At 40.2% G+C, this 922,746-nt stretch carries 778 protein-coding genes, 8 tRNA genes, 2 pseudogenes and 1 riboswitch (2 of these 789 cut by a window edge); of the genes and pseudogenes, 439 read left to right on the forward strand and 349 right to left on the reverse strand.

All coding sequences use genetic code 11. The annotated features are described in order from the left end of the window. Positions 1 to 1,364 carry the 5' end (the start) of a TonB-dependent receptor gene (locus OGI71_RS01735; RefSeq protein WP_282253580.1) on the reverse strand. It extends 1,741 nt beyond the left edge of the window, so 1,364 of the gene's 3,105 nt are visible here — the first part of the coding sequence; its start codon is at positions 1,362 to 1,364; the stop codon falls past the left edge of the window. Positions 1,365 to 1,629: 265 nt separating this feature from the next. Then, a complete protein-coding gene (locus tag OGI71_RS01740; RefSeq protein WP_282253581.1) occupies positions 1,630 to 4,515 on the reverse strand; it encodes a two-component regulator propeller domain-containing protein in 2,886 nt (961 codons plus the stop codon). Positions 4,516 to 4,836: 321 nt separating this feature from the next. On the opposite strand from OGI71_RS01740, the gene OGI71_RS01745 reads away from it, so the two are divergent. From OGI71_RS01745 to OGI71_RS01790, 10 genes are all read left to right on the forward strand, one after another. Continuing rightward, a complete protein-coding gene (locus tag OGI71_RS01745; protein WP_282253582.1) occupies positions 4,837 to 7,938 on the forward strand; it encodes a TonB-dependent receptor in 3,102 nt (1,033 codons plus the stop codon). Positions 7,939 to 8,058: 120 nt separating this feature from the next. After that, positions 8,059 to 9,573 (forward strand): RagB/SusD family nutrient uptake outer membrane protein, encoded by a 1,515-nt coding sequence (locus OGI71_RS01750; RefSeq protein WP_282253583.1) that lies wholly within the window; start codon positions 8,059 to 8,061, stop codon positions 9,571 to 9,573. 288 nt (positions 9,574 to 9,861) lie between these two features. After that, the gene (locus OGI71_RS01755) at positions 9,862 to 12,951 is read left to right on the forward strand and encodes a TonB-dependent receptor (protein ID WP_282253584.1); all 3,090 of its coding nucleotides are present in this window, start codon (positions 9,862 to 9,864) and stop codon (positions 12,949 to 12,951) included. Between the two features lie 11 nt (positions 12,952 to 12,962). Beyond that, the gene (locus tag OGI71_RS01760) at positions 12,963 to 14,531 is read left to right on the forward strand and encodes a RagB/SusD family nutrient uptake outer membrane protein (protein ID WP_282253585.1); all 1,569 of its coding nucleotides are present in this window, start codon (positions 12,963 to 12,965) and stop codon (positions 14,529 to 14,531) included. 18 nt (positions 14,532 to 14,549) lie between these two features. Then, entirely contained in the window at positions 14,550 to 16,004 is a 1,455-nt protein-coding gene (locus tag OGI71_RS01765) for an alpha-L-fucosidase (RefSeq protein ID WP_282253586.1), read from the forward strand. Continuing rightward, entirely contained in the window at positions 15,997 to 18,516 is a 2,520-nt protein-coding gene (locus tag OGI71_RS01770; RefSeq protein ID WP_282253587.1) for a glycoside hydrolase family 2 TIM barrel-domain containing protein, read from the forward strand. Before OGI71_RS01765 ends, OGI71_RS01770 begins: the two co-directional genes overlap by 8 nt. A gap of 4 nt (positions 18,517 to 18,520) precedes the next feature. Beyond that, positions 18,521 to 21,091, forward strand: a complete 2,571-nt coding sequence (locus tag OGI71_RS01775; RefSeq protein WP_282253588.1) for a glycoside hydrolase family 95 protein — start codon at positions 18,521 to 18,523, stop codon at positions 21,089 to 21,091. Between the two features lie 19 nt (positions 21,092 to 21,110). After that, positions 21,111 to 22,298, forward strand: coding sequence for an alginate lyase family protein (locus OGI71_RS01780; RefSeq protein ID WP_282253589.1), 1,188 nt, complete (start codon positions 21,111 to 21,113; stop codon positions 22,296 to 22,298). A gap of 85 nt (positions 22,299 to 22,383) precedes the next feature. Continuing rightward, positions 22,384 to 25,077, forward strand: coding sequence for a glycoside hydrolase family 88 protein (locus OGI71_RS27095; protein ID WP_335995962.1), 2,694 nt, complete (start codon positions 22,384 to 22,386; stop codon positions 25,075 to 25,077). 62 nt (positions 25,078 to 25,139) lie between these two features. Next, positions 25,140 to 29,315 (forward strand): two-component regulator propeller domain-containing protein, encoded by a 4,176-nt coding sequence (locus OGI71_RS01790; RefSeq protein WP_282253590.1) that lies wholly within the window; start codon positions 25,140 to 25,142, stop codon positions 29,313 to 29,315. Between the two features lie 278 nt (positions 29,316 to 29,593). Here OGI71_RS01790 and OGI71_RS01795 read toward each other — a convergent pair whose 3' ends face one another. From OGI71_RS01795 to OGI71_RS01815, 5 genes are all read right to left on the reverse strand, one after another. Next, positions 29,594 to 30,793, reverse strand: a complete 1,200-nt coding sequence (locus tag OGI71_RS01795) for an MFS transporter (protein ID WP_282253591.1) — start codon at positions 30,791 to 30,793, stop codon at positions 29,594 to 29,596. 198 nt (positions 30,794 to 30,991) lie between these two features. Continuing rightward, on the reverse strand, positions 30,992 to 32,050 hold the full coding sequence (locus tag OGI71_RS01800; protein ID WP_282253592.1) for a dihydrodipicolinate synthase family protein: 1,059 nt from the start codon (positions 32,048 to 32,050) through the stop codon (positions 30,992 to 30,994). Between the two features lie 18 nt (positions 32,051 to 32,068). Beyond that, on the reverse strand, positions 32,069 to 33,091 hold the full coding sequence (locus tag OGI71_RS01805; protein WP_282253593.1) for an NAD-dependent epimerase/dehydratase family protein: 1,023 nt from the start codon (positions 33,089 to 33,091) through the stop codon (positions 32,069 to 32,071). Between the two features lie 7 nt (positions 33,092 to 33,098). Then, positions 33,099 to 34,328 (reverse strand): Nramp family divalent metal transporter, encoded by a 1,230-nt coding sequence (locus OGI71_RS01810; protein ID WP_282253594.1) that lies wholly within the window; start codon positions 34,326 to 34,328, stop codon positions 33,099 to 33,101. A gap of 4 nt (positions 34,329 to 34,332) precedes the next feature. Then, entirely contained in the window at positions 34,333 to 35,856 is a 1,524-nt protein-coding gene (locus OGI71_RS01815) for a PQQ-dependent sugar dehydrogenase (protein WP_282253595.1), read from the reverse strand. A gap of 375 nt (positions 35,857 to 36,231) precedes the next feature. Between OGI71_RS01815 and OGI71_RS01820 the strand changes: the two genes are divergently transcribed. The 4 genes from OGI71_RS01820 to OGI71_RS01835 all read left to right on the forward strand — a co-directional run bounded on the left by OGI71_RS01820 (position 36,232) and on the right by OGI71_RS01835 (position 44,461). After that, positions 36,232 to 39,348, forward strand: a complete 3,117-nt coding sequence (locus OGI71_RS01820; protein ID WP_282253596.1) for a TonB-dependent receptor — start codon at positions 36,232 to 36,234, stop codon at positions 39,346 to 39,348. 11 nt (positions 39,349 to 39,359) lie between these two features. Next, positions 39,360 to 40,976, forward strand: coding sequence for a RagB/SusD family nutrient uptake outer membrane protein (locus tag OGI71_RS01825; protein WP_282253597.1), 1,617 nt, complete (start codon positions 39,360 to 39,362; stop codon positions 40,974 to 40,976). A 52-nt stretch (positions 40,977 to 41,028) separates the two neighbouring features. Then, entirely contained in the window at positions 41,029 to 43,752 is a 2,724-nt protein-coding gene (locus tag OGI71_RS01830; RefSeq protein ID WP_282253598.1) for a hypothetical protein, read from the forward strand. A 70-nt stretch (positions 43,753 to 43,822) separates the two neighbouring features. Next, on the forward strand, positions 43,823 to 44,461 hold the full coding sequence (locus OGI71_RS01835) for a GntR family transcriptional regulator (protein WP_282253599.1): 639 nt from the start codon (positions 43,823 to 43,825) through the stop codon (positions 44,459 to 44,461). 38 nt (positions 44,462 to 44,499) lie between these two features. On the opposite strand, the gene OGI71_RS01840 is transcribed toward OGI71_RS01835, so the two are convergent. After that, complete coding sequence (locus OGI71_RS01840; RefSeq protein ID WP_282253600.1) at positions 44,500 to 45,297, reverse strand: SMP-30/gluconolactonase/LRE family protein; 798 nt, start codon at positions 45,295 to 45,297, stop codon at positions 44,500 to 44,502. Between the two features lie 159 nt (positions 45,298 to 45,456). On the opposite strand from OGI71_RS01840, the gene OGI71_RS01845 reads away from it, so the two are divergent. The 7 genes from OGI71_RS01845 (at position 45,457) to OGI71_RS01875 (ending at position 53,952) form a co-directional block, all read left to right on the forward strand. Next, positions 45,457 to 46,779 carry an aspartate aminotransferase family protein gene (locus tag OGI71_RS01845; protein ID WP_282253601.1) on the forward strand — a complete coding sequence of 441 codons (1,323 nt, stop codon included), beginning with the start codon at positions 45,457 to 45,459 and terminating at the stop codon, positions 46,777 to 46,779. An 8-nt stretch (positions 46,780 to 46,787) separates the two neighbouring features. After that, positions 46,788 to 47,966 (forward strand): galactonate dehydratase, encoded by a 1,179-nt coding sequence (gene dgoD, locus OGI71_RS01850; protein ID WP_282253602.1) that lies wholly within the window; start codon positions 46,788 to 46,790, stop codon positions 47,964 to 47,966. Positions 47,967 to 47,978: 12 nt separating this feature from the next. After that, complete coding sequence (locus OGI71_RS01855; RefSeq protein ID WP_282253603.1) at positions 47,979 to 48,749, forward strand: SDR family oxidoreductase; 771 nt, start codon at positions 47,979 to 47,981, stop codon at positions 48,747 to 48,749. Positions 48,750 to 48,752: 3 nt separating this feature from the next. Beyond that, complete coding sequence (locus OGI71_RS01860; RefSeq protein WP_282253604.1) at positions 48,753 to 50,144, forward strand: hypothetical protein; 1,392 nt, start codon at positions 48,753 to 48,755, stop codon at positions 50,142 to 50,144. Next, complete coding sequence (locus OGI71_RS01865) at positions 50,125 to 51,690, forward strand: sodium/solute symporter (RefSeq protein ID WP_282253605.1); 1,566 nt, start codon at positions 50,125 to 50,127, stop codon at positions 51,688 to 51,690. Before OGI71_RS01860 ends, OGI71_RS01865 begins: the two co-directional genes overlap by 20 nt. Before the next feature lie 65 nt (positions 51,691 to 51,755). Then, entirely contained in the window at positions 51,756 to 52,967 is a 1,212-nt protein-coding gene (locus OGI71_RS01870; RefSeq protein WP_282253606.1) for an amidohydrolase, read from the forward strand. After that, entirely contained in the window at positions 52,960 to 53,952 is a 993-nt protein-coding gene (locus tag OGI71_RS01875) for a Gfo/Idh/MocA family oxidoreductase (protein WP_282253607.1), read from the forward strand. Before OGI71_RS01870 ends, OGI71_RS01875 begins: the two co-directional genes overlap by 8 nt. A gap of 28 nt (positions 53,953 to 53,980) precedes the next feature. Here OGI71_RS01875 and OGI71_RS01880 read toward each other — a convergent pair whose 3' ends face one another. From OGI71_RS01880 to OGI71_RS01890, 3 genes are all read right to left on the reverse strand, one after another. Next, positions 53,981 to 54,658: a YiiX family permuted papain-like enzyme gene (locus tag OGI71_RS01880; RefSeq protein WP_282253608.1), complete on the reverse strand. Its 678-nt coding sequence runs from the start codon at positions 54,656 to 54,658 to the stop codon at positions 53,981 to 53,983. Positions 54,659 to 54,797: 139 nt separating this feature from the next. Then, positions 54,798 to 55,061, reverse strand: coding sequence for a hypothetical protein (locus tag OGI71_RS01885; protein WP_282253609.1), 264 nt, complete (start codon positions 55,059 to 55,061; stop codon positions 54,798 to 54,800). Further along, positions 55,054 to 55,548 (reverse strand): hypothetical protein, encoded by a 495-nt coding sequence (locus tag OGI71_RS01890; RefSeq protein ID WP_282253610.1) that lies wholly within the window; start codon positions 55,546 to 55,548, stop codon positions 55,054 to 55,056. The genes OGI71_RS01885 and OGI71_RS01890 overlap by 8 nt, the downstream gene beginning before the upstream one ends. A 399-nt stretch (positions 55,549 to 55,947) precedes the next feature. On the opposite strand from OGI71_RS01890, the gene OGI71_RS01895 reads away from it, so the two are divergent. From OGI71_RS01895 to OGI71_RS01935, 9 genes are all read left to right on the forward strand, one after another. Beyond that, positions 55,948 to 56,757, forward strand: coding sequence for a phosphoribosyltransferase family protein (locus tag OGI71_RS01895; RefSeq protein ID WP_282253611.1), 810 nt, complete (start codon positions 55,948 to 55,950; stop codon positions 56,755 to 56,757). Then, on the forward strand, positions 56,750 to 58,258 hold the full coding sequence (locus OGI71_RS01900) for a nicotinate phosphoribosyltransferase (RefSeq protein WP_282253612.1): 1,509 nt from the start codon (positions 56,750 to 56,752) through the stop codon (positions 58,256 to 58,258). Before OGI71_RS01895 ends, OGI71_RS01900 begins: the two co-directional genes overlap by 8 nt. Further along, on the forward strand, positions 58,248 to 59,030 hold the full coding sequence (nadE, locus tag OGI71_RS01905; protein WP_282253613.1) for an NAD(+) synthase: 783 nt from the start codon (positions 58,248 to 58,250) through the stop codon (positions 59,028 to 59,030). The genes OGI71_RS01900 and nadE overlap by 11 nt, the downstream gene beginning before the upstream one ends. A gap of 63 nt (positions 59,031 to 59,093) precedes the next feature. Then, the gene (locus OGI71_RS01910) at positions 59,094 to 60,008 is read left to right on the forward strand and encodes a hypothetical protein (RefSeq protein WP_282253614.1); all 915 of its coding nucleotides are present in this window, start codon (positions 59,094 to 59,096) and stop codon (positions 60,006 to 60,008) included. A gap of 4 nt (positions 60,009 to 60,012) precedes the next feature. Continuing rightward, positions 60,013 to 60,717 (forward strand): NUDIX domain-containing protein, encoded by a 705-nt coding sequence (locus OGI71_RS01915; RefSeq protein WP_282253615.1) that lies wholly within the window; start codon positions 60,013 to 60,015, stop codon positions 60,715 to 60,717. Positions 60,718 to 60,893: 176 nt separating this feature from the next. Next, entirely contained in the window at positions 60,894 to 61,706 is an 813-nt protein-coding gene (locus OGI71_RS01920; RefSeq protein ID WP_282253616.1) for a hypothetical protein, read from the forward strand. 240 nt (positions 61,707 to 61,946) lie between these two features. Continuing rightward, a complete protein-coding gene (locus OGI71_RS01925; protein ID WP_282253617.1) occupies positions 61,947 to 64,424 on the forward strand; it encodes a tetratricopeptide repeat protein in 2,478 nt (825 codons plus the stop codon). A 9-nt stretch (positions 64,425 to 64,433) separates the two neighbouring features. Further along, the gene (locus OGI71_RS01930; protein ID WP_282253618.1) at positions 64,434 to 67,007 is read left to right on the forward strand and encodes an SEL1-like repeat protein; all 2,574 of its coding nucleotides are present in this window, start codon (positions 64,434 to 64,436) and stop codon (positions 67,005 to 67,007) included. Positions 67,008 to 67,015: 8 nt separating this feature from the next. Next, positions 67,016 to 67,240: a hypothetical protein gene (locus tag OGI71_RS01935; RefSeq protein ID WP_282253619.1), complete on the forward strand. Its 225-nt coding sequence runs from the start codon at positions 67,016 to 67,018 to the stop codon at positions 67,238 to 67,240. A gap of 70 nt (positions 67,241 to 67,310) precedes the next feature. Here OGI71_RS01935 and OGI71_RS01940 read toward each other — a convergent pair whose 3' ends face one another. Beyond that, on the reverse strand, positions 67,311 to 67,847 hold the full coding sequence (locus OGI71_RS01940) for a YfiT family bacillithiol transferase (RefSeq protein ID WP_282253620.1): 537 nt from the start codon (positions 67,845 to 67,847) through the stop codon (positions 67,311 to 67,313). Between the two features lie 219 nt (positions 67,848 to 68,066). Here OGI71_RS01940 and OGI71_RS01945 point away from each other — a divergent pair, with 219 nt between their 5' ends. Beyond that, complete coding sequence (locus OGI71_RS01945; protein WP_282253621.1) at positions 68,067 to 68,732, forward strand: DUF2625 domain-containing protein; 666 nt, start codon at positions 68,067 to 68,069, stop codon at positions 68,730 to 68,732. A 5-nt stretch (positions 68,733 to 68,737) separates the two neighbouring features. On the opposite strand, the gene OGI71_RS01950 is transcribed toward OGI71_RS01945, so the two are convergent. From OGI71_RS01950 to OGI71_RS01960, 3 genes are all read right to left on the reverse strand, one after another. Next, positions 68,738 to 69,583: a hypothetical protein gene (locus tag OGI71_RS01950; protein ID WP_282253622.1), complete on the reverse strand. Its 846-nt coding sequence runs from the start codon at positions 69,581 to 69,583 to the stop codon at positions 68,738 to 68,740. Between the two features lie 319 nt (positions 69,584 to 69,902). Then, positions 69,903 to 71,213 carry an NYN domain-containing protein gene (locus tag OGI71_RS01955; protein ID WP_282253623.1) on the reverse strand — a complete coding sequence of 437 codons (1,311 nt, stop codon included), beginning with the start codon at positions 71,211 to 71,213 and terminating at the stop codon, positions 69,903 to 69,905. 425 nt (positions 71,214 to 71,638) lie between these two features. Further along, positions 71,639 to 72,517 carry an AraC family transcriptional regulator gene (locus OGI71_RS01960; protein ID WP_282253624.1) on the reverse strand — a complete coding sequence of 293 codons (879 nt, stop codon included), beginning with the start codon at positions 72,515 to 72,517 and terminating at the stop codon, positions 71,639 to 71,641. A gap of 63 nt (positions 72,518 to 72,580) precedes the next feature. Here OGI71_RS01960 and OGI71_RS01965 point away from each other — a divergent pair, with 63 nt between their 5' ends. After that, positions 72,581 to 73,789 carry an MFS transporter gene (locus OGI71_RS01965; RefSeq protein WP_282253625.1) on the forward strand — a complete coding sequence of 403 codons (1,209 nt, stop codon included), beginning with the start codon at positions 72,581 to 72,583 and terminating at the stop codon, positions 73,787 to 73,789. Between the two features lie 123 nt (positions 73,790 to 73,912). Here the strand turns inward: OGI71_RS01965 and OGI71_RS01970 are convergent, their stop codons facing one another. Further along, entirely contained in the window at positions 73,913 to 75,772 is a 1,860-nt protein-coding gene (locus OGI71_RS01970) for a CocE/NonD family hydrolase (RefSeq protein ID WP_282253626.1), read from the reverse strand. 554 nt (positions 75,773 to 76,326) lie between these two features. Here OGI71_RS01970 and OGI71_RS01975 point away from each other — a divergent pair. The 6 genes from OGI71_RS01975 to OGI71_RS02000 all read left to right on the forward strand — a co-directional run bounded on the left by OGI71_RS01975 (position 76,327) and on the right by OGI71_RS02000 (position 82,116). After that, the gene (locus OGI71_RS01975) at positions 76,327 to 77,655 is read left to right on the forward strand and encodes an inositol-3-phosphate synthase (RefSeq protein ID WP_282253627.1); all 1,329 of its coding nucleotides are present in this window, start codon (positions 76,327 to 76,329) and stop codon (positions 77,653 to 77,655) included. 199 nt (positions 77,656 to 77,854) lie between these two features. Further along, positions 77,855 to 78,595 (forward strand): NTP transferase domain-containing protein, encoded by a 741-nt coding sequence (locus OGI71_RS01980; RefSeq protein WP_282253628.1) that lies wholly within the window; start codon positions 77,855 to 77,857, stop codon positions 78,593 to 78,595. A 13-nt stretch (positions 78,596 to 78,608) separates the two neighbouring features. Beyond that, on the forward strand, positions 78,609 to 79,493 hold the full coding sequence (locus tag OGI71_RS01985; protein ID WP_282253629.1) for a hypothetical protein: 885 nt from the start codon (positions 78,609 to 78,611) through the stop codon (positions 79,491 to 79,493). Beyond that, positions 79,474 to 80,427: a CDP-alcohol phosphatidyltransferase family protein gene (locus OGI71_RS01990; RefSeq protein WP_282253630.1), complete on the forward strand. Its 954-nt coding sequence runs from the start codon at positions 79,474 to 79,476 to the stop codon at positions 80,425 to 80,427. The genes OGI71_RS01985 and OGI71_RS01990 overlap by 20 nt, the downstream gene beginning before the upstream one ends. After that, positions 80,417 to 81,406, forward strand: a complete 990-nt coding sequence (locus OGI71_RS01995; RefSeq protein ID WP_282253631.1) for a lysylphosphatidylglycerol synthase transmembrane domain-containing protein — start codon at positions 80,417 to 80,419, stop codon at positions 81,404 to 81,406. Before OGI71_RS01990 ends, OGI71_RS01995 begins: the two co-directional genes overlap by 11 nt. 2 nt (positions 81,407 to 81,408) lie before the next feature. Further along, positions 81,409 to 82,116: an HAD family hydrolase gene (locus tag OGI71_RS02000; protein WP_282253632.1), complete on the forward strand. Its 708-nt coding sequence runs from the start codon at positions 81,409 to 81,411 to the stop codon at positions 82,114 to 82,116. Here OGI71_RS02000 and OGI71_RS02005 read toward each other — a convergent pair whose 3' ends face one another. The 7 genes from OGI71_RS02005 to OGI71_RS02035 form a co-directional block, all read right to left on the reverse strand. Next, positions 82,117 to 82,989: a helix-turn-helix domain-containing protein gene (locus tag OGI71_RS02005; protein WP_282253633.1), complete on the reverse strand. Its 873-nt coding sequence runs from the start codon at positions 82,987 to 82,989 to the stop codon at positions 82,117 to 82,119. A gap of 2 nt (positions 82,990 to 82,991) precedes the next feature. Then, positions 82,992 to 83,669, reverse strand: coding sequence for a M15 family metallopeptidase (locus tag OGI71_RS02010; RefSeq protein WP_282253634.1), 678 nt, complete (start codon positions 83,667 to 83,669; stop codon positions 82,992 to 82,994). 133 nt (positions 83,670 to 83,802) lie between these two features. Next, positions 83,803 to 85,872, reverse strand: a complete 2,070-nt coding sequence (ppk1, locus tag OGI71_RS02015) for a polyphosphate kinase 1 (RefSeq protein WP_282253635.1) — start codon at positions 85,870 to 85,872, stop codon at positions 83,803 to 83,805. Between the two features lie 166 nt (positions 85,873 to 86,038). Then, positions 86,039 to 86,416 carry a hypothetical protein gene (locus OGI71_RS02020; protein WP_282253636.1) on the reverse strand — a complete coding sequence of 126 codons (378 nt, stop codon included), beginning with the start codon at positions 86,414 to 86,416 and terminating at the stop codon, positions 86,039 to 86,041. Positions 86,417 to 86,426: 10 nt separating this feature from the next. Then, positions 86,427 to 87,005: a DJ-1/PfpI family protein gene (locus tag OGI71_RS02025; protein ID WP_120260819.1), complete on the reverse strand. Its 579-nt coding sequence runs from the start codon at positions 87,003 to 87,005 to the stop codon at positions 86,427 to 86,429. Positions 87,006 to 87,082: 77 nt separating this feature from the next. After that, positions 87,083 to 87,646: an NAD(P)H-dependent oxidoreductase gene (locus tag OGI71_RS02030; RefSeq protein WP_282253637.1), complete on the reverse strand. Its 564-nt coding sequence runs from the start codon at positions 87,644 to 87,646 to the stop codon at positions 87,083 to 87,085. Between the two features lie 108 nt (positions 87,647 to 87,754). Then, complete coding sequence (locus OGI71_RS02035; RefSeq protein ID WP_282253638.1) at positions 87,755 to 88,690, reverse strand: pyridoxal-phosphate dependent enzyme; 936 nt, start codon at positions 88,688 to 88,690, stop codon at positions 87,755 to 87,757. An 18-nt stretch (positions 88,691 to 88,708) separates the two neighbouring features. On the opposite strand from OGI71_RS02035, the gene OGI71_RS02040 reads away from it, so the two are divergent. Beyond that, entirely contained in the window at positions 88,709 to 89,755 is a 1,047-nt protein-coding gene (locus OGI71_RS02040; RefSeq protein WP_282253639.1) for an RluA family pseudouridine synthase, read from the forward strand. A 20-nt stretch (positions 89,756 to 89,775) separates the two neighbouring features. Further along, complete coding sequence (locus tag OGI71_RS02045) at positions 89,776 to 90,642, forward strand: aminotransferase class IV (RefSeq protein WP_282253640.1); 867 nt, start codon at positions 89,776 to 89,778, stop codon at positions 90,640 to 90,642. Positions 90,643 to 90,682: 40 nt separating this feature from the next. On the opposite strand, the gene OGI71_RS02050 is transcribed toward OGI71_RS02045, so the two are convergent. Continuing rightward, on the reverse strand, positions 90,683 to 91,258 hold the full coding sequence (locus OGI71_RS02050; protein WP_282253641.1) for an NAD(P)H-dependent oxidoreductase: 576 nt from the start codon (positions 91,256 to 91,258) through the stop codon (positions 90,683 to 90,685). Positions 91,259 to 91,475: 217 nt separating this feature from the next. Between OGI71_RS02050 and OGI71_RS02055 the strand changes: the two genes are divergently transcribed. Then, positions 91,476 to 92,018: a hypothetical protein gene (locus OGI71_RS02055; protein ID WP_223582587.1), complete on the forward strand. Its 543-nt coding sequence runs from the start codon at positions 91,476 to 91,478 to the stop codon at positions 92,016 to 92,018. Between the two features lie 309 nt (positions 92,019 to 92,327). After that, positions 92,328 to 93,254: a polysaccharide deacetylase family protein gene (locus OGI71_RS02060; RefSeq protein WP_282253642.1), complete on the forward strand. Its 927-nt coding sequence runs from the start codon at positions 92,328 to 92,330 to the stop codon at positions 93,252 to 93,254. 92 nt (positions 93,255 to 93,346) lie between these two features. Here OGI71_RS02060 and OGI71_RS02065 read toward each other — a convergent pair whose 3' ends face one another. Continuing rightward, complete coding sequence (locus tag OGI71_RS02065) at positions 93,347 to 93,928, reverse strand: alkylphosphonate utilization protein (RefSeq protein WP_282253643.1); 582 nt, start codon at positions 93,926 to 93,928, stop codon at positions 93,347 to 93,349. A 172-nt stretch (positions 93,929 to 94,100) separates the two neighbouring features. Here OGI71_RS02065 and OGI71_RS02070 point away from each other — a divergent pair, with 172 nt between their 5' ends. Further along, complete coding sequence (locus OGI71_RS02070; protein ID WP_282253644.1) at positions 94,101 to 94,970, forward strand: neutral zinc metallopeptidase; 870 nt, start codon at positions 94,101 to 94,103, stop codon at positions 94,968 to 94,970. 76 nt (positions 94,971 to 95,046) lie between these two features. On the opposite strand, the gene OGI71_RS02075 is transcribed toward OGI71_RS02070, so the two are convergent. Both OGI71_RS02075 and fabG (OGI71_RS02080) read right to left on the reverse strand, forming a co-directional pair. Next, positions 95,047 to 96,027 (reverse strand): acyl transferase, encoded by a 981-nt coding sequence (locus OGI71_RS02075; RefSeq protein WP_282253645.1) that lies wholly within the window; start codon positions 96,025 to 96,027, stop codon positions 95,047 to 95,049. A gap of 171 nt (positions 96,028 to 96,198) precedes the next feature. Beyond that, positions 96,199 to 96,942: a 3-oxoacyl-[acyl-carrier-protein] reductase gene (gene fabG / locus OGI71_RS02080; protein WP_120260831.1), complete on the reverse strand. Its 744-nt coding sequence runs from the start codon at positions 96,940 to 96,942 to the stop codon at positions 96,199 to 96,201. A 316-nt stretch (positions 96,943 to 97,258) separates the two neighbouring features. On the opposite strand from fabG (OGI71_RS02080), the gene OGI71_RS02085 reads away from it, so the two are divergent. The 3 genes from OGI71_RS02085 to OGI71_RS02095 all read left to right on the forward strand — a co-directional run bounded on the left by OGI71_RS02085 (position 97,259) and on the right by OGI71_RS02095 (position 100,662). Then, positions 97,259 to 98,758: a malate:quinone oxidoreductase gene (locus OGI71_RS02085; protein WP_282253646.1), complete on the forward strand. Its 1,500-nt coding sequence runs from the start codon at positions 97,259 to 97,261 to the stop codon at positions 98,756 to 98,758. A gap of 11 nt (positions 98,759 to 98,769) precedes the next feature. Further along, a riboswitch (TPP riboswitch) is annotated at positions 98,770 to 98,912 on the forward strand. 60 nt (positions 98,913 to 98,972) lie between these two features. Then, positions 98,973 to 99,593, forward strand: coding sequence for a nicotinamide riboside transporter PnuC (gene pnuC / locus OGI71_RS02090; RefSeq protein ID WP_282253647.1), 621 nt, complete (start codon positions 98,973 to 98,975; stop codon positions 99,591 to 99,593). Then, entirely contained in the window at positions 99,568 to 100,662 is a 1,095-nt protein-coding gene (locus OGI71_RS02095; RefSeq protein WP_282253648.1) for an acyl-CoA dehydrogenase, read from the forward strand. Before pnuC ends, OGI71_RS02095 begins: the two co-directional genes overlap by 26 nt. A gap of 201 nt (positions 100,663 to 100,863) precedes the next feature. Here OGI71_RS02095 and OGI71_RS02100 read toward each other — a convergent pair. The 23 genes from OGI71_RS02100 to OGI71_RS02210 form a co-directional block, all read right to left on the reverse strand. Beyond that, positions 100,864 to 100,935, reverse strand: a tRNA-Arg gene (locus OGI71_RS02100). A 395-nt stretch (positions 100,936 to 101,330) separates the two neighbouring features. Beyond that, the gene (locus OGI71_RS02105; RefSeq protein WP_282253649.1) at positions 101,331 to 102,623 is read right to left on the reverse strand and encodes an AMP-binding protein; all 1,293 of its coding nucleotides are present in this window, start codon (positions 102,621 to 102,623) and stop codon (positions 101,331 to 101,333) included. Further along, a complete protein-coding gene (locus tag OGI71_RS02110; protein ID WP_282253650.1) occupies positions 102,620 to 104,284 on the reverse strand; it encodes a C45 family peptidase in 1,665 nt (554 codons plus the stop codon). The genes OGI71_RS02105 and OGI71_RS02110 overlap by 4 nt, the downstream gene beginning before the upstream one ends. Continuing rightward, positions 104,241 to 105,782 (reverse strand): NAD(P)/FAD-dependent oxidoreductase, encoded by a 1,542-nt coding sequence (locus OGI71_RS02115; protein ID WP_282253651.1) that lies wholly within the window; start codon positions 105,780 to 105,782, stop codon positions 104,241 to 104,243. The genes OGI71_RS02110 and OGI71_RS02115 overlap by 44 nt, the downstream gene beginning before the upstream one ends. Next, complete coding sequence (locus OGI71_RS02120; protein ID WP_282253652.1) at positions 105,775 to 109,401, reverse strand: 1-acyl-sn-glycerol-3-phosphate acyltransferase; 3,627 nt, start codon at positions 109,399 to 109,401, stop codon at positions 105,775 to 105,777. Before OGI71_RS02120 ends, OGI71_RS02115 begins: the two co-directional genes overlap by 8 nt. Position 109,402: 1 nt before the next feature. Further along, positions 109,403 to 110,575, reverse strand: coding sequence for a DUF2062 domain-containing protein (locus OGI71_RS02125; protein ID WP_282253653.1), 1,173 nt, complete (start codon positions 110,573 to 110,575; stop codon positions 109,403 to 109,405). Positions 110,576 to 110,581: 6 nt separating this feature from the next. Then, complete coding sequence (locus OGI71_RS02130; protein ID WP_282253654.1) at positions 110,582 to 110,959, reverse strand: hypothetical protein; 378 nt, start codon at positions 110,957 to 110,959, stop codon at positions 110,582 to 110,584. 56 nt (positions 110,960 to 111,015) lie between these two features. Further along, positions 111,016 to 111,633: a hypothetical protein gene (locus OGI71_RS02135; RefSeq protein WP_282253655.1), complete on the reverse strand. Its 618-nt coding sequence runs from the start codon at positions 111,631 to 111,633 to the stop codon at positions 111,016 to 111,018. Further along, complete coding sequence (locus OGI71_RS02140) at positions 111,611 to 112,243, reverse strand: outer membrane lipoprotein carrier protein LolA (RefSeq protein WP_259180681.1); 633 nt, start codon at positions 112,241 to 112,243, stop codon at positions 111,611 to 111,613. Before OGI71_RS02140 ends, OGI71_RS02135 begins: the two co-directional genes overlap by 23 nt. After that, on the reverse strand, positions 112,233 to 113,003 hold the full coding sequence (locus OGI71_RS02145; RefSeq protein ID WP_282253656.1) for a polysaccharide deacetylase family protein: 771 nt from the start codon (positions 113,001 to 113,003) through the stop codon (positions 112,233 to 112,235). The genes OGI71_RS02140 and OGI71_RS02145 overlap by 11 nt, the downstream gene beginning before the upstream one ends. Beyond that, positions 112,997 to 113,986 carry a beta-ketoacyl synthase chain length factor gene (locus tag OGI71_RS02150; RefSeq protein WP_282253657.1) on the reverse strand — a complete coding sequence of 330 codons (990 nt, stop codon included), beginning with the start codon at positions 113,984 to 113,986 and terminating at the stop codon, positions 112,997 to 112,999. The genes OGI71_RS02145 and OGI71_RS02150 overlap by 7 nt, the downstream gene beginning before the upstream one ends. Further along, entirely contained in the window at positions 113,967 to 115,160 is a 1,194-nt protein-coding gene (locus tag OGI71_RS02155) for a beta-ketoacyl-[acyl-carrier-protein] synthase family protein (protein ID WP_282253658.1), read from the reverse strand. Before OGI71_RS02155 ends, OGI71_RS02150 begins: the two co-directional genes overlap by 20 nt. Before the next feature lie 3 nt (positions 115,161 to 115,163). After that, positions 115,164 to 115,421, reverse strand: a complete 258-nt coding sequence (locus OGI71_RS02160) for a phosphopantetheine-binding protein (RefSeq protein ID WP_108633207.1) — start codon at positions 115,419 to 115,421, stop codon at positions 115,164 to 115,166. A gap of 4 nt (positions 115,422 to 115,425) precedes the next feature. Next, on the reverse strand, positions 115,426 to 116,025 hold the full coding sequence (locus tag OGI71_RS02165) for a hypothetical protein (RefSeq protein WP_282253659.1): 600 nt from the start codon (positions 116,023 to 116,025) through the stop codon (positions 115,426 to 115,428). Then, a complete protein-coding gene (locus OGI71_RS02170; RefSeq protein WP_282253660.1) occupies positions 116,026 to 117,180 on the reverse strand; it encodes a beta-ketoacyl synthase N-terminal-like domain-containing protein in 1,155 nt (384 codons plus the stop codon). Next, positions 117,177 to 117,626 (reverse strand): acyl-CoA thioesterase, encoded by a 450-nt coding sequence (locus tag OGI71_RS02175; protein ID WP_282253661.1) that lies wholly within the window; start codon positions 117,624 to 117,626, stop codon positions 117,177 to 117,179. The genes OGI71_RS02170 and OGI71_RS02175 overlap by 4 nt, the downstream gene beginning before the upstream one ends. Positions 117,627 to 117,628: 2 nt before the next feature. Further along, a complete protein-coding gene (locus tag OGI71_RS02180) occupies positions 117,629 to 118,066 on the reverse strand; it encodes a hypothetical protein (protein WP_282253662.1) in 438 nt (145 codons plus the stop codon). 249 nt (positions 118,067 to 118,315) lie between these two features. Further along, positions 118,316 to 119,197 (reverse strand): hypothetical protein, encoded by an 882-nt coding sequence (locus OGI71_RS02185; protein WP_282253663.1) that lies wholly within the window; start codon positions 119,195 to 119,197, stop codon positions 118,316 to 118,318. A 14-nt stretch (positions 119,198 to 119,211) separates the two neighbouring features. Next, complete coding sequence (locus tag OGI71_RS02190) at positions 119,212 to 119,448, reverse strand: acyl carrier protein (RefSeq protein ID WP_282253664.1); 237 nt, start codon at positions 119,446 to 119,448, stop codon at positions 119,212 to 119,214. A gap of 9 nt (positions 119,449 to 119,457) precedes the next feature. Then, entirely contained in the window at positions 119,458 to 120,684 is a 1,227-nt protein-coding gene (locus OGI71_RS02195; RefSeq protein ID WP_282253665.1) for a beta-ketoacyl-[acyl-carrier-protein] synthase family protein, read from the reverse strand. Positions 120,685 to 120,688: 4 nt separating this feature from the next. Continuing rightward, positions 120,689 to 121,420 carry a 3-oxoacyl-ACP reductase FabG gene (gene fabG / locus OGI71_RS02200; RefSeq protein WP_282253666.1) on the reverse strand — a complete coding sequence of 244 codons (732 nt, stop codon included), beginning with the start codon at positions 121,418 to 121,420 and terminating at the stop codon, positions 120,689 to 120,691. Positions 121,421 to 121,435: 15 nt separating this feature from the next. Beyond that, complete coding sequence (locus tag OGI71_RS02205; RefSeq protein WP_282253667.1) at positions 121,436 to 122,554, reverse strand: WG repeat-containing protein; 1,119 nt, start codon at positions 122,552 to 122,554, stop codon at positions 121,436 to 121,438. Beyond that, complete coding sequence (locus tag OGI71_RS02210) at positions 122,544 to 124,073, reverse strand: aromatic amino acid ammonia-lyase (RefSeq protein ID WP_282253668.1); 1,530 nt, start codon at positions 124,071 to 124,073, stop codon at positions 122,544 to 122,546. The genes OGI71_RS02205 and OGI71_RS02210 overlap by 11 nt, the downstream gene beginning before the upstream one ends. 127 nt (positions 124,074 to 124,200) lie before the next feature. Between OGI71_RS02210 and OGI71_RS02215 the strand changes: the two genes are divergently transcribed. Beyond that, positions 124,201 to 125,454, forward strand: coding sequence for an NAD(P)/FAD-dependent oxidoreductase (locus OGI71_RS02215; protein ID WP_282253669.1), 1,254 nt, complete (start codon positions 124,201 to 124,203; stop codon positions 125,452 to 125,454). Positions 125,455 to 125,456: 2 nt separating this feature from the next. On the opposite strand, the gene xerD is transcribed toward OGI71_RS02215, so the two are convergent. Then, the gene (xerD, locus tag OGI71_RS02220) at positions 125,457 to 126,359 is read right to left on the reverse strand and encodes a site-specific tyrosine recombinase XerD (RefSeq protein ID WP_282253670.1); all 903 of its coding nucleotides are present in this window, start codon (positions 126,357 to 126,359) and stop codon (positions 125,457 to 125,459) included. Between the two features lie 237 nt (positions 126,360 to 126,596). On the opposite strand from xerD, the gene OGI71_RS02225 reads away from it, so the two are divergent. After that, positions 126,597 to 129,452 carry a M16 family metallopeptidase gene (locus OGI71_RS02225; protein ID WP_282253671.1) on the forward strand — a complete coding sequence of 952 codons (2,856 nt, stop codon included), beginning with the start codon at positions 126,597 to 126,599 and terminating at the stop codon, positions 129,450 to 129,452. 142 nt (positions 129,453 to 129,594) lie between these two features. On the opposite strand, the gene OGI71_RS02230 is transcribed toward OGI71_RS02225, so the two are convergent. Next, a complete protein-coding gene (locus tag OGI71_RS02230) occupies positions 129,595 to 130,455 on the reverse strand; it encodes an RNA polymerase sigma factor RpoD/SigA (RefSeq protein ID WP_028068906.1) in 861 nt (286 codons plus the stop codon). A 388-nt stretch (positions 130,456 to 130,843) separates the two neighbouring features. Here OGI71_RS02230 and OGI71_RS02235 point away from each other — a divergent pair, with 388 nt between their 5' ends. Then, positions 130,844 to 131,065, forward strand: coding sequence for a helix-turn-helix transcriptional regulator (locus OGI71_RS02235; RefSeq protein ID WP_120260837.1), 222 nt, complete (start codon positions 130,844 to 130,846; stop codon positions 131,063 to 131,065). Here OGI71_RS02235 and fmt read toward each other — a convergent pair. Then, a complete protein-coding gene (gene fmt, locus OGI71_RS02240; RefSeq protein ID WP_282253672.1) occupies positions 131,062 to 131,979 on the reverse strand; it encodes a methionyl-tRNA formyltransferase in 918 nt (305 codons plus the stop codon). The two genes, OGI71_RS02235 and fmt, sit on opposite strands and share 4 nt — an antisense overlap. A 149-nt stretch (positions 131,980 to 132,128) precedes the next feature. On the opposite strand from fmt, the gene OGI71_RS02245 reads away from it, so the two are divergent. The 12 genes from OGI71_RS02245 to OGI71_RS02300 all read left to right on the forward strand — a co-directional run bounded on the left by OGI71_RS02245 (position 132,129) and on the right by OGI71_RS02300 (position 147,145). Next, positions 132,129 to 133,346: an FtsX-like permease family protein gene (locus OGI71_RS02245; protein ID WP_282253673.1), complete on the forward strand. Its 1,218-nt coding sequence runs from the start codon at positions 132,129 to 132,131 to the stop codon at positions 133,344 to 133,346. A gap of 115 nt (positions 133,347 to 133,461) precedes the next feature. Beyond that, on the forward strand, positions 133,462 to 135,585 hold the full coding sequence (locus tag OGI71_RS02250) for a cation:proton antiporter (RefSeq protein WP_282253674.1): 2,124 nt from the start codon (positions 133,462 to 133,464) through the stop codon (positions 135,583 to 135,585). Positions 135,586 to 135,610: 25 nt separating this feature from the next. Further along, positions 135,611 to 136,873 (forward strand): NADP-dependent isocitrate dehydrogenase, encoded by a 1,263-nt coding sequence (gene icd / locus OGI71_RS02255; protein ID WP_282253675.1) that lies wholly within the window; start codon positions 135,611 to 135,613, stop codon positions 136,871 to 136,873. A 55-nt stretch (positions 136,874 to 136,928) separates the two neighbouring features. Continuing rightward, positions 136,929 to 137,186, forward strand: coding sequence for a hypothetical protein (locus tag OGI71_RS02260; RefSeq protein WP_120260842.1), 258 nt, complete (start codon positions 136,929 to 136,931; stop codon positions 137,184 to 137,186). 187 nt (positions 137,187 to 137,373) lie between these two features. Then, on the forward strand, positions 137,374 to 138,441 hold the full coding sequence (gene serC, locus OGI71_RS02265; RefSeq protein WP_282253676.1) for a 3-phosphoserine/phosphohydroxythreonine transaminase: 1,068 nt from the start codon (positions 137,374 to 137,376) through the stop codon (positions 138,439 to 138,441). Positions 138,442 to 138,599: 158 nt separating this feature from the next. Then, on the forward strand, positions 138,600 to 139,547 hold the full coding sequence (locus tag OGI71_RS02270) for a D-2-hydroxyacid dehydrogenase (RefSeq protein ID WP_282253677.1): 948 nt from the start codon (positions 138,600 to 138,602) through the stop codon (positions 139,545 to 139,547). Between the two features lie 124 nt (positions 139,548 to 139,671). After that, positions 139,672 to 140,985 carry an aspartate kinase gene (locus OGI71_RS02275; RefSeq protein WP_282253678.1) on the forward strand — a complete coding sequence of 438 codons (1,314 nt, stop codon included), beginning with the start codon at positions 139,672 to 139,674 and terminating at the stop codon, positions 140,983 to 140,985. Between the two features lie 14 nt (positions 140,986 to 140,999). Next, on the forward strand, positions 141,000 to 142,160 hold the full coding sequence (gene lysA, locus OGI71_RS02280) for a diaminopimelate decarboxylase (RefSeq protein WP_282253679.1): 1,161 nt from the start codon (positions 141,000 to 141,002) through the stop codon (positions 142,158 to 142,160). Between the two features lie 103 nt (positions 142,161 to 142,263). Next, positions 142,264 to 143,025: a prolipoprotein diacylglyceryl transferase family protein gene (locus OGI71_RS02285; RefSeq protein ID WP_282253680.1), complete on the forward strand. Its 762-nt coding sequence runs from the start codon at positions 142,264 to 142,266 to the stop codon at positions 143,023 to 143,025. A gap of 3 nt (positions 143,026 to 143,028) precedes the next feature. After that, positions 143,029 to 143,265, forward strand: coding sequence for a hypothetical protein (locus tag OGI71_RS02290; RefSeq protein WP_282253681.1), 237 nt, complete (start codon positions 143,029 to 143,031; stop codon positions 143,263 to 143,265). Between the two features lie 14 nt (positions 143,266 to 143,279). Further along, the gene (locus tag OGI71_RS02295; RefSeq protein WP_282253682.1) at positions 143,280 to 144,683 is read left to right on the forward strand and encodes a radical SAM protein; all 1,404 of its coding nucleotides are present in this window, start codon (positions 143,280 to 143,282) and stop codon (positions 144,681 to 144,683) included. Between the two features lie 122 nt (positions 144,684 to 144,805). Continuing rightward, positions 144,806 to 147,145, forward strand: a complete 2,340-nt coding sequence (locus tag OGI71_RS02300) for a mechanosensitive ion channel domain-containing protein (protein ID WP_282253683.1) — start codon at positions 144,806 to 144,808, stop codon at positions 147,143 to 147,145. Between the two features lie 49 nt (positions 147,146 to 147,194). On the opposite strand, the gene OGI71_RS02305 is transcribed toward OGI71_RS02300, so the two are convergent. Then, positions 147,195 to 148,025 (reverse strand): AraC family transcriptional regulator, encoded by an 831-nt coding sequence (locus OGI71_RS02305; RefSeq protein WP_282253684.1) that lies wholly within the window; start codon positions 148,023 to 148,025, stop codon positions 147,195 to 147,197. 106 nt (positions 148,026 to 148,131) lie between these two features. Here OGI71_RS02305 and OGI71_RS02310 point away from each other — a divergent pair, with 106 nt between their 5' ends. Continuing rightward, positions 148,132 to 149,046 carry an AEC family transporter gene (locus OGI71_RS02310; RefSeq protein ID WP_282253685.1) on the forward strand — a complete coding sequence of 305 codons (915 nt, stop codon included), beginning with the start codon at positions 148,132 to 148,134 and terminating at the stop codon, positions 149,044 to 149,046. 134 nt (positions 149,047 to 149,180) lie between these two features. Next, positions 149,181 to 149,627, forward strand: a complete 447-nt coding sequence (locus OGI71_RS02315) for a DoxX family protein (protein ID WP_282253687.1) — start codon at positions 149,181 to 149,183, stop codon at positions 149,625 to 149,627. A 45-nt stretch (positions 149,628 to 149,672) separates the two neighbouring features. Here the strand turns inward: OGI71_RS02315 and purL are convergent, their stop codons facing one another. Next, entirely contained in the window at positions 149,673 to 153,347 is a 3,675-nt protein-coding gene (gene purL, locus OGI71_RS02320; RefSeq protein WP_282253688.1) for a phosphoribosylformylglycinamidine synthase, read from the reverse strand. A gap of 573 nt (positions 153,348 to 153,920) precedes the next feature. Here purL and pheT point away from each other — a divergent pair. The 4 genes from pheT (at position 153,921) to rny (ending at position 158,984) form a co-directional block, all read left to right on the forward strand. Then, positions 153,921 to 156,317, forward strand: a complete 2,397-nt coding sequence (pheT, locus tag OGI71_RS02325; RefSeq protein ID WP_282253689.1) for a phenylalanine--tRNA ligase subunit beta — start codon at positions 153,921 to 153,923, stop codon at positions 156,315 to 156,317. Positions 156,318 to 156,357: 40 nt separating this feature from the next. After that, positions 156,358 to 156,663, forward strand: a complete 306-nt coding sequence (locus OGI71_RS02330) for a hypothetical protein (RefSeq protein WP_077432703.1) — start codon at positions 156,358 to 156,360, stop codon at positions 156,661 to 156,663. Positions 156,664 to 156,720: 57 nt separating this feature from the next. Continuing rightward, positions 156,721 to 157,011 carry a cell division protein ZapA gene (locus tag OGI71_RS02335; RefSeq protein WP_077432704.1) on the forward strand — a complete coding sequence of 97 codons (291 nt, stop codon included), beginning with the start codon at positions 156,721 to 156,723 and terminating at the stop codon, positions 157,009 to 157,011. 419 nt (positions 157,012 to 157,430) lie between these two features. Then, positions 157,431 to 158,984 (forward strand): ribonuclease Y, encoded by a 1,554-nt coding sequence (gene rny, locus OGI71_RS02340; protein WP_120260856.1) that lies wholly within the window; start codon positions 157,431 to 157,433, stop codon positions 158,982 to 158,984. A 161-nt stretch (positions 158,985 to 159,145) separates the two neighbouring features. Here rny and OGI71_RS02345 read toward each other — a convergent pair whose 3' ends face one another. Continuing rightward, a complete protein-coding gene (locus OGI71_RS02345) occupies positions 159,146 to 159,799 on the reverse strand; it encodes an HAD family hydrolase (protein WP_282253690.1) in 654 nt (217 codons plus the stop codon). 140 nt (positions 159,800 to 159,939) lie between these two features. Here OGI71_RS02345 and OGI71_RS02350 point away from each other — a divergent pair, with 140 nt between their 5' ends. Further along, positions 159,940 to 160,467 carry an Mpo1-like protein gene (locus OGI71_RS02350; protein ID WP_282253691.1) on the forward strand — a complete coding sequence of 176 codons (528 nt, stop codon included), beginning with the start codon at positions 159,940 to 159,942 and terminating at the stop codon, positions 160,465 to 160,467. Between the two features lie 153 nt (positions 160,468 to 160,620). Here OGI71_RS02350 and OGI71_RS02355 read toward each other — a convergent pair whose 3' ends face one another. Further along, positions 160,621 to 161,946, reverse strand: coding sequence for an ABC transporter permease (locus tag OGI71_RS02355; protein ID WP_282253692.1), 1,326 nt, complete (start codon positions 161,944 to 161,946; stop codon positions 160,621 to 160,623). Then, positions 161,939 to 162,874 (reverse strand): ABC transporter ATP-binding protein, encoded by a 936-nt coding sequence (locus OGI71_RS02360; protein ID WP_282253693.1) that lies wholly within the window; start codon positions 162,872 to 162,874, stop codon positions 161,939 to 161,941. Before OGI71_RS02360 ends, OGI71_RS02355 begins: the two co-directional genes overlap by 8 nt. Positions 162,875 to 163,067: 193 nt before the next feature. Between OGI71_RS02360 and yihA the strand changes: the two genes are divergently transcribed. The 3 genes from yihA to OGI71_RS02375 all read left to right on the forward strand — a co-directional run bounded on the left by yihA (position 163,068) and on the right by OGI71_RS02375 (position 166,412). Then, positions 163,068 to 163,697: a ribosome biogenesis GTP-binding protein YihA/YsxC gene (gene yihA, locus OGI71_RS02365; RefSeq protein WP_282253694.1), complete on the forward strand. Its 630-nt coding sequence runs from the start codon at positions 163,068 to 163,070 to the stop codon at positions 163,695 to 163,697. A 103-nt stretch (positions 163,698 to 163,800) separates the two neighbouring features. Then, on the forward strand, positions 163,801 to 164,655 hold the full coding sequence (locus OGI71_RS02370) for a UbiA-like polyprenyltransferase (RefSeq protein ID WP_282253695.1): 855 nt from the start codon (positions 163,801 to 163,803) through the stop codon (positions 164,653 to 164,655). Between the two features lie 80 nt (positions 164,656 to 164,735). Further along, on the forward strand, positions 164,736 to 166,412 hold the full coding sequence (locus OGI71_RS02375) for a PNGase F N-terminal domain-containing protein (protein ID WP_282253696.1): 1,677 nt from the start codon (positions 164,736 to 164,738) through the stop codon (positions 166,410 to 166,412). 125 nt (positions 166,413 to 166,537) lie between these two features. On the opposite strand, the gene OGI71_RS02380 is transcribed toward OGI71_RS02375, so the two are convergent. Beyond that, a complete protein-coding gene (locus OGI71_RS02380; protein WP_120260864.1) occupies positions 166,538 to 166,999 on the reverse strand; it encodes an Lrp/AsnC family transcriptional regulator in 462 nt (153 codons plus the stop codon). 158 nt (positions 167,000 to 167,157) lie between these two features. Here OGI71_RS02380 and OGI71_RS02385 point away from each other — a divergent pair, with 158 nt between their 5' ends. Then, the gene (locus OGI71_RS02385; RefSeq protein WP_282253697.1) at positions 167,158 to 168,225 is read left to right on the forward strand and encodes a PLP-dependent cysteine synthase family protein; all 1,068 of its coding nucleotides are present in this window, start codon (positions 167,158 to 167,160) and stop codon (positions 168,223 to 168,225) included. A gap of 123 nt (positions 168,226 to 168,348) precedes the next feature. Next, complete coding sequence (locus OGI71_RS02390) at positions 168,349 to 170,028, forward strand: cytochrome c biogenesis protein CcdA (RefSeq protein ID WP_282253698.1); 1,680 nt, start codon at positions 168,349 to 168,351, stop codon at positions 170,026 to 170,028. A 620-nt stretch (positions 170,029 to 170,648) separates the two neighbouring features. Here OGI71_RS02390 and OGI71_RS02395 read toward each other — a convergent pair. Both OGI71_RS02395 and OGI71_RS02400 read right to left on the reverse strand, forming a co-directional pair. After that, positions 170,649 to 173,171, reverse strand: coding sequence for a DUF5686 family protein (locus OGI71_RS02395; RefSeq protein ID WP_282253699.1), 2,523 nt, complete (start codon positions 173,169 to 173,171; stop codon positions 170,649 to 170,651). Positions 173,172 to 173,547: 376 nt separating this feature from the next. Beyond that, positions 173,548 to 175,236 (reverse strand): RluA family pseudouridine synthase, encoded by a 1,689-nt coding sequence (locus OGI71_RS02400; protein WP_282253700.1) that lies wholly within the window; start codon positions 175,234 to 175,236, stop codon positions 173,548 to 173,550. A gap of 149 nt (positions 175,237 to 175,385) precedes the next feature. On the opposite strand from OGI71_RS02400, the gene OGI71_RS02405 reads away from it, so the two are divergent. From OGI71_RS02405 to OGI71_RS02450, 10 genes are all read left to right on the forward strand, one after another. Continuing rightward, positions 175,386 to 175,859 (forward strand): DNA starvation/stationary phase protection protein, encoded by a 474-nt coding sequence (locus OGI71_RS02405; RefSeq protein WP_120260870.1) that lies wholly within the window; start codon positions 175,386 to 175,388, stop codon positions 175,857 to 175,859. 210 nt (positions 175,860 to 176,069) lie between these two features. After that, positions 176,070 to 178,460, forward strand: coding sequence for a glycoside hydrolase family 31 protein (locus OGI71_RS02410; protein ID WP_282256125.1), 2,391 nt, complete (start codon positions 176,070 to 176,072; stop codon positions 178,458 to 178,460). Positions 178,461 to 178,462: 2 nt separating this feature from the next. Further along, the gene (gene glgB, locus OGI71_RS02415; RefSeq protein ID WP_282253701.1) at positions 178,463 to 180,421 is read left to right on the forward strand and encodes a 1,4-alpha-glucan branching protein GlgB; all 1,959 of its coding nucleotides are present in this window, start codon (positions 178,463 to 178,465) and stop codon (positions 180,419 to 180,421) included. Positions 180,422 to 180,511: 90 nt separating this feature from the next. Then, the gene (locus OGI71_RS02420) at positions 180,512 to 181,924 is read left to right on the forward strand and encodes a glycogen/starch synthase (RefSeq protein ID WP_282253702.1); all 1,413 of its coding nucleotides are present in this window, start codon (positions 180,512 to 180,514) and stop codon (positions 181,922 to 181,924) included. 6 nt (positions 181,925 to 181,930) lie between these two features. Continuing rightward, the gene (locus OGI71_RS02425; protein WP_120260874.1) at positions 181,931 to 183,214 is read left to right on the forward strand and encodes a glucose-1-phosphate adenylyltransferase; all 1,284 of its coding nucleotides are present in this window, start codon (positions 181,931 to 181,933) and stop codon (positions 183,212 to 183,214) included. A gap of 63 nt (positions 183,215 to 183,277) precedes the next feature. Next, positions 183,278 to 184,033, forward strand: coding sequence for a hypothetical protein (locus OGI71_RS02430; RefSeq protein ID WP_282253703.1), 756 nt, complete (start codon positions 183,278 to 183,280; stop codon positions 184,031 to 184,033). A gap of 1 nt (position 184,034) precedes the next feature. Then, positions 184,035 to 184,817, forward strand: a complete 783-nt coding sequence (locus tag OGI71_RS02435) for a M90 family metallopeptidase (RefSeq protein ID WP_282253704.1) — start codon at positions 184,035 to 184,037, stop codon at positions 184,815 to 184,817. A gap of 74 nt (positions 184,818 to 184,891) precedes the next feature. Beyond that, positions 184,892 to 186,673, forward strand: coding sequence for a glycoside hydrolase domain-containing protein (locus OGI71_RS02440; RefSeq protein ID WP_282253705.1), 1,782 nt, complete (start codon positions 184,892 to 184,894; stop codon positions 186,671 to 186,673). A 257-nt stretch (positions 186,674 to 186,930) separates the two neighbouring features. Beyond that, positions 186,931 to 188,664: a thiamine pyrophosphate-dependent enzyme gene (locus OGI71_RS02445; protein WP_282253706.1), complete on the forward strand. Its 1,734-nt coding sequence runs from the start codon at positions 186,931 to 186,933 to the stop codon at positions 188,662 to 188,664. Between the two features lie 661 nt (positions 188,665 to 189,325). Continuing rightward, positions 189,326 to 189,793, forward strand: coding sequence for a hypothetical protein (locus tag OGI71_RS02450; RefSeq protein ID WP_282253707.1), 468 nt, complete (start codon positions 189,326 to 189,328; stop codon positions 189,791 to 189,793). Here OGI71_RS02450 and OGI71_RS02455 read toward each other — a convergent pair. Further along, positions 189,773 to 190,168, reverse strand: a complete 396-nt coding sequence (locus OGI71_RS02455) for a diacylglycerol kinase family protein (RefSeq protein WP_282253708.1) — start codon at positions 190,166 to 190,168, stop codon at positions 189,773 to 189,775. The two genes, OGI71_RS02450 and OGI71_RS02455, sit on opposite strands and share 21 nt — an antisense overlap. 276 nt (positions 190,169 to 190,444) lie before the next feature. Between OGI71_RS02455 and OGI71_RS02460 the strand changes: the two genes are divergently transcribed. Further along, positions 190,445 to 191,617 carry a MalY/PatB family protein gene (locus OGI71_RS02460; RefSeq protein WP_282253709.1) on the forward strand — a complete coding sequence of 391 codons (1,173 nt, stop codon included), beginning with the start codon at positions 190,445 to 190,447 and terminating at the stop codon, positions 191,615 to 191,617. Positions 191,618 to 191,714: 97 nt separating this feature from the next. On the opposite strand, the gene OGI71_RS02465 is transcribed toward OGI71_RS02460, so the two are convergent. Beyond that, positions 191,715 to 193,877 carry a S46 family peptidase gene (locus tag OGI71_RS02465; protein ID WP_282253710.1) on the reverse strand — a complete coding sequence of 721 codons (2,163 nt, stop codon included), beginning with the start codon at positions 193,875 to 193,877 and terminating at the stop codon, positions 191,715 to 191,717. Positions 193,878 to 194,104: 227 nt separating this feature from the next. Between OGI71_RS02465 and OGI71_RS02470 the strand changes: the two genes are divergently transcribed. Together OGI71_RS02470 and OGI71_RS02475 are read left to right on the forward strand one after the other, a co-directional pair. Further along, entirely contained in the window at positions 194,105 to 195,043 is a 939-nt protein-coding gene (locus OGI71_RS02470) for a hydrogen peroxide-inducible genes activator (RefSeq protein WP_282253711.1), read from the forward strand. Positions 195,044 to 195,049: 6 nt separating this feature from the next. Beyond that, positions 195,050 to 196,849, forward strand: coding sequence for a chloride channel protein (locus OGI71_RS02475; protein ID WP_282253712.1), 1,800 nt, complete (start codon positions 195,050 to 195,052; stop codon positions 196,847 to 196,849). A 139-nt stretch (positions 196,850 to 196,988) separates the two neighbouring features. Here OGI71_RS02475 and OGI71_RS02480 read toward each other — a convergent pair whose 3' ends face one another. From OGI71_RS02480 to OGI71_RS02510, 7 genes are all read right to left on the reverse strand, one after another. Beyond that, positions 196,989 to 197,579 (reverse strand): riboflavin synthase, encoded by a 591-nt coding sequence (locus OGI71_RS02480; RefSeq protein ID WP_223582711.1) that lies wholly within the window; start codon positions 197,577 to 197,579, stop codon positions 196,989 to 196,991. Between the two features lie 642 nt (positions 197,580 to 198,221). Further along, on the reverse strand, positions 198,222 to 198,815 hold the full coding sequence (locus OGI71_RS02485; protein WP_282253714.1) for a sigma-70 family RNA polymerase sigma factor: 594 nt from the start codon (positions 198,813 to 198,815) through the stop codon (positions 198,222 to 198,224). A 207-nt stretch (positions 198,816 to 199,022) separates the two neighbouring features. Next, the gene (locus OGI71_RS02490) at positions 199,023 to 200,513 is read right to left on the reverse strand and encodes an arylsulfatase (protein WP_282253716.1); all 1,491 of its coding nucleotides are present in this window, start codon (positions 200,511 to 200,513) and stop codon (positions 199,023 to 199,025) included. Continuing rightward, positions 200,510 to 202,033: a sulfatase-like hydrolase/transferase gene (locus OGI71_RS02495; RefSeq protein WP_282253717.1), complete on the reverse strand. Its 1,524-nt coding sequence runs from the start codon at positions 202,031 to 202,033 to the stop codon at positions 200,510 to 200,512. Before OGI71_RS02495 ends, OGI71_RS02490 begins: the two co-directional genes overlap by 4 nt. A gap of 54 nt (positions 202,034 to 202,087) precedes the next feature. Further along, the gene (locus tag OGI71_RS02500; protein WP_282253718.1) at positions 202,088 to 203,743 is read right to left on the reverse strand and encodes a RagB/SusD family nutrient uptake outer membrane protein; all 1,656 of its coding nucleotides are present in this window, start codon (positions 203,741 to 203,743) and stop codon (positions 202,088 to 202,090) included. A 134-nt stretch (positions 203,744 to 203,877) separates the two neighbouring features. Next, positions 203,878 to 207,198 carry a TonB-dependent receptor gene (locus OGI71_RS02505; protein ID WP_282253719.1) on the reverse strand — a complete coding sequence of 1,107 codons (3,321 nt, stop codon included), beginning with the start codon at positions 207,196 to 207,198 and terminating at the stop codon, positions 203,878 to 203,880. Positions 207,199 to 207,385: 187 nt separating this feature from the next. Beyond that, positions 207,386 to 208,558, reverse strand: coding sequence for a FecR family protein (locus tag OGI71_RS02510; protein ID WP_282253720.1), 1,173 nt, complete (start codon positions 208,556 to 208,558; stop codon positions 207,386 to 207,388). Positions 208,559 to 208,814: 256 nt separating this feature from the next. Here OGI71_RS02510 and OGI71_RS02515 point away from each other — a divergent pair, with 256 nt between their 5' ends. Then, positions 208,815 to 209,231: a hypothetical protein gene (locus OGI71_RS02515; RefSeq protein ID WP_282253721.1), complete on the forward strand. Its 417-nt coding sequence runs from the start codon at positions 208,815 to 208,817 to the stop codon at positions 209,229 to 209,231. A gap of 57 nt (positions 209,232 to 209,288) precedes the next feature. Here OGI71_RS02515 and OGI71_RS02520 read toward each other — a convergent pair whose 3' ends face one another. From OGI71_RS02520 to OGI71_RS02530, 3 genes are all read right to left on the reverse strand, one after another. Further along, positions 209,289 to 210,158, reverse strand: coding sequence for a DMT family transporter (locus OGI71_RS02520; RefSeq protein WP_282253722.1), 870 nt, complete (start codon positions 210,156 to 210,158; stop codon positions 209,289 to 209,291). Next, complete coding sequence (locus tag OGI71_RS02525; protein ID WP_282253723.1) at positions 210,145 to 210,963, reverse strand: alpha/beta hydrolase-fold protein; 819 nt, start codon at positions 210,961 to 210,963, stop codon at positions 210,145 to 210,147. The genes OGI71_RS02520 and OGI71_RS02525 overlap by 14 nt, the downstream gene beginning before the upstream one ends. Positions 210,964 to 211,037: 74 nt before the next feature. Next, on the reverse strand, positions 211,038 to 211,589 hold the full coding sequence (locus OGI71_RS02530) for a Crp/Fnr family transcriptional regulator (protein WP_282253724.1): 552 nt from the start codon (positions 211,587 to 211,589) through the stop codon (positions 211,038 to 211,040). 465 nt (positions 211,590 to 212,054) lie between these two features. Between OGI71_RS02530 and OGI71_RS02535 the strand changes: the two genes are divergently transcribed. Then, positions 212,055 to 213,137, forward strand: coding sequence for a histidine kinase (locus tag OGI71_RS02535; RefSeq protein ID WP_282253725.1), 1,083 nt, complete (start codon positions 212,055 to 212,057; stop codon positions 213,135 to 213,137). Positions 213,138 to 213,144: 7 nt separating this feature from the next. Then, positions 213,145 to 213,867, forward strand: coding sequence for a LytTR family DNA-binding domain-containing protein (locus OGI71_RS02540; protein ID WP_282253726.1), 723 nt, complete (start codon positions 213,145 to 213,147; stop codon positions 213,865 to 213,867). 90 nt (positions 213,868 to 213,957) lie between these two features. Here the strand turns inward: OGI71_RS02540 and OGI71_RS02545 are convergent, their stop codons facing one another. The 4 genes from OGI71_RS02545 to OGI71_RS02560 all read right to left on the reverse strand — a co-directional run bounded on the left by OGI71_RS02545 (position 213,958) and on the right by OGI71_RS02560 (position 219,074). Further along, on the reverse strand, positions 213,958 to 214,743 hold the full coding sequence (locus tag OGI71_RS02545) for a DUF4249 domain-containing protein (RefSeq protein ID WP_282253727.1): 786 nt from the start codon (positions 214,741 to 214,743) through the stop codon (positions 213,958 to 213,960). Between the two features lie 128 nt (positions 214,744 to 214,871). Continuing rightward, positions 214,872 to 217,199: a TonB-dependent receptor gene (locus tag OGI71_RS02550; RefSeq protein WP_282253728.1), complete on the reverse strand. Its 2,328-nt coding sequence runs from the start codon at positions 217,197 to 217,199 to the stop codon at positions 214,872 to 214,874. A 158-nt stretch (positions 217,200 to 217,357) separates the two neighbouring features. Beyond that, positions 217,358 to 218,146: a hypothetical protein gene (locus OGI71_RS02555; RefSeq protein ID WP_282253729.1), complete on the reverse strand. Its 789-nt coding sequence runs from the start codon at positions 218,144 to 218,146 to the stop codon at positions 217,358 to 217,360. A gap of 502 nt (positions 218,147 to 218,648) precedes the next feature. After that, positions 218,649 to 219,074, reverse strand: coding sequence for an AAA family ATPase (locus OGI71_RS02560; RefSeq protein WP_282253730.1), 426 nt, complete (start codon positions 219,072 to 219,074; stop codon positions 218,649 to 218,651). A gap of 400 nt (positions 219,075 to 219,474) precedes the next feature. Here OGI71_RS02560 and OGI71_RS02565 point away from each other — a divergent pair, with 400 nt between their 5' ends. After that, positions 219,475 to 220,506 carry a two-component regulator propeller domain-containing protein gene (locus OGI71_RS02565; protein WP_282253731.1) on the forward strand — a complete coding sequence of 344 codons (1,032 nt, stop codon included), beginning with the start codon at positions 219,475 to 219,477 and terminating at the stop codon, positions 220,504 to 220,506. Positions 220,507 to 220,941: 435 nt separating this feature from the next. On the opposite strand, the gene OGI71_RS02570 is transcribed toward OGI71_RS02565, so the two are convergent. The 4 genes from OGI71_RS02570 to OGI71_RS02585 form a co-directional block, all read right to left on the reverse strand. Then, positions 220,942 to 221,017 (reverse strand) — tRNA-Lys (locus OGI71_RS02570). 142 nt (positions 221,018 to 221,159) lie between these two features. Next, the gene (locus OGI71_RS02575; protein ID WP_282253732.1) at positions 221,160 to 221,438 is read right to left on the reverse strand and encodes a hypothetical protein; all 279 of its coding nucleotides are present in this window, start codon (positions 221,436 to 221,438) and stop codon (positions 221,160 to 221,162) included. Positions 221,439 to 221,525: 87 nt separating this feature from the next. Next, entirely contained in the window at positions 221,526 to 224,366 is a 2,841-nt protein-coding gene (locus OGI71_RS02580) for a heavy metal translocating P-type ATPase (protein ID WP_282253733.1), read from the reverse strand. Positions 224,367 to 224,630: 264 nt separating this feature from the next. Then, a complete protein-coding gene (locus tag OGI71_RS02585; protein WP_259180823.1) occupies positions 224,631 to 224,864 on the reverse strand; it encodes a hypothetical protein in 234 nt (77 codons plus the stop codon). A gap of 268 nt (positions 224,865 to 225,132) precedes the next feature. On the opposite strand from OGI71_RS02585, the gene fbp reads away from it, so the two are divergent. Beyond that, positions 225,133 to 226,140 carry a class 1 fructose-bisphosphatase gene (gene fbp, locus OGI71_RS02590; protein WP_282253734.1) on the forward strand — a complete coding sequence of 336 codons (1,008 nt, stop codon included), beginning with the start codon at positions 225,133 to 225,135 and terminating at the stop codon, positions 226,138 to 226,140. A gap of 118 nt (positions 226,141 to 226,258) precedes the next feature. After that, positions 226,259 to 227,707 (forward strand): L,D-transpeptidase family protein, encoded by a 1,449-nt coding sequence (locus tag OGI71_RS02595; protein ID WP_282253735.1) that lies wholly within the window; start codon positions 226,259 to 226,261, stop codon positions 227,705 to 227,707. A gap of 54 nt (positions 227,708 to 227,761) precedes the next feature. Here OGI71_RS02595 and OGI71_RS02600 read toward each other — a convergent pair whose 3' ends face one another. Next, positions 227,762 to 229,351, reverse strand: coding sequence for a DUF3943 domain-containing protein (locus OGI71_RS02600; RefSeq protein WP_282253736.1), 1,590 nt, complete (start codon positions 229,349 to 229,351; stop codon positions 227,762 to 227,764). A 168-nt stretch (positions 229,352 to 229,519) separates the two neighbouring features. On the opposite strand from OGI71_RS02600, the gene OGI71_RS02605 reads away from it, so the two are divergent. Next, entirely contained in the window at positions 229,520 to 231,052 is a 1,533-nt protein-coding gene (locus OGI71_RS02605) for a SulP family inorganic anion transporter (protein WP_282253737.1), read from the forward strand. Between the two features lies 1 nt (position 231,053). Here the strand turns inward: OGI71_RS02605 and OGI71_RS02610 are convergent, their stop codons facing one another. After that, positions 231,054 to 231,644 carry a methyltransferase domain-containing protein gene (locus OGI71_RS02610; RefSeq protein ID WP_282253738.1) on the reverse strand — a complete coding sequence of 197 codons (591 nt, stop codon included), beginning with the start codon at positions 231,642 to 231,644 and terminating at the stop codon, positions 231,054 to 231,056. 239 nt (positions 231,645 to 231,883) lie between these two features. Here OGI71_RS02610 and OGI71_RS02615 point away from each other — a divergent pair, with 239 nt between their 5' ends. Continuing rightward, positions 231,884 to 232,768: a bestrophin family ion channel gene (locus OGI71_RS02615; RefSeq protein WP_282253739.1), complete on the forward strand. Its 885-nt coding sequence runs from the start codon at positions 231,884 to 231,886 to the stop codon at positions 232,766 to 232,768. A 118-nt stretch (positions 232,769 to 232,886) separates the two neighbouring features. On the opposite strand, the gene OGI71_RS02620 is transcribed toward OGI71_RS02615, so the two are convergent. Continuing rightward, complete coding sequence (locus OGI71_RS02620) at positions 232,887 to 233,771, reverse strand: NAD(P)-binding domain-containing protein (RefSeq protein ID WP_282253740.1); 885 nt, start codon at positions 233,769 to 233,771, stop codon at positions 232,887 to 232,889. Positions 233,772 to 233,911: 140 nt separating this feature from the next. Here OGI71_RS02620 and OGI71_RS02625 point away from each other — a divergent pair, with 140 nt between their 5' ends. The 7 genes from OGI71_RS02625 (at position 233,912) to OGI71_RS02655 (ending at position 238,297) form a co-directional block, all read left to right on the forward strand. After that, a complete protein-coding gene (locus OGI71_RS02625) occupies positions 233,912 to 234,268 on the forward strand; it encodes a helix-turn-helix domain-containing protein (protein WP_120259152.1) in 357 nt (118 codons plus the stop codon). A gap of 190 nt (positions 234,269 to 234,458) precedes the next feature. Then, complete coding sequence (locus OGI71_RS02630; RefSeq protein ID WP_120257002.1) at positions 234,459 to 234,986, forward strand: hypothetical protein; 528 nt, start codon at positions 234,459 to 234,461, stop codon at positions 234,984 to 234,986. A gap of 267 nt (positions 234,987 to 235,253) precedes the next feature. Continuing rightward, positions 235,254 to 235,796, forward strand: coding sequence for a hypothetical protein (locus tag OGI71_RS02635; RefSeq protein ID WP_120257003.1), 543 nt, complete (start codon positions 235,254 to 235,256; stop codon positions 235,794 to 235,796). Between the two features lie 70 nt (positions 235,797 to 235,866). Further along, a complete protein-coding gene (locus tag OGI71_RS02640) occupies positions 235,867 to 236,664 on the forward strand; it encodes a hypothetical protein (RefSeq protein WP_282253742.1) in 798 nt (265 codons plus the stop codon). A gap of 87 nt (positions 236,665 to 236,751) precedes the next feature. Next, on the forward strand, positions 236,752 to 237,552 hold the full coding sequence (locus OGI71_RS02645; protein WP_282253743.1) for a class I SAM-dependent methyltransferase: 801 nt from the start codon (positions 236,752 to 236,754) through the stop codon (positions 237,550 to 237,552). Positions 237,553 to 237,610: 58 nt separating this feature from the next. Then, positions 237,611 to 237,805: a dihydrodipicolinate reductase C-terminal domain-containing protein gene (locus OGI71_RS02650; protein ID WP_282253744.1), complete on the forward strand. Its 195-nt coding sequence runs from the start codon at positions 237,611 to 237,613 to the stop codon at positions 237,803 to 237,805. A 234-nt stretch (positions 237,806 to 238,039) separates the two neighbouring features. Further along, a complete protein-coding gene (locus OGI71_RS02655; protein WP_120257007.1) occupies positions 238,040 to 238,297 on the forward strand; it encodes a hypothetical protein in 258 nt (85 codons plus the stop codon). A 28-nt stretch (positions 238,298 to 238,325) separates the two neighbouring features. Here the strand turns inward: OGI71_RS02655 and OGI71_RS02660 are convergent, their stop codons facing one another. The 3 genes from OGI71_RS02660 to OGI71_RS02670 form a co-directional block, all read right to left on the reverse strand. After that, a complete protein-coding gene (locus OGI71_RS02660; protein WP_282253745.1) occupies positions 238,326 to 238,862 on the reverse strand; it encodes a hypothetical protein in 537 nt (178 codons plus the stop codon). A 61-nt stretch (positions 238,863 to 238,923) separates the two neighbouring features. Next, on the reverse strand, positions 238,924 to 239,784 hold the full coding sequence (locus tag OGI71_RS02665; protein WP_282253746.1) for an AadS family aminoglycoside 6-adenylyltransferase: 861 nt from the start codon (positions 239,782 to 239,784) through the stop codon (positions 238,924 to 238,926). Between the two features lie 147 nt (positions 239,785 to 239,931). Continuing rightward, a complete protein-coding gene (locus OGI71_RS02670) occupies positions 239,932 to 240,390 on the reverse strand; it encodes a hypothetical protein (RefSeq protein WP_282253747.1) in 459 nt (152 codons plus the stop codon). Between the two features lie 345 nt (positions 240,391 to 240,735). On the opposite strand from OGI71_RS02670, the gene OGI71_RS02675 reads away from it, so the two are divergent. Continuing rightward, entirely contained in the window at positions 240,736 to 241,935 is a 1,200-nt protein-coding gene (locus OGI71_RS02675; RefSeq protein ID WP_282253748.1) for an MFS transporter, read from the forward strand. Positions 241,936 to 241,991: 56 nt separating this feature from the next. Here OGI71_RS02675 and OGI71_RS02680 read toward each other — a convergent pair whose 3' ends face one another. After that, a complete protein-coding gene (locus OGI71_RS02680) occupies positions 241,992 to 242,543 on the reverse strand; it encodes a 5'(3')-deoxyribonucleotidase (protein WP_077432755.1) in 552 nt (183 codons plus the stop codon). A gap of 110 nt (positions 242,544 to 242,653) precedes the next feature. Between OGI71_RS02680 and OGI71_RS02685 the strand changes: the two genes are divergently transcribed. After that, entirely contained in the window at positions 242,654 to 243,400 is a 747-nt protein-coding gene (locus tag OGI71_RS02685) for a DeoR/GlpR family DNA-binding transcription regulator (protein ID WP_120257019.1), read from the forward strand. A gap of 51 nt (positions 243,401 to 243,451) precedes the next feature. Here OGI71_RS02685 and OGI71_RS02690 read toward each other — a convergent pair whose 3' ends face one another. Together OGI71_RS02690 and OGI71_RS02695 are read right to left on the reverse strand one after the other, a co-directional pair. After that, positions 243,452 to 244,018: a YceI family protein gene (locus OGI71_RS02690; protein WP_282253749.1), complete on the reverse strand. Its 567-nt coding sequence runs from the start codon at positions 244,016 to 244,018 to the stop codon at positions 243,452 to 243,454. A 219-nt stretch (positions 244,019 to 244,237) separates the two neighbouring features. Beyond that, the gene (locus OGI71_RS02695; RefSeq protein ID WP_282253750.1) at positions 244,238 to 244,807 is read right to left on the reverse strand and encodes a dihydrofolate reductase family protein; all 570 of its coding nucleotides are present in this window, start codon (positions 244,805 to 244,807) and stop codon (positions 244,238 to 244,240) included. Between the two features lie 607 nt (positions 244,808 to 245,414). Between OGI71_RS02695 and arr the strand changes: the two genes are divergently transcribed. The 4 genes from arr to OGI71_RS02715 all read left to right on the forward strand — a co-directional run bounded on the left by arr (position 245,415) and on the right by OGI71_RS02715 (position 248,810). Beyond that, the gene (gene arr, locus OGI71_RS27100; protein ID WP_348774950.1) at positions 245,415 to 245,828 is read left to right on the forward strand and encodes an NAD(+)--rifampin ADP-ribosyltransferase; all 414 of its coding nucleotides are present in this window, start codon (positions 245,415 to 245,417) and stop codon (positions 245,826 to 245,828) included. Positions 245,829 to 246,136: 308 nt separating this feature from the next. Further along, positions 246,137 to 247,192, forward strand: a complete 1,056-nt coding sequence (locus OGI71_RS02705; RefSeq protein WP_282253752.1) for an NAD(P)-dependent alcohol dehydrogenase — start codon at positions 246,137 to 246,139, stop codon at positions 247,190 to 247,192. Positions 247,193 to 247,729: 537 nt separating this feature from the next. Then, positions 247,730 to 248,443, forward strand: a complete 714-nt coding sequence (locus OGI71_RS02710) for a 2OG-Fe(II) oxygenase (RefSeq protein ID WP_282253753.1) — start codon at positions 247,730 to 247,732, stop codon at positions 248,441 to 248,443. An 82-nt stretch (positions 248,444 to 248,525) separates the two neighbouring features. Next, positions 248,526 to 248,810 carry an Ada metal-binding domain-containing protein gene (locus tag OGI71_RS02715; protein ID WP_282253755.1) on the forward strand — a complete coding sequence of 95 codons (285 nt, stop codon included), beginning with the start codon at positions 248,526 to 248,528 and terminating at the stop codon, positions 248,808 to 248,810. 57 nt (positions 248,811 to 248,867) lie between these two features. Here the strand turns inward: OGI71_RS02715 and OGI71_RS02720 are convergent, their stop codons facing one another. Then, positions 248,868 to 249,332 carry an Lrp/AsnC family transcriptional regulator gene (locus OGI71_RS02720; protein ID WP_120257026.1) on the reverse strand — a complete coding sequence of 155 codons (465 nt, stop codon included), beginning with the start codon at positions 249,330 to 249,332 and terminating at the stop codon, positions 248,868 to 248,870. Between the two features lie 189 nt (positions 249,333 to 249,521). Between OGI71_RS02720 and eat the strand changes: the two genes are divergently transcribed. From eat to OGI71_RS02745, 5 genes are read left to right on the forward strand one after another with little or no spacing between them, the layout of a single operon-like run. Then, the gene (eat, locus tag OGI71_RS02725; RefSeq protein WP_121126965.1) at positions 249,522 to 250,844 is read left to right on the forward strand and encodes an ethanolamine permease; all 1,323 of its coding nucleotides are present in this window, start codon (positions 249,522 to 249,524) and stop codon (positions 250,842 to 250,844) included. Beyond that, a complete protein-coding gene (locus tag OGI71_RS02730; RefSeq protein WP_223582806.1) occupies positions 250,841 to 252,202 on the forward strand; it encodes a glutamine synthetase family protein in 1,362 nt (453 codons plus the stop codon). Before eat ends, OGI71_RS02730 begins: the two co-directional genes overlap by 4 nt. A gap of 7 nt (positions 252,203 to 252,209) precedes the next feature. Next, entirely contained in the window at positions 252,210 to 253,358 is a 1,149-nt protein-coding gene (locus OGI71_RS02735) for an iron-containing alcohol dehydrogenase (RefSeq protein WP_282253757.1), read from the forward strand. A 10-nt stretch (positions 253,359 to 253,368) separates the two neighbouring features. Next, entirely contained in the window at positions 253,369 to 254,118 is a 750-nt protein-coding gene (locus tag OGI71_RS02740) for a gamma-glutamyl-gamma-aminobutyrate hydrolase family protein (RefSeq protein WP_282253758.1), read from the forward strand. After that, the gene (locus OGI71_RS02745) at positions 254,096 to 255,472 is read left to right on the forward strand and encodes an aldehyde dehydrogenase family protein (RefSeq protein ID WP_282253759.1); all 1,377 of its coding nucleotides are present in this window, start codon (positions 254,096 to 254,098) and stop codon (positions 255,470 to 255,472) included. The genes OGI71_RS02740 and OGI71_RS02745 overlap by 23 nt, the downstream gene beginning before the upstream one ends. A 121-nt stretch (positions 255,473 to 255,593) precedes the next feature. On the opposite strand, the gene OGI71_RS02750 is transcribed toward OGI71_RS02745, so the two are convergent. Then, positions 255,594 to 256,799, reverse strand: coding sequence for a metallophosphoesterase (locus tag OGI71_RS02750; RefSeq protein ID WP_282253760.1), 1,206 nt, complete (start codon positions 256,797 to 256,799; stop codon positions 255,594 to 255,596). Between the two features lie 152 nt (positions 256,800 to 256,951). On the opposite strand from OGI71_RS02750, the gene OGI71_RS02755 reads away from it, so the two are divergent. Next, a complete protein-coding gene (locus OGI71_RS02755; RefSeq protein ID WP_282253761.1) occupies positions 256,952 to 257,320 on the forward strand; it encodes a VOC family protein in 369 nt (122 codons plus the stop codon). Between the two features lie 34 nt (positions 257,321 to 257,354). Here OGI71_RS02755 and OGI71_RS02760 read toward each other — a convergent pair whose 3' ends face one another. Beyond that, positions 257,355 to 257,996 (reverse strand): hypothetical protein, encoded by a 642-nt coding sequence (locus OGI71_RS02760; RefSeq protein WP_282253762.1) that lies wholly within the window; start codon positions 257,994 to 257,996, stop codon positions 257,355 to 257,357. Positions 257,997 to 258,212: 216 nt separating this feature from the next. On the opposite strand from OGI71_RS02760, the gene OGI71_RS02765 reads away from it, so the two are divergent. Beyond that, complete coding sequence (locus OGI71_RS02765; protein ID WP_282253763.1) at positions 258,213 to 258,677, forward strand: serine hydrolase; 465 nt, start codon at positions 258,213 to 258,215, stop codon at positions 258,675 to 258,677. Between the two features lie 84 nt (positions 258,678 to 258,761). Here the strand turns inward: OGI71_RS02765 and OGI71_RS02770 are convergent, their stop codons facing one another. Next, a complete protein-coding gene (locus OGI71_RS02770; protein WP_282253764.1) occupies positions 258,762 to 259,331 on the reverse strand; it encodes a hypothetical protein in 570 nt (189 codons plus the stop codon). A gap of 36 nt (positions 259,332 to 259,367) precedes the next feature. Next, on the reverse strand, positions 259,368 to 259,535 hold the full coding sequence (locus OGI71_RS02775; protein WP_282253765.1) for a hypothetical protein: 168 nt from the start codon (positions 259,533 to 259,535) through the stop codon (positions 259,368 to 259,370). 584 nt (positions 259,536 to 260,119) lie between these two features. Between OGI71_RS02775 and OGI71_RS02780 the strand changes: the two genes are divergently transcribed. Then, positions 260,120 to 260,242 (forward strand): hypothetical protein, encoded by a 123-nt coding sequence (locus OGI71_RS02780; RefSeq protein ID WP_282253766.1) that lies wholly within the window; start codon positions 260,120 to 260,122, stop codon positions 260,240 to 260,242. Positions 260,243 to 260,451: 209 nt separating this feature from the next. On the opposite strand, the gene OGI71_RS02785 is transcribed toward OGI71_RS02780, so the two are convergent. After that, positions 260,452 to 261,507 (reverse strand): ketoacyl-ACP synthase III, encoded by a 1,056-nt coding sequence (locus OGI71_RS02785; RefSeq protein ID WP_282253767.1) that lies wholly within the window; start codon positions 261,505 to 261,507, stop codon positions 260,452 to 260,454. 387 nt (positions 261,508 to 261,894) lie between these two features. On the opposite strand from OGI71_RS02785, the gene OGI71_RS02790 reads away from it, so the two are divergent. The 3 genes from OGI71_RS02790 to OGI71_RS02800 all read left to right on the forward strand — a co-directional run bounded on the left by OGI71_RS02790 (position 261,895) and on the right by OGI71_RS02800 (position 263,585). Continuing rightward, positions 261,895 to 262,131 carry a hypothetical protein gene (locus OGI71_RS02790; protein WP_282253768.1) on the forward strand — a complete coding sequence of 79 codons (237 nt, stop codon included), beginning with the start codon at positions 261,895 to 261,897 and terminating at the stop codon, positions 262,129 to 262,131. Positions 262,132 to 262,518: 387 nt separating this feature from the next. Continuing rightward, on the forward strand, positions 262,519 to 262,884 hold the full coding sequence (locus tag OGI71_RS02795; protein ID WP_282253770.1) for a hypothetical protein: 366 nt from the start codon (positions 262,519 to 262,521) through the stop codon (positions 262,882 to 262,884). A gap of 380 nt (positions 262,885 to 263,264) precedes the next feature. Then, complete coding sequence (locus tag OGI71_RS02800) at positions 263,265 to 263,585, forward strand: hypothetical protein (RefSeq protein ID WP_282253771.1); 321 nt, start codon at positions 263,265 to 263,267, stop codon at positions 263,583 to 263,585. Between the two features lie 94 nt (positions 263,586 to 263,679). Here the strand turns inward: OGI71_RS02800 and OGI71_RS02805 are convergent, their stop codons facing one another. Next, positions 263,680 to 264,687 carry an AraC family transcriptional regulator gene (locus OGI71_RS02805; protein ID WP_282253772.1) on the reverse strand — a complete coding sequence of 336 codons (1,008 nt, stop codon included), beginning with the start codon at positions 264,685 to 264,687 and terminating at the stop codon, positions 263,680 to 263,682. Positions 264,688 to 264,816: 129 nt separating this feature from the next. Here OGI71_RS02805 and OGI71_RS02810 point away from each other — a divergent pair, with 129 nt between their 5' ends. The 3 genes from OGI71_RS02810 to OGI71_RS02820 all read left to right on the forward strand — a co-directional run bounded on the left by OGI71_RS02810 (position 264,817) and on the right by OGI71_RS02820 (position 267,268). Continuing rightward, a complete protein-coding gene (locus OGI71_RS02810) occupies positions 264,817 to 265,185 on the forward strand; it encodes a hypothetical protein (RefSeq protein WP_282253773.1) in 369 nt (122 codons plus the stop codon). A gap of 1 nt (position 265,186) precedes the next feature. Next, positions 265,187 to 265,582, forward strand: coding sequence for a nuclear transport factor 2 family protein (locus OGI71_RS02815; protein WP_282253774.1), 396 nt, complete (start codon positions 265,187 to 265,189; stop codon positions 265,580 to 265,582). Between the two features lie 237 nt (positions 265,583 to 265,819). Then, positions 265,820 to 267,268 carry an arylsulfatase gene (locus OGI71_RS02820; RefSeq protein ID WP_282253775.1) on the forward strand — a complete coding sequence of 483 codons (1,449 nt, stop codon included), beginning with the start codon at positions 265,820 to 265,822 and terminating at the stop codon, positions 267,266 to 267,268. Positions 267,269 to 267,401: 133 nt separating this feature from the next. On the opposite strand, the gene OGI71_RS02825 is transcribed toward OGI71_RS02820, so the two are convergent. The 4 genes from OGI71_RS02825 to OGI71_RS02840 form a co-directional block, all read right to left on the reverse strand. Beyond that, positions 267,402 to 268,469 carry a 2,3-butanediol dehydrogenase gene (locus OGI71_RS02825; RefSeq protein ID WP_282253776.1) on the reverse strand — a complete coding sequence of 356 codons (1,068 nt, stop codon included), beginning with the start codon at positions 268,467 to 268,469 and terminating at the stop codon, positions 267,402 to 267,404. 745 nt (positions 268,470 to 269,214) lie between these two features. Beyond that, on the reverse strand, positions 269,215 to 269,451 hold the full coding sequence (locus tag OGI71_RS02830) for a hypothetical protein (RefSeq protein ID WP_121126983.1): 237 nt from the start codon (positions 269,449 to 269,451) through the stop codon (positions 269,215 to 269,217). Positions 269,452 to 269,563: 112 nt separating this feature from the next. After that, the gene (locus OGI71_RS02835) at positions 269,564 to 270,451 is read right to left on the reverse strand and encodes an alpha/beta fold hydrolase (RefSeq protein ID WP_282253777.1); all 888 of its coding nucleotides are present in this window, start codon (positions 270,449 to 270,451) and stop codon (positions 269,564 to 269,566) included. Between the two features lie 136 nt (positions 270,452 to 270,587). Further along, positions 270,588 to 271,232, reverse strand: a complete 645-nt coding sequence (locus OGI71_RS02840) for a DNA alkylation repair protein (protein ID WP_282253778.1) — start codon at positions 271,230 to 271,232, stop codon at positions 270,588 to 270,590. A gap of 326 nt (positions 271,233 to 271,558) precedes the next feature. On the opposite strand from OGI71_RS02840, the gene OGI71_RS02845 reads away from it, so the two are divergent. The 3 genes from OGI71_RS02845 to OGI71_RS02855 all read left to right on the forward strand — a co-directional run bounded on the left by OGI71_RS02845 (position 271,559) and on the right by OGI71_RS02855 (position 274,064). Continuing rightward, complete coding sequence (locus tag OGI71_RS02845) at positions 271,559 to 272,077, forward strand: hypothetical protein (protein ID WP_282253779.1); 519 nt, start codon at positions 271,559 to 271,561, stop codon at positions 272,075 to 272,077. A gap of 313 nt (positions 272,078 to 272,390) precedes the next feature. After that, entirely contained in the window at positions 272,391 to 273,566 is a 1,176-nt protein-coding gene (locus tag OGI71_RS02850; protein ID WP_282253780.1) for a hypothetical protein, read from the forward strand. 84 nt (positions 273,567 to 273,650) lie between these two features. Beyond that, positions 273,651 to 274,064, forward strand: coding sequence for a hypothetical protein (locus OGI71_RS02855; protein ID WP_282253781.1), 414 nt, complete (start codon positions 273,651 to 273,653; stop codon positions 274,062 to 274,064). A gap of 351 nt (positions 274,065 to 274,415) precedes the next feature. Here the strand turns inward: OGI71_RS02855 and OGI71_RS02860 are convergent, their stop codons facing one another. The 4 genes from OGI71_RS02860 to OGI71_RS02875 all read right to left on the reverse strand — a co-directional run bounded on the left by OGI71_RS02860 (position 274,416) and on the right by OGI71_RS02875 (position 281,206). Further along, a complete protein-coding gene (locus OGI71_RS02860; protein WP_282253782.1) occupies positions 274,416 to 276,011 on the reverse strand; it encodes a RagB/SusD family nutrient uptake outer membrane protein in 1,596 nt (531 codons plus the stop codon). A gap of 10 nt (positions 276,012 to 276,021) precedes the next feature. Then, positions 276,022 to 279,279 (reverse strand): TonB-dependent receptor, encoded by a 3,258-nt coding sequence (locus OGI71_RS02865; protein WP_282253784.1) that lies wholly within the window; start codon positions 279,277 to 279,279, stop codon positions 276,022 to 276,024. Positions 279,280 to 279,426: 147 nt separating this feature from the next. Next, a complete protein-coding gene (locus OGI71_RS02870; RefSeq protein ID WP_282253785.1) occupies positions 279,427 to 280,620 on the reverse strand; it encodes a FecR family protein in 1,194 nt (397 codons plus the stop codon). Positions 280,621 to 280,693: 73 nt separating this feature from the next. Then, entirely contained in the window at positions 280,694 to 281,206 is a 513-nt protein-coding gene (locus tag OGI71_RS02875) for a sigma-70 family RNA polymerase sigma factor (RefSeq protein ID WP_120257063.1), read from the reverse strand. A gap of 530 nt (positions 281,207 to 281,736) precedes the next feature. Between OGI71_RS02875 and OGI71_RS02880 the strand changes: the two genes are divergently transcribed. From OGI71_RS02880 to OGI71_RS02895, 4 genes are all read left to right on the forward strand, one after another. Further along, the gene (locus OGI71_RS02880; RefSeq protein ID WP_282253786.1) at positions 281,737 to 282,264 is read left to right on the forward strand and encodes a hypothetical protein; all 528 of its coding nucleotides are present in this window, start codon (positions 281,737 to 281,739) and stop codon (positions 282,262 to 282,264) included. Positions 282,265 to 282,371: 107 nt separating this feature from the next. Beyond that, the gene (locus OGI71_RS02885) at positions 282,372 to 282,767 is read left to right on the forward strand and encodes a VOC family protein (protein ID WP_282253787.1); all 396 of its coding nucleotides are present in this window, start codon (positions 282,372 to 282,374) and stop codon (positions 282,765 to 282,767) included. A 285-nt stretch (positions 282,768 to 283,052) separates the two neighbouring features. Next, positions 283,053 to 283,967, forward strand: coding sequence for a hypothetical protein (locus tag OGI71_RS02890; protein ID WP_282253788.1), 915 nt, complete (start codon positions 283,053 to 283,055; stop codon positions 283,965 to 283,967). 93 nt (positions 283,968 to 284,060) lie between these two features. Then, on the forward strand, positions 284,061 to 284,486 hold the full coding sequence (locus tag OGI71_RS02895; protein ID WP_282253789.1) for a DUF3995 domain-containing protein: 426 nt from the start codon (positions 284,061 to 284,063) through the stop codon (positions 284,484 to 284,486). 250 nt (positions 284,487 to 284,736) lie between these two features. Here OGI71_RS02895 and OGI71_RS02900 read toward each other — a convergent pair whose 3' ends face one another. Beyond that, positions 284,737 to 286,323 (reverse strand): discoidin domain-containing protein, encoded by a 1,587-nt coding sequence (locus tag OGI71_RS02900; protein WP_282253790.1) that lies wholly within the window; start codon positions 286,321 to 286,323, stop codon positions 284,737 to 284,739. Positions 286,324 to 286,535: 212 nt separating this feature from the next. Continuing rightward, positions 286,536 to 287,252: a DUF3667 domain-containing protein gene (locus tag OGI71_RS02905; RefSeq protein ID WP_282253791.1), complete on the reverse strand. Its 717-nt coding sequence runs from the start codon at positions 287,250 to 287,252 to the stop codon at positions 286,536 to 286,538. A 203-nt stretch (positions 287,253 to 287,455) separates the two neighbouring features. Here OGI71_RS02905 and OGI71_RS02910 point away from each other — a divergent pair, with 203 nt between their 5' ends. The 4 genes from OGI71_RS02910 (at position 287,456) to OGI71_RS02925 (ending at position 291,686) form a co-directional block, all read left to right on the forward strand. Beyond that, positions 287,456 to 288,211: a helix-turn-helix transcriptional regulator gene (locus tag OGI71_RS02910; RefSeq protein WP_257091470.1), complete on the forward strand. Its 756-nt coding sequence runs from the start codon at positions 287,456 to 287,458 to the stop codon at positions 288,209 to 288,211. Between the two features lie 92 nt (positions 288,212 to 288,303). Next, positions 288,304 to 288,903, forward strand: a complete 600-nt coding sequence (locus tag OGI71_RS02915) for an NAD(P)H-dependent oxidoreductase (RefSeq protein WP_282253795.1) — start codon at positions 288,304 to 288,306, stop codon at positions 288,901 to 288,903. A 129-nt stretch (positions 288,904 to 289,032) separates the two neighbouring features. Next, positions 289,033 to 290,154 carry a hypothetical protein gene (locus OGI71_RS02920; protein WP_282253796.1) on the forward strand — a complete coding sequence of 374 codons (1,122 nt, stop codon included), beginning with the start codon at positions 289,033 to 289,035 and terminating at the stop codon, positions 290,152 to 290,154. Positions 290,155 to 290,219: 65 nt separating this feature from the next. Beyond that, positions 290,220 to 291,686, forward strand: coding sequence for a sigma 54-interacting transcriptional regulator (locus tag OGI71_RS02925; protein ID WP_282253797.1), 1,467 nt, complete (start codon positions 290,220 to 290,222; stop codon positions 291,684 to 291,686). A 356-nt stretch (positions 291,687 to 292,042) separates the two neighbouring features. On the opposite strand, the gene OGI71_RS02930 is transcribed toward OGI71_RS02925, so the two are convergent. Continuing rightward, entirely contained in the window at positions 292,043 to 292,441 is a 399-nt protein-coding gene (locus tag OGI71_RS02930; RefSeq protein WP_223582884.1) for a DUF1801 domain-containing protein, read from the reverse strand. 513 nt (positions 292,442 to 292,954) lie between these two features. Next, positions 292,955 to 294,226 carry a sialate O-acetylesterase gene (locus OGI71_RS02935; protein WP_282253798.1) on the reverse strand — a complete coding sequence of 424 codons (1,272 nt, stop codon included), beginning with the start codon at positions 294,224 to 294,226 and terminating at the stop codon, positions 292,955 to 292,957. A gap of 314 nt (positions 294,227 to 294,540) precedes the next feature. On the opposite strand from OGI71_RS02935, the gene OGI71_RS02940 reads away from it, so the two are divergent. Further along, positions 294,541 to 295,233, forward strand: coding sequence for a DUF5694 domain-containing protein (locus OGI71_RS02940; RefSeq protein ID WP_282253799.1), 693 nt, complete (start codon positions 294,541 to 294,543; stop codon positions 295,231 to 295,233). 160 nt (positions 295,234 to 295,393) lie between these two features. Here the strand turns inward: OGI71_RS02940 and OGI71_RS02945 are convergent, their stop codons facing one another. Then, positions 295,394 to 296,029 carry a carbonic anhydrase family protein gene (locus OGI71_RS02945; protein ID WP_223582887.1) on the reverse strand — a complete coding sequence of 212 codons (636 nt, stop codon included), beginning with the start codon at positions 296,027 to 296,029 and terminating at the stop codon, positions 295,394 to 295,396. Positions 296,030 to 296,434: 405 nt separating this feature from the next. On the opposite strand from OGI71_RS02945, the gene OGI71_RS02950 reads away from it, so the two are divergent. The 8 genes from OGI71_RS02950 (at position 296,435) to OGI71_RS02985 (ending at position 308,593) form a co-directional block, all read left to right on the forward strand. After that, positions 296,435 to 297,160, forward strand: coding sequence for a hypothetical protein (locus tag OGI71_RS02950; protein ID WP_282253800.1), 726 nt, complete (start codon positions 296,435 to 296,437; stop codon positions 297,158 to 297,160). A gap of 45 nt (positions 297,161 to 297,205) precedes the next feature. Further along, positions 297,206 to 297,973, forward strand: coding sequence for a hypothetical protein (locus OGI71_RS02955; protein ID WP_282253801.1), 768 nt, complete (start codon positions 297,206 to 297,208; stop codon positions 297,971 to 297,973). Positions 297,974 to 298,141: 168 nt separating this feature from the next. Beyond that, positions 298,142 to 299,500, forward strand: coding sequence for a hypothetical protein (locus OGI71_RS02960; RefSeq protein WP_282253802.1), 1,359 nt, complete (start codon positions 298,142 to 298,144; stop codon positions 299,498 to 299,500). Positions 299,501 to 300,003: 503 nt separating this feature from the next. Beyond that, a complete protein-coding gene (locus OGI71_RS02965) occupies positions 300,004 to 302,673 on the forward strand; it encodes a M14 family metallopeptidase (RefSeq protein ID WP_282253803.1) in 2,670 nt (889 codons plus the stop codon). Positions 302,674 to 302,886: 213 nt separating this feature from the next. Further along, positions 302,887 to 303,885 (forward strand): TlpA disulfide reductase family protein, encoded by a 999-nt coding sequence (locus OGI71_RS02970; protein ID WP_282253804.1) that lies wholly within the window; start codon positions 302,887 to 302,889, stop codon positions 303,883 to 303,885. A gap of 31 nt (positions 303,886 to 303,916) precedes the next feature. Further along, positions 303,917 to 305,770 carry a SusC/RagA family TonB-linked outer membrane protein gene (locus OGI71_RS02975; RefSeq protein WP_282253805.1) on the forward strand — a complete coding sequence of 618 codons (1,854 nt, stop codon included), beginning with the start codon at positions 303,917 to 303,919 and terminating at the stop codon, positions 305,768 to 305,770. Then, positions 305,758 to 307,065 (forward strand): SusC/RagA family TonB-linked outer membrane protein, encoded by a 1,308-nt coding sequence (locus tag OGI71_RS02980; RefSeq protein ID WP_282253806.1) that lies wholly within the window; start codon positions 305,758 to 305,760, stop codon positions 307,063 to 307,065. Before OGI71_RS02975 ends, OGI71_RS02980 begins: the two co-directional genes overlap by 13 nt. Before the next feature lie 19 nt (positions 307,066 to 307,084). Then, positions 307,085 to 308,593 (forward strand): RagB/SusD family nutrient uptake outer membrane protein, encoded by a 1,509-nt coding sequence (locus tag OGI71_RS02985; protein WP_282253807.1) that lies wholly within the window; start codon positions 307,085 to 307,087, stop codon positions 308,591 to 308,593. 215 nt (positions 308,594 to 308,808) lie between these two features. Here OGI71_RS02985 and OGI71_RS02990 read toward each other — a convergent pair whose 3' ends face one another. Next, positions 308,809 to 309,600, reverse strand: coding sequence for a hypothetical protein (locus OGI71_RS02990; protein ID WP_282253808.1), 792 nt, complete (start codon positions 309,598 to 309,600; stop codon positions 308,809 to 308,811). Positions 309,601 to 309,781: 181 nt separating this feature from the next. Between OGI71_RS02990 and OGI71_RS02995 the strand changes: the two genes are divergently transcribed. From OGI71_RS02995 to OGI71_RS03005, 3 genes are all read left to right on the forward strand, one after another. Further along, positions 309,782 to 310,954: a helix-turn-helix domain-containing protein gene (locus OGI71_RS02995; RefSeq protein ID WP_282253809.1), complete on the forward strand. Its 1,173-nt coding sequence runs from the start codon at positions 309,782 to 309,784 to the stop codon at positions 310,952 to 310,954. A gap of 250 nt (positions 310,955 to 311,204) precedes the next feature. Then, on the forward strand, positions 311,205 to 314,009 hold the full coding sequence (locus OGI71_RS03000) for a TonB-dependent receptor (protein WP_282253810.1): 2,805 nt from the start codon (positions 311,205 to 311,207) through the stop codon (positions 314,007 to 314,009). 12 nt (positions 314,010 to 314,021) lie between these two features. After that, positions 314,022 to 315,224 (forward strand): Ca2+-dependent phosphoinositide-specific phospholipase C, encoded by a 1,203-nt coding sequence (locus tag OGI71_RS03005; RefSeq protein WP_282253812.1) that lies wholly within the window; start codon positions 314,022 to 314,024, stop codon positions 315,222 to 315,224. A 117-nt stretch (positions 315,225 to 315,341) separates the two neighbouring features. On the opposite strand, the gene OGI71_RS03010 is transcribed toward OGI71_RS03005, so the two are convergent. From OGI71_RS03010 to OGI71_RS03040, 7 genes are all read right to left on the reverse strand, one after another. After that, positions 315,342 to 318,212, reverse strand: coding sequence for a TonB-dependent receptor (locus OGI71_RS03010; protein ID WP_282253813.1), 2,871 nt, complete (start codon positions 318,210 to 318,212; stop codon positions 315,342 to 315,344). Positions 318,213 to 318,238: 26 nt separating this feature from the next. Then, complete coding sequence (locus tag OGI71_RS03015) at positions 318,239 to 319,513, reverse strand: serine hydrolase domain-containing protein (protein WP_282253814.1); 1,275 nt, start codon at positions 319,511 to 319,513, stop codon at positions 318,239 to 318,241. 29 nt (positions 319,514 to 319,542) lie between these two features. Beyond that, positions 319,543 to 320,565 carry an alpha/beta hydrolase gene (locus tag OGI71_RS03020; protein WP_282253815.1) on the reverse strand — a complete coding sequence of 341 codons (1,023 nt, stop codon included), beginning with the start codon at positions 320,563 to 320,565 and terminating at the stop codon, positions 319,543 to 319,545. Positions 320,566 to 320,575: 10 nt separating this feature from the next. Continuing rightward, on the reverse strand, positions 320,576 to 321,436 hold the full coding sequence (locus tag OGI71_RS03025; protein WP_282253816.1) for an alpha/beta hydrolase: 861 nt from the start codon (positions 321,434 to 321,436) through the stop codon (positions 320,576 to 320,578). Positions 321,437 to 321,456: 20 nt separating this feature from the next. Next, positions 321,457 to 323,019, reverse strand: coding sequence for a long-chain fatty acid--CoA ligase (locus OGI71_RS03030; RefSeq protein WP_282253817.1), 1,563 nt, complete (start codon positions 323,017 to 323,019; stop codon positions 321,457 to 321,459). Between the two features lie 124 nt (positions 323,020 to 323,143). After that, the gene (locus OGI71_RS03035; RefSeq protein WP_282253818.1) at positions 323,144 to 324,040 is read right to left on the reverse strand and encodes an AraC family transcriptional regulator; all 897 of its coding nucleotides are present in this window, start codon (positions 324,038 to 324,040) and stop codon (positions 323,144 to 323,146) included. 1,364 nt (positions 324,041 to 325,404) lie between these two features. Beyond that, positions 325,405 to 325,695: a luciferase family protein gene (locus OGI71_RS03040; RefSeq protein WP_282253819.1), complete on the reverse strand. Its 291-nt coding sequence runs from the start codon at positions 325,693 to 325,695 to the stop codon at positions 325,405 to 325,407. Positions 325,696 to 326,267: 572 nt separating this feature from the next. On the opposite strand from OGI71_RS03040, the gene dinB reads away from it, so the two are divergent. Both dinB and dnaE read left to right on the forward strand, forming a co-directional pair. Further along, positions 326,268 to 327,449, forward strand: a complete 1,182-nt coding sequence (gene dinB, locus OGI71_RS03045) for a DNA polymerase IV (protein WP_282253820.1) — start codon at positions 326,268 to 326,270, stop codon at positions 327,447 to 327,449. Further along, positions 327,430 to 330,366 (forward strand): DNA polymerase III subunit alpha, encoded by a 2,937-nt coding sequence (dnaE, locus tag OGI71_RS03050; RefSeq protein ID WP_282253821.1) that lies wholly within the window; start codon positions 327,430 to 327,432, stop codon positions 330,364 to 330,366. Before dinB ends, dnaE begins: the two co-directional genes overlap by 20 nt. A gap of 203 nt (positions 330,367 to 330,569) precedes the next feature. On the opposite strand, the gene OGI71_RS03055 is transcribed toward dnaE, so the two are convergent. Then, positions 330,570 to 331,172, reverse strand: coding sequence for an NAD(P)H-dependent oxidoreductase (locus OGI71_RS03055; RefSeq protein WP_282253822.1), 603 nt, complete (start codon positions 331,170 to 331,172; stop codon positions 330,570 to 330,572). A 109-nt stretch (positions 331,173 to 331,281) separates the two neighbouring features. On the opposite strand from OGI71_RS03055, the gene OGI71_RS03060 reads away from it, so the two are divergent. Beyond that, on the forward strand, positions 331,282 to 331,668 hold the full coding sequence (locus tag OGI71_RS03060) for a helix-turn-helix domain-containing protein (RefSeq protein WP_282253823.1): 387 nt from the start codon (positions 331,282 to 331,284) through the stop codon (positions 331,666 to 331,668). A gap of 152 nt (positions 331,669 to 331,820) precedes the next feature. Here OGI71_RS03060 and OGI71_RS03065 read toward each other — a convergent pair whose 3' ends face one another. Further along, positions 331,821 to 332,198 carry a helix-turn-helix domain-containing protein gene (locus tag OGI71_RS03065; RefSeq protein WP_282253824.1) on the reverse strand — a complete coding sequence of 126 codons (378 nt, stop codon included), beginning with the start codon at positions 332,196 to 332,198 and terminating at the stop codon, positions 331,821 to 331,823. Positions 332,199 to 332,302: 104 nt separating this feature from the next. Here OGI71_RS03065 and OGI71_RS03070 point away from each other — a divergent pair, with 104 nt between their 5' ends. The 5 genes from OGI71_RS03070 to OGI71_RS03090 all read left to right on the forward strand — a co-directional run bounded on the left by OGI71_RS03070 (position 332,303) and on the right by OGI71_RS03090 (position 337,208). Beyond that, the gene (locus tag OGI71_RS03070; RefSeq protein ID WP_282253825.1) at positions 332,303 to 333,280 is read left to right on the forward strand and encodes an NmrA/HSCARG family protein; all 978 of its coding nucleotides are present in this window, start codon (positions 332,303 to 332,305) and stop codon (positions 333,278 to 333,280) included. 228 nt (positions 333,281 to 333,508) lie between these two features. Next, positions 333,509 to 334,648, forward strand: a complete 1,140-nt coding sequence (locus OGI71_RS03075) for a hypothetical protein (protein ID WP_282253826.1) — start codon at positions 333,509 to 333,511, stop codon at positions 334,646 to 334,648. A 67-nt stretch (positions 334,649 to 334,715) separates the two neighbouring features. Continuing rightward, positions 334,716 to 335,375, forward strand: coding sequence for an ElyC/SanA/YdcF family protein (locus OGI71_RS03080; RefSeq protein WP_282253827.1), 660 nt, complete (start codon positions 334,716 to 334,718; stop codon positions 335,373 to 335,375). A gap of 3 nt (positions 335,376 to 335,378) precedes the next feature. Continuing rightward, entirely contained in the window at positions 335,379 to 336,173 is a 795-nt protein-coding gene (locus tag OGI71_RS03085) for a hypothetical protein (protein WP_282253828.1), read from the forward strand. Positions 336,174 to 336,599: 426 nt separating this feature from the next. Further along, positions 336,600 to 337,208, forward strand: coding sequence for a hypothetical protein (locus OGI71_RS03090; protein WP_282253829.1), 609 nt, complete (start codon positions 336,600 to 336,602; stop codon positions 337,206 to 337,208). A 157-nt stretch (positions 337,209 to 337,365) separates the two neighbouring features. On the opposite strand, the gene OGI71_RS03095 is transcribed toward OGI71_RS03090, so the two are convergent. The 4 genes from OGI71_RS03095 to OGI71_RS03110 form a co-directional block, all read right to left on the reverse strand. After that, positions 337,366 to 337,974, reverse strand: a complete 609-nt coding sequence (locus tag OGI71_RS03095) for a hypothetical protein (protein WP_282253830.1) — start codon at positions 337,972 to 337,974, stop codon at positions 337,366 to 337,368. A gap of 100 nt (positions 337,975 to 338,074) precedes the next feature. Next, positions 338,075 to 339,616: a protein adenylyltransferase SelO family protein gene (locus OGI71_RS03100; RefSeq protein WP_282253831.1), complete on the reverse strand. Its 1,542-nt coding sequence runs from the start codon at positions 339,614 to 339,616 to the stop codon at positions 338,075 to 338,077. A 356-nt stretch (positions 339,617 to 339,972) separates the two neighbouring features. Beyond that, positions 339,973 to 341,601: a SusD/RagB family nutrient-binding outer membrane lipoprotein gene (locus tag OGI71_RS03105; protein WP_282253832.1), complete on the reverse strand. Its 1,629-nt coding sequence runs from the start codon at positions 341,599 to 341,601 to the stop codon at positions 339,973 to 339,975. An 11-nt stretch (positions 341,602 to 341,612) separates the two neighbouring features. Continuing rightward, entirely contained in the window at positions 341,613 to 344,663 is a 3,051-nt protein-coding gene (locus OGI71_RS03110; RefSeq protein WP_282253833.1) for a SusC/RagA family TonB-linked outer membrane protein, read from the reverse strand. A 265-nt stretch (positions 344,664 to 344,928) separates the two neighbouring features. Between OGI71_RS03110 and OGI71_RS03115 the strand changes: the two genes are divergently transcribed. Beyond that, on the forward strand, positions 344,929 to 345,051 hold the full coding sequence (locus tag OGI71_RS03115) for a hypothetical protein (RefSeq protein ID WP_282253834.1): 123 nt from the start codon (positions 344,929 to 344,931) through the stop codon (positions 345,049 to 345,051). 130 nt (positions 345,052 to 345,181) lie between these two features. Here OGI71_RS03115 and OGI71_RS03120 read toward each other — a convergent pair whose 3' ends face one another. Then, positions 345,182 to 346,165, reverse strand: a complete 984-nt coding sequence (locus tag OGI71_RS03120) for a glyceraldehyde 3-phosphate dehydrogenase NAD-binding domain-containing protein (protein WP_282253835.1) — start codon at positions 346,163 to 346,165, stop codon at positions 345,182 to 345,184. 541 nt (positions 346,166 to 346,706) lie between these two features. On the opposite strand from OGI71_RS03120, the gene OGI71_RS03125 reads away from it, so the two are divergent. After that, positions 346,707 to 347,624 (forward strand): endonuclease/exonuclease/phosphatase family protein, encoded by a 918-nt coding sequence (locus tag OGI71_RS03125; RefSeq protein ID WP_282253836.1) that lies wholly within the window; start codon positions 346,707 to 346,709, stop codon positions 347,622 to 347,624. 333 nt (positions 347,625 to 347,957) lie between these two features. Here OGI71_RS03125 and OGI71_RS03130 read toward each other — a convergent pair whose 3' ends face one another. Further along, positions 347,958 to 349,133 (reverse strand): ROK family protein, encoded by a 1,176-nt coding sequence (locus tag OGI71_RS03130; protein ID WP_282253837.1) that lies wholly within the window; start codon positions 349,131 to 349,133, stop codon positions 347,958 to 347,960. A gap of 606 nt (positions 349,134 to 349,739) precedes the next feature. Here OGI71_RS03130 and OGI71_RS03135 point away from each other — a divergent pair. After that, entirely contained in the window at positions 349,740 to 350,183 is a 444-nt protein-coding gene (locus OGI71_RS03135; protein WP_282253838.1) for a GNAT family N-acetyltransferase, read from the forward strand. A 91-nt stretch (positions 350,184 to 350,274) separates the two neighbouring features. On the opposite strand, the gene OGI71_RS03140 is transcribed toward OGI71_RS03135, so the two are convergent. Next, positions 350,275 to 351,222 carry a polysaccharide deacetylase family protein gene (locus OGI71_RS03140; RefSeq protein WP_282253839.1) on the reverse strand — a complete coding sequence of 316 codons (948 nt, stop codon included), beginning with the start codon at positions 351,220 to 351,222 and terminating at the stop codon, positions 350,275 to 350,277. A 3-nt stretch (positions 351,223 to 351,225) separates the two neighbouring features. Further along, on the reverse strand, positions 351,226 to 351,618 hold the full coding sequence (locus tag OGI71_RS03145; RefSeq protein ID WP_282253840.1) for a DoxX family membrane protein: 393 nt from the start codon (positions 351,616 to 351,618) through the stop codon (positions 351,226 to 351,228). Between the two features lie 94 nt (positions 351,619 to 351,712). Between OGI71_RS03145 and OGI71_RS03150 the strand changes: the two genes are divergently transcribed. Next, the gene (locus OGI71_RS03150) at positions 351,713 to 352,555 is read left to right on the forward strand and encodes an AraC family transcriptional regulator (protein ID WP_282253841.1); all 843 of its coding nucleotides are present in this window, start codon (positions 351,713 to 351,715) and stop codon (positions 352,553 to 352,555) included. 62 nt (positions 352,556 to 352,617) lie between these two features. Here the strand turns inward: OGI71_RS03150 and OGI71_RS03155 are convergent, their stop codons facing one another. From OGI71_RS03155 to OGI71_RS03190, 8 genes are all read right to left on the reverse strand, one after another. Further along, positions 352,618 to 352,782 carry a hypothetical protein gene (locus OGI71_RS03155; RefSeq protein ID WP_282253842.1) on the reverse strand — a complete coding sequence of 55 codons (165 nt, stop codon included), beginning with the start codon at positions 352,780 to 352,782 and terminating at the stop codon, positions 352,618 to 352,620. A gap of 279 nt (positions 352,783 to 353,061) precedes the next feature. Next, a complete protein-coding gene (locus OGI71_RS03160; protein WP_282253843.1) occupies positions 353,062 to 353,652 on the reverse strand; it encodes a hypothetical protein in 591 nt (196 codons plus the stop codon). Continuing rightward, complete coding sequence (locus tag OGI71_RS03165) at positions 353,649 to 356,357, reverse strand: GH116 family glycosyl hydrolase (RefSeq protein WP_282253844.1); 2,709 nt, start codon at positions 356,355 to 356,357, stop codon at positions 353,649 to 353,651. Before OGI71_RS03165 ends, OGI71_RS03160 begins: the two co-directional genes overlap by 4 nt. Positions 356,358 to 356,378: 21 nt before the next feature. Beyond that, positions 356,379 to 357,545 (reverse strand): DUF1735 domain-containing protein, encoded by a 1,167-nt coding sequence (locus OGI71_RS03170; RefSeq protein ID WP_282253845.1) that lies wholly within the window; start codon positions 357,543 to 357,545, stop codon positions 356,379 to 356,381. 34 nt (positions 357,546 to 357,579) lie between these two features. Next, the gene (locus OGI71_RS03175; RefSeq protein ID WP_282253846.1) at positions 357,580 to 359,547 is read right to left on the reverse strand and encodes a RagB/SusD family nutrient uptake outer membrane protein; all 1,968 of its coding nucleotides are present in this window, start codon (positions 359,545 to 359,547) and stop codon (positions 357,580 to 357,582) included. Between the two features lie 88 nt (positions 359,548 to 359,635). After that, positions 359,636 to 363,112, reverse strand: coding sequence for a TonB-dependent receptor (locus tag OGI71_RS03180; RefSeq protein WP_282253847.1), 3,477 nt, complete (start codon positions 363,110 to 363,112; stop codon positions 359,636 to 359,638). Between the two features lie 171 nt (positions 363,113 to 363,283). After that, positions 363,284 to 364,435, reverse strand: coding sequence for a FecR family protein (locus OGI71_RS03185; RefSeq protein ID WP_282253848.1), 1,152 nt, complete (start codon positions 364,433 to 364,435; stop codon positions 363,284 to 363,286). A 226-nt stretch (positions 364,436 to 364,661) separates the two neighbouring features. Beyond that, a complete protein-coding gene (locus OGI71_RS03190) occupies positions 364,662 to 365,204 on the reverse strand; it encodes an RNA polymerase sigma-70 factor (RefSeq protein ID WP_282253849.1) in 543 nt (180 codons plus the stop codon). A gap of 453 nt (positions 365,205 to 365,657) precedes the next feature. Between OGI71_RS03190 and OGI71_RS03195 the strand changes: the two genes are divergently transcribed. The 5 genes from OGI71_RS03195 (at position 365,658) to OGI71_RS03215 (ending at position 370,556) form a co-directional block, all read left to right on the forward strand. Beyond that, positions 365,658 to 367,064, forward strand: coding sequence for a sialate O-acetylesterase (locus tag OGI71_RS03195; protein ID WP_282253850.1), 1,407 nt, complete (start codon positions 365,658 to 365,660; stop codon positions 367,062 to 367,064). A gap of 245 nt (positions 367,065 to 367,309) precedes the next feature. Further along, a complete protein-coding gene (locus OGI71_RS03200) occupies positions 367,310 to 368,140 on the forward strand; it encodes an SDR family oxidoreductase (RefSeq protein WP_282253851.1) in 831 nt (276 codons plus the stop codon). A 21-nt stretch (positions 368,141 to 368,161) separates the two neighbouring features. Beyond that, a complete protein-coding gene (locus OGI71_RS03205) occupies positions 368,162 to 369,082 on the forward strand; it encodes an AraC family transcriptional regulator (RefSeq protein WP_282253852.1) in 921 nt (306 codons plus the stop codon). 59 nt (positions 369,083 to 369,141) lie between these two features. Next, positions 369,142 to 369,723: a TetR/AcrR family transcriptional regulator gene (locus tag OGI71_RS03210; RefSeq protein ID WP_282253853.1), complete on the forward strand. Its 582-nt coding sequence runs from the start codon at positions 369,142 to 369,144 to the stop codon at positions 369,721 to 369,723. A gap of 41 nt (positions 369,724 to 369,764) precedes the next feature. After that, the gene (locus tag OGI71_RS03215) at positions 369,765 to 370,556 is read left to right on the forward strand and encodes an SDR family oxidoreductase (protein ID WP_282253854.1); all 792 of its coding nucleotides are present in this window, start codon (positions 369,765 to 369,767) and stop codon (positions 370,554 to 370,556) included. Positions 370,557 to 370,610: 54 nt separating this feature from the next. Here OGI71_RS03215 and OGI71_RS03220 read toward each other — a convergent pair. Together OGI71_RS03220 and OGI71_RS03225 are read right to left on the reverse strand one after the other, a co-directional pair. Further along, positions 370,611 to 370,748: pseudogene (locus tag OGI71_RS03220) on the reverse strand (helix-turn-helix domain-containing protein); the annotation flags it as partial. Positions 370,749 to 371,387: 639 nt separating this feature from the next. Beyond that, positions 371,388 to 371,984 (reverse strand): hypothetical protein, encoded by a 597-nt coding sequence (locus OGI71_RS03225; RefSeq protein WP_282253855.1) that lies wholly within the window; start codon positions 371,982 to 371,984, stop codon positions 371,388 to 371,390. A 558-nt stretch (positions 371,985 to 372,542) separates the two neighbouring features. On the opposite strand from OGI71_RS03225, the gene OGI71_RS03230 reads away from it, so the two are divergent. Beyond that, positions 372,543 to 373,298, forward strand: a complete 756-nt coding sequence (locus OGI71_RS03230; RefSeq protein ID WP_282253856.1) for an AraC family transcriptional regulator — start codon at positions 372,543 to 372,545, stop codon at positions 373,296 to 373,298. A gap of 33 nt (positions 373,299 to 373,331) precedes the next feature. Further along, complete coding sequence (locus OGI71_RS03235) at positions 373,332 to 374,483, forward strand: NAD(P)/FAD-dependent oxidoreductase (RefSeq protein WP_282253857.1); 1,152 nt, start codon at positions 373,332 to 373,334, stop codon at positions 374,481 to 374,483. Between the two features lie 127 nt (positions 374,484 to 374,610). Here OGI71_RS03235 and OGI71_RS03240 read toward each other — a convergent pair whose 3' ends face one another. Further along, entirely contained in the window at positions 374,611 to 375,198 is a 588-nt protein-coding gene (locus OGI71_RS03240; protein WP_282253858.1) for a suppressor of fused domain protein, read from the reverse strand. A gap of 396 nt (positions 375,199 to 375,594) precedes the next feature. Between OGI71_RS03240 and OGI71_RS03245 the strand changes: the two genes are divergently transcribed. The 5 genes from OGI71_RS03245 (at position 375,595) to OGI71_RS03265 (ending at position 377,978) form a co-directional block, all read left to right on the forward strand. Next, entirely contained in the window at positions 375,595 to 375,909 is a 315-nt protein-coding gene (locus OGI71_RS03245; protein ID WP_282253859.1) for a hypothetical protein, read from the forward strand. A gap of 104 nt (positions 375,910 to 376,013) precedes the next feature. Next, on the forward strand, positions 376,014 to 376,451 hold the full coding sequence (locus tag OGI71_RS03250; protein WP_282253860.1) for a GNAT family N-acetyltransferase: 438 nt from the start codon (positions 376,014 to 376,016) through the stop codon (positions 376,449 to 376,451). Between the two features lie 26 nt (positions 376,452 to 376,477). Then, complete coding sequence (locus tag OGI71_RS03255) at positions 376,478 to 377,065, forward strand: Crp/Fnr family transcriptional regulator (protein ID WP_282253861.1); 588 nt, start codon at positions 376,478 to 376,480, stop codon at positions 377,063 to 377,065. A 53-nt stretch (positions 377,066 to 377,118) separates the two neighbouring features. Further along, a complete protein-coding gene (locus tag OGI71_RS03260; RefSeq protein WP_282253862.1) occupies positions 377,119 to 377,799 on the forward strand; it encodes an MBL fold metallo-hydrolase in 681 nt (226 codons plus the stop codon). After that, positions 377,784 to 377,978, forward strand: coding sequence for a winged helix-turn-helix transcriptional regulator (locus tag OGI71_RS03265; protein ID WP_282253863.1), 195 nt, complete (start codon positions 377,784 to 377,786; stop codon positions 377,976 to 377,978). The genes OGI71_RS03260 and OGI71_RS03265 overlap by 16 nt, the downstream gene beginning before the upstream one ends. A gap of 46 nt (positions 377,979 to 378,024) precedes the next feature. Here the strand turns inward: OGI71_RS03265 and OGI71_RS03270 are convergent. From OGI71_RS03270 to OGI71_RS03280, 3 genes are all read right to left on the reverse strand, one after another. Beyond that, a protein-coding gene (locus OGI71_RS03270; protein ID WP_282251020.1) for an IS3 family transposase occupies positions 378,025 to 379,202 on the reverse strand; the annotation gives its coding sequence in 2 pieces (ribosomal slippage) (positions 378,025 to 378,932 and positions 378,932 to 379,202; 1,179 coding nt in all). A 354-nt stretch (positions 379,203 to 379,556) separates the two neighbouring features. Further along, positions 379,557 to 379,880, reverse strand: a complete 324-nt coding sequence (locus tag OGI71_RS03275; RefSeq protein WP_282253864.1) for a nuclear transport factor 2 family protein — start codon at positions 379,878 to 379,880, stop codon at positions 379,557 to 379,559. 53 nt (positions 379,881 to 379,933) lie between these two features. After that, a complete protein-coding gene (locus OGI71_RS03280) occupies positions 379,934 to 380,728 on the reverse strand; it encodes an SDR family oxidoreductase (RefSeq protein ID WP_282253865.1) in 795 nt (264 codons plus the stop codon). 166 nt (positions 380,729 to 380,894) lie between these two features. On the opposite strand from OGI71_RS03280, the gene OGI71_RS03285 reads away from it, so the two are divergent. Next, a complete protein-coding gene (locus OGI71_RS03285; RefSeq protein ID WP_282253866.1) occupies positions 380,895 to 381,257 on the forward strand; it encodes a helix-turn-helix domain-containing protein in 363 nt (120 codons plus the stop codon). A gap of 53 nt (positions 381,258 to 381,310) precedes the next feature. Here the strand turns inward: OGI71_RS03285 and OGI71_RS03290 are convergent, their stop codons facing one another. Beyond that, complete coding sequence (locus OGI71_RS03290; protein WP_282253867.1) at positions 381,311 to 382,090, reverse strand: helix-turn-helix transcriptional regulator; 780 nt, start codon at positions 382,088 to 382,090, stop codon at positions 381,311 to 381,313. Between the two features lie 92 nt (positions 382,091 to 382,182). On the opposite strand from OGI71_RS03290, the gene OGI71_RS03295 reads away from it, so the two are divergent. The 4 genes from OGI71_RS03295 to OGI71_RS03310 are packed head-to-tail and all read left to right on the forward strand — an operon-like array spanning position 382,183 to position 386,407. Then, positions 382,183 to 382,434 (forward strand): hypothetical protein, encoded by a 252-nt coding sequence (locus OGI71_RS03295; protein WP_282253868.1) that lies wholly within the window; start codon positions 382,183 to 382,185, stop codon positions 382,432 to 382,434. After that, a complete protein-coding gene (locus OGI71_RS03300) occupies positions 382,421 to 383,758 on the forward strand; it encodes a TolC family protein (RefSeq protein ID WP_282253869.1) in 1,338 nt (445 codons plus the stop codon). The genes OGI71_RS03295 and OGI71_RS03300 overlap by 14 nt, the downstream gene beginning before the upstream one ends. A 10-nt stretch (positions 383,759 to 383,768) precedes the next feature. Beyond that, positions 383,769 to 384,815: an HlyD family secretion protein gene (locus OGI71_RS03305; RefSeq protein WP_282253871.1), complete on the forward strand. Its 1,047-nt coding sequence runs from the start codon at positions 383,769 to 383,771 to the stop codon at positions 384,813 to 384,815. Between the two features lie 2 nt (positions 384,816 to 384,817). After that, positions 384,818 to 386,407: an MFS transporter gene (locus OGI71_RS03310; protein ID WP_282253872.1), complete on the forward strand. Its 1,590-nt coding sequence runs from the start codon at positions 384,818 to 384,820 to the stop codon at positions 386,405 to 386,407. Between the two features lie 207 nt (positions 386,408 to 386,614). On the opposite strand, the gene OGI71_RS03315 is transcribed toward OGI71_RS03310, so the two are convergent. Then, on the reverse strand, positions 386,615 to 387,469 hold the full coding sequence (locus tag OGI71_RS03315) for a class I SAM-dependent methyltransferase (protein ID WP_282253873.1): 855 nt from the start codon (positions 387,467 to 387,469) through the stop codon (positions 386,615 to 386,617). Between the two features lie 471 nt (positions 387,470 to 387,940). Between OGI71_RS03315 and OGI71_RS03320 the strand changes: the two genes are divergently transcribed. From OGI71_RS03320 to OGI71_RS03360, 9 genes are all read left to right on the forward strand, one after another. Continuing rightward, positions 387,941 to 388,354: an Imm70 family immunity protein gene (locus tag OGI71_RS03320; RefSeq protein ID WP_282253874.1), complete on the forward strand. Its 414-nt coding sequence runs from the start codon at positions 387,941 to 387,943 to the stop codon at positions 388,352 to 388,354. A gap of 243 nt (positions 388,355 to 388,597) precedes the next feature. Further along, entirely contained in the window at positions 388,598 to 389,656 is a 1,059-nt protein-coding gene (locus OGI71_RS03325) for a hypothetical protein (protein WP_282253875.1), read from the forward strand. A 27-nt stretch (positions 389,657 to 389,683) separates the two neighbouring features. Next, positions 389,684 to 391,045, forward strand: a complete 1,362-nt coding sequence (locus OGI71_RS03330) for an aldehyde dehydrogenase (RefSeq protein WP_282253876.1) — start codon at positions 389,684 to 389,686, stop codon at positions 391,043 to 391,045. 91 nt (positions 391,046 to 391,136) lie between these two features. Beyond that, entirely contained in the window at positions 391,137 to 392,057 is a 921-nt protein-coding gene (locus OGI71_RS03335) for an NAD-dependent epimerase/dehydratase family protein (protein ID WP_282253877.1), read from the forward strand. A 57-nt stretch (positions 392,058 to 392,114) separates the two neighbouring features. Beyond that, positions 392,115 to 393,026 (forward strand): helix-turn-helix transcriptional regulator, encoded by a 912-nt coding sequence (locus OGI71_RS03340; protein ID WP_282253878.1) that lies wholly within the window; start codon positions 392,115 to 392,117, stop codon positions 393,024 to 393,026. Between the two features lie 117 nt (positions 393,027 to 393,143). Then, entirely contained in the window at positions 393,144 to 393,830 is a 687-nt protein-coding gene (locus tag OGI71_RS03345) for a type 1 glutamine amidotransferase domain-containing protein (RefSeq protein WP_282253879.1), read from the forward strand. Between the two features lie 56 nt (positions 393,831 to 393,886). Next, positions 393,887 to 394,873 (forward strand): alpha/beta hydrolase, encoded by a 987-nt coding sequence (locus tag OGI71_RS03350; RefSeq protein ID WP_282253880.1) that lies wholly within the window; start codon positions 393,887 to 393,889, stop codon positions 394,871 to 394,873. Between the two features lie 384 nt (positions 394,874 to 395,257). Further along, positions 395,258 to 395,656 carry a hypothetical protein gene (locus tag OGI71_RS03355; RefSeq protein ID WP_282253882.1) on the forward strand — a complete coding sequence of 133 codons (399 nt, stop codon included), beginning with the start codon at positions 395,258 to 395,260 and terminating at the stop codon, positions 395,654 to 395,656. Between the two features lie 311 nt (positions 395,657 to 395,967). After that, positions 395,968 to 397,145 (forward strand): IS3 family transposase gene (locus OGI71_RS03360; protein WP_282251020.1). Its coding sequence is split into 2 segments (ribosomal slippage): positions 395,968 to 396,238 and positions 396,238 to 397,145, totalling 1,179 coding nucleotides; the frame shifts between segments, so codons are not numbered across the junction. On the opposite strand, the gene OGI71_RS03365 is transcribed toward OGI71_RS03360, so the two are convergent. Further along, entirely contained in the window at positions 397,146 to 397,433 is a 288-nt protein-coding gene (locus OGI71_RS03365; RefSeq protein ID WP_282253883.1) for a DinB family protein, read from the reverse strand. 184 nt (positions 397,434 to 397,617) lie between these two features. Between OGI71_RS03365 and OGI71_RS03370 the strand changes: the two genes are divergently transcribed. The 8 genes from OGI71_RS03370 (at position 397,618) to OGI71_RS03405 (ending at position 404,158) form a co-directional block, all read left to right on the forward strand. Continuing rightward, positions 397,618 to 398,795 (forward strand): IS3 family transposase gene (locus tag OGI71_RS03370; RefSeq protein ID WP_282251020.1). Its coding sequence is split into 2 segments (ribosomal slippage): positions 397,618 to 397,888 and positions 397,888 to 398,795, totalling 1,179 coding nucleotides; the frame shifts between segments, so codons are not numbered across the junction. A gap of 219 nt (positions 398,796 to 399,014) precedes the next feature. Then, positions 399,015 to 399,149: a hypothetical protein gene (locus OGI71_RS03375; RefSeq protein WP_282253884.1), complete on the forward strand. Its 135-nt coding sequence runs from the start codon at positions 399,015 to 399,017 to the stop codon at positions 399,147 to 399,149. Positions 399,150 to 399,516: 367 nt separating this feature from the next. Beyond that, the gene (locus OGI71_RS03380; RefSeq protein ID WP_282253885.1) at positions 399,517 to 399,906 is read left to right on the forward strand and encodes a cupin domain-containing protein; all 390 of its coding nucleotides are present in this window, start codon (positions 399,517 to 399,519) and stop codon (positions 399,904 to 399,906) included. Positions 399,907 to 400,050: 144 nt separating this feature from the next. Continuing rightward, a complete protein-coding gene (locus tag OGI71_RS03385) occupies positions 400,051 to 400,674 on the forward strand; it encodes a Crp/Fnr family transcriptional regulator (RefSeq protein ID WP_282253886.1) in 624 nt (207 codons plus the stop codon). A gap of 88 nt (positions 400,675 to 400,762) precedes the next feature. Next, positions 400,763 to 401,590 (forward strand): helix-turn-helix domain-containing protein, encoded by an 828-nt coding sequence (locus OGI71_RS03390; protein WP_282253887.1) that lies wholly within the window; start codon positions 400,763 to 400,765, stop codon positions 401,588 to 401,590. A 217-nt stretch (positions 401,591 to 401,807) separates the two neighbouring features. Then, complete coding sequence (locus OGI71_RS03395; RefSeq protein ID WP_282253888.1) at positions 401,808 to 402,629, forward strand: alpha/beta hydrolase; 822 nt, start codon at positions 401,808 to 401,810, stop codon at positions 402,627 to 402,629. Between the two features lie 119 nt (positions 402,630 to 402,748). After that, positions 402,749 to 403,657, forward strand: a complete 909-nt coding sequence (locus OGI71_RS03400; protein WP_282253889.1) for an alpha/beta hydrolase — start codon at positions 402,749 to 402,751, stop codon at positions 403,655 to 403,657. 57 nt (positions 403,658 to 403,714) lie between these two features. Then, positions 403,715 to 404,158 (forward strand): Rid family detoxifying hydrolase, encoded by a 444-nt coding sequence (locus tag OGI71_RS03405; RefSeq protein WP_282253890.1) that lies wholly within the window; start codon positions 403,715 to 403,717, stop codon positions 404,156 to 404,158. Between the two features lie 286 nt (positions 404,159 to 404,444). Here the strand turns inward: OGI71_RS03405 and OGI71_RS03410 are convergent, their stop codons facing one another. Together OGI71_RS03410 and OGI71_RS03415 are read right to left on the reverse strand one after the other, a co-directional pair. Further along, positions 404,445 to 405,203 (reverse strand): hypothetical protein, encoded by a 759-nt coding sequence (locus OGI71_RS03410; protein ID WP_282253891.1) that lies wholly within the window; start codon positions 405,201 to 405,203, stop codon positions 404,445 to 404,447. A gap of 15 nt (positions 405,204 to 405,218) precedes the next feature. Then, complete coding sequence (locus tag OGI71_RS03415) at positions 405,219 to 405,821, reverse strand: hypothetical protein (RefSeq protein WP_282253892.1); 603 nt, start codon at positions 405,819 to 405,821, stop codon at positions 405,219 to 405,221. Between the two features lie 161 nt (positions 405,822 to 405,982). Between OGI71_RS03415 and OGI71_RS03420 the strand changes: the two genes are divergently transcribed. From OGI71_RS03420 to OGI71_RS03440, 5 genes are all read left to right on the forward strand, one after another. Then, the gene (locus OGI71_RS03420) at positions 405,983 to 406,474 is read left to right on the forward strand and encodes a hypothetical protein (RefSeq protein WP_282253893.1); all 492 of its coding nucleotides are present in this window, start codon (positions 405,983 to 405,985) and stop codon (positions 406,472 to 406,474) included. A gap of 97 nt (positions 406,475 to 406,571) precedes the next feature. Next, entirely contained in the window at positions 406,572 to 407,990 is a 1,419-nt protein-coding gene (gene gndA, locus OGI71_RS03425) for an NADP-dependent phosphogluconate dehydrogenase (protein WP_282253894.1), read from the forward strand. 9 nt (positions 407,991 to 407,999) lie between these two features. Beyond that, positions 408,000 to 409,481, forward strand: coding sequence for a glucose-6-phosphate dehydrogenase (gene zwf, locus OGI71_RS03430; protein ID WP_282253895.1), 1,482 nt, complete (start codon positions 408,000 to 408,002; stop codon positions 409,479 to 409,481). A 17-nt stretch (positions 409,482 to 409,498) separates the two neighbouring features. Next, entirely contained in the window at positions 409,499 to 410,209 is a 711-nt protein-coding gene (pgl, locus tag OGI71_RS03435; protein ID WP_282253896.1) for a 6-phosphogluconolactonase, read from the forward strand. Between the two features lie 471 nt (positions 410,210 to 410,680). Then, on the forward strand, positions 410,681 to 411,628 hold the full coding sequence (locus OGI71_RS03440) for an alpha/beta hydrolase (protein ID WP_282253897.1): 948 nt from the start codon (positions 410,681 to 410,683) through the stop codon (positions 411,626 to 411,628). Positions 411,629 to 412,669: 1,041 nt separating this feature from the next. Here OGI71_RS03440 and OGI71_RS03445 read toward each other — a convergent pair. The 12 genes from OGI71_RS03445 to OGI71_RS03500 form a co-directional block, all read right to left on the reverse strand. Continuing rightward, positions 412,670 to 413,434, reverse strand: coding sequence for a LytTR family DNA-binding domain-containing protein (locus tag OGI71_RS03445; RefSeq protein ID WP_282253898.1), 765 nt, complete (start codon positions 413,432 to 413,434; stop codon positions 412,670 to 412,672). After that, positions 413,415 to 414,446: a histidine kinase gene (locus tag OGI71_RS03450; protein ID WP_282253899.1), complete on the reverse strand. Its 1,032-nt coding sequence runs from the start codon at positions 414,444 to 414,446 to the stop codon at positions 413,415 to 413,417. Before OGI71_RS03450 ends, OGI71_RS03445 begins: the two co-directional genes overlap by 20 nt. A gap of 77 nt (positions 414,447 to 414,523) precedes the next feature. Continuing rightward, the gene (locus OGI71_RS03455) at positions 414,524 to 414,922 is read right to left on the reverse strand and encodes a DoxX family protein (protein ID WP_282253900.1); all 399 of its coding nucleotides are present in this window, start codon (positions 414,920 to 414,922) and stop codon (positions 414,524 to 414,526) included. Positions 414,923 to 414,991: 69 nt separating this feature from the next. Beyond that, positions 414,992 to 416,026 carry an alpha/beta hydrolase gene (locus tag OGI71_RS03460; protein WP_282253901.1) on the reverse strand — a complete coding sequence of 345 codons (1,035 nt, stop codon included), beginning with the start codon at positions 416,024 to 416,026 and terminating at the stop codon, positions 414,992 to 414,994. Positions 416,027 to 416,070: 44 nt separating this feature from the next. Continuing rightward, positions 416,071 to 416,505, reverse strand: coding sequence for a hypothetical protein (locus OGI71_RS03465; protein ID WP_282253902.1), 435 nt, complete (start codon positions 416,503 to 416,505; stop codon positions 416,071 to 416,073). Then, the gene (locus tag OGI71_RS03470; protein ID WP_282253903.1) at positions 416,471 to 417,508 is read right to left on the reverse strand and encodes a heme-binding domain-containing protein; all 1,038 of its coding nucleotides are present in this window, start codon (positions 417,506 to 417,508) and stop codon (positions 416,471 to 416,473) included. Before OGI71_RS03470 ends, OGI71_RS03465 begins: the two co-directional genes overlap by 35 nt. Positions 417,509 to 417,633: 125 nt before the next feature. Beyond that, a complete protein-coding gene (locus OGI71_RS03475) occupies positions 417,634 to 418,407 on the reverse strand; it encodes a DUF1223 domain-containing protein (RefSeq protein ID WP_282253904.1) in 774 nt (257 codons plus the stop codon). Positions 418,408 to 418,463: 56 nt separating this feature from the next. Continuing rightward, positions 418,464 to 418,925 (reverse strand): protein-disulfide reductase DsbD domain-containing protein, encoded by a 462-nt coding sequence (locus tag OGI71_RS03480; protein ID WP_282253905.1) that lies wholly within the window; start codon positions 418,923 to 418,925, stop codon positions 418,464 to 418,466. A gap of 157 nt (positions 418,926 to 419,082) precedes the next feature. After that, positions 419,083 to 420,372: an epoxide hydrolase family protein gene (locus tag OGI71_RS03485; RefSeq protein ID WP_282253906.1), complete on the reverse strand. Its 1,290-nt coding sequence runs from the start codon at positions 420,370 to 420,372 to the stop codon at positions 419,083 to 419,085. A gap of 341 nt (positions 420,373 to 420,713) precedes the next feature. Next, the gene (locus OGI71_RS03490; protein ID WP_282253907.1) at positions 420,714 to 421,511 is read right to left on the reverse strand and encodes an SDR family NAD(P)-dependent oxidoreductase; all 798 of its coding nucleotides are present in this window, start codon (positions 421,509 to 421,511) and stop codon (positions 420,714 to 420,716) included. Between the two features lie 17 nt (positions 421,512 to 421,528). After that, complete coding sequence (locus OGI71_RS03495; protein ID WP_282253908.1) at positions 421,529 to 422,353, reverse strand: AraC family transcriptional regulator; 825 nt, start codon at positions 422,351 to 422,353, stop codon at positions 421,529 to 421,531. 5 nt (positions 422,354 to 422,358) lie between these two features. After that, positions 422,359 to 423,774 carry an aldehyde dehydrogenase family protein gene (locus tag OGI71_RS03500; protein WP_282253909.1) on the reverse strand — a complete coding sequence of 472 codons (1,416 nt, stop codon included), beginning with the start codon at positions 423,772 to 423,774 and terminating at the stop codon, positions 422,359 to 422,361. Positions 423,775 to 425,130: 1,356 nt separating this feature from the next. On the opposite strand from OGI71_RS03500, the gene OGI71_RS03505 reads away from it, so the two are divergent. Beyond that, on the forward strand, positions 425,131 to 425,502 hold the full coding sequence (locus OGI71_RS03505) for a hypothetical protein (RefSeq protein ID WP_282253910.1): 372 nt from the start codon (positions 425,131 to 425,133) through the stop codon (positions 425,500 to 425,502). A gap of 239 nt (positions 425,503 to 425,741) precedes the next feature. On the opposite strand, the gene OGI71_RS03510 is transcribed toward OGI71_RS03505, so the two are convergent. Continuing rightward, on the reverse strand, positions 425,742 to 426,344 hold the full coding sequence (locus OGI71_RS03510) for a hypothetical protein (protein WP_282253911.1): 603 nt from the start codon (positions 426,342 to 426,344) through the stop codon (positions 425,742 to 425,744). Between the two features lie 246 nt (positions 426,345 to 426,590). Further along, on the reverse strand, positions 426,591 to 427,112 hold the full coding sequence (locus tag OGI71_RS03515; RefSeq protein WP_282253912.1) for an O-acetyl-ADP-ribose deacetylase: 522 nt from the start codon (positions 427,110 to 427,112) through the stop codon (positions 426,591 to 426,593). 616 nt (positions 427,113 to 427,728) lie between these two features. Here OGI71_RS03515 and OGI71_RS03520 point away from each other — a divergent pair. From OGI71_RS03520 to OGI71_RS03535, 4 genes are all read left to right on the forward strand, one after another. Then, positions 427,729 to 428,427: a hypothetical protein gene (locus tag OGI71_RS03520; protein WP_282253913.1), complete on the forward strand. Its 699-nt coding sequence runs from the start codon at positions 427,729 to 427,731 to the stop codon at positions 428,425 to 428,427. Between the two features lie 2 nt (positions 428,428 to 428,429). Continuing rightward, positions 428,430 to 429,179: a hypothetical protein gene (locus tag OGI71_RS03525; protein ID WP_282253914.1), complete on the forward strand. Its 750-nt coding sequence runs from the start codon at positions 428,430 to 428,432 to the stop codon at positions 429,177 to 429,179. A gap of 556 nt (positions 429,180 to 429,735) precedes the next feature. Next, complete coding sequence (locus OGI71_RS03530; RefSeq protein WP_282253915.1) at positions 429,736 to 431,526, forward strand: hypothetical protein; 1,791 nt, start codon at positions 429,736 to 429,738, stop codon at positions 431,524 to 431,526. Between the two features lie 265 nt (positions 431,527 to 431,791). Next, positions 431,792 to 432,394: a hypothetical protein gene (locus OGI71_RS03535; protein WP_282253916.1), complete on the forward strand. Its 603-nt coding sequence runs from the start codon at positions 431,792 to 431,794 to the stop codon at positions 432,392 to 432,394. Between the two features lie 39 nt (positions 432,395 to 432,433). Here OGI71_RS03535 and OGI71_RS03540 read toward each other — a convergent pair whose 3' ends face one another. After that, complete coding sequence (locus tag OGI71_RS03540) at positions 432,434 to 433,066, reverse strand: hypothetical protein (RefSeq protein ID WP_282253917.1); 633 nt, start codon at positions 433,064 to 433,066, stop codon at positions 432,434 to 432,436. Between the two features lie 307 nt (positions 433,067 to 433,373). Here OGI71_RS03540 and OGI71_RS03545 point away from each other — a divergent pair, with 307 nt between their 5' ends. From OGI71_RS03545 to OGI71_RS03565, 5 genes are all read left to right on the forward strand, one after another. Beyond that, positions 433,374 to 435,341, forward strand: a complete 1,968-nt coding sequence (locus tag OGI71_RS03545) for a glycosyl hydrolase family 28-related protein (RefSeq protein WP_282253918.1) — start codon at positions 433,374 to 433,376, stop codon at positions 435,339 to 435,341. A gap of 207 nt (positions 435,342 to 435,548) precedes the next feature. Beyond that, a complete protein-coding gene (locus tag OGI71_RS03550) occupies positions 435,549 to 438,044 on the forward strand; it encodes a hypothetical protein (RefSeq protein ID WP_282253919.1) in 2,496 nt (831 codons plus the stop codon). A gap of 194 nt (positions 438,045 to 438,238) precedes the next feature. Then, a complete protein-coding gene (locus OGI71_RS03555; protein WP_282253920.1) occupies positions 438,239 to 440,038 on the forward strand; it encodes a hypothetical protein in 1,800 nt (599 codons plus the stop codon). A gap of 197 nt (positions 440,039 to 440,235) precedes the next feature. Beyond that, positions 440,236 to 442,344 carry a hypothetical protein gene (locus tag OGI71_RS03560; protein WP_282253921.1) on the forward strand — a complete coding sequence of 703 codons (2,109 nt, stop codon included), beginning with the start codon at positions 440,236 to 440,238 and terminating at the stop codon, positions 442,342 to 442,344. Positions 442,345 to 442,540: 196 nt separating this feature from the next. Continuing rightward, positions 442,541 to 444,403 (forward strand): right-handed parallel beta-helix repeat-containing protein, encoded by a 1,863-nt coding sequence (locus tag OGI71_RS03565; RefSeq protein ID WP_282253922.1) that lies wholly within the window; start codon positions 442,541 to 442,543, stop codon positions 444,401 to 444,403. Positions 444,404 to 444,749: 346 nt separating this feature from the next. Here OGI71_RS03565 and OGI71_RS03570 read toward each other — a convergent pair whose 3' ends face one another. Then, positions 444,750 to 445,037 carry a (deoxy)nucleoside triphosphate pyrophosphohydrolase gene (locus OGI71_RS03570; RefSeq protein ID WP_282253923.1) on the reverse strand — a complete coding sequence of 96 codons (288 nt, stop codon included), beginning with the start codon at positions 445,035 to 445,037 and terminating at the stop codon, positions 444,750 to 444,752. 225 nt (positions 445,038 to 445,262) lie between these two features. On the opposite strand from OGI71_RS03570, the gene OGI71_RS03575 reads away from it, so the two are divergent. From OGI71_RS03575 to OGI71_RS03605, 7 genes are all read left to right on the forward strand, one after another. Then, on the forward strand, positions 445,263 to 445,469 hold the full coding sequence (locus tag OGI71_RS03575) for a hypothetical protein (RefSeq protein WP_282253924.1): 207 nt from the start codon (positions 445,263 to 445,265) through the stop codon (positions 445,467 to 445,469). A gap of 461 nt (positions 445,470 to 445,930) precedes the next feature. Further along, positions 445,931 to 446,407, forward strand: a complete 477-nt coding sequence (locus OGI71_RS03580; protein WP_282253925.1) for a HEPN family nuclease — start codon at positions 445,931 to 445,933, stop codon at positions 446,405 to 446,407. Positions 446,408 to 446,465: 58 nt separating this feature from the next. After that, positions 446,466 to 450,239 (forward strand): hypothetical protein, encoded by a 3,774-nt coding sequence (locus OGI71_RS03585; protein WP_282253926.1) that lies wholly within the window; start codon positions 446,466 to 446,468, stop codon positions 450,237 to 450,239. A 100-nt stretch (positions 450,240 to 450,339) separates the two neighbouring features. Then, positions 450,340 to 454,113, forward strand: a complete 3,774-nt coding sequence (locus OGI71_RS03590) for a hypothetical protein (protein ID WP_282253927.1) — start codon at positions 450,340 to 450,342, stop codon at positions 454,111 to 454,113. Between the two features lie 120 nt (positions 454,114 to 454,233). Then, positions 454,234 to 455,442, forward strand: a complete 1,209-nt coding sequence (locus OGI71_RS03595) for a hypothetical protein (protein WP_282253928.1) — start codon at positions 454,234 to 454,236, stop codon at positions 455,440 to 455,442. Further along, entirely contained in the window at positions 455,411 to 456,112 is a 702-nt protein-coding gene (locus tag OGI71_RS03600) for a GNAT family N-acetyltransferase (protein WP_282253929.1), read from the forward strand. The genes OGI71_RS03595 and OGI71_RS03600 overlap by 32 nt, the downstream gene beginning before the upstream one ends. Before the next feature lie 161 nt (positions 456,113 to 456,273). Next, a complete protein-coding gene (locus tag OGI71_RS03605; RefSeq protein ID WP_282253930.1) occupies positions 456,274 to 457,530 on the forward strand; it encodes a RelA/SpoT domain-containing protein in 1,257 nt (418 codons plus the stop codon). Positions 457,531 to 457,568: 38 nt separating this feature from the next. Here the strand turns inward: OGI71_RS03605 and OGI71_RS03610 are convergent, their stop codons facing one another. Further along, on the reverse strand, positions 457,569 to 458,390 hold the full coding sequence (locus OGI71_RS03610; protein WP_282253931.1) for a hypothetical protein: 822 nt from the start codon (positions 458,388 to 458,390) through the stop codon (positions 457,569 to 457,571). 403 nt (positions 458,391 to 458,793) lie between these two features. Between OGI71_RS03610 and OGI71_RS03615 the strand changes: the two genes are divergently transcribed. After that, positions 458,794 to 459,612: a hypothetical protein gene (locus OGI71_RS03615; protein WP_282253932.1), complete on the forward strand. Its 819-nt coding sequence runs from the start codon at positions 458,794 to 458,796 to the stop codon at positions 459,610 to 459,612. A gap of 67 nt (positions 459,613 to 459,679) precedes the next feature. Continuing rightward, positions 459,680 to 460,165, forward strand: coding sequence for a hypothetical protein (locus OGI71_RS03620; RefSeq protein ID WP_282253933.1), 486 nt, complete (start codon positions 459,680 to 459,682; stop codon positions 460,163 to 460,165). A gap of 346 nt (positions 460,166 to 460,511) precedes the next feature. On the opposite strand, the gene OGI71_RS03625 is transcribed toward OGI71_RS03620, so the two are convergent. After that, positions 460,512 to 460,919: an HIT family protein gene (locus tag OGI71_RS03625; protein ID WP_282253934.1), complete on the reverse strand. Its 408-nt coding sequence runs from the start codon at positions 460,917 to 460,919 to the stop codon at positions 460,512 to 460,514. 159 nt (positions 460,920 to 461,078) lie between these two features. Continuing rightward, positions 461,079 to 461,459, reverse strand: coding sequence for a helix-turn-helix domain-containing protein (locus OGI71_RS03630; RefSeq protein ID WP_108633473.1), 381 nt, complete (start codon positions 461,457 to 461,459; stop codon positions 461,079 to 461,081). 183 nt (positions 461,460 to 461,642) lie between these two features. Here OGI71_RS03630 and OGI71_RS03635 point away from each other — a divergent pair, with 183 nt between their 5' ends. The 4 genes from OGI71_RS03635 to OGI71_RS03650 all read left to right on the forward strand — a co-directional run bounded on the left by OGI71_RS03635 (position 461,643) and on the right by OGI71_RS03650 (position 464,367). Beyond that, a complete protein-coding gene (locus OGI71_RS03635; RefSeq protein ID WP_282253935.1) occupies positions 461,643 to 462,602 on the forward strand; it encodes an NADP-dependent oxidoreductase in 960 nt (319 codons plus the stop codon). 17 nt (positions 462,603 to 462,619) lie between these two features. Next, a complete protein-coding gene (locus OGI71_RS03640) occupies positions 462,620 to 463,066 on the forward strand; it encodes a nuclear transport factor 2 family protein (RefSeq protein ID WP_282253936.1) in 447 nt (148 codons plus the stop codon). Between the two features lie 66 nt (positions 463,067 to 463,132). Then, entirely contained in the window at positions 463,133 to 463,882 is a 750-nt protein-coding gene (locus OGI71_RS03645; protein WP_282253937.1) for an SDR family oxidoreductase, read from the forward strand. A 143-nt stretch (positions 463,883 to 464,025) separates the two neighbouring features. Then, entirely contained in the window at positions 464,026 to 464,367 is a 342-nt protein-coding gene (locus OGI71_RS03650; RefSeq protein WP_282253938.1) for a hypothetical protein, read from the forward strand. 243 nt (positions 464,368 to 464,610) lie between these two features. Here the strand turns inward: OGI71_RS03650 and OGI71_RS03655 are convergent, their stop codons facing one another. Then, a complete protein-coding gene (locus OGI71_RS03655; RefSeq protein WP_282253939.1) occupies positions 464,611 to 465,006 on the reverse strand; it encodes a (deoxy)nucleoside triphosphate pyrophosphohydrolase in 396 nt (131 codons plus the stop codon). 682 nt (positions 465,007 to 465,688) lie between these two features. Here OGI71_RS03655 and OGI71_RS03660 point away from each other — a divergent pair. Then, positions 465,689 to 466,261 (forward strand): hypothetical protein, encoded by a 573-nt coding sequence (locus tag OGI71_RS03660; RefSeq protein WP_282253940.1) that lies wholly within the window; start codon positions 465,689 to 465,691, stop codon positions 466,259 to 466,261. A gap of 558 nt (positions 466,262 to 466,819) precedes the next feature. Here OGI71_RS03660 and OGI71_RS03665 read toward each other — a convergent pair. Further along, positions 466,820 to 468,109: a hypothetical protein gene (locus OGI71_RS03665; RefSeq protein WP_282253941.1), complete on the reverse strand. Its 1,290-nt coding sequence runs from the start codon at positions 468,107 to 468,109 to the stop codon at positions 466,820 to 466,822. A gap of 551 nt (positions 468,110 to 468,660) precedes the next feature. Between OGI71_RS03665 and OGI71_RS03670 the strand changes: the two genes are divergently transcribed. From OGI71_RS03670 to OGI71_RS03680, 3 genes are all read left to right on the forward strand, one after another. After that, the gene (locus OGI71_RS03670) at positions 468,661 to 469,443 is read left to right on the forward strand and encodes a hypothetical protein (RefSeq protein WP_282253942.1); all 783 of its coding nucleotides are present in this window, start codon (positions 468,661 to 468,663) and stop codon (positions 469,441 to 469,443) included. Between the two features lie 122 nt (positions 469,444 to 469,565). Then, positions 469,566 to 471,476: a P-loop NTPase fold protein gene (locus tag OGI71_RS03675; protein ID WP_282253943.1), complete on the forward strand. Its 1,911-nt coding sequence runs from the start codon at positions 469,566 to 469,568 to the stop codon at positions 471,474 to 471,476. An 844-nt stretch (positions 471,477 to 472,320) separates the two neighbouring features. Then, positions 472,321 to 474,144 (forward strand): DUF4365 domain-containing protein, encoded by a 1,824-nt coding sequence (locus tag OGI71_RS03680; RefSeq protein WP_282253944.1) that lies wholly within the window; start codon positions 472,321 to 472,323, stop codon positions 474,142 to 474,144. A gap of 117 nt (positions 474,145 to 474,261) precedes the next feature. On the opposite strand, the gene OGI71_RS03685 is transcribed toward OGI71_RS03680, so the two are convergent. The 7 genes from OGI71_RS03685 to OGI71_RS03715 form a co-directional block, all read right to left on the reverse strand. Continuing rightward, complete coding sequence (locus tag OGI71_RS03685) at positions 474,262 to 475,233, reverse strand: hypothetical protein (protein WP_282253945.1); 972 nt, start codon at positions 475,231 to 475,233, stop codon at positions 474,262 to 474,264. A 1-nt stretch (position 475,234) separates the two neighbouring features. After that, positions 475,235 to 476,206 (reverse strand): DGQHR domain-containing protein, encoded by a 972-nt coding sequence (locus OGI71_RS03690; protein ID WP_282253946.1) that lies wholly within the window; start codon positions 476,204 to 476,206, stop codon positions 475,235 to 475,237. A gap of 312 nt (positions 476,207 to 476,518) precedes the next feature. Further along, positions 476,519 to 476,893: an HIT family protein gene (locus tag OGI71_RS03695; protein ID WP_282253947.1), complete on the reverse strand. Its 375-nt coding sequence runs from the start codon at positions 476,891 to 476,893 to the stop codon at positions 476,519 to 476,521. A gap of 2 nt (positions 476,894 to 476,895) precedes the next feature. Next, positions 476,896 to 477,921: an HNH endonuclease domain-containing protein gene (locus OGI71_RS03700; RefSeq protein ID WP_282253948.1), complete on the reverse strand. Its 1,026-nt coding sequence runs from the start codon at positions 477,919 to 477,921 to the stop codon at positions 476,896 to 476,898. A gap of 2 nt (positions 477,922 to 477,923) precedes the next feature. Next, positions 477,924 to 478,325: a (deoxy)nucleoside triphosphate pyrophosphohydrolase gene (locus OGI71_RS03705; protein WP_282253949.1), complete on the reverse strand. Its 402-nt coding sequence runs from the start codon at positions 478,323 to 478,325 to the stop codon at positions 477,924 to 477,926. Further along, on the reverse strand, positions 478,312 to 479,193 hold the full coding sequence (locus OGI71_RS03710; RefSeq protein WP_282253950.1) for a YDG/SRA domain-containing protein: 882 nt from the start codon (positions 479,191 to 479,193) through the stop codon (positions 478,312 to 478,314). The genes OGI71_RS03705 and OGI71_RS03710 overlap by 14 nt, the downstream gene beginning before the upstream one ends. Positions 479,194 to 479,237: 44 nt before the next feature. Beyond that, complete coding sequence (locus OGI71_RS03715) at positions 479,238 to 479,441, reverse strand: helix-turn-helix transcriptional regulator (protein WP_282253951.1); 204 nt, start codon at positions 479,439 to 479,441, stop codon at positions 479,238 to 479,240. 951 nt (positions 479,442 to 480,392) lie between these two features. Here OGI71_RS03715 and OGI71_RS03720 point away from each other — a divergent pair. From OGI71_RS03720 to OGI71_RS03735, 4 genes are read left to right on the forward strand one after another with little or no spacing between them, the layout of a single operon-like run. Further along, positions 480,393 to 480,767 (forward strand): hypothetical protein, encoded by a 375-nt coding sequence (locus OGI71_RS03720; RefSeq protein ID WP_282253953.1) that lies wholly within the window; start codon positions 480,393 to 480,395, stop codon positions 480,765 to 480,767. 16 nt (positions 480,768 to 480,783) lie between these two features. Then, positions 480,784 to 484,107, forward strand: coding sequence for a SusC/RagA family TonB-linked outer membrane protein (locus OGI71_RS03725; protein WP_282253954.1), 3,324 nt, complete (start codon positions 480,784 to 480,786; stop codon positions 484,105 to 484,107). 10 nt (positions 484,108 to 484,117) lie between these two features. Then, entirely contained in the window at positions 484,118 to 485,473 is a 1,356-nt protein-coding gene (locus OGI71_RS03730) for a RagB/SusD family nutrient uptake outer membrane protein (RefSeq protein WP_282253955.1), read from the forward strand. A gap of 44 nt (positions 485,474 to 485,517) precedes the next feature. After that, on the forward strand, positions 485,518 to 486,723 hold the full coding sequence (locus OGI71_RS03735; RefSeq protein ID WP_282253956.1) for a hypothetical protein: 1,206 nt from the start codon (positions 485,518 to 485,520) through the stop codon (positions 486,721 to 486,723). A 63-nt stretch (positions 486,724 to 486,786) separates the two neighbouring features. Here OGI71_RS03735 and OGI71_RS03740 read toward each other — a convergent pair whose 3' ends face one another. The 3 genes from OGI71_RS03740 to OGI71_RS03750 all read right to left on the reverse strand — a co-directional run bounded on the left by OGI71_RS03740 (position 486,787) and on the right by OGI71_RS03750 (position 488,959). After that, positions 486,787 to 487,011: a hypothetical protein gene (locus OGI71_RS03740; protein ID WP_282253957.1), complete on the reverse strand. Its 225-nt coding sequence runs from the start codon at positions 487,009 to 487,011 to the stop codon at positions 486,787 to 486,789. 485 nt (positions 487,012 to 487,496) lie between these two features. After that, on the reverse strand, positions 487,497 to 488,507 hold the full coding sequence (locus OGI71_RS03745) for a helix-turn-helix domain-containing protein (RefSeq protein ID WP_282253959.1): 1,011 nt from the start codon (positions 488,505 to 488,507) through the stop codon (positions 487,497 to 487,499). Between the two features lie 50 nt (positions 488,508 to 488,557). Further along, positions 488,558 to 488,959: a hypothetical protein gene (locus OGI71_RS03750; RefSeq protein WP_282253960.1), complete on the reverse strand. Its 402-nt coding sequence runs from the start codon at positions 488,957 to 488,959 to the stop codon at positions 488,558 to 488,560. A gap of 274 nt (positions 488,960 to 489,233) precedes the next feature. Between OGI71_RS03750 and OGI71_RS03755 the strand changes: the two genes are divergently transcribed. The 7 genes from OGI71_RS03755 to OGI71_RS03785 all read left to right on the forward strand — a co-directional run bounded on the left by OGI71_RS03755 (position 489,234) and on the right by OGI71_RS03785 (position 495,414). After that, positions 489,234 to 490,424 (forward strand): hypothetical protein, encoded by a 1,191-nt coding sequence (locus OGI71_RS03755; RefSeq protein WP_282253961.1) that lies wholly within the window; start codon positions 489,234 to 489,236, stop codon positions 490,422 to 490,424. Between the two features lies 1 nt (position 490,425). Continuing rightward, complete coding sequence (locus OGI71_RS03760) at positions 490,426 to 490,833, forward strand: helix-turn-helix domain-containing protein (protein ID WP_282253962.1); 408 nt, start codon at positions 490,426 to 490,428, stop codon at positions 490,831 to 490,833. 634 nt (positions 490,834 to 491,467) lie between these two features. After that, complete coding sequence (locus tag OGI71_RS03765; RefSeq protein ID WP_282253963.1) at positions 491,468 to 492,112, forward strand: DUF6266 family protein; 645 nt, start codon at positions 491,468 to 491,470, stop codon at positions 492,110 to 492,112. Position 492,113: 1 nt separating this feature from the next. Then, a complete protein-coding gene (locus OGI71_RS03770) occupies positions 492,114 to 492,518 on the forward strand; it encodes a DUF5675 family protein (protein WP_282253964.1) in 405 nt (134 codons plus the stop codon). A gap of 467 nt (positions 492,519 to 492,985) precedes the next feature. Then, the gene (locus OGI71_RS03775) at positions 492,986 to 493,222 is read left to right on the forward strand and encodes a hypothetical protein (RefSeq protein WP_282253965.1); all 237 of its coding nucleotides are present in this window, start codon (positions 492,986 to 492,988) and stop codon (positions 493,220 to 493,222) included. Then, the gene (locus tag OGI71_RS03780; RefSeq protein ID WP_282253966.1) at positions 493,209 to 493,385 is read left to right on the forward strand and encodes a hypothetical protein; all 177 of its coding nucleotides are present in this window, start codon (positions 493,209 to 493,211) and stop codon (positions 493,383 to 493,385) included. Before OGI71_RS03775 ends, OGI71_RS03780 begins: the two co-directional genes overlap by 14 nt. Before the next feature lie 151 nt (positions 493,386 to 493,536). Continuing rightward, positions 493,537 to 495,414 (forward strand): sugar-binding domain-containing protein, encoded by a 1,878-nt coding sequence (locus tag OGI71_RS03785; RefSeq protein ID WP_282253967.1) that lies wholly within the window; start codon positions 493,537 to 493,539, stop codon positions 495,412 to 495,414. An 88-nt stretch (positions 495,415 to 495,502) separates the two neighbouring features. Here the strand turns inward: OGI71_RS03785 and OGI71_RS03790 are convergent, their stop codons facing one another. The 3 genes from OGI71_RS03790 to OGI71_RS03800 all read right to left on the reverse strand — a co-directional run bounded on the left by OGI71_RS03790 (position 495,503) and on the right by OGI71_RS03800 (position 498,234). After that, positions 495,503 to 496,654 carry an iron-containing alcohol dehydrogenase gene (locus tag OGI71_RS03790; RefSeq protein ID WP_282253968.1) on the reverse strand — a complete coding sequence of 384 codons (1,152 nt, stop codon included), beginning with the start codon at positions 496,652 to 496,654 and terminating at the stop codon, positions 495,503 to 495,505. A 69-nt stretch (positions 496,655 to 496,723) separates the two neighbouring features. Then, the gene (locus OGI71_RS03795) at positions 496,724 to 497,599 is read right to left on the reverse strand and encodes a helix-turn-helix transcriptional regulator (protein WP_282253969.1); all 876 of its coding nucleotides are present in this window, start codon (positions 497,597 to 497,599) and stop codon (positions 496,724 to 496,726) included. Between the two features lie 386 nt (positions 497,600 to 497,985). Further along, positions 497,986 to 498,234 carry a hypothetical protein gene (locus OGI71_RS03800; RefSeq protein ID WP_282253970.1) on the reverse strand — a complete coding sequence of 83 codons (249 nt, stop codon included), beginning with the start codon at positions 498,232 to 498,234 and terminating at the stop codon, positions 497,986 to 497,988. 296 nt (positions 498,235 to 498,530) lie between these two features. On the opposite strand from OGI71_RS03800, the gene OGI71_RS03805 reads away from it, so the two are divergent. From OGI71_RS03805 to OGI71_RS03825, 5 genes are read left to right on the forward strand one after another with little or no spacing between them, the layout of a single operon-like run. Further along, on the forward strand, positions 498,531 to 499,058 hold the full coding sequence (locus OGI71_RS03805; protein WP_282253971.1) for an RNA polymerase sigma-70 factor: 528 nt from the start codon (positions 498,531 to 498,533) through the stop codon (positions 499,056 to 499,058). 44 nt (positions 499,059 to 499,102) lie between these two features. Next, positions 499,103 to 500,155: a FecR family protein gene (locus OGI71_RS03810; RefSeq protein WP_282253972.1), complete on the forward strand. Its 1,053-nt coding sequence runs from the start codon at positions 499,103 to 499,105 to the stop codon at positions 500,153 to 500,155. Positions 500,156 to 500,194: 39 nt separating this feature from the next. Then, the gene (locus OGI71_RS03815) at positions 500,195 to 503,440 is read left to right on the forward strand and encodes a TonB-dependent receptor (protein WP_282253974.1); all 3,246 of its coding nucleotides are present in this window, start codon (positions 500,195 to 500,197) and stop codon (positions 503,438 to 503,440) included. Beyond that, complete coding sequence (locus OGI71_RS03820) at positions 503,440 to 504,834, forward strand: RagB/SusD family nutrient uptake outer membrane protein (protein ID WP_282253975.1); 1,395 nt, start codon at positions 503,440 to 503,442, stop codon at positions 504,832 to 504,834. Before OGI71_RS03815 ends, OGI71_RS03820 begins: the two co-directional genes overlap by 1 nt. After that, positions 504,827 to 506,743, forward strand: coding sequence for a TlpA disulfide reductase family protein (locus OGI71_RS03825; RefSeq protein ID WP_282253977.1), 1,917 nt, complete (start codon positions 504,827 to 504,829; stop codon positions 506,741 to 506,743). The genes OGI71_RS03820 and OGI71_RS03825 overlap by 8 nt, the downstream gene beginning before the upstream one ends. Positions 506,744 to 506,874: 131 nt before the next feature. Here OGI71_RS03825 and OGI71_RS03830 read toward each other — a convergent pair whose 3' ends face one another. Beyond that, positions 506,875 to 507,171, reverse strand: coding sequence for a hypothetical protein (locus tag OGI71_RS03830; RefSeq protein ID WP_282253979.1), 297 nt, complete (start codon positions 507,169 to 507,171; stop codon positions 506,875 to 506,877). Between the two features lie 429 nt (positions 507,172 to 507,600). Here OGI71_RS03830 and OGI71_RS03835 point away from each other — a divergent pair, with 429 nt between their 5' ends. Genes OGI71_RS03835 through OGI71_RS03850 form a run of 4 tightly spaced genes read left to right on the forward strand, consistent with a single transcriptional unit; the run spans position 507,601 to position 516,597 of the window. After that, positions 507,601 to 510,807 carry a SusC/RagA family TonB-linked outer membrane protein gene (locus OGI71_RS03835; protein ID WP_282253980.1) on the forward strand — a complete coding sequence of 1,069 codons (3,207 nt, stop codon included), beginning with the start codon at positions 507,601 to 507,603 and terminating at the stop codon, positions 510,805 to 510,807. Positions 510,808 to 510,819: 12 nt separating this feature from the next. Further along, positions 510,820 to 512,271, forward strand: a complete 1,452-nt coding sequence (locus OGI71_RS03840; protein WP_282253981.1) for a RagB/SusD family nutrient uptake outer membrane protein — start codon at positions 510,820 to 510,822, stop codon at positions 512,269 to 512,271. A gap of 11 nt (positions 512,272 to 512,282) precedes the next feature. Beyond that, a complete protein-coding gene (locus tag OGI71_RS03845) occupies positions 512,283 to 514,436 on the forward strand; it encodes a M14 family zinc carboxypeptidase (protein WP_282253982.1) in 2,154 nt (717 codons plus the stop codon). Further along, positions 514,426 to 516,597, forward strand: a complete 2,172-nt coding sequence (locus OGI71_RS03850; protein ID WP_282253983.1) for a S9 family peptidase — start codon at positions 514,426 to 514,428, stop codon at positions 516,595 to 516,597. Before OGI71_RS03845 ends, OGI71_RS03850 begins: the two co-directional genes overlap by 11 nt. Positions 516,598 to 516,718: 121 nt before the next feature. On the opposite strand, the gene OGI71_RS03855 is transcribed toward OGI71_RS03850, so the two are convergent. Next, positions 516,719 to 517,510, reverse strand: a complete 792-nt coding sequence (locus tag OGI71_RS03855; RefSeq protein ID WP_282253984.1) for an alpha/beta hydrolase family protein — start codon at positions 517,508 to 517,510, stop codon at positions 516,719 to 516,721. A 107-nt stretch (positions 517,511 to 517,617) separates the two neighbouring features. Between OGI71_RS03855 and OGI71_RS03860 the strand changes: the two genes are divergently transcribed. The 5 genes from OGI71_RS03860 (at position 517,618) to OGI71_RS03880 (ending at position 525,552) form a co-directional block, all read left to right on the forward strand. After that, entirely contained in the window at positions 517,618 to 518,019 is a 402-nt protein-coding gene (locus tag OGI71_RS03860) for a helix-turn-helix domain-containing protein (protein WP_282253986.1), read from the forward strand. A 31-nt stretch (positions 518,020 to 518,050) separates the two neighbouring features. Continuing rightward, positions 518,051 to 518,509 (forward strand): DinB family protein, encoded by a 459-nt coding sequence (locus OGI71_RS03865; protein WP_282253987.1) that lies wholly within the window; start codon positions 518,051 to 518,053, stop codon positions 518,507 to 518,509. Between the two features lie 472 nt (positions 518,510 to 518,981). Then, the gene (locus tag OGI71_RS03870; RefSeq protein WP_282253989.1) at positions 518,982 to 522,317 is read left to right on the forward strand and encodes a SusC/RagA family TonB-linked outer membrane protein; all 3,336 of its coding nucleotides are present in this window, start codon (positions 518,982 to 518,984) and stop codon (positions 522,315 to 522,317) included. Positions 522,318 to 522,336: 19 nt separating this feature from the next. Further along, positions 522,337 to 524,355, forward strand: coding sequence for a RagB/SusD family nutrient uptake outer membrane protein (locus OGI71_RS03875; RefSeq protein WP_282253990.1), 2,019 nt, complete (start codon positions 522,337 to 522,339; stop codon positions 524,353 to 524,355). Between the two features lie 90 nt (positions 524,356 to 524,445). Continuing rightward, positions 524,446 to 525,552 carry a glycoside hydrolase family 88 protein gene (locus tag OGI71_RS03880; RefSeq protein WP_282253991.1) on the forward strand — a complete coding sequence of 369 codons (1,107 nt, stop codon included), beginning with the start codon at positions 524,446 to 524,448 and terminating at the stop codon, positions 525,550 to 525,552. A gap of 354 nt (positions 525,553 to 525,906) precedes the next feature. On the opposite strand, the gene OGI71_RS03885 is transcribed toward OGI71_RS03880, so the two are convergent. Genes OGI71_RS03885 through OGI71_RS03900 form a run of 4 tightly spaced genes read right to left on the reverse strand, consistent with a single transcriptional unit; the run spans position 525,907 to position 532,114 of the window. Then, positions 525,907 to 527,454 (reverse strand): DUF6850 family outer membrane beta-barrel protein, encoded by a 1,548-nt coding sequence (locus OGI71_RS03885; protein WP_282253992.1) that lies wholly within the window; start codon positions 527,452 to 527,454, stop codon positions 525,907 to 525,909. A gap of 11 nt (positions 527,455 to 527,465) precedes the next feature. Next, a complete protein-coding gene (locus OGI71_RS03890; protein ID WP_282253993.1) occupies positions 527,466 to 528,677 on the reverse strand; it encodes a DUF4876 domain-containing protein in 1,212 nt (403 codons plus the stop codon). A 4-nt stretch (positions 528,678 to 528,681) separates the two neighbouring features. Next, positions 528,682 to 531,504: a TonB-dependent receptor gene (locus OGI71_RS03895; protein WP_282253994.1), complete on the reverse strand. Its 2,823-nt coding sequence runs from the start codon at positions 531,502 to 531,504 to the stop codon at positions 528,682 to 528,684. Then, positions 531,494 to 532,114 carry a hypothetical protein gene (locus OGI71_RS03900; RefSeq protein WP_282253995.1) on the reverse strand — a complete coding sequence of 207 codons (621 nt, stop codon included), beginning with the start codon at positions 532,112 to 532,114 and terminating at the stop codon, positions 531,494 to 531,496. Before OGI71_RS03900 ends, OGI71_RS03895 begins: the two co-directional genes overlap by 11 nt. A 239-nt stretch (positions 532,115 to 532,353) precedes the next feature. On the opposite strand from OGI71_RS03900, the gene OGI71_RS03905 reads away from it, so the two are divergent. Continuing rightward, on the forward strand, positions 532,354 to 534,582 hold the full coding sequence (locus OGI71_RS03905) for a HEAT repeat domain-containing protein (RefSeq protein ID WP_282253996.1): 2,229 nt from the start codon (positions 532,354 to 532,356) through the stop codon (positions 534,580 to 534,582). A gap of 51 nt (positions 534,583 to 534,633) precedes the next feature. Here OGI71_RS03905 and OGI71_RS03910 read toward each other — a convergent pair whose 3' ends face one another. Both OGI71_RS03910 and OGI71_RS03915 read right to left on the reverse strand, forming a co-directional pair. Then, complete coding sequence (locus OGI71_RS03910) at positions 534,634 to 535,959, reverse strand: serine hydrolase domain-containing protein (protein ID WP_282253997.1); 1,326 nt, start codon at positions 535,957 to 535,959, stop codon at positions 534,634 to 534,636. 75 nt (positions 535,960 to 536,034) lie between these two features. Continuing rightward, entirely contained in the window at positions 536,035 to 536,859 is an 825-nt protein-coding gene (locus OGI71_RS03915) for an AraC family transcriptional regulator (RefSeq protein WP_282253998.1), read from the reverse strand. A gap of 321 nt (positions 536,860 to 537,180) precedes the next feature. Here OGI71_RS03915 and OGI71_RS03920 point away from each other — a divergent pair, with 321 nt between their 5' ends. Then, positions 537,181 to 539,964 (forward strand): family 78 glycoside hydrolase catalytic domain, encoded by a 2,784-nt coding sequence (locus tag OGI71_RS03920; RefSeq protein ID WP_282253999.1) that lies wholly within the window; start codon positions 537,181 to 537,183, stop codon positions 539,962 to 539,964. Positions 539,965 to 540,122: 158 nt separating this feature from the next. On the opposite strand, the gene OGI71_RS03925 is transcribed toward OGI71_RS03920, so the two are convergent. The 5 genes from OGI71_RS03925 to OGI71_RS03945 form a co-directional block, all read right to left on the reverse strand. Continuing rightward, positions 540,123 to 540,914 carry a hypothetical protein gene (locus OGI71_RS03925; RefSeq protein WP_282254000.1) on the reverse strand — a complete coding sequence of 264 codons (792 nt, stop codon included), beginning with the start codon at positions 540,912 to 540,914 and terminating at the stop codon, positions 540,123 to 540,125. Positions 540,915 to 540,917: 3 nt separating this feature from the next. Further along, the gene (locus OGI71_RS03930; protein ID WP_282254001.1) at positions 540,918 to 541,721 is read right to left on the reverse strand and encodes a hypothetical protein; all 804 of its coding nucleotides are present in this window, start codon (positions 541,719 to 541,721) and stop codon (positions 540,918 to 540,920) included. 10 nt (positions 541,722 to 541,731) lie between these two features. Continuing rightward, entirely contained in the window at positions 541,732 to 545,154 is a 3,423-nt protein-coding gene (locus OGI71_RS03935) for a carboxypeptidase regulatory-like domain-containing protein (protein WP_282254002.1), read from the reverse strand. A 154-nt stretch (positions 545,155 to 545,308) separates the two neighbouring features. Further along, entirely contained in the window at positions 545,309 to 546,475 is a 1,167-nt protein-coding gene (locus OGI71_RS03940; protein ID WP_282254003.1) for a FecR family protein, read from the reverse strand. 75 nt (positions 546,476 to 546,550) lie between these two features. Continuing rightward, positions 546,551 to 547,159, reverse strand: coding sequence for a sigma-70 family RNA polymerase sigma factor (locus tag OGI71_RS03945; RefSeq protein ID WP_282254004.1), 609 nt, complete (start codon positions 547,157 to 547,159; stop codon positions 546,551 to 546,553). Positions 547,160 to 547,410: 251 nt separating this feature from the next. Here OGI71_RS03945 and OGI71_RS03950 point away from each other — a divergent pair, with 251 nt between their 5' ends. Together OGI71_RS03950 and OGI71_RS03955 are read left to right on the forward strand one after the other, a co-directional pair. Continuing rightward, positions 547,411 to 547,656: a hypothetical protein gene (locus tag OGI71_RS03950; RefSeq protein ID WP_282254005.1), complete on the forward strand. Its 246-nt coding sequence runs from the start codon at positions 547,411 to 547,413 to the stop codon at positions 547,654 to 547,656. Between the two features lie 181 nt (positions 547,657 to 547,837). Continuing rightward, positions 547,838 to 548,707: a hypothetical protein gene (locus OGI71_RS03955; RefSeq protein WP_282254006.1), complete on the forward strand. Its 870-nt coding sequence runs from the start codon at positions 547,838 to 547,840 to the stop codon at positions 548,705 to 548,707. Positions 548,708 to 548,960: 253 nt separating this feature from the next. Here OGI71_RS03955 and OGI71_RS03960 read toward each other — a convergent pair whose 3' ends face one another. Both OGI71_RS03960 and OGI71_RS03965 read right to left on the reverse strand, forming a co-directional pair. Then, entirely contained in the window at positions 548,961 to 549,674 is a 714-nt protein-coding gene (locus OGI71_RS03960) for a LytTR family DNA-binding domain-containing protein (protein ID WP_282254008.1), read from the reverse strand. Then, positions 549,671 to 550,618 (reverse strand): histidine kinase, encoded by a 948-nt coding sequence (locus OGI71_RS03965; RefSeq protein ID WP_282254009.1) that lies wholly within the window; start codon positions 550,616 to 550,618, stop codon positions 549,671 to 549,673. The genes OGI71_RS03960 and OGI71_RS03965 overlap by 4 nt, the downstream gene beginning before the upstream one ends. Positions 550,619 to 550,931: 313 nt before the next feature. On the opposite strand from OGI71_RS03965, the gene OGI71_RS03970 reads away from it, so the two are divergent. From OGI71_RS03970 to OGI71_RS04010, 9 genes are all read left to right on the forward strand, one after another. Beyond that, the gene (locus tag OGI71_RS03970; protein WP_282254010.1) at positions 550,932 to 551,384 is read left to right on the forward strand and encodes a hypothetical protein; all 453 of its coding nucleotides are present in this window, start codon (positions 550,932 to 550,934) and stop codon (positions 551,382 to 551,384) included. 59 nt (positions 551,385 to 551,443) lie between these two features. Further along, positions 551,444 to 552,505: a serine hydrolase domain-containing protein gene (locus tag OGI71_RS03975; RefSeq protein WP_282254011.1), complete on the forward strand. Its 1,062-nt coding sequence runs from the start codon at positions 551,444 to 551,446 to the stop codon at positions 552,503 to 552,505. Between the two features lie 51 nt (positions 552,506 to 552,556). After that, positions 552,557 to 552,799 carry a hypothetical protein gene (locus OGI71_RS03980; RefSeq protein ID WP_282254012.1) on the forward strand — a complete coding sequence of 81 codons (243 nt, stop codon included), beginning with the start codon at positions 552,557 to 552,559 and terminating at the stop codon, positions 552,797 to 552,799. Positions 552,800 to 552,913: 114 nt separating this feature from the next. After that, positions 552,914 to 553,513, forward strand: coding sequence for a sigma-70 family RNA polymerase sigma factor (locus OGI71_RS03985; RefSeq protein WP_282254013.1), 600 nt, complete (start codon positions 552,914 to 552,916; stop codon positions 553,511 to 553,513). A gap of 129 nt (positions 553,514 to 553,642) precedes the next feature. Further along, positions 553,643 to 554,662: a FecR domain-containing protein gene (locus tag OGI71_RS03990; RefSeq protein WP_282254014.1), complete on the forward strand. Its 1,020-nt coding sequence runs from the start codon at positions 553,643 to 553,645 to the stop codon at positions 554,660 to 554,662. 108 nt (positions 554,663 to 554,770) lie between these two features. Further along, a complete protein-coding gene (locus OGI71_RS03995) occupies positions 554,771 to 558,058 on the forward strand; it encodes a SusC/RagA family TonB-linked outer membrane protein (protein ID WP_282254015.1) in 3,288 nt (1,095 codons plus the stop codon). 9 nt (positions 558,059 to 558,067) lie between these two features. Continuing rightward, positions 558,068 to 559,867, forward strand: coding sequence for a RagB/SusD family nutrient uptake outer membrane protein (locus OGI71_RS04000; protein ID WP_282254016.1), 1,800 nt, complete (start codon positions 558,068 to 558,070; stop codon positions 559,865 to 559,867). Beyond that, positions 559,867 to 560,697 (forward strand): metallophosphoesterase, encoded by an 831-nt coding sequence (locus tag OGI71_RS04005; RefSeq protein WP_282254017.1) that lies wholly within the window; start codon positions 559,867 to 559,869, stop codon positions 560,695 to 560,697. Before OGI71_RS04000 ends, OGI71_RS04005 begins: the two co-directional genes overlap by 1 nt. A 513-nt stretch (positions 560,698 to 561,210) precedes the next feature. Next, the gene (locus OGI71_RS04010) at positions 561,211 to 561,588 is read left to right on the forward strand and encodes a hypothetical protein (protein WP_282254018.1); all 378 of its coding nucleotides are present in this window, start codon (positions 561,211 to 561,213) and stop codon (positions 561,586 to 561,588) included. Between the two features lie 133 nt (positions 561,589 to 561,721). Here OGI71_RS04010 and OGI71_RS04015 read toward each other — a convergent pair whose 3' ends face one another. After that, positions 561,722 to 561,913 (reverse strand): hypothetical protein, encoded by a 192-nt coding sequence (locus OGI71_RS04015; RefSeq protein ID WP_282254019.1) that lies wholly within the window; start codon positions 561,911 to 561,913, stop codon positions 561,722 to 561,724. A 288-nt stretch (positions 561,914 to 562,201) separates the two neighbouring features. On the opposite strand from OGI71_RS04015, the gene OGI71_RS04020 reads away from it, so the two are divergent. Then, positions 562,202 to 564,373 (forward strand): alpha-galactosidase, encoded by a 2,172-nt coding sequence (locus OGI71_RS04020; protein ID WP_282254020.1) that lies wholly within the window; start codon positions 562,202 to 562,204, stop codon positions 564,371 to 564,373. A 157-nt stretch (positions 564,374 to 564,530) separates the two neighbouring features. On the opposite strand, the gene OGI71_RS04025 is transcribed toward OGI71_RS04020, so the two are convergent. Further along, positions 564,531 to 564,764, reverse strand: a complete 234-nt coding sequence (locus OGI71_RS04025) for a thioredoxin family protein (protein WP_282254021.1) — start codon at positions 564,762 to 564,764, stop codon at positions 564,531 to 564,533. A 202-nt stretch (positions 564,765 to 564,966) separates the two neighbouring features. On the opposite strand from OGI71_RS04025, the gene OGI71_RS04030 reads away from it, so the two are divergent. The 4 genes from OGI71_RS04030 to OGI71_RS04045 all read left to right on the forward strand — a co-directional run bounded on the left by OGI71_RS04030 (position 564,967) and on the right by OGI71_RS04045 (position 569,121). Next, complete coding sequence (locus OGI71_RS04030) at positions 564,967 to 566,343, forward strand: DUF1800 domain-containing protein (RefSeq protein ID WP_282254022.1); 1,377 nt, start codon at positions 564,967 to 564,969, stop codon at positions 566,341 to 566,343. 20 nt (positions 566,344 to 566,363) lie between these two features. Continuing rightward, on the forward strand, positions 566,364 to 567,551 hold the full coding sequence (locus OGI71_RS04035; protein WP_282254023.1) for a DUF1501 domain-containing protein: 1,188 nt from the start codon (positions 566,364 to 566,366) through the stop codon (positions 567,549 to 567,551). A 149-nt stretch (positions 567,552 to 567,700) separates the two neighbouring features. Then, positions 567,701 to 568,267 carry a sigma-70 family RNA polymerase sigma factor gene (locus tag OGI71_RS04040; RefSeq protein WP_282254024.1) on the forward strand — a complete coding sequence of 189 codons (567 nt, stop codon included), beginning with the start codon at positions 567,701 to 567,703 and terminating at the stop codon, positions 568,265 to 568,267. 2 nt (positions 568,268 to 568,269) lie between these two features. Then, entirely contained in the window at positions 568,270 to 569,121 is an 852-nt protein-coding gene (locus tag OGI71_RS04045; protein ID WP_282254025.1) for an anti-sigma factor, read from the forward strand. 45 nt (positions 569,122 to 569,166) lie between these two features. Here OGI71_RS04045 and OGI71_RS04050 read toward each other — a convergent pair whose 3' ends face one another. Continuing rightward, positions 569,167 to 569,871 carry a DJ-1/PfpI family protein gene (locus OGI71_RS04050; RefSeq protein WP_282254026.1) on the reverse strand — a complete coding sequence of 235 codons (705 nt, stop codon included), beginning with the start codon at positions 569,869 to 569,871 and terminating at the stop codon, positions 569,167 to 569,169. 29 nt (positions 569,872 to 569,900) lie between these two features. After that, positions 569,901 to 570,899 carry a helix-turn-helix domain-containing protein gene (locus tag OGI71_RS04055; protein WP_282254027.1) on the reverse strand — a complete coding sequence of 333 codons (999 nt, stop codon included), beginning with the start codon at positions 570,897 to 570,899 and terminating at the stop codon, positions 569,901 to 569,903. A gap of 223 nt (positions 570,900 to 571,122) precedes the next feature. Between OGI71_RS04055 and OGI71_RS04060 the strand changes: the two genes are divergently transcribed. After that, a complete protein-coding gene (locus tag OGI71_RS04060; RefSeq protein ID WP_282254028.1) occupies positions 571,123 to 571,650 on the forward strand; it encodes a TlpA disulfide reductase family protein in 528 nt (175 codons plus the stop codon). A gap of 141 nt (positions 571,651 to 571,791) precedes the next feature. Further along, a complete protein-coding gene (locus OGI71_RS04065; RefSeq protein WP_282254029.1) occupies positions 571,792 to 572,565 on the forward strand; it encodes a DUF4476 domain-containing protein in 774 nt (257 codons plus the stop codon). A gap of 37 nt (positions 572,566 to 572,602) precedes the next feature. On the opposite strand, the gene OGI71_RS04070 is transcribed toward OGI71_RS04065, so the two are convergent. Next, positions 572,603 to 573,142, reverse strand: coding sequence for a hypothetical protein (locus tag OGI71_RS04070; protein ID WP_282254030.1), 540 nt, complete (start codon positions 573,140 to 573,142; stop codon positions 572,603 to 572,605). 70 nt (positions 573,143 to 573,212) lie between these two features. Beyond that, positions 573,213 to 573,695 (reverse strand): DUF4199 domain-containing protein, encoded by a 483-nt coding sequence (locus OGI71_RS04075; RefSeq protein ID WP_282254031.1) that lies wholly within the window; start codon positions 573,693 to 573,695, stop codon positions 573,213 to 573,215. Positions 573,696 to 574,033: 338 nt separating this feature from the next. On the opposite strand from OGI71_RS04075, the gene OGI71_RS04080 reads away from it, so the two are divergent. Beyond that, the gene (locus tag OGI71_RS04080; RefSeq protein WP_282254033.1) at positions 574,034 to 574,627 is read left to right on the forward strand and encodes a YdeI/OmpD-associated family protein; all 594 of its coding nucleotides are present in this window, start codon (positions 574,034 to 574,036) and stop codon (positions 574,625 to 574,627) included. Between the two features lie 174 nt (positions 574,628 to 574,801). On the opposite strand, the gene OGI71_RS04085 is transcribed toward OGI71_RS04080, so the two are convergent. Next, complete coding sequence (locus OGI71_RS04085; protein WP_282254034.1) at positions 574,802 to 575,440, reverse strand: isochorismatase family protein; 639 nt, start codon at positions 575,438 to 575,440, stop codon at positions 574,802 to 574,804. Positions 575,441 to 575,763: 323 nt separating this feature from the next. Here OGI71_RS04085 and OGI71_RS04090 point away from each other — a divergent pair, with 323 nt between their 5' ends. From OGI71_RS04090 to OGI71_RS04105, 4 genes are all read left to right on the forward strand, one after another. Then, on the forward strand, positions 575,764 to 576,543 hold the full coding sequence (locus OGI71_RS04090) for a hypothetical protein (RefSeq protein ID WP_282254035.1): 780 nt from the start codon (positions 575,764 to 575,766) through the stop codon (positions 576,541 to 576,543). 43 nt (positions 576,544 to 576,586) lie between these two features. Next, positions 576,587 to 576,868 carry a hypothetical protein gene (locus OGI71_RS04095; protein ID WP_282254036.1) on the forward strand — a complete coding sequence of 94 codons (282 nt, stop codon included), beginning with the start codon at positions 576,587 to 576,589 and terminating at the stop codon, positions 576,866 to 576,868. A gap of 2 nt (positions 576,869 to 576,870) precedes the next feature. After that, complete coding sequence (locus OGI71_RS04100) at positions 576,871 to 577,161, forward strand: hypothetical protein (RefSeq protein ID WP_282254037.1); 291 nt, start codon at positions 576,871 to 576,873, stop codon at positions 577,159 to 577,161. Between the two features lie 178 nt (positions 577,162 to 577,339). Further along, on the forward strand, positions 577,340 to 579,772 hold the full coding sequence (locus OGI71_RS04105) for a TonB-dependent receptor (RefSeq protein ID WP_282254038.1): 2,433 nt from the start codon (positions 577,340 to 577,342) through the stop codon (positions 579,770 to 579,772). Between the two features lie 77 nt (positions 579,773 to 579,849). Here the strand turns inward: OGI71_RS04105 and OGI71_RS04110 are convergent, their stop codons facing one another. Together OGI71_RS04110 and OGI71_RS04115 are read right to left on the reverse strand one after the other, a co-directional pair. Then, on the reverse strand, positions 579,850 to 580,062 hold the full coding sequence (locus OGI71_RS04110) for a hypothetical protein (RefSeq protein WP_282254039.1): 213 nt from the start codon (positions 580,060 to 580,062) through the stop codon (positions 579,850 to 579,852). Positions 580,063 to 580,101: 39 nt separating this feature from the next. Beyond that, on the reverse strand, positions 580,102 to 580,353 hold the full coding sequence (locus OGI71_RS04115; RefSeq protein ID WP_282254040.1) for a hypothetical protein: 252 nt from the start codon (positions 580,351 to 580,353) through the stop codon (positions 580,102 to 580,104). Between the two features lie 636 nt (positions 580,354 to 580,989). Here OGI71_RS04115 and OGI71_RS04120 point away from each other — a divergent pair. From OGI71_RS04120 to OGI71_RS04140, 5 genes are all read left to right on the forward strand, one after another. Further along, the gene (locus OGI71_RS04120; protein ID WP_282254041.1) at positions 580,990 to 581,229 is read left to right on the forward strand and encodes a hypothetical protein; all 240 of its coding nucleotides are present in this window, start codon (positions 580,990 to 580,992) and stop codon (positions 581,227 to 581,229) included. 182 nt (positions 581,230 to 581,411) lie between these two features. Next, positions 581,412 to 581,573 (forward strand): hypothetical protein, encoded by a 162-nt coding sequence (locus OGI71_RS04125; RefSeq protein WP_282254042.1) that lies wholly within the window; start codon positions 581,412 to 581,414, stop codon positions 581,571 to 581,573. 515 nt (positions 581,574 to 582,088) lie between these two features. After that, positions 582,089 to 582,709 carry a DUF6796 family protein gene (locus tag OGI71_RS04130; protein WP_282254043.1) on the forward strand — a complete coding sequence of 207 codons (621 nt, stop codon included), beginning with the start codon at positions 582,089 to 582,091 and terminating at the stop codon, positions 582,707 to 582,709. Positions 582,710 to 583,022: 313 nt separating this feature from the next. Further along, on the forward strand, positions 583,023 to 583,892 hold the full coding sequence (locus tag OGI71_RS04135; protein ID WP_282254044.1) for a pirin family protein: 870 nt from the start codon (positions 583,023 to 583,025) through the stop codon (positions 583,890 to 583,892). A gap of 367 nt (positions 583,893 to 584,259) precedes the next feature. After that, on the forward strand, positions 584,260 to 585,300 hold the full coding sequence (locus OGI71_RS04140) for an endonuclease/exonuclease/phosphatase family protein (RefSeq protein ID WP_282254045.1): 1,041 nt from the start codon (positions 584,260 to 584,262) through the stop codon (positions 585,298 to 585,300). A gap of 91 nt (positions 585,301 to 585,391) precedes the next feature. On the opposite strand, the gene OGI71_RS04145 is transcribed toward OGI71_RS04140, so the two are convergent. The 3 genes from OGI71_RS04145 to OGI71_RS04155 all read right to left on the reverse strand — a co-directional run bounded on the left by OGI71_RS04145 (position 585,392) and on the right by OGI71_RS04155 (position 588,741). Further along, entirely contained in the window at positions 585,392 to 586,705 is a 1,314-nt protein-coding gene (locus tag OGI71_RS04145) for a HAMP domain-containing sensor histidine kinase (protein WP_282254046.1), read from the reverse strand. 198 nt (positions 586,706 to 586,903) lie between these two features. Beyond that, on the reverse strand, positions 586,904 to 587,860 hold the full coding sequence (locus OGI71_RS04150; protein ID WP_282254047.1) for a nitrilase family protein: 957 nt from the start codon (positions 587,858 to 587,860) through the stop codon (positions 586,904 to 586,906). A 41-nt stretch (positions 587,861 to 587,901) separates the two neighbouring features. Continuing rightward, positions 587,902 to 588,741 (reverse strand): helix-turn-helix transcriptional regulator, encoded by an 840-nt coding sequence (locus tag OGI71_RS04155; RefSeq protein ID WP_282254048.1) that lies wholly within the window; start codon positions 588,739 to 588,741, stop codon positions 587,902 to 587,904. A gap of 133 nt (positions 588,742 to 588,874) precedes the next feature. Here OGI71_RS04155 and OGI71_RS04160 point away from each other — a divergent pair, with 133 nt between their 5' ends. Then, positions 588,875 to 588,979, forward strand: coding sequence for a winged helix-turn-helix transcriptional regulator (locus OGI71_RS04160; RefSeq protein WP_282254049.1), 105 nt, complete (start codon positions 588,875 to 588,877; stop codon positions 588,977 to 588,979). Positions 588,980 to 589,164: 185 nt separating this feature from the next. Here OGI71_RS04160 and OGI71_RS04165 read toward each other — a convergent pair whose 3' ends face one another. Next, positions 589,165 to 589,422 carry a hypothetical protein gene (locus OGI71_RS04165; protein ID WP_282254050.1) on the reverse strand — a complete coding sequence of 86 codons (258 nt, stop codon included), beginning with the start codon at positions 589,420 to 589,422 and terminating at the stop codon, positions 589,165 to 589,167. Positions 589,423 to 589,760: 338 nt separating this feature from the next. On the opposite strand from OGI71_RS04165, the gene OGI71_RS04170 reads away from it, so the two are divergent. Then, positions 589,761 to 590,096 carry a nuclear transport factor 2 family protein gene (locus OGI71_RS04170; RefSeq protein WP_120257291.1) on the forward strand — a complete coding sequence of 112 codons (336 nt, stop codon included), beginning with the start codon at positions 589,761 to 589,763 and terminating at the stop codon, positions 590,094 to 590,096. 40 nt (positions 590,097 to 590,136) lie between these two features. Here OGI71_RS04170 and OGI71_RS04175 read toward each other — a convergent pair whose 3' ends face one another. Next, positions 590,137 to 592,608, reverse strand: coding sequence for a TonB-dependent receptor (locus OGI71_RS04175; protein ID WP_282254053.1), 2,472 nt, complete (start codon positions 592,606 to 592,608; stop codon positions 590,137 to 590,139). Positions 592,609 to 593,217: 609 nt separating this feature from the next. On the opposite strand from OGI71_RS04175, the gene OGI71_RS04180 reads away from it, so the two are divergent. The 7 genes from OGI71_RS04180 to OGI71_RS04210 all read left to right on the forward strand — a co-directional run bounded on the left by OGI71_RS04180 (position 593,218) and on the right by OGI71_RS04210 (position 597,084). Continuing rightward, positions 593,218 to 593,451: a hypothetical protein gene (locus OGI71_RS04180; RefSeq protein WP_282254055.1), complete on the forward strand. Its 234-nt coding sequence runs from the start codon at positions 593,218 to 593,220 to the stop codon at positions 593,449 to 593,451. Between the two features lie 18 nt (positions 593,452 to 593,469). Beyond that, complete coding sequence (locus OGI71_RS04185; protein ID WP_282254056.1) at positions 593,470 to 593,691, forward strand: hypothetical protein; 222 nt, start codon at positions 593,470 to 593,472, stop codon at positions 593,689 to 593,691. A 113-nt stretch (positions 593,692 to 593,804) separates the two neighbouring features. Next, the gene (locus OGI71_RS04190; protein WP_282254057.1) at positions 593,805 to 594,311 is read left to right on the forward strand and encodes a hypothetical protein; all 507 of its coding nucleotides are present in this window, start codon (positions 593,805 to 593,807) and stop codon (positions 594,309 to 594,311) included. Continuing rightward, on the forward strand, positions 594,293 to 594,634 hold the full coding sequence (locus OGI71_RS04195; RefSeq protein WP_282254058.1) for a hypothetical protein: 342 nt from the start codon (positions 594,293 to 594,295) through the stop codon (positions 594,632 to 594,634). The genes OGI71_RS04190 and OGI71_RS04195 overlap by 19 nt, the downstream gene beginning before the upstream one ends. A gap of 5 nt (positions 594,635 to 594,639) precedes the next feature. After that, positions 594,640 to 595,854, forward strand: coding sequence for a hypothetical protein (locus OGI71_RS04200; RefSeq protein ID WP_282254059.1), 1,215 nt, complete (start codon positions 594,640 to 594,642; stop codon positions 595,852 to 595,854). A 32-nt stretch (positions 595,855 to 595,886) separates the two neighbouring features. Further along, positions 595,887 to 596,285, forward strand: coding sequence for a hypothetical protein (locus OGI71_RS04205; RefSeq protein WP_282254061.1), 399 nt, complete (start codon positions 595,887 to 595,889; stop codon positions 596,283 to 596,285). Between the two features lie 127 nt (positions 596,286 to 596,412). Next, the gene (locus OGI71_RS04210; protein ID WP_282254062.1) at positions 596,413 to 597,084 is read left to right on the forward strand and encodes a DKNYY domain-containing protein; all 672 of its coding nucleotides are present in this window, start codon (positions 596,413 to 596,415) and stop codon (positions 597,082 to 597,084) included. Positions 597,085 to 597,730: 646 nt separating this feature from the next. On the opposite strand, the gene OGI71_RS04215 is transcribed toward OGI71_RS04210, so the two are convergent. The 4 genes from OGI71_RS04215 to OGI71_RS04230 form a co-directional block, all read right to left on the reverse strand. Continuing rightward, complete coding sequence (locus OGI71_RS04215; protein WP_282254064.1) at positions 597,731 to 598,231, reverse strand: hypothetical protein; 501 nt, start codon at positions 598,229 to 598,231, stop codon at positions 597,731 to 597,733. A gap of 1 nt (position 598,232) precedes the next feature. Continuing rightward, a complete protein-coding gene (locus OGI71_RS04220; protein ID WP_282254065.1) occupies positions 598,233 to 599,057 on the reverse strand; it encodes an SDR family oxidoreductase in 825 nt (274 codons plus the stop codon). 15 nt (positions 599,058 to 599,072) lie between these two features. After that, complete coding sequence (locus OGI71_RS04225) at positions 599,073 to 600,674, reverse strand: aldehyde dehydrogenase family protein (protein ID WP_282254066.1); 1,602 nt, start codon at positions 600,672 to 600,674, stop codon at positions 599,073 to 599,075. An 85-nt stretch (positions 600,675 to 600,759) separates the two neighbouring features. Then, on the reverse strand, positions 600,760 to 601,359 hold the full coding sequence (locus OGI71_RS04230; protein ID WP_282254067.1) for a TetR/AcrR family transcriptional regulator: 600 nt from the start codon (positions 601,357 to 601,359) through the stop codon (positions 600,760 to 600,762). Between the two features lie 534 nt (positions 601,360 to 601,893). Here OGI71_RS04230 and OGI71_RS04235 point away from each other — a divergent pair. Next, positions 601,894 to 602,907 (forward strand): terpene synthase, encoded by a 1,014-nt coding sequence (locus OGI71_RS04235; RefSeq protein ID WP_282254068.1) that lies wholly within the window; start codon positions 601,894 to 601,896, stop codon positions 602,905 to 602,907. Between the two features lie 496 nt (positions 602,908 to 603,403). Here OGI71_RS04235 and mnmE read toward each other — a convergent pair whose 3' ends face one another. After that, a complete protein-coding gene (gene mnmE, locus OGI71_RS04240) occupies positions 603,404 to 604,783 on the reverse strand; it encodes a tRNA uridine-5-carboxymethylaminomethyl(34) synthesis GTPase MnmE (protein WP_282254069.1) in 1,380 nt (459 codons plus the stop codon). 179 nt (positions 604,784 to 604,962) lie between these two features. On the opposite strand from mnmE, the gene OGI71_RS04245 reads away from it, so the two are divergent. After that, positions 604,963 to 605,448, forward strand: coding sequence for a hypothetical protein (locus tag OGI71_RS04245; protein WP_282254071.1), 486 nt, complete (start codon positions 604,963 to 604,965; stop codon positions 605,446 to 605,448). A 74-nt stretch (positions 605,449 to 605,522) separates the two neighbouring features. Here OGI71_RS04245 and xpt read toward each other — a convergent pair whose 3' ends face one another. The 3 genes from xpt to OGI71_RS04260 all read right to left on the reverse strand — a co-directional run bounded on the left by xpt (position 605,523) and on the right by OGI71_RS04260 (position 609,442). Beyond that, positions 605,523 to 606,098: a xanthine phosphoribosyltransferase gene (gene xpt / locus OGI71_RS04250; RefSeq protein WP_282254072.1), complete on the reverse strand. Its 576-nt coding sequence runs from the start codon at positions 606,096 to 606,098 to the stop codon at positions 605,523 to 605,525. Between the two features lie 54 nt (positions 606,099 to 606,152). Next, positions 606,153 to 607,931: a long-chain fatty acid--CoA ligase gene (locus OGI71_RS04255; RefSeq protein WP_282254073.1), complete on the reverse strand. Its 1,779-nt coding sequence runs from the start codon at positions 607,929 to 607,931 to the stop codon at positions 606,153 to 606,155. 314 nt (positions 607,932 to 608,245) lie between these two features. Next, entirely contained in the window at positions 608,246 to 609,442 is a 1,197-nt protein-coding gene (locus OGI71_RS04260; RefSeq protein WP_282254074.1) for a proline dehydrogenase family protein, read from the reverse strand. Positions 609,443 to 609,537: 95 nt separating this feature from the next. On the opposite strand from OGI71_RS04260, the gene OGI71_RS04265 reads away from it, so the two are divergent. The 3 genes from OGI71_RS04265 to OGI71_RS04275 all read left to right on the forward strand — a co-directional run bounded on the left by OGI71_RS04265 (position 609,538) and on the right by OGI71_RS04275 (position 611,712). Then, positions 609,538 to 609,744 (forward strand): RNA-binding S4 domain-containing protein, encoded by a 207-nt coding sequence (locus OGI71_RS04265; RefSeq protein WP_120257306.1) that lies wholly within the window; start codon positions 609,538 to 609,540, stop codon positions 609,742 to 609,744. A 50-nt stretch (positions 609,745 to 609,794) separates the two neighbouring features. Next, the gene (aroB, locus tag OGI71_RS04270) at positions 609,795 to 610,862 is read left to right on the forward strand and encodes a 3-dehydroquinate synthase (RefSeq protein WP_282254075.1); all 1,068 of its coding nucleotides are present in this window, start codon (positions 609,795 to 609,797) and stop codon (positions 610,860 to 610,862) included. A 136-nt stretch (positions 610,863 to 610,998) separates the two neighbouring features. Next, entirely contained in the window at positions 610,999 to 611,712 is a 714-nt protein-coding gene (locus OGI71_RS04275; RefSeq protein WP_282254076.1) for a ThuA domain-containing protein, read from the forward strand. A 169-nt stretch (positions 611,713 to 611,881) separates the two neighbouring features. On the opposite strand, the gene OGI71_RS04280 is transcribed toward OGI71_RS04275, so the two are convergent. Together OGI71_RS04280 and OGI71_RS04285 are read right to left on the reverse strand one after the other, a co-directional pair. Next, positions 611,882 to 613,768 carry a TonB-dependent receptor gene (locus tag OGI71_RS04280; protein ID WP_282254078.1) on the reverse strand — a complete coding sequence of 629 codons (1,887 nt, stop codon included), beginning with the start codon at positions 613,766 to 613,768 and terminating at the stop codon, positions 611,882 to 611,884. A gap of 229 nt (positions 613,769 to 613,997) precedes the next feature. Beyond that, complete coding sequence (locus OGI71_RS04285; protein WP_282254079.1) at positions 613,998 to 614,951, reverse strand: zinc dependent phospholipase C family protein; 954 nt, start codon at positions 614,949 to 614,951, stop codon at positions 613,998 to 614,000. A 174-nt stretch (positions 614,952 to 615,125) separates the two neighbouring features. Between OGI71_RS04285 and OGI71_RS04290 the strand changes: the two genes are divergently transcribed. From OGI71_RS04290 to OGI71_RS04300, 3 genes are read left to right on the forward strand one after another with little or no spacing between them, the layout of a single operon-like run. Then, the gene (locus OGI71_RS04290) at positions 615,126 to 616,112 is read left to right on the forward strand and encodes a glycosyltransferase family protein (RefSeq protein WP_282254080.1); all 987 of its coding nucleotides are present in this window, start codon (positions 615,126 to 615,128) and stop codon (positions 616,110 to 616,112) included. Between the two features lie 7 nt (positions 616,113 to 616,119). Next, positions 616,120 to 616,854, forward strand: coding sequence for an FKBP-type peptidyl-prolyl cis-trans isomerase (locus OGI71_RS04295; RefSeq protein WP_282254081.1), 735 nt, complete (start codon positions 616,120 to 616,122; stop codon positions 616,852 to 616,854). Beyond that, complete coding sequence (locus OGI71_RS04300) at positions 616,841 to 617,746, forward strand: aldo/keto reductase (protein WP_282254082.1); 906 nt, start codon at positions 616,841 to 616,843, stop codon at positions 617,744 to 617,746. The genes OGI71_RS04295 and OGI71_RS04300 overlap by 14 nt, the downstream gene beginning before the upstream one ends. Before the next feature lie 4 nt (positions 617,747 to 617,750). On the opposite strand, the gene kdsB is transcribed toward OGI71_RS04300, so the two are convergent. The 4 genes from kdsB to mazG form a co-directional block, all read right to left on the reverse strand. Further along, positions 617,751 to 618,494 carry a 3-deoxy-manno-octulosonate cytidylyltransferase gene (gene kdsB, locus OGI71_RS04305; RefSeq protein ID WP_282254083.1) on the reverse strand — a complete coding sequence of 248 codons (744 nt, stop codon included), beginning with the start codon at positions 618,492 to 618,494 and terminating at the stop codon, positions 617,751 to 617,753. A gap of 79 nt (positions 618,495 to 618,573) precedes the next feature. After that, complete coding sequence (locus OGI71_RS04310) at positions 618,574 to 619,191, reverse strand: deoxynucleoside kinase (RefSeq protein WP_120257315.1); 618 nt, start codon at positions 619,189 to 619,191, stop codon at positions 618,574 to 618,576. A 15-nt stretch (positions 619,192 to 619,206) separates the two neighbouring features. Further along, entirely contained in the window at positions 619,207 to 620,205 is a 999-nt protein-coding gene (gene trpS / locus OGI71_RS04315; RefSeq protein WP_282254084.1) for a tryptophan--tRNA ligase, read from the reverse strand. A 77-nt stretch (positions 620,206 to 620,282) separates the two neighbouring features. Beyond that, positions 620,283 to 621,095, reverse strand: a complete 813-nt coding sequence (gene mazG, locus OGI71_RS04320) for a nucleoside triphosphate pyrophosphohydrolase (RefSeq protein WP_282254085.1) — start codon at positions 621,093 to 621,095, stop codon at positions 620,283 to 620,285. Positions 621,096 to 621,232: 137 nt separating this feature from the next. Between mazG and OGI71_RS04325 the strand changes: the two genes are divergently transcribed. From OGI71_RS04325 to OGI71_RS04335, 3 genes are all read left to right on the forward strand, one after another. Beyond that, positions 621,233 to 621,532: a hypothetical protein gene (locus OGI71_RS04325; RefSeq protein ID WP_282254087.1), complete on the forward strand. Its 300-nt coding sequence runs from the start codon at positions 621,233 to 621,235 to the stop codon at positions 621,530 to 621,532. A gap of 44 nt (positions 621,533 to 621,576) precedes the next feature. Further along, complete coding sequence (locus OGI71_RS04330) at positions 621,577 to 622,101, forward strand: hypothetical protein (protein ID WP_282254088.1); 525 nt, start codon at positions 621,577 to 621,579, stop codon at positions 622,099 to 622,101. A gap of 123 nt (positions 622,102 to 622,224) precedes the next feature. Then, positions 622,225 to 622,914 (forward strand): hypothetical protein, encoded by a 690-nt coding sequence (locus OGI71_RS04335; RefSeq protein ID WP_282254089.1) that lies wholly within the window; start codon positions 622,225 to 622,227, stop codon positions 622,912 to 622,914. 159 nt (positions 622,915 to 623,073) lie between these two features. On the opposite strand, the gene OGI71_RS04340 is transcribed toward OGI71_RS04335, so the two are convergent. From OGI71_RS04340 to OGI71_RS04355, 4 genes are all read right to left on the reverse strand, one after another. Continuing rightward, positions 623,074 to 624,633: a sulfatase gene (locus OGI71_RS04340; RefSeq protein WP_282254090.1), complete on the reverse strand. Its 1,560-nt coding sequence runs from the start codon at positions 624,631 to 624,633 to the stop codon at positions 623,074 to 623,076. 174 nt (positions 624,634 to 624,807) lie between these two features. Further along, positions 624,808 to 625,389 carry a YdeI/OmpD-associated family protein gene (locus tag OGI71_RS04345; RefSeq protein ID WP_282254091.1) on the reverse strand — a complete coding sequence of 194 codons (582 nt, stop codon included), beginning with the start codon at positions 625,387 to 625,389 and terminating at the stop codon, positions 624,808 to 624,810. A 28-nt stretch (positions 625,390 to 625,417) separates the two neighbouring features. Then, positions 625,418 to 625,882 carry an SRPBCC domain-containing protein gene (locus OGI71_RS04350; protein ID WP_282254092.1) on the reverse strand — a complete coding sequence of 155 codons (465 nt, stop codon included), beginning with the start codon at positions 625,880 to 625,882 and terminating at the stop codon, positions 625,418 to 625,420. Between the two features lies 1 nt (position 625,883). Further along, on the reverse strand, positions 625,884 to 626,204 hold the full coding sequence (locus OGI71_RS04355) for a metalloregulator ArsR/SmtB family transcription factor (protein ID WP_120257324.1): 321 nt from the start codon (positions 626,202 to 626,204) through the stop codon (positions 625,884 to 625,886). Positions 626,205 to 626,650: 446 nt separating this feature from the next. On the opposite strand from OGI71_RS04355, the gene OGI71_RS04360 reads away from it, so the two are divergent. The 9 genes from OGI71_RS04360 to OGI71_RS04400 all read left to right on the forward strand — a co-directional run bounded on the left by OGI71_RS04360 (position 626,651) and on the right by OGI71_RS04400 (position 639,976). Continuing rightward, complete coding sequence (locus tag OGI71_RS04360; protein WP_282254095.1) at positions 626,651 to 629,800, forward strand: TonB-dependent receptor; 3,150 nt, start codon at positions 626,651 to 626,653, stop codon at positions 629,798 to 629,800. A gap of 2 nt (positions 629,801 to 629,802) precedes the next feature. Next, complete coding sequence (locus OGI71_RS04365; protein WP_282254096.1) at positions 629,803 to 631,722, forward strand: RagB/SusD family nutrient uptake outer membrane protein; 1,920 nt, start codon at positions 629,803 to 629,805, stop codon at positions 631,720 to 631,722. A gap of 39 nt (positions 631,723 to 631,761) precedes the next feature. Next, positions 631,762 to 632,931, forward strand: coding sequence for a DUF5000 domain-containing lipoprotein (locus OGI71_RS04370; protein WP_282254097.1), 1,170 nt, complete (start codon positions 631,762 to 631,764; stop codon positions 632,929 to 632,931). Positions 632,932 to 632,963: 32 nt separating this feature from the next. Next, positions 632,964 to 634,166 (forward strand): DUF4998 domain-containing protein, encoded by a 1,203-nt coding sequence (locus OGI71_RS04375; RefSeq protein ID WP_282254098.1) that lies wholly within the window; start codon positions 632,964 to 632,966, stop codon positions 634,164 to 634,166. A 45-nt stretch (positions 634,167 to 634,211) separates the two neighbouring features. Further along, positions 634,212 to 635,498, forward strand: a complete 1,287-nt coding sequence (locus tag OGI71_RS04380) for a hypothetical protein (protein WP_282254099.1) — start codon at positions 634,212 to 634,214, stop codon at positions 635,496 to 635,498. A 257-nt stretch (positions 635,499 to 635,755) separates the two neighbouring features. Further along, a complete protein-coding gene (locus OGI71_RS04385) occupies positions 635,756 to 636,415 on the forward strand; it encodes a hypothetical protein (protein ID WP_282254100.1) in 660 nt (219 codons plus the stop codon). A gap of 129 nt (positions 636,416 to 636,544) precedes the next feature. Beyond that, positions 636,545 to 637,054, forward strand: a complete 510-nt coding sequence (locus OGI71_RS04390) for an STM3941 family protein (protein WP_282254101.1) — start codon at positions 636,545 to 636,547, stop codon at positions 637,052 to 637,054. A gap of 58 nt (positions 637,055 to 637,112) precedes the next feature. Further along, positions 637,113 to 638,618: a hypothetical protein gene (locus tag OGI71_RS04395; RefSeq protein WP_282254102.1), complete on the forward strand. Its 1,506-nt coding sequence runs from the start codon at positions 637,113 to 637,115 to the stop codon at positions 638,616 to 638,618. Positions 638,619 to 639,238: 620 nt separating this feature from the next. After that, the gene (locus OGI71_RS04400) at positions 639,239 to 639,976 is read left to right on the forward strand and encodes a hypothetical protein (RefSeq protein ID WP_282254103.1); all 738 of its coding nucleotides are present in this window, start codon (positions 639,239 to 639,241) and stop codon (positions 639,974 to 639,976) included. A gap of 152 nt (positions 639,977 to 640,128) precedes the next feature. On the opposite strand, the gene OGI71_RS04405 is transcribed toward OGI71_RS04400, so the two are convergent. From OGI71_RS04405 to OGI71_RS04445, 9 genes are all read right to left on the reverse strand, one after another. After that, complete coding sequence (locus OGI71_RS04405) at positions 640,129 to 640,275, reverse strand: hypothetical protein (protein WP_282254105.1); 147 nt, start codon at positions 640,273 to 640,275, stop codon at positions 640,129 to 640,131. A 28-nt stretch (positions 640,276 to 640,303) separates the two neighbouring features. Next, positions 640,304 to 640,867, reverse strand: a complete 564-nt coding sequence (locus tag OGI71_RS04410) for a biliverdin-producing heme oxygenase (protein ID WP_282254107.1) — start codon at positions 640,865 to 640,867, stop codon at positions 640,304 to 640,306. A gap of 102 nt (positions 640,868 to 640,969) precedes the next feature. Next, on the reverse strand, positions 640,970 to 641,977 hold the full coding sequence (locus tag OGI71_RS04415; RefSeq protein ID WP_282254109.1) for a hypothetical protein: 1,008 nt from the start codon (positions 641,975 to 641,977) through the stop codon (positions 640,970 to 640,972). Positions 641,978 to 642,059: 82 nt separating this feature from the next. Further along, a complete protein-coding gene (locus tag OGI71_RS04420) occupies positions 642,060 to 642,863 on the reverse strand; it encodes a hypothetical protein (RefSeq protein ID WP_282254111.1) in 804 nt (267 codons plus the stop codon). A gap of 89 nt (positions 642,864 to 642,952) precedes the next feature. After that, positions 642,953 to 643,660, reverse strand: coding sequence for a hypothetical protein (locus OGI71_RS04425; RefSeq protein WP_282254112.1), 708 nt, complete (start codon positions 643,658 to 643,660; stop codon positions 642,953 to 642,955). A 124-nt stretch (positions 643,661 to 643,784) separates the two neighbouring features. Then, positions 643,785 to 644,573 (reverse strand): HmuY family protein, encoded by a 789-nt coding sequence (locus OGI71_RS04430; protein ID WP_282254114.1) that lies wholly within the window; start codon positions 644,571 to 644,573, stop codon positions 643,785 to 643,787. Between the two features lie 156 nt (positions 644,574 to 644,729). Then, entirely contained in the window at positions 644,730 to 645,422 is a 693-nt protein-coding gene (locus OGI71_RS04435; protein ID WP_282254115.1) for a hypothetical protein, read from the reverse strand. Between the two features lie 29 nt (positions 645,423 to 645,451). Then, a complete protein-coding gene (locus OGI71_RS04440; RefSeq protein WP_282254117.1) occupies positions 645,452 to 646,207 on the reverse strand; it encodes an HmuY family protein in 756 nt (251 codons plus the stop codon). A gap of 50 nt (positions 646,208 to 646,257) precedes the next feature. After that, positions 646,258 to 648,636, reverse strand: coding sequence for a TonB-dependent receptor (locus tag OGI71_RS04445; protein WP_282254118.1), 2,379 nt, complete (start codon positions 648,634 to 648,636; stop codon positions 646,258 to 646,260). Between the two features lie 310 nt (positions 648,637 to 648,946). On the opposite strand from OGI71_RS04445, the gene OGI71_RS04450 reads away from it, so the two are divergent. The 4 genes from OGI71_RS04450 to OGI71_RS04465 all read left to right on the forward strand — a co-directional run bounded on the left by OGI71_RS04450 (position 648,947) and on the right by OGI71_RS04465 (position 652,749). Next, positions 648,947 to 649,804, forward strand: a complete 858-nt coding sequence (locus OGI71_RS04450) for an ABC transporter substrate-binding protein (protein WP_282254120.1) — start codon at positions 648,947 to 648,949, stop codon at positions 649,802 to 649,804. Between the two features lie 5 nt (positions 649,805 to 649,809). Beyond that, positions 649,810 to 650,841 carry an iron ABC transporter permease gene (locus tag OGI71_RS04455; protein WP_282254122.1) on the forward strand — a complete coding sequence of 344 codons (1,032 nt, stop codon included), beginning with the start codon at positions 649,810 to 649,812 and terminating at the stop codon, positions 650,839 to 650,841. 31 nt (positions 650,842 to 650,872) lie between these two features. Then, positions 650,873 to 651,664, forward strand: coding sequence for a heme ABC transporter ATP-binding protein (locus tag OGI71_RS04460; RefSeq protein ID WP_282254124.1), 792 nt, complete (start codon positions 650,873 to 650,875; stop codon positions 651,662 to 651,664). 122 nt (positions 651,665 to 651,786) lie between these two features. Then, positions 651,787 to 652,749 carry an AraC family transcriptional regulator gene (locus tag OGI71_RS04465; protein ID WP_108633772.1) on the forward strand — a complete coding sequence of 321 codons (963 nt, stop codon included), beginning with the start codon at positions 651,787 to 651,789 and terminating at the stop codon, positions 652,747 to 652,749. Here the strand turns inward: OGI71_RS04465 and pdeM are convergent, their stop codons facing one another. The 4 genes from pdeM to OGI71_RS04485 are packed head-to-tail and all read right to left on the reverse strand — an operon-like array spanning position 652,750 to position 658,427. Beyond that, positions 652,750 to 653,406, reverse strand: a complete 657-nt coding sequence (pdeM, locus tag OGI71_RS04470) for a ligase-associated DNA damage response endonuclease PdeM (protein ID WP_282254130.1) — start codon at positions 653,404 to 653,406, stop codon at positions 652,750 to 652,752. Beyond that, the gene (locus OGI71_RS04475; RefSeq protein WP_282254132.1) at positions 653,403 to 655,865 is read right to left on the reverse strand and encodes a ligase-associated DNA damage response DEXH box helicase; all 2,463 of its coding nucleotides are present in this window, start codon (positions 655,863 to 655,865) and stop codon (positions 653,403 to 653,405) included. Before OGI71_RS04475 ends, pdeM begins: the two co-directional genes overlap by 4 nt. A 1-nt stretch (position 655,866) precedes the next feature. Next, complete coding sequence (locus OGI71_RS04480; protein WP_282254133.1) at positions 655,867 to 657,447, reverse strand: ATP-dependent DNA ligase; 1,581 nt, start codon at positions 657,445 to 657,447, stop codon at positions 655,867 to 655,869. Then, positions 657,444 to 658,427: a ligase-associated DNA damage response exonuclease gene (locus tag OGI71_RS04485; protein ID WP_282254134.1), complete on the reverse strand. Its 984-nt coding sequence runs from the start codon at positions 658,425 to 658,427 to the stop codon at positions 657,444 to 657,446. Before OGI71_RS04485 ends, OGI71_RS04480 begins: the two co-directional genes overlap by 4 nt. Positions 658,428 to 658,634: 207 nt before the next feature. Between OGI71_RS04485 and OGI71_RS04490 the strand changes: the two genes are divergently transcribed. The 5 genes from OGI71_RS04490 (at position 658,635) to OGI71_RS04510 (ending at position 665,361) form a co-directional block, all read left to right on the forward strand. Continuing rightward, entirely contained in the window at positions 658,635 to 660,119 is a 1,485-nt protein-coding gene (locus tag OGI71_RS04490) for an ATP-binding protein (protein WP_282254136.1), read from the forward strand. Next, on the forward strand, positions 660,109 to 663,708 hold the full coding sequence (locus OGI71_RS04495; RefSeq protein WP_282254138.1) for a response regulator: 3,600 nt from the start codon (positions 660,109 to 660,111) through the stop codon (positions 663,706 to 663,708). Before OGI71_RS04490 ends, OGI71_RS04495 begins: the two co-directional genes overlap by 11 nt. A 13-nt stretch (positions 663,709 to 663,721) precedes the next feature. Then, positions 663,722 to 664,093 (forward strand): response regulator, encoded by a 372-nt coding sequence (locus tag OGI71_RS04500; RefSeq protein WP_282254140.1) that lies wholly within the window; start codon positions 663,722 to 663,724, stop codon positions 664,091 to 664,093. Between the two features lie 2 nt (positions 664,094 to 664,095). Continuing rightward, on the forward strand, positions 664,096 to 664,926 hold the full coding sequence (locus OGI71_RS04505; protein ID WP_282254142.1) for a protein-glutamate O-methyltransferase CheR: 831 nt from the start codon (positions 664,096 to 664,098) through the stop codon (positions 664,924 to 664,926). 72 nt (positions 664,927 to 664,998) lie between these two features. Further along, positions 664,999 to 665,361 carry a response regulator gene (locus tag OGI71_RS04510; RefSeq protein ID WP_282254146.1) on the forward strand — a complete coding sequence of 121 codons (363 nt, stop codon included), beginning with the start codon at positions 664,999 to 665,001 and terminating at the stop codon, positions 665,359 to 665,361. Positions 665,362 to 665,575: 214 nt separating this feature from the next. Here OGI71_RS04510 and OGI71_RS04515 read toward each other — a convergent pair. Next, positions 665,576 to 665,663, reverse strand: a tRNA-Ser gene (locus OGI71_RS04515). Between the two features lie 55 nt (positions 665,664 to 665,718). Then, positions 665,719 to 666,237, reverse strand: coding sequence for a YceI family protein (locus OGI71_RS04520; protein ID WP_282254147.1), 519 nt, complete (start codon positions 666,235 to 666,237; stop codon positions 665,719 to 665,721). Positions 666,238 to 666,422: 185 nt separating this feature from the next. Between OGI71_RS04520 and OGI71_RS04525 the strand changes: the two genes are divergently transcribed. From OGI71_RS04525 to OGI71_RS04535, 3 genes are all read left to right on the forward strand, one after another. Then, a tRNA-Arg gene (locus tag OGI71_RS04525) sits at positions 666,423 to 666,496 on the forward strand. A gap of 342 nt (positions 666,497 to 666,838) precedes the next feature. Continuing rightward, the gene (locus OGI71_RS04530) at positions 666,839 to 667,135 is read left to right on the forward strand and encodes an MGMT family protein (protein ID WP_257091019.1); all 297 of its coding nucleotides are present in this window, start codon (positions 666,839 to 666,841) and stop codon (positions 667,133 to 667,135) included. A 14-nt stretch (positions 667,136 to 667,149) separates the two neighbouring features. Next, complete coding sequence (locus tag OGI71_RS04535) at positions 667,150 to 667,677, forward strand: DUF1697 domain-containing protein (protein ID WP_282254156.1); 528 nt, start codon at positions 667,150 to 667,152, stop codon at positions 667,675 to 667,677. A 102-nt stretch (positions 667,678 to 667,779) separates the two neighbouring features. Here OGI71_RS04535 and mgrA read toward each other — a convergent pair whose 3' ends face one another. After that, a complete protein-coding gene (mgrA, locus tag OGI71_RS04540) occupies positions 667,780 to 668,817 on the reverse strand; it encodes an L-glyceraldehyde 3-phosphate reductase (protein WP_282254158.1) in 1,038 nt (345 codons plus the stop codon). Between the two features lie 107 nt (positions 668,818 to 668,924). Between mgrA and OGI71_RS04545 the strand changes: the two genes are divergently transcribed. Next, entirely contained in the window at positions 668,925 to 669,566 is a 642-nt protein-coding gene (locus OGI71_RS04545; protein WP_282254160.1) for a peptidylprolyl isomerase, read from the forward strand. 60 nt (positions 669,567 to 669,626) lie between these two features. Here OGI71_RS04545 and OGI71_RS04550 read toward each other — a convergent pair whose 3' ends face one another. Together OGI71_RS04550 and OGI71_RS04555 are read right to left on the reverse strand one after the other, a co-directional pair. Continuing rightward, positions 669,627 to 670,262 (reverse strand): DUF308 domain-containing protein, encoded by a 636-nt coding sequence (locus tag OGI71_RS04550; protein WP_282254162.1) that lies wholly within the window; start codon positions 670,260 to 670,262, stop codon positions 669,627 to 669,629. A 545-nt stretch (positions 670,263 to 670,807) separates the two neighbouring features. Continuing rightward, positions 670,808 to 671,647: an aldo/keto reductase gene (locus OGI71_RS04555; RefSeq protein WP_282254164.1), complete on the reverse strand. Its 840-nt coding sequence runs from the start codon at positions 671,645 to 671,647 to the stop codon at positions 670,808 to 670,810. Between the two features lie 273 nt (positions 671,648 to 671,920). Between OGI71_RS04555 and OGI71_RS04560 the strand changes: the two genes are divergently transcribed. Next, positions 671,921 to 674,140: an NADP-dependent isocitrate dehydrogenase gene (locus OGI71_RS04560; protein WP_282254166.1), complete on the forward strand. Its 2,220-nt coding sequence runs from the start codon at positions 671,921 to 671,923 to the stop codon at positions 674,138 to 674,140. Between the two features lie 103 nt (positions 674,141 to 674,243). Here the strand turns inward: OGI71_RS04560 and OGI71_RS04565 are convergent, their stop codons facing one another. Together OGI71_RS04565 and OGI71_RS04570 are read right to left on the reverse strand one after the other, a co-directional pair. Further along, positions 674,244 to 675,197: a glycoside hydrolase family 43 protein gene (locus OGI71_RS04565; RefSeq protein ID WP_282254169.1), complete on the reverse strand. Its 954-nt coding sequence runs from the start codon at positions 675,195 to 675,197 to the stop codon at positions 674,244 to 674,246. Positions 675,198 to 675,449: 252 nt separating this feature from the next. Beyond that, a complete protein-coding gene (locus tag OGI71_RS04570) occupies positions 675,450 to 676,337 on the reverse strand; it encodes a DUF4377 domain-containing protein (protein WP_282254170.1) in 888 nt (295 codons plus the stop codon). A gap of 38 nt (positions 676,338 to 676,375) precedes the next feature. Here OGI71_RS04570 and OGI71_RS04575 point away from each other — a divergent pair, with 38 nt between their 5' ends. The 4 genes from OGI71_RS04575 to OGI71_RS04590 all read left to right on the forward strand — a co-directional run bounded on the left by OGI71_RS04575 (position 676,376) and on the right by OGI71_RS04590 (position 681,458). Continuing rightward, a complete protein-coding gene (locus OGI71_RS04575; RefSeq protein ID WP_282254171.1) occupies positions 676,376 to 677,272 on the forward strand; it encodes a hypothetical protein in 897 nt (298 codons plus the stop codon). Positions 677,273 to 677,349: 77 nt separating this feature from the next. Beyond that, positions 677,350 to 678,177, forward strand: coding sequence for an alpha/beta hydrolase family protein (locus OGI71_RS04580; RefSeq protein WP_282254172.1), 828 nt, complete (start codon positions 677,350 to 677,352; stop codon positions 678,175 to 678,177). A 152-nt stretch (positions 678,178 to 678,329) separates the two neighbouring features. After that, positions 678,330 to 680,654, forward strand: a complete 2,325-nt coding sequence (locus OGI71_RS04585; protein WP_282254173.1) for a TonB-dependent receptor — start codon at positions 678,330 to 678,332, stop codon at positions 680,652 to 680,654. 6 nt (positions 680,655 to 680,660) lie between these two features. After that, the gene (locus OGI71_RS04590) at positions 680,661 to 681,458 is read left to right on the forward strand and encodes a DUF4249 family protein (RefSeq protein WP_282254174.1); all 798 of its coding nucleotides are present in this window, start codon (positions 680,661 to 680,663) and stop codon (positions 681,456 to 681,458) included. Between the two features lie 3 nt (positions 681,459 to 681,461). Here the strand turns inward: OGI71_RS04590 and OGI71_RS04595 are convergent, their stop codons facing one another. After that, on the reverse strand, positions 681,462 to 682,013 hold the full coding sequence (locus OGI71_RS04595; RefSeq protein ID WP_335995681.1) for a polysaccharide deacetylase family protein: 552 nt from the start codon (positions 682,011 to 682,013) through the stop codon (positions 681,462 to 681,464). Positions 682,014 to 682,126: 113 nt separating this feature from the next. Here OGI71_RS04595 and OGI71_RS04600 point away from each other — a divergent pair, with 113 nt between their 5' ends. The 5 genes from OGI71_RS04600 to ispE all read left to right on the forward strand — a co-directional run bounded on the left by OGI71_RS04600 (position 682,127) and on the right by ispE (position 687,279). Continuing rightward, entirely contained in the window at positions 682,127 to 683,506 is a 1,380-nt protein-coding gene (locus OGI71_RS04600; RefSeq protein WP_282254177.1) for a TolC family protein, read from the forward strand. 21 nt (positions 683,507 to 683,527) lie between these two features. Beyond that, positions 683,528 to 684,832, forward strand: coding sequence for an efflux RND transporter periplasmic adaptor subunit (locus OGI71_RS04605; RefSeq protein ID WP_282254178.1), 1,305 nt, complete (start codon positions 683,528 to 683,530; stop codon positions 684,830 to 684,832). Between the two features lie 120 nt (positions 684,833 to 684,952). Further along, on the forward strand, positions 684,953 to 685,909 hold the full coding sequence (locus tag OGI71_RS04610; protein WP_282254179.1) for a helix-hairpin-helix domain-containing protein: 957 nt from the start codon (positions 684,953 to 684,955) through the stop codon (positions 685,907 to 685,909). Next, a complete protein-coding gene (locus tag OGI71_RS04615) occupies positions 685,896 to 686,423 on the forward strand; it encodes an adenine phosphoribosyltransferase (RefSeq protein ID WP_120257369.1) in 528 nt (175 codons plus the stop codon). The genes OGI71_RS04610 and OGI71_RS04615 overlap by 14 nt, the downstream gene beginning before the upstream one ends. Before the next feature lie 34 nt (positions 686,424 to 686,457). Continuing rightward, positions 686,458 to 687,279 carry a 4-(cytidine 5'-diphospho)-2-C-methyl-D-erythritol kinase gene (gene ispE / locus OGI71_RS04620; RefSeq protein WP_282254182.1) on the forward strand — a complete coding sequence of 274 codons (822 nt, stop codon included), beginning with the start codon at positions 686,458 to 686,460 and terminating at the stop codon, positions 687,277 to 687,279. 73 nt (positions 687,280 to 687,352) lie between these two features. On the opposite strand, the gene OGI71_RS04625 is transcribed toward ispE, so the two are convergent. Next, positions 687,353 to 688,198 (reverse strand): ATP cone domain-containing protein, encoded by an 846-nt coding sequence (locus OGI71_RS04625; protein WP_282254183.1) that lies wholly within the window; start codon positions 688,196 to 688,198, stop codon positions 687,353 to 687,355. Between the two features lie 134 nt (positions 688,199 to 688,332). On the opposite strand from OGI71_RS04625, the gene OGI71_RS04630 reads away from it, so the two are divergent. After that, a complete protein-coding gene (locus OGI71_RS04630) occupies positions 688,333 to 688,629 on the forward strand; it encodes a DUF2892 domain-containing protein (RefSeq protein ID WP_282254184.1) in 297 nt (98 codons plus the stop codon). 295 nt (positions 688,630 to 688,924) lie between these two features. On the opposite strand, the gene ychF is transcribed toward OGI71_RS04630, so the two are convergent. After that, the gene (gene ychF, locus OGI71_RS04635) at positions 688,925 to 690,025 is read right to left on the reverse strand and encodes a redox-regulated ATPase YchF (RefSeq protein WP_282254185.1); all 1,101 of its coding nucleotides are present in this window, start codon (positions 690,023 to 690,025) and stop codon (positions 688,925 to 688,927) included. 68 nt (positions 690,026 to 690,093) lie between these two features. Between ychF and OGI71_RS04640 the strand changes: the two genes are divergently transcribed. From OGI71_RS04640 to OGI71_RS04690, 11 genes are all read left to right on the forward strand, one after another. After that, a complete protein-coding gene (locus OGI71_RS04640) occupies positions 690,094 to 690,441 on the forward strand; it encodes a Rieske (2Fe-2S) protein (RefSeq protein WP_282254186.1) in 348 nt (115 codons plus the stop codon). Between the two features lie 76 nt (positions 690,442 to 690,517). Beyond that, entirely contained in the window at positions 690,518 to 691,522 is a 1,005-nt protein-coding gene (locus tag OGI71_RS04645) for an NAD(P)H-dependent glycerol-3-phosphate dehydrogenase (protein WP_282254187.1), read from the forward strand. A 16-nt stretch (positions 691,523 to 691,538) separates the two neighbouring features. Continuing rightward, positions 691,539 to 692,438 (forward strand): oxygen-dependent coproporphyrinogen oxidase, encoded by a 900-nt coding sequence (gene hemF / locus OGI71_RS04650; RefSeq protein ID WP_282254188.1) that lies wholly within the window; start codon positions 691,539 to 691,541, stop codon positions 692,436 to 692,438. Between the two features lie 17 nt (positions 692,439 to 692,455). Further along, entirely contained in the window at positions 692,456 to 693,715 is a 1,260-nt protein-coding gene (locus OGI71_RS04655) for a pitrilysin family protein (protein ID WP_282254189.1), read from the forward strand. Further along, entirely contained in the window at positions 693,705 to 695,027 is a 1,323-nt protein-coding gene (locus tag OGI71_RS04660; RefSeq protein ID WP_282254190.1) for a pitrilysin family protein, read from the forward strand. Before OGI71_RS04655 ends, OGI71_RS04660 begins: the two co-directional genes overlap by 11 nt. Before the next feature lie 71 nt (positions 695,028 to 695,098). Further along, a complete protein-coding gene (locus OGI71_RS04665) occupies positions 695,099 to 696,052 on the forward strand; it encodes a 3'-5' exonuclease (RefSeq protein ID WP_282254191.1) in 954 nt (317 codons plus the stop codon). Between the two features lie 27 nt (positions 696,053 to 696,079). Further along, positions 696,080 to 697,036 carry a thioredoxin-disulfide reductase gene (trxB, locus tag OGI71_RS04670; protein WP_282254192.1) on the forward strand — a complete coding sequence of 319 codons (957 nt, stop codon included), beginning with the start codon at positions 696,080 to 696,082 and terminating at the stop codon, positions 697,034 to 697,036. A gap of 584 nt (positions 697,037 to 697,620) precedes the next feature. Next, positions 697,621 to 700,674: a TonB-dependent receptor gene (locus tag OGI71_RS04675; RefSeq protein ID WP_282254193.1), complete on the forward strand. Its 3,054-nt coding sequence runs from the start codon at positions 697,621 to 697,623 to the stop codon at positions 700,672 to 700,674. 15 nt (positions 700,675 to 700,689) lie between these two features. Beyond that, positions 700,690 to 702,159: a RagB/SusD family nutrient uptake outer membrane protein gene (locus OGI71_RS04680; protein WP_282254194.1), complete on the forward strand. Its 1,470-nt coding sequence runs from the start codon at positions 700,690 to 700,692 to the stop codon at positions 702,157 to 702,159. A gap of 33 nt (positions 702,160 to 702,192) precedes the next feature. Then, positions 702,193 to 703,785 carry an arylsulfatase gene (locus OGI71_RS04685; protein ID WP_282254195.1) on the forward strand — a complete coding sequence of 531 codons (1,593 nt, stop codon included), beginning with the start codon at positions 702,193 to 702,195 and terminating at the stop codon, positions 703,783 to 703,785. 178 nt (positions 703,786 to 703,963) lie between these two features. Then, entirely contained in the window at positions 703,964 to 705,586 is a 1,623-nt protein-coding gene (locus OGI71_RS04690; protein WP_282254196.1) for an arylsulfatase, read from the forward strand. 194 nt (positions 705,587 to 705,780) lie between these two features. Here OGI71_RS04690 and rnhA read toward each other — a convergent pair whose 3' ends face one another. After that, a complete protein-coding gene (rnhA, locus tag OGI71_RS04695; RefSeq protein ID WP_282254197.1) occupies positions 705,781 to 706,275 on the reverse strand; it encodes a ribonuclease HI in 495 nt (164 codons plus the stop codon). 209 nt (positions 706,276 to 706,484) lie between these two features. Between rnhA and OGI71_RS04700 the strand changes: the two genes are divergently transcribed. The 4 genes from OGI71_RS04700 (at position 706,485) to OGI71_RS04715 (ending at position 710,854) form a co-directional block, all read left to right on the forward strand. After that, positions 706,485 to 708,320 carry an alpha-L-fucosidase gene (locus OGI71_RS04700; RefSeq protein WP_282254198.1) on the forward strand — a complete coding sequence of 612 codons (1,836 nt, stop codon included), beginning with the start codon at positions 706,485 to 706,487 and terminating at the stop codon, positions 708,318 to 708,320. 124 nt (positions 708,321 to 708,444) lie between these two features. Beyond that, complete coding sequence (locus tag OGI71_RS04705) at positions 708,445 to 708,903, forward strand: hypothetical protein (protein WP_282254199.1); 459 nt, start codon at positions 708,445 to 708,447, stop codon at positions 708,901 to 708,903. A gap of 86 nt (positions 708,904 to 708,989) precedes the next feature. Continuing rightward, complete coding sequence (locus OGI71_RS04710; protein WP_282254200.1) at positions 708,990 to 709,697, forward strand: Sir2 family NAD-dependent protein deacetylase; 708 nt, start codon at positions 708,990 to 708,992, stop codon at positions 709,695 to 709,697. Between the two features lie 59 nt (positions 709,698 to 709,756). After that, the gene (locus tag OGI71_RS04715; RefSeq protein WP_282254201.1) at positions 709,757 to 710,854 is read left to right on the forward strand and encodes a DUF2891 domain-containing protein; all 1,098 of its coding nucleotides are present in this window, start codon (positions 709,757 to 709,759) and stop codon (positions 710,852 to 710,854) included. A 94-nt stretch (positions 710,855 to 710,948) separates the two neighbouring features. On the opposite strand, the gene OGI71_RS04720 is transcribed toward OGI71_RS04715, so the two are convergent. Then, complete coding sequence (locus OGI71_RS04720) at positions 710,949 to 711,299, reverse strand: helix-turn-helix domain-containing protein (RefSeq protein WP_282254202.1); 351 nt, start codon at positions 711,297 to 711,299, stop codon at positions 710,949 to 710,951. A 94-nt stretch (positions 711,300 to 711,393) separates the two neighbouring features. On the opposite strand from OGI71_RS04720, the gene OGI71_RS04725 reads away from it, so the two are divergent. The 4 genes from OGI71_RS04725 to OGI71_RS04740 all read left to right on the forward strand — a co-directional run bounded on the left by OGI71_RS04725 (position 711,394) and on the right by OGI71_RS04740 (position 715,538). Further along, complete coding sequence (locus OGI71_RS04725) at positions 711,394 to 711,765, forward strand: DoxX family protein (protein ID WP_282254203.1); 372 nt, start codon at positions 711,394 to 711,396, stop codon at positions 711,763 to 711,765. A gap of 540 nt (positions 711,766 to 712,305) precedes the next feature. After that, positions 712,306 to 712,689 (forward strand): DUF202 domain-containing protein, encoded by a 384-nt coding sequence (locus OGI71_RS04730; RefSeq protein WP_282254204.1) that lies wholly within the window; start codon positions 712,306 to 712,308, stop codon positions 712,687 to 712,689. A gap of 361 nt (positions 712,690 to 713,050) precedes the next feature. Then, positions 713,051 to 714,091 carry a methylated-DNA--[protein]-cysteine S-methyltransferase gene (locus OGI71_RS04735; RefSeq protein ID WP_282254205.1) on the forward strand — a complete coding sequence of 347 codons (1,041 nt, stop codon included), beginning with the start codon at positions 713,051 to 713,053 and terminating at the stop codon, positions 714,089 to 714,091. 49 nt (positions 714,092 to 714,140) lie between these two features. Next, positions 714,141 to 715,538 (forward strand): MFS transporter, encoded by a 1,398-nt coding sequence (locus tag OGI71_RS04740; RefSeq protein ID WP_282254206.1) that lies wholly within the window; start codon positions 714,141 to 714,143, stop codon positions 715,536 to 715,538. A 135-nt stretch (positions 715,539 to 715,673) separates the two neighbouring features. Here the strand turns inward: OGI71_RS04740 and OGI71_RS04745 are convergent, their stop codons facing one another. Both OGI71_RS04745 and OGI71_RS04750 read right to left on the reverse strand, forming a co-directional pair. Further along, positions 715,674 to 717,251 carry a Na+/H+ antiporter gene (locus OGI71_RS04745; protein ID WP_282254207.1) on the reverse strand — a complete coding sequence of 526 codons (1,578 nt, stop codon included), beginning with the start codon at positions 717,249 to 717,251 and terminating at the stop codon, positions 715,674 to 715,676. 321 nt (positions 717,252 to 717,572) lie between these two features. After that, entirely contained in the window at positions 717,573 to 718,493 is a 921-nt protein-coding gene (locus OGI71_RS04750) for an alpha/beta hydrolase (protein WP_282254208.1), read from the reverse strand. Positions 718,494 to 718,688: 195 nt separating this feature from the next. On the opposite strand from OGI71_RS04750, the gene OGI71_RS04755 reads away from it, so the two are divergent. From OGI71_RS04755 to OGI71_RS04780, 6 genes are all read left to right on the forward strand, one after another. Continuing rightward, a complete protein-coding gene (locus tag OGI71_RS04755) occupies positions 718,689 to 719,009 on the forward strand; it encodes a hypothetical protein (RefSeq protein ID WP_282254209.1) in 321 nt (106 codons plus the stop codon). Positions 719,010 to 719,268: 259 nt separating this feature from the next. Further along, entirely contained in the window at positions 719,269 to 721,074 is a 1,806-nt protein-coding gene (locus tag OGI71_RS04760) for a beta-lactamase family protein (protein ID WP_282254210.1), read from the forward strand. A gap of 39 nt (positions 721,075 to 721,113) precedes the next feature. Beyond that, positions 721,114 to 721,380 (forward strand): hypothetical protein, encoded by a 267-nt coding sequence (locus OGI71_RS04765; protein WP_282254211.1) that lies wholly within the window; start codon positions 721,114 to 721,116, stop codon positions 721,378 to 721,380. A gap of 21 nt (positions 721,381 to 721,401) precedes the next feature. Beyond that, positions 721,402 to 721,617: a hypothetical protein gene (locus OGI71_RS04770; protein ID WP_282254212.1), complete on the forward strand. Its 216-nt coding sequence runs from the start codon at positions 721,402 to 721,404 to the stop codon at positions 721,615 to 721,617. A gap of 175 nt (positions 721,618 to 721,792) precedes the next feature. Then, positions 721,793 to 722,023, forward strand: coding sequence for a hypothetical protein (locus tag OGI71_RS04775; protein ID WP_282254213.1), 231 nt, complete (start codon positions 721,793 to 721,795; stop codon positions 722,021 to 722,023). Between the two features lie 530 nt (positions 722,024 to 722,553). Further along, the gene (locus OGI71_RS04780) at positions 722,554 to 724,965 is read left to right on the forward strand and encodes a TonB-dependent receptor (RefSeq protein WP_282254214.1); all 2,412 of its coding nucleotides are present in this window, start codon (positions 722,554 to 722,556) and stop codon (positions 724,963 to 724,965) included. A gap of 492 nt (positions 724,966 to 725,457) precedes the next feature. Here the strand turns inward: OGI71_RS04780 and OGI71_RS04785 are convergent, their stop codons facing one another. Next, positions 725,458 to 726,177, reverse strand: a complete 720-nt coding sequence (locus OGI71_RS04785) for a DUF3575 domain-containing protein (RefSeq protein ID WP_282254215.1) — start codon at positions 726,175 to 726,177, stop codon at positions 725,458 to 725,460. Between the two features lie 568 nt (positions 726,178 to 726,745). Here OGI71_RS04785 and OGI71_RS04790 point away from each other — a divergent pair. Then, positions 726,746 to 728,083, forward strand: a complete 1,338-nt coding sequence (locus OGI71_RS04790; protein ID WP_282254216.1) for a M60 family metallopeptidase — start codon at positions 726,746 to 726,748, stop codon at positions 728,081 to 728,083. A gap of 111 nt (positions 728,084 to 728,194) precedes the next feature. On the opposite strand, the gene OGI71_RS04795 is transcribed toward OGI71_RS04790, so the two are convergent. After that, a tRNA-His gene (locus OGI71_RS04795) sits at positions 728,195 to 728,268 on the reverse strand. 201 nt (positions 728,269 to 728,469) lie between these two features. On the opposite strand from OGI71_RS04795, the gene OGI71_RS04800 reads away from it, so the two are divergent. Beyond that, entirely contained in the window at positions 728,470 to 729,030 is a 561-nt protein-coding gene (locus OGI71_RS04800) for a DUF4230 domain-containing protein (RefSeq protein ID WP_257090936.1), read from the forward strand. A 48-nt stretch (positions 729,031 to 729,078) separates the two neighbouring features. On the opposite strand, the gene OGI71_RS04805 is transcribed toward OGI71_RS04800, so the two are convergent. Continuing rightward, positions 729,079 to 729,945 carry an AraC family transcriptional regulator gene (locus OGI71_RS04805; protein ID WP_282254217.1) on the reverse strand — a complete coding sequence of 289 codons (867 nt, stop codon included), beginning with the start codon at positions 729,943 to 729,945 and terminating at the stop codon, positions 729,079 to 729,081. Positions 729,946 to 730,129: 184 nt separating this feature from the next. On the opposite strand from OGI71_RS04805, the gene OGI71_RS04810 reads away from it, so the two are divergent. The 6 genes from OGI71_RS04810 to OGI71_RS04835 all read left to right on the forward strand — a co-directional run bounded on the left by OGI71_RS04810 (position 730,130) and on the right by OGI71_RS04835 (position 736,793). Further along, entirely contained in the window at positions 730,130 to 730,567 is a 438-nt protein-coding gene (locus tag OGI71_RS04810) for an L-rhamnose mutarotase (protein ID WP_282254219.1), read from the forward strand. Positions 730,568 to 730,743: 176 nt separating this feature from the next. Further along, positions 730,744 to 731,790, forward strand: a complete 1,047-nt coding sequence (locus OGI71_RS04815; protein WP_282254220.1) for an alpha-L-fucosidase — start codon at positions 730,744 to 730,746, stop codon at positions 731,788 to 731,790. 44 nt (positions 731,791 to 731,834) lie between these two features. Next, on the forward strand, positions 731,835 to 733,055 hold the full coding sequence (locus OGI71_RS04820; RefSeq protein WP_282254221.1) for an enolase C-terminal domain-like protein: 1,221 nt from the start codon (positions 731,835 to 731,837) through the stop codon (positions 733,053 to 733,055). Positions 733,056 to 733,065: 10 nt separating this feature from the next. Further along, positions 733,066 to 734,703 (forward strand): sodium:solute symporter, encoded by a 1,638-nt coding sequence (locus OGI71_RS04825; protein WP_282254222.1) that lies wholly within the window; start codon positions 733,066 to 733,068, stop codon positions 734,701 to 734,703. Between the two features lie 60 nt (positions 734,704 to 734,763). Beyond that, positions 734,764 to 735,534 carry an SDR family oxidoreductase gene (locus tag OGI71_RS04830; RefSeq protein ID WP_282254223.1) on the forward strand — a complete coding sequence of 257 codons (771 nt, stop codon included), beginning with the start codon at positions 734,764 to 734,766 and terminating at the stop codon, positions 735,532 to 735,534. A gap of 89 nt (positions 735,535 to 735,623) precedes the next feature. Continuing rightward, positions 735,624 to 736,793, forward strand: coding sequence for an alpha-hydroxy acid oxidase (locus tag OGI71_RS04835; RefSeq protein WP_282254224.1), 1,170 nt, complete (start codon positions 735,624 to 735,626; stop codon positions 736,791 to 736,793). A 90-nt stretch (positions 736,794 to 736,883) separates the two neighbouring features. On the opposite strand, the gene OGI71_RS04840 is transcribed toward OGI71_RS04835, so the two are convergent. Further along, positions 736,884 to 737,051: a hypothetical protein gene (locus tag OGI71_RS04840; protein ID WP_282254225.1), complete on the reverse strand. Its 168-nt coding sequence runs from the start codon at positions 737,049 to 737,051 to the stop codon at positions 736,884 to 736,886. Positions 737,052 to 737,112: 61 nt separating this feature from the next. Next, entirely contained in the window at positions 737,113 to 738,729 is a 1,617-nt protein-coding gene (locus OGI71_RS04845; RefSeq protein ID WP_282254227.1) for a fimbrillin family protein, read from the reverse strand. A 690-nt stretch (positions 738,730 to 739,419) separates the two neighbouring features. On the opposite strand from OGI71_RS04845, the gene OGI71_RS04850 reads away from it, so the two are divergent. The 5 genes from OGI71_RS04850 (at position 739,420) to OGI71_RS04870 (ending at position 748,499) form a co-directional block, all read left to right on the forward strand. After that, positions 739,420 to 739,749: a DUF6660 family protein gene (locus OGI71_RS04850; RefSeq protein WP_282254229.1), complete on the forward strand. Its 330-nt coding sequence runs from the start codon at positions 739,420 to 739,422 to the stop codon at positions 739,747 to 739,749. Between the two features lie 150 nt (positions 739,750 to 739,899). Next, positions 739,900 to 744,231, forward strand: coding sequence for a CusA/CzcA family heavy metal efflux RND transporter (locus OGI71_RS04855; RefSeq protein WP_282254230.1), 4,332 nt, complete (start codon positions 739,900 to 739,902; stop codon positions 744,229 to 744,231). Between the two features lie 7 nt (positions 744,232 to 744,238). Beyond that, on the forward strand, positions 744,239 to 745,549 hold the full coding sequence (locus OGI71_RS04860; protein WP_282254231.1) for an efflux RND transporter periplasmic adaptor subunit: 1,311 nt from the start codon (positions 744,239 to 744,241) through the stop codon (positions 745,547 to 745,549). Between the two features lie 37 nt (positions 745,550 to 745,586). Next, positions 745,587 to 747,617, forward strand: a complete 2,031-nt coding sequence (locus OGI71_RS04865; RefSeq protein ID WP_282254232.1) for a heavy metal translocating P-type ATPase — start codon at positions 745,587 to 745,589, stop codon at positions 747,615 to 747,617. Between the two features lie 90 nt (positions 747,618 to 747,707). Further along, positions 747,708 to 748,499, forward strand: a complete 792-nt coding sequence (locus tag OGI71_RS04870) for a phosphatase PAP2 family protein (protein WP_282254233.1) — start codon at positions 747,708 to 747,710, stop codon at positions 748,497 to 748,499. A gap of 451 nt (positions 748,500 to 748,950) precedes the next feature. On the opposite strand, the gene OGI71_RS04875 is transcribed toward OGI71_RS04870, so the two are convergent. Beyond that, a complete protein-coding gene (locus OGI71_RS04875) occupies positions 748,951 to 749,238 on the reverse strand; it encodes a hypothetical protein (protein ID WP_147430503.1) in 288 nt (95 codons plus the stop codon). 132 nt (positions 749,239 to 749,370) lie between these two features. Here OGI71_RS04875 and OGI71_RS04880 point away from each other — a divergent pair, with 132 nt between their 5' ends. Next, positions 749,371 to 750,093, forward strand: coding sequence for an SDR family oxidoreductase (locus OGI71_RS04880; RefSeq protein ID WP_282254234.1), 723 nt, complete (start codon positions 749,371 to 749,373; stop codon positions 750,091 to 750,093). A 35-nt stretch (positions 750,094 to 750,128) separates the two neighbouring features. On the opposite strand, the gene OGI71_RS04885 is transcribed toward OGI71_RS04880, so the two are convergent. Together OGI71_RS04885 and OGI71_RS04890 are read right to left on the reverse strand one after the other, a co-directional pair. Beyond that, the gene (locus OGI71_RS04885; protein ID WP_120257434.1) at positions 750,129 to 750,458 is read right to left on the reverse strand and encodes a multidrug efflux SMR transporter; all 330 of its coding nucleotides are present in this window, start codon (positions 750,456 to 750,458) and stop codon (positions 750,129 to 750,131) included. Positions 750,459 to 750,625: 167 nt separating this feature from the next. Continuing rightward, the gene (locus tag OGI71_RS04890; RefSeq protein ID WP_282254235.1) at positions 750,626 to 751,615 is read right to left on the reverse strand and encodes a helix-turn-helix domain-containing protein; all 990 of its coding nucleotides are present in this window, start codon (positions 751,613 to 751,615) and stop codon (positions 750,626 to 750,628) included. A 191-nt stretch (positions 751,616 to 751,806) separates the two neighbouring features. On the opposite strand from OGI71_RS04890, the gene OGI71_RS04895 reads away from it, so the two are divergent. Beyond that, on the forward strand, positions 751,807 to 752,733 hold the full coding sequence (locus OGI71_RS04895; RefSeq protein WP_282254236.1) for an SRPBCC domain-containing protein: 927 nt from the start codon (positions 751,807 to 751,809) through the stop codon (positions 752,731 to 752,733). A 308-nt stretch (positions 752,734 to 753,041) separates the two neighbouring features. Here OGI71_RS04895 and OGI71_RS04900 read toward each other — a convergent pair whose 3' ends face one another. Then, the gene (locus tag OGI71_RS04900; protein ID WP_282254237.1) at positions 753,042 to 754,337 is read right to left on the reverse strand and encodes a DUF389 domain-containing protein; all 1,296 of its coding nucleotides are present in this window, start codon (positions 754,335 to 754,337) and stop codon (positions 753,042 to 753,044) included. A 236-nt stretch (positions 754,338 to 754,573) separates the two neighbouring features. Here OGI71_RS04900 and OGI71_RS04905 point away from each other — a divergent pair. The 6 genes and pseudogenes from OGI71_RS04905 to OGI71_RS04930 form a co-directional block, all read left to right on the forward strand. After that, positions 754,574 to 754,738 (forward strand): annotated as a pseudogene (locus OGI71_RS04905) (helix-turn-helix domain-containing protein); the annotation flags it as partial. Positions 754,739 to 754,965: 227 nt separating this feature from the next. Then, a complete protein-coding gene (locus OGI71_RS04910) occupies positions 754,966 to 755,034 on the forward strand; it encodes a hypothetical protein (RefSeq protein ID WP_282256126.1) in 69 nt (22 codons plus the stop codon). Between the two features lie 278 nt (positions 755,035 to 755,312). Continuing rightward, positions 755,313 to 755,954, forward strand: coding sequence for a 3,4-dihydroxy-2-butanone-4-phosphate synthase (gene ribB, locus OGI71_RS04915; protein WP_282254238.1), 642 nt, complete (start codon positions 755,313 to 755,315; stop codon positions 755,952 to 755,954). Positions 755,955 to 755,994: 40 nt separating this feature from the next. Beyond that, positions 755,995 to 756,747: a siderophore-interacting protein gene (locus OGI71_RS04920; protein WP_282254239.1), complete on the forward strand. Its 753-nt coding sequence runs from the start codon at positions 755,995 to 755,997 to the stop codon at positions 756,745 to 756,747. Positions 756,748 to 756,819: 72 nt separating this feature from the next. Then, positions 756,820 to 757,389, forward strand: a complete 570-nt coding sequence (locus OGI71_RS04925) for a Crp/Fnr family transcriptional regulator (RefSeq protein WP_282254240.1) — start codon at positions 756,820 to 756,822, stop codon at positions 757,387 to 757,389. Positions 757,390 to 757,669: 280 nt separating this feature from the next. After that, on the forward strand, positions 757,670 to 758,548 hold the full coding sequence (locus OGI71_RS04930) for an aspartyl protease family protein (protein ID WP_282254241.1): 879 nt from the start codon (positions 757,670 to 757,672) through the stop codon (positions 758,546 to 758,548). Between the two features lie 108 nt (positions 758,549 to 758,656). Here the strand turns inward: OGI71_RS04930 and OGI71_RS04935 are convergent, their stop codons facing one another. The 3 genes from OGI71_RS04935 to OGI71_RS04945 all read right to left on the reverse strand — a co-directional run bounded on the left by OGI71_RS04935 (position 758,657) and on the right by OGI71_RS04945 (position 761,024). Continuing rightward, positions 758,657 to 759,892 (reverse strand): TCR/Tet family MFS transporter, encoded by a 1,236-nt coding sequence (locus tag OGI71_RS04935; protein WP_282254242.1) that lies wholly within the window; start codon positions 759,890 to 759,892, stop codon positions 758,657 to 758,659. A 166-nt stretch (positions 759,893 to 760,058) separates the two neighbouring features. After that, positions 760,059 to 760,526 (reverse strand): OsmC family protein, encoded by a 468-nt coding sequence (locus tag OGI71_RS04940; RefSeq protein ID WP_282254243.1) that lies wholly within the window; start codon positions 760,524 to 760,526, stop codon positions 760,059 to 760,061. Positions 760,527 to 760,571: 45 nt separating this feature from the next. Next, positions 760,572 to 761,024: a DinB family protein gene (locus OGI71_RS04945; protein ID WP_282254244.1), complete on the reverse strand. Its 453-nt coding sequence runs from the start codon at positions 761,022 to 761,024 to the stop codon at positions 760,572 to 760,574. 173 nt (positions 761,025 to 761,197) lie between these two features. Between OGI71_RS04945 and OGI71_RS04950 the strand changes: the two genes are divergently transcribed. The 4 genes from OGI71_RS04950 (at position 761,198) to OGI71_RS04965 (ending at position 764,373) form a co-directional block, all read left to right on the forward strand. Next, positions 761,198 to 761,359 carry a hypothetical protein gene (locus tag OGI71_RS04950; protein WP_282254245.1) on the forward strand — a complete coding sequence of 54 codons (162 nt, stop codon included), beginning with the start codon at positions 761,198 to 761,200 and terminating at the stop codon, positions 761,357 to 761,359. A gap of 166 nt (positions 761,360 to 761,525) precedes the next feature. Beyond that, a complete protein-coding gene (locus OGI71_RS04955) occupies positions 761,526 to 762,188 on the forward strand; it encodes a hypothetical protein (protein WP_282254246.1) in 663 nt (220 codons plus the stop codon). 98 nt (positions 762,189 to 762,286) lie between these two features. Next, a complete protein-coding gene (locus OGI71_RS04960) occupies positions 762,287 to 763,414 on the forward strand; it encodes an AhpC/TSA family protein (protein WP_282254247.1) in 1,128 nt (375 codons plus the stop codon). Positions 763,415 to 763,722: 308 nt separating this feature from the next. Beyond that, positions 763,723 to 764,373 (forward strand): VTT domain-containing protein, encoded by a 651-nt coding sequence (locus OGI71_RS04965; protein ID WP_172394057.1) that lies wholly within the window; start codon positions 763,723 to 763,725, stop codon positions 764,371 to 764,373. 86 nt (positions 764,374 to 764,459) lie between these two features. On the opposite strand, the gene OGI71_RS04970 is transcribed toward OGI71_RS04965, so the two are convergent. After that, on the reverse strand, positions 764,460 to 764,870 hold the full coding sequence (locus tag OGI71_RS04970; RefSeq protein WP_282254248.1) for a DUF6157 family protein: 411 nt from the start codon (positions 764,868 to 764,870) through the stop codon (positions 764,460 to 764,462). Positions 764,871 to 765,850: 980 nt separating this feature from the next. Between OGI71_RS04970 and OGI71_RS04975 the strand changes: the two genes are divergently transcribed. The 5 genes from OGI71_RS04975 (at position 765,851) to eptA (ending at position 773,045) form a co-directional block, all read left to right on the forward strand. Further along, positions 765,851 to 767,125 carry an aminotransferase class I/II-fold pyridoxal phosphate-dependent enzyme gene (locus tag OGI71_RS04975; protein WP_282254249.1) on the forward strand — a complete coding sequence of 425 codons (1,275 nt, stop codon included), beginning with the start codon at positions 765,851 to 765,853 and terminating at the stop codon, positions 767,123 to 767,125. 85 nt (positions 767,126 to 767,210) lie between these two features. Beyond that, positions 767,211 to 767,861, forward strand: coding sequence for a TetR/AcrR family transcriptional regulator (locus OGI71_RS04980; protein ID WP_282254251.1), 651 nt, complete (start codon positions 767,211 to 767,213; stop codon positions 767,859 to 767,861). A 170-nt stretch (positions 767,862 to 768,031) separates the two neighbouring features. Beyond that, on the forward strand, positions 768,032 to 769,216 hold the full coding sequence (locus OGI71_RS04985; protein WP_282254252.1) for a metallophosphoesterase: 1,185 nt from the start codon (positions 768,032 to 768,034) through the stop codon (positions 769,214 to 769,216). 321 nt (positions 769,217 to 769,537) lie between these two features. Beyond that, positions 769,538 to 770,809, forward strand: coding sequence for a glucose-1-phosphate adenylyltransferase (locus OGI71_RS04990; protein WP_282254253.1), 1,272 nt, complete (start codon positions 769,538 to 769,540; stop codon positions 770,807 to 770,809). Positions 770,810 to 771,518: 709 nt separating this feature from the next. Further along, a complete protein-coding gene (gene eptA / locus OGI71_RS04995) occupies positions 771,519 to 773,045 on the forward strand; it encodes a phosphoethanolamine--lipid A transferase EptA (RefSeq protein ID WP_282254254.1) in 1,527 nt (508 codons plus the stop codon). Between the two features lie 51 nt (positions 773,046 to 773,096). On the opposite strand, the gene OGI71_RS05000 is transcribed toward eptA, so the two are convergent. The 6 genes from OGI71_RS05000 to OGI71_RS05025 form a co-directional block, all read right to left on the reverse strand. Next, on the reverse strand, positions 773,097 to 773,648 hold the full coding sequence (locus tag OGI71_RS05000) for a dihydrofolate reductase family protein (protein WP_282254255.1): 552 nt from the start codon (positions 773,646 to 773,648) through the stop codon (positions 773,097 to 773,099). Positions 773,649 to 773,782: 134 nt separating this feature from the next. After that, entirely contained in the window at positions 773,783 to 774,367 is a 585-nt protein-coding gene (locus tag OGI71_RS05005) for a hypothetical protein (RefSeq protein WP_282254256.1), read from the reverse strand. Between the two features lie 155 nt (positions 774,368 to 774,522). After that, on the reverse strand, positions 774,523 to 775,416 hold the full coding sequence (locus OGI71_RS05010; RefSeq protein ID WP_282254257.1) for a metallophosphoesterase: 894 nt from the start codon (positions 775,414 to 775,416) through the stop codon (positions 774,523 to 774,525). 258 nt (positions 775,417 to 775,674) lie between these two features. Next, positions 775,675 to 777,225, reverse strand: a complete 1,551-nt coding sequence (locus OGI71_RS05015) for a M20/M25/M40 family metallo-hydrolase (RefSeq protein ID WP_282254258.1) — start codon at positions 777,223 to 777,225, stop codon at positions 775,675 to 775,677. A gap of 141 nt (positions 777,226 to 777,366) precedes the next feature. Then, on the reverse strand, positions 777,367 to 778,461 hold the full coding sequence (locus OGI71_RS05020; protein ID WP_282254259.1) for a DNA alkylation repair protein: 1,095 nt from the start codon (positions 778,459 to 778,461) through the stop codon (positions 777,367 to 777,369). A gap of 357 nt (positions 778,462 to 778,818) precedes the next feature. Beyond that, positions 778,819 to 779,241, reverse strand: a complete 423-nt coding sequence (locus OGI71_RS05025) for a MarR family transcriptional regulator (protein WP_282254260.1) — start codon at positions 779,239 to 779,241, stop codon at positions 778,819 to 778,821. 71 nt (positions 779,242 to 779,312) lie between these two features. Between OGI71_RS05025 and OGI71_RS05030 the strand changes: the two genes are divergently transcribed. The 5 genes from OGI71_RS05030 to OGI71_RS05050 all read left to right on the forward strand — a co-directional run bounded on the left by OGI71_RS05030 (position 779,313) and on the right by OGI71_RS05050 (position 785,848). Beyond that, positions 779,313 to 781,568, forward strand: a complete 2,256-nt coding sequence (locus OGI71_RS05030) for an excinuclease ABC subunit UvrA (protein ID WP_282254261.1) — start codon at positions 779,313 to 779,315, stop codon at positions 781,566 to 781,568. 168 nt (positions 781,569 to 781,736) lie between these two features. Next, the gene (locus tag OGI71_RS05035; RefSeq protein WP_282254262.1) at positions 781,737 to 784,154 is read left to right on the forward strand and encodes a heavy metal translocating P-type ATPase; all 2,418 of its coding nucleotides are present in this window, start codon (positions 781,737 to 781,739) and stop codon (positions 784,152 to 784,154) included. A gap of 37 nt (positions 784,155 to 784,191) precedes the next feature. After that, positions 784,192 to 784,413: a heavy-metal-associated domain-containing protein gene (locus tag OGI71_RS05040; RefSeq protein ID WP_282254263.1), complete on the forward strand. Its 222-nt coding sequence runs from the start codon at positions 784,192 to 784,194 to the stop codon at positions 784,411 to 784,413. A 441-nt stretch (positions 784,414 to 784,854) separates the two neighbouring features. Beyond that, positions 784,855 to 785,121, forward strand: a complete 267-nt coding sequence (locus tag OGI71_RS05045) for a hypothetical protein (protein ID WP_282254265.1) — start codon at positions 784,855 to 784,857, stop codon at positions 785,119 to 785,121. A gap of 160 nt (positions 785,122 to 785,281) precedes the next feature. After that, positions 785,282 to 785,848 carry a TlpA disulfide reductase family protein gene (locus tag OGI71_RS05050; protein ID WP_282254266.1) on the forward strand — a complete coding sequence of 189 codons (567 nt, stop codon included), beginning with the start codon at positions 785,282 to 785,284 and terminating at the stop codon, positions 785,846 to 785,848. Between the two features lie 86 nt (positions 785,849 to 785,934). Here the strand turns inward: OGI71_RS05050 and OGI71_RS05055 are convergent, their stop codons facing one another. Continuing rightward, positions 785,935 to 786,630, reverse strand: coding sequence for an alpha/beta hydrolase (locus OGI71_RS05055; protein ID WP_282254267.1), 696 nt, complete (start codon positions 786,628 to 786,630; stop codon positions 785,935 to 785,937). Positions 786,631 to 786,691: 61 nt separating this feature from the next. After that, positions 786,692 to 787,276, reverse strand: a complete 585-nt coding sequence (locus OGI71_RS05060; protein WP_282254268.1) for a Crp/Fnr family transcriptional regulator — start codon at positions 787,274 to 787,276, stop codon at positions 786,692 to 786,694. Between the two features lie 143 nt (positions 787,277 to 787,419). On the opposite strand from OGI71_RS05060, the gene OGI71_RS05065 reads away from it, so the two are divergent. Both OGI71_RS05065 and OGI71_RS05070 read left to right on the forward strand, forming a co-directional pair. After that, on the forward strand, positions 787,420 to 788,304 hold the full coding sequence (locus OGI71_RS05065) for a cation diffusion facilitator family transporter (RefSeq protein WP_282254269.1): 885 nt from the start codon (positions 787,420 to 787,422) through the stop codon (positions 788,302 to 788,304). A gap of 254 nt (positions 788,305 to 788,558) precedes the next feature. Further along, a complete protein-coding gene (locus tag OGI71_RS05070) occupies positions 788,559 to 789,128 on the forward strand; it encodes an outer membrane beta-barrel protein (protein WP_282254270.1) in 570 nt (189 codons plus the stop codon). Between the two features lie 187 nt (positions 789,129 to 789,315). Here the strand turns inward: OGI71_RS05070 and OGI71_RS05075 are convergent, their stop codons facing one another. Continuing rightward, on the reverse strand, positions 789,316 to 790,347 hold the full coding sequence (locus OGI71_RS05075) for a Gfo/Idh/MocA family oxidoreductase (RefSeq protein ID WP_282254271.1): 1,032 nt from the start codon (positions 790,345 to 790,347) through the stop codon (positions 789,316 to 789,318). A 525-nt stretch (positions 790,348 to 790,872) separates the two neighbouring features. Here OGI71_RS05075 and OGI71_RS05080 point away from each other — a divergent pair. Continuing rightward, positions 790,873 to 791,205, forward strand: coding sequence for a transcriptional repressor (locus OGI71_RS05080; protein WP_282254272.1), 333 nt, complete (start codon positions 790,873 to 790,875; stop codon positions 791,203 to 791,205). 121 nt (positions 791,206 to 791,326) lie between these two features. Here OGI71_RS05080 and OGI71_RS05085 read toward each other — a convergent pair. From OGI71_RS05085 to OGI71_RS05095, 3 genes are all read right to left on the reverse strand, one after another. Then, positions 791,327 to 791,400 (reverse strand) — tRNA-His (locus OGI71_RS05085). A 260-nt stretch (positions 791,401 to 791,660) separates the two neighbouring features. Continuing rightward, entirely contained in the window at positions 791,661 to 793,553 is a 1,893-nt protein-coding gene (gene htpG / locus OGI71_RS05090) for a molecular chaperone HtpG (RefSeq protein WP_282254273.1), read from the reverse strand. 252 nt (positions 793,554 to 793,805) lie between these two features. Further along, entirely contained in the window at positions 793,806 to 794,369 is a 564-nt protein-coding gene (locus OGI71_RS05095; RefSeq protein WP_282254274.1) for a YqgE/AlgH family protein, read from the reverse strand. 154 nt (positions 794,370 to 794,523) lie between these two features. On the opposite strand from OGI71_RS05095, the gene pdxH reads away from it, so the two are divergent. The 5 genes from pdxH (at position 794,524) to ruvB (ending at position 798,933) form a co-directional block, all read left to right on the forward strand. Next, positions 794,524 to 795,177, forward strand: a complete 654-nt coding sequence (gene pdxH, locus OGI71_RS05100) for a pyridoxamine 5'-phosphate oxidase (protein ID WP_282254275.1) — start codon at positions 794,524 to 794,526, stop codon at positions 795,175 to 795,177. 1 nt (position 795,178) lies between these two features. Beyond that, positions 795,179 to 795,667 carry an NADH-quinone oxidoreductase subunit C gene (locus OGI71_RS05105; RefSeq protein ID WP_282254276.1) on the forward strand — a complete coding sequence of 163 codons (489 nt, stop codon included), beginning with the start codon at positions 795,179 to 795,181 and terminating at the stop codon, positions 795,665 to 795,667. 77 nt (positions 795,668 to 795,744) lie between these two features. Beyond that, complete coding sequence (locus tag OGI71_RS05110) at positions 795,745 to 796,869, forward strand: NADH-quinone oxidoreductase subunit D (protein WP_282256127.1); 1,125 nt, start codon at positions 795,745 to 795,747, stop codon at positions 796,867 to 796,869. Positions 796,870 to 797,160: 291 nt separating this feature from the next. Then, positions 797,161 to 797,898 (forward strand): polyprenol monophosphomannose synthase, encoded by a 738-nt coding sequence (locus tag OGI71_RS05115; RefSeq protein ID WP_282254277.1) that lies wholly within the window; start codon positions 797,161 to 797,163, stop codon positions 797,896 to 797,898. Positions 797,899 to 797,910: 12 nt separating this feature from the next. Further along, positions 797,911 to 798,933, forward strand: a complete 1,023-nt coding sequence (gene ruvB / locus OGI71_RS05120) for a Holliday junction branch migration DNA helicase RuvB (protein ID WP_120257478.1) — start codon at positions 797,911 to 797,913, stop codon at positions 798,931 to 798,933. Positions 798,934 to 798,961: 28 nt separating this feature from the next. Here the strand turns inward: ruvB and OGI71_RS05125 are convergent, their stop codons facing one another. From OGI71_RS05125 to OGI71_RS05135, 3 genes are all read right to left on the reverse strand, one after another. Further along, positions 798,962 to 799,501, reverse strand: a complete 540-nt coding sequence (locus OGI71_RS05125; protein WP_282254278.1) for a hypothetical protein — start codon at positions 799,499 to 799,501, stop codon at positions 798,962 to 798,964. An 8-nt stretch (positions 799,502 to 799,509) separates the two neighbouring features. Next, on the reverse strand, positions 799,510 to 801,996 hold the full coding sequence (locus tag OGI71_RS05130) for a DPP IV N-terminal domain-containing protein (protein WP_282254279.1): 2,487 nt from the start codon (positions 801,994 to 801,996) through the stop codon (positions 799,510 to 799,512). Positions 801,997 to 802,085: 89 nt separating this feature from the next. Beyond that, on the reverse strand, positions 802,086 to 803,510 hold the full coding sequence (locus OGI71_RS05135; protein ID WP_282254280.1) for an AAA family ATPase: 1,425 nt from the start codon (positions 803,508 to 803,510) through the stop codon (positions 802,086 to 802,088). A gap of 85 nt (positions 803,511 to 803,595) precedes the next feature. On the opposite strand from OGI71_RS05135, the gene OGI71_RS05140 reads away from it, so the two are divergent. Genes OGI71_RS05140 through coaD form a run of 3 tightly spaced genes read left to right on the forward strand, consistent with a single transcriptional unit; the run spans position 803,596 to position 805,410 of the window. Continuing rightward, positions 803,596 to 804,393, forward strand: coding sequence for a DUF3822 family protein (locus OGI71_RS05140; RefSeq protein WP_282254281.1), 798 nt, complete (start codon positions 803,596 to 803,598; stop codon positions 804,391 to 804,393). Further along, on the forward strand, positions 804,384 to 804,923 hold the full coding sequence (gene rsmD / locus OGI71_RS05145; RefSeq protein ID WP_282254282.1) for a 16S rRNA (guanine(966)-N(2))-methyltransferase RsmD: 540 nt from the start codon (positions 804,384 to 804,386) through the stop codon (positions 804,921 to 804,923). The genes OGI71_RS05140 and rsmD overlap by 10 nt, the downstream gene beginning before the upstream one ends. A 1-nt stretch (position 804,924) precedes the next feature. Further along, a complete protein-coding gene (coaD, locus tag OGI71_RS05150; RefSeq protein ID WP_282254283.1) occupies positions 804,925 to 805,410 on the forward strand; it encodes a pantetheine-phosphate adenylyltransferase in 486 nt (161 codons plus the stop codon). Between the two features lie 228 nt (positions 805,411 to 805,638). On the opposite strand, the gene OGI71_RS05155 is transcribed toward coaD, so the two are convergent. Beyond that, complete coding sequence (locus OGI71_RS05155) at positions 805,639 to 806,601, reverse strand: aldo/keto reductase (protein ID WP_282254284.1); 963 nt, start codon at positions 806,599 to 806,601, stop codon at positions 805,639 to 805,641. A gap of 182 nt (positions 806,602 to 806,783) precedes the next feature. Between OGI71_RS05155 and OGI71_RS05160 the strand changes: the two genes are divergently transcribed. Continuing rightward, a tRNA-Leu gene (locus OGI71_RS05160) sits at positions 806,784 to 806,863 on the forward strand. 473 nt (positions 806,864 to 807,336) lie between these two features. On the opposite strand, the gene OGI71_RS05165 is transcribed toward OGI71_RS05160, so the two are convergent. The 10 genes from OGI71_RS05165 to OGI71_RS05210 form a co-directional block, all read right to left on the reverse strand. Then, a complete protein-coding gene (locus tag OGI71_RS05165; protein WP_282254285.1) occupies positions 807,337 to 807,756 on the reverse strand; it encodes a c-type cytochrome in 420 nt (139 codons plus the stop codon). A 90-nt stretch (positions 807,757 to 807,846) separates the two neighbouring features. Then, the gene (locus OGI71_RS05170; protein ID WP_282254286.1) at positions 807,847 to 808,239 is read right to left on the reverse strand and encodes a hypothetical protein; all 393 of its coding nucleotides are present in this window, start codon (positions 808,237 to 808,239) and stop codon (positions 807,847 to 807,849) included. A gap of 43 nt (positions 808,240 to 808,282) precedes the next feature. Beyond that, positions 808,283 to 808,945, reverse strand: a complete 663-nt coding sequence (locus tag OGI71_RS05175; protein WP_336044268.1) for a DUF1345 domain-containing protein — start codon at positions 808,943 to 808,945, stop codon at positions 808,283 to 808,285. 3 nt (positions 808,946 to 808,948) lie between these two features. Beyond that, entirely contained in the window at positions 808,949 to 809,758 is an 810-nt protein-coding gene (locus tag OGI71_RS05180; RefSeq protein ID WP_282254287.1) for a hypothetical protein, read from the reverse strand. A gap of 60 nt (positions 809,759 to 809,818) precedes the next feature. Then, positions 809,819 to 810,808, reverse strand: a complete 990-nt coding sequence (locus tag OGI71_RS05185; protein WP_282254288.1) for an LLM class flavin-dependent oxidoreductase — start codon at positions 810,806 to 810,808, stop codon at positions 809,819 to 809,821. A gap of 46 nt (positions 810,809 to 810,854) precedes the next feature. Further along, positions 810,855 to 812,042, reverse strand: a complete 1,188-nt coding sequence (locus tag OGI71_RS05190) for a hypothetical protein (protein WP_282254289.1) — start codon at positions 812,040 to 812,042, stop codon at positions 810,855 to 810,857. After that, positions 812,043 to 813,305, reverse strand: a complete 1,263-nt coding sequence (locus OGI71_RS05195) for an aspartate kinase (RefSeq protein ID WP_223583365.1) — start codon at positions 813,303 to 813,305, stop codon at positions 812,043 to 812,045. 25 nt (positions 813,306 to 813,330) lie between these two features. Next, positions 813,331 to 814,002 (reverse strand): DUF3298 and DUF4163 domain-containing protein, encoded by a 672-nt coding sequence (locus OGI71_RS05200; protein WP_282254290.1) that lies wholly within the window; start codon positions 814,000 to 814,002, stop codon positions 813,331 to 813,333. 144 nt (positions 814,003 to 814,146) lie between these two features. Continuing rightward, positions 814,147 to 814,599, reverse strand: a complete 453-nt coding sequence (locus OGI71_RS05205) for a GNAT family N-acetyltransferase (protein WP_282254292.1) — start codon at positions 814,597 to 814,599, stop codon at positions 814,147 to 814,149. Continuing rightward, the gene (locus OGI71_RS05210) at positions 814,592 to 815,284 is read right to left on the reverse strand and encodes a YggS family pyridoxal phosphate-dependent enzyme (RefSeq protein ID WP_282254293.1); all 693 of its coding nucleotides are present in this window, start codon (positions 815,282 to 815,284) and stop codon (positions 814,592 to 814,594) included. The genes OGI71_RS05205 and OGI71_RS05210 overlap by 8 nt, the downstream gene beginning before the upstream one ends. A 72-nt stretch (positions 815,285 to 815,356) precedes the next feature. On the opposite strand from OGI71_RS05210, the gene OGI71_RS05215 reads away from it, so the two are divergent. After that, positions 815,357 to 816,112, forward strand: a complete 756-nt coding sequence (locus tag OGI71_RS05215) for a DUF4296 domain-containing protein (RefSeq protein ID WP_282254294.1) — start codon at positions 815,357 to 815,359, stop codon at positions 816,110 to 816,112. Between the two features lie 20 nt (positions 816,113 to 816,132). After that, the gene (locus tag OGI71_RS05220) at positions 816,133 to 818,505 is read left to right on the forward strand and encodes an endonuclease MutS2 (protein ID WP_282254295.1); all 2,373 of its coding nucleotides are present in this window, start codon (positions 816,133 to 816,135) and stop codon (positions 818,503 to 818,505) included. A 48-nt stretch (positions 818,506 to 818,553) separates the two neighbouring features. Here the strand turns inward: OGI71_RS05220 and OGI71_RS05225 are convergent, their stop codons facing one another. The 9 genes from OGI71_RS05225 to OGI71_RS05265 form a co-directional block, all read right to left on the reverse strand. Then, positions 818,554 to 818,892 (reverse strand): hypothetical protein, encoded by a 339-nt coding sequence (locus tag OGI71_RS05225; RefSeq protein WP_282254296.1) that lies wholly within the window; start codon positions 818,890 to 818,892, stop codon positions 818,554 to 818,556. Positions 818,893 to 818,899: 7 nt separating this feature from the next. After that, positions 818,900 to 819,145, reverse strand: coding sequence for a hypothetical protein (locus OGI71_RS05230; RefSeq protein WP_108634281.1), 246 nt, complete (start codon positions 819,143 to 819,145; stop codon positions 818,900 to 818,902). 101 nt (positions 819,146 to 819,246) lie between these two features. Next, positions 819,247 to 820,578, reverse strand: a complete 1,332-nt coding sequence (gdhA, locus tag OGI71_RS05235) for an NADP-specific glutamate dehydrogenase (RefSeq protein WP_282254298.1) — start codon at positions 820,576 to 820,578, stop codon at positions 819,247 to 819,249. 686 nt (positions 820,579 to 821,264) lie between these two features. Further along, entirely contained in the window at positions 821,265 to 822,509 is a 1,245-nt protein-coding gene (locus tag OGI71_RS05240; RefSeq protein ID WP_282254299.1) for a GTP-binding protein, read from the reverse strand. 32 nt (positions 822,510 to 822,541) lie between these two features. Then, entirely contained in the window at positions 822,542 to 823,432 is an 891-nt protein-coding gene (cysD, locus tag OGI71_RS05245; RefSeq protein WP_282254300.1) for a sulfate adenylyltransferase subunit CysD, read from the reverse strand. Between the two features lie 53 nt (positions 823,433 to 823,485). Beyond that, complete coding sequence (locus tag OGI71_RS05250) at positions 823,486 to 824,187, reverse strand: phosphoadenylyl-sulfate reductase (RefSeq protein WP_282254301.1); 702 nt, start codon at positions 824,185 to 824,187, stop codon at positions 823,486 to 823,488. Beyond that, positions 824,177 to 824,755 carry a bifunctional precorrin-2 dehydrogenase/sirohydrochlorin ferrochelatase gene (locus OGI71_RS05255; RefSeq protein WP_282254302.1) on the reverse strand — a complete coding sequence of 193 codons (579 nt, stop codon included), beginning with the start codon at positions 824,753 to 824,755 and terminating at the stop codon, positions 824,177 to 824,179. Before OGI71_RS05255 ends, OGI71_RS05250 begins: the two co-directional genes overlap by 11 nt. Before the next feature lie 6 nt (positions 824,756 to 824,761). After that, positions 824,762 to 825,520 carry a uroporphyrinogen-III C-methyltransferase gene (cobA, locus tag OGI71_RS05260; protein ID WP_282254303.1) on the reverse strand — a complete coding sequence of 253 codons (759 nt, stop codon included), beginning with the start codon at positions 825,518 to 825,520 and terminating at the stop codon, positions 824,762 to 824,764. 11 nt (positions 825,521 to 825,531) lie between these two features. After that, positions 825,532 to 827,637, reverse strand: coding sequence for a HEPN domain-containing protein (locus tag OGI71_RS05265; RefSeq protein ID WP_282254304.1), 2,106 nt, complete (start codon positions 827,635 to 827,637; stop codon positions 825,532 to 825,534). 144 nt (positions 827,638 to 827,781) lie between these two features. Between OGI71_RS05265 and OGI71_RS05270 the strand changes: the two genes are divergently transcribed. Genes OGI71_RS05270 through OGI71_RS05285 form a run of 4 tightly spaced genes read left to right on the forward strand, consistent with a single transcriptional unit; the run spans position 827,782 to position 831,262 of the window. After that, positions 827,782 to 828,753 (forward strand): PstS family phosphate ABC transporter substrate-binding protein, encoded by a 972-nt coding sequence (locus OGI71_RS05270; protein ID WP_282254305.1) that lies wholly within the window; start codon positions 827,782 to 827,784, stop codon positions 828,751 to 828,753. A gap of 1 nt (position 828,754) precedes the next feature. Beyond that, a complete protein-coding gene (gene pstC, locus OGI71_RS05275; RefSeq protein WP_282254306.1) occupies positions 828,755 to 829,651 on the forward strand; it encodes a phosphate ABC transporter permease subunit PstC in 897 nt (298 codons plus the stop codon). Continuing rightward, on the forward strand, positions 829,644 to 830,495 hold the full coding sequence (locus OGI71_RS05280; RefSeq protein ID WP_120257508.1) for an ABC transporter permease subunit: 852 nt from the start codon (positions 829,644 to 829,646) through the stop codon (positions 830,493 to 830,495). Before pstC ends, OGI71_RS05280 begins: the two co-directional genes overlap by 8 nt. Next, positions 830,453 to 831,262, forward strand: coding sequence for a phosphate ABC transporter ATP-binding protein (locus OGI71_RS05285; protein ID WP_282254307.1), 810 nt, complete (start codon positions 830,453 to 830,455; stop codon positions 831,260 to 831,262). Before OGI71_RS05280 ends, OGI71_RS05285 begins: the two co-directional genes overlap by 43 nt. A gap of 91 nt (positions 831,263 to 831,353) precedes the next feature. On the opposite strand, the gene bshB1 is transcribed toward OGI71_RS05285, so the two are convergent. From bshB1 to OGI71_RS05300, 3 genes are all read right to left on the reverse strand, one after another. Next, complete coding sequence (gene bshB1, locus OGI71_RS05290; protein WP_282254308.1) at positions 831,354 to 832,085, reverse strand: bacillithiol biosynthesis deacetylase BshB1; 732 nt, start codon at positions 832,083 to 832,085, stop codon at positions 831,354 to 831,356. Between the two features lie 161 nt (positions 832,086 to 832,246). Then, positions 832,247 to 832,738 (reverse strand): redoxin domain-containing protein, encoded by a 492-nt coding sequence (locus OGI71_RS05295; protein ID WP_282254310.1) that lies wholly within the window; start codon positions 832,736 to 832,738, stop codon positions 832,247 to 832,249. 75 nt (positions 832,739 to 832,813) lie between these two features. Continuing rightward, positions 832,814 to 833,446, reverse strand: coding sequence for a DUF4294 domain-containing protein (locus tag OGI71_RS05300; protein WP_282254312.1), 633 nt, complete (start codon positions 833,444 to 833,446; stop codon positions 832,814 to 832,816). Positions 833,447 to 833,596: 150 nt separating this feature from the next. On the opposite strand from OGI71_RS05300, the gene OGI71_RS05305 reads away from it, so the two are divergent. The 6 genes from OGI71_RS05305 (at position 833,597) to OGI71_RS05330 (ending at position 840,535) form a co-directional block, all read left to right on the forward strand. Further along, positions 833,597 to 835,816 carry a bifunctional (p)ppGpp synthetase/guanosine-3',5'-bis(diphosphate) 3'-pyrophosphohydrolase gene (locus tag OGI71_RS05305; RefSeq protein ID WP_282254313.1) on the forward strand — a complete coding sequence of 740 codons (2,220 nt, stop codon included), beginning with the start codon at positions 833,597 to 833,599 and terminating at the stop codon, positions 835,814 to 835,816. Between the two features lie 77 nt (positions 835,817 to 835,893). Then, entirely contained in the window at positions 835,894 to 836,385 is a 492-nt protein-coding gene (locus OGI71_RS05310) for a transcriptional repressor (RefSeq protein WP_104381932.1), read from the forward strand. Positions 836,386 to 836,515: 130 nt separating this feature from the next. Next, on the forward strand, positions 836,516 to 837,793 hold the full coding sequence (locus tag OGI71_RS05315) for an adenylosuccinate synthase (protein ID WP_120257513.1): 1,278 nt from the start codon (positions 836,516 to 836,518) through the stop codon (positions 837,791 to 837,793). Positions 837,794 to 837,796: 3 nt separating this feature from the next. Further along, a complete protein-coding gene (locus OGI71_RS05320; protein ID WP_282254318.1) occupies positions 837,797 to 839,083 on the forward strand; it encodes an anthranilate synthase component I family protein in 1,287 nt (428 codons plus the stop codon). Between the two features lie 58 nt (positions 839,084 to 839,141). Beyond that, on the forward strand, positions 839,142 to 839,813 hold the full coding sequence (locus OGI71_RS05325) for a TatD family hydrolase (protein ID WP_282254319.1): 672 nt from the start codon (positions 839,142 to 839,144) through the stop codon (positions 839,811 to 839,813). Continuing rightward, on the forward strand, positions 839,810 to 840,535 hold the full coding sequence (locus OGI71_RS05330) for a tRNA threonylcarbamoyladenosine dehydratase (protein WP_282254320.1): 726 nt from the start codon (positions 839,810 to 839,812) through the stop codon (positions 840,533 to 840,535). The genes OGI71_RS05325 and OGI71_RS05330 overlap by 4 nt, the downstream gene beginning before the upstream one ends. 87 nt (positions 840,536 to 840,622) lie before the next feature. On the opposite strand, the gene OGI71_RS05335 is transcribed toward OGI71_RS05330, so the two are convergent. Together OGI71_RS05335 and OGI71_RS05340 are read right to left on the reverse strand one after the other, a co-directional pair. Next, positions 840,623 to 841,135 carry a BON domain-containing protein gene (locus OGI71_RS05335; RefSeq protein WP_282254321.1) on the reverse strand — a complete coding sequence of 171 codons (513 nt, stop codon included), beginning with the start codon at positions 841,133 to 841,135 and terminating at the stop codon, positions 840,623 to 840,625. A 74-nt stretch (positions 841,136 to 841,209) separates the two neighbouring features. Further along, positions 841,210 to 841,650: a 3-oxoacyl-ACP synthase gene (locus tag OGI71_RS05340; RefSeq protein WP_282254322.1), complete on the reverse strand. Its 441-nt coding sequence runs from the start codon at positions 841,648 to 841,650 to the stop codon at positions 841,210 to 841,212. A gap of 174 nt (positions 841,651 to 841,824) precedes the next feature. Between OGI71_RS05340 and OGI71_RS05345 the strand changes: the two genes are divergently transcribed. Together OGI71_RS05345 and OGI71_RS05350 are read left to right on the forward strand one after the other, a co-directional pair. Then, positions 841,825 to 841,912 (forward strand) — tRNA-Ser (locus tag OGI71_RS05345). 257 nt (positions 841,913 to 842,169) lie between these two features. Further along, positions 842,170 to 842,535 carry a YegP family protein gene (locus OGI71_RS05350; RefSeq protein WP_282254323.1) on the forward strand — a complete coding sequence of 122 codons (366 nt, stop codon included), beginning with the start codon at positions 842,170 to 842,172 and terminating at the stop codon, positions 842,533 to 842,535. 74 nt (positions 842,536 to 842,609) lie between these two features. Here OGI71_RS05350 and OGI71_RS05355 read toward each other — a convergent pair whose 3' ends face one another. Further along, complete coding sequence (locus OGI71_RS05355; protein ID WP_282254324.1) at positions 842,610 to 843,020, reverse strand: nuclear transport factor 2 family protein; 411 nt, start codon at positions 843,018 to 843,020, stop codon at positions 842,610 to 842,612. Between the two features lie 5 nt (positions 843,021 to 843,025). Further along, positions 843,026 to 843,550 carry a TetR/AcrR family transcriptional regulator gene (locus OGI71_RS05360; protein WP_282254325.1) on the reverse strand — a complete coding sequence of 175 codons (525 nt, stop codon included), beginning with the start codon at positions 843,548 to 843,550 and terminating at the stop codon, positions 843,026 to 843,028. Positions 843,551 to 843,901: 351 nt separating this feature from the next. Between OGI71_RS05360 and OGI71_RS05365 the strand changes: the two genes are divergently transcribed. After that, positions 843,902 to 844,543, forward strand: a complete 642-nt coding sequence (locus tag OGI71_RS05365) for a hydrolase (RefSeq protein ID WP_282254326.1) — start codon at positions 843,902 to 843,904, stop codon at positions 844,541 to 844,543. 559 nt (positions 844,544 to 845,102) lie between these two features. Here OGI71_RS05365 and OGI71_RS05370 read toward each other — a convergent pair. From OGI71_RS05370 to OGI71_RS05380, 3 genes are read right to left on the reverse strand one after another with little or no spacing between them, the layout of a single operon-like run. Continuing rightward, positions 845,103 to 847,334: a molybdopterin cofactor-binding domain-containing protein gene (locus tag OGI71_RS05370; protein ID WP_282254327.1), complete on the reverse strand. Its 2,232-nt coding sequence runs from the start codon at positions 847,332 to 847,334 to the stop codon at positions 845,103 to 845,105. Beyond that, positions 847,331 to 848,008, reverse strand: a complete 678-nt coding sequence (locus tag OGI71_RS05375) for a hypothetical protein (protein ID WP_282254337.1) — start codon at positions 848,006 to 848,008, stop codon at positions 847,331 to 847,333. The genes OGI71_RS05370 and OGI71_RS05375 overlap by 4 nt, the downstream gene beginning before the upstream one ends. A 15-nt stretch (positions 848,009 to 848,023) precedes the next feature. After that, on the reverse strand, positions 848,024 to 848,488 hold the full coding sequence (locus OGI71_RS05380) for a (2Fe-2S)-binding protein (RefSeq protein WP_282254338.1): 465 nt from the start codon (positions 848,486 to 848,488) through the stop codon (positions 848,024 to 848,026). Between the two features lie 222 nt (positions 848,489 to 848,710). Here OGI71_RS05380 and OGI71_RS05385 point away from each other — a divergent pair, with 222 nt between their 5' ends. Next, on the forward strand, positions 848,711 to 849,346 hold the full coding sequence (locus OGI71_RS05385; RefSeq protein ID WP_282254339.1) for an NTP transferase domain-containing protein: 636 nt from the start codon (positions 848,711 to 848,713) through the stop codon (positions 849,344 to 849,346). Here OGI71_RS05385 and OGI71_RS05390 read toward each other — a convergent pair. The 5 genes from OGI71_RS05390 to OGI71_RS05410 form a co-directional block, all read right to left on the reverse strand. After that, entirely contained in the window at positions 849,334 to 851,736 is a 2,403-nt protein-coding gene (locus OGI71_RS05390; protein WP_282254340.1) for an FdhF/YdeP family oxidoreductase, read from the reverse strand. The genes OGI71_RS05385 and OGI71_RS05390 overlap by 13 nt on opposite strands. 43 nt (positions 851,737 to 851,779) lie before the next feature. Further along, complete coding sequence (locus tag OGI71_RS05395; protein WP_282254341.1) at positions 851,780 to 852,130, reverse strand: hypothetical protein; 351 nt, start codon at positions 852,128 to 852,130, stop codon at positions 851,780 to 851,782. Between the two features lie 92 nt (positions 852,131 to 852,222). Further along, complete coding sequence (gene fdhD, locus OGI71_RS05400) at positions 852,223 to 853,104, reverse strand: formate dehydrogenase accessory sulfurtransferase FdhD (RefSeq protein WP_282254342.1); 882 nt, start codon at positions 853,102 to 853,104, stop codon at positions 852,223 to 852,225. 146 nt (positions 853,105 to 853,250) lie between these two features. Continuing rightward, positions 853,251 to 855,542 carry a molybdopterin cofactor-binding domain-containing protein gene (locus tag OGI71_RS05405; protein WP_282254344.1) on the reverse strand — a complete coding sequence of 764 codons (2,292 nt, stop codon included), beginning with the start codon at positions 855,540 to 855,542 and terminating at the stop codon, positions 853,251 to 853,253. 26 nt (positions 855,543 to 855,568) lie between these two features. Beyond that, positions 855,569 to 856,039: a (2Fe-2S)-binding protein gene (locus OGI71_RS05410; protein ID WP_282254345.1), complete on the reverse strand. Its 471-nt coding sequence runs from the start codon at positions 856,037 to 856,039 to the stop codon at positions 855,569 to 855,571. Between the two features lie 296 nt (positions 856,040 to 856,335). Between OGI71_RS05410 and OGI71_RS05415 the strand changes: the two genes are divergently transcribed. The 9 genes from OGI71_RS05415 to moaCB are packed head-to-tail and all read left to right on the forward strand — an operon-like array spanning position 856,336 to position 864,150. After that, positions 856,336 to 857,466 carry an XdhC/CoxI family protein gene (locus OGI71_RS05415; protein WP_282254346.1) on the forward strand — a complete coding sequence of 377 codons (1,131 nt, stop codon included), beginning with the start codon at positions 856,336 to 856,338 and terminating at the stop codon, positions 857,464 to 857,466. A gap of 5 nt (positions 857,467 to 857,471) precedes the next feature. Continuing rightward, positions 857,472 to 858,452 carry a GTP 3',8-cyclase MoaA gene (gene moaA / locus OGI71_RS05420; RefSeq protein ID WP_282254347.1) on the forward strand — a complete coding sequence of 327 codons (981 nt, stop codon included), beginning with the start codon at positions 857,472 to 857,474 and terminating at the stop codon, positions 858,450 to 858,452. Beyond that, complete coding sequence (glp, locus tag OGI71_RS05425) at positions 858,449 to 860,218, forward strand: gephyrin-like molybdotransferase Glp (RefSeq protein ID WP_282254348.1); 1,770 nt, start codon at positions 858,449 to 858,451, stop codon at positions 860,216 to 860,218. The genes moaA and glp overlap by 4 nt, the downstream gene beginning before the upstream one ends. Before the next feature lie 6 nt (positions 860,219 to 860,224). Further along, a complete protein-coding gene (locus OGI71_RS05430; protein WP_282254349.1) occupies positions 860,225 to 860,959 on the forward strand; it encodes a sulfite exporter TauE/SafE family protein in 735 nt (244 codons plus the stop codon). An 8-nt stretch (positions 860,960 to 860,967) separates the two neighbouring features. Continuing rightward, positions 860,968 to 861,474: a molybdopterin-binding protein gene (locus OGI71_RS05435; RefSeq protein ID WP_282254350.1), complete on the forward strand. Its 507-nt coding sequence runs from the start codon at positions 860,968 to 860,970 to the stop codon at positions 861,472 to 861,474. Next, complete coding sequence (locus OGI71_RS05440; protein ID WP_282254351.1) at positions 861,471 to 861,698, forward strand: MoaD/ThiS family protein; 228 nt, start codon at positions 861,471 to 861,473, stop codon at positions 861,696 to 861,698. The genes OGI71_RS05435 and OGI71_RS05440 overlap by 4 nt, the downstream gene beginning before the upstream one ends. Before the next feature lie 2 nt (positions 861,699 to 861,700). Then, positions 861,701 to 862,807 carry a HesA/MoeB/ThiF family protein gene (locus OGI71_RS05445; protein WP_282254352.1) on the forward strand — a complete coding sequence of 369 codons (1,107 nt, stop codon included), beginning with the start codon at positions 861,701 to 861,703 and terminating at the stop codon, positions 862,805 to 862,807. After that, the gene (locus tag OGI71_RS05450; protein WP_282254353.1) at positions 862,800 to 863,240 is read left to right on the forward strand and encodes a molybdenum cofactor biosynthesis protein MoaE; all 441 of its coding nucleotides are present in this window, start codon (positions 862,800 to 862,802) and stop codon (positions 863,238 to 863,240) included. The genes OGI71_RS05445 and OGI71_RS05450 overlap by 8 nt, the downstream gene beginning before the upstream one ends. A 1-nt stretch (position 863,241) precedes the next feature. Further along, on the forward strand, positions 863,242 to 864,150 hold the full coding sequence (gene moaCB, locus OGI71_RS05455) for a bifunctional molybdenum cofactor biosynthesis protein MoaC/MoaB (protein WP_282254354.1): 909 nt from the start codon (positions 863,242 to 863,244) through the stop codon (positions 864,148 to 864,150). Here moaCB and OGI71_RS05460 read toward each other — a convergent pair. Next, a complete protein-coding gene (locus tag OGI71_RS05460) occupies positions 864,147 to 865,295 on the reverse strand; it encodes a cysteine desulfurase family protein (RefSeq protein ID WP_282254355.1) in 1,149 nt (382 codons plus the stop codon). The genes moaCB and OGI71_RS05460 overlap by 4 nt on opposite strands. Positions 865,296 to 866,007: 712 nt before the next feature. Here OGI71_RS05460 and OGI71_RS05465 point away from each other — a divergent pair. Next, positions 866,008 to 866,199, forward strand: coding sequence for a cold shock domain-containing protein (locus OGI71_RS05465; protein ID WP_223584858.1), 192 nt, complete (start codon positions 866,008 to 866,010; stop codon positions 866,197 to 866,199). 372 nt (positions 866,200 to 866,571) lie between these two features. Here the strand turns inward: OGI71_RS05465 and OGI71_RS05470 are convergent, their stop codons facing one another. Further along, entirely contained in the window at positions 866,572 to 867,153 is a 582-nt protein-coding gene (locus OGI71_RS05470) for a hypothetical protein (RefSeq protein WP_282254356.1), read from the reverse strand. A gap of 30 nt (positions 867,154 to 867,183) precedes the next feature. Further along, entirely contained in the window at positions 867,184 to 867,921 is a 738-nt protein-coding gene (locus OGI71_RS05475) for a hypothetical protein (protein ID WP_282254357.1), read from the reverse strand. A 341-nt stretch (positions 867,922 to 868,262) separates the two neighbouring features. On the opposite strand from OGI71_RS05475, the gene OGI71_RS05480 reads away from it, so the two are divergent. Next, a complete protein-coding gene (locus OGI71_RS05480) occupies positions 868,263 to 869,432 on the forward strand; it encodes a PepSY-associated TM helix domain-containing protein (RefSeq protein WP_282254359.1) in 1,170 nt (389 codons plus the stop codon). On the opposite strand, the gene OGI71_RS05485 is transcribed toward OGI71_RS05480, so the two are convergent. Then, on the reverse strand, positions 869,398 to 871,731 hold the full coding sequence (locus OGI71_RS05485) for a TonB-dependent receptor (RefSeq protein WP_282254360.1): 2,334 nt from the start codon (positions 871,729 to 871,731) through the stop codon (positions 869,398 to 869,400). The two genes, OGI71_RS05480 and OGI71_RS05485, sit on opposite strands and share 35 nt — an antisense overlap. Before the next feature lie 553 nt (positions 871,732 to 872,284). Continuing rightward, complete coding sequence (locus OGI71_RS05490) at positions 872,285 to 872,743, reverse strand: GNAT family N-acetyltransferase (protein ID WP_282254361.1); 459 nt, start codon at positions 872,741 to 872,743, stop codon at positions 872,285 to 872,287. 242 nt (positions 872,744 to 872,985) lie between these two features. Here OGI71_RS05490 and OGI71_RS05495 point away from each other — a divergent pair, with 242 nt between their 5' ends. After that, on the forward strand, positions 872,986 to 874,338 hold the full coding sequence (locus OGI71_RS05495) for a DUF3472 domain-containing protein (RefSeq protein ID WP_282254362.1): 1,353 nt from the start codon (positions 872,986 to 872,988) through the stop codon (positions 874,336 to 874,338). Positions 874,339 to 874,589: 251 nt separating this feature from the next. On the opposite strand, the gene OGI71_RS05500 is transcribed toward OGI71_RS05495, so the two are convergent. From OGI71_RS05500 to OGI71_RS05560, 13 genes are all read right to left on the reverse strand, one after another. Next, on the reverse strand, positions 874,590 to 877,064 hold the full coding sequence (locus tag OGI71_RS05500) for a glycoside hydrolase family 2 TIM barrel-domain containing protein (RefSeq protein WP_282254363.1): 2,475 nt from the start codon (positions 877,062 to 877,064) through the stop codon (positions 874,590 to 874,592). Between the two features lie 3 nt (positions 877,065 to 877,067). Continuing rightward, on the reverse strand, positions 877,068 to 878,687 hold the full coding sequence (locus tag OGI71_RS05505; protein ID WP_282254364.1) for a glycoside hydrolase family 43 protein: 1,620 nt from the start codon (positions 878,685 to 878,687) through the stop codon (positions 877,068 to 877,070). 10 nt (positions 878,688 to 878,697) lie between these two features. Further along, entirely contained in the window at positions 878,698 to 879,630 is a 933-nt protein-coding gene (locus OGI71_RS05510) for a hypothetical protein (RefSeq protein ID WP_282254365.1), read from the reverse strand. Between the two features lie 51 nt (positions 879,631 to 879,681). After that, positions 879,682 to 881,310, reverse strand: coding sequence for a RagB/SusD family nutrient uptake outer membrane protein (locus OGI71_RS05515; RefSeq protein ID WP_282254366.1), 1,629 nt, complete (start codon positions 881,308 to 881,310; stop codon positions 879,682 to 879,684). 12 nt (positions 881,311 to 881,322) lie between these two features. Continuing rightward, on the reverse strand, positions 881,323 to 884,460 hold the full coding sequence (locus OGI71_RS05520) for a TonB-dependent receptor (RefSeq protein WP_282254367.1): 3,138 nt from the start codon (positions 884,458 to 884,460) through the stop codon (positions 881,323 to 881,325). Between the two features lie 29 nt (positions 884,461 to 884,489). After that, positions 884,490 to 887,351 (reverse strand): TIM-barrel domain-containing protein, encoded by a 2,862-nt coding sequence (locus tag OGI71_RS05525; RefSeq protein WP_282254368.1) that lies wholly within the window; start codon positions 887,349 to 887,351, stop codon positions 884,490 to 884,492. Between the two features lie 181 nt (positions 887,352 to 887,532). Then, positions 887,533 to 891,543, reverse strand: a complete 4,011-nt coding sequence (locus OGI71_RS05530; RefSeq protein WP_282254369.1) for a hybrid sensor histidine kinase/response regulator transcription factor — start codon at positions 891,541 to 891,543, stop codon at positions 887,533 to 887,535. A 106-nt stretch (positions 891,544 to 891,649) separates the two neighbouring features. Further along, the gene (locus OGI71_RS05535) at positions 891,650 to 892,546 is read right to left on the reverse strand and encodes a hypothetical protein (protein WP_282254370.1); all 897 of its coding nucleotides are present in this window, start codon (positions 892,544 to 892,546) and stop codon (positions 891,650 to 891,652) included. Between the two features lie 59 nt (positions 892,547 to 892,605). Further along, positions 892,606 to 893,427, reverse strand: a complete 822-nt coding sequence (locus OGI71_RS05540) for a M12 family metallopeptidase (protein ID WP_282254371.1) — start codon at positions 893,425 to 893,427, stop codon at positions 892,606 to 892,608. A gap of 311 nt (positions 893,428 to 893,738) precedes the next feature. After that, entirely contained in the window at positions 893,739 to 894,749 is a 1,011-nt protein-coding gene (locus tag OGI71_RS05545; RefSeq protein ID WP_282254372.1) for an NAD-dependent epimerase/dehydratase family protein, read from the reverse strand. A 64-nt stretch (positions 894,750 to 894,813) separates the two neighbouring features. Then, complete coding sequence (locus tag OGI71_RS05550) at positions 894,814 to 895,440, reverse strand: Crp/Fnr family transcriptional regulator (RefSeq protein ID WP_282254373.1); 627 nt, start codon at positions 895,438 to 895,440, stop codon at positions 894,814 to 894,816. A 326-nt stretch (positions 895,441 to 895,766) separates the two neighbouring features. After that, a complete protein-coding gene (locus OGI71_RS05555; protein WP_282254374.1) occupies positions 895,767 to 898,394 on the reverse strand; it encodes a hypothetical protein in 2,628 nt (875 codons plus the stop codon). Positions 898,395 to 898,402: 8 nt separating this feature from the next. Then, positions 898,403 to 899,248, reverse strand: coding sequence for a GLPGLI family protein (locus tag OGI71_RS05560; RefSeq protein ID WP_282254376.1), 846 nt, complete (start codon positions 899,246 to 899,248; stop codon positions 898,403 to 898,405). Positions 899,249 to 899,434: 186 nt separating this feature from the next. Between OGI71_RS05560 and OGI71_RS05565 the strand changes: the two genes are divergently transcribed. Both OGI71_RS05565 and OGI71_RS05570 read left to right on the forward strand, forming a co-directional pair. Next, positions 899,435 to 901,099 carry a HAMP domain-containing sensor histidine kinase gene (locus OGI71_RS05565; RefSeq protein ID WP_282254377.1) on the forward strand — a complete coding sequence of 555 codons (1,665 nt, stop codon included), beginning with the start codon at positions 899,435 to 899,437 and terminating at the stop codon, positions 901,097 to 901,099. Between the two features lie 19 nt (positions 901,100 to 901,118). Further along, positions 901,119 to 901,814 carry a response regulator transcription factor gene (locus OGI71_RS05570; RefSeq protein WP_282254378.1) on the forward strand — a complete coding sequence of 232 codons (696 nt, stop codon included), beginning with the start codon at positions 901,119 to 901,121 and terminating at the stop codon, positions 901,812 to 901,814. Here OGI71_RS05570 and OGI71_RS05575 read toward each other — a convergent pair. From OGI71_RS05575 to OGI71_RS05605, 7 genes are read right to left on the reverse strand one after another with little or no spacing between them, the layout of a single operon-like run. After that, entirely contained in the window at positions 901,795 to 902,154 is a 360-nt protein-coding gene (locus OGI71_RS05575; protein WP_282254379.1) for a hypothetical protein, read from the reverse strand. The two genes, OGI71_RS05570 and OGI71_RS05575, sit on opposite strands and share 20 nt — an antisense overlap. Continuing rightward, entirely contained in the window at positions 902,151 to 902,759 is a 609-nt protein-coding gene (locus OGI71_RS05580) for a hypothetical protein (RefSeq protein WP_282254380.1), read from the reverse strand. Before OGI71_RS05580 ends, OGI71_RS05575 begins: the two co-directional genes overlap by 4 nt. Before the next feature lie 24 nt (positions 902,760 to 902,783). After that, positions 902,784 to 903,884 carry a DUF1266 domain-containing protein gene (locus tag OGI71_RS05585; RefSeq protein WP_282254381.1) on the reverse strand — a complete coding sequence of 367 codons (1,101 nt, stop codon included), beginning with the start codon at positions 903,882 to 903,884 and terminating at the stop codon, positions 902,784 to 902,786. 4 nt (positions 903,885 to 903,888) lie between these two features. Beyond that, positions 903,889 to 904,326 (reverse strand): hypothetical protein, encoded by a 438-nt coding sequence (locus OGI71_RS05590; protein ID WP_282254382.1) that lies wholly within the window; start codon positions 904,324 to 904,326, stop codon positions 903,889 to 903,891. A 7-nt stretch (positions 904,327 to 904,333) separates the two neighbouring features. Beyond that, positions 904,334 to 904,738 carry a hypothetical protein gene (locus tag OGI71_RS05595; RefSeq protein WP_282254383.1) on the reverse strand — a complete coding sequence of 135 codons (405 nt, stop codon included), beginning with the start codon at positions 904,736 to 904,738 and terminating at the stop codon, positions 904,334 to 904,336. 22 nt (positions 904,739 to 904,760) lie between these two features. Beyond that, positions 904,761 to 905,285: a hypothetical protein gene (locus tag OGI71_RS05600; RefSeq protein ID WP_282254385.1), complete on the reverse strand. Its 525-nt coding sequence runs from the start codon at positions 905,283 to 905,285 to the stop codon at positions 904,761 to 904,763. Positions 905,286 to 905,304: 19 nt separating this feature from the next. Next, entirely contained in the window at positions 905,305 to 905,637 is a 333-nt protein-coding gene (locus tag OGI71_RS05605; protein ID WP_282254387.1) for a DUF4870 domain-containing protein, read from the reverse strand. Positions 905,638 to 905,881: 244 nt separating this feature from the next. Between OGI71_RS05605 and OGI71_RS05610 the strand changes: the two genes are divergently transcribed. Genes OGI71_RS05610 through OGI71_RS05620 form a run of 3 tightly spaced genes read left to right on the forward strand, consistent with a single transcriptional unit; the run spans position 905,882 to position 908,756 of the window. Next, positions 905,882 to 907,702, forward strand: a complete 1,821-nt coding sequence (locus OGI71_RS05610; protein ID WP_282254389.1) for a LuxR family transcriptional regulator — start codon at positions 905,882 to 905,884, stop codon at positions 907,700 to 907,702. Positions 907,703 to 907,753: 51 nt separating this feature from the next. Then, positions 907,754 to 908,341 (forward strand): Crp/Fnr family transcriptional regulator, encoded by a 588-nt coding sequence (locus OGI71_RS05615; RefSeq protein WP_282254391.1) that lies wholly within the window; start codon positions 907,754 to 907,756, stop codon positions 908,339 to 908,341. 58 nt (positions 908,342 to 908,399) lie between these two features. Further along, entirely contained in the window at positions 908,400 to 908,756 is a 357-nt protein-coding gene (locus tag OGI71_RS05620) for a DUF4406 domain-containing protein (RefSeq protein ID WP_282254393.1), read from the forward strand. 134 nt (positions 908,757 to 908,890) lie between these two features. Here OGI71_RS05620 and OGI71_RS05625 read toward each other — a convergent pair whose 3' ends face one another. Both OGI71_RS05625 and OGI71_RS05630 read right to left on the reverse strand, forming a co-directional pair. Next, complete coding sequence (locus OGI71_RS05625; RefSeq protein ID WP_282254395.1) at positions 908,891 to 909,562, reverse strand: YetF domain-containing protein; 672 nt, start codon at positions 909,560 to 909,562, stop codon at positions 908,891 to 908,893. Between the two features lie 58 nt (positions 909,563 to 909,620). Beyond that, positions 909,621 to 911,795, reverse strand: a complete 2,175-nt coding sequence (locus tag OGI71_RS05630) for an ATP-binding protein (protein WP_282254397.1) — start codon at positions 911,793 to 911,795, stop codon at positions 909,621 to 909,623. Positions 911,796 to 912,207: 412 nt separating this feature from the next. Between OGI71_RS05630 and OGI71_RS05635 the strand changes: the two genes are divergently transcribed. Continuing rightward, a complete protein-coding gene (locus OGI71_RS05635; RefSeq protein ID WP_282254398.1) occupies positions 912,208 to 912,678 on the forward strand; it encodes a hypothetical protein in 471 nt (156 codons plus the stop codon). Between the two features lie 167 nt (positions 912,679 to 912,845). On the opposite strand, the gene OGI71_RS05640 is transcribed toward OGI71_RS05635, so the two are convergent. The 3 genes from OGI71_RS05640 to OGI71_RS05650 form a co-directional block, all read right to left on the reverse strand. Then, complete coding sequence (locus OGI71_RS05640; protein ID WP_282254399.1) at positions 912,846 to 913,562, reverse strand: FAD-binding oxidoreductase; 717 nt, start codon at positions 913,560 to 913,562, stop codon at positions 912,846 to 912,848. Positions 913,563 to 913,639: 77 nt separating this feature from the next. Further along, positions 913,640 to 914,494 (reverse strand): helix-turn-helix domain-containing protein, encoded by an 855-nt coding sequence (locus OGI71_RS05645; protein WP_282254400.1) that lies wholly within the window; start codon positions 914,492 to 914,494, stop codon positions 913,640 to 913,642. Positions 914,495 to 914,567: 73 nt separating this feature from the next. Further along, a complete protein-coding gene (locus tag OGI71_RS05650) occupies positions 914,568 to 915,494 on the reverse strand; it encodes an AraC family transcriptional regulator (protein ID WP_282254401.1) in 927 nt (308 codons plus the stop codon). Positions 915,495 to 915,600: 106 nt separating this feature from the next. Here OGI71_RS05650 and OGI71_RS05655 point away from each other — a divergent pair, with 106 nt between their 5' ends. Together OGI71_RS05655 and OGI71_RS05660 are read left to right on the forward strand one after the other, a co-directional pair. Further along, on the forward strand, positions 915,601 to 918,066 hold the full coding sequence (locus tag OGI71_RS05655; protein ID WP_282254402.1) for a TonB-dependent receptor: 2,466 nt from the start codon (positions 915,601 to 915,603) through the stop codon (positions 918,064 to 918,066). Between the two features lie 14 nt (positions 918,067 to 918,080). Further along, entirely contained in the window at positions 918,081 to 919,451 is a 1,371-nt protein-coding gene (locus OGI71_RS05660; protein WP_282254403.1) for a hypothetical protein, read from the forward strand. A 102-nt stretch (positions 919,452 to 919,553) separates the two neighbouring features. On the opposite strand, the gene OGI71_RS05665 is transcribed toward OGI71_RS05660, so the two are convergent. Continuing rightward, entirely contained in the window at positions 919,554 to 921,782 is a 2,229-nt protein-coding gene (locus tag OGI71_RS05665; protein ID WP_282254404.1) for a glycosyltransferase, read from the reverse strand. Between the two features lie 237 nt (positions 921,783 to 922,019). Here OGI71_RS05665 and OGI71_RS05670 point away from each other — a divergent pair, with 237 nt between their 5' ends. Beyond that, positions 922,020 to 922,746: the 5' portion of an acyl-CoA desaturase gene (locus tag OGI71_RS05670; protein WP_282254405.1), read on the forward strand. 335 nt of this gene lie beyond the right edge of the window; the window shows 727 of its 1,062 coding nt (coding positions 1-727); it begins with the start codon at positions 922,020 to 922,022; its stop codon lies beyond the right edge, outside the window.

Raw genomic sequence — 922,746 nt, forward strand, 5'->3', positions numbered from 1 at the left:
CCGCCAATACGTGAATTTATTTTAAGATAGTCGGTAATTTTAAATTCACCTTCAAAGCTACCCTGTAAACGCAATGTATTTGTCAGTTGATTCTGACGAAGAACTTCATATACCGGATTCCCCTGGGAGTTTAGATTGCCTAAGCTTTCGCCAGGTGCAGTTTCAATTCCAACTATACCTGTATTGATATTGACACTATTTGTACCGTATCTTCCATTGCCATACATTACAGGTACCAACGGTGACTGTCTGTAAGCTGTACTAAAGGCGCTATATGGTTTTGGAGTAGCTTTGGTTAACGTCAAATTTACATTTTGACTAAACTTAAGACGATTATTCAATAATTTGTAAACATTATTGTTCCGTATCGTATTACGAGTAAATTTTGACCCTTCCAAAATACCATTTTCAGTATAGTTATTTGCAGAAACAAAGTAATCAATCGTTTCTGAGCCACCAGAAATATTGACAGAATTATTAAAAACGCTACCTGTTTTTAAAATTTCGTCAAACCAGTCTGTATTTGTAGCTTGCCCTGTTTTTAATCTATAACTACCTGGTTTATTGACTGATTCTAAAAATTCATTCGCAAAAGTGGTGAACTGTTCTGAATTGGCCATTTTAACACGGTTGAGAATTTTCTTCATTCCCGCAAAGCTTTCATAATTAATATTAACAGTGCCCGCCTTACCTTTTTTTGTTGTAACGATAATGACACCATTCGCAGCTCTTAAACCATAGATAGAAGCCGAAGAAGCATCTTTCAACACATCCATAGATTCGATATCCGAAGGGTTGATGTTGTTGATGTCCGTTTGTGCAATACCATCAACGATATATAATGGATTTCTCCCACCCAAAGCTGTTCCCAAACCTCTAATAATGACATTTGGAGATGAACCCGGAGCTTCATTGGCTATAATATTTAATCCCGCCGCTTTACCCTGAATGGATTGCATTGCTGACATCGCTGGTTGTTTGGCAATATCTGAAGATTTCAATGAGCTAATTGATCCCGTGAGGTCGGCCTTTTTCTGTGTACCATAACCGATTACGACAACCTCTTCCAACGCTTTATTTTCGTTCTCCAGAAAAACATTAAGTTGCGTTTGGTTTCCGATGTATACCGTTTGTGTACGGTAGCCTAGAAAATTGAAAACTAAGGAGTCGGTAGGAGAGGCGTTGATCTGAAATTTACCCGTTGCGTCGGTTTTGGTAGATGCTGCTTTCCCTTTGATACTAATGGTGACCCCTGGCATGGATATCATGCTGGAACCATCTTTGACCACTCCTTGTATAGAAGTTTGTCCATAGGCAACCGAGACGACCATGGATGTCAAAAATAATGCGGATAGATTCCTCATATCGTAAAATTTTGGTGTTTGTTTAAAAATTCAATTGGTTATTCCCTCAGCAAATATGTTGATGTAGTACAAGTTTGCCAAAATTTAACGTTTGCACATCACTACTACACTGGATTTATACTTTCTCAATGTAATTTTAGTTTAGTTTTAATATTTTGATATTGAGTTGTTTATAGTTTGTTTTTATACAAAAAAAAGAGCGCTTTAGTGTTGTTTTTACACTAAAGCGCTTGTGTGGTAATGATGTAGTCTTTGTAGCGAAATTTTAACGTTCCAACAGAAATTCGGACAGGTTTTTGTCAGTTGGTATACCCAATTTTTTGCGCAATCGGTAGCGTCTGATCTCGACACCTCGTGTACTGATGTTGAGCAGAGAAGCAATCTCTTTACTGGACATATTGAGCCGTAAATAAGCACATAGTTTTAGATCATTGGGAACGAGATCTGGAAATTCTTGCTTTAATTTTTTAAAGAAATTTTCATGTGATTCATTGAAGCTTTTCTCAAAAATATGCCAGTCACGATCGTCATTATGCGCGTCTTCGATTAACTTATTTATTTTTTTCAATTCGTCAGAACTGAGTTTGTTTCCTTCCGCATCTTTGAGCTGTTTGAGTTCATCATGCAGATTATTCAACATTTCATTTTTATAAACGATATTGAGCGCAGCATTGGCCAGCTCTTTGTTCTTTAGGCTGAGCTGAGCTTCCAACTGTTGGTTCTTTAATTTAATCCATTCCTTCTCCTGTTGTTCGGCATCTCTTTCCAGGGCAACTTTCTTTTCTTCTAACCATTTTCGCTTCGCTTGAAACTGCCTTTTTCTTTCTCGTTGAAGATTGAAATTATATATAAGATAAATCAATCCCGTAACCATTATGATATAGCAGATTTTTGCCCACCATGATAGGTACCAGGGATATTTAATTGTAAAAGATATTGTCTGTATTTCAGAAGTCAAGCCGGTATTGGTTCTAGCTCTTATCTTGATTACGAAATGCCCATACGGTAGGTTTGTGAAGTCTTGATAAGCTGTTTCACTCCAGTCCGACCATTTATCTGAATAACCGTCTAAGTAATACTGATATTGTAAGGGAGAAGAAGAGTAATAGGGGCTTGAGAAACTTACCCTGAGGTTATTCTCGGATGATGCCAACCTAAGATCTCCATTCGGTATAATCGTTTCTCCGGTTGTGAGATTGGTCAATTGCGCAATCTGAGGCGGAGGTAATATGTATTTATGGTCTTGATCTGAATTCCGATAGATCGCAAAACCATCGTCTAATCCGATGAGATAATAATGATTTTCGATCGGTAGGATGTTTTCATAATTACTCATCATGCGATCTTGCAAGGGGCTGAGTAAATTGGAATCTATTTTAAGCTTTCCTTTACTATCAAAATCTACCTTGGCGATTTTTGTTCTCTGAATAAACCAATAACTGTTGGTATTGATTGGGATGACCTTATTTGCATTCTTATAACTTCCTAACGCATTATTTAATTCGTTGGCATAGCTAAAGCGTTTGACGATATTATCAAACTGCATGAATCCACTATCAGTCGCAAAAACAAGATTGTTTTCTAATGTGTAAATGCCCGTAAATCTTCTTTTGGAAGCAAGACTATCTTGCTTTGAGGTAAATTGAATTTGTGCTTGTTGGAAACTTGGGTCAAGATCAATCAGCTGCACTTGTCCCCAATCCCCAATCCAGAAGGAATGATTATCTTTTTGGGCAAGGAATCGAACAGGTTCTTTAATCGAGGAAAATTGCTGTGCAAATCGGAGCTGCATATCATCAAAAATGAACTTTGATAATCCGGTATAATTCCCCTGAAGAATATTCTTTGTTCCGAATATAGGTTTGAATATCCAACCGCCCGTAATTTTAGAAATCTTTTCCAGTTTCCCGCCAACCAGTTTAAAGGTTCCTTCGTTATGACCGCAGATCAGTTCCGCACCAAATATGGCCAATGTCCAGACCTGACCATTTGAATTGGGAACCTGGGTGAAATCTAAGGAATTGTAATTGTTTAATCCCTTCCATTCACTGACGAATAAGCCTTTATTTGTCCCTAAGTAAATTTTTCCCTGATAGATAATTGACGTATAGACCGTACCGATTTTACCTACAAAATCGGTATAAAAAGATAAAGAAGAGTTGATTTCAATGCGGTCAATCCCATTGTCCAACCCTACCCAGATATTCTGTTGTTTATCTTTTGCAATGCTGAGTACAGTATTGTTCTGTAGTCCGTTATTTTTATTGATATGTTGGACTACTTCTCCATTTTTATTAATAATAATAACGCCATTTTGAATGGTTCCAAACGCATACTGCCCTCCAAATAAATAGATACCGTTATTGATTTGGGATTGACTTAGTATTGGATTGGCGGGAATTGACCATGTTCGGATGTTTCCGCTGGAATCCATAAGATAGAGCCCGTGATGGGCTGTTGCGATAATTGAATTATTTCTATCAAATGGTAATATTGCCAGTACATTTTTGTCCTTAAGGATATCTTTGCCTGGTACAGGTACTAATTTATTCGCTTTGAATTCATGTAGGCCACTTGGGAGCTGTTCAAAAAACAGTTGATCGTTAAGTTGATGTGGAAATAAAAAAGGCTCACCTTTAGCCGTAAGTGGCCTAATTGTATTATTCTCCCATATATAGGCTTTGGAGAAAGTATGAAAGAATACACGATGATCCTCAACGATAATTTTCCATATTTCCTCGTTTGGAAAATAAGTCTTGTCTTTGACCAGCTTGGAAAGACTATGATAACTCATCTCTCCAAAAGCCTTTGAAGTCCAATAGCCAAATTCCCCTCGTCCACCCGTGTATACTTTTCCCGTTTTATCAACAGCTACACTGCGGACAGTCGAGTGGTTTGGGAGCGGGTACATGCGCCAGTATTGTCCATCAAACCGCAATAATCCTTCTGTATTGGCACTGTAGATTCGTCCTTCATGATCAATTGCTAAAGACCAATTCTGGTTTCCCGCTTTGTATTGGCTTTTTTTGTATTGCTTTACAAAAGGCGTGCCTGTAGGTATGATTGTCTGGCAATAGCCAGTATTCATATTAAGCATAAAAAAAGCGCAAAACCAAAAGATATAGGCAACGCTATATTTTTTTGATATCATCGAATCCCTCACTTTAAATTGATTTGAAAAGCAATATATAGATTTTATCGCAAAAGGGAGAATGCCTACTGCAGATGAATGTCATTATAGACATTCAAGCTTGTTTTTTTGACTAAATAGTCGAAATCGTTTTCGCATTTTTAATAGCCCAATTCATTGAAGGCTACTCGTTTTTTAATTACCTTGGAAACAAATAACCAAACAAAACGCGACTATGACTTGATCAAATCTTTAAAAATTAGATTTGGATTCAAACGAATTGCTCAAGGAGTGAATCCATCAATTTAAAACGTAAACCCAAAAACACTAAACAGTAAAATTATGAAATCAAAGCTTTTCAGAAGAGGGCCCTGTGCGCTTATTCCCTATGCTTCCATGGCAATATTTTTGTCACCTGGATTATCATTGGGGATAACTAAAGGCGAAGACAGAGGTATCTATCATCAAATTAATCAGGAAGAAACAGAAATCAGAGGTAAGGTTTTAAACAAAGAAAATTCTGCATTGCAGGGTGTTTCCATAAGTGTAAAAGGAGTCGCTGGTCGGAGTACCCAAACGAATGATAAAGGAGAATTTATACTTAAGGCACCCTCCCATGCAACATTAATTTTTTCGTCCATAGGTTACGCTGGGCAGGAAATTAAACTTACTACAAATCAAAAGACCATAGAAATTGTCCTTCAATCGAACGAGTCACTTATGGATGAGGTCGTCGTCGTGGGGTATGGAACACAGCGAAAAAGTGATTTAACAGGTTCCGTGTCTTCCATTAACGCGAATCAAATTAGTGCGTTCCCCTTGGCAGGTACCGCGCAAGCCTTACAGGGAAGAGCTCCAGGGGTTTCAGTGACCAGTACGAATGGAGAACCCGGTAAAGCTCCTCGTGTACGGATTAGAGGTGGTAGTTCCATCAATGCAAGTAGTGATCCATTGTATGTGGTTGACGGCTTCCCCGGCAGTTCGGCTCCAGCTCCTGAAGATGTTGAATCGATAGAAGTATTAAAAGACGCTTCTGCAACAGCTATTTATGGTTCCAGAGGGGCCAATGGCGTGATCATGATAACAACGAAAAAAGGACGCTCGGGCAAACCTGTTATTGAATTAAATAATTCCTTTGCCTCACAGAAAATAGGAAAGCGCCTTTCGCTATTAAATGCTTCGGAATTTGCCGCCTATATTAACGATACCTATACGAATGCTGGGAACAATAATCTACCATTTAAAGATCCGGGATCCCTGGGTGAAGGAACCGATTGGCAGGACCTTATTTTTAGAAATGGAAATCAGTTGAATAATCAAGTCTCCGTGTCGGGAGGCAGTGACAATATAAGGTATTATACTTCCGTCAGTCATTTTGGACAAAAGGGAACTGTGATCAATTCCGATTTTAGAAGACTCTCTGGGACTTCAAATTTAGAAATGAAGGTTTCTGATCGCATCAAAATCGGAACCAGACTGCTGTTTAATCGCAATAAATTAAACGGTGTAAGGACACAGGAAGGAAGTAGCGGAACGACAGGTGCAGGGGTGATCTCCGCAGCCTTGCGTTTTGAACCTACACAGGGAGTTTACAATGAGGAAGGAAAATACACCTTGAAGCAGTTCGGTGACCCACACGATAATCCGGTGGCTGCTGCGATGGAAAGGAAAAACGAGGTGATTACAGATCTGTTTCAGGGGAATGGATTTGTGGAGTTGGGGATTCTGAAAAATTTGATCTTTCGTAGCACCTTTGGTGTACAGGTCAGTAATCAACGTACAGGTAATTATGTCTCAAAAGAACTTGTCGAAGGAAGAAATTTCGGTGGAGTTGGATCGATCGCGGCACATAAAAATACCAATTTGATCAATGAAAACTTCCTGACATATACACAAACCTTTCACGAAAACCATAATCTGAATGCGATGGCTGGTTATTCCTATCAGAGTTCTAGAAATGAAACCTGGCAGGCGAATAATCGAAATTTCATTTCAGACAGCTTTAGCTATTGGAATCTAGGTGCTGGTTCCAATTATCAAAATGCATCTTCGAATCTTGAAGATTGGGTAATGTCTTCCTTTTATGGTAGGTTGAATTATAATTATAAGAATCGCTATTTCGTTACCGCGACAGGAAGGTACGATGGCTCTTCCAAATTTGGAGATAATAATAAATGGGCTTTCTTTCCTTCGGGAGCACTCGCCTGGAATGTGAGCCAGGAGCCGTTTATGAAATCGATCGATTGGCTGAGCAATTTAAAATTGCGAACAAGTTATGGTGAAACCGGAAACTCGGAAATTGGTTCCTACCAATCTTTGGCTAGATTCTCACCTACCTTGACAACAATGGGTGGAAGTCCAGTTAATGCAGTGCGTCCCACGAATGTTGCCAACCCGAATCTGACTTGGGAAACGACCAAACAGACAGACGCCGGATTGGATATCGGCATTCTAAAGAGCCGAATCAACCTATCAGTAGACTATTATTACAAAAAAACGATCAATCTCTTGTATCAGGTGCCACTGCCGCTCTATTCGGGTTTTACTACAGCGCTTCAGAATGTAGGAAGTGTACAAAACAAAGGTTGGGAATTTGGTTTGCAGACAACCAATCTCAATGGCGCCTTTGGATGGAAAACAGATTTTAACATCAGTTTCAATCGCAACAAGATTTTGCAGCTTCCTGGAGGCGAGATTCGATATAATACAATCCCTGGTCACATGCTTTCAACGGATTCGCAGCTGCTCCGTGAAGGAGAGGTACTCGGCGCATTTTTTGGATGGGTGACAGATGGAATTTATCAGCAGGGCGATGATTTTAGCGCACAACCAAATAAGAAACCTGGAGATATTCGCTATAAGGATTTATTTGGGCGTGATAAAAATAATCAATTGATCGCCGGTGCAAATGGTGTTGTCAATGCTGACGACCGTACGATTATAGGCAATCCAAATCCTGATTTCACCTTCGGTTTTAACAATGATTTTAAGTATAAGAATTTTGATCTGAATATTTTTATGCAAGGAAGTTATGGCAATGATATGTTGAACATCACACGAATGGAACTGGACTGGATGGCCGGAAAAGGAAATGCTACAAAGGATGCACTACGGCGCTGGACACCCGAAAATACCAATACTGACGTACCAAGGGCAAGCTCAACCAACAATCCCGAAGTTTCCTCGCGCTGGGTGGAAGATGGCTCTTACCTCCGATTAAAGAATCTTGCTCTTGGCTATAACTTTTCAGAAAAGTCACTCGAAAAAATTCATCTAAAATATTTAAGAATATATGTCAGTGCACAAAATATATGGACATGGACCAATTACACGGGTTTTGATCCTGAGGTAAGCTATCAGGACTCTAACCGAAATGTCGGATTAGATTACATGGGCTACCCCAATATTAAATCGTATACACTTGGCCTAAATCTGAGATTTTAATAGCACGGATAATATTTTAAGGTATTAATGATGAGTGAATTAAAGATAAAATAATATATAATTAGAGTGTATCATTTCAGTTAACAAATCGAAATACACACTTGTTAATAATTCATACGAATGAAAAAGATAACCATATATCGTATTATACTTACAACGCTGTGTTTTACCAGCTTGTTTTCCTGTACCAAACTGAACGAGGAACCGGTAAGTATTTTGGATCCTAAGCAATATTTTAAGACAGAAGCGGATGCAGAAGCTTCAGTGATGGGAATTTATGGGCTGCTGGCCAATGCAGATTTTTATGGACGGCGATTGACCATGGTACTGCAACTATTGGGTGATGACATCGATATAGCGGATATTGGTACGCAGTCTAGTCGGATCCAGTTGAACAGTTTTACACATGATGCGAGCAATCAGGATCTGCTTGCGGTATGGAAAACCGCTTATTTGGGTATTGGCGCGGCAAATGCCGCCATAGATGGTATTCCGGCCGTCACAATGAATGCGGCTAAAAAATCCGCACTTATTGCCGAAGCGAGGCTACTTCGGGCTTTATATTACTATCACTTGGTTCAGCTATTTGGAGATATCCCCTATATGGGTGAATTCGTCAGTGATCCAAGCAAAGTAATTGCAATCAGCAAAACTCCGGCAGCAAAGGTTTATGACAATATTATCGCAGACTGCGAATACGCAATAGCGAATCTGCCGGATACCTATGCCAATAACAACAAAGCGAGACCATCCAAAGGAGCCGCTCAGACGTTGTTGGCTTCGGTCTATATGGTCTTAAAAAAATGGGATGATGCCGCCAGGATGGCTGAGACTGTGATCAATGATGCAAACAAATACCAGTATGCATTGGTTAAAGATTATAATAGCCTATGGGATGCTGATCTTGGTTTTCAGACTGAACATGTCTGGGTGGTTGATTTTCTGGGCGGAATTACCGGAGAAAATGCATCCAACCAGGATTATACGGCGCCGATGACCGGTGTACGGGATGCCGATATGTTGGGATGGAGCGTTATTGTACCATCAAATGGTGTGTATGGTAGCTTTTCTGATCAAGATTACAGAAAGAAAATCAGTTTTCTGACCGAAACACCGATAAAAGGAGTGATGACACCTTATCAGAAATGGAAATGGCCTCGTATACATACCGCAAAATGGTGTTTGCATCCGGGTACGAATGCTGGAGCGGATGGTTCGGATTCTGATATCAAACATGTTATCTTTCGCTATGCTGAAGTTCTTTTAATGGCAGCTGAGGCATTAAATGAAAGTAAAGGCGGACCAACAGAGAAGGCTTATAGCTATATAAATGCCGTTCGGGCTAGAGCAAGGTATACGCCACAGGGCGTACAGAATTATCCTGCCGACCTGGCAACGGGTATGTCGCAGACAGACTTTCGAAAAGCTGTGCAGGAAGAACGTCGTGTTGAATTAGCTTTTGAATGGAAAAGATGGTATGATATCAAACGTTGGGGACAAGTAGTGGATGCATTTACTAGGCAGGGAGCCTATGAAAGCCAGCCAAAAGTAAAAGATTTTCATGCACTGATGCCTATTCCTCAAGATGAAATCGCACGTAATACAAATTTACTGCCTCAAAATCCAGGGTATTAGAACAGCAATATCGGACTTCTTTGGAGCTAAATGAAAGAAAATATCAACTTGTAAATAGGTTGATATTTTCTTTTTAAGAATAGATAATACTTTTTTATACCATCGTCAAGAATGAAACAGCGATTGAAAATTTAATTTTCTTCAAAATCCATCTAATTCTGCTGGAAATCAAGAAAAAAGACATTTTTTCCACCTATTCGAACGAAAAATCTCCCTCTAGACACCGACTATTTTTGATATTTGGTTTCATTTATTGAGTTCACAATAACCACATAAACCAAGAGAACTATGATAACACCGATAACCAAAACGGTAGGGAAGGGTTTGCTTTTTTTTTCGCTGATGAGTATGGCTGCACCAAATGTGTTTGCCCAGTCTCAGCTAAAAATATCCGGAAAAGTAACCTCACCTGCAGGCGAACCACTTGCAGGGGTGACAGTACAGATTAAAGGCGCAAAGAATGGAACCGTTACAGATGTATCCGGCAATTATCAGATTCTTGCCAAGGATATTGATGTATTGATTTTTTCACTAGTTGGTAGAGAAAAAACAGAAATAGCTGTTGATAAAAAAGATCATATCAATCTAGTACTACAAGAGTCAAGTAGCCTAATGGACGAAGTCGTCGTTGTAGGTTATGGAACACAGAAAAAGAGCAATTTGACTGGAGCAGTTGCTGCAGTAGACGGAAAAGTGCTGAATAAACGAATTGCGACTAATCCTACACAATTACTTCAAGGGCGTATGCCGGGACTTCGTGTGACACAGGGATCCGGAGAGGCGGGTAATGAAAATGTGAATTTACAAGTTAGGGGCTTAGGTTCTTATGGTGCTTCTTCCGCACCATTGGTCATTGTGGATGGGATTCCCGGTAGTCTGGAAAACCTGAATCCACAGGCGATTGAAAATATTACGGTATTAAAAGATGCGGCCTCCGCAGCAATCTATGGAGCAAGAGCCGCAAACGGGGTGATCCTCGTGACAACCAAACAGGGTAAATCCGGAAAAGCACAGCTGAGTTACGATTACAATGTTGGAATCACAAAGGCTTCAGCATTACCTGATTTGGTCTATAATTCGGTAGATTATATGACGCTATATAATCAAGCTGCTAAAAATTCTGGGATCACCAATGCGAATTCGCTGTTCAGCCAGGAAATGATTGATGCGTATAAAAATGCGACAGACAAAACGCTTTATCCCGACTTTAATTGGTTGGATGCCGTGTTTAAAACTGTACCGGTGCAAACACATAACTTAAGTTTAAGCGGTGGTGCCAATGGAACCAATTATAACGTTATCCTCGGTTACGTTGATCAGCCCGATATTATGATCGGGACTTCCTTTAAGAAATATAATCTCCAATTAAATCTGAACTCAAAAATCAATGATAGAATAAGTTTTGGTTCAAGCATTACGCTGAATTACGGTGATCGAAAATATCCCAGAAATGGCGCCGAAGATCAGTTCCTGTCAACAATAAGTCAATCTCCGTTATATGGTCCTGTACTTCCAGATGGTAGTGGGCGATATACCTCAAGAGCATATCCTTTTCAGTCACCCAATAAAAATCCTGTAGCCGTTGCTGAAAATGCATTCACAAGACTGAACAATTACTTTATGCAGGGTAATATTTTTGTCAATGTAAAACTGTTGGAGGGTTTAGAATGGAAAACCAGTGGTGGTCTGACCTATGGATTTACCAAAAACTATACCAACAAGCCTGTGATCAATCAATACATGTGGCAGGCAACACCAGATGCACTGCCAGCACGTCAATTGGATGTCGGAGGACAAGGATTGGAGGTGACTGATGATAATAACGTGTATCCTGTGGGATATACCCAACTGACTTACGACAAATCATTTGGAGACCATAATTTGAAAGTACTGGCCGGTACACAGGCAGAATATAACAAAACGCAAAAATTATTTGGCAGTCGACTGCAATTCCCTAATAAGGATCTGTTGGAATTGGATGGCGGCGGGGCAGGACAACAGTCCAATAGTGGTATCACGAATGAATGGTCTCTAAGATCCTATTATGGACGTTTGAATTACGACTACAAAGGTAAGTATCTGTTGGAAGGAAATGCCCGTTATGATGCTTCTTCACGTTTTCCCGAAAATCGAAAATGGGCCTTTTTTCCATCTGTATCAGCAGGATGGAAGATCTCAGATGAAGCTTTTTTTGGTGAACGGCTTAAGGAGACAGTTAATGAAGTCAAACTTAGGGCTTCCATCGGAACCCTCGGGAATCAGAATATCGGAAACTATCCCTATCAAACTGTTTACAGCTCAGCTTTTGCCTATCCCTTTGAAGAAACCCTACAGCAGGGAGCACGTCAGGTTGCTATGGCAAATGAACGCATCAAGTGGGAAAGTACCAAAGTATTGGATTTTGGAATTGATCTTGGATTCTGGAATAATAAGTTGACAGCCTCCTTTGACTGGTACAATAAAGTGACCTCTGATATTCTGTCATCATCGACAGCATTCCCTTCCTATATCGGTCTTACTGCACCGACGGTAAATTATGGAACCTTGCGTAATAGAGGGATCGAACTCGGACTTCAATACCGTGAAAAAATTGGGGAGGTTTCACTAACATTGAATGGAAATATTCAGGCGAATCGCAATAAAGTAATGAAATATGGGGCCGAACGTATTTCAGGAAATACAATTGTTCGAGAGGGGTTACCATATGGTAGTTTCTACTTGCTGGAAAGTGTAGGCATATTTCGCTCGAAGGAAGAGATCGCAAGTTCGCCAAAACAACAAGTTCCAGCGCAACCTGGCTATTTGAAATTTGCGGATGTCGACGGCGATAACAAGGTGGACAATAATGACCGCGTTGTAGTACCTGGGGCATTTCCAGATTTTGATTATTCATTTAATGCTACCGCAGTATGGAAAAACTTTGATTTTACGGCATTTTTCTTTGGATCTCAAGGCCAAAAAATATTTGTTAGCGAATGGGGAATCGTTCCTTTCAGACAAGGTGGGACTTTCACGCGAGAATGGATGGACGCCTGGACACCGGAAAATCCAAATGCATCATTGCCGATTGTAGGCTTGGACAATTCGCCTGCAGCAAATAATGTACGGACGGCCTCTACATTTTTCTTGAAAGATGGATCTTTCTTACGGTTGAAAAATATTCAAATAGGTTACAGTATCCCACAGAATACATTATCAAAGGCAGGTATTTCGGGACTCCGTGTTTATTTTGCCGCGGATAATCTGGTTACTTTTTCGAAGTTCCCAGGTTTAGATCCAGAACGCGGTGTATCGTCCAGTGGTGGGGCGACCTCAGGACGTTATGTAACCCATCCTCAAAATAAAGTTTTTGCATTTGGTGCAAATATCACCTTCTAACTGATGAGATCATGAAAATTAAACTAAAAAAAACATATCTATATTTTTGTTTGGCGGCTACCACAGCGCTGGGCAGCTGTGCAAAAGATTTCTTAGATAAAAACCCAACTGATAAAATACCTGAATCAACTTTTTGGAAAACCCAGGCGGATGCAGACCTTGCACTATCGGGCGTATATGAATTCTTATGTAGGGGATATAACTCTACATCTTCTTCCAATGCCCGGGGGGGCTGGGGTGGGGCCAGCATGTTCTGGGATGGCTTGTCCGATGATGCATTCATATCCAGCACATCCAATAATTTTAATACAATTTCTAGAGGTGGATTGACCTCAACGACAGGCGGTATGCAAGCGGAAGGTTATGAGATCTCCTATCAAGCAATCGCAGCCTGTAATAAATTGATTGCCAATATAGACCGTATCACCAGCATGAGCCAGCAGGATCGGGATCGCTATAAAGCCGAAACCCGTTTCATTCGCGCGCATTATTATTTTTTACTGACCAATCTCTACGGTGATGTGCCACTGACACTTGAGCCCCTGGGTTTGGATGATGCCAGCGCTAGACTGGGAAGGACTGAAAAGAGCAAAGTTTTAGAAGCTGTTTTAGCAGATCTTGATTATGCCATTGAAAAGTTGCCAAATACCGCGTATAAAGGACATGCTGTCAGAGGTGCTGCACTCGGTTATAAAGCAAAAGTATTATTGACAAATAAAAAATGGGCTGAAGCTGCTGAAGTAGCAAAGATGGTGATGGATGAAAACAAATTTTCGATCTATCAAGGCGGCTATCGGGATTTATTTAGAAAACCTGGTCAAAATAGTAATCCTGAAATTATGTTTTCAGCGCGTTTTTTACCACCTAATATGTATAGCCCCGCAGATATGATGTACTCCTATTTAATGACGGTACAACCGCTGGGGTATCTGGTTGATTCTTATTATTGTATTGATGGCAAAGATATTAGTACTTCTGCCAAATATGACGCGAAAAATCCTTATGAAAATCGTGATCCCCGATTGAAGGCAACTATTATCTATCAGGGGGTATGGCGTGGAACGACAGCTTCCTCTGCCTTCGATCCTGTCGCGGCGGATGTTAAGGGGGGCTTCTTGCCCAGGAAATATATCAATGAAGCCAAATGGCCAACCAGCTACGCTACACAAAGTGATCAAGATTGGGTATTTCTTCGTTACGCGGATATTCTGCTGATGTATGCAGAAGCAAAAAACGAAAGTGCTGGACCTGAGCAAACAGCCGTCGATGCATTGAATCAGGTACGATCCCGTGCAGATGTGAAAATGCCTTTGCTGCAATTTAGTTCCGGATTGACAAAAGAAGAATTTCGCACTATTATCCGTCACGAGCGACGTGTTGAATTGGCGCTGGAAGGACAGCGTTACTTTGATCTAAAGCGGTGGGGACTTATAAAACAAGTCATGGATAAAACCAAAGATCCCGATGGTGCAATGCGCTTATTTGCTGAGCGGGATACCTTATGGCCTGTACCACAGTCCGAAGTAGATATTGCTAAAAGTTTGGGAAATGATAAATTTACGCAGACAAAAGGTTTCTAAAATATAACCATTATAGGCATGAAAACTAAACTCAAGATGTACAAAATACTATTCCTGATACTCTTGGTCTCAGGAATATCCAGTGGCGCTTCAATAGCGCAGGAAAATAAACTACCTGATAGTCTACGGATGAAATGGTGGGAGGAAGCCAGATTTGGGATGTTTATCCATTGGGGCGTATATGCACAATTTGGCGGTGTCTATCGTGGTCATGAACAGGCTCGGGGTGGAGCGGAATGGATTATGAACCGTTCAAAAATCCCTGTTGACGAATATCAGGCAATGGCAGGCCAATTTAATCCTGTACAATATAATCCCGACGAATGGGTGCGGATGGCGAAAGATGCTGGCATGAAATACCTCATTATTACGGCCAAACATCACGACGGTTTCGCATTGTTCGAAACCAAAACCAGCAAATGGAATATGGTTGATGCGACTCCTTATGGTAAAGATCTGTTAAAGCCTTTGGCTGCAGCGTGTAAAAAGTACGGCGTCAAATTAGGTTTCTATTATTCGCAAGCACAAGATTGGAATAACCCTGGAGGTTCAGCTGCTCGAAAGGTAATGCGGGAAGGCTGGCCCAATCCTGACTCAGCCAAAATAGATGCCTATACCTTAGCACATAAAGGCCATTGGGACCCAAAGCAAGAAACTGCGAGTTTTGACGACTATATCAAAAATGTATCTGTACCACAGGTGAAAGAACTTTTGAGTAATTATGGTGATATTTCCGTCTTGTGGTGGGATACACCAACAAATATGACCGATGAAGCGGCAAGCATGTTACAGGAACAACTGCGCCTGCAACCCAATATTATTACCAATGATCGCTTGAAAAGACCAAATTTTCCGGGTGATACAAAGACGCCAGAACAGAAAATCCCAGATTGGAGCGAGTTGGAAGGAAAGCATTGGGAAACCTGTATGACCATGAATGGAACCTGGGGGTTTCGTACGTCTGATCAGAAATGGAAGTCGGCAGAAACATTGATCCGTAATTTGGTTGATATCGCATCAAAAGGGGGGAATTATTTGCTCAATGTCGGCCCGAAACCAGATGGAAGCTTTCCGCAGGAAAGCATAGATAGGTTGGCGACGATAGGCAAGTGGATGAAAATAAACAGTGAAGCAATTTACGCAACCAAAAGCAGTCCGCTGCAACCCTTTGAGTGGGGAAGATGCACAATGAAGGAACAGGGCGACAAGACCCTGCTTTACCTGACCATATTTGATTGGCCTCAAGATGGAACGATCGTTCTTCCAATAAAAAATAAAGTTTTAAAAGCCAGTTTTTTAGCGAATGGTAAAACGCTTAAAGTGAAATCGCAGTCTGATGCGATCAAAATTGGAGTTCCCAAACAGGCAATTGATCCTGTCGCAACTGTGATCAAAATTGAGTTGGCTGGAAAACTAGAAAGAGAGAAGACAGCCACAGCAAAGAAAATGAAAACCGGAGCCTTGGATGAATAATCTGAATCCAAAGATTAAGAAAAGAGAACCATATTTAATGATAAAGGAAAATAAGTTTTATAAAATACTTGCATTGTTATTGGGATTTGGAGCTTTACAGCTCCAGGCTCAGGAATCAAAGCGAATCGACCGGGAATGGGACTTTCTGAAGAGCGATCTTGGGGGCATTTGGGAAGCTGTACGGCCGGTCGGGGCGGGCAACCCAGAATCCGTTCCACTATGGCAAACAGTTAGTTTGCCGCATTGTTACAATGCCTTAGATGCTGTTGATCCAGCTGTCAATTATTATCAGGGCCCAGGTTGGTATAGAAAGACATTAACCATTGAAAATCCGTATCCAAATGGTCGTACATTGTTTCATTTTGAAGGTGCAGGACAAAAGTCTACGGTTTATATCCATACGCAAAAGGTTGGGGAACATGTCGGCGGCTATGACGAATGGACAGTGGATATTACTGAGGCTGTCGAACAGTTTAAAAAAAACGAAGCCTATAAAACACAGTTTAAAGGGAAGATACCGGTTTCAATTCGGGTAGATAACTCGCGTGACCTCGAAATGATTCCCTCAGACCTATCCGATTTTAACCTATATGGTGGTATCTATCGCCATCTGAATTTAAAATATGTACCACAGACGGCCTTAGAAAAAGTCTTTGTTAGCCCTACAGTGGATGCAGATGGAAAACAGGGGATATTGCAAATCCGTGGTCGCCTATTAACACCATCCAACAGCTCAAATTTTGATGTCGAAACACAGCTTTATGATCCTTCAGGTAAATTGCTACTGAGTCAAACACCGGTTGTTCGTTCGGTGGAAGGATCTCTTGACTTTGGAAAATTAACGGTTAAAAAACCTGAATTGTGGAGCCCAGATCATCCCGCTTTGTATCGTTTGGTAACCATCGTCAAAAGCAATGGACAGACATTTAAAGAAGAGAGCCTTTTTGGTTTCCGGCATGTAGAATTTAAAGATAATGGCCCCTTTTTATTAAACGGGAAAAGACTTTTGCTTCGGGGCACGCATCGTCATGAAGATCATGCTGCTGTAGGAGCGGCAATGACAGATGCACAGATTTTACAGGAAATGACGATGATGAAAGAGATGGGCGTCAATTTCATTCGGTTGGGGCATTATCAACAGAGCCGCCGGGTGCTCGAAGCCTGTGATAGTCTTGGTATTTTGGTTTGGGAGGAAATCCCTTGGTGCCGTGGTGGCTTGGGCGGTGAAATCTATCAGCAACAAGGGAAACGGATGTTGACAAATATGATTGAGCAGCACTATAATCACCCTTCGATCATTATTTGGGGGCTCGGTAATGAAAATGATTGGCCCGGCGATTTCCCCGAATTCGACAAAGAGAAAATCAGGACATTTATGCGTGAATTACATTTACTTTCCCACCAATTGGATCCCAGTCGAAAAACAGCCATACGACGTTGTGACTTTTGTAAAGATATTGTTGATGTGTATTCACCCTCTATCTGGGCTGGTTGGTATCGTGGAGTGTATACAGATTATAAAACGGCCTCGGCAGAGGAAATGAAAAAGGTCAAACATTTTCTTCATGTGGAATGGGGCGGAGATAGCCATGCTCGCCGCCATGCAGAGGATCCGGATCGGGCACTAGCCAAAATAGAAGGTGATGGTGCCACCGATGAACGGGCCGGCGATGCATCCCTCGTGGGGGGGGCTGCAAGAGTTTCCAAGGATGGGGACTGGAGTGAAAGCTATATCTGTAATTTGATCGATTGGCACCTCAAGGAGCAGGAAACCATGCCTTGGCTTACGGGGACCGCATATTGGCCCTTTAAAGATTTTTCGACACCTGTTCGGCCAGATAATCCGGTTCCCTATGTCAACCAGAAGGGTGTTGTCGAACGCGATTTTACGAAGAAGGAATCCTATTACGTATTTCAATCGTATTGGACTTCAAAACCCATGCTTCATATCTACGGACACTCTTGGCCTGTTCGTTGGGGCGGGGCGGATGAGGCAAAGATGATCAAAGTATATTCCAATGCAAAGGCGGTCGAACTATTTGTCAATGGCGAAAGTCAGGGGCTAAAGAAAAGAAATAGCCAAGATTTCCCCGCTGCTGGATTGCGTTGGATGGTGAAGTTACGTGAGGGAAAAAATCAAATCAAAGCTGTTACCAAAAATGGGAAGGAGCTTATGACAGATCAGATTGAACAAGTGTATCAGACACAGCGTTGGGGCAAACCTGCGAAATTACAGGTTGAAGAAATTGCACGGGAAGATGATATCATAACGGTGCAGGCCAAGGTATTGGATAAAGATGGTATTCTTTGTCTGGATGCCAAAAACTGGATCTATTTTGATGCTACAGGAGATGGTGAGCTGATCATTGATCAGGGAACATCCATAGGGGCGAGAAAAGTACAGGCATACAATGGAAGAGCCTTGATACGGCTTCGCTTATCTACAGGAAAAGCAGTTGTGTCCGGACGGATGGACGAATTAAAAAGTACGTTGTTGACAATTGAAAAATAGGGAGATGATAAAATTAAGCACTAATTTGAGCTTTTTTCTTTTGCTCGGGATAATGACCACTGCTACCTGTGGTCATGCACAACATAAACAAAAGAAGCGCCAACTATGGTACGATAAACCTGCTGCATATTGGGAGGAGGCACTACCATTGGGTAACGGTACGACAGGAGCAATGGTTTTTGGCGGGGTGAACAGGGATCGTTTTCAGATTAATGATAATACCCTGTGGTCGGGCGAACCTGAGGCTGGAAACAACCCCAATGGTCCGCAAATTTTACCATCAGTACGTGAAGCTATTTTAGCTGGGAAATATGAAGAGGCTGCTGTTCTCTGGAAGAAAATGCAAGGCCCTTATTCAGCACGTTATTTACCCATGGGTGACCTATGGCTGGATTTTCATCAAGAGGAGAAAGAGGTGAAAGCTTACCGGCGGGATTTGGATTTGGAAGGGGCGGTGAGTACCGTAAGTTATACGTATAAAGGTGTTCAATATCAAAGAGAAAGCTTTGTCAGCTACCCCGACAAAGCTTTGGTCATTCGCTTAAAAGCAAATAAAGCTAAATCGATCACTTTGGATCTGTCCATGACCAGCAAACTGAAAAGTACCGTTTCGGCACTCGGCAATGATGTACTAAGCCTTTTGGGTAAAGCTCCCAGTTTTGTGGCCAATCGGGATTACGAACCTAAACAGGTGGTTTACGATAGCATTGAGGGAAAGGGGATGACTTTCGAAATGCGTGTTAAAGTACAGGCAAAAGGAGGGAAGGTACAGCAAGAAAAGGACAAACTTCGTATCATTGGTGCTGATGAGGTGCTATTGTTACTGACAGAAGCGACCAGCTTTAATGGTTTCGAGAAATCGCCGAGCCAAGCTGGAAAAGATGTAAAAGCGACAGTTAGCAGTTTAATGAAACAGGTCGCGGTAAAAAACTTTACAACACTGCTTGCTGATCATCAGAAGGATTATAGATCGCTGTTTAACAGGGTAGATTTTGAACTGGCTGGAATTTCAACACATGTAAATTTGCCGACCGACCAGCGGATTATGCAATTTTCAAAAGGTCCTACAGATCTGGATTTACTGACTTTGTATTATCATTTTGGACGTTACCTGCTGATCGCAAGCTCGAGACAAGGTGGAAGACCCGCCAATTTACAGGGGATTTGGAATGATCATGTACAGCCGCCTTGGGGAAGTAATTACACCACGAATATCAATACCGAAATGAATTATTGGCTGGCAGAAAATACCAATTTGTCCGAATGCCATCAGCCCCTATTTGATTTTATGGAGGAACTGGCGATCAATGGAGCTCAAACTGCAGCTGTAAATTACAATATTAAAGAGGGGTGGGTAGTTCACCATAATTCGGATTTATGGGCCAAGACCTCTCCTCCGGGAGGGTATGACTGGGATCCTAAAGGTATGCCACGATGGTCTGCATGGCCAATGGCCGCTGCATGGTTCAGCACACATCTGTGGGAGCATTATCGTTTTACAGGAGATAAATCTTTTCTCCAAAATAAAGCCTATCCACTGATGAAGGGGGCGGCTCAGTTTATGTTGCATTGGCTGATCGCTGATCCTGAAAATAAATATTTGATAACAAACCCTTCTACATCACCTGAAAATACAATTAAAATAGCAGGAAAGGAATATCAATTGACCATGGCATCCACGATGGATATGGCCATTATCCGCGAGTTATTTACTGCGGTTATTCGCTCTTGCGATGTACTGCAGATCGACCCTGAGTTTAAATCGACATTAGAACAGGCGAGTGCAAAATTATATCCTTATCAGGTTGGACAGTATGGTCAACTGCAAGAATGGTTTAAAGATTGGGATGATCCCAAAGATCAGCATAGACATATTTCGCATCTTTTTGGACTCTATCCTGGTAACCAGATTAGCGTTACAGAAAATAGTGAATTGGCCGCTGCGGCAAAAAAATCACTGCTTTTGCGTGGTGATGTGAGTACAGGTTGGTCGATGGCTTGGAAAACAAATTGGTGGGCAAGATTACAGGATGGAAACCACGCGTATAAAATTCTTAAGGATGCACTGAACTTTATTGATCCCAAACTGGATCGCGCTCAGATGAGCGGTGGTGGTGCTTATCCGAACTTATTTGATGCACATCCTCCTTTTCAGATCGACGGCAATTTTGGCGCAACGGCAGGAATGACTGAAATGCTTTTGCAAAGTCACGATGGTGCTATTCATCTATTGCCAGCGCTGCCCGATGAGTGGTCGATAGGGCATATCAAGGGAATTAAGGCAAGGGGAAACTTTACAGTAGACATCGATTGGAAGGATAATAAATTGCAACAGACACGCATCGTTTCCAATATAGGTGGAATATGCAAGTTGCGCACCTCTATGCCAGTGAAGGTAATTGGAACGAATGGGAATAAAGTCAATGGGGCTGAAAATGAATTGCTATACAAACCAGGTTCATTGAAATACCATATCCTTGACCGCGAAAAATTATCGCCTTTATCAATCAAAGAAACTTTTGAAATTGAATTTCAAACAGTCAAGGGCAAGGAGTACCGAATTATCCCGATATAGCATATAAAAATCTAAGGAAATGAATTTAAAATCAATCTTCAGACTAGCCTGCACATTTATTGGGATTGTGCTGCTCCCCCTATTCGTTGAGGCGAATGAACCCAATGGATCTTTCAAGAGTAAAATCATGACGGTTTTGCGTCCTATTATAAAAAAGCAATCAAAATGGGCCATGAAGCAAAAGCCCTTGACCGTGACGGCTTACCCTGCAGTTCGAAGTAGCGGTGGTATTCATGACTTTTACTCGGAAGGCGACTATTGGTGGCCAGATCCAATGGATGCTGGTGCCCCCTATGTCCAACGGGATGGTATGAGTAATCCAGCCAACTTTGTTGACCATCGAAAAGCCATGATCCGTTTTAGTCGAATTATCGGCGCCCTAGCTTCGGCCTACCGTTTGAATCCGGATAAAAAATATGTGCAGCAGGCGTTGGTTCATTTGAAAGCTTGGTTTGTCGACTCGGAGACGATGATGAATCCAAATCTGCTGTATGCCCAAGCAGTACAAGGACGATTTACAGGTCGCGGTATCGGCATTATTGATACCATTCATTTAATGGAAGTGGCGCAGGGCGTCAAAGTGCTCGAAAATGATCCAAACTTTCCACAGTCAACCAAAGATGCTATACATCGTTGGTTTGCAACATATCTGCGCTGGTTGACTGAGCACCAATATGGTAAAGACGAAATGAATGCAGCAAACAATCATGGCACCTGTTGGGTTATGCAGGTCGCATCCTTTGCCAGTCTAGTGCAGGATACAGCTTTGCTCAAGATGTGTGCTGAACGCTACCAGCAAATTTTATTACCCAGCCAGATGGAAAAAGATGGTAGCTTTCCCCGGGAGCTCCAACGGACCAAGCCTTTTGGATATTCCCTCTTTAATCTAGATGCCATGACCATGATTTGCCATATCCTGTCTACAACAAATGAACCGTTGTGGCAATATACGTTACCCGATGGACGTACAATCAAAAAAGGGGTGGATTTTATGATACCTTATATTAATGATAAGAACAAATGGCCTTATCAAAAAGACGTGATGTACTGGGAGCAATGGCCTATTGCTCAACCTGCTCTTATCTTTGCTGCAACCGCTTACCAAGACGGCAGCTATTTGAAACTTTGGGTTGAGCTCGATCATAATCCCAAAGAGGAAGAGGTCATTCGTAACTTGCCCATCCGTAATCCTTTAATATGGTTGTAATGCTGGGATACCAATTTTATCCAGCTATAAATCTTACCAATTAACCTTTTATTTAAACAAACCTAAATGTAATATGATTTTCAATATGAATATACTGCTGTCAAAACATGTCGATGTTTCGAATCGTTTTATCCGAAAAAGACGATTTATTGTTTCGATACTGAGTTTGACAACTATCCTTTGTGGCATTCAGGAAACAAAAGCGCAGAGCGCAAACCAATTGAAAAAAGCTTGGGATCTTGCGGATCGACAGTCGCAATTGCTCTATAAAGAACTACAGGTGCTAAAAAAAGCTGATTCTACATTAGCATCTCCACGTACACTCTCCGAAAATAACGAGTTGGTGGCCGTTAAACGTGGCGATTGGACAAGTGGTTTTTATCCTGGGGTTTTATGGTATTTATATGAGAAATCCGGGAAACATAAATGGAAAGAACTGGCGGGTGAATTGACCGGAGGTATCGAAGACGAACAGTATAACGGGAAAACCCATGATATGGGCTTTAAAATTTTCTGTAGTGTTGGTAACGGTTATCGTCTTACGGCCAATGCACATTATCGGGATGTCATTATCCAATCCGCTAAAACTTTGGCAACACGCTTTAATCCTAAGGTTGGATGCATCCGTTCTTGGGATCATAATAGCCATCGTTGGGATTTTCCGGTCATTATTGATAACATGCTCAATCTGGAATTGCTTTTTGAAGCAACAAAATTGACCGGGGACTCTAGCTATTATCATATCGCTGTAAGTCATGCAAACACAACGATGAAGAATCATTTTAGATCGGACTATAGCACTTACCATGTAATTGACTATAATCCTGCGACAGGTGAAGTACAGCACAAAAATACACATCAAGGATTTAGTGATGAGTCTACCTGGGCTCGGGGAGAAGCATGGGCACTCTATGGTTATACCATGTGCTATCGTGAGACCGGTGATCCAAAATACCTGCAGCAAGCTGAAAAGGTCGCGCATTGGCTTTTTGGCCATCCACGTATGCCCAAGGATTTAATCCCTTATTGGGATTTCGATGCACCTCATATTCCGAATGAACCGAGGGATGTTTCAGCTGCCACCGTGATCGCGTCGGGACTATTGGAGCTGAGTACATTTAGCAATCAGGGGAAAGACTATTTGAGCAAAGCGCGGACAATAATGTCTAATCTGATTGACCACTATATGTCCCCTCCAAATAAAAATAAAGGGTTTATATTACTGCATAGTACCGGGTCAAAACCCTCCAATACCGAAGTAGATAAGCCATTAAGTTACGCAGATTACTATTTTTTAGAAGCATTGCTTCGGGAGGAAAACTTGCGTTCGGGACGGGCACAGTCAAGCCTGGTTCGAAAAGACCCCGAAGGTAAACTCATCTATTTTCCGGATGATAAGGGAAATATGGTCCCTGATTTCAGTCGGGTTGGTTATCACCAAGGAAATCGACCGCTCCCAGCTGTAGCCAGCACTATTTCATTGCATCCTACAGCAGATGGAACTGATCAGCAGATGATACAACGTGCCATCGATGAAATCTCAAACAAACCCCTTGATAAAAACGGATATAGAGGGGCGATAACGCTGAAAAAAGGAATTTACAATATACCTGGAAGTCTACTGATCAAATCGAGTGGTATTGTGTTGAGAGGAGAGGGGGCTGCCGAAGGTGAAACGTTATTGCGTGCCACGGGAAAGCAACAACGTAGCTTATTGAAAATTTCTGGTGACGGAAACTATGTCGAAGATCAGGCTAAAGCGCAAGTGCTTGAAGCAATATATATACCTGTCGGAAGTAAGTATGTCGTTGTCGATGATAGTCGTGATTTTCAGAAAGGGGCATCAGTACTCCTTTCTTATGAACTCAATGCGGCGTGGATTAAAGCGGTCAAAATGGATCAAATTATAGCAAGGGAAGGAACAAAACAATGGACAACTAAGGAATATAAACTAAAATTTGAACGTGTTATTTCTTCCATTAGTGGAGACACGCTGTTTTTAGATAATCCAGTTGTCATGGCCATAGATCCGAGGTTTGGTAAAGTCTCTGTCATACCTTTTAAGTTTGCGGGACGTATTCAGGAAGTGGGGGTTGAAAATCTACGTTTTGAATCCGAATTTGTCAACGAAACAGACGAAAACCATGCTTGGATAGCTATTGAGCTTGATAAAATTGAGAATGCATGGGTTCGCAACATTACCGCACGCTATTTCGGTTATGCGGCAGTAAGCTTGGGAGCCTTCGCAAAACAAACATCCGTTATCAATTCGAAATGTCTGGATCCTAAATCTCAAATTATAGGGGGACGTAGGTATTCATTCAATAACAATGGTCAACTCAATTTATTTAGACAGTTATATACCACAGAAGGACGACATGACTATGTCACGGGAGCAAGAACTTTGGGACCAAATGTTTTTAGTTTGTCCACTGCAACGAATACCCATGCAGATATTGGACCACATCATCGTTGGGCTGTAGGCACCTTGTACGATCAGATTACAACTGATGGCGAGATTAATGTTCAGGATCGCGGTAACTGGGGGAGTGGACACGGTTGGGCCGGAGTGACACAGGTATTGTGGAATTGCAAAGTCAAGAGTGCAGCCGTACAACAACCTTGGGCTTCCGGGCAAAATTTTGCAATAGGGGTGAATGGCGAAAACAATCATGGTCGGTTTAAAGACAGGACTGCCGGTCTTTGGGAAAATCAAAATAAAAAATTGCTCTTAGAGTCACTTTATGAGCAACAATTGAACGATAGATTAAATAAATAACTATTGGTGTTTATAGAATGGAATGATTATTTTTATCGTATCCAATTTCAATTATATTCCTCATGATGCCATTACGTATTTGTATACTTTGGGTTTTTAGTACGCTGTTTGTCCTTTCTATTTCTAATGCACAGGAGAAGAACTATCGTTTTTTACATCTTGATGTAAACGAAGGTTTATCACAAGGTAGTGTTTTTGCTATCGAACAAGATCACCTGGGCTTTATGTGGATTGGTACCCGTGATGGTCTGAATAAATATGATGCACGTAAGTTTACAATTTATAGAAGCAATCCGCAGGATAGCCTTTCCCTGGAACATAATTTTATACAAGCAATTACCCAGGACAAGAAACAGCGACTTTGGGTAGGGACAACAGGTGGTCTTAATTTATACAATCGGAATGCAGATAATTTTACGCGTATTCCTTTGCCAGTCGTTGAGAGCACAAGTGGGAAAATAGAAGTGAATGTGCATCAAATTTTCCAAGATTCAAATGGTGTAATTTGGATTGCTACGAATGTTGGATTATATCGGATAAAAGAAGGTGCTCATTTGGAGGCGGAGCTTGTTTTCAATGAAATTACGGTTGAAGGGAGCAATGGCCGCTCGTATTTTAGAAATTTTAGAACAATATACGAGGATGGCAAGAAAAGATTGTGGTTTTGTACAGATGATGCAATCGTACTGATGCAGTCCGCTTCCAGGGATGGCAATAGATTGAAAGTGTTGCGGACCTATTTCAATCAGAAAGGATTGGTTAATAAAGTAAATCAACGATTTCAGGCTGTTCTGGAATTTGCTCCTGGTGTTTTTTGGGTAGGAACAAAATACAATGGAATAAAAATAATCAATGAAAATACAGGAGAGGTATCTTCTTTGAATACTGATGACAGTCCTACTGCAAATTTGGCAAATCAGGATGTACGTTCTTTGAAGAAGGCTTACGATGGGAGCATCTGGATTGGAACATTTAATGGCCTTTATTTATACCGAAACGGGAAAATATTATTTATACAAGCCGATGATAACAATCCCAATAGTTTGAGTAATAACTCTATTCGACCAATATTTCAGGATAAAAGGGGGTCTATCTGGATCGGTACTTATTTTGGCGGGATTAATATCTACGATAAAGATATCCCGAATTTTCAAAATTTCACCCATCAATCTCGACGAAATAGCTTGAGCTACAATGTTGTCAGTGCTTTTTTGGAGAATCCAAATGGTGAGCTGGTTATTGGGACAGAGGGTGGTGGATTGAATTATTTCAACCGATATACCAATTCATTTTTTAACGAGCGACATGATAAAAGTAGTGCGGGAAGCCTAAGTCATAATAATGTAAAATCTATCTGTCGCGATCGGGAGGGTAATTTGTGGGTCGGCACTTATGATGGTGGATTAAATTTAAGACGTAAAGGACAACAGGTTTACGAACATTTTCGTTTTGATCCAAATGTCATCAATGGACTGGCAAACAATAACGTGTATGCACTACTGGAGGATCGCCAGGGCGATATTTGGATCGGAACATTTGGTGGCGGTTTGCAGGTACAACGGAAAAATCAAAAACCCGGTTATTTCCAGACCTTCAACGTTGCCGGTAAACAGTTGAGCTCAAATATGGTCAGAGCACTCATGGAGGATTCCAGCGGTAATTTATGGATCGGCACTTCTAATGGACTAAATCTTAAAATAGCAGGTACCGATAAATTCGTATCGTTTTTGAATCACAAAAATGACTCACTTTCAATCAGTGGTAATGATATTATTAGTATTCATGAAGATAGAAAAGGACAAATCTGGATTGGAACCTATATGGGAGGTTTAAATCGCTATCTGCCCGAAAAGAAAGCCTTTAAACGTTTCAATGAACAAAATGGCCTTCCAGTCAATAATGTTTTTGGTATTCTGAGTGATCTAAAGAACAAATTGTGGCTAAGCACAAACACAGGGATTACCTGTTTCGATCCGCAAGCGGGGAGTGTTAGAAGTTATACAAAAGTGGATGGTTTGCCTGGTAATGAATATATTCAAAATGCTGCCGCCATACTGCGGGACGGAAAATTCGCTTTTGGTAGCTTTTCTGGTTTTACCCTATTCAATCCAGACAGTCTTAGCGTCAATAGCTATATTCCGCCAATACAATTTACAGATCTTAAATTGTTTAATCGTACCGTTAGACCCGGAATTGATGGTGTAATCCCCAAGGATATATCCATGATGGATGAATTGGTATTAGATCACAATCAGAATGTATTTAGTCTTGAATTCAGTGTGTTAAATTATGTTCATCCTGAAAAAAATAACTATGCCTATTATTTAAAAGGTTTTGATCAGGAATGGAATTATGTAACCAATCCAGTCGCCACCTATACGAACTTGGATCCGGGAAATTATGAACTCTGGATAAAAGGGTCAAATAATGATGGTATCTGGAACGAAAAGGCGCGGGTTTTAAAAATAAGAATTCTCCCTGCGCCTTGGAAAACATGGTGGGCTTATACAGGTTATTTCTTGATTTTGGGTTTTATTGTGTTCTTGATCATCCGTTTTTTTCATGGTAGAAATAAGCTAAAACGTGATCTTTTGATCCGAAAGATTGCTTCAGAGAAGCAAGAGGAATTGCATGAAGCCAAACTGAATTTCTTTACAAATATTTCGCATGAATTTCGTACACCCCTGTCTTTGATTATAGGACCGTTGAATCAATTGAAAACGGATCATTCGCTATCTGACTATGCACAGGAACATCTGGGCTACGCCACACGAAATGCCGATCGCTTGATGAATTTGGTCAATCAACTACTTGATTTCCGAAAACATGAAGGCGGAAAGATGGAATTGCACAGTCAGAAAGTTCTTGTATCTGAATATCTTAAAAACGTTTTATTAAATTTCCATTTTATAGCAGAGAAGAATAATATCCAGTTTTTTCTTGAGAACAATATTTCCACCGATTACCAGGCATATTTTGACCCTGAGCAGTTTGAGAAAGTGCTTGTCAATCTGATTTACAATGCCTTTAAATTTACCGATAAGGGGGGACGGATAAAAGTACAGGTTGAACTTGAGGGCAATGATGATGCGGCCAAATTACTTGTTTCCGTCTGGGATTCCGGTAGAGGCATCCCCGCAAAAGATATCCCCTTTGTATTTGAACAATTCTATCAGGCAAACACCGAGGGTTTTGTCTCTACGAGTAGTGGTATAGGACTTGCATTGTCAAGATCCATCATACATTTACATGGAGGCTTGTTAACTGTTGAAAGTAATATGGCTGCAGAGCCTTCAGCTTATAATACGGTCTTCAGGATCAGTCTGCCGCAGCAGAATTTGCATATAGATGCTTCATTTACAACCGATGTTTTAAGCGGAATTGAAGAGACGGATGTCTCTGAGCAGTCTGATCAATTGGTGGATGATCGGGGGCTTGTGGAGGTTGAAACTGACCGGACGGTTGATGAGAAACCGATTATTCTTGTTGCCGAAGATAATGTGGAGCTGAGATGTTTTCTTTGCGAAAACTTACGCAAGAAATATGTGGTTTTAGAAGCCAACGATGGAAACGAAGCGCTGGCACTGGTTCACGCCAAACAGCCGGATATTATTATTTCAGATGTGACGATGCCAAACTGTGATGGTATAACACTGTTGCAACAAATAAAGAACGATAATAGCACTAATCACATTCCAGTTATTTTATTGACTGCCCGAACTGCGGATCCATATATCACTGAAGCTTTTGAAGTGGGAACTGATGATTATATCACCAAACCATTCAGTATGCCACATTTGATTCAGAAAATATCAAACATCATACAGACAAGAAAACGTTTGGAGGAAAAATTTGTTCAAAATTATCTTTTGGGAGGACAGGGGACAGAGACAACCGAAAGAACGCGCTTTTTGGATCAGGTATTGCGTATTGTGGAGGAAAATCTAGGCTGCGAGGATTTCGGTGTACAGGAGCTGACGAAGGCAATAGGCGTTAGCCGATCAGTTTTATACCGTAAGATAAAACAGCAAACTGGTTTGAATCTGGTTGAATTTATCAATATGGTACGTCTGAAAAAAGCTGCACAAATACTGTTGAATAATAGTGAATTGAGTATTAGCGAAGTTGCTTATCAAGTAGGCTTCAATGATCCAAAATATTTTAGTAAGACCTTTAAGAAATTCTATAAAGAAAGTCCACGTACCTATATCGAGAAATTTAGTGTTAAAAATAATTAAGCTCTCACAAGCACCAACAGCAGTGAAAATCAACTGAAGGTTCTTTCTGGCTAATAAACCGAGTGTAGCGAGTTCATCGATGCTTAATGAAAAAAACGAATCAATAAAATAGACAAAAAAAGGTTTTCAAACGGGGAGAATGAAAACCTTCAATAACCAATTATAAACCTAAATTATGATAGTACAAATATAGCTGTTTTAAACTTGTCCTGAAAATAAATTAGCAACCTTATTGGATTGTGTAGCTTAAAATCGACAAAGTCTTTTATGTGTTTTAGCTATAGCCTATTCGTTTTAGCTAGCTTACTAATAAAAAAAAGTGCGAGCAGCCCCAAAGCCGCAAATACGGCGTATCCCAATCCGATTTCAAGTTGAGAAGAGGGATTGATTAAACTGACTGTGCCGTAACTCAGGGAGGACGTTAACAGGTAAGTAATTCCACCGACCAATCCGCCGGCTATTCCTGCTGACAATGGGAATCGCCCCAAACAATAACTGAAATAATTATTGAATATAAATCCGGCGGAACAATGTACCGCAAATGCGAAGAACGTCAGTGTATATAAATTTGTTTGATAAGGGGATACCACAATCATCAATAGTACCAGGATAATCTGGATAAAATTAGCGATTCGCAATTTCGGTATTAAGGCTCTTTTGATCAGCGCTTTTCCAATAAAACCACCGCACATCCAAGCTAATCCCATGATAAGTGAGGTGTAGCCTGTCGTGATCGCTCCATAACCCAATTGATGCTCGATAAAAAACGGGCCACTAAGGTTATAAAACATGACTAATCCGTACGATATTCCGCACATCAACACGCCAAAAGTAAAATCGTTTGTCTTTAACATCATTTTAAATTCGCCGATAAGATAGTTGACGTGTAACGGTTTTCTTTGTTTAATTGTCTCGCCAGAGAAGATAAATTCCAGGACAAAAAGTACCGCGCTATAAACTGCGAGGACCATAAAATTTGAACGCCATCCAAACTGCGTTTGTAAATATCCACCAATAAAGGGGGCGATAATAGGTCCAATAGACCAGACGATGGTCATGATACTGAGATAGTGCTTGCGTTGCTCGCCCTCGTACACATCGACAAAGTAAGCCCGTTTGGAAATGACGACGAATGCTGAAAGAATACCCTGCAAAATACGCATGAAGTAAATTGTCCAGATATCATTTGTGGTGGCGGTGATCCAAAAACTAAGGATAAAAAGGAACAACGAAATTAGATTGATCCGATATCTTCCCCATGCGTCCACGAGTGCACCAGTAAAGAATTGAGCTACACCGTAGCTGATTAGAAACAATGATAGTGTTAACTGGATACGGCTTTCACTGAGACCAAACTCCAAGGCCATTTGAGGCATCGAAGGAAGATAGATATCAGTAGCAAGTCCTGTAATTGGAACAAGTGCAAAAGCCAGTATCGTTGGAACAAAAGATTGTCTGGGTTTAGTGTTTTTTTCCATCGTGATAATTTGTCGACAAAAATAATTCCATTGATGGATACAAAATATATAGAATTCAAACAAATTATTGTGAAAATCAAACAGCCTGACCTCAGGACGTCAATAACAACAATGTTGACCCTAAAATGACTCAACATTGTTGTAGAAATACTGCTGGACCAAGATTCTGAAAATATTTTCGGACTGCAGCTGTCGGTATTATCTGGAATTTAGGAAGCGCTGTACAAAAACATCATCGTTTAGTTCAGGATAGTCGCTGTACACACGGTCAATTTCTTCTTTTTGACCAGGGGATAGTTGTTCTTTTGGATTGATACACCAAGTACCCTTTATCAAGCCCTGGCGTGTGAGGACTTCATGGAGCCCGGGGATACAGCCATGAAATGCATTTGCCGGATCAAAAAAAGCAGCATTACTGTCTGTTACTGCAATGGCTTTGCTTAAAAGATGACTTGCTGTCTGATTATCAGGATGGCGCTTGTAATTCTTAATTTCATCCAGAAGTGTTACCGCTTTTTGCGTCCACACCGCCCAATGCCCTAGTAAGCCCCCTTTAAAATCTATAGCAACTGTCTTCCCGTTCACTGGAAATTGATAGGTAGTCATTAGATCATTGACGATATTGTCATCATTGCCTGTATACATGGCGATTTGATCGCTACGATTTGAATTTGCGAGCGCACGCATGACATCCAGGGTTTGGTAACGATTGAAAGAAGCACATTTGATGGCAACAACATTTTCTATCGCAACAAACTCCTGCCAGAAGGAATAGGAAAAAATACGACCACCTACCGAAGGTTGGAGATAAAACCCAAATACTGGAATGATGGCAGCGACTGCACGAACGCGATCAAGTATAGCCTTTTCTGTCCAGTCGTTGAGTCCTCCCATACTCAATAAACCGATATCATAACCATATTTTAGCGCCGTCTTTGCTTCCTGTACGGCTTGTTCGGTAGGCCCACAGATACCTGCAATTTTAAGGAAGGGACGTTGAATCTCTGCCTTGTCCACCTCTTCGCTGGCCCATTTTAAAACAGTTTCGAACAGGTTGATTTTCGGATCACGAATTTCGAACTGGGTAGAATGTACGGCGACGGCAATCCCTCCGGCGCCACTTGCGATATAATATTTTGTCAGAAGACGTTGAGACTCTTCATCTATACTACGGTCCTCGTGAAGAGCCAGGGGATGGGCGGGGATGACGGTTCCAGCCCAGAGATGTTGTTGTAAATTAGCGTCTAATTTTTTCATTAGAATAATTGTTTTTCCTTAAAATTTTCCCTTTCTTTCTTGAAAATGGGTGTCTTTGTTCCAAAGCTCACCGCCGTTCATTAACCAGTGCGCGGTGATATCAATGGCTTCCCTGATGGTCGTTTTTGGATAGCCAAATAGGCGGTGACATTCGGAGGCATTGTTGAGCAAAGCGGTTCCTGCAGCTTGGTTTACAAATACCGGTGTGGTATCAAAATGTTCCGCAAAGCGTTCGGCGATCCAACGGATAGATAGGATCTCAGGACCAGTCACATTCAATATTTTGGCTGGTGTCTGGCAATGTAGTAGAGATCTTAATGCAATTTCATTGGCATCTCCTTGCCAGATTACATTGACATTTTCGGTTGTTAGGTCTATGGGTAATTGCTCCTTGACAGCTTTTGCTATTTCAACCAATACACCATAGCGAAAATCGACAGCATAGTTTAGACGATAGATGAGCGTTGGAGTATGATTTTTCTTGGCGAAATATTCGAAAATACGTTCTCGCCCCAAACAAGACTGTGCGTATTCACCCACAGGTTCTGGTGTGGTTTCTTCGGATACACCCGCTCGATTGATGGGGACAAAGGGAAGTACATTTCCTGACGAAAAGGCCACAATATTGGATTTTTCAAAATGTGAAGCAACCATTCCAGGGAGGTAGGTATTCATCGCCCAGGTGAAGTCTTCATTTCCCGTTGTACCAAATTTATGGCCAGCAAGATAGATGACATTGGGAACCTGTGGAAGCTGTTTGAGCTGCTCGGGATCCAATAGGTCGCAGGCAATGGTCGAGATGCCAGCATCTTCTAATTCTTGCTGGAGCTCTTTTGTTGAAAAGCGCGATACGCCAATAACCTTTTTTTCAATGCCAGCGGCCTCAATCGCCCGAATAGCTAATTTAGCCATACTTGGCCCCATTTTTCCGCCGATTCCTAAGAATAGGATATCTCCCTGGATTTTTTTTATGTCTTCAATGAGCTCCGCTGATGGTGCGAGTATCTGCCGCTCTAAAGCTGCTAAAGTGTTGTTATCCATAATTGGTTTATGTGATTAAATTGTAAAAATTACTGATAGCGAGGGCGACGAGCAATACGAGTCCTAAAATCGCCCACAATTTCGTCAATGGTTTGTTTTGGAGATCACCCATGATCTCCTTATCATTAGCGACAAGAAATAAGACAATACCAATAAATGGGACAAGGAAAATGGTGATGCTTTGCGCAAAAACAATAAGTTCTAGAGGTAGATTTCCGAAGATAAGTGCAATGACAGAACCAAAAATCATCACTAGGGATATGAACAATTTGACTTTTGGGTGGTTCAGGTTATTGCCATATCCAAAAGTATCACCGAGTAATGACCCCCCGAGGACGGCATTTCCAATTAAGGAAGAAAAAGAAGCACCAAAGAGACCAATGAAAAAGAGGTGCGAGGCGTAGGTTCCCAAAAGTGGCTCCAGCGCACGGCCCATTTCGGCTGCCGAACTCAGTTTAATACCTTGAGGATGAAGTGTGTTCGCTGCGCATACCATCACGGCCGCACTCATGATACCAAGAATAATAATGCCAATCCGGCTTCCCATAAGCTGCCTTTGAGTTGTCTGCTGATCGTTGGATAATTTGCGTCTGGATTGCACCAGATAACTCTGATAGAAGGCGCCCACGATCGAAAAACAAGACGCTGTAAAAGCGATGATCAGACCTACTGAGCTTGGTGGAATACTGGGTACAAATCCTTTGAAAAAGTCAGGTATAGGAGTCTCAATCATAATCGCTGTTGAAAGAAAGGCAAAGAGCATAAGAATAATCAGTGCCAGCATTAATTTTTCCAGCAGCGCGTAAAACGATTTAAAGAAAAGCAGCAGGATACCGATCACGTTAAACACAATAATCCATATTTGGGGATTTGTCCCTGTTGCCTCTGAGATGGAAATTGATACCCCCGTTGCATTGCCCGATTGGAAACAGGTAGCGACAAGAAAAATACCGATACCAATAATTATGGCCGTTGTTTTTCCAAACTTATTACGAATCAAAGCGAGTAGGGATTCGTCACGGGCAATACCGATACGTGCCGCCATATTGGTGAAAACTGTCATAAAACAGATGGCAACAACCACAACCCAAAGGAGTGAAAAGCCGTAATCAGCACCCATTTTTGACGTAATAGTCATTTTGCTTGGGCCAAAAACCAAAGCCGCGGTAATGATTCCTGGCCCTAGGATGGATAGCCAGTTCTTGAATAAGGAGCGTTTAGGAGCTTGTTGTTCCATAAGTTTAGCGTAATGAGGTTAAGTTTTGTTGGTTGATTTTAGTCGCATTATTCCCAAAATGAGTTCGAATATAATTTGCAACCGCGATGACTTCCTCGTCTTTGAGAAACGAAAATGCTGGCATTGCGCCCTCATATTTGACTCCATTGATCGATTGACCGTTCAGCCCGTGTAAGAGCAGTTTTAGAAGTGCTTTTGGTTCACCATTGACCATCGTTGACTGTGCTAATGGCGGAAACGTATTTGTGAGTCCTTTGCCATCAGATTTGTGGCAGGAAGTGCAGTAAGAATCGTATAATGTTTGTCCGTTTTTTACACCGGGCACGATACTGTTGGCCGTTTGCGGCTTGAGGATAGGGACCACAGCTTTATCTGAAAGCCGTAGCCGATAAATAACATCGTCATCTGGCTTCGGAAATCCTTTTTGCGGATTCCAGTCACGGTTGCTCGAACAGAAATAGATATCGCCGTTGGGTAAAACCAAAACCGAGCGCAAGCGGCCAAGCTGATCTTTAAATAAGACTTTTTCATCGGTTATCTTTTTGCCATCGGCTGATAATTTCAGGATCCGTAAGGACTGGTTTTTTAGCGTTGCTAAAATCAAACTGTTCTGCCATTCCGGAATAGTAGCGACACCATAATAAGCCATTCCGGAGGGGGCAACAACTGGTGTCCACGATTTTATGGGGTCAGTTCGAGGGCTTAGTTTGGCTATGGCTTTCTCCTTTTCGGTATCAATCATACCTTCAATTTGCGGCCAGCCATAATTTTTAAGGGGCTGAATAAGATTAATCTCATCCTCAATGGCATCCCCATGTTCGGAGGTGTAGATCGTTCCTTTGTCGTTATGGGTAAGTCCCTGCATATTACGGAAACCCCAGGCATAAACATAACTGTTTGCTATCGGATTATCCGAAGGAATCGTACCATCCAGGTTTAACCGCAAGATCTTTCCATTTAACGAACTGCTATCCTGTGCAAAGGTATCGCTTGCAGCATCGCCTGTCGCCCAATAGACTTTTTTGTCAGAAGATACAATGACACGTGAGCCGTTGTGTCCCGTATTGCCCGGTATCTGTAACAGGCGTGTTGGGTTGGACAGTCTGCCATCGGTACTGTAATCGTAGCGATATAAATTTGAAAAAATAAGACTGTCTCTTTTACTGGTATACGAAAGATAGAGATAGGCCTGTTCGTGTTCGGGCTGATACAAAGACATGCCTAACAGCCCGAGTGTACGCTGATGGTAGACGTTTTTTAGGCTATCGACTAAAATGACCCTTTTTGTTCGTATATCCAGTCTACGGATACTTCCACCAATTTCCGAAAATAAGATAGCCTGATTTACATGATCGTATTGTAAGTCCCATGGAACTTGTAGGTCAGTGGCCTCTTTGGATAAAGAAAGTATGCTGTTCTCCAATTGGATGCTATTGATTATTACTGTCTCCTTTTCGTCCCGGGGAGAACAGGAAGATAGAAAGGATGTCAATAGCAATAGCCAAACACAGTTTATTTGTTGTTTCATTGTCGGTCAATGGTTATTCTTTTGATTTATCTGGTTATGTCAAAATTAGTTTATTAAAAATAAATATACAAAAAATAATGTAATTTGTATACAAAATAACTGAAAATATGTTGCTAAATTCGATTTAGTATCCTCGTTAATTAATTCTATAGATGATTTTATTAGGTTAATCTGTATTTGTTGTGAAGACTGTTTTGTAAAAAAGTAAAAAAAATATTTAATTGTATACAAAAAATATATATTATTGTATTCACTATGATGAAGTATAGGAGCGGAGTTATTATAAATTATAACGACAAAACGCCGCTTCTTTAAAATACCAATAAACTGAAGAGCTTATAAATCATTTATTTAACCACTTTAACCTGAGTATTCATGATACTAAAACAGATTAAAATCCGGGATGTGATAAACAGGAACTGCCTTTTGGTCGGGCTGCCTTTTATTTCAATGGGTGCGTTTGCCACTGTTCCCTCTTTTCCTCACCTGGAAAAGATTCCCATTCAACGCGTTCTTACTTCGACAGGGGGCGCAGCAAATTTTCAACAGCAGATCGTTGGGCAGGTGCTCGATGCGAAAGGTCAGCCATTGGCTGGAGTGGAGGTGCGCAATCTTAAAAACTCATCCGTTACGGTGACAGATCAGGAGGGGCGGTTCAAATTGAATGGGTCTTCTTCTGATCAGATTCAGTTTCGCCTGATCGGTTTTAGTACAAAGGTAGTCTCGGCAAGGGATGTGCAGGCTTTGCTGCTTGAAACGAATGAAAGTACCCTGGATGAAGTCGTTGTAGTTGGTTATGGTAAGCAGAAGAAAGAGACGCTGACGGGTTCTGTTTCCAGTGTTAGGTTTGATGAGTCAACGGTGAGCCGGCCAAACATGAATTTGGCTTCCGCTTTGGTCGGTAAAGCTTCAGGGCTTAATATCGCACAGACCTCCGGTAGTCCGGGTGCTGAGGGGTTTGATCTGTTGATTCGTGGCAAGGGGACGATGAATGATGCTTCCCCTTTGGTTGTCATTGATGGGGTGCCCGGTGCACTGAATGATGTCAATCCAAATGATGTGGAAAGCATATCCGTGTTGAAGGATGCGTCATCGGCTGCAATATATGGTTCCCGGGCTGCGAATGGCGTTATATTGGTAACCACCAAGCGCGGGAAGGGAGAAGATTTTACTGTAACCTATAATGGGTACTTCGGGCGTCAGCAAGCGGCTAAAAATATCGGTTTTATAACCGATATGGCAACCCATATGGAGCTTGTTAACGAGTCGGAAGGGCGGGAAAAATATGGTGCTGAATTAATTGATACCTGGAGAAAGGAGTCGGCGGCCGGTAATCCGCTGTATCCAAATACAGATTGGTACAAGGAAATGCTGAATACCGCGCCGTTAACCGAACATACGCTGTCTGTTCGTGGCGGCGGTAAAAAAGGAAATTTTGCCATGTCCTTGGGTTTTCTGGATAACAAGGGGGTGGTGGATAATTCCGGTTTCAAAAAATATGATTTTCGGATCAATGCCGATACGAAGATCAAGAATATATTGACATTGGGTGGAAATGTTTTTGGTACCTGGTCAAACCGGCAACCCTTGGATGTAAATAGCTTCTTTGGAGCGATCCGTAATACGACGCCGGGAGTTGTGCCGCAGTATGAGGACGGGCGTTATGGAGGGGAGATGTTCCCAGGGCTCCCTCAGGGGGCTAATCCAAGAGCTTATGTAGATAATATTCGGGGAGATTACGAAAGGCAAAAGCTTGGACTTAAATTTTTTAGTATAGTGAATTTCATGGAGAATCTGGAGTGGGAGAGTAGTTTTGGTTTTAATTACAATAATAACCGGAATTGGGAATATGTGCGACCTTACTCCTTGTGGAACTTACAGACTGGATTGGAGTATCAAAAAAAGCCAAGTGTAAGTAGTTTGTTCAATGGTAGCATCCGTAATTATACTACGGTGCTGAATACCCTGTTGCGGTACCGTGAAACAATTGCGGACAATCATCATTTGGCGGTATTGCTGGGTTTTGATCAGCAGTATAACCGTATGGACAAATTTGATGCAAAAAAGAATGATATATTGGGGGATGATGCGATCTATATTCTGGATGCGGGGGCAAACCTTGAAGCGATCAATGGTTCCGGAACAGATGATGCCCTCCAGTCTTATTTTGGCCGTTTGAATTATGATTTTAAGGGGAAATATCTATTTGAAGCAAATGCACGCTATGACGGTTCTTCCCGATTTGCAAAGGAGAATAGATGGGGGTTCTTCCCGTCCTTTTCAGCGGGCTGGCGTGTAACGGAAGAGGAGTTTGCTCAGCCTTTGAAAGCTGTATTTGATGAAATTAAAATTCGTGGTTCATGGGGTAAACTGGGGAATAATAGAATCGGCGATTATACTTATCAAGTCGTATACGGTTCCTATTTATATCCATTTGGCGGTCAGCTGAAGCAAGGAGTGGCGCCAAAGGAAATCGCGAACAGTAAAATAAAGTGGGAAACGACCACGATTGCTAATATCGGTTTGGATCTTGCTCTATTAAATAATAGGTTGACTTTTAGTGCAGAATATTTTGATCGCAATACATCTGATATCCTGACGAAGATCCCTATTCCTATGGTGATGGGTAACTTTTCACCGCCTTGGCAAAATGTTGCCGAGATGCGTAACAGAGGGGTTGATCTTCAGCTTGGATACTTTGGGAAAATAGGTGCAGATTGGTCCTACGGTCTAAATGGTAACCTGTCCTTCCTGAATAATAAAGTGATTAAGTTCAATGGCAATAGATCAATCAACGAAAGTTATATTACGATGGAAGGAAAGCCTTTCAATAGTTTCTTTATGCTTGAATTTGATCGAATTATACAGGATCAAAGTGAAATTGATCAATTGAAGGCAGATGGTTATACTTTTGGGACATATGTAGGCGGAGAGCCTAAGCCGGGGGATATGTTGTACAAAGATGTGAACGGTGACAAGGTGTTCAATGAGGAGGATAGGGTTGTCAAGAATTATTCGGGATTGCCTAAAGTGACTTACGGATTGAGTCTGAATGCCGGTTATAAAGGCTTTGATCTGAACGTCGTGGCACAGGGTGTTAGTGGTGTGAAGCAATATTGGGGTAACGACGGTTTTAATACGTTCAACATCAATGAAGGTTTCTTGCAGAATGCGGAAATATTAAATCGCTGGACACCTGAAAACCATTCTACCGAATATCCGCGATTGCGTACTTCAGGTAGTGCCTTAAATACTGTATATAGTGACTACTGGCTACAGAATACCTCATTTTTAAGAATCAAATCGATACAGCTGGGTTATGCATTGCCAAAAGAGGCATCGGCGAAGTTTAAAGTGGATAGATTACGTGTATTCGCTAATCTGGAGAATTACTTCACATTCACAAAGTTCAAAGGTTATAATCCGGAGAACGCCAGTGTCTCTTATCCCTCAATGAAACAATGGGTAGTTGGTTTAAATGTAACATTTTAAGACGAAAAGCCATGATTAAGAAATTTAACAAGATAATAATTGCATCACTTGCATTAGCGCTACTAAGTTCTTGTAGTGATTTTTTGGACCGAAACTCACTGGTCGGTCTTTCGGAGGAGAGTTTTTGGAAGTCTGAGCAAGATGCTGTCATGGGGGTGAATACCCTTTACCATGCCAATAGGGAATTTACCAATAGTATTGTGATTTATGGGATGATGGATGATTTTACCGATATATCCTATCAGTCTTTTGCAACGGGATTGACAACGGGCGTTTTTCCTGCCAATGCGGGTTTTTACCTCACCTCCTGGGGAATATTTTTTAAAGGAGTGTATCGTGCAAATACGGCCCTGAAGAATATTCCTACTATCGCAATGAGTGAAGCTATAAAAAAACGGAGTATTGGCGAAGCTAAGTTTTTCCGGGGGTATTTTTATTTTAAATTATGGGATTATTTCGGTGGAGTTCCTTTATATGACAGTCCGATCAATGTGGATGAATCTTATGAGCCCCGGAATACGGAGAAAGAGGTGTATGAGTTTATTGTCAAAGATATGACCGAAGCTTATGAGGCATTGCCGGATACTTATGATGCCTCAAATAAGGGACGTGTGACCAAATGGGCGGCCCTTGCCATGCGGGGCAAAGCACATCTTTGGGCGAAGGAATATGCGAAAGCTGCTGCTGATTTTAAGGAGCTGATGGATAAAAGTGACCGCAAGCTGCTTGCTGATTTCCATAGTTTGTTTCGGGTTGCCGGCAATAACAATAGTGAAGTGATCTTTGATGTGCAATATATTGCTGAGCAGGGGCATGGTATAGCGACCGATCGTAATTACGGAAATGCCCGAGGTGCAACGACCGGATCCCAGAGGACAAGGCCTACGCCTCAGCTTGTCAATGCTTTTGATATGGAAGATGGAACGGCTTTTAATTTTGCGAATTATACCAATGCAAAAGGACAGCCTTTTAATCCCAATAGCGCCGAGGACTGGAAAGATGAAGCTTCGGTACGTAAGCTTTTTGAAAAACGTGATCCGCGCTTGCAGCAGTCTATTGTTGTGCCATGGTCAACTTTTGTGGGGCGCGGTGGTGTGACTTATCTGTATAAGTTTCCGGTGGCGAGCACCGACCCGAATGCTTATGTGCCCGTGTGGACAAATGGCAGCTATGCATGGCGCAAATTTGTGGAGACAGGTTCTGTTTATACCCTTCAGGATAATATGCCGCAGAACTTTCCGTTGGTTCGCCTGGCAGATGTGCTGCTGATGTATGCTGAAGCAAAGAATGAGACCTTGGGTGCACCTGATCAAACGGTCTATGATGCGATGAATGCGGTTCGTAAAAGAGTTAAGATGCCTGATCTGCCTTCTGGCTTGAGTAAGGAACTGATGCGTGAGAAGATACGTCACGAACGTATGGTGGAGCTGGCCGGTGAAGGGCAGCGGTATTCGGATATCCGACGATGGAAAATCGCAAAAGATGTCGTGGACAAAGTTTGGATGACAGATTTTAACGGGACGCAGATCAGGCAGCGGGGGTTCCCAGATCATTATTATCTGTGGCCTATTCCGCAGGCAGAAAGGGATGTGAATCCAAATTTAACACAAAATCCGGGCTGGGAGTAAAAATACTTCCGCCTGTGGGCTAAATAGTATTGTATTATTGATAAAGAGTTGGATGAAAGCATATTTTTCGTTGTTTTTGGTGTTGGTGTCAACGTCGGTCTCCCATGCACAGCAAAAAGAGATTTTAGTTGACTTGAGTCGGGGTGACTTAAATAAAAAGACCGTCGTTTATGAACGACCAAAGGGAAGAAGTGAGCGGGGGCTGGTGTTGAAAAACGTTCCCCTTGCAGGTTATCCTGATCGTTTGGCAGATATTGAAGTTGCGGTTAAGGTGCCGCAGGCAGGGTGGTATGTGCTGGAGTCAGATGCCCGGCCCCAGGATCTGGAGCGGTTAAAGCAGAAGGATGAAACGGGCTTACTGACAAAAGTCGCCTATTTTCAGTTGGGTAGACAGCGGGTGACAAAACGTATCGTGTATGATAAACTGAAAGGTGGGCATCAGGAGCTTGGAAAATTTGAGCTCCTGAATACAACGGAAAAATTAAAAATCTGGCTGCCTGCAAATTTAATGTTGCAGGGCTTACGCATCAGGCCCTATGTTCAGCCTGTGGCACCTTTAGAGGCTGTACATTATCAGCCTAAAATTACGCCGCCGCAAGAAAGGCCAAGGTTGTGGGTGAATAAAGAAAGCTTGCCTGTTGTCAGGGCGCGGCTTTTATCTGAAGAGAATGGTCCGGCATGGAATAAAGTGAAAGTCTCGGCTTTGGCTCCCTATACCTTTCCGACCAATGAACATCAGGAAATATTTTACAATGAAGGGCTAGAGCACTTCATTGAGCAGAAAGCTTTTTACTACCTTATGACGCAGGATGAACGAGTTGGCAGGGAAGCTGTGGATCTGGTCTCGCGTTATTTGTCAGTTCTGGAATTTGGGAATGTAACACACGGTGATATTACCCGCGAATTGGGGCGTGCAATCTATACAGGGGCACTGGTCTATGATTGGTGTTATCCACTGATGGATGCCGGTGTTAAAAGTCAGATGCGGAAGGATTTTAAGCGACTGGTCATGGATATGGAGGTGGGCTGGCCGCCATTTTACGGACTGGAAAGTATTATTAACGGCCATGGTAACGAAGCGCAGATCTGCCGGGATATGCTGTCCTGGAGTTTGGCCGTATATGATGAAGATCCTGAGCCCTATAAATATGTTGCTTATAGTGTTCTGGAGCAGCTTGTGCCGATGCGTAAGTTCGAATATCAGTCCCCACGGCACAACCAGGGGGTTGATTATGGTGGTTATCGCTTTGGCTGGGAAATGCATGCTGCCTGGTTGTATTATCGTATGTTGGGTTATCCCGTATTTGATGATAACATCAAGAATATGCCCTATTATTGGTTGTACATGCGTACGCCTGACGGTAAAATGCTGCGCGACGGTGATATGTTTAATGTGAAGTATAATTCCAGTGATGATTTTTATTGGAAAAATCCCCAGACAATGCTGCTGTGTTATGCCTATTCGGGAAATGCGATGATCAAGGCTGAATTTTTGAAACAGGGTGGTTTGCCTGACAATCCGGTGCTGTTTCTGTTGTTAAATGATCCGAAGCTTAAAGCGGATTTCGATCGCTCAAAGCTGCCATTGACCAAAGATTTTGGGGCTGTTTTGGGGTCTATGGTCGCCCGGACGGGATGGAGCGAGGAGAAAACAAGTAAGGAGGTCGTTGCGGAGATAAAAGGTGGTGGTTATCATTTTGGAAACCATCAACATGCGGATGCCGGTGCCTTGCAGATTTATCATCACGGTATTCAGGTGGGGGATCTGGGTTTATATCTTTCTTATGGATCACCTTATGACTTTAATTTTAATAAGCGCTCTGCGGCGCACAGTATGCTGTTGGTTCGCGATCCAGCCGAACCGCTCTTATTCCGGACCAAAACTAATGATGGTGGGACACGCTTTAGTCAGCGCTTTCCGCGTACCGTAGCGGAGGTGCTCGGTGACTCCTGGTACCATACCGGAGAAATCAGGGCTTCGGCGTTTGGTGCGGATCCTATCCAACCTGCTTACAGTTATTTTAATGTGGACCTTACGGCGGCCTATTCGTCCAAAGTAAAGTCGTATGCAAAGAGCTTTCTGTTTTTGAATCTGAAACGGAAAGATGTGCCTGCTGCGATTGTGTTATTGGATGAATTGAACACCAATAACAGCGAATTTCAGCCCTACTGGCAGATTAATACGCTGAATAAACCGGTCGTTAATGAAGCAGGGTTTGTTTTGAATAGTCAGTTTAAAAATGTGGGCGGAACGACCTATGTCGATATGTTTAAGCCTGCGGTGGTCGATCGGGAAGTGAGAGTTTATGCCGGTGATTCCACGGCTTTTGTATTTGGGGACCTGTATCAGGTGAAATCGCCCTGGCCTGAGGCGAGGGGTGCGCGGGTTTTGGTTAGCCCAAAAGCTAAAAGTACGCAGGTGAGTTATGCGGCGGTTTTTCAAATGGCGGAAAGTGCCGAAGCAAAATTACCGGTGAATTACGAGGAAAAGGAAGACTATTACCTGATTCGGATTGCAGATCGTGTGCTCGTTATTGCGAAACCCGATCGGTATCTCGATAAGGCGGTTGAAATCGCTGTTCCTGCGGATCAGGAATACGAAGTGATTGTCGTGGGCTTGAAAGATGGTTTCTGGAATGTGAAAAATCCATCGAAAAATAGTAGCTTTAATATAAATATCCTCAAAGGGAATCATACGACCAGTTGGAAATCTAAGGCAGAACTATTCTATTTGTCACCGGGGAGACAGTATGGTGCCCGTGAAGGGGCGTTTTAGTAAAGGAATATATTGTTTAAATTTTTTAAATGATTTTGTATTCTTATTTTTGTAGAAAATTGTATACAATATGAAAGAGGATTCGCTTGCCAATAAGGTTTATTTGGAAGTCCGCAAGAAGATTTTGTCAAGCCAGCTCGCTGGTGGGGCGCGGTTGGTCGAAAGTGCCTGGGCCGATAAGCTGGCTGTAAGCAGAGTGGCTGTTCGCGAAGCCTTTATGCGTTTGGCGGGAGAGAGTCTGGTGGAATTTGGTGAAAAAGGAGGTTGCTTTGTGAAAAAGATGACCGTCGCGGATGTGCGGGATATCCGTGAACTGCGTGAATTGCTTGAAGTCGGTGCTTTAAAGATTTTATTTTCAAAAAAGAATAAAGAACTGATTGATGATTTGGAATTGATCTGCAATGACTTTTCGGATATGGTCAGCAAAGGGTATTATGGTGGAGCCTGTGAGGCCGATGTGCGCTTTCATGAACGTATTATCGAGGGTACTTGCAATTCCAGGCTAATTGCGATTTATAAAAATAGCAATATTCCTTTATTTCACATGAAATTGGGTGCTATTCTTGGGCAGATGGAGGATTACCTGGATACCGAGCAAGAGCATCGTGCGATTGTGGATGCATTAAAAGCGAATGATTGGAACAAGGCTTATGAGACTTTGGTACATCACCTCGATCGAGGCGAGCAAGAGGCTTTGGAGCTTGTGTAAAGTTCTGCCGGAATATACGAAAGAGAAGGGGATATAGACTATAGTATCCCCTTTTTTGTGTGACTCAATTGAAGCAATTGACCCTTTTCTGCTTCTGTAATAATCAATCCTATCGCTCCCGATGGGTCTAGTGCACAATTGGCTGGGTTTTTTCCTGATGTTTGAATTTTTTTAGTGGCTGTACCACTTTGATCCAGCACTAAGATATGCGATGAGCCATATATGGCAACAAATAAATTGCCTTCCTCATCAAATGCGATCCCATCGGGTCCGATCTGTCCACCTGCAAGTGCAAATTTTTCAATGGAATCCATTTGGCATGATAAGGCATTCCAGTTCATTTTCCAGATCCATTTACTGCCTGTTTCAGCAATATATAATTTGCTGCTGTTGGGGGCAAAGGCTAGTCCGTTCGGGTAGTACATGTTCTGATGGACGGCATGCGCCATACCATTGGTTCGTAGGCAGCAGATATAGCCCGTTTCATCTGTCAATTCGCTTCCCGGACAGGTAAATAACAGGTTTCCTTTGCTGTCAAAACATAAGTCATTGGGCATTTTTAATACTTTGTTGTCCAGCTTATTCAGGATTGTATCGCAGCTGTTGTCAGCAGGATTGTACCTACGTATGCTGTTTTGTAATGCATCGCAGAACCAGATTGTTCCGTCTGGCGCAACGGCAATTCCGTTGGGATGCCCGTCAACCTGTATACGATCGTACTTGTTGTCCCGGTAACGGATTAGGTTGCCGGCTTCTTTTTCTACCAGCCAGATCGCGCCTTGTTGATCAAAGGCGGGGCCTTCCGGAAAGTGTAGACCGTCAATAAGTATATTCATCTGAATTATTTTAAAATTTATTTTAAATGTATACAAAAATATTGTAATTTGGTATACATAAAATAGTGTGTATTTAAATACAAGATTGCTGTATCACGGATTAGATACAAAGCAGTCACCCCAATTATAAAAATAATAAAAGCAAAACTTTTAATAGGCATGCAAGAAAACGAAAGATCAGCCGCGATACTGCGCGAGAATGCAAAATGGATACCAGGAGGTGTGGTATCGTTGAACAGAAAGTCGGATCCCAATATCTGCTTCGTTAAGGGAAATGGTAGCCATGTGGAGGATATCGACGGAAATAGTTATATCGATTATCAGGCTGGATTCGCAGCTTCCTTTCTTGGTCATAATGATCCAGATGTCAATGCTGCGGTATTGAAAACGCTTCAGGAACAGCAGGTGCTGATGGGAGCAGGCCCTACTTTATTGGAAGGGGAGTTTGCTGAACTGTTTTGTGCATCGGTGCCCAATGCCGAGAGCGTGCAGATCACGACAACGGGATCCGAGGCCACTTATCATGCGATCCGGATCGCCCGTGCGGTAACGGGACGCGATCATATCATTGTCATGCAGGGCGGATACAATGGTTGGCATAATGATGTGGCCTGCAATGTAATCAGCCAAAAAGTGGATATCGGATCTTATCAAAGCCCCGGTGAATATCCCTTTGACTCACTGAGCGCCGGGGTTCCCAAAAACCACAGTGATCTGGTACATGTCATCAATTACAATGATCTGGATAGTGTTCGTTATGTGCTGCAGAAGTATTCGGTAGCCTGTATTCTATTAGAACCTATTTTACAGAATATCGGTATCGTTAAACCGCAACCGGGATACCTGGAAGGACTTCGTAAGCTTGCAGATGAGCAAGGGTTCCTATTGATCTTTGATGAGGTAAAGACCGGATTTAGACATGCTTTAGGCGGTTATCAATCCATTTGTGGTGTTCAGCCAGATCTTTCCACCTTTGGAAAGGCGGTGGCGAATGGTTATCCTTTGGGCGTAATAGCGGGAAAGAAAAAGTATATGGATTATTTTGTTGATCCAGATAAAGCTAAGCGGGTCATGATTGCGGGAACATTCAATGCTTTCCCGTTGACAACAGCTGCGGCAATTGCAACATTGAAAAAACTTTCTAGTCCTGAGCACCAAGTCTATAAGCATGTTGAACGTTTGGGCGCACGTTTGGAACAGGGATATCAGGAAATATTTCCTAAATTAGGCATACCATTTTTTGTCGCTCGTCAAGGCTCGGCCTTCTGTACTTACTTTATGGATCATGCGCCGCTTAATTTTCACGATATTCTGGATAATCATGATTTCGAACTGGATATCCGCTACCGCAAAAATCTCATAAAAGAAGGAATCTTTAATTTCCCGGCTGCAATTAAGCAGGGAAGCATTTCCTTTGCGCATACGGAAGATGATATCGACCGGACCTTAGAAGCGACAGCACGTGTAATAAAAACTTTGTAACCCTGACTATGAAAATAACCGCTATCGAAACCTTTGTATGCCATGCGCGCATGCGAAATTGGATTTTTGTTAAAGTTGTAACCGATCAGCCCGGACTTTGGGGCTGGGGTGAGGCGACGTTGGAGTGGCATACACAAAGTGTCGTTGGTGCAATTAAAGATATTTCTCAGCTGTTGGTTGGCGAGGATCCACGCCGCATTGAATATCTATGGCAGATGATGTACCGCCAGCATTTTTGGCATGGGAACGGAATTGTCCGGGGAACGGCAATCAGTGGTATTGATATTGCCCTATGGGATATTTTAGGTAAAATTCATAACGTGCCCTGTCATGAATTGTGGGGTGGTCGTGTACGGGATTATATCCGCTTATATTGTCATTTGGGGGGTGGCCGAATGGAAGATTTTTACGAAACAGCACCGGACGACGCTAAACGTTTTGGCGATCTTGCATTGAAAGCTGTTGATGAGGGTTTTACGGCTTTTAAATCCATGGCTGTTCCGGAAACGATGTCCCTGGAAGGGCTTCGCCCGATTAAATATGCTGAAGCCTGTGTAAAGGCAATGCGTGATGCAGTAGGTGATGATATCGATATTATGGTAGATTGCCATGCACGTCCTAGTCCACGCATGGGCATGCAATTTGCCAAAGCGCTAGAACCTTATGGTCTGTACTTTTTTGAGGAGCCATGCTGGCCCGAAACCATGGAGGATATTGCCCTGATTCAACGGGCAGTAGCGACACCTATCGCTTCCGGCGAACGTCTGATCGGTGTGCATGCTTTTCGGGAGATGCTTGAAAAACGTGCGGTAAGTGTTATTCAGCCTGATATTACACATTGCGGTGGATTATCTGAAGCCCGCAAAATAGCTGCTTTGGCGGATGCTTATCGTGTGTCCATGGCACCTCATAATCCACAGGGACCTGTAAGCACAGCTGCCTCTATCGAGTTGGGCTTCGCAACACCTTCGTACATTATCTGTGAGAGTGTTCACAAAGATGTTGAATGGCGGCAAGATGTCGTCAGTGAAGGATTTACAGTGCAAGAAAAAGGCCGTATTGTCCTCCCCAATACAAGAGCCGGTCTGGGTATTGAAATCAATGAAGAAGAGGTGAAAAAGCATCCGTTCCAACAGGAAATTTTACAGCGTACATTTTACAGAGATGGCAGTGTTGGGGACTGGTAGATTTAAATAGATATGAGAGCAGAATATAAAAACAAAGTGGTTTTGATCAGTGGTGGACTTGGTGATATTGGCAGGGCAATAGCCGAGGCTTTTCTGACGGCGGAGGCAATTGTCTGTATTGCGGATCGTTTTGCACCCGTGCTTGCGAAAGAGCGGTGGCATTCGCTCGATGAATCTCAGACCAACTTATTTTACGATCAGGTCGATGTCTCAGATGCTGATCAGGTGGAGGCTTGGGTTGATCGTATAGAGCGGGAGCTTGGAGCAATAGCGATCTGTATTGCTAATGCGGCCTGTGTCACGATTCAAAACTTTCGGGAGCTCAGCAATGCGGCATGGAAAAATGAAATGGCGGTCAATCTGGACGGTGCTTTTTTTCTGGCCAACGCCTGTGCGAAATCATTTGTTGCTACTGGTGTTCGCGGGAATATTGTCTTTTTGGGTAGTTGGGCAGGGCATGCCGTGCATCAGAACCTGCCTGCATACAGTGTTTCCAAAGCTGGCTTACGGATGCTTTGTCAAGCCATGGCGCTCGAATATGCTGTTGATGGAATCCGTGTCAACGAAATTGCACCCGGTTATGTCAACGCGGGGTTGAGTAAAGTGGTTTGGTCCAAGGATGCCGCGCTTCAAAAAAAGGCTGCCGCGGTAGTACCGCTGGGGGATATCCTCGAAGCGGAGGAAATCGCCAAACAGGTGCTTTGGATATGCTCCGACAATTGCAGACAGATGACGGGGACAAGTATCGTACTGGATGGGGGACTCTCATTAATTAGACCTTAGATCATGGAACAAAAGGATCCAAGAAAAGAAACAACAGGTGGTTTACAGGCCAAAATTGGACTTGCCCAATGCGATATTACACCTACCTTAGGGATCTACTCACGCAATTGGGGGGCTGCTACTGCTGATCGGGCTGTTGGTGTGCACCAACCCTTGCTGATGCATTGTCTCTATATGGCGCCTATTGATTCTCCACCTGCCATTATATTGACAGCCGATCTGGGCTGGTGGAAAAATGCGGAAGACGAACGGACATTGCGTTTTGCATTGCTTGATCATTTCAATCTGACAGCATCACAGCTGGTCTTTACACTTTCACATACGCATGCTGGCCCCAGTATCTGTTCTACGGACATACATCAACCCGGAGGTGAGGCGATTCCACCTTATCTGGAATTCTTAAAAACGCGGGCGATCAGCTGTATCCAGCGGGCAAAGGATGAATTGTTCGAAGGAAGTTTACATTGGAGTTATGGGGTATGTGATCTGGCCTGTAATCGGGATCTGGAACTTAATGGCGAATACCTCATCGGGTTTAATCCTGTAAAAGAAGCTGATCATACCTTATTGCTCGGACGTGTATACGATAACACCGAAAAATTGAAAGCGTTGATCTGCAATTATGCCTGTCATCCGACGAGCTTTGCCTACGAAAATGAACTGCTTTCTCCGGATTTTGTTGGTGAAATGCGGCATACGGTGGAAGCGGTCGTGAAAGTTCCCTGTTTGTTCCTACAGGGCGCATCAGGTGATCTGGCTCCCAAGCGTCAATATGTCAAAGATCCTGCTTTGGTCGAAGCCAATGGTCGACAGTTGGGCTATGCGGTGCTTGCGACGTTGGCTCAGGAGGATCATGCAGCTCAGCGTTGGGCGTTTGACAAAGCGTTAATTTCGGGAGCACCTTTGGCTTGCTGGAGCTTTCAGAAACAGGTGTTACCGACTGAATTCAAACAGCTTGTGCATACCGTACAAGTGCCCTACAAAAACTTACCGAGCCTTGAATCTATTTTCGAGGAGTATGAAAGCTGTTCGGATCGGGTTATGAAAGACCGCCTTTGGCGAAAATACAATACCCGCAAGGCCATTGCCGATCAGCGGGAAGCAAGCATTCCGGTATGGCTCTGGAAAATGGGGGACGCGATTTTGGTGGCTCAGGCCAATGAAGCGTACTCTTGTTACCAGTCAATTATACGGGCTGAATTTCCCAATCATACCATTGTCTTTATCAATATAGCCAACGGTTATGTGGGCTACCTTGCGCCAGCGCAGCTCTATGATAAAGATATCTATGCCGTATGGCAGAGTCCTTACGAGCGGGGTAGCCTCGAGATACTTATTGAACAAACGAAATTAGGGATTCAAATATTATTGACCGATGAAACTAGATTGGATTGATGTCATTATTTTTGCGGTATACATAGTCGGTATCGTCGTATTGGGATTATATGCCTCGAAAAAAAGTTCCTCGTCCAAACGGGACTATTTTTTGGCTGGTGATAAGTTGCCCTGGTGGATGATCGGAGGTAGTATTATTGCCGCAAATATCAGTAGTCATCATCTTGTCGGCGCCATGGGAGCGGCCTATAGCCGTGGGTTTGTGGCCATCACTTTGGAATGGGGTGCCATATTGATCGGTTTTAATGCGCTGCTTTGGATATTTTTGCCTTTCTACATACGCAATGGCTTTTATACAATTCCCGAATATCTTGAAAAAAGATATGGAAATGCTACTCGGGTACTCTATGCGATCTTGATCTTATTTACCTACGTTTTTGTAGAAATCGGTGCAGTGCTTTATCTGGGTGGGCTCTCATTACATGCTTTATTTGGTATTCCCATTCTGTATAGTATTTTTGGGATGGCGATTTTGACGGGCTTGTATACCGTGCTAGGGGGGCTGAAAGCCGTTATCTGGACCGAAATGGTGCAGCTAGTTATCCTGGTGCTCGGCGGTATCGTCCTGACCTTTGCAACCATCAATGCGGCAGGCGGATTTCAGTCCGTCGTGGAATCATCCAAAGACTGGAAGATGTTCTATCCAGCTTCCGATCCCGACTTTCCCTGGACAATGTATCTAGGCGGTTTGCTTTGTATCAGCGTATTCTACTGTGCGACCAATCAATTTATTGTTCAGCGTGTATTGGCCGCAAAAAATGAATGGCATGGCCGTATGGGGGTTATTTTCGGTGATTATCTTAAATTTCTGGTACCGCTGATCATCACAATCCCGGCTTTGGTAGCACCCAAATTTTTACCGCATTTAGATCAGCCGGATCTGTTATTTGCGACGCTCGTGGAAACACTGTTGCCTAAAGGGTTGATCGGTCTGGTCATGGCTGGTCTCATCTCTGCGATTATGTCCCATATTTCTGGTGCTATAAATTCCTGTACAACTATACTCACAGTAGATATTTACAGCCAATACATCAATAAGAACGCCACTGATGATCAAGCGATCCGTTTTGGTAAACGTGCAGGAGTCGTCATTATTGTACTTGGTATTATGAGCGCTGTCATATTGATTAGTTATTCCGACAAACCTGTATTTCTCTACCTGATGAATCTGTATGGTTTATTTACACCGGGTATAGCTACCATGTTTCTGATGGGGGTCTTTTGGAAGCGGACTACGGCACAGGGCGCATTAACGGCTGGCTTATTGACCATTCCACTTTCGTTGCTCTTGGAGTATTTGCTTACTGACATGCCATTTTTTAACAGAACCGGTATTGTGTTCTGGACCTGTATGATCGCCTGTGTACTGGTCAGTCTATGTACACAGGCCGTTCCGGAAGCGCGTTTGAAAAATCTGATATTGACACGCGATTCGTTTCAGATGCCCGAAGGGGATCGAGCTTCTTACCGTGGCTTTCGGAATCCAACCCTCTGGTGGATCATTATTACAGTGATGGTGCTGTATTTTTATGTGCGCTATTTTTAACTTAACTTGTTGAACGATTCCTTATGAAAGTATCGTAATTGAAATATCTTTTTACCAATACATCGATGAAGAATGCTATGTTGAAAGAATTAGACGCTGAAATTGAAGCTATTTTCCCGGAGATTGTTGCGATCCGTCGGCATATCCATCAGCACCCTGAACTGTCTTTTCAGGAATATGAGACGAGCGCATATATCCAAGAGAAGTTGACCCGGCTCGATATTCCGTTTAAAGTTGTTGCCAATACAGGTGTGGTTGCCGTGCTTGAGGGCGAAAAGTCCTTAAGTGAGGATATCGTGGTTTTGAGGGCTGATATTGATGCATTACCTATTCACGAGCAGAATGATGTGCTATACAAGTCCACAAATGAAGGTGTTATGCACGCTTGTGGTCACGATTTTCATACGGCAAATCTATTGGGTGTCGCCACTGTCTTAAAGGGATATAAAACCGAGTTTTCAGGAAAAATTGTGCTCTTGTTTCAGCCTGGGGAAGAAAAGATTCCCGGAGGTGCGATCCAAATCTTGCAGTCTGGTATTTTGGAGTCTTTCGGTGGAAAGATCAAAGCTGTTTTGGGTTTGCACGTCAGTCCACGTGTGCCTTTAGGGAAAATAGGCTTACGCCCGGGGCGCTTTATGGCTTCAAGCGATGAGTTTTATTTTACCATTAAAGGACGTGGCGGCCATGCGGCCGAACCACATCGTGCCGTTGACCCAATTATGATTGCCGCTCAGTTGCTGACTACTTTACAGCAGCTGGTCAGTCGTAAGGCAAACCCTGATATCCCATCTGTATTGACTTTTGGCCGTTTTATCGGCGATGGTGCGGCGAATGTCATTCCCGAAGAGGTCAAGTTGGCTGGTACCTTCCGTACCATGGATGAAACCTGGCGCAAGGAGGCGTTGGAGACCGTTGCAACAATTGCACGTACATTGCCCGAGGCCTTGGGAGCGACAGTAGATGTGGAAGTGCGCCATGGTTATCCTGCATTGAATAATGATCCCAAATTGACCCAGCAAGTAAAAAATATCCTACAAAGGAGCATGGGAAATGAAGTCGTGCAAGATCTAGAAATCTGGATGGCGGCAGAAGATTTTGCTTATTACTCATATCGGTACCCCGCTTTATTTATGTTGGTCGGTACGAATAATGACAGCATCAATACCCAATATGGGCTTCATAATCCGCAGTTCAATCTTGATGAAAAAGCGTTTAAGACGGCGATTTCGGCTTTGGTGAATAGTGCTGTTTCCTTATTGAATGAGTCCAATGGATAGAAAGCATTTCTTACTTTCTTTATTGCCGTTGGGGCTTTCTTTTCAAACAAAGGCGGATTTTTCGAAGGAAGGGCTCAACCTGATGTTACCAAAGACGAAGAAGAAAAAAATCGGTATTATCGGTTTGGACAGTACGCATTCCATTGCTTTTACAAAAGCGATCAATACGGCCAGTGCCGATAGTTTATATGGGCAATTTTCGGTTGTTGCGGCTTATCCTTATGGCAGTAAAACAATCGCGCTTAGCGCGGAGCGTATTCCCAAGATCACGACCGAAATTCAGCAATATGGCGTCTCGGTTGTTTCCAGTATTGCTCAGTTGCTCAAACAAGTGGATTATGTATTTTTGGAGACGAATGATGGAAACCTGCATTTACAACAGGCTCTTGAGGTCCTCGGGGCTCGAAAACCCTTGTTTATCGATAAGCCTATAGCCAATTCGTATACCGATGCCCTAAAAATATTTGAAGCAGCCCGGAAGTGCGGTTGCCCTGTTTTTTCCTCCAGTTCATTACGTTACATTGTCGGCCTGCAGGAGCTTGATAAAAGTAAAGTTGTTGGAGCTGATGTCTATAGTCCCGCTGTCACGGATCCGTCGCACAAGGATCTGTATTGGTACGGAATTCATGCGGTGGAAATGTTGTTTGCTTTAATGGGACCGGACTGTATAACGGTGCGAACGGTACAAGAAAGGGGGACTTCCATGTACATTGGTCAATGGGATGATGGCCGTATTGCCTCGGTTCGCGGTATCCGGGAAGGGAAGGATGATTTTGGTGGCACAGTCTTTCTGAAAGACCAGATTGTTCATCTGGGGCAATTTATGGGTTATGGTCCCTTGCTGGATCGTATACTTCCTTTTTTTCAAACTGGGCAAAGTCCGGTGGATGAGCGGGAAACCTTAGCAATTTGTGCTTTTATTGACGCTGCAGAACAGAGTAAATTGAATGGTGGTACACCCGTTAAATTACAGAAGCTAAACTAGTTCGGCGACGATGTTGTGTAAGGCTTGTTTAGTTGCTCGCTATCGTTGTCAAAAGCTCACTATTGAAAATAGATGCAGGTGAAATTACTGTTTCCTCCAAAGGGATCTGATTGCCGTAACGTTCTTTGAGTTTGCTTTTAACCTCGGCGCTATTGAGATCAAAATCTTTGAGTTTTTCCAGTTTGCCTACTTCAATTCCTGCACCCCGCTGGTAGATTTTCCAGATCAGTTCCGAACAATAAATTCTGTTATCTGACCATTCGAATGTAGCATCGTAGTTTTTATCCAAAAATCCCTCACCGATTCTCTTCATTTTGGCTAAAACTTCTTTCGATAGTACTTTGTCTGCTTCTTTAAGCCGTTTGATGACATAATGTTTGTTTTTTCCTCGAGCGATCCAATCTGACAAGCCTGTTACCGTCACTGGTTGAATAGCCTCCAGTACATAAGGTTTTCCATCCTCGTGAAAAATAAGACCACAGTGAGAGTAAGGAGAACCCGTGGCTAGTTGTACAGCTTTACATTGAGGTGAGATGGATGACTGAAAGATCATATCTCCATCTTTTAAAAGGGGTAGCATCGTGCTACTTTTAACTTTTTTATCTAATGATCCATTTTGAGCTTTCGGTGCGTTAATCTGGAAATAAAATCGCCCGATCAGCAGCGTGCAAATGATTAATAGGACAAATACAGCTATTTTTTTCATGATTGTAATGCTTTAAGATGGCATGATTAAATCTCCAATAAGTGTTTATTCCAACAAGCCGTAAAACGTATCGGCTTAATTTACGGATTTACTTGCCTGGTAATGATTTGATAACGTTATTTAAGCGATTATTAGTATGTTATGACTCCACATTCGTGCCCGGGAACAGGTTGTGCAGATTCAGTGCCATAGCAAGATAGCTGCTATCGTTTACCTTTAGATTATAATGTAAATAGCTATCGTCACTGATCGAATAGGGACTGAACGGTTGCTGTTGGAGTTGATCAGAAGAAGTCGCCCAAGTCTCCTGTGGCAATAGGAGTGCGCTTAGACTAATGAACAAATAGCATACATATGTTGATGCTCGCAAGAGTGATGCTCGAATGAAGTACAACTTATTCATCAACATATTGTGTTAAAATTGCTTCGATCTCATCTATAAGTTTATAGGAGTTTGATTCCAGTAGATCTATTTCTGCTTGAATGACAGGAGTAATCGGCAATTGCATCAGTTTTCGATAAACTTGAATGTCCAGATCAATATTCTTGAGTTTGAGTTGAAGCAAATATTGCCCTTTTTCGGTTTGTAAGCATAGTTGGTTGAACGCCTGTTTCAACCTCTCTAGTTCGGCAATTGTTCTGCTATGGTCATTTTCTCCTGCTAGACCGTAATTGGGGTATTTTTCATCCAATTGATTGAACGCATCAAGATATTCCTGTTCCGATAAGGAATGAATATTCATGTAAAGCAGGTTATAGGCATATAAAGCTTCCTGATTTTCCTCACTGACCGGAACGTCCTGATAATCTTCGACCAACTGCGTGATGTCTTGATATTCAGTTTGTAAAATAGCATCAATATCCTTATTGATTAAATTTGCTTTGTTCATGCGAATATTCTGTTCTTTTGGCAGCCAACGATTGTGATTAATTCGCTTGACTGTTTTTCTTAAGGACAAAGATCCGGTTTTCAGCGAAAGATACTATCCCTATATTCAGCTAATTTTATACGGCCTCTTGGTCGTTTTGTGTTTCTTATTTTCAAGTGGATTTTTAAGTTTGTTTGCTTATGTTTAGGTGCCACAGCAGGTAAAACTGTGATTTTTTATTGCATGTCACTAATAAATAAGGTGTTTTTAGTTAAAGTTATTATGTTGGTATTTAGGTGTTTGTGTTTTTATTTTGATTAATTGAGTAAAAAATACTCAATGAATTTTGTTAAAGTGAAAATAATACACATATTTGTTGAGTAAAAAGTACTCAATAAGAATGGTTGTAAAAAAAGAAAAATGATTATATTAAATAAACATCAGCTCATCACCGAACAGTTTCCGAATGGGGAAACGAAAGTGAAGGATTTCGATCAGTTGATCAAAGCGGATAATCTGCTAGAATTTACCTATCAGGAAGATGGCGATTTGATCCGTTTGTTTTTTGTCAAGAAGCGACTTGAGGAAGAAGGGGCGAGTTGTAAATTGTGGATTCGTTATATGCCCTATAGTCGTATGGATCGTAAAATTGAGGGCGACCTGTTTACCCTAAAATATGTCGCTGCATTTATCAATAGTTTACAGTTTGATAAAGTATATGTTGTAGAGCCACATTCCGAAACAACCCTCATATTACTAGAAAATAGTGTAGCGATTTATCCTGCGCTAGATTGGTTGCCGAAACTGATGGAAAAACTAGAATTTTCAGATAATGACCGAATTGTATTTCCGGATAAAGGGGCGGCAGCACGCTATTTAAATAGTGGTTATCAAGATGCCTGTGTCTTTGAAAAGCAACGCAATCCACAAACGGGACGTATCGAAGCGATGGAATTAAAAGCGGGCAATATCGCAAAAGGTGCCAAATGCATTATTGTCGATGATTTATGTTCTGCAGGCGGAACATTTCTCTGGGCGGGAAAAATTCTAAAGGAGATGGGGGCAAGTGAAATCTACCTGTTGGTGACACATTGTGAGCCAAGGATTTTCAAAGGTACTTTGTTGGAGGAAGATTCACCGATCGACCTTGTTTTCACCACAGATTCTATGATGAACACAGCGCATCCGAAATTAAATTATATCAACTTAACAACTGAAAGCTATGTTTAGAGCAATGAGCAAAAATCCGATTCTCTGGACGGACGGTTACAAATTGTGTCACAAGGATCAATATCCGGCACATACAGAATGGGTATACGAGACCTGGACTCCCCGGATGTCCCGGATTGCAGGAATAAGCCATGTTGCCTTCTTTGGATTGCAGGGTGCTCTGGTGGAGATCAGTAATTCTTTCGATGAATATTTTTTTACCCAACCTGAAGATGCAGTTGTCGCGCAGTATGAAGAAGCCATTCGTGAAGTATTCGCGGTGACAAATAGCAATTTTGCCAGCACACATCAGTCACAACATATACGCAATTTACATCGTTTGGGTTATCTTCCGATTAAGGTGAAAGCCTTGAAAGAGGGGAGTCTTGTGCCAATAGGGGTACCTATGTTTACGATCGAGAATACCCATCCAGATTTCTTCTGGTTGCCAGGTTATCTTGAAACGCAACTCTCCGCTTATATTTGGTCACCAATGACCGCCGCGACTATCGCCGATCAATACAAGAGATTGTTGACAGGTTTTGCTGAAAAAACGGGCGATGTCAATAAAGTATTCACCCAAGCTGGAGACTTCTCTATGCGCGGTATGGGATCGCCTGAAACGGCTTATCGCACTGCCGGCGGGCATTTACTAAGCTTCGGCGTTTCCGCAACACTCTCAGTTCGGGAATACCTAAAGACCTATTACTACGCCACAGGTGATGTCATGATGTACACGCCTTCAACAGAGCATAGTGTGATGTGTTCTTACGGTGAACAGGAGGTTGAAGCTTTTCGGCATTTGATTACAGAGGTTTATCCCAGCGGAAACATTTCTATTGTGTCCGATACCTATGACCTATGGCATGTTGTGGATCATGTATTGCCACAACTGAAAGATTTGATCATGAGACGGGAAGGTAAAGTTGTCATTCGGCCGGATAGTGGCGATCCTGTTAAGATTATTTGTGGTGATCCGGAGGCTGACCAGGAAACAGTTCAAAAAGGGATTGTCGAACGTTTATTTGAACTCTTTGGCGGGACGGTCAATGCGAAAGGCTTCAAAGAACTTGATCCACATATTGGCGTTGTGTATGGCGATTCCATCACCGTGGAACGGGCAACTAAGATCTGTGAAGGTTTGATGGCGAAAGGTTTTGCCTCGACCAACACAATACTTGGAATAGGATCCTATACCTATCAGTATGTTACAAGAGATACCTTTGGCTTCGCTTTAAAGGGAACGGCCGAAATTGTTGACGGTCAGTTTAAAGCTATTCAAAAAAGACCGGCCACAGACACCGGTAATTTTAAAAAATCCCAAAAGGGCATGGTTGCCGTTGTATTTGAGAACAATGATTTTCGCTTGATAGACGATCTCAATCCAACGACCATCGAACAATTGAATGATAGCAATTTGCTCAAAGAATGTTTTGTGGATGGGACCTTTCTCAGCACGGCTAGTTTTAAGGAAATAAGAAATAGATTACAAACAGAATCAATAAGAGTATATGGAAAATAACCTTAGAAAACCGTTTTTCATCAATGATGAAAACGTTGAACAGTATGCACAACAAATGGCATCATGGATTGCGGGACAAGTGAATGCAGCAAATCGTCAAGGTTTGGTGCTTGGTATGAGCGGCGGGATTGACTGTAGCGTGGTTGCTTGCCTATGCCATTTAGCGAAAGTAGATGTCCATTTAGTCATGATGCCCTATGGTAGCGATATGAACAATAGCAAGAGTCATGCACATGGGATGGAGCTTATTGAAAAATTTGATTTCCCGTACCATATCTTTGATATCAAGCCAGCGGTGGATGCGTTGACCATCAATAACGAAGCCTATATTGCAGCTTCAAGCGAATCCAACCGTGTCCTGAGTTTAGCCAATATCCGGCCCCGGGTCCGCATGACTTACCTCTATCAATTTGCACAATTGGGAAGCCGTTTTGTGATCGGTACCGGCAATATGGCCGAAGCGACCGTAGGTTACTTTACCAAATGGGGAGATGGCGCTTATGATCTTAATCCCTTGGCCATGGTGACCAAGCAGGAAGTATATACACTGGCAAAATACCTAGGTGTCCCCGAATCCATTCAATATAAGAGTCCTTCAGCAGGTCTATGGGAAGGACAGACAGATGAAGAAGAATTGGGCATGAGCTATGCACAGATTGACGGATTTATTCTGACCGGAACATCCGGCGATTCAACGATAGATGAACTGATCCGTAGACGTCAACAACAGTCTGCTCATAAGTTTGCTGCGATTCCAACTTTCAAAGGCTAGTAAAAAGTAGAGCTGATAGGAAAAGGTTAGGTTTAGGACACATACAATACATAATTATTGAAGATGAAAACAAGATATGAACAGATCGTTGATGTAAGAGAGATCGCATCCGAAAAAAGGGATCATATTCCGTCCATACTGTCATTGGCAGGGCAGGAGCAAATCCTGCCTGTTGCATCGGATAAAAAGCGGACGCTGCTTTTGGCGATTGATGTACAAAACGATTTTATGGAATCCATTGGCAGTCTACCAGTAGCTGGTTCGCGTGCTGATGTACAACGGCTGACCCAATGGATATACAACAATATGGCTTCTTTGACGCAGGTCATGTGCAGCCTTGACTGTCATTCACTGCTGCAGATTTTCCATGCAGACTGGTGGGTGGATAAGCAAGGAAATCAGCCCAAACCTTTTACGGTCATCCGCCACGAGGATCTTATGGCTGGAACCTGGACTGTCGCTAATGCGGACACAGCTGAACAATCTCTAGCTTATCTGAAAAATTTAGAGGCCGAAGGGAAAAAAGAGCTTTGCATCTGGCCCTATCATTGTTTAGAGGGCAGCTCGGGGGCGCAATTGGAAAGTCAATTTACCAATATGCTCTATTTTCACAGCGCTGTACGTCAAGTCAAACCCATATTGGTCTATAAAGGACAGGATCCCTACACTGAAATGTACGGTATCATTAAAGCTGAATACGACGACAATAAATTTGTCAATCATGCCGTGCTCGAGGCTATACAGGCCTACGATGCCATTTATATTGCCGGACAGGCATCAAGTCACTGTGTATTGGCATCTGCAATGCAGATAGTGGAATATTTTGCGGAGGATAAAACGATTACGTCCCGCATTATCCTACTGATCGACTGTATGTCACCTATTGCTGGTTTCGAAGAGTCTACACTGCAGGCTTTTGAATCACTGCGTGAAAAATACGGCATACAGATCAAAAAGTCCACAGATGTAATTTTATAACAAGATGGTCAGTACTCCAAAAACATATAACTACGAATACCCCAGGCCCGCAGTTACAGTCGATTGTGTGATCTTTGGTTTTGAAAAAAATCAGCTTAAACTGTTATTAACCAAACGGGCGATAGAACCTTACTTAGGGAAATGGGCATTTCCCGGGGGCTTTATTCAGGAGGATGAAACTGCGGATGAATGTGCACTACGTAAACTGTCCGAAGAAGCTGGGCTCGGGGATATCTTTCTTGAGCAGCTCTATACCTTTTCGGATTTATACCGTGATCCCCGGGGCCGAGTCATCAGTATTGCCTATTATGCCTTAGTTAAACCTAACGAATATATCCTGGAGGCCGGACTTGATATCGATGCGGTGCAATGGTTTAGTTTGGAGGAGGTAGCTGATTTGGCTTTCGATCATCAACAGATCTTATCTGTTGCGGTCGAACGCTTGAAAGGTAAAATCCGTTACCAGCCCCTCGGATTTGAACTGCTGCCACCACAGTTTACCTTGCCTGACCTGCACAAATTGTATGAAACAATTCTGCAGCGTTCGATAGATCGTGGTAATTTTCGCAAAAAGATACTGAGCATGGATCTGTTGATCGACCATAGCGACATGCAAAAGGATAGACATGCCAGAGCAGCAAAAATCTATAGTTTTGATAAAGAAAAATACGAAGAACTCAAAGAAACAGGATTTTACTTCGAAATATGACAATCTACCTTATCCATCAGACTCATGAAACAACATGGGCCTTTATCAATTTCAATATTTAGAGTTTACAAGTCGAATATCGATTGTCACAGCGCTTAAATTGACTTACCTTTCCTATTATGTGACTGAAATACGATATTAGATTGAAATATCTTAATAGTGAATTATCTGTTAATATGAATAAAGTACTTTATTGCGCTGGTCTTGTTTTGTCACTATGTATGGCATGTCAACAAAACAAGGTGAAAAATCCTGTTTCTTCTCCAATAAAGGAGGTTATAGTAAGCGAAAAGCCAACCGTCGATTCGCTTGTCTTTCAGGATAAAATGATCAGAATTTATAAGATAGATTCCATCAGCTTTTTTAAGGAACAGCAACAGGCCGATTATAGGAGAGATACCATCACTTCAATCAGCGATGTAAAAGTTGCGAGAAAATTATTGCAAGGCCGTGTCGTATTTGGAGACTATATTCCAGGTAAGGACATGGAAATTGATACACTCGTGGATGGAAATCTAATTGCTCAGGTACGACTTAATGATGGTCGCTTACTAACGGCGGGAAAAACAGAAGGTGCCATTGATCTGTTGGAGAATATGTTTGTAAAATATTTTCCATCTGAAGAGATTTTGTTGTTGGAAGGAGGGCATACAACAGATCAGGCACTTGATTTGCGCCAGGGGAAATGGGATGTTGAAGAAATCGGTAATTTAGACTATGTCTATTTCTCTAAGCATAAGAAATATAGATTGAATGGCATGTTTAACGGACAGGAATGTTCCAGTTACTTTTTGCAAAAAAAGGAAAATGAGGTCTATCTGACCTATGCACAGATTCCCTTAGACTGGAACGATAACTTTGAACTATGTACCCTAAAAGAAATCTTTTGGAAAGGAGATCAGCAGATATACTTTCGAAATTTTTTCTATGGAGCACCGCATGATAAGCGAGCGGGTTTCTATAGACTGGATATTATTTCCGAAAATTGATGTCATCAATAGGAATGCATCGAATCGCAAATTGCTTTTCTTGGTAAGATGCCCCTGCAAGTAGGATACACAAGGGCATCATAAAACCCAAACCAAATTCGAAAAAGGAAAAATCCCTGTTTTCCGCTAAGCAGAATATTTAATAATAGCTGTATTTTTACTGCATCAGGTACAGTGCTTGCCGTTGTCATCGGATTGAGGTAAGCACGATCTATTTTAAGACTATCGAGCAATAAGGTTATGGCGCATCGCATTTATATATATAACGTAAATCCTAAAACAAAAGAAACATTTGAAGCACATCTGGCCGAATGGAATTATGAAATTCCTGCCCTGATGTTCCCGCTATTTTCTTCGGGTATCCGTTCCCAAGGAACACAGCTCTATGCCAATAAGGAGGACGGTATTGCACGGTTACGGTATTTTTATGCGCTGCTTGCTGATGTTTATCAATTGCATTACAAAAAGAAGTATGCTGAACCGGTCAACAAGATGTTTGAATTTCTGGAAAGTTTGCCATTCGATACCTTTCAAATCGATGGACGGGATGTCTTCAATATGAATGTAGAAAAACATACAGAACAGGCAAGTGACTGGGTTGATGAGATCAGGACGACGGGAGCATTATATACACAGGCCTTTGAGAAGCAGAGTTTGGATCCTCTTCAGAAGATCTTGCAATTATCAGGCTATGACACTTTTCTGGAAATGCTCGAGACAGACTGGATTAACTATGGTTTGGGCTTGTGGGAAGAACATGCTTTTAAGCAGGAGGGAACCGAAGTCTTTGAAGAAAATGGAAAACAAGGATTAAAGGATGCTCTTGGAAATATTCTGGTCGCTGCGAAATATGATGAGATATTTGAGTTCAATGAAGCGGGGATTGCTGTGGTTGAACTGGATCATCTATTTGGGTACATCAATGAGCGGGGAGAGGAGATCGTATCCTGTCAATACGTTGAGGCATTTGACGCGCGTGTTATCGATGATGTTAATTATGCTGAGGTTGAAATAGAAGGGAAACGTGGTGTATTGAATATTGCAAATAAACAACTTTCATTACCTGCTGTCTATGATGATTTGGACTGGTTTGCCCAGGTTTTTTTGAATGCAAAACAAGGAGATAACTATTTTCTTTTTGCTGCTGATGGAACACAGGTTATTACCGAATCGGCGGATGAACCTTTTGGATACGATTACAGTAAGCTTTTTTATAAGCGGCAAAAAGGTACCATGAAGCGGAAATACTTTCGTATGGATGGTCACTATTTGGGCAGTTTTCTGGAAGATAGCCTACAAGCTCTTCCCAACGCCTATTTTTGGATCAAACCCAATAAGTTGCAGCGAAAGATTTCAATCATCAAACCTAATGGCACTGTGCTTGATGAAGAGATTGATCGTATCATCGTCCTGGATGATTATCGCAGTATCGCTTACCTGAAAAATAAACAATGGCAGATTTACTCACTCGCGTATGATCTATTCCGTTTAGTCGATCGATCTATTGATAAAATCTTGGTCGATAGCATTAAAAACTTTCGAAAAGATGTCTTTGTTGTCGCCTGTGCCAAAGGGCAGGGGATATATGAAGCCTATCTTGATCAATGGCTACTCGAACCTGATCCGGCTTATCTAAAAATCGAATATTGCTATATGGACTTTATGCGTATCCAGCAATCCGAAGGAATGCGCTATTTTGATACAAAAGTAAATTTCTGTAGCGAACTTTACGATTATGTCAGTGCGCCGATTCATGATCCACATCCGGAACGAAGCGAAGGTGAATTCTTACTCTTATTTAAAGGAGAAAGGCTGTTTTATGTAGATCTAAAACGAAATGTCGCTGAATTTCCTGAAACAGCATTTGGCCGTTTGTATGCCGAAAAATATAATTTGCAGGGAGCAGACCAGAGCTACTTTGTACAATTTTATCAAGCATGGACAAAACGAAAGGGGGCGGGCTACGAATCTTATCTTGATAACGAGACGCTATACGAAAAAGCGCGGAAACTAAATTGGGCCGGTAAAATAACAGAGGCTATACCTTTGTTGACTATCGGTGCCTCCCGAGGTAGCGCTGACTGCCAATACCTTCTTGGCAATATCTATTGTGATACAGATCATGAAGACTTTCTGGATATTCCTAAAGCGATCGGCTTCTACAAGCAGGCTATAGCACAGGATCATGCGCAAGCTTGGACGAACTTAGGGTTCATATATGCTACGGGCCTCGGCCTGCCCCCTGATATTCCCAAAGCCTTGGAAGCCTATCAAAAAGCCGCGGCATTGGGAGAATCACAGGCGATGAGCAATCTTGGCAATTGGTATTATGAAGGGGAACATCTGGAACAGGATTTTGTGCAGGCCTTACACTATTTTAAACAGGCTGAAAAAGACGGTATCAATAACGATGCGCAGGTAGCCGAAATTTATTACCAACAGAAAGATTACGCCAATTTATTACGCTATCTTAAAAAGGATAAAGACGGACAATATGCCGCGATTTATTATGGTATTTTGTATGAAGAAGGTTGGGGCGTAAAACAGAGTATGGTGAAGGCACTGCGTTACTATGAACAAGCTAACGAAAACGCTGCCTATGCTTATGCCGTCAATCGTCTCTTGTATTACTATAAAAATGGAACGTTTGCAGATTCCGCTAAATACAACTTTTGGTTGGATTTTGCCAAAAACAATGCAGTTGATATTGAAGAATAAAAAAAGAATATGGCACATCGAATTTATATTTATAACACAGATAAAAAAGATCAGGAGTATTTCCATGCTTATTTGGGTGAATGGAACTATGTTATTCCAGATTTGTTGCTGCCCTTGTTTGCCGCAAATCCAAAAGCGAAAGGTACCTTGGTATATGCTGAAAAAGAAGCGGGTATTTTAAAATTAAGGAAATTCTACGATCTGCTTATGCAGGAGTATAACTTGATATCCAATGCTGCTGTCCTGTTGACTATCGAAAAAATGTTCGATTTTCTGCATGGACTTCCATTTGAATACTTCCAGATCAATGCGCGTGATGTTTTTAATATGTCTGAGGTTAAACATAGCCAACAAGCAAAGGATTTTGCATTTGAAATTCATGAGAAGAACCTGTATTACGAAAAAGCAATAGAGAGGCATTCGTTATCAGAGCTTTATCCTATTTTGAGCCGCTCAGGTTATGATTCCTTTTTAGCGATGTTACAAGCTGAGTGGAGCAACTATGGATTGGGCTGGTGGAATAGGGAGGCGATTGATAGCCTTGATAACCAGTTTTTTGAAGAAAACGGATGTTGGGGGATCCGGAATGCGAAGGGTGAGGTGAAAGTCGAACCCTGCTATGACGAGATCGGAGACTTTGATTATAATGGCTTTGCAGTTGTTGAGAAAGAAGGCTTGTTTGGCTATATAAATAGAAAGGGCGAAGAGACCATCCCTTGTATGTATGCCTCTGCAGAGCCTGTACAGAGCGGCCGTGGTAAGATTGTAGGAAAAGTGAGTTTAGCGGGCAAATATGGCTTGGTGGACGTGGAGACTGGAGCTACAATTATTCCCTTGAACTATGCGGTTTTGGACGATTTTGCTTATGGATTCTACCAGGGACAGCAGGATGGAAAATATGACATTATCGATGCTGAAGGTAAGGGCTTGAATACGACGGGTTCTGATGAGCCTTTTGAAATAGACTACGAGGGCTTTATTTATCAACCAATAGCGAACAGCAAACTACGTAAATATTATTCCAATCAGGGTGTTCTATTGGGCGAATATCCAGAAGGAGTTTTGAACGAATTGTTGTTTGATTTTTATGCGGTTAATTTAAACAATAAAAAAAAGAAATCAGTCCACGCAGCAGACGGTTCCCTTTTGGTAAAAGATGTGGCTGTGCTAAATGCCATGAATGGGCTCAGTGCATTGTATTACCTTACAGCGGGCAAATATTTTCTGTATGACCTCGCCAGTCGGGATTTTCTTCTGCAAGATCTGACGATTAAATCTATACAAGGAGGTGCAGATTTTGGTAATGGTGCCTATAATTGTTATATCATTGAAACCGAATCGGAAAGAGGAATCTATCACACAGACACTAAAAGCTGGCTGCTTCCATTGTCAGCACATTATGCCACAATCAGCTATGCGCTGATGGACTATTTTATCCTGCAAGATCAGGTGGGCGGGTATTATTACTACGATACTGATAGCAAAGAACTAAGTGAATCCTTCGATTTTATCTGTGGTAGTGTAAGACATTATCAAGATCTAATGATGTTGCGCGGCGACAGACTGTTCAATAAAGGATATGAAGGATTGGAAGAGGTGCCCCAAGATCAGTATGGATATTATATCAAGGTATTGGACAAGCTGGAAGGAAAGGAACTTGAGGTTTTTGACCATTTTTTCACCAAGTGGAAATCGGATCGGGGCTTAGATTTTGAATCTGCCTATGATAGTTATACATTGTATCACATGGCCATGGATTGCTGTAGAAATGGAGACGTCGAAAATGCTATCCGTTACTTTACATTTTCAGCTGATCAGGACAATGAAAGCAGTATGTATGAACTTGGTAATATCTATACGGATACCGATAATGAAAATAAGCGTTTTCTGGACCTGAAAAAAGGAATTGCATACTATGAGCGGTCCGCCGGAAAGGGGTATGCAGCTTCTTGGAATAGCATTGGTTATCTTTACCAGCATGGAATAGGCTATACATCGGATCTGAAAAAAGCTTTTGAGGCCTATACCAAAGCGGCTGATCTTGGGGATGGCTATGCATTATCCAATCTGGGTTATTTCTATTTTAGTGGGACCTATGTGGAAGAAGATCTTGAAAAAGCATTGGATTACTACAAAAAAGCGGAATTGAAACTGGTTGAAAATAATCGCAATATTGCCTCGATTTATTATAGTTTAGATGACTATGACCGTCTACTTGTTTATCTGAAGAAAGATAAAGCGGATAGCTATTCCAATATTTATTACGGTTTGATGTATGATGCGGGTTTAAAATTTAAAAAGGACAGTAAAAAAGCCATTCATTATTTTGAGCGGGCAAATCATTATAGTGTCTATGAGTCTGCTACAGAAAGCTTATTGGGTTACTATAAAAATGATCCCAATTTTATGGATCAGGAAAAACACGCCTATTGGTCGGACTTTGCCCGACAACACGAATTGGATATTGAACCCGAATTGTTGATTTGGGCGGACGAGAAAAGTGGAGGAGTAGATGCACAGGACGAACCTAAAGGAAATAGTAGTTCATCATTTTTTAGTAAACTGTTTAAAAAGAAAAAATAATCTGCACGATGTTATCTTCTGCGAATTTAGATTTCACAGGTATGCTGATCGACCTAGCCTTTATGCTTTTTTTTGGCGTAGGTTTAGGTTATTCCCTGATCGTGGGGATTATCCATATCATCCAGAAAAAGACCCAAACGTTTGGTTATTATCTACAGACATTTTTGATTTCGGGGATTATAGGTCTTGCTTTGGGAGTCTTAATCATTATGATGTGGGCACTATCGTTGTAGTTTCGATATAACTTGTTTCAGGAGCAGGGGTATTGGATATACCCTTGCTCCTGAAAATAGGACTTTATCGTTAGACCGATCTATTTTTTGCGTTGACAATATGCATCAAATGGTGATTACAATGCCAGGCATATAGACCTATATTTATTTTAAGGGAAATATACCGTTTGGTAACCGGATGAATAAAGGCTCGTTCAAGTTGCTCGTCACTCAGGCTCTTGAGCAGGATTTCCCAGCGTTGATGCAATCCTTCTAATAGTTTAAGAGAGCTTTCAATTGGATTGTGTTTTGCATCTGGAAGTTCGGCCCAAAGGTTTTCTTCATAGAGTTTTATCGTTGGGTCATCTTCTGTCAGGGCTAACTTAAAACGGACAAAACTATTCATGTGGCTATCAGCACAGTGATGCACCACCTGTCTGATGGTCCAGCCGTCTGGACGATATCGTTTCTCCAAAGCGATATCTGGCAGGTCGCTGACTTCCGATGTGAGTCGTGCGGGGAAATCTGCGATTGTTTTTATCCAATCATTCAGTAATTGCTTGTCAATATGATCTGGTACGGCAAAGCGACCTATGGGATACCGAAGTTTTTCTAATTCATGTTGCATGGTTTAAATTTAGCGAAAATTGCTTCAAGGTCCTTATGTTTTGTGCGTAAAGTAACGGTTAAATCCTGTTTTGGACTTTAGGTCATGAACTTATGTGATTTGGATGACAGGAAGAATTGTGGTAATTTCGGCAATTCAAGATGCGTTGCTTTACTTTCTATAACAGATGAGGTGGTAAAGGAGGTAAATACAGTTTGTTTTGAATATAAAGCACAAGGAATGAAGAGTTTAAATGAGTTGATTAATCCGACAGATTCAGGATGGAGTCTGGTCGAAGAATGGATGAAGGAAGCAAACAATTCTTATGAGGTACTGCCCAGAAATCCAAAACGTGCAGATGAAGAGTTACTACGAGCTCAAATTACCACAAAATCACCAATGGGTGCTATTATTCATCAAACCGGTGGAATACTCATCGATGGTGGATGGCTCCGAATCCTAGGCTCGGGTTCTGCTAAATTAAATCGAGGTATTATGGAGTGGAACAAAGGGAAGAGCTTTGACAAAGAAGGAGAGAAAGGTGGTTTTTTGTTAATTGCCGATGATGTTTTGGGGGGCTATTTTGCGATTAATGCTGGAGCTTTGGGCGAGAGCATAGGACAGGTCTATTATTTTGCACAGGATACCTTGCAATGGGAAAGTTTGGAGTGCGGCTATTCTGATTTTATTTATTGGACATTGAAGGGTGACATCCGTCAATTTTATGAAACATTTAAATGGAAGGAATGGGTTGAAGATATACAAAAATTGGATGGAAATCAGGTGTTTTCATTTTACCCTTTTCTATGGACAGCAGAAGCGCGTGATCTGCGCAAGGTTGATAGAAAGATAGTTTCTATTGACGAAAACTACCATTTCACGATGGAGTTTGCGGGTGGAAGATAAACCTGTTACCAGTTGGTGATCAACAGGTTCTTTGCCGCACGGAGACTACATTTCTGATATTTTGAATAGGCTTTTGCTGCTTTTTCCTGAATTTGTTCGTTGCTTTCTCCGTTTATATACCCTGTTAGTGCATCATGGAGACTGTAGGCTTCTGGACACATCAAATGGCTTGTCCAGAGAATAGGGTTTACAGTTTCTTTATCTATATGAGGTGCAAAATACTTTTTACTATAACAAGCGAGGATAATCGCATTTCGCTTTTGGCGGTCAGTGTTTTTGAAACGCTGGTCTAGCTCGAAATCCATAAGACCATCATGTCCGATATATGCATTGAGTTTTGCATTACCGGCTATTCCGATAATCTTGTTGTCTACTTGCAGTGTATCTTTTAGTTGGCCATGCAAGCCTCGGAGAAAGTCAACTGTACATAGCTTGATCTCTTTGCCATCATAGGCATCCGCAACAAGGTAATAGTTTTCAGACTTGTGTTTATAGACCAAACGCTCGAGGATCGCGCCTTTTCCCTTATCCTTTTTTACAAGTTTCCAATCTTTACTGCGATTGAAATAAGTTTTCATACCATATTCGCAGCCCCAATAGAGGTTGTTGGCCGGATCCTGACCGTTACCGATTGCTTTGGGAACAGGTACGATTCCCTGATAGGTGTTATCACATAATGCAACAAGTACATGGATAGTACGTGTTGTGGAATCATAAGGCAGGACTACTGTGCTGTTATTTTGACTATTCGACGGTTGGGCTGAATCTACTGTGCTACGCTGTCCACATGCGAGAAGGACGAGGGTACTACCTAGTACCCATATATAATTGAAAACCTTTTTTATCTCCATTGTATTAAACAAGAATGAATGATCTTATTTGTCGGGAAATCAGATCCGACATTTAATCCGCCTTGGATTCTTTTATCAGGGTCATCATCCTTAAATAATGTCCAAGGTCAGTCTGAATATAAACAAATATAGCTGGAAAATAGGAGTGATATACTCCTTGTTTTCAGGGAATTTTAATCTGCTGTGGGGATCAGACGCTTCTGATACAATAGATACATGAGCTCGCATATGATCTTGTATAATTTTAAGTACCGATTGAACAATTACATTAGGTTCAATCGGTACTTAAAGAGGTTTTCCTGTCTATCCAACCGTAAATTTAGCGGGATTGATTTTGGAGTGTATAGGTCTGCTCGTTGAGTTTCGTAATTTCTAGCTGGATACCTTCTGCTAGCCCAATTAGGGTTGCGGCCTCTTTGCCCAGTTTAAGGACATGGAATCCACGGCCACGGTAAGTGAAATTGCATTCATACTCATTGGAATCAATAACGATCCGGAGCTTTTGTGATTTTGCAGGAAATAAAGGCTTAAAATCTTTGGTAATTCTGATTTGCGATTTTTTTGCATCATCCGCTGTAATTTTATTTCCTGCTGCTGGAAATAACATACGATTGGGAGAATCATTTTGAGCTATGTTTTCAACTACTTGTTGTTCATCTTTCTGTTGAACTGCTGCAACCTCTTTCGGAGGATTTTCCGTTGCCACTGTATCTTGAGGCTTTTTATTTTGGCGGCCTTTTTTTCGTGCATTTTGATTCGCAGGTTTTGTCGAAACTTCCTGCGATTTTGCATCAGTGGTTGATACTGTTTTTTTGTCTTCAGCTGTTGGTGAAGGGACGACGGCAGATAAAGGTCGCTTGATAATATTTCGAATGTAATAATGTTTTATTCTCGATTTGTCCGTATTACGTTCTTCAATTTCAAAATCTTCTGTATAGGCTTTAAAAAGGTGGGACATCTTATCGTAACCATAATTTCGCGCATCAAAATCTGGTTTTCTTTTATTGAAAAGACTGCCAATTTCCCCTAAAAATGCCCATCCATTTTCATCTGCGGTGTCATCAACAGTGTCTTTTAATAATTCCAGTGTCTCTTCGTCAAGCACTGCTATGCTGGTTGGATTGTCAACAGGTGCCGGTTTGGGTTGATTTTGCTGTTTTTTCTTTGTATTAGATTCCTTCTTTGGATTCTTTTCAAAGATTTCAACATAAATAAATTTGTCGCAAGAGGCAATGAAAGGCTTCGGCGTTTTTTTCTCTCCAATACCGATAACCAACTTGCCCGATTCTCTTAGACGGGTTGCCAATCTTGTAAAATCGCTGTCACTCGATACAATACAGAAGCCATCAACCCTGTCGGAATGCAGGATGTCCATCGCGTCGATAATAAGAGCTGAGTCGGTGGAGTTTTTACCTTGGGTATAGCTGTACTGCTGGATGGGGGTTATCGCATGGGTGAGGAGTTTGTCCTTCCATTTTTCGACATAAGGATTGGTCCAGTCACCGTAGATCCGTTTGATCGTCGGGATACCATAGCGTTTGACTTCATTCAGAATCTCTTCGATCTTTCGATAAGAAACATTATCCGCATCGATTAATATTGCGATTTGTAAATCCCCATGCTCTGCCATATGTGTTTATTTATATTTTCGATGTATTTTTGTGTTTACGTTGCGAATAGGATTCTCCTATTTTTGAACATATGGTTAAAAATACACTATTGTTGAAGAATTATTGAATTTTTTAAGAATTTAATTTGAATCATGATTTTCTGAGAGGTGCTATCTTGAAAGATTTCCTGTCATATTGTATAGATAAGATTATAACAGTATCATCCGTCAAAGCAAAATCAAATAGGATTTAATATGGAGTATAAGGACAAAAAAAAGGTTTTCAAACGGGGAGAATGAAAACCTTAAATAACCAATTATAAACCTAAATTATGATACAACAAAGATAGTGTGTATTTTACACATATGCAAATATTGCTTGTTTTTTTTAATGGGCCGATTGTATTTTGTAGCTAGAAAGCTACAAAGGCTTTCTTGTTATGTTGTTAATGCTCAATAAAAGCAGAAGGCCGATATCCCATGACGGCATAGAAACTATTTGTAAAAGCCTGTACGCTTTGGTACCCAACTTTGTAGGCAATCTGGGATATTGTCAGTTCACCCGTGCTTAATAACTCAAGACTTTTAATTATCCGTAGCAATTGCTGGTATTTGACCAGTGTCATTCCTGTTTCCTTTTTAAATAATCGTTCGATAGTGCGCAGGGAAAGATTGGATAATAACGCAATTTCTTCCATCTTAATAGGATGGGTATAGTGGTCGTGTAGGTGATTTAATACTGTCTGTAATCTATTTTCACTTGGCAGCGTAATTTCTAGATGCAATAAGCGGGATCCGAAGGCGGGGAGTTCGTTAAGGAGTGCACGAAGGAAAATTTTTTCATGTTCATTTTCTTCAGTCAATTTTGACCATTTTTCGGCATATAGGATCATCTCTCTCAACACCTTCGGAGCAGCGAATATTTGAACCTTTTCGAAAAATGGATCTTCCTGCTCAATATCGAAAAAGAGGATCATTAATTTGATACTCTCGGAATGTGAATTGGTCTTATGTAAAGCATTTGAGGGAACCCATGCTACATGATTCTGGGGGAGTAGGTACATTTTTCCCTCAACGGTGAGGTATTGAAAACCTTGCTCGACGTAAATCAACTGCGCCTTGAGATGCGTATGTAACGCATCGTCGTGAACCCAATTTTCTTCGAACCAGACAAAATTAGATTTTTTTATATTATCAATTGTTTCAATATGATTGGAACAGCCCATGTCGTTATGAATTAAATCAATGGCAAATTTAATTAAATAACTGAATATATCTTTGCAACAAATCATCTTGTAGGTGTAGTCATCATTCGATAATACCATATACTAGCGGAAGTATTCACTCGCTAAACATTGGCTGTTATACCCAAGAAATAAATAATTTATATGAATAAGAATATGCAAAAATCAAATACTGTTTCCTGGAGCTGGTTGTCTGTATTGGTTGTTATTTTAGTTTCAACGAATCTGAGATCGCCGATTACGGCTGTAGGGCCTGTTTTGGGGCAAATCAGTGACTATCTTACATTGGATAGCTTTCAAAGTAGTTTATTGACTGCGATTCCTCTTTTTATGTTTGCAAGTTGTTCGGTCCTGGTGAGTAGGTATTCCCACGTTCAGGCTATGCATCGTTTTTTGTTGTTTGGATTGATTGTCCTTGCTGTGGGAATCATTGTGAGGGTATGGGGTGGTACAGCCTCTTTGTTTGTAGGATCCGTCATGATCGGCTTAGGAATCTGTGTGGGTAATGTCGTAGCTCCAGGGTATATTAAGACCAGTTTTCCCAATAATATCGGACTGATGACTGGCGTTTTTGCTGTAGCAATGAACTTGACAGCAGCATTCGCATCAGGCTTTAGTCTACGTCTGGGTGAGTGGACTGGCTTTGGATGGAGAGGTTCTTTGGGCGTGTGGGTGGTCTTGGCGATACTATCTATTATTGCTGTTTTTTTTGATCAGTTATGCGGGCAGAAAAGTATTATTCCTGAGCAGAAAAAGCACGTGCAGACTGGGATTGGACATATTTTTAAATCCAGATTGGCTTGGTATATCAGTATATTTATGGGGATTCAGTCATTGATTTATTATAGTTTGATTTCCTGGTTGCCCAAGGTATTGGTTGATTACGGAATGGCTGCCAAAGACACCGGTTGGTTGTTGTTTTTGATCCAGATTGCGATGATCCCTATTATGTTTGTCGGGCCTATTATTGCACACCGAATGAAAGATCAGCGACTGATGGCTGTTGCTGTTGCGGTGGGTATGCTGGGCAGCATTTTGATCTTCTTTTTATATAAGCTAGATGGGATCTATATTGCAGCCATTTTATTAGGGCTTTCCAACGGCCTGTCTTTTAGTCTTTCTATTCTCTTTTTTAGTTTAAGGGCAAAATCGACAGCGAATGCAATCAAAATTTCGGGAATGGCGCAATCAGTCGGGTATTTGATTGCTGCATTCGGCCCGCCGATTTTTGGAAAATTGCATGAGATAGACTCATCCTGGAACTACTCTTTTTATTTTCTTGCGGCTAGTATTGTCCTGTTATTATTGACAGGAATAAAAGCGGCGGAAAATAAATTCGTGGAAGAATCTTAATAAGGTATACAATATTTGGTAAATGCTAGCAGCCCCGTTATTTTAAAATAACGGGGCTGCTGTCTATGTGAATAGCTTACTCCCGAACCACTTGTTGATATTGTCAAGTTAATTCACCTCTGTCTAATTTTTTAGGATGTCAAATTCGATATAGGTCGCATTATTGACATCATGGAAAATGCGCTGTGTTGCTTTACGGAAGTCGGTTTTGGTCGCTGTATAGGGTTCCATAAATACCTGTGGATTCCGTTCCGCCAATGGGAACCAGGAATTTTGTACCTGAACCATGATACGATGTCCTTTTTTAAAGGTGTGGGCAACATCAGGCATCACAAAATCTACTTTTTCCACGAGACCGGGTGTCAATGCCTGTGGTTTGTCAAAGCCGTTTCTGTATTTTCCAGCCATGATTTCACCTCTGACCATCATTTGGTATCCCGCCATTGTTTTTCCTTCAAAACTGGGGGCATCATTGGGATAAACGTCGATGAGTTTAACAACGTAATCCGCATCAGTGCCTGTTGATGATACTTTAAGAAAGTTTTTGATCGGGCCGACAATGGTAATGTCCTCGGTCAAAGCTGCTGTTTGATAGACCATGACATCGGGGCGGTTGGCCGCAAAGCGTTGATCGTCGACCATGTACTCGCGTGTACGGTTTTGGATGAGTCCGCCTTGATGCGGAACAGGTTTGTTGGGGTCCGTTACATATTCATCCCATGAATCCGTGCGTTGGACTTTCTCAAAACCAAGTTTGCCCTGTGGCTGAAAATAAAGTCTTTTTGTCTCGACATTTTTGGGCGGCCATTGTTCAAATTGCTTCCATTCATTACTCCCTGAAATAAAGATATTAGCCTCGGCAGCAGAGAATTTACCTTCTTCTTTTAAGTAGTGACTGAAAAAGGGCTGTTCAAATTTTTCCTGATAGGTGATACTTGTTTTTTTATCAAATTGAATGTCGCCCAAATAATCTCCTGCGGCGCGAACCCATCCGCCGTGATACCAGGGACCCGCAACCAAAATCGAATTATTTGTTTTGCTTTTCTCTTCAATAGACTGATAGGTTTTAAATGTTCCATAGGCATCTTCGGCATCAAAAAAACCACCAACAACCATGACAGCAGGTTTGACATCTTGCAGGTAATTGGTGATGACACGTGATTTCCAAAACTCATCGTAGTTGGGATGCTTAAAGAGGTCATTCCAGAATTTGACCGAATCGCCAAAATACTTTTCTTTGAGCTCTTTGGCGGTTCCGCCTTCAAGGAAAAAATTATATTTATCGACCTCGTTGATCTGAATGTTACTTTTGAATTGATCGGGGGTAATCGGTTTTGGACGTGGCACACCAAATGTTGACATAAATGTGAAGGCATCTTGCAGGAATAATACACCATTGTGGTGAAAATCATCCCCAATAAACCAATCGGTCACCGGAGCCTGTGGCGAAACAGCTTTGAGGCTGGGGTGGGTCTTGACGAGTCCCACTGTGGAGTAGAAACCGGGGTAGGAAATCCCATAGAGGCCCGCTTTTCCATTGTAGTTTTTTACATTTTTCTGCAGCCACTCTAAAGCGTCGTAGGTGTCCGTGCTCTCGTCGATCGCTTTTTTATCTTTACCCGGATTTGTTGGACGAACATCTTCAAAATCACCTTCACTCATCCATTTTCCGCGGACATCCTGATAGACAAAGATATAGCCGTCCCGCATCATCGACGGAAAGTTTCCCAAACTTTTCTTGTACTCTTTTTGGCCATAAGGCCCCACTGTGTAGGGTGTTCGGTTTAATAAAATTGGATATTTCTTGGATTTATCTTTGGGGCTATAGATCACGGTAAACAATTTCTTGCCATCTCGCATCGGAACCGTTACTTCGGTTTTCTCATAATAATCCCGAACATAAGCGGAATCTGTGGCAGTCTGTGCATGGAGCTGGCTCCCGGTTAATAATGCTAAAGCCAGAAACGAAATGGTAGTTTTCATTGAAATAATTATTTAGGAATGTTGATTTTTCATGGTTTACATAAAGTTCTTACACTCGTCTTTTTTTAATGGTTTATGGAGTTATCATGAGCGGAGTATTCTCGGTTTGTTAGCTGACTGGAGCTCATGACGGTCTCATCAATTATCAGTCTAAAGGTAACGCTCCCGAAGATATTTTCCAATTTTATTGTCATATTTATATAGAATAGAAAAAGAAAAATTGACCAATTTTTTAGAAAGAATAACTTTTTTCGAATTGTATTTGGATTAGTTTTTTAATGTTAATATATTGAGTTAAATTAGTTATGATTATATTTTGTTTTCGTAGGTATAATCAAATGCCTTATATTTCAGCGAGATGGACGATGTTGGCTTGGGGTGCTTATTCATTTCATCTCGTTTCTTTTGCCTTCGAATAGGCATCGAAATAGCAATTGTCATGATTTTATAAATAAAGTGACGATGGATATGAAATATGTTTTTTTAAGCTAATTTTAAGAATTATTTTATCATAAAACATCAATTAAATAACAATTTAAGTATATAGAATTAATATGGGACAACAAGTGAAAGATGCCAATGGTAAATTGGGTATTCTTATTCCGGGATTGGGTGCTGTGGCAACAACATTGATCGCTGGTGTGGCATCTATAAACAAAGGTTTTTCAAAACCAATTGGATCTGTTTCTCAATTGAGCAGAATCCGTTTAGGTAAGCGCACGGAGAATAGAAATCCTTTAATCAAGGATTTCGTCCCTTTGGCAAAATTGGAAGATGTCGTTTTTGGTGGTTGGGACGTATATGAAGATAACGTATATGAAGCTGCTTCAAAAGCACAGGTATTAGAACAAGGCCAACTTGATGCTGTAAAAGCTGAATTGGAAGCAATTCAACCAATGAAAGCTGTGTTTGACCGGAATTTTGTAAAAAATTTAGATGGCACGTACATCAAATCAGAGAAAACACGTCGCGAGTTGGCTGATGCCGTACAACGTGATATCCGTGAATTTAAAGAAAAAAACGGCTTAGACCGTGTCGTATTAGTATGGTGTGGTTCTACTGAACGTTATATTGAAACAAACGAAGCTTTCTCAACAATTGCAAAATTAGAAGAGGCTTTGGATAATGACGATCAACGCATTCCACCGAGCATGATCTATTGTTATGCAGCTATAAAAGAAGGTGCCCCTTATGTTAATGGCGCACCAAACTTAACATGTGACGTTCCTGCGATCGTTGAATTAGCCCACGAATATGGTGTTGCGATTGCTGGAAAAGATTTCAAAACAGGTCAAACATTAATGAAAACAATTGTTGCTCCTGGTCTTCAGGCAAGAGCGCTTGGCGTTGAAGGTTGGTTCTCAACAAATATTTTAGGTAACCGTGATGGATTGGTATTGGATGATCCTGAAAACTTCAAAACTAAAGAAGTTTCTAAATTATCTGTATTGGAAGAGATCTTAGATGCGAAAAAGAACCCTGAACTATACGGTGATTTATACCATAAGGTACGTATCAATTATTACCCACCTCACGGTGATAATAAAGAATCTTGGGATAACATCGATATCTTTGGTTGGTTAGGTTACAAAATGCAAATTAAGATTAATTTCTTATGTCGAGATTCAATTTTAGCAGCTCCGGTTGCGTTGGATTTGGCATTATTTATTGATTTGGCGCAACGTGCTGGCATGTCAGGTATCCAAGAATGGTTGTCCTTCTACTTGAAATCCCCACAAACTGCACCAGGTTTACCTCCTGAGCATGATATCTTCAAACAATTAATGAAGTTGCAAAATACTTTGCGTCATATTATGGGTGAGGATTTGATTACGCACTTGGGATTAGATTATTACCAAGAACTAGTAGACAGTATTCAATAAATTACCTTTATAAAAAGGGGAACAATTGCTTCAGGTAATTCTTCCCCTTTTTCTTCGGAACAATTAGTGCATAAACTTGCATAACCCGCTCTATTTAGAGATGGTGGAGGGGGCTGTCGAGTAGTTGTCCGGAAAATAATCCGCTGTCAATTTTTGCGTTTGCGAACGTTAAGATCGTGACAGGGGTTTTACTTTTTTAATGAATGATTTTATTTTGCAATTAGAAGGAATGGAATTTGCTATCATTGCGGCGGGAGAAGGATCTCGATTGCGAAAAGAAGGCTTTAATTTGCCTAAGCCCCTGCTACCTTTACATGGTGTTCCATTAATTGAACGATTGATTCGTGTCTTTGCTAAAGAAGGTGCGCAGCAAGTGCATGTTATTATCAACAGACAATCACCTGAATTGAAGACATTTTTAACGCATACAGCATTCGAGCTTCCTATCGTCCTGATCGAGGAGGATACACCGAGCTCCCTGCATAGTTTTGCCTTATTGGTCGAAAGCAATCCAGATTGGACCTCCTGTTGTCTGACAACCACAGATACTGTTTTTAGACCTCATGAATTTCACGAATACCTAACAGCTTTCCAGCAAAGGGAAAATGCTGACGCTTTTATGGCTGTTACACCATTTGTCGATGACGAGAGTCCGCTTTATGTGAATACAGACCAGGAGCTAAACGTGGAAGCATTTTTAGATCAGGCTACAGCGGAAACAAAATTTGTATCAGGGGGTATTTACTGCTTTCGTAAAGCGGCAATGAACTGTGCATTAAGTTCCGTTGCGGCAGGAAATTCCAGAATGCGTAACTTTCAACGTGCGCTTTTGGAAGATGATTTACATGTTGAAGCATTTGTGTTTGAAAAAGTAGTAGATATCGACCACTTGAAAGACCGTATTGTAGCGGAACAATTTTTGAGTGAGGAAGTTAGTTAGTAAAATGAGCGAAATGATTTCTATTTTAGGCGTGACGCGTAAAAACCGTTTTTCTCCCAATCATGTGGGGAATGATGCTGCAATATTTAACGAAGTTGTGCTAAAATTGACCGAGCAAGGTGCGTCAGTTGAAATTTGTAATGAGGACGAATTCTTAGCTTTGGATTCCATCAAACAAGAGAATGTTCTGACAATGGGAAGAACAAAGACGTTGGTTAAGAAGTTGCAATCTCTTCAAAATAATGGGGTTAATGTATTGAACTCAGGTTTCGGTATTGAAAGCTGTTTTCGAAAAAATATGACGCTTAAGTTGTTGGAAGGGGGGATTCCCTATCCGAAGAGTATCGTCATTTCAACGGTCGCAGACATACAGGCTATTTTTGAAAAACTGAAAGGAAAGGGTGTCTGGATCAAACGTGGTGACTTCCATGCAATCCATAAAGAAGATGTTACTTTTGCCGCTAGTCTCAAAGAAGCTCAGCATATCCTAAATGAATATGCGCTCCGGGGGATTAAAGAGGCCGTTATCTCCGAGCATCTGGCAGGAGATCTATTAAAGTTTTATGCGGTTAGGGATACCGATTTCTTTTTTTACTTTTATCCCTATGAACATAATCATCATAAGTACGATTTGTACGAACAGATCAATGATGAAGTTGTCCATTTTCCATTTGATTTGGCTAATTTAAAGCAAGTAGCCAACCGTGCAGCAGAAGTGCTGGATGTCCATATCTATGGCGGTGATGTGATTATTGATGCAAATGGAGATTTTCATATTATTGACCTAAATGATTGGCCCAGTTTTGCCCCTTGTCGAGCACAAGCAGCTGAAGCCATTGCGCAAATGGTTTACCATAAATTTACTGAAAAGAACCACAATGCAGAGAGAACAAGTTAATGTAATCGAAGAAGAGAATTTGAGTGCATTCGAACAATCTTTAAAATCCAATGATACAGAGGAGAAAATAGATATTTGGTTTTATAGACCGATTGGTTTTCGTATTGCACAAGTATGTGCTAAAATTGGGATTACACCCAATGCTGTGACAATTATAAGTATTTTCTTTGGTGTTGCGGCAGGTATTCTATTTTATTACCAAGATCTCTGGATTAATGTGATCGGGATGCTGTTGTTGGTTTTCGCAAATTCTTTGGATAGTGCGGATGGACAATTGGCTCGGATGACAGATAATAAGAGTCGCTTTGGTCGTATTTTGGACGGATTTGCTGGCGATTTTTGGTTTGCTTCCATTCATATTGCCATTTGTTTGCGCAGTATCAACGAAGGCTGGTCGGAATGGTTGTGGGTATTTTGTATCGTTGCCGGGGTGTCTCATATGTTGCAATCTGCAATGGCTGACTATTACAGAAATGTTCACCTCTTTTTTATCAAAGGTAAGGCAGGAAGTGAATTGGATAATACGCGTGATTTGAAAGTTGATTACGACGCCTTAACCTGGCGGAAGAATTTTTTTAGCAAGTTTGTGTTGAATGGCTATATGGGCTATACCCGAAATCAAGAAAAGCTATCACCAAAATTGCAAAAGTTATTGCATATCGTCAAATCCCGATACAAAGATGATTTGCCCCAACAATTGATGTTTGATTTCAGAATGAAAAATAAACCCTTGATGAAATACACCAACATTGTGCAGTTCAATACACGGGTAATCTTCCTTTTTGTTTGGTTATTTATTGGTCAACCGTGGATTTACTTTTTCTTTGATATGTTTGTTTTAAACCCAATCTTAATCTATATGTGTAATAGACAGGAAAAGGTAAGTGGTTATTTTGTTGATAAATTAACAAACGATCCAACTTATGGGGAGTAAAATCTATAAAGTACTCTTTATGCTGATTGGTATAGGCACTTTGGCCTATATGATTCATGCAATGGGGGTTCAGGAGATTTGGACAAATCTAGAGAAAATTGGTTGGTGGTTTTTGCCGGTATTGGGTAGCTGGGCTATTCTTTATTGGATGAATGCCATGGCTTTCAAAGCGATTATTCAGGAGCCGCAATTGCCGCAGACCAATGTTCCTTTTTGGAAAGTATTGCAATTGACTGTGTCTGGTTATGCCATTAATTACATTACGCCATTTGTGGCACTGGGGGGAGAGCCTTACCGCATTATTGAACTGAAAAATTATGTTGGTGGTTCAAAAGCAGGTTCATCCGTTCTGTTATATGGTGTTATGCACATTCTATCCCATATATTATTTTGGGTGGTATCAGTTTTCCTGATTCTCTGGTTTGTACCAGCGAGTACCATGGTTGATGTTGCCTGTGCCGTCATTTTTGTCATGGCTATTGTATGCACCTGGTTGTTTACAAAATTCTATAAAAAAGGAATTACAGTTTCTTTATTAAAAACCCTGTCGCGCTTGCCCTTAGTTGGAAAGAAAATAAATAATCTGCTGGAGGCAAAGTTCGAAACGCTGAATGATGTTGACCAGCAGGTGAAAAATCTATTTCAAAATCGTAGAGACCGATTTTATATAGCTCTCTTCTGGGAATTTGTTGCCCGGGTAGTGGGCTGTTTTGAGATCTATTTTATCGGCCTGGCATTGGATATCAACATCGATTTTATTGATGCGATGATCATTAGTTCCGGATCCTCTCTATTTGCTAATTTGGTGTTTTTCTTCCCAATGCAATTGGGGACTCGTGAGGGTGGATTGGCGATGGCAGTGATGAGCATAGGCTTGCCTGCTTCAGTAGGTATTTTTATGGGGATTGTGACAAGGATCAGAGAGATTGTCTGGATTATGATTGGTTTAGGTTGGATGAGTTTAGTTAAAAAGAAATAGCAATGGATAAGTTTATAATTAAGGGAGTCATTTTTGATTACGGTGGTACATTAGATACGAATGGTGGACATTGGGGAGCAGTGATATGGTCCGGTTACGAAAAATATCAAGTCCCGGTTAACCTGAATTCCTTTCAAGAAGCCTATGCCTACGCCGAACGTCAAATGGCGATTCAGCCGATTATCAAGCCAGATTTTAATTTCCTGGAAGTACTTGAAGCGAAATTGAAAGTACAGTTTGAGTATCTTATTGCCGCCGGCTATGATCTGGATATGCAATTAGCTGATAAAATCGCATTTGATGGTTATTCGCTTGCCAAAGATACTGTTGCTCAAGTAAAACCATTATTGGCTATTCTGGGCGATCAATATCCCATTGTGATGGTATCCAACTTCTATGGAAATCTAAAAGCTGTGTTGGCTGATTTCGGAATTTTATCATATTTTAAAGCAGTTGTCGAGTCAGCGGTAGTGGGGGTACGTAAGCCAGATCCTGCAATTTATGCACTTGGTGTCGAGACGATGGGTTTACCCGCTACAGAGATCTTAGTCGTGGGAGATTCCTATAGTAAGGACATGGCTCCAGCAAAGGCTGTCGGTTGTCAGACGCTATGGCTGAAAGGACAGACTTGGGGAGAAGATAAACTACAGGATACTTCTGCCGCGGATAAACAATTTAGTACCATCTTTGATCTCAAGGATTTTGTTTAATCAGGCTTTTTGACGAAATTCTTTAGGCGATATGCCTACATATCGCTTAAAGAATTTTCCAAAAAAAGACTGATCTGAAAAATGTAACTGTTTCGCGATTTCTCCGATCGAAAACCCCTGATGGAGCAAACATTTAGCCTCTTCCACCAAAACATTCTGAATCAATTCTATTGCTGGCTTTCCGGTGAGCTCTTTCGTGATCACTGAGAGGTGTTTGGGTGTAATACCTAATTCTGAAGCGTAAAACTGTACCATATGTTCCCGACGGAAAGATTGTTTTAATTGCAAGTAGAAATTGGCCAATATTTCTCTTTTCCGTGAAGGTACCACGGGAATATTTTTTATATTTTGGCTGGCTAAACGTGCGATTTCACAAAACAACACTTCCGTCAATGACTTGATAATCTGCGGCTTGAAAATATAGTCCCCACCTTGCTTGTCGTAATGAATAAACTGCTTGAATAGGTTGGACAGGTTTGCGGCATCTGGTGTCGAAAGTGAAAAAATGTGATTGTTATTCAATGCGAGCGACTTTTTTGTGAAGTCAAAAAAGTCTTTTTGAAGTTCCAATTTAAACGTAAAATCTATACTAAAGAAAATCAAATAGACTTCACAGTCCCAAGATTTGGTGACAGATGCTCCATTGACTTTCGACGAGGGATGAGTCAAGAGCAGGTGATGCTGTCCAACTTGTACCCGTTCGTCATTTATAATAAAAGAGGTTTCCCCCTTTTTTATTAGGCAGAGTGAATAAAGGCTCTTGTTCGCCAATATATGTTGTTGCTGTGGGCTGAAGACTGGTTTGGATTTGTTTCCCTTGATGTGAAAAGCGAAAAAATCTCTGTTGTCATCGAATTTATCAATGGGTGACATGCTTACTTTACAATAAAATCAAAATACGTTTTGCGATAGGGTTCATCCTTTAAGGTGTAGTGCCACCATTCCTTATCGTAGGCCTTAAACCCAAATTTAGCCATAGCCTCACGTAGTATCCTGCGGTTTTCCTTTTGTTTTGCAGTTAGTTTGGTATAGTTATGATGAGAGACGGCACCAAAGAAATCAAAAGGACCGCCCATATCTATTTCTTTATGATCTTTAAGACTGACCAATGTTAAATCGACGGTACTACCGCGACTATGTCCTGATTTGGTCGCAATGAAACCGAGTTTAAATAAGTTTTTCTTATCTAGCTCTGGATAGAACTCTCGCTTAGCGATTGTATCTTGGGTGGCCAGTGACCAGACTTTAAAATGATCAACAGCGCGTTGCGGACGATAGGCATCAAAAATTTTTAATGCCAAGCCCTGATTGTTTAGATGTTGTTCAACTTGCTGTAAGGCCAATGCGGCACGCTGTGTCAGGATTGCAACAGGTTTTTCGTAGCCAGGGATAGGTTTTCCTGTAAAATTATGGCTTCCAAAATAACGCATTTCGAGGGTAATTGTCGGAATGGATTCTTTTACGTAGACGAAGTTTGCTGGCATCTTTTGTTGAGCTTTCGTTTGGAAGGCAAAAAAAGCAAGACCAATGGATAGACAGAAGTTGAGTTTCATAGGATGAAGATACAACTTTGATGCTCAATTCTAGCATTGTGCCAAGAGCTGAAAGCGTATTGCAAATAATAACAAGAAGATGAATAAGACAAGCCTCAGGGAATGAATACCTGAGGCTTGTTATAAATTATACTTAATGATCTGTTATTTTTCTTTTTAAATAATTGTAGATCTCAATCTGCGAGCGGCAAGGCTCCTTTTTATTTTCGACGTAGTGATTGCTTAGGGAATTGTTGAGAATACGAGCTTTAACATTATCGGTTAGCTGAATGTAAAGCATTTCCTTTAAATCTTCCTTAATTTTTTTACTGGTGATTTTTACAGCAGCTTCAATGCGATGATCTAAATTTCGTGTCATCCAATCCGCCGAGGAAATATACATTAATTCTTTACCGGCGTTGTAGAAATACATGACTCGGGCATGTTCCAGATATTCGTCGACGATTGAAATCGCATTCATCGGGGCTTTAAATGTTTTCTGGTTTGTCGCGCAATAAATCCCACGGATAATAAGGTCTATTTTAACTCCGGCGGTTGCAGCATCATAGAGTTTTTTAATCATATCTTTATCACTCAGCGAGTTTACTTTGACAATGATAGATGCTTTTCGGCCAGCTTTAGCTTCTGCGATTTCCAGATCGATAAAATGTAGCAATTCCCTGCGCATATCAATTGGACAGATCAATAAGCTTTTACAGTTTTTGATCATCTCGGCGGGGTCTGATTTTGGTCTTCTGAGGTAATTGAAGACTTTATTAATATCCGCAATGACATCTCTATTGCTTGTCAACAGGCAGTAATCCCCGTATAATTTGGCCGTTTTTTCATTGATATTACCGGTGCTGACAAAGCCATATTGAATTGTTTTTGCGCCAGTCCGCTTTTTGATGACACATAATTTGGCATGTACCTTTTTATTGGGAATCCCCGTAAGGACTTTGATGCCTTCCAATTCAAGCTTTTCTTTCCAGTCCAGATTGTTCTCCTCATCAAATCGCGCCCGCAGTTCAAGCATGACCGTTACTTCCTTGCCATTTCGGGCAGCATTGATCAATGCATTGGCGACCTTGGAATTCGAAGCCAAACGGTAGGCTGTAATCTGTATCGTTTTTACATCCGGATCCATTGCTGCTTCACGTAGCAGGTCAATGATAGGCCGAAACTCATGATAGGGAAAGGAGAGCAGAACATCTTTCTTCAAAATTGTATCGGTGACCCGTTCATAATTTTGAAGATAGGGATGTGGAAATGAAGTTCTTTCCTGTGGTTGATGATAGGATTTAAACACATTCGGAAAGTCCATAAAATGCTTGAAATTATGGATCTTTTGTCCAGGTATGATACTGTCTTTTTTTGATAGGTTGAGTTTTTTGATCAGAAACTCAACGAGTTTTGGATCCATCTCCTGATCAAAGATAAAACGGGTTGGTTTACCTTTCCGTCTATTTTTGACTCCTTTGCTTATCTTCTCAACCAGCGTTGTATTGATGTCGTTATCGATATCGAATTCTGCATCTTTCGTTACCTTAAACACATGCGCATGGAATACATCGAAACCGAAATATGAAAATATCAAGGGAAGATTGAACTTAATGACATCTTCGAGAAGAATAATATGTTTTTCATCCTTTGGTGCCGGCAATTGGACGAAGCGTCCGTTCTGGCTGGTGGGAATTTCAATTAGGGCAAACTTAGTCTCATATTGCCATTCACTTTTTCCCATGGCGATACCTAAATAAAGACTCTTGTCACGGATATAGGGCATTGGTCGAACATCGTCTAGAATCAACGGAATAACATTCGATTCTACATCATCCTGATAATACTCGCTGACAAACTGCTGTTGCTCGGGACTAAGCTCTTCGCTCGTCTTGATAAAAACGTTTTGCTTGGCCATATCTTTTTGGATCCGGTTCCAGGTGTTATCAAATTTCTTTTGCTGTTTGATTACCCGAATATTGAGTTCTTCTAAAATCAGTTGCGGATCTTCATAAAAAGATTGATTGGCACTTTTGTCCTTGAGGTCGATGGCACGTTTGAGGCCTGCTACACGTACACGAAAAAATTCGTCCAGATTATTGGAAAATATACCTAAAAATTTGATCCTTAAGGGTAAAGGTACAGTCTCATCTGCAGCCTCTTGTAATACTCTACCATTAAAGCTCAACCAGCTAACATCTCTAGGAATAAATTTTTTCGCCATAGCTAAATATACATAAATTTAAGAAGCAAAACTATAGCTCTAGGTGCGATAAACGAACTTTTTCGTGTTAAAGAATTATTAAGTTATTTTTTCTTCATCTACTTCCAAAAAAATACCCCAAAAAGTGCGAGACCTTTTGGGGTAAACAACATCGTTAACTATATTGTTATTTCTTTTTTCCATATTTTTTTGAAATCTGGATCGCTTTATATTTAGTGCTATCAAAATGGGGGGCATCAATTGCTAATGTCGTAGGGTAGGGAGCTGTACGATCGAAAAAATATACAGTGGTTGTACTTCCATAATCGTTGACCGGTAGGAGCTCCAGACAGGCTGTATAATCAGCATTCAATAGGTCACCTACTGTGACGGCATAGATACGGATAATCCCGCCTTTATTCTGCTCATTCCTAACAAAAGCAACTTCCTTAAATCCACCAGGAAGATCTTCGATACTTTTCTGATTGAAAGTATCTTTTAAAATAAAACCCAACAACACTAAAACCGGGATGACCAAAAGCCATACCTTTTTATTCTTCTTCATTAAAATACGCTTAAATAGTAATGTTTATGTCCAATAATTTATAAAATTCTTTTAGGATAGCTTGATGTCCCGGCCAAGCAGGAGATGTAACGAGGTTTCCATCTACAACCGCCTGATCAGCTGGAATATTTTTCCAGATACCGCCTGCCAATTCAATATCCGGCCCTACGGCGACATACGCCGTTAATGTACGCCCAGTCAGAACCTTTGCTGCTGTCAATACTTGAATCCCGTGACATATTGCTGCAACAGGCTTATTCTTTTCAAAGAAATGCCTGGTAATTTCCAATACACGTTGGTTAAGACGGATATATTCCGCCGAACGACCACCTGCAATATAGAGCCCATCATATTCTTCTGGGTTGACCTGATCAAAATCCTTATTGATCGCAAAATTATGTCCCCGTAGTTCCTTATACGTTTGGTCACCTGTAAAATCATGTACCGCGGTAGGCACCACATCGCCCTTTTTTCGGTCAGGGGCAATGGCATCAACTGCTATTCCTATTGATCCCATGGCTTGAAATGGAACCATCGCTTCGTAGTCTTCTACAAAGTCTCCAACAAGTAATAATATTTTTTTTGCCATATCAAAAACCTCTTTTAGTAGGTTCTGAATTTACATATTAAAAGAGGTTTTTACAATGGTTATTTGTTAATCTTTTGTTAACCTTGAACCGTTAACTTTTCAGCAAGAGCACGTTTAGTCTTACGTACTTTAGCTTCAAGCTGGCTTCTCAAAGTAGGATTGGTAATACCTTTTCCTTCCTCAAAATTTTTATGAAATTCAGGTAGGGAGAATGAGTCCAGGATATCAGCACCATCCCAGGTAATTCTATTGACCGCTGCATTTAGTACAGTTGAGCCACCCATTGGACCCGGAGAAGTAGCTAATAAGAAAACAGGCTTCCCATTGAAGGTTTTGCGATTCGGAATCCGTGATACCCAGTCAACAATGTTTTTGTAAGCCGAAGTATAGGAGCCATTATGTTCCGCCAGTGAAATAAGCAAGAAATCCGCGGCATCCATCTTTGCTGCAAAATCATGCGCTAATTGTGGAATGCCTAATTCTACTTCCTTATCATAAGAATAAATAGGCATTTCAAAATGATTCAGGTCAAGAAGCTCTATGCTATCATCGACTTCTTTGTAATATTTAGAAGTACTTGTTACAAAGGTTTTATTGATAGAATTCTTATTACTTGTTCCTGCAAATGCTAATATTTTCATCTGTGTATCAGTTTTAATTTTTAAACTGGTCAAACTTACAACATAATCACAAAAAAAATGTCAGCAAAATGTCTGCTAGGGGCTTAATAGCCGATTTATTGACCTAGATCAATGAAATACGAAGCGTTCGTACATACCGAGTAGTCCGGTGAGGCCACCAGTGTGAACTACCAGTAGCTGATCTGCTGGTGTGAAATAATCTTTTTTAATGAGATCATCTACAGCATAAAGCAATTTTCCGGTATAGGTAGGCTCGATCATAATCCCTGTACTGTTGATAAAATGCTGTGTGAATGCAAGGAGTTCAGGTGTAGTTTTTGCATAGCCCCCGAAATGATAATCGAGATGTAAAATAGGTGCGGCAAGATAGGGGTAGAGTTGAGCGACTTCATCATTGATAAAGCTACCGTTCTTGAGTACGGGCACCCCGTGTATCTGGGTGAAAAGATCTTTTTTGTCAATTGCGCGGGCAATTCCGGCAAGCGTAGTTCCGGTACCACAGGCGGTAAAGATATGTTGGTAGTCCTGTTGGAGCTCATCGACAAGTTCGGCACAGCCTTTGGCTCCCAAGGGGCCATAGCCTCCTTCATGGATATAGAAGGTCGTTGGATCCTGGCCGAAATAGTCGCTATAGAGCTTTTCTTTGTTCCTATAGGAATCCCGGTCCACGTAAATAAGGTGCATCCCGAATAATTGACACATGGTGAGAACGGGATTATTAACCCGTTCATCACCTCTGACAAAAGCTGTTGTTTTGAGCTGGAATGTTGCTCCTGCACAGGCGGTCGCCAGCAAATGATTGCTCCATGCACCGCCAAAAGTAACGATATGATTTTTTTGGAGCTGTAAAGCCTCCTGAAGATTGTACTTTAATTTCCTCCATTTGTTGCCTGAAATAAAGGGATGGATCAGATCGTCTCGCTTCAGTGTCACCTTGATGTGTTTTTTTTCCCATAAAGGTAGCGTGACTTCTGTTTCGGGGCTATGGATTTTGAATGGCAACATAACATTAAATGAAAACAAATTTAACGAAAATTGTTTCATTTGGTTTATTTTTGTAGAATGACAGAACAAATGGGATCGCAAGATCAAGAAGAACAAGAGTTATTTGAACATCTACGCATTGAAGTGGATAAGGGGCAAGCTTTACTCCGTATTGATAAATATCTGATGAATAGGGTGGAAAATGCGACAAGAAGCAAAATTCAGCATGCCATTGAAGCAGGTTCTGTCATGGTTAACGGAAAAGAGATCAAGGCGAGCTATAAAGTCAGACCAAATGATGTCATTACATTGGTATTACCAGATCCACCACGCGATAATGAGGTTTATCCCGAAAATATTCCGTTAGACATAAAATACGAAGATGACGATGTACTTATTGTAAATAAAGAAGCAGGGATGGTAGTCCATCCAGGTTATAATAATTATACGGGTACATTGGTTAACGCATTGACTTATCATATACAACAGCTGCCACAGTTGCCTGGAAATTCAGACCGTCCCGGTCTGGTACACCGAATAGACAAAGATACTTCCGGATTGTTGGTAATCGCTAAGAACGAAAAATCGATGGCATTTTTGGCTAAGCAATTTTTCGATCATAGCATTACCCGTAAATATATTGCCTTGGTATGGGGTGATTTGAAAGAGGATGGAACGATTACAGGTTACATTGGTCGTCATTTGAAAGATAGACGTATTATGGCCATGTACGATAGTGAAGAAAAAGGAAGATGGTCAGTGACGCATTACAAAGTACTTGAACGATTAGGTTATGTGACCTTGATTGAATGCCAGTTGGAGACGGGGCGTACGCATCAAATTCGTACGCACATGCAATCCATTGGTCATCCATTGTTTAATGATGCGATGTACGGCGGGGATAAAATATTAAAAGGAACTGTCTTCTCGAAATATAAGCAATTTGTGGACAATTGCTTTAACCTGCTTCCACGGCAGGCGCTTCATGCACAGGTATTGGGATTTATTCATCCGACTTCAAAAGAAAATATCTATTTTGAGGTACCATATCCTGAAGATTTTCGTTTAGCTTTAGAAAAGTGGCGTGGTTACGCTGCAAATTCCATGGCTGTAGAAAATGATTAAAATTTAGAAAACAAATAAAGATGCCGACAAACTATATCAATTTTAACGGCAATATAGTGCCGGAAGAACAGGAAATATTTAGCGTAGAAAATAGAGGCTTTCGCTATGGTGATGGATTGTTTGAAACCATGTTGTATAAGGATGGTGATATTCGTTTTCTGAATTTTCATGTAGTGCGCTTGCAACAGGGGATGGAATTGATACACCTTGATGATGCGAATCTTTTTGATGAATTTTTTATCCGTTCAAGATCGGAGGAGTTGATTCGCAAAAATAACATGTTAGGACAGCAGGTTCGTATTCGACTGATTGTATTTCGTATGGGGGGTGGACTATATAGTCCAACCACTAATAAACCGGGATTTGTTTTACAGGTACAACGCATAGAACCCAATCTGAGAGATAAGAAAGTCGGTCTGATCGTGGGCTTGTATAATGAGTTCAAAAAGCCTTATAGTGATTTGTCAAAACTAAAATCGCTCAACGCTCAAATTTACGTGTTGGCGGGTATCTATAAGAAAAAAATGGCCTTTGATGATGTATTGATCTTAAATCAGGAAGGCTACCTTTGTGAGTCTTTGACCTCAAATATCTTTGTGTATTACGAAAAAATATTGTATACGCCTGCACTTTCTGAGGGATGTATCGAAGGTGTAATGCGACGGGTAGTGATGGATATGGCTCGGTCTGAAGGGATTGAAGTTGTTGAGGCACAAATTAGCGCTGAAATCATGAAAAGAGCGGATGAAATTTTTTGTACCAATGCAGTACAGGGGGTTCAATGGGTTATGGGCTACAAGCAGAAACGCTATTTCAATAAAATATCACGGATATTGCAAGAAAAGTTGCTGAACTGGAATTATGATTCAAATGAGGAGCAAAGCTAAGTTTGGAAGAAATAATTGATAAACATACAAAAAGCCAAGATTAATCTTGGCTTTTTGTATGTACTATTCTGATAATCCAGTGCTCAAAAGCCTTTTTGAAGTCAAGCAGGAAGTCTTTTGTTTTTTGTAATTCAACTTTTCCGCTCTCGCCGATACAATCTTTTATATTACCAAGATAAGCTTCGGGTTGCTGCATCGGATAAATATTGACAAATACCAACGACTGTCGGATATGATGGTTTGCACCGAAACCACCATAATCTCCTGTTGAAGAGGAGATGATGGCTCCTGGTTTACCATCCCATTTATTCTTCCCGTATGGCCGGGATCCTACATCTATTGCATTTTTTAGTACAGCAGGTACGGAGCGATTATACTCAGGGGTAATGAACAGAATGGCATCCAGTGCTGCGACCTCTTTACGAAACCGGATATAACTCTCGGGCGGATTGCCTTCGTCGTCAAAATCCTGGTTGTATAAGGGGAGATCACCAATTTCAAGAATATGATAGTTAAACTTATTAGGAGTTTGTTCAAGAATGAACTCTGCTATCTTTCTATTATAGGATTGTTTCCTTAAGCTGCCGACGATGATTCCAATGCTGTAAGTATTCATACTGAAGTTCTTTTAAAGTATTAAAAGTATTATTGGTTGAACAATTTGCTCCATAAAAAGTTTCCCTGTTTTTGAATGTAAAAATAAAACTAAGCTGTTCGTGCTGAATAGATTAAGTTGTTGTTAACAAAAATTAACATTTATCATTTAATCTTTTGCATACAGTTTGTTGTCGTATTGTAAAGAATAAATTACAAAACTAAGGGAGGAGCTACTTATGAAAAAAATGTTTTACACGGCTGCCATCGTTGCAGGTCTATTTGTGGCTGGGACGGCTGATGCACAGGTAAGTATCAGCGTAAATATTGGGAGTCAGCCAAGTTGGGGACCGGTGGGTTATGATTACGCCCGTTATTATTACATGCCTGAATACAATATGTATTATGATGTACCTGCGAGATGTTATGTCTACTATGACAATGGAGGTTGGATACGAAGGGCGAGTTTACCACGAAGATATCGGCATTATGATTTTTATAGGGCGCATAAAGTAGTGATCAATGATCGTACGCCTTGGCATCATCATGATCGTTATAGAAGCAGATATGGCCACTCACGAGGTAGACAGGTTTCTATCCGGGATAGTCACCATGGACATAGTGGATATTCCTTTGCAAGTGAGCGCAGTGTAAGACGAGATCATTCCTGGGGTGAGAGCAATAGAAGACATAACGATAGAGGAAGAGGGCGTGGACGCGGATACGGAGATAGAGATAATGACCGACATGAGCATGGACACAGAGGGAGACATAGAGATTAATTGGATGTGTCTAGTTTGAGTATCTTAATCGTTTAATAGGAAAGGGACTTGTCGCAAGACAGGACCCTTTTTTTATAGCATTGATTTTGGTTGAGCTAGTCTTCGATATAGGGTAATCTCTAGATAGATGCTAAAATTTTATAACGATATGTTCAATAAAATAAAGTGTAAGGAATAAATCACAGGATATAAAGCGTTGATTCATGAAAATTATCTTAATTTTGCGACACGAACATATGAAGTGACTTTAGTAAAGTAGGGAATTTTCTGTGCAAAAGATAGCATGTGGCGTGTAAGTTAATTTATGTAATGGGAAAAGTAATTAAATCAAGCTTTGTATTAATGGGCTTGGGAATAGCTAGTTTAGGATTGCAGTCTTGTAATCAAAACAGTGGTAAAAAGGAAGAAAAGGGTGTTACTGTCGATTCTGTACAGCACAAGAAAGATAGTCTAATTGTTGTGCAGGATTCTATTACGAAAGTGGATTCGCTGCGCAAGGATTCCATTACCAAAATGGAAGAGAATGTATCCTATAGTGGTGTTAAAGATACCACAGTTTTATTGACAGACTCTGTTTCGCCACGATATATTTACCTTACTTTTGATGACGGCCCACTTAATGGTAGCCAATATTTGGATTCTATCGCAACGGCGAAAGGAATTAAAATCAATGCATTTTTGATTGGCGAACATGATAAGATGAGCAAAAAATTACACGGCTATACAGAGCGATATAAAAATAATCCGCTGGTCGATTGCTACAATCATAGTTATTGGCATGCGCATAATAAGTATAGTACTTTTTATTCAAATCCACAGACCGCATTTGAAGATTTTGAATTAGCAGAACAATCTCTGGGCTTGCAACATAAAATCGTGAGACTCCCCGGAAGAAATATCTGGTATGTAGGGGATCGTAAAAAAGTTGATCTAAAAAGCGGTGCTTCTACTGCAGAGCTACTGCACCAAAACGGTTATAAAATTATGGGCTGGGACTGCGAATGGAAGATTAATGGTGTGACAGGTAAGCCGGATTTATCGGTTAACCAGTTGTATACACAGATGAAGAACTTACTTCGTAAAGGTACATCCTACACAAAAAATAATGTAGTGCTGCTGACCCATGATAATATGTACCAAACGAAAAAAGGACAGAAATTACTGTCAGATTTAATTGACAGTCTTAAACAACATCCGAACTATCGTTTTGAGTTTATGCGCAATTATCCACAATAGGGAGTTTGCACAATCTATATAATTTAGCCCTAAATCAGTAGTATAAGATTACTGGCTTAGGGCTAGATTTTTATAGCGGAAAAATTCTATCCTTAATTTTGTCTGCGTAGATATTTTGTCAATATGACGATTGTCTGGCCTTCAATTTTTCCTTCGATCTGCTCGATATTATCTGCTACTAATCGGATATTTTTAACAACAGTACCTAAGGTTGCTTTGAGCGAAGAGCCTTTTACATCCAGTGTTTTTGTCAGCACAACAGTATCACCTTCTAATAATCGCTGCCCGATGCTATCTTCATGAAAAGAAACGTAACCGTCGTTTTCATGGTCTCCGGTTTTCTTTGCCTCTGCTAACGTTTCATCATCAAGATAGAGGATATCGAGTGCTTCAGACGCCCAGCCTTCATTTTTCAAACGATTTAACATGCGCCAGCAAACAATCTGAACAGCAGGGATTTCTGACCACATGGCGTTAGGTAGAAATTTCCAGTCTTCAGGGTTTAATTGCTCCGTTTTGTTGAGCTGGTTGGCCAATGTTGCTGAAATCAGTAGGGTGTTATCCAAAGTCGAACTGGTTTCCGGAGGTAATGTATACGTTATTAAATCCGTTGCGATGTCTGACAGCTCACATTTTCCTTCAGCACGCGCTAGTAATTGTTCTTCTAATTTCATATCTGTTTCTATAAAAGCCCAAAAATAAGAATATAAATTGTAGTAAGTTGTCGTTGCTAAAATAAAGCTGGTCTTTCTCTAAAAAAAATAGGATGAGCCGTTATATTGGTACTGAATTTGTACGCTAACGAAGTTGGAAAAGATTATTAACTGAAATAAATATACAAATCATATGAAATGGCAAGGAGGTAAACAAAGTGGCAATTTTGAGGATCGTAGAGGTATGTCTGGTGGAGGAAAGCTAGCATTGGGAGGTATAGGGGGGATCATCGTATTGGTTATTGGTTTTCTGATGGGTGGCGATCCCATGCAGTTGTTGCAACAGGCGCAAAATATGGGTGGGCAAACGGAGCAATCTGGGCAGCCGCGCGAACTGAACCCTGAGGAAAAGAGGTTGACTGAGTTTTCTTTGACTGTACTTCAGAGTACAGAAGATGTCTGGGCTAAGCTATTTAAAGAGCAAATGCAGCAAAATTATACGCCAACCACACTGGTTTTTTATGATGGTGGTACGCAGACAGACGGCTGTGGGATGGGACAGGCTTCTTATGGGCCATTTTATTGCCCTGGAGATCAGAAAATCTATTTGGACCTGACCTTTAACCGCGAACTTTCGGATAAATTTGGTGCCAAGGGTGAATTTGCAATGGCTTATGTTATTGCACATGAGGTAGGGCATCATATTCAGCAATTGGTCGGATTATTACCCAAAACCAACCAAGCCCGTGGGAAACTAAGTGAACGTGAAAACAACAAGATTTCGGTTATGACAGAACTTCAAGCCGATTTCTATGCCGGTGTATGGGCGCATTATCTCAATGAATACACAGATGTAAAAATAGATTATAACGATATCGTGGATGGCATGAAAGCCGCAGAAGCAGTGGGAGATGATAAATTGCAGACGGCTGCGCAGGGCTATGCTGTTCCAGAATCTTTTACACATGGAACCTCAGCGCAACGAATGGCTTGGTTTAAGAAAGGATATGACTCAGGAGACATGCGCGCTGGAAATACGTTTGAAGATCCAAGTCTGAGATAGTAAGAACAGATTCCATAAGCGCTACCAACTGTATTATGGTAGAAAAGATAAGCCCTATAAATTTTTATGGGGCTTTTTATTGAACTAATAAATTACAACCTCGAATATCGCTTTGGTCAAAGCGCCCTAGTATCTCAAATGAACCATCCTGATATACTTTTCCTAGATCCTGTGTTGCTATAAATGAACAAGAGTAGCGGTTGGCCAAGTCGATGACATTAATGCCTCCGGTTCTATCTGGAGAAATTAAACTCAAAGGGTCGTTTGTATCACGAATTAATACTTTCATCCATTTGGGCAAATGGAAAACCCCTTGACCCGAAGAGTACCCCTGTGACAATAATTCAGTCATGCCATATTCAGAGTGGATCCCACTGACCTTAAAAGCATCCTCAAGCAGTTGGTGAATTTCCTGTTTAACCATTTCTTTACGTTTACCTTTCATTCCACCAGTTTCCATGATAATCAGTTCCGGAAATTCAAAAGCATATTGCTCAATGAAATCAAGCAAGGCATAGGTGACACCAAAAAGGATGGTTTTAGTTCCGTTATCTTTTAATTGAACAAGTGTATCGTATAGCTCCTGATGATTGTAGAGGAAATAATTGCTCTCCGCTTGTTTACTCTGTTTCATCAAATCATCGATCATATAGATCAGGGACGAACCACTTCTTTCCAAATAAGATGGGAGAAGGGCCAAAACAGCGATATCTGTAATCGGTCCATAGAAATCTTCGAATATACGTCGAAAAGTTTGCTCATAGATGGATACATCGGCAACAAGATGTTTGGATGTGACCATACCCGTTGTACCTGAGCTTGAAAATACAATTTGGGGATCCATTCCGGCAGTCAGAACTTTTTGTGTTTTGAAAAATTCTATCGGCAGGAAGGGGATCTCGCTATAATGCTTGACTTGATTTTTTTCTTTACCTATCAGTGAAACATAGTCTCGGTAAACTTGACAATGCTGCAGCTGGAAGTGATAAGTTTCTAAACAATGTTGATTAAAGTCCTCTTCTGTTTGAATTGCAAAAAAATCCGTCCAATTCGTCATAGCATTTAAATTTTGATGGACAAAATTAGCTAAAATTTAGAAATATTGGGAAGCAAAGCCAAAGCTGGAGAGTCGGAACAATGTAAAAGCGTCTACGGACGAATTTTGGTATTCGGAATAATTATAGAAAAACACTGGTGTCGACTTTTGGACACCAGTGTTTGATATATTTTACAACATACCACCATCAACAGGAAGAACCTGTCCAGTGACATATGCGGATAAATCAGATGCAAGGTAAAGACAGGCATTGGCCACATCTTCTGGAGAGCCAGCACGTTTCAAAGGAATTCCAGCTTCCCATGTCGCGATCACTTTAGGATCCAATATATCTGTCATTTCTGTACGGATAAATCCAGGAGCGACAACATTTGCACGAATATTACGTGATCCCAATTCTTTAGCAATGGATTTGGTGAATCCTATGATACCAGCTTTGGAAGCGGCATAATTTGATTGACCAGCATTCCCTTGGACGCCAACAACGGATGACATGTTGATGAAAGAACCTTTACGGTTTTTCATCATTATTTTTGAAGCAGCTTTTGTAACATTAAATACGGATTTCAAGTTGACGTTTAAGACGTCATCCCAGTTTTCTTCCGTCATACGCATGAGCAGACCATCTTTTGTGATGCCGGCATTATTGACTACGATATCCAGGCTTCCAAAATCTGCAACGATTGCATTGATTAATTGTTCTGCTTCTTCAAATTTCGAAGCATCAGAACGGTAGCCGATTACTTTTGTTCCGTAGGCTTGAAGCTCTTTTTCTAGCGCTTGTCCCTTTTCTACAGACGAAAGGTAAGTGAAAGCAACATTGGCGCCGTGTTGTGCAAACACTTCCGCAATTTTTCTTCCAATTCCTTTTGATGCTCCAGTTACCAAAGCAATTTTTCCTTCAAGTAGTTTCATATAAGAGTGTAATGTTATTCGTTGATGTTTTTGCAAAAATGTTAAAACTATATTATAACACAAAATCTTTCGATAAATAACGATTCAAAAAGCAATGGGCCTTTGTCTTATTTTGGATTATTTATTCCCGTATCGATGAACAATATCCTATGTATGGCCTTAGAAAACTGGAAAAAGTGGAATTTCGATTATACTTAGGATTATTTTAATAAATCAATGGTATTTTTGAATAAGTGTTTCTAAAAAGTACAGTTTTTTGACAAAAGACTTGGGGGTTTACCAAAAACTATATTAAATTTGCATCAATCACAAAAACATGAGCAAAAAATCAAATAAAGAAGTTGACGTTGTTCTAATCGGCGCCGGGATTATGAGTGCTACTTTGGGTACTCTAATCAATGAATTAAGCCCAGACGTTAATATTGAAATTCTCGAGCGTTTGGATGTTGTGGCGGCTGAGAGTTCTGACGCTTGGAATAATGCTGGTACAGGTCACTCGGCCTTGTGCGAATTGAATTATACACCGGAACAAAAAGATGGTTCGGTAAAAGTTGATAAAGCTGTTAAAATTGCTGAGCAATTTGAAGTTTCTAAGCAGTTTTGGTCGTACTTGGTTGATAAGGGTATTATTGCCCAACCGGAGAACTTTATCCGTAGCATTCCCCATATGAGTGCGGTTTTTGGTGAAAAAGATGTGAAATTCCTGAAAACAAGATGGGAAACAATGAACACCCAAACCTTGTTCAAAGGCATGGAATATACCGAAGATGCAACGCTATTGAAGTCATGGATTCCTTTGATGATGGAAGGGCGGGATGCAAGTGAGAAAATCGCCGCAACCAAAATGGATCTAGGTACCGATGTGAATTTCGGTTCATTGACACGTGATTTGATTAATAACCTAGCAAACAAAGAAAATATTTCAATTTCCTTAAACCACGAAGTTGTTGATATCGATCGTGAAGACGATGGACGTTGGGAAATTGAAGTGAAAGATCTGAAAACAGGGGTGAAGAGAGAGCTAAAAGCGAAGTTTGTTTTTATCGGTGCTGGAGGCCACTCCTTGTTATTGCTGGAGAAATCTGGTATTCCAGAAGCAAAAGGTTACGGTGGATTCCCTGTAGGAGGACAATGGTTGAGATGCGTAAACGAAGAAATTATCAATACGCACCATGCTAAAGTATATGGTAAAGCATCTGTCGGTGCGCCACCAATGTCTGTACCGCACTTAGATACCCGTTATATCGATGGTAAACAAGCCTTACTTTTCGGTCCATACGCTGGTTTCTCGACAAAATTTTTGAAACAAGGTTCTTATTTTGATTTACCTGCATCGATCAAATTATCCAATATCCGTCCGATGTTATCGGCAGGACTTGACAATTTGCCGTTGACCAAGTATTTGATCACGGAAGTCATGAAATCTCCTAAAGATAAATTGGAGTCGTTGAAACAATTTATGCCAACAGCTAAATTGGAAGATTGGGTTATTGAGAAAGCCGGTCAACGTGTTCAGGTGATTAAAAAGGATGAGAAGAAAGGTGGAATTTTAGAGTTTGGTACAGAAGTGGTTTCAAGTGCAGACGGTTCTATCGCTGCGCTATTGGGAGCTTCTCCAGGTGCATCAACTTCGGTGGCGATCATGATCAGCCTATTGAAGAAATGTTTCCCTGAGCGTGCTAAATCTGATGAATACCGCAAGAAATTACGCGAGATGATTCCTTCGCATGGCAAATCGTTAAATGATGATGCTGAGCTTTGTAGAGAGACTCGTATCCGTACGCATAAAGCGTTGAAATTAATTGATATAGATTAATTTCAATAAACAATATACTTATGGGGTGCTCGGAAATGACAATGTCATCTGGGCTGAGATTATACCCAATAAAAGCGATTGTACGACCTTGTGCAATCGCTTTTATATACCTGATCCGGATAATGCTGGCGTAGGGATTTTAATTTCAATAAAAACATTCGTTTTTTCCGCTCATAAGTTTATTATGTAATTACACGAACTAATAAACAATTGAATGACTTCTGACACAATTTTCGAGGCTTTTATTCAGCAAATGCAGCAAGCCACCATAGCGGAATGGCTGGGGGTATGTTTTGGTATCTTGCAGGTTTGGTTTTCAAGGCAAAATAAATCGATCAATTACCTCTTTGGGATAATAGGCATTATCATATCAGTATATGTATTATTCCACGCAAAATTATATGCAGAAATCTTGTTGCATCTCTATTATTTGGTGATGAGCATCTATGGTTGGATCTATTGGAAATATAGCAGTGATACAATCGTACCGATCAGCCGTAGTACAGCCCGAGATTGGCAGATTGTTGGTTTTATCTGTGTAGTCGGTTTCCTATTGTTCTATTTTGGTCTGGTGCATTTAACTGATTCGGATGTTCCGTTATGGGACTCGTTTGTTTCCTGTACAGCTTGGGCGGGGATGTGGCTATTGGCAAAGCGTAAACTTGAAAATTGGATTTTATTGAACATCAGTAACCTGATGGCAATTCCCTTGCTTATACACAAAGGTCTATTCGTTTATGCTGGTTTAACCTTATTTTTATTTGTGATGGCTTTTAGTGGCTATTTTAATTGGCGGAGAATATTAAGTGATGAAAAAAAATATGCAACTGACTGATGCAGCTATCGCTGTTCTAAAAGATCAGCAACGTAAAGCAATTCAGCAAAAGAGTTTGTCTGATGAGCAGCTTGAACTGATATACCTGAACAAGTGGTTTAAAATCTGGGTACCACAATCTCTGAATGGCTTGGGGCTAGATCTGGTTAGTGGGCTTTCCTTGTTGAAAGCGCTGGCCTACCAGGACGGGGGATTGGCATGGACGGTAACTTTATGTGCGGGAGCGAATCTTTTTGTTGGTTTTATTGACTCCGAAGTTGGGCGTGATATTTTCACTTCAAAAAAGGTATGTTTTGGAGGAAGTGGGCAGATTGCAGGCATCGCGGAGCGTGAGGGCAAGTCTTATCGCTTGAAAGGGCTTTGGAAGTATGCCACTGGAGCACCACACCTGACACATTTTACATTGAACGCTTATATTCAGGCGGATGGTCAGCAACTCTTGGATCAGGAGGGAAATCCAATTGTAAAATCTTTCTTTGTCGCGCGTGAATTTGCATTGATTCATTACGATTGGGATACCTTCGGCCTTGAGGCGACAGCATCGCATTCTTTTTCACTAGACAATATACGGGTAGACGAAAACCAGTCTTTTCTTATTGATGCCTCAAAAAGTACACGACCTGAGCTGCTCTATCAATACCCTTTTATGCCATTTGCGGAGTTGACCTTATTGATGAATTTTATGGGGATGTACGATCGATTTTTAGATCTGATCGAGAAGTTATTTGTATTGAAGTCCAATCAGGGGAAATGGGAGCAAATGGAAAGTAAAGCTGCTTTCCGAAAATTGGATGAAATGCAGCAGGACTATACAGCTAGGGAAAATAGTATCATGGAGCTTGCTGTTCGATCTTGGGATAATCTCAAGGATGAAGCTGATAATAACGCGTTATATGAGCGTATAGCTATAGAAAGTAGAGACTTTGTGGAAACTATTCTGTCTAATGTCATTAAACTCTATCCTCATACGGGGATTTCGGGCGCAGCCACTGACAATGAAATCAATATTTTGTTTCGGAATATATTTACGGCATCTCAGCATAAATTGCTGCAAAAGAATTTGTCTTAAACGTCGGGCTAGACAAGCATGTTGCAATAGAATTTTAACTGGAGATCCTTGAAGAGCTTGGAGTTATAATTGTTAAATAAAACCTTTCATGATTCCATTGAATCACCAACAGTCATGAAAGTTCTTGATGGCCTTTGAAAATAGACACTTTCAGAAAAAAAGACGATCAATTGATCGTCTTTTTTATTGTTAAATAGGAAGTGTCCCCGACGAGATTCGAACTCATATCGTCAGAACCGGAATCTGAAATTCTATCCATTGAACTACGGGGACGTGTCGCAAAGATATACTATTTTCTAGATCTTACAAATAATCTTTGCTATAAAATTTAAACTTTTGAGTGGGGAATTTCTGGAGCATATCTCACCTGTTTTTTGACGTCCCCGCTTTTATAATTTGCGTCATTCCGCTTTTCTGCGCTAACTTTTTGTCTATTAATATTATGCGTGAAAGTAAGCTCCATTCGCCTTGATTAATTAGGATATTGTAACCTGTTTTCATCAGGCAAGATGGATTGAATATCGAAATCTGATCGTTTAATTTTTTTGCTGACTACAGAACAAAGGCCGTTAATGATAGGCCTATTTAAAGCAGATTTGCGCGATTAAGTTGTCAATAGTCAAATTATCGTTTTCTTTTATTGAGCTTATTGTTCATTTTTACCAGATTTACTGCTCTCTTTTATCACGCAAATACGTCGGTTTTCTGTTCAGTGGATTATAGATTTTGCTAATTAGTATCTCTTCCCGTTCAAATTCCACTGTAGGAATTACACGTAATTTAGCTTGAAAACTATCTTTTATTTCCTTTAATAAAGTGGCATTTTCTTGTTTGGTAGCGATTAAAATTCGAATATCGTCGGTTCCAATTGCTGTGCTAGATATCTCAATCTGATAATGTTCAATCTCTTTGTAACTGGCTAATACATCAAACATTGCCGGAGGAAACAAGGTGGTTCCTTTATATTTGATCATCTGCTGTTTTCTTCCTTCGACTGGACCTATTCGATAGCTGTTTCTGCCACAGGTGCAGGGGGCGGCATGCCGTCTAACCATATCACCGGTTTTATAGCGCAATAATGGCATTGCTTGAATACCTAAAGTTGTTACAACGAGCTCACCAAGTTGCCCATCAGGTACGGCATTGCCATCGTTGTCCAGTATTTCCGTAATAATCAATTCTGGATGCTGATGACCACCATTGAAAGCTTCACATTCAGTAAATGCCGAACTCATTTCGGTGGAAGCATAGGTGGAGTATAGGTCAATATTCCATTTCTCCTGAATACGTTTGGCCAGTTCATTATCTTTTAATTCGGCTGTTCTGAGATTTTCACCAATGCAAATAGCCACTTTCACAGAGCTATTATTGTAATCGATGTTGTGCTCTTCGGCATAGGCGATCATTTTAAGTAGGAACGAAGGAACAACAACGAGAAATTTAGGTTTAAACTGTTGTATTGAATCCCATTGCATTTGTGGTATACCGGCTCCGATACGGAGTATTCCAGCGCCAATTTTACGGAGACCGAGGAAGTAGGCCAGACCCGCCATAAAACGACGATCTAAGGTTGTCATGATCTGCACACGATCGCCCTTTTGTATACCAACACGTTGAAATGAAATCATTTCATTGTAGGCAAGCCGCTCCAGATCTGCATCCGTAAGTCCGAATACAACCGGCGTACCTAATGTCCCTGAAGTCGTAGAATAGTCAATAATCTGATCTTGGGGAACGCATAAGAAATCCCAGTTGAACTGTTGCAGCTGTTCTTTGGATGTGGTTGGAAGTAAGGGCAGGTCTCTGATACCGCGAATGCTTTGAATATTGATCGCTTCAGTTTTGAATAATCGTCTGTAATAACTCGAATGTGTATTTAAGTAGTTTAAAACAGTCCTGAGCTTTTCATCTTGAAAGCTGGTTATTTCCTCAATACTTGCTTGTTCTATGTTTGGGTTCATCGATGATCTCCTTTCTTTTCGATCTTTCGGATATATGAAGCAATATTTTTTTGATCAACCGCGGTTGTTACTTCAAGTGCATTAGCCCGTTGGAATTGGTCCAATGCTTCTCCGTATCTTTTTTGATCGAAATAGTATTTTCCTTTTTTATAATAAACTGCCCAAAACAATGGGTTTAATTCTTGATAGTCCTGCCATTCCGATTCAGAAATCGATTCTTTGGTCTTTAATTTATGGTCGATAATACGGTCTAAAATGCGATATTGCTCATAATCCTGATATGACTTGCTATTTAAGAACGGATCCTGAGGGATATTCAATCCTGCACTTGACACCGAATGGCCGGCTTGATGTAAAGTACTGTCAAATATCTTGTTTAGGTCATAACAGACAAATTCGCCGAGCTGATAAGGGTTTGCTGATACCCAGACAAGACGTTTTTCGGGTTGGAAAACAATGCCATGATGTGCTAAAAGCTGGTTTAGTGCCTTTTCGTTGCCTAATCCTATTTCCTTATTTTTTAAACCATTCCGGTCCCTTAATATGGTTGCGACCTCATTAGGAGTGAGTTTGTCATGTTCCTGTAGCTGCGCTGTCAACAATTGATAGCGATAGGTACTGTGGCTTTCCTCAATTTGCTTTAGGTTGCGCTTGTCCGAACGATATGCAGGGCTTTGAAAATGGTTCGTGCACAACAGATGGTTCGTGTTTTCAGATTCGTATACATCAAATTTATGTGGTGACATTTCAATTAAAATTGCTTTTCCTTCATCTGCGGAACCAATCATCAATGATTCAGAAATAAAAATGGGGTGCTTTTTTGCAATTGCAATCGCTTCTTTAAAATTTCGTGCATATTGGAGAATTTCTCTTGCCACTATAGATATTGGGGTTTTTGCAGCCCAAGGAATAGAAGATTTCCCCGCATTAAGTGTCACTGTAAGTCCTGCACCATTCATTCCGGAGACAACTCCGATCATCCCAGCCCAGCCGACGGAAAGAAAGGCATAGCCAGAATCAGGTTTAACAATGGAAATGAGCTTATTTTTACTAAAATCATCCCCGGCATAAAAATCAAAATTTCGGCCGATAATTAGGCCTCCATCCGCGGACTTCTGATCCCAGGCCGCCAGAGAGGAGCAGCCGACCAAAGCAAGATCCTGAAAAGCATGACCCAGATCGTGTGCACCGTGTAGAAAAAGACTACGTTGATAGGGATCCATTAGGGCGTCATAACGTGGTGAAGCATAGGTTGACAAAGCAAAAATCTCCTTTTTATATTCCGATGGGATATATTTATGGATCTTACGATTATAAATTTTTGTCAGTCGCATCATCCATTTCTGTTTCTTCGTGGAGGGGATAAATTCCTGTATTTTAGAAAAGAATGCATCTTCCTGATAGGCATATAACGATCGTGTCAATAATCCTGTTTTTAACCCGATTTCCATTGGATTTCCAGTGACATAGAGTTCCCAAAGTCCCTGTCTATTCTGTAATAGGAAATTACTGTCTACAGCAATGTAATTGCTTCCAGAATCGGATAACTTCAGTTCTGGTATAGTCTGTGTTTCAAATTTAGCTTTTTCTTTCAGTGCACCATTCAGTGTACATGAACTAAATAGCAATAGTATCCAGATCGTTAGCCACAGCTGTCTCATCGTTTTCTTTAAATAGGTCATCTTCAAATTCCTTTCCAAGCATCATTAAGCAACAGGAGAAGGCTGTAATCGTAACGCCCAATACACCATGCATCTTGACATTTTGCCCCGTCAAAAATAAATTTTTGACTTTTGTTTTTGTAGAAATCAAGCTGTTCAAGGGATATTGGTGCTCTTTCAGGTAACCATACATGTTGCCTTCTTCCGCGCCAATAAAGTCGCGATAGGTCAATGGGGAAGAGGTATGGACTGATCGGATTGCATCCTTTATATTCGGGAACAAATGCTGCAGCTCTTCAATAATTTGATTGGCTTTTGCGGTTTTAAATGCTTCATAACTATCTCCTCTGGTACTCAGTTGCTGTATAATCGAGCGATTGAAGCTTTCATCCCATTGCTGTACTTCTGCTGCCATCATATAGCACATGACGGTCATCGTACTGCAAAAGGTTTGATCTTGATCGTTACGGCTCATGGAGATGACCAAAGGCGATTGATCGTGATCATACCACACTGACTTTATATTTTTATAATGGTATATATTGTAGTTTTGGTAGGGAATAAGATCATCCTTACAGACGATGTAGACCGAAAATACAGAAGGACTCAGGGGGAGGCTGTGGATACGTTTGACATAGGCCTGTTTCTGAAAACGTTCAGGTAGCATCGCAAAAGTATGACGAAGATTGATATTTGAAACAAATTCATTTGCATAAATCAATTGCTGATCATCTGTACGTACGGCTTTAATCAACTGATCCTCCATTTCTACAGCAATGACTTCTTTGTTTTTCAAGATATCACCACCATATTTTCGCAATTGGCGTATCAGTAATTTTGCGATTTGACTTCCTCCATTTATACATCGCCAAGCAGATTGAATATAGGAGTTGATGGTCAGCGCATGGACATAAAGCGGCGTACTCTCGGCCTTGGCAACATATAAGAAATTGGAACCAACAAGAACAGCTTTAAGTAGTTCATTGTCGGTCAGCTCATCTAGGAAAGATTTTAATGAGGTCCCTAGGACGGTTTCATTGAATCCAAAGCTTTTCCGAAGATTATACATCGGAAAGGAGTTACAGATTTCCTGTATTTTTTTGCAGTAATTTCTTAAAGCTTCTTCTTCTTCCGGAAAATAGGGGAGCAATTGATTGATGAAATTATCATAACCTTGAGCGTGCGGGTAATTGATCGGATCTCCTTCAAATGAAATTCGGTCATATTCATCGATATCCATGCGCTGGATGGCTAGATCCTGCATGATGCCCAGGTAATCAAAATATTTATACAGGTTTTCACCTTCACCTAGCCCGCCAATATAGTGTACTCCAGTATCTAAGATCTCCTTGTCGCGTACAAAGGTCTGTAGATTGCCACCATATTGATTGTTCTTTTCAATGACACATACCTTGCGCCCAAATCTGGCCAGCAGTACAGCGGTAACGAGACCGCCGAGGCCTGAACCGATGATCACACTATCATAGACCTTACCCATTCGTTTTTCTCTTTAATACATAACTGTGCTGGTCACTAAATATCTGTTCAAAACCTAGGTAGCTCCGTGCTTGTACAACATCATAATATATGATCGTCTGTACTGAATCCGCAATTTCATAGTTTTCGTCGTTGCTCCCGAAAATCACTACATCCAGTTTTAATTGACTTTCAGCAAGATGTTTTAGATAGGTTAGTTTACGTTTTCGAACCAAATAGTTATTTGCCGCAATAATGCGTTTTTCTGAATCCCGGATAAAGGTTTCTATTTGCCGTTGCGCCTGTTGCATGGTTAACAAAAATTCAATATGACCATAATTGTCTCCAATATGCAAAATTTTTGCATTTGCTGCAATGAATTTATTCCATGCAGCGTAGGATGTCTGAAAGCGGTCAAAGGCGTTTAGGCTGGCTTTTTCTATTTCACTTTCTTTATAACGATAGTTTAAACTGATTTTTTCTCTAAAATAAGCTGGATTTTCAAACTCATTTCTAATATCCGCAAATTGTTGTTTAAAAAAGCGACTGATATTTTTACAACGCAGGGTATAATTGTTACCAAATTGCTGATCTGTGGCAGGTATCCTTTTCCCTATGACTGTGCTTAATGTACCGTCATAGATAATAAAATCGCCTTTAGGACATACATCTGCAGCGCCATGGATGTAAATTGGGATGATATCCAATTGCAATTGTTCGGCCAGATAAAATGCTCCTTTGTGAAATCGTTGTATGTCATTGGTCGCCGATCGTGTACCTTCAGGAAAGATAACGATAGAAAACCCTTCGTCTATCCGTTGCTTTAATATTGTTTTGGTCTTTTCTAAATCATCATCTAACATCAAAAATCCGGCCCGCCGAACTACTCTTCCAAATACTGGTGAGTTATAAACCCATTCGTTGGTGACAAAAATGCATTTTGGCATTAAACGCCCGATCAGCAAAGTATCCAATAAGGAATTGTGATTGGCAATAATGATCGCCGGTTTTTTGAAATCTTCTCCGTGTGGATTGAATTGCTGCTTTTTGACAAAAGGATTTGATTTTAGGACGGAATCCCCAAAGCGGGACATGAGCCTTGTTATCAGGGCTCGGTTGCGGACAAGACTGAAAATAAAACCGGAAACAACACTTCCGATGATGTAATAACTAAAGGAAAAGAGAGCGAATAATCGCAAACGCAGCGTCAATGGAGAACGACCTGCTGCTGGCCTACGGCTAAACAATAACCTAAAAATAATAGGATAGAGAACGAAGGTGTTTAAAACGGCGGCGGTTACCCCGAGCAAGGAGACCGCGGAAATAGATTTTAACGCCGGATGTTTGGCAAAAATTAGTGCACCGATAGCCAGAATTGTGGTCAATACGGCAAGGAGAATGGATGTACGGTAGGTTGGCATCTCATCTTTGCCGGTACTGTATTCTTTTTGTAAGGCCGCTGTCATGAATATCGCAAAATCCACACCATGACTGAATACTAATGTACATACGATCGTGCTGAAAATATTGAATTCAAGATGAAATAGACCCATGAGTCCACCAGTGACCAATCCTGTCAATGCAATGGGGATCATACTGACCAATGTCAGCTCAATACGACGAAAAGACAACCAGAGAATAATAAATATCGCGATAAAGCTGTAATTAACCAAGGTATTGAAATCATTTACGAGCTGGCCCAGAAAAGTTTCGTTCATCTCTTTTCGGTCAATCACAACAGTAGTTTTGTTGTTGAATTGCCCGATCAGATTTTCTCTGTATTTTTCCTTTGTTTTTACGACAGTATTTGCTGTAAGAAATCCATTTTTTGAACTCAGATACTCCGATAAGATACCACTATTTAGCGTGCGGTACTCAGCTAATGATATGGCTGAGTATTTTTGATCCAATAGATCAAAAAAAGCTTGATATGCATCGGGCTTAAATCCAAAGGCAGCGCTTGAACGGACAAGATTGCTGCGGATTTCTTTTTTACGTGTCTCAATCCAAAAGGCATTCCATCGTGCAATTTTTGCCTCCTGATCCTTTTTTGATAAAACAATTTCACCTATTGAGCTAATGGATGTGATTGTTGTATCTTGCTTTAACCTGTGATATAAGACGGTATTTTCGGAAAGAACCTGTTCGGAATTATTACCGTAACTTATTAAGAATAATGATTTTCTTTGCTGTTGCGCAGAATTTTCGAGCTTTTGCTCTGCCTCCTGAAGCTCCTTTGGGAAAAAGTTTAATGCCGACAGATCTTTATTGAAACCCACCCGCCAAAAAGTGAATAAACTAACAGCAACCAACAGATAACTAAAGACCTGTAGGATTTTATTTCTCTCGAAACTGAAAGCGGATATGCGATCGATAAGATGATTTTTATCATCCGAACGTTTATTATTGGGCTTATATATATGTGGAATGAGAATCAAGGAAAAAACTCCTGAAAAAAGAATAGCAATAAATGCGAAAATTCCTAAGTCCTTCAGCGCTTCGGAATTGACAAATAAGAGGCAGAGAAAAGATACAGCTGTCGTTCCGGCACTCATCAATATCGGTTTGGTGATTTCTTTATACAGATGCTTGATATCGTGCGTTTGTTTGAAATGCGTCATGATATGGAGCGCGTAATCAATGGTAATACCTATCAGGACCGCTGCGATGGAGATCGATATAGCCGAAATAGTACCTCTCAGAAAGTAGAGAAATGAGAGCGCTAATAATGCCCCAAATAATGATGGGATAAAGATGATGACGGGAATTTGTATTTTCTTATAAAAAAGAATCAAAATCAGCATCAATAGACTCATCGAAATAAGGATCGTTGTCTGGATATCCGTTTTGATTTGTTTTGCATTGGCAACAGCCACCAGTGAAGCTCCAAAATAACTTAATTTGGATTTCTTGCTATAATGCTGGTTGAGATCTTTTTTGATCCGGTTGAGTCCGTCGACAAAAAGGACATTATGTTCAGTCTCTGAACCCGAATATTTCGGATTAATAAAGAGTAATAGCTTGCTTGAGTCTTTCGTGATAATATAACCATTATAGAGCTGAAAATCACCGGCGATATTGAGTTGTTGGAATTTTTTTAGCGCTAAGAAACCAATTCCCAATGGATCCCGCTGTATAAAAGATTTTGCGATAATACTGGTGGGGGAAATTAATGCCGCGTAATTAGCCGCAACTGTCTGGGCTATGCTATCGCTGGAAAGTCGCTCTTCGATTGATTTATAATCGTTTTCATCAAGCAGGGTAGGCAACTGCCCGTAGACGAATTTCATGGTGTTCTCCATTTCTTCGTCACTAATCTGTCCTTGGATAGCCTGATAGTAGGGGGCAAGAGGCACGATGCTATCTGAAAAAGAGTTGGCCATGTCAACCATATCATCAATTGAAGCATCTTTCTCCCGCTCGATGATAACACTGATTTTATCAGAAAATTTTAGTTGCGCTAATATTTTGGCTATTTCGTTTGTTCGTTCGTTTTTCGGTATTATCCGGGTGATATCTTCTTCAAATTTCAGTTTCAAAGCAAAAAATCCGGTGGCAACCAAAAAAAATAGTGCAATTAACCAGGCAATATAGGGCTTCTTCTTAAAAAATAAATAGAGCTGATAGAAATAGTGCTGCATATTAACGTCGTTGATTTAACCTTAATAGAGTAAATGATGAAAGTCCAAATAGAACAGCGGTAAACAGGGCTAGAGCAAGACTACCAAAGAGATATTGCAGAAAGTGTTCAGATATGGATTGGAAATTAATATTGCTATAATCTCGCAGTGGTCTGGCATTCGGAATGATCAGTTTGCCGGTCTGTATAGATCCCCAAATGATCAATGGTATCATAGGGGGAATACTGACATTTGAAAAGGCAAAGCAGAGTCCTTTGTTAAGCCTAAAAATGGAAGCGAGAAAGATGGACAGAAAAGACTGAAACCCCCAGACTGGAGCAATGCCGATAAATACACCCAATGCGATGGAGATAGATTTAATTAGATCCGAATCATTGGTGCCTAGAATGTCCTCTTTTAGAAATTGCTTAAAGCTTTTTTTTTTGAAACTCTGGAAAGCATTTCTCGGGAATATATAAAGTAGGCTGATCAATACCAGGAATGTATTAAGTATACTGATCCGGGTGAAGTCTTTAAATGGTCGAAAATGGGAAACTCTCTCCGAGGGGTCGTAAAGTATTTTAATGGGCACATTTTTTACGTTAACACCCTTCCATGCCGAGCGAACAATTACTTCAATTTCGAGCTCAAACTTGTTGGTAAATAGTTTTTTAGGTATGAGGTCCAGCGGATATAAACGATATCCAGATTGCGTGTCTGCGAGCTTGATGCCCGTTTCAAACCAAAACCAGAAGTTTGAAAACTTATTACCAAAGCTACTTTTTTTTGGTATTCCGGCCTGATCCATCTGACGTTCACCAATCAATAGAACCCGACCATCACTCTGGTCAAGGGCATTAATAAATGTTGGAAGATCATCGGGGAAATGCTGCCCATCTGAATCTATTGTTATTGCATAGTGAAAACCTTGCTCTCTCGCCAAGTTAAAACCTATTCGCAATGCCTTTCCCTTACCCGAGTTTTTATCAAGATGCTGTATCTCAATGGATGGATACTTTGCCAAAATTTCGACTGTAGCATCTGTTGAACCATCATTGATGACGATGACCTGTGCGGTGTAGAACAATACTCCCTCCAGAACCCGCTGCAAAGTTTTTGCATTGTTGTATGTAGGAATTAGTACACATACATCTGCTGGGATCGCCATTTCACGGATAGGTTGCAAATTGAACATAGCTATTTAAATGGAATTAGTATAGCGATGAAAAAAGAGCTCCATTTTTAATGCGATAGTTTCGTTAAAAGAGCAATTGGCTTTGATCTGGATGGTATCAGCTTCTTTGATTGCTAATTCTAAACTTAGATTTGGATGAGCAAAAGGATCTATGATCGCATAAAAACGAATGTTTTTTGCTGCGCTCATACGCAGCTTTGATTGAAGTAAATCTTCACTTATATTTTTAATGATCTGTAACATGCATACCCCCGGTGTAACCGGTCTGTCCGGAAAATGTCCATTAAAAATAGAATGATTCGGATTAAGACTTATTTCCAACAAGTGTTTTCCATCTGCACTCAATCGACGTCCATGTATCTTATAAAAGTCTGCTAAAACCATGTCCCAAATATACAGCTTTATTTATTTTTCGTAAGCTGAGTTGTGTATCAAGTCAGTTAAAATGGAATATTTACAAAATCCATTTGCAACTTGATACCATAATGCTGCATACTAAACTTATCGAGTTTGCCGATGGAATCAGTGCTCAATTGGATTTTGAGTTTTGGTTTATATTTAGATGCGGTTTCAATTTTGGTTAATTTCCCCTGATCGTTTAGATCCAAAAAATATCGCTTCCCATCCATTTTGCTTAAAAATTTTCGTGAAGATGAATCTTGGTATGTAATTGGGTAATTCACTTGTGTTAAGGTCCTAAAGTCTTTAACAAGTGTATTGATGATGATCTTTTTGTTAAGATCCTGCATGATATAGTTGAGCTGATGCTTATCCTTGGCAATCGTCATGTCAAAGAGTGTATTCCCCAGATCAGAGGTAAGCACAATGCGGTGTTCCTGCTGATTTATTCTTTTAGCCACAAACATGCCTGAGAACTCTTTTTTATAAAAGCGGATCGTTGCCCGATAGAGACGTTCATCATTTAGATCTGCAAAATAAGGGTTCTGAATAACTGTATCCGCTTGTTTGTAATCCTGCTGTGTATGGTTTGGGTAGTATACCTTACAGCCGGTTAGGAGCAATAGGAGCAGTGTACTAAAAGCTAAATGACGCATCATCGATGGGTTGATTGATCTGTTTGTTTTTGAAAACAATTTTTGTGTAATCTTTAGATGGTTCTATTAATTGTACTTCAGATACCGTGAGCTGCTGATTATTAAAATAAAGAATAACTGTCTGTATATAAGTGGACAATTCTTTGGTTTTGGGCGATAATTTCGCAATCCGCTGGTTTTTATTTTTATAAAATGTGATATTGAAATCATTTGCCGAAAAAAGATCGCCGCTGATACTGCCAATGATCATTTTATTGATTTTCTCAAATTTCTTATTGTTGCCCAGATCCACTTTATTCTTCTTACCTTGATCATTTATGAGCACTTTATTGTCTTTGAAAAGAATCCCATATTGAATGGGCTTATTATATTTCCACAATAATTTATTTGGATTTTTTAGGAGCATTGATCCGCTGGACGTAATTTCCTTCGACAAAAAATCTAGGTGCTTGTATTGCACAAAGTCTGTTTTTAATGTTTTAATTTTTTGTGCTTCGGCTACTACCGTTTGTTTGAAGTTGCTGATCTCAGCATTGGACATGGCTTCTTCTTGCGCTTTTGTGTAAGCAAAATGAAATAAACAAATAATGAGTAGAATGAGCTTAGTTTTCATATACTTTTTGATTTAAGAAATCTTCTAAATTTAACGCTTCTAGTTTGTTTGTCTGTAATTCTATCAATAAACTTTTAACAACATGGACCGTTTTTTGGGATGTATCATGCAACAAAATAATCTTACCGGGACGGAGTCTTTTCTTTATGCGTTTGAAAATTTTATTTTCGTCTCGATTTAGGGTATCCAAAGAGCGGATACTCCAGCCGATCGATGTCATTGCGCAATAGCCTAGTGCTTTTGCAATATGCGGATTACTGACGCCAAATGGCGGTCTATACAGCAATGCTTTCTTTCCTGTGATTTTCTCAATCGCCTGATTTGCATGTTTCATTTCAACAGCAACGCTGTCACTAGAAAAGAAACCGATCGAATTAGGATGATTCATACTATGGTTGGCGATAACATGTCCCTGCATAACAATTTGTTTTGCTATTTCGGGATATTTGAGTACCTGCGAGCCGATACAAAAAAAACTGGCTTTGACACCGTACTGATCTAATAAACCCAGAATTTCCAGCGTATAGGGGCTAGGACCATCATCAAAGGTGATGGCGATTTGATTCGTACTTGTCTTACGGTCACAGGTGGAGTGCATAAAGAAATTCAACCGGAGGTCAAAAGCCCCCCAGGATAATGTGCCGATATATAGTAGCAATACAACAAGGAATGGATAATAGAGCTGATATTCTTTCCATAGTAATATTGCAATTAAAAGTAGTGCAATGCATCCGTATGTTGTATTTCTAAAATTTAGCATCTTGATAACAGCATTAAACTGTTTTGTTCTCCAAAATTACAGATAAGAATATTTCGATCATGTTGTATTTTACCTTCATTTAGACTGATCGATGTTGAGAAGGTTTGATCGTTCAGTCGTTTTAAAGCCAGATCAAAAGCAAACACAATGTCGGTGTCGAATATTCCGGTTTGAGAATTATACTTTATTTTGTTGATTTTCTCCAATATTGGTGATCCGGTGCTAAAGGGGGCTTCTACTGTTGTTGAACTATAGATAATGGTATCTATTTGATTTATAGTCAGCTGGTTTCTTTTAATGAATTCGCCGATTTGTTTTTCCGATGAGTGATCAGCAGTATTACGATAGATGTCGATATCCTTTAATTCGCCGAGGGTGTGGCTGTCTTTTTGATTGGAAAATACAAAGAAACCAGCACCTTCAGTTTGAATGTCGTTTGTATCGTTTATCTGATCTCTGTCGATTGCATTGTTTATTTCAATACTAATATCTGAAAGCTCGTCAACGGCACCGACCAATAGCGAGATGTGTTCATTCATTGTAAGCTGGATATAGGCGTCTAATGCGGCGGATTCAAAGGATATTCGACCTTGAGAATAGGTCATATTATAACCTGAATTTTTGGTCAGTAATGCAATTTGCCCTGCGACGGTATTATGAGTAGACTGGATAAAGGCCGTAGGAGATAAGAAATCCTCTTTTTGTTCAATGATCGCTTTTAGAAATTTGTCAGAGTCAACCAGGCAACCTTTACCTGTACCGACCAATATACCATCAGGATTGGGGCAGTCCGCTTGCCGCATCGCTTCCATCCCGCAGATAATGCCCATTTTTACGGCCTTGGACATGCGTCTTGTGGCAGCAGGGGGGACTAGCTCGCTATCTATTTTTGGTAAGTTGATCTTTATCCACTGTTCTGTAGTATCCAGCTGAGCTGAGTTAATGACAGCGACGCTGCTACCATTAATATAAACTTTCTGCATCGGAAAAAATTAAAGTTGAGCAATTTCCGCCAAATCCAAAAGAGTTGCTGAGGACATGTTTGATGGAGGATGATCGATGATCGGTTACTGGCTGTAGTGCAGGTTGTTCCATTGCTGTTTCAAACCTTAAATTGGCAAAAGCCAATTGATGCTGGATTGCCAGTAAGGCATAAATCGCCTCTATACCAGCGGCGGCCCCTAATGTATGGCCTGTATAAGCTTTTGTTGAACTAAAAGAAGGAACATTGTCCCCGAATATACGCTGTATGGCAATCGCCTCAGTTCGGTCATTATTTTCTGTTGCTGTTCCATGTGCATTGATATAATCAATTGCGTCAGGAGCCAACCGGCTTATTGTTAAAGCTTCTTTCATCGCCAAATAAGCCCCTTCACCGCTGTCTGAGGTAGCTGTTTGATGAAAAGCATCATTCGCATTGGCGAATCCCGTAAGGTAACCTAATATAGGCTTAGGTATTTTTTCTAGTGCTTTAGCAGACTCTAGTACCAGAAAGCCTGCACCTTCACCGAGGTTTAATCCGTTTCTATTCTGGTCGAATGGTCGATTAGGCTTGTCAGATAGGAGCATCAAGCTGTCAAATCCATTGATTGTAAACCGCGATAAAGCATCTGAACCGCCAACCAAAACACGTTCTGCACGACCTGAAAGTAATAAACGGGCTCCAAAACTAATCGCATTGGCCGCCGAAGAACATGCTGTGCTGATCGCTGTAGCAAATCCATTACCACCCAGTAATTTTGAAAGCGCAGACGCCGAATCTCCCACATCTCTTCTCTGTATGAGCGTTCTATCGCCATTTAAATGTGGAAAGTATTGTTCGAAAATATCCATTCCGGCGACAGATGTGCCCATAATAACGGGTATATTTCCTAGATCTGTTATCGCTGCTTGTGTCAGGGCTTCCTTGGCAGCAATGGCGGCCAATAAACTTGTGCGTGAGCTGTATTTCGGAACGGTAGTTCCCAACTTTTCTACTAGCTCCTGGTTTGTCCAAGGGACTTCACCAACAAGGGTGCCCGCTTGATGTTTTCCCGCAATATGCTGAAGTGGTTTAATACCATGCTGTTTCCGGAGTAATGAATGATAGTTTTGCGCTACGTCATCTCCGATAGCGGTAATCATTCCCATTCCGGTAACAGCAATCGCATTATTCATGGGTTATTTTGTTCTATTTTCTGAAATATAGTGGGCAAGGGTGTCAATGGACTGAAAAATTGTCTTTCCAACTTTTGGATCAGTCACTTTGATGCCATAATCTTTATCCAATAACACGGTTAATTCCAATGCATCGATCGAATCGAGCCCAAGGCCATCTCCAAACAGAGGAGCATCGTTTTCAATGTCTTCTACCGCAATCTCTTCCAGATTTAATGCTTCTATTATCTTTGCTTTTAATTCAGATTTCAATTCTTCCATTCCTTTATAACATTAATTGTCTTACGACGTTTAAATCATGCGCTAAATTGCCTGTTTTTTCCACAAGATACAAAACCAATTTATAGTTTTCTTCCAAATATTCTACCCAACCGCACATTACTTTTTCTGCTCTATTGCTGTTTAAAAGGTAATTGCAGTAGTTTACTGTGAGTTGGCTATCAAACTGCTCCGAAACAAAAAATATATTCTCCGTTTGCAGATGATGTCGAATCGCAATCTCACCGATACAGACATTTGGTAAAGTGTAAACAAAAATTGCAGGACTTGGGTAGTATTGTTCCGTGTTGCTGATCGTATGTACATGCTTTAAATCTGTATCGTAGCTGCTGGAACGATTTGATAACACGATGGCAATATTTTTGGAAAGCTCCTCTTTTAGCAATAGCTCAGCACCAAGCCAGGCTAATTTGCTAAGATTATCCATTTTAAAAAACTTGGGATAAGTCGTTCCCAGCGAATAATAAAACGCCTTCGAAAAGATGGAAAATTCCGTTGATATTTCTGCTGACAAGGGTTGACCATTGTAAAGTACACCATGATGATCAATACGACAGTGCTTGCTGATATGATATTTACGTTCCATCTATAAGATCTCCTTCTCAAACAGTATTGCCGTATTGGTGCCCGCAAATCCAGATGCTGTTTTCAGGCAGCGGGAGAGTGGCTTGTGAATTGTTTCTGTGATCACCGCCAGCGGCAATGAGGTTCCCTGTTTTTGATAACCTAAACTGGGTAATAATATATTATTTCGTAAACACTCCAGGGAGAGAATGGTTTCTATGAGTCCAGCAGTACCCAATGTATGTCCAAAATAGCCTTTCAGGCTATTGATCGGTTTGTCGGCCAGTTTCGTACGATGCAGTGCTATGGCCTCCATTTCATCATTATATACTGTGGCGGTTCCGTGGGCGCAGATAAAATCGACCGCTTCCGGCAAGGTAGCGGCTTCGGCTAAAGCTCGTTCTATGCTACACTTCAGACCTTCTCCTGTACGTGAGGGACCAGAAATATGGTTTGCGTCATTGATTGAGGCTTCTCCAGCGACATAGAATTGTCGCTTTTGGCCTGGAATTGGTTGTTTGCTGATATAGAGCGCTGCTGCCGCTTCACCTAGATTCAAGCCTTTTCGGTCTTCATCATAGGGTCTGCAAATCCCATCACTGAGTGCCTGAAACGATCGGAATCCCGAAAGGACAAATTCGCTCACCAAATCGGAGGCAACAATGACAGCATCTTTGCAATAATCCATCTGGATAAGTCGTTTAGCCGTTGAAATAGCCTGTAGACCCGAGACACAGGCATTACTGATAACGATAGGGCTACGTTTAAAGCCAAATAGGTATGCTATCCGCTGTGCGAGTGCAGGGAGGCTAGCAGCTACACCATCCTTATCTTTGCCATCACATTGGGCAATATTACCTTTTGTTGTGGAAATGATCAATTCGGTCTCCGTAGTAATATCAAGGTTTCTGACTATTGGTAACAGCGCCGAAATCATCAGTTTTTCCAGCTTTGTGAACCTGAAAGCTTCAGCTAATTTTATATCCTGTAGTTGCGCTGTGAAGTAGCTGTCGAGTTCATCCCTGGCAATTATAGCAGCATAAGTATTGGGAATTTCGCCGATTGGTTCTTGAAGAGTAATACCTGATTTCCCCTCGAGAACAGCGCTCCATGTGTCTTCAAGCGTACAACCCAAGGGGGATATGCAATTGTAAGGGCCTATATATACCTTTCTCATCTGTTGGAAAAATGGAGCGAGTTTTTCCACTGTTGAAAAAATTCTGGGAGATACAACTGCAGGTTTCCGGATGCATCCAAAAAAACCTGGATTGTTTCGCCTAAACAGACAATCTGATTGTCATCGTTTAAAATGCGGTAACGGTAGATTATTTTTGCCGCTTTGCAATCAACCAAGCAGGTTTCAATGCGTGCATGTTCGCCATACCGTAAAGGCAATTTGTGCTCGCAGGTGCTTTTCACAATAGGCGTGGTATAGCCCTGCTGATGAATGTCCAGATAAGTCAATCCATGTTCGATTCCGAAGGATTCTCTGCCATCTTCAAAATAACTGATATAATGACCATGCCATACTATTCCTAACGAATCGACTTCATTAAAACGTATACGTAAAGGACTTGTCCAGCTGACCTGATTAACTGGTTCTGGTAATTTGTTTTTTGCCATAGTTAAGACGCTATTACACTTTTTATCTCGGCATAGGCGATGCGTCTATCTCCGATGAAGGTCTCTACTGAGACAAGTGTGACTCCCATAAATTCCTGCAATATTGTAGCGTTGGTCGATATATCTTCACCAACCATCGGAAAATAATCAATAGCAATACTTTTTATTGTACCGAGGTAACCGATTGGAGCAGCCTTTTGCTGGATATAGAAACTGTAACCAGTATGTAGAGCAATGGATTGGGCCATATGTTCTAAAATACCAGCTTCGAGGAATATCCTATCTTCAACAAAAATATTATCTTCCTGAATAGTTAAGCCAGCTTGCACGGTAGTGTCCGTAAAATCATATAAGGTGTCAATCATTATCATAGGAGCTCGATGCGGAAGCAATTCCTGCAATAATATGCTATCGGTTATTGGAAATGGGCTTGCTGTCATTTATATTAAAGTTGCACCAAAGGTAGTAATTTAAAGACAAAATCAGGGATTACGGAAGCTTCAAAATTGCTTGTAAGGCATTATAATGGATGAAATGCGGCTTAGAGAGGGATATTTGGTGTTAATTTTTACTGTAATAGTTTTTTTACAGTAGTTGCAAATTACGCTGTGCTTTTTGAAAGCGTGTAACTTTTAATCATTACTTTTTTTTGTTCGATAGAATAAATAATATGCTGGTGGATAGCGGATTTATTTGGAATAATCTTTCCAAAAATCAAAAAAATTAAACCATTGAAGTGGATGTTTTTTTATCATAGTTGAAAGGGATTCGCAATAGAATTGTAGCAGACCTTGGGCGTCACGGTGCCTGATTTCAACTTCCCACGCATATAAGTGATAGTGAAGATTGGGCTCTTTCATAACATATACGAAAATAACAGGTACTTTAAGTCTGGAGGCAATCAAAAAAGGTCCCGCCGGAAATTGGGTCTCTTTCCCAAGCAACTGAGCGCGGAGTGTTTTGGTTCCTTCCATATAGCGATCACCAGTAAAGACAATCAATTCGTTATTGGTCAGTGCCTCATTTATTGCAAAAACATGGGAGAGGTCTTCTTGGATAACAATGAATTTTATGGAAGATTTGCGGGCTACTTTTGATAGATAGGCTCTGATTGCTTGATGTTCCCGATCTGAAATTACCAGGTTGATCCGGTTTTCAATATTAATATCTTCCAGAAAATAGGATGCAATTTCAAAGTTACCGATATGGGCTGAGAGCAGGATACCACCATTTTTCCTTTCCAATGCGGATTTTAATATATCTATCCCATCAAATTCATAAGTGAATTTGTTGCGCATTCCGGCAGAGATCGCGGTTTTGTCAATAAGTACTTTACCGAATGTGAAGTAACTTCTGTAGAAACCAATAACTGTTGCCCCAAGGGAATATCGGAGACGATATCTTAAATAATAGTACAACGATCGATTGCTATTCCAGGCCGTTATAAAATAATAAAAAGCCACGAATACCAACAGCAGATATGCTGTGCGGATTCCCAGCTTTTGAATACAGAAGACAAAAATTCTATATCCTAAGACACTACCTTTGGATTGTCCTTTCCAGTGGCTCATCAGTAAAGTTTGGCTTAGTTTTCACCGGTTTTACGTTTTAAAAGATCATAAAAGTCTTGAAAGGTTTGAATGTTCGCAAAATCTGATTCTACTAATTTAACACCAAAATTGGACTCAATGATAACGACAAGATCGACGTAGTCCAAACTATCTAGATTTAAAGTGTCTTTTAAATTTAGATTCGGCTGAATTACGTCAACATCCACCTCAAACTCATCAACAAGTATTTCGTTAATCTTTTCAGAAATCATTTTTATAAGTTAATCTTTAATTTTTTTAATAACTAAGGCGGAGTTAGTTCCCCCAAAGCCAAAAGAATTGGACAAATATAGATCAAATTCTTTAAATAATGTCTTCTTAACAATATTTAATTTGGCCGAATGCTCATCTGGATTTTCGAAATTAATGTTTGGGGCAATAAAATCATTTAGCATCATAATATTGGAGTAGATGATTTCACTGGCGCCAGCCATCCAACATTCGTGTCCAGTCATTGATTTTGTAGAACTGACGAAAGGTTGGTTTTCACCAAATACACGCAGGATCGCTTGGGCTTCATTTGCATCACCTACAGGTGTTGATGTCGCATGCGCGTTGATGTAGGCGATATCTGTGGGACTGATTTCCGCTTGTTTAATCGCCCGTTGCATAGCTATAGCTGGCCCGTCGACGTTTGGCGTAGAGATATGACCGCCATTGGATGAAAAACCGTAACCGAGTATTTCGGCGAGGATAGGCGCGCCTCGACGTATTGCTGATTCATAACTTTCGATAATTAACGTAGCTGCTCCACCCGAAGGCACCAAGCCAGAACGGTCTTTGTCAAAAGGGCGCGAAACTGTTGTAGCCGGTAAAGCATCATTTCCAAATACCCCTAGACCATCAAAACTGGCCATTGCATATTTGTTGATCTCTTGTGCGCCGCCACATATAATCATGTCCTGCATTCCACTTTTTATTAAATTGAATCCCAGACCCAAGGAATGAGATCCCGAAGCACAGGCTGCTGAAATCGTCATATTGATTCCTTTCAATCGGAATATGGTGGAGAGGTTCATGGTCACCGTAGAGTTCATTGATTTGAAAATTGCCCCCGAACCGATAAGGCTGGTGTCTTTTTTTTCGCGGACAATATCAACGGCCTCAATGATTGCTTTAGATACCGAATCATTACCATATAAGATGCCGATCTCATGTTGATCTAGATAAGTATCATCAATGTCCGCATTTTTTAAGGCTTCCATCGTCGCCAGATAGGCGTATTCGGTTTCTTCGCCAATGGACATCCGTTGGCGACGGTTTAATTCATTTTTTAAATTAGGTAGGGGTACAGCACCCGTCAGTGCTGAGCGAAACCCAAATTGCTTACGTTCGGTATCGAAGATTATACCCGATTTTCCTGCTTGAAGAGATTGCTTTACTTCATCCAAAGATGTTCCTAAGCAGGAATATATCCCCATACCCGTGATCACTACTCTTTGTTCCATAGCTTTACGAATAAACTCCCCCATTTATGTTAATCACCTCGCCTGTAATATATCCCGCTTTTGAAGAAGCCAAAAAGCTGACTAAGTTGGCAACTTCTTCGGGCTCACCAAATCTATTTGCGGGTATCAATTTTTTTAATTCTTTTTCATCCATATTAGCTGTCATATCGCTATGGATAAACCCTGGTGCTACAGCATTGACCGTAATGTTCCGTTTGGCGACTTCTTGTGCTAATGCTTTGGTAGCACCTAGCAAAGCGGCCTTCGCAGCTGAATAGTTGGTCTGGCCCGGTGTTCCCTTGACGCCAGAGACTGAAATAATATTGATGATACGACCATAACGTTGGCGAAGAAGCTTTTGTATGAAAAACTGTGTGACATGATAGAAACCGTTTACAGTCGTGTTAATGACTGAAGACCAGTCTTCGCTGGACATCCACATAAATAAACCATCCTTGGCAATACCAGCATTGTTGACAATGACCTCGATAACGGCTTCCGGGTGACTGGCTTCCCATTGGGATAGGGCATTGGTGACTGCCGCATGGTCTGCCACATCAAATTTTAAAATAGTTCCAGTTCCACCTGTCGCCTCAATGCCAACAAGCGTTTCCTTTGCTGCATTCTCATTATGCTGAAAATTAATCAATACATGATAACCTAATTCCTGAGCTAGTTTAATACAAATTGCTCTTCCAATTCCTCTAGATCCACCAGTAACTAAAGCACACTTCATCCTTCGGTACGTATATTAATTTTGAAATAATTCTGCATTGTCAAACCACTTATTTCCTAAGAGATTTCCTTTGGTATCAATGAATCCCCATTTACCGTTGAGTTTGACACGGGCAAGCCCATCAATAAAGCCCTTTTCCTGCTTCTTAAAAGTCAATGCTGCTGTAATGTCGTATTGAAAAGGAATAACAACTTTGCCCGCTCTATCGATAAATCCCCATTTGCCATCTTTGACAGCAGCAAGTCCTTCGGGAGAGAAAGATAAGGCATCGTGGTAAGCTACAGGAATAATCATTTTACCAGTGTTATCGACATATCCCCATTTCCCATTCATTTTCACAGGCGCTAGACCATGCTGGAAATTTCGAGCATCATCATAAGTAGCAGTAATTGCCCATTTACCTTCTGCTGTCATAAAACCTACTTTATTGCCTTGTTGAACAAGAATAAAGTCTGGATTTTCTATGTTTTCAATTTTTGAAACAGCCGGTACGAGGATTTCTGTTTGACCAGACACGATATACCAGTTATTTTGTTTTTTCGCCCAAACGAATCCCGCATTGAAGTCTCCGATATCATCATAGTTAGGTGCAACAATTTCTTTCCCCAGGTTGTCAATGATACCCCATTTTTTGTTTTTTGCAATTTTGGCATAACCACCTTTAAACGGACGGATAACATCATAAGTAGGGGCGAGCACAACCTCTTGTTTATTGTTAATAAGCCCTACTAAGTTTGAGTCGTCACGGTAGAAGGCTACACCGTCATTGAATTCATAGACACGTTTACTGGAAATTGCTTTCATTTCCTGACCTAAGGAATCGATATATTGCCAACCTTTCGAGGATTTGACCATAGCCATTCCCTGACTGAATGATCGGGCATTATCATATTGTGGCTGAACGATATAATTGGCGTCTTTATCTACAAATCCCCATTTGCTACCATTGTAAACAGCGATCTTTCCTTCGGACTGATCCTGTGCATCTTTATACTGAGGAGCAATCTGAAATGTCCCGTCTTTTTTGATAAATCCGATAAGTCCTTTTTCTTGGACCCGAGCTAATTGCTGTGCGGATGTGATGGAGCAGGATAGTATAAACAGTCCGCCAAGGGTGAGCTTCTTAATTATCATTTTTATTTATCAGATAGTCTTTTACTTTTTGTATAATCGGATACATCGCTTGATCTTCTTTAAAGACCGGAAATAATTTGCGAAGGTCCATATACCAAGATAGTGTTTCTTTTGCTAATTTTTCCTGACAGCCCAAATTGTCAATTGCCTGAGCTAAAGTTATAAATTCTATTGCCAATACTTCAAATGAGTTTTCAATAATCTGACTGCAGGACATTGCGGCATTTGTACCCATACTGACAATATCCTGGTTGTCGTTATTGTTGGGAATACTATGGATATAGATGGACGTACTTAAGGCCTGAGATTCCGCAGTAGTGGAGGTCGCGGTGAACTGTACACCCTGCATACCAAAATTTAGTCCCAAGGTTCCCAAATTCATAAAAGGTGGGAAAATCTCATTGATCTTGCTATTCAAGAGATAATTCAATTGTCTTTCAGCCAGCATGGTCATTTTGGTCATCACCAGTTTGAGCTTATCCATCTCAAGTGAAATATAATCACCATGAAAATTACCACCATGATATACATGTTTGCTCTCCACATCAATTATGGGATTGTCATTGGCGGAATTGAGTTCATTTTCAAGTACAGCTGCGACATTGTCAATGGTATCGGAAATTGGTCCCAAGATCTGCGGTACACAACGGATAGAATAATATTCCTGAACTTTGTCTTTGAAGATATCCTCTTGGTTTTCACCTGAGTACAGGTGATCTTCACGTTTTCGGATCAATAAGCTGGAGGCAAGGTGATTCCGCATTTTCCTTGCGATATTCTGCTGTCCAATATGTTTTTTACTTTGATTTAACGCTTCTGAAAAATGATCATCGTATGCTTGCACAATTTCGTTGATAGCGCATGCCGCTTTGATAGACCAGGATAGTGCCTTTTGGGCCTGATTCCAATTTAGGATACCAATGCCTGTCATGACAGAAGTTCCATTGATCAATGCTAGACCTTCACGAAGGACAATTTGAATAGGTTTGAGCCCCTCCGCTTCAAAGGCCTGCATGGTGGCGATACGTTCATTTTTATAGATTACCTCGCCTTCACCGATCAACACTAATGCCAGATGGGCCAATTGTACAAGATCGCCACTCGCACCGACACCACCATGCGCAAAAATGATCGGCGTAATGTTGCGGTTGATGAGTTCTTTCATTAATGTGATCGCTGAGCGATGAACACCTGAATAACCCAGTGTTAGCGTATTCAAGCGGGCTAAAATCGTGCTTTTAACCTGCAATGGGTCTAAGAGCCGCCCTGTTCCTGATGCGTGGCTGCGGATCAGATTGTATTGAAGCTTGATTCTATCCTCGTCCTTAATTCTATATTGTGCCATAGGGCCGAAGCCGGTATTGACACCATAAATTATTTTGTTATCGGCAAATTTTAGAAGAAAATCGTGACTAGCATCAACTTTCTCCCAGACATCGTCATCAATAGCCAAGTGTTCATTTCTATAGGTTATTTGGACAAACTGTTTTAAATCTAAATGCTTTGCAAGTGAGCTCATGGGGTATGGGATAGCAATTTTGAAAAACTCTCGAAATTGTTTTTTTTATATTATTTTTTGTGAATAGATTTGGCATTTATTAATCAGAGACGAAATTAATATTTTTTTCTTTTAATCAAAGCGTATAATGAACGTTGAAGAGGTCGACATTTTGATCATTGGGGCTGGTCCATCAGGAGCAGTGGCTGCGGGGTATCTGCAAAAACAGGGGGCGAAAATAAAAGTAGTTGAAAAGAGCAGATTTCCAAGGATAGTGGTTGGGGAGAGTTTGATTCCTCGGGTTATGGACCACTTTGATGAAGCAGGATTGTTTGACGCGTTGGATGCTAAGGGTTTTGAAAAGAAATTTGGTGCGCGCTTTATACGTGGCGAGGAAATCTGTATTTTCGATTTCTCTGATAAGTTTTCCCCTGGTTGGGATTGGACATGGCAGATTCCCAGAGCAGACTTTGATCTGGAAATGGCCAATGAGCTCATCCGAAAAGGTGTGGATCTACAATTTGAGACCGAAGTGATCGATGTACAGTTTATGGATGAAATGTCTATGACCACTGTACGTAACAAAGAAGGCGTAGAGACAACCATTAAAGCAAATTTTCTGATCGATTGCTCTGGCTATGGTCGGGTGCTGCCACGTATGTTAAATCTGGATCAGCCTTCCCGATTAAGTCCGCATTCGGCGATATTTAGCCATGTCAGCGATGTAAACAGACCAGTAGGACAGGAGGGGAGCTTGATATCTTTTGATATATTGGAAACGCAGGTCTGGTTATGGGTTATCCCATTTTCGAATGGCAATACATCTGTAGGGATTGTAGGGCCAACTTCCTTTATTGAAAATCTTGGTGCAGATACAACTGTTGCATTGAACAAGGCGATTCAACTTTCTGATTACTATGTGAAGCGTTTTGGCGATTTGCCTTTTATTTTTGAACCGCGCAAATTGAGTAATTATTCGACAGCGGTAAGTAAGATGTACGGAAAGGGGTATGCATTGACTGGTAATAGCTCTGAATTCCTTGATCCTGTATTCTCTTCGGGTGTGTGTTTTGCCACAGAGTCCGGTATCTTGGCCGCAAAACTGGCTTTAAGGCAAGTGCGAGGCGAAACGGTAGACTGGCAATCGGAGTTTGAAGATTATATGAAAGAAGGGATTGCTGTTTTTACCACTTACATCCAGGAATGGTATACCGGAAATCTACAGGAGCTGTTTTATCATCGACCGGAAAACCCAGAAGTTAAAAGAAGCATCTGTGCTATATTAGCGGGATACGTCTGGGATAGAAATAATCTATTTGTTGTGAAGCATGACCGTGCTGTGAAAAATTTGGCACATCTTATCCGAATGTCCAAAGGTGAACAATATGATTCGCTATGCTAAAATTACGATCTGGGATGGTATTGTGTGATGATGGAATGGAGGTAATCCCGATCTATATGTGTATATATTTCAGTTGTTGTAATACTTTCATGCCCCAGCATATCTTGTACAGCCCTTAGATCAGCACCGCCTTCAACAAGGTGGGAAGCGAAGCTATGTCTAAAGGTGTGAGGACTGATTATCTTCTGTAACCCAATTTTCTGAGCAAGTTCCTTAATGATCAGAAAGATCATCACCCGGGACAAAGCCGAACCTCTTCTGTTCAGAAATACAATATCCTCATTTCCATTCTTGATCTTAATATGTGGCCTAATGGAATCCAAATAAAGCCTGAGATGTTTGATCGCCTGTTGTCCAATGGGAATCAGTCTTTCTTTGCTACCTTTACCTTCCACTTTGATAAATTCTACGTCGAGAAACAAATTGGAGATCTTGAGATTGACGAGTTCAGACACACGCAATCCACAGCCATATAAAACTTCAATAATTGTTTTATTGCGTTGGCCTTCCGTGGAAGAAAGATCTATAGCAGCTATCAATTGATCAATCTCATGAATACTCAATACACTGGGGAGTTTCCTCGCCAGGCGTGGCGCTTGTAGCAATTCTGTTGGATTATTATCCAGTTCATGTTCAATGATCAGAAAACTAAAAAAGGTTTTTAGCCCGGATATCAAGCGGGATTGTGTAAAAGGTGAAATATTGAACTCCTGTAACCAGTGTAGAAAATCCTGAATATCCTTCCGTACGACTTTGTTTAAAACGAGTCCGTTGTCCTCACAATAGATCTGGAATTTGGAGACATCGTTGAGGTAAGCCTCGATCGAATTAATGCTCAAACCCCGCTCGAACTTTAGAAATTGCTCGAATTCTTTTTTAATGACCTGCCAGTTGCTAAAATCCATTTGCAACAAAATTACAATTAACTATTGTTCTTTTCGAAAGATATTCTGTATTTTTAAACGTGTTTTTTATAAACCATGAGCAGTCGTAAAGAGACACTCGATCCCATATGGGATATTAATAAATATTATTTATCCGTATTTTACTATTTATCGGGACAATTGGTCTCCAGTTCCGTTTACCCTAATATAAACAATTAGCAAAAAATAACTGACTAAAAAAAAAAGAGATTTTTTTGTATGAAATTCATTAAACCACTTGCATTAGCCTTTTTGCTTCCGGCTACATTTTACGGCGTAGAGGCAAAAATGCCAACTACTTTAACGGCACATGCCAGGGCTATTCTATCGCAGGATAGTTTGGCCTTAAATCAAAAGTTACCTTTCGACAATGAAGTTGTCACTGGTAAATTGAAAAATGGATTTACATATTTTATCCGCAAAAATACTGAGCCTAAGGGGCGCGTTACCATGTATTTGGGTATGAAAGCGGGTTCAATCCTAGAAAACGAAAAACAGCTTGGGTTGGCGCACTTTTTAGAGCACATGAACTTTAATGGCTTGAAGCATTTTCCAAAAAATGAACTTGTCAATTACCTTCAGAAAGCTGGTGTACGATTTGGCTCGGATCTGAATGCCTACACAAGCTTTGATCAGACCGTCTATCAATTACCTATCCCATCTGATGATCCGGAATTGCTGAAAAATGGACTACAGGTCATGCGCGATTGGGCACAGGATGCTTTATTGGACGGTGAAGAAATTGACAAAGAACGCGGTGTTATTTTGGAAGAGAAACGTGGTGGAAGAGGTGTGCAGCAGCGTCTGCAAGATCAGTATTTTCCTATGGTGCTTAATGGCTCCCTTTATTCAAAACGTCTACCTATTGGTACCGAAGAAATTTTAAAGACTTTTCCGTATACTGAAATACGCAAATTTCATCAGGATTGGTATCGACCAGATCTACAAGCGCTCATTATTGTAGGTGATATTGATCCCAAAGCAATTGAGGAAAAAGTGAAAGTATTATTTTCGGATATGACAATGCCGAAAAAGGTGCTTCCACGCAAAGAGTACAAGGTCGATTTATTAAATAAAAACCAATTTTTGACTATTTCGGATCCGGAATTGCCTTATACTGTCGCTCAGGTCTTAATCAAAAATGAGAAAGACAAGGTTGTCACTGTTGGAGACTACCGTAATGAATTACTCAAAAATATTTTCAATCAGATGATTGCTGGTCGTTTTTCTGAACTGATGCAGCAACCGAATCCACCTTTTATGCAAGCTGGTGGTAGTATTGGTGATTTTGTTGCGAATTTAAATACCTTCTCTTTATTGGTTGTACCTAAACCTGGTGAACTGGAGTCTGGATTTAAGGCCATGCTGACTGAATTTGAACGTATTCAAAAATATGGTTTCACGCAGACAGAATTGGATCGTGCGCTTGCCGATATGAAGAAAGGAAATGAAATGGCATATATCGAGCGGGATAAGAAGAAATCCGATAGCTATGTCAACCGTTATCTGAACTATTTCATCGACAATGAGCCGGCCTTGAGCAATGAATCTTCTTATAGCTTAACGAAACAGTTGTTGCCTACATTGAAACTCGAAGAGGTGAATGGCCTGGTTAAAAAGTATTACACGGATTTAAATCGTGATATATTAATTATGGGGCCAGAAAAGGAAAAGGCGAACCTGCCTACAGAACAAGCTGTTTTGGGATGGGTGAAGGCGGTCGAAGATAGTCCGGTTTCTGCTTATGAGGATAAGGTCTCCAATCTTCCCTTGCTTTCCAAAGAACCTACTAAGGGTTCAATCGTGTCCTCAAAGGATGTCACAGCCGTCCAAGCTAAAGAATTGGTTTTGAGCAATGGCGTGAAGGTGATTTTAAAACCTACAGATTTTAAAAATGACGAAATCCAGATTATGGCCTATAGTCCTGGAGGAACGTCGTTGTATGCTGATGCTGATTACTTCTCCGCTTCAAATGCCTCTTCATTAGTCGATGCGAGCGGTGTCGGACAAATGAGTAACGTGGAGCTGACTAAATATCTTGCCGGAAAAGAGGTGTCGATTTCCCCATATATCTCAGAAAGATATGAGGGTCTTTCAGGTAGCACGGACAAAGAAGGCTTGAAAAGTGCTTTTGAGCTCATTTATGGCTATTTTACAGAGCCTCGTCTGGATAGTGACGTTTTCCAAAGTACAATGACAAGAGCAAAAGGATCACTAGAAAATAGATTGAGCGATCCAAATAATGTTTTTTCAGATAAAGTGAAGGCGGTACTCTATGGGAATAACGTTCGCCGGCAAAATGCTACTGTCGAGACGCTAACAAAAATCGACCGTGATCGTGCATTGGCAATTTATAAAGAGCGATTTGCAGATGCTTCAGATTTTGTGTTTACCATTGTAGGCTCATTTGATGAAGCACAGATTAAACCGTTCATTGAGACTTATCTTGCTTCCCTACCTGCGGTCAAACGAGGAGAGAATTACAAAGACTTAAATATTCTGGAACCGAATAAGGGGGAACGTGTGGTTGTTCATAAAGGCAAGGAAGAAAAAGCAAGTACCCAATTGGCTTATTACGGAGACTATAATTATAGTGAAAGTGAGAATGTCAATATGGAAGCTTTAGAAAGTGTATTGACAATCAAATTGCTTGAGCGACTGCGCGAGAAAGAAGGTGGTGTTTACGGCGTTGGTGCCCGTGCCAGCTTCGGTAAATTACCTAAAGCACGCTATGCCTTTTCAATTGGTTTTGGTTCAGCAGTGGATAAAGCGGATGTTTTGATTGCTTCTGCTTTGGATGAAGTGAAAAAGATACAGGATCAAGGTGCGGATAAAGTAGATATTGAAAAATTTGTGGCTGAACAAAAAAGACAGAATGAATTGAGTTTACGTGAAAATGGCTACTGGCTGAATTACATTTCGAGTTCTTATCAAAATGATTTGGATATCACTAGATATAAACGTCGGATAGAGAACCTGAATAAAGTTACGCCAAAATCAATACAAGATGTAGCTGGAAAGTACCTGAAGAAAGATCGGCTTTTCGAATTCATTTTAATGCCAGATTCTAAATAAAGAATAGCATTGATCCAATATCAATGGGTAGGGGCTGTTTGCGAAAAGCAAGCAGCCTTTATTGTACAAAAAACTTTATTGTACAAAAAAAATCCCAATCATTTCTGATTGGGATTACCAAAAATTTCAATAAATATCTCTTTTAACCTAAATAAGATTTTAAGATTTTGCTTCTTGAAGTGTGTCTCAAACGTTGAAGAGCCTTGTCTTTAATTTGACGGACGCGTTCACGTGTCAAATTGAATTTCTCACCGATTTCTTCGAGCGACAGTTGGTGGTTGGAACCTAATCCAAAGAATAGAACGATGATTTCACGTTCTCTTTCTGTTAAAGTTGCCAATGATCGCTTGATTTCTTCTGATAGAGATTCATCAATTAGAGAACTATCGGTGTCTGGGTCATGGTTTTCCAATACATCCAAGAGTGTGTTTTCTTCACCTTGAACGAAAGGTGCATCCATAGACACATGACGTCCAGAATTACTTAGGGTATCCGAAACCTTGTCAACTGTGGTTTCAAGGATATCAGCCAATTCTTCTGGAGATGGTTCCCGCTCGTATTCTTGTTCTAGTTTTGAGAAAGCTTTACTGATTTTGCTTAGAGAACCTACTTGGTTCAATGGCAGACGTACGATACGTGATTGTTCAGCAATTGCTTGAAGAATAGATTGGCGAATCCACCAAACGGCATAAGAAATAAATTTAAAACCCTTTGTTTCGTCAAAACGTTTAGCCGCTTTAATTAAGCCCAGGTTGCCTTCATTGATTAAATCACCTAAGGTCAATCCTTGATTTTGATATTGTTTTGCTACTGATACTACGAAACGAAGGTTGGTTTTAGTCAATTTTTCCAAGGCAACTTGGTCGCCTTCGCGGATGCGCTGTGCTAATTCTACTTCTTCTTCTGCTGTAATTAAGTCTACTTTACCAATTTCGTGTAAGTATTTGTCTAAAGACTGGGACTCACGATTGGTGATAGATTGTGTAATTTTGAGCTGTCTCATTAATTTTTATTAATTCTCCTCTCTAAGAAATGTTTGCGAAAATACGAAAAATTTTTGAATTATTAATGGAAAATGGATTATCTAACCTCTCATCTATAATGAGTTATGATTTTGTAAATCTTCATTTTACACTATCAAAAACTATTCCATTTAAAATTGTTTTTCTTTCTCAATTGTGGCTATAATATTCAACTGATTGATATTTAAAGCGCTAACAAATTTTATTTTTTTTCTATTCTCAAGTAATTTATCTAATGATATCAGATATGTTACGTAAAACGTATTCTTTGAATTTATTTTAAAATGATAATTTTATGATAAAACAAAAAGATATATGTTTTGTTTTACAAGAGACATTAAATAAATTTAAAGGAATAAAAATTATAATATGCCAATCTTAATTCATTTGGATAAAATAATGAAAGAGAAAAAAATGTCACTTAACCAATTGAGTGACAGTGTAGGGATTACACTTTCTAATCTTTCAATCATAAAAAATCAAAAGGCTAAGGCCCTGCGATTAGATACACTTGAAGCAATATGTAAAGCGCTAGACTGTCAGCCTGGTGATTTGTTGCAATATTATGATGGAGATGACGAGAAAAACTAGAATCTATAGCCTTTTAAAAAGTCTACCACATTCATTTTCTTCTTGCCTTCCAGTTGAAGTTCCGATACCATGATATAGCCATCTTGTGTCGCAAACTTTAAATAGCTTTTTTGGTCTGTCTCTATTGTTCCCGGTGCAGCAGTAGTAGCTGTTTGCTCTTTTTCTGTTTTATATATTTTTAATACCTTGTTATTGAGTACAGTAAATGCCGTTGGATATGGACTAAGTCCGCGTATAAAATTATAAACAGCATCAGTAGATTGATCCCAATTTATTTTACAATCTTCTTTAAAAATTTTCGGTGCGTGTTTCAACGTTTCTGTTGGGAGGATATCATCTTGGCTTTTCGGCTGTAAATTTCCCTCTTTCAGCTGTTGTATCGTTTGAAGGAGTGTTCTGGCTCCCGCAACCATCAGGTTGTCGTGAAGATCTCCAGCTGTGTCAGTTTCATTTATTGTAACTTTTTCGGCTAAAAGTATATTTCCAGTATCAATCTCATGTTGCAATAAGAATGTAGTCACTCCGGATTCTTTCTCCCCATTCATAATAGCATGATTGATTGGAGCTGCACCTCGGTATTGGGGGAGTAAAGAGGCATGTACGTTAATGGTGCCCTGTTTCGGCATATTCCAGACAACTTCAGGCAGCATACGGAATGCCACCACGACCTGAAGATCGGCTTGATAGTTTTTGAGTTCGGCAAGAAAGGCCTCATCCCGAAGTTTGACCGGTTGAAGGACGGGGATATTGTGTTGGGTAGCGTATGCTTTAACGGCTGATTCATGTATCTTTTGCCCACGACCTGCCGGTTTGTCCGGTACTGTAACTACAGCAACGACTTGTTCGCCAGATTGAATGAGTGCATCAAGTGAAGCAACGGCAAAGTCAGGAGTGCCCATGAAAATAATACGCATAAGAGCTGTGTTTTTTGTAAAATCCTTAAAATCAATAAAATCGTTGGGATGATAGAAATCATCTGCGAAAACGCTAATAATTTGCTATTAAAGTTTTGTAAATAACAAATTTTTATAACTTTGCGAAGTTACATAAATATATTGAAAGCTTGAATTTTCCTTATTTTTTAGCAAATCGAATAGCATTTTCAGGTAAACGGACGTTCTCAAAATTGATCGTTCGGGTTACGATCGGTGCAATTGCGCTAGCCATTGCTGCCATTATCATATCTATTGCGGTTTTGCGGGGATTTAAGGGGGAGATCATCAGCAAGCAACGTGGTTTTTTTGCGGATGTATTGGTGCTACGTTATGATCTCAATAAATCGTATGAAAATTCACCCATCTCACTTACGCCTCAACTCCATAAGTCTATATTAGCAGACCCTGAAGTATATTCCATTAATCCATTTGCAACCAAAGCTGGGATTATCAATGTGAACGACGAAGTGGAAGGCGTGGTTTTGAAAGGTATTGATTCGCTATACGATCAGCAGCCTATAAAAAATATGCTGCTCGAAGGGAATACGATAGATTTTAAATCCGAGAACACCGATAATCAGATCTTAATTTCTAAATATCTGGCAGATAGATTGTTGTTGAAAGTAGGCGACGATTTTATTATGTATTTTGTCCAGGAGCCCATCCGTAAGCGAAAGTTTGTCATCAAGGGAATATTTAATACAGGGTCGGAGGAGCTTGATAAAGTTTACGTAATCGGATCTTTGAATGTCATTAGAAAGCTGAGCAATCTTGATGATAATGAGGTCGGTGGCTATGAGATTCGAATCAAGGATTTCAGCCAACTCCAACAGACAACACAAAAAATAGAAGATATGCTGCCTATTGATATGCAGGCAATCAATATTAAAGACCAGGTGCCCGATATTTTCCAGTGGTTGGATTTATTGGATATGAACACCAAAATTATCTTTATCTTAATGACTGTGGTAGCTATTATCAATATGATTTCAGCTTTATTGATCACCATCCTTGAGCGCACATCCATGATTGGTATATTAAAGGCTTTGGGTTACCATAATGCTGGTATACGCCGGGTCTTTATGTATAGTGCCCTGTATCTCATTGGACTTGGTCTGTTGATTGGAAATCTTATCGGATTAGGCTTTTATTTTCTACAGGATTATACCCATTTTTTCAAACTGGATGAGCAGACCTACTACATTTCTTATGTTGCCGTAAAACTCTATTGGTCCGACGTTATTTTGGTCAATCTTGCGGTGGTATTTATTGGCATGGTTTCCTTGTTTATTCCTTCGATGTTAATCACCAAGATTAGTCCGATAAAAGCAATTTCTTTTAAGTAAGCCCTTTTTTAGGCGTCGTTTTGTTGGAAAAATTGTATTTTTAAAGCTGTTAGCTATTTTACGGCTGGTAACGAAAAATAAGTTGACACATTTTACCGATAGCATACGAGCACATATGAATAAAACTTTCGAGCATATTTCCCACGCTTTTGAAGCGCCCTTACAGAATCCCGTACTTATTTTTTCACTGGTACTCTTTATTATCCTACTTTCACCCATTATCCTCAGACCGATCAAGGTGCCGGGCATTATTGGTTTGATTATATCTGGTGTTATTATTGGACCCCATGGATTAAATTGGTTGGAAAAAAACTCTGCAATTAATCTGTTTTCCACGATAGGGCTTTTGTATATTATGTTTATTGCCGGTCTGGAATTGGATATGAATGAATTTAAAAAGACCAAGAACAAAAGTTTGCTATTTGGTTTTTTTACATTTATTGTGCCTATAAGCATAGGTTATCCTGTTTGTCATTTGTTGTTGGGGTACGATGTACTGGCGAGTCTTTTGATCTCGAGTATGTTTGCGACGCACACCCTAGTATCTTATCCCATTGTGAATAGTTATGGTATTTCCAAGATGGAAGCTGTGGCGATTACGATTGGTGGTACGATCCTGACCGATACGGCAGTACTGATTATATTGGCTGTTATTACTGGAGTTTCACAGGGTAATATTGGAAATGAATTTTGGGTTACACTTGGGATTTCCTTCGCCATATTCCTCTTTATCATGTTCGGTATTATCCCGCGGATCGCAAAATGGTTTTTTGAACGGTTGGGCAGCGAAAAGACATCAAACTATATTTTTGTACTTTCCGTAGTGTTTTTTGCGGCATTCTTAGCGGAAATTGCGGGACTGGAACCTATTATCGGGGCCTTTGTGGCTGGTCTGGCCTTGAATAAATTGATTCCGCATTCTTCGGCTCTGATGAATCGAATTGAGTTTATCGGGAATGCCGTTTTTATTCCTTTCTTCCTCATATCAGTCGGTATGATAGTGGATGTGAGTGTAATTTTAAAAGGACCTCAGGCATTAATTATAGCAGGTACCTTGACTGTCGTTGCAATCGTGGGGAAATATGCTGCTGCTTGGCTGACACAGAAAACATTTAAATATAGTCGTGGGCAGCGCAACTTGATTTTTGGCTTGAGCAGCGCTCATGCTGCAGCGACTTTGGCTGTTATTATGGTCGGTTATAAAAATGGCATCATTGATGAAAATGTCTTGAATGGTACGATTTTGTTGATCTTGGTAACTTGTATTGTTGCCACTATTGTGACAGGGAATGCTTCCCGGAAAGTGGTTATGGATGGGGAGCAAGATGAAGAGCATACTGACGTGGTGAAGGAGAAAGACGAAAATATATTGATCTCTATTGCAAATATGGACAATATGGAACCTATCCTTGACTTTTCCACTTACATCAAGAGTAAAAAATGCACTCAGCCTGTGAATATTGTATCCGTGGTAAAAGATAATGAACAGGCACAGCTGAATATGAGTAAAGCCCGCAAAAATTTGGACAATATGGTGCGTTATGCTTCTGGTTCGGAGACCAATGTTAATATCAGTGCAACGATAGATTTAAATATTGCAAGCGGTGTAGCTCGGTCAGCGAAAGAAGTTTCTGCAAATTGTATTGTGCTTGGTTGGCCAAGCGCAGCAAATTTTATGGATAAATTTGTTGGTGAAAAAACAGAAAGTATCCTCAACAGAACATCGGCTAATGTGATGCTCTGCCATTTTAGAAAACCTTTTATTTCCAATAAAGCTATCGTTGTATTTGCACCGCCAATGTGTGAGGCAGAGTTTGGTTTCGAGTATTGGTTGGAGAAGGTTATTAAACTTGCACAGGAACTATCGGTTCCAATCTCTTTTGTTGTGGATACGCGCTCCACATCTGCAATTGAGGCGCACCTGGTCGAAATAAAGAACTCTGTGCCAGTTACTTTTAAACACTATGATGACTGGGATAATTTACAGGGATTAAAAGCGTTTAAGGACGAAGAGTCCATGTTCATTTTTGTGTCTGCACGAAATGGAGAGGTTTCATATCGCGATTCGTTGGATGGTGTGGCAAAAAAATTAGATCGGATCTATGCAAACGAAAACCTTGTTTTGGTGTTTCCTAGTAGGGTAGAGAATGCGCACATCGACGAATACGAGGATGTTGAGGCTGCTCCGATATTCCGAAAGATTAGTAAAGAGATTGGAAATATGTTTAATAAAGGATAGTTGCTATCCGCAAAAAACGCTGATTATGTCAAATAAGATTACAATGTCCAACGATGGAACACTACAAGTTCCAGATTCCCCAACGATTCCTTTTATCATAGGTGATGGTATAGGTCCTGACCTATGGCATGCCGCCGTGCGTGTTTTTGATAAAGCCGTGGAGAAGTCCTATAACGGACAACGAAAAGTCAGTTGGAAGGAAGTTTTGGCAGGAGAGAAAGCATTTGATGAAACCGGAGAGTGGTTGCCCAAAGCGACATTGGATCTATTGCGCGAATACCTGGTTGGTATAAAAGGGCCTTTGACCACACCCGTAGGTGGTGGCATACGCTCCTTGAATGTTGCCTTACGGAAGGATTTGGATCTCTACGTCTGCCAGCGACCGACGAAGTGGTTCCAAGGTGTGCCATCTCCGGTCAGACATCCAGAATATGTGGATATGGTCATATTTCGGGAGAATACCGAAGATATCTATGCCGGGATAGAGTTTCAGGCGGGAAGTGCAGAAGCCAATAAACTACAGGATTTTTTACATGACGAACTTGATATTGACTATAACTTTTCGAGTACCACGGGGGTAGGGGTCAAGCTGGTTTCTGAAGAAGGATCCAAACGCTTGGTTCGAGCAGCGATTGAACATGCTATTCATTATGCATTACCCTCGGTGACTATAGTGCACAAGGGTAATATTATGAAATATACAGAAGGAGCCTTTAAAATCTGGGGTTTCGAGGTTGCAGAAACAGAATTTGCGGATAAGACCTATACTTGGGGGCAATGGGAACGTACCAAAGCAGCGCAAGGTGAGGCCGCGGCCAACCAGGAACAAAAAGAAGCCTTGGCTTCAGGTAAAATCTTGATTAAGGATATTATCGCAGACAACTTCCTGCAACAAATCTTGCTTAATCCGCGCGACTTTTCTGTGGTGGCAACCTTAAATCTAAACGGGGATTATATCTCGGATGCTTTGGCAGCCATGGTAGGCGGTATAGGAATTGCACCGGGGGCCAATATCAACTTTAAAACCGGTCACGCTGTTTTTGAAGCGACCCATGGTACAGCACCTCGGTTTGCGAATACCAATACCATGAATCCTTCATCCGTTATCCTCAGTGGTGTGATGATGTTTGAATACCTGGGTTGGACAGAAGTAGCGGCGGCAATTGTGCGTGCATTGGGGGAAACCATTATTGCGAAAACGGTCACTGTTGATTTTTACAATCTGATGGATGATGCGACCTTAGTGAAAACCAGTGAGTTTGCTGATCGGATCATCGAAAAATTATAAGGATTTTCTTTTTTAAGATATTAAGCAGAAATTTGACTAAAATTTCTGCTTTTTTATGGACTACGACCAACTTCCTCCTTTTGTAAAGGAATCCACCGTTTTTAGTACGGAAGATAAAATTAAACTGGCAAAGTTAGATCGACTGCCTACACCGTTAGAGGTGGATGAGATTACGTCCTTGCCAGAAATTTACGAATTGTTAAATGCCTTTATTGGAGACCAATCCTCCCGTAACGTCCATCTTCAGCTTAAAGCAAAGGAGTATTTGCAAGATAATCAATTAGATATGGCTTGGAAAGTGATTCTTCTGTGATTGTTTTAATAACCAATAGGGATCTACTTGTGTAATATTTTTATTGAAATGATTCAGAATTTTGTAAATTTTCAATAAAAAAACAGAATAGTTGAAAAATATATAATTTTATTTTACCTTTGGTTTTTAAAACAACAGATTGCTTTACTAGGGTTCTGAATGAGCAATCAAACAAACTATAACATCAATGAAACATAATTTTGGAGCAGGTCCATGTATTCTGCCAAAGGAAGTATTTCAACAAGCCTCAGAAGCTGTAATTGATTTTAACAACACAGGTTTATCAATTTTAGAGATCTCTCACCGTTCCAAAGAGTTTGAAGCAGTGATAGATGAGGCGACTCAGTTAGTAAGAGAATTATTAGCCGTACCACAAGGATATTCGATTCTTTTCTTGCAAGGTGGAGCGAGTCTGCAATTTGCGATGGCACCACTTAATCTTTTACCTGAAGGCGGTAAAGCTGCTTATTTGGATACAGGTGTATGGGCAACAAAGGCCTTAAAAGAAGCGAAGAAATTCGGAACAGTAGATGTTGTAGCTTCGTCGATTGATAAAAACTATTCTTATATACCTAAAGGGTATTCAATCCCTTCGGATGCTGCCTATTTTCACTATACTTCAAATAATACGATTTATGGTACTGAGGTGTTTGAAAAACCAGCGACGGAATTACCAGTGGTTGTAGATATGTCTTCAGATATTTTTTCCCGCGAGATCAATGTCGCAGATTACGATTTGATCTATGCTGGAGCACAAAAAAATATGGGTCCTGCTGGCGTAACACTAGTTATTTTGAAGGATGATATTTTAGGTAAATCAGGACGTGTTCTACCTTCGATGTTAGATTATAAATTGCATATCGATGGCGGTTCCATGTATAATACTCCTCCGGTATACTCGATCTTTGTTTCCATGTTGAACCTACGTTGGTTAAAAGCAAAAGGTGGTGTGCCTGTTTTAGAGCAAGAGAATATTATTAAAGCACGTGCTTTATACGATGAGATCGACCGCAACCCTTTATTTAAAGGCACTGCTGCTGTTGAAGACCGCTCGCGCATGAACGTGACTTTCGTGATGGATACTCCTGAATTGGAAGCGGAATTCTTAGCTTTGGCAAAAGAACGTAATCTGATTGGTATCAAAGGACACCGTTCGGTAGGTGGCTTTAGAGCTTCTATCTACAATGCATTGCCTTTGAGCAGTATAAATGCGTTGATTGATGCCATGAAGGAATTTGAAGACACACGCAAATAGTCTATTCAGTCAAAAGTATTTTGATGAAATCATCGGATTTATTCCGTTCACGTCGCTGTCCGAATGAATCTGATTGCTTCATCGCTTAAATAAACAATCAGGGTGTCACAGATTCATGTATAGAATGAAAAATCGACATTCATAAATAAATATAAAGGATGAAAATATTAGCAAATGACGGTATCGATCCACTAGGAAAGAAAATGTTGGAAGATGCTGGTCATACTGTAGATACAAATCATATACCACAAGAGGAGTTAGCTGAAAAGCTGCTTGCTTATGATGCAATCACTGTACGTAGCGCAACTAAAGTTCGTCAGGAATTAATTGATGGCTGCCCAAATTTGAAAGTAATCGGTCGTGGTGGTGTAGGAATGGATAATATTGACGTGGAATACGCACGTTCAAAAGGTATTGCTGTTGTCAATACTCCTGCTGCATCTTCTTTATCGGTGGCTGAATTGGTTTTTGCGCACCTTTTAAACGGTGTACGCTTTTTATATGACTCCAACCGCAAGATGCCTGTTGAAGGAAATACCAAATTCGGTGCTTTGAAAAAAGCCTATGGTGCCGGAACTGAGCTTCGCGGTAAAACAATCGGTATTGTTGGTTTTGGCCGTATCGGTCGTGAAGTAGCTAAAATCGCGATCGGTCTGGGAATGGATGTAGTCTATACAGACCTATTTGAAGGACCCAAAGGCTTAACGATTGAACTTTCTGGTGGTATTCAGGTTGAGGTTCCGATCAAACAGTTGGAAATGGAAGAATTATTGAAAGTTTCTGATTTTATTTCCTTACACGTACCATTTTTGGACAAACCAGCAATTGGCGCAGCAGAGTTTCCCCTGTTAAAAGATGGTGTTGGACTGGTCAACGCTTCTAGAGGCGGTGTTATTGATGAGTTGGAATTAGTGAAGGCATTAGATGCAGGTAAAGTAGCATTTGCAGGTTTAGATGTGTTCGACAACGAACCTACACCACGTGAGGAAATTTTAAAACATCCAAAGATTTCGTTGACACCACATATTGGCGCAGCGACAAATGAAGCACAAGAAAGAATCGGCGAAGAATTGGCCGGTTTACTGATCGAAAACTTGAAGAAGTAATTCTTCCGCATAGAACAAATATATGCGGCACAAAACTTTCATGATTTTGTGCCGCATTTTTTTTAATATACATTCATGAATTGCCTATATTGGCGCACAGAAATTTAATAATTGTAACTTTAGTATGAAAGTTTTAAAATTTGGTGGTACTTCAGTAGGAAGTGCAGTACGTATCAAAGGGTTGTTGGATATTGTAAACCCTTCGGAACGTCAAATCGTTGTGTTGTCCGCGGTAGCTGGAACGACAAATGCTTTAGTAGAAATTGGTCAAGCTTACACAGCAGGTAAGAAGGACGAGGCTAAGGATTTGATCAAGAAGCACAAGGATAAGTACGAAGACCTTATTGAGGAACTTTTTAATACTGAAGCCGGTTATAAAAACGGGAAGGAATTAATCGACTATCATTTTAACCTGATCTCTAGCTTGGCGAACGAGCTGTTTACGTCGATAGAAGAAAAAATTATTTTAGCGCAAGGTGAATTGATGTCCACAGCATTATGGCATTTTTACCTCAATGAAATCGGAATTCAGTCTGTCTTATTACCGGCGCTGGATTTTATGAAAATCGACGAGGACAATGAGCCAATGGTGGAATACATCGGTGATAAATTGAGTACTATTCTTGCTCAACATCCCGAAAATACCTTGTTTATTACACAAGGATTTATCTGTAGAAATTCTTTTGGTGAAATTGATAACTTGCGCCGTGGCGGATCGGATTATACAGCTTCATTGATTGGCGCCGCTATCCGTGCGGATGAGGTTCAGATCTGGACAGACATTGACGGTATGCACAACAATGACCCGCGTGTCGTAAAAGGGACAACACCAATTGCGCATCTTAGCTTCGATGAGGCGGCAGAATTAGCTTATTTTGGGGCGAAGATATTACACCCACAATCGGTATTTCCTGCGCAAAAATATAATGTGCCAGTACGTCTGTTAAATACGATGGAGCCAAATGCTAAAGGAACATTAATTAGCAAAGATGGTGCACAAAAAGGTTGTATCCGGGCAATCGCGGCAAAAGATGGTATCACCGCAATTCATATTCATTCCTCAAGAATGTTGCTTGCTTACGGTTTCTTGCGTCGTGTTTTCGAGATTTTCGAACGCTATAAAACACCGATCGATATGATCACTACCTCAGAAGTAGCGGTTTCGTTGACCATAGATGATACAATAAATTTAGCCGATATCATTAAAGAAGTAGAAGATTTTGGATCTGTTACCGTAGACGGCGATCAAACAATTGTCTGTGTAGTCGGTGACTTTGGTTTGAATAGCCATGGCTATGCTGCACGTGTACTTGATGCTGTAAAACATCTTCCGGTCCGTATGATTTCATACGGTGGTTCGGATTTTAACGTATCCATTTTATTGAATTCGGATCATAAAACAGAGGCTTTACGTTCATTGCATAATCGTTTATTTTAAGAATTAGGTTTTATATGATAAATACAGCTATTGCGGCAAAATTTGCAGAGAAAGAAACGCCGTTTTATTACTATGACTTGGCCGTGTTAAACAAAACCTTGGAAGCGGCTTACGTAGCTTCCCACAAAAGGGGATTCCATGTTCATTATGCATTGAAAGCTAATTTTAACGATGTGTTGTTAAAAGCTATGCAACAGATCGGCTTCGGTGCGGACTGTGTGAGCGGAAATGAAGTGAAAAAAGCTATTGAGTGTGGTTTTGCACCTCAGAATATTACCTTCGCTGGCGTTGGGAAATCGGATAAGGAGATCAATTATGCATTACAACAAAATATCTTTGCATTCAACGTAGAGTCTATTCAGGAGCTTGAGGTTATTAACGAATTGGCATCAAAACAAGGTGTAAAAGCGAATGTTGCATTGCGAATAAACCCGAATGTGGATGCGCATACACACCATTATATTACAACAGGACTCGACGAAAACAAATTTGGTATTCCAAATGCGGATTTGGAGAAATGTGCCGCTGTTCTTAAGAAATGTGATTTTATAGAATTGGTAGGCTTACACTTCCACGTCGGATCTCAGATTACCGATATGACGGTATTCAAAAGTTTGTGTGTTAAAGTTAATGAGTGGAAAAACTGGTTTGAGGAGCGTGGAACACAGATTCGTGTGTTGAACGTCGGTGGGGGCCTTGGGATAGATTATAAAAATCCAGACGGTAATCCAGTTCCAGATTTTGAAGCTTATTTTGACATTTTTGATCGTTTCCTAGAGCGTAAGCCGCATCAGGAAGTTCATTTTGAACTGGGCAGAGCTTTGGTTGCTCAATGCGGAAGCTTGGTGAGCCGTGTATTATATGTTAAGAATGGTGTCAAGAAAAACTTTTTGGTACTGGATGCAGGGATGACTGAATTGATGCGACCAGCCTTGTATCAAGCTTACCATAAAATAGAAAATATTAGTGAAGGCAGTGCTACAGAAGCATTAAACTACGATGTCGTAGGGCCAATCTGTGAATCGTCGGATTGTTTTGGAAAGGAAGTACCTTTGCCGGTGTCAAAACGTGGTGACTTGATCGCTATTCGTTCTGCAGGAGCTTATGGTGAAGTTATGGCTTCCCGCTATAATTTGAGAGAAGAAATCAGATTTGTCTACAGCGATCAATTGTAGGTAGCTATCCTAGACGAAGATAAGGAGATAAAGCCGGTTCACAAATGAACCGGCTTTTGTTTTTTGGTGATCGATATCTGAATTGTCTTTTGTATACTTGCTTATGCTAACTGCAATCGAATTTCCTGTTACCATTGATTTATTTGGAAAGACCTTTCTATTGCATCCCTTTATGGAAGGCTTGGGGATGTTTATGGGCATGCGTTATTATCAGCTCCTGAAATGGAAAGATAAGGAGAGCTTAGGTCATACCAACTCACTTTTAATTGTCATTGCAGCTGCTGTAGGAGCCTTGATCGGATCTCATGTGATCGGATCGCTTGAGCGCCCGGCGGAATTGTTTAGTGCCCTAAGTAAATGGCGTTATATCTGGCTAAATAATACGATTGTAGGTGGTCTGGCGGGTGGACTGGTCGGGGTGGAACTGATGAAAAAAATCATGCGCAAGCAAGAGAGCACGGGGGACCGCATGGTTTTTCCGCTGATTGTTGCGATTATGATCGGGCGGATAGGTTGTTTTTACACTGGGGTATTTGAGCAGACCTATGGCCTGCCTACGGAATGTCCATTAGGGATGTACCTTGGTGATGCTTATCGAAGACATCCGGTTGCCTTATACGAAATTGCATTTTTGATTCTGCTATTTATTTCCCTACAATGGTTTAAACGGAGATTTATATTCCAAAATGGCGTACTGTTTCAGTTTTTCATGCTCAGCTATTTCAGCTTTCGTTTTTTATTGGATTTTATCAAGCCAAGGGTAGTTATTCTTTTCGGAATGAGTACAATACAAATTACCTGTCTTGTCGTGATAATTTATTATATTTATTTATTGAATAATACGCATATTGAAAGGAAGGTCTAAATTATGTATTTACTCGAAGGGTCATTTGGTTCGGAAAACACAGCTGTATTGGGCTTGTTTTTACTGTTTGGAGGAGCTATAGTCATCGGAATAGCGCTTTTGGTCATTATTATTGGTTCGATTATGAAATCCAATAATAAAGAGTCTACATTTAATGTCAACCCTTGGCTTAAAGTGCTTTTGGGTGGTGTTGGAGCGATGATCGCAGGTGGAGTTGCCTGTGGAATAGCATTAAGTTAATAACGATAAGATATATGCCAGTTAGAAATTATACCTATTACGATTATACCATTAGTTTGTGTCCAACCTGTCTTTCGCGTGTAGGGGCAAAAATTATCATCGAAGATGAAAAGGTGTTTATGACCAAAAATTGCCCTGATCATGGTTTTTTCAAAACCCTGATCGCCACAGATGTTGAATACTATAAAAATATCCGAAATTATAACAAAGCGTCTGAGACGCCATTGAAATTTGAGAACGAGGTTCATTTTGGCTGCCCGTATGATTGTGGCCTCTGTGTCGATCATGAACAACACAGTTGCCTGTCTATCGTTGAGGTGACCGATCGTTGCAACCTGACATGTCCGACCTGCTACGCCATGTCTTCACCTCATTATGGGCGGCATCGTTCACTGGAGGAAATCGAACGCATGTTTGATAAGATTGTCGAAAACGAAGGGGAGCCTGATGTCGTTCAGATCAGTGGCGGAGAACCAACTATTCATCCGGAGTTTTTTAAGATTTTGGATATCGCTAAAACGAAACCAATTAAGCATTTGATGCTGAATACGAATGGTATTCGGATTGCGAATGACCCTGGATTTGCCGAACAGCTCGCCACCTACGCTCCGGAATTTGAAATTTACCTCCAATTTGATTCTTTCCGCCCGGCTGTGCTGGAGAAATTTAGAGGAAAGGATTTGACTGATGTGCGGAAAAAGGCGATTGACAAGCTCAATGCGTTAAACCTAAGTACGACACTTGTCGTTGTCCTGGAAAAAGGAACCAACGATGATGAGATTGGAGCGATATTGGATTATGCTTTGAACCAGCGTTGTGTTCGTGGTGTAACCTTTCAGCCCGTAGAAATTGCCGGTAGAAATGCGGAGAATGCACAGCAGCATAAGATGACCCTCACTGAGGTCAGACAGGAAATCTTAGATCAGTACCCGCTCTTGCATTCGCATGATATCATTCCGGTACCTTGCAATCCAGACGCTTTGGCTATGGGCTATGTGCTTAAGATTGGTGATGAAAGAATTCCGCTAACACGGCATATTGACCCAGCTGTACTCTTGAATAATCAGTCACGCAATACCATTGTGTACGAACAGGATACTGGTGTTCAGATGCAGTTGCTGGATATTTTTAGTACCGGTATTTCGGTGGATAAAGTAAAACCAAAGGTCAATCAATTGCTTTGTTGCCTGCCTGATGTGTGTGCTCCTGAGCTGGATTATGATAATCTTTTCCGCATCATTATCATGAATTTTATGGATGCTTACGACTTCGATGTCCGTGCGGTCAAAAAATCCTGCGTACATATTGTCAATAAAGATTTAAAGTTAATCCCCTTTGAGACGATGAATCTGTTTTACCGTGATGACAAAGTCAAGCGTTTGGAGGAACTTAAATTATCGGATGCTATACGATTTTAAGCTTAGATAAGCTATTTTTGTCGGAAAAATAATAAACATCATCCGCTTTCCTGAAACTTCGTTTTGCGGAGTTCTCCTGTGAGACATAGATTATTATTTAGAGAGATTAACAAATTGGGCGTATGAAATTGAGTAGCATGAAGCATTTCATTGTTTTTATAATAAGTCTATTGGCATTGCATCTGTATGCTATTGGACAAGATTCGGTTCAGGTAAGAAGAAGTGTCAGTACCGATAGATCGCAGCCGCATACTGGTTTAAATAGAAGATCTGGTTCCGATTCGACAAGAGTAGGGAATGATTCGCTGCGGAATGACCTGCGTAAGGTAAATTTGACATTTTTGTCCAATATCCGTACAGCGTCTATGGCTGAGTTTGTCGCCCAGCTAAATGAAAAATCCAATGGGTATGCGGCCACAAGCGCTAATTCCGCAAAAGACTCTGTTGCAGTTCTAAAAAATGCGATTGCTGAAGAGATTAAACAGCTTAAATCTATCAAAGGGAGTATCGCTAATTATTCCAGCAGCTTGAGTAGCACACAAGAGCAGATCAAGAATATAGTCAATCGCTATGCTATCAGTGCCAATAATCACGCACGCGCTCATCAATACCTGAATAGTGCTGAACAGAGGTTGAGCGCAAAGATGGATTCGTTGGAAATGATCAATCGGACAATCGATGAGCTTATTCTGAAAGATCACCGGCATCTTAATCGCTTAGACCTTGTCCCTGAAACAAAAGCTGCTGTAAAGAAGTCGGATTCGGCGCCAAGTAAAAGCTCGATCTGGAAGGCAAATACGACAAGTATTTCAAAAGATGTACTTCTCGACAATATTCGCAGTAATTATAGTAACAATAAATCCATTGATAAATATGTCAATCGTACAGATTGGGCGAGCCGGATTCTGTTGATTGTGCTGGGACTGGCCTATTCGTATTGGATTGTGCGGGTTGCCTATGTGCTAAAACAAAATGATCCATCCAATAAGATAGCCATTGATGCTATTGTTGGAAAAACGATTATTTTTCTGCTAACCTTATTGCCCTTTGTCAATTTCTTCACGCCAACTTTCATCTTACAAGCGTCTCAATTGGTGATCATGTTGATTTTTATGTATTTGCTAAGACATAAAATGACTGGACAGCAGCGTAAGATCGCGCTGATTCTGATCATCTTTTACCTATTGGATGTCTTTGTCAATATGATTGTGAGTGATGATCTCTTTTTACGTATTGTTTGTATTGGTTTTAATCTAATCGCATTGGGATTGGTAAGCTATACTAAACGACGTATAAAGAATTCAGAAAGTCCGGGTTATATCAGTAATTTTATCTATGTGGTATTTGCGATATTAAATATCACGGCGATCACGTTGAATGTCATTGGGCATGTTGAGCATTCGCGCAGTTTCAGTATAGCCTGTGCGGTGGGTTTGGTGCAGTCATTTACCCTACAATATTTTACGGACATGATCAAATTGGATGTCCGTAACCAATTCAAAAAAGACCGTTTGGTGGCGGGATTTTGGATGCGCTTTAATGAACAGCGCACGTTGACTATTATAACAGAGATCCTTCGGATTGTATGTATCCTGTTGGCAATTATTGTTTTGGCCAATAATCTTCAGTTTATCGAAACCTTATTGGCGCTTAGTGAAACATTCTTTGGAAAGGTGCGTAGTATCGGCAGTATATCGTTCACCTTGGGGAACCTTGTTGTTGCGGTTTTGCTCTTGCTGGTCGCCAATTGGTTTCAAAAGAACATCAGTCTCATCGTACTCGGTGGTGAAGATGGTCAGTTAAATCAGGCCTATAATCAAAAAATGACGCTGTTTCCGTTATTCCGTTTAGCGATTATTCTGATTGGTTTTTTTATCGCTATTTCCGCTTTGGGGATGAGCTTGGATAAACTTACCGTCGTTATCGGGGCGCTGAGTGTGGGGATAGGTTTGGGGATGCAAAATATCATCAACAACTTTGTATCTGGGATTATTCTCGTTTTTGATAAACCTTTCCGCGTGGGAGACCAGATTGAACTCGCCGATAAAAAGGGGCGTGTCAAGGAGATCGGTATTCGTGCGAGTGTATTGAAAACTGCCGATGGTGCTGATGTAATTATTCCAAACGGTGATTTGCTATCGGGTAGATTAGTCAATTGGACATTATCTCAAGAATACAGTCGGACAAGTTTTGTCCTACGTATCGATCGGAAGACGGACCTTAACGAAGCCAAACAATGGATTAATGCAGCTATAGCGGCGAGTCCACATTTCGTTAAGGAAAGAGATAGCGGTATCAGCGTGCAAGACATCAGCGAAGAAATGATTTATTTAAGTGTTTTCTGCTGGGTGAATTTCGCGGCGAATGCTTCATCTCTGAAAAATGATGTGTTAGTTGTCCTCTATAAACAGTTTGAGGAAAAGGGACTGAAATTCTATAGTGTATTGCCTCCCAAATCTTGATAGGCAACTCGCATCTTTGTCTGTTGTATATCTGCTGTACATCATAGGATTATTTTGACTGTTGTTGCCGATAGGCTTTGGGGCTGTAACCCCTTGTGCGCTTGTAGAAATGGGATAAGTGGCTCTCGTCGACAAAGCCCAGTTCTTCGGCTATCTGTTTGAGTGTATATGCCGTAGATTTAAGCCGATGTTCGATTAATTCGGTTCGGTAGATATTGATGTAGTCTCTTAGGCTACTACCAAAGTTTTTCTTGAAATAAATACCAAAATACGTCGGGGAGATATTAAATTTCTGAGCAATTGTTTTTACCTGCAGATACTGTGGGGTAAAGATATGCTGATGGATATAAGCTGAAATAGAGCTATCCATGTGAAGTGTATGTGCCTGTGGCAAGCGTTGTATTTCGGATATTTCCTTATAGCGACCGAAGATAGCAACCAGTTGATCAAACAGCCATTGTGATGTCTGATTGATAGCGGCAATACAGTATAACCGAACAGCTTCCATGATATGGGAATAGATCAAACGATCGTGATCGGTCATGTGCAATTTACTTTCTCGCAATCCTCTGTCGTTCATTAATTCCCTAATCCACGCGTATAGTTTTTGCTGACGCCGATTTTGCATAAAATAGCTATCCGTAAAAAGAATGAATAGGAAATGTGTTTTTTCGTGAATATTAAAGTAATGTTTATCTGCTGGGCTAACAAGAAAAATATCACCGCGTTCATAATCCAATTCAAATTTATTGATGATATGCTTCCCCTGTCCGCTGCGTATATAAACAAGTTCATAATAATTTTGCTCATGCATAGGCAGGTGGAAAGTGTCTTCCACAAACTCACTGATCAATAATGGCTCGAATTGTTTCTTTCGCATGATTTTTTGTATGTCGTATTAAATGTACATAAAAATAATGTATTTATACATGTTTTTACTAAGCATACTATTGCACTTTTGTGTCGTATAAAATTGTAGAGAAAACATGGTTAATTTTATAATGATTGCGTTTTGTATTGCTGCTGGTATGCTTTTGCGAAGGACAAATTTAATCCACGGTGAGGCGCATAAAGGAATCAATACCTGGATACTTTATTTTGCTCTTCCAGCGGTTTCGTTTAAATATATTCCAAAGATCGTATGGTCGTCACAGTTGTTGTTTCCGATCTTTTCGGCAGTTTTGGTCTGGGCCGGAAGCTGGTTATTTATGGAATGGTATTGTAAGCGAAAATCCTATAAGCAGCGTTCCAGGAGCAGTCTGGAATTGGCGGCAGGCTATAGCAATACATCCTTCATCGGATTTCCATTGATTATGGCTTATTTTGGCGAGGCACAACTACCGATTGCTATAATTTGTGACCAGACGACATTTATACTATTAGCTACTGCTGGTATCATCAATGCGCTTAAAGCGAATCTTCAGGAAGGGCAATCCATTGACGCTAAATTTATGATCAGGAAACTGATTACTTTTCCGCCATTGATCGGTTGTCTTCTTGCATTGACTTTATCTCAGTTTATTGATTTTAGTGTTGTCGAACCTTTTTTTGATAAACTCGTGGCGACAGTAGGACCATTGGCACTATTTTCTATCGGTTTACAGTTGAAATTCGAGGGTTGGCGCCAACAGTTCGCACAGATAAGTACAGCTATGATCTATAAATTGATTTTGGCTCCCACATTGGTTTTGCTATTTGCATTGTTACTTGGAGTAAAAGGACCTATGGCGCGAATCAGTATTTTCGAAGCTGCCATGCCTACCTTGGTCACCTCCGGGATCATCGCTGAACAATATCATCTCAATGCAAAATTGGTGAATCTTGTTATCGGTTTTAGTATTGTAATAGGGCTAATAACAACGGCCTTATGGGATCTTGTGATCCGGTTTGTGATTGGCTAATGTTTAGCTCAACTTTTTGAAGAGCTTCGATTCCAGGTGGGAGACAATGCCTTGTGTATTAAAATGATAGTGCCAACAACTTTTTTGTTATTCAGTTGTTATAGCATTATAACCATCTATAAAGGAGGTATATTATGAACCTGATACATAGAATTGAACATTGGGGAAATGTCCATCATCCACAATGGATTGATTACTTAAGAATTGCCTTGGGCATAATGATCTTGGCCAAGGGTATAACTTTTGTAAATGATAGGCAAGTGGTTGAGCACATGATCGAACAAAGTAGCTTTCATCTTTCGATTTGGGGAGCTGTTCACTATGTGGTATTTACGCATTTGGTTGGCGGGTTATTCCTTATTTTGGGTTTTCAAACTCGTTTAGCTTCTTTGTTATTGTTGCCAGTCTTGGTGGGAGCTGTATTTTTTGTTAATATCACCAATGGTTTTAGTTATGTGAATTCCGAATTGTGGCTTTCTATAGTCGTATTCTTTTTGTTGATCTTTTTTATGGTCATGGGATCTGGAAAATATTCCCTTGACAATATGATGAACAAACCAGGATATAAAAGGGATATCTAAAAAAGAAGCTCCTTCATAGATGAAGGAGCTTTTATGTTGTACTTATTACTTGCTTTGATTGTCAATCCAATTGCGTGCATTGACGAAAGCTTCTAACCAAGGAGAAACTTCATCCTGACGTCCTTTTGGATAGTTTGCCCAATGCCATTGGAAAATTGAGCGCTCGATATGCGGCATTGTGGCCAAATGGCGACCAGTTTTATCGCAGATCATCGCTGTATTGTAATCCGAGCCATTTGGATTGTGTGGATATTGCTCATAACCGTATTTCGCAACAATATTGTATTGTTCCTCTGCATACGGTAGATTGAATTTTCCTTCACCATGTGAAATCCAAACACCCAATGTACTTCCTGCTAATGTGGAAAGCATAACGGAGTTATTTTCCTGAACTTTCACGGAAATGAAATTTGATTCGTGTTTGCCCGAAGTGTTGTGCAACATTTTACCATGAACCTCGTGCTCCGGATTAATCATTTCCAATTCCATAAACAACTGGCATCCATTACAGATACCAACCGAAAGCGTGTCTGGGCGTGCAAAGAAATCGGTCAATGCCTTTTTCGCTTTTTCATTGTAGAGAAATGCTCCGGCCCATCCTTTTGCCGAACCCAGTACATCCGAGTTGGAGAATCCACCAACAGCACCTATAAATTGAATGTCTTCCAAAGTCTCACGGCCTGAAATCAAGTCAGTCATATGAACATCCTTCACATCAAAACCTGCTAAGAACATCGCATTTGCCATCTCGCGTTCCGAGTTGGAGCCCTTTTCCCGAAGAATTGCCGCTTTTGGACGTGCTTTACTTCCATCGATCACCGGTTTTTTGCCGTTGAACTGACTTGGGAAGGTAAATGTTAAAGGTTGATTTTTATAGTTATCGAAACGTTGTTGTGCAGTTCCGTTTTTCGATTGTTTCGAATCCAATAGGAATGAAGTGGTCGACCAAACATCACGTGTTGCCGCAACATCAAAGCTGAAGTTCTCTTCTCCGTTTTTGATGGTAACGGTGCTTCCTGCTACTGCATGGCCAATTTTTATGGCATCTACGCCAGCTTCTTTAACAGCTTGCTCGAAAACAGTATCATTTTTAGCTTGAAGTACAAGTCCAATATTTTCACTGAACAATACTTTTACAGCATCAGACTCATTTAATCCCGAAAGGTCATAATTTGCAGCCAAATTCACATCTGCAAATGTCATTTCCAAAAGGGTCGTGATCAAACCACCGGATCCGATATCATGACCGGCTTCGATTTGGTTATCGTTGATTAATTGCTGAACGGTATTGAATGCTGTTTTGAAATAGTTCGCATCTTGGATTGTAGGAACTTCTGTACCTAATTTGTTGACAATCTGAGCGAAAGACGAACCACCTAATTTGAAGTTGTCTTTTGATAGATTGATGTAGTAAATGGATCCTGCATTTTTGTTTAAGACAGGTTCAACTATTTTGGTAATATCCGTACAATTTCCAGCTGCTGAAATAATCAATGTACCAGGAGCAATTACATTCTCACCATTTGGATATTTTTGCTTCATCGACAGGGAGTCTTTTCCTGTAGGGATATTGATTCCTAATGCGATTGCAAAATCCGAACAAGCTTTGACAGCCTGATAAAGTCGAGCATCTTCACCTTCGTTATTTGCTGCCCACATCCAGTTGGCTGACAATGAGATGCCTGCAAGACCATTTATAATCGGTGCAAATACGATATTTGATAATGATTCTGCGATAGCAGTTTTACTAGCCGCTGCCGGATCAATTAATGCTGCTACAGGGGAGTGTCCTATCGTTGTTGCAATACCCTCTTTTCCTTTGTAATCAAGAGCCATGACACCAACGTTATTTAAAGGTAACTGTAATGGACCTGCACATTGTTGTTTGGCAACACGGCCACCCACACAACGGTCCACTTTATTGGTCAACCAATCTTTGGAAGCCACAGCCTCCAATTGTAGTACCTGATTTAAATAGCTTGGGATATTCGCGGAATCATAGGTAAGATCCGCATAATTACGAGCAACTATTTTATCACGCATAAAGGTCTTTGGTGATGAACCAAAGAAATCCTCTAAGGCATAATCCATTGGTTTGGCACCATTGCTTTTTGATGCAAATGTGAAGCGGTGATCTCCGGTGACGTCACCTACGGTGTACATTGGTGCACGTTCACGATCAGCAACACGCTTTAGGATTGCAATATCATCTTCAGCAATCACCAGGCCCATTCTTTCCTGAGACTCATTACCGATGATTTCTTTTGCTGAAAGAGTAGGGTCACCTACCGGAAGTGCATCAAGATCAATTAAACCGCCTGTTTCCTCTACCAATTCGGATAGACAGTTGAGGTGTCCACCAGCGCCATGGTCATGAATAGAAACAATTGGGTTATGATCTGCTTCAACTAAGCTTCGTACAGCATTGGCCGCACGTTTTTGCATTTCCGGATTTGAGCGTTGAATGGCATTCAATTCAATGCCTGACCCGAAAGCGCCTGTATCAGCAGAGGATACTGCTGCACCTCCCATACCGATACGGTAATTTTCACCTCCTAAGATGACGATTTTATCACCTATTTTTGGGGTATGTTTTTTGGCTTGATCCAATTTTCCATAACCGACACCACCAGCTTGCATGATGACTTTGTCATAACCAAGCTTACGGCCTTCTTCTTCATGTTCGAAGGTTAGTACAGATCCCGTAATCAAGGGTTGTCCAAATTTATTCCCGAAGTCAGAAGCTCCATTGGAAGCTTTGATGAGGATATCCACTGGTGTTTGGTAAAGCCATTGGCGTTCTGGCATTGCTTTCTCCCAAGGACGATCTTGCAATAGACGTGAATAGGCTGTCATATAGACCGCGGTACCCGCCAAAGGAATCGCGCCTTGACCACCGGCCATACGGTCACGAATTTCACCACCAGATCCTGTCGCCGCTCCAGAGAAAGGCTCTACAGTTGTTGGGAAATTGTGGGTTTCGGCTTTTACGGATAAAACAGAATCGAAAGATTTTTCCTCGTAAAAGTCAGGCTTGTCAGCGGATTTAGGTGCAAACTGGGTGACCCGTGGGCCTTTAATAAAGGCTACGTTGTCTTTATACGCAGAAACAATCTCATTTGGATTTGTTTCGGAAGTTTTCTTGATTAATTTAAATAGGGAAGTAGGTTGTTCTTCACCATCAATGATAAATGTACCATTGAAAATCTTATGTCTACAGTGCTCAGAATTGGCTTGTGAAAAAGCAAAGACCTCGGAGTCTGTTAAAAGACGGCCCAATTTGGTGGCAAGATTGTTTAGGTAGGCCACTTCTTCCGGATTTAATGCCAATCCTTCGGATTTGTTGTAGGCATCAATGTCTTCAATTTCCAAGATAGGTTCTGGTGTGATGTTGACCGTGTACATATCCTGCGTCAACGTACTGAACTTTTGTGAAATCATTGGATCGAAATCATTGAAATCTGCTGGTACCGGTTGAAATTCTTCGATACGAACAATTCCTTCAATACCCATGTTCTGTGTGATTTCTACTGCATTGGTACTCCAAGGAGTGACCATCGCTGCGCGGGGGCCTACAAAGTAATGGTTAAGGGTTTGGTCGTCGAGTTTTTTGGCGTTGCCGAATAGCCAGTTGAGTTTAGTAATGTCTTCTTGTGATAAAGAGTTTACGCTTTGAACACCATATACGGTGTTCGATGGGTTCTCAAAGAAATGAATCATTATAAATGTTTGTTTTGAACGTTCTTCAAATTAAAGCACAAAGTTACATATTATTTTTATGGAAATGATTGAATTTTGATTAAAAAATAGCGGTTACTATTCGGTTTAAAAACAGTGAAATAGCGGTTCTTATGTAAATAAATGTAAAGTTGTGTTAATTCGTGTAAATAAATGTTATCATTCTACCCGCTGTTAGGATAGGTCGCTTGTAGGTGGTAGATTCGTAAACCCTATTCCCTATGAGTATAACATGATCGAGCCTTGGGATGTAGATCTAACGCGCATCCCAAGGCAAAGATTGAATTAGGCTGTCGATCAACCAACTTCATAGTCATCTTCTATTCGATTTTTTTCAATCTTTAAAAATCCTGTTTTCTCAGTGCATTATAACGAGCAAGGTGGGTGGCAATCAGGATATGGCAGATTGCAAAGAATGCGAGTAACAGTAAGACTATAGTCGGGTGAGCGCCTGGGAAAATGCATGTATTGACAGGGATAAATTGATATACTACGCAATTATAATTGCATACAAAGTCAAATTTATCTAAGTTTGTGCATCAAATCAAATTCGAGATGAACATTTCATATAATTGGTTAAAACAACACGTTAATATAGATTCGACGCCGGAGGAATTATCTTTGATCTTGACAAACACAGGATTGGAAGTAGAGGCACTGGACGTTGTACAGAGTATCCCCGGTGGATTGGATGGTTTGGTCGTTGGCGAAGTAAAAACTTGTGAGCAACACCCGAATGCTGATAAATTGCGCATTACTACAGTTGATGTAGGCACTTCTGAATTACTAAATATCGTATGTGGGGCGCCAAATTGCCGTACTGGATTGAAAGTAATTGTGGCAACAGTAGGTACAACATGTCACCCCTTGAGCGGAGAACCCTTTAAGATTACCAAATCTAAAATTCGTGGCGAAGTATCCGAAGGTATGTTATGTGGTGAGGATGAAATCGGTTTAGGTACATCGCATGCCGGTATTGTTGAATTGCCAGCTGATGTTGCGGTAGGGACATTGGTGAAAGATCATTTCAATATTCAGGATGATTACCGTTACGAAATAGGCCTTACACCGAATCGTGCGGATGCGGCATCCCATTTAGGTGTAGCACGCGATATCGCTGCTTATTTCCGTACGAATATCCTAAAAGCGGATGTTTCGGCCTTTCAAGCGGCTGAGGAAGCTGGTACAGCTGTTGTCGTCGAAGACACCGCAGCTTGTCCACGTTATAGCGGGATCAATATTTCCGGTGTTCAGGTTGCAGAATCGCCTGATTGGTTGAAAGAAAAATTAAATGTGATCGGTGTACGTCCAATCAATAATATTGTCGATATCACCAATTATATATTGCATGACCTTGGCCAACCATTGCATGCGTTTGATGCGGATAAAATTGCTGGTAACAAGGTGCTTGTCCGTACAGCAAAAGAAGGGGAGAAGTTTGTGACCCTAGATGCTGTGGAACGGACGCTTTCTGCTGAAGACCTTGTGATTGCTGATGCTGAAAAACCAATGTGTATCGCTGGTGTTTTTGGTGGTGCACATTCAGGTGTTTCGACAGAAACAACCAATGTGTTTTTGGAATCGGCTTATTTTAATGCTGTATCAGTGCGTAAGACCTCTAAAAGACATGGTCTGAAAACAGATGCTTCATTCCGTTTCGAACGTGGTACAGATCCTAACATTACTGTAGAAGCGTTAAAACGTGCGGCATTGTTGATTCAGGAAATTGCTGGGGGGAAGATATCTTCGACCTTGAAAGATGTATATCCTGTCGAAATTAAACCATTCTCATTCCATGTGAGCTATGCGAACGTGGTACGTTTAATTGGGCAAGCAATCCCACATGAGGAAATTAGAGCCATTATCGTTGCCCTTGGTATTGAGATTGCTTCGGAGACAGCTGCGGGACTAGATGTTTTAGTGCCTGCTTATCGTGTCGATGTAACCCGCGAAGTGGATGTGGTGGAAGAGGTATTACGGATTTACGGCTACAATAACATTGAACTAAAATCCCAAATTAAGGCTTCCTTAAACACGGTCGAAAAACCAGATAAAGAAGTCGTCTTAAATCAGCTTGCGGACTTATTGATCGGTAATGGATTCCGTGAAATATTGGCAAATTCGTTGACAAAGCTTGATTATGCAGACGACAGTGAAACTGCTGTCAGATTGTTCAATCCCTTGAGCTCGGACTTGGATACCATGCGTCAAAACATGTTATTCTCCGTGTTGAATGCCATTGAATATAATCAGAAGCGTAGAAATTTTGATCTGAAATTTTTTGAATTCGGTAAAACTTATGCGTTGGACGGTGAGGGATTTAAAGAAACGCAGCATTTGACTTTTGCAATAACAGGCAGAGAGGAAGCTGAACAGTGGAATAGCGAAAAAGGTAATGTCAATTTCTATAACCTTAAAGCTGCAGTTGATACCATTGTCAAACGTCTAAAGATTGAGGGCATACAAATACAAGATGCACCGAGCAATCATTTTGCCTACGGATTGAGTTATATGAAAGGTCAGAAATGTCTGGTTTCTTTCGGTGCGGTAGCTAATGCCAACTTGAAAAAAGCAGATGTTGAGGGGCAGGTTTTCTTTGCAGATTTTGACTGGGATGTCTTAATGAAAATCATTCGCAAGAATAGTATTCAATATAAAGAAGTGTCGAAATTCCCTGCTGTACGTCGTGATTTATCCCTGTTGATTGACGAAAATGTGAGCTTCGATAAGCTTCAATTTGTCGCTCAAAAGACCGAACGCAAGCTTTTAAAGGAGGTAAATGTGTTTGATGTGTATAAAGGTGATAAAATTCCGGAAGGGAAAAAGTCTTATGCTCTGAGCTTTATCTTGCAAGACGAAGAAAAAACATTGACCGATAAACAAATTGATGCGATAGTTCAAAAATTAATTGTTAATTTTGAGAAGGAACTAAGCGCAGAGGTGCGTGGTTAATTAGATATATAACATTAATTGGTAATATTCGATTTACGCTATGGCAACATTGTCTTCACAAATGAATCTGATCGTTGAGAAAACGAAAAACTTAATTCAAATGTGCGAAGTCTTGCAAGAAGAAAATGATTTGCTTAAATTAGAGGTACAATCCTTAAAAGTGGCTTTCGACGCGAGCAACGATAAAAGCAAGCAGTTGGAAGAGAAAGTCAAGGCGCTGGCAGTAGCCCGAACCTTGGATTCAGAAACGGATAAGGAAGCAATTAATGAAAAAATACTTGACACAAAACAAAAAATTAACGATTTTGTGCGAGAAATAGACAAGTGTATTAGTTTGTTGAAGTAGTTGGAATTTGGAGATTATCGGAATTTAAACTAATACAACGTTAAAAAGCTCAAAGAAATGGGAGAGATTTCCATAAAAATAAATATCGCAGATCGTGTTTATCCCCTTCGGGTGGAAAGCGCGGAGGAAGAAGTGATTCGACATGCTGCGAAATTGATAAATGAAAAAGTAAAGGAATTGCAGGAAAACTATACTGTTAGAGATAAACAGGATTTGTTATCCATGTGTGTATTGCAGTTCGCTACGCGAATGTTAAATGCGGAGCGACAGTCCCAGAACCACGAAGTGGGGCTGGAGAATTCAGTACAGGAGCTTGATCAGTTGTTGACGGATTTCTTTAACAAATAAATTTACGTTCTTTATATTTAGAGCTTAAAACGACGAATTTGCCGCAATTAAATTCGGGTTGTCACTATTTTAAACTTAACGCTTCAATATTACAGGCGCAAAAAGATATAGGCCATTTTGCGAAAGCCATCTGGGTCATAATCTAAGCCTAATTATGTAATCACGAAGTTTAATAATACATGAGACCTGTTTAAATTTAATTGCGGTTTTTTTTTGTTTTGAAACCATCATGCGTTGGGCCTGTTTGCATACAATGTAAGACCTGTCTGACTCAATCGTTGGTATTCCTGAAAAAAGTATATCTGGATATCAATGGCGTTAAATCGGCTTGTGTCCAGTTCAAAGAGTGGTGAAGATATTTATACTATTGAAATTTAATAATTAATAAAAACAAACATATATAATACAATTATACATACATGGACGTCGCAATTTATATCATAATTTCTCTGATTGTTGGTGTAGTTATAGGTCGTTATCTGCTGGTTCTGTTATTCAAAAAACAAGAACAGGAAGCCAAAGATAAGGTAAATAGCATACTAAAAGATGCAGAGCAAGAAGGAGAACACATTAAAAAGAAACGCCTTTTAGAGGCTAAAGAAAAATTCCTTCAATTAAAATCCGAACATGAAAAGGAGGTGAATCAACGTAACAACACCATCAACCAAAAGGAAAATACGTTGAGACAGAAAGAACAATCTATTAACCAAAAGCTTGAAAGCATCAATCGCGATAAGCAGGATGTGGATACCAAAAAGAAGCAATTGGATAAATTGGTTGAACTTAATGAAAAGAAATCTGAAGAAGTCGAGGCTTTAAAATTACAACAGATCAAACAATTGGAGAGCATCGCTGGTGTTACAGCTGACGAAGCTAAAAACCAACTGGTGGATTCATTGCGCGAGGAAGCTCGTTCCCAAGCAATGATTCAGATCAAGGATATTGTAGACGAAGCGAAATTAACCGCGACGAAAGAAGCGAAAAAAGTCGTTATCCAAACGATCCAACGTACAGCTACTGAATCTGCAATCGAAAATACCGTTTCCATTTTCAATATCGAAAATGATGAGATTAAAGGTCGTATTATTGGTCGTGAGGGCCGTAATATCCGTGCATTGGAAGCTGCAACAGGTGTAGAGATCATCGTTGATGATACACCGGAGGCAATTATCCTTTCTGGTTTCGATCCAGTACGTCGTGAGATCGCGCGTTTGGCTTTACACCGTCTTGTTACGGATGGCCGTATCCACCCAGCTCGTATTGAAGAGGTTGTAGCAAAAACACGTACACAGATTGAAGACGAGATTGTTGAGATTGGTGAACGTACTGCCATTGATCTGGGTATTCATGGATTGCATCCTGAACTGATCCGTATGGTGGGACGTATGCGTTACCGTTCTTCCTATGGTCAGAACCTTTTACAGCACTCCCGTGAGGTTGCCAATTTTGCAGCAACAATGGCTGCTGAGTTGGGATTGAATGTAAAACATGCCAAACGTGCTGGACTATTGCATGATATTGGTAAAGTGCCTGATGATAACCCTGAATTGCCGCACGCAATTCTAGGTATGCAATTGGCTGAAAAATATAAGGAGCATCCAGATGTTTGTAATGCCATTGGCGCTCACCACGATGAAATTGAGATGACAGCCTTAATTTCTCCTGTGGTACAAGCCTGTGATGCTATCTCAGGAGCACGCCCTGGAGCACGTCGTGAAGTTGTTGAAAGCTACATCAAACGTTTGAAAGAACTTGAAGATTTAGCACTTTCTTACCCTGGTGTTGAGAAAACTTTTGCGATACAGGCGGGTCGTGAATTACGTGTCATCGTTGAGAGTGAAAAAGTATCGGATGCGCAATCAGAAATATTAGCAGCTGATATCTCAAACCGTATACAGACTGAAATGACTTATCCAGGTCAGATTAAAGTGACTGTCATCCGGGAGACAAGATCCGTATCTTACGCGAAATAACGTATGGAAGAGTCCTGAAAAACAATACAGGATCTTTGGTAAACGAATAATAAAAACGCCTCAATCATTTATTGGGGCGTTTTTTTTGCTGTATATTTTGACGCGGGGAAGTTTTCGGCGGTCCACTTGAGCGAACATAGTTATTTCTTCTGAAAATCTGTTTATGTGCCAAAAAACTCCATTAAATCATCCACACTATGCAGCAGATAGGTTGGCTTTTCCTTCATAAGTTCTTCCTCACTGCCATAACCATAAAGCACAGCGATGGCATCCATGCCCGTTTCTCGGGCGCCAATTAAATCATGCTTGCGGTCGCCAATCATAATACAGTGCTGTGGATCAATCAGGTTGGCCTTGTCCAATACATACTGAATGACACTTGTCTTGGTCGGTCTAGAATCGTCCAATGCACTTCCGCCAGCAAAATCGAAGTAACTGTCGATTGCAAAATGCTGTAAAATCTTATGTGCAAAAATTTCGGGTTTGGAGGTGGCTAAGTATACCTTATAGTCTTTCGATTTTAGTCCTTCCAGTAATTCGGGGATGCCATCAAAGAGCAGATTCTCATATAAACCCTGGGTCGCAAAGCGTTCACGGTATTTGTCCACACAAGCCAAAGCTTCCTTTTCTTCAAATCCATAGGTATGCATGAAGGTATCTTTCAACGGAGGGCCAATTAATGGCTTCAGACTATTTAAATCAGGCGTATGTACTCCTTTTGCTTCGAGTGCATACGCAATGCATTTGGTGATGCCTTCAGCAGGGTCTGTCAGCGTACCATCGAGATCAAATAAGATATGTTTGTAAGACTTCATGTTGCAATATTACGTAATTGGAGAGGAGATTGCCAGTTAAAGGTCGAAGAAAGCATATAATGACAAGTGACAGACCAAAAAAATGAGAATATTATTCCGCTCGACGGTTTATGCAGATCAATATTTATTAAATTTGCCGAATGAAACAAAAGAAGAAAGTTCAGGAAGTAGAACCGAAACGTCCAGTAGATACCTATTTTGAGGAATTGGATGCTAATTTTCAAGATCCAACCAATCGTATTATTCAGATCATCTTTTTGCCGCTGTTATTCTTCGGTGTGATGGGCTGTATTTGGATGATTCCTTTTCCACAGTTCGAATTTTTGGTGAAGCTCAATTGGCACACCTTTTTGAATTGGGGTTCTTTCTTCATTGCAATTATCATCTATTTTTACCTGAAATTATCCGCAACCTTGTCTTATGCAATCTTGTTCTCGATAGGAGCAATGAGCTTTTTTATTGTTCAGTTGGAATATGTACAAAAAAAAGGTGGTCCTGCGGTGATATGGGTATGCTTGGCGATCGCATTGCTGGCGTTAGTCACACTGTTTCTCGGTAAAGGAAAAGAGAAAAAGGCAATTACTGGAAAGCAGTTTCTGCAATTTCTACTGATAGGCCCGATATGGCTATGGCATTTTGTATTTCAGAAGTTCAATATTAGATATTAACCCATTTGCCATATAGTTGTCATACTGAAAGAAAAGCAGGTTTATGGATCTGTTTGAACTGAGGATTTGATAGTTAGATTGATAAAAAGCGAAGGCTGGATTGTAAAGTACAATCCAGCCTTCGCTTCTTTATATGCCTGTCGATCGGTCCGATCAATTTTTATAATTAAACCATTTGATGATTTCTTTGAGACTGGCTTTCTTTCCATAGATCAATATCCCTACACGATAGATACGTGCAGCTACCCAAGTGATCAATAGAAAAGTTAAAATAAGCAAAGCCAATGAAGTTAATATCTGCCATAAGGGGACACCAAAAGGAATGCGAACTAGCATAGCGATGGGGGATGTAAATGGAATAAAACTCAGCCAGGTGGCAATTGGACCATTGGGATCGTTAATGATAACTCCGAAAGAAAGAATATACGTCAACAATAGGGGCATGGTGATCGGCATGGAAAACTGATTGGCCTCGGTTTCGTTATCTACGGCAGAACCCGCAGCAGCAAATATAGCGCTATAGAGGAGGTAACCTGCTATAAAGAACAGAAAGAAGAATACAATAACCTCTGTGAAGTTGAAACTTTGGATTGAAGCGAGAATAGAGGCAGAACCACCTTGTCCCATTGCTTTGGATACTGTTCCCATATTGGCCGCTCCAGGCTGGCCGGCGGCGACTTCCTGTATGTCTTGTGGATTGACAAATAATGTAGTAGCCACAAGAAAGAGTCCTAACGTGAGTACAAGCCACATCACAAATTGTGTAAGGCCAACCATACCGATCCCTACAATTTTGCCCATCATTAGCTGAAAGGGTTTTACAGAAGAAATAATAACTTCAATAATGCGATTGCTTTTTTCTTCAATGATACCTCGCATGACTTGCGCGCCATAGAGAAAGAGGGAAAGGTAAACCAAAATAGCCAAGGCGACACCAATTCCCATTGCTATTGCCGTATTGCTATTTTTTTCCTCACCGTCTGCCGTTATTTCTTTCGCCTCAATATCCACTTTTGGTTTAATGGATTGAATCAGTTTGAGGTCTATCCCTTTGGCTTTATATTCCTTTTCCCGAATGATGTCTTCCAACTGACCACTGATAATCTCCTGTGTGACAAAACTTGTTTTGCCGCTGGTGATTAATTCAGCCTTTTGTGTCGTCAGGATATCTTGAGGAATATACAAGATGGCCTGTTTGGTTTGCTCTTGGGCCAGGCGTTGTTTTTGTTCCTGCAGAGGTAGCTGACTCTTCTTATAGCTTACATTTTTATTACTTTGAAGCTTATTGGCGAAGTCGCCCTGTTGATCAATGATAAAGACTTCTGTATGGGCATCTTTAAAGCTCTTTTTTGTTAGGTAAAACATACCTGCGTACAGCGCAAAAAAGAAGAGCGGGACCGCGAAAGTCATCACAATGAATGATCTTTTCTTGACTCGGGATAGATATTCCCGTTGGATAATGAGTAATATCTTATGCATGATCTGGGGATAAAGGTGAGACCTCAGTAACCTTCTGGATAAAAATATCTGCCATGGAAGGGACAATCTCAATGATTTGATTGAGTTGTATTTTTGGTAATAGTTGTATTAATACATTGTTTATATTAACATCTTTATTTAACTGAATAGTAGTTTTGTAAATATTTTCTTTTTGTGAGGATCTGACAATTTTAAATAGACTTTCATTGCTGATGTCAATGCCTTCTGCATTGGGGGTAAATTCCAAAGTATAGGTTTGATTTCTATAGTCTTTCTTGATATCTTGTACGGGACCATCCAGGATTTTCTTGGAGCGGTGGATCAAAGCAATATGATCGCAGAGCTCTTCTACCGTTTCCATACGATGGGTGGAGAAGATAATTGTAGCACCTTCAGCATTTAACCGTAGGATCTGTTCTTTGATGATATTGGCATTCACTGGGTCAAAACCTGAGAAGGGTTCATCAAGGATAATCAATTGCGGTTGGTGAATAACGGTGGCCACAAATTGCACTTTCTGCTGCATTCCTTTGCTGAGATCTTCAATCTTCTTGTCCCACCATGAAGTTATATCAAGTCGTTCGCACCAATCGTGTATTCGAAGTAATGCTTCTTTTTTTGAAAGCCCTTTCAATTGTGCCAGGTAAAGCATCTGATCCCCGATTTTCATTTTCTTGTAGAGACCACGTTCTTCCGGAAGATAGCCTATCTGGGCAATATGCTGTGCGCCTAATAATTCCCCATTAAATCGGATTTCACCGGAGTCGGGTGCAGTGATCTGGTTAATGATACGGATCAGTGATGTTTTTCCGGCCCCATTGGGTCCCAGTAGCCCAAAAATCTTTCCTTTTGGAATCTGGATGGATACATCGTCCAATGCGCGATGATTGGCGTAATCCTTGGTGACATGATTGATTTCGAGTAACATCTTTTCTAAGGTTTAATTAAATTCTGTATGGAGAAAAAAGAGCATATATCCTGTGTTATCAAATATACACTTGTTTATTTTGACTATTAGTATGTAAACAGGGTTAAATGTTACAAGATGACCATTAAGTTTTTTATACCATAGAAGCGGCAGAAACCTTGTCAAACGGATTCATTTAATGTACCTTTGTTCCATGGAAGTAAAAAAAGCCGAATTCGTGTGTAGCAACACGAGAGTTGACAAATTACCTGCGCCAAATTTGCCTGAGTACGCCTTTATAGGTCGTTCTAATGTAGGTAAATCTTCTTTGATCAATGCAATGACAAATAAGAAGGGACTTGCCAAGACCTCTCAAAAACCTGGTAAGACTCAATTGATCAATCATTTTATAATAGACGACACGTGGTATCTGGTCGATTTGCCCGGTTATGGATTCGCAAAAGCATCCAAAACGAGTCGCAATGAATGGGAGAAATTCATTCGTAGATACCTGACACATAGAGACAATCTACAATGTGTATTTGTTCTGGTGGATAGTCGTCTTGAACCGCAGAAGATCGATCTTGACTTCTGTTACTGGTTGGGCGAATGCGGTCTACCTTTTATGTTGGTCTTTACCAAGGCAGATAAACAATCTGCAGTGAAATCTGATGCAAATATCGCGAAATTTAAGAAGGAGCTTTTGCAATGGTTTGAGGAGGTACCAACGGTCTTTTTAACTTCGGCTGAAAAGAAATTAGGTCACGAGCCTATTTTGGAGACCATTGATGAGGTCAACCGTCGATTTGTAGGGCCCGAGCCAGAAGAAAGAATGCCGTTTTAAGTATTTCAAAAAAATAAATATTGGTTCAACACAATAGCTTCGTCAATCTGATCATTGTCGGGGATAGGATGACGAACGTTTTAAAGTCTAATAAGATCATCTCATGAAGAAGTATCTTTCCTTAGTTTTATTTGCCCACAGTGTATTCGCATTGCCATTTGCCCTTATTGGCTTCTTTTTGGCGCTGCATACCACTGAATATGCCTTTTCTTGGAAACTATTACTATTAATGTTATTGTGCATGGTAACGGCGCGAAATGCAGCGATGGCCTTCAATAGATATTTGGATCGCGATATTGATGCGATCAATCCGAGAACTGCAATGCGGGATATTCCTGCAGGGAAGATTTCTGCCAAAAATGCGCTGATCTTTACCATCGTCAATTGCTTACTTTTTGTCGTAGCGACTTATTTTATAAATTCCCTGTGCTTTATGTTATCACCGATTGCACTTTTTGTGGTGCTTTTTTATTCTTATACCAAACGTATCACGCCTTTATGCCATTTGGTATTAGGTGCAGGATTGGGTTTAGCGCCGATCGGAGCATATCTCGTTATCACGGGGCAATTTGCAACTGTACCTGTCCTATATGGCTTTGCTGTGCTGACCTGGGTGAGTGGTTTTGATATTATTTATGCCTTGCAGGATGAAGCTTTTGACCGCGCCAATAAGTTGAACTCTATTCCAGTCTGGTTGGGAACCAAAGGAGCGATGCGGGTATCCGAATGTTTACACATGCTGTCTTTTATATTTGTTTTAATACCAGCGTTTTTAATGCCTGTTGGTTGGATTTATTATTTAGGTGTGGTTTTCTATGGTGGACTTTTGATCTATCAGCATACGCTGTTTTCATCGACAAATTTAAGTCGGGTAAACCGCGATTTTATGACCACCAATGGCTACGCTTCGGTCATCTTTGCGGCCTTTTATCTTTTGGATATCTGGTTGATAAAATAAACGTTTTAGCATAAAATAAGAAAGGCTTTAGGAATTCCTAAAGCCTTTCTTATTTTTGTGTCTAATCCAATATGCGTACTATGAAGAAAAATATCCTTTTTGTTTCAATTTTATGTCTGTCATTGTCCTCTTATGCCCAGAAGCTAACGAGCTATGTGATCCAGTACAATCAAAGTTTTAATGGCAATACACCCGCCAATCAGAATGGGGTACTGGTCTATGCCAATGCAAATGAAACTTATGTGAGTTCGGAAAAAGATATAAAAGGACAATTGTTGCCGCCTTACGAACGCGTACTGGTGGAGCGATCATCTGGAAATACCTTGCTTAAGATTGCGAAACTGAAAGATGGTTCCCTTATCCTGACAAGAGACTCTTTGGCGCTCTCCAAACAGAAATTCAACCCGACTAACGAAACCAAGACCATCTTGGGGTATTCCTGTAAGAAAGTGGAAACCAGTATCAATTCCAATAAGATTGAAGTCTGGTATACGGACAAACTTGGGGTAAAAGGAGCACCGAGTGAACTAGGGCAGGACCTTGGCTTGGTGTTAGAGGTGATCAGAAATGGCAATACACGCATCTTTGCAACAAAAGTAGAGAAAGTCAAGGCCATTCCTGAACAATTGAAGTTAAAAGGAAGTGAGAAACGCTATGATGAGCTCTCTTATAAAGATCTTATCTGGAAGAACCGTTTTGTCCAACTTCCGGTTTTCCAAAAGGAACGCATTCGTTTTTCAGATGATACCAAATCAGATTCAATCCTACGTTTTGCCAATGGTACAGTGATTGTCAAGAAAGTCAAAATACCAAAAATCAAAGCTAGCGATAATGTGTTCGTTCAGCTTGTGGAGCAATCAAAAGGAGATGCATACGACCGTACCGGATCCGTTTTTATTATACCAGCCAATAAAGCACAGAGCTTTTTGGATGGTATGAAAAATGGCATGTCAACCTTACCGAAGTACGAAAATGGAAACGGCAAGAGTTATCAGGGAGTGGTAAGAACAGCGACTTTCGAACCTATTGTTGAATTGATGCGTTTCTTTACACCCTTTGGTGTTAAGCAGTTTAACTATCTTCAGTTAAAGGATAAGGTTTGGCAAGATTCTGTTCTTTACAGACAGGATGTGTCTGAGCTTGCAGGAATGTTAAGTGAGCAAGAAGTGTACGTAGGTGCTTTCATTGGCAACTATGATAAGAATGGTCACGAAGTTAGTGTTGAGCTTACAATTCATCCAGGTTTTGAGGCGGGTTCGGAAGGAAATCTGAAAAAGACGATGTCATTATTTACGACGACCAATGTGATGGAAATGGGTGGACAGGAGTATGGATCTATGTTCGATAAGGATAAAGGACTGACACTGTCGTTTCGTTTGGATCAGGATGCTAAAAATGTACAGTTACGTTATATCACGACCGGTCATGGAGGCTGGGGGAATGGTGATGAGTTTGTTCCCAAAGAAAACCGCATTTTTCTAAACGATACCTTGCTCTTTAAATACACGCCTTGGCGCAACGATTGCGGTTCTTATCGTTTATCTAACCCTGCTTCAGGTAATTTTGCCACTGGATTATCTTCATCTGACCTAAGCCGTTCCAACTGGTGCCCAGGAACAGTGACTCCACCGATTTATATCGACTTGGGCGATTTAAAAGCTGGTGATTACAAATTACAGGTTCAGATCTCGCAGGGAGCTCCTGAAGGTACAAGTTTCAGTAGCTGGAATGTCAGCGGAACTTTGCTATTTGATTGATTGATTGATTGATTGATTGATTGATTGATTGATTGATTGATTGATTGATTGATTGATTGATTGATTGATTTAAGGTATTGATTTTGTGTAAATCAATACCTTATTTTTTAGATCGAATCTGCTAATTACAAGGGATAGGCGGTTTCACTCTTTGTCTCCGATAACACAAAATAAGTCTGTACCGTATTGACTTGCGGTAATACAGCAAGGCGATGTCTTAAGAAGATATGATAGGCATCCATGTCTTTGGTGGCAATACGCAACATGAAATCATAAGACCCCGCCATCTGATAGCATTCCATGACTTCAGGAAATTTAGCCACTTCTTTTTCAAATTCATTCAGCACCTCGAAGGTGTGTGCTTTGAGGAATACCTGCGAAAACGAAATTAATCCGATACCGATTTTATGCCGATCCAAGATTGCCACAGTTTTCTTGATATAGCCTAGTCTTTTTAATTTTTTTACCCTTTCGTGTACTGCTGCAATTGATTTATTCAATTCGAAAGACAGTTCTTTATTACTTAGTGAAGCATCTTGCTGTAATAAGCGTAGCAGTTTTAAATCAATTTCATCTAATTCCATAATCTGAATATTTTCGGTGTTGCTGTAAAATTACAATGTTTGAATGGATATTTTATTGTTATTTGTGTGTTTTTATTTAATTTTTCTTGAAATTATAGTCATCTATTGAATAATATCTTGTTATTGGTCAATTTTGCAACAGAATAATCATTTATATAAAAATGGCTGAACAAGAATTACTAAGTGCGTGCTTATCACCGGCATTGGACAAAAGATTTAAGCATTTGTGGAGATTGGTTGGAAACACACCAATGTTGGAATTGCAGTATACCTACAAAGGTAAGCCAGGCCGGGTATTTGTAAAATGTGAGAATTACAATTTAACAGGTAGTATCAAAGACAGAATGGCTTTGTACATCTTGTATAAAGCATATATGAATTGCCAGATTAGACCAACGGATGTTGTTATCGAAGCTACAAGTGGGAATACTGGAATTGCCTTCTCAGCAATCGGTAAGGCTTTGGGGCATCAGGTGAAGATTATTATGCCGAATTGGTTGAGTAAAGAGCGTACCGATATTATCCGTAGTATGGGTGCCGATATTCAGTTGATCAGCAAAGAAGAGGGTGGCTTTTTGGGTAGTATTCGTTTGAGTAAAGAGCTTGCTGCTGCAGGTGGGGTTTTTCTGCCACGACAGTTCGAAAATCAATATAACGCAGAGGCACACGAAAAAACGACTGGTTACGAAATTGTTAAACAATTGGAGGAGCAGGGTTTGGTAGCTGATGCCTTTGTAGCCGGTGTGGGAACAGGCGGAACTGTTATGGGGGTAGGACGTAGTTTACGGAAAGCAAATCCAAACGTTCGCGTACATCCTTTGGAGCCTGCTGAGAGCCCAACGTTGACGACAGGACATAAAGTAGGTTCACATCGTATTCAAGGTATATCTGATGAATTTATACCCGCTATTGTTGATCTGAATGAATTGGATGAGGTCGTTTGTGCCAATGATGGCGATTCGATCATTATGGCGCAGAAATTATCAAGGCAATTGGGACTTGCCGTTGGGATTTCTTCGGGCGCAAATGTTATTGGTGCGATTAAGTTACAGCAGGAGCTAGGGGATGATGCAGTCGTCGTTACGCTACTATGTGATGATAATAAAAAATATTTAAGCACAGATTTGGTTAAGAAAGAACCTGTTAAACCGGGATATCTATCCAGTGATGTTGATTTTCTGGGCTTTCAACCGATATGTAGACTACCAAATCCTGTATTTGGAGCCTAATAAGATTTAGTTTCATATGTTTATAGTTAACTCGGGGAGTGTCATACTCCTCGGGTTTTATTTACATCGGAACGATAAATAGGTCTCAAAGCAAATAAATTATGAAAAACACATTATACGCTGATGAAAACTAATTTTAAACTATTAACCCTTTTATTCCTGCTTATTCTTCCTCTTGCTATGTTTGCACAGCAGGACAGCACGGCTAATATGGAAGGTGTCGAATTTACGGATGGTACAATCAGTCCAGATTCATTATCATTCGAAGAGTCACCAGACACGGTGACAGCAAGTGTTGATTCCAGCAAAACGGTCGCTGCGACCGCTAAGGTGGGAGATTCTGCTGAAAACGGTAAAAAATCGCTTTGGAGTATTTTCATTGCGGGCTTGGTTGGGGGCTTTGCGGCCTTATTGATGCCATGTATATTTCCGATGCTTCCTTTGACGGTGAGCTTCTTCACCAAGCAATCTGGTAGTCGCGCCAGTGGTATCAGCAAGGCCTTGTTATATGGCCTCTTTATTATCGTGATCTATGTTGCTTTGGGGATGATTATTACCATTGCATTTGGTTCTGATGCACTCAACGCACTTTCAACCAATGGAATTTTTAATTTTATCTTCTTCTTACTGTTAGTGGTATTTGCTGCATCTTTTTTCGGTGCATTCGAAATAACTTTGCCGAGTTCCTTTGTCAATAAAATGGATGCCAAATCGGATAAAGGAGGGCTTATCGGTCTATTTTTTATGGCATTTAGTTTATCGTTGGTATCGTTTTCCTGTACGGGTCCGATCATCGGAACCCTGTTGGTGGAAGCGGCTTCAAAAGGTGAACGATTGGGCCCAGCCATTGGTATGTTAGGATTCTCTATCGCTTTGGCAATTCCTTTTGGGTTATTTGCGATGTTTCCATCGATGCTTAAATCACTACCCAAGTCGGGTGGTTGGTTGAACAGTGTTAAAGTAGTACTTGGATTTTTAGAACTGGCGCTAGCCTTGAAATTCTTGTCAAATGTAGATTTGGCTTACCATTGGAATTGGTTAGACAGAGAGGTGTTTCTGTCGCTATGGATTGTGGTATTTGGTTTGATGGGGCTTTATCTGATTGGTAAGATCAAGTTTTCTCATGATAGTGATCTTAAATTTCTGTCCGTTCCTAGAACGATATTGGCTATTGTTGTTTTCTCTTTTGTTGTGTATATGATTCCGGGCTTATGGGGTGCGCCTTTGAAGTCTATTTCAGCCTTTTTACCGCCATCGGCAACCCAAGATTTTGATTTATCTACCGGGGTTGGAAGTAGTTCCGCGGCACATACGGATGGAAAAGTTAAAAAATATGCAGAGATATTCCATGGGCGTGGTACACCAAAAGGCTTTGATCCTTATTATGATTACGATCAGGCTCTAGCAACAGCAAAGGAACTCAACAAACCCGTTTTGATTGACTTTACTGGATGGAATTGTGTCAACTGCCGTAAAATGGAATCAAACGTATGGACTGATCCTGCGGTAGCCAAATTGTTGAAAGAAGAATTTGTTATGGCAGAGTTATTCGTGGATGATAAAACTGAATTGCCTGCCAATGAGCAATTTGTTTCCAAGTATAGTAATAAAAAAATAAAGACTATTGGAAATAAAAATAGTGATTTTCAAGCTTCTGCATTCAATAGCAATTCGCAACCATTGTATGTAATCGTTGACCCAAATGGCCAGGTAATGGTTCCTCAAAGTGGCGCAAATTACAATGTTGAGCAATACAAGGCATTTCTACAGAGCGGTGTAGATGCTTTTAAAAAGAAAAACTAACCATCGTCATATTCTAATTTTATCCTCCTCGCTGTTTGCAAGGGGGATTTTTTTTGCTTTTGGTCAGGCTTCGTAACTTTTTTGTTCGGCATAGAAATCTCTTCCTGTCGTTTTCAGTCCTATGGGGGATTTATTTGGATCCACAAGATCGGCTGATATAAGATTCGGGATTGCTTCGTATCATGTTCGGCTGTAGCTAGATCAGAAGCAGACTCAGAACAGACTTAGCGCAGATGTCAACCAAGAATTGCCTGGTCAACATCTGATGAATACTTGGTTCAAGTTTGGCGACGTTCGAAAGCTATACGAATAAGATCCGAAAAGAATCTAAATAAAATACACACATCTGTTCTATCGTATTAGTGATTTCGCAGCCTATAATATAGCTTACAGAGCCGCTCGGTGCAAGACCGAAGTGTTGTCGAAGATGCCTGACTGTTGGTACAGCTATCTCTATGTGCAGTCGAATAGTTCGCGAAAGCCTCCCGAACAACTGTGCACGTAGGGTTGAAGAACACTCGAATAGGAGCAGTAGGATGTATTTAATAGACCAAAAAGAGGCCCTGTCATTCTCTCAATCGACAGGGCCTCAAAATTATAATATAAATTTACGGAAACTCTTAGAAATCAAATCTGACTCTGGCGCGGATCCCCCAAGCTGGAGCATCCACATGGTCAAGATAGTTCAGACGTTTGACGTAGTCTACACGTAAAATCTTAAAGATGTTAGATAAACCGATACTGGCCTCCATATAAGGTTCAGAGCCGAATGTATATGAACTTTGAATTTGGTCTGCATTGCGTTGCCATGCAAACACTTTAGAGCCATAATTTGGATCGTCTGGATCATTTTCTTTGCGAAGACCACCATAGACACCTTTGAAACTAAAGACCTCACGTAATTTAAGCTTTTTGATTAATGGGATCTTGTTTAATAGGAAACCATTCATGTAATACTGGACATTGATAGAGGCGTTATGGTCACTGACAAATTCCAGAAAATTCATTAAGTTGTATGAGTTTAACTGATACGCATAGGTCTGGTTTGCACGATGGATCGTTAAGAAAGGAAATGGAATCTCTTTTCCTGCGATATAATTTCCTTCCGCTGTGACATCTGCAAAGCCAAACTGGCTTAAATAAAAGCGTTTGAACGCACCTACATTAAAACTATGATAATTATATTCTCCCTTTGCCAACCCCTTTATTCCTGCTGTATAATTGAACGTGAATATCGGGTATTGATTGAAAATCGGTGTACGGTAGATTTTGCCCTGATAAAATTCCTCATGTGGTGCATATCTAACGTTTACAGATAATTCTGTCGAATTTAATTCGTTGAATAACTTGTTTTGTCCATTTTCATCCAGCATCTGATAGGTCAAACTACCAGCAGGAGACTGTTTGTTGATATTAAACCCAGCACCAATTGCCAAATGGTTCAGGAATTCTTTTTTATACTCCAGTCCGTAGTTTGTCTCGTAGATATACCGGTCATTATCACCGCGTTTGAATGATAATAAAAAGTTGTCCTCCTGAATAAATTCGAGCTTTTGTCCCGGAATCTTGGTGTCTTTTTTGTACGAAGCCCTGATATAGTGCATTGGGAAGGAGTACACTGACTTATTGTTAAAGGCATAGGTACCACTGAAAAAGTACTTCCATTTCTGATCCTTGAATCCATAGGCCGCGTAGCTCTCTGCATAGAAACGTTTGCTCAATGACTCTGTTGTACGACCACCGACACGTAAACGAAAACCTTCAACTGGGTTGAAGCTATAGAACGTGTTCACAGGGCCGATTTCAACCGGACCAGCTTGTTTATAGCCCGAGAGAAGTAGCGCCGCAATATCCATAAAGGTTCTGAACGAAGGTATTTTTTGTAGCGTGTCAATATTGTGATAAATATTCAATTCATTCTGAGCCAAGGCCAATGGGCGTTGTGTTTCAAATAACGATTTGGTTGCTTTCTTATTTTCTATATTGTAAGCAATAACTGTAGAAGGACCATCGTAAATACTATCTGCTTGCTGAATACCAACTTTATAATTATTGTAGTCGACTGTCCGGCTTCCCCGGATTCCCATTCCTTTTTCAGTTAATGAAAAATCAATTCCTAAAGTACTGGTTTTTAGGTAAAATCTGTTCTTGTTATCTTTCTCAAATTTGAGCTGAACCTGAAGATCGCGCACAAAATTTAGATTGATATCATCGGCAACAGTCATATTAGCACCCTGGACTGCATAATTACCATCCAACGTGACATAAAGCTGCCCCTTAAATAACATGTCTGCTTTATTGCGGGGAACGAAGCTCAGCTCAACCAACCATGGTTGAGAAGTCTTAATGGTATCGGTAATGAAAAATTTATAAAATGTAGGGGCAGAGTTTGCTATTGGACTCAAAAACTGATTTGTTACCAATGAGATATTATTATCATAGATATCAACTTGTTCGTAGAGTTTGTTAAAGTAGGCTGCTAGACCATCGTTATCGATAAATTTGGGGTCAAACTGTGCCCGTTGATCGCCAAGTATATACTGCTTGGTCTTACTTGGATCTTTACGGTAGTACACTTTGGACATTTTCTCTTCGATAAAAGCCGGTAACACATATTTATTTGCTGTTTTGGCCGAATCGTCCGTTTCAAAAAGAAATTGATAGTTTTTAAAGATCTTCTTGTTGACAAATTTCTCAGAAAGATTGCTTAATCCCAAAGACATCTTCTCGTATTGATCAAATTCGGCGTATTGCTGTCCCGATAGGCGATTTTTCTCTTTATTTTCGATAACCTTACGGATCAGGGCAACCGCAGGATTGTCTTTGTTGCTATATTTTTTCTTCTTTGCTTTGACAACAACCTCTTCCAGCATATTGTCCTGTGCATCCATCAGAATTTCCTTTGACTGTACAGCATCATTGGTTACGAAAGCATCCTTATTGTCATAACCGACATAACTCGCTCTGATTTTGACATAAGATGTCGGAAACACCAGTCTAAACTCTCCATTTGCGTTGGTCGACGTAGAAGTTCCTGCTGCGGAAGGCGCACCTACTACAGCCACGGTAGCGTAAGCGATGGGTGTCTTTGTCTTTGCGTCTTTGACCGTGCCCGTAACCGTTTTGGTTTGAGCAAAGGCCATGGACACTGATAGCAGAAATGTTATCGAGAAAAAGAGTTTAGTTATGAAGGTTTTTGTGTTTATTTTAGCTTCCATTATATTGCTATAATCTTGAAAATTCAAAATTGTTTTGTTGTTTTTACTTTATTTCTGACTTTATAAGTATTAAAATCAAAAAATCAGTGAACAAAGGAAGCAAAAAATTAAGAATATTTAAAATTTTATTGTAATGTAATAAAGGAAATGTACTTATTTCTTTTTGGGTTTAAATGGTTGTTTTTCAGTTGTTTGTCTTAAATTATTGATTTAGGTCAATAAATTATCATCCACATTTTGACTTCACGATGATTTTCCGAGCAAATATTTGCTGACTTTTGTAACGATATAGTCAATCGCGCTAAAAATCAGGGGGAATTTCAAAGCTAATTTCCCGTCTGGAACTGGGGTGTATAAACTTAATGAAAGCGGCGTGGAGGTGTAATCTATTCGCTTTTTTGCCGTAAAGATCATCACCTACAATGGGAGTATTCAGTCCGTTTGGATGTACGGCATGCATGCGAAGTTGATGCGTCCGGCCTGTTAGCGGATAGAAACGGACTCTTGTTTTGTCGCCTTCAATTGCGATTCTCTCCCATTTGGTTTGTGCGGGCTTGCCATAGCTGTAGCAGACCATCTGTCGGGGCCTGTCATCGAGATCCACACGAAGCGGGAGATCAATTAGACCAGATTCCTGTTCAACAATGCCATCGAGTAAAGCGATATATTCTTTTGCAATGGTATGTTGTATAAATTGATCCTGTATAAATTGATGGGCTTCTTTATTTTTAGCGACGACCAAGAGTCCTGAAGTGGACATGTCCAGCCGATGGATAATAATAGGGCCTGCAGCAGGATAACGTTGGAGTACACGATTGTAGACCGAATCCTTAACGTATATCCCAGGGACGGACAAAAACTCGGCTGGTTTATTGAAGACGATAATATCTTCATCTTCGTAGATTTGCGGTAGTTCCGTTTGCAGTGTTGTTTCCTGTTGCATGGGATTCGGGTCAACGTTGAGGCCCTGAAGCATATAACCTAAAATAGGTTCACATTTTTTACGGCAAGCCGGGTAATAGTTTTTGTGCCGACGGATTTCGGACGAAGGGGAGCAGCCCCACCAGAATTCGGCCAAAGCGATAGGTGTGAGATTATTGCTGTAAGCATATTGCAATAATTTCGGCGCTGCGCATTCACCTGAACCAGCGGGTGGTGTACTTTGGTCAAAGTCCTGAAAAACAGCAACGACATTCTTGTGCTGCCCTGTTGCATTAAAAAAATTATATTGTTCAAAAAGTCTCTTTTGCAAATTTCCGGATCGCATTTTACGCTCTTCTTTCAGTACAGAAATCTCGTAAAGCAATTGTTGGATCCTAAGGTTTTCAGATTCCAGCGCCAGACGCATGTCATATTGATAGCGTTGGAGCTCCTGTTTGTCCTTTAAGCTTTGACTGCGCATATCCTCCATGAGTATTTCGTAGTCCTCATCCGATAGGAGGGGACGCAATCTTGTTCGGGTTTCCTTGCGTTCTTTTTTCTGACTTCTGAGTTTTGTTTTGAGCAGGTCAAGCTGTGTATCCCATTGACCTTTTAATCTATTGAGATTGCTTGTTATTTGTTCAAGTTCTTCACTGTTTTCAAGAAATTCAATTTTCCTGTTGAGGGCATTTAAGTGTACCTCTTCATTCAGAAAGAAGCCATCCTCTTCCAGCATATCAAATATTGGGGGAACAAAGTATTGGTGTTTATTGCTGCCAGCAAGCTTGCCAGATACAGCGGCCAGGTATCCGAGCCGATGCTGTTGATCTCGGACAACCAGTATACCAAACATCTTGCCTATGGCAAGACTATCGTTATTTTCTTCAAGACCAAAGTTATGCGTCCACTCGTTTTGTGTCTCCAGATAAGTTTGAAGTTCTTCCGCAGCGATAATGGCTAGCGCATGTGGTTCATAACAAAATGGAAAGGTAAATCGCAAGGGGAGTTCGATGTCCGAAATATCCTCTTTGAATGCATGAAAATAAGCGTTGTTGTCTAAAGTAGCCACAGTCTTCCCTCTAATAATATTCTGGATGCAAAAATAAGGTTATTATGCGATTGAAATGACATTTCAAACCCAGTTTTTTTTGTTTCCACCGCTTTTTTGGGTAAATTTAACTAAGCAATTAAAAGATATAGTTAACAAATAAACACAATATGAAAACTTCAATTGGAATTAAAGATGCAGACTTAAAAAAAGTTGCGAAATTGCTCAATGTCTTATTGGCTGATGAGCATATTATCTATATGAAAACACGCAATGCGCATTGGAATGTTGAAGGAGCTGATTTTCACGCTGCTCATTTATTTTTAGAATCCCAATACGATGAGTTGGCAGAAGTTATTGATGAAGTGGCGGAGCGTGTACGTACATTAGGGCACTATGCGGTAGGCACATTTGATAAATATTTAAAATTAACACGTTTGACAGAATCGACATCTGAAAAGACAGATAGTCAGTCTTATTATAAAGAGCTGCTATCGGATCACGAGTCTATTGCGATGTCAATTCGTGGGGATATTGCTGTCGTTGAGGGGACCGCTGATAATGGCACGGAGGATTTTTTGGTGGGTTTATTGGAAAAACACGAGAAAATGGCTTGGATGCTGCGCGCTCATTTTATAAAATAGCAGATGTAGTCCCACTTGATGTGAATAATCCCGCCCCTTTTGAGGATCGGGATTTTTTTTTATGTTTTGTTGTCGGCGCAGGATAATTTTTCTATCTTAAAGAGGAATTAAGCCTTCAGAAACTTTTAACATATTACAACTATGCTTGAAGACGACAACCTAAATCAAACCACACTAAACGAGGAAGAAAATGATGGTACCTTGGAAAGTATGCATCATGTGAATAATCCGGTATTGGATTTGCCTAAAATTGAAAAGAAATACCTCGAGACAGTTATATCCCACAATCAAAATGACAAGTCATACTATTTTTCCGATGGTAAGGCAAAAGTCGAGATTAAGATCGTAACAGATGAGATTGTACGTGTTCGATTGGCTCCCCAGGGAACGTTTTTGGAAGATTTTTCCTATGCCCTGGCAAAGAAAGACCATCGTGTCAGTATACATCAATGTAAAGAGGAGGTGGACCATTATAGTGTCCATACAAACACCATTTCCTGTCGCATCAATAAAAGCGATTTTTTGATCTCCTTTTCTGATAGAGCGGGTAAACTGTTTAATGCCGATCTGGCTCCAATGCACTGGGAAGAAAGTCCGGACTTTGGCGGTTATTATGTCTACAGTACCAAAGTTGCATTTGAAAATGAAGCATTTTATGGACTGGGCGATAAGGCTACTAAGCTTAATCTTCGTGGCAAACGATTAAAAAATTGGAATTCGGACACTTATGCTTTTGCTTATGACCAGGACCCTTTATACAAAACCATTCCTTTTTACATTGGACTGAAGGACGGTGAAGCTTACGGTATTTTCTTTGATAACACGTTTAAGACCTATTTCGATTTTGCCGCCGAGGATCCCGGAAAGACCAGCTTTTGGTCGGAAGGCGGTGAATTACAATACTACTATATTCATGGTCCGCATATCATTGATGTGATCCGCAGGTACCATACTTTGACAGGGACACATTATTTACCACCACTTTGGGCTATCGGTTATCATCAATGCCGATGGAGTTATTATCCGGAAGCCAATGTGCGTAAAGTGGCCGAAGAATTCAGAAAAAGGCAGATCCCATGCGATGCCATTTACCTGGATATTGATTACATGGATGGCTATCGCTGTTTTACATGGAATAAACAATATTTTCCAAATCCGAAAAAAATGATTGCTGATCTTGCAAACGAAGGTTTTAAGACGGTGGTCATGATTGATCCGGGGATTAAAGTGGATGAAAACTATTGGGTATTTCGAGAAGGTAAAGAGAACAAATATTTCTGCCGCCGGGGGGATGACTATTTTATGGAGGGATTTGTCTGGCCCGGACGTTGTCAATTTCCCGATTTTACAAATCCTGAGGTTCGACAGTGGTGGGGAACTTTATACCAGGGGCTGGTGGAAGATGGTGTAGCAGGTTTTTGGAATGACATGAATGAGCCTGCTGTTTTTGGCCGCGGAACTTTTCCGGATGATGTCAGACATCAATACGATGGACATCGTGGATCGCATCGAAAAGCACACAATGTCTATGGTATGCAAATGGTGCGCGCTACCTATGATGGCTTAAAGAAATTGTACAAAAACAAAAGGCCATTTACCATTACACGAGCAGCTTATGCTGGTACACAACGTTATTCTTCGGTTTGGACCGGAGATAATTTAGCGAGTTGGGAACATCTCAAGCTGGGCACCCTGCAGTTGCAGCGATTGTCCACTTCAGGGATGTCTTTTTGCGGAACGGACATTGGTGGATTTACAGGAGAACCAGATGGGGAACTATTCACAAGGTGGATGCAATTTGGTGTTTTTTCGCCATTTATGCGTGTGCACTCCGCAGGGGATACCCGTGATCGGGAACCTTGGAGTTTCGGTGAAGACTGGGAAAAAATAAATAAAAAGTTTATAGAATTGCGGTATAAACTGTTACCCTATATCTATACCTGTTTTTGGGAACAAACTAAATACGGCTATCCGATTTTGCGTCCAATTTCGATGGTGGAGCAACATATTCCGACCAATTGGCAGCGTGAAGAAGAGTTCTGTTTTGGTGATAAGATATTGGTATCACCAGTGTTGCAGCCCGGTCAGAAGAGCAAGATCGTTTACCTTCCTGCAGGAGATTGGTTCTACTACTTCAATAATGAGGTTTATGTCGGTGGAAAGGAACATACTATTGCAACACCACTGGATGAAATGCCGCTATTTATTCGTGGTGGATCTGTCATACCGGAATATCCAGTCATGCAATACACCGGAGAAAAGAAAGTGGAAGAACTACAATTGAATATCTATTTTTCTGAAGGAGTACATCGTTCATACGTTTATTCCGATCATGGTGATACATTCGCGTACGAGCAAGATATTTATTTAGAAAAGTGTTTTACATTGTCTGGATTAAAAGATTCCCTTTCAATCAAGCAGACCCGTGACGGATTATTTACCGAACGATACGAAGAGTATAAGCTGCAATTGATAGGTCTACCATTTGCAGTGAAAAAGGTTAAAACAGATGGGATTGACACAAAAATACAAAAAGATGAACAAGGGCGATATTGGATTAATGTCGCACGTGAATTTGAAAACATATTGATAGAGGGTTAAACATGGCCAATCAAGTAATACCGCATAGTCTTTTTTCGGAATTTGATGTTGCGCTGTTCCAATCGGGCAGGCATTTCAAATTGTATGAAAAATTTGGTTCGCATGAGCTGGAAGTAGAGGGTGAAAGAGGCGTTTATTTTGCGGTTTGGGCCCCAAATGCAAAATCCGTTTCCGTAACGGGAAACTTCAATTTCTGGGACAAGGAGAGCCATCCTTTACATGTCCGCTGGGACACAAGTGGAATCTGGGAAGGTTTTATTCCCGGAATAGCCAATGGTGAAACTTACAAATATTGTATTCAGACCTCTTCAGGAGAAGAGCTTGAAAAAGGCGACCCATTCGCGTTCAAATGGGAGGTAGCACCTAAAACGGCATCCATTGTCCATTCTAATTGGTATGAATGGAATGACGGAAACTGGATGAAGGAGCGTGTCGTAAAAAATAGACTGGACCAGCCATGGTCAGTCTATGAACTGCACCTTGGCTCATGGGCACGAGATCCGGAGAGCCCAGATACGCTATTAAACTACCGGGAGATTGCTGTACAGCTTGTGTCTTATGTCAAGGAAATGAATTTTACACATGTGGAATTTATGCCTTTGATGGAACACCCCTATTACCCCTCATGGGGATATCAGATTACAGGCTATTTTGCGGCAAGCTCACGTTATGGCTCTGCACAGGATTTAATGTTCCTGATAGAAGCGCTCCATGCTGCCGGAATTGGGGTGTTATTGGATTGGGTACCTTCACATTTTCCTGGTGATGCGCATGGGCTTTATCGCTTTGATGGTACAAGCCTTTATGAACATGAAGATCCGCGAAAGGGTTTTCACCCCGACTGGCAATCGTATATTTTCAATTATGGTCGCAACGAAGTGCGCTCTTTTCTGATCAGTAATGCTTTTTATTGGTTGGATCGTTTCCATATTGATGGACTTCGCGTGGACGCTGTCGCATCCATGTTGTATCTGGATTATAGCCGGAACGCCGGTGAGTGGATTCCGAATGAATTCGGCGGTAATGAGAACCTGGAAGCGGTACAATTCCTAAAAGAGTTTAATGAGGCTGTTTATGCACATTTTCCGGATGTACAGACCATCGCTGAGGAATCGACCTCCTGGCCTGGTGTGAGTAAACCAACCTATGCTGGTGGTCTGGGCTTTGGAATGAAGTGGATGATGGGATGGATGCACGATACCCTAGATTATTTTAAGGAAGATCCGATCAATAGAAAATACCATCACGACCGCATCACTTTTGCCACGGTATATGCTTTCCATGAAAATTTTATGCTCCCGCTGTCACATGATGAAGTTGTTTATGGAAAACAGCCTCTGATTTACAAAATGCCAGGCGATGAGTGGCAGAAATTTGCTAACCTAAGGGCGTTATACTTGTTTATGTATACTTTCTTAGGAACGAAATTGTTGTTTATGGGTGGAGAGTTTGGACAAACGTCCGAATGGAATGTGAATAAATCGCTCGACTGGCATCTGTTGGAATTTATGCCACATCAGGGTATGAAAAAATTTGTAGCCGATTTAAACGCGACCTATCGGCAACAACCCAGCCTCTTTCAAAAGGCTTTTGATGCTTCAGGGTTTGAATGGATAGATGCTGGCGACCGTGAAAACTCGGTACTGGTCTATTGGCGTAAGGCATTTGACCAATGGGATGATACCGTGGTTGTGATTAATTTAACACCTGTTGTACGTGAAGATTTTCGTATCGGACTGCCTTATGCAGGAGAATGGGAAGTTGTTTTGAGCTCAGACGATCTTAAATATTTCGGTTCTGGAGTCAGTAGTCAACATGTGGAAAGTGAACACCTGCATTGGATGAACCAGGTGCAGTCTGCTCAGGTCAATCTTCCTCCGCTGGGCGGGTATATTCTTAAACGTAAGAAGGTTTTGAAAGAGGCGGTGCCTGTAAAACCGGGAGAACGTGTTCCCCTGTGATCGTGTATTGTGTCGGTTGGAGGAGTTAGTAAAAGTAAATTTTAAAAAGGATAAGCTCCATTCGACTGATGGAGAAAAAAATATGTACAGATGAAAGTATTTCATTTAAGTGTCGAATGCTATCCAATAGCCAAGGTTGGTGGTCTAGCGGATGTGGTGGGAGCATTGCCGAAGTATCAAACTAAACTCGGGGTAGAAGCAGCAGTGATCATGCCTTGGTACGATCGCCCATTTGTTAAAGACCATTCCTTTGATGTTATTCATGAGGGTACTTTTTTTCAGGGATCTGAACCATTAGATTATAGTGTTTTCAAGGAAAGAGATAATATACTGGGTTTTGAACTCTATTTGATTAAAATTCCAGGTAAATTGGACCGCCAGGAGGTTTATTGCTATCCCGATGAGGGCGAGCAGTTTATCGCCTTTCAACATGCTGTATTAAACTGGTTCAAGGCAAAAGCGATTGTACCTGATATTGTGCATTGCCATGATCATCACGTCGGTTTAATGCCTTTTCTGATGAAATATAGCAATGAATATAATTTCCTTGTTGATGTAAAGACGGTTGCGACAGTTCACAATGGTCAGTACCAGGGTTGGATACACTGGAGCAAAGCGATTTTATTGCCTGGTTTTGATAGTTGGAAATGGGGACTCCTGGACTGGGATGGTCTGATCAATCCACTTGCAGCGCTGATCAAGTGCTGTGATGCCTATACGACTGTTTCGGAGGGCTACCTTGAAGAACTTTATGTGGATGCGAACGGACTGCAGCATCTATTTTATGATGAACGGCATAAGTCGGTGGGGATTGTCAATGGAATCGACTGGGATATCTGGAATCCTGCTAAAGATTACACCTTGATTGAAAATTATGATCTTGCTTCGGCTTTTGCCGGTAAACTCAAAAATAAGCAGGCATTAGCACAGCAGTATAAAATTAATCCTACACTTCCGTTATTGGTCTTTATTGGGCGTTTTGCGACGGAAAAAGGAGCCGATTTATTGCCGGATATAATTTTAGATTTGACTGAAAATTTTTCAGGCAGATTGAGTATATTTATACTGGGTGCTGGAGATCCAGCGATTCAGGCACGGGTAAAAATGCTCGTGGATGAACAGATAGAAAATTTTGATGTGTTCTTTGGTTATGATGAAAATCTTGCGCATTGGCTTTATGCAAGTGCAGACTTTCTTTTGATGCCTTCACGGGTTGAACCGTGTGGACTCAATCAGCTTTATGCCATGAAATATGGGACCTTGCCGATTGTACACACTGTGGGTGGTCTAAAAGATACAGTCATAGATTTAGAAAACAATGGATACGGTGTTGGTTTTGACACGCTTGAGGTAGCTGATATCAGAAAGGCTATTGTCCGCGCGGTCGAATACTATGAAAATAGGTCTAAATTTGAAGACAACCAACACAAAATAATGAGTTTGGATTTTTCCTGGGATAAATCCGCAGCGAAATACTTAAATCTATATAACCAATTAATTTAATTTGATATGTCACATCACAATGTAGTAGCTATCGTCTTGGGCGGAGGAAGGGGCTCGCGTCTGTATCCGTTGACCGACCAACGGTCTAAACCAGCTGTTCCTATTGCAGGAAAATATCGCTTGGTTGATATCCCCATCTCGAATTGTCTCAATTCGGGATTCAATAAGATTTTTGTATTGACACAGTTTAATTCGTCCTCGTTGAATTCGCATATTAAAAATACGTACAATTTCAGTATTTTTAGTAAGGGTTTTGTCGATATTTTGGCGGCCGAACAGACTAATGATGGTGACAAATGGTTTGAAGGTACCGCAGATGCCGTGCGCAGATCGTTCAAGAAGCTAGCAAGTATAGATTACGATTATGTCTTAATCTTGTCGGGGGATCAGCTTTATCAGATGGATTTTGATGCACTGGTGGATTTTCACGTACAGAACGAAGGCGATTTGACGATTGCGACCATTCCTGTCAATGGCAAAGATGCAACAGGTTTTGGAATCCTTAAATCGGATGAGCATAACCACATCACATCGTTTATAGAAAAGCCCAATAGTGAGCAGTTGGTGGACTGGAGTTCAGAAGTGAACGATCATTTGAAAGCCGAGGGCCGTGAGTACCTGGCATCCATGGGGATCTATGTGTTCAGTAAAGGTGTGCTAAAGCGCCTGTTGGAGGAAAACAGCGGAATGGATTTTGGAAAGGAAATTATTCCGGATGCGATTGAAGATATCAACGTACTCAGCTATCAGTATGAAGGCTATTGGACAGATATTGGAACAATAGGCTCATTTTATGAAGCCAATATTGGACTGACGGATAATATTCCAGCCTTTAACCTATTTGATAAAAATACGGTTTTTACCCGACCACGTATGCTACCGCCATCTAAGATTTCGGGCACGACATTGATTAATTCGGTTATCTCCGATGGGTGTATTATCCATGCTGATAAGGTAGACCGTTCGGTGATCGGTGTGCGTTCACGTATTGGTATTGGTTCTGTGGTAAGGGGAACCTATATGATGGGATCGGATTATTACGAGGATTTCTCGGATATGGATGAAGCAAAAAGAAAAAATATGCCCATTGTGGGTGTGGGTGAACGCTGTTATATTGAAAATGCGATTCTGGATAAAAACTGTCGTATTGGAAATGATGTTCGCATCAATGGCGGCCCCCATTTGTTGAACGCCAACCATCAGACTTATACCGTTTGTGATGGTATTGTTGTGATCAAAAAAAATGCGGTTATCCCGAGTGGAACGACAATCGGGCTCGCGACTGTATAAATTTATTAAACAAGGGAGATAATATATTGTTATAATTGCATGTTATTGTAATAAATAAATGCTTTGAAACAGATTATCTCCCTTCTTTTTGTATTGATCACATTTGGCGCCTGCGATACCTCTTTAATGGTACAAAGCACAGGTGTATTACGGGATGCTTCACGAAAATTTGAACTCCATAATGGTGACCGTCGTATTATTTATATCCCGATGCGGCATTTAGGGACACGTGTATATTATGATCAGGTACAAGCTGCGGTAGATTCGCTCCAAAAATCGGGCTATGTTGTCTTTTATGAAAGTATCGCCTATCAGGTAGATAGCGCCGCACAACGTGATCTATACGACCGTAAGTTCAGAAAATTGACCGGTAACCGTCTCGGCTTACAACAATGTATTGAAACTCCCGGAGATACATCAAAAGTGCTAAGGGCACCTCTGTACCGTAAATTGGGACAACGCATTATCAGCCAACCGGATTATTCTTTTTTTCTGGTTGACTATGGAACCGCAGTTAATGCCGATATTCCTAAAAATAAATTATTGGATGATTTTGAGTATCGCTATGGTACGATACAGCTGGATGCCTGCGATTATGATACCCCATTAAGTGCCCCCTATAGTTGCAAACCCATCAAAACAGCGCTCAAGAATAAGTTTGACAAAGAGTTTGTCATGCAACAACGCGAGGAAAATCTAGCTTCTCTAGTGGCTGACGCTCCGCAACAGAAAATTTTAATCTTATTTGGTACATCTCATTTTAAAGGCTTTTTGCGTAATTTGCAAGCCAGAGATCCCCATTGGATCAAGATAAAATAATATGTTAGGAAAGATTTTTATTATACTGCTCGTACCGGTAACCATCTATGTTGTCTATTACCTGTTAAATCGTACCGCGAAAAATAATAAGACGATTAAACGTGTCTTGAGTGATGAGGGGAAGGATATCCTGGAAAAGGAGGTCGCTTATTATCGCCGTCTGACTATTGCGGATAAGCAGGAATTTGAGTCACGCTGTCTTGCATTTTTGGATACCGTCAAGATAGAAGGGGTGGGCGTCACGTTGGAATTGAAAGATTATATGTTGATCGCAGCCAGTGCAATTATTCCGATCTTTGCTTTTAAAAAATGGACCTATCCAAACTTAACCAATATTATGGTCTATCCCTCACATTTCAATGCCGATTATCAATTTGAAGGTCATGCGGATCGGAATATCATGGGAATGGTTGGAGAAGGTGCCATGAATGGTCAGATGATTTTATCTAAATCGGCATTGGAATATGGTTTTCAAAATGCAACTGATGGTCAGAATACGGCTATCCACGAATTTGTGCATCTCATTGATAAAACAGATGGTACAGTAGATGGCGTGCCCAGTTATTTATTGGACAAGGCCGCTGTAATTCCGTTCATGAATTTAATACGGGAGGAAATCAACAAGATCAAACAGCATCAATCGGATATTGATACCTATGGTATGACCAATCCGGGTGAATTTTTTGCTGTCGCATCGGAATATTTTTTTGAAAATCCAACGAAATTTCAAAAAAACCATCCAGCACTTTATACTGCACTTTCTAAAATTTTTGAGCAAAGTTAAGTGGAGATAAATAAAATTTTAGTATTTTTAAAGCAAACAGAAAATGTTTACTTTTTTTGTTAATTACAACTGTTATGCCTAAAACTACTATTTATTCTACTATTGCATTCGCATGTCTATTATTTTGCGGCAATAATCAAGGTTTTTCTCAGGGGCGTTATGCTGTGGGAACGACCTTTACTGAAATGGCGGACCCGTCAAGGGATACGCTTTCTGATTGGTCAAATGTTAAACCTGGTTTGTACGCATCGTTTGTGTCGATCGATAAACGTTTTCCAAAATCTTTAAATCCGAACATCGCTATCCAGTCCAATAACAAGGTGGATGCCTGGAAAGGGGAGCAGGTATCTGCGCAGATACTCCTGTGGACTAGTTCAGCAGCCGCTGATGTTGTTGTTTCGACAGGTGAGTTAAAATCAACTACCGGCAAATCTATTTCTGCTGAAGCGGTACAAGCACGATTTGTTCGTTATGTGATGACAGATGAATTTGCCGAGGGATGTGGCTATCGTAAACCTGAGGATTTTAAGGCCGCACTTTCTGCAGATATGTTGGATGATCTTAAAAGCTATAATCTCGAAGCAAAGCGCGTCCGTCCAGTATGGATTACGGTAAAAGTACCTGCTAGAGCAGCGGCAGGTCAATATAAGACAGTCATTGCTGTTAAACAAAAAGGTAAGGTGATACAAAATTTGGATTTGACTGTTAATGTTCAAGATCAGGTATTACCGCCAGCTTCACAATGGTCATTCCATTTGGATCAGTGGCAACATCCATCATCCGTAGCACGTGTCAACAATGTTAAGATGTGGAGTGATGAGCATTTTGAAGCCTTAAAGCCAACAATGAAGCAGCTGGCTGCTGCAGGGCAGAAAGTTATTACGGCGACGTTAAATAAGGATGCCTGGAATGTACAGACCTATGATCCCTATGCGGATATGATCACCTGGAAGAAAGCAAAAGACGGATCCTGGAGTTATAACTATGCGATATTTGACAAGTGGGTGCAATTTATGATGGACCTGGGAATTAACAAACAGATCAATTGTTATTCATTATTGCCATGGAATAATGAAGTGCATTATTTTGATGAAGCAAAAAATGAACTGGTCAATGTTATCGCAAAACCCGGAACGCCAGTGTTTGAGGAGCTATGGACACCTTTCTTAAAGGATTTTAGTAAACATGTCAGCGCCAAGGGTTGGTTGAAAATTACCAATATCGCGATGGATGAGCGGGCACAGGAGCAGATGGATCCAGCAGTAGAACTTTTGGAACGTGTGGTACCTGAATTTGGAATTGCTTTTGCAGACAACCATAAAAGTTATAAGCGTTATCAAAAAAGTACCGATATCAGTGTCGCTGTAGGCGATCCTTTCGATCAAAATGATTTAATTGAAAGACGTAAAAAAGGGTATATCACTACATTCTATGTTTGCTGTTCAGATGAGTTTCCGAACCAATTTACATTTTCTGATCCGGCAGAATCGACCTATATGGGGTGGTACGCACTCGCTGCGGGATTTGATGGCGCGCTACGTTGGGCCTTTAATTCCTGGGTAGCCAATCCGCTACAGGATTCGCGATTCCGTACATGGCCTGCTGGAGACACTTATATTGTTTATCCACAAGGTCGTAGCTCTATTCGTTATGAGCGTATGTTGGAAGGTATTCAGGATTTTACCAAAGTGAATATACTGAAAGAAAAGTTGGAAAAATCTAACGATCAAACGAATTTGGCAAAACTGAACGCAAAAATTGCCAAACTAAAAAAATCTAGACGTTATGCTGCGTGGAATGATGATCTCAATGATGCTAAAGCATTTGTAACCGAATTATCCAATAAGATCAAGTAAACAATCTTCATAGAGTTGAATAAACAGGCTGCTCCTCGATACGATGGGAGCAGCCTGTTTTTTTTAGGTAGCGTCTTTCTTGCAAAACGTGGCCTGCAATCGTCATCTCTGTTCTGAAAACAGCGGATCGATCTGTATGTACTTTCTTCAATAGTAGAATACCCAAAACCATTGTTTCGCAATATTGTTGTTATAAAGAAGCGATAGCGTAATCAACACATCGTCGTGATATCAAAATCTTAAATCATCATATGGGTATGAAAAATGTAGCACACCAGATCGTTGGTATTTTAAAAGATGCGGGAATAAAACGTATTTATGCCGTGACGGGAGATAGTTTGAATTTTTTTAATGAGGCAGTTCATGAGGATGGAACCATGCAATGGATACATGTCAGGCATGAGGAGGTTGGTGCATTTGCTGCGACCGCCGAAGCGGATCTGCACGGGATTGCCTGCTGTGCTGGAAGTAGTGGGCCAGGCCATGTTCACCTGATCAATGGCGTTTATGAGGCACATAAGACACGTGTTCCGATGCTGGTGATTGCTTCAACCTGCGCCACCTACGAGTTTGGTACAGACTACTTTCAGGAGACTAATCCGATCAAATTATTTGACGACTGCTCGTGTTATAATCAGATGATTACCCGGCCGGAACAGGTGCAACGTATGGTTCAGAATGCACTACAGCAGGCAATCTCAAAACGGGATGTTGCTGTTATCGGTCTTCCGGGGGATGTCTCCGAAATGGAAGCTGTCCATATGAACACTTCGGCAAAGGTATTCTTTACGCAGCCGCAGATCAGACCCTCAGAGCTTGAAATCGGGCGTTTGGCACAATATATTAATCAGGCGGATAAAGTGACTTTATTCTGTGGCGTAGGTGCCCGGAATGCGCAGAAACAAATTGTTGAACTCTCCGAGAAAATTCATGCGCCTGTGGGGTATTCATTTAAAGCTAAGTTGGATATTCAACGGGATAATCCCAATGAAATCGGTATGACGGGACTTTTGGGGACGGCATCGGCCTTTCAGAGTATGCACCATTCGGATCTGATCCTTCTTTTGGGAACTGATTTTCCTTACAAGGATTTTATACCCACCAATAAAACAATTGTTCAGATCGATATCGAGGGCGAGAAACTTGGTCGACGCTCGATCGTAGACTATGGCTTGGTGGGGGATATTGAGCACACATTGAAAGCTGTTCTACCCTTTGTGGAGGCGAGAACTGATTCGAGTTTTCTCGAAAAACAATTGGCGGCCTACGAGAAAGTAAAAGAAGATCTGATGATCTATGTCGAAGATTCGGGTAGTGAATGTGCTATTCAACCGGAATTTGTGGCCCATACGATTGACCAAAAGGCGAGCGATGATGCTATTTTTTTAGTGGATACCGGCATGTCCTGTGTATGGGGAGCACGTTATATCAATCAGCGACGAGATCGCAAAATGCTCGGCTCATTTAATCATGGCTCTATGGCGAACGCAATGCCGATGGCGATTGGAGCAGCATTGACACATCCCGAAAGACAGATCATAGCCTTCTGTGGTGATGGTGGCCTTTCGATGTTGCTGGGAGATCTGGCTACGATAAAACAGTATAATTTGCCAATCAAACTGATGGTGTTCAATAACCGTTCACTCGGAATGGTCAAATTGGAAATGCAGGTTGCCGGTTTAAAAGATCAGGAAACTAATATGGTCAATCCAGATTTTGCGATGGTCGCACAGGCGATGGGGATCCGTGCTTTTACGGTGACGCAACCAGAAGAGGTCGAAGGTATCTTGGATGAAGCATTCCGTATAACGGACGAGCCGGTACTCATCGATATCTTTACCAGCCCCAATGCCTTAGCCATGCCACCCAAAATATCATTTAGCCAAATGAAAGGAATGACCGAAAGTATGGCTAAATTGATGCTATCAGGTAACTTTGAGGAAGTATGGGACACCATCAAGTCAAATTATAAGCACTTGAAATCGCTCTGATACACGTAGATAACTTGTATATCTATGCTAAAAAAAGCCTCTCCAATATAAAATAGTTGGGGAGGCTTTTTGTCTAGGAAAAAAATAGGGTATTCGGACTATTGATTGAATTAAGTGAATTACTGATCAACACTGGCGTTGAACGAACCAAAGGCTCTTCAATAACTCCTCTTTACAGCGTCGAAGTTTTTCTATTTTCGATTCCGAAGAAATAGAAACATTCTCTTTAACAATAATAGCCAAATCTGTTTCAATGGATAATTTAGTGAGGGATGTAGACCCACTATCAAATTTCTTAAAGCTTACATCTTTCATACTAATATTGGTTAAGAATTTCTGAATTTTATAATGTACAATTTACTAATAAAAATTAGCTTTACAATAAGCTATGAATAATTTTATTGTTACTAAATTGTTTATTTTTAATATTTTATCGAGCTATAACTTATAAACAATATTGCTGCAATTTTTGTTTTCTGAATTCCAAAATATTAAATGTTAGTTATTTAAAACAATATGTTGTTTTGATTGCTATTGATATTAATAAACAGGGAAGGCGGAATCTATTGTTCATAAGCTGCGGTTAGCTCGTCAATAAATTCCCGTTGGCGCTGATTTTTTTCAGTTGCTGCCACGTATTTAAGAAAAATTAATTATTCGCATGAAAATAATCAATATTGGATTGTCACTACTGATTTTTGCTACCGCTTGTCAGCAAAAGGACAAAAAGAAAGATGACCAGGCACAAATGGGATCGGATACCACAGGTCTTGCAGCAGCAATTGCTGAAAATGGAACCTATCAATACCTCAAAAATGGCGATACAATTTCGTTAACAATCGCCATTGATGGCGATAATGTGCATGGTGACCTCAACTACAAGTGGAAAGAAAAAGACCGAAATGTTGGGCATATTGATGGTGTTCTGAAAGACGGTATCTTGTTGGCGGACTATACCTTTGCTTCCGAAGGACAGCAATCCGTTCGGCAGGTGGCTTTTAAATTCTCCAAAAACCAAGCTGTTGAAGGTTTTGGTGATATGGAAGAAAAAGGAGGGAAGATGTCTTTTGTTGCGCCTGATAAATTGGCTTATGATGAAAAATTTGTCCTAGAAAAGCTGACCCAATGAGCACCATAGCAGGAGTTTTGGGATAAATATAATCAGTCCGATCAGTAGCGCTGTGATACTGCTCAGCATGACCGCGGCAGCAGCAACGTCTTTGATCCTTTTGATGTTGGGATTTTTTTCTTGGCAGACAAAATCAGCGAGATGTTCTAATGCCGTGTTCAGCAATTCACAGACAAGAACAAAACCAATGGAAAAAATAATTGCTAGCCACTCATAGGGGCTTATTCGGAGGAGGTACGATAGTACGATTGCTACAACTGCGGCAATGAGATGTATCCTGAAATTATGTTCTTCTTGCCAAACGATTTTTAAACCATTGAAGGCATAGCTAAAACTTCGGATTCTATCTTTCCATGAAAAGTTGCTTCGGGCCATAGTCAATCTGCTAAATTTTATGTAAATATAACCTTTCCCTTCGTTTTTGATTGGCTCAAAATGTAGTTTACTTCCGGAACCCTTATCCTTATCCTAACCTGTCATCCTTGTCCTGACCTGCACTTTTACTTACTAATGGCACATATCTCAAATAGCTACTACTCCGATAGAGCTCTAAGGGCAGCGGATTTTAGTCTGGACTTATCGCTATTTTAGTCGCTGATTTTTCCCAAAAGTATTATTGGAAATGCGTAGTATTTTTGAGTAAATTGCTGTATGATCTACAATTTTGATAAAATAATCGACCGTAGGGGGACTGATTCGGTAAAATGGAATCAACAGGACTATGCCGATTTAATTCCACTCTGGGTTGCTGATATGGATTTCCCTGCATCCAAAGAGATTATTGACGCGTTGACCACACGTGTTCAACATGGTATTTATGGCTATGCAAAAGTGCCGGATGCTTTTTATGAGGCTGTATCGGACTGGTCTAAACGTAAACATGGTTTTCATTTGCAGCGCGAGTGGATACTTCCGGTTTTAGGTGTGGTGCCGGCTTTGTCGGCAATCGTCGCTGCATTAACAGAAACGGGGGATAAAGTACTGATCCAGGAACCTGTATACCATTGTTTTTTTTCATCGATCGAACGCAATGGTTGTGAGGTGGTTTCCAATGACCTATTGTATAAAGATGGGCAATATGCAATTGATTTTGTAGATTTTGAAATTAAGGCGAGTGATCCGAAAGTGAAGCTCTTTATCCTCTGCAGCCCACATAACCCTGCAGGTCGGGTTTGGACAAAAGTCGAGCTTGAACGCTTGGGTAAGATCTGTCTAAAGCACAATGTTCTTGTTATTTCGGATGAAATCCATTGTGACTTAGTATTTGAAGGGCATCAGCATATTCCTTTTGGAACGATCAATCAAGCCTTTTTGGCGAATACAATCACTTGTATTGCTCCAAGCAAAACCTTTAATCTTGCAGGACTGCAAGTCGCCACGGTCATAGTCGCGGATCCTATCTTAAATAGAAAAGTGCAGGATGCCTTTCTTGCCAATGAGATAGCGAGTATCAGTCCTTTTGCGATCACGGGTTTAATAGCTGCTTATCAACAGGGGGAGGATTGGCTACAGCAAGCGCTAGCCTATATTTATAATAATTATATTTATTTAAAAAACTATATAGCGGAGCATCTGCCGACCTTAAAAATTATTCCACTTGAGGGTACCTATTTGGTTTGGATAGATTGTACCGCTTTAAAGCTTTCCAGCCGAAAAATAGGACAAATACTATTGAAAGAGGTCCATCTGCAGGCCAATGTCGGTGCCATGTACGGTAAGGGAAGTGGTTCTTTTATCCGGTTGAATATCGCCTGTTCGAGGTCTATTTTAGAGGAGGGATTAGCGAGGCTGAAGCAGGTCTTGCTGAATTTGCCAAAAGAATAACGAATTATTTAAGGTTATTGATTTACTCCAATATTAAAAAGCACCTGAACGGTTTGGTTCAGGTGCTTTTTAACGTATAAAACGCTTTTGGTAACGATTAAATACCCATTTCCTTTAAAATAAAATGAGCATTGTCAATCTTATCAGCAACCCAAAGTACATAACGGATATCCACACCGATAGAGCGGCTATAACTTTCATTCCATGCAAAATCGTTGATTGTAGCATCATAGGCACGGTCAAAGTTTACACCGATCAACTCACCATTTGCATTCATGATCGGCGAACCTGAGTTGCCCCCTGTGGTGTCCATATCATACAATATATTGACAGGAACTGAGCCCAGGTCTTTCTTTAAATAGGGGCCAAAGTTCTTATTGAGATACGCCGTCTTGATTTCTTGCGGATAATCGAAATCGGATAGACCAAGATTCCCTTTCTGAATAATACCTTCGATGGTTGTGAATGGTTTCATATAGGTAGCGTCAGCAGGAGCATAGCCTTTAATATGTCCATAAGTCAAACGCAAGGTGGAGTTAGCATCTGGAATAAAGTTTTTGGCCTGAAAGATTTCCTTGACAGCGACATAGTCACCCATCAGTTTATTCAACACACCTTCACGTCTTTTCTGCTCAGCGGCGAAGATGACAATATCATTGTCTAGCTCATTTTGAAAATTCAATAGTTTATCATTAAATTGGCTTAACGCGTTTGCATTCGCTAAAACCGTATTTAAAATATAAGTTTGATCCGCCAATTTACTGCCATCGATGAGCTGTGTAGCATAGGTATTGGCAGTTTCGCCATTCAATTGGAGTTTCTGAATTGATCCAAGCTGATTTTTACCTTGAAAAGCAGCGGCATCGGCAAGCATCTTACCGAAAATATGTTGGTCTGCCTGTTTGTTGTAACTTTCGTAAGTGTCCTGAATACTTTTTTTGAGCTGTTCGACATTATAGTCGAATAACTGTTTTGCGGCATGCGAAGAGCGCTCTTTACCCATTGCTACTTTTAGGGTGTTGAGATCGCGGGCAACTTTCAGCAAACTGGTACTGTTATAAATATTGTTAATCCAAAGCTCTTTCAAGGCATCTTGATCACTGATTTGATAATAAGCGGCAATATCGTTTAATAGATTGCCATATTTACCTTTAAGTTCGGGTTTACTCAAGATAAATGCTGCAAGCGCCTCATCTTCCTGCTTTTTGGTTGACAGGAGATCTATGCCGCGCAACCCTTTGAGCTTGCCACGGTAATTTTTAAGCACGTTGGCGTTGCGTTTGATCCGTGTCGCCAAAGAGAGTGCAATATCCGTATTGTCTTTCCCAGCTTCCTCCATTTGTTTGTTCTGGAAATCATACAAATTGGAAACGTAAGGCAATAAATAGTCTTGTTGGTATTTGATATACTGCGCCGGACGATGTCTGAATGTCTTCCCCGGATAACCTAGGATAAAGGTGAAATCATTTTCTTTCACACCATTTGGATTAACTTTCAGGTGCTTTTTTGGTTGGTAGGGCACATTATCTTTTGAATAGGGAGCTGATTTTCCATCTTTACCCACATAGGCCCGAAGGAAGGAATAGTCACCTGTATGACGTGGCCATACCCAGTTGTCAGTCTCACCGCCAAATTCACCAATATTTTGGCGTGGAATATAAACAAGACGCACATCTTCGATTGTTTTGTAGCGAAATAGCACATAGCTTTTGCCAATGAACATTTCGGATACTTCAGCTTTGATTGTTGGGTCTTCTTTTTCAGCCTGTTTAACAAGCTCTTCTTGTTTTCTTTTGATTGTATTGATGCGCTCGACCGGGTCACTGATATTGGCTACGGCATTTAATATTTTAACAGATACATCTTCGTATGAATCTGTAATTCTGATCTTTAATCCTTTTGCTTCAATCTCCTGCTCCTGATTTTGCGCAACAAAGCCATTTTTAAGATAATTGTTGATGGCGGTACTTGCCAATTGAACTGCAGAAAAGGCACAGTGATGGTTGGTAATAATCAGACCACGGTTGGAGACGAATGATCCTGTACATCCACTGACTTGAACCAGGGCATCCACTAATCCAACTTGGCCGGGATTGTAAATATCCTTCTCACTGATCTTTAATCCGGCTTTCTTTAAACCCGCTCTATTTAAATCGCTCAATGGGTACATCCCTTCATCTGGGTTCGCATTTGCGTATGGGATGTTCGTTGTGGATAATAATAGTGCTAGTGCAATTGTCGTATGATGTATAAACTTCATGGGATTTTTTAATATCAACTGTTATAAATCTCCAAATTTAAGAAAAGCTTTTTGATGAATCCGACTTTTCGATCAACTATTGTCATAATAGCTGGTCAATTCTCGCTTTTTGGCAAGATATTTATTGTATAATATGATCAGGGAAGCAATGGTCAAACTTTAAAATATTGTGTATTTGCCATCGTTTTACAGGAGTATTCGTAATTTTGCGCTTTAAAGATTTTAACATGACCTTAATCCAATTGGAATATATCATTGCTGTTGATACCTATCGTAGTTTTGTTGCCGCAGCCGAAAAGTGTTTTGTGACACAGCCGACCTTAAGTATGCAGATCCAGAAACTGGAGGAGTCTTTGGGGGCTAAAATCTTTGACCGGAGCCGTCAGCCTGTTGTGCCTACTGAAATTGGGGAGAAGATTATTCTTCAGGCAAGGTCAGTCCTGACTGAAAGCCGTAAGATCAATGAAATTGTACAGGACAAGAAGGGGGAAATCGAGGGAACACTAAAAATCGGTGTTATCCCGACAATTGCGCCCTATTTATTGCCTAAGGTATTGACCACGTTTATGGAGAAGTATCCAAAACTGCAATTGCAGATCTGGGAATATACTACCGAACGTATTGTTCATGAGTTGAAGGTTGGGCTTTTGGATTGCGGTGTACTATCTACCCCCTTAAATGATCAGGGCATACTGGAGTCCCCTCTGTTTTATGAAAATTTTGTCGCTTATATATCTGAAAATAGTCCTTTGTTTTCCAAGAAAGTGTTGAGTGGAGATGATATCGCCGATGATAAGCTCTGGTTGCTCAATGAAGGACATTGTATGCGTGGACAAGTACTTAATATTTGCCACCATAAGCACAATCAAGATCTCTCCGGACGTTTTGAGTATAACACCGGTAGTGTTGAGACACTTAAAAGAATGGTGGATATCAATGACGGTATCACAATCTTGCCCGAGCTATCGATTTCAGATTATGTGGATGAACAGCTGGATAAGATCCGTTATTTCAAATCACCGGAACCCGTCCGCGAAATATCGTTGGTTACGACACAAAATTATGTCAAACGACATGCAATTCAGGCATTGGAAAAGGAAATATTAGCGGTTGTACCTGATAAATTTAAAACAAAAAAGAAAAAGGAAGTGTTGAGCTTTCAATAAGAAGACATGGCAAATCTCAGTGTACGTTTTTTTAAGAAGATAGATCAGATCAATCAATGGCGAATGAAAAAAGTTTCGAACAGAAACTTTATTATTCTCCTGGCCTTTTTAGTTGGAATTGTTGGCGGTCTGATGGCGTCTGTATTAAAAAGACTAACGCATTTTATTGCGGCCACAATCCAGGATGATATTGATTGGAAGGTTAAATATTCGGTTTATTTGATTTTCCCGTTGATCGGGATCTTACTGAGTGTGTTTTTTGTTCGGAAATTTCTGAAAGGAAAGAAGATGGAGCATGGTATCACCCCGATTATCTATGCCATCAGCCGAAAGGGAAGCCGATTGGACCCAAGTAATATCTATTCGCAGGTCGTCACTTCGGCGATTACGGTTGGATTTGGAGGTTCCTGTGGATTGGAGGCTCCCGTGGCATTAGGGGGCTCGTCGATAGGTTCTAATATTGCCCGTTTTTTTGGTCTGCAATATAAGGAAGTCACGATGCTTTTAGCCTGTGGTGCGGCAGCAGGAATTTCGGGCGCATTTAATAGCCCTTTGGCTGGAATGATCTTTGCGATTGAGATATTGCTTCCGGAATTCTCCATTCCGGTTTTTATTCCACTTTTGATTTCTTCGGCCTTGGCGTCCGTTGTATCGCGGCTTTTGTACAGTGAGCCGCTATTTAGTACGTTCAATTCGGATTGGCAGGTTTCTGCCTTGTTATTTTATTTGTTATTGGCGGTATTGATTGGACTGTATACCATCTATTTTGCCCGTGTATCCAGTTCGGTAGGAAAATGGTTTGCTAAAATAAAGAATCCCTATAACAAAGTATGGGTAAGCGGAATATCCTTAGGGATTATGATTTTCGTATTTCCAGCACTTTATGGTGAGGGGTATATTACGATCCAGCAGATTCTCAATGGACAATTTAACTCAATTGTAAAAAACAGCTTGTTTTCTGATTATAAAGATATGGGATTGGTGGTGTTGGGTTATACCATTTTGACCTTATTTGGTAAATCTTTTGCTGCACTATTTACGTTGAATGGAGGCGGAAACGGCGGGGTGTTTGGACCGAGTCTGGTGATGGGCGGCCTATTAGGCTTTGCCTTTTCTTATGGGGTCAATCTGACCGGTATTGCGGAGCTTAACGTCCCAAATTTTGTAGTTGCCGGTATGGCAGGTGCGCTGAGTGGTATTATGCATGCACCGTTGACGGGTATCTTCTTAATTGCAGAAGTCACAGGAGGCTATACCTTAATGGTACCCCTGATGTTGGTCTGTTCACTTTCCTACTTGATTAATCGCGCGGTATTGAAGCATTCGATCTATACAAAAGTATTAGCCGAATCAGGTGATCTCATTTCTTACGAAGATAAGGACCGCTCCGTCTTGAGTATGATGCGGATTAAATATGTTCTGGAAACCAATTTTGTGATTCTGAGACCCGATGAAACGCCTAAAAGTAGGCAGTCAGATATTATCCACAGTAAACGTAATATTTTTCCGGTGGTGAGTTATGAAGGTAAATTTATGGGGCTTCTCTATAGCGAATTTTTATTCTCGGTGCTGTTAGGAGAGGTCGAAGGGGGGGAGACTCCATTTGAAAAATTGGCACAGAAACCAAACGATACAGTAGGGATCAACGAGAATATGGAAATTGTGATGGCCAAGATGAACAAAGATGACACCTGGATATTACCGGTACTTGGGGATGAAAATAAATATATGGGCTTTGTGTCCAAGTCCAGTGTTTTTAATAAATATCGGGCGTTACTTATCCGTCAGGGACATTATTTAGAGTAAACGGATCTGGATTGGTGTAAACATAATCTGGAGTACAATCATGTTCTCGGATAGATGGTTGGTGGGAAATCGTTTATTGACCAGATACTTACATGGACTTAAAGGTGGTAAAATCCATGTAAGTATAGTTTGGGCTGAATTAGCCACGCATGGCCATAATTTTTGTCACGTATTTTCCAATAATATCAAATTCAAGGTTGATTGTCGTACCTACTTCAACCTGTTGAAGATTGGTATGTTCGAGTGTATAAGGAATGATTGCAACAGAAAACTGGTCATCACGAGAATCTACCACTGTCAGACTAATACCATTAACGGTAATGGATCCTTTTTCTACTGTAATATTCTGTTTGGAAGGATCGTATTGAAAGGTAAAAATAAAACTACCATTTTCATCGGTTTTCTGTATACAGGTTGCGGTCTGATCGACATGACCTTGGACAATATGCCCATCAAATCTTCCACCGGCTAAGGTACAGCGTTCGATATTAACCAGGTCTCCAACTTTCAACTGTGCTAGATTCGTTTTCTGTAAGGTCTCATCAATCGCTGTTACTTTGTGTACCTGATCATCAAGTCCAACAACGGTCAGACATACCCCATTGTGGCTTACGCTCTGATCTATTTTAAATTCATTGGAGATCGGGGAGCTCACATAAAAATGAATGTTGCTTTTTTCGTGTTCAATACGTTCGATTTTTCCTAAGGTTTCTATGATTCCGGTAAACATACACTAAAATTTTTGATTCAATCAAAGTTACTAAATAATCGAATTAAACATGGTTTTCGCCAACAAAATCGACGCATGAATGACAGAATAACTTATGGTAAATATAATTCATGGAAGGGATAAATACTGTAATAGAATCTGCTTTGATATAGTATGCTAAAAAAACGGCTTCTGAAAATAGCAAAAAGATTGTGTGTATATAGTACACTTACTATTCCTTTTGTCGTAGCTATGCCAAAACAAATTTATGGGAATTGAAAAAAAATATTACAAAATTTTTGTTTATATCATTTGAAGCATTATCTTTGTCATAGGTTTAGGTTGATTGCCTCTTACAAAGAGGTATTTATAAAAGCTTAGCAGGTCGCCCGACCAAATGCTAAGCTTTTTTTATTTTGCAGTAATATGCTGTTTTACAGTTGATTATGTTTTCATTCTGCCCGATCATTTCTTTTTTTGAATTGCCTGTTTTTTTATTGGTTCGTATTTTTTTAAATTAAGAATAAGCTCGCTACGCGCTGTTTATTGGCCAGAGTGTATACTTATTCGATTTTCATAGCTGTTGCTGCTTGTGGAAGTATGAAAACTTTATTTTTTCGGTATAACTATACGATATGCTGTTACCGGAATAGATTGATTTTTTTAGCTTTTGAAAATATGTAAAGCGGACATTGAGATGAGCAGAAGGTATTCGAAATTTTTGGATCTGAAGCGTTCTTTTAAGGCAAGGAGTGCCTTGGAACGTGCATAATAGACATTTGATGGGGTAGTGTCCAGTACCTTACAGATTTCTTCGGTATCTAAATCCTCCAAAAAGCTCATTTTACATATTTTAGCCTGCTGTTTTGGTAGTTTATCGATTTCAGCCAGTAATAGCTCCGTTAGCTCTGTCCTAAATATTTTTTTTAGAATATCGTCCTCGGGTAGGGATAAATTCTGAAGGATATCCAATTCTTCGGTCTGCATTTTAAATCGGGCCGATCTTTTCATATCGATACAGGCATTCTTTGTGGCGATATACAAAAATGCTTTGAGGCTATCGTAATTGTCCACTTTCTCTCTGTGATTCCAGAGCTTGACAAAGATATCAGATACAATTTCTTCAGCATCGGTTTTACTGCGTAGATAGGAAAACGCAAAATAACGTAGCGCATGGCCAAAATGGTCCATGAAAAAGCACAATGCGCTTTCATTACCCTCTTTTAATGCGTTAATATGCGACTCTAGTTGAAGCATGTTTGGTTATCAATATTTTTCTTTCATTGCCCTAAGATGGACATAATGACCGATATCATGGCCTTTATTGTTGTTCAATAGGATATTTACGGGCAGCCTCCCAACATAGATACTAACAACGAAGTTACATAAAAAACTTGGGTTGTTATGCTTGAAAGCATAACAACCCAAGTTTTTTAACGGTGAATAAATGAGATCCGGAAAAATTTATTTTTTTACTAGCTTACTGTCTATGATTTCCCATTCTTTTATGTGTGCGGGACGGTGTTCAGTAAGGATAATTTCATCAAAATGACGGAGCAATTCGGGGTGTTTATTCGCAATATCCTTTCGCTCCCAGGGATCCGTTTCTAGATCATACAATTGCCATTTTGCTTTTGGATTATTTTTTAAATCGAGTTTAATTGCCTTCCATTGTCCCTCACGTATGGCAACCTGACCACCCTTTTCGGGATACTCAAAGTATAAATATTGGTGTTTTTTTTGGTTCTTTTGTCCCAACCAGGTTGGCAACAAGGACAGTCCATTGGTATTACCGGGATCCTGTTGGACCAACTGTCCAAAGGTGGCCATCAGGTCATATTGTGCTGAGATGACAGCTGTCTCGGTGTTTGCTTTGATTGTTTTGGGCCAACGGACGATCAATGGAACTTTAATTCCACCTTCAAACACATCCATTTTTAACCCTCTGAGTGAATCGACGCTCTTGAAAAAGCGATAATCTATACCACCGTTGAAACCAGTTCCATTGTCGCTGGAAAACAAGATAATGGTATTGTCGTCCAGACCCAGGGATTTAATATGTTCCATGATCAGGCCCACTTGATCATCCAGATAAGTGATCATGCCTGCATAGGTAGCTCTTGGATAAGGAGTGGCCGTGTAGCCATCCTGCCCATAGTAAGGATGGTCATGGAAAAGATCTTTATACCGATCCACATATTCCTGGGGTACCTGTAAAGAAAGATGGGGTAAGGTGTACGGAAGATAGAGGAAGAAAGGACTGTTTCGGTTCTTATCAATAAATGCCAATGCCTTCTCCGTCATAATTTCAGGGGCATATTGTTTGCCACTGAATTGCTCAAAATCTTTGGCTGTTGCTTTGGTGGAGTCGAGTGGAATATGCACAAACTTTTCTTTGTTTTGGAGTGGATATTTTTGCTCGTTTTCCCAAAGATGGCTTGGATAGTAATTGTGAGCCTGCTTTTGGTCCAGGTAACCAAAGAAGTAGTCAAATCCCTGTTTGTTGGGACTTCCCGTTGTATTTTGCATGCCTAGCCCCCATTTTCCGATAGCGCCAGTATGATAACCTGCTTTTTTAAATAGGTGAGCCATGGTGTAGGTTCCCTCGGGCAGGGGCATTTGTCCACCTTCCAAGCTATCGGCAAACCCGCCCAATTCATAATTACCCCGAATATAGGACTGACCACCATGTTTACCTGTCAATAACATGCAGCGCGCTGGGGCACAGACTGGTGTACTGGTGTAATGGTTGATAAAACGAAGTCCCTCTTGCGCCAACTTTTGCAGGTTGGGGGTTTTGATCAGCTGTTGTCCGTAAGGTTCTGTCTCGGCATAGCCCAAGTCATCCGCATAAAAAAAGATGATATTGGGCTGTTTTTTGTGCACTTGTTTTTGTTGTGCAAAAAGCATCCCCCATCCCAGTAGGATGAGGGTAAGACCTATTCCTTTTTTCATTTTTTGCGTTCTCCTTCCAATAACTGTTTCAACTCAGTCACTTTTTCAGGATATTTAGCAGCAACGTTGTTTTTTTCTCCGATATCATTTTTGAGGTCGTATAATTGATCTTCGGGAAGATTTCCTGTTTCTGTATCCGTCAATTTCATATAGGCGGTACCGTCGCTTGGCGCAATATATTTCCAATCGTCTTTAACAATAGCCAAGGTTTGTGCATGTTGGATCATCGTGCTACGTCCTTTGGGATCTTCGCCGGTTAAGGTTTTCAATAAGGCCTTGCTATCTTTTGCTTCATCAGCTTTTAATTTTACACCTACGAGCTGCGCACTTGTTGCCAACAGATCCATTTGACTGATCAATGCATTGGATACCTTACCTTTGGCCACCCCTTGTCCGCTGACGATAAAAGGTACACGTGTCCCTCCCTCAAAGATACTATATTTGCCACCTCTGAGCGGTCCTGCTGGCTGGTGTCCATTAAGCTGGGCCACGGCGCCGTCCACATAGCCGTCATCCAATACCGGACCGTTGTCGCTACTGAAAATGATAATTGTGTTCTTGTCCATGCCCAGTAGCTGCAATTGTTGTTGAATCTGTCCGATTGTCCAATCCAATTGAAGAATAGCATCTCCCCGGTAACCGAGCTTACTTTTGCCTCTGAATTGTGTGGCGGGCATACGTGGTACGTGGGGTTCCGTTAAACAGAAGTAGAGGAAGAATGGCTTATCCTGATGTTGTGAAATGAAATCTTGTGCTTTATGTAGAAAGGTTGTGGAAACTTCTTCGTCTACCCAGCGTGCACGTGTGCCGCCGCTCATGTAGCCAATCCGTCCGATGCCATTGACAATTGTCTGGTTGTGCCCTTGGCCGGGAGAGGATTGCATTTTGAGTAATTCGGGATGTTCTTTGCCCGTAGGATCATTGCCTATTTTTTTCTCATAATCGACAAGGATGGGATCGTTTGCTTCAGCGGCGACAACCCGATCATTTTCTAAGAAAACGGTCGGAACCCGATCGGCCGTTGCAGGGAAGATAAATGAGTAATCAAAACCAACATCGTTAGGTCCGGGTTTGATGGCTGCATTCCAGTCTTTTTTGACCTCGCTGCCAAGTCCCATATGCCATTTACCGACAATTGCTGTTGCGTAGCCTGCATTTTTGAATACTTTGGGCAATGTGATTTTGTCTGTCGGTACTATCAGCTTGGCATCTCCGGGCAGGATACCTGTACCCGTCTGGCGCCATGGATAGGTACCTGTCATCAAAGCAAAGCGAGATGGGGTACAGGTTGCGGAGGTACTATGTGCATTTGTAAAGCGCGTACCGCTGTGCGCCAATTTATCCAAGTTTGAGGTTTCAATCTGTTGGGCTCCATAGCTGCTCAAATCACCAAAGCCAAGATCATCCGCATAGATATAGATAACGTTTGGTTTATTCAGTTTTTGTGCAAATGAAGTCAGCGGAAGTGTCATCGCCAGACTCAAAGAAAGTAGGATCGTAAGAGATAGGGTCTTTTTCATATTGTGCAAATACGTTGATCGGGTGTCGTCTTTTTGTTGACGACACCCAATATACTATTTTAAATTTGGATTGATATCAATTTCACTTTGGGGGATCGGCCAGTGATTATCCTGGCCTGCTCTGAAGGACTTTTTGGTTACATACCAGCGACTATAATTGTCTCTGCTACTACCTGTTTTCACGCGGATATTTTTGGCATCGGGAAATGCGGCACCATAGAAATCACCATTTAAAACATCTTTGGCTGTATCCCAACGCAAGAGATCCCAATAGCGGATACCTTCTAAGGCTAGTTCCACACGTCTTTCATTGCGTAATGCCGTCTGGACTGTAGTTGCGTTTGCGACAGCGATAGGAGGCATATTGACACTGGCACGTCGGCGAACTGCATTGATGGTTTTATCCAGCAGTTCGGTCGTCAAGGGATCACCATTTTCGAGTTTGGCTTCTAGGTAGCTCAATAGCACCTCGGCATAGCGAATAATAGGAAGATCTGTTCCGGAATTCTGTAAATTACCGCTAAAATTTTCAGCGTTAAATTTACGAAGACCATAACCCGTGCGTGTTGCTTGCTTGGTGGTTGTGAGCTGGTCAATGGACAGGGTTGAATCTGGATGCGAGATATACCGGAGATTTTTGAAACGGTCCCCGTTGCTGATGACAGTGAATCCTAGTCTAGGATCCCGATTTTGGGTAATATTCTGTGCGTTATATCGGGGATCAGTATAGGAAAAAGGAGTTCCATCCGCAAAGGTATAGCTCTCCACTAAGCTTCCCAATGGACAATGGAGATGCCAGCCACCGGCTATTGCTGGAAAATTATGTTGAAACATACCATTTCCGGCAAGGTCTACAAGGTATTGTGTCGCAAAAATGATTTCTTTACTGGATTCATTACTGCCATCAAAAAGACTTGTATAGTTGGGATCAATACTATTTTCATTGGCATTGATGATATTTTCGTAGGTCTTAATTGCTGCGGCGTAAGATTTTTCGGCTAATTGTAGACGCCCCAGAAATGCATAAGCGGCTTGTTTCGTCGCGCGACCCCGTTCTGCTGCGGGTAATTTACCGTAGCTTGGAAGATCATTTGCAGCTTCCTGCAACTCACGTTCGACAAAGGCAACCAATTCCTGTTTTTTGTTTTTGATGACATGATTGGCTTCGTCGGGTGTTAATGTTTTGGTCACCAATGGGGCATCCCCCCAATACTGTGATAGGTAGAAGTATTGACAGGCGCGAATAAAACGTGCTTCAGCCTTAAAGCGGGTCAGAAGTTCGGGTGAAATCGGTGTTTTATCTACGTTCTCTAAAAAGAAATTCGCACGGGCGATCCGTTTGTAGGAGAGCGTCCAATAGTCAGACAGTATACCGATATTATTGGTGAGTGTGCCATCGGACAATTTATTGAAGGCTGAATTATCTCCGCGGCGGTCATAGGCATTATCAGAGGCAAACTCAAGGTATAGCAAACCATGGTAGGACCACCAGTCTGAGGGGCTAAACTCGGCCTGGCTATTCATCTGTATTTCACCTTTGTAAAGGCCTGTGATTGCAAGCCGTGCATTAGTCTCGCTGCTCCAGAATGTATCATTGGCAAATCTATCCAGCGGGTTTGTATCCAATTGTTTTTTGCAGCTTATGGTTAGACTGGAGGCAAAAAATATACAAAGGACCAGTTTTATATTTTTATAGGTTATACGTTTCATGTTATGGTTATGAATTGATTTAAAAACTAAGATTTACGCCGAACGTGAAATTGCGCATAATGGGGTAGTATGCCCCACTTGAATTGATCTCCGGATCCCAACCTTTTCTATAATTGCTGCTTGTAAATATATTCTCAGCATTTGCATAAATGAATGCGTAAGCCTGACAATTTCCATTTAGTAAGAAGGTTTTTGGGAATGGCATAACCCAATTGTACATTTTTTAAACGGATATAGCTGGCATTCAACAACCAATAGTCCGATAATTGTGTATTGGGGCTTCCGGTATTTGGTAATTGTTCAAATCTTGGGTACACGGCATTTCGATCCGGATTTGCGGTAGTCCATCGGCCATCTGCTTGCCAACGTTGGATATTCCCATTTTGGTTTAGTGCAAATCCAGCATAGTTATTTAATAAACCCTGTACACCACTTACACCCTGGAGTAGGAGACCAAGGTCAAAGCCCTTGTAATTAAATCCAAGATTTATTCCATAGGTATATTTTGGGATACGGGATCCGATAACCGTTCCGTCATAAGTTGCATCCACCTTACCATCAGGGACACCGTCCGGTCCACTGATATCCTTGTATCGGATATCGCCAGGTTGTGACTGTGGATTAATACTTTTTTGATCAGCCCAAGATGTCACATCAGCAGCATCAACAAATAAACCGTCGGTCTGATAGCCATAATAAGCCTGTATCGGATAGCCGATAAACAAATCGGATCCATTACCAACCATACCGTTGGCCTGGTTGATATTACCAATCCCCAAATCGACCACCTTATTCTTGACTGTGGAGAAGTTCAGATTGACGTTATAGGAGAATTCATTGATCTTATTTTGATGACCTAAAGTAAATTCCCAGCCAGTATTTCTAAGTTTTCCAGAGTTTTGTATACCAACTTCAAAGCCTAATACCTTTGATACGCTAGAGTTGGGGCTGACTAAAATATCGTAGGTAAAACGATTATAATAGGTGCTGCTAAAGGTCAATAGATTTTTAAATAATGCGATTTCGAGCCCGGCATCGGATGTTCGGGTGGATTCCCAGCGTAAGTTTGGGTCTACAATCTTTACACGGGCTACTCCAGGTGATATACTATTTCCGAAAGGATAATTGTACCCCGTATTCAAGATATTTTGGTAGGGATAATTTGACACTACTCTTGAGGTAAGATTCTCCACAATGTTTTGATTACCTAAAATACCATAAGAACCTTTTAATTTTAGCTCAGTAATCCAGTCGAATTTGTCTTTTATAAATGATTCTTCACTGATCAACCAACCCGCAGCAAGTGAAGGAAAAATAGCATACCGTTTACTTGTAGGAAAGCGGGATGAACCATCGTATCGAATCACACCTTCTAAGAGGTATTTTTTTGCGTAATTGTACTGAACTCGGCCAAAAAGCGATTCCAATGCCCATTCGGTTGCCGAACCCGAGTTGGTTTGTCCATCTGGCGAACCAATATTTAATTCTGTAAGCTCATTGCTCGGGAAGTTTTGACGATATGCGGTAAGTCCTTCACTATAACCTTTTTCAAAGGAATAACCGGCAAGGATTTTAACAGAATGGTCGTTGAATGATTTGGTATAATCGGCTAATGCCTGAAAGGTTTTATATGTCGTATAGGGGGCGCTCTGTTCTAGTGTAGAAGGAGCAAGGGTAATGGAGCTATTAATGCGCTGTGCTGCACGAAACAGTTTGGAACGACCATTGGTCTGGGTATAACCACCAATTGCCGAGAGTGTCAGATCCGAAATTGGATTCCAGTCAAAGCGTGCATTTCCGGAGATATCGGACACTTTCTCTCTGTAAAATGATTCGCTTTCAAGAAAAGAGACTGGTGTTCCTTTTAGGTTATTTCCGGCTCCCCAGTCGCCATTGCTCATACGGATCGGAAATGTTGCGGGATAACGGATAACCTGGGAGATAATATCAGTCATTCGCCAAAAATCAAGTGTTGCCGGTGCTGCGGGTTCGTCGGTGTCGGTCTGTATCGCCGATACTCTTGTCGTTAATTTAAGTTTATCACTCAACTTGGAAATCAGATTGAGTCGAACATTGTATTTATTAAAGTTGTTTTTGATGACAATACCTTTCTGATTGAGGAATCCGGCAGATAGGGTATACTGTATCTTTTCGGTTGTATTGGAAATATTCAGGTTATGTCCGGTCTGGGCCGCCTGCGATTTAAATGTGCTACCAATATAATCGCTGTTGGGGTAATTGTCCAGATCGGTTCCGTCCTTATATTTCTGAATTTGTTCTTCAGTATAACCACCACCGCCGGTTGTGGTTTCATTGATGAGGCTGGCATATTCCCAGGAGTTGACAAACTCGGGAAAGGCGGTTGGTTTTTGAATGCCAAAATATCCGCTATAATTAACGGCTAATTTTCCGGCTGTTGACCCTGTTTTGGTGGTGATCAGAATAACACCATTGGCGGCTCTGGCACCATATATTGCTGCTGATGAGGCATCTTTCAAAACAGAGATGGAGGCTACATCATTGGGGTCGATATCATTGAATGAACTGGTTGGAATACCATCGACCAGTATAAAGGCATCGGTGGTGGCACCGAAGGAGCCTACACCTCTGATCTGTATGCTATTGTTGGCCGCACCGGGTTGCCCCGAACGTTGGATCACTGTCACACCAGGCATCTGTCCCGTTAGTGCCTGCGCAAGTTGGGGAGCCGTTCGTTTGGCAAGCTGCTTACCATCAATCTGCGAGACCGAACCGATCAATTCCTTTTTTTTCGTAGCGCCATAACCCACGATCACCACCTCTTCCAAGGCGTCAATCTGTTGATTAAGCGTAATATCAAGATAGATTTGTGTATTTAAGGGAATTTCTTTCTGTTGAAATCCAATCATCTTAACAACAAGTATGGCATTGGGATCATTGACATCCAGCTGAAAATTTCCGCTGGCATCTGTTGTGGTCGCTTTGCTTGTTCCTTTGAGTGTAATTGTCGCTCCAGAGATTGGTTGCCCTTGGCTGTCATGGACATTTCCCTTTACGGTCCTTGTCTGCAACATAAACGCATAGTTTGCTGGACTAATGACAGCTGAGTTATTTGCTTTTACTGCGGTGACGACAAGCATATTGTCTTTGAAACTCCAGCTAATGGGTTTGTCTTTCAACAGTACTGACATCGCTTTTTCTAAAGGCATATTCTTTACATGCCCCTCAATTTTTATTTCGGCGAGCTCCTTACCATTTAACAGAAAGGGAACACCGCTCTGCTTTTGGATGGTTCGCAGAACCTGTATAAGCGATGTTTTGTTTGCATCTATGGTAATAGATTGTGCGTATCCAGCTGCTGAGAGTTTGACAACACATGCAAGCGTAAAAAAGGCGCTAAGCTTCATTTTGGTCTTCCATTGTTTGGGTATGTCCATAGCGATAGGTTTTCTATGAACAAGAAATTTAAAATTCATAAATTTGTTGAATTAGGGATATAATCTGTTTGTAAACTGATTGAGTGAATCGGTCAAAAATGGAGATCGCTAATGTATTGGCCGATTAATGTTGGAAGCATTATTCGGCTTTTTTTTAGCGGCTCTGATTAGCTTCGTTAAGTTGGCTTTTTCATCTATATAATTTAGTTTTTGGTTATATAATGGGTTAATTGGATACGATGAGCTTACGAACACCATCTTCCTGGATCAATTCAAACTGGATATTACTTCTTTTTAAAATTTTCAATACCTCGGATAAACTTTTAGTCCGCTGAATTTCACCGTATAAATAGGTCTCTTTGATGTTATTTTTATAAATAATCTGGAGATCATACCATTGACCAATCACCTGTAGGGCGGTATGGAGGTCTGTCTCATTGAAATAGAATTTATTGTCAATCCAGGCAATGTAATTGTATGGGTCTACGCTTTTTTGTGAAAGGCGTCCCGATGACAGGGTGGCCTGTTGATTGGGTTTGAGCTGTATTTGCTGCCCATTGGCTGATAAATTGATCGAACCTTCGACAAGTGTCGTACTGCTTTTTTGTTTTGAATAGGTATTGACATTAAATTCGGTACCTGTTACTTCAATCAATTGACCATTGGACTTTACACGGAAGGGAACTTTTTTATTTTTAGCGATTTTAAAGTAAGCTTCCCCATCCACTTCAACCAGTCTCTGGTCTTGTGCGAATTGTAGGGGGTATTTGAATGATGTCTTTGCATTAAGAGTAACCTCGGATCCATCTGCCAAGGTAATTTGCAGCATGCTTCCAGCTGCTGTATTGACGGTCGCAATCAAATCTGTATTGGGAACTATTGATTGAATAAGACTGCCATCGGCATATTTCAAGCCACCAGATGTGATCAATGCGCCTTTTCCATTGTCCAGTTGGATTACTTTTCCGTTCGAGAGCCGTATTTCAGCATGATTATTCGGTAATTCGACATCATGTAGGACGATTCTGTTGGTATTGGGCGCCGAAGGCTTCCAAACAAATTGATAGATTAATCCTGCGAGAACAATACAAAATAAGGCCGCAGCATAAGGTATAAGTCGCCTGATCCTGTTGATACGAATAGGTTTCTCTTGTGTATGGATCGTTGCCAGGGTTTTTGTTTTGAGGCGTTCAGACCAATCTGTCGCATCTGATTCCTCCAGTGAGATCCGCTGTCTCAAATCCCGTACAAGATCTTCTTTTTGCAACAGATCATCAAGATAAATGCCATGCGTAGGGGATTCGGCTAACCAGGAGGACAGCGCATTTTTTTCCATAGGCGATAAATTGCCCTTTATGCATTTTACAATCAGTTGCTTGATATCTTCTGTTAGCCTCATGGTTTATAATTTTAGATAGATACGTAGCATGGAGAGGAAATCTTAGTAAAAAAATAAAAAAATTGTATTAACTGTTCGAATAGAACAGATCTTGTCTGCAAATAGTTAAATATGAGTTCTGTATCTGCGAATGTTTGTTGTTGCTTTTTAATTTTTGGATTAGTTTGCACCTTTAGGAACAGTTTATCTTTTGTACCAATCTGTTGTTCTAAAGGATAAAGAACAAAAGCATACATAAAAGGGGTATGAACGTAGAATGAAAAAACAATTGGCTTATATTTTCTTAAGAATTACAGGTTTCAGTGTCTTGACAACCTTTATCTTGACGGCGATACTTCAGGCTAATAATGAAGCTGCAAAACGGGCCCGTTGCTATATGCCTTTGTTTACTGAATTGCTGTTATCATTTAGTGTTCTGTGCATTTGCCTGCTTACATTGGGGATCTTTTTGAATAGCAATCCGCGCTTTAGAAGCAGCCGCCTTCGTGTAATCTTATCCTTTACCTTGTTGCCTTTTGCGGCAATTGTGCTATTTACCTATCTTCTTATCGTGGCGGATGGTATGCCAAGTTTATTCGGACTCTTACATATACTAGCCACATTGGTACCGGTCTGTGGTTTGATTTTATGGGAACATTATAAATTTAATAGATCATTAAGCAAAGGAAACTGAAAGAGGTCCTTTATGTGATCATCTTGAGGTAACAACATAGAGGACCTTTCAGTATTTTTAATTTCGGAGATTGATAAGGGTAACAGCGACTAGGATAAGTAATATACCTGCCCACTGAATTCCATAAACAGCCTCATGGAGTATCAAAACTGCGGAGATGGTGGAGACGGGAATCTCCAGGCTTGAGATGATATTTCCCAAAGCGATACCGGTCTTAGGGATTCCTCGGGTAAAGAATAGCGGTGGTAGAATTGTGCCAAACAAAGCAATGATCAATCCCCAGGGTAGGGCACGTAGTGTCATTTGTTGGACGATATGTACATTCCAGAAAACGATGATCAGGAGAAGTCCTCCAAGTACTAAAAACTGGCTTCGAACAGGACTCGGCAGCTGATTGGCGATATTGCTGGATGAAAAAATGGCAACAGCATAACTGATACCGGCACCGAATCCCAATAAAAGACCTCTACCGTCCAAGATCTTTGTTTCCTGAAAGATATTGGTTGAAAGAGCTGTTCCCAACAGTACAATAAGGACTCCCATAATCTTTGCTCTTGAGGGAATTTGTTTCCTGATCAGCGCTTCGACGATTAGACTTATCCAAATAGATTGCATGAGTAGAATAATTCCCACAGATACAGGGATATATTGTATGGCAAGGTAATACAACGTTGAGGTCAGGCCCAGTGATGTTCCCCAGGCAATTAGTTTTAATTTTGCAGCAAAGCTTGGTGGTTGTGGTACTGTTTTTTTTGATTGGGAAAAATAATTGAAAACCAGTAGAAATAGAAAGCCGATCAAGAATTGCAAGAAGGTCAATACACTAGTATGGATATCCAGTTGATTGGCGAATTTGACTATGGTCGCTAATAGGCCGTAGCTGCAAGCACCAGCGGCAACGTAGAGAATAGATTTATAATCCTTCATAGCCAAAATACTGATGAAATAAGACCAATTGATTGGCTAGAGATTTGCTCCAATAAGCGGTATCGTGTCCACCCGGAGACTCGATATAAAGATGTTCAATATTTTGTGCAGTTAACTGCTGGTGTAGCGATCGGTTCATCTCCAGCATTTGGACATCTTCGGTTCCACAATCCAAAATATAATGTTGCCCGCTATGGGCCATTTTATCCACGTTGTTATAGATCCGAAAACTTGGAGACAAATCTTTTAGTTCCCCAAGCACCCTGTTCACTTGGTAGCCTTGATATCCTTTCCCAAAGCGATTAAAGTCAATGGCACCACAGGAGCTTCCGACAATGGAAAAGATCTGGGGATAGGCAACACCGATATGTAATGCACCATATCCGCCCATACTCCATCCGAGCAAACCCCGCGAAGTTTTATTTGCCTGTGTGGGGTAGTTGTGATCGATATAGCCAACCAGCTCCTCTGCGATAAATGTTGTGTATTGTTGCTGTGTATCAATAGGGCTATCCACATACCAGGAGTTATAATTTCCATCTGGAATAATATAAATCGTTTGGAAAGCCGCCGCCTTTTGGGATAGAGCTGGAATATCCTGTTCGATCGTTCTTGTGGGGTTGCCACTATAACCATGGAGAATATAAACGGTTCTATAGCGAACACCTTCCTGGATTTCAGGTGTTACGATGATGGCATCAATATTTTTGTGCATCTTGGTGCTGTAGACTTGCTGATGGACGATATGCTGTGCATCTACCGAAAGGAAGAGTGCCAGGAAAAGAAGGGTGAATACTATTTTCATTGCTTAAGAATTTATTGTTACACTGCAAAATTCTCAAGGATATAGTTAGAAAACATGTACAAATGTTGACGGAATTATTGTTTTAATTCTTTACGAATACGGCTCAACTGGGTAGGAGTAACACCAAGATAGGAGGCGATATGGTGTTGTTTGAGCCGCTTAAAGAGAGCCTGATTCTGATACAATTCAAGATAACGTTCTTTGGCTGATTCCCATTTCAGGTTGATTTCAAGAGGTTCTTTTTTTACGACCCAGTTTTTTTCCAGGTAGGCGATTTGGAAGAGTGCTAAGTCGTGATGTTGTGCTACCAATTCACGGAAAAGCTTGGCAGAATATTGAATAAGTTGTACATCTTCAAGCGCTACAATCGTGAAATTACTAGGTTTTTCTTCAATGATAGCTGCTGTGGATGCGCAAAAGCTGTTCTCTTCAAAAAATAATTTGTAAATGATGTCGCCTTCGGGATCCAGTTTGTAATAGCCCAATAAGCCACTATAAACAAAATAATAATATTTTGCATAGTCGCCAGCACGCAAGATCAATTCGTTTTTCTTATAGCTTTTGGGCTGACAGATCTTTTTCAACGCTTCAATTGTTTGCTCGCTTAATGGGAAATATTTGTTCATTTCGAATAGCAGTTTTTCCATTGTTAATTTCTCTGAATGTGATTTTTTATTGAAGTGTTGATACCGGTATTCAATGGTTAAAGTTACTGAAATATATATTGTGAGATGTACCTGATCGTTCTGCAGGGAAAAATTTGACCCATAGGAAATCCAACCTTTGAAATTTTGCATGTAGTGGCGTAAAAACACATTTTGAAATGTTGATAGATATGGCTATTTTTAAACCTTTCATACAATTGCAGTATAGCCTTATTAGCTGCTTTTTCGTCTTGATTATAGTGTTGTTTTTTTGTGGTTAATGGTCAGTTTAATAGTGTTTTATAGCTTTGTTTGGCTATTAGTGCTTGAGGTGTATTGGTTCAAAGGAAAATAGTCAAAATACTAGAAAATGGTGTATAGAAGATGGAATGCAATTAAGCTGGCTGTGGATAGTATTGGATACATATCTTTTGACAGATCACTAACATGAAAAATTCACAGGTAATCATCGGTTACGAAAATAGTCTTTTTATAGATTTTGTTGTCGATAAAAAATATCGTTGGATTCGCCATTGTTTGTTGATCGGCGTGATTGTTGGAATTCATTTTTTGCCAAGCAAGAAGGCGGAAGTAGATCCTACGAGTAGCCTGTGGCGTCTTTTCGAGACTTTGCTATCCATTACAATTCTGTTGAGTCTTTTTTACATCAATCATTATATCCTAATCCCTGTCTTTGTACTGAGAAGTCGGTTTTTAGCTTATGCGGGGAGTCTTCTTGTCGCTTATACATTTATTTTTTTAGTGTTGATGTATTTGGAGCGACAGGAATTGCGGTTTATCCAAAAGCCGGATCGATCCTACCTGGATTGGGAAGATTATTTGATCATCGTTATTTTATTGACCATATTTATAGCAGCAGTCAGTAGCATGAAGCTATTTAAGGTATGGATTGTTAACCTCATTCGATTCAAAGAATTTGAGAATAATACGCTGACGATCCAATTGGAGCAGCTTAAAAGCCAAATTAATCCTCATTTTTTGTTTAATACGCTCAATAATATCAATTTTCTGATTGATGAGAACCCCAAATTAGCTTCCAATGTACTGCTTAAATTAAGTGATGTACTCAGAAATCAACTTTATCTATCAAAGGGCGATTCCATCGAACTGGGGAAAGAAATTGCAGTCTTAAAAAATATCCTCTTTATGGAGGATATTCGTAGGGATAAATTTGTCGTCGATTTTACTATTGACCAACAGATGGAACAACTGCATGTTCCACCATTTCTATTTATTCCTTTTGTTGAAAATGTTGTTAAACATAGTGCACATCAGGCGATGGAAGGCGGGCAGCATGTGCAGATTGCGTTTTCAATTCAAGCTGAACGTATTTGTTTTACCTGTGTTAATCCGAAGAAAAGGAAAATGCAGGCTGCTGCGTATGGTGGTCTCGGATTGAGTAATATCCAAAAACGATTAGAAATTTTGTATCCGAATAGCTATAACTTGCAAATTGATGATTTCGATGATAGGTATAAGGTGTTTTTAAGTATTCCGATGGGAACGTAATAAGACTATGGATAAGCTAAGTATTAAATACATTGTGATTGAAGATGAACCTTTGGCGAGGAGGGGGCTGGTAAAATTATTGAAAGGTTACGATTTTTTGGAATGCCTCGGCATGTATGGCAATACGGAAGATGCCCGTATGCTGATGGAGGAGCAGCCCCTTGACTTGATTTTTTTGGATATCAATCTACCAGAAGAAAGCGGTTGGGATTTTGCTCAATTTATCCCGGCCCATATACAGATTATATTTACAACTGCTTATCCCAATTATGCATTGGAAAGCTATGAACTGAATGCGTTGGATTATTTGTTAAAGCCTATTGCAGAGGATCGGTTGAAGAAGGCTTTGGATAAAGCCGTCAGCCATTTTCAACAAAAAGTGATGGAGAAAGGTATTGTACCGCCTACTGACCATATTTTTGTAAAGGCTGACCGTAAGCTTTTTCGCTTGGAGCTAAATGAAATTCAGTACATTGAAGCCATGAAAGATTATGTGATGATCCATGCAAAAGATAAAAAATTAATGGTGGCAATGAATATAAAAACGATATTCAATCAATTGCCCAATACAGACTTTGTGCGGATCAATAAATCCTTTGTGGTCAATCTAAATAAAGTGGAGAGTGTAGACAGCCATTGGGTGACAATCGCCGGCTTTGAGATGCCTTTGGGGGCAAGTTTTAAAGATGATCTTTTGGAACGTATTAAAAAGCAGACTATCAATAGGTAAAAAGCAGGCTAGGCAGTGGCTATTAGTTATTTCATCGTAAGGAAATGATCCCTTTTGGATACGTATCCTTACGACGAAATCGCATCGAAATTAATCCACTTGAACGCTTTTGGTAGAGAAGGTATGCGCACTAAAACAGCCAAGTGTGGTAGGACTGATGTTGGTAGGCGGGTTACTCGGTGTCACACCGGAATTGGCAGATTGCTGCATCAGGCTATACCAGTAGTTGTATACCGTTTTATCTACACAGAGCATTTCTACACGAATACGATCACCGGGGAATATATCGAGATCATCTGGACGCAATGTTAAATTGATCTTATTCCCATTGTTGAAGTCGTCGTTGACGGTATAAATATCTTTCAATTGCTTGTCGTTTAGAAAAACGATAAATCTATACTGATTGATTTGATCGGCCGGATCCTTATAGAAGACTTTAATATTCCGTTTTTCCTTATCACCAAATTTTGGTTTTTCGACAGAAATAGAGTCCAGGGAAACGATTTGTGGCATTTGCGAAGTTGCCTGATATTTATCTTGATCAATGCGCACTTCCATTGTGTATGTTTCTCCTGGGGTTCCTTTCAATTGCTGTGTTTTGTATGTTCCGGCCTCCGTTTCCACGAAGATATATTCCTGCTGTTTCTGATCTCTGACGATGACCGTCGCTCCCCTTACTGCAGGGTAGTTGTTGCCGCCAGAGAAGGCTGCATTTCGGCTCAGTTTTATTTCTTGTTCTGTTGTTGTGTTATTGATGACGCCTTCAATAACCAATCGACCGACTTCATCATTGACCTGAATGTCGATGACTTTCTCACAGGATGAAATGAAGGCTGTAAGGATAATTATACTGGAGATAATAATACGATGTTTCATATATAAATATTTTATGAGCTTGCTATGCTCGGTTTGTCCTTGAAAAGGTCATAGGAAATACCCTGTTTATTTTCGTCAGCGTTTGTGTTTTTGGAATTGGGGTATTTCATGTTTTTTAGTAACAGGGGTTAAAATTTAAAATTCCAGGTAAAGGAGGGGATAGGGATACCGAAGATGCTTGTTTGGACAGCTTCCGTCGCATTAGCAACGGTTTTACTGTCTCTAAAGGCGATTCTGTAAGGGTCTTTATGTCCATAGACGTTGTAAATGCCAAATGTCCAGCTTGACTGGTAGCGTTTCCCCGGTTTCCCCTCGAAGGTGGCGGCGATATCCAAGCGATGTGATGCGGGCATACGATAAGCATTGCGCTCCGAATAGGAGAAGGTCGTATTGCCGCCAACAGTGTATTTTCCCGTTGGGTATGTGACAGCCCTTCCTGTTCCATAAACGAAATTACTGGAGAAGGTCCACTTTTCATTGAGCTTATAGATACCAACAATGGATACATCATGGGTGCGGTCCTGTGTTGCAGGAAAGTACTTTCCGGCGTTGATCTCATCAAATTTGCGTTCGGTTTTAGACCAAGTATAACCCACCCAGCCATTAAAACGGCCATATTTTTTCTTCAGAAATAATTCGACACCATAGGCTCGCCCTACGCCATAAACCAGTTGGGATTCGACGTCTTGGTTGACGAGCAATTGCGCGGCATCTTTATAATCGATTTGATTTTGTAGATTTTTGTAATAGACCTCCGCCGAGAACTCATATAGGTTATCTTTAAAGTTTCTGAAATAACCCGTGGAGATCTGATCGGCAATTTCGGGCTTGATATTCTTGCTGCTCATCACATAGAGATCCGTCGGACTGGCGCTTGTAGAGTTTGTCAATAGGTGAATATTTTGTGTATTTCTATTGTACGAAGCTTTGATGGACTGTTGTTCATTGAGTAGATAACTTACACTAAAACGAGGTTCTAAATTGAGATAATGTTGTACTAGCTCTCCGGATTTGTAATGTTGTGAGCCAATTGTATTGCCCGCCGCATCATAAGTACTAAAAGTTCCCGGACCAACCAGCAACATCGAGCTTAAACGCAGGCCATAGGCCATATTTAGTTTGTCGTTTACCTTCCAGTCGTCACTGGCGTAGGTCGCCATTTCGTAACCAAAGCGATGTTCGACATGTTTATCGTTAAAACTGGAACTGGCGGTTGTTGTAATATCACCCGGTGCGATATCATGTCGGGTAACGTGCAATCCAAATTTTAGTGCATGGTCAGAACTTGCGTAATATTGGAAGTCCTGTTTAAAATTTAGATCGGTAATCTTAGATGTTGCTTTAAAGCCATCGTTGCGGTCCAAGCCTTCGATAACATAGTTAAATTTGCTATAGACAACTGAGGTGTTTGAGAATAATTTATTGCTGAAGATATGGTTGAATCGTAGGGTTCCGGTTGCATTTCCCCAATTGGTGCCGAAAATATCCTGCAGCCCCAATACATCTTTACCAAAATATCCGGAGAGATAGATCGCATTTTTATCGTTGAATCTATAGTTGACCTTCGCATTGATATCATAAAAGTATAGCGTACTTTTATTAATTGTTGTATCCGAGGAGGCTTTCATAAAAAGATCCATATAGGTACGACGGGCAGATAACATAAATGAACCTTTGTCTTTAACCAGCGGACCCTCTACTTTAATGCGGGAAGCAATTAATCCAATACCACCCTGAACAGTGGTTTTCTTGTTATTACCTTCATTCATTTTTACATCGAGCACTGATGACAGCCGTCCTCCGTATTCAGCAGGCATACCGCCTTTATAGATACTGACATCTTTGATGGCATCTGAATTGAACGTAGAAAAGAAACCGAGTAGGTGAGTGGCATTATAGACGGTAGCTTCATCCAATAAAATTAAATTTTGATCGGCACCACCACCACGGACATAGAAACCTGTATTTCCTTCGCCGGAGGTTTTAATGCCCGGCATTAATGTGATGCTTTTTAAAATATCGCGTTCACCTAAAACTACGGGAAGCTGATTGATCTGGTTCATATTGAGTTTTTCAACCCCCATTTGCGGTGAGGAAACATTTTTATTGTTACGTCTGTTGGATGAGATGACAACCTCATCCAGTAAGGTCTGTGATCGTAGTGTGAGATTAAGGGCTTGGTCTCTGTTTAATTCAATCGTATCAATACGGGTATTGTATCCTACATAAGAGGTGGAGAGTAGATACCTTCCTTCGGGGGCAGCCATGGAATAGAAACCATAAGAATTACTGGAACTTCCAGATTGGGGTAGTTCGCGTAGTTTGACCGAAGCACCAATAAGTGTTTCTCCTGTTGATACGTCGGTGATTGTTCCGGATAATGTATAACGCTTTTGTGCGAGTGCGGTGCTGCCAAGTGAAATAGAAAGTAATAAAAAGGGTAATGATCTGAGCATACTGTGAATTTTTCACGAAAATAATGGTTAGTAAACCGTGAAAAATTTCTTTTATAGCAACATGGCTAGATATTATAGGAACCTATTGTTTTGACGACTTTTTAGTGAATCAAAATTGGCTGTGGCATCCAGTTTTTTTATTATACAAACTTATTTCTTTATTCTATTTCGGCCGAATACAGTAGATATTCGGTTCCATTGAGTCCTACGTATATGTATTTATTTAGATCACCACGATAAGCAATGAACAACGGATATTGATGTACCCGTAAGGGATTATTATAGTATTCTTCTATGGAAGCATACTTTGCTTTGATCAGAATTTCACCTGTTTCCTTATTTTTTATGCCCTGGAGTAGCGTTTGTTCGTTGGAAAAATAGGTGCATGGTATCTCTGTGAATTTAGGATAATAAATCAATCGAATCCCTTCGTCAATAAACATTTTATTTTTTTCTTTAAAGTCAGCCATGGACTGATCGTCAGGGAATGCGATTTGACCCGTTTGATTGTTCTTTATTTGTTGAAATAGGGTTGTATCATCCACCTTATTTATCGTATGTGATGTGGAATTTTTAAAGAGCTGAATGAGTGTTTCTCCAGTTTTAAAATCTGCTACATCATACTTATAAACCGGTTCACCATTTTTGTCGATACGGTAACGCTCACCATGGCGTTGAACCCAAGCGTATTCAGCTGATCCATACTTTACAATTTCGGGTTTGTTGACATGAAAAGTCTGGAAGTTGAAATCTTCTTCAAATAATCCGGCGCTTTCGTATATAGCTGGAAGTTTTAGGTCAAGAAGACTGTCACAGTAACCATATAGACTATCGTTTACCAAGACCGGAATTAAATCGGGGTAGGACAAATTAGTCGCTAGGGGTTTGGTTTGTGCATATGTAAAAGCACGTATGAATAAAAAAAGGAGAATGAAAGTAGCTCTCATTTGATTATGTTTTGTCTAATATATCAAAAATACAGTAAGATGAGCTGAATTATTATCCATGAAATCAGGGATTTTTAATCAGTCGTGAAACACTGGAAAAGCAGACTGTAAGTATATATGAAGTATCGATCAAGTATGGACTAAGTATTACTTTAGTCTTTCATACAAAGTACGCTGGGCATGCTTTTATTGTACCTAATACCTAAGAAATATATACTATTGATGTCTTAGATAAGAAAATGCACAGTGAAAAAATACATTTACTTTGCAGATCCAACTATAGAAATATGCTTCCGAAATGGGAAAAACCAATCTTTCGAATAGTTTGCCATTAGCGAGTTTTAAAGAACTGCATTTAAACCTTTTATAATAGATGCGCAAAAATTGAGGTCGTTAATCGGCGATAGGTCATATTCTATAATGGAATTCTGGCAATTACCTGATCTCTTCGTTCTGATAATGTACCGTATACTTCAATTACAGGTATCCCAAAATCTTCAATCTAATCACGAATTACATTATCAACCTGGTTTCTAATTTTTGACAGTTCTATCTGATGGTTTGGTATCAGATCCGGTTCTTCAATAGGAACAAAGACAAAAAGATCAATTTCTGCAATAAGTGTCTGAGCTGTTTCATAGAAATGTTGGACATTTCTATGTGGATCAAGAACATGAAGATAAGCTAAGATGTCAATGGCACATCGGTCAAAGATTACATCGTCTCCACTTTCTAAAATCAGCTTGGCTGAACAATTAAATTGTGCAATGAAATCCTCGGGAGTGGGGACTTCTGAAAATTCATAACCTGAAAATTCCAATTGATAATATGGCTCTAGTTCGAGCGTATACCCCAGTAGGTTTTCCAGAAGTTCTTTCGCCAATGTTGTTTTTCCAACCTTGTGTGCTCCAAATATTGCAATTCTCATATTTCAGTTTATTTTATGATCCTGTCGGGATTGGCTCAGTCCCAATATTCCCATGTACTTTCAATCACGGTGTCGATTAATATGGGCAATATACTCATCTTGTTGTTATGTGCATTTTCATAACTCAAATATTATCAAATTCAAGATAAGTAACACGCCACCGCCCTCCACACTGGAAGCCATGCAGATTACTGTCATGCATACTATTTACGATATATTTACAAAGTTTACATTTTTATTTACCTTCCAAATTCCTGCATTGAGAGATTTCAAAGTAATTTTGCTGCATAAAATAGATGTGAACAATGAAAATATTTTAGTGTTTGCTGAACAATGAAAAAGACAAATGAATTGGGGTTATAGGAACTTTGCAGCTATTACCTATTAAATTAAACGAATTATGAAACAGGTACAAGTATATGCTTTGCTTCTGCTGTTAGTCTGTCACATCTCCTGCAGACAGAACCAGACAAATGCACTACAAGATAATATTAGTAAAGGACATTACTCCGACGCTCAATTTAAAGCAGCCGTCGCTTCCAAGATACCTATGAGTATGGTCCGGAATTTAAAGAAAGATCGGAACGGTAATATTTTGATTGCTTCTTACTTGGGCGTGTTTCGGTATGATGGAGTATCTTTTACCAACTTAACAAACGAAATAATTTCGCCCAGATTCTCCAGCTTTTGGGATGTTCTGGAAGATCGAAAAGGAAATCTTTGGTTTGGTAGCAAGGATTCAGGTGTCTATTATCACAATGGTAAATCCTATCAGCATTTTACAATAAAGGATGGACTTGGCAGTAATTCAGCCCTTCATATTTATGAGGATAAAGCAGGGCATATTTGGTTTGGCACTAAAGGTGGTGCAAGTCGTTATGATGGAAAGTCCTTTCGGAATTTTACAACGAAAGACGGACTGCCCAATAACGATATTAATGCTATTATGGAAGACAAAAACGGAAAATTATGGTTTGGCACAAGAGGTGGGGCCTGCTATTATGACGGAAAGAAATTTACCGTTTTCAAAAACAAGGACGGTAAACCTTTTTACAACGTTTGGTCAATAATCGAAGATAAAAAGGGTAATATTTGGTTCGGCGACGTTGATGGCCTTTGGCGCTACGATGGCAAAACCTTTACTAAGGTATCACAACGGGGGGCGTATGCTATAGTCGAAGATAAAAAGGGGAATATCTGGACTACCGGTGAAATAAATCCGAAGGCCTGGGCACTTTCACGTTATGATGTAAAGTCTCTGTACAATCAAGTGCCCACCGTAACCGAAATTAAGTCGGGAGGAAGAATGGATTTTTTGGGAATATTGGAGGCTAATGATGGAAGTATTTGGTTTGGATCTGGATCTGCGGTGCATCGTTATGACGGAAAGACCATCATGGACTTTAAAAGCAATGGCGGGCAGAAAAACTAAACTGGAACTGTTATTTTCAGTCTTCTCTTCAATGTTTAATACCGCCTATTCGGATATTCTTGTCACTTTGCTTGGGACAACATACTACTTGGCTTGCTATTTCTTTGCCGTTTGAAGCCTATTTTATTACCATTATACCAAAGAAATACCAAAGAAACAGCAAAGAAATACCAAAGCAGAAGCAAGCCAGGTCCCTAGAAAGTCCGAAGAAATGGCCTACAATAAGCAATAAATAACCAAAGGATCACCAAAGGATGACCAATAAATAAGTAAAGAAATAGCAACAAATAACCAAAGGATAAGCAAAGAAATACTGCTGTCTTATTCTGGAATAGCTATACAGATTAATGAATAAACCCCGAACCCGGCCGCCCCTTCTTTCGAACCCTGAGCTGTCTAAACAAAAAAAGCTAATCTTGCGATTAGCTTTTCTTTTGGTGATCCCGCTGGGATTCGAACCCAGGACCCATACATTAAAAGTGTATTGCTCTACCAGCTGAGCTACGGAATCTTACTTCTTTATTTTTGAAATATCGTTCCTTGTTTGAAGTGATGCAAAGATAGGGTTAATCCCTATTCCTCGCAACTATTTATGTGATAAAAATGCGTTTAATGTGTTTAAACCTTCATTTTTAGCTGTTTATTTTTTATCACTAAGACAAAAAATCGCGATCTTCATCGGATAATGTAGACTTAGGGCCCTGATTGTCGTCCTCTGATTGATCAAAAACCACCGTTTTTTCCTGTTGTTTCGCCTTTTTACCGCTTTTTAGGAGAAAGGCAAAGAGTACTCCCATTGCAAAAAATGTCAATAGGAGTTTCCATAACGCTACTTTGCTCTCCACAAAAAGATCAATATTGATCGTTTGCGAATTTTTGACACAAACTAGCGTTACGATAACCGATAGAAGTATTAAAAGTATATTACGCATAATAAATAATGATAAATATATGTCATTAAGAATAGCGAATATAGTTAATTATCTATTTTCGTTGCTATCAAGCGCCTTTCTTTTTGTTTACTTCTTATCTACTTCTATTGTTGCACGGTTTAAGCGTAGTGAGTTTAAAATCACGGATACGGAACTAAAGCTCATTGCAGCAGCAGCTATCATTGGTGATAATAGGATGCCAAAACTCGGGTATAGTAGTCCTGCAGCCAAGGGAATGCCCAAAATATTATAGATAAAGGCAAAGCCTAAATTCTCTTTGATATTTCGGAGAAGTTTCTTACTCAGGATTTTGGCTTTAGCGATGCCTATTAAGTTTCCCTGTAATAGAGTCAGGGATGCACTTTGTATCGCTACATCTGTTCCTGTTCCCATAGCAATACCGATATCGGCTTGCGCAAGGGCAGGAGCATCATTAATACCATCACCAGCCATCGCCACAATATGTCCCTGTTCTTGTAGTTTATGGATTTCCTGTAATTTATCTTTCGGTAATGCATTTGCTTTGAAATGTTTAATACCGACCTGCTCGGCGACGGATTTTGCGGTGTGTGCATTGTCTCCTGTAAGCATAATTACATCTACATCGTGCTGAAGCAGGTAGTGAATGGCCTGTTTGGAAGAGGTTTTGATCTGATCGGAGATGTTAAAGTAACCGAGTAAATCACTTCCTTTCGAGAGATAGGAAACGGTTTTGCCATTGGATTGGGCTGACTCGACCGCTTTTCGTATTTCGTCTGGGATGATCACCTGCATGGATTCCATCAATAATTGATTACCGAGGGCAATCAATTGATTGTTAATATGCCCCTTGATACCTTGTCCGGCAACGTTTTCGAAGTCTGCAACCTGTTGTTCTATTTTATTTCCTTCCTTTTTTGCTCGATCAATAATAGCTTGCCCGAGTGGATGGGTGCTGTTGCTGTTGAGGGCGGCGGCTAATGATAATATTTCGTTGATACTGCTCTTAGCGGTGGGTTGAATGTCATCAACGGTGGGTTTACCTTCAGTGATTGTTCCCGTCTTGTCTGTTAATACAACATCTACCTTGTTCATTTTTTCTAATGCACTGGCATCTTTGATCAAAATACCATTTTTGGCTCCTTTGCCGACACCGACCATGACTGACATCGGAGTTGCTAGGCCAAGCGCACAAGGACATGCAACAATAAGAACTGCCAAGGCATTGGCAAAACCATAAGCCAGTGATGGCGCAGGACCCCAGATCCACCAGGCGAAGAATGTCAACAAAGCGATAACGATAACAATTGGAACAAATATTTCAGATACCTTATCTGTAAGGCGTTGGATGGGAGCTTTACTTCTGCTGGCATCATTGACCATCTGAATGATCTGAGCCAATAGGGTGTCCGAACCGATACGTTCTGCTTTCATGAGAAAACTTCGTTCACCGTTGATGGTTCCGGAGCTGACCTTGTCACCTTCCTGCTTTTCGACAGGCAGGGGTTCGCCTGTCAGCATGGATTCATCAATGCTCGTCGTCCCATTTGTAATCTGTCCATCGACAGGGATTTTATCTCCGGGTTTTACTTTCAGGGTATCACCGATCTTAATCTGATCGACGCCAATTTTTACGTCGACACCATTTTCGACCCGGGTAGCGTCGGATGGGCTGAGTTTAATGAGCTCTTTGATTGCTGAATTGGTTTTGGAATGGGCTTTGGCTTCCATTACCTGCCCAAGGAGAACCAATGTTAGGATAACAGTAACGGACTCAAAATATAATGCGATATATCCGTGATGATTTTTTAGGTCAGCTGGAAATAACTGTGGGAAAAACAGGCCAATAATACTATATACAAACCCCGCGCCAGCGCCAAGGGCAATCAAACTAAACATATTCAGGCGCCAGGTTTTAAAAGAAATCCAACCGCGTTGGAAAAAGGACCAACAGGTATAGAAAACCACGGGCAGGGATAGAAATAATTGTATCCAGCCTGACCAATCCAGTGGAATTACTTTTCCGATCGGATTACCGGGAAGCATTTCTCCCATGGATAGAATAAATATCGGAACCGTAAACAGGATGGATAGCCACAGTTTCATCCGGAGATCTTTATAAGTTCTATCATCGTCGGCATCATTTCCCCCAGCGATAGAGACAAGATCCATACCACAGATCGGGCAGTTTCCGGGATGATCCTGAACAATTTCGGGGTGCATCGGACAGCTGTATTGTGTGTTTTTGGTTAATTCGGGGACTTTCTCCAAGTTCATACCACAAACTGGACAGTTGCCCAGTTGATCATAGAGCTTGTCGCCCTCACAATGCATGGGACAGTAGTATTTTCCGGCTGAACCCGCTTTCTGTTGGTTGGATTTTGCAGCGGCAGAATGGTCGTTGTGGGCATGCTTATGCTGGTCATGTCTATGTTGTACCGATTCATGTTGGTGATGGTCATGATCCTGTGCTCCAGATTGATGTTGTTGTCCAGTATGATTATGCTGCTGTTCCATCTTTGTCTGTGCGACAACCATTGGAGCTTGGTCCGCGTTGTGCGTATGATCAGGATAATGATGTTTGTTTTCATTATTTTCCATCAGTACAAGGTACATCCCACAAACAGGGCAGCGCCCTGGTTGATCGTAGCTTTTATCACCTTCGCAGTGCATGGGGCAATAGTATTTGCTTGACGCAGATAGCTTTGGTTGTTCCGCATCTGAGGTTTCTTGTACAGACTTATTTAGTTCGCCGATATGATAATTACCTAATTTAGTGAGGGTTTTCTGTAGTTGTCCCATCGAAATTTCTTTTGCAGATTTTATTGTCAGTAGCGGTGGATCTAGTGTCACTTTAGCCTGAACTCCAGGAAGCTGATTGATGGCATTCTCAATTGTTGTTCTACACCCGTCACAGGACATGCCTGAAAGTTTATATTGGTATTGCATAGCATTTTGTTGTACAATAAATTTAAGGGTTATTGCTTGGGTAATGTTATACTTTTACACTGTTTATTTGTAATATTTCAAAGCGTATACCCATTCTTTCGGAAAGGAAATCAATTTGTTGGATAAACGATGATCTTGATATCACACCTAAAATAAACAAACAAAGTGGGCTATTTGTTTAGCGTGATAATACCCAACGAAGCAGGAGCGGCGACGGGGAGGATAAAGGATGAGCTAAGCTGTGTTGGGGATCAAGGCCGGCTTCTAGGAAAGCAGCATGGCTTCTGGATGCTTCATTAAGCTCTGGACAGTTAGTTTGTCCGCTAACAATGCTTCGTGAAAAGGTGCTGGAACCATTATTTTAAAGGTCTTACGCGCTGTTTTAACAAAAAAAAGTGCACCATGGCTGACCTGCTTGTCATCAATAATCAATGTATGTTGTGTAACAAGTTGGCTGCCTAGTTTTTCCTTTTCAACGAGCTGTATAAGTTGTTGCATTGTATCAATCTGTTTTGCCAAAATTACCAAATACTTATCATTTTTTAGTTTTTTTTTATTTGGCAATATTTAAAAAATATCTACTTCTGGCTGTGCTTTGTTATCTTTTTGTAGTTGATAATCGTTTTAGCAAATGAATGTTTTCAAGGAAATACGCAATCGATTGCGTATTTCGTCTGCTAAAGTTTAGCTGAACAGGGGTTTGGCTTTGCTAAAATATGTTTTACTTTTTTAGCTTTGTGCAACAAATATCCAATAAAACACTATTATGAGTGGTATAACAACACTAGGTCAATTTATTATTGAAAAACAAGCCGATTTCCCATACGCGAAAGGCGAGCTGTCCAGACTCTTGCGTGATATCGGAATTGCAGCAAAAATTGTTAACAGAGAAGTCAATAAGGCTGGATTGGTTGATATTCTGGGGGATGCGGGTCAGACCAATATTCAGGGGGAGGGACAGAAAAAGCTGGATGTGTACGCTGATGAGCAATTTATTAAAGCACTTCAAAGTGGGGGAGAATGCTGTGTGGTTGCCTCTGAGGAACATGAAAATCCAGTTTACATGCAGTCTGGAGTTTCTAAAAATGCAAAATATATTGTTTGTATAGATCCACTGGATGGTTCGAGTAATATTGATGTGAATGTTTCTGTAGGTACCATTTTTTCGATTTATCGTCGGCTTTCGGATACCGGAGTATCGTGCAATAGCAATGATATTCTGCAACATGGAACCAAGCAGGTTGCAGCAGGATATGTCATTTATGGAAGTTCAACAATGTTGGTTTATACCACTGGGAAGGGCGTGAATGGTTTTACATTGGATCCTTCGATTGGTGAATTCTGCCTATCACATCCCGATATGAAGATTCCCGAAGCTGGCCATATTTATTCGATCAATGAGGGAAACTATTCTAAATTTCCGAACGGCGTTAAGCAATATATCAAATACTGCCAAATGGAAGATGCTTCTACCCAGCGCCCCTATGCGTCACGTTATATTGGTTCTATGGTTGCCGACATTCATCGTAATCTATTGAAAGGAGGGATATTTCTTTATCCAACCACCTCTGCCCATCCGAATGGAAAATTACGATTGATGTATGAGTGTAATCCGATCGCTTTTATTATTGAACAAGCCGGAGGTAAAGCGACCAATGGATATCAACGTATTTTAGATATTGAACCAAAGACATTACACCAACGAACAGCAGCTTTTCTGGGGAACTCCGAGATGGTCGAACTCCTCGAAGATTTCCTGGAAAAATATCAGTAATTCATTCTGTAGTGATTCAATGACAGGTAAAATTCGTTTGCCAATTAGAATTATTTATCTTTGTGATCAGAAAATGGCTTCATTATTGCGAAGCCATTTCTTTTTCATTATTTGTTGTATGTTACGTATTTTAGTTTTTATTTCCTTCGTTTCAATTGTATTTTTTTCCTGTAAAGAGAATCTTCCGACTTATGGCGATGTGCTCGCAAAGGGTTTTGAGCAAAAATCCTATAAAGAATTTGATACAACTGCCTATCTGAAGGTATTCCATGAGGTGTATAGTAAACAGAAGTCCAAACTGCATAATCCGAGTTGGATGAAGGAGTTGTCTGACTCTACCGAGGGGATGACTTTAATCGCTGGCCATCTATTCGATGGCAGTATTGATACCCTATTGAATTATTTTGAACGAAGCGAAGAACATGGAATTCGTAGCAGTTACTTTCATACAACAGAGATCAAGGAAACTTTATTTTCTCTTCGTAAACTGAAGCCTAAGGATGTAGCGGAATCTTATCCGCTTCTGGCCAAATTGGATCTTTTAGGGACAGATGGCTTAGTGGCTTATGTAAGCAGTATAAAATATGGTGTAATCAACCCAAAACGTTTATATGGAAGGTATTTTGTTCCTCAGAAACGTATGAACTATGCTGGCGTTGTGCATCTATTGGATAGTGTGGAGATTGGACCATTAATGGCTGGAATTCAACCAAAAAACCAGTATTACATTCAATTTCAGGATTTGTTGGAGAACGGTAACCTGGATAATGCGCAAAGAACGAAAGTATTGATGGTACTTGAAAAATTACGTTGGATGGGGGAGTCTTTCCCCGAGAAATATGTTATTGTCAATATTCCTGAACAGCGACTACACATCATGGAAGATGGAAAAACCAGCCAATTGATGAATGTGTGTGTTGGTGAAACGGATAACCCGGCATATACCCGTAAAGGTGAAAACCATGAAACTCCGGTCATGCAGGGCATCTTGGATGCCATGCAGGTCAATCCTGTATGGAATATCCCAAGTAGTATTGTGAAAAAAGAATTATTGGCAAGTGTACGGAACAATCCCAACTATCTAGCTTCACGTAATATGGTGGCATATTATAAAGGAAAGCAGGTGGATCCCAGTACCGTAAATTGGCAATCCGATTCGGTGGAGAAATTCCGTTTTAAACAAAATCCGGGTTCAGACAATTCGTTGGGTAATGTGAAATTTTTGTTTGAAAATGCTTATTCGATCTATCTCCATGATACACCTGCCAAACAAATGTTTGGACAGACTAACCGCGCTGTGAGCCATGGTTGTGTGCGCGTTGAAAAACCCGTAGACCTGGCCGGTTACCTAGTCAATAATGAAAAGCAGGCTGAGAAGATTGCAAAAGAGATTACAACGGATTCTATCACCAAGTCGCGTTGGGTAACACTGAAACGTCAGATGCCTGTATACTTGACTTATTATACCACCTGGCTTGACGATGATGGTAAAATGGTTTCTTATCCAGATATCTATGGGTATGACCCACGTCTGAAGGAGGCGATGAAAAAATATTGGACAAATTAAAAAAAGACCTAACCGGAAGACGGTTAGGTCTTTTTTCTAATCGTTTGGTTTGTCTTAGTATTCGGAGTTGTAGGCTAGAGCCAAACGGATAAAAGGATAATCTTTATTGACATTGTTATGGTCTTGGTAATGGCCTTCAAGTCTAAAATATCCGGAGTAAAGGTTGACCCCAAAGTTTTTCCAGATCCGCACAGATGCACTGGTGGATGCGGTATGAAGATAGTGGTGAGATTTGTTGCCACTGATTGTGACGAAATATCCACCACGGTAATCTATACCAAATTTGAAGCGATTTAGCGTACTTAGTGTTGCTGATGCCCGGACATCTGCTCCGGGGCCATAATCGTAGGTACGACTTTCGCCAAAATGAAGATAGGGATCTGGTACTGCGGCCAGTACGACTGGGCCACCACCCAGAATGGTGGTCAACTTGGTCCGTTTACTGATGTTATAATTGGAAAAAATATTGTAATTGATGCTTTGTGATCCATAATAGAACGCTTCATTACGCAAAAAATCAAAATGAGCGGAAACGATACCACGATGTCGGCCTGTTAAATTGGATAATATTCGATTCCCATAGAGAGAAGCGTAAACATTAACTGCATTGACCATAGAGCTGTCATCTGATCCAATCTCAAGATTTAGAAAGAAGTCGTCAAATGGTTTCTTTTTATCGACATCATCGTTGTTGTAAATCAGTTTAATGCGCGCATAGATATCATTCTTTCCCCGGCTCAGGACGTTATGCTCCTTGGCATCAAATCTGCGGATCCCCAGCTCCACTTCGGTATGAACCAAAGAACTGTCAATCACGGCACCTTTGGTTGTATTTCCCCAACGGCCATCGAGCAGCCGATTTAAACCATTCATCGGATTGATCAACATCGCCAAAATTTCCTTTTTATTACGTTGTCCTTTTGTAAGACTTGGTCTGGCGAGCACATGGTGTGAAAGACGATGAGTCATCTCACCGAGAATTGTTCCGCCAAAACTGGTATTGATAATATCGTTGATCGAAGGCGGTTCTGTTTCACCTGCTGTCTCCCAGATATAACTTCCGGCAACTGTCGCAAGCGTAGACTGTAGGAAACTAAAATTGTTGGATCGGAATGAATTGAAATAGAACTGACCATGGTAAGGGTGGGCGATCTGATTTGTAGCAAAGAGATTGTCATCCCAGGTCCAAGCGGAAAACTTCAAATGACTGAAGAAATTTTTGAAGGAAATATGGGAGACAGGATCTTTCCGTATGAAATAATTGACTGAAGCAGGTATGGCCTGAATAGAAAACCATTCGATTCCAGCCCGTAGAAAGTTTTTCTTTTGATAATTTACGATACTATCGGGTAATTTGGCATTGATCCGATCGGAAATCCATTTCGTCTGTTGCATGGATACGGTGATGCTATCCGTCATTTTTTTCGAGGGGCCGATAGGAATTATGCTGTCTGTTGATGATTTTAGCTGCGTACTATCTGTTAGCAATGAGGGATTTAAGATTGAAAATGGTACGACAAACTGACTTGTATAATTGGATCCGCTAGCTGTGGAATTAGCAAATACCAAGGTTCCAAAAAGAGGGGTAAATAGATTTATAAATAAAAATAAAATAGAACGATATGTACCTGAATGCTGTTTCATAAGGGCTAATATACTGTTTTGCAATAAAACTTGTAATGAATAACAAATAGTTGTTAAAAGTGTTTTTAGGATTGTGATTTCTTTGTGTTTTAGCAGCGCATAGCTTGCTGATTTGCGGTACGGATTGTTACCTTTGCAGGGCTTTATAACTGTTCAACTGATTTTGATATGAACAATACCTTTGAATTTTTTAATGTGCGATCCATCAATTTTAAGAACGAGCTATTTGCTGGTTTGACGGTTGCCATGACCATGATACCGGAATCACTTTCATTTGCAATATTAGCGGGCTTACCTCCTCTGACGGGGCTGTATGCGGCCTTTTTAATGGGGCTTGTGACAGCTGTTTTGGGAGGAAGACCAGGGATGGTATCTGGTGGCGCCGGTGCGACTATTGTTGTTCTGATGGCGCTTGCTGCAAGTCATGGTATCGATTATCTTTTCGCCGCTGTGGTCCTGGCAGGTCTATTGCAATTTTTGGTCGGTCTTTTTAAATGGGGTAAATTTGTTCGGCTGATTCCGCAGCCCGTTATGTATGGTTTCTTGAACGGATTGGCCATTATTATTTTCATGGCACAAGTTGTCCAATTTAAAGTGAGCAGTGGAACAGGTACAGCATGGATGTCGGGGGCGACACTATATATTATGGGGGGACTTACATTGTTAACGATGTTGATTGTGATCGGTTTTCCCCGGCTGACAAAAGCAATTCCTGCTTCGTTAATCGCTATTTTAGTCGTTTTTGGTCTTGTTTCCCTGCTGGGTATCGAAACCAAGAAGGTCGTGGACATCGCTTCAGTCAGCGGATCACTACCACATTTTCATCTGCCCAATGTTCCCTGGAATTGGGAGACATTGCAATTGATCTTTCCATATTCCCTGGTGATGGCTGCTGTGGGACTTGTTGAGTCTCTTTTAACCCTTAATATGGTCGATGAAATTACAGCTAGCAAGGGGGACGCAAATCGTGAGTCCATGGCGCAGGGGATAGCAAATACGGTTAACGGATTTTTTGGTGGAATGGGAGGATGTGCCATGGTGGCCCAGACGCTGGTGAATCTGAATGCCGGTGCACGGACCCGACTATCTGCTTTTATCGGTGCCATAACAATCCTAGTGATTATCCTGGTCGGTGCTCCCTTTATTGAGCAGATCCCAATGGCGGCTCTTGTCGGAGTGATGATGATGGTTGCGATCGGAACTTTTCAATGGGTAAGTTTCCGGATCATCAATAAATTTCCGAAATCAGATATTTTCGTTGGTATTCTTGTTGCTGGAATAACAGTGTTATTGCACAATTTGGCCTTAGCTGTACTTGTTGGAGTCGTCGTGTCTGCATTGGTTTTTGCCTGGGATAATGCAAAACGGATACGGGCCAGAAAATACCTCGACCAAGATGGCATAAAGCATTATGAAATATATGGTCCCCTTTTTTTCGGATCTACCGCCAATTTTTTGGATAAATTTGATATCTCTGAGGATCCCGATCGCGTCATTTTGGATTTTAAGGAAAGTAGGGTGGTGGACATGTCTGCTGTGGATGCGTTAAATAAAATCACGGAGCGTTATGCCGCACAACGGAAGAAGATAGAGCTTTGGCACCTCAGTGAGGATTGTCGCTCTTTACTCAAAAATGCCGAGGGAATCGCTATCGTTAATATTATGGAGGATCCGACTTATCAGGTGATGCCTGGTAAATAAGCTATTTCTTCCTTAATGCAATGAAAAGCTCACTACCTTGTCGTTGAGGTATGCTGTTAAAACAGTCTTCCATTTTTAAAATATCAAAGGCTACCTGAAACAGTCGTTGATATTCCGTTTTGTTTCCGCCAAAAGGTGGGCCTGCTGATTCAAATGTTCTGTTAAACATTAAACCTGCAAGGATACCATGTGGATGGAGTAGATCGGCCATTTTGTTACTGTATTTTTTACGTAAAATCGGATCTAATGCACAGAAAAAAGTCTGCTCGAGAATATAATCGTATTTTTCGCCATGTTCAAAAAAATCTTCGCAGATAATCCGGATCGGTGTAGTTTCGCCAAACTCTTTTTGAACCTGATTGACTAAAGTTGGTGCGATATCAAGTAAAGTGATATTTTTAAACCCTTTGTCAAGTAGCGCTTTCGCTTCGTATGCATTTCCACAGCCAGGGATCAAAATAGAAGCCTCTTTGGGAATCACCGTTTCCGCATATTCGATTAATGCCGGTGAGGCATAACCGATATCCCATCCGGTCTCCCTGTTTTTATAGCGATTGTCCCAATATTCTTTATCCAAATCCAATATATCCATCGTATTATATACCTGTTAAATCAAGCGGACACAATTTAAGGAAATCTTGTGTAATACGGCATTATTTTTGTTTTTTACCTGAAAATCTGTCCATAAGATTCGTAATAATCTCAATAGAGATGATAAAAAATAATTCGCTTTATTGTAGGTTTTTAACATTTTGTTTTTAGTCTTTTAAAACAAAAAAACAGCTTTCGGATTTATATGATGTATTATTTCAACTAAAGAATGATTGTTATATGTTACTTAATAGGAGGATCTCTGTCTCATACTTCTTAAAAACCATTCAGACTGATCTGGTTCGAATTGTATTTTTTGGCTGTCTGGTGGGCCTACTGGCAAAACACAAAGACTTTCTTACATTGGAAATTCCCTTATCGTTAATAGCCATCGTTGGTACAGCCATATCGCTTTTGTTGGCTTTTCGAACTGCGCAATCTTACGATAGATGGTGGGAAGCCCGTATCGTTTGGGGCGGAATTGTCAATGATTCCCGTAGCTTAATTCGTCTTTTGCAGACTTTTATCAGTAAAGATCAGGACATCCATCTAAAAATGTTTGTTGAAAGACAGATTATATGGAATTATACCTTGAGCGAATCGCTGCGCAAGGAGCCGTATTCAAAACGGGTAAGTGACTATTTGGAAAATTATCAAATCAAGGACACCAATGCTGTTTACGGAATTTTAAATGCGCATGGAAAGCATTTGCGTTTATTGGCCCAGGAGGGGTTGATTACTGAATTTCGGCAGGTTGCTGCAGACGAGATTCTAACGCGGTTTTCGGATTCAATGGGTCGATGTGAGCGGATAAAAAATACGGTTTTTCCGGTGTCCTATGGTAAGCTGATCCATTTTCTGATTTATCTATTTGCGCTCTTATTACCCTTTAGTCTGAATGATGATGTTATCTTGGTCAAAATGATGCTGACGATCGGAATTCCCATTATTTTTATTATTATCGAACGTACTGCCATTTTAATGCAAGATCCTTTTGAAAATAAACCCATGGACACGCCGATGACAACGATCTGCCAGACCATTGAGATGAATCTGTTGGAGGCTATTGGCGAACCTACTCCGAAGCCAACGGCACCTGCCGAGGAATTCTATTATATTCTTTAAGCGGTTGGTCGTAAATTTTAGTTGTAATCAGATAGCTTTATCTCCAGATTTGGTTTCATCAAGCTATCCGATCATAAAGTTTTTGTGTTGAGCCACTTTTAGGTGGTCGGGCTTCTGGTTATCGCGGTGTCCGCAATGTCTTAATCACAGCAGCAAATTCTTCCTGTTCATAGCCCGCATCTTTTGCTCTTTTGAGCCAATTTGCTGCAAATTGGGGAAATTCACTATTTATTCCACTTAATTTTGCTGTTGCAAGGATTCTTTCTGTTGCCTCTACAGAGATGGCAAGTGGACTTTGGGAAAGCTTAAAAACTCCGCTACTGATCACTGCACCCTCATGCTTTAAAAATTCGCCCATTCCCGGAGCAATTTCTGCGATGATATTGCCATATTCCCTGACGTCAAAATTTTCCGATTCGGCAATTAAAGCGCCATGTAGAAAACCTGCTGCTGCACCATAGATATAGGAGAGTGTAGCTGTATCCATGGCTGCCGCAGCACCAATATTTTCCCCTAAATATTTTAGATTTCCACCCAGAATTTTCAATGTATCTTCGATTTCAAGATATTTTCCACTATTGCCCGAAAACAATATTGTTGTATCGGGCTGTGCCATCTGTTCTGGCGCCACCTGTATCGCTCCATCAAGGTAACCGGCTGTTTTACCGTTAAACCAGGTTTCGCTTAAACGTGCTTCCTGCGATGTACCTGTAGTCAATTGCACAATGAGTTTGCCGGCTAATGCATTCCCCGTTTCGATTGATGAAAAAAGATTATTCGCTACCGCATAGTTATGAACGATAACAATACTCGTTGGACTCGCCTCAATGGCCTCGCTAATGTTTTTCGCTAATCGAGCACCTTCTTTTACCAGTTGATCTGCTTTAGCTGTGGTTCGATTGAATACAGTGACCTGAAAACCTTTTTGTAGATAGAGCTGCGCTATTTTTATACCCATTGGACCTAGGCCGATAATACTGATTTGATTTTTCAATGTTTCCATGTGTTTCCTCATTTATTTTTATACAACAAATATGAGGACAAGCCGGTACGCTGGCAATAAGGGAAAAAGGATTCACCCAGGGAAAAATTATTCCCTATGGAATTGCAAAATTCAGTAGTTTTAATGAAAATTATGAAATTATGTATAGTAGAAAGATTCCCGAAGATCTTGACTGTGGCATAGTCGTCACAATGAAAATACTTGGTGGAAAATGGAAAGCCTGTATATTGGATGGTATCAACAAAGGTATAAAACGTCCCAGTGAATTGCATCGTGCTATTCATGATGCGAGCCCAAGAGTAATCAATATGCAACTTCATGAATTGGAACAAGCTGGTATTATCGTGAAGAAAATTTATCAAGGACTTCCGCTGAAAGTCGAGTATAGCCTGACTGACTTGGGGATTAGCTTATTGCCAGTTATAGCAATCATTGATAAATGGGGTATTGAAAACAACCATTTGGTTGAAAATTTGAGAGAGCAGATTGTAGGCTGATACTGAACCCTTAAAATCATGAAAACAGACATATTGTAAAAGGACGATAGCGAATTGTAAATAAATCTATTATTGTGGCAGTAGAGCGCTAGCTTTATCCCAGCAGTCAGATAAAATAAGACCTGTTCGGCTTTTGATAAGGGTCAATTTGAAAAATAGCCTGCTGTTAATCCAGAAAAGATAATTGTATATGAAGCAGCCACTCCAAGCTGAAGCCTTTAACTTTGATCGAATACTTTTGTATAGCTTATATGCCGCTTTGATTTCTTTCGCGCTCATGTTCGCTAGCACACTATTAATTCGCAATATTCATCCCTTATGGAATGCAGTCTTAGTCATAGGTTTCCCGTATTCATTATTTGTGTCGAAAATAAAATCGAGCGCAGATGTTATAATTTTTGAGGATAACCAAATCATTTTGAACGGGAAAAACATCGCTATTCAAGATATTGAATTCTTTCGCATATTTGATTCGTTAAGGTTGTACTTTGTCTTGCGAATAACCTTAAAAACAGGCCAGCAGTATATTCACTATCTTCCAGTTTCGGCAAAGCAAGATCTGGAAAACTATTTTGAAAAAGAGGGGGTAAGGAGCAGTAAGGGATCTTTTGATTTTATTGCCAAATATTATTCCTTATTATATGTTTTACCAGTCATGATATTGCTAGGATTAGCTTATTCATTAGGTACGCAACTATATTATTATTTGCAGTATTGATAAAATAAGGATTTCATAAAAACGGATAAAAGTAGTAATGAACAAATTGTAAGGGGTGAAAACGCTTAAATTAGATCAATTCCTGTGCGAGTCTAGCTCCGGAACCTTGTAATTGATAGACGGATATTCATTGGGTTCAGGCGAATATTAGACCGGTCTAAAAGTGGTGCCTGCTTATTCTATATTTGATTGTTGGGTTTGTTATCTCAGGATACTGCTACAACAACAGAATGGTTTAATTAAGGTATTACTTTTAATGATAATAATATGAAAACAATGAAAATGACAGTGATGACTCTGCTAACGGCTGCAACTTTTGCGATATCAAGTTGTGGTGGTGGAAAGGATCAACCGGCAACTCCAATTAATGCGGATCAGTTTGAAAAACTAGATCAAAACAAGGATAATGCCGGCAAGCGCTTTAGCTTGACAGGGTACCCTTACCTTAACAGTGACGTAACAGTCCGAAGCGATATGGAAATTGCTGTTTCGTTGTTTTCTGAACCAAAGGGAAAAGGAGATTATATCGGTAGTATAGATTTGGGCTACAAGGACAATAAAAACGGAATGTATATTCCTGATAAGTTTACAGCGGATGATTTGCAGGTTTTTGATAATGAAGGAAACAGTCTTGGGATAAATGATAAAATTACCATTTCTTTCGAGATGGATCTGGATACCAAACGTCCACCAAGAACGGGTATTAAAAAATTGGAAAAAGACGAAAATGGCAATCCAAAGATGGTCGAACAGAAACCTACATACTATGGAGATGGGCCATCTGATATAAAAATTGAAAAGGCGAAATAGTTGATTTTCATGGGTTTTTGAGGCAAAAGGATCATAAATGAATCATGTTATATTTTAAAATTTGAACGTCATGTTAGCACTGGAAAATTATAAAATACTGCTGCTTGTACTATTTGCATCGCAATCTTGTGGGAATAATGGCCAGAAAACAGGCGGCGACACATCTCATCTGGTTGATCATCATGCTGAAATCATAACATATAAAAGCGATTCTACCAATGAATTGGTGCTGAACTTCAGGGATCATAGTTATTTTTATAAGGAAACAAACCTTCCCCTGAAAGCGGGGGAGGATGTGGGCTATGAGAATCAATCTAGAGGGTCCTTTGTAATTAAAAATGATACCCTGACTTTTTTCTCTCAGATGCCATCGCAGATCGATGTTAAAACAGATTGGTCTACGAGTACGGAATTTCTCCCCTTATATCAAACCAATGAGGAACTTGATAGCAATAGCGTGAAAATATATGTTGACAATATTACCGAACCACAATATTATCGGGCATTTGAATTAGCGAATGGAAGAGTTGAAAAATTGGCGGTGAAAGCCTGTGTAACAGATGGAGACTTTGGTTGGATAAAAACGGAAAACGACCAGATTCCATTGTACCAATATTTAATTATTGAAAAACCTAAAAGCAATAAGCTTTTAATCATAGACAGCATGAATACAGCGCACAGTTATTATTTTGACTTTGATCATATTCCTTTTCGTTCATTCCACTTTTTTACAAGAGCTTATTGGAGTTATTACGATTTTACAGGACTGACATTTGTGCTTGCGGACAACAGACTCAAATTAACAGAAAATAATAGGTTAGGACGTTATCTGCATTCTAATATTAATCTGACCTTCTTAAAACAATGAAGTATTACAGCTGTTAAGAACATTAATTCTTCTTTAAGCATGGGTTAATGATATAAATAATACGGATAAAAAAGGTAGATTTAAGCTATGAATAAAGAACAGCATTATTTGGATATAAACAGAGCGTCCTGGAATAGTAGAACGGATTCACATCTCAAGTCGGAATTTTATGATCTCCCGGGTTTTCTTCAGGGGAGAAGTTCTTTGAATGAGATTGAGCTAGATCTGCTCGATGATATTCAGGGGAAAACAATATTACATTTGCAATGTCATTTTGGTCAAGACACAATTTCACTGAGCCGGCTCGGTGCTGAAGTAACTGGGGTCGACTTGTCCGATAAGGCTATTGAAAGTGCACGGAAAATTGCTGAACAGACAAATGCCGATGTTCGTTTTATCTGTTGTGATCTATACGATCTGCCGAATCATTTGGATCAGCAATTTGACTATGTTTTTACGAGTTATGGTACAATCGGCTGGTTGCCTGATTTAGATAAATGGGCAAAGGTTATTTCCAGATTTTTGAAGCCCAATGGGAGATTTGTGTTTGTTGAGTTCCATCCTGTCGTTTGGATGTTTGATGATAATTTTGAAAAAATAGGTTATCGATATTTTAATTCAGGTGCTATTATTGAAACGGAAACCGGAACCTATGCGGATAAAAATGCGGCTATTACACAGGAATATGTCATGTGGAATCATGGTATAAGTGAAGTGGTCAATAGTCTGATAAAAAATGGACTCCAAATCGCACAACTTGATGAATTTGATTATTCCCCCTATAATTGCTTTAACGGGACGATTGAATTTGAAAAGAATAAATATCGGATTGAACTACTTGAGGACAAAATTCCAATGGTCTATGCGATAGTGGCCATAAAGAAATAACATCTGAGCGTTGGACGATCAAAAAAAGGAACTATGATCAAGCATAAATGGTATACAGGTGCATTCTGTGCGTTTACCGGGACATATTCTTGGTGTCGAGGCGATATTTGGTGAAAAGGACGAAACGTTAATCCTTCGTCACGATGCAGGCAATGGCGCAGAACCGTACATAAAAGGGATTTTGATGGCTGTAAATAAATTGTCGACCTTTGAGGGCTTGAAGCGCGGATTGGATACTGTAATGGATATATAGAAGCGAAGATGTCGAATAATCGGGGTTAAAAAATTAGATTATTTTCTACTAAAATAATTAGTATAATACTGTTTTTTATTTTTATATTTACATACTTATTTAGCATGTGAACACTTATTCGTAAGCCTATTTTGGATATTTAGGAGAGGTGTATGGATGCTCCAATGTGGTTAAGAGCTATAGATAGGCTGACCATACGGTTTGAGAGATTAGACTAAATTTGAGTTAGATGCCATGGAAGATACGATTGGACAGTTAAATACAGCATATAAAGGACAGATTTTCCGCATTACATATCAGGAAAGAGATTTTCAGATTCAATTGTTGAAAAAGTGTCCGACAAAAGAAGAAACAGAATTGGATATTCTGTTAGATGGTCTATTGCAGACTTTGGTTAAGAACAAAGAGAGATGGTCTTTTCAACAGCATGAATTGGATCAGGATCTTGCAAATCATATCTGGCGGGCCATCTCTCTCCGGTATAGACTTTGATAAGAATCAAAGTCTCCCAGTTACTTATTTAATTTACGCCAGGTCCAATAAGTTCAGTGGTGAGGCCTAAAAATCTCAGTAGATTTTTACTGTCAAAAATTAAAGTAGCATAATGTTTTCCCTTTTTAAAGGTAAGTTTTGAACCACCTGGAAAGGTACTTCCTTCCTCCATTTTTTGCGTTTTGGCTGCATATTTACTGAATTTAGCTGCACTTTCCTTAAGCGTGGTTTTGTTCATCACAAGATTAAAAGGCAAGCCCTCGACAACAAGCACTTGATCTTCTGGGACATCAAAAAAGATTTCATTGATGGTATTATTTTTTCCAAGACTGGTATAGAGTTCCAGACCGGAATTGGTCAACCATTTGGCATATTTTTCTTCATTGGCATCTTCATAGTAGACCGTTTTCGCATTTAAAGCTGCTTCGATCTTTTGCACTGTCTGTGGGAAAATAAATTCTGAATCCTTGTTTAGGAGCGATTTTATTCCTGCATGGTTTTGCGAGAAAACGCTCATGGTCAATAGCAGGAAGAACATATTCAATGTTAGTGTTTTTATCATCATAGTGATCAAATTTAAGTTCTGGAAAATACAATAATTAAAGATATTAAAAAATTAATCAAATTCATTTCGTCTTTATGGCATTGAGATATATCCTGATATCCTGTTCGAGTTTTATAGGGTATGTATAGCCCAATTTATTCGCTAGTTCCCTGCCAATTTCTGCGACAAGATCGGCCATTGCGAATAGCGCCGTCCAATTTTCATTGCTATCACCGGCTGAAAAAGTCCGCATTATTTTTCCCCAGGTTTGCTCGGTCAGGTATTTTTTAAATAGGCGTCCATGTTTATTGGTTGTGATATTCCAATCATGCTGGCTAGCGATATACCACTCAATCAGCGGTACCAGATAATCGGTACGTATATTGTTTTCGGACATAAATTTTGCATAAAAAATATCCTCTCTTACGAGACACTTGGCGACATAAGTACAGTCCCACCAAAAATCATTGAGTAGCTGTGTGAATTTTTGCTCGGTAGGTTTTTTTATGATTGACACCCGATAGGAGGGTTTTTGGATCGCTTTCGTTATGCCCTCTTTGTCAAGGAGTACTTGATAACCAATATCCCAATCTTCACATAACGGGCTTTGACGCACCTCTTCCAAAAAATTAGGCTTACTATATAACTTAAAATCAACTTTTATGTGATCTGTATATAAAACCATTTTCATGGCATGTTTGCTATCAAAGTGGCTTTCATCCTCTTCAATCATGGCGATAGGAGTGCCAAAGTTATTTAGCCAATTCTTATCGGCGACATACGTGGTATTGTCATCAAATACAAGTTCGATGTCTAAATCACTTAATTCATCAACTGGTGCCAGTGGATTTACTAAGGAGCTCGTTAGGAGAACTGCCCGAATATCCGTATTGTTTTTTGCCCAATCCATAATCTGCTGTAATTTTTCTGCTCGAGTTTGCATATTTTTAGTTTATTTATGGAGAATAATCCCGTTCATCTCTAAAGAAGGACGACTTACGGCCGTTGGCTTCGCAAAGGTGTCGGAACAAGTTTATTTTCTAGTGATCTTAAAATATTAGGATCTGCCTTGCGGAAAACGACAGCCAATTTAAAAACCGAAGAGTCCGCTAAAGATAATAATACAATAAATTCCCATCGCCAAGAGCAGATTGATGCACAGCGCTGCATATTTCTTCTTCGCTAATAGCCAAATTGATTCTATTACTGTATAAATGAGGAGCGGAATTCCAAAACCGAGCATTTCGAAATAAAATAAATAGCCAGCACCCAAGCGATCATTTTCTTTATGCATATACCATTGAGAAATAATGATAATAAGGCCAATTAGTATTAAGATACCCAATCTTATTAAGAGATGTCTTTTTAATTGTTTATCTCTCAAAATAGGTGCACGAATGAAGAAGACCGTTCCTGCAAAGTAAGCTATGATGAATATAATCCCTATAAGCTGTCGGAATGTATAAGATATATTAAACCAACCATTTGTATAGAGTGACCCTATAATTAGTGTTGATAAAAGAAAATAGCCTATCGTTTTATAGTTCATGTGGTAAAATAAACGTTTTGCCCATACCGGATGACGCAAGCCTTTTTGTTGGAAAGAATTCACTTTCTAATAGCAATTTAGGTATAAATCACAATTATAGCAAAAATAGAGATTGAAGATTAATGCGCCAAAAAATGTATGGAGATATTAGTCCTTGAAATAAAAATTGTAAACGATTACTAATGACAGTATTATTTAATAGGACTGGTTGTTTTATTGCTTTAATTTGCATTTTTTGCAATATTATGCAATAATATGCTTCTATTTTGATTTATTATTGATAGTTTTGTACGACTAAGCCTAGACAAGTCTATCGCTATACTATTTTAGTTTATCTCAAATTATATGGAAATTAAATCATTACCCATTCGTCCGGATACAGCGAGAAATGCTGTCAGGTTTATCTTTTTTGTGTGTGGGTTGGGACTCGCCAGTTGGGCACCTGTCGTTCCTTATGTTAAGCAACGGCTTGGAATAGATGATGGTGTATTGGGACTTTTGATGCTTCTTATCGGCGGCGGAGCTCTTTTTATTATGCCATTTTCGACCATCCTTCTGAATAAATTTGGAACAAGAAAAATTATCTTTCTTTCGGGTATCACGCTCGCATTGATACTGCCGATGTTGTTAATTGCTAATTCGATCATAACAATGGGGATTACACTATTCTTTTTTGGTATGTGTATGGGAGGAATAGAAGTTTCCGCAAATGCGCACTCAATCCTTATCCAGAAACTCTTTGATCGGCCGATCTTATCCGGTCTGCACGGTATCTTTAGTGTGGGAGGATTAACGGGGTCGCTCGGATTAGGACTGTTGATAAAGTTAGGGTTTCAGGCTACCTATGCCATGTTGTTGATCTCCTTACTGATCGTTGTAATTATGTTCGTCATGTATCGTAGGTTGTATGCGCATGATGATGAAATACGCATTAATAGTCATCATGATGACAAGAAAATGGCTGCAGGTCAGTCCAAATGGGCTGGTTGGTTCAATTTGCATGTTTTATTTCTGGGCATGCTCTGTTTCTGTGCTTATCTCTCCGAAGGTTCAATGTTGGATTGGAGTGCGGTATTTTTGCATGAGGAAAAAAATGCACCGCTTGAAATTGCGGGGATAGGGTATGCTGCCTTTTCCATCGCCATGGCAACAATGCGACTTTTTGGCGATGTACTTGTTGTCCGGTTAGATCATCGGGTTGTTGTGGTCGGAGGGGGACTCTTAGCGGTATTCGGTTTGCTGGTAGCTGTTTTATCACCTTCTTATTGGGGTGCATTAGCCGGATTTATCCTATTGGGCTTTGGTGCCGCTAATATTGTTCCGATTTTATTTAGTCATGCCGGAAATTTAAAAGGAGTGGGAGCATCAGCAAGTATTCCGGTTATGTCAACATTGGGTCACTCGGGACAGTTGTTGGGCCCCGCCTTGTTGGGTGGAGTTGCCCAATTTTATGGAATTTCAGTCTCGCTTATCGTCGTTGCTTTTCTTATGCTTTCACTTTCCGTGTCTTATTGGACTTATTGGAAATTCCAGGCTAGAAAATAAATTCTTGCAAACTATAGCTGGGCAATTACCTCTTGTGATTGGCCAGCTATAAATACTCAGTTGAACGTTTTATTTTGCAGGTCAGCAACAAAAAAACGATGGGCATCAGTCCAGTTCTTCAACCGTTCAAATCGGTGCTCATTGACATTGTGAAATGTATTAAACATAAGCCCTTTTCCAGAAAAACTGTCTAGATTCTTTAGATGATCGTCAATAAGAAAATCGGTGTCGATAATACCTTTATTCCCACAGAATACGATGTTCTTCCACGAGATAAATGGAAAATATTCCTGTAGCCATTCCCGTTTCTCTAAAAGACTATTGGGAAATTCCATTGCGGCAGATACAACAAAAATCTCATAATAGTTTTGTAATTCCTTCACCACGTCTTGTGCATCTTGTGCAACAGGAATACTGCGGAAAAAACCTGGTGTATGCAAATACCGTAAGACTGCCGTCTGATCAGGTAAACAATCCGCTTCTTTCAGCCCTACGATATCGTTTTCATTTATCCGTATACCCGTTTCTTCAAAATAATGTGAAAGATAGTGCCGTTGGATGTCTGCAAGTACACCGTCCATATCAATGGAAATTGTCTTTTTTATCATAAGTTTTATCTTTATTATTGCACAAATGTAATTATATAATTGCAAAATATTGCAATTATAGCAAATTTTTGCAATTCATTTTATTCTGGTAAATCTATATATTTGTTCCTATGCTAAAGTACGATCGTCTGCAAACCATTTTAGATATCACCAATAGGGAGGGCTCGGTTTCATTTCAAACCTTGAGCAAAAAGCTTTCGGTATCCGAAGATACCATACGGAGAGATATCAAGGAATTGAATGATCGGGATCTTCTCCGCGCAGTACGGGGGGGAGCTCACAGCATTGTGCAAAAAAAATATCATTATCGTGATCGCGAGAAAGCAGGGTTGGAACAGAAAAAGATTATTGCACAAAAAGCTTTATCATTAATAAAAGATGATCAGGTACTTTTTTTCGATGGGGGTACATCTATCCTGGAGCTGACTAAAATTTTACCAAAGGATCTTAAAGTCACTATCATTACGAATAGTTTTCCTGTCGCGAGTGTGATCGAAGACCATCCTTTGATCGATATCATATTTTTGGGAGGCCGACTTTATAAGTCCGCCTTTACCACTTTTGGCAATACTACGTTGGAAAGCATTGCCAATTTTAAAGCTGATTTATACTTTTTGGGCGTTTGTTCAATTACTCCTGAAAATTTGTCCTGTAATTATCAGGAAGATGCTGAAACGAAACGTGCAATGATGAAACAGAGTGTTCGCATCGTTGGATTGTGTACTTCCGATAAATTTGATACGGAGTCAAGCTTTATCATTGATAAAACTAAAAAGCTTGATATCATTGTGACAGAACATGAATCAACGAGCCCTCAGATGCGTAAATATATCGCTCAGGGGATCGAGCTGCTTTAGACAAACAATGATGTCGCAGTTTTTTTGCTACATCATTGTTTGTTATCATAGCTATTTTGCGGCTTTGATCTGAATGTCCAATGTAAATTCGTCCTCAATCGCCCGATTCCCGAGGTCAGAGAAAAAGCTGGCCGAACGATATTGGATATCAAATTCCAATCGATTTACCTTTACACCTAATGCTTCGGCCGAAAGTCCGTCAGTGGTGCTGGTTACCTTTGCGGGAAAAGATATCGTTTTCGTTTTGTTTTTAATGGTAAGATTCCCTGTGATTACTGGAGTAGCCTTGCTGTTATCCACTTTGCTGATAATGAATTTTGCTGTTGGATACTTCGGTACATCAAAGAAATCTTCATTTTTAAGATGGCCAGTTAGTTTTGGCGCATCAGTACATGCCATCGAATTCATATCAATGGTAAATCCACCACCGGTAATTTTACCTTTATCTGTTTGGATCGTTCCGTCTTTCAAGGCAATGGTACCAACATGACCACCGACGACTTTCTTCGCATCCCATTTGATTATTGATGATTGTGTACTGACTTTATAGGTTGTTTTTTGCGCAAAAGCAAAGGAAGTACTGCAAATAATAGCAATGAATAATAAGGTTCTTTTCATAGAGATGATTTGTTTAAAATCAAATATACAAGAAAGTAGGCATATTCAAATGAGTAAGGTAATGATTATATAAACGATAGTTTTAAATCAATGATTGTAACCATTCCTGAAAAAAATGGGTAGATTTTTATGACATGATTTATCGCGTAAAACTAGGAAATATTAGCTCCTAACCCGTATAAAGTTGGCTAGGAGGGGAGCTTATCCATTGTAGGAATATTATCTTTTAAGCGGTCCAATATATTTATAGCTATTGATGAATATGCCAGTCGGGGTTATCTTTGAGTCGAGGAAGACAAGTTCCTGGGCGTACACCTTATCTGAGAGTAGGCGCTTGCCATGTCCCAGCAAAACTGGGTAGGTAATGAGTACCACTTCGTCGACGAGACCCTGCTCAAGTAATAGCGAGGTCAGTGTAGAGCTACCTACAACAATCAGATCGGGACCATCCATTGACTTGAGGGCATGAATCGCGGCGAGAATGTCTTCTTCCAAATTTTTTACTGGCCCCCAGGTTAGACTGTCGGGACGGTGTGTTGCGACATATTTTGTTGCAGCATTTATGGCATTGGCCATAGGGAAATCTCCCGCATTGGGCCAGAAGCCACTAAAGATATCATAAGTCTGACGACCTAAAAGAAGGTCGAAGTCTGAGCCATATGCCTGAAAGAGCATTTCCGCTCCTGCGGGACTTCTATAGGCAGTTGTCCATGCGCCATAGGCGTAATCTCCATCGTGTTCGATGATGCCATCAAGGGAGATGTGTTCGAAAATTCTGATCTTTCTCATTGTTTCAAGTGTTTGATTATCAATTCAAATTTAGCGAAGTTTAGAAGCACGGATGAGGTGCAATTGCGACAATATAAGGGGGTAAAACCTTTAGGTCAATCTGTTGTTTTTAGGAATAATTACGAATTGTACGAAGGTCGATGCAATAGGATTTACGAACAACATACGGAAATGTATAAAAATATGTAGAACTTTAATCCTGCAGATACCGGTGCATGTGGATTTTAAATCTCCCTGTGCCAAGGGTACATTCGGCGATGTAAAAAAAGATACGCATATGGAATTTTCACCTTTCAACAACGTTGTTAAACTTTGTATTCAGGGTATGAGCATGGAAGAAGCCAAGCATACTGAAGAAGCCCTTAACTTATTTATGCAAGCTTGGAACGAAGCCACAGACGATCACGAGCACTTTCTTGCAGCTTATTATATCGCCAGGAATCAAGAGGCTATTTCCGACAGATTGACATGGTTGGAGGCGGCCTTGAGCCATGCATTAAAACTAAATGATGATACGGTTAAGAGTGCTTTGCCAAATCTTTATTTGAACCTGGCTAAATGCTATGAAGCGATGGGGGATAGTGATAAGACTCATGGATATGCTGATCTGGCTGCAGTCTTGGGGGAAAAACCATCAGATACCGGTCCTTTTTATCATGGTACAAGAGCTGATTTACCAGTGGGTGCGCTATTGACAGCGGGAGGTAATTCCAACTATCAATCTGAACTTACCATGAACCATATTTATTTCACCGCATTAGTTAACGGAGCCGGACTCGCGGCGGCTTTGGCAAAAGGCGATGGTCGCGAACGTGTTTATATTATTGAACCAATGGGAAGCTATGAAAATGATCCAAATCTAACAGATAAAAAATTCCCAGGTAACCCGACGCGTTCTTATCGTTCCACAATGGCATTGAAAATCATCGGTGAAGTAAGCGACTGGGTCAGACCGAGCCCCGAAGAACTTCAGCGGTTCCGTGAACGTGTGGCGAAGGGTAATGGAGAAATAATCAATTAAATGCAAGAGGCATATTACCTGTCCAATGTGTAGATAATGCTAGATTGGTGCTTCTAAAGAAAGCTCATGAAGATGATCAGGGGTTATGAGATTGATTTTGAAAGGGATTAAAATTTGAAAGGGATCAAATTGACTGTTCAGAGCGGTTGACCAAGAACATTTTGCGATTTTCATTGTTTGTTCAATGTCAATAATGTCTGAAAGATTCTTTTTTTCGGGCAAATCCCCATTAACTTCGCACAACGTGGTAAATGGATCTTATTTATTGATAATTTGGATCCAATTGGTATTTTATAAAAAACAAAAGAATGATTAAATCGAAAGGTTACGCGGCGAAGGATGGCAATTCCCCGCTTGAATATTGGGAATTTGAAAGAAGAGAACTTGGTTCAAATGATGTGCTAATCGATATCTTGTATAGTGGTATTTGCCATTCAGATATTCACCAGGTGCATGATGAGTGGGGTGGGACACAATATCCAATTGTTCCGGGGCATGAGATCGTTGGTCGCATCAGTGCGGTAGGCAGTGCGGTGACCAAGTTTAAAAAAGGTGACCTAGCCGGTGTTGGTTGTATGGTGGCATCCTGTGGTGAGTGCGATAATTGTAAATCGGATCAGCAACAGTTTTGTTCGGAGAAGAAAACGGTGTGGACTTATAATAGCACCGATGTGATGCACGACCACTCTTGCACCTATGGTGGGTATAGCGATAATATTGTGGCTGATGCAGACTTTGTCTTGCATGTGCCGGAATCGCTTGATATCAAAAAGGTAGCTCCTTTACTTTGTGCGGGGATCACCACTTACTCGCCCTTGAAACGATGGAATATCAGCAAGGGGCATAAAGTTGGCGTGCTAGGGTTAGGTGGTTTAGGCCACATGGCAGTGAAGATCGCTGTCGCCATGGGAGCTGAAGTTACGATGATAAGCCATTCGCCCCGTAAAAAAGCAGATGCGGTGCTGTTAGGTGCCCAGAAGTTTTTAAATACGCATGAGTCTTCGGAGTTGAAGGAGTTTTCAGCCTATTTTGATTTTATCATAGACACCGTATCGGCGCCTCATGATTATAATCTCTATTTGGCATTGCTAAAAACCAAAGGTGTATACATCTGTGTTGGTATCCCAGCAGCGCCAATGGAAATTAACGGACGCTCGATTATGGGAGGAAATAAAATTTTGACGGCTTCAAGTATTGGTGGTATACAGGAAACACAGGATATGCTTGATTTTTGTGCTGAACATAATATCCTTCCAGAAACCGAATTGATTGACATCGATTATGTGAACGAGGCTTACCAACGTGTATTGGACAGTGATGTAAAATACCGGTTTGTCATTGATATGGCTTCATTAAATAAATAGTGTCAACAACATGAAAAAATAGGAATCGTCCACTATTGAAGTGAACCTCAACAGTTAGACGGATTAACAAAATTAAGTTTTTTGTACTAGAGCTCGGTATTCCACCGGGCTCTTTCCATTTAACCTATGTTTTATTCTTTAATTTTGTTTTTGTCTCCTTAAAGTCTCTTTCTAAATATTCATTTCTAAAAGGATTCACTTTTATTTTTTTAATCGCTTTTTCTCAAAAAGCTTTCTCTAGCCTGTTTGTCTGCGGTCGAAAATCTGCTATTCTGTCGATCTGTATTTATTTCTGATTTTCTGGCTCGTATCTTTAAAGCCTATTCTTTTTTTAGTTTTTATACTGAAACTGCTCGTTGTTTTGTTTAAACGGCTCTTTTCGATCGTTTTAGCAAAAAATGGTGCTCGATAAAAATGATAATTTGTTGCGCATTGTGTCAAGATTGATGATATATCGCCAAAAAAGGAAAAACAGCAGGTTTCGGATTTTTTACCTTGATTGATAGGTCTAATTTTGAGCTGTTGAAAATTATCGTCATGGAAAATATAGTATCTAGATTGCTGGCCAGGGATTGGACAGTCATCACCAGGGAATTACATGATAAGGGCTTTGTGATTGTACCTGATCTATTAAATCAAGTCGAATGTGATGAACTGGTTGCAGCTTACGGTGCTGACAATAGGTATCGAAAAACTATTGTCATGGAGCGTTATCGCTTTGGTTTGGGGGAATATAAATACTTTCAATATCCCTTGCCCGAGCTGATTACGACAATAAGGGAAAAAGTATACGCATTGATTGCTCCAGTCGCCAATCAATGGATGGAGGAGCTTAATCTGAACCGAAGATTTCCGGCTTCGCATGCTGCCATGCGAGAACTTTGTCAGCGGCATGAACAGGTGGAACCTACCGTCCTTATTTTAAAGTATAATACAGGCGGATTTAATACGCTACACCAGGATCTATACGGTGAAATTTACTTTCCCATACAAATCGTATTGCTGTTGGATCAGGTGGATCAGGATTATACCGGTGGTGAGTTTGTTATCACGGAACAGATACCAAGGGCGCAGTCTAAGGTTAATGTCTTAAAACCCAAGCGCGGCGATATGATCATCTTTACGACTAATTTTCGCGCAGCGAAAGGCTCCAAAGGCTATTATCGGGTCCATATGAAGCATGGTGTTAGTCCATTGCACAAGGGTCACCGGCATGGCCTTGGGATTATATTCCATGATGGTCTTAGCTAGGATAGGAGATTCTTGCAGGTAAAAAATAGCCCATTTAAATTATAGGTATGTATACAATAGAACAAAAAATTAAAAACGAAATATGATCAGACATATGGATTTGGTAGGGACAGCGGCTGAAAGAACCAAGTCCTTAAGTTCCTTCATTCGAAAGGGTGAAATTACCTTGGGCGGATATAAAAAGGCTAAGATTTACGGTCGTCTAAACTGTGCCACGGGTAAACGGATGAAAGTCGAACATCGTGTTTTCTTTCGGGATGAGGCTGATGCCGTCAGCCATGGATATAGACCATGTAGTCATTGTATGCGGGAAAAGTACAAGGAGTGGAAAACTAAAGCAGCAGGGTCTGGAGAACGCTTAAAATAAACGCAGATCTCCGCCTGAAAATTTGCAATCACATTTTAGTTTGCCAGATGAAGATCGTTAAAGGAAAAGTGGAAGTCGTGTCGCGTTGACAATTTCTTTCATGACAAAATAGCTTTCCATATGTCTGATTCCTTTAATCGTTGCAAGCTTGTTGAAGTTAAATTCATGATAATGGTCGACATCTCTGACCATAACCTTGAGCTGATAATCAAAAGCTCCTGTCACATGGAAGCATTCGACCACTTCCGGAAATTTCTGTATTTCTTCCATAAATAGCAAAGCACTTTCGTTTGAATGCTTTTCCATACTGATCGATACAAGAACCATCAGGTTCAGGTCCAGTTTTCTTCGATCCAGCAAATATACCTTTTGTTTGAGCACAGCTGTAGCCGTCAACTTCTTAATCCGTTCGTATACAGGAGTCATGGATAAGTTGACTCGATCGGAAATTTCCTTGTTACTCATGTTGGCATCCTGTTGCAAAAGGTCCAAGATCATAAGATCTTTTTCATCTAATTTCATTGTTGTAGTAATTTAAATCTAAAAACAAAGAGGTATAAGCCTGTCGTTGGAATAGTAAATCTAAAAATAATAATATTTCAATATAATTTTACTAAAATAAGTTTAATTGTAGGTATTTAACACTATAATTTAATTTAAAGTAGTAAATTCATATTACTTAATATCAGTTACCAACCTAGAAAAAGAATTATGAGTGATCCCCAATTAAAGAAAGTCCTTGGCCCCGTCATGTTGTGGGGATTGGGGGTAGGGTATGTAATTTCAGGAATGTATTTCGGATGGAACCTTGGTCTCGCAGAAGGAGGGACCTTAGGCTTAGCCATTGCGACTATATTCGTCATAATTATGTACCTCACCTTTACCTTCAGTTATACAGAAATGGCTTGTGCCATACCGAAAGCTGGAGGGGCTTTTGAATATGCCAATAGGGGCCTGGGAAAACAATTGGGGTTTGTTGCAGGGATTGCTCAAAATATAGAATTCGTTTTTGCACCGCCGGCCATTGCAGCGGCGATAGGTGCTTACCTTCATTTGCTTCATCCTGGGGTAGGCTATCTTACTTTTGCGATCGGAGCCTATCTGATTTTTACAGCAATGAATATTTTAGGTGTGAAACTCGCTGCTTCGTTTGAATTGGTTGTGACAGTCCTTGCGGTTATTGAATTATTGATATTCGCCGGTGTGACGCTGCCAGCATTTGAATTTTCTAATCTTCAACAAAATGCACTTCCCAATGGGTATTCAGGCATTTTTGCATCCATTCCATTTGCCATCTGGTTTTTTCTAGCCATTGAAGGGGTCGCCAATGTGGCTGAGGAAACCATCAATCCGCAGAAAAATGTATTGATCGGTTTTGGGTCAGCTATCGTTACTTTGGTCGTGTTGTGTATCATTACATTTTTATCAGCGGTTGGTGTCGCTGGTTGGGAAGCAGTTGTCTATCCACCGGGAAGTACCGAGGCCTCGGATTCTCCTTTACCTCTTGCTATTGCCAACGTCATTGATAGCTCCCATATTCTATACAAATTACTAATTGGGGTAGGGTTGTTGGGTCTTATTGCGTCGTTCCATGGTATTATTTTGGCCGGGGGACGTGCCACTTTTGAATTTGGGCGAGTAGGATATGCACCATCTATCTTAGGAAAAGTTCATTCACGCTTTAAAACACCAGCTAATGCGCTATTGGTCAATATGGCTGTTGGTATAGTCGCGCTACTGACGGGGAAAACGGCTGGGATCATTACCATTGCCTGTTTTGGGGCAATCAGTCTCTATATTATATCCATGTGGTCTTTTTTCGCCTTACGCAAGAAAGAACCCGCATTGGAGCGCCCATTTAAAGTTCCTCTGTATCCTTTATTTCCTATGCTTGCGCTGATCATCGCCCTGATCTGCCTGGTTGCTATGATTTACTACAACCCATTGACAGCCTTACTATTCTTTGGGCTTGTCATCTTATCATATCTCTATTTCTTAATCTTCCTTGACAAGGATAAAACCATCAAATCATGATCGACAAAAAAGAAATTATTTCCAAATTAAAGGCAAGTACGAGTACGCACGTCAAAGTCGCCGTAGCAGATATTGATGGCGTATTGCGAGGCAAATTTATGCACCGTGATAAGTTTATCTCTTCATTGGACAATGAATTCGGCTTTTGTTCCGTCGTGTTTGGATGGGATGTCAATGACCAAGTTTATGACAATGTGGAAATTACAGGCTGGCATACCGGTTATGGAGATTTTCCTGCCCGTATAGATGGGAATACCTTCCGAAAGATACCCTGGCAGGAGGATGTTCCATTTTTTCTGGCTGACTTTGAATCGTCACATGCTACAGATCAAAATGTGTGCCCGAGGGCGCTGTTAAAAAATATCATAGCACAGTCTGAACAGGCTGGCTACAAACCTATTTTTGCACAGGAATTTGAATGGTTCAATTTTATTAAAGGAGATATCAATGCATCACAGAACAGCTTTAAAGAAATGACACCGATTACCTCAGGAATGTTCGGTTATTCCATCTTGCGGATGTCTGATAATTATGGGTTCTTTCGTGATCTTCTTGCGATGCTCGAACAGTTTGGTATTCCCTTGGAAGGTTTGCATACTGAGACTGGACCTGGCGTAATGGAGGCGGCGATTCAATGCAGTAATGCGCTTGAAGCTGCAGATCGGGCTACACTCTTTAAGTCAGCAGTAAAGGAGATCGGTAAAAAACATGGTATTGTCGCTAGCTTTATGGCCAAGCAGACGAAAGAACTACCGGGCTGTAGCGGTCACGTACATCAGAGCCTCTGGGACCTAAAAAAAGAAAAAAATCTATTTTATGATGCCGACGATCAGTTAGGCATGAGTGAACTGATGAAGCAATTTCTTGCTGGACAACTGTATTGTCTGCGGGATATTTTACCCTTATTTGCACCAACTGTTAACAGCTATAAAAGACTCACGGAGGGCGCTTGGGCTCCCACGACTTTAACCTGGGGGATAGACAATAGGACTACGGCCCTGCGGGTAATCGATGGTGGACCAAAGGCTACACGTATTGAACATCGGGTGGTTGGTTCGGATGTTAATCCATACCTCGCCATAGCGGCCTGCCTAGCGAGTGGACTTTACGGTATCAAGCATAAACTATCCTTGGACAATCCGTATACTGTGGGTAATGGTTATAAAGATTTGCAACATGGCGTTTTACCAAGAAATCTCTATGAGGCTACGAACCGGATGGCGCAGTCTGAAATAGCATCAGAATTATTCGGTGAAAAGTTTGTTGACCACTTCTGTAAATCCAGGTTATGGGAATGGCGGCAGTTTTCAGAACAAGTAACAGATTGGGAAACAAAAAGATATTTTGAAATTATTTAACTGCAAGATGGATACAGATAAAATTTATGGTTTTAATTTTCCGACACCGATTCGTTTCGGTGCAGGAGCGATCAATGAATTACCGGATTACCTATCGCGCAATGGTCTTAACCGCCCTTTATTGGTAACGGATCCAACTATTGCCGAACTTCCTTTTTTTAAGGAAATCCAGCGTAAATTGACGGGCAGAGGGATAGACGTGATTGTGTTTCATGATTTGCACAAAAATCCGGTTAAATCCGATGTGCTGCAAGGTGGGGATGTCTATCGGGGGAACAATAGGGATTCCATCATCGGTGTTGGAGGCGGAGCTGCACTTGATGTTGCGCGGGCAATAGCACTGCGTGCACATCATCATCGTGATCTCTTTGACTACGACGATCTTATCGGTGGAGATATTTATGTAACCAATGAGATCCCACATCTAATCACTGTACCCACTACAGCAGGTACTGGAAGTGAGGTTGGTCGTAGTGCTATTATTTCCGAAGACGAAACCAAAAAGAAACGTATTTTGTTCAGCCCTAGGTTGATGGCGAAAATAGTCTTTGCGGATCCGCTCCTCACGATGGATCTTCCGGCATTCGTCACAGCGGCTACAGGAATGGATGCCCTCACACACAATATGGAAGCTTATTTAGCAAAAGGATATCATCCGATGTGTGATGGTATAGCGTTAGAGGGAATGGCGATGGTGGCAACAGCTATTGAAAAGGCAACCAAGGAATCTGATTTACAGTCTCGTTCGAAGATGCTTTTGGCCTCACTCATGGGGGCAGTGGCCTTTCAAAAGGGGCTGGGTATTGTCCATAGTCTGGCACATCCTCTTTCCTCGTTGTTAGACACTCATCATGGACTTGCGAATGCCATTAATCTACCTTACGGTATGCAATTTAATTATGCGGGATTCGAAGATCGTTTTGATAAAATGGCAGTAGCGCTCGGTATTGGCAATAACGCTGGCGATAAAGTCGTGGATTATTTATTTGAACTGAATACACGCCTGGATTTACCTACCCATTTATCATCCATCGGTGTGCAAAAGCAACATCTTGCACCATTGTCGGAACTTGCATACGCGGATTTCTGTCATCCTTCAAATCCGAAGCCGGTGACAACAGAAGACTTTCTTGCTATTTATGAAACAGCATTCTAATAAAAATAGTATGATCAAAATTGGTATAAGCGCCTGCTTCTTTTATCCTGACAAGGAACGTACAGTCTTTGGTCCTAAATCACTGAGCTATATGGAAAATGATATGGCCCGTTGGATAGGGAAAAAAGGCGTACTTCCGGTGCTGCTTCCCGATTTAGAGGGGGAGCTGTTGACGGATATTATTGATCAGATGGATGGTATCATCCTCCAAGGGGGCAGCGATATCTCGCCGGAGCAATATGGTGAGGATCCCATAGGAAAATGGAGAGGAGACGCTTACCGGGATCAGTATGAACTAAAGATATTGGATTATGCGATCAGGAAGGATAAACCCATATTGGGTATCTGCCGGGGATTCCAATTGATGAATGTCTATTTTGGGGGGTCACTTTATCAGGATATTCCTTCACAGGTGCCTGGAGCGGGAGTCCATCGGTCAGCGGAATTATATGATACGATTAATCACCCCATAAACTTTGTGCCTGGAACCTTACTTGGGGATTTGTATGGGCATATCTCTAATCCTAAGGTAAACACCGTACATCATCAGGCGGTCAAACAGCTTGGACAAGATTTGGAAGTATACGCTCATTCGGATGATGGTTTTATCGAGGCATTTGGATATACCAAAGCAGCTCCAGGTAAAGTGATGGGTGTACAATGGCATCCGGAGTTTTCTGCTACGCAAGCCGGAGAACTGTTGGATGAAGAATTGATTTTTAATGTTTTTCTAGAACATGCAAAACAACATAGAAATTAGAAACCCCGCTACAGGGGAGGTAGATGCTGTGATCCCTGTCATCACAGCATCCGAATTAGATACAGCGGTCGCTCTTTTAAAAAAAGGACAACTTTCTTGGGCAAAAGTGCCATTACAACAACGTTTAGACTGCATAATTGCGTTTGGGCAGTTAATTCTGGCTAATAAACAAGAACTTGCCGAAATACTGACGAAGGAAACGGGAAAACCTATTACCCAGTCGCTAAACGAAATTGTAGGGGCACAAAACCGTATCGAACATCTTCGGACAAATGCGGGTAAATGGCTTTCTGAGGAACTCATTACAACAACTGGGGCAACCCACGAAAAGATTGTGTATGAACCACTGGGGCTGATCGCCAATATTTCCGCATGGAATTTCCCTTATAATGTTGGTTTTAATGTATTTCTGTATGCACTTGTAGCTGGCAATGCCGTGCTTTATAAGCCATCGGAGTTTGCTACTGGTACAGGTATACAGTTTGAGAAATATCTGTATCAAGCGGGTATTCCCCAAGATGTATTCAAATGTGTTGTCGGAAATGCCGAGATTGGTCAGCAATTATTGGAGCTACCTCTGGATGGCTATTTTTTTACAGGGTCATATAAGACTGGTCTCCATATTGCGACCACAGTAGCGCATAAATTAGTTCCCGTCCAATTGGAACTAGGAGGGAAGGATCCGCTGTATGTTGCCGATGATATCGTGGATATTAAGAAGGCCGCAATTCTTGCCGCAGAAGGTGCATTTTACAATAATGGACAAAGCTGTTGTGCTGTTGAGCGGATTTATGTCTCGGACAAGATATACGATCAGTTTGTTGAAGCTTTTGTTGAAGAGGTAGCCTCTTATACCATTGGAGATCCGATGAAGCAAGATGTATTTATCGGGCCACTAACCAGAGCCGCTCAGCTGACTGTGCTTGATACCCAAGTAAAAGATGCGCTTGCAAAGGGAGCAACCTTGCGCTTGGGGGGGCATACACTGGAAGATACAGGTTATTACTATGCACCTACAGTTTTTGAGTATTGCAATCACGACATGGAATTGATGAAGGAGGAGAGTTTCGGCCCGTTGATCGGCATCCAAAAGGTGGCTTCAGATGATGAGGCGATCCATCTAATGCAGGATACCACGTATGGCCTGACTGCAGCGGTATTTTCAGCTGATCAGGATAGGGCCATGGCAATACTGGAAAAAATGAACACGGGAACAGTGTATTGGAATTGCTGTGATCGGGTAAGTCCCAACGTCCCTTGGTCTGGACGGAAAAACTCAGGGCTGGGATCAACCCTGTCTGCGCAAGGAATCCGCGCTTTTGTTCAGCCCAAAGCATACCATCTGCGACCATAGATTTTTTGTCTAAAGATCGTTTGTAGGGAATTGATTCCCTAATTTCAAGGTTTTAAGCCGTTTTTTGAAAAAACGTCTGTTTATTTCCGTAAGGTTTAATATTGTAGTCCATGACATAGTATTAAACCTTACTTTTTAAATGGAATATCGTGATCTCAGGTAATATTCCCACTCGACTGGGGTAATCCAGGTAGCCGAAACCTACATTCACATAAAGTGATTGATGTTTTTCCTGATACAGACCGGCCCATTCACGATAGGCATATTTAATTGGGCTCCATTGATAATCTGGATTGCTAAAGCCGAATTGACCACCATGTGTGTGTCCACTAAAGGTGACATCGATCATCGGATATTTTGGTAATACCTCAGCCCTCCAATGTGACGGGTCATGTGAAAGGAGGAAGTTGATAGGTGAAGAAGGATCAACCTTGGACATGGCCAGATCGAGATCGCCATAATTGTGCGGGTTGTTCGCCCCCCAGTTCTCTACACCTACAAGCGTGATTTTTTCATTATTTACGGCAATCTCCTTCGACTCGTTTAACAGGAGCTGCCAGCCAAGTTTGCGATGGATATCTTTTACATTGCTCAGGTTCTGCTGTTTGGTCAACTTACGCTCATTGTTGAAATGGAACCTATTAAAATGATAGTCCCCATAGTCGTGATTTCCCAAAATAGAAAAGACACCCAAGGGGGCCGTTAATTTATCAAATATGGAAAGGTGGTCATCCATCTCATCGGCAAAGTCATTCACCAGATCTCCTGTGAAGAAAATGATATCTGGCTTTTGTGAAAGCAATAGGCTTATACCCTTTTTTACAGCATTTAAATTATAAAGACTGCCAGCGTGTATGTCAGAAATCTGAGCGATGGTCTTGCCCTCGAACGATTTTGGAAGATCGGGTAAAATCAAATTGACCTGTTTGATTTGGTAATCATAGAGATTGGATATAAAACCACGGGTTAAAGCGACTAAAGGGATACTACTCAACAAAAGACCACTTTTGATAATGAAATCAGATCTTCCAATGGTTTTTTTATTTGCATCTGGTATTGTGTTATTGTTTGTTAGTCGTCTGCCAATATTTCTAAAAAATATCAAAAATATATCTACGCCGATGGAGAAAAGAAGGATTGTCTTTGCAAGTAGCAATGAAATGGGGAAGAACATGAAACAAGCAGCGATAAAATTGTTCCACTCGAAAAATAAATTCAGGAATATGCAGGCATAAGAGAAAATACTCAATAACCACCAGATTACATTTGCGGTTAATGGTTGTGATTTCCATACTGCCAGTCTGCGTAACCTTAAATATATTAACATATCAAAAAGAAGAAATATAAAGATGATTTTTAAGAAAGTGTATAGCTGTGGGATCATATAAAAGTTTGTTTGTCTGAACCAAATCTTGCCATAGGGCAAGCGTCTTGACTAAATAATTTATTTATCTTGTATTCTTGTTAAAAATAGTAAATATGAACACAAAATTTGAAGCTGGGATTAATATTGCCATAAAAATTCCCAAAAATAAATATGAAAAGACGGTAGCTTTTTACAAAGATATTCTGAAATTGGATGTCGAGGAGAAGCCGATCGATAACCCAACGGTCTCCAGGACACATGAGGTGAAGTTTGGGCACAATATTATTTGGCTGGATTGTGTGGATAACTACACCCATTCCGAAACTTGGTTGCAGCTTACTGTTCCGAATGTTGCTGAAGCGACCGATTATCTATTGTCAAGTGGGGTGGAAACCTGTGACGAAATTGAGGAACTTCCGGAAAATATGCATTGGATTACCGACCCTGCAGGTACCGTGTTCAATTTGCAACAAAAGCGATAAAATGCTGATTTCAGGCTATGTTATTAGCATTAGTTTATTCTTGGTGTTCAGCAATAGCGCTGTTTCCCAGCAGGTGAAAGTGTGATAATATAACAATAGGGACTATGATTGTTGGAAGCAAGACATAAGGAAACTGTAGTACAGCAATATTAGGTTGATCAAATGCCATTGACTGTAAAGGTAATGGCGATGACAATATACCAATGACCACGACAATCAGCAGTGAACAGATGCCCAAAATATTCCAGGCTTTGAAAAATACAGATGTTAGTATTTTTGGATTGAAGCTACTAAGGATTAAAAATAGAACAGCAGTAATGCCGAAAAATAGATCATAGTTCCAACCCAAAAATGTCATTTCTATAGGCAGCATTTTATGCTTAAAAAGGTGAAAAATAATGAATTCAATAGGGAGTCTGATGATATGGATACCAAGCAGATAATAAGCGTTCAAACTTAAATTTTTTGATAATCTATAGTAACTTATACTCAATAAGAGCGCGCTCACCAAGACAAGTACAAAAGTAGGTGGGAAAATCAGAAAAATATTAAGGGATGACACCGCTGAGAGTGCAAATGCCCATATTGCAATAGGAATCACTACCATTTTATTGGGGGAAGCGAGTCCAAATAAAATGAGGCATGCTAAAGTGGAAACGGAAAAAACAACAGGCATAGAAATGCAGATTTATGATATAAAACTACAAGAAATTCCCTTTGAAATACTTGTCCTAGGGCAAGTATTTTGACTCTTAGAAAAATTACCCTATAGTTTTGCTAGCCTATGCCGTTGGTCGAATCCGAAATTTAATTGATTTGACGACGAGGGTAAATAATCTTGACTTTGTCTTAATAATAAAACGCGTAAGATGAAAGCAGACAAAACTATTCTATGTATCGTAACACCTATTTCGCTGACGATCATTGGATGACCTTGCCCTATACAGGCAGCTCACAGGCTATAAGTAGGGTATATCCCTATACTCGGAAACATGCACCTAGTTCCACATTAACTTCAAATGTATTAGAGCTATCACATTGGGCAATCGCGAATATGTATGAAGGAAGATATAAAAATAGACAAATTATCACACCATCTACTTTAAAGGTAATGACAAACCCTACCATTACTGTTGATCCGGCTCAGGGATTATCAGTGGGACTATGCTGGTTTATTTATCCCTATAGAGGCTATGTAAATTATGTCCATGAGGGAGGAGATATTGGCTATAGGAGTATGCTCTCGTTGATTCCCGAAAAGAAACTAGGCGTTGTTATACTTAGCAATACAGATCATTTCGATATTCGACAAGTGTATTTTAAGATAATGGATATGTTATTGGTCAATAAATCATAAATTAATGTTTATAATAAGATACCTAAAAGCTCAACCTTTTTTCTTTCAGCCATTTCGATAGTTGGTTGGCGACTTCAATATTATTCAGGTCAGAAAAAGGGACGTGTGTATTTCCATGAATACCGACCTCGGGAAGATGGACGACAGTGGCGTCACCTCATATTTATTGATTGTTGCCGCCCATATTCTGGCGATTTCTAGTCCCGAACTCCAGTGGTCCATATTCCAGACTTTGGTGAGCTGTTTGGCAATATTATCTCCGTAGTAAATCACGATGGGAATTTTGGTGAGTTTTTCGAAATCTGCTAATGGAATTTCAACACCTTTGAGCTCACCAAAAAGTCCTGTGGATTGGATTGGTTGTGGCAGTTCGCCTTTCGGAAACATGAAGCTGCTATATGGTTCAAAGGCGACAATGGCTTTAACTCGGCTGTTTTTAATTGCCGTAGACCATCCCGGGCCGCCACTTTGTGAATGTGTTACCAATATACCAGTACCTATTTTATCAAACAATGTAGAGAGTGCTTCAGCGATGACATTACTGTCAAATGGTCCTGTATTGGATGTCATCTGTCGATAAAATTGTTCCAACGATGCAGTATCTCGTGGGAACTGTACATTTGGAAAATAGTCTGGGTATCTGGTAATAGACATATGCATGGTCTGCATGAAATGTTTGTCCCTGAGCAGCTAGGCCATTACTGAGATCGAACTGCCTTCTTCCATTTTCTTTGTTCCGCCAATCGCAAAACTGCCTTGTTCTTCAATAACCATTGGTTTTTGCTTATTTTGGGTATTGGCTGATGAGAATATTGCGAGGGTTACTACTATTGTTGCCATTTTATTTAATAATGCCATTTTTATCTATATTAATTTATTTTCCAGTCTTGTAATCAATCCCGGGGATCGACACAATTAACCCGTTTCTTCCGAGTGAATGCTTCCCCTCAAGATATTACCTAAAGTTTAACGTATTCTTTTCTTCAGGATCTTATTGAAATTATATCTTTTTCAAAATTGCGAAATACGCTGGTATATGAAGTTATATGAATTACTGAAATAAATACCATTATTACTGTTCATAGGAAGGTAATAAAATAAACATAGATAAGTTCTCTAAGCGATAAGCCTCACAACACTTTTGGATGCCTTGCGATCTCCTGGATAGTAGATAAGCTGATATAGCTATGCTAATGTTAATAAACCTTTGGGACTGATGGGATATCAGTTATTATTTGTATCTTTAGGAATAAGGTTTGTTATTCATATAACCCCATTCGACAAACCAAACATGATAAAAGCTTCTCGTTTTATCTTTAAATTTCTCCAATTGTATCATCGTGAAATTTTCTGTTTAGAACCAACCACACTCAAGTTTAATCCCCACAATTCATGTACCCATGGTTATGGGACACACCCTCACAATGTAAATATTATAAGTCATGAGTAAAGATCAAAAAAAGGAAAAAAGTACGAAAGAGAAAACACAGTCGTCATATCAAAAAGAAAAAGACTCGATTTCAAAAGATCTAACAGAGAATGTCTTTCGTAAAAAAAAGAAATAAGCAATTGTAGAAGATAGCTTGACTTAATAATGGTAGATTATTAATTTGGAGCGAGTATAAAGAGTGGAGTATTAGACCACGCTTTTGCTCGCTCTTTTAGTATAAAATTTAAAATACTCTTAATTGTTAAACAGGCCTTCTTTCATGAGATTGAGCTTGTTTTGTTTTCGCCCATTGAAAGTAAATTGACCAGACATGTTGACGAATTGCTAAAGTCTATAGGTAAATGCATTTATATTCATTCCTGCACCTACAGAGGCAAATAAGATGATGTCATTTTTATTGAATGAATGCCCTTCAATTTTTCCCTGCCTAATTAAATCATAGAGTGTTGGAATAGTTGCAACACTGCTGTTCCCAAATTTATGAATAGACATCGGCATAATATCCTTGGGCGGCTGCATATGATATAATCCATAGAATCGCGAAATAATAGCCTCATCCATTTTCTCATTGGCCTGATGAATTAATATCTTTTTTATGGCATTAATGTCGAGATTAGCTTTCTCTATACAGACTTGCATGGCTAAAGGAACCTTACTCAGAGCGAATTCATATATCTTTCGTCCCTTCATCTTAATGTAACGGGTGCCTTCTTCATGTTGGCTGTTAAAGGAACCTCCAAAATAAAGATAGTCGGCCTCATCAAATGCATAAGTTGCACTTTCAAAAGACAGTAATCCTGCCTCTTCTGTTGTAGCTTCTACGATAACTGCGCCTGCACCATCAGCATAGATCATTGAATCACGATCGTATGGATCTACGACACGGGAAAGTGTCTCGGTACCGATAACCATACAGCGTTTAGCCATGCCCGATTTGATAAATGCATTAGCTTGTATCACGCCTTCATTCCAGCCTGGGCATCCGAATAAAAGATCATAGGCGATACAATGTGGATTTCGTATACCTAATTTTTTCTTGACTCGTGTTGCCAGACTGGGAACAGTATCGGATTGAACTTTTCCGTAGGGTACATCGCCATAGTTATGTGCGACAATAATATAATCAAGTGTCTCTTGATCGATGTCAGCGTTAGCGATTGCCCGCTCTGCGGCAATAGACGCTAGATCAGAAGCAACCTGATCATTATTTGCATAACGACGTTCCTCAATGCCAGTAATATCTTTAAACTTACCTATAATGGATTCAGGGTATTTGATAGGCTCACCAGCCTCATCCAAAAAAATACGATCTTCAAAATTCGCGTTATTGATTTTATTGTCCGGAAGATAGCTACCTGACCCAATAATTTTTATATTCATTAATTTCCCTCCGTTTCTCAATTATTGAGTTGGTTTCTGTATTGTTCTTTTTAGAAAGCAGCAATTGGTTGCTATGCCCAGTGACTTATAAATTTCAATGTAGACATTTTCCTGACCGAGCCTTCTTTTGCTTAATTTACCAAAATTATTTAAGATATCCCTATACAATTTAAATAAAAGGGAACTTGCTCATTGTTTTCGGAATGTATGCTGGAAATGCATATCAAATTCATAATGATGGACCCCGCACTTTGAGATCTTCGGGCTTCAGATAAACAAAGTAAGCTGCCTGTTCCTGCGATTTCGGGAAGTAACCTCCTATATAAATTTACCCAATCGAGGCGGATATTAATCGTGTAATGGCAGCTATCGATCTGTACAAAATCGTTGGAACAGGCAAAAGAGATCTTGTTCAATGGTGAATTGCATGTACATCGGCCAAATAGGGAGGAGCTCCTGCTCATTAAAAGTGGAATATACAGTTATGAGGAACTTTTTTTGCGCTCCCAACGGCTTTTTAAAGAGATACAGGATCTTTCTTTATCCAGCATGCTTCCAGCTGCACCGGATCAGGCTATCCTGACAAAGCTTTTGGTGGAATTACGGGAAGAACTCTATCGCTGATGTTTGTGCCACTTCAGGGCGCAACCTCATCGACTGATCGAAGCTTGCCTCAAGTTGCGATAGATCTCCACAATCGATATGCGTGGTCTATTCAAGAAGCTTAATTTGAAATTAATAATGCTGCAAATAATCAATTATTTTGGACGGATATTAAGTCTTAATACCCAAATCATAAATGTATCTGGTATTCAGGATCATTACTTACTATATTTATAAAGCTAATTAAAAGTGCATATTTAGGTTGCTGTAAAGGCTATGATTAAAATTGAGTAATGGTATTTTGTGGTTTAAGCCGTTACAAGGGATCTTATAGAGTACCACAAGACTCGGTCAGCATTTGTCAAAATATGCCAACTAAAAAAGAATAATAAAAACATTTCAAAACAGATGAGTTACGATATTTCACTATACAGGATTGAAACAAAAGTAAGGGAGGAAAATGCTCATGATGCGGATTTTTTCGAAAAAGAGGAAAACCTAGTTCCTTTTACTGGACAACAGTTTCAAGAGCTTAAAGAGCGACTTTTAAGCTACAAATACAAGGTCACAGGAGAGGATGATCATGGTCTACATTTTAGCCATTCCGATGGCGATTTTGGCACAGCCTTATTAACAGGACATACCCTCTACTTTACAGCAAGCTGGAATGAAAACTCAATTTTTGAAGTAGGAATGGTCGCTTCAGAATTTACTGACAGTGGGGAATACGCAAAGTATGATTTCCAGCGTGGAGAATGGGAGGTATGGGAATGATCAAGCGTTCCCATAAATTAATTTCTGTATTGCGTTAATGTCATACCTGTTTGTTTCTTAAAATAACGTGTCAAATACGAACTGTCTTCAAAATTGAGGCGGTAGGCAATCTCTTTAATGGATAAATCTGTGCTGCGTAGGAGAGCCTTTATTTCTAATGTAACTTGTCTATCTATCAATCCTTTTGGGGAGTCATTCAAGAAATCTTTGATTATTTGTGATAAATAGAATGGGGTGATATTTAACTTGTTGGCATAAAATACGACACTGCGTTGCTCAGTACTTTAAATCTCAACAAGATTATGTGGTATTTTGATGTATCCCAATTCAATAAATGGAAACATATTATGTAATGCATTTAATATCCCGAATAATAAACTATGACAGCAAAAGACTTCCTTGCAAAGGAGATTGATAGATTAAACGAATTAATAGATCAACAGGTAAGTAAAACATCAAATTTACAGCTTCGAAATGAACTGATGGATGCTCTCTACTTGTTAACTGTTTTTGAAAAGCATCGGATCAACAAGAAAACAATTGAAACTATTTTTGAATTGCCTAATGCCAATACAGGGTATTCTGAATACCGAATTATAAATGATTGTGAATCTGATAATCCTGATCATTGGATTGAAGTGAACATGGACAATAAGCCAATTGTCTTGAATGATGGGGATATCATCATAAAAAAGAAGTAAATTTTAAGCCAATGATTTTTGAAAACCAAACTATAAAAATAAAAGCAAACTATTTTAGCGGGAATAATCCCAACGATGATAATGCCATAAAAATCTAGAGACCAGCTGTTCGATATTCTGTAGGTGTTTTGCCTGTCCATTTTTTAAATGCCCGAACGAAGGCACTTGACTCAGCATAGCCCAAAATGGTTGAAATTTCTTTTACGGAAGAACTACTGTTTTGCATGTAATGGACAGCCAGTGACTTACGCACCTCTTCAACAATTTGTACATAAGATGCTCCCTCATCTTTGAGTTTACGCTGTAAAGTCCTTACACTGACATTGAAATTTCCTGCTACCGCTTCTATCGAGAGTGAGTAAAGGTAAGAGTTCGCTAGGAGGTAGTTAAATATTCTTTTGGAAAGATCGCCCGTTAACTCGTTTGGATTTTGCAATTTGTTCATTTGGTTAATGAGCAAAGTTTGCACCTCATAGTTGGCTGTAATGATCTGAAAGTCCAGATATTCTCTGGGAAATTCTACCGTATAATATTCTGCTTTTACTATTGGACATTTTAAAATTGTCTCATAGTCCATGTAGCGATCTTTCTGAAAGCTTGGTAGACCAACCTTCGTGGGTTTCAGCTTTTTAAGCAACAGCCCTTTCAATTCATAAATTGTAAGCGCTATCAGGAAGTCTCCGAATTGTCTTTGGGTCATCTGGAAATGGTCAAAACCTGCATTTTTATGGTATTGGATGACACATGTTTTATGCCCCAGTTCTATTTCCATTGTGTAAAGATCCGTGACTACGTGCATCATCGATCGTATTTGTAGAAGAGCATCTTTCACGGTGCTGCTCGTTTGGATAATTTGTCCGACAATATTCAGAGCCGCTAACTGCATTGTGGCTCCAAAATGCAAGCCTATCAGCTCATCTTTGGAAAACAGAACAATGTTCTTCCACAGATTTTCCACCTGTTGATTGGAGATATCAAACCTGGAGCCGTTCATTAATTGGGCAATCGAAAACCCTGATAATGCAGTAATTTTAGCATCATCTAGCCCACGCTCACCGCAAAAGGCAATTAAGGCTTGCAACATGGTCTGTCTATAATTCATATTGTAAATCTAATGATATGTTTTTACAGTTTGTATCTGATTGTCGCATAATGTCAATACCCTGTCGCTTATAGATAATCTAATGCCATTCGTACTCCTGTACTTTTGAGTAACAAAAAGATAGAAATTATGACACTTAAAAATGTATTGCTGACCAATGCGATCAGCTCAGGAATGACCGGAATCTTATTAGCGACCATGCCTTCTTTATTTACACAACTATTTAAAACACCACACAGTAGCCTGTTTACCTTGATGGGAGGTTTCCTGATCGTGTTTTCTGTATTTGTACTGGCAACGGCTATGAAAAAAATTATCCCGAAAAGTTGGACCAAATTTATCATTACGCTCGATATCATATGGGTTATCGCTAGCGTTATTACTGTCACTACCTTGTTTTATACAATCAGTATTATAGGTTCTGTTATGATCCTCGCTGTTGCCGCATGGGTTGGAATAATGGCTTATTTGCAGAACAGAAATCTAAACACTATTTGAGATGGAAAATATTAATGCTTTTGTGGATATCTTCCTAGCTTGCTTGCAGCGGCGAGAACTGAAAAACCTGGTTGATCTTTTTGCTGAAGAGTTTTACCTGGAAATTCCGGGCAATACAGTAAAGATAAAATGGCTGGGATCGAGAAGGTCGAAACCGGAGGTGGAACAACTTTTTAAGTTACTGTGGTCAGCTGTAGAGCCTTTAACGGCTGCAATACAGACAGTATTGACCAACGAAGATCAGGCTATTATAAAAGGGAATTTTACCTCCAAGATGTTGGAAACAGGAAGGTTGGTCAGTTCTGTATTCTTTATTCACTTGAGGATACACAACCATAAAATTATCGAATATACACTGTTGGAAGACAGTTATGCAGTCTCGGAAGCTTTGCGATAGAAATTTAGTCCACTTGGTTGTCCCCCTGCTTTTATTATTATATCATGGTAACACAAAAATAGCAGGACTCCAAAGCTACGGATATAAATGGTGAATATTTCTAACCGAGCATTCAGCTGGAAAATGCTAAAGAAAGAGACGTTCATCGTTTTGAAAAGAATTAGGACACGAGATTCTCAGTGTGATAGGCGGTTTCATGTGTTCTAATTCTTTTTATTTACTTAACTTTGGATATACATGAACCTACTAAAATCTATTAATAATAAGAAGGTAGCTGCAGCTGTTTTCTTATTGGCTATCTCAGGAACCGCATTTGCTCAAAATAGGGAGACAAGACCCAATATTGTTTTTATTATGGCGGATGACCTCGGTTATGGAGACCTTGGTGTATACGGTCAGAAAAAGATTGAAACCAAGCATATAGATTCACTAGCCAATAAGGGAATGAAGTTTGAGAACTTTTATGCTGGTACCTCTGTCTGTGCGCCTTCGCGTTCTTCTCTAATGACAGGACAACATACTGGACATACCTATGTAAGAGGAAATAAAGAAATCGAACCAGAGGGACAACAACCGTTGGCAGACTCGGTACAGACAATCGCTATGTTGTTGCAGAAGGCGGGCTATGCGACAGGTGCTTTCGGAAAATGGGGTTTAGGGATGGTTAATACTTCTGGGGCACCGGATCAGAAAGGATTTTACGAGTTTTATGGTTACAATTGCCAACGTCAATCCCACCGTTATTATCCTACTCACCTTTGGCATAATAAAGAGCGAATTGAGCTTGATGGTAATGGATTATTGGCCAAAGGTCAATATGCACCAGCATTGATCCAAGAGAAAACTCTTGCCTTTATTGATGCGAATAAAGACAAACCTTTCTTTCTCTTTGTACCTACCGTACTTCCCCATGCCGAACTTTCTGGTCCAGAAGATGAATATTACCAGCGATATGCCAATTCATTTGATGAAAAACCACATAAAGGAAATGATTACGGACCAAAGGCAACAGTTCCGGGTTATGCTGGTGTAGAGAAACCGCATGCAATGTATGCCAGCATGGTAAGTCGTATGGATGCTTATGTAGGTCAGATCGTAGAAAAACTACGTCAAAACAAATTGCTTGACAATACCGTAATCATATTTACAAGTGACAACGGTTCACATAAAGAAGGGGGAGCAGATCCTAATTTTTTCAATAGTTCTGGAGGTTTGCGTGGAAATAAGCGCGATTTGTATGAAGGAGGCGTCAGGACTCCGTTCATTGCCTATTGGCCGGGAAAAATAGCTGAAGGAAAGACATCAAACTATCTGGGTGCATTTTGGGATATTATGCCGACGATGGTAGAACTTGCTAAGGCGGATAAACCCAGATATACAGATGGGATTTCTTTTGTTCCTACTTTATTGGGACGCAACAAACAACAAAAGCAACATAATTATCTTTATTGGGAATTCCATGAAGATGGTGGACGTCAAGCCTTACGAAAAGGTGACTGGAAACTCATTTTGCAGAAAGTAATTACTGGTACTCCGACTAAGGAACTGTACAACCTCAAACAAGATCCAAAAGAACAGAACAATGTCGCGAATAGCAATCCGAAAAAAGTACAGGAATTGCAACGCTTGATTGAGAAAGCGCATGTGGAGAGTGCTATCTTCCCGTTGACCAATAATGCGAAATAAAATGTAAGTCATTTACAAAAGATTTGGCAAACCGAATAAATATGGCCGCTTGGGACACCCAAGCGGCCATTATTTATAGCTGTCATATTATTTTTTCGATACATCGCTTATTATTGTCTGTATCCTGACGGCGTTAATTTTTCTGTATATCAATTAAGATTTTGACTTCAGTGGGATCATTAACCAGAGCTTCAAATCCTTCTGAAACGATATTGTCTAAGCTTATTTTGCGTGTCACAAGTTTTTCTACGGGCATACGTCCACTATCGATAAGCGCGATAACCTGTGGAAAGATATTACGATAGGCGATAATACCTTTAATTGTGATTTCCCGCAGCACCTGATCCAGTGCATTGGTAGTTACAGGTTTGCCAAAAAGTGCAACTAAAACAGCCGTTCCACCATTTTTTAAACTATCAATTCCAGTTGTATAGGAGTCTTGTACACCAGCGCAATCTAGAAATACATCCACTCCAAGCTCCGTGATGGACTTAATTTTTTGTAGTATACCTTCTTCTTTTGCATTGATGATATGGGTAGCACCGATGGCTTTAGCCTTCTCCAAACGCTTGTCTGCGATATCAGTCACAATAACTGTTGTTGCACCTGCGGCAAGTGCAGCCTGAAGACATAGTAAACCTATCGGACCAGCGCCAGAAACTAATACAGTCTCTCCGATTTTAAGTCCACTTTGCAGCACTGCATAAACTGCTACAGCAGCAGGTTCCACCAATGCCCCCTTTTCGAACGACATGCTATCTGGTATTTTGTGTACCATATAGTCTTCGACGACAACATACGGCGCAAATCCACCATTGCTGGATAGACCTACAAATCCCAAAGGTTCAGATAAATTATATGCGCCATTTGCGATAAAAGGACTATCAAAGTTCTTAAAAATCGGTTCTACGACCACACGGTCACCTACTTTTAAATGATGGACGCCTTCGCCAATCGCATCTATTATTCCTGAAAACTCATGCCCCAATGTAGTGGTTCCTTGATGCCCATTTAGTGGATAAGGTCGATCTACTGGGATTAATTGGGGACCGTGTACATATTCATGTAGATCAGATCCACAGATTCCTGCGAAATGAACAGCTATTTTAACTTGACCAGTCCTCGGCTCAGGGATTTCTGTTGATTCTACTCTGATATCTTTTGCAGCATACCAACGTGCGGCTTTCATTGTATTCGTCATGTTATCTCCTTTTTTGAATATAATCTAAGATAGGAAGAATGATTCGCGATTATGGTGATCCATATCTCAAACGTAAATGAGATGGATCATTTTAGTCGAAAATTAGCGGAGGAGATCCTATAATTCAAAATGGCGATCATGATTCGTATTCCGAAGATTTATTAACGAGCTGTTGCAATAGGTTGCTGCTTCAAATTCGCTGATGCTGACTGAAAGGAAAAAAGTCGAAGGAAGCAATTTCTTCAGTCGGGCAGTGATTGTTTTTGAGAAATTAGTCTTATTGCTTCCAAGTTTATAATAGTGGAAAGACTGAATTCTAACCTTTATGTCATTGTTAGCAAAAATTCCTGTAGCGTCTGCTGTATCGTATACGGCGGCCATGAGTTCATCAGTTATTATTTGAAGAATACATTGTGAACATTCTATAATAAAATGAGGCATAAACAATATTATCTGTTTTATACCTAACAGTAGGGGTACGAAGTTGTTTATCAGGATTTTATTGTCTCTAAAAGTTGATCATCAATTTCGTTTACCCCTATGTTGCAGGGCTGATACTTTACGGAAAATGAATTTTAGATGTTAGTTGGGGGATAGAGGAAAATCATAATTTCTAAAAGGAAGATCCGTATGAACAGAATTTTCATCTCTATCCATCTGTTTTCATACCTCCCGTTTTAAAGGGGGGATGAAAACAGGTGAAGTGTATTCAGTATGGGCTCTGTATTGAACGATTTAGTTCATCTTAATCATTGTCATGATTTTCAGTAGCATATGAAAACTTAATTGATTTTTGTGGATAAGTTTCCATACTCATACGGCTGGTATTTTTGATGATACTTTTTAAGCTGACCCGATCACCCAATTTAAAATAAGCTTCTACAGTTTGATAATCCAATAGATAAGGGCCACAAAAGTAATTTCCATTGGTATCTTTTTCTATGGTTCCCTGATAAAGTCCCGCTTTTGTTTCTTTTGGCATATGTGTTTAATTTGGAAACAAAGGTAGGAAGAGTAATTGGCAATTCGGTGTCAATTGTCATATTCCTTTCGCAACGGTCAATATTTTTAGCCAATAATGGCATTATCGTCATTTATTTAGCAAGTTGGTTTGATTTTAATATCTTGCTAATCCATTTCAGATAAACTTTGTTTTTCGAGAAGTCATTATGCCCTTCATTGTTTAATGTGATGAAACGATCTGAGCTTTTTAACAGTTTGAAAAGTTTCGTAGAGGAACCATAGTAGACAGCCTTATCACTGCTGCCGTGGAAAATAATAATCGGACATTTTACCTTCTTCAAATGGGATGCATTATCAAAACTGAAGGGAATATTCGTGGTGTCTAATTCAGGAGCGACATCTTTTACCCAGTCTGCTATATTGTAATATGGGGCCTGTAAGATCAGCAGGTTAGGCTGGTTGTTGGCTGCAATATTAGAGACTAGGGCACTACCCATTGATTGGCCCAATACGATAATGTTATGTTCAGAATAGATTGTCTTTAGTTTGTTGTAGACAATTTGAACATCATTATACAGCATACTTTCATCGGTAACTTTACCTTGGCTTTTGCCATACCCACGATAGTCAAGCATAAAGATATCATAACCATTCGCTGCGTATATAGGAGCAATTTTACCCCAGGTGTCTAGGGCCCCATTGCTTCCATGTAAATAGAAGATCAGACCTTTGGGCATTTTGGCTTTAAATAATAGTCCATTCAGAACAATACTATCCTTTATCAGAATGTATTTCTCTTCAAACGGGGTATCAAAATTGAAAGCTAAATTTTCGATCTTTTTACCTGGAAATAATTGTTCGGTCAGCAAAGTATTCCATTCTTCTTTCGTCCACGATTTTTTATCCTGACCATTACAGATGGAGGGGAAAATCATCGTAGTAAGGAACAGGCATATTACCCAAACAGATAACTGTTTGGCCCATATTTCCGCTGATGATATATTGATATCCGATTTCATTGCTTTGTTAGTTTGTTAATTGGGTGTTCTTTCTAAGTTATTACTAATATCTCGAAATGAGATTTGCCGCCGTGCGATCTCAATTTTTGGCCACCAGGATATATCACCGGACAACTTTACAAGAAATCCGGTGATTTTATTTATTAAGTTTTGCAACCTGAATGGCGATGAACTTTGGTAAATAGTTTGGAGTACAATTTTTAGCCACCATTTCGTTTTTATAAAGTCCTGTTTGCTCTCCGATATTTATACATCTTTTTCGGAAAGTTTCCTGAAAAATACCGATTTGAGCGGCAGTAAAATTCATCGCCCACTGGACTTCAGATACTTCATTTTCAATTCGGGTTTCAATCTTAGAAAGCAATTCCTCGCTATTGGGCGGCGGCGTTTGTCCCGCCCATCGCAATCGGGCTTGATGGTACCAAAAAGTACGTCTTTGAAGGGGAGATGTACTGTTTTCCCAACTTTCCATTAATACAATTGTCCGTTTGTCCTTGGTAAGTTGATTCGCCATAAGCCAATCAATTAGCTGCAGTTTTTCGTCTTGCTGATGTTGTTCGATATCACTGACCAACCTGTCAATAATTTCTTTAAAAAGTAATTTCTTGTCCATCAGCAAGATCGCCAATTGTCGGGCAAGATAGTGTGTTGTAGACCATAGTTCCATGGCTAGTTCGTGGTCTTTTTTTATAACGTTAGCAATTTTACGCAAGTCACCAAGTTTGGTCTTCTTGTCGCTAATTTGCGTGATAATATTTTCTGCTGTCGATGATAGTTTCATAATTGTTTTCCAATAGTTAACAGGTGTATGACACTTACTTACTCATTGTCACTTTCCTGTATGGAGTGCATCTTATGATATTTATGCGCTGATCAAGCGTTATCATATGGTGAATTTACTGATTTTTTAACCATTTAAAACTGAATCGGTTTTTCATTACCGATAACAAGGTAAAATATAGTCGGTATAAATTATTATTCTATTTTTGTTTGGCAACCTCGTATATCTTGATTAAAAGACAAGATCCTGCATTGTTTGGTTATAAGCCAAGGAGTTGAGGAGGTCGTACAACAAGATGGCAATACTTTTGACGTTATATTTGAATAATGGAATTAAGAAAAGAAATTGAACCTGATTTTCAAACAGTGGAAAAACGCTATCCGGAAGTGTTAAAACTCATTCTGGCATATTCTGACTATTGTGAAGAGAACGGGGATGAAGATAATACCGAATATCAGAAGCTTGAAAATACGCTTCATGAATTGACGGGTAAAGATATGTCTCAATTTAATCTTTGGGAACGGTGGGAGGAAGAAGGCGCTGAAGTTTTGGCATTCAGGATATCACTTCCCGCTCCGAAAATTATTCAACATATCACAAAGGATGAACTGGCAGAAATTGTGGGACGACAAAAGACTTTTGTTATGCAGGATGAGGAAGATAAAAGTTTGAAAGCGCAGTTTCATTATCATCTTGATGATTATTTCATTGATTTTCTAAAGTTAAATTTTACAACTTTTAACCGCAGTCTTTTTCAAAGACAAAAAGATAAACAGGGCAATTATTTTGAATATAATCAAAAAGAGATTGTTGAAAAACTATGGAACATGGGAAAGTATAAGTAACCATGTCCAACTTTGATAAAGTTTATAGAGACCGCTTTCATACCAACTACTGATTGATCCGATACTGAGTATTTGCTTTATAGTTTATCTAATAGGGAACAAGGCAGATATTCAGGGATAATAATCTTACGCTGTAAAATAGAATAACATAGTTTTTTTGTAATTTAGTCAAAAGCTGTATCAGACGCTTGGCATAATAAGTGGCGAAATGTCAGCAACAGGATCGCAGAAAACGATGTCCGAAATTTTAAACTCAAAAAATGCTTTCACTGAACGATAACATTCAATAAAAAATGCTATTAACCCCTACAATATGAATAGAGAAAATCCGATCCATCTTTCGTTGACAAGTACGAATAGTCACACCGTAAAAATTGAGGCTGGACAAGGTAGTTTTTCTATTGGTGAAGCTGGTATGGACAAGAAAAAATTTGATGTTCTTGTCGAAAAAGATTTAGCCATCAACTGGAACGCCTTTGATACATATACAACACCCGCTGGTAGCCATTGGCCAAGATTTTTTTATTATTACGGCAACGACATCTGCTTCTTGGAATGGTCAAAAAATAGAGCTATTGAGGATTTCTTTTGGCAACCATCTAATCCGACATCTATCGACTTAAATGCAACGCAGATCGGAAACTTGTCGGTTCGTTCGAATAAAATTCCTGTAACAATAACTTTGCCTGCAGGAGAGGAAAGTAACTCCTTTGGTTTGAAATCGCTTAACCTGTCAGGAGATCTAGAAAATTTTGAAATTTTATCGAAAAATGCCCTTCCCCACATTCGCTTTTCTCCCAATCTGACGAGGGACAAAACGGTATTGCCTTATCGATTACCTTCTTTTAAAGCTCTAGAAAAAATTACTTGGCTCGATATTGTTGTCGAACCGTTGGGACAGCCGCTCGATTGCGAATGCTTATTGCAGTTTCCCAATTTGCAAGGGTTAAACCTTACAGGAAATCTTAGTAATGTGGCTAGCCTTAAGGAAATTAAAAAGTTGGAAAGTCTAGCGATACGTTATGCCCCCAGCTTGAAAAACTTTCCACCATTAAATGCCTGGGACAACCTGAGATCATTTATAGGCTGGAATATTGATGAGATTACAGGGAAAAGATTAAAAACCGAATTAAAGGAGCTCGTTAAGTCAGGGAAAGAACTGGAATATTGTTCAGTCTCCAAACTGCGGAGTTCGGTTTGGTTTACGACAGAATATGGAATTCCCTTTACAAACTGGGAAAGCAAAAACGCTAAAATTGCTACCAAAGCTTATAAAATTGCTTTACAGAAAATCGCTAAATGTAAAACAGAAAATGAGGTTAAACAAGCGCTTGTAGAATTGATCGAAACAGTTAACAAACTGCCGAGTATTGAAACTGCGGAGAGGGAAGATACTGGTGTTGCCATTCAGCAATTAATAGAAGCCTCACCAGTAATAATAGAGCAGGAGCTAGCCAACAATTGGTTTGACGCAGCCAGGGATTTTTAATAGAAGTATGATTCTAGACGGGGATAAATCAAGCTAATTTTTATGGTAATAGACAATAAAATCCACAAGGAAATATTAGAAGCTATGAGGCACTATAAGACCTTGGCACATATTCTTATTGATAAGTTGATTGCAGAAACAGATCAGCCTGCGAAAGTCGAAATAGAGGCTGGAAATTACTATGAAATAGCGGATGCAGATATATTAAATGGGGAGGAGAACTTGACAGATCATTGGTGGTTTGACGTTCATGGCGAACATTGTCTGTTTAAGAATTTAATAACCAATCAAGTGCTTGAAGTTTCACTTGGAGACAAGGAAAGTGTTGGTAACCTCGATCCGTACTTCTTCTATAACTTTTTACAGACGACCGACAATGTAAAACATCTAATAAAATATTTTGACAATCCATTTGCCGACATGTTAAATCTTTTTGAAGAACTTGAACGACAAAACAAAATGGTACACATTGGTGGAGTTCAATTTAGGTTGCGCTAGAGATCGTAGGTCAGTTCAATCCGGCCTCGAAGAATTGTGTCTATTGAGGGCAATACCCTACTAAAAATAAGTGGGGTGATATCTTCGAAAAAGTCGTAAATTGTAGCAAACATAATGCTGTAAAAAGCTATTTTAAATTGTGAAAAAAACTGTTTTTTACCGACGTGTTAATATTTGCATGAATAAATGAATAAAAGTATTAAGGAAATAGTTGAGGTTTTGGAGGCTTTTGATTAATTTTTTTTGCGACAATTATGTGCTGGTGCATTTTATCCTAGTATAACATGGCAGCACTAGATAGATACAGAAAAAGTAACTTTCCAACTGGAAAATCACTTTTTCTGTATTTGACTAATAACCCGGATTTTGCACCAAGTTAGGTTCTACCTGAAAACTACTTTCGTGAAATGGCCATAGGTATTGGTGTTTTAAGAATTTTCGATCCTCAATTTTGAGTACCTCAGACTGTCCAGTACCATTCAAACGCATGTGACCGAGAGCTGCTTGATTAAGTACCGTTTCTGCTGTTTTCCATCGCAAGATATCGCTATAGCGTAATCCCTCGCCAGCAAATTCGATTCTTCTTTCGTTGCGGATTAGCGCTATCCATTCCTGCTGTGATTTTGCAACTAAATTTACATCCGCAATGCTCATATCAAGTCCGGCTCTTTTGCGAATTTGGTTGATACAACTTTTAGCCAGTTCATCTATTTCATTCAACATAATCTTGGCTTCGGCATAGGTTAAAAGGACTTCGGCATAGCGGGCTAAAGAAAAATGCATATTTCCACCAGTACGGAACGCATCGGCTTGGTCCACAAATTTCTTAAACCAGTATCCCGATCTACTACTGCGTAAGTTTTGGTAGTAAAAAGCACTTTTGGAATCATAGATATCTATTTTTTCATTATTGAAGAGATCGCCATGACCAAATACACTAGCTTCATACCGCGGATCGCGGTTTAATTTTGGATTAAGCTCATAGGCTTGTTTGCTGTGTAATGGACAGTTATCGATTGGTCGCCCCTGTAAAGTCCAATAACTATCCACGAGTGCTTTTAGAGGAACGACATAAGATTGTCCATTTCCGGTTCGATATTGTGGTGCCAGATGTTGAAATGACGCCGTTGCTGAGTTGTTATGACTCTCCATATCGAACTTGATAATAAACTCTTTGTTGGTTTTATCTGCTTGATAATTAAATAGATTGGCGTATTGAGGGTGCAGTTGATATTTTCCACTATCCATTATTTCCTTAGCAAGCCTCGCCGCCAGTTCGTACCTTCCATTATAGAGCGCATAGCGCATAACCAATGTTTTAAAGGAATATTTATTGAACATATATGCATTTGTAGTACCTTCATTTTCCGGAAGTCTATTGGCGACATCTTCACTCATTTCAAAGAGTTTGTCGAGGATTTCGGCTTTAGGGGTAACAGCTGGTGTTGCCTCTTCCAGTTTAACAGGAGTAAGCACAAAAGGGACATTACCCCAAAATTCTGTGATCCTGAAGTAATGCCAGATGCGCAAACCTTCAAGAATTGCTTTATACCTTTGCCGCGTAGATTCATTTTCGACATAGGGTACATCAACATTTGCCAAATAGGTGTTAATACGTCCTATATGCTGATTGTGTAAATTCCAGTAATAAACAGCTAAAGCAGAGTTGCTGGTCATATTGCCGTTGGCAATGATCATATGGTGATCTGTCTCAATGCGGGCATAAGCATTGTCCGAACGACCTTCGGTCATATAAAAAAGGAGACGACGTTCACCAGGGCCCATAAAAGCATCCAAATAACTGCTATAGACCACACGACGTAGATCCTCCTCTGTGTTAAAAAACTCATCAAAGGAAGTTGCTGTTGGATCTCGTTTATCAAGAAATTTTTCGCAGCTACTAAGTGTCGCCAATGCTATTATCAGGGTAATAATTTTCTTTTTCATTGTTATGATATTAAAAAATGCTCGCACTTAATCCAAAACTGTATGTTGCCATCCGCGGGTAATTTCCATTACCACTACCGATCCGCTCAGGGTCTAGTCCTTCCCACTTTGTCAAGGTGAATACATCCTGGGCGTTTACATAAAGCCGCAGGTTTTTGACACTTTTACCAATGGATGGAAAAGTGTATCCAAGTTGAAGTGATTTAACACGGAAATAGGCCGCATTGCTGAGCCATACATTACTCAAAAGTGTGTTCGGCGTAGAGCCTGTCCATAAACGTGGGAAACGGCTATTTGGATTTTCCGGACTCCAATGGTCGGCAACATATTCAACACGTGGCGCCCCTAGATCATTGCTGTTTCCATCTACATAAACTGGATAGGCTTCCTGACCAGCTAGCCTACCAGTTCTCTTACCCACACCTTGACCTAACGCAGAAAAATCCCAGCGTTTATAATGCAGGTCAATATTGATAGCGTAATTGTAATAGGGAAGAGGATCCGCCAGATAAACGCGGTCATTGTCGTTAATGAGACCATCCTGGTTTTGATCGACATAACGGATATCACCAGGTCTAGAATTGGGCATTTTTGCTGCTGTTTCATCAATTTCTTGTTGATTCTGAAAGTAGCCATTTGATTGAAAGCCATAATAATTATTGATTGGGATCCCTTTATACCATATCTGATCATTATTGCCTTTGAAAATCAAGCGGTCATTTTCATTATAGCCAGCCTTGAGTATGCGATTGCGATTATTGAATAGCATCGCACCGACTTTATAGGAGAAATCATCTTTCTTGTCAGACCAGTTTATCGAAACTTCCCAGCCATTATTCTCTACCGCACCAATATTTACTGCTGAGACTAAGGTGTATGAGCCTGTTAGGGGCGGAACAGCAAATTGATCATAGATTAAATCATACGAATTCTTATGGTATACCTCGGCTGTTAAAGAAAGTCTATTTTTGAAGGCATTCATATCGAGACCAAGATTCCATTGTTTTTGTTTCTCCCATGAAAAATTAGAATTAGGAACGCGCATTGTCCATCCCCAAGTATTGACAGATTCCTGCCACAGATACGGGGCTACATTTTCATTACCAATTAAACCGTATGAGGCACGGATTTTAATATTGTTGATCGCCTCGGATTCGAGAATAGGTTTGAAAAAGCGTTCATTATGCAGGTTCCATGCAAAGGCCCCTGATGGAAAGAATCCCCAGCGATGACCCGGTGCAAATTTACTGCTTCCATCCGAACGACCTGTTAATTCAAATATATAACGGTTATCAAATGAATAGTTTAATTTACCAAAAAAAGAAGCCTTGCTAATTTCTCTAAAATCGGTGAAGGTATAGCTCATGATCTCAGAACCTGCGGTGAGATAGATTTTGTCTTTGTCCTGACGTAGTTCTTTATTGTAATTTACCAATGCTCGCGCAGTCAGTTGGCTCTCGCTTACTCCCTGTGAGGCATTCACATCGTTACCCCATATGCTGATTGGCGCCCCTTTTTCATCAAAGAATTTATAGGTTAATCGCTTTTGTTTGTCGGCAGATTTATTGATCATGTATGATACATTTCCTTCGATATTTAGGTTACTGTTAATATTGTATTTAGGTCGGAGATTGATCGTACTACGGTCATGCATATAGTTTTTGGTACCACCATGTTTAATCGAAGCTATCGGATTAATGTTGTTATGCAGAATGAATGGTTCAGGCCTGTCTACATCATAGTAGATCTGTTGTGTTGGGTTTAGGCGCCAGGCTTGTTGATAGAGCCCGTGACCATCATCATTTGCCATCAGCCTATTGACTTGTAAACGATGCGCGTAAAAATCGGCCATCAAAACAAATTTATCTGCAATATTGATATTTGTGTTGAATCTGGCCGAGAATTTTTGCGTCCCTTCAATATTGTTAAGGCCATTTTCCTTAATATGACCCAACATCAGGTTAAAAGTACCTACACCTCCACCACCAGAAATACTAGCGTTGTTGTTGATTGCTGTAGAGGTGCGTTCCATTATTTCATCCAGCCAGTTAACTCCTTTTATTTTTCCACTCGCATATTGTTCAATTGTTTCATCAGAATAGATCGCTGGTTGCCCTTGTTGGATCAGTGTTTCATTTCGCAATTTCATAAAATCAACTGCGCCAACAAATTCTGGAAGATCTATCGGTTTGTTTATTGCATACCAGTTATTTGTAAAAACCTTGAATTGGCCAGTTTGTCCACGCTCCGTTTCGATGATGATAACGCCATTGGCACCGCGGGAGCCATACATAGATGCTGAAGCCGCATCTTTAAGTACCGTAATACTTTTCACTTGGTTAGGATCGATATCGTGGATACTCTGTTCCATTCCATCTACGATGACTAGAGGATCGGCATTTTGTAATGTACTGATACCACGAATAGAAATGGTGCCAGGTACACTGCCAGGAAGGCTATTCCCTCGCATCATTGTAACACCAGCAATTGTTCCCGAAAAGGCATCCTGCATTTTATAGATTGGACGGTTTTTTACTTTTTCCATATCCATTTGGGATACGGAGGAGGCGAGGTGCTTTTTATCGACCTCTGAAAATCCAACGACCACCACCTCTTCAAGCCCAATTTCGTCGTTGTCCATGACGATATTGAGCTCAGTTTTGTTGTTGATGGGAAGTTCAAGTTGCTTAAAACCCACCGCGCTGAAGATCAACGTACCTCTATTCCCATTTGGGAGAGAAAGTTGAAATTCACCTCTAGCATTTGTTGAGGTTCCAATGTTTGTCCCTTTGAGCAAAATGCTGACTGCATTTAATAGATTTCCTTTTGTGTCATGTATTTTCCCTTTAATAGTTCGTTGCTGATACAGCATTTCGCTACTTGATTGATCATCAGGTACATTTTCCTGTTTCCGTTTTATGACGACAGTACCACGATGTACCATGTAATAGAATGCGCTATTTTTAAAGAGCTGATCAAGTGTTTTATTCAGGGTTGCATCTGTTATTTCAAGATTTGCTTTTTCATTATTCAGTAAGCCCTCCATAAAGATGAAACGTACTCCTGTCTGCTTGGTGATATTTTTGAGGACCGTTTCAATCTTTGCATTTTTGGCGTGCAGTGTAATCTGAGCAGAGCTTGAAGCATAGGCACCCATCATGGATGTTGCTAATAATATTCCTGTCAGTTTCATTTTGATTAGATTGTTCAAAATTTTTCCTTTGTCTATAGGACAAAGAATTCCTTTTGAATAAAATAAATTATTCATAATTTGGTAGAGAATTAATAGTTTATGATCAGTTGTTAATTCAGTTAGATGCAGGAGTATTGGAGTACTTCTGCATTCTTTTTCATACAATATTTAGGTATTTATCTTCTTACATATTATAAGTCCTCCTTTTCTTAGTTAGATAGTTTATTTATTTTTGTCAGTCAGTTTGTTAACGATTAATTTTTCTTTGTCGATTGTTAACTGATAGCCGGTCAGGTCTTTCAGTAGATTACAGACCTCTGCAAGGGTCACATCTCTTTTTATACCTCCTTTGTAACGCCTTTTGTCTAATGAAACGTTGGATTCAATGTTGATACCATACCATCTGCTTAATTCATCGAGAATCTGCTGCATATTTTTATTATCGAAATAGAAATAGCCGTCTTTCCATGCCGTTGCTTCTTCCATATCTGGTATAGGAAAGGCTACCAATTGACTGTTAACCATTTTTACTCCATTTCCAGCATCTATAAAAATCTCTTTTTCTTGTCCATTGACTTTTAGGCGTCCTTCTGTTAATAGTACTTTGGCGTTGGGCTTATAGGAATTGATATCAAAAGCTGTTCCTATAGCTTGAATACTAAGGTCATTAGCCTCTATGATGAATGGTCGTTTTGTGTCCTTGGCAACTTCAAAATAAGCTTCACCTTTTAATGTTACCTTCCGTTCATTTTCAGTGAAATTTGCTTTATAAATCAGTTCTGATTCCGAATTCACCCATACACGTGTACCATCACTTAGCGTTATCGCTATAGTAGATCTCTTGGGCACAATTAAGGTGTGTATCGGGTTAGACTCTTCGGTTTTGAGCTGTGAGTATAGTAATTTTCCATCTTTTAATTCGATACCTTGAGAAAGGCTTTGATCAACTTGTTTATTCATTAAGTTAATGTCTTCTTTTCCTTTAATCTTCAGGATAGCACCGTTTTCCCCTGGAAGGACATCATTTTTCTGTCCATAGACCTTATCTGGGATAAGATAATTGATAGGTTTTAGATAGGATTTCCAGATCCAAACAAAAGTAAAGAGTAATAATAGTGCAGCAGCTACTCCGATAGTAGTTTTCCATTTTCCATTCCACCTACGATAATTTGGAGCAATTTTTCTTTCATTATATTTGGTTTTTAAAATTTCCCACTCCTGATCTAGATCGGTGCTGCGTAAATCAAATGGAACTTGGATATCCGTATTCGCAAGACGGTGTCGTAAACTATCCTTCGCCTGGGGATATTTTTCCAACAAACGTTTTAGCTCATTTTCCTGTGCAGTAGATAATTGTCCATCTTTCAGGAGTAATGAAGCCAATTCAGCCAATACTATTTTATCGGTTTCTATCATAATTCAATAACTAAATAACTTGAGGAATCAAAAAGGGTGACTCGGGATAAAAAAAAATAAAAAGGAATAATCTTTAAAACAAAAGGAAGTTTAAAATTAAATTTAGGAATTTGGTTTTCAAAAGGTTTATTGCACGCATGCGTTGGGTTTTTACGGTGTTGACGGACACATCCAATTCCTGTGCTACCTCGTCATATTTCATGCCATCCAAGTAGATTAAACGGCAGATTCGTTGACAGCCTTCAGGTAATTGGTCAAGTTCGCGGTGTAATGCGCCAATCAGTTCGGAATTGATAAGATCGTCCAGGATATTATGATTGTCGGATTCTTCTACGGTGATGGAATTGCGTATCTTATCAAATACCATATCCCGTCGTTTGGTGTTCATTGCCATATTTTTTACGGAGGTGTAGAGAAAACTTTTGATAACCCGTTCTCCTTTCTCCAACAGCTCTGGTCTATCCATTAGGACAATAAAAGCATCTTGTACAATATCCTTGGCTATTTCCTCCGAGTTGACCCATGGAAAGGCAAACGTACAGAGCTGTAGAAAATATGTTTTAAAATAATATTCGATGGATAACATTACCTAGCTATTTTTTAAAAATATAGCTATTATACAAAAATATTGGGAACAATGTGCTTAATTCATACAAAGCGATACCAGAGCTGTTTTTGTCAATAAATAATTGAAATGAACATTTTTAAGCGTTGTTTTTTTGCTTTAGTGGGATGATTCGGCTGTTGTTTTTATCTTGTTTGCCCTAAAATTGTAACAAAAAAAGTTTTGTATTTATCCCAAGAAACTTCCAACATCGGCTACAATTATTTCACCAGTTTTGAAACCTGCGCGGATTTTCCTCTTTTCCAGTTCAGTTAGATACCTTAGGGGATTTGTTCTGAATGTTCCTGTGCATACTGTATTCACTCTTATCGGTGCAAGCTCAAATCCAGGTGGACCGTAAGGATCTCAGCAGCAGGTGCATGTCATGGGTTGGCTCTGGCTTAATCCAAGTCTAAAAATCAACTTTAGTTAAAAAAAAACATCATTTTCAGGGATGTTTTAGTTTGATAACTTTAGTTACTTTTGATATCTAATATGATTAAAATAGTGCGATGAAACAGATTCTGGTTTTAATTTCCTTTGTAGCATTTGCTGCCTGTAAAATCAATACACAGAAATTGCAGATTTCTGCTATTCAAACCGTACCAAAACGAGTGGCAAAAGAGAATTCCGAAACTGGTACAACATATACTTTTACAAGCCGTAACGAAATAACAGAGCGGCTCGCACCCCAGATTTTTATGCTTTCCAAAACTGCTGAAACGCTAGAATTTCGTATACAAGGAATTATTCATTCCAGTGGACATTCGATGAGTCGGGTCAGAAAAATTCGTTTCGAAAAAGGCGAACAATATGGTAATACCATTACACTGCGCTACTTTGTTGAAATCAAGAAAATTCCTGGCAAGGAAAATGCAGATGTACGCGGTTACAATTATACAAAAGATGAAACGTATAAAATACCGAATGATATTAAATTGATAAAAATCGAATTGTATGAAGATCGACTTAATGACACATCAATTATCAATCCAGCGCTCATCGCTCAACATACCTTTAATTTTTTTGCGAAAATATAAAGGCATATTTGTTTGACAAAGCAAGAGGAATAAGGAAAAACTTGTCCCATGACAATCTTTAATCTGTTGAAACCCATTAACTTTATGCTGTACAAAAATGAGATAATATGAAACCTAAAATGATATGGGCCAATTTGGCGGTTGCTAATCTGGAACGCACACAGAAATTTTATGAAGTACTGGGATTTAAACCCAATAATCCCCATACTTCTAATGACCTGGTCAGCTTCTTTTTTGGGGAAAATGATTTTATAATTCATTTTTTTCTGAAAAATATACTGGAATCGAATGTAAAAGATGTCAATTTTGGCGATTCTCAGATAAGCAATGAGATCATATTCACGATTTCCGCAGAAAGCAAAGAACAAGCAGATCAATGGGCCAATGAAGTTGAAAGTGCTGGGGGAACGATTGTATCCAAACCGACCAGTTTCGGTAATAACTATTATGGATTTGTCTTTGCTGACCCTGATGGTCATAAGTTTAATGTCTTCAAGATGTAGCTAATTTAACATTAGGCCCTATTGAGAAGGCACATTTGTAATGCTATCCAATCTTTACCCATTACTTTTTCTCTAGGCGCTTGCAAAAGAGATCATAAATTAGCTATTTAAATAGTTTCAAAGCATATTGAATAGTCGTTATAGCTACGGTTTATGATGGTGTAAAAAATACTTTTAAGGCATGATGTATATTTTAAAAGAAATACCGTGTTTTAAATTTTTATTATTTTTTCTGTAAATATAAATTATAAAATTTATATTTACAGAAAAAATAATTACACTAATATGCGTTTTATTTTCATTGTTATCTTGTCGGTTTTTGCTTTTAGCTGTAAAAAAGACGAAAATAATTTGGGTGATAAGGATCAGAATATGCTAAAGGCTGGCTTTTCTTACGTGAATCCACAGGGTAAAGAGTTTGGCGACTCTTTGATCGTTTTACCCGTGTCTGGATCTATTATGAATATCGACAATCCGCTTATTGCCTATGGTGGGGCAACCTTCAAAAACAATGCGCACTGGACATGGGGCAAAGGTCGCGACTTGACCAAGGATGTCGTTTTATCGTGGAAAGTAATTGATACCAAGGATAATAAAGTAGTCAAAACCTCTAACATGGAAGACCTGCAATTAGAACTTTATGAGTTAGGGAAATATAAACTTATACAATACACTTATGCTAGTGTAGCATATAGAGATATAGCTAAACCTTTAGACTCTGTCTCAAAGCTTGTTGAGATTGTCAATAAAAGACAAATTGATTCTATTGGTATTAACCTCCTTTCTTTTAGTAGTCCATATCTTAATTGGAACTTAAATTCGAAGGAGCCCGTTGACGTTTTTGTTTCAATATACAGAAACAAGGGTGAACTTACGCTGGGCAAAGCTCCGCTTTTTAAATCCAAGGTGATCAGAGGTGTTAAGTCAGGTGCTACAGCGTTAAAATTTGATATTCTGCGATCAACTACCTTATCTAGTTTTAGCAAGCCTATCAACTCTGACGATGATCTTTTCATTCAGCTCAATGTTGAGCAAAACGGAAAAACATACACATTAATAGATAACGAACGGGGACTGGTCATACAACGTCTACAAAGCGGATACTTATCTAAAGATAACAGCCACCTATTGGAAGAATTCAAATTAGCCTATGGGAAAATGGCACTCATTATCAATACATCATATCAATTCATGCAATAATAGGACAGGAGCTAGCTGATACCCTTGTTGTATGTTTGGTCAGTATGTATTCAAAGACGGAACTATTCTAAAGAATATTTTAATATTTATCGAATGGAATTTATATTATCAATAGTAATTGCCAATATCTTTATTTTGCTTGCATTACTTCATCTGTTTTGGGTATTCGGAGGTCAGTGGGGGATTAGTGCTACCATACCTACGGACTTGAATGGAAGAAGGTTATTTAATCCTGGTTGGCAGGGGACTTTACTTGTCGCCATTGGATTATTATTTTTTGCATTAATAAACCTCTCTGCCATTGGGGTGGTAAAGGTTCCTTTCGAGAATAACTATGTGCTTTACGGTATGTATGTGATTAGCGGCATTTTCTTTTTGCGATTTATAGGTGATCTGAAATATGTTGGTATATTTAAGAAGTATAGACAGTCCGTATTTGCATCGCGGGATACCTATATCTATAGTCCGTTATCCTTGTTTCTATCACTTTCCAATGGAATTTTAGCCGTTTTATTATAAGGGATATTGTCCTGTTTTTTTGCTCTCGTATTAATGATCTGTTTACCCTTAATTTTTAAATTACATAGATATATATTAGCGGTCGATACCAATATATTAGAATAAATAAAAGGAGCAGTTCAAAAATCAAAAATGTGCTCCAGGAATTGAATATTTGAAACGGGAGTGTAGTGGAGAGGGTTGCGAAATAAAAAAATAGGAGTGTCCGACCATTGTGGACACCCCTCTATAAGTTTAAGCGAATTGAAGACTAATTAGAGAAGACTCCAAAGTCCGCAAGGTGTGAATAGAAAAAATCACCCCAGGAATTCACAGACTCTATTTTAAGATAGCGCGTGCTAATTGTTGAATCAAGATTAACATTGATCCAGGAACCAGAAACTTTGCTCAGCTGGGCTGATTTAATTAAGGTCCAACTTGTACCATTAGTGCTGGTATAAATATTAATATCTTTCATCGCTCCATTCAGATTATCGCGGTTTCGAAATGCAAGTCCTTTTACCGACCGTAGAGCACCCATATTCACAGAGAAGAAGTGAGGTTGTGGTGTTTGGGCTGAAGACCATGGTGTATGCCAGATTGTACTTCTGTTCATATCTAACACATTGCTTGCGGGAGCACCAGATTCGTTGCTGTCACTGCCTAAGATTGACCAGCCTGTTGTTGGCAATAGTTTATGAGTGACAACTTTGCTGAGATCAGGAACATTATTGACAAAGTTGTAAGCATAACCTAATGTTGAGCGGCTTCCATTGACATGCATAAAGCCGATACGCATTTCATAATTTCCATTTAAATCATAAAAATCTGCCAGCGGGCACTCGAATCTGAAGCTATCTTGGCCAATGATTTTTGTCGCCCATTGTACGGCATCATAATCATTATTGCCACCAAAAGGTTCCCTATCATGCCAAACGACGATATCATTTACAGGTTTGGTTGTGGTAAATTTTCCGGAAATAATGATTTTGTCGTTGCTGTAGCTTGAGGATAATGAAGTGATCTCCGCAGATGCAGCACCATACCAGTCATTTCTTGTCACAGTGCTAAACACTTGACTGTTATTAAAGGTTGCTGCAGTGGTAGCTGTCAATGAAGTGGTGGAGATTCCATAAGTTGAATTACCAGACCCCATCAATGCAGTACCTAAAGTCGGAGCCAATGTCTTGTTCATCCGGTTATGGCTAGCATTTAAGCCATGGCCAAGTTCATGAATCATTCCACCTATCCAGACTGTCGCTTTCCAGCCAATATCTCCACCTATCCCGAGGTTTTTGGCATCCAGATTAATGTAATCCAATGCATAACAGGTCGTGCCAGTACCATAGAATGGCGGGCCCCCTGGATTGGCCGGATCGGTATTATAAGTAGGAATAATAATCAGGTTATGCTCACTTTTTTTGAACGTGGGGTTCTGTGCAAAATAGGCATCTACTTCGGACTTTACAGCACCGCTACCACCTGAATAGGGGTAAGTTGACTTACCAAATTTTCCGGCAATGTAATGGATATTGATCAGGGTGTCATTTGTCAGATCCAATCCGAAGGATTTGCGCCCAAAACCTTCGCGGTTCATATTCGAGGCAAACATTTCCTGTGCATCAAGAAGGATTCTACTGATTCGTTTTCTAAAGTTAGGGATTGAATCGACATCATTAGGCACGAAGTAAATGACATTGAGTTTGTACGGATTTTGGCGCCATTCATTCGTAATCGTCGCGCTGGATGCTTTTAGTTTTAGATTTTCACTGTTTTCATCCGTTGGGATGAGCGTCTTATTACACGACGCTACACCCAGAGCCAAGGTGGCAATCAATAAATTTAAAAGTTTTCTCATAATGGTTTATATTGTATAATAATGAATATAAACCATTGAGCTTATTATCTAGAAAAAAAATTATATTTTTTATCCAATATTGTTTAGTCAATCGATTGATAAATGGATTTTAATAATTGTTTTGTAACATTTATTAATTCAGTTGATAAAAATTAAGTTATAAGACGGAGGTGATTTATCCCTTTTATAAATAGATCCGAAAACTATTATTGTCAATGAAAGATAAGATCTATCGTCGAACCAATAATAAAAACCGTTATTATAAACATTATAAATCCTAAAATATGGGCGACTAATGCTTTTAAATAGCTAGCTATTTTAGGGGGATCGAAAAACTGTCCCATTGCCCAAGCACAGTATATGAATGCAATTTTACTAGCATACATCATGAGATGTATATGGGTAATACCTTCTATTATTGCAAAAACACAATATATTAACATAGTCATTCCCAAAGTAAAACACAACAGGATGATAATTTCAAAGAGATTGAAACCATATTTTCTAAAAAATAGTTTAGCCCAAAATGCAATAAATATCCCTATCATAATATTAGCATAACCATAATGAGTTTGGATCCAGATAAATATAGTGCCTGTAGTGGAGTGTCGGGAATTATAGTAACTAATATATTTGTCTTCGATATGAAAATAATGGCTTACAATCGAGTAGATCAGTGATGTGACAATAATAAAAATAATAGGTTTGACCAAGCGACTTCGATTTTCGGAAATGTAATTCCGTATATTTTTTCCCGGAGTGGTGACTAGTTCTCGAATAGTATATAAAATGCCACGTTCGAAGTGAAGGACGTGTTCGATCTCATGGGCGATATAGTGCGCATCTATCCTTTTTAGGACCGCAGGCTGGCCACAATTTGGACAAAAATTGGAGATGATATTAGTTTCACAGTTTTTGCAATTTGTCATTTTTAAGGTAATTAAGGCTGTAATGATATGTTTCGGTTTGTTGTTCGCCAAAGCTCTCCGATTAGGGATAATTGTTGTCCACGTAGTCAATAGATTTTTGGCTGCCTATTGATTTCTATTTTGCTCAAAAATATTACAGATTATCATAATAAAAGCTACACCTGAGTGTAGTTTTATTTATTTTTGAAGTATAGAGTTTGAACATGGATGTTAACGATTTATTTTCACCCAAAAATACGGTGGATAGTCTTTCAGCAAAAGATTTAGAACAGACCAAAGATTATATAGAAATAGTTAAAGCTTTCGCACGTATTACTTACCAAAGTATCTATGTGATAGATTATCAATTGAAAGCATTTGAATTTGTTTCAGATAATCCGTTGTTTCTGGCAGGTTTAAGTTCAAAACAGGTTGTTGAGATGGGATACGGATTTTATCAAAAATATGTCCCCGCGACGGATTTTCAGATGCTCATTCAGATCAACAATGCTGGCTTTAATTTCTATGAAAATATTCCATTGGAGGAGCGGAAGCTTCACGTTATATCCTATGATTTTCAAATACAAGATGCAAATAAGAAATATATTTTGATCAATCACAAGTTAACACCGTTTTTTCTAACCGAGAAGGGAAAGATATGGAAGGCCATGTGTATCGTATCTCTATCTTCAAATGTATCTTCAGGAAATGTAACCATAGAAAAACTTCATTCTGATTTATTGTGGGAGCTTGACCTATTGACCGGTAAATGGATCGCCCGTAGAAAAATTAATCTCACAGAACGTGAAATCGAAATATTACGTTATTATCATCGCGGACTTACTATCCACGAAACTTCCGAGAAGATCTTCATTTCAATAGATACGGTGAAATTTCATCGGCGAAAATTATTTGAAAAATTGGGCGTAAGCAATATGAATGAGGCCTTGACCTTTGCTTTGAATAGTAGGTTGTTATGAGTGTTCCGTTGCCAATCTCGTTTTGATTAAACAAAGCGATTCGAAGTTTCGACAAGATTCGCAAAAGAAAATGTAATTCTAATCGTATCATTATGAATATTTTAATTGTTTACAGTCATCCGAGCGAGAAATCCTATACTTTTGAGATATTCACCCATCTGAAGAATATATTGGCAGCCCAAAAATGGAATGTTGAAGTTTCTGATTTATATGCAAATAATTTTCAGGGTATTATGACCGCAACGGAATACCAAAGAGAAGGGAATGCGGATACAGCGCTGCCAGTTCCTAGGGATGTGATTGAAGAGCAGCAAAAAATTGAAAATGCTGACTGTATTATCTTTCTCTATCCGGTCTGGTGGAGCGATTGTCCGGCAATGATGAAAGGTTGGTTTGACCGGGTATATTCGGTTGGCTATGCCTATGGACAAAAGCCAGACTTGCCTAAAATGAAAATAGTCAAATATGGAATAGTCATCTGTACTGCAGGTCATCCCAATAACTTTTTAGAGGAAATCGGCATTGCCCAAAGCATGGAGAAAGTTATGCTTGAGGACAGGTTAGGGAAACGCTTTCAGCACAAGGAAATGCTAATACTAGGGGGCACCTTGGCAATTGACAATGTGCGGGAAAAACATCAGGAACAAGTCAATGAATTAGTGAAAAAGATGAGCATTAACCCGTTGTTGTGATTGGCATAATCGGGGCGAAATTTTGAATATACGGCTCTTTATAAGAATTATTATTTCGTAAATTTATCCTATGAAGCGATTCCGATGTCTATAGATAAATAGCTTCTTCATTCTTAATATAACAAATGCATGGACAGCACGAAACGAAATAGGGGCTTTCTCTTCACACAATATGCCGAGCCGTTTCAGACACCTTTTGATAAATTATTTAATATTTTCAAAGAACTGATTACACATACTGCCGGTGATTTTGATGAAGCTATTGATTGGCTGCGTCAATTGGATAGAGAGTTCAAATTGACCACTCCAGAATATACGATCGACGATTTCATTGCGGATCTCAAGAACAAAGGATATATCCGAGAAAAATTGGGCTTTGGTGGTGATGGCGGTGTAGATCTTACCTCCAAGCTGGAAAAAGCTTTGCGACAGAATGCGTTAGATCAGATTTTCGGAAAGATGCGAAAAGGATCGTCAGGTAACCATAAAACCAATCATCAGGGGCGGAGCGATGAAAATATGGGCGATTTTAGAAGCTTTCAGTTTGGAGACAGCCTAGAGAAAATCGTATTGACCGAGAGCTTGAAAAATGCACAGATCAATCACGGGATAGGAGAGTTTAGCTTATCAGAAAATGATCTGGTTGTAGAGGATACGCAGTTTAAATCGCAAATGAGTACGGTGTTGATGATTGACATCAGCCATAGTATGATTCTATACGGGGAAGACCGGATCACACCCGCGAAGAAAGTGGCTATGGCCTTATCAGAGCTCATCATCACACGTTATCCCAAAGACTCCCTTGACATCATTGTCTTCGGTAACGACGCCTGGCCGATAGCGATCAAAGATCTGCCTTATCTGCAAGTAGGACCTTTTCATACCAATACTGTCGCTGGCCTTCAGTTGGCGATGGATATACTCAGACGAAAACGGCATGCCAATAAGCAGATCTTTATGATTACTGACGGAAAGCCGAGTTGTTTAAATATGCCGGATGGCACTTACTATAAGAATCCAATGGGTTTGGATCCTTTTATTACCAGCAAGTGCTATAGCATGGCAGCACAAGCCCGAAAGCTGGGGATACCCATTACCACCTTTATGATCACTTCAGATCCTTATCTGCAGCAATTTGTCAACGAATTTACAGCTTCAAACCAAGGCAAAGCATACTACACAGGACTTGGAGATTTGGGCGGAATGATTTTTGAAGATTACGAAGAAAATCGCAAAAAAAGAATACGATAAACACATCGTTTATCGATAATAGGATATCATCTTGCGCAACGTTTGCGCCTCATCATTAGGAATATATGGATTATACGAAGATTACAACATTTGGCGCATTGAAAACATCAGGTTACAAACCTAAGACGATAAGAGAAGAATTGCGCCAGAATCTGATTACAAAAATAAGCAAAGGCGAAAACGTTTTCACCGGCGTACATGGTTATGAGGACACAGTTATTCCCGAACTTGAAAGAGCCATTCTCTCCAAGCATAATATTAATTTTCTAGGTCTTCGTGGTCAGGCAAAGACACGCCTGGCTAGGCTTATGATTAATCTGCTGGATGAATATGTACCTGTGGTACAAGGTTCGGAGATCAATGATGACCCGTTTAATCCTATATCGCGCTACGCGCAGGAATTATTGAAGGAAAACGGGGATGACACCCCGATAAGTTGGCTTCATCGAAGCGACCGTTTTGCTGAGAAACTTGCCACTCCTGATGTGACCGTAGCAGATTTAATCGGTGATGTAGATCCTATCAAAGCCGCTAATCTGCGGTTGAGTTATGCGGACGATCGTGTGATTCATTTTGGCATGATTCCACGGGCAAACCGTTCGATATTTGTGATTAATGAGCTGCCCGATCTTCAAGCCAGGATTCAGGTGGCCCTTTTTAATATCTTGCAGGAGGGAGATATTCAAATTCGTGGATTTAAGTTACGTCTACCATTAGATGTACAGTTTGTGTTCACTGCAAACCCAGAGGATTATACCAATAGGGGAAGTATTGTGACACCGTTGAAGGATCGGATAGGATCCCAGATACTAACACACTACCCCGCATCTGTTGAGGTGGCAAAGGCAATTACTGCCCAAGAGGCCAATTTGGAAGCTGCGCAGAAGGAGCGAATATATGTTCCCGAGCTGGCTCGTGAATTAATTGAGCAGATCAGTTTTGAAGCCCGAAATAGCGAATATGTTGATGAAAAAAGTGGTGTCAGCGCGCGGATGAGCATTACAGCATTTCAAAATCTGTTAAGTACAGCTGAATTGCGCATGCTTAGAAATAAAACAAAAGCGACTGCGGTGCGCTTGAGCGATTTTATGGGTATCGTACCGGCTATAACCGGTAAGGTGGAGCTGGTTTACGAAGGTGAACAGGAGGGGGCTGCTACTGTGGCGTTGCAGTTGATCGAAAATGCCGTAAAAAGTATCTTTCCGATCTTGTTCCCCAAAATTGAGAAGCTGGAAAAGGAAAACGAGCGTTATCCCTATGATGATATCGTTCGTTGGTTTTCGGAATCGGAAGGTATTGAGCTGTCCGATGAACTCTCTGATGCGGATTATGAGAGCTTATTAGATCAAATGACACCTATCCAAACGCTGATACAACAATATCAGCCAGAGACCAAGACAGAGGATCGTTACTTCCTGACCGAATTTGTACTTTGGGGGCTAGCGCTAAATAGCAAATTAAGTAAATATAGGTTAGGCAATGGCCTGCAGTTTCAAGATAACTTTCAAGGATATCTGAGAAACAATCTATAACAATCGGATAAAAACTTCCCTCTGTTAGTTCGAGGGAAGCTTTTTTGTTTTATGTGTTTATCCTTTGTAGGATATATAGCAGGGAATAAAGATAAGCCTTGACTGTTTTTCCAAACGAAGATAAATCCATTGATAGTGAAATTTGCAGAATATTTAGTCCCTGATTTCTCTCGGCTGCTGGCCGCATACTTACCTGTCGACCTTATCATAGTTTACTCCAAGATAAATTTGATGCATTTTTGTTGGCAAATAGGGATAGGCAATACGCTTCTTTTCCCATTCAGATCATATATCAAATAAAAGGATAAACTGAGCACATCCCCCAGTTTTGGTCAATCTATAAATTCGCATGTGTTTTACTTCTTTTTCAGGTAACGGTTTATTACTGGACTGAAATCTATTTTGGAGGATATCTGCATATGGTCTACCAAAATTGATTCCGGAAATTCATCCAACGATTTAAAATTAATACAGCCTTTTTGGAATTTGGCTTTGGGCAATTTTGATTTTAGCTCATCCATGAGTTGTGGCTTGGAATACATCACCAACGAGTGGAATGAAATATAGTTTTTAGCAACTGTAAGTCCATATTTGAAAACACCCTGTTCATTATAACTGATCGCATTGGGATTAGACATGAATTTTCCAAAACTTTCAGAAACAGCTTTGTCATTTTCTAATATTACTTTTCGGAATTGACTAATCGCTTGTTGTTCGGTTTGCGAAAGCGTACTGATATATTGTTCTATTTCCATAATTTTTTATCGTCCCTAGGTCTTTTGTTTACCATCTAAAATTATTCAATTTTCTTTGATTCAGCTATAGTTCTAGATTAAAAAAATAAACTCCTAAGTTTAAAGAGTTGCTGGTCGAAAGGTACGATTTCTAAGGTACATCAAACGTTTATGACGACAGAAGGTCTTGATCAAATCTGGACTAAAAAGCTAAATGTAAAATCAGAGGTCCGTTATATCAATGCGTTCGATTTTAATAAGGGCGAAACAACCAGAATGAAGGGCCTTGAATTGAAAACAGAGAACTGTATTCTGTGGGAATATATAACCTAAGATAAGGAATCGACGGGGGCAAAGTGTCATTTTTGAGCCTCTGGGAAAGAATAATAAAATTGCAGCAATACTAAGACACGCTAATTGGAAGGAAATCATGGAATACAATAGATGCTGCAACTATAATTAGTCCATGTTTCTCCAGCGATTGAAGATTACTGTGAGGATGGAGCCCTGAGATAGGCTAACCTCTGCTCAAAATCACCGTTCTAAATGTTGCGATTGTTTCTCATATTCATGCTGCGAGAGCAGCCCTGAGGCATACCTAATTTCCAGCACCGTTTTCTTTTCTGCTGCTGTCAATGGTCGTTGTTCTAATCTTTGGACTGTTTCTTCCTCATTGTCCAGCGCACCAAGTATATTGGTCTGCCGATGAAATGCCTGAAAATATCTCAGCCCAAATTTTCGCAGGGATGGCGCATCAAAATGCAATCCATCCGGATTGGAATTTAGCTTGCTAGCACTCACAAAATAACAATTGTCACTATTTTCGGTAAAACCTAATAAAGCTTCATTCACCTCGCGGGATTCAGGAAAGTATTGTCCGTAGCGCCCCAATGGTAAAAAGTCGCCAAGGCCACCCGAAATAAAAGGAATGTCGGCCGCTTCCAAGGCATTTCGGAATGCATCGACTATATTTTTCAATTTTTCAGCATATTGCTTTGAACGTCCCATTAAACTGTCATTTTCACCCTGATGCCAGAGTATGCCATCCAAGGAACTGTTTTCCATGGCTAGTTTGGCCTGAAAAATAGCATTTTTGAAGAGTGGACCATCGGTGCGCCAGTCATCCAGACTACTTCCGCCATCAGCACATGGAATAAGTCCGATCTCACGATCTGGATTCTTCTCCAGCCAGCCAGCGGCGAAGCTTGATGCAAGACTGATTCCAGACGTTGGACGGTCGCAATTGATAGGCTCCCACATCGTTTGCCAACATCCGTTGCGGAGCATTTTTATTCTTTCATCAAAAAGTAGGGGAACCTGATTTAAAAATCCTCTTCCAGCCATATTAGATTGGCCAACCATCAGAAAAGAATGTACCATATGTTTGTTATTATCTTGTTGTCCGTTTAAATACTCATCCACAATAGGCAGATCTGCTTCTGCCCAGTCGTAATGCTTTAGCTCAGCGGCATCTACCCATATCGCTTGCGCATGTTCCAGTGTATCCACTTCACCCGAATGCAGACTGCATACAAATGGATAGAGCTGTAGCGAGAATTCGGCGTAATGGTGCTCTATCACCGTGAGCGCTTTATGTATAGTAATATCAATATTGAGTTCCTCTTTGATCTCCCTGCGTAGGCAGTCTTCTTTTGACTCTTCGGCTTCGATCTTCCCACCCGGAAATTCCCATTTCAATGGTAGCTTCATCGACGCTGAGCGTTGGCATATCATTATTTTATTAGCGTGTTGTATAATCGCACAGGTTACTTGGAGCATAGTGCTCAAAGGTATTAATTTTTTCATAATTTGTCTTTTTGCATATTAAAGCTGTTCTGGAAGCTTTCATTAGCCATAAGGAATGAGCTAAGCTATTCCGTCTAGGCCCACCTATAAAACTACACCCAAGTGTAGCCTGTATTCGAGCAAACTGTGATATTTTTGAATCAATAAGAACAAACTAACACATGAAAAGCCTGAAAAACACAGTACAGTTGATTCAAAGATCTAGCAGAGCAAAAGGGATCAATTTAAAAATCATCCTCATATTGCTTTGTGGAATTCTTTTTAGAAAAGTTTATGCGCAAAAAATTGAAGTCTTAAATTTTGCGACTTTTCACATGACATACACACCTGATGCACATAAAGTGAAATTTAATGAAAAGGATGACAAAAATAAGAATGAGGCTTATAAAATAGCAAAGATGCTGGCAGAATTCAAACCGACAATAATTTGTGTGGAAGTACTTCCAGCCAAAAATGAGGAATTGAACGCAGACTACAGGAGTTTTAAGGAAATTAAAGATTATACACCAAAATATCGAGGGGAGATCGCCTTAATTGCTTACGAAATTGGTAAAATGACTGGCGTAAACAAAATATATGGTATCGACGAGCAGCAGACCGCAGCTTATAACTATAATATAGGGAATGAATTGGAAAATCAGGTAGACAGTATAACCTCAAAAAAATACAACGCCAATATTCTTAAAGAATTTACGGCCGCGGAAAACCTTTCTGTGTCAGAAAAATTGAAGCTATTTAATCGCAAAGCGACTTTCCAAAAATTTATAAATCTAAATGCTGATATATTAACTCACAACAGTACAAAAGGCAATTTCGAAGGGGCAGATGAAGCGAGCAAATTTTATAGACGAAATCTGCGGATATTCTCCAATTTAAACCAGATACCAGTCAATAACAATGATCGAATTTTTATAATAATGGGAGCTACCCATAGCGCTTTTTTGGATGAATTCATGCAGAGAAGCCCCAAATACCAGCTTGTTGATATTGAAAATTATCTGAAATAAATAGTAGGAATACAAGGTAATTTAAGGCCATTTGGATACTTTCCAAATGGCCTTTTTATATGTATTGCATACCCATGTCTTCGTGTTATGCTGTACAGTTCTTTGAATAAGCCGTCAAATTTTGATCCTCAAAAGAGTAATCACATTGTTTGAAATAAGCTTATAACCAATTTACACTTCCTGTTTCAACATCATAATTGGCACCAACAATCTTGATCTTTCCTTCTTCTTCAAGTTTACGAAGTGTTGAACTTTGTCTGCGAATATCTTTAATTGCGTGTTTGATATTCTGTTGGTTGAGTTTCTCCAGCAATACACTATTTTTTGATGAACGCTCTTCATTCTCATCAATCACTTCATTGATAATAGGATCAAAATGATTAACTAAATGGTTCAAGTTGTCCATTCCCATTTTTTCGATTTGTGCAGCATCCAATCCACCTTTCAAAGCACCACATTTGGTATGGCCTAAAACGACAACCAGTTTAGATCCAGCAACATTACAGCCAAATTCCATAGAGCCTAGAATATCTTGATTGACAAAATTTCCTGCAATTCTGATACTGAAAATATCACCCAAACCTTGATCAAATATAAGTTCAGCAGAAGTGCGGCTATCGATACAGCTTAACACCACAGCAAATGGCCATTGACCCTCACGAGTAGCATTTACTTGTTCGAGCAGATCCCGGTTTGCTTTTAGATTATTGACAAAGCGTTGATTGCCTTCTTTTAAGAAGTCTAATGCTTTTTCAGGAGTAATTGTCGATTGTGTTTCGTACGTATGTGCCTTCATAAAATTTAAATATTTGAATATTAAAGATAGTATAAATTCATTAAATTTTAATGGCAAAAAGAGCTCCTATTTTCTCCTTTGAATTTTCTACCTGTACAAAGCAATACACAGCACATGTAGGACTATTTTTTGATAATTGTTAGACGGGTAAATAGAAGCCTAATATATACTAGATTGCCCTCAAATTTGCTAATACAATGACTCATGCCACCGTGAAGCAAAAAAAGCTTATGAATCTGCGAATCATAAATAGCTATAAACAAATATTAAATAGCCTTTAACTTTTGTTGTTATGTAAGTTATCTTTATATCAAATTGGTTTTTAATTCTTTTAGGAAGTTATAAATCTGCTTGTCAAATAGTATCAAGAAAACTTTTATTGATACACATAATCGAGAAATAAATATGAAATTGATTTTTATTGTTCTTTTTTCCATAAGCCTTGTTTACGGGCAGTCCGATAAAAATCTGACCGTCGGCTATGGAGATCGGTACGACAGCTTGCCAAAAATAAATTTCAAGACCGCGGCAGCAGAAAACTATGAAAAGGCATTCAGCGCCAATATCATTGCTAATATTGTACCTGCAATTGAAAAGAAAAATTTCGTGATTCCAACAGGAAAAGGTAAGTTAAAATTTAAAAAGTATGATTCTTCAGCCGGCCAAGGAGATGGATTCCGGGGTTGGGAGTATAACGGCTATTTTCCACAGCTGAAAATGCATATTTTGATAAGCCATTCTGTTGCCGAAAGTTTGGGCTTTAGCGATTTGGTTTTGTTGGATAGCATTGAGGGTTGCCAACATAGGATTGCTTCGGTAGGTGATGGTGCTGTTGAAATTCCTATTCCATCCCCTGACGGACGGTTTCTGGCATATTACTACAATGAGGTGTACGCACCTAATAGCTGTTTTATAGGAATTCTTGACCTGCGAAAAGGAATTCCATTTCGGATTCGTCTTTCCGAAAACAGTAGTTTTCAAACCGAAAACTGGGCAGTGGAAAATATTAGATGGATCGATCAGAATACCATAATTGTAAAAGCTTATACACTTAAAAAGGTCGGCAATGAGAGAAGCAAGCAGTTTACTTATTACACTGCTGAGTTAAACAATAAGATAAATATCAAGTAAAGTACCATTCATTGTGGACGTTCTGGATTTTAAAACGACTTTATCATGTGGAAAAATATTACGCTTACTATACTCGCGCTAACGGCTCTAAGCTGCAGAAACGAAAGAGAACACAAAAATCGAACTGATCCACAACATGCAGTTCTCACTGGTGACGAAAAGAAAGATACTGCAGGAGTTCTACTGACTGAAAATAGGAATATGCAGCTGCGAGGGAGCGATAGCATGGACCTATCCGCTGTACATACCACCAATGAATCTAATGCAACTACAAAAGTGAAATTCAATGAACTTGAAATAGCCGTTAATGGCATGACCATTTTTGATGCAGAAAAAATGGAACGGATTCAAAAAGATACTGTTGAGATCGAAGCTGAGGTTGGAGAAACCATTGAAGGACGTACCATCTCCATTTCGAGCGAGCAACTTATCGGTTTGAACATAGAGCAACGCTATGAAACGAGTGTAACCATTATGAATGAAGGTCCTCACTGTGACCTCATTGACTGGAAACATTTTAATTCTGACTGGATTTCGTTAAAACAAAATTCAAATGGACAATTTGTAGGCGATAAATATACCGAACAAGATTATAATACCTTTCCCGCAGTCTCGATGGACGAGTTGAAGCAAAAAGTCAAAGAACAGTGTGGAGAGGATTGGTTTAAACTTTTGGAAAAAACAAATTCTCCACGTGAATATCCTTGTGCCATAAGTATAAGTCGATATTTCTTACGAATCGTAGGTAAGCGGAAGGACAATGGGCAAAAAGTATCCAAATTAATCATTATTAAAACTCCGATGGGATGTTAATGGTTGAATTAACCATTCTGTTTTTTCTGCTATTTTTCGAAAATCAGACTTTCCCAATCTTAAACAATATCCCAATAATTATTGTGAAAATGGTCTTCGCAACTGCTGCGGTGTGTATGTTACCAAATAGCATAAAGCGGTATTAATAAAAAACGTAAACACTAAAATATGTCTGAACGCTTAAAGCATCTTGTTTCGCCGCTTTTTATTTTTTTTCTTATTCTATTAATTATCAATGATTTTTTTCTGAAAGCGGTATTCCATAATACGTTTACCGGAAAACTATCTGATTTCAGTGGACTTTTTATTTTCCCTATTTTCTGGTCCGCTATCTTCCCTAAACAAAAATTAACGGTTTTTATATCCACAGCAGTCTTATTTGTTTTTTGGAAGAGTGAATATTCCTCGGTTATCATACAATTTATGAAGCCCTACTTTGGTATTGGAAGAACCGTGGATCTTTCGGATCTGATCGCATTACCCATGATATTGTTGGCGTGGTTCTACACAAAAAGGAGGGCACAACAGTCCGTCAATCCAGTCTTAATAACGCGATTGAGCACATATTTTAGCGCAGCTGTCGCAATTTTTTCTTTCTGTGCTACCAGCCAACAAAGATATATCCAATCTTTTGATCAACCGCAGTATGTACTGTTAAAAGATCCGACAATCCAACATCTTAATTTCGATGATGAATTGGAATTTCATAAAAGCGATTCCTTACTTGTTGTCAAAATAAATTATCTAGCTACCAGTAGGCCTGAGCGGAACGATGATTACAATAAGAATCAATCGGTCAAAACTCTTGATCTTGCCATTTTACATCGTTTAGCAGATAGTGCTAGCCTTGTTTCGCCCGGAAAAATAACCTTGCTTACAGTCAATACGGAGGAGGGGAGTGATTCTTTAAGATTTAATGGTGGGCGACTTGATGGACGGTTCATCAGGACAAAAGGAGGTAAGACTATCATTGAAGGGTTTTACAAGATGGGATTAGAAGACTCAACCTGGATAATCAGGGACACGATCAATGCCGATAAGGTCATCAAGACATTTGTTAATGGAGAAACAATCAATATCAAACACTATAATCATGATAAACTCCAATCCTCTTCAAATATCAACACCCGTTCTGACACCATTTTTAATATCTATTTGCAGTTGGTAATTCTGGCCCTGTGTCTGGCGGGTATATGTTATTTATTATATAGAAATTATCGCAGGACCATCCCGGATCATTTTAAGCTCAAATTACTGTGGAGGTTGCTGTTATGCTTTATTTCTCCGTTCGTCGTCTGGCTGTTTTATGTCGGGATTATGTTATTGCTTATGAATTATAGTCAAGATATTTTCGAGACTTTAGCGACAATTATATTTATTTTTATCACAGTTTGCCCATTGATGTTTGTCATAGTTTTTTTTATAAAGATCAGAAGGCCAATAGATATTCTCTGGTACAGTCTCTTGTTCGCTCTAGCTGCCAGTATCTGGGCAACCTACCTCACACTTGGGGCGCTTTCACAATGAAGATAAACTCACCTCTGTCGAAATCCTACAATAACGAATAATAATCTAAAGGAAATTACTACCATTGCTTCGGATAAATGCAAATACCCCGAAAAGTTTATAGCTATCCTTGGTCCGGCGTCTTAGGTGTATTGGGAAATGATATCCTTGTCACAAAATCGTGATTCCTGATAAAAGCAAAAAAAGACTACTTATTTAGTAGTATTTATCGGTAAGATGTTTTATATTTGTGATCAAATCGTTTATCAATTGGCGTTGGCAGCGATACAACCTAACAAAAACAAAGTTCAAATGAAACCACAAAGATCAACCTTTTCCGTCATTCACAACATGAAAAACATTCGATTTAACCTTACTCCATTTCGAATGCGCTATTGCGCTTAATTTTTTTTTCTAGACTTTTTTAATGGATAGTAGGGGATAGTATTTCTCTTATTATCAATCATGCCACAAGTAGCATCATCCTACTTGTCAGTATTCACTTATTAAACTAATTCATCCCTATGAAAAAATACGAAGTATTTTTCCAGTGCTCGCTATTGCTTTTTTTCCTGTGCAGCAGTATTCTTTTTGCTTCCGCCCAGGAGGGCTTAGTACCCAAAGTGTTTCAAAATGAATCCACTGGGCAAAACTTGGAGAAAGATTATTATTTTCCTGCAGGAAGCCGTTTTGTGGCAAACATCCCCACTCCAAGTCAATTTTTCAATCATCAAATCGGTCATAGTCATACCCGTTATGACCAGATTGTTGATTATTTTAAGATACTTGAGCAACGTTCCGGCCGGATAAAGATAGATACGATTGGTCGTACCTGGGAAGGGAGACCGCTGGTCGTGCTGAAAGCTTCTTCACCCGACAACATACGCAATAGTGAACAAATTCGTCAACAGCATATCGAAACGATTAACAAAGCAAAAGAGAACCGGATCGTATCTAATGAAGCACAGCCCGCATTGGTATTTTTAGGTTTTAGTGTGCACGGTAACGAAACCTCAGCTGCCGAAGCATCTATTTTAACCGCTTATTACCTAGCAGCTGCCGAAGACCCAGCTGTTGCGATCTCACTTGCAAAGGGAATATTTTTTATAGATCCAGTCCGTAATCCAGATGGTTATGATCGTTATGTCAATTGGGTCAATGCTAATGCAGCATTTCCACCAAACGGAAGCCCTCTGGATAGAGAGCACAACGAAGTTTGGCCCGGAGGCCGAACAAACCACTATTGGTTTGACTTAAACCGCGATTGGATCAATCAGGTAAATCCCGAAAGTAAGGCGCGTGTCAGCTACTTTCAACATTGGCTGCCCCATTTTCAAGGCGACTTCCATGAGATGGGAGCAGCATCTTCCTTCTTCTTCGAACCTACAAAGACCGATGCTCAAGAATCTCCCTTAGTCCCTAAAAGTACATATCAGCTAAATCAGAAATTTGCTACTTACTATGCGAAGGCATTGGATGAAATAGGATCTTTTTATTTCACCAAAGAACAATTTGACAATATCAATCCAACTTATGGATCTACCTATCCTGATCATGCCGGAAGCTTGGGAATTCTTTTTGAGCAAGCAAGTCCACGGGGCCTCTTTCAGAAAACAAGCAATGGTGATCTAACTTACCCCTTTGCTATTCGAAACCACTTCAGAATAGCCTTGGTGAGCATTAAAGCGTCTATTGATCATCGTAAGACGCTTTTGGAAAATCAACTGAGATTCTTTCTGTCGGCGTTCGAATTGGCTCAAAAAGACCCAGTTAAAGGTTACTTGGTGGATCTAAAATACAATAATAACACAGCCGCACATTTCAAGGAACTTCTTGCCAGGCATCAAATCCGCTACCTAACGAACAATCGTGACCGTAAGGTAGATGGTAAAGATTTTGAGAAAGGAACTTCCATCATTATTCCGACAGCGCAGGCAAACTATCGGCTGGTCAAAGTCATCTTTGACGAAACCAAAACATATGTGGACAGCGTTTTTTATGATGGCTCGGGCAATTCCATTGCTTACCTCTATGGCTTCTCTTATGCTAGTCTAAAACAAGGAGTGGACAACGGAGAGAGCGATCAAAGTTCTGCTATCAATCCGCAAGCTATTGCCCTGACAAGGAGCAATTATGCCTATCTCGTAGATTGGCGGCAGGAGGGAGCAGCTTGGTTGTTATCCCAATTGCTACAGCGCGGCATCCTTGTGAAGTCCGCTAGCAGTCCCTTTGAACTGTCGGATCAGGGCAGGACAATAGGGTTTGATTATGGAAGTTTGCTGATTCCCATACAAGGTCAGCCCATCTCAGCAGATGAATTATTTGATCTCTTGCAGAAATTGAATAAAAGAGGAAATATAACGATTGCATCCGCTTCCACGGGATACAGCGGAAAGGGAATAGATCTCGGAAGTAGTGGATTTAAAGGCCTCGCACCTCAAAATGCATTGCTTTTAACCGGAAATGGGATTAGCGCTTATGAGGCCGGAGAAGTGTGGTATACATTTGAGCGCCAATTGGAACAGCCGATCTTACGGTTAAATCTTGATCAATTTAGTCGTGTAAACCTCGAGGAATATCAAGTACTTGTATTGGCTAGCGGCGAGTACACTGGATTGAGTTCGGCTGCTATTGAGCGTATCCGTGCTTGGGTAAAAAATGGGGGAACATTAATTGCTTTTGGACGTACTGGACAATGGCTTGCCGGACAAAAGATTGCTTCTTTTCAATTTCTTGACGGAAGGAGCGATAGTGTAGTGCCGAAAGAGGAAAAACCAACGAAAACAAAGGAACGTTTTGATTATGCTTCCGCCCAAGGTAGGGAAGGAACAAAACGTATTGGTGGAACCTATTTTAACACTGAAATTGACAGAACCCATCCCATCGGTTATGGTTACACCCAGAAAACAAAGCCTGTTTACCGCAACCACACTCTTTTTGTTGAGCTAGGTGACCAGGCCTATAATAATGTTGCAATTTATAGCAAGTCTCCCTTATTAAATGGATACGCATCAGCCGAAAACCAAAAGAACATCACAGGTACAGCCAGCATTATCGTAGAAAATAGTGGGAATGGACGTATTGTATATTTTGTTGACGATCCCTTATTCAGAGGTATTTCCTTTGGCAATGCACGCAGCTTTTTTAATGCGGTCTTGCTCGGACAGGTTCTTCAGTCTGGGATAAGAAGATAAACGATTACAAACTAACAACCAATAAAATAGGATAAAACTATGATTTATTCAATGGAGAGTGAGGAGTTCATAAATATAGCTGAAAAGCAAAATATCCATGAATAATCCTACCGGAAAATGAATATATCAGGCAGTTTTATTAGAAAAAGCAAACTGGGCATAGTGATTTCATTTATACCAGTGAAAATAAACACTCCTAAATAATTTAAATAGATGAAAAATAAACTGACATTATTTACTGTTTCGATGCTGTTTCTTGCCACACAGGCATCGGCCCAAAAAGTTGCAGCGCTACGTTTAACTGGAAAAATAGAAGGATTGAAAGAAGGTAAAATATATCTTCAACAATACGATAATAAAGTATTTAAGACGATTGATTCAGCCTCAGTCCACAACGGTCGATTTAGTTTCGGGACTCAAGTGCAGTTACCCGAACTCTATGGTCTGAAGTTGAATGAAGAAGGTTATCCCGTCCAACTTTTCTTGGAGGATGCTCCAATTGAAGTGCTCATCCAGTCTGGAGAAAATGGCGATCATGCTACCGTGAGAGGATCAAAAGCTCAAGCTTATTTTGAGCGCGCAAATAAAGAGCAACGTAAGTATACTGCCAAGCAGTTTATTGAAGCAGATCCCAAATCTATTGTCGCTGCGTATGCATTGTTCCGCAACTATTCCTATAATCTGTCTCCGGATGAGCTCGAAGAGCATATAAAGTTGCTGGATGCCTCATTGCAACAAACACAATATGTACGCATCTTGAAAGATTTAATCTTAAAACAGCGTGCCGTATTGCCGGGTAATAAAGCCTTAGATTTTGTGTCTACTGGTCCCGATGGAAATAAAATACGATTCAGTGAGCATCTTGGTAAAGGATATGTGCTGCTTGATTTTTGGGCAGCCTGGTGTGGTCCTTGCCGTCGGGAAAATCCCAATATTGTTGCAGCTTTCCAGAAATATAGAAACCATGGATTTAGCGTATTTGGCGTATCACTGGATAAGAAAAAAGCAGATTGGCTAAAAGCCATTAAGGACGATGGATTGGATTGGACTCAGGTTTCTGATCTTTCGTTCTGGGATACAGAAGCTGCAGCTCTGTATGGTGTCCGTTTTATCCCGAGTAACCTACTTATCGACGAGCATGGTATTATCGTGGCCCGTAACATTAAAGGCGATGCGTTATTGCAGAAATTAAAGGAAATCTACGGCGAGTAAAGAACAAACAAAAACATCAAACAGAAAAACAATGAGAAAATCAAGCTTGTTTTATTTGCTTCTTTCATTAGCTGGCAGTGGGGCCGTGGCACCTTCCTTCGCACAGGAGCAAACAAAATCTATTATAAATGCTGTACTCAGTGGTGTTGTACAGGACGCTGCTACCGGAAAGCCTCTTGCTGGTGCAACCTTAAGTCTAAAGGATGTAACCCATCATGTAAGTACCGATAAATTTGGGAGATTTCAATTTGTAACCGGACAGAAATTGCCCTTTACAGTTACAATATCCTTTGTGGGGTATACAAGTCAGACCTTGGTCATAGATCATTCTCCAGTGGTTATTGAACTTGAGCCTGTGGATCATACACTTGAGGAGACCGTCGTCGTAGGTTATACTACTGCAAAAAAATCAAGTTACACAGGATCCGTAGCGACGGTAAGTGGCAAAGAATTGGATAATCTACAGATTACGACGATTGGGAAAGCATTGCAGGGGACGGTACCCGGGCTACAGTCCATTGCCGCAGCAGGTCAGCCTGGAAGTGATGCTGAATTATTTGTCAGGGGTGTAGGCTCTGTAAACGCTTCAACAGCACCGCTTTATGTCGTAGATGGTGCCCCGGGGGCCAATCCCAATAGCCTCAATCCAAAAGATATCCTTTCTATTTCGGTCTTAAAAGATGCGACAGCAAGCGCACTATACGGTTCACGTGGTGCAAATGGCGTCATCGTGATCACAACAAAATCCGGTGAGCTGAACAGTAAGACTGCCGTTAACTTTTCGGCGAATTACGGTTATACAGGGAGGGCAGTGAAAGATTATGAATACCTATCCCAGCAGGAATATTATGAATTGCAATGGGAAGCAATCCGCAATACGCAGCTCGATCAAGGGAAATCCGCCGGCGATGCTGCCCAGTACGCTACAGATTATTTGGTCGATGGTGCGCTTAAAGTAAACATCTTTGGGGCTAACTATCCAAAGCCTGTGGGGCTCGATGGAAAGCTGGTTGCAGGAGCAACATCACTCTGGAACGATAACTGGGGAGAAGCAATTGCCCGAAGGGGGATACGCCAGCAATATGACCTTAGTTTGAGTGGTGGCGGCGCAAGTACTCGTTATTATCTTTCTGCCGGTTACCTCAATGAACAAGGCTGGATTCGCACGGCTGATTTCAAGCGGTATAATTTCCGAACAAATATACAATCTAAGGTGAACAACTGGTTTGAAGTTGGCGGGAATGTTGCCTTGTCATCAGGCTTTCAACGTGCGCCTACGCAGAGCGATAGCAATACCGGCAACTTCGCTAACTTTCAGCGTTTAGTGTCCGATCTGTATCCCGTCTATCAGCGCAATCCTGATGGGAGCTATGTGCTGGATGAACAGGGCAATAAGATCTGGGACTATGGGTTATGGCGCCCAACAACAGCTGCGAGTGGTTCAAATATTTTAGGCAGCGCTGAAAATGCAATTTCCGGTACCAACAATGAATCAGTTTTGTTGGGGACCAATATCAAAATATCATTTGCGGACAATTTATTCTTGAAGACCTCGGCCAATATCGACTACCGAAACACGAGTTCACATACCTATTCGCATTCGTACTATAGTACGGGTGTCCTTACAGATGGAGCGGGATCCGCAAGCCGAAGTTCGAGCCGTACACTCAACTATACGGTCAATAGCTTTCTGAACTATGCGGCTACATTTGGTAATAAGCATAGCATTAGTGCTCTGGTTGGTCCCGAAATCTATGTGGAAGGAGCTTCTTCACTATCAGGTAACCGCACGGGCTTCCAGGTGCTTGGTAAAACGGAGCCATCCGCAGGGACATTAACGGGACTTCTTCCGATTATAAGCTCGCAAGCTGGTTGGGACAGGTAAATTATGATTATCTGGACCGCTACCATTTTTCTACGAGCTACCGTAGAGACGGTTCATCCCGCTTCAGTAAGCAATCGCGTTGGGGTAATTTCTGGTCCGTCGGTGCGGCTTGGAACGTGAAAAAAGAATCCTTCCTGAAAGAAATCAGTACGATCAACAACCTGAATTTACGGGCGAGTTATGGAGCCCAGGGAAATGATAAAGTTGGTAACTATGCCTATGGCGGATTCTATTCCATTTATAACAGTTTGGACAATCTGGGGCTTTTACCGTCTGATTTACCTACACCAGATTTGAAATGGGAAACAAATCTTAATCTCAATATCGGTGCTGATATCGCTTTATTCAATAATCGGTTGGTAGCACAGATTGATGTCTATGACCGGAAGTCAAAAGACCTGCTTTTCCAAAAGCCACTTTCACCGTCTACAGGTTATAGCGGGATCGATGCCAATATTGGCTCATTGAGCAACCGTGGAATTGATGGGCAGATTACAGGGGTACCTATTCGAAACAAAGATTTCAGATGGTCTATTACAGCAAATGTGGGGCACTATAAAAATAAAATCACCAAACTACCACAAAAAGAAATTCTCACTGGATCCATTGGGCAGTATGGTAACACGAAAAAAATGGTTGAAGGTGGTTCCATCTATGATTTTTATATCAAGGAATGGGCGGGAGTAGATCCAGAGACTGGCAAGGCAACCTGGTATAAGGATGTAAAAGATGCGACAGGAAATATAACTGGGCGCACGACGACAACGAATCAAAATGAAGCATCATTTTATTTTGAAGGAAGTTCATTGCCAGATCTTTATGGTGGTATTAGTAACAGCTTTAGTTACAAAGGAATAGATTTGTCTTTCTTGTTTTCCTATAGTCTAGGCGGAAAAATCTTTGATGGTGATCAACCCATGATTATGCATGTGGGTTCAGCACCGGGGCGAAGTTGGTCCAAGGAAGCCCTCAATAGATGGACACCCGAAAATAGAGATACCGATTTCCCCCGATTGTCTTACGTGACCGATTCCTGGAATAGTATTCCTTCCACACGTTTTCTACGGAGTGCAAGCTATGGACGCCTAAAGAATTTGAGCTTAAGCTATACTATTCCGCGTAATCTTGTGTCAAAATGGTCTCTTTCCGATGTCCGGATACGTTTTGTAGGTGAAAACTTATTGACGTTCTATGGAACTCAGGGCCTGGACCCAGAGCAAACAGTAGGTGGAGTTACCTACTATCGCTACCCGGCACAGAAGTCATACGCTCTCGTCCTCAATGTTTCCTTTTAACATTCCTATTTGATTTATTATGAAATTAAAATATATCACCATCATTTTTCCTTTATTGGTACTCTCATCCTGTCGAGACAGTTTCTTTGAGACTGCTCCTGCAACCCAGATTACGACTCCTGAGGTATTTTCTTCTGAGAATAATATTGATGCCTTTATCAACGGATCAATCCGCTTTTTGATGGAAAATAGCACCTCTCAAGACAATCCTGGGCTCCCGACCATATTCCTCACACATGAAGTGATGGGAGAGGACGCTATAGCACGGGATGGCCGCTATGGTTTTCGGGACTCATATCCCTATAAAGATCCTTTTGACAACACCACCCGTCGGGCGCTTTTCTTTTGGACCTTGCAATATAAATCTATTGACCATGCCAATAATCTGATAGCCAATGTGAAAATTGACGATAACAGTAAAGAAAGTTTAAAACACCTCAAGGGGCAAGCCTATGCCTTGAGGGGATTGAATTATCTCAATCTCGTACGTCAGTACCAGTTTACCTATGTGAAAGACCCAAATGTCAAGGCAATACCGATTTATACCGAACCAACGACACCAACGACGGTTCCCAAACCACTGGCTACAGTAAAGGAGGTTTATGAGCAGGTTATTTCCGATTTAAAAGAAGCCGAAAAATTATTGGCGGGTTTCAAGCGGAAAGTGAAGAACAGACTAGACCTCAATGTCATTTATGGTCTACTGGCTAGAACATATTTGACACAGGAAAATTGGGCGCAAGCACGTGATTATGCAGCAAGAGCACGTGTCGGTTATCCAATTATGACGGCAGAGCAGTACAAGGAAGGATTTAACGATGTCAGCAATCCGGAGTGGATCTGGGGACACCCACAGACCGCGACCCAAAATTTGGGTGGAGCTTCTTTCTTAGCCTATATTGAGACAACTCCTTACGCAACAGATGCCAAAGGTGTAAATCTATATTTTGGTTATAATAGCATTATTCCTGACCCCAATTTTATCAGCTTATTTACAGCTGCTGATGTGCGTAAATCGCTTTTTGAGATTGCCAAGCAACCTGCTGAGGCGATTTATCGCTCCTATCGTTACCGTAAGTTTAGAAATAAACACCCCAACCGCGATGGACATATCGTTTTAATGCGATCATCAGAACAACTGCTTATCGAAGCCGAGAGTAGAGCTCGCCTGGGCGATGTAAAAGGTGCTATAGACCTCCTAAACGAATTAAGACGTAAACGGACTTTGCAAGATCTTGATGTCGCAAATTTCGATAAGGCAAAGGCGGTACAGGAAGTTTTATTGGAGCGCCGTAAAGAACTATGGGGTGAAGGTTTCCGTCTTTACGATATTCTTCGGACGCAGACGGCGCCTGTACGTCGTGAGGCTAATGAGACCTTTGTGGATGATGCTGGAAAGACAGTAGCTGTGATGGGACATTATATTCTCAAGTTTCCGGATGGATCCAGCTTATCTCCAAATAGCAAATATTTTTTATTTCCTATACCTCTAAATGAACTGAATAATAACCCAAGTTTGCAAAACTAATTGATGGTTAGTTGTTTATAAGGGGGGCTAAAAGGCCACTTAGAAGAAACACTAAGTGGCCTTTTATTACAATGCTGCTTCTTTCTAGTATAGAAAAGAAGCAGGCTATCAAATCGGGGAATGAACCAGTTGTTAATAGATCATTTATTCCATTTATTGATGAAGGCGAATTTCTTCCGCTTGATGCATGAATAAGCTAGCAAGCGAGATTTAGCTTATTCTATTTTTAATAAGAGTGCTATATCCTGTTTTGCGAGAACATGACCTTTATTGACAATATTACTTTTTAGATAAAGAAAACATTGGTCGTTATGGTCGAGCTTACCGATAGTCAGTTTTACCGATTTTATATCGAGCGTATTAATTTCTGATGGATCCATCTTATCGGGGTCTGCAATTAGTTTTCCCTCTTTCCTAATTTCTTCAAAATCCCAAGAGTATCCCTTCCATGGTCCCGCAACTAACGTTGTATTTTTGCTGTCCATGATGCGTTGACTTTTGTATTTCAAGGGTATACTGTCGATCACGATCGTATAGTCCTTAAGATGAATTGCGAGCTCTTTTAAATAATGTGGAAAGTCTTCGGGCACGAAATAGATGCTGTTGTCTTTGTGAATGATCTTAAGCTTTACAATCCCTATTTTATCTATTTTTACCGATTGTGAAACTTGTATAAATACCGCGTACTCCTGTTCGCTAATGCCCAAATTTTTGTGATAGGGCATAAGTTCCCCAGGTTTTAATTCACTCATTGTTTTTAGAAACCAATCTTGGTTCTGTTGAATGGCAAGTTTCATTTTTTTGAGAATTTCTGACTCGGCGGTATTCAGAGGAGGGGTGCCCAACACCTCTGCGACATAGTCACCCTCAGGAAGTAATCTGTCAACGAATTGAAGCGCCATTACTGTGCTGTCTGTTTTAGTCCTCTCTTGAGCAAATCCATTCATGGAAAATAGTAGGGTAGCTGTGCAGGCGATAAAAGAAAGATATCTACGGAGAAATGTCATGTTGAACTTGAGCTTTTGTAAACGTTATAAGCGTTTAAGTTACAGCTTAATTCTGATAAATAAGAAGCTGAAAAGGAATCACATAATAGGAAATGGCAAAGAGAACTTGCTGAAAGTACATTTAACAATTTGATAATACCTGATTATTAACTTTGCAGAGCAGCTTGATTAGATTAAGAACGTGAATTATATTATTATCGTAGGGGCAACCCAAGCCTTAATGGCTTTGGGAATTTTATTGAAGGACAAAAAAAATAATGGACAGCATGATAATATCCTTTCTTATTTATTAGCCTCCATTTTTTTGCATCTGGCAATCAGTTTTGCATTGAACGTCTTTTGGCCCAATTCAAAAATCCATCAGCAATTCAATACATTTATCGCATTGGCATATCCCGGTTTGTTATGGTGTTATATACGTTTTCTCGAACATAAGGGAAAGTCCATCGATATTCTTTTGGCGATGTTTCCATCGATAGGTGCATCTATTGGTTACTTTTGGATTGCTGCCTATGTGATCAACCATTCTGGCGAATTACCACCATTCATCAAACTGTACAATTCAATATCTGGTTATGCATATACGATATTATATATCGTGTACCCGTTAAAAATTTTGGCTAAGACACATACGATACCGACATTTTGGAAACTTGAAAAACGTATGGTTAGACTGGCCGCTTCCCTGTTCCTGTTTGTTGGGCTCGCATTTTTAATCATCAGCATCTGGACTCGACTATCTGATATATCCGTCTATTTTAATCTTATCCATCTGTGGCTCCGTCTGATTATTTATTCTATATTGGCGGTTATCTGCATATCTATTATTTATGTCAAAGTAAGCTCCTTCCTATATGTTCATTTATATCAGCAGGAGCAAGTAAAGCCGCATATTCTTGACCATCAGCATGAAAATCGGTTGGACAGCTCGATGGGGAAATCCCGATACCCATCTGCTGAGGAAAATGAAAGGAATGCCGGTATAGACTATGTAGGTATTTTGGCGAAGGTAGAAAATCTGATGTCCCAGCATAAAGTCTTCTTAGATCCAAGTCTCACATTAGATATTCTTGCTACAAAGGCCGATGTATCACGTCACCATCTTTCCGAAACGTTAAATCAGTACCAGGAAAAGTCCTTTTATCAGTATGTTAATGAGTATCGAATTAAGGAGGTTATTACATTAATGGATCTGTACAAAAGCAAAGGAGAGACCATCAATATACTTGCGATGGCATTTCAGGCTGGATTCCATTCCAAATCCTCGTTTAATCAATATTTCAAAAAGGTTCAGGGCTGCACACCTTCGGCCTATCTCAAAGCAAAACCACATTATAACCTAGTGAATACCTAAGTGAATATTCTTGTCCATCGGGCTGGAAAAGCGGGTATTAATTAATCCTAAAAGCGGTGTTCTACGTCGCGATCAGCGTATCAATTTATCGGTAACCTAATCTTAATGCAAAGTTAATGTTTGTAAATTACATTAAATGAGTGCTTTGTGGTGTTTGATGCTAATTGGTCGTACTTCTTTATCGAGAAAGACGACAGGCATCTCATGAAATATCAATTTCGTAGCAAATAACAAAAATTGATTACATGATATGAAAAGAACATTACTCTTTTTGATTTCGTTGATGCCATTCTTTTTACAGGCGCAACAAATTACAGGGACTGTCACTTCAATGACCGACGAGGTATTGCCCGGTGCTACAATACAAGTGGGGAAGTTGACTACACAAACCAATCTCGATGGTAAGTTTACATTGATTTTAAAAGAAAAGGGACCTGTTCGACTTGCTGTTTTCTACACCGGTTATCAAGCATTTGTGTTAGATACACTTGTTTCAGGCGAGGGAGTTCATTTGGGAATAATCAAATTGCAACCATCCAATAATAGCCTGGGCGAGGTTGTCGTCGTCGGTTCTTCAGCTGGTTCTCAGCTCAAGGCATTAAACATCAAAAAAACGGCAAATGCTATTATGGAAGTATTGGCGGCGGATGCTATTGGTAAATTACCCGATCGCAATGCTGCCGAAGCGGTACAACGCATTCAAGGGGTTTCCATTGAACGAGATCAAGGGGAGGGGCGATATGTTTCCGTACGTGGCACACCCATACAGTGGAGTGCGTCTTTGTTAAATGGGAACCGGCTTCCTTCCGCTAGTCTTGACTATGCAGATCGACGGATTCAGATGGATATTTTCCCCTCAGAGATGATTCAATATGTGCAGCTATCAAAAGCAATCACTCCGGATATGGAGGGAGATGCTATCGGAGGGTCGATTAATTTTATTACCAAAGCAGCTCCCTTAAAACGTACACTCCATATCAATGCGGCTGGCGGCTATAATGGACAATCTCAGCGCGGATCATACAACAGTTCAATCCTCTTTGGCGACCGTGTTGCGCAGGGAAAATTGGGTTATATCCTTTCGGCAGTAATCTGGGACCGAACAGCTGCCCAGGACCGATATAACCTAAACTATGATTTTTCGAACAGTAATGCTACGCAGGCTTTTTCCATCACAGATCTACAATTGCGGGATTATATTGCACGCCGGCGTACACTGGGATTTAATGGTGGACTTGAATATGCATTCAATGAAAGGCACAAAATCATGGCTAAGGGACTCTATAGCGAATATATGGACGCTCAGCGTGTCCGTGAGAATTATTTCTATTTTAATACCAAAACAGCGACCATAACAACCAGAGCCGCAGATTACCATACAAGCCTTTACTCTGGAGAGCTTAGCGGGCAGTCGAGTTTTTCAGAACGATTTGGATTGGATTGGGCACTGAGCATGGATAAGTCCGCTTTTAAATTTAAGGACCCCGATTACTATCCAATGGCAACCTTTTCCCAAAAGGTTGATTATGATGGCTTGGCTCCAGATGGAAAGAAATACCTCGCGATGGATTCGCCAGATGGAACAGGGGACTATATTGACCATATCCTACCTCATCTTGCTTCCACTACAGCGATTAGCGCAGAAGCCATGAAATTAACGCAAGTTGTCAATATCAGGAGCAAAAATCAAGAACGCAACAAGCGTGTTGGAGTAAACTTGAAATATACACCTAGCAATTCGTTGATCGTTAAATTTGGTGGAAAGTTTATCCACAAGGATAAGCAGGTAGAAAACCCCTATAGTATTTATGTAGCCGGTATCTCTGGAGCTGCTCCAACATTAGCCAGCCTAGGTACTGAACCCTATCCCTATCGGGGTGGTTTTTTGACCGAAATAGGATCGCCTTACAACAATGTGCTTATTGATCAGGTAGCTATGGCATCAGTGAGGCAACTTGCATCACCGGAGGGTATTGCCGAAAACAAGTTGTACCCATTCCGCGTCGATTCAGCTAGCAACGCATCAGGTGCCGCCAACTACTACAGTGGAAAGGAAAATGTATATGCAATTTATGGTTCTGCTGAATTTAAATTGACAGAGCAGCTCACCATTATAGGAGGAATACGAAACGAGTACAACAAAGTTACTTTTTCAGGCAACAAAGTATCCACGCTTGCAGACAAATCGACTAAAGTAGAAGCAATCAATCAGGACAATAGCTATAATGCTTTTCTGCCAATGTTGCATGTAAAGATCAATGCGACGAAGAATGATATTATTCGGCTGGCATTCACGCGAAGTTTCACCCGTCCCGATTTTGGTAGCCTCAATCCCGGTACGACACAGGACGATATCAACCGTGTCATCACCCGTGGTAATCCAAACTTGAAACCCACTTTCGCTAGCAATTTTGATGTCATGGCCGAACATTACTTTGGCGGCATAGGTATGTTTTCGGCAGGTGCATTTTACAAAAAACTTTCCAACCTGATCTATTCCAATCAATCTACACAAGATATTGATGGTGTTTTATTCAATGTAAATGAGCCCGAGAATCTTCAAAATGCCTGGCTGTTAGGTTTTGAAGCAGGTATATCCAAGCGATTTACAGAGCTGCCAGGAATATGGAAAGGATTTGGAGTAGATGCCAACTATACCTATACAGACTCAAAAGCGAAAGTTCCGCGCTTTGACAAAGGAAAATTGATAGAAGATGAAAGCGTGATTCCTAAGCAGGCAAAACACTTGTTCAATGTCTCCTTGATCTATGAGAATAGCAAGTTTATGGCACGTATTGCCGGCAATTATAAAGGTAAATATCTTGATGCCATTCGTCAGGTCGCAGGACCTGAGCATTACCGTTGGTATTCAAGCAATTTTTCGGTAGACTTTTCTTCTTCCTATAGTATCAACTCGAAATTCAGATTATTCGCCGAGTTAAATAACATTACTGGAGCCCCGGTGCGCTACTATCATGGTGTATACGATCGTGCCGAACAAGCCGAATGGTATTCTGTCCGTGGTCAAGTGGGGATCAGTGCAAAACTTTTTTAAAATATAACAAATATGGAATTCAAACAGATTATCCTAACAACGTTGTCCACCCTGGTACTAGGTACTGGAGTTATTCATGCTCAGCAATCCGAGCTTCCACAGCTTAATGCATTAAAGATCAATCAGATTCAGGTGCTTGGTACGCATAATAGTTATGCTAGGTCTGTGGATCCACGTCTTGCCGCCTATGCTGACCCTATTTTTGCAAAAATGATGGAAAAGATGACCACATTAATCCCCGCGGACAAGCTTGCGTCATTTAAGGAGTTTCATCCAAATCCGATGACGATGAGCGAAGGCTTGAAATATGATCACCCATCTTTTGATGTACAGCTCGACAGTGGTATTCGGAGTTTAGAAATGGATGTCTATTATGACCCTACAGGACATCGTTTCAATAAGCCCGCTGGGTACGAAGTATTAAGTAGCATGGGTGTTTCGGATCTGGCGCCCTATCAAAAGGAAGATTTGGAAAAGCCAGGTTTCAAGATGCTCCATATTGCAGATTTTGATTTTCGATCGCATTATGCTACTTTCCGAGGCGGCTTGAAAGCGTTAAGAAATTGGTCCGACAGACATCCCGGACATCTTCCGATCTTTATTATGGTCGAAGCAAAGGACAAAAGCATACCAATCTTTCCAAATAGCGCTGAGGTTCTCCCTTTTGATGAAAAGGCATTCGATCAGTTGGATGCCGAAGTTGTCGAAATATTGGGAAAAGATAAGCTTATTACCCCAGATGATGTACGTGGAAAGTATACCACCTTACGTGAGGCGGTGCGTTCGGGCAACTGGCCGACTATTAAAACATCCCGTGGAAAATTTGTTTTCTTGTTACTTCCGGCCACTGCTGGAATGAATCTGGAATCTGCTTATGTTAAAGACAGACCCAATCTTGAAAAACGTATCATGTTTGTACAATCGGAACCCAATGATAGTTTTGCATCTTTTATCCTGTTGGACAATGCGCTAGTTCGTCAAAATGAAATTCAAAATCTTGTAAAACAAGGTTATATTGTTCGTAGCCGTTCAGATATCGAAACCTACGAAGCAAAGATCAATGACTATACGAGGGCAGATGCGGCTTTTAATAGCGGAGCCCAGATTATATCCACCGATTTTTTTAGACCAGGTAATGGTTACCATACGTCCTATTATGTGAAGTTGCCTCATGGCAACCCCGCTCGTTCAAATCCTATCAATGGAAGAAAGTGAAGCGTAGATGCTCAGAAACAATAAAAATAAAGAATAAAATAGTACCGTTTCAATATTGAAGCGGTACCATTTTTATTTGAAACTTTTAAAACTCTAGTAAACAATGATACTAGGGGACTAAAAGCGAAAAGTGGCTGTTAGAAAGGATGCACGTGGTGGAATGGACACTGTCGCATAGGGTGACTGTTTTTGGACTGCGAGCGTATATTGCTCTTTGGTAAAGCTATTATTGCCTTCCAATGTTTCCAATATACCTCCTGGTCTTACCCAGCTCATTACACCATATGTATTTAATAAGTTATTGATATTGAGACTTAGTTTTACGCTTTTGCTGAGGTCATAACCCGCTCCAAGGTCAAATTGAGAAAAGGCGGGCAAGGTGAATGTGTTGACCACATTAGCTTGCCTTTTTCCAAGGTAGGACCAGGTGATAAAAGTATAGAATTTTCCATTAAGATAGGTGGGCGTGAGATTGAAAATAGCGCGAGCATTATTATCTGTTTCGTTGCCTGAGTAGGAAATCTTAGTATCATCTTCAGGTCCAGGATTATTGGCTACCCATGACTCGAGATTAACTATTTTAGAACGTTGAAGAGTAGCTATACTACGTATGTTAAAGTGCTTGTCGATCTTCCAGTCAGCTTCAATTTCCACACCCATTGTTCTATATTTTCCGTATAACATCTCAGGTGTATAAAATCCGCCGCCGCTGGCTTGCAAAAATTGCCCGTTGGGTACACCACTAAGAATACTATAGAATGGTGTGACAAAGATGTTGAGCGTTTTTGTTTTAGCTTTTAATCCAACTTCTATTTGTCTAGTCGTACGTTCTTGGGGGTGTAGCAGTCCAATTGTTTCAGGTCTATTGGTAGCGAAGTAAACATCTAGGTCTGGTGCTTTTTTACCTTGAGAATAACGCCCATAGAGGGCAATATTGGTACTGAAGGTATAGTTTAATGCACCGGAAAAAGAAACCGTATGAAGAGTCTTATCATAATCTACCCTTGTTATTTTGTCAACAGTATTGTTGTCGTAAAACGTCTTGGGGTTTCCATCTGTACCTCCCTGTAGTCCAGTTTTCATATAGATACGTTCGTTATATCCTTTGATATTTACATTTTCATAACGGAGACCCCAGTCAAACGTCAACTGTGGATTTATATACCAGGTATGGCCAAAAAATAAGGCCGCCTGGTTTTGTTTAGCATTGAATGTCAGCGAGGCACCATTGTCGCCATACGCTTGCGCGATGCCATCACTGTTACTTATTTGATGTAAGCCCGTCGTGCCGGCGAGTGTCGCGCCAGTAAACTCGAGGGAGATCAGCTGGGGCCTATTTTCAATTGTGCTAAGCGCAATACCATCTATACCTGAATAACGTCTTACATTTGAATAGCCATAATAACCCCCCAGTGTAAAATTCATCTTATCTGTAACCTTTTGAAAAGAAAACTGATCAACAAATTCCTTGACGTTATTTTTATAAGCACCAAAAGTGGTCATAAATACGGAATTGAGCAGAAGGTCCTGTCCAGGAAGTTCATTCTTGTTAACCGTGTAGACTGGTAATCCATTTGAACCTAGCGTTGAAGTAACCTGCATAAGTTCGGCTCCTGTTTTGGCATTCTTGAAAGAATAGGAACCGATTCCCAAACCCTGTTGTCCGGTCATTAAAAAATAGGTCGTCATGTCCGTTGTACTCATTGCTGTGACAGCACCGGGTGTGTTATAGAGAATATCATTGCTTGAATAACGTGCCGCATTATTAAGAGTCCAGCCCGCACCCAATTGTTGTTCCCAATTGACACCACCTGAACGATATTTACTTTTGACTAGATTCTTTGGGTTAAAAGAAATAGAACCACCATATCTAAAATCCTGCGAGGTATAATCAACTGCTGGCATCAACACCGTAGCGTTAATGTCAAAACCTTGGGCCGGTCTTGGTTTGTCGAAATCTTTTGTCGGAATAAACTGGACATAACCATTTCTGTCGTTCAAGTATTTCGCGAAAAACTTAAGCGTACCTCTTTTCAGTTTCTTGACTACATTCGCCTTGACCTGACCGCCATTATTCATGGGATATCCAGGATATCTGCCGCTTTCATCATATCTGTAGAAACCACCAATATTATAAAACCAGTTATTTTTCAATGGCCCACCAATATTCAGATCAACACGGGCATAGCTCCGTCCATCGATCCCGACCAGACCATATTTTGTTCTCAGTTCACCCTCGAAACGATCCGTTCCAGTTTTGGATACGTAATTAAAAACGCCTCCAGGGGCATTGGCTGCGGTAATAGATGCAGTTCCCCCACGTACAGCTTCCAATCGATATAAGGTTGCATCAGGACGGAGGAAAAAATCAGGACCATAATTGAAATATGTCGTGTTGGTTACCGGTAAACCATCTTCTTGCATGGAAACATATTCGTAACCAAAACTACCATCTTGTGTCCCAACGGTGATGCCTCTGCTGGCCACGCTATTGCGTATTTCGCCTAGTGACGAATTAACAAACACCCCAGGTACATTTTTCAAGAGATCGGCAGCACTCAATGGGACTACCCGTTCTATTTGTCCGGCATCTAGTGTACTGATCGCAACGGACGCGTCCATACGCTTGCGTTTGTCAAAAGTTCCCGTCACAAACACTTCATCCATCTTGTTGTTTTCGGATGTAAGTATCACTGTTGTATTTTGCCCAGGACTTGCCTGTTGCTCTTTGTTGAGATAACCGATGGAGGAAACTTGTAGTATAACAGACCTACTCGTTACCCCTGCTATCTGGAATGCCCCCAGATGATCACTCACAGTTCCCAAATTGCTGTTTTTAACTTTGATGGTAGCCCCCTGTATCGCTTGTCCACCAGTATCTTCTATTTTCCCTGAGAGGATATTTGACTGTCCAAAACAGAACGTAAAGGCGCAGGTCAAAAATAAGATGAGAAGATAATTTTTGTAATTTATTGATTGTGTTTTCATAGCGGTTATAATTGGTGATATCGACATTATAACAGTGCTTGGTAAACTGACACCTTGAATTTGTCGCCGAGTTCGTTGTGCCTTAGTGGCCACTGTTGTATAAATAGTAGTGCAATTATTTTTTCTCGCGGGTCCGCCCAAAAAGTCGTTCCGAAGAATCCACCCCAAGAGATGCTTCCTTCTGATAGACCCAATCTCGCATTGCCTTCACTTGAAGTGATCTGAAAACCAAGTCCAAATTTATCGTCCCCCAAAGAAAGATATCCGATCTGATTTTTGGTCATTATTTCTATCGTATGTCGTGATAGTAAACGATGACCATTATAGATACCTTTGTTTAATAGCATCTGAAGGAATAGGGCATAGTCTTTTAATGTTGATACAAGGCCGGCCCCACCAGCGTAGAGTCCATTGTGATTAATTGGATAGTCAATAGAGACATTCGGAAAAGTATTGTCAGCCCATGGCATGACTGTTCCAGTTTGCTTATCTTCTGTGTAAACTTGGACCAGTCGATGTTGCTTTTCTGTGGGTAAGTCAAAATAGGTATCCTCCATTCCTAATGGTTCAAAAATTCGAGTTTTGAAAAATTGATCGAGTGTTTTTCCGGAAGTGACCTCAACTAACCTTCCCAATACATCTATACCCAGACTATAAGTAAATTTTTCGCCAGGTTGGTGGATAATAGGCAAGGTCCCCAATTTGTTAATCATTGGTTCAAGTAGTAGGGGAGTTTTTGAAAATCCGGCGATGATACCTGCTTTGGCATAGATTGCTTGCATCTGTGGCGATCCAATTTGGGCGTAATCTAAACCAGAAGTGTGTGTAAGCAGGTCGCGAATTGTAATCTCGCGCTTGGCGGGTACAGTAGTAAATGTACTGTCCTTTTCATTAAACTTATCTAATACACGAGGTTTAGCAAAGGAGGGGAGATAGCGTGAGATTGGATCATCTAATAAAAATTTACCTTCTTCATAGAGCATCATAACGGCGGTGCTTGTAATCGCCTTTGTCTGTGAAGCGATCCGGAAGATCGCATCCTTGTCCAAACTCTTTTTAGGTTTTATCCGATCTACTCCAAAAGCTTTATGATAAACGGTGTTTCCATGATGAATCAATAGAGCAGCTGCACCTTTTATCCAACTACTGTCGACGTACTGTTGTAATAACAGATCAATACGTTGGAGGCGCTCTTGGGAAAATCCATGGATTGTTTTTTCAAGATTACCTTCTTTGCCAGGTACTTGCGCAAAAGATAGCAAGGGCAGCAAGGCATAAATTAAATAAATAGCTATTTTCATCTTTTTCTGAGCAAAGTAATTTTTGAAAATTATTTTATAGGTTTATAGAAGTATTCATACATAAAACTGTATAATTCCGGAAATACCCTATCAGGTAATAAACCATGTGGATAACCGGGAAAATTATGCAGTTCTACTGGAATACCGGCTTTGATCAGTTTAACACCTAAATCCAATCCACCATCACGTAGAGGATCGACACCACAGGTTGCGATATATGTAGGGGGTAACTGGCTGAAATTATCGGTCATTCCTGGCAATACATTCTTAGGGATCTTGGAGGCATAATCTTTGCCTATGTACAGTTTCAATAGGTAGGGTATATCGGCTCCTTTCACGCCTGGTATTTGCCAGAGCTCACGTACAGAAACGTGGTTTGTATCTATATCTGCAGGAGGAAAAAATAAAGCCTGAAGGGCGATTTTTGGTCCCTTTCGTTCGCGATTTAATAAAGTCATGCTGCCAGCAACTCCAGCTCCGGCGCTACCGCCACCCAAACCTATTTGTGTTGTATCCCCCTGAAAATTTTTCGCATTCTTAATACTCCATAGAAAAACAGCATACGCATCGTGAACTGCGGCTGGGTAAGGATGTTCAGGTGCGAGTCGATAATCTACCGAAATAACGACAACCTTTCCCCGTATTGCCATATTTGCACAATGCTTATGGTCTCCGTTCAGATTTCCATAGACAAATCCACCACCATGAAACCATAAGAAGATTGGGGCAGTAGCACTGTATTTGGGTTTGTAGATCCGAACTGGAATTTCAGGATCACCCGCCTTCAAACCGGGGACATTGCGATATGTTATCTCCACACTATCTGCATTGGTTAATAGCGGTATAGTGGATTGCTTTTCTTTCTCCCTTACGGACTTGATATTTTCATAGTCCAACTGTGTGAGGGGCATCAATGCCAATGGAGCGTATTTGGGGAGAAGTCTCTGACTTACTTCTTGAGGAGTAAGCGGGCGGACTGTGTACTTATCTTGTGCCCGAATCCCCAAGAGATGAACAAAGACCAAACATGTGATAAAAATAATCTTTTTCATATATATATATTTAGTGACCATACTGTTGTATCCATTGTATTGCTGCTCCGTATACGCGTTTTCGAGCGTTCTTATCCGTCATATTCAAATCATGACCAGCGCCTTCTATACGGACAAGCTCATGCACAATTTTCCTATTGGAAAGCGAATCGTTGAGCTGTTGGGACTGTGAGAAGTCGACGACTGGATCTGCTGTACCATGTACTATCAGCACAGGGATATCTTTGATGTGTTTTATGGGACTAGACTTGTAAAAGCTAATGTCCAATGGTTGACCTGATTCATAAATATGCCCTGTCATTTTTACAATGACATCTTTTAGCCCGACTTTTTCTGAATAAGCAAGTGTCGTGGTATCAGTTAAATTGACAGGACCACAAAATTCAACAATGGTTTTAATCCGCTTGGACGATGTATAGCCATACAAGAGCGCCAAATGGGCGCCAGAGCTGACCCCGGTCATTGTAAAACCATCTTTACGCGTGTTCCACTCCGAGGAATGGGCTATACAATAATCCAGGGCTTGATCTATATCAGCTAACATTTGTTGATAATGAATAGCCGCATGATCTGCATATCTATGATTGATACTAACAACGGCAATACCATGTTGAAATAAAGTATCCTGATAGTCTCGTATATATTCTTTACCAGCCATTGTCCATGCTCCGCCATGGATCAGCAGGACAAAAGGTGTATTTTTATTCCTTTTAGCTGGAAGGAATACATCCATGATCTGGCGTTCGTGCTTGCCATAAGCAACATCCATTAGCCGGCTTTCTTGTTGTTGAGGGAGCTGTTGTATAGGTTTGCTGCTTTTGCATCCAAATAAGGTTAACAAACTGATCAGTAATAGCAGATTTCTTTTCATTGTTACAATATTTTAGTCAGTTATTTATTTAATTTTTCATTGTCGGCAGCCCGCAGTTCTTTTTTGAGAATTTTACCGGTTGCGGATATAGGCAATGCATTGGCAAAGTGGATCACACGGGGATATTTATATTTCGCCAAACGATCTTTTGTCCAACAGATCAGCTCATCTTCGGAGATTTCCTCCTGCTCTTTTAGAACTACAACTGCTTTTATTTCCTCCCCAAGTTTTTCATCGGGGATACCTATAACAGCAACTAGAGAAATTGCTGGATGTTTCATCATAATTTCTTCTATCTCTCTTGAGTAGACATTCATACCTCCACGAATGATCATATCTTTTGTCCGATCCACAATAAAGTAGAAACCTTCGTCATCCCGATAAGCTACATCACCCGAATGCATCCAACCATTCTCAATGGCTTCTTCTGTTGCGGTATGTTTATTATAATAACCTTTCATAACATTATGTCCCCTGAAAACCAGTTCCCCGGTCTCATAGTTCGGTAGGGTATTGCCATCCTGATCTATAATTTTCACATCTACGCCCCATACCGGGAGTCCAATAGATCCTGGCTTGAAGCCTAAACGGATATCATTAAAAGTGACGACCGGAGAGCCTTCACTCATTCCATACCCTTCAATCACTTGAACATTGAACCGATCCTGAAAATCTTGTAATACTTTGACCGCTAGGGATGCCCCTCCAGAGACGCAGAGTCGTAAACTGTTACTGATATCTTCGTCCCTAAGCTGTTGATGGTGGAAGTTGAGTAGCGCCCAATACATGGTAGGAACACCAGCAAAAACTGTGATGTTTTGTTGTACAATGATTTCCATAATAGTCTGCGGATCAAATCGAGGTACCAGAACATGTTTTGCGCCCCTATAGATCCCGGCATTCATCAGTGTTGTCATTCCAAAGATGTGAAATAGGGGCAATACCAGTAATTGTACGTCACGATTACTTGTTTCAAAGAGATCCGCAACGAGCTGAGCATTGCAGAACAGATTGAAATGAGTAAGTTCTGCACCTTTTGGGAGGCCAGTCGTCCCGGATGTATAGACTAAAACAGCAGTGTTATCTGCTCCAGTCTGTGCACTCGTAAACTCGTTGGAATGGCTTTTTATAAAATTGTTGTAATGCATGATCCGTTCGTCAACAAATTGGATATTTTGATCTAGTGTAATGAAATGTGTGCATTGAGATGCCTTGTTGAACGCATAAAAACATTGATCGGCGATAGGTAAAGTTTCTTCGTTCGAGTAACAGAAATATACTTTTGCATTGCTGTCATCCAAGTGATATAGGATCTCATCCTTTTTCAATAAAATATTTAGTGGAACAACAATAGCGCCCAGTTTAAGTACAGCATAATAGATCACTGGAAAATCGATGATATTTGGTACGGACATCGCGATTTTGTCGCCAGAGATTAATCCGATATTTTTTAATGCATTGGCTAGACGGTTTACCTGTTGATTCAATTGCGTGTAACTCATTTCTATTTTGCCATCGGAGATAGCAACATGGTTTGCATAGCGTCTTGCAGAATCTTCAAGAATTAAAGATAGATTAAACATACATTTATAACTGGTTAGTTTTAAGTACTCTAAAAGGAGTCTCCTAATGTGTTATAAAGTTATGTTAACATAGTAAATTGTATTGTATCGAAACGGAAATGCTTTGATACGAAATGGGAGTATTTTAATGCGCTGAATTTAGCCTATCTTGTAATGGGGAGGTGCCGAAAAAACGTTGATACAAGCCAGAGAAATGCCCTCTATTACTATAACCTATTATTTGGCTGATTGTTGCAATAGGTAGGTCTGTGGTTCTAATAAGTTCACGGGCTTGTTCAAGACGTAGTTTGATATGGTATTGATGAATCGGTAAACCATATATTTTCTTGAAATTTTTCTTAAGATCATATTCGTTTAACCCGACTTTTCTACTAAGCAGTTTGATTGAGAGCGTTTTGTTGATATGATTCTGTACAATCTCATGAGCATTATTTATCGCTGAAAGATGCCGATTGGATATATCGTCAAAGTGGAGATCTATTTCTTTGGTACGCAGATAATCGATCCAGTAATAAATGAATTCCAGCATTTTGCTTTCTAACAACATTGCGCTGGGAATATCATCCGGACTCAACGTTAATATTTGCTTCTGTAGGTTGATGATGTTATTATTGTAACAGTATTTTTCAAAATGATCTGGAAATCGGCCATTATGGAGATTGAGGTATTTTTCAGGAATAAAAAAACGGAAACCATCCACTTCAGTGATTTCCCATTCAAATCTTTTGTCACCTTCAATTGAAGCGGAATGTATTTGCCCGCTTTTGTTGACGCGAAAATCTATTAATCCTTTTTTGCCCACTTGATCCTTTGAGATAAACATAGATTCTTCCTTAAATTTCCATTTCCCTCTAAAATAATGGATATCGTTGCGGATATACAACTGTAGGGCACCCTCTCCAACATTTTCTGGAAACATAAGGTTTATCGAGTTCCATGCACAATTATTCCCAAAGCTGTAGTTGTTGGTCAATGTAGCTGCAAAATCTGCAGGGTCGATGTAAGGCAATTTAAGTTCCATTTTCTTAACAATTGGTTTATTTCGGTATTAAGCTAATGATTCTGCTGTTGCTAATATAAACATTTTCAGTGGATTAAAAGATGTTGTAAAAGTAAGAATTTTCATCACCGGTGTATGTGATCGTCCCTGCTGGATGCAAATTAATTCATATATGGAGTCTAATTGCAAAACTAAGGTCAAAGTCGTGATGTGAAATGTTGAAGAAAATTCATAGATTCATGGTAGTTTGGGATAAGGCTGCCGAAATCTATTTTTAAACGCCCTGGAAATGAAGATTTATATGCTTATTTCTAGTATACAAAAGAAGAGTTAGAGGAGATAATTGCTAGGGTAGAAAGCGACAAGGAAATAGAAATAATAAAAGTAACTAAGCTTACGAATAAAGATCAATCGATCCTATTTTGTGAAATTCGAAAACCTATTTATATCGCAGATAAAGAGTATTTAAAAAAAAACGAAAAAAAGGTGAATCCACGGATTATTGTCTCTTCGTTCTTTCAGATCTCAGGATAACTGGGGAACGCTATTGATTAAATTTTTATTTACTGGCGTAATAACAACTTTGACTGTAAAGACGCTGTAAATTTGCAGTCGAAAGCCAGCTATATTTTGCGAGTATAAATTGTTTGAATTGGTAGAACGCTACGAATTCAACTCCTGAATCGGAGCGAATGGGATTCTCGGCCACGTAGTTATGTGCAATTTGATGTACCCTCTTGCAGATCAGATTGCATTCTTCCTGTTGTTGCTTATTTAGATTAGGAAATTTAATTTCCAGCCTTTCATTTATAGGTTTTAACCAATTTTTTCCAAATTCCATGGATAGTTGGAGTCCATAATTTAATATTTCAATTGATAGGTTCATTTGAGCCATAAATCATAATAAGTTTGTTGATCTAGTTTTGTTTTTGCTCGCTATAGAGGCTTACTTGTATAGGTTCTTGATTAGCTTTTTATATACCATAACTAAAATAACAATTTATCCTTAAAAACATGCTGCCAGCTCTAAAACAATTCAAACGAAAATCCATATATCCACATTTCTGGAAATCAGGCATTGGACGACTATCTCGTTTTCAAGACTAGAAATGTGATTAACTATGAATATTAGATTAGGTTTTGTTCAAATTAATAATGAATTATGTTAAGTTATATTGCAGCGATCTGCCTGGTTTTCTTGGGAATAATGCTTAAATATTCCTCTCAAGACAGTTATAGGCCATTAAGAAAATATTGTATTTTTTTATGATTGGAGGGTTGTTTTCCCTACTTTATAACCTATTTCAATTACTTTAGATGATATACAAAATTCTACTTTTGTTTAACACGGTCGTAAGCCATGTTCAAGAGGTAACATGCATAGCCTATGTCTGTTTATTGTGAAGGTGAAAACTTATCCATCCTGAATTTTTAAGTACATGATGATCCTTAATTTTTCTTTCAAGCATCAGGGATTGTTTTAGCTCTTTATTTAATAAGATGTCCAATAAGCCATTACTGTGTACATGTGCAAACTCTCTTCCCTTATAATTAAACTGAGTCCCACCATATTTATGTATTCCAATCGTAGTTTCGGGCATCCGCGCCACATCTTCTTCCAGTTCATCGATCCAATCCAGTAATTCGGGTTTGGTAAAAAACATCCAAAATCTCATCAGACTATCAAATATAATGGCGACTAAAGGGATATCCTTTAAAAAACTAGCTCTTTTCACTACAAAAGAAAACATAGACTATCTCTCACTTAATAACTTAATATGCTCCATTACTCTTATATCTGCATCTTTGGGCATCAATGAAGACAAGAAGCCAATGACTAGGAATGTGAAAATGCTGGCTGTTAAAATTCCTTGAAGTGTTTTGGAATTTAGTGCTCTATATAGCGTTTCTTTCAAATTCATTGTATTTGATCGTTTATTCTGGTCTATTAAAAATGAGGTGTTTAGTTAAAACTGTGGTGTGGTTTGTATCTTTTTTACAATTTAGTAAGAATTTAAGAGATTGATGATCTAAAAATTACGATACCGATTATTTTTTTCGTAAAAACCAACCGTACAAATCTTATTTAAACCCCTATAGTATACAAATTATCTGATTGATCCTGAGTGTGATATATGTTATATCAATCTCTTGTGTTGATTTTTTGCTAATAATATTAGTATTTTTGAGTGCGGCAACTACCGAAAATAAAAGTCGTGCGGAATGGCTGGATAGCGAATTGAAAAACATGGAAAGGAGTATAGTACATTGTGATCTAGATACATTCTTTGTATCTGTCGAGCGTTTGCAGAATAGCAAGCTTATTGGAGTACCTGTGCTCATAGGGGGGAGCAGTGACCGTGGGGTAGTTGCATCCTGTTCCTATGAGGCCCGTAAGTTTGGCGTACATTCCGCTATGCCGATGCGGCTAGCCATGCGTATGTGTCCCGAAGCGATTGTGGTGCGGGGGGATCATGATATGTACAGTCAGTATTCCAGTATCGTGACGCAGATTATCGAAGAGGAGACACCCATTGTTGAAAAAGCAAGTATAGATGAGCATTATCTTGATGTCTCGGGAATGGATCGCTTTTTTGGCTGTTGGAAATGGACACAAGAGCTTCGCCAGCGGATTATCAAAGAAACAGGATTGCCCATCAGCTTCGGATTATCCGTCAACAAGACCGTTTCCAAGATCGCGACGGGGACAGCCAAGCCCTGTGGCGAAAAGCAAGTTCAAGGCGGTACCGAAAAAGGATTTCTAGCTCCACTGTCCATCCGCAAGATCCCCATGGTCGGGGATAAATCTTTTACCCTGCTGCGTAATATGGGGATCTCCAAGATCGGAACCTTACAGCAGATGGAAGTATTCACGATGCAGAAAGTCCTCGGCGAGAATGGGATCAACATCTGGCGTAAAGCCAATGGTCTGGACGATTCATTGGTCGTACCTTTTCGTGAACAAAAGTCCATGTCCAAGGAAAACACCTTTCAGCAGGATACCATCGATATGGATGTACTTCGCCGCACCTTGATCAGCATGGTCGATACACTGGCCTTCGATCTGCGGAAAGATCAGAAGCTGACGAGTTGTGTCACCCTTAAGATCCGCTATAGCAATTTCGATACCCATACCCAGCAGCTGCAGGTCGGTTATACCAACTCCGATCGAAAGTTAACGGAAGTTGTGCTCTCCCTTTTTAAGAAACTGTATAGCCGCAGGATGCTGATACGGCTTATCGGGATCAAGTTCTCAGGACTGATCTACGGTTCCTATCAGACCCATCTTTTTGATGATAGTGCCGACGAAGTCAACCTGATGCAGGCTATGGACAAGATCCGAAAACGTTATGGTGCCGAATTTCTGATGAAAGGTATCTGTGCACCGTTACCTGAGAAAGGAGGGGAGTATGCTCTTAAATCTACATAGTTACTTTAGCCTACGATTTGGCACACTGAGTCTACAGGATCTTATTTCGGGGATGCTGGCAGGTGGTTATGATACTGCAGTTTTGACCGATATCAACAACAGTTCGGGATCGCTGGATTTTATTAAAATGGGGCGTGAGGCTGGACTCAATCTCCTTGCAGGCATGGAATTCCGTGATGGTGATCAGCTTTGTTTCATCGCCATCGCCAAGAACGAACAGGGATTTCGGGAGATCAACGAATATCGGACCAAGCTCAATATGGAAAACCGTGCCACACCCGAGTGTGCACCCGAGTTTGAACAGGTCTTTGTGATCTATCCCTTTAGCCGGATCAATACATTTCAATTGCGGGACTTTGAATACATTGGTATCCGCCCAAGTGAGCGCACCCGCGCGCAACTGCTGGAGCGGAAGCTGCTTGACCGCTGTGTGATCTTCGCACCCGTTAGTTTCCGCCGAGCTGATTATACCCTGCATCGGCAACTACGAGCTATTGACAACAATCTGTTGATATCCCAATTGGAAAGGGAGCAGGTCGCTGCCGAAGATGAAGTCTTTGTTGCTAAGGTCAAGCTGATGCAACTATTTTCCGAGTTACCACAACTGCTGACCAATACCAACCGTATACTAGGACAATGTTCCTTCAGTTTTGATTTTACTAGTGTCAAGAATAAAGCGACCTTTACCGACAATCGCTACAACGATAAGCAGCTATTGCATAAGTACTGCATGGAGGGATTTATCAGACGTTATGGCCGAAATGATAGCTTTGCTGCCGATCGTATCCAGCGCGAACTTGAAATCATTGAAAACCTGCGTTTCTCGAGTTATTTCCTTATTACCGATGATATCTGTCGCCATGCGCGTAGTCGTAGTTTTCATTACGTAGGCCGTGGATCAGGAGCAAATTCTGCCGTGGCCTATTGCCTCGGGATTACGGATGTTGATCCCATAGCCCTCAACCTTCCTTTTGAGCGTTTCCTCAATCCGAAGCGGAAGAGTCCACCCGATTTTGATGTCGACTTTAGCTGGAATGAGCGGGACGAAATGTATGCGTATATTTTTAACAGTTATCAGACCGGTCATACAGCATTGATGGGTGCCATGAGTACATTTCGGTCGCGTAGTATCTTACGTGAACTCGGTAAGGTATACGGTCTGCCCAAAACAGAGATCGACCGACTGGTGCACGAGCCGGAGCATATGCTCAATAAAAATGAAGTCACGAATACTATTTTGAGCGTGTATAACCGCATGGCCGATTTTCCCAATCAACGAACCATTCATGCCAGTGGGGTACTGATTTCCGAGGAGCCGCTGACATGTTATTCTGCCATGGACAATCCACCCAAAGGACTACCCACCATGCAGTTTGATATGTATGTTGCCGAAGATATCGGTTTTGAAAAATTTGATATCCTTTCCCAGCGCGGTATCGGCCATATCAAAGATTGCTGCACCATTGTTCGGGAGAACCTGGGCGTTGTCATTGACACCGACAATCCAAAGCGCTTTTTCGAGGACGACAATATTGCCGCACAGCTCAAATCAGCCAATACCATTGGCTGCTTCTACGTCGAAAGCCCGGCCATGCGACAGCTACTGACCAAGCTGCGCTGTGACGATTACCTGACCCTGGTGGCAGCCTCATCCATTATCCGCCCTGGTGTCGCCAGTTCAGGCATGATGGGTGAATACATCCGTCGCCATCACGATCCCAGCACAGTAGTCTATCCACACCCTGTATTCAAGGAACAGCTTGAAGAGACTTACGGGGTTATGGTGTATCAGGAGGATGTAATGAAAATCGCCAATGCCTATGGTGGGCTTGATATGGCCGACTCCGATGTGCTGCGACGTATGATGTCGGGCAAATATCGCAACAAAGACCATCTACTTGAGATCGAGGACAAGTTCTTTTCCAACTGCAAAACCAAAGGCTATGATGAAAAAATCAGCTGGGAGATCTGGCGGCAGATGGAAAGCTTTGCCGGATACTCGTTTAACAAGGCACACTCTGCATCCTATGCGGTAGAGAGCTACCAGAGTCTGTTTCTCAAGACCTATTACCCATTGGAGTTTATGGTTGCTGTACTGAACAATTATGGTGGTTTTTACAATCGTAAGGTCTATGTCAATGAAGCGCGCGTATCTGGTGGTACCATTTGCCTGCCCTGTGTCAATCAGTCGATTTTCAATACCTCGATCAAGGGTAAGGATATCTATCTCGGTTTTGATTGTCTGCAGCATCTGGAAGAGAAATTAGCCCATCGGATTATAGCCGAACGTGAGCGAAATAGTATGTATCAGAGTATGGAGGACTTTGTCAAAAGGACGCAGGTTGGGCTCGAACAGGTTATTATTTTGATCCGTGTAGGAGCTTTGCGGTTTACGGGGCTAGGGAAGAAGGAATTGCTGTGGGAGGCCCACCTGTTGATGAGCAGACACAAGCCCGCTGGGGTAGGTATGGCCCTGTTTGAGACCGAGAGCCGCAAACCGATTCTTCCTCCTTTGGAAGAAGATATCCTGGAGGACTATTACGATGAGATGGAGCTCATTGGTTTTTGTGTGACAGGGACGCTCTTTGACCTTGCCAAAAGCGATTACCGTGGTGATATGCCATCCAAGGAACTCCATTTTCACAAGGGTAAAATTGTACGCGTTGTCGGCGATTTTGTCTGTGAGAAATTTGTGAAGACCAAGCGTGGCGACCAGATGAAATTCGGAACCTTCCTGGACACTGAAGGGCATTTCTTTGATACCGTACATTTCCCACAAACACTCGTAAAATATCCCCTAAGAGGAGCGGGGATCTATCTGATCGAGGGCAAGGTCATTGTCGAATATGGATGTCCATCCATTGAAGTTATCCGCTGTGCGAAGATGCCTTTAAAACCCGATCCGAGGAGTGAGTAAAATAGCTTAGTTAATTCGAATATATAAAATCTTAAAGCGTGTACGACAGCACTATATTGCTTCCCATCCTAGCATTTATACGGCAGGAGAGAAACTGTATTTAATACATTTGCGATTTTCTTGTTAACCGCTGATTGCTCTGCCAGATAAAAATCCTTGTCAAAATTTGAATGACAAGGATTAATTTCTGATCAGATCTTATATTAATCAATGGTAATGTTATTGATTGCTCTTTCGAGTGATGTCTCCATTATTCCGGGAATTGAAAGACCTTCTGCGCGGAAAACACTGATGTCAGAAACACCGTAAAAGCCAAAGATATTTTTGATGTAAGGAATATTGGAGTCGTATATTTGGTAAGGGCCTTCCGAATAGATATTTCCAGAGGTAAAAGCGATGTAAAGCTTCTTGTCGTTTAACAAGCCCTTTGGCCCATTTTCATCATATTTGAAAGTATATCCTGCCCTTGAAGTAAAATCGAAGTAAGCTCTCAGAGTCGCGGGAACCGAAAAATTGTACATTGGAGAATCAATGACAATAATGTCAGCTTCCTTTAATTCCGAAATTAAATCTTCCGAATATTTGCTGATTGATTGCTGTTCTTCAGAATGATTTTCAGCGGGTGTAAAAAACGTATTTATATGCACCTCCTCTAAAAGTGGAACTTTACTTTTTGTAAGATCGCGTTCTTTTACAATGCTATCGGAATACTTTTCCTGAATTTTTTGAATAACAGCAATTCCTAATTTTCTACTTGCAGATACCTCCGCTCTTGGACTTGAAATAATGTGAAGTATGTTTTTCATTTTTCTTTGTTAAAATTTCTTTAACAAAATTATGTATATTAGCTTATTAAAAGTTAGTAGTAATCAAAAGGTTAGTAGTAACCTTTAGGTTAGTTTAAAGTCGAATCTCATGGAAAATACAATTCATTTAGAGGAGCCCATTACAGCTACAAAATGTTCCGAAAATCTTTCCTCTGTTGAAGATGCAATTTATGTTATCGGTGGAAAATGGAAATTAAAGATTATTATTGTTCTGCAGGAAAACGGGAATATCAGATTTAATGAGCTTCAAAGAAATATTAAGGGGATCTCCGCGCGAGTGCTTTCAAATGAACTGAAAGACCTTGAATTAAACGGTTTTGTCAAAAGAGTTGTGCATGCTGAGCAAACGCCAGTGGTTGTAGAGTATATTTCCACAGATTACAGCAGAACCCTAAAAAACGTTATTATAGCACTTTCGGATTGGGGAAAAATGCATAAACAAAATATTCGGACAGAAACATTTTTAAATCAATAAAATTAAACTGTCAGCTTATGATGAATATTTCTATGATGAAGTTGTTTTTGATTTTTGCTTTTCAAAACCAACCTCCTGTCTGCCAGACTGCCTACGATATGAAATGAAAATAGTGATGATCTTGTCCAAGATCATCCTACAGAAACAGGATGCTATATTTTTGCCTGCACAAACTCGCCTTTTTCACTGACAGCTTTATTACCCCACTCTGTAATAGCCTCCAAAACCGGAACAAATGATTGACCAAAATCGGTTAATTTATAGATGACTTTGATAGGAGGTTTTTTACCATATACTTCCCTGGACACTAACCCATCTTTTTCCAGTTGTTTCAACTGCAAGCTCAATGTCATTTCTGTAACGGATGGCATTTCTTTACGAAGTTCACTATACCTCTTGGCCTCGTCCTTTAAATGATACAGAATAACCGCTTTCCATTTTCCTCCCACTAAATCCATTGTCAAACTCACCGTACAAGGGTAGCTCTTCTCATTCAGTTTTACATAATCACTGGTACATTCAATTTTCATTTTGTTTTTTTTTGCAGCTATCTATTTTGATAGTTATTGCAAATCTACTTTGCTAAAATTAGTTTTGCAACTATAAAAATTATAGTTAATTAAAATAATGAACAATGATATCAAAATTAAAAAAACAAGACGCTTTGGAGTACGATGATCGACCAATAATCACCGTCGTTGGTGTGCTGGGCAAACAAGGCTTGAGCGCCGCTCGTTCACTTGTGGAAAGTGGACTTTATCGGGTACGAGGCATTACCCGCAGGGTCAATTCAGCAGAAGCGATTAAGCTGGCAGAGCAGGGAGTTGAACTGCTGAATCTGCCTCTTGATCTTGGCTATAAAAAGGCTTTTATAGAAGTATTTAAGGGTTCTTATGGCGTTTTCTTGATGACGCCAAACATTGCCCCGCCAGCTACCCACGAATTTGAATTAGGGAAAGAGTTGGCGGATGCTGCCGTGGAAGCTGGTGTACAGCATGTTATTTTCAGCAGTTTGGAAAACGTGGATAAAATATCAGGCGGAAAATTGTTTGCCCCTCATTTTACAGACAAGGCCAGGGTCGAAGAATATATCCGAACGCTGCCCGTGACAAGCTCGTTTATTTACATGGCTTTCTTTTTCACAAATCTGCTTGAATTTTATACGCCGCAAGTAAAAGGAGACAGCCTTGTGTTCCCGATTTATTTACCCAAAGATTTTCGGGCGCCATTTGTTGATCCGCTTACAGCTACCGGAGCAGCAGTTCTGGAAATATTTTCCAATCCTGTTGAATACTCAGGTAAGTCCCTTCCAGTCGTAGGAGATATGATCTCCCCTGGGGAAATAGTGGAAACTTTCACAAAAGTTACAGGCAAAAAGGCTGAGTATGCCTCGGCACATACAAAAGAGGACATGCTTAAACACTTTCCAGAATTTGAGGCAAATGATGATTTGGTGAGGGAGATTTTGGGTATGGCAAGTTACGTTATTGAGTATGGGTATTACGGTAAGGAACGTGATCTGGAATGGAGTAGACAGGTAAATCCTCAAAGCTTTACATGGGAGCAATTTCTTCGCAATACAGGTTGGAAAGGTCAAAAACTTTTGTTTTGATTACACTTCATTCTAGACATCAACTCAGATGGAAAGCATTACAGCAAAAAATAGCTACATATTTTTCGAGGTGTGATAATTTCGAAAAAACCGCAAATACCTACGGATGATAATTTGTCTCCAGCGAATTATAATTCGTTTAATTTCCTATAGGTTTTACAGTTAAATTTGAGTATAAAATAAAGCTGACATTGTCAATTAGTATATTTCATTTTAGAATAATCATACATGAAGAAACTATTATTACTAGCCATTTTACCTTTAATTTTTTCTTGCAAAAGTCATGAAAAAATAGATTTAGCGACATTGAACTTAAACGAGCCGATTGAAAAAATCAGCAGCTTTGATGACGCATTATTGATTGGTGTAGAAACTGTTGAGTATCCTTTTAGTTTGTTGTTGGAAGTTGAGAAATCGAAGAGATATAGTTTCGATGGAATTAATTTGGAAGGCCAGCGGATTATTTTTCAAATCGAATCGGAGAAACTGAAAACAGATAGCATTACACGCCTTGGTGGCGGACATATCGACATCAAGCAAGCTAAAAATACCAAAGAGTTAAATGAAGCTTTAAAAAATTACGATGCAAAGCGTAAAATCTATGGTGTAAGAATTGAGTTGAAAACGCCAGAAATACAGACCAATATCTTAAAGAAACTAGAGACTAAATATGGTAAGGGTACTAAAAATCCAAATACCGACAACGGTTTGTACTGGAATATAAAGACCCAAAATAAATTTATTTTTTATGCTCCAGACTACAGCAGGTTAATCCTACTGAACAATACCGATCTGTCTAAAACTTGCTACTGGGATATTATGAATGGTTTAATTGATTTTGGCGGATGCAATAATGAAAAATACATGGCAGACTTGATGAAAAATGCGACTAAGCCAGAAGATGTGAAAGAGAAACCTACGATAAAAATTGAGAAGGATTGGAACATTAATGGAGTGATTGTGGGTAGAACAACGGAAGAAGACTTTTTAAAATCAGCCACAAACAAACGTTTTGAACGAATAATAGAACTTGATGGTACTACCGGAAAAACGAACGAAATCTATTATCAGAATAACTATCACGATTTCTATTTTTATTTTGCTGCAAGCAAAAGCAATCCCGATAATCCAAAGGAAAACTTCATTAATGGCTACGCCATCAACGACTTTAGAAAGGTGGATATCACATTTGACAATGGCCTAAAACCAGGTTTAAAATTTGAAGAAGTGCTAAAGTTGTTAAAAAAGCTGAAAATAGCCTATCACCCGGTTGATTTCGTCAATTATATCGAAATTAAAACTTCACCCTATAAAGTGACCTTAAATTTTAATGATAAGATGTTGCTTAATGGAATGTTTATTAAATAGCTTTGTGAGCAGTTTTGCCGAAGAGGCAAAGAAACCGATTTTTATAAATTGTTGCAAAATCAAACGCATGAAAAAGATTAAAAAGTTCCTTTTACCGGTTATCATCCTAGGTCTAATAGCTCTAGCTTTCGTTTTGTTAACCAACAGTAACGTAACAACCCAAACCGAAAAGCTGATTTTCACCAAACTTAAAGATGTGCCAAAAACGAAGGTAGTCATCATTTTTGGCGCTGGTATAAACGGAGATCAACCCAGTAGGTATTTAAAAGATCGGTTGGATGCTGGGATTTCACTGTACAAAAATAATAAAGTGGATAAAATATTGCTGTCGGGAGATAACGGAAGAGATGAATACGATGAGCTCACGGTAATGAAGTTATATTGTCAGAAAAACGGTGTCGATACCACAAAAATTTTCATTGACTATGCTGGGTTTGATAGCTACTCGACTATGTACCGTGCAAAACATATTTTTCATGTTGATACAGCAATCTTGGTATCTCAGAAATACCACCTGAACAGATGTATTTATCTAGGCGATAAATTGGGCATAAAATCATTCGGCTATAGTGCAGATAGGGGTGTTTATCCAGGTTATAAATACTATGCATTTCGGGAAAAACTATCCGTCACCAAAGCCGTTTTGGATATTATAAGGGGCAGAAAACCAAAGTATCTAGGTGAACCGGTTGATGTAAATGGAAAATCAAATTATACGAAAGAATAGCTTATGAGATACCTTCTTTTCTTCGCATCACTTATGTTTTTAGGTTGTAATCCTATCCCTAAAAAAGATAAACACCCAGATGTGCCTCAACTGATTGAGTTGCTAAAAGATGAAAGCAAGTTCAGAAAAGTTACTGATATGACTGGCTTAAGTAGGCTAGTTTTTTTAAACGACGATAGAATACTTTTAAAGCCCGACAACAGTAACTCGCCCGTAAAGATTATTGATGTAGATAAAAATATGCTTTTTGAAAAGATTTACGATTGGGAAAAGCCATTTTACATCGATAAACAAGGAAATCTATATTTCAACGGCAAGAAGTTTTTCTATCCAGATTATGGAAAACAAGAAGATTTTAAAACGGTGGTTATTGCAGATAGCCTGCGCAAAAAATCAGAAGAATTGAAAGATCTGAACGACAGCTTGCAGATGAACGCTTTAAATAAATACGAGGTAGAAATGCTGAAACCGTATGGGCTCAAACCTTGTCCCTACACGATCGTGAACACAGAGCGCTGCGATGTATTTCAAGTGATCAACCAGACCTTGGTCGTTAGACAAACAGATCTTTTTAAAAGCGAACTTGATATGGCAAAAACTGAAATTCCTAAATTCGATGACGATGTTTTGATTGGTTGGCGCAATGGCAAACTGCCCAGTCCGGATTATTTAGCATATTATGAACTGAAAAAACAACGCTTTAAGTGCGATGATATGACAATGCCCAAAACCGTAAAATTAAAAGGCAAACAGTACTTTTTTTCTCCTAGTGTGGGTTTGTACCAAATCTTATTTTAATGCAGTCAATTAAAATCAAATACTATCAAAAAGCTTTTGCGACTGACACTATTTCAATTTGCTTATATCAAGATTTTTGAGTGTTTTTTTCTGTTTTAGCTAGCTCTTCTCTTATACACTTCCTGATCAGCCAAACGATAGCTCTATAAATCAAGTAGAGGAAAAATATACTTAAAACAAGACCAATAATTGGCCAAAAAGTCATTAACCACAGATTGAAATCAATTGTATGCATCCCCAAAGTTAGTTATTTCTTTATTTTATTAAAAAAATATCCAGATTGAAGAAGTGCGGGACACCAACAACAAGATTCTCTGAAAAATAAATACGGATGAAATTATCTAAAGAGATTAAACACCATATTTCGAGAATTGCATAAATTTGAGAAAGGGCCATAACCTTATCAAAACAATATACAACAGACAAATGAATGGTATTCTAAAAGCATTTTTGATTTTATGTGGGATAGGGGGTGTAATTTTTGCAATTTTTGTAGTTTTTTTCTGTATAGCTATTGCCACTTTTGGTGGTTTTGATAAAGATTATTCGGTAACGGAACTAAAAGAAAACTTTGAAGAAAAAAAGGCTGAGATTTATGAAGTCAAAAATTATATAAACAAAATAGTCCCACCTGAAAAATTTGTTCATATAGAATTTGAGAACAATAATACTGTAGGTATTTTTCATGTAGAGGTGGAAGGCAATTTCGAAAATAATTGGGATGTAAAAATTAATTCAGGTAAAGCAGACACCTTATTACAAAAACTTGGTTGGACAACAGAAACTTTAAAAACTCTTAAAGAGAAATTAGATCAAGCAAATTGTATCGGAATTGCGAGTGGAGAGCCGTGTAGAATAAGTTTTCAAAGAAGTGGAATGGGAATGTATTCTTTCAATGTTTTTGACAAACCAATTCCCGATAGCTTAAAAATGCGTTACGACGACGGTTGCATGTACATTAAGGTACATGATAGGCTTGTGCTAGAATATGGTGGCGGTGCGATAGGAAGTCAGTGCTTTTATAATTTAGAATAAAAAAGGCAGCAGCCGACAGCTTAGGATAAACAAATCAGTTTGGCGCTTGCCATAAATTGGGAAACTGTAAAAGTGGATTAAATAAGACTTGTGGAAGAGCATAAGGAGAGAAAACGAGCGTTTGAAAAAATCTTGATGTTACGGTTGTATCCTTTGTTTAAGCAATCCAGAGATTAAAGAAACGTCGTATAATTACCCATTGACCGTTCACTTTTTCAAGCAAAAACGCATTACCATTTCCGCATAAACTACCGCATATATAGTCAACCGGAACATACGCTCTTTTCCTGTTATACGCCATAATAGGGAGATGAAGATAATAAATGCTTTGATTACGGTTCATCCTGTATTTATTGGCGTCATCTACAGCATACGCGGCTTCAATAGCGGCTGGAATTGGGATGACTTCCTTTCTGTCGCTCATCTGATCAAGCATATCCAGAGAGTCTTTGGGTTGATTACCTAGCATTTTCATCAGTTTCTGTGGATCGACATTGTAAAAAACATAATTCCTGTCATGCAAAGAAGAGATAGAATCTCTCTTAAACTTTTGATGGATGAACGCAGTTTGCTCTCCCTCACGTTTCAGCTTGATAGCAGCCGAATCATCAGACAAAATTGTTTTTAAAATAGAAACATAGTCTTGTTGCACTGACTCATCATCGTAGATCTTGTGTTTATGCTTTTGTACAGGTGTCATGCTACTTTTATGCATCGTACAGCCTTGGAGAATAAGAAGAACGAGGATAATGTATAGCTTATTCATTATGCGATTACTTGTTTCTATTTCAGTACTATATCTATGCCAAAATCTCTCACTGACTGTTTTGTCCCAATGCTTGTGAAGCAAAAATAGGTTATTGCTGTTACGAGCTACATGAAAGTGTAGAGCATCCTGCGGTGTCATCATAGCTGGATGGGCGCTTTACAGAAAATTCCGGAAATAGTTCTTGGTATGGATTTTCTAAAGCCTGAGTTAGTTTGAGTAGCATCTCTGTTTTCCCATTACTAATTTCTTCAATACACTGGTAAAGCAGGTAGTTTCTCAGTATAAATTTAGGATTTGTCGTTTTCATTAATTCCAGGGATTCTTCCTTTGAAATTGTATTTGAATGTAGACGGGATTGGTACTGTTGAATGAAGTCTGTAAGTTTTCCGAGCCTTTCTTCATTTAAAATAGTATAAGCTATCGGGCTGAAATGTTCCATTAGATCCGTATCTGGAGTTATTTTTTCTAATTGATGGAAGAATAGAGTATGATCAAATTCCAACTCTTGCATTAAGCCCTGCCAGTTGGTGAAAAAGTCTTCATCCTCTTTTCTGAGCCCGTCAAATCCGAATTTTTTGCAAAGCATTTTGTCATGGGATTCCCAAAAAAAAGTACCAAAATTATTTAGCGTGCTTTCCAGGAATTTTTCATCATTGATTATCGGCTGAAGGACATTTGCAAGTTTCCAGAGGTTCCAGTGTGCAATCTGTCCCTGCTTTCCAAATGCATATCTTCTTCCCGGAAGATCCGTTGTATTCGGAGTGAAATTTAAATTATATTCATCTACCATGGAATAGGGACCATAGTCAATCGTTAAACCTAAGATAGACATATTGTCTGTGTTCATTACGCCATGAACAAAACCTACTCTGAACCATTCTACCATTAAGTCTGCCGTGCGGGTACATACTTTTTCAAAAAAATCTTTATATTTCTGAAGATCGGATGAAACAATTTCAGGAAAGTAATTTTCAATCGTAAAATCAAGCAGATCCTGCAATAACTTGTGTTCACCCTGGGCAAACATCAGTTCAAAATGCCCAAAACGGAGGAAGCTTTCGGCCGTTCTTATCACTACGGCCCCTTTTTCGTGCTGTGGATTACCGTTATACATGATATCCCGAATAACATCTTCTCCTGTAAAGGCCAGACTCAAGGCTCTGGTAGTGGGTACACCTAAGTGATACATGGCTTCACTCATCATGTATTCGCGTACAGAAGATCGCAATACAGCTCTTCCGTCTGCACGTCTTGAATAAGGAGTTGCACCAGCTCCTTTCCATTGGATCTCTGTTTTCTTACCCGCTGCATTGGTAATTTCTCCTGCGAGAATAGCTCTTCCATCTCCTAGCTGTCCTGCCCAGTTACCAAATTGATGTCCAGCGTAAGCTGTCGCGTAGGTCTGAATATTGTCAGGAAGCTGAGATCCCACCAGAAAATTAAGATCTTTTTCTTCAAATTTTCCCAGCCCTATTTCCTCAGAAAGAGCCTCGTTAAAAGTAATTAATTGAGGCTGGTCAAAGCCGGCAGGTTTAATCGTGGCAAATAAAACTTTTGGCGTGCTTCTCTGCATAGGATTATTGGAAAAATCTCCGGGAAATTTTTTGAGGAAAGGTTGTCCGATGTTTTCGATATTCATACCTCAAAGATATTAATTATAAAAGATAAGATCTTCCAAATTATGGAAAGGTCTTGTATATTCTAAAAGAGAAGTTATTAACAGAGTTAAGCGGCAATATTCTGTTTAAATATTTTCCAGATAAATTCCGCGGTGATAAGTGATTCTGACAAAAGTAGATGTGTTTTGCCATGCTGTCAAACTGATAACGAAAGTGATAATGGGCATTATCCGCTGGAGATAAACCCTCGCCTTAACAAATCTGAAATTCTTAGGGATAAACTCCCTGTTCAAGATCTTAGAATAATCTTGAATTTTTAACATAATAGCCGGCAATCAACCGGCCATTATGTTAAAAAATGAATGAAAAAGTTTTTCTAAAAATGCTTGTTCGCCACATCCCACCACAGTCGTGTACCACCGTTATCGGGGCCGTTCAATAGCTGTAAAGCAGCTGTGACAGACTGATTATTACTATCATACTCACGTTGCGGATAAGGCATGCGGCGGATGCCTGGAATTGTAGGTATGGTGTTCCCGCTGAAATTTACAATGTTAGGAAATAAAATGGGATAACCTGTACGACGGTATTCTGCCCAGGCTTCATCACCATCCGGAAACATGGCGATCCATTTTTGTGTTATGATGCGCTCAAGTTTCCTGTCATTCGAGTCTCCGTCCTCCCAGCGGATAGTCATCGTGCTCAAATAAGGAGAGCCAATAGCTACGTTATTTTCACCAGCTTTAATAGCTTTTGGGTCAACATACGCTTTGGGTTTGCTCGTGCTATTATTCTTATAAGCCGTAACCTGGCTGCTTAGTCCATACATTTCGAAGGAACGGTCTATACCGGTTTCGTAGTTGGTCTTTGCTGTTCCTGCATTGGACCAGCCGCGCAGCGCAGCTTCTGCTTTCAAAAACCAGCTTTCAGCGGCGATCATTAATTGCATCTGATTCGGAAAAGCTCGGAGCTTCGAATAGTTTTCATAACGGCTTTTGCCATCTATATTTATACCTGAGCGTATGCCTTTATACTGCCCAGCTACCAGGGGATCCGCTGCAAGGTCAAATAATTTTGCCATGCGTGGATCATCATAACCACCGAGTATGGATTCTACGGGCGCACTCATGCGTGTATCACCCCATGCACCAGTGATGGTATTTAAGGGGTGATCCGTACTGAGCCCGATAATGCAGTTGTCGGCGTTTACCTCAAGTAGTCCACCATTGGCAGGATTGAGTGCTTTTTCACCCTCCGTTTTTGCAATATTGGGTGCTATGGCAACGATACGTATCGCCAGTCGTAGACGCAGCGTATTTGCATAGCGTAGCCAACGCTTATAATTATCCGCTGTATAAGCCATATCAGACTTGGCCATTGCTGCGGATTTTGGATTATTCTGGATATCTTTTAAGATCGTTGTCGCCGTATCCAGGTCCAAAAAGAAGTTTTTGTATGCATTTTCCTGCGAATCGTAATCGATCTGTCCATTTTCATTGGGCATATTATATTTGCTGTAAATAATGGGGCCAACTTTGTCACTAGTGCGATGCATAGCCGATACTTTCAGAAGTTTGGCAAAAGCGAAGATATCCTGAAGCCGTTTATCTTGACGGGTGTCGCGTTCCACACGGAAAAGCGGATTCATGGCTTTGATGTAGCGATCTACAAAAATAGCCTGATACCAGCCTGGTACTAGGCTATAGGTAACGTTATTCGCGTTTCCGACGAAGGGAGTTGGGGGAGTAAGGTATCCCGCATAGGTGTCACTGCAGAGGTTATTGGCCAACTGATATTCACCGACGTTTTCGGGAATAATATCACGTTGTGCCTGGGCCAAAAATGAGGCGACTAGTGCATAGTCAGCATTTGCCTCTTCGTCCGTTACACCTGCAGGATTCGTGTTTAATTCAGTGAAGTTTTTGGTACAGCCCGTTAGCAAGCAGGTAGCGAGCAAGATGCAGATGAATCTGCTATAAGGGAAAAATTTGATTGTATTGTCCATGATCTACGTTATTAAAAGGATACCTTGAGATTTAAACCATAACTGCGGGTCGTTGGAAGGGCAAAGCTATCGTAGCCCTGGCCTCCGACACCCGTAGTTGTATTGAGTTCAGGATCATAAGGGGCATCGTTACGAAAGAAAAATAAGTTCCGTCCTGTCAGTGATATGGAGGCCTGCTTGATGCCTTGCCATTTAATAGGAAGCTTGTAGCTTAAAGCAATTTCACGCATCCGAATATTTGTGGCGCTGTAAAGCTGACCTTCGATGATACCATCACGGTTGCCTACTGCACTGTAGTAAGCCTGTGCCGGAAGAAGGCCTTCCCAAGCTGTGCCGTCCATTTTAACAGCTGCAATGTCAACACCGCCGCGATCCCTTGCTGCCGCGCTTTCTTCGCTTACACCAAAGGAATTGAGGTAGCCGTCGGTGATACTAATTACTTTTCCGCCGAACCGGCCGTCTATCGTAAAGCTCAGACCAAAATCTTTGTAAGTAACATTGTTGGTCCATCCCACAATGGCTTTGGGTGTATTATTGCCGATATATCCCGCAGGAGCGATCTGTGGCCGGCCATTGTCATCAACGATAATTATCCCGTTTTGATCGCGCTTGAACATAGGAGCCCAGAAATCACCAAAGGAACCGCCAAGACGAAGGACATTAAAATTTCCGCCCATGGGGTAAGTATTTCCCAGGTTAGGCGCTAATTTTAGAATCTTGTTGCGGTTGGCAGTAAAATTAAATCCCGTGTTCCAGTTAAAATGCTCTTTTTTTATTGCAGTTACACCCAGAGCCGCTTCAATACCTTTATTCTCAACATTTCCTGCATTCAAAAATACGGTCGTGTTAACAACGCCCACGGGTCCCTGATACTCAAAATATTGATCTCTGGTATTGGTTTTGTAAAGTGCGATATCCAGATTGATACGATCTTTCCAAAAACGGCCTTCATAACCTAATTCGATACTTTTACTGATTTCGGGTTTCAATGGTATTCCCATGTAGGGCCCCGATACATTTGGGGTCAGAATGCCCGTATTTAAGGTGTTTACAGGGATTGTACTATAGGCGGCAACATCGTTCCCAACTTGGGCAAAAGATAGACGGAGCTTACTGTAGGTAATGAAGCTTGGCAATTTGAATAATTCATTCAGGACTGTTGATACACCTGCCGACCAATAAAAATAGCCCTTATGTTCCTTGGGTGTATTAGCTAGGGTAGAAGCCCAGTCATTTCTAGCCGTTAAATCAAGGTAAACTTTTTCGCGGTAGCCCAAATTGGCCGAAGCAAATAAAGACTGGATCTGTCGACGTGATATGGTTTCAGTCGCTGACTGCATAGGGGCATCACGATAGATATTGCTCATCAGAAACTTATTGGCTATGGCGAGTCGAGCCAGGTCTAAAACAGTGCCATTTGAACGTAAGTCATTGATTGAGGTACCTGCTGTAAAATTTAAATCAAGCTGTTCGGCCCATTGTTTATTACCGGTTAATAATAGATCGCCATATAAGGCTGTACTTTCGCTTCGATCGATATTATAACGGCCATTGTCGCCAAGCTTACCATCGATAGGCAGGCCCGACAGTACGCCCTGTGTTCCCGCATATATCCGGCGTTCCCAATGATCCCAACGCTTGTTCAAGGTTCCGCGGGCACTTACAGACAGCCAATCTGTCAAGACATAACGGAATTGAGCCTGTCCGATAATATTATCCCTTTTTTGATCCGTAGGAATGCGATTGAGCACCCAATAAGGATTTTGCTGATGATGCGTTCCGGTAAGTTTAGCGTCGGCATTGATATTCCACCAGTCCTGCAAATAGAAGTTGCGGCTTTCGGAGAAATATTCGAAATTTTTATATTTATCAAAATCCTGTCCTCTAGGAAACAAGTATAAACCCGCTATCGGGCTGAAGTACAAACCTGAGGAAGGGCGGTTATGGATATTCTGACGCGAATACATCAGACTTCCATCAAAGAAGAGTTTATCGTCAAAGAAGTTCATCGAATTTCGAAAGGTGGCGCTATGCTGCTTAAACGTGTTGGTTGGCAGAATTCCCTTGTTGCTTGTATTGGCATACGAAAAATAGCTCTGTATGCGATTGGTTCCGCCACTCAGGGCTAAGGTATTGATAAAAGTTGTTCCGGTATTGTAGAAATCTTTTACAGGATCAGCGAAATTACCTTTCTCACCCCAGCTTTCCTCGCTCGAAGGTGTGGTCTGTCCATAGCGGTATTGCAATTTGGGCAGGTAAAAAGCTTTGTCAGCCGTGAAACCGCTGGAGAGATCAATTTTCAAGTTTCCCTCAGCTCCTTTTTTTGTGGTGATCATAATTGCACCATTGGCACCCTGGCTGCCGTATAATGCAGAGGCTGATGCACCTTTCAGAACATTGATGCTCGCGATGTCATCAGCATTCAAGGTACTCAGGATATCACCACGATCGGTAGCTCCACCGAAGGCGCCATCGTTGCCACTACCGTTTGTATTTGTGATCGGGAGACCATCAATGACATACAAAGGCTGGTTGTTGCGGTTTGATTTAAATCCACGTAGCACAATATTCACGGATCCACCCATACCCGACGAACTGCGGTTGATCTGCACGCCCGAGACTTTACCTGTCAGGTTATTCATGGGATTGACATCCTTTACTTTGGTCAGTTCGTCACCTTTTACGACCTGCGTCGAGTAGGTTAGACTTTTGGCCTTCCGCTGAATACCTAAAGCTGTGACCACGACCGTCTCCAGGGAAGACGATTTGCTCGTCATCTTGATGCTGATGTCGTTTTCTTGTGCCGTTATGGTACGCCTTGCATCTTCATAACCAACGAGTGTCACCAGCAGCTTGACTGCACCCTGAGGTACATTTAACGTGAATTTCCCCTGATCGTCGGTAGAGGTTCCGACGTTGGTAGATTCGAGGCGGACCGTTGCACCTCCCAAAGGTGCATTAGTGGCGAGGTCAACAAGGCTTCCTTTTAGCGTCCGTTGTTGACCATGGGCTAATGGGATGATCACTAGCCATAGAAGTAAAAAAGACAAGATTTTACTCATAATCATGTAATTAAAAATTGGTTAAAAATTGTGTTTGACCCAAGTAGATGAAGATGCAAACGCCGACAAGCCGAATCAACTTTAGTATTGCCTACATAAATGTAAAGAAAAAGTTACGCAATAAAAAAGACTTTTTTTGAAAAAATTTAACATGTTAAAAGTATCTGATAATCAATTATATAGGTTAATCTGCCATTAAGGGTATCTTCCTCAAGTAGCTGCCTTGATATCTTAGAGAGTCTTTCAATGGTAAATTTAGAGACAAATGCTTGTCAGTAAACCCATAACTATTTCGATTGTCGAAATGAATGGAGAGCCAGTGTCAGAAGCGGTGCGGGATACCGACAACAAGATTATCGGCAAAATAAATTCGGGTGAAATTATCTAAAGGGATTAGACACTATCTCGAGAATTGCGTAAATTTGAGAGAGGGCTAACTCAAAATACCTAAATATAAAAGATAAGACCTTCCAAATTATTGAAAGGTCTTTTATGTTCAGCTTTTCATTGCGATTGCTTTAAATAGCTTGTATTTGTCTAATCATTTGATTGGTAAATCCCCATTCATTATCATACCAGGCCATTACTTTCACAAGATCGCCATCGACAACTCTTGTCATTTCCAGATCAACTGTCGCTGCAAACGGACTTTTGATGATATCTGTAGATACAAGGGGTTCATCTGTTACCGTTAGCACCTTTTTATAGCGATCAGTTTTAGATTCATCGATCAAAATTTGATTTATCTCTTCGATCGTTGTGAGCCTTTCGGCAATAAAAGTAATATCGGATATGGATCCCACCGGAACAGGTACCCGAACTGCTATGCCGTCAAACTTTCCGGCGTATTGCGGAAGTGCTTTTGTAGTCGCTATCGCAGCACCGGTAGCAGCAGGAGCAAGGTTAATTCCTGCAGCCCTTCCCATACGCGGTTCTTTTTTTGAAGGAGCATCTACAAGTGCCTGTGAAGCAGTATAACCGTGTGTGGTATTTAGAATTGCTTTTTTGATTCCTATCTTTCTTCCTAATATTTCGATGATCGGGCTGATATTGTTGGTCGTGCAGCTTGCGCATGAAAAAACAGAAACCTTTCCATCTTCGGTATTTACCCCATGGACAACAGTAGGCGTATCTTTGGTAGGACCCGAGATGACTACAAATTTTGCTCCGGACGTCAAATGTTTTTCAGCATCGGCTTTGTTCGTGAAAATACCCGTACTTTCGATGATGATATCAGCTTGAATATCTTTCCAGGGTAATTTTTCAATTTCTCTTATGCTTGTATATTTAACAGCCTTTCCGTCGACTACAAGTGTATCTCCCTCGATACGTATATCTTTTTCATATTTACCATAATTACTGTCATATTTAAGCAGGTAGGCAGCGTTTTCTATACTCATCAGATCATTGATTCCGACAACCTCAAGGTCGGCAGTTTCAGTTATTATTTTTAAAGCGGCACGTCCGATGCGGCCAAATCCATTAATAGCAATCTTTTTCATAACATTCCTTTTAATTCTATTTATATTTTTTTCTATTTAATGTATGTCTAAGTTCTTCTATTTTCCGATAAAAAAGATTGACATTGGTCAATAAATTCCCTTTGCTAAAGTCACTTCGTAGTTTTTACTGATTATTAAACTGTCCATCGTTATAGCTGCAGCTATTCGCAACTGTGGTATTTCGTAACATGCTGATTATAAATAAAAAAAAGTCAATTACATTTGTCAATTCTTTTTCGTCAAAAATTGGCAAAAAACAATCTAAAACCATAATTTGACGCGTCTTTGAAAGGGAATAAACCCTAGAGATGGAATTGGCATAAAAGATATTTGCAGATAATATTAAATAATTCTATCTGTACATAGAAAGCCGTTCACATTTTTATTTTCGCTAACATCAGCTTTGGTTATTCAGCTTTGGTTATAAAGAGCTGCTTTTGTCGAATTTTAAATGTTTGTACATATTTATTTTTTTGATTAATCTTGGCTCTGAAATTCATTTATGAATCTTCTAAAATTTTTAAATTAATAAAAACAGACAATGAAGTTCACTATTCTCTTTTTAATATTCGCATTTATTTGTTTTAACGGCGAAGCTCAAAAGCAACCTGAAACCTTTAAGGTGATGGCATGGAATATCTTGCACGGAGCCAATGATAGCGAGAACGGCAAAGCACATGCGGTACAGATTATAAGAGAAATAAATCCGGATGTCATATTGATGGTAGAAACTTACGGTTCTGGTAAAGAAATAGCCGATTCCTTAGGCTACAATTTTCATTTAATTGCTCCTGAAGGAACAGCCTTAAATGATAAGAAAGTTAATCTGTCAATTATATCAAGATATCCTTTTGGGGAACGGATTGATACTGAATTTCCTTTTTATCTGGGCGGAAGAGAAATTATCATCCAAAACCAAAAGATCCGATTTTTCTCGAACTGGTTTCATTATTTACCATGGGAAAACGAACCCGAAAAGTTGGGTAAAACAGCCGAAGAGCTTCTTGTTTGGGAAAGATCGGGTGCTAAATACGAAATGATACAAAAGGTATTACCCTGTTTAAAAAAGTATGCTGCACAAGCGGATTCAATACCAATGATTCTTGGTGGAGATCTAAATACCCCTTCTCATTTGGATTGGGGCAAGAATACGAAGAAAATGCATAATAATCTGGTGGTCCCCTGGTATTCAACAAAAGTATTGGCAGATATTGGATTGATGGATACTTATAGAACCTTGAACTCAAATCCCATCACACATCCAGGTATTACATGGCATACGAAAGGTGAAAATGATAACCATCGGATCGATTATATATTTTACAAGAGTCCAATGTTAAAAGCGATAAAATCTGAGTCTTATCAAGCATTTTTTAATGAGACCATAAAACTGAATGGTAAAGAAATTTTATACCCTTCTGATCATGGTTTTGTCGTGACAACATTTAAAATAAGGTAACAACGATCATAATCACATCGATTATAAAACTCAAGTATATATTTAGTATACCTGCTCAATCTGTATGGAAGTTAATAAATAGGGAAACCAACAGAGCTGTCAATATTAGTCATGTACTACTGTTGATAACCGTACTATTAACCTTAGTGGGGTGTTTATTGTTTCAATAATAATTGAAGTTTTATGATTTCATCAGCTGAATTTGTGAAAGAATTAATTAAAAGGTTTCCAGCGATCAAAGACGATATACTTGGTGAGGCTTTTGCCTTTTCAATCACTCTGCAGATGGGGATGTTACAAAGATTTATCCGAAATCTACATAAGTACTAAATATTAATTAATATTTAACGTCTCTCCATTTAATGCTAATATTGCTATAGAAGCCGTTCCCATCAGCTGCACATTGAGTAAGGATGATATTTCAATACTCGTATGTTTTGACAGGCGATTGATGCTGAATTCGACGACAGCGGCCTGAATCTGCGGAAGCAGTATCTGCCCGATTCTTGCACCAGTTCCACTAATAATCACTTTTTCTGGATTGACAATATGTATTAGCGTAGCAATACCTTTTCCAAGCATATAACCTATCCTAGAAAAGGAATTAATCGCTAGTTGATCACCACCTATAGCTGCTTCCATCAATTGATCTAATGTGATTTTTCGTTCCCGTTGGTATAGTTCGCTGAGTATTGACACCTCTCCAGCATCAAGTTTTAAACTGGCACACTCGACCGCGGCAAGAAGAGATGCTTCAACTTCGAGGCATCCCTTCTTGCCGCAGGAACATAGTTTATTTTGATCTGACAGCGGAATATGACTAAACTCGCCAGCGAATCCAACACTACCTCTAAATAGTTCATTTTTTAAAATCATGCCCATGCCAACTCCCCAATTGAGATTGATAACCAATGCATTTTCAGTATCCTTGGCTTTGCCAAAATTATGCTCCGCAATGGCGATAGCTGCAGAATCATTTTCGATATATGCAGGGCGTTTCAGATGCTGCTGAATTATATCTCTTATATTAAAAAGAGGATGTTGTTCGCAATAGGATGTATTTATACCTTTAGCCGAATTAACGAAACCTGGCATAGTAATTCCCACAATTAGTATTTTTGCAGCTAATTGATCCGCTAAATAATGATCAATTCGTTCCAAAATTCTTACATGTAGATTGCTGTCTAGCTGTAGATTTATTGTTTCCTGTGAGGAATTTTTTACGATGTTGTTTGAAAGATCCAATAAAGTAATAGTGAAGCTATATTGATCAATGGTAATAGCCAATATAAAAGGTAGATTCTTTCCGTTCAACGAATAACTAGTCGCTCTACGTCCGCCAGTTGATGGCGCGAGGCCTTCACAAGTGATGATTTTTTTTTCAAGAAGATACTGGATACTATTGGTTGTATTAGGTATGCTTTTTCCTATATTTTTGCTGAGTTCTGCGATGGACAGTGTGCCCGAAAAATAGAGTGTTTTAACGATAACCTGATGTAATGGATTCATATTTAGCTTTCAGTAAGTGATTGTATATTTGCATTGAATACCTATATGGCTGTAAATGCACATGAGTATGATAAATTCTAGTTCGGCGAACCAACTAGGCTGTAGGCAATAGTAAATAGAGTTTTATTTATATTCAATATTATGTAGATCTCATTGTGGGAGAAAACAGGTAAGACTATTTTGAGGAAGCTCAACAGCATAAATAAAGTAAGTTTTAACAGCTTGTCGAACTATTATAAAGAATCCTTCAAACATATTTTATCCGAGGTCAACTATAATGCCAACGTCAAAAGGCCGGTTTAAAGCATATTTCCTTTGTTTTCTCCTATTAGATGTCCGAAAACGGACATTAGAACTTTTGAATCGTACGATAATGGTACACAACGATAAAAGTATGCGCACGTTGTTGTGGAGATATTTATTCAATTTGTAGTAGACCTGATCCATATACAACTCCGGACAATGCAATTAATATCAAATCTAGACCAATTGTATATTACCAAAAGAGAGGGGGAGTTCAAAAGTCGTTTTAGATCCGAAAAATTTCTAAATGAGAAATTCCAATAATTGTGTACATTGTGTCTTATAACCTATAAAAATCAATAGATGAATTTAAGAGAAGCAAGAGTGTCGGATATTCCACAGATGCAAATAGTAAGGAATGCTGTAAAGGAAAATCCATTATCGGATCCAGGTCTGGTAACTGATCAGGACTGTCAAGATTTTATAATAAAAAGAGGCAAAGGATGGGTGTTTGAAATTAACAATAATATTGTTGGTTTTGCAATAGTGGATCTGGCTGAACATAATATTTGGGCGTTATTTGTACATCCGGAATATGAGAAACGGGGAATAGGGAAACAACTGCACGATATTATGCTGGACTGGTACTTTAACCAAACAGAACATACAGTATGGCTGGGAACCGCACCCGGTACGAGAGCAGAACGTTTTTACCGAAAAGCCGGGTGGAGGGAAATCGGAACTCATGGTAAAGGTGAAGTCAAATTCGAAATGCCTTTCAAAAAATGGAAGGAGTCGGCGGTTTAAAGCTTTTTGGTCATGTCGTGACTATTACAACTCAACGGACAAAAAGCGCCGCTTTAAACCAAGTGGCGCTTTTTATTATTTATTTGAGAAGCTAATGTTCCCTTATCGCAGTTTCGTCTTTCAAGATCAGGTCTGCAATTTCATCTTTCCGTTTAAAGCTTACACCCTTGTGCTGTTGCATGTAACGGATAATCTGTTCGGTGGCATTCACCATTTGCGGCGTTCCGCCAATTCTGTCATGAAAACTGATCGACAGTTGTCTGCGCTTGGTTTCAGCTTCTTGATAAAGTTGATCAAATTCCATTTTAACCTGCCGTGCAAATTGATCGGTTGAGTAATGTTCACCAGCAATCAATTGGATATCGTTGCAGCGAAGTGTATAAGGTATTACCGCAAAGTCCTTGTTTTTTACTTTGATAATAAAAGGTTCATCCCTGCTCAGATCGTCAATATGATATTTGAAACCCAAATCCTGTAGAATATTTAGTGTATTCTCGCCACGTCGCAACCAGTTGGCGTTATAACCAACGGGACGAAATCCAGTTGACTGCATAATCGCTTCTACGCCATCCTGTATGAATTTCTTTTCTTCCTCATAAGGAAGATTATATTGTTTACTCCAGTTCATTCCATGTGCTGCCGCTTCGTGACCTCTTTCGACAATTTCTTTTGCCAGTTGCGAGTTGTTGAGTACGGCAGAACCGACCATATGTGATGTAACTTTGATTCCAAGCCTGTCCCAGTTATCAAGCATTCTGGGAATACCTTCCTTATAGCCATATTGATACCAAGTTTCGGCAGGAAGATCTTTAAAGCCCTTTTCCATATTCTGTGGGAAGGGGCTTTCTGCATTGTCGGGCTGTCCGCCAGATTCAAACTGCATGGATATGGAGACGATCAATCTGGAGCCGTCTGACCATTTGGAATTATATTTTACTGGAGATCTGTCTTGGAGATTACTCGAACTATTTGCAAAAGGCAATACACTCAACGTACCAAGCGCTCCGGTTTGTTTAATAAATGTGCGTCTTGTGGTCATGGATTAAAGATTGAAAAGTTTATCTAAGGCCCAAGAGTTGCTCTGAATAAATTGTAGCAGCAGGGCAAAAAAAGCAAGGTGCAGTAACTGAGAGGGAATCGCTTCCCAGTTCTCAATCATGGCTGTACCAAAAAGCAGGATAAGCAATACTCCCGCTCCCATGATTAGTGCAGGTTTTGTAAACAAACCAATCAATAGAAACAGGCCCACCGTGAATTCTGCCACAGGTAGTACATAGCTGAAGGGTAGTACCATAACTTTTGGCAAAAAGGATTTTTCAAAACTGGCGATCATCCATTGGCTGAAAGCATTTAATTTAGGTAGCCGTACAAGACCGTGTCCAAACAAACTGATGGCAATGCCCAGCCGAAGGAGTAAGAAAACTGTTTTATCCATTATCTTATTTTAATTATTATTTGATGATTCAAAATTGCATCAATCTACTGTCTGAAATCGGTATATTTGGAGGTATTATCGGTAAAAAAACAGGATGAGGTTAAAAACATTGCATAGGCCATTTGAAATCGAGCTGCTCACATTAAATGAGCATACTGCCGTTCCTCATAAAAATACCTATTTCGAAATGGTTTTTATTTTGGAAGGAAGTGGTGTTCAGATTATCAATGAGCATGAGCTTCCTTATGATAGCGATAAGCTTTTTTTAATTTTTCCACAGGATTCGCACTCCTTTCGTATAGCCATAACAACGAGTTTCTGCTTTATTAGATTTAATGAAAGTTACTTAAAAACTCAGCATAGAGAATGGGTCCAGAAGCTTGAATACATCTTTTACAATTATGATCATTTGCCTGGCTGTATTCTTAAAACTGTTACTGATAAGCCAATGGTAAGAGCTTTGACCGAGGCTCTGTTAAGGGAACAGCAAAATGGAGGCCCCCATCATCAGGAAGTTATCCAACAGTTGCTGAACACCGTCATTTCCATCGCTGCACGAAATATTGCATCCGTTCAAACGGCATATCCTTATCAACCATCTCATCCATTGTCAATGCTTGGATATGTACACCAAAATATCAAACGGCCAGGGGCACTAAAGATTGAAGAGCTAGCTTCCTATTTTCATTTGTCGCCAAACTATGTGGGGGAGTATTTTAAAAAGGAGACGGGAGAAAGCCTGCAAAAGTATATCCGCCATTACAGGCTCCAAATGATTGAAGCAGCACTGATACATACAAACAGACGAATTAGCGAAATCGCGCTAGACTTCGGATTTACGGATACCAGCCACCTCAACAAGATGTTCCATCAAGAGTATGGTGTAAGTCCCACAACTTTTAGGAAAAGACTACTCGAAAAAAGTGGACATTTATAAATCCATGTGAAATCCTTTGCTTATTGCAAATATCAGACTGTTCGGTATCTCCCACGTACCGCTTACATATAACTTGTTGTCCTCCGATAGTTTCCGTAGCACCATTCTTTTGCTATACACATCAAAACAAAAGGATATGGCAAATCAATAAAATTCCATTGCCCGCCATAGCCTTCTTGTTTCAGTAAAAAGCTCCAATTGATCATCTCAATAATATGATACCTCATAAACATATTATTGTTCAACCCCATATTTTATCAAGTTGAAAGATACGCTAAAGAATATTTTAATAAAAGTATTTGCAATTATTATCGAGCTTCTCACAAGTATCAAAATGCTTGATTTATTATAACAGAGCTAATACATTATTGACCGTTTAATATGATATTGATTAAAAACCTATTTATACTTTTGTTGATCTCCTGTGCAGCAGCTGGTCGCCAGAATAAGAGTGTGATGACCAATGCCAACATGAAATTCAATTTGTTAATTTTCGTAGTTAATACTTATTTTTTGTTTCTGTTCTTTAGTATGCGGTGACGTAGTTCCTGTTCTTTGTCTGCGTCCCAATATTTGCAGTCAAGCTCAATGAACAAGGAAGTATAAGGCAATACGGACGCTGTTTTGAGAATGACAATGTTAAACAGTTTGGATGCGTCATCTATTTTTTTGAAAACAGACGCGTGGGGGATGACATGGATATCTGAACCGAAAATGGTACCAATTTTCTTTTTAAAGGTATCCACTCCGGGGACAAGTTGTTCGTCGATATTAGCAAGTTCTTCATCCTGATAGACAATCGGTCGGATATGGTCCTGTGTTTTCAATAGGCTATCCATTTGTTGTACTACTTCTGATAGATCCTGTGCAGTATTGATGATAGTGACATTGGCGCTACTCGGTGCTGGATAGGCTTTGTCTACGATCAATATCCAGTTGCGGTGACCCAATAGAGGTAATGTTGCTTCCATTTGATTTTGCCAGCTACTATCTTTTACCACAGTTTTCTCAGTCGACTGAGATAATGGCGCTTGGCAACTGCCAATAAGGAGGCCAAAGCAGAAAAATCCAAGCAAATAGGTTGTTATCTTTTTCATGACCAAGTGATGTTTAGTTTGTCTCCCGTCTGAAGTGTCAATTCATTCGTGAAAATTAATTTTAGCTGTTGTTGGATGACTTCTGTCTCCGATACTTGTACAGCTTTACCATTTAATCTTATCTTAAGATTTTTTGTTTGGCGCGGCGGTTTGGAAAGGTGACCAATACTCAAAGTCCGTAAACCCAGCGATCCATATGTCAGGGATATCATAGCTTCAAAGGAAGACCGCTGGGTTTGCTGATAAGTTCCCCAGCCGGTTGCTGCAGTAAAAGCGGCTTTGAAGTCCGCATGTTGCATTCGTGGGGCAAAACCAAGATGTTTTTTAGGACCATGATATTGGTATCCGCAAGCATTTATAAAAGTACCGTAGCTAGCCATTGCTCGCGCGTAGTGATCACTACATTCGATCTCATTATAAGGATTGCGTTTTGCGGCATCGTATCGCTCATGGATGCAACGAGTCAAGATCAGACTTTCCTCCACCATTCCCTCAGCCATCATATGAGCAGCAACCTGATGTTCAAACCCGCTCATGCATTCGTGAAAGTAACCAAGTTGCCATGTAATATCTTCGCCATAAGCTGCAGTTTCATTGTTCGGATTCGTATTCATGACCATACCACCTTCACCGGATAAGGCATAGGGTCTGCCATTAAGGTGCGTTCGGATATAAGGTCCTACATCCATGGTGAAATTATAGTTCCATAATGCCTTTAAGGCCGAGCGTGTTTTCTCAACGCTATTTATCCGGGGCAGATTGACCTGAAATGTCCAGGCCTGGCCATATACCTGATCGATATGGCAAGTGTTATAGGAACCCAGTTTTTTCCGACCAAATTCCTTGTTTGGCCGATGGATATAGTATTCTCCATTAAATAATTCTGTATCCATTGCTGTCATTCCTTTACTGACGTATTGTGCACATGTTTTTTGGAATACCTGATCATTCATTTCAATTGCCATCAGTTCGGCAGCTTTAACTGCTGCAAGACATAAACCTACGATCCAGGCAATCTCACCTTCCCAGACTGCATCAAGTGTATTTTCCATCGGAGTGTCGGTCATACCATCACCATTTCTGTCCTGATCGATGATGAATTGAACAGCTTTTTTGAGTTTTTGCCAGTTATGAGCCAGAAAACCGTTGTCTTCCGACATTTGGTGTTCCCTGTAAAAACGGAGTATCACCCCAGCTTGACCATCAATAGCAGGGCGAGTCTCATATTCTGCGCGGAATATGATAGCCCCGCTTTCAGGGACGAAGCCAACACCTAGATCCGTAGTTTCGCGAAGATTTCGTTCAAGTTCAGGAAAGAGGCGACTCATTGTTTGTCCATATTGCCATACATGGGTACAGGTACCTGCACAGGCACCAACACCTTCCCAAGCCCAAAAGCGACCACTGGCAAAACGATAGGTATTTGCAGTAGCCAGGGTGCCGATATTAACCAGTGTACGGTCCAGAAACCAGTGGGGGAGTGTCGAATTGTACCAAGTCTCGACCCAAGTTAATGTAAATTTGTTTAGATCGTCTCTATGTTGGTGATAATATTTTAAAACATCACTAGCATCTGAAAACTTGGTGCCATACCAATAGCCTTGTTGTGCATCTTTGATCTTTTCACGCAACAGAGGGTGGGGATTGTTGAAATGCCAACTGATGGCATAGGATACAGCATCGGTGCTTTGCGGAGAGATCTCACGTTGGACTATTATGTTCCCGATTTGGAGCTGGTCGAATGGCACAGATGCTGACTCTTTGCCAAATTTCTTTTGCGCCGGATCGAAGGGCCAGGAGTCTACCATAGCATTTGCGGTAGCGTCAACGGCATCACAGTAAAGTGCCATGGTACCATAGTCTCCCGCCAGTTTTTCGGCTTGGGGAACACCCTCACAGGAATAAAGTATACTTTGTACATTTTCGATGGATACTACCTGTGCAAGCTTTGTAACCCCTTTAAATTCTTTGCGAGGTTTGTGCACTCCGTTTTCCAGCCAGGCACAAAAGGCCACTTGAACTTTGTGTTTGGTCTTATTTTTTGCTTTCAGATGCATCGTAGTCATTGGCAACGATGAGTTCTCCGCATCTAATGGAATAAATGGCGAATAGATATGTAATTCGATGTCGAGGGGTGAATCCTCTGCCAAATAGATGATTTTGCAGCTGGGGTATGCCGATTCAAAAATGACCTCATCCCAGTGTTCTTTACGTAATTCGCGTGTCTGGACATTTCCATTTCCCGATATGGTTACAGAAAAGCCTTGTTCCAGTACCCTTAAATTATCGGCTATTGCAGGCTCAATATATGCCGCACCGTCACGAGGCCTGATATTGACGTACTCGCGACCATTATACCATTGTACAAGCTTTGGTTCTATACCTTCCTTGATTCCTTCATAGGTCTCATTATAGATCTGCCAGAGCCAGAGACGTCCATCGCCACCGGCATAGACCGTTCCCGCGTGAAGTCCTCCGACGGGCATTCCGATGTATTGTAATTCGTTTTTGCTCTTGTAATAACGGGTTTTCTGACCCCGCTTATAGAGCTGTTCAATCCACTTGGGATTGATTCTCTTATCGGCAGTAATATTATGCAGGGGCTGATCCCAAGCAAAGATGCTGCTTGCCCAGCTTGGGAACTGGGCAAGTAGTAATGCTGTACTTAGTAAACTAGAACTTTTTAAAAAGGATCTTCTATTCATAATTGATGAGATATAATTGTTTTATTTTGCATCGATAGGTAGCCAATTTTTATAGCCTTGTTGTCTTACATACTGCCAATTGCGAGGACCAGATGATGTATTAGCATCGCGGATGTCCAATTTATCATCAATGTAAGTTAGCACATCCGTATAATCTTGACCTATTACATTTTTGTAATGCAATACCAAGGTTTTGGTTTTCGGATCATAGGTGTTGTCAGTGCTAGTTCCCTGTGTTGTGGCATATGCAAAGGTGCCCTGAGGAAATCTACTATCTCCGATTGCGATAGGCTCCAACGTGTAAGTACCGTAGGCCTCATCATTTAAAAATAATTTATTGTACATCCAACCGTTTCCATGTAGTCCAAATACCTCAAAACTCCATAACCCGGTTCCCCAGATCATAAATTGACCTTTATCGTTTGGATCGTTACTCAACCGTGTAATGTATTTATAGTTATAATGTACACCGTTTACACTATTTTCTGCGGCGTTAGCCTGCAATCGTGCGGAATGGTATCTTCCTTCTGGGAGTTTTGGGATGGGAAAACCGGACCAATTGACTACCCTTTGGGCGTCCACAATGAGGTTAGCAATCAGAAAGTTATCGTAAAAACGATTCTGGGGCATGCTATTGCTTTCAACTATTCTTACCGGAAATGCAAAATTGGCATAGGCCTTACTGTCTGTACGTTTGATCGGTATCGCAAAAATAAGCGCGCTGGATGCTGTACCTTTTTTAATGGTTACTGTAAAGGTTTTTGTTACTGGGTCATAGGGTGTGTTTGTTTTATACAATGAAGATTCAGGAATATAATATGCTGTATTGTTTTCAATGTTAAAGTCGGTGAGCGTTTCTTGGTCGAAGGCAACGTTGACGGAAATATCTTTGTCGGCCGTGAGTGAGCCACCGATTCCGATTTTAAACTTCACCTCAAAGAATCCGTCCCGGAGGTCTTCGATAAGTTCTACATCATAGTTGTCGTTAAGGATCTTGAGCGTATCCACGAATGTATAAGCCTGTATTGCTGTGATGGAACGCTCTGACGCAGATGTCGATTCAGCATTTACGATATATAATTCCTGCTTATAAAACTCCTTGTTTTCATAATCCAATTTACCACAAGCTGCCCAAAAAAGGCAGATGGCAAGCAGCGAAAAGTATTTTATATAATTAGATTTCATCATTATGTTATATAAGAATCAATAATACAATATATGGTTACCATCCCGGATTTTGGATGAGCTTACCCCAATGGTTGGCGACATCGTTGTACGGTAAGGGGAAGAAATAGTCCTTTTTCTTGAAGGAATAACCATCTATAATGGTACGGTCATAAAAAGTAATATCTGCTTTTTTGTAATTCATTCCGTACACCGGCCCCCCTGATCCTTTGGGATTGCCCCAGTTGTCGCGTTGGACATTTTCAGCATCCTTCCAGCGTCGGATATCAAAATAGCGCTTTCCTTCGAACGCCATTTCCACCAGGCGTTCATGTTTGATCTTATTTCGGATTTCTTCTTTAGATCCTTGGTTATATCCTGGAAGCCCTGCCCGATAGCGCACCAAATTGAGATATTTTAGGATATCCGGATGTCCGGGTTGGCTTTCATTGAGCGCTTCAGCATAAGAGAGATAAACTTCCGCTAATCGGAATACCGGGTATTGTTTTTCATAAGTTCCTTCTATGCGCATATCATCGTCATTGATGTATTTGACAACGGCATAACCGGTACGTAATGAGGGGCGATCGGTCTCAAAATAACCATCGGCGGTTTCGGGTCTATAATCGACATAATAAAATGGATCTACCTTATCATCTTGTTTATATCCGCGGCCGTGAAAGCCGATCGTAGCATAAAAGCGTGGTTCACGGTTCAGTACACGGTTTGGTACGGCAGGGAATCGATTTCCGTTGAAAAAGTTGGTATGGATCGGCGAATTGAGCGAACTACCATCGCCCAAGATATAATACCCATCGGCGGCGGATGAAGTCGAAAAATCCTTATAGAGCTTCTGGTTCTCTTCTTCGATGGTTGCGCCGTTATTCATAAAAAAGCCATCAACAATTTTTTGCGTGGCGGCTATACGCGAACTATTGAGTGAATTGGAAGCTTTGTGACCTCGAGGCCATCCCAATGCCGTTAGGTTATAGGTTTGACTTTGTCTATTTACCTGCCAGATCACTTCCGTGTTCCAATAGTCATCACCACCGCTAAATAGGGCCTTGAAGGATCTATAAGGGTCAATACCGGCAGGTCCATTTGGCCAAGCTATAGTATTACCCGGAAAGTCACCTAAGGGCACAGTTTTGTAGTTTTTGTTGGCTGGCAAAGTGAACAATTGATATTGATTTAAGTCGATAATTGCTTTGTAGGCATCGGCGGCTTTTTTCCAGCGATTTTCATCGTATCCTTTGCCAAAGAAAGGTTGCCCCTCAGGATTAACAAAACTATTGTACTCTGTGTTACCGTTGACTAGCGGACTTGCCGCCCATAGTAGTATACGTGCTTTTGTTGCCATGGCCGTAGCTTTGGACGGTCTACCTAGATCAGAGGTCAATATCTGTGCCTGGCTTGGTAGTTTTTGAATGGTCAAGTTTAATTCGTTGGTTAAGAAATTGACACATTCCTCCAGCGTAGCCCGTTTTGTTGGGTAGTTGGCCTCATTCGCGTAATCTACCGTTTTATCAACGATAACAAAGGGACCATATATTTCCAAAATCAATGAATAATAATAAGCGCGCAAAAAGCGCACATCCGTTTGATAGCTTTCAAGCTCGCCCTCTTTAATCAATTTATCATTAGCCTGTGGGGAGTTTTCCAAAAATTGATTGCAAGCCCGTATCGCGCGATATAATTTTGACCAATAGCTCAGTTCCCATGGCATATTGTCTGAATTGTACTTACCCTGTGATAGTTGCATGGCCATATACGTATCCAGGCCTGCGTGGCCTTCATCGCCGGCCCCACTGAATGGCCAAGATTGATGCATATCAGTAAAATTGGGAAGATGGCCGTAACAGGCAGCCCAGGCTTCACGAATATTTTTACGGGAGGTCCAGATATCGTTAAGATTGTCGACCTCATGCAGATATTCCTCCGCATCCAGGTATTTACAGGACTGCATATTTACGATAGTCAATAATGCAAACGCTAAGCCTATGTTTTTGATGTTGAGTATTTTCATTGGAGTAGTTTTATTTAATCATATTGTGTTTGTAGTGTCTCGTAGATTCACTTCTTTTGATGATCTATTGTTAAAATGTTATGCTGATTTACAGTTTAAATCTGACATTCATACCAAGAGAATATGTGCGTTTTAATGGGTAAGCATACGAGGATTTCTGTTCGGGATTCCAGTCCTTGAATTTTGAGAACGTTGCCAAATTGTCACCACGTCCATAGAAATAGATATTCTGGAACGGAAGTTTGCTATTTTTTGGCATCCAGGTATACCCTAATTCGGCATCCGCCAGGCGCAAATAAGAAGCCTCACGTTCCCAGAAGGTGGACTGCTGTGCATTATTGCTGTTTTCCGAACCAACGCCCAGACGTGGATAGGCAGCATTTGGATTTTCCGTTGTCTTAGTACCCGAGTAAGATTCAGGTATCCAGTGATCGTTATAAGCAACTTCATAGATCGCACCACGGCTTCCTGAGGCATTGAACGGGATACGTCCACCATTAAGGGTACGGAATACATCCGATTTTCCGATCACACGGGTGGAGAAGGTCCAATTTTTATAGTTGAAATCCAGGGCGAGGGAATAGGTCCATTTGGGGTCTGTACTCGCTAACCAAATACGGTCTTCTGGCGTGATGAGACCATCCCCATTAATATCCTTGTACTTGATGTCGCCAGGCATGACCTTATTCCAGGTTTGCACAGGGCTATTATCGATATCAGCTTGATCTTTGAATAGACCCAAAGAGATATAATTCAGGTCACGCCCCCAGTCCAGTCCGATACCACTTTGGTAAGGCATTTTGGGATCAAGTTGCCCATTTTCTACAATCGTATTTATATTGTAGGTCAGGATTCCACGAATATAATTGATTCGGAAATTGCCGAAATTTTTACTGTACGACATATCTAGGTCGAACCCCCTGGAGTACATCTTTCCAAGGTTAGCTTTTGGTACAGAACTCAAACCCAGTGTTGCCGGAAGTTTGTTCAGGTCAATTAACTGGCCTTCACGTGTATTTCTAAAAATATCCAGTATCATTTTAAATTGATTGAACAGGCCAAGTTCTATACCGAGGTTCATCTTCTTATTTTGTTCCCAGGTAAGACCAAGCTGTTCCAAGCGACTTTCTCCCACTCCGGGAATATTTGTACCACTATATGCCGTACCCCCAAAACCGAAAGTATAGCCATCAAGAGAACCCGTTGTCGCCATATAACCGAAGCGTCTGGCATCCCCTGGAGCCCCCACTACACCATAAGAACCACGAAATTTCAATTGATTGACCGTTTTTTTCATTCCTTCCCAAAATTTTTCTTCCGATAGGATCCAGCCTAAACCAATAGAGGGAAACGAGGACCAGCGCTTGTCAGGCGTGAACATTTGTGACCCCGAAGCACCGAAGTTAATATCTGCAAAATAGCGGTTTTTAAAACCAGCCGTAAATCGTCCCGCAATAGATTGCTCCCTTGTCGGTAAAGCATTAACCAAAAGGGAATTCCCATTGTTATCATTAGGGACATCATCCATATACTCACGTTGTTTGTACAGTACAAAAGCTGTTGTCGTGAAATCCTTTCCAAAATCGCGGGCATAATTGGCACTTCCCTGTATTTCAACAACACGGTGTCCTGTAGGTGTTGTTGGTTCAAATCGCATTTTGTCATCTAGATCAGGGGTGGTATTGAGTGTGACCAGATTTCCATCTTTATCGCGGCCCGTACCGTTGTAACTGTTCGCAAAATCAGGACGGTGTTTTTGATAATCCTTAATATATTGATGTGTATAATTATTGATTTTCGAAAAAGAGGCAATACCGTTAAAAAATAACCCTTTTAATAGGAAATCAAGTTTTTGTGTAATATTGAGGTTGGTATTCATCACATTGGAGTAGCCGCGGGTAAAACCAGTTTTATTGAGCATCGAAAAAGGATTTTTTACACCGGCTGGTTCTTCTGGAGCGGTTCCGTTGGAGTATTGGGTAGGGAAGAGGGTCGGATTGATCTCATTGATGATATCAAGGATTTTATCCGTCCCCTGTCCGGGTTCTGTCGTTGTATTGTAGCGCCCGTCAAATCCGAGTCCCAATGTCGTTGTCGGACTGATATCAGCTTTTAAATTAGACCTAAAATTGAACTGGTTATATTTCGCATTTGAATTGTACGATTGGAGATTTCCCTTAAACATTCCGTCCTCTATGTAATAACCTCCAGACATATAGTAAGTCACTACATTGCCGCCGCCACCGATATTGAAATTTCCTTTATGCGATAAATTATTAGGTTTATATAGTGCATTGTACCAATCGACATTCGGGTAAAAGTCCATGTCATTATCTCCAAATTTTTTGATGATCTCATCAGAATATGGCTTGTCTTTCCCACGTACTGCAAATGCTTCGTTTCGCATTTGCGCATATTTTACAGCGTCGATCCAATGCGGTTTAAAGGTCGCATTGTTGACTGAGGAAGATATCGACATATTGACGCTGGGTTTTTCAGAGAGCTTTCCCGTTTTGGTCGTGATCACAATGATACCGTTAGCTCCTTCCAATCCATACACTGCTGTTGCAGAGGCATCCTTAAGAATAGAAAAGCTTGCAATATCATTGGGGTCTACATCATCAATCGATCTTTTTAATCCATCGATCAAGATTAATGGGTCAGAACTTCCCTTCACGGAGTTTATGCCACGAATAATAAAATTGGCTCCGTCCTTGCCGGGTTGTCCCGAAGTCTGGTTGAAAGACATTCCCGCTACACGGCCAGCGAGTTGATTGGTCAGGGAGCGGCCGGGAGTGATGAGTTCCTTGGGGTCGACTGTACTCATCGCAGCAACAACGCTAATTTTCTTTTGTACACCATGGGCGACAACAACTACTTCATCCAATGCACCATTGTCTTTTTTCAGTTCTACTTTGAGCTGGATCAACTCGTATGTAGTAAGCGAAGCAGTATTGATCTCAACAGTTTTGTAACCAATTGAAGAGAAAACGAGCACGGCTTTTTCGGGTAGATTCGTCAGGCTAAAATAGCCGTTTTCATCAGTTACTGTTCCAAAGAGAGAATTTGCTTTTACCTGGACCGAAACGCGGGCAATTGGTTTATTTTCCTCGTCTGTAACTGTACCGGAGGTTTGACCTTTTGGAGATTTTTTTTCCGTTGTTATAGGAACTTTATTCTCCGTTGCCGTTTTTTTGGGCGGCAAAGCTTTGATCACAATTGTTCCATCGTGAATGGCATAGCTCAGGGACTGATTTTCCATTAGCTTATCCATGGTGTTTGTTAAAGAAGCATTTTTGACAGATAGATTAACTGCGGGCGCATGTTTTAATATAGATTCACTGTAGATAAATCTATAACCGGTAGCTTTCTGTACTTCAGAAAATGCTTTGGTTAAAGGAGCGTTTTTTAGCTCCAGATTTAAGGTTTGAGCCATCCCATTTGCCGATAGCATGGAGAAGGTACTGACGAGTACAGAGGCTATAAGGCCTCTTGTCCATGGTTTATTCGGCTTGCCGAATTTCGGGCATGGGTTTAAAAATGGGACATGAGAATTGCTTTCCATATCATTTGACTGGTTTATAAATTAGTGTTTTGGTTAAAATTTAACTTGATAAAGCTTCCTATCAAGTGACGAAGGTCAGACCTATACTTTTCTAAGTAAGATCTAGTCTAGGAGATGTACTCATTGGTTTTTTAAGTAAATGTTAGGTTTATAACTTTGGTTTTTCATTGGTTATTTTATAATGAGTTTTCTTTGGGACACGGTAAACTGAAATCCAGTTAGGTCGTTGAGTGTTTTACAGACAGTCTCTATAGAAGCGCTTCGTTTTATGCCACCATTATAGTGCTCATTGGTCAGTTTGCGCTGTATATCAATATCTATGGCATACCATCTGGAGATCTCGCCAAGGATTTCTTTTAAATCTTTGCTGTTAAAATAAAAATAGCCTTCTTTCCATGACAGCGCTTCCTCAATATCAGCTTTATTGACTTCGATCTCTCCCTGGCCGCTGATTGTTTCATGTCCAGCGGTTATGATCCTATTTTGTCGGCCATCAGTGACTTTGATACGGCCTTCGGTCAATATCGTCTTTATTTTGTTGCTGCCCAGGTGGGTATTAATGTTAAATGCTGTTCCTAATGCTTGCACCTCAGTACCATTGACATTGACCTTAAATGGATGCTTGGCATCTTTTGCAACTTCGAAATATGCTTCTCCCGTTACTTTTACGATCCGATCCTCGCCACTGAAGACAGATGGAAATTCAAGCTCGGATTGGGCATTAAGCCAAACTTTGGTACCATCCGCCAACTCAATGTTATAGGTTGCACCCGTTGGTATCGTAAGCTTGTGTATGGTAGGTTTTTGAGCCTTATTGTTCGAATAGTCCAGCCCATTTTGATGGATCTCAAGAGAAGTGCTCCCATCAGAGATTCGATCTGATAAATTGGTGCCTAATTCTACTTTACTCCCATCAGATAACGTCAAGGTTGCTTTTTTGCTTCCGGGCGTTATCATTGTATTGACTTGTGCGTTCTGTTGATCTGTTTTTAATATTCTTTGTTGGTAAAAGTAAAATGCAACGGATAATGTTAGGATTAATGCGGCTGCCATTGCTGCGATCTGTCTCCAACTTATTTTTATTTTATTGTTTTGTTGAGATCTTCCGATAATAGTTCGCCAGATTTCCTGCTTGTTGATGCTTTGGTGATACAGAAGTCTTTTGTTGATTTCCTCCATATCCAATCCTTGGTCTTCAATCCAGCTGTTGAGCTGAGGAAAGTCAATGGTTAGCTGCTCCAATTCTTGAAGTTCCTGATCGGATATTTCCTTTCGTATATAGAGAGAAACTAATTCTGCAGCTCTGAAATATTTCGAATCCATAATTCTATTTATTTTTGGACTTAGGTACTAATTTTGTTTTGATCCATACATTCTAACCTCGATACTTTGTTTATACAAAGACACGGATTGTGTTAAAATGGGTGAAAAGAAATTAAAAAAAATATTTAGTTCCAATTTTTCCGGTTTATTTAAGTAAAACAGAAGTATTCACTTTTGCCTAGTCTACAGTAAGACACGGAGGGGAGAAGAAAAGGTGAAAAGAATTTTAAAAAAATAATAAAAAAATATTTTTAATACTTCTATAGAATGGATTGAGCTGTTTGCGCAACAGGAGCAATGCTCGGCGTTTCTGTGTTTTGACCGTATTAATAGAAACGTTAAAATGTTCAGCAATCTCCTTATTGGATTTTTCGTCCAGATAAGCGAGCTTACAGATCTGTTGACAACCCTCGGGTAACCGCTCAATTGCTTTTTCCAAATGGCTAACAATTTCTGCATAAATCAATGCATCTAAAAATATTTTATCGTCCTGCTCATGGAAATCTGTATGCTGTATATATTTCTCAGATACTTTCAGGTCTCGGAGATAATTTAAAGAGGCATTTTTTACAGTGGTGAAGAGGTAACTTTTTTTTGCTGCACTGTGCGAGCTCAAGGAATAGGGCTTGTCAAGTAATTTAACAAATACATCCTGCACGATATCGTTTGCCGTTTCGTTGCATTGGACGATCCGCCACGAAAACTCCACAAGAGCAACATAGTACTGTTCAAATAATTGTTGAATGTGGACTTTGGTCAATGATTCCATGTGGTATTTTAAAGCCTATTCTACGATATTAATTTGTGTCGCGCGATAGATAATTGAGGTCTATTTTTCGGGATCAATATTACGTAAATTATTTTATATCGTAGGTATGTTGATCTTAAATCAAATCAAATATCTGTCCAAATTGAATGTCCTGTAATAAAAATGTATAGTCCCGACTGATTTATAATAGCGCAAATACAATGTCATCACTAGGATTTTTAAATGAGTTTGTTAGTCGTATATCCTGGGAAATGTAGGATACTTACCTCATGATTTGGGTAAGATGTTCATGCCAAATGTACTTTGTTGGTCGATGAGCTTCTTTCTACGCATATTTGTTTATACATTGTTAAGACATAGTCGTGTACATAGGTCAGGGTTTCGCTTGCCCCTTAATAATATCAAAATTTTGTGAGATATTTACGGGTAACTTAAATTATAAATTCAATCAATATGAACAAACTTCTTTTCTTTCTGGTGTTGTGTTTTTTTGTGTTTTCATCACGTGCGGACGTCCGTTTGCCAAGTATCCTGGCGAGCAATATGGTGTTACAGCAACAGTCGACCACAGCGTTGTGGGGCTGGGGCAAACCGCGAGAGAAGATAAAAATTACGACCTCTTGGAACAATAAGACCGTTGAGGTAACAGTAGATGGAAATGCCAATTGGCAAATTCCGGTTCAAACTCCGAAAGCTGGGGGACCCTATACGATTGTATTTGAAGCTGAAAATAAAATTGTCCTCGAAAATGTATTTATCGGTGAAGTTTGGGTCTGTAGTGGACAGTCCAATATGGAATGGAACTATTACAATGGTATTACCTCTATCAAGGATGAATTTTCACGGCTCGACAAATTTAATATCAAACTTTTTCAAGTTGCTAAAGCAACCTCGAAAGCCCCTCAAGATAATAATGAGGGAAACTGGATGGTCTGCGACAGCAACACGTTGAAAAATTTCAGTGCAGTTGCCTATTATTTCGGGAAGGTACTAAACAGAGAGCTGAATGTACCCATTGGATTGATCAGCAGTAATTGGGGTGGCACACCAGCAGAAGTTTGGATCCCCGGCGAACTCATTGAGAGCAACACAATTTTAAAAGATGCGGCAGAGAAAAAGAAGCCCTCATCTGGGTGGCCTATTGCTCCGGGGTACGCTTATAATGCGATGATTGCACCTTTGATTAATTTTAATGTGGCGGGTGTCATCTGGTATCAAGGGGAGAGCAACGTTGAGACAGCTTCAAGTTATACGCAATTAATGGATATCATGATAGGTTCATGGCGTAGAGCCTGGAACAAAAACTTTCCGTTTTATTATGTACAGATTGCCCCCAATAGGTATCGCAACTATAATGTAGGAGCATTGCTCAGAGAAGCTCAAGCTAAGAATCTGAGCACAGAAAAAACTGGAATGGTCGTCGTCTCAGATTTGGTAACTGATACGTTAAACATTCATCCTTCCAATAAGAAAGATGTGGGTTTACGTCTTGCAAATTATGCTCTTGCTGAAACATATGGTTTAAACATAGGGAGTTATAAAAGTCCAATGATTAAGTCTTTTGATGTGCGGGGAAATCAAGTTGTACTTGATTTTTATAATGCCGATGAGGGGTTAATGGTAAAAGGAAAGAAACTTAATGAAACTTTTATTGCTGGCGCGGACAAGATATTTTATCCCGCCACCGTGGAAATCAAGGGTAAACAGATGATCGTTTCAAATAAGGAAGTAAAAAATCCGGTCGCTGTTCGATATCAATTTAGCAATACTGGGATCGGTAATATTTTTAGCAAAAAAGGATTACCCATGGCGCCGTTCAGGACTGATGAATGGCCCGTTGATACGAGTAAGACAAAGTAGCATGATTCATTTTCTCGAAATAAGAATTGTTTCAAGAAAATGATAGTTTTAATAAAAAATATCATAATTAAAGGAATACTTGTCAATGTATTTTAAACCAACTGAAAGTTTAATTTTAAAGTATTTCATTTAAAAAATAAAAGTAGGGCTATGTAAGAACTTTGTTCGAACACAAAAATCCTTGATTTGAACACATACAAAAAAAAACACTTGATGAACTTTGTACCATAAAAAAAGAATTATTTATGAGCAAAAAGAAAGTATGGTTTATTTCGGGTGCGTCCAAAGGTATAGGTTTAGAGGTTGCAAAAACAATTTTAGCAAATGGTGACAGCGTTATTGCAACTTCACGCAGTTTAGAAGAACAGATTAAGAATATCAGTTTAGAAACAGAATTTTTTCTACCATTACAAGTAGATATTACCAATGAAACTGAAGTAAAATCAGCAATTGAAAAGGGAATTAGGAAATTCGGACATATAGATGTTATATTAAATAATGCAGGGTATTTTCTGGTTGGAAGTTTAGAGGAAATCAGTGACCTCGAATTTCGAAAAACGATGGATGTAAATGTTTTCGGAATGGTTAATATTATCCGAAACGCGATGCCTTATTTGCGTGGGCAACAATCTGGGCACATTATTAATATTTCATCCAATATGGGGTATATTGGATATGCCAATACCGGAAGTTATAACGCTTCTAAATTTGCTGTGATAGGTCTTTCGGAAGCATTGGCACAAGAAGTAAGGAAATTTGGAATTCATGTTACAGTAATTGCGCCAGGAATGTTTAGAACAAATTTCATGAGTGATAGTACATTAGCTGTAGCTAGCAATCATATTCCTGAATATCATGTTGCTAAACATGTTGCGGTACTAAAAGGATTTGATGGCAATCAACCTGGTGACCCTACAAAGTTAGCAAAAGTTTTGCGCGATTTGACGATGCATGATGAACCTCCATTACATTTGCCACTAGGTACAGATAGCTATGAATCAATATTACTTCACAGATCAAATGAAGCTAAAGAATTAGATGATTGGAAACAGATATCGCTCTCGACAGATTTTTAAATTATTTGTAAATTTACAAATATGAAGAAGAGATTTTCCGTACCGTATATCATCAAATCCATTTCGGAATTGCATCAACTTTTTGCACTTGCAAAACCGGATCATCCTTTAATCAGTGTGATTGATTTTGAAATCCTTAGTTATAAACATAGTGACGTATGGAAGTATTTTGCCAACGATTTTTATTGCATCACTATAAAAAAGGGAAGCAATGGAACGTTGAAATATGGACAAAGAGATTACGATTTTAATGAAGGCATGATGACGTTTACTAAACCGGGCCAAGTATTTTCGGTGAAAGCAGTTAGCGACAATCCTGTTACCGGGTATATGCTCGTTTTTAAATCCGAACTTATACGTCCCTATGCATTGGGTATAAATATCAGTGATTATGGTTTTTTTGATTATCAAATCGCTGAAGCTTTACACCTTTCAGCAAAGGAAGAAAAGATCATTTCTTCACTTTTGAAACAAATGCAGGAAGAACTAAAAGACAATATTGATAATTATAGTCAAGATGTGATCGTTTCACATCTTGACTTACTGCTAAACTATTCGAATCGATTTTATAACCGTCAATTTCTTAGCAGAAAGGCCATTAATAATGATCTGCTAGCCGATATTGAAAAAATCTTAAATAATTATTTCCATTCGGAATCTGGATTAAGTAGTGGATTGCCGACTGTACAATCGATCGCCTCTCAACTTAACATTTCACCAAATTATTTAAGTGATTTACTAAGAAATTCAATTGGTATGAACGCACAACAATATATTCAACAACATTTGATTGAAAAAGCGAAGGAACTTCTGGCTACTTCAAGAATGACGGTTGGTGAGATTGCCATTCAATTAGGGTTTGAATATTCCCAGTCGTTTAGCAAATTATTTAAAAAGGTGACCAATCAGACTCCAGTGGCTTTTCGTCAGTCCTTTAACTGATCAATTTTGTAGAATAGATTTTTTTATATATTTTTGTAACGTTCATTACATTAATAAAAGTGAAAGGGAGACCCAACATATACCAAAACGAGGAAATTATTCTAAATGCTCAGCAAGTATTTTGGAAAAAAGGGTATTTTGCTACTTCATTGACGGACTTGAGCAATGCAACTGGAGCAGGTGCAGGAAGCTTGTATAATAATTTCAAAGGTGGTAAGAAAGAGTTGTTCAAAAAAGCACTGCAACAAAGGAGAGCGGATTTTATGGCTTTTAAAGCTATATTGGAAAAAAGCGATACACCAATTACCTTGATTAAGGACTTTTTTTTAAATCTTGCACATGCAGATAAGATCGCCCATCAAAAAGGTTGCATCATTGCTAATACGATTGTAGAAATGAGTTGTACAGACGAGGAGCTTGAAAAGGAAGCGGCAGAAATACTGAAAGAAACTGAAGCTTTGTACAGGTACGCAATTGAGAGAGAAAAGGATAATAAAATTCTCAAAACAACTGTGCCTGCAGATGTGTTGGCAAAATACCTGGTTACGGTTTGGTGTGGCATCAATTCATTAAGAAGGCTATATCCTGATCCGAAAATACTTAAAGAGCAAATCAATCTACAACTTGAAATACTAAGATAATTTTTTTTACATATTTGTTTAACGATCATTACAAAAATAAAATGGATTTACAATTAAAAGGAAAACGTGCATTTATCAGTGGTTCTACCCAGGGTATTGGCTTTGCTGTCGCAGAGAAACTTTTACAGGAAGGGGCTTCTGTTGTCATCAATGGTAGGAGTGAGGCTAAAACACAACAGGCACTAGGAGACTTAAAAAAGCAATTTCCTAACAGTAATATCGATGCAATTGTGGCGGATTTTTCTAAGGTCGATGAAGTAGAAAAATTACTTTTAGTGCTGACGGACATTGATATTTTGGTCAACAATGTGGGAATATTCGGGATTGCTGACTTTTATACAACAGCTGACAAGGACTGGTACGATTATTTTGAGGTAAATGTTATGAGCGGAATGCGTCTGTCCAAGAAATTACTTCCAAGAATGATAGAGAAAAATTTTGGAAGAATTATTTTTATCAGCAGCGAATCAGGTGTGAATGTACCAGAAAATATGATCCATTACGGAATGTCAAAAGCGGCAATGAGCGCTTTGAGCAACGGATTATCCAAGTTAACCAAAGGAACTGAAGTAACTGTAAATACGATTTTGGGTGGTCCAACCTATTCCGATGGAGTTGCCCGGACCGTGGAACAAATTGCATCTTCAAATCATCTAGAAGTTGAGTCAATGAAAAATGCAATCATTACTCAATCCAATTCACATATTTTACTCCAGCGATTTATCGATCCGGTTGAAATTGCAAATTTAGCTGTTTATCTTTCAAGTCCACTCTCTATTGCAACTAACGGGTCTAGCTTAAGAGCAGATAGTGGTGTATTGAAAATTATATAATCCATATCGAATGTTTAGAATATCTATGGAGCAGTATATTGGACATCTGACTTGATCATACAATTCTTTGAATCTGTAAAAGCGATCTCTGGAATAACCCATTACTTTAGAGGATCTTGATACGTTTCCTAAGTGTTGAGCAAGTTCTAAAACACCCAATTTATTCTTGACGATTTTCTCTTGTGTAGTCAAAACTCTAATCTATTTTTCAGCTGTTAATTTATTGCAACTGTCAGATTAAGTCTTGACTACTTCAAATTATGTGAGAGCAGCCTTCATTTCAATTCTTCACGATCACTGCTGACGGCTGGTCTCTATGTTGTAAATAATCTTTTCTGCTTCAAATTGACCTTTAAAAATTAGTGCATAGATAATCAAAACAATAAGCCAATGTCTAATTTTTACACCTATCAATGCAGTCCCTAACAATATACCAATTGCGCCGATAGCAATTCGGAAATAAAGTATAGATTCATATTCCATCGCATACCAATAACACCCCTTGCAAAAATTGTATCGATAGAGCAAATAAGCATCTCCATAAGTAATTAAAATGTTGGAAAGAATTATTAATGTCCCAACTATCCGACAAAGGATGCAACTGGTTAGTATCTTATGAGTTGCTCTCTATTAAAGTAACGATCAAGTTAGTCATACCTTTTCAATTTTTAACAATATTCCAGTACTGTTAGGTTATTATCAAAAAGGGGATACCTCAGCACCGATTGTTTATTTTCTATAAGAACTGCTTTGTGGGCGATAAAAAAATCTACAAGTTCTTCAACACGTGTTTTATCTGTCAGCCATTTCGTTGTATAAATCATGAATATATTATTTTAAATTTTTTAATTCCTCCAGAAGGCTGTTCTGTTTATGAATGAAATGATCCAGACTATCTTTTTGAAAAGGATGTGCATTTTGGTATTTTTCAATTTCAGGTAGCGTCTTTCTGATTTTAAAAGCGGTATAGAGGCTTGTCAAGGTCTCACTATTTTTGTTGATCAGATCCATCCGTTCCTTTATATTTTTTACTTTAAGATCGTACTGGTCAGAACTGGCCGTAATTTCCTTTTCTACCTGTTGCCTGACTAATGAATCTGTGATAGATTTTGTCTGAAGATGAGCATCCTGATAATAAGAGGTAGAGGTATTAAGTATATTTTTATAGACGGCCAAAGTTTTTTCGGTTTCCTCGAAGGTGTCTACTATTTTGGTATTGAGCGCCGTCAGATTTTTATCGTTTTTAATCAATTCAAAATAGATACGGTTTACAGTCACCTCATCGCTCCGATAACTACTTTTAAAGGAATCGGAAGTTGACGAGCCCGCATTATCTACTACGTTGTCTACAGGGGAATTATCAGATTTATTTTCTCTGCAGGAGAGAATAGATAAGGCCATAACAGAAGCAAAAAACATTTTTTTCATACTCTATTTTTAGTGGTTTACAATTCATTGTATCTCATTGACTAAAATTAATCATTTCAATTCTATCACTGGTGATTAAAGGATATAATTTTATTTAATTATCGCATTTTGCGAGCGGTTAATGCAGTAGGAAAATTTATTAAAATAACTTGTTATAATTTCGTCCTTGATCTGATCTTTGGCATCGCAAGATAGTACTTATAGTCACCGGATTCCATGACACCATCGTCAAACCATTCATTATCCAGATACTTGTACATATCATTTAGGTAAGCTACCTCTTGGCTTACTTGATAGCAGGGGTGGAACCAAATCCAAAATCGCTCTCGTTTATTGTATGGATGGGGTAGCGGCAGGAGCATAGTACCTTGGAATAGATCTCCAGGATGTTTTTCGCTAAGATTTTTTAAATTTATACTCGTGAAATAAAAAGTAAGGTTATATTTTTGTCACTGATTATATGGATAATATTTTTGGTTGCAGGTTTGAGGCCTCTTTACTGTATGTGCCGTAGCAAATTTCACGGGAAATGCTATTACGTAAGAACTGACTGAAATAATGGAAAGTGAATTAAAATATAAAGTAATAAAACCTGACAAATCGCTTGCGGACTTTGTTGAAAGTTTTTGGCTTTTACAAAACCAATCAGACCTTGATAAAGAGGTTGTAGTATTGCCAGACGGAAGAGTTGATCTGTTTTTTACGCAATCTGCAACAGAGCCTTTCCACATTACGCTTTTGGGAATCGAAACGCAACCAGGCCAAGCGACCATTACGCCTTTACGACAAACTTATGCCATAAGTTTTAAACCGCTTGCAATAAAATATATTTTTCAAACCAACATCGCCAACTTAGTGGACAAGGGAACAATCTTGCCACCTAATTTTTGGAACTTTAGTGCGGACGACCTGAATGACTTTGATTTATTCTGCGAGAAAGCGACAAAAAAAATACAGTCACTTTTGCCAAGTGAAATAGACAACAGGAAACGAAAACTGTTTGAACTCATTTATTCATCAAATGGAGTGACTACAATCAAAGAACTTTCAGAAAAATCGTTTTGGAGTAGGCAACAGATCAATCGTTATTTCAATCAGCAATTCGGACTTACAGCAAAAGCATATTGTAATATTATCCGCTTCCGTGCTTCCTTTCAACACATCAAAGAAGGCAAATTGTTTCCACAACAAAACTTTGCCGACCAATCCCATTTCATTAAAGAAGTCAAGAAACTTTCTGGTGTTTCACCAAAAGAATTGTTGAAGAACCAAAATGAGCGTTTTATACAATTTTCAACGCTCGAGTCAAAGTAATTTTGTTCAGTCAAAAAATAAATTGTACTGGATATGAAATTACAAGGCAAGAAAATCGCAGTCGTTGGCGGCGGTCCTGGCGGACTCACGTTAGCCAAACTCTTACAATTAAAAGGAGCAAATGTAACAGTATATGAACGTGATATAAACAAAGAAGTTCGCCAACAGGGAGCAACACTAGACCTACACGAAGAAAGTGGTTTGGAAGCTCTTCGTAGAGCAAATTTGATGAACGAATTTAAGGCCAGCTTTCGACCAGACGCGGGACGCTTAAGAGTGTTAGACGACCAAGCCATTATCAAAATGGATGACCACGAGATTCAACATGATTATCAGGAAGATCGTCCTGAAATTGATCGTGCCCCTTTGCGCGATATTTTAATAAACTCATTGCATGAAGATACTATTATTTGGGATAGTCAGTTCATTTCAATGGAAAAACAGGAGAATGGCTGGCTTTTGCATTTCAAAAACGGAAAATCTTTTTACGCTGACATTGTCGTTGCAGCTGATGGTGGAAACTCAAAAATCCGTTCTCACATTACCGACATTAAGCCAATTTATTCTGGCGTTACGATTGTTGAAGGTAATATTTACAACGCCGAAAAAAACGCGCCGAAACTTTGGGAAATCACAAAAGGGGGAAAAGTTTTTGCTCTTGGAAACGAACAATCAATTATCTTAAGTACAAAAGGAGAGGGCAGTTTATCGTTTTATACCGGTTGTAAAGTTTCCGAAAATTGGGTGCAGGAAAGCGGCATTGACTTCAACAACAAAGAACAAGTTTTTGATTGGTTTAAAGTCGCGTTCTCGTCATGGAGTGACCAATGGCAAGAGCTTTTTGCAAGTAATGAAATTTGGTGTATGCCACGTCCGCAATATCATTTTCCATTAGATCAAACTTGGACAACATTACCAAACTTGACAATGCTTGGCGATGCGGCTCATCGTATGCCACCATACGCAGGCGAGGGGGTAAATCAAGCCATGCAAGACGCTTTTGAATTGGCAGAAAATTTGACAAGTGACAATTTTCCAGACATTCAGACTGCAATTTCAGATTACGAAAAACAAATGCAGGCAAGAGCAGCAGCAGTAACAAAAGATACTTTAGTAAACACTGAAATATTACACACTGAAAGTGGGCTTGACAAATTGTTGACTATGTTCAACAAGGGGATATAAAACACACTGATTTTTTCGGGTGATGAAATAGTGAAACTAAAAGCAGAAAAGCTGTAGAGTCTACAGCTTTTTTATGCTAACTGATCAACGGTTTTTGAAATCTCCATCTTGTCAGCTGTAAGTATTTTTATTCGGTAATTTTGTTTCTATTTATGTTATACAAATCAAAATTCGGATGTTTCCAAAATCTTTCAAATCCCAATTTTGGCATTACTTCAATCTCTGATGAATATATTGGGTAAATTCCTTTTATATAAATTTTGTATTTGGCACCAATATCAAGATTGTTATAGTCACTTTTATTATTAAAAATTGAAGGAGCAAATACTAAAAATCCGTCCATTTCAGAATCATCAGAGATTTTTTCTTGAAAATCAATAGGATCGCCATAAGAAAAAGGGCATTTATCTCGTAACTGATTAGCTAAATAGCCCACAACTCTTCCCCAAGAAAAATTATCTGATCTAACCGTTAAAGTGAGTTCGGGTCTGCCATTTTTCCAATCGGGATGATTTCCTAAAGAAAGCCCATAGGTAAATGATGTTATCATTCCCTTTTCAGGAATATTTTCGTAAACAATTGTTGTAACACCAGGAAGGCTTTTATCTAAACTATCTTCTTTAAACAAAAGAGGTTCTTTCTTAAAGATTTTATTTAGATGATTTAAATACTGTTCCGATGGTGACAATTTTTTCTTAAATAAATTTTTAAACATATTTTACTATGAGAATGTTTTGTAAGTCTTAAAAAGAAAGCAGACAAATTGCTAGAGCGTATTTTCCTTTATAAATCTATTAATTTTTGATTTAAATATTCAGTCTTTCTGTTGAAAAAGTATTTGTTTTTTTATTTCTCTTCTTTTTCTTCAATATCAAATTCCCGCGACCGTAATAAACATCCGAACGCGTGAGATTATTCAGTGATTCGTGATATCGGTTGTTATTATACCTATCCACAAACTTTTTTGAGGCTACTATGTGTTTCTTGGCATAATAAAATCTATCAAGATTAACTACATTTTTTATTGTTCTGTGATAGCGTTCAATTTTATCGTTGTCTGTTTCGATATCATTATGTAAATTTATTACGCCATAGGCCATATACTATTTACATGAAGACCATATTTGTTTTTTTAGTCTTACTGCTATTCGTTTATCCATTGTTTGCGCAAAGCGATAAATTGTTAGGTAGATGGGTTTTAGACTTTGCATTGACTGAAGACAATTCACTTGTTCCTTTAGATCATCTCTATTTTTCCAACGAGGTTATTTATGAAATAAGTCCGAATAAGATGAAGATATCAGCTTTTACATTTGACACGAAATATATTGACGATAATGAGATCGACCTGGGGCACATGAAGCTAAACTTTCAACATATCATTAAATCCCGTTATAGGAAAGGAATTTCAAAAGTTATTGATTAATAAAACAGAGATAGAATAATTTTTTTCAGCCATCAGACCAAATCGGCTAACATTCAATTTCAGGATGTAATCGGGTAAAAATTGAATGTTAGCCTTATTTAACCATGGTATTTAGAGAAGCAAAAATTGAAGATATAGCACAAATCCAGATATCCGATCCGGCCCTTGTTAGTGATAAAGATTGTGAAGAGTTTTTATTTGAAAGAGGGAAAGGCTGGGGGTGCGAAATAGATAACCAAATTGTAGGATTTGCAATTGCAGATTTAAAGGAAAATAATATATGGGCGTTATTTCTGACCCCAGAATCTGAAGGGAAGGAAATCGGACGCAGGTTACAGAAAATAATGCTCGACTGGTATTTTTCCACGGGAAAAGAATTTGTTTGGCTTGGAACGGCCCCAAATACAGGAGCAAAAGAATTCTATACGAAATCAGGTTGGGTAAAGAACGGATTCCAGGACTGGAATGATGAATATAAGAATCCGGCAAAACCGAAATTCCGATATCTTTGCGAACGAGCGCCAGACGGACATTCAAGATGAAATTAAAAGAAAGAAAAAATTGCCCAATGACTGATATATTTAAAAATTACTTGTCCTTAACAGGGGCACTCTCAGCCGCGGAAATTAACTTTTCCTCGAATTTCTTCAAGCCGATCAGCTTGAAGAAAGGTGATTTTTTTATTCGAGAGGGTGATACTTGCCGTTATATTGGATTTATTGTTCATGGCGCCGTAAAGGCTTATGCTATCGACAATGAAGGAAAAGAAAATATAACCTGCTTTAAGTTTGAAAATGAATTTGCCACCTCGTTTCCGGAATTTGTGGCGCAGGAAAAATCCAGAAGGAGCATCAGGGCGATAGAAGATAGCATAATCTATGGAATAAGCTATCCAGACTATCTACATCTGCTTGGTCAGGTTACCACCTGGAACGGTATTATAAAATCGGTGATGGAGTGGGAGTATAACCAAAAGGAGCTTTACCTGCTTAATTATAATAATAAGTCGGCTGTGGATAAATACCGTCATGTCTTGATGAACGAACCGATGCTCGTCCGTCGTATAGCGACACAAGATCTGGCATCGTACCTAGGCGTCACGCAACGGTCGCTTACCCGGGCCAAGGGACAATTGTATAGACCCAAGGAATTATAGGACAAATGTCCTTATTCGTTCCTGACCAGCGATGTAGATTTGCACAAAAAAATATGTTACGTCACATTGCTCCCGAGGTGGTTCAGATTTCGCTGATGCCACGAAACAGTATTAACTGCTATATTATCGAAGGTGTATTGATAGACTCCGGAATACGGAGTTCGTATACCACTGTAAAGAAAGCCCTCAAGGAAATACCTGTTTACCAACATGTTCTTACGCATGCGCATGCGGATCACCAGGGCTGTAGCGATCAGCTATGCAAAGAGTTCGCGATACCTTTGCTCTGTAATCCCGCCGAAGTTTTTAGGACCGAAACGGGTATGGTAACCAAGGATTATCCAAGGCCACAACATTGGATAGCAAAACTTCAACAAAAGTATTGGGCGGGGCAGGGACATCAAGTCCAAAGAACAATTGTTGAGAACGATAAGATTGGAAACTTTCAGGTCATAGAGACACCCGGACATTCGGCAGGTCATATCTCATTATTCCGTGAGCGAGATGGTGTACTTATCATTGGAGATGTGGCGACAAATATGAACCTGCTAACAACTGCGACAGGTCTACAGCTTCCGCCAAATCTATTCACCACAGATCAGCAGCGCAACATCAAATCGCTGCAGAAGCTTACAAAACTGAATCCTGCCATTATCTGTTTCGGTCATGGTCCGATCATGATCAATAAAAATCGGAAGTTTGAGCAATTTGTGGCTAAATGCAGCGAGTTTTAATGTCAACTTCGTTGGAGTTGGAACAAAAAAAGATGATCAGCCGGACAGTATTTCGCGAAAAACCTCCGCGGGTAGAATATATATTAACAGACCGTTCCCGCTATGCATTACCTGTAATTCAGGTACTGAAGGAATATGGCGAATTATTGATTTCACTTGAAGCGGACAATATCTATTAGTAGTGTTTGGCAATACTGGAATTGCAACAATAAAATGGACACCTAGTTAAGCTGCAATATTTTGTTTATTTATTTTTCTAGTAAACTCCTCTGGTGATAAGTATCCTAAGGCAGAATGTTGCCTTTTTCGGTTGTACCAAGTCTCAATATATTCAAAGACAATAAGCGCAGCTTGCTTCCTGTGAGCGAATTTATGCTGATATATACATTCCGCTTTCAGTGTCTTGAAAAAACTTTCAGCGACAGCATTATCCCAGCAATTTCCCTTTCTACTCATGCTTCTTATGATGAGTGGATTTTTTTCCACCATAGAGCTGAACTCATGACAGGCATACTGTACGCCACGATCGGAATGGAATATTAGTTTCTGGGTGATTGGCCTTGCTTTTTGTGCCATTTTAAAAGCAGAAATCACCGTATCTACCGCATTCATAGTCTCACTTAAAGCCCATCCAATTACTTTTCGATCTCCCAGATCGATTACAGTTGTCAGATACAACCATCCCTGCTGCGTTTTGATGTAAGTGATGTCTGATACCCATACTGCACCAAGTGTTCCCGGTTTAAAATCACGGTCCAATATATTCTCCGGTACCGAAAACTTATGGGTGGAGTCTGTGGTCACCTTAAATTTTTTCTTGACAATACTTCTTAACCCGGCCTTTCTCATCAGTTTGGCTACCCTCACTCTGGATATTTTAATATTCTTTTTGTGTAGTTCTCTGGTAATACGCGGACTGCCGTAAGTATTTTTACTTCTTATAAATGCATCCTGGATTTCCATAGTAATCTGTTGGTTTTCAATACTTCTATTTGAAGGGATACCCTTTAAAAAGTTGTAGTAGCCCGCTCTGCTCACCTTGAACACCTGACACATCTTCTCGACTGAAAATATTTCCCTATTGTCCCTTATGAACCTGAATATTTGGTGTCGCTCTTGGAGAAGATGCTTACAGCCTTCTTTAATATATCCCGTTCCATCTGTGTCTCCCGAAGTTCTTTTCTTAATCGTGCTAACTCCTGTTCACTCTCACTCAAGATAACTTTTCCATTCCCAGAGAAACTACTTCCTTGTTTTACAGAATGTTCCTTTCGCCACCTATACAATAATGCTGGGCTAATATCCAGTTCCCTGGCCAGCGCGCTAAGGTCGCTACGCGTGTTGCTCAGTTCAACGCTCATCAGTTTGAACTCTTTGGTATAAACTTTTCTTTCTCTTGACATAAGTCTGTTAAGTTATTAAATTCTCTTAACTTAATGTCCAGTCAAATGTAGCAACTTCAATACTGTATCTTGATACTATGTAATTGCTGAGTTATACGGAGAGATATACCGGAGTGGCTGGATGCCAAACAATGGCAGATGACCCTTTTATTTCAGGTAAACCACCGGATGAGAAAGTACAATTCCTTCTATATTAATCAAAAAGACAAGATTATTTTTTTAGAAATTACACAAATCTTCCTTGTTGAAAAATGAAGACTAATTTTCTATACGCTAAAATTTATTTAAGACAGTACAGATTTCATTCTTTTCAATTTTATGGTGGTTGATCGTTCATTAACTTTACTTTAATAATCATGATGTAATACGAAGTGATCTGATAAGCCCGTCTTCGAATTCAAAATAGTACTTTAATAGGATTGGACTTCCGGGAAAGGTTCCTGAGATCTCCGCTGTTAATACCGCTTGATCTACGTTTCCGTCATATTGGAGAGGTTTAATGATCGTTTTGTATTTATTATTAGCCTCTTCTATCCAATCTTTTATTTCTGTCCTGCCGATGTGTGCGTGCCCTTCATCATAGACTTTTGCTGTATGAGCAAAACAATTTGAGTAATCTAGGCTATCAAAGTTATCCTGTGCTTTTATTAATGTTGTTATGACTTTTGGTAAATCCATTGCTTTTATTTTTTTATTGTTTAAAAATTATATAGGCTGAAATAAATAGTCCGTTAGATTGTTGGAAGTGTTCCGCCATCAATGACAAATTCAGTTCCAGTCAAATAGCCAGCTCTGGGCGAAACCAGAAACCCTACCAATTCAGCAACTTCCTCCGGAAAGGCTGGTCTGCCGTAAGGAATCCCTCCAAGAGCCTCCATTACACTCTGCTTGGCTTCTTCAACTGATATTCCGGAGCTTGCGGCGATTCTTTCCATCATTCTACCTGACGCTTCAGTCATGATCCAACCCGGAGAAACTGTAAGTACACGGATTCCTTTTGCGGACACTTCTTTGGAAAGCCCCTTGCTGTAATTGATCAAACCTGCTTTTGCAGCCGCGTAGGGGAGTGTTGAATCATGGAGTGGAAGTTTACCCTGGATCGAGGCGATGTGTATGATGACCCCGCTTTTATTTTCTATCATCTGTGGTAAAAAAGCTTTGTCGAGGCGTACTGGTGCCAGGAGATTCATTTGTATTGATTCTTCCCAGTCACTATCCTTCAATACTGCAAAGCCACCGCCAGGAGTGTCAGAACCACCGAGATTATTCACCAGAATATCCACTCGGCCGAATTTGCTTATTGCATCCCTATAAACAGTTTCTGCGCTGCCAGCTTTGCTCAGATCCGCTGCTATAAAATGCACGTTATTATCCAGTTCTTCCGGTGGATTTCTTGCTGTAATGATCACCTTTGCGCCAGCGTATTTTAAACGTTCGGCTATAGCTTTTCCAGCGCCTTTCGTACCACCTGTTACCACTGCCACCTTATCAATAAGCTCGTTCTGATAATCTAAATTGTTACTCATCTTTTCTTATTTTTTTGTCTATTCAATCCGCTATTGGCGAAAATATCTATTCCGTTGTACAAATTTGCGGAGTATCATAGGATCTCACAAGTACGGAGTTACGATTCAAATAGGGATAAATTATTCCCCTATTGTACATATGCGGGCAGTGATATAACTTTGCTTTATGTATGAGAGAAAAACTATGCCTAATCTTACATGTGGACTAGACCTTATTGGTGAGGTCTTATATGGTAAATGGAAAATGCGATTGCTTTGGTTCATCAACGAAGGCCACTTACGTCCGAGCGCACTTCAGCGCAAAATACCAGACGCATCTCGACGAGTGCTCAATATTCAACTTAAAGAACTTGAAGAACATGAACTTATTTCGAGAACGGTTTATCCTGTAGTTCCTCCCAAAGTAGAGTACAAGTTGACCGAATTTGGTCAGTCTTTAATTCCTATAATTGGTGCTTTAGGAATGTGGGGAGATAAATATGAAGAAAAATTGCGAACTGTAATCATCCGCACATTGAAAAGTGTGTAAATTTTTATTTTTCATCTGTTTTCCATTCCAACTTAAATTTAAAGCTGCAGCTCTTATTTCATTTTAAATTCCGTAGGTCTCATGTTGGTCAGCAGATAAAAGTTATTGCTAAAAGCAGATATATTTGAATAGCCAATCTCGTACGCAATCTCGGTCATATTCAAATCCGTATCGTTGATTAATTCCATAGCCTTAATAATCCGTAGCATTTTTAAGTACTGAACAAATGTAATGTGCAGTTTGGTTTGGAATAACCGGGTCAAACTACGCACACTCATTCCCGATTGTTGAGCAATAATATCTAAGCTTAGATTTTCATTTAACCTATTTCTAAAACTGTCGATTATGGCATTGAGCCTTTGATCGTCTGTTGTAGGAAGTTGTATGGAAAATTTTTTGAGATTTTCTTTTGATAATACGCCTTTAAGCGTGCTTAAAAATTCAAATTCCCATGAACCTTTGTAATAGTCACCTTGCCACTTCTCACTAAATGAGAGCATTTCAGCCAAAAGCTTACTCACCGGATAAATGCCCAATTCATTATGAAAATTACCAGCTCTTTCTTCTGGAAAATAGATATTGATAATATATAGATCCTGCGTGTTGAACATCAGGTTGTGCCGATAATTTTTTGGTATCCAGATATAATGATTAGACGGAATGTAGAAATCCTTTTCGTCTGTCTGCAAATAAGCAATCCCACCATAAACCAATAACAACTGAGCCTTATTGTGCTGATGAGCAGGCAAACGCTGTTCCATCTGCTGTCGCATCACCAGGATTGAATCAGGATTTTGATCAACAGTATTTATTAATTGGCTAAGAATTTCCATATGGCCAAATTTAACAAATATTAGGCTAATTATATAAAGTAATGCCTTGCTATGATGGATAATTTTGCCGTGTAAATAATAGTAAAGTCATTATGAAACATAACATCATAAAACCTGACAAAGATTTAGAACTTGAAACACAAGCCAAAAAATCTGATAATAAATCATATCATTCACATGAAGAAATTGATAGCGCTAACATCTTCTGGTTTGCTTATGGGTATAACTATGCTTTTATGCCAATGGTAGATTTAACCTTTGCCTTTGATGAATTGAAAAAGATAGTAAAACCATGGCTAGCAAGAAGAAAGAAATATATAAAGAAAACGGATGAAACAATATAAAATGGCCCCGATTTTGGGCTTATTGTTAGCCCTATTTGCACAATCTCTCTATGCCCAGCATACAGCTAATGCGCACATATTAAACTTGGAAGAAATTTGGAAAGTTGCCGAAACAAATAACTGTCAACTGAAACTATCTGACTTCAGTCTTCAGCAAAGTAATTTAGAAATATTAGAGGCAAAAGACCGTTTGTTGCCGGAACTTTCGGTTGGTGCAGATGTAAAACTCAATTCCAAATTCCTGATCTATGACAATGGACTATTCTCTTCTCCACAGGATGTGCCTGTAAAAGGTTACGGTTATGGAGTGGGCTACAACTTGGACTTCAATCTTTATAATGGTGGTAAAGACAAAAGAAACATCGTCATGAAAAAGGAAGAAGAGATACGCACACACTATGAAGTTGATCTGCAAAAGCACAGCGTAAAATACAATGTTGCAGTTGCATATTTTGATTTGTACAAGTTTCTGCATTTCCATGATTTTCTTGATGCAGAAATTGAAGCAGAAAAAAAACAACTGGCACTCGTAGAAAGCCTGCATAAAAACGGCACTGTACTAAAGAGTGATGTACTGAGAACCTCCGTAAAATTATCGCAACTGGAGCTCAGCCTTTCTGATGTTGCGAAGAGGATTGAAATCGCCAAACAACGGCTCAATATTCTGATGGGGCGCGAAAATGATGCTGAGCTGGTAATAAAACACCAAGATACAATTGAATTAAAAGCTATCACAGAAGAAGGTAGCTACTACGATTATGTAGATATCGCTTTCAACAAATCGCCAGAGTACAAGATAGTCCATAGCGATATTAAATTGAGTGAGCTGAACATCAAGCAGATAAAAGCGACACGATTGCCCAAAGTCTCCTTGTATTCACATTACAATTACACGTATCCGCAGATTTCATTCTATCCGTATTCGAATGATTTATGGGGATTTGGTCAGACAGGGATTAAAGTCCAGTTTTCTATCGATAACCTATACAAAAGCAAACATTCCATCGCTCATGCCGAAGTGGTCAGTAATCAGGCAAAAGAAAAAGCGAACATTAAAAAAGATGAAATCTATCTTCAGGTAAAAGAAGCTTATTTACAGCAACGACAGGCTTTAGAGAGCGTGGAAGCAGCGAAGCAAAATATCATTAAAACCTCCGAAACTGTTCGTGTTATCAGAAGTAGCTACTTAAACCAGGAATCTCTTCTGACCGATCTTCTGGAAGCCGAAAATGCTTTATTGGAAGCTAAATTTAATCTGACAACAGCACAAACAAACGTAAAACTCACGCATATCAGGCTATTGGCAATTATCGGAATTCTTTAATATAAATATCATGAACAAAAATAAAACAGATAAAATTGTTGTAAGCCTGACTAAATGGTTTGGTATCACATTATTCGTAGGAATCATTATTTGGGGAGCTACCTATTTCTTAAAAGGATATCGCTATGAACAGACCAATGACGCTCAGATCGATGCCTATCTTTCCCCAATAAATGCAAAAGTAGGTGGTTATATCCGTAAAATATATTATAAGGACAATCAGCAGGTTAAAAGAGGCGATACGCTTGTGGTGATTGAATTGGATGAGTACGCGTTGAAAAAAGATGCTGTGTCGGCAGAACTCATGAGCTCACAGGCCAAATTACCGATTTTGGCTGCCAGCGAAAAAACGCAGATTAAAAGCATTGAAGTCATAAAGGCCCAATTGGCAGGTGCTAAAGCGAGATTGAACCAGCAGCAAAAAGAATTTGACCGATATAAAAATCTACTGGCTGACGGATCTACCACACAACAAAAATTTGACAACATCAGTGCTTCTTTATCCATCACACAATCAGATTATGACCAGACAAAAGCTTCTTTACAAGTCGCTGAATCCAGACTAAATAATTTCAGGGTAGAGCGCAATGCCATACAGGCAGAAATAAAGATCAAAGAAGCACTTCTTGAAAGACAGGAATTGGACATTAAATATACCATTATCACTGCACCTTTTGATGGACAAATCGGTAAAAAGACCATTCAGGCAGGACAATTGATACAACCCGGACAGACATTGGCATTCTTGCTGAACAAAACCGAGGAAAAATGGGTAATGGCAAATTTTAAGGAAACACAGATTGGTAAATTCAAAATCGGGCAAGCAGTATCTATTGAAGTCGATGCTTTTCCGAATGAAAAATTTACGGGTACAATCGAGTCCCTTTCGCCAACCACAGGTTCCCGTTATTCGCTACTTCCACCAGATAATGCTACAGGTAATTTTGTGAAAATCATCCAACGTATTCCTGTTCGGATTGAACTTACCGATACGCCCGAAAAATTAACTAAGCTTTCTGCCGGAATGAATGCGAATGTTTACGTTTTAAAAGATTAATCATGCAAGCACATAAAATACCAATTTTCAAATCCTGGGTATCTGAATGGATGGCAAGATCCGTCATATTTGTTATTCTGATGACCTGTCTGTTTAGTTTTGCTTTTTATGGAAGTCCGGTTGCAGCGATGGGCTTTTACGGAATACAACCTACCGATGTACAGTATGGTATGGTCGTTGTCTATGGTTCTACCGTTGCTTTCCTGGCACTGGATTTTAGAATCGTAAAATATTTTGCACCAAGGGAATATCTACTGCTAGCACTTGCAGTAAATGCAATATGTTCTGTAGTTTGTTTTTATTTCAAAGATTGGACATTATTTATTTTCTGCCAGTTTTTGCAAGGTATTACCTGTGCGTTGATGTCAGGAATAGTGTTACAGCTTATTTTTCCACGGTTACAGTCTGTACGTGCCCGTGTGATTGCTTATAGTCTTCTTTATGGCAGTATACAAATAGCTGTGCCATTTTACTCTATCTATACCAGTGTAGTCATTCATTTCTTTGATTTCAACTGGTTATTCTACGGATTTATTATCATAATCATCATACTGACGTGTGTTGTGTTACTTACGATGAACAGTAAAGCCCGGTTTACCAAAAAGATACCACTTTATCAGGTGGATTGGATAGGCTATTTATTTTATGTGTCTTTTATCTTGATATTAGGATACATCCTTGTGTACGGACGACAATTGGGATGGTATGATAGTTCACTGATCATTACCCTAAGTTTAGTTAACCTAATCATTCTTTCTCTTTTTATTATCAGAGAATTAAAACTTAAACGACCATTAATCAATTTACAGATCTTTGAGGCAAAGAATTTTGTTATAGGGCTTTTGCTTCTTTTTACCTTTTATATCTTTAAAGGGAGTACAGGGCTAACCTATGGTTATCTTGAAGCAATTTTAGGAAACCATCCACTGAGTACCATTCCGGTATGGGCCGCTGTAATTTTTGGAACTACACTGAGTATGTTTATTACGTCTCGATTTGTATTGATGGGTTATAACCTGATCAGGATGATTATTGTTGGTTTTGGGTTGATGGCCGTATATTATGCCTATATGATACTATTTGTGTCTGTACAGGGCGAAACAATCGATTTCCTTCTACCTATGTTTATTTATGGTGTGGCAACAGGTGTATTGTTTGTTCCGATTGTTTCATTTACCGCATCATCAGCACCGTCTAAAATAGCTTTAAATGCTTCGCTTGTAGGGATATTAGCTAGGTTCACTGGGTTTACAGCTAGTCTGGCACTTAATAACGAACTTCAATTATTTGCAAAATCATCAGTAAGGGAAAAGGTTCGGGAATCACTCACCGAAACGAACCCTCAATTGCCTGTCACATTACTGGATATTCAAAACCAATACATAAATGGAGGTAGTGATATTTATACATCAAAAACAGGATCCTTAGGCTATTTTAATCAGATGGTAGGCCATCAAATATTGGCTCGTGCTACTAGAGATTATTATGATTTGATGTTAACAGGTTTGATTTTCGTCATCATTATTTTACTCTTCTTACCTCAAATTCAACATGTTGTTTTGAGATTAAGAAAAGGAAATGTTCCTTATTAAAATTTTGTAATGCCAGAAAGTATCATAACGAAATATAATTCATACACACAACACTGTAAATTCATTTAGGAAAAACAAGCTGCCACAGTGAATTTGAGACCGCCTCTTTACTTTAAAGTTGCTCAATATTGATTTTATTTTCATTGACAGGGATAATCCGCCCCCTAAAAACTAGTATACCAGCTGAATTTCTCAAATTCAGGATTTTTATGAAAACTGGAAACTTATCATTTCCATAAAGCCACTAGCTGGATGGACGTAAATTTCGTTTTCTCCATATAATTTTTTCTCCATCGACTGTGTCGAATCAGATGTTATTATATCTCCTTTAAAAAATTGGATTAATCCAGTTATATCAAATTTGTGATAGACCATGATTGGCCAGCCTAAGCCCTGTTCCAGGGAACGGAGCATGAGGCGGGATTTCTCTCGATTGCTTTCATGAATGGTTTCAAATGGTAAAACGTAGTCTAGTATGACCACTTTCTTTCCATCAGCAGCGGCTAATTTTTCAAGCAGTGTACTGAACTTATCCCGGCTGATGTAATAGACAAAACCTTCCAGTAGGAATATAGTGGGACTTGACGAATGATGGCCCAATCTTTTTAATTCATCCAACAAGGGGGCAATATCGGTAGCATCATGAGTGATCAGCTTCACTTTATCCTGATCACCGATCAATTCTGTATAGAGAGCCCGTTTTTCATCCATAAATTCAATATCAACTTCAAAGATTGTTTCAATTTGATGGTCGTATTGCTCTAGTAGATAGAGTGAAATTGGGTCAAGACCTGCTCCTAAAATACAGACCTGGAATTGTGTGAATTGATTAGCGTAGTAATCGAAAAGATTACGGATATATCTTTTTCTCAGTACAGCGATTGACTCGGAGTGTTCGAAAATTTGTTTAAAGCTCTTTAAAAGCAGTTCCCCTTCTGAAGTTTCAATATTTTCTAAATATGCCTGGCATGTTTTTCCATCTTGGTAAATTTCGCTTGCTAAACAAAGTACTAAGCTAGCAGTTGGTGAAATTTTAAATTTACTTTTTAAGGGGTTGTCCATAATGATTGAAAGAGAGGTGTAATTATTTGCTGCAAATATTCATTAATGCAATAATACGAGAAAAATAGGGGTTTAAATAATTTTTTTTATTATAAATATTACCTTGTAGTTAGTTTATCTGTTTTTGAAATTATGTTCCGCTGAGGATTCCCTACAATGGTACAAAAAGCAAGGCCAATCATCCACAAATTCAATTTTTAAAAGTAAACCCATGACTACAGATACTAGCGAAAAAAATATCACAAGACCCTTTGGCAGGTTGGAGTCTATTACTAAAGTTGTCAAAGAGATCCCAGTAATTGTTGCTATTATTAAAACAAATTTGACAATCTATCGGTAGCATATGATAAAGAGTATGAAATCGCAACTAAATTTGCTGATCTGACCGAGAGTGCAAACAATACGGTTGAAAAGAGAATTCGAAAATAATGTCATCGTTTCTCTTTGAAAAAATATTATTAAATTTAAAATATGGTAGGATTAAAAGTAGGCCCAATCTTTTATAAAATAGGTAATGGCAATATTCTACATTCATTCTTTTCAACAGTTGCTTACAACCTTGAGAACAATAAATGGGGGAGTCGTTTCCCCTTCATTATGGAAGAATTATACTATAGAAGTTTATCTCCAGAGAAAGTAGATCTGGCGAGCGAAGAAATAAAAAAGATTTTTGCCGAATTGCAAGAATATGCTCCTTCTATGGTAATCTGGGATATTGAAAATCTGTCAAAACGGCCGCCATGGGGTGATAATATCGCTGGAACAATAACCAGCCTGGACAATTATTTTTATACCAGCGATGGTGAAAATCTATCAGTTGTATTCGATAAAGCCCTGGTTACTGCTAAGAGAGTTAATAAAGAAGTGCTAGTCTATAGTTTATAAATTTTATTTTAAGTAATCCCTTATTACATTTGGTAATTAATAGATTGGAGTTGATTCTTTGTCAATTTAAATTTAGTTAACAAAGAGATGTCCCAGAGTATCATTCTTTATTTTTCCTTTATTTCCTAATCTTCCCTATTGGGTAGCTTTTTCCAAAAACAGAGATTCTGTTACTACTTCCCTTAATCCAGCTACTCTTGTTGTCTTCACAGTTCTGAACTTTGTCATAGAAAATAAAAAAGTATGAATATTATTAAAATATTGACAACCGCAGGACTTTTAAGTATGTACTCACAAGTAATAGCAGGCAGTTTTGCTGCTGCATATCAAAAATCTTTTGATTCAAATACTCTATTTGCAAACCAAAAAAATCAAACCATGATGGACACTATCCAACCCGAACAGACAATTATCGATCTCGCAGGACATCAAGTTCCTGTGTTAAAGGATGGCCTTTATGATCGGTTCCGTTCAAATCCGCCATTGTCTGTCATCGAAAAAGAAAGACCGGATATTGATCTTAGCTGGTTCAAGACTATCGAAAAAGAGAAAAAGGACGTTGGATTTATAACTTATTCTCCCAATTTCTATTACAGTAACAGCAGTATTACAGCAATCTATACAGCTGATATGAAGACCTTGAAAAAACTTATTCCGGCCGAAGTCCGTGATATTGTAAAACCAATTTCCATCACACCGGGACGAGGGCTTATTGCCATAACAGCTTATGCGTATCATTATTGTGATAATGATTCATATAACGAGCTGTCGATTTCCATTGTTACGACCAAACCAGATGCAGGAAACTGGGGTGTATTCTCTTTGCTCAGAGAAGTAAAAAACAAAAGCCTCTGGGGCTACGTTTTAAAGCTTCCCGTAGATACAGAGCTTGCCAGAGTACGAGGAGTAGTTGGATATAACTTACCGAAATGGCTGATCCCAATGGATTATAGTGACAAAGGAGATTCTATGAACTTTACTTTTTACGACGAATCAGGTAAGCCGGATTTCTCGATAGGAGGAAAAAAATTAGATATAGAAAATACAGAACCTGAGATAGTTCGTTCTAATTTTATCAATTTGGATAAAAACGGAAGATTAACTCACGGCTATACAGATGTACGGGCACTTAAAAAAGCAACCAGTAAAAAGAAAGAAGACGTGAAACTTGACCTTACTGAGGGGCCTTTATCAAAATTCATTAAATCCTTGGATTTTGGAAAACTGATGAGATACGATTATCAGCCGGAGTTTCAGGCGGCATTGTTCACTCCCGAACCAACTAGTAACACAAAGAAATAACAGATTTAATATTAAAGGATTAAAATAATGGATTTTGCTAAAATATTTCAGTCACAAAAAGAGTTTTTCAATTCGCACCAAACAAAAGATATAGCTTTTCGTAAGGATACGCTGGTAAAGCTGAAAAATCTTTTGAAAGCAAATGAAGATCAGCTTTATGAAGCAATCTATAAAGATTTTCGCAAAGGAAAATTTGATACTTTTCTTACAGAACTCAATCTGGTGTATAATGAAATAAATTTTTTCCTTAAAAATCTGGAGAAGCTGAGTAAACCTAAAAAAGTCAAAACTGCCTTGAGTTTACAACCCGGAAAGAGTTATATCCATTACGATTCCCTGGGAGTTACACTAATCATTGGCGCATGGAATTACCCTTATCAATTGACATTGAGCCCTATGGTTAGTGCCATTGCCGCTGGAAATACCTGTATCATCAAACCCAGTGAACTTCCCGAAAATACGATGCATCTGTTAGCAGATCTTATTAACATTAATTTTCCATCAAACTATCTCTATGTCGTGCAGGGAGGCATTCCGGAAACAACAGAACTATTGAAATTTCGATTTGATAAAATATTTTTTACCGGGAGTCCGAAAGTTGGGAAGATCGTATACGAGGCTGCTGCAAAAAATCTGGTTCCAGTTACATTGGAGCTTGGAGGAAAATCACCCGCAATAGTGACTAAAAGTGCAGACCTTGAAGTCGCGGCAAAAAGGCTGGTCTGGGGAAAATTCCTGAATGGCGGGCAGACCTGTATTGCGCCAGACTATCTGTTGGTGGAAGAATCCGTAAAACCCAAACTCCTGCAATTGATGACAGAGAAACTTCTGGAAACCAATTATTCTGATGGTGCCGAGCATTATACAAGCATCATCAATAAACGGAATTTTGACCGAGTCCTTGGCCTTGTAGATGAGTCAAAAGTGATATATGGAGGGAAGTATAATGCAGATTCTCTTTACATCGAACCTACTATCATGGATAATGTAACTTGGGAAGATCCGGTAATGCAGGAGGAAATATTTGGGCCAGTTTTACCAGTCATGACTTACAATAATTATGATGAAGTTCTCAATAAAATAATCGAAGGTGAAAAACCATTGGCTGCTTATTTGTTTAGTAATAATGAAGAAGAAAAAGATAAGCTTTTGAAATTGGTTTCTTTCGGTGGCGGATGTATCAACGATTCACTGATGCACATTACCAGTGACTATCTCCCGTTCGGAGGTGTTGGGAACTCTGGAATTGGAAATTATCATGGCGAGTTCGGCTTTTTTACCTTCTCCCATCAGAAATCAGTGATCGAAAAAACAAACTGGGGAGAGCCAGACTGGAAATATCCGCCTTACACAGATAAAAAAATGCACTGGCTGAAGAAGGTGATGTAACAGAGATTATGTTACAACTTACCTGAATTGAGCTACTCAGGTCTTTATAGATCTTCTGAAATTTGTGTCGTAATTTAAAACTGCAAAAGATATGCAAACGATATTAGGGGCTAACGGTCAGATTGGCGAAGAGCTCGCAAGAGAACTCAAAAGAAATTTTACTTCATCGATACGGATTGTCAGTAGGAACGCGAAAAAAGTGAATGACACAGACGAAGTCTTTTCTGCGGATCTATCGATTCGTGAGAAAGCAATCGAGGCCGTAAAAGGCAGTGAAATTGCCTATTTTACATTAGGCCTTCCGATCAGTTCAGACCTTTGGGAAAAACAGTTTCCGCTTATCCTTCGTAACGTGATTGACGCCTGTAAGATTAACCATACAAAACTCGTATTCTTTGACAACACGTATATGTATCCCCAGGATGATCGCGTATTGACAGAAAAAACAGCTTTTGCACCTGTGGGAAGAAAAGGAAGAGTCAGAAGAGAGATGGCCGAAATGCTGTTGAAGGAAATGGAGTCAGGTGAACTTGAAGCCGTGATCTGTCGTGCCCCAGAATTTTACGGCCCGGGCAAAACGCAGAGTATTACCAATACCTTGATTTTTAATAATATCAAAGAAGGTAAAAAGCTGAAAGTTCCATTGAGCATAAACAAAAAAAGAAGCCTGATATGGACTCCTGATGCGAGCCGAGCCACTGCTTTGATCGGGAATACTCCTGATGCGTTCGGCCAGACCTGGCATCTCCCGGTAGATAAAAGCCATCCCACCTACAAAGAGTTTATCCGAATGGCTTCCGGAATTTACAGCAGAGATCTGAAATGCTCTGCTGTTCCAAAATTGATGTTTAAAATAGGCTCACTTTTCAACAAAAGCGTAAAGGAATTACTGGAGCTTCTTCCGAGGTATGAGCACGATAACATATTTGATGATTCAAAATTCAGAAAGAAATTTCCGGATTTTCAGATCACATCATATAAGCAGGGAATCAGTATCATTAAAGATGAATAGCTTTCAGTAGACAAAATAATTAAGTAAATTAGTCATTACAAATCTGAAAATCAGCATATGAAAACTCCGGAAAAAGTATCATCCATAAGTACACTTCATCAATTTTTGGGGTTAAAGGAACCCGCTAACCCGCTGATCAGTGTGTTTAATTTTGACGATGTCAAACTGGAACCAGAAACCATTCTAGGAGCTATTACAACCGACTTTTATGTCATTGCTTTAAAGAAAGACTGTGCCGGAGGAAAATGTAGATATGGCCAGCAATATTATGATTTTGATAAAGGTATTATGTCTTTTATTGCCCCGCATCAGGTCCTACAGTTTGATGATATACTGCTTAATAAAGTAAGAGGGTTCGTTTTGGTATTACATCCGGATTTCCTGCATGGATATAAATTGGCATCCGACATTAAAGAATATGGTTATTTTTCCTATACAGCCTATGAAGCTTTGCATCTTTCTGAAAAGGAAGAGAAAACCATTTTTGATATCATAAGGAATGTTGAACAGGAAATTGATATCAACATGGATTCCTTTACACAAGATCTACTTGTCTCTAACCTTGATCTTCTGTTAAAATATTGTGACCGTTATTACAACCGCCAGTTTTTGACTAGAAAGAAAGTGAATAGTGACCTTCTTTCCAAGTTGGAGCTATTATTGGATGATTATTTCAAAAATGATAAGTTAACCATTAACGGTATACCCTCAGTTCACTTCATTGCTGAGCAACTGCACCTGAGTGCAAATTATTTGAGTGATATGTTAAGAGCGCAGACAGGGCAAACCACGCAACAGCATATCCAGAACCGGTTGATCGAAAAAGCAAAAGAATTACTCTCTACTACTTCAACGTCGGTTTCTGAAATTGCCTATCAGCTTGGATTTGAACATCCGCAATCATTTCACCGCCTCTTTAAAAGCCGAACATCATTTTCTCCACTGGAATTCAGATCATCATTAAATTAATGAGGATGATTTAAAAATGAAAGTTGAAATACAGAGATTCGGTTACTAATTCCCGTAATTAAGCTACTGTTAAATCGTCCGATAGTGCGAATTTTGTTGTAATCAAATAAGTGATCCATGAAAAAGCTTTTATTAATTGTTACCAATGTCGATAAGTATGCAAGTGGTCTGCCAACTGGACTATGGCTCAGTGAGCTGACGCATATCTATCATAAAGCCAAGGATAGAAATTGGAACATAACGATAGCAAGTCCAAAGGGAGGTCTTGTTCCCATTGATCCTGAAAGCCTGAAGCCATTGGTTCTTGACAAGATTTCGAAAAATTATTATGAAGATCCATTATTCATGGAGGAGCTGAACCATTCAAAAAGCCTTTATGAAGTAATTAATGAATCTTTTGATTGTGTATATCTTGCCGGCGGGCATGCTACGATGTATGATTTTCCAGATGACGAAAATATTAAAAAAATCATCAGCCAACAATACGAAAATGGGAAACTGGTCGCCGCAATCTGTCATGGGGTTGGTGGATTATTAAATGTAAGTCTTAGCAATGGTGAGCATATGATCAAAGGAAAATCAATGACCGGATTTGATTGGTTTGAAGAAACTATTGCCAGAAGAAAACGTGAAGTTCCGTTCAACCTTGAAGCCGCCATTAAAGAACGGGGAGCAGATCTCAAAAAGGCTTTTATACCAATGACCTCCAATGTTGTTATTGATGGTCATTTGATAACGGGTCAAAACCCTTTCAGTTCAAAGGAAATGGCAAATGTAGTTGTTGAGCAACTTGAAAAAATATAAACTTTGATGACCTGAATAAGGTTATTACTCATATAGTAATCATTAAAATTTCAATTATGGCAAACAACATTAAAGCTGAAAACGATCCTCAGATCCTTTCGGGGATTCGCGAATTTCTGAAGGGTTTGAATAATAGTGGCGGAAAACCATTGGAAACATTGACTCCCCAGCAAGCCAGACAAGTTTTGGTTGATGCACAAAATTCTGTTGAAGTGGATTATAGCGGTATAATAGAAGATGAAAGGGAAATTACACAGGATGGAATTACGGTCAATATCCATATTGTAAAACCCGCTAATGCCTCTTCCGAAAACCTTCCAGTATTCATGTTTACTCACGGGGGAGGATGGGTATTGGGTGACTATCCAACACATAGAAGATTGGTAAGAGATCTTGTTGTTCACAGTGGTGCAGCAGCAGTTTTTACCGATTATACCCCTTCTCCGGAAGCACAATATCCGGTAGCTATAAATCAGATATATTCAGCCACTAAATGGGTGGCAGAGAATGGTGCTGAAATTGGTGTTGATGGTAAAAATATGGCTGCTGCCGGAAACAGCGTGGGGGGAAATATGACGGCAGTCCTTTGCCTGATGGCAAAAGATAAAAGGGGACCAGAAATAAAATTCCAGTTGCTTCTATGGCCTGTCACTGACGCCGATTTTACGCGTGACTCGTGGCAAAAATATGCAGAAGAAAGGTTCCTGACAGCCCCACTAATGAAATGGATGTGGGACAATTATCTTCCTGATACTGAAAAACGCAAACAATATTATGCAACCCCGTTCAATGCACCATTGGAAAAACTTCAAGGACTTCCACCTGCATTAGTTCAGCTGGCTGAAAATGATATCCTTTTTGACGAAGGTTTAGCGTACGCAAGAAAGCTGGATGAAGCTGGAGTTCCGACAACCATCGAGACTTATAATGGATTTATTCATGATTATGGTCTATTAAATCCATTAGATCATATTGAAGCAGTGAAGTTTTCTTCAGAGCAAGGAGCACTAGCTCTTAAAAAAGCTTTGTTTGGAAAAGGATAATCCTAAAAGAAGGTAATTTTATATTTATTTAAGAGGTGAGCTAGAAAATTATTAAACATAGGTCGATTGAAAAAAAGCGATTATAGCTGGTCGTTTAGATGAGGACGTTATAAATTCTTAAATCCTGTTTTACTATAAATCCAGGGCGAGCCTAGGGATGTTTACGATTGATTGCTTTGAGGCTTGATGGTATGCTCATACCCTTATCATTTATGGTAATGATCAAAAACGAAATGAAAATGACTGAATTTGTCTATGTTTAAGTGATATATTGATGATATTATGTTTTGATATACCAAAAGATAGTGATTCTTAGAAGTTGTTGTTTATCAAAACTCAGTAAAACCATATTATCTTTAAACTATTTTACTTCTAAAAATAAATATGTTAAAATCTCACCCTTCCAATGGTTGTGCAGCGATTTCTGTTTTATCGGTTGCCATTGTTTTTTTTGTAGGAATTATCCTTTTTCTTACCCAAAAATCATATTTAATTAATTATTTTGGAGCATCGTCAAATGGTGAAATTGTAAGAATAGATAGTATTCACCAAGGATATTACAAATACGAATTTCAATACGGTATAAGACAATCAAATGGAAAATTTGCTATTGTTACAGAAGGAAATTATAAAAATAAAAACCATCAATTGGGAGAAAAGGTAAAAATAAAAACGTACAAAAATGAATCAGATTTTGAGGCCCAATCTCCAAATTTTTATTTGTTGATACCTTTACTTTTGGTGTTTGCTCTTTTTGTACGAATATATTTTGTTTTCAGATAACTTCTTATTAAATAAGATATATTGCATAAATATATCTTATTTAATAAGAAGTTTTAAGTAGTTTAATATTATTCCACTGTGCTCGGCTTCGTGAAAGTTAGCAGCTTGAAGTGCTTGAATGTGATTATTTATAAAGATGCCAATCGGTAAGCTAAAGGGTTGGTATTTAACAAATATACCCGATTCTAGATCTTTACCCAGTTGATTTACTGTATAAAGTAATAAATGTTTTATTTCATCAATGTCTGGAATTGAAGTTGCTACATTTGACTGGACATTAAGTTAAGAGAATTTAATAACTTAACAGACTTATGTCAAGAGAAAGAAAAGTTTATACCAAAGAGTTCAAACTGATGAGCGTTGAACTGAGCAACACGCGTAGCGACCTTAGCGCGCTGGCCAGGGAACTGGATATTAGCCCAGCATTATTGTATAGGTGGCGAAAGGAACATTCTGTAAAACAAGGAAGTAGTTTCTCTGGGAATGGAAAAGTTATCTTGAGTGAGAGTGAACAGGAGTTAGCACGATTAAGAAAAGAACTTCGGGAGACACAGATGGAACGGGATATATTAAAGAAGGCTGTAAGCATCTTCTCCAAGAGCGACACCAAATATTCAGGTTCATAAGGGACAATAGGGAAATATTTTCAGTCGAGAAGATGTGTCAGGTGTTCAAGGTGAGCAGAGCGGGCTACTACAACTTTTTAAAGGGTATCCCTTCAAATAGAAGTATTGAAAACCAACAGATTACTATGGAAATCCAGGATGCATTTATAAGAAGTAAAAATACTTACGGCAGTCCGCGTATTACCAGAGAACTACACAAAAAGAATATTAAAATATCCAGAGTGAGGGTAGCCAAACTGATGAGAAAGGCCGGGTTAAGAAGTATTGTCAAGAAAAAATTTAAGGTGACCACAGACTCCACCCATAAGTTTTCGGTACCGGAGAATATATTGGACCGTGATTTTAAACCGGGAACACTTGGTGCAGTATGGGTATCAGACATCACTTACATCAAAACGCAGCAGGGATGGTTGTATCTGACAACTGTAATCGATCTGGGAGATCGAAAAGTAATTGGATGGGCTTTAAGTGAGACTATGAATGCGGTAGATACGGTGATTTCTGCTTTTAAAATGGCACAAAAAGCAAGGCCAATCACCCAGAAACTAATATTCCATTCCGATCGTGGCGTACAGTATGCCTGTCATGAGTTCAGCTCTATGGTGGAAAAAAATCCACTCATCATAAGAAGCATGAGTAGAAAGGGAAATTGCTGGGATAATGCTGTCGCTGAAAGTTTTTTCAAGACACTGAAAGCGGAATGTATATATCAGCATAAATTCGCTCACAGGAAGCAAGCTGCGCTTATTGTCTTTGAATATATTGAGACTTGGTACAACCGAAAAAGGCAACATTCTGCCTTAGGATACTTATCACCAGAGGAGTTTACTAGAAAAATAAATAAACAAAATATTGCAGCTTAACTAGGTGTCCATTTTATTGTTGCAATTCCAAATACTTTTCCAAGTATGTGGGGAAGTCCCAATTTTGAACATTTCCATAAATTCCTGTGATATATGCATTGGTAATCCACTACGCATATACATATGCCGCTGCTGAGATGTGATGCAGTGACCAATTTGCCAAACTATATTATTGTTAAAGTTTTCTGGAATTTTAAATAATATTTTGTTATCAACTGTTTCTATTAATTGTAATAGCCTAGTTCTGCTAGCTTTTAAAATTTCAAATTCAAATAATTCATTAGTCATATTATTGATTTACACCAAATATAAAGAAAGGAGAATGCTTTCTTTATTAAAGATACGGCTCTTAAACAATTATATTTATTTTATTTAAAAACTCCACTTATCCAAACTATCCTGATGGTAAGTACTGAAGTTGCTACATTTGACTGGACATTAAGTTAAGAGAATTTAATAACTTAACAGACTTATGTCAAGAGAAAGAAAAGTTTATACCAAAGAGTTCAAACTGATGAGCGTTGAACTGAGCAACACGCGTAGCGACCTTAGCGCGCTGGCCAGGGAACTGGATATTAGCCCAGCATTATTGTATAGGTGGCGAAAGGAACATTCTGTAAAACAAGGAAGTAGTTTCTCTGGGAATGGAAAAGTTATCTTGAGTGAGAGTGAACAGGAGTTAGCACGATTAAGAAAAGAACTTCGGGAGACACAGATGGAACGGGATATATTAAAGAAGGCTGTAAGCATCTTCTCCAAGAGCGACACCAAATATTCAGGTTCATAAGGGACAATAGGGAAATATTTTCAGTCGAGAAGATGTGTCAGGTGTTCAAGGTGAGCAGAGCGGGCTACTACAACTTTTTAAAGGGTATCCCTTCAAATAGAAGTATTGAAAACCAACAGATTACTATGGAAATCCAGGATGCATTTATAAGAAGTAAAAATACTTACGGCAGTCCGCGTATTACCAGAGAACTACACAAAAAGAATATTAAAATATCCAGAGTGAGGGTAGCCAAACTGATGAGAAAGGCCGGGTTAAGAAGTATTGTCAAGAAAAAATTTAAGGTGACCACAGACTCCACCCATAAGTTTTCGGTACCGGAGAATATATTGGACCGTGATTTTAAACCGGGAACACTTGGTGCAGTATGGGTATCAGACATCACTTACATCAAAACGCAGCAGGGATGGTTGTATCTGACAACTGTAATCGATCTGGGAGATCGAAAAGTAATTGGATGGGCTTTAAGTGAGACTATGAATGCGGTAGATACGGTGATTTCTGCTTTTAAAATGGCACAAAAAGCAAGGCCAATCACCCAGAAACTAATATTCCATTCCGATCGTGGCGTACAGTATGCCTGTCATGAGTTCAGCTCTATGGTGGAAAAAAATCCACTCATCATAAGAAGCATGAGTAGAAAGGGAAATTGCTGGGATAATGCTGTCGCTGAAAGTTTTTTCAAGACACTGAAAGCGGAATGTATATATCAGCATAAATTCGCTCACAGGAAGCAAGCTGCGCTTATTGTCTTTGAATATATTGAGACTTGGTACAACCGAAAAAGGCAACATTCTGCCTTAGGATACTTATCACCAGAGGAGTTTACTAGAAAAATAAATAAACAAAATATTGCAGCTTAACTAGGTGTCCATTTTATTGTTGCAATTCCATACCGTTACCAAGCAGCTGTATCAACTATCCAGGATACAATTCTATTTTTTTTAGAACGATTTCTAATCTGAAAAAGAGCCCTTAAGGACTTTTCGGTATCTCCCAGATACCGCTTACATTCACCTAGTTTTACTCAGATAGCCATCGCCACCAACATATTTTTGCTATACACATAAAAACAAAAGAATATGGCAAATCTCTTTTTAATTAAAGAGACAATGGCGGCTATGCGATGCATTTCGGCTGCTGAAATTACAGCATTAGAGAACGGAACTTATGAGGGAAAGAGTCTTTTGCGGGTAATAATCAATTGTGAAAATTGACTGATTTCTTTTTAAACTTTATAGATTACATCCACATCAAGATTTACTTCAGTAAAAGTATCCAAAAAGAATTTTGCTGAAGTAAATCTTGAGCCCAAATTGAGAAAATATAAATATGAATAAATTATAATCAAATACTTTTTCTGCCTGTTTTTTTATTATTATACAAAGCTGGAGATATTGAAATAAACAACTACATCGTGCCAATCCTGCCGAATGAAATTTTATCCAACGTTGATTTGCTGTCTTTCTTAATTTTTGGGAAAAAGTGCAGTTCAAAGAGAAACCCATCCATTGCAATGCACCTATAATTACAACACCTTTGTAATATCAAATAAATAAGCATTACAATTTAATATTAAACATTATGAAAAATTTAATTTTAGCATTCGGATTATTGACAACATTGGTATCGACTGGAGCATATGCGCAGCAATCTGGCGTCAAGCGCACAGACCTTCAAAAACACACTCTGGAAGTTGCAGGATACGAAACAATCCAAGCACGGATAGACTTAGAACCAGGCACAGCTGTAGGAATGCATTCCCATCCGGGGGAAGAAGTTATCTATGTACTTGAAGGTACTTTTGAATACCAGTTGGAAGGCGATAAACCTGTTATTCTGAAGGCTGGTGAGGTACTTTTTATTCCAGCAGGAAAGTACCATTCGGCCAAGAATATTGGAAAAAGTAATGCATCAGAACTAGCAACTTATATTGTTAAGAAAGACAAGCCCCTGCTTGTGTTCAAAAAATGATTCAATAAACGGTATTCACTTTGCTTTCTTCGGTAAAAAAGATTTTCTAAAGCGAGGTGAAAAAATTTATTATGTAATAATTGGTTTAAAATAGGTAATCTTTAACTGTCCTGAATTGAGATTACCCATTTTTACCGGTTTAACATGAATAAAAATGAATGTCTTGAAATTTTAAATAAATTTGTCCTTTGCATGCATCATACAATGGAAAATTTAAGGAAACATATTGAACAAATAACGGCTCTTACCGATGAAGAATTTACCTATGTCTCATCAATGTTTACTGTTAAAAAGCTTAGGAAACATCAGTTTTTGATACAGGAAGAAAGTGAGGTTCAGAATGATTATTGGGTGGTTAAAGGTTTGTTAAAAGCGTACCATATTGATGAACATGGAAAAATGCAAATTTTGCAATTCGCAATGGAAGATTGGTGGATTTCGGATTATCGAGCATATCATTTTCAGACCCCAGCAACCATTGTTATTGATTGCATAGAAGATTCGGAGCTACTTGTTATTTCCAAGCAAAACAAAGAAAACCTCTGTAACCATTCGCATACAATGGCCAATTTTTTTAGAAAAAAGTCAAATCTTGGATACGTTGCGCTTCAACAACGGATATTACTTCTGCTAAATAGAAATCCACAAGATCGTTATAATCGACTTTTTGAGCTCTGCCCTCGATTATTGCAAAGGATCCCGAAGACCTTACTTGCGTCATACCTTGGCATATCACGAGAAACTTTAAGTAGATTACAACATCCGTAAATTAGTGATTTGAATCACAAAAATTTTGTGATCTGATACCTTTCTCTCCTTTTAAAATTATATCAACTTTGTCAAATAAACGTTTAAAATGATCCGGGAATTTTCATTCAAACAATTTGGTAACTTAGAATTTAGCAAATCGTCTTTACAAGAGCATACGTTAACTGAAATAGACGGACATATCAAGATTCTTTTTATTCCTGAAAATGCGATTATTCAAGTTGATTTTCAGGAAATTGAAATGAAAACTGATTCGCTGTTATTTATTAATCCCAATGTAGTCTTAAAGCCCTGCGAGACCATCGGTGGGCAACTGATGCACTTTAACAAAGATTTTTACTGTGTCGAAATTCATGATCAGGAAGTGGCTTGTGACGGTATTTTGTACAATAACGTCTTCGAAATCCCTTTTATTAATCTAAACGAAGAGCAGTCTGCTGAGATTCAAAAGATCATACGGGATATTCAGGTTGAAATGGAGCAGGAAGATTCGAGCACGGAAGAGATGTTAAGGATACTCTTAAAGATGATTATCCTTAAATCAACACGCATCTGGAAAAAGCAGCATCAGCTCGCCAGTGGAGATCAACAGGCCGACGTACAGTTCTTAAGAAAATTCAGCAAGCTGGTCGAACAGCATTATAAAACACGGCATACAGTTGCAGACTATGCAGATCTGCTCTTTATTACCCCTAAAAATTTGAGTAAAAAGATCGGATTGGTCAGTAGGGAAACTCCAAATGAAATTATTAAAAACCGGATCATTCTGGAAAGCAAACGCCTTTTGGCCCATACAACAATGACCGTAAAAGAGATCGCCTACAGCCTCAACTATGAGGACGATGCTTATTTTATCCGGTTTTTTATAAAGAATACGGGGATTTCACCGATTACGTTTAGAAAACAGTTCAAATGAAATAGCACTCAAGCACCGAAAAGCACAATCGCCAGATTGTGCTTTTTTCGTTTTGGGATTGTCCGTAAAGGCTCTTCGGAAGCGATGCGCGCAAAAAAAAAACGGCTGTCTAACAAGAAGAGAAAAAAGTGCAATGCAAGGAGAAAACCATCCATTGTATGGGGGCCGAAATTGCGCCAACTTTGTCTTATCAAAATAACAATTAAATAACAAAGACATGAACAAATTTACAGTAAAAGACGGAACAGAAATTTATTTCAAGGACTTAGGAACAGGACAACCTATTTTCTTCCACCATGGATGGCCATTATCATCTGATGACTGGGATGCACAGATGATGTTTTTTTTGGGAAAAGGCTACCGGGTAATTGCCCATGACCGAAGAGGTCACGGTAGATCGACGCAAACTTACCAAGGCAACGACATGGATACTTATGCTGCTGATGTGGCTGAGTTGGTTGCTTTTCTCGATCTAAAAAATGCCATACACGTTGGGCATTCGACCGGCGGCGGTGAAGCTATACGCTATGCCGCAAAATATGGTCAAGGCCGAGTTTCAAAAGTAGTCTTGATAAGCGCGGTTACTCCTTATATGATTGCGGATGAAAATAATCCAGAAGGAGTTCCTTTAGCCGTATTTGATGATATCCGTCACAATACATTGCACAACAGACAGCAGTTTTATCAGGATCTAACGATCCCTTTCTACGGTTATAATAGAGCGCAGGCGATCGTAAAAAAAGGGATACAGGACAATTGGTGGAGACAGGGTATGATGGGCGGTATAAAAGCGCATTACGACTGCGTCCGGGTATTTTCGGAAACGGATTTTACAGAAGATCTTAAAAATGTGGAAATGCCTGTGCTTGTCCTACATGGTGATGATGACCAAATCGTCCCTTATCGCACAACCGCTGTGAAAGCTGCAGAACTTCTCAAAAAAGGCAAGCTTATTATTTATCCCGGTTTTTCACATGGTATGCCGACCATCAATGCCGATGTAATCAACGAAGATATTCTGGCATTTATCAAAGCCTAGGCATAAAGCGCAAAAAGTGCAATCCAAGGGGGAAACGGTCCATTGCAATAGGCGTGGAATTAGGCCACCTTTGTACCATACATTATAATAATAACAACGAACAAGCAAAATCAGCAATCATGAAAAAGTTAGTTTTCGCATTTACACTGTTTGCAGCCTTATTGTCCAGTACAGTATTTGCACAGACCAAAAGAGCCCCCGCATCATTGGGTCGGGAAGAATACATAGAGGTAGAGAAAAATGTCCGGTTACATGTAACGGATCTCGGAGAGGGCCAGCCCCTTGTTTTAATTCACGGCTGGCCGTTGAGTGATGCCATGTACGAATATCAATATGCTGATTTCCTACAGAAAGGTTATCGCGTGATCGGCATTACCCTGAGGGGCTTTGGACTATCTGATAAGCCGGCGGGAAAATATAATTACGATGTTTTCGCGGATGATATTAAAGTGGTACTCGATAAGTTGAAAATTGAAAATGCAACAATAGGCGGTTTCTCCATGGGGGGTGCTACCGTCGTCCATTATGTTGCGAAATACAATGCTGCCCATATTGCTAAAATGGCACTTTTTGGCGCAGCGGCGCCAATCTGGACGAAACGTGCTGACTTTAATTATGGTCTATGGACCAAAGAGGATGTCAATGGCTTGATCACCCTTAACAATACCAATCGTCCGGAGCTATTTGCAACATTTGGTAAAATATTCCCTGCCAATGAGAACAGTGTATCTGCTGGCCATGCTGCTTGGCTGGGAAGTATACAGGCTCAGGCTTCCCCTTATGCAATGGGGGAAGGACTAAAGACTTTAAGGGATACTGACCTGCGTGAGGACCTGAAAAAAATAACAGTCCCGACATTAATCCTCCATGGAAAGCTTGATAAAATCTGTTCCTACGACCTTGCCGAGCAGATGAGAACTTTGCTCAAAAATTCAACCTTAATTCCATTCGAAAAAAGTGGTCATGCGCTTTTTATCGAAGAACCGGAAAAATTCAACACTGAACTATCTAATTTCATTCAAAAATAGATGCAAACTAAAAGAGGTTAGTTGATAAAGCTAACCTCTCTTTTATAAATTTAATTCATGAATAAGCTCTTATTATTTCTACCGGTATTTTTAATGATTTCTTGTAGCCTAAAAAAAGACATCACAATTATCAGCTATGCTGACTTACCAAAACCAATTGGCCCTTATAACCATTCCACGAGCTACGGCAATCTGATATTTGTATCGGGTCAGATAGGGGTGGATCCAAAAACAAATACCCTTAAGCACGGAATTGAAGAACAAACGGTTCAGATCTTTAAAAATTTAAAGACCATTCTTGAAAACAATAATTCAGATTTACAACATATAACCAAGACTACGATTTTTATGACGGACATAAAGCAATTCGAGAATGTTAATAAAATATACAGTACTTATTTTAACAATCGTTTCCCTGCTAGGAGTACCATAGAAGTAGTTGCATTACCCATGAATGCAGGCATAGAAATAGAATGTATAGCGATTAAGAAACCGTTCTAATTTTCAGGCAAGCTTAAATTTAGACTTAAGGTCAAAATGACTGGCTTTTGATGTGATTTTATAAAAAACCATAGTAAATGGAAGTACTCTTTAAAGTTTGGGAAACTGGCGAAAGGGAATATTTGAATTTCTTTGAAAGTAATTCATTAGAACAACCGAAACGTTCCATCCAGTAAATTAGGTAATGTGAACTTCCGAATTGATGTATTTGATATTATGACAACTGACAGTAAGCCTCAAATGATACTTATATATTTTAATGACTCCTTCCTAAAACTAAAAGCTATTACCACTCCATTTTTTCTAAACTCACAGTTCCGCTCATATTAACATTTGATAGGTGGGTGTAAGAGCAATCTAACTGTTTAAGTTCTCTTAATCCATACACATTAAGATCAACTAACGGATTATCCCTCAGAGACAGTTCTTCAAGATTAGTAAATTTACTAAAATCCAATTTCGACAATTGATTCTCGTCTAATCTGATCAGCTTTACTGCAGGGCATCCGGTTACATTAAACTCTATGAGTATGTTTTTCTGAAACTCGATATGTACAAGATTTGGAAGATCAGAAATGTTCACTTTGCTGACTGCATTCTGTAGCATTTTTATCTCTTCAAGCTTTTGCAGTCCTGTTAAATCTATGGTGCTAATTTTATTCTGGTGAATGTGTAAAGTCCGGAGGTTTGTCAGCCCCCTAAGGTTGATGCTTTGGATCTGGTTATCGTATCCAAATATCTCTTCCAGATTTTTCATGCCTTCTAAGTCCAATACTTTTACCTGATTGTTCCAAAAGCTCAGCTCTTTTAAGTTAGTGAAATTTTTAATGCCAACCAACGAACTAATATCTGCTTTATCAAGACTTAGCCTCGTTACTTTCTGTGCTTCAGATAGCTGGATTTCTTGATCTCCATTAAGATCAATACCCGCAGTAACCAATTGCTTTTTGAAATTCGGATCGGGTATTTTTATAGTTTGAGCTAGACTAGTGAAAGATACCGACATCCCAACGATGATAATGTATAAATACCAATGTTTTTTCATGATTTTCCCTGATTTTTAATTACTCACCGTTACATTTACAACTGCGCCAGCTTCTTTGACTTCAACAAATCCACTTACTTCATTCTCAATAAAAACGTCGTAATGATGATCCTCATAAATTGGCGAAGATCCTAAAGCATATCCGTAAACATTATAAGAGGTGCTCGTTCCTGTTTGCACGGCAACGGTTTTTTGCCTGGCAAATGCAATCCAACTAATGATATAATATTTCCCAGGTTTCAGGTTGGTAAACTGAAAAGTACCTTTATCATCCAAAAATCTGCCTTCTATCCGATACGTAAATGCAACAGGGCTCATTGTAGCCTGCTTTTTACGACTATTAAATTTTTTCTTTAACTCCAGAAACTCGGTGAAATAGGGTGTTACTGGGAATAGTAGGATCTGGCTTCCTTTAACCCCAAAATTATCTTTCCCTTTTTTCTTAAGTGTAGCGGTGCCTTCTATGGTAGCGCTTCCTCTTTCCATCAATCTTGCTGTCTCTGCTTCATTAAAAGGCGTAGTGGGAAGAACCCATTGAGGAGCTTTCTGTGCATAAGCAATGCTGCAACATAAAAAAAGCAACAAATTAATCGATAATATCTTTGGCAATGTTTTCATATTTTTATTGCTTCAATTTTTTGTGCATTTAAAATTTAGTAGAACTTATGGCTTATTAATAACGTCAGCTTCATTTTTTGAGCTCAAAAGTTGTGCCATCAGTTGCGGTTAAGGTGATTTTAATTATATTAGTTATAATCGCTAGCTAATCTCCGTAATCTATGGTAGAAACTGGAATTGCTACTGGATTAAACAGCATATATCGAGAATTGCATAAATTTGAGAGAGGGCTTCGACCTTATCAAAACAATATACAACAGACTATGAAGATTTTTTTAAAAATACTTTTAATTTTAGGTGGGATTGGGTTTGTCCTTTTTGTAGGTTTTATGGGTATAATGATTGCCGCTTTTGGCAGCTTTGATAAAGATTATTCCATATCGGAACTTAAAGAAAACTTTGAGGAAAAGGAGGATGAAATTTATGAACTCAAAAATTATATAAACAAGATCATTCCGCCTGACAAATCAGTTGAGATAGAATTTGAGAACAACAATACTTTAGGTATTTTTCTGGAAGAAGACCAATTAATTTATTTGTGTCAGAAATTACTGCTACTAAATAAAATATTAGAAGACGAAGGACAAGTACATCCATTGGAATTCGAGAAATTAAGACTCGAGTCTTCTAAGTTAATGACATTTTCCAGTTGATGATAACTAGTGTAACAATTGAAAGAAAATTTTAGATAATTTTTTTACTGGCATGCATTTCAGTAAATTTGATTTATAACATAAACTTTAAGTAAGAATGGAAAAGTATAATTACGGAGTCATTGGTCTGGGTGTAATGGGAAGAAATCTGCTTTACAATATTGCCGATAATGGTTTTTCTGCCGTAGGATTCGATTTAGATGAAGAAAAGGTAATAGAACTTCGTAAAGGAGTGGCTTCAGGTACAAAGGTTGTTGGATCTGTTTCTCTAGAGGAATTTGTGCTAAGTTTAGACAGTCCGCGAAAAATTATTTTGATGGTTCCTGCAGGCAAACCAGTTGATGCTGTTCTTGAAAGCATAACACCGCTTCTGAGTCCAAAAGATATTGTAATTGATGCGGGAAATTCTTATTTCAAAGATACCGAGAGACGTATAGCTGATTTGGCTTCTAAAAACCTTCATTTTATGGGAATGGGAGTTTCTGGAGGAGAGCAGGGCGCAAGAAGAGGACCGAGTATTATGCCGGGTGGAGATTTGGAAGTTTTCAATTTGGTGAAGCCCATGCTGGAAGTTATTTCGGCAAAAGTAAACGGAGAACCTTGCACCGCTTATATGGGGAAAGGAGCTGCAGGGAATTATGTTAAAATGGTTCACAACGGAATTGAATATGCCATCATGCAGTTAATCAGTGAAGCATACGATTTACTGAGAAAAGGAGTTAATCTCACCAATGAACAATTATATGAAGTTTTCAAAAGATGGAATGAAGGCGAGATGAATTCTTTTCTTATTGAAATAACAAGAGATATTTTCCAGCAAAAAGATGATGTAACAGACGGTTTTCTTGTCGACAAGATTTTAGATAAAGCAGGAGCAAAAGGAACCGGAAAATGGACCTCCGAGCAGGCTATGGAAATTGGTGTGTCTATTCCAACCATCGATATTGCAGTAACATCAAGAATTTTATCCGCTTACAAAGATGAGCGAGTGAAAGCATCTCAATTATATGCTAAAGAAGAAGTAAAAACTCCTGAAAATACAGAATTGTTCATCAAAGAGGTGGGGGATGCTTTGTATTTATCTACTTTAATCAGTTATGCTCAAGGTTTGGCATTATTGGTAAAAGCTTCTGAAGAATATCAGTTTGAAATTCCGTTAAAAGATGTTGTTAAAATCTGGAGGGGTGGATGTATCATCCGTTCTGTTCTATTGGAAAAATTTTATCTGGCTTATTCAAAATACGAGAACTTATCTAATATTTTATTGGATCAGGAAATTTCAGAAATTGTAAAAGATAAAATTTCGTCATTAAGAAAAACAGCTGCTTTTGCTGTATCAAACGGAATTCCAAGCTTAGGAATTCAGTCGGCTCTAGGGTATTTCGAAGCTTACACCACAGCATCTTTGCCTGTAAACTTGCTTCAGGCTCAGCGTGATTATTTTGGTGCGCACACTTACCAAAGAACTGACAGAGAAGGAGTCTTTCATACTTCATGGCAAAACCTAAATAACTAAATCCTAACAATGAGTGACAATACAGTCCTGCATCCAACAACGATCGTTATTTTTGGTGCAACAGGGGATTTGGCAAAAAGAAAGCTTTTTCCTGCATTTTACAATTTATATATCGATGGCAGAATGCCAAAAGGTTTTAATATTTTAGCTTTAGGAAGAGCCGAAAATACGGATGAAAAATTCAGCGCTTATATTAAAGAAAATCTGGAGAGTTTTTCCAGGAAGACTGTAATCAAGGAAGATTGGGCTGGCTTTCAGGCTCACATCAGCTATTTTCAGCATCAGCTTGATGAAGAAAGCTCTTATCAGAATTTATATCAGAAACTGGAAAATTTTGATAAGGTGTACGGAATGAGAGGAAACAGACTTTTCTATTTGTCCATTGCACCAAACTTTGTATCGGTAATTTCAAATCATCTTAAAAATACGTCAATAGCATCTGATCCTGCAACAGATCGAATTATTATCGAAAAACCTTTTGGTCACAATAAAGAATCTGCCATTGAGCTGAATAATCTTCTTTCACAAACTTTCCAGGAAGAACAGATTTATCGTATCGATCATTATTTAGGTAAAGAAACAGTTCAGAATATTTTGGCGTTCAGGTTCGGAAATTCAATTTTTGAACCACTTTGGAACCACAGACATATAGAATCGGTGCAGATTACAGTTGCCGAAGAAGTAGGAGTGGAAACAAGAGCCAGTTTTTATGAGCAGACAGGAGCTTTGCGCGATATGATTCAGAACCATCTTTTGCAAATTCTTTGCATGGTTGCTATGGAACCTCCGGCCTCACTCGAATCAGGTGAGATCAGGGATCGTAAAGTTGATGTTTTAAAATCCATCCGTAGGATTTCTCCCGAAAAAGTAGATCATTATGCGGTAAGAGGACAGTACGGACGAGGCAAAGTAAATGGACTAAAAGTAAATGGCTATCGCCAGGAAGAGGGAATTGCTCCTGATTCCAATACGGAAACATTTGTCGCTATTAAGTTTTATCTGGATAATGAAAGATGGGAGGATGTTCCTTTTTATGTTCGTACCGGGAAGAAGATGAAAGAAAAGCATTCTTATATAACGATTCAGTTTAAGCCACTTCCAAATTCTACGTTTTCAGAAAGCACTTCGCTTCTGTCTGCTAACCGATTGGTTATTAATATTCAGCCACAAATGGACATCAGATTGCAGTTTATGTCTAAAAAGCCAGGCTTGTCTTTAGAGCTTAAACCTGTGGAAATGATTTTCGATAATTTTGCCTGTCAGACCGATACTCCCGAAGCTTATGAAACTCTTTTATTGGAAGCACTTGTGGGAGACCTTACACTGTTTATGCGCTCTGATCAGGTCGAAGAAGCTTGGGATGTGATAAAAACGATTCAGGAAACCTGGGAAAAAACCAAAGACCCATCTTTCCCAAATTATGCTTCGGGAAACTGGGGACCTGATGACAGTGATGCACTGGTAGAGCGGCAGGGACATCAGTGGGTTTAAAATCTAATTAAAAGAAAATGAATATTACAATATTTAATAATCTGGATGCTTTATATAAAAAAACAGCTGATACATTTGTTGAGCTTTCGAAACAAGCAATCCAGAGGCATGATAAATTTGTGGTTGCGTTGAGTGGAGGCTCTTCACCGAAAGCCATCTTTAGTTTATTAGCTACTCCCGAATATGCAGATAAAATAATTTGGGACAAAATCTATTTTTTTTGGGTAGATGAAAGATGGGTTCCTCTTGAAGATGAGAAAAGTAATTTTAAGATGACTTTGGAAGTACTTTTGAATAAAGTTCCAGTCAATGAAAATCAGATTTTCCCCATGTATAAAGACGGAATTGAGCCTGAAAATTATGCTAAAGAATACGAAGCTCAAATCAGAAATGTTTTGGGAGCTGACGGTATTTTTGATTTCATCCTTTTAGGAATGGGTGATGATGGGCACACAGCTTCTCTTTTTCCAGGTGAAAAGATTTTACAAGAAAAAGAAAAATGGGTTGATGCCTACTATTTAAAGCCACAGGAAATGTTCAGAATTACGTTGACTGAACCTATCATCAATAAAGCTGAAAATATTCTGATTGTTACATTTGGTAAATCCAAGAAAAACGCTTTGAATGAAGTTCTTAATGGTGTATATAATCCTGAACTATATCCGCTACAGTTAATTGAAAGGAAAGCAGGAGTCCAGATTTTTACTGATAAAGAAGCTGGAATTTAATTGTCTTTTCGTCCGAATGCCTTTATTTTCAATTGTACTTTTGGGGTACGCAATATGCATGCGAAGAAATGAAAAAAATACTCTTTTTGACTCTTATATCAGCATTTTCCTTGGGTGTAGCCTATGAACAAGAATCTCTTGATTGAATACTTCTTGGTTCTCAAACCCTCCATAAATTGAAAGGATGACTGGAGCTTTCAATATTGTGGTTCTGTGATCAGGTATATGGTAATGTGATCTCTAGGCAATCTCGAACCACACTTATAAAATTAGCATAATGCTACATTTTCAGTTATTTTAAATTAACTACCATGATGCTGCTTACAAACATAGTGTTAGCGGCTCCAATATCTCTTTAACATCTGGAATGTCCGATCCGAGTGCTAATTGGTCCGGTTTAACTATAATGTCCTTATTTAGCTTGTGTGATTGATTTAAGTTTGCTTTATAATCATTCTTAAAAAGATAATAATGAAAACAATTAGAAAATTTACAATCACAGGCGCATTATGTGTATCCCTTTTTTCCGCTGTAACAATTTCATGTAGTGATGACAACGAGTTTCCGACTGAACAGGAGTCGTCGCTGGCAAATCATAACAATGCAAAAACTAACTTTATCAGCGTGAAAGGAGTAGAGTTTGCTTATCGCAGCTGGGGTAAGGAAGGAGGGATACCTCTAGTGTTATTGCCAGGAACTGGTGGTTCTATGGACGATTGGGATCCCGCGGTGACCAATGGACTCGCAAAACAATATAAAATAATCATTTTTGATAACAAGGGAGTGGCTTCATCCAAAGGGACAACTCCTAATTCAGTCCAAGCAATGGCTAATGACGCTATTGATTTTATCAAAGCAATGAACCTTGGAACCGTAAATATCATGGGATTCTCAATGGGAGGATTTGTCGCCCAAAGAATTGTGTTAACAGATCCAGCAATAGTTAATAAGATTATTTTGGTTGATAGTGGACCTAAAGGAGCAATCGGTCTTGCAAATCTTCCAAATATTGTTGCAGGAACTGCTGGACTTACCGCAGAAGAATCCTACTTAAAATTCGGATTTACTGATTCACAAGCAAGCATTGCGGCAGGAAAAGCGTCGTTTGCCCGTGTACATCTACGTGCTGTTGATCGAGATCCGGCACTAAGTGATGCTACTTCAACTGCTCAATTTACTGCGGTACTAGCATGGGCGCAACCTGATGCAAATGCGCTTGAGGAAATTAAAACCATTAAAAAACCTGTTCTAATCATTCATGGCGATAAGGATCTTCCAATTTCTGTTCAAAATGCCTATAATATGAAACAAACTTTAGAGAACGCTTTACTAATTGAGTTTTCAGATTCTGGACATGCGGCTTTTTATCAGAATCATGAAGCATTCTTAATAAAAGCACTTGAATTTTTAGCACAATAACATACTAAACAACAAAAAGCTTCTCGATGTGTCTAGAGACTATCGGAACGATTGTCCCTTTGCGACAACCAAAAATAGGGTAGGCAATGTTGAAAATGGAGTAATTAGCCCAGCAGTTTATTGCGGTTTATGCCATAACACATTAACAATGTTGGACATTTTGGATCGATGGAAAACGCTGAAGTTCTTATTGAATGAATAAAAAGGGACTTTACAAACAAGTAGTGAGCAATCTAATTGGGAACAATAGCAGCTTTGACTTTTAATTCTGGGGCAGATCAACTGTAGTAGTGATCTGCCCATTTTTATTTTATATAGTACCAGGGAATATAATTTTTAAAGTAGAGAACAGGCTAAGGTTGAACTGGAATAAAATGTAAAGTATCTTTTCGAATTACAAGCAAACATCATTTTGTAATGACTTTACTATTTTGAGTTCCTTGAGCTAATCTATTTATAATGTCGTGTAGATCTTCAAATTTCTAGAAGACATTTTAATGCCTAATGGAAATTGTCGGTGAGAAGTTTAACGCGACTATTATGACGATCAATTAATAGGCTAAATCAGTGAAATAGATCAACTAGGTTTGCATAATAAATTGTTATTATAGAGAGGGAAGGACGAGATTTTAGGTCTATCAGATTTGATCTTACCATTTGTGCTGCTTTCAACATAACTACACTTATAAATATGAATGGCTTTCTGTTGACGGTCATTGTAGAGGTAAATTGCTCGTGGTTATTATGTGCTATCTATTGAAAAAAACATTAATGCACAAATGCCTGATAAAACTACCGGGCATTCTTACTGAAATAATTACCTAAAATTATTTCAAAACGGATAAAATTAAACTATATGGATCAGGGATAAAACACAGCTTATCTGGAGGCTGCTATAATCACATTAGCGACTTCCTGCGGGTGGGAAATGAATACGGCGTGGCTCGCTCCTGTAATCTCCGTGCCGGATCTTTTGTACATATTTCTTAAGTTACTTGGTATTATCTGGTTTTATGATTTATATAAAATGGTTGTTTTAGCCTAACGTTCTTCTAGCCAATTCAGGAACATGGCGGTTTTATCTTTGCCGATCAAAAGTTTTTCTTCTGTTGGAACGGTCAGTTTTACAAAGAGTTTTCTTCCAAAATAATGCTCAACTTCCTTTACGGCAGAAAAATTGATGAGATACTGTCTGTTGAGTCTAAAAAACTGTTTATCGGAAAGGATGCTTCCCAAATGATCCAAAGATTGGTTAACATCATATTGTTCGCCTTTAAAGGTTACAAGGGAAGGGGAGGTATAGTTGATATAAATATAGGCGATATCATCCGTTTTGACTGTAAGGTATTTATTATTTTTAAAAACCAGGAAACTCGTTTTCTTGCTTTCTTGATCGTTGATCCGACTGATTATATCTACAAGATCATTGGCAGAGGTTTTCTGGAAAATATTTTTAAAATTATGCACTTTCTCAAAGGCATTTTTTAGATCATCTTCCGAGAATGGTTTGAGCAGATAATCAATCCCGTTTTCTTTAATAGCTTCCATCGCGTATTCACCGAAAGCTGTGCAAAAAATTACTGGACATACGATTTTAACAGCTTTAAAGATGTCAAAGCTAATACCATCGGAAAGCTGGATATCCATAAAAATAAGCTCTGGCGATGGGTTATTGGACAAATAGTCTATAGCACCTTCGACACTTTGGATCTTTGCCAGAATCCGAGAACCTGGCTGCAAATGTAATATCAGATTTTCAAGTGAACGTGCAGCTTTAATTTCGTCTTCAATTATTAGGATGTTCATATAATATGGGAAGTTTTATGGTGAATTTTTCGTCTGTTGCCGTAATGATAATATTTTTTTGGGTGAGATGGAGGTACCGTTGATTGATATTTTTGAGTCCCATTCCGGTGGAAGGTTCAGGAATTTTCCTTTCCTGCAGGTTATTCTCAATGACCAAATAATCTTCTTCCTGATAGATCGCAATGTAAAGCGGTTTCTCCAACGAAACAATATTATGTTTGATGCAGTTTTCTACTAATAGCTGCAGTGTAAAAGGAGGGATGTAAGTGTCATAGCTATCAATTCCAAGATTTTGTGTCACAAAAAGGCCTTCTTCAAAACGGGCTTTCAATAGATATACGTACGATTCCATAATGGCCAGTTCTTCTTTTAATGTTAGGACTTTAAGCTTTAGACTTCCAAGAGTAAATCTATAGAAGTCAGCAAGTTTTAAGATAAATTCCGAAGATTGCTCATCATGGCTCTCTACCATATATTTTAGGGTGTTGAGACTATTAAAAAGAAAATGGGGATTTACCTGTTGTTTTAAAAGTTCATATTGTGCTTCAAGATTTGCAGCCATCGAACGTTCCAGTTCGCGTACGAATTGTTGATTAAGATAAGTCTGGTATAATATATGGATAAACATATAAAACGTTAGGTTGATCAATATCCCTCTTACCTCGTACATTAATATTTGGGGGCCGAAATTTAGGTGAGATAGAATGTAGTATTGAATAGAAGAAAGGAAAAACATCAGTATTAAACCCACTCCCAATCCCCTAAACAGCTGACCTGACAGTACTTTTTTACTGCCTGTTTTCTTTGTATAAGCAGGTATCGAATAGATATTATAATACCAGATTAATAAGGCAAAACCGGATGTTACAGCAAAATCGGCTATACCCTCGGCCACAACAAAGTGATGGTCTACAATTTTAGGGATTGAGGTTAATATTCCCAATGAAATCGAACTAATCCATATCAGACGACCTGAAATTTCAAAAGGTATTTGCTTTTTGGGTTTAAACATTTTAGTGAAGGTTATTTTCTGTTTGAAGTTATGTTTTTTATGGGTTATTTAAATCAAAACTCATAAAAAATCATTTTTTAATCTTGAGACAAATTCTCAGTGTAATCAATAAAGTGGATTTTGTTGAACGCGTAGTACGTAAGGGCCAGGACTATAAAGGCGATTATCGCATCGATTGCCGAAGGTAAGCCAAGCACTACAATCTTTGAGAAGAAAGCGAAAGTGATGTCAAAAAACATCCCTGCAAAAATCCATTCCTTAATCCTATTGAAACGATTTGGAATAAGGAAAATGATACTTCCTACAATTTTAAATATACCTAGTATATAAATGAAATGTGCCGGATATCCAAGTTGTAGTGTAATATCCCAGACCACCGGACTTCTTGTCAGCTCAAAGAAACTACTAGCGCCAAACCATAATGACATAAAGATCCGTCCGCCAAGATAAATTTTTGTATAAGTTGAATGTTGCATGATCAATTTTTTTGTCTTTTGAGCGTGTTATTAAAATTATTTTATACTGTTATGATGAATAATCGTTGTTTACTGTGCCATTATGTCGGCTTCAATGATCGCGTCGGCGAAAGCCTCCGGTGCTTCCTGAGGTAGGTTATGGCCAACACCACCATTTAAAGTATGATGCTTATACTTACCTTTATATTTTGATGCATAGCTTGCTGGCGGCGGAAAGGCTGCCCCATTTGCATCTCCTTCAAGGGTCACTGTGGGAACTGTAATATCTGGAGCTTTTGCCAGTCTGTCTTCCAGGTCGTCGTATTGTTTTTCGCCTTTGGCCAATCCCAACCGCCAACGGTAATTATGGATGACAATATCCGTATGATCCGGGTTCTCGAATGACTTTGAGGAACGTTTATAGGTCTGGTCATCAAAGTTCCATTTTGGTGAAGCTGTTTTCCAGATCAGTTTATTGAATTCCTGTGTATTTGCTTTGTAGCCTTTATAGCCCCTTTCAGTGGAGAAATAATATTGATACCACCATAAAAATTCGGCATTTGGTGGAAGCGGGGTTTCGTTCGCTTTGGGGCTACCAATAAGATATCCACTTACAGCGACCAACGCCGAACAACGTTCAGGCCACAATGCTGCGATAATATCCGCGGTTCTGGCTCCCCAGTCGAACCCACCGATGACCGCCTTTTTAATTTTCAGTGCATCCATAAATTTGATGATATCAAGTGCGACCGCAGACTGTTGCCCGTTTCGCATAGTTTTGGCAGAAAGAAATGTTGTGGTTCCGTACCCCCGCAGGTAAGGTACCAGTACACGGTATCCCTTTTTGGCGAGGATAGCGGAGGACTGTTCAAAGCTGTGGATATCGTATGGCCATCCATGAAGAAGGATTACCGGCTTACCGTTTCTTGGGCCTATTTCAGCATATCCTACGTTTAGGAGCCCCGCTTGGACAGTTTTAGTCTGCTGGAAATTTATCATATCTTCTGTTTCGCTCTTCTTTTCATTAACCGACGTTTGTGCATTCAGTTTGGAGATTCCTGCTCCCATCATCATGATGATGAAAAATGTGAGCATCTTTGTCATTGTATTTAGTTGCATATTCATTGTGTCAATATTTAAATGGATTTAAATTTTTAAGCGTTGGAGAATTACTGAGGTAATTTTAGGGGCTGATAATCAAGGATCGAACTGATGCGCTGCTTGCTGGATTCATCCGAAGAAACCTTTCCGAATTCGATTCCGTAGTCGAGATTTCCCATTTGATTGCTTTTAACGGTCTCGACACTTAACAACTCACCATTGACCTTACTTCCAAAATAATTTGGGTCATCTTGCATCTTATAGGTCACGAGCTTAAGCTCTACTCCTATAATTCCTTTTTTGGTTTCCAGTGCTGAAATTCCCTTTTGATTGCCATACAGCGCAGACATGGTCTGTAGGGTTTGATTAAAAGAAGATGAAATAAACTTCAGACTTCCCGAATCAAACATAAAGCGGATTTTTCCAGTTTCTTTTTCAGGATTCTTGGCACATGAGCCAAAAATTAAACTACTGAATAGAAGTATGTATAAGACTTTTTTCATTTTGAGCGGTTTTTAAATATTGTTCAATTAATTTCCTGGAATTTACTTTTGGTGGTACATTGAAAAGATAGCCTGTCGATTCTGCTAGCTGCCTGTGGCAACTGATACATGACTGCTGTGCGAACAATGCAGTTTTTCCTGTTGGTTTCAATTCCTGTCCATTGAATTTTGCAAATCCCCAGCCTTCAGTTTCTGTATATTCTTTCCCGTCTTTGACCATGTATTGCATGTTCACAAAGTCACCCGGTACAATTTCACCATTTGCTTTTTTTGTCTGTTTGAAAACTGCCTTTGCTACTGCGCTTCCATCAGGCCATGGATGAAAATTTTCCTCCTGAATCGCTTTTACAGCGATGTCATTACCGTAGATTACCCGTATGCTGTTGTCAATGAGTGTGCTCATGCCGATCACTTTCCAATTTTTGAATTCGGCATTGTAGCTGATCCCATTGGGAGAAACTGGAACTCCAGATTGTATGGCGGTAGTCAAATGTTCTACTTTAGGACCAGCTTTCACAGGGCTTATTGTTGTATGTGCAGGAATAAAACTGTCTTTTTTTGAAAGAGACAAAGCAAACTGCTTTATGGTCTCGATCTCATTTGGTGAGAGTTTAGCTCCTGGATGTGTCATGGCATAGGAGGGAAGAGGCATCTTCTCGGCACGAACCATATTGAATATTGCGTAGAATTTCCCCTTTTGCTCAGCTTCGGATAATTTGTCCCATTCCGAAAAATTCATTACTTCACGGGCTCTCCTGATATCTTTGTTGACGATCCAGGAAATTGGAGCGAGTTTATCTAAGAAAGTGAGATGTTGTGCATTTGAATGACAGTCATAGCAGGAACGTTCTAAAACCTGAGTTACCTCTTTAGGTACATTTTTCATAGGACCGGTTACCGGTCTTTGTTCGATCGGCGCATTGAAAAACTGTAAGGCTATAAAACCTGCTAAGATACAGAGTATGACAATGGGTAATATTCTTATTTGTTTTACGTGCTTCATGATATTTCTCTTTTGTTTTGATAAAATTATAGTAAACAATGCCAGCCGAAAAGATCAAAGGCGTTGAACCGGACATATTGAAAGTTGAATAAAGAATTTTTGGTGTTGAGCTGGACAGTGTATCCTTATAAGTTTAAGCTGGTCGCATCAATGATTTCTCCAGAATTTTGGTTCTGTTCAAAAGCGATAATTTCCCAATCTTCTTTGGTATCTGGAAGTTTGAATGAGAAGCTGTCATTGGCTTGAAGTGTACGGCTTTGCAAGTCCCGGACAATTTGTACATGCGATAGCGCTTTTCCAGCGTTTTCACCTGCTGAGACCTGCGAGGAGGCTTTCTTTTGAACTAGTGCCATGATGATTGTAGAGTTTTTCGATGCTGATGTTGAAGTGTAGCTGATCTGAATAGATTTACCTTTGGATTGTTCCATTTTTACAACCAGGTTTTCCGAATGGGTATCCAGCATTGCCGACTGAATGCTGCGCAATACTTTAGTGGATTCGGAGCCCACTGTTTCTGTCTTACCATTGATTACCATCTGAGGCGTGTATAACGTACCTAGGTTCATCCACGTTGCATATTGTTTCTGTCTTTCGGTGAACTTAGCTTTGCTGAAACGGTCTTTCCATCCCTGATGATCCCAATAATCTACGTGGTAAGCCAGAATAAAAAGTTTCTTGTTTTCGTTATCCTTTTCGAGCCTAGCGATCAGTTCGTCTGCCGGAGGACAGCTCCAGCAACCCTCGGAAGTGAATAGTTCGACGACGGCGAAACTTTTACCCGAGTTTTTTGCTTTGATATTTTCCAATTTCTGGTCATCTGCAAATCCTTTGAAAGCCATAATCAGTGTGATGATCAAAGGTAGACTTAAGACGTATAATATCTCTTTAATAGATTTCATGCTGTTTATTTTTATTTTATTGATGAAAAGATGAATTAAGGATGTTGGTTTGTCAACTATAAACTAAAGATTTTGAGGGCGAAACCGAAGTCTTGGGGTGGGATACAGATTTCATCACTGCATTGCATAAACTGAATTGTCCCCCTGATCGTACCGTTCTTTCCTTTTATTTTGATTCTTTGACTAAACTCAACATCGTTCTCGAAATAGGTTACAGGAATACCCAATACTTTTTCAAACTTTCGGAGTGGTGTGGGTTGGCTCACTTTCCCTACCAGTTCATAAGATTTATCAGGCAGGAATTTAAAGTTCATTTTTATGGGGCTTTTGAAGCTATTACCCAGTGCATACATATGCCATCCTTGGGGTATTTTTGCTTTCATGGAAATTTCACCTTCTTCAGGGGATTTTCTTTTGAGTATACATTCCCATGTTACCTGACCATTGGAGGTCTGGCCTTTGGAATAACCGCAGAATATCATAAGGACTGCGAACATTAAAATTGCTAGCTTGTTCATTTTCTTGTTCTTTTAAATTGTTAAAAAAGTTGTTTTGTTAGGCAGATTTGATCTTAATGATCTGAAAGCATTTCTCATTTTTATTGTAAAGCGTTCCGCTTGCTCCCAAACAGCGAAATGACCGCCCTTTTCCAATTTGTTGAAACCTTAAACCATATTATCTAAGTGATTTGAATGCAGCCCTAAGCTCTTCCGTAAAAATCTGAGGTTGCTCCCATGCAGCAAAGTGCCCTCCTTTTTTCGCTTTATGATAATAATACATCGTGGGATAAGCGGCTTTTGACCAGCTTTCAGGTGCCTGGTAGATTTCATGTGGGAATACGGAAATAGCCACAGGAACTTTTATAGTCTTTGTTTTTTGATGATCTGAACTGAAGTTATTGTTATTATTTTCCCAATAGAAACGTGAAGAGGAAGCCCCAGTATTCGTCAACCAATAAAGTGTAATATCATCCAGGATTGCATCTCTATGGATGACTTTTTCTGGTTGTAGGTCACTTTCTGTCCATTCTGCAATTTTTTCGTACAAGAATGCTGCAAGTGCACTCGGAGAATCAGACAGAAGATAACCTGTTGTCTGTGGTCTTGTCACCATCATTCCACCATAAGCTGCATTTCTTCCAAAGAATGTACTTAGAGAATTATATGCTTTAGCTTCGTCTTCTGAAAGTCCAATAGGAGTAGGGTCACCAGCGTTAATCGGTTTTACTAATTCAGCGGGAATTGTTGCGGGCATCGTAAGGTGTATTCCAAGAAGCCCGGCTGGAGCCTGTCGTGCCAGCGCATCGGAGATCACTGAACCATGATCACCGCCTTCCGAAACATATTTTGTGTAGCCAAGGCGTTTTACCAATACATCCCAAGCTTTGGCTACACGGTCTGGATTCCAGCCTATTTCTTTGGGGATTTCCGAAAAGCCATATCCCGGAATTGCAGGGATAATCACATCGAACGCATCTTCCGCTTTTCCACCATATTTTACAGGGTCAGTCAGCGGGCCAATGGCATCTATGAATTCTAGTGGTGACCCTGGCCAACCGTGGGTAAGGACTACCGGAAGTGCATTGGATTCTTTTGAGCGAACATGAATGAATTGGATATCCAAACCATCAATTTTTGTTATGTATTGCGGAAGAGCATTTAATTTTTTTTCTAGCTTTCGCCAGTCATATCCTTTTCCCCAATACGTTACCAGTTCCTTCAACTGTGCTAATTGAATGCCTTGAGATTCATCATTCACAGTTTCTTTATCGGGAAAACGAGTTTCCGCGATACGTCGTTTGAGCTCGTCAAGCTTTGACTGTGGAATGTTGATCTTAAATGGCCGGATACTAGTGTCTGTTTTTGAAACAGTACTGGTTGTTTTGTTATTTTGAGCACTGGAAATGGTAGGTATACTTAGAGAGCATGCTGCTGCTAAAAGAACCGTTGTAAGTTTTGTTTTCATTGTTTCTTGTTTTAAATTTTTGTTCTGATTTCTTTTTGTTGAGACAAATGTAGACCAGGCCAAAGGCGATAGAAAGAAACAATCGGTTCAAGTGGACATAATAGCTGTCGAGTTGGTTATTTTAATCCGCGAAAAAGATGACGCTATCGTAGGTCATGTTCTGAATAATATAAATAATAATAGCATTAGCTTATAACTTTATTGATTAGCTCATCTTCCATTGAAAGTTGGGGGAGATGTCATATTGGTCTACAGCGCAGAAGCTTTATTATGAAAGCAAAAAGTTTCAAAAATAGAAAACAGCAGTAAATAAACCGCTGTTTCACTTTGTCGGTCTGATTTTATAAACAACGGATTGTACCTCCGTCGACCCGTAGTACAGAACCGCTGATATAGTCAGCAAAACGACTACAGAGGTAGACAACGGCACCCGCAATTTCTTCAGGTGCACCAAACCTTCCGGTATCATTAGGGATAAGCTCCTGAACTGCTTTGTACTTAATCTCCTCCATATCCGTTCCCCAGCCAAATTTAGGCGCTGCCTGCTCGAGCCATTGTTCTACCATTGGATTGATGATGGCTCCAGGAGATACGATATTAGAAGTGATACCCGTCTCCTTAAGTTGCCTTGCGAGCGATACAGACATATTATGTCGTGCGGCAAGGGTAGCATTATAATGTGGCTGTTCCTTTATGGGCTGTATGGCCAATCCTCCACCAATATGTATTAACCTGCCCCAACCTCGCTCCTTCATCTGTGGAACGATGCGCTGTATCATACGTACATATGAAACCACATTGGTATTGTATAACGCTAACCAGTCTTCGGTACTTGCTTCGCCCCATGATTTGTGCGAAGTAATTCCGGCATTATTAACCAGTATATCCACCGGTCCGGATGAGAGTGCTGCTGCTGCTACTGCATCTGCGCCTTCATCTGTCGCAAGGTCTCCGATCGCTATTGCCGCAGATCCGCCGGAAGCGTTAATCTCCGCAGCTACATCTTCAGCACGTTTAAGGTTACGTCCATGTATTATTACCATGGCGCCTTCACTTGCGAGCATTTTAGCAATGGCTTCGCCCAATCCGGAACTAGATCCGGTTACCAGGGCACGTTTACCCTTTAATTTTATGTCCATTTTAATTGATTTTTATGTTATAAATGTTTTTTATTTGGCGCATAACCAAATTCCTTTTTGTATGCGAAGGAAAAGTGGGAGAGATCCTCAAAACCCAGATCCAAGTATACATCGGAAGGTTTCTCTTTTTGCTGTTCAATCAAGAAGCGGGCTGTATCCAGACGCTTCTGCAACAACCATCTGCCCGGGCTGGTATGAAACTGCTTTTCAAAATCGCGCTTAAAACCCGAAAGGCTGCGTCCCGTAAGAAAAGCAAAACGTTTCATTGGTACATTGTAGCGGTAATGGCTGTTCATAAAAGCTTCGAGGTCGATCTTTCCCGGTTCATTAAAATCAAACAACACATTTTTAAATGCCGGATTATGCTGAATAAGTAGTAAAACAAGCTCTCTGGCTTTTAGCGCCACAATGCGGTCATCCATTTGTTGTTGCAGATAAGGAACCAAGGAATCTACAAAACCTTTCAGCAATGCACCTGGCTGGATAAGAAGTGCGGCATGAGGATTAATTATGCTATCGGCTTTCAGTCCGTACTGCTCGCTCATTTCCTTTAAAGTGCACTGATCGATATGCACTGCTATAGACTTGAAACTTCCATTGGTGGTGCTTTTCACGTATTTGGTCAGCTGGTTGCGTCGAAAAAAGCGGAAGTCACCTTCCCGATAGGAATGCTTTTGATCAGCGAGCCAGACATCCTGTTTCCCCTGTAGAATATAACTGAAGATATGATCTGCTACAAAAGCTTCGCCTTCGATCGTATTGCCGGAATACGTATTTAGCACTATTTTGGGGCCTGTAGCGGCATCTTTAGCTTTTTCGGAAATATCATTTTTGCATTCCATAGCGATTAGCTTATGATTACTTTTGGTTCTAATTGTTCTTCGAGGCCATATAAGCCGCCTTCTCTGCCCAAGCCCGATTGTTTAAATCCGCCGAATGGTGCCAGCGCATCGTGATAGATCGTGTTGATCGCTACTCTGCCCGCATTGATCTGTGCAGCCACTCGCTGCGCCCGCGCCATGTCTGAACTGCTTACATAGGCATGCAGTCCATATATGGTATCGTTGGCAATGGCAACAGCTTCTTCCTCTGTTTTGTAGGTAATAACGGATAATACAGGCCCGAAAATTTCTTCCTGCGCAATCGCCATTTCATTACTTACACCTGTAAATATAGTGGGTTTGACGTAAAATCCGTTCTGTAATCCATCCGGCTTACCCAGACCACCAACTAAAAGTTCCGCGCCCTCGTCGATACCCCGCCTGATGAAATGCTGTATCCGGTCAAACTGTTTCTGACTGGCCATCGGCCCAATGACCGTCTGCTCATCTCTTGGATCACCAACTTTTTGTGTAGCCATGGTTCTCAGCAAGACAGCTTTAACCTCTGGCAGGACAGCTTCCGGCACCAGCAGTCGTGTGCCAGCAATACAGGCCTGACCACTATTCATGAAGGCCGCATTTACCGCCATTGGTATTGCAGTTTTGAGATCTGCATCATCAAGAATGATATTGGGTGATTTACCGCTTAGTTCCAGCGTGACGCGCTTCATCGTGTCCACTGCATTACGGGCAATGATCTTCCCAACCACTGTAGAACCTGTGAACAGAATTTTGGCCACAGCAGGGTGGGTAGACAATACCGTTCCCAAAATATCTCCGCGTCCATGCACCATATTGATTACGCCGGCTGGAAGTCCTGCCCGGTCGAAGCATTCTGCCAGAACCTGCGATTGAATCGCACTCATTTCACTGGGTTTGATTACTACGGTACAGCCAGCAGCAATTGCCGCCGCGAGTTTTACACATATGGAACCCGAATTGGCATTCCAGGCCGTCATGATCCCCGTTACGCCAATAGGCACCATAGTGACTGCTGACTGACCTATGCGGCGTTCGAAAGAAAAATCCTTAAGGATTTCCTTGAAGTAGAGGAAAGTCTCTGCGGCATACTGGTTTGACCAGCGGGACCGTTGTACCGTTGCACCATACTCTGTAGTGGTTACTTCTTGTAGATCGTCGAGGCACTCCATCAGGGCATCATGTAATTGCTGTAGGTAATCCATGCGCTGTGCTCTGCTTGTTTGTGAAAAAGAAGGTAAAGCTGCTGATGCAGCAACTATTGCAGCCTCCATATCCTGCTTATTGCCCAATACGACATGGCCGATGAGGCTTTCATCCGAAGGATTAATGATATCCATCTTCTCGGTGCCTGTCGAAGGCCGAAATTGACCATCGACGTAATGCTGGTTGATTATTTTCATTTTGTTGTCTTTTAAACTTAGCTCAAGAGCATCGTTATTATTGACACAAAATTACTTCGCTGCCGTCTTTGAAGGTTTGTTAAAAAGCCCAGATTACTTTGTTGAAAGGCTCAACTATTTGGTTCTCCGTCTATACAGTATGATTTTTGGTGGAGTATTTCCGCGTTTTTTTACCATACCCTGGGGAATAAATTTTCCCTTTGCGGTCTCTTCGATAAAATCCGACACATCGTAGCTTGCTATTGTCCAGAAAATGAAAGGTGCCATCAAAGACAATGAAGATATTCGTTTCTCAAAGTAATGAAGGTATTGGAACCCGGACAACCTATTTTTAAGAGATCCTTCGACCTTATCAAAACAATATAGAACAGACTGCTGAACATTTTTTGCAAAATGAAATTTTAAGCACATGTAGCATTCGTGAATTTAGTAAAGAATACTTTGACATTTAGTTTTTAGAGCTAGTGGTCAACAAGCTTAATCTTTCTGGATCTTTCCGGTTTTTCGAAGATCACAAGTATATTAACAAATCAGCCGCCAGCAGCCCTCGTTTCAATTCGTCACGATCACTGCTGGCGGCTGGTCTCTATGTTATAAATAATCTTTTCCGCCTCAAATAGAGCTTTAAAAATTAGAGCATAGATAATCAAAACAATGAGCCAATGTCTAATTTTTAGACTTATCAATAGAAACCCTAACAATACACCAATTGCGCCGATAGAAATTCGGAAATAAAGTATAGATTCATATTCCATCGCATACCAATAACAACCCTTGCAAAAATTGTATCGATAGAGCAAATAAACATCTCCATAAGTAATTAAAACGTTGAAAAGAATTATTAATGTTCCAACTATCCGACAAAGGATGGAACTGGTTAGTATCTATGAGTTGCTCTTTTTAAAGTAACGATCAAGTTAGTCATACCTTTTCAGTTTTCAACAATATTCCGGTAACTATTGTAGCTGTCGAATAATACTCCACAAGCGTTAATGCAGCTAATAATGAATTTGTAGTCGATACTATTTAAGATGAAAAAGTCAGAAAAATAAAACGAATAATAAATAAACCCCTACGAATTGTGAATGGCGGACTTTAATGCTAAGCTTATTTGTATTTTAGCTGTAAGAAAATTTTAATTAAATAAATACCAAAGTATATCAGCTTTTGACTAAAATCGCCAGCCTAAGGAAGGCCCAAAACATTAACTGTAAATTTGGAAACCCATTAAACTGACAAAATCCCATGCGTGAAATCTTAACAATAATAAGTATACTCGTAGTTGTCCTCGTTTTCTTTTATTTGATCAAAAAAAATCAGAAAAGACGGACAACGCAGAGATCATCGGTCAACGATATGGATCAATTTATGTCTTTACAGTTTTCGCTTGACCACGCAGAATTTACACTAAATCAAAGCGAAAACCTATATCCCTTTGCAATGACAATGTCTAACAATGGCGTAGATACAAACTTTTATAATTTTGAAAACAAAGAGATTTCGATTGACAGCATCCAGGCTCAATTGAAGGAAAGTGAAACTGATATTGACTTGGTTTTCATCATTTCTAATGATGCAAAGAATTCGAGACTTGAAATCCAGCGCTTTTTAAAGGGTGTTAAAAAAAGTCAACTTTTCAATATGAGTTACAAAATTGTTGGGGACAAATATCAACTTGACAGACAAAATTTAAAACCTATTAAAGAACAAGCTAGTTTTCTTTATTAAACGCGAACCATGCTTACTAAATTAATAGTAAAGGAGGCTAATTTAGAACATTTACACAGGATATTGGAGCTTTGAAAGCGGGACTTTGGTTAAAATATTAAGCCTGGATGATGGTAGTTGTAAAGAACTGCAATATTATCCTTATGATTTAGTTCATTGGGAAGATTAAGAGAAATGTGGGTAAGGATTAGTTTTAATTGAAAGGTCGAGTTTGAAGGGCTCGACCTTTTTTGTAAGTGTTAAATATAATCTTTACTAACCTTGAAAATTGAATTACCTTCGCTATCGAAAATTATGGTACCACATTCCTGACAAGTGTCATCGGTAAGTGACTCGCCCATTTTCAACTGCCACACATTCATACTTCCGCAGCTACAGCATACAGTATAAAGAACCTCTCCGGTTTGGCTTCCCCAGGGTTTGAACTGCCAAAACTTATCGCTTGCTTTTTTGATCTGCTTGCTGTTGCTCTTTTCCATGACAGCTACGTAATAGCTATCGTTACCTAAATCAAGTTGCACTATTTCCAAACCCTTGTTTTTAAGTTCATGATTTGATGCTTTCAGAAGAGAAGGAACGAAATCTCCGGGTGTAGCCGCCTGATCATTTGCCATCTTATAAGCAGCTGTAAAATCGAATGTAGCTTCTGGGTTAAAAGCAATTGCCCGGTGCTGTAAGAAACTGCCTATTTCATTTAAATAGGCTTCACCCTTCCAGTCAATCTGTAATAAAAATTGATGGTCCAGTAAATAGTTTAGCGTATCCTCATTGCTGAATTCTTCAGTGGGAAAGTTCTGCTGTTCGCCAGCCGATAAAACGTAAAAAAATGCCGCCGTTTTCATTGTTTAATTAAAATGATCACATCCAATTTAACTATTTTTCTGCAGATTCCATATCGCAGCTAGTAAAACCGACAAAGTAACCAAATTGCTTCCCTCAGCCGGTTAGAGGGAAGCAATTTTTAGAATCTAAGACGGTGTCACTTTTTTTATCACTTAAAACTAATTCAAAAATCAAAGAGGTGGTTCCTGGGGCGAATACCGTTACTCATGATAAGATGCTTTCATTTTGACGGTAAAAGCATAGGTTTATTGGCAAGATAATCGTTGTAATAGCTGGAAATTTTCATCATCAAAACAAACTATTATAATTCGTTTGATTGTTGTATTTGATTCAAGAAACTGATTTATCGCGTTCATCGATATTTGGGCAGCCAATTCCTTAGGGAACCTGTATATACCTGTACTGATATTCGGAAAAGCAATTGTTGTACAGCCATTATCCACAGCCTGTCTAAGAGAGTTGAAGTAACAGTTTGCTAGGAGGTTCTCTTCATTCTTTTGGCCGCCATTCCAAACTGGGCCGACCGTGTGGATGACATATTTAGCGTCTAGATTGCCAGCTGTGGTGATAACCGCTTCACCAGTTTTGCAGCCCCCTTGTCTAGCTACTATCATTCGGCATTCTTCCAGAATAGCTGGCCCGCCTGCTCGGTGAATGGCACCATCTACACCGCCACCACCAAGTAAGGAGCTATTTGCAGCGTTTACGATTGCATCGACTTCGATCTTAGTGATATCTCCTTTAATAACGTTTACTATTTTGTTCATTGGGTATAGCATAATATGAGGACACTTGCACCGACATAGCCGATGGATCTCATGGCTTTTTTTTTAAAAATTCCTGGCAATTCAATCCAGGGTTCCCATTCATGAATGGAATAGGAGAGTACTAGGTTGTATTTCCACTAAAGAAAGATACGTCTTTTTTCTTTTGTTTTTCTTATTGAATTTGTGATTGTGTTTGAAGGATAACGCATTTTTCGAACGCAGAAAAATAATATAATAATTTTAGGGACAACTTAGTGATATAACCGTTTACCTTAATATAAAACTATTATCAATTACATTTTTAAACTGATTTATGTTATTAGGACTACTCTTATGGCAACTTCTATTTTTGTTGGAGTTTTTACTGAAATTAATTTCTCTGTTTTTATTGATTTCGAATAGGCGTAAACTACGACCATTCAATTTCCTCTCGTATGTGTTGGCTATCATATTCTTACCATTGGTTGGTAGTATTTACATACTTATCCTACTTAAAAAGATAAAAGGAGGTCGAACGGATACAAATATGGCTGCATTTGGCCGATTTAATTTTATCAGCAAATAAATTTTACTAAATAATTAAATATCAAATTACTTCCCAAAAACAATAAATTATATGAAAAAACTACTAATTCTGGTGTTAACAACTCTTGTCTTGAGTTGTAACAAGAGCGATTTTACCCCTACAAAAGAGAAACAGCTAAATGAATACGAAGCTTTCAAAAAAACAGCTGGAATAAATGATGATAATTTGGCAGTACAAAAATTTTTTGAACAGAAAAATAAAGAAACAGGCTCCAAGATATTATATTACTCATTTGGATTAGATAAAAAGCAGGATACTATAAATGCTTATCTTCCTGATAACATTATCCCAAAAAAAGCATTCTCAAGCAAAAAGGCAGAACCTAGTGCTGAAGATTGGAAAAAATTCGATGCCTATGACGCTTCCGCTATGCTGGATGGTCTTTCCTCTATGACACCCAGCTATGACGCTAACGTCAAATGGACAGTTCTAACCAATCGGGCAGGTCTCTGGAATGTTTTTTCAGAAGAAACGATAACGCTAAGAAAATATGGTACATGGAGCAAAACATATATTCATGCAATTGCACATTTGGGATCATACATAAAAGGAACAGGGTTTATTCCCCTGCCTGTTTCTTGGAGTGAAAATCTGGTCGATATTTATCCAACTGCCGATAATTTGACTTATGAAACTCGCAATTGTATTGTTAGAGTATTAGGAAGTGTTTCAATGGGCTGGTCATGGACTACTGGAAATTATTGTGTGATAACGGCTAAAGAGTATTAAACATGTATTTTATTAATAACTTTTTCATTTGCCTAACATTGACGGTGACTACGATTTTTGCTCTTGCATGCCAAAGTTCTCAGACTAAAGGTGTTTCGGGGCAAGTTGCTGACTATAAGTTGACTGTAACGATGCGGGTAAATAATCTATCCCCATTTAATACATTTCTTTGGGGATTTGACACTATTATTATAGAACCATATTTGATCAAGCAAAATCATATAAAGATGAATGTTTATCATGACCAGAAAAAAGAGATCGATACAGAAAATTCGTTTTCATCAGATTCACTTGCCGGCTACTTTGTATCCTCGGTGAATACCAATAAAGCTTACACTTTTGACGCAAAGCACAATTTTATTAAAGAAATTCCTAGATCAGATAAAAAGAACGGCTTTTTATTTGAAAGAAACATAAGTCCTATTGCACCTTTTATAGCAGATTTTAAGCTTTCCGGAGACACAGTGGTGGAAGGACAGACTAGAAAATTACTTAGACTTCTAAAGAATAAGGATGGTGTGGAAACGGAATACCGTATCACGATGGATCAGTTGATGTTTAATAAGATAAACATTCATCCAATAAGCGAAGATTTAGACCTTAAATTCAAAGGGACATGTATGTCGTTGGAAATTCTATCAAAATATAAAAATGAGCAGAGCAAGGTCCAAATTTTTTGCAAAGTTAGCCATGATTTATCTTCAAATGATCAAAATATAATAAGCTATTTTAAGCAATGGCAAAAGAAATAGATATTGTGCTCTTTCAAAAATTAGGGTCACTATCCTGTACGGATGCCTGTTCTATAAACAGGCATCTTTATTATTAGCTTGGCAATAGTCAGAGTACCGGAGTTTTGGCGACTTATTCCAATCGAATTACAGTTAACAATTTAAAGATTGATAAGATCAATACCTCTCGCGGAATGCAGTTTATGCTATGCAGATTTTGAGGATGCCGTTGGCAATAAAATAACGATACAGAACGGCGTACTACAAGATCGTATGAAAATCTCCAACAATGTAGGTGTTTAAGGTAAATTAAATGGGTAAGATAGTAAGATAAGGGACAGATCTTTTTTATAGTCAGGATTTGATCAACTTTTTCTAGGAAATGATGTCAAAAAGCTTTCCTCTAACTGGTAGAGGGAAGCTTCTTTGTTTTAGGACTTCGTCTTTTACTACCATGAATAACAAGAAACAAATAGACTTTTCGGTATCTCCCTAATACCGCTTACATACCGCTTGTTTTCCTCGGATAGCCTCCATAGCAGCCATACTTTTGCTATATACATAAAAACAAAAAAATATGGCAAATCAATTTTTAATTAAAGACAAGATGGCGGATATGCGAGGCTTATCTGCTTGTGAAATCTTGGCATTACAGAGCGGATGCTGTGCAGGAGTGCAACTATTAGGGTATTATGAGAAAGGAGATACCCCAGCACCCATTATTTACTCACTGAGTACAACTTTACTGGTAGACAATGGCGGGAGTATTGTTGAAACCGGAGGCGTTAAACTGGAACATCAATTTATCGAAGATGTCAATGCACTTTATTTCGGTGTCAGTGCCTCACTTACTGATAATGCAGCGAGATTGGCTGTGTTTTTTGACTATCTAAAGGAAAACAAAACGCTAGAAGGGGTTTTGCCCATCGGAACGATCGCCTATAGTCAGCCGATAAACTTTGTTTTCGAAGGGGCTAAACTCAGAGGGCAGGGAAAAGGTACTATATTAAAGTTTACAGGATCTGCAGACAATGCTTTTGAGATTGATGCATTTAAAGGTGGTACCGAAACGACCCAGTTTATCAACAATATCACCATCAGCGATATCGTTTTCTCCGGAAATGCCAACACCACCATTACCTTATACCTCAGAGGCATTGCACGGAGTAAGTTCTCCAATGTGTGGGTAGGTGATGGCAAGAGTAGCAGTGATGGATATGGTTGGTACCTCGCGTCCGTACAGCTGACACAGTTTTTGGGCTGTGGATGTAACAAGTATCTCACGCCAATGACAAGTGTTCCCTATACGGGAATATTTATCGGATTGGGACAGCGTGGTAGTATCACTGCGGGTAACAGCACTAACAACACGTTTTATCAAAACTATTTTGAAGGTTTGAGCATTGGTGTGTTGATGTCCCACGCCGATGAAAATACCTTCATTGGCGGTAGTTCAGAAGCCAATAGCGTATATGGTATCGTTGTTGGTAAGGATTGTAAGGTAAATACCTTTATCGGTGTCGGACTGGAGGCCAATCCTGTCGATGTTTCCGATAGTTCCAGCTATAGCACCTATACCAATTGTTACTTTGGAAATATCCTGCGTATAGGCAGTACAGCTAAGCAGATTTCAGTCCAGGGAGCAATGATAGGGCGGATTGAAATACAAGATGGAGCGCGATATATTGAAATCAAGAATTCCGTCTACAACCGATTTATAAATGGCGCAAAAGGAATTTTTGATTTAGGGAAGCGTACATCCTTTGTTAATGTTGAGAATTATGATACACATGAATTTATAAAACAAAACATCGAAATCGATGGGACAGTCGCTGCCGATTCATATAAGGTAAAGGAAAAAAACGATATCCTTACGCCAATCAACAGCATTGACCCAGTAGGAGGATTTTCTCCGATTATTGTTAAAGATACAGCATCATTCTGGCCGATTCAGGGGGTTGCATTGGGAGTGGACAGAACAGGGAATTTCAATGATACTAATTCCATAAGTTCCTTTCGGATATTTTCAAAAGCCAATACCCTGGATGAACTATATTTTACCAAAAAGCTTTTTGGTACCGGAGCGATAACGGATTGGTCGCCCTTACGTAGGCTTATTCACGACAATAATCTCGCCACCACGGCAGTTAAAGGCATTGTCTCACAATCTACTGCGGTAGCCAATGTAGGCGCGAGCAATAGTACAAAATCAGTTCTTAATGATGCTGCTGATTTAGCTACTTCCGTAGCCCTGGTGAATGACCTGAAATCCAAATACAATCAGGCAGTCGATCTGATCAACGAGTTGAAGGCTCAGCTCAATACGAAGTTACAGTCCGATCGAGCGAGTGGTCAACAATCAAGTTAACGATGTTGAGCCGCTAGAGATATGGAATATTCGCAAGGATATTGGATCTAACCACAAAGTTGAGGAATACGGGTGCTTTGGCAATCGAGTTTCGACTAATTGAGGTAAAAATAATCATGCAGTATTCTACCTGAATACTGCATGATGTATTCATACTAAAGTTAAGGTAAATATATTGTATATTGATACCATGTAATTGCTGAGGGGAAAGCACAAAATACGATGCATTTTTTGATTTAGCAAAGTCCTCAAATCATTATTAATTATGCTGAGAATATGGAACTGCCTTATTGTATTTTTATTCTTCTGTTCTTGCGATGGAAGGAATTATATTGATTTCAAGAGCACTCAGATTTTGGCTGAGCATAAGATGAATTTTCCGAAGGAATCTACAGATCATTTCCCTCAGCGATTAGGAAGTGAGGTGGATATCATTTATAATGAAGGGATCGAAAATAATAATCTCAATCTATACCTGGTTGAACACAACGTAAGTGAAAAAGATATCAGTAAATTACTTAATAGGTTGAAAGATACTAAGTATTATAGCGGGAGCGATAAAAATCTTTTAATCATCAATAGAAATGAAAAGATCATAGAAGGCTTTAGTGAATTTCCGAAGATTGACAGCGCTAATTTACAAGGCGATGCTCCTGTTCCAAATTTTATCAGTTATAAAAAAGGGATATATGCTGATCCTAATTATGAATTTTATATTATCCATACTGACAATAAGGAAAGACAGTTTAAAAATGAAATTCTTGGCGAAAATGCATCAATGCCATTTAATTGGAAACATGGTATTACTTATGGTGTTGCTGTCAATAAATTGGAGAAAGATATAATTTATTGGGTTGCAGTTTGGTAATGCTTATGTGCGGCGCCCTGAAGATCAAATGACTCAAAACTAGTCGTGTTTTTTGACAGATTCATCTATAAGTTTCATTAGATGATCGACAGTATTAGCTACTTCTTCTTTCTGCACGACTAATGTTTTTTTTTCCAGACCCGGAGGAAGAGAAATCTTGCCATTAAATTCAGGAAGAAACAAATTGATGTTTTCCTGATCCATTTTATTGAAATTAATAAAAGTCCATTTTTTGGTTTCGTCCTCTTTTAACGCTAATAAGTAAGCTGAAGTGATTGCCATTTTGCCTTTTTCAGGCATAGACATTACCAATACTTGAGGAATAAAGCAATACGCTATCCCATCAATTTTTGAGACATCCATATCGACATAATTGATCATGGAATCAATTTTAACACCGTATTTTATAAGAGAAGAATAGAGTTCTTTGGTCAGTTTTGTTGCCTGATCTATCCCGCCCATGCTTTCAATTATGCGGGGTGATGTTTGACTTAAAATACCTTCGATATCTCCGGAAATAGATGCTTTTGTCATAATAGACAGTGCTTCCCTGAGCTGCGGATCTTTTTGCGCAAAGCTTGTATTATGAAAAATAGTTAATAGCGTAATTAACAAAAATATTCTTTTTCGCCGGATGTATTTAAACAGGTTGAACCAATTGTTGCTTTGCATAATGGAAAGAGGTTAATTCCCATTGAATTTACAGGTTTTTATTTACAAATCAAATTTAGATAAGTGTCTCCGTATTCCAAATATAATAGAGTGCTTAGGCGAATAGTTGTACTGGCTTGATAGTCCTTTTTTGATCGCTGTAAGGTTTTGCACTATTTAAGTGCATGTTGTGTTATCAGCCCCTATTTGGATAACAAAACCGTCACACTTTTCGGTATCTCCCACATACCGCTTACATACTACTTCTTTTCCTCAGATAGGCAAGTTCGCAACCATACTTTTGCTTTATACATAAAAACAAAAGAATATGACAAGTCAATTTTTAATTAAGAACACAATGGCAGATATGCGGAGCCTTTCTGTTTGTGAAATTACGGCATTACAAAGTGGATGTTTTACAGGAGTACAGCTGCTGGGCTATTATGAGAAGGGAGATACCCCAGCGCCTATTGTTTATTTTTTGAGCACTACACTAGATGACGACGATGGCGGGAGTATTATTGAAACCGGAGGTATTAAACTAGAACATGAATTTATAGATGAACTCAATGTCAGATATTTCGGTGCCAAGGGTGACGGCACACACGATGATACCTCAGCTATTCAGAGCACGATTGATTACGCTCCCATAAATAGCGAGGACTCGGGGGTAATAAGCCCAAAAGGATTCGCTAATGGTTTTAATATTCAGATTCCAAGAGGTCGCTATAAGGTTTCGAGCACCATTATGCTTAAACGAGGATTAAATATAAAAGGAGCGTCCATGGAGTCTACGCAACTTTTATCTTTCACTCCAGACTCCGTAATAAAGTACAGCGATGAGGGACGGTACATACAAGATGAGATTAAAATTAGCGATTTATCCATATGGCAGGACAAAACTGTTACTGCCACAAATGGAGCGGCTATTATGCTTGATTATGGTTCGACCACTGTATATAGCATGAAGCTTATGGTTGATAACGTATATATAGAGGGTACTTACGATGGTATTACAGCAGTAGCCCTTGTAGGTTCATCCATCAAGAATGTATTTGTATCAAAATGCATTAGACACGGTATCTATATACCGATGACAATCGGAAATAACTCAGCGAGTAGCACTTCATTGACCTTATACAATTGCTATACCAGTATAAATGGTGGAGATGGAGTTAGAATCATCAAAGGCGCCTATATTTCTCTGGTGGGGTGTGCGTCAGATTCCAATGTAGGCTATGGGTATCACCTTCAAGAAGGCCTCGGACACTCCCTTTATTGTTGTGGTTGTGAAGAGAATAAATCAGGAAATATTTTTCTATCCGCCTGTAGAGGAGTTGCGTTAAATGTGACCTCCCTTTTGTCAATAATTAATGGAGAAGTTCACGGTATCATCGTAAACCAATCACATAATATTACTATCTCCGGTTATGCAAGATCTGGAGAAGCAAACACAGGATATGCCGTAAATATTCCTTTAAATGGTGGTATTGTAGATCTATCAAATCTGAGTAGCGAAGGACCATGGCAGATCAAGCGAGTTAATACTGGTGTACTGGTCCGAGATCTGAAAAATGCTTTTGTAAGTAAGGACGGTCTATTTGCGCTTAATGGCAATACTGTCCAGCCCGGAAAACTCTTGTCAATCGTCGGATTTCTACCAGACACTGTAAAAACTGCCGTTGAGAATATCGCTTCATTCACTAAGGCTGATTCGGTCCGAAATGTGAATCATTTTGTGCAATCAGTTGTTTCAGACAATAATGAGTCCTATCCACTATTGGTCTCCAATTATACGGGTGTTGCAGTAAAAGGCACTTCGGCTAGCGTTCAGAAATTCGCGTCAAATTATATTGTAGAGTCTAATATCGGAGGAGTTGCAAATGCCAACATAATGATCGATGCACAGAGTGGGACGGTTCCAGCCGGAAACTGGAACATATATTCTGAAAGTCAACGCAAGTCCTATTTCAAAGGGGCCTTAGTTTTAGGTGCTAGTAATGGCAGTGAAGTTATGGGAGGAAATGGATCTCCTGAAGGGGTAATTACAGCGAAGGTTGGAAGTCTTTACATCAACAATTCAGCTACTTCTTCGTCAGATAGTATTTTTATAAAAGATAATGGCTCTAGTAATACAGGATGGTTACCGTTCGTTCCAATGAGTCAAGCTGTTGCTACTGATAACGCCGCAGCAGATCCTGGTGTCACTTATACCCAATCAGAGGTGCAGGCAATCTTAACGGAATTGAGAGACCTAAAAACAAAACTCAGAAATGCAGGTATATTAGCCAGTTAGGTGTTTTTTACTATATAACAAAAATACAAGTTAACAAATGCGGTATTCTAAAAGATACCGCATTTGTTTTTTAAAATCATACTATCAAAAATGGTCAGTGTTTCCTACTTTTCGGTATCGCCCCGATACCGCTTACATACCTCTTGTTTTCCTCGGATAGCCTCCATAGCAGCCATACTTTTGCTATACACATAAAAACAAAAGAATATGGCAAATCAATTTTTAATTAAAGAGACGATGGCGGATATGAAAGCATTATCTGCTGCTGAAATTACAGCGCTACAAGCCGGAACGTATGACGGCGTTCAACTATTAGGTTATCACAAAAAAGGAGATACCCCAGCGCCGATTATTTACTACTATGTTAATCCATTGACAGATCCAGATCCTGGACCAAAGGATGATGGAAGTGTAGTTGAAACGGGAGGTATTAAGTTAATTCATGATTTCAAGAAATTTATTCATGTTTCTTATTTTGGAATTATAGGAAACGAGACCGACGATTACACAGATGAAATTAAGAGCCTTTTAATAGCACAAGCCCAAAATACAACCTTTAAATTTAGTGGTAGATATACCATTTCTTCCACACTCAACGTATTAAAATTAGGGACAAAAATTACAGGAGATGATGTGATATTTGAATTTACCGGAGATCATAACGCTAAATTTATAAGCGTTGAGGCTGATGATTTCTCTATTCAAGGCGTAACATTTGACGCCAAGGAGAAACAATTGAAGGACTGCTTTGTCCATTTAACCGACAATATTAAAAATCCACGGATTATTGACTGTGTTTTTAAAAGTGCTTTGGGTATAAAAGCTGGCACAAGTAGTGATCAGCAATATGGTATAATGATCAGTCCTTATGGAGTGAGTAATTTTCTTATTGATCAGTGTCTATTCTCCAATATTAAAAATGATAATACAGGTCCTAATGCGGGAAGTTTAAAAGGATTTTGTGGTGGTATCTATATCAGTGATCCTAGGGTTGATGCGGCTCATCCCAATGCTAAAGATCAAACTGATTTTGTAACGGGAAATATTTCAAATTGTAAATTTTCCGACATCATAACCAAGTTAGATAACGGATTATCCCAAAGTGCATACACTTCTTATAATGATGCTGATGGAATCAGGTTTTATGGCGGTGGTAAAGCCCAAAACTGCGATGTAAATATAGATAATTGCTATTTTAAGAATGTCGGAAAAAGAGCCATCAAAGTAAGTTACATGGGGAACGTGAAAATTAATAACATATCCGTTGAAGTTGACAGTCTCCAATACCAGATGATTTCGCTTATTAAAATTAACAAAGGCACCAGTGTGACGGGAGTTAGATACTATGGTAATGGGACGAACCTGCAGATAGCTTTTCAGAGTGATGATGGGGGAGATATCGTATTGGAAGACGTAATCGTGGATGGTTGTGAAGTTTTTTATGAGATTAACCCTTCTTTCCAATCGGAGGGTAGCGAAATCCGTAACATATTAATAAAAGATATTGTTGTTAAAAATCTATTTAGAAGAGGCATTTTGTCAAATAACGGCTATGCTAAGATTGCAAGAAATATCGTAATGGAGAACATCTATATAGAAGCAGATCCTGCCCGAAATTCAGTTCAAGCACTTAATGCCGCCTTTGGTTGGCAAGAAAATGAAGTATTCATAAAGAACTTCAGAACTAAAAATTGTGATGTTAGAGTTGATGGCGGAATGTTTAATATCGATGGTTTACATATTACAATTGATAATCCTAATTTTTTAGGTTCTACCAATCCGCTTGGTAATTCCGCAAATATAACCTGGAGAAAATTCAACCATATCCTGGATTTAGGTGATAACTCATCAAACAGAGACACCGTTCCAGTTTTTACCAGCAGTGGCTCTTCGACGTTTACTCCAGAGGCTACAAATATCACCATTGATATTCGAGGTATTTCAACAAGTTACTTCAATCCAGATATTGTTGGCTCAGATTTAAGTAAAAATGAAAGAAAAGAGCTTGTCAATTTTAATCGGGATAGAGTAAAGGTTCAAAATGTAACCTATAAATATGCAGCTCATCTTACTCCTCCGTTAAGAGCGGCTATTATTTTCGAAGGTAGCTTTTTGCATATAACAAATATTAAATTGGAGTCGGAGTCCGGTATTTATATCAATACGCTAGAAAGTAATTTCGCAAAAACTGGGATTTTTTTATCAGATATTTTTAATATGACACAAACTGCTTTAGATAACCCAGTTGTCAAAACCAATCGAATTATTAATAGTAAGATATGTAATGTATTTTCTAGAGGTACGGGTGACTATCCGGTTGTCAGCTTGGGTTCAGGGAGTAGCGGCAATACCATTTCAGAAATTGTGGGCAATGGTACACCTTATAGCGTAGAACTTTTAGGTGGCCAGCCTAATACGAGGGTTTACAATGTATTCAATCAAACGGACTCTTATAATGCTAGAGGAACGACATTACAACGACCAATTACTTCACTTGTAGGGCAAGAGTATTTTGATACCACATTGAATAGACCAGTATGGTGGAATGGCTCTATTTGGGTCGATGGTAAGCAATCTGCCGCTTCGCCGGATATAGCAGCAGCTCCCAGTAATACTTATACCCCGTCGGAAGTTCAAGCTATATTGACTGAATTAAGAGATCTAAAAACTAAACTGCGAATTGCAGGAATACTTGCAATCTGATCTTTTGCTGATTGGTTAGTTAGCTTCCTTCTTTTAAAAGAGGGAAGCTTTTTTATTTGGAGTGTCCGCACAAGCTTTAAAAGAATGAAATAGACTTTTCGGTATCTCTCATATACCGCTTACTTAACCCTTCTTTTCCTCCGATAGCCTCCCCAGCAACCATAATTTTGCTATACACATAAAAACAAAAGAAAATGGCAAATCAATTTTTAGTTAAAGAAACAATGGCAGCTATGCAAGGCTTATCTGCTGCTGAAATTACAGCTTTACAAAACGGAACTTATGAGGGAGTTCAGCTATTAGGCTATTATGAAAAAGGGGATACCCCAGCACCGATTATTTATTCCTATGTTAATCCATTAACCGATCCAGATCCGGGACCCGAAGATGGGGGAAGTATCATTGAAACAGGTGGAATTAAATTACTGCATAAATTTGTAGGAGTTGTTAATGGAGAATATTTTGGAATGCAACCCTCCGGTGGATCTTCGAACATCGTTATAGCCCAAAAGATTATAAACTATGCTATAGATGCTAATGTTGAAAGGATTAATTTTCCTAAATATTTTAGATTTCAATATTCCCGGTATAGCATCCCGCATAATATTTCAATCCGGCATTACGGAAATTCCTACGAAGAAAAACTATTTTATAATAATATTCATGCTAATGGTACACCCGTCAATGAGTTGGAGGTTTCTAGCGGCTACCACACTGGATTGACACTCGATAATCATGACTATATTATCCCTGAAATTCCGGAGTCTGGCACAAAGCGGGATGCTTCTATTGTAATTCGTCAAAATGGATTCTCCACTTGGCAAGAGCATCATAATATCTTTGGTAAGCAGATTCACGATTTAAACTATAAGGGAATAGCTAATATATTAGTTATTTCAGGGGCGACAAGTGATGGTTCCTTGATCTTTAGGTTGAACGGTAAGGATTACACAGTAGATATTAAATCTACGGACACAGAGGCAATTATTAGAAATAAAATACTGGCTGCCCCTTATGATTCCTATTTTAATTATAAGGTTATCTCTGGACAAGCTGTTAGAATATTTCCGAGGGAGCATACTGCTATTATTGTTTCCACAAACCCCACATCGACACTATTCCCGGTAGTTATCGAAGGCGTTACCTATAACATCCCCGTCCTTACGACAGATTCTATGGTTGAAGTTGCAAGAAAAATAGCAGCTTCACCCTTGATCCCAGATAGTCAATACTATAAATATGCGTATGGAGTGAAGGTAGCGATCTATAATAAATTGGGAGGAGCAAATGTTGCAACCTCGATAAGTATCTTATCTAATAATACAGGTGCGGATATTTCGGCTAATGTAACTTCTTATTTAAATCAGTATAATGCGATGACGATAACGTCGAGTGGTACCGGACGGCCACGGATCGGTTTGGGGATGTGGGCTGCGCGAAATTACACCTTAGAAGTAGCCGACACATTTAAGGTTATAGCAGATAGTGATAACAATAGTACAACTGGCACGGAAGCCGTTATTGGCTGGGAGAATGAACGCGCGAATGTAAGAAAGCTGTTTAGACTGAAGACAAGTGGTGAATTAGAGGTCTATGCAAATAACAATTCAACCAAGATCTTTGGATTTAGCAATGCAGGATCTTTTTACGCAAATCGCTTTTACTTTTTAGGGACAAATAGATTTATTGGCCAAGCTACTTTAGGGGCTGAAAATGCTGTCTATATATCAAATAATGTAGGTAGTGCATATAGTTTTAGAATGAGTGACACAAATGGTATAGAATATAATCAAGGTGGAGCGTGGAAACAGTATTTGACATCAGTACCCAATGCATCATCTACAATTAAGGGGCTGATCAACCAAGCCGTTGCTTCTGCTAATACAGCCACAGAGCCATCTGCTCTATATTCACAAGCCGAAATGCAAGCTATTCTGACGGAACTTCGAGATCTAAAAGACAAAATGCGAACAGCAGGAATGCTAGCAAGTTAATGATCTGTTATTTTCGAAAGAAGTTAAGTGATGCGGCATTTTTTTATGCCGCATTTTTTTTACATAAAAAGCCTCGCAAAGAAGGGCAGATCTTATAACTTTCGGTATCTCCCACCTACCGCTTACATACAGCTTGTTTTCCTCGGATCGCCATCGCAGTAGCCATACTTTTGCTGTACACATAAAAACAAAAAAATATGGCAAATCAATTTTTAATTAAAGAGACAATGACTGCTATGCAAGGCTTATCAGCTGCTGAAATTACTGCATTACAGGACGGAACTTATGAGGGAGTACAGTTATTGGGTTATTACGAAAAGGGGGATACCCCAGCCCCGATTATTTATTATCTAGCTCCACTTACTCCTGATCCCGGGCCCGATGACGGAGGCAGCATCATTGCCTTAAGCGGAATAAAATTAATACACAAGTTTCCGGAAAAAGTAGATGTAGGTTATTTTGGCGCATACAAAGCAGGTGATGTAACCCAAATTATTCAAAAGGTTGTTGATAGATATAAATCAGTAATTATTTCAAAAGATTGTTTAATAAATCCAGTAGATGTTAATTATCCAACTTCCAAATTCAATGGTGGAATTAAATTGCGTACCAACAGTACATTAACATTTATTAACCAAGCTACTTTGAAAATGGTACCAACAGCGGCAATTGCTTATACTTTCATAAACTGTGTGAATGTCTCCAACGTTTCTATTTATGCTCCCAAAATAATAGGTGACGTAGGAGAGCATCTTAATATTGAGGGGGAGGATGGATATGGTATTTATATCGTAGATTCTGAAAATATCAATGTATATGAAGGTTATGTTTCTAAATGTTGGGGTGATGGTTACTACATAGGTTCCGATAGTAAGGGTACAAAAGGAGGAGGACTATTTAATTGTATCGCAGATGATAACCGTCGGCAGGGGTTGAGTATCGTGAGTTGGGAGGAAGGGTTGGTTGATGGTGGCGCATATGTCAATACAGGGAGAACATCGTTTACAGCACCGGGGTATGGTATCGATATTGAGCCAAATGCAAAAGGCACTGATAAGATAAATGTTACTTTAGCAAATGTAACGACTAAGAATAATGAAAAAGGGGGTTTGCAGCTTGTTCCCGGATTTTTTACCGATGTGAAATACATAAACCCATCTTATAATGTTAAAGTAACAAATTATACTTCAGTAGATGATGGTACAAGTGGTGCGATCCGCTTTGCCAACCCGCCGTTGGCAACAATGGGAATGCGACCATCTGAAAAAATTTATGGCGCAATATTTATTCAAGGTGTAACTATATTAAATTCAAAGGAACGTTCCATTGATTTTGCACGTTGGTTTGAGGGATCTCCAAAAGTTACTTTAAGAGATATCTATATAGAGAATTGTAATCAAGATCATATTGTGAGTACGAATGAGAGCCAATGTGCTGTAGTTGCCTACATAGACCCGGCTCAATCGTTACAATTGGGGCATGGGGAAGTTAGCATCGAAAATATTACCATTGTTGATAACAGGACTACCAAATGGATGCTCGTACCGATATGGTTATATTGTGGTACCACTCAAAGTATTGATAATTTCTACATAAAAAATATAAATACCTATGGGCAGAAATCCGTTAGCAATGGTGAGATCGTAATAAGTAAGACCAATGGGTTTAAGAATGAATATGCTGTAAAGAAATACAAAAGTTTTTCCTCAGACTTGGATATTATATCGGGATCCTTCAACGGCATTGTTTTATCATCGAATGTTAACAACGTGTTTACACTACCATTGGCAAATAATAGTGTAGGTCTGGAATATGAGTTTGAAAATCCCAATGCTGTTGTGTCCCAAATACGTGTAAAAGCAGGTGATAGATTAGGTAACAATGTAAATAATACAGCAACATCCTTGGTGCTCAGAACGAATAGTGACCGAATAAGGGTTAGAAGTGTTGGTAGAAACAAATGGGAAATCGTTGAACAATTTGGTACGATAACTACCAACGGCTTTGTTAGTGGGTTTAAGAATAAGGATTTAATACGGTATTCTGTTACGATACCGAGTATCAGTGCTGAACAAGGAGATGAGGTTTATAATAGCACAAACACCATCGGCCAACCCCTTGGTTGGAAATATATTGGTAGCAATTGGATTCCTTTTGGAATTATAGGGATGTTACAGGCAATCCCGTCAGCAAATTCAGCTACGTTACCAAGTGCTACCTATATACAATCAGAAGTAGAGAGTATCCTAACTGAACTTAGAGATTTGAAGTCGAAGCTGCGTACAGCGGGCGTCTTGGCAACCTAGTAAGTTCGCAAACATATAAAATGTAATGCGGTATTCTACAAGATACCGCATTTTTCTGTTAATAAGGCACAGCATAAAATGTATAGTTTCATAGACTTTTCGGTATCTCCCACATACCGCTTACATACAGCTTGTTTTCCTCAGATAGCCACCTCAAGAGCGATAGATTTGCTTATAACATTTAAATCAAAAAAATATGGCAAATCAATTTCTTATTAAAAAAACGATGGTGGATATGAAAAATCTACTGCCAGGTGAAATTGCTGGATTGCAAGGCAGCAACCCAATCTATGCAGGCGTACAGCTACTAGGCTATTACAAAAAAGGGGATACACCAGCACCGATTATTTATCACTACGTTGATCCGCTTAAAGATCCTGATCCTGGACCAGAAGATAATGGGAGCGTAATTGCAGTCGGTGGGATCAAACTTTTTCATAACTATATAGCTGATATCAATCTTTTGTATTTTGGCCTGCAGGAAGGGCAGGTGATCAATTCCTATCTCACAAAAGCACTTCGAATTACAGCCAATACCGGCTCTTATACAATTATTCCCAAAGGATCATTTTTAATTGATAGATCTTACACGCCAATTGCTAACTCGCGGATTAAAGGTCTGGGCCGAAATGCTACTAAAATCACTTTAAATCCATCCACGGCGACCGATTCCGGAGCCTTTGAAAATTACATGTTTCTTAATTTGAACGGGAATTTTGAGCTCACAGATGTCGAACTCGACGCCAATGCTCCAAATTTAACGGCCAAACGATCCAGTGGTATTGACAATAGAAACGCTGTTTCAAATGCCATATACAAAAGGTTGAGAATAAAAAATGCAAAAACTTTATCACCCAGTTTTAGCGGAGGCTACGGTATCACCTTCTGGCATGGCGGATGTGATCATGTGATGATCGACGATATCGAATTTGAAAACATTGGACAGTCCGATCTAGGATTATTTGAAATGGAAAACTGGACCGTTAGGAATATCAAATCAAAGAATTGCGGCTATATGGTGATCAATGTGGAGTCATCCAATAACTCCCGGGGAGTCAAAAACGGAGTAGTCGACACAGTCTATGCGTCAAATGTCGGCCGAAGTGTGATTTCATTGATCCGGAATTCAGCTTCAATAGGAGATGTAGAGTCAATTACTGTCCAGAATGTTTATGTAGATAAATGCGGGCTCACTAACAGCGATGTTGGCGGAATTCGGGTAAGAGGGACAAAGAACTGTACCATTGACACGGTCAAGATCGAAGAATGCAATAGCGTAGGCATCCGTGTCAGCGGCGACTGGTTCGGATTTAAGGGAACTGTAAACAATTATGTCGATTTGGCTTCACTTACAGGTTTAAATAAAGGTGATATTTACAGAGTATCTTCCGAAGGACTATTATATACTTATTTGGATAACCAATTTCAACCGGAGGGGCAGGGACAGTCTCAGGAGCTGTTGAAATGCCGGAATTTAGTGTTGCGGAATATCAGCATCAATAAGATTCAGGCAGCTGTCAATGGTGAGGGATTAAGGGTGCAGGGAGAAGCTTTCTGTTCACACGATGGTATCACTTTATCCGATATTTATATTGGCAATAGTCAGAGTACCGGAGTTTTGGCGACTTATTCCAATCGAATTACAGTCAACAATTTAAAGATTGATAAGATCAATACCTCTCGCGGAATGCAGTTTACGCTATGCAATGACATTCATGTACAGGGAGGTTATATCTCCAATATTGGTAATTATGGAGCAGGTTTTACAGATTGTAAAGAGGTACTTATTAATGGTTTGAAGATTACAAATCCGGGTGTGTCGGCTTTCTATTTTAATAATGCTACTGATGCGGTTAAAATAATAGGCTGTACCACTAGAGATATTAGGAGCCCTAAGCTAATGACTAATTCAGTAATCGTTGAGTCTAACTTGCCCACTCGAAATCCCAAGTATATTATAGCGGATAATGATTTTGAGGATGCCGTTGGCAATAAAATTACCATACAGAATGGTTTAATACAGGATCGTATGAAAATCTTCAACAATGTAGGTGTTTAAGGTAAATTAAATGAATAATATAGTAAGGTAAGGGACAGATCTTTTTTATAGTTAGGGTTTGATCAACTTTTTCTATGAAATGATCAATAGTTATTTAAGGTAACATACCTATCTTTAGGTATTGAAGAACCACACGTCGGTTTACGGTTAGTTCGACCAACAGATTAGCCAAATTGCTTCCCTCTTCCGGTTAGGAGGGAGGCTCTTTTTGTTTTAGGGCTTCTATGTACTCAGATAGCTGCTATTATTTGATTGATGTAGCGTAAACGATATACTCGTTTACAATAGACAGGTCAGCTTCTGCCCAGTCGTAATCAAGCAGTTGATCTATCGCTACCCATATTGTCTAGGCATGCTCCAGCGCTTTTACTTCTCCAGATTGTAGGCTGCATACAAAAGGGTAGAGCCGCAGCGAAAAGTCAGCATAGTGCTCGACCATTGTGAGCGCTTTGCGTATGGTGATATCAATATTGATCTCCTCTCTGATTTCTCTGAGTAGGCAGTCTCCTTTCGATTCTCCGGTTTCGATCTTTCCTCCCGGGAATTCCCATTTCAATGGCAGTTTCATCGACGCTGATCGTTGGCAGATCAGTATTTTATTGGCGTGTTCTATCGCACAGGTTACTTGCAGCATAGTGATTTAAAGGTAATGATTATCTCACAATTGAATCGCTTATAATAGATTAAATGCAGGTTTTCCGTAGGATATGGTCTGCTGAATTAACTATAGATTTTCAGAATGTAGTTATCGGAATCATACAAGTCAAGATCCTTGATCGAAAGAATTTTCCCGTTTCTATTATTAATTACATCTACATAATTAGCTGTTTTTATGTAAGTTTGAATAGACCAAATTGTGATGGCTGAATTCAAAGAACATATCGAAATATTTAGGGAAACTAGTGGTACACGGTTTGAAGCCTGGCGGGTGCTCATCGACCCCAAGGAAAAGCTGTATCCCGTTTATTGGAAATGGGATGAAGGTAAGTTTTGGGATAGAGACTTGGCTGTACAAAATATGAAACGCCGTTATCCAGCTTTAGAAATAAGGTTCTGCCGATCCTGACCACGCTTTTATCCATTTAAAAAGGGGTGGTATCAGATATGGAGTGGCACCGCATAAGCCTATCTTGCTTTTGACTTTGGTCGAACTGATCGACAAAGGTATCGTATTGAACAATCGCTTCGAAGTCCATTAAGCGTTGAGTAGGGAGGGATTCGAACTAACCCTCTCACTTCACTATAAACCTTAATTTTAAGTGTTTTTTAGAATAGCTGCCACGATTCTGCCATAGAATTTCCATTTTATTTACAGCTTCAAAAAACTAAATATTATAACCTTTAACAATAAGACAAAGAGCAACTTAATTCATTTTTATTAGAACAAATATAACTAATTTTCTTAGTTAATCCATTTCTAATTTTTGTTTATATAGGAAAAAGAAAGCTTTCAATAATGTTATTACCTCAATTAAATTTGTTTTTCTTTTTGTAATTTCGAATGCATTAGCCATGACAATTACTTTTATGGGAAATTATAAAAACTTAGAAACTGAATTTATTGAGAGGACTTTGCATTTAATTTCGCAATATGAATCTCAATTGCATAAATACTCTTTTGCAGAACAGTATAATCACACATTGCTAATAAATTGTCTTTTAGGCGTTATTGTCTTACCCAAAGAACGAACGATTGGATTCTTGCCAAACAGCAGGCTTACAAGGGAATTATTAGAAAATATGGGTATTAAAGAATCTATAATTCATGATGAATACCAAGACCTTAGGTCACTTGTTATAAAACTACGACATTGCATAGCTCATTTCAGTTTAAGCTTCGAATCTGAAGGTGATGATTTTTTAATAAATAGAATTCATTTTAAAGATTATGACAATCGTACTGAGATAGTTATAGCCTCATTTATTCCTGAAGAGCTTTTGAACTTTATTCGATATTATGGGAATTGGGTTATTTCTAATATTAGAAAAAATCAGTTAGAATAATTTTCAGCAACTATTCCAACTGATAATAATTTCGCTCTTCTTTAATTAAGAAATCTTTATGAATACTATATCCCAAATTGAAAATGCTCTAAAATCTATTGATCAAGCGACATTCCAGCGTTTAATTAATCATTTGTTATACCTTCAAGGTAATGAATTTATTAGCGCACCTGGAGCTGTGGTTGGTAAAGAAAAAACAAGTAAGGGGACACCAGACTCATTTTTTTGTAATAATGGAAAATATTTATTTGTTGAATGTACAACCAAAGAGAAAATTGGAAAAGCAAAATCATTCCTTGAAAAACTGTCCAAGGATGTTGAACATTGTTTTAACGAGTCAATTACTACAATCAAAAAAGAAAACATTCAAAAAGTTGTATTAGCCTGTAACGAAAAAATAGATGTTGACGAGCACAGAATTTTAAGTGAGAAGGTCAAATCTTATAATTTTGAAACTGATTTTGAAATACTGAATATACAAAATTTACCTATTCATTTATTTGAGATTCCGAAGTTAGTTACAGAATATTTAAATATTGAAATTGTAAAAGGAGATATCTATAAGCTAGATGATTTTCTACTCAAGACTACAAAGGGAATACAACCATCACTTATAAATGATTTTATTGGGAGGGAAGAAGAGTTAAACAAATGTCTGGATGCATTTGGTCGGGTTAACATTCTTTTACTAACAGGGGGGCAAGGAGTAGGAAAATCAAAATTAGCGGTAAGAATTTTACAAGAAATGTCTCAAGATGGCTACCAACCAATAGTTATACAAAGTTCTGGTGTCTCTTTGTGGGATGATTATAAACATCTGTTTCTTCCAAATAAAAGATATATAATTCTATTTGATGATGCAAATAAATCAATTAACAATTTGAAATATTTGCTTAGCAGATTAGATGACACAATATCTTATGAAGTTAAAATAGTTATTACCTCTAGAGATTATGTAAAAAACGAAGTATCAAATGCTTTAGAAAATTATGCTTTTGAAGAACAAAACCTCTCAGAATTGTCAGATGATATTATAGGGAAAATAGTTCTTCCAGAACTAAGGAACTTTAGGAATCGTGGGCTAATAAAGCGAAAAATTGTGGATTTGTCAAAAGGGAATGCTAGGCTGGCTTTAATGGCAACATATTCAATTACACCTAATTCAGAAACAAACTATCTGAATAATCCTGTGCTATTATATGAGAAATATTTTAAAAAAATTTCTCAAGAATTAGGCATTTTCAATGAACCAATAGGTCTTAAAGCGATAGCAATCGTTTCATTTTTTGGTGTTATTGATCGAAAAAATGAAGAACTTAAAATAGTTTTAGAAGCAAGTTTCAAAATAGATTGGAATGAGCTATGGACAGCCATAATGCATTTCCATGCAAATGAGATCTTAAATGTATATTCCAATGAAGTTGCAAAAGTCTCGGACCAAGTATTAGCAACATATGTGTTCTATAAATGTTTTTTAGACGTGAAGTCATCAATTATTAGCTATACTGATTGGATTTATACATTTACTGAAAAGCATTCACATAGGTTAAGAATTTCACTGATTGATGTAAATAATACATTTTCTTACAGTCATATTAGAGATTTAGTAATGCCTCATTTAAATGCTGTTTTAAAGAGAACTGAATCGGAGGAAGATCTTTATACTTTTTATAAACTATTTTGGTTTTACAAGGGATTAGACTGTTTAATGTATTTGAAAAGATGTATCGAAAACTTAAATCAAGAAGAGAAAGCTCAATTAGATAACCATGAGCCGGTTTTCAATGGAAACCAAGCTTCTTCTCAGTATTTCGAGCTCTTAAAACAGTTCTGGTATCATCCGACAGAGTTGCTTAGACCAGCTTTAGAACTGACATTTATATTATTGGAAAAGCAACCTGAGAGAAATCAAGAAATTTCAAAATGTTTGATTGAAGGATTTAAATATAAATATGAAGATCTTGAAAATGGATACATCCGTCAGAGTATTCTATTCGATGTATTATTTGAGGAAAACCATACAGAATTCATAAAGAAATATCTGAACACAATATTTTTAGAAATAACTGAAATTTTACTGGGTTGGCATTTTACTGAATTTGGACCATCAAAAGGAAAAGCTTTCACTATGCTTAATTTTGATCTTTATAAATCAGATGCCTTAATGAGCTTAAGAAAAAGAATATTTGATCGATTTTATATTCTTTTTGACTCAAATAGCGAACATTTTGACAAAATATTAAATAAAATAATTCGTCCTGGTGCCATAATTGATAATGAAACCTATGTTGAAGAACTACCGAGTTATCAAAAAATTATTTCGGAGAAATTAGATGTCAAAAAATATACGCATTGTGATTTTGTAATAGCACTAGCTAAGAAATTATCTGAAAAAGGGGTAGCTGTGCCTGGCAATTGGAACCTTTTTATAGAATCTGATGTAATTAAAATTTCAAAGTTGTTAAACTTTGAAAGAGAATTTAGAAAAGGAAAATCATTTAAGGAAGCTCAAATAGTAAAACAAAAGGAATTTGATGAGTTTGTCAAAAGTAAAGATTGGACAACCCTTGAAGATTTTTTCTTAAACGTGGACGCTTTTTTTATTCAAGAAGCTCGATTGAGATGGGAGATTGAATCTTCTGTTTCAGATATTTTTTTATCCATTGCTAGAAAGGATAAACTACAATTTGTAAATTCCTTAAGATTATTTTTCAGTGGTAGAGTTTCCTTTAACATCAACACTAGAGTTATTTTTGCTGCGTATAACTATGAAATTTTGACTTGTGATGAACTTTTAGAATTGATTGACGATTATAATTTTAAAGGGAAAAATTATTGGGAATCGGTAATACTCTCAATGGTGCCGGAAAGGCAAATAAACAAATCAATCTTAAATCGACTTATTAAGAATTTCGAAAAAATAGATGATCAAACATATGTGCAAGAAATGATCGATTATTTAAAGTATGATCGCACATTTGATAAGCATAAACAAGGTAAGCCTAACTTACAAAAGCATAATATTATTACTTTTTTAACAAGTATTGTTTTACATAAAAACCAAAAGTCGATTATGGATTTTGGTTTTGATTTTTGCTCACAGTGTTCACCTTATTTTAAGTCCTTCCCACACTTATTAAAAGAAGCGTATTTGACGATCACCAAAATAAACCCTAGATTGGATTATGAAGGAAAAGAGTTAAAAGCAATCTTAGATAATGATAAATATTTTTTAAATGACTGTATAAAAAATGGGAAAATAGGGGTAGGCTTTAATGCTGAAATTAGATTGGAGGATATAAATATGAGTATTCTTTGGACCTATGAGGAGTATGAAGATATAATTGAAGATTTGTTTTTGACTGTATTAAACAAAGGTGAATTTACATTTATTATTGAAGATGATGTCCATTCAATCTTTAAATTCAATGAAACAAATTTTGGCTGGACGAAAATTGTTAAGTCTTTGGTTTTAAAATTAGTTGAAAAGCATGCAAATAATGAAGAGCTTGTTTTGATGCTTATTGAAGTTGTTTATAATGTTCAAGAAGACTGGTTTCCTGAATTTTTTCGAGAATTTCTTACTATTAATAAAAACATAAAAATTGTAAAAGACATTAATTTTGATAGAACTGAGAGCTGGTCAGGTAGTAAAGTCCCTTTAATTCAACAAAAAATAGATTTTTTTCAAGAAATTTTAGATATGATAAAATCACTTCCAAATATTTTAAATTATGCAGAACACATAATTTATTTCGAAAAGCTTATAGAATATAAAAAAGAGGAAATTAAAGAGGAGCAAAGAAATGATTTTATGGAAGAATACTATTAGTTTCCTTCTTTAACAATGAGTCTGTTTCTATTAGCTCTCATGTTAATTGAATTAAAATTTTGGAATAAATAACTTTACTGTCTTCTGTTTTAATAGATTTATGAATACAATAACACAAATAGAAATTGCATTAAGAACAATAAACCAAGCAAGTTTCCAAACATTAATAAATCATCTTTTATTCCTTCAAGGCTATAATTTTATCAGTGCTCCTGGAGCCACAGTTGGAAAGGAGAAGACAAGCAAGGGATCACCAGATTCATATTTTGTCAATGATGATAAGTATATTTTTGTAGAATGTACAACTCAAGAAAGAGTCGGGAATTCTAAATCATTTTTCGATAAACTTTCAAAGGATATAGACCATTGTTTTCAAGAAGAGAAGACAAAAATTAGTAATGGAAAAATAGCAGAAGTAGTATTGGCCTGTAACGAAAAAGTTTCGTCGGACGAATACGAAAAGTTAAATGCCAGAGTAAAAGGATATAATTCCAATACAACATTTAAACTGATTACAATTCAGAGTTTGTCTTATGATTTATTTGAAGTTCCAAAGCTTGCAAGTGAGTATCTTAATATTGATATTGTTAAAGGGGACATCTATACACTTGAACAGTTTCTTCTGAAAACAGAAAAGGGATTACAACCATCTCTTACAAACGAGTTTATAGGTAGGGAAAATGTGCTTGAGGGTGGAATTGAAATTTTGAGAAAATTCGATATTCTACTATTGTCAGGAGGAGCAGGTGTTGGAAAATCCAAATTAGCTGTTAAAATTTTAGAAGAACTATCAAATGAAAATTTTGTTCCGATTGTTATCCAAAGTTCCGGAGTATCCTTATGGGACGATTATCAACATCTTTTCTTGCCAAACAAACATCATATTGTTTTATTTGATGATGCAAATAAATCCATAAATAATCTCAATTATTTATTAAGTAAAGTTACAGAGATACAATCATTTACAGTTAAAGTAATAATAACTTCTAGGGATTATGTAAAAAAAGAGGTAGTTCACCTGCTAAACAATCATTTTTATAAGGAACTGAATATTCCAGAATTTAAAGACGAAGAAATTGAGAAAATTATTACTTCTGCTTTACCAGATCTGAAATATAATAATGATATAAAACGAAAGATAGTAGAATTATCTAAAGGAAATGCTAGACTAGCTTTAATGGCAACATATTCTGTAACGCCTGATGCAGAAACTAATTATTTAGATAGTCCTGTACTACTTTATGAAAAATATTTCAAAAAAATCTCAGATGACATCGCTATTTTCAAAAGCCCAATAATACTTCAATCGTTGGCTATTGTTTCTTTCTTTGGTGTTTTGGATAAAAAAAACGAAGAATTAGAAAATGTATTAAAATGTTTCAATATTGAATGGAATGACTTATGGACCTCTATTATGGAACTTCATAATAATGAGATTCTTGATGTTTACTCCAATGAAATTGTCAAGGTTTCAGATCAAGTATTAGGGACTTATTCTTTTTATAAATGTTTTATTGATGATAAATCTGCGCTTATTAATTATGCAAAATGGATTGAAGCATTCCTAAAAAAGTTCTCAAATAGAATTCGTTCAACACTAATCGATGTAAATAATACTTTTGATTATTATCATATAAAAGAGCTAGTAGTTCCTCATTTAGACGAGGTATTGGAATCGTTAGAATCTGATGACCAATTTTATGCTTTCTATGAGCTGTTTTGGTTTTACAAGGGTAGAAATTGTCTATTATATCTGAAAAAATGGATAGGAAATCTAAACCATGAGCAAAAGCCAGAAAAGCTGAATTTTGACTTTGTCCATAATGATCATACTTATGCTACAAAGCATTTTGATTTATTAAAAGACTTCTGGAATCATCCGAATGAATTACTAAAGCCTTCCCTTGAACTGACATTAGTTCTGTTAAACAAAGAACCTAGTCGGTTACCTGAAATTTTGAAATTCATTCACGAAGGCTTTAAATATAAAATCGAAGATTTAGAAAATGGTTATCTAAGACAAAGTATATTGTTGGATATTTTGTTAGAGGAAAACCTGATTGAGATCGAAAATATATTTGCAAATGGGATATTTCTAAAATTATCAGAAGTTTTACTGGGATGGCACTATGATGAGTTTCGTTCGGGTAAAGGTCGTGGATTCAATATTTATAATTTTGATCTTTATAAGTCAGAGGAATTGATGAGACTAAGAGAAAGAATCCTCAAGCAATTTTATAATTTATTTGATTTGGAAAATGAGCAGGTGGAGAAAGTATTAAATAAAATCATTTATCCTGGAGGAGATATAGATAAAAGCATTTTTTCCGAAGAATTGCCAATTTATCGAAAGCTTATTTCTGATAAATTAGATAATACCCAATATTCACATTGCAAATTTGTATGTGTTCTAGCTAAACATGTGACTGAGACAGGGATAGATTATCCTGAAGATTGGAATGAATTTATTGAATCGGACATTAGAAAACTTTCCAAATTTTTAAAACCGGATTGGGAATATAGGGAAGATAAATCGATCGAGGAATCAGAAAAAGAAAAAAGAAAAGAGTTTGATGATTTCGTAAAAGCCAATGATTGGGCAGCTTTAGAAAAATTTCTTTTGAATATTAGTTCTTTTTACAGACAACAGAAAGAAGAAAACACTTGGCATGTAGAATTTGCTGTTACTAATATTTATGCTTCAATAGCTAGGAAGAATAAAGCTGACTTCAAGAGTGCTTTGAGATTATTCTTTAGTGGAAAAGCAGCTTTCCCGTTACGCACAACAATTATAAATGTCGCTTTACTAGAAGATGTTATGACAGGACGTGAGTTTATGGAAGTATTAAATGAACATGATTTTCACGAGAAGATTCATTGGGAATTTCAGGTATTAACGGTATTACCAAGAGAACAGGTTGGAAATATATTTTTTATACGCCTTTTGGAGATCTTTCAATCCTCGAAAGAATATATTCACATTCATAGAATGTCAGATTATATGAAGTATGAAGCTGTTTTTGAAGAGTTTAAAACAACCATTCCCGAATTAAAAAACCACAATTTTATAACCTTTTTGACAAGTCTAATATTAATTAAAAAACGGAAAACAAGGCACGCATTTGGTATTAATTTTTGCAGTGATTATTCTTTGTATTTTACTGGAAATCAGCAAATTTTTAAAGAGGCGTTTTGGGCCCAGTATGAAATATATCCAAATTTTGATTATAACGGAATAGAATTAAAAGCGATACTCGATATTGATAAAAATTTCATTAATGATAATTTAAAAAATGGAAGGATAGGATTAGGGCATTCTGCTAAAATAAGGCTTGAAAAAATTAATACTTATGTACTATGGCAATGTGATGATTATGCTAAACTAATTGAAGATATAATTTTAACAGCTTTAGAGAAGGAAAAATTCAACTATATAGTAGAGAAAGATATTCTTTCTTTGTTTAGTCGAAAAAAATCAGATGAGGTAATGATAGAAAAAGCTAAAATATTGATTATGACCTTAGTAAATAAACATAGTGGTAATGAAAGGTTTGTATTGATACTTATCGAGATTGTTTATAATAATTTTAGAACTTGGTTTATTGATTTTTTTAAAGAGTTTCTTCTTACAAATAAGGATATTAATGTGCTAAATAAGGTAATGTTCGGGCGAACCGAGTTTTATTCGGGAAGTCGAGTTCCAATGATTCAGAAAAAAATTGAATTTTATCAGGATATCCTAAAAATGGTAAATTCACTACCAAATCTTTTGGATTATTCTGAACATATAGATTTCTTTGAGCAAAAAATAAAGTGGAAGAAACAGGACATTTTGGATGAGCAAAGAAGGGACTTTATGGATGAGTTCAATTAATTTGTTATTTTGTTTCGAAGTAAGAATATCGTTTATAAGTTTAGCAATTTTGTAAATGCTTTTTTTATATATTAATTTTTAGTGCCAAATCCTATCTCTTTTATCAAATTAATACCTAAAATGAAAATGATACATCCATTGAAATGTCCTAAATGTAATAACTATCGTTTTATTAAATTTGATGAGACAAGTTTCGAGAATGCTGAGCAGACTAAAAAATTTTGGTTTAAAATACCTTTCTTTATTTGTGAAGAATGTGAAACTAATCAAAGTATAATACCTATTGATATTTTTGAAAAATTTAGTAATGATAATTTTTCAAAAATCGAAGAAGGAGAGTATGATATTCCATTAAAAACAGTACTACCTAAGCTCGATTCTGATGCAAAGTTCGAAGAATATGATCATTTAGACTTTCAATATGATCCTGTCGATTATTATATAATTCCAGGATTGAGCCGAGAAGAAGATGATGGATACCTCACACCAGTATTTTTTGATAAAGATTTACTACTTTATTATAATGGGCATCCAGATTATACAGTGAAATTCACTTCATTTTCATCATGCAATATATATAAGGGTGAAGAACCTATGTTCAGTTGGGGCTTTGGAATCAATAGGAATGGGCATTTATTTAAGTGGCTTGGAGATCTAGATGATGACTTTTCTGAAGAAAGTATGAAGCCCCATTTGAAAAGATTTCAGGCATCTAGTATTCCTTCAGATCATGAGATCTTATCAAAATTCTATTTAAGCCAAAATCCTTTTTCACCAAGCGATGCATTTCAAGCATCGGATAACGAAATGAGATTGTTCTCTTTAAAGAATAAATTTAATCAACAGATAGTTGAAAAATTCGGATCAGAGATAACAAAGATTGATATTGATCAATTAGCTGAATATTATAAACCTCCAATTATGGAGGAACGCGAACAGGTATTTAGCGCTTTTCTTAGCCTTAATAAATATCTAGTCGAAAATTTACAAGAACAATCTCTAAGGGAGTTATTGATAAAGGCTGGTATGTCTGAGGATGAGCTAAAAAAAGATGGTCGAAAGTTCGGTAGTCTTAAACTTCTTCAAATAACTGTAGAAAAAGTTTTTTCATTAAAAGGTGCAGATAAAATGATTTCTCCACTTTTTGTTCTAAATGACCTTAGACAATTACATGGACATCTTAGTGGCAGTAGCTTTGAAGATAGATATAATTCATGTAAAAAAAGACTGGACTTGAAAATTGATGCAACAGATCTTCAGGTATATGAAACTTTGGTAAAGAAGCTAATTGAATTTTATGAAAATATCACCGTGGAAGATAAATTTTAACGCTACTTTGAGTGATTATGAAGAGATCATCACATGGACGGAATTTCCAGCCCATACTCATAGCGTAATCAATAATTGCCTAAAGAATAATACTCTAGTTGTCGCATATCATGAAAATGAAATCATTGGCTATATTGCTTTTAACTATGATACTGTTAGTATATTTATATCAATGGCGGAAACTCATCCAAAATTCTTCAGAAAAGGGGTTGCAAAATTTATAGTAGAAAAACTTGTCAAAAAACATAAAAACTCAGAATTTAAAGCATTGTATTTATATTGTTCCCCACAAGAAACCAAATACATATGGAAGAAAATAGGATTTAACTATCTTCCAGCAGGTGCTAAAGAAGATAATAAAGTATATATGTCTTTAGAATTTGGAGAAATATCTACTGTTGAGTTCTGGAATGAAGCTAATGAATCAATTAAAAACAAGATTGAAATCTGGGATAATGAGTGTCCAAAAGACTATGAAAAACCTAAATGGGTATCGAAAATAGAAAAGCATGATTCTGGCAACTATTTAGTGAGGCCATTTTTCTTTTTTGGTAATGAGAAATGGCAAATTAAAATCACTGTTGACGGATCCAGCAAATTTTATAGATATAAAGATTATGATAGGAAAAGTAATGTTTATGAATGTTTTTATATTGATAAATTGAAGTAGAGTTTTAATTAATATATTAAAATCAGCTATATATATTAATAGCTTTTTTAATATATTAGTGAATTATAAAAATTTAACTGTTACTTGGGAATTTATATTGTTTATAATATGGCTATAAGTATTTTACGTAAAGATTTTTGGTAATCTTATTTCCTAATTTTATGAAATTAATAAAAGAGTTTATAGAACAATACAACAAAGAATACGACTATTATCAGAAGTTAGCTCAAATCATATGTAATAAGATTGAGGATCAACTGTTCAATAGAGGTATTAAAGCTATTGTCTCGTTTCGTGCTAAAAAACCTGAGAGACTTTATGATAAGTTAATGAAAAGGAATGAGAAGAAAAATTATAAAAACGTCTCTGAAATTTATCAGGATATTGTAGATCTTGCAGGAATTAGAGTTTCCTTATATTTTCCTTCTGAGAGGGAACTTTTGGATGAAATAATTAATGAGATATTTGATGTAAAGCTAAAAAAGGACTTTCCAGATAATAATTATACCCCCAAATATACAAAACGATTTTCTGGATATTGGGCAACACATTATCGTGTTCAATTAAAAGAACATTCACTTACCAAAAGATATCAAAATACCTTAGCAGAAATACAAGTTGCATCCGTATTGATGCACGCATGGTCAGAAGTTGAACATGATCTTGTTTATAAGCCTTATTCAGGTGAGCTTTCAAAAGAAGAACTTGCAATATTGGATGAGATTAATGGTTTGGTTTTAGCAGGAGAAATAGCATTAGAAAGATTGCAATCAGCAATGGCTTTAAGAACCGAGAAAACATCTGTAATAGATGATAAATATGAACTAACAAATTACATTGTAAACAGGTTTAAAAACAATGAAAATGTTAAATACGGGAATCCAATATTTATCTATAATTTTCTAAAAAATCATGAAAAAATTGATACAAAGATTTTAAATGAATATCTAAATCTAATAAATCTCGAAGATAAAGAAACAATTTCTGATCAGTTATTCGATATCTTATTAAATGATCAAAGCTTACTAGGAAATAAGAAGTTCAAGGATTTTATTTCAAATTTGAATCTATCCCAGTCCAACTCTAATATCTTTGAAAGGTTTATAAAATGTTGGGCTTTGTTGGATGAAAGTGCTAATTATTTAACAGACACTGAAGAGAAGAGTGAAAATAAAAGGTTTAAGTTTTTAGGAAGTAAATTTGATATTCTTTTAGCCGATAAAATTATATCTGAGGAAGATTATCAACAAATAATATCTTTTAGAAAATTGAGAAATGAAATGGTTCACAACTCACAAGTTCCATCATTAATGATTAGTGATTTTGAAAATATCAAAAATATAACTTCTCGCTTAATAAGCAAAATAGATGATGGTAAAGTTAAGAATAGATTAGAAAAGGAACTGAAGGCTATTTAATGTTTATCAATTATTTATTTTCAAAACAGGTAAGTCTATCAAGGGTTTTCGTTCTTTTCAATCATAGCTAAGAGCAGCTCGATTCTATTTGCTATAAGGCAGTCGTATTTTCCCCGTCTGAATTCGCTCATTATGCCAATTAGGAAAGCGTGTGAAGTAAGCTTTTCATTTTCTTCATCGAGTTCAATGGTAATATACCATAAACCACAGCCACTTAGCCCATAATGTTCTGTCTTAATTTTCTCAAGTTGACCAGTTTTTATATTGACAGCTTTTCCAATAAATTCAAGAACATAGTGGGTTAAAAAATCGAATGTATAGTAATCGAAGACTTTGTCTTGTGAAGGTTTTAAGAAGTAAGCGGAGCCAAAAGTCTTAATTTCATCGGGTTCCTTTCTTTTATTAATCGTTGGATAACCAAAAACGCAGTAATTTGCTTCTTCTAATTCCTTGGCATCAAATAGACATCTTTCATGAGGCAAAAATCTGTAATATTGCAATAGATGAGGAACCAGCTCTGGTTTTAGTTTTATATAGGCACTATCAATTTTGTTCTCTTTATCCATTTCAGTACCGCAAGCTTTTCCTGCTATTGATACATAGCTATCTCCGTATTTCACAAACAATTTATTTGTGTCAGACCAATCCTCAATAACATGAGATGCCGTTAATAAATAATAGTCACCTCCAAATTCATAGAAAACTCCAGATGCAAAAGGAGTAACTCCTTTTGCTGAGTCATGTTTAAAAAGCTGACATGTGGTCAATCCAATATCACCATTTATTAGGTTATTATATTCCTCATTAACCAAGGTTTCGATATAAGCATCTAGCTCATCATATTCTTCGTTTTCATCCATAAAAAGAATGATTAAATTATTTATGTGTTTGAACTTAATTAAGAAGTGAATATATGTATTTTTTGTAAGTATACCTCATTTGCGAATCATCCTTTACAGTAGCTGTTGGAAAGCCTCATATTAATGGAATGTCCTTAGGTGGTGATCTCTACACATATTCGAACTATCTTTTCAAAACCGTATAAAAGCTCGATTATGACTATTTTCAAAATAGCTGCCATGATTCTGCCATTATTAGCGAAGTACAATGAATTGCCAATGGCAAATTTATTCTAGATGGCTATCATGCCCCAAGTGGATATTTTTATTAGAAAAAATAAAAAATGTTTCTGATTTTAGAATAAAACAATAATTCGTAAACTGTAGGAATATTACCTCTACAAAATCTGAACACTTTAACAAAATGAGCTACGAAAATTTATTCGAACAATTTAAAAATTACTATTTCAACAACTACACTTATGTTGGAATCTCCGGAAACGGAAATTTTACGAGGCAAATGACTATGAACACTATTGTTTTTATATTGGCCATATGTCTTATGTTATCCGTTTATGTACCCTGGGAAAGGCTACTCGGCATTGCTCAATGTTGTTCAGCTTTACTTTCTATAATGGGAGTAGTTCTTTCTATTATACTGTTCGTATGTCACTCTTTTAGGGTACGATCGAAGTTCAATAAAAATGCATCGGCAGTAATTCTATCAGACGATTCGAAAAATTTATCGAATCTTTTAGAAGAATATCTTAAGAAGAACAACGATGAAGTAAACACTTTTATCATTGATCGGCTCATCTTTTATTGTCATCAACGAATAGAGTTATGGAAACAAACTGCGATAATTGTTTTGTCGTCATTTATTGTTGTTTTGTCTGCAATTATAGGAGTGTTTTTGGGACCGCTTCTTATAGAATATTTAGGAGGTAAAGTTGATTGTCCCAGACTAACAATGGAACAAAATATAAAGTATTTGGGGCTATCTTTACTTTTCTTGATAGGAGTAAGCTGCCTTCAATACCAATTCATAAGGGGACGATTGGGGCCAATATATCAATATCAACAATTTAATAACAGTTTAGAAGAACTTAAAAATCACTTAAATGAAAAAGAGGAAGATGTTAAAAGAAAGAAATTAGTCAAAGAGCTATTAACACAAATGGAAAATGAAAACTTATCGAAAAAAGGTTGGTTAAAAAAACTAGTCTATAACTTCCTGAAATAGGACATTCGTTGTAAGCGAACATTAGTCATTGTGGCAATATTTTATTACAAGTCAATCAAAACCAAATATGAATTTTAGTATCGCTTTAACAATGGACACTAGGGCAGGAGGTAAGAGCCATATCCTAACGAACCTTTCTACTTATATGAAGGCATTTTTTAAAGACAGGGATTATGGCGCTGATCTTCTAAACTATACGCTAGGTTTTACCAGCGTATTGGCTCCAGAAGGATTTGGACATTTCTTCGAGAAGAAGAAGCCGTTATATGTTTCTGATAGAACAACTAAGAATAGATTTATAGGCGAGCAACACCATATGTACAGACTATTCATAGATAATATTGTAATTGAGCCTGATGAGTATGAAGATTTTGTATCAGGGACTGATCTTTATAGTTTGGAAATCATTAAAGATAAAATTTTGGAATCTCTATCCAGTTTGGATCGTTTACCCAGAAAGGTAAAAGACTTTGATAAAGAAAAATTCAGAATAGATATGGTAAACCTGCTTGCACAAACAGATGAAGAACATATCATTTCTTTTCAACCTTAAATACCAGTCCACAGGCAACTGCGATAGCGGAATACATCAACACAAATCTTAGGTTCCAAGTATTCGACAACAGAAAGCATGTTATGCAAATTCCAATTACTGTTAGTGAAATCAAAATCGGTTTTACCCATTTTATATTGACTTTGTAACGATCCAATAGAAAAAATACTACTATATAAGCGAGTAAAGTTGGTAGTGAAAGAATTGTACTACCGATGAATATATAAGGAAAAAGCCAAAGGTCTTTATAAATTACATCGTCGTCAAACAGTCCAAATGTCGGAAGTAAGAATGCAGCTAGCAGTATAGTACATCCCCAGTGCAAAAATATATATGACCACCTCATCTAGTAACTACCCTTACTCGGTATCACATGCCGCACACCACCTCTAGGATTTTCCATGTCTCCAATATAACGAGGAATCAAGTGGCAATGAAAATGGAACACCGTTTGTCCGGTAGATTCACCGCAGTTCATGCCGATGTTGTAGCCATCGGGGGTGAACTCAGATTCTACCAAGGATCGGGCTAGGCCGATCGCATTATCTAAGTCAGCTTTTTCATCATTAGTGAGCTTGAAATAATCCTCACGAAGCGCTTTGCTAATAATTAATGTATGACCAGGGCTAACTGGAAAGCCATCTCGGATCAAGAAGAAATGTTGTGTTTCTCCGATTTGTCTGTCGGTTGGTAGTTCTAAAAAGTTTTTTATACTGCTCATGGCTAAATTTCTATAGCGTTTTTTTTTCATCATGAAATAGGGAAGGAGTTTGTACTTAATCTATTATAACTCCAGTTTTATTTTGCCACAAGTGATTTTGCTTTTTTCAATGCGTCATCAATTATATTCATCAACAATTCTATGTTCGAATAAATTTCTTCCTTTGGAAGCATAGGATCTGCAGATTTTTATTTAGAAAATTGGTGTTTTTTGTTTTTGCAACCTGTTCTCTTTAATGATGAGTTGTTTATGTTGTTTACCCCAATCAATCATTTGCAATATCAAGTTTCCATAGGCTTTGGCGTGTTCGGTAAACTCATATTCAATGATAGTCGTGAAGTCAGGGTCTACTTTTCGGGTAATCAGCATATTATCCTCGAGCTCTTTCAGATTTCGGGAAAGCATTCTTGTTGTGATACCCGGAATACTGCGCTCAATATCAGTAAATCGCTTGTTGCCACAACAAATTGAATAGATGATCGGTAGCTTCCATTTACCACCAATCACATAGATGGTATCCTGTAACGCCTGTACATCATCTTTATCTATTTTAGTTTTTGCACTTTCAGCCATTATATGTAACCTAATATCTGTTGTACTAAATTAAGTTTTTTAGTTCATTTAAGCAATTTGTGCCCCTATTGATCAAAGTGTTTAAGGTGGGTTTGTAGCCAGTGGGTATCATCGGTGATAGTAACTCCATATTCCAGTAATGAGCATAGTAACTTTGTGCTATAAATAAATTTTGATTGCACAATGAAAGCAGTTATTTTAAAATCCCAGGGAGGCACAGAGCAATTGATGATGGCAGATCTCCCTATACCACATCCCGGAAATGGAGAGGTTCTTATAAAAGTTCATGCCATCGGCATTAATCCGACTGATGTGTATGCTAGGCGGGATAGTCGATTGGATTATATTTTCAATGGAGAATCACCGAAGATCCTTGGATGGGATATCTCTGGGGAGATCGTGGAGATAGGAGCGGATACAGCACATTTCAAAGTAGGTGATGCGGTATTTGGTTTGTTGAATTTTCCGACCTATACGACACCAGGACATGCCAAAGGCTACGCCGAGTACGTGGTGGCAAGTATCAATGATATCGCGCTCAAGCCAGCGAATATCAGCTATGAAGAAGCCGCCGCAGTACCAATGGCTGCATTAACGGTGTGGCAGCCGTTGAATAAGTTCAGGATCAAGCCTGGTGACCGGGTATTTATAACAGCAGCCGGCGGCGGTGTAGGCCATTTCGCAGTTCAGCTCGCTAAATATTTTGGGGCTTATGTTATCGCATTGGCATCAGGCGCTAAAAGAGAGTTCGTCTTGGGATTGGGAGCCGATGAGTTTATAGATTATCAGACTACCAATTTTCTTGACATCCTGTCTCCGGTTGATTATGTCATCGAAGGACTACGTGATGAGCATATTGCTAAATCTATGCAGGCGCTTAAGGATGGTGCAACCTTGCTTAGCCTCTGGGATCATATCGTAGACAGTAAGTGGGCAGATTTGGCTGTTCAGCGCAATATTAATGCATTTTACAATAACGTAGTATCAAATGGACAAGATATGAAAGCACTTGCCCGATTGTTGGAAGAACAAAAATTAGTGCCTCACATATCCAAGCGATTTGGACTCGATGAAATCCCATTGGCGCATTCGGCGATAGAAAGCAATCATACCACAGGAAAAGTGATTATCAGGGTTCTCTAAACACAGGAATTTCGGATATGAAAGATATAACGAATATAAACTATATACTGGCTGTAGACGCAATTAAAGATTTACAAGCCAAATACTGCCGATTTGTCGACCAGAAAAATTGGGATCAGCTAAAGGGATTATTTTCACAGCAGCCAACATTAACTTTTTATGCGGTTGATGGATCTATCTTATATGAATTTCATAGCAGTGATCAATTCATTGAAGCATGTAAAACAATTGAGGAAGCAGTTTCCATTCATCAAATTCATCATGCGGAGATACAGCTGATCGGAGAGACACAGGCTAAGGCTATAGTGGCCATGGAAGATCGGATCTATTTTGATGCAGACAAAGAAAGTCCATTTAAGAAATTTCACGGATTTGGCTTCTATTACAACCATTATGAATACGTTGACGGGCAATGGAAAATTCGTGAGGTCAAATTAAAAAGGCTAAAGCTGGACATTTCCTAAGGGCCATTTTACTGCCCAGATATATCCGTTTAATAAAATTGGAGTAAAAAATTAAATTCAAATAAGATGTCAAAATTAAATGAAAAAGTAGCGTTCGTTACCGGTGGAACACGTGGTATGGGACGTGCCATCGTGGAGCGTCTAGCAAAAGAAGGTGCTACAGTTGCTTTTACCTACCTAAATTCTGATCAGGTAGCGCAGCAGATTGTAGATGAGATAAATCAAAATGGTGGCAAAGCATTCGCAATCAAAGCAGATGGTTCACGGAAGGGGGCAGTTGGCAAAGCAATTGAAGATGCTGTAATTCTATTTCAGAAGATAGATATACTGGTGAACAATGCTGCTTTATCGGTGGGAGGTACTATCGAAACGTCTGACGAAAGATCGCACGAATACGATCGCCAAATCGATGTAAATATCCGTTCGGTGACCGAAGCCGTGCGTACTGCGCAAAAGTATATGCCAGATGGCGGGCGTATTGTAAATATAGCCTCCGTTGGCGGTATCCGGATCGGAGGGCCAGGTTTATCAGATTATGTTGCGACCAAAGCTGCTATTTCTGCATATACGAGAGGATTGGCTTGGGACTTAGCACCTCGACAAATTACGGTCAATAGCGTAGAGCCCGGAGCGACAGATACAGATATGCTACAAAAAGCAGACGAGGCTGTCCGACAACATTATATGAACGCGATACCTTTAAAGCGTTTTGCACAGCCAGAGGAGATCGCAGCGCTAGTTAATTTCTTGGTGGGAGATGAAGCAGGATATATTACTGGAAGCAGTTTTACCATCGATGGTGGTATCTCCGCTTAAGGAAATAGCTTCTACTGAAATATAAGTATTACGCATTTTTATTTCGAAATGCGGTTAATGATGTAGATTGCCAATAAAAAAGCTTTACTCTATTCTACACGAAATAAAGTATTTTAAGTTCACTCAATCAAAAGACCAGTTACATGGGCAATCATCTTAAAAAACTAAAAAATTATATGCTCAATGATTTTCAGAATATAGGTGGAACAGCAAATATGCCTTTATTGGATCAGGGATCACTGCGTTCCTATGACTGGTTTAATACTGATACGAATACACTTATGATCTGGGATAGATTTACTTTTAGATCTGCGGTTCCCAATGCTTCATCTACCACAAAAGGAGTTGTAAGCCAAGCCGCAATTTCTCCTGATAACGCAGGTAATCCATCTTCCGCATATACCCAGATGGAAATCCAATCCATACTGTCTGAGCTTCGGGATTTAAAGACCAAATTAAGAACAGTGGGGATTTTAGCAACATAATGACCTCTGTTTATTCGCTAAATTTGAGTCTGGATGATGATTAAAGTTTTAGTGTTTTGAACAACGTTTTATATGAAATGATCAATAGCTATTCCGGATAACGTGCTTATCTTTATGTATTGAAGAAACCATTCGCTGGTTTGCGGTTAGTTAAACCAACAAAACTGCCAAATTGCTTCCCTCTTCCGGTTAGGAGGGAGGTTTTTTTTGTTTTAGGGCTTCTATGTACTCAGATAGCTGCTATTATTTAATTGATGTAGCGTAAGCGATATACTCGTTTACAATAGGCAGGTCAGCTTCTGCCCAGTCGTAGTCCCGCAGTTGATCGGCATCTACCCATATCGCTTGCGCATGTTCCAGCGCCTTTACTTCACCAGCTCCTAGGCTGCATACAAAAGGATAGAGCTGCAGCGAAAAGTCAGCATAGTGATGCTCTGCCATCGTGAGCGCTTTGCGTATGGTGATATCAATATCGATCTCCTCCTTGATCTCTCTGAGTAGGCAGTCTTCTTTCGATTCTCCGGTTTCGATCTTTCCTCCCGGAAATTCCCATTTCAACTGAAGTTTCATCGAAGCAGATCGTTGGCAGATCAGTATTTTATTGGCGTGTTCTATTATCGCGCAGGTTACTTGCAGCATATGATTTAAAGGTAATGATTATCTCACAATAGAGTTGCCTACAATATAATATTATACGTTTTCTGTAGAATACGGTCTGCTGAATTAACTATAGATTTTCAGAGCGCAGCTATAAGAATCATACGGGTCAAGATCCTTGATTGAAAGAATTTTCAAGTTCTACTGTTAATTACATCTACATAATTAGCCGTTTTTATGTAAGTTTGAATAGACTAAATTGTGATGGCTGAATTCAAAGAACATATCGAAATATTTAGGGAAACTATTGGTGCACAGTTTGAAGCTTGGCGGGTGCTCATCGATCCTAAGGAAAAGCTGTATCCCGTTTATTGGTAATGGGATGGGAGTAAGTTTGGGGATCGAGACTTGGCTGTAAAGAATATGAAACGTCGTTATCCAGCTTTAGAAATCAGGTTCTGCCGATCCTGACCGTTTGATTTTATAGAAATGATTTTCTACTTTGTAGCTCTACGAACAAAGCGTGATATTAGGGAAAATCTTAATGTAACCGATTTATCTGAAAAACTAGATGATTCGGTTTATGGATATTGCTTAAAATTATTTACTTTTTAACTGCCGAAAGGCTACAAATAATTCGTATATTGAGTCGTTCGATAGAATTTTCGAGACGACTAGCTAAATGTAACCTCATTCATGTCATAAACGATGTGAAGCTAATAAAATGGAAAATATATCTAATAAAATCGGCTTAAGAAATAGAATTTGGGAAGATCTATATGACAGTAGGAAATCGGAAGAATTCTTATCATTATACATGGCTTCAAAAAAAAATAATAAAACTATATACGATGTTACTATAGCGACGATTTCGATTTTAGGTGCTATTCTGACTACAGTTCAGAATCAGTTTGAGATACTTAAGAATAGTGCATTTATAGCGTGTTTAATAATCATAATAGTGCAATTAGCAGATAAAGCTTTGCCAAATTTGTTAATTAAAGATGATGTGATAAATAAGTTAAGTGAATACAGAATTAAGTATGTAACCCTTTATGAAAATTTAGATTTATTATGGTGCGAGTTTGAAGATCAAAGAATCAATTACGATCAAGCTTTTGAGAGATATTTTTCTCTTCGGCAATTAAATATATCTTTACAAGAACTCGATAATTCAGTGTTGATTAAAGAGAATAAAAGACTTAATAAGATTGCTGAGGAAAGAACACAAATACACATGGACAAACACTTTTATCAATATAGTAATGAGCAAGAAACAAGTATCGAAAACAATTAAGATCATTAGGGAGCCTACCGGAGCTGTTCCGTTAGGAGGACAAATACCAACATCCAGAAATCCTCCCCCTCCACCGATTAAATCACCTAAAAATAAGTAAATATGAATAAATCAATTAAGCCAGACAAGGGAAATAATAGTGATAATGGTAAATTAACATACGTAGAAAAGGGACAATTAAAACCTTCTAGAAATCCACCGCCCCCTCCTCCCAAAAAACAAAAATGAAAATTTTGTATTACCTTTGATTAGATAAATCTAGACAAAAAATTCTTTTAGCTCCTTCCTGAGGAAATCAGGAGGAAGCATTTTTGTCACTCACACTTCGATAGACTTTCAGAAGCGGAAAGGCTTCTTATTTAAGTAACCATTACAATCATCACCTCAATTTTTACATTTGCCCGCAAATGTCGATACTTTTGAGTGTTGTTTGAGTGCTTAAAGAAGACCTCGATCTGCTGTCGTTGTTTGTAAATGTGTTAATCTGATCAAAAAACGGTCAGCATTTAACGAAGGTTAATGGTAAAGGACGTTTCCGAAATTGTATATTTAAGGCTCTTATGTTCTTTTTTTGCGCGGTTCAAAAGAGTATAATTCTTCTTTTTCCACTTCAGAAAAATCTACCGTTAATGGAAAATCTTCTTTGTTTCTATAAAAGCTTGCTTTGTCGATCAATTCATATAATCCGATTTCATGGAGGTCGTAATTTTTCAAGTCTTCACCCTTTAACCATATCTGAAAGGAATCACTTCCTTCAATAGGACTTTCGGCTACCAAAAATGAATCATATTCGAAATTGAAAAGTGGTTCTGCGAGTAAAGCATATTTCACCAATGCAACTGCTCGATTGATGATCTTAAGATTTTTTGTACCTACCAGTTTATGAGGGACATTTATGAGCAGTATTTTGTCTTTTTTTAAGAGTTCGATGCTAATTGCAGGCATTTTATTAAAATTGCAATTTTTCGTGAACTTTTCAGCAAAGAATTCTTCTTTTTGTTTGCCAGTTAGTTTTGGGTCATTCCATTTCTCTAAAATTTCCTGATCCTTTTTATCGCGTAGAAATTTAACCGAATTTTTGTCTGCGACCTGATGAATATAAAGGGAGGAGAGTGTCTGATCGTTTGTGATTATGGGTTGAACGTCAACTCCAAAAATATTAATTGAAGCATAAACAGCGGTTATAAAGTCTATTAAGGAGGCGATGCGATCAATGAGTTCCTGATTGGTCAATTTAAGGATGTCTGTTATTACAGGTACTGTTGTTCGTTGGATTTTCCTGAATACAATATGATCAGCCTGATAAACAATACTATGTGTACCTGAGTGAGATATGGCATTTCTAATGATCGGTACATATCCGCTGAACATGCTTGTTCCTTTCAATCTGGAAGATGCGAATTGTACTTTCTGAAATTCACTAGCGGATAGGTTTGCCTGGTTAAAAGAAGAAAAAGTTCCTTCCTTAAACCTAATGGCAGCAATGATAATCGAGAGATATGGGTCAAAAAGGTCAGATATTATATTGCGATAAAGATTTACAAGTTGCATTTGCATAAAACGGTTCATTTGATCCATCTTGGATTTAATATCATCCCATTGATGGAAAATAAAATCCTGATGGTCATAAGTAAGACGTAGGTATTTTTGGTTTTCAAAGAATATTTTTTCTAGAAAACCTTTGTCATCGGTTTCCAAAGCTTCATGAAAAAGTCCAAGGATTTCGCCAATCAATAGTTTACCTGCAATCTTTGAACTAAAATTTTCATCACATATATCTTTGATTTCAGCCAATGCTTCCTTAGCACTAGCCGTATTATCTAATCTTAAAAATGAACCGTATTCCATCTGATCTAATTTATAAAACAAAGATACTAGGTCAAATGCAACCTATATGCGTAGTTAAATTATTGGTTATTATATTGGAAAAAGTTTTGTAACAGCAGCTTTAAATTTAATCATTGTGGTGGTAAAGGGAGGCCCTATTGGAATTATTTAGTTTTGCAAATTCGTAATTGGGATTAATATGCATTCAGTTCTGTTAGTACTGAATTTACCTGCTCAAGTTTCATATAAAATAATAGTTTAAAGAATAAAATTCCAAATAGCATGTGAAACCTTAAAATACAAAATTCAAATATTTTGTATGATTATGTTATTTAAATGTCTGTCTAGTAGGTAAATAATATTATCATGTTACATGATTACGTTATATAATATAATTTTATTTAATTTTATGATGAATTTCTCAGCTTTAAGAAATACAATAGATATTGATCCTAAATGAGGAATGTTCAGACGAAGAAATATATTATTTTTATTCATGGGAATAAATTTGCGTCTGCTACGTTTCTCAATAGCAATGAGGATAAAATTAAATCTGAAATAATCTTTAAATAATGGATACAATAAATTCTTTTTACACCACATTTGAGGACGCAGACAAACGGCATGAATTTGATCTACGTCCTATGGGTGCGACCACTTTTCGAGGTTTTAACGTTGGCGTCTCTGATGGCAATGGCAACAGGTATGGAGGTGAAGCGATCCAGACTGCGACCACTCTCGAAGATTATGATTCAAGGTTTATCGAAAAGATACTTAAAATTACTCCTGTATATAGATTTTTGGATTTCTTAGATTACCATTATAACCATTATTTAAATAGGCAAGAAGTAGAAGAAGATACTTTCATAAAACATATGCGATATGTTATTTATCCCAGTCTAGAACGCTATAAACGAAACGAATATGCCGGTTTAATGATGGAATGGATTACTAAAAAGAATGCAATGTTAACACAGAAACAGCAAGAAAAAGAGGGGGCATCGATTCCAGCAATTCATGTCACGGTTGGAAATAATTCGACTTTTCAGTTTCAGCATGCCACCACAAACTCCCATCAACAAATTACTATCAAAAGAAATGACATAGAGCAATATATGAAGCTCGTCGAGGAGATAAGAGCAGGATTTGTGGAATTTAAAAAGCATTTGAGTCCTACAGAAGCTTCAAATTTAAAGATGGAAACAGAGTTTCTTGAATTCAATCTTAATAAAGAAAAACCGGATGCCAGTATTGTTAAATCGATTGGAAAGAGTATAAGTGGAATTTTAAAATCAATACCGGGAAATGTCGTAGCAAACTGGATAACCAATATTGATTTTACAAATTTGCTTTGATGGACAGATTAAAATAATAGGTCCGAACCATGAGACTTATCCTAATCCGGACCAACTTTAAATTTATATGAAGTGTTTTATTTAGGGCCTAAAATAATCTACTAAAAGAAAAAAAAGCTAGTATGACGAACCGAATTGAAAATGTATTATTAAATTATCTCCAAACAGAAACAAATCATGCGATATTGTTAAGGGGGGAGTGGGGATCAGGAAAAACGCATTACATAAAAAATACTTTTTTTGAATTAGCAAAAGATATAAAGACGATAGAGTCCGGAGCAACAAAAAGGTATCGACCATTGCTTATTTCCTTGTACGGAGCAAAATCAATTGACGACATCAAGGACCGGATATGGTTGAAACTATATCCCATATTAGAGAATAAGCATGCGAGCAACGCATTGTCATTGTTTAATTTTATTATTAAATCATCAGATATAAGTAAGCTGATCACTAAGGAAGGTTTTGTCGATAGACTCTTCGAAAACTTCGAAAAAGCTGCAAAAGAGATCAATAAAAAGGCAAAAGAAAACTTTAAATATGATAATTTCCTTCTGTGTCTTGACGATCTGGAGAGAAGAAACGAAGAGTTCACAGTTGACCAATTATTAGGTTTTGTAAACTCGCTTGTTGAACATGATAACAATAAAGTTATTTTAATCGCAAATGAGGAAAAGATAAACGAGGAGAAATTTAAAGAGATCAAAGAAAAAACCATTGGTTACACCCTGCATTTTGAGCAGGGATTTCAGCAGGTTTTCGAAAACTTTGTCAAAAGTTATGACACTACTGATGGGTTTAAACTCTTTCTTAAAGAACACAATACTATCTTTAATGATATTTTCACGAAAGATGGCCAATCAAATGTCAACTATCGAACGCTTAAAAATGCTATATCGGTTTTTGGCCAAATCTACCATATTATAACAACTAAAGGTTTTAAGAGTAAGGCACTTGAAAAAATAAAAGAAACCATATTTCTAGATTTATTAAAATTTACAATAGGTATTTGTATTGAATTTAGAAAGGGCAATGTCAGCTATAATGACAAAAAAGATCTTGAGAATCATGATATAGTAATTTTTGCCCAAATTTTAGGGAAAGAAAGCCAAAAAGACTCATACCTGATGAATTTTATTGACAACTATATCAAAAATGATAATAAGTATCACTTTTATAAATCCATCTATGAGGTAGTAACTGGGGGATGTATCGTTGATATCGAACTACTAAGGTCGGAACTGAGGAAAAACCATCATGTTGTGGAGGGTGAGATCCCCATTCAATATTCCGTGTATAATAAAATACTTGAACATGATTATTTAAAAATCCCTGATGAGGAATTCAAAACATTATTACAGGATCTCAAAAAGTATGCCCTTCAAGGTAAGTTTCTTATCACAGAATATCCCACAGTTTTATATGCATTATTTAGGGATGACAACTTACTTAATCTGAGCGAGCGAGGTATAACTAACCAATTCATTAAAGTGATCCAAGATAAGAGAAGTGAACATAAGCATCACCCTTTATTAGCGAAGCATTATTCCCCAGATCCCAATTATCCACTTAGTAAGTTCCAACAAAAGCTTATCGCAACCATTTTAAAGATAAACGAAGACGCAAAAAAACTTGAATTTGATGGCAAGATTACTGATTTAAAACAACTCTTTTCTACCGATTTTACAGCATTTTTTCAGCAGTTCCTCGCCTATCATTACCAGCATACGGGACATTTTTCACTTGAAGGTTTCTCAGGGAATTTTCTCTATTCAACTTTCTTGAATTTAACAAATAAAGACAAATTGGATTTCGTTAATATGCTCTACTTTGGATTTTTAGATAGTCTATTTAGTCTGAAATGTTATGAATTGGATATATTTGAAGACCTAAAAAAGAAAGTTGACAAGAAGGTGGCTGGAAAAAATCCCAAAAATAATAGTACAACTCTTCTTAAGAAGCTTCAGGAAGTTTTAGATAAAATACTACAGAAAAAAGGACGACAATCCATCACGCAAAATGTACAGGTTTGAGACTGTAACGTGACCTTTGTCGGTAGCCCGAAAGAATTTACCTCCGGTAATTGCTACTGTACCTCATCCAAGGAAATCGTAAGAAATCCACCGCCCGGATGCCCCACAAATAATTGCATTCGTATTTACGGTAGCAATAGGCTATCTCATCTACTTACAGCGGGATATTAGCCGTACCTATACTTACTATGAAGATTTCCCTAGATGAAAGCGGTTTTGCCTCCGTGAATGCCAACGCAGCTATCAGAAGGTCATGCGACAGATATCCCGTTGGTATAATCTAGATATTGAATACAGGGAAAGTTTTTCATCCTTCACGTATTTTAAGTGATCAAATACATTTCTGCTCTTGCCGGAACGACACTTGAATTCTTAAAACTCATGGCACACAAGCTTTAAAAAAATCAGTTACCTAATTTAGGTACCTTTAATGGTAACCCAAAGGGTTAACCATAAAGGTTTAATTATTTTGAATTTCTTTAGACTTATTATTTGGGAAAGCGCTTATTATGAAGTTTTTAAGTAATAAAAGCACGCTAATATGTGCTTTTCAGTAACGTTTTAGTGACCCCTCTTGGATCATATCTCAAATTATTTTTATAGCTGATAATCAAAGTTTTATTAAGTTAAATTTTTCGATGTCCACCATCGATGATCACCATATAGTTTGAACTTAAATGAACGTTTTGGCTAATTCTTTGGCTTTTGAGTGCAAATATATATTGCATCTTTGGAAACACAACATTTTGTTTGAAAACGATTTTAAAATTTTATGGTGGTCATTTAAATTTATAACTATATTAGTTTCAGTTACTAAATGACTGATTTATCAACTTTGATTTTTATGGAAAAGATAATAGATGCAAATCCGGCCAGTTTTCCTCCAAAAAACCCTGAAGAAATGAATTCTGTTTTTACACTAGGTTATTTACTTGATACTACGTTCCTTAAACCTGAATTTAATTACTTGGATAAGTTTCCCAATATTGACGGGTATATTACAATTGTAAATGAGCGTGAACAACCAATCGGCAAAGTAGAGGTACAAATAAAGACGCTTCCTGACAATTTAATTGGTAATCCAAAATTCCAATGTCCAAAAGAGTTTCTTTCTTATTGTGAAAGCGCTCCTTTACCAGTTATGCTAATCGTAGTGAATAAAAAATTTAGTAAAGCTTTTTGGTTAAATATTGACAGGAATTTTCTAAACAGCTTAAAAATTAAGGGGGATACGGTATCGTTAAAATTTCCACTAACACAAGTTATTAGTCTCAAAGCAAGAAAGTATATAAAGGAATGGAAATTAATTGTTGCTGAGCATTTACGAAGATTGGTTTACTTTCCTTTATTGGAAACTAAGCATAAAGCATTACAGGAAAAATATGATTATCTGAAATCATTTCCTAAACCAGTACATAATTTGCCACCTCAGGATTTTTCACAATTACAGTCATTTATAGATACCTATAATAATCTTGTAATGGACAAATTTCCAATTCTTAAAGAACTTTATTACGCTGAATTTTGGAAAATTGGAATAGGATATTCCTCATTTCTGGATAAAAGTATAAACTATCTCCTTTATCCTATCCGTTATGGTGAAAACGATCTTTTAATAAGAGAAATCTCTGAAGAAGAAATTCTCAGTACTCCGAAAGCAATATCCTGGCATAACCAATATGTTGAAAACCCAATAAAAGACAATCCTATCAGGTATGCCTGGGACCAAGTTAGTAACGATATTATTGAGGTAGTATCAGAGCCAATCGTTAAGTTAGTTTCTTTTCCGCTTGCGACAGAATTTTTAATTGCTCAAATTGATAAGGTGTATTTTATTCTTAATCAACGGATGCAAAATAAGTATAATCTCTCAACTATCTTGGAAAGATTGAATCTATTATACCCGCTATGGCTTGATGAGGTATATGGCGTAGACGATAACCAAGAAGTTGAATTTTCTTATATTCAATTACATGATTTAGTGGAAAGGGATACGGGGAGAAATGGTCTATTAAGAGCAATTTTGAAGTACAGAAAGGGCGTTAAAAAGAAAAATAATGTAGACATAAAAAGGTTTGATATTGATGAAGATTATTTAAATACATCGATAAAAATGTATAGATCTATAAATCAAAATGTAATAAAAAGGTTGTATCCTCCAAATAATTATAGTAAAAGAGTAGCAGGGTTAAATTATATATGGAATTTTATCAGCCCAGAAGAGTTCCAGGCCAAGGTACATAACATTTACAATTTCATGCCGGCACTAATTGATGAATACGTCTCTTTGTATTTACCTTTTTTAAAGGGCCAGATTAAGTATTTCGACAACTTTGATCTGCATGTCATAAATATTGATTTTAATGGTGGAAAGGGATTTGGCGATGGCCCTACAATTGAACACTTTTATTTGAAGGCATTGGGACCTTTCTCCCCGTTAATCAAAACCTATTTAAATGGGGTTAATTCCCCTCTGACCTGGGGCGGTCGTTTAGAAATGAAAGTTGGAACTATTGAAATTGACAGTGTTGATTTTAGAATTATTTCATCTGGCTGGTCAGCCAGCCATGAAGAGCTTTCAGAATCTGCAATCGAAAAAATATTCAACAATTTAATCAAGGAGAAGGTAACTGAGTATTTTCAAATAAAACTGAAAGAACTTACGTAGTGTCGTACAAGATCGGAATCAGATGGTATACTTATTCAAATATCCATTGCCATGCCAGATCTTTCCAATTGGTGATCGTTTTTGGCCTTGCCGATTTTTCCAATCCCCTATTGTAGTTCATAGGCCAGATACGTTGATATTGTAAATTTTTGAATAACCAATATTCAGAAATGACTTGCCATTGCCACATCTTTTAGTCATATCTTGACATATGGTGTGGGCTAGACTAATAATGAACATACACGTATTAGAAAATCTAAGCAATTCCTTTCCTATTAGGTTTGATAATTCAATAGTTAAAGGATCGTTCTTCCAAGATTGTAAATTCTTTAGAATATCAGAGGAACAGCTAATTGTTGTATCATAAGGATGCCAAGCTCCATGAATATGCTTGTAATTTAAATCATTTCTTATTCTTGATAGCCAACTATAATCGGATGATCCAACATAAGATAAGTTTTGCAATAACTTATCTAATTGATTAGTTAATGGTTGGACTTCTGGATTACTAACTTTTGTAAGAATATCTACAGAAATATTTCTAATTTTTTCGCCGAATAATTTCCATAAAGCAACATGCGAACCTCCATCTTTCTTAACGTCAATTTTTTTACAATTTATATCAAAAGAATTCTTGCCAAAGTCTATTAAATAGTAACCAGATTCAATACTTATACCATTTAAATTTGAAAATAGATCTGCGACTTGCTTTATTGATTTAATTGATTCTGAATCAAATTGGGACAATGAATAACCAAGAAATCTTAAAATTAAATGAGCAGCATAATATGCAGAATAGTATTGTTTGATTAATAGCCAACTTATATTTTTAGGAAGGATTTGTAGATCATCTATTTTGATTATACTTTCTAAACATGCTGTGGCAAATCTATTACAATCTTTAGATAATGGTTGCAAAAATGCCTGTCGATTATAACAAGAAATAATAAATTCATCTTTTAATACTTGTGAATTTATTTGATAATCATTTTTAGATTTAATCCATTCATTGAAAGTCACCGAATTATTGATTGTTATATTGTTCAAACCAAAAGCCCAATATTGTCTGAATACATCATCAAATGTCATATTACAACGTAAAGTCTGTTTTCAAACAATCTAAAAGATAATTAGATAAATCTTTATAAGATCCCCCGGGTTTAGAAATTTTCGTAGGTTTAAGTTTAACGAATAGGGGTGAAAGAATTTCAGAAAAACTTTCTGTCAAATAATTTGAGTACTTATCTTTAGTTCTTTGAGCTACATGTGGGAAAATAGAAATTATAGATTTAAATACTGTTGAATTTGTAATAGATCTTTCTAAACCTAATTTCCGAAGGCCATTGTACATTGCAACAAGGTAGCTATTACATATCTCATAAACTTCCTGTGATTCTTTATCTCCAAAATATTTTGTTACCAAGGACATAGCTGAGTTAAATGCCACTCGAGATAACTTTAACCTTGACTTATCAGCAGGACTTGTTAAACCCAATAAAATACTATTTGAGCTTTCATGAAATAAATCAAAGATTTCCCTTAGGAATGCTTCATTATTGTTCTCATATTCAGCAAGATTTTTAATGTCAAAAAGTAATTCGTTAGGTACTGGTTTTTGCTTAGTATTAATGTCAATGAATATTCTTGATTCATCTCGTCTGGATAAATTATTATAAATTACAACTGGGATTCTAACTGATGTTTTGGCTAAATTAAATCCATACACACGATGTTGTCCATCAAGTATTAAAAATGCTTTGGGATGTTCTTTAAATCTCATTGTTTTACCTTTTCCAGTTATTTCTAGTTGAGCTTCTGGCTGAGCGGATAATACTATTGCTGTAGGAATTGTACCAAGTCCATTGTCAATATAATCTGCTATTTGTTGCGCCCTTTTCTCATCTAATAATCTTTGAAACCCTTCTTTTGGATCATCTTCTCTTGAAGAAATAAAACAAGTTTTTGCTAAAATTTCGGATGGGACAGTCAGAGTATAGAATTTGTGTTCTCCTTGAGATACTAAACTTATTGAATAGCTGTGTAATATATCTTCTTTATTCATTTTTTAATCTTTATATGGCATTGCTATTGGGAACTTTCCGGCATTAAGATACGGTAAAGTTTATTATTATGAAAACTTGTTTCATAAAATATTGTGATAAAGACGAATCAAGGAGAGCGTCATAGTTAGTAATAAATGGTGTAACAAGACTATAGCGAAAACTGTGTTGGAGGGTATTTGCCTTATACGGTTCTTACTTTACAACGGTAGATGAAATTGGAATCGTTCGTACCCAATTGAAAGGATGATGGGAGCTATCAATATCGTGGCTCCCCAATGCTCAAAAATATATAGCCATCGCATGCGCACTAATTAATAACTTCCTTTACTCGGTATAACATGCCGCACACCACCTCTCGGATTTTCCATGTCGCCAGCATAGCGCGGAATCAAGTGGCAATGAAAATGGAAGACCGTTTGACCGGCAGATTCGCCGCAGTTCATGCCAATGTTATAACCGTCAGGTGTGAACTCAGATTCTACTAGTGATCTAGCTAGACCAATCGCGTTATCCAGATCAGCTTTCTCATTTGGGCTAAGTTCAAAATAATCAGTGCGAAGTTCCTTGCTTATAATTAAGGTATGACCTGGACTTACTGGAAATCCATCACGGATTAGGAAGAAATGTTGCGTTTCTCCGATCTGTTTATCAGTTGGTAATTCTAAAAAGTTTTTAATGCTACTCATGGCTAAAAATTTCCTGGCAGTTCGATCCACGGCTCCCATTCATGGATAGAGTGGGAGAGTGCTAGGTTATACTGCGTTTGCAGAAAGATACGTCTTTTTTCCTTATTTTTCCCTGTTTGATTAATAATTGTTTCGGCCAGCGGATGCTTACTTTCAATATAGAACTCGTTGCGGTTATATAACCTTTCCAAGTAGCGTCGATGCGGAACCCTTGCACTTTTATCGCTATTGATCTTTGGATCTGCCAATACGAGGTTCCAAACGCCGTTAATATTTGCTTCCTCTGCTGTATGTGCTCGCTTGTTGAGATGGGGGAGGAAGTGATCCACTTCACAAATATTCTTTGATCCTTTGTTTACAAAAATATCTTGATAGGAATAGAAGCATTTCCCTTTTTGGTAACCGTTTAATGCATCTCTTACAGAAGTAATATTAATCCTTCGCATGTATGAATCGACAAACAATTCCTGTTTTAAAGAATCGTGCTTTACTTCTAATAGGTTAGGATTTAGCTGTAGATTCCAAGCCGTTTCGACCAGGTTCCATCTGGCGTCAACTTCCTGCTCGAAATTGATAAATTGAAGAGCTTCCCTTAATTTAAATATATTGTCTGTGAGAATGATCTCTTTCTTGCCATCTCCATAGCTTTTTTGATAAAAAGGATCTTTGATAATGTCTCCATTTACATTTTGAAAGGCGTCAACAACATTTACAAAACCGAGTTTGACCGTCGCTTGGATCAACTGATCTTCAGAAATCCTACCAGCCACAAAATCACGACAAGTATTTAGAAATTTGCTAGAAGAAGAATTTCCTTGCTTATCACTCTTCCGAAGATGCTCAACAACATTCCTCGAGAAGGGCGCTGCTAAATCTTCTAAAGACAACGACGATTTGCCAGAACGCAATAGCTCAATCATTGCCTTTGCAAATGCAAACTTATAGGTAGCTGAGTTTTTACCAAACAAAATAATGGCGCGCCATTGGGATTCAAGGCTTGGATCGTTTATCTGAAATTGCGTTGCCACTGCTATTTTATTTTGGAGTACATTTCTATCAAGCTTTTTGCAATTGGAATATCAGCAGGAGCAAGTTTCCAGTTTAATAGATCGCTGACCTTTACCCATTCAAGTTGATCATGATCTGTGGACTCTGTTGCTATATTTTCAGTTTCACATATGAAAGAAATCAATTCAATACTACTTTTATCATAATGATGAACAGTATTAAAAAAGTGCTGTTTGATATTCACTTTCAAATTAAGTTCTTCAATTAACTCGCGAGTTAGAGATTGCTCATAAGACTCAGATTCCTCAACCTTACCTCCCGGAAACTCCCAATAGCCACCTAGCGACTTCTCTGGCTTCCGTCGACAAATCAGGACGAGATCATCTTTGAAAATAATCCCACAAACAACTTTAATGATAACCATGTGATTCTCTATGATATTTAAGATTCTTGTTATTTAGTTTATGTGAAGGATGTAAGAACAACTTACCAGAAACTTCACCCATCAATTCAAGATCATCTTTAATGGAAAAACTTCCTTTATCGAACATAACGTGGTGATTTGGGCAAAGACAAAGCAAATTATCTGAACTATCATGACCATTATGCGGTGTCCCCAGGGGTTTGATATGTGCTCCTTCGGCGTAATGTCCCGTTTTGGTAGGAACTCCAAACTGGCAGACTTGACATTTAAAATCATAAAGTTTTTTAATGTCATGAGCCATCTTTGTATCGCGAATTATTCTAACGATTGATCCTGTTTTACGCTTTGTTGCCTCGTTGGATATCTTTAATTCGATCTTTTCAGCAGTCTTTTTGAGATCATTGTCGCCTATATAGAGAAGTTTAAATCGACATATTTTAAACCCACTTTTTCCAACTTCTTCCCATGCATCGACAACACTATACAATCCGCCATATGTATATCCTTTCTTCGGAGAATAAGGGGATTTGTGTGTAGAACCACGAATAACGCGTACAGGAAGACCTTCATCCTGACTTTTTCGTAGACCAGCATTACCTCGGTTATACCATGATTGGTCTTCGATCTGTTTTCCAGTGTTTTGATCATTACCTCCTGCACCAGTATAGATGATTTCTTCTCCATTATCTTCATCATCTTCATATCCTCCAGATAAAACAATTGCTGCTGTACCCGTGGTGCCATTCCCATCGATTCCTGCTCCCCAATTACGATGAAAACTGGAAGGCATCATTTCTTTTCTGCCTTCAAACCAATGTCCCTCGGGTATATTTGGGATCTCTCCAAAAATTATAGGTCTAGTTGCCATGAGTTACTTTAACTTAGCACGTTTAGTTTTAAGGTTATTTATTATTATTCCCAAGTTGTTGGGTAGAAGAGCTCCCTTATATCCACTCTTAGATATTCGGCTATCTTATAAAATTTTAATACGTCAGGTTGTTGTTTATTATTAACCCATCGGGACACAGTTGCTTCGTTAACACCAAATAGATTTATCAAATCACTGTTTTTCTTTCCCTTTTCAATCAACACCTCAGCAATGCGATTTATTTTCATAATATTCTTTTTAGAAATTTCTTGACTTTTATAATCATGTTTTGTATATTTGATTAATATTTAAAGCGACTATTGAAATGGGATAACTCATTTCTTACGATGTCACTCATAAACGAGAACCGCTAATTTTCCCTATGAGTCGATCGTGAGTTCGTCGTCTATTGGATTTTGTTATCTTTGTTGATGATACTTATCCAATAGGGCGAGCCCATGTAAGCCTTTGGGGAACCATAACTTCGGTTGTGGATGGTCTTAGCGGTACCGCGTTCAAAGCATTGGGTTCGACCTATTGGTTTTTTAACCAATTCGACCTTCCTATAGCTGTTGGGTTTCATCGTTTTTATAACCAAAAGGATTATGACAAAACGATTCAAAGACCGCCAAAAACACTGCACTCACCTCAAGGAGGTTAGCATTCGGTTTTCCTATTCAATTCTAATAAGTAAGATTATTCCAGGGCCAGAATAATCGGTTAAAAATATAAAACCAAAATAGGGGATAGCGGCATCCGCATAATAGTTGGTGCCGAACAGGTATTAACTAGCAAGGCCCTTAGACTAGGTTTTCCCGATCTGTATTCGATACACTACACCCTTTAATTTTGTATAATTAATAAAATTGCTCTTTCGAGACTTCTAACACCTTAAAAGTAGGGTTTTATTTTTAAACAACAAAATTAAAAACTATAATAATGTATTGTTATTCTATACTAATTGGATCGGGTTTTTATTTTTTTCGAAAGGAAGCGCCATAACAACCCCTATAGATGACTTGTAACCAATTTTTGGGCGCTTTGCGGATCTGTTAATTTTTTATTTGTTGTATCTGCAGTGTTTAAAAAATTCTGCTAATGACAACCCTTTTTTGATGCAAAAAATTTGCAAATGGGGAAGCTATGCTCTTTTTTACTAAATAGAGCAGGGTTGAAGTCATCTTTATTGAACCTTAAAAATGAATCAAAAATATTCAAATGTGCTAGCCCTCGAGCTAGCCATATACCAAGTACACGATCAGGGATATAATCCCTTAGATAAGATCGTCGATTTCTGGGAAAAATACGATATCAATACCATCCAGAATACGATCAATACCATATTGAAACACGCACCTGCATATAAGAAAAGCGGCAACATCGTGCAGCTCTGCCATAAGCAGATATTTGCCGTTGATCTGATGCGGTTATTGATTGCATACTTTCATGTGCATACGGACCATATTGACATCAGTCAGCTGGATATATCCGGTGCTGTAACCACGCAGAGTAGCCTGGATGAACTGGAGATCACCAAGCGGATCCATGAATTCTTTGGTAGAATGGTAGACTGATCTTAACAATAAGCAGATGACGAAACAATCAAAATCGTTGGCTACCTTATTGGATAAGGTAGTTGACATTCCAACAATACAGATTATATTTTTTGTAATAATCATCCTTCTAAGTTCTATGTTTAGTTTATCGGCTCAGACGCCCCGCAAGGACAGCGGGGCGGATGGGTTGTTTTTTATCAGCGGTTCCGTCGTGTCATCTGTAGACGGGAAACCTATTCAGGGGGTGTCTATCCGGATCGAAGGTGAAAAGGGGAGAGCCTCTTCTAAAAATGATGGGTCTTTTATAGTTCCAGTCTCCAGTCGCAGAGGTATAGTTTCTTTCTCCCACATGGGATTCAAGCGCTTAGAACTACCGTATACAGCCGGAGTATCATTGACTGTAAAATTGATACCGCTAGAGAATCAATTGGAAGAGGTGGAGGTGGTGAATACTGGTTTCCAAAAAATACCAAAAGAGCGAGCTGCGGGTTCATTTGAGCTTATTGACAACAAGCTTTTGAATAAACGCATGGGTACTTCCATTTTGGATCGGTTAGAAAATGCGAGTGTGAGCACGCGCTTTGAAAAAGACTATCAGTGGAGTGATCAGAATCAATATGCGGATTTACCTCAATTTAATTTTGAAAATAGAGGTCGAACGGCAATGGTGGGTGCAACATCCAGAACCATTGTCTTGGACAATGTATTGTTTGAAGGTGATCTAAGAGATATTAATCCCAATGATATTGAGTCTGTATCTGTGCTGAAAGATGCAGTTGCGACATCCATCTGGGGTACTAATGGCGGTGGTGGTGTTATTGTCCTGACGTCTAAAAAGGGAAACTATAATAGCCCTTTTAGGCTTACTCTGACCAGCAACCTAACTATTCAGGAGCGGCCAGATATATATGCGCTTCCTTTTATGAAAAGTACCGATTTTATAGATTACGAGACTTATCTATTCAACAACGGCTATTTTAATAGCAAACTAAATAATAAGACGAGCTTCCCTACGCTGACGCCTGTTGTCGAAATGCTGAATAAAATGAAGAAAGGTGAGGTGACCGTAGCGGATGGAAATAGATTGATAGATGAATACCGTACGTACGATATCAGGGACGATTATTATAAATATGTGTACAGGCCATCCATAATGCACCAGTATTCACTTAACTTATCCGGTGGTAACGCTAGAATAGCCTATAATGTGTCTGCCGGTCTGGATGATAATAAAAATTCTAAATATTATTCAGAAAATGACCGTAAGACTCTCCGCGTTTCCGTTAAGTCCAATCCGGTCAAGAATTTAAGTCTGAATACAGATATCAATTATACCCATGTGAAGGCAAGGGACTACAGTATGAATCAAGAGGTATCGTACCAAAACTCGACCATTGGATTGGAATGGCCATATCTCAGATTGGCAGATGATCGTGGTAATTTCATTACCTCTGATGCAGTACCATATCGCAAGATATACCGCGATACTGCTGGTAATGGTAAGCTGTTGGACTGGAGCTACAACCCGCTAAAAGAAAGGGCAGATAATTTTAATAAATATAGAACTGGCGATCTGATGATAAATCTGAATGTATCCTACAAAATTCTGCCCAAACTAAATATTCAAGGGATTTATGCATACCAGACTGTATCGTCAGCAGTAGACGATTGGGTGGGGCAAGGGACCTTCAGTGCACGTAATCGGATCAATCTGTTTACACAGTACAACGACAAAATGGTGCTCAAGACGCCAGTTCCGCTTGGAGGAGTTCTTTCCAAAGGAAGTCGGTATTCTAGCGCCCATACAGGTAGAATACAGGTGGATTATAGCGCTGATTTAAACAGTATTCAAAGTAAATTGGATGTGCTAGCAGGTGTAGAAATAAGGCAAAAGGATTATCAATTGGATGATCGGCTTATCTATGGCTATGATCAGAATACGCTGTCATACGCACCCATGGATTTTGTTTCCTTATTTCCGACATTAAATCGGAAAACTGGTGGATCGCGTATTCAGGATGGGATTATTTTTGAGCAACTTACCAATAGGTATTTATCTGCCTTTGCAAATGCCAATTATACGTTTAAAGAAAGGTATATCCTGAACGGTAGTGTCAGGCAGGATGCATCGAATTTGCTTGGGGTAAAAGCTAACGAAAAATGGCAACCGCTTTGGTCTGCTGGAACGGCTTGGATTGTGTCCAAAGAATCATTTTTAAAACATGACAACATAGATCTGCTCAAGCTTAGGGCGACATACGGTTTTTCAGGTAGGGTCAATGGTAGCTATGCTGCGTTGCCGATCATTGAATATCGAGGTAATGATCTACTTACGGGTTTAAGGTATGCCAATATTGCTACGCCCGCCAATCCTTCGCTCAGATGGGAGCGTACCCAGACCATAAATCTCGCAGTAGATTTCGGTGCATTTAATAACAGACTCTCCGGATCATTTGAGTGGTATGTCAGGAATGTAAAAGACCTACTGGCAAATATGCAGCTCGATCCCACGACCGGATATGAAAGTATGATAAAGAATGGGGGACAGTTTCGTTCAAAGGGTTATGAATTGACCTTGAATACTGTAAATATCAGGAACAACAGTTTCTCTTGGCTATCGACGATATTGTTGAGTAAAAATAGGACAAAGGTGGTCAGATACCCTTACAAATTGCCTACTGCAGATTCGTATGTATATAATTCGGGTTCCGCTGGTTCATATCTACTGGAAGGACATGATGAAGCTGCTGTATTAGCCTTTCCTTTTGCTGGGCTAGATCCGAATACGGGTGATCCGCAGGGTTACTTAAATGGTGAGCTGTCAAAAGACTATATGTCAATCTTATATGGTGGTACAGAGAACCTGGTGGACCTGGGCCCGGGGAGACCGACATACTACGGCAATATCGCCAACGAATTCGTGGTGGGCAAGTTTTCCATGCGCTTGAATATACAGGGGCGCTTTGGCTTCAAATTTTTTAGGAGCACATTTTCGCAGATCAATGCCGCGGACTCACGTATGGGGCATCCGGACTATGCGCTGAGATGGCAGAATCCAGGTGATGAGTTAACGACAGACATTCCGTCGCTTAAATATCCGATGGATTCCTTTAGGGATGGCTTCTTTCAGAAGTCAGATGCACTGGTCGTCAAAGGTGACCACATCAGGTTACAGGATATTTTTGTGTCCTATGACCTGGGCAAATGGAAGGGTATCCGGTCACTTTCTGTATCCGCTTTTTTGAAGAATATGAATACTATCCTCTGGCGGGCCAATAAACATGGAATAGATCCAGAGTATCGGGATGCTATCCCACTGCCTTTCTCAGCCTCCTTTGGTCTTAATGTTGGATTTTAAAACGATAACGATGAAATTAAAAATATTTGCTCCTATAATGATAGCGATACTGTTTGTATCCTGCTCCAAATTTTTGGATCTAAAGCCCGATGCTAAAATGAGGGTACCCTCAAGCTTGGAAGATGCTGAATCATTATTGAATGACCGCTCCGCCATGAATTCAGCCTATGCTGCAATTCCCGAAGCTGCGGCTGATAACTATTACCTTGAAAAGGCCAGTTTTGAAGCGTTTACAAATGTAGCCGAAAGGAATATCTATATCTGGGACGCGCAGCTCGATGTCAACTATATAAACTGGCAGGCTAGCTATAAAGTGGTGGCGATAGCCAATCAGGTGATTGACATCTTGTCGGGATTGAATCGGAATGATAACTCCGCTAAGTATGATCTGATCAAAGGGCAGGCGCTATTTTTCAAAGCTTTTGCTTATCAGCAAATTGCAGATGCCTTTACACTTCCATACAACAAGGATACAGCACCGTCTTTGCTGGGTATTGTATTGCGCAATTCGCCCAATGTGGACGAAATATCCTATCGGGCAAGTCTCGAAAGCTCGTATGTCGAAATCAAAAATCTATTGCTGCAGGCTATAGATCTTCTTCCGGCGCAACCGACAGTCAAGACGCTGCCGTCCAAAGCCGCCGCCTACGCGCTTTTGGCGCGGGTGACATTGATCATGCAGGACTGGCCTTTGGCATTGAATGCTGCCAAAGAATGCTTGGCTATCAACAATGAACTGATAGATTATAATCAGCTGAATAGCTCTTCACTGACACCTTTTGAGTTGTTCAATAAAGAGGTTTTGTTCCATGCGGTTACTGGTGCCAACGTGACGTTGACGCCCAGTATATGCTTCGTTGACACTTTGTTGTACAGTTCATACGAGGATAATGACCTTCGAAAGAAGATCTATTTTTCGATGGACGGACAGGGTAAAGCCGTATTTAAAGGAAAGTTTGATGGCGCCCAAAATTCATTTTCCTTTTGCGGGCTGACGATGGATGAGGTATACCTGATTCTCGCTGAGGCCTATGTAAGGACCGATCAGTCTGACTTGGGACTGCAGGCCCTCAATACCCTGTTGCGTAAGCGCTGGATGTCGAATAGCTATGTAGATATCAAGAACGAGGGGCCTGTGAAAGCCAAGCAGGTGATTTTGAATGAACGGCGCAAATCCCTCATCTTGAGAAATACCCGATGGATGGATATCAAACGTCTCAGTACCGAAACGGAATATGCAGTGAAATTAAGCAGAAAACTAGGCGATCAAACCTTTGAATTAGCCAAGGGTGATCTCCGCTTTGCCTTTCTTATTCCGATAAGGGTCGTTAACCAAGCTAGTACTATTCAGCAAAATCCAAGATAATAAATCGAATTTTTTAGTCACTTCTAAAAAACAAACATAAAAAAATGAAAAATTTTATAAAATATATCTGCATCAGTTGCATGCTTTTAAACAATATAGTGTCCATGGCACAGGGACAAAAACTGTCTATACGAAATCCTATAAAATGGCAAAAAAATTATAAGCTATTGGATGGCAAGGAAGAGTTGCCGGTTAAAAAGTTTGGATCTAAGCTGGTGCTGCTGGATTTTTTTACCACTTCCTGTACCTCATGTATAGCGTCATTTCCATTTATGAATGATCTTCAAGTAAAATTTAAAGATCGGGTTCAGGTGTTGATGGTCACGCCCGAAACGAAGGCCGTTGTGGCTAAGTTTTTCGGTAAGAACGACTTTGTGAAAGCGAATAAGCTACCTATTGTGATTGAAGATAAGTGGTTTAGTGAATCGTTTCCGCATAAAGGCGTTCCTCACGTTGCCTGGATTTATCAGGATACTGTAGTAGCGATTACGGGTAAAGACATGGTGACTATGGATAATATCGACAAAGTATTGACCAAAAAAGATCTATCCAAATGGCCTATTAAAGATGACTTTGCAATTGATGCCGCTATGGATGATAATTCACAGGAGGAGGATAGCTACAGTTCAATGTTTGGCCCCTACAAAATCGGCTACCCGCTTAAATATCGGATCGACAGCACTTCGCAAAAGATAGCCTATCATATGACCAATGTAGATGCTATTCCTGCCGTACTCTATACGATTGGTTTGGAAAGGAAGTTGCCCTTGATGAAAAAGGAGCGGATTATATTGAACGTTCGTAATCGGGATAGATTTGTGAATGTTGATAGTATCCCTAAATCCTTTTGGTCACAAAAAAATGCTTTTTGTTTTTCTTCGGAATGGCCTTTTGAGATGGATGCTTCCCAGAGGCATAGAGCATTGTTAAAAGAACTGACTAACAGACTAAACATTCGTGTTACCTATGAACCTCGGGATGTTAAAGTTTGGGTTATTAGACCAAGTAAGCAGAAAAGCGATGCCTTATCAGCGGGGGATATGGAGATCGGAAATTGGTTGACTTTTGTGGAAGTTACTAATCCGCATCTGCCACCCCTGATTATAGAAGGTATTCCGTTAAGTACTAAAGCAGTCTCGTCATATGAAATAAGTGATCTAGCGAGTTTGAAAAAAGCCATGGAAGCAAACGGTCTAACGGTTGGAGAAACGGCGCGCAAAATTGACTGTCTGGTCATTGATGATAACTAATATAACAAAAGGCTGGAGTTTTTAATTCCAGCCTTCGCTAAATCGGGTCAGTAGAGGTAGGGATTAAGCGTCTTTTAAGGAAACTTTTGCTGTATTTGAATGTGTATTCAATGCAGTAACCATTTCACTTAAAATTGCGCTATCCAGTACTGGTCTTCCTGAACCGTCATTTGCAGCTTCGATCGTACAAATGTTTTGGTCGCCTACACACGAAGGTGTTCCTGAAGCTAATGAATAGCTTGAAGGATTCGATGGCGCACTTTGATTGTTCAATTGGAATAATGCCATGTTGCAAAATTTTAATTAGTCAAATCTTGTTATTTAATCAGATAGAAATGCTTTCATATCCGGTCTCACAGATTCTGCCGGGCTGGCCGAAACGCCTCACTATGCCAGTCGTTTATGAGTAGTTGATCGCTTACCGCCACGCGGGAACGTCGTAAACCTGCGTCCATGCCGGTCACGTACAGGGCCGGCACAGCAGCAGGTCGTTGACCGCAGGAGGTTCATCTTTGCAGGACCAGAATACTTCAAGTGCAACAATTGTGATGGCCACTGCCAATACGGGGTTCTCAAATCCGCAGCAAATGGTTTCTCGTTTAAAGAATGCATCCTGATTCGTTCTGTACGCTGTATATGCTCTTGCTTGATCATACTTTTCTGTTTATAAATTCACCCAGTCCTAGGGGTATATATTTCATTGATCCTAAGATAGAGGCAAAAATGTCCTGTTTTTTGATTGAATACAGACTTTGATTTGGTCAAACCCATAATTAATCTTCGGCTTTAGGTGGCAATAGGGATCTGATGTATTCACTCGGTGTCAGGCCGGTATGCCGCTTAAAGAAATTACAGAAGCTGGACTGATCACTAAAGCCACATAGGCTGGTGGTTATTTTGATCGATAGATGCTGCTCCAGGCAATGTTTGGCTTTTTTCAATCGTTCCTGATTACTGTAATGCGTTATCGGTACGCCATAGCGCTCCTTGTGAAGACAATTTAAATATTGAGATTCGATAAATAAGCTTTCGGCAATGTGGATGATCAATACCGGTCCGTCAGTTTCGGCGATCCGACTGCTTATCAGCTCCCGTGCCAGACGTACGATGAGATCAGGGTGGCGCAATAAGCCCTTTGCTTTGAGCATTTTGTCCTTGCTCAAATAAAGCAGCTCCTGAATTTTTTTTAGGATACATAATTTCGGGATCAGGGGCTTTTTAAGCAGTTCTGCGCTTAGCTCGCCCAGGATACGTCGAGTATGCTCCATGGCCTCAAAATCAAGGCTTACCCGATATTGCGGATGCTGCTGCCTATTGGCGGCCACAACTTCATCCAGATAATCAAAACCTGACAATCCATTCAGGTCGAGCAGTTCCAGGGGTAATGTAAACCCTTGGATATGATACTTGCCGGGCTCAAAATGTAAGGTAATAATCGTAATGGGTGCATAGAAAAATGCACCGTGAAAAGGACGGAAGAGAAACTCTTCCTGAATCTGGGGCTGGTGATAATGCACGGGCTGGCGCCCATCCAGGTGATAAAGTAGGTGAGTCTGTGGGCTGAGGATCTCAAAACTGATGTGAGTAGAGGCGCTGGTCTCGATGACGTAACTGTAACTCTCTAGATTGCCTGTTTTTAAATATTCTTCATAAATACTGATCTGGTTATTGCAAAGCAGTCTTGTCCGGCTACCTGGTAGCCGTTGAATAAAGGATTTTGTGAGCGTACTCTTGCTCACAAAATCCATTTCTGCTTCTATCAACTTGAATGATTGGGTCTGCATATAGCTGTTGATTTTGGGGAATTTCCACGTTTGTTTCGGAGAAACATGGATTAGCGATATGCTGAATTCCGATAAACAATGCGGATAGAAAAATAACCGGTCGGCAGCAAGCTGCTAGCGACAGGTGGGGTACTGGATGAATTGTATCGTGAAAGGATGATGTCCTTGGGTGTATCTTCCTCCTCATCGGCCATACTGCTTTCTTTTTGGAAATCGACAGCCAGATTGTTAATCCAGCTATCGGCGATACCGATGCTAAGTGCTGTTTTGAGTGCGGTGGACATATTATTCAGGTATTGGATCTGGCTGGGGCTAAGATCAAAGTAGGCCAGTATAAAACCCACAAAATCGCTCATCACAAAATTGATGATGGCAAGACGGTCGTCAAAAATGGTCGTCAATACTTCTTCTTGCAGGTCGAATACACCTGCCGTGTTAAATGTTCTTTTCATATTTTTCTGTTTGAGTAAAACCACAAATAAAATGGCAAAAACTGCGAAAAGCAAGCGCTTGGATCAGATATGACAGGATTCCGTAAATTTTGACGGAATGTTTCAGGCCGAAATAAATTGGTAATTAAAGGAAATTTTGTAAATTTGAGATAAGTGTTTTTTGCAGGGGTGATCCTGATAAGAGGATGATGTATGGTAGTTTGGTGCGATAATACTCCTTAAAACACCTGTTTATTTGTTTTGAAGCCAATTACCTAAAGATTATCCAACAATTATGTGGCCTGAAAAATTAAAGAAAAGTAAAGGGGTATTTTCGTATTTATTAAATAATACTGCTGGGCAAAGGAGCGAAATATTCTTTTATCTGGTTTATATTTTCTGTTGTGCCATTTTTTCACTGTGGATAAACCTAGGCTCTGCAGGGCTTAACGCGGCTGAACGTATGGCAAATAAGCGCTTTATATCAGTATGGATTGGTACTATTTTATTGCTGTTGTTGTATGCTATTCTGATTAAATATATACATACAGCTTTGGTAATCCGTCGAAGATTTACAGGGAATGCTAAGCTGAATTTTAGCATCTATGTGCTGTACTCGTTATGCATTGTCCTGGCCATTCATGGGCTTATACTTGAAGTTTTACTGCCCCATAAGCCGGGATTGATCTTGTTTTCTTATGCTTACCTGACCACAGACTTTTGGTTTTTCTTTCCGATAGTGGTCGACTATATACTGTTTATCCACTGGTTTCCGGGTTGGGCATTGCTGCAATTTCCGCTCTTTGGCCAGATTAAAATTCATAAGCCTATCCCAGAGCCTGTGGCTCGTCCTACTGAAGTACTGTTATTGACGGCGGGGGTACAATCTGGGGAGCATCAGGCAGCAGATGAAAGTCAAAATACTGTAGTTCAGCTGGATGAAAGCTTAATGGAGCCACCATTGGAGGATATCGCTCAAACAGCGGTAGACTTTTCGCATCAAAATGAGACGGCATCACAGGATACACTCCTGGATTTATGGAAGCGGGATCGGGATAGACCTGCATTGATGGTCTACCTGCTGCGCAAATGGGAGATTGAAGAGCTATTAGACTCTACGACGATAAAATGTCTGCACGCTGTGATCATCTATAAAGAACAGCGTACGGCGGATGTGTATATGCATGATGGCAAATTCTGCCGAATAGATGTGACCACCAAAGAGCTGCAGGAAAATCCCTGGTTGGTAAAAATACGGGCGCGGGTGTATGTCAATATGTTGTACTTTCGGGTGCCTGTAAACCGGCCTAATAAGTTGGAACTCAATGCTGAGATAAAGGAAAAACTGGAACGATGGTTGCCGGAGGACAAACTCAAAATGTTGATCACGCCCTCCCGTGACCTCAGCAAAAACTTAAAAGATTTTTGGGGAATATTAAAATCGCTGGATGAAACGAAATTGGAGGAAGAGTTTAATCTGGCTTAAAATGGAAGTATTGTTTAACGCTGTGGTGATGGAGCCCCTGTACAATGCCAATTGTGTGAAGCGGCTCGTTTCGGCGACCAGCATGTCTAATTGCATGGTTATGTTAAATTTAATGAATCGCATATGTGACCTGTTGGAGGTCATATCTTCTTTGCTGCAAGCGATATTGAAGTATATAACAGAGGAGATGAATAAAGTTCCCACAGAAACGGTGGACGCATCTGCCGAATTGGAACATATGCTTGATATCACACATGTACTCGATAAATTGGGTATTTCTGAATCAAAGTATTACCGGCTGGTCCGCGAGGGAAAACTCAGGCCGAGGAAGCTCGGCAAACGACATTATTACTACCTCTCAGACTTGCACGAGCAGCTCGAGGAGAGTAGGCGGAAGGGACGGATTTAGTTCATTCAAAAGGGGAGCCGAGCGGCTCCCCTTTTTAGTATAGGGCCTTTGCTAATGTTGGTTTATAAAATATATTTTTATTTTTTAATCACCGGGTGATGTGCTGGATTTACCGGTAGAGCTTTGCTGATATTCGGCTTGCTTTCGACAGCGCTTCGGCTCTCGTTTGGCTCCGCTTCGGGACTGCTTCGGCCCATGCTCGGGTCTCCTTCGACTGGGCTTCGAGAGCGCTTCGGCTCGGCTTCGACTTCCAGCCGAACAGTACCCGAACGGCACCCGAACAGTACTCGAACAGCAGCCGAGGCGGAGCCGAACCTGTCCGCACCCCGAGTCGAACATGGTCCGAAGGGCAGCCAATAATTACCCAATAGTAGCCGGGCAACCGACCTCGTGGGGGATGATAACTTCCAGGTCTTTCACAATGCCAAATTCCCTGAAGGGCTACACCAATCTGTTATCCAGCGCTCAATATATTGTTCAAATCTGACAGGCAATGACAGTCCTTCCAATCATTTAAAATCAATCCCTGTACTTCTTCGTTTAAGGCCAAAAGTACTCCTAATTTAGCTCTTGCTAGCAAAACAAAGACTGTGCATGCCAGTCGTAATTATTTATAAATCAAACATGTATAATCATGGCAAGATTCTTAAAAGGTATACACGGAGCTTACTCTGGGAAAGTAGGTAGTGTAATAGGAAGTAGTTGGCGAGGAGTGGATTATGTACGCTCACTCTCCAAGATCACAAACAAAAAAGCAAGTGAAGGACAGATCGCTCAGCGGGCTAAATTTGCGATGGCGGTAGCCTTTCTGTCGCCGATCATGGATCTGCTCAACTTGGGCTACTCGGATAAGCTGCAGGGGAAAGCAACAGGCTATAACAAGGCGCTGCAATATCTGATGAACAATGGCGGCGTGACGGGTACGTACCCTACGCTGGAAATCGATTATTCAAAGATCGTGATTGCCAAAGGCTCATTGTCCAATCTGATGGCGCCCGAATGGTCAGAGCCTTTTCCGCAAGAGGTCGCGCTGACCTGGGCACCGGAACTCAACAAATACAACTCTTTTGCTGATGATTCGGTCATCCTGTTGATGTACAACAAGAACAAGAATTTCTTCAGTATTCTGGAGTCTTCGACCAGGGCGGCTGCAAATCTGAGTTTCACGCTGCCGGCCAGCTATGCGGGTGATGTGCTCGAAGGCTGGGTCTTTACAGGCCACCGGGATGGCGTAAAAACCTCACCGAGTTTCCACCTGGGCGAACTGACCATTAGCTAACATGGCTGTCCAACACACCCTGCTGCTCCTACGAAAGTATGGAGCACAGGGAACTAATGGAACAATCAGCTATCGGGGTGAGCATATCTGCCATACCATCGAATTGCCAGATCATAACAACCGCCCCAGGATCAGCTGTATTCCGGTAGGTCGGTACCGGCTGGAAAAACGGCGCTATCCAAAGCATGGGGAGCAGATCGGTATCCCCAATGTGCTGGGACGCGAAGCGATACTGATCCATGCAGCTAACAATGCGCTGAAGGAATTGCATGGCTGTATTGCACCGGTAACGACCTTAACAGGTGAGGGTATGGGCGACTATAGTGGTAAAGCCCTGGCTAAGCTAAAGGTGCTGGTGTATAGCTTGTGGGATATGGGGGATGAGGTGTATTTGAATATTCGATAACAATTGGGAGGACATGAATTTTGCGCTGCATCCCTTTGTGCCATCTTCTTAGCAAGATGACGGCATAAATCAAACTCGCTGTGCTCAGACAGTGATTTATGCTACCGTCATATTGCGTCAGCGATTGGCAATCGGAATGCTAGGCTTTAAATTCTTTGTACTCAATTCGTGTTAAAGCCATGCTATTCCGGGCCCTTCCTATTTATCAAAGCGGGTTGTGGGGGGATGGAATTGGAATGCTAGGCTTTGAATTCTTTGTCCTCCTATATTGTTCGAATAAAAGGGAGAAGGATTGGATAACGGTCAAAGCCTCATATTCCGACTGCAAATTGATAAAGTCCAAAGGCGTTAAAAATGAATTCTTGTTTGAACGAAGTGAGTTTGAATTCATTTAGCCGTTGGGCAAAAGCAATTGCACCAAGGAATATAGCGATAGACCGTTATCCAATCTCTAAAAAGTAATAATTATGAAAAAGATCTTAAACAAAATCGGACAGGTGCTGCAGGTGGTCCTGCTGGCGCCGGTCAAGCTGCCGAGTAAGGCGGCGAATATCGTAAAATATATTGCGCTGGGGCTGGGTATACTGGAAACAGTCATCGAGGAGGATAAGCCACCACCCCAAGGGATAGATCAGCCGGATGGCAATGCTGATCCAAGCGATAGCGCTATGGAGGAAAGGAGTGAGGCCGATGAAACTCAATAATATGCGTATCTCTGCGATTGGCGGTACCATCTGCTCCATTTGGGCTAGCTTTTCCTTGGGCGATGTGCTGCAGACAGTGCTGACTGCTGCGCTGGGTACCATCGTGAGCTTTGCAACAAGCAGGCTCTTGGGACGCTGGAATAAAAAGGCTGGGAATAAGTAGCTTTAAGGACTGTGGGCGGGCGCGGATCAGTTCCGCGCCCTGGCCCTTAGTCTTGGCCAATTAGGACGCTAATTGATCTAATAATTCGATTTAGTCCCTTGTTTTCTTATATTTGGGTTATCAACTAATCTTTGCTTATACCTAAATTGAAATGATGAACGGAATGAAATGTCGACTGATGATCCTGATCATGGCGTACTTAACACTCGAAGTGGCAAAAGCGCAATCCCTTGATGATTTTACACTGCCCACCCCCTGGACGGCCGAGGCATTAAAAGCCGAGACACCGCTGCCGGAATATCCGCGTCCGCAAATGCAGCGTAGCGAATGGCAAAATCTCAATGGACGATGGGATTATATGGGCGGCAGTGCGCTGCAAGATCCGCGTCAAGCTGGCGCTCCACCGAAATTTCCGGCAAAAACCGAATCCATCCGTGTGCCTTTTGCTCCCGAGTCGGAACTATCGGGAATTGCCCGGAGCGGGGAGAAATTTCTCTGGTACAGACGCGCTCTTACCATTCCATCAGCATGGAAAGGTAAACGTATTTTATTGCATTTCGGTGCGGTGGATCAGTATGCGGTGATCTTTGTTAACGGTAAAAAGGTAGGTGACCATATAGGTGGATACCATGCTTTTAGCCTGGATATTTCGGATTTTCTAAAGGCGGGCGACAATAGTCTTGTCGTAGGAGCTTATGACGCAAATGATGGTAAAACAGCATCTGGAAAGAATGGCGATAAAGGTGATTATACGTTTAGCTCCGGCATCTGGCAAACAGTCTGGATAGAACCTGTACAGCAAAAATACATCACCCAGCTGAAACTGATCCCTGACCTGAAAAATAACCGCTTGCAGCTAACGGCGCTCACCGAAGGCAAAGACCTCACAGTGGTTGCCACCGCACATGCGGATAAAAAGCAGCTGGCGACAGCGACAGGAATGGATCACAAAGCATTTTATCTCGATATAAGCAATCCGCACCTATGGAGTCCCGAAGATCCATTTCTCTATCAGCTGAAGGTAGAACTTAAAGATAAAGAGGGGCGTACAGTGGATCAGGTAGACTCGTACTTCGCTATGCGCTCCATCGGTGTCGGTAAGGTGGACGGCATCAATAGGACCTTATTAAATGGTAAGTTTCAATTTCAGATCGGCGTGCTTGATCAAGGATATTGGCCCGATGGCATTTTTACGGCACCGACCGAAGCGGCTTTGCTGTACGATATTGAACTGGCGAAAAAGGCTGGATTTAACGTCATCCGTAAACATATCAAAGTGGAGCCCATGCGCTGGTACTATCACTGTGACCGGCTTGGGCTGATGGTCTGGCAGGACATGCCCAACTTGTGGTATCCGGACGATACGGATTCAGTAGCGGTACGTAAACAGTTTAGGACCGAACTGAAGCAAATGATGGATCAGCTGCTGAGTGTGCCATCAATCGTCACATGGGTGCCTTTCAATGAAAACTGGGGGGCGTTTGAAGTGGCAGATATAACCAAATGGACAAAAGAATATGATCCTACGCGCTTAGTAAACGGCAATTCGGGGTATAATTACGCGCCCGGATATCGGCCTGCGCAAGGGGACCCGGGTAATGGCGACTTTGTGGATAAGCATCACTACGGAAAGATGGAAGATAAAGCGTTTCCACAGCCGGACGAAAATCGGGCTGCATCTTTGGGCGAATTCGGAGGAAAAGGTCTTTTTGTGCGCGACCACATGTGGCCTGTGGCAAATAACGCTTATGAGATACTGATCAATAAAGATATACTCTCGGATACCTACGTTTACCTGCTCAATGAGATCGAACAGCGTATGTTGTACAGCGGTTTAAGCTGCGCGATCTTTACACAAACTTCAGATGTGGAGCATGAAATCAACGGGTTGGTGACCTATGATCGCCGGGTGGAAAAGTTCGACATGACGAAAGTGAACTCGATAAATCAGGCAATCATTCGCAATAGCGAAAGAATAGGCAAAAAGAAAAAAATCAGTTCAATTTCAAGGTTGTACCCGGTGGAATAGCCCTAGCTCAGCCAGGGGCGGTAGCTCCTGGATATATGAGCTAAGCGCACTATGTTGTAGTGCGCTCAGCTCATCAACTCAGCATGCGTTAACCGTTAAAAACAACACCTTCGTAACAAGCGTTATAGATGGCTTTGAGATCTTCCAATACCGGAACCCGTGGGTTAAATCCCGTACATGGATCTAGCAACGCGTTGTTTGTGATGTAATCGATGTTTTTCTCCCAATCTGCTTTGGAAATACCAAATTCTTTGATGGAAGAAATATTGTTGACCTCAGCACGTAGCGTTTCAATGGCCTGCGCCAGTTCCTCAGCGGTTTCTTTGCCGATCACTTTCGCTAAATCAGGAAAACGCGTAGATACTTTGGCATTGTAACGGATGACATTTGGTAAGAAGATCGCATTGGCAGCGCCATGGGGAATACCATACAAAGCGCCTACCTGATGTGATAGCGAATGAACAATACCTAACCAGGCATTGTTAAATGCTAATCCTGCCATAAAAGATGCGTCGTGCATATTTTGGCGGACCTGGATGTTAGTCGGGTTGTTGACCGCTTCTCTTAAATTATTGAAAACGATTTCTAGACCGCCTTTGGCCAGTACATCTGCGTAGTTGTCATCAATATTCGATACATAGGCCTCCACACAGTGGGTCAACGCATCCAGACCGGTATTTGCAGTGATATGCGCTGGCATGGAAGCACATACTTCGCCGTCTACAATAGCGATATCGGGTGTCAGTTCGTAAGAAACAATAGGGTATTTGACGCCTTTTTCCCGGTCAGTGATGACCGCCAAACCAGTTGTTTCGGTACCTGTACCACTGGTGGATGGGATAGCGATAAATTTTGCTTTGTTTCTCAGGCTGGGTACCGTAAAGGGTTTGACCAATGCATCGAAATCTGCATCCGGATGTTCGTAGAATACCCACATCATTTTGGCAGCATCAATCGCCGAGCAACCCCCAAGGCCAACGATCCAGTCCGGTTGAAACGCAAGCATCGCTTCTGCGCCGCGGAAACTTGTAGCTGATGACGGATCTTCCTCTACACCGTCAAAAACAAACGTTTCAAGACCTGCTTCCTGTAAAAATGCAATTGACCTATCCAATGTTCCGCTCTTGCGCATCGAATTTCCTCCGGTCACGATAAAGGCTTTTTTACCTTTTATATTTTTCAGTTCTTCAAGACTTCCCGCACCGTGGAATACTTCCCCTGCAATAAATAATTTGCTCATTTTTCTATCTTTAAATTTTATGCCTCAAAGATAGGGCGGCCATAAGGCTCAGTTATTACACAAACAGGCCTACGTGTTATACATTTGAGCCAACTCGTTCTGAAGCTGCGTGGGGGTTTCATTGAGTTTTGCTTTCACAAATTTGTTGAGTGCTGCCGGCGAGTTGAAGCCCAGATCAAAGGCAATTTCTTTGTGGGTAATGTCCGCAAACATCAGCTGGCGTTTGATCTCGGTCAGGATCCGATTGTGAATGGTATTGATCGCGGTATCGCCGCAGTGTTTTTTGGTGATGGCATTTAGCCTTTTGGGGGTGATATAAAGCTGATCGGCATAATACTGCACCGATCGCTGTTCTTTGTAATTTTCATGCAGTAATTTTTTGAACTCGATATACAGATGCTGGTCTGCGGTCTTATTCCCCAGAACGGGATGCTGACCGTGTACCGATTCAATGAGTTTGAGTAAAAAGATCTTGATGTAAAAGCGTGCTTCTTCCTTGCGGACCAAACTCGGATGTTCATAGATATTTTTGATCAGCTGGATCGTATGTATACTTTCGGCAAACTCTGCCGCGGACAGGACGGTGTTGTTCAGTTGCGTCGAAAGATTGATATTATAGGGACTTAACTCGTTTTTGAGGATATCCGAACAGAATAATACCTCTTCAAATAAGATGATTTTGCCGGCCACCTGCTCTGAAATAGCCTGAATGGCGTGGACCTGGTTGGGGAAGATAACCGAAATCCGGCTGCTGTTCAGAATATATTGCCGGTCTTCGATCTGTAGTTTTAAGTCGCCGCTCTGGACCACTAAAATGCAAAAGTGATCTTTTTGATGTGGCGCTGTATAGGCATGTATATGCTCAGCATCCAGATCAAATACCCGAAAAGATAGTTTCTCATCTTCTATTTTTTTGAGCTGTTGTTTAAGCTGTAGTCGTTCCATCAAAAATTGCTGTTGTTTAAAAAGAAAGGCAAAGTTAGGGATTTTAAATTCAGCTCGACACCGTTGGCGCGTCATGCATATTACATTTTCTCGAAATCTGCCCTAGCTTTCCGACAAGTAGGCGCATAAGACGCTGAAATAAAAAGACCGGGAATAAGAAACCATAGCCGGCTTGTTTAAGATGACTTAAATAAGCCGACCGAATTGCTTAATTAAGTGTTGGTAGGGATAAAAAAAGCATATATACGGAAAAGGCAGCCTCCTCTGGCTGCCTTTCCTCGCGCGTGTATTTTAGCGTCATCCAGTTGTGATGCATCCGTCTAACGGGTTAGTGAAACAACACATTCTTGCGATTGCGTATTGAATTATAAATTGATCAAACGATATTAATGGCTCAGTTGTAATTTTCCGATAAAGGGGCGGCTATCGATCGTCGTAATCGCTTCTTTAATGGAATAGCATAGCTGGTAGTTTTCGCCCAGTATTTTTTTGCTAGATTCTATTTTGTCGTTTTCAACCTTATCGACAATCCAGGTTGGGTTTAACGGATCTGAATTAAATTTGGTGATTAATACTGTAAATCCTTCTTTCTGAGCACTGATTAAAGTGTCTTTTGTGATGTCTACTATTTTCATATTGAGATAATATACGAAAAAAAAAGGAAATAGGGTTTGCGTAGTTTAGTTGATGGCCTTGTCAACATCCTTACAATTGAACGAAAATATAGCTTCTTTAATGGATCCGGGCCTAAAATTAGCAGGTTCAGCGATCGGTCTATCCATCGTGAAGCAGATCGCAAAATAAATTAAATGTAACTAAAGGCAATCTGTATATGCATTATTCTACTGGTTTTAGTAGAAATCCATCATAAATTGACTTTCCTAAAAATAAAGCCTAATTTTGAGTGATCAACAATAACTAAACTACCAGGATGAATGTAACACATGTCAGACAACTGTTTACCCAGCTTTACGAAGAAAATTGGGTGAAGTTGTATGTACATGTTTTCCGGATGTTAAACGATCGGGACGAGGCCCGTGATATTGTACAGGAAATTTTTGCAAATCTCTGGGACCGTATGGAGCGGCTGGAAATCGAGCATTCTTATCAGGCTTATCTTTTTCGTTCGGCCCGTAATTTGGTGATCAATCGCATCGCAAGCCAGGATGTGGGACGTAAATATGAACATTACCTGGAGCATGCTGCCCCAGCATTTGAAATGATGCCCGACGAGTTGTTGCGGGAGAAAGAATTAGCCGAGCAGATTGATCAAGCGATTGAAAAGCTGCCGCGCAAAATGGCTTTGATCTTCAAAAAAAGCCGTTTCGAGCAACGGAGTTATCGGGAGATCGCCGAGGAACTCGAAATCTCTGAGCAGACTGTAAAAAAGCAGATATACAATGCGTTGACAGTCCTAAGAAAAAAAATACGAACTATTTTCATTTTTTTCTACCACTAAGTGGGCGATATCCTGTCTTCTAAACTGTAAACAGGATAGAATCTATGAAACAACGATTATCGAAACAATTACTGCAGAAGTATCAGCAGGGGATGTGCAGCGCCGAGGAAATTGCGTTTGTCGAGAGTTGGTACAACCAACTTAGTAGGACAAATAACGCAAAAGATATCCCGGAACTTGATCTGGCTGCCGAAGATCGCTATTTCCAACAACATATTTTTGGTCCCGAATTGCGAGCCAATCGCCATAGGAGAGCCTATCTGAAGGTCGCAGCCAGTATTGTATTCTTTTTGATGGCTGGAGCAGCGATGTACTTCTTTTCTGGACGCCAGCGATCTCCACAGCCACTGCCTTTTAGTGTCGGTCAATTCCAGGCCGATCTTTTGATCGGAAACGAAGTGGTCCGCCTGGACGAAAAGAAGCAGTTCAGCCCGGCATTGATGGAGCAGCGCAAGGGGGATCAAGTGGCAATCAAGACCAAAAAGGGGCAAGAATTCAAGATGGAACTTCCGGATGGTACCCTCGTATGGTTAAATGCAGACAGCAAGCTGGAAATCGGGCCGGGATACAACGTACAGGAGCGCTCGGTATTATTGACGGGTGAAGCCTACTTTAAAGTTGCAAAAAATAAAGCGAAGCCCTTTATTGTTCATGTCGGCAACACAAGTATTGAAGCTCTGGGGACAGCTTTCAACGTCAAGTTGTATCCAAATGATAGTCAGCTCTTGACCACGCAGCTCGACGAAGGAAAAATAAGTGTCAGCAATGCTAGCCTGCAGGAGATTCTGCTACCTGGACAGATCATCAAGCTGAATGTGCTGAATGGGGACTTCCAGCTTCAGCAAGAAAACAAACAGCAGGATGCTGCCAACTGGAAAGACGGTTACTTTGAATTTGACCAGACACCGCTTCCTGAGATTTTGGCTGATCTTGCCCGTTGGTACAATTTCACCTATAGCCTGTCACCTGTTTATAAAAATAAAGTCCTTAGCGGAAAAATCAGCAAAAAAGAGTCCTTTGAGGAGGTGCTGAAGATATTACGGTTCGCCGGTATAAATTATAAAATAGACAAGGATAGACTCTTACTTGTTCCCTAACCAAAGAAGAAACAAACGAATTTTCAATCTAAATACCCTATGAAACAGTCCGTAAAAACACTGCTATTTATGCTGATGCATGTCAATGGCTATGCCTTTAGCCAGCAGGGAGACAAGCCATCCGAACATGTTCAATTTAAACAGCTCGTCAAAGCCATCGAGCAGCGTAGCGATTATCGCTTTGTGTATGATCCCAATGAAATTAGCCCCGATCTGCGTGTCGATGTCAATTTGACCAATGCCAATATCCCGGAACTACTTAAACAGGCATTCTCGGGAAAAGGCATCCGCTACCAAATTGTAAAAAACACCATCGTGCTCCAGGGGAAAGCAGCTGGCAAAGCCCAGCAGGCTACGATCAGTGGTCGGGTCAGCAATGCTGCCGGTGTAGCGCTTGAAGGGGTCAGTGTCCGTGTTAAAAATAAGGTAGTCAGTACAGTGACCGATGCCAGCGGCCGTTTTAGTTTAAATGGGCTGCTGCAGGATGATATACTGCTCCTGAGTTATGTTGGCTATCGCAGCAAGGAAGTGAAGCTTGCGGGCAACGGCAGCATTGAAATAAGTCTTGATATAGACCCGGGTAATCTGGATGAAGTGGTCGTTATCGGTTATGGTACATCATCGATACGCAAAAATACGGGATCCGTATCCAGCGTGACCAGCAAGGAAATAGAGACACAGCCGGTATTAGACCCCTTAGCGGCATTGCAGGGCCGCGTGGCCGGGCTCAATATCGCATCCAATTCGGGGCTGCCGGGTAGCTCTTTTCAGGTGCAACTGCGTGGTGTTAATTCACTGAGCAATGGCAGCAGTCCCCTTTATATTATCGATGGTATTCCATTTTCGGACGAAAACATGAATCAGTTTGCCTCGGCCAATGGGAATCAAAGCCCACTAAGCCTGATCAATCCAAAGGATATTGAACGGATTGATGTGCTTAAGGATGCCGATGCAACAGCCATTTATGGCTCCCGAGGAGGGAATGGAGTGATCCTGATAACCACGAAAAAAGGAAATAAAAGCGGGCTTAAAATAGATTTTAATGCCAATATTGGCTCTGGTAAAGCCATTCGGAATCTGAAGATGCTCAATACCGAGCAATATCTGGAAATCCGTAAGGAAGGATTTAAAAACGATAATTGGACCGCGACGGCAGATAATGCGCCGGATCTACTGACCTGGGATCAGTCTGCTTACAGCGACTGGCAAAAAGAGTTTTATGGTGCAAGTGCTCCTTTCTCAACGTATCAGCTGTCGTTTTCGGGTGGAAACGAATATACCCAATACCTGGCCAGTGCCAATTTCAATCGCCAGGGTGATCCATTGCCCGGTAATCAAAATTATCAGCGTGGAGGTGCGCTGTTGAATCTGTCTACGCAGTCCAAAGATCAGCGATTTAAACTCAACAGCAGTTTCAACCTCAATCTGGACCGTAACAATACAGTGTCGACGGATATTGCGCAGTTTTATAACCTGGCGCCCAATTATCCCATATACGACGAAAAGGGCGACTATTATTGGTTTCAGCAGACCTTGCAGAATCCCGCCGCCTACATGGAGCGGTCGAGTGTTTCTAAATCAAAATCCCTGCTGGCCAACTTTTCAGCTGAATACGCGATCTTGCCCGAATTGGTTGCTAAAATCAATGTAGGGTATAATCTCAAAAGCATGGACCAGACACGCCTGCTGCCCAATGCCGGATTTAATCCATTGACCAGTACAGGGTCAACGGCCTCTTACGGGAACTCGGATTATCAGTCCTACATCGTTGAGCCACAATTGAATTACAGCAAAACGTTTGGTAAACATGAATTTAAGTTCCTTTTGGGCGGTACCTGGCAGCAGCGGATCAGCGAAGGTAAATACTTGGATGGCAGCAGCTACCCAAGTGATTCCCAGCTAGGCAACATGGCTGCCGCAGGTGTCATTACGATCCGCAACAATCAGTATGCAGATTACCGCTACCAGTCTGCATTTGGCCGTATCAATTATGCGTATGCCGACAGGTACCTTGTGAATGTTAGCTACCGAAGGGATGGCTCGTCCCGCTTTGGCCCCAACAATAAGTACGGTAATTTTGGGTCGATAGGTGCCGCCTGGGTATTCAGCAGCGAAGAATTTTTAAAGGATCAGTCTATCCTTAGCTTCGGAAAGCTGCGTGCCAGCTGGGGGGTGACGGGCAATGACCAGATCGGAGATTACCAGTACCTAGATACCTGGGGAACGGGCTTTGCCTACCAGGGCATCACCGGGCTTTATCCGGCACGGGTATTTAATCCCAATTTTGGATGGGAAGAAATTAAAAAGAAAGAACTGGGCCTCGACCTTGGTTTTCTCAGGGACCGTATTTTCCTCACAGCCAATTATTACAACAATAGATCGGATAATCAGTTGATCAATATCGTGCTCGCGCCGCAGACGGGCTATAATTCCTATTTTGGTAATACCCCGGCACTGATCGAAAATAAGGGCTTGGAGTTTGAGCTGAGCAGTGTTAATATCCAAAAGGAAAAGTTCAGCTGGAAAACCAATTTCAATATTACTTTTCCATCCAATACCCTGCTCGAATATCCTGGACTTGCAAATAGCAGTGATGCGAGGCGATACGTCATTGGCGAGTCCACACGTATCGTCCGTGGATTTCAGTTTACCGGAGTGGATCCGCAAACTGGGGTCGCTCAATTCCGGGATGTGGATGGCGATGGGAAGATCAGTGATTTCAATGACTATGTGACTTTGGGATCACTGCTGCCCAAGTATTATGGTGGTATCGGCAATAATCTAAGTTATGGCAATGTGAGCCTTGGATTCCTCTTTCAGTTTGTCAAACAGGAGGGACCATCCATTGGGTATGGCCCACTGGCGACGACCATTGGCGCTTTGGCCAATCTGGATGAATATGTATTAGACCGTTGGCAGCAGCCTGGAGATGTGACGGATGTGCCACGCGCTACCGCCAATAGCGCCAACGAAGCCAACATAGCTTATCGTAATTACTACCGCTATTCATCAGCTGTATGGGACGACGCTTCATTCATCCGCTTGAAAAATGTATCGCTCAGTTACGATATTTCCAAATGGACCCAGAAGATCAATATCAGCCGGGCGCTGGTACAATTCAATGCGCAGAATCTCTTTACCTGGACAAGCTTTAGGGGGATGGATCCGGAGATGCCGGGTTTTGACCGCACGTATCTCTCGGATGTCAATCCTTTTGGTTCGGTACGGAGCAGCGCCACGCCATCGATGCGTACCTATACTTTTGCGGTTCAGCTCACTTTTTAATGATCATAAAACGACTAAAGACTTATCCCATGAACAAATATATCATCTACAGCCTTTTTGCAGCACCACTGATGAACATATCCTGCAATAAATTTCTGGCAGTGGACCCACCCAAGACAGAAGTGGCGGCAGAGTCGGCCTTCAGTGACGAAAAGACGGCCACAGCAACCCTGGGCGGACTCTATACCAGTATGAACAACTACAACAACCAGTTTGCCAGTGGACTGATGACCATTGTGCTGTCCAGTCTGGCCGACGATTACAACTCAGCCTTTACAACCTACGATGAGTACAAATACAATAAACTAAGTCCGGCGACCTCGTATCTCGATCGGCTCTGGTCGCAACCTTATAGCTATATCAATCACAGCAATAAGATTATCGAGGGCGTGGAAGCTTCGGCACTCAGCAGCACGGTAAAGGCACAGCTATCGGCTGAAGCCCGTTTTACGCGGGTGTTCAATTACTTTTACCTGAGCAACCTCTTCAATAAAGTACCCCTGATCACGGATACCAAAGATCTGGAGGCCAACAACCGAAAAGGTCCGGCCTCCCGGGAGGAGCTCTATGCGTTCATGGTGGATGATCTGAAGAAAGCTGCTGCCGATATTGCTGATGCCTATCAGGGCAATGAGCGTACCCGCCCAAATAGAAAAGCGGTTGACGCGCTATTGGCCCGGGTATATCTGTATCACGCAGACTGGGCTAATGCCGAAGAGATGGCCGACAAAGTCATCGCTGATAATCGGTATGAACTGTCGCGTGATCTAAATACCGTTTTTTTGAAAACGAGCAAAGAGGCGATCTGGCAGCTGCAGACAGTTAATCTTTCTACTGCCGGGGTCAACACCTGGGAAGGTTTCAGTATCGTTCCGGCAGTAGCTACGGCACGGAGTTACTATCAGGTGTATGATACCACGGTAGCGGCCTATGAAGATAATGACTTACGTAAAACAATGTGGTTAAAGCCTTATGTTGTAAGTAATAAGACGCTTTATATGCCCTATAAGTACAAGCTGCGTACGGGCACACCTGTTACCGAATACAATACCGTGCTGCGTCTTGCCGAGCAGTATCTGATCCGTGCCGAAGCGCGGCTGAACCAAAATAAGTTGCAGGCGGCACTACAGGATATCAATCTGATCCGTGAGCGTGCAGGCCTTGCCGCGCTGCCACAAACGATGGACAAGGCGGGCATCGCCCTGGCGCTTGAAAAAGAACGCCAGCTGGAACTGCTCGGTGAATGGGGCCACCGCTGGTTTGACCTGGTCCGCACGAACAGGGCCCTGCCTGTACTTTCAAAGGTCAAAACAGACTTTAGTGAAAGCGATACCAAAATACCGATCGCCAGTGCTATTTTAATCACAAATGCTAACCTCCAACAGAATGATTAAGCTATTCAAATACGCGTTGCTGCTTTGCCTGCTCCAGGCAAGCCTGCTGTTGCAGGCACAAGTCAGCATTTTGCCAGAAAAAGCAGCGGCCGGTGATACCGTGACCATCAGCTTTGATCCGGGTAAATCTGCTGCTGCTCATCGTGCAGGGCCATTTTTCGTGGATTTCAACTATTCGAATTTTTATGAATTCCCGAGCCGGATGCCCATGCAGCGAGAAGGCGGACTGTGGCGTGTACGGTTTAAATTGCCTGCCTATGCCAACTTTTCCTGCTTTACGATCGCCGACAAAGACAAAAAATTTGTACAGCAGGCAAGCGATAGCAGTCAATATGAGATCTACGTCTATAAGCAGGGGAAACTGATTGCTGGTAATTACCTGGGAAAATCCTACAGCGTACCGGTTCAGGATAAAACCTCGGATCATATCGTTGCGACACAGGAATATTACCTCAAAAAAGAGTTGAGCTTATATCCCGACAACTATGAGGCGCAGCTCCGTCTGATTGTGCTACAGATGAAAACCAGTAGTCCGGCCCAGCAGGCGCGGCTGTTGAAAAAGGGTTTGGCCGTGGTGGAACAGAAATTCCGAAGCAATCCACTCTTTGAAGGTAACCTCAACAAGGTGACCATGGGCTATCTGATACTCGGTCAGAACCAAAAAGTGGATTCGATCCGTCAGGTCGTGATCAACGAGTTTCCCAACAAGAAGATCGGGATATCTTATCGGCTCAATAAATTGTTCCGCGAGCAGGATTCCGCCACCGTGGTCGCGAAGATAGGGGAGCTTCTTTCGCTCAAAACGGCCGATAATGAGACGGCCTATGGCAGCGCTTACGAATATCTTTTTAACTACTATGTGCGGCACGGCGACAGCGTACAGGCCCGGAAATATCTGCCCCTGATTACCAGTTGGGAACAAGATCCCTATAAATGGCGCACCTACAATGAGTATGTGCAGCTGCTATTGGATCATAAGCTAATGCTGCAAGATGCATCCAAACTCAATTTATATCTACTTGATAGTGTTGCGGCCTATCCCGTGAGTCTAATACGCTATTTCCCGGAAACGGGTTATCTCGTTGCCCATGATCCGGCCAAGGCCGATAAGCTCAGGGCGATAAAAGCTGAAATTATGGCCAATCAGGGACTGATAACCGCTCAGCTAAATCAGCCCGAAGCTGCCCGAGAATGGTTTGCCAAAAGCATCCCTACACTTCAATCGGCGGCATTGCTCCGCGCAGTGGCCGTGCAGTATCAACAGTGGAATGATCCGACCAGTGCTATACCCGTATTGGAGGCAGCCTATCGGCATGCTCCTTTTGACCCAGCGATCCGGCAGCTTCTCGACAGCGCGCTCGTTAAAACAGGGATGAGCAATGCTGCTGAACGGCAAGCTTATTTTAGCAAGCTTGACAAGCAATGGAAACAGGGGTATTACCAGGAGTTTCAGAAAATCATCGGCAATACACCATTTCCAGAAGACATCAGCCTAGTTGATATGGACAAGAAACCTTTGCTGAAAGCGGAACTCATGGACAAGATTGTCATCATTGATTTCTGGGCTACCTGGTGTAAGCCCTGCATTGCCTCTTTTCCCTATTTGCATCAGGTGTACAAAAAATATGCGGACGACCCGCAAGTGAAATTCGTTGTACTCAATTCGGGCAGTGGAAATAGCTGGGACGACGCCTACAAATGGGCACAGGCCAATCCCCAATTTGACTTTCCATTTTATTACAACCAAGATAAAAAGCTCAGTAGCAGGCTGGAAATAACGTCAATTCCGACAACGTTAATCCTGGACAAAAAAGGAAACATTCGTTTTCGAAAGGTGGGGTTTGAAGGTGAAAAGCTATTGCAAAGCCTCGATGCCATGATCGAATACTTAAAAGAATTGGAACAATAATGCGTTGTTTTTTCATTCCTTTGTTTGACCTGGCTGCGGGCAAGCAAAGGAATGAAAAATTAGCGCAATGAGCTATTGTCGTGGTAGCTATTCATGATCCTGAGGTTTCAATAAGGTTTTTTGTTACTACCTTATTGATGCCTATTGCCTTTATGGTAATACGAAATATTTTTGTTGATCCCTTGCGCCGCATCATTTCTGTTAGGCGATACCAATACGGGCACATATTGCAATGACACAATATCAATCGTGTCGATTTCAGGCATTTTAAGCGGGCGGTACCAAGAAGGTGGGTTCGTTAGATTGCCCGTCTGTTTGCCATCTGTTTTTTCTGTTGATTCTTGTACAGTTCCTTGTTTCCAGCGTCTGTATACAAGCAATGCTGCTCCAGCAACTGCCGTGATAATCAGTCCGATTTGTGCTTTCATGCTTTCTTTTTAAGAATTGAACAAAATTCCTTACAAAAAGTTCAACAAAAAACAAATCGACGGCTTTTGGTCCCCTTTGTAAGAACGATCACAACGATCAATAAAAAAAATCTACTATTTTAGTATACATTATTTTATTTTAATGCTTACATTTGTTTAATCGTAGTTTCAATTGGCGTTGGCGACGATTTAATCACTATCTAAACAAAGTAAAAATGAAACAGCATTATCTAAACCATCTTTTCACAGTAAGTACACCATCTTTTCCAAAAGCTTATAGGGCGTTCTCTGCGCCTCGAATGTGTAGCTAGTAAAATTCTCCAATTCTTGTGATAAATAGGGCAATAATTCGGGTATTGCTCACTATCCTTTTGCTATAAACATGTTTATGGCCAGTACATCTATTTTTTAAACTAAACGATTCTACCTATGAATAAGAGAAGAATACTACACTATTCGGCGTACCTGTTATTGGCAGGCCTGGCAGAACAGCCATTGGTAACTTACGCACAGGAAACTCCAAAAACGATTATAAATGCATCCTTCCGGGGGCAGGTGATTGATGCCGAAAATGGCCAGCCTATTGAAGGTGCTACGGTCAAGCTTTATGGTGTTACGCATGCTGTGACCACAGACCGAAAGGGCAATTTTGCTTTTGTCACCGGACAAAAGCTACCGGCACGTGTCGTCGTCTCATCCGTCGGCTATAAGGAGCAAATCGCCCTTATTGAAGAGCCGGGGGATACTGTACGCTTGGTGCGTGAGGACCGTACGCTGGAAGAAGTCGTCGTCGTGGGCTATGGAACCCAAAAACGAAAAGACTTTACGGGTGCAGCATCAACAATATCCGCAGAAGCAATCAAAGATATCCCTGTACAAAGTTTTGACCAGGCCCTGGCGGGAAAAGCCTCGGGGGTAAGTATATCTTTGCCGAATGGATTGCTCAATAATCCACCTGTTATACGGGTGCGGGGCCTGAATTCGATATCCCTCAGTTCGTATCCTTTGATTGTCATCGATGGTATTCCCGTCAATACGGGTAATATTGGTACATCTAATGTGGCCAATAATCCGCTGGCGGATATCAATCCCTCGGATATCGAATCTATTGATGTATTGAAAGATGCGGCTTCTACTTCAATCTATGGTTCGAGGGCAGCAGGCGGTGTACTGATCGTAACGACCAAAAAAGGTAAACAAGGCCGCGCAAAAGTCACCTACGATGTCTGGGGCTCTGCGGTATCCGCGACACGTTTGCCTAAGCTGCTGAATGCCAATCAGTATATCGATATCAAAAATGAAGCTGTATTGAACAACAAGATCTTGTCAGGAAACGCTACCAACGATAAGGTGGCTAGTGCGCTTTTCTTCCCGCAGTATGATGCCAATGGTAAGCTGGTTGAAACGAATTGGTACGATCATGTCTATAACACCGGCTATAGCCACAACCATAGCCTCGCCGTAAGCGGAGCCAACGCAAATACACAGTATTATTTTTCGGGAAATTACTCGGACCAGGAAGGCTTTTTTGCAAAAAACAGCTTCGACCGGAAGGGCCTGCGGTTTAATATAGAGCATAAAGTTAACGATTGGTTCTCGCTTGGTAGTAACCTGACTTACAACAATACCTTCAACGACGCCAAAAATTCGGGTTCACTGCCCAGCAGCCAGCTGCTGTTGATCGGTGGCGCTCGATTGGCGCTGGTATTGCCGCCAAATGTTTCAGCATATAAAGATGACGGTAGCTACAATTTAAGCAGCACGGGTTTATTAGGGTCCGGAGCCAACTTGTTTACGAACACACTTTACAATCCTGAAGCATTATTTGCCTACAGCAAATACACGACTGGGAATGATCATATCTTGGGAAACCTGCATGCCTCGCTCAATTTGTTGAAAAACTTAAAATTCACCACGACCTATGCGGTAGACCGTAACCTGTCCACTACCAAAACGTATTTGAGCCCCAATCTGGGCTCATCGGGCTATACAAATGGTGGATCGGTCACCAATGTGAGCAGTCTGCGCAACAACTGGAATTTTACCAACAGCCTAAGCTATGATCAGGTGTTTGCCGAAAAGCATGCCCTGACGCTGTTAGTGGGGTACGATATCCAAAAATACGACAACGATAGCTGGAATGCATCGCAAAACAACGCCTCTGATCCGTTTTTTGAAAACTTTCAGGGCAATTGGACAACACTATCCGGGGCTGGCGGGAGTGTTACGGAGCGTTTCTACCGCTCTACCTTTGTCCGTGCCACTTACAACTACAACAAGCGCTATTTCCTGACGGCCAATTTTAGAAGGGATGGTAATTCGGCTTTGGGAGCAAACAGCAAGTACGGTGATTTTGGTGGCGTGTCGCTGGGCTGGTCTATTTTTGAAGAGGATTTCTATAAGAATAGCAGCTTGGCAAACCTACTGGGCGACTTGCGTTTCCGGGGGAGCTGGGGTAAGGTCGGCAATGGAAATCTTTCGGCTTATGAATCGCTCAACCTCTATAGCTCATCGCTCTATGGAACAGTGCCTACCTGGAGCATGTCGCAGGCGGGTGATCCGGATCTGGGCTGGGAGACTTCCGAACAGACCAATTTGGGGCTGAGCTTGGACTTAGCGCATAAGCGCCTGCATGTGGATGTCGATTACTTTAGAAACAATGTGAATGGACTTATTCTGGATGTACCACAGTCGCCATCAAAAGGTATTCCAGGTAACAGTATCCTTAAAAATGTCGGCAGCATGTATAACCGCGGGATCGAATTTGCTATCAGTGGTGATATCGTCAAAAAAAGGGATTTTACCTGGAACTCATCGCTTAATTTTACGCATGTAAAAAATAAAGTCACATCGCTGTCTGCCGGCAATGCTGATATCATTGGCTATACGCACACCACCACTGAAGCCAACAACATTACACGTGTGGGGTACGCGGTGGGTAGCCTGTACGGTGCAGTCACTGATGGTGTAAATCCTGAAAATGGGCAGCGGATATTTATCAATAAAAATGGCGAGCGTGTGCAATATAGTGCTGCGGTAGCTTCAGGACAGAGCAATTGGACCTATTTGGACGGCCGCATTGCTAATCCGATCACGGTAGCCGACTATCAGGTCTTGGGGACGGCACTGCCAACTTATTACGGCGGCTTTAATAATTCATTCCGCTATAAAGCTTTTGATGCTGCGGTCAATTTCACCTTTGCAGGTGGTAATAAAGTCATGAACGGTACAAGAGGTACGCTACTGGATCAGCGTTTTTACAACAATTCGGTCGAAGTGCTCAATCGATGGACTACGGCAGGGCAGCAGACTGACATACCTCGACTGGTCTATAACGATGTGATCTCAAACGGTTCTGCTGGATTTTCCATCGATCAAAATGCCGAGAAAGCTGATTTCCTACGTTTGCAACAGTTAACGCTGGGCTACACATTCCGTGGTAACCTGTTTAATAAGATCGGACTTTCTACTATCCGGATCTATGGTCAGGCGTCGAATCTTTTCTTGATCACGGGATATTCGGGTACAGATCCTGAGTCTTCTTCCAACGGAAATTCTAATACCTCCATCGGTGTGGAAAAGAACTCGATCGGACAGGGACGTACCTGGACAGCTGGTTTAAATGTCTCATTCTAAAAATCTGAAAACATGAAAATTAACACAAAAAGAAATCTCTACTTAGTCAGCACATTATTACTGGTATCTACCCTAAACTCCTGCAAAAGGGATGACGGATTGTTTCCTGTGCCGACTACATCTATATCAGATAAAAACGTCTTTGATACGCCTGCTCGGATCGAGGGGGTCGTCAATGGCATTTATAAAAGTTTAAAAGGAGCCAGTTTGTATGGCGGGCGTTATCTCCTTTACCAGGATGTCCGTGGCGAGGATTTTATTAATGTTACGGCCAATAGCTATACAGCCTATGAAAGCTGGAACAATTCCTACAGTTCGGGATCCAATGATATCAACAACCTCTGGTCTGCGGCTTATACCACGATTAACGGTGCAAATATTCTGATTGCTGCCCTTAGTCCCGGGACTGAAGTGATCGGGACTGAACTTTCCAAAGCTTATATTGCAGAAGCAAAGTTCCTGCGTGCAGTAGCTTATTTTAGCTTGGTAACGGTATTTGCGCAACCCTACAACAAAGATCAGGGGGCCTCGCCGGGACTACCATTACGCCTGCAGGCCGAGGTCGACGGAAACAACAATGATCTGGCCCGCAGTACGGTTGCACAGGTGTACAAGCAGATCTTGAGCGATCTCGATGAGGCTGAAAAGGATTTGCCAGAAAACTATTCAACAGCACTGCTCAATACAACGCGGGCACATAAAAATACAGCCCGGGCATTCAAAACCAGGGTTTACCTGACGATCAATAATTATGCAAAGGTACTGGAGGAAGCAAAAAAGATCGTCCCGCAGCAAATTGCACCATTTAAGGCGCAGCAAGGCGTTGCGAATGAGTTACAGACAGATATTACGACGATTTTTGGTGGCAATTATACCACGCCGGAATCCATTTTAAGTATGCCGGCGAGTACCACAGATGCACTTTCGGGGCAGTCTGCGATAGGTTATGTCTATCTGGTCAATAAAGAATATTATCTTAATCCAAATGGTATTCTAAACGACACGCAGTGGCGTCAGGCGGACAAACGGCGCAGCCTCCTTCAGGCAAATGGTGACAAACAGTACCTGAAAAAGTATGCTAAGGCTTCGCCCTACGTAGACTATATTCCGGTTATTCGCTATGCTGAGGTCTTGTTAAATTATGCAGAAGCTGCTGCGCAGGCGGAACAGCTAACGATCGCAGGGACACTCTTAAAGGCTGTACACCAACGATCTGATGCGAGTTTTGAATTTCCTGTGGCCGCTCTGGCAAGCAAAACGGCCATCTTGGAAGCTATTGCCAAAGAACGACGAATTGAATTGCTCGGTGAGGGTTTGCGGGGACATGATTTGCTCCGTCAATTGAAAGAGCTGCCCGCAAAAGGTGATGCCAATATACAGACACCTTCGGTACCTACAACAGCCCAGAACTATATTTTTCCAGCGCCGAATACCGAATTGGCGGCCAATAAACTTTTTAACTAAACTAGTCAAACATGAATAAGACAAGTAAACTCCTTATTCCTTTACTGCTGGCCAGTGCAGGATCCTTACAGGCACAACAACAGACCCTGTCACTCAAAGGAACGGTCAAGAATGGCGATGCTACTGTTGTGTATCTGCAACGTTTTGAAAACAAAATATTTACGGTGATTGATTCTGCTCAGGTGAAAAAGGGCTCCTTTGCTTTCCGGAAGCAACTTCCGCTGCCGGACCTGTATGGCATTTCTACAGAGCGGGATGTGGTTCCGAGCTATGTTTTTCTGGATGTAGGGGATAATAAAGTGACGATCGATGCAAAAGATGACAACAGACAGTCGGTATCCTTATCTGGGTCAAAAAGCCAGGAACTCTTTGAAGAATATCGGGCGCAGCGCAAACCCGATATACGATCTTTCATCCAAAAATATCCGGATAATATCGTTTCTAGCTACCTGCTTTATAGGGAATGGTCCTATCGATTGTCTCCGGAAGAACTGGAAGCGCATATCGCCCTGCTCTCTGGGCCTCAGCAGCAATCGCGTTATATACAGGATCTCCGCAAAATCATCGCCGTGACGCGGCAGGTAGCCGTAGGCAAGAAAGCCCCGGCCATTGTCGCCAATGACCCTGATGGAAACCCGCAGGCTCTCTACGATCATTTGGGGAAATATACATTGATTGATTTTTGGGCTTCATGGTGTCCTCCCTGCCGAAAGGAGAATCCGAATATTGTGGCCAATTATCAAAAATATAAATCCCAGGGCTTTGAAATTTATGCCATTTCACTGGACAAGAAAAAAGAAGCTTGGCTCAAAGGTATTGCCGACGATCACCTGACCTGGCAGCATGTCTCCGAATTAAAATACTGGAATAGCGAAATTGCCACTACCTATGCTGTCCGTGCAATTCCCGCCAATTTTTTGGTGGACGATAAGGGGACAATCATTGCCAAGAATGTCCGTGGCGAAGAACTGGGCAAGGTGTTGGACAGTTTGTTTAATCAAGGGAAAACCGAGATCGGCGGACTGAAAAAGGATTTTAAAGGGCAGAATCCGATTAGCTATGAATCGACCAAATCCCAAGCTATCGTCAAACAGGAACGCGGCACTTTCACAGTGGATCAACGGGTCTTTTTTAGCAATGACTATGATGGTGCCCGACTGAATGGCCTCACAAAATCCAGTGAAGGCGTGTACCACCTGCAGGTAGCGCCGGAACGCACGCCGATCAATCCGAGTCCCTGGTATGGTTTTCAGGTCTGGTCCACCCGCGATACGACGATAAAAATCCAGCTTGACTATCCTTCTGGCGTGCGTCATCGCTACGACCCGAAAGTGAGCACAGACGGAACGAACTGGAATAAGCTCAACGGTGCTTCTTTTGACCTGCCGATCTCCAGTAAGAGAACATGGATCTCGGCACAGGCAAATATTCCCTCCAAAGCCGTATATAGCTGGATTGAACAGGTAAATCCTGCTGTTCAAATACAAAAACAGGAAGTGGGTAAAACGGCCCTTGGCAAGCCAATTAACGTATATGTGGCGGGCAATCCGCAAAGTAAAAAGGCGATTGTGGTCCTCGGGAGACAGCATCCACCTGAGATTACAGGGCATTATGCATATGCCAGCTTTGTCGAATACCTCTTGGGCAACAGCGACGATGCAAAGCGGTTTCGTGAGAAATATAGTATTTACCTGATCCCCATCGTTAATCCCGACGGAGTGGATCTAGGGCATTGGCGTGCCAATGCCAATGGCGTTGACCTCAACCGTGACTGGGCCAAATTTAACCAGCCCGAGACTGTGGCGCTGCGCGATTATTTTAAACGGGAAATCGAGCAGCAGGGCCGCGACCTTTATTTTGCCATCGATTTTCATTCTACGGGAAGCGATATTTACTACACGGTGGATCCTGCCTTGCCAAGTCGGTTTCCAGGTTTTATTCCCACCTGGATAGCCGCAGTCAAAGAAGCTATTCCAGGGTATGAACCGCTGGTAAAGCCCCTGTATTTGGGTGGATCGACCTTCACGGCGTATAGCTATTTGTATAAAACGTATAATGCCGAAGCATTGGTCTATGAAATTGGCGACAACACCGACGCTGATTTTATACAGCGCAAAGCCCGTATTTCTGCACAAAAATTAATCGAAAAACTCAATGAAAGCTAGTCAATACAAACGCTGGAAGCACCACCTAATTTGTCTGCTGCTGGGGAGTATTTCTCCAGCTTTTGCCGGGGCATCGGCTACGGATAGTTTGATCGTGGCGAGTGATCTGGTTCGAATAAAAAATATCGTTGACCTACAGGTGAAACCGGACGGAAGTGAACTGGCTTATGCCGTGCGCGGGATTGTTGCCGATACGACCAAGCATGCCGGTTTTCGCTATGAAACGCTCTGGTATGTAAACAGAACTGCATCGGCAGCAAAGGCCGATCCGCTAAAGGTGGACCCGCAATTTACACAAATCTTGTACAGTACGGATGGACGCAGATGGGCTGTTGGCAAGGGAAGTAACAAACGTTCGCAGCTTTTTTTATTTCCATCAGATGGTCAAGAGCCTCAACAGCTAACCAAGCTCGAGCAGGGGCTGGGTACTGTACGATTCAGTCCAGACGGTTCGAAGGTACTTTTATCAAGTAGCTTTACACTTGGCGAGCTGGTAAAAAGTAAAGATTTCAATCCTGCTGGCCATGTGCCACCATGGTCGACGGAAAAACCAGCGGATAGCCATAATGTATCCTTATTAGCTGAACCTGCACAAGAAGATCGTGACGGCGGACTAGCGGAAATAATTGCTTATCTCAAACGTGATGAGCAGCAGGGTATCGCCAAAGTGGCCAACAAATTGCAGTTTCAGACAGAAAATTCAACGACGGGCGAAATCCGCTTTACACATTGGTACATCTTGGATCTCGCCGCCAAAACACAGCCTGCCCCTTTAACCCAGGGCTTTCGAAGCCATACAGGAGCGGAATTTTTAGGAAACAACAAAGTGCTTTTAAGCGTAGAGACCGAAAATGGTCTTCATCCGGACCGCGTAGCATCGACTGATCTGATCTTATTTGACCTGACTAATAAAAAAAGGAAAGTAATTTTGGGGGATAGCATACATCGCTTTCAGGTGGCTGCAGTATCGGCATCAGGAAAATGGGTTGCCGTGAATCGAGGCCTGCAGAATTCATTGACAGTCGGTGAATTGTTTATCTATGATACCCAAAACTGGAAAGGTAATAGCCTAGCTGTAGACCGTAGCCTAAGTAATATACAGTTTTCAGCAGATGAAAAATCAGTCTATTTTATTGCGTCGGATAGAGGCGGACGTACCATAAATCGCGCGGATATAAAAACCGGCAATATACGCACCTTGAGTTCGGTGGAAGAGGGGATCGGTGACTATTGGGTAAATGGTCAGAAAGCTTTCTACACAAAAACCACTTTTGCAAATCCATCAGAACTGTACCGTGCGGACGCCAATTTTAAAAATAGTGCTGTCATTAGTGCGGTCAATTCGGGATGGCTATCGGAAAAAAATATTGGTATTGCACAGAAAAACAGTTTTCGAAATGAAAAGGGGCTGGAGGTCGACTATTGGCTCTTGAAGCCTGCAGATTACCAGACGGACAAACGTTATCCGCTCTTAGTAGAGATTCATGGTGGGCCAGCTTCGATGTTCGGTCCTGCGGATGCCAGTATGTGGCACGAGTACCAGTACTTTCGTGCACGTGGCTATGCGGTTTTGTTTTCGAATCCCCGCGGTTCGAGCGGCTATGGGGAAAGGTTTTTAAAAGCTAATTTTAAAGACTGGGGACCTGGACCATCACGTGATGTCCTTAAGGCTGTGGATCTGTCGCTTGCGACCGGTATTGTCGATAGCACGCAGCTTTTTATCACTGGCGGATCTTATGGTGCATATCTAACCACCTGGATATTGGCGCATGAGAGCCGGTTCCGTGCTGCATCCAGTCAGCGTGGGGTGTATGATCTCTATGTATTTTTTGGTAGCGCCAATGTGTGGCCCATGTTGAAACGCTATTTTGATGGTTTTCCGTGGGAAAAGGGGATGCGGGATACCCTTTTGGCGCAATCGCCCACAACTTATGCCGAGAAGATAAAAACTCCTTTACTTATTTTCCATGGCGAGCAGGACAATCGTACAGGCCCTGTGCAGAGTGATTTTCTGTACAAGCAGCTCAAATATTTGGGACGCGATACGGAATACGTCCGACACCCGCACGCAGATCATGAGATCACACGCTCCGGAGATGTAGGCCAACGACTCGATCAGCTGTTGCGCACTTATGAATTCTTTGAACGTTATCGGCACTGATTCTTATGCTTTACGATGATGATCGAGCATCCAGCCTTTATATTGAAGCCCAAAAGGCTTTAGCAGCGGTTGCTTAGTTTGGTTGATTGCCAAGTCTATTTTCTCGGCAATCAACCAAAATTCAATCCACGAGCTCCATAAGCATGTCGGCCAATTTTTTCGGCTCCGTGAGCATGGCATCGTGCCCCGTAGCGATCTCCCGATACTGCCAGTTGAGCTTGTGGTCGCTTCGCACCTTTTCACTCATCTCCTTCATAATGGGAAGTTGTGGATCCGTGCATGCGATATAGACCAAGGGTAATCCATTGCCATATGGATTTTTTAGGTGCAGCCGCTGGGCGAATGTACCAAAGGGTTGTGGGCTGAGCCTATCCTTGACCCAGGCGACCATGCTGGGTGCTGTAACACCAAACAAAGCAACATCAAAAGGAGCGAAATTTTCTTTGCGCTGAATGTTTTTGAGCTGAACTTCTTGCACAGCCTTGGGTTGCAACGAAATGGGGCTCTGGCCATCTTCAATAATCATAGCGTCTAGAAAAATCAATTTGTGCAATCGTGACGGAATGCGATCGGCAACTCCGGCAATCACGGCACCGGCATAGCTGTGCCCCACGAGATACACATCATGCAGATCTTCCATCTCGATCAGGTTGACAATGTCCTGGATATGGGTGTCAATATTGACCGACGGCTCGATCAGATGTTTACGCTCGCCCAGTCCGGTCAGCGTAGGAGCGTAGACCTTGTAGTGTGCATCAGTTAGCCTTTGTGCGACGTCTTGCCAGCACCAGCCGCCATGCCAGGCGCCATGCACCAGCACATAGGTCGGGCGATGACCTTGGTTTTGTGCGTAGCCGGATAGGATACCGCCTAATAGCAGGAGCAGCAGAAATAAAGTTCTCAGTTGTTTCATTTTTTTATAATTTTATACTGTTTTTTAATACCTGACAAAGGTATAGGCAAGCTTTTGTCCACACAATAACTCATCCTGAAGTGAGTGGCTGTAAATTGATATTTAAAATGGCAACACCCCGAAAAGAACAATCGACCAATACGGAAAATCTGCAGACGTTGGCACAGGCATGCGATGTGAACGAAGTATTGCTACAAATAGCACTGCGTTGGAAAATGCAGATTTTATATTGTATTGCAGAGGACGTATCGCAATTCAGTACCTTAAAAAAAATGTTTCCAACACTTTCAGATCAGGTCCTGAGCAAACGTTTAAAGGAGCTGAAAGAAGAAGCGCTTGTCGTTACCGAAGATATTGAAAATACCATACCTCCTCAGATTCGTTATAGCCCAACAGCAAAAGGTAAAGAACTGCTGAAGATTATCCTTGATCTGCACCACTGGGGGCTAAAATGGAAAATCACAGGCAATGACTATTGCCAACTGAATGTGGTAAGCGGAAAGCTATAAGGATCACTCTTGTTAACCCTATTTATATCTCATGGAATCACTCTTTAGTGCCTGGAAAACGAGCAGAAAGGCCTACCTCAAGTTCTTCGAAAATTATTCATTGGAACAGCTCAATCGCATTCCCGACGGCTTCAGCAACAACCTCATATGGAATATCGGGCATATCATTGCCACACAGCATAAATTGATTTATATTGGATCTGATGTTGCAGGACACATTCCCGAGGAAGTCTTTTTAAACTACCAGTCCGGAACAAAGCCTACTGCACCTGTAGCGCAACAGGAAGCCGACTTGCTGAAAAGATTGCTCCTTGAACAGATAGAACCGACGATCAGTGATTTTAACAACAACAAATTTGTGACCTACCATGAACGTACTACGGGGACGGGCTTTCATCTCACTTCGATATACGATGCCTTCGAATGGAATAATTTTCATGAAGGGCTGCATCTAGGTTATATGATGAGCATCAGAAAGTTTATTGTGTAGCTATACGCATAGAAGATTAAGGTACATCCTGCTTTGATTCATTAAACAAGTGAATTATTGCGTAATCCCAATATGATGACCAATGTTTATCTGAAAGATAGGCTCAACATTTTGCAATTGACTAAACGCCTGCTTCGAGAGCGTCTCATTTGATCCCACAGATTGCTCCCTTAGCGCTGTATATTTCTGTAATATAAAAAATACGAAAACGTTGTAGTTAAATTACGAAAACGTTGTAGTTAAATTTTGTCTGCTCTGTTTTTTGGAAGTTTCTGGTACAATTTCATACCCAACCACCTACTCATATTGATTTTTTATATTGAAAATCGTGTTATTGAGACAAAATAGCACTTTTTTGATACGATCGAGTCCTGTTTTTCTAAGGGCTATTCTTCACTTTTACAGTTAAAATCCCTTAACACGAGGGAGCCAATTATAAAATTTATAAATCACCTAAAGTGAATATTTCTTTATGGGAAACAATTGTAAACTAAAACAAAATCGCTTTTGTCGCTTTGGAACTGGCAAATGGATGCCCTGTTCCTGCCTGCTCTGTCTAGTCTCGCTGGCTGCTCCTGCAATGTCGTTAAAAGCCAATGTGCCCTCCGATTCAATGGTTAGCCTTGAGGTACAAAACCGCGAAATTACCGGTAAGATATCTGATAGCAATGACCAGCCGCTAGCAGCAGTGACGGTCAATGTACCCGGCAGTAACATCAGTGCCGCGTCAAAAGCTGATGGTACCTATGCTATTTCGGTACCCCTGGATGCAAAAAAACTGGTATTCAAGCTGCTGGGCTACAAGAGCCAGGAAATTGACCTGACGCCGGCCAAGGTCTACAATGTGCAGTTAACATCCGCCACCGGCGAGCTGGATGAAGTGGTCGTGGTGGGCTATGGCACCATGCGCAAAAAGGATCTGACGGGCTCGGTATTGCAGATCCATCCGGATCGCATTGCCAATGAAAACCCCAAAACCGTACAGGATATCCTCCGTGGTTCGGCAGGGATGAATATCGGCTATGATGCCTCCGCAAAAGGCGGTGGCTCCATTGAGGTGCGTGGTAAGCGTTCGGTTTACGATAGCAACAGCGGGCACAATAATCCGCTGCTGGTACTTGACGGGATGATTTTCTATGGTGAGCTTTCTGAAATCAACCCGGATGATATCGAGCAGATCGACATCTTAAAGGATGCCTCTGCGGCGGCTATCTACGGGTCCAAGGCTGCAAGTGGTGTCATTATCATCAGTACCAAAAAGGGCAAACAGGGCAAGCCGACCATCAATATGACCATGAATGCGGGCGCTACCCAACTGAGCGAATACCGCAAAAGATTCAGTCCGGAAGCTTATATGCAGCATCGGGAAGACTGGTATACCAAGAATACCTATGGCATCGATCCGACGACGGGGATCTATGGGGCCTATCAAACGCGTGACGACAACGGAAACCTCACCGTGCCCTATGGCTTTTACCTCAATCCCGGCCAATTGCCCTCATCCTTATCGCTCGATGCCTGGCGCGCGCAGTCGACCAATCAGAATGGCGAATCTGACCAGAGTATCTGGGGCCGCCGATTGGGCCTGCAGGGAAATGCACTGCAGAACTTTCTGGACGGAAAAACGGTAGATTGGGCCGACCATACTTTTCGCACGGGTTTCAACCAGGATTATAACGCCAGTGTCAGTGGTGCCAGCGATAGGGTCAACTATTACCTATCCATGGGGTACCTCAAAAATGAGGGTACCGTCGTCAGCGATACATACAAGGCTGCCCGCGCCAATATGAAAATCAATGCACATGTAACCAACTGGCTGGAATTGGGCGCGAATGTGAATTTTCAGGACCGCTCCGACGGAAACATCGATATCGATATGGATCAGACACTGCGCAATAGCCCTTACGCCGATTATGCCGATGCCAACGGCAACCCCCTGCAATATCCACTCAGCGAGCAGTTCAGCCAGCGCGGTTATAACTATGATTTTCAGAAGAAATATCTCGAGCTGGACAAAGGGTATACGGTATTTAATTCCATTTTCAATGCGAAAATTAAACTGCCTTTTAACATAACCTATTCCTTCAACGCGTCGCCGCGCCTGCAGTATTTCCACGACCGCTATTTTATGTCGGCCGAGCTCCCCGGATCTAATCCCGCCGATCGTGGGGCAAACCGCGAGCAGACCAAACGCTTCGACTGGTCGCTCAACAATACCATCAGTTGGGAACAGACCTTTGCGGACAAGCATCGACTGATGCTGACTTTGGTGCAGGAAGCCGAGGAGCAGCAATCCTGGAGAGACCGCATTGAGGCCCGTAATATCTTACCTTCGGATGCACTGGGCTTTCACAATACCGAAAATGGCTCGAAGGAAAACAGCAGCTTCGATAGCTACGACACGCACCAGACAGCGGATGCCTTATTGGCCCGTTTATTCTATTCTTACGACGATCGCTATATGCTTACGGCTTCCATCCGGCGGGATGGCTACTCGGCCTTTGGTACCTCCAATCCGTATGCGACCTTTCCTTCGTTGGCCCTGGCCTGGAACTTTACCAAAGAGAAGTTCTTTAAATGGACCGATGTGATGGATTATGGGAAATTGCGTGTTTCATACGGTAAAAATGGCAATCGACAGCTTGCTGATCCCAACCTGGCACTTGCCAACCTGTATTCAGGCAGCGGCAAAATGCATGGTTACCTCAATTCGGCCGGCGAACTCCTCCAGTATCGGTACCTGATGGTAGACCGCCTGGCCAATCCCAATCTGCAATGGGAAAAGACCACCGCATGGAATTTTGGCCTCGACTTCGGCTTCTTAAAGAACCGGATTTCGGGTACACTGGAATACTACCTGATGCAGACCCACGATATGATCATGGAGCAAAAGCTGCCCAATTTTACAGGATTTAGCCGCATCACCACCAACTTGGGGCAAGTGGACAACAAGGGAATTGAACTGACTTTAAATACTGTCAACCTCAAAAAGGAAACGCTGCAATGGTCCACCACCTTCAGTTTCTCGTATAATAAGAACCAGATTGTGCATCTGTATAAGAATTACGAAGACGTGCTGGATGCCAATGGGAACGTGGTCGGCAGCAAGGAAATGGACGAGATTTCGAATGGCTGGTTTATCGGTCAGCCCATCGGGACGATATGGGACTATCGTGTGACAGGCATATGGCAGGCCAATGAAGCTGCCGACGCGGCCAAATATGGGCAGGCACCCGGTGACCCCAAAGTGGCCAATGTGTATACAGCAGATGATGTGGTCAATGCCAATGGTACAAAACCGGTGTACAACAATAACGACAAGGTCTTTTTGGGACAGACCGATCCGCGTTTCCGCTGGTCGATGCGTAATGAACTGACTTTATGGAAAGACCTTAGCTTTTCGTTTAATATCTATTCGTATATGGGGCACAAAAGCCTGTCGGGCAATTACCTGAACAACGACGATGATGGCGGACGGATGGCTTATGGACTGGCTAACCTGCCAGCGAAGGAATACTGGACGCCAGATAACCCCACAGATCGCTATGGCCGTATTGAGGCCAAAGGACCCATCGGGGCCGAGGGTGCACAGCGGCTTTACGACCGTTCTTTCATCCGCCTCGACAATATTTCTGTAGGCTATACGCTGCCAACGGCATTTACATCCAAATATCACTTGAACCGGGTGAAGCTGTATGGTACCGTGCGCAATGTGGCCACCTGGACCAAAGAATGGGAGTATGGTGATCCGGAGACGGGTTCCTGGGCTTCACGGGTGTTTACCTTCGGTGTGAATTTATCTTTATAACCTGATTAATTTGATCGCTATGAACTTGACAATAAATAAATCCAGATCCCGTAACAGGGGGATCGTCATCCTACTTGCTGCTGCGCTGGCCATAAGTAGCTGTTCGAAAGAATTTCTACAGCCTGACCCACTGTCTATCTATCTGCCCAATGAGACCTTTAATACCGAGTCTGGCCTGCTGTCGGCCATGGCTATCTGTGACCGCCACCTCAAGGGGTATTGGGCCACGGATCATAATGAGATGCTGACCCTCGGTACGGAATACATCTTCTCCGAACTGATGGTGGCCAGCAATACAGACAAACGCAGCATGATGGCGGATGTGGCCAATATGCTCACCCCGACAAGCGACAACTCCAGCCTACAGAACCTAGACCGCTCCAATAGTATGTGGTACCTGTGGGAGGAAACTTATAAAGGCATCAGTTATGCCAACACCATTATCAAATATGTGGATCAGGTGCAGACCTTGAGCGAACAGGATAAAAATGCCTACAAAGGGCGGGCATATTTTCACCGTGCATTCCGGTATATGGCCTTGGTCTTTGAATACGGCGATGTCCCTTTGGTCACGACCATTATCGATGTGCCCAAACAAAATTACCGGAGCACCAAACGTGACGCCATTCTGCAGATGATTACCAAAGACCTAGAATTTGCCGTACAATGGGTGCCCGACCAGAAAAATATGAGCCTGATCGGCATGATCAACAAAGGTGCCTGCCGGATGTTGCTGGCCAAATGTTATCTGGCCCTGGGAGCGTATCAGAAAGCCAAGGAACAGACTGATATTCTGATTGATCAATCGGGTTATGCGCTGATGACCGAAAGCTTCGGAACGTTCAATGATGGGGGCGAGGCGCAGACCTGGCCCATCACGCGTAACGTCATCTGGGATATGCACCGTCCTGAAAACAAATTGATTCCGGCCAACCGCGAGGTGATCATGGGGATGCCCAACAGGGGTGCCGATGCGGAGTCTTTTGTGAAAATGCTGACCATGCGGATCTTATATCCCTTTGTGTTTGACACCCGTATACAGACAACGGATGGTAAACAGGCTTTGTTGAACATCAAACGCAACAGTGGGGATTATAATGCAAAATATGACTATATGCGCGCTTTTGGCCGCGGTATCGCGACTTTCCGGCCAACATCTTTCCAATCGAAGGGGGTATGGGCTGTAAACGGTAAGCAAGATGAAGGTGATCTGCGCCACAGCGCCAAAGTGGGAAACTGGCTGCGGATGGAAGACTACAAGGTAAACAATAAGGCTTCAAAGGATTTTGGGAAGCCGGTCACGCTGAAAGATCCCGAAACGGGTAAACTCCTTTGTAGCGACTCCATCCGCCGCTGGTATGATGTGCCACACTATAAATTTTTCCTGGATGATCCCGTTAGTGAGGCTAATATCAGTGGTTCGGACGGTTCACGCGGGGCCACCAATGGTAGTGTTGCCGACTGGTACCTGTATCGCCTGGCCGAGGCTTACCTCTTGCGCGCCGAAGCTAAATATTATATCAACCCAGCCGATGGAACGATCAAAGACGACCTAAACGCCGTGCGCCAGCGCGCAAAATGTACCGAACTGTATCAGGGAACAGTGAGCATTGGGGATATCATGAACGAAAGGGCCCGCGAACTCTACTGGGAGGAATGGCGCAATGTGGAACTAAAAAGGGTATCGCTCTGCCTGGCACGCAGTGGTAGACCTGATGAATGGGGAAATGTATACAATCTGGACAATTTCGACAAACAGAGTGGTACCGATGCGATCGGTGGAAGCTACTGGTATCAGCGTATCGTGCATTATAGCTTATATAATAAAGGAATCATTCATGTCAATGCAACGGGTCTAAGTGATATCAAGTATACCATGGACAAAAAGAATATGTACTGGCCGATTCCAAATGTGGCGATTACTTCCAACATTAAAGGCCAGTTAAAGCAAAATTATGGTTACGACGGTTATAATCCCGCTACTCCGGTATGGGATAAATGGGAGGATGCCGTTGCGGATGAAGCAACAGCAGACTAGTCCTGTCGATGCTCCTGAACCGATCCGCTCTCTTGAGATCGGTGCAGGATTTTTTTAAACACAGTAATTTAAAACATAAAATGATTTGGTATGATAAAGAAAATCCTTTTGTTTTTATTGGTGCTTCCTGTTCACTATCTAATGGCACAGGCCGATCTGGCAAATTTTCCGGCTGCTGCGGACCCCAAGGAAGTAGGACACCGCATTGCACATCGTTTCATTGCAGGCAAGCATATGTTGCACGCAGGGAAATGGATCAGTTATCCGGAGACGTTTTATTGGACGGGTGCTATTAACTATGCACACTTAACCGGTGATGAGGAGTTGATGCAGGCCATGAAAGACCGCTTCTCGAAATTAACGGCAAGCGAGCAGCAGCTGCTGCCCATTAAAAATCACGTCGACTTAAATATGTTCGGGAGTCTTCCGTTGCGGCTTTATCAGCTGACCAAAGATAGAAGCTACCTGGACCTTGGCTTGCCCTACGCCGATACGCAATGGGAGTTGCCACAAAATGCCAGTCAGGCCGAAAAGGACTGGGCACAAAAAGGATACTCCTGGCAGACCCGCCTCTGGATTGACGATATGTACATGATTACGATCGTACAAACTGCCGCGTTTAAAGCGACCGGTGAATCGAAATATCTCGATCGCGCAGCCAAAGAAATGGTGTTTTATCTGGATGAATTACAGCGCCCCAACGGGTTGTTTTATCATGCACCAGATGTGCCTTATTACTGGGGCCGTGGTAACGGATGGATGGCAGCTGGCATGACCGAGTTACTGCATATGCTCCCACAGGATCACGCGGACCGACCCCGTATATTGAAGGGCTACCGTACGATGATGAAGAGTCTGAAGCAACAGCAGCGCAAAAGTGGGATGTGGAATCAGCTGATCGACGAGGCCGACTGCTGGGCCGAAACATCCGGGTCGGCTATGTTTACCTATGCAATCATTTCGGGTGTAAAACAGGGTTGGCTCGATGCAAAACAGTATGGTCCTGTGGCCCGTCGTGCCTGGCTGGCGCTGGTCAACTATGTGGACGATCAAGGCGCGGTGTCAGAGATCTGCGTGGGCACCAATAAAAAGAATGATAAACAGTATTATTATGATCGTCCCCGCCACAGCGGCGATTACCACGGTCAAGCGGCCTATATGTGGTGCGTCAATGCGCTGCTGGAAGGAAAGGAGTAGATAGGGTCTTATTTTTAAGTGTTAGGAGATAATAACATATTTTAGCTTCTGATTATTGTTTTGTAATGGAAGGCCCTTAACGTTGCTAATTACGGGTTCAGAATGGTATTTAAGGCGATGATTACCGGCTCAGAAAGGCGCTTAAGTGGATAATTACCGATTAGGAATGGTATTTAAGGCGATGATGGCATTTCCTTCGACGCGGACTTACGAAGTTGTCCTCCGAAACTATGTGTTTACGGTTTTTTTCTGTCGGGCGATTTTGTAATCGTGCGAAAGGTTAAAGCAAGGGCCAGTACTCGAAATATAAAAATGGCGGAATCCCTCTCATGGGTTCCGCCATTTTCTAAGGGACTAAAACGTCAATAAACCCAATGTTAAACTGGCGGTATAGCGCGACTGCCCTTTTTCAATGGTCCCCAAAGGGCTGGAAAGGGCCGTCTCCACACTGCCGGATCCCTTGAGATAGAGCTGATTGTTGTTCTTTCCGAGGTTGGCAAGCCGGTATTGGATACTTAAGGCATTGGTCACCCGGTCTTGTACCAGATACTGGTAGATGGGCAGCGCAATGCTGTTGGCGACAAAATTGCTCGAATAGCTTTTATCGGTATAGTTCCACTCATTTTTTACCGCGAAATTGTAGTTGGAGGCCAGGTCAATGACCCAGCGTGATACGGCTTTGTTAAAACGGAGGCCAATATCCATGCGATCGATAATTTCCTTGCTCTGCGGTAGGGCATAGCGGTTGTCCCAACCTGAATAACTCAGTGAAGCCTTGGCAAACCAGTCGGAACGGTAGGAGCTTGTTTCTTTGGCCAAAAGATAGGCCAAGGAGGCCTGACTGCGGACCGCTGTATTCAGTGTGCCTTCAAAGATGGTCTCGTAGCTGCGATCTTCGCTACGTTGCAACTGCTGGTATTCGGTATTGGAAATGTCCCGGTACAACAGGTTCAGATCGAAATGATGATTGTAGACCCCACGTTTGAGGTCTAGGGCTGAGGACAGGCTGTACTGATCGGAACGATGCCTACCTGCTTGCATGGGGTAGGTAACTCCATCGCTGACCTTTTCGTCGTGGCGCAGGTAGCCTCCCGACAGCAACCAGCGCAGTGAACCGGCTTCATAGCGGTAACTCAGTTCTGTGCCATAGGCGTTTGTGATATACGTGCGGTACGCGTCACTGGTCATCAGGACTGGTGCGGCGCTCATATATTCCCCGAGACCCAATCGCTTGTACAGGTTGTACTGCTGATTTTCATTTGCGCGCGTTATTTTCAGATCATTTTTGTCGTGCTGATAAATCGCCGCCAGGCCGAGCTGATGGCGCGGGCTGATTTTGTAGGTAATATTTGGCGCCAGCCGGATTTTATTTTCCGTATCCAGGGAGCGCGGGTCCATTTGCCTTGCGCCGATAGCGACCTGATAGCCGAGGTCAAAACCGGCCCGCATTTTACCGCTGGCAAAACTTGGGCTCGCGATTTTCAGGCCCATATTGTAAAACTGCTTGTTCCAGTCGCCCTTCAGCGAATCGACGATCTGGTAGGGATTGTCCGTAAAGGGATTGATCAGGCTGCTGTAGGCAAGTTGCTTCTCTTTCAGGGTTTTAAAATCAAAGCTTCCGTAAAGGGTCCAGTCTCCGGCCCGCTGGAATTTTTCAGCGGAGAACTGCAGGCCCTGTTTTGATTTGCCAGTAAAGGGATGCCTAAAATCTCCGCCTTCGTAGAAGTAGCCTAATTCCGTGTTGCCCACAGCCGGTAGATTGAGCTCCGCCAGAAAGGCGCTGGTATGGAGTTTCAGCAGGCGCTCTTTTTCTTTGGCGTAGCTGAGGGTTGTATTTTCCTGGGCATGCAGCTGCACGAAGCTGGCCGCAAATGCCAGGGAAAAAATATATTTTATATTCATGATGCTCCTGCTTATTTGGAATAACTTTTAGGACTGGGGGTATCGTTGATGCTAAAGTCGGCGGATGAATTGTTGGTATCCATCAGCACTTTAACGCCATTGATCTCTTCCCTTACTTTTCGGACCACCGATTTTCCTGTGCCGGCACCACCGCCCACAAAGGCTACTCCGGCGTCAATATTGCCCGGCAGGCGTTTCTTGTCCAGTGTGATGGTACTGTTGGCGACACAGTCTATGCCGTCGATCACCTTGTCAACCGGTACTTTTACATAGCGTGTGGAAGCTGTCGCTCCGGGCTCGGTAACGGTTTCATAGCCGGTATAATCATCGGGTGAAAGGATGACGAGTCCGGACCCATTGACGCCGGGCAGCCAGTCGAATAGGGTTAGCGAAGAGCTGTGGATCAGTGTCACATTGGGTACATCGGGCGAGTCGGTGTCGTTGGTATTTCCCGGTGGATTGAAATAGGTTTCGAAATCTGCTATTCCTGCGCCCAGGTCCGTTGGTGCATTCGGATTGCCATTGGGATCTGTTTTGTGATTGATGCCGTCGACAGCGATAACTAGGGATTTGCCCGGTGGCACGGGATGGTGCACACCGGCGCTACCCGGAATGGTCCAAAGGGAGGCCAGGTATATGTTTTGTTGATCCTCGATGAATTTCGTGGCAACGGATGATCCTGCTTTCGTGGCTCCGAAAGAGAGGCCGCCGGCATAGAGGGTGTCGGTCGAGTTGTTGTAGATCTCGACAAAACCGTCATACAGATAGGAGGCATTGTTGGGTGTCCTGCTGCCGGTATAGTAAAACTCTTTGATCACAAATCCACCGACGGCACCGCCGCTCAGCTGGATTTGTGTTTTTCCGGACTCCTGGATACGTAGGGAGGCAACGGTGGCATTCAGAAAGGCCTTGCCTTCACGTCCGATAATGGTCAGGCTCTCGGTTTCGGTGATCTCCCGGCTGGCCGTGACAGTATAGATGCCGGGTAGGATATCATGTAGGTCAACCTCGCCCTTGCCATTGCTGGTAAATTGAGTGGTTTGTCCTGTAAATGTATTCTTAAGTGTCACCGCTGCCCCCTGGGCAAAGAGCTCCTTATAGGTGCCCGGATAACGCAGGGTGAGGGTATAGGAAAGTGTATTTACCGGCGCGAAATCTTTGCGGCAGCCGCTCAATAGAGCCAGTAACGCGATCAGGTAGATATAACAGCTAATTTTCTTCATTTTATTAGAATTTAATAGACAGTTCGGTCCCAAAAAAGATATCTATATTCCGTTTTGTGAACTGCTCGGGGTAGCGTGTACTCTTTACCAATGGTCTATTGTTGATGAAATTATTGGTGTAGAACGAGAAGCCCATATTCCTGGCGAATTCCTTTGTAAGTTTCATATTGAACAACCAGAGGGGTTTCCAGCTTTCAGTCCGGAAGGTGCCCTCATTCAGGCTCAGGTAGATATCCCGGTCTACGGCGGTAATCTGCTGGCGTTCGGCTTCTGAAAAATAGGTAATGGCCATCGGCTGGTCCGCACCCAAGGGGATGTAACCTATGGGCAGGCTCGAAAAGTCTACATTGCGTTCTTTGTCGATCCAGATGGTCTGCGCGGTCAGGGTCAGGATAAACCGCAGTTCGGGAATATGGTGTATCGCCCGTAAGGTGGTCACAAAGCGCTCGGCATCTGTGCCACGGGGTGCAAATACCCCGATACGGGTCATGGGCTTGTTGGGTACCTCCTGCGCGAGGATATAGGGTGTCGTAGTCGTTGACTTGGTGGACTGGTAGGCGCCTGTCAGCTGAAAGGAGGTACGGATGGCGTCAAAACGCCCCATGTCCAGGTCAAACTCGGCTCCCTTATTGATGATCTGCCGGCCATTGGTCGGGGTGGCATAGCTAAATACATACGGGGTATTGGTCACATCGTCGCTCAGAATCGGTTTACCGCCCGGTACTTCCTGCTGTACGGTATAGGTCGGGATAAGCGCATAGTGCAGGTTGTTCAGCGTGGTCATGTAATCGTAGGCATTGTCGATTTTATCATGGTACCCAGTAATGCTGAGGCGCTGGGTTTTCCCGATTTTCCAATCGATGCCGATTTCCTTTTTGTGCGACTTGGCCAGTTTAAGTTGTTTATTTCCTGTTTCGTAGACGCGTGTGCTCATCAGCGCAAGTGCCTCATTGGGGTCCTGTTTGTAGTAATTTAAACTGAACACGTCGAAATAGGCATTTTCGGGATAGAGCAGGTTCAGTGTCGGCGCCTTGCTGGCGATACCATAGCCGGCACGCAGGCTGAACGAGGGCAGGAGGTCATAGCTCACATTGATCCGTGGGGACAGTGCGGCTTTGTTGTCGCTGCGGAAGGGCTGCAGCTGATCCATTCGCAGACCTGCTTGAATGGACAATTCGCGCTCGCCAAAGCGGGCGGTCATGCGGTCCTCGGCGTATGCGCCAAGCTGATTTAATGCCGGTACATCCCGATAGGCCCGGGCGCGATAACCGTTCATGTCCCGGGTACGGTAGGGGAAGTTCGGATCGAACGTCTTCCCGGCACCGGTATTGACATCCATGCGGTAGTCTGCACCGACAAGCAGACGGTGGCTGAAAAGACCGGTCTTGGCGTAAAACTCATCCGATAGCTTGGCAAATAGATTGATTGGCTGTCCTTCTACCCAGGCTTTATTGGTATAGCTTGCAGGTAAATAGGGGACTTCAAATGTACCATCGCTGTAGGAGTTTCCAACGGCAGAGATACCCGAAGTTCCGGAATTCTCGAGGTAGGATTTTTGGAGTGCGTAGTTTAACGACAGGGTATAATTTAACTGGCGGGCCAGCGCTTTGTTGAGCTTCCATTTTCCGTTAGTGGCAAAGCGGTAGCTGTATTCCTGCGACTTGTTGCGCTGGGGTACCGCATTGGCATCGGGATCAACTTTGACATTGTCCAGGTTGCTGCCAAAGGAAAAATAGGTATTGGTATAGAGGGGCTTGTCCTGACCAAATGTTTTGGTATACTGCGCCGATCCGGTCAGCCGGTTGTAGGCGGAGTAAGCCGAGATCTCCTTGTCCCGGGCGCGGGTGTAGTCCAGATCAACGAATAGGGTACCGCGGTTGCGGCCCAGGTCAAAACCCTGTCCGGCCCAGAACTGGGTCAGTTTGGGGTTGATACGCCCTTTTACCTGCAGCTCTTCCTTACCGGCTTTGGTCTGCACAAGAATGGCACCGGAGGTCATGTCTCCGTATTCAACACCGGCAATGCCGCGGATGACTTCGACGGATTCGATATTGTCGGCGGTATATTGCCGCATATCTGCACCTAGTCCCTGTGAAGTGGAGAAAGCACCGCTTGAACCACTGGATCCCGAGGTGCCCGTGATGATGCCGGCGGAGCCTAGGGACTGCAAATTGGCATTGTTGGATATCGGGGCGCCATTGATAATCAGGGATGTCCCGAGCGAACTCATATAATCGGACGATCGGTTGCTGCGGTCGGTATTCCCTACATTTCGGATACCGGCCTTGTTTACATTGGTAAAATCTGGATTGATGGTAATTGCACCCGGAAGCAATTGCAGCACTTCCCCGAGGCTGGTTGCCTGCATATGTTCAATGGCTTTTCGGTTGATGATGGTCGAGGTGGCACCTTCCTTTCGGTTTTCCTGGGCGACAACGACCACATCCGCTAGCGCGATTGAATTCTCTTCCATTGCAAGGGCAATGGGCTGCTTGCCGGTAGTCACGGATTGTTCAATGCTTCGCATGCCTAAATAGCTGACAACAAGGGTGTAATGTCCCGTTGGCATGCGCGGAAAGCTAAAGTATCCCTTGTCATCGGTCTTGGAGTACAGGCCCAGTTCCCGGATCTGTACAGTCGCTCCCTTGACTGCTTTGCCGCTTGCTTTTTCAGTAATGACACCGCGGACCTCTAGCTCCTGCAAAGCACGTTCGGTGGATGCCGGGAGCGTGATGGCGCTAACGGCCAGGGGCGCGGTGGATAAGGTTAGCAGGGCAAAGAACAGAACGGAGCGTTGCCGTATCAGGGCTGTGTCGTTATTTCCCATGGCTATGTCCCATATTTTCGGGGTTAATCATGATATGTGCTTTGTACGATCCTTCGTCCATTAACCAGGGAATACCTGGTACGCCGGGTTTGCTGGATAGGCCGATATCTGCGGCCTTGGCATAGGGGACATAGATCACATAACGCCGCTGTGCGCCTTCAATTTCTCCGCTGCTATTGTCCAATTTGGCCAATGGTCCCCAGTAACCGTAGAGGATGGTCGGACCTTGCGGAATGGTTAATTTGCCGGCTTTGTGCTCCGCTTCCCGGATTTCATCGCGCTGCTTGCGTTTGCCTTCCGCGATTAATTCTCGGCCTCGAGCCATAAAAGGATCCAGGCTTTTGGGGTAGGCATAGGCATAAAGTACGGATAATTTATAGTCGGGGGCGAGGCAGATCAGATTGTTGGAAGCTGTGCCTTCCTGTAGGGTGACAAATTCTCCTTTTTCATTGTAACCAAGTACTTTGGCGCCTTCACGCTGGTCGGCCGGAGCGGCCTGTAAGGCGATTTTTATCTGTAGATCTTTTGCGAGCGGACTGCGTTGGGCTTGTTGCCCGAATACGGACAGGCTACCCCAGCTGAGCGCCAGGGCGAGGATAAGGTGTTTCATAGGTATTCGATTAATGCTGTTAATGATTAATTGTTTTTGCTTGTTGATGGCATTATGTTGCAAATATATGTATTTAGATTTATTATAAATAAGTGAAATTTAAAATATTATTTGAGTTAAATCAAATTAATAAGGGGTTTAATCGCCTTTTTTTAGATTAAATAATTTATTTTTAATCGTTTTAAATAAAGATATGTACATTTGTATGCGTCTTTATGCGTACTTTAATACATCTTACTATGAAGCATTTCACATTGACGGGTTTAACCCTCGCCTTGAGCGTATTGGCAGCGGACGGGCTGCATGCGCAAAGCATACAGCAGCCGACAGTGAAAACTCCGACGACTTTTGCCATTGTCGTCGACCAGCATACTTACGATCAGGCAAAGCCGGAGATCGACGCTTATCGGGCGGCGGTAGAAAAAGATGGCTTGGGTACTTATATTATTTCAGGCCGCTGGAGCAAACCGGAAGAGATCCGGACCATATTGCAGGACCTCCATGGAAAACAGCAACCCCTAGAGGGGACGGTGCTGATCGGTGATATCCCGATTCCGATGCTGCGCGATGCACAGTTTTTGACCTCGGCCTTCAAGATGTCGCAAAACATCCGTTGGGATAAGTCTTCGGTGCCTTCTGACCGCTACTACGATGACTTTGACCTGCAGTTTGATTTTATCCGTCAGGATACGGCCAAGACATGCAGCAATTATTTCTATTATTCCCTGCGTGCCAATTCGCCGCAATATATACAGCTAGATATCTACTCGGCCCGCATTAAACCGCCGGTGGAAAATGGCGAGGATCCGATTGCCAAAATAAAGGCCTACCTGAAAAAAGTGGTCCGGCAGAAAGGGCAGACCAGGGCGCTAAATGATATGGTCCTTTCCACGGGCCATGGCTACAATTCGAATTCGGTCAATTCGACAATCGGTGATGCCCTGGCGCTGCGGACACAGATGCCGCATCTGTTCCGCCCGGGAAACTCGGTCAAGTTTATCAATTTCCGCTCCGACAATTTTATTAAGTTCAACCTCTTGAATGAACTGAAGCGGGAGGGACTGGATTTCGCCTACATGACCGGACATGGTACCGCGACGCTGCAGCTGCTCAACGGCTATCCGCTGGCATCCAATCCGCAACCGTCGATGGATAACGTGGCCCGGTATCTCCGTTCCAAACTGCGGTCGGCAAAAGAAGATGGCCGCGATGTGGAAGCGGTAAAAAAATCCTTTATGGAATCCCTTGGCGTAAATGAAAAGTGGATGCTGGATGCCTTTGATCCCAAAAGCATCGCTGCGGATTCTCTCTTTAATGACGATATGGATATGCAGATCCACGATGTAAAAGATACACATATCAAAGCACCGCTGGTTTATCTGAACTCCTGTCTGACGGGCTCCTTTCACCTGCCCAATTATCTGGCGGGTTATTACCCTTTTTCTGACAATGACAATGTTGCGGCGGTAGCCAATTCTGTAGGTGTGCTGCAGGATCTGTGGCCCGGCGAACTGATGGGCCTGTTGCAGCATGGTGTACGGGTGGGCAACTGGATGAAACATATGGCCTATCTGGAGACGCATATCCTGGGGGATCCAACCTATCATTTCGAAGGAGATGCCGAGCAGCGGTTGAAAATCAATACGGCTATCGGTGCATGTGACGGGCGTGTCAGCTACTGGAAAACGTTGCTGAAAGAAAATGATGCAGACCTGCAGGCGCTTGCCCTGGTTTACCTCTCGCGTCTACTGCCCGAAAAGGAACTGAGCTCTTTGTTAAAACAATATTACTTTGAGTCGGCCTTTGAAACAGTACGTACCCAGGCGTTTATCCAGTTGCGGCAACTGGAAAATCCGGATTATTTTGAGGTATTGCATGCCGCAAAATCGGATTCGTATGAGTTTATCCGCCGTTCGGCGGTGTATGACCTGGCGGAGTTTGGCGGCAACGATTTTGTGAAGGACATGATCCAGCTGTATGTCAGTGATCCGCATTCGGAGCGCGTGGGATACCGCTTGCGAACTTCGCTGAGTTATATGGATCCTATGCTGGTCAGACAGGAGATCGACCGGCAGATTCGCCTCAACCCGAACCTGAGCAACGGTAAACTTCTGGCGGAAAAACTTGACCAGATTGTCGCTTCCGGTGAGCGGGCGACCCAGGCATTGGAGAAAAAGATTTTAAACAAGGACGAGAAGGAGAAGGAGCGAATGAATGAGATCCGTACCATGCGGCTGTACCGTTACCATCGGATGGTGCCAATATTGATCGCGACAGCCTCGGACAAGGGCAATTCGCCGGATATTCGCGTCACGGCGCTTGAAGCACTGAGCTGGTTCCCACTGTCTTATCAGCGGACTGCGATCGGGGAGGCCTGTGCACAGTTGCTAAACTCGGACGCACCGGAAACCGTGAAATATCAAAGCTTAAAAACAAAAAACATCATGGCTGGATTCTCAAAAAAGTAAACTTTTAGGCTACTTCCCTCCAAAAGTGTCTAACGTTTTGGGGGCTTTACATTATTTGGCGGGATGTTTTTTATTCTCTTGCGTGTTTCTTTTGAGTATTTCTTTCACGCCGGCTTTTGTTAAAATAATCGTATTGTAAGTGCCCATTTTGTCCTTTACAAATTCAATGGTCCTGTCGTTATCCTCGGATCTGAAAAATTTTGTGTCAGACTCGGGGATAAGTTCTGTTTCGGTATCATTGTAATAAAGCTTCCCATTCCTATGGAGGATCTGAACCTGACCATACTGGCCCACATAGCGCTTATACAAGGTAGAGTCTATCGCTGCACGATGATGTCGGTACGGGAGCTCGACTTCTTTTCCCAATGCAATTGCTGAAAGTCCATAAGCAATCATATGGGAGAGTGATTCGTTATTGGAAAGGACCGTGACAAAAAGTTTGTCATCGGTATAGCGGTTAAAGGAACTCATTGTGCCGAAAAAACCACCATCGTGTGCGATCAGCTGATGCCCATGGTTGTAAAAGGGATTGATGATAAAGCCATAGCCCCAGTTTTCGGCGTTATGGGCCGTAAACATTTTTTTCTTCATCTCGGCAGATAAAATAGCGGTTCCATAAAGCAGGCTGTCCCATCGTGCCAGATCTTCGACGGTCGAGTAAACGCCATCATGGCCAACATTGATCTGCCAGTTGATATAGGGATTGCGTATCAGGCCATGTTCGCTATGGCAATAGACCTTTGCCATTTTGGATACGATGGAGTCATTGTTGCTGACGCCTGTATTGTTCATGCCTGCTTTTTCAAAGATATTTTTCTTTAAAAAAGTAGCATAAGGTTCACCTGAAACTTTTTCAATGATCTTCGCCAATAGGTAATAACCGATGTTGCTATAAGCACTTTGGCTGCCGGGTGAAAATACATAAGGAATCTGCTTGATGGCCGCATAGGCGGAATCATTGCTGATGCTGGATACAGCGATTTCTTTGAAACCCATGGCCAGCCCGGAGGAATGGGACAATAGCTGATGGATGCTGACACTGTCGGCTTTGGGATAATCTGGAAAAAATCTGCTGAGTTTATCATCAAGGGATAATTGACCCCGGTCAACTAATTGCAGGATCGCTGTCGCAGTAAATTGTTTGGTGACTGAGGCCAGCTGAAATTTGGTATCGACGGTATTGGGAATAGACCACTCATAATCGGCCAGCCCATAGGCTTTTTTGAGTAGTGGGACAGCATCTTTTGACACAAGCACTGTTCCGCTAAAATGATTAATGGCAACCTGTGCCTGCATATAGTCGGCTAGTTTTGCCGATGTGTTCTGCTGTCCAAAAACCAGCATCGGACAGAGGATAATGAATAGAATAAACTTCATGGACTGTTGCATCAATTAATTATACAGCAATGTTACCATTAAAAAAAACGCGGTCATTGTATTTTTGTAAACCCCTTAAATAAAAATCCATTTGATCTCATCCCGCTCCAGGGCTGCTATTTTGGAAAAGAACACTTTTGGTGTAAAACCGGTCAATTTTTTAAAATCCCGGATCATGTGCGACTGATCAAAATAATCGACATGATAGGATCGGCCTATGTTGTTTTTATCGTCCTGCTGGTTTTGAATAGCTGCCCGGAACCGGACTATTTTTTTGAATTGCGATGGACTCTTGCAGATATGCTGATCAAAATGTTTGTTGATCGTTGTCCGTGATCGCCCGATTTTGCGCGACAATGTCGTCATGGACTGATTCAGGTTGTTGGTATCGAGCATTTCGCGGAGCATATTTTCTAGCAGCAGATCTTCAAAAGGGCGGAGTTTTGAGAGCCAATAGGCTTCCAGGGCCTGGATGCGCTCCTGATGATCTGCGATGGAGAGAATGGTGGCCATGACCTCTTTATAATCGGCGTGGGGATTAAAATCGGGAAAAGTTCCGCTGTTGTAGTGCCGCAGGTCATGCGCGATAAAAGCACTTAGCCCCAGCGGCTTGAAGTAGGTGGTGATTTCATTTATTTTTCCCTCGTAGCTGATCAGGACGGGTTGATTAAAGTCGCAGACAAGGTTGGTCTCTATGGGGGCTGTGGGGCAATGTGTTGTAATGATCTTGTCGGCTGTGACGAACGTACTGGTCTGTTCGCTGATGGTCACGATGGTATAAATACTGGGAAAGGTAAAATAGGTAACAGGCTTCTCGCTTGCAGTTTTCTCTAGGATATAAAAACACGCAATATAGCGCTTCAATAGGGGGCTCTCAGGTTGATAGATTTTTAGGATCATTTGTTATACAGCTGTTTTTTTTAACCTTCTTCATGGTTAAAGGTCGTCCGATGAATTTTTTTATTGGTATTCGAACGAGGCTTTAAGTTACACTTTTAATCAATGCGGACAAGTGGGAAGGCAATGGTATTTGTGAAAATTTCGACCGGTGGAAGAATAAAAAATAGGGATGTCATGCCTCATTAAATCAATGAGTTGTGTAAATTTAGCAAAGCCTAATCCCTGTTGTACGGAAATTTTCGGGAAAATTGTATCCCTAAGGGATCTTGTAGTGTGATCGGGTCGTTGGCTTATTCATCAGTAATCGAAAAAAATAAGGGAATGAACAGACACCTACTAAACCTATTTTATTGCATTTTTTTATGTTTTTTCTATGGTCAACCAAGTTGGGCCGCTGAAAAATCCGGCGCATCCATTTTTCCCGATCAATTGACCTGTGAATACCGGACAAACCCGCTGGGCGTAGATCAAAGGCAACCTCGGCTGGGTTGGCTGCCGCAGGCAACCAATAACAATGCGTATGGACAAAGGCAACGCGCTTACCGGATTCTCGTCGGTACAGACTCTGCTGCATTAGTCCGCCAAAAAGGGGAAAGCTGGGATTCGGGTTGGATGCAATCATCCGATACGCAACATATCCGGTATCAGGGTAAACCGCTGACTTCAGACCGGGTCTATTTCTGGTGTGTTGCTGTTCAGGATGAACGGGGTCGGATATCCGCTTATAGCCCGATCGCAAAATGGACAAGCGGACTATTTGACGAAAAGGACTGGACTTCCAGCTGGATTGGAACAGGGGATACCTATGACCCGAGGGCGAAAGACTGTAACCTGGATGATCCCTGGTTCCGGAAAACGATCACACTAAAGGAGACCGTTGCGGATGCCCGGATCTATGTTGCTTCGGTCGGATTTCACGAACTCTATGTCAATGGGAAAAAAATTGGAAACTCGATATTAACACCCGCAGTAACAGACCATAGCAAACGGGCCCGTTATGTCACGTATGACATTGCACCGTATCTGCGCCGGGGGCAGAATACAATCGCATTTTGGCTGGGTACAGGCTGGTCCATCTATGCACCTTATGCAACAGCCGATAAACCCCGAAGCCCCATTCTTCGTGCACAGGCTCAGCTTTATGATACAGGTGGAAAACAATTCGCGCTGATCTCAACGGATAAAAGCTGGAAAACACATCCAAGTCCCAACAAGCTCTTAGGCAATTGGTCTCCGAATAATTTTGGTGGCGAATTGTTCGACGCGAACAAGGATATTCCCAATTGGAATTCGTCGGAATTTTCGGATAAATCCTGGCAGCAGGCGCAGGAATTTCAGCCTAAACTTGTTTTGTCTGCGCAGGCTGTGGAAGATAATGTTCTTTTTAAAGAAATCCGTCCAGTAGCTATAGCATCCCTGCCAAATGGTGATTATCGGGTTGATATGGGCGTTAATTTTGCGGGCTGGACTGAGATTGAAGTAAAAGGCAGTCCAGGTAAGCGGATTGATTTCCTCTATTCCGAACGATCGCAGGAGGAGATGACCTTTAAAAATCGGAGTGCCTATATCCTGGGGCCGACAGGGCGGGGTACGTTCAGAAACAGGTTCAACTATAGTTCGGGGAGATGGATTACAATTCGGGGGGCAAAGGAAAAGCCGGCCCTCACTGCCATAAAAGGTTGGGCCATCCGCACCGGATTTGCGCCAGTGACTGAATTTAGCTGTTCTGACAGTTTACAGAACTGGATCTATGAGCGTATCTTATGGACCTACAGCAATCTTTCCCTGGGGGGAATGATCGTCGATTGCCCACAACGCGAACGTATGGGCTATGGGGGCGATGCTCATGCGACCTCAGAAACAGGAATGGCCAATTTCAATATGGCGGCATTCTATGAAAAATGGATGCAGGACTGGCGCGATGTGCAGGGCACAGAGTCTATGGTGGGCGATATGAACGATCCATCCTGGGCCCGAAAGAATGAAACGAGTGGCCGTATATTCAATAATGGTATACTGCCGCATACAGCCCCTACGTATTGGGGTGGTGGTGGTCCGGCCTGGGGCGGGATTGTCGTTATTCTCCCTTGGAACCATTATCAGCACTATGGTGACCTGAGTATATTAAAAAACAATTTCAATCTGATCAAGACCTGGATCGCGTACATAGATACCCATGTCCATGATCATATCCTCCAACCCTATGGTGGTACCTGGGACTTTTTGGGGGATTGGCTGTGGCCAAATGCGACCGCGGAGGGGATGAATAACAACAAAGCTGAAAACATTTGTTTCAATAATCTATATAGGTTATACAACCTGCGGGCAGCGGTCCGGATTGCTTTGGCGATCGGCGAAAAGGAGCAGGCGCAGGTATGGCAAAAACAGGCGGAGCTAGCAACGTATGCCATTAATAGCTTATTTTACAATACACAAACGCAGTTGTATGCTGATGGCTCCATGGCCAATCAGGCGCTAGCGCTGTTGTCAGAAGTTGCCAAAGCGGAGGACAGGGAAAAAATTATTGCACAATTGGCACAGGATATCTTGGTCAAACATCAGGGGCATATCCATGCTGGTATCACTGGCGGAGCATTACTGTTCAAGTACTTGCGGTCTGTCGGTCGTCATGATCTGCTCTATAGCATGCTGAAACAGGAAACCTACCCCAGCTGGGGATATATGAAGGCTAATGGAGCCACAACAATATGGGAAATGTGGGAAAAAGATCTTCAGGGACATTCGCTCCTCCATAGTTCATTTTTATATCCTGGCGCATGGTATATCGATGGGCTTGCCGGGATAAAACCATTGAGCCCGGGGTATCGCTCATTTGTCATACAGGTGCCGAGAAGCCAGGATGTGCCTATCAGCTGGGTGAAGACAGCCTTTAGGGCTCCGAGTGGTTTGATCAAGATTCACTGGCAAAGGGATGCGGGCAAGCTGCAGCTGGAGACAGTTGTTCCGCCCAATACGGTAGCCATCCTAAAGGTTCCAAAGGAAGATCATATACAGCTGCTGCCGGATGAAAAAAAGATCCGACCGCTTGCGGTAGAAGAGAATTATCGGGTCTTTGAATTGCAGCCTGGCGTATACCGTTTTTAAGGGAGTATACAACGAAGTGATGGTGATGCTATGCCCTTGTGGAGAACTAAGCTTGTCGGTAGAAGCGGTATTGCTATTTTGAAGTTAAAATAAAAATTGGCGATAACGCGCGTTTAGCCTAGATGTGCGTTATCGCCAATGATTACCTGTGGATCCGATTAATCCAAATAGAAGAAAAGCCGGCTGAATATTTGATTGGGCACTTTGGGCGCAATAAAATAGGGCTGAACTTTTCCCTTGTCGTTCAATTTTGGGAAAAAGAATCCACCGGCGGGCAACTTACTTTTTGTTTCATCGCCGTCAAAAGCCCATTCATCTGTATTGGCCTTTGTGAAATGGACTGTAGCACTCATTAGATCTACATTTTTGTCAAAATCCTTGAGTGGCAGATAATCGACATAGACCCATCTTCCGGGAAGCACATTTTTTGCAATGTACTCTTTACGGACATCGCCCGAAGTTGCATTGACCTTTTGTAGCGAAATATCAATTGGAAAATCAATGCTTTTATCATAAATGTAAAAGCCTAATTTATTGACATTGGGATCCGCAGCGGGAGGGGTCACCTCCTGTACTTTTCCATCAAAATAGAGGTAGTTGAAATTTACTTTGATGGTGTTTTCAGGCAATTCAGCACTATAGACCACTTTCTTTGTCACCGTGTCGGTTAAAGTAACAAATCTCTTTTTGGGTACTTTGTAGCTATAAGCAGTAGCAAAATGGATATTGCTCTGGGGTTGGATGATAAAATCACCATTTTTATGATCAAATACGGTGGTATCAATCGCGATCACTAAAGGGTGCTCACCGCCATTATAACCATTGATCAGAATATGCATCGCCCGTTCTACCTCAACAGTGTCTTTGTTGCAGGCGCTGAAAAAGAAGGAAATGCTGATCAGCAGTACCGTAATAGGTTGGAAAAATGTCTTTGTCAATAAATTTTTCATAAATTATAATTCTAAAACCTTATTAAACCTTATAATATTATTAAGCGGAGCTTCGTTGATGATAAACAGCTTGGAGATTGCTTTTGTGGGTGAGGGAACGGGTGCACCCGAGGTAAGCTGGCTAAATTCAAATGAAGACCCTTCCGTATAGGGGATGTCGGTCCCGGCTTTATAAATATAGGCCCGAAATAATACCGACGTTTTTTCCCCCTTGTAATCCTGTATTCCTAACGGAAAAGGGTCAAAAGTTATGGGTTTGGAGAATTCATTGGGTTTTAAGTTTTTGATCCGAATGACTTCTTCAAACACTTTGGGCGTAAAATAGTATTTCCCAAATACAATATCCACGGGTTCTCGGTAGTTTAAAATATTGGACTGGAACATATAGATTAATTGGACCTTGCCTTCCACTGGCGCCGGAAGCGTTGGGAAATCAGCCACTTTTCCGTCCATATAGATAATATTGAGGTTTGTCGAGACCGCCGTATCGTTGGCCCTGATGTCTCTTTCCAGTAAAATTTTATCGGTCGCTTTGGACTTCATGGTAAATTTTAAGTGCTGCTTGCTAGGGTCATTGAAATTATAGTTCGCCCCGAAAGCGATTTTGCTAAAGGCCGGAGTCACTGTCGCACTAAATGTATCCAATTGAAGAATAAGTTCCTCATTGCTGTTATTGTATCCACTTAAATTGATCATATGTACATTGGAATGATACAGTAGATCGTCTCCGCCTTTATTGCATGACAGGAGGGTGAAGAGCAGAAAAAAGGAGATCGCCGTAGCTGTTAAAATTATTTTTGGTTTCATAGCGGTTTATTTAAAATGTATATCCGATGGATAGGCTAAAGGAACTGCCCACTTTCCGGTTGAAGGTTTCTTTATCACCTACGCGTGTCTTTTTGGTTCCATCGGCAGAGGTCTCGTAGTAACCTTCCTCATATTTTTGAGAAAATCCAAACTTCCATTCGTAGATCTCATCCCACTCTTGTGTCGGCCACTCGGAGTTTGACAAGCCTTTCCATCGATCTTGCACTTTGAACGTTTCGGGTCTGTTCACATAAAAACGGAATGGACTGTTCAATAGATTGCTCAGGTTGAGTTTGACATCCAGATTTTTATTTTTCAATAATTTGTAGCTCAGCTGTGCATCTAGCTGATTCCGAGGGCGCTCGTATTCGATAAGGTCTTCGCTCATGGCAGTCATAAAGGTTTTGTACCCCATATGATTGAAGGCTACGTTAGCACCTAAGCGGTCTCCGGCATATTGTAATGCCGCATTATAGACTACAGGTATCTGTCCATAGAGCGGGCGCTTACTTTTCAGGAATTGTTTTTCCCGGTATTCAAAGGTATTTCCATATTTATCGGTGCCTATGCCTTTGGACCTGAACTCGGCCGATTGTACTTCTGAGCGTTGAAGTGTGACGTTTCCACTAAAGTTAAAATTCTCCAACAGGGAGCCCGGAAGCATAAATCCTAAGTTTTTGCGGATATCAAACTCCAGTCCCTTTACTTTGGCCCATTCCGAGTTATTGGTCGTTACATAGATGCGGTGCGAGGAATCCATCATCTGCTGGTACAACTCGATTGGGTTCTGGAAATATTTATAGAAAAATCCAATTGAAATGACTTCCGCAATGGAAGGATACCATTCCAGGCGCATATCATAGTTGTTAATTACGGTAGACAGGACGCCTTCATTTCTGCGGTAAGCACCACCCAGTGCCGGATCCTGTCGCACCATTCTGGAGTTTTCAATCAACGCGGGACGGACCACCGACTGCGAATAGGCCATCCGGATATTGAAATCCTGTAATGGCGTCAATGTCAAGCTCGCCGATGGAAGGTAACGCCAGGTTTTCTCTTCGGTTTCGGGATCTGCTGTCATGCCCACCAGTTTTCCGGTAGCTGGATCGACAAAGCGTTGCTTACGCATGGCAATGGTGCGTGCATCCATCTGCAGGTCATTATCGCCGTTTTGCAAACTTTTATACTTGAAGTATTCGGCACGTAATCCCCAGGTCAGTCGAATCCAGGAATTGAACCTGTTGTCCATCATTCCATAGACAGCCTGATTGATATTTTTCCCTTCATAGGCACTGATGGAGAATGCAGCGGGATAATAGAACATCCCATGCAAAGGGTCCTGAAACTCCAGGTATTTCGACCAGGTATTTACAGGGGCAAAGGTGTTTGCACCGACCGAAACGATCGGCAGGGAGACCCATTCGAATAGCCCATGCCGATCCATAAATTGATAGCCGGCTTTCAGGGTTTGCTTTTGCCCGAACCAGTTCGTCTGGTAGCTCAATGCGCCCTCGGCAATTTTGTTGGTCTCCGTATAATGGTATTCGGAGCGTGTAAATGTCCCGTCACCGGCATTGGCATAGTGTGAAGGGATAATATTGTAAATGGTATCATTTAATGTACCGATCGGGGCGAGCCAGGCTTCGGTAGCATCTTTCTCGAGGTTGTTCAGACGATTGCGGGCAATATTCCATTCTAGCTTAAAATCGCCAAAGCGATGCTCCCCATCCAGCCTGTTCTGAAGCATATTGATGAATTTGGGGCGGTCATACTCCCGGATGGCAGGCCTCGAATCGTGGCCAATATCATTTCCCCAGCCCTGGATCACTGAAAACTGGTTGTTGAACATGCGGGAATAAAAGTTGCGGGAGGTTATTTTGTGATTTTTGCTGTTCCAGCCCAGGTTGATCAATCCGCTTAAGCTCGAATTAAAGTTGTACTGCATCGAGGTCGTCGGATGGATTTCTTTTCCAGTGCTTATATCGTAGGTTGTCCCCTCGACTTTTTGCCAGTTGCCGCGTTCAAAATTTGAAATGTTATCAATAGATTGTTCATTTCGATAGCTGAGCGAGCCTACAAATCCAAAGATACCTTTCATCGTATTGTAACTCCGCCCCAGGCTGAACTGATAGTTTTGTCCGGGTAGCGCGGTATATTTTCGTGTACCCAAACGTTCTAATCCGCCGATGCGTTTGTTTTGTGCAGCGATCATTTCGGGTGTAAAAGGCGTCACTCCTTCAGGCACCGGTTTGTAAGGGTTGGCAGGGTCATAATTGATACCGTTGAATACGGTTAAATCCCTTGGAAAATTGCCCCGTGTGCCATCGTCAAATGCCAGGTAGTCCCAGCTGCCGCGGCCATAGCCCATGAAATCTTTGCCCGTTGACCCATTGATATACTTGCTTCCTACCGAAAAGGAGGTGAAGTTTTTGACTGGAATGGCCAGGGTATTGATCTTGACCAGTCCACCACCAAAACCAAAGCTCAGATCTGGCGATGAAGTCTTGTGGATAACGACATTGTCGATCAGGTTGCTCGGTACAATATCAAATTCGAAGTCCCTTACCTGCACGTCGGTACTCGGGAGGGTAGCTCCATCCATCATGGCTAGGTTATACCGTTCGGCAATACCCCGGATAACGACCCGGCGGTTGTCATTGGTACTGACACCAGAGATGCGTTTTAAGGTCTCACCAACGTTTTTGTCCGGTAAAACGGCTATTTGCTCGCGACTGATTCCGTTGGAGATTGTCGCTGCATTTTTTTGTTTGGTATATAGGGAAGCAATACTTTCCTGTTTATAACTTCCCGTGACAACAACCTGCTCTAGGCTTTTGACCACATCCTTTAAAACGATGCTTAGGTTGGTCTGCTTCCCGGCATGGACAACGATGTCGGTGATCCTTTTTGTCTGATGGGAAATGTAGCTGACCTCAATCGTATAGGTTCCGGCTGGGAGGTTCAACGTATAGCTTCCATCGGCTTTACTCTTTAATGATTGACGGGTTTGGAGCACAGTGATACTTGCATCTACGAGCGCTTCACCATTTTCATTTGTAATTCTTCCGCTGATGTTCCCCTGTTGTTGCGTCCCGATTTTGTCTGTGTTCCGGGATAATGAAACGGGGATAGCTGCTGTTGTTTTTGCCGAAACGATCACGGATTGGTCTTTCAGCACAAAGGTCAGCGGTTGATTTTTGAAAATTTCTGCCAGTACACTATTTATATCGGTGTTGCGGGTTTCTATCGTGACCGGTCTGGACATTTTAAGAAGGCTGCCTTCTACTAAAAATCCATAACCTGTCTGCGTACTTATTTTTTTGAATACTTTGGCCAGGGAGCTTTTCTTCTCGGAGAGACTGATGTTTTGTCCAATCGCCCCAAAGCTGATCTGTAGCATGCCAAAAAGTGTCATGAAGGTGGTTAGCTTCATTTTCAATAGTATTTTTGTATTTTTTTTATACATTTGTTAAGCTGAAATATGTGTTAAATCGGATCGAGAAATTCATTTGCCTATTCCGGCTATCGGCCAGTAGTGTTACGACCACTATTGGCTTTTTTTGGAATTTGGCATTAGGTTGTGTGTGTTATTTTGTTTCTACAATAAGCCTCCTTCCTTGCATCTCTACCTGAATGCTTTTAAACGTTTTTAATAGATTCAATACTTTTTCAAAAGGCCAGGACCGCGGTATTCTTCCCGTAAAGGTTTCATGTGTTGCGGTGCCATTATAGCGGATGTCGACATTATACCAACGGCCCAGTTCGTCGATAACGCTACCGATATCAGCATCCGTAAAGTCAAAGTAACCCTCTTTCCAGGCGATTACTTCAGCCGGGTCCACATTTTTTACGGACATGGACCGGCCGGCTACAATGCCTTGTTCACCAGGCTTGAGGATGATGTGCTGATGGGTATTGGTCAGGGCGATGGAACCGCTTAAGAGGGTTGTTTTGGCGCTAGATTTGGCGTTGTAGGTATTGACGTTAAAGTGTGTTCCCAGTACTTCGATCAGTTGATTTTCTGACCGAACACGGAAGGGCATCTTGGCGTTGTGCGCTACCTCAAAGTACACTTCGCCCGTGATCGTCACTTCACGCGATGAGCCCTGGAAGGCTGAAGGGTAAGTGATCGAAGATTGTGCATTCAGCCAGACTTGGGTACCATCAGCTAAGGTCAACTGGTATCTGCCGCCCCGCGGGGTAGAAAGTGTATTGGAAAGCACCTTGATGACCTTTTTGCTGGCCGTATAAACTAGATTGCCCGGTTTCAGTTTGTTGATATGAATGTTGCCTTCGGCGCTGAGCTCTCCGTTTTTGGAGTCATCCAGCAGGATCTTTTCACCATTACCGAGTATTAAGGTCGCTTGATCCGTTCCGGGATTGATGGTGCTGTTTTGCTCTTCTGCGCTGATGGGCAGCTTGTCAGACTGCTTCTGGAAGATGTAAAATGAGACTGTACAAAGGAGAACTAGGGAGGCGGCTGCCTGCCAAAGCCTATTGCCCAGGTTTAGGGAAAATCGCTTTTTGGGCATTTCTGCTGTTGAGGATGTCTCGGTACTAATCTGATCGAAGATCTTTTCCTGCAGTTGTTTTTTTCTGACTGCACGTTCTTCGGAGCTTAAATTATCGATGAGATCTGAATTGGCTTCAAATGAAGCGTACCAATCTTCAAGTAGCAGCAGCTCATCTTCCGTTATTGTTCCTGCTTCGTATTTAGCGAGTATATCTAGTATCTGTTGATTTTGATCGTCCATTTCCTTTGCTTTATACTAACTAGTACCCTAAGTATTCAAAAGCGGGAACAGGAATTTCAAAAAAAATGATTTTACTTAATTTTTGTGCATATACAACAGCAGCACCAGATAGAAAATATCCATTTGATGTTCTTTGATTTCGCTGCGCATGATATTCATGGATTTCGTAATGTGTTTACGGACCATGGCTACAGAAATGTTCAACTCGTTGGCAATATCCTGATTAGAACGTTTTTCGAAACGGCTCAATAGAAAAACCTCTTTGCAGGTGGCGGGCATTTTTTCGGTGATCTGAAAAATCTCGGCATGGATTTGCTTAGCCTCCAGGATATTGTCGGGTTGAATAGGAGCGGTATGCCCGCTGTAGGATACTGTTTGGATATATTTAGCCTGGATCTTTTGCGCCCGATAGGTTTTAAAGACCTGAAATTTAATCGCTGTTTTTAAGTAAGCCGAAAGGGAATGGCTGACTTGGATTTCCTTCCGCCGTAAATAAAAATTGACAAAAACATCCTGAACGATTTCCTCAGCCATAGCAAGGGAGAGCGTCCTTTTCCCTGCAAGATTGATTAAGGGTTCCCAATAGCGGTTATAGAGTTCGGAAAAAGCAGCTTTATTGTCTTTCAATTGGACCAAATCGAGCAGTTCCTGATCCTTAAGCGCTGTATATTCACAATTAGCCATGATAGTTAAGCAAAGACCAAATGTAAGGAGCTAATTATACCTAAGCGTTTTACGAATATTAATAAATTATTAATATTCATTTGGTCTGTGGTATCTGGAGCACAGTATTTTTTTATTCTTTACTTTTGACTATTGTTGTATTATGGTCAAAAATTTTTATATTTGTTACGCTAAATAACGGGCATATCGCCTAAGCTGATCGGGAAAATCAGTGTGGAGGTATGGATTTCGTCATGGACAAAAAAAATGACATGAAAAAAATGAAATATTACTTACTTACCTTCGCTGTTTCGGCCCAGGTGCTGGCCAAACGTGCTGATCTAATAACTTATCTCAGTCGGCATATTGCTGATCTGAAATATATTTCGGCAGACTTGCAGGATAAACTATGTACGATAACGGTGCGCACCTTAAAACGTGATGAGGCCGCTATTCTTAATCTTATTGCAATTAGAGGATTTAACGCGGCATTTTTATCGGCGACTGAAAGCGCATAATTGCCGCTAAGCTTGGGTGACTGTCTGATCTTTTCTTGCTGATACTCGGTGTATTCAAGTATTCTGTGGAAATAGATTTTTTATTGTTTAACCAGTGCTTTTTTATTATTTAATTAATGAAATATTTTGTAAGTTTGTCGCGTCTTGCCATCCAGTTAATTGCTGTATAATTTATATTTCTATGTTAAAATATTTAAGTGTTTTTGCTTTTTCGACTTTACTTGTCCTTAGCTGTTCAGATAAATACGAACAGTTGGATCAAGATGATAAGGATAAAGAACCCAAAGATGAGACAGTAAAACCGCTGCCATTGCATCTTATCGCAGACACTAAAAATGCAGGCATTTATGATATGGTGGTCTTCACCTTAAAGGACAGCACCTATAAAGGACCAAATGAGTCATTTGTGTTACCCCTGATGTATAGCGAATTGGACTCGCTTATCTGGAAAATTGAAGGAACATCTCAAAAGTTTAATCTTTTGCGTCAACAGGCAGGTGGTTATTCTTTCACAACAGAATGGGGACATAATTTTTATCTGCCAGGGACATACACAACTGTTTTATCAGGTTATAAAGATAATAAGCAGGTGATTACGGATTCGACGAAGATGCATATTTCCGCATCTGCTGATTTTTTGAATGTCAGTTGGGATCAGGTTAAAAATTTAGACCAAAATACAGGTTACACAAGCAATGGCACCTTGGGCTATGAATTTCAGATTCTAAATAGAAAAAAGGATGATGTACTATTCTCGGGTCTGACGGTAAGTTTTGATTCTACAGATTTTAGGAAACCGAATCCTGACTTGGCTGATAAGGAAAGGGAGACGCTTTCAACCTATATCACGCAGTTATATGGCAAAGCAGCTTTTGAAGGTGACGAAGCCGTTTTAAACCAACAGTTTAAACAACTCTTTAAATCATCCGTAGCGAAAGACAAAGTGCTGAAAATATGGAAAACAAAGAAATCCAATATTGCCTTGTTGTACCGAAAGCGTGAAGAGAGCGATATTTTTCATTATTGGGTGCATGCCGAGCCCATTGGTTAAGGGTGCCCATTTGCAGGCAAGGCCGACCGTTTGCGGCAACCAAGGTGATCACTCCCTCTGACTATGAAGAAATGTATCTTAAAGATGGAAAAGTAAAACATCAGTATATGAGTAAAATAGCCGCGGGACTTCCTCGGCTATATACTTAAACAAATTGTTTCTATTCTTCGGATGCTTTTTTCAATAGTTCCAGCCCCTGTTTATTGACAGTTTCCATTTCCGTTTTCACAGCAAACAAGGTACTGTTGTTATACTAAATGGATCTATTTTTAATAATACCAGCAAAAATATCCTTGTAAGTTGTCCCGATAGGGATCTTGTCTTCCTGGATAAAGATGTGTAGTGCATCGATTTTGCTGATATGATTGATGTTGACAATAAAAGAATGATGCACTCTTACAAAGGACTCCGGCAGGCGTTCGGCAAGTTCCTTCATTCTTTTATAGCACATCTGCTTTCCCTGGATGGTGTGCAAGAATACATATTCTCTGGAACCTTCAATATACTTCAGATCACGAAAATTGATTTTCACTGTTTCATAGCCTATTTTTATAAAAAATGAATCCTGTTGATCTTCGGATTGAAGCGTGGGAACACTGGAATCCGGCTGTGCAAACTGATCCTTCACTTTTGTAATGGCTGAAAGAAACCTGTTGAATGAGATGGGTTTTAAGAGATAATCAACCGCATTTTTTTCATAGCTATCAACCGCATATTCAGAGTAAGCAGTGGTAAAAATAATTTTAGTATTCGGAGGGAGCATACTTGCCAGTTCCAGTCCATTGAGTCCCGGTAGATTAATGTCCAGAAAAATAAGATCAATATTGTTGTGACCGATATTTAGGAGCGCTTTTTCACTTTCAAAATAAACACCACAAAGTTCCAGAAATGGAATCCGGCTGACATAATCTTCCAAAAGCTTGGCTGCATTAGGCTCATCATCTACTATTACGCATTTTATTTTCATGTTTTCGGGATCATTAAGGTTGCGATAAACTCGCTCCCTTTCTGGGAGCTATATAATTTATAATTATCTGCATAAAACAGCGTCAATCTTTCTTCCAGATTTTTTAGCCCTGTTCCTGATTGATTAACTTTATAGGGATCAGGATGAAGTCTGTTTCTGATAAGAAAAGAAATGTGCTGTGCTGTTATCTGTATTTCAATAAATATATAGTTATCAGGGCTTGTTTTGTCTATGCCATGTTTGAGCGCATTTTCAACTAGAGGAACCATCAGCATGGGTGGTACAAATATTCCAGCCTCTTCATTACTATTTATTTCAATAGCGATCGGATTATAGCAACGTACCTGTTCCAGATCGATGATGTTCTTTATAAACAAAATCTCTGTTTCTATTGGGATTTTCTCCTTCATGTTGATTTCTAAAAAGAAACGCATAATCTGTGAAAGTTTCTCGATGAGCAACGCTGCTTTTGGACTTTCCCTGTAGGTTTCATAATAAATATTATTCAGTGAATTAAAGAGGAAGTGTGGCTGCAATTGGGCTTTCAACAATTTCATTTCAGTGATCAGCTGTTTTCTTTCCATCTCTTTCTGTTTTTTCATGATGATGAAGGACATAGAAACATGTTTGAGTAAGACCGCCAGCACCAGAGAAATGAAATTGGTCACCAGGACATAAGAAATATGAGCCGTACTGCTGTTAAAAAAAGAATTACCACTAAAAAGTCGAGCAACAAAGTGCGTTTCTACCAATATTCTGCTGAATGATACCAGCGCAAAAGTGAGCAGCAATGTGATGGAAAACGATACTTTATTTGCATTGTACAATTTAGGGTATAAAAATAAGGTGTAAGTGTACACAATGGTCGCAAAGCAAAGGAAAGCTACGGTAGCGATTGCCACAGCATAAACTGCATCACCTATGCGTAGATAGGTATATAGCATGAATAGTATATAAACAATGAACCATCCCGATAGTTGGTACCAAAAAAAAATATTTCTGTTGAACATATCTGATCTGTAGATATAAGTGTCTAAAAATAGTGATATCAGACCGATCTCAAAAGAGATCCGAGCTAATATTGGCGGTATTTCAATAAACAGTATTACTTATTCAGCAAAAAGGTAATTTGAGTCAACAGATCATCCTGTGGCATGAATTATACAGCCTGTTAAAAGTATTGCTCTATGTGTTGAATCACCGATACAACCACATGCTGTTCGATTTATATTTGTTGCTGTAATATAATGACAGTTTATGAAAACGCTCGCTTTATGTCTTTTTGTTTTTGTGTTCGGGAGATTATCCGAACAGTTTTCCCTATCCGCACAAATTGTTGTCGATCAGCAGGAAATCCCCGATACATTGGACGAACAGGACAACTGGGATTCCGTCATGCTTAGATTTGCTTTGGAGATACACGTAGATCGATGTTATACGAGCGAGGGACAATCTACGATAGGGGAATTAGAAGATCCTATCAAAGGAATAGGGCCTGACAATAAACAAAAGCGTATTTTAAGAATTGTTAGCATCAATACCACCAATATTGCAGCACAGGCTGCCAATGCGATTGAATACCCCAAACGATTATTGGCCGACTACATCAGTCTGCTTCCAATTGTTTCATGTAATATATTGCGCAGTATAGTATTTCAAAATACAGAACACACATGTAAAGCTGGACTTTCGAAACTGTGTGTAAATTAGTTTTGTAAAAAAAACCATAGAGACAATAATATAGCCTATCCTAAATAAATAAAAAAACGATGAAACTAACAATTAATTTTTTGGCCTTTTTTTTCGCGACACTATTTCTTAGTTCTAGTGTTTATGGTCAACGAATAGACGACTATTCTTCCAAAATTGACAGTTTAATTCAAACTGCAAACCCACGAACTTTTAATGGCGTTATTCTGATTACAGAAAATGGAAATACAAAATACGCGAAAGCATTTGGATATTCCAATATGGAGCGCAAGGTGCCAATAAGCTTAGAAGACAATTTCAGAATTCAGTCGAATAGCAAACAAATCACAGCAGTTTTAATTTTAAAAGAGGTTGAAAAGGGTAATATAAGTTTAGACAAACCAATCGGAACCTATCTGACTGACCTAAAACAACAGTGGGCCGATACAGTTACGGTACATCAGTTACTGAATATGTCAGCAGGTATTGTGAGTCTCGACAAGCCATTGGCGTTTAAACCGGGCACAGGTTTTTACTATAGCAATCCTGCTTATGGATTATTGGGCCGATTGATTGAAAGCACTACTGGAAGAAAATATGTAGACGTAGCAAATAGTTTATTTAAGGAGTTAAAAATGAAAAATACTTACTGCTATGAAATAGGCAAAAGCAACCAGGGGCTTATCAATGGATATGTGCGATCAAAAGACTCCATTAGTTTCGTAGATTTTAAAACCTTGAATTTTACCAATGAATCCTGGTCAAATTTCATACCGACCGGAGGCATTATCTCCAATGTGACTGATTTAAACCTTTGGGATACAAAACTTCATAATGGCAAAATACTGAAAACAAAATCTTATGTTGCTATGGTAAATTCGACAAACATTGATCCTGATTTTACCTTTAGTGAAAAAAAATCGAAATACGGATATGGAGTGAACATTAATGAGGAAGAACCAATAAAATATATTGGACACGGGGGAAGGGGATTAGGCTTTGTAAGTCTTAAGATTTATGTACCCGCTAAAAAACTGAATTTAATCATCTTGGAAAACACTTATGATAGAAATACGGATATCGTTTACTTTTTTGAAAAAAATATAAGACAGATTGTAATGAATAGCAGTCTCGTAAAATAGTAACTAACGTCTACTATTCCATGGGATACACCTGATCCCAAAGTTCCTGAAATGGATAAGAAGGTGATCGACTTTCAGCTCAAAGCAACACATGTAAATTGGGATGATGAAAAGGCCACAGTAAATTATATGTTGGAAAGTTCGCATCTGATGGCTGGCCAAAAACCAGTAAACTATGCGAAAGAAGAAAAAGAATTCGGGCGGATTTTAGCTGCACGCGTAGATCTACGCCTGGGGAAAAGGACTACAGGTCCCACAAGCACTGTACAAGGTCAGTGCCAACGATACGGTTGAGTAATAAACAAAATCTGTTGTTAATATATTCTTTACCTGGCCTTAATGCTGTATTTGTATTAAACCCTGATCTTTACGGCAGACGAAGAATTATTGGATCTAAAAAGTATGCTTGTGAAAACCATAGACGCCGTACTGTTACAACGTCTAAAAGATGCAGATTACAGTGCTTTTGATGAGATTTATGCGCATCATTGGAGCGCTCTTCTCCAAATTGCAGTGAGGAAGCTGGACGATGTGGACCTGGCCATGGATCTTGTTCAGGATCTCTTTGTGGACCTCTGGCAAAGACGGTACATGATCGATATCCATAGCACATTGCGAGCCTATCTTGTTTCAGCCCTATACCATAAGCTTTTCCAGTATTTCAGAAAGAAAGGTGTACAGGAGAAACATATTGAGCAATATAGCTTAATGATACAGGATGGTTTACAAGATGTTTTTCCGATTGATGGCTATGAAGAAAACTATACAGATGTATTGGTTGCGATCGAACAGTCTGTGGTGGAGATGCCCGACCGGATGCGGATCGTTTTTAACCTGAAATATCAACGTAGCCTCAGTAACCACGAGATTGCGGAACAATTGGGCATTTCGCTTCAGACCGTAAAAAACCAATTGAGTAAAGCCTTGAATCTTGTGCGCCAGCACATGCAACAGCGGCAGCTGAATCCAACGGTTTTTTTGTCATTATCTTTTCTACTCTTCTTTTAGCAAAAATAGTACATCTTTTTTGGAGAAAAAAGTTCGCGTAAAATGCACCTGTTTTTTTAAAATAAACTTTACATAAACTTAATACGTTTGGGATGGTACGATCGGCCTATTGTAGCAACTATAGGATGTATGCAAGAAAGAAAAAGAGAACTGGAAAAATTAATTCAGAAGTATTCATCAGGACAGCTAACCGATCTCGAGCGTGAGCATTTAACAAAATGGCTGCAGGAGCTTGATGTGACTAAAGGGGATAGCTTCGAGCTGGAAGGGGCAAGTCGTCAGATGAAAGAAAAGATTGATGCACGCCTATTGTCCACTGAGGCGACTGTGAAAATTCAGCATCCCTCTTGGCTGTTTCTGTGTAAAATTGCGGCGTTTGTTCTTTTTTGTTTTTCGTTTTCATGGTTTCTGCTGGAAGGGAACTCCACTGGAGAATCAGAGCAAAAGGGCTCCGTTAGTGTCGCGAAAAGTTTGCCTAAGTCCATAAAGAAGACATGTACGGTAGTGCAGGATAGTATGATTTTATTGGAAGATGGTAGTAAAGTGCGTCTTTTAGCAAATTCTACAATGAGCTGGCCGCAACCTTTCCCAAAGGAGCAGCGTGCGATTCAATTGCAGGGAAAGGCTTTTTTTGAAGTGGCGCATGATAAAACCCGCCCATTTACCGTTCTGGCAAGCAATATTCTGACGACGGCATTGGGAACCTCATTCTGGGTTACACAGGATACGAAAAATGCCAAACCCAGGGTGCGCCTGATCACAGGAAGAGTTTCCATTAAAGAACGTGGCAAAGATGGGAAAGAAAGGCTGCTCGCATATTTGACGCCAGGGCAAACCTGGAAGGAAAGGCCTGTAGACCTGAAAAAAGAACAGCTTTCGGCAGCTGAAAAACCAGTGGAAATGGCGGTTCCGATCGCATTGGTATTTCAACACAGACCCCTCACGGAAGTGTTGCCCGCCATTGCGTCGTTCTACCAGACAACCATTGTCTTTACTGCAGATGAAGTGTCTGGATTATCATTATATGGTACCTATACACACGAAAATGATGTTGCGCAAATTCTACAGACCATCTGCCTTGCAAATGATCTGGAACTCAAGTTTAATTCCGAAACAAATACCTATACGATCGTAAAGAACAGTCAATAAAAATCAATAAAAATCAATAAAAATCAATAAAAATCAATAAAAATTCAATGATAAGCACCCCGAAATAGGGGAGCCTGGGAAAACTATGTACCATTATTAATGAAAAATATGCAACTATCTTTAACAAAGACAAGCCCAGCCAAAGGGGCTTTATTATTGCTTTTGGCAATTGCTTTTGGTCACAAGGGCTTTGCGCAACAGCAGGGAGAGCTTGTTGTCATCGTGCAGGACGAAAAGTCGAAAGGCTTGGCCAATGCAACCGTCACGGTGAAGAACAAACTGAGTAACTTCAAACGTTCGGGTCAGGCTGATCAGCAGGGAAAGGCAATGTTCAACGATCTGCCTGTAGACAGCAATTACTGTATCGCAGTTAGCTATACGGGGCTGCAAGGCAAAGAAGAATGCCAGTTCATCGTCACTGCGGGAAAGCGCTCGAGTGTAGTCTTTCAGTTGAGCGACGCAAATCAGATAGACGAAGTTGTCGTCGTGGGCTATGGTACACAGAAAAAGACCAATCTATCGGGGGCTGTGGACCAAATCAGTGGCGAGGTACTTGCCAGTCGCCCAATTTCAAATGCGGCACAGGGGCTCCAGGGAATCTCGCCCAACTTGAACATCCAATTCAATTCGGGCGAACCGGGGGTAGCACCCAAAATCAATATCCGTGGTATAACCTCAATCAATGGGGGAGATCCCTTGATTCTGGTTGACAACGTACCTATTTCGGCAGCCGAATTAATCCGGATTGCACCACAGGATATTGAATCATTTACAGTCATCAAAGATGCTTCCGCTGCGGCAATCTATGGGGCCCGCGCGTCTTTCGGTGTCCTGATCATCACGACCAAAATAGGAAAAGGTGATGTAAAGGTGAGCTATTCCAATAACTTTACATGGAATACCCCCACCGTAATGCCCGATAAAATAACAGATCCCTATGTGTTTTCAAGGTTATTGGAAACTTCTACGGATAATACCCCTTGGGACAATGTCAATTATTCGGATCAATTTTATCAATATGCCAAAGAACGCTCGGATAACCCCTCGATCGCCGGTGTGCGCATCAACCCATCTGATCCAAAAGCCTGGGAATATATGGGCAACCGGGATTGGACGCGTTATTTCTTGTCGGACTGGAACGCGACCAATACGCATGACTTGTCTATCTCGGGCTCAAATGAAAAAGTACAGTACTATATCAGCGGGAGCTACAATCGGCAGAATTCGCCCGTTAAACTGACGGCGGACTATTTTGACCGTTACAACTTACGGTCGAAAGTGAACTATAGACTTTCTGATTTTATTTCATTCGGCAACAACACGGTCATCGGAAGTATACGTCGGCTGGCCCCTTCGCAGATGAGTCTAGCGGATATTTATAATATTTTTCCAACTTCTTTTGATAAGAATCCGGATGGCACCTGGGCCAACTCTTCGGCAGGTGTTATTGCAGCACGGATGGTTGACGGTGGAAAGAGTGATCGGAAACATCTGGATGTGCAATCGACCTTTAATACTGAACTTCGCTTTTTTGGAAATAAATTCAAAGTAAATGCCGATTATACCTTTCAGCGTAACTCGTTGAACCGAAATTGGTACACCAAGCAGTATCAGATCGGTTACGGACCGGATGACATCCGCAAAGAGGGAACGACGGGGGCTTATCGTGAAGCTGGGTTTTCCTATTATAACGTATACAATATATATGGTACCTATCTGCAGTCTTTTAACAAGCATCAGGTCAATGCGGTACTGGGATTCAACCAGGAAGATTATCGGTATGAAGTCATCACTGCCGAACGTGCAGGTTTGATTTCGGAATCCTTTCCGACGATTCAATTTGCGACCGGAACGATGAAAATGGGCGAAGCTATTGATACCTATGCCCTGCGCGGTGCGTTCTATCGGTTGAACTACACCTATGACGATAAGTATATCGTCGAATTCAATGGACGCTACGATGGTTCTTCGCGTTTTCCCAAGAACAAACGTTTTGGCTTTTTCCCTTCGGGATCCGTTGCCTGGCGTTTAGATCGTGAAAATTTTATGTCTTCCATTTCAGGCCTGGATTTATTGAAGTTGAGAGCTTCCTATGGTCAACTGGGGAATCAGTCTGTCGCTAACTATGGCTATCTCCCTTCGATGGAAAAAAAGGATTCGGATTACTTGTTTGGAAGTGAACGCGGTATCTTTATTGATGTGCCTTCGTTGGTCTCCCCTAATTATACCTGGGAGAAGGTCAATACGGTGAACGTTGGCCTGGATGTCGCTGTTCTCAAAAATAAACTGTCGGCCAGTTTTGATTATTATTCCAGACGTACCCTGGGTATGTTGACCCTGGGTAGGGATCTCCCCAATATATTAGGTGCGGATGAACCAAAAGAGAATGCGGCCGATCTAAAGACAAATGGCTGGGAATTGACTGTGAATTTTCAGGATCATTTCGAATTGGCTAATGCCCCATTGCACTTTAATGCCAAATTGTTGCTTTCGGATTCACAATCCAAAATTACACGTTTTGACAACCCCAATAAGAGCATATTACAATATTATGAAGGCATGCAAATGGGGGAGATTTGGGGTTTGCAAAGCAATGGTCTTTTCAAAGATGTGGCCGAAATCGCCAAGTTGGACCAGACTTCCATCATCCCTTGGGGGGCATTGTCCATCGTACCGGGCTGGCCTACTTATATAGACCAAGATGGTAACGGTAAGATTGAAAAGGGATATACACTGGGGGATACCAAAGATCTTAAAATTATCGGCAACTCCACTCCGCGTTATCAGTTTGGTATTGACCTTTCTGCAGATTGGAAAGGTTTTGACCTACGCGCATTCTTTCAGGGAGTCGGTAAACGCGATTATTACCCCTTGGATTACCTGTATTGGGGCACTTACCAACAGCCTTATGGAAACTTCTATGGACATTTGTTGGATTTTTATCGTCCAGAGGGAGACTCAGAGGCCGAACGTGCCCGCCATTCACAAGCTTACCTAAATCTGGGACTTGCGGATCAAAATCTCGATGCAGCCTATCCCATCTTACAATCTTGGCTTGCCGACCGTAATTTAGGTACCCGCATTGATCAGGCACAGGGATTGGCCATTCCCCAGACCAATTATCTATTAAATGCGGCTTATCTGCGTTTGAAAAACCTGACCATCGGGTATACCTTGCCCAAATCAATTACTTCCCGCGCCAAGATCAGTAACCTCCGCGTCTATCTGAGTGGTGAAAATATCCTCGAATGGTCGGCTGTGAAACGCTATTTTGATCCGGAGACGTTAAACGAAAATACCTATACCAATCCTGGAGAGAAGCCTGAACGCGTGGGCAACGGGCTGACATATCCATTCCAACGGAGTTTTTCTGCTGGTGTTCAAGTCACATTTTAATTGCTTATCATGATACATAAATATATAAAATTAGCCTTTGTATGTTCGGGACTTTTCCTACTTGGAAGTTGTAACGACAGCTATTTGGATCGTGTTCCCGAGACTGCGATCAACAATGAAAATTTCTTTAATACAGCGACCGATTTAGACTTGTATATCAACGGTTTGTATGATTTTTCAGGATTGGGCATCTATCAGGCAGATGCTACCACCGACAATGCAAGCACGACGGGCAATACGGAGATCAAAACCATTATGGCTGGAAATGCCTCCGCGGCGACAATCGCTGGCGGCTGGGAATGGAAACAGCTCCGCAAAATAAATTTCTTCCTGCAGCATATGGGAAAGGCGAGCATCAGTGCCAGCGAAAAGGCGCACTATGAGGGATTAGGACGGTATTTTAGGGCACGGTTTTACGCTGAGAAAGTGCAGCGTTTTTCGGATGTGCCCTGGGTAGAAAAAGCTTTGGAGGTCGGTGATACAGATTATCTGTTTGCCAAACGTGACCCTCGGGCTACCATCGTCCAGAAAATTATGGAAGACTTTGAATTTGCAGCACAAAATGTACAACCTCTAATCAAATTAGGAAAGGTCAACAAATGGGTTGTCTTGCAGGAGTATAGCCGCTTTGCGTTATATGAAGGAACATATCGCAAATACCATAATGAACTTGAACTGAAAACCTCTGCCAATACCTTTTTGACCAAAGCACATGAACTGAGTGATCAGATTATGCGTGAAGGTAGTTTTTCCATTTACACTACCGGTAAACCCAGTCAGGATTATGGAACATTATTCTTTAGTGAAAACCTGGAAAACAACAAAGAGGTGGTACTTGGCCGCTTTTATGCCAACAATGTACTGAATGCGGATTCTTGGCCTGGGATGTTCGGCAATTATGAATATTATCCGTTACGTGATCTGGTTCAGGCTTATTTAATGAAAGATGGGTCATTTTATTCTGCGCAAGCTGGATATGACAAGAATACCTTTGTCAAGGAATTCCAAAACCGTGATCCCCGTCTGGCGCAGACCTATGCCTACCCAGGATGGGAACTGATCTACTCGCATACCTATGCACAGGGTGCGGGTCTATATGTGCAACAGCTGGCGAAAAACTTTTCGGGCTACCATCAGATCAAGGGATTTCAAAATATATTAAGCCTGGAAGCGCGCAACAACCTGGATATTCCCTTGTACCGTTATGCCGAAGTCTTATTGAATTTTGCCGAAGCGAAAGCCGAGCTGGGACAGCTGACACAGGCTGATCTGGACCGTAGCATCAATCTGTTACGCAAACGTGCAGGAATGCCGGATATGGCCCTCAATGTGGCTATAGATCCCGTTATGGCAACGCGCTACGCCAATGTCGAAAGCAGCCAGCGTAATCTGGTCTTGGAAATCAGACGGGAACGTCGGGTCGAACTTGCTTTCGAGGGATTCCGTTTCACTGATCTGATGCGTTGGAATGTCGGTGAGTTATTGAAAAATAAACGGGAGGGTATCTACTTCGCTGGATTGGGACAGCATGATATGACAGGTGATGGTATTCCAGATATCGTGTTGCTGGCATCCTCCGGAACTATTCCAGCTGTCAAAGAGAAAAATAGCCTTGGAAGGGAATTGCAATATTATCGTGTAGGACGTTTTGGGCAAGATGTAGGTGTCTTCCTTTCGGATGGAAATAGCGGTACCGTTGAAACCATCGAAAATACAGGGACTTTTGAGGTGCCTAAATTCTATTATCGCCCTATACCACAAGGGGAGATCCTTTTAAATGATAATCTTAAACAAATATTTGGATGGTAATGAACAGTTCAATAACACGTACTTTATATTTCCTTTTCGTAGCATTCTTGAGCTTCGAAACGGTACATGCACAGGAATTTAAGTTTGCATTTTTAACCGATATGCATGTCCATAGCGATTCGACACTTGGTCAGGTGGACCAACGCTTAAAGTCCTTGTCGCCAAAGGTCGAGCTGATCCTGAGCGGCGGCGATAATGTCGATATTGACAATTTAAAACCCGCTGATCTATCGGGTGGTGAGCAACGGCTCAAGCAGTTGAAAAGCCTTTTTGACCGTGTAAAAAAGCCTTACCACATGGCAATCGGCAATCACGACAGATTACCGCGGGATCTGCGGAATGGCAAAAATGACTTTGAGCTCTTTGAAAAGACTTTTGGTCAGACCTATTACAGCTTTGATCATAAAGGTTGGAAATTTATCGTATTAAATAGTGTCGAAACCAAGGATAACCATTACGTCGTTGGTGAAAAACAGTTGGCTTGGTTGCAGGATGTCCTGAAGAATACAGCAAAAGATCAGCCGCTGGTGATTATTTCTCATGTCCCCTTTTTATCGGTCTACTATCCGGTGTTGGAGGGCCGTTATACCGCCGCGGATACCTTTATCAATCAGAAGCAGATATTTGACCTTTTTAAAGAGCATAGCCTCAAGCTGGTGCTGCAGGGCCATATGCATTTGTATGAAGAAATTAAAGTCAAAGGTGTTCAGTTTATAACAGCAGGAGCAGTGTCAGGAAATTGGTGGAGCGGAAGTTTCGAGGGGACTGTACCAGGCCATCTTGAAGTGGATGTGAATGGAAAAGACTTCAGCTGGAACTATGTGAAATAAACTGATATTCTGCCTGATACGGTTTTTTAGCAAAAGGTTTGGTTTTTACATCAAAAGTTAATTCGTTCGCCAAATATAAGAACTCCTTATAGTCAGATTGTTTTTGATTGTAGTGGATGTGAAGATGTCCGATTCCAAAAGTTTTTCGTACGGAATCGGACAATTTCAACCTGTTATCTTTTGACTGCAATTTTGTACGGTGAATAGTGGGTTACCAAGGAATCTCACCTGTTGCAGGGTTTGTCTCTTCGCAGAAAAATTTTCCTGTGGCCAATGCAGCGCTCAAAGAGAATAAAAAAATAATGTGGGTGCTTGTGATTTTCTTATTTAACATTATTGGCAGCGTCGAGCCAAACGCAGGTTCGATATTTATATCCTGACAGGTAGGCAGGACCTATCCAGTCAGATGTCGGATTCTTTCAAATCCTGCTCATACCAAAACGATAAGCTTCGCTTTAAACTAAACTGCCGCGAACAAAATTGGCTATAGCTAGAAATGTTATCTTTGTTACTATGAAATTATATGGTTATTTAATTACGTTATCCAGTATTGTTTTGCTATCATTTACAAAGCAACACAACGCAATTCACAAAAGGTGGAAACTCGTTGCCGAGGAAATATCCCATCTTAATTTTGATTATACAAAACAGGAAGGATCCAGGGACAGGCTTGATTCCATTAAAAATGAAACGGTCCAATTCCTGCCGGATGGTTCATTTAAATCAGGTGATGGAGATGGTACTTACATTGTAACGAAAGACTCCATTCATGTAAATCTCAATGGAAAGAAGAGGACTTTTAAATACACATTGCATCATTCAAAATTAGTTTTGGAAACCTATATTAAGGATAGTAGACGTATTGTAAGATCAAGACTTTACTTGGAATAGGCGGGTTCCGGCCTGACCTATATCGGTGCGATCCGGCACATTGAACGAAGGGTACCGCCAAGAAGATTTAATAAGATGTCGCAGGCATTATAATCACTGTGGGATACCGTATACCGTAAGAGTTGATCCAGGGTTAGGTAGATATTCCCATTGGGATAATCGTCCCGAATGGGGCTTCATGTATTTTCAAGCAGTTCATCATTCCGACTGTCGCATTTTTCTGAGCGATAATTTCTTGTAGTTGTTTTTTTAATTGCTGCGTCGATTGTGCTTTGAGCTGAACAGTGATGACCAGCAAGGTAATGATCAGGAATATATTTTTCATCGAAATTGTTTAAAGCTTCTTAAATTCGAATGGAATTTGCAGACTATCTCCTGATACCATCGCTTTTAATTGTGTGCCATCTCGCCAATATTTTATCCTATTTGGGAATGGCAGGGAGTCATTCTGTTTTATTTTCACTCTTAAGCAGTGGCAGAGCCATATCCTATAAAATTTTAAACAATCGATTGCACGACTTTAAGTTTTCTCCAATTTGATTAAATCTCCTATATTTCAGGTACTGAACTGTTTTATAAACAAAAGGAAACACCAATCACCTAAATAAAGAACATGAGATTTAAGTTACTTTTAGTTGCATTAGCGTTAATAGCCGCGGAAAATGGATTCGCACAGAAAAAGGAGAATAAACCGCAGGACTGGCTGATCAGTGGCGCCGCACCGTACCAATCCCAAATTGCGGTCGATGGCCAGAATATTGTCTTGGACAATGGGCTCGTGCGCCGCTCCTTTTGGATCAAGCCAAATGCTTTCTGCTATGATTTTACCAACTTAACTACAGGACAGCAGCTGATTCGTGCCGTACAGCCTGAGGCTCTATTGCAGCTCAACGGCAAGTGGTATAATGTCGGTGGGGTGCATGGGCAGAAGGAACGCGCTTATCTGCGACCGGAATGGATGCCCATATTTACGGCAAAACCTGAAGATTTTAGTTATGTCAAACATGAGGTCAGTGAACTGGATCCACTGCTGCCCTGGAATGGGGACAAGTGGTGGTCTACACATAAGGCCGCCGGAAAAGGGAAGGTCCTGACCTTTACCTATGCTGCTCCGGCCGCCGCAGCATTATCCGGAATCGAAGTGAAAGTGCATTATGCCATCTACGATGGGATCCCGCTGATCAGTAAATGGGTAACCATTCAGAACGGCGGTAATCAGACGGTGCAGATCAATCAGGTGATTAATGAAAAGCTGGCGCTGGTCGAAGAAGAAAGTGCTGTGGTGGGTTCGGTCGAGGATATGAAAAAACAGCATGGCCTTTACGTCGAAAGTAATTTTGCGTTTAATAATGCCATGCGTTATCACCTAAGTGATCAGTCTTTACACTGGAAAGCGGATTCTGCCTATACCTCACAGGTGAATTACGACTTGAAAACGCCGGCGATCATGGAGGTGTATCCGACGGTGGGGGTAGGTGTCAAGCTCGCCGCAAAGGACAGCTTTAGCTCGATCCGCTCCTGGGAACTGCTGATGGATAGTTATGATCGGGAGCGCCGTGGACTGGCCATTCGAAAGATGTATAGGACCATTGCGCCATGGACCACCGCCAATCCGATCTTTATGCACCTGGTAAGCAAAAAGGACGAGCAGGTCTACACTGCCATTGACCAGTGTGCCGCCACAGGATACGAAGCTCTCATCCTTAGCTTTGGCAGCCATGTAAATATGGAGGATACAACAGCCGCAAACCTTGTAGCGTTGAAAAAGCTGGCAGACTATGCGCACCGCAAAAATATTAAAATAGGAGCCTACTCTTTATTTAGTTCGCGCAAGATCAGCGAAGCGGATGATATTATCAACCCGAAGACGGGAAAGACAGGTGGTACTTTTTTCGGGAATGCACCTTGTTTTGGCTCAAACTGGGGGATAGGTTATGCCCAACGGATCAAAACATTTTTTGAAAAAACAGGATTTGATATCTGGGAAAATGATGGCCCTTTTCCGGGTGATCAGTGTGCTTCAACAAGCCACCCCGGTCATCATGGACTTGAAGATAGCCAATGGGTGCAATTTAATATGCAAAAGCAGCTCTATCATTGGCTGAATGCCCGCGGCGTATATATCAATTCACCGGACTGGTACTTTTTGGATGGTTCCAACAAGACAGGGATCGGGTATCGGGAAGTGAACTTTTCACTGCCCCGTGAAAATCAGCGCATCCTCAACAGGCAAAATATCTTTGATGCACTCTGGGAACAGAACTCGTCCATGGGCTGGGGATTTGTACCCTTAACTGCTTATCAGGGTGGTGGAATAGAGGCGGTATTGGAACCGCTGCATGAGCATCAGGAGGATTATAAACAGCTGATGATGCAATATTATGGTGCTGGTGTGCAGGCCTGCTACCGCGGTCCCCGTCTCTATGATACGGAGCAGACCAAGCAGACAGTGATTGATGTCATCCAATGGTATAAAAAATACCGCACGATCCTCAATGCTGACCTGATCCATCTGCGCCGTGCGGATGGCCGCGATTGGGATGGCTTTTTGCATGTGAATGCAGCTGAGAAAGGGCGTAAGGGATTGGGTATGCTATTTAACCCGTTGAAAACTGCAATCACACGGACCATTGAGATCCCTCTTTACTACACGGGCTTAGGGGGAAGTGCGAAAATAACCTTTGATGACAAGACCGTAAAGACAGCATCTTTAGATCATCTGGCTAGAACGACAATGACCATTACCATACCGGCCGAGAGCTACCGCTGGTTTACGGTGGAATAGAATCTCTGGAGGAGGTGCCATTTGACCAAAGCGGCATTAGCGGCCAAGGTGATCCATCAGAACATAGATTACACAATGAAGCTGCGGGAAGATTCCAGCAAAAGAATAAGTGTAGTATCTGTTTCTGTCAGCCATTGGCCACTTGCAGCTCTGGAATTTAGCCTTTTACATCTTTAAGGGATGCACCGAAGTTGATATGTAAAACATTGCCATCCGGGGTAATCAGTGCGGGTACTGACTGGACGCCTAATTTTTCAGCTTCGCCAATGCGGGATCTGTCTTCACCGATATTGACAATTTCTACGTTGGATTCGCCGATAAGACCAATAATGTCTTGCTCTGCGCTGACACATACAGGGCAGCCAGCGTGATAAAAAGTTGATTTTTTCATATTTATTGAATCATTAAGTGATGACTTTATTGCCAATACAAACTTAGTTAGGAGACTTAACTCGCCACTGATCCAGAAGGAAGAAATCTAGAAAATAACTGGTGGAGGGATGGTTTGTTAATATACCTTAATGTTTGTTAAATCTTTGTTTCGCGCTATAAATATTTGTAAATAAAGTTGTTAATTAGTTGTAAACGGGAATATGATGGTTTCTGAATTTATTAAAAATAAGCATTTGGCGAATCGTGCCGGATTTGGAATCAGCCTCCAGCAGATCGCCGCCTTCGAACAGCAGTCTAACGCTGATGTTTGGCAAGTGTATTCCGCTGTACGGGAATTTGAACCGATCAACTTTAACAGAGATGAGGTGAATTTTGATTATGTAACTCTTTCAAAACTGAAAGCTGCGGAGAAAAAACAGATACAACAGCGTAACCGGCAGCGCAATATTGAAATTAACCTCAATTTTCTGACAGCTATGGTTCATTCCGAGGACCAACTGCGGGAGAAAATGGCTTTTTTCTGGCATGGACATTTTGCCTGCCGGGTAGTCAATTCAAAATTCAGCGTACACATACTCAATGAAATTAGAAAAAATGCGCTCGGAAATTTTCGCGATCTCTTGTTTGCCGTTTCCAAAGCCCCGGCTATGCTCAGTTTCCTCAACAACCAGCAGAATAAAAAAGGGCATCCGAATGAGAATTTTGCAAGGGAGGTCATGGAACTTTTCACGATGGGACGCAGTCATTATACTGAAGCGGATGTGCGGGAGGCCGCACGCGCATTTACGGGCTGGTCCTATGATAAGGATGCCAGATTTATAGAAAGGAAAAAGTTTCATGACCCAGGTCCGAAAACATTTTTGGGGAAAACAGGAAATTTTGATGGAAATGCTGTCCTGGATATTATTTTGGAACAACCGGCAACCGCAAGATTTATTACAGACAAATTATATCGTTTTCTGGTCAATGAACAAGTAGATAACGAAATCGTAAATAGCCTGGGTAAGGAATTCTATGAATCTGGGTATGACATAAAGCGGCTGCTTGACAGCATATTTACCTCCGCTTGGTTTTACGAAACCAAAAATATTGGTAGCAAAATAAAATCACCGATAGAACTTATGGTGGGTATTATGCGGATGCTCCCCATGAAGGTCGAAAAGCCTGAAAACCTGATTGTGTATCAAAAATTATTGGGACAGATGCTATTATATCCCCCCAATGTAGCTGGATGGCCCTCGGGAAAGGCTTGGATCGACAGTTCGACCCTTTTGCTCCGGATGCAGATACCCCAGATATGGAGCGGACTCCGACCACTTGATCTCAATCCGCGGGAGGATGACGACCTGGACATGGGCTTAAGGCAAAATCGGAAGCTGGCCAAAGCCTTCAAAAATCCGAACATGTCGATCGCTTGGCAACAGATCGAAGCTGCATTTGCTGGAAGGGAGCCGACAGAGCTCTTATTGCAAAAGAAACCGTCCTTTAAACAGCGTATACTGGAAAAATACGCTGCTGGAAACACCAGGATGTCCATTATTGAAACGATGAGTATTCCCGAGTATCAGCTCTGTTAGCTAAGCTAAAAAATACGACCATGATCATCAAAAGACGCGAATTTCTTAAAGTAGGATCCCTAGCAACAGCATCTATGTTACTGCCCAATTTTTTGAAGGCAATGACTTTGCCAAATGCCTTGGAAAGAGAGCAGAAAGTCTTGGTTATTTTACAATTGAGCGGTGGAAATGATGGACTTAATACAATCATTCCCCGACGCAATGATATCTATTTTCGTGAGCGGCGGACCATTGCCGTCGAGAATGCACTTCCGCTCACGGATGAAGCAGGTATTAACCCGGCTCTAGGCTTCTTTAAAGAGCTATTTGATAATGGAGAACTGGCCGTGCTCAATAACGTCGGCTACCCCAATCCGGATAAGTCGCATTTCCGGAGCATGGATATTTGGCAGAGTGCGAGCCGGAGCGATGAGTATCTGGAGACCGGCTGGTTGGGACGGTATCTTGATGAAGCCTGCTACGACTGCACACATCCTACCCAAGCGCTGGAAGTCAATGATATGCTAAGTCTCGCCCTCAAAGGAAAGCAGAAAAAGGCTTTTGCCTTTAAGGATCCTAAAAAACTCTATCAAACCAGTCGTGAAGAATATTTTAAGTCGCTTTATGAAGACCATCAACATGAGGATGAAACAGTGGGTTATCTCTATCAGACATTGGGCGAGACAATCAACAATGCGGACTATATCTTTGAGAAGAGCAAAGCGAAGTCTACGGTAGCTGCTTATCCCGATTCGGTATTGGGAAAGGATTTCAGGACAATCGCCTCACTGATCAAATCGGATATCAATACACAGGTTTACTATCTACAGATCGGCAGTTTTGATACGCATATTAACCAGCGACAACGACAGGAGGGTTTATTTCGGACCATTAATGATGCGGTAGAAGCATTTGTTGGTGATCTTAAGAAAAATGGGCTTTTTCAGCATGTGATGCTGATGACTTTTTCGGAATTTGGCCGTAGGGTAGCACAAAATGCCAGTAATGGTACAGACCATGGAACGGCTAATCAGCTTTTTTTTATCTCAGGTGGTTTAAAACACAAGGGACTGCGCAATGCTTTGCCGGATCTTGAGCATCTAAACGAGGGAGATTTGATTTATTCGGAGGATTTCAGAAAAGTGTATGCTACGCTACTCAAGAACTGGCTAAATGTGGACTCTTCCAAAATATTGGGCTGGAAAAATGGGATTTATGATTTTATCTAAATAGGTTTGACTTCTTGACTGGGAACTTGATCGCCACTAGGTATTTTTACGTTTTTTATTGAGATTTAAGTATTATTACGTGATTTTTAGCTCTTGCGTTGTTTTTTATTTTTTTTATCTACATCTTTAATTCGTTATAAACGTAAAATTTGAGTCCATTACATAACCTTCCTGAAGAAACCTTGATTCTTTTACTGAAAAAAAAGAACCAGCAAGCCTTTAGCTATCTATATGATAACTATATGGATGCGCTCTATGGGGTGGTGTGTCGTATCGTAGCATCCTCTGAACATGCCGAGGAGGTGATTCAAGATGTATTTGTTAAAATTTGGAAACACGTCGATCTTTTTGACGCCGAGAAAGGCAGATTATATACATGGATGATCAATATTGCGCGCAACACGGCATTGGATTACCGAAAATCTAAGGGCGTGGTGAACGAATTGAAAAACCAACCGCTCTCAAATATCGTAAATACAGAAGAAGAACAAGATCAAAGCCAGAGCGAACAGAGCGCAAAAGCAGATTTTATTGGATTCAAAAATATTTTGGATAAATTAAAGCCTGAATGTCGTATATTGATCGAGATGGCTTACTATGAAGGATATACGCAACAGGAAATTGCTGAACAGCTCGATGTTCCTTTGGGTACCGTAAAAACACGGACCAAAGCTGCATTTTTACAGTTAAAACAATTATTAAAGGACTTTCGTTAATTTTGGATATTGCAGCATACATATCATCAGGGATTATTGAATCATACGTTTTAGGGCTCGCATCTGAAGAGGAAGTAAGCATCCTGAACTGTATTCGAAAAAATAATGTCGAAGTGGAACAAGCCATTGCCGAGGCCGAAAAAGCGCTCGAGGGATTGGCCGATATCCAAGCGATACAAATGCCTGTTGCCTTAAAAGACGATATTTGGAATAGACTTGAAGCTGAAAACCTGGTCGCTAAGGATGACCAGATAGCTGATTTGCCAGCAGAACAAGCACTGTCCGACGATACTGCTCTTCAATCCCCAATATCGGGCTCTGAAGAAGAAATTAAATCACTCGCACTACGTAAGTATTACGGCTGGGCGGTAGCGGCAAGTGTATTACTTGCACTCAGTATCGGTGCAAATTTATTTTTCTACCAACAGCAGAAGGAGAATAAGGAGATGCTAGTCCAGGCAAATGCCACGCTAGATATGCAAAACTCCACATTGGTTGTTTTACAGGATAAATGGAGCCTGGTGCAAAATCCGGCGGTGAAAACTATTGCACTAAAAGGTGTTGAAAATAAACCTGATCTACACGCACTCGTATTTTGGGATCAGACTTCAAAAGCAGTATACCTTAGTCTTGAACAGATGCCGGCTGCGCCAAAAGGCAAGCAGTATCAATTGTGGGCCATGGTCGATGGTCAGCCTGTAAGTGCTGGCGTATTTCCATTGAATGGCAAAGAAGCGATGGCCAACAAAATGCTTGATATTCCTAAAGCACAAGCCTTTGCAATTACACTCGAAGATGAGGGGGGCAAAGCTGTACCTACGCTCACCGAACTTTGTGTGATGGGCAGCATATAAAAAGGTATACTGCCCTCATTGTTCTATTTCTTCAACATTATCCTCTTATTTACTGTCCGAAGTATTCTGCTGGTATTCAAATATTTCAATAATGTTTTCGGCCAATTCTTTACCATAATGCCGCTCTACCAGATAAAGTGCAGCATCTATTCCCGCAGTTATTCCAGCTGTGGTGATCAAGCGTTTTTGATCGACAAATCGAACAGCACGTTTGACGATACTTTTCGGGTTGTGCTGTTCTAAAGCATCCAGCAGCATGGCGTGGGTCGTAATTTCATAATGATCCAGAATACCGGTTTTGGATAGCAGCATGCTTCCGGTACAAACTGTAAAAATAATCGTGCCCCGGTCATAGTGATCTTTTACCCACTTCATTAATGTTTGCTGAAAATCATTATCCTGTAGGTATTCCATGACGCAATCGGGATTGGCTCCCGGAATAACAATCATATCCGGAAGGGGAGCGGTTTTTATGCTGTGCGTTGGGATGATTGCCATGGTCGCTGCTTCCATTTGCACGGTTTCTCTGGTCTTCCCGACGGTATAACAATGATAACTTCCGGGAGCGATAACATTGGCCTTGATAAATACATCCAGTGGGCCATTGAGATCAAGTGCTTCGACCTGATCATAAATTAAAAATGCGACATTCATGCTTTTGCTGTTTTGGTTTGAATTCATCATGATATACAAGTTGTTGTTCTTTAAATTGGGACATAGTTTTCCCTGCCGGTGATTGAATACCAGCATTTTTTGTGATTTTAATAAGACGAAATGGATTACTCGCTACCTTTGCAGGTCTTCCGGAATTGAACAGGAGAAATGGAGAGATATTTCAGAAATAGGCGCCGAAGGGAGACCACATTTCCAAATCCGCATTTTTGAGCAATCATAGCTGGGCTCATATCGGTATATTCCAACATGTTTTTGGCCTGATCCAATCGCATTTTCTCCAGAAACTTACCGGGTGTCATACCCGATTCTTTGAGAAATACCCGTGAGAAATTACGGACACTCATATGGACCGATTCCGCCATATAGTCTATACTGACCGCTTGGCCAAGCTTATCTTTGAGCAAATCCCTGATTGCCTTGGTGAAGGGCGATAACAGGTCATAGTCGCCAACCAGGTCTCCAAATTGGGTCTGTACACCTGGACGTTTCAAATATAGCACAAGATGTTTGGCTACTTCAGAAGCTAAAGGTTTTCCAAAATCTTCTTCCAATAGTGCCAAGGCGAGATCTATTCCTGAGGTTACTCCACCTGAGGTATAGATGCCCTCATCACGGATAAAAAATGGATTGACATTGACTTCAAGCTCGGGATAGTCCTTTTGCAGGATAGCAGCATATTTCCAATGGGTCGTGACCTGTTTACCTCTTAATAATCCCGCTTTGGCCAAAACAAATGCCCCGACACAGACTGATCCGATACGTCTTACACTTGTGGCCCGACGTTGCAGGTAGCTGTAAAGGCCAGTGTTGACTTCATCCAGCACGCTAAGTTCGGTACCGGCAACGAGTAGCGTATCTATCGGAAAATCATCATCATCAATGGAATGCCCGCAGGTAAGGGGAATTCCAGCACTTGAATATACGATCTTATCTGAGGTACTGGATATCAGCTCCACTTCATACTTCAGTGCACTATCATCTGGCAAAAAGTGGTTGGCAGACATAAATACATCACAGGGACCGGCAACATCCAATAACTGAACCCCTGGCAAGATCAAAAGTGCAATTGTTTTTATTTCTGTTTGTTTCGCTGTGTTTTCCATCGTTTGCGCTGTATGGTACAAATGTACGAAGAAGGTGATATGGCTACAATGACAAAGAATGGACAGATTCGGCCATTTTTAGGATGATTAAAAAAAATAGTTTATTTTCGGATATTGCTGAATAGGATCATCTGTATAAGTGAGCTCTAAAACGGCTAGATAAATGCAGAGGTTTGTGAATTAGTTGCTTGAATAAGAACGAAAAAATTAAAAAACCAGTTTTATGAATGTAAAAACACGAATTAAAGCTATTGCCTTTATGTCCCTTTGTTTGTTATGTACCATTGCTCATGGACAGGAAAGCAACAATAATAAAAAATTATGGGCAAAATCAATTTTGAATAAGAAGGCGCCAAAGTTGGAAGTAGAGCAGTGGCTGTCTGATGCGCCGGAGACAAAGGGCAAATTTGTACTCATTGATTTCTGGGCGACATGGTGCGGACCTTGCCGCAGGGTCATTCCGGAATTGAATGAGTGGCATAAAAAGTATGGGGACAAGCTCGCGATAATTGGTGTTTCAGACGAAGCAGCTACAGTAGTTCAAAATGCCAAGGAAATTAAAATTGACTATTACAGTGCCATAGATACTAAAGGCAAGCTAAAAAAAGAACTTGAAGTACAGGGGATACCACATTGCATTTTGCTAGACCCTGATGGTATTGTCCGTTGGGAAGGATTTCCGACTTTGGAAGACCACGAACTTACAGAAACTGTACTTACTAATATAATAAAGAAATATAGTAAAAAGTAGGGATAATAACTGTAAAATAGTGCTGCTAGTGGGCTACATGATGCTGCGGTATGATGGATTAAATAAAATTATTAAAAAATTGTAGGGTGAATTAATCTTTGTGCAAACGAAAGAGTCATAGTATTAAATAATCTGTATTTTATGTTGAAATATATCCTCTTTTTTTTTCTGGTTCAGTTGATCGGAATTAATCTACATGCGCAGTATCGTTCTTCTAATATGGGAAGAATTACAGTTGTCTCCGAAAGTCAACCCTTTATTCTTTCCTTAAATGGGGTAGCCTATAACGATCGGCCGGAATTGCAGGTGACGATCGATGGACTTTCGGATCAGTTGTATGCGATTAGCGCCCTGATAAGCGGAAGGGGGCAGAGGGAAATGGAGCGGAGACAGATTACTGTACGCAATGAAAATGGTGATTTTGTGGAGATGATCTTTAAAGTCGGAAGTCAGCGCAATACACGGACCCGTGGCCAGCTTATTAATCTATTTGCTCAAATTCCAATAGACATGTCGTCCTTAGGCAATGGAGTGGCTTATGCTTACGGTGCACCGGGCAGACCTATTCATCTGGACGATAATCCGGATATGGGTATCCCACCGATAAATTCCATTACACCGATAACTAGGGCAGAATTGGATCGTTTATTCAGTCTCATGAACAGGGAACCTTTTGACGATGCGAAATTCAAAATAATTAACCCAATCTTTTCTGAAACAACACTCCGTGTTGAACAGATTAATGAAATCATGAAACGTTTTCAATGGGATGATGAAAAGCTGAAAGTCGCCAAGGCAGCCTACGGAAATTGTTCGGACAAAAGAAATTATTCCACACTGACAGGAAACTTTACTTTCCTGGGTAATAAAAATGATCTGCTTGACTTTATAGAAAAGCAGCAAAGAGTAAGGTAAATAGTATTGGAAATGGATACTTCCTTAAAGGTTTTTGTTATTCAACTTTAATCAGACATTTAAAAGTCCTGGGTAGAGGATCACTGGAAAAAGGTAGAAACGCCTTGTGATGACCAGTTAGATTATCGACGAGTTCATACAATGACCGGCCAACTTTTCGAAATCCTAACCCTCTAAAGTCTGTTAGATAGATATCGAATTCATGAGCTGATGCGGAGTCACAATCCCAAAAAAGATAATAGCCATTGTCGCTGCAAGCAAAGGGGAACAATCGTTTTAATAATTCGGGAGATCCGTCAGGTGCGATGTCAAACCAGATATCCCCAAGCTCAACATCGGCAATGTAGGTGTTTTTGATTGCAGCTGTTCGCACAAATAAAGAATCACCATACTCGCCCATGGGTAGATAAATATGGAATTCTCCCAACGCTAATCCATATCCGTATGTTAATACAAATTCTTTATAAGATGTGGAAAAGCTTCTTCCATTTGGAAACGTAAAATTGTCCAATGCTACCAGATCTCCAAATTCTGTCGGAATTCCAGTTAAAGCTAAACCAAAACCTTTATTGACCATAGTCCAATCTTTCGAAATTAAAAATATTAAAACAGATAATTCGTCAGCATCTTGTTACCCATCGTATGGATCACCTTTTTGTACGAATAAAAATCATCGCGATCGCCGTTGTGACTGCACCGAAAATGAAAGCAAAAATAGTAGAATTAATGGCATAATTGCTATAATTGAAATTTGCCTCCGCTTCGGCTGTTGTTTTATAATAGCCTATTTCGACCGATCGCTTGATGACGTTGGGGAAATACTCTGGCGTGATGACATAAGAAATAATCCATTGTGTCAGCGGACTTAATAAAGCGATAACAACAGAAAGCACTAAGCCCGAAATTAATCCTTGGATATAGCTTATATTACCGTGGTAGAAATTTTTCTTCTTATCTCTCAATGCCAGTACCATAAATAGGATTGCTGGGATAGCAAAAAGATTGGTCAGATAAAGGTGATAGTCAATATACTTGCCATGGAGCCCGCATATTTTTTCTAAGAGCATCCACGCTAAAGTCATCAGCGTGAAAAAAATAGCCCATTTGATCTCAATTTTAATATTTTTCATGATTCTATTGCAGTTTTAGATAGTATGTTGTTATTTCTCTGGAAAATCATCAATAGTCGGTTTATTAAATATAATATTAATTTGGCTACAAATAATGAGGTTTTATCCGTTTGTTTCGCTGTACTTAAATTGATCAAACTCCAGTCACAAGCGATTCATCTCCGAAGTAATCCTGTAGAAATATTCCGTACTGACAAGCAGTTGTCTTTTGTTTTATTAATTTTATATACCAGTAATAAGCAAGTTGTGTGCTGAGAATGCAGTAAAATGCTGCGCCCTGTAGAAATTTATTGGGGTGGATAATCCGTCAAGATCTGGAAATAATAAATAAACCAAAAATGAATAAGATACAACAGGTAAAGGAAGTGCAGTCCATCAGTATTCATACGCAGGCGGAATGGCGGCAGTGGTTAGTGGATAACCATCTTGTTGAGAAATCCGTGTGGATTATCTGTAATACAAAGAATTCGGGGCAGCCGGCTGTAGCCTGGAGTGAACTGGTCGATGAAGCATTATGTTTCGGTTGGATTGATAGTACAAGAAAAACAATTCAGAAAGGCTCTTTTAAGCAGTTATTCAGCAGACGTAAGCCCAGGGGAACCTGGTCCAGGGTCAATAAAGAAAAAATTGAGAAGCTTATAGCCAGTGGACAGATGACTCAAGCAGGACTGGAAGTAATCCGGGTGGCTCAGGAAAACGGCTCGTGGTCTGTTCTTGATAGCGTAGAGGAACTGTTTATTCCAGAAGATCTGGACAGTGCATTGAAGAGCTATCCCGAGGCTGAAGCATTCTTTGCCGGTTTGAGCAAATCAGCAAAAAAAATGTTGCTGCAATGGATTGCTTTAGCGAAACGTCCCGAAACCCGAAACAAACGGATCGCGGAGATTGCGGAACAGGCTGCTAGCCAAATGAAACCAAAACAATTTCGATAATCTCAACGAATTGAATAAATAAATGCGCTATTATTTGTAATCATTCTAAATAAGACTTATCTTCGAGACGACATAAGCACTTAAATTTGTTGTTTCATAGGAAGACTAGTCGTGAGATTAGTCTTTTTTTATTTAGACTGCCGTAATTTTTTACGACAGTCTAATGCGCGATTATTACTTATTCTCAAGGGCAACTTCCTGTGCTTTGTAGTAGCTTTCGATCAGGGCCTGGTAATTTGGCATGACCATGGACAGTGCTTTAGCGTACTTCGCCGCATCCTTGTGTTGCCAGCTTTTTAATACCTCACTGATGACAGCAGTGGTTGTGATTGGAATAACTCCTGCTAATTGTAATCTTGCTAGGGTTACCTGTGTCGAGAGCGCACTCATATCGCCAGAGGCATCAATGACTGCAAATACCTCATAACCTTCGGTGATCGCTGAAATAGCAGGAAAGGCAACACAGACACTCGTCAATACTCCTGCGATCACTAATTTTTTCTTACCAGTATTTTTTACAGCCTGAACGAAAGCCGGAGTATCCCAGGCATTAACCTCGCCAGTACGGCCAACATATACAGCATGCGGCGCATGCTCATGGATTTCAGGCATTAATGGTCCATTGGGGCCTTTGGGTTCTGAAGCAGTAGTGATGACCGGAATATTTTCTATTGCGGCAATTTGGGATAATGCCACAACATTGCTCCGCAAGGTGGGTACCTCGATGTCTTTGACTGTTTGAAATAGACCACTTTGGTGGTCGATCAGTAAAAATGCAACATCATCTGCATTGATTCTTGTTGTAAGTGCCATGATTTTAAAATTTTAATTTGTGTAATAAATCTTTGGTTAAAGGTAGGCACGGTATTTTTAGTGGAAAATGAAGCAGATTAAGCCTAAGACTTAATGTACCTTAAGTTTTAAGGAATGAACTGTTTCGAAAGAAGCCGTTTATTAGGAATGCAGTCTGGTCCGGAACCAATGGGACACTCCTTCATGCCGTACGTAAGTATGCAAATGGGAGAATTTAGCTGCGGTTAGCGAATCATAAGTCTTCTCAAGCGGATATTAAAACAACTCCTTTTGCTATTTGCGGTATATCTATTTTTATGATCAGATAGACCTACACGATAAAAATGAAAAGAAAAATAGAAGGACTACTCAATGTTTTCATCCCATTATATAGCATAGTAATCGGAATAACCATGGCTTCATGTAATAATGGCTCTCAAACTGCAGCTGTATCAAAAGCGGTGAATGAACATTCGCAAAAAAACAAAGAGCTTGAGCCGGTGGTAGGGGCTAAATGCCCAGAGGGGGATAGCTCACATCTGAATATTACAGCATATAAGGGGATCTCTTTCTTTACAGAAAATACCATGCGTGGAAGTGGTGTTGTCCATTTGTCCATCGATCAGCCGATCGACATCTTAAATCTGGACAAAACGATCTACGGACGTATAGTTCCAAGTATAGTTAGGGGTGCAGACGGAGAGTTTACAGATTATGAAATTAATCTTCCGGAAACTGTAATTGCCCGTCAGATTATACCCCATAATGAATTGCGGATTTTTGAATTTGACGCGCAATCTCCTGATCAGGACAGTACTCATTTAACTGTTTATATCAATAGGGAAAGAAAACTTATTCTGAAAAAAGACCTCCAGTATAGTTTTTTGAGCTGGAATGACTACATCAAGTCCGCATTTGTGACATTAACAGCAGCTGTTCAGAACATCAGTATAGCAGAACGAAAATACTTGTACCAGATACTGGAGATAAAGGATGATTCTATATTAATCAGATCGGTTCCGAAGCCAGCTTGTGATTATATCGAGGATTATAAACCTATTTCCAAATGGGTAAAATGGCGGACAGACCACTGCAAGTTGATCGAATTCAACTTCTGCTATTAAGTTCGGATAAATAATCTCTTTGATGATTGGAAAACGTGAGCATATGAAAAACCTATTCAAGCTAACAGTATTCTTATTTTTCTTGATTTTGATCTCCTGTCAGGAAAACCGTTTTGCAACCAAGGAGAAAGTTGTAAAAAATACCCATTTAGACAGTGTAAGCAATACTGAGGTTGAATTTAAACAGTTTCTGCTCAATTGTGATGGCGACGAATATAATGCCACAGTCTGTGTTAATGAAAAAGAGCAGATATCAATTGCATTCGCTGAAAAAAAAGAAATTTTTCCATTGATCAGATCGGCTATATTGACAGCAATGACATAGATTTGGGAGACTTAGGTTTTCAGATTTATGTCTATAAAAATAACACTGATAAGGTAATTATACTCGATTCATTTTTAGAGTGTGGTCACTTGTTCTATGTTTATTTTTATACTGAAAACGGTCTGAAATTTTTAGGAAAAAGGGAAGTAACAATGATTGATGAAGCCAACTCAATAGAAAGAATAAAGGTAGATCGTTTTAAAGATGAAATTATTATTTCTGCTGGAGAGCATATTGATGATTTAAAATTTGACACAAACAAAGGTATAGATATAGCGATTAAAGCAGAATGATGTCTTATTCCCAGTAGTTTGACCAATTTAGGCTACCCTGATCGTCCGTCCGATTTTGTATATCCGTTAATTGAGTTATGCGTTTCTATGCAAGTTTGGGGATTTTTTTTATATTTTTGCGTTTTATTGCATATTTTGCTTTTTTATCTGTATCATTACGTACGATTAAGGGTAGCCAATGATCCTATTTGATTTTATAAAACTCGTATTGATTGCAACTGTCTTCTTATGGAGTGGAATACTCTATGGGCAGAATGATAGTAACCTGGTCAAAGGTACTGTGGTTGACCCCGAGATGTCACCTGTTGCCTTGGCTACAGTAGGGTTGTACAGCAGCAGTGGGGTATTGGTATCCAGTACAAACACTGATAATCTGGGAATTTTTCAGCTTCGGGGTAAAATCCCGGGTAAATATTTTATAGCGGTAAAACACCTTGGCTACCTAGATCATAGGAGCGCCCTATTTGACCTTGCTAATGGCAATCTGGGTACCGTAAAACTCTACCGACAGGAAAATAAATTGGAAGCGGTGACGGTCGAAGGTAAAAGAGCGGTGCTGACGGTTGATGGTGGCACCATTGTCTATCAGGTGGAAAATAGTATCGGAGCACAGGATATTTCGGCTTTTGACGCATTGAAAAGAGCTCCTGGGGTACAGGTAGAAAATGAAGTCGACATTACGCTCAACGGTAAAAGCGGAGTGCAGATCTTGTTGGATGGGAGACAAACTTTTCTTTCGGGAAAGGAGCTCAACGATCTATTGAAGTCGATGTCATCGAATAATCTCCGATCCATCGAAATTGTCAATAGTCCTTCTGCTAAATATGATGCGAGCGGTGCTGCTGGTATTATTAATATCAAAACGAAGAAAAATCAGTTGAAGGGGTTGAACGGAAGTATAACAAGTGCTTTTGCTTATGGTGTAAGCCCGAAGCAATTGCAGAATATGACCTTCAATTACCGGGTGAATAAACTCAATGTATTTGGGAATTATAACCATACATTGGGCCATTACAATTACCTCTATGGGACTGATCGTAAGCAAAACGGCAAATCTTATGACAGCCATACGGTCGATGTGGACAAGCGCCAGAAAATGGGTGCTCAGGTGGGGGTAGACTACTTTCTGAACGATAAAAATACAATAGGTTTTTTGGCAAATGGTAATTTTATCTTCGGTGGTGGACTGACGAATACAGCTACGGCTATTGCAACACTTCCTTCAGTTGTATTTGAAGAATCTCTTGATGCAATCAACGATTACTATGGTCAGAGTACCAAGCGCTACAACTTTAATCTGAACTACAAATATGAAGATACACTTGGTCGTAGTCTAAATGTGGATTTGGACTACGGTCTTTTTGATAAATGGAATAAAAACCTACAATCGAATACCTATCGGGACAACCAGGGAAATGTCGTTGACGAAAATCTGTACCGCACGCTGAATAATATCGATATTGATCTAAAAGGGCTAAAGGTTGACTATGCTACGAAACTGTGGGACGGAAAATTGGAAGCAGGTGCCAAATATTCGGCTGTAGGCTCTAAAAACAATTCCCGGTTTTATCATGTCAGCCCCGTAAGTGATAGTCTCGATAATAGACGTTCCAATGATTTTCATTTTGACGAACGCATAGCCAGCGTATATCTTGACTATAAAAGAACTATCGGAGAATGGTCTCTCCAAGCTGGGCTACGGCTAGAAAATGCGAATTCCAAAGGTATTTTATTTTATCGGGAGCAAGGAAAGGATCTGGATGACCATATCAATAGAAATTTTACCAATCTTTTCCCCTTTTTATCTATCACGAGGCAACTGGCCAATAAACAGACAATTTCACTTTCATACGCCAAGCGTATTGAAAGACCAGCGTATCAGGATCTGAATCCTTTTGTTTATATGCTCGATGAACTGTCTTTCTGGAAAGGAAACCCGTTTTTGACCCCCTCACTGACCCAGCGGTTTTCCTTACTTTATTCCCTGAAAAGTTCGACGGTTGTCGGCTTAAATTATGCGTATACGGATCAATTGAATGCCAAGATAACGGATACATTGGAAGCTGATAAAATAATGATGATCAGCAAAAATGTGGGTACGCAAAAGCATTGGTCGCTATCCTTGACTCAGACGCTAACACCGAAACCTTGGTGGGATATTACCTTTAATGGGTTGATGTATTATATCCACAATGATGTTTCATTTGACCAGTACCAAAATCTCAATTTAAAGCAGACCGCGGGACGTGTTAGTCTGCTACAATCTTTTAAGCTGCCGAATAAGATGCGGTGCGAGATTTCAATGGTCTACAACTCCAAGCGGCTGAGTGGTGCAAATACGATCAGTAGACCGATAAGTCAACTAGATATTGCATTCCAAAAGAGTTTATTGAAGGATAAGGCGACACTTAGGCTGGCCGTAACCGATGTTTATAAAGGTAACCAGATTAAATACACGCAGAATTTACCCGGTTTGCAATCATCAAGCTACGGCTACTATGAGTCAAGACAGGTGCGTCTGAGTTTTGGCTATAGATTTAGCAGTGGGGCGGCAAAGGAACAACGTAGTCGAAAGTCAGCGCTAGAAAGTGAAAGTGGCCGAATACAGTAATGAAAAAATAAGGACGTCAATCACTTGGTGTACTGTCTAAATATTGTGTTCTTTTAGAGCTATTGAGAATGGATGTGTTACACATCCAAATGCTGAATTTTCAGGAACTTAATCGTAATACCCATCTGCCCGAGGTGGTACATATCATGGTGAATTAAACCCGTTAACAAATACTTATAATCGTGCGGAAAGGAGGTGTCAGCATGTGGGTAAGCAGTATGAAGGAAAGAGTCATCTTTTCCTTCCAGAAAAGAAATAATATTTTGCTGTGTTATATGAAGATCCTGCATTAGATTCTCCCAACCACGTTTTCTTAACTCATCATTGCTTCACCAGTTTGCGGCATCGCTCATATCGAGTCCTCTTTGATTTCCTTTTAGGCGGCTTAAAACTTCCCGGCGCCACTCGATTAAATGTGATACTAACTCTGCTATGCTATGCATTGCGGGGATAGGACGTTCAAAAGCTGTCGTGCCATCCACCTGAGATAGCTTCTTTTCAAAATTTTCGTCGATCCAGAGATCAGCTGTTTCGACATCCTTTAATTGTTGAATATGATCTTTTATCAAAATATCATCCATGATTATCAGTTTTAGTTCTCTTTTTTATAAAGGAACAATTGCTGGATGGAGAAGGTTTAGGGAAAATGATGCCGTTTTGGAAGCGGCTATCGCACAGTTGACAGGTGGATAAGTGACAACTATATTTAATATATTAAAAAAGCGCATCGTTATTGTTCGCTTTTGGTTAAATCTGATTGCATTGTTTTGGTACCAGAAAAAGGTTAACAAAGATTATAAAACATTTTTTAGCTCGATCAGGTTAAAGTGATCATCATTTTTAAGGAAGTCTTTTAGTATGGCAGCAAAAGGATTGATGCGAGGGTAGTTTTTCTTTTTGCTAATAAGCCTAATCGCTTAGACGGATAATAACTTGCATATAACGAATGATAAAAAAGATGTACGGGATCTCAATTTGCCACTGTGCCTGGTCTATGATCGCTGTATATTTAGGCGTAATTCTTTTTAGGTGGTGGACAATGAAATAACTTTTTAGCTATTTCTGATTCACATAATTTTACTGATCTGATAGATAAATATAGGTTAATTTTATGTTTATGTAGTTTATTTTAATATATTGATTATTAGTTATTTCAGTTGTAATTGTAGTTGCGTTTAGTTGTGAAAGAGTTATCTGTATTGTGCTGCAATATCCTGATGGCGAATTTAAAATATTACAACCAAGAATTCGGAAATTCCTATTTACAATTGAAACCCTTAGATAGGGCTGAAGTAGTGGGTAGTAAGGAGATCAAAGTGGAAATACTGATAGATGAAAATTTGATCAAGTTTGCCGTCACAGAGGTGACAATGACAGAAGCCACTGCTTTGATAAAATACTATTTTGAGCTCGATGAAATCGGTAATATAGATTCCTGTGGGGTCGGATATCCATAGCGGATTAGTCGTGATAAATTTAGTGTCTGCAGATGTTTTATTTGTATTGTTATTGTTTGTAGTTTAATATGTTATATTGGTTATATAAATTAAAAGTATAGTGCTAAAAACAGGTGCTTATAACCATTGGTTATGGTTGTTTTTGGAGTAATCCGATATGTTTTAAGCAGAGATAGGCTGTCATGGGGAGAGGCCAATCGGTAGGAGAAAATGAATTTCGACTAAGCTTGGATGCATTGTTGTGGTGCACGAAGCTACCAGACAATGGACGCAGTATTGATGGTGTAAAAGGAGGTATTAAGGTCGTAGCGGAACTATTAGGTCTATTCCTTGGATCAGGTTGATTACGGAGAAAAGTTGTGTACAGGCGATATTTTGACTATCAGAGGAGGACAGTATCAGTTTTATCGAAATGGTCAAAAAGAGCCTTCGATATCAGATGTAGTATAAAATAATATCAGCTGTGCATCGGATATTGAATGTGTTCCAGCTGTTTAGTAATCAATCTAATGTGGGAAAATACGGTTTTTATGTATTATAATTAATTTATTCATAGGTCATTGTCTTGTTTTTGGTTAAGTTATAGTGATGGTTGGTGTTCTCGGTATGTAAAGGCAGACTGACTGGTTGTGCAACCCGATGATACTGACTAAAAGTAATCTGCGCTTGATCTGTGGATGTGGGGTTGAGCGGAAACTCTCCATTGGTAAATGTCCTATTTCGCTTTTGGGCTATGTAGCTTTCTAAGTCGAGGTTTGCTATTTCCGCAGTATCTATTCAAAAAATCCGTTCTACGGACAAATTCCTCCTTTAGACGGATTCTGTCTAGCTTCCTTAACGATACCTTTGCAACATATTTATGTTATTTAGAATAATTCTTGATATGCTTTACACTACAAAAATTAAATGGTCATTTGTTGCTAGCATACTGGCGGCGGTATGTTGGATTATTGGAGATATGTTTGTCGCGGGTTTTGATGTAGATCCTTCGGAATATCCACTTTTTTCGGAGACTTATGCGGATCAGGTGGACGTGGGTATTGCGGTACTCATGCTGAAAGGGTCGAGCGCACGCCTCATGTTTGGTGCACTGATTGCCTCGATGACGGCTACTTTGTTCCTGCCGGGCGTATGGTTAGCCTATCAGTATTTTCAGGACAAATCCAGGTGGTATGCCTGGGGAACTTATTTTGTGTTGATAGTCAGTGTTATGCTGATGCCCCTCGGTCATGCGGACTTTTATTATACGGGTGAAATATACAAAGCAATATACCATACCGATCCGGTAGCTCATCAATATCTGTTGGAGACAGCCTCGGGCTTTACGAAGGTACTGTATATTGCTTGGGGGACGGCTATTGTGGTGTTGATGGTAGGTTGGCTACTGTTTTCGATACTGGTTTTTATGCGGAAGACACAATTGCCCGCTGGGCAGCCTTTATCAGTCCTGTTTTTATCACCATCTATCAGTTGCCCTTGAGATTCCTACCCTCGTCTGTACTGAAGGGCTGGTTGCTCGCTGCGGGATTTAATATTGCATACCTGATTTTTTTTATCTTGTTGTGGCTACTTTTCAAAAAACCCGCGGCACAAGAGACGGTGATAGATTCTTAACCTACATTAACTTTTTAGCTTAAACTAGGTTATTGGTTTATACTGCTTTGTTGGCGTAAATTTGGATATACAAAATCGAACAGCAAGCAAGCAAGCAAGCAAGCAAGCAAGCAAGCAAGCAAGCAAGCAAGCGGAGTGTATTCGATGATGTATGGATTCAAAAGATAGGAGTATTAAAAATGAAAAAATCAATTGAAAAAATCTTCCCTCGACCTGCACAGCCAGGTATGGTAGGTGACGGATTCCGTGTGTACAATATGGTTCCCGGTAACGGGATTACCAAAAGACGGATGAGTCCTTTCCTCTTATTGGATTTCAATGCGGAATTTGATTTTGGTCCATCAGATCATATTCGTGGGGTAGATGTTCATCCGCATAAAGGTTTTGAAACCGTGACTATAGCCTATAAAGGAAGTGTGGCGCATCATGACAGTTCGGGTAACAGCGGGGTGATCAATCCCGGGGATGTTCAATGGATGACAGCTGGAGCAGGAATATTGCACAAAGAGTATCACGAGGAGAATTTCTCCAGAGCTGGTGGTCCTTTTGAAATGGTGCAGCTTTGGGTTAATCTACCTGCAAAGGATAAGTCTACGGAAGCGCATTACCAGGGCATTACTGCAGATCAGATGGGCAAAGTACAGTTGCCTGAAGATGGCGGTATTGTTAATATCATAGCTGGTATATTTCAGGATACAAAAGGACCAGCCGAAACTTATACTGCAGTCAATCTCTTTGATATTAAATTAGAAAAGGGTCATCAGACAGCATTTACTGTTCCCAAATATCACAATTCCGCCATTCTGGTTGTCAATGGAGAAGCAGAGGTCAATGGACAGTTGGCCAAAGAACATAGTTTTGTGCTGTTTGAAAACGATGGTGAAGAAATCGTGATCAAGGCCAATGAGCAAGCTGTCTTACTGTTTATGAGTGGAGAACCTATTGACGAACCTATTGTAAGCTATGGCCCTTTTGTAATGAACACACAAGAGGAAATCTATCAGGCTTTCGAGGACTTCCAGGCTGGTAAATTCGGTACACTTGAATAGTCATTGATAGAAAACCACTGTACTACTTTCTGCTAAAAATGATTGCTGAATATAAATGTCGGTTTATAGATTAAATCATGAATTTCCCCTGAGTCTAAAAGCTCAGGGGATTTTTTTTGAATAAGGTTCTCTTTACAACAAGCCGTTCAGTTTTTTTTATCGATAGATCTGGTATTTCAATAGCGCCTAAGACAATTGTGGCGGTACAACTTCAATGGGGTGGTGTAGACAATGTAGACAAAATCATATGGTTGTTACAAAAATAAAATAGGAGTTGTGCCAAAGTCTTTGGATATTTGAAGATTGGACTTGCCTTAGTTCACTAGGGCAGGTTTTATAAACTGATGTGTTACCATATACCATATAGATGAAAATAGGAAGATTTATAATGTTGCTACTGCTACTCAGTATAGGACAGATCATAGCCGCCAAGGGGAAAACCGAGTTAAAAGTGCTGCAGATCAATATCTGGCAGGAGGGGACGGTTGTACCCAATGGATTTCCGGCTATTGCGGATGAAATCATAGACAAGAATGCTGATATCGTGCTTTTTAGTGAGGTACGTAATTACAAAGGAACAGATTATATCCAGCGGATATTAGCAGAATTAAAATCCAAAGGGGCAAGCTATTTTGGTAAGTCAAGTGATGAAAAGCTGGATGTTGGATTGATCTCCAAATTTCCAGTGGCGGACCAACACGCACTGTATGGTAAAGATAGCGAGATGGGAGGTGTGTTGAAAAGTAAGATCAAAGTTGGCAACCGCGATTTCGTCTTTTATTCTTTACACCTGGATTATACCAATTATGCCTGTTACCTACCTAGGGGGTATGATGGAGTAACCTGGAAGAAATTGGAGAACCCGATTACTGAGGTGTCTGCAATTGTAGAAGCCAATCGTAAAAGTAAAAGGGATGAAGCGATACGTGATATTATACACGATGTGGACGGGGAGAAGCAATCCCAATCTTTTATTATTGCGGGCGATTTTAATGAGCCTTCACATTTGGACTGGACTGTAGCGACAAAGGATTTGTTTGACCATCGGGGTGCCGTGGTGCCTTGGGACTGTTCGGTTCTATTAAACAAAGCGGGGTTTAAGGATAGTTTTCGTGTGCAGTATCCCAATCCGGTAAGTCATCCCGGGTTTACCTATCCGGCGTTCAATAAGGATGTCCCTATTGATAAGCTGGCCTGGGCACCTACAGCTGATGATCGGGATAGGATAGACTATGTCTATTATCGCAGTAAGCAACCATTAAAAGTGGTGAAGGCGAGGATTGTGGGTCCTGTGGAAACGGTGAAATATGCTAAAAAGCAGGAAAAAGATAGCGAAGATGAATTTTTGCTTCCAAAAGGAATATGGCCTACAGATCATAAAGCCCTGTTAGTGACTTTTAGCTTTTAGGAGAGAAAAGTTAATTGCATTGCTGTGGATTGAATACAGTGCTAAAGGAATACAGGGGACATTGCACGGCATAAGAAGCACGGACAGGTTTTTAGCAACAGGTCTGTGCTTCTTTTTTGGAGGCCTGGTTTCTTGTGGGGTATGATGGTAAGCCAACGGTGAAAATTGAACCTTTATTGGGAATACTCTGAATATCGACTATACCTTTATTTCGCTCGATCAGATCTTTGCATAATACGAGCCCTAAGCCCGACCCGGGTTCATCTTCCGTACCGAATGATTTATGCTGGATTACATTAAACAGTGAGGCCGATTTGGAGGGATTAATTCCAATCCCCTCATCTTGGATATGAATGTTGGTATGGATCTCATTCCTACTGCAATAGATGCTTATCTTTCCAGCCACGTAGCTAAATTTGATGGCATTACTAATAAGGTTGCGTAGTATGATGGACGTGTGATCCTTATTGGCGAAGATATGTGTTCCTTCGGTGATATCAATTTCTATCTTGAGTTGTTTTACCTGTATCTGATCAGCAAATAATGTCATGATTTCGCGAATCAATGGTTCGATCAGCACTAAAACAGCTGGGCTGGTAATCCCACGCATGCTACTACTTCCCCATTGCAGAAAGTCGTCCAGTGCCTGGTTTTGATGCACAATCTGTTGATAAAGTTGTTGTATATATTCTCTAGATACGGTATTGTTAAGTATTTGGTCGCGAAGCATCAACACCAATGCTTCCAAACTAGCAAATGGACTTTTGATATCATGAGCGATGATGGAAAATATTTTTTCCTTATCGCGATTCATGGATTCCAGTTTTCTCCGCTGGTCTTCAATCTTCTCCATATTGTTGTAAATAATCTGGAGGAAGGAGTTTACAGCGATTACAATAAAAGCAAGTGCATTGCTAATGTTGAAGATCAGTCTCAGCCTGGGAACACGTTGGACAACAGGAACAATTGTCGGAAGGAAATAGAGCAATGCAATGGCGAAAGAGGTAGCAAGACAGAAAAAAATATGGACACGACGGTCGTCATAGAGCAACATCGAAGCAATAAGGGTGCATAATAGAAAATATTCGCCTCCATTTTTAAACAATATCGCTCCCAAAAGAAAAAAAATGAAATTGCTGATTAATAACATCGCTTTCGCAAAGTTATGTTTACCATCGTATTGTAGAAAGAGTACCGAAATAGAACAGATGGTATTGGATAGGTTGATCGTCGACAGCAAGTAACGTTTGTCGATGATATTAAGGATAAAAAAGCAAAGCGTTGGTAATAAGCAAAGTATGGCAATCAAGTTGACCATCTGTATCCTTTTGAGGTCGATATAGGACATATCCGGACGGGTACCAATATTAGTGAGTATGTTCCAATATCTTCGGATATAGTTCATAGTTTTATTTAATCTGCTAGTGAATATTAATCCGCTAAATTAACATAAATAAGGTTTTGTAGTGTGATGTTTAGCGAAAAAAATCTTCGCAATACTTTAATTGATAGATGGCTGGGGTACCTCTGATGGATGATCATGATACAACTGATTTAAGACTTCGGTTGAACAGCCTTAAATCAGTTGTAGGATTGATAGAGACTAGCTATTTTCTGCATGTAACCAGACTACTTTTTGATCTGATTCATGTTGTTGACCAATAATGTTGCGGTAGAGCTCTGGTCTTCGCGCGCTGATATAGCGATGTCCACCAGCCTGTATCAGTTTTTCGGGTGTTATTGTAGCTATGACAAAGCTATCGTCAAATGTACGGCATTCAGCGAGAATATCCCCGAAAGGGTCTAAGACCATTGAACAACCGTTTTTTAACTGATCGTCATCCATTCCGATAGGGTTTGAAAATACAGTATAGACCGCATTGTCATAGGCCCTAGCAGGCAACCATTTCATTAGCCAGCTCCGTCCTTTCATTCCATCAAACTCCAAACGCAAGGAGGTTGGGTCATTTTCACGATTATGCCAGAGCTGAGGATCTACAAAGCCCGCTCCGGGTCTAGATGAAGGTGTGCACATGGTCACATGTGGCATAAAGATAATATCAGCTCCCAATAATTTTGTCGCTCGTACGTTTTCAATGACATTATTATCATAGCAGATCAAAATACCACATTTCCATCCTTTGATCTCAAATATCGTATAATCTTGACCTGCGCTCAGGTAAGGATTTATGAAGGGATGTAATTTGCGATGTTTGGCAATTAAGCCATCTTTGTCGACGCAGATATAAGGCTTATATAAATTGTCATTTTCATCTTTTTCAAAGAAACCAGCAAGAATGGTGATATTGTATTTGGCGGCTATCTCGATCAACTTCTGGGTGCTCTTACCTTTCGGAACGAGTTCGGCAATATTGAGCATCTGCTGTTTATCTAAATTTCTTGCAAAGGTATAACCTGTAATGGAGCATTCGTGAAAGGCAATCACGTCAGCACCTTGTGTTGCGGCCTGTTGCGCAAGGGTCTCGATGATTGCCAGATTATAGGCTTTATCCGCACTTTTATGCTCAAATTGTGCTGTAGCAATTTTTAATTTGTCCATATTTCTTTCATTGATCTATTGACAAATCTACTTGTAAGTGGTTAAGATAAATTGTACAAACCCGACAAACGATCGGGCAAGGCTTGAAACTCCATAAAATTGATTGCCAGTCTGCTTGTATTGTTCAAGTATATGGATGGTGTAAAACCGGTATATTTTTTAAATGTCCTGATGAGATGAGATTGATCAAAATACCCACTTTCGTAGGAGATCGTCGTCAGTGTGGTATCATCAGGTTTATTGCGAAGCAACTTCAAAAAGAAATGGAGCTGGACAATGCTTACGAATTTTTTTGGACTCATACCGACCTGTTCGGCAAATATCCGTTCCATGTGTCGCTCAGTATGGCCGCTGTGTTTGAGTAGTTCTTCAACAGAGAGGAGTCCGTTATGGTCGGTAATATATTTTAATACATTGGAAAATGAGGTTTGACCTAGCGATTTGTTTTGAATGGCGAGTGTATAAAAGAAGGTATTTAATGCATTTAATTTGGCTGTTGGATGGCTGCGGTACATGAGCTGATCATAAAGCCGTTCTGCGGACTGTCCAAAGATATCCTGTAAGCCAATGATTTGATCTTTTAGCTCATGTGCCGGTACACCCAGCAATTTGTAGAGGCCATCAGGTTGGAATACAACAATAATAAAGGAAATCCGTTCGATAAGACAGAGATCTTTAAAATGACTGATCTGACCGTACAAAAATGACTGGGGGAGATGATCGCTTTGGTTGATGGATAAAAGGCCCTGATTCAAAAGGAATACGATTCCTGTATTTCCATCCGAGAATAAGCGTAGCGTTTTTTGCGAATCGGCAGCGCTTTCCAAAAAGAGGTAGTGTTTGATGTAAGGCAATAATTCTTTTGGTGGGAGTATCTGCATGATCTAATCCGTGAATTGATGTATACCAAATGTACGTATTTCCTTGCATGAAAAATTAAAAATGATTTGATATCTGGCGTTATCTGCCGCCTCTATTGAGGTTTCTGACCGCGTTAAGATAGACCGGCGTGTATTGAATCAACAGCTTAAGGGGCTGGAGCACGACGGAATACTTCGCAAAGAGGTCTTTAAAGAGCTGCCACCCCGGGTGGAATATACCCCTGACACCACTAGGTAAAAGTCTGGTGGAGGTGTTCTGGAAATTAAATGACTGGGGTGAATCGCTTTTAGTTGAGAAGAATGATTCTCACTGTTAAGAGCCTGCTCATTCTATGAGCAATAGTGGAGCATATTGCTCCAACCCAATTATGTGCTTAGTTTCTATAGTCGTTACAGCGATCCATACGGCTACAAAATTGCAATTTATTCCTTCTTGGATTGGCGGGATTTGATTTCTTGGTTGATCTGTATATTATTCACATAGATCGGTATAAATACACAAAATAAGGAAGCTGCAATACCTGAAAGAGCATATTTTTTTGTTTTAAATGAGAGGTAGACTAAAACCACGATAGCTATAAACATAACAATGCCAAAAGATATCATAACTCCAATGGACTGTTTTTTCTTTTTGTTTAACTCCTCGCTGGTCAATTGGGATAAAACTTTATTCTCTGGCATGGTTCAATTGTGTTAGGATTTATAAAAAAGAGTTATATAACTCTCTTGTTAGAAACAAATTTAAATAAATTTTTGACCCTGTAAAGTTATTTTTTGATGCAGCTAGTAAAGTTAGATAAGGGCTGCTTTGAGAGAGGGAATCTTTGTTTTGACCAAAATCTAATGGTATATGTGATCGAAGGAGATGAAAAAGTAAAAAATTATCAAACGCTTGGGCAATTTAGTTGTTCTTTTAATTAACTGGTCTTGGAGCCAAATGTTATGAATTTTTATTTAGGTATTCATAATAGCAATGGCCTAATAGGGAATAGTATCAATAACCATAAAAAAAGGAAGAAATGAAATCAGCAAAATACATTGTGCTCAGTTTTCTCGAAAGCCTGAATAAAGAAGATTTTACGGCTGCATATGAATTATTGGATAGTGACATGGTCTTCGAGGGTGTGCTTGGGAGTAGGCATACTGCGGATCATTATATTGCGGATATGAAGAAAATGAAGTTTAAATACAATATTAAAGAAGTAATGACAAATGGTAATCATGTGGCTATCTTCTATAACATTGATATGGGTGGAATGGAGATCTTTAGTGCAGGCTGGTATCAAGTAGAAAATGAGCTGATCCTGAAAATAAAGGTTGTCTTTGATCCACGGCCACTTCTGAAAGATAAATAGCTTTACTCAGGAGTGTGTGGATCCAAATTTTTGAGTAAAGCTATTCGGCCCTTTGTTTGAGATCTTCGGCGGCACCTGTTTTACGTGACTGTCCTGTTTTGGTGGATCCAAAATTATAGCTATAGGACAACATCACAACTCGGGGCTCTCTTCTAGTCTTAAAATTTTCTTTGTAATCATTGTAGACGGTCACCCCCTTTATAGTATTGCTGTTGAATATATCACTTACGGCGAGCTTCAGAGTGTTTTTGTCCTTAAATTTCTTTTGCAACCCGATATTGAGATACCAATAAGGGTCAATATGGGCGAAGGCGTATACCTCGGTAGCTTTATAATTGGCCGCTAATTCGGCAACGAAATTTTTACCCAATTTAAGCGTATGGATGCTATTCATATCGAAGGTGAAATTACCAATATTATTGATCTGTGTCCCTGAAACGTTTCCTGTATATGAACCGTAATAAAAGTTCGCGCTGTTGTTTATATCCCACCAATTGGTCGGCTTGATCGGTAGAATGAGATTGAGGGAGTAATAGGAAGCTGATTTCAGGTTCTCTTCTGTCTGAACGGTGATGTTTTCTCCATTTTCGATTACGGGTTTTATGACAGTCGTAATATTGTTGCTTATTTTGCTATAACTCAGGGTGGCTATATATCTACTTTTGAAACTATAGGTGAGTTCGTAATTTTGCGATGTTTGTGCATTTAGATCGGGGTTGCCAACGCGATATGTTGTCGCATTAATATAGTATTTAAAGGGGTTGAGTTGTTGATAATTGGGACGGTTGATGCGACGGCTGAGATTGACTTCGAGATTATGGTCTGTTGTGAAATCATAGGAAAAAATGGCACTTGGAAATAGCTGAGTGTATTGCCTTTTATTAATTTGTGCAGTGGTTAGCTGTGTTCCTGTAACATCGGTTTTTTCAACACGTAGACCTAATACGGTTTTCAGCTTATTCCATTTTTTTGACACATTACCATAGGCTGCGTAGATGTGCTCCTGGTAGATGTAATGATTAGATTTATTGGTGTCCCGTACTGCCGGCGATGTACTATGATCGTAAAATTCAATATCGTTATCTGATTTAACGTAACTCGTTTTAACGCCAGTTTCCAGTTTGAGGTTTTTAGGGAAGATCTTAATCCAGTCGCTTTTTAGCGCATAAATATTCAAACCACCATCAGTTTTTCCTCTTAAGATATAGGGTATACCTATAGGTTCACCATCGTTGTTGCTGGTTTTGGTATCAAAACCTTGGTTTGATGTATTGACATAGCGAATGAAATCTATATCCGTGCTAAGTTCAGAACCAAGAGTATCCATGCTGTATTTATGGTTGAGATTAACAGAGATATTTCTCAAGGTATTGTTCGTTTGACTTAACGTGGCGGTATGACTGAGTGGTTGATCGTTGGGGGCTAGGATAGCCGTTTTGCTATTCCCACGTGGTTTAAAGATATTACTTGTGAAGCTGACAGATGCACCCAACACGTTTTTGTCAGTTAGATTATAATCGAAGCCGATTTTACCATTATGGTTGCGGGTATTGAATTTAAAGAAATTGTCCTGTAGGTATGTTTTCTCTAAATTGCCTTCCGTGTAAAACTTTCGATCGATCATAAGCTCGTTAAATGCTTCGCGATAAGCAAAATTATAATTGGCAAAGAGATTGAGCTTATTATTGCGATGGTTGATATTAAAACTGTTGTTATTTTTAACGTATCTACCTGCACCTAATGCTGTAGAAAAGCTTCCGTTGGTTCCCTTATTTGTTCCTTTTTTTAGTTTTATATTGATAATGGCAGTTCCGGCTGCGTCATATTTTGCAGATGGGTTGGTAATGAGTTCAATTTTGTCAATCGCAGATGCGGGGAGGCCGCGGAGGTAATTGGCTAGTTCATCGCCGGTAAGTGGTGAGTTTTTCCCATCAATCTGTATCAAAATATTGTTTTTTCCCCGCAGAATAACGTTGTCATTCCCATCTATTGTAACACCAGGTGCTTTTCCCAGTATTTCTAGCGCAGATCCACCCGTATTTTGAAGGCTGCTTTCCACATTTAAGATCATTTTACCATCATGTCGTTCAATAAAAGGGCGTGATTTGTTGACGACGACGGTCTCCAGTCGTTGTTCGTTTATCCGAATTTCAGGTAGAGCTATGTCATGGTCCGTCACTTGAATGACCTCCGAATTGTAGAGGTCTGATTGACCCTGGCGAATTTTGAAGTAATAGGCTCCTTTGCTGAGGGCATTAAATCGGAACTCACCCTGTTGATTGGGAAATTCGGTCTTGATCAGCTTAGCCTCTGTATCGAAGAGGTTAATTTCCAACGGGGCAATTTCTGCAGTAACTATTTTTCCAGATAATATAAAATCGTTTTTCTGAACCTGTTGCGCCATGATCTTGGTTGTCGATATAGACAGTAACAGGGTTGTGAATGTGATCAAAATTGATCCTGCTATAGAATCGGTTAGCATGATCAAGTGGAGGTTTCGTTGAGTTCGCATTTTTTATATTTCTATCACCGTTGTATGTCTACTCCGTAGTTGTATGTCGTATAAGCTTGTATTATGTTGCAGGATAATATGGTGTAAGTTTGTAGGCTTTGAGAAAATTGAGCTGATTTTTCTATCTTAATGATGCAGGAGTCCGTTGCGCATAAGGTGAAATGGAAGTTAATAGGAATAATGCTATGCTGATGATTGTCTCTGCCTCGTTATAATTTTTTGATGAAAATAATTACGATTCGTTGAGATTGACTTAAGATTCGTTTAATGTTGACCGAAAATAACTCGATATCTTTGATTCGGCAGTTGTTCATTTATTATTCAGGAGATTGAGCCTTTTCTTGCTAAAGATCTTTCTTTGGAAATTAATAGATTGGAACAGCAATTTGTGTTATTTCGGATAATAGGGTAGAAAGTGTTAAATAATATCAGATAATGGGTATAACGGAAATATTTGTCGTCATACTGTGCATTGGAATTGTCAGTTTAGTTGCCGGCATAATTTTGTTGTTGTTGTATTTTGCTCTTACACTTATAGGTACGAAGGATTAGTGGGAAAATTTTATTAAAAAGCTTTTTAACACGGCATATTATCTATTACAGATAGGTATGGTCATATTTATGCTGGCGCTAGCGGGCATGATCATCAGTATGACTATTGGCGGAACAGCAAAAGGCGAATATAAGTTGAGATTCGGTAGAACAGGAGGTGGCTATACAACGATTAGGTGGGCTACCAAACCCATACAATTTGCTTTTCAGACGGTTGGCTTTATAGGTTTTTCTATCTGGCTGATCTATTTTTCGATTAAACAGATTCGATTTATTTCAAAGAAAAGATGATTTTTTAAGCATCCTTGAATGAGACTTATTTTTATTATTATTGGTGGAATAGCTGGTATTTTGTTTTCTTTTTGGGATGCCATGGTTAGTTATTCCGATACGGCTCCAATTGGCGATCAGTTTGGGTTAGCAATTATTTCATGGCCTTTCTTTTTAATCAAAACACTTATTTATCTGCTTATTGGATCACTTTCTGGTTGGTTGATCAGTTTGGTCTTTAGAAGAAAATTGCCACAATGAGATTATACGGATAATGATGCGGTCATAGCGAATAATAAATATCTCCTAACAAATTTAAAATAATCTAATACACGACAAAAATCAACTGTATATTGGTGTAAAATTAATCTGGTATGAAGTGGATGTTTTGCATATTGATTTTTGTGACAATGGAAACGAATGCGACGTTTGCCCAGACTTATTTAAGGAATGGAGTGTATGAATTAGCTGATATTATTTCATCAGATACCATTGGAAATGGAAGAGAGAAGATGCTAACCTTTGAAAAGAAAATCATCAGAAGAACACTTACTGTATCGAATGATACAATCTGCTATCAGATCGGAGAGAATACACAAACACCTGCGGCTAGTTTTGGAATACAAGCAGATTATTGTTTGAAACTTAAACCTCGCAATAATGGGTTCAGCGCGGAAAACAAGACTGTCAAATTGAAGCTAGTTATCCTAGATGATGCGACTATTTCGATGGAGGTTTTAGCGGGAAAGGCCAACTACTTTTATAGTGGCGGTCAATATTTTAAACGTGTAATTGCAATTCCACCTGAAAGAAGAACATTGACTTTTAAACGGGTATTAACGGCCGAAGATATTGAAAAGTTATGGGAACAGGAGCAATAAAGGATAAGGTAGGAGTCAACATCCTCAAAGTCGCTCAGGTTATTGTAGGAGGGATCTATATCCTGTTTATTCTGCTTTATCTTGGCCTTATTGTACCTGAATACCTAGCCTGTATCAATTGTGATAAAGAAGGTGCAATGGGAACTAATATTTGGGGTGATTCAGTGCAATGTTTTGGCGATAGTAAGGCCTTTGGTCAGGTTATGTTTGATGTGTCAACTATGACTATCGTTGGGCTTTCTGTTGTATTAATTCTCCTATTTCTTTGGCGGAATTTGATATCCAGGGGTGAGTTTCGAATTAAAGATTCCAGTAAAAAATGAGTGCTATGAAAAAAGTCTTCATATTGATTTTAGCGGTTGGTACTTTATTGCAATCCTGTAATTATAAAGTACAAGATCATGTCAAAGAAAAGGTCGTTCCAGCAATGGAGGAAGCTATTATGCAAGTTGGTACCATAAAAAAGACAGGTGTCCCAATTCGTTCTTTTATTGGTAGAACAACCAACGATACTGTGGTGTCAAAGATGCACGAATGCTTGGGAGTAATGTTATCCAAAAAAGTATCGAAGGATAAGTATGCACTAGCGCAGTATTCCGCTGTCATCGATCATTGCCAGCACGGACAGTGCAAATTTGTGATAGAACGATTTCTACGCCATGATGTGAATGGTCAATCTGTGTTTTTGATTGTAGATGAGCTGGATGTGAGGGCAAACTATCCGGCGATCTGCTATGGTAAGTTCCAATTGGCAATAGAAGGTGACCGGGAAGAAAGCTATATCGTAGCGTTTTATAATAGTGATAGTGAGTTGATTACTCAAATTAATCGGATATGGCGTATTGATCTGGAAAAGGAAAAGTTTGTGGAAATCAGCAAACCTAGAAATTTGATATTAACCAATCCCGACTATGTTGAATCAGAGGAAGATCCAGCATTTACATTCCCGTCGACAGGGAAAAAGGCTTTGGATTTTATAGTCGATCCTACTGTTTTTGAGATTCAATATGAAACAACTGGAGACTTAAATGGGGATAGTCTATCTGATATTGTGATGGTTCGAAGAGATAAAACAGATAAAATGGCGATCAGATCAATCTTGGTACTGCTTCAGAATAAAGACAAATCCTACCGTCTGCACAAAATTTCGAACCTCCTCATGCCGGTTGAATTTAATAAGGATGGATCAAAAATATATGGAACAGAGGATATTAATATCGTAAATGGTGAGCTTCACCTTAATTTTTATGGACTTGCTGGTGTGCAGGGTAATATTTGGGGGCATTTTAAATATTTTGGGGATGATCTGATGTTGACTTATGTAGAGACTTATAATGTGGGTGCTGGCTCTTGGCAATCGCTCTACTATGATGTGGTAAAAGGAGAATTGACGGAGGAAATAACGGATACAACAAAGGAAGACATGCCTGCCAAAACTAAGACATTTAAGATGAAAAAGAAAAAATATCTATTTGAAAATAGCTCATTGGATGGGGTTATGGAAGCCGCTTATAAAATAGTCAATTCAGAAGAGGCAGTATAACCGAAAATATGTATTCTAATATCTTAATGATTATGAACAATGAAAGCAATGTTAGTATGTGTCGAAATAAGGGGGGATGCGGTTTTAGAATAAAGAAAAGCATCGTCATTGTTTTGGCTGCAATTACTATCCTAACCTGCGGTTGGCTCATCCTAAGTCTGATGAACTCTTTGGATATTCCGTCCAATAAGAATGATCAGTTTGCAAGTGAGCAAAAGTGGCGGGTGGATCAACGGAGCGATATTGATTCCTGCGAAAAACAAATTATCAAAAATCAGATAGATCTGAGACGCGCCAATGAAAGACAGATTTCGGGGCGGGCTTTTCAAACACAAATATTAGCTCTTTTGATAATTGTATTTCAATTGATATTGATTGTTTTCGTGGTATTGATACGCCGGAAGCCCTATTCTTTTCAAAAGACTTCCTAATATGAAATTATTGAAATTTATATTTGTGGTGGTAATACTATTGGCATGTATTTTTTGCCTTATTTCATTTTTGAAGCCGATACCATATTCCAACAGTTGCGGTGAGGATAATCTATACCGATTTCGCATGGGAATCTATCAGATAGATACAAATATTATTCAAGAAAAGGAACTGCAGAAACTTGGTGGGCTATTGTCCTTTGCTGGAATCCAGAAAATTAGGTGCCCTAATGAGATGGAGAGGCAGCGGGACAAAATGCTTGCACAAGCTCTTGATAGCACAAATAGGAGCTTAGAATGGAGACTGCTGAAAGACGATCTATGGATTAATAAAAATGGAGATATCGGATTGAAGGAAATGGTTCCTGTTGGAAATGAAGGTATCATTTTTGTTGATAGTTATCTTACACGAATGGGCTTTAATACAGAAGAACCCTTGAATACGATTATTGATACCAGTACGTTTCAAAAGCTAAACAGTGCATTTTACAAAGATAAAAAACATATTTATCGCTATTATGCAATGGCTTACGGTGGAAGCTTTTCTACTTTTGAAGAAGCTGATCATGCAACTTTTGTGGCGCTTGGCGATTGTTATGCCAAGGATAAAAGGCATATCTATGAAAATCGCCATGGCATTTTAGATCATGTAGACTATAAAACGTTTAAAGTCAAAAGTACGGTGTCCGGTTGTTTTGCCAAAGATAAAGATGGCTATTTGTCCTGGAGCGATCGGATTACTGAGGAGGATCTCAATGATGAATATGTAAAACAGGCGATCAGCGAATTGGATAAATAATGCGGCGGCTTAGTGAGGGATTCAAATTCTATCCGTTGGGTGTAGTTAAGGCCTTCTAAACCTTTATGATATCTAATATCAAGAATTTTAAGATTGGGCAATTTGATAGACCACTAAGTTATACACTTTTTCTTGGAAATGTTGTCTAGTATGAGGGACAGGTGAGGGGATTTATAAAAAAGCAAACCAAACACTGAAGAATTCTTACAAAATACGGGATGTTGTAATATTTTAAGAAATCAAATGTTTGGTTTGTTTTATCTTGTTCTTTTTATTGTATTTATTTTCCGATACAAAAAGTGAATAATCTTGACTGTCAGTAGTTTAATTCACCACGAGGGGTAAATAGAGTTTTAATTTTTTCCAACTATTAATAACTATAACGAAGTTACAAATATTCTGAAAACAAACCAATTATAATAGAAAAATAAATAATTCACCTTCTCAACTGTACCTTAAAATTTGTATCAAAAATTTTAGGGACAAATAAATACCAAAATGACGAAATATTTGTTAAGATGTATCGAATATTTCCCCTAAAAATCTTGTGCTATTTTTTTAATATCTTGCGTTAAATAGAATTTTTAATTCTTTTGGAAAATTTTTTGAAATCGTTATCATACGCTATTTGCCAATACCAGAGTTCTCAATTCACCTTATCAAGTCGTGAAACATTTTCAAAACAATGGGTTAATCGGCTGTGTAAAAATGTCTCTATCAATAAAAATCCAACGAATAAACAGAATAATCCGAGAATAAGCCCTTTGTAATATTCTTTTACAGTAAATAAAAAAATAAGTACAGAAAGAATGAGCAAAGCACTCCAAACAATTTTTAGAATAATGTAAATTTTATGGTCGGATTGAGCTTTACCTAAGGCCATTTTTACTGTTTCTTTTGGGTTATGCCGGTATTGTTCTGTCACCGTATTGAGGTGTTTTGCTCTGGAATAGGTAAGAAAACTTCCATACCCCAGAGAAGCCGCTGTTAGCAGGCAAATAGGAATGAACATCCCCTTTAATAAAGGATTTTCATATTTGAATCCAAATATCAGGCACAGCACTAAAATAAGTCCTATGCCTACCATTATTTTGCCTTGCAGCGCATCACCTTTTGTCCATATACTGAGTTCCTGCAAAAATTCCATATTATAAACCCCAGTTTTGTTTGATAAGGGATAAGTAACTGTCATCATCCAATTGTTTACGGGCTGCTATAATTTCTTCAGCATCTACCCCTGCGATGTAGCGCATTTGTTTTTTGTTGTCGGTAGCGGCTTCATAGATTTTTTCGGCCACAACAATTGCCTCTGAAGCTCCACTTCCGGCTTGTTGTATTGCAATCATTACTTTTTCCAGAAATGGAGCATATTCAGTCTGTGATGGGTCTATATTGAGGTTCTTCATAACGGTATCCTCAAAATTCGTATTGATCATTCCTGGTTCAATTAATTTTACCTGGATTCCAATAGGTTCAAGTTCAAATGATAGCGCTTCACTGAGTCCTTCCACGGCAAATTTTGAACCATGGTACAAGGTGCCAAGAGGCAAGGTAATTTTACCACCCATGGAAGAAATATTTATAATAATTCCTTCCTGCTGTTTTCTCATGATCGGGATTATGTTTTTGGTCACAAGTAAGGTACCGATTACATTGACATCAAACTGTATCCGCATTGCCTGTTCAGGTGTAGCCTCCAGGATACCATAAGAACCATATCCTGCATTGTTGAGGAGCACATCAATTTTTCCGAACCGCTCAACGGCTTGTTGTACTGCAGATTGTATGGTATCTTCTTTTGTAACATCCAGTGCTATGACCTGCACATTATCTAAGCTGTTAAGCTCCTTATCTTGTTCCGGATTAGAGCGGACAGTGGCTGCCACATTCCACCCTTTTTGTTGGAAATATTTGGCAGTTATACGTCCTATGCCGCTACTGCATCCTGTGATAAATATTGTCTTTCTCATCATTGTATTAATAAAAATTTAAAAATCTTTTTTTCTTAAACCATCAATTACGGCTGTTCCGGCCATTTTTGCCAAGTTCGTCCAAGTGGGATGCATAGAGTAGCTCGCCATGTTTTTAGCAAGATGGTCAAAAGCCTTTTGATTGGTACGGAGCATATGTCCTGGAGATACAAATTCGTCGTAAACAATTGATTTTTCAATGTTCTCAAATCCCAACAGATTTCCGAAATTGCCGGAACCGGATACCATTTCTTTACCTTGCTCATTTCCGCCCCAAGTCAGATATGGGCTTAAAAATACAAATACAGGAATAGTATTTACGGCTATTCCTCCGTATTTCAAATTGTTAACGGCTGTGTCTAATTCTTTTTGGTGGGCCTTTTTTGTGTCTTCATCTATCAGAAGCATACATCCCAATGAGCCCAATAATTTATCATTGCAAAATGCAGTAGCTTTTGGTAAAAAATCTTTGGCATTGGCTGGTACGTCTAATGCAACTTCATTCATAATTTGGCAGAATGCTTCGTTTTGTGTGGCATAGCTGTCCTCTTCACAACCTGTAATAAGCATAAAATTGGCATGTTTGAATCTGCCGTTTTCAGGTTTTAAGATTTCTGCATTCGGATAGGCTTTTTTGAAACCTTCCTCTGCTTTGTCTGTGCCAGGATAATAGGCTCCGGCAGCCGGAGTATCTTCAGAAAGAGCTTTTCTCAGAGCATTTAAAAATTCATTTCTCTGCTCCCAATGTCTGGAAGTCACCAGTGTTTGCGGGCGTCCGCATACAGCACCGCCATTGAGCTTGGCAACCGTAGCAATCTGATTGGCCTGATGTTCCATTTCTTTTTTCGTCCAGGGTCTGTCGCCGGGAACAATAATGCAGGGGTTATTGCCACCACACTCAGCTACCATAGGGGTATTGGTATTGCCCATAATTGCTTTGGCCGTTCCTGTTCCCCCTGTGAAATAGATGGCCGCTAAACCATCAATTGTTGTAAGTTCCCGTCCCTGGTCTGCTGAAACAAAGCGTAAGGCTCCAAACTCGATAATAGGCTGGAAAATCTTTTCCCAAATAGCATCGGTTTCTTCGTTTAGATGATGCGGTTTGTGGATGACAGCTTTGTTATCGTAAAAAAGCGCTTTTACCATTTCAAGTGATGAACTGTAATTTCCGGCACCCAAAATGGCTGTTACTCCGGCTGGCTTTTCTAAAGGATTTACCTGCTTCGGAGTTCCTTTTACACGTAAATGTCCGCTTTGTGTTCCGCTGAGTACTTTATCCTTGGCATCCATTGGGAATACGTGTACATCATAGGTGTCGTCATTTACTTTGGTAATATTCAAAGGTTTTGGCATTTCACCCTTCGCGATGGATTCGTAAAGCTGTATGCAGGCCGAAACGTTTCCTGCCAAAGGAACTGCCGTTGCAAATACCGATTCAGCATGCGTGTAAATGTCTTCACCCAAGATGGTGTTTTTCATTTTTTGGTCTGAGGTGCCCAAATCGTCTGCATACTTTTTCAGGTTATTCTGTACTTCTTCCAGTAAATGAAGTTTTTCCACTACTGAAGTTTCTGCCCATTTCTTAGGGTCTAATTGATTAAAAGCTTCTTGTGCTGTCATTGTAATTAATTTTTTTTAAATCATTAGTTATTAATGATATCCACTTTTAAATGAATATTCATTCAGTTTTTATATTAAATTTTTTTTACGAAATAGCTTTCCATATTCTTTCAATATTTTGGTCTATCATATGTTCTGTAACTTCAATATTATCCTTGAGCTGTACCTGAACCAGTGCAATTACGGCATTATAAATAAACCGGATTAATAATACAATATTAATAGGTTGAAATGATCCGTTCTCAAGTCCCTCAGTCATCAGGTCTACAGACTGCTGATAATAGGTTCTTCCCAATTCTGTAATTTCTTTTGATATATATGGTGAATAATTGAGGGTATTCACAACAAAAAAATGCGTAGGATTGTCTACATAATAATGATGTACTTTTCTGCCTAAAATAAAAAAACGATCCTTGTAAGAAGCTTTCATTTCTACTTCAGAAAGATTAACCGCTTTACCAAACGATTCTTGAATATGCAGAAATAATCCTTCAACCAATTCATCCTTACTTTTAAAATGTAAATACATTGTTCCTACTGCAACTCCTGACTCTTTTGAAAGTTGTGCCATTGATGTCTGTTGCAGACCCTGTTCTGAAAATAACCGTAATGCTGTTTTTACAATCTGAGTTTTTTTATCTACTTTCTCTCCTCCCATAATTCTCCTAACTGAATGTTCATTCATAACAAATTTAAAAAAATTTATGAATACTCAATGATATTTATTTTTTTATTGCAACTACCATTAAAAGAGATTGTTAATTTGATAGAAAATAGTAAATAATGGCAATGCTACTTGGTTCGAAACCTTTGATTATTGCGTTTTACCTCAGTATTATTCTTAAATTTAGAAGTGATAAAGTTGGCTAATAGACAACTCTATTTATGTTTTATTTCCAAGATTTGGAAGATATTTTAAAGGATTTATGCATATATTATTAATGTTTATAAGCTGATTCAATTGATTTAATCGTAGTCGACCGGAACAGATTAGAGGGGCGGTCATTATTTAGAGGATTGTCGCTTCTTTGATGGGATAAGCTGTAGGAGTAGTTTATTTTGATCTTATTTTCATGTTCTTAATTTTATTAGTTTTCAAATTGGATTTCGATGAAAGAATTTTAAATGTTCTATTTTTTTAGAATATTTTTTTAATTAATAATTTGAACAATGTGGGATTATTTTTATTTTAATCTAACCAAAAACATATAAAATTATTATGAAAACATCCTTAACCGACGAAGAGTTTTATGCAGGCTTATTGCAATTGCCTAAACCTACATATCCTTTTCCTAATTTTATTCATCCGGATTTCGAGCAGCTACGTCAGGAGTATTATAATTGGATTGATACAGAATATATCATTCATAGCAAAGAAGCCCGTGAAAAACATAAAAAGCATCATTTATGTGATATTGCTGCACGTGGTTGCCCTTTTTTACGATCTATTGATGAATTGCTGCCTCTTGCGAATTATACGGCAAATGGGGCAATGATGGATGACTATTTTGATAGATGTCCGCATGATAAAATGCATAGTATAATGAATAGTGCTTATGCATTATTAACAGGTGCTGATCCGAATGAGCCAAAAGAAAATGGAATACTACGGTTATTCTGGGTGCTGAGACAAGATGCTCTTAAGGTTGAATTTCCGGAGCATTTATACAAGAGGTTTATAAATTCAGTGAGGGATACTATTAAAGGTTTTGCGGAAGAAAAAATATATTACAGAACCAACTCAATCCCTCCGCTTGCAGTTTACCTGCTTAACAGAGAAGGCACAAGCGGTGTTTTGCCATACTGTGATTATGTGGCAATGCAAAAAGATTATCGTCAGCTTCCTGATGAAATCTTTGATCATCTTTATATTAAACGTTATCGAACACTTTGCTGTTTAATAATCGCCATCCATAATGATATTATTTCCTTGCCGAAAGAGCTTCACAGGGAGGGTGATACTTTAAATCTAGTAAAAGTGTTAAAACAGGAATACGGAATATCAATTCAGGAGGCTTACATGAAAGCTCTTGAACTTCATAATGATTATTTAAACGAATTTTTATTATTACAGAATCATTTGCCTCCTTTTGACGGTTGGGATAATATGGTGTCAGATTACATTCAGGATCTTGGGATAATGATATCAGGGATTTATGCCTGGCACACGCATGATACTTCCCGTTATGTTAACGGTGGTTATGTAGAAGGTGAATATACAAATGGAGAATAGTGATGTGATTTTAAAATTTTAAGAATCATTTTTCTCGTTAGTTCCATCAAGCTAATTTTATAGTAGTAAATAGGAAAGAGATGATAGAAACTATTGGGGGAGGATTCGAATATACATTTAGTTGAGGAATGGAGAGGATCTTTTGACCAGCCAGAGACTTATAATGCACTTATCCCAAGAACGTGGTTTGATTAGGTAAACACAAAAACGATGCATTATGAAGATTAAGAAATCAATTGCTTGGGAATAACTTTAATGAGAACACAGTACAACATAAACGCTCAAATAGAGAACCGACTTATAGAAGGTTTTTACTTTTTGGGACTATCCAGGTATGATAGCTTTGACAACTTATTTACCTCAGTAAGAATAGTGGTTTAACTTCTGTAAAACTTTCGGGCGGTTTCTTTAATAAAACCAGCTCGACGATACGAATAGCTCCCATTGTAAAGGGATTTGATTATTGATTTGTTTTAGTTTGTTCTGTTTTACCTATTTATTTTCCGATACAGAATTTGGAAAAGATATTATCCAGTAAATCATCTGTAGATACACTACCTGTGATTTCTCCAAGATGATACAAGGCCTGACGGATATCCATCGCTAAGAAATCCGAAGTTACAGGATTATCAATACCAAATAATACGCGCTCCAGAGAATCTGATGTCTTTTGCAAGGCTTCTACATGTCGGATGTTAGTTACCATGACGTCGTCTGTATTTAAATTTCCCAGCTGTACTTTGTTGATCAGTTCATCCTTCAATTCTTCTACGCCTATCTGCTCTTTCGCTGAAATATAAAGCGGAGTAAGCGGTTCATATTCAGCTTTTTGTTTGTCAGATAATAAATCAGATTTATTGATGATGGTCAAAAATGGAATTTGAAGATTTTCAATTTCTAGCAACTGCGATTGAACTTCATCTATTTTATCTTGCATTGGATCAAAAAGATAGATAATCAATCTAGCCTGTTTCATTTTTTCGCGTGTACGCTCAACTCCCTTCGCTTCAATGATATCTGCAGTCTCACGAATACCCGCTGTATCTATAAACCGGAAGGTTACACCATGGATATTAATTTCATCTTCAATGGTATCACGTGTAGTCCCGGCGATGTCCGAGACAATGGCACGTTCCTCGTTTAAGAAAGCATTCAATAGGGTTGATTTACCTACATTTGGTTTCCCTGCAATGACTACAGGAACACCATTCTTTAACACATTACCTTGTTCAAAAGACTGAACCAGTTTTTGAACAATTACTTTTATTTTATTGATTAGGGTTTTGAGCTGATCTCTATTCGCAAATTCTACGTCTTCCTCTGAAAAATCCAATTCTAGTTCAATAAGAGAGGCAAAGTGGATCAAGTCCTCACGGAGGGATCTAAGTTGATTGGAAAATCCACCCCGCATCTGCTGCATGGCAATTTGATGGGATGCTGCCGAATTGGAGGCAATTAAATCGGCTACAGCTTCGGCTTGTGAAAGATCCATTCCACCATTGAGGAAAGCACGAAGCGTAAATTCACCAGCACGGGCAGCCCGAGCTCCTTTTTTGATGAGCAAATTAATAATACGCTCAATAATATATTTGGAATTGTGTGTAGAGATCTCTACCGAATTTTCTTTTGTGTAAGAGTTTGGAGCGACAAAAAGGGATACGAGTACTTCATCTATAATCTCTTCACCATCGCGAATGGTTCCAAAATGAATGGTATGGGAAGCTTGTTGGAGCAGATCTTTACCCTTGAAAATGTCATTGGTGATTTTAATGGCCTGTTGACCTGAAACGCGAATCACAGCAATCGCACCATTGGCACCAGCCGATGTCGCCAATGCGACAATTGTATCTTCAGTAATATAACCTGTATTGGACATGCTGCAAAGATACGTTAAATTGGCTGGAATGAAAGTGCCTAAATATCCCAACAAATTAAATTTTCGATGAGGAATTAAACCTTTGTTTAGACACGAATGTCATACCAATAGAAACGCTTATAAAAAGGTGAAAAAGTAGGCGGTATTGTACTTGATTTATAAATTTAAATTGTCTGGTTATGAGAAAGATAATATACTTCGCATTAGCAATAGGAGGACTTGCTTTAATAACTCCAAAAGAATCGTCGGCTCAGCATCGTGGAAATGACCGCGAATGGAAGCATGAGAAAGAGCATCGGAAATATGAGGAAAAGAGAGATCGTGAAGAACAGAAATACTGGGAAAAAAGAGATAAGGAAGACCGGAAATATCATAAAAAGGTAGCCAAGTATTATCGTAAGGAATATAGGCATGGCCCGCCAGCATGGGCGAGAGCACATCGATATGATAATAGACATCACGTTTATTTTAGGGACTATAAAACATTTTATGACCCTTATCGCAACGGATATGTTTATATGAGAAACGGACGTTGGAGTTTTTCGGCTAATGTACCTTCTTTCATGTTAAACGTTAACTTAGGGGCAGCCAACATACGTGTGGTGAAGGATGTGCCGATCAGCAGACACCCAGAAGATTTTTATAACGACTATCGTTGGGATTAAAAATATAATTTATCTTGTTGTTTAAACTTAAAAAGCCTCGTTCTTTATTGAAATGAGGCTTTTTGTTTGTGTTGTTAATCTTCTTCGAAGCTGACTTTATCCACTTCCAAAGATTTTATGCGTGCTAAAGATTCTATTCTGATATCGGATAATTTCCGTAATCTTTCGCCACCTTCCTGAAAGGATTTTTCAATAATAAAGCCCATACCCAATAATGCTGCGCCAGACTGTTGGATGAGATCCAGCATACCGAATGCTGCATTTCCATTGGCAAGAAAGTCATCGATAAAGAGCACTTTGTCATCCGTGGAGAGAAATTCCTTGCTCACACAGATATCGTAGGTTCGATTTTTTGTAAAAGAATGTACTTCACTAACATACATATCACCCATAGTCTTAGGTTTTGCCTTTTTAACAAAAACAACGGGGAGTTCTAAGAGGTAGCCCAACATGATCGCTGGTGCAATACCACTCGCTTCAATTGTTATGATCTTGTTGATGGGTAGATCTGCAAAACGACGTATAAATTCTACTGCAATAGATTTCATCAATACGGGATCCATCTGATGATTGATAAAGTTATCTACTTTGAGTATGCCTCCAGCGAGGCTTTTGCCGTCATTAAGGATTCTATCCTTTAATAATTTCATGTGATACTTTTTATAAATAAGTGCGAAGATACATTAAAATAGGAGTGATATCGGTTAATCGATCTCCATTTGATATAGATTATTAAATTCTTCCTGATGATGTTCGAGAATAACTTTACGCTTCATTTTCAAGGTCGGTGTCAGTTCTCCATTTTCAATAGTGAATTCATCCCTTAAAATAATAGGCTTTTTGATTTGCTCCCAATTGCCAAAGTGCTGATTGGCGCGACGTACTTCCTGATTTACCTTTTTGATAATTGCAGGATTAGTCAAGAAGTCCTCTTTAGTCATATCTGCGAGTTCTGGAGCATCGTTTTTTGCCCAATCCAATAGGTGGGAATAATTGGGTACAATAAATGCTGAAGCAAATTTCATCCCGTCACCAATCACCATGGCTTGTTCTATAAATTTAGATTCCACAAGTTTGGTCTCTATAGGTTGCGGGATAACGTACTTGCCACCTGAAATTTTGAACATCTCTTTCTTGCGATCTATAATTTTTAGGAATTTCTCATCTTCCCATTTGCCGATGTCGCCTGTATGCAACCAGCCATCTATAATCGTTTTGTCAGTCTCGGTTTTATTTTTGTAATAGCCCATCATCACATTAGGCCCTTTGACCAAGATCTCGCCATCCTCAGCAAGTTTGATTTCTACGAACCGAACTGGGAGCCCAACAGTGCCTATGCGTATTCCTTTAATGTAATGGTTAACCGAGATTAAAGGTGATGCCTCAGTCATACCATATCCTTCATATAATGGAATTCCGGCAGCCAAGAAAGCTCGCGTCAGTCTGTTATGCAGCGAGGCAGAGCCTGAAGCAACGGTTAACAGCTCGCCACCCAAGGCTTGGTACCATTTGTTGAGTACAAGCTGTTTGGCAAGTTTAAGCTTCATATTATAAGCAAAACTTCTCTTGATGGGATTAGGGTCATATTCTTCAGCGATATTAATGGCCCAATCAAATACTTTTCTTTTGAATCCGGTAAGCTCATGACCTGTTTTCATGATTTTCTCATAAACCTTCTCGAGGATGCGGGGAACCACGGTCATGATATGTGGCTTTACCTCTTTTAGGTTATCACCAATTTTATCAAAAGACTCTGCAATATGTATGGTAAAGCCCAGGTACATGTAGGTATAGAGTACCATCCGCTCATAAGCATGACAGGGGGGAAGAAAAGTTAGTCCTCGATCATAAGCCTTGCAGGGCGTGATTTCTGCGGCTCCAAGCACATTCGAAAAAATGTTATTATGGGAGAGCATAACGCCTTTCGGCTTACCCGTTGTACCGGAGGTATAAATTAATGTGGCCAGATCTTCGGGTTTGATTTGATCACGTAACTGAATCAGTTTATCTTCTGGACAGTTTACTCCTAAATCATTGAGTTCATTCCAACTTCTTGTGGATTCCTGTTCCGAAATACAGAAGATATATTTTAATGTATAAATGGACTCCGTTAGGTTCATCAGGCGGTCATATAGACTCTTATTACTAACGATGCAGACTCTGATTTCGGCATCATTAAAAATATATTGGTAATCGGCGTCAGTAATATTGGGATAGATGGCTACAACCACTGCGCCAATTTGTTGAATAGCAAAATCTATCATGTGCCATTCCATACTACTGCCTGCGATAAGACCAACCTTTTCGTTGGGCTTGACACCGAGTTCAATTAGTCCTTTGGACAGACTGTCCACTTTTTCAAGAAAATCAGCCGTTTTGATATAGCTCCACTTGCCATCCAGTTTGTGAGCAAACATGTTAAGATCGGGATATTTGCTGACCTGGTGACGTGCAAGATCAAATAATCTAAGTTTTTCTTCCATTTCAAATATATATACTTTTTGTTCCGGGGGAACATCATTTCCCTATGAACTTTATTTTAAGGGAAAAGTTTGCAAACATAAATAATTGTTTCAATAATTTGGAATCAATTTGTAATTAGCTTATTCCAATGTCGAGAAGCTGAAATAGGAACACTGTTTTTATGAAACATTATCTCTATTTATAATAGATGAGGAAAGTAGAGCGGGAAAGGGGAGTCACGAATTAATCGCTGCTCTTATAGGAGATAAAGATGTGGTATTGGATCGTAGAAATCTAATAGGTGGATACACGCTGAAAAAGAAAAAGCTAGTCGTTATTGACGACTAGCTTTTCTTCTTTGTTTTTCCTTGATCAACAGCCCGAGCTCCCGACCAGTTGCTCCGGCAACGGAGGTGTTTTCTTGTGCTCTTCTGAATAGGTAAGGCATCACAGCCTTAACCGGTCCATAAGGCATATATTTAGCAACATTATAGCCATGTGCAGCCAGATTAAAGCTCAAATTGTCTGACATTCCCAATAGTTGAGCAAAATAGATCCGATCTGTCGATCTGTCGATACCACGTTTGTCTATTTCCTCGGCCAGTAACATACTGCTGTCTTCATTGTGTGTACCAGCCATCAGTCCGAAATTGTCCAAGTGGTCCAATATAAACTCAATAGCTTCGTTGTAATCTGTATCAGATGCAGCTTTACTTGGTTGGATCGGATCAGCATAGCCCATTTGTGTAGCACGTGCACGTTCGATCTCCATATAGGCGCCACGTACAATTTTTGCTCCCATGTGAAAGCCTCTGATCTTGGCATATTCAAAATCAGCCTTTAAAGAAGCTAATTTGTCACTACGGTAAAGTTGGTAGGTATTATAAACAATAGGTTTTTCCATATTGTATTTTTCCATCATCTCACGCGCAATGTCATCAATAGCATCCTGGATCCAAGAGTGTTCAGCGTCAACCAATACCTTTACGCCCGCTTCATGACAAGCTTTACAGATCCGGTCTGTGCGATCCAACATGCGTTGATATTCTGCTTGTTCGGATTCTGTTAATGTTTCTTTCGCATTAACCTTCTCGAACAATTCAAAACGACCTAATCCCGTTGGTTTAAAAACTGAAAACGGAATATACTTGTTTTTGCTAGCAGCGGATACAGTACGTAGTACTTCTTCGCAACAGGCATCAAAAGCACTTTCAGTCTCTTCGCCTTCAACTGAATAGTCCAATATAGTTCCAACGCCATTTTCGCCCAAATCATTGATGGCGGTTTCGCAGCCTTCAATGGTTTCTCCTCCACAAAAATGTTTGAAGATTGTACTACGGATTATACCCTGGATCGGCAATCCAATGTTCAGCGCAAAGTTGGTCATTGATGGACCTACTTTCGTTAAAAAGTTATTCGCTATTATTTTGAATAACCAATACGCTCTTTCTAAATCCTTATCGCTTTTACTTTTAAAAGCGATCTCTGTATTATCAAAGGACAATGTTCTGGGCTCAGAATTCTCAATCATAATCTTTATTTGCAATAAGGCAAATGTAGCAATTTAGTAAGCATTAAAACGATGATTATTCTTGTATTCCTCGGTTAAACCACTATTTTTGTGAAATGCAAGAATTTAAAATCGAAGGAGAATATATACAGCTTATTCAGTTACTTAAAGCTTTAAATTGGGTAGAGCATGGCGCTATGGCTCAGTGGGTTGTCGCTGAAGGGTATGTTAAGTATAATGGCCAGGTTGATTATCGGAAAAGACTGAAATTAAAGCCTGGTGATGTTGTTGAATTTGATGGGATGGAAGTAAAATTGGTGTAATATTAAACAATATTGGTAAATAGAAAACTTAAACCTTAAAGAATCATAGAATGGAAGTCATAGAAAGTTTGGGCTATCAAGTATATTTTGATGATACGTTGGCCTCTTTGGAGACGTTTTTAGCGGAACGGAATTATTCAAAAATTATAGTTTTGGTAGACACCAATACCTTAGACAATTGTTTGCCATTGTTTCAACAAGCCCTACCTAATTTATCCAACTATGACGTCATAGAGGTAGATCCGGGGGAAGAGAATAAAAATATAGATTTCTGCATTGGAGTGTGGCAAAATATGCTTGATTTTGGAGCTGACCGACATTCGTTGCTGATCAATCTCGGTGGTGGTGTTGTCACTGATATGGGCGGTTTTGCAGCATCTACGTTTAAGAGGGGGATGGATTTTATTCAGATTCCGACAACCTTACTTTCGCAGGTAGATGCTTCTGTCGGAGGGAAGACTGGAATAGATATGGGAAGCGTGAAAAATATAATCGGAACGTTTGCCCAACCACATGCCGTGTTTATTTCGAGTCAATTCTTAAAAACATTGGATAGAAGGCAATTGATATCCGGATTTGCTGAAGTTATTAAACACGGACTGATCTTTGACCATGCGTATTACGAACGTGTTAAAATGCTTGATATAACGCAGGTAGATAATGCGTTGGTGAAGCATTCGGTTTCCATAAAGAATAAGGTAGTGCTAGAAGACCCCAAAGAAAAAGGGCTTCGTAAGATCCTAAATTTCGGACATACAATCGGTCATGCCATTGAGGGATATTCGTTGTTGAATGATCGCAACTCTTTATTACATGGGGAAGCTATTGCTGTTGGAATGATCTGTGAAGGTTATCTTTCTCATAAATTGAATGGACTTTCGTTAGATGAATTAAACGACCTAATTGCTACTTTCAGACGATACTTTGACGATTATACGTTCAGTTCGGCTATTGATACAACCCTATTGGATCTGATGCGAAATGATAAGAAAAATCTATCCAATCAGATCGGCTTTGCGCTCCTTGATAAAATAGGTAGTTGTCAGTATGATATTTTCGTTTCTGAGGATGATATTATTGAAAGTCTTGATTTCTACCGTGAGCTAACCGCAGGATAAAATTTTGGAAAAAGCTGTGTACGGGGAGAGTACATAGCTTTTTCTATTATGATCTAAGTGTTAAACGTACTGCAGAAAGTTGCGACCTTAGCTTATAAAAAACCTAAACTAAATTTTAATAATAACCAACTATATCATGAATAAATTCTCCATTTTTCTGTTTTTCTTTTTTGCGGTGACCATGACCGCCATTGCACAAAAAAGAGTGCTGATTTTTAGTAAAACCCAAGGGTTTAGACATAGTAGTATTGAAAAAGGTGCTCAAGTACTGAAACAATTGTTGGACAAGGAAAAGATTGCCTCTGATCATTCCGAAGATGCGGCTCTGTTTACGGACCAAGACTTGAAAAAGTATGATGCCATTATCTTTTTAAGTACTACTGGCAATATTTTGGATGAGACACAGCAAGAGGCGTTTGTCCGTTATATTCAATCGGGCAAAGGTTTTGTGGGGATCCATGCCGCAACGGATACCGAATTTGACTGGCCATGGTACAACGGTTTGGTTGGGGCCTATTTTACGTCACATCCTGCTGTACAGAATGCTAAAATAGCTATTGTTGATAGAAAACATATCGCTACCAAACATCTTGATCCTGTATGGTGGCATAAGGATGAATGGTACAATTTTAAAGATGTTAAAGAAGGTCTACATGTGTTGATGAATTTGGATGAGAAGAGTTATAATGGCGGGAAAATGGGCGATCATCATCCGATTTCCTGGAGCCAAAATTATGATGGAGGAAAGGTTTTTTATACAGGACTGGGGCATACAGAAGAATCTTATGATGAACCTGCGTTCCAAAAACACTTGATTGGCGGAATTTTATCGGTACTTCCGAAAAAATAGTGTAATTAGCCTAAAGTTAGTATAATCCAAAAGTCTGAGTGCTTTAATGCTAAAGATTCAAAAAACGTCTAATACCCCATAAGTGATAATCATTTATGGGGTATTTTTAGCTATAAGAGACAGCATGCATTTTTAAGCAAGGGTATCCCATTGTGCTGATTTTAAGTTTTTAGTACCTGAATTTGTATTTTGCACCTAGACTAAACCATCTTCCTGGCATCGGTACAGCCGCCGCTTCAATATAGCTCTTGTCAAAAATGTTCTGAATATCAGCAAAAATATTGAGGCCGATAAGCTGATACGAAGCTCTTAGATCTGCAATAAAATAATTTTTGTAACTGATACGTTCGTTGAAACGATTTGCTGTTGTCAGCATCCAGTTTTTATGATTCACCGTAAAATTGAGAATAACCTGCTGTCTTAAATTTTCAATGGCATATTTGGAGCGGATGCCATTTTCAACTTTGATCTTTGGATTTAGATAGTTATAACTTATTGTCGTGTAAAATCGTGTGGTAGCCATTGGATCATTGAGCTGATAACGAAAAGATCCATTGAGTCCATCAACAATATTTTTTCCAATATTGGAGGGTTTCCATGGAATGACAGTTCCTTCGGCAACAGCACCATCGGTTTTTTGCCAGTCTATAAAATCATTTATATTTCGGTGAAAATAGCTAACCTGAGCAACGATATGGTTGGATAGATATTTGATACCACCTTCAATCTGATAGGCATTCTCTGATGTTAGATCTGGATTTCCAATATTGGCAGTTTGATTGGTATAGAGGTCTGTAAATGACGGGATACGTTGGGCAGATCCTGCACTCAGGACGAATTTCCAGCGTTCTGTTATACTATAGCCTAGGTCGAGCCCCGGAAATACCTGCCAGCCAAATTTTGAATTATAATTTACGTAGGCTCCCGCATTGACCATTAGTTTGGCAATCGCTTCAGTTTTGAACTCCAGATAACCGCCGTAGTTTTCGCGGTTATGGGAGCTGATAGCAGTACTATTGATTCGCTCGAATCGGCTCTCTAGTCCCAAACCAAAAGTTCCGTAATGCTGTTCTAATGCGGCATTTACTTCGGCCCCAAAAACATTGCTATAATGTTTTGATCTACCTTTGCTGGTTTGCCTTCCCAAATACCAATATTCATCTTCATTATATCGGTTACTGAGTCGAGGGCTAATAGAGAAGTCCTTGCTCAATTGATGTTTCGACTGTAGGGATGCGAATGCTGTTTTAACTTGTTCATAGGCCTCTTTGTCCGTTGGGGCAGCATAATATCCATTCGCTCCAAACTGATTGTCGATATAGCCAAAGTTTGCTTTTATTTGATTAGTCTCATTGGGCTGATAAGTTCCGTCGTAATACAATTTGTTATTATTGGAGCCTGTATTATAACGCTGACCGTTGGAATCTTCATGTCCAAAATACAAGCCGTGACTGGTAAGTCCACTGTTGAACTGCGCACCTAATTGGGCTCCCTTGCCGTAATATTTACCAGAGCTCGCCTGTTCATTGTCTTTAAATGACGATCCACCATATACTTGTGCACTGATCTGATTGGATTCGATTTTTTTTGTAACGATATTGATCGCACCTGTGAGCGCATTGATGCCGAAGATACGGGAGGCTGGTCCTCTGATAATTTCGATACGCTCTATAGATTCTACCGGTACGGGGAGGTTCATATTGTGGTGCGCAGTCTGTGGATCTGTAATTTTAACACCATTTAATAGGATAGCAGTTTGTTCAAATGAGCCACCATCTATACTTACATCAGCCTGTGAACCAAATGGTCCTCTTTGACGTACATCTACACCAGGTATATTTGTTAGCAGTTCGTTTATCGAACGATTGGGTAGTCGTTGGATGTCTTCTTGTGTCAGTATCTGTATATTTTTGCTCTGCTTTGAGAAGGGGATCTGGAGCCTGTTCTGATTAATAATGACTTCATTCAATGCTGTCGTATCCCTCATTTGTGCATAGGTTGCACCTACAGTTAAGACGATGGCGAGCTTTGTTAACGCTATTTTTTTATTCAACATGATTTCATTTAATTACCCTATATAACCATAAACTTGGTAGTTCGTAAAGAGATTCGATATATCCTTGTTACCTGTTGTTGATTTGCGCCAGTATAGTATTTTACCTTTTTGCAAAATCACTATAGGGCAGTTCATAGGTTTTATGCCGCAAAACTAGTTCAGTTGATTAAGAAAGTAAATAGTCCGGTACTAATATTGTGTGTAGTCCGGTCGGTTACCTGCGGTCTACTTACGTCCATTCCTCGCGGCCAATAGGCTTTTTACCGTTTGTAGTGATGCTATCCTGCTTATTTTCAAATTTGATTTTGGAGGCGCTAGAAAGGTCGGGTTGACCAGACTCAAGCCAGGCCGAGTACCAGTATGAGGCTACCCGAAGAATTGTTTTACGCATTCTCCGTTCCACCATTCCGTTCAATGCATGATGATAGGCTTTAGCATAACTATCGGAATAAGTCCATAACAATTGATTGTTCCGTTCTATAAATGAGTTTTTTTGAGAAGCTTTAAACTGTTTGTTGAGAAGCGATTCAATACTGAGTACAGAATCGACGAGTTGATTGCTTTCACGAACAATATTCCAGGCTTCGCTTAAAGGATCTACGATATAAATGGCTTTTCCAACAAGTAGGTTATACTTGCCGGCGAACATTTCGGGTAGTCGGCTCTCCCAAAAAGCATGAATGCCGATCTGACCAGTTAATTGGCCATTATAATTTTTGGTCGTATGTAAGGGGACATGGGCATCGGCGATATAATGACCTAAATCTGCTGAATGTTTGACGATTTTATCATAATCCTTTGATTGAAAGGCTTTCACAAGCTTTAGATAGGTAAAGTTAATTTGCCAGGGGATAATACCGTTTTTAAGTAGTTGTCGTTCTTGGAATTTATCCTTTGCTTGTGACCAATGTATGGGTATTGAATCTATCTGTCTATCTGCACGGTAATCTTCAATGTCAATAAAGTGTCGTGGTCCCTCAGTACTGTCGATAAAACAACGCTTATCTGGATCTACAGCTTTCTCTGTAATAAGGTCAATATTGGTCTTGTAAAATTTGGCCAACTTTGCGGGGAGTGCAAAAACCGCGTAATGGTTGATTTTTTTATGCGCAAAAAATCCCCATGAATTAAATGTAAACAGTACAACAATGGAAAGTGTCCAAAGGAGAGGAGACTTTTTCATAGTAAATTGGTTATTAAATAATTGTTAATCCTAAAGATACATAAAAATGAAGAAAAATGGTATTAACTATATAAATTCATTATATTAATTTATCTTTTCTTAATATGACTAAACAATAAAATAATATTGATAGTCGTTAAAATTCATTAATTTGCCGACACAAATACAGTCGTTATGAAGATATTGTACGCCGTACAAGGGACTGGCAATGGGCACCTGAGTCGTGCCATGGACATTGTTCCCTGTTTGAAAGCTTTGGGAGAAGTGGATGTTTTGGTCAGTGGAATTCAGGCAGATCTCTCCTTACCTTTTGAAGTAAAGTATCGTTTTCATGGTTTAAGCTTTATTTTCGGAAAATCGGGAGGCGTAGACTTATGGAAAACTTTTATGAGTTCAACCATTCGTAAATTTACCAACGAGATCAAAAGTCTGCCAATCGAAGGTTATGATTTGGTTATCAATGATTTTGAGCCTATTTCAGCATGGGCCTGTCACTCCAAGGATCTAGAATGCATTGGATTAAGTCATCAGATAGGGGCTCTGGATCCTGCAAGTCCTAAACCGGAAGAAAGTGATATGTTGGGGAAGTTTATTATGAAAAATTATGCTCCTGCGACACATTCATATGGCTTCCATTTTAAAAGATACACCAAGAATATTTTTCCTCCGGTTATCCGTAATGCCGTCCGTGATTTGACTGTTACTGACCAAGGACATTACACCGTTTATTTGCCCGCCTATGATGATGCGCATCTGTTGAAACACTTAATGAAGTTTCCGGACGTGAAATGGGATGTATTCAGCAAGCACAATTCCCGACCCTTTGAGATGAAGAATGTGACGATCAAACCAATCAATAATCAAGCTTTTATTGAAAGTATGGCTTCTTCCTCCGGAGTTTTATGCGGCGCGGGTTTTGAAACCCCCGCAGAAGCGTTATATTTGAAAAAGAAACTATTGGTCGTCCCGATGAAAAATCAATATGAGCAGCATCTAAATGCAGCATCATTGGAAGAAATGGGCGTACCAGTGATTTCGAGTTTAAAACAGAAAAATATGCTGGCCATTGAGGCTTGGCTCAACAGTAAATCAAGGGTTGAAGTTGATTACCCTAATATAACGCAAGAAATTATCAATGAAATTGTGCAAAAGCACCGCTAAGTAAAACATGAAATACATCACATTAGCCCTATTGTCTCTGACAACCGTAACAGGATTTGCTCAGCAGAAAAAAAAGACCAGTACGGTCAAGAAAAAAACAGTGACAACAAAAACAAGTTCAACCAATCTTTTGGTGACCAAAGCGGATTCTGTATCCTATGCATTTGGTATGGATATTGGAAAATCATTGAAATCAACCGAAGTAGAATATTTAAAAGCTGATGTTATCGCAAAAGCGATTGCTGCTACCTTGAAAAATGAGAAAACCTTATTGGAAGATGGACAAACAAGAGAAGTCATCCAAAAAGCCATTATGGATATACGCGCTGAGAAAGAGGCTATAAGTCGCGCGCAAGAAGATAAATTCTTCGCTGAAAATGCGAAAATAACGGGAATGAAAACGACGGCTGAGGGAATTCAGTATCTTGTTTTGACTCAGACAGAAGGAGCGAAGCCTACTGTGAATGATGAAGTTACTGTGCATTATAAAGGAACCTTATTAAACGGTAAACAATTTGATAGTTCGTATGATCGAAATGAACCATTAAAACTATCGTTGGGACAAGTGATCAAAGGTTGGCAGATCGGTATTCCATTAATGTCGAAGGGGGCTAAATATAAGTTTTTTATACCAAGCAGACTTGCCTATGGTGGGCAGGCGAAAGGCAATGATATTCCAGCGCATAGCACTTTGGTGTTTGAAGTAGAATTGCTCGATTTTAATACGAATGAAACAACGTAAACTAGGCGAAAGTGGTCTAATGGTTTCGGAAATTGGTTTGGGTTGTATGTCATTGAAAAGCAATCAACCCAAACAATCCAAAGATATTATCCAGAAGGCTTTCGATAAGGGAATCACATTTTTTGATACTGCTGATCTCTATGACAAAGGTCAAAATGAGACCGTTGTTGGTGAGAGCGTACAGGCTTTTCGCAAGCAAATTGTTTTGGCGAGTAAAGTCGGTAATCTCTGGCGTGCTGACGGTTCGGGCTGGGACTGGAAAGCATCTAAAGATTATATCATTAGAACTATTGAAGGATCGTTATCACGATTGAAAACAGATTATATTGATCTTTATCAATTGCACGGTGGTACAATTGATGATCCGATCGACGAAATCATTGAAGCTTTTGAATTGCTGAAGAAACAGGGAAAGATCCGTGCTTACGGGCTGTCGTCTATTCGCCCAAATGTCATTAAGGAATTTCTATCAAAATCTTCTATTTCGTCGGTGATGATACAATACAGTCTTTTGGATAGGAGACCAGAAGAGGAGATCGATGGGTTATTGGCTAGCAATGGTGCCAATATGTTGGCGCGAGGAGCTTTGGCAAAAGGACTCTTGGTGAATAAGCCTGTGGAACCATATCTTCAATATAGTTCTGGAGAGGTCGCACATATACTTCGGAATCTGGATAACATGGCAAAAAAATCAGGAGAAGGTAGGGCGACTGAAGCGCTATCCTATGTGCTATCCAATCCCGCAGTAGCAACAGCTGTAGTAGGTGTGAGCACTAAATTGCAGTTGGATGAATTGCTATCGACAACACAACGGATTAAGCAATTGGATAAATTAGACAAGAAGAAATTACTGGACGGTGTTCGGTCTTTATATTACACCGAACACCGGTAAGTGTCTATTTATTAAAAAATAGTTTTAAAATTTTATTGAGATCTTCTTTCGTATCGACTGCTACAGTTTCATGCGTGGTAACTGCAGTTTGGATTGCGTAGCCATTTTCTATCCAACGCAACTGTTCGAGCGCTTCAGCTTCCTCAAGTATAGATACGGGCAATTGTGTCAAAGCTCTTAAAGTATCTACTTGATAGGCATAAATACCAATATGTTTGTAGAATGTTTGTTTCTTAAGCCATTGTTCCTGATCAACTCCTCTTAAAAAAGGAATCGTTTGCCTGCTGAAATAAATGGCTTCCCCAAATGTGTTTCGGACAACTTTTGGAATATTCTGATTGAATAATTCCTCTGGAGTCCCGATTTCTTTTACTAAGGTTGCAATTTTTGTTTGCGGATTTTCAAAACAAGTTGCCAAAAGATCTATTTGATCAGGATTGATAAAAGGTTCATCGCCCTGTATGTTGATCACGACATCATATTCCCGATCATTGGCAATGACTTCGGCACAACGGTCTGTACCGGACTGATGTGTATCGGATGTCATGGCCACATTACCCCCAAAAGAGAGCACTTCCGCCGCTATACGTTGGTCATCGGTAGCGACAATTACTTCGGTCAATTTTTTTGATTTCTTTACCTGCTCGTATACGCGTCGGATCATGGTTTGGCCTTCAATATCAACCAAAGGTTTGCCCGGAAATCTGCTTGAAGCATATCGAGCAGGAATAATGCCTAAAAATTTCATGATACTTTGTGAATTTCTATTTAATAAAAAGCCTGTAAAATCATAAATTTACAGGCTTTTATCTATCTGTTGTCTATTATTATTCAAATAATCCGAATAATTCGGCTTCTATCTTTTGTATGATTCCACCAAGATCCTCTGGATTAGTCGTAAAATCAAGATTATCTTTATCTAAGATCATTACTTTACCTTCTTTATAATTGTTGATCCATTTATCATATTTATCATTCAATTTGGACAAATAGTCTAATCGGATGGCGGATTCATAATCACGTCCTCTTTTTTGGATATTGTTAACCAAAGTGGGAACAGAAGCTTTTAAGTAGATCAATAGATCAGGAGGTTTAATGTAGTGGATAATGCTTTGGAATATGTTGCTATAGTTTTCAAAGTCACGAGCACTCATTAAGCCCATATCATATAAGTTTTCGGCAAAGATATAGGCATCTTCATAGATTGTACGATCCTGAATCATATTAATGTCCGTCTCCTGAAGCTTTACAATATGCCTAAAACGGCTATTTAAGAAGAAGATCTGAAGGTTGAAAGCCCAACGTTTCATGTCTGAATAGAAATCTTCTAGATAGGGATTATTGTCCACGGCCTCAAATTGAGGTTCAAATTTGAAATGACTCGCTAATAATTCTGTTAGCGTCGTTTTTCCAGCACCTATATTTCCTACGATAGCAATATGCATATTCTCTTTCCTTGTTTAATAAAATCTCTTGATACCAATAATCTCACGAACTTCTTTCAGTGTCTTGCGTGCAGATTCACTGGCTTTCTCGGCTCCCAATTTTGCAACTTTAGCAATATAATCATCATCGTTCGATATATCTTCAATACGAAGACGTACATCATTTGTAGCCAATACCATATCTTCTGCCAACTGCTTTTTGAAATCTCCATAACGGATCTCACATTTATTGTAAAGTTCGTCAAAGTGCTGTAATGTATCGGATGTCGAAACCACTTTCATTAGATCGAATAGGTTTTGGATCGCTTCGGGTTTCGGTTGGTTCATTTCAGTTGGACCTGAATCAGAAACGGCACGCATTACTTTTTTACGAATGGCATCAGCAGAATCCGAAAGATAGATGCAATCAGCCTCACCATTGGATTTACCCATTTTACCTTGACCTGCCAATCCAGGTATTTTAACCAATTTGTCCGAGTAGGAGAAAGCAAAAGCTTCTTTAAAATAATCTACATTATATAGACGATTAAAGCGATTGCCAAATGTACGTGTCATTTCCAGATGTTGTTCTTGGTCTTTTCCAACAGGAACTTTAGTTCCGTGGTGGATCAGAATGTCACAAGCCATTAAGACAGGGTAGGTTAGCAAGCCAGCATTGACATTGTCGGGGTTGCTGCGTACTTTATCTTTAAATGCTGTTGCTCGCTCAAGTTCGCCTAAGTAGGCGTTCATATTCATGTATAGGTAAAGCTCTGCAACTTCAGGGACGTCAGACTGTACGTAAATAGTTGATTTTTCGGGGTCTATACCCGCAGCTAAATATTCAACGATAACTTGACGTACAGTTCCCTGAAGACCATGTGGTGTAGGGTGTGTCGTCAAAGAATGCAGATCCGCAATAAAAAAAAAGCAATTATATTCATTTTGCATTTTCACAAAATTGCTCAATGCGCCATAGTAATTTCCTAAATGTAATTTTCCGGTACTTCTGATACCACTAACAACTGTTTCCATATTCCTGCGAATTTACGGATAAATTTGACAAAGTAGAATTAAATTCCGTGAGTCGTATGCCTTTTAATGGATTGTCGTTATTTTTTTAGTTTTTTTGCTTCATTCCAATAAACATCCATTTCTTCGAGGCTCATATCCTGTAATTGTTGCTTGTTTTCCGCAGCTTTTTGCTCCAAATAGGTAAACCTGTTGATGAATTTCTTATTGGTACGTTCCAGGGCATTTTCTGGATTGATACCAATATGCCTTGCATAATTTATGAGCGAGAATAATAGGTCCCCAAATTCAGCCTCTGCTTTTTCACGGTCAATGGCTTCGGAGGTTTCAATATTGAATTCAGTTTTAAATTCAGCAAGCTCTTCCTCAACTTTTTCCCATACTTGTCTTTTGTCTTCCCAGTCAAAACCAACACCTCTTACTTTATCTTGAATACGGTAGGCTTTGACCAGAGCCGGTAGTCCTTTTGGAACACCTGCAAGGACGGATTTATTGCCCTCTTGAAGCTTGATAGCTTCCCAGTTGGATTTCACTTGATCTTCAGTATGCGCATTTGCGCCAGCATAGATATGGGGATGGCGGGTAATTAGCTTGTCACAGATTGCATTTAGTACATCAACAATATTAAAATGTCCTTCTTCTTCCGCAATACGGGCGTAGAATAGGAGATGCATCAGAACATCACCAAGTTCCTTTTTTATTTCTGGATAATCCTGTTCTAGGATAGCATCTGTCAACTCATATAGCTCTTCTATCGTCAGGTGACGCAAAGATTCCATGGTTTGTTTCTTGTCCCAAGGGCATTCAAGCCTTAAGGTATACAAGACATCGAGTAAACGTTGGAATGCTAGTTGAGGGGTGTGCTGATAAGCCGGAGCTGCTAGATTTGCCATATGATTTTGAGTTTTCGTCTTACAAAAATAGAAATATGATTTTGAATAAACTATTTGAAATTGAGGAAAACAAAAGGGGCCAAATGGTCGTTTTATAATAAAAAGGATTATTTAGATCAACTTAAGAAGAATCAGTTATGGAAAGAATGCACGGGTACTCGTCAGCTAGTGTGGCATTGGAAAAGTTAAGCGGCTTGGGATATAAAATAGATTACAACATCGAATTTGATGATTTATTGGCCCATGCAGACCAGTTTAGGATTGATTACCTATTTCGTTATGAAGGGGCGTCAGATCCAGATGATGAGTCTACTGTATATGGAATAAGCCGCAATTCAGGAGAAAAAGGTGTTTTTGTGGCAGGTAATTTATCGTTGATTGAAGGAAAGAAGCGAGATATTCTACTTCAGCTTGAACTAAAAGAAAGAGAACATTAGCAATAAGACTATCCTAAAATAGTAGCTATTAATATAATTAAGTTATGGAAGGAAATAGTTTTACTGAATCGGAAAGACTCAAAGAACTTAGGATATGGGCTTTGCGTCGCGATGGCAAGCCTTTGGATGGAGGCTATACCGATCTAAATGGGGATCGTCTGTTGCAGGTATACCGCAATGAGGCGCTCAACTTAATGAAAGGGGGATTTTATAATAAAGGTACAGGGCTTTTTGAGTCTTATGTCGAACGGCATTATCCACAGGAACTGGAAAAGCTTATTGGTAAACTGGAAAGGAGTTACGATAGCCTCGAACGATTTAGTCCGGGGCTGGTCGAAGAAGGGTTTTATAATCTCGTTTTGGGAGATCTTCCACTACATATGAAAGGAACAATAGTGGTGTTGCTCCGTGCGAAGGAGTCAGAGTTTCCTTCTATTTACAACAACGATCAAGACGCGGACATGCGTAGTTCCCCAAATTGGTTGTTACAACAGCCATACAATGATATTTGGGTAGATATGCATCAGACTGCTTTGAATAATATACATTATCCGGATCGGATACTGTAGTTTGGCAAAATTTTTGTTATTCGTATTAACATGTGCGACAAGAGGATACTGGAAATCATTATCCTCTTTTTTGACGCTAAATTTATTGTTGAATTATTAACCATTTTCTAAATTATAATTAATATGATTTTATACATCGGTATTTTTGCTGTGATCGTAGTTGTCTGTGTTTTTATCTCTCTCATGATGATGAAAAAGCAAAAAGAGACAGCTCGGAAGTATGAAGGAGATGCTGGGATTGCTTTAGCTCCAGGTGTCAAAGATGAGCTGTTGCTTCAGGAGTTTCGAGAATTAACCAAACAAATGAACGGAGCTCCAATCGATGCATTTACACAATGTGCCTACATTGCAACAGTCGGTGATAAGGTGGCTTCAGCGGCAGCGACGGCAGCTAAAACTGTAGCTTGGGCCGCAGTAGGGGTAAAAGCGAGGTATAGCGAACGTGACAATGCCTCCTATCTTGTGCTTAGCAACAATGAACTGCATTACGTCTTTTTTGATGATGGTGAAGCCAAAGATCATTTGGTTTTTGACCATGAAACGCTATTGAACGCACGTCCTGCTCAAATCAGCAATTCAGAAAAGGTTACCCGTATGGGATCCATTATGGGATTAAAACCTAAAAAAATGCATCTTGATGTCAATGGAAATAGCCTGGATATTATCTATTATGGCGCTGTGCAACGGATGCCTGATGGAATTATATCTCCCGGTTCTGGTATGTTTGAAACACAGTCGAAACTTCAGCTGATGGGACGTTTTTTCCTGGATAGGTTGTATCAAAAATACCCACAGCTTCAGCATCAAAACTAGTTTGACTACCTATGAGGATACTTGTTTATGGTATCTATAATATTAAAAAGTGCGGCGCCATCTATCTTTATGGCACCGCACTTTTTTATTGACTACTCCCATAGTCGATTATTAAGTAATCAATAGAAAAACAACGAACAGTGTTAGTTCATGATCTTGTTATTTTTTTACTAAATTTTCATTGATTAATTGCTGCTGGAAAGAAGGACGGTTTACATCGCTGTCTCCAGCTTGGGTTTTAAGTTTAATGAGTTTCTTTTTTAATCGACTAATGTCTTTTACGTATCGCTTGTCATTGATCGCATTATGTGTTTCCATAGGATCTTTTTGTAGGTCATAAAATTCCCAAGCTGGCGCTGTAGTTTTTTTATCACTGCCTGTCATTTCCAATGGTTGTCCATAAAAATAGATGAGTTTGTAGCGTTCGTCACGCACACCAAGATGAGCCGGGCGTATAGGAGCATGTTGCCAATATCGGTAATACATAGATTTACGCCAATTGTTTGGTTTGTGGCCCGCTAGGTTTTTGCGAAAACTCTCTCCCTGTATATACGCAGGTTTTTTTATGCCGGCATAGTCTGCAAATAGCGCTGCAAAGTCAATATTAAGGATCATATCATCAATTATACTACCTGCCCTAATTTCCCTTGGGTAGCGGATCACAAAGGGCATGCGTAGCGATTCTTCATACATCAGACGTTTGTCCATAAAATTATGTTCCCCCAGAAAATACCCTTGGTCGGACGCAAGGATGATCACCGTGTTTTCGTCAATTTTGGCTGTTTTCAGATAACGCATAATTTTTCCAAGATTATCATCTACACCTGCGACACAACGCAAATAATCCTTCATGAGTTTTTGATAGATTTTTTTGCGGGCGTCGAGTGCACTCATGCCTTTGGTAGAGAAGGGAAGATCGGGGTAGGAAGTCCAGAAGGGGCCTGTGGACGCTTGTTCGTAACGGTTGCCGAGCTCTTCGAGCGGCTGGCCTTCAAAGGTCCGTCCGGTTGTCGTTGCGCCGGAATCCAGAAAAGTTGCAGGATAGGGGAATTCAATACCCTGATACAAGTCCTTGAATCTGTCTGCGAAGTCAAAAGGTTCATGGGTTGCTTTGTAATGACACATCAAAAAGAATGGTTTGTCAGGATTGCGCTGGGACAACCAGTCAAGGCTCAGCTGTGTTGTAATATCATCTACATAACCTTTGTATGGCGTGCCAGCCTCTTCATTGTCATTCCAATTATCTTTGGAAAGGTATGTTGGATTATGATAAACTCCATGTCCTGGCAATACCTTAAAATCATCAAATCCTGAAGGTTTCTTTTTAAGATGCCATTTCCCGAAAACAGCCGTTTGATAGCCAGCATGCTGTAGGTCTTTGGCGATATTCGCTCTGTTTGGATCCAGTGCATCATCTAGGGTATAAACTTGGTTTTTATTACTGTATTGCCCTGTAAGAATGGCTGCTCGGCTAGGTGTGCAGATGGAATTTGTACAGAATGCGTTGTTGAGTATCGCACCCTGTTTGGCAAGACTATCAATGTTTGGATTCTTTACAATATCTTTTAAAATTCCACCATAAACACCCCAAGCTTGCGCAGTGAAGTCGTCAGTTAAAATAAAGATAATGTTTGGGCGAGTTTTGTTGTCGATTTTCTGCTGGGCTTGTGTTATAAATGGTAGTAAGCTACAGATAAACAAAAATAGTTTTTTATTCATGTATATTCTCCTTGTGTGTGCTATGTAATTCCGCGAAATGCACCGACAGTACAGATACTGGTTTAGGTTCCGTTCAGCGTTGCATAACAAAGCTACCAAATTCCAGCCATATTCATACTGCTATCGCCAAAAGTCCGCATCGATTCTGCATTGACTCCAGCTTTTCCCGTTCTTTTAGTCATCTATACCTTTTCCCTCCAAAATATGCTGATAATATTTTTCAATCCTTGCTTCACGAGTTTTTGCCTGTTTTGCCTGATTGAAATAAAATAGATATCCTTTTTGACGACCAGGAGTTAGGGATAGAAATGCATTTTGGAATTCCTTATCCTCATTTAAGGCTTTCGCGAATTCTTCGGGAACGGGGTAGTCTTCCGTTTTTCGCATGTTGACTTTTGCACCAGACTTTTCAATCGCCACAGCCTCCTGGATATAATTTACGATGGTCTCCCTTAGGTTTGCAATTTGTTCGATATGTGTAAATCTGAGTTGTCTGCCTGACTGGACGTTTTCAGTCTGTTGAATTAATAGCTGTTTTTTGTCTTTTAGTAGGGCGCCTTTGTGAAATAATAAGGCACAGTAATCTTTAAATCCGTGGATCAAGACAACATTTTTCCCTTCAAAGGTATAACAGGGGTGCATCCATTTGTAATCCTCTACGAGCGATTGGTTTTCTACGACAATTTCCCGTAATAAATTGAATTCTTCGTTCCATTTTTTTGAATTCTCGAAGAAATGTTGTGCTTTTAGGTTCATATTCTATTGTGGTTTATATAATCGAAGATTAGGTAAATTTGATTGCGATTTCCTGAAGCCTGTTATGTGCGATATTGATGCCTTGAGCAAAGGGCATCTGAAGAAGCTGATCGCGGAATCCGACAGATTGAAATACAATGTGCATGAGAAGTTTGCTGCTATTGTCGGTTAGTTTTTCGAAGCTCAGATATTCCAATTGTACCGGAAAGGGGCTGTCTTCCATTTCGAATGTTCTTGTGATTTTCTCATTGGGAATAAATTCGTGTATTGTTCCGTTCGCTTTAAATACAACATGGTTGTCGTGGGAAGTTTCGAAGGCATAAGAACCATGCTTTTTATTTTCCCATTTTAAAACCTTGGTTCCCATCCATTGTTCAAAGATTTCAGGTTGTTCATATGCTTTGAATAACAGTGTTAGCGGTAAGTGAAATTCTCTGGTGATCAAAATCTCCTGTTTACCCTCTTCGGCATGGATTTTTGTTTTCTTTTCCATCTTATTTGTCTTTATAATTTTTCATAATTTCTTCCAATTTGTTAAATCGCACATCCCACATGTCGCGGAAAGGTTCAATAAAATCAGCTATTTCTTTCAATTTTGATGGATTGAGCTGATAGTAAATTTCACGGCCATTTTGCTCGGATTTCAGTAGCTCACATTCGCTTAGAATCTGCAGGTGCTTAGAGACTGTTGGTCTTGCGGTATTAAAGTTTGCAGCGATAGCTCCTGCAGTCATAGCTTGTGAAGCCAGAAGAAGAAGTATAGCTCTTCTGGTTGGATCGGCAATAGCTTGAAAAACATCTCGTCTTAAATTCATTATGAAGTTATTTGGCTACAAATATATATGTTGCCGTTTAACTACACAAGTGTTTTTTATATATTTTTTTTGAATCTCGTTTTAAACTTAGCGAAAGCGGGTGACTAAATATGTATAGACTATATCACCTTAGGAGGTGTAAAAGGAGGGGGCTTTTTTCTTACATATGGACATTTGCTTATATGTATGTACAATATGTTTATTTATAGGTGTCCAAAAGTGCTAATAATAATTATTGTTGGATAAAACTATTTGTTCTGAGGGAGATAGTAATCAGCAAAAATGCGGTTATTAGCCTATTTATCTAGCAAATACAATGCAACCGCTTGCTTTAATTTTTTTCTTAAAAAAATAAGAAAAGATTTGAAATTAAAATTTTAATATGTAACTATGTGTATACAAATTGAAATTATTTTCATACAAACCAAGTTAAACTAACCAAAATTATGAGCCAAAGTATCATTTCTTACTTTAGGGTGCGTGCTCTCCTCTGTCTATTTTTGATGGGGATTTATGCGCAATTATGCAATGCTCAGTCAGGCAGTTTTACAATTAAGGGGAAAGTGAAAGATCAAGCCGGTAAAGGCTTGTCTGGTGTAAGTGTATTATTGAAAAATAGCAAGACTGGAGCGACGACTGACTCCATCGGGAGTTACACGATTAAAGTACCGGAGGCTAAAGGCACTCTTATTTTTTCCTTTGTAGGGTTTATGGGAACCGAAGAGGAAATCAAGGGACGCAATCAGATTGATGTTACCTTAAAAGACAATCAAAGTGAATTGGGGGAGGTTGTTGTTGTGGCCTATGGGCATCAGAAAAAGGAGAGTATGGTCAGTTCGATTACGACGATCAATCCAAAAGAACTCAAAGGGCCAACGAGCAATCTGACCACCATGTTAGCAGGAAGGTTATCCGGTGTAATTGCATACCAACGTAGTGGTGAGCCCGGCGCGGATAATGCGCAGTTTTTTATCCGTGGTATCACATCTTTTGGTAGTGGAAAGGTAGATCCACTTATTTTGATTGATGGTATGGAATCTACGCCAACTGCCTTGGCTAGGCTCCAACCGGATGATGTCGCAGGGTTTTCTGTACTAAAGGACGCAGCAGCATCTTCATTATATGGCGCAAGGGGCGCAAATGGTGTCGTACTGGTTACGACAAAGACGGGCTCCGATGGAAAGACCAAATTTAACTTTAGACTGGAAAATTCAATCTCTACCAATACACAGAATTTTAAGCTGGCGGATAATATAACTTATATGAAGTTAGCGAATGAAGCTGTACTCACCAGAAATCCAATCGGTGAGCTACCCTATTCGCAAAATAAGATTGATCATACTATTGCGGGTAATAACCCCCTGTTATATCCCAATAACGATTGGATAGGCTTAATGATTAAAGACTACACCATGAATCAACGATTCAATTTTAATATGAATGGCGGGGGGAAGGCTGCTCAATATTATATTTCAGGAACGGTTAACCAAGATAACGGCATATTAAAAACAAATAAACAAAATAACTTCAATAATAATATTGACCTTAAAAGTTATGAAATTCGTTCCAATGTAAACGTGAAATTAACACCTACAACCGAAGGAGCGGTCAAGACATCCGGGAGCTTTGATGATTATACTGGTCCGATAGGCGGGGGCGGTTCAATTTTTAGGAGCACCTTAACTTCCAATCCGGTATTGTTTCCAGCATTCTTTCCCGCTTCGGATATGCCTCGGGTAAATCATCCTTTATTTGGCAATGCTGCTCTGGCAGAAGGAAAGTTTTATAATAACCCATACGCTTCTATGGTGTCTGGTTTCCAGGAGTATAATACTTCTACCTTAAATGTACAGCTGGAGATCAAACAGGACTTCAACTTCCTGACAAAAGGCCTGACTGGTCGATTGATGGCTTACACGCAACGTTATTCTCATTTTAATTTGACCCGTCAGTACAGCCCATTTTTTTATCAGGCCAATCCAACAAATGCCAATGAAAAGGGGTATAATTTGTCATTACTGAATGAGAAAACAGCTACTGAATACCTAAATTATAGTGAGGGTGTTAAAATTGTAAATACAAATACGTATGCTGAAGCAGCAGTTAATTATAATCGCACGTTTAATGAAAAGCATAATATCAGTGGTCTGTTGATTACGATTATGAGAAATTACCTGAACGGTAATGCAGGAAACCTTCAGGCTTCTTTGCCATTTAGAAATCAGGGGCTGTCCGGAAGATTTACCTATGATTACGATAACCGTTATCTGCTCGAAGCCAATTTTGGTTATAACGGTTCGGAGCGTTTTGCTAAAAAGCAACGCTTTGGTTTCTTTCCATCCATTGGCGTGGGATGGAACCTGAGTAATGAAGCTTTCTTTAGGCCAATTGCCCCTATAATTACAAGAATGAAATTGCGGGCAACATATGGTTTTGCGGGAAATGATCAGATAGGAAAACCCGAAGACCGATTTTTCTACCTTTCAGATGTCAATCTAAATAATGCTGCGAGAGGCGCTTTTTTTGGTGAAGATTATGGCTATTCAAGACCTGGAGTATCTGTCTCAAGGTATGCTAATGACGACATTACTTGGGAAAAGGGAAATACAACCAACATTGGGCTGGACTTAAGTATATTAAATTCATTAAATGTTGTGGTAGAAGTGTATAAGCAACGTCGGAGCAATATCCTGATGGAAAGAGTTTATATCCCGACGACAGTTGGTTTAGAACCTAAAATTAGTGCAAACGTGGGAAAGGCAGAGGGTAAGGGCGTAGACGTATCGATGGATTATCATAAAACTTTTGGAAGTGCCTGGCTACAGGCGCGGGGTACATTTACCTATGCGACCAGTAAATTACTGGTCAATGAGGAACCCGATTATCAGGAAAACATGTACTATCTATCACGCGTTGGGCATTCGTTGGCGCAGAATTATGGTTTTATTGCCGAACGATTATTTGTTGATGATGAGGATGTTAAAAGTTCGCCGAGGCAAAACTTTGGCGAGGTGAGAGGCGGAGATATCAAATACCGCGACTTGAACGGTGATGGTGAAATAACTAATCTAGATATGGTTAATGGCTTGGGGCATCCGGTTACACCAGAGATTACCTATGGTTTTGGTTTTTCTTTAGGCTACAAAAATTTCGATATCAGTGCTTTTTTTCAAGGGTCGGGAAGATCTTCCTTATTTATAAATCCTGAAGCAATTTCACCATTTATACTTAGTGGCGGAATGCAAAGTGGACTCTTGGACGTAATCGCCAAAGATCATTGGTCGGAGGACAACAATAACTTATATGCGTTTTGGCCACGCCTCAGCGCGACCGGGAACGAAAACAACAACAAGCCTTCTAATTGGTGGATGCGCAATGGATCTTTCCTTCGCTTGAAAACAGTGGAAATTGGATACAATCTACATGAAAAAATCGCGAAAAAATTTGGCTTAGGAGGTATGCGAATCTATGCCAACGGAAGCAATCTCTTTTTGGTTAGTGCCTTCAAAATGTGGGATCCGGAGCAAGGAGGAAATGGTCTGGGTTATCCGCTTCAAAAAGTATTTAATATAGGAGTAAACGTTCAATTAAACTAATCATGAAACAGTCTAATTTTGTACGCAGAAATATTGGGAAATGTTGCCTATTTATCATTGTCTTAATGATCTCAGGTTGTAAAAAAAGCTTCCTGGATGTCGTGCCTGATAATGTCGCGACCATAGATCATGTCTTCGCAAATCGTATTGAAGCCGAGAAATATTTATTTACCTGTTATTCTTATCTACCACGGGAGGGAAACCCAGACATGAATCCGGGTTTTAATGGCGGCGATGAAACCTGGACCTATTGGCCGATGACGCTTGATTTCTTTTCATTGGATTCCTATGAAATTGCAAGGGGATTACAGACTAAAGTTAACCCAAAGATGAATTATTGGGATGGGTATGATAGCCGCTCGCTATGGACAGGAATACGCAATTGTAATATTTTCCTGGAAAATGTGGATAAAGTAGTTGACCTAGAGCCCTATGTAAAGGATCGTTGGGTAGCTGAAGTGAAATTCTTGAAAGCCTATTTTCATTGGTATCTGTTTAGGATGTATGGTCCTATTCCGATTCTTGATAAGAATTTCTCCACTACCGCGACACCAGAAGAAGTAAAAACATATCGCCAGCCAGTCGATTCTGTTGTCAATTATATTTCAAATTTAATTGATGAGGCATCTTTCGGAAATGTCAATGTCGGTCTACCTGCTAAAATAAATAATCGCTTTACTGAGCTTGGTCGTGTGACCAAGGTCGCGGCACTGTCTATCAAGGCAAGGTTGCTGGTTACTGCAGCAAGTCCACTGTTTAATGGAAATACAGATTATATTAATCTAAAAAACAAGGATGGAAAAGCATTATTTAATCCAGTCTATGATGAAAAGAAATGGGTAAGAGCGGCTGAGGCTTGTAAAAAAGCCATCGATATGGCATTGGAATCGGATGTTGCTTTATATCGTTTTGTTCCGAAGGCAGGAACGGTGAATGAAGATACGCAGATTGAAATGAACATTCGCAATGCAGTCTGCGAAAAATGGAACAAGGAGCTGATCTGGGGGGCAACCTCCGATGGGTCACCCACCTATTGGATACAGCTTTTTGCTTGCCCCCAGCTAGATCCCAATAATATTAGCAGGGAGCTCAAAGGTAAATATGCACCTACACTGAAAATGGCGGAATTGTTCTACACCAAAAATGGTGTTCCCATAGAGGAAGACAAGAATTGGGATTATGCAAACCGATATGAACTAAAAACTGTAACAGCCCAGGACAAGGGTATGCAAGAGGGCTACCAGACCGTTGCTTTACATTTTGGCCGCGAACCACGATTTTACGCTGATATTGCATTTGACGGTTCTAAATGGCTGATGTCAAATAAAGAATATGAGATCAAGAGCAAATCGGGTGAACATAGTGGTAAAAAACAGCCCCGTATGTATTCCATCACAGGTTATTATACAAAAAAGCTTGTCAACTGGAATCTGGTGGCAACAGAAACTTCAACTACCGTGGAATCGTACCCTTGGCCTATTATGCGTCTGGCAGATCTTTATCTGCTCTATGCTGAGGCATTAAACGAAAGCGGAAATTCGAAAGCAGCATTGCCCTATCTCAACCAGATCCGCGAGAGAGCGGGACTTAAGTCCATAGAAGAATCGTGGATGGCATATTCCAAACGACCAGATAAATACACAACTGTAACTGGGCTGCGGGAGATTATTCATCGTGAACGTGGTATTGAGATGGCTTTTGAAGCGAGTCGTTTTTGGGACCTAAGACGATGGAAAACAGCCTCAAAACTGCTCAATGAACCCGTTTATGGCTGGAATATTACACAAGAAACAATAGAGGAGTATAACACAAGAGTGTTTTTGTTCAATCAGGGATTTATTGCTCCACGCGATTATTTGTGGCCTATCAATGATTATGCGCTTCAGATCAATCCCAATTTGGTCCAAAATACAGGTTGGTAAAAAATAAAAAATTGATATTCAATTCAAATAATAAGGATAATGAAACAGATGATATATAAGTTCTTGTTCGGGGTGTTATTGCTGTCTATGTATGCCTGCAAACAAGATGAAATAGGTCCTATTCAGAATGATGGAATAGCCCCAGGTCCGGTCAACAATGTAAACGTGAAAAATTTAAATGGTGCAGCAGAAATTACTTACGAGATTCCCAAAGATCCAGATCTGCTTTATGTCAAGGCAGCTTATACTGCGCCAAATGGTGAGGTTCGGGAGACAAAGATCAGTAAACACAAAAACACAGTACTGGTAGAAGGATTCGGCGATACGAAGGCTTATGTTGTAAGCTTAACTGCTGTAGATAAAGGGGAAAACGCCTCGGCAATAGTTGACGTTACAGTAAATCCCAAGGAACCACCAATGAAGTTAGTCAAAGAGACAATCAAAGTAACGCCAGATTTTGGAGGTATCAACATCAGTTATGAAAATGTGACTGCTGCCAATATGGCCATTGTTGTACTGACCAATGATTCATTGGGGCAGTTTGTACCTGTCAATACCCATTATACCAACTTAAAAAAGAGCGTCTTTCCGACAAGAAACCTGAAGGCTGAGGAGGCTAGATTTGGTGTTTTCGTACGTGATAGATGGGGCAATCGTTCGGATACATTGTACCTCAACTTAACCCCATATTTTGAAACTAAGCTGGATCGGACGAAAATGAAAGGCCTTAGGTTACCAACAGACGCAGGATTAGACTATGGCGGGACAATGGCGGGACTTTTTGATGGAAATGTAGGGGATGGTACGTTCTATCATTCGGATAATAATGCAAAGATGCCACAATGGTTTACGGTTGATCTGGGTGTCACCGCAAAGTTGAGCCGTTTGGTTTACTTTATGAGGCAGGCATTCTATTATGGTCTGCATAATCCACGCGAGATAGAGATATGGGGTTCAAATGATCCTTCAGCGGATGGAAGTTTTACGAATTGGGTATTGCTGACAAAATACACCGCAGTGAAACCCTCGGGATTACCAGAAGGACAACTTTCGCAGGCCGATAAGGCCGCTGCGGAGGCTGGAGAATCAGTTCCCATTCCCAAAGAGGCACCCAAAGTACGTTATATCAGGTTCAAAACACTGAAAAATTGGAGTAATGGCACTTATGTCAATTTCAATGAACTGGAAGCTTGGGGTGATCCAAGATAATTAACAGAGTTTATAATATTAAGCAGAACAAAATGAAATTTAAATATATTGTTGAATGCTTGGCTTTTCTCCTAGGTATAGCTGCTTTTTCATCCTGCAGAAAAGGAGATGAGTACAAGAAATTTTTTGGAGATGGGGAACTGATCTATGCCAGTAGGGTGGATAAGGTCATTGTGCATCCTGGAAATAGAAGGATATTGCTCTCTACTATACTTTCAGATGATCCATTAGTATCCAAAATTAAGGTCTCCTGGAATGAGGGTAAGGATTCTCTTGTACAAACAATAATACGGGGACCTAAGAAAGATGCCTTAAATTTAATGATCAATAATCTGGATGAGGGTGTTTATAATTTTGTCATGCATACGTATGATGATAAAAATCGCTCTTCCGTCGCATTGAATGTGTCGGGGACTGTTTATGGTGAGAGCTATAGTAGTTCTTTGGGAAATAGAAGGTTAAAAGCACTTAAATATGGTGCCGGCGAAAATATCCTTAATTTCTCCTGGGCGAGTCCTAATCTTGATGATATCGGTGTTGAGCTGCTGTACAAGCACAAAGACGGTACTATGCGAACCAAGATGTTTCTGTCAAATAAAGTTGATACAACTTTAACAGATTTTGACGCAAATACAAATTTTAGATATAGGACACTATTTAAACCAGATTCAAATGCTGTGGATACTTTTTCAGTAGCTTATGTCGAACTTGTGGTTCCCGGATTTGAACGCGAGCTTGATAAGTCTAAGTTTAAGGAATATGTGCTTCCTACGGATGCTACTACCAATCATGGATGGGTGATGCCTAATATGTGGGATGGCAATTACGACAACGGTTTTGCGACAATTAACCGGATGCCGCAATGGTTTACATTTGATACTGGAGTTTTGGCTTCACCAAGTAAATTCAAGATCTGGCAGGCTGCAGACAGGATTTATGCGCAGGAAAATATGCGGAAATTTGAAATCTGGGGCAGCGACAAACCTGCGCCTGACGGTAGTTGGGACAACTGGACAAAGTTGGCAAGCTGCGAATCGCGCAAGCCATCAGGCTTGCCTGGCATAGAAAAAAATGATGCTGATATTGCCTTTGCGAAGGCAGGCGAGGACTTTGTTTTGTCAGAGGGTTTACCCAAGGTGAGGTACATCCGCATCAAGGTGCTGGAAACATGGGGCAAGGCTAACTTTGCCACAATAGGCGAACTGAATGTATATACCAAAGACAGGAATAAATAAAAAGTTTAAATCAATTATAATTATCAGATGCAAATGAATGTAAAAATGTTAGTGCTAGTGGGTCTCTGTGCTTTTACCGGGAGTAAGAGCAGTTATGGACAGGATGGGAAAGCTGTGACAAACTCAGGAAGAGTTGAAATTAAACCCAAAGCGGATGTTGTAAAAACAATGGCGGAGCAATTGGTTAAAAAAGGTTTCACCGCTGGTGATGGCTATGGTGAAGTCTGGATAAGAGACCTGAATACTTTTGTCACCGTTGCCAGTACAGTTAATGATAAAGAGTTAATAAAAAAGCATTTGCTTACTTTTTTTCAGTTTCAACAACCTGATGGCGGTATTCTAGATGGCTATGTACCTGTAAAGAAAGGCGCCGTTCCTTACAATTATTATCATTCCGCGTTAGCGCCGGAGTATGCCGGACATAAGAATACGGTTGAGACTGATCAGGAAACTTCATTGATTCAAGCAGTGGCAAAATATGTCAGAAGTACTGGAGATAAAAGTATTTTGAATAATAAGATTGGTGGAGTTTCTGTACAGAAGGGGCTTGAGCGGGCAATGGATTTTCTATTGACCAAAAGGTATAATGAAAAATATGGATTGCTATGGGGAGCGACAACTGTCGATTGGGGTGATGTCCAACCGGAACACGACTGGGGGGTCGTTTTAGATGAAAACTCCCACCTGACACTTGATATCTATGATAATGCGATGTTTATCATTGCCATTAATGATTTTCTGGAGATTGCCGACCTGAGCAAGGCTGAACAGAAACATTGGAAGGATATTAAAGACAAGATTGCGAAGAATGTCCGTAAGCACCTTTGGGATAAAAAGAAGGAGAAATTTATACCACATATTTATCTGAACGGTTCACCTTTTCCAGATTCATTCAATGAGTCCGAAATATACTATCACGGCGGAACAGCTGTGGCGATAGAAGCGGGATTGCTCAGTAAGGCTGAGGTAAAAGTGGCGTATAGAAAGATGCAGGACAATGTCAAGAAAGCAAATGCGGCAACCATAGGATTGACAATTTATCCTGTATATCCACAGGGCTTCTTTAAAAACGGTGGTATGGGACCATATTCCTACCAGAATGGCGGTGACTGGACCTGGTTTGGTGGACGTATGATCTCACAACTGATCCGTTATGGTCTTATTGATGAAGCCTGTGAGGCACTTGAACCAATGTTAGATCGTGTACTTAAAAATAAAGGTTTTTATGAGTGGTACACGCCAGACAACAAACCACAGGGTTCGGCTAGTTTCAGGGGAGAAGCTGGTGTTTTGTGGACCACAATTACCGATCTTGAGAAAAAAAGGAGTTAATAGTGTCGAAGTACTAACGGAGCGACTATCCAAAAAGCAAATATTGGCATATAAGACCCGATAAAACTTTGGAACCTCAGTCTAATGAATGTATAAGGTTCAAGTTCTTAATGAATTTGGACCTTATTCTATTTTACCCAAATGCGAATAGACGCGAAATTGTAGCGAATTTAAAATGGTTCTAGACGAATTGGAGTTGGCTTATAAATTTGAGGGTAATAGTTTTAATTTAGTACTATAAATTATATGACAACTTTATGAATACGCATTTATCCTATATTAAAAAATTAACTATTCTGGGGACAAAAACCTTATTTAAGTGCTATTTGTTAGCTATTCTGTCAACAATATTGTACCTCATCGTCGGATATCTACTGCTCAGGAGCAATGCAGATGGCGCCTTCTTTTCAATGACCGGGTCAATAAAGACCGTTGGAAAGTTCCTGTGGTTGATCGGGTTGATCTTGTTGCCGATCTTACTCTTCTTATTTAGCAATAAATATGTTTTCTCGACTGTAGCCAGTAAGGTTGTAGAAGAGCGGCAAGATGATTTAATTATTCCTGCTTTGGACAGGGTATTACTTGTTTTTCAGTCCAATCAGCCTGATCTTATTCAGAATGCGGGCGATTATACTTTTGCGAAACTCAAGTTGATCAATGAAGTGAAAAACACAAGGATTGAGAATCCATGGATCAAGCGTATTGTGGTATTTGGCCTAAACAAGATAAGCTTTGACAGCTTAGATCTCGACAATAATAACAACTTTTATGATATTGTGAAGTCCAAATTTATTGCTGTATTGGAAATGCTGACTGAGGCTGACAATAGACCTTTTTGGATCTGCATCGCTATTCAATGGTTGATTATTCTGTTTATTTGGTTTGCTGGTTCGGATGCTTCATTAATTGGTCAATAAATTGGCCATAAAGCCGATATAAGATGAACCGTTTTTCTTCAAATAGATCAAAGTTGGTACGCTCAATGGAATTAGTGAAAAGCTCAATAGGGAGATCGTGACCTGTAAACAAGTTGAAAAAACAGATATATGAATGAGACTATTATAGAATTTGACAGCAAAAAGCGCCTGAAATTAGTCGTGTTCGGTGTTGTGTTTACTGTCGCAACGTTGGCCTTTGCTTATTACATTTTCTTTGTTGCTCAAAGAATAAATATAACCTTTGGTACATTGATGTTAATGATGGGCTGCCTTGGTTGTTATGGTTTAATTTCCGGTACAAAGAGCATGTTTGATAAAGACCGAACAGGCCTTATTTTGAATGCGGATGGTATCCATTTTAAGGGAACGCATCTGGGGAAAGCGATTGGCTTAATAAAATGGAATGCAGTGCAGTCTGTATCGGAGGGAATTGCCCATCGTGCTCCATTTGTCTCTTTGAAATTGCGGAATCCAGAAGATCATATTAAAAATCTTTCATCGCAGTTACAACAATTTGTTATCAGCAATGGACTAGTCGTGACAGCTGATCAATTGTCTGTTGATTTCAATGAACTTAAAAATTTGATCGCAGATTACCATCAAAGGTATCGCCAATAATGGATAGCGTGATTAGCCAATGCTGGGCAGTAATTTTGATAAATAATAGCTTTAGGAAATGAAAAAAGTATTTGTAGTCATGTTATTCTTGCTGTTCGCTCAGGTTGGCCTGTGGGCTAGCGAATGCTATCATTACCATACAAAGAAAAATTATAAAATTGTTACTGTAAAAGGAATACCTCAGTTGCAGATTACTATAATGGATCCGAACGGGATTAGTATGGCAGATCAACAACAGATTCCTATCCTGCAGGTAGGCAATGATATTAAAATTGTTGATCGAAATAGACACAATATGCTTCTTGCTGATCATCAGGCATATTATCTACTCGCTGCAGAATTCTATGATGTCGATCGTGTAACACCTGTAAAAATTGCAGATAGAAAAGATGTGAAAAGTACATTTGACGCAGATCTACTTTATATGCATGGAAAATGGTTTTCTTTTTCCTTTGATCCATACGCAAAAAAAATAACCAAGACAGCAACCAAATTGTTTCCTGACAAACCTATTGTACTCGCTCAATTCCAAAACCGTAGATACCTGCTCAAGGACGATAAACATGTCTATTGTTATGAGGGGACACAATTAACAGCTGAAATAATATCGGGGTTGAACGCCGCGACCATACAATGCCTCAGACTAGAAAATAATGAGGATAAATATTTGCTTACGGATGGGAATACGGCCTACATTTATGATGTCAGTATTTTTGATCAAATAGATATTACCGAATCGCTTCTGATTCTTGATCTGAAACGGCCGTTTACAATTAAAGAGGTGGCGCAAAACTGGCTGAATTCGTTTGTTGATTTTAATGATGGAAATATCTGGTGCTATATTTCTGCGGGTCTGGATCTACAAGACGGTACAACTGCTTACTTGTATCCAGTAAAAGCACAATGGCTGAATAAACAGCATGAACTTATTGACAAAGAAGGTAAGATATATTATAATGGTTGGGATTTGATCAATGATCAGCCACCAATGAACCTGACCGCTGTTGCACAGCCAAGCTTATTGGAGATTACCACCTTTGGATTCTATTTTGATGGCATAGCTTTTTATAAAGACCAAGATGGAGCGGGAACATTAGAGCCTGTGACTTGGCTCAGTAAAGACAGCAAGTTTGTCAATGGGGTCTATTCCTATCAAAAAGGAATTCCCAATTTCTTTGATGATGGTAGGCAATTGGTATTTGACGATAATACCTTGGCGAAGAAAAGAACAATAGCACATCAGTCCGCTTTAAATGATCTGAAACTAGCCTACGCCTATGACGATAAATTGCTGATAGAAGATAGAGAAATAATGAATATAGCTAACCGCGAAAGCATGGAATTGCTCGGTTCTACAGTGGATGTCATTGAAGGTTGTGATGGTGGCAAGGGGCAGATACCAGTGGTGATTGAATATAACTATTTTTTTCGGGACAAAAATCATATCTATGGTTACCACTCCGGTGACCAGACGTTGACACTGATTAAGGCTATTGCACCTCATACCATAGAAAAAGATAATTATGAGAAGTTGAGGGAATTGCAGAAAAAAATGAAAAATTGATGCGTTGCCACTCTTATTCTTTACTTTGAAATGCCACCATTGCTAAATTGGCCTGAGGTAGGTTGACTTCTTTAGGTTGTCCAACTGTATTGGCTTAAAAAAATTGGACGTTATTTATTCGAAACCTATTTTAATTAAAAATTGTGAAATAAGAGAAATAAAAGAGACTCACAATTTGAGTATAGGATATTCTAGAAGCTTTTTTACCCCGAGGATAAACACAATAGAGTAGCGATGCAGCTATTAGATAGTAACGGCAGGAAATTAAGGTAAGAATAGAGTGAAGTAGGACTTGGGGATGTCTATTGTCAAACTTCGGCTGGTATATGGACTCGATGGGGACCAAGTTAAGAACAAGTTATTACCAAGTTCGTCCTGTAGGTAGGTTCAGTGCACAGTGAGTCCACCTTGAGTCCACCTTTCATGGTGCTTTCACGGTACGTGTACATTTTTTACAAGTCGGGAGCAGGGCGAGCATGGGGCGAACTTGCCCATAAGCTATTTACAACAAGGTCCCTTGAAAATTGCAATATTTATAATTGTCATTTTACTCAAATTTGAAATTTATTAAAAATAAATAAGATGCTTGACATCAGGTTTTTACCGTCGTATCTTTAGGTATGGGAATAAATGATAATGGATTTATCAGAGGCCTGGTTGGCCCCCTGGTGAATAGAAAAGTTGGCAACAAAAACTACCTGCAAAGCAGACCATATCGCGTCAAACAGACGGATGATACCAAAAGAGCAGGTAAAGATTTTGGCAAGGTAAGCCGCGCGGGTGCATTGATTCGGATGTGTTTTGGGGAAGTCCACCAGGATCTCCATGATGGGCAGATGGGCAATCGCTTAAATAGGCAGATCTATCGTGCAATAAAGACAAATCTTGATTGTGAAAAGGGAAACCGTACGCTGAGTAACTGCGTATTGGATCGCTTGGTAAATTTTCAGTTCAATGAAAATTGTCATATGCAGGATTATCTTTTTATTGATCCGGTAATCTCGCTGAACAAGAGGAAGGATCTTAAAATATCATTTCCGCAGTTTGATATCAAAAGAGCACTGGTACTTCCTGAAAAATGCAATGCGGTAGTATTTAAATTTAAAGCGTTGTCATTCGATTTCGATGAGCTTGGGCCTATAGAAATAAATGATGTGGAGTGGGAATACGATATTAAATATAGAGAGCAAGCGATATCAGAAAAGACCTTGACTGTCAAATGTGGTGACTTTGTAGGTACCTCTATATTTGTTGGATTTACCATGCTGTATCTGGAAAAAGATAGCCGCCGGTCGAATGTACTCAATAAAATAGATTTTAATCCAGCTTCGATTCTAGCCGCTTTTCAGTTATACTAAGGGTATTATAAGCAGCATACCAGATGCTGTAGTGGATACAACTGAATTTATTGTTGATCCGAAAAAATAATCAGAAAAACGATGTAAACAAATAGAAGCAGTCTCAAAAATTGTTCGTTAACAAATTTGATTGACTGCTTCTTTATTTTTATTTAAATAGACCAGCTACAGGACTTTGCTGCGAAAAAAAATACTGCTAGCCAAACAAGTCCCTTTGCCAGGAAGAAGATAAATGCCCCCATGCCGGCACGCTTCAACCATTTTGATTTATTGTCTTTTCTATTGTCTTTTTGCTCCATTTGAAAGGTTAAACAATATTCGGCCTATTTAGTTTGCACTGGCAATAGGCGTGAATACTTCACCAAAGTTATAAAAAGTTTGGTTTGCAATTTCTACCGAACGGTCATAAGTTGCAGGATCCGCAGCATATTTGTTCAATACAGCTGTAAATCCAGCCCACATGTCACGGCTATTGTCACCGTAACCCTCAAAGAAAGAGGTACCCTTATTGACCCCATATTTATTCAGCATCTGTACGATGTAGGGGCCACCCATGATCGATCCTTCCAATACATATAATGATGCAAGGGCTTCCTGTACATTTGTTACTACTGGAGCCGTTGCTTCCGGAAGATTCTCAATGTCACCTCCTAAGGCTTCAATATCACTTTTGATGTAAGAAGAGTTGCGGCGTTCCGCCAGATCCGGTAATACTTCGGATGTAACAAAAGGAGCGATGCTATCTTCCACTGCACGGAAATAAGCATAGAAGCCTTTTAATACCTCGGCATAATCTGCTTCAGAACGAATATTTTTCAATTGGCGCACGATCGTTCCTTCTACGTTTTGGTGAGCAGCGTGCGTCTGCTCTTTGATATGTTGACTTAACATGTTCTTTCTTTTATTTATAACGATTCTATACAAAGATTCGTATTTATTTTCGATTTTTTATGCTGTTTTCTGATTTATCATCTATGAAAAACGACAGGATTTTTATTCTACAATTTTGATTGGATAATTATAATAGGGAGTGACTTGTGTAATAAAACGATCAAGACGGACCCGTATGCTAATACCATTGTTTAAATCTGAAGAAATGCCTATTGGAGCATCTTCGGGTATCTGCACTTTAATGGATTTTAAATCATCTGAAATACCGAGAAAGTTCAAGGATAAACTGTTGGGGAAACCATCTTCGGTGTAATTTAAATTTACAACTCTAATATCTGACGTTTTGTTCAAATGTCTTGCAGGAAGATTTATAATTTCACCTCTTTTGACCTGCCATTCTTTTGCATGGTTAAAATAGACATAAGGAAGTGACTGATTGGCTGCAACGCTTACGAACTTTTTACTGCTTTTAACAGCAATACCAAATTTGTTCATCACCTGCGCGTAATAATCACCTGAAGGAATTCCCGAGCCATCTTGCTGATCCAAATAGAAAATAATAAGTCCGTTTTCAACTTTATTCAGCATAAGTTTATAACCTTTGTTTTGATCATTGACGAGGTATAGACTGTCGCTGCCATCCAGGGCAAGGTTACGCATTGGAATAGAAAAGTTGCTTTGGCCAACAAGGGCAGTAATCTGTGTGTCTTCGTCTTGAAAAGAAGGTAATAATGCCCCATTCGATAGTTTGACCGTATAGGTCTTGATGGTGCCGTCCTGAGCCTTTACTTGATATTGAGCGCCGTCTTTGAGCGCAATTGCAGTTCCCGAGGCCGGGCTAATGCTTGCATTTTTTGAAATGTTGATAATCGGAGCGACTGTCTCAGGAATAGGCCATTCAGTAGAGCCAGGCCAGGAAACATAAATATTTTCGCCATCCACCGCAGCGACAATAGTATCCTTGCCTCCATTGTAAGGAATTTTGAATGCAGTGATTTCGGTATAGGGGGTCGGAGCGATTTCATACTCCTTCTTGCAAGCTGAAAACACGGTGATTCCCATCGTCAGCAACAGGGCAGGAATGCGATATAATGTGTTTATTTTTTTCATAGTTATGGGGACTTTCTATTGTCAAATGGTATTTCCATAGATGAAAAGCAGATGCAATTCATGAATAGGATAATATGTATAATTAGTTATTGTATATAATTCGAATAGGATTCTTTAAAGTTACCTCACGACAGTAGTAGCGTAATTTGACATAGTAATCACCTGCCGCTGGTACCTTGTTATATTTTAGCGAACTGCCACTACCCGTTATACGTCCCTCAATGGAATTTAATGGTAATTGTATGTAGGCATTGCCAACATTCGGAGGGATACCTGCAGTCAATTGTGTAAAATGATATTCCTTGCCACTCTTGTCCACTAGACTTGCACGAGCTATCGTTAAGTCAGTTTCATAAATTCCGAGGAATGGATAGTTCGGTTGAACAGTATTGACATCAATAAAATTAAAGACATAACCGTATGTCTGATCATATACAACAGGAGTATTTGGATCGGAACTAACCTCTTGTACATTGAGTACTGGTTGGTTACTTTTGACAATCAATGAATAGGTCGCGTTACTGCCATCTGTGGCTGTAACGGGGTATTGAATGGTACGACCTTTGACGAAATAGTCCATCATATTGGTGATCAGTGTATCCGAACCTTGCTTTAGCGTAGCGCCTGTGGCGACTTTTATTTCAGGCTCCAGACTGGTCATATAAAGTCCTTCGGGCAGTGTGACCGTGATCGTTTTATCATCGTTGTTAATGGCGCCGATAACTTCTTTGCTGGTATTAACGATCTTAAAACTGCTGATTCGAGCCGCACTTTCCTGTTCATAAGGTTGAGTTTCGGTTTTCGTACAGGAGCTGGTCAATAGGCCGCTTAGTAAAACGACTGTGGCGATTTTAAATTTTTGTGTGGTTAATAACTGATTTTTCATCTTGGTTTGGAAAGAATCCAGTACCAGCAGAGCTGGTACCGGATTTAAAATTTACAATTCTTATCAAAAAATAAGGGGTTTTACACTTATTACAGTTTCTTATAATCGAAACTCATAAATGGAAAGTTTGTTGCTGCATAACTTGCATTTGGTGTTTCATCTTTATATACACTATTCAAACGTACTTTCCACAAATCACCGGTTGTTTTGTTTTCTAGAATGTAAGTTCTAGGCCCGTAGCTGCTCATAATGTGATTGCTTAGGTTATAGATGTACCAGCCAGTACTGCTTGGATTTCCTGTTCCATTTAGACTGTTAGAGCCAGCTACTCCAGTTGAAATGAGCGTTCCTGAAGTACTTGCTGTCACTGATTCAAATGCTGTATTTACATAATACAGGTTATATTTAGCCGTATTTACGGTCAAGCTTGCATTTGCTGTACCACTAAATTGAAAATCGTAGCTAGTGGATGTACCACCATCATTGGTAATCAAGTTGTAGTAATAAGTGCTTGCTGGATTTTTCCATTGTGTCGTATCCACCAAATCAGGCACTGTGCCTTGATGGAAGTTGCGTGCACCATAGGTGCCAGTTGCAATCGTTTTTAAGTACCCTTTTGTACCGGTTGCGGTAAAGTTTACTGTGCCTCCGATAGTTGTTGAAGGCGTAACAGCGCGTTTGCTGAGTGATTGTTGCTCTACATTTGGTGCAAGTGAATTGTCTTTGCTACATGATACTGTCATGCCAATCGCGGCAAGACCTAAGGCAACGGATAAAGTTGTGAATTTGATTTTCATTTCTTTTTCGTAATTTTGCCACTTCTACAGTGGGCTAGTTAATAAATATATGTTAATTAGTCAATTTGTTACCGGATGTACCTCGACCGTATATCCGGTTTTTTTTGAATAAGAATTGTACTATTTAGGGTTTTATCTCGAATGTCTTACTGCCTTTAGGCACAATGACATAATCAAAGGAGATAAATACGTGTGGTGAATCTTTAAGCCACTCCGCAGGGCTATACAGACCTTTGTACATAGAAACTGGTCTAATCTTCGCGTAATTACCCTTTGCCGTGCGAACGATCAAGGTTCGTGGTTTGATGACTTTACCATTGAGAAGGGTTAAACCCTTGCCAAGTGCGTAAGCCACATGCTCGTTCTGAACAGCATGTTCACGAACCAAACGACCATAAAAGTCATACAATAACCAGCCGACACCGTTTCCTTCGTCACCATTTTGATCCATTCCTATCGCATCGCCAATAAGTTTAAACTCAGAATCAGCCGGTACTTCTGTTACTTCGTCAAAATCTTTTTCAACGATCAGGATGCCACCGGTGGCATTATTGCCATAACCGAAATTGCTGCTGTTTGATCCGTTATTTCCAGAGACATGGCTATTAAAGATATTGCTAAAGGCAATGTCCCAGTTTCGAGTTTGACGATTTGTTTCCGGTACGCCTTTATTGGTCTCCAAGCTATAATACACAGTCGGTGCAGCATTTTGGCCATCGTTTTTATCTGTACCAGCGAAATCGCGTACTTTAATCAATTTATTGTAAAGCCCGGTATTGCTTTCTTCTTCTTTCGGCGGCTCGACAATAGGTTCTACTGTTGGATCTGATTTGCTGCAAGCAGTATGGATTGCCAGACCAATGCAGAGCAATACAATATACTTTGTTCTCGTGAGCTGTCTTGATATGTTCATCTGTTATCTTTGTTTTTATTTAAAATCATTCTAAATAATGGTAAAGGTAAAGAGTTTACCCTATTACTTGTGTATGAAAAATGATATTTTATGTATGGTTTTCGGTTTTAACCGAATTGCAATAAAAAACTATAGGGATTTTATCCCTATAGTTTTTTATTGCAATTCTTGGTAATCGATGGAGTAGAAGAAATAATTATTTGGTGCTACCTCATGATTCATTGTTTCATTTTCATACACGCTGTTCATTCTTATTTTGAAAAACGGTTTGTTATCTTTCAATACAATAATTGTTCGGTTCGCGACCGCCAATACTTGGTGATTTGGTGCGCCGGTATAATTAGCCCAACCAATTACATTTGGTGCATAGGCAGACTGTAGTCCTAACAAATTATTTTTAGCAGCAACGAACTGATCAGTGGCTTTAACTTCATCAAATGCTTTATCAATATATGATAATGTATAGCCCTTCAAACTGTTGGTCGCGAGATCCACATTAGAACCCTTAGCATTGACATAAACCATAAAATTATTACTTGATGCCCCATCATTTTCTTTGAAGTCAAGATAATATGTTGTGGCTGCTGTTGTTGTGGCTTTATTGTCATCACCAACCGTAAATTGTTTGAAATTACGTAGGGAATAGACGTTGCCTTTACGATTGATGGTACCCTGTGAATTGGAGGTTCTGGATATATTAGCGAGGTTGACCGTTTCCCCATCTTTTACTGTAACTTTTGCTTGATATTCCTGCTCAGTAACGATCGTATTATCATCATCCTTGCTACAGGAAGTAAAACCTAAACTCAATGCACATAAAAGTGCCGATGTTGTAAATAATTTGTTCATCTTTAATTTAATTGTGTAATTTTTCCTTATTATAATGTATTTGTATTCAAGTTTTTACTGCCATCTTCCTGCACGTAATATTTAAAAGTGTAGTAGGGGGCGGGCCAGTTCATATTGGTCACTGCTGAGGGATTTCCCTTATAGGCATTGATCAATTGCAATTTGGCATATTTGCCATCAGGTAGGCGAATGGCATAAGTACGGTTTGGGAGAGCCTGCATGATATGCGTACTCAGGCTGTACTGAAACCAGCCGAGCGATTCGGAATTGGATGCCCAGCCAATTTTACCGGTTCCGCTTTTATTGAATTCTTCATCCGAAGGGGCGACCGTAAGGCTTTGGTAAGATTGCTTTAATAGCATGACAGCTGTATTGTTGGCTTCTCCCTGATACCCCGGATTGAATTCATCAACAGCATTATTGACAAAGACTTCAGAATTGTAGGGGCCCGTAAAGGCAATATCCCAGTCTTCTGTCTTTAACCACTGAGCTGAATCGGCCTTTGTCTTGATCCAGATTTGTTTTTGATCTTTAAAGCGAAAGAGGAATGTGTAGAATGGCCGTTTTTCTTTACCCTCGACACCATCACCCATCGCGGCGTCTGTGTCACCTGCCAGATCTTTAATGACCACACTCTTGCCATCTTCTAGTCCAATCGTATAGTCTTTGTCCTTCCCGCAGGAAAGGAGCATAAGTGCCAGAAAACCTGAAAAAATACAACGTCCAATCTTATGAAATGAAAGCCAGATGCTGCATTCCGCTATAATGATGTTAATTGTTCTCATTGTTTTATCTACTATTTTGTGTACTTCTCTTTAGCTTTAATATCCAATCTCTAACCCTTCATCCATCGATAACTGACTCCGCCCATAATTACCCTGCCCGGCTGGCCCAAAAGGTAGCGGCTGGTGAAATTGAATAGGTTGTCGCCGATCAGACGAAAGGTTAATCTTCGGTTCATTAGACTTTTTTCGACCGTCATATTCACAAGTGTATGGTAGGGGATAAAGATGTCATATTTGTCAATGAATTGATTGCCGTTATTCTCCTGAAAGGGTGTTTTTCCACGGAAATTGATGCGGGCATTGACGTTTACTCCCCAAGGTTTATATTCGTATTGGGCTTTGAAATTGAACATATGGCGCGAACGGTCCTCAATTCCCCAATAGTCTGATTTTTTACTTTGCCGATAGAGGTCGGTTGCTGCATCATTGATTTGGTTATAGGGGTAATTGCCAGCTGCAATGCTATCCAACACACTGAGATCTTTGGCAATAAGGTATTGATAACCCATGGACAATTGTAGATCTTTGGTCGCCTGATAGGTCATGGAGACTTCAAAACCTTTGTTCATCGCTTTCGGTAAATTACGGTAACTGTAGATCTGTGCGATACTGGTACCGTTACCTACGCTGACGGTATTGATCTGATTGTTGATGCGGTGATAGAAAAGGGAGAAATCTGCCTGAAATTTCTTTGAAGGATTCCAGGTTAGTCCGATATTGTTGGACAGGCTAGTCTCGGCCTTTAGGTTGCCGGCGACTAAATTCAGCATATAGCTGTTCTTATAACTCAATTCGCCCGCCTGGTCCATGGCGGCAATAACGTCGGCTACCCGTTCGCTTCCCACAACTAGATAGTTGGCGGCTGGGTTGAAGAAGACCTGATAGCGCATCTTGTAGTCTGGTGCTTTGAATCCTGCACCAAGGCCGCCTTTGACCAATAAGGTTGGACTGATATGGTATTGCAAACCCAAGCTTGGACTCAAATGCCCGTTATAGACGTTGGTTTGATCATAGCGCAAGCCTAATGTCGTCAGCAAACGGTCAATAGGTTTCCATTCCGTCTGAAGATAGACAAATGCGCTGTTCAATGAGCGTTTGGCATCCAGGTCCTGATTGTCCATTTGCTCTACACTGCCACCTATTCCACCGGTGAACTTAAGTTGTTGCACCGGACTGTAGGCAAATTGTTGTTCGATGCGATGTACATTTTGGCCAAATTCTTCAGCGCTGGCCAAAACCCCTTGTTGCAGCCACTGTGCCGCAATCTGAGAATGGAATCTGGAAAAGTAATATCGTGTCATGCTACGCAGGCTCGAATCAAAATTGTGGTCGTAGCTGGCCGATAGATTAATGTCCTGATCTTTTTGTTTATCCTGTAGCGTTCTATCCTCCGACCAGGCATTGATCATTTCGGATTCACGCGCTGCAAATCGACCCGTGATGCCCAGTGTTCCAAGTTTACTGGTGCGGTAGCGTACCCGTCCCTGAAAGCTATAGTTGGTATAGGGGGGGAAGGTTGTACTTTTCGAGTTGAGGTATTGTTTGTCGGTATTGAAACCATCCGTCCGGTAATAGTTGCCGGAGACAACAGCGCTGCCGCGCTGATTGGAAAATGGTGTTTCGCCCTCTATTGTTGCATCGACCGTATTTAATGTGCCGTAGAGTAGCGAAGCATGTGCTTGGGGGGTTAGGGCGCCATGACGTGTAATGATATTGATAGCACCGCCAAGTGCATCGCTGCCGTATAAACAGGACGATGCTCCCTTAATGATCTCAATGCGTTCGATATTGGTCACTGAAATACGTGAAAGGTCAAAATTACCGCTATTACGGCCAAGCATAGGCTGCCCGTCGACCAAGACCATGACATAGTTGCTGCTAAACCCCTGAATTTGCACACCTACAGCTCTGGAGCCACCTGCAATATCGTTCACAATGGCAATACCGGTCTGCTCTTTCAGCACTTCGTCTAACCTCCGACTCCCCATCAATTCAATCTCTCTCTTGGTAATGACCTTGACCGGCATAGCTGCATTTTCAGCTTTGATCAAGTTATCAACAGCTTCCAATTTGCGGTTGACCTCAACCTCGTCGATCTGACGGTTATCTGTTTGTAAAGTGATTGTGAGTTGCTGGTTTTTATCCGTCAAATCTACAAATTGACGCAGCTCCTTATAGCCTAATGCTTGCGCGACAAGTTCATAACGGCCCGTATAAAGTTTATTAAATTGAAATCTCCCGGCTGTATCGGTCTTAAAAGCGTATTTATCCGGATACAAATAGACGGTCGCACTGGCTATTGCCTTGTTCGACTCGTTTTTTAAAGTTCCAGAAATCTTCCATTTTTCCTGGGCTTGCACAACATAAATTTGGCAGGCACATAAGGTGATTATCGTATTTATTCGAATAGAAGAGAGGTTTTTAAACACTATTTTTATTTTTAATCATTCTAAATAATGTTGCAAAAAACGGGAATACTATTGGATTTTTCTATATGCAAATTGTCATAAATTCTATTTATTTCGATTTTTATTATTGGTAAGGGGGTTGATTTTTCAGTGTATTAGTCTGTTTTACAGCTGTATATATTGTTTTTGTTGTTGTTTGAGTTTATTTATATGGATTGAAAATAATTTGTATTTAGACTGATTATTGATTTGTTTTGTAGTCAAATAACAGTGCTGTGCCGAAAAATTGGAATCAAAATTCTGTACAGTTTTAAAGGAGTTAAAGAAAGAGATGCGTAGAATTTACTTAATTATGCTATGTTGTTTGTTGCATATCGGCGGATGGGCAAACGCGCAGCAACGGATTATTACATTGAACAGTTCGCTGACGGAAACAATTTATGGGCTTGGTTTAGGCGATCGCATGATCGCAACAGATGTGACCAGCATCTCCCCAAAAGCTGCAGCAGCATTGCCGCGGGTGAGTAAAAACCGTTCTGTTTCGGCTGAAGGGGTATTGTCTTTTAAACCTACGCTTGTACTAGCAAATGAGGGGGATGTGGCCAATGCGGTCATTCAGCAGATCCGTGCCGCCGGTGTAAAGTTTATTTCGGTCAAACCGAATTATTCTGCTACTGGCGCTTTACGCTATATCCAGGAAGTGGCGGATGCTATCGGAGAGCCATCCTTAGGGAAATCTTTGGTATCACATACAAAAATAAGTTTGGATCATACACTAGCATTGGTGAAAAAAGAAAATAAAGGTAAAGCAGTTCCGAAAGTATTGTTTTTGTATGCGCGCGGAACAGGGACAATGAGTGTGGCAGGAAAGGGTAGCAGCCTGGATGCCATGATCAATTTAGCCGGTGGAAAGAATGCCGTACAGGAATTTTCGGATTTTAAGCCGTATACGACGGAGGCATTGGTGCAGGCCAATCCAGATATTATATTACTGTTTGATTTTGGTGCGAGTAGCTTAGGTGGAAAAGAAGCTATTCTTAAATTGCCGGGGATGCGCATCACGAATGCCGGTAAAAATGAACGTATACTGGTGATGAATGCCTCCTTACTAGTCAACTTTAGTAATCGGCTGCCTGATGCGATCTTGGAACTGCACCGTGGATTTGGAAAAGTAATGGATTCAAAATAGATCAGGTGCAAAAGAAACAAAAGTTAATATTGCTGGCTTTGAGCCTGATATTGTTTATTACGTGTATTATTGCATTAGGTCTGGGAGCCTATCATATACCTCCGGGGGATATTTTATCCATGCTCATGCAGAAGCTGCATTTGTCTGCAATTTCTAATCAAGACAGCATGCATGCCGACGTTTTATTTGAGATCCGTATGCCACGTTTATTACTGGGGCTTTTGGTCGGAGCCGCTCTGGGTATCTCGGGCGCCGCCATTCAGGGAATTTTTCGAAATCCGCTCGCAGAGCCCGGGTTAATCGGTATTTCTTCTGGCGCCTCCTTGTTCGCTGTACTGATTATCGCATTTGAAACGTTCCTGCTGACCTCGCTGTCAGCGTGGCTGGGTTATTATATTTTGGCTTTTGGTGCTTTTGTCGGTGCCGGACTAACTGCATTTTTAGTGTATCGCATTGCCAGTAAAAATGGCCGCCCCAATGTGACAACGATGCTGTTGGCAGGTATCGCCATCAATGCATTTGCGGGCGCGCTTACAGGTTTGATGACTTACATGTCTACAGAGCAACAGCTCCGCACCATTACGTTTTGGATGCTGGGCAGTCTAGGGGGTGCAACCTGGGACAATTTATTGGCTATAGGTCCTTTTATATGTATCTCTCTGCTTATTCTTCCGTTTTTTGGAAAGTCTTTGAATGCATTTGCCCTGGGTGAACTCCAGGCTGATTTATTGGGGATGCGTACTGATCGTGTAAAAAGGTGGGTGGTCATCTTATCGACTTTGGCTGTCGGTGCCTCGGTAGCTGTCTCGGGAATTATTGGTTTTGTAGGACTTATTGTCCCGCATACTATACGTCTGATGGGAGGGCCAGATCATCGTTTTGTACTTCCGGGCTCGCTGCTCTTAGGTGCTTTGGTGCTGACGCTGGCGGACGTTATCGCCAGGGTATTGGTAGCACCCATAGAATTGCCTATCGGTGTGATTACGGCCCTGTTGGGGACGCCTGTATTTTTGTATATTTTAATCAAGGATAAATAGTCTTCTTTCGGATGTTTAAATACTATTTTTTATGTTGCGTGTAGAAAAAATCAACTATGAGGTGAAAGGCCGAAAACTACTGAAAGACATCACCTTTCAGGTTCGTAAAGGTGAGATTTTAGCTGTCCTTGGAGCTAATGGGGCCGGAAAGTCTACCTTGATGGGGCTCCTGTGTGGTGAAAAGAAGCCTGATTCTGGACAGATTCATTTCAATGGCAAATTGTTGTCTGCGTACGATGCAGCGACATTGTCCAAATGCAGGGCCCTTATGAGCCAGCAGCAACAGATTACATTGAGTTTTAAGGTGGAAGAGATTGTATTAATGGGGAGGTATCCGCATTATAAAAATACGCCCACAGTGCGTGATCATCAGGTGGTGTCCGAAACGATGGAGCTCTGTGGTGTCACGGCATTCGCTGACCGGGATTTTTTGAGCCTTTCAGGGGGGGAGCAACAACGTGTTCATCTCGCGCGTGTTTTAGCACAGATCTGGGATAATCCCGATGCGCTCCTGTTACTTGACGAACCTATTTCGGCTTTAGATCTGCATTATCAGCAAAAGGTGCTGGCGATTGCACGTGCATTGGCCCGTAAAGGATTTATGGTTATTTTGATTGTCCATGATGTTAATTTTGCAGCGATGTATGCCGACCGAATCCTAATGCTCAAACATGGACGTAAACTCTTTCATGGTACACCAGTGGAGGTTTTGGCACAGAAGGAAATCTACACGATTTTTTCGGTTGAATCCAATGTGATTATGAATCCACGAACATTGAAGCCTTATGTTCAATTGAAGGAGATGGAGATTGACCTGGAGTAGACCTGACAATCTTCACGTTGCTTCTGTCTAATAGGGATTTATTTAGATAGATTATAAATAATTTTTATTTACCACCCTAATTCGTTAATTTTAACTGTATCAGGCTTATTTGGATTGTAATCATGTTGGTGAAAAGTAAAATAGTTGAGTTGGCGGATTGGCTTTTTGAAGAAGAAATTCCAGACGGATATGTGCCTGATAAGCCTTTAGTTGAAAATAAAATCACGATCCATACGGAGCCCGTTCACATGGAGAATTTTCAGCTTTCTACCTCGGGTTTGTTTATATTGCATTCGAAAATGCAATTTGATCGACCTGTTCAGATATTGACCGAAATCGAAGGGGAGACCATTACCAGTCAATTTATATTCTTTAAACCGGTGGACAGTAAATTGCCCTATGGGATGAGCAGGCATAATATCCGGTATATACCTTCTGTTAAATCGGTTCATCAAGTGGAGCCCGGTATTGAGTATACGTATTTTATTGCTGTGATATCCAAGGAGTATTACCTGAACCTTATTAAGCGGGATTCATTATTGCACCAGCAATTTGTACATGAAATTGAAAAAGGGGAATATACATCGTTTTCAGAAGAAGATCTGATGGCGACCTATGAGATGCAGCACACCATAGCCGAACTCATCGAATCCAAGAAGAAAGGTGAGATACGTCGGCTGCATACTGAGTCTCGCATTGTTGAATTGCTAATGTACCAATTTGAGCAGTATAACGAGAAAAATGATCAGGCCGTTTCGTTGTTCCATGACGAAGATGTGCAACGCCTGGAGCTGGCCCGGCAGATTCTCGAACAGCGTATTGCCAATCCACCGACACAAAAAGAACTCGCGGCAGAGGTATTGACAAGTGAAAGTAAGCTGCGAAAGGATTTTAAAGAATATTTTTCGGTTACAATCCACGATTATCTCACTCGAATCCGCATGGAAAAAGCCAAAAGTTATTTATTGGATGATAAGATGACAGTTTATGAAGTTGCTTTGCTGACCGGATATGGTCATCAGAATAACTTTAGCAGTGCGTTTAAAAAATACTATGGAATTTCCCCCGGCGAGCTTAAAATGTAATTAGCTATTCTTTAGCGGCAGGATTATTTCATCGTGCAAAGCATAGCAATCGTACTCCGGCGGCATTTTTCGGCTATCCAATCCCGTAAACTTGCTAAATGCCGGTAGAATAATCTGCTGTGCGGAGACCCAGAAGCAGGGCAGACGGAGATGTTTATTGGGGGGAAGCTTAATACTGACGCCCGGATGAATATGTCCACTGATGGTGAAAGCCGAAGGAGCTATGATCGGTTCATGTATAAAGGAGATCTGCTCCAGCTCGAATTTGTCGTTGTGATAGATCAAATCAATCTGCTTAGCTAATTTCTCCACCTTTCTATCATGGTTACCCAGGACGAGATGAAAATTGAGATCAGCATATTTTTGTTTAAACGCTGCCAGTAAAAGTACTTCCTGATTGACTCCTGCATGAATAAGGTCGCCGACAACCAAAATATTACCCGCCTGGTAGTGATCAATTAAAGAAGCTAGTCTTTGGAGGTCGAGGCTAGATGTATCTGAAGGGATAGGAATTCCATGTTTACGGAAATGTGCGGCTTTACCAAGGTGAAGGTCGGATAGAATGAGGGTATTCTGCTTCGGCCAAAAGATAGTACGTTGATTGTTAAGGATAAGGGTTTGTTTATTGAATGTAATGTGCTGTTCCTGTATATTCATTTTCTTCGCCCACGTTTTGATTTATTTGCATGCTCCATGCGTTGAATCCGCTCGATCAACGCTTCACTAGAAAGGGACTGACGTAAACTGTCCACTTTGATCGGGAAACTTAACGGTGTATATTCCTCTGCAAAGGTATAGATGATTTGGCTATTGTTTATTCTCTCAAATGCTTTTATCAGACGGTATTCCTCGAGTTGTTGGTTGAACACTTCGGTGAAAGCTTGCTTTAACAATAGATTGTCCGGATCATGATCCATTAAAACACGAAATATAATACCCGAGGAAGCTTGCAAGGATTTGTTGTTTTGTTGGGTTCCGGGATAGTTTTGTATCACCAATCCGGAAATTACAGCAATATCGCGGAATTTGCGGCTCGCCATTTCAGCGGAATTGATGCTACTGATCACGTCCTGCATAAGATTCTCCCGGCTCAGTACCTCGGTTAATTGCGCTTGATCCAATTTAATTTCTTTATCGGAATAAAGTTCGAAGCCATAGTCATTCATGGCCATGGAAAAACTAATGGGATAGCGTTTGCTGATGCGGTAAGCGACGAGAGCAGCCATGACTTCGTGGATCAATCGCCCTTCCAGCGGATAGAAAAACAGATGGTGTCCCTCTCTGGTCTTGATGTGTTCGACAAGAAATTCTGATTCATTGGGGACAGCCGAAAGGCTTTGCTGCTTCTGGATCAACGGCGCCAGGAAGCGCAATTCTTTTTCAGTGTTGTCGGGGCTTATTGCTTCTGCAAGTTTTTTACGTAGAAAATGGCTCAGGTTGGAGGAAAGCGGTAATCTACCTCCCAGCCAACTCGGAGTGATGGCCTTACCAGATGAATTTTTGACAAATACAGTCATATCCTTGACCATAACAAGTTCGAGAATCCGGCCAGCAAGGTTAAATCGTTCGCCTTTCTTCAATTTGCTGATAAAATATTCCTCAATCATACCGATATATCCGCCCGAGAGGAACTTTACGCGCATCATCGCATCACCAACAATAGCGCCGATATTCAGCCGATGGAGCAGGGCGATGCGTCTATTTTTTATTATCCAGTTGCCATCATTGTCCTGTACTACTTTGTGAAATTCTTCATAACGTTTGCCGATTTTGCCACCTGCGGTGATAAAATACATACACCATTGCCATTCCTCATCTTCCATATAGTGGAACGCATGGGTCCGGGCAACGATCTGATGGAGTTCTGTCGATTGGAAACCGCCCCCGAGCGCGATCGTGACCATAAATTGCACTAACACATCGAAACTCTGGACCATGGGGTCGCGGTTTTCTATCGTTTGAGTTTTGACAGCTTCCTTTAAAGCGGCAACTTCGACGAGTTCCAGGGAATGTGTCGGAACGAAATAGATAATGGATGTTTCAAAAGGGCTGTGGCCACTTCTTCCGGCGCGTTGCATAAATCTGGCGACACCTTTGCTTGATCCGATTTGAATCACGGTGTCCACAGGCTTAAAATCCACGCCCAAATCAAGTGATGAAGTAGATACCACTGCTTTTAGCTTTCCACTGCTCAGATTTTCTTCGATCCATTCGCGTATGTGAGCATCTACTGAACTGTGATGTAGCGCAATCTGTCCCGCAAAATCGGGATGCGCTTGTAGTAATAGCTGATACCAAAGTTCACTTTGGCTACGGGTATTGGTGAAAAGGATCGTACTCTTACTTTCCAGTATAATGGGGACAACCTGATTTACGAGATTGCCTCCAAGATGCCCGGCCCAGGGAAGGAGCTCCACTTTGTCGGGATAGATGGATCTGATCGCAATTTTCTTTTTCTCCTTTGCGATAATCTGCACGCTCTTTTTTGCTGCCGGCAACAGTACATCCATTGCTTGATCCAGATTGCCTATGGTGGCGGTGATACCCCAGATCTGGAGATCCTTATATTTATATTTTAAGTATGATAATGCCAGTTCTACCATGACACCACGTTTATTTCCAATAAGTTCGTGCCATTCATCTATAGTAATACAGCGGATATTTTTGAAATATTTGTCACGTTGTTTTTGAGCGAGCAGGAGATGAAGGCTTTCTGGAGTCACCAAAAGGATATCGGGCATTGCTTTGGTTTGTTGCGCTCTGATCTTTGGATCAGTGTCCCCATTCCGTACCTGTACAATCCAATCCAATCCGATATCGTCTATAGCGGTCTGCATTGCTCTCGCTAAATCCTTTGCCAGGGAGCGCAAAGGCGTGATCCATAGTAATTTTAGTCCTTTTTGGTAGCGTTCGGGATGATTCATGTAATCGATCAAGACCGCCATAAACACCGAAAATGTCTTGCCAAATCCTGTCGGGGCAATGACCATTCCACTGTATCCCAGCATGTACCGGTCCCAGGTTTTAACCTGAAAGCCAAAAGGGGTATTGCCCAAGGATTCAAAATAACGATTGACGACCTTGAATCCTTCACTGTGTATTATCTTCTGACTCAACTTATGGTATTAGTTTTTTAATATTTTCCAATGTATCTATATCCGCTGCTTTTTTGTCCCTGCGCCAACGCAAAATGCGTGGGAAGCGCAGGGCGACCCCCGATTTGTGGCGTTTGCTGTAGCCTATTCCTTCGAAGGCAATTTCAAATACAAGTTCGGGTTTAACAGTTCTTACGGGTCCGAATTTCTCCACGGCATTCTGCCGAATATAGCGACTGACCTCTAGTATCTCTTTATCTGTGAGTCCTGAATATGCTTTTGCAATGCTTACTAAGTGATCACCATCTTTAACCGCAAAGGTATAGTCTGTATAATGTGCACTTCTGCGACCGCTGCCCTTTTGTGCATATATCAACACGGCATCAATGGTCATGGGATTGACTTTCCATTTCCACCAGCCACCTTTTTTTCGGCCAACATAATAGATGGAGTCTTTCTTTTTAAGCATAATGCCTTCACTGTTCAGCGCACGTGAGGCCGCTTGTAATTTCCGTAGGTCGGACCAATTTTCACCATGAATAAGTGGAGACAATTGGATTGTGGGACCAACTTGACCTTGGCACAACTGTTCCAATAATTTACGCCTTTCTTGCAGCGGCTCAGATCGGAGGTCTTTACCATCCAGCTCCAATAAATCATAAAGGTATGCAACAATAGGGACTTCTTCACGTAAAGTCTTGGAAATTACCTTGCGATTGATCCTTTTTTGTAGTTCATTAAAATTCAATATCTGACCTTCTTTCGCGGCGAGGATTTCACCATCCAAGACAAAGCTCCCTTTCCATTGTTTGAGCGCATCGGTGATCTCTGGGAACTGTACAGTGACAAGTTCCTCGCCTCTTGACCAGATAAAGATTTCGTCGCTTCGTTTTATCAGCTGTCCGCGTATACCGTCCCATTTGTATTCGCATTGCCATTCCGCAATCAGACCGAGTTCTTCCACTTCTTTTTCAACAGGGTAGGCCAGACAAAAGGGATATGGTTTTGAGAGGCTGGTATCGCTATATTCGCCACGAACGAGTTTGTCAAATGCGTATTCATGAGGATTCCACTCGCCCATAATACTGTGGGTAACAATACTTGGTTCGATCTGGAGATGTGTCGCAATGGTATTTATCAGCCCTTTGGACGATATTCCTAAGCGAAAGCTGCCACCCAACAATTTGTTGAAAATAAAACGCTCAATGGTGTTGAGCTTGTTCCAGGAAGTGAGCACAAAAGCTTTTTTTTCTTCCATTGAAGCATTTGCCAACTGTAGGATTTCTTCCATCCATTCGCTGAGACTTTTGTCTATTTTTTCAGATGCGGGGGGCAGTAATAAAGCTAAGGTTTCGGAGAGGTCACCGACAGCAGCGTAGCATTCGATAAACAACCATTCTGGAATACCGGTAATTTCCATTACCCAAGTTTTAAGTTCTTTGGCGGAAATCGCACGCCTTGGCCTTTTGCCGGTCATTAAAGCGAGAAACCAGCGTTTATCTTTCTCAGGTGCAAAGGTTAAAAAGCGGATAATCGCTTCTTTTTTTAAACTGGCTTTATTGCTGCTGTCCAGCGCATTGATCAATGTCGCAAATTCTATCATACGCTTAATTCTTCTCCGTAATTCGTATTTACTTCCTCGGCTTCAATACCTATTTCATTTAGATATTTGCTGAATGAGGCTGTCTGTCCATGCGTGACATACACTTTTTCAGCCTCACTTTCCTTTACTGCCTGCAGCAATCCATTCCAGTCCGCATGATCGCTGATAGCGAAACCTGCATCTGCGCTGCGCCATCTTCGTGCACCACGGATTTGCATCCAGCCGGAGCAGATCGCATAGGCAACATGTGGTATCTTTTGGAGCAGTTGCGTATCAAGTAATGCCGGTGGTAGCAATACGATCTTGCCGTCGAGCTGTTTCATATCCGTCATCGGGTCGATAATTTGATAGGATGGTAATTTTATACCGGCATCGCTATAGGCCATATTTAATTTAGCGATACTATTATGCACATATATTTGGCCCATATCCTTTACCGCATTTAATATCCTTTGGGACTTGCCCAATGAGTAGCCAATAAATACGGATGTCTTTTTGTATCCCTGATTGTGTGTGATCCATGCATTTAATCGTTGATTTTGGATTTCGACACTTTCCCAGCGATAGAGCGGCAGACCAAAAGTACTTTCGGTAATTAGCTCATGACATTTTACGGGTTCAAATGGGGTAGACAGCCCATCATCCTGGATCTTGTAATCTCCGGTAAAGACCGTCACTTTACCTTTGTATTCCAATCGTATCTGTGCTGAGCCAATGATATGCCCTGCAGGATGTAAAGAAATTTTTACACCGTTGATCTGGATCGTCTGGTTGTAAGCTAAGCCTTCAATCCGAATATCGGACCCAATACGACTTTTCAATATACCAACGGTAAAATGGTGACAAAGATACTTGTTCATGCCCGGGCGCGCATGGTCTGCATGGCCATGTGTAATGATAGCAAGATCAACCGGTTGCCATGGGTCCAGGTAAAATTTGCCGGGAATACAATAAATGCCTTTTGATGTGAATTGAATCATATCGAATCCTTGTTTTTGACAACATGACTTCTATTTGTAGCATGTTATGTATTCAAACAGGCAGGGATAAGTTAAAGTTTTGTTTATTTTTTAGTGAAAGTCGATCCTAGTGATTAAATTGCGGGGGTAAGGAAATTTTTTACCTGAAGAATGGATCCGGTTAATTTTTTTACATTTGTTTACTTTGATTCTTAGTTTAAGCGCTCTATGATATTGATAGTCGATGACAACCCAGATAATATTTATTCGTTACAAAAGTTATTGGAATCCAAAAATTTCAAAGTCGATACTGCCCATTCCGGTGAAGAGGCTTTAAAGAAGATTTTAAAATATAATTATGCTTTAATCATATTGGATGTGCAGATGCCCGATATGGATGGTTTTGAAGTTGCTGAGAACATTGCAGGATTCAGTAAGACTAAGGAGACACCGATTATATTTTTGTCTGCTGTCAATACCGATAAACGTTTTATTACAAAGGGTTATGATTCAGGAGGGCTGGATTACGTCACCAAACCTGTCGATCCGGATATCCTGATGCTCAAAGTCAAAACATTCTATCGGCTGTATGAGCAGACTCAGGCCCTCAAGGATATCCAGCAGACTTTGGAAATGGAAGTGGAAAGACGGAAGCAGGCGCAATCGGAACTTCGTTCAAAAGTTGACTATTTACATACCTTACTGGAATCTTTACCACAAATTGCTTTTACCTGTGACCATCTTGGTAATATTGGCTTTGTCAATGGCCGTTGGTTCCAGTTTTCGGACAGTGAGAACACATTCCCGCAGACGCATCCTGAAGACCGGTCGATCATGGCTGAATTGCAGGAAAGTCTTGAGTCCGGTAAACCTTTGGAAATGGAGGTACGGGTTAAAAAGCAGGATGAATCCGGTTATACATATCAATTATTAAGGGTGTGGCCCATTTTAGAGAATGGCGAAAATAATTGGGTGGGGACATTTACTGACATCGACGTCCAAAAGAAAGCGGAGAAGGAGAAGGATGAGTTTTTGAGTATTGCGAGCCATGAACTGAAAACACCGCTAACAAGCATCAAAGCTTATATGCAGCTACTTGACCGCAAGTTAAGTCTCGACAAAAGCTGCCCAGAGGCCAAGTATGTTGGCCGGGTTCAGGATCAGGTCGAAAAGCTCAACAGTTTGATCACGGATTTGCTCGATCTGTCGAAAATCGACAATGGTAAACTAGGGATCAATAAAAAGGTATTCTCGCTTGAACGAATGGTACAAAATGCCATTGATTCCATTGTTCAGACCCATGATCAGAGTAATATGGAATTGTATAGACAGGGGGATATCTCGGGACTAATGGTCTATGGTGATGAGATACGCCTGGAGCAGGTTCTTGTTAACTTTTTAACAAATGCTTATAAGTATGCCGCCGGGACAGAGAAGGTGATCGTCGATTGCAGTGTAATGACGGATGTCGTAAAAGTCAGTGTGATTGATTTTGGAATCGGTATACCTGAAAACAAACTGTCTGATGTTTTTGACAAGTTTTACCGTGTAGAAGAAACTTCCTTTGATTTCCAGGGACTGGGAATAGGGCTTTATATTTGTTCGGAAATTATCCGTAGCCATCAAGGTACCATTGCCGTCGAAAGTTCTGTCGGTAAAGGGGCCACATTTTATTTTACATTACCATTAAATCTGCCTACAGATGCCAAATAAAACACTTAATAACTTATCTATAGGAATTGGTTTTTCACTACTTGCCCTGTTGGTGAGTTCTATAGCATCGTATCTGGGGATTAAAGAACAGAATAAACACCGTCAGGAGCTGGCCGTTACCCGAAAAATAATCAGTTTATCAAATATTATCCTTAACTCTCTGCAAGGGGCAGAAACGGGAAACAGGGGGTATCTGCTCACGGGGAAGGAGAATTACCTGGAACCATTCAACCAGGCTTTAGCGAGCCTACCGGGTGAGTTGAAGGAAATAAAGGAGCTTACGAAAGCAGATCCTGAGCAAAATGTTCGCGTAGATAGTTTATTTACAGCGGCCCAGCAAAGGTTAGCCGTATTAAAGGAGTCGGTGAATGTCAAAAGGAACGGTGGGACTGTTAGTCTGGCGCAGCTGGACGAGAGCAAATCCGCCATGGACAAGTGCCGTAGCATCATTAAGGATATTATTCATTTCGAAGATGATGGTATCGATCAGAAATCTATCAATTTAGATAATTCTTCGTTTATAACGACCTTATTTATTGTGATCAGTGCATTGCTATCACTGGTGATTACGGCATACTTTTATTTTCGGTTAAGGGCAGACTTTCTTAAACGCTTAGCACTGGAAAAGTCGCTCCGTGAGAAGGATGAAGGGATTGCCCGCAGATTAAATATGGTTCAAAAGATCACTAATCGTATTGCGCTAGGGGATTATGATGTCAAAGCGGAGGATATTGAGGAAGACGACCTTGGTGCGATAGCAAAATCCGTTAACCGGATGTCAAAAGCCTTAAAGAAATCATTCGATCAGCTTAAAGATAACGACTGGCTGCACATGGGATATGCCGATCTTTATACCGGATTGGTCGGTAACAAAACCGAACGGATACTTACCACAGATTCGGTAAGGGGATTGGTCAATTATATAGGGGCTATTACCGGAGCGATTTATGTTTTTAATGAGGAAAAACTTGAACTATCTGGCGCTTACGGATTGGACCCAAAAGCACAGCAATATTTTCTCCCAAATGAAGGTTATGTCGGACAGGTCTTTGTTGATCGGGAAACGAAAATTATAAATAATATAAACACGGAAGACTATATCGTGAGTTTTGCCAGTGGAAAGGTCAATGTACAGCACCTTATTTTTGTACCTATTGTATTGGCTGATCAGGTATTGGGTGTGCTGGAGATCGGGCACCATCAGTCGTTTGCGGAAATTGAATCAACATTTCTGACGGAATGTGCCAGACAACTTGGTATCGCTATCGCTTCGGCGAGGGGCCGGGCTAAAATTCAGTCACTTTTGGAAGAAACTCAAGTACAATCTGAAGAATTGTTGACCCAGCATGCGGAGCTGGAGAATCTGAATACGGAATTGGAGGCGCAGACCTTGCGTCTGCAGTCTTCCGAGGAGGAGCTGAAGGTGCAGCATGAGGAATTGATGCAATCAAACCAAGAACTGGAAGAACGTTCAAAACTGTTGGAAGACAAAAATCTATTGATTGCCGAACGTAACCTGGAAATTCAGCAGAAAGCGGAAGAACTCGCTTTAAGTACCAAATATAAGTCTGAGTTTTTGGCAAATATGTCCCATGAGCTGCGTACACCGTTAAACTCCATCCTGCTACTTTCGCGTTTGCTATCTGAGAATAATGAACACAATCTTAGCGCTGACCAGATCGAATCCGCTAAAGTGATCCAAAGCTCGGGAACGAGCCTTTTAACCTTGATCGACGAGATATTGGATCTTTCAAAAATTGAGTCGGGTAAAATGACATTGGAGTATGCGACACTGAATTTAAATGATATCTCGGCAGATCTGAATAATTTATTTCTTCCGATTGTCAATGAGAAGGGCCTGACTTTCACAATCAATATTGATCCCGGGGTCAATAAAAATTTTCAGGGCGACCGGCTTAGAATTGATCAGGTGCTACGGAATCTAATTTCAAATGCGGTTAAATTTACAGCAGCCGGTGAGGTGAGACTGGATATTTACGAGGATAGTACCGATAAGGATAAGCTTGTTTTTGCCGTGATCGATTCGGGTATAGGGATTCCGCTGGAAAAACAGAAGATAATTTTCGAGGCTTTCCAACAGGCGGATGGTTCGACAAGACGAAAATTTGGAGGGACAGGACTAGGTTTGTCTATCAGTAGAGAGATTGCACGCTTGCTGGGCGGTGAAATCAGGCTTGAGAGTGAGGAAGGAAAGGGAAGCACGTTCTTATTTGTTATTCCGAATCATCCGGTAGAGCCCGGGGAGCTGCGTACGAAAGAAGAATTGCTTGTAGAAGAGATCCATTCTGAAATAGAGGAGGTGCGCGAGCTTGTGGCGGACGATGTGTATAATCCTGCCACAATACGTATTCCAGAGGAGTTGCCTGATGATCGGGATAGCATTGTTGAAGGCGATAAGGTTATTCTGATTGTCGAAGATGATATCAATTTTGCGAAAGCATTATTGAAATACACGCATAGTCAGCACTACAAGGGTGTTGTTGTTGTACGCGGGGATCATGCACTGCCAGCGGCCAAGAAATATCACCCACAAGCGGTTCTATTAGATATTCAGCTGCCAATCATGGATGGCTGGGCAGTAATGGATGAGTTAAAAGGGGATAAGACCACAAGACATATTCCGGTACATATCATGTCTTCACTTGAAGTGAAAAAGGAGAGTCTGTTAAAAGGTGCAATTGATTTTATCAATAAACCCGTCGCTTTGGAGCAAATGACATCTGTTTTTCAGAAAATCGAATCTGCTTTGAGTAGGTCTCCTAAGAAGGTGCTGATTGTCGAAGAGAATCCTAAACATGCTAGCGCATTGGCTTATTTTTTAAGTAGTTTTAATATTTCACTTGAAGTAAAAGATAATGTTGAAGATAGCATCACAGCGTTGGGGACTGCTGAGGTAGACTGCGTAATTTTGGATATGGGTGTTCCCGATGAAATGGGTTATAATACCCTGGAGGCTATCAAACAGCATGAGGGACTTGAAAATTTACCGATTATCATATTTACGGGTAAAAATCTGTCGAAGTCAGAAGAGCTGAAGATTAAAAAATATGCAGATTCGGTAGTTGTTAAGACTGCACATTCTTATCAACGGATTTTGGATGAGGTCGGCTTATTTCTGCATTTGATTGAGATAAACAGCTCGGATGATGTGCGACGAAAAAACAACGGACTTGGCGCATTAACGGATGTGCTGAAAGGAAAAAAAGTGCTGGTGGCCGATGATGACGTTCGCAATATATTCTCGATGACAAAAGCGTTGGAGAAATTTCAGGTACAAGTTATTCCAGCAATGGATGGCAAGGAGGCGCTGGACGTATTGCGCTCGGGTGAAGCGATTGATATTGTGCTGATGGATATGATGATGCCCGAAATGGATGGGTATGAAACAATCAGGAATATCAGGCAAACACCTCAATTTGCGGCATTGCCGATTATCGCAGTCACCGCAAAATCAATGATTGGCGATCGCGAAAAGTGTATACAGGCCGGAGCTTCGGACTATATATCGAAACCTGTGGATATAGACCAGCTATTGTCGTTACTGCGTGTATGGTTATATGAAAATTAATTAAGGCGGTTTAATGAATCAAAATAAAGTGATATTAATTGTAGACGATGACAACCGGAATATTTTTGCGCTCGGTTTGACCTTGAGAGCGAGAGGATACCAGGTTGTCAGTTGTACTTTAGCAAAGGATGCAATTCAACTTTTGGAAGAGGGAAATGATATTTCATTGGTGCTAATGGATATGATGATGCCTGAGATTGATGGCTATGAAGCGATTCGTTTGATTAAGGCTTCCACGGTCATTAAAGATCTTCCCATTATAGCTGTAACTGCCCAGGCAATGCCTGGGGATCGGGAGAAATGTCTGGCATCGGGGGCGAAGGCTTATGTTTCAAAACCGATTGATGTTGATTTGCTGTTGACAGAAATAGAACGATTGATATAGCGATGTTAGGTCATAATATAATTAAAGATGAGGAGATCGATATTTTATTGGAAGATATCTATCGGCGCTATGGCTACGATTTTATGCAGTATAGTCGCGCATCAATCAAAAGAAGGATCAACCGGATTATGACGAATGACCGATTTGCGAGTTTTGCCGAGCTCCGATTCGCATTGAAAGACGACCCGGAGTTTCTGCAGCATTTTGTGGAGGAGATTACGGTGAATTTGACGGAGATGTTTAGGGATCCCTTGTTTTTCCGGCAATTGCGTGAGGAGATTTTGCCGCAACTGGGAACCTATCCGCTGATTCGGATTTGGATCGCTGGATGCTCAAGTGGAGAGGAGGCTTATTCGCTGGCAATTTTATTGAAGGAGGCCAATCTGCATCATAAATCATTGATCTATGCAACGGATATTAATCCGCGGGTGTTAGAAATAGCGCGTAATGGAATATATCCGTTAAGCCAGATTAAGTCGTTTTCAGAAAACTATATTGAATCCGGTGGAAAGCAAGACTTTTCTAATTATTATACGGCAAATTATGAATGGGCGAAATTTGATCCGGAGCTGAAACAAAAAATGATCCTATCAACCCATAACTTGGTGTCAGACACCTCGTTTAACAGCTTTCAATTGATACTGTGCCGGAACGTGTTGATTTATTTCAACAAGGATTTACAAGACCGCGTTTTTAAGCTATTTGATGTAAGTCTGGAAAATTTGGGATATCTTGCATTGGGCAGTAAGGAAACCATAAGGTTCTCCAGTATACAACAGAATTTCACCGCAGTGGGTGATCAAAAAATTTGGAAAAAACTTTATTCGTTATAATAGGGTTCTATTTAAAAATGGTACGACATTCAAACCATAGTAGACCCCTATAAAAGACATAAATTAAGCTATATGAGTAAAAGAAAAACTGTACTGATATTTGAAGATGATACGATTATTTTGGAGGTCATAACAGTCGTGCTGACAGATTTGGGGTTTCATGTTGAAGTTTCCGAGACTTCACACGATATTATTCAAAAGGTAGAAACAACAGAACCTAATCTTATTTTGATGGATAATTGGATCCCAAATATTGGGGGAGTAGAGGCAACCCGCCTGCTGAAGGCTGATGACCGGTTTAAACATATTCCGGTTATTTATGTGTCTGCCAATAACGATATTGAATCATTAGCTGCTCGTGCAGGGGCAGATGATTTCCTATCCAAACCCTTTGATCTGGAAGATCTGGAAGATATTGTTAATAAACATATCTAACAAAGATCATACTATTAATATATCCTATTGACAAACGACTTATAGCCTACAGATTTTTGTAGGCTTATTCAATGAGCTATGATGTTGAATCCCCCGTCGGTATCCGTTGTAATTCACTAGGTTCATTTTTTTGTCGTTTAATACTTTTGATCAAACATTGTTTGCAAAAGTCTATAAACGACAAAACCCGACTATCGTCGGGCTTTATTTTTGGTGGCGGAGAGTGAGGGATTCGAACCCCCGAACCTGTGACAGTTAACGGTTTTCAAGACCGCCGCATTCGACCACTCTGCCAACTCTCCGCGACAAAAGTACGAATTTTTGCTCTCCTGCCAAATTTTATTTTAGAAATACTTCTTATTTTGCTTTTATAAACTGGATATCAGCACTAAATTTTACGTCATCACTCACCATCACGCCGCCTGTTTCCAAAGCCGCATTCCAATTAAGTCCAAATTCTGAGCGTTTGATCTTTCCTTCTACGATAAATCCAGCTTTGGTATTTCCCCAAGGGTCTTTCTGAATACCTGCAAATTCCACTTCAAAAACAACAGGTCGAGTCACGTCCCGGATAGTCAGATTTCCTTTGATTTGTTCATTCGCTAAGCTTGTTGCTTCAAATGTTATCACTGGGTATTTTTCTACGTCAAAAAAATCAGCACTTTTTAAGTGTCCATCCCGTTGTTCATTTCGTGTATTGATTGACGCGGTATTGATAGTTACCTTTGCAAGTGCATTATCAAAAGTATCATTGTCTGTATCGAGATCTATTTGAAAACTGTCAAAGTTTCCTTTAACGTTTGTGATCATCATGTGTTTTACTTTGAATTCTATCTCGCTATGTGCAGCGTCTAATTCCCATTTTCCTTGTGCCATAATTTTTGTGTTTTCTTATTTGTTTAATAACACAAAGGTAACAGCAGCTTTTAAATTTTTGTTTGACCTAGATCAATAAAATAATCTTGTTGAAAAGCAATCAGTTATTGAAAAACCGCAAAAAAAAGCAAATGATATTTTGGAATTGTTGAACAAATGTCTACTTTTGCATTACCGAAAACGACGCGCCAATAGCTCAGCTGGATAGAGCATCGGTTTTCTAAACCGACGGTCTCAGGTTCGAATCCTGATTGGCGTACGAAACTGTAAAAAGGTCCTTAATATCCTTATTAAGGACCTTTTTTACTTATTAGCAATTTGCAGCCATGCTACATGCATCTTGACCCAACCTAGGATCTGAACAGGGATCGTTCTCCTTTTCAATTTGTCCCCTTTATTAAAAATTACACTGTTTTTAGCGAAACTATGTAGCCTGAAGGTAATTTATCCACGATTTAAGTGTAGTCATCCTATCGTTAAGCATCTGTTTTTTTGTATCTTTAGTCAAATTTGATATATATTGATTTTGGCTTATCATTACTGATCTGAATGATCTGTAAGGGGTAATGGTAAGTTGAATTAAAAATCTAATGGATACAATATGGATGAAACATTCAAACAGCAGGTGTATGAATTGGCGAGACTAATTCCAAAAGGGCGAGTCTCAACTTATGGCGCAATTGCTAAAGCGCTGGGGTATCCAAATCATTCCCGCCATGTTGGAAAAGCAATGGGGGGGTGTCCCAAAGATGTGCCTGCGCATCGAGTGATTTCAAGTGGCGGAGTACTGTCGGTTCCAGAGTTTCAGTCTAAACTGGAGAACGAAGGTGTTGGAATAAATAATCTCAGGATCAAGGATTTTAAAAAGATATTTTGGAATCCGATGGATGAAGTTTAATAAATCGATAAAAGATGAAATACTGCGCTTTTCTACGAGGGGTAAATGTAAAGGGAACCAACATGAAGATGGTCGATGTATGCCAGGTATTTAAAGATGTTGGGATGGATCATGTGAGTTCAGTGTTGGCTTCCGGAAATATTGTTTTTTCTTCGGATAGGTCTGCGAAAGAACTTAAAATAGTTCTGGAAGCAGCGATGTCCAGTTACTTTTCCTATGAAGCCTTTCTTTTCATTAAGTCGCAGGAAGAAACGAATTTATTTTGGAGTAGCATTCCCTTTGAAAAACATCCTGATTTTCATATTTATGGTTTTGTAGGTTTACATGGGATAGAAGAAGTACTCATGGATGAATTTAATAAAAGTGCCAAAGCCGATAATGAAAAAGCGGAAGTGATCAATGGACTGTTTTACTGGCAGATCCCCAAAGGAAATACATTGGATTCAACATTCGGAAAAGTTTTGGGTAAGAAAAGTCTGAAAGATAAGTTCACCAGCAGGAATGTGAATACATTTGAAAAAATTTTGAAGATCATGCATTAAATCAATGTGTGTTGATATAATGAAATTATATGCAAAAAGTGTATTGATTATCGGAAGGCAATCAATACACTTTTATGTTAATGAAGTAATTTATACTTTGATTTAGCCCTTATTAATCTCCGCAGATTGAGCCCATATATTGATATGTCCATCTTTTGCATACAGATCAATTTCCCGGATTTCCTCTGGACTAAATGATAGATTTTTGAGCGATCCCACACAATCAATGACCTGTTGTGGCTTGGATGCGCCGATCAGTGCCGAAGTCACTTGCTGTTTGCGAAAGACCCAAGCGATGGCCATTTGGGCCAAAGACTGCCCCCTACGTTGTGCAATAGTATGAAGTGCCTGTATATTATGTCTGTTTTCCTCACTTAAGAACTTGGTCTGCAATGATTTTGACTGTGATGCCCTGCTATCCTCTGGAATATGATGTAAATATTTGTCCGTTAGCATGCCCTGGGCGAGTGGCGAAAAAACAATAGAGCCAATACCGATTTCATCCAGTGTGTCCAATAGCCCATCTGTCTCAACCCATCTGTTTAACATAGAATAGCTGGGCTGATGAATAATAAACGGTGTTCCCAAGGATTTCAATATTGCGTAAGCCTCTTTGGTGCGTTGCGAATTATAAGACGAAATACCAATATAAAGGGCTTTTCCACTTCGTACAAGTTGATCCAACGCCATCACGGTTTCTTCTAATGGTGTATTTGGGTCAAAGCGATGTGAATAGAAAATGTCAACATAATCTGTACCTAGACGTTTTAAAGATTGATCACAACTCGAAATAATATATTTTCTGCTGCCCCATTCGCCATAGGGGCCATCCCACATGTGGTATCCTGCTTTCGACGAAATAATCAATTCATCCCGGTGGTCAGCAAACTGTTGTTTAAGAATTTGCCCGAATGCAATTTCTGCACTTCCTGGAGGCGGGCCATAATTATTGGCGAGATCAAAATGCGTGATTCCAAGGTCAAAGGCTGTCGTGCAGATATCAACTTTGGTTTGATGGGCCGTGTCGTTTCCAAAGTTGTGCCATAGACCTAAAGAAATAGCTGGTAACTGAAGACCGGATTTACCACAACGATTGTATATCATCTGTTGGTAGCGATCAGGGTGTGGAATATACTGCATAAATTTGAATTGTTATAATCCAAATATAATAATAAACGGATTTCCTCGAATTGAAATTTAGTGTATTTTTATACGAAATTTTGAATAAGCTTATTCTATAAAAAAATATGAAGAAAATCACACTGATTATAGGCCTGTTGTTCATTTGGATGAGTAGCAGTAATGCACAGTCAAAACGGTTGTTATTTAAAACCACATTTGGAGAATTTAAGGTGTTACTTTATGATTTTACGCCAAATCATCGGGATTTGATTTTAAGGTCGATAAAGGATACTGTTTATCAAGGTGCATTGTTTAATCGCATTATTGAAAATTTCGTGGTGCAGGGTGGCGAGCACGATATAGATATTGAAAGGAGAGAAGCGGTAGACCCCCAGCACCGTAAACCACGTTTGGCGGCTGAGTTCGACCCGCGTGCTTTTCACAAAATGGGCGCATTGGGGGCGGGACGTGATGGTAATTCTGAAAAGGCATCTTTCTTAAATCAAATCTATTTTGTTGTTGGAAAGAAGATCAGTGCCGCTGATCTCGATAGTCTGGAAATAAAAAAGGGTATAAAATATAGTAAAAAACAGCGTAAGGAATATTTAGCGCACGGTGGGCAACCTAGACTTGATCATGATTTTACAGTCTTTGGCGAAATATATCAAGGTCTTGATGTAATCTTGAAGATAAGTCAGGTGAAAACAGATCAACAGGACTTCCCTTTAGAAAAAGTGCCTTTCAGTATTGTGGAGATCAAAGAATAAAACCATCTTTAAAGATGGTTTTATTCTCATAGAAGGAAGCTAATTTTTATATACTTTCCTTTATTTGTTGTGTTGTTCAAACTCTTCTTTTAATTTCTCGTAACGTTCTTTCCATTCGTTAGGCAGTTTTTCGGGGATATTTTTCAGGCTTTTCAACTGAAAAGCAAATACACAGGCGGCAAAGCCGACTGTACTAATTGCCATCCCGGTCCATATTACCAGAGATAACCCGGCAAAAAGTGGGTTCCAAAGTAAAATAAAACTAAAAACAATCCCTAATAACGCAAATAATGTAATCCAGCCCCAAGATTTACTACCATAGTTTTTGAGATCAAAGGAGAAGGACAACAATTGAAAAGACCTAAACAAAGCATAAAATCCGACAATAAAAGCCAAAGTTCCCGCAGATAACAGGGGGTTGGTCATCAATAAAATTCCAAATAAGGTGTAAAGGATACCACCGGTAAGGTACCAGCCCCAACCGTCAACCTCATTTTTGTTTTGTAAGGCAAAAATAATTTCTAGTATCCCCGAAACAATGAATGACCAGGAAAACAACATACTCAATGCGAGAAAGGATGCGACCGGCGTGGATATCGTATAGAAACCCAATAAAATCAAAAGAATTCCAATGATAAGCGGAATATACCAATGTTTAATGGAGGATCTGATTGTTTTTAAAAATGAATTTGCCATAATAGTGTTGTTAAATTTTAAATCTTTCCAGTCTCTTTCAAAATAATGTAAGATGCCTATACAATATTGACTTCAGTATTTGCATACTTCAATCCCGCTTCAATTTTATGAACGTAAATGTTTATATTATAGATTATTATTGTCAATTCGCCAATTGGTTCAAATACTTTTTTCAATCATATGCTACTTCGTATCAGCAAACGTTTTGTTGTATATGGAAACATTACGCTGTGGGCAGGCCTCGTCGTATTTAATAATATATGATTGTTAACAGTTACGTTAAACTTTTGTTTCGGATACGCTCATATTTCTTGTTTTTTTGGAATTTGTAAATCATAGACTCGAAGCTAAAAAGAATGAAACTAGCAACATTAATAATTGGGAGGCGTCAATTTATTGACGGACAGGCAGGATGTAGTAGGCGAACTTGCTGTCGCAATTCAAAATCAAAAAGTGTGAGGTGGAGAAAAGATAAAAAAGAAGAGTCCTCCAAGCATATTCGCTTGGAGGACGCTTTCTATGTGATTTGAAAGACTATCGATGATTTAGAATGCTACTTTTTTAGGATCCGATCCAGAGAAACCCATTGCTGGTAATGTCCGAATTGTCTTGATATCCTCCTCCGTAAGATCGAAGCTATCAATATCCAAGTTCCGTTTAATATTTGCCGGATTGGTGGATTTTGGTAGTGGTAAGATCCCCTGCGAGAGCGCAAATTTAATACAGATCTGTCCGACGCTGGTAGACTTCTGCTCAGCCAAAGCGATCAGGGTCTCGTCCTGCAATATTCTTCCTGATCCCAGTGGAGACCATGCCTGTACTAAAATATCATTTGATTTGCAAAGGTCAACAGTTTCCTGTTGAAGATAACCGGGGTGGAATTCGATTTGATTGATAGCTGGGATGATTGCTGCTGTTTCCAATAATTTGGCGAGATATTCTTTTGGGAAATTGCTAACCCCGATAGCTTTCACTTTTCCTTGTTGGTATAAATACTCCAGGGCTTTCCAGGTACCGGCATTAATCACTGCCCAATCCTCAAATTGAGTTTCGTTGGCAGGCCAGTGTATCAAATAGAGGTCTAAATACTCCAATCCCAAGTCTGTAAGGGATTTTTCGAATGCAGCGATTGCCTTATCATAACCGCGTTCAGTATTCCAAAGTTTGGTTGTTATAAATAAAGTATTACGGGCTATTCCACTGTCCTTGATCGCTCTGCCGACACTTTTCTCATTACCATAAATTGCCGCAGTGTCAATATGTGTATATCCTGCAACCAGAGCTTCCTTAACAGCTTGGTATGCGTCTTCTCCTTCAGGAATTTGCCAGGTTCCAAATCCAATTGCTGGAATATCAATTCCATTGTTCAATTTGAATGATTTCATGCTTAATTGTATTTTTTTGTTTGACTAAATTAGGGTTTCAATCGTATTATCTCGTCACTGAAATGTCAAGAGGGCTGCATTTTAAACCGACAGCGGCAAACTTATTCTGTATTGCCAAAATATATTTATTTTCACAATTTTATTGTCAAAAAGGTCAGATTAACGCATGGTTTATAGCATTAATTCTTATCTTTAGGCGAAATTTTGAGAAATTTAGATTTTTCACTGATTTCACATAGCATTAAAAATTAAACATATTTCTAATAGATTACTATGTCAAACAAATCAAAAATTGTTTGGACAAAAACAGACGAAGCACCTTTGTTGGCGACTTACTCGTTTTTGCCTATTGTACAAGCGATTACAGCTACAGCTGATATCGATGTTGAATTGAGAGATATCTCTTTAGCAGGTCGTGTTCTTGCAAGCTTTCCAGAATTTTTAAAAGAAGATCAAAAAATTGCCGATGCATTGGCAGAGTTGGGGCAGATGGCAACAACTCCAGAGGCAAACATTATTAAGTTGCCAAATATTTCAGCTTCTATTCCACAGTTGAAGGGTGCTATTACCGAATTACAAAAAGCAGGTTATGCTATTCCAAACTACCCAGATGAAGCAGCTACTGAGGAAGAAAAATCCATCAAAGCTAAATATGCAAAAGTGTTGGGATCAGCTGTAAACCCGGTATTACGTGAAGGTAACTCTGATCGTCGTGCACCTAAGGCTGTGAAGAATTATGCTAAAGCAAATCCACATAAGATGGGCGCTTGGGCAAAAGATTCAAAAACTAAGGTAGCTTCAATGACATCTGGTGATTTCTATGGTTCAGAACAATCTGTAACAGTAGAAAACGCAGGTCAATTCAAAATTGAATTTGTGGATGCGCAAGGAGCTGTTACTGAATTAAAAGGTCTTTCGCCGTTAAAAGCCGGTGAAGTAATTGATACTTCGACCTTAAGCTTGAATGCATTGAAAGGTTTTGTTGTTGATGCGATCGCTGAAGCGAAAGCTGCTGGTGTATTGTTATCTGCGCATTTGAAAGCAACAATGATGAAAGTTTCAGATCCAATTATCTTTGGAGCAGTGGTTGAAACGTACTTTGCAGATGTGTTTGCAGCGTATGGCGACTTGTTCAAAGAACTGGGGGTCAACAAAAACAACGGTTTAGGTGAAGTATATGCTAAAATTGCAGGTCACGCAAAGGAAGCGGAAGTGAAAGCTGCTATCGATGCTGCGATCGCGCAAGGCCCTGCTTTAGCGATGGTTAACTCAGATAAAGGTATTACAAATTTCCATGTTCCGTCTGATGTGATTATTGATGCTTCTATGCCTGCAATGATCCGTATCGGTGGTAAAATGTGGAATAAGGAAGGCCAAGAAGAAGATACGCTCGCCATGGTTCCTGACCGTTCTTACGCAGGTGTTTATGAGGCTACAATAGAAGACTGTAAAGCAAATGGCGCTTTGGATCCTAAAACAATGGGTTCTGTTCCAAATGTTGGTTTGATGGCTCAGAAAGCTGAAGAATATGGTTCACACGACAAAACTTTCCAAGCTACTGGTGATGGTGTGATCCGTGTCGTAGATGCCGAAGGTAATGTATACATGGAGCAAAAGGTCGATGAAGGTGATATCTTCCGTATGTGTCAAACAAAAGATGCACCTATCCAAGATTGGGTAAAATTAGCAGTAAACCGTGCGCGTTTGTCTGGTACGCCAGCGATATTCTGGTTAGATAAAGATCGTGCTCACGATAGAGAGATCATCAAGAAAGTAGAGAAATACTTGCCTGATTTTGATACAACAGGTTTGGATATTAGAATCCTATCGCCAATAGAAGCTACTAAATTCTCTTTGGAGCGTATCCGTAAAGGCGAAGATACGATCTCTGTAACCGGTAACGTATTACGTGATTATCTGACAGATTTATTCCCTATTTTGGAAGTCGGTACTTCAGCGAAAATGTTGTCTATTGTACCATTGATGAATGGAGGTGGTTTGTTTGAAACTGGTGCTGGTGGTTCGGCTCCAAAACACGTAGAGCAATTTCTTCAGGAAGGTTACCTACGTTGGGATTCATTAGGCGAATTTTTGGCACTGGGTGCTTCTTTGGAGCACTTGTCGCAAACGCAAAATAATGCTAAAGCATTAGTTTTAGCAGAGACGTTAGACGAAGCAACAGAGAAATTCTTGGCAAATGACAAATCTCCGGCACGTAGAGTGGGTCAGATTGATAACCGTGGATCTCATTTTTATTTAACATTATATTGGGCTCAGGCTTTAGCTGCTCAAACGAAAGATGCAGATTTAGCAAATCGATTTGCTGGTGTTGCAAAAGTCTTGACAGATAACGAAGCTAAAATCAATGAAGAATTGATCGGAGCACAAGGTCAGGCACAAAACATCGGTGGTTATTACTTCCCTAATGACGAATTAGCTACAAAAGCTATGCGTCCTTCCGAGACATTAAATAATGCAATAGCAGGTATCTAATCGCAATTGTCTTAATTAAATAATGAGAGCCCCGATCATTGATCGGGGCTCTTCTGTTTAGGTTTGGTTGTTTATATGCTCTTACTATATTGGGAGGAATGATCTATTTTAATGAATGTTTGACACCTTTAAAGGTCATTTCGACAGGTAGAATGTGACCATTTTTGTCAAATTTCATCTCATCGATACAGGTGACACGCTCATTGGCTCCTTCCTTACCTAATGGTCTACGGTGATAGACGATGAAATATTTGTCTTTATTGGGTACTTTGATAACGGAATGATGTCCAGCACCGACAGCAACCTTTGGATCGCGTTCGAGAATTGTTCCGATACGTTCAAATGGTCCAAACGGGGAGTCGGCAATTGCATAAGCCACTTTATAATCTGGACCGGTCCAACCACCTTCGGACCACATGAAGTAATATTTACCATTTTTAATAAACATAAATGGCCCTTCCACATAATCCTTTGGTGTAATTTCCTTGTAATAGGTGCCGTCATCGAATGGAAGCAAGCCTGTAAAATCAGATTTGAGTTTGACCATATTACAATGCTTCCAGCCACCATAGTACATGTAGAACGTTCCATCCTTATCTTTAAATACAAACTGATCTATAGGCTGCGCACCATTGATAATATCATTAATCAATGGCTTTCCTAGCAAATCTATATAAGGCCCTTCAGGTTTGTCTGCTACTGCCACACCAATTCCGCCGATTTCCCCCTGATGGACATCGTTTGCGCTAAAGAATAGATAATATTTGCCCTTATTTTCAAGGACAGCCGGAGCCCACATCGCTTTTTTTGCCCATGTTACCTGATTGTTCTGAAGTACGCGAGGATGTTTTGTCCAACTAGTTAGATCTGAAGAGGAAAATGCATCAAAAAATACCTGTTCTTCGTAAGGTGCGGAATAAGTGGGAAAAACCCAATATTTGTCCCCATAGATGATACCCTCCGGATCGGCATAGTTTCCACGAATGACGGGATTCTTTTGTGCAAGGAGTGTGGTCGCCAATAATAAAGATGTTGTCGTAAAAAATGTTCTGATCATCGTTATGCTTTAAATGCTTAAGATACCACATCTTGCTTGTTGGGGTATTCAAAAAAAAATCATTTTTATGCTGATTTTTCTCAATATTTTCAAAATGTTAAAATTATGTTAAAAAGAGGCGATGCTTTCGATTCTTTCCGCTTTATTTCACATATTTGTTTATGTCATTTCCAAATGGCATAAATACTTTTCATAAAATAGGTTAATAATATGGCTAAGATACCCGAAGTCCCCCAGACTTCGGGTGTTTTTTTATTCACGCTCTAAGCCGAAGATCATGACTAACCTTCCGTCGATATATAAGTTCAGCGTCTGCTCGGCGATATCAAATTGAATCTGCTTTTGCTCAACAACTGCGAAGAAATCATTTTCAATATTGGGGCCATTACAAGACTTCATGGTGCTTGCCAAGTGCGGAAAGCTTATCAGATTGTCTTTAATGCTAAAATTTCCCCAAAAATTATTACACCCCGTCGATCCGGCGATCGTTCCATTTTTTGCATCGAAACCAATATTGGCCCTATTGCTTGTTACATCTTTGCCATTTAATTGAAGTAAATTCCACTTAAATCTGGCTAGGAATGCGGCAATACTGGGGAGCTCAGTGACTTTATCTTTGGAAATAATATTAAGCAATTCATAGCGTATGCTGTCTGTATCTTTTGCTTTCGTTTGCTTTACTTTGATGCGATAACGATAGTGTTCCTGGTAATCAAAACCGAGAATGGGTACCGAAATATATTCCCATTTGTTTTTTTTGTTGGATTTTATTTGTAGACAGGTCAATTTTCCGGAGACTGGATCATTGACATAATTCTCACCGATATCCCAAATGGCGATGTCAGAATGTTCAACTGGTAATTTGCTAATAATTTCCTCCAGTGTATAGATTGATGCTTGTGCTGTTTTTGTCTTTTTTACACGAATATTGTACTCAAAACCTGCATTGTAATTAAACTGTTGGATTTCCGTATAAAAATTCTCCCAATCCTTACTATTGTAATACTTTACAAGGTAAGGGGGCGTATTGTCAAGTCCAGATTTTACTTTTATCCGAAAGGAACTGCTCTGTGCCTGTAAAGTATATTGGAATAAAAATAACGGAATTAAAAATAAGCTGGATTTAAGGGATTTCTTCATAATGGGCATTAAATATCAATAAAAACGTATCTTTAAACATGAATATTGCACGAACAAAAGTACTCTTGATGATTGTACTTTTTTTGTCCGGCCTACGGATATATGCCCAAAATAACAAGGATTATTTTAAAACACAAATCTCCTTAGGTGAATTGACAGATACACAGCTAAAAGAAGTGTCTGGAATTATGGCGGCTCAAGAGGAGGGGTGTTTTTGGGTTCATAATGATAGTGGTGATGGTGCAAACATCTATCTGATCGATCGTCAGGCCAATCTACTCAAAAGATTTAGGCTCGAAGGTGTAGATGTGATTGATTGTGAAGATATCGATCGCGTAAAAATCGACGGTAAAAATTACTTGATTTTGGCTGATATCGGCAATAACCTTGGGAAGCGAACTTGGGCAAGCTTGTATGTATTTCCTGAGCCTTCAGCCGATGATTCGCTAGTCATATCCAAAAAAGATATTAAAACCATATTTGTCAAATTTCCGGGGCAAAAACGTTTAGATGCGGAATCCATTATGGTCGATCCCCGTGATAATATGTTGTATATCGTTTCCAAACGTGAATTTCATTCCACAGTATACAGTGCTGCTGTTTTTAAGAGTGTCCGGCAACAGTATTTTACATTAACTAAAGTCGCTGAACTTCCTTTTACTTTTGCTACAGCTTCTGCTATCGATCCAACAGGAAGAGAGATGCTTATCAAGAATATTACCCATATCTTTTATTGGAAGAGAAACTCGGGTGAATCTTGGTCAGGGGCGCTACAACGGAAACCAATCGAAGTACCTTATGCAGTAGAGCCCCAAGGGGAAGCAATTACTTTTGACAATAAGGGTACTGGTTTTTATACAATTAGTGAACGTCCATTTGGTTTAAAATCCTATCTTTATTATTTTGAAAAAGTGTCTAAATCAACCGATAAATAACAGATCCAATTCAGTAAAAAAGCTTATTGATATGGGCCTGAATAGATTGAATGAATATATATCCAATTGCTAACATCATGAATTTAAAACAATTTTTACTTTTAACACTCGCGCTATTTTGCTTTGTAGCGGGTAGTAAGGCTGCGAGGGTGGATACCTTGAATATTCCGAGTCGTAGCATGGCAAAAGAGATTAAAACAGTGGTTATTCTACCTAAAGGTTATTCGGTGAATACGAAATATCCTGTTCTCTATTTACTTCACGGATATTCAGGTAATTATAGTAATTGGGTTAAAAATACCACTGTAGCTTCGTTGGCAGATCAATATGGATATATGGTGGTTTGCCCGGATGGAGGATTTGGAAGTTGGTATTGGGATATTGCAAATGATCGGAATTATCAATATGAAACATTTGTTTCCAAAGAACTGGTTGATTATATAGATCAGCACTATGTGACAGTCAAGGACCGAAAAGGTAGAGCAATTACTGGCCTGAGTATGGGAGGGCATGGCGCTTTGTCTCTTGCGATCAAACATCAAGATCTCTATGGGGCAGCCGGTAGTACGGCAGGAGGTGTTGATTTTAGACCGTTCCCTTTAAATTGGGAAATTAAGGATCGTATCGGTAATTATGCAGATGCACCGCAGATTTGGGATGACCGAGTGGTGATCAATATGATTCCGAAATTGCTGAATAATAAACTTCGTTTAATGATTGATTGTGGTAAAGAGGATTTTTTCTACCCTGTCAATGTCGCACTGCATGACAAACTCATGTATCACAACATCAACCATACCTTTGTTACAAGTGAGGGTGGGCATAATTGGACCTATTGGTCACGCTCTATTGTCTATCAAATGGCCTTTTTTAATGAATTTTTCAATCAGCCAGAAAAAAAATAGAAAGAAAAATAGATAAATATTTGGCTTAAATGAATAAAATGCTATTTTTGTTTGCAGAAGATCTTGACTAACAAATTATAAACTTATTATTAAGCCTTGCAAATTGTAAGGCTTTTTTATTATTTTCAATAAATTTTTGATTTCAATCTGTTATGCTTAAACCTATAAAGGTTGTTTTTTATTTTTCTTCTATTTTGTTTTGCGCACAGCAATCCTACGGCCAACAATCTAAATCTCTATCGGGATTTATCAGAGATAGTATCAGTGGTGAAAATATTATTGGCGCTTTGGTCCGTAATGACACGGAAAAAAAATCGACGGCTTCTAATAAATATGGATTTTTTAGTTTATCTCTTCGTGGAGAGGAGGCCTTCTTGGAAGTTTCCTCAATGGGATATAGAACAAAGGTTCTACCCGTCCAAATAGGAAAAGACTCTACTTACATTGTGCAATTGGTACCCGAGGAAAATCAATTGGCTGAGGTGGTTGTCACTGGAAATAAAAGAAAATCGATCAAAGATTTGACTCCCGGTTTGACACAATTTAGCCCGAGGGAGATTGAGAAAGTTCCTGTATTATTTGGAGAGAAAGATATTTTAAAGACAATTCAATTGTTTCCAGGTGTGACAAGTGGAGGTGAAGGAAGTAGCAATTTTTATGTTCGTGGAGGTGGTGGAGACCAAAATCTGATTTTGTTGGATGAAGCCCCAGTTTACAATAGCTCTCACCTTTTTGGTTTCTTTTCAACCTTTAATTCCGATGCCATCAAAGATGTCAACTTTTATAAAGGTGGTGTACCCGCTCAGTATGGAGGGAAGATCTCTTCGGTCATGGAAATAACAACCTTGGATGGAAATAACCAGCATTTTAATGTTGAAGGGGGATTGGGATTAATAGCGTCACGACTGAAGGTCGAAGGGCCTATACAAAAAGGAAAGAGTTCATTTATGATATCCGGTAGACGTACCTATGCCGATTTATTCCTGAAGCTTTCAAGTGATGAGAATATCAAGAAAAGCGCATTATTCTTCTATGATCTTAATGCCAAGCTGAATTATAGGATTAACGATAAGAATACCCTTTATTTATCGGGATATTTCGGTAAAGATGCCATGGCATACCATGATTTATTTGACTTCAATTGGGGAAACGCAACCGGAACGATGCGCTGGAATCATGTCTGGAACAATCGCTTATTTAGTAATACTACCTTAATATTCAGTAAATTTAATTATCAGGTGAAGATTGAAGACGACAATAATTTCAAGATTCGTTCGGATATCTTCAATTATAACTTTAAACAGGATTTTCAATATAGCCTCTCGGACAGTCATAATTTAAAGTTTGGTCTACAGGCGGCTTTACAGGAGATTCGTCCAGCAAGTATCGAAGCTGGTGAGGATTCCAAAGTAAATTCACTGCATATTCAAAAGCGCAAGGGGCTGGACATTGCCGCTTACATTTCGGATGATTGGGCGATAAATGATAAATTTAAATTGAACTATGGTGTTAGGGCGACGGCTTATGCCGCTTTAGGACCGGGTATGTTCTATACCTATGATAATGCTGGAGAAGCTGTTGATTCAACCTATGTGGGAAATGGAGAAATGGGTAAAAAATATGTTTACCTGGAGCCACGTCTCTCTCTGAACTATGCCTTGAATGAATTGACAACATTAAAGGCTTCTTATAATAAAAATGTGCAGTATCTACATCAGTTGAGTAATACAACTAGCAGCTTACCCACAGATCAGTATGTATTAAGCAATAATACGATAAAACCGCAATTGTCAACACAGTATTCCCTGGGCTATTTTCGCAACTTTGCATCCAACAGGTATGAATTTTCTGTAGAAGGCTACTATAGAGACCTTAAAAATCAGATCGACTATAGGAATGGAGCGGATCTACAGGCCAATGAACTTTTAGATGGTGAACTGCTATTTGGAAAAGGAAGAGCATACGGCATTGAGTGGTTTATAAAGAAACGATTGGGAAGGCTTAGTGGATGGATAAGTTATACATTATCCAAAAGTGAAAGACAATTTGATCAGATCAATGATGGACAGTGGTTTAATGCGCGCCAGGATAAGATTCATAATATTGCTGTAGTAGCGCAGTATCAATTGAATCCGAGATGGAATCTAAGTGCAAACTTTGTATATTATACAGGTGATGCTGTAACAATGCCCGCAGGAAAGTACTTTGTTGACGATAGAACGATCTTCTATTATGATAAGCGGAATGGCCAACGTATGCCGGCCTATCACCGCTTGGACCTTGCCGCAACGTATGATATCAAGCGTACAAAAAACACTTATTCCAGTTTATCTTTCGGAATTTATAACGCATATAATCGAAAAAATGCTTATTTGATTGATTTTAGAGAGAAAGAAGGACAATCCAATGTGACTGAGATCTATAGGATAGCATTGTTTGGAACCATACCCTCCATTACTTGGAACTTTAAATTTTAACACAACATGAGAAAGATAGTAGGATTGATCGCCATAGCCTGGATAACTTTGATTGGTTGTGAAGATAAAATTGATTTGAAATTACCTGAAAACACGGGACAGCTGGTGATCACGGCTGATCTAATGGTGTCGGACCAACAACATGAGATCAGTATTCAAAAAGTCGTCAGTTTAAAAGAATCAATGTTGGCTCCGATAACAGATGCAGAAGTTTACGTAAGAAATCTGCAGAATAATCGCATGTATACCTTTTTGCCCGGAGCCGATGGTGTTTATACCAACAAGACATTGCGGCTACAGGAAAAGTCCAGTTATCGACTGTACGTCAAAACCGCTGATGGAAAAGAAATTGAAGGAACTTCGACAGTGCCATCCTATGTAGACGTGGATTCGATAGGGCTTTCCGAACGGATCATATTTACAGATACCATCTATTATCCCACACTGGTCTTTAACGATCCTCCGGAAAAAGGAAATTATTATAAATATAAGATGTCTGTGAATGGGGGAGAGCTGCGCTTTATCGATGTGTTCAGTGATAAATATAATAATGGTCTGCAAGTACAACATGATATTGTCGACCGCGATAGAGATCTCAAGATAGGAGATAGGGTACGGGTTTTGCGTCAATGCATTGATCTTGGCGCATATAACTATTGGAATAGCTTCCAGATGATTAATCCTGGAGCAGCATCGCCTTCCAATCCGATTTCAAATCTTTCCAACAATGTTTTGGGATATTTTAGTGTGAGTGTGGGGAAATATTACGAATCTGAAGTGGTTTTATCAAGAACTAGGCCCTAATACTTATTCTAGTCTTGCTATTTGATATTGATTTGCTAGGAGAAATTCAATCGTTTTAGGTAAAGCATATTCAACTCGGGGAATGGCTTTGATATTGTCATGGAAGATGATGATCGAACCATTTTGTATGTTGGTAAGTACGTTTTCAAGGCATTTTTCAGGACTTAGGCTCTGATCAAAGTCACCGGACATGATATCCCACATTATCACACGATAATTTTTGTATAACTTTTTAAGCTGTGATTTTGTTGCTTTTGCATAAGGTGGACGAAAGAGATCGGTTTGTGTTAGCTCTTGACATTGAGTTACATTATCGATATAGACCTCGTCATTTGTATCCCAGCCTTTGAGGTGATTGTAAGTGTGATTACCCACTTGATGTCCTTCTTGTAAAATTCTTTGGAACAAATGTGGATTTTTTTTAATATTTTCACCAACACAAAAAAATGTTGCCTTGACCTGATATTTTTTTAGGATATCGAGTATAAAAGGTGTAATTTCAGGAATTGGACCATCATCAAAAGTGAGATAGACTTTTTTTTCCGTCCTCGGCATGTGCCAGATCGATCTGGGGTAAAACCAACGAAGGAAAAAAGGGGATTTGACAAAATACATAACCGATAAATGAAGTTCAAATCTATAAAAATTGTATGGTTCTACATATGAACATGAAAAGATTTTATTATTCTGCAGTAATATTTACTGGTTTTTTTCTTGGAACGAACAACCTAATCCAAGCTCAACAGGTAGTTGGGGTAGCCGAAGCTATACGCATGACTTTGGAACGTAATGTGCAAATTAAGCAAGCCGAATTGAGCAAAGATCTCGCTGCTCAGGACCTATTTCAATCAAAGAGTAATTTATTACCTGATTTAAGAGCTTCCGTTGATCAAAATTTCCGTTACGGCTTTGCCTTCGATTTGACCTCGGCACAAATTGTCAACAATGCATGGACTAGAACTACCGCTGGATCGGTAGGGTCTAGCGTGAATATATTTCAAGGTTTCCAACAAGTCAATCAAATAAAGGCAAATAAATTACAGCTGGAATCAGCAGCTACACAGGTGGATAAAGTGAAAAATGATCTTGTTTTAAATGTCCTTGTGAACTATTTAGAAGCCATCACCAATCATGAATTGATGGTAGCAAGTGAAGATCAGATTGCCTTATCGAAACAACAATTTTCATTAGACTCTATTCAGTTTTCTGTTGGGAATAAGACCATTGCTGATCTTGCAAAATCAAAAAATCAGGTCGCTACGAATGAATTGAACAAAGTAAATTTGAAGAATTCGTACGAGATGTCCTTATTAACTTTGAAACAATTGATGGAAATGCCTTCCGAAACAGTAATTTCTTTAGAACGCCCAAGTTTGGAATCTGTTTTGCTAAACGCAGTAGATAAAAATGCGATGGATGTATATCAGAAAGCATTAACAAGACAACCGGATATTCATAAATCTGCTTTGGATAAGGATGCCGCATTAAAGCAAATCGATATTGCCAAAGGGGGATATTATCCAACACTCAATTTGAGCGTAAGCTATGGTACAAATTATTCTTCAGCGACAACTCGACAAACTGACCCATTAGATATTACAACGATATATCGTGTACCTTTTAGCCAACAAATATCGGACAACAAATCATTTTTTACAGGTTTGTCACTTGCTGTTCCAATTTTTTCTAAGAATCAGAATAAGGTTAACGTCGCGAAAGCTAAGATTGGTTTAAAACAGGCGGAGGCTGCTGAGCAACTGGCAAAGAACAATTTAAATAAGGCCGTTAGCCAAGCTGTTTTGGACGTTAATGCCGCCAAACAAAAATATACTTCAGCAACGACAGCATTCGAAAGTGCTGAAACGGCTTACAAAGCAACCAAAGAACGATACGATATCGGCATGGCAAATTCCCTGGAATTATTTACGGCGCAAACCGAACGGAACAAAGCGGAATTTGATCTGATTCAAGCAAGATATAACGTAATATTCAGATCTAAGATTATTGATTATTACTTAGGAAATCCAATTCAATTCGACAACAATTAACCTATTTGATTAGCAAAAACAATGGCAAAGAAAAAACGTAGTGTAGTAAAGATTCTATTAATAGTCGTAGCGCTCCTGGCAATTTTTGTTTTTATCGGCTTTCAGGCCGGTTGGTTTGGAAAAGGAGAGATTACTAAAGTCGCTGTAGACGTTGTGAAGGAAACGGATGTAGATGAATTGGTGTCTGCCAGTGGAAAAATACAACCGGAAATAGAAGTTAAGTTGAGCTCGGAAGTTTCGGGTGAGGTTGTTGAACTAAATATCAAAGAAGGTGACTTTGTAAAAAAAGGACAAGTACTCTGTCGGATTAAACCCGATATCTTACAGTCTGGCTATGATCGCTCTGTAGCAGCGATGAATTCGCAACGTGCCAATCTAGCGGCTGCACAACAACAACTAAAACAACAGGAAGAAAATTTCAAAAATGTAGCTGCAACTTACAAGAGAAACCAGGAGCTTTTTGAAAAACGGGTTATTTCCGCAGCTGAAATGGATAAGAGTTCTTCTGAGTACTTTTCGACCCTCGCAGCGATACAGGCCCAAAGAGAGACTGTAAAATCAAGTAGATATGGGATCGATCAATCACAAGCTTCTGTAAAAGAAGCTCAGGATAATCTGAACAGAACAACCATTTATGCTCCGACGGATGGTATTATCTCTTTATTGTCTATCGAACAGGGAGAACGTGTGGTGGGAACAGCGCAAATGGCAGGTACTGAAATTATGCGCATCGCCAATATGTCTTCGATGGAAGTAAATGTTGATGTCAATGAAAATGATATCAACAACGTCAGAGTAGGAAATCAAGCTGAAATTGAAGTAGATGCTTTTCAAGATAGAAAATTTAAAGGTATTGTTACCGAAATTGCAAGCTCATCCAAAAATATCGCAACGACAACAGCGGCAACCTCATCGACAGACCAAGTCACCAATTTTAATGTAAAGGTGCGTATTAGCGCGGAATCTTATCAGGATCTGATCAAAGAAAATGTCGCTTCGCCGTTCAAGCCTGGATTATCCGCTACTGTACAGATTTTTACAAAACATGATAAAGGCCTGGTTGTACCTATCCAATCGGTTACTGTAAGATCGGATGATAAAGATTCTACGAATACAAATAAGAAAATACAAGAATATGTATTTGTTTTAAAAGATCAGACAGTAAAACAAGTTCCGATCAAAACTGGAATTCAAGATGATAAAAACATTATTATTCTATCCGGATTGAAAAAAGGAGATCAAGTCGTTTCTCGACCATTTGATGCTATCTCTAAAACGCTAAAGGATGGTAGTAAAGTGGAAAAAGTAGATAAATCGGTGTTATAAAATTATATCGGTACAATATTTATAACAAAAGAGAGGTATTTTTTAATACCTCTCTTTTTATTTTCCTTCTAATTTATTAAATTTATGCAACCCAATCCCTAACAGCTTATGAAAAGGCTATTGACTTATTTTAAATTTAACAAAACAGAGCAAAATGGGTTCTTTGTTATATTGGTGATAATCATCGTCTTTAGTATTATATATTCCCTTGTTAGTAGAGAAGATAAAAATGACCCGATTGCCCATCAAGCAAGGGTTTTTGAGCAGTCATTTCATGATTCAACTGATGTCGAAGATTATCCAAATAAGAAATTTAAGGTAGCCGATGTTCATTTGGAAAAGAGGGTAGCACGTTCAGGTCCGGATCCCGGTATAGAAAATAACGTTGTAGATACTAAGCTATTTTATTTTGATCCCAATAATTTATCTGTAGAAGCATGGCGCGAGCTTGGCCTCTCGGATAAGCAAATTGCTGTGATCAAGAACTACGAGAAAAAAGGTGGCCGGTTTAAAGATAAAAATGATGTTAGGAAAATGTATTCCATCAATGCAAAATTATACAAAAAACTAGAACCCTTTATCCGCATTAAAGTGGAGACAACAGGTCCAAGTACGGTAGCTAAAGCCCCCTTGCTTTACGATAAATTTGAAACCAATCATGCCGAACTTATAGATCTTAATACCTGTGACACAATAGCCTTGATGAGCCTCAAAGGGATCGGTACAATTCTTTCTAAACGCATTTTGAAATATAAAGAGGTGCTTGGCGGTTTCTATCGGATAGAGCAGCTAAAAGAAGTTTATGGTGTCACTTCGGAAACATATGAACTCATTAAGGACTATATTACGGTGTCTAATTTAGAGGGAATCAAAAAAATCAATATTAACCAGATTGATGCCAATTCATTGGGCAAACATCCGTATCTTAGCCCAAAGGATGCGAAATTAATAGTTAATTATCGAGATCAACATGGCAATTATGCTAATATAGAAGATTTTACCAAGATAGGTACACTTTCAGATCTTGCTATTGCTAAAATCGCGCCGTATTTAATATTTGAGAATGATTCAAGATAAATTGAAACTGGAAATCCGGGATATTGTGGATTTTCCAAAACCGGGTATTGTATTCAAAGATATTACCCCCTTGTTGAAAGATGCTGAACTTTGCAATGAAATGATCGACGCGATTATTGACCAACTTCAAGGAATAGAAATTGATGCTATTGCAGGTATTGAAAGCCGTGGATTTCTTTTTGGATTTTTACTTGCCAACAGATTAGGATTGCCCTTTATTCCAATTCGTAAGCAAGGAAAATTACCATTTAAAACGATTTCTGAGTCTTATGCGCTAGAATATGGTCAGGCAACGATAGAAATTCATGAAGATGCATTCGAAAAAGGTAGCCGTATTTTGATCCATGATGATCTGTTGGCAACGGGCGGGACTGTCGTCGCAGCAAGCAAACTTATTGAAAAATTGGGCGGAGTGATTGCAGCCTATAGTTTTATCATTTCATTGGATTTTCTCAAAGCAAAAGGCAGATTGTCTCGATTTAGTGATACGATCTCCTCGTTGGTGAGCTATTAATGTAGAATTTAAGTGTTGATTTAGACGATATCATATGATACTCTTTGCAAATGCTAAAATAAATATTGGACTGCAGGTGGTTGCCAGGCGAACGGATGGCTATCATGAATTGAATAGCATTTTCTATCCCTTACCAATCTATGATATTATAGAGATACTGGAGACAGATGCACAAGATTCTACGCTGACAATACAGGGGTACCACATACCCGGCGAATTTGCAGATAATCTCTGTTTAAAGGCGCATGCATTGTTAAAAAAGGAATTTGACATTCCTGCTGTCAGAATTGATCTAATCAAACAAATTCCAATTGGAGCTGGATTGGGCGGCGGATCTGCGGATGCATCGTTTGTATTGAAAGGACTTAATGAGCTGTTTAAACTAAATTTGACAAGTCCACAGTTAACGAGATATGCCGCAAAATTGGGGGCAGACTGCCCATTCTTTATTGCAAATACACCCGTGTTTGCAACTGGGATAGGGACAGATTTTAAGGAGATACCGCTTGATCTGAATGAATACCATATCGCGGTTATCATGCCTGATATCCATGTCTCTACAGTCGAAGCTTACAGTGGAGTGAAACCGATGCCCTCAGATGTTAATCTGGAAGAGGCGATCCGATTGCCTATTCAGGAATGGAAATTCCATATTCGAAATGATTTTGAAGAATCTATTTTCGAGCGTTATCCCTTGCTCAAAGAAATTAAAGATGCTTTGTATCATAAAGGGGCAATATACTCCTCTATGTCAGGCTCTGGCGCTGCAATCTATGCCATTTTTTGGGAAAAGATGGATTTAAGTGAGTTTTCCAAATATGGTAAGGTTTACTATCCCGTTGCGTTAGACAGATAATTAAAGTTTGTAAAAAGCAATAGGCTATATTTAGGTCTAAATGTATGCCTATTGCTTTTTTAGACTGATAATATTAATATTCTTCTTCTACTTTGTAATCTAATAGCTCACTAGCTTCTTTGAGGACCTTCTCTTTTCTTTCCTTGTTAAGTCCAAGAATATCCAGTTTATCCGGATTGTTTACAAGATCTTTTACCAAGATCAACTGATTTTTTAAGAGCTGCTGTTCTTCCAGGTCCGAAAGGGTGGTTAAACAGGTGACCGGATAAAAGACTGCTTTATCGACTCTTCTTTTGATACTATTCTCTTTTGGATAATCCCAAGAAAGCAAGTTGATGCCGTAATAAGTTGCAAAATCGATCGAATCTGATGTAAAGTAGGCATTAGTGATGAGCCAGCCTTCCTGAAACTGTAATTTTTTGCCAAAAAAATCATAATCAATTCCACTGATATCTTTGAACCTCGATAGGTAGTACATTGGTGTGGTAACGGAGATCTTGGCGTCAATGTCATTTCTAAACTTACACTCCGCTGTCATCAACTTACCGTCTTTATAAGCGACAACATCCAATTCATGGGAAACAGCATGACCTTGTACCGTCTGCCCAGTGGTGCTTTCATAACCGATTGAACGAAGCAAATGTGAGATGTATTTTTCAAAATAAAAACCCTCAGGTCCAAGATCACGTAAGGCTTTTTTTAGGCTGTATCGTGCGGCAAATGAGTTTCGAACGGTTTTCAGTGTATCGAAAGCCAACTGATATAACTCCCTGGTTGAAATCCCATCGTATATTTCACCGACAACACTATTATATACTTCGTTTACCTGATCGCTATTTGCTCCCGAACGGGAAAGAGAATGCCGTAAGGCGTCTCCATTAAAGGGTACTAATTCTCCAGAATATTTTTTGACTTGCATGGATATTTAATTTGATAAATACGAATATAAGGGATGTGATCCGAGAAATCATATAAAAACTATTATTCTATTTCTAAACTTTTTTGGATCATAATTTGTTTACATAAAGAAACAATACTTAAATATAGATAATTATGAGTAACCTATTGCTATTTGCATTTGACAAGATTAAGGCTAAGATAAAAGATGATTGCATTGAGGAGAATATCGGTGCTTCCGAACGCGTGCTGTCTGTGATTGCGGGTGGCTTTATTTTGGGTTTGGGCGTAAAAAAGATATTTAAATCTCCACTGACTGGGCTTTCAGGATTGACCCTTGGTGGGACGTTAATTTATCGTGGTGTAACAGGACATTGTGATGTCAAAAAATTGCTGGAAGATAAAGATGTTAAAAAAGTTGAGGTAATAGAACACCGTTATTTTGTTAAATAACATAGGGAATAACTGTATTCTGCTAATAAATAAACCAGCTTTTGTAGCGGCTTACCGATATTTTATTTGAAGATTGTAAGGTACACACTTTTTCTTGTTAGTAAGATGTCATCATCATGTTGGTGCAATGACTCGTCTATAGATAGGTGGACTCAACGTTGAATAACTGGGGCTGTAGTAAATATAGAGCGAATATACTGGAAATTTGTGGGTTAAAATATAGTGCAAAAATAAGCGGCCGAAAATTATCTTTTCAGCCGCTTATTTTTTAAAATCCTGCTGTTTAATCAGCTATTTATACATTAAAACGGAAGTGCATAATGTCACCATCTTGCACAATATAAGTTTTTCCTTCTACAGCTAATTTGCCGGCTTCCTTTACAGCACTTTCAGAGCCTAGACTAACAAAGTCATCATATTTGATCACTTCAGCACGGATAAATCCTTTCTCAAAATCTGTATGAATGACACCAGCTGCCTGAGGCGCTGTGAAACCAGTCTCAATTGTCCAGGCACGTACTTCTTGAACGCCTGCTGTAAAGTAGGTCGCTAAATTTAATAAGGAATATGCTGCTCTGATCAACTTATGGACACCAGATTCTTCTAATCCGAGGTCATCCAAAAACATCTTACGCTCTTCGTAACTCTCCAATTGAGCGATTTCAGACTCAATTTGTGCAGATATAACCAATACTTCAGCTTTTTCATCTTTCACGGCTTCTTTTACACGATCCACATAAGCGTTACCCGTATTGACAGAGCCTTCATCCACATTACATACGTAAAGTACTTGCTTTGCGGTTAACAAGGCTAAGTCTTGGATAAATTCAAAATCTTCGGCTTCAATAGGTGCTGTACGTGCTGACTTGCCTGCCTCCAAATGTTCTTTAACGACAGATAGGATGTCAAAGGTTTTCTTAGCATCTTTATCACCACCGGTTTTTGCCATTTTCTCAACTTTTTGGATACGCTTTACCACAGTATCCAAATCCTTAAGTTGCAATTCTGTATCGATGATTTCTTTATCTCGGATTGGATCTACTGAACCATCCACGTGGATAACATTACCATCATCGAAACATCTCAAAACGTGGATGATCGCATTTGTTGTGCGGATATTTCCTAAAAACTGGTTACCTAATCCTTCACCTTTTGATGCTCCTTTTACCAATCCGGCGATATCGACGATTTCAATGGTATTTGGAACGATACGTTGTGGATTGACTAACTCAGCTAATTTATTTAGACGGGCATCCGGTACGGTAATTACCCCAACATTTGGTTCAATTGTACAAAATGGAAAGTTTGCTGCCTGTGCTTTCGCATTCGACAGACAGTTAAATAATGTTGATTTACCAACGTTTGGTAAACCTACGATACCGCATTGTAAAGCCATATATAGTGCAAATTTTTGAAATTCCACAAAGATAGAAAATTCACTGTAATTTTTAACTATCTTGTGGAATGCTTCGATGGTACAAAATTGATAACGCCCAATTTCTAAAGGACAAGGGGATAACAGAGCATAATTTTGGCGGAAAGACCATTTGTCTTACTTGGTTTGAAGATCAATTGCATGCCTTCTCCAGGAAATGTCCCCATGCGGGCGCTCCGCTCAAAAATGGTTGGTGTGAACGGGGTAAAGTGATCTGTCCCTTCCATCGCCATGAATTTGATCTTGTAACAGGCAAGGGTAATCCTGCCCAACATGACTTTATCCATATTTACCCCGTTAAAGAGGAAGAAAACACCTATTATGTGGGTATTGAGAAAGGATTTTGGCAAAGTTTTCTCGGTTTTAAAAGTAACTAAAGTATCATATCTCTTGATGCAATCGCATATCTAAGCAGTAAATAAGTATATTTGCTTTCGAAAACAAATTAAAAACATGCAGGGGAAAAAGATTGGTATAATTGGTAGCGGAAGCTGGGCGACGGCCATGATCAAGATGCTATGCGAAAATGACCAAGACAAACATATTTTTTGGTGGATTAGAAAAGAGGAGGATGCAGAGTATATTCAACAATTCAAACACAACCCGACCTATTTGAGTGGTGTTTCTGTTGATTTGAGTATTACAACCATCGATACCAATGCCAAAAATGTTGTTGTTAATTCAGATATTGTTATTTTAAATACGCCAGCAGCCTATTTAAAAGATGCATTGAGAGGAGTCACAAAGGAGGATTTTAAAGATAAAATAGTCGTGTCAGCCATCAAAGGGATTATTCCTAAGGATAACCTGATTATCGGCGAATTTTTGGAACAGCATTACGCGGTCGATATCGAACGGATCTGTGTGGTCGGAGGACCTTGTCATGCAGAAGAAGTCGCATTAGGCAAGCTTTCCTACCTGACATTTGGATGCAAAAATTTGGATAGTGCAGCCCTGGTTGCTTCGTTTTTGTCTTCCAGAGTCATTAAAACGATCTTGTCGGAAGATATTTTAGGAATTGAATTTGGAGCGGTATTAAAGAATATTTATGCCCTTGCCGGGGGTATATGCCATGGGTTGGGCTATGGCGATAACTTTCAGGCAGTTTTGGTTTCCAATGCTATCCGCGAGATGCGTCGGTTTGTTGCTAAAGTAGATGGCGATACATCCCGAGATGTCAATACCTCAGCTTATTTGGGAGACCTGTTGGTTACAGCATATTCGCAGTTTAGCCGCAATAGAACATTTGGTAATATGATCGGTAAAGGGTATAGCGTGCAATCGGCTCAACTTGAAATGAATATGGTGGCCGAAGGTTATTATGCTTCTGCTTGTATTCAGGAATATGCCGAAAAATATGCTGTCGAATTACCTATTTGTGATGCCGTATATTCAATTTTATATCAACATCAGCCTGCATCTAAAATTATTCAAGCCCTGAGCGAAAAATTAACATAAACTAGCGATAGAGTAGATGATTACAAAAGAAGCGATAGCTTTAGCTTATAAAGAAATTCAAGATGAAATATGCCAGGCTTTGGAACGCTTGGACGGTTCGGCCCGCTTTGAGGAGGAACTATGGGAAAGAGAAGGTGGTGGTGGTGGCCGAACACGGATTATTCAAAACGGCAATATATTGGAAAAAGGTGGAGTTAACTTTTCCGCTGTGCATGGCAAACTACCCGAGACAATAAAAAAAGCGTTTGGCGTCGATGAAGACGATTTTTTCGCCACAGGAGTTTCGATTGTCATTCATCCCAATAATCCGTGGGTACCGATCATTCATATGAACATCCGATATTTCGAATTGAATGAACAGATGCGTTGGTTTGGAGGAGGGATTGATCTGACACCACATTACGTGAATGAAGATGATGCGCAGTTTTTCCATCAACAATTGAAAACGGTCTGTGATAAACATAATCCGACTTTTTATGATGAATTTAAAAAATGGGCCGATGACTATTTCTTTATTCGTCATAGACAAGAAACCCGTGGAATAGGAGGGGTTTTCTACGATAAATTAAATACAGCGAAAACAGGTATGGCTATGGAAGATATCTTGGCATTTTCCTGTGACTTAGGTCGTAGCTTTGCACCGACCTATACTGCGCTGGTTGAAAAAAACAGAAATAAAGTATATAACGATACGCAGAAAAATTGGCAATTGATCCGTCGGGGACGCTACGTTGAGTTTAATTTGGTCTGGGATTCTGGTACTAAATTTGGACTGGAAACAAATGGCCGTATCGAGTCCATACTGATGAGTCTACCATCTCAAGCCAATTGGGTATACGATCATCACCCTGAAGAAGGCTCCGAAGAAGCCAAGACCTTATCCTTGTTGCGAAAAGGTATTAACTGGATTTCATAAAATCGAAAAAGAACTAGATGGTTTCATACCAAAAATTTACTTTAGAAAACGGCCTACGTGTGTTGGTACATGAGGATCATAACACAGCAATGGCCTGTGTAAATATATTGTACGATGTAGGTGCAAGGGACGAATCTCCGGAGCAAACCGGTTTTGCTCATTTATTTGAACACTTGATGTTTGGCGGTAGCGTCAATATCCCTAGTTTTGATACAGAATTACAAAAAGTAGGTGGTGAGAATAATGCTTTTACCAGCAATGATATTACCAATTACTATATTACTTTACCCTCTTCCAATCTGGAAACAGCCCTTTGGTTAGAATCGGATCGTATGTTAAGCTTAGCATTCTCTCCACAGAGCCTTGAAGTACAGCGGAATGTAGTAAGTGAAGAATTTAAACAACGTTATCTCAATCAGCCTTATGGGGATGCTTGGCTCAAATTGCGTCCTTTAGCGTATAAAGTGCATCCATATCGTTGGGCCACCATCGGCAAAGAGCTAAAACATATCGAAGATGCGACCATGGAGGATGTCAAGGCCTTCTTCAAATTGCATTACAATCCACAGAGTGCAATTATGGTTGTCTCGGGTGATGTTCATTATGAAGAAGTTAAATCCTTGGTTCAGAAATGGTTCGGCGATATTGATCCCGGTCAAAAATATAACCGTCAGCTACCGCAAGAACCGATACAAAAGGAACTAAGAAGGGAAACGGCTTTTGCTCCAGTACCACTAGATGCACTTTACATGGCTTTTCACGGACCGGCACGACTGGAAGATGGTTACTTTGCGATGGACCTACTCTCGGATATTCTTTCCAGAGGATCTTCATCAAGACTATACCGTAGACTAGTAAAAGAAGAGCGGCTCTTTAGTGAATTAAATGCTTATGTGATGGGTAGTATTGATAATAACCTGTTTGTTATCGAAGGTAAGCCTTCCGAAGGAATATCGTTGGAAGAAGCCGAATGTGCAGTATGGGGAGAACTCGATCTGTTGAAAAAAGAATTGGTGTCTAATATCGAGCTGGAAAAAGTTAAAAATAAAATCGAGTCAACCAATGTATTTGCTGAATTATCAATCTTGGATAAGGCAATGAATTTGGCCTTTCATGAGTTGCTTGGTGATGCCGATGGTATCAATACCGAAGTGTCGAAATATTTGGCTGTTACGGCCCAAGAAGTACAAGCACAAGCACAAGCTATTTTTAATCCCGAAAACGCATCAGTATTAATGTATAAAGCACAAGAGGAGGAGATACGACATGTTGGATAGAACAAAAGCACCTGAATTCCGTGAAATCGGTCATATAAGTTTGAAAGAACCTGTCAAAAAGCAGTTCGCAAACGGATTGCCAGTGTATGTATTTCATTCTCCTGAACAAGAACTTGTCCGCATTGAATGGATTTTTGAAAATAAATACCTCGATGTACAAAATGAAAATCCGCTACTGAATAGTGCATTAAGTGCATTGTTAAAAGAAGGTACAATGAGCATGTCAAGTGCCGAGATTGCAGACAAAGTAGATTTTTATGGTGCATTTCTCGTCCCTGAATACTCCTTTGATGTAACCTCCTTGTCTTTGTATACATTGAACAGACATAGTCAGGTTTTGCTACCGCTTGTCAAAGATATACTGACAGAAGCATCTATTCCACAGGAGGAACTTGATACCTATCTACGTAACAACAAGCAAAAATTTCAGGTATCCATTCAAAAAAATGATTATTTGGCACGACGTAAGTTTTACAACTTGGTTTTTGGTGAAAGCAACCGTTATGGTCGTACGCCAAAACTAGATGATTATGATGCGATTAATCGTGATCAATTGATTGCATTGTATCAGAAAGAGATTGTACCGAGCAATTGTACATTGGTTGTGTCGGGAAATGTTTCTGATAATTTGATGAAAGAGTTGGAGCAGATTTTTGGATTCGAATGGCCCGACGATACAGCAGTCACTACGGCAAATAATCCTGTATTTATTCAAGATGCCGGTGGTATAGCTTATGAAGAAAAAGAAAATGCACTACAATCAGCTATTCGTCTGGGGAATCAAACCATTTCGAGAACCCATCCCGATTACCCTGCGCTACAATTTGTAAATACATTATTGGGTGGATTTTTCGGTTCGCGATTGATGCGAAATATCCGTGAGGAAAAAGGATATACCTACAGTATTGGTTCGGCGGTTGCGACCTTAAAACATACCGGCTTTTTAACAATTGCTACGGAAGTTGGTGTAGATGTAACAAATGCAACGTTAACAGAGATCGAGAAAGAAATCAACCTGTTGAAGACCACATTAGCCATGGACGAAGAAGTCGAGTTGGTGAAAACCTATATGGAGGGATCGATGTTGGGTTCTTTGGAGAGTATCTTTTCTCACGCGGATAAATTCAAAAATGTCTTGTTGAACGATATGAGCTTAACGTATTATTCTTATTACATGGAACAGGTCAAAAACATGACACCCGAGAAAGTTCGTGATATCGCAAATAAATATTTCGATTTTAACCAAATGATTAAGGTTGTCGTAGGTAAATTCAATCAGTTGGAACCGATTCATCAAGCGGTTGTAAATTAAATTTCACAGACTACAAAAATCAAATTCAACTTTGTATTTTTGGTTTTTGTAAAAAAAGCATACTATCCAGCATGGAATTAAAATTAAAGAGGCCATTGGTATTTTTCGATTTGGAGACGACAGGAGTTAATGTCGCGACAGATCGTATTGTAGAAGTATCATTTTTGAAAGTGGTGCCCAGTGGTGAAGAAACTGTATATACGAAGAAAATTAATCCAGAAAGACCGATTCCTGCAGAATCAACGTTCTTTCATGGTATTCGTGATGAAGATATCAAAGATGCACCAACATTTAAAGCCATTGCGGTAGAATTAGCGGCATTTATTGGCGATGCGGATTTGGCAGGATACAATTCAAATAAGTTTGATGTACCTATGCTTATGGAAGAATTTTTACGTGCAGGCGTGGATTTTTCGTTGGAAGGGCGTGCCTTTGTTGATGTACAGAACATCTTCCATCAAATGGAACAGCGTACTTTAAAGGCAGCGTATAAGTTCTATTGTAATGAAAATCTTGAAAATGCACATACTGCTGAAGCGGATGTGCGTGCTACGTATGAAGTCTTAAAAGCACAGTTGACAAAATACGAAGGATCAGCATTTGAAGATCGTCATGGCGTTGTATCTTATCCTGTTGTCAATGATGTTGCTGCATTGCACGATTTTACAAATTTAAGTAAACCCGTAGATTTCGCAGGCCGCATCGTATACAACGAAGATGGATTAGAGACCATTAATTTTGGTAAACACAAAGGAAAACCAATTGTAGAAGTCTTTGAACAGGAGCCCAGCTATTATGCGTGGATGCAGAACGGTGATTTTCCTTTATATACCAAAAAAGTACTGGAAAATATCTGGATCAGATATAAGAAAGAAAAAAGCGAGCAAAAAGCGAAAGCAACTCCGACGCATTCAGTAGAAGATAAAAAAACTGCTAAAAAGGAATTCAATCAGCAAAAAGAGGAGAAACCTCAAAATATCTCTTTGGATATGTTGAAAGGATTGCAAGATAAATTTAAAAAATAACTTTATTAATAGCTTAGAAAAAGGATTATGGAATTCAAACAAGAAGTGGAGCATGTACAATGTCTGATTATTGGTTCAGGACCGGCGGGATATACTGCAGCAATTTATGCTGCCCGTGCGGATATGAAACCAGTGGTATATACAGGTATTGTACCGGGGGGGCAGTTGACACAAACCACAGAAGTGGACAATTTTCCGGGATATCCAAAAGGGATTACCGGTCCAGTTATGATGGAAGACTTACGGGAACAAGCTGAACGCTTTGGAACATCCGTACGCTTTGGTTATGTGACAAAGGTAGACTTCACAGGTGATGTACACCGCGTAGAAATCGATGGAACAGTTCAGGTTACTGCCGACACCGTGATTATTGCTACAGGAGCAACAGCGAAGTGGTTGGGCTTAGAATCTGAACAAAAATATAACGGTTTTGGTGTGTCAGCTTGTGCTGTCTGTGACGGTTTCTTCTTTAAAAATCAAGAAGTTGCCATCGTAGGTGCTGGCGATACAGCTGCAGAAGAGGCGACTTATCTCGCAAAATTGTGTTCGAAAGTTCACATGTTGGTGCGCCGTGATGAGTTCCGCGCATCTAAAGCAATGGTGCACCGCGTCATGAACACACCGAATATTGAAGTACATTACAACTCCGAGGCTAAAGAGGTTTTAGGGGATGGTCAAGTGGTGACAGGAATCCGTGTAATTAATAATAAAGATCAATCTGAGAAAGATCTTGAAGTAACAGGTTTCTTCGTTGCAATCGGTCATAAACCCAATACGGAGTTGTTTACTGGCGTATTGGAAATGGATGAAACAGGCTATCTGATTACCAAGCCAGATAGTACTGCAACCAATATACCAGGAGTGTTTGCCTGTGGAGATGTACAGGATAATATATTCCGCCAAGCGATTACTGCGGCTGGTACTGGTTGTATGGCTGCACTTGAAGCAGAAAGATATCTTGCTGCAAAAGAAAACGGAGAATAAGATCCTCCAAATCGTGGATACCTTTGGGATATCAACTCTAGCGAGGATGAAATCGCAAAAAAATTATAAACATAAGCCCGATTCGATATCGGGCTTATGTTGTTTTAGACCATTATCCTCTACAATAATCCTATTGATAGATTTATCTTACGAGAATAAATAATTTTTTTTAGGGAAGAACTGTCACTAATACCCCGCTAATTGATCCTTCTCACACAATAAAGAGCCTTTTATAAGAAGATCATAAATAGTTTTCAAAAAGACTACTTATTTAGTAGTCTTTTTGAAAACTATTTATATATTTGTATTGTCGTTAACAATTGGCGTTGGCAACGAATATAAAATCTAGACTACAAATTTTGAACAAGTATGAAAAACGACTATCTAAAGCCGCTAAAAGGCAACCTAAAACCTATCCCAACTTTTAATCTCTTCCTCTTCATTTGTCGAATGCGAATGTGTAGTTAAGCACAACCATCTTTCTTGTTTATAAACCATTAAACAAGCAATTCGAGTTTAAAAAAAACAAGAGTACCAAATGGCGTTGGCACTTGTTTGCATATTCACATTAAATAGAACTGACAATGAAAAATTTCAGCGTACTTTCGTATGCTATTTTAGTCGTGCTTTTTCTCTATACATTCGTATCTGCGAAAGCACAGCAACCTCAACCGATTATCAACGCGTCCCTAATAGGTACAGTTATTGACGCAACGACCAAAGAACCCATCGAGGGGGTGACCATACAGTTGGAGGCTGTTACACATAACGTAAAAACAGATCAGAAAGGGAAATTCCAATTCGTAACCGGGCAAAAACTGCCTTTTACATTAATCTTAACTTTTGTTGGCTACCAGAAGAAAAGAATAATCGTCAACACATCACCGGCAATTATTGAGTTGGTCCCTTCATCCGAAGATCTGGAGGAGGTGGTCGTGGTGGGATACGGAACTCAAAAGCGCCGTGATCTGACGGGAGCTGTGGCATCTTTGCCAGAAAATCTGCTCCGGCAGCCTGTTTCTTCGCTAGATCAGACCTTGAAAGGAGGTGTCTCCGGTGTTCAGGTTACACAAACTTCGGGACAACCCGGCGGAGGGGTGAGCATCCGCATTCGGGGTGGGGCTTCCATACAAGGGGGAAATGAACCACTGTATGTCATCGATGGATTTCCAGTCTACAACCAGACAGAAAGCACTGGTGTGGGAAGCGGCACCCCCGTCAATCCGCTGGCCAGCATAAATCCGGCAGATATAGAAAGCATTGAGGTCCTAAAGGATGCGGCTGCAACAGCAATATATGGATCTCGTGGGGCAAATGGCGTTATCTTGGTCACAACTAAAAAAGGTAAGGCCGGCCATGTACAATTGAACTATGACGGAAGTATAGGCGTACAGCGTGTTCTCAAGAACATTGATGTCTTGAATGCCCATGATTTTGCCATCCTTCGCAACGAAGCTTTATATGATGCTAATCCCAGCTTAGGTCCATACCAATATCGTAAACAGGCAGAGATAGATCAATTGGGCGAAGGAACAAATTGGCAAAAAGAAGCTTTTCGGACAGGTAACATACAAAATCATCAACTTGCACTGTCTGGCGGTGCTGAAAAAGTACAGTATTTTCTCGGTGCCAATTATTTTGATCAACAGGGTGTTATCGCAAATACAGATTTCAAACGCTTGGGGTTCCGTTCCAATATCAATGCAAATCCTTTTGACCGTTTGCAGGTAGGAGCCAATGTATCTATCAATAAAACCAATGCACAGATTGCCCCAACAGGTATTGTCAATGCCTTGCTCATTATGCCACCCACAGCAACAATCTACGAGCCAAATGGTGGGTATACGTTACGCAATCCATTTGAAAATATTTTTGCAAACCCCATTGCGACATTGAAAGAAACCACAAATACATCAAATAGTTTACGCATTCTGGGTACTACCTTTGCGCAGTATCGTATATTAGAGGGGCTACAAGCTAAAGTGCTTTTTGGGGTTGATCTCAACAACCGCGATGATAAATTCTATCTACCATCCTACATCTATGAAGGGAGCGGATCCAAAGGAGAGGCAAGTCTAGGAAATTTAGATGGAACATCCTGGTTGAATGAAAATACCTTAACCTATACCGGCGCTATCGGACAGCATAATTTTAATGCTTTGCTTGGTTTTACACAGCAGGAAAATAAAAATGAAGTATTTAGGGCTGGAGCACAGAATTTTGTTACAGACGATTTGCTTTTCAATAGCCTACAAAGTGGTTCCACCATTATACGCCCTTCTTCGGATACCTACAATTGGGTGCTACATTCGTACCTGGTGCGGGTTAATTATAATTATGCCAATAAATACTATGCATCAGCGAGCATACGTCGCGATGGAAGTTCCAGATTTGGTGCCGACAATAAATGGGGTAATTTCCCCTCATTGGCATTCTCCTGGCGTGTAGCGAATGAGCCTTTTTTTAAGCAAACTTTTCCCGGCGTCAGTGATTTTAAGATACGCACCAGTTTCGGTACCACAGGAAATCAGGAGATCGGTCAATATCAGTCACTTTCAACCCTGTATAGTTTAAATTACCTCTTTGGAAATAACCTGGCCACAGGCTTTGCCTCGCAACGGATACCCAATAAAAACCTGGGCTGGGAGACGACCTTTCAATATGACGCTGGTTTTGACCTTGCTGTCCTGAACAATAGACTACAGTTTACGATTGATTATTATTACAAAAAGACAAAGGATCTATTACTAAATGTGGAGATCCCCTGGACTTCGGGTTATGCCACCTCATTGCAAAACTTTGGTTCAGTTTCCAATAAAGGCGTGGAGTTTGGTTTGAAATCAAAAAATTTACAAGGTAATCTGAGCTGGAATACCGACCTGAATATTTCGTTTAACCGCAATAAAATACTAACTATCGGTGAAGGTGCGGTATCCTATATCTCAGGAAACTATATTATTAAAGTCGGCGAGCCCCTGGGTACTTTTTATGGTACCGTTACCGACGGTATTCTACAGTTGGGTGAGGAAAGTAGTAAAGGTGCATTGACGGGAAATGCAAATCCAAAGGCAGGGGATCGCTTATATAAGGATATCAATGGAGACGGTCAATTTACAACAGCCAACGACCGTACGCTAATTGGTAATGCGCAGCCTGATTTTATATTCGGTATCAGCAATACTTTTTCCTACAAGGGGTTTGATCTCTCTTTCTTGATTCAGGGAACAGTTGGTAACGATCTACTGAATATCAACCGTCAAAATCTTGAGATGTTTACGGGACAACAGAATGCATCCATCGATGCGCTTGACCGCTGGACTGCGGGTAATCCAAGTCAACTGTATCCTAGAGCGAAACTAGATCCCGCTCCTATATTTTCGGATCAATTTGTTGAAAGTGGTTCATTCGCACGATTGAAGTCCTTACAACTTGGCTATAGCTTTCCAAAAGAATGGTCAAAAAATGCGCACATTACAAATCTGAATCTGTATCTGGCGGCGCAAAATCTATTGACCTGGACGAGTTATAAGGGATTTGATCCGGAGGTAACTTCGGGCAGCAATGTTCAGATTGGGACGGATGCCGGCATTTACCCAGCTGCCAAATCCGTTTCCTTAGGTGTTTCCTTAACCTTTTAAGTTTTACAGATACCAATGAAAAAAATATATTTCAATCTTACCGTAGTATTGATTTTGCTGACAGGAATATCCTGCTCAAAATTGACAGAAAACCCCGAAAGCGCATTAGTTTCGGAGCAGTTTTACCTCGATCAGGGGCAAGCCGTTGCCGCAGTAACAGGTACTTACCGCAAATTGTATGAGACAGGGCAGTCCCTTTACAACAGCCTTTTCCAGATTGGAGTAGAGATGGCTACAGATGATTATGAAGCTGGACCCAGAGCACGAAATGCCCATGTACGTGCCCTAAGTAATCTGACCCATGATGCCTCAAATGATCGAATGGAGCAACTCTGGAAACAGAGTTACGATGCAATTAATGCATCAAACCTAAACATTGTCCATATCGAAGCGATGACACAAAATCAGATTGATGCAACGGTACAGCAGCGTTTGATCAATGAGGCAAAATTTCTCCGTGCACTGCACTACTTCAACCTGGTACGCTGGTTTGGTCCAGTTCCACTTGTGGTACGTCCTATTGAAACCTTATCCACACAAGAGTTGTATGTGACAAAGGCCTCTGAAGATGATGTGTATGCACAGATCATAAATGATCTGAAAGCGGCCTCCGGTCTACCAAATTATAAGAATTATACCGATGCAGATAAGGGGCGTGCTACATCCGGAGCAGCCAGAAGTCTTTTGGCTAAGGTATATCTAACCCGAGCGGATTGGACAGATGCCAAACTGCTTGCTAAGGAGGTGATTGATAAAGAGGGTTATGCACTTTTTCCGAGCTTCGCTGATGTCTTTGATATAGAGAAAAAAAATGGTGTTGAACATATTTTCTCGGCACAGTTTAAAGGAAACAGCGGCTATCAGGGCAATTCATTGGCCAGTCGTTCGGCACCAGCCGATATACCAGGTATCAATGGTGATTATGCCGACGCTCTACATGCCGAAGGAGGGCTTTACAAAAGCTTTGTAGCAACCGATAAACGTCTCCCCATTACATTTACAATTGGCATGACATCACCTACTGACGGGAAATACTATGCATTGGCTAAGCCACAATTCAATAAGTATTATGATGAGACCGTGGTCGGTAACCAGTCACAGTCTGCTAAGAATACACCCATCATTCGTTATGCTGAGGTCTTACTCATTTTTGCTGAGGCGGAAAATGAGTTAAATGGTCCTACGAAGGAAGCAAGAGATGCAATCAACGCAGTGCGTACGCGGGCAGGGGTGGAGAACGTACTGGATAAGGAGAATAAAGATAGTTTTCGGGAGCTTGTATTTGAAGAACGGCGCAAGGAGCTTGTGTATGAGTACCAGCGCTGGTTTGACCTCGTACGTCGGGGAGCAAACTATTACATCACAAAACTCAAAACAGCGGGGAAAACAAACGCAGCAGCAAGACACCTTCATTTTCCAACTCCGCAGCGAGAGCTGAATTTAAACCCAAAACTGGTCCAACATCCGGATTGGTTGACGAAATAATAAAGATATAAGTTCAACAAAACGAGTTAAATTATGAAAACAGTATTTATTCTTTTATTGACCGTTCTAAGTTGCTTCCTGAATAGAAGTATAGCACAGGATAAACGGCCAAATATTGTCTTGATTCTGGTCGACGATTTGGGTTTTTCAGATATCGAGCCTTATGGTGGAACAGATTTCCATACACCAAATTTAACGGAATTGGCACAACAAGGCACGCGTTTTCAGGAGTTTTATAACAATTCAATCTGTGCCCCAACACGCGCAACATTGTTGACTGGGCAATATGCCCATCGTGCCGGTATGGGCTATTTTAACGTTAATCTCGGTTTGCCCGCCTATCAGGGATTTCTAAATCAGGAATCGCGGACATTGGCCGAAATACTGCGAGGAGCTGGTTATTCGACTATTATTTCCGGAAAATGGCATGTCGGCGATGATAATGATCAATGGCCTGCACAACGTGGGTTTGAACGCTCCTTTAATTTTGTGGGTGGAGCCTCCAATTTTTATGAAATCAATGATCCCGAAAATCCCACCGTACCCTTGTATCGAAATAACAAAGCCTTCTATTTACCTAAAAATCGGTATCTAACAGACGAAATCACTGATCAGGCAATCGGTTTTCTACGCGAGCAAGCACAGGATAAAAAACCATTTTTCTTATATCTCGCCTTTAATGCACCACATTGGCCTTTGCAGGCTCCGGAAGAGGAAACCCAAAAATATAATGGTGTATACCAACAAGGTTGGGACAGCCTGCGTGTGAAACGCTACGAAAATGCACTTCAAAAAGGTGTTTTTCCTAAAGGTCAGATGATCGCTGCAAAGGATTCAAGTGTGCAGGAATGGAACAAGCTTACTTATGATGAACAACAATATTGGCAACGTCGGCAACAAGTGTTTGCCGCAATGATCGATCGTGTGGATCAAAGCATCGGAAAGGTTCGGCAGACATTAAAAGAACTAAAAAAAGATAGGAACACCATTATCATCTTTTTATCCGACAACGGCGCCCAAGGTGGTGAGCGTAATCGCATTTATACATCCCGAAATACCGAAACCGTTGGTTTGCCCGGCTCCTATGATGTACAAAATAGCAGTTGGTCTCAAACAGGCAATTCACCCTTGCGAAGCTATAAGGACAATCCTTACGAGGGCGGCATTGGTTCACCATTTATTGTCTGGTATCCCAAAGAAGTTAAAGCCAATGTTGTGAAGCGGGGAACAGGACATCTGATTGATATTGCGCCTACATTGTATGATTTTGCACAAGCGAAATATCCATCGAAAGAAGGAGACTTGACCACCAATCCACTACCAGGTATAAGTCTACGGCAACTACTGCGTACAGACAAAAACCAGGTTGACCGCCAAGCCCCCCTGTTTTGGGAACGGGCCGGAAACAAGGCTGTTCGATATGGTAAATGGAAACTTGTCTCCTTATTTAAGGAGGGAAATAAGCCGCAACTTTATAATATCGACGAAGACCGCGGGGAAAATAGAGATCTCGCCGATCAATACCCTGAGATCGTTAAAGACCTCGAGGCTCGTTATACAGTCTGGGCAAAAGAGAATGGTGTAGTAGATTATAGACTGCTGAAACCAACTGGTCAATTTCGCTAAGTTCAGAAAGTAACTAGTTGATGGACACATAATTTAAATAGATGAAACCATCATGATTTATTCAATCGCACTGGGAAATGAATAACCGAGCAAAGCGAGTTCATGAATACCGCTTAAAACATACACTCGATGAATAAATCCGATAGCTTCATCACGATTAAAAAACAAATTTATAAGCATGAAAAAGATAACATTATATATAGCCCTTATTTTGGGATGGGCAAGTACTGTTCTGGCACAAAGTAAAAAGCCAAATATTATCTTGATTCTCGCGGATGACCTTGGGTATTCAGATTTGGGTGCCTACGGCTCAGAGATTGAAACCCCCAATCTCGACCGTTTGGCGAATGAAGGGATACGCCTGAAACAGTTTTACAATAACTCCATATGTGCACCTACGCGTGCATCACTGATTACGGGGCAGTATCAACACAAAGCAGGGGTGGGGTATTTTTCAAATGATCTGGGCCTACCGGCTTATCAGGGTTATATCAATGCGGAGTCGTTGACTATCGCTGAGGTCCTTCGCTCCAATGGCTACATCACAGCGACATCAGGCAAATGGCATGTATCTGGTAAAGGTAAGAGTCTACCTTGGGATCGCGGTTTCGACTTAGTTTTCCCGAGAGAGGAAAAGAATGCTGATTCGGGCGCTCCAACTTTCAATAAAACAACAGATTCCGCGGGTTATCCCTTGGAAAGTTCCTTTTCCACAGAGCTGATCAATCGGGCAGCTGAAGGCTTTTTGGATCAGATCAAAGGTCAAGATAAACCTTTCTTTTTGTATTTGGCACATACTGCCCCACACTGGCCTTTAGTTGCCCTGCCAAAGGATATTGCCAAGTACAAGGGACGCTATGATAAAGGATGGGAAAGTATCCGTCGTGAGCGTTTTGAGCGTCAGAAACAATTGGGTATTGTTGAAAATGGGAGTACGCTCTCTGTTGCTGATGGGGATATTTATGATTGGGAGCGTTTATCTTTTGATCAAAGACAGCTATGGGCCAAGAAAATGGAGGTATTCGCTGCGATGGTCGACCGTTTGGATCAAACTGTAGGCAAACTATTGCAAAAACTGAAAGACAACGGACAATTGGACAATACCTTAATAGTGTTTCTGTCTGATAATGGAGCACCTGCAGAGGATCTTGTTCGTTGGTTTCATGGTGCTCGATTAAATAGCGGTCCGGTTGGTACCGTGGGTTCATTCGAATCACAAAGTAAAAACTGGTCCTATGCATCAAATACACCATTCAAGGCCTTTAAAGATTATACCTATGAAGGTGGTATCAATGCGCCGTTTATAGCTTGGTTTCCGGGCAAGATCGCACAGGGTATTAAAAAGGGTACTGGACATATCATAGATTTGGCGCCGACCTTCTATGAATTGGCTGGAGCTGCGTATCCAAAAGAATATCAAGGACATCAGGCGAATAAGCTTCCAGGGAAAAGCCTAGTTCCCGTACTGTTACAGCAGGAGGATACGGTCAAACGGGAAGAAGGTCTGTTTTGGGAACGGGCAGGAAATCGTGCCGTACGGATCGGAAAGTGGAAATTGGTATCAACCTGGCCCTCCTATAAATGGGAATTATACGATCTGGAACAAGACCCTACAGAACGAAAAGATATAGCGAGCCAAAATCACGAAGTTGTATCACGTTTATCAACAGCTTATTTTCGCTGGGCAAGGGATAATGGGGTGGTGGATTTCGCCGAATTGGAGAGCAAGGAGCCTGTCAGTATGAAGGAGTTTAGAGCGAGTAAAACCCAAGAAATCGCTACACCAGCGTTTCGCTTTTAGGAGGGAGAAGCATTGATAAAATTGAGCTACTGATATATGCGAGGGGAATGTAAATTGATTCGAAGAAGTCTAGGCCAAACAAAAGAGCAGCAAATCCCTTGGATTTGCTGCTCTGCTATAATAATTGAACATACGATATTCAATTCTAATTTGGTTCAGTTTTACAAAATTGACATTTGGAACAGTTGTATTCACTATTTGTTTTCTTCGACTTCAAATACTGTATCAATCTTCCAGGTAGTCTTATCTTTGGAAGCAGCAACAGCCAGGCGGTCGCAGCGTTCGTTCAAAGGATGACCAGCATGCCCCTTGACCCATACCAGTTTGACCTTGTGTAGTTTATAAACGTTCATTAAACGTATCCATAAGTCCTTATTCTTTTTACCAGCAAATCCTTTTTGGATCCATCCATAAACCCATTTTTTATCAATCGCATCAATGACATATTTGGAATCGGAATATACGGTAACTGTTTGGTTTAAATTTTTTAATGCTTCCAGCCCCACAATAACAGCCATCAACTCCATGCGGTTGTTTGTCGTTTTTCGATACCCTCCTGAAAATTCCTTTTCGATGAGTTTCCCTTTAAATGCTTCGTTGTCGCCTGTATAAATGGTCCTCAAAATGGTTCCATAACCACCCGGTCCCGGATTTCCGCTTGATGCCCCGTCTGTATATAATTCGATCATACCCTTCAAACTTAGATAAATTTGCGTTGAAATACAATTATAATTGCACCCCTTGCCTCTACAGCTTGGTACTCTGTCACTAATATTGGGGAGTTATACGGTTTAGCAAAGGCTTCTTCGCTGTAATTTATCGCTTACACAATAGGATTCTGACGATTTATATGTATTTTGCCGGCTTAAACTCGTTATGTAATTGATAATTTAGCTTTATGAAGTTTCAAAAGGTTTCTCTTTTTGTTCTTTTGGCGTCGACCTGTCTAAACGTCACCGCCCAGAACAATGTACCAGCACAAAAAATGGAATGGTTTGAGGATGCCAAACTGGGGATTTTTATTCATTGGGGTATTTACTCCGTTGATGGTATCTCAGAGTCGTGGTCATTCTTCAATAATTATATTAACCACGATAATTATATCAAGCAGCTTGATGGATTTACAGCCAAAAATTATAAGCCAAAGGAATGGGCTAAATTGATCAAACAAGCTGGGGCAAAGTATACGGTTATCACGACAAAACATCACGATGGGATTTCCTTATGGAATACCAAAGCGGATAAGGCTATTACAACAATGAAAGATGCTGCTGCAAAACAAGATGTTATTACACCATTTGTACAAGCTATACAGCAAGAGGGCCTGCATACAGGTTTATATTATTCATTGCCAGATTGGAGCCATCCCTATTATGATGTGTTTACTCGCGCAAGAAAGCGTTATGAACTGGCCAAAGAACCCAACCGTTGGAACCATTATGTAGAATATTATCAGAAACAACTCAGTGAGTTATCACAGCAATATAAACCCGAACTGATCTGGTTTGATGGGGACTGGGAACATAGTGCCGAGGAGTGGAAAGCAAAGGAAACTCTGGCGCTGTTGCGTAAACATAATCCGAATATCATTATTAATTCGCGGTTGAACCATCACGGTGATTACGAAACGCCTGAACAAGGTATTCCTGTAACCCGTCCGGAAACTAAGTTTTGGGAACTCTGCTACACCATGAACGACTCCTGGGGCTATCAACCATTTGACAAGAAATACAAATCACCCAACATGATTATCCGCACCTTGGTTGATTGTATCTCGATGGGCGGAAATCTGTTGTTGGATATCGGTCCAAAAGCCGATGGAAGCATTCCTGAAGAGCAAATGAATATTTTGAAGCAGCTGGGAAGATGGACAAATAAACACGCAACGGCTATTTATGGTACAAGAGCAGGTATTCCATTTGAGAATTATCAAGGAAAGTCCGCTTTGTCAAAAGATGGGAAAACACTTTATCTCTATGTATATGAGCAAAAACCGCAATTACAACTAAAGGGTTTGCTGAATACAGCTCTTCCAGAGCTTTCAGTTGTGGGGGATGCCGCCTCAAAGGTGACAGCAACTACTGCCGATGCAGCAATCCAATTGGATCTAACGAAAGTTAACTTCGATCAAGATGTTACCGTTTTGGCGTTGAAATTCAAGGATAAGGTTCAATGGCAGGCTCCACATGGAAAAGAGGTAAGCCTGGAAAATGTTTTAAACAACAAACATACTGGTACTGCGTTAAATCAAATTGCGTCAACACTGCATGTTGGAAAGAATATCTTCGATCATTCCGGTTTGACATTAGACGGTATGGAGACTAAGTTGGCTACGGGGCACCTGACAAATCCAATCGTGTTGGATTGGGTTAAAAAGCATGCTGAAGCACTTTACGAAACCGGAAAAGGCTTGCCAGAGGGACATTATGAAGGCTTAAGTGCACTTTCCAAGGATCGTCAGACCCTGTATCTTTTTGTGGAAGGAACTCCAACAGGACCTATTGCACTTAAAGGAATAAAGAATGGTATTGCACGTATTCGAGTCGTAGGTGAAGGTTCTATGATCAACCATGAGATTTTCAATAAGCTCTATTGGAGCAGTATTCCGGGGATAGTTTATATCCAGGCACCAAAAGAGCGTTTGGATAAAAATATGACAGTGATTGCGGTATTGTTGGATTCGCCTTTAGCATTGCACCGCGAAAAGGTAGGCGCAATTGAAAATAATCTGTAACTTCCTTTTATTAAATTATATCGAGCCCAAGATAATCCTATCTTGGGCTTTTTAGTTCTAGATGAATGGTAATATTTGATGTTTATCTTATGGAGAGAAGCATTTTTTATACTAACTTAGGCAGATGAGTCTATCGTATATTTTTCTGTTGTCTTTGTCAACGGTTATGCTCTTAGTTTCCTGCGGTGCCGGAGATGGAAATAAAATGGAACGACAACGGGCGGATTCTCTGTGCAATGAAGTAATCAATGGAAAATTAAACCTGGAGAAATTGGCGGAATCCGATGAATTTATGTATTTCGATGAAAAATATTTTCATGAGCCAGCCGATTTGAAGACAATCACTGCATTTGATAAGGTACAGATTCAGGTTGTAACTTATCGGATTTACAAACATGTCAAACTTGTGGATAACAGATACCAATTTGCTGTAAAACAAGCCAAGAATCTACATATACCCAACAAAGCATTTGTCTATTACCAGCGGTCTTTTGATGAAATGAACCGAAAGGCGGCCGCTAGCAAGGATTCGATTCGGTTGGAGCTTCCAGATGATTATGCTACTAGGTTGATAAAGGAATAAGACAGGTTGTTCATTTTCAAAAGAAAGTATGTCTGAATCTATCAAAATCGGGAGATTTTCTTATTTTTAAAGGACTAAAAAGCCAAATGGAAAAGAAAAATATCGTTGTATTAACTGGAGCAGGTATTTCTGCCGAAAGTGGTATACCTACTTTTAGGGATGCGAATGGGCTATGGGAAGGGCATGACGTGATGGCTGTCGCCTCAATCGAAGGCTGGAACAAAAATCCAGTACTGGTGCAGGAATTCTACAACCTTAGACGGAAAGCAGCATTGGCCGCACAGCCAAATGCTGCACATGTGGCCTTACGTCAATTAGAGTCAGCTTACCAGGTTACGATCATTACACAAAATGTAGACCTATTGCATGAGCGGGCTGGTTCCACAAAGATTATCCATTTACATGGCCGTTTGGATCAATCCAAGTCATCCCTTGATGATCGGTTGGTTTATCCAATTGAGGGGGACGAGATAAAAATGGGCGAACTCTGCGAAAAAGGTAGTCAACTGCGACCAAATATTGTCTGGTTTGGTGAGGCTGTCCCAGAGATTGAACGGGCGATGTTGCACGTTGCTGAGGCAGACATCCTGATTATTATCGGAACTTCGTTACAAGTTTATCCTGCCGCGGGACTTCGAGAATTTGCACCGAGCCATTGCCGATCATTTTTAATAGACAAACAGATTCCGAATAGTACAGCATTGGGCCGTGTGAAATGTTTTGAACAGGCAGCGACGGTGGCAGTACCAAATTTAGTAACACAGCTACTTCAGGAAGCCTTGGATAAAGGTTAATATAACAATGAATTATAAACCCACCATGGTTGTGAGTTAAATGGAATAAATTTTTTAAGATGAAAAGAATAATAGGATTGTTCTGTGGTTCTGTTTTGGCGGTTGCCTGCCACAACAACTCGGAGGTAAAAGTAAACACAAGTACAAACAATGCGCCGATACAACTGGATAGCGCACAGGCAAAACATCTCCTTACATTGCCCTTGCACTGTATTGAAGTTGAATATCCCAACAAATTGGGACAGGTGCTTGGAAGTGATCAGGATTTGAAGGGACCACGGACTTTGCATCCCATTTTTTATGGCTGTTTTGACTGGCATTCATCTGTTCACGGCTATTGGTCCATCGTACGCATTTTGAAGCAATTTCCGGATTTGGATAAATCTGGAGCTATACGGAAGCAGCTTAATTACAATATCACAGCCGAAAATGCAGCAGTAGAACTAACTTTCTTCCAGGATAAAAATAATAAGAACTTTGAGCGGACCTACGGTTGGGCATGGCTCTTACAGTTGCAAAAAGAATTATTGACCTGGAAAGATCCGGATGCAGAACGTTGGGCAAAAATTCTGGATCCAATGGCAAAGCATGTTATGAAAGCTTATCAGGAATATTTACCGAAATTGGTCTATCCGATCCGGACAGGCTATCACGATAATTCAGCTTTTGGTCTTTCATTGGCATTGGACTATGCACGGGGGACAAACAATGCCGCCTTCGAAAAATCTTTGACGACAAACGCTGTGAGGCTATATGATCTTGATAAAAACTGTAATATCTCTTTTGAACCCAGTGGAAGCGATTTCCTTTCACCCTGTCTTGAGGAAGCGCTCTGCATGAGTGTAGTTTTAGGCGAGGACCAATATCGAAAATGGTTGAAAGATTTTCTTCCCGAAATTTTTAATCCGGATTTTAATTTGGAACCTGGTATCGTAAAAGATCGTACGGATGGACATCTGGTTCATTTGGATGGCTTGAATTTTAGCCGGGCTACCTGTCTGAATGGTATCGCTAAGGCACTCCCTGAATTGAAGCATTTGCATGGTTTGGCCAATAAACATTTAAAATATTCATTACCTAATATCACTTCCAAAGATGATTATATGGGATCGCATTGGCTGGGTACTTTTGCCCTTTATGCGCTTTCTAAAAATTAATCGTCAAAAAAAATAATAGAAGCTGTACAATCGATCTTCGGACAACAGCCAGAAAATACAATCCTCCTATTTTTATTAATATTAGGATTGTATTTTACATGTTTTTCTCACCCCATTCATCCATGAGGACCAAGATTTTTTCCAGTGAGCGACCAAGATCGGTCAGTTCATATTCAACTTTAGGTGGTACCTGCTGATAGACAATTCGATTAATCAGCCCGTCCTGCTCCAGCTCTTTCAATTTAGCAATGAGCATGCGCTCTGAAATGCCAACCAACCTTTTTCGCAACTCACCATAACGTAGTCTTTCCTCATGGAGGAGATAAGACAGGATATTTATTTTCCATCTTCCACCAATAGTAGATAAGGTAAATGCAATACCACAATGATCTTTCCAATAAGTTTCATTGATTGTATTGGTGGAATTCTCTTTTCTGTTGTTCATACTTACTTTTTTGTTGGTATCATACAATTTGGTACGTACTGTTATTCATGCAATTTAATAAAGAAATTTGTAGCTCATCAAATAAAATATAAAAATGGAAACTATAAAATCTATTGTTCATTGGTTGAGTTATGCCTATTACCTATACGTATTTGGGTACGCTTCATTGTTTAAAGTCTTTCAGAAACAGTCCATGATGCAGAGCATGGATTCATTAGGCTTTAATAAAATATGGACGTTGGGCATTGGAATAGGAGAGCTGTTCGGTGTTATACTCCTGCTGATCGGTTTATACAAACCCGAGTTTAAGAATATCGGTGTCTTGCTTCTGTTTCCGTTTGCCGTAGGGGCGTTGACAGCACATATGGCTCATCAGGAATACCATCATTTCTATAATTCGCTAATCATGTGTGTGCTGAGTATTGTCATATTGGCGACGGACAAACAGTTTAAAATCACCGTCTAGTTTTTTTGTGTAGCACAAATCGAAATCAATTGAAATATATTCATGATTTGTGCTACTTTTTAATTGTTTTGATCAATACGATCTGAGTGTTTTATTTGGCTTTACTTATCCAATAGAATTCCTGATCGGTATATTCTTTACCATTCGATTAGACTTTACTGCTAAACTTCCTGCTATTTCTTGGTTAATTACACATAGCGCATTTTTTTTATGCTATGTTATGTTTCACTCTTGTTTTGGAAGTAACGGCTTTTTTAACATCAACATCATCTGTACACATGAGTACGATACTTTATGCATTTGCCATCAGGGCCATTACAATCAGTTTTTTCATACGGCATCTGGTCCTGACCATCGGATATCCTAAGTAGCCATCATTAATAAATAATAGCCTTTTTCTATACCCAGTTTCAAGAAAATGTCTGCACGGACTATTTATTTCGAGGTCCAATCTAAACAATATCAGTCGGGTGATGGTTTACTTACGGGATTTACTCATAAGCATCATATGATGCTTTAAATAGATTTGTTATAAAATATATGATAGAAAAGAACAATTCAAAAAAGATCAATGACCATTTGGCTAATGAACGTACATTCTTAGCTTGGATAACGACGAGTTTGGGGATTATGGGTTTTGGTTTCGTTGTCGTCAAATTTTCCTTATTTATACAACAGGTAACACTCATGCTCAGCTCAAAAAAAACGATGGATATTGAACATGAATATTCAGGAATTGTTGGTGTTTCAATTGTTATTATAGGTTCAATTACTGTCGTATTAGCTTATATAAAATATAGAAAAGTGACCAAACAGATAGAGGCGGAAAACTTTACCTATGGCTCGTATACGATTGCATTGATGTCTGCTTGTTTTCTGATTATCGGCCTTCTGCTCGGATGGCATTTGATCGATAGCTTATAAAATCAATATCTGGCAAATGGATAATACGATTTACATCAGGTGTTGTTGACAAATAGACCATAAATCTCAAGAGTAGGAATACCATGACTGGCGTTACGGATATTAAATGAACAGTAATGAATTTTAAAAGAATGCCTAACAGGTGAAAATATCTATTTACTTTGTATGATGTAACAGAATAGATATGGTAAAAGTTCAATAGAGATAGTGAAATTGATAATGGTTTTGCTATTAACAACGAATAGCAAAAAATAAGATATCCTACAATCCTTCGTAAATAAAAAAAATACTTGTCAAATTTTCGGTTGTAGAAAGAATGTATTCGCTATAGATTTGTTCTATCATCATAAATAATCGCATTATGGAATTAAGTTTCGAACAAATGTATCAGGCTATCATTGATAAAGATATCAATTATGAGGGTATATTTTTTACTGCTGTAAAGACAACGGGAATTTTTTGTCGACCTTCCTGTACTGCAAGGAAACCCAAACCTGAGAACATCGAATTTTTCAAATCGACCAAAGAATGTATCCTGCGTGGATATCGTGCATGCAAGGTATGCCATCCACTTGAGATGTTAAGTGAAACACCCGCCTACATCAAACAGATTATAGCCGAACTATCAGCCGATCCGAGCATAAAGTTCAAGGACTACGATCTACGTCAACGCCACATCGAGCCGAACCAATTGCGACGCTGGTTTATGAAAAATCATGGCATAACCTTTCATGCCTATCAGCGGATGTTTAGAATAAATTCGGCATTTAAAAAAATCCAAAAGGGCGCTTCCGTGACAGATGTCGCTTTTAACTCCGGATTTGAGTCACTTAGTGGTTTTGGCGATTCCTTTAAGCATATTTTTGGAGTCTCTCCGAAGAATAGTAAAGCGCAAAGTATGATTGATTTAAAGCGAATTGAGACCCCGTTAGGCACTATGTATGCTTGCGCTGTACCACAAGGTGTATGTCTACTTGAGTTTACAGATCGAAAAATGCTCGAAACAGAGTTCAAAAATCTTGCGAAAGCACTCAATGGAACAATTGTCCAAGGCGATAATCCCCATTTTCCCTTGCTAGAAAGGGAGCTTCAAGCTTATTTCGAGGGTAGACTAAAAGAATTTACAGTGCCACTATTTACACCAGGTTCGGAATTTCAAAATTCTGTATGGCAGGCGTTGAGAGAAATTCCATACGGACAAACAAGATCTTATAAACAGCAGGCGCTTCATATCGGAAAACCGGAAGCGTTACGTGCTGTCGCCAATGCCAACGGAATGAATAGGATTTCCATTTTGGTACCCTGCCACAGAGTGATCGCTGCCGATGGAGGTCTAAGCGGTTACGGTGGTGGTATCTGGCGAAAAAAATGGTTGCTGGAGCTAGAAAAGCAATTGTGCTGATCGCACGAATTCCTGTATTTCCTAATTTATAAACATTAATTCTATTCCCATGAGTACGACTATTAATAAGTGGTATGCACTCCTTATTGTGCTTACAGCACCCTTATTGTATGTGATTGATATATTTATCATCAATATTGCCATACCAACAATCAAAAGTAGCCTGCACGCATCTGATGGTGAAATACAGCTTGTTATCGCATCCTATTTATTGGGTAGTGCATGTTTTTTGATCATTGGTGGGCGAGCGGGAGATTTTCTGGGCAAAAAGAAAGTTTTCTTTTGGGGGATGTTGGCCTTTACATTAACCTCCTGCATCTGTGGACTAAGTCAGACAGCAGCACAGCTAAATATTGCCCGGTTTTTTCAAGGTGTAAGTTCTGCTTTTATGGTTACCCAATCTATTTCTTTGATTCAATTGCTGTTCACAGATACAAAAGAGAGGGCAGTTGCCATTGGATGGTATGGTATAACTTTGAGTATTGCTGCGATTATCGGACAGGTATTGGGGGGGTATCTGGCCGAAATATATTTTTTCGTTGAAGGTTGGCGTTTAATATTTTTTATTAATCTTCCTGTTGGGATCCTTTCGCTTTTGGCTATCCATCGTTACTTGATCGAAACACCGAAAACTGCTCAGGGTAGATTTGATTATCTAGGCGCTTTTGTGCTAACAATCGGACTAGCCTGTCTGATCTATGCATTGACAGAGGGAAGGGAAAATAACTTTCCTTGGTGGTTTTATGTGTTGTTTATCCTGTCGCTGTTATTTTTGACCTTGTTTGTTTTTATTCAGCAAAAGAAACGATTAAATAAACAGTATCCGCTGATTGATATTTCACTGTTTAAAATAAAGGATTTTAGCATTGGCTTATTTGCTGTATTGTTTCACTTTATGCTCCATACCGCATATTTATTGATAATAGCTGTTTATTTACAAAGTGGATTGGGGGTAACGGCATTAACATGTGGGTTATATTTTATCCCCCATGCGATTTTCTTTATGTTGTCTTCTCGAATTGCTTCCATGTTACTGCCAAAGTTTGGCAAGACGGTTCTACAATTGGGATTAGCGATCATATTGCTTTCGTTTTTAATGCAGATTTTCTTTTTTACAGAACAAGACAAGCCGTTCCTATCAATGTTTTTTTTAGCCCTCTATGGTCTTGGAAATGGCTTTGTATTACCTTTTCTCTTGAATGTCGTTTTAAACAATATCCATGAAAAAGATGCAGGTGCTGCTTCAGGAGTATTTTCAACATTTCAGCAAACAGCGTCGGCTTTGGGAATCAGCGTTATTGGAGGCGTTTTTTATACCGTATTGAACACAGGGGGCTATCTTGGGAACTATCTGTTTGCTTTACAGTCCGGACTCATGGTATGTATCCTCTTCTTAATAGTTGTTTGGGGAATGTTATGTCTATTGCCGAACGAGAAAAAACTGTAATTATTTGGCAGTTGATCCGCATATAGGGTAGTACAAATAAGTCGCATCTTTTGTCAAGCCAATTTTTATGTCTAATCGTAATGATTTAATCATCTTTTGAACATCAATCCTACTAATTGATGTTCAAAAGCAAGATTAGCTTTTCATATTCATTCTTTCTTCCTGAAGATCGAGTATGCGAAGGTGTTTTCTAATGATTTCTTCGTCTAATAAAAGCTCTTCACGATTCTTATTGATCAACCACATTCTTTGAGTTTCTAGGATGTCGATATAGATTTTTCTGTATTCAGCGTAGTTAATGATGATTTCCGAACTGGTCAATTGGTTTTCATATTTCTGCAACTGATCTTTCAATGTCGGAAAGCTGTCTACTTTGTCAGCGTAATCTTTACGAATTTTCTCTACAGCTACTTGGGCAAGTTTGTTTTGGATTTCGTAATCGATTTCCTTTTCTGTCCGCACAAAATCTCGATCTACTGGCGGGAATTTCTTTAATAAAAAGGGAAGCGTAAGCCCCTGTACAAGCAATGTTAATAGAATAGCGACAAATGTGATAAAAAGGATCAGATTTCTTTGTGGAAAAGGTGCCCCATTCTCTAAAGTTAAGGGAATTGAAAGTGCTGCAGCCAGGGAAACTACCCCCCGCATTCCGGTCCAGCCAATGATCATGGGTGTTTTCCAGCCTGGGGACTGTGCGTCTGCCACAGTGATGAAATTTCTCATCACTAAAGTAGTAATTACTGCCGCATAGCCCGCCAGAATCCGCACAATAACGAGCACCGCTGTAACCGCAACTCCATAACCAATTGCGGTGTAAATATCAGTATCCCCTAAACCGTTCACAATTTCGGGCAAATCCAAGCCGATGAGCATAAAAACAATTCCGTTGAGCAAAAAGCAAAAACTTTCCCAGACTGTTACTGTGCGTATTCTGGATGCACTACTCAAAAAATCGTGACTGCGATAGGAGAGAAACAATCCACCGCTTACCACTGCTAGCACTCCGGAGGCATGAAGCTCCTCTGCCGCCAGATACATGGAGAATGGCGCAATGAAAGTCAGCAATATATCTGTATTTGGATCCGTTGGTAGGATTTTGTGCATTTTCAAGAAAATATACGCAAGTGTGATTCCGATACCTACACCACCGACGCACATCCAGACAAAGCTTCCTGCTGCCTCATACCATACAAATTGGCCTGTTGCAGCGGCAATCATCGCAAAACGGAAAATGATCAGCGAAGAAGCGTCATTCAGCAAACTTTCGCCTTCAAGAATTGATGCAAGTCTTTTCGGTACTTTTACAAATTTTAAAATTGCACCTGCGCTTACCGCGTCAGGGGGAGAAACTATTCCGCCCAATAAAAATCCCAAGGCTAAAGAGAATCCTGGGATAAAATAGTTCGCGAAAACCGCAACCGATAATGCAGTGAAAAAGACAACGACGAAAGCAAAGCTGAAGATAATCCTGCGCCATCGCCAGAGTTCCTTCCAGGAAGTTGACCAAGCGGCTTCATACAATAATGGTGGTAAAAAAATAATAAATATTAATTCAGGCTCCACTTTTATCGGTGGTACCCCTGGAATAAAACTTATTAAAAGTCCTGCCAACACAAGCAAAACAGGATATGCAACCTGAATTTTTTTTGCCAGCATAATGAGCATGGTAATCAACAGGACCAGAAAGAGATAGAATGCGAAATTTTCTAACATGTATTCGTTTTAGATACATAAATATATATTAAAATTTTAAAAACATGTATAGCCCGTTTAAAATTTAAATTGAGCTAAAAGCTGCACAGCTTTGCTCAGCATGATGCTCAAAAAAAATGTTAGAAACCTTTGGCATTGAGAACAACTTTGAATTAATAGGACACAGAAATTTGATAAAAGAACAAAACCTGTAGGTATTCTCCAAGGCATACCATCTCCAAAAGCATAAATCATCCTTCCATTCAGTAATAAAGAGTCAAGCCCAATGAGATGACTCTTTATTACGTTGGTGTAAAAATGAAGCTGATCTTTCAGAAAACACTAAAATGTTGGTGGTGTAGTATTTAGATCAGAATTCAAGAAGTCATCAATCATCGGAACTAACCAATCCATGCGGTACATCATACCGATATGTGTTGTTCCGGGTAGAATGGCCAGACGAGATTTAGGTAATCCATGTATATCACCCATTTTCCCACCGCCCAAGGCGCGAAATAATGCTAATGCATGTTCATATTGTATGCCATCGGCATCACCAATAGCCATAAAAAGGGGGGCTTTTATTTTTTTCGCGTCTTTGGACCAGTCGTAAGGTTCCAGGTCGATGCTGATCACTTTCTTTACAAATTCGGGAAAATGTTTTGGATCGTTGCCAAGACTGTCGTATTGTTTCTCGATGGGCGAACCTTTAAATATATCCGCTGTTATCGATCGATAAGAGGCTTCTACATCAGGCCACCATCCATCATGTGCATAACTGCCAGACAGTACGATTAACCTCCGCACCTGTTCGGGATGCCGTATGGCCAACTGAAAAGCTACGCCGCCACCCATGCTGTAGCCCAATATGTCGGTACTATCTATTTGAAGATGTCTCAATAATCCGGATACATCATCGGCCATACCCTCATAACTGATTTTTCGAGCAATATCTCTGGTACGTCCGTGCCCCTGCATTTCCGCGACAATTACTTTTCGCCCCTTAAACATTGGGATGGCCTGAGACCAGTTCAATGGAATCGTCATATAGGATCCGTGGAGTAATATTAGAGGCTTACCTTCACCATAAACTTCATAATACATTTTTAATCCATTGACATCAGCATAACCGGTTTCTGATGGTTTGTTAACAATCGATGTATTCGCTGGAGAGCCCGTTCGATCGTTTTTCTGTTGTTGACAGGATATAAATAACGCAAAAACTAGTGTTATTATTAGCCCTAATGTCATTTTTGTTTTCATATTTATTTGATTGTTAAAATATTATAAACAAATTTATTCTTTTTCAATATTGAGTTTAGGTTGAATATCCGACAATTTAAAGGGGGAAAAACGACAAAACGATAGGGGATAATTATTTTAACTATTTTAGTGGGAGAAAAGCGGAACATCGAACGTTCCAGTATGCTTACAGACTCTTAGGATAATCGGTCAATCATGGGAAATACCGTTGCGGAAATGTTAGAAATGTATGGGCTTAGTACAGCTGAGAGCTTGATCGATAACTTGGGCACTACTTGGAGTGAAAATGAAATAAGGGAATATTGTTGGCAGGTACTAAGAACTTTTCCTGATCTAAAAAAGGAAAACTGGTCAACAGGAATAGAAGGTGGAGATTATATCTATAGTTTATCCGGTCATTATATATTTATTACAGATGATATCTGGAGCTTTAACCTGATTGCTCAGAGACCAGTATTGGAGTTGTTGGTCGCAGAAATGATTGGGTTAAATAAAACAAAGCATGATGATATTTAATATTGGCGGATGGGGTCACGGATCCTTGTCTTATCGTTCGATTCTGAACATACGGTGTCCGATTATGATCAATATCTGACCGTCAATATGTCGTAGTGTGTTGTTTAACAGTAGTATACTGTTTTGGCAAGTGAGTTGATAAAGAAGTTAATCGAGAAAATTGTGTAAAAGATGAAGCGGAAATCATCAGCTTTTTTGCAACAAAAACCGAAAAAAGGGACATGAATTATATTATTCGGAATCTAAAACTTAACATCTTATGAAGATCATAAAATCTTTACCTATTGCCCTAATTTTCGGCCTAACGGTCTCAACAGCTTGTGCGCAAACCGAAAGTCAGCTCCAAAAAGAAATTTCCGGTGTTGAATCAGGGTTGATACCACCTGTCCGTTTTGAGGGGGAGCAGTCTTGGGATATTGCCTCACGTATGAAGTTTTATAATATTCCCGGTGTGAGTATTGCTGTTATCAGAGATTCAAAAGTTATCTGGAGTAAAACCTACGGTGTTGTAGATCTCGAATCCAAGGCTGCAGTGACCGCCAAGACATTGTTTCAGGTTGCTTCTATGAGCAAACCGGTCAGTGCTTACGCTGCGCTAAAGGAGGTAGAGCTTGGCAAATTAGCTATAGATAAGGATGTGAATTCATTTCTAACTTCGTGGAAAGTTCCAGATAATGAATGGACCAAAACGAAAAAAATCACACTTAAAAATATCGTTAGCCATACTGCTGGTTTTACAGTAAGTGGATTTCCAGGATATAAAGTAACAGATCCGATTCCCGGGGCAGTAGCCGTATTGAATGGAGGGAAACCCGCCAACACTCCTGCGGTCTTTGTAGATAAGCTTCCAGGGGCAAATTTTCGCTATTCAGGAGGAGGATATACTGTGATGCAACAGATGCTTATGGATATCGAAGGGAAAGATTACACGAGCATTATGAATGAGAAAGTACTGCTACCATTGGGGATGAAGAATAGCACATTCGCACAACCACTTCCAACTGGACAAGCAGCGTTTGCAGCCACAGCCTACTCTGCAAATGGAAAGCCTGTTGAAGGGAGATACCATGTTTATCCAGAGCAGGCTGCAGCAGGATTGTGGTCTACAGCCGAGGATTATGCAAAGTTTGTTATCGATATTCAACATACATTGGCTGGCAAAAGCAATACAGTTATTTCCAAAAAGACAGCAGAAGAATTTACCAGCCCTTTCATTGAATCCTTTATCGGTCTAGGGCTATTTATTGAAAACTATGCTGGAGCGGTGTACTTTTGTCATGGTGGTTGGAATGAAGGTTTTAGTTCCTATTTTATTGGAAGCAAGACTAGTGGAGACGGGGTTGTCGTATTGACAAATACCAACAAACCTCTATTTATTAACGAACTCGTTCGCGCTGTCGCTTTAACCTATAAGTGGCCCAACTACATTGCTCCAGCTAATAAAATTTTACCAGTAACCTCACAAGAGCTCAGTTCCTATATCGGACGTTATCGTGCTGATAAATATGGATTAATCAAAGTCTATAAAGAAAATAATAAACTGATGGCTATACAAAATCTGGACACGCCTGTCGAACTGATTAAAGTGGGGGTAGACACATTCGCGATGCATGACTGGGATTTTAAAATGGCTTTTGTAAAAGATAAAGCTACAGGTAAGGAGGAGCTTGTTCAGGTTTTGCGTGATAAAACAATCCATGCCAGAAATCCAAAGCTTAACGAAGGCGATGTCATTCCGTTGGAGCTGATTTTAGGAGGTCATTTTGAACAGGGCGTAAAAGCCTATCAACGTGCAAAAGAAGAGGATAGCGAACATAGGCTGCTTTCAGAAGATTTTCTGAATGGCACAGGTTATGAGCTCCTTTCTCAAAAGAAATTGACCCAAGCGATCGATATTTTCAGAGTCAATACGATTTTATACCCCAAGAGCGAAAATGTATATGATAGCCTGGCCGAAGCTTATCTGAAAGCGGGCCAAAAAGACAAAGCAAAGCAGAACTACAAAAAGTTGATGGAAATCAATCCTAAAAACGAAAAAGTAAGTAAGATATTAGAAACCCTATAATAAAAGTGTAATGAGGTAATTTTTTGTTAATTTGCACACATGTCAATGCAAGCAAATGCCTATCAATTATTTTCCAAAGAGATTCTATCTATCTGGAAAAGTCAAGATGTGTCCTATATTAAAGTGGAAGAATTGTTTACCATCGAAGGGATTACCTTTTTTGAGCTAATCCCTGATTCGGAGCTTTTGGATGGGGGAGAACTCGATACACTTTATGCGATAGGTTCGGAGGATGTCGATGATATGCTATTATTCAGTAAGAATGTTAAGTTTGTCGTCCACAATATTTATTTGGAAGAAGATTAAGTAGATTAAAGAACAGCACAAATGACCTTGGGTAGTTACAATCTATTGCGCGCTGCGGTTGATATGGACCAGCGGTTGAGCAGTGACGGTAAGTTTTTAGGACGGTTTAATGTCATGGGAACCAAGAAGGGAAATTTTCAGCAAAATGTCGGTCACGAACAGTTTGTTTTGAACCCATCCTTTAAGTATAATGCCAGCGAAAATACGAACGTAATATTCGAATATATTCTCTCTTAATATAATTTTGAAGGTGGATTTTCAAAGTACGCCTATGGCATAGACGGTTTTAAGGAGGTGAAAAAGAACTTTTCATTTAGCGATCCGATTATGAATCCGACCAAGTCCTGGGAACACAATATCTATGGGATAATCAACCATAACTTTAACGAGGATTGGCTGTTGACTCTATGAGTTGTATGATGAAACATTTCAGGAGCAAGTGGGATTGTTGCTGGATGGAGGGACTGCAGATCCATCCTACGGGCGAAACAAAGAGATTTGCCTGAAGAAAACCTGGTTTCAGAATAAATTGATGACCAATTTGACAGCTTACCATTTGACAAAGACCAATATGCTCACTGCGGAGCCTGGAGATATACGCACTATGGATGGCGGGCAGTCAATCCGCAGGGATTTAGGTTGAACCTAGCCTATAAGTTCTAATGCGTGCCGTTACACAGTAAAAATTATTTGTCACTTATTTTACTGGGGGTGTCCAAAAAATCGGGCACCCCTATTTTTATGCAGTTCTGCTTACTTCCCCACGACAAGCTCACCTTGACTATTCCATAGCAGATGAATTATAAGAAAATGCGGCACTAAGTAAAAGCGTGGACATATGGACGATTATACTCTAACCATAAATGGTATTTGTAATAAGCGATTGATCTGCGATTTCATGTTGATCAAAAAGGTAGATCTGTCAAAAGAGAGATAACCGTTACAAAAGGCTAATCAGCAATTTATATTTTTTAGGATAATTATTTTGGAAATGTATCGTATTTATTGAAAGTCATTAGAATCGATTTACCATTTTTTTGATCACTCAGGGATCATTCGCTTGCTATTATTTAACCTATCAGTCAGCAATAGGATGTTTAGTTATTTATAATTAGTCTAATTAATTTCATTTATACAATTGGATGTGCTATATTCGGCTCCATAATTTTTTTTATGGGAATCAGATCTATACCTATTGCAGTAGCGATGCTTTCGCTCACAGGAGTCGCCAATGCGCAGACAGCGAGTATCTTTGGTAAAATAACTACAATTGATGGTAATTCGGCAGAGTCCGTCAATTTGACCATTAAAGGAATTAATCGGCAGACGCGGACAGATAGAAGTGGGAACTACAAATTTGACCGATTGAAACCTGGAAGTTACCAGATTGTCGCCAGTTTCACAGGGCTAAATTCGATTGAAAAGGAAGTAACTGTTGAAAATAATAAACCTGTCATCTTGGATTTCGCTTTAAACGAGAACTACGCTCAACTGCAGGAGGTACTGGTATCTGCTTTCAAAGTCAACCGAACGATCAGCGCTGTAGCCAAGATGCCCTTGAGCAATATAGAGAATCCGCAGGTGTATAGTACCGTTTCGCATGAGTTATTAAAACAACAGGCAATCACAAATTTTGATGATGCCCTGATCCGAAATGTCTCGGGGCTCAGCCGCACATGGGAATCCACAGGTCGAGCAGGAGATGGAGGTGCATATTTTTCCTTGCGGGGTTTTGAAGCACAAAGTAATCTTGTTAACGGGCTTCCCGGCTTATCAAGCGGTATCCTAGATCCGGCCGGAATAGAGGAGATTCAAGTCTTGAAAGGACCCTCCGGTACATTATTCGGCGCCAGTTTTTATGGGTATGGTGGTGTAATCAATACGATTATGAAAAGACCGTATTTTGAAAATGGAGGTGAAGTTTCCTACAACTATGGTAGCAATAAGTTGCATCGGGCGACAGTTGATCTCAATGGCATACTGAATAAAGGTAAAACCCTGGCACTCAGGATCAATTCAGCCTATCATCATGAATACAGTTTTCAGGATGCGGGATTTAAAAAATCCTTTTATTTTGCACCATCGTTGACCTATAAAGTAAATGACAGGTTTACAGTTAATCTGATGACCGAATTGCTTGACATGAAAAGGGCTGTTGCTCCGGTTTTTTTCCATTCGGATAGGGTAGCACCGCTTACATTTAAAACTATAGACGAACTAAACCTTGATCCCAAGCTTTCCTTTACAAGCAATGAACTGACCATCAAAAATCCGCGGACGAATATACAGGGCGAAGTACTCTATAAAATCAATGAAAAATGGAATTCGCAGACCGTGGTTTCATTTGGAAAGGTGAAGTCGAATGGAATATACACTTATATATGGGGTAACCAGGGCAATTTTTTTGACCAATATTTTCACAATGAAAATCAAAAGACCAGAACCTATGATCTGCAGCAAAATTTCAACGGTGATTTTAAATTGGCTGGCTTAAGAAACAGGCTTTTGGTTGGTGTTGACTATTTTTCAAGGAATGTAAAGGAAAATGGATCCGGCTGGGGACTAGGGCGTAGGGTAAGCCCACAGGGTGAAATAAAAGGACCATTGGATGAAAACTCAACAGTATTAGATCCCGTTCCACTGACCAAGGATGCCATTGACAAGTTGCTTGCAGGGACACAAGCCGGAGGTTCTTCCCATATCAAAAATAGCTCATTTAGTGTATATGGTTCCGATCTAGTGGATCTTACAGATAAACTCTCCGTTATGGTGAGCCTGCGGGCAGATTATTTTGACTCAAAAGGCGATGTTTCCAATAAAGATGATAATTATAGCCAATGGGCACTTTCTCCAAAATTTGGAATTGTCTACGAGATCGTAAAAGATAGAGTCTCGATATTTGCTAATTATATGAATGCTTTCTATAATGTCGCACCGAGCATAACCTATGACGACAATAATGTAAAAACAGGTGTACAGTCATTTAAGCCCGAGCGGGCTAACCAATGGGAATTTGGCGCCAAAGCAAATTTGATCAAAGATAGACTATGGACCACATTAGCATTATACGACATTACAGTTGCAAATAGAGTATACAGTACACCAACCGGATCTATACAAGGGGGGAAGGTAGAAAGCAAGGGTTTTGATTTTGATATTGAAGCATTGCCTTACCAGGGAGTTTCGGTAAAAGCTGGCTTTAGCTATAATGATATCCAGATAATTGCCGGGAATGGAAATGACTTCTATAATGAAAAAGGACGAGCTCCCGGAGGACAAGGCCCGGGTACTTTGGCAAATCTTTGGGGAAGTTATCAGATTCAGCATGGGAAGTTGCGAAATCTCGGTTTTGGAATCGGAGGTAACTATGGTGGAAAATATAAGGTAGTAGACAATAGTGTGACGGGTGTATTTGAACTTCCGAGTTATGCGCTTTTAAACGGAAGTATCTTTTATTCTTTTCATAAATTCCGCGTAAACTTTAATATGAACAATATCAACAATAAACAATACTATATTGGTTATTGGTCTGTTAATCCACAACAAAAAAGAAATTTTGTGGCAACAGTTTCCTACAAACTGTAATTTAAGATGCTTACCAAATTGGAGGAGATTTAGCTGAAATCCTTCAGACGCTCCAACGGCAGATCGTTTAAGGACCTGCCGTTTTTGTTGCTATATCCAGGGATTTTATTTCCCATTTTATGTTATCAAAAGGCCAAGCTTCTCGAAGGAGAGCGCAACTGGCCAGCAGCGAAGTAGATTTTACTAAGTATGTGCCATCGGGGATTTGTAAATTTGAACACGGACAAAAAATAGTTGTTTGGCGACTTGGCTACTATTGATTCCAATCGGGGTAACTACAGGCTGGTTACTTTAGGATCTGCTCTCTGTACCTGATTCCCATGCACCCATGGTATCAATAAATTGATGAAGGCTTTTTCCTAATTCAGTCAGTTCGTAATCAACCGATACAGGCATGGTAATATTTTGTGTTCTAGTGATAAGCTTGTTCGGTTCAAGGAACCTGTTTTTATCCCTATGAATTAGCCGGAATTATTTTTCGGATGGCATTGCTTAAAACCTGTATCCCAGTGACAATGCGGTGCGGAGCCCCGCAAAGGGTCCTTTGGTTGTTATGGTGACACCTTCGGCGCTGACTTCTTTTTTCAGATCTAGTACATCGATGTCAAAATTGTCCAATTGTTTTCGAACCTCCCGTTGTTCCTCTGCGCTAAGCTGCATTTTCCCCTCAAATGTACCTTTGTTGAATCCATAATTTGGACCGATAATCCGCCAGTCTAAATAGATCGCATCACCGAGGCGCCATTGGCTACCGATCGCCACTCCGACAGTAAGAGCATTCAAAGAGCCTGAAATAGGAACCTCTTTTTGATAGTCTGACTGATCGACCGAAAGTATGGTGGAGAGGTGGTAGTTGGAATACTTGATAAAGGGTGCGATATAAAATCCTTTAAACGCTTCTTTATTTCGGAGGTAAAATCGCAACTCTGGTGTAAACGAAAAAGCCGCAAGTTTTGCCTCGCCAAGAATATTATAAGTATCATCGACACCGGATTCCCATATCGACCGGAATGGAAGGCCAGATTTGGAACGTAAGCTAAGCGTTCCGTTCAGTGATATATGCTCCTGAATGGTTTTTTCATATTCAAATGCAAGGTTACCAACTGAGAGAGGCAGTAGATTCAATTTAATTAAATTGGATGATTTCTGTGCCTTTAGTCCGGTAATTGCTAATAATCCAATAACCAATGTCGTCAAGTAGTGCAGATTCATAGTTGATGTCGTAAAATAAAATGCCAAATATATCGGAATAGATGATATCATCCAATGTTATTATACAATTTGGGAAATTCTTTTTTATTCATGGAAACGTTGTTTTACAAGGATTTATTTTATCTCGATGGAAAAATAAAAAAGGATGACCAGCTTGCTGAGCCAGTAAACTCCCCGACAACTATATGGTAACAATTTAACAAGATGAGCTGGATAAAGATTAATCAGCGGTAAGACATTGTTTTTAATCTAAACACGTTAAAATTTCTTTAAAGTGTTTTAAAGTTAATTTGTAGTGATTGAAATGATTTGTTGTTAACTATTGTGATTCAAGTGTTTCAAAACTATAGTGTTTATTATACACTATAACGTTTTCGGTAATTACGCAATCGTTTGATGAAATTTCTTAAAGCTTTTCCGCCTATATTGTTACTGATTTTAAACCGCTAAATTTCTTGATATAGAAATTTAAAGATACGATGAAAATAGGTAACGGATATAAAAATCCGGGATGGGGTTCTTGCGAATAAAATAATTAATACAATTCATAAACTTAATTTAAAAACCAATGAGAAAGAACATCTTTTATGTTATTGCATTCTGCTTTATTGCTGCATTTTCATCCTGCAAAAGGGACGGTGGTTTGATTCCTGTTCCTGCTGATCCACAAACCCTGGAACTGGCTGTTGCAGACAGCGTGCAGATTTTCAAAATTACACCATCGGCTTCTACAGAGGTGGATCGACTACAATTCAGAGCAAATCACAACGATATGCAGGCTACAGGATTTTATGTCGCTCCCAATAGCACAATTACGCTGAACGTAAAAATCAATGCCGGTACCACTGTTGCCCGTCTGGCAATTGGTACGCCTTTTCGAGATAATATTCGACCAGTTAGACAGTATTTTAATCTTCAGGCGGGAACGCAGACCTTCACAGCCGATCAGTATGGAGGTTTAGTGTATGTGATTTATACCACCAACAATTACAGTACCCCCGGAGAAATTGAATTGACCTTTGGAGATGGCTTCATTCCTGTTCCGTATTTCCAAAAAGGGAAAACAACGCATGCACAATGGTTGTTGACTTTGGACTCGCTTAAAAATATAGCGCCGGATGTCATGTTCTCTTCTGACCGTACGATTATGGTCGCCAATATGGATGAGGCTCTTCTATATCGGAACGAAGATCAGCAGTTAATTGTCGATCGACTGGACTCTATCATCGGCTTTTCAAATTATATTAGTGGCTTGAGTGGGGCAAGCGGCGTACATGCAATCCCTTATAACAAACATCTAATTACTGTTAGAGATTCTTCTGCTGGGGGGTATATGGCCGCTGGTATTTCTATTTATTTTACAGAATCATTATCGTATAGAATGCTGCAACCTAAATACCTCTCCAATACAAACGGCTGGGGAATCTGGCATGAAGTGGGGCATACTTATCAGCAAAAGGCTTGGACTTGGGGCAATCTTACCGAAACAACAGTGAATGTCTACTCATTGGCCAGCGAAAGAGGATTTGGTATTCCTGTGAGCCGTATTATCGCAAATAATTCCTGGCCAAAATTAGATACGTACTTTCAAAAGAATATAGCAGACCGTGATTTTAATGCGGGTGATAATGACCTAAAAATGATTATGTTCCATCAATTATGGTTGGCATTTGGCGATAACCTCTATATTAATTTGAGTAGATCTACACGTGAAAATCGACCAACCATTTCTACTGATGCCGAAAAGATGCGTTACTTTATGCTTTCAGCCTGTCAGATTACACAAAAGGATCTCTCAGATTTCTTTAGAAAATGGGGCTTCAAAGTTGATGAATCTGTTTATACAGAAATTGCTAACCTTAGTTTAACTGCACCGGCTCAGGATATTACCTTATTGAGGGATTAGACGATTTGATGTCGCTGTCAGCTGACATTATCCTCATTGTTCAGATAGTCTTTTAGAATAGAGGATATTGGAAATAAAAAGGCAAATCATTTTATTGATCTGCCTTTTTTGGGTAAGTAATGGGGCTCGAACCCACGACCCCTAGAACCACAATCTAGTGCTCTAACCAACTGAGCTATACCTACCGTGATTTTGATGTCACAAAAGTAGTATTATAGCCCATATCTTCCAAATGTTTTTTAAACTTTTTGATTAAACAATTGTCTATCAAATGGTATATTTTTATCGGAGCATATTGAAAGGCGACAAAAGATAATATTCGCGTAACAATTTCGGTTCAAATGGCCATAATTGGACCTTGGTCTATTATTTGTATTATACTATTTATGGGAAAATTTTTAAAATTTTTAATCGTTGTAGCCATTTTGGCAGTAGGAGCCTGGTTTGTCTATCAAAAATATAATAGCGGACCACGGGTAGAGAGCAAGCATCAGCTTCTTGTTGATCGCATTGAAGCTATGGGTAAATTGGAATTGGTGAAATATCGCTACAGCGATGTTGTTGAACATAAAAATATCAATACGTTCTTGCCTACGGCAAGCGTATTGCTAATTGTCAAAGCTGATGCTGTTGGTTGTGTGAATTTAACAAAACTGACACCGGAGGATATTAAGGTGGTAGGGGACTCTGTTTCCATTAAATTGCCCGCTCCGGAGATTTGTTATATTAAGATTGACCACGAAGCATCAAAGGTATATGATACCAAAATGGCTTTCCTCCGGGAGGCGGAATTGGTTGATGAAGCTTACAAAACTGCTGAAAAAGCTGTAGCAGATGATGTGAAGAAATCCGATATCCTGCAACAAACCAAAGCAAATGCAACGACTGTGTTCAAACCATTGTTGCAGGGACTGGGCTTTTCGAAGATCAACCTTACTTTTGAGTAGATGGGTTAAGCTCATGTTGATTTTTTCTTGATCTCAGAAAGGTTTGTTTTAATGCTGTATATGTGATCTGTACCTACTTGGGGTAATACCTTTGATGGATTTAAAAATTTTATTAAAATTCGAAAGGCTATTGAAACCACAGGCAAAGGCTATGTTGGTGATCTGTAATTTATTTTCAGTAATCAGTCGGCATGATTCACTGATGCGTACTTCATTGACAAACTGAACAAAGGTCTTTTGTGTACGGGACTTAAAATAACGACAGAACGAATGTTTGGACATATTCGCTAGGGTCGCAACCTGATCCAGCGGAATCTCTTTTGTAAAGTTGTTGAACACAAACTTAAAGATACGGTCGATTTTCTCATTATCTACCGAACTGTAATTGTGCGTGTAACCTGGACTGGAAAGATACGCATATTCATCGGTTGTAATCAACAATTCGATGATTTCAAACAGCAATATTGTTTTTCTAAAACCATAGTCAAGATGAACTATTTGTTCCAATTTGTGTTTTAGCTGCTGCTTTGTTTCTCCCCGAAATAGAAGTCCCCGCTTGGAGGCAGTCAGAAAAGCCTCTATTTTATGTGTTTTAAAAAACTGCCCCAATACCTCTAAGAGTAATTTAGGCTCGACATAAAGTGCCATTGAGCGCGATAGATCTGTCGAATCCTGATTCGAGTTGTCATTGTGCCAAACATGGGGTAGGTCCGGCCCCACAAAAGTCAATTCATCGGTCGAAAAACTGTCGATACTGTCACCTATAATACGTTTACCCTCACTTTGGACAATATAAGTCATCTGGCAGGCACTGTGAAAATGGAATTCGGTGGAAAAAAACGGCTGACAGACTTCTTTTGTTGCAAATGTCGCTATCTCGGATCCCTCCAATATTTTTGTGAAGATGGGTTTCATTTACTGGTTATCATGTTGTTTAATGGAGGTTAAATATAGCTTATTTTGTCATAAATACGAAATTATAGTCAAAATATCGTTAATATAGTGTCAGTATTGAGCAATCTAGGTACAGTTTTATTGTCCTAAGAGTAGTAGTTTAGCATGATGTAAAAAGGAATATTGATAACAAGAATACCTAAATATGATATTAAGAAAATTAGTTCCGTTTGTACCCTTTATGCTCGTTTGTGCAATCTCGATTTTAATGGTTTGCTGTGGACGGGGTAGAGAAATTGAATCTGTCAAACGCTATGCTTCCATTACAGGAGTAAAAGCTGAAAAATTGGAATATTACAAAAAACTACATGCGGATGCGTGGCCGACGGTGCTGCGGAAAATCAAGGAATGCCATATCCAGAACTATTCTATTTTTTTGAAAGAGGTGGATGGGCAACATTATCTATTCAGCTATTTTGAGTATACCGGAGCGGATTTTAATGCCGATATGCAGCGGATGGCTGCTGATCCCGAAACGCAACGTTGGTGGAAGGAAACGGATCCTTGCCAGCTGCCACTCCCGGATGCCCGTGCCAAAGGAGCGGTCTGGTCGGATATGGAAGAGGTATTTCATACCAACTAACTGAAATAGAAAATCCGAATAATAACCTAAAACAAAAAAATGATGAAACCATTATGATTTATTCAGCTACTCTAAAAAGTGGATAAATCTGATAGCTTCATCACAATTGAAACCGCCGAAGGCAGCATGAATGCTTTAAAGAGAAAATTGACTAATGAATAAACAAATTTATACAGATGAAAAAGCAGGTGTTTTTTAGTTTAACCTTATGCTTATTGGCAGCTAAGGTAATCGCCCAAACGAAAGTTGTTATACCCACAGCATTCGATAAACCCAATCGATACCAACAGGAGCAGATCGATCGCAAGTATGGAATGTTTATCCATTTTGGTATAAATACCTTTCACGATCAGGAGTGGACGGACGGGTCAAAACCCACCAGTTCTTATACCCCAACAACCATTGACGCAAAACAATGGGTATCTACGGCGAAAGCTGCCGGAATGAAATATATCATATTGGTCAGCAAGCATCACGATGGTTTTTGCTTATGGGATAGTAAATATACTGATTACGATGTGGCAAATTCAGCTAACAAGACGAATGTTGTGGCGGCGCTGGCAAAGGAATGCCGTAAGCAGGGCATCCGTCTGGGACTTTATTATTCCTTGTGGGACAGGAAACAGAATGGCAATGTAAATGACAGAAAAGCGGATAGAGCTTATAATACCTATATGCTCAGTCAATTAACGGAGCTGCTTGATATGACCAAGAAGTATACAGACATCGTTGAACTTTGGTTGGATGGCGGCTGGGAAAAGGAGAATTACAGATGGCCCGCACAGGAAATCTATACGCTGGTCAAAAGTAAGGCTCCTCAGTGTCAGGTGGGTATCAATTGGACCATTGGTAGTCCCGAAAATGCAGATAAACACGTTGTGCAGCCTAAGGATCAACAGAATTTATTCCCGATACGTTATTTCCCAAGTGACTTCCGTTTAGGTGATCCATATTTGCCAGGTACACCCGATCCTAAACTCTTTACAGCACAGGGAAATATCTACTATATGCCTTTCGAGACAACAGTTGTACTCGGCGAGCGCTGGTTTTATAATACAACAGACAAAAAATACAAGACACTTGCAGAACTGGAAGATATCTACCGTACAGCAACAGCACAGGATAATATACTGATCCTGAATGTTGGACCCAATAGGGAAGGACGTATCAAAGAGACAGATGTGGCGTTGCTTCTCCAATTGAAAGAAAAATTAAAATTATAAAGCAGAAATACACCTATCCATAGATTATAAAAATTAGTATTAGTATGATTACAACGTACGATATCCAGGATCGCCGATTTCCCTTAAATACTGGAGCAGGTAGCGATGCTATACATAAAGATCCTGTATATTCTTATGCCGTTACCCGTTTGTTAGACGATAAAGGACGTGTGGGCACTGGCTTGGCATTCACCATAGGAGCGGGAAATGAACTGGTCTGTCAGGCGGCAGCATTTTATGCGGAGCGGATCAAGGGAATACCCATCGAAGAGCTGATGGCGAACTTTGGCGCAATCTTCAATACACTGAGCAATGAACAGCAGTTTCGTTGGCTAGGACCGCACAAAGGTATTGTACACCTAGCGCTGGCATCGGTGACAAATGCATGTTTTGACTTATGGGCGAAAACGCGAGCTGTTCCGCTCTGGAAATTATTGATCGATCTAACGCCAGAGGAAATTGTCAACACCCTGGATCTTTCCTATCTGGAGGATGAGCTGACAAAGGAAGAAGCCATTGCGCTGATTGCTGAAAATAGACAGAGCCGTCAGGAACGAATGAACATTATTGAAAAGGGATATACGGGTTACGATACCTCTGTTGGCTGGTTTAACTATTCAGACGACCAGGTCAGAGAAAACTGTAAACGGGCTATTGCAAACGGCTTTACGGCCATGAAACTGAAAGTGGGTAGCGCGGATCCGCTCCGTGACATCAGACGGGCCCATATTGTTCGGGAGGTAGCTGGTGATCAAGCGACAGTCATGTTGGATGCTAATCAACAATGGACATTACCGCAGGCGCTGGCGATATGTCATGAACTCAAGGCAATGAATCCGTTTTGGGTGGAAGAGCCGACACATCCAGATGATATCGTTGCGCATAAAATACTGACTGATGCCATTGCACCGATAAAGGTCGCTATGGGGGAACATGTGCCTAACCGGATTTTATTCAAAAACTACCTCCAGTTAGGGGCTGCAGGTTTTGTACAGGTAGATGCGGTCCGTGTTGGCGGTGTGAGCGAATTTATTGTGGTCAGTTTGCTCTGTCGCAAATACGGTATCCCTGTTGTACCACATGTAGGGGATATGGGACAATTGCACCAGCATCTTGTGTTGTTTAATCACATTAGTCTTGGCCATGAAGCCCTGTTTCTTGAACATATTCCACATCTCAAATCTCACTTCGTACATCCTGTAGTCATCGAAAATGGTGTTTATCGGACGCCGATGGAAGCTGGAAGTAGTTGTGACTTAATCTAAAAATTAGCTTATGTTAGGAAATATAGATTTGGGTATCGCAGTAGCCTATATTGCATTGATCCTGATTGTCGGTATTCGCGCAGGTATCGGCGGTAAGAGAAATACAGGAACGGCCGAAGGTTATTTTCTTGCAGGCAAAAGCTTGCGGTGGCCAGCAATCGGATTGGCGCTTTTTGCGACAAATATATCGACTGTACACTTGGTGAGTCTTGCGCAAAGTGGATTTGATACGGGTTTACTTAATGGAAACTTTGAATGGATGGCCGCATTTACTTTGATCTTATTGGCTTTGTTTTTTGTACCCTTCTACCTCAAATCTGGTGTGGCAACGCTCCCAGATTTTTTGGAAAGAAGGTATGACCGTTCCAGTAGAGATTGGCTGACGTTTATTTCCATTATATCTGCCATAGTGATTCATATTGCCTTTTCCATGTTGGCCGGAGGTATTGTACTAAAGACCCTTTTTGGGATCAATATGTATTTGAGTATTACAGTAATATGTATTATTACCGGAATGTATACTATCCTTGGCGGACTGCGTGCGGTGGTTGTGACAGAATCCATTCAGACCATTGTATTATTAGCTGGCGCATTTATCATCAGTTTTGCGGCCTTCAATCGCATGGGTGGGTGGATACCGATGAAAGATGTCCTGATTGCTGAGGGTGGACTCGACCGCTTGTCCATGCTCCGCGGTGCTGATGACAGCAGTGGCATGCCCTGGTATGCGGTGTTCTTTGGTTATCCCATTCTGGGGATCTGGTATTGGTGTGCGGATCAGACGATTGTCCAGCGCGTACTGGGGGCGAAGGATGAGAACCATGGTCGTGTGGGTGCGCTGTTCTGTGGTTTTCTGAAAATTTTGCCCGTATTTATTTTTGTACTTCCCGGGTTATTCGCTTACACTCTCTTTAAGAGTGGGCATCTTGATCTAAGTAGCCTGGGCTTAGACGCAGCAGGCCATGTGAATTCCAAAGGAATATATACGCTGATGATCACGCAGCTGTTGCCTTCTGGCTTGATTGGGATCCTTGTGGCAGCTTTGTTGTCCGGGTTAATGAGTCAGATTTCTGGCGCCCTTAATTCGATCTCTACGATGGTCAGCTATGACATTTTTAAGCAACGGAAGCCACAGGCCACGGATAAACAGCTTATCCGTATCGGGAAAATATCCGCTGTGATCGCGATGGCTTTTTCGCTAGCTCTACTGCCATTACTGGACAGGTATGAAAGTATTTTTAACGGAATCAACGATGTGATCGCCCATATTGCGCCTCCCATTACCTGTGTATTCCTTTTGGGGGTGTTCTGGCGGAAAGCGTCGGCGGTATCGGCCAAACTGACGCTGTGGATCGGATCTTTTTTTGGTATGGGGGTCTTTATTCTGAATAAGGTCCTGCCAGATTCCTGGATCGGGCAAACTCCATTTATGATGATGGCATTCTACCTTTTCTTGACCTGTATGATCATTCAGATTATCTTATCGTACCGGTATCCGGTACAGCACAGCGCGGAAAGCGAGCAGCTCTATTGGAAGAGTCCATTGGAGCCACTTCGTGGGGCCGCATGGAAAGGAATAGGGAATTACCGCGTTTTATCGGGACTATTGTTGGCTATTGTCACAATTTTATACATAATTTTCAGGTAAGAAGTTACTTGTCGTATTTTAGATCTTAGAATTAATTGAATAAGCTTTTATAGATTTATCGTGAATAGATTGAAGGATAAAGTGATATTAATCAGTGGTGGTACTGCTGGAATCGGTCTGGCATGTGCGCAGGCCTATGCAAAGGCTGGGGCTCAAGTTGCTTTTATCGGCCTTGATCAGGCCTCTGTCGCTGCTACTGGCGAATTATTAGGTACTCCACATCTGGGTATCTGTGCCGATTTCTCCCAGGAGGAGGATGTGAAGGCAGCGATAGACCAAACAGTCGCAACCTTTGGGCGATTAGATGCCATTCACAACAATGCTGGTCTTGCGAGTCCATCCAAACCGTTGCATGACACCACGGGACAGGAATGGGCCAGATTGTTCGATGTCAATGTGAAAAGTATTTTGTTGACAACACGATATGGCTTTTCTCATCTGAAAGCCTCAAGAGGGTGTATATTAAATACAAGCAGCCTCGTGGCGGAAATTGGCCAGGAAAATCATGCCGCTTATGCCGCAACAAAAGGTGCTGTCAATGCCCTGACCAAATCAATGGCGATAGATTACGCAGCATTGGGGATCAGGGTTAATTCTGTCATGCCCGCGGCGGTGATGACGCCTATGCTTCAGCAATGGGCTTTGGAGCAACCGGAGCCGGAACAGATATTTGGTTTTCTAAAAGATATCCACCTCTTGGGCTATTGCCCGGAAGGGGATGTAATCGCAGATACCTGCATGTTTTTGCTGTCCGACAGTGCCCGGTTTATTACCGGGGTGAACCTGCCTGTGAGTGGTGGTGCCGAGCTTGGCTACCGACGGAATAGCTAGGAGATTATCGCTAAATAGCGAACTAATTTCAAATTATATAGTATATTTGGCGCGCAGATAAATCACTGCCAATATTTAATACATCAATCATGAGCCAAAAGTTTACATACAATACCCGATTTCCCGCTGTTGAAGACTTGAGAAGACAGGCAAAGAAAAGAATTCCAAAATTTGCGTTTGACTATTTAATAGGTGGTTGCAATGAAGAACTGAATCTTGCCAGAAATGAAAATGATTTTGACAATATTCTATTAAAGCCGCAGTATCTTCAGACGAGCGGGGAAATTGATATGTCCGTAGAACTTTTTGGTCGCCACTATAGTGCACCATTTGGTGTTTCGCCGATTGGTTTACAGGGCTTGATGTGGCCCAATGCGCCAGAAATTCTGGCGAAAGCCGCTGCAGAAAATGATATCCCTTATATATTGAGTACTGTATCGACAAGTAGTATTGAACGTATTGCTGAGGTGTCACAAGGTAAAGCCTGGTTTCAGCTTTATCATCCTACGGAAAATAAGTTGCGCGATGATATCCTGCGACGTCTGAAAGAGGTAGAATGTCCTGTGCTTGTTGTGCTTGTTGATGTTCCTGCTTTTGGACTACGGTACAAAGAGATTAAAAGTGGATTGTCCATGCCGCCAAAGATGAACATCGCCAATATCCTACAGACGTTTGCTTGTCCTACCTGGGGAATTGAAACACTTAAACATGGTATTCCATCTTTTGCAACCTTAAAGCCTTATATGGAAAAAGGCCTGGATCTAGCGCAACTGGGGCAATTTATGAACAGAACGTTTACGGGTAAAGTAGATGTTGAAAAGATCAAAGCTATTCGGGATTTATGGAAGGGACCTTTGGTATTAAAAGGGATTGCGACAGATGAGGATATGCAGGCTGCTATTGCATTGGGCGTAGATGGCGTTATCGTTTCTAATCATGGCGGAAGACAGCTTGACGCCAGTGAATCATCCATTAATTCATTGATTCATCTGGCAGCCAACCCAGACTATAAAAGCAAAATCAAGATTATGTTGGATGGTGGTATCCGTTCTGGAGTAGACCTTGCCCGTGCACATGCTGTGGGATCTGAATTTAACTTCATGGGGCGACCATTTATGTATGGCGTAGGTGCACTGGGAAATGCCGGTGGTGAACATACCATCAGTATGTTCAAAGCACATTTATTTCAGGTGATGAAACAGCTAAGCATTTCGAAAATTGATGAGTTCCCAAAACGTTTACAGAAGATATTATCGTAATACAATCATAATAGCATTAGAAAAGCCGTATTAAACACAACTATTGCTGTGCGTAATACGGCTTTATGCATACAGATTCTGTGTGGCTTGTTACCAGTCTATTGTTCTGCTGTCATTGTCGCCAAGACCCCATTGTTCGTTGACTTGTCCGTTGGAGTCTTCGGGTCTAGCAGTTGCTGAACCGGCTGCGATACCTTGCTCGAGTTCGATCCGGTACGCCTTAACCTCCGGTGCGATATAGGCTATTTTCTTTTTCATAGTCTTTTATTTATTGTATTATATTTGATAAATCTGTTCTTATTTTTTTAGCTATAAGTTCTTAGCTACAAGGTATTTTCTTCTTTCCTGCACCTACACCTTTAATGATCGTACGACCATCAACAAGCTGAGTTACTTTTACAGTGTTGCTCTGTGTGCTTCCCCAAGGGAAGGTATTGAAGGAGTTACCATTGTTCAATACAAGTTCATATAAAGGTCCACCATTGACTTTGCTGCCGAACATAGTCACTTTACCTGTTCTGCTGATCACGAGTTTGATCAATGGGTTGGCTGCGGTCCCTTGCATATTATAGATTTGAGCAATTCTACTATTTGTTTCTACATTATTTCCTGCATATTTACTTCCATCCAGGAATTGGATATTTTGTGCTGAAGATGCGCCAACTTCAAACTGGATTTCATTTTTTGCCAGTTTCACGCCATTAATTTCCATATTGAAAGCATTGTCCAGTTCGGTGATATCAAACACAAATCCATAATCTGCTGCAGGAGCGGTGAAGCTTCTGGAGATCGTGGTTCCGCTTGGATAAAATACTCCATCAATACGGATTCCGGTTTTACCGTTAACGACCACCGCTGGATAGCTCCAGTTTAATCCATTACTGGTCACATCTTGTGTACAGGTTTTGAAATTAAGCTTCAGATCATATTTCTGTCCGGGATTGATCTTTACATTTGGAATGGTAACATTTGATTTGGTTTCACCATCAATGGTCAGGCTTCCAAGTTTAAGCGTTCCAGTACTTGTTGCTGGGTGGATCAATAGGGAAGGAGTGCTGACAACTGTACGTAGGCCAATACCTAAAGCCGGAAATTGTGCTTGTACACCTGCGTCGTTTAATCCGTTGTATGTAAGCGCTTCATCCGAAAGTTTTAAGTTGGCCGATGTATGACTTGGTTTAAACACTGCATTTTCAAGTTTGGTGATGGCCCCGGTCATGTTGGCATCCATTGTCAAAGTTGTGATAATCTGACTGAAGCGGTGTTTCAACACAACATTTAGGTTGTTAACACCTTTGTTTACTTTCAGTGTGTTCGCGAAATACATCAGGTCGCCACTGATATTATTGAGGCTTGCTGAGGATAAAGTACTTTGATTGCTAATATTAGGTACTGTACTTGTGCTATTTGTTGAGTAAGCAACAAAAGTATAGGTTTTTCCAGCATCAAGAACAATCCCCTCTGCAACAGCTTCTCCACCATAGCTATAGGTCTTTTCAGTCACGTAATTCCCTTGGCTATCATAGACAACTACTTTATATTTAACATCTTTGTCCAGTTTTTTCTCAGTTACCTGAGTTGTCGTTGTTGCTTTGGCACCCGATGAGGCCACCAATCCTTTATTGACTGCGGTAGCTGAGCTATTTGTCAATACAACATCAATGGAAGAACTATTGCCAAAAGGAACTGTCATCTCCTGTACTTCGGAAGCACTGCTTGCGGTAGATGCTTTTGTGGACCCTTGCTTTTGACCGACAGCGTTACCTTCGTTCTCACCATAGGCCTCAACCCCCTGAAGATTGATCTTAACCACGGTTTCCTCGGTTAAGGGGCTGGTTTCGCCACTCTTTTTACAAGAGTAAATACTTGAAGCAACCAGCATAATACATCCCAGCATCAATACATTTTTAAGGTTGTGGTAATTTTTCGTTTTCATGTAAGTAGACATTTTAATTTTACTTGTTTCTTAGTGTTTTTGATTGATTTGTACTTGTGTGATTTTTTACTTTTTATTTATTGGGTTACTATTTAAGCGTATTATCATTTTTATTTTTTTTCACCTTGTCAAAATTTACAGGTGCAATTATATAGATAGCTTTCTGTTTAATCATTATGATTTTCATTAAGTAATTTTTCTTGTAGTGAAAGTTCTACAAACCGACATTAGTGTTTAAACGTTGATTTTAAGTGTTTTGGCAGTGGTTATCTACTTTTTTATTTATAATTCTATTGGGTTAATATTTTCTCTTTGATTAATATTAGGTTTGTGTGGGATAATCTGAAGGGAAGGACTATGATGATAGGATGTCTGCTATTATGGCACAGTTTTCGTGTAAATTATTTATATGACTGGGTAAATACGGTATTCGTTATTAAGGAATGCTGCCTGTGTACGTCAATTTGGACTAAGCGTAAGCTTGGAATACAGCGTTAGTGGGACAGCGCAGTATGCAGTGGAATGTTTTAGGACTTTAATAGTTGGTCTTTATACAGAAGATTGCTGGCGATTGGTTTAGTGTGATAGGGGCTGAAGCCTATTGCAAACTTGATTAATTTAGCTCGCCAGTAAAGCGATGTTATTATAAAAGAATAAATTTTTGAAATATTTTTCTAAATTTGTATAACAATGAGGGTAATTGTTTTCATATTGATCACCTATATCTTGGGACTTTCCTTTGTCCCATGCAGTGACGCGAACATTCGCAGCGAGGTGACAGCCATGGAAACACAATTCAATGAACCTCATAATCATAGTGAAGATACCACCGATGCCTGTTCTATTTTCTGTTATTGCAACTGTTGTAGCGGAAATATTACAGTCTTCGAATATCAGTTACCAAAAATTGAAGGTATCCAGATTTCAATTTATTTTGATAATCGGATGCCGGTTCTCAATACACCTATTTTATCTAGCTACTTCGGAACTATCTGGCAGCCGCCTAAGGTAGATGCTTAATTATTACTTTTTATAGCTGTACGCAAACATTATTAAGGAATTTTGCTTTTCTAATTAATGTTAGCCATCGGTGTGTAGCTGTAACTTTTGATGTTACAGGGAAATAAGATATTCTATATATCTATTATTTAAGCATTAATCAAGCATATTGTGTTAGATAGTATAATTAAATTTAGCATCAAGAATAAGATCATTATTGGTTTAATGACCTTGTTACTTATTATTTGGGGCGGTTGGAGTGCTACAAAGCTGCCCATAGACGCCGTTCCGGATATTACCAATAATCAAGTACAGATTTTTACCTCCTGTCCGACCTTGGCGGGTCAGGAAGTGGAGCAGCTGGTTACTTTTCCGATCGAACAGAGTATCGCTACGGTACCGAAGATCGAAGAAATAAGAAGTATTTCCCGTTTTGGACTCTCAGTGATTACCGTCGTTTTTGACGATAATGTCGATATCTACTTTGCGCGGCAGCTTATCAGCGAGCGCCTAAAAGAAGCTGTGGACCAAATTCCACAAGGTATTGGTAAACCCGAACTAGCTCCCGTTAGTACGGGTTTGGGAGAGGTCTATCAATATATCATTCACCCCAAAAAAGGCAGCGAAAGCAAGTATAATGCAAAGGATCTACGGACCATGCAGGACTGGATCGTTGCGCGCCAGCTTTACGGGACACCCGGTATTGCTGAGGTCAATAGCTTTGGTGGTGAATTGAAACAATATGAGGTCGCTGTTGACCCTAATCGTCTTAAGGCGATGAATATCACCATTCCGGAAATTTTCACCGCATTGGAGAAAAACAATCAGAATACCGGTGGTGCTTATATCGACAAAAAACCGAACGCATACTTCATTCGTGGCATTGGACTGGCTACGTCGCTGGAAGATGTGAAAAATATCGCGATCAAAAAAACGGGTGCCGTACCTATTTATGTCAAAGATGTGGCCGATGTGCGTTTTGGACATGCGGTCAGGTACGGTGCTCTGACATATAATGGAGAAGTGGATGCCGTGGGCGGTGTAGTGATGATGCTGAAGGGTGAGAATAGCAATGAAGTGGTCAAGCGTGTAAAAGAGAAGCTCCCTACGATCCAGAAATCCTTACCCAATGATGTGGTGATCGAGCCCTACCTGGACCGTACGGATCTTGTTGGTCGTGCAATAGGTACTGTTGAGAAGAACTTAATCGAGGGCGCGCTGATCGTTATATTTGTATTGGTGCTATTTTTGGGAAACCTCCGGGCGGGGCTTATCGTTGCCTCAGCCATCCCATTATCCCTGCTCTTTGCTTTGGGATTGATGAATGTTTTTGGTGTGAGTGCCAATTTAATGAGTCTAGGTGCGATAGACTTTGGTCTTATTGTCGATGGCGCGGTAATTATCGTGGAAGCAACGCTTCACCATCTTGGCCTGCGCAAGTCTACTGAAAAGCTGTCACAATCGGAAATGGATCATGAGGTGTTTGAATCTGCTTCAAAAATCCGAACCAGTGCGGCATTTGGTGAGATCATCATTCTGATTGTCTATATTCCTATCTTGACATTGGTCGGGGTGGAAGGCAAGATGTTCCGCCCGATGGCACAGACCGTAGGTTTTGCGATCTTTGGCGCATTGATCCTTTCGCTGACATACATTCCAATGATGTGTGCCCTGTTTTTACCTAAAAAACATCATGACAAGAAAACGTTCAGTGACCGTTTTATCGAAAAACTTCAGCGTATCTATGCGCCTTTATTGCAGAAAGCTATCCGTTTCAAATATATTATCGTCAGCTTGACTATCGCTTTCTTCGCCATATCTGTTTTCTTCTTTAAAAGTATGGGCGGAGAGTTTATTCCGCAGTTGCAGGAAGGGGATTATGCTTTTCACTGTATATTACCACAGGGAAGCTCTCTGTCGCAAAGTATAGAAACTTCCATGCAGGCTTCGCGTATCATTAAAGAGTTTGAAGAAGTAAAAATGGTGGTTGGTAAAACCGGAGCCGCTGAAGTACCGACGGATCCGATGCCACCGGAAGCGACCGATTTGATGGTGGTACTGAAACCCCAGAAGGAATGGAAGTCCGGCCGAAGTTATAATGAACTCGGTGCAGCCATCCTTGAAAAACTGGAAGTTATCCCAGGTGTTTTCTTTGAAAAGAACCAGCCGATACAGATGCGATTCAATGAGCTGATGACCGGGATCCGTCAGGATGTGGCCGTGAAGATTTTCGGTGAAAATATCGACTCTCTGGCATCTTATGCGAATATCGTGGCGGCACAGATTCAGTCCGTTAAAGGGGCTACTTCTCCACAGGTGGAGCGCGTGTCGGGGCTGCCACAGATCAATATCGTATATGATCGTACACGTATTGCCAATTACGGTCTAACGATTCAAGATGTCAATGATGTGGTAAGTACGGCTTTCGCTGGTCGCAGTACTGGACAGATCTATGAAAATGAACGTCGTTTTGATTTAGTTGTTCGTTTGGATACGACACACCGCAATAGCATAGACGATGTACGCAATCTGATGATTCCAACGGATACAGGTATTCAGATTCCACTGTCGCAGGTAGCAGCCATTGATTATAAACTTGGCCCCGCGCAGATTAGTAGAGAAGCCGGAAAGCGTCGGATCGTCATTGGCTTCAACGTCTCGGGAAGGGATGTGGAGAGTGTGGTCAAAGATATCCAACAGCAGTTGTCGACCAAAGTGAAATTACCTGCTGGTTATTATTTCACGTATGGAGGGCAGTTTGAAAACTTACAGAAAGCAAGCGCTCGTCTGATGATCGCAGTGCCTGTTTCCCTCTTACTGATTTTTATGCTATTGTATTTCACATTCCATTCCTTTAAGCAAGCTGCGCTGATCTTTACAGCCATTCCAATGAGTGCAATTGGAGGTGTTTTTGCCCTGATGCTCCGCGGTATGCCTTTCAGCATCAGTGCCGGAATCGGTTTTATCGCTTTGTTTGGTGTTGCTGTACTAAACGGTATTGTACTGATCGGGACTTTCAACCAACTGAAGAAGGAAGGTATGGATGATATTTTTCAGCGCGTGAAGGAGGGAACATTGACAAGGTTGCGCCCCGTACTGATGACAGCTACTGTAGCTTCGCTGGGCTTTTTGCCTATGGCAATTAGTACGAGTGCAGGAGCGGAAGTTCAGAAACCGCTGGCGACGGTTGTTATTGGCGGACTGGTGACAGCAACCTTCTTAACATTGTTTGTACTGCCTTTGCTGTATATTATTTTTAACTCAAAACTGAATATGAAAAAAGGAAATGTGGGTAAGACCATTGCAACGGTATTGGTTTTCCTATTTTCTACCATTGGATTTAAGGCCTTTTCACAGGAACGGATCGGGATTGATAACGCAATCGGTATGGCATTGAAGAGCAATCGCCAGTTTCAGGTCAATGAGGCCGAAATAACTGGAGCAACTTATAATGTTAAGTCTGCGAATGAAATCCCAAAGACGGGTGTTTTTGTGGAGAATGAAGATTACCGACCCAGCGATAAGACAGGGATCATGAAAATCGGTATCACGCAAAGCATCGCATGGCCGGGACTCTATTCGGCGCGTAAGGAATATTTTAAGCAGCAGCTAAAATATGCCAATCTAAATACCGAAGTACTCAATGCCAATATTAAGAAAGATGTGCGCACAGCATACTATCAGCTCTGGTATCTTCAAGATAGACAGAAGCTCTATGTGGAGTTGGACAGTATCTACTCGGCAATGTTTAAGGCGACCGAATTACGTTTCAAAACCGGAGATGTCGCAGCATTGGATAAAATTGCGGCGGAGGCGAAATTACGGGAGTTGCAAGCGCAATTGGTTCAAAACAAGAAGAATATGCTGGTTCAGCAGCAGCAATTGATGATGCTCCTCAACCGCAATGAATGGATATTACCTGTAGAGCAAGCGCTGGAAAAGATAAAAATGGACGCGGATGTACAAAATCCATCGGTTGATGCCTCACATCCTGTTTTAGCTTTGCAACAACAGAATGTCAATATTGCCTCCTCCAATATTGCGGTACAGAAAAATACAAATAAGCCTGAATTTTCGGGCAGATTCTTTTCACAGCGCCTTTGGGGCGCAAAAGATCCTTTTACGGGATTCTCGGTATCGGCATCATTTCCTGTATTTGGCCTGGGTGCTTATAAAAGCAAGATAAAAGCTGCAAACGCGGAAATGGAGGCGCAACAAAGACAGCTGGAATATGATACACAAGTTTTTCAGACGAATAAGGTGAATGCATTGGCTGATATTGAGAAAAATACTGCGCTGTTGCAGTTCTATGAATCCGCAGGCCTCAAGCAAGCTGACGCCATCATCAAAGCCGCGAGCCTCGGTTACAGAACCGGTGAAATAAGTTTTGCAGAGATGAGCCAGTTCTTAAGTCAGGCGATCGGGATCAGACAGAACTATTTAGACGTGCTCAATCAATATAATCAATCAGCAATCCAATACAATTACTTCAATAATAAATAAGTCAACAATGAGAGTTATCATAAAAATATTTTTTGCACTAACGATTACAACAGTTTTATATAGCTGCGGATCAGATTCAAAAGGTGCTGGCGATGCCAAGAAGGAGGAAGGGAAAGGTGCTGCCGAAGAAAGCCATGAGGAAGGGCCCGTGACGGTAGCGGCATTGAGTGAACAACAGATAAAGGCTGTAGGTATTGCTTTTGGAACTATAGCGGAAAAGGAGCTGACAGCGACAATCAAAGCCAATGGTCTTCTCAGTGTTCCCAATAACAACAAAGCCAATGCGACAACCTTGTATGGTGGCGTAATTAAGACTTTAAATGTGCAACTAGGTGACATCGTGCGAAAAGGCCAGGTTATTGCAACCATTACGAATCCACAATTTATTCAGCTTCAGGAAGAATATGTCGCTCTGGCGAGCAAAATTACGCTTGCAGAACAGGAGATGGCAAGACAGCAAGAACTCAATGAGGGCAACGCTGGAGCAAGAAAGAATTTGCAGTCTGCAACGGCGGATTTCAATAGCCTTCGAGCCAGAAAGGCATCGTTGCAACAGCAGATTCAACTGATGGGCATCAATCCCAACAGTGTGAGCCTTTCCAATTTGCGGGCTTCACTCGTGGTGACAAGTCCGATTAATGGTACTGTGAGTAATGTCTTTGCCAAGATAGGTAGCTATGTGGATGTTTCATCACCGGTTATTGAGATTATAGATAATAGTCTATTGCACCTTGATCTTCAGGTTTTTGAAAAAGACCTTCCTATGATCAAAATTGGACAGATTATTAATTTTCAATTGACAAACAACCCTGATAAAACTTATTCGGCTAAAGTATTTACGATAGGATCGTCTTTTGAAAATGATAGTAAAACAATTGCTGTTCATAGTACTGTGATCGGTAGCAAGGTTGGTCTGATAGACGGTATGAATATTACAGGGATGATCGGGATCAATAATGTGACCACTCCGGCGGTTCCGAATGACGCAATTGTGGAAGCGGATGGTAAGTTCTACATTTTCGTAGAAACAAGCAAGCAGGCGGAAGAGCATGAAGAAGGACACGATGATCATGGACATGCGCATGATGAGGGTGAGGGCAAGCATGAACATAAAAATGAATTGGAAGCTGCTAAACATGCAACTGAACAGGATAAGAATGTGAATTTTGAGAAAATTGAGATTCAAAAAGGCGTCTCAGCATTGGGATATACAGCCATTACACCAGTACAGGAAATTCCTGCGCAAACCAGAATCGTTGTGAAAGGAGCATTTTTTATCAATGCCAAGATGAGCAATACAGGTGGGCATGAACATTAAGTAGTAGCATTTGTTAACGAAGTAATCATGATAAGGTATGGAACACAAACATATTTATGATGGACAAGGTAAACAACTTTGTTGTACACAGACAGAAAAAATATATAATCAGGCAGGCGCCCAACGTTTAATACAGGGCGCGCCTGCCCAGGATCAGGCACATAGTCACAGTGATGATGACGGTCATGATCATTCAGTAGCGGAAGGCAGTACATTGAAGCTCTTTCTGCCAGCAATAATTTCATTTGTCCTGCTGATTGGGGCCATTGCAATGGACAATTGGGTACCACAGGAATGGTTTAAGGGCTGGATCCGGATCATTTGGTATGTACTGGCTTACATTCCGGTTGGATTCCCCGTGATTAAAGATGCATTGAAGAGTATTGGAAAAGGAGAGATTTTCTCTGAATTCTTACTTATGAGCATCGCCACCATTGGTGCTTTTGCAATCAAAGAATACCCAGAGGGTGTTGCTGTCATGCTTTTTTATGCGGTAGGGGAAGTGTTTCAGACATTGGCTGTCAGCCGTGCCAAGAGCAATATTAAGGTGCTCCTGGATCAGCGCCCGGATGAGGTGACCATTGTTGAAGCAAACAGTAGCCGGGTGATCAAAGCTGAGGCTGCAGCAATTGGTGATGTTATCCAGCTGAAGCCCGGGGAGAAGTTGGGCTTGGATGGGGAACTTATCTCCGATACAGCTTCCTTCAATACGGCGGCGTTGACGGGAGAAAGTAAACCTGACACAAAGACCAAAGGTGAAGTTGTGCTGGCCGGAATGATCAACATGAATACTGTGAGTCTGGTAAAGGTGACAACAGCATACCAAGACAGTAAGTTGAGCAAAATCCTTGAACTTGTACAAAATGCGACCTCGCAGAAGGCCCCTACGGAGCTCTTTATCCGGAAATTTGCGAAAATCTATACGCCGATTGTGGTACTTTTGGCGATAGCGATTTGTCTGCTGCCTTACTTTTTTGTCGGACAATATGTATTTAGCGATTGGCTTTATCGAGCGCTTGTATTTCTCGTGATTTCCTGTCCATGTGCCTTGGTGATCTCGATTCCATTGGGCTATTTTGGTGGCATAGGTGCTGCGAGTAGAAACGGTATCCTGTTCAAGGGAAGTAATTTTCTGGATGCGATGGCAGCGATACAGAATGTTGTCATGGATAAAACCGGTACGATGACTGAAGGGGTTTTCAAAGTGCAGGAAGTTCGTTTAGAACCAGATTTTGATGAAGCGACAATCCTCAAATTGGTCAATAAAATCGAAAGTCATAGCAGTCATCCGGTAGCTACAGCAATCAGGGAATATGCGGGTGAGGTTGATGAATCTGTAAATTTGACTGATGTCGAAGAAATACCGGGGCATGGACTGAAGGGTAGTGTGGACGGCAAGGTGTTTTTGGTTGGTAACTTTAAGCTTTTGGACAAGTTTAATATCAGCTATACCATCGATCCCAATACAATCGTTTATACCACAATAGCCATTGCATTGGATAATCGCTTCGTTGGATATATTACCATTGCAGATAGTATCAAAGAAGATTCCGCACAGACCATACAACTCTTGCACAAACTTGGAGTGAAAGCGACCATGCTAAGTGGCGATAAGAGTACGGTCGTCACTTATGTAGCGAAGGAATTAGGTATTGATAAAGCCTATGGAGATCTTCTTCCGGAAGATAAGGTAAATAAAGTCAAGGAGATAAAGGCTATTGGTGGAAGTGTGGCTTTCGTTGGTGATGGCGTCAATGATGCCCCCGTAGTGGCCTTGAGTGATGTTGGTATAGCTATGGGGGGACTGGGCAGTGATGCAACCATCGAAACTGCTGATGTAGTCATACAAGATGACAAACCATCTAAGATACCAATGGCAATTAATATTGGTAAACAGACCAAAAAAGTGGTTTACCAAAATATAGGATTGGCATTTGTAGTCAAAGGAGTGGTTTTGATCCTTGGCGCCGGAGGATTGGCTACGATGTGGGAAGCCGTGTTTGCGGATGTTGGTGTTTCTCTTATCGCGATACTGAACGCGATCCGGATCCAGAAAATGAAGTTCTAAATCAATTTTTAGTTAGGATGTGCTTACCCTTCAAGTTGAAATATTGGAAGGGTAGGTCTTCTATTGTCTAATTTTTAAATTCTCCATGACATGAATATAGTCCAATTTATAACGACCCTATTTATCCTATGGTTTGTATTACTATTGTTCCCTTTATTGTTGCGCGCTCAGGATAGTCTTGCACTTAAAACAAGTAGAGGAATGCAATTTTCCGCTATTGATAACCACGATTTCCAGTTGCGGAAGTTTATCGTTCCAACAGCGTTCATAGCCTATGGTGCGAGCAGCTTTGCCATCCCCAAGATGAAGAAATGGGACTTACAGACCCGGAATGAAGTATTACATAAGAATCCTGCAAGGACAACAATAGACAATTATACCCAGTATTTCCCTGCGGTGATGGTGTACGGTCTCAATGCATTTAATATTGAAGGGCTTCACGATTTTAAGGACCGCACGCTTATTTATCTTACTTCGCAGCTGATTTCAGGGGCGATTGTGTTTCCTGCCAAACAGTTTATAGCTGAAGAGCGCCCCGATGGATCCAATAAGAAATCCTTTCCTTCAGGCCATGCGGCGACCGCATTTGCGACAGCCCATTTTATGTATAAAGAATATCATGATAAAAATATATGGCTCGGTCTTGCAGGATATCCTTTTGCGTCATTTACTGGTATATATCGAGTGATCAATAATAGACACTGGGTGAGCGATATCGTTGCAGGCGCGGGAATAGGCATCGCCTCCACTGAGCTCACCTATTGGCTGTACCCAAAGATGACAGGTCTGTTTCGAGGGGGAAAACAACGAGAAGGACAAACAGCATTTATACCCTATATAGGACATAATAGGTTTGGAATAAATGCTGTAAGATCATTTTAATAAACTTTTTAAACACTAATTTCTTGTAAAATAGCAAGCCCAATGATTCGGGTATCTTATAGGATTTAGTCGAGCCTGCGTATAGCTTTCGTCTTAACTGCTTCGGCATGTGTCCGCTATGAATCCGACATGAGTCCGTGGTGAGTCCGAGTTAAACACGGTATCATAGCGGTATGACGATGCACTCATTATGATCTCATATCGACTGAGGGGCGAAGAAGGCCATATCCTGTCTCAAATCAGATCCGAACTTACGTCAAATAATGGATAAGACACGGACTCCGTTCCGGAAAGCTAAAAGTATAGTATGTTAATCAGTTTAAATGTGTAATATATAAATATAATCGTATAAATATTAAATACGTTAAAATTTAAATATTTAAATTTATCCATATATGGGTATAGATTTTATATATTTTTCAAAGGTTGCTGAATTGAAAAGAGCTGACATTTATTTTGCCACGAGTTTTTCATACAGCGGCCAGAGTTCCGCAAGGTCATCATCTGATTGTGCTTCTGGATAGTGCTCATCATGGAGATTGCGGATTTCGACCCCCTGTCCCTGATCATTTACCACAACAGCGGCCCGAAGTTCGTCGGTTCCATCATAATAAATGCCCACACCAACAAGCTCGCCATTGAGAATAATTTCACTGACAATATACTTTCTTGCAGCCTTACCTTTGTGGGTACTATGACCACTAGAAATCGTGTTTCCTTTGTTATAATGTCTTTCCATAAGCATAGAACACTGGAAATATCAATTTGTTGTTTTTTTTAGCTATTTTCTGCCTTCATGCGATCGAAAATAATTTAAAATAGTTCGGAATATTCCATAGAAAAGGGGGGCTTACCTTATATTTGTAATACAATGGAAAAGAAAACATATCTTATTTTCGGCATTAGTAAAGGATTGGGAAGGGCAATCACACTGCATCTTCCAGATCCGTCTGATGTTGTATTTGGAGTGTCCAGAAGTAAACCCGATTATTTGGAGGACAACGCTAATGTGTGTTGGGTGCCGTCTGACCTATCCAACCCTGTGGAGGCTGTTAACGCAATCAAAGACAGGATAAAAAATACGAAAATTGACTATTTTATCTATAATGTCGGTATTTGGGAGAATAACGCTTTTAGCGACGACTATGATTTTGCGTCTTCTCCGGTAGCGGAGATTAGCAGCCTGATCAATACCAATGTCACTTCATGTATTTTAAATATTCAATCAGCATTGGATAATTTGAAGCAGGCCGAAAATGCCAAAATTATATTGATCGGTTCTACATGGGGGCTTGACAACCACAATGGAAGGGAAGTTGCGTTTTCAGCAACAAAATTTGCACTGCGGGGTGTGGTTCATGCATTGAGAGAACAACTTCGACCTGATCAGATTGCAGTATCTATATTGAACCTTGGTTATCTGGCAACAGCGCATGATGATGAGAATAATCTGGAAACGAACACTCATGAAATAAATGACGATCTTATTCCATTATCGGATGTCATTCAGGCGTTAAGATTTATTATCTCGACATCAAAAGCAAGTTGTGTAAAAGAGATTCATATGCCGGCAATGAATGACAGGAATGTATAATGATCCGAATGCAGGAGATGTAGATCCCTATTGTTCTAATGGCCAGTTACAAACTTTAATCCAAGAATAGAGGCGATTAGCGTACCGATAAAGAATAGACGCCAGAAGCTTACGGGATCTTTAAATACAAGGATTCCTATAATGACTGTGCCGACAGCCCCAATACCCGTCCATATTGCATAGGCGGTTCCTAAGGGAAGCCCTTGTACGGATTTGATCAATAACACCATACTGACGATGAGACATAATACGAAGATACCGTACCAGGTATAGATGGCATTGCCTGATACCTCTTTTGTTTTTCCCAGACTGTAAGTGTATCCTACCTCAAAGAGTCCGGCGATGATTAAAATTACCCAATTCATATTTTATTCTTTTATACAAAGATCAGTAATGATATCTTTTTAACATTTTACAAATGTTAAAAAACAAGGGGCTAATCATCGCGGAATTTTTTCGGGGACAGGCCTGTGTTTCGCTTAAAATACCGACAAAATAAACTTGTGTTGCCAAGAATGTAGAACAAAAATCATTATTTCATTGCAGATTTATTGTATTTGTTACGATAGGCCAAAGGAGAGAGGCCCGTAACTTTGCGAAATATTTCCCTAAAGGCTTTTGAATCGGAATAGCCTACTTCATACATGACTTCGTTCACTGTTTTTCCAGAGATTTCCAGTTCTTTTTTTGCAGATTCGATTTTGACACGTTGTAGATATTCAATCGGTGTATTACCGGTCGCTTTTATAAATCGCCGGTCGAAGTTCCGTCGGCCTACGGTAAATCGTTCTGAAAGTTGTTGAATGGAAATCTTCTCAGCGAAATTATGCTCAATATACTCCTGAGCTTTGATGATCATTTCATCCCCATGCCTTTTTTGACCATTAAAGATAACGAAATCAGATTGTTGTTGCCGGTCAAGGTCAATCTGGAATATCTTGGAACAATAGATTGCTGTTGGCCGATCATAGTACTTTTCAACCAGATAAATGAGCAAGTGTAAAAATGAATATCCACCACCGTTGGTGCAAATACCTTCTTCATCTGTTATAATGCTGTCAGTCTTCATGGTGACACCGGGAAATAATTGCTTAAAATTTGTTTCAGCACTCCAATGGATTGAGCAGTTTTTGTTTTCCAACAGACCCGTAGAGGCGAGTATATAGGCTCCAGTACACATGCTGGCCACATTGGCACCATGGGTATATTGATTACGTATCCAGTCAAGAAATGGGGTGTTTTTGGTATCTAATGCTGTAAAGTTCGGGGCGACGGCAGGAATTACGATCAAGTCGGTCTTGATGATGTCGGTAATTTCTTTCTGCGGCATCACAGCAAGTAAGCCATTCAAGAAAACGGACTGTTTTGAAAGACCGACCAGTTCAATTTTAAACATTGTCTTATCATGACGTTGATGGTAGTACCTATTGGCTTCGGTAAAGATATGATAGGTACCAACAATGCATGACAATGTATTGGGGCCAGTCTGAACTTCGGGGACCAAAATTGTTAGGTGTTTCATCTTTCTTGTTTAACATTGAATAATCTGATTGATGATCTATTACTCAAATATAAGAAAATGTGTTGTCCAAATCAACCGTTCACAATGTCTATTTGGCACCCTGTTTTAGATTTAAAATGTCGATATCTTTGGTTTATATAGGGCAGGTTTGATATTTAAGTAATTGAAAAATAAATGCTAACAAAAAATAGATGATGAAAAAACTGGATTTTACAACCGACATAATCGTTGAAGCGAAACCGCAACAGGTATTTGATGCGATTATCAATGTTCGTGGCTGGTGGTCAGAGAACATTGAAGGGGGGACAGAAGCACTACATGATGTATTTTCTTATCACTACCAGGATATACATCAGTGTAAGATAAAGATAGTTGAAATACAGCACAATGTCAAAGTTGTATGGCAGGTGTTGGAGAACCATTTCAAATTTACGACCGATAAACAGGAATGGGTGGAGAGCTATGTGATATTTGATATTATTGATCTCGACGGTAAGACACAATTAAAATTTACTCATCAGGGGCTTGTACCTGATATGGAATGTTATGATGTTTGTCAGGCAGCCTGGACATATTATATCCATGAAAGTCTGAAGCAATTGATTCTAACAGGGCAGGGACTTGCTACGCTCAAAGAGAGCGTGCTGTCCCTGGCGGAAGTTAAAGAACAATTATTGGCGAAACAAAAGGGTAAAAGCATCTATCATAGATTGCTGATTAAAACCCCAATTGAAAAAGTATACTGGGCAATCACGACTCAAGAAGGGTTGGCAGGCTGGTGGACACCCGATACCATTGCTGCACCCGCGGTAGGTAGCATCTTGCGGTTTGGCTTTGGCCCGGATTATTTCAAAAAGATGGAAGTTCTTGTGTTACATCCCTATGCACTTGTCGCATGGCAATGTAAAGAGGGGTTTGAGGAATGGATAGGCACAACACTGACATTTGAATTAATACCACATCAGCAAGGCTGTACACTTTTATTCCATCATGACGGTTGGGATAATTATAGTGGAGAATTTGCTTCCTGTAGCTATGATTGGGCATTGTTCTTTAGGAGCCTCAAATTTTTGTGCGAAACAGGAAAAGGATTTCCGTACCCTGAATTCAATCAGTAAGGCAAAAGCGCTTCATCTAGATACAGATTTTGGGGCAGTTTTCGCTCACCGTATGAGCATTGACTTCTTTAAGAAAGCGCTGGAAATATTTAACTAGGCGCCGATGCAAGAGCAGTCCCAATTATACCGCAATAATTGGGACTGTTATTTCTAGCAGAAGACGGGTTATCCAGGACGATTTTTTTGTCTGACAGACATGTGCAAATAGAGCCAGAAATGGACAACAGAACTAGTAAATGCAAGATCGTTCCACAGGCAGTCGGTATTTCGGCCAACTGTTCATACTTGAAAATCGAATAGTACATAGCTTATTTGACCTTCCTGTCTATGATCTGGAGGCTGTCTTTTGGAAAACGGTTTTTTAACCAAAGACGTAATTTTAATTGTTGTACTTCAGCTAAAGGATTTTTTGACGCATAGATAAAGGCAACGACATTCGCTAAACTATCTTTTTTTGCATAATACTGTTGTTGTCCTATGCTATAGGATTGTAGTTCTGGAAAAAGTACTGCTAGATCTTTATCTAATTGTGGGCTTGCTACCTGATATTTCGCAAGTTCATTGTTGAGCGCCCGTATGGTTAAATCTTTATCATTTACAGCAGCACTTCGTTTGTCGATTTCACTAAGAATAGTTGTTTTTAAATCGAGGCTATCCTGTCGAATGATCAGATCAGTTTGCGCGATACCAAATGATTCCATGGATTTTTTCAAAGCCGCGATTTCTCGGTCACTAAATTTCTTCGCTAAAAAGGCTAATTCTAAACGTTTCGGTTTAGTGAGCAATTTTTCGTAGACGACCGTGTAACCTTTATCACTAAATTGTTGCTGAACAAATTGTTTAACCTTATTCGTGTATTTCTTCTCTTGTAGTAGATTATAGGCGAAGTATAAGCTTGGTATTACTAAGGCAAGAATAATCAGTGTGATGCTCTGACTTATTCTTTTTTCCCTTTTTGGATCAACATAATGTTTCTTGGGATATCTGAGGTATTTTACGATCGTAAATGTCGCTATACATATAAATACACAATTGATGATGTAGAGGAATAAAGCCCCAGCAAAATAACTTAGATTTCCAATGGCCAGTCCATAGCCTGCGGTACAGAGCGGAGGCATCAGCGCTGTCGCAATGGCCACGCCTGGTATTGGATTCCCTTTATCTACCCTGGTTATGGCGATAACCCCGACCAATCCGCCAAAAAGTGCAATAAGTACATCATAGATATTGGGCGAGGTACGCGCGAGCAATTCCGATTGCGCTTCTTTAAATGGGCTCAGGAGAAAATAGCAGTATGATACAATCAGACTGATCAATGTTGCGATCAGTAAATTCTTGATCGATTTCTTTAAGAGTTGAAAATCAAATGTACCCAGCGCAAAACCAGCTCCCACGATCGGTCCCATCAACGGGGAAATAAGCATAGCACCAATGATTACCGCGGTTGAATTTACATTGAGGCCGACAGAGGCAATAACAATCGCACAGGCCAAAATCCATGCATTGGCACCGCGGAATGAAATATTGTTGATCACATTGTCAAGAACGGCTTCTTTTCGTTCCTCTCCTGGATGTAAATCAAAAAATTGGAGTATCTTATTCATAACAGATTGTTTTTCTCTATGCGAATATACATAAGAGAACTGATTGTTCTTAAATGAAAGAAGTTTGCTAACTTAGAAAAACCGAATAGGTAGCGTTACCATTACAGGATGAGTTTAGCAAGGATTCAACAGATCATTAGATACATTGAAGAACATTACGATGAAGACCTTTCCATTGAAAGACTGGAGTAGCTGTCAAATTATTCCTACCAAAATACATAACGCATATTAAAGGGATGTTCAATGAATCGATTGGGGCCTTTCAAAAACGATTAAAACTTGAAAACGCGTATAAAAAACTGATTTATACAAATGAATCTATTAGCACGATCGCTTACGCGGTTGGCTTTGATAGCTTAAAACCTTTTTCCAAATATTTCAAAAAACAATTTGCACATTCGCCTAGTGATGCACAGAGTGAAAAGGCGAGCATTTTCCAGGATTTTATTGCTGGAATAGCAGTAGAATATCAATCTATACATCATTATATTCTCTTTTTGAGGGCACAACAGGATATTAACAAACTATATGCAGCAAAAAATAGTGCGGATATCTCTTACCAGATTGTTAAACTTCCGCTAACGCAAAATAATGTGGAAACTGCGTACCAGGAAGAGTCGTCATCGGTATTGATGTTCGAAATCTATACGCTAATGGCGGAATGATTCACTGTGTTACCCAGCAACAACCTCAATAATTTACTTCGAGGATCTAAATTGGAGAATCGCTACTCGTATAATTAAATATCTTTTTTTGACTTAAGTCAATGTTTAGGGAAAAGCAGCTGCTGATCTTTGTCCTCAGACTATGAAACCACTGAACAAGTAATGTCCTTTTTTAGCGCTTTACTTGTTCAATGCACTTTATCAGGGTGTAAGCCTTGATAAAGTGTTTTTATAACATGATGGGGTAGCGGTTGTACATAATGCCATCCTGTGATATAGGATGCCATATAACATATTGATTAAATTAAAAATGATGGAGAATCTATTGGAAGTATTTGGTAGTAATGCACATGAAAGAGTTGAACGTGCGCTGACAGAACTCCGTAAGGGAAGAGGTATTTTACTCATTGACAATGAAGATCGGGAGAACGAAGGTGATCTTATTTTTTCGGCTGAAAAAATGAACCATGGGGATATGGTGCAGATGATCCGCTATTGCAGTGGTGTAATCTGTCTATGTCTGACGCATGAAAAAGCAGATGAACTGGAATTACCTTATATGGTCAATGACAATTCAAGTCCATTTCAAACGCCGTTTACGGTTTCTATCGATGCAAGATTGGGTGCTACAACTGGGCTTTCGGCTGCGGATAGGCTTGCGACTATAAAAGCAGCCTCTGCGATTGGCGCCAGCCCTGAAGACCTGGTGCGCCCGGGGCATATTTTTCCGTTAAGAGCTCATGCCGATGGCGTACTGGGTAGAAACGGACATACTGAGGGTAGTATCGACCTGATGCGTTTGGCAGGTTTACAGCCGTTGTCGGTATTATGTGAACTTATGAATGCGGATGGTAGCATGTCACGTTTGCGGCAGATTGTGGCATTCGCATTAAAGGAGGAGCTTACTGTCTTGTCAATAGCAGATATTATCGCTTATCGCCAATCGAATTAAGCAGAAAGTTGATTAGTTATGATCACAAATTATATTGTTTATGAACGAGAAAAATTCAAAAAAAATACGTTCGGTATTTACTGTGAAAGACAAAAAATACCTAACTCCACATCTGATTCGGGTAGTTTTTGAGATTAACGAAGAACAACTTGTCTGGCTTTCGGGTGTTCGATCCGGTTCCAATAATAAACTGTTTATTTCAACATCGGATGATGAAAAGCCACAAGTAAGAACCTATACAAATCGTCAAATAGATCTTGTTGCAAAGGAACTTTCTATTGATTTTGTCCAGCACGGAGATAATGGCCTGGCATCAGCGTGGGCGATAAATGCTGAGGTTGGGGACCGTTTGGAGATCTGTATGAAAGAAAGTATGAGAACCTTGGTTCCGGATGCCGCACATTATTTAATTGCTGGTGATGCGACCGCTTTACCTGTCATTGCGGCTATTTTGGAACAGCTTCCCTTAGGAGTGAAAGTAAAGGCCTTTATAGAAGTTGCGACAAAAGAAGATGAACTTGTGCTTTCTACGATTGCCGATGTAGATCTGGAATGGATCCATAACCCACATCCCGAACAGGGAAGTGTACTCGCAGAGCGCGTAAAAGCATTTGAATTTGATGACAATGGTTTGGCCAGATATATCTATCTAGCAGCAGAATATGATATCATTAAAACGTTGCGCCATTATTTTCTTGTCGAAAAGTGCTGGAATACAAAAGAGATGTATGCCTGTTCGTATTGGAAAATCGGTGCCAAAGAAGGAGAGCATTCGGATGAGATAAAACCCTAAAGCTTGATCATTACAATAGATTTGTCCTTGCAATTTTGCTAACTTTGCTGTTTAGTGACTTAGAAAAGATGCATGAATGATCTATTGATATCATATATAACAAGTAAGATAACTGTAACAGATGAAGAACTTAGTACTATACTCGGTTTTTTCAAACCTATCAAATTAAAGAAAAATGAACTATTGCTGGCGAATGGAGAGATTAGCCAGCGTTCATTTTTTGTTGTCAAGGGGTGTCTACGGATCTTTTTTATTAATGAAAATGGACAGGAAGCGATACGTTATTTTGCTTTTGAAAACCAATTTGCGACCGCCCTTGTCAGCTTTATTACCTCGGAAGAATCCGAGGAGTTTATACAGGCTGTAGAAGAATCTGAAATCTATGCGATCAGTCATAAAGATTTTTACCATCTGTTGGATGTTGTTCCACAATGGGAGAAATTTTATCGGATTTATCTGGAAATAGCCTATGTTACCAATACCAGACGTTTAATGTCTTTCCTTATGCAGGATGCGCTGGAAAAATATCGGCAATTGTTGACAGAAAATCCGATGATCGTCCGTAGAATGTCGAATAAAATGGTCGCATCTTATTTAAATATTTCGCAGGAGACACTCAGTCGCTTGAAATCGAAATTGTAGTTTTTTGTGTTGCGTTCATTTTTAGCAAAAGGATGGAATGTTCTCGGATGCTTTTATTAGGGTCGTTTTACCTGATACGGCATATAATGTTCATTATTGGACAGTCAAACGTTCATTAATGGACATCTAAAAGAAGGTGTTATTTTAAGTTGTTGTGATTCAGTAAGTAATAATATTGGCAGATTAGTTGAATTTGCTTTAATTATTAAAATAGCCGTCAAATACAATAATAACCTGGTTCGGTAAAGATTCCGATTATCGTGTCATTGAATAACAACATATGAACATTAAAATAGTACTATCCGCGATATTGATCGCCTATTGTGCACAATCGCAAGCACAGAAAATCAATTTTAAATGGGAAAAGGATTCTATTGGTGAGAGACTGATCGACAAAATTGCGATGAGCGTACCGGTCACTATAGAAAATAAGACTTATGCTTTTCAGTTTGACCTGGGGGCTAATGCGACATTAATTTATGATCAATGCTTCTCTGACGCGGCATTTATTAAATCGAAAAAGATAGATCCTACTTCTGATGCGGGAGGGCATACTATTTTTACCATTGATGACCAAAGTTTTAATATTGGTGACTATCCGATAAAGAATCATAAGCTCTATGGTCTATTGAATCATAGTCAAGGGGAATCTTGTGGAACAGTTGGAGCAGATGTCTTTCAGGGGAAATGCCTAATTGTTGATTTCCCAAAGCAAAGCATTACTGTTGTTAACGAAGTGGATAAGGATATGGACCGAAAGACGGCATTCGTACCAATGAACATCGTCAATAATAAAGCAATAATCCCCGTGAAGATCGATGGTAAAACGTATAATTTTTTATATGACAGTGGTTCAAGTATATTTCCGATCGTAAGCTACAGACAGAATTTCGATCGTTTAATCACAAATGCAAAAGCTAAAGATGAACTGAATATTCGAAATTTTAATAATCCTCTTATTGTAAAATCTGTTGAGATAAATACGGCAGTCCAGATCGGAGATAACACATTTGGTTTGAAGGAATTTTGGTATACTGAAGATGATTTCTTCTCCTTTAAACAAGATAATATTGATGGGATTATCGGCAATATCTTCTTTATGGATAAAACGATTGTTATTGATTTTAGAAATAAAAGATTTGGCATTATAAAAAAGTAGACAGTTGTATTTTAATCTTCAGATGTATCAGATTGATATCTGATAAAAGCAAAGGCCAGCTCATCTTTTGATGGGCTGGCCTTTGTTAGATAGTATTGTCTTCGGAATTTAATTTTCAAGCTGTTCTTTATTCTTTCGTCTGAAGGCTGAATATACGATAATCACACTGATTGTCATTAGAATAAACGCGAGGAAAAAAGGCGCTCCGGAGAATTTGAATGGCGCATTATCATGTGTAAAAAAGTAAAACAGATTGGTCATCATTGGAGGGCCTATAATCGATGTTGCACTCATTAAACTGGTTAACGCTCCCTGAAGTTCTCCCTGTTCATTCGATGGGACATTTTTAGTAATGACAGATTGCAGTGCAGGACCACATATTCCACCTAGGCAATAAGGGATAAGAAAGACAAACATCATCCAACCTTGATTGGCAAATGCAAACAATAAGAGTCCTATCGCATAAAATATCAGTCCATAATAAATGCTTTTTTGCTCACCGAGTTTTGGTGTGGTCCAACGTATTAAGACGCCTTGTACCAGACCGATCAATAAACCGATGACCCCAAGTGAGATACCAACCATCCTTTCGGTCCAGTTAAATTTGTACATGGTAAAGAAATTCCAGTTACTCTGTACGGCATGGCCCGCAATATAGATCAGGATCAATGCGACGATCAAACCTGAAATCTCGGGGTGTTTTCCCAAAAATCGAAAGGATCCGATGGGATTTGCGCGCTTCCAGTCAAAAGCCCGTCGCTTATCTTTGTCTAAACTTTCGGGCAGAATAAAATACCCATACAGAAAATTCAATAGACATAAACCTGCGGCAGCGTAAAAAGGAACTCGTGCACCGTAATGGCCAAGCAATCCTCCGATGACGGGGCCAATAATAAAACCCAATCCGAAGGCAGCACCAATTAATCCAAAGTTTTTGGCCCGATCCTCATCGGTAGAAATATCCGCGATATAAGCACTGGCGGTTGTGAAACTTGCTCCAGTCAATCCTGCAATAACCCGTCCCAAAAATAGCCAACCTATCGAAGGGGCGAGGGCGAGAAAAATGTAGTCTACTGCAAAGCCGAATAAAGAAATCAAAATAATCGGTCTTCGTCCATATTTGTCACTCAGATTACCTACTACAGGAGAGAATATAAACTGTGTAAAAGCATAAGCGAAACCCAGCCAGCCACCGTACTTTGCAGCTTCACTGATGTCGCTGTGGATCAGTTCTTCAATCAATTTTGGAACCACTGGAATGATAATACCCCATCCTGTGATATCGATAAGTAAAGTGATAAATATAAAGCCTATGGCGGCCTTTTTCTTGGAGTTGTCAATCATGGCCTAAAAATAGAAAATTCCTGAAAAAATTCACCTAAATTTTAAAAGGTTAATTTGTGGTAAACTATTGGACTAATTGAGAAAGTTGGTCGATAATGCCACTGTGCATATTGTAGGTTTCAAATCTACTGGGAAAAATAAGTTGGATTGTACCTATATTCAGCACTTAAATAGCGTGGCAAACAGCATGATGTCGTACCGGGAAGTTACAGGAATTGGCTATAAAGCAAAGTTGATTTGCTTCGTGATGTAGTGATGTCGCCAATACTATTTTATCAGGATCTGAAATAATGACTTCTGGAAACAGATCAACCTGCACAAATCTGCCACTTGCATCAGGGCTGGTTTCTAATACCGCCTCGGCATTGTCCGTGTACGAAATCACCTCGATGTTATTTTTGGAACATACATATAGATAAGACATCATATGGCAGGAAACAAGGCTACTCAGTAAAAGATCTTCGGGGTTATATAATGTTGGGTCACCCTTGAAAGCTTTTGCCGCTGAGACCTGTAAATCTGCCTTGCCCTGGATGGAAATCCGATGGCTCTTATTATATACCTTTGGTAAGGATGTAGACTGTTCCTGATGAAACCATGTTAAACTGGCCTTAAAGTAATGTTTGAAACTCATTCTATGAAATAGCGCTTTTATTAATTTCTACTTATGATACCAATACTATATTCGAACAAACGAAATATAATCTGTGTTGATCGGATCAAGTCCATTTCTCCTCATTTCTGAGGCTATCTGCGCTCTGTGATAAGTGCCATGATTAAATACATGTAACAGGATGTCTCCAAACGAATTCTGGAACTGTTCATGCTTTGTATTGGTATAGGATATGATTGTAGCGATCTCAGCAGCATCAACGTAGACCTTTTCCTTAAATCCCGAAGAAGCCAGTTGATGGTAGTGTTCACATGTTAATAAACTATGCTCATCCCAAACACCTACGGGAGGTTTTTCTCCATTCAGTCGATATAACCATATCAGCTGTGCATTCATTATATGACTGAATAATTGTAAACAAACTGAAGGAGTTTTTTCGGCTTCCTGTTTCATTTTCTCGATGAGCAGGTTATTCGCCCAATCGTTATATAACCATAATTGTATTAGCGGAGTTGACATCTCGAATTACTTAGTTGCGGTATTAAATATACGTAAGTTAAGTATATAAAGGTGGGTTGAAGCATTAATTTTATTGCTGTCCGGTAAGTTAAGTTCACCCACAAACGAACAATAATTGTCTGCAAAAGGACATATAATATGATTTTAAAATTATTTAATATCTTGTTTATCAGTTGTTTGTTTGGATTGTCGGGCAGATTGATTATGGATTTAACCTGATGAGCAATTATGTCAAGATAGCCTTCCGCAGTCTGATAAGAACGAAGGGATTTACAGCAATCAACATCATCGGCCAGGCTGCGGCGATGCTGATTACATTATGGGTAGATTCTTAGCTTCATTTTGATAGGGGGTATCCAAAAACAGACCGTCTTCATATCGTCGGATCTATCGGTAAAAATAATCAATCCATACGTGCTTCATTGGCTAATCCTGTGGATTGTTTAAGGGACGAATGATAAGCTGAAATGATTATCTTTGCGGATAATTGAAAAACACTGAATGGATAGTAAAAAAGTTTATAGGGTCATTGGTTACAATGTATTGTATATTGCAACCAATCTTTTGTTGTATTATCCATTCGATATGAAATCGACAGGACTAGGCTTTTGTGCTTTTGGCTTGGCCCTGATCAATTTATATTATTTTCTGGAATGGAAAAAAGATGCCAAAAAAGTGGAGTTTGTACAAAAGTACAAAGCTGTTCATCAGCGGTCCTTGAGTAAAGCCACAATAAATTACAAAGAGACATATACTGTAAGTTCAAGTATATTAGCGATGATGATTTTTGGATCAATTATTTGCTTTTCGGGAATTGGTATGTTTTACGAGAAATCAATCTTCGGTGTTTTCGTCTTATTTCTTGGAGGGAAATTTCTACTGATTCCATTTACAGAGAAAACAACCATTAAGTTGGCTCCTAACGGGATATACATGAGTGATTATCAGTTTGTCTTTATCAATGATATTCAGGAAATTAATTTTAAACGCTACCTTGGAAAGAGTAAATGCGAAATGTTTCTGAAGATAAAAGATCCGGCATTGTATGGCTTAAAAGATTCGCATATAGCTGTTCCAATTGGGGGTGATATGAAACAGGTTGAGCACTTGATTGTCGTCGTGAAAAAGTTATTTTCAAATATACGGATATCTCAAGATATTTAAATATTCGTTTGATCGAAATAAATTTATTATTTTTAGTAATCGTTTGATTAATAGACTTAAAGGAAAACTTGATGAGAACTTCTTTACTGTGTTTATCGATGTTTTTACTATTTCCTATTTTGACCTTTGCTCAGAATAATTACTTCATTACAGGCAAAGTAGATCAGTTGAAAGATAGCAGTAGGCTTTTTCTGGTTTATAACAGTGATGGTGTCTCGTTTGTTGATTCCACAGAAACGAAAGGGGGACGCTTTACGTTTAAGGGGCAGCTCGCGTATCCGGTTTATTCTGCGCTTTATCTCCATAAAAACCCCTATGTGAACAAGCTACAGCCCAGTGAGAAGCTGGATTACTTCCGCTTTTATCTGGAAGCTGCTCAAATCGGGATGAATGCGAAGGATTCACTAAAAAATATTGTAATGAATGGATCCAAACTCAATACGGAAAATGCAGAGCTTCTAGAGATGAAAAAAACTGTTGACAATAAATTCGACGCATTAAATAAAGAATTTTCCAAACTTCCACTAGAACAACAGAAAGATTCTGTCATATTTGCCCAGTTTCTCGCACGGGAAATGAATCTTATGGATGAAAATTACAGTGTCTACCTGGATTTTGCTAGAAGCCATCCCGATTCATACCTCAGTGTAATTGGTTTAAGTTTTGTCGCAGGTCAGGAGAAATTTTATGCATCGGCCAAGTCAGCGTTTGAAGGTCTTTCGAGTAGGCTAAAAGAAAGTCCTCTGGGCAAGGTGATTCCGTTGCAACTGGAAGCCCAGTCCAAGACCAAAGTCGGGCAGCAGGCGCCAGACCTAACGCTCAAAAACCCGGAGGGGAAAACCATCAAAATTTCGGATTTTTCGGGAAAGTATTTACTCTTGGATTTTTGGGCGAGTTGGTGTGGTCCTTGTCGTGCAGAAAATCCGAACCTTGTAAAAGCTTATCAAAAATATCATGACAAAGGATTTGATATACTGGGAATCTCCCTGGACGATGCGGCACGGAAAGCTGCCTGGATCGATGCAATAAAAGGAGATAGCCTATTATGGGCTCAGGTTTCGGATCTAGGGGGCTGGGACAGTTATGCAGCAAAAATTTATGGAATTAATGCTATTCCTGCCAGTTTTCTGCTCGATCCGAAGGGTAAAATAATCGCCCGTAATCTAAGGGCTGAGGAATTACAAAATATGCTGAAGAGGATCTTCGCGGATCTACCGACTCCGTAAGATCGCTATCTTCCTATCCAAAATATCCCTGTAAATTGGGCTTTTACAAAACATGACATTTTGTTCCAAAAATAAGTATGAAAAATTGCCTACAATTGCAAGCGATTTTCTATCTTGCGCCTTTAATTAGAGATCACATGGCTATAAGATATTCGGGCTGTAAGCAGGTTTAACTGAGTGCTGGATGCTTTAAAAATTTATTTTTTCAATTGTATCTTATTTTGATACAGGTGACAGAATGAACGCGTCAGGTCATCGGTGGAAGAGCGGCCGATTATTTTTGTTTTAGATATTATTCGACTTATTTGATGGATGTTTTTTTTGAATTTCTAAATAACCTCACAAATCCAGACTGGATTGTTTCCCATGGAGGTTTGTATCTTCTGTTGTTTATTATTTTTGCTGAGACAGGTATACTCATTGGCTTTTTCCTTCCTGGAGATCCTATTCTTTTCATTGCAGGAATGATTGTTTCCAATATGAGCATTTCGCCTTCGGAACAGGTGCCTACCTTACTATATTGGATTGTGCTTGTATCGTTGGCTGCAATTCTGGGTAACTTTGTTGGATATTGGTGTGGGAAGATCTTTGGGAAAAGAATCATGAGCATGGAGGATAGCTGGTTTTTCAAAAAGAGCTATATCTTTAAAGCACAGGAGTTTTACGAAAAAAGGGGCGGAGGTGCTATTGTGCTTGCAAGGTTTCTTCCTATTGTTCGGACTTTTGCTCCAATTGTCGCTGGTATTGTTGGGATGGAGTTCAGAAAATTTGTGTTGTACAATGTGATTGGTGCGGTTGTCTGGTCAGGGAGTCTAGTTACACTTGGTTATTTGTTAGGTGAGAATGTATGGGTGAAGGAGAATCTGGAGCTTGTTATTATCGTTATCGTTTTGATAGCAACGGCACCAGTCATTATAAAAGCATTTACTTCGAAAGACAAAGCAAAGATTGCCCAATAAGATATTGATCATCTTCCTAAACCAATAGGAAGACTATATGATGCAATAACAATTAAGATGATCGTCCACTTTGTAGGGGTGATCCGCTATTTGTTTGATTTCATCGCCTTCACTTTCTTTGTGGTCGCGTCATTTATAAAATTTCGGTACTCTTTGGTTTCCATTCCATAGCCTGCTATTTTGCCATCGTGATTACTATGGATTCCAAACCCATAGATTTTTGTAAGTGGAGATGCACGTAGGCAAGCTTGCCCTTTTGAAAAGAATATATTCTTTGCCTCTTGATAGTCTGCTTCATTAAGTGCGTTGCGATCAGCATAAATCTGAAAAAGAAGTTCATCGGAAGTGTATCTATATGGAAATTGTGTGATCAGTTCATATTGTATTTCCGCTATTGTCTTTCTATTTCTTATAGGAGGGACTGTTCCTTTGGATACTTGTGTATCTTCAGCTACTTCAATAAATGTGTCAAAGTAGTTGGTGGAATGAAATTTCATATGTTATTTTTTAGGTGTACTGTCACAATAATTCAAGAAATAAGATGGGAGCAAAATAGGTATTCCTATGGAGTTGTCAAAAGTTTTTAAGGAAATTATTATCTGTATTATTACTAATTTCATCTGTGTTTTAAACATTTTTTTTCACGAAAAAGAAATGTTTTGCAGTATTTTTCTTAGATTTACAGAATTATTACGCAGCACCCTACAGTATACCTATCATAAATGGCTACAAATCAATAGATTAGTGGCCATTTTTCTTTCAATACACTATACGGTATTAATGATTAATCCATTTGCTAATTCACATGAAAATATAGCATAAAGTAACAAATGGTTGTTCTAGCCCTTTTCACTATTCAAATTTATAACAATAATTTATAATATTCCTTGTTTTGAGAAAATTTATTGTTCGAATATAGGTTGGCTATGTTATTTTCTTATAGGAATGAAAAAATATAATAACTATAGTTACAATGGTCAAACATGTATATTCGTTTTGTGTAAAACTTGTCTCTCAAGGACTGTATAAGTATTTTTATATTTTTTTTAATTTTAACATACAAGGGAAATTTTATTTTTCTATATTTGTATATCGTTAAAACATTTTCTACTTATTCAGCTTGAATGCGCGATCTGAGTAAGCTTTTATAGGGGAGTATTTCCATATAAAAATGTACATATGATATGTATACTGTAGGTAGGTGTATAATTTAACAGTGGTAGCTGTAGGGGCTACCACTGTTGTTTAAAATAGCTTTTCTTAAATTAATGCTATGATCTAAGTTTTATTTCTTTATTGAGAACTTCAGCCCGCCCTAGGCTGTTTGTGTTAAAATTCGATTTTCATAGATCGGTGTGTTCCGGTATGTCCTAAGTATATCATCAAAAATTTCCAGCAAATGACTCTCTGAGCAGATGGGTGATCTATTTTTTACTTTATATTTATGGTATTATTATGAATACCTAAAAAAATATCTATGGAAATTAACGAACACATTGATTTTGCAACAGCAAGCTTCAAAGAATTTGAGAATATTGCTGGTTTTGATATGATGGATACTGCAAAGTATTTTAGTTCCTACATCAATTATATGAAAGAAAATCAGCATCTTAACTTTAGATTTATAACACAAGGCTGTGGGCCGACCGCTATAGTAAATTCACCATTTTTAGAGAAACCAACAGAGTGCATAAGTCTTGTGTCAAACGATTACCTTAATTTTTCCCAACATCCGAAAGTGAAAGCTGCAGCAATAGCTGGGATAGAAAAATATGGCACAGGGGCAGGAGCATCACCGTTAATAGGAGGGCATCATGAATACCATGTCGCATTGGAAGAGAAGATTTGTAAATTTTTCAATCGTCCGGACGGTTCGAGTATCGTTTTTACAACTGGATATACCGCAAATAGTTCTACTTTATTGAGCTTGTTGAAACAGGAGGACTGTGCTATTGTTGATATGGAAGTACATGCAAGTGTTTATGAGGGCTTATTGAATACAAATGTCAAGCGATTTCCACATAACAGTATGATTCATCTTGAACGTGCGTTGGCTGACGCGGAGAGTAAGTTCAGAACTAAGTTGGTGATCATCGACGGTGTATATTCCCAAAATGGTGATTTAGCCACGATGGATGAAATTTATACATTAACCAGAAAGTATGGTGCCTATTTAATGGTGGATGATGCGCATGGAATAGGTGTAATGGGGGATAAAGGTAGGGGAACCATTGAAGCCTATAATCTTTTGGATAAAGTAGATATTATTGCTGGTACTTTGAGTAAAGCGTTTGGTCATATAGGAGGTTTTATAGTTTCAACGCCAGAAATCATTAATTACCTTCGTTATCAATCCAGACAGCAGGTATTTTCCTCTACATCGACCCCCGCAAGTTTCGGTTTATTGAAAGCCATTGATTTAATTGACGAAGAGCCTTATTGGCGAACAAGACTCAGTGACAATGTGGCTTATTTTAAAGAAGGGCTGTTGTCTCTTGGTGTAGATATTGGTATGTCGGCATCTCCAATTATTCCAATAAAGATCGGTGATCCAATTAGAACTGCTCAGGTATCGCGCATGTTATTACAAAAAGGTGTTTATGCAAATTGTATTGTCTATCCTGGCGTGGCAAAAAAAGATGCCCGTATCCGCACAAGTCTGATGGCTACTCATACAAAGGAGCATTTGGACAAGGTATTAAATACACTGGAGGACATCAGTAAGGTTGTAAGCCTAAAAAAATCAAGATAAATTAATCTTATAATATTTAATTATTTATTATATTGATCTGAATGCTTAATTTTAGCGGTTCAGATCAATACCATATCAATAACAGATGCGTAAAACTTATAAAGGAGAAAAGAATGATAAAGAACGTACCATGAACAAACTTATTTTGTCTGTTGGTCAGGTTCTTAGAGATAAGGGGTACACGGGCTTAACAATTGCTAATATTTCTAAAATTGCAGGTGTTGATAGGAAGCTCATTTCACTTTATTTCGGCTCCGTTGACAATTTGGTTGAAACATACATCAGAAGTAAAGACTACTGGGTGTCTGCTACGCTGGGTGCTGTTGAATATTTTGGTACTGCTCCAACCGAGGGCTCAAAGGGCTTTCTCGAATCATTATTACTAAACCAAATGGATAGCTTTCTGGAGAATACCGAAATGCAAAAAGCGGTTCTTTGGCAGATCAGTGAAAAATCTGAGATTATGTCTCAGATCACAAGAGAACGGGAAAAGATGAGTGCTTTGTTTTTCGCCTTTGCCGATAAGGAAATGGAGGGTAAAAATGTCGATTTGCGGGCTATTAGTAGTATTCTGACTGCTGGAATCTATTATCTGGTATTACATTCTATAAATACAGAAAGTACTTTTTGTGAGATTGAGCTTAACGCTGATGGTTTAGACAGAATTCGCAATGCGGTTAAAACAATTCTCTCTTGGGCTTATGGAGAGAACGAAAAACATCCGACCGAAGCTTGATAAGGGGGCAGTATTGCGCTATGCCACTCTGTCAATTATGGCAAAGAAATTCAACTGATTATGACAGACATTGTCATACAGATATCAATATTCTATTTAAAGAATCGTTCAATTCGTCATCATCATTTTTTGGCATATCATTCGCCTGTTTAGATTAAACGATTTGAAACATGGCAAAGAGGTTATTGCTCATATTAATGCTGTTTGTAATTGGTGATGCTTATTTCTTTCAGGCATTCACGACCGTTATTCATACTCCATTTTTATACAAAATTTATTGGTATCTAGATGTATTGTTGCTTATCGGAGTGTTTACCCTGATTTTTCTTCGGCAACAGGGCAAAGATATTCAGCGACTGGCAGGAGATCTGGTTACTTCTTTTTTGATCGTATTTATTCCAAAATTGCCAGCCTTTCCGATCCTATTGGCGGAGGACTTGGTACGACTATTACAGGGATTTCCTCCACGAAGTATTTATCTAAGCGAATTTGTGCTTGTACTGGCTTTACTGATTGTTTTAATTATTATTTTTGGCCTCACCAGAGGGCGACATCTATATCGGGTAAGGGAGGAAGTCTTAAGTTTTCCGGATCTGCCAGATGCATTTGATGGATTTAAAATCACACAGATTTCGGATATTCATTCTGGAAGCTTATCGGATGTTAATGGAGTCCGAAAAGGCATCGCACTAGCGAATGCCCAGGATGGTGATCTTCTCCTGTTTACAGGTGACCTCGTCAATAATAGAGCCGTTGAAATGGAATCCTGGATCTCAGATTTCACTTCGCTAAAAGCTCCGTTTGGTAAATATTCTGTACTCGGAAATCATGATTATGGAGATTATACACAATGGGATAGTGTTGAATTGAAAGCATCTAATCTTATTAGGTTGAAAGAAATTCATGGGGAGATGGGATTTCAGCTGTTGATGAATGAATCTATATCAATTCGAAAAGGGGATGCTAGCATTGCGTTGATCGGGGTGGAAAACTGGGGAAAGGGTGGTTTTCATCAATATGGAGACTTAAGTAAAGCAACATCCGGTCTCTCTTCGGACTCTTTTAACATATTGATGTCACATGATCCTTCTCATTGGGATCATGTCACTTTAGATCACGAAAAACATGTGCATCTGACATTGGCCGGGCATACGCATGGGATGCAATTTGGTATAGAGTTGTTCGGATTTAAATGGAGCCCGATACAATATTTCTATGAACAATGGGCTGGATTATATCAAAAACAAGGCAAATACTTGTATGTCAACCGCGGCTTTGGCTATCATGGACTCAAGGGCAGGATAGGTGTATGGCCAGAGATTACGGTTATCACGCTAAAAAAATCTATTTCATAATTTTCGGAAGGTGTTGAGCTGATGCTGTTCGGAAGGTCAGACTTATTTTGCAAATCAAATTTTAGGCATATTCATGGACAAGATTGGATAATATTTTTTGTTCCGAAGATTAATTTTATTATATTTAGTCATCGTAGCTTGTTCTAAAGAGGAGCGATAAGCTAAGTAGTAATAACCAATTGCATCAAATTAAACAAAAGAAAAATATCCTGTTCTTGACCTAATATAGGTAAATATGATCAAGCGGATTGTCATATAGATCCTTCAATGGATGCGTTCGATAGTTAATTAGATTTGTAAACCAATTATTTAATTTGAGGTATGGCACACAAAGTAGTTTCCCTTATTTTGGGAGGGGGTAGAGGGTCTCGACTTTATCCATTGACACAACAGCGTTCTAAGCCGGCTGTTCCCATTGCTGGGAAATATCGATTGGTCGATATTCCCATTTCGAATTGTTTAAATTCTGGATATAACAAGATATTCGTTTTAACACAGTTCAATTCAGCTTCTTTAAATACGCACATCAAAAACGCTTATAATTTCAGCATTTTCAGTAAAGGCTTTGTTGATATTTTGGCTGCTGAACAAACGAACGAGGGAGATCGATGGTTTCAGGGAACAGCTGATGCCGTGAGACGTACCCACAAGCACCTATTGAATGTTGACTACGAATACGTATTGGTCTTATCGGGCGACCAACTCTATCAAATGGATTATTCTGCTTTAGTCGACTTTCATGTACAGAATGGCGGGCACATCACAATTGCAACCATTCCTGTGAATGTAGCCGATGCTACCGGGTTTGGTATTCTCAAAGCCAATGAGGTAAATGTAATTACCGCGTTCACCGAAAAACCCAATAAAGAGGAGGTGTTGAATTGGTCTTCAGAAGTCTCCGGCGGGATGGCGAAATGCGGGCGGAATTATCTGGCATCGATGGGTATTTATGTTTTTTCAAAAGGTGTTTTGCTCAATTTACTGCTTGCCAATCCGGGTATGGACTTTGGGAAGGAAATATTACCAGATGCCATTAACAAGTACAAGGTGCTCAGCTACCAGTTTGATGGTTATTGGACAGATATTGGAACGATAAAATCATTTTTTGATGCCAATATTGGATTGACTGCAGATGTTCCTGATTTCAATTTGTTTGATGAAACTGTATTTACGCGAGCGCGTATGCTACCTCCATCTAAGGTTTCTGGAACAACACTTAATAATACAGTCATTGCTGATGGCTGTATCCTCAATGCAGATAAGCTCGAACGCTCTGTGATCGGAATACGTTCCCGTATTGGTGAGGGGACAGTAATTAAATCGACTTATATGATGGGATCAGATCATTACGAACAACTTGAGGAAGTCATTGAAATGGGGAATACCCAAAAACCGCCACCTGTTGGTGTTGGGGAACGTTGTTATATAGAAAATGCTATTTTGGATAAAAACTGCAGGATAGGCAATGATGTCAGAATAAAAGGAGGGCTACATCTGGAAGATGGCGATTTCAAGACACATGCAATCTGTGATGGCATCGTTGTTGTAAAGAAAAATGCTGTAATCTCGAATGGTGTAAGTATAGGCTGTTAGCTATTTTTCAGACACAAATGAGTAAAGGACTAGGAGCTTTATGCACCTGGTCTTTTATTGAATTGTTTGCCTGATCCGAATTTGCACCAACATTTATACAATTCTTGCGCAAGTTGTCATCAATACGACCACACATAGTATCAATAAAACGATGACAGTTGTAGTATAGGGAGTTCTTCTCATGATCTTTTTTTATTTATTACTTATAAATTTAATTTGACAAAAGTCATGCCCATTATCATAACCTCTATCTTGATCCTCGAAACTGTAGTTTGAAATCTACAATCGATTGGTTTTATTGGTTTTGTGAAAAATGTTTAAATTCCACCAAGCGTAACTAGGAACTTTCGAAAAATACGCAATCTACTCCCTTTTTATTTCTTATTAATCAAGGTATTTGACAGATGTACTTGAACATCTGATCTTATGCGGTTGGTGCAACCGCAATTCCTCTAGCAAAAAACAGTTTCGTGAAATGAATAATACGTACTAAAAGAAGGTGATTTTAGCCGGATTGCGCAACAAACGCTATTTTTTATCGCTGAAATGTGAGATTTGAAATCGATTAATATTAGGAAAAATTATCCGTTTTTTATTTTATTATTTCTTATTTTCGGCACGGTATTAATCATCGGAATAGTTGACGGAAATTGGATGTTTTTCTTGCTTTTCGTTGGTTAACATAGATATTTCACTTTATAAAACTATAATGTTTAAGCTAAAAAATAACATAAAGATAACCCATTTCGTGTTATTAATAAGTATTCTTAATTTTATATTTTTCCATATCCCTTTTTTCTCATTTGTTTTTAAAAATATTGATTTTAAAAGTCTGAATGGCATTGTTCTGATCCTAAGCTTAGTGATTTTAATGCTGGTTTTAAACGCTTTTGTACTCTATTTAATATTTTTTCTGTCACGCCTTGTTGGCAAAGTTTTGCTGATTTTCTTTTTCATTGGCAATTCCATCGCGGTTTATTTTATCAATACCTATAGTGTTATCATAGACGAAACGATGGTGGGGAATATCCTCAATACCAATTACGCAGAGTCGAGTAGTTTTTTCTCTATTAAACTGATTTTATATGTCGTTCTATTGGGTATCCTACCGAGTATCTACATTGCAAAAGTGAAAATAGAAAATGTGAAATTAAAGCGTTTTCTTGTTACTTCTGCGCTCAGCCTATTGTTTATTATTGTTCTGATTTTTGCGAATGCGAGTAATTGGTTATGGATCGATAAAAATTCAAAAACGTTAGGCGGGTTAGCGATGCCTTGGTCTTATACGGTAAATTTCACACGTTTTTATATTCATCAGCAGCAGGAAAATAAAAAGGAAATCTTACTTCCTGATGCCAAAATAATGGATAACAAAAAGTCCGTTGTTATTTTGGTAATAGGTGAATCTGCTAGAAGTCAGAATTTTTCGTTGTATGGTTACAAGAAAAATACAAATCCCTTACTATCCAAGATCCCGAATCTACATCATTTTGAAGCTACTTCCTGTTCCACTTATACAACCGCAGGTGTAAAATGTATTTTGGAACATAAAAATAGCGGGGATTTATATGAGATATTACCAAACTATCTGTTCAGGAATGATGTAGATGTTGTCTGGAGAACTTCCAACTGGGGCGAACCTCCGGTTCACATCAAGGATTACAAAAAAGCAGAACAATTAACATCGAATTGTCAAGGCGAGGGCTGTAGCTATGATGAGGTTCTTTTAGCAGGATTAAAAGAGCAGATATTAGCCAGTAAAAAGGATAAAATATTTATTGTACTACACACAAGTACAAGCCATGGGCCTACTTATAGTAAAAAATATCCTGCTCAATTCGAAATGTTTAAACCTGTTTGTAATAGTGTAGAGTTGGGAAAATGTTCTAAGGAGGAACTTGTCAACGCTTATGACAATACTATTGTATATACCGACTATATCCTAAATCGCTTGATAGAAGATTTAAAAGAATTGAAGCAGTACCAAAGTGCGATGCTTTTTGTTTCTGATCATGGTGAATCTTTAGGTGAAAACAATTTATATATGCATGGACTGCCAATGAGTATCGCTCCTAAGGAGCAATATGATATTCCTTTTATCGTTTGGGTTTCTGATCCAGCGAAAGAGCTAAAACCCAATAAAATATTGACCCAGAACCATGTATTTCACAGTGTTCTAAACTTTTTAAATATACAGAGTCCTATTTATGATGAAAATATGGACATCTTTAAATAGCATCCAGACCAATGGTGGGAATCGTTTACAAAAGGCGGAGTATGCGATTGTTTATTGGGGAGTAGGCCTGTAATATAGAATTGTGGCACCACCAGCAAAGGTTTTAGTCTTTAGGTATGTCAGCTGTATTTTTCTGTTTATGTTGTTGAATAAAGGCAAACCATTTCCAGCGATAATGGGGTGAATACAAATTTGATATTCGTCTATAAGGTCGCTTTTTGTCAATGCAACAATTAGACTAGGACTACCTATCAAAATATCTTTGCCCGGTAGTTGTTTAAGCGCCAGAATCTCGTCAACGATAGTTCGCTTTGCCAGTCTTGCACTATCCCAATCCAGATTTTTTAGGGTTCGTGAAAAGACGACTTTCGGTATAGTGTTCATGACATGCGCAAATTCGTCTGAGGATTTATTACCACTAGAGGTTGTTAGGAAGGCCCGCCAATATTCCATGAGCTGATAGGTTATCCTGCCATATAATATTGTATCAGACTCTCGTAATAAGTCGGTATAATGTTGATGAATTTCATCATCAGGAAGCATTAAAGTATGATCGCAAAAGCCGTCTAGGCTCATATTAATCGCCGCTATTACTTTTCTCATATCGTGCTTTATATTTCTATTCACTGAATTTACGAAAAAGCAGGGGACTGTTAACTTTTGATAGAAAATAATTTGGGCATTAACCAATTACTGATGATTGAGACAGATAGCCATGTTATGGGAAATTGGGGAGCTTATTCGTCTACAATAGTTAAGTTGCTGACTACTTCGAAAGTTGAGACGTGGTAATCGTCTCCAAAAAATAGACCATTGATGTAATGTTGAATTGGGTAAAAAAGGTCTATCGGAATACCTTTATAGAAAGTTTTGAAATCGTTTGGAATAGAATAAGCATGATTATACCTTCCCTTGCCGAGACTGATACCACCTATTTTTTTTAGGTAGCCAGTTATTTTGTGTTTAGAGGAATTGGAAAACTGTTCACTTGTTTCCAGGAAATAATCCTGAATATAAAAATTTCTTATATTTTTCAATTTGATTGCGGAGGTTTTATCCAGTTTTATCCTTCGCGAATAGGATATATCAGTTAAAATGCACGTTGCTTTCTGCACTGTCGAAACATCAATAAAATAATCTCCATCGACCAATAGATGCTTACTATCTTTATAGATGCCCAGGATCATCTCGTTGATTTCTCTATCAGAATAATCCATTATATTTGAAGATCTCCCAAACTTTTCGAATTGCAGTCCGCTATCTTTGACATTTTTCCTGATTTTATTTAGCTCATATTGCTGAAAAGTCCTTATTTTTTCCATATCCGTTGCGCATTATATTTAGCACTTTAAAGATAATTTTAAAACTTTGCTTTCAATCTCTTTACAGGCATCTAATTGCAATTTGAATCAAATCTAATTTAACAGTACGCTAACGCTTAAGTAACAAATCACCCAATATTGGGGTGATTCTGCTATTAAAAATCAAATTCTCTGGAGGTCATACGACCCTGACCGTTCAGGTCTATTCGGTGGGGGGATAGTTCCAAAACCCCATAAGCATTTTCATTGTTGGTTTCGATCATTCCCTCAAGTGTAATCATGGGAATCCCTTTATAGTTAGCAAAGTTACCAGGATGATGATGTCCCGAGATAACTGCTTTCACACCAGGGTATTTTTCTATTATGGCCAATATATCCCTGTTATTGAGTGTTTCAAGTCCGTTTTCTGGAAATAAGGGATGATGGGTGAAGATGATCACACTCTTAGCATCTTTTTCTGCTTTTTTTAGCTGTTTTTCCATCCATGCAAGTTGTTGTGTGCTGATGCCACCATTCCATAGCTGTGTATTTTTCCGTTCCTTGAGTTTCAGCTGGTTATTTAATGCTTGCCAAGCAGCGCGCTCAGCTGAAGCTTCTGATGTTGCGTATTCGCTGAGTTCATTGGTGTTAAGGAGAATAAATAACCAATTACCTTTTTCTATGATATAGTAAGGGGCGGGCATGCGATAGGCCTTGTAGAGTGTGGCACCGTCTTTCACATCGACATAATCATGGTTGCCCAGTAAATTGTAAACTGGTGTATTGAGTTTGTACAGATGCTGCAAGGCCGGAGCCAAATCTTTTGTCCCCACATCGACTAAATCTCCTACCATAACCGTAAAATCCACGCCAGCTGCATTTATTGCTGTCGTTGCTGAATTTAATTTCGAAAGTGAATTGCGGTAAAATCGACTCCCTTTGGTGTTCTGATCAGCATATTGTGGGTCTGCAATTAAACCTATTTTCAATGGAGCATTCTTTTGTTGGCCAAGGCTCACACCATGTAAGAGGACAAGTAAAAGGGAGAATACTAAAATTTTAATTTTCATTCTGGATTATTTTAGATTTTGCATGCCATAGGGCATCTATTGGTTATATTCCTAATTAGTTGTTAAGCTTTTCGAAATAGATGCCATTAGGCTTATGTCTCGAAAACGAACTGATTAGACCACTGATTTTAATTTTGGTTCTTTTGCTTAATCGGTGGTTCTTACAAACATACGTGATTTTTTTACGTTTAAAAGTAGAAATTAATAGCAATCGATTGCATAAAATTCAGAAAACCATGGTGCTACACTGGATATCCATTATTTAGATGATGGTATTTGCTCGTCATAATTTCGCATGATATAATAGAAATACGCAATCATTTTCATATAGTTTTCGATACTGATATATTCATTGGTACTGTGCATGCTTTGCTGTTCGGAATGATTGATTTTGATTGGCATAAATCGGTAAATATTCTTGCTGAGCTCTTGGTATTTGATGGCATCTGTACCACCAACGGTCAGGTATGGTGTGACAATAAGGTCAGGGTATAACTTTCGAATGGAGGCTTCCATCATCTGATACGCTTTCGTATCAATAGAAGATACACTGGAGGCCTCCCGGGCATTATCAACCTGTTCTATTTCGACATCAAAACCGGCTGTCGCTTTCTTAACGTGTGCTTGAACTTCCTGAATTGTATTTTCAGGCAATAGTCTAAAATTGACAACAAATTCGACTTCTGGTGACAGTACATTGGGGGCATCGCTGCCTTTCATCATCGTCAGCGCTGTCGTGGTGCGTACCAAGGCGTTGGTAGAATGATTTTTAGTTAACTGGGCAAGTAGGATAGGTTCCATCAACCATCTATTTGCTATCGCAAGGCGCGAAACAAAAGGCATTGAACCACCTATCTGCTGAAAAAAACGCTGAATAAGTGGACTGATCATCGGTTTCATCTGCTGTTCTTCGAGTCGTTGCATGATCACCGCGGCTTTGCCAATGGCAGTTTCAGACGGCGGCATAGATGAATGTCCACCTAGACCTTTAACTTTGATCTTTAAAGACAGGAACCCCTTTTCAGCACAGCCAATTAGTGCTACATCTGAATTTATTCCATTAACAGATCCTTTCTCCAGAATGAGTCCTCCTTCATCGTAAACAGCTTCAAATCGTAGCCCCTTGCGTTTGAAATCCGTTGCTATTTTGCTTGCCCCAAGTTCGCCACCAACTTCCTCATCAAAGCCAAATGCAAAATAGATATCACGCTGAGGCCTTTCCTTATCCAACAGTATTTTCTGCATGGCTTCAAGTAATGAAAAGAGCATCCCTTTCATATCCAATGTTCCGCGCCCATAAATCCGACCATCTGCTACAGCACCAGAAAAAGGGGCATAATCCCAATCTTCTGCTATTGTGGTAACTGGGGGGAGTGGTTTGTCTGAAGGACGGAAAACATGTTCGGACTTGTTTTTAATTTCAGCTGAACCTGGAGGAACAACATCATAATGGGACAAAAATAGGAGTGGTAATAAATTGCTATTGCTACCCTTAAGTTTAAAAACTAAACCATAGGAATGGACTGTATAGATCTCCAATTGCTGGTGGATAAGGGGATAACTTGCTGCGATATACTGCTTAAAAGTATCAAATGGGGCGTATGCGAATAAATTTGGGTCACCATTGGAAACAGACGGTATCTTAATTCCCCCAGCTAATCGGGATAAGATGCTATCATTGCTTATAGGCTGGAATGCTTGTGCATCGTATTTTTTTGTCTTGGCAAAAGGGAAGAGCAATGTGTTGATCAATAAACCAACAAAAATCACAATCAGTAATAGCAATAGAACCAAAAGTAGCTTCTTCATAATAGCGTTGTTTGCGGTGGAACGTTTATATCAATACCATCTCAAATAGAGACCTATGGATAAAAACATCATACTGCCCACTTTGTTTTAGGTTGAGATCTGGAGCCCGAATCAACCAGCGCAAATGTTATTTGAAAATTATCAAATCAAGTCAAATTCCATTTCCGATGTTTCCCTGCCATTGACAATAATGGAAATCTTATGTTTACCAATATAGAATTTTCTGGTGGTTATTACCTTAAATGATTGTCTGCGCTCAATCCGATTTTTTTCAGCTGATAAATAGATCTTCTCGCTAATCTTAAATACTTTACGGGACATTAAACCATTTGATTTTTGATAATATAATCCATACTCCAAGCGGAGTGGTTTTGATTGCGCATGTGTATTTTCGATCTGAAATGAAAAAAAGACATATTCACCAATTTTTACATATGGTGTTTCAATGCGTAGATCGGAAACCTCAAAATCTGTTCCGTCCAAACCATAGTAGTGTAAAATCTCGGGATGCCCTTGTTTAAGTAATGTGCGGCAGCCGTGTTTAATGATTCCGTCTGTATCTTTACTGATCCCTTTCCAATTTTTCGCAATGGCCAGCAAAATATCGGGGTTATCTTTAGAGATATCGTTTAAATTGTTAGCGACACTTCTTCTTACAGTTTCTGATACATCATTTTTTAGTAAATCCAAAATAGACAAAATAGGGCTTGGATCTTTCTTCAGAAAGGGGATAGCCATAGCCCATGGTAGTCGTGGACGAATACCTTCGCTTGCCAAACGGCGAACTTGTGCATTCGGGCTTCGTGCCCATTGTTCCATTACACTGATCATCCGTTCTTTATACTTGATAATAAAAGGGCGAACAGCAAATTCACAAGTGATGAACTGTGTAATTATTTCAAGGGATTGCACGGCGGTTTCAAAATGCTCAACACCATAAGTTTCGATGTAGTCAGGGAATATAATATATTCAAGTCCACCAGGATACCCTGCCGCAATTAGATTCTCAACAACTTGAGTGATTAAGGCGATTGCCTCGGGAAAATTGGATGGCATAAATTCATGCAAGGTTTGTGTTGTATGTTTGGTCCTTTGCTTCCATTCCATATTGTTGAAATCAGCGCTAAAGATTCTCGTAATAAATTGCTCTTTATTGAAATCGGGATTTACCTGACTAAACTGATCTGCAATTAGTTGATAGAAATTAAGCGAATAGATATCTTTGATAAGACTCATAAATATTTTATATAATTCAAATATATATTTAAAACAAGATGTGGCCACAACTTGACCGAAGTTTCATCGTGCCAAGTTGTTAATTAGAGACAAAATTAGATGATAGAACTGACAACTGCTTGTCAATAGCTAAATATGTTGAATCACAAATAAACATCCTGTTGCTGATAAGTTTTTCAGGTATTCGGTATAGCATATTATTTCGTACTTTGAATTCGAACTTTAGCTCTAGTAGCTGTAACCGTCGTTGTATCTCATTGGGTTGCAATAGTAAAGACCATGATCCTTTGCAATAGTGACTGGTTGTGAATTACTTACGGTATTTAAATTAACGAGAGGCAGCACTAAATCATCGTATTAATCTTTTACCTGTTGCATAAGCTTATGAAGAAGTAAAGTAAGTGTTTTTAATTCATCCTTTGCCAAAGAGCGTGAGGCTTTTTTTGCAATACTTTCCCTAAAGTTTTCCGAATTATCAATGATATATCGACCTTCATCAGTCAGGGTCAGATCAAAAAATCTACGATCTATTGTAGATTGTTGTTGCTTGATCAGCCTATTTTCGGTCAAAAATTTAAGCTGCTTAGAAATAGCAGCCTGACTGATCTGAAAGGCTTCAGCGATCTGCTTACCAGTAACCTGATGACCTCTATAAATATATTCCATTATATTGTAATGTGTGGCGGTTACCCCATGTATATTTCCTCGGTTCATATTGGCTAATATAAAACACTGTAGATCTGTAAAGACCTGATAAAAATCAATTTCGCTCTTATTCATAAAACAATAGTTTAGTTAACTTTGTTAAGTATTATGTTTAACTAAGTTAATCAATCCCAAAGATAATTAAAATGGATTATATCGTCATTGTAAATGCAAAGCAAAACAATCTGAAGAGTATTTCGCTCAACATCCCCAAAAGAGAGATCACTGTTTTCACGGGTGTATCCGGTTCAGGAAAATCGTCTTTGGTATTTGAAACGATCGGAGCAGAAGCACAGCGGCAGTTTAACGAGACTCAGACGAGTTTTATCAGAAATCGTTTGCAGCACATCGGGGTTCCAGAAGTAGATAAGATTGAACACTTAAATGTACCTATTATTATCAATCAAAAAAGGCTAGGTGGGAATGCCCGTTCCACAGTAGGTACAGCTACAGATATCTATAGTTCATTGCGATTGCTTTTTTCTAGAATGGGTACTCCGTTTGTGGGATATTCCAACGTATTTTCATTTAACAACCCATTGGGTATGTGTCGTGAATGTGAAGGACTTGGTTTTGTACAGACCCTTGACATTACACGACTTTTGGATATGGAAAAATCTTTGAATGAAGGTGCAATCGCATTTCCGACATTTCAGCCCGGGGGATGGCGCTTAACTCGATATACTTTATCTGGATATTTTGACAATGACAAGAAATTAAAAAATTATAGCAAATCAGAATGGGATATGCTTTTGAATGCGACGGAACATAAACCCAGATTCCCTGACAAACAATGGGGAAAGACTGTGAAATACGAGGGCTTAATTCCTCGTATCGAAAAGGCATTCTTAAAAAAAGATTCGAAGGAGAATATAACTCGTAAAGAGGCTCTCAAAAATGTTATAATCACAAAAAAATGCCCTGTATGTAACGGCACAAGGCTAAATAGAAAGGTGCTATCGTGTAAAATATCGGGGAAAAGTATAGCGGATTGTGCATCACTCTCGGTGGACGAACTACTTGATTTCATAGCTACCATAAGCTCTAAAACTTATCATGTATTATTAAATGAACTGAGCAAGAAATTACATGATATAGTCAATATCGGCCTTCAATACCTCACGTTGGATAGACGTACAGATACCTTATCTGGTGGAGAATCTCAACGCATCAAGATGGTGCGTAATCTCGGTAATAGTTTAACTGATTTGCTCTATATTTTTGATGAACCGAGTATTGGTCTCCATCCTAAAGATTTGCAAAATATCGGAACAATTATTCAACAGATCAAAGCGAAGGGCAATACTGTAATTATTGTAGAACACGATCCAGATTTAATTAGAATTGCAGATTGGGTTGTCGATATGGGGCCGGGATCCGGAAAATCAGGTGGTGAAATCGTCTACGAAGGCAAATTTGAAGGACTGCAATATTCAAAAGGAAAAACAGGATCTTACTTTGGCCGATGTTTCGATTTCAATCAGACACCAAGAAAGGCCCAAGGTTATCTGGAAATAAAGAATGCGAGCTTGCATAATTTGAAAAATATCCATGTAAGAATACCCAAACAGGTGCTTTCTGTTGTCACAGGTGTCGCCGGTTCAGGTAAGAGTACGCTGATCAACAAAATATTGCCAATGTTTTATCCAGAGATTAAAGTAGTTGATCAGGCACTATTTGCGGCCAGTGTACGTTCAAATCTGCTCACGTATCTTAATTTATCAGATTTGATCAGGAAGCTTTTTTCAAAAGCAAATAAAGTCTCTGATAAATTATTCAGCAGAAATAGTTTAGGGGCATGTGAAAATTGCAACGGATTGGGCGTTGAGAAAATTGATCTGGCTTTTATGGATGATATTGAACAACCTTGCGAGCTATGTGGTGGTTCAGGATTCACAGCACAGGTACTAGATTATCATTATAAGGGTAAAAATATAGTCGATGTTATGAATATGACTGTCACGGAGGCAGCTGCATTCTTTCCCGATGAGTCCTTTCATGATGCTTTTAACATGTTATCCAACCTTGGCCTAGGTTATCTCAGCTTAGGACAGCGACTAGATAGCTTTTCAGGTGGTGAACGACAGCGCCTGAAGCTTACAAGGGAACTCAACCAAAGGAATGGTATAATAGTCCTCGATGAGCCAAGTACGGGATTACATCCATCTGATACACAAAAACTATTGAACTTTATAGATGAACTTGTGAAAAATAGGAATACTGTTATTGTGATCGAACATAATCTTGACATCATTGCTCAGGCGGACTGGGTGATAGATATTGGTCCAGGAGCTGGCAAATATGGTGGTGAGCTGCTCTTTGAAGGAACAGTGGCTAACCTGTTGGAAGATAAGATATCAATAACTGCTATATATTTAAGGCAGCATTTAAAAATGACTTAGGATAAATAAACGGGGTCTACTCTTAGATCAGATTAAAAGTTTAATCTTATATTTAGGAATTGTAGGATAGAAAAGAAGCCATAATATTACAAATCAATTCCGTAATTCTGTAATGATTTACTCCAGGTTTGTGGCCAAATTTGTAATGTAAGATTAATACATACAGATATGGCTACAAATAATTATAACGAAACAATTTATATTCCTTTGGAGGATGTAGAAAGTGAACATTGCGCATTAATTGTTGAAAAAGAGTTGGCCTTGGTAAAGGGGATAGAGAGCCACAAAGTTGAACTGAACAATCGTAGGGCGGCTATTACTGTCAAAAATAATGAGGTTGTAGCTAATGCTGTGAAAGCTGTTAAGGATCTTGGCTATGGCGTGTCGACAGTAGTCAAAACATTTCCCGTGTTAGGAATGACTTGTGCTTCCTGTGCAGGGAGTGCAGAAAGTATGGTAAAATATGAATCTGGTGTAGTGAATGCTTCTGTAAATTTTGCTACAGGAAACTTGACTGTTGAATATCTTCCGAATATCACTGATGCCGCTAAAATTCAAAAAGCTGTACAAGCAGGCGGTTATGATCTATTGGTGGAAGACGAATCTACGCAACAAGAAACGTTGGAATCTATCCATGCTGAAAAATTCCGGACACTCAAAAGCAAAACGATATGGGCAATTATCCTATCACTTCCCGTGGTGGTGATCGGTATGTTTTTCATGGATATTCCATATGCAAATCCAATCATGTGGTTCTTTGCAACACCTGTTGTACTCTGGTTGGGTAAAGACTTTTTCATTAATGCATGGAAACAAGCAAAGCATCGTTCAGCAAATATGGATACCCTGGTTGCATTAAGCACTGGGATCGCCTATATTTTTAGTGTTTTCAATATGTTATTTGCCAATTTCTGGCATCAGCGGGGGCTGCATGCGCATGTGTACTTCGAAGCTGCAGCGGTGGTTATTGCCTTTATCTTGCTTGGGAAATTATTGGAAGAAAAAGCGAAAGGTAATACTTCTTCGGCTATAAAAAAATTAATGGGATTACAGCCCAAAACAGTCATGGTCATACAATCTGACGGATCCGAAATACAAGTTGCAATAGAAGCCGTAAAAGCAGGTGATATTATCTTGGTAAAACCTGGTGAAAAGATTGCTGTGGATGGTATGGTCACTGTGGGCGATTCCTATGTTGATGAAAGCATGTTGAGTGGTGAACCGGTTCCGGTGTTCAAAAAAGAAAACGAAAAGGTTTTTGCTGGTACGATTAACCAGAAAGGTAGCTTTCAATTCAAAGCGGTCAAAGTAGGTAAGGAGACGATGTTGGCGCAGATCATTAAAATGGTTCAAGACGCCCAGGGTAGCAAGGCTCCAGTGCAAAAGATGGTCGATAAGATTGCCGGAATATTTGTTCCAGTGGTGATTGGTATTGCCTTATTTACCTTCGTATTGTGGTTTATTCTGGGCGGTGAAAATGGTGTGGTACAAGGGCTGCTGGCTGCTGTAACAGTATTAGTTATAGCCTGTCCCTGTGCGCTTGGCTTAGCTACGCCCACAGCAATTATGGTAGGTGTTGGCAAAGGGGCAGAGCAAGGTATTCTGATCAAAGACGCAGAGAGCTTAGAGCTTGCCAAACGTGTCAATGCAATTGTCTTGGATAAGACTGGAACAATTACCGAGGGCAGACCGCAGGTAACAGGTATCCAATGGTTGAACAGCGATGATACGACAAATGCAATACTATTAAGTATAGAAAAGCAATCTGAACACCCCCTTGCGGAAGCGGTAGTTAACCATCTTGAAGGTGTAATAGGAACGTCAATATCGGCATTTGACAGTATTACTGGGAAAGGAGCGAAAGCCAATCATGGTCTGGAGACTTACTATGTTGGTAACAGGAAACTATTGGTTGAAAATGGCATCGCTATCTCAGAGCAATTGCAGGATCAGGCAGAACAATGGAGTGAGGAGTCGAAAACTGTTATCTGGTTTGCCAACAGTACCCATGCGTTAGCAGTGATCGCTATTGCTGATAAGATTAAGGAAACCTCGGTATTGGCCATTCAAGAGATGCAGGCAATGGGTATTGAGCTTTATATGCTTACAGGCGATAATGAATCGACTGCCAAAGCTATTGCAGAACAGACAGGCATTAAGCATTATAAAGCAGAAGTGATGCCGCAAGATAAAGCTGACTTCGTAAGAGCGCTCCAACAACGCGGAAAGGTAGTGGCGATGGTCGGTGACGGTATTAACGACAGTACAGCATTGGCAACTGCGGATGTCAGTATAGCGATGGGTAAAGGAAGTGATATTGCTATGGATGTGGCAAAAATGACAATCATTTCCTCGGATTTGAGTAAAATACCACAGGCAATCCGCTTGTCGAAACAGACGGTGGCCACCATCAAGCAAAATCTGTTTTGGGCTTTTATTTATAATGTGATCGGTATTCCAGTTGCTGCAGGTATACTCTTCCCAATCAATGGTTTTCTTTTGAATCCCATGCTCGCTGGAGCAGCAATGGCCTTAAGCAGTGTTAGTGTCGTGAGCAACAGCTTGCGTTTAAAATGGAAAAAATAGATAGTAATAGTAAATAATAACTTTAAAATTAAATAACATGGAAAGCAAAAATATTCAATTCAAAACAAACCTCAACTGTGGTGGCTGTGTATCCAAAGTAAGTGCCGATTTAGACAATGCAGCAGGGATCTGTGAATGGAGCGTCGATACATCAAACAGTGATAAAATTCTTACAGTAAAATCGAACGGTATCTCTGAAGAAGAGGTTATAGAAATTGTCAAAAAGAGAGGGTTCATTGCAACGTCACATTCTGCATAAATTGAATGCGGGAATTAAGAAAAAGTCGTCCTTTATCCGGGACGACTTTTATTTTTTGACTTAAGTTGTTACAAGGCCATAGGGTCCTCTCAACACTTGAAAGTGACTATTGTCTTGCCTATACTAACCGACTGATATGAGCAACAACAAGTATGGCTGAATTGGGTGTTTTTTTATCGCTAGCCCAATCTTTTTATGAAGAGGTCTAGTTATATAGACTGCCTGTTGAAGAAAAGCAATAGCCTTTAAAAATAAATAAAAATAGCTTAAGCTACTTGTGTGCTAGCGCAAATAAGCTTATTTTAGCCATTAATGGGCAGCATTAAATCTAATATTCTCAGAAGCTATGGACAATACATTACTATTTTGGTAATGTTTATTCTTGTATTGCTCACATCCTGCCCAATAAAAAATGGAATCAAAAGTCTCATAGGGACACCAATGAATACGGAACAGGGGAGAATAGCGGATCGGGCCATACCCCTTGATAACGGATTTGAGCGCTGTAGTGAGTCGGTAGATAATGGAAATGTCCGACTAAGCTTTGTACAGGAAACTCTTCTTTTACCAAATGATGTGCAAATCCTTAGGTCGTCTTATCCTTTTAGCATAAAGGAGCATCTGCAACTGTCGGCTAGTCGAAACGGTCGCCAGAAGATTGTGCATACTTTACCCATTTTTCTCCAATATCGAACATTACGCATTTAGAATTCTTTTTCAATCAGTTCTGTCTTCACTAGGAGATAGTCTTGATATTCATCTGTTTTTATACGGTGAGAACCATTAAGATAAGGAACAAATAAACAGTTGGCGGTTTTTTTGTGTTAGTGTATAGATAATTAAAATTTAGTAATTTACATATATAATAATGAATATAAAATTTAATAGGATTATAACAGGTTTTGGACTTTTTATTATTGCTGCAAGTGTTTTGACTGCCTGTGGAAACTCGGCAGATGGTAACAAACCCAAAGCAGAAAAAGAGCAAGCTCAAGCTGTTAAAGAAGTTGAAGAGCCAAAAATGACCGACGTTTCCTTCAAAGATAAAGCCGGTAATGTTGTTAAACTAAGTGATTTAAAAGGGAAGGTTGTCTTTATCAATTTCTGGGCTACCTGGTGTCCACCGTGTATACATGAAATGCCGTCCATTAATACCTTAAGACAGGGATTCAAAGACAACAAAAATATAGTATTCCTAATGGTTGATGTCGACAATGATATTGAGCAATCGGCGGCGTTTATGGAGGAGAACAAGTATGATTTACCACTATATACCGCAACGGGAGAAATTCCACCAGAATTTTTGGGTGGATCCATTCCTACAACGGTGATTTTGGACAAAAATGGACAAATTGTAGAACGTTTGGAGGGGAGCAGAGATTATGCAGCTCCAGAGATTGCAAAGGCTTTAGTAGAGCTGACAAAGGCAAATTAGCATCACTAGAACATAAGGAAAGTTGCAAGGACTAAAAAGAGCTAAGTAGGTTTAACACCTATTTAGCTCTTTTTATGATTTTTGCGCTAAGATACTGCTTCAACCGCCTCTTTGATCAATGCTGTAATTTCGTTTGGATGGGTAGCTAGTGAAGCGTGGCTGGCCTCCAAATGAATAATTTTACGAGCATTAATTCGTTCCGCCATTTCTTGTTGAGTCACTGGCGGTATCATATGATCATTGTCTGATACCTGATACCAGCTGGGTTTTGTTTTCCAAGCTGGCTCTCCCGCCTCTGCCGAAAAAATACTTCCATGTGTTGGTTTCTGTGCCAAGGACATTGCGATCGCATCTTTTTCATCTAAATCTTGAGCGAAACTTTCGTGGAATTTATCGTATTTTATCCATAGAAATCCTTTTTCATCAGGAACAAGGTTGGCCGCACCAGACGGTGGTTCTCTACGGCCGAAAATACCGCCCAAACTTTCGCCCTTGTCCGGAGCAAAGGCAGCGATATATACTAAGCCTGCAACTTTTTCATGATGTCCAGCGGCGGATATTACCGCTCCACCATAAGAGTGACCAACCAGAATAACTTTACCCGCTTGTAGGTCGATCAAATCTTTGGTCTTTTGGATATCGTCTTCGGCAGATGTCAATGGATTTTGTACGCTTCGTACCGTATACCCTTCCGCATGAAGATTCGTGATAACGTGTCTCCAATGAGACCCGTCTCCCCAGGCTCCATGGACTAAAATAATTGTTACATTTTGATTTCCCATATTCGTTGAAGTTTATAGAACAAATATATGTTTAAGTTGCTATTAAACATATTAACTTAAGTTAACGTTTTAAAATTCGTCGACGGATTCTACTTAGCGAAGGTGGTTTAACGCCGAGATAGCTGGCTATATGTTTTTGGGCTACGAGCTGAAAAATTTGTGCATTCTCGGCGAGTAGATTATTATACCGTATTTCTGGTGAGTAATATAACAACTCTTCGATTCTCTTTTTAGCCCCGAGGTAAATGACCTCGGTCATCTTTCGCCCAAATTCTTGCCAGTAAACATCCTTTTGATAGAGTTTTTGAAGGTCATCTTTGTGTAGAAGTAATACCTTGGCATCAGATACCGCTTTAATATTCATACGCGACTTCGTATTACAAAGGATACTTTCGTAATCGGTAAAAAAGTAATTGTCAAAATGGAAATTGAACGTTACATCTTCTCCGTTATCATTTATATAAAACGTTCGCATAAAACCGGTTTTTAAAAAACCTAAGTATTGACATTTTTCGCCTTCTTTCAAAAAGAAATCGGACTTTTTATAGGTTGTCGATTTGAGATAACTACAAAATTCAGGATAGTGTTCTTCATCGACCAAAAATAGAGGTCCAAACTTCGTGTATTCGTTTACAATCTCAGACATTGCTGGTAAAAATTTTAAGCCACAATAATTTTGTATTAAAATTATTGAAAACTTTTGATAGTATGTCACAACATTGAATCATATACTTTCTTTACAGTTGACTATAAAATATTACCTTCGTAATACATCACAGCAACAATGATATGTCCCAAACTAAAGAGCAAACAGCGATAAAAACTACCTATTTCAGTATTATCGGAAATACAATGTTGGCTTTGCTGAAATGGTTTGCAGGTTTTTTTGGAAATTCATATGCACTTATAGCAGATGCGATTGAATCCACCACAGATATTTTTTCTTCCTTTCTAGTTCTTCTTGGATTAAAATATGCCCAGCGGCCTGCTGATGAAAATCATCCCTATGGCCACGGAAGGGTAGAACCACTTATTACGTTTATCGTTGTAGGCTTTCTCATTGTATCAGCTACGATCATTGCATATGAAAGTATAGAAAATATTGGGACACCCCATGAACTGCCGAAGCCCTGGACATTATTCGTTCTCGGAGGAATCATTATCTGGAAAGAAAGTTCTTACAGAATTGTGATGAAAAAGAGCCGAGAGACCAATAGTTCTTCGCTAAAAGCGGACGCATGGCATCATCGAAGTGATGCAATTACTTCGGTGGCGGCTTTTATTGGTATATCTATCGCTTTAGTGTTAGGAAAGGGATATGAGAATGCGGATGATTATGCTGCGTTATTTGCAGCGGGATTTATTTTGTATAATTGTTACCATATTTTTAGACCTGCTCTTGGTGAAATCATGGATGAAAATGTTTACGAGGAGGTGATCGAGGAAATCAGAAAATATGCTTTGGAGGTAGCGGGTATAAAAGCGACGGAGAAATGCTATGTTCGAAAGTCGGGTACAAAATTTCACGTCGACCTACATGCTATTGTGGATAGTGAGATCACGGTGAAAGAAGGTCATGCACTGTCTCATGAGCTCAAAGACTATCTGATCGAACATATACCCGACCTCGGTCATGTTATGATCCACATCGAACCGAGTACATATATAGACTAAATGGCTATGTTTGGCAAGAATTAGCCTGTTCGTATATCAAATAGCGATGTTCGTATAATTTTGTCAATTTGTATTTATTTTTCCTTTAGCTTTATTCTAAATAACAATTTATTTCTCTGGACATAGATTGTCTGTAAGTTTTCTCCTCCTATTCACGATGAGGGTGCTTTGTTAAATATACATGCAGTTATGTTGGATGGATTGTTGTGAGAAGCTTATATCGTAAATAACATTGTATGCTAGTCAACAAAAGAATGAAAATAGTATTTGCCGTAACAGTAATTTTTGGAATGTTGTGTACACATAAAGCGTTAGCGCAATTTGGAGTGGGACTTAGGGCCGGCGGGAATCTATCTGGTTCAAATGGTTCGGCTTTTCGTTCCGGTAAAAGAATCGGTTTCCAGATCGGAGGGGATCTTAGCTATCATTTTAACAAAAACATAGCGTTACAAGCCGAACCGGTCTATAACTTAATGCGGATTCGTAACAATGATCAGACTGCAGAAAGTGAATATGGGATAGGAGCCGGAACCAGAAAATTGGAATATATGAGTGTGCCGTTGTATCTAAAGGTAAATTTTACCCGTACAATTGCGATTATGGGGGGACTGGATTTTAATTTTTTGCTCAATGATGACCGTTACAAACTAAACAACGGAGAGAACGCATTTCGTAGTAAGCCGAGAACAGGATACAGTTTAGGTGCAGAATTGGGTAAGGTTTATTTTCGATATCGAAAATTTAATAGAACAAATGATATTATTGACAATTGGACTGCGGATATTGAACAATATCAACTGGGATTCAAATTTGAGTTATTTTAAAATCGATTTCAATGCAAAATCCATTTGTGAAAGACTTTGCTAAACGATTAGTTTTTAATGCATAAAAATTGATATTGGCAATATAAACAGGAGAGGACCATCCCAATTTAATTGGGATGGTTTTTTGTTTTAAAAGCTTCTGCTTTTTGTGCTAGCGTATTTACGGTTATCTTATTAATGTTATATGCTAGAGGTTATTATCGGCAGATAACATTTCAATTTGCCATCTGATATGGTCCATTGTAATTGGATATTCGACCTCATTGACAAGATTCTCATAGATGGCGTTGAATAATAGATTATAATCTCCTTTATGTGGAAGCGGATAAGAAATATGCTTTTGATTTGTGTTGTCGACAGTTACCAGTTTACCCTCACTGCCATTCGGTTCGACACCATAGGTTGGGTTATTGGGAAGCATGCCATCAATCAGTTGCTGTTCTTGCACATCAGCCATCGCTTTTATGAAGCTTCCTTTGGTACCATGTACCACAAAAGCGGGCAAGGGATCGGCCACAGCAAGGCTCCCCGTTAGAAATACATTAAGTTCATTGGAGTAGCGTAAATGATAATGGAAGTAGTCTGCTACCTGCGAGTCGGGCCGATTAATTGAAGTTGTTTTGCTAAATTTCGATGGTTTTCCGAAAAGCGAAATAGCCTGATCTATAATATGAGGCCCCAGATCATAGGTGAGACCACTCGAAATATATTGGTTATTTTCCTTGAAATATTTTTGACCTAATTCCATTTTATAGCGGTCGAAGCGGAAAGATACTTCGGTCAATTTACCAAGATTGCCGCTTTCAATAACTTTCTTTACATCGAGAAAATGGCTGTCATAACGTCTGTTTTGATAAAAGAAAATCCGCTTCCCACTTTTTTTGCTGACTTCGGAAAGTTTGTTGAACTGTGTTATATTTTCCACGGCTGGTTTTTCGATCAGGACATGTTTTCCTGCTTTTAGCGCCTCTGTCGCGAACTCAAAGTGTGTATGATTTGGCGTGTTTACGATCACCAGTGTTATTGTATCGTCCGCCAATAATTGATCTACGGTATCATAGCTTTTTATTTCGGGATAAAGTTCATGTGCTATTTTCTGAGACCGTTCGACAACGGCAACTAGGTTAAAATGTGGGTTGATATGGATGAAAGGTGCGTGGAAGACGCGACCCGACATACCAAAGCTTAAAATTCCGGTATTGATCTTGGTCTTTTTCATTTTTATATGATCTTGTTGAAGCAAGGTTATTTGCTGTTGAATATTCTTTTTGTAATTACTTCTATGAACCGTTGGACCGAAGTAGGGTCTGGATATAAATATAAGTATATCTTGTCTTATTTTAGATCGATCCTCACATATTTGGATTGATTTTTCTTTGGGAAAATCACATTTGCCGTCCACTTTATCTGGATCTTGCCTATCGATACCTATATACCATCATTGTTCATTACAAATCTGTGATAACAATAGGCCAGCGAAATACGCCGAATTTAGGGGATATAAAGAAGTACATTTCTTACTCGAGTAAATATATCCAGTTGCTTTCATTCTTAAGAGTAACTTAATGTAGTATCACTTGATATGATCAAAGACAAGATAATTCTTGAAGAAATAATGAGCTATGTGCAATAGTTTAGTGAATTTTATTTAACTGATTATTAGTTGATTGTGTTTTATTCACTGTGAGTATAGTTTTTTACCTTCGGTATTTTAAAACTTATGCAATATATAATATAGAGTTGGATGGCAAGATATGGGAGCGAAACCAGGTCATCGGACTTTACTATTTATTGTATAAGAGATATGGAAGTTTTAATCAGCTCATTAACAAGTAAAGGACACAAATTAACACCTCAACGCCTACATATTATCAAGCATTTGTGGCGCAAAGTTATTATTGACAATATTGACGACCTCTATGTTGAGTTACGAACAATACAACATATCAGTTGGGCAACTTTGTACTCTACAATTAAATTGCTGCATGCTCTTGGTTGGCTCGAACTGCGTGGGAATGGCCCTAGAGGACGATATTATCGTTGGATCAGGAAAGATGTCAAAGCAGTGGGCGTGTAGAAAAGTGTTTCATGTTGCAAGTTATAGATAGGGGAAGTAAATTGTCGTGTTGTTGAGTAAAAATATAGCCGGTACAAAATGGAAAAAGGGCAAACCAATTTGTTTTGATTTGCCCTTTTCGGGTAAGTAATCGGGCTCGAACCGACGACCCCTAGAACCACAATCTAGTGCTCTAACCAACTGAGCTATACCTACCGTGATTTTGATGATACAAAAGTACGATTAAACCCTATTCCCTCCAAATATTTGAATGAAAAAAAACCGGTATTAAAGCCAACTAGGTGAAGGTTAGTTTATTAAATTTTAATAAAAAACGATTGTAATAGCCCTTAGGACGTGATTTGAGATTTTTATTTAAAAAGGGGCCTATTTTTGTTCGGTAATTGAATCAAAAAGCATAAAAAAAGCGATCACCCGACGAGGGCGATCGCTTTTCTATACGGTTGTTGTTCCTATTAGATCATCTCAACACTTCTTTTTACAAAAGATGTTAGATCTGCACCGGATAACAGGCCTCTTGACAAGAGTGCTAGATCAAAGGCTTGTTTCGCCAATTTCGCACTTTCTTCGTCAGAAGAAGATAAAATTCTTTTGATCAACGGGTGATTGCCGTTAACCGTTACTTTGTAATTATCCGGCAATGAACCATAAAAGTTCATACCACCACCGCCAGTTTTGGCCATATCTTTCATACGACGCATAAACTCATCTATAGTAACGGATACGGGTAAGTCGCCTTCACGAAGGGCATCTACCTCAACTTTCATATCCTGACGCGAAATCGCTTTTTCGAAAACTTCCAAAGCTTTTTTAGATTCCTCCTCAGATAATGAGAGTTCGATCTTCTCATCTTTTTGAATAAGCTTGTCGATCACATCTGCGTCTACACGTTTAAGCTGTACCTTTTCGCCTCCTTTTTGTTCCAAATAGGAGGTGAAATGTGTGTCAAGTGGGCCATCAAGTACCAAAACATCGTAGCCTTTGTTTAACGCTGTTTGGATAAAACCATCTTGCTGAGCAGCATCATGTGTATATAGGTAAACAATATTACCATCTTTATCGACTTGAATATCTTTTACCTTTTCATAGTATTCTTTGATTGTAAAGCTCGCGTTGTTCGTGTTTTTTACCAAGCAGAAATCACTCGCTTTTTCCGCGAACTTTTCATCGCTTAGCATGCCGTACTTGATAAACAAGCCAATATCTGTCCATTTTTCTTCAAAACCTTTACGGTCAGTTTTGAATATTTCATTTAATTTATCCGCAACTTTTTTTGTAATATAGCTATTGATCTTCTTAACATTGCTATCTGCCTGTAAGAAAGAGCGTGAGACATTCAATGGAATATCTGGTGAATCAATTACCCCATGAAGTAACATTAGGAATTCCGGTACAATATCCTTTACTTCATCGGTAATAAATACCTGCCTAGAGTAAAGCTTGATTTTGTTGCGTTGGATTTCCAGCTCGTTTTTCACTTTAGGGAAGTAAAGAATACCGGTCAGGTTAAATGGATAATCTACGTTAAGGTGGATCCAAAACAATGGCTCATCCATCGAATAAGGATATAGTTCGCGATAGAAAGCTAAATAATCTTCGTCTTTTAACTCTGAAGGAGACTTTGTCCAGGCTGGATTTGTATTGTTGATGATATTGTCAACTTCTACAGATTTATATTTTGGTTTACCTTCCTCATCTTCTCCATCTGGCTCAGAGCTTGTCTTCGTGCCAAAACGAATTGGGATAGGAAGGAACTTTGCATATTTGTCCAAGATGTCCTGTAGACGAGCTTGACTCAAAAACTCTGTGGACTCGTCATTGATATGCAAAATGATGTCTGTACCACGTGTTGTTCTAGTCCCTGTTGAAATTTCGTAGGAAGTACTACCGTCACATGTCCAATGCGCTGGTTCGACCCCATCTTGGTAGGATAATGATTGAATTTCTACGGTGTCTGCCACCATAAATGCAGAATAGAATCCTAATCCAAAGCGACCAATAATCTCATTTGCATCGTTAGCTTCCTTGAATTTCTCCATGAATTCCGTTGCTCCCGAAAACGCGATTTGATTAATATATTTTTTGATTTCTTCGGCAGTCATACCAATACCATTGTCTGAAATCGTAATGGTTTTGGCCGCCTCATCAAACTTCACATCTACGATTAACTCACCTGTTTCGCCATTGTATTGCCCCAAAGATGCTAAACGTTTAATCTTTTGGGAAGCATCAACTGCATTAGATACCAGCTCGCGCAAGAAAATTTCATTATCTGAGTATAAGAATTTTTTGATTACGGGAAATATGTTCTCCGTGTGGATTGAAATACTACCTTTTTCTGGATTCATAATTTGTATGTTGCTATTTAATTTTATGATTTTGGTGATTAATGCACAATCTGTGTTCCAAATAGCGATTGTAGGACAGGATGGCAGAAATTCATTCATTTTGTCATAATCGTTCAATGTACCCTAGTAATCGTATTTGAACCTATGTCAGGATAGTTTAGACAAAAAATATAGAGGCTCGGGATGGAAGCAAGCAAATGTTTGAATCGGTCGATCGATAATCCTGTAGAAGATTTAGATCTGCGAATAATATTAATTTAATTCGGGGCTCTGTGGGAAGTTGGCGACATGCACATATTTTGGACCTAGTCCGATAATAGCATCCTTCCAAAGCAATTCACCATTACCCTCAAAAATAATCTGATGATGGTATTTATTTTGAACAGCCCAGCTGTTTTCGTTTATTTCCTTATCCAACTGTCCACTTGACCAACCTGAATAGCCGATGAAAAACTTAATTTCATCAGATTTAAGCTGATCCTGTTGAATCGCGTCAATAAGTTTCTCGTCGTCGCCGCCAAAATAGAGGTTTGGAGCAACCTCTTCACCACTTAATAGAAGATCAAACCGACTATGTACAAAAAATAGGCTCTCCTGTGCCACAGGTCCGCCTATATAGATCGGGAAATGACATTGCGCTATTGATTCCAATAATTGACCAATATGGACATTCGTTTTATTATTCAATACAAAACCTAAGCTACCTTCTTGGTTATGATCACATAATAGGATAACAGACCTTAGGAATCGAGGGTCTAACATGAATGGCTCTGAAATCAGCAAGCTTCCTTTTTGTGGGTCTAATTCATTAAACATAGGACGCAAAATTAAGTATATGTCGAAATTAATCCTTTTTTGTTTAACTCATGCGAGATTTGTGCCAAAAAAACGTTTTTGGCAATTTCTACTAAGTTTATAGAGAAAAAGCAATGATTTTAGTAAGTTTGTAGGAATATAAAAATAGGTTTCTATGTCCATTCAACATAAAGATATTGCAGCGATCAGACAAGATTACGTATTGGGTAACCTATCTGAATCGGATGTGGATCATGATCCCATCCATCAGTTTAAAAAGTGGTTTGATGAGGCTACTCATAGTGAGGTGATTGAGCCCAATGCGATGGTGTTGTCCACTGTCTCGTCACAGCATTTGCCTTCCTCAAGGATTGTTTTATTAAAAGATATTTCAGAAGGAGGGTTGGTATTCTTTACAAATTATGAGAGCCGAAAAGGGGAAGACATGAAAGACAATCCGCATGCTGCGCTTTTATTTTTCTGGCCTGAGCTACAACGGCAAATCCGTATTGAGGGTATTATCGAGCTAGTTAATGAATCAGATTCGGATGAATATTTTCAATCGCGTCCTAAGGGTAGTCGCATAGGTGCCTTGGCATCACCCCAAAGCCGAGAGATTCCTAACCGAAATTTTTTGGAGAGTAGAGTAGAAGAGCTTCAGAAACAATATACGGGTGATGAGATCATACCTCGTCCAGCGCATTGGGGTGGTTATATTCTAAAACCAATCTATTTTGAATTTTGGCAGGGACGTGCTAGCCGTCTTCATGATCGGATCGTCTATAAAAAGGTTTCGGATTCTTGGAAAATCACGCGTCTAGCTCCATAATATGACATTTGACGAAATTAAATTAAAACTAGTTTCCACATTAGGAGATTCAGTAATCCTGAAAGAGGAGGTGACTGGCTTACAAGCCGCTTTGTTTATCCATGTTGAAGATCTAGTTCCTGTTTGTTCTTTTCTTAGGGATACCGAGGGTCTATATTTTGATTTTTTGAGCAATATAACTGCTGTAGATTACGAAGATCACTTTACGATCGTCTATCATCTGAGTTCATTGCCTTATCAACATACAGTCGTATTGAAAGTGGAACTGGAGGGCAATCGCTCGTTGGATGAGCTGCCAGAAATCCCGTCCGTTACTTCCATTTGGCGTACAGCAGATTGGCATGAAAGGGAGGCTTTTGATCTGATGGGAATTTATTTTTCAGGACATCCGGACCTAAGAAGAATACTCCTGCCGGATGATTGGGAGGGTTATCCGCTACGAAAGGATTATCAGGAGGCTGAAAAATATCATGGCATTAACATTAATTGATCTGTATGGCGAATCCAAAATATAAAGAAGCGTTAGATCGTTATGAAAGACATCTCACGGAAATTTCCACGCAAGAGATGGTCTTGAATATGGGGCCGCAGCACCCTTCAACACATGGTGTATTGCGTTTGCAATTGATTACGGATGGGGAAATTGTCAAGGAAGTCGTTCCGCATTTGGGGTACTTGCACCGATGTTTTGATAAACATGCGGAATCTTTAAACTATGGGAAGACAATTCCGTTTACCGATCGTCTAGATTACTTGGCATCCATGAATAATAGCCATGCATTTGTGATGGGGGTGGAACGTATGTTGGGGCTGGATAGTAAAATCCCCAAAAGAATAGAATATATTCGGGTATTGGTCTGCGAACTCAATCGAATTGCATCACATCTAATTGCTATTGGTACCTACGGCATCGATATTGGTGCTACAACTCCTTTTCTATGGTGTTTTAGAGATCGTGAACATATTATGAATATGTTGGAATGGGCATCCGGTTCGCGTATGTTATATAATTACATCTGGGTCGGTGGTCTTTTCTATGATTTGCCTGTTGGTTTTGAAGCGCGTTGCGCAGAATTCATCAACTACTTTAAACCCAAATTGATTGAATTGGATGAGATATTAACCCAGAATCAGATATTTATATCTAGGACAGCGAATATAGGTGTCCTACCAGCGGATGTTGCAATCAATTATGGTGTTTCGGGTCCTATGTTGCGCGCATCTGGTATAAAATGGGATTTGAGGCGAATTGATGGATACTCCGTCTATCCAGAAATAGATTTTGAGATTCCTGTAGGGAAGGGAACTATGGGGAGTATCGGAGATTGCTGGGATCGCTATAAAGTTAGGGTAGATGAGGTGCATGAATCTGTTCGTATCGTTGAGCAGTGCCTTGAGCGGCTTCAGAAAGATTTTAAGCGTACAGCTGATTTTGATCCACGTGCACTCGTGCCCAAAAAGGTGAATTTGAAAGCGCAAGATTACTATGTGCGGGCGGAAAATCCGAAAGGCGAGCTCGGTTTTTATTTTGTGACGAAAGAGAAATCCGATATTCCATTGCGGGTAAAATCGAGGGGGCCAAGTTTCAATAATCTTTCTGTTATTTCCGAATTGGGAAAAGGGGTGTTGATTGCTGATCTCATTGCTATACTTGGGTCGATTGACATTGTTTTGGGGGAAGTAGATCGATAAATTGCAGCATTCTGCACATTATGAAGATGTTTTGATAAAAAATAGGATATTGTATTGAAAATGTTGCATGAAAACGCATAAAAATTTGCATATGTAAGCAATATTCATCATATTTGCAGTCTCATAATTTAAGTTTATAATTGGTTAATGAAAGCTCGTTACTCCCATAGTAGCGGGCTTTTCTTTTTTTAGTTATTATACAAAATATTCCATTTGTGAAGATTTCATCGAAATTCCTAGTATAGAATTTGGCTTAAATTATTACCTTTACGGGTCTTAAATAAAAGAAAAGTGGCGGAGAGTTTAGTAATTATTCCAACATATAATGAGAAGGAAAATATTGAAAAGATTATTCGTAAAGTTTTTTCCTTATCGCATGCATTTGATATCCTGATTGTGGATGACGGGTCGCCTGATGGCACAGCAGATATCGTAAAAAATTTACAATTGAACGAGTTTGCTGACCGCTTATTTATAGAAGAACGGAAAGGGAAGCTGGGCTTGGGGACCGCTTATATTCATGGGTTTAAATGGGGGCTTGCCAGAGAACATTATCAATATATCTTTGAAATGGATGCTGATTTTAGTCATAATCCGGAGGATTTGGTCCGTCTGAGACAAGCCTGTGTGGATGGCGCTGATATGAGTATCGGTTCCCGGTATATTAAAGGTGTAAATGTTGTCAACTGGCCTATGAGCCGGGTCTTGATGTCGTACTTTGCGTCTGTATATGTCCGTTTTATCACTGGAATTAGAATTCAGGATGCTACGGCCGGTTTTGTCTGTTTTACACGGGAGGTGTTGAAGACTATTCCTTTGGACAAGATTAAATTTGTAGGATATGCTTTCCAAATTGAGATGAAATTTACGGCCATACAATATGGTTTTAATGTTGTGGAGGTACCTATTATATTTACGGATAGAACCGAAGGCACATCTAAAATGAGTACGAGTATCTTTAAGGAGGCTTTTTTTGGTGTGATCCAGTTGAAACTGGGGAGTATCGGAAAAAGCTATAAGAGACATTAATAATCTTGGTCAATGAACGAAAATTTAGATCCAAATCCGGAACGTTTGAACAATACAGATCGTGACATCGAACGGGCGTTGCGACCTCAAGCATTTGAAGATTTTACTGGGCAGGCAAAAATATTGGAGAATCTAAATATTTTTGTGAAAGCTGCACGATTGAGAGGAGAAGCTTTGGATCACGTCTTGTTACATGGCCCTCCGGGACTAGGCAAAACAACACTTTCGCATATTATTGCGAATGAAATGGGGGTGGGTATTAAAATTACCTCAGGCCCAGTATTGGACAAACCAGGGGACCTTGCAGGCTTACTGACAAATCTGGAGGAGGGTGATGTGTTGTTTATTGATGAAATCCATCGTTTAAGCCCTTTGGTGGAAGAGTATCTCTATTCAGCTATGGAGGATTTTAAGATCGATATCATGCTGGAAACAGGCCCTAACGCCCGTTCTGTGCAGATCTCATTGAATCCCTTTACACTAATTGGCGCGACGACGCGATCAGGATTGTTAACGGCTCCGCTGCGTGCACGTTTTGGGATCAATTCACGGCTTCAATATTATGATGCAAAACTATTGACAACAATCGTACTTCGTTCTGCACATATTCTGAATACACCTATTTCTGATGAGGGTGCCTACGAAATAGCACGTAGGAGTAGAGGGACCCCACGGATAGCAAATGCTTTATTGCGTCGTACGCGAGATTTTGCTCAGATAAAGGGAAATGGAAGTATCGATCAAGAAATTGCAAAATATGCGCTGCAAGCGCTGAACGTGGATGAAAATGGCTTGGACGAGATGGATAACAAAATCTTGACTACAATTATTGACAAATTCAAAGGCGGGCCAGTAGGACTTAAAACTGTTGCTACCGCTGTAGGGGAAGACGAGGGGACAATTGAAGAGGTGTATGAACCCTTTTTGATTCAGGAAGGTTATATTATGCGTACCTCGAGGGGGCGTGAATGTACTGAAGCTGCCTATAGACATCTTGGCCGGGCACATAATCCAAAAGGAAATACATTGTTTTGATTTCTAATGATTTAGGAGGGCGCTTTTTTTAATTGCGTCGGAGGATCCGCTTCGTTCGGCTCAATAATGCCGGACTAGGTTTCATTTTTTGAAAATGATCTATCTGAGCAAAAAGCTCCTCTTTTATCCAAGTATGTTTCTTGCTCAGATTATTTAATATATCCAAACAATTGACCAAAACAGCTACAGGGCATTGTTGTTCAATCATCCATTGAAAAGCCTGTTCAATAAGTTCTTCTTCGGTCTTTTCATCAAGATCATAGCGTTTATTATTTTTTGAGGTCAAATACATCAAAATTTTGCTATAACTCCTAAGACAGCTCCAATTTTTTTGCTTTTTCAAATTATCAAAAAATTGTGGTAACAATCCTTGAAGTAAGGCCGTGTCCTTTAATACGATGGTTTCAAATACCCAGGCAGCCCGGAAAGAAACTGTTTTATCTTTCTCCAGCGAAATGTCAAGCAAGTCCCGAAGGCTAATATCGCCAAGCATATTCAAAGAAAAATCCGTTACCTCAAACGATCTTAAGGTAACGGATAAAAACTTTATTTTTTCGATGTAGGTCATAAAACCTATTACTTTTGAGGTTTTTCTCTATTCATTTCGGTCATATCGACTTCATTCATTTTGGAATCACCCAAGAGATATTGGCTGAAATAATCGCCCATTTTCCAGAAGAAATATTCCGTCATATCACCAAATCCATGCCTTTGTCCTGGTAAGAGTAGGAAATCGAATCGTTTGTTTGCTTTGATCAATGCATCGACCATTCTTATCGAATTTGCTGGGTGAACATTGTTGTCTATATCACCCGTGGCAATCAATAGTCTTCCTTTTAGATTCTTGGCTAATTCGGTATTCTTGTTGATCTGGTATGAAAAAGTCGTATCACCTTTTGCCGACACCTTTTCTGTCACACCATGGTGGCGTTCGCTCCACCAGCGGTTGTAGATTTGATTTTCATGGTTGCCGGCTCCCGATACTGCTACTTTAAAGAAGTCTGGGTAAACAAGCATTGCTGCAGTTGACATAAATCCACCGCCAGAGTGCCCTGTGATACCTACACGATTGACGTCAATAAATTTATAACGGTCAGCAAGTTGCTCCGCTGTCACCTTTTTGTCTTCCAATCCATAATCACGAAGATTGCCATAGCCATAGGTATGGTACCATTGTGAACGGGATGGATGTCCGCCTCGATTTCCTACAGTGACAACAATAAAACCAAATTGGGCCAACCGATCTATCCGATCCATGCTCCGTCCAAAAGATTTATTGACAGCTTCTGTTTGTGGGCCTGGATAGACATATTCTACAATAGGATAGGTTCTTGTACTATCAAAATCAAAAGGTTTGTACATGACACCATAGAGATCTGTGGTGCCGTCGCCAGCTTTTACTTTAAACGGTTCAGGGAATTTATAACCTGCAGCAAATAGTAACGACAGATCTGCCTTTTCAAGTGTCATGACCTTCTGTCCATTGCTATTCAATAATACAGATTCTGGTGTAGTATTTACTCTTGAGGAGTTGTTGACAAAATACTTGGAGGATTCGCTCATCTCAATTTGATGATCAAAGTTTCCTGCGTTCAGCAGTTTAATTCCATTGCCGTTGAGATTGACACTATAATGATGAAGGTAATAAGGATCTTCATTCTTCTCACGACCGGATGCTGTAAAAAACAAAGTCTGAGTTGTCGGATCTATTCCCGTAATTTCCTCACAATGAAAACTTCCCTTGGTAATTTGGTTAATCAGTTTACCGTTGGTATCGTAGTGGTAGTAATGTCCCCATCCATCTCTTTCGGACCAATGAACCAAACGCTTTCCATTTTCGGTCAGGAGTGGTTTTTGAACATCAAGATATACATTTGAACGTTCCTGAATAATAGGATTGACCGCTCCATTCACATTCACCTTCAACAAGTCTATTCTTTTTAAATCACGGCTGGAACGGGAGATATAGAACTCTTCATTATTACCTAGCCAGTAGTTAATGTAATAATCCTCTTTGTATGAATTTCTGTCTGGCGTTTTGGTCCAGTTGGAGATAGTTTGGTTTTTAAAAGCTGCGATATTTATCCTGCGCGGTGCCTTTGTTGCCGCTTCAAAGATATAGAATTCAGTTTCGGTCGAGTCAACCTCACCTGGCATTTGGTATTTATAAGTTTCCAGGGTAGGGCGAGCAGAGCCGACATTATTGATCACCCACAAAGGTTTTAATGATCTGTTATCTTTTCTTGTCAGGGTAAAATAGCGACCGTCTGGTGACCAGCTTATCCATACACGTTTACGTTTCGTTTCACTATCTTTATCCTTTTCGTCACCTGTGGTAGTGCTATATTCATCACCACCCCAAGCATAGTATTGTACACCGTCTTTTGTAATCTGATGTTCGACAATGGTGCTATCTTTCTCATTTTTGACTGCTTTGAGATAGTTGGCTTTGTCCATCCAATAGAGATTAAAGTCTTTGGCGAAGTAGACGGTATTGGTGTCGGGTGAAAAACTTGCCCAAGCTAGCGGTGCTTTAACCTTGGTAGAATCGCTGATTTCAGTTACTGTCTTTGACGCAAAATCATATTCTAGATAAAAAAGCTTTTTCTTTGTTGTGTCTGATTTGTTTTTAAGTTTTTCGATCTCATCTTTAGACTTCACCGTGTCTTTGGTACTCTGGATCTGAAATCTAATCTTTTTTTCATCTTTTGTGAATCTTAGCCCTTGTAATTCCAGGTGCTGTGCATCAACAGGGTTTTTAACAATCTTGGTTATTTGAGCGGCTACGCTCTCACTGTCAAAAAGGGTTTCTTTCTTTTTAAGCGCTGGATTGACTATATACCAGTTTTTGCCTTGTGGACTTGCGTAATCATACCAGAAACGATCCGAAAAGTTGATCCAGTTTGGTTTGATGCTTGTAGAGAAAATCATTTTTTTTAATTTCTCTGGGGAAAATTTGGCGGCCAACTGATAATTCGCTTTTACCGGAGGTTCTTGAATCTGCTGTCCAGAGCCGAAATAGGGTAATAGACTGGCTGCAAAAATAAAATAGAACTTATGCATTAAATAAATATAGATAATTGTGTAATCTTGGTTTTGGCCACTAAAATATTCATTATTGTACAGTCATACGAATGATTCGTGTAATAATACTATGATGGATAGAAGTTTTCATTAAAATTTACCAAAAAAAGTTCCTGCGTGGCCCGGGTAACACCAGTATATAACCAGCGAAGAAACTCAAGATCGAGCATTTCATCGTTAATATAACCCTGATCGACAAATACAATAGGCCATTGTCCCCCCTGGGCTTTGTGACAGGTGATCGCAAATGCAAATTTAATTTGCAGGGCATTGTAATAGGGGTCCTTTTTAATAGCTTCAAGCCGATCTTTCCTGTCTAATATATCTGCATAATCCATACCGATCTCTTCGTACAGGTTCTTCTGACTTTCATAGGAAAGGTTGGGACCTTCTGTATAGAGACTATCTAAAATAACGCGACAAGTGATCGGTTCGATTTCATCAATATCCATAAATTCCAGTGTAACGTCGGCAAATCTATAGCCATGTTGCTCGTGGATATTGCTCACCTTCCGGACTTTGGCCATATCACCATTTGCGATAAAACCATCGCCCATGTTGTTTTCCTGTAGCCAGAAGTAGTTGTTCTTCACAACCATGATATAGTCCCCACCTGTTAGTTCTTCGTCTCTAAAAAGAATCCTGTTGCGGATGTTCTGATTATATAGGTTTGCTGAACGGTTCGAACGGCATATGATCATGGTGTTTTCTACGCCATATTTATCATAGGCATAGTTTATTCCTTCAATTAACCGTTCACCTGTCATTCTGTAAAGATCTTTAAAACCTTTTGTTATAAATTTTGGAAAAGGGAAGTCATGTTGTCCTTCCTCAGCCGATATGATCTCATTTCGTATTTTGGTCGCATTGTACAATATGCCCGAATCTTGGGACTGCCGTACTACCGTAGTTAGCTCATAGGGATAGACACAGAGGTGAAATTCATTTTCAAGATAGCCGGGGTTCAATGCTGGACTGTCCAATAAACCAACCGGCGGCAATTGAGCGGTATCACCAACAAACAAGAGGCTGCAATTCTTGCCAGATTGTACATAGCGGAAGAGGTCATTTAAAAGACTTTTTGAAAATACATTTACAGCTTCATTGGAAATCATAGAGGCTTCATCTATGATAAATAAAGTATCTTCGTGCAAATTCTCCGCTAAAGTGAAGTCTAGTTGAAAGGAAATGGCGGATTTTTTTCGATAAATCTTCTTGTGGATGGTCAGTGCCTTTCGTCCGGAATAATAACTCATCACTTTAGCCGCTCTACCAGTTGGCGCTAGGAGCACTGCTTTTTTTTTCAATGCAGGCAATACTTTGACCAATGCTGCAATTAATGTTGTTTTACCGGTGCCGGCATAGCCTTTGAGGACAAAACAAGACTGCCTGTCAAAAGCAAGCAGAAACTCTTCCAATAGCTCGAATGCTTCCAACTGCTGTGCGGTTGGTTGCCAAGGAAATTGTTGTATGAGCAGATTTTTGATGAACACTCCCAAAGTTATTTAAAAGGTTTGTCTTATCCTCTAGAAAAAGCTATTTTTGCTTTAACAAGTTTTTATTTTTACAATTCAGCGAATGAATTATATTTCAAAACAATTTAACATTCATTACTTACCCGAGTATAATCTTTTGGTAAAAGCTGGCTTCCAGAAAGATGTATTAGCGGTAGTTGATAAGAAGTCAGTAGCACCTATATTGATCGAATATTCCTCGGAGGAGCCAATTTTAGATGCAACAAGAATAATGAGTCTGCCCTTTCGATTCGTCCGGATTGTGATCCCACATCAAAGCTTTACATTTATACCAAAGGAGGTTTTTCAGCAGGATAATATTGCGCAATATCTGCAATTTTTGGGTACATCTGATCTTGAAAATACATTTATTTATTATTTAGATAATCTTGGTTTGGTAGCTTTATATCAATTTGATAAGCTTCTTTTGAATCGCTGGCGCAGGTTGTTTCCAGATGCTGTTATTCTTCCTGAATTTGCCGTTGTGTTGGATCGTGCACAAGAGCGTATATCTATTCGGGGTAGTGTATTGGGCTTACACTTTGTAGCTGATAACATTGTAGACTTTTATTTGTTCAAGAATGGTGTTTTTCAACTTTACAACAGCTTTGAAATTCATAATCTCGATGATGTTAGTTATTACATATTGAACATATTAACACAATTTGGCTTGGGCGATTCTATTGATAAAGTTCTCCTTTCTGGTGAGGTACCCAACGAATCCTTTTATAAGCGCATAGCGGCCTATGCCGGAGATATCGAAGTATTGGATTTAAAAACAAAGGTAGTCTTGGCGGATCAGGAGATGAATAGTAACTTAACACCATACAACATATTATTTGATTCAATACTATGCGAATAATAGGAGGTAAAATTGGTGGCTTAAGGCTGAATCCACCAAGCAATTTGCCGGTTAGGCCAACCACAGATATCGCTAAAGAAGCCTTGTTTAATATTCTGAAGAATCGTTTGGAATTTGATGGTCTAAATTGCCTTGATCTTTTTGCAGGAACCGGAAATATTAGCTTTGAGTTAGCATCCCGGGGGGTGGAGCATGTTGATTCTGTCGATTTACATTTTAAATGTATACAGTATATTACGGACACAGCTAAAAAAATGAAGCTGGAACAGATCAATGCCAGGAAAGCAGATGTTTTTAAATTTATTAATAGCTGCAAAAATACCTATGATTTAATTTTTGCAGATCCGCCTTACGATATTCCAAAACTGCCCCAATTACCAAAATTGGTTTTTGATAACAATCTATTGAATAATAAGGGGCTTCTTATTGTCGAACATCCTTCAACAAGACAAATGGAGGAGCATCCGAATTTCATAGAAACCAGAAAATACGGTTATTCATCTTTTTCATTCTACGCAAATCCCTTATAATATGAAAATTGCTGTTTTTCCAGGCTCATTTGATCCTTTTACCCTAGCCCATCAGGATCTTGTTGAAAGGGCGTTGCCATTATTTGATAAGATCATTATTGCCGTAGGTTATAATGCGAACAAAAAGGGTATGTTAGACCATGACGAACGAGTCAATGCTATACAGGATGTTTTTCGAGGTACAGAGGCGATTGAAGCTGTGAAGTATAGTGGTTTGACCGTAGATTTCTGTCGGAACGTTGGTGCGAAGTTTATATTGCGAGGTTTACGAAATACGGGAGATTTTGAATTCGAAAATGCGATCGCTCAAAATAACTTATTGCTAAACTCCGCAGTCGAAAGTTATTTTTTGATGAGTAGATCTGGGAAGGCCCATATATCGTCAACTATTGTGCGAGATGTCTGGTTTAACGGGGGAGATGTTAGCGAGATGGTGCCTGTGGAGGTTTTAACCTTATTGAACGAGAAGAGATCACCAAAGCGCTAATCGCTCAATTTGCCCGTGCGAAATACAAAATATCCCAACAAAATATTATTTTGTTGGGATATTTTGTGCATTGAAATACAGTTTTTTATGTTGTTGTATGTAAAGTGTATGTTTGCTATAAGGTCGGGTGTAAAGTCTTTTTTAAGGATACTTGCCAAATAATATTCTGATTAGCATTTAATTTTATTTTAAAAGCCTCTGTATCAATAATTTGTTGTTATTTCAAAATCAATTTTCTTCATATGCGCTCGCTGTATTTAATAGGGACATTTCTTCTGTTGACAAATTTATTTTGGTTGCGCTAGTTAGTTCCTCAAGTTGTTGCAAGGAGGTGGCACTTACAATAGGAGCGGTGACCGAAGGTCGATGAAGAATCCAAGCGAGTGCAATGGTCGACATAGCGACTTGGTGATTGTGTGCTACTTGAGCTAAAGCGTCCAGAATACGAAGTCCGCGGTTATCAAATCGGCCTTTTAAGGCGTCAGATCGTTTTGCATCTTTAATGTCATCTATCGACCTATACTTTCCTGAGAGAAATCCGCTTGCAAGAGAGTAATAGGTGATTACGCCCAAATGATTTTCGAGCGCGAGTTGCTCATAATCTTTCTCATATTTTGAACGGTCGTACAAATTATATTCGGGCTGGATAGCAATATAGGCAGGGAGATTATGCTTCTCTGCGACAACTAATGATTCCTTTAGCCGCTCAGGGCTTAAATTAGACGCTCCAATCCATTTTACTTTACCGGCATGGACCAATTGCTGGTAAGCCTCAAGCGTCTCATCTATGGCTGTTGAAAGGTCATCGTGATGGGACTGATAAAGATCTATTGTGTCTATTTGTAATCTCATGAGTGATTCGTCAACAGACTTTATAATATGTTCTTTTTTCAAATTGGGTTTGTCATTGCCGAGCCGACGTCCGCCCACTTTCGTTGCAATCTGAATTTTATCCCGCACATCCCGTTTACTGACCCATTTACCAATAATGGATTCGGACTCTGATCCTGTATGACCGGGCACCCAATGGGAGTAGTTGTTAGAGGTGTCTATAAAACTAAAGCCCATATCGACAAATGCATCCAAAAGAGCGAATGACTGTTGCTCATCGACAGTCCAACCAAATACATTTCCGCCAAAAACGATCGGTTTAAATTCAATTTCACTATTTCCTAACTTTACCTTTTCCATGATTTGCCTAATATTTCCAGCTTAAAATTAAGAAAAAAATGCCAGTTAAGCCTTTGGAGAGGCATTGTAAATCGTTTTATAAAAAATTTCTAATTCATTTTCAGGTAGTTTAGGAAAAGAAGTAGGAGATAGTTTGGAAAAATAAAAACTTTCCTTACTTTTGCATCATCCCAAACGGATATGCCCGGATGGCGGAATTGGTAGACGCGCTGGTCTCAAACACCAGTGGGAAACCGTGCCGGTTCGACTCCGGCTCCGGGTACAAAAAAAGGCTTTTCAATTTGAAAAGCCTTTTTTGTTTATCATGGGCAGTATGGATCATATCGGATTCTTGAGGCGATCATTCTATCGTTTCATTACCCGATAAAGATAGAATTTTGTATCTCTAAAAGGGGAGAGTTTTGTAAAATCTGGAAGTTTACTTTATTGCTATCTATTCGGAGATTCTTATCACTAGGCTTGGGACAACATAAGGCTTGCCTCACTATTTCTCTGCCGTTTGAAGCCTATTTTATTACCATTATATCAAAGAAACAGTGAAGAAATAACAAACGAAACCTAAGGAAAGTCCCTAGAAAGTCCGAAGAAGTCTCGAAGAACCAGCGTAGAAACGACAAAGAATAACCAAACAAACGCCAATAAATATGCGAAGAAACAGCAACAAATAAGTAAAGAATAGGCAATAAAAAACACCATAAGAGAAACCTTATGGTGTTACATAAATATATAGTTTGATTAGTTTTTCGCTATGACCATTTCTGGTTCTTCTTTGCCGCCATGACAAGTTTTACAAGAAATTGCTTTGGCCGGTGAGCTATCCCAGCTACGATTAAAATATTTTTTGTTAATCTTTTGAGTCATCTTGATCATTGCTCGGCCAATTTCCTTTTTATGGTTCTCATCACTCGCAAAATCCAGCTTTTTAGGATCCTCTTTTGAAGGAGCATGACAGAAGCCACATTTTACACCTAATGCGACATTAAACTCTTTCATTGTTGAGATCAACTCATCATGCGAGATATTCTTTGGTAAGACCTTTAAATTAGTTGGTTTAGGTTCTTCCTGAGGTTTTTCCTGTTGGAAGTTAAATGCACTCAAGGCGATGGCTATAGCAAATACAGAAGCAATTGCTCCAATTTTTTTGATGTGTTTCATTTCTCTTTTCCTTATGCTTGACTAAATATAGCGATAAGAAAATACTTTAGCAATGAAAAATGAAGTTATTATGACAATTTAGATTCATTATTATTTACGAATCCCGTCTTCTACAATCCAGCTTTGGCTATTTAGTTGGTAGTTTATTTTAAGTAATTTGCCCTCTATGGTCACATTTCTTAGTCCTGTTGTATCGCTCGAGATCCAGGTACTGTCGTTAACCGGTGTAAAGCGAACCCCTGTAATATTTGGCACCCCTGTAAAGAATTCAATTTTAAACGATTTGTCACCTCCATCAGGTAGAATACGGATCAATCTATTGGATCGATCAACAGACAATGAGTTACCCTGAAATTGAACCCTACCGACATAACTCCCTGTAACTCCAGCAGATCCTTCACCATCCGTATTTTCATTCTTCTTACACGAAAAAAAAGTGATAAGACATAAAATGAGCGCGACTAATGGTTTGAACAACTTCATATGTGTAAATTTTGCACTAAAATACGGTTTTTAGATTAAAAACTCAATTTATCAAACCGGAAATGATATTGATAGTCAATGCCACCACGAATGTGTTAAGTGCAAAGGAGAGGAGACCGTGAAACAACGCAACCCGTCTTATCTTTTTCGATGAAATACCCACATCAGACACTTGAAATGTACAGCCCATGACAAAGGAAAAATACGCAAAATCCAAATAGTCCGGTTTGTCGTCCCCTGGGAACTCCAATCCACTGCCCTTGGAACCATTTTCATAATATAAACGTGCATAATGGAATGTGTAGATGGTATGAACCAGACACCAGGACGCCAGTATGGCTAGCATACAGATGACGATAATAAATGAATCACCAAGCTGTTTATCCTTAGTCGATATAATGATCATCAGTACAGAAATAAAACAGCTAACCGTAACTACTATTATAAATAGGGATACAAAAAGTCGGCTACCGTCTTCCTGTTGTGCTTTCTTAGCGATTGTGGTCACTGGCATGGTGTAAAACGTATACCAGGAGACCAATATATAGGAAATACAAAAGCCAAACCAACATAAAACCAAACTTAGCAAGGGTAGGGATTTAATTGGGGAGAAGATGTACACAAGTATAAAAACACAAATTGCGATTAGAGCCCGATGAATGGACTTCATTTGATGCAGGACTGTCTTTATGTTTTCCATGACCATAAATTAACAATCGAACTGTTCACTCGCCTCGAAAATCAAAGGTTTTCCGCCATTGGAAAGAAATAGTAATGTAGTTTCTTCCTCATAGTGACTTGGATTGGAAAAGATAAAATCCAGCTGTCCATCACGATCTATATCACCAACAAACTGTGTAGACATAAATACATGATCATATTGGTCTTTTTGAAATAAAGTTATTTCTTTAGCTCCCCCAAAGGTTGCATTAAGCTTGTAATGTGCGACTTCGTGAAATAGTTTTTCATGTCCCTTTTCATCGGTCTGCACTTCAGTGGATTTGATGTCTCCAAATCCTTTCAGAATAATCTGTTGTTTTCTAAAGTTATATTCTACGGATTCTTTGGGCCAGATTTCCGAATGGTTGATCTTTATATTTTCCACAGCCCCCGGTTTTAATCCCTTTATATTCAGAAATAAAAGTGAGTTTCTTTTGGACTCGACACTTTTTGACGGAACCTGAGCACATTCATCATAGCTATCCTTAATTTCATAACTCACTTTCTCCAGATAATATTTCCCCTCGCGCTCATAAAGATCAAACCAATCCTTATTCAATACAGCGGTTGGATCCTCTTTTTCCCAGATGCGATAACTGCGAACCAAAAAAATCTGTCCCTTTGAACTATCGGCCGCTGCCGAAATTGACACGCCTGTGCTGTCTTTCGACGTCAAAGATGAGCTATCTTTCGTGGCAACCGAATCTATTGGGGTATCATCTTTTTTCGTTGTGGGACTGTGGCAAGCTTGGATGAATAATAGTCCAAACAGTAAGGTAAAAGCAGAATAGCTGTTCATATTATTGTGAATTTTTATTTAAATATATAAAAATTCACAATATATAAACCCTTAGCTTTGTTAGGAGAGTGCTTCCTTAAGTAAGGAAAATGATTTCAGGCATTTTTCATCGTCAAAGATATAGGAGGTCGCCATAATTTCATCGACTTTATGATCTTTGACAAATTTCTCTATCTCTGGGGCGATTTTATCTTTATCTCCCACAAAAGCACAGGAAGCCATGCTGTGTACAGCTTGTTCGATGGCCGGAATGCCTTTATAAATCACCTCTTCCGTTGGAGGCGATAAGGGTCTCCTTGTATTCGTTACTATGCCGGCAAATAAATTATAGAAGCTGGTTGATAAACACTCAGCCTCTTCTGTACTGTCTGCAGCAATAACATTGACACAAGAAATAAAATAAGGTTTATCCAATACCTCCGATGGTACAAAGTTTTGATGATAGATCATACTTGCTGAGGCAAACTGAGCCGGTGCAAAATGCGTCGCAAAGGCGTAGGGAAGCCCTAAACTGGCCGCTAAATAAGCACTGTCCGTACTAGATCCTAGAATATAAAGGGGGATGTCCAGTCCTTCGCCAGGGAATGCTCGCACCTTTGCATCATAGTTATCGGTACTAAAATAACGCTGAAGATCTTTGACCTCCTGTGGAAACTGAAAGGCAGTATTTAGATTATTTCTTCGCAAGGCCATTGCAGTTAATTGATCAGTACCTGGTGCGCGACCTAAGCCAAGATCAATTCGACCGGGAAATAACGTTTCCAATGTGCCAAATTGTTCGGCAATCACTAGTGGAGCATGATTAGGCAACATGATACCACCCGAACCTACTCTGATCCGGTCAGTATGTGAAGCAATATGTTGTATAAGCAGTGAGGTTGCCGAACTTGCGATATACTCCATATTATGGTGTTCAGCTACCCAGATTCTTTTAAAATCTAGTTTTTCGATATGTTGGGCAACTTTTACGCTGCGAGCGATAGCACTAGCTGCATTTTCTCCCTTTTTGACAGGAGCTAAATCTAATGCTGATAATACGATTTTATCCATACATTAAAATTACGGAGAAGAAATAGGACAATTGTAATGAAATTGTCTATTCTAGGATTCGCTGTGTATGTATGACAATAAGCTGATCATTCAATAGTGTTGTGAAGAAGCTAAAGGTGTCTCCGGTATCTTTAATCTTAAACTTCTTTTTTATCTCCTCCGTTTTTAATGGAAAATTTTTGGCGATAATATCAGCAATTAAAAGACTTTTCTTTTTCTTGAATTCTGTGAAAGATTCAACCTGTTTTATCATAAATATTTTACCCGGAAAATCAGGGGTTTTCTGATCCGATGTATATAAATGTGTGCTTTTGTGTAGTTTTTTTAACCCGAAACGATTGGCTATTGTTCTAAACGCACCAGCTTTGGTCAGGGCAACATCGGGCTCATAAAGATAGGATAAGGGGGCACTATAATCGACAAGGGTAGCCCGTTCCTCCTTATAAGTAAAAGAGATGATCTGTTGTTCCTCTTTAAAAAGTCGGACAGCGTGAATGACCGGCTCGCCTATGTATCCTTTCTCTTGAATAAAAATAAGCTCTTTACAATCATTTTGCAAAGAAACGACATAAACATCCTTTACATGGACTAACATGCTCAATGCTGAGGAGATATCCAATAATGGCGCAAGCTTGCTGATAATGACATCTGATCGTTCGAAAAAATCGTATTGCAGTGCAACCAGATTGGGTTCACATTCGTCCAGTAAAAATACTTTCTTATTTTGAACTCTACGCGAAGGGTCCAGATAGATATAATCAAAGTGCGCCTGTGGATTATTAAGTATGTAATCTACACCATTTGTGGCAATAACCTCGATATTTGCAGCAGACAATATCCTGGCATTATATGAAGAAATTTGTGCAAGATCAGGATTGAGTTCGCATGAAATCACTTGCTTTGCCCGCCTTGAAAAATAAAAGCTGTCGACACCAAAACCGCTTGTCGCATCAACTAAATTTGTACCTTCCTTAATAAGCGAACTTTTGAATAATGCCGTTTTTTCTGATGAACATTGTTCTAGATTTAGTTTAGCAGGAAAATAGACTTCTGGAGTCCCTGCCCACAAAGGTATTTTAATCCGTGTACGCTGCTTACCATCGAGTTGTGCAGCTAATTCAGAAGACGATATTCCTTCAAAAGGAGATTTCTTTAAAGCTATTTTAGTAGGAGACTCGCTCAGGTTTTTTTCTAAAAACAGCTGTACCTCCTTTTGAAGAATCGATCTATTCATTTATATTTTCTTAACAAGAAGCTGGCACGTATATCTATCCTTTAATTCACTGATCACCTCTTTATCAACCAAAACACGGTCGATAGTTTCCTGGTTATAATAACGGATCGTGATTAATTCAAGACCAGACTCATAAGTAACTTTAAATCGTTGCTCAAGATCGTTAATTAAATCCACCAGATTCTTTCCCGTGTCATCCACTGAGACTGTGAAATTGATTGCTGTGTTGTGCATCATATTTATTTTGATGCGATGTTCATGGAATAGATTAAAGATATCTCTGAGGTTATCTTCCACGATAAAAGAAAAATCCCGAGGCGAAATGGAAATAAAAATCTGATTTACTTTAAATATAAACGAAGGAACCGGTAATGTCTGATTTGTACTTCGAATTATCGTTCCGGGAGACTCCGGATCAACAAAAGAACGCACATTTAAGGCAATTTTCTTATTCTGCAGTGGTTTGATCGTTTTTGGGTGAATTACGGTCGCACCATAATAGGTAAGTTCGATCGCATCCGTATAAGATAGTTCAGGGATCAATTCAGTTTTTTCAAACCATTTAGGATCAGCATTGAGTACACCTGGGACGTCTTTCCAGATTGTTACATTTTCGGCATTTAAACAAGACGCAAATATCGCTGCGGAATAATCAGATCCTTCACGACCCAATGTTGTTGTAAAGTTCTCAGATGTAGATCCTAGAAAACCTTGTGTAATGACAATGTATTCGTCTAATATGGATGGAAGTTCAGCACGGATTTTTTCCTCTGTTTTGTTCCAGTCAACTGCAGCCTCTCGATAGGTGTTATCAGTTAGAATATAATCACGGGCATCTAACCATTTTACTTTCTCTCCAATAAAGGCAACATAGGCAGCGACAATTTTAGTCGATATCAATTCACCCATGGATACAATTTGGTCAAAGAGATAGTCATAAGAATCTTGCGGATCCTCTTCCAAAATCCATTCGATCTCGACGAAACAATTGGCAATTTCATCGAATATTGGGTGTTCACCATCAGGAAATAGGTCCTGAAGAATTTGAAAATGGAATGCTTTGGCATCTTCAAGGGTTTGAAGCTGCAACCCTGTATTGTTATAATATTCTCTGGTCAATTTCTCCAGAAGGTTTGTCGTCTTACCCATGGCAGAGATAACGACCAACAAAGCTTCACCTTTGTATTTCGAAATAATCTTTGCTGAATTTCTGACACTTTCCGCATCTTTTACTGATGCACCTCCAAATTTAAAAACCTGCATTTATTTTATTGAGTTTAGTTGATTGCTAATTGATACTATTGATATAATGTAATCCTTTTTCTGACATTAGATCTTTGATAGCGGTGTAAGGGATGCGTAATTCTGTACTACCTTCCGCATAGGATTTAATTTCATAGATATTATAGTAGAATAATAATTCGTTTTTTTCAAACGTAAAATTATCTGCGAGTGAAAACTTGCCCTCTTCAAAAAAATACTTACCATTTAAGGAATCATCCTTATTTAATCCTTCTTGTTTACGAAAGCATTGTTCGACTATTGTTGTAAATCTACCTTTATCTTCTTTACGAATAATATCGTCAATTGTGATAGAACGATTAGACTGCCTATCAAAGTTTGAATATAATGTTACATGGTCGCCATGAGCTCCACCAGTATATTCTTCCTGTTTCGTTCGTATAGCAAGATAGACCGGTGTGTTAGCAACTACATCTACCTGAAGATCTCGATTCCAGGTCGCAGTAGATTTGCCGTTGTTATCATCCACATATTCATTGTAAGCACTGATAAAACGATGGGCGGCTTCTTCCATGCTTGTATCTCCTTCGAGATGAACAATAGATGAAACAAGATCATTGATTTTTACTTCATCGAATACCGGATAGCTTGCCCGAAAGTATGTGGTATCCAGCTGATCATCTCCTTTTAGAAAATAATTACTATGCTCATCAACCATTTTTTTATGATATGAGAGTGTATCTCCAGTTTGAGCAAGAGAAGGTGCGGCACTTTTGTTTTGACATGAATACAAAAAACTGCCTATAAATAAAATTTTCAAAAAAAGATAAAACCGCATTGAATTGATTGCTTCCCCTCTAATTTAATATGTGATTGATACATTAATCCACTCCGAATCAAAATCAGCTTTATACCGCTCGTAGAATTTTATAGCAGACTCGTTCCAGTCCAAAACTTGCCATACCATGCCATGATAACCGCATTCTTTGCCGTAGGCCAGTGTTCGGTCAAAGAGTTGTTTACCCATTCCCAGTCCACGCATTTTTTCGGTGACGATTAAATCTTCCAAGTAAAGTCTTCTTCCTTTCCAGGTGGAGTATCTGACGTAATATAATGAAATTCCAACAATTTCTTCGCCAACTTCCGCTACAAACGCACCCCAAATAGGGTTATGTCCAAATCCAGCTTCTTCAAACTCCGAAAGAGAAACGGTCACCTCATCCGGTGCTTTCTCATAGATAGCCAATTCTTTGATTAGCTCAAGCATTTGTGGGCAATCCGATTTAATTGCTGCGCGTATAATTGGTTTAGTCATTGTTTTTATAATGTTTAATTACTCTTTTACCAAAGATTGTACTTCCAATACGGACCATGGTAGATCCCTCTTCAATTGCTAATTTATAGTCCGAAGACATCCCCATAGAAAGGATCTTAAAATAGTCGTCTTTACGGTAGAAGCTGGCTTTAACTCCATCAAATAACATTTTTAATTCGTAGAACTCTGCTTTGATCACTTTTTCATTGTCTGTATTGGATGCAATTCCCATCAGGCCACAAATTCGGATATTTTTTAGTTCCAGGAATTCTTCATCACGAAGCAGCTCGATCAATTCGGCATGATCCAAACCGAACTTGGTATCCTCGTCAGCAATATATACTTGCAATAAACAATCGATGGTACGATTCGCTTTTAACGCATGTTTATTAATTTCCTTTAGTAGTTTTAAGGAATCAACAGAAGCAATTAGGCTAACAAATGGAGCAATATATTTCACCTTATTTGTCTGTAGATGTCCAATCATATGCCATTGAATATCTTTGGGTAAGAGTTCTGCTTTCTCAATTAATTCTTGAACATGATTTTCGCCAAAAATACGTTGTCCAGCCTCATAGGCTTCCATGATTTCTGAATTGGACTTTGTCTTTGAAACTGCTACAAGCTGAACGCCCTTTACTTCAGTTTCCAATCTTAAAGCTTCTAAATTACTCGCAATACTCATTTCCGATATAGTTTGATGATGTAAAAAGTGCCAAATGTCGGTGCTTTTTGTAAATTTGTACAAAACTACGAAATGCTACGATTAATACTGAATCTACTTGCGGTGATTTTTTTATTTGGTTCCTGTGTTAAACCAGAGGAGAAGGATATTATTTCACAAAGCAAATTTGTAAATGCTTTGACAGAAATCCAATTGACAGATTCATATCTCAATATTTTGCCCATTGATAGTGCACGCAAAGTGATGGTGCCTTTGTATCAGGTGACGTTTGATAAATACGGACTGGATTCCGTTTCCTTTAAAAAGAATCTGGACTATTACGGCAAAGATGCTGAGGTTATGTCAGCCATTTACAAGAAAGTGGAAGATAACTTGACGAAGGAGAATAAGTTTTATACGGATATCGAACGTAAAAAGCAAGATTCTATCCGAACGAGGGATTCGATTGTCAATGCAAGGATTCAGGATAGTACGAGTCGTGTGATGCGACAACAGCAACAGTATCAAGAACGTATTGCTGCACTTATCCACTACAAACCAAATAAGGAGAAATTCAGTTTTAAAGAAGCTTCTTCGTTGTTTAACAAAAATTTCCAACAGAAAACAGGTGTTAGTTTGGACAGCTATTTAATGAACCAGCTATCTATAGGTAGTTCAATAACCCCAGCTGGATCACCGCCGCCTACTTCCTCTGGAAATCCTGTGTCCCCAGCGACAACACCTGGCGTTTCGGCAAAGGACACAACGTTACCAAAACACATGGAGCAAAGGCTTGAAAAACCTATTCTTACTCCACCACAGGCATTAAAGCCTGTATCAAAACTTTAACCATCAAAGAATATAATTTTATGGTATATCCATTAAATGCGATAGATAAGCTCGGCTTTTCCGAGATAAAAGATAAAATAAAACAAAAATGCCTGAGTGAATCGGGTCGTGAACTGGTCGAAAAAATTCAACCACAAACTCGCTATGATCAGATAGATCGCTTTTTGAGACAGACAAGCGAATTCAAAGATCTTCTTGTCAACGACGGGGCATTTCCAGTCGAGAATTTTTTTCCTTTAAAATCCATTATTGAAAAAGCGAGGGTGGAAGGCGCCTTTCTACTTGAAGAAGAGTTTTTTCGTGTCCTGTTATCCTTGAAAACTGTTTATGCCATCATTCGCTATTTTAACGAAAGAGAAGGCCTTTATCCGAATTTGGAAGTGCTATTTGAGCATTTACCTATCGAGAAGGGAATCATCCGTGATATTGAAATAGTGATTGACGAGCGAGGAAAACTCAAAAATAATGCGTCACGCTTATTGCTCGAAATCACTCAACAAATACAACGGGCAGAACAAGATGCGCTCAAACGTATAAATAGTATCTTCAAAAATGCCCAGGACAGCGGATGGACGGCGGATGGCAATTTGACTGTACGCGATGGACGTCTATGTATTCCGATCTTGGCTGAAAATAAAAGGAAGCTTAAAGGATTGATTCATGACGAGTCGGCGACAGGACAAACGGCTTATATTGAGCCAGAAGAAGTATTTCAGCTGAACAATAAAATTAGAGATCTTGAATTTGAGCGCAGGAGGGAGGTCATCCGAATTCTTGTGGAACTCACAGATAAAGTGCGTCCGCATCTCCCTTTATTGTTATCCTATCATGGTTTGTTGACCAAGGTTGATTTTGTTAGAGCCAAAGCATTGTTTGCCTTGGATATTGAGGCCGAAATGCCTGAACTGTCCAAAGAAGCGGAGATCAATCTCATCAATGCCCGTCACCCATTGCTCATACTTAACGAACACCATAAAGGAACTGTAGTTCCTTTGAATATACAAATCGACCAGTTACAACGTGTTATTGTTGTCTCCGGACCAAATGCCGGTGGTAAGTCAGTCTGTATGAAGACGGTGGGCTTGCTACAGATTATGGTGCAATCAGGTCTATTGATCCCGGCTGAGCCGACTACGAAAGTAGGTGTATTCAAGCAAATATTTGCTGATATTGGTGACGATCAATCTATAGAGAGTGACCTCAGTACGTACAGTGCACACTTGTCGAAAATGAAGTATTTTACGGAATTCGCCAATGGACGCACCTTGGTACTCATTGATGAATTCGGTACCGGAACAGACCCTCTATTTGGTGGACCTATTGCCGAAGCCGTATTGGAATCGTTGAACAAAAAGCAGATTAGAGGCGTTGTAACAACCCATTACTCAAACTTAAAGGTATTTGCGAGCAATACAACGGGTCTGGAGAATGCTTCCATGTTGTTCGATAACCGCGAGATGCGTCCAATGTACATTCTCCAGATCGGTAAACCTGGAAGCTCCTATGCCTTCGAAATTGCACAGAAAATAGGGCTAGGAAAGGATATTCTAGAAGCCGCCAAAGGGAAAATCGGTGTACAACAGAAAAAGGTAGATACCTTGTTGATCGATCTTGAACGTGAGAAGAAAGAGGTGTTTGATACAAAAGTTGCCATCAATAAAAGAGAGAAAGAACTTGAATCTCTTAAATCGGAGTACTTGGAATTGCAAGAGTATCTTGAAGAAAATAAGCGGGTTATCCTGAAAAAAGCCAAAGAGGAGGCTCAGGAAATCATCAGAAACTCCAATAAATTAATCGAAAATACGGTTGCACAGATCAAATCAGCGAAAGCTGATAAGGAGAAAACCCGTGAATTGCGCAGTAATCTGGATCAAGCTTTGAAAGCTGTTTTGCCGAAAGAGCAAACAGTAAAGCATGTCATTAAGGAAAAAGTAATGGAATCCTCGGAACTAAGTATAGGCGACTGGGTTCAAATTATTGATAATGGTGCTGAAGCACGGGTTGTAGAGATAGCAAAAAATAATTTGATTCTTGCTATGGGAGAATTGAGAACAGTACAGAAGCGAAAGAATGTCATTAAGCTCGAAGGACGTGAAAACAAGAAATCAGCAAAAAGCTTATCTAAATCATTGTCTGCGGGTACTGTGGCAGATTTTAATCCTGAACTTGACCTCAGAGGGATGCGCACCGAAGATGCGTTGAATGAATTGGAGAAAGTACTGGACAGGGCTGTTATGGTAGGCTACCCATCTTTAAAAATTATCCACGGTAAAGGAGACGGCATTTTACGAAAATTCATTCGAGATTACTTGCGTAAATACAGCCATGTCAGCCGGTTTGAAGATGAACATCAAGACCGCGGTGGAGACGGAATAACTTACGCTTATTTATAGCAATAAAAAGAACTCGCAGGTGTAAGATGCGAGTTCTTTTTTACCTTTTTAGATCGCTTGATCTTTGCCACCAAAGGTGATCATCACCATACCTACAATGATGATAAACATACCGAGAACTTGCTGCCAGCTTAGTGGACTTTTAAAATAAAATGCCATTGCCAATTGAACCGTTAGAAAAGTCCCTCCTGAACATAAGGCTATAACAATAGGTTGAGAGACATTCTTAAATAATTGAATGAGAAACCAACTTGCCGAAAGCAAAATAATATTCCCAACAATCAACGCCGCCCATTTGTACTTGGGGTGAATACCGCCCAGTTTAAATAGGATAGAGGAGACAATTTGGCAAGCCCAAAATGCCGCAAAATAAAGATAGTTTAACATATTGTCGCTATTCGTATCTACTGTAAGCACCGTTAAAAGATTGACGCATTAACGAGAACTGGTCTATTACACTTTTAAGAAATTCCTCATCAAGCAATTCAAAAACACCATTTACGCCGCCTATGATGTCAACCTCTGCAATTTTATAGGATTGCTCCAGATTTCCTTGTTCAAATTTGATGATGAATTTCTGGTTCATTCCAAAGATGGAAATCTTGCAATCAGGATGGGGGAGTTCCGCTATTAATCTCATGTAAATCTCTTGTTTTAAAAATTACCATAAAAGTATAAAAAAACGCCCAAATGAAATACATTTGAGCGTTCAGGATTATGATATGATTAGAAAAAGGCTGATTATACAACTCCCTGAGCTTTCATGGCATTAGCCACTTTAATAAAGCCGCCAATATTGGCACCTTTTAAGTAGTTAACAAAATCACTTTCTTTGCCATATTTCAAACAAGTCTCATGAATGCTTTCCATAATTGTTTTCAGACGGCTATCAACTTCCTCAGTACCCCATTGTGTACGGATCGAGTTTTGGGACATTTCCAGGCCACTTACGGCAACCCCGCCCGCATTTGCAGCTTTCCCTGGTGCAAAACTAATTTTAGAATCTAAGAAAACCTTAATTGCTTCAGCAGTGGAAGGCATATTAGCGCCTTCAGCAACACAGATGCAGCCGTTTGCCACAAGTGTTTTTGCATCGGATTGATCCAATTCATTTTGTGTCGCACATGGTAATGCAATATCACATTTAAATTGCCAAGGTTTTTGTCCTGGTAAAAACTGTGCATTTGGATAACGAGTAGGGTATTGGTCTAAATTCCGCCCCAAAGTTGCTCCAAAAGCCATTTTCTCTGTGTCAAAGCCATCTGGATCATACAATGTGCCTAGGCTATTGGAGACCGTAATTACTTTTGCACCTAACTGCATTGCTTTTTCAACTGCATAAAATGCAACATTACCGGCACCTGAAACCGTTGCCACTTTTCCTTGTAAAGATTGTCCTTTATGTTTAAATATACAGTCTACGAAGTATAGTAGACCATATCCTGTAGCTTCTGGACGAATATAGGAGCCGCCCCATAATTCACCTTTGCCTGTTAGGACTCCTGTAAAATTGTTTTGAAGACGCTTAAATTGTCCGAATAGAAAGCCAATTTCACGTCCACCAACACCGATATCTCCGGCAGGAACATCTGTATCTGCACCTATATGACGATATAATTCCGTCATAAAGCTTTGGCAAAAACGCATGATTTCATTATCTGATTTACCTTTTGGGTCAAAATCGGAACCGCCTTTACCACCACCGATCGGTAGGCCCGTTAAACTGTTTTTGAAAACTTGTTCAAAAGCAAGGAATTTCAAGATGCTCTGATTCACAGAAGGAGCGAAGCGAAGTCCGCCTTTATATGGACCTATAGAACTATTCATTTGTACACGGTATCCACGGTTTACCTGTACCTGATGATTGTCATCTAACCAAGTTACACGAAAAGAAATAATACGTTCAGGCTCGGTCAGGCGTTCAAGAATTTTTTGGTCGAAAAACTCAGGATGATTGTTGGTGATATAAGGAAATAAATCCTCTGTAACTTCTTTTACTGCTTGTAAGAATTCTGGTTCATTTGGATTGCGTTTCTCAACGCTCGCAATGAACTCGTTAAAATTTTTTGACATGTTTTAATTAGTAAAATTTCCCTTTGGCTGGCACTAATTTATGTATTTTTTAATAAAAATCCAATTTTTGTTAATTTTTTATAAATTTTACGTTGTTATAATGAAATTTCGAATTTAATAAAATATATCTATTTAGCTTGATAATATAGAATTGTAGCTGAAATCAAATCATCTACGTATTTTATTCGACACTTTAGTTAAAAAAAAGAATCATTTTCGTTTTTATAATTAGAACAGACTAAACGTAATGATTTGTGTAATTCTAAGCCTTATAAATTTAAAAATTTATAAGGCCAGCATGAAGTCTCAATAAATTATACGATCTAATTTTAAGCGGAATTAAAATTGGCTATGGTGCAATGAGAATAGAATCTTCGTTATAAGAATGTAGCAATACGATTTTATTACAAAATAGAACAAATCGTTGGGTAAAAGGGAGGGTTTACAAATTACTATTTAACATAATATAAATTATAATAATTATATGTACTAATGAGGGCTGAGGCTTTTAAAAGAATTATTTGATATAGTTATTTCAATTTTGAGGTTACTATAAAATAAGCTTTCCTACAATGATTTGCAAATAAGACTTACACATTTTAATAATAAAATAAAAAAGGAATCCAAGCAAAATGCTTGGATTCCTCAATAAATATTTAGGTTGAGTATTTACAGATTAAAAAATGTTAATCAATAGCCTGAATCATCAAAGCGCCAACTGTTAAGTTAGTCCGTGGATCAATGACAATGGCTTGAGAATTTGCAGAATTTTCTGCCTGTAAATCAAATACAAGATTTTCAGCAGATTTGATTGCAATGCGACCAATATCATTGAGCTTGATTGTTTCGTCGAAAACTTTTTCCTGAGTGTTGATGTCAAATTTGTAAAGCACATCGACAATCTTAATTTTTGTCAATTTACTGTGGCTCTGAAGCAAGTAGATCTGTTCGGTATCCAGGGGCTTATTGTCAAACCAACATACATTTGCCTGTATATTACGCTCAAATTTTGGCTGTTTTTCAACATTTGCAATCGTGTCGCCACGGCTAATGTCCACATCGTCTGTTAAATGAAGGATAACTGACTGTCCATTTTCTGCACGGTCAAGTTGTAGGCCGTTAAATTCTATAGTCTTTACAGTACTGTATGTTTCAGAAGGATAAATAATCACCTGATCGCCTACAGTAAGCCCCTCTCCTAACACTCTGCCGGCATATCCCCTATAGTCATGGAGATCATCTGTTTGTGGCCTTACAACCCATTGCACAGGGAATCTCCAATTCGCCGCTTGATTTTCGTGGATTTCAACATTCTCCAGGTAATCCAATAGCGATTCTCCTGAATACCATAGCATACGATCAGATTTATGAACAATATTGTCTCCTTTTAATGCGGATACAGGGATAAAATCAACATCCTGAAGTCCTAGATTGGCAGCCAATTGCTGGTAATCATTTTTGATTTGTTCAAAAACAGTAGCACTATAATCTACCATATCCATTTTATTGACACACACCAATACTTGTTTCATTGCCAGTAATTTAGCAATAAACGAATGCCTTTTCGTTTGTTCAATAACCCCCTTTCGTGCATCTACCAAGATGATGATCAGCTCAGAATTAGATGCGCCGGTAACCATGTTTCGCGTGTATTGAATATGGCCTGGAGCATCAGCGATAATATATTTTCGATGATCGGTCTGAAAATATTTGTAAGCAACATCGATGGTTATCCCTTGTTCGCGTTCTGCCTTTAGTCCATCCGTTAATATCGCTAAATCTACTGTTCCATCATCATTTTTTCGGTTGGCACGCTGTATCGCTTCCAATTGGTCATCCAAAATAGAATTGGTATCGTATAGCAATCGACCGATTAGGGTGCTTTTACCATCGTCTACCGAACCAGCTGTTATAAATTTCAATATATTCATTGTTGTCAATATCAAGTATTAGATTTGAGAAATTAAAAATATCCCTGTTTTTTGCGTTCTTCCATTGCTGCCTCGGATACTTTGTCATCCATCCGAGCCCCACGTTCACTGACTGTTGATGCCTTGATTTCCGCGATGATATCATCTAAAGCAGTTGCTGTAGAATCTACTGCCGCAGTACAGGTCATATCACCCACCGTCCTGAAACGAACAGATTTAGTTTCAACAACATCCTCCTCATCAATATTCAAAAATGGTGCAGCCGCCATTAATTGTCCGTTACGGGTAATTACCTCCCGTTCATGGCTAAAATAAATGGATGGCAATGCAATTTGTTCGCGTTTGATATAATTCCAGACATCGAGCTCAGTCCAGTTTGATATCGGGAATACCCGTACATTCTCGCCTTTGTTTATCTTACCGTTGAAAATACTCCACAACTCAGGTCTTTGTCTTTTTGGATCCCATTGTCCAAACTCATCGCGAACGGAGAAAATACGTTCTTTTGCACGTGCTTTTTCCTCATCCCTACGTGCTCCTCCGATACATGCATCGAAACCGTGCTTCGAGATCGTATCGAGTAAGGTAACAGTCTGAAGTGCATTACGACTTGCGTTTTTACCTGTTTGCTCAACAACTTTGCCCTGATCTATACTGTCTTGGACATAGCCAACAATAAGTTTTTCTCCGATCTCTTCAATAAGACTGTCACGGAAAGCAATAGTTTCTGGGAAATTGTGCCCAGTATCAATATGAACCAGTGGAAAAGGAAATTTACCCGGTCTAAAAGCTTTTTTTGCTAGATGAACCAATGTAATGGAATCTTTTCCGCCCGAGAATAATAATGCTGGTTTTTCAAACTGTCCAGCAACTTCTCTTAATATATATATTGCTTCCGCTTCTAAATGATCTAAATAGTCCATTCTTTGAAATAATAAAATTTGATTTAATGAATTCGGGTTTACGCTTTTTATAATTAAGCTTTAACAGCATGTAAACCACATTCTTTTTTACTCTGATCTTCCCACCACCATCTTCCGGCCCGAAAATCTTCTCCTTCCTGAATAGCTCTTGTACATGGTTGACAACCAATGCTCGGAAAACCTTTGTCATGTAAGACATTATAGGGAATATACTGTTCTTTACAATACATTTTTACCTGTTCAAAGGTCCAGTCAAACAGCGGATGGATTTTTATGATATCATTTACTTCGTCATATTCTACAAAGTCCATATCATGTCTATTGACCGATTGTTCAGACCGAATGCCGGTAATCCAGATTTTTTTTCCTTTGATAGCACGCTGCAACGGTTCAATCTTCCTGATCCGACAACATTCTTTACGGTTTTCAACAGATTCATAGAAAGAATTAGGTCCCTTTTTACTGATAAAATCTTCCAACAATGTCGTATCCGGTGTGTATGTTTTGATATTCAGTTGATAACGTTCTAATGTGCGACTCCACAAAGAGTATGTCTCTTTGAATAATCGCCCCGTATCTAAAGTGAAAATCTCGATACCAATATTGTTTTTGCCAATCCATTCGGTGATAATCTGATCTTCTATCCCAAAAGAAGTCGAAAAAACAACTTCTGAAGGATATAGCGTTGCAATTGCTTGCAGCATCTCCGTTCCTTTTTTATCGCCGATAATTTCTTTAATTTCCTTAACGCTCATGACGTAATATATTTTTGGTATGTTCGTTCAGCTTCTTTACCTTAAATTCAAAGTCTCCTTTCAGCTGTTCACGATATTCGCTCATCAATGAAAGCGTTTCGTCGATTTCGGCTGGTAATAGATCGTTGAGCAATTCCTTCACCCTTTTTGCAATTGTTGGTGATTTGCCGTTTGTGGAAATCGCGACTTTTAGATCGCCCTTAGTAACAATAGATCCCAAATAAAAGTCGCATAGATCTGGTTTATCCGCTGCGTTGAAAAGTATATTGTGAAGTGATGTTAACTCACGAAGTTCATCATTCAGTTCCATATTGTTCGTCGCAGCAATCACAAGGTGCTTGTGCTCAATGTCACTCGTCTCAAAAGGACGGATGTGAAGTTGAGTGTGAGGGTAATTCCTGAGTAATATTTCAAATTCTGGAACAATTTCCCTTGCGACAACAGTTAGTTTCAATCTCTCATCACTTGTTATCAATGCCTGGAATTTTTCCAATGCAACTTTTCCACCTCCGACCAATAAGGTCTGGATCTGATCAAGTTTAACGAATATGGGAAATAAATGATTCATACTTATTTATAATGCAAGTGCTTTTTCTTTAATCTGTTGAAACGATCTGTGTTTCGCGACAACTTCACCTATGATGATAATAGCTGGTACACCGATTCTCTTTTCGGTAGATTCATCTAATATATTGTCTATTGTTCCCAATACAACTTTTTCATTGGGCAATGATCCATTCTGAATCAAAGCGATTGGTAGATGATGAAGATTTTTATCCCGGTAGATGGCTACAATTTCAGCTAATTTTCCATAGCCCATCAGGACGATCACAGTCGCATTGGATTCTGCCGCCAAGTATAGGTCGCTAGATAAACTGCCATCAGATTTTGACCCTGTTATCACCCAAAAGCTTTCGCTAATCCCTCTATAAGTCAAAGGAATCTGCTGTAGCCCTGTTAGGCCAATAGCGGAGGAAATACCAGGTACAACGGCTGTTTCAATGCCATATTGTGCCACATGATCGATCTCCTCACCTCCACGTCCAAAGACAAAGGGATCTCCACCTTTCAAACGCACCACATGCCCATAATTCAAGGCATAGTCAACCAATAAACGATTGATTTCATCTTGCGAGATTGAAAGCTGTTCAGCACGTTTCCCGACATAAATTTTTATACAATCTGCTTTCGCATAATCCAATAATTCATCATTGACAAGCGCGTCATACAAAATAACATCCGCTTTCTGGATTGCTTTGATCCCTTTTAGGCTAATCAATTCTGGATCTCCTGGCCCCGCACCTACCAAAGTTACTTTTGCTTCTATCGACATTCCGTTCCCTCCTAAGCCAATACAGGCGTTAAATTTTTACGTTGATAAACCTCATTGATAAACTTTGTGGCTTCTTGCAGATAACCTGTTGCAAAGCCCTCAGTAGGTTCATTTTTACTGATTTGTAAGACAAGCTCCGGAAATGACTGATCAAAGTTATATTCCCCAGACTCCACAAAATGTGTCTGGAATTCATTGATCACTGTATTTTGCGTGCTTGCGCTAATACCTTTATCTAACAACAAGGCTTTTGCTGCCTGAACAAAGGCATTGTATGCATGATAGATAGCGTCTGCGAATTTTGCTTCCTGGAACGTCTCGTTTGCCCATTGCAGTTTTTCCTCCGCCTCATAAATCAATGTTGCCACGAGATCGATCACCACTCCGGCACACTCACCCACACCTATTGCTGTTTGGAAAGTCCCCTCATGGCCCCAATCCACAAACTCATCTTCCGCAAGTGTGGTCAGATCCGACAATGGTTTTAATAGATTGTAAAAATAATTTTTACCCTGTCTGTCGTAATACGTATGAAAGTTTTCAGTTTCTTCAGCATTCTTTTTGTAATCGTTCAGTACGAATTCCACCACATGCAATACGCGCTTGGTTGGTACTTTGATAATTCGTTCGGCAACCCGGCCTTCGCCATCGCCGATCGTACCACCACCAAGCATAACCTGGGCAGCGGGAACTACCTTGCCCTCTGCTTTAACTGAGCTGCCATGAAAGCCAATATGTGCCAGTCCATGTTGACCACAGGAATTCATACAACCGGATATCTTAATTTTCAAATCTCTGTTGAAAATAAAATCTTGGTGGAATTCGGCGATATACGATTCAATGACCCGCGCCATTTCGGTACTATTTGAGATGCCAAGATTACAAGTATCCGTTCCGGGACATGTTGTCACATCTGCAGTACTGTCAAAACCTACCTGTGCAAGATCAAGTGATTTGAGCAATTGGTAAATATGAGGTAGCGATTTCTCAGTTGCATACTTCAATAGTAAACTTTGGTTTTGTGTTATCCGGATATCATCCGCAACGAGATCTTTTAATCCAGCGACCAAGGATCGCGCTTTATCCGTGCCGATATCTCCAGTAGAAACACGTACATAGACACCATAATAGCCTGCTTGCTTTTGTTCAAATGTATTCGTATTCTTCCATACCTGATAGTTTAAGTCGCTATCCAGATCAAGTACAGTAATTTTGCTGTCATCAGGTGGCAGCGGTTGTTCAATTTTGGTTCGATCAATAGCGAAAGTCTTTACTTTTGTAGCAATCTTTTCTGCTTCGATTAGATTCAATACCTCTTCCAGGCCAAGTTTTTGAATAAGATATTTAAAGCGGGCCTTGTTACGGTTATTGCGTTCACCATATCGGTCGAACACCCTTAAGGCAGCCTCGATATAAGGAATAAGTTCGTCTTCTGGTAGAAATTCATTTGTTAGCGATGCTAAAAATGGCTGTGATCCCAGTCCACCTCCTAGCAAGACTTTGAAACCACGTACTTCCACACCATCAACATACTTCAATTTTGGAATAAAACCCAAGTCATGAATATAGGAAAAAGCGGTATCCTCTTCACTTGCAGAAAAAGACATCTTGAATTTTCTGCCCATCTCCGCACAGACCGGATTACGTAGAAAATATTCAAATGTCGCCTGTGCATACGACGAGACATCAAAAGGTTCTTTTGGATCAATGCCCGAAGTTGGCGAAGCCGTTACATTACGAACGGTATTACCACAGGCCTCCCTTAAGGTAATATCGTCCTCTGCCAATTTTGACCAAAGTTCTGGAGTTCTGTCCAGACTTACGTAATGAATCTGAATATCTTGACGTGTGGTCAGATGCAGGTTGCGACTTGCATATTCATCAGATATTGCCGCGATTTTGATCAATTGTTTAAAAGTAACTTTTCCAAATGGAAGTTTGATACGAACCATTTGAACCCCTGGTTGTCTCTGTCCATATACTCCCCTGGCTAGACGCAATGATCTAAATTTCTCATCAGCGATCTTACCTTCGTGAAATAACCGAATCTTTTTTTCAAGTTCAATAATCTCCTTTTCCACGACTGGATTTTCTAATTCTGTACGGAAGCTTTGCATAAAACAAATAAAATCTATTGATTTAGTATTCTTTTCTCGAGTCAAATGTAAAAATATTTTTTTAATATTCTATAATATCTACCAAATTAATATATATTTGCCGTATAAAATTTAATATACTAAACCTGTAGACTAATAGGTGTAATGATAAAAAGATGTTTTATAGCCCTCGTTTTTAGCTTTATAGTTGTATCTAAGATCTCGTCATGCGCGCCAAAAATAAAGAATGGATATAGCAAAGAGCGTGGGTTTGAAGGTAATATTTCATTATCTGGAGCCTTTGCCCTCTACCCTTTGGCGGTAATCTGGAGTGAAGACTTTAAAAAAATTCACCCTCATGTTCGTTTTAATATTTCTGCAGGCGGAGCGGGAAAAGGAATAGCCGATGTGTTAACTGGTATGGTAGACATTGGCCTAGTATCACGGGATCTTCATGCACAAGAAATCAAAAAAGGTGCAGTTCCTACTGTCGTTGCCAAAGACGCTGTAATATGTACATTGAATCCTGGCAATCCAAATTATAAAGCATTACTGAAACGGGGCTTAACACGGGAGGAGCTTTCGGATATTTTTGTTAATCAAAAATTGAAAACATGGAATCAAGTTGATCCGCAATTTACTTCGGATCCGATTAATGTCTACGTGCGTTCGGATGCCGCTGGAGCGGCAGAAACATGGGCCAAATTTTTTGGACACAAACAGGAGGATCTGCAAGGTGTTGGCATCTTCGGGGACCCTGGCATCGCCCAAGCTATTAAAGATGATAAGTTTGGCATTGGCTTCAACAACATTAATTATGTATATAATTTAAAGACAAATAAAGTGTTTGATCATATTGATGTATTGCCATTAGATTTAAATAAAAATGGACAGATTGAAGCAGATGAACAATTCTATGGCTCCCTGTCGGACTTGACAGGAGCAGTTGCGGCGGGAAGATACCCTGCCCCTCCTTCGCGTGATCTGACATTTGTCACACGAAATAAAACTGAGTCCTTGCTTTTGAAGGAATTTATCTCATTTGTACTGCAGAAACAGGCGCAATCACAATTACTGGAAAATGGTTATGTACCATTGAGTGAAACACTGATTAATGAAGAACTAAAAAAGTTATAGCATGCTAAATACACGTCTAGTTAAAGATACTTTAGTAAAACGGTCCACATTATTGTTGCTGCTGATTTCGCTTTCAGTTGTCCTTATTATTGCGGTCGGTTTAACCGTAAAATCCATTCCACTATTTGAATATAGTAATGTATTTCAGCTGTTGACAGACAAAGTATGGGCACCTATGAAAGGCTCATTCGGATTTTTGCCTTTTATCGCCGGCACACTTGCTGTCACATTGATATCCCTTGCCATTGCCATACCACTGTGTATATTAACATCTGTTTATCTGACTGAATATGCTTCAGATGCATTGAAAAATATGATGCTCCCGCTTGTCAATGTTTTGGCTGCCATTCCTCCAGTGCTATATGGTGTTTGGGGCGTGTTATTTATTGTACCATTGATCCAGCTTTATATTGCTCCAATTTTTGGCGTGGTGACATCTGGTTATTCGGTGTTAGCCGGAGGGATAGTATTGGCAGTCATGATATTTCCGATCATGATTTCAATTATGGTTGAGGTGCTCCAAACGATTCCGTATGAATTAAAAGCAGCCTCTTTGTCTTTAGGAGCAACAAAATGGGATACCATAAAACATGTTATTCTCAAAAAAGCAAAGCCCGGTATTATTGCGGCAATTGTCTTATCGACCTCTCGTGCGTTTGGAGAAACGATTGCTGTATTAATGGTTTGTGGTAATGTACCCAAGGTTCCTACGTCCATCTTTGATGCCGGTTACCCCATCCCAGCTTTAATTGCCAACAATTTTGGTGAGATGATGTCCATCCCACTTTATGAGTCTGCATTGATGTTTTCAGCATTATTGCTATTTGTGATCATATTTGTTTTCAATTTAATATCACGTCTGATCTTGAGACGTCTCGAAGGAGGTTTAGATGGATAATACCAAAAGAAGGTTATTGAGCGAAAAAATCGCGAAGGGTTTCATGCATCTGTCCGGAATTACAGTAACTGCTTCCCTGTTTTTTATTGTAGGTACGATCCTCTATAAGGGGCTTCCCTATCTCAATTGGGAGATGGTCAGCCAATTGCCCAAAGGTGGGTTTTACATAGGTAAAGAAGGCGGAATCTTAAACGCCATATTAGGTTCGCTCTATCTGGCAGGTGTAGCGACCGCCCTTTCCGCTTTTATTGGCATCCCAATATCTCTTTATCTTAATATTTATTTAGGGACAAATTCCAGAGTAACACAGTTTTCAAAGCTTTTGTTCGATGTACTTTATGGTGTTCCATCCATTGTTTATGGTGCTGTCGGCTTTGGTATCATGGTCTATTTTGGTATTAGAGCTTCGCTATTGGGTGGTATCATTACGGTCACATTATTGACGATCCCTATTGTGGTACGTACAGTAGACGAATTAATCAAAACGATTCCTGAAGATTTGAAAAATGTCACGCTTTCCCTTGGTACAACACGTTGGGAGCTCGCTAAGGTTATGTTGCGGAGCATTCGCGCTGGATTATTGACGGCTATTCTGTTGGCGTTTGGAAGGGCTATTGGTGATGTTGCTGGTGTGCTATTGACAACAGGCTTCAGTGATAATCTGCCTAAATATATTGACGAACCTGCAGCAACACTTCCCTTGGCTATATTTTTTCAGTTAAGCAGTCCAATTCCTGAGGTACAGGGGCGAGCTTACGCTTCAGCCCTGGTTTTAACAATCATTATTTTAATTATCGTAGTATGCACACATATCCTTCAATCGAAACAAAAGAATCGTCGTTAAACAGCCCATTAACTGATCCCCATATACAGATTAAGGATCTTAATGTGTATATCGACGGACGACATATCTTAAAAAATATTAATCTTGCCTTACCCAACAATAGTGTAACTTCTATCATAGGACCTTCGGGTTGTGGTAAGACCACCTTGTTGAAAACACTTAATCGACTTGTAGACGACACAAAAGGTGTTGAAATAACTGGGTCTGTGCTTGTGAACGGTGAGGATATTTATGGTAAGGATGCTGAAGTGACACATATCCGTAAGAAGATGGGGCTTTTATCCCAGAAACCTTATCCCTTACCGATGTCCATCTACGATAATGTCGCTTATGGCCCGCGTATACATGGCACCAAGAATAAAAAAGAACTGGATAAGATTGTCGAGACACAATTGCGAAATGTGGCCTTATGGGATGAGGTCAAGGATCGTTTGGGGCAGTCTGCAAGTGGTCTTTCGATTGGACAGCAACAGCGGCTTTGTTTAGCTAGGGGTCTTGCTGTTGAACCTGAAATTATACTTGGTGATGAATCGACTTCTGCATTGGATCCACTATCTACAGCAAAAATTGAAGAATTATTAATCGAGCTGAAGCAGGATTATACCATTGTTCTGGTGACACATATCTTACGACAAGCTAGAAGGGTGTCCGACTATATTCTTTTCGTTTATGGGGGTGAAATCCTTGAATTTGGCCCCACTGAGCAAGTGTTGTTAAGCCCGCAACATGAGATCACAAAACAATATGTAAAAGGTTTTATCTCCTGATAAACTACCTATCATTTATAAAAAAGCCGAAGATTTTATGGTGTCCATAGAATCCTCGGCTTTTCACTTCTTTATTTTTATTACAGCTTCTTTATCTCAGGTCGAATAGATCATCAACACCTAATATCTTTTTAGAAGTAAATCCTTCAGCATATTTTGCCTGGATATAACGGCCAAATTCTCTCGCTCTAGCAGCAGTAGATTCCATAAAATCCGGATTGGAGATATAGGTTTGTGGCTCGTCTGGATTGGTGTTTTCACCGGTATAGAATTGTGTTTTGTATGCTAGGATTGACTTCTCCTTGATAGTATAGTAGTCCGTAATATCAATAACCACATCAGGTTTGATATAATAGTCCTGTACAAACTGTAATACCAAACGTGGCCGAAAAGCTTCCTGTATATGATTATTTTCATCTCTTGTTTCCACTTTTCTTAAACCCGAAAGGAAACAGGCTTCATTCACAAGCTGCCCTGCCCTGCCATGATCAGGGTGGCGGTCGGTAATCGCATTGGTGATAACAATTTCAGGCTGGTATTTCCTTATTGCACTTATAATAGCCATTTTTTCTTCGATAGCATTTTCGAAAAAGCCATCTCTGAGACCGAGATTTTCGCGAGCAGCCAATCCCAGGATCGTTGCGGCATCTTTCGCCTCTTGCGCTCTGGTCTCCGCTGTACCGCGTGTACCTAGTTCGCCCTGTGTCAGGTCTACAATTCCTACTTTTTTTCCTTCAGCAACATATTTTGCCATTACTCCGCCTGCCCCTAATTCTGCGTCATCGGGATGCACAGCAATGACTAATAAATCTAGTTTTAGCATATTGATATCTTATTTTTTGTTTACAGCCTCCAATTTCACCAAAATCGGTTAAAAATGATTCTGCAGTTAATTCTTTTATATTGCTAGCTTATTTTGAAGATAGCCAACATATATAAGTTTTACTGTTATGAAGCTGAGGTCAAAGGTAGAAAGTTTGTTGTTTACTCCGCTAAAAGTCGTTCGATATTACGACAAATTTTACCTGACAATGGCGAAGTAGTGGGGTAATAGAAATCCACAACTTCTCCCTGCTTGTTGATCAGGTACTTGTGAAAGTTCCAGGAAGGTTTGCTATTTATATGACCGTTTTCTGTCTTATTTGAAAGAAAATTATACAATGGCGTCGTATAGGTGCCAATGACATGGCTGCGCTTAAAGACCGGAAAACTGACTTGTTGGTTTATTCGACAAAATGTTTCCAATGTACTGCCTGTCAAGGGTTCTTGATTTCGGAAGTTATTGGACGGAAATGCCAGTATCTCAAACCCTTTTTCTTTATACTTTTGGTAGAGCTTTTCAAGCGATTTAAATTGTTTTGTGAACAGACACTGACTCGCTGTATTGACAATCAACAAAACCTTTCCTTCAAAATCCCCCAGAGATTTCATGGTTCCATTGAATTGCAAGGCATCAAAGTCATAAATCGTTTTCATATTATCTTAATTTAGGTATTTACATGAGGATCCGGATACTTTTTTCAAGTCTCCTAGCAATTTGCATACTGAAGTCTACATGACTGGTTTAGGTCTTGATCTTTCAAATTCCCGGATAATATTTTCGATTTCGAAGTCCTCCTTTGGATCATACGCTGATTTTAGATTATGTCCAAAAATTTTGGCAACACCTTGATAAAAGAACGCGGAAATTCCACCTTTCATTTCTTTTACCATTTCGTAGCTTGTGTGTCCTGTATAGCGATCGATCAGTTTTATAAGAATTTTACCCTGGGAAATGGTCATGTTTTTAATTTCCCTATTAAACATTTGTTTTACGTCATTTTCACACCGTTCCACCAGCGCTTCATGCTCCTTTTTTTCAGATGTCAGGGCTAGATCCCGATCTAGCTGGTCGTATCTTTTTTGTGCATAGATCGCATAAGGGAGTACCTTCAGTACATTTCGTCTAAAACGTAGATATTCCCGTCTTGCTTCCTCGCTTGACCATACTCGTTTTCTGACAATAACAACCTCTGGGATGGGAAACCAAGGTAGAATTTCGCCCGAAGGTAATGTTGTTTTCATATAATCAGTCACAGTCTCTTGCGCCCCTTCACCATACAATGGAAGAACAAGAGATTGAGCCTGTGTCACACCTGACAAAGTCCCAAGAAGAAAAAGCAAACCACCTACTATTGTCTTCATCTGAATGACTATATAACTCTTTTAATTTGTCAATGCTATTATATTTTGGTAAATTTATTACAAAATAAGTTAGCTTGATAATCGTATTCGAAATACATTAACTAAATTAAACAAAAATACTCAAAAAAACATCATTTACCTGCAACGTTTATGAAAGATTATGTGATTGATATAGAGGTAGAAAACAAAGAGATAAGAAAACGTTACCGTGCGTTATTGCGTGCCTGCAAGCCTACTTTGCAGCGTGGGGATAAGCAAGAGATTCGTAAAGCTTTTGATTTGGCATTGGATAGTCATAAGGAAATGCGCCGCAAATCAGGAGAACCTTATATTTATCATCCTATTGCTGTAGCGCAAATTGCTGCTGAGGAAATAGGCTTAGGTACGACCTCCATTGTATGCGCTTTGCTCCATGATGTTGTTGAGGATACCAATGTGACCTTGGACGAAATTGAGGAAATGTTTGGAAAAAAAGTCCGTCGCATTATCGACGGATTAACTAAAATTTCCGGAATATTTGATCCTAATAGTTCAATGCAGGCCGAAAACTTCCGTAAAATGCTGCTCACCCTTGCAGATGACGTGCGTGTTATTCTTATCAAATTGGCGGATAGGCTGCATAATATGCGGACGATGGAGTTTATGGCAAGAGACAAACAGCTGAAGATTGCTTCGGAGACCAGTTATCTCTATGCCCCTTTAGCTCATCGCTTGGGTCTATATGCAATTAAATCAGAATTGGAGGACTTGTCCATGAAGTTCACCGATCCGGATACCTACAAATTTATTGCTCGAAAACTGAATGAGAAGAAGGCCGAGCGCGAGAGATTCATTGGTGATTTTATCGACCCTATTAAGGAAATTCTAGAAGAACAAGGCATTATAGCATCTGTGTTTGGAAGGCCTAAATCCATCCATTCGATCTGGAACAAGATGCGCAAAAAGTCAATTCCATTTGAGGAAGTATATGATTTATTTGCCATTCGTATCGTTATCGATGCGGTAGACGAAAAGGAAAAAACCGAATGTTGGAAAGTATATTCCATTGTTACGGATTTATACCGCCCTAATCCAGACCGTTTACGCGATTGGATCTCCTCCCCCAAAGGGAATGGTTATGAATCTTTACATACCACAGTGATGGGTCCCAAAGGCCAATGGGTGGAGGTTCAGATTCGGACCAAACGGATGAATGAAATTGCAGAGAAAGGATTTGCGGCCCACTGGAAATATAAAGAGTCTAATTCCGATTCAGGCCTGGATCAATGGATCAAAAAGGTACGCGATGTACTGAGCAGTCCTGATCAGAATGCCATGGATTTTGTGGATGATTTTAAGATGAATCTGTTTTCCGATGAGATTTTTATCTTCACGCCAAAAGGCACCTTAATCCAATTGCCTAACAATGCAACAGCATTGGATTTTGCCTTTGAGATCCACTCCGATATAGGTGCCAGCTGTATTGGAGCTAAAGTGAACCATAAATTGGTTCCACTTAGCCATGTTTTGCAAAATGGTGATCAAGTGGAGATTATAACCTCCAGCAAACAGTCTCCAAAAGAAGATTGGCTCAATTTTGTCGTTACGGCAAAAGCAAAATCTAAAATTAGATCCTCTCTTAAAGAAGAAAAACGAAGAGTCGCAGAGGATGGTAAGGAGATTCTAGAGCGCAAATTGAAGTCTTTAAAGGTGACCTACAATACCGATAATATCAACAAGATTGCTAATTATTTGAAATATCCAAGCTCTCAGGACCTTTTTTATAATGTAGCGAAAGGCATCGTTGATATCAAGCAATTGCGCGAGTATGTCGCACATGAGAAAGCGGTTGAAATCAATGCAGGTTCTTCTTCTGGAAATCAGTTCAATAGCCATATAGGTGGTTTAGTCGAAAAGATCAATAAGAAAGAGTTTGATACTATTCTTATCGGAGATGATATGCAAAAAGTTGACTATACGCTGGCTCCTTGTTGCAATCCGATTCCGGGAGATGATATTTTCGGTTTCCTGACGGTCAATGATGGCATCAAGATCCATCGTACCAGTTGCCCTAATGCATCCAAATTGATGGCAAATTATGGGTACCGTATTTTGAAGGCGCGATGGGCTTCTACCAAGGACTCTGCATTTCTCACAGGGTTGCATATTGTGGGGATCGATGATGTCGGATTGGTCAACAAACTCACAACTGTCATTTCCCAAGAGTTTGCCGTTAATATTCGCTCCTTATCCATATCGAGTAATGATGGTATTTTTGATGGGAATATTATGGTATACGTCAATGATACGCAGCAATTGGAGAGCTTGATGAAAAACCTCAAACAAGTAAGAGGGATCACAGGAGTAAATCGTTATGAATCTGAAAATTAATCAAATGAATATCACAATTTAGAAATACTATCAAATGTCAATCTAAATTGGTAAATTTGTACAAGAATATTTTTACTATGAATCAAGCTGAAAATTTTGCAACTGTAAAAAAAATCTTTGAAGCATACTTAGAAAATAAAAATCTAAGAAAAACTCCAGAGCGTTATGCTATCTTGGAAGAGATCTATTCACGTACTGATCACTTTGATGTAGAGTCTTTGTATATCCATATGAAGAACAAAAAATACCGTGTCAGCCGTGCTACAGTTTATAATACCCTCGAATTATTAGTGTCTTGTGATTTAGTCACCAAACACCAATTTGGCCGTAATATGGCTCAATTCGAAAAGTCTTACGGTTTCAAACAACACGACCACGTGATTTGTATTGAATGTAATAAGGTTGTAGAATTTTGTGACCCTCGTATCAACCAGATCCAGAGCCTTATGGGGGATCTATTGAAGTTTGACATCAAACACCATTCTTTAAATTTATATGGTGTATGTCAAGATTGTCAGGAAAAAAATAAAAAAGAAGAAACCGTAGCTCAAGAAGCTATTTCAAATTAATCTTATATTTTTGTTAAATATAATAGTACATTTGTTCAGGAATGTTCAGGAGAAAAATTCCTGAACATTTTTATTTTTTTAATGAGTCTATTTTTATTAATAACATTTTAATTACTATACTTTAAAAGCTATGCAAGTTGATGTGCTTTTGGGCTTACAATGGGGTGACGAGGGTAAAGGTAAAATCGTAGACGTATTTTGTCCAAAATACGATTTAATCGCTCGTTTCCAAGGCGGCCCTAACGCCGGACACACGTTGGAATTTGATAACAAAAAATTCGTGCTCAACACAATTCCATCTGGTATCTTCAATGAAGGTACACTAAATCTTATTGGTAATGGTGTCGTTATTGATCCGATTATCCTAAAAAGAGAATTAGATAACCTTAAGACAGCTGGTTTTGATCCGGTGGGTAAAGGCAATTTGGTGCTAGCGCGCAAAGCACACCTTATTTTGCCAACACACCAATTATTGGATGCCGCTTCAGAATCGAAAATGGGCGCAGGCAAGATTGGATCTACCTTAAAAGGTATCGGCCCGACGTACATGGATAAGACTGGTAGAAACGGCTTACGCGTAGGTGATACGACACTTCCAGATTTTCAAGAGCGTTACCAAAAGCTGAAAGAAAAGCATTTAAATATTCTTTCACACTATGGTGATATTCCTGATTTCAGTGAAAAAGAACAAGCGTTCCTGGATGCTATCGAATTTATTAAAACCATTCCTCATGTTGATTCAGAGCATTTAGTTAATCAATATCTGAAAGAAGGCAAACGTGTATTGGCTGAGGGAGCTCAAGGTACCCTTTTAGATGTGGATTTCGGTTCTTATCCATTTGTTACTTCATCAAATACAACTACCGCAGGAGCTTGTACTGGTCTTGGTATTGCTCCCAATAAAATTGGTAAGGTATACGGTATTTTCAAAGCTTATGCGACCCGCGTAGGTGGAGGCCCCTTCCCTACTGAACTTCATGACGAGACTGGTGAAAAACTACGTCAATTGGGTCATGAGTTTGGTGCTACAACAGGACGTGCTCGTCGTACAGGTTGGATTGATATTCCTGCGCTGAAATATGCGATTATGCTGAATGGTGTGACTGATTTAATCATGATGAAGGCCGATGTATTGGATACTTTCGACAAGATTTATGCTTGTACACATTATAAATATAATGGTGAGGTAATTGACTACATGCCATACGAGATTATTACCCATCAAGCAGAACCGATCTTGGAGGAAATTCAAGGTTGGAAACAAGATTTGACTGGTATTACATCGGAAGGCGAGATTCCTGAGGCGTTAAACAACTATATTTCTTATTTGGAGAAAGCACTCGAAGTTCCTATCACGATTTTGTCGGTAGGTCCAGATCGTAAACAAACACTGGCTTTATCAAAGTAAAATATGAGGATCGAAAGTTTTGATCTTCTCGATTCTAAAGATAAATTTCATCAGAAAGCCCTGCATTGGTCGGGGCAATTTGATGAAATTTCTTTCTTTAATAGCAATGGCGCGCCTGACGAATGGGGAAGATTTGAGAGTGTATTGGCGGTGAAGGCCTTGCATTCATTTTGTGCAGATGATGATGTATTGGATCAATTACAGCAATTCCTAGTCAAACATCAATGCGAATTTATTCCGGGATTTCTATCCTATGATCTTAAGAATGAGATCGAAGATTTGCATACTAGTGCCATTGATAAGCTCGGATTTCCAGCTGCCTATTTTTTTGTTCCAACCATAACGGTCAGATGGGCCGCTAATCAGGTTCACATCCAAGCCGATGATCCAGTTGCGGTGTATCAGTCCATCTGCGACACAGCAATTCCACAGATAGATGCCAACCTAGAGATAAAGATACACTCAAGATGGACGAAAGGAGAATACCTTGTTGCCTTTGATAAGGTACAACAACATATTCAGCGTGGCGATATTTACGAAGTAAATCTCTGTCAGGAGTTCTTCGCCGAAAATGCACATATTAACCCGATTGAGGTTTATCTAAAATTGAATACTGTATCACCTACTCCATTCAGCAACTTTTTTAAAGTTGGCCATCATTATATCATGAGTGCTTCTCCAGAACGTTTTTTGGCGAAAAGACAAGGTAAACTGATTTCTCAGCCCATTAAAGGCACTGCTAAAAGGGGTGCTACAGCGTACGAGGATCAAGAGATTATCAGTCGTATGCTCCAATCGCAGAAGGAGATTGCCGAAAATGTAATGATCGTGGATTTAGTCCGAAATGATTTGACACGAAGTGCCCTCCCCGGAACAGTTGAAGCCACACGTTTGTTTGAAATCCAATCTTTTAAACAGGTACATCAGATGATATCTACCATCACTTGTACTCAAGATCCAAAGGTGCCCAATATGGACGTATTTAGACATACATTTCCTGCGGGTTCCATGACAGGGGCTCCCAAGATTGCTGCTATGCGCATTTGCGATCAGATTGAAGATTCCAAAAGAGGTGTATATGCGGGTTCCATAGGCTATTTTGATACCTTACATGACGAATTTGATTTTAATGTCGTGATCCGCTCTCTCCTTTACAATCAGCAGGAACATTACCTCTCTTTTCATACAGGCGGGGCGGTTACCAACCAAGCATTAGCAGAACAAGAATATCAGGAGTGTCTTTTAAAGGCTTCTGCAATCTTACATGCATTGAATACTAGTTTGAAATAATAAAACTATACTAATTTTGTAGAGAATATTTTTTGCTTCAACTATTTTTTCGAACTTTGTGCTGTTGACAACGCAGATCCCCTATATCGATATACATACACATCGGCCTAATGCTATACAGGACGGTTCTACACTATCTGTTGTAAGTATAGCATTGAACCATAGTGAATCTATTATTAAAGGAGACTGCTCGATTGGTTTACATCCATGGTATATCAACAACAATACGGAAAAAGCATTGGAATTGATGCGGACAATGATACAAAACGCGAATGTTGTAGCATTAGGTGAATGCGGTCTGGACAAAAATAGTGACGTACCCTTCGAGAAACAGCAACAGGTTTTTGACCAGCAGATTCTATTGGCTATGTTTTTTCAGAAACCGCTGATTATTCACTGTGTTCGTGCTTTTCAGGAGATTCAGGCTTCTTTGGTAAAAGAAAAATTTCAACTTCCGGTTATCTTTCATGGTTATCGCAAGAATTGGACCTTAGCCAAACAGCTCATTGATAAAGGGTACTTCCTTTCAATCGGTGTCCATTGTTTGGATGGCAGCCAGGATCAAGTCGTGAAAAATATTCCCCTTGCACATCTATTTTTGGAAACAGATACCGATATAGCAACGGAAATTGCTAGCCTATATCAATATGTCGCTCAAGTCCGATCTATTCCAGTAGAGATGTTAAAGCAGGCATTATATCATAATTATAAGATTGTATTAAAAAAATGAAAGATTTAAGTTGGCTGTCACGCACTGAGGCATTGGTCGGTAGGACAGCTTTGGAAAAATTAGCGGATTCACATGTAATGGTTCTGGGCCTGGGTGGTGTAGGTTCCTTTGCGGCCGAATTTATATGTCGTGCAGGGGTTGGTAAAATGACCATTATAGATGGTGATACAGTAGACCCATCTAACAGAAATAGACAACTCCCAGCTCTTGCAACGAACCACGGTGAAGCGAAGGCTGAAATCATGAGACAGCGTCTTTTAGCTATCAATCCAGAATTAGAGTTGACCGTGATCCAGGACTTTATTATCCCTGAAAAAATACCAGCATTATTGGACATGAAGCCTGACTATTGTGTGGAAGCCATCGATAGTATCACGCCAAAGCTATTCTTCATCAGACTGGCACTCGATGCAAAAATGCCATTTGTAAGTTCAATGGGTGCGGGCGGTAAAGTTGATCCAACTAAAATTGAGATTGCCGATATTAGTAAATCCTATAACTGCAAGCTAGCCCAGCACATCCGCAAAAAATTGCGTAAACATGGTATCCGTGACGGTGTTAAAGTTGCCTTCTCAACTGAATTGCCAGACAAAAAATCCTTGCTGTATACCGATGGAAGTAATTTCAAGAAATCAGCTTATGGAACAATGTCCTATCTACCGGCAGCTTTTGGAGGTGCGATTGCTTCAGTGGCTATTCGGGATTTGATGGAAAATACCTAAATTAGTGCTAAATAAACATATGCATAAATTGTAAGAGCTACTCGCCTATAGGTTTGTAGCTCTTATTTTGTTATGGATACGAGTGAGCTATCGACTCGTTATTCCTTTCATATCAAGACCTTTTGGTTTAATATGTTCCAATCTTTTCTTTAACGAATCCAATTGTGATTTTTCAATATTTCCAGTGACTATAATTGTTCCCTCCTTTACTTGAGCTGTAATCGTCGGAAAATCCTTTAAAACCCGATTGACATCTCTGGTTAAAGTCGAATCCACCACCCCCTCAACTATTTCATGATATTTTTCGCGTGCGTCTTCCGGTTCCGGAAGATTGACCATAATATTGTTATGGATAGATTTGATACTTTCACCACCGGCCAATTTTGTTTTCTCTTCAATAACCTGTTTCAATGAATCTGATCCTAATTGTCCGTTCAAGGTGACATTACCCGCTTCTACATCCACTGCTATGCCTTGGTTATCTGCTAAAGCTTCTTCAATTTTAGACTTTAACTTATCATCGGATTCTGGTGACCGGCATGAGTGAACAAAAGGTAAAACACCTAATGAAAATATCAAAAGTAAGCTGTTTAATTTCATCGCATCGTTTTATTTTCGTTCATAGTAAAAACAGTTAGATTGAGATATTGTTTAGCTTTCCTGTATTTTGGTGATTAATAGACTCCTGTAATTATCTGATTTAGTTTGTTAAATAGAAAGCTATCTCCTATTTTTTTACTCAGAAGCAGCTGACCTATAGGTGATACCGGTGAAATTGCAAAGACATTCATATCGCCTATTTTTAATGCACCGATACTAGTTGCAATAAAGTAGAGCCCTACATTTGTCTTGACAAGGCTGCCTAGTTTGACAAAGTCTGTCGCGTCTGCTATTGTTGTCGCAATATTGGTCAGTTGTAACAGGTCTTTATTCGCTTCCAGAAGTTGTCCCTGGTAGCGATTTATATCTTGTTGGATCATCTCGCGGGAAGTTTCATATTTGTCACCAGCGCTACTTTTTGTATCGTCATTACTGGAATCTCTAGCGGTTTCCAGAGCAGATTCAATCATCGCGATCCGATCATTTGTCCGTGCGATGGAAACTTCTAAAACCATCTTTTTTATATCAAAATAGCTATTTGTCATTCTGAAAAATAAGAAATATGTTTTATTCAAAAAAAAATAAAAACAATAGGCTTAAGTTCAGTAGTATAGAAAAAATCAAGCTATAAAAAACATGAGCGGTATTGCAATAAAGTAAAAAATTACTACATTTGTGCACTGAAACACGGAAAGGTGTCAGAGTGGTCGAATGAGCAGTCCTGGAAAGACTGTATACGGGATGACTGTATCGAGGGTTCGAATCCCTCCCTTTCCGCAAAATAAAGAGTAACTGTAAAAAGTTGCTCTTTTTTGTTTTGTAGAAACTCCCCTTCTTTATTTTAAGAAAAATTTGATAAAGTACACATACACATTTTTTTGATTTTATAATGTAAGCTTTTGTCTACTGTTTTGATATCTTACTATTTTAATGCAAATAATTTAATCGTTGTTTCACAATAAAAACAATTTAATACGTTATCTTTATTAGTAGCGTAAATCGCATTTATCACATAAAAATTTATAATAGAAAAAATGGGAAAATTTGTAGTGAAAACAAGAAAAGATGGCGAATTCCAGTTTAATTTAAAAGCTGGAAATGGTCAGGTTATTTTGGACAGTGAAGGGTATAAAACAAAGGCGAACTGTTTAAATGGTATTGAATCTGTAAAACGGAATGCGCAGGATAACGATAAGTTCGAAAGAAAGATTTCAACGAATGGAAAACATTATTTCAACCTGAAAGCGACCAACGGCCAAGTTATCGGAACAAGCGAAATGTATGAAAGTGCGAGTGGAATGGAAAACGGTATTGAATCTGTAAAATCAAACGCACCAGATGCAACGATCGAAGATCTTGATTGGCAAATAAAAATGATTTGTATAATCAAGCGCAAGTAAAGCCCGATATTATATGTTGGGCCTTACTTATATAAGAAGATGGTAGTTTCCGTTTTCAAAAAGCAATAACACTTTTACAAATACCGATCCCCCTCTGCTATTTCTAAATCATTAATACTCGCGTACCGTTTTCTCATCAGACCATTTTCATCAAACTCCCAGTTCTCATTTCCATAGGCTCTAAACCATCTTCCATCTTTGTTTCTGTATTCATACTCAAATCGGACAGCAATTCTATTTTCGGTATGAGACCAATACTCTTTTTTCAATTTATAATCAAGTTCATTCGTCCATTTTGTCGTTAGAAACTGGACAATCTCTTCCCTCCCATTGATAAATAGATGCCGATTTCGCCATTCGCTGTCTATTGTATAAGCCATGGACACCCGTTCAGGGTTCTGGGAGTTCCATGCATCTTCAGCCATCTGGATCTTTTGTTTTGCCGTTTCCAATGTAAAAGGTGGCAATGGATGTTTCTGTTCCATAAATTTTAAATAATATGATTAACAATTTCTTTTGATTTCAGAACAAGTTCATTTGATCTAAAAAGCTGACTTTCAATAATAGCGCTTTCAAACAATAGATAGATATGCGTAGCCAATAAGCCCTCACCTAGTATTTGTGTGAAAAAATTCCTCAGATCATTTTTGTGAGACTGTATGACAGAAAGAATTGCACTTTGATTTTTTGAGAGCTCAGAAAGAATATTTAGGAAACTACAACCTCTAAAATTCTCTTTATTATTCATATGAATAATAAAATCAAATGCAGCCAATATGGATTGTTTATGGCTGACTGAGTCCGGTGTATATGCGCTGAGCTCCGAAAACCAAAAGGTATGTCTGGAGGTCAAAAAAGCGATGCAAAGATCATCTTTGGATTTAAAATGCTGATAAAAACTAGCTTTGGCAACCTTTGCCTCACTTATGATCTGATTTATCCCTGTGCTGTTATATCCCTGTTGATGGAATAATAAGGAGGCTGTATTTAAAACTCTCTCTCTTGGGTTATCCATTTCTTTAAAATTTTGTAAAACAAAAATAGAAAACAATTATCAAACAGACAAGTCTGTCTGTTTGATAATTGTTTTAAATAGACGCATAAAAGATACCAGTCATGAAACAATAATAGATGTAATTTGTGTTATATTCAGTTGGTTATGGTTGTTTTTTGGAAGTTGTCGCTGTATATAAAATTAGTTGTAAAGAATTTTTTATCACCATTCTTAAAAACTTAATGTGCATTAAGTTTACTACTTAATCTAGATTATTCTTTAAAAGAGTGGCCTTATCTAATTTTATCAGTGAGAAAAATAGGTTGCTAATGTGGCCTATTGAGATTATCAAAAAAATAAAAAAACAACGTTATGACAAGTTTTCCAATTCGTGATCAAAAGAAGGATCATTTGATCACTCCAGAAAATGCGGTTCTAGTCATTATTGATTATCAGCCAGTACAGGTTAATTCGATTGCCTCTATGGATAGGCAACTCCTTATCAACAATATTGTTGGGTTGGCCAAGATGGCAAAGCTCTATAATCTTCCTATCATCCTTTCTACTGTCAATGTGAAAACTGGTTTGAACTTTGAAACAATTCCCCAATTACGGAAGGAGCTTAAAGGAATACCTTCCTATGATCGAACAACAATAAATGCTTGGGAAGATGTAGAATTTTTAAAGGCTGTTAAAGAAACAAAACGGTCTAAACTCATTATGACTGCCTTATGGACTGAAGCCTGCCTTTCTTTCCCTTCTTTGGATGCACTACAAGAAGGATTTGAAGTTTATCCAGTCGTTGATGCTGTCGGGGGTACTTCTATAGTAGCACATGATGCCGCATTGCGCAGAATTGAACAAGCCGGAGGTCAGCCGGTTAGTGTTGCACAACTTTTCTGTGAATTACAACGAGATTGGGCGAGAGCGGATACTGCCCATGGCTTTATGAATCTTTTTATAGAAACTGGCGGAACTGCAGGTATTCAATTTTCTTACGACAAAGCTGAATAAATAATGGATGCAAGGTCATAAAAATAGTTAACAATCTATCCCCAGGATAATTTTTATCAACGATCCTGGGGATAATTGAAGGTAGCTCAACGATTTCTGCCAATCATCAACTAACTTTATGTAAAAGAGCCTAAAAAATGAAAAAAGTATCTAACTATTTGAAGGTGATCATTTTTTACCTACTTACATTGCTCATTTTTGTTGGCTCATCTGCTATTACAAAACAGCTCCCGTCATGAGATCTGCTTTCTATAATCATTGCATCCACACTTACTTTTGCCTTGGTTTATTGGTTCGTTCGGAATGATAAAAGTACACTTTCCAAAAATGAGCAACAGGCGGAAACGATCGCATTTATAGGCTATGTTGTGGCAATGGCAATAGGCATCGGTGTAGTTTATCTATTCTTTAAACCTTTAAAACTGAGATTGGAAAAATAGAGAATCAACTAAAAATCATCAATACTAGGAATACTGTAGCCAATAGCCCAAGAGCATTTTCCTGAAATTTGAATCACAAAAAACTAAATCTTCCGAAATTGTAAAATTCTGTAATTCAATTAAATTACAGAATTTCTGTTCCCATCCAAATATTGTTTTACAAAAGGCTGTTTGTAATATCTTTTTCCCGTATGGTCAAATAAGGCATTTGCTACAGCGGCAAATGTCGGTGGAAACAGGGGTTCCCCCATACCCGTTGGGTTATCCTGGTTTTCCACAAAATGTACTTCGATTTTTTCTGGAGCCTCATTCATGCGGATCATCCGATAGGTATTGAAATTACTTTTCAATGGTACCCCATCCATAAATAGTTGTTCGCCATATAAAGCGTTACCTATCCCATCAATGAGTGCGCCCTCAGCCATATTAACGGCAGCGTCTTTATTAATGACAATACCACAGTCTAGGGTGGCAAGGGCTTGTTTGACATAGGGTTCATTATTCTTCATGCCTATATCTACCATTGCAGCAGCATAGGTATTATGGCAATAATAAGCCGCCATCCCTCTTCCAGTTCCAGCTGGCCTTGCTAAGATTGCTGTTTTGTCCTTTAACAATTGGATTACGCCTGCATAGCGGTCAGCATCATAGTCATTGCGCTGTCCGACAGGTTTTTCTTTTGCCCGTTTGAGCAATTCCAACCTGAAATCTAAGGGGTCCTTCTTCATTTCAAAGGCCAGTTCATCCAAAAATGACTGTTCAGCACTGGCGATAAAGTTGGATCGTGGTGCGCGAAAAGCTCCTATTGTAATCGCTGAAGGTATCGCCCAGGCTTCAGCAAGGTAATTGTCTATCGCTCCAGCTGGAAATCTATTTTCGTGCAGTGGAGTTTCGGGGATACCACCCGCTTTGATATGAAAACCAATTAATTGATTGTTTTCATCTAACGCAGCCCTATAGGTCGCGCTGTAACTTGGCCGGTAAATGCCATAGGTCGCCTCATCCTCGCGTGTATACATCAACTTGACCGGAGCTTTAATCTTTTGGGAAATAACTGCGGCCTCGACCACATGGTGTCCGTAGGCCCGTAATCCAAAACCACCACCCATTCGGGCTAGATTAATTTTTATTTTCTCTTTTGGTAAGCCCAGTCGAGCAGACAAGGTTGTGGTAATAAATTCGGGTGCTTGTATGGGGGCATATAATTCAGCATGATCTGCCCCAACATCAGCAAAACAGCTTACCGGTTCCATCGTATTGTGTACTAGGAAAGGCGCTGTATAGGTACGTTCAATAATGCGTGCAGCGTTTTTAAAAGCCGACTCAGGATTACCATCTCGACGTTTCACCTCCGCTGGTCCTGTGGAATAATGGTCCATATCTGCATAATGTCGCGCTGTGCTTTCCAAAAAATCAGGTTTTCCATTTTGCGCATTGCCTGTCGGGCCGCTCAGTTGCAAGATCAATTTTTTCTTCGCCTGCATTACCTCCCAAGTAGTGTTTCCAACGATGACAGCGACATGCTCATAAGTAAATACATCGAATCCGTTTTTCTTATAATCCTTGAGCAAAGGCTCCATGATAAATACATCTTTTATTCCCGGCATTTGACGAACGGCTTTATCATCTATGGTTGTAATTTCTCTGCCGAAACTTGAAGGATGGACAATCATAGCGATTAGCATCCCCTCTTTTTTATAATCGCTTGTAAATAATGGTTTCCCGGTCACAATATTGTCGATTTCAACATTGTGTTTGGATGAACCAATAATTTTGAAATCGGCAATCGCTTTAAGTTTCACATTTTTTGGCAGCGGTATCAGGGCAGCCGCAGAAGCAAGTTCGCCATAGGACAGCTTGCGGTTGCTTTTTTTATGATACAGGGTGCCCGCATCAGTCGTTATTTCATCAGCTGAAACAGCCCAGTGTTGTGCGGCAGCAAGGATCAGCATTTGTCGTGCGGTAGCTCCAGCAGTACGCAACACGGGCCATGCTCTACGGATGGATTGGCTGCCTCCAGTAAACTGACGTTCAAAGCGTTCCGGGAAAAAGTCCGCTTGTTCAACCTGCACAAGGTCCCAACTGACGTCTAATTCTTCTGCCAAAATCATCGGCAACGAAGTTTTGACGTTTTGCCCAAACTCTGGATTGGGATTAAAAAGTGTCACTTTCCCATCCGGATGGATCTTAATATAACTGTTTAATGTAAAGTGTTCCGATTCGGCCGGACTGTTTTCAGCAGCTGCCGTAATCGCCCCAGGCCAGCTAAACTGCAAAATCATTCCACCTCCAGCCAACAAAGCGGCCTTCAAAAAAGATCTCCTATCTATTGTTGTTTTCTCTACTTTCATCGTTCATTTTTCAAATTTGATCCATCCAACCCTTGTTGCTTTGGTGCATAAGCACCAGTAGTCAACCAGGTGATCCATGCCTCTTTAAATTTGGCATGACTTATAGGCGGCAATGTCCTGCCCTCGCCGGGGTTCCAACCCCACTTGACCAGACCATCATCGGCATGTGCAATCAATGCTTTGAGATCTTTGTTCCCATTTTGTTTCGGATCCACCAATTGCTTTGCAAGTTCATGTGCACTACGTCCTTGGAACACCATTTTCATTGTAGCTGATGGTAGATGCCATTCCGGATTTCCTGGGGGTGTTTTTAAACCCGCTGTATTTTCGGTCTGATGACAGTTTGTACATTTCATCGCTAATATGCCCTTACCATCAGTACCACGTTTAGGAAACATGGCATGGAGCCTGTTATCATCGCCTTGCAACGGGATATCACCGCTGGGATGGCAATTCATGCAACGGGGACTCTGTAAAACCGCGTATACTTTTTTAAAGGCGTTGACAGATTTGACACTATCTTTTTTCACAGTGGCATATATTTCTTCATGTGTAGTATAGTTGGTTTCATCCGAGAAAGCTGAGACGATTCCAATTAAAAACAGTGCTATAACAATCAGTGTTACAGTGAATCTGAGCTTTATTAGCTGTTTTTTTTCTTTATATAGTTCCATGGATATGCTTATTCTTTAGCCTTTTTGTTTCTGGAGTTCCGCAGCATGATGAATAGCTTTACGAATACGTGAATAAGTCCCGCAACGACAGATATTTCCGGTCATTGCATCGTCGATATCTTGGTCTGTAGGATCTGGACGTTCGCGTAGCAGTACGGCGGCAGACATAATCTGTCCGGCATGGCAATAACCACATTGTGGTACATCAACATCTTTCCATGCAAGTTGCAACGGGTGGTCACCATGTTCTGACAAGCCTTCAATAGTGATGACTTCTTTACCTATTGCACGTTTCATCTTAGTCACACAAGAACGTACAGCTTCCCCATCGAGGTGAACGACACAGGCACCACATTGTGCAACTCCGCAACCATATTTTGTACCTGTCAATCCCACATGATCTCTTAGGAACCACAATAAAGGCATTTCGCTATCTACGTCTACCGTATATTTCTTTTTATTGATTCGTATGCTGTTCATAATTGTTTATTCTTAGTTACCCCCACGAGGGAATCCATATATAAAAATAGGTATTTGACTAATATGTAGGATAAATTATTACTGAAATAGGTAATATTGGTAACAAATTCCGTAATTGGGGTTAGCGGTCAATATACTATCCGTGGGATAGGAAAGTGATATTTTCCTGATCAAACTAAATTACGTAACTTCAATAAAATTGATTGACAGATAGCAATACCAATGGTTTCCAATGATACTATATCCCCTAAATTAAATGGCCTTGTACTTATAGGCGGCAGAAGTCAGCGTATGGGAAGCCCGAAAGAAAAGATCCAATGGCATGGTAAGGAACAACGCTATTATCTGCTCGATCTGCTGCAGCCTTACTGTGAAACTGTTTATATTTCCTGTCGTGTGGAACAAGCTAGAGAGATGGCAGATAGTCTTGAATTGGAGCAAAGCTATAAGCTGCTGCCCGATAACTACCCGAATATTGGCCCTATAGGTGGTATACTAACGGCATTGGATCTGCTGCCTGAGCAGGCTTGGCTCGTTCTTGCTTGTGATTTACCACTAATAGACAGCGCAGCTATCGCTTATTTGATCCAACACCGCGATCCACTAAAAATTGCGACAGCATTCACCAATCCACAAGATATGCTCCCCGAACCCTTATTTGCTATTTGGGAGCCGAGCAGCTACCCTATCCTCAAACAACAGATCGCTCAAAATAGACTATCCCCACGCCAGGTATTGATCCAGCAGCAGGTCGCGCTGATTGATTCTGCTGATGCTAGAATGCTTATCAACGTTAATACCGTTGCCGAGGTCAGCAGGGTGAAAGCGATTATTGCGGACAAACCTCAGGGCCTTTGAAGCGCACCGCGGTAAAGCATTTCATCCACTTTTTTATACACCTCAGAATCATGTTTTTTGATCTTGATCTTCACATATTTGGAAGCCGGCATATTGCTTTCCTTTACCACATTGTTGACCGATACCAGCACATTTGTTTCGGGGAAATAGGTGACTGTATTCTTTTCAGGAATTGCATAGGATACAATCAAAAATAAAGGTGCTACGCGTTCTATCCCATCATCATAGTTATAGAGATCCACTTTGTCTCCAGCTTTAAAACCTGCTTTGGCTATATCCTTTTGGTTCATAAAAATCACACGCCGCTCATTTTTGATACCCCGATAGCGATCGTCCAGTCCATAGATGGTGGTATTAAATTGATCATGCGTACGTGTTGTCGCCATCATATATTCGTCTTCCTCCAGGTGGTTTTCAGGTATTTCGGTTCGTGTAAAGGGGGCTAAACCACCAAGTTGCTGTGCAAAAAACTGCGAATCCCGAGCTTCATTGGGTAAATAGAAGCCGTCTTTCTGCCGTACCCTGACATTATAGTTTTCAAAACCGGGGATACAGTTTTCAATTGCATCACGCACCGCATCATAACTATCGTGATAACGCTGCCAGTCGACCACAGACCGATTGCCCAATGTAGCCATCGCCATACGGCATACAATCTGTGTTTCATTGATCAGATTTTTAGATACTGCATCCAGCACACCTTTCGAGGACTGTACCACGCCCATGGAATTCTCGGTACTGACGATCTGTACCTCCCCATTGACAATATCCTTGTCACTACGACCATAAGTAGGCAAAATCAGTGCTTCTTTGCCATGAATCAGATGGCCACGGTTTAATTTTGTAGACACGCAGACCAATAGGTTAAGCTTGCGCAATGCATGCGCTGTAAATGTTGTGTCAGGCGTCGCTGACAGAAAATTTCCACCCATACAGAACAGAAATTTAATCTTTTCAGCATGCATGGCTTTAATGGCACGCACCACGTCGTAGCCATGTTCGCGTGGTGGTTCAAATCCAAAATACCGCTGCAACCTGTCCAACTGTTCATTCGTAGGTTTCTCGTCAATAAGCATGGTACGGTTGCCTTGTACATTACTGTGGCCACGGACTGGACAGACACCACCCCCTTTAATACCGATGCTCCCTTTTAGCAGCAAGATATTCAGGATCTCGCGGATCATGTCCACGCCATTGGGTTGCTGCGTCAAACCCATCCCCCAGCAGAAAATAATTTTGTCCTTAAAGGCCATCATTTCAGCAGCTTGCTGGATATCAGCTAGAGCAACTCCACTCTGTTGGCTTAGGTGTTCAAGATCGTATCTGGAAGTATCAAATTGTTCTCGAAAGGTTTCATAACCCGTTGTTTTACTTTTGATAAAGTCGGTATGAAGTACTTTCCCTGGGTTTTTATGCTCCAGGTCCAGTATAATAAGCTCCAGTGCTTTTAAGAGAGCCATATCACCATTGATCTTCACAGGTAAGTAGAGATCAGCCAAACTTACGCCCTTACCGATGATTCCATTGATCTGTTGTGGGTTATGGAATCCAATCAAACCTGCTTCCGGCAAAGGGTTAATGGCAATAATTTTGGTGCCATTTTTTTTTGCCTTTTCTAGCGCACTCATCATACGTGGGGCGTTAGTACCTGGATTATGGCCAATGATAACAATCAATTCACTTTCATAAAAGTCAGCAAGTGTGACAGTTCCCTTTCCTATGCCTATTGTAGGACGCAATGCCGAACCCGAAGTTTCATGGCACATGTTGGAACAATCGGGCATATTATTGGTACCAAATTCTTTGGCAAATAACTGATAGAGAAAAGAAGCCTCATTGCTAGTACGGCCTGAGGTATAAAAAGCGGCTTCATGCGGGGATGTCAATGTATGAAGTTGTGCTGCAATTTTTTGAAAAGCAGCCTCCCAGCTGATTGGTTCATAATGCGTTCCGCCGGGGGCTAGATACATCGGATCTGTCAGGCGCCCCATTTTGCCAATCTCATAGTCGCTGAGTTGCGAAAGATCATAGATCGAATTATTTTTAAAGAACTCCGGAGTCACCCTTTTTGTGGTTGCTTCTTCTGCTAGGGCTTTTGCGCCGTTTTCGCAGTATTCACCTACAGGGGAACGCTCATCGTCTGGATCAGGCCAGGCGCAGCTAGGGCAGTCAAATCCCCCAACCTGATTCATTTTGAATAGCGCTTTGGTTCCTCGAACGAGTGTCTTTTCTTCAATAAGATCTGCAAAGGCTGCTAATACTGCCGGGATACCCGCTGCTGATTTTTCCACGGGTGTCAACTTGATGTCGAGGAGCTTATAGGGATTTTCCGCCTGTGGCTCAGCCTTAATTTCTTGTTCCAGTTTTTGCTTTTTGTTGTTATCTTCCATGATGATTGGCTATTTGGCATACCTAATATTTTTTATTAGGAGGTCAGCATTTGAGATTCGGATTCGGAAAATTGTCACTCTGATCCTCCACAGTATTGTCAATACAGGCAAAATCTTTTTCAACAAGCAATTTCACCTTTCCCGATTGTCCCTCGAAGCCTATCCGATCCGTCTGGACCAATTCCTTGATCATGACAGCAGATAGGCCAATAGTAATTTTATGATCAACAAAAGAGGCGACGAGTGCTTCTGTATCTGTCTGTACAATGCTGTAATTTAGAGGTTGTTGGATAAATTCAGTGCGACCAAATACTTCACCTTCGGTACCTAACCGATTAATTTCAGACATGGTCAATCGTAGTCTAACCGTATTATCCTTGATCCTTATTTTCATCTTTTATCTATTTATCAATTTACTGTCCGATATTATCATTCTTTGTAAATATACATAGGCTCAAACAATATTAGCCTTATATTACCAACCCTTCATACGATTAACCCTTCAATCTCAATATTGTTTCCAAGGTGATAAATATTGAATCTGTGATCTCGCAAAAAGCCCAATAAGGTAATGTCAAATTCTTTGGCCAATTCTATCGCCAGGCTTGAAGGGGCACCGATTGCTGCAATGATGGAGATGCCTGCCATAGCAGCTTTCTGCACAAGCTCAAAACTAGCGCGGCCACTCAGCAGTAGTAATTGTCGCTGTAGTGGTAATAAATCAGCCATTAGTGCGTGGCCAATGAGCTTATCGAGTGCATTATGGCGGCCTACATCCTCGCGTAGCGCGATAAGCTGTCCTTGGAGATCAAATAGCCCCGCGGCGTGTATACCACCGGTTGCTGAGAAATTACCCTGCGCAGCGTGAAGTCGATCAGGTAAAGCATAGAGCATATCGCAGCTCAAAACGCGACATTCGGGAACAAGGTCTCTAAAAATGCTAACGGTTTTAATTGCTGCGATCGAACCTTTTCCGCAGACGCCACAACTGGAGGTCGTGTAAAAATTCCTATCCAGGGCGGTTGTTTCTGGTGCAACCCCATTGCTTAGTTCAACAACAATAATATTATGGCTATTTCTTGTACATAGCACATCTACATGATCCACCGATTTGATCTGACTGGCTTCAGAAATAAGGCCTTCAGTAAAGAGAAATCCAGTTGCGAGCTCAGCATCATTGCCCGGAGTACGCATGGTGACGGAGATGTTTTTATTGGCTGCACTCCCGTCAACTGTTGTTCGTATCTGAATTTCCAAAGGTTCCTCAACCGAAATGCAATCCGTTATCCATTCCTGCGAACGATTAGTTACTTTAACGAGGTCAATGTGTTTTATTGATGTGTGATGTTGTAATGCCTTGGATTTCATAAAACGGGTTCAACGAGCTTAAAGTGCGGTATTTTAAAACTTCTGTATAAGCAAAGGAAGCCTACTATCAACGGCTTCCTTTTTATGGTTTATTTTGTCATGCAGCATTGCTTATTTTATGATTTCGTAGGATAAGCACACGTGCATCAAACTGTCAGATCAATCGGCAATGTATAGATCCGTTTTCCAGTCACGGCATAAATGGCATTGCAGAGCGCTGGTGTAAACGGTGGTACCGGTGGCTCACCCACACCAGTCGGTTTGGCGTCACTGTCTAGAATATGGACATGGATTTGCTTAGGCGAATCAGGCATCCGAATGATCTGATAACCGTCAAAGTTACCCTGTTCTACTTGGCCATCTTTTACAGTGATTGTACTTTTGAGTGCCAGACTGGCTGAAAATTGTGCTCCACCTTCAAATTGTGATTTGATCCGCTCTACATTGACAGCAAGACCACAATCGACGGCATAATATACATTGGGGATGCTGATTTTTTTGTCTTGATCCACTCGCACCTCCACCACACAGGCGACATAGGTTAGAAAGCTTTTGTGTGCTGCAAAACCCAGTGCACTTCCCGCGGGCATTGTTTTACCCCAGCTCGATTCCTTGGCGACCCGTTCGATCACCTTTTTCATCCGCCCTGTATCCCAAGGGTAGTCGGCGATCTTTTCCCCATAGTTGGGATAAGTCGTTTTGATCAGTTCCTGTTCAAAAGTAATATGACGGTCTTCTCCAAGCAGTTCCAATGCATTGGCAACGGGGTCTATACCCCGGGCTTCGGCGATTTCATCGAGCATGGTTGCAGCTGCAAATACCTGCGGGATATTGCGTACTGATCTCAGCCAGCCGATTCGAAGGTGTGCTTTGGCATCATGTGTGGCAATATTGATGGCCGGAACATTGTAGGGGAAATCCGAAGCTCCCAGCATCAGTTCCCCATCACTGGGTTGTACCACAGCTTGATCTTCGGTCGCAGAGATAGACGGATTGGCGATATGGTGGGCCCAGCCGCTTAATTTATTTTGGCTGTCGATGGTTGCTACAATACGTTGCACACTCATCGCATGGTAGTAATCATGACGGATATCATCTTCTCTCGTCCACTGCACCTTGATCGGGAGACCCGACTCTTTGGCTAGGATAGCCGCTTCCAGAATAAAATCGGGTTTCGACTTCCGGCCGAATCCGCCGCCCAGCAACGTTACATTCATTTTTACTTTTTCCACAGCAATCCCCAACTCCTTGGCTACAGCATCACGTGCGCCCTGTGGGTTTTGGGTACAAGCCCATATTTCACAACTCCCATTTTTTACAATGGCCAGGGCACAGGGTGGTTCTATGGTAGCGTGCGCCAGGTATGGCGCGATATAGGTGTGTTCAATCACTTTTTTAGCATTGGCCTTGGCAGCATTGAAATCACCCCGTTTGCGACGTATTGTACCTTCTTGCGCGACCACCTGTTTGAGTTCTTCGATCTGTTTGGCGGAGTCGTAGCCTGCATTGGGCCCGAGTTCCCATTGGACTTCCAACAGATCTCGAGCCTTGATCGCCGCCCAGGTATTCTCGGCGATCACCGCTACCCCACTGAGTGGTCTGGATAAGGTTGCCGGTAAGCCAGCACCTTTGATCGTAATCACTTTTATGACACCGGGGACGGTCAACGCTTTACTATCGTTGACAGATTTTACGGTACCGCCAACAACAGGACAGCGTTTGATCACCGCGATTTTCATCCCATCGACAATCGCGTCAATCCCAAAAACGGCCTTACCTGTGACGATATTGTGCAGGTCAATGATGGGCGTTTCCTTGCCTATCATATTAAAATACTGCCTATCTTTTAGTTTGATTTCATTTACTTTTGGAATAGGCAAGGATAGCGCAGTTTGTACAAGATCGCCAAAATCCTTCTTCTTACTCGATCCACGTTGGATGACCTGTCCATTTTTGGTGTCTAATTCAGCGATGCCCACCTGCCATTCTTTGGCTGCGGCCTGTAACAGCAGCAACCGTGCGATGGCACCGGCCTCCCGCATGGGTTTATAAAACATGCGTACTGAAAATGAACCATCGGTGTTCTGGTTTCCATATTTCTTTTCATCCCCCTCGGCTTGTACAATTTCTACCTTACTCCAGTCTGCCCCGAGTTCATCGGCGACGATAAGTGGTAGTGAGGTGCGGATTCCCTGTCCCATCTCCGAACGGTGTGCGACAATGGTTACTTTGCCATCCGAGGCAATGCTCAAAAAAACATGAGGTGCCACAGTGGCCACCTTTTTGCCTTTATCGTCACAGCTGAAAAAGCTGACCCCGAGTACCAATCCTCCGGTTAACAGCCCACTGGCTTTTAAAAAGTCTCTCCGGGAAACACTAAAAATCTCCGAGTCTACCCTTTCGGACTTTCTTTCTTGAAAAGGAGCTAATATTTTCATGCGATCTCTACTTTTTTGGTGAAGGTTTAGCCGGTTGTGACCGGAGTGCCGGCCGCATCCATGATGGCTGCTTTGATTCTGTTATAGGTGCCACAGCGACAGAGATTGCCCTGCATGGCCTGCTCAATCTCCTGTTCCGAGGGTTTTGCATTTTTTTTCAATAATGCCGCAGCATTCATAATCTGTCCCGTTTGACAGTAGCCACATTGGGGGACTATATGTTTTTCCCAGGCCTCTTGTACCGGATGGTCGCCCTCTTCAGACAGTCCTTCGATAGTTGTCACCTTGCCATCGCCTATGGCAGAAATAGGAAATGAACAGGATCGGATTGCTGTATCATTGAGGTGCACGGTACAGGCACCGCAAAGGGCTTTGCCACAGCCAAATTTGGTCCCCTTTAGACCTATGATATCACGGAGCACCCAGAGCAAAGGCATATCGTCCAACACATCTATATCGTGCTTGTTACCGTTTACGAGAATTGAATATTTTGCCATAATCGTTATTTTTTTCTTGTCCTTACAAGTTTTTATTTAATCGGTTTAATGGTTTTATTTCTTGTCGTTGTATACGATAAGTTTTTACTTATGTATTCGCTTTCAACCTATTCACTACTGCAAAATCTTATTTAAATTAATCAAATAATTATACATTTTACAGATGTTTTTACCATTATTACAGTTTTCGTGTTTTTTACCGTGTAAATCGTTAAATTTGATCAACGGAATTGTAATAAGAAAGCTGTTCAATTTAATCATTATATCCACGTTCAAACCGTCTTGCCCATAATTGCATGAAAGAGATCAAAGACATTGTTTTAGCTGCGCGTGTAGCCGCTTCCGAAGATAACGCTATGGTACTTGCCACGGTCGTCAAGGTGGAGGGATCCTCATATCGTAGGCCGGGCGCCCGTATGTTGGTGACTGAAGATGGCCAGATGACTGGTGCTATTAGTGGTGGCTGCTTGGAGGGTGATGCGTTAAAAAAAGCACTGTTGGCCATTCATCAGCGAAAAAATAGGCTTGTCAGTTACGATACCAATACAGAAGAAGGTTCAGCAATCGGATTGCAGCTTGGATGTAACGGTATTGTCCATATTCTTTTCGAATATATTGATCTACAGCAGGCCGATCATCCAATTATATGGCTGGAAAGCTTATTGCAACAGCGACAAGAAGCCCTATTGATTACCCAGTTTTCAATTGACCGACAAGTAGAACAAGGCGGAACCCGGCTGCTTGTTGTCGGGTTAACAGATGAAATACCGCATGAAGATACGCAATCGCCGGAACTGAAGGAGCACATCAGGCTAGCCAAAACAAAACGGCAGTCTGTGCTGGCTTCCTTTGAGGAAGCCGGAAAAAATAAGGAAGTGCTTATTGAATACCTCGCTCCTGCCACACACCTGGTCGTTGCCGGTGCGGGCAATGATACACAACCTGTTGTGGAAACGGCTAAATTATTGGGGTGGGAAATTACCGTGCTGGATGGACGGGCCAGTCATGCCACGACGGGGCGATTTTCGAAAGCCGACCGCGTTATTATTGGCCCGGCAGACGAGGTCATAAAAAAAATAAGTATAGATCCCTGGACCGTTTTTGTACTAATGACGCATAATTATCACTATGACCTCACACTACTTAAAGAGCTGATCCACACACCGACCAGCTACATCGGTTCGTTGGGGCCGAAAACCAAATTGCTCCGCATGTTTGATGATCTGGAGCAAGTTGGAATCGAACTCAGCGCAGTACAGCAAAAGATTGTTTATGGCCCTGTCGGTCTTGATATCGGAGCCGAAACATCAGACGAAATTGCAATTGCTGTTATCGCTGAGATCAAGGCTGTTTTAAGCGGTCGATCAGGTGGCTCTCTTAAGTTTCTTGCAACAAAAATACATGCCGAAAATCCACTAATACGTTAAATACCATGCTCAAGGATACATTTGGACGCATACACAACTATCTACGGATATCGCTTACCGATAACTGCAATCTGCGCTGCTTTTATTGTATGCCGGAGGAAGAATATAATTTTACACCCCATGGTCAGCTGATGCAGGTCGACGAGATCGAACTACTCGCCAAATTATTTGTGGATCAGGGCATCAGCAAGATCCGTCTAACAGGGGGCGAACCGTTGGTGCGGAAGGATGCTCCGGCTATTATTGAGCGTTTATCCCAGCTTCCAGTTGAACTTCATATGACCAGTAATGGGATCCGGATTGACGATATGTTGCCCCAGCTTGTGGCGGCGAATTTCAAAAGCATCAATATCAGTCTGGATACCTTACGATCCGAACGTTTTTTTCAGATCACCCGGAGAGATTACTTTGACCGTGTGCGCGCCAATATTGATCTGCTCCTGCAGCATGGAATCTGCACCAAGATCAATATGGTTGTCATGAAAGGTGTCAACGATGATGAAATTCTCGATTTTGTCGCCTTAACCAAAAATAATCCTATAGAGATCCGTTTTATCGAATTTATGCCGTTCAGCGGAAACAAATGGACCAGCAACCAAGTGTATACACAGGCTGATATCCTCCATCAAATTCATAAGGTCTATCCTACCGACCCCATTCCCGCGGGCCCTCACGATACAGCTAGAGCATTTGCGATTGCCGATCATGTAGGACGTATTGCGCTGATTAGCACCATGACAGCACCCTTCTGTGCGGGATGCAATCGGATACGGCTCACAGCGGATGGTAAACTTAAAAACTGTCTGTTTTCCCAAGGCGAAACAGATCTGTTGACAACTTTGCGGGCTGGTGGCGAAGTGTTGCCTTTGATCCAGGAAAATATACGGTCCAAGTCCAAGGAACTTGGTGGACAGTTAATGACAAATTTTGAACAGATAGACACCGATTTTCTGAAAAATCGGAGTATGATAACGATTGGTGGATGACAAAGCAAACAGGTATAATTATATTGGCGGCGGGCAATTCTTCGCGGCTTGGTCTTCCCAAACAATTGCTTGAGTTTGAAGGTGAACCTTTGTTGAAGCGTATCAGTAGAGCTGCCATGACCGTTCCGGATGTCAGCGTAAGTGTTGTTATCGGCGCTTATCCCGATCCGATTCATGCAGCACTGCAAAATAGTAAGGTCAGTGTTGCGATCAATCCACATTGGATGGCAGGCTTATCCACTTCTATCATTGTTGGATTAAAAGATCTTTTAAAAAATCAGCCACAGGTTGACCGGTGTATTATTAGTTTATGTGATCAGCCTTTTGTGGATCAACATGTCTTCCAACAGCTAATTCAACTTGCCGATAGCAGCGGTAAGGGTATTGTCGCAACAGGTTTTTCCGGAACATGGGGGGCACCGGTTCTTTTTGATAAAAAATACTTTGATAACCTCATGCAGCTCGAAGGTCGGCAGGGAGCAAAGAAACTTGCAGAACAGCATCCCGATGATCGGATCATATTTCCTTATGAAGCAGCAAAATATGATGTGGATACCCAAGAAGATTACTTCCGCCTCCCCCATCAGTTTATTGGTGTCCAACAGGCTAGAGATATCATTCATCATTACCTGCCTCCTCCACGGGAAGAACGGCTCGCCCTTCCAGATGCATTGGGTTACATCCTATCACAAACGGTAATTGCTGCACAAGCTATTCCTGGATTTGCACAGTCTTCGATGGATGGCTATGCCCTCCGCTTTGCGGACATGGCGCTGGAACTTCCCGTTGTGGATAAGATCCCTGCAGGTACGACTACGACAAGGACACTCCATAGCGGCCAGACTATGCGCATCTATACCGGTGCACCACTGCCCTTAGGGGCTGATACGGTGGTGATGCAGGAGAAAGTAAGGCTAACTGAAACAAATACAATTCTTATACAGGACGACGCCCTAACATTAGGAGACAATGTCCGTCCCGCAGGATCCGAAGTGGAAGCCGGCAGTATCGCTATGCTCCCGGGTACGACCATGACCCCAGCTGCCATTGGTTATCTCGCCAATATCGGCTGTATCGAAGTGATGGTTTATGCCGCTCCCCTTGTACATATTATTCTCACCGGGGATGAACTTAGATCCTCGGGTACAGCGCTCTGTTATGGTGAGGTCTATGAATCCAACTCCCATCAGCTCAAAGCTGCTTTACGGCAGTTGGGCATATACAAGGTGGAAAGCAGCCATGTGCGCGACGACAAAAACCTACTCCATTCAGCGCTTGAGGGGGCGTTGGAAAAGGCTGATGTTGTCCTTTTGGTCGGCGGCGTCAGCGTTGGTGATTACGATTATGTGGTGGATGTCGCCAAAGGCTGTGGTGTTAAACAACATTTTCATCGTATCCGTCAAAAACCGGGTAAACCTTTGTTTTTTGGTACACGTGAGCAGAAACTGGTTTTTGGCTTACCGGGTAATCCCTCCTCCGCCTTGACCTGCTTTTATCTCTATGTTGCAGCGGCATTGGAGCGTATCATGCAGCTGCCCGAACGCAACCGTTGCATCAAGACACATACCACCCGCACTTATAGCAAAAAACCCGGCTTGACCCATTTCCTCAAGGCGCACTATGATGGGCATGCCGTCGAACCTCTGCATGCACAAGAGTCTTATCGGCTACAATCCTATGCTCAGGCCAACTGTCTGTTGATCCTGGAGGAGGATTCGGATGGCTGCGTCGCAGGCGACGAAGTTTTTATCCATCTTTTAACCTAGGGAACCATGCATTTTGAGCTCTTCTATTTTTTTCTGTTTATTCTCGCTTTCCTTTATGCTGCTGTTGGGCACGGCGGTGCCAGCGGTTATCTGGCCCTAATGGCCCTGTATGGTATTGCACCACAGGAGATGAAACCTACAGCGCTGGTACTTAACCTTTTTGTGTCGCTGACCTCTTTTATACAATATTACAGAGGTCATTATTTTAAACGTAATCTGTTTCTGATGGTGGCTGTTGCTTCTGTGCCTATGGCTTTCATTGGTGGAATGATCACCTTGGAGGATCATCTCTACAAACGTTTACTGGGCCTGCTGCTGCTCTTTCCGATCGTTCGGTTTTTCTTTTTTCGAAGTCCGGCCGTAGATGAATTAAAACCTTACAACAACCTTGGTGCACTGGCAATCGGTGCTGTTGTCGGCTTATTATCCGGTATGATCGGCATTGGTGGCGGGATTATTCTATCTCCCTTTTTGATCCTGCTCAAGTGGACCGACCAAAAACAGACTGCAGCAATCAGTGCTGCATTTATTTTTGTAAATTCATTGTCGGGACTTGGTGGTATGCTCACACAGGGTATCTCATTCAATGCGCATATGTGGACTTATGTCGCTGTGGCATTCATTGGAGGCTTATTGGGCGCATATCTAGGGTCAAAAAAATTAAATCAAGATGTATTAAAATATGTGCTCGCTACCGTGCTTTTGGTGGCAGCCTATAAATTATTGTTTACAACAGCTTAATTCATGGTATGAAAATAACGTTTGCAACCCTCATTTTATCCTTTTTGTGTATTGTACTGTATGCGCAACAACCTTCAGGTATCGTTGTTACCGTTTTGGGAAAGCAACAGGCCAGCATGAGCCTGGATCAGATCAAGCAACTTCCCGGACATACGGTGGATAGTCTCCGGATTTATAACCATACTGGGGCTTATCGTTCTACGCTTAAAAATATCCAGGGAGGTCTGCTCAAAGATCTGCTGAAGGATATTCCTTTTGGAGCCGAATTACCAAAGGTACTCAGTGAATACTACCTGGTCTGTGAGGCCACTGATGGCTATAAGGTTGTATTTTCATGGAACGAGTTGTTCAATACGGCAATTGGTAACCAGGCCTTACTGGTAACCAATATTGAACAGGCCAGCAATGGTAAAGAAAAAGATCCTTTTGCGCTGCTTTCGACCGCAGACCTTGCCACGGGCAGACGCTATGTAAAAGGCTTATGTAATATACACATTAGACGTATCGGGCAATGAAAGTACAGGTAAAGACATTTGGAGCTTTGACAGACATTCTGGAGAAGGAATTTTATACCACAGCAGCTGATACCGAAGAGCTACTGACGGTATTATCAAGTCAGCATACAGCACTTAGCCATCGTAAACTGCTGATTGCTGTCAATAATACAATTATCAATAAACCTGTCGTATTGCAGGAAAATGACGTCGTGGCTTTGATGCCACCCTATTCAGGAGGATAAATATGCGGAATGAGCGTTATGCAAGGCATTATGTACTACAGGGTTTTGGTGAAGTGGGCCAACAAAAATTACAGGCAGCACGCCTGCTTGTCGTAGGTGCTGGAGGACTGGGCTGCCCGGTCCTACAATACCTCACCGCTGCCGGAGTCGGTCACATCGGTATTATAGATGATGACCGGATTGACCTGAGCAATCTGCATCGGCAGGTGTTATACGATACTGCTGATATTGGTCAGGCCAAAGCTGAGGTCGCTGCCCGTAAACTGCGGCTGCAGAACCCTGATATCGAAATTACGTATTGGGTGGAGCAACTGAAGTCTACAAATGCTGCTGAACTGCTTCAGTCATACGATGTCATCTTGGATTGCACAGATAATTTCGCGGCGCGTTACTTATTGTGCGATGCCTGCCATCTCCTCGATAAACCATTGATTTTTGGCGCTATCTATCAATATGAAGGTCAGCTCGCTGTATTCAATGTAGCCGATGATCAGGGTATTAAGACAAGCTACCGGCATTTATTCCCACAACCTCCAAGTCCATTAGAAGCACCAGACTGCAATGCAGCCGGTGTTCTGGGTGTGCTACCCGGTATGATGGGAATCTTACAAGCAACAGAAGCCATCAAATTATTGACTGGTATTGGTGTTGTTTTGATGAATAAGTTGATGACTGTCAATTTACTCGATCATAGTACTTTTACTTTTGATGTGCCTCCCGCGACCCCCGAAAGCAGCAGCTATCCCCAAACATTGGAGGCATTAAAAGATTTCGATTATATCAATTCTTGTGCTTCGGCAATTGGACAGATACAGGTCATCACTGCTGCGGAACTTATTACGCATTGGCATGCTACAGATATGTTGCTTGTCGACGTACGGGAGATCGACGAATTGCCACGGCTTCCTGTGCCCCATCTTTCCATTCCGCTCGCCACATTGCCAGTGCAGTTGGAACAAATCAATAGCGCACGCGTTATCTTTATCTGTCAGAGTGGCAAACGAAGTTTGACGGCGGCACAGTATTTCCATGAGCAGGTAAACAGCAACCAACAGATTTTTCATGTGGATGGTGGCATGATGGCCTTAAAAAACTATTTAAATGACTAAACAAAAAAAGGATATATTTATTCAGGGGCCCATTGCTCCTGAACAGATTGCATCAACTATTGTAATGCATGGCAGTAAATCCGAAATAGGTGCCCATAGTATCTTTCTGGGACAGATCCGGGCCGATCAGGTGGAAGGAAAGACTGTTCGGTCTATTGACTACAGCATCAACCGGGAACTGGCCTTGGCAAAAATGGCGGAGATCCATGAAGCAGTTTTCGACAAATACTCCTTGACCTGTATGCATGTCTATCACAGTGAGGGGCTCGTTCAGGTCGGTGAAATCTGCTTTTTTGTTTTTACTTCTTCAGCACATCGGCAGGCAGCTATGGATGCCTGTGGGGAGCTTGTAGAACGTATTAAAAAAGAAATGCCCATCTGGGGCAAAGAAATATTTGAAGACGATACCCATCAATGGAAAACTAACACATAACATGGTCGATATTACACATAAAAGTGCCACCCTACGGAAGGCTATTGCAGAGGCTACGGTAAATGTTTCATCCGAAAATACCATCAGGCTGATCGAGCAAAGGCAGATTCCTAAAGGTGATATATTTGAATTTGCACGTGCTTCAGCGCTACTCGCCATAAAAAAAACGGGCGATATGATTCCAGACTGCCATCCTTTACCAGTCGAGTATGCCGCCATTCGCTATTCCTTAGCAGGATTACAGATTAGTATTGAGGTCGAGGTACATACGATTTATAAAACTGGTGTGGAAGTCGAGGCCATGCACGGTGCTTCGGTCGCCGCCTTGGTCATCTATGATATGCTAAAACCTGTGGACAAACAAGTGGAAATCGGCGGTATCCGCTTGCTGGAGAAACGTGGTGGTAAGAGTAATGAATCCCTTCCCTGGGTTGGACAGCTCAAAGCCGCAGTCGTAGTCTGTAGCGATTCGGTTGCTAAGGGCCACAAGCAAGATGTTTCGGGGAAGCTCCTTTTTGAACTTCTTGAACAACAAGGTTTACGTGATATCGCCTATGCAGTGGTTGCTGATGAGTCTGCTGCAATACGAGAGCGTGTGGAACACTATCAGCAAACAGGAATAGACCTCCTGGTTTTTACGGGCGGGACAGGTCTCTCCGATCGCGATATTACGCCCGATACCGTGGCCCCTTATATAACCAGGCATATACCCGGTATTATGGAGACGGCACGACAGTATGGACAACAACGTGTCAAGACGGCCATGCTCTCCAGAGGCATTTCGGGCTTTGCCGACCGTATGTTGATACTCACACTGCCTGGATCGCCCAACGGTGTACGCGAGAGCATTGCAGCGTTATTTCCGCAGGTTCTCCATGTTTTTCAGGTCCGGGAAAATACAGGACATTAGTCCGTATTTCTCAGTTTTTGAACGAGCTGTTTAACCCTTTCGATCGTTTGGTAGATTTCCGCTTCATGGCTTAGTCGGCCTAGGCTAAAGCGAATAGAAGACAGTGCGTCGAGATCTGGGAGCCCCATCGCTTTGAGCACATGTGAGGGACGTGAAGTTACCGCTGTACAAGCCGAACCACTGGACACAGAGATTGTCCCTAGCCGCATGATAAGTTGTTCGGAAAGCACACCGGGAAAACAAATATTTGTCGTATTATAAAGTCTATTGATAGGACTACCATTTCGGAATGCCCCATCGATAGACAGTAGTTCGGTCTCTAGCAGATCTCTTAACGTACCTATTCGCTGCTGCTCCTGCTCCAATTCACTTAGGGCAATGCGTAGGGCTGCAGCCATTCCGATAATCCCCGTCGTGTTGACTGTACCACCACGCCATCCCTGTTGCTGCCCACCACCCTGTATTAGCGGCAGTAGCTCTTTTTTTGCATGATCGGCAATATAAAGCCCTCCGATTCCCTTTGGACCATAAAATTTATGTGCCGAAAATGCCAATAAATCAACAGCTAGCTCCTGGAGGTTAACAGGCATTTTGCCGACTGCCTGGGTTGCATCACATAAGACCAATGCATTGTGCTGATGGACAATTTCGGTGATTTCCTTTACTGGAAGTATAACACCCGTTTCGTTATTCGCTAGCATACAGCAGACCAGTACGGTATCTTCGCGGATGGTTTCCGCCAGCAAAGTTAGATCAGGCATCCCCAATTCATCTACAGTAAGATAAGAGATCTCAAATCCCATCCGCTCCATAAAAGCGCAAGTTTCCAATACAGCTTTATGCTCGACGGCAATACTGATGATATGTTTCCGCGGAGAAAATTGTAGTCCCCGGATCGCCAGATTGATTGCTTCAGTAGCACCCGAAGTATAGATGATATTTTTTGTCTGCGTACCCAATGCGCTTGCTATTTCCTCAGTTGCCTGTTCGATGGTATCCTGTACGGTCATACCAAACAGATGTGCACTACTAGGATTGGCGTAATTGATCCCGAAAAATGGAAGCATTTCATGCAGTACACGTTCGTCAATGGGGGTTGTTGCGTTATAATCGAGGTAGATAAAATTTGAATTGCTATAGTCCATGTAATCCCTTGTTTTTTTAATTTCTCCTGTTATACAGCTATAAATGTAACATGCCAAAATTGAGTAACAGTAAAGAAATCCAATAATATACAAATGTAAGTATTCACATCCAAAGCTTCTCACCTGATTTATTTAGCTTGCAAGCCGTTACAACAATTCAGCATCGGTATCTACTCCGGTATCGGTATGCCACGGCAGGAACTTGTTATTCCGCCGTATATCTATAATCGTTTGGAGCTCATGGATGGCGATATGCATTTGCAGTAGGAAAATAACGATATTTTGATCAAGATTCAGATCCCATTTAAAGCAAGATAAATAAGTCGAATAGTGTATTTTCTTGAACAAGAAAAATTATCGCATAAAAGGGCTTTAATGCTTTGTAAAGGCTATAATTGAATTTATTCTAAAAATAAAAAAGTAAAACCTATTATATATCAATATTTTATACCTATACTTGTAACATAATCAGGCTCCGCCTTTGCTTTTCTGAAATCGTCAGGTATCCCTTTCCGCTCAGTTTTTGCATTTCCAGAAGCTAATTTTGTTGTCAAAATAATAGGTGAAGTACCTTTTTTGAACTTGCATAAACCCAAGCCCATTAAAATACAAAACATCATTTCTTGCGAACAAATGGATTTATCATTGCAGGGATAGCAGTATCTTTTCGATGGGTTTAATAATGAATAATTTAATACTAATATATAATACAATGCAAGAAGGAACAGTAAAATTCTTTAATCAGACAAAAGGTTTCGGTTTTATTACACCAGCTGATGGTGGTGAAGACATTTTCGTACATGTTACCGGTCTAATCAATGAAGTACGCGAAAATGATAGCGTAACATTTGATTTGGAAAACGGAAAAAAAGGCGTTAACGCAACTAATGTACGTATCGCTTAATTAAGTAGAATACTCAATCTCGAAGTTGCATGGCGCATCTTCTAAGAAAGTGTAACAGATATCTGTTGCACTTTTTTTTTTCCTCCCCTTATCAATTAATCGAGTGTTCCTTAGCTCCTTTTAAGCTGTCCCTCAAATCAGTAATTTACGAAATTCTAACGAATCTCCTTCGGAGGTCCATTGCGGATACCAGATCTCTTTTATTGACCAGAAAAATACGAAAGCTCAATTAGCTTTGCTGCTAGGTTTATCTTGATCATTTCATTAGTTTTGGTAGCGTTTCCCCGTCAGGAAAACGCTTTTTTAATGATCAATATAGTCCATTGGATGTTGAAAGAAGCCCGAAAAAACAAAAAGGCAATGTCGCCCTGATTATTCTTGCTTTGCCGTTTTATTATTGTCAAACGTGTAAGTTCCGAAAGGATAGACTGCCTGTTTGTCGTCCAACAAGGTAAGCTCCGCCATAAAATCACCATTCGTCACATATTTGCCGATTTTAAAATGATACGTTTTAATTTGCTGTAATGAGGTAATATCGAATGCTGACTCATTGGAATTTCTGACAGAACACATTGCATATAGTGAAAACTGTACTTCTTTTCCACCTATTGAAACTCGACTACGTCCAAAAGCGTCCTTTCGTTCAGAGAAAACAATAGAAACTTCGTTTTTTCTGCCAACTCGGTAAATTCCATTTGTCCTCATGGTACTAAGACCAATGCTTGGAGAATACCGGGAGTATGTCATTTGAATACTGTCTTTGTCCAAAAAATGTAAATAGACATCATCGGAAAAGATAATCCCGCCACGTTTATTCATTACACGGCTTTTACCGACATGCCACACTTTCCCGTTCAGATCTGAACTGTTTACAAACTCATTTGTATGGGGCCTATTTTGTCCATTACAGCTAATAAAAGGAAAAATTGCAAGCAATATTAAGCATTTTTTCATACCTACATAATTTGATTTTTCATGCTACTATTATGGTCTTATTTTAAACAAAAAGGCTATAATTACAATGACTAAAAATAGGATGCAATACACAAACAATATATTGTACAGCCATGATCCCTGCGGATAGAAATTATCGTTAGCTAGAAAAAACTTTTGCTGTTCTGGATCGTTAGGATTATAAAACAATAAGTATTCTTTAGCTACATTTTTTTTGGTTGCTCTGTCTAACAATTCAATCCGCATTTCTTCAAAACGTCGCTGACCGATAATTGGAAAAAAGGAATACAACTTTTCTACCTTATCCATTTTTTTTGAATACGAATGTTTGCCGGCAGTAAACTGGTATTCCAAATCGAGATACGCGTATTTTGTCTTCCCGCGTTGAATGTTACAGGCAAGGTTTCGGATGGAAGGTGTTACCGCGATCCAGTTCGGATGCGTGACTATAAACTCTTTCCGCTCCAAATGCGGACTTACGGAAAAGACGGAAACCAGTACAACATAAACACCGACCAATAAAACGACAAAGGTGGTAAACTTGCTCATTTGCATTGTTACACGTTTTCCGTTGACATCATATCGAACCCTCTTGCTACCATCTGGATTGCTTAATTTGCTGGCAATTATTTTTGTCAATGGAAAATAGAGCACGGAAGAACATATCAAGGCATAGAGCAGATAGCGGTAACTGTTGAATACAAAAACGAACACGACGATGAAGGTGGCAACCACTAACCATTGAATGCATATCCAAATTATTTTCATCTATATAAATTTTCGAAATAAAAATAAGCGATTCGACAATATCCATAACCTCCTGTTTAAAATCCGTGAACAGAAAATTACGATTCGTTGAACAATTGCAAAGAAACGTTTTCCCATGTCGTTCCCGCACCCTTGAATCGCTAACACTTATATCATGGTTTCTACTACCATTTTCTCCATACCTACATCTACTATACTGTGTTTCAGCATTCGGTTGCTGGACGATAGATAAATAATATAGATAACGCTAGCCTGATATTTATGCGAATTCATCTCTCTTGTTTAGAATTATTACTAATAATACTGTACTTTTGTCCCATTATCATACTTTATCGAAAGCAATGGCAAATAAGACGACCAAAAAAAACAGTCTAAAAAAGGTATTTCAACAACTACATCTCTATATCGGATTGCTTTTTGGTCTCATTTTTTTGACCGTTTGTGTTACAGGTATGCTCCTGAGTTTTGAGAAGGAACTGACGCCTTTGCTATGGCCTAAAGAACAGCGGGTTGTTGTCCTAGAAAAACGTCTACCTCTTGATGCGGTTGTATCAGAGGCAAGAAATATTTTTCCGAATAAAAGGCTTTTTCGTATAGAAATCTTCGCTGATCCCTCAAGGAGTTATCGGGTTCAATATGGCTCAAAAAAAGAAAAATATTGGTATGCCTATATCAACCCTTATACGGGTGAGGTCTTGTCTAAAGGAGCACAGGCGGAGCGTTTTTTTCAAAAAGTATTGGACATCCATCGCTTTCTTTTGATCGACAAAATTGGAGCTACCATTACGGGGATTTCTGCCATTGCGACCCTATTTCTTGCGATAAGCGGGATTTATCTATGGTGGCCCAAAAATAAACTCCTGCTCAAGCAACGTTTTAAAATTAACATGTCAGCTTCTACCAAAAGAAAAGTATGGGATTTTCACGCTGTGGGAGGATTCTATGCGGCATTGTTCCTCCTAATTTTTACCCTAACAGGTTTAACCTGGAGCTTTGACTGGTACAATAAGCAGTTTTTTAGACTATTTGGTGCAGGTGTCAAGACGATAAAAGAAAAAGTAAAAAATCCAACATTGGAAATTCCTGATGGCTTTTCGCCGCTTGAGGCAATGTATCAGCAGATTAACAACCTTTATCCTAATCCTGGAAATATACTAATGACATTTCCGGATCAAGGAAATCTAGCTTTTTCATTGACAAAAGAATCATTTGCTGGCGCACTGTTGCAGATCAATCAGGCTTATTTCGACAGTAGATCTGGTAAGCTCATTAAAAACAAACCCATGAACAAGTTGCCTTTGGCCGAGCAAATGCGAAAGATGGTCAAGCCCATTCACGTTGGTTCCGTATTCGGCCTTCCTTCAAAAATTGTCGTGTTTTTAGCGGTTTGCCTAGCGGCCAGCCTCCCCATAACCGGTCTGTGGATATGGCTCAACAAGAGCAGTAAAAAGACAACTCCCAGAAAAAAGCGTAGACCTAGAGGTCAAGCTGTACCCCTAAATTTGCCATAGTGCCAGTTCCCTTGATGTAATAGCGACCCTCATTGGTTGCACCACGTACTTCGGCATGGATGGGATAATAATCGGCATTGAATAAATTGTTGATGGAGAATAAAAAGGTAAATTTCTGATATTTGTATCGCGTTTGGAAATCAACAAGATTATAACCGGAAATCGGGTATTTTCCATAATTATATTCTGAGGTAGGAAATACGTCCCGCCCACCCAAATGAAGGTATTGCAAATACACATTCCATTGATCCGTTAACTTGAAATCGGCATTTAGATTAATCTTGAACGGAGAAATAATGGAGTTGTCTAATTTATCTTTGTAGCTGCCTTCATTTTTCAGATCTTGACGTCCATCCATATAGCCAAGCACAGTACCCAATGATAACCATCGAACGGGTTTTACGTTTCCGACAAACTCAATACCATAAATGCGTTGTGGTACTTGGCTCAGTTCGTAATTGCCCGGCGTAGAAGTCTCCGCGAAAGTGGTCCCTTTCTTAGACGTACTATAATACCCTGTCACCTGGTAGTCCCATATATCCATCTTGCCATTTACACCCAATTCGAAATTATTGACCACAACAGGCTTAGGATCAATTTGGCTCAATGGCACACCATTGCGCAGAATAAGTCCGACATCGCCGATAGAATATCCTTGTGAAAAGGAAGCAAAAGGTTGCGCGTAACTATACTTATTGTACCGCGTAGCGATATTAAATACAAAGGCATCTGAATTATTATTTTCGCCAGCAGTTAGTTTGCCATTTTTGGTCAGATCACCCACCTTAAACCGGATATTTTCATAGCGCACCCCGCCTTTTAGAATCCAATCAGCACCGATGTTCAATTTACTCTGCAAGTAAAACGCGATATTGTTCATATTCATATCTGGTGTGACCAGATCATCTTTCATGGTTTTCTGTACGGTATGATCCTTCAGAAAATCGGCTCCGTAGATCAGAGACATGCTGGTCGATGCACCCAGCTGAAAAGGTGTATTAAAATTTAACCTTGCTCCTTTGTGGTCAGAATAATTTTGGTTGTAAGTTTCAAAGACCGTATTCATATCCTCATAGTACAAGCTCAAATTTGCTGCCGTCTTTCCATATTGACCATCGTACTTTAAATGAAATGCTTTATTATAAGGGGTGCCACCGTTAATGATGGTATCAGAAGGGATGCCAATAGCAGGAGATTTGCCGAAATCGCCCTTAGTACCGACATATTTACTGTCCTGTAAACTACGATAATAATTACCCATAAATTCAACATGATGGTCAGGAGCTATTTGATATCCAATTTTGGCGAGGACATTATAAGAGTCTGACTCACCCAGTCCATAGAATGGACTGGCAACAGCCCCATCGGAGTTCCGAATCACACCGGTACGCCCAGCTTTACCCTGAATAACATAATCCCATTTGTCTAACTGTCCTGAAAATACCTGAGCGATGTTGTACGCATAAGTTTCGCTCGGCTTTACCAGATTCAATGAATTATTGAGATAGGTTGACGAACTCAGTTTTTTACCTTTCTGCGGTTTTTTGGTAATGTAGTTTATCACACCTCCCGCGGCTCCGTTACCATACATCGCAGTAGCACCATTAATAACCTCGATGTGATCGATTGCACTGGCATCGATCGTCCGCAAGTCGCGCCCACCGTTGCGTAAAGGAGTAGACTGTGGAATACCGTCAATCAATACCAAAAAATTGCGCCCACGAATTTTTGCTATAAAGTTATTTTGGCTTTCTTCACTGGGTGAAATGCTGGGCACCTTCTGCATCAAGATGGATGGTAGGTTATCGTTGATCTGTCGTTGCTGATCGAGCGCCTTACCACCGATATAGGTGATCGATGAGGGTACCTCATCAATATGTTCCGCTAATCGACTTGCTGTCACCACAACCTCATCCAAACTCTGTTGTTCAGCGGTCAATATAATGGGCTCTAAATCAAGTTTCCCTTCGCGCAATTCAATATCTTGAGATAGCTTGCCAAACCCCACGGAGCTTAATGTCAAATGGTATCTACCATAATCAATATCGGCTAATCTGAAATAACCATCGTTGTCAGACTTGGTGCTCTTTGCCCCATGTAGCTGAACATGCACATTTGACAAAGGAATACCTTGTGCATTGACCACCCGACCTGAGATCGAACCCTTTTGTTGTGTATTGAGAACCGAATTGTATAAAGGGATTATGCTGCTAATTGCTGACCCTGCGGAGACTAATGGGTATAACGAAAAAGAACAAGATAATAACGCGACTGTGAGCTTAGATGGATTAACTTTCATTTCTTGTAGCGGTCTGATAGATGATTATGGTACCGAATAAATTCAAAATAATAACGGCCCAAAGATATCATTATTTTGAATAAATCTAAATAGAGGTGCAAGAAAAATAATGATAAGCTATCCATTATTCTACACGCAGCAGAGACAACACGGTTGTCCCTGCTGCGTGCTTAACCTTTGCGCAAATCCCCTACTGTGTAACCTGAAAGCTACTTTGAATTGCATTAAGCTTGGTATAGAGTGTTGTTAATAAGGGAGATGTTGTATCTAGCTTAAAGTAGTTTATCAAAACAGACTGCAGCTCTTCTTCGATCGTAATTTGACTACTTTTCTTGTCGCCATCATTATTACGGATAGTGACCAGCTTATGGAAAATATCCGCTGTATCTATTGCTTGGACAATGCCCGTAAATAAATCTATATTTTCAAAGGAATATGCTTTGGATGCGCCTGCGTAAGCTTTTTCAAAGTTTCCAGATCTCCAGAAACAGCTTCCGACAGCGCTATTCGCTCCAGATAGCTTTTAATGTTGAGCCTTTCATTGTTTAAAAAACTAAATCTCTATTCTCATTTCCAATAAATTGGGCTTAAACCCTGCTTTGCTATATGCTTTTTTTGCACTTTCATTCTGATCATAAACCTGAAGCCTGACTTCAGAAATCTTTCGTTCCTTTGCCCAGCTTGTTAATGCCTCCAGAATCAATTTATTAATACCCTGACCACGATATTCAGGCCTGACATACATAAATCCCAAATGGACATATTTCGCATACTTTTGATAAGGTTTGGCGTCGACTATTTTGGCATAGCCCGATCCGACGATCTGATCGCCGGTTGCAGCAACCAGTACCTCTGCTTCCGTTGATTTTATTAATTCCAGCAGATCATAATAATGAAATTTTCCATCCTTTAAGGTTTCGTCATAGGGGCGCTCGGCTGCAACAATGCCCTGTTCAAATTCTAGTAATACATCGATTTCATTCTCCTGTGCTTGTCTGATTTTTAGTTCCATTTCTAAGAGCTGTGTTTGTACTAAAGTGTAATTATATCTGTTCAAATTTGGGGTAATAAGCGGTTAATGCAATATACAAAAATTGGTGGTTCAAGAATCGGTTCAAATGTCAAGCCGTTGTAAATTGCCGCAAAAGTGCAGAACTTGTTACAGAATTAAATAGCACAATCGATTGCGTTTAATTTCTTTTCGTAGCATGTAAGTTTTTTGATAAATTAATAGTAAACAATTAAAGATAAATTATGAGAAAAATTAAATTTGCGGCATTGCTCGGTGCGGCACTGATCTGTTTTGTTTCCTGTCAAAAAACTATTGTTAAATCAGAGGCAGAGGAAAAACTGTCCTTGCGGGCGGCCACCCCAGGTCCCAACGGCTATGAAGTTCCGCTAGGTGGCAATGCCTTCGTTACTGCAGCACCCTCCGGCGCAGCAGAAGTCATCAATAGCAACGGCTTAGCCAACTGGACCAATGCCAATAGCATTGTGAGTACCTATGCTAAATTGCCACAAGGAGGAACATTAAGTGTGAAAATCCGTGCCAAAGTATTGCCCAATGGCGACAGCAGCGTGGTCAAGTTGACCATCAACGGTGTGAGCAAGCAACTGAGCCTCAAGGGCGGCACGGTAAAGGATTATACCGTGGGTAACTATACAGTCAATGCTGGTGGTTATGTTAAAATGGATCTGCAGGGAGTTTCCAAAACCGGTGGTTACTTTGCCGATGTTTCCCATCTTATTTTGAGCGGATCAGCGACAACAGGTACTGCGATCTACAGTGACAATAATATCGACAATACCTACTATTGGTCAAGACGAGGGCCTTCCTGTCACTTAGGGTACACCGTACCGACCAGCCAGCAGGTCTCCTATTATTATAGTGAGATCAATGTCCCTACTGGCGAAGATAAAATTGGGTCATACTTTATGGCCAATGGATTCGGTCAAGGGTATTTTGGTATGCAGGTCAATTCGGCTACGGAGCGCCGTGTACTGTTTTCGGTATGGAGCCCTTATAGCACGGACAATCCAGCTGAAATACCTGTTGAAGATCGCATTACACTCAACCGCAAAGGAGCTAACACCACGACCGGCGAGTTTGGTGGCGAGGGTTCTGGTGGACAGAGTTATATGAAATATAGTTGGACAAGCGGCAAGAGCTACAAATTCTTGCTTAAAGGAGAACCTGATGGGAATGGTGCCACCGATTTTACCGCTTGGTTCAATGACCCTTCGGTCAACAACTGGGTACTGGTTGCGAGCTGGAAAAGACCCAAGATATCCACTTATCTGACCAACTTCCATAGCTTCCTTGAAAACTTTAATGCAGATAACGGTTACCTTGGACGCTCAGCAGATTATAAAAATCAATGGGTACGGACAGCTTCGGGCACATGGATGCCGGTGGTTCAGGCCAAATTTACAGTGGATGGAACCTATTCCAGCAACCAACGCATCGACGCCATGGGCGGCAGCAATGGAAATAGTTTCTTCCTTAAAAATGGTGGTTTTTTCAATACAGTGGTCAGCCCGGGTACTATGTTTACCGTAACCAATGGGAATGCTGCGCCTACAATAGATCTTACGACACTGCCATAGCCTGAAAAACGACAAGAGATCATTATGTGATAAAAATCGAGAAGGGCAGTATAAACTATACCGCCCTTCTTAGATTATACATTGTATCGAAGGTCGCTCGTTGGATACCCTCACATACATACAGCTGAACGCAAAAAATAAGCATGGATAAATCCTCGCTGGTTTTGATTGTCCACTATCTCCTTTATGACCTTAGTGATGATTTGAACCCGCATTCTTTTGCAGAATTAATACTCCAATTAGATGCTTTGCTACTTTGTTTCAATTTGTAATTCCCCTGATACAAGCCCTTTACTTTCAGCTCTTACAATAACAATTTTTCCCTTATTTTTAATAGCGATGATGGCCAGTGCTTTTCCATGAAATGCCTGCCGTGAGGCCGACTGAAAACTCCTGAGATCAGTTGTATTGCCATTGTCGGTAGCCACGATCCTTGCGTCTTCTCCTTCAAGGAAAAACCTAATATCATGTGCTGAATCTGGCACGATGGTACCCTGCTCGTCCAGCACATAGGCATGTACGTAAGTTAGTTCATTGCCCACCATATTAGGTGTGGATTTTTCGGTTGACAATTCTATCCGATAAGGCTTTCCTGCCGTACGGACAATTTTGCTCAATACCTTTTGGCGACCCCGATAGGAAATCACTTCAAGTGCACCAGCTTCAAAATCAACCGCCTTAAAAACAAGGTCATAACGGCTGGTATCTCTGGACTGTTCACGGATTTTTTTTCCGTTTAGGTATAGTTCCACACGGTCTGCCTGATTATAATAAACCACCACATCAATCTTATCCCCCTGTTTCCAGTTCCAATGTGGCAACACATGCAGGACAGGCTTGTCGGTCCAGACGCTTTGGTACAGGTAATAGACATCTTTCGGGAACCCTGCTAAATCCACGATCCCGAAATACGAACTCCGTGCAGGCCAGGTATAAGGCGTTGGTTCGCCAAGGTAATCAAATCCTGTCCACACGTACATTCCAGCAATATGATCATACTGTTCCATTAAGCGTAGACTAGTCTGATGGCTCGATCCCCAGGGGGTATAGACGTTGTCGTATGCTGAGATGGCTTTATCCCCATTGCCACCGTTGAAAGGGATATCCCATCGCTCAGGCCACATTCGGATGGAATCGTAAGGTACGAGATCATATTGGCCCCGGCTTTCCAGTGCGGATGTGCTTTCAGTTACGATAAACTTCTTTCCTGGATGATCTGTCGTAAAACTGGCCCATTTCTGATGGTTATAATTGTAGCCCATAATATCCACGGCGGAACTCATTAATACAGGATTTTCTTTTGACATTTCATTGTTGGCAATGGTTGTCGGGCGGGTACCATCAAGGCTGTCGACAATTGCTGCTAAAGCCTTGGGAATCGCTGCACCATCCGCTTTGGAATGCCACTGTTCCTGTGCTTCATTGCCCAGGCACCAGATAAACAGCGAGGGATGGTTCCGGTCGCGTTTAACTTGGTCGGCAAAATCCCGGTGAAACCATTGATCCCAATACAAATGGTAATCAAAGGGATTCTTATGCCCTTTCCAGACATCAAAAGTTTCACTCATCACAATAAAGCCCAAACTGTCACAGAGATCCAAAAATGCCGGCGCTGCGGGATTATGGGAAGTACGTATACCGTTGACGCCCATTGTTTTCAATATCCGCAGCTGCCGTAACGCTGCAGATCGGTTAAAAGCCATTCCCAGGGCACCAAGATCACTATGCAGGCAGACACCGCGGATTTTGAGGCGCTTGCCGTTCAGGATAAATCCCTGCTGCTGGTCAAAGCTAAAATTGCGCAAGCCAAATTTGGTGTCCTGCTCATCCAGGACTTGGTCGTCCGCCAGAAGCTGCACTTGGGCAGTATACTGATGGGGTGTCTCTATTCCCCACAAAAGCGGGTTATCCAATATGATTTCCTGCTGGAAAGGATAGACACCTGGTCCGCGTTTGCCGAGTACATGTTGTTCAGTGGCGACTACTACACCTTTGGGCGATACCAGCTGTGTCCGCAGGGAAAGTGTTCTGGTCTGCTGAGGGATTTGTTCTATATCAAGTGACAGGCTGACAACAGCACGTTTTTCACTGAGCTGTCTAGCTTGAACAAATGTGCTGTTTGTGGCTATACTGACCGGATTACGGATCACCAACCGCACATCGCGATAGATCCCCGAGCCCGAATAGAACCGAGAGTTGGGCTGCTTATGGTTGTCCACTTTGACTGAAAGCAGATTTTCCTTGCCATCCCAACGTAAATACGGCGAAAGTTCATATTCAAATCCGATATAGCCGTTTGGCCGTTTCCCAAGCGGATGCCCATTGATCCAGACTTCGCTGTTCTCATACACACCTTCGAAGTTGATAAATACCCGTTGGGCTTTATCCGACTTGCTCAGCTTAAACGATTTTTGGTACCATCCGACCCCACCGTCCAGATAAGCTGCCCCACTACCTGCGGGGCTGTGTGCTCGGAAAGGCATCTCGATGCTCCAGTCGTGCGGTAGATCAAGCAGACGCCAGTTATTACCGTCCCGTATATGATTATGTTGCCCGATGCTGTCAAGTTTAAACCACCAGCCGGTATTAAAAATAGTTTCCTGCCGGGATTGTCCGATCAGGGGTACTGTCATTAACAGCCAAATTGCCACTGTAGTCAGTAGTCGGCCATACCTGTTATATAAAAGTAGTTTCAGCAGAATATTATAGCAATTATATGGCTCCATAAGTTAAGAAGATAGCTGATAATCAAACCAGTCAAAAAATACTTTCGCTTTGGTCGTCTGCCCGTTGGAGCTAGCATACAGACCGATCATTACCCCCGTAAAACCGCCCGCTACTTCGGTACTCAAATAACGGGTATCCAAGCTGGCCAACTTGCTGTAGCCACTGGATTTTGCATCTTTAAAAGCAAAGGCGTACGTCAACGGCGTTCCGCTGATACGCAATTCTACCTTGCTGCCCGCAACTTCCTTTTCAGCCGCGATATAATGCAGGGAACCTACCTTTGCACGCAGCTGCAGCATATAGGTTCCTCCCTTGCGGCTGAGAAAGAAGTCGTAATGGTGTGAATTGTTCTGATACAGTGTTATACCAGCTTCTTCCCGATCGGCGTTTGCGACAAGTTCAAGTTTTACGCCGGCCTGAAAGTCGTGTTCGGTCTGTCTACGACCGATAAAGGAGGGCGATTCCGTTTCGTTTAATGAAATCGGACTTGTATACAGGCAGAGGCTTCCGCGGCGTTCGGTCAAAGAGTACTTTGATGAGTCGGGATTTCGCAGATATTGCCATGGCAAGCCCAATTGTGCAGCAGTGAAATCATCGCGCTGTGCGGGGGCTGCCACCGACACAGCTGGAGGGGTTTTTACAGCCATATCTAATTGGACCTTTCCGTTGCCGTTGATTTGTGGCCAGCCATCTTTGGGCCAGCTTACCGGTGCCAAGAATGTCTCGCGTCCCAGTATATGGTAATAGCTATACTGTTGTGTCACACGGAATCCCAAGAATACAGTCCACCAGGAGCCATCAACGGCCTGGACCAGGTCTGCATGACCCACCCCTTGAATGGGATTTCCCTGTCCCAAACGGTTGGAATGGGATAGAATCGGGTTGAGTGGACAGGATTCGTAAGGTCCCCAGATAGAGCGACTCCGCCCAATACTAGCGCTGTGGGCATATTCTGTGCCGCCTTCGCCCAATAGTAGGTAATAGTAACCGTCTTTTTTGTAGATATGGGGTGCTTCGGGGAATCGCCCCCCTGTACCAGCCCAGACTACTTTTTCCGCTGAGGTCAATTTGCCGGTACTCAAGTCAATGGCGGTCACACGGATACCTTCGTCCCCCTGAGTCACAAAATAGCTTTTACCATCCTCATCCCAGAAGATGTCCGGATCTATGCTTTTGATATCCACCCAGATTGGATCGCTCCAGAGACCAGCCGGATTTTTTGTTGTACAATAAAAGTTACCCTTATCTGATACATTGGTACAGATCACATAGAATAGACCATCGTGATAGCGTATTGATGGTGCGAATAGCCCGCCGGACGAACTCACCCCTTTGAGATTCAGCTGCGACGCCCGGTTCAGGCAGTGCCCCACCTGCTTCCAGTTGACTAGGTCCTTACTATGATAGATCGGAAGCCCTGGGAAATACTCGAAGGAGGAGGTCACGAGGTAATAGTCATCGCCCACGCGACAGATACTCGGATCTGGGTTAAATCCACGGATAACCGGATTTTTAAATCCTGTCTGCGCATAGCTCGGTACCGTCAAGAATAGCAGCAGGCAGCAATAGTTAGCCAAGGCCATGCATATCCTATGCAAAAAAGTTAATTTATTCCTATTCATGTGCTGCCTCCTATCTTGCTTGGGAATCCGATACCGCTTGGCCTAAAATTTCTTTATACTCCTTACTAATAAAATTGAAGGTCAGCATGGCCGCTCCGTCATTCGAAAGTACAGGATCCCTTAATACAGCCAGTTGCATCGTGTTCTGCGTCAGTGACATAATACGTACGTCACCCCAATCGACCACGATCCCATCCTGCGGCTTGCCATGCAACGGCGACGCCCCGGTCAAGCGCATGGTTTTCTTCTCCGTGTCGATATTAAACACCCCCTTCTGCACTTTACCCAGCATGGCATGATTTACATTTACATTTGCGCCACCTTTGAGGTCGAAGGTCATGCTGCCATAATCGCCCGCCGGCATCAACCAGCTATTGCCTTTCCAATCTGGCTCCCAGCTCCAGCTGTCGTTGTTCAATGGTTCGCCGGTCTTGTTTATCGTTCCCCACCAGTCGCCAGTGCCATAAAAATACATGGGTGCTTTAAAATAACGGGAGACTCCCTTTGCGTCCAAATCCAGGTACCAGGTTTTTTCTTTTCCCGCGCCGCCGCTCAATAAAGTCCAGGTCTCGTCACTGATAAATTCGGCGTACATCTCGTCAATCTTGAACGTTACAGGCTCGCCATAGACCATACCACCACGGGTTTCAATACCAAACCTGATGCTATATTCCCCCGGAAAAGGCATCTTCAACGTGACCTTTTTATTCTGGCTGCGACCCTGCGGGTGTTCCCATAAAGGCGTGTATTTGGGATCCATTAAACTTGTTAAATAAACAATATTCGGATTATTGGCGTCGTGCTCCACGGTATAGGATTTTCCTTCGGCCAGCTGTGCTGGACTGATGTCGACCTCCCCCAATGCATATTTTTCCGGAGAACAAGCCCCAACCGTGGTCATCAGCGCAAAGAGGCCAATGGCATAGCTTATTATCTTTTTCATTTGTATAGATTTATATCGTTAAACCAAGCGATCATTGATCGGTACTTTTTATTAATTCCATCCGGCGTTCTGTTTCAGTACACCGTTTGAAAGGGTGATTTGCTTATTCGGGATCTGCATAAATCCCCGTGTGGTCAAAAATTTATTTTTTGTCACAATGACCTTATCGGGCGCCGATCCGCTAAGTACGTCTTCGGATGTTTCCAGTATAGCGGCAGCATTATTAAGCCCCAGGCGCAGCACATCCCAGTAGCGGATACCTTCAAAGGCAAATTCAAAATTCCGCTCTTTCAGGATATTACTTTTTGAGACGGGCAATGCTACGAAATTCGTTTTATAGGCCCGTTTGCGCACCTGGTCAAAATACTGCTGCGCATTAGATGAGCCCAATTCAGCTGCCATTAGCAAAACGTCCGCATAACGGATTACAAAGTAATCCTGATCCTGTGACAACTGCATATCCTTATCGCCACCGGTATTTGTGGTGCCATCCGGCAATGCTGTTGGTGCATATTTTTTGATGGCGTATCCTGTGTATTCACGCTGGTCTTTCAGATCAAAATCAGGGATTTTCTCGCCGCTGATGTCTATGATTGAAGCTGTCTTTCTGGTGTCATTGTTATCAAAGGTATGGAAGAAACTTTTGCTCACGGTACATGCTCCCCATCCCTGGCCATAAGGCGACCAATTCTTACCTCTCAAGCCCAGGAAAACGACCCAGCGGTTGCCATCTATATGACCTTCGTAATCTGATGTATTGTTAAATTTCTGTGCAAATACCACTTCCGAATTTCCTTTGCCCGCATATTTGGAAATATCCAATGTATTGTCCGCGGCGTTAGGAATATAACTCGCTGCTGGCCATAGATTTTTAAAATCAGCGACCAGAGCAAATTGGCCGCTTTTGATTATCTCTTCCAATCCCGCTAGCGCTTCGGCTTTGGAGATGCCGATATCTTCAGCGGCATAATAGCCTGAATAAAATAGATAAACCCTTGCCAGTAGTGCTTTTGCAGCAAAAGGCGTTGCCCGGCCGTCGTTGGTTGCAGCGGCCGATTTTGGATAAGCATTCGCTGGGATGCTACTTGCGGCAAATTTAAGGTCCGAAACAATCAGCTTATAGATTTCCTTGGGATCCGACTGCGGGATATTATCGCTTGTCGGACTGGTAAGCAATGGTATATTTTCGAAGAGGCGAACGAGATCGAAGTACAGGAGCGCCCGCAGGAACCGTGTTTCACCTTCGATCCGTGCGCGTACCGTTGTATTCCCCGAGAAATCTGTGCCATCCAATTTTCCCAGCAGCGTATTACATCTAAAAATACCTGAATAGTAATCCGACCAGGTGCCATCGAAAATATTGTTGTCCGATTGGGACTGTCCAATATCAAAACGGTCTATTGCCTGAAAAGCGCGACCATCTGTTGTCCCGGTACCTCCAAAACAGTTGTCCGAGGCAACTTCGGAGGTGATATAAAAAGCTTGGCTACCGTTAGAGGTGGTCCGTTGGTAGCCGTCATAACAACCGATCAAAGCCATTTCGGCATCTGCTATTGTTTTATAAAAATTGCTCTCTAGAACACTTGTCATAGGTTCAACATCCAGGAAACTGGACGAACAGGAACCCAATAAAAGGGATCCCAACAACATGGGATATGAGATATAGTTTATTTTTTTCATGATTTCTCAATTTTAGAATTTAACATTTAAACCAAATAATACAGTCCGTGGTCTAGGGTAATAGCCCAGGTCAATGCCCGATACCCAACCGTCCGTACCATAACCGATTTCCGGATCCATGCCGTCGTATTTGGTAAAAGTGAAGAGATTCTGGCCCTGCAGATAGAAACGGATCTGATTGGCGTATTTCCACCCGATCAGTTTTGAAAGGTCATAACCCAGGGTTACATTGCTGATCCGTAGGAAATCGCCATCCTGAATGTATAAGTCCGAAAACTGCCAGTTGACATTTGTTTCAGTCACGCGCGGGATGGAATTGGAAGTACCTTCGCCCGTCCAACGGTCTAGGATCCGGGAGGTATAGTTCGCCTGTTTATTGGTATGATTTCGGTAAGACTGCACGATCTTATTGCCCAAAGAACCGTAAGCATTGACCGAGAAATCAAATCCTTTGTAATCTAGTCCAATGTTAAATCCATAGGTAAAATTAGGCATACCTACCCCTAGATTGGTCTTGTCCGCGGCATTGATGATCCCGTCACTATTCTGATCCACATATTTTACATCACCGGGTTTGACGTCCGCTTGAAGAATGCCCTTTCCGGCATTTTTCCAGGCATCAATTTCGGTCTGGTTCTGGAAAAGACCATCGCTCTTATAGCCCCAGAAATAACCAATAGGCAGGCCATTTGCCGCGCGGTAAAATTCCTCTGAATTGTCGTATAACATCGCTGTTTGACCATGGATAATACCGTCTTCGGTTGGGATCTGACCAACTTTATTTTTGTTATATGCCCCATTGACACCAAAACGGTACTTGAATTCGTTTACCTTATCCGACCAATTGAGTCCGAGTTCGACTCCGGTATTTTTCACATCGCCACCATTGATAAAGGGTGGCAGCGTTCCTGTAGTCGCTAGCACCGGCGCCGTCACCAGCCAGTCTTTGGTCTTTTTGACATAAAAGTCGGCCGCTAAGTCCAGCCGGTTTTGTACAAGCTTGGCATCAAATCCGATATTTGTCTGTTCGGAGGTTTCCCAGGTTAAGTTGGGATTGGACAGGCGACTCGGATAGGCGCCAGAGATATTGTTGTTGCTGGTGCCGAACACATAATGGGCTCCGGGATTGGACGAGGTGATTCCCGTTGAGGTGCTGATTGGTGCGGCGTACTGGAAATCAGCAATGTCCTGATTGCCCACCTGCCCCCAGGATGCCCGGAGTTTAAAAAAGTTTATTCCCTCCAGGTTCTCCTGAAAGAAATCTTCCGAAGAGACCACCCAGCCCGCTGATACTGATGGGAAATACCCCCAGCGGTTGGCGCGTGAAAATTTGGATGAAGCATCGGCACGCAAGGTAGCATTCAGCAGGTACTTTTCTTTGTAGTTGTAGCCCAAGCGGCCGAAATACGAAACCCGACGTGTGACGTTTTCCGGTTTTCCCGATACGGTGCGGGTCTCCACCACATTTCCTTTCTCATCCAGATGCGCCTGTCCGGTCGTGTTGTCCAGATAGGCATGTGCAAAATCGTTGAACTGCGAAAGCAGGTTCCAGTTTGAGCCCGAAAGGTACGTTCCCTGATATCGTAGCGACTCCATTCCGATCATGGCCGAAAAGCGGTGATCCGTTTGGATATCAAAATCATAGGAAGCGGTATTTGTCCAGGTCAATGTATGCCCCTTGCTCATATTCTGGGAAGTGGTGGTATGGTCCTGATTGTAGGTGTAAATGGAAAAACGGTACAAGGGCGTAAAGCTCCGGTATTCCGATGCATAATAGTTAAAGCCCAATAAGGAGCGTATTTTCAGTCCCTTGATCGGTTCGATCTCTGCAAAGACATCCGCGAGTAACTTCTGCCCATCGTTGCTGTTATTCGAATTGGTCATCATCACACCATACGGATTGCTATCTCCATTGTACCACGGTGAGTTGGAGGTATCATTGAAGGGGCTGCCATACAGTCCGTTGTCCGAATAGACCGGTGACAGCGGTGAAGTGGTGAAAGCACCCCGTAAAGTATTATTGTATTGGTTGCCCACACCGATGCCCCGGTTTTTAATGTAATTGAAATTGAGGTGCTGCCCGATTTTGACAAAATTGTCAAACAGTTTATGTTCCGAATTTGTCCGGAAACCATAACGCTGATAATTGGATACGTCTTTACCACCGACGATCCCCTCCTGACTGATGTAGTTCATCGACAGCGCATAGGTGGATTTTTCGGTACCACCGGTCAGAGCTACATTATAATTGTCCATTTTCGCATTGTCCTTGAACATATAATCCAGCCAGCTGGTGTTGGCCAGTCCTTGCATGCCATCAAAATTGATTGTCGAAGCCCCCGAATTGAGGGATTGCTCATTCATAATTGTTTTATACTGATGGGCATCCAGTAATTTCGCCTTACGTGATACATTCTGGATACCGGTATAGCCGTCAAAGGACAGCTGGCTTTTACCGGCGGCCCCCATCTTGGTGGTTACCAACACGACCCCATTGGCAGCCTGCGAACCGTATATTGCTGCCGAGGCGGCGTCTTTGAGCACATCGATAGATTGGATATCTGCTGCGTTCAATACCGAAATATCGCCGCCCGGCACACCATCAATGACGTATAGCGGTCCTGAATTACCAATCGTTCCCAATCCACGGACGACCACTTTCATATCCGCTCCGGGCTGACCGGAAGTGGATGTAATTGAAACACCCGGTGCTTGCCCTTGAAGTGACTGTAAGGGGTTCAGCTGATTTCTTTTTTGCAATTCCTCGCCTTCGACTTTCAAGTTTGCACCAGTATTGAGCTTTTTCTTCTGCACACCGTAACCGATGACCACCACTTCTTCCAGATCCGAAGTGATGGGTTGCAGGCGGATGACGCTGTTCACTCCAGTAACAGTAATCTCCTGCGTTTTATAGCCCACGTAAGATATCGTTAGCACGTTTCCTTTTGCGGCCTGCAATGAGAACTTACCCGACTCATCCGTGCTTGTTGAGATCTGCTGATTCTTTATTTTAATACTTGCTCCCCCGATCGGCAAGCCTGAATCAGCGGAAACAACCGATCCTGTAAAGGACTGTGCCCAGACCAGCGAGGTCATGCCGGTCATGACCACCACGGCCACGCCCCTGCTCAACAATTGTTTGCTTATCATATGATTTGATTTATAAATTGGTTTTTACATTATTTTAATTTCACCTGTAAGGCTTTTCCGTTATAAGCGACTGCCGTTGACTTTCTTGTGCTGCTGTCGATACCCACAGTATTTTTGTCATTGACAAAAATGATATTGAATTTTCTGTCGCGCAACATACCCTCAAAATCACCTGTGCGATCAGCCAATGATAAGGTGCTTGTGCTGTGATCATAGCGGATATCAATGCGACTGTATTTTCCCTTTTCGTAATTATAATTATTGCCTTCATCTTCGTAGAGTGAAAACTGACCATCGGCTCCGGCATAGACATATAGATCCAGGACAGCTTGCTTTTTCTCCGTTGTGTATTGCAGCTGCTGACCTATCGGAACGATGGCACCAGCTTTTGCATACACGGGAATACGATCATAGGGTGCATTGACCAGCAGGTCCAGGCCACCGCTTACTTTTTTGCCATCGTATAGATCGTACCAGTCGGCACCCATTGGAAAATGTACTTTCCGGCTTGTTGCACCTTTCTCGGTAACCGGGTTGATTAATAATGCAGGTCCCCAGAGATACTGGTCATTAGGATCAAATCCTGCTTTATCCATCGGAAAATCCATGGCCAACCCTCGGATCATGGAATAATCCTCGAAAAAGGTCTTTGCTGCCAGACTGTAGTTATAGGACAGCAATTTATAGCGCAAATTGATTGAATAGAGCATACTCTTATAAGCCGGGTGTTCCTCGGGTGCAATGTGATAAGGCTCACGGTAAGGGAATTGGCCATGCGCGCGGAATAGTGGTAAGAATGTACCATACTGGTACCAGCGGCTATTGAGCTCGCGCCATTCTTCCAGATCCGGCGTATTAGGTTTATGGAACCTGTTTTCGACCAGGAATCCGCCAGCATCCATTGTCCAATACGGTGTACCCGACATGGAGAAATTTATTCCGCCAGCAATCTGGTCTTTCATATCATGCCATCGGGATGCGATGTCCCCGCTCCAGGCCGCCGCCGCATAGCGCTGCTGACCGGCAAAAAATGAACGCGTCAGGATAAAAACTCGTTTATTTGGATCTGTTGCCCGCTGGCCTTCGTAAATACCTTTTGCATTTTGCAGTGGGAAGGCATTATAGTAGCGCACTGAAGAGCCGATGCTGGGTTGGAAAACTGCTTTACGTTCATCTAGATCAATATTCGAATGAATATCCGGTTCACTGGCGTCCATCCACCAGGCATCGATGCCTATTTTAAACAAGTTGTTGTCCAATAGCTTCCAGAAGGCATCCCTTGCGCCCTGGTTAAAGGGGTCATAAAATGTTGAGGTATAGCCCTTGCCGATCCAATCTTTGCGACCATCGTAAATATTCCGTGGGTAAATCCACTTGTTGGTTTTAAACTCGGCGTATACAGTGGATTCTTCATTGATCTTTGGCCAGGCGGAGATCATGATCTTCAAATTTTGATCATGCAATTTCTTCACCATCGCCTTCGGATCAGGAAAGCGATTAGGATCAAATTGTTGGCTTCCCCAGTCATTTTCTGACCAATAAGACCAGTCCTGCACAATGTTGTCAATCGGAATCTTCCGCTTGCGAAATTCCGCGGCTGTCTGCTCGATTTCAGCTTGCGTTTTATAACGCTCGCGGCTCTGCCAAAAACCAAAACTCCAGATCGGCATAATCGGCGCTTTGCCAGACAAATGCCGATAACCACCGATCACATCGTCCATGGATGTGCCATGGACAAAATAATAATCAATTGCATCCCCGGCTTCGGAATTGAAGGAAAAGAGGTTCTGCCGCACTGCAGGAATTGGGCTCTGCCAATTTAAGGTAAAGTATGACTCACTCCCATCCGGGATCCACTCCATCCGTATCTGGTGCGCCTGGTCTTTTTCCAGGATCTTTTCAAGCTCAAAAGTACCGGCATTCCAGGACTGCCGCCAGCGGTCAGCGACAAGATCGCCATCGATCCACACCTTCATATAGCCCGAGTATTTGAAGTGCAGCACGTGCTTGCCCGTATAGGGTGAAGCCAAGGTACCCTCATAAACGACCTTACTATCCGCAAGCTTCACATCTTTGGGAAACTTGTGCTGATCCGTTAAATAACCATAATCAATGATCGACTCCGGTCGTGAAAGGTATACCTTATCGTTATTTCGATTCATGTAGGTCGCCGTCAGCCAGCCCTCTTGCCCCTCCTTAGATGAAAGTTTCAATGCATTCAGCGGCAATAAAGGACGTACATCACCCGCTTTGGTGATGGAATAGTTATGCCAGAGCAAGCCATAGTTGTTGGTTGAAAGCAAAAATGGAATTCCGATTTCAGTATTATACTGCAGGAGGGTGACCTGTTTTCCACGGTTGTAGTTCATGACAGCGTTCTGATGCTGCCCAAGACCATATATACCCTCTTCAGGACTGACAATAAAGTCCTGGTTGAGGTGATAAAAAGCATCCCCATTGTGGCTACTGGCAGTAAAGGAACTGGAATTTCGCTTTGCCTCTTTCAGAATGGGACGGCCCTTTAAGTCATAAAACTCCACCTTACCAGTCTGCAATGAAACCATAGCCCGCAGATCGGCTGTCAGTATCGTGGCAGTAGAATCGTTTGATCCTATGGTCAGTGATTTCAGCTGCCGATGCAATGAGTCTACGATGACCAAGCTCTGCAGTTTCGGTAAGACAGCTCCGCTAGGAACTACCGTTACCCGTACGATCTTATCCGTGATGGCGTCCAGATAGATGTCCTGGTCTATTGATGTTTCGGAGTTTTTGAAACTGACCCTTATGCCAGTGGCCATTTTTTCAAGCTGAGCTTTGTGAGTTTGTGCGAATCCCTGATGCACGATTGCAAAGAGCATCAAACCGTTTAAAGCATACGTTATGTTGCGCATTAAAATAAGATTTATTGGTTACTGTATTCCCTTGGTTATTGATGTCCTTCCCAAACGAAAGAACAAATCAAAGATATGGTGCAACCGGTTGTCTTAAGGCTATGATTTGTTAACTTTTAGGGTGTAATTTGTTAACATGCAGCAGGCAGTGATTAGATGGGTTGATAGCTAATTAAATGACTTAAAGCTTCTTACGGTAAAAAGAAGGTAGGTTGCCAAAGGCGGATTTAAAATATTTGCTGAATTGCTTTGGATTGCCAAATCCCACTTCATAAGCAATTTCTGCCATGGATAATTTGGAATTCTGGACGAGATGCATGGCCCGTTTCAGCCTGATATGCCGGATATATTCCATGGGCGAATAGCCGGTAATGGCGAGTACTTTTTTATAGAGTCCAACTCGGGTGATGTGCAGGCGTTTTGCCAGTAGTTCCACTGAGAGCGTGGAGTCGCTGAGGTCCTGCTCGATTTCCCTGACCAGTGCCCGTATAAACTGCTCATCCGCGGATTCGATCTCCGGCTGTGACAGATTCACCTGAATCTGTTTTTTATATCGTTTTACCAGGTTTTGTTGTTGGCTGAGGATCTGCGCGATTTTGGAACGCAGTAAACCGATATGGAAAGGTTTGTTGATGTAATCACTTGCACCTGCCTGTAGTGCTTCGACGGCGAGCTGCTGGTTGACCACCGCTGTTACAATAAGGACCGGAATATACGTCAGCTTTGCCTGTTTTTTGATATGAACGCAGAGATCCAGCCCACTTTCAACGGGTAAGTTCAAGTCGGTCACCACCAGATCGACCTTTTGCTTCAACAGGCATGCTTTCGCTTCGGCTACAGTAGCCGAGGTAAATATGATATAGTCCGTCTGCAGCGTGCGCTCTAAGTAAAGCAAGAAATCAACATCATCCTCGACCACCAGAATACAGGGTTTATCTGAGTGGCCGTTTTTCTGCGGCTCAATAATCATCTCACTATGTTGTATAGGTAAATTCACTGTGAATGTTGTCCATTCTGGATTACTTGTTAGCTCGATGTTACCACCAAGAAATTCGATATAATCTTTCACGATAGACAGGCCAATGCCTGTTCCCTGGTTTAATTTCCCATTGGGCACTTCTAGCTGAAAATAGCGTTCAAAAACACGGGACTGCAGTGATTCGGGAATTGGTGCACCTGAATTCTGAATTTCAATATGAAGTACTTGTCCTTTTTCACCAGCTGTCAGCTCTACTCTACAGACGACCTCACCAGCCGTTGGGCTAAATTTGATCGCGTTGGAGACCAGATTATGGAGAATGCTTTCCAGCTTATGCTTGTCAAACCATCCGGCTTGTCCCTCTGGTGCAATATGTACCTGAAAACGGATCTGATTAAGTTGCGCCAGTCCAACGAATGAACTGAGTTGTTGGCGTATAAATTCCATTAGATCACCGTACTCCTCATTCCGCTCCAGTTCACTTTTTTCTAGCTTTCGGAAGTCCAGCAGCTGATTCACCAATTTAAGCAGACGATCTGCATTTTTCTTTATGAGGGTAAGATCAGTCTTTTTGCTGGCATCCTGTTCTTCGTCCAGCAATTGCTGAGCCGGTGTCAGAATCAAACTGATTGGTGTACGGAATTCATGGCTGATATTGGTAAAGAAACGCGTTTTCATGGCATCCAGTTCTTTAGCCTGCAAGGCCTGCTCTTTCGCCAAATAAAGTTGGTTACGTGTCTTAACCCGTAGCTTTGTCCAATAATAAAATGCCCAAAGAAGGGTTAATACTACTGTAGCATAAAGCACAAAAGCCCAGTTTGAGCGCCAAAAAGGCGGCTGGATATCAATCGTCAGCAGCAGCACCCGTTCGGACCAATTATTGGAACCGATGGCCTGCCTGATGTATAAACGATACTTTCGGGAGTCCAGATTGGTAAAACTGGCCCGCATTGTCCCCGGTTCAAAGTCAAACCATTCATCACTTAGTCCCAGCAGTTGATATTGATAGAAACCCATATGTTGCTGCAGGTAATCGAAAGTTGATAGTTCGACGGAAAGAGCGTTAAGGTTATAGGACAAATTCAGTTCTTTTAGGTTTTGAAGAGATTGATCGTAAATCACACGACCAGAGAATTCCTCGCCTACGGCAATTTGTTTGTTGAAAAGATATAGATTGGAGAGCACTGGTAATACCAGTGTATGCTCCGCCCTAATTTTTGCAGGATCAATAAAATTAAAACCCTTTGGTCCGCCAAAAACTAATCGACCATCCCGTAATGTTAAGGCCGCATTCTCATTGAAAACATTGCCCTGCAGGCCTAATTCTTGTGTAAAATTGCGGATAATAAATTTCTCTGGCGACCCCGTTTCCACAATCTTGGATAAACCTTTATTGCTGGAAGCCCAAATATTACCTTGGTAATCGGTCAATAAAGCCAGGATTGCATCATCGCCGAGTCCATCTTGCTCGGTCAGATAGCTTATTTTGTCGCCTGCGATTATGTGCAGTCCCTCTTGTGTAGCCACCCAGATGCGTCCTTTTTTATCCTCCTTCACATCATAGATCAGATCGTTCAGGAGCTTGATTGGCGAACTGCTGCTCGTGATATTTTTAACCTTCCCATCAGGGTTCAATACCACTAACCCAGTCGCGGTACCGATCCACAGTCTTTTTTTCGAATCCTCAAAGATTACGGAGATATAACTATTTTTAATAGTTTCACCTCCGGTATTGTAGGTCTTGGAAAAGTGTTCTGTTTTCTTATCAAATTGATATAGTCCGGTGCTGAGTGTACCTACCCAGAAACGATTAAAGCTATCTGTGTAGATTTCCCATACACTATCATCGTTTAGTTTTCCTGGACCAGCATCCCGATGGAAAACCTTAAAATTTTTACCATCAAAACGGCACATTCCTCCCCTATAAGTCCCGATCCATAATAAGCCCTCCGCATCCAAAAGTAGTGAAACAATCACATTGCTGCTTAAACTATTTGGATCGCCAGGATCATGGAGATACTGTGTAAAGGTCTTTTTTGTACTGTCGTAATACAACAGTCCGCCACCATTGGTGCCGATCCAGAGGTTGCCCTTTTTGTCTTCGACAAACTTATTGACATCATCATATGGAAGCGATTTGGGCAAGCCGGAATGGTTTTTTACTAAGGGAAACAACAACAGGTTGGGATGATAATAACTGATGCCACCCTTATAGGTACCAGCCCAGATAATCCCCGAGTGATCTTTGTACAGACAAGTGATACTGTTGTAAGGAAGACTGCGCAAGTCATAGCCATCATGATCGATAATCTCTATACGCTGATTTTTCTTATTGTACACATTAATGCCACCATGATCGGTCCCTAGCCAGATAAGACCAGCGTCATCCTGAGTGACATTCCCGACAAAGGGATTAGACAACTCCCTTTCCAGGTGTCTAGTCGACCAGCTTTTCACTTCAAGATTATAGACACCAATTGGAATATCCTTTGAGTAAATCCAAAGGTCTCCCTCGTTATCGGCGAATAAATTAAAATTTACACTTTTAATACCAATAGGCAGCTGGATTGTTTGCCTGCTTTTCAATGACTTTGTATCGACAAGGCCCAACAAGCCATTTTCATAGATTAACCAGATCGCCTGCCCCCGCCCTTCAATTACATCAGTAATTCTACTATCCTTGCTCAATTGGGGAACAGTTCGATAAGATTTCTTTTGGCTATCATAGAGTAGCAGCGTACGGTCACTGTACAAGAGCACAAAGTTGTGTTCATCTAATGCACGGATCGTATAGACATCTTTTACAGGCAAGCGCAGATTTGTCAATACGGAATCAAGCTCTTGGATGATCTTGCCAGACCGCTGATTATAGATATTCATTTGGCTACTGGTCCTGATCCAGATATTGCCTTCAGGACCATCGAAGATTCCTGAAATAACATTGGCACTCAACCCGCTACCTTTACCGGCCGAATACCGAAAATTGGTAAACTGCTGGCCGTCAAAACGACTTAAGCCAGATTCGGTACCAAACCAAAGGTAATTATACTTATCTCGTAGCGCACAATTCACGTGGTTATGAATAAGCCCCTGATCGGATGTTAAGGTCTTGAATGCATAGGTATTATCCTGGCTAAATGCTTCTGGTTGGCCCAGTAGAATAAACAGGAATATGGATAGTGTAAAGTGTAAAAATGAGTTAAGCTGCTGCATTGGTTATGATATGCTCAATGATACAAAAATTGAGCAAATACAACAAATACCAAACCTCTTTTTATCAAAAATAATATACGGACATGTATGGTCTATATTTTCTAAACTAAAACTTCATGTGGACACCCAATCCCAACCGAAGGCTCGAAGAATGAACAGCATTCAGCTGACTTATCGTGCTGGTACCATCAGACTTAAACAGTTGGTCTGTACCTGTTCTGGTACTCAGGCCTGTATAACCGATCTGTACAAATGGGAAAATTGATTTGGTAACTTGACGCTCCAACCGGAAGTTCACTTCCCAGCCCATACCTTTTGCTTTATGGGTAAAGCTAATGGGATGGTTAAAATCCTCCTGCAGGTTCCAATTGGCATTTGCGGAATAACGGGGGAAATAGATGCCGCTGACATCGAGCAGCAGACTCCAGTGATCAGTATGATAATCAGTCTTTAATCCCAAAATGAGACCATGCCATCGGGGTTTATAAGTACTTTTCAGTTCCTTACTCTCCACAAGTGGTTGTGCGCCATCCAGCATATATAACGTTTGATAGCGACCAAAATAACCGGTATGTGCTGCAAATGCCAACTTTTCGGTTGTCCGGATCGTGTAAAAAATTTCAACCCGGATATTGCTTGAATGACCCCGATTGGCCTTGAAATCATAGTCTGCAGTTTTTACAGCTCTATTATCGCTTGCATAATCAGCATCATTGACGGTACCTTGGCTGATCCAAAAATGGCGAAAGGCAACTTCGGCCTGTAAAGCCGAGGATAACGCTATAGTTGAGGAAATTCCTATTTCAGGCCCCCTGAGTTTCCGCCATTTGAGTTCGGATAATATATTTGGATTTTGTCCATTTTCATCACCCGCAATATTCCAGTCCAATTTTTCCTGATTCCAACCTATAACAGGTATTATCGTGAATTTAGACTTTTTTTCCTGCGCAGGAGCAGCAAGAGCAAACAAGCTCGAACAGAAGAGAGCAAGATATTTTTTCATACACCAGAAAGATCATACACCCCGATATACCGGAGTGTATGAAAAGATCAGCTTAATAATTAATTTTTAGGATAGACCTGCCCAATAAAGGACTTGTCCGTTGCGGACAGTACCGTATTGTTGCCAACACTAAAACCATTGGTCGTTAATGCGCTGCTGACAGAATAATGCATGATTGAACTCGGATCATAGCTGCTATATTGCGTCTGAGTCGTGTCATATTTTGCAAACAGATTATTATCGACATCACTTTTACTCCAATAATTTGGATATCCGGCATAATAGGTATATACCTTGTCTTTATCCCATGGAATGGCCGCCAAAGGATGCTGATGTTCGTGGATCATACCCAGGGCATGGCCAAATTCGTGGATGACTGTCCGGCTAAATTCGGAATCTGGTGTGTTATCATCAAACCAGCCAAAATTCATAGTTTCCTGATTAGAAGCAATGCGCAATGCGTCGGTACCGATATACGAGTAAGATCCAGCACCATCGGTGAAGGTAACTCTTAACTGTGCTTTACCACTGGTAACAAAGCGAAAGGTAATATTGGCGTATTGGGACCATTCGTTGGCGTATTGCATTACTTTTTGGCGTACTTTGGTCGATCCACCGTACAAGCGTACGGTGATGACACTGCCATTAGTCCATTTTTTTGCACTGATCACCGCGCCTCTAGGATCTGTACCCCCAGGCAAATAGACGTCTTTACAGACATGTGCATCTTTAAAGCCGGCTGGTATGTCGGCTTTTGAAACAACTTTCAGTTCTTCAGAATCTTGTGGGGCTTCTGTACTGTCTGCGTTTTTGTTGCAAGCTACGAGCGTAGCCGAAGCGGAAATGATCAATCCAAATAGGATTTTTTTTCTTAATTCCATACGTTCTAATTTTTTAATCAATCATAATTTAAGTCAGCTTACAACGTGGCCACATGAAAAACTAACAACCATAAATGTAACACTCCTGTTACACTAAGCCAAAGCTAAAAAATTATATTTATTGAAACAATAGCTTCTTTGAGAAATAATCAAATAAAATTAAATACATAACGCTTATTTAATCTTCAAATTAAAAATTAACTATTGCAGCACTAATCTTCTGATGGCTGGTCAAGAACCCTCGAGCCAAAGATATAATCTCAGACGCCATATAAAATCGATCTATGATGCATCTTTTGCTCAGCATGGCGCTAAAGCAGAGTTTTGTGTTCCATCAGATATGCCAGGGCTTCGGTGACTGCCTGTACGCTGCTTTTGGGGTTAAATCCTAGTTCCGTTTTTGCCTTAGAAATATCGAAATCCTGTTGAAGTCCTGAGAACATCGCAATATCTTTTGTCGTGATTATGGGTGGCTTTCCTTTTAGCTTCGCTGACAACTGCATCAATCCCGCAATTCCATAGAGCATAAACTTGGGAACAGAGGCTGGAATACGTAGATTAAGCCCAGGGTATAGTTGTTGCGCTATTTTGGTCGTATCAGTGATGCGCAGACACTTTTCATTTGCTAGTATGTAACGATCCCCCGATTTCCCTTTCGTGGCGGCGAGGTAACAGCCTTCGGCGACGTCTTTGACATCCACCCAATTGAGTGCAATATTGGTGTCGACGGGAATCTGTTTGGTTAATATCAATCTTAAGATATCATAGGAAACATTCAGGGGAAGAGTAGCTTCACCGCCGATCATGGCACTGGGCATTACGGAGACCAATTCGACACCCAATTCCTTTGCCAATTTGAACGCTAGCCTTTCCCCGTCATTCTTCGAATTGTAATAGGCATCCCTGCGATCCGGATTGTAACCGTTGGATTCTTTGGTGGGCGTGTACGTATAGTCCAGTGCAGCTATGGAGCTTACATAAACGATTTTTTTTACACCTGCTTCAGCGGCAGCTTCAATGGTATTCCGCGTCCCCTGCATATTCACTTCGTAGATCTCTTTTTGTGGATCTTTGGCCCATAGTTTAAAAGCGGCACCCACAGCATAGAAAGTTTCGACACCCTGTAACACATTTTTAAATGCGGCTTTATCCATGATGTCTGCCTGAACGACTTCGCAATTCAGCCCTTTTAGACTGTCGCTGCGACTGATATTCCGCACCGATGCGCGTACTTGAAAGCCCTTTCCTATCAATAATCTGACAAGGTTATTACCTAAATGCCCGTTCGCTCCGGACACCAATACTAAATTTTTAGTTGACATGTGTGTAGATTTTAAATGTTTCAGCAAAGTTCTGCCCTGGCGATTTAAAACCACTTCACAAATGTTACCTAATGATCCGTTTACGGATGCGGCTCAAACTTTTGGGGTTCATGCCCAGAAAAGAGGCAATATATTGCATCGGTACGTTGTGGAGCAATTCCGGTTGCTCGGCTATCAGTTTCAGATAACGTTTTTCAGCTGTAAGTGTCGCCAGTTCCTTCGCTCGTTTCTCATTGTAGGATAGCGACTGTTGAAACACATAGATACTGAAATCTTTAAATGCAGGTGATTGTTCAATTAAAAGATCAAGATTCCTTTTGTCGATTCGAAGTAGTTCACAGTCTGTGATGCACTCCAAATTTTCATCCGATCGGGTTTGATTGTTGAAGTTTACAAAAGAAGTGATAAATCCCGGTGGACAGTTGATATGGGTTGTTACCTCATCCCCCTTATCGTTATAATGAAACAAGCGGACAAAGCCCGATACAACGAAATACAGATAGGCGGGCACCTTCCCCTCCTCCTCGATGATATGGTTTTTAGGAAACTTTACCGGTTCCAGATGATGTTGGCACATATCCTTTTCCAGACTTGAAAGTGTGACTTGTTGTGTAATTAGTTCAATAAACTTTGTATGCATTTCCTGCCGATTATTTTCTTTTGCAATATAGGGAATAAATCCGTGTACCATAGCGCTCTTTTTCTGGAATAGAACCCACCAAGATAACTGGAATCCAACACAGGAGAAAAAAGCCAGGGTATTTAGTTATGCGATAGATCGCGATGGCGTTCCTTACGGACAAAATCAGATTGTCCCAACCAACTATCCAGTTACACGACAATTGATCTCATTGGTTAATCCCTAAAAAATAACTTATAGCTAATCTGGCAATTTCCGCTTTTGGCGATCTCGCTTAGTTTAATAGCAAAAGGCTGACTTGCAAAAAATGTAAGTCAGCCCTTTTTGTATTACTACGCTTTTTAAACAGTGCAGCGGGAGACGCTTCCTCATACGTATTAGAAAAGAAAACTATATTTTAATACCGACTGGAAACCACGTAATGGAATGGTTTGGCGGTTTTCCAGGTTCGGAGTCAAACTGTAACTGGAATATATTTTTTTATTAAGGATATTATTGATGTTGAGTTCCAGGCTATGTTTACTTTTAAGAGGTTTATAGCGGATAGATGCGTCTAGAAAGCCATTGGCGATGGGATCAAGCCCGCTACTTTGATAACTGCCATAACTCCAGGTTCCCTTCACAAAGAGGTAAGTGCCAACAACATAAAGCATTCCTAAGCTATGTGTATTCGATGTATATTGGTTGGAACTCCGCTCCGCTTCACTTTTTAGTCGATTTCGAAAATCGCTATAGGTATACTGATAGGATAATGTGGTGTGGGAGATGCCCTTATATTCAAGCCTTGGGCTGACGGTTATTGTCGTGCCAGTGGCTGCAGCAAATTGACCATTCAAAAATTGATTGTATTTGTTTTGATTCGCACTTGCATTCAACCCCAGATAAATCCCCTCTTTCAATAAGGATTTAGACATACCCAATGTCAGCGCATTACTGCTCGTCCGATTGTCATAGGGCATCAACTTACTGATAATGCCGTGCTGTGTCACATCCTGACCGACTAAATAATCATTTTGTGTCCGCAGATGTGATGCTGTTACATTCAGGTAAAATAAGCTGATTGGTCGTTCGATAGCATAACGTAATGTATACGCTTGATTTGATGTGAAATACAGTGGTGCAGCGAAACTTTTTATTTCCCTGAAATTACTCAGAATCGGGTACGGATAGAGCTGGTCGAGATCCGAATTTTCCTGATTAAAACGTAGGGACAATAGGAAATAATCTCGATTTGGTAGATAAGCCTGTAGGGAAACGGAAGGCGTAAACAGTAGTTTCTTCGTCTCTGTGGTTGACCCCGCATGGCGATCTGTAATATCCCATGCGTTCCAGGTCAAGGGAAACGCGCCAGAAAGGATAAAGTCTTTATTTTTCCAATCCAGTTTCACACCAGCGGACATTTGCTGTTGTTGCCAGCGCAGATTGTTGTCGGGAAACCTTTTGTTATCAAATACAGCCCCATCTTTGACCAAGTCTAATGCCGAGTTCAGTTCTTTATTGAGGTAATTCAAACGGGCAAAATAAGTACGTTTTAAGCGTGTATTATTACGTGTATAGGCCACTTGTATATTACCATTGGTCTGTGGTAAAGAGACAGTTTGCCGAACAGCATCATAGGGCTGATTTTCATTTAAATAATTCGCCATTACACCGGGAAATACCTCCAAGCGATCTTTATGCCATTTTTTCGCCAGATCCAGATTAAAAGTGATCAGATCCTTGTTTTTTAATTTGGGCGTATACTCCATGGATTCGGATATAAAATTCAGCTGATCCCGCCCCCATTGGTCATAGCGTGCCCCATCATCGAGTAACCAGGTGTGATGGTTTTGGTTTTCGGCTTTAAAATCGATTATATTTTTCAAATAATACCGATTATCGTTGCCTTCCAAGGTGAAGCTGCCACGCCCATAAAGTGGTTTTTTTGTCGTATTATAATAATTATTATAAGTGACCTGACTGCCATCGGCCAAAAGATATCTTTGTGTACCATCGCTACTGAGCTGCTCCCGGTCGGCCCACAGGTTGCCATTCACACTAGAGCTCCATGCCTCGGACCATTTATAAAATTGATTGGTGTTAAAGGCGACAGATCTATTGTTGTAATATTTGTTTGTCGGTACTGAGGGCGTTGCCGCTGCAATCGGTTCGGTCAGGTTGAATGAGTTGATGGATTCCACATCATTGTTAATGCGCTCACCAATTGAATTATATTGCAGTGTATTGAGGGTTTTGTACTTCTTTTTGAAGCTCATGGCATTCCCATTGATAAAGCCATCGATTGGTGCGGCAATACCAACAGTAGCTTCACCTGACCAGATCATTTTAGCATCTTCGTTAAGAACAAGATTTAATGCGACATCTTCGGAGTTGCTTACCCCCTGTTTGACTTTTTTATGTTCATGATTTTGCACAAGTTCAACGTCTTTGACCGCTTTGGGTTGTATTGTTCTAGTGCCAACGCCATAGCCATTCTGAAAGATATTGTCCCCATCGACGTACATCCGGCTGACGGTTTTGCCATTGTGCTTGATGACGCCGTTGTCGTCAACCTCTATACCGGGCATGCGGCGCAGTACATCGCCGATGTTCCTGTCTTCTGCAGAAACAAAGTTGTTGACCGCATACCGGGTGGTATCACCGGCGCGCCGTACCGCCAGAGGTTTACTCTTGACGGTAACATCTGCCAGCTGAATGGACTTTTTAACGAGTTCAAAGTCCACTCTCGGACTTTGGCCTTTATAGTCCTTACGGACTTTCTCATACGAAATATGGCTGACCTCGATCCATTGAACTTTGGACATTTCTTCTTTTGTCAGGTTAAATACATACTGTCCCGTACTATTGCTTCTGACGGTATGGAGGCTGCTGTTGGCGTAGCCAATGACGATAGTCGCATAGGGTATTGCCTGTTTGTTGCTACTGATAATACCCTCAATTTTCTCCTGCGCAAAAGTAAGCGTGGACACCATGGTCAAGCATAGGCTACAAAAGATTTCTTTCATCAGAATCGTTATTTGATCGTACGTTCAACAGGATTGTTCAACTGAAATTTTTGTTTATTTTTCTCGCTTTCTTTCATCAACGCCTCGGCTTGTTCCTGCGAGATTTCCCGCCCGTCCTGCGTCTTGAACTTTACGGTAGCACCAGCAGGTAATTGAGCCATCATCGCTCCCAGCTTGTCCGCTTTACTGTTTTCCATCGCCTTGCGGTACTTTTCATAGGGAAGTTCGGGTAGTTTGTCGATCTCCATCAGGGGCATCTTGTCTGCGACCTTATCCAATCCAGCATAACGAAAGCGAACTTCATTGGTCAAATCTTTGGCTTCAAGGATGGCACCCGGCAAGCCATTTAGCTTCCAGGGGCCTACCGGGAATGGGATTTCTTCGGTAAACCAGGCTTCATAGGTACGACCACCAAATTGCCCTATCGCTTTGATACATCCATATCCTCCGATATCCCGCTTTTCTTCGGTGATGGCCCAATCTATTTTATAGTTCTTGTTGGGGTACACTTTATACAATTGACCGAGCATCGTCACTAGGCAAGGGCTCTCCCCCGTTCCGAAAGGTGTGTACAGATTGACCAATCCATCAGACTGGTCAATAGCATCCATACTGATATGAAGTGCCCCCTGTTCTTTATTTTTTTCCATGGGCGCCATTGAATAGAAGGCGTTTCCGTTACCGATATATAGGTACATGGAACGTGTAATAGGAGCCTCCTTTTTTGTGCTGTCAGCGATATGTTCAAAATCATACTTAATAAACATATTCACTTGATTGTCTTGAGCAAATAGCCCTTGGACAAAGAGAAAAAGACCGATAATAGCGGTCAGCGAAAACTTTGTTGTGTTCATTTTTATTACTTTTATATTGTCAGTGGATCAAAAGTAGAATGCAAGTCGAGCTTCCATTCCAATTGCTTTGTTAAATACTGTTAACCGGAAACGGAATTGTTAACTACTGTTAAGTAATGTTATGAACTGTTAGCAGATCCCTCTTTTTCGTAGATTTTAGCTAGCATTGTAGCTGAGAATTTTATTATGACTACACACAGGAAAACACGCGTTATCATTGCCTTACTAATCGCTAGCACGATAGCTGTTATTGTCATGCAGGTGTTTTGGCTGTCCAATGCCTTTCGTATCAATCAGCAAAAGGAGAAGATCATGATACAAGGAGCCATCAAAGATGCCATAGATGTCGTTCGTCTCAAAACATACTTCGGTATTGATAGCTCCCTCTCCAAGGAACAATCGTCCATTCTGCGTGCCATGGGGGGGATACTTGACCAGGTCTCCAATAATGAATTGAAAGGCGTTCAGATTCATCGGCAGATTACAAAGGATTCAACGACGAAGAAAAGCTGTGATACTTGTACAAACGCCTCAAAAAAGACGACCCATGAATTTCGGATGGATATCGCAGAAACTGGCAAGGATGTCGAGAAAAAGCTGGTCGATTCGATCTTAAGGGCAAATCATACGGGCAAACTCCCTAAGCATGTAAAAGTCACCCCGCGTAGCCTCAAAGACACTTTCGTTCAACTTTCTTCAAAGGGCAATAAAGGAATAGGTACCGCATTGGCTGATACAGCATTGGCAAAAAAGCCGGAGAAGCCATCAAAGTCTATCGTTGCTCGGCAGTTTAGTGGCTCGGCCGTCAGGGTTTATGCAAACGATACCGAATCCACACAAAAAGACGTGGATACGCTTGCTATTGGCTTATTGCTGGACTCATTGATAGGCACCAATTTTGAGGAATTACAATTGAAGAATCAATTTAAAGTGTCCTTTGCTACTCTTGCAGATAGCGCAAAGCAATCATTGGATTCCGTCGCTCACTACCTCTTGTTGAGAAGTACCATCAGCCCCACCTACAGTGCAGTGATTAGCGTAGAACCGGATCTGTTCACAAGCTTAGATGGCATGAAATGGCTACTTTTCGTTTCTATACTTATCTTGGGAATGCTATTTTATACTGCGCTTGCCCTTATTAATTCCTTCAATCGCGAGAAGCAAATGACCGAGATTAAGAATGATTTTATCTCAAATATGACTCACGAGTTCAAAACACCTATCGCCACAGCAAGTCTCGCGGTAGAGTTGATGAGCAAATTTGGGATAAAGAATAACCCTGAAAAATTGGATGAATATCTCAATATCTGCGGTGCCGAACTCAAGCGTGTATCGACCATGATTGAGACCGTACTTCGGCTAGCACAGGATAATCCATATATTTTGGAAAAAGAGTCCACCGATCTCAGCCAGATGCTGCATGATTTTCAGCGTCAGACAAAGCCCAAACTTGATGAAGCGAAAGGAAAGTTGACAATAACAATCGCAGATGATTTTCCGGCTGTAGAGGTGGATAAGACCCATTTGGAAAACATTCTCTATAATCTGCTCGATAATAGCCTTAAATATAGCCGGCAGGCGCCTGTTATTCAGCTCCTTGTCAGCCTGGATAAACAGTGCTTCCGGTTATCATTTAGTGACAACGGCATGGGGATTCCAAGGGATTACCTCGACCGTGTATTCGATCAATTCTTTCGGGTACCCATGGGCAATGTCCATGCAACGAAAGGTTTTGGCTTAGGCTTGTCCTATGTAAAAAAAATCGTGGAGCTCCATGACGGTACCATTCAGGTGGAGAGTCAATTAGACAAGGGAACGACATTTGTCCTTTATATTCCAGTTAAATCTTAATTCGTTTGTTATCATCCTTATGAGTAAAATAAAAGTATTATTGGCCGAAGATGAACCCATGATGGGCAAGCTGATCAAGGAAGCCTTAGAACTCCGAGATTTTGAAGTCGTTTGGGCTGTGGATGGTCTCAAAGCGTTTTCCTCCTTCTGTGTTGCACGGCCTGACATCTGTATCTTTGATGTGATGATGCCCTACAAGGATGGATTTACCTTGGCGCAAGAAGTACGTGGACTAGCCAGCGAAGTTCCGATTATATTTTTGACGGCAAAGTCGACAATTCAGGATCTGGCCACAGGCTTTGAGGTTGGTGCCAACGATTATATCAAAAAGCCATTCAGCATGGAAGAATTGATTATTCGCATGCATGCGCTCCTCAATAGGTGCTCTTCCTTTAAACAATCTCCTAGCAGCCTGAAGGAAGAATATGTCATTGGCAAATTTCATTTTAGCTTCAGGAATCTACAGCTTAGTATAGGCAATAAACAGCAGATACTATCTTATAAAGAAGCTCAATTACTGAAACTATTAGTTGATCATCGGGATGCTGTACTCGACCGCAAGGTAGCGCTAGACTATGTTTGGGGTGATGATAGTTATTTCAATAGCCGGAGCATGGATGTTTTTATCAGTAAACTGCGTAAGTTTTTGGAAGGGGATCCCGCGATTAAGATTGTCAATATCCGCGGCAAAGGCTTTAAGTTGGTTGTTGGTTGATCTGTCTTACTTCTTGATCAAAACGTTGCCGCCAGTACCGACCAAACTGTTTTTCCAGCATCTCAAAATATTTTTCATTATGCTGTTCATACCTTTGCTTTTCGCCCGGTATAATTTCGCAGCCACCTTCAATGCGTTCATACCGGATACCCCATTTTTTGATGGTACTGTCCAATGCGCGGTAATATCCCTCCGGAGGCAGCTCACCCTGCCGATAATCTATCCATTTTAAGCTGCTGTCTCCACCTTTTCCGGTCGCGATATTGTTCCGGGCGGTTTGTGTTCCTTCGCAGGAGAGGAAAAGAAAAAACAACAGGCAGAAGTAGTATCGTATTTTCATATGATTTCCAAAACTGTATAGTTTGATAAATCTGTTCCTAAAATCCGTGGTTTTATTCGCCACATCATGGTTCTGTTCTGAGGATTCCCTTCAGTCAGATCTTTTCTCAAAAACGAATATAGGTATATATGGTTTTTAGGAAATACAAGTTCATCATCCTGAACGATTGGGTTTTCATTTAGATCTTCCGCCATTTTCTTGACCAAATTTAGTGGGCTGCTGGAAAAGATCGGGATCTGTTTAAAATGAAGTTGCCCTGCCCTATTATCAGCAAAGATTTCGGTCAATTGTTCGTTTTCATATTCCAATGTCAATCCGGTTGTCATTCGATGTTGCATCAAGACAATACCCCGCTGGTCATTCGCATTTGTTGCTTCTAACGCTTCCATGACAGTTTTCAACTCGGCTTCGGTAATAAAGTCTTTTAGTAAGTTGTACGTATCCAAGACATGATCTTTCATGTCTGCGGGATTATGTTCTGAGGTAACTTTGCCTAAAAATTCATCAAAGGCAGCGACCTGTAGTCTGCTCATCCGAAATGTCACTTTTCCTAATCCCACAGCGGGCAACAATTCCCAATGACTATTGTCAGTTTTTTCTCTCATGTTTGGATCAACTATCAATATGTTCTAACGCTCATTATTATCCTGCTGAAAGCCCTTGATCTCCTTATGCTGATCTTTTCGTGTTTCAAAGGCGACAAATTCTTCACAGGCATTTTGGATAACTTCGGGCAGAGGCTCCTCATTTTTACGCCAGCTAATTTTCTTTATTGGCCAGTCGCAGCTTTCGTTGTAAGATTTATGCGCTTTCAGCTTTTCATTGGTCAGTCTAAAATCGTTGCACCAATAGGCATGGCCCAATCTGAAATTCGTATAGAAATCGTCCAGGCTGTCAAATAACGTATGGGCATAACCTGATGTTCTTAATATATTGTTCCAAGCCGTTTCTTCGCTGATCAATCCGGCCATAAATGAGGTCCGGGATAATTCAATGACCCGGTTTAGGTCAAATCCCCAGAGCAATTGTGGTGGTCTGTTATCCTTTCGTTCCCAACAGCTCTCGACATAAGCCTCGGGCAATTGCGTGAGGGCCGCTATCCTGCGCTGCATATTTTGTCTGGCCTCTACTGGCATCAATGCCTTATCGGCGGCAAAAAGCTGACTGTGCATGCCGTTAAAAAGCCGGTCAATGGTTTCATGATAGGACTGTGCCGACAGTACACCCCAACTTTGGTCATTGCCCGCCAGCCGTTCTTCTTTGCTGGTCACAATAAATGTCCTGAAATCCTTCACTGCCGCCCCCCTGGCTTCACAGGGCCAGTATTCCAGGGTTTCGATCCACTCCCCATGCTGATAACCATCGGGCGCATCCAATTGTAGCGCTTCCCGTTTCTCCTGCGGGAGCCAGTCGGCACCATACAGTTGGTAATACCGCTTTTGCTCCTTTATTCGTTTACGGGTCATTTTCCGAACTAAAAAACTACCGAGTAAAGCCCCCAAAGCTAATGCAAGCACAATGCCGCTATAGTACATCCAGGATTGTACCTTGTTTATTTCCCGTAGCCTGTCCAGCACAGCATAGGTAATCACGACGACCACAGCAGCGAGTACAAAAGCTGCCCATCCCGAAACAGTGGCATTACCATCCTGCGGATTATACTTGGGGCGGGCGTCCTTTTCGCCCGGTTGATTCTGAATAAATTCTTGCATATCTGTTGTTTCAAACATTTCCCTACCGCGTTAAAAAATAAGTTTGCATGTAAGTGATACCTTCCGAACTTGCGGTATTTCTAAAAGTCAGCTTGTTAGCCGTTAGTTCAACAATCGTTTGTTCGTTCTCCCATAACAGGAGTTTATTATTTGCTTTCACTTCGTAGGGAAACTCATCCTCACCCTCGGCGTTTGTTTTTACAAGACCATTAGCGGAAAAATCGAAGTAAATATTTTTAGGATCGTTGTTAATGACTTCAGGTGGCTCATTCCCTGTTTTTGTTTCCTCTATAAATTCCACCAAGTTCCAACGTCCCAGAATTTTCTGCCGCATGACCTGAACGATTTTATCTTCCTCGTTGCCTCCCTCCTGATCTGGACTGTCTTTTTTACAGGCGGTACCTAGTGCAAGGACGGCAATTATAAGGAATATAGTTACTAAAAATTTATTGATTTTCATCTACTTGCTATTTTCTTAACGTAATTGTGGTTGTATATGTTATGTCGTCCTCTTTTTCAATACTGCGCATAATGAAACTTGTCTCGGTCAGCTCTATGATCGTATAGGTGCCACCATCAATATCGATTTCAGCTCCATTCAGCTTATAATCATCCTGTCTTTCATTGGAACTATTGATGACATAAGATATTGTCCCATCCTGACGGAAATCAATATAGTCCCCCATTTCTCCTGGCTTTGTTTTTACCTTGGGGGGATTTGGAGGTTCAAGCGTTTCTGTAACCTGCGAGACAAAGGTCCATTTCCCCAATATCCTTTCCGATATAGGTTTATCGGATATTTGATCTTTTTTACAGCCCATCATACTGAAGGTGAGGAGCAAAACGAAAAGATTAAAAATTGTCTTTTTCATCGGTCTATAATTTGTTTTCTATCTATTCCACATGATATTTTAAAGAGAGGTAATAGTACCTGTCGTCCTTGGGCTGGTAATAGGCTGTGTCTTCCACCTCATCATTTGTGGTGGAATAATCGACTACAGCTTGTAATGGTCCCAGTTTTTTACCGATGGCGGTAGCCATTTTTTCTGCACGTGCTTTTCCGTCGGCAAAAGCAGCTGCGATCACCTTTGAAAAATCTTTCACGGGCAGATAGTTCACCCTCCGGGCGGTAATGGATTGCGTACCGCTTTTATCCACCATCAGGTTACTCAACTTGATGATATCGCCAGGATCCGTTGTTTTAACCTTTTCAAAAAAAGCTTTCTTTACTTCTTCAAAAGGCTTTTTCTCTTCGGCATAGGCAAGCTCTTCGGTAATCATGATGTCTAGGATATAGGACTTAACGGTTCGTTCAATTTTTGCCATACCTCTTACTTCTATATAAGGCTTTTCGGTACTTTGTCCGTAAACGCTGCAGGCGGTTACCATGGAAAGCAGGAATACAAGGATATTTTTCATGACATTTTTATATTAAAACTTAGTGTAGAAAACTGAATCTTTTCTCAAAAAAACTTCCGATTAGCGGTACCGGTTTCATGACTTCATTCGATGCATTGATAATACCCAAGACCAAAAGAATCAGGGGAACAAGCGTGAGTAAAGAAAAGATACCCGATAAGGTCGGTATGACGGTGACCAAGATTCCGGTGATGACCGAAATAACGATACTAAAAATAAATACACCCAGGCTTTGCTCCAGATGATAGCTTACGTAGGCATCTTTTTCTGTTCGATTTTTATAAGAGAAATAAGCGATCAGCCAGCCAATGATGGTGATATAGGATACGATTGCAGTGGTTTTGTTGTCCATAAGATAAAATTTAAAATGAAGTTCTTTTTATACAAAGGTGCTATCGAATGCCTATATTCTCAAAGGATATGGCCTCTACAAAGTATCTACAAGTGAAAAAGAATAGCTCTATAAAACCTCTACAGCGCTGTTTGATCTATTTATCACCCCTGTAGACCCTGGGGATGAGCTGCATATTATGGATTATGTTGTATTTTTATAAACAAAGAATTTTGAAAATTACTATTCCATACCGCGAACTGTTATGAAGATCTCTATAAGCCTCAGCCTGATCTTACTTGTGTTTTTCACCGCACTAAAGCCGGCAGGTGCGCAATCGCGTATTGAGGATTCACTGCGGACTGTTCTTCGTCAGCCGGATCTAGCCACTGAAAAAAGAGCCGTGGCACTCGCGCAGCTTGGCAGAACCCTTTATGAAACTGATCTGCCTGCCGCTTTAGCTTCGGCAAATGAAGCCTTGCGGTTAAGCCGCGGACTTTCCGATGGTCAATACGCTGCTTTTGCATTAGCTACATTGACCTATCTGAATGTACAACGGGACAGTCTGGTACTCGCACAACGGAATATCGATAGCGCATTGATCTATAGCGCAACATCTACAGATAAGGTTGTCAATGGCTATGTATGGTTAAGAAAGGGCTGGTTGGAATATATCGTTAATCAGCCGGACAGGTCCACCGCCAGTTTGTTTAAGGCACTTAAGGTCTTGGAAGGACAACCTGCGGATGCTTATCGGAGCTTGGTATATCATTACTTAGCAAGTATTTATGGAGACCTCAAAGACACCGGAAAATTAAAGACATATACCCAATTAAGCCTTCAATCGGCGTACCGCTCGGGTGACCCGGATATGATCTGTAATGCTTATCTGGCTGTTGGTTCCTCTTTCCTGAAGGATTTTAGACTAGAACCATCGAAAAGGCAATTACTGGATTCCTCGATTTTCTATAACCAACAACTGCTCCAGCTGTCCAAGGCACAATCCGGCAGGATTATCAATCATATCAACAGCGGTGCTGCTGCCCTAAATCTGGCCAATATTTATTGGGAATTCTTTCCGAAACAGTATAAAGATAGTGTTGATAAATACATCAACCTGGCTCTGATCATTGGTCGAAAGTCTGGTCACGAGGAGATCATTGCCAATAGTTATGGGATATTGAGCGAGTATGAGCTGGCAGAAGGCAACTATGGGGCGGCAGAAAAACTTTTTTTACTGGGACTCAGCGAAGTAGAAAGCCATGTTGGCAGCAGCTTACAAGTCAGAGCTTCGATGCTAAAGGGCTTGGCTTCAGTAGCCGAAAAAGCGAGCGATCCTGTTAAAGCTTTGGCTTACTTCAAGCGGTATATGCAGTATGAAAGCCAAGTCTATGACGCTGGAAAAATGGCCATTGCTCAGCGGCTTGAAGTCCAATACGAGGCCGAGAAGAAGGATAAAGAACTGGAACGGCTGCAAGAGCGGGCAGCTTTTAACAAAAAGCTCAATGTTATTTACATCGGACTCATTATCGCTGGTGCTCTTGCACTTATTTTTCTTTTCCGCTCCTACCACTTTAGGCTGAAATCATCTATTCAACAGGAAAAGTTGCAGGCAGAAGAAGCTGCGCGGCTTAAAGCAGAACAGGAACTGTTGCAGGAAAGGCAAGACAGGCTCCAAAAAGAATTGCTGGCCGGCAATCTGCAGGTAGAGCAAAAAAATGAGCTTCTCCAGACGATGCGCGATAAATTGGCTGACCATCCAGAATATGACATGCTCAAAAAACAGATGGAGCGCATCCTCAAGGAAGACCTGCGGATGGATGAAGATGTTGAGCATATCAAGAGCAGTATAGTCGATATACATCCTGATTTTTTTAATCGGCTGCAACAACTGGCTGATAACAAGCTCACCCGCCTGGATCTAAAGCATTGCTCTTATATCCTGATGGGGCTTTCCAACAAAGAAATTGCCAATCGGCTTGCGGTAGACCCCAAAAGTATTCTGATGGCACGCTATCGGATCAAACAAAAGCTAAAGCTGGATAAAGAAGATAGTCTGGACCTTGCCATACAACGACTGGGCTGAAGATGAAAAATTAACCGCCGGAATCCAAAGAAATTTGTAGATTGAGCATTTATGGAAGACCGGTCACTTTTAGAAAATATCAATAGACACATCACGCTTACGGAAAGCGAGTGTTCGTTGTTTTTATCCCTGCTCAAGAAAAAGAAAATACCACGAAAAAACAAGCTCCTGACACAAGGGCAATTGTGCGATTCGATCTATTTTGTTGATTGCGGTGCATTGCGGGCATTTTATTTGGATGTATCGGGGAGAGAATCCACGATCATGTTTGCTATAAAGGATTGGTGGGTGACGGATATGTATTGCTTTATAAATACACTTCCCGCCATGTTGACCATAGAGGCTATTGAAGAGAGTACGATTTACCAATTGAAGAAAAATGATTTAGAAAAGTTGTATCAGACGGTACCGCAATTTGAACGTTTTTTTAGGATTTTGATGCAAAATGCATATATCCGGGAACAATTGCGTGTGGTGCAAAATCTATCGATGACAGCGGAAGAGCGCTATGATATATTTGTGAAAAAATATCCTGAGGTCGCAAATAAGGTAAAGCAAAAGCAGATCGCTTCGTATTTGGGTATTACGGCTGAATTTTTAAGTATGATCAAGCGAAAAAAGTTGGAAACCTTAAACTAGTTTATTTTTTTCTATCTGATAAGGCCGTTATTTAGCATCAACTAACAAACGTAAAACTATGCTTATTTTAATTGCAGGCCCTTATCGTGGTGGCACCAACGATGATCCGATTTTGATGAAGCGGAATCTAGACAAGCTCGAATCTTTTGCGCTGGACATCTTTCGAAAAGGTCATATCCCTTTTATTGGCGAATGGATGGCCCTTCCACTGATAAAATTAGCTGGATCAACTAAGGTCGGTGATCAGCAATGGGAAGAAATTCAATACCCTGTCGCACATCGGATGCTGGAAAAATGTGATGCTGTATTACGTATACAAGGAGCATCCAAAGGTGCAGATGAAGATGTGCGGCTGGCGAAAGAAAGAGGATTAAAAGTGTATTATGATATCGCTGAAATTCCTGTGGAAGGCTAACACAAGCTCATTCAAATCATATTTAAATCGGAGTTGGACATTTACCACTCCGATTTGAGTTTATGAGCACTTTGGATAGCTGTAGTATGGGCATAGGCTTAGAACTTATGTCATCGATTATCTGACCAGATTCTCTAAACTCGTTTGCTATTTATCGCCTGAGCCCATTTCGTCCGTTTGCATCGCGGGCATTGCGGGGAATCAGTACTTACATGAGATAAGACATTTCCGCAATACATGCATGCAAATGGTCCATCATTTACAGAAATATCAACAGACCTGTAGGACGAAGGAAAAATTGGTAGCCCATATTTGGTATCTTCATCGGTATAAAAAAGTACACTAAGGGTGCCATCAACCTCCAATACCCCTTCCCTAACTTGACCAAGGTGCTCGATATTCAGATTTCGTAGTTCGGAAAAGAACTCCATACGTGAAAAAGTATTGTCATTCTCATGTTTGATGTCAAATACACCATCTTTAACAACTGGCAACACTTTGCCCTCTAGCAACTGAGCCACCGTTTCCGACTTTGATGCGATCCAAGTGATAGCTTTATAAATTGCGATCACGCAGATAAAAACAACAACGGCATGAAAAATCGGGATATCCTCCTGGAACATTGGATCCCCGGCCGCAGATCCTAAGCCTATTATGATTGCTACCTCAAAAAGTGTTAACTGCCTTACACCTCTTCTTCCAGACAGGCGTAGTATCGTTAAGATAAGCAAAAACATGATGGCCGAACGGAGGCCTATTTCAACAAGAAATGATGCATCTATGCCATCGGCGAAAATCTTCTCCAAATCAATCATAATTCAAGAACAAGTATGTGGCATATTCGTTTTGAGTGAGATACTGTTATTATCCTTTGAATTTAACGCAGAACGTTGTACCTACATCCAGTTCACTTTCGACGGTGACTTTGGCCGAGAGGCGATCGGCGATACGCTTGACGATAGAAAGACCTATCCCTGATCCTTCAAAGCCTTGGGAATTGGGTAAACGTTTAAAAATTTCGAAAATATAGGCCTGATCTTGAATATCCATGCCTATACCGTTGTCTTTGATATAATAATGAACTGAATTACCTTGTTTTTCACTATATACCTCAACCTTCGGCTGATCTTTCTTACTGCTATATTTTATGGCATTTCCGATCAAGTTTAAGAACAATTGGTAGAGCAGTGTCCTCTCTCCCTGAATCGCTAAAGTCTGCCCTAAAACAAACTCTAGGTCGGGAACGTCAAATTGTTGTTTACAGCTTTCCAAGATATTTAGAATTTTTAACCGAGGGTCTATCAGTTCTGTTCTGAAGGATACATAATTGGATTGTGCCAATTGGTAGACCTTATCCATCATTTCGGTCATCAAAGTTGTTGCATCCATAATATTGGTTGCCATTTTGCGTAACATATCTTTGGGCAGATCGTCCTTCACTAACATCATCTGTGCAGCAAGCCTGATGGATGACAGTGGATTTTTGAGATCGTGGGTTAAGGTGTAGCCGAAAGTATCCAATGCATTATTTGAACGCATAAGTTCCTTATTGAGCTGGGCTATCTCACCCCCTCTTTGCGCAATAGCTTGTTGCGTTATATGGGCGACTTTTTCCACAAAAGACAGCTCGGACTGCTTCCATTTGATGGATTTGCCCTTCATGATTTCACGCCATGCTTCAAAAGAAGTTCGCGGTGATGGAAATTCTACTTTTCGTTCTGGATCATAGTGGTATATTTTCTCTGGTTTACCTGCCCAGACATCTTCGTACACATGTTCTTTTCGGAAGAGATACATATACCATTTATTACTAGGGAGGATATTTATTCGAATAATCCCAGGGAATATTTTGGATTGTATATCTTCAACTAGATCATACACAAAAGCGGATGTAAAAAAAAGATCATTGGCTTCCTGTTGCGCCAAATGATGATCAATTTGTTTTTGAAATTGTTCCGCTGGCACCTCACCCCAAGTACTGGAGCCACGGTCATGTTTGATCATAATTCCATCGGCTCCTGCGATGTCCATGATCTGTGGTGCAAAGCGCTCAAGCACGACTGCGATATCATTATTGACCAGCAACTCGGACTTCATGTCGCGCTCCATCACGCCCATGATTGTCTGTGCAACAAGGTTCTCTTTTTGATGCTCCGAAAGGTAATAATTTATAGCGTATTGTGTCAAAAATGCACATAAATGACGTTGGGCAAGATCCACATTTAGTGGTTTACGATTCTGGCAAGCCACCAGTCCCCAAAGTTTACCCTCGATAACAATAGAAAAACTCGCGCTGGCATGTACACCAGCATTTCGTAGATATTGCAAATGTACAGGAGACAACGCTCTTAGGCTACAGCGTGTCAAATCTAGCTCAGTAGCCTCGCGTCCCTGCACGGATATCGCAGGCGCATCAATATCGGCTACATGTCGTGCCAGAAATTTGGTGTACAGTGCCCGTGCCTGGGCAGGAATATCAAATTCGGGATAGCGGTACCCCATGAGTGATCCCATATCCTCAGCCAAAGATTCGGCAATTACCTGTCCACTATTGTCTTCTTGGAAACAATAGACCATGACACGGTCAAAACCAATGATCTGTCGGATCAATACCGTTAACGACTGCCAGGCATTTCCATGTTGTTCTTCTAGATATTTGGCATAATAGAATAAGCGGGTAGCTTTTAATTGATTTTCATTGCAGATTTCAATTTCAAGATATGTTTTCCTGTCATATCGATAGATACTCAGATAATAATCGACATCCTTGATACGGATCCGCTCCACAAAACGGACAAATATTTCTCCATTGATCTGTTTCTCAATCTCCTTGAGATCCCATTCTACCTCTGATGACAACAAGGAGAGTGTCCGATCCATCGGTAAACCCAAAATCTCCTTCATCGGGATAGCTAGAATCTCAATAAGGTTTTCACTTGCAGCGATACATCCGCTGTCATCAAAAATAAATAGGAAACCAAAAAATTGGATCTTACCACATAGGTGAATCTCTTCTTCGTGACATTCCAACTGCCGCATAGTATTAATTTTTAGTAATTAAATCTGCTAATAATAGGAAATCCCACACCCCTCATCAACTAATTATATTTAGGCTAATATATTAAAAAATACTTGTGAAAGACTAAACACACGATTGTTTAAAATTTCAACTACCTTTTAAATCGTTTATTTTATTATAGATTCTTTGTCAACGCTAGTCTTTAAATTAAGAAAAGCTAGGTTGGAAAGGTGCCTAGCTTTTAAAAATTCTTCATGATCGGACAAGCGTTCTATATATATTCAACAATGTCCAGGTATAAACTGTTTGAAATAATTTCATTTTATGGCGATAGCGAAAAAAACAGCTTGTGAAAGCCTAAAAAGTAAATTAAAACAAACGAATTCTAAAAAGCAAGTGTTATTTAATTAGTTTCACTAAACAAATAATAATATGATTTTAAACAAAACATTTTTAGCATCTCTGGCGACAGTAGCCATCTTAGTTTCATGTAATAATCAGACACCACAGGAAAAAGCCACTGATAGTATGGAACACGCTGAGGAAAAAGCTGCTGATGCAAATGAAGAGGCGATGAATACATCCGAAGATGCTGCTACGAAAGATGCCGAAGCTGTCGTTTATTCAAATAAAGCTGCCGCCAATGCAGCAATTGCGTCAGTACCCGCTCCAACGCTATCCAATGATAAAGCCAAAGAGCTTTATACAAAATTAGGTAAAACATGGGTAGATCGTATCAATGCTGACTCGCATGAGAAAGCAGTGGATAAAGAAAAATCGCTGTTGGATATTAAAAATGAAATCGAAAAAGATGTTGCAGATGGAAAGATATCTGCTGCAGACAAAGATAATATCATGAAATATCAATCCGATTGTTTGGCAGCTATCAAAGCTGCACTTTAATACCATATTATCAGTTCAGTCCTAAAGGATATATGGTGGTTTATCTTAAAATCACCATATACCTTTAGTTTTTAACACCCATAACGTTACTCATCTTTCAAGAAGATTCAATCCTCTGTCCCAAAATAAATACAGCGAGTAATATCTATACACCTTTCAGTTTTAATTTATAGCCCTTTTTTCCCCTGCAACCAAAAGCCCTGATGTTTAACGCGCATATGCGTTTGTGTTCGTATCACTTTCCGAAAGTTTTGCACGGAGTTTACATTTCCCGTAAGAACAAAATAAGCGTCAGACCAATATTCATTTTTGAAAATGGGTAAATCTTTAATCTGATCTGGATCACAAAACAAAGTCGATTTTGGAAATACAATGCTGTTTTCCAGTCCGAGTAGCTCCGGGATAGCATGGTTCTCTGCTTCCAATTCGAAAAGAAACAGGTGTTCCTTCTTTTGTTCCTCCATAACAGGTAAAAAAGAGCAGGCCAATGCCAGTGAGGTTTCATCGCCAAAGAACACGATTTTCTCTGCTGCTTTATCGTAGTACTTTTGTTCTGTTCGAGGTTTGTTGAGTACCAGGCGATCACCCACTTCCAGATGATTCATAAAGTCGCTACCACAGCCATTACCATGGATATGTGCAATTAATTGCAGGCTGTCTTTTTCGCTGTTTATTTCAGCAATGGTATATCTTCTGACATCGGTGTTAGAAATACGTATGTCAAAAAAAGCACCGACGGAAAACTGCAGTTTTTCAAAATCCCCCTGTAAACTAATTCGTTTGACGGTTGTTGACAAATATTCAGTTTGACTTACTTGTACCTCGGGAATTTGTGATACGAATAGATTCAGGGTATCAAAAACCCATTTTGGAGCACTTGGCATAATCTTATGTTTTGATTGAACACAAAGAAAGCCTCCGGCTTCAGCATAAAAAAGAATAAAGAGTTGTATTGATTGGACTAATCGTGGTTTTTGCTACGAAACGCTTTGGCACTCATGCCACATATCTTGGTAAACAAGCGAGAAAAATAAGGATAATCTTCATAGCCCAATTCAAAAGCGATCTCCTTAACCGATTTGTCAGAGTGATATAGCAATCGTTTGGCCTCCAAAATTACGCGTTGCTGTATATGATGCGAAACAGAAAATCCAGTTACATTTTTCACCGACTCATTGAGATAGGAAACCGAAATATTGAATTGGGCAGCATACGCCGCCGGACGTTTCAAGGTCTGAAAGTTTTGTTTCAATAATAAGAAAAAGGCTTTATTAATCCGTTCAAACCGCGATTGTGACTCGGCAGTTTTACTATATTTTAGATACACGGATAGCTGTAAAGCAATCAAAGCATTTACGCTGTCCTTCAATACAGAAAAATGCAATTTGTCGTTCGTTCGGTCGTAGAGTTCAATGCACAAATTATAAGTCTTTTCAATAATTGCAAGATCTTCTAAGTCAATCGCCAAAGGTTTTAGGGGCGAGATGCTCTGCAGAATAGTAAGATATTCGGCTGCAATATTTTCATTGCTAATGATTAGCATAAACATTTCTATATGCTCTACCTGTACCGCCCTATGCACTTGATCCGGCGATTGATAGTATATGGTCGGTTTATCTGTGCGGTATTGCTGAAAATCTATTTCCATAACAGTAACGCCACTTTTCTGTAAAACAAAGAAATGATAATCGTGCCGATGTGCCTGCATGATTTCTTCATCTTCCCAAAAAGATTCGGGTGAAACTCTTGCAAGAGCAATACCATGACCAAATTCTTTGGGCAGTGTCCTGACCGGAATATCTTTTTTGTGTTGCATACGTTGCTGGAAATTTATCATTCGCTTTTATTAGCTGCCGATTTGAAAACAATCTGTTTTAATTGCATTGCTATCAGAATGGTAGCAATAATTCCTCGCCAAGAATAAACAGTTCTAAACTATCTGCTAAATAGAAACCCATACAACGGATCATATTGGGGATATAACCGAAAAACCGCTTAAAGGCCCCCGCAAAATGCGTTGGGTGCTTGTAACCCACCTGTTGGGATATCTGGCTGATTTTTAAATCAGTTGTCTTTAGCAAGATTTTAGCCTTATTCATCTTACAGGCCGTCATATAACCAAAAATAGTTTGACCAACATACTTTTTGAAGTTCAGCTTCAGGTATTGCTCGTTAGTCCCCACCTCCTTTGAAAGGGCTGCAATGGTGTAATTCTGATCCAGATTGTTTTCAATCATTTCTTTGACCAAAAGCACTTTCTCCTGTTGATCAGCCGGAACTTTTGATCGGGTAGATTTTATATTATTTTGTGTCGAATCTAATAATAGACAGAGGATCATGCTGACTTTTGCCCGCAAATAGACGCGCATAAGTACATTTTTGAGGCTCGTTTGTTTTAAATCCATCAGCTTGCCGACAATAGCTGGAAAATGGTCTATCAAAAAGTAATTTTGCCCATCCTTGAATAGTAGCTCATGCGAAAAGCTCCCTTCCAGACCAACTTCACGTATATATGCATGGTCAAAAGCCAATATAAAATAAGTGCTTTTCTCATTGCCAGCAATAGCTAAAGTGGCATCGTTTAACTTAATAAATACATTCTGGTTCCTCTGTAATGTCCCCTTTAAACCGTTGTAATGGATCGCTACCTGATCAGCAAGATTGACAACCAATGCATAAACTTCTGTTTTCAAGCTCACTTCATAATCTGCACAGTTTTCAGCTGCGATCATCCGTAAGCCATTTAATTGTCGATCTATCACCATTGGCTCTTCTGCCAGATCACCCCTATCTTGATAAATTTCTTTCTGCGTCATCTTGTTTTCGGAATACGTTACTTTCTTGCGTATAATACTTTTTACTTTTGCGTCGCCTTATTTAGATTAAATACAAATAATTGTCAAAAATACTGTTATCGTTTCAATGGAACAAATAAAATATATATTAACTCTTGCCCTTACCTGTTCGTTCTATTTTGTATATGCTCAGGTGGCCCGCATTTCCGGTATTGTTCGTGATAACGAGGGAAAAGGCGTCTCCCACGTTACTATTCAGCTTAAGAATAGTCAACTCGCGACAATGACTGACGCTCAAGGGCATTACCAATTAACGAATGTACCTTACGGTGATCATGTGCTGTTCATTTCCTCACTAGAGCTATATGCGAAAGAAATCTCCTTTCGCGCTTATCAAAAAAGCCAACATGTCAACATCCGTGTGGAAATGAGAAGCAAAAATGACCTTGAAGAGGTTAAGGTAGAGCGTAATTCGGCCAAGAAAGAAATGGAGATCGGTGGCTTCGCTGTAGCTGTCGTCGAAACAAAAGAAGCCGCACTGCGCAACCTGACCACCAATGAGCTCCTCGACCGGACCGTCGGTGTGCGTGTCCGCCAAAATGGTGGCATTGGATCCCAAATTGAATATAATCTCAATGGTATGTCGGGTAGCACGATAGGTATATTTTTGGATGGCATAGAGGTCTCTACCTATGGATCTTCGTTTAACCTCAATAATATTCCGCCCGCCATGATTGAGCGCATCGAAGTATACAAAGGGGTGCTTCCCTCCCATTTGACGGGCGACTATGTGGGCGGAGCAATTAATGTGGTCATGAAAAAAGATGTTGCTCATAACAATGCGACCGTTGCGACTTCTTATGGCTCTTTTAATACCTTCAATGCTGATGCAAGCCTCACCCTACGAGATAAAAAAACCGGACTTTCATTTAGAGGTTCCGGCTTTTATACCTACACAGACAATAGCTATGAAATGTGGGGGAAATTCTCAAAATATACTGACAGAAATGGGATACTGGCTCGGGATTTCAGGGCCAAAAGATTTAACGATACCTACCGGTCTGCAGGTGGACGTTTTGAATTTGGTTTTACAGATGTGAAATGGGCAGATCAGTTTTTCTTGGGCTATAATATTTCTGACACCTATAAGGAAATACCCCACGGAACAACGACAAATCGGCCCTATGTTGGTCGATTTTCAGAGTATAATGCGGATGTATTCAGCTTAAACTATAGCAAACGTAATCTTTTTGTGGATGGACTGACCTTGAATGTCAATGCTGTACGTAGCAAACGCAGCACCTATGTTCAGGATACGGTAACAACATTATACAATTGGGACGGAAATCCGGTGGTGCTGCACACGGATTATATGATCGAAAATGGTCTTCCCCCGATTACGATGAAATCACCCAACGGGGCACAACAGGGATTGCCGACGATTACACAGGTAGATCGCAAAATAACAAATGTTCGTTCAAATTTGGGTTATATGATATTACCAGGCCATCGGGTATCATTCAACCACAAGCTGGAAAAAACAGACCGCGACGATACTAATCTCCTAAGGCCAGTCAATAAGGATCTACTGATATTAACAGGCGTTACTAAGAATATTCTATCGGCAAATTATGAAGCACAGACCTTCAATAATAAACTGAAAACCAATATCCTGGTCAAATATACAGCCAATAGTACCCGTCAGACCAATCCAAATCCGACGTATAACGCCGACGGATCATATACCCTCAATCCAGAAACAAAAAAGACCTTTAGCGACAACTTTGGATACGGGGCAACGATTTCATATAATATCTTGCCGAATTTGTTTTTGATTACTTCGATGGAAAATGGTAAAATCATGCCCTCAGAAGAACAGATGTTTGGGAATCTCGAAACCAATATATTGCCCAACCTCAATCTTACGCCCGAGAAAAATATAAATTATAATCTGGGTTTCCGACTGGCAAATATAATATTTGACCAACATCGATTTTCGTTCTATGGCAGTGCCTTCTGGCGAAACGGCTACGACAAGATCACCCGTCATACAGTTGATAGTATTGTAACGGACTCCGATCTGGATATTCAGGCATCCGCTTTTGTCAATCTTGGTCGCACGCAATCCAGAGGTGTGGAAGCTGAGTTGATCTATGTTTTTGACAACAAGCTTAATGTCATGGTCAATTTTTCCAAATTCAATGCCCTTTACAAGCGACAATTCGACAAAGCCGGACGTGCAGATGACCGGTACAATCTACAGATTCCAAACGAACCTTATTTTACAGTGAACGCAAATGCGCAGTATCGTTTGGACAATGTCTTTCAAAAGCGAGCTATCATGAACCTGTATTATAATATGGGCTACGTTGGGCATTACGATATCGCATGGCATCCTTCTGAAGGGAGCCTCACCCCTAGTCAGTTTGTGCATGATCTAGGGCTTAGCTATCGCTTTCCCTCCGGAAAACTAGTGGCAAGTTTTGACACAAAAAATATATTTAATACGGCGTTGTATGACAACTTTGGTGTCCAGAAACCCGGAAGAGCATTCTACATCAAACTTAATTACACGATTAGCAAATTCTTATAAAAAACAAAAGTGATATGAAAAAAAATCTATTAAAAACTGTTCTATTCGGTGCATTGGCTGCGTCGGTAACCTTAGGTAGCTGTAGTAAAGATAGTGGGAATCCCGGCGCGGTAGTACCTCCAGAGGAAAAACCTACTGACAACAGATGGATTACATTGACAGCTGCACTAAAATTGACAAACGATGGTGACGGTAATGGCGGTACAATGGCCTATGCTATTTCACCTGATCAAGCTATTGACCCTGCTTTTGAGCTTGATGTTTTTAATGGCAAAGGCTTGAAATTTGATTCACCAAGAACCTCACGTATACAGGCATCCGCAGATGGAAAATTTTTATATGATATCCAATATACGGGAACTGACGGTGGCATTTTCCAGAAATATGCAGTAAATGGTGCGGAAAAATATGTGAAAAGTGGCAATGAAGTGAATGCAGCTGTTATTTTAGGCACCTCACCACGTTGGGTGAAATCAGCTGAAGGGATAGGTATCGGTGTAAGTGCAACAACACAGACATCTTTTACAGGTACATTTCCAGCAGTAACTTTTGGCAATATCAAGTCTACAGCCACTGTAGCATCTATCAATCTTGATAATCCAAGTATTTTAAATACAGCTTCATTTACTATTCCATTTACCGATGAGCAATTGGCTCAAGGTTATTCGATCGGCCGTATTGATGTACCGATCATCAACCAGGCAAAGAATAAAGTCTATATAGGCTGTAATATTTCGAAAGTGAATCCGAAGGGAACTCCTAGTCAGAATCAGGAAACAGGTGTAGTTTCTTGGCCAAGTGATGCCGCCAACATTGCTGGTACTGTAACCTTGGTTGTTGACTATCCTTCGTTTAAAAATCCGAAATTAATCTGGTCTACACAAAGTAAATATGGTAATAATGGTTACCGTACCATGACCCAGTATATTGCTGAAGATGGCCATGTTTATCAATCCACTGGCGCAAATACAACGAGCTATCCACATATCTTGCGTATTGACAAAAATACTAATGATTATGACAACAGCTATGTATTCGATCTGTCAAAAGCACTAGGCGTTAGTGGTCTTGCTGGAATAAAAGCCTGGAAATACCTAGGTCAAGGTAAAGCTTTTGTCCTATATGACATTGATAAAAAAGGTGGTTATTTGGCGCTAATAGACCTCAATGCGAAAACAGCAACTAAAATTGCCACAGAATATGAGTCTAAATTAAACTTTGATCAACAGCAAAGTATTGCTCAGGTAGGCGACAACGTGTATGTTCCATTGACACCTATCAGCGAAGCCGGAAATGTATTTGTTTACAACTGGAAAACTGGCAAATTGACGAAAGGTGCCAAGTTATTGAACGGTACAGGACATCGTTATATCGGTGCTTATTAATACGATATTTATCGTATAGCACAACAAAAATGGCCGTTCTGTAAAATCAGAGCGGCCATTCTGGTAATGAAACTTATTACGATATCGTTTAAAATCAGTACATCAACTTACAGTTTCTGGTAAATAAGCTTCCATCTTCAGCCTCGCCAATAAATAACTTATGGTCGATTCTGCACCCTGGTTAATATTTACAGTACGCTCTTCTAGGCCATCAAAACAACCACCCGTCACCGGATTATAAACAATTTGCTGGATATGATTGCGCCCCAGGAACCATTCGAATGCTGTCCGTATCGTATTTTTATAGTTTTCATCTTTTGTATGTCTATAAAACCTATCCAGCGCAATAATGGTATAGGCAACATCGATGGGCTGTTCCCCTCCTTTGGGTTGAGCTCTCGGCTGATCGCGTTGTGCCCAGCCTTTATTGGAAATAACATGGATTTCGTCATCAACAATAATTCTGCTCAATAGAAAATCAAAGGATTGATAAGCAATGTCACGATATCTCTTATCACCAGCTGACTCGTAGGCAGCCAACAATGCCTCCGGAATCACGCTATTGCCATAGGTCATGTAGGATTCGTACCATTGCCAATCGGCGGTACTTTCATACTCAAACATGGCTACCAAGCGGTCGGCTAAAACTTCTATGATCGCTTTATAATTATTGCCTTTCATAAAACTTAAGCCCTTTATCGTAAAGGCCATTGATCGTGTTGAATAATAAACTAGCGCATGCTTAGAAGCTCGCTCCAAAAGTTCAATAGCAGGTTTGACTATTCGCTCGGGTAACAGATTGGCTAATCCAACCACCTCTCCCAATGCCCACACAGCACGTCCATTGGCATCCTCGAGATTCTCCTGCTCGTTTTGCAGGGTAAAATTACCATCAATATCTACATAGTTCAAAAAGGTACCATCATCCTGCATACAATAAGCTATAAAGTCCAGGTACTTCTTGATCAAGCCAAGGTCCTCCTGAGATTCGTATAATTTATAATGATGTAACATCGCAATAAGGGCCCGCGCATTGTCATCCAATGCATAGCCACTGGTTAGGTCAGGCATACTGATATCTGCAAATTGAACAAATGCTCTTTCCGTTGACATCCGAAACATATGGTCTAGATTGAGCGGGGGAATAGAATACAGCATATCCCTTTTTTCGTCAATAAGGAGTTCAAATAGATTGACATGGGCTATGGCTACATTTTGCCAGGAGGTTTTGACCATTTTTTGAAGATTCACATGGCGGATTTTCTCTAGTCTCGGTGTATCGTCCAAAATTTGATTAACGGCGTCAGCGAGTTGATCCGATGCTCCAAAATCGATCATCGTGCCCATATCTGCTTTCAGAACCTCCCTGACATGGGGAATCGGTGTCGAAACGATAGGACAGCCCGAACTCAAGGCATAAGAAAATGTACCGCTCACCGCTTGGAGGGGATCTTTTGATGTGAAGAGATATACATCGGTGATGGATAGATAGGCTAATAGTGACTCTATCGAAAGAAATTCATTCACAAACCTGACATGATCAGCTATTCCCTGTTGATTTATTATTTCCTGTAGTTGATTTCTGTAGGTCTCCCCTTCCCATTGCAACAAGGTGGGGTGTGTCTGTCCTAAAATAAGAAATAGCACATTTGGATTTTGTTTAATAATAGCGGGAAGTGCATATAATGTTGTTTCAATACTTTTGCTGGGCCCTAGTAGACCAAAGGTGCTCAGCACTTTCTTGCCCAGTAGATTATATCGCTCTAGTGTTGCCTGTTTATTTGTTGCGGGAGCCAAATGCGTCCCATGTGCGATCACTGTGATTTTATTCGGAGCGATTTTATAAGCGTTAATAAGAATATCCGCAGAATTTTGAGTCATGACGACGATCTGTGAACAATATTCCGCAATGGCGGATACTTGGTCGCGTAGGGCACTGTCTGGTGATGGTAGTACCGTATGAAAAGTAACTACAATCGTGATCTGCGTTGCGTAAAGTGCTGAAACAAGCGATCTGAACCTGGCCTCCTGACCAGCGAATAAACCGAATTCATGTTCAATGCACACTATATCGATATTTTTGTAGTGTTGAATATTTTCAAATAAAGTATCAAATGAAACCGGATCCCCGATCTCCAGTATACCTAGTGGAGCCTGATCATAATTAGCCTGATCCCGAGTCTCTACGATTGGTATCGGAATAAGGTCATATGAATCCTCAAATTTACTTGAAATGGCTTTCATCAAATCTGTTGTGTAGGTGGCAATACCGCAGGCGCGAGGGGGAAAAGTTGATAGGAACGCAATTCCTCTTTTCGTCGTTGAAATCATTGTTGATTATTTATGTGAAGTCCTTGCATACGATCGTCTTGTATCTTTAACAAGGTGCTGCACGTAGGGAGGTTCTATAAATGTACACAAATAAAACGAGTATTTCGATTTTTTCAGTTGTGATGAAATTTAACTTTATTTATACATTGATGATCAATTATATTTTGTAACTTCACCGTAGCCAATCACTAAAGATTGGAAATTAAGTACAAGCATATTTCCCGCGTAAAAAATCACATGTCCCAGTCTGTTAAATTCGACAATGTAAATACATTGTTTTCTAAAGCTTTAAAGCAAAAAATCAATCACTATTTTATAAATTCATCAAAACAAAAAACCGGTAATCGAAGAATTTATTTGAAAGCTTCCATTCTATTGACCACCTTTATCCTGCTCTATATTCTTTTGGTATTCGTTCCGCTTCATTGGAGCATTGCTATCTTATTATGCGTCATTTTCGGAGCCAATCTTGCTGCGATAGGCTTCAATATTATGCATGATGCAGGCCACAATTCGTTTTCGGACAATAAACGACTGAATACCGTACTGTCCTATTCGCTCAATCTCTTGGGAGGCAACATTTATTTCTGGAAACTCAAACACAATATTGCCCATCATACCTATACCAATATCGACGGTGAGGATCATGATATCGAGGTCAAATTCATGCGTATACACCATGATCAAAAATTAAAAAAACATCACCGCTATCAGCGCTTTTACTTTCCGCTGTTATACGGTATCTCCTATCTCGCCTGGATCTTTTATCAGGATTATGAAAAATACTTCCGTGGTCGTATGGGCAATGATAAGGAGCAGTTTCATTTTCCTGTCAGAGAACGTGTTATTTTTTGGGTAAGTAAGCTGATCCATTTTACGCTATTTGTGGTTGTTCCCGTTCTATTTGTCGGCTGGCTACCTACGCTAATTGGCCTATTGATCGCCGGTGTGGTGTGTGGAATGA

The organism is Sphingobacterium sp. ML3W (assembly GCF_029542085.1).
Classification (GTDB): domain Bacteria; phylum Bacteroidota; class Bacteroidia; order Sphingobacteriales; family Sphingobacteriaceae; genus Sphingobacterium.

Excerpts from the sequence above, each read along its gene's own strand:
- OGI71_RS03320 (WP_282253874.1), top strand. The coding sequence starts at position 387,941 with ATGGTAGGATTAAAAGTAGGCCCAATCTTTTATAAAATAGGTAATGGC.
- OGI71_RS04895 (WP_282254236.1), top strand. The coding sequence starts at position 751,807 with ATGATGAAAAAACTGGATTTTACAACCGACATAATCGTTGAAGCGAAA.
- OGI71_RS02130 (WP_282253654.1), bottom strand. The coding sequence starts at position 110,959 with ATGGTTTTAGCAGACTTTTATAAGATACATGGACGTCGATTGAGTGCA.
- OGI71_RS02915 (WP_282253795.1), top strand. The coding sequence starts at position 288,304 with ATGAATATTTTAATTGTTTACAGTCATCCGAGCGAGAAATCCTATACT.
- OGI71_RS03160 (WP_282253843.1), bottom strand. The coding sequence starts at position 353,652 with ATGAAAAAGATAACAACCTATTTGCTTGGATTTTTCTGCTTTGGCCTC.
- OGI71_RS04570 (WP_282254170.1), bottom strand. The coding sequence starts at position 676,337 with ATGAAGAAATCCCTTAAATCCAGCTTATTTTTAATTCCGTTATTTTTA.
- OGI71_RS03520 (WP_282253913.1), top strand. The coding sequence starts at position 427,729 with ATGAAAAAACTACTAATTCTGGTGTTAACAACTCTTGTCTTGAGTTGT.
- OGI71_RS01870 (WP_282253606.1), top strand. The coding sequence starts at position 51,756 with ATGAAGAATGCTATGTTGAAAGAATTAGACGCTGAAATTGAAGCTATT.
- OGI71_RS01855 (WP_282253603.1), top strand. The coding sequence starts at position 47,979 with ATGAGAGCAGAATATAAAAACAAAGTGGTTTTGATCAGTGGTGGACTT.
- xpt (WP_282254072.1), bottom strand. The coding sequence starts at position 606,098 with ATGAAATTATTAAAGGATAGAATCCTTAATGACGGCAAAAGCCTCGCT.
- OGI71_RS04815 (WP_282254220.1), top strand. The coding sequence starts at position 730,744 with ATGAAAAAGCAGGTGTTTTTTAGTTTAACCTTATGCTTATTGGCAGCT.
- OGI71_RS05390 (WP_282254340.1), bottom strand. The coding sequence starts at position 851,736 with ATGGAAGATAACAACAAAAAGCAAAAACTGGAACAAGAAATTAAGGCT.
- OGI71_RS04185 (WP_282254056.1), top strand. The coding sequence starts at position 593,470 with ATGAGACTTATTTTTATTATTATTGGTGGAATAGCTGGTATTTTGTTT.
- OGI71_RS05320 (WP_282254318.1), top strand. The coding sequence starts at position 837,797 with ATGAGGATCGAAAGTTTTGATCTTCTCGATTCTAAAGATAAATTTCAT.
- OGI71_RS04900 (WP_282254237.1), bottom strand. The coding sequence starts at position 754,337 with ATGAATAAGATACTCCAATTTTTTGATTTACATCCAGGAGAGGAACGA.
- OGI71_RS01925 (WP_282253617.1), top strand. The coding sequence starts at position 61,947 with ATGGCGCATCGCATTTATATATATAACGTAAATCCTAAAACAAAAGAA.
- OGI71_RS05595 (WP_282254383.1), bottom strand. The coding sequence starts at position 904,738 with ATGAAAAAGACAATTTTTAATCTTTTCGTTTTGCTCCTCACCTTCAGT.
- cysD (WP_282254300.1), bottom strand. The coding sequence starts at position 823,432 with ATGGACTATTTAGATCATTTAGAAGCGGAAGCAATATATATATTAAGA.
- OGI71_RS04055 (WP_282254027.1), bottom strand. The coding sequence starts at position 570,899 with ATGGAAAACACAGCGAAACAAACAGAAATAAAAACAATTGCACTTTTG.
- OGI71_RS04210 (WP_282254062.1), top strand. The coding sequence starts at position 596,413 with ATGGGAATCTATCAGATAGATACAAATATTATTCAAGAAAAGGAACTG.
- OGI71_RS04835 (WP_282254224.1), top strand. The coding sequence starts at position 735,624 with ATGAGCCAAAAGTTTACATACAATACCCGATTTCCCGCTGTTGAAGAC.
- OGI71_RS03660 (WP_282253940.1), top strand. The coding sequence starts at position 465,689 with ATGGAAAATATATCTAATAAAATCGGCTTAAGAAATAGAATTTGGGAA.
- OGI71_RS04130 (WP_282254043.1), top strand. The coding sequence starts at position 582,089 with ATGTTATTTAGAATAATTCTTGATATGCTTTACACTACAAAAATTAAA.
- OGI71_RS02135 (WP_282253655.1), bottom strand. The coding sequence starts at position 111,633 with ATGATGCGTCATTTAGCTTTTAGTACACTGCTCCTATTGCTCCTAACC.
- OGI71_RS03580 (WP_282253925.1), top strand. The coding sequence starts at position 445,931 with ATGGGAAATTATAAAAACTTAGAAACTGAATTTATTGAGAGGACTTTG.
- zwf (WP_282253895.1), top strand. The coding sequence starts at position 408,000 with ATGAGTGACAATACAGTCCTGCATCCAACAACGATCGTTATTTTTGGT.
- mazG (WP_282254085.1), bottom strand. The coding sequence starts at position 621,095 with ATGGCAAATCTAGCAGCTCCGGCTTATCAGCACACCCCTCAACTAGCA.
- OGI71_RS01995 (WP_282253631.1), top strand. The coding sequence starts at position 80,417 with ATGGGGAGTAAAATCTATAAAGTACTCTTTATGCTGATTGGTATAGGC.
- OGI71_RS01875 (WP_282253607.1), top strand. The coding sequence starts at position 52,960 with ATGGATAGAAAGCATTTCTTACTTTCTTTATTGCCGTTGGGGCTTTCT.
- OGI71_RS04120 (WP_282254041.1), top strand. The coding sequence starts at position 580,990 with ATGGCGAATTTAAAATATTACAACCAAGAATTCGGAAATTCCTATTTA.
- OGI71_RS02070 (WP_282253644.1), top strand. The coding sequence starts at position 94,101 with ATGAAATGGCAAGGAGGTAAACAAAGTGGCAATTTTGAGGATCGTAGA.
- OGI71_RS05375 (WP_282254337.1), bottom strand. The coding sequence starts at position 848,008 with ATGGAACTATATAAAGAAAAAAAACAGCTAATAAAGCTCAGATTCACT.
- OGI71_RS05500 (WP_282254363.1), bottom strand. The coding sequence starts at position 877,064 with ATGGAGCCATATAATTGCTATAATATTCTGCTGAAACTACTTTTATAT.
- OGI71_RS04435 (WP_282254115.1), bottom strand. The coding sequence starts at position 645,422 with ATGAACAAATTATTTACAACATCGGCACTTTTATGTGCATTGAGTTTA.
- OGI71_RS03225 (WP_282253855.1), bottom strand. The coding sequence starts at position 371,984 with ATGAAAAAAATGTTTTTTGCTTCTGTTATGGCCTTATCTATTCTCTCC.
- OGI71_RS04415 (WP_282254109.1), bottom strand. The coding sequence starts at position 641,977 with ATGAAAAAAATAAACACATTATATCGCATTCCTGCCCTGTTGCTGACG.
- OGI71_RS04735 (WP_282254205.1), top strand. The coding sequence starts at position 713,051 with ATGGAATTAAGTTTCGAACAAATGTATCAGGCTATCATTGATAAAGAT.
- OGI71_RS02455 (WP_282253708.1), bottom strand. The coding sequence starts at position 190,168 with ATGGCCCGAAGCAACTTTTCATGGAAAGATAGAATCCGAAGTTTTAGC.
- OGI71_RS02860 (WP_282253782.1), bottom strand. The coding sequence starts at position 276,011 with ATGAAAAAGAAAATTATTACCCTGATAATAGCATTGGCGACACTTAGT.
- OGI71_RS05415 (WP_282254346.1), top strand. The coding sequence starts at position 856,336 with ATGAAAGAGATCAAAGACATTGTTTTAGCTGCGCGTGTAGCCGCTTCC.
- OGI71_RS01910 (WP_282253614.1), top strand. The coding sequence starts at position 59,094 with ATGAAAACAAGATATGAACAGATCGTTGATGTAAGAGAGATCGCATCC.
- OGI71_RS05635 (WP_282254398.1), top strand. The coding sequence starts at position 912,208 with ATGATTTTAAACAAAACATTTTTAGCATCTCTGGCGACAGTAGCCATC.
- OGI71_RS05615 (WP_282254391.1), top strand. The coding sequence starts at position 907,754 with ATGGAAGACCGGTCACTTTTAGAAAATATCAATAGACACATCACGCTT.
- OGI71_RS04555 (WP_282254164.1), bottom strand. The coding sequence starts at position 671,647 with ATGAAATCATTCAAATTGAACAATGGAATTGATATTCCAGCAATTGGA.
- OGI71_RS03800 (WP_282253970.1), bottom strand. The coding sequence starts at position 498,234 with ATGAAAATAGTAGACATCACAAAAGACACTTTAATCAGTGCTCAGAAA.
- OGI71_RS04765 (WP_282254211.1), top strand. The coding sequence starts at position 721,114 with ATGTCAATGCAAGCAAATGCCTATCAATTATTTTCCAAAGAGATTCTA.
- OGI71_RS02030 (WP_282253637.1), bottom strand. The coding sequence starts at position 87,646 with ATGAAAATATTAGCATTTGCAGGAACAAGTAATAAGAATTCTATCAAT.
- OGI71_RS04510 (WP_282254146.1), top strand. The coding sequence starts at position 664,999 with ATGAGTAAAAGAAAAACTGTACTGATATTTGAAGATGATACGATTATT.
- OGI71_RS05180 (WP_282254287.1), bottom strand. The coding sequence starts at position 809,758 with ATGAACAGCTATTCTGCTTTTACCTTACTGTTTGGACTATTATTCATC.
- OGI71_RS05465 (WP_223584858.1), top strand. The coding sequence starts at position 866,008 with ATGCAAGAAGGAACAGTAAAATTCTTTAATCAGACAAAAGGTTTCGGT.
- OGI71_RS01845 (WP_282253601.1), top strand. The coding sequence starts at position 45,457 with ATGCAAGAAAACGAAAGATCAGCCGCGATACTGCGCGAGAATGCAAAA.
- OGI71_RS03875 (WP_282253990.1), top strand. The coding sequence starts at position 522,337 with ATGAACTTGACAATAAATAAATCCAGATCCCGTAACAGGGGGATCGTC.
- OGI71_RS03480 (WP_282253905.1), bottom strand. The coding sequence starts at position 418,925 with ATGAACAAGCTAGCAATTTTAATGTTCGCAGTCCTTATGATATTCTGC.
- OGI71_RS02510 (WP_282253720.1), bottom strand. The coding sequence starts at position 208,558 with ATGAGGCTAACAGAAGATATCAAGCAACTGATTGTAAAATGCATAAAG.
- OGI71_RS03080 (WP_282253827.1), top strand. The coding sequence starts at position 334,716 with ATGAAAAAGATTAAAAAGTTCCTTTTACCGGTTATCATCCTAGGTCTA.
- OGI71_RS02780 (WP_282253766.1), top strand. The coding sequence starts at position 260,120 with ATGAGTAAAGATCAAAAAAAGGAAAAAAGTACGAAAGAGAAAACACAG.
- OGI71_RS03555 (WP_282253920.1), top strand. The coding sequence starts at position 438,239 with ATGGCAAATCAATTTTTAGTTAAAGAAACAATGGCAGCTATGCAAGGC.
- OGI71_RS03815 (WP_282253974.1), top strand. The coding sequence starts at position 500,195 with ATGAAACAGTCCGTAAAAACACTGCTATTTATGCTGATGCATGTCAAT.
- OGI71_RS05385 (WP_282254339.1), top strand. The coding sequence starts at position 848,711 with ATGGTTTCCAATGATACTATATCCCCTAAATTAAATGGCCTTGTACTT.
- OGI71_RS05215 (WP_282254294.1), top strand. The coding sequence starts at position 815,357 with ATGCTACGATTAATACTGAATCTACTTGCGGTGATTTTTTTATTTGGT.
- OGI71_RS04960 (WP_282254247.1), top strand. The coding sequence starts at position 762,287 with ATGTTTTTACTATTTCCTATTTTGACCTTTGCTCAGAATAATTACTTC.
- dgoD (WP_282253602.1), top strand. The coding sequence starts at position 46,788 with ATGAAAATAACCGCTATCGAAACCTTTGTATGCCATGCGCGCATGCGA.
- OGI71_RS05225 (WP_282254296.1), bottom strand. The coding sequence starts at position 818,892 with ATGTTAAACTATCTTTATTTTGCGGCATTTTGGGCTTGCCAAATTGTC.
- OGI71_RS04370 (WP_282254097.1), top strand. The coding sequence starts at position 631,762 with ATGAAACAGATGATATATAAGTTCTTGTTCGGGGTGTTATTGCTGTCT.
- OGI71_RS02610 (WP_282253738.1), bottom strand. The coding sequence starts at position 231,644 with ATGGATATATTGGATTTGGATAAAGAATATTGGGACAATCGCTATAAA.
- OGI71_RS01955 (WP_282253623.1), bottom strand. The coding sequence starts at position 71,213 with ATGGCAGAGCATGGGGATTTACAAATCGCAATATTAATCGATGCGGAT.
- OGI71_RS04845 (WP_282254227.1), bottom strand. The coding sequence starts at position 738,729 with ATGAAAACGAAAAATTACCACAACCTTAAAAATGTATTGATGCTGGGA.
- OGI71_RS03240 (WP_282253858.1), bottom strand. The coding sequence starts at position 375,198 with ATGTTTAAAAATTTATTTAAGAAAAAATTGTCACCATCGGAACAGTAT.
- OGI71_RS01805 (WP_282253593.1), bottom strand. The coding sequence starts at position 33,091 with ATGGATAACAACACTTTAGCAGCTTTAGAGCGGCAGATACTCGCACCA.
- OGI71_RS04070 (WP_282254030.1), bottom strand. The coding sequence starts at position 573,142 with ATGGTCAATAAAGGTTTTGGTTTAGCTTTAACTGGAATTCCGACAGAA.
- OGI71_RS03500 (WP_282253909.1), bottom strand. The coding sequence starts at position 423,774 with ATGAAAATAATCAACCAGCATTACGTCGATGGTCAATTTCGGCCTTCG.
- pheT (WP_282253689.1), top strand. The coding sequence starts at position 153,921 with ATGAACATTTCATATAATTGGTTAAAACAACACGTTAATATAGATTCG.
- OGI71_RS02035 (WP_282253638.1), bottom strand. The coding sequence starts at position 88,690 with ATGAAACAATTTTCGTTAAATTTGTTTTCATTTAATGTTATGTTGCCA.
- bshB1 (WP_282254308.1), bottom strand. The coding sequence starts at position 832,085 with ATGCTAAAACTAGATTTATTAGTCATTGCTGTGCATCCCGATGACGCA.
- OGI71_RS03470 (WP_282253903.1), bottom strand. The coding sequence starts at position 417,508 with ATGAAGCACGTAAAACAAATAAGAATATTACCCATTGTCATACTCTGT.
- OGI71_RS02825 (WP_282253776.1), bottom strand. The coding sequence starts at position 268,469 with ATGACGAATACAATGAAAGCCGCACGTTGGTATGCTGCAAAAGATATC.
- OGI71_RS03190 (WP_282253849.1), bottom strand. The coding sequence starts at position 365,204 with ATGGAATCATTGACCAAAGTCCACATTCAACAATTATTTGAACAGTAC.
- OGI71_RS02670 (WP_282253747.1), bottom strand. The coding sequence starts at position 240,390 with ATGAACTATAAAACGATAGGCTATTTTCTTTTATCAACACTAATTATA.
- OGI71_RS02815 (WP_282253774.1), top strand. The coding sequence starts at position 265,187 with ATGGAAAATATTAATGCTTTTGTGGATATCTTCCTAGCTTGCTTGCAG.
- OGI71_RS01895 (WP_282253611.1), top strand. The coding sequence starts at position 55,948 with ATGATTATATTAAATAAACATCAGCTCATCACCGAACAGTTTCCGAAT.
- OGI71_RS02710 (WP_282253753.1), top strand. The coding sequence starts at position 247,730 with ATGGAAAATATAGTATCTAGATTGCTGGCCAGGGATTGGACAGTCATC.
- OGI71_RS03840 (WP_282253981.1), top strand. The coding sequence starts at position 510,820 with ATGAAAATTAACACAAAAAGAAATCTCTACTTAGTCAGCACATTATTA.
- OGI71_RS02990 (WP_282253808.1), bottom strand. The coding sequence starts at position 309,600 with ATGACATTTCTCCGTAGATATCTTTCTTTTATCGCCTGCACAGCTACC.
- xerD (WP_282253670.1), bottom strand. The coding sequence starts at position 126,359 with ATGGATTTTAGCAACTGGCAGGTCATTAAAAAAGAATTCGAGCAATTT.
- OGI71_RS02615 (WP_282253739.1), top strand. The coding sequence starts at position 231,884 with ATGTTACTTAATAGGAGGATCTCTGTCTCATACTTCTTAAAAACCATT.
- OGI71_RS05370 (WP_282254327.1), bottom strand. The coding sequence starts at position 847,334 with ATGAAAGTAGAGAAAACAACAATAGATAGGAGATCTTTTTTGAAGGCC.
- OGI71_RS27095 (WP_335995962.1), top strand. The coding sequence starts at position 22,384 with ATGAATATACTGCTGTCAAAACATGTCGATGTTTCGAATCGTTTTATC.
- OGI71_RS02745 (WP_282253759.1), top strand. The coding sequence starts at position 254,096 with ATGCAAAACAACATAGAAATTAGAAACCCCGCTACAGGGGAGGTAGAT.
- OGI71_RS05000 (WP_282254255.1), bottom strand. The coding sequence starts at position 773,648 with ATGAGAAAAGTAATAGCGGCGATTAATATGAGCCTAGACGGCTTTTGC.
- OGI71_RS02545 (WP_282253727.1), bottom strand. The coding sequence starts at position 214,743 with ATGAAACATCGTATTATTATCTCCAGTATAATTATCCTTACAGCCTTC.
- gdhA (WP_282254298.1), bottom strand. The coding sequence starts at position 820,578 with ATGTCAAAAAATTTTAACGAGTTCATTGCGAGCGTTGAGAAACGCAAT.
- OGI71_RS03140 (WP_282253839.1), bottom strand. The coding sequence starts at position 351,222 with ATGACCACAAGACGCACATTTATTAAACAAACCGGAGCGCTTGGTACG.
- OGI71_RS05530 (WP_282254369.1), bottom strand. The coding sequence starts at position 891,543 with ATGCAGCAGCTTAACTCATTTTTACACTTTACACTATCCATATTCCTG.
- OGI71_RS03570 (WP_282253923.1), bottom strand. The coding sequence starts at position 445,037 with ATGCTGCAAGTAACCTGTGCGATAGAACACGCCAATAAAATACTGATC.
- OGI71_RS03545 (WP_282253918.1), top strand. The coding sequence starts at position 433,374 with ATGACAAGTCAATTTTTAATTAAGAACACAATGGCAGATATGCGGAGC.
- OGI71_RS04875 (WP_147430503.1), bottom strand. The coding sequence starts at position 749,238 with ATGGAAAGACATTATAACAAAGGAAACACGATTTCTAGTGGTCATAGT.
- OGI71_RS05505 (WP_282254364.1), bottom strand. The coding sequence starts at position 878,687 with ATGAATAGGAATAAATTAACTTTTTTGCATAGGATATGCATGGCCTTG.
- OGI71_RS04770 (WP_282254212.1), top strand. The coding sequence starts at position 721,402 with ATGACCTTGGGTAGTTACAATCTATTGCGCGCTGCGGTTGATATGGAC.
- OGI71_RS05535 (WP_282254370.1), bottom strand. The coding sequence starts at position 892,546 with ATGAAAAAATATCTTGCTCTCTTCTGTTCGAGCTTGTTTGCTCTTGCT.
- OGI71_RS03035 (WP_282253818.1), bottom strand. The coding sequence starts at position 324,040 with ATGGAACTTAAATTGCCTTACATCGACCCTGCAGATTTTGCAGCTACA.
- OGI71_RS03655 (WP_282253939.1), bottom strand. The coding sequence starts at position 465,006 with ATGCTGCAAGTAACCTGCGCGATAATAGAACACGCCAATAAAATACTG.
- OGI71_RS03350 (WP_282253880.1), top strand. The coding sequence starts at position 393,887 with ATGGCAAACAACATTAAAGCTGAAAACGATCCTCAGATCCTTTCGGGG.
- OGI71_RS05025 (WP_282254260.1), bottom strand. The coding sequence starts at position 779,241 with ATGAATAAGAGCGAAATTGATTTTTATCAGGTCTTTACAGATCTACAG.
- OGI71_RS05660 (WP_282254403.1), top strand. The coding sequence starts at position 918,081 with ATGAAAAAAAATCTATTAAAAACTGTTCTATTCGGTGCATTGGCTGCG.
- OGI71_RS04805 (WP_282254217.1), bottom strand. The coding sequence starts at position 729,945 with ATGAAACCCATCTTCACAAAAATATTGGAGGGATCCGAGATAGCGACA.
- OGI71_RS03150 (WP_282253841.1), top strand. The coding sequence starts at position 351,713 with ATGAGGTTAAAAACATTGCATAGGCCATTTGAAATCGAGCTGCTCACA.
- ychF (WP_282254185.1), bottom strand. The coding sequence starts at position 690,025 with ATGGCTTTACAATGCGGTATCGTAGGTTTACCAAACGTTGGTAAATCA.
- OGI71_RS02105 (WP_282253649.1), bottom strand. The coding sequence starts at position 102,623 with ATGAACCCAAACATAGAACAAGCAAGTATTGAGGAAATAACCAGCTTT.
- OGI71_RS02025 (WP_120260819.1), bottom strand. The coding sequence starts at position 87,005 with ATGGCAAAAAAAATATTATTACTTGTTGGAGACTTTGTAGAAGACTAC.
- OGI71_RS02465 (WP_282253710.1), bottom strand. The coding sequence starts at position 193,877 with ATGAAGTTTATACATCATACGACAATTGCACTAGCACTATTATTATCC.
- OGI71_RS02750 (WP_282253760.1), bottom strand. The coding sequence starts at position 256,799 with ATGTTAATATATTTAAGGTTACGCAGACTGGCAGTATGGAAATCACAA.
- OGI71_RS02390 (WP_282253698.1), top strand. The coding sequence starts at position 168,349 with ATGAAAACTAATTTTAAACTATTAACCCTTTTATTCCTGCTTATTCTT.
- OGI71_RS04135 (WP_282254044.1), top strand. The coding sequence starts at position 583,023 with ATGAAAAAATCAATTGAAAAAATCTTCCCTCGACCTGCACAGCCAGGT.
- OGI71_RS02225 (WP_282253671.1), top strand. The coding sequence starts at position 126,597 with ATGAAATTCATTAAACCACTTGCATTAGCCTTTTTGCTTCCGGCTACA.
- OGI71_RS03540 (WP_282253917.1), bottom strand. The coding sequence starts at position 433,066 with ATGCAAAGCAACAATTGGTTCAACCTGTTTAAATACATCCGGCGAAAA.
- OGI71_RS02870 (WP_282253785.1), bottom strand. The coding sequence starts at position 280,620 with ATGATAGAAACCGATAAAATAGTATTGGCTGAATTGGCTTCATTACTC.
- OGI71_RS03605 (WP_282253930.1), top strand. The coding sequence starts at position 456,274 with ATGAAATTAATAAAAGAGTTTATAGAACAATACAACAAAGAATACGAC.
- OGI71_RS01935 (WP_282253619.1), top strand. The coding sequence starts at position 67,016 with ATGTTATCTTCTGCGAATTTAGATTTCACAGGTATGCTGATCGACCTA.
- OGI71_RS02020 (WP_282253636.1), bottom strand. The coding sequence starts at position 86,416 with ATGAAGAAGAATAAAAAGGTATGGCTTTTGGTCATCCCGGTTTTAGTG.
- OGI71_RS05300 (WP_282254312.1), bottom strand. The coding sequence starts at position 833,446 with ATGAAGACAATAGTAGGTGGTTTGCTTTTTCTTCTTGGGACTTTGTCA.
- OGI71_RS03090 (WP_282253829.1), top strand. The coding sequence starts at position 336,600 with ATGAATGGTATTCTAAAAGCATTTTTGATTTTATGTGGGATAGGGGGT.
- OGI71_RS04625 (WP_282254183.1), bottom strand. The coding sequence starts at position 688,198 with ATGCAAGTCAAAAAATATTCTGGAGAATTAGTACCCTTTAATGGAGAC.
- OGI71_RS04430 (WP_282254114.1), bottom strand. The coding sequence starts at position 644,573 with ATGAACATATCAAGACAGCTCACGAGAACAAAGTATATTGTATTGCTC.
- OGI71_RS05220 (WP_282254295.1), top strand. The coding sequence starts at position 816,133 with ATGGTATATCCATTAAATGCGATAGATAAGCTCGGCTTTTCCGAGATA.
- OGI71_RS01820 (WP_282253596.1), top strand. The coding sequence starts at position 36,232 with ATGATACTAAAACAGATTAAAATCCGGGATGTGATAAACAGGAACTGC.
- OGI71_RS02575 (WP_282253732.1), bottom strand. The coding sequence starts at position 221,438 with ATGCGTAATATACTTTTAATACTTCTATCGGTTATCGTAACGCTAGTT.
- OGI71_RS03375 (WP_282253884.1), top strand. The coding sequence starts at position 399,015 with ATGGCAAATCTCTTTTTAATTAAAGAGACAATGGCGGCTATGCGATGC.
- OGI71_RS02715 (WP_282253755.1), top strand. The coding sequence starts at position 248,526 with ATGATCAGACATATGGATTTGGTAGGGACAGCGGCTGAAAGAACCAAG.
- OGI71_RS03405 (WP_282253890.1), top strand. The coding sequence starts at position 403,715 with ATGAATAAGCTCTTATTATTTCTACCGGTATTTTTAATGATTTCTTGT.
- OGI71_RS03265 (WP_282253863.1), top strand. The coding sequence starts at position 377,784 with ATGCAGCGAGTTTTAATGTCAACTTCGTTGGAGTTGGAACAAAAAAAG.
- OGI71_RS04165 (WP_282254050.1), bottom strand. The coding sequence starts at position 589,422 with ATGCCAGAGAATAAAGTTTTATCCCAATTGACCAGCGAGGAGTTAAAC.
- OGI71_RS04710 (WP_282254200.1), top strand. The coding sequence starts at position 708,990 with ATGGAAAAGAAAAATATCGTTGTATTAACTGGAGCAGGTATTTCTGCC.
- OGI71_RS02175 (WP_282253661.1), bottom strand. The coding sequence starts at position 117,626 with ATGGCAAAAAACAAATTACCAGAACCAGTTAATCAGGTCAGCTGGACA.
- OGI71_RS04345 (WP_282254091.1), bottom strand. The coding sequence starts at position 625,389 with ATGAACCTAAAAGCACAACATTTCTTCGAGAATTCAAAAAAATGGAAC.
- OGI71_RS03645 (WP_282253937.1), top strand. The coding sequence starts at position 463,133 with ATGTCAAAATTAAATGAAAAAGTAGCGTTCGTTACCGGTGGAACACGT.
- OGI71_RS04575 (WP_282254171.1), top strand. The coding sequence starts at position 676,376 with ATGAATATTGCACGAACAAAAGTACTCTTGATGATTGTACTTTTTTTG.
- OGI71_RS02755 (WP_282253761.1), top strand. The coding sequence starts at position 256,952 with ATGAACACAAAATTTGAAGCTGGGATTAATATTGCCATAAAAATTCCC.
- OGI71_RS03415 (WP_282253892.1), bottom strand. The coding sequence starts at position 405,821 with ATGAAAACATTGCCAAAGATATTATCGATTAATTTGTTGCTTTTTTTA.
- OGI71_RS01775 (WP_282253588.1), top strand. The coding sequence starts at position 18,521 with ATGATAAAATTAAGCACTAATTTGAGCTTTTTTCTTTTGCTCGGGATA.
- ppk1 (WP_282253635.1), bottom strand. The coding sequence starts at position 85,872 with ATGGCGAAAAAATTTATTCCTAGAGATGTTAGCTGGTTGAGCTTTAAT.
- coaD (WP_282254283.1), top strand. The coding sequence starts at position 804,925 with ATGAAAATTGCTGTTTTTCCAGGCTCATTTGATCCTTTTACCCTAGCC.
- OGI71_RS02055 (WP_223582587.1), top strand. The coding sequence starts at position 91,476 with ATGAAAAAAATGTTTTACACGGCTGCCATCGTTGCAGGTCTATTTGTG.
- OGI71_RS03365 (WP_282253883.1), bottom strand. The coding sequence starts at position 397,433 with ATGACTAATGAATTATTTGAATTTGAAATTTTAAAAGCTAGCAGAACT.
- OGI71_RS02300 (WP_282253683.1), top strand. The coding sequence starts at position 144,806 with ATGAAATTGAGTAGCATGAAGCATTTCATTGTTTTTATAATAAGTCTA.
- OGI71_RS04885 (WP_120257434.1), bottom strand. The coding sequence starts at position 750,458 with ATGAATTGGGTAATTTTAATCATCGCCGGACTCTTTGAGGTAGGATAC.
- OGI71_RS05280 (WP_120257508.1), top strand. The coding sequence starts at position 829,644 with ATGGATAATACCAAAAGAAGGTTATTGAGCGAAAAAATCGCGAAGGGT.
- OGI71_RS02490 (WP_282253716.1), bottom strand. The coding sequence starts at position 200,513 with ATGAAAAAAGGAATAGGTCTTACCCTCATCCTACTGGGATGGGGGATG.
- OGI71_RS02760 (WP_282253762.1), bottom strand. The coding sequence starts at position 257,996 with ATGCCTGTTGTTTTTTCCGTTTCCACTTTAGCATGCCTCATTTTATTT.
- OGI71_RS04880 (WP_282254234.1), top strand. The coding sequence starts at position 749,371 with ATGGAAAAGAAAACATATCTTATTTTCGGCATTAGTAAAGGATTGGGA.
- OGI71_RS05490 (WP_282254361.1), bottom strand. The coding sequence starts at position 872,743 with ATGGAACTAAAAATCAGACAAGCACAGGAGAATGAAATCGATGTATTA.
- OGI71_RS02285 (WP_282253680.1), top strand. The coding sequence starts at position 142,264 with ATGCTAACTGCAATCGAATTTCCTGTTACCATTGATTTATTTGGAAAG.
- OGI71_RS02250 (WP_282253674.1), top strand. The coding sequence starts at position 133,462 with ATGAATAAAACTTTCGAGCATATTTCCCACGCTTTTGAAGCGCCCTTA.
- OGI71_RS05410 (WP_282254345.1), bottom strand. The coding sequence starts at position 856,039 with ATGGCAAAATATTCAATTCTCGTAAACGGTAACAAGCACGATATAGAT.
- OGI71_RS05645 (WP_282254400.1), bottom strand. The coding sequence starts at position 914,494 with ATGCAACACAAAAAAGATATTCCGGTCAGGACACTGCCCAAAGAATTT.
- OGI71_RS02310 (WP_282253685.1), top strand. The coding sequence starts at position 148,132 with ATGGTTAATTTTATAATGATTGCGTTTTGTATTGCTGCTGGTATGCTT.
- OGI71_RS04230 (WP_282254067.1), bottom strand. The coding sequence starts at position 601,359 with ATGAATGAACATTCAGTTAGGAGAATTATGGGAGGAGAGAAAGTAGAT.
- OGI71_RS04810 (WP_282254219.1), top strand. The coding sequence starts at position 730,130 with ATGATATTAAGAAAATTAGTTCCGTTTGTACCCTTTATGCTCGTTTGT.
- OGI71_RS02985 (WP_282253807.1), top strand. The coding sequence starts at position 307,085 with ATGAAATTAAAATATATCACCATCATTTTTCCTTTATTGGTACTCTCA.
- OGI71_RS03525 (WP_282253914.1), top strand. The coding sequence starts at position 428,430 with ATGTATTTTATTAATAACTTTTTCATTTGCCTAACATTGACGGTGACT.
- OGI71_RS02375 (WP_282253696.1), top strand. The coding sequence starts at position 164,736 with ATGAAGAAAAATATCCTTTTTGTTTCAATTTTATGTCTGTCATTGTCC.
- OGI71_RS04520 (WP_282254147.1), bottom strand. The coding sequence starts at position 666,237 with ATGGCACAAGGAAAATGGGAATTAGACGCTGCACATAGCGAGATAGAA.
- OGI71_RS05185 (WP_282254288.1), bottom strand. The coding sequence starts at position 810,808 with ATGGATAAAATCGTATTATCAGCATTAGATTTAGCTCCTGTCAAAAAG.
- OGI71_RS02275 (WP_282253678.1), top strand. The coding sequence starts at position 139,672 with ATGAAAGTTTTAAAATTTGGTGGTACTTCAGTAGGAAGTGCAGTACGT.
- OGI71_RS03625 (WP_282253934.1), bottom strand. The coding sequence starts at position 460,919 with ATGATGAAAAAAAAACGCTATAGAAATTTAGCCATGAGCAGTATAAAA.
- OGI71_RS03995 (WP_282254015.1), top strand. The coding sequence starts at position 554,771 with ATGCAACTATCTTTAACAAAGACAAGCCCAGCCAAAGGGGCTTTATTA.
- OGI71_RS05480 (WP_282254359.1), top strand. The coding sequence starts at position 868,263 with ATGGCAAATAAGACGACCAAAAAAAACAGTCTAAAAAAGGTATTTCAA.
- OGI71_RS02330 (WP_077432703.1), top strand. The coding sequence starts at position 156,358 with ATGGCAACATTGTCTTCACAAATGAATCTGATCGTTGAGAAAACGAAA.
- OGI71_RS05580 (WP_282254380.1), bottom strand. The coding sequence starts at position 902,759 with ATGAGAGAAAAAACTGACAATAGTCATTGGGAATTGTTGCCCGCTGTG.
- OGI71_RS02630 (WP_120257002.1), top strand. The coding sequence starts at position 234,459 with ATGAAGCAGCCACTCCAAGCTGAAGCCTTTAACTTTGATCGAATACTT.
- OGI71_RS03025 (WP_282253816.1), bottom strand. The coding sequence starts at position 321,436 with ATGAAAAGAAATCTGCTATTACTGATCAGTTTGTTAACCTTATTTGGA.
- OGI71_RS03895 (WP_282253994.1), bottom strand. The coding sequence starts at position 531,504 with ATGGGAAATAACGACACAGCCCTGATACGGCAACGCTCCGTTCTGTTC.
- OGI71_RS02735 (WP_282253757.1), top strand. The coding sequence starts at position 252,210 with ATGGATACAGATAAAATTTATGGTTTTAATTTTCCGACACCGATTCGT.
- OGI71_RS03725 (WP_282253954.1), top strand. The coding sequence starts at position 480,784 with ATGACGAAACAATCAAAATCGTTGGCTACCTTATTGGATAAGGTAGTT.
- OGI71_RS04930 (WP_282254241.1), top strand. The coding sequence starts at position 757,670 with ATGAACATTAAAATAGTACTATCCGCGATATTGATCGCCTATTGTGCA.
- OGI71_RS03610 (WP_282253931.1), bottom strand. The coding sequence starts at position 458,390 with ATGGATGAAAACGAAGAATATGATGAGCTAGATGCTTATATCGAAACC.
- OGI71_RS05015 (WP_282254258.1), bottom strand. The coding sequence starts at position 777,225 with ATGAAGAAGCTACTTTTGGTTCTATTGCTATTACTGATTGTGATTTTT.
- OGI71_RS03730 (WP_282253955.1), top strand. The coding sequence starts at position 484,118 with ATGAAATTAAAAATATTTGCTCCTATAATGATAGCGATACTGTTTGTA.
- OGI71_RS03825 (WP_282253977.1), top strand. The coding sequence starts at position 504,827 with ATGATTAAGCTATTCAAATACGCGTTGCTGCTTTGCCTGCTCCAGGCA.
- OGI71_RS02965 (WP_282253803.1), top strand. The coding sequence starts at position 300,004 with ATGAAAAAATACGAAGTATTTTTCCAGTGCTCGCTATTGCTTTTTTTC.
- OGI71_RS04065 (WP_282254029.1), top strand. The coding sequence starts at position 571,792 with ATGTTGAAATATATCCTCTTTTTTTTTCTGGTTCAGTTGATCGGAATT.
- OGI71_RS05050 (WP_282254266.1), top strand. The coding sequence starts at position 785,282 with ATGAATATAAAATTTAATAGGATTATAACAGGTTTTGGACTTTTTATT.
- OGI71_RS04840 (WP_282254225.1), bottom strand. The coding sequence starts at position 737,051 with ATGAAAAAGAAAATAGCCTATATCGCACCGGAGGTTAAGGCGTACCGG.
- OGI71_RS03310 (WP_282253872.1), top strand. The coding sequence starts at position 384,818 with ATGCAAGCACATAAAATACCAATTTTCAAATCCTGGGTATCTGAATGG.
- OGI71_RS04390 (WP_282254101.1), top strand. The coding sequence starts at position 636,545 with ATGAATGAGACTATTATAGAATTTGACAGCAAAAAGCGCCTGAAATTA.
- OGI71_RS05600 (WP_282254385.1), bottom strand. The coding sequence starts at position 905,285 with ATGAAAAATATCCTTGTATTCCTGCTTTCCATGGTAACCGCCTGCAGC.
- OGI71_RS04755 (WP_282254209.1), top strand. The coding sequence starts at position 718,689 with ATGGGAAATACCGTTGCGGAAATGTTAGAAATGTATGGGCTTAGTACA.
- OGI71_RS02480 (WP_223582711.1), bottom strand. The coding sequence starts at position 197,579 with ATGTTTACCGGAATCATAGAAACCTTAGGAAAAATCGAACGTATTGAA.
- OGI71_RS01890 (WP_282253610.1), bottom strand. The coding sequence starts at position 55,548 with ATGAACAAAGCAAATTTAATCAATAAGGATATTGATGCTATTTTACAA.
- OGI71_RS01815 (WP_282253595.1), bottom strand. The coding sequence starts at position 35,856 with ATGAAACAACAAATAAACTGTGTTTGGCTATTGCTATTGACATCCTTT.
- OGI71_RS04290 (WP_282254080.1), top strand. The coding sequence starts at position 615,126 with ATGAAGATATTGTACGCCGTACAAGGGACTGGCAATGGGCACCTGAGT.
- OGI71_RS04145 (WP_282254046.1), bottom strand. The coding sequence starts at position 586,705 with ATGAACTATATCCGAAGATATTGGAACATACTCACTAATATTGGTACC.
- OGI71_RS02000 (WP_282253632.1), top strand. The coding sequence starts at position 81,409 with ATGGATAAGTTTATAATTAAGGGAGTCATTTTTGATTACGGTGGTACA.
- OGI71_RS04655 (WP_282254189.1), top strand. The coding sequence starts at position 692,456 with ATGGTTTCATACCAAAAATTTACTTTAGAAAACGGCCTACGTGTGTTG.
- OGI71_RS02960 (WP_282253802.1), top strand. The coding sequence starts at position 298,142 with ATGTCTGAACGCTTAAAGCATCTTGTTTCGCCGCTTTTTATTTTTTTT.
- OGI71_RS04545 (WP_282254160.1), top strand. The coding sequence starts at position 668,925 with ATGAAGAAAATCACACTGATTATAGGCCTGTTGTTCATTTGGATGAGT.
- OGI71_RS03830 (WP_282253979.1), bottom strand. The coding sequence starts at position 507,171 with ATGAAAGCACAAATCGGACTGATTATCACGGCAGTTGCTGGAGCAGCA.
- OGI71_RS05340 (WP_282254322.1), bottom strand. The coding sequence starts at position 841,650 with ATGGTTTTAGAAGTTTCCATCGCACGGACAAATGATCGGATCGCGATG.
- OGI71_RS02720 (WP_120257026.1), bottom strand. The coding sequence starts at position 249,332 with ATGAAATTAGATGAAAAAGATCTTATGATCTTGGACCTTTTGCAACAG.
- OGI71_RS04215 (WP_282254064.1), bottom strand. The coding sequence starts at position 598,231 with ATGGAATTTTTGCAGGAACTCAGTATATGGACAAAAGGTGATGCGCTG.
- OGI71_RS03130 (WP_282253837.1), bottom strand. The coding sequence starts at position 349,133 with ATGAATCCATTACATCAGGTTATCGTTAAAACACTCTATTTTTCGGGC.
- OGI71_RS04535 (WP_282254156.1), top strand. The coding sequence starts at position 667,150 with ATGAAATACTGCGCTTTTCTACGAGGGGTAAATGTAAAGGGAACCAAC.
- OGI71_RS02740 (WP_282253758.1), top strand. The coding sequence starts at position 253,369 with ATGATCAAAATTGGTATAAGCGCCTGCTTCTTTTATCCTGACAAGGAA.
- OGI71_RS03145 (WP_282253840.1), bottom strand. The coding sequence starts at position 351,618 with ATGGATAAAACAGTTTTCTTACTCCTTCGGCTGGGCATTGCCATCAGT.
- OGI71_RS02765 (WP_282253763.1), top strand. The coding sequence starts at position 258,213 with ATGTATCGTAACACCTATTTCGCTGACGATCATTGGATGACCTTGCCC.
- OGI71_RS05565 (WP_282254377.1), top strand. The coding sequence starts at position 899,435 with ATGACTACACACAGGAAAACACGCGTTATCATTGCCTTACTAATCGCT.
- OGI71_RS05355 (WP_282254324.1), bottom strand. The coding sequence starts at position 843,020 with ATGGAACAGAAACATCCATTGCCACCTTTTACATTGGAAACGGCAAAA.
- OGI71_RS05125 (WP_282254278.1), bottom strand. The coding sequence starts at position 799,501 with ATGACCTACATCGAAAAAATAAAGTTTTTATCCGTTACCTTAAGATCG.
- OGI71_RS01765 (WP_282253586.1), top strand. The coding sequence starts at position 14,550 with ATGAAAACTAAACTCAAGATGTACAAAATACTATTCCTGATACTCTTG.
- OGI71_RS02640 (WP_282253742.1), top strand. The coding sequence starts at position 235,867 with ATGTTAGCACTGGAAAATTATAAAATACTGCTGCTTGTACTATTTGCA.
- OGI71_RS02580 (WP_282253733.1), bottom strand. The coding sequence starts at position 224,366 with ATGCAATACCAATATAAACTTTCAGGCATGTCCTGTGACGGGTGTAGA.
- OGI71_RS03110 (WP_282253833.1), bottom strand. The coding sequence starts at position 344,663 with ATGAGTAAAATCTTGTCTTTTTTACTTCTATGGCTAGTGATCATCCCA.
- OGI71_RS03395 (WP_282253888.1), top strand. The coding sequence starts at position 401,808 with ATGAACAAATTTACAGTAAAAGACGGAACAGAAATTTATTTCAAGGAC.
- OGI71_RS03650 (WP_282253938.1), top strand. The coding sequence starts at position 464,026 with ATGGGCAATCATCTTAAAAAACTAAAAAATTATATGCTCAATGATTTT.
- eptA (WP_282254254.1), top strand. The coding sequence starts at position 771,519 with ATGTTTAAGCTAAAAAATAACATAAAGATAACCCATTTCGTGTTATTA.
- OGI71_RS05040 (WP_282254263.1), top strand. The coding sequence starts at position 784,192 with ATGGAAAGCAAAAATATTCAATTCAAAACAAACCTCAACTGTGGTGGC.
- OGI71_RS05265 (WP_282254304.1), bottom strand. The coding sequence starts at position 827,637 with ATGCAAAGCTTCCGTACAGAATTAGAAAATCCAGTCGTGGAAAAGGAG.
- OGI71_RS03925 (WP_282254000.1), bottom strand. The coding sequence starts at position 540,914 with ATGAAAAATTTATTGACAAAGACATTTTTCCAACCTATTACGGTACTG.
- OGI71_RS04700 (WP_282254198.1), top strand. The coding sequence starts at position 706,485 with ATGAAGTTTCAAAAGGTTTCTCTTTTTGTTCTTTTGGCGTCGACCTGT.
- OGI71_RS04970 (WP_282254248.1), bottom strand. The coding sequence starts at position 764,870 with ATGAAATTTCATTCCACCAACTACTTTGACACATTTATTGAAGTAGCT.
- OGI71_RS03635 (WP_282253935.1), top strand. The coding sequence starts at position 461,643 with ATGAAAGCAGTTATTTTAAAATCCCAGGGAGGCACAGAGCAATTGATG.
- OGI71_RS03340 (WP_282253878.1), top strand. The coding sequence starts at position 392,115 with ATGAAAACTCCGGAAAAAGTATCATCCATAAGTACACTTCATCAATTT.
- OGI71_RS02855 (WP_282253781.1), top strand. The coding sequence starts at position 273,651 with ATGAGGCACTATAAGACCTTGGCACATATTCTTATTGATAAGTTGATT.
- OGI71_RS05655 (WP_282254402.1), top strand. The coding sequence starts at position 915,601 with ATGGAACAAATAAAATATATATTAACTCTTGCCCTTACCTGTTCGTTC.
- OGI71_RS03185 (WP_282253848.1), bottom strand. The coding sequence starts at position 364,435 with ATGGATTCGAAATATTTCAGAGCTGCAGAATTAGTTTCTCTCTATATA.
- OGI71_RS02805 (WP_282253772.1), bottom strand. The coding sequence starts at position 264,687 with ATGAATTATAGACAGACCATGTTGCAAGCCTTAATTGCCTTTTGCGGT.
- OGI71_RS02125 (WP_282253653.1), bottom strand. The coding sequence starts at position 110,575 with ATGTTCAATTTGCAACCTATCCGTGAAATGGCGATCCCAGCAGATGTA.
- OGI71_RS04690 (WP_282254196.1), top strand. The coding sequence starts at position 703,964 with ATGAAAAAGATAACATTATATATAGCCCTTATTTTGGGATGGGCAAGT.
- OGI71_RS03235 (WP_282253857.1), top strand. The coding sequence starts at position 373,332 with ATGAAATTACAAGGCAAGAAAATCGCAGTCGTTGGCGGCGGTCCTGGC.
- OGI71_RS04400 (WP_282254103.1), top strand. The coding sequence starts at position 639,239 with ATGGGAATAAATGATAATGGATTTATCAGAGGCCTGGTTGGCCCCCTG.
- OGI71_RS03855 (WP_282253984.1), bottom strand. The coding sequence starts at position 517,510 with ATGAAACAACTGAGAACTTTATTTCTGCTGCTCCTGCTATTAGGCGGT.
- OGI71_RS03775 (WP_282253965.1), top strand. The coding sequence starts at position 492,986 with ATGAAAAAGATCTTAAACAAAATCGGACAGGTGCTGCAGGTGGTCCTG.
- OGI71_RS03285 (WP_282253866.1), top strand. The coding sequence starts at position 380,895 with ATGTATGAGAGAAAAACTATGCCTAATCTTACATGTGGACTAGACCTT.
- OGI71_RS04030 (WP_282254022.1), top strand. The coding sequence starts at position 564,967 with ATGATGGTTTCTGAATTTATTAAAAATAAGCATTTGGCGAATCGTGCC.
- OGI71_RS02535 (WP_282253725.1), top strand. The coding sequence starts at position 212,055 with ATGAAAAATTCACAGGTAATCATCGGTTACGAAAATAGTCTTTTTATA.
- OGI71_RS02900 (WP_282253790.1), bottom strand. The coding sequence starts at position 286,323 with ATGAGAAAACTTTTAAATTTATTGATTGCCACCTTGGCTCTGGGTGTA.
- OGI71_RS05335 (WP_282254321.1), bottom strand. The coding sequence starts at position 841,135 with ATGAAATTAAACAGCTTACTTTTGATATTTTCATTAGGTGTTTTACCT.
- OGI71_RS03070 (WP_282253825.1), top strand. The coding sequence starts at position 332,303 with ATGATATCAAAATTAAAAAAACAAGACGCTTTGGAGTACGATGATCGA.
- OGI71_RS04730 (WP_282254204.1), top strand. The coding sequence starts at position 712,306 with ATGATAGAAAAGAACAATTCAAAAAAGATCAATGACCATTTGGCTAAT.
- OGI71_RS05240 (WP_282254299.1), bottom strand. The coding sequence starts at position 822,509 with ATGAATATATTGAAATTTATAACAGCTGGTTCGGTAGACGATGGTAAA.
- OGI71_RS03930 (WP_282254001.1), bottom strand. The coding sequence starts at position 541,721 with ATGAAACCAAAAATAATTTTAACAGCTACGGCGATCTCCTTTTTTCTG.
- OGI71_RS02505 (WP_282253719.1), bottom strand. The coding sequence starts at position 207,198 with ATGAATTTTAAATTTCTTGTTCATAGAAAACCTATCGCTATGGACATA.
- OGI71_RS03400 (WP_282253889.1), top strand. The coding sequence starts at position 402,749 with ATGAAAAAGTTAGTTTTCGCATTTACACTGTTTGCAGCCTTATTGTCC.
- OGI71_RS05255 (WP_282254302.1), bottom strand. The coding sequence starts at position 824,755 with ATGAATCATTTATTTCCCATATTCGTTAAACTTGATCAGATCCAGACC.
- OGI71_RS05630 (WP_282254397.1), bottom strand. The coding sequence starts at position 911,795 with ATGCGGCAGTTGGAATGTCACGAAGAAGAGATTCACCTATGTGGTAAG.
- ribB (WP_282254238.1), top strand. The coding sequence starts at position 755,313 with ATGATGGAGAATCTATTGGAAGTATTTGGTAGTAATGCACATGAAAGA.
- OGI71_RS04075 (WP_282254031.1), bottom strand. The coding sequence starts at position 573,695 with ATGAAAAATATTAAAATTGAGATCAAATGGGCTATTTTTTTCACGCTG.
- OGI71_RS03015 (WP_282253814.1), bottom strand. The coding sequence starts at position 319,513 with ATGAAAATAGCTATTTATTTAATTTATGCCTTGCTGCCCTTGCTATCT.
- OGI71_RS03535 (WP_282253916.1), top strand. The coding sequence starts at position 431,792 with ATGCTGAGAATATGGAACTGCCTTATTGTATTTTTATTCTTCTGTTCT.
- OGI71_RS03720 (WP_282253953.1), top strand. The coding sequence starts at position 480,393 with ATGAATCAAAAATATTCAAATGTGCTAGCCCTCGAGCTAGCCATATAC.
- rnhA (WP_282254197.1), bottom strand. The coding sequence starts at position 706,275 with ATGATCGAATTATATACAGACGGGGCATCAAGCGGAAATCCGGGACCG.
- OGI71_RS03170 (WP_282253845.1), bottom strand. The coding sequence starts at position 357,545 with ATGATGAAATCTAATTATATAAAATACTTTTCGCTGCTTGCCATCTGC.
- OGI71_RS02215 (WP_282253669.1), top strand. The coding sequence starts at position 124,201 with ATGAACGTTGAAGAGGTCGACATTTTGATCATTGGGGCTGGTCCATCA.
- OGI71_RS03010 (WP_282253813.1), bottom strand. The coding sequence starts at position 318,212 with ATGAAAACACAATCAATAAATTACAAAAATTATCTTCTCATCTTATTT.
- OGI71_RS03680 (WP_282253944.1), top strand. The coding sequence starts at position 472,321 with ATGGAAAAGATAATAGATGCAAATCCGGCCAGTTTTCCTCCAAAAAAC.
- OGI71_RS02085 (WP_282253646.1), top strand. The coding sequence starts at position 97,259 with ATGAGCAAAAAATCAAATAAAGAAGTTGACGTTGTTCTAATCGGCGCC.
- OGI71_RS02520 (WP_282253722.1), bottom strand. The coding sequence starts at position 210,158 with ATGAAGGATTATAAATCTATTCTCTACGTTGCCGCTGGTGCTTGCAGC.
- OGI71_RS04060 (WP_282254028.1), top strand. The coding sequence starts at position 571,123 with ATGAATGTAAAAACACGAATTAAAGCTATTGCCTTTATGTCCCTTTGT.
- OGI71_RS05430 (WP_282254349.1), top strand. The coding sequence starts at position 860,225 with ATGCATTTTGAGCTCTTCTATTTTTTTCTGTTTATTCTCGCTTTCCTT.
- OGI71_RS04115 (WP_282254040.1), bottom strand. The coding sequence starts at position 580,353 with ATGGATGATATTTTGATAAAAGATCATATTCAACAATTAAAGGATGTC.
- OGI71_RS04260 (WP_282254074.1), bottom strand. The coding sequence starts at position 609,442 with ATGATTGAGAATTCTGAGCCCAGAACATTGTCCTTTGATAATACAGAG.
- OGI71_RS04200 (WP_282254059.1), top strand. The coding sequence starts at position 594,640 with ATGAAAAAAGTCTTCATATTGATTTTAGCGGTTGGTACTTTATTGCAA.
- OGI71_RS04630 (WP_282254184.1), top strand. The coding sequence starts at position 688,333 with ATGAGTAACCTATTGCTATTTGCATTTGACAAGATTAAGGCTAAGATA.
- OGI71_RS03975 (WP_282254011.1), top strand. The coding sequence starts at position 551,444 with ATGAAACTAACAATTAATTTTTTGGCCTTTTTTTTCGCGACACTATTT.
- OGI71_RS01840 (WP_282253600.1), bottom strand. The coding sequence starts at position 45,297 with ATGAATATACTTATTGACGGTCTACACTTTCCGGAAGGCCCCGCCTTT.
- OGI71_RS03770 (WP_282253964.1), top strand. The coding sequence starts at position 492,114 with ATGGCTGTCCAACACACCCTGCTGCTCCTACGAAAGTATGGAGCACAG.
- OGI71_RS05035 (WP_282254262.1), top strand. The coding sequence starts at position 781,737 with ATGGCTACAAATAATTATAACGAAACAATTTATATTCCTTTGGAGGAT.
- OGI71_RS02165 (WP_282253659.1), bottom strand. The coding sequence starts at position 116,025 with ATGGAACGTAAATATCATATCAGCAAGCACTGTCGTATTGATCATCAT.
- OGI71_RS05330 (WP_282254320.1), top strand. The coding sequence starts at position 839,810 with ATGAAAGATTTAAGTTGGCTGTCACGCACTGAGGCATTGGTCGGTAGG.
- OGI71_RS03030 (WP_282253817.1), bottom strand. The coding sequence starts at position 323,019 with ATGTTTAATCTATCTTTAATTCTTGAAGATTCTGCAAGACGCTATGCA.
- OGI71_RS02795 (WP_282253770.1), top strand. The coding sequence starts at position 262,519 with ATGAGTTACGATATTTCACTATACAGGATTGAAACAAAAGTAAGGGAG.
- OGI71_RS04560 (WP_282254166.1), top strand. The coding sequence starts at position 671,921 with ATGTCAAACAAATCAAAAATTGTTTGGACAAAAACAGACGAAGCACCT.
- OGI71_RS02605 (WP_282253737.1), top strand. The coding sequence starts at position 229,520 with ATGAACAATACCTTTGAATTTTTTAATGTGCGATCCATCAATTTTAAG.
- mnmE (WP_282254069.1), bottom strand. The coding sequence starts at position 604,783 with ATGTCCAATACAGGTTATATTACTGAAGATACAATTGTCGCATTGGCG.
- OGI71_RS01865 (WP_282253605.1), top strand. The coding sequence starts at position 50,125 with ATGAAACTAGATTGGATTGATGTCATTATTTTTGCGGTATACATAGTC.
- OGI71_RS02810 (WP_282253773.1), top strand. The coding sequence starts at position 264,817 with ATGACACTTAAAAATGTATTGCTGACCAATGCGATCAGCTCAGGAATG.
- OGI71_RS04790 (WP_282254216.1), top strand. The coding sequence starts at position 726,746 with ATGAGAAAGAACATCTTTTATGTTATTGCATTCTGCTTTATTGCTGCA.
- fabG (WP_282253666.1), bottom strand. The coding sequence starts at position 121,420 with ATGAAGTGTGCTTTAGTTACTGGTGGATCTAGAGGAATTGGAAGAGCA.
- OGI71_RS03740 (WP_282253957.1), bottom strand. The coding sequence starts at position 487,011 with ATGGCATTATTCCAATTGAACAATCAAAGTGCGCCATCGAATCCTTCA.
- OGI71_RS01965 (WP_282253625.1), top strand. The coding sequence starts at position 72,581 with ATGAATAAGAATATGCAAAAATCAAATACTGTTTCCTGGAGCTGGTTG.
- OGI71_RS03335 (WP_282253877.1), top strand. The coding sequence starts at position 391,137 with ATGCAAACGATATTAGGGGCTAACGGTCAGATTGGCGAAGAGCTCGCA.
- OGI71_RS03485 (WP_282253906.1), bottom strand. The coding sequence starts at position 420,372 with ATGAAAACAAAACTTACAACGGTTCTTTTAGCAGCAGCATGCTCTCTA.
- OGI71_RS03850 (WP_282253983.1), top strand. The coding sequence starts at position 514,426 with ATGAAAGCTAGTCAATACAAACGCTGGAAGCACCACCTAATTTGTCTG.
- OGI71_RS02410 (WP_282256125.1), top strand. The coding sequence starts at position 176,070 with ATGCATCATGTGAATAATCCGGTATTGGATTTGCCTAAAATTGAAAAG.
- OGI71_RS05640 (WP_282254399.1), bottom strand. The coding sequence starts at position 913,562 with ATGCCAAGTGCTCCAAAATGGGTTTTTGATACCCTGAATCTATTCGTA.
- OGI71_RS05270 (WP_282254305.1), top strand. The coding sequence starts at position 827,782 with ATGATAAAAAGATGTTTTATAGCCCTCGTTTTTAGCTTTATAGTTGTA.
- OGI71_RS04150 (WP_282254047.1), bottom strand. The coding sequence starts at position 587,860 with ATGGACAAATTAAAAATTGCTACAGCACAATTTGAGCATAAAAGTGCG.
- OGI71_RS03565 (WP_282253922.1), top strand. The coding sequence starts at position 442,541 with ATGGCAAATCAATTTCTTATTAAAAAAACGATGGTGGATATGAAAAAT.
- OGI71_RS04095 (WP_282254036.1), top strand. The coding sequence starts at position 576,587 with ATGAAAAACCTATTCAAGCTAACAGTATTCTTATTTTTCTTGATTTTG.
- OGI71_RS04175 (WP_282254053.1), bottom strand. The coding sequence starts at position 592,608 with ATGCGAACTCAACGAAACCTCCACTTGATCATGCTAACCGATTCTATA.
- OGI71_RS02150 (WP_282253657.1), bottom strand. The coding sequence starts at position 113,986 with ATGCAGAAAGTTTATATTAATGGTAGCAGCGTCGCTGTCATTAACTCA.
- OGI71_RS04025 (WP_282254021.1), bottom strand. The coding sequence starts at position 564,764 with ATGAAAAAATCAACTTTTTATCACGCTGGCTGCCCTGTATGTGTCAGC.
- OGI71_RS05470 (WP_282254356.1), bottom strand. The coding sequence starts at position 867,153 with ATGAAAAAATGCTTAATATTGCTTGCAATTTTTCCTTTTATTAGCTGT.
- OGI71_RS02440 (WP_282253705.1), top strand. The coding sequence starts at position 184,892 with ATGCCTAAAACTACTATTTATTCTACTATTGCATTCGCATGTCTATTA.
- OGI71_RS04035 (WP_282254023.1), top strand. The coding sequence starts at position 566,364 with ATGATCATCAAAAGACGCGAATTTCTTAAAGTAGGATCCCTAGCAACA.
- OGI71_RS05440 (WP_282254351.1), top strand. The coding sequence starts at position 861,471 with ATGAAAGTACAGGTAAAGACATTTGGAGCTTTGACAGACATTCTGGAG.
- OGI71_RS05380 (WP_282254338.1), bottom strand. The coding sequence starts at position 848,488 with ATGAACAGCATACGAATCAATAAAAAGAAATATACGGTAGACGTAGAT.
- OGI71_RS02075 (WP_282253645.1), bottom strand. The coding sequence starts at position 96,027 with ATGACGAATTGGACGGATTTTTTTGCAATTCAAACAGAAGAGGACTTT.
- OGI71_RS02930 (WP_223582884.1), bottom strand. The coding sequence starts at position 292,441 with ATGGAAATAGAACAATATATCAGTACGCTTTCGCAAACCGAACAACAA.
- lysA (WP_282253679.1), top strand. The coding sequence starts at position 141,000 with ATGATAAATACAGCTATTGCGGCAAAATTTGCAGAGAAAGAAACGCCG.
- OGI71_RS02045 (WP_282253640.1), top strand. The coding sequence starts at position 89,776 with ATGCCGACAAACTATATCAATTTTAACGGCAATATAGTGCCGGAAGAA.
- OGI71_RS01825 (WP_282253597.1), top strand. The coding sequence starts at position 39,360 with ATGATTAAGAAATTTAACAAGATAATAATTGCATCACTTGCATTAGCG.
- OGI71_RS05315 (WP_120257513.1), top strand. The coding sequence starts at position 836,516 with ATGCAAGTTGATGTGCTTTTGGGCTTACAATGGGGTGACGAGGGTAAA.
- OGI71_RS04300 (WP_282254082.1), top strand. The coding sequence starts at position 616,841 with ATGAAACAACGTAAACTAGGCGAAAGTGGTCTAATGGTTTCGGAAATT.
- OGI71_RS04745 (WP_282254207.1), bottom strand. The coding sequence starts at position 717,251 with ATGTTAGAAAATTTCGCATTCTATCTCTTTCTGGTCCTGTTGATTACC.
- OGI71_RS02470 (WP_282253711.1), top strand. The coding sequence starts at position 194,105 with ATGACCTTAATCCAATTGGAATATATCATTGCTGTTGATACCTATCGT.
- OGI71_RS03880 (WP_282253991.1), top strand. The coding sequence starts at position 524,446 with ATGATAAAGAAAATCCTTTTGTTTTTATTGGTGCTTCCTGTTCACTAT.
- OGI71_RS02850 (WP_282253780.1), top strand. The coding sequence starts at position 272,391 with ATGAATAGAGAAAATCCGATCCATCTTTCGTTGACAAGTACGAATAGT.
- OGI71_RS04760 (WP_282254210.1), top strand. The coding sequence starts at position 719,269 with ATGAAGATCATAAAATCTTTACCTATTGCCCTAATTTTCGGCCTAACG.
- OGI71_RS02620 (WP_282253740.1), bottom strand. The coding sequence starts at position 233,771 with ATGGAAACATTGAAAAATCAAATCAGTATTATCGGCCTAGGTCCAATG.
- OGI71_RS03460 (WP_282253901.1), bottom strand. The coding sequence starts at position 416,026 with ATGAATATGCAACTAAATACAATGACAAAGATGCTCACATTTTTCATC.
- OGI71_RS03380 (WP_282253885.1), top strand. The coding sequence starts at position 399,517 with ATGAAAAATTTAATTTTAGCATTCGGATTATTGACAACATTGGTATCG.
- OGI71_RS03685 (WP_282253945.1), bottom strand. The coding sequence starts at position 475,233 with ATGACATTTGATGATGTATTCAGACAATATTGGGCTTTTGGTTTGAAC.
- OGI71_RS02460 (WP_282253709.1), top strand. The coding sequence starts at position 190,445 with ATGATCTACAATTTTGATAAAATAATCGACCGTAGGGGGACTGATTCG.
- OGI71_RS02385 (WP_282253697.1), top strand. The coding sequence starts at position 167,158 with ATGGCTGAACAAGAATTACTAAGTGCGTGCTTATCACCGGCATTGGAC.
- OGI71_RS04325 (WP_282254087.1), top strand. The coding sequence starts at position 621,233 with ATGGAAAGAATGCACGGGTACTCGTCAGCTAGTGTGGCATTGGAAAAG.
- OGI71_RS02485 (WP_282253714.1), bottom strand. The coding sequence starts at position 198,815 with ATGCTTCAACTAGAGTCGCATATTAACGCATTAAAAGAGGGTAATGAA.
- OGI71_RS03675 (WP_282253943.1), top strand. The coding sequence starts at position 469,566 with ATGACGAACCGAATTGAAAATGTATTATTAAATTATCTCCAAACAGAA.
- OGI71_RS01750 (WP_282253583.1), top strand. The coding sequence starts at position 8,059 with ATGAAAAAGATAACCATATATCGTATTATACTTACAACGCTGTGTTTT.
- OGI71_RS04080 (WP_282254033.1), top strand. The coding sequence starts at position 574,034 with ATGAATAAGATACAACAGGTAAAGGAAGTGCAGTCCATCAGTATTCAT.
- OGI71_RS02495 (WP_282253717.1), bottom strand. The coding sequence starts at position 202,033 with ATGAAAAAGACCCTATCTCTTACGATCCTACTTTCTTTGAGTCTGGCG.
- OGI71_RS02180 (WP_282253662.1), bottom strand. The coding sequence starts at position 118,066 with ATGACAGCAAGCCCATTTCCAATAACCGATAGCATATTATTGCAGGAA.
- OGI71_RS01860 (WP_282253604.1), top strand. The coding sequence starts at position 48,753 with ATGGAACAAAAGGATCCAAGAAAAGAAACAACAGGTGGTTTACAGGCC.
- OGI71_RS05250 (WP_282254301.1), bottom strand. The coding sequence starts at position 824,187 with ATGAGCGTTAAGGAAATTAAAGAAATTATCGGCGATAAAAAAGGAACG.
- OGI71_RS04460 (WP_282254124.1), top strand. The coding sequence starts at position 650,873 with ATGTTGCGTGTAGAAAAAATCAACTATGAGGTGAAAGGCCGAAAACTA.
- htpG (WP_282254273.1), bottom strand. The coding sequence starts at position 793,553 with ATGAATCCAGAAAAAGGTAGTATTTCAATCCACACGGAGAACATATTT.
- OGI71_RS05585 (WP_282254381.1), bottom strand. The coding sequence starts at position 903,884 with ATGTTTGAAACAACAGATATGCAAGAATTTATTCAGAATCAACCGGGC.
- OGI71_RS05095 (WP_282254274.1), bottom strand. The coding sequence starts at position 794,369 with ATGTTTAATGAATTAGACCCACAAAAAGGAAGCTTGCTGATTTCAGAG.
- OGI71_RS05285 (WP_282254307.1), top strand. The coding sequence starts at position 830,453 with ATGCACACATATCCTTCAATCGAAACAAAAGAATCGTCGTTAAACAGC.
- OGI71_RS02910 (WP_257091470.1), top strand. The coding sequence starts at position 287,456 with ATGGATGTTAACGATTTATTTTCACCCAAAAATACGGTGGATAGTCTT.
- OGI71_RS03465 (WP_282253902.1), bottom strand. The coding sequence starts at position 416,505 with ATGAAAAAAGTCTTATACATACTTCTATTCAGTAGTTTAATTTTTGGC.
- OGI71_RS02435 (WP_282253704.1), top strand. The coding sequence starts at position 184,035 with ATGTTAGGAAAGATTTTTATTATACTGCTCGTACCGGTAACCATCTAT.
- mgrA (WP_282254158.1), bottom strand. The coding sequence starts at position 668,817 with ATGCAGTATATTCCACACCCTGATCGCTACCAACAGATGATATACAAT.
- OGI71_RS03575 (WP_282253924.1), top strand. The coding sequence starts at position 445,263 with ATGGCTGAATTCAAAGAACATATCGAAATATTTAGGGAAACTAGTGGT.
- OGI71_RS04600 (WP_282254177.1), top strand. The coding sequence starts at position 682,127 with ATGAAAAGATTTTATTATTCTGCAGTAATATTTACTGGTTTTTTTCTT.
- pstC (WP_282254306.1), top strand. The coding sequence starts at position 828,755 with ATGCTAAATACACGTCTAGTTAAAGATACTTTAGTAAAACGGTCCACA.
- OGI71_RS05175 (WP_336044268.1), bottom strand. The coding sequence starts at position 808,945 with ATGGTCATGGAAAACATAAAGACAGTCCTGCATCAAATGAAGTCCATT.
- OGI71_RS04005 (WP_282254017.1), top strand. The coding sequence starts at position 559,867 with ATGAACAGTTCAATAACACGTACTTTATATTTCCTTTTCGTAGCATTC.
- OGI71_RS03530 (WP_282253915.1), top strand. The coding sequence starts at position 429,736 with ATGGCAAATCAATTTTTAATTAAAGACAAGATGGCGGATATGCGAGGC.
- OGI71_RS02530 (WP_282253724.1), bottom strand. The coding sequence starts at position 211,589 with ATGAACAAATATTTCCCATTAAGCGAGCAAACAATTGAAGCGTTGAAA.
- OGI71_RS03450 (WP_282253899.1), bottom strand. The coding sequence starts at position 414,446 with ATGTTTAAACCCAAAAAGCAAATACCTTTTGAAATTTCAGGTCGTCTG.
- OGI71_RS01795 (WP_282253591.1), bottom strand. The coding sequence starts at position 30,793 with ATGGAAAAAAACACTAAACCCAGACAATCTTTTGTTCCAACGATACTG.
- OGI71_RS02230 (WP_028068906.1), bottom strand. The coding sequence starts at position 130,455 with ATGAGACAGCTCAAAATTACACAATCTATCACCAATCGTGAGTCCCAG.
- OGI71_RS03255 (WP_282253861.1), top strand. The coding sequence starts at position 376,478 with ATGACTGATATATTTAAAAATTACTTGTCCTTAACAGGGGCACTCTCA.
- OGI71_RS02645 (WP_282253743.1), top strand. The coding sequence starts at position 236,752 with ATGAATAAAGAACAGCATTATTTGGATATAAACAGAGCGTCCTGGAAT.
- OGI71_RS02525 (WP_282253723.1), bottom strand. The coding sequence starts at position 210,963 with ATGAAAATAGTATTCACCCTTCTTTTCCTGGCACTCTTCCTTTCGGTA.
- OGI71_RS03900 (WP_282253995.1), bottom strand. The coding sequence starts at position 532,114 with ATGAAACACCTTATCCTCGCCCTGGCGCTCAGCTGGGGTAGCCTGTCC.
- OGI71_RS03200 (WP_282253851.1), top strand. The coding sequence starts at position 367,310 with ATGAGCAAAAAGAAAGTATGGTTTATTTCGGGTGCGTCCAAAGGTATA.
- OGI71_RS01990 (WP_282253630.1), top strand. The coding sequence starts at position 79,474 with ATGCAGAGAGAACAAGTTAATGTAATCGAAGAAGAGAATTTGAGTGCA.
- OGI71_RS05210 (WP_282254293.1), bottom strand. The coding sequence starts at position 815,284 with ATGAGTATTGCGAGTAATTTAGAAGCTTTAAGATTGGAAACTGAAGTA.
- OGI71_RS04920 (WP_282254239.1), top strand. The coding sequence starts at position 755,995 with ATGAACGAGAAAAATTCAAAAAAAATACGTTCGGTATTTACTGTGAAA.
- OGI71_RS05560 (WP_282254376.1), bottom strand. The coding sequence starts at position 899,248 with ATGAACACAACAAAGTTTTCGCTGACCGCTATTATCGGTCTTTTTCTC.
- OGI71_RS04490 (WP_282254136.1), top strand. The coding sequence starts at position 658,635 with ATGATATTGATAGTCGATGACAACCCAGATAATATTTATTCGTTACAA.
- OGI71_RS02360 (WP_282253693.1), bottom strand. The coding sequence starts at position 162,874 with ATGTTACTCGAAATCAATCATGTCACCAAGGATTACGCCAATCATCGC.
- OGI71_RS02140 (WP_259180681.1), bottom strand. The coding sequence starts at position 112,243 with ATGAAAACTAAGCTCATTCTACTCATTATTTGTTTATTTCATTTTGCT.
- OGI71_RS02500 (WP_282253718.1), bottom strand. The coding sequence starts at position 203,743 with ATGAAACGTATAACCTATAAAAATATAAAACTGGTCCTTTGTATATTT.
- OGI71_RS02690 (WP_282253749.1), bottom strand. The coding sequence starts at position 244,018 with ATGAAAAGAACCTTATTATTCATTGCTATTATTTGCAGTACTTCCTTT.
- OGI71_RS04085 (WP_282254034.1), bottom strand. The coding sequence starts at position 575,440 with ATGGCACTTACAACAAGAATCAATGCAGATGATGTTGCATTTTTACTG.
- OGI71_RS02190 (WP_282253664.1), bottom strand. The coding sequence starts at position 119,448 with ATGATTTCTGAAAAGATTAACGAAATACTTGTTGATGAGTTTGAGGTG.
- OGI71_RS02005 (WP_282253633.1), bottom strand. The coding sequence starts at position 82,989 with ATGTCACCCATTGATAAATTCGATGACAACAGAGATTTTTTCGCTTTT.
- OGI71_RS02565 (WP_282253731.1), top strand. The coding sequence starts at position 219,475 with ATGAAACAGGTACAAGTATATGCTTTGCTTCTGCTGTTAGTCTGTCAC.
- OGI71_RS03280 (WP_282253865.1), bottom strand. The coding sequence starts at position 380,728 with ATGAGTAACAATTTAGATTATCAGAACGAGCTTATTGATAAGGTGGCA.
- OGI71_RS04480 (WP_282254133.1), bottom strand. The coding sequence starts at position 657,447 with ATGATAGAATTTGCGACATTGATCAATGCGCTGGACAGCAGCAATAAA.
- OGI71_RS04440 (WP_282254117.1), bottom strand. The coding sequence starts at position 646,207 with ATGAGAACAATTAACATCATTATAGCGGAATGCAGCATCTGGCTTTCA.
- OGI71_RS03810 (WP_282253972.1), top strand. The coding sequence starts at position 499,103 with ATGAAACAACGATTATCGAAACAATTACTGCAGAAGTATCAGCAGGGG.
- OGI71_RS04820 (WP_282254221.1), top strand. The coding sequence starts at position 731,835 with ATGATTACAACGTACGATATCCAGGATCGCCGATTTCCCTTAAATACT.
- OGI71_RS04685 (WP_282254195.1), top strand. The coding sequence starts at position 702,193 with ATGAAAACAGTATTTATTCTTTTATTGACCGTTCTAAGTTGCTTCCTG.
- OGI71_RS04945 (WP_282254244.1), bottom strand. The coding sequence starts at position 761,024 with ATGTCAACTCCGCTAATACAATTATGGTTATATAACGATTGGGCGAAT.
- OGI71_RS04105 (WP_282254038.1), top strand. The coding sequence starts at position 577,340 with ATGATCCTATTTGATTTTATAAAACTCGTATTGATTGCAACTGTCTTC.
- OGI71_RS03260 (WP_282253862.1), top strand. The coding sequence starts at position 377,119 with ATGTTACGTCACATTGCTCCCGAGGTGGTTCAGATTTCGCTGATGCCA.
- OGI71_RS04280 (WP_282254078.1), bottom strand. The coding sequence starts at position 613,768 with ATGTTGAATAAAAAAATAGCGTTAACAAAGCTCGCCATCGTCTTAACT.
- OGI71_RS02145 (WP_282253656.1), bottom strand. The coding sequence starts at position 113,003 with ATGCTAAATTTTAGAAATACAACATACGGATGCATTGCACTACTTTTA.
- OGI71_RS05045 (WP_282254265.1), top strand. The coding sequence starts at position 784,855 with ATGAATACGGAACAGGGGAGAATAGCGGATCGGGCCATACCCCTTGAT.
- OGI71_RS02955 (WP_282253801.1), top strand. The coding sequence starts at position 297,206 with ATGTGGAAAAATATTACGCTTACTATACTCGCGCTAACGGCTCTAAGC.
- OGI71_RS01880 (WP_282253608.1), bottom strand. The coding sequence starts at position 54,658 with ATGAAAAAAATAGCTGTATTTGTCCTATTAATCATTTGCACGCTGCTG.
- OGI71_RS05460 (WP_282254355.1), bottom strand. The coding sequence starts at position 865,295 with ATGGACTATAGCAATTCAAATTTTATCTACCTCGATTATAACGCAACA.
- OGI71_RS05650 (WP_282254401.1), bottom strand. The coding sequence starts at position 915,494 with ATGACGCAGAAAGAAATTTATCAAGATAGGGGTGATCTGGCAGAAGAG.
- OGI71_RS03155 (WP_282253842.1), bottom strand. The coding sequence starts at position 352,782 with ATGAGGTATCATATTATTGAGATGATCAATTGGAGCTTTTTACTGAAA.
- OGI71_RS03510 (WP_282253911.1), bottom strand. The coding sequence starts at position 426,344 with ATGAAAACGGCGGCATTTTTTTACGTTTTATCGGCTGGCGAACAGCAG.
- OGI71_RS03245 (WP_282253859.1), top strand. The coding sequence starts at position 375,595 with ATGAAGACCATATTTGTTTTTTTAGTCTTACTGCTATTCGTTTATCCA.
- OGI71_RS04705 (WP_282254199.1), top strand. The coding sequence starts at position 708,445 with ATGAGTCTATCGTATATTTTTCTGTTGTCTTTGTCAACGGTTATGCTC.
- OGI71_RS05075 (WP_282254271.1), bottom strand. The coding sequence starts at position 790,347 with ATGAAAAAGACCAAGATCAATACCGGAATTTTAAGCTTTGGTATGTCG.
- ruvB (WP_120257478.1), top strand. The coding sequence starts at position 797,911 with ATGAACGAAAATTTAGATCCAAATCCGGAACGTTTGAACAATACAGAT.
- OGI71_RS02235 (WP_120260837.1), top strand. The coding sequence starts at position 130,844 with ATGCCAATCTTAATTCATTTGGATAAAATAATGAAAGAGAAAAAAATG.
- OGI71_RS03745 (WP_282253959.1), bottom strand. The coding sequence starts at position 488,507 with ATGCAGACCCAATCATTCAAGTTGATAGAAGCAGAAATGGATTTTGTG.
- icd (WP_282253675.1), top strand. The coding sequence starts at position 135,611 with ATGTCAAATAAGATTACAATGTCCAACGATGGAACACTACAAGTTCCA.
- OGI71_RS03095 (WP_282253830.1), bottom strand. The coding sequence starts at position 337,974 with ATGAATAAGCTATACATTATCCTCGTTCTTCTTATTCTCCAAGGCTGT.
- OGI71_RS03860 (WP_282253986.1), top strand. The coding sequence starts at position 517,618 with ATGGCAACACCCCGAAAAGAACAATCGACCAATACGGAAAATCTGCAG.
- OGI71_RS03020 (WP_282253815.1), bottom strand. The coding sequence starts at position 320,565 with ATGAAAAAGATTATTTTTATCACATGTTTGGTCTTTGTTCATCTCTTG.
- OGI71_RS02170 (WP_282253660.1), bottom strand. The coding sequence starts at position 117,180 with ATGAGAAAGGTATATATAGGCCCTTACAATTGCATATCCCCCTTGGGT.
- OGI71_RS03780 (WP_282253966.1), top strand. The coding sequence starts at position 493,209 with ATGAAACTCAATAATATGCGTATCTCTGCGATTGGCGGTACCATCTGC.
- OGI71_RS05030 (WP_282254261.1), top strand. The coding sequence starts at position 779,313 with ATGGATTATATCGTCATTGTAAATGCAAAGCAAAACAATCTGAAGAGT.
- OGI71_RS02095 (WP_282253648.1), top strand. The coding sequence starts at position 99,568 with ATGAAAAAAAATATGCAACTGACTGATGCAGCTATCGCTGTTCTAAAA.
- OGI71_RS01780 (WP_282253589.1), top strand. The coding sequence starts at position 21,111 with ATGAATTTAAAATCAATCTTCAGACTAGCCTGCACATTTATTGGGATT.
- OGI71_RS04155 (WP_282254048.1), bottom strand. The coding sequence starts at position 588,741 with ATGCAGATACTCCCACCAAAAGAATTATTGCCTTACATCAAACACTAC.
- OGI71_RS02050 (WP_282253641.1), bottom strand. The coding sequence starts at position 91,258 with ATGAATACTTACAGCATTGGAATCATCGTCGGCAGCTTAAGGAAACAA.
- trxB (WP_282254192.1), top strand. The coding sequence starts at position 696,080 with ATGGAATTCAAACAAGAAGTGGAGCATGTACAATGTCTGATTATTGGT.
- OGI71_RS02420 (WP_282253702.1), top strand. The coding sequence starts at position 180,512 with ATGAAAGTATTTCATTTAAGTGTCGAATGCTATCCAATAGCCAAGGTT.
- OGI71_RS04780 (WP_282254214.1), top strand. The coding sequence starts at position 722,554 with ATGGGAATCAGATCTATACCTATTGCAGTAGCGATGCTTTCGCTCACA.
- OGI71_RS03390 (WP_282253887.1), top strand. The coding sequence starts at position 400,763 with ATGATCCGGGAATTTTCATTCAAACAATTTGGTAACTTAGAATTTAGC.
- OGI71_RS04860 (WP_282254231.1), top strand. The coding sequence starts at position 744,239 with ATGAGAGTTATCATAAAAATATTTTTTGCACTAACGATTACAACAGTT.
- OGI71_RS03440 (WP_282253897.1), top strand. The coding sequence starts at position 410,681 with ATGAAAACAATTAGAAAATTTACAATCACAGGCGCATTATGTGTATCC.
- OGI71_RS02920 (WP_282253796.1), top strand. The coding sequence starts at position 289,033 with ATGGACAGCACGAAACGAAATAGGGGCTTTCTCTTCACACAATATGCC.
- OGI71_RS04665 (WP_282254191.1), top strand. The coding sequence starts at position 695,099 with ATGGAATTAAAATTAAAGAGGCCATTGGTATTTTTCGATTTGGAGACG.
- OGI71_RS03965 (WP_282254009.1), bottom strand. The coding sequence starts at position 550,618 with ATGCTATATACCTATCTACGCATAGGTGATGCAGTTTATGCTGTGGCA.
- OGI71_RS02845 (WP_282253779.1), top strand. The coding sequence starts at position 271,559 with ATGGAATTAAGAAAAGAAATTGAACCTGATTTTCAAACAGTGGAAAAA.
- fdhD (WP_282254342.1), bottom strand. The coding sequence starts at position 853,104 with ATGAAATCCAAGGCATTACAACATCACACATCAATAAAACACATTGAC.
- OGI71_RS02975 (WP_282253805.1), top strand. The coding sequence starts at position 303,917 with ATGAGAAAATCAAGCTTGTTTTATTTGCTTCTTTCATTAGCTGGCAGT.
- OGI71_RS03950 (WP_282254005.1), top strand. The coding sequence starts at position 547,411 with ATGAAAAAAATGAAATATTACTTACTTACCTTCGCTGTTTCGGCCCAG.
- OGI71_RS01940 (WP_282253620.1), bottom strand. The coding sequence starts at position 67,847 with ATGCAACATGAATTAGAAAAACTTCGGTATCCCATAGGTCGCTTTGCC.
- OGI71_RS03215 (WP_282253854.1), top strand. The coding sequence starts at position 369,765 with ATGGATTTACAATTAAAAGGAAAACGTGCATTTATCAGTGGTTCTACC.
- glgB (WP_282253701.1), top strand. The coding sequence starts at position 178,463 with ATGGCCAATCAAGTAATACCGCATAGTCTTTTTTCGGAATTTGATGTT.
- OGI71_RS02830 (WP_121126983.1), bottom strand. The coding sequence starts at position 269,451 with ATGCCAAAAGAAACAAAAGCGGGACTTTATCAGGGAACCATAGAAAAA.
- OGI71_RS02315 (WP_282253687.1), top strand. The coding sequence starts at position 149,181 with ATGAACCTGATACATAGAATTGAACATTGGGGAAATGTCCATCATCCA.
- OGI71_RS02685 (WP_120257019.1), top strand. The coding sequence starts at position 242,654 with ATGCTAAAGTACGATCGTCTGCAAACCATTTTAGATATCACCAATAGG.
- glp (WP_282254348.1), top strand. The coding sequence starts at position 858,449 with ATGACAAAGCAAACAGGTATAATTATATTGGCGGCGGGCAATTCTTCG.
- OGI71_RS03205 (WP_282253852.1), top strand. The coding sequence starts at position 368,162 with ATGAAGAAGAGATTTTCCGTACCGTATATCATCAAATCCATTTCGGAA.
- OGI71_RS03315 (WP_282253873.1), bottom strand. The coding sequence starts at position 387,469 with ATGGACAACCCCTTAAAAAGTAAATTTAAAATTTCACCAACTGCTAGC.
- OGI71_RS03990 (WP_282254014.1), top strand. The coding sequence starts at position 553,643 with ATGCAAGAAAGAAAAAGAGAACTGGAAAAATTAATTCAGAAGTATTCA.
- OGI71_RS03695 (WP_282253947.1), bottom strand. The coding sequence starts at position 476,893 with ATGAGTAGCATTAAAAACTTTTTAGAATTACCAACTGATAAACAGATC.
- OGI71_RS03065 (WP_282253824.1), bottom strand. The coding sequence starts at position 332,198 with ATGAAAATTGAATGTACCAGTGATTATGTAAAACTGAATGAGAAGAGC.
- OGI71_RS02445 (WP_282253706.1), top strand. The coding sequence starts at position 186,931 with ATGAAAAATGTAGCACACCAGATCGTTGGTATTTTAAAAGATGCGGGA.
- OGI71_RS05590 (WP_282254382.1), bottom strand. The coding sequence starts at position 904,326 with ATGAAAATCAATAAATTTTTAGTAACTATATTCCTTATAATTGCCGTC.
- OGI71_RS02205 (WP_282253667.1), bottom strand. The coding sequence starts at position 122,554 with ATGATAATTAAGAAGCTCACCCTTGGCGGACTGTTTATACTATCCTGC.
- OGI71_RS04985 (WP_282254252.1), top strand. The coding sequence starts at position 768,032 with ATGGCAAAGAGGTTATTGCTCATATTAATGCTGTTTGTAATTGGTGAT.
- OGI71_RS02270 (WP_282253677.1), top strand. The coding sequence starts at position 138,600 with ATGAAAATATTAGCAAATGACGGTATCGATCCACTAGGAAAGAAAATG.
- OGI71_RS03325 (WP_282253875.1), top strand. The coding sequence starts at position 388,598 with ATGAATATTATTAAAATATTGACAACCGCAGGACTTTTAAGTATGTAC.
- OGI71_RS05200 (WP_282254290.1), bottom strand. The coding sequence starts at position 814,002 with ATGGTTGATGAGCATAGTAATTATTTTCTAAAAGGAGATGATCAGCTG.
- OGI71_RS02775 (WP_282253765.1), bottom strand. The coding sequence starts at position 259,535 with ATGGCATTATTAAATAAAATGGCAACAATAGTAGTAACCCTCGCAATA.
- OGI71_RS05080 (WP_282254272.1), top strand. The coding sequence starts at position 790,873 with ATGGCAAGATATGGGAGCGAAACCAGGTCATCGGACTTTACTATTTAT.
- OGI71_RS05190 (WP_282254289.1), bottom strand. The coding sequence starts at position 812,042 with ATGAATAGATCGATTCTTCAAAAGGAGGTACAGCTGTTTTTAGAAAAA.
- OGI71_RS02405 (WP_120260870.1), top strand. The coding sequence starts at position 175,386 with ATGAAAACTTCAATTGGAATTAAAGATGCAGACTTAAAAAAAGTTGCG.
- OGI71_RS05195 (WP_223583365.1), bottom strand. The coding sequence starts at position 813,305 with ATGCAGGTTTTTAAATTTGGAGGTGCATCAGTAAAAGATGCGGAAAGT.
- OGI71_RS01960 (WP_282253624.1), bottom strand. The coding sequence starts at position 72,517 with ATGGTATTATCGAATGATGACTACACCTACAAGATGATTTGTTGCAAA.
- OGI71_RS03845 (WP_282253982.1), top strand. The coding sequence starts at position 512,283 with ATGAATAAGACAAGTAAACTCCTTATTCCTTTACTGCTGGCCAGTGCA.
- OGI71_RS04465 (WP_108633772.1), top strand. The coding sequence starts at position 651,787 with ATGTTGGTGAAAAGTAAAATAGTTGAGTTGGCGGATTGGCTTTTTGAA.
- OGI71_RS03885 (WP_282253992.1), bottom strand. The coding sequence starts at position 527,454 with ATGAATATAAAATATATTTTTTCCCTGGCATTTGCGGCCAGCTTCGTG.
- OGI71_RS03385 (WP_282253886.1), top strand. The coding sequence starts at position 400,051 with ATGAATAAAAATGAATGTCTTGAAATTTTAAATAAATTTGTCCTTTGC.
- pdeM (WP_282254130.1), bottom strand. The coding sequence starts at position 653,406 with ATGAATATACAGGAACAGCACATTACATTCAATAAACAAACCCTTATC.
- OGI71_RS03705 (WP_282253949.1), bottom strand. The coding sequence starts at position 478,325 with ATGGTTATCATTAAAGTTGTTTGTGGGATTATTTTCAAAGATGATCTC.
- OGI71_RS01770 (WP_282253587.1), top strand. The coding sequence starts at position 15,997 with ATGAATAATCTGAATCCAAAGATTAAGAAAAGAGAACCATATTTAATG.
- nadE (WP_282253613.1), top strand. The coding sequence starts at position 58,248 with ATGGAAAATAACCTTAGAAAACCGTTTTTCATCAATGATGAAAACGTT.
- OGI71_RS05610 (WP_282254389.1), top strand. The coding sequence starts at position 905,882 with ATGAAGATCTCTATAAGCCTCAGCCTGATCTTACTTGTGTTTTTCACC.
- OGI71_RS04980 (WP_282254251.1), top strand. The coding sequence starts at position 767,211 with ATGCGTAAAACTTATAAAGGAGAAAAGAATGATAAAGAACGTACCATG.
- OGI71_RS02945 (WP_223582887.1), bottom strand. The coding sequence starts at position 296,029 with ATGAAGGCACATACGTACGAAACACAATCGACAATTACTCCTGAAAAA.
- OGI71_RS05395 (WP_282254341.1), bottom strand. The coding sequence starts at position 852,130 with ATGAAAATAAGGATCAAGGATAATACGGTTAGACTACGATTGACCATG.
- OGI71_RS03410 (WP_282253891.1), bottom strand. The coding sequence starts at position 405,203 with ATGAAAAAACATTGGTATTTATACATTATCATCGTTGGGATGTCGGTA.
- OGI71_RS04220 (WP_282254065.1), bottom strand. The coding sequence starts at position 599,057 with ATGATGAGAAAGACAATATTTATCACAGGATGCAGTAGCGGCATAGGA.
- OGI71_RS01740 (WP_282253581.1), bottom strand. The coding sequence starts at position 4,515 with ATGATATCAAAAAAATATAGCGTTGCCTATATCTTTTGGTTTTGCGCT.
- OGI71_RS03665 (WP_282253941.1), bottom strand. The coding sequence starts at position 468,109 with ATGGAATACGGTTCATTTTTAAGATTAGATAATACGGCTAGTGCTAAG.
- OGI71_RS05365 (WP_282254326.1), top strand. The coding sequence starts at position 843,902 with ATGACAAGTTTTCCAATTCGTGATCAAAAGAAGGATCATTTGATCACT.
- OGI71_RS02730 (WP_223582806.1), top strand. The coding sequence starts at position 250,841 with ATGATCGACAAAAAAGAAATTATTTCCAAATTAAAGGCAAGTACGAGT.
- OGI71_RS03005 (WP_282253812.1), top strand. The coding sequence starts at position 314,022 with ATGGAATTCAAACAGATTATCCTAACAACGTTGTCCACCCTGGTACTA.
- dnaE (WP_282253821.1), top strand. The coding sequence starts at position 327,430 with ATGCTCTTAAATCTACATAGTTACTTTAGCCTACGATTTGGCACACTG.
- OGI71_RS02260 (WP_120260842.1), top strand. The coding sequence starts at position 136,929 with ATGGACTACGACCAACTTCCTCCTTTTGTAAAGGAATCCACCGTTTTT.
- aroB (WP_282254075.1), top strand. The coding sequence starts at position 609,795 with ATGGAAGTCATAGAAAGTTTGGGCTATCAAGTATATTTTGATGATACG.
- OGI71_RS01835 (WP_282253599.1), top strand. The coding sequence starts at position 43,823 with ATGAAAGAGGATTCGCTTGCCAATAAGGTTTATTTGGAAGTCCGCAAG.
- OGI71_RS03560 (WP_282253921.1), top strand. The coding sequence starts at position 440,236 with ATGGCAAATCAATTTTTAATTAAAGAGACAATGACTGCTATGCAAGGC.
- OGI71_RS04975 (WP_282254249.1), top strand. The coding sequence starts at position 765,851 with ATGGAAATTAACGAACACATTGATTTTGCAACAGCAAGCTTCAAAGAA.
- OGI71_RS03125 (WP_282253836.1), top strand. The coding sequence starts at position 346,707 with ATGAAGTTCACTATTCTCTTTTTAATATTCGCATTTATTTGTTTTAAC.
- OGI71_RS04170 (WP_120257291.1), top strand. The coding sequence starts at position 589,761 with ATGAAATCAGCAAAATACATTGTGCTCAGTTTTCTCGAAAGCCTGAAT.
- OGI71_RS05525 (WP_282254368.1), bottom strand. The coding sequence starts at position 887,351 with ATGCGCAACATAACGTATGCTTTAAACGGTTTGATGCTCTTTGCAATC.
- OGI71_RS02820 (WP_282253775.1), top strand. The coding sequence starts at position 265,820 with ATGAACCTACTAAAATCTATTAATAATAAGAAGGTAGCTGCAGCTGTT.
- OGI71_RS04825 (WP_282254222.1), top strand. The coding sequence starts at position 733,066 with ATGTTAGGAAATATAGATTTGGGTATCGCAGTAGCCTATATTGCATTG.
- OGI71_RS05475 (WP_282254357.1), bottom strand. The coding sequence starts at position 867,921 with ATGAAAATAATTTGGATATGCATTCAATGGTTAGTGGTTGCCACCTTC.
- OGI71_RS04785 (WP_282254215.1), bottom strand. The coding sequence starts at position 726,177 with ATGAATCTGCACTACTTGACGACATTGGTTATTGGATTATTAGCAATT.
- OGI71_RS05445 (WP_282254352.1), top strand. The coding sequence starts at position 861,701 with ATGCGGAATGAGCGTTATGCAAGGCATTATGTACTACAGGGTTTTGGT.
- OGI71_RS02970 (WP_282253804.1), top strand. The coding sequence starts at position 302,887 with ATGAAAAATAAACTGACATTATTTACTGTTTCGATGCTGTTTCTTGCC.
- OGI71_RS01760 (WP_282253585.1), top strand. The coding sequence starts at position 12,963 with ATGAAAATTAAACTAAAAAAAACATATCTATATTTTTGTTTGGCGGCT.
- OGI71_RS04645 (WP_282254187.1), top strand. The coding sequence starts at position 690,518 with ATGCAGGGGAAAAAGATTGGTATAATTGGTAGCGGAAGCTGGGCGACG.
- OGI71_RS02345 (WP_282253690.1), bottom strand. The coding sequence starts at position 159,799 with ATGAAGTCTTACAAACATATCTTATTTGATCTCGATGGTACGCTGACA.
- OGI71_RS03795 (WP_282253969.1), bottom strand. The coding sequence starts at position 497,599 with ATGGAACGACTACAGCTTAAACAACAGCTCAAAAAAATAGAAGATGAG.
- OGI71_RS05155 (WP_282254284.1), bottom strand. The coding sequence starts at position 806,601 with ATGGAAAAGGTAAAGTTAGGAAATAGTGAAATTGAATTTAAACCGATC.
- OGI71_RS04505 (WP_282254142.1), top strand. The coding sequence starts at position 664,096 with ATGTTAGGTCATAATATAATTAAAGATGAGGAGATCGATATTTTATTG.
- OGI71_RS02560 (WP_282253730.1), bottom strand. The coding sequence starts at position 219,074 with ATGAGAATTGCAATATTTGGAGCACACAAGGTTGGAAAAACAACATTG.
- OGI71_RS02295 (WP_282253682.1), top strand. The coding sequence starts at position 143,280 with ATGCCAGTTAGAAATTATACCTATTACGATTATACCATTAGTTTGTGT.
- OGI71_RS01755 (WP_282253584.1), top strand. The coding sequence starts at position 9,862 with ATGATAACACCGATAACCAAAACGGTAGGGAAGGGTTTGCTTTTTTTT.
- OGI71_RS03945 (WP_282254004.1), bottom strand. The coding sequence starts at position 547,159 with ATGGCTAATTGTGAATATACAGCGCTTAAGGATCAGGAACTGCTCGAT.
- OGI71_RS04865 (WP_282254232.1), top strand. The coding sequence starts at position 745,587 with ATGGAACACAAACATATTTATGATGGACAAGGTAAACAACTTTGTTGT.
- OGI71_RS05570 (WP_282254378.1), top strand. The coding sequence starts at position 901,119 with ATGAGTAAAATAAAAGTATTATTGGCCGAAGATGAACCCATGATGGGC.
- OGI71_RS04715 (WP_282254201.1), top strand. The coding sequence starts at position 709,757 with ATGAAAAGAATAATAGGATTGTTCTGTGGTTCTGTTTTGGCGGTTGCC.
- OGI71_RS04360 (WP_282254095.1), top strand. The coding sequence starts at position 626,651 with ATGAGCCAAAGTATCATTTCTTACTTTAGGGTGCGTGCTCTCCTCTGT.
- OGI71_RS04350 (WP_282254092.1), bottom strand. The coding sequence starts at position 625,882 with ATGGAAAAGAAAACAAAAATCCATGCCGAAGAGGGTAAACAGGAGATT.
- OGI71_RS03135 (WP_282253838.1), top strand. The coding sequence starts at position 349,740 with ATGAATTTAAGAGAAGCAAGAGTGTCGGATATTCCACAGATGCAAATA.
- OGI71_RS03735 (WP_282253956.1), top strand. The coding sequence starts at position 485,518 with ATGAAAAATTTTATAAAATATATCTGCATCAGTTGCATGCTTTTAAAC.
- OGI71_RS01930 (WP_282253618.1), top strand. The coding sequence starts at position 64,434 with ATGGCACATCGAATTTATATTTATAACACAGATAAAAAAGATCAGGAG.
- OGI71_RS04225 (WP_282254066.1), bottom strand. The coding sequence starts at position 600,674 with ATGACAGCACAAGAAGCTTTTAATCAATTAGACCCTAAGAAATGGGCA.
- OGI71_RS04190 (WP_282254057.1), top strand. The coding sequence starts at position 593,805 with ATGAAGTGGATGTTTTGCATATTGATTTTTGTGACAATGGAAACGAAT.
- OGI71_RS05515 (WP_282254366.1), bottom strand. The coding sequence starts at position 881,310 with ATGAAAAAAATAAACTATATCTCATATCCCATGTTGTTGGGATCCCTT.
- OGI71_RS02875 (WP_120257063.1), bottom strand. The coding sequence starts at position 281,206 with ATGTTATCCATCGAATATTATTTTAAAACATATTTTCTACAGCTCTGT.
- OGI71_RS01885 (WP_282253609.1), bottom strand. The coding sequence starts at position 55,061 with ATGAATAAGTTGTACTTCATTCGAGCATCACTCTTGCGAGCATCAACA.
- OGI71_RS03940 (WP_282254003.1), bottom strand. The coding sequence starts at position 546,475 with ATGGACGATCAAAATCAACAGATACTAGATATACTCGCTAAATACGAA.
- OGI71_RS03295 (WP_282253868.1), top strand. The coding sequence starts at position 382,183 with ATGAAACATAACATCATAAAACCTGACAAAGATTTAGAACTTGAAACA.
- OGI71_RS02335 (WP_077432704.1), top strand. The coding sequence starts at position 156,721 with ATGGGAGAGATTTCCATAAAAATAAATATCGCAGATCGTGTTTATCCC.
- OGI71_RS04660 (WP_282254190.1), top strand. The coding sequence starts at position 693,705 with ATGTTGGATAGAACAAAAGCACCTGAATTCCGTGAAATCGGTCATATA.
- OGI71_RS04410 (WP_282254107.1), bottom strand. The coding sequence starts at position 640,867 with ATGTTAAGTCAACATATCAAAGAGCAGACGCACGCTGCTCACCAAAAC.
- OGI71_RS02865 (WP_282253784.1), bottom strand. The coding sequence starts at position 279,279 with ATGAATAATTTATTTTATTCAAAAGGAATTCTTTGTCCTATAGACAAA.
- OGI71_RS05310 (WP_104381932.1), top strand. The coding sequence starts at position 835,894 with ATGAATCAAGCTGAAAATTTTGCAACTGTAAAAAAAATCTTTGAAGCA.
- OGI71_RS03960 (WP_282254008.1), bottom strand. The coding sequence starts at position 549,674 with ATGAAAATAAAATGCGTAATAGTAGATGATGAGCCTAATGCAGCCAAG.
- OGI71_RS03445 (WP_282253898.1), bottom strand. The coding sequence starts at position 413,434 with ATGAACATCCTAATAATTGAAGACGAAATTAAAGCTGCACGTTCACTT.
- OGI71_RS02540 (WP_282253726.1), top strand. The coding sequence starts at position 213,145 with ATGGATAAGCTAAGTATTAAATACATTGTGATTGAAGATGAACCTTTG.
- OGI71_RS03970 (WP_282254010.1), top strand. The coding sequence starts at position 550,932 with ATGAAAACGCTCGCTTTATGTCTTTTTGTTTTTGTGTTCGGGAGATTA.
- OGI71_RS04405 (WP_282254105.1), bottom strand. The coding sequence starts at position 640,275 with ATGGAGCAAAAAGACAATAGAAAAGACAATAAATCAAAATGGTTGAAG.
- OGI71_RS05620 (WP_282254393.1), top strand. The coding sequence starts at position 908,400 with ATGCTTATTTTAATTGCAGGCCCTTATCGTGGTGGCACCAACGATGAT.
- OGI71_RS03060 (WP_282253823.1), top strand. The coding sequence starts at position 331,282 with ATGGAAAATACAATTCATTTAGAGGAGCCCATTACAGCTACAAAATGT.
- OGI71_RS02010 (WP_282253634.1), bottom strand. The coding sequence starts at position 83,669 with ATGAAACTCAACTTCTGTCTATCCATTGGTCTTGCTTTTTTTGCCTTC.
- OGI71_RS03505 (WP_282253910.1), top strand. The coding sequence starts at position 425,131 with ATGGATCAATTTATGTCTTTACAGTTTTCGCTTGACCACGCAGAATTT.
- OGI71_RS04585 (WP_282254173.1), top strand. The coding sequence starts at position 678,330 with ATGCTTAAACCTATAAAGGTTGTTTTTTATTTTTCTTCTATTTTGTTT.
- OGI71_RS02185 (WP_282253663.1), bottom strand. The coding sequence starts at position 119,197 with ATGAGCCACTGGAAAGGACAATCCAAAGGTAGTGTCTTAGGATATAGA.
- OGI71_RS04935 (WP_282254242.1), bottom strand. The coding sequence starts at position 759,892 with ATGATTGACAACTCCAAGAAAAAGGCCGCCATAGGCTTTATATTTATC.
- OGI71_RS04355 (WP_120257324.1), bottom strand. The coding sequence starts at position 626,204 with ATGAATTTAAGACGAGATGTTTTTCAAGCTATTGCCGATCCAACCAGA.
- OGI71_RS05130 (WP_282254279.1), bottom strand. The coding sequence starts at position 801,996 with ATGCATAAGTTCTATTTTATTTTTGCAGCCAGTCTATTACCCTATTTC.
- OGI71_RS03345 (WP_282253879.1), top strand. The coding sequence starts at position 393,144 with ATGAAAAAGCTTTTATTAATTGTTACCAATGTCGATAAGTATGCAAGT.
- OGI71_RS03550 (WP_282253919.1), top strand. The coding sequence starts at position 435,549 with ATGGCAAATCAATTTTTAATTAAAGAGACGATGGCGGATATGAAAGCA.
- OGI71_RS01985 (WP_282253629.1), top strand. The coding sequence starts at position 78,609 with ATGATTTCTATTTTAGGCGTGACGCGTAAAAACCGTTTTTCTCCCAAT.
- OGI71_RS04605 (WP_282254178.1), top strand. The coding sequence starts at position 683,528 with ATGGCAAAGAAAAAACGTAGTGTAGTAAAGATTCTATTAATAGTCGTA.
- OGI71_RS02160 (WP_108633207.1), bottom strand. The coding sequence starts at position 115,421 with ATGGAAGAATTGAAATCTGAATTAAAAGCAAAGATAATAGAAGCATTA.
- OGI71_RS01745 (WP_282253582.1), top strand. The coding sequence starts at position 4,837 with ATGAAATCAAAGCTTTTCAGAAGAGGGCCCTGTGCGCTTATTCCCTAT.
- OGI71_RS02635 (WP_120257003.1), top strand. The coding sequence starts at position 235,254 with ATGAAAACAATGAAAATGACAGTGATGACTCTGCTAACGGCTGCAACT.
- OGI71_RS02040 (WP_282253639.1), top strand. The coding sequence starts at position 88,709 with ATGACAGAACAAATGGGATCGCAAGATCAAGAAGAACAAGAGTTATTT.
- OGI71_RS04295 (WP_282254081.1), top strand. The coding sequence starts at position 616,120 with ATGAAATACATCACATTAGCCCTATTGTCTCTGACAACCGTAACAGGA.
- OGI71_RS02800 (WP_282253771.1), top strand. The coding sequence starts at position 263,265 with ATGACAGCAAAAGACTTCCTTGCAAAGGAGATTGATAGATTAAACGAA.
- OGI71_RS04640 (WP_282254186.1), top strand. The coding sequence starts at position 690,094 with ATGCTTCGATGGTACAAAATTGATAACGCCCAATTTCTAAAGGACAAG.
- pdxH (WP_282254275.1), top strand. The coding sequence starts at position 794,524 with ATGTCCATTCAACATAAAGATATTGCAGCGATCAGACAAGATTACGTA.
- OGI71_RS04940 (WP_282254243.1), bottom strand. The coding sequence starts at position 760,526 with ATGAGTTTCAAACATTACTTTAAGGCCAGTTTAACATGGTTTCATCAG.
- OGI71_RS02660 (WP_282253745.1), bottom strand. The coding sequence starts at position 238,862 with ATGATGATAAAAACACTAACATTGAATATGTTCTTCCTGCTATTGACC.
- OGI71_RS02555 (WP_282253729.1), bottom strand. The coding sequence starts at position 218,146 with ATGAGAGCTACTTTCATTCTCCTTTTTTTATTCATACGTGCTTTTACA.
- OGI71_RS01920 (WP_282253616.1), top strand. The coding sequence starts at position 60,894 with ATGAATAAAGTACTTTATTGCGCTGGTCTTGTTTTGTCACTATGTATG.
- OGI71_RS02665 (WP_282253746.1), bottom strand. The coding sequence starts at position 239,784 with ATGCAAACTCGAGCAGAAAAATTACAGCAGATTATGGATTGGGCAAAA.
- OGI71_RS03785 (WP_282253967.1), top strand. The coding sequence starts at position 493,537 with ATGATGAACGGAATGAAATGTCGACTGATGATCCTGATCATGGCGTAC.
- OGI71_RS02060 (WP_282253642.1), top strand. The coding sequence starts at position 92,328 with ATGGGAAAAGTAATTAAATCAAGCTTTGTATTAATGGGCTTGGGAATA.
- OGI71_RS02895 (WP_282253789.1), top strand. The coding sequence starts at position 284,061 with ATGGAATTTATATTATCAATAGTAATTGCCAATATCTTTATTTTGCTT.
- OGI71_RS04090 (WP_282254035.1), top strand. The coding sequence starts at position 575,764 with ATGAAAAGAAAAATAGAAGGACTACTCAATGTTTTCATCCCATTATAT.
- OGI71_RS04140 (WP_282254045.1), top strand. The coding sequence starts at position 584,260 with ATGAAAATAGGAAGATTTATAATGTTGCTACTGCTACTCAGTATAGGA.
- OGI71_RS02515 (WP_282253721.1), top strand. The coding sequence starts at position 208,815 with ATGAAAAAACAATTGGCTTATATTTTCTTAAGAATTACAGGTTTCAGT.
- OGI71_RS03835 (WP_282253980.1), top strand. The coding sequence starts at position 507,601 with ATGAATAAGAGAAGAATACTACACTATTCGGCGTACCTGTTATTGGCA.
- OGI71_RS03620 (WP_282253933.1), top strand. The coding sequence starts at position 459,680 with ATGAATTTTAGTATCGCTTTAACAATGGACACTAGGGCAGGAGGTAAG.
- OGI71_RS02655 (WP_120257007.1), top strand. The coding sequence starts at position 238,040 with ATGGAAGATACGATTGGACAGTTAAATACAGCATATAAAGGACAGATT.
- OGI71_RS05520 (WP_282254367.1), bottom strand. The coding sequence starts at position 884,460 with ATGATAAGCAAACAATTGTTGAGCAGGGGCGTGGCCGTGGTGGTCATG.
- OGI71_RS04015 (WP_282254019.1), bottom strand. The coding sequence starts at position 561,913 with ATGAAAAATATATTCCTGATCATTACCTTGCTGGTCATCACTGTTCAG.
- OGI71_RS02675 (WP_282253748.1), top strand. The coding sequence starts at position 240,736 with ATGGAAATTAAATCATTACCCATTCGTCCGGATACAGCGAGAAATGCT.
- OGI71_RS03915 (WP_282253998.1), bottom strand. The coding sequence starts at position 536,859 with ATGATCCTAAAAATCTATCAACCTGAGAGCCCCCTATTGAAGCGCTAT.
- OGI71_RS05230 (WP_108634281.1), bottom strand. The coding sequence starts at position 819,145 with ATGAGATTAATAGCGGAACTCCCCCATCCTGATTGCAAGATTTCCATC.
- kdsB (WP_282254083.1), bottom strand. The coding sequence starts at position 618,494 with ATGAAATTTTTAGGCATTATTCCTGCTCGATATGCTTCAAGCAGATTT.
- OGI71_RS02950 (WP_282253800.1), top strand. The coding sequence starts at position 296,435 with ATGAAATTGATTTTTATTGTTCTTTTTTCCATAAGCCTTGTTTACGGG.
- OGI71_RS04990 (WP_282254253.1), top strand. The coding sequence starts at position 769,538 with ATGGCACACAAAGTAGTTTCCCTTATTTTGGGAGGGGGTAGAGGGTCT.
- OGI71_RS04485 (WP_282254134.1), bottom strand. The coding sequence starts at position 658,427 with ATGATTCAATTCACATCAAAAGGCATTTATTGTATTCCCGGCAAATTT.
- OGI71_RS03490 (WP_282253907.1), bottom strand. The coding sequence starts at position 421,511 with ATGGACATAAAATTAAAGGGTAAACGTGCCCTGGTAACCGGATCTAGT.
- OGI71_RS05295 (WP_282254310.1), bottom strand. The coding sequence starts at position 832,738 with ATGAAAACGATTTATGACTTTGATGCCTTGCAATTCAATGGAACCATG.
- OGI71_RS03105 (WP_282253832.1), bottom strand. The coding sequence starts at position 341,601 with ATGGACAATACAATCAAATTTTTCCCTTATAGCAGATTCATCTGCATC.
- OGI71_RS05665 (WP_282254404.1), bottom strand. The coding sequence starts at position 921,782 with ATGATTTCAACGACGAAAAGAGGAATTGCGTTCCTATCAACTTTTCCC.
- OGI71_RS05070 (WP_282254270.1), top strand. The coding sequence starts at position 788,559 with ATGAAAATAGTATTTGCCGTAACAGTAATTTTTGGAATGTTGTGTACA.
- OGI71_RS02115 (WP_282253651.1), bottom strand. The coding sequence starts at position 105,782 with ATGGGTAAGGTCTATGATAGTGTGATCATCGGTTCAGGCCTCGGCGGT.
- OGI71_RS04530 (WP_257091019.1), top strand. The coding sequence starts at position 666,839 with ATGGATGAAACATTCAAACAGCAGGTGTATGAATTGGCGAGACTAATT.
- OGI71_RS04495 (WP_282254138.1), top strand. The coding sequence starts at position 660,109 with ATGCCAAATAAAACACTTAATAACTTATCTATAGGAATTGGTTTTTCA.
- OGI71_RS02890 (WP_282253788.1), top strand. The coding sequence starts at position 283,053 with ATGCGTTTTATTTTCATTGTTATCTTGTCGGTTTTTGCTTTTAGCTGT.
- cobA (WP_282254303.1), bottom strand. The coding sequence starts at position 825,520 with ATGTCGATAGAAGCAAAAGTAACTTTGGTAGGTGCGGGGCCAGGAGAT.
- OGI71_RS05545 (WP_282254372.1), bottom strand. The coding sequence starts at position 894,749 with ATGTCAACTAAAAATTTAGTATTGGTGTCCGGAGCGAACGGGCATTTA.
- OGI71_RS04375 (WP_282254098.1), top strand. The coding sequence starts at position 632,964 with ATGAAATTTAAATATATTGTTGAATGCTTGGCTTTTCTCCTAGGTATA.
- OGI71_RS02395 (WP_282253699.1), bottom strand. The coding sequence starts at position 173,171 with ATGGCCTTTGCTCAAACCAAAACGGTTACGGGCACGGTCAAAGACGCA.
- OGI71_RS04870 (WP_282254233.1), top strand. The coding sequence starts at position 747,708 with ATGAATATAGTCCAATTTATAACGACCCTATTTATCCTATGGTTTGTA.
- OGI71_RS02210 (WP_282253668.1), bottom strand. The coding sequence starts at position 124,073 with ATGAGCTCACTTGCAAAGCATTTAGATTTAAAACAGTTTGTCCAAATA.
- OGI71_RS05110 (WP_282256127.1), top strand. The coding sequence starts at position 795,745 with ATGGTCTTGAATATGGGGCCGCAGCACCCTTCAACACATGGTGTATTG.
- OGI71_RS03040 (WP_282253819.1), bottom strand. The coding sequence starts at position 325,695 with ATGAGATTTTGGATGTTTTTTACCAAACCCGAATTACTGGATTGGATC.
- OGI71_RS04265 (WP_120257306.1), top strand. The coding sequence starts at position 609,538 with ATGCAAGAATTTAAAATCGAAGGAGAATATATACAGCTTATTCAGTTA.
- OGI71_RS04050 (WP_282254026.1), bottom strand. The coding sequence starts at position 569,871 with ATGCTGGTATTCAATCACCGGCAGGGAAAACTATGTCCCAATTTAAAG.
- OGI71_RS03120 (WP_282253835.1), bottom strand. The coding sequence starts at position 346,165 with ATGAAAAAGATTGCTATTAATGGATTTGGCCGCATCGGACGTGCCGCT.
- OGI71_RS03590 (WP_282253927.1), top strand. The coding sequence starts at position 450,340 with ATGAATACAATAACACAAATAGAAATTGCATTAAGAACAATAAACCAA.
- OGI71_RS04590 (WP_282254174.1), top strand. The coding sequence starts at position 680,661 with ATGAGAAAGATAGTAGGATTGATCGCCATAGCCTGGATAACTTTGATT.
- hemF (WP_282254188.1), top strand. The coding sequence starts at position 691,539 with ATGATTACAAAAGAAGCGATAGCTTTAGCTTATAAAGAAATTCAAGAT.
- OGI71_RS02585 (WP_259180823.1), bottom strand. The coding sequence starts at position 224,864 with ATGCAACAACTTATACAGCTCGTTGAAAAGGAAAAACTAGGCAGCCAA.
- OGI71_RS04365 (WP_282254096.1), top strand. The coding sequence starts at position 629,803 with ATGAAACAGTCTAATTTTGTACGCAGAAATATTGGGAAATGTTGCCTA.
- OGI71_RS04955 (WP_282254246.1), top strand. The coding sequence starts at position 761,526 with ATGGATAGTAAAAAAGTTTATAGGGTCATTGGTTACAATGTATTGTAT.
- OGI71_RS05510 (WP_282254365.1), bottom strand. The coding sequence starts at position 879,630 with ATGAAAAAGATAATAAGCTATGCCATTGGCCTCTTTGCGCTGATGACC.
- OGI71_RS04850 (WP_282254229.1), top strand. The coding sequence starts at position 739,420 with ATGAGGGTAATTGTTTTCATATTGATCACCTATATCTTGGGACTTTCC.
- OGI71_RS02120 (WP_282253652.1), bottom strand. The coding sequence starts at position 109,401 with ATGCAGCACTATTTCTATCAGCTCTATTTATTTTTTAAGAAGAAGCCC.
- OGI71_RS05205 (WP_282254292.1), bottom strand. The coding sequence starts at position 814,599 with ATGACTAAACCAATTATACGCGCAGCAATTAAATCGGATTGCCCACAA.
- OGI71_RS04580 (WP_282254172.1), top strand. The coding sequence starts at position 677,350 with ATGAATTTAAAACAATTTTTACTTTTAACACTCGCGCTATTTTGCTTT.
- OGI71_RS04740 (WP_282254206.1), top strand. The coding sequence starts at position 714,141 with ATGAGTACGACTATTAATAAGTGGTATGCACTCCTTATTGTGCTTACA.
- OGI71_RS04965 (WP_172394057.1), top strand. The coding sequence starts at position 763,723 with ATGGATGTTTTTTTTGAATTTCTAAATAACCTCACAAATCCAGACTGG.
- OGI71_RS04500 (WP_282254140.1), top strand. The coding sequence starts at position 663,722 with ATGAATCAAAATAAAGTGATATTAATTGTAGACGATGACAACCGGAAT.
- OGI71_RS03585 (WP_282253926.1), top strand. The coding sequence starts at position 446,466 with ATGAATACTATATCCCAAATTGAAAATGCTCTAAAATCTATTGATCAA.
- OGI71_RS01830 (WP_282253598.1), top strand. The coding sequence starts at position 41,029 with ATGAAAGCATATTTTTCGTTGTTTTTGGTGTTGGTGTCAACGTCGGTC.
- OGI71_RS03300 (WP_282253869.1), top strand. The coding sequence starts at position 382,421 with ATGAAACAATATAAAATGGCCCCGATTTTGGGCTTATTGTTAGCCCTA.
- OGI71_RS04425 (WP_282254112.1), bottom strand. The coding sequence starts at position 643,660 with ATGAAAATCAAATTCACAACTTTATCCGTTGCCTTAGGTCTTGCCGCG.
- OGI71_RS05485 (WP_282254360.1), bottom strand. The coding sequence starts at position 871,731 with ATGAAAGTTAATCCATCTAAGCTCACAGTCGCGTTATTATCTTGTTCT.
- OGI71_RS01900 (WP_282253612.1), top strand. The coding sequence starts at position 56,750 with ATGTTTAGAGCAATGAGCAAAAATCCGATTCTCTGGACGGACGGTTAC.
- OGI71_RS04750 (WP_282254208.1), bottom strand. The coding sequence starts at position 718,493 with ATGAAAACAAAAATGACATTAGGGCTAATAATAACACTAGTTTTTGCG.
- OGI71_RS04195 (WP_282254058.1), top strand. The coding sequence starts at position 594,293 with ATGGGAACAGGAGCAATAAAGGATAAGGTAGGAGTCAACATCCTCAAA.
- OGI71_RS04205 (WP_282254061.1), top strand. The coding sequence starts at position 595,887 with ATGAACAATGAAAGCAATGTTAGTATGTGTCGAAATAAGGGGGGATGC.
- OGI71_RS05405 (WP_282254344.1), bottom strand. The coding sequence starts at position 855,542 with ATGAAAATATTAGCTCCTTTTCAAGAAAGAAAGTCCGAAAGGGTAGAC.
- ispE (WP_282254182.1), top strand. The coding sequence starts at position 686,458 with ATGATACTCTTTGCAAATGCTAAAATAAATATTGGACTGCAGGTGGTT.
- gndA (WP_282253894.1), top strand. The coding sequence starts at position 406,572 with ATGGAAAAGTATAATTACGGAGTCATTGGTCTGGGTGTAATGGGAAGA.
- OGI71_RS02705 (WP_282253752.1), top strand. The coding sequence starts at position 246,137 with ATGATTAAATCGAAAGGTTACGCGGCGAAGGATGGCAATTCCCCGCTT.
- OGI71_RS03420 (WP_282253893.1), top strand. The coding sequence starts at position 405,983 with ATGGTAGAAACTGGAATTGCTACTGGATTAAACAGCATATATCGAGAA.
- OGI71_RS03865 (WP_282253987.1), top strand. The coding sequence starts at position 518,051 with ATGGAATCACTCTTTAGTGCCTGGAAAACGAGCAGAAAGGCCTACCTC.
- OGI71_RS03640 (WP_282253936.1), top strand. The coding sequence starts at position 462,620 with ATGAAAGATATAACGAATATAAACTATATACTGGCTGTAGACGCAATT.
- OGI71_RS03195 (WP_282253850.1), top strand. The coding sequence starts at position 365,658 with ATGAACAAACTTCTTTTCTTTCTGGTGTTGTGTTTTTTTGTGTTTTCA.
- OGI71_RS02550 (WP_282253728.1), bottom strand. The coding sequence starts at position 217,199 with ATGCTCAGATCATTACCCTTTTTATTACTTTCTATTTCACTTGGCAGC.
- OGI71_RS01810 (WP_282253594.1), bottom strand. The coding sequence starts at position 34,328 with ATGGAACAACAAGCTCCTAAACGCTCCTTATTCAAGAACTGGCTATCC.
- rny (WP_120260856.1), top strand. The coding sequence starts at position 157,431 with ATGGACGTCGCAATTTATATCATAATTTCTCTGATTGTTGGTGTAGTT.
- fbp (WP_282253734.1), top strand. The coding sequence starts at position 225,133 with ATGAGTGGTATAACAACACTAGGTCAATTTATTATTGAAAAACAAGCC.
- OGI71_RS02885 (WP_282253787.1), top strand. The coding sequence starts at position 282,372 with ATGAAACCTAAAATGATATGGGCCAATTTGGCGGTTGCTAATCTGGAA.
- fmt (WP_282253672.1), bottom strand. The coding sequence starts at position 131,979 with ATGCGTATTATTTTCATGGGCACTCCTGACTTTGCCGTTGCTTCACTT.
- OGI71_RS05005 (WP_282254256.1), bottom strand. The coding sequence starts at position 774,367 with ATGGAAAAAATAAGGACTTTTCAGCAATATGAGCTAAATAAAATCAGG.
- OGI71_RS03165 (WP_282253844.1), bottom strand. The coding sequence starts at position 356,357 with ATGAATAGAAGATCCTTTTTAAAAAGTTCTAGTTTACTAAGTACAGCA.
- OGI71_RS04450 (WP_282254120.1), top strand. The coding sequence starts at position 648,947 with ATGCGTAGAATTTACTTAATTATGCTATGTTGTTTGTTGCATATCGGC.
- OGI71_RS03805 (WP_282253971.1), top strand. The coding sequence starts at position 498,531 with ATGAATGTAACACATGTCAGACAACTGTTTACCCAGCTTTACGAAGAA.
- OGI71_RS05060 (WP_282254268.1), bottom strand. The coding sequence starts at position 787,276 with ATGTCTGAGATTGTAAACGAATACACGAAGTTTGGACCTCTATTTTTG.
- OGI71_RS03495 (WP_282253908.1), bottom strand. The coding sequence starts at position 422,353 with ATGGAATGCAAAAATGATATTTCCGAAAAAGCTAAAGATGCCGCTACA.
- OGI71_RS03305 (WP_282253871.1), top strand. The coding sequence starts at position 383,769 with ATGAACAAAAATAAAACAGATAAAATTGTTGTAAGCCTGACTAAATGG.
- moaCB (WP_282254354.1), top strand. The coding sequence starts at position 863,242 with ATGGTCGATATTACACATAAAAGTGCCACCCTACGGAAGGCTATTGCA.
- OGI71_RS05010 (WP_282254257.1), bottom strand. The coding sequence starts at position 775,416 with ATGAAAATTAAAATTTTAGTATTCTCCCTTTTACTTGTCCTCTTACAT.
- OGI71_RS02680 (WP_077432755.1), bottom strand. The coding sequence starts at position 242,543 with ATGATAAAAAAGACAATTTCCATTGATATGGACGGTGTACTTGCAGAC.
- OGI71_RS03760 (WP_282253962.1), top strand. The coding sequence starts at position 490,426 with ATGGAAGTATTGTTTAACGCTGTGGTGATGGAGCCCCTGTACAATGCC.
- OGI71_RS05165 (WP_282254285.1), bottom strand. The coding sequence starts at position 807,756 with ATGAAACACATCAAAAAAATTGGAGCAATTGCTTCTGTATTTGCTATA.
- OGI71_RS05020 (WP_282254259.1), bottom strand. The coding sequence starts at position 778,461 with ATGAGTCTTATCAAAGATATCTATTCGCTTAATTTCTATCAACTAATT.
- OGI71_RS02290 (WP_282253681.1), top strand. The coding sequence starts at position 143,029 with ATGTATTTACTCGAAGGGTCATTTGGTTCGGAAAACACAGCTGTATTG.
- dinB (WP_282253820.1), top strand. The coding sequence starts at position 326,268 with ATGGAAAGGAGTATAGTACATTGTGATCTAGATACATTCTTTGTATCT.
- OGI71_RS04285 (WP_282254079.1), bottom strand. The coding sequence starts at position 614,951 with ATGAAAAAGTCTCCTCTCCTTTGGACACTTTCCATTGTTGTACTGTTT.
- OGI71_RS02450 (WP_282253707.1), top strand. The coding sequence starts at position 189,326 with ATGAAAATAATCAATATTGGATTGTCACTACTGATTTTTGCTACCGCT.
- OGI71_RS02905 (WP_282253791.1), bottom strand. The coding sequence starts at position 287,252 with ATGACAAATTGCAAAAACTGTGAAACTAATATCATCTCCAATTTTTGT.
- OGI71_RS04010 (WP_282254018.1), top strand. The coding sequence starts at position 561,211 with ATGAAATTATATGGTTATTTAATTACGTTATCCAGTATTGTTTTGCTA.
- OGI71_RS01975 (WP_282253627.1), top strand. The coding sequence starts at position 76,327 with ATGGGACAACAAGTGAAAGATGCCAATGGTAAATTGGGTATTCTTATT.
- OGI71_RS04275 (WP_282254076.1), top strand. The coding sequence starts at position 610,999 with ATGAATAAATTCTCCATTTTTCTGTTTTTCTTTTTTGCGGTGACCATG.
- OGI71_RS03670 (WP_282253942.1), top strand. The coding sequence starts at position 468,661 with ATGGATACAATAAATTCTTTTTACACCACATTTGAGGACGCAGACAAA.
- OGI71_RS03920 (WP_282253999.1), top strand. The coding sequence starts at position 537,181 with ATGAACAGACACCTACTAAACCTATTTTATTGCATTTTTTTATGTTTT.
- OGI71_RS03230 (WP_282253856.1), top strand. The coding sequence starts at position 372,543 with ATGGAAAGTGAATTAAAATATAAAGTAATAAAACCTGACAAATCGCTT.
- OGI71_RS05065 (WP_282254269.1), top strand. The coding sequence starts at position 787,420 with ATGTCCCAAACTAAAGAGCAAACAGCGATAAAAACTACCTATTTCAGT.
- OGI71_RS04255 (WP_282254073.1), bottom strand. The coding sequence starts at position 607,931 with ATGGAAGAAAAACTTAGATTATTTGATCTTGCACGTCACCAGGTCAGC.
- OGI71_RS04420 (WP_282254111.1), bottom strand. The coding sequence starts at position 642,863 with ATGAAAAATCAGTTATTAACCACACAAAAATTTAAAATCGCCACAGTC.
- OGI71_RS02110 (WP_282253650.1), bottom strand. The coding sequence starts at position 104,284 with ATGAGACAGCTGTGGCTAACGATCTGGATACTATTGCTATTTAGTTCA.
- OGI71_RS01790 (WP_282253590.1), top strand. The coding sequence starts at position 25,140 with ATGATGCCATTACGTATTTGTATACTTTGGGTTTTTAGTACGCTGTTT.
- OGI71_RS03055 (WP_282253822.1), bottom strand. The coding sequence starts at position 331,172 with ATGAAAAACATACTTCACATTATTTCAAGTCCAAGAGCGGAGGTATCT.
- OGI71_RS04800 (WP_257090936.1), top strand. The coding sequence starts at position 728,470 with ATGGGAAAATTTTTAAAATTTTTAATCGTTGTAGCCATTTTGGCAGTA.
- OGI71_RS03710 (WP_282253950.1), bottom strand. The coding sequence starts at position 479,193 with ATGGCAACTAGACCTATAATTTTTGGAGAGATCCCAAATATACCCGAG.
- OGI71_RS04180 (WP_282254055.1), top strand. The coding sequence starts at position 593,218 with ATGGTCATATTTATGCTGGCGCTAGCGGGCATGATCATCAGTATGACT.
- OGI71_RS04680 (WP_282254194.1), top strand. The coding sequence starts at position 700,690 with ATGAAAAAAATATATTTCAATCTTACCGTAGTATTGATTTTGCTGACA.
- OGI71_RS04340 (WP_282254090.1), bottom strand. The coding sequence starts at position 624,633 with ATGAATAAAAAACTATTTTTGTTTATCTGTAGCTTACTACCATTTATA.
- OGI71_RS01970 (WP_282253626.1), bottom strand. The coding sequence starts at position 75,772 with ATGAAAACTACCATTTCGTTTCTGGCTTTAGCATTATTAACCGGGAGC.
- yihA (WP_282253694.1), top strand. The coding sequence starts at position 163,068 with ATGGAAGTAAAAAAAGCCGAATTCGTGTGTAGCAACACGAGAGTTGAC.
- OGI71_RS04595 (WP_335995681.1), bottom strand. The coding sequence starts at position 682,013 with ATGCCGAGGACGGAAAAAAAAGTCTATCTCACTTTTGATGATGGTCCA.
- OGI71_RS05105 (WP_282254276.1), top strand. The coding sequence starts at position 795,179 with ATGACATTTGACGAAATTAAATTAAAACTAGTTTCCACATTAGGAGAT.
- OGI71_RS03935 (WP_282254002.1), bottom strand. The coding sequence starts at position 545,154 with ATGAAGCTAACCACCTTCATGACACTTTTTGGCATGCTACAGATCAGC.
- OGI71_RS04720 (WP_282254202.1), bottom strand. The coding sequence starts at position 711,299 with ATGAACAACAGAAAAGAGAATTCCACCAATACAATCAATGAAACTTAT.
- serC (WP_282253676.1), top strand. The coding sequence starts at position 137,374 with ATGAAACATAATTTTGGAGCAGGTCCATGTATTCTGCCAAAGGAAGTA.
- OGI71_RS03750 (WP_282253960.1), bottom strand. The coding sequence starts at position 488,959 with ATGAAAAGAACATTTAACACGGCAGGTGTATTCGACCTGCAAGAAGAA.
- OGI71_RS03290 (WP_282253867.1), bottom strand. The coding sequence starts at position 382,090 with ATGGAAATTCTTAGCCAATTAATAAATACTGTTGATCAAAATCCTGAT.
- OGI71_RS03455 (WP_282253900.1), bottom strand. The coding sequence starts at position 414,922 with ATGCAACATTCAACTTATACAAAAATTTATCTTGGCGGACGGATCTTT.
- OGI71_RS02065 (WP_282253643.1), bottom strand. The coding sequence starts at position 93,928 with ATGAAATTAGAAGAACAATTACTAGCGCGTGCTGAAGGAAAATGTGAG.
- OGI71_RS03910 (WP_282253997.1), bottom strand. The coding sequence starts at position 535,959 with ATGAAGTTTATTCTATTCATTATCCTCTGTCCGATGCTGGTTTTTGGA.
- OGI71_RS05575 (WP_282254379.1), bottom strand. The coding sequence starts at position 902,154 with ATGAAAATACGATACTACTTCTGCCTGTTGTTTTTTCTTTTCCTCTCC.
- OGI71_RS02935 (WP_282253798.1), bottom strand. The coding sequence starts at position 294,226 with ATGAAAAAATTAATACCTTTGAGCACTATGCTCCAAGTAACCTGTGCG.
- OGI71_RS04020 (WP_282254020.1), top strand. The coding sequence starts at position 562,202 with ATGAGATTTAAGTTACTTTTAGTTGCATTAGCGTTAATAGCCGCGGAA.
- OGI71_RS03115 (WP_282253834.1), top strand. The coding sequence starts at position 344,929 with ATGCTTGTCAGTAAACCCATAACTATTTCGATTGTCGAAATGAATGGA.
- OGI71_RS03905 (WP_282253996.1), top strand. The coding sequence starts at position 532,354 with ATGAAGCATTTCACATTGACGGGTTTAACCCTCGCCTTGAGCGTATTG.
- OGI71_RS05550 (WP_282254373.1), bottom strand. The coding sequence starts at position 895,440 with ATGGTACACGGATTTATTCCCTATATTGCAAAAGAAAATAATCGGCAG.
- OGI71_RS04385 (WP_282254100.1), top strand. The coding sequence starts at position 635,756 with ATGAATACGCATTTATCCTATATTAAAAAATTAACTATTCTGGGGACA.
- OGI71_RS01950 (WP_282253622.1), bottom strand. The coding sequence starts at position 69,583 with ATGGAGATAAAAAAGGTTTTCAATTATATATGGGTACTAGGTAGTACC.
- OGI71_RS03330 (WP_282253876.1), top strand. The coding sequence starts at position 389,684 with ATGGATTTTGCTAAAATATTTCAGTCACAAAAAGAGTTTTTCAATTCG.
- OGI71_RS03790 (WP_282253968.1), bottom strand. The coding sequence starts at position 496,654 with ATGAGCAAATTATTTATTGCAGGGGAAGTATTCCACGGTGCGGGAAGT.
- OGI71_RS05605 (WP_282254387.1), bottom strand. The coding sequence starts at position 905,637 with ATGGACAACAAAACCACTGCAATCGTATCCTATATCACCATCATTGGC.
- OGI71_RS03955 (WP_282254006.1), top strand. The coding sequence starts at position 547,838 with ATGTTAAAATATTTAAGTGTTTTTGCTTTTTCGACTTTACTTGTCCTT.
- OGI71_RS03180 (WP_282253847.1), bottom strand. The coding sequence starts at position 363,112 with ATGGAAAGCAATTCTCATGTCCCATTTTTAAACCCATGCCCGAAATTC.
- OGI71_RS03765 (WP_282253963.1), top strand. The coding sequence starts at position 491,468 with ATGGCAAGATTCTTAAAAGGTATACACGGAGCTTACTCTGGGAAAGTA.
- OGI71_RS03355 (WP_282253882.1), top strand. The coding sequence starts at position 395,258 with ATGTTAAAATCTCACCCTTCCAATGGTTGTGCAGCGATTTCTGTTTTA.
- OGI71_RS04675 (WP_282254193.1), top strand. The coding sequence starts at position 697,621 with ATGAAAAATTTCAGCGTACTTTCGTATGCTATTTTAGTCGTGCTTTTT.
- OGI71_RS05360 (WP_282254325.1), bottom strand. The coding sequence starts at position 843,550 with ATGGATAACCCAAGAGAGAGAGTTTTAAATACAGCCTCCTTATTATTC.
- OGI71_RS03475 (WP_282253904.1), bottom strand. The coding sequence starts at position 418,407 with ATGAAATCTATTAAAGAGATATTATACGTCTTAAGTCTACCTTTGATC.
- OGI71_RS04235 (WP_282254068.1), top strand. The coding sequence starts at position 601,894 with ATGAAAACATCCTTAACCGACGAAGAGTTTTATGCAGGCTTATTGCAA.
- OGI71_RS04330 (WP_282254088.1), top strand. The coding sequence starts at position 621,577 with ATGGAAGGAAATAGTTTTACTGAATCGGAAAGACTCAAAGAACTTAGG.
- OGI71_RS03600 (WP_282253929.1), top strand. The coding sequence starts at position 455,411 with ATGAAAATATCACCGTGGAAGATAAATTTTAACGCTACTTTGAGTGAT.
- OGI71_RS02355 (WP_282253692.1), bottom strand. The coding sequence starts at position 161,946 with ATGCATAAGATATTACTCATTATCCAACGGGAATATCTATCCCGAGTC.
- OGI71_RS04125 (WP_282254042.1), top strand. The coding sequence starts at position 581,412 with ATGGGGAGAGGCCAATCGGTAGGAGAAAATGAATTTCGACTAAGCTTG.
- OGI71_RS03820 (WP_282253975.1), top strand. The coding sequence starts at position 503,440 with ATGATCATAAAACGACTAAAGACTTATCCCATGAACAAATATATCATC.
- OGI71_RS04110 (WP_282254039.1), bottom strand. The coding sequence starts at position 580,062 with ATGCAGGATCTTCATATAACACAGCAAAATATTATTTCTTTTCTGGAA.
- OGI71_RS05555 (WP_282254374.1), bottom strand. The coding sequence starts at position 898,394 with ATGAAAGAAATCTTTTGTAGCCTATGCTTGACCATGGTGTCCACGCTT.
- OGI71_RS04725 (WP_282254203.1), top strand. The coding sequence starts at position 711,394 with ATGGAAACTATAAAATCTATTGTTCATTGGTTGAGTTATGCCTATTAC.
- OGI71_RS02770 (WP_282253764.1), bottom strand. The coding sequence starts at position 259,331 with ATGTCTATTACCAGATACCCAGACTATTTTCCAAATGTACAGTTCCCA.
- OGI71_RS05495 (WP_282254362.1), top strand. The coding sequence starts at position 872,986 with ATGAGAAAAATTAAATTTGCGGCATTGCTCGGTGCGGCACTGATCTGT.
- OGI71_RS01980 (WP_282253628.1), top strand. The coding sequence starts at position 77,855 with ATGAATGATTTTATTTTGCAATTAGAAGGAATGGAATTTGCTATCATT.
- OGI71_RS02840 (WP_282253778.1), bottom strand. The coding sequence starts at position 271,232 with ATGAAACTATCATCGACAGCAGAAAATATTATCACGCAAATTAGCGAC.
- fabG (WP_120260831.1), bottom strand. The coding sequence starts at position 96,942 with ATGAAACTACTTGAAGGAAAAATTGCTTTGGTAACTGGAGCATCAAAA.
- OGI71_RS03250 (WP_282253860.1), top strand. The coding sequence starts at position 376,014 with ATGGTATTTAGAGAAGCAAAAATTGAAGATATAGCACAAATCCAGATA.
- OGI71_RS04890 (WP_282254235.1), bottom strand. The coding sequence starts at position 751,615 with ATGAAACACCTAACAATTTTGGTCCCCGAAGTTCAGACTGGCCCCAAT.
- OGI71_RS05450 (WP_282254353.1), top strand. The coding sequence starts at position 862,800 with ATGACTAAACAAAAAAAGGATATATTTATTCAGGGGCCCATTGCTCCT.
- pgl (WP_282253896.1), top strand. The coding sequence starts at position 409,499 with ATGAATATTACAATATTTAATAATCTGGATGCTTTATATAAAAAAACA.
- OGI71_RS04395 (WP_282254102.1), top strand. The coding sequence starts at position 637,113 with ATGAAAAAAGTATTTGTAGTCATGTTATTCTTGCTGTTCGCTCAGGTT.
- OGI71_RS05170 (WP_282254286.1), bottom strand. The coding sequence starts at position 808,239 with ATGAAGTTGTTCAAACCATTAGTCGCGCTCATTTTATGTCTTATCACT.
- OGI71_RS03075 (WP_282253826.1), top strand. The coding sequence starts at position 333,509 with ATGAAGAAACTATTATTACTAGCCATTTTACCTTTAATTTTTTCTTGC.
- OGI71_RS02195 (WP_282253665.1), bottom strand. The coding sequence starts at position 120,684 with ATGGAACAAAGAGTAGTGATCACGGGTATGGGGATATATTCCTGCTTA.
- OGI71_RS02880 (WP_282253786.1), top strand. The coding sequence starts at position 281,737 with ATGAAACAGATTCTGGTTTTAATTTCCTTTGTAGCATTTGCTGCCTGT.
- OGI71_RS03630 (WP_108633473.1), bottom strand. The coding sequence starts at position 461,459 with ATGGCTGAAAGTGCAAAAACTAAAATAGATAAAGATGATGTACAGGCG.
- OGI71_RS03615 (WP_282253932.1), top strand. The coding sequence starts at position 458,794 with ATGAGCTACGAAAATTTATTCGAACAATTTAAAAATTACTATTTCAAC.
- OGI71_RS02425 (WP_120260874.1), top strand. The coding sequence starts at position 181,931 with ATGTCACATCACAATGTAGTAGCTATCGTCTTGGGCGGAGGAAGGGGC.
- OGI71_RS02155 (WP_282253658.1), bottom strand. The coding sequence starts at position 115,160 with ATGAATAATGCGATTGCTGTTACCGGAATGGGAATGATTACCGCTATC.
- OGI71_RS02625 (WP_120259152.1), top strand. The coding sequence starts at position 233,912 with ATGTATAGTAGAAAGATTCCCGAAGATCTTGACTGTGGCATAGTCGTC.
- OGI71_RS04615 (WP_120257369.1), top strand. The coding sequence starts at position 685,896 with ATGATTCAAGATAAATTGAAACTGGAAATCCGGGATATTGTGGATTTT.
- rsmD (WP_282254282.1), top strand. The coding sequence starts at position 804,384 with ATGCGAATAATAGGAGGTAAAATTGGTGGCTTAAGGCTGAATCCACCA.
- OGI71_RS04000 (WP_282254016.1), top strand. The coding sequence starts at position 558,068 with ATGATACATAAATATATAAAATTAGCCTTTGTATGTTCGGGACTTTTC.
- OGI71_RS02925 (WP_282253797.1), top strand. The coding sequence starts at position 290,220 with ATGGATTATACGAAGATTACAACATTTGGCGCATTGAAAACATCAGGT.
- OGI71_RS04550 (WP_282254162.1), bottom strand. The coding sequence starts at position 670,262 with ATGGCAAATTCATTTTTAAAAACAATCAGATCCTCCATTAAACATTGG.
- OGI71_RS03690 (WP_282253946.1), bottom strand. The coding sequence starts at position 476,206 with ATGAATAAAGAAGATATATTACACAGCTATTCAATAAGTTTAGTATCT.
- OGI71_RS02350 (WP_282253691.1), top strand. The coding sequence starts at position 159,940 with ATGAAACAAAAGAAGAAAGTTCAGGAAGTAGAACCGAAACGTCCAGTA.
- purL (WP_282253688.1), bottom strand. The coding sequence starts at position 153,347 with ATGATTCATTTCTTTGAGAACCCATCGAACACCGTATATGGTGTTCAA.
- trpS (WP_282254084.1), bottom strand. The coding sequence starts at position 620,205 with ATGGAAACAGTTGTTAGTGGTATCAGAAGTACCGGAAAATTACATTTA.
- OGI71_RS01800 (WP_282253592.1), bottom strand. The coding sequence starts at position 32,050 with ATGAAAAAATTAGACGCTAATTTACAACAACATCTCTGGGCTGGAACC.
- OGI71_RS03000 (WP_282253810.1), top strand. The coding sequence starts at position 311,205 with ATGAAAAGAACATTACTCTTTTTGATTTCGTTGATGCCATTCTTTTTA.
- OGI71_RS03175 (WP_282253846.1), bottom strand. The coding sequence starts at position 359,547 with ATGAAAATACTCAACATCAAAAACATAGGCTTAGCGTTTGCATTATTG.
- eat (WP_121126965.1), top strand. The coding sequence starts at position 249,522 with ATGAGTGATCCCCAATTAAAGAAAGTCCTTGGCCCCGTCATGTTGTGG.
- OGI71_RS03275 (WP_282253864.1), bottom strand. The coding sequence starts at position 379,880 with ATGGATTTACCAAAAGTCATAACAACATTAATAAAAGCACAGGATAAC.
- OGI71_RS05140 (WP_282254281.1), top strand. The coding sequence starts at position 803,596 with ATGAATTATATTTCAAAACAATTTAACATTCATTACTTACCCGAGTAT.
- OGI71_RS03870 (WP_282253989.1), top strand. The coding sequence starts at position 518,982 with ATGGGAAACAATTGTAAACTAAAACAAAATCGCTTTTGTCGCTTTGGA.
- OGI71_RS04565 (WP_282254169.1), bottom strand. The coding sequence starts at position 675,197 with ATGATCAGAACATTTTTTACGACAACATCTTTATTATTGGCGACCACA.
- OGI71_RS02600 (WP_282253736.1), bottom strand. The coding sequence starts at position 229,351 with ATGAAACAGCATTCAGGTACATATCGTTCTATTTTATTTTTATTTATA.
- OGI71_RS02475 (WP_282253712.1), top strand. The coding sequence starts at position 195,050 with ATGGCAAATCTCAGTGTACGTTTTTTTAAGAAGATAGATCAGATCAAT.
- OGI71_RS03890 (WP_282253993.1), bottom strand. The coding sequence starts at position 528,677 with ATGAAGAAAATTAGCTGTTATATCTACCTGATCGCGTTACTGGCTCTA.
- OGI71_RS03515 (WP_282253912.1), bottom strand. The coding sequence starts at position 427,112 with ATGAACAAAATAGTAAACGTTATTAAAGGAGATATCACTAAGATCGAA.
- OGI71_RS05055 (WP_282254267.1), bottom strand. The coding sequence starts at position 786,630 with ATGGGAAATCAAAATGTAACAATTATTTTAGTCCATGGAGCCTGGGGA.
- OGI71_RS01945 (WP_282253621.1), top strand. The coding sequence starts at position 68,067 with ATGAAGAGTTTAAATGAGTTGATTAATCCGACAGATTCAGGATGGAGT.
- OGI71_RS05435 (WP_282254350.1), top strand. The coding sequence starts at position 860,968 with ATGAAAATAACGTTTGCAACCCTCATTTTATCCTTTTTGTGTATTGTA.
- OGI71_RS04380 (WP_282254099.1), top strand. The coding sequence starts at position 634,212 with ATGTTAGTGCTAGTGGGTCTCTGTGCTTTTACCGGGAGTAAGAGCAGT.
- OGI71_RS03085 (WP_282253828.1), top strand. The coding sequence starts at position 335,379 with ATGAGATACCTTCTTTTCTTCGCATCACTTATGTTTTTAGGTTGTAAT.
- OGI71_RS02305 (WP_282253684.1), bottom strand. The coding sequence starts at position 148,025 with ATGCGAAAGAAACAATTCGAGCCATTATTGATCAGTGAGTTTGTGGAA.
- OGI71_RS05540 (WP_282254371.1), bottom strand. The coding sequence starts at position 893,427 with ATGGAATTAAGAAAAAAAATCCTATTTGGATTGATCATTTCCGCTTCG.
- OGI71_RS01915 (WP_282253615.1), top strand. The coding sequence starts at position 60,013 with ATGGTCAGTACTCCAAAAACATATAACTACGAATACCCCAGGCCCGCA.
- OGI71_RS02940 (WP_282253799.1), top strand. The coding sequence starts at position 294,541 with ATGACATACACACCTGATGCACATAAAGTGAAATTTAATGAAAAGGAT.
- moaA (WP_282254347.1), top strand. The coding sequence starts at position 857,472 with ATGCTCAAGGATACATTTGGACGCATACACAACTATCTACGGATATCG.
- OGI71_RS02785 (WP_282253767.1), bottom strand. The coding sequence starts at position 261,507 with ATGAATATAAAAATTATTGGGTCAGGTAGCTATCTTCCGGACAATAAA.
- OGI71_RS03100 (WP_282253831.1), bottom strand. The coding sequence starts at position 339,616 with ATGAATATCGAAAACATCGGACAACCTTTCCTCAAAAAATTTCCCGGA.
- OGI71_RS04335 (WP_282254089.1), top strand. The coding sequence starts at position 622,225 with ATGATTTTATACATCGGTATTTTTGCTGTGATCGTAGTTGTCTGTGTT.
- OGI71_RS03595 (WP_282253928.1), top strand. The coding sequence starts at position 454,234 with ATGAAAATGATACATCCATTGAAATGTCCTAAATGTAATAACTATCGT.
- OGI71_RS05305 (WP_282254313.1), top strand. The coding sequence starts at position 833,597 with ATGAAAGATTATGTGATTGATATAGAGGTAGAAAACAAAGAGATAAGA.
- OGI71_RS02370 (WP_282253695.1), top strand. The coding sequence starts at position 163,801 with ATGAAGAAGTATCTTTCCTTAGTTTTATTTGCCCACAGTGTATTCGCA.
- OGI71_RS02595 (WP_282253735.1), top strand. The coding sequence starts at position 226,259 with ATGTTACGTATTTTAGTTTTTATTTCCTTCGTTTCAATTGTATTTTTT.
- OGI71_RS02835 (WP_282253777.1), bottom strand. The coding sequence starts at position 270,451 with ATGAAATCGGATATCAATATATCATCAGCGGAAATATGGGCCAAACAG.
- OGI71_RS03980 (WP_282254012.1), top strand. The coding sequence starts at position 552,557 with ATGGATAAGAAGGTGATCGACTTTCAGCTCAAAGCAACACATGTAAAT.
- OGI71_RS03715 (WP_282253951.1), bottom strand. The coding sequence starts at position 479,441 with ATGAAAATAAATCGCATTGCTGAGGTGTTGATTGAAAAGGGAAAGAAA.
- OGI71_RS04925 (WP_282254240.1), top strand. The coding sequence starts at position 756,820 with ATGAATGATCTATTGATATCATATATAACAAGTAAGATAACTGTAACA.
- OGI71_RS04310 (WP_120257315.1), bottom strand. The coding sequence starts at position 619,191 with ATGCATATTGCTATCGTAGGAAATATAGGTGCTGGAAAAACGACGCTA.
- pnuC (WP_282253647.1), top strand. The coding sequence starts at position 98,973 with ATGACTTCTGACACAATTTTCGAGGCTTTTATTCAGCAAATGCAGCAA.
- OGI71_RS03755 (WP_282253961.1), top strand. The coding sequence starts at position 489,234 with ATGTGGCCTGAAAAATTAAAGAAAAGTAAAGGGGTATTTTCGTATTTA.
- OGI71_RS05350 (WP_282254323.1), top strand. The coding sequence starts at position 842,170 with ATGGGAAAATTTGTAGTGAAAACAAGAAAAGATGGCGAATTCCAGTTT.
- OGI71_RS02695 (WP_282253750.1), bottom strand. The coding sequence starts at position 244,807 with ATGAGAAAGATCAGAATTTTCGAACACATCTCCCTTGATGGCATCATC.
- OGI71_RS04245 (WP_282254071.1), top strand. The coding sequence starts at position 604,963 with ATGAGAAAGATAATATACTTCGCATTAGCAATAGGAGGACTTGCTTTA.